The organism is Micromonospora sp. WMMA1996 (assembly GCF_002573675.1).
Taxonomy (GTDB): Bacteria; Actinomycetota; Actinomycetes; order Mycobacteriales; family Micromonosporaceae; genus Micromonospora; species Micromonospora sediminicola.
The window spans coordinates 2,312,236-3,105,000 of sequence record NZ_PDHU01000001.1 but is presented as its reverse complement, the minus strand read 5'-3'; the positions used below and the strand labels follow the sequence as shown (position 1 = coordinate 3,105,000).

Sequence of the window (792,765 nt, the reverse complement as noted above, 5' to 3'; positions counted from 1 at the left end):
GGTGGCATGGAGCCCGCGACCTGCGAATGTCGGGTCGGGGTGCTCAGATGGCGGAGACACTGGCAAGTCGGGTGCCGGCAACGGCCATGGTTCCTCTAGTACAGCTGCTTCTTCGGGGGTGGTGGGAACGAGTCCGTGGTGCGGCTGGTGACTGATGTAAGCACCCTGTTGGGTCCTGAAGGAACAACCACGGTTGTTTTTTCAGAACCATGCTCCTGCCCGTGGTGGTGGGAGACGGTTATCCAGGCATGGCCTGGTCCTGCATACCGCCGGCGGTGGTCGGGTTTGGTGTGGGGCTGTGGGTTGTGGGTTGGTTGTTTGTTGAGAATTGCACAGTGGACGCGAGCATCTTTGTGGTCAAGTTGTCAAGGGCGAACGGTGGATGCCTTGGCACCAGGAGCCGATGAAGGACGTGGGAGGCCGCGATAGGCCTGGGGGAGCTGTCAACCAAGCTGTGATCCCAGGGTGTCCGAATGGGGAAACCCGGCATCAGTCATGTGATGTCACCCGCACCTGAACACATAGGGTGTGTGGGGGGAACGCGGGGAAGTGAAACATCTCAGTACCCGTAGGAAGAGAAAACAAATAGTGATTCCGTGAGTAGTGGCGAGCGAAAGCGGATTGAGGCTAAACCGGCTGCGTGTGATACCTGTCAGGGGTTGCGTGGTTGGGGTTGTGGGACCCTGCTGAGTGTGCTGACACGCACTCGAGGAGTTACAAAGCTGGTGGCTAGTCGAACAGTCTGGAATGGCTGACCGTAGACGGTGATAGTCCGGTAGGTGAAAGTTGCCAGTCTTCTGTGGGTGTTCCCGAGTAGCGGCGGACTCCTGAAATCTGCCGTGAATCTGCCAGGACCACCTGGTAAGCCTAAATACTTCCTGGTGACCGATAGCGGACGAGTACCGTGAGGGAATGGTGAAAAGTACCCCGGGAGGGGAGTGAAATAGTACCTGAAACCGTTCGCCTACAATCCGTCGGAGCCTTGCGGGGTGACGGCGTGCCTTTTGAAGAATGAGCCTGCGAGTTAGTGGCATGTGGCGAGGTTAACCCGTGTGGGGGAGCCGTAGCGAAAGCGAGTCTGAATAGGGCGAACATAGTCGCATGCTCTAGACCCGAAGCGGAGTGATCTAGCCATGGGCAGGCTGAAGCGCGGGTAAGACCGCGTGGAGGGCCGAACCCACCAACGTTGAAAAGTTGGGGGATGACCTGTGGTTAGGGGTGAAAGGCCAATCAAACTCCGTGATAGCTGGTTCTCCCCGAAATGCATTTAGGTGCAGCGTCGCGTGTTTCTTGCCGGAGGTAGAGCACTGGATGGTCTAGGGGGCCCACAAGCTTACCGAAATCAGCCAAACTCCGAATGCCGGTAAGTGAGAGCGCGGCAGTGAGACTGCGGGGGATAAGCTTCGTAGTCGAGAGGGAAACAGCCCAGATCACCAGCTAAGGCCCCTAAGCGTGTGCTAAGTGGAAAAGGATGTGGGATCGCATAGACAACCAGGAGGTTGGCTTAGAAGCAGCCACCCTTTAAAGAGTGCGTAATAGCTCACTGGTCAAGTGGTTCCGCGCCGACAATGTAGCGGGGCTCAAGCACACCGCCGAAGCTGTGGCATTCACATTTCAACCTCGCTTGGACTTGATTCCTTGTGCAGGTGTGTGGATGGGTAGGGGAGCGTCGTGCCGGGGGTGAAGCAGCGGGGTGACCCAGCTGTGGACGCGGCACGAGTGAGAATGCAGGCATGAGTAGCGAAAGAAGGGTGAGAAACCCTTCCGCCGGATGACCAAGGGTTCCAGGGCCAGGCTAATCCGCCCTGGGTGAGTCGGGACCTAAGGCGAGGCCGAGAGGCGTAGTCGATGGACAACGGGTTGATATTCCCGTACCCGCGAAAGAGCGACCCTGATGAACCTCGTTGTGCTAACCATCCGAGCTGCCGGACGTCTTCGGACTGATGGTGGTGAGCGTGGGAACCTGACGGGTAGTAGTCAAGCGATGGGGTGACGCAGGAAGGTAGCTGATCCCGGCCGGTGGTTGTGCCGGGGTAAGCGTGTAGGCCGTACCGTAGGCAAATCCGCGGTGCACATAGGCTGAGACGTGATGCCGAGCCGATTCAGGTGAAGTCAGTGATCCTATGCTGCCGAGAAAAGCCTCTAGCGAGTTCTTAGCGGCCCGTACCCCAAACCGACACAGGTGGTCAGGTAGAGAATACCGAGGCGATCGGGCGAACTGTGGTTAAGGAACTCGGCAAATTGCCCCCGTAACTTAGGGAGAAGGGGGGCCGGAGACGTGAAGCCCCGCGCGGGTGGAGCGTTGTATGGCCGCAGAGAGCAGGGGGAAGCGACTGTTTACTAAAAACACAGGTCCATGCGAAGAAGTAATTCGATGTATATGGACTGACGCCTGCCCGGTGCTGGAACGTTAAGGGGACCTGTTAGCTCTTCGGGGCGAAGCGGAGAACTTAAGCGCCAGTAAACGGCGGTGGTAACTATAACCATCCTAAGGTAGCGAAATTCCTTGTCGGGTAAGTTCCGACCTGCACGAATGGCGTAACGACTTCCCCACTGTCTCAACCACAGGCCCGGCGAAATTGCATTACGAGTAAAGATGCTCGTTACGCGCGGCAGGACGGAAAGACCCCGGGACCTTTACTATAGCTTGACATTGGTATCTGAATTAGCTTGTGTAGGATAGGTGGGAGCCGGTGAAGTCCATACGCCAGTATGGGTGGAGGCAATCTTGAAATACCACTCTGGTTGATTTGGGTATCTAACTTCGGACCGTTATCCGGTTCAGGGACAGTGTCTGGTGGGTAGTTTAACTGGGGCGGTTGCCTCCTAAAGGGTAACGGAGGCGCCCAAAGGTTCCCTCAGCCTGGTTGGCAATCAGGTGTTGAGTGCAAGTGCACAAGGGAGCTTGACTGTGAGACTGACAGGTCGAGCAGGGACGAAAGTCGGGACTAGTGATCCGGCACTGGCATGTGGAAGCGGTGTCGCTCAACGGATAAAAGGTACCCCGGGGATAACAGGCTGATCTTCCCCAAGAGTCCATATCGACGGGATGGTTTGGCACCTCGATGTCGGCTCGTCGCATCCTGGGGCTGTAGCAGGTCCCAAGGGTTGGGCTGTTCGCCCATTAAAGCGGTACGCGAGCTGGGTTTAGAACGTCGTGAGACAGTTCGGTCCCTATCCGCCGTGCGCGTAGGATACTTGAGAAGGGCTGTCCCTAGTACGAGAGGACCGGGACGGACGAACCTCTGGTGTGCCAGTTGTCCCGCCAGGGGCACGGCTGGTTAGCTACGTTCGGAAGGGATAACCGCTGAAAGCATCTAAGCGGGAAGCTCGCTTCAAGATGAGGTATCCCACCCACATTTGTGGGGTAAGGCCCCCAGCTAGACGACTGGGTTGATAGGCCGGAAATGTAAGCCCGGTAACGGGTTCAGTTGACCGGTACTAATAGGCCGAGGACTTGACTACCAAGCTGCTACGCGTCCACTGTGCAACTCTGAACAAACACCACCCATCGGGTTGGTTGACATGTTCATAGAGTTACGGCGGTCATGGCGGAGGGGAAACGCCCGGCAACATTCCGAACCCGGAAGCTAAGCCCTCCAGCGCCGATGGTACTGCACTCGGGAGGGTGTGGGAGAGTAGGACACCGCCGGACAATCTTTCAGTCGAGGGCCGCCCCAGCAGGGTCGGCCCTCGACTGCGTTAGCGTTACGGCGGAAACGCCATCAGGAAGGATGCACCTGTGAGTTCAGGACCGCAGGGCGGGGACCGGCCCCGCCGTCACGAGGACAGCGCCGACCGCGGCCGGGAGCGTAACGACGCCCGCCGCGACGACCGTCCTTCGTACCGGGGTGGCCGCGACGACCGCGCCGGCGGCTTCCGTGGTGGCGAGAACCGCGACGGCGGTTTCCGTCGCGACAGCCGGGCCGGCGGTGGCGAGCGTCGCGAGGGTGGCTTCCGCGGTGGGGACCGTGAGGGCGGTTTCCGCGGTGGTGAGCGTCGCGAGGGTGGCTTCCGCGGCGGTGACCGCGACAACCGCCCCGGCGGCGGCGACCGTCGTGAGGGCGGCTTCCGTGGCGGGGACCGTCGTGAAGGCGGTTTCCGTGGGGGTGACCGCGACAACCGCCCCGGCGGCGGCGACCGTCGTGAGGGTGGCTTCCGTGGCGGGGACCGCGATGGCGGCTTCCGGGGTGGCGACCGTCGTGAGGGCGGCTTCCGCGGTGGCGACCGCGAGGGTGGTTTCCGCGGTGGTGAGCGTCGCGAGGGCGGCTTCCGTGGCGGCGACCGTCGCGAAGGTGGCTTCCGCGGTGGCGACCGCGAGGGTGGTTTCCGCGGTGGTGAGCGTCGCGAGGGCGGCTTCCGTGGCGGCGACCGTCGCGAGGGCGGCTTCCGCGGTGGCGACCGTCGCGAGGGCGGTTTCCGTGGGGGCGACCGCGACAACCGCCCTGGCGGCGGCGACCGCCGTGAGGGCGGCTTCCGTGGCGGTGACCGTGAGGGTGGTTTCCGGGGCGGCGACCGTCGCGAGGGCGGTTTCCGTGGCGGTGACCGCGACAACCGGCCCGGCGGCGGCGACCGCCGTGAAGGCGGCTTCCGGAGCGGTGACCGTGAAGGTGGTTTCCGCGGCGGTGACCGTCGCGAAGGTGGTTTCCGTGGCGGTGACCGCGACAACCGGCCCGGCGGCGGCGACCGTCGCGAAGGCGGCTTCCGGAGCGGTGACCGTCGTGAAGGTGGTTTCCGTGGCGGTGACCGCGACAACCGGCCCGGCGGCGGCGACCGTCGCGAAGGCGGCTTCCGGAGCGGTGACCGCGAGGGTGGTTTCCGCGGCGGTGACCGTCGTGAGGGTGGTTTCCGTGGCGGTGACCGTGAGGGTGGTTTCCGCGGTGGTGACCGTCGCGAGGGTGGCTTCCGTGGGGGCGACCGCGACAACCGGCCCGGCGGCGACCGTCGTGAGGGCGGCTTCCGCGGCGGCGAGCGTCGCGAGGGCGGCTACCGGGGCGGCGACCGCGACGGCGGCTTCCGTCGCGAGGACCGGGCCCCGGGTGGTTACCGGGGTGGGCGTGACGACCGGGGCGGGGAGCGTCGCGGCTACGAGGACCGGCCGGGCAACTACGGGCCGCAGCGTGAGCGTCAGGATGAGCGCGGCGAGGGGCGTACCGGCGAGGCGCCGGAGCTGCCGGACGAGGTGGTCGCGAGTGACCTCGACTCGACCGTCCGCGCGGAGCTGCTCTCGCTCGCCAAGCCGGTCGCGGAGACGGTCGCCCGGCACCTGGTCGCGACCGGCCTGCTGATCGACGACGACCCGACGCTGGCGCTGGCGCACGCCATGGCGGCCCGCCGGCTCGCCTCGCGTATCTCCGCGGTGCGGGAGGCGGTCGGGCTGGCCGCGTACCACGCGGGGGAGTGGCAGACCGCCATCGCCGAGCTGCGGACGTACCACCGGATGAGTGGCCTGCAGAGTCACCTGGCGGTGCTGGCCGACTGCGAGCGGGCGCTGGGCCGGCCGGAACGGGCGATCGACCTGTTCCGTGGCGCGGACCGGGAGAAGCTCGACCAGGCCGTCGCCATCGAGCTGCTGATCGTCGCCGCCGGTGCCCGGGGCGACCTGGGGCAGAAGGACGCGGCCGTGGCGATGCTGCAGGTCCGCGAGCTGACCACCGACTCGCCCGAGCCGTGGACGGCGCGGCTGCGCTACGCGTACGCGGACGCGCTGCTCGCCGTGGGCCGACGTGAGGAGGCCCGGGAGTGGTTCTCCCGGGCGGCCGACGTCGACTCCGAGGGCGAGACCGACGCCGCCGAGCGGCTGCTGGAGCTCGACGGCGTGGTCATCGAGGGTGACGACGAGGACGACGAGCCGGCGGACGACGCGGACGGCACCGGCCCGGCGGCCGCGCGCCCCGACGACGAGACCGACGCCGCCGACGACCACCTCGACGAAGACGAGGACGACGACCTCGACGACGAAGACGAGGACGACGACCTCGACGACGAAGACCTCGACGACGAGGACGACCTCGAGGACGACGAGGACGACCTCGAGGACGAAGACGAGGACGACGACGACCTGGACGGCGACACCCGTCCGCGGGCCGACGGCGCCGACACGGCGGACGCCGGTGACGCGGCTCGGGCCGGTTACCGCGACCGCGACGCCGGCGACCTGGGCGACGACGAGCTGACCGACGCCGAGGCGGAGTCGCTCGCCGGTGACACCCCGCCCGCGTCCGGTGGCACGCCTGCCGGCGGTGACGAGGCGGCGGAGCGCCGGTGACAGCGCCCGCCGGGGACACCGCTTCCGGCGCGGACCGGGGTGCACCCGACCGTGCCGGGGCGGGCGGCTGGCTGGTCGACGGGTACGTCCTGGTCGTCTTCGACCTGGACGGGGTCATCTACCTGATCGACCGGCCCATCCCCGGCGCGGTCGAGGCGGTCGCCCGGCTGCACGACGAGGGGCGGGCGGTCGCGTACGCGACGAACAACGCCTCCCGCCGCTCCAGCGAGGTGGCCGACCTGCTCACCGGCATGGGCGTGCCGGCCCGGCCGACCGAGGTGCTCACCTCGGCGGCCGCCACCGCCGAACTGCTCCGGGACCGACTGCCGGCCGGCGCGCCGGTGCTGGTGGTCGGCGCGGAGGCGTTGCGGGCGGAGTTGCGCGCGGTGGGTCTGCGGCCGGTGTCCACGGCCGACGAGGAGCCCGCTGCCGTGGCCCAGGGGTACGGGCCGCAGGTGGGCTGGTCCGACCTGGCCGAGGCGTCCCTGGCCGTCCGCGCGGGCGCGCCCTGGTACGCCACCAACACCGACCGGACGCTGCCCAGCCCGCGCGGACCGCTGCCCGGCAACGGCTCGCTGGTGGCGGTGCTGCGCACCGCGCTCAACCGGGATCCCGACGTGGTGGTGGGCAAGCCGGAGCCGGCGCTGTTCACCACCGCCGCCCGGCGTGCCGGCAGCGGGCGGACCCTGGTGGTGGGGGACCGGCTCGACACCGACATCGAGGGTGCCCGTCGGGCCGGGCTGGACAGCCTGCTGGTGCTCACCGGGGTCAGCGACGCCGCCGAGCTGCTGGCCGCGCCGGAGTCGCGCCGGCCGGCGTACGTCTCTTTCGACCTGGCGGGGCTCTTCGACCCGGCGGCCGTGGTGGCGGTGCCCGGCCGGCCGGACGCCGGCGGCTGGTCGGTGACCGTGACCGGCGGGGAGCTGGTCCTCGACGGTGCGGGACGGCCGCTGGACGCGCTCGCGGCGCTGTGCGCGGTGGCCTGGTCGACGTCGGTCGACCCGCGCGTGCGGGCCGGCTCGGCGCAGGCGGCGGAGGCGCTCGCCGCGTTCGGTCTCGACGGCTGAGCCGCCGGCCGCTCAGAGCAGCTTGCGGAGCTTCATCAGGTCGAACGGGTTGGCCTTGATGGAGACCCGCCGGGACGCCATCGCCGACATGATGTCGAGCCTGCCGTGCACCAGGGCGACCAGGTCGTCACTGCCGGTGCTCAGCGCGATCTTGGCCTTCGGGTCGTCGCCGTCGGCGAGGTCGACCAGCCGGCCGCCCTCCAGCCGACCGTGGAAGGCGGTGCCCAGGTCGGTGATCCGGCAGGCCAGGGTGCGGTCGAGGTCGATCTTCCCCTGCGCCTCGGCGTGCTGGTCCAGCCGGGTCGCCAGGTCCTGCAACGCCTGCCGGCACTCATCCACGCTGGCCACATCGTCTCCTCACCACGAGCCACGCCGTTTCCCGGCACCGTACCGCAATGGGACGTCCCAGGCGCCCGGTAGCGTGGCACCTGCACACCTCGCCCCGCGGAAGGACTCAGGCATGCAGGACGCGTGGCGCGCCTACCTCGAGCTGGCCATGGGCCTGACGGAGGCGCCCCGGAAGAAGGCGCAGGACGCGGTGATGCGCGTCGTCGGCCAGGGTGGCGCGACGGCCGCGCAGCTCCAGTCCCTCGCCGAGGAACTGGTCGCGACCGGCCTGTCGAACCGGGAGGCGCTGACCAAGCTGGTGCGTTTCGAGGTGGACCGGGCACTCGGCGCGGTCGGCCTGGCCACCGCCGACGAGGTCGCCGAGCTGACCCGGCGGGTGCACGACCTGGAACGGCAGCTGCGCGAGGCCCGCACCGTCCCGGCCGGCGCGGGCCCCGAGCGGCCCACGCCGTCGAGCGGCGCGTCGACCGAGCCCGCGCCGTCGGGGGCCGAGCCGCCGGAGGTCGCGCCGACCGGAGCGGCGCCGACCCCGGCGCCGTCCAAGGCGGTCGTGAAGAAGGCAGTGGCCAAGAAGGCGATCGCGCGCAAGCCGGCCGCCACCGTGGCGCGCACACCGGCCGAGGACTCGCCCGCCGCCCCGGTGCGGCCGGCGAAGAAGACCACCGGGCGCCGGGCGGCCGACTCGTGAGCGCGCCCTTCCGCCCGGGTCCGCCTCCCGGGCCGCGCCCCGGCCCGCCCGCGCGCCCCGGCCCGCCGCCCGGTGTCCGCCCGGCGCCGGTCGAGGAGGTCGGCGAGGCCCGGCACCCGGCGGTCGACGCCGCGGTGCGGGGCATGGCCAACGCCGAGGCGCTCGCCCCGGCCGACCAGATCGCGCAGTACGAGGCGGCGTACGAGACGCTGCGCGAGACGCTCGCCAGCATCGACCAGGCCTGAGCAGAGGCGGAGAACCACACCGATGGCTCGTCGTACCCGGCTGGACGCCGAACTCGTCCGGCGTGGCCTGGCCCGCTCCCGCGAGCAGGCCGCCGCGCTGGTGGAGGCCGGTCGCGTGCAGCTGCGCGGAGTGCCGGCCCGCAAGGCCGCCGCCATGGTCGACCCGGCTGACCCGCTGCTGGTCACCGGCGAGGACCCGACCGAGGACTACGTCTCCCGGGGCGGTCACAAGCTGGCCGGCGCGCTCGCCGCGTTCGCCCCGGGCGGGCTGACCGTGACCGGCCGGCGCTGCCTGGACGCGGGCGCCTCCACCGGCGGCTTCACCGACGTGCTGCTGCGCGCCGGCGCCGCCGAGGTGGTCGCCGTCGACGTCGGCTACGGGCAGCTCGCCTGGCCGCTGCGCACCGACGAGCGGGTCCGGGTGTTCGAGCGCACGAACGTGCGTACCCTCACGCCGGAGGCGATCGGCGGGCCGGTCGACCTGACGGTGGCCGATCTGTCGTTCATCTCACTGCGTCTGGTGCTGCCGGCGCTGGCCGGCTGCACCGGCCCCGACGGCGACCTGGCGCTGATGGTCAAGCCGCAGTTCGAGGTCGGCAAGGAGCGGGTCGGCGCCGGCGGCGTGGTGCGCGACCCGGCGCTGCGGGCCGAGGCGGTGCTCGACGTCGCCGCGGCCGCCGCGCGGCTCGGCCTCGGGCTGGCCGACGTGGCGGCCAGCCCGCTGCCCGGGCCGAGCGGCAACGTCGAGTTCTTCGTATGGTTGCGCCGGGGCGCGCCCGCCGCCGATCCCGACCGGGTCCGCGCGGTGGTGGCCGCCGGCCCGCAGGGAGCCGCCGCGACGGCGGCCACGACCGAGGAGGTGTCCGGATGAGCCGTACCGCGCTGCTGGTGACCCACACCGGCCGTCGACGCAGCACCGAGCACGCCCGGTCCGTGGCCGCCGACCTGATCGCGGCCGGGTTCGAGGTGCGGGTCGTGGCCGAGGAGGCCGACGACCTGGACCTGCCCGGCGTGGTGCCGGTGACCGGCCCGGAGGCGGCCGAGGGCGCGGAGATCGTCTTCGCGCTCGGCGGGGACGGCACGTTCCTGCGCGCCGCCGAGCTGGCCCGCCCGGCGAAGGCGCCGCTGCTCGGCATCAACCTGGGCAAGGTCGGCTTCCTCGCCGAGGCGGAGATCGACGACCTGGACACCGCGGTGCGCGACGTGGTCGGGCGCAACTACACAGTGGACGAGCGGCTCACCCTCGACGTGACCGCCGAGTTCGACGGCGGGCCGACCATCGAGTCGTGGGCGCTCAACGAGATCAGCGTGGAGAAGGGCGAACGCGCCCAGATGCTGGAGCTGCTCGTCGATGTGGACGGCCGGCCGCTGTCGCGCTACGGCTGCGACGGCGTGGTCTGCGCGACCCCGACCGGCTCCACGGCGTACGCGTTCTCCGGCGGCGGCCCGGTGGTCTGGCCGGAGGTGGAGGCGCTGCTGCTGGTGCCGATCAGCGCGCACGCGTTGTTCAGCCGCCCGCTGGTCACCGCGCCGACGTCCACGTTCGCCATCACGGTCGACCCGTTCACCACGCTCGCGGTGCTCTGCTGCGACGGCCGGCGGGTCTACGACCTGCCGCCGGGCGCCCGGGTCACCGTGCGGCGGGGCGCGTTGCCGGTGCGCATCGTCCGGCTGCGGGCGCGTCCGTTCACCGACCGGCTGGTGGCCAAGTTCGACCTGCCCGTGCAGGGCTGGCGCGGCAACCGGCGCTGATCGGCCGCTCAGATCCGGCCGGCTCCGCCCCGGCGCGCGTTACCGTGGGCGCACGGGTCACGTCGAGGTGAGTCCGGGCACGGCGGTGAGGCCCGCCGGTTCCCGGACGCGTGACCCGGTGGTCGCGGGCCCGACCAGGGGGTGGTCGGTCCGCGACGGTCGGGGCGCCGGAGCGTTCGCGGCCGGGCCACGGCGGGTGGACCGGCGCGCCGCGCCCGGTCGGGTGTCGACCCCGGTCGGGCCGACAGCTCGTCGAGCCGCCGCCGGAGGAAGCGGCGGCGCACGAGCTGGGCGACGACGCGACGTCCGGCGCCCCGACCACCCATCCGGGCCGTGCCGTGTCCACCTGGCGACATGTCGCCGGTGCGGCGGCCCGTACCCGGTGACCGGGCGGTGCGCGCCGTCGCAGACTCCGATCGCCGGCCTCACGGGGCCGGCCTCGGAGTAGAGGAGCACATCGCATGCACCGGTTCCCCCGCTGGCTCACCGCCGGCGCGGTCGGCGCGTTGGTGGTCGGGCTCGCCGTACCGGCGTCCGCCGACCCGCCCGCCCGGCCCGTGGGCCCGTCCCCGGGCACACCCGCCCCGGGCGCGGCGCCCGCCCGCGTCACCCTGATCACCGGCGACCGGGTCGAGCTGGTCCGGGCCGCGCCCGGCCGGATCGCCGCCACGGTCCACCCCGGTCCGGGACGCGACCGGATCGTCTTCCAGACCACGCAGGTCGACGGCGGGCTGCGGGTGCTGCCCGCCGACGTGGTGCCGTACCTGTCCGCCGGGGTGCTCGACCCGGACCTGTTCGACGTGCAGGAGCTGGTCGAGCAGGGGTACGGCGACACCGGCTCGGCCGCGCTGCCGCTGATCGTGCGCTACCGGGACCCGGCCGCCGGCCGGGTGCGGGCGCTCGCCGGCGCCACCGAGGCCCGTCCGCTGGCGAGCATCAACGGCGCCGCGCTGCGGGTCGGCAAGGGCGACCTCGGCGCGCTGTGGACGTCGCTGCGGGGCACGGCGTCGGCCCGGGTCACCGGCGACGGACCGGCCCGGCTCGGGGCCGGGGTGGAACGGGTCTGGCTGGACGGGCGGGCCCGGGTGGCGCTGGAGCACAGCGTGCCGCAGATCGGCGCGCCGGCCGCGTGGGCGGCCGGTCGGGACGGCGCCGGGGTGCGGGTGGCGGTGCTCGACACCGGCGTCGACGCCGGGCACCCCGACCTGGCCGGTCGGATCGCCGAGGCGCGGGACTTCACCGGCGGCGGCAGCGCCCGCGACGGACACGGGCACGGCACGCATGTGGCGGCCACCGTCGCCGGCAGCGGCGCCGCCTCCGGCGGCCTGCGCAAGGGCGTGGCGCCGGGAGCGCGGCTGCTGGTCGGCAAGGTGCTCGACGACTCCGGCTCCGGCTACGACTCCGGCATCATCGCCGGCATGGAGTGGGCCGCGCACTCCGGGGCCAAGGTGATCAGCATGAGTCTCGGCGGCGCGCCGACCGACGGCACCGACCCGATGAGCCAGGCGGTCAACGACCTCACCGCCGCCACCGGGGCGCTGTTCGTGGTCGCGGCCGGCAACGAGGGCACGGCCCGCAGCGTCGGCTCGCCGGGCGCGGCGAGCGCCGCGCTGACCGTCGGCGCGGTGGACCGCGACGACGCGCTGGCCGACTTCTCCAGCCGCGGCCCGCGGCTGGGCGACAACGGACTGAAGCCGGAGATCACCGCGCCGGGCGTCGGGATCGTCGCCGCGCGGGCCGAGGGCACCGCCATGGGCACGCCGGTGGACGCCGCCTACACCCGGGCGTCGGGTACCTCGATGGCCACGCCGCACGTGGCCGGCGCGGCGGCCGTGCTCGCCCAGGAGCACCCCGACTGGACCGCCGCGCAGCTCAAGGACGCGCTGGTGAGCACCGCGAAGCTGACCGCCGGGCCGACCGTGTTCGAGCAGGGCGGCGGGCGGGTCGACGTGGCCCGGGCGCTGGGCCAGCGGGTGTACGGCACGGCCACCGCCGACTTCGGCCGGCTGGCCACCGGCGCGCCGGCGGCGACGCGGACCGTGCGCTACGTCAACGGCACGGCGACCGCGCAGACGCTGCGGCTGGCGCTGGACCTGCGCAACCTGGACAGTGGCACGGCCGAGGCGGACGGGGTGACGTTCGACGGCGGCGCGGTGACGGTGCCGGCCGGTGGCGGCGTGGACGTGCCGCTGCGGGCCGACCCGGCGCGGCTCGACCGGGGCCCGTACGGCGGGTGGCTGACCGCGACCGGGACCGACGGGGTGAGCGTGCGGACGGCGGTCGGGCTCACCCTCAGCGGCCCGCAGCACACCGTGACGCTGCGCGCGCTGGACATGGCCGGCCGGCCGGGGCCGGCGCCGGTGGTGACGCTGTTCGGCGAGCACCCGGAGTCCGACGCGCTGGGCTGGCTCGGCGGCGGGGACTGGCAGGTCCAGGTGGAGGAGGGCCCGTACCTGCTCCAGGCGCTGATCGAGCACGGCGCGCCGCTGGACGAGCAGCTCACCCTGGTCACCGACCCGGAGCTGACGGTGGACCGGGACCTCACCGTGGTGCTGGACCCGAGGCGCGGCACGCCGGTGCGGATCGAAACCCCGCGCCCGGCCGAGCAGCGGGCCACGCTGAGCTTCTACGAGCACCGGGTCTTCGGCAACGGCCGGCAGGTCGACCACGGGGTGATGGCGTTCAGCACGGTGCAGCAGCTGAACGTCACGCCGACCCGGCCGGTGCGTCGGGGCGAGTTCGAGTTCTCCTCCCGCTGGCAGTTGGTGGCGCCGATGGTGGACGCCCGCGTACCCGGGGTGTCCGGGCCGCTGGACGTCAACCTGATGGGTCAGTCGCCGGCCCCGGCCGGCCGGCAGCGGCTGCGCCTGCTGGCGGCCGGCACCGGCACCCCGGCCGAGCTGGCCGGCGCGCGGGGAGCGGCGGCGCTGCTCACCACCGCCGAGGACCGGTCCGAGGAGGAGCAGGTGGCCGCCGCCGCGGCGGCCGGGGTGGCGGCCGTGCTGATCGTGCGGCCCGCGGACCGCAGCGCGTGGACGGTCTGGCGGCCCACCGGCGACCGGTTGCCGGTGGCGGCGCTGGCGGTGGCGTACGACGACGGGCAGCGGCTGCTCGCCGCCGCCCGGACCGGGCGGGCCCGGCTGGACCTCACGCTGACCGTGGACAGCCCGTACCTCTACGACGTGTTCCAGGTGTCGCGGGGCCGGGTGCCGGAGCGGATCACGCACCGGGTCACCGCCGGCAACACCGCCGAGGTGACCGCCCGTTACGGCGACACCGGCGGGCTGGACTGGTCGACCGAGCAGCGGTTCGGGTGGCGGCCCTGGCAGGAGTTCTCCTGGAACGACGACCAGCGGATGGTGCGCACCGGGACCACCCGGCAGGAGTTCGTCAGCGCCGGTGACTCGTGGTGGCAGCACCGGGTCCTGCACCGGCTGATGTTCGCCAACTGGGGGCAGCTCAACGGCGGTCTGGACGCCGCGCCCCGGCGGTACGCCGGGACCGACCGGGCGGTCGAGACGTGGTACGCGCCGCTGGTGCGTCCGGCCGTGCCGGCCGGCGTCGGGGTGACCGCGCCGAGCCGGACCGGGGACACGCTCGACCTGCGGCTGGCCGAGTTCGTCGACGCGGACGGGCACGCCGGGGCCGCCGGGTACGCCGAGGAGCAGGACACCGTCACCCGCCGGGTCAGCCGGGACGGGCAGCCGATCGCCGACCTCTCCGCCGGCTGGGCGCCGGTGCCGGCCACACCGGGTCGGGCCCGCTACCGGCTGGACGTGACCACCGCCCGGTCGTCGCCGGAGTGGCGGTGGGCCACCCGCACCGAGACGGCGTGGGAGTTCACCTCGGCCCGCCCGGCCGGGGACGCGGCCCGGCCGCTGCCGCTGCTCCAGGTCGACTACCGGGTCCCGGCCGACCTGCGCGGCGAGGTGTCCGGCCGGCGTCCGCACGCGGTCGGCCTGACGCTGCGGCAGCCGGCCGGCCTGCCCGCGCCGACGGGCCTGCGGGTACGGGTCGAGGTCTCCCTCGACGGCGGGCGCACCTGGCGGACGGCGGCGGTGCGGGGAGCCGGCGCCCGGTTCACCGTCGAGGTGCCGGCCGGGCGGGGCGCGGTGTCGCTGCGCGTCCGCGCGTCCGACCGGGCCGGCAGCTCGGTGACGCAGACCGTGTACGACGCGTACGGGCTGCGCTGAACCGGTCGGGGCGGGACGGCTCTGGGGACCGTCCCGCCCCGACCCCGGTCAGATCCAGCCCCGGCGGGCGGCCTGAAAGGCCAGCCCGGGGCGGGTGTCCACGCCGGCGGCGGTCATCAGGTCGGCCAGCCGTCGCTGCACGGTGCGCCGGCTCACCCCGAGCTGGGAGGCGATCGACTTGTCCGGGACGCCGGCCACGAACAGCGACAGCAGCCGCACCTCGTCGTCGTCGGGCTGGTAGCCGGCGGCGTCGCGGTCGGCGGAGGCGCCCAGCGGGGTGGCCATCAACCAGTGGCTCTCGAAGAGCGCGACCAGCGCGTCCAGCAGTTGGCTGCGGCCGATCACCGCGGCGGTGGGCTCGCCGCCGTCGCGGTCCGGGACCAGCGGGCAGATCGCGGTCCGGCCGTCCACCACGGCCAGCCGGACCGGCAGCCGGTCGAGCACCCGGGCCTGTTCGCCGGCCCGTACGCCGCGTTCGACGTCGGCCAGCGCGCCGGGTTCGAGGAGCATCGCGCGTTCGTAGATGGCCCGGTAGCGCACGCCCCGGGCCAGCGCGTCGAACTCCTCGACGTTCTCCGGGCCGGGCATCGCCAACGGGTTGGCGCGGCAGAACCAGAGCACCTCGTCGCGCGCGCCGTCCTGCAGGTCGCGCAGGCGTTCCCGCAGCGCCCGCGCGCCGGTGACCACCTCGACCAGGTGGGCCGCGTCGTGGCGGCGCATCCCGGCCCGGTAGTCCTCGGCGAGCTGCGTCACCGCGGCGCGGGCCGCCTCCAGCGCGGACTGGCGGCGCAGCAGCGCCTCACCGAGCGGGACGTCCGGGGCCAGCGGCCGCAGCGGCGCGTCCGGTCCCGGGCCGGTGGGCAGCACCAGGCCCTTGTCCCGCAACGTGTCCAGCCGGGCGGCGACCTCGGCGCGGGGGCGCCCCAGCCGCTCGGCCAGCTCCTCGACCCGGGCCGTGCTCGCCTGGACCAGGCTGCGGTAGAGCTGCTCCTCGCCCGGGGTCAGACCGATCTCCTCCAGCACGGGCCAGAACTGTACGGCGTCCACAGGCCACCGTGCCGGCTGGTCAACTGTCACACGGCGGGGCTACTGTCGGGTGCTGTGCTGGAAGAGCTGCGCATCACCGGACTGGGCGTCATCGAGGACACCACGCTGCCGTTGGCCGGGGGGATGAACGTCATCACCGGCGAGACCGGCGCCGGCAAGACGATGGTGGTGACCGGCCTCGGCCTGCTCTTCGGTGGCCGGGCCGACGCCGGCCGGGTGCGCGCCCAGCCGGGCCGCGCGGTGGTCGAGGGGCGGCTGCGCCTGCGCGGGCGGGTGGCCGAGGCGGTGCACGCCCGGATCATCGACGCCGGCGGCGAGCCCGACGAGGACGGCTCGTTGCTGCTGAGCCGCACGGTCACCGTCGAGGGCCGCTCCCGCGCCCACCTGGGCGGGCGCAGCATGCCCGTGTCGACGTTGGGTGAGGTCGGCGAGCAGGTGCTGGCGGTGCACGGGCAGTCCGACCAGCTGCGGCTGCTGCGCCCGGCCGAGCAGCGGGCCGCGCTGGACCGGTTCGCCGGCCCGGAGCACGAGAAGCTGCTCGACGCGTTGCGCGAGACGTACGGCCGGTGGCGGACGGTGGTCGACGACCTGGCCGACCGGCGGCGCAACGCCCGCGAGCGCAACCAGGAGGCCGACCTGCTGCGGCTGGGCCTCGACGAGATCACCCGGGTCGACCCGCAGCCGGGGGAGGACGACGAGCTGAAGGCGGAGGCGCAGCGGCTGGAGCACGCCGAGGGGTTGCGCACCGCGGCGCAGGTGGCGCAGCAGTGCGTGGCCGGCGGCGTGGAGGCCACCGACGAGGCGCCGGACGCGACCGCGCTGCTGGGCACCGCCCGGCGCACGCTGGAGGCGCAGGCCGGCACCGACCCGGCGCTGGGTGAGCTGGCGGCCCGGCTGGAGGAGGCCGCGACGCTGGTCACCGACGTGGCCGCCGAGCTGTCCACCTACCTGGCCGCGCTGGACGCCGATCCGGCCCGCCTGCAGACCATCTACGAGCGGCGGGCCGCGCTGCGCGCGCTCACCCGCAAGTACGCCGACGACGTCGACGGGGTGGTGGCCTGGGCCGAGCGGGCCCGAACCCGGCTGTCCGACCTGGACACCTCCGACGAGCTGCTGGACGAGCTGGACCGCGAGGCGTCCCGGCTGGCCGGTGAGGTGGCCGACCTCGCCGGGCGGGTCTCCGCGTCCCGGCACGAGGCCGCGGTCCGCTTCGCCGAACAGGTCACCGTCGAGCTGGCGGGGCTGGCCATGCCGCACGCGCGGATCGAGGTGGCGGTGCTGTCCCGGCCGGCCGGGCGGTCCGAGCCGAGCCTGCCGGTCAACGGCGTCGAGGCGGGCGTCGGCGCGGACGGCGCCGACGAGGTCGAGCTGCGGCTGCTCGCCCACCCGGGCGCGCCGGCGCTGCCGTTGCAGCGGGGCGCGTCCGGCGGTGAGCTGTCCCGGGTGATGCTGGCCATCGAGGTGGTGTTCGCCGGTTCCGGCGGCCCGCCCACGCTGGTCTTCGACGAGGTCGACGCCGGGGTCGGCGGCCAGGCCGCGGTGGAGATCGGCCGCCGGCTGGCCCGGCTGGCCCGCAGCCACCAGGTGCTCGTGGTCACCCACCTGCCGCAGGTCGCCGCGTTCGCCGACCGGCACCTGGTGGTGGCGAAGGACACCGGCGGCGCGGTGACCACGAGCGGCGTGCGGGTGGTGGAGGACACCGAGCGGGCCCGCGAGCTGGCCCGGATGCTCGCCGGTTTGCCGGATTCCGATCTGGGTATCGCTCATGCCGAGGAACTCCTGGCCGTGGCGGCCAAGGAAAGGCGTCCGTGATGCCCCGATTGTGAGCGCAAGCACACCGGGGCGCGTCCCGGTGTGCTTCCCTGGGTAGGCGGCCCTGCTCAGGCATGTCGCGACAGCATTACCTGCCCCACATGCCAGGATGGTCACGATGCGTCTACCCACACTGCGCCGGACCCGGAACGCGGAACCGGGCTCGATCCTCGGCACCGCGCGCCTCGACCGCCGGACGAAACGGCTGGTCGGTCGCCTGCGCCCCGGTGACATCGCGGTCATCGACCACGTCGACCTGGACCGGGTGGCGGCCGACTCGCTCGTCGCGGTGGGGGTCGCCGCGGTGCTCAACGCCAAGCCGTCGGTCTCCGGCCGCTATCCCAACCTCGGCCCCGAGGTGCTGGTGGCGGCCGGCATCCCGCTGCTCGACGACCTCGGGGAGAGCGTCTTCGAGCAGGTCCGCGAGGGCGACCTGGTGCGGATCGAGGGCAACACCGTCTTCGTCGGCGACGAACCGGTCGCGCACGGCGCGCTGCAGGACGCCGAGACCGTGGCCAAGTCGATGGCCGACGCCCGGGAGGGCCTGTCGGTGCAGTTGGAGGCGTTCGCCGCCAACACGATGGACTACCTCAGGCAGGAACGCGACCTGCTGCTCGACGGCGTCGGCGTGCCGGAGATCCAGACCCAGATCCAGGGCCGGCACTGCCTGATCGTGGTCCGCGGCTACGACTACAAGGCCGACCTGGACGTGCTGCGGCCCTACATCCGCGAGTTCAAGCCGGTGCTGATCGGCGTCGACGGCGGGGCTGACGCGCTGGTCGAGGCGGGCTACACCCCCGACATGATCATCGGCGACATGGACTCGGTCACCGACGACGTGCTGCGCTGCGGCGCCGAGGTGATCGTGCACGCCTACCCGGACGGGCGGGCCCCGGGGCTGCCCCGGGTCAACGGCCTGGGCGTCCCCGCGATCACGTTCCCGGCGGCGGCCACCAGCGAGGACCTGGCCATGCTGCTGGCCGACGAGAAGGGCGCCTCGCTGCTGGTGGCCGTCGGCACCCACGCCACCCTGGTGGAGTTCCTCGACAAGGGCCGTGGCGGCATGGCGTCGACGTTCCTGACCCGGTTGAAGGTGGGCGGCAAGCTGGTCGACGCCAAGGGGGTCAGCCGGCTCTACCGGCAGAGCATCTCCGGTTCGTCGCTGCTGCTGCTGGTCCTCTCGGCGGTGGCCGCGATGGCCTCCGCGGTGGCGGTATCCACCGTCGGGAAGGCGTATTTGGGCGTGGTCTCCGAATGGTGGGACAATTTCGTGTTCCAGCTCGGCCAGCTCTTCTAGCTCCCCCGACGATCAAGAGGCTGCAAGCGTGATCAACTTCCGCTACCACGTGGTGTCCCTGACCGCGGTCTTCCTCGCGCTGGCGATCGGCCTGGTGGTCGGCACGGCCGCCCTCAACGGGCCGGTCGCCGACTCGCTCCGGGAGAACGTCAACGGCCTGCGCAAGGACAACTCGCTGATGCGCCAGTCGGTCAACAGCATGCAGAAGCAGCTGGAGACCGAGGAGGACTTCGCCGCCGAGATGGCGCAGCTCGTCCTGCCCGGCAAGCTCAGCGGCCGCCGGGTGCTGGTGCTCACCCTGCCCAGCGGGCGGGACCAGACCGAGGGCGTGCTGAAGATGCTGGCGACCGCCGGCGCCGACGTCACCGGCCGCGTCGACCTCCAGGACAAGTTCATCAACCCGGACAGCAACAACAACCTGCTGGAGCTGGCGGTCACCGCCGCCCGCCCGAACAGCGCGCCCACCGCCAACCTGCCCGGCAACGGGCACGGCGTGGAGACCTCCAGCGCGCTGCTGGCCAACGTCCTGGTGGACCGGCCGGCGGGCAGCGCGCCGGTCAGCGAGGCCGACCGGCGCGGCGTGCTCGAGAAGTACGCCACCGCCGGCTACCTCACCCCGGAGGACAAGATCTCCGGCGCCGCCGAGGCCGTCGTGCTGGTCACCGGCCAGCCGTACGTTGACAAGGACTCGGCGAAGAAGGACGAGTCGGTGGTCAAGATCGCCGAGCAGTTCGACCGGGCGGGGGTGCTCGTGGTCGCCGGCATGGGCTCCACCGGCGGCAACCTGGTCGCGGTGGTCCGCGGCGACCCGGTGCTGTCGCAGACCATCTCCACCGTCGACAACGCCAACACCGTGCAGGGCCAGCTGGTCACCAGCCTCGCCCTGGCGCAGCAGCTGGCCGAGAAGAAGACCGGCCAGTACGGCGTGGGCGACAACGCCACCGGCCTGCTGCCTAAACTGCCCCAGTGAACGCGCCCGGGCCGTCCGGTCCGTGCCGCGCCGCGTTCGGAGTCCGGATCGGAGGGGTCGCGTGAGACTGGGTCGGCTGCTGGCCGTGGGCGCGGGGGTGCTGACCGCCCGCTACGTGCTGCGCGAGGTGCGGATGTCGCCGAGCGCGCCCGCGCTGGAGCGCACCAACTACCGGGGCCGCACCGTGACCCTGGCCGCCGGTCCGGCACTGGCCGTCGGCGCCGCCACCGCGGGCGCGCTCGGCGCCGGCAGCGCGCCGGCCGGCGCGGCCGCCCTGCTCGCCGGGGTCGGCGCGGGCGCGGTCGGGCTCTACGACGACGTGGTCGGCGCCCGCCCGGAACAGAAGGCCGCCAAGGGGTTCGCCGGGCACCTCGCCGCGCTGCGCGAGGGGCAGGTCACCGCCGGGCTGGTCAAGGTCGCCGGGGTGGGCGCGGCCGGGCTCGGCGCCGCGGCGCTGCTCGCCGCCGACCGGCGGGTCGCCGCCCACCCGCGCCGGCAGCGGGCCGGCACGCTCGGGCGCGGGCTCGACGTGCTGCTCGGCGCCGGCGTGGTGGCCGGCACCGCCAACCTGGTCAACCTGCTCGACCTGCGCCCCGGCCGGGCGCTGAAGTCCGGCATGCTGCTCGGCGCGCCGCTGTCCACCGGCCCCTACGGCGGCATCGCGGCGGGCGCCGTCGGCGCCGCCGCCGGCCTGGTCCGGGAGGACCTGGACGAGCGGGTGATGCTCGGCGACAGCGGCGCCAACGCGCTCGGCGCGGTGCTCGGGGTCAGCCTCGCCGCGCGTACCGGGCCGCTCGGGCGCGCCGCCGTGCTGGCCGTGCTCGCCGCGCTGACCGCGGCCAGCGAGAAGGTCAGCTTCACCCAGGTGATCCAGCGGACCCCGGGGCTGCGACACCTCGACGAGCTGGGCCGGCTCGCCGACTGACGTGACGAAACCGGCACCCCTCGCCGCCGCCGGCCGCGTCGCCGGCGCGGCCGCCCTCATCGCCGTCCTCACCGTGGTCAGCCGGCTCGCCGGGTTCGGCCGCACCGCCGTGTTCACCTGGTCGCTGGCCCCCACCGACCTCGGTGGCGCCTACCTGGTGGCGAACTACGTCCCGAACTTCATCTTCGAGATCGTCGCCGGCGGGGCGCTGGCCAGCCTCGTCGTACCGCTGCTGGCCGGCGCGGTCGAGGCGGGTGACCGGCGGGCGGTGGCCGCCACCACCGGCGCGCTGCTGACCTGGACGCTGAGCCTGCTGGTGCCGCTGGCGGTGCTGGTGGCGCTGTTCGCCGACCCGCTGATGGGCCTGCTCGGGCACGGCCTGGGCGAGGTCCGGCAGGCCTCCGGCGCGCGGATGCTGCGGGTCTTCGCCCCGCAGCTGCCGCTCTACGGCGTGGGGATCGTGCTCACCGGCGTGCTCCAGGCGCACCGGCGGTTCGCCTGGCCGGTCATCGCGCCGCTGCTGTCCAGCCTCACGGTCATCGCGGTCTACCTCGGTTTCACCGCCGTCGAGGGCCGGCTGGCCACCATCGGCGTGGCCGGGCGCGGCGGCGAGCTGCTGCTCTCCGGCGGCACCACGCTCGGCGTGGTCGTGCTGTCGCTGTCGCTGTTGATCCCGCTGCGCCGGCTGCGGCTGTCGATCCGGCCGGGCTACCGGTTCCCGGCCGACGCCCGGGCCCGGGTCGGCGGGCTGGTGGCCGCCGGCGTGGTCACCGTCGCCGCCCAGCAGATCGCGCTGGCCGTCACGCTCAACCAGGTCACCTACGGCCGGGTCGCCGACGTCGGCGTCTACAACCTGGCCCAGACGGTCTACTTCCTGCCCTGGGCGGTGCTGGCGGTGCCGCTCGCGGTCGCCGCGTACCCGACGCTGGTGGCGGCCCGGGCGAGCGGTGACGAACGGGCCTACCGGGAGACCCTCGCGCCGGCGGTGCGCGGGATCGTGCTGTTCAGCCTGCTCGGCGCCGCCGCGCTGGTCGGCACCGCCATCCCGGTCGGGCACTTCTTCTTCAGCGACCCGCTCGACGCGCGGACCGCGGCGGTCGGGATCGCCGGTTTCGCTCCCGGCCTGCTCGGCTACGGCCTGTTCGCAGTGCTCACCCGGGCCCTCTACGCGCGGGGCGAGACCCGCGCGGCAAGCGTCGCCACCGCGGTGGGCTGGCTGAGCGTGCCCGCGCTCGCGGTCCTGCTCGGCCAGGCGCTGCCGCTGGCCGACCGGGTGCTCGCGGTGACGCTGGCCACCTCCGCCGGGATGGTGCTGCTCGGCGGCCTGCTGCTCGCCGCCGTGGGCCGGGCCGCCGGCCGGGAGGCGCTGGCCGGCGTCGGGCGGGCCGGGGCCGCCGGGCTGCTGGCCGCCGCCGTCGCCGCCGCCGGCGGAGTGGCCACCGCCCGGGGACTCGCCGGGCTCGGCGACGGGACCCCGACGACACTCGCGGCCCTCGCGCAGGGCATGCTGTCCGGGGTCGTGGTCGGTGTCCTGTTCCTCGCCGTCGCCTGGCTGACCGACGCCCGCGACCTGCGGCCGCTGCTCGCGGCCCTGGCCCGCCGGGTACGCCGGCGGCGCCCGGCCGACGGGGCCGACGGCCCGCGGACCGACCAGCACCCCGGCGAGCGGGGCGACGGAAAGGAGACCGTTTCCTCATGACGGACGCCTCGCCGGCACCGCGCTGGCCCGGGTCGGTCGCCCTGGTGCTCGCCTCCAGCACCGGCGGGGTGGGGCAGCACGTCCGCTCGGTCGCCCGAGGCCTGACCGAGGCCGGCGCCGCCGTGCTGGTCTGCGGCCCGGCCGCCACCCAGGACCAGTTCGACTTCACCGGGGCGGGCGCCCGGTTCACGCCGGTCGAGATCCCGGCCAGCCCCACCCCGGGCGACGCGCGCGCGGTCACCGCGCTGCGCCGGGCGCTCACGCAGACGCCGGTCGACGTGGTGCACGCGCACGGCCTGCGCGCCGGGCTGGTCGCCGCGCTCGCCCGCCCCGCCGCCCCGCTGGTGGTGACCTGGCACAACGCGGTGCTCGCCGGTGGGCTGCGCGGCACCGTGTCCCGGCTGGTGGAGCGGGTCGTCGCCCGCTCCGTCCGGGTCGCGCTGGGCGCCTCCGCCGACCTGGTCGAGCGGGCCGCCGCGCTGGGCGCCACCGACGCCCGCCTCGCGCCGGTCGCCGCGCCCGCGCTGCCCGCGCCGCGCCGCCGTCGCGCCGCCGTGCGGGCCGAGTTCGGGGTCACCGGGGACCGTCCGCTGATCCTCTCGGTGGGCCGGCTGCACCCGCAGAAGCGGTACGACGTGCTGATCGACGCGGCCGCCCGGTGGCGGACCCGGACCCCCGCCCCGGCGGTGGTGATCGCCGGCAGCGGGCCCGCCTACCTGCCGCTGGCCGCGCGGATCTCGGCCGCCCGGGCGCCGGTGACCCTGCTCGGGCACCGCACCGACGTGGCGGACCTGCTGGCCGGCGCCGACCTCGCCGTGGTCACCAGCGACTGGGAGGCTCGGCAGCTGTTCGCGCAGGAGGCGCTGCGGGCCGGCGTACCGCTGGTCGCGACCGCTGTCGGCGGCCTGCCGGAGCTGGTCGGCGACGCCGCGGTCCTGGTGCCGCCCGGTGACGTGGACGCCGTCGACGCGGCGGTGCGTGAGCTGCTCGACGACGCCCCGCGCCGGGCCGAGCTGAGCCGGCGCGGCGCGGCGCGGGCCGCGACCTGGCCCACCGAGGCCGACACCGTGGCCGCCCTCGCCGCCCTCTACGCGGAGCTGACGCCCCAGCACTCGACGGGGAACCGCTGATGCTGCGCCGACTCGTCCCGGTGCTGTTGACGCTGGTGGTGGTGGCGCTGGGCGTCACCGCGCTGGCGGCCCGCCCGGACGACGGCACGCCCCGGCGCAGCGCCGACTTCGTGGTGCTGGTCGGCGCCGCCGGTCTGCGCTGGGACGACGTCGACCCGCAGAACACCCCGACGCTGTGGCGGATGGCCGAGCAGGGCGCGATCGGCTCCCTCTCGGTGCGCTCCGCGCACCGCCCCACCTGCCCGGTCGACGGGTGGCTGACCCTGGGCGCCGGGAACTTCGCCGCCTGGAACGGCCCCCGGACCGGCGGCGGCTGCCCGGCCACCGGGGTGAGCGTCGAGCAGCCCGACCGGATCGGCGCCAACCTGCCCGACCAGGAGTCCGTCGTCGCGTACAACCAGGACAAGCTCGCCTGGGGCGCGACACCCGGGGCGCTGGCCGAGTCGGTGCGCTGCTCGGTGGCGGTCGGCCCGGGCGCCGCCGTGGCCGCAGCCCGGCCGTTCGGCCGGGTCGACCGGTACGCGCCGGCGCTGCCCGAGGACCCGGCGGAACTGCTCGGCTCCTGCGTGCTGAGCATCGTCGACGTGGGCACCGTCGACGACGACGACCCGGCCGTCCGCGCCGGTCAGGCGCGCCAGGCCGACGCCCGGCTGGCCCGGGTGCTCGCCGCCCGGCCGCCGAACTCGCTGGTGCTGGTCGCCGGCGTCTCCGACACCGACTCGCCGGCGCGGCTGCACGTCGCGGTCGCCGACGGTCCCGGCTGGGACGGCGGGTGGCTGACCTCCGCGAGCACCGCCCGGGCCGGCTACCTGCAACTGGTCGACCTGGCGCCGACCGCGCTCGCCGCGCTCGGCCGGCCGATGCCGGAACGGGCGTTCCTGGGTCGGCCCGCCGTGACGGTCGACGACCGGCCCGACGACCTGCGGACCGCGATCGAGGCGCCCGCCGACGCCGACCGGGAGGCCGCCGCCCAGCGGCGGGTCGCCGGCTGGTTCTTCACCCTGCTGGCCGCCGCCCAGCTGGCTCTCGCGGTGGCGGTGCTGCCGCTGCTGCGCCGGGCCCGCCGACTGGCCGGCCCGCACGGGCCCGCACCGGTGTCCCGGCGCGTGGTCGCCGTGGTGGAGCTGCTGCTGATCGCCGCCGCGCTGGCCGTGCCGGCGGCGTTGCTGGCCGACGCCGCGCCCTGGTGGCGTGGGCATCACGCCGGTTGGTGGTTCGCCTCGGTGACCGCCCTGCTCATCGTCGGCGGCACTGCGGCGGTCCGGTTCACCCCCGGGCACGACCGCACGCTCGGGCCGCTGGGCGCGGTCGCCGGGCTGGCCACGCTGGTGGTCGGCGTGGACGTGCTCACCGGCTCCCGGTTGCAGCTCAACGGCGTGGTCGGCTACTCCGCCCTGGAGGGCGGCCGGTACGCCGGGCTGGGCACGGTCGGGCTGGGTGTGTTCATCGCCGGGTCGCTGCTGTGCGGCGGCTGGCTGGCCCAACGCGTCCGGCGGGGCTGGCGGCCGTTCGTCATGGTCGCGGTCGGCGGCGTCGCGGTGGTGATCGTGGGCAGCCCCTATCTGGGCGCCGACTCGATCGGCGCGATCGCGCTCACCGCCGGCGTGAGCGTCGCCGCCGCGATCTGCACCGGCGGGTGGCTGACCGTGAGCCGCCTGGCCTGGGCCACCATGGCCGGGCTGGCCGTCACCATCGGGTTCGCGCTGGTCGACCTGGGCCGGCCGGCGGTGGAGCGGGGCAGCCTGGGCCGGTTCCTGGCCGCGCTCGGCGACGGCACCGGCGGGCTCACCGTGCACCGGTCCAGCACCTCCAACTTCCAGACGTTGGTGAACAGCCCGTTGACCGTGCTGGCCCTGGCCGGGGCGGCGTTGGTCTGGCTGGCCCTGCTCCAGCCCTGGGGTGGGCTGATGCGGCTGTTCGGCATCTACCCCGCGATCCGGGCGGCGATGGCCGGCACCGGCGTGGCGGCCGGCCTCGGCGGCGTGCTGGGCGGCTCGGCGCTGGACGTGGCCGGTGCGGCGGGGGCGCTGGTGGTGCCGATGGCGGCGCTGGCCGCGCTCCGGGTGCTCGACCACTCCACCGACCGCACCCGGCCCGACAGCGGCCGTCCCGGGGGTGAGGTCGGCGCGACCCCGTCCGGCGGTGGCCCGGCCGGCGGTGGCGCGGCCGGCGGTGGCGCGGCGTCGGGCGGCGTGTCGGGAGCTGGCGGCGCGTCGGCCGGTGGTGCCCCGTCCGACGGTGGCGAGGCGCCGTCAGGAGCCTCCGGCCCCGCCACTGACGTGGACCGGCCCGCCGGGTCCTCCGCGAGCGCGACGCGGGCCGCGGGCGGCTCACCGGCGGCGGGGGAGGAGCCCTCGGCCGGCCCCCGGGTGCCCACGCAGCCGACCGCGACCCCCACCGAGATCCCCGCCGGCTGACGCCCGTGGGGCGCGCCCCGGGCGGCGGATGCGGCCCCACGTGCACCGACAGCGGGTGCGACGCCGGCTCACCGTCCGGAAGGTGTTACCGTGGAATCCCGTGGATCGCGTGATCACTTGGCTGATCGGCACGGCGGTTCGCACGACCGCTACGGACGACACGGGAGCAGGCCTTGGCCCCTTCAGCACGGACGACCAGGCACATTTTCGTCACCGGGGGCGTCGCCTCCTCGCTGGGTAAGGGCCTCACCGCCTCCAGCCTCGGCAACCTGCTGACCGCGCGCGGGCTGCGCGTGGTGATGCAGAAGCTCGACCCGTACCTGAACGTCGATCCCGGCACGATGAACCCGTTCCAGCACGGCGAGGTCTTCGTCACCGAGGACGGCGCCGAGACCGACCTCGACGTCGGGCACTACGAGCGGTTCCTCGACCGGGACCTCTCCGGCAAGGCGAACGTCACCACCGGGCAGATCTACTCGGCGGTGATCGCCAAGGAGCGACGCGGCGAATACCTGGGCGACACCGTCCAGGTCATCCCGCACATCACCAACGAGATCAAGGCCCGGATCCTCGGCATGGCCGACCCGGACGCCGACGGCCAGGTCCCCGACGTGGTGATCACCGAGGTCGGTGGCACGGTCGGCGACATCGAGTCGCTGCCGTTCCTGGAGTCGATCCGGCAGATCCGCCACGACCTGGGCCGGGACAACTGCTTCTACCTGCACGTGTCGCTGGTGCCCTACCTGGCGCCCTCGGGCGAGCTGAAGACCAAGCCGACCCAGCACTCGGTGGCGCAGCTGCGCAGCATCGGCATCCAGCCCGACGCGCTGGTGCTGCGCTGCGACCGGGAGATCCCGGACAAGGTCAAGGAGAAGCTGTCGCTGTACTGCGACGTCGACCGGGAGGCGGTCACCGCCGCCCCGGACGCGCCGAGCATCTACGACATCCCGAAGGTGCTGCACCGCGAGGGCCTCGACGCGTACGTGGTGCGCCGGCTCGGCCTGTCGTTCCGCGACGTGGACTGGACCAGCTGGGACGACCTGCTGGAGCGGGTGCACCAGCCCCGCCACACGATCACCGTCGCGCTGGTCGGCAAGTACGTCGACCTGCCCGACGCGTACCTGTCGGTCAGCGAGGCGATCCGGGCCGCCGGGTTCGGCCACCGCGCCCGGGTGCAGCTCAAGTGGGTGCCCAGCGACGACTGCGTCACCCCGGCCGGGGCGGCCGCCGCGCTGGCCGGCGTCGACGGCATCGTCATCCCCGGCGGGTTCGGCGTGCGCGGCATCGAGGGCAAGGTCGGCACCGCCCGGTACGCCCGGGAGAACGGCGTTCCGCTGCTCGGCCTCTGCCTCGGCCTGCAGTGCATGACCATCGAGGTGGCCCGCCACCTGGCCGGCCTGGACGGCGCGAACTCCCTGGAGTTCGACGAGGAGGCCGTGCACCCGGTCATCGCCACCATGGCCGACCAGGAGGACATCGTCGCGGGCCGGGGCGATCTGGGCGGCACCATGCGGCTCGGGGCGTACCCGGCGAAGCTGGCCGAGGGTTCGATCGTCGCCGAGGCGTACGGCAGCACCGAGGTCAGCGAGCGGCACCGGCACCGCTACGAGGTGAACAACGCCTACCGCGACCAGCTCACCAAGGCCGGCCTGACCATCTCCGGCACCTCGCCCGACGGGCGGCTGGTCGAGTTCGTCGAGCTGGACCGCGAGCTGCACCCGTTCTTCGTGGCCACCCAGGCGCACCCGGAGCTGAAGAGCCGCCCGACCCGGCCGCACCCGCTGTTCGCCGCGTTCGTCGGCGCCGCGGTCGCGTACTCCGAGGCCGACCAGCTCCCGGTGGACCTGGACGGCACGGCGAAGAAGACCGGCCGCGGCGGCGCCGCGAAGGCGTCGGCCAAGTGAGCGGTGTGGAGCACCGCTACGAGGTGACCGCGCGCCGGGACGTCTGGTCCGGCCGGATCTTCTCGGTGGTCAGCGACGACGTGACCATGCCCGGCGGCGGCACCGCCGCGCGCGACTACGTCCGGCACGTGGGCGCGGTGGCCGTGGTGGCGCTCGACGACGCCGGCCAGGTGGTGCTGATCCGCCAGTACCGGCACCCGGTCGGCCGGCACCTGTGGGAGCTGCCGGCGGGTCTGATGGACGTCAGCGGGGAGGACCTGGCCGCCGCGGCGGCGCGGGAGCTGGCCGAGGAGGCCGACCTCACCGCGGGACGCGTCGACGTGCTGGTCGACCTGCACAGCTCGCCCGGTTTCTCCGACGAGGTGGTCCGGGTCTTCCTGGCCCGCGACCTCGGCGACGTGCCGGCCGAGCAGCGGCACGACCGGCACGACGAGGAGGCCGACCTGCAGGTGGTCCGCGTCGACCTCGACGAGGCGGTCCGGATGGTGCTCGCCGGCGAGATCACCAACGCGTCCTGCGTGGCCGGGCTGCTCGCCGCCGCCCGGGCGCGGGAGACCGGCTTCACCGAGCTGCGCCGCCCCGAGGCGCCGCTGCCGCGCTGATCCGGGACGGACGACGAAGGGGCCGCGCGGTGCGACGCACCGCGCGGCCCCTTCCGTGTCGGCGCTCAGTCGCGCAGCGGGCGACCCTGCCCGTCGACGCCACCGTTGACCAGGATCAGGATGCCGTCGATGGTGCCCCAGAGGGCGCCGAAGCCACAGGTCACGACGCTCACCACGAGCTGGAGGACGCCGGTCTTGGTGTCGCCCATGTAGAACCGCCCGGCGCCGAAGAAGCCGAGCAGGATGCCGAGGACGCCCGCGACGACCTTGCTCTTGTCCGAGACGCCCTGCGGGTACTGCTGGTAAGGAGTGGTCATGAGCGGACACCATAGTGATCCACTCGCGTCCTGTCCGCACCGGCACCCGCCGGTGGGAATATATTTACCGAAGTCTGTCCTGTCGGCTGAGGTCGTCTCCACCGGGCAGCCCGGTCCACGCCTGACAGATCGTCAGCACCACCGGGCACCGGATGTCACTGTGTTGGCGTCCCCGGGCCTCCCACGCGCCTAGACTGCCGCCGGCGGGACCGGTGGACCGCGTCGGCAACGGAGCCGTCGCGGCGCCGTTCAGTCGGGGGTGAGCCGCCCCGGAGGAAGGTGTCTGCATCGTGAAGGTCGGAATCCCCCGCGAGGTCAAGAACCACGAGTACCGGGTGGCGATCACGCCCGCCGGCGTCAACGAGTTCACCCGCCACGGCCACGAGGTCTTCGTCGAGGCCGGCGCCGGGGTCGGCTCCAGCATCACCGACGACGAGTTCGCCGCCGCCGGCGCGAAGATCCTGGCCACCGCCGACGAGGTCTGGGAGACCGCCGAGCTGGTGCTCAAGGTCAAGGAGCCGATCGCCGAGGAGTACCACCGGATGCGCGAGGGGCAGGTGCTCTTCACCTACCTGCACCTGGCCGCCTCCCGCGAGTGCACCGACGCGCTCGTCGACCGCAAGGTCACCGGCATCGCGTACGAGACGGTCGAGCTGCCCGACCGTTCGCTGCCGCTGCTCGCCCCGATGTCCGAGGTGGCCGGCCGGCTCGCCCCGCAGGTGGGCGCCTTCTACATGATGCGCACCGGCGGCGGGCGGGGCGTGCTGCCCGGCGGCGTCTCCGGCGTGTACGCGGCCAAGACCGTGGTCATCGGCGCCGGCGTGTCCGGCCTGAACGCCGCCGCCATCGCCCTCGGCCTCCAGTCCGAGGTGCTGCTGCTGGACAAGAACGTGGCCCGGCTCCGCTCGGCCGACGCCATCTACCGCGGCCACCTGCAGACCGTCGCCTCCAACGCGTACGAGATCGAGCGGGCCGTGCTCGACGCGGACCTGGTCATCGGCGCGGTGCTGGTGCCCGGCGCGAAGGCCCCGAAGCTGATCTCCAACGAGCTGGTCTCCCGGATGAAGCCGGGCAGCGTGCTCGTCGACATCGCCATCGACCAGGGCGGCTGCTTCGAGGACTCGCGGCCGACCACGCACGCCGACCCGGTCTACAAGGTGCACGACTCGATCTTCTACTGCGTGGCGAACATGCCCGGCGCGGTGCCGAACACCAGCACCTACGCCCTGACCAACGTCACCCTGCCGTACGCCCTCGAACTGGCCAACCAGGGCTGGCAGCAGGCGCTGCGCAGCGACCCGGCGCTGGCGCTGGGCCTGAACACCCACGCCGGCAAGGTCGTCTACGGCCCGGTGGCGGAGGCGCACGGCATGGACGTGCTGCCGCTGGCCGAGGTGCTCAGCTGACCGACCCCACGGTGGACCGGGCCGGCGCGGAACCCGCGCCGGCCCTGCGCCGCGCGGTCCGGGGCTACCTGGACCACCTCACCGTCGAGCGTGGACTGTCCGCGAACACGCTCGCCTCGTACCGTCGGGACCTGGACCGCTACCTCGCCACCCTGGCCGACGTCGGGGTGACCGACCTGGCCGCCGCCGGCGCCACCCAGGTCGAGGCGCACCTGGCCCGGCTGCGCGCCGGCGACGACACGCACCCGCCGCTGGCCGTCTCGTCCACCGCCCGCGCCGCCAGCGCGGTGCGCGGCCTGCACCGCTTCGCGCTGCGCGAGGGTCTGGCCGGCGCCGACCCCGGCCGCGACGTCCGCCCGCCGACGCCGCCGCGGCGGCTGCCCCGGGCGCTGCCCGTCGACGCCGTCCTGCGGCTGCTGGAGGCCGCCGGTCCGGCCGGGGCCACCGGTGACGCCGCGCCCCGCGCGCTGCGCGACCGGGCGCTGCTGGAATTCCTGTACGGCACCGGCGCGCGCATCTCCGAGACGGTCGGCGCCGCCGTCGACGACCTCGACCTCGACGCCGGCACGGTGCTGCTGCGCGGCAAGGGCGGCAAGGCCCGGCTGGTGCCGATCGGCGGGTACGCCGCCGACGCGACCCGCGCCTGGCTGGTCCGCGGCCGCCCGGCGCTGCTCGCCGCCGGCCGGGGCACCCCGGCGCTGTTCGTCAACGCCCGTGGCGGCCCGCTCACCCGGCAGGGCGCCTGGGGCGTGCTGCGCGCCGCCGCCGGCCGGGCCGGCCTGCCGGTCGACGGCCCGGACGCGGTCTCCCCGCACACCCTGCGCCACTCCTACGCCACCCACCTGCTCGACGGCGGCGCGGACGTGCGGGTGGTGCAGGAGCTGCTCGGCCACGCCTCGGTGACCACCACCCAGGTGTACACGTTGGTCACCGTGGAACGACTGCGCGAGGTGTACGCCACCGCGCACCCGCGCGCCCTCGCATGAGCGGCCGACACGCCGACCCGCTACCGAACGCGCTGCTGGCCGGTGGCGTACAGTCGGCATCGGCGCGGACCTCCAGGTACGACGGACCGGGGGTGCGCAGCGGCGCCGCGAGGGACGTCGGACGGCTCCGACGCCGGGTGGTCGTCGGGAGGGGGCAACGAGGACATGGCAGGAAACGGTGACCGTGCCGAGACCTGGACGTCGGAGCTCCGTGAGCAGCAGGCGACGCTCGGCGCCGACCTCGGCCCCGCCGACCCGGCCGCCTACACCATGCGCAAGCCGATCCCCGAGCCGATGCCGACCGACCGGCACGGCCCGGCGCGGATCATCGCGATGGCCAACCAGAAGGGTGGCGTCGGCAAGACCACGACCACCATCAACCTGGGCGCCGCGCTCGCGGAGTACGGCCGCAAGGTGCTGCTCGTCGACTTCGACCCGCAGGGCGCCCTCTCCGTCGGCCTGGGCGTCAACCCGCACAACCTCGACCTCTCGGTCTACAACCTGCTCATGCAGGACGACGTCACCGCCGAGGACGTCCTGATCAAGACCGACGTGGCCGGGCTGCACCTGCTGCCGGCCAACATCGACCTCTCCGCCGCCGAGATCCAGCTGGTCAACGAGGTCGCCCGCGAGATGGCCCTGGCCCGGGTGCTGCGGACCATCCGCAAGGAGTACGACTTCATCCTGATCGACTGCCAGCCCTCGCTGGGGCTGCTGGCGATCAACGCGCTGACCGTCGCGCACGGCGTGCTCATCCCGCTGGAGTGCGAGTTCTTCAGCCTGCGAGGTGTCGCGCTGCTGCTGGACACCATCGACAAGGTGCGCGAGCGGCTCAACTTCGACCTGGAGCTCGAGGGCATCCTCGCCACCATGTACGACAGTCGCACCACCCACTGCCGGCAGGTGCTCCAGCGTGTGGTCGAGGCGTTCGGCGACAAGGTCTACCAGACCGTGATCACCAAGACGGTGAAGTTCCCCGAGTCGACGGTGGCCGGCGCGCCCATCACCACCCTCGACCCGGCCTCCTCCGGCGCGCGCAACTACCGCCAGCTCGCCCGAGAGGTGATCGCCGCCCAGGCGGACCGGTAGGCCGCAGGCCGCCCGCCCACCGCGTCGACTACGGTTTCCCGGTGACCGCACCGCCCCTCGACCCGCCGCACGGCACCGGCGACCCCGCCGCCGCCGCGGAGCTGGCCGCCGAGGTCGACGGCGTGGTGCCCGCCAACCCGGAGACCAGTGGCTTCACGGTCCGGCTGGACAACTTCACCGGGCCGTTCGACCTGCTGCTCCAGCTGATCAGCAAGCACAAGCTGGACGTCACCGAGGTCGCCCTGCACAAGGTCACCGACGAGTTCATCGCCTACCTGCGAGCCATGGGCGACCAGTGGGACCTGGACGAGACCAGCGAGTTCCTGCTGGTCGCCGCCACTCTGCTCGACCTCAAGGCGGCCCGGCTGCTGCCCTCGGCCGAGGTGGAGGACGAGGAGGACCTGGCGCTGCTGGAGGCGCGGGACCTGCTCTTCGCCCGGCTGTTGCAGTACAAGGCGTACAAGGAGGCCGCCGCGCACATCGCCGAGCTGGAGGCGGTCGGCGGCCGGCGCTACCCGCGGGCGGTCACCCTGGAGCCCCGGTACGCCGAGGCGCTGCCCGACCTGGTGCTCGGTATCGGCCCGCAGCGCCTGCTCAAGCTCGCGCTGAAGGCGATGAGCCCGAAGCCGGTGCCCGAGGTGTCCATCGCGCACGTGCACATGGTCCGGGTCAGCGTCCGGGAGCACGCCGGCATCATCGCCGACCGGTTGCGCCGGGCCGGCGTCGCCACGTTCTCGCTGCTCTGCGCCGACTGCGAGATGACGCTGGAGGTGGTGGCGCGGTTCCTGGCGCTGCTGGAGCTGTACCGGCAGGGGCTGGTCGCGTTCGTGCAGGAGCAGGCGCTGGAGGAGTTGACGGTGCGCTGGACCGGCCCGGCCGAGGGGGAGGCCGAGCTGACCGTCGACGAGTACGCCGGCACCCCCGAATCCACGACCACGTCCACCCCCGCCGCGCTGGCCGACGGCGATGTCGCCGGATCCGCCGGCTCCGCCGCGCCGGGCGCCCCGGTCGTCGCCGCATCCGACGCCGTCTTGCCGACCGACGCCGCGGACGAACCCGCACCGACGCAGGAGTTAGAGGGATGAGCGACGAGGAACGCCACGACTCGCTGGCCGATCAGGCTGCTGCCTGGATCCCTCCCTGGCAGCGGCCGTCCGCGCCCCAGGCCGCGCCCGAGCCGGACGACTCCAGTTCGGCCGCCGAGCAGGCGGAACCCGAGATCTCGGACACTTCTGACTCGCCACGAACCGGGACCGCCCACGATCTCGACTCCGCCGCAGGGCCGCCCAGAGATCTTGGAAGCGAACGGCCCTCAGAGGGGCCGATTCCTTCCAAGATCGCCGCAACCGGGTCGGATCTTGGTACGGGGGCGCCCCCGGAGGGGCGGGACCGTACCAAGATCTCTGGCGGAAGCGGGGCGGACGTCGGCACGTCCGAGCGGGACGCGGCGGACCAGGGGAGCGGGGAAGCGGGAACGAACGGCGTACCCCCGAAGCGGGGGCGGCGGCGGGCGGCGCCCGAGCCGGCGCCCGCGCCGGTGCTCGACGACGCGGAGCTGCGCGGCGCCCTGGAGGCCATCCTGCTGGTGGTCGACCAGCCGGTCAGCGAGCTGACCCTGGCCGAGGTCCTCGAACAGGCCCCGGAGCGCGTCGGCGCGATGCTCGACGAGATCGCCGCCGGCTACACCGCCGCCGGGCACGGGTTCGAGCTGCGCCGGGCCGCGGGTGGCTGGCGTCTCTACACCCGGCCGGAATACGCCACCTACGTGGAACGGTTCGTACTGGACGGGCAGTCGGTCCGGCTGACCCAGGCCGCGCTGGAAACTCTCGCCGTGGTCGCCTACCGGCAGCCGGTGACCCGTTCCCGCATCTCCGCCATCCGGGGTGTGAACTGCGACGGGGTGCTCCGTACCCTGGTGGGTCGCGGCCTGGTCGAGGAGTGCGGCACCGAAGCGGACAGCGGTGCGTTCCTCTACCGGACCACCACCATGTTCCTGGAGAAGCTGGGGCTCAACTCGGTGGACGACCTGCCGCCCCTGGCCCCGTTCCTTCCCGACGACGTAGAAGAGCTTGCCGATGCGACGCGATGACCGTGCCCCGAAGCCCGACGCCCCCGTCTACGAGAGCGCCGAGCGCCTGCAGAAGGTGCTCGCCGCCGCGGGGGTGGGTTCCCGGCGCGCCTGCGAGGACCTGATCTTCCGGCGGCGGGTGACCGTGAACGGGCGGGTGGCGCAGCTCGGCGACAAGGCCGACCCGACCCGCGACGTGATCGTCGTCGACGGGGAGCGGCTCCAGGCCGACGTCCGGCTGGTCTACGTGGCGATGAACAAGCCGCGCGGAGTGGTCACCACCATGGCCGACGAGAAGGGCCGCACCGAGCTCGCCGACTTCATCGGCGCGCGGCTGGAGCAGCGGGTCTACCACGTCGGCCGACTGGACGCCGACAGCGAGGGCCTGCTCCTGCTCACCAACGACGGCACCCTCGCCCACAAGCTCATGCACCCGTCGTACGAGGTGCTCAAGACCTACCTCGCCGAGGTGGCCGGGCCGATCCCGCGCAACCTGGGCAAGCGGCTGACCGCCGGCATCGAGCTGGAGGACGGGCCGGTGAAGGTCCACGGGTTCAGGGTGGTCGACACGCTGGGCAAAACCGCCCAGGTGGAGCTGACCCTGCACGAGGGGCGCAAGCACATCGTCCGGCGCCTGATGGCCGAGGCGGGACACCCGGTGTCCCGGCTGATCCGTACCTCGATCGGTCCGATCAAGCTCGGCGACCTGCGCACCGGGCGGCTGCGGCGGCTGACCAACGCGGAGGTCGCCGCCCTGTTCAAGGCCGTGGGTGACTGACCGGAGACGACCGGGGTACGGCTCCCGGTAGGCTTCGACGCGGTCCGCGGGCCGGCGCACGCGCCGCCCGGCGGGGCGCCCGCGCGGCGCGGGCATGATTGACGACGAAAGACATCCGCTCAACGGCGCCGGAGACACCGGCGACCCGCGAGGTACGGGCTGAGGAGGACAACGGTGGAGGAAAACGTACCGGCCGGGCGATGTGTGGTCGCTGTGGACGGGCCGTCCGGTTCGGGGAAGTCCACCGTGTCGCGGCGACTGGCGGTGAGCCTGGGCGCCCGCTACCTCGACACCGGTGCCATGTACCGGGCGCTGACCTGGGCGGTCCTGCGCTCCGGGGTGGAGCTGACCGACGCCGAGTCGGTGGCCAAGGTCGCCGGCGAGGCCGACCTGCGCCTCGGCACCGACCCCCAGGGGTACGCGGTGACCGTCGACGGCACCGACGTGTCCACCGACATCCGCGGCCCGGAGGTGACCGGCGCGGTCTCCGCGGTGGCCGCCGTGGGCGCGGTCCGCGAGCTGCTCGTGGAGCGGCAGCGGCGCATGATCGCCGAGGCGGGCCGGATCGTCGTGGAGGGCCGCGACATCGGCTCGGTGGTGGCGCCCGACGCCGACCTGAAGGTCTACCTGACCGCCTCCGAGACGGCCCGCGCCCAGCGGCGCAGCGCCGAGGACGCGGCCGACGTCGCGGCGACCGCCGCCGACCTGGCCCGCCGGGACCGGCTGGACTCGACCCGCAAGGTCAACCCGCTCCAGCAGGCCGCCGACGCGGTGGTGCTGGACACCACCGAGCTGGGCATCGACGAGGTCGTCGCCCGCCTGCGCCAGCTCCTCACCGAGCGGGGCGTGGCGTGAGCGCGAGGAGTGAGCGGGTTGTGCGAGCCCCGCAGTCGCGAACGAAGGGTGGCTCGGCGTGAGCGACGACGATTTCGGTGGCTGGGTGGAGCTGCGCGAGCCGGAGGTCGACTCCGGTGAGCCGACCGGCCCGCAGCCCGTGGTGGCCGTGGTCGGCCGCCCCAACGTGGGCAAGTCCACACTGGTCAACCGCATCATCGGCCGCCGGCAGGCGGTCGTGGAGGACATCCCCGGCGTGACCCGGGACCGGGTGCCCTACGACGCGCAGTGGAACGGCCGGGCGTTCACCGTGGTGGACACCGGCGGCTGGGAGCCCGACGCCAAGGACCGGGCCGCCGCCATCGCGGCGCAGGCCGAGATCGCCGTGGCCACCGCCGACGTGGTGCTGTTCGTGGTGGACGCCATGGTCGGCTCGACCGACGTGGACGAGGCCGCGGTGAAGATGCTGCGCCGCAGCGCCAAGCCGGTCATCCTGGTGGCCAACAAGGCCGACAACACCACCATCGAGATGGAGGCCACCTCGTTGTGGTCGCTCGGTCTCGGTGAGCCGTTCCCGGTCTCGGCGCTGCACGGCCGGGGCTCCGGCGACCTGCTCGACGCGATCCTGGACGCGCTGCCCGAGGCGCCGAAGATCGTGGAGAACCGCCCGCGTGGCCCGCGCCGGGTCGCCCTGGTGGGCCGACCCAACGTCGGCAAGTCCAGCCTGCTCAACCGGTTCTCCGGCGAGGAGCGCGCGGTGGTCGACTCGGTCGCCGGCACCACCGTCGACCCGGTGGACAGCCTGGCCGAGATCGGCGGCGAGACCTGGCAGCTGGTCGACACCGCCGGCCTGCGCAAGCGGGTCGGCAAGGCCAGCGGCACGGAATACTACGCCAGCCTGCGGACCGCCTCGGCGATCGAGGCCGCCGAGGTGGCCGTGGTGCTGCTGGACTCCAGCGAGGTGATCAGCGAGCAGGACCAGCGCATCCTCACCATGGTCGTGGAGTCCGGCCGGGCACTCGTCATCGCGTTCAACAAGTGGGACCTGGTCGACGGGGACCGGCGCTACTACCTGGACAAGGAGATCGACCGGGAGCTGCGCCGCATCCCCTGGGCGATCCGGCTGAACCTGTCCGCGCGCACCGGCCGCGCCGTCGACAAGCTCGCCCCCGCGCTGCGCAAGGCCCTCGCCAGCTGGGAGACCCGCATCCCGACCGCGCAGCTCAACCAGTGGCTCACCGCGCTGGTCCAGGCGACCCCGCACCCGGTACGCGGCGGGCGCGCGCCGCGCATCCTGTTCGCCACCCAGGCCGGGGTGGCGCCGCCGCGGTTCGTGCTGTTCACCACCGGTCCGCTGGACGCCGGCTACCAGCGGTTCGTGGAGCGCAAGCTGCGCGAGGAGTTCGGCTTCGAGGGCAGCCCGATCGACATCTCGGTACGCCCCCGCAAGAAGCTCGGCCCGGGCGGCCGGGGTAAGGCACACGGCTGATCCTCCCACCGTAGGTGGCCTGCCGGCCCTTCCCGGCAGGCCACCCTCCTAGGACGCTCTAGGGGGTGTGGCGTGGGAGGGGCCTGTGCGCACGGTGCGAAGATCCTGCGCTAAGCTGTACCGGCTGCTGCGGGGGAGACCGCGCGGGGGCATCGGGACGTGGCGCAGCTTGGTAGCGCACTTGACTGGGGGTCAAGGGGTCGTCGGTTCGAATCCGGCCGTCCCGACATTAAAACAGCAGGTCAGGGCCTTGATTCACTTCGGTGGGTCGAGGCCTTCTTGCTGTTCCGTCTCACAATTCATCACTCCGGCGAACCGGGGAACCTCCACGACTTCCGGAGTCAGTCTTCACCGAGCGGCGGCACAGGTCGGATCCTTGATCTGGCAGGGATCGGGTTCACGACTGCCCCGGGTGACCGAGGGCTCCTACGCTGAGATTTGTGGAAGATGTCGATGACGCTCGGGAGCTCGTTGAGCAGCGGATGCGCGCCACGGGGTTCGAGGAGGACATCCTCGACAAGGTCTTGGATCTGCTGGAACGCTTCGACACCGATCGGGAGAAGCTGTTCGAGGAGATGCTCTCCAAGCTGGAGCAACCGGGCTATGACGGCCTGACCGACCGGTGGGAGACCAACTGCGAGCAGGCCGAGGCGCTGATGGAGCGCCTCGAATCGGACATCCGGTCGGTGCTGGAGGACAGCCAGGCCAACGCGATGTCCGTCGACGAACGGTGGACCGCGGTCGGCCCGCGTGACTTCCTCGCCGGGGAGCGCAAGATCTGGGCGCAGGTCGCCCGGCTCGACGTCCCCGAGGTCGCCACGCTGATGAGCAAGGTCCTGGAGGCCGACCTCGCGCTCATCAAGAAGTGCGAGGAGGACCTCAAGAACGCGCGCAGCAACGACACGATCGTCGAGCAGCTGCTCCTCAAGAACTTCGGCTCCATCCAGGACACCGTCAAGAGCCTGCTCGTCAAATACCTCCCGACCTCGGGCGCCCGCCTGATCGTCCTCTTCATGAAGGACCCGTCGTCCAAGGAAGCCGCCAACGAGGCGATCAAGAACTTCGAGAAGCTCACCGCGGAGAACCTCATGGCGGCCAAGCAGAAGCGTGCCGCGAAGCAGACGGTGGTCGACAACATCAAGCTGCTGACCGCGGCCCGCGAACAGCTCGACGAGGACTGGATCGACAAGCTCTTCGCCCGCGGCGCCGAGGCGGCGGGGAACTGGCGCGGCATCGGCGCGTCCGGCGACTACCGGGCCACCGACTGGGACTGGATGAAGGAGAACGTCCTCGACCGAGGGCTCGACACGCGGGCCGAGGCGGCCAAGGAGCAGTCCAGCAAGCTCTACGACGAGCTCTTCCCCACGCTCGTGGAGGAGAGCACCAACGCCTTCGCCCAGCTGACCGATGATCCGGGCACGCTGGCGAAGTTCAACGAGGAGCTGAAGAAGGCCTCGGAATCCCTGGAGTCGCTGCTGGCGACCGAGGAGGAATACGTCAAGGACCTGGCCGAGGGACCCTACAAGCAGACGGGCCTCGCCGCGTTCGCACAGGTCAGAGACGCGGTCAAGGTGGGCTTCAAGCTGCTCGCGGACAAGACGGAGGAAGCCGACGACGAGGTGAAGAAGTCATGACCGACCTCTTCGTCGCGGCGGGCGGCCCGGTCGGCGACGGCACCCGGGCCCGGCCGTTCCACGACCCGTGGCTCGCGCTGCGGCAGGCTGCGCCCGGCGACCGCATCCACATCGCGGCGGGCACCTATACCGGGCGTGGCGAGCGCTCCTCGTGGGTCGTCGACACCCCCGAGCTGGCCCTGCTCGGCGGATACAGCCCCGACTTCGCCCGCCGTACCCCCTGGCAGACACCGACGGTCTTCGCGGCAAAGACCGGCCTGCGCGTCCCGAACGAGCCGAACATGCTCCAGGGCATCGGCGGCCACGACGGCCTCGTCCTGGACGGGCTGTTCTTCGACGGGGCCGGGCGCGACGACTACGACGAGCAGGGCGGCCTGCAGCGCGCCTCCTACGGGGACGGCCCGCTGGTGAGCCTGCGCGGCAAGCGCATCACCGTCCGCGACTGCTGCTTCGCCAACGGCAGCTCCGGCGCCGTCGAGCTCGGCGGCGACTCCGTGGTCTTCGAGAACAACATCGTCGTCAACTGCGTCGGCCTCAGCCTGCTCACCGTCCGCGACGGCGCCCCCGAGACCCCGGCCGCGGTCAGCCGCAACACCTTCGCCTTCGCCCACGACGACTCCGACCCGCCGCGCGGCTCCGGCGCCGACCGGGCAGTCGGCGTACGGGTCAACGGCGCTGCCGCGATCGCCGACAACGTGTTCGTCGGCTGCGGCAACGCGGCCGTCGCCTGCCTGCGCGACGTCGGACAGATCGCCATCGACCGCAACCTGTTCTTCGCCACACCGCGCGACATCGTGCGCAGCCGGGTGTCGGGCGCGGAGGCCGAGCTCACCGAGGAGTACGCCGCGGAGCTCGAAGACGTCGGCCTGCGCTCGGCGGCCGGCAACACCGTCGGCGACCCACAGCTGACCGGGCTCCCGGCGGCGTGGCTCGACACGTACACGGTGGACGTCGCCGTCACGTACGAGCGCCCGCCGATCGCCGCCCTCAACGCGCTGCGGAAATCGGCCGGCCTCGGCGCGCTGTCGTCCACATCAGACCGTGATGTTCAGCGGCCCGTCATGCGTCGGCTCGCCCCGGCCGAGGTGCTCGCCCTCGCGGTCGGCGCGGCGCCGGGCGCGCACCCCGCCGACCTGGCGGCGCCGGAGCCGTTCACCGAGCTCGCGGCCGGTCCGGCGTACCAGGCCGTCGACTGGGCGCGGCTCTACGAGGCCGACCCGGCGCTCGCCGGAGCCCCGGTGCAGGTGCGGGCCGGGGTCGGCTTCGACCAGAACACGCAGATCCTCCCTGAGCTCGCGGAGACGCACATCGGCGTCGCCGTCTACGAGCCCGGCACCGACAACAGCCCGTGGTGGGCGCTCGCCCCGCGCTACGGCCTCGTCCATCACCAGACTGAGGAGGCCGTACGGTATTCGCGCGGCCTCGACGTCGAGTCCACGTACCTGCTCCGCGGCACGTATCGCCTCACGCCGCCCGGCGGGCGTCAGAGCGCCACCATCGTCCTCGACTCCCTCGCGCCCGTGCTCGACGTCACGGCCCCCGAGCCGCCCCGGCCGGCCGGCCGCGACTGGTTCGTGCGGGCCGGATCCTCCGGCGGGGACGGCAGCCGCGAGGCGCCGTTCCGCGACCCGTTCCAGGCCCTCGAAAAGGCCGCCGAGGGCGACCGCATCCTCGTCGCCGCAGGTGAGTACACGGGCCGCCTGCGGTCGGGCACGTGGCGCATCCCCGTACGCAACCTGACGCTGCTGGGCGGGTGGGACGCCGAGTTCGCCGCGCGCGACCCCTGGCGACACCCCGTGCGCTTCGTGCTCACTCCGGAGACCAAGGCGAAGGGCATCTTCGGCGATCCGGTGCTCACCGGCGAGGACTCGGGGGAGGGCCTCGTCCTTGACGGGTTCATGTTCGACGGGGCGACCTACAACGCGTACGCCGACAGCGGCGCTCTCGACGCGGGCCATTCCCAGTCGGCGGCGCTGCTCGACCTGCGCGGCGGCAGCGGTGGCATCACCGTGCGCAACTGCGTCTTCGCCAACGCGGCGTACTGCGCCGTGCAGCTCAGTGCGGCGTACGGGACGTTCGAGAACAACGTGGTCGTCAACACGAGCGGCACCGCCGTCCGTATCCAGGCACCCGGCGCGGGCCCCTGGACCATCCGCGGCAACACGGTCCTGTTCGCCGCCGACCCCACCGGCCGGGCCTCGACCGGGCAGTCCACGACCGGCTGCCTGCTGGACATCTCCGGCCGAGGTGTCATGCGGGTCGAGGCCAACGTGCTCGCCTTCGCCGACAGCATCGCCGTCCGCGCGACCGTGCCCGACCAGAACCTGCTGCTCGACGGGAACGTGCTCGCCGCCAACCTGTACGCCGACCTCCACGACGGCCGCCACGTGCTCGTCGACGCCGAGAACCGCGACCGGGTGTTCCGCGACGCCCCGTTCGGCGCTCAGACCGGAACCCGGTTCGAGCTGCCGGCGGTGCCGGTCGACGCCGCGTACGCCGACCAGGCCGTCGGCCGCCTCTCGGCGCTGGCCGCCGCGATGCCGAAGGACGGGCTCAACGCCGCTGCGGCGGCGCTCGGCGTCTCGATCACGGCGCCGAAGACGGAGGCACCCGTCGAGGCGGCGCCCTCGGAGCCGAAGAAGGAACCGTCAGTGGCCGACCTGCTCGCGGACCTCGGCCGGGCCCGCAAGGCGTTCGAGGCGAAGGACGCGGCCCCGCCGGCCACAGACACTCCGCTGTACTGCCCGGTCTATCCGGTCGAGGCGGCGCTGAGGCTGGCCCTCGACGCCCCGCCAGGCGAGCCCGGCGCCCACGCCCCGCCTTCATGATCGAAGAGCTTGTTACGCCTGATTCCGCAACTCATCTGGCTTGCTCCACCCACTCGCTCGACCGCAGGATGGGTGAGCGGTGCCGCAGCCGCCGGCGCCGGCGGCACTTCGGGTTCCGAGGTGCCGCACCCGGCGGTCAGGGGCAGCGCGGCGCACAGCATCGTGACGGCAAATGCCTGCTGCTCGCCGCGGCTTGCGGGGAATGTTCGTCATGGCGTCACGTCCGAGAGGCTGATCAAGTCGGTTTCTGCGGCGCAGAGCGGACGGTTTGCCTCCTGCACCCGGTTGCCGAGGCGGGCGGCCGATGATCCCGTGAAGCGCGAGTGGATCAAGGCGGCCCGCAAAGCGCCGGCCCGGCCGGTCACGCTGACGGACGACCAGAACCATGAAGACCTCGGGGCTTTGCCCGAACCCCGGCCCTCCTCAGAGATCCGCCGACAGCTTCGGGCGACGGCGGGCGGCAGGACAGGGCATGATGCTCGGATGACGTTGGCCGAGGTCTGGCCCGTGCGCCGTCTGCGGGTGACGACGTCCGTGCTTGAGCTGGCTGTGCCGGGCGAGGACGAGCTTGCCGAGCTGGCGATGCATGCGGCAGCGGGCATCTACGATCCGCAGAGCCGATTTCTGGCGCGTTCGCCCGTGGCGGGATGGGAGTCGGGACCGTCTCCCCAGGCCGAGTGGTCGTTCCTGCGGTACTACTGGGCGTCCCTGGCGGACTGGCGGCCGAGCAGATGGAACCTGGTGATGGCCGTGAAGGTCGATGGCGCGTGCGTCGGGGTGCAGGAGATCGGCGCGCAGGACTTCGGGATCACCAGGACCGTCTCGACGGGGTCGTGGATCGCGCGGCGGTTCCAGCGGCGTGGCTACGGCAAGCAGATGCGGGCCGCCATCCTGCACCTGGCGTTCGCCGGGCTGGGAGCGGATCGCGCCGAGTCCGCCGCCTGGTCCACCAATGCACCGTCGCTGGGAGTCTCGTGGTCGCTCGGCTATCAGTCGAACGGCACCACGATCCGGGCTTTCGACGGTGCCCGCCAGGAGCAGATCAACCTGGTGCTCGACCGCCAACGGTGGGAGAGCGGGCGTGACGACATCGCGATCCATGGACTCGGTGACGAGGTGCTTGAGCTGATGGACGTCAGCGCCGCATCCCGGTGATGGCCGCTGCCCGTGGCCGCACGTCCGTTGGGCCGTAGGCCATTGGTGCAGCCGAGCTGGCCGGCAGGCGTGGGTGACGAGCGACGGCAACCGAATGAGAGCACGTGTCTCGTCGGGGGGCGAAGATCGCGTTGTTGGGGCCTTCAGCCCGTACCCTGGCGGTTGACCCGCCCTTCCCCGGCCGCCTTCGCCCGGCCGTGGTCGCGCTCGGTGCCGGCTGGTCCGGTCGCGGTGCGCTCGTGCCGCTGATTCGGCGAGTGCTCCACCGTGGCTCCCTGCCGGCCTCGTGCTCCGCTGCCCGGGTGTCGGCGGCCCCGCGCCGACTCGCCGCCGCTGTCATGCTTGTTGCGCTGTTGGCTACCCATGCCCGGGGATACCCGGTAGCTGGGCGCCCATGCTCTCGAGCGGGACGGCTTCGGTGAAGGATGCCGACCTGTTCGAGTTCGACGAGGTTCTCGAGCCGGATCGCCCGGGTGCTCACGGAGGCGCATCGGGATCGGTTGCCCGGTGGAGAAGCCGGGCAGGCGAGCGTCGTTCCCTGGCCGGCCGGCCGGCCGGCGGCCGGTCCGGACGACGACCGCCATCTGTCCTGGCACGACACCGCCCATCCGGATGGTATGTCGATCAGCCCTGCTGCTGTTGCCCCTGAGGTCCTACCAGGCGCGCCGTGATGTGCCTCAGTGGCTGGCTGCTGTTGACCATCCTCTTCATCCGTTGCCAGGCGGCTCGGGCCGGAGATCCACCCGGGCCACCACCAATGGTCTGGTGCAGCGTCTGCGACAGCGGTCCCTCAGGCCCCAGCGCCTCCTGCGCCGTCTGCCCGACGTGGTCGAGCGTCCGCGCCAGTGGCCCCTGCGGCCCGAGCGCCTGCTGAGCCGTCTGTCCAACCTGGTTCACGGCGGTGTCCACGGTCTTGACCAGCGACTCGATGATCTGAGGATTGCGTTCGATGGTGTGCAGGGCGCTGTCGAGAATGCCGCGGAGTTCCTCGAGTCGAACCTCGAGCATCGCCTCGGCCTCGACGCCCTTGATGTCGATCTTCACGGTGCCGAGCTGCGCCTGAACGCCCACGTCGAGCTGGAGCAGGCTACCCAGGCGGGCTCGGAGTGAGACGGAGGCGTCCAGGTTGTCGACCTCGACGTAGATCTGTTCGACCTTGGCCTGCGGGATCTGGAGGACGACATCCGGTTCTGACATCGTCTTGCTGCTGCGTCCGCCGGTCGGCCGGGGCAGGTCGCGCTCGCCACGCTGTGGGGCGGGGTGTCCCCCCGGCCTCGCACCCGTCGGCCCGCCGGTGGCGCCGAGGTTCCGGCCCCGATCGGAGACGTCAGCGCCCTCCTCGGCGTCGCGCTGCGGATCGATGTGGTCGCGCGGTTGCGCGGGCGACTCCCGTGCGTCCCTGTCCCGGCTCTCCGGTTCGGCCATCCCGCACTCCTCGGTCCTCGCCCGTCATGCGGACCGGACGGAGCCCACCATCTGTGGCTCCGATCCTCGGTCCACCTCCTCGGACCGGGTCGCGGTCTACCCGTGTGCCGAGGCGTCAAACGGCTCAGCGGTGTTGGTGAGATCTGCTGCCTTCGCGGGTGCCGCTGGTCGCGTGGACCGTCGGCCGGCGCCTGCTGTGCGATCGGGGCAACGGCCGATCCGGCAGGGTTCAGGCGCTCGGCGGGGGGTATGCCGGCCCCGCCAATCCGCCACCCCGTTCCCAAGGGGATCGAAATGCTCGGCCAGGCGCGACCGGACAGGGAGGCCACCCGTGACACGACTTGCGGTCAGAGAGGTAGGGAAGGCCAGGCAGGAGGAGGTGCGGCGGCGGGGGCGCGGGCTCGGCTGGATGAGTGCCGGTCTGGGCGTGGCGCAGTTGGCGGCACCGGACACGGTGCGCCGAATCAGCGGCGTGGACGACTCTGCGACATCTCGAGTCATGGTGCCGCTGGTCGGAGCGCGGGAGCTGGTACACGCCGCCGGGCTCCTGACGAGCCGGCGGAAGGGCTTCTGGGCGTGGACCCGGGTCGTGGGCGACGCGATGGACCTGGCCTCGCTCGGACTGGCCCTCGCTCATCGGGGCGGTCGCCGCCGGCGGCGACTCGTCGGTGTCACCGGCGCTGTCCTCGGGATCACGGTGCTGGATCTCCTGACCGCCGTGCACGCCACCCGGGCGAAGGAGGCCGGCTCCGCGTCGGCGACACGAGGCGCACGCAGAGGAGGACCCATGGAGCTGACAGCCACGACAACCGTTCGCAAGCCCCCGTCGGAGGTCTACGCGTTCTGGCGCGACCTGGACAAGCTGCCGAGTTTCATGGCTCATCTCGAAGAGGTCCGGCCCACCGGTGAGCGGACGAGCCACTGGTCCGCCAGCGCTCCGTTCGGCAAGAACGTCGAGTGGGACGCCGAGATCATCGGCGACGTGGCCGGCGAGAAGATCGCTTGGCGGTCGATCGGGAAGGCAGACGTGCCGAACGCCGGTACGGTGCGGTTCGTGCCCGCCCCGGACGGTGTGAGCACGGAGGTGCACGTGCTCCTGACCTACGACATCCCCGGCGGCGCGGTCGGCAAGGCGGTCGCCAAGTACTTCGGCGAGGAGCCGCACCAGCAACTCGACGACGATCTGCGCCGGCTCAAGCAGGTGCTGGAGACCGGCGAGGTGGTCCGCTCCGACGGCGCACCGTGGGGCAAGCGGGCTCGCAGGGAGTTCCCGCAGCGTCCGGCGCAACCGCTGTCGGACGCCGAGCTGGCGAAGGGGGCGGGGGCGTGAGGGCGAACACCTGGGCGGGCCGCAACAACGTCAAGGTCCGTGACGTACCGGACCCGAAGATCCTGAACAACCGCGACGCGATCGTCAAGATCACCTCCACCGCGATCTGCGGCTCCGACCTGCACCTGGTGGACGGATACGTGCCCACCATGCAGGACGGCGACGTCATGGGCCACGAGTTCATGGGCGAGGTGGTCGAGGTCGGCTCGGGCGTACCCCTGAACAAGCTCCGGGTCGGCGACCGGGTCGTCGTGCCGTTCCCGATCGCCTGCGGCAACTGTGGCGCCTGCGCCGCCGAGCTGTACTCCTGTTGCGAGAACTCCAACCCCAACGCCGGGATCGCCGAGAAGATGTTCGGCCATCCGGTAGCCGGGATCTTCGGCTATTCGCACCTGACGGGCGGGTTCGCGGGCGGTCAGGCGCAGTACGCGCGGGTGCCGTTCGCCGACGTCGGTCCGTTGAAGATCGAGTCTGACCTGACCGACGAGCAGGTGCTGTTCCTCTCCGACATCCTGCCCACCGGCTTCATGGGCGCCGACCTATGTGACATTCAGAAGACCGACGTGGTGGCGGTGTGGGGTGCCGGACCGGTCGGCCAGCTCGCCATGGACAGCGCCCGGGTGCTCGGCGCCGCGAAGGTCATCGCCATCGACAAGGAGCCGTACCGGCTGCAGATGGCGGAACGGGCGGGCCACACGACGATCAACTTCGACGAGGTCGACGTGCGGTCCCGGCTGCTGGAACTGACCGGCGGGCGGGGACCGGACAAGTGCATCGACGCGGTCGGCATGGAGGCCACCCACGGTGCCGCGCACATCCACGCGTACGACCGGGTCAAACAGGCGGTCCGCTCCGAGACCGAGCGCCCCCACGCGCTACGCCAGGCGATCATGTCGTGCCGCAGCGGCGGCATCGTATCGGTGATCGGCGTGTACGGCGGCTTCCTCGACAAGTTCCCCGCCGGCGCGTGGATGAACCGGGCGCTGACCCTGCGGACGGGGCAGTGCCACGTGCAGCGCTACATGAAGCCGCTGCTGCGGCGCATCGAGCGCGGCGAGATCGATCCGACCCGGGTGATCACTCACACCCTGCCGCTCGAAGAGGCGGAACGTGGCTTCGAGATCTTCAAGAACAAACAGGACCAGTGCGAAAAGGTGGTGCTCAAAGCCTGACGAGCGGGACGCGGCGGCTACGGAGGACAGGTTCAGGGGCGGTCGCGACGACCACTCGGCCCGCGCCGCCGTCGCGATCCCAGGAACTCACGCCCGATCCGGTGATAGCTCCAGGTTTCCCGTGCCCCACCCGGCCTGGCCGGAACGCTGAACGGATGGAGCAGCGATCGGCAGGACGGGACCTGGGGCGCCTGCTGTCAGTCAGGCGTGCCGTGTGGTCGTTGGTCGTCGGTGTGGTCGCCGGCACGGTCACCGCCCTGGTCGGGGCGCCGGAACTGACGCCACTGGTGATCTGGACGATCGCGGCGGGCACGATCCTCGTGTGGGTGTGGCGGTCCTGCTGGTCGGCGAGCCCGCAGCGTACCGAGCAGCTTGCCGAGGCGGAGCAGCGCTCCCGTTCCACCGACTCGGCGATCCTGATCGCGTCCGTTGTCAGTCTCGTCGCCGTGGCCGAGGCGCTCGTCCGCGCCTCGGACCAGCAGGACATGGTTGCTGTCACGTTGGTGATCCTCAGCGTCGTCGCGGTGGTGCTGGCGTGGATGCTGGTGAACACGGTCTTCGCGATCAAGTACGCCCGGATGTACTACTGCGGCGACGGCCGTGGCATGGACTTCAGGCGGGACGATCCTCCCGCGTACGCCGACTTCGCATACGTCGCCTTCACGGTCGGCATGTCCTACGCCCCGGGAGAGAACGAACCGACCAGCAACCGCATGCGCCGGGTGGCGCTCGGACACGCGCTGCTCTCGTACACCTTCGGGACCGGCATCCTGGCCGTCGCCGTCAACCTGGTCACCAACCTGGGCCAGTCGTGACCCACGGGGCATGTGCTGCACGTGCCGGACGGGAGTGCCGATGACGGTCGCCGGTGGCAGGAAAGTCGGTTGGTGACCACGAGGACGGTCCTGGTGGTCGCGGTGGCTGTGGTGGTCGCAGCGGGCCTGCTGGCCGGCGTGCTGGTCCAGCGTCGCGCCGGTGGTCGTAGCTACCGTTGGCTGCTCGCGCCGCTGTACCGCGCCTGCCGACGCCCCGCCGTCGCCGTGCTGCTTCTCGCGGCGCTGTATGTCGGAATCCGCGCGTACCCCGGCCCGGGACCCCACATGGTCCGGCGCGTCGTCGTGGTGCTGTTGATCGCCGGCGTGACGTGGCTGGTGCTTCGCGCCCTGCACATCGCCGAGAGGGCCGCTTTCAGCCGGCTGCCGGGCGAGACGCGGGCCGACCGCCGGATCCGCCGGGCCCGCACCCAGATCCGACCGGTACGGCGCCTCACCTCCGTCGTGGTGACGGTCGTGGCGATCGGCCTGGTCCTCACCACGTTCCCTCCGCTGCGCACGATCGGGCTGTCCGTGCTCACCTCGGCGGGTGTCGTCGGCGCGCTGCTCGGACTGTCCGCACGCACCGCGCTCGGCAACGCCTTCGCCGGCATTCAGGTGGCGTTCGCCGACGGACTCCACGTGGGGGACGTGGTCGTGGTCGACGGGCAGTGGGGGCGCGTCGAGGAGGTGAAGCTGACCAACGTGGTCATCCGGCTGTGGGACGACCGGATGCTCATCCTGCCCACCACCTGGTTCACCGAGCACCCCTTCCAGAACTGGACCCGGCACGAGACGCGCGTGGTCGGCGAGACCCGGGTCCACGTGGATCACACCGCGGACCTGGACGACCTCCGCGCCGAGACCAGGCGGATCGTCGAGTCGTCACCACTGTGGGATCGGCACCAGTGGGTGCTGCAGATGGTGGACGCGACGCCCCAGACCGTCGTCGTCCAGGTCCAGGCATCGGCGGCCGACGGACCGAGCGCGTGGGACCTTCGCTGCGACGTGCGTGAGGGGCTCATCCGGTATCTGCGTGACCGCCGCCCCGAGTGGCTGCCCCGCACCCGCGGGGAGTTCCACCCCTGAGCCCAGCGCCGTCGGGGCCGCAAGCGCGCTGAGACTCGGTTCGCCAGCCACTGCGCCGCGATGTCCCGGAGGCGGGTGCGGGCTGGCCGAACCGGACGCCACCGACAACTCGCGCTCAACCGCCGGATCTCCCCGCCGTTACAGCATCTCGAGCGGTTGCGGGCCGGCCGGCGCGGGGAACGCCGTGTCGAGTGCCGCGACATCCTCCTCAGCGAGATACAGGTCGCGCGCTTCCGCGTTCTCCCGGGTGTGTTCGGGGTTGGACGACCGGGGGATGGCCGCTATGCGCCCCTGCCGCAGCAGCCAGGCCAGCGCGACCTGAGCAGCCGTGGCCTCGTGCCGGGCGGCGACCTCGGCGACCTGGGGGTGGCCGAGCAGCCTGCCCTGCTCGATCGGCGAGTAGGCCATCACCGGGATCTGGTGCTCGCGCAGCCACGGCAGCAGATCGAATTCCGGACCGCGGCGGGTGAGGTTGTACAGAATCTGGTTGGTCGCGCAGGCGCTTCCGCCCGCCTCGAGGAGGTCCTGCATATCGGAAAGATCGAAGTTGCTCACGCCCCACTGGCCGATGTCGCCGGCCTCGACAAGTTCGCCGAACGCCTCGATCGTCTCGGCGAGCGGATGGCTGCCGCGCCAGTGCAGCAGGTAGAGGTCGATGTGGTCGACGCCGAGTCGTCGCAGGCTGCGGCGGCAGGCCTGCACCGTACCCCGTCGGCTGGCATTGGACGGCAGGACCTTGTCGACCAGGAACACGTCGGCGCGTCGTCCGACGATCGCCTCGCCGACGAGTTCCTCGGAAGCGCCGTCGCCATACATCTCGGCAGTGTCGATCATGGTCATGCCCAGGTCGAGCCCGGTGCGCAGGGCGGCCAGCTCGTCCCGTCGCCTCTCGGGGCGCTCACCCAGGTACCACGTGCCCTGGCCGAGCACGGGCATCGTCTGGCCGGACGGCAGTTCGATCGCGTCGGCGGCGAGGGTCATGTCGTGCCTTTCCGGAGCCTGGATCCCAGTGGGTTGAATGCTTTCCCGCTGCGACAGGAAGCACTCTCCAGGCCGGACCTTTCTCCGCGCAGCGGCGATCGTATGTGGGGATTGTCCGCCCTTGGGCGCCGTGCGGTGGCCCGTTTTGCGGTCCCGACACCGGGAAGGCGGCCGCGAGCGAACGATGTGCCGCCGACCGGGCGGCACCACGAAGGGGGCCGCAGAAAATGGCACAGAGCCAGCAGCGACTGACCGGCAAGCGGGTTGCTTGCCTCGCCGCAGACGGGGTGGAGGACGTGGAGTACACCCAGTCGAGGGCCGCCGCGGAGCAGGCGGGGGCCGAGGTCCACCTGGTCTCACTGAATTCCGGCGAGATCCAGTCGATGAACCAGGACATCAACCCGGCCAACCGCTACCGGGTGGACCGGACCGTGAACGAGGCCGATGCGGCCGACTACGACGGGCTGCTGCTGCCGGGTGGGACGGTCAATCCCGACCGGCTCCGGATGAACCAGCAGGCGATGGACTTCGTCCGGGCGTTCTTCGAGCAACAGAAGCCGGTGGCCGCGATCTGCCACGGCCCCTGGTCGTTGGTCGAGACCGGGATGGTCAACGGCAGGACGGTGACCTCGTTCCCCAGCCTGCGCACCGACATCCGAAACGCGGGCGGCAACTGGGTGGATCAACAGGTTCAGGTCGACAACGGCCTGATCACCAGCCGCAACCCCAGCGACCTTCCGGCCTTCTGCGCCAAGATGGTCGAGGAGTTCGCGAAGGGCGAACGCGTTCGTCACATGACGACGGCGTGACCCGGTGGGGCTCCGGAGCGCGAGGATCAGCGCGGCCCGGAGCCCCGGACCGGCAGACGTCACGCCGACCGGATCCGGCAGGCTGGCTGTCCCGGTCGGCGACGGGAGGCGAAAGTACGACGCACATCGCCGCAGCGAGATGGCATCAGCTTCGGCCGGAGCCGGCCGTCCCCGCGGTGCCGCATCCCATTAAGGCTGCCGCTAGCGCCGGCCGCCCGAGGCGCGTCCATCATCGGACGGGTTCCACGACAGCGACGAACTTGTCCTTCGACCGTCTCAGCTGGTCAGGTCGCGCCGGTTGAATGTGCTCACCGCGATGCTCAGTAGCACCGCCACGACGGCGGTCAGGACCCCGAGGTCGGTCCATTGGAATCCGTTCCGGAGCGGCTCTCCGCCGATGTAGTAGTGGAAGGGGGAGGCGTAACGGAGGGCGTCGGCGTCGAGCTGGGTGGCTGCGGTGCCGGCGGCGTAGGTGAGGACGGCGACGCCTGCGGTGCCCGCGAGTGCGGCGGGCCGGCTGCCGGTGGCCGCGCCGATGGTCATCGCGATCGTTCCGAAGACGACGATCAGCAGTGCCAGCGCGAGGCACTGGGCGGTGAACTGGCCGGCGCTGATGCTGTCGAGCCGGGCGCCGGGCCGGACGGCGAGCATGGCCAGCAGGACCACTCCGGCGATGAGGGCGGCGCCGACGGTGAGCGCGGCGAAGCGGTGCAGCAGCAGTCGGGTTCGGCCGACCGGGTGGGCGAGGAGCAGGTCGAGGTAGCCGGCCTCCTCGTCGCCGGCGATGGCGCGGGTGCCGGTGGTGATGCCGAAGATGACGGCGACCAGGGGCACGATGATGCCGAAGACGCTGGAGCCGAGGTACCCGGCGGCGGAGGCGAGGTCGTCCATCCGTAGTGCCTCGCGTAGCGCGGGGGAGAAGCCCTGGACGGTCTGTCCCATCGCGCCGTCGGCGACCTGGGGGTAGAAACCGGCGTACGCGGCGCCGATCAGGGCGGTGCCGGCGGCGAAACCGGCAAGGCCGCGCCGGCCGTCCCACAGGGTCTTGGTCAGGACGTCAGGCATGGGTGGTCTCCTTGCTCGCGGCGTCGGCCTGGTAGTAGGTGAGGAACAGTTGTTCCAGGTCGGGTTCGGTGGCGCGCAGCGCGGCGACCCGGTGCCGCGCGAGGACACGGATGAGTCCGTCGGGGCTGCCGGCGAGCTGGAATCTCGCGGTCGGTCCGTCGACGGTCAGGCCGGACACCTGCGGCAGAGCGGCGAGCGCGGATCTGTCGATCGGGCCGCTGAAGGTGACCTGGAACTCGTGCGCGCTGCGGTCGCGGAGTCGCGCCACCGTGTCGAGCGCGACGAGGCGGCCCTCGCGGATGATGCCGACCCGGTCGGCGATCGCCTCGACCTCGCTCATGATGTGCGAGGACATGAACACCGTCTGCCCGGCGGCTCTGGCCTCGCGGACCAGGTCGAGGAAGGTCTGTTGCGCCAGGGGGTCCAGCCCCGACGTCGGCTCGTCCAGGATCAGCAGGGCCGGGCGGTGCATGAACGCCTGTACCAGGCCCACCTTCTGCCGGTTTCCCTTCGACAGGGCGCCGATGCGCGCCGTCAGGTCCAGCTCCAGCCGCCCGGCCAGCTCGTCGATGCGGGCCCTCGGTGTGTCACCGCGTAGGCCGGCCAGGAAGGTCAGGCACTCGGCTACCCGTTGCCGCGGGTTGACGACGACGTCGCCGGCCAGGTAGCCGACGCGCCGGTGCAGCGCCACGGCGTGCCGGCGCGGGTCGTGTCCGAACAGCAGTGCGCGTCCGCTGGTCGGTCGGATCAGGTCCAGCAGCACGCGGATGGTGGTCGACTTGCCGGCGCCGTTCGGGCCCAGATAGCCGAACACCTCACCCTCGGCCACCGAGAGGTCCAGGTCCACCAGGCCCCTGCGGCGTCCGTACGTCTTGGTCAACTTCTCCAGCTGGATCACATCGCCCATGTCTTGCAGAGTATCGAAGTTTCAAAGAATTCTGAAGAGTGGGAGATGTTAAGATCCGCCAGATCGAGTAGGGAGGACGCGGATGGCACTCAGCGATCCGGCGGAGCGGCTGGCGCTGGCCCTCACCGAGGGTGGCCTGCAACGGATGACCGCCCGCGTGCTCGCGGCGTTGTTGTTCACCGAGCGGGAGACGATGACCGCCGGCGAGATCGCCGACACCCTCACCATCAGCTCCGGCAGCGTGTCCACCGCGCTCAAGTCGCTGTCGACCGTCGGGCTGATCGAGCGGGTGCCCGCCCCCGGCAGCCGCCGGGAGCACTTCCGGCTCCGCGAGGGCGCGTGGGCGACGCTCATGTCCGGTCAGAACGCGATGATCGGAACCATGCGGGAAGCCGCCGACGAAGGCATCACCGTGACCGGTGCCGACAGCGTCGCCGGCGCCCGCCTCGCCGAGATGCGCGACTTCTACGACTACCTCTGGCGGGAGCTGCCGGCCCTGATCGACCGGTGGCGGGACGGCCGGCGTCGCTGACGTCGTGCCGGCCGTCAGAGCCGTAGGTCCCGCCGGGCATAGGCCCAGCTTCCCGCTGACACGACGGCGACCGCGCCGGTGACCATGACGCCGGCTGCCGCCCAGTTCGGTGCCGTGGCCGGCACGGCGGCGAGGTGTGCGTACGGGGACAGCGAGCCGACCCAGGCCGGGGCGTGGACGCTGTCGGCCGTCGCCGTGAGCAGGAACCCGCCAGCGGTGGGCAGCATGCCGATCGTCGCCACCGCCCGCGGCGCCAGTCCGACCGCGAGGGTGGCGGCTCCGACGCCGAGCAACACCACCGGCAGGACGTTGACGGTGCCGGCCAGGGCGGCGGTGAGCGGTAGTCCGGCGTCGACTGTCGTGGTGCCGGCCCAGGTGGCGACGGCGGCCACGGCCACGAGGACGGTGGTGCCGGCGACGGTGGAGACAACCTCGGCGGTCAGCAGGCGGGCGCGGCTGACCGGTCCGGCGTGCAGCAGGGTCAGCCGTCCCGTGTTCTCGGCGGCGGCGAACGCGGCCAGGCGGGCGGTGGCGAAGGCCCCGACCGGAACGGCGAGCAGGGCGAAGAGGGTGGCGGTGTATCCCTCGACGGTCCCGAGACCGGCGAAGCCGGCCCGGGCGGCGAGGTCGGCGAACCGAGGATTGTCGGTGAGGAAGCCGGTCAGCGACTCGGCGAGCAGGCCGATCAGCAGGAAGTAGGCGCCGATGCCCGTCGACCAACCCGCGAGGGGGCGTACCGCGCGCCGGACCGCGAAGGCGCCGACGGAGCCGAGCAGCCACCGTCGGGGCGCGCGGCCCGCCGGCGGGCGCAGCAGCCCGGACCGGACGTCGCGTCTGCCGGCCAGGACCAGCGCGATGCAGGCCAGCGCCACCGCGCTGACGGCCTGCGTCAGCAGGGGAGTCCAGCGGTCGTCATGGTAGGGGCGGCTCAGGGCGAGCGGCCCGTACGGGGGCAGCCACCGCAGCCAGGCCAGTGCGGACACGCCGTCGCCGACCATGCGAGCCAGCAGCCCGACGCCGAGGAAGGCCAGCGTGGCGCCGGTGGCGCCGGCGCGGGCGGGAAAGATCTGCGCGGCGCAGGCCGCCGCCGCGACCGCGGTCAGCCCGGCCAGGGCGAGTCCGGTGGCGTGCAGCAGCGCCCCGTCCGTCGGCGTCCCGAGGGCCGTGAGCGCGCCGGCGAGCAGGAGCCCGGTCGACGCCATCGCCAGGGTGAGCACGGCGAGGTGCCGGCCCAACAGGGCCGCCGGGGTCAGCCGGCCGGCCAGCAGCAGGTCCCAGCGGCCGGCCTCCTCCTCGCCCCGGGTCAGCCGGGTCGTCGCCAGCGCACCCCAGGTGGTGAGCAGGACGGCGAGGACGGTGCCGGTGCGCCAGACGGCGAACCCGCCGGCGGTGTCCGGGGCGACGGGTTCACCGAACAGGGTGCGGACGGCCGGGTTTCCGGCGAGCGCGGCCAGCGCCTGCGCCGCCGCGGCATCGCCCACTGTGCGGGCGTAGGTGGCGACGACGAGGGCGGACATGCCGACGGTCACCGTGGCGACGACCAACGCCGGGCGGCGTACCTGACGGGCCGCGAGGCGGGTGACCGCGCGGCCCGGCGCGGTGGGTGCGGCGGCGCTCACCGGGCGGCCTGCCCGTAGTAGTCCAGGAAGATCTCCTCCAGGCTGGGTTCGCGTACGGCGAGGGCGGTGACCTCGGCGGCGGCGAGCACGCGCAGCGCCGCGCCGGGCGGGCCGGCCAGGGTGAAGCGCAGCGTCCCGTCCGACTGGTCGAGCAGGTCGACGCCGGGCACGCCCGCCAGGTCGGGCGCAGGGCCGGTGAACCGGGCGGTGACCTCGCTGCGGTGCAGCCGCCGCAGCTCGGGCACGGTCGCGACGTCGACGAGCCGGCCGGCCCGCAGGATCCCCACCCGGTCGCAGACCGCCTCCACCTCGGCGAGCTGGTGGGAGCAGAGGAACACGGTCTGTCCGTTGTCGCGCGCCTCGGCGACGGCGCGGCGGAACTGCAGTTCCATCAGAGGGTCCAGGCCGCTGGTGGGTTCGTCGAGCACCAGCAGGGGAGCGCGGGTCGCGAACGCGGCCACCAGCGCCACCTTCTGCCGGTTGCCGGTGGAGTAGGTCCGGGCCGGCCGGGACAGGTCGACGTCGAAGCGGGCGACGAGATCGGCGCGGTACGCGACGTCGACGCCCGGGCCGGTGGCGGCGAGCAGGTCCAGCAGTTCCGCGCCGGTGAGCTGCGGCCACAGCGCGACGTCGGCGGGCACGTACGCCAGCAGTCGGTGCGCGGCGGCCACGTCGCCGGCGTCGACGTCGAAGATCCGGGCCCGGCCGGCGGTGGGTCGGGCCAGGCCGAGCAGCAGCCGGATGGTGGTGGACTTGCCGGCGCCGTTGGGGCCGAGGAACCCGAACACCTCACCGGCGTCGACGGTCAGGTCCAGCCCGTCCAGGGCGAGGAGCCGGCCGTAGCGTTTGGTGAGCTGGTCGGTGCGGATGGCAGGTGCGGTCATCAGGGGCCTTCCGGTCGACGACGATCACGAACGCCGACCAGGCTTCCCGGCACACCAGCGGCCACCGTACCCACGATCCGGTGACCGGGGAAGGGCTGCCCGTCATCGATCCGACGCAGACGGCCTACTCGCTGGCGGCGAACCGTTCCACGCTGTCGATCGGTCCGACGATGAGGATCAGGTCGCCGTAGGCGAGCACCGTGTCCGGGGTGGCGTGGCTGAACTCCGCGCTCACTCCGGGCGGCGGAGCCTGCGGCTTGACCGCGACCACGGTGACGCCCCAGCGACTGCGGAGCCGGCATTCGCGTAGCGGCACGCCCACGACGTCGCGCGGCGGGGTGGTCTTGACCACGGCGAAGTCGGCGTCGACCTCGACATAGTCGAGGATCCGGCCGGAGAGCAGATGGGCCACCCGCTCGCCCATGTCGTGCTCGGGCGCGACGACCCGGTGGGCGCCGACTCGGGTGAGGATGTGCCGGTGCTGGTCGCTGACCGCCTTGGCCCAGATGTCGGGGACACCGATCTCGGACAGCAGGCTGGTGGTGAGGATGCTCGCCTGGATGTCGGTGCCGATGGCCACGACGGCGCGCCGGAACTCCCCGACGCCGAGTTGTCGCAGCGCCTCGATGTCGGTGGAGTCGGCCGTGACCACGTGCGGGAGGTGGCCGGACAGAGCCTGGACCACCTTCGGCCGGTGGTCGATGCCGAGGACCTCGGTGCCGCGGCTGATCAGCTCCAGGGCCAGCGCGGAGCCGAACCGGCCCAGGCCGATGACCACCACGGGTTCGTTGAGGTCAGCCAACGATCGTCCTCTCCTCGGGCAGTTCGAAACGTCGGGTCCGCTCCCGCAGTGCGAGCGCGGAGGCAAGGGTCAACGGCCCGATCCGGCCGGCGAACATCAGGACGATCAGCAGCAGGTCCGCCTGCGGTGGCAGGCTGCCGGTGATCCCGGTGGACAGCCCGACGGTGGCGAATGCCGACACCGCTTCGAACAGTGCCCGGTCCAGTCCGTGCGGAGTGATCACCACCAGGGTGAACGTGGCGGCGGCCACCGCGCCGACACTCAGCAACGCCACCGCGAGCGCCTGCCGTTGGTTGCTCGCCGGGATGCGCCGGTTCCCGACGTGGACGTGGGTCTCGCCGCGCATCTCCGACCAGAGCACGAACGCGAGCAGCCCGAACGTGGTGACCTTGATCCCGCCGGCGGTGCCGGCGCTGCCGCCGCCGACGAACATCAGCACGTCACTGGCGAGCAGGCTCTCCGGACGCATCGCGCCGATGTCCAGGCTGTTGAAACCGGCCGTGCGGGTCATCGTCGAGGCGAAGAACCCGGCCAGCAGTTTCTCCGGACCGCCGAGCGGGCCCAACGTGGCGGGGTTCGTGAACTCCGCCGCGGTCAGCACGACGGTGCCCAGCACCAGCAGGGCAGCCGTGAGGGTGACGGTCAGGCGGGTCATCACCGACCACGCCGCGGGCCGGCGCCAGCACCGGGCGAGCTCGAACACCACCGGGAAACCCAGGCCGCCGAGGATCACCGCCCCGGAGATCGTCAGCGTGATCCAGGGGTCGGTGACATAGCCGACGAGGCTGTCGGCGTTGGTGGAGAAGCCGGCGTTGTTGAACGCCGACACCGCGTGGAACACGCCGTGATACGCGGCCGCCCCGACCGCTTCGCCGTGCCCGAGGGCGAACCGTAGCGTCAACACCACTGCCACGACTGTCTCGGCGGCGAGGCTGAACAGCACGATGCGCCGCACCACCCCCCGTACGTCGGTGAGGTCCAGGCTCTTCGTCTCCGCCTGCGCGAGGAACCGGGCCCGTAACCCCAGCCGGCGCGACACGAGCACGGTGAACAGTGTGGCCAGCGTCATGATGCCCAGGCCACCGGCCTGGATCAGCAGCAGGATGACCACCTGCCCGAACAGCGACCAGTAGCTGCCGGTGTCCACGGTCGCCAGGCCGGTGACGCACACCGCCGAGGTCGCGGTGAACAGCGCGTCGACCAGCGGCGCTCGCCGGCCCGACGCGGTGGCCACCGGCAGCGACAGCAGACCGGTGCCCAGCGCGATGGCCGCGCCGAACCCGACGGAGATCACCTGGGCCGGATGTCGAAAACGGGCGCTCCGGCGCTGCCAGACGGGCCGTCGAGCGGTCAGCGCCACGGTGGGCCCGCCCGCCCCGGTCCTGTCGCCGGGTTCGTCCGCTCCACCTGTCCTGCCCGCGTCACGCCTGGATCCTGTCATGCCGGCGGCGGTGGCGATCATCAGCGTCGGCCCCGGGGTGACGTGCGAAGGCGGCCCGGGCGCGGGCCCGTTATGATCGGCCGGATCCGTGGAGCGCCGGGAAGTCTGGTCGGCACCCTGCTTCGCCGTGCCCGCCGGAGGTCCCCGTGCTGCTGCTCTGCTTCGCCGCCGTCCTGCTCGCCGCCGTGCTGGTGTCGGCGCTGGCCAAGCGGACGATCCTGTCGACCGCGGCGTTGTTCCTGGTCGCCGGCTTCGCCCTCGGCGAGGGCACCACCGGAGTGCTGCACCTGCAGGCGGACTCGCCGATCGTGGCGCAGCTGGCGGAGCTGGCGCTGTTCGCGGTGCTGTTCACCGACGGGATGCGCGTGGGCTGGGCGGACCTGCGCAGCGCGTGGCGGCTGCCCGGCCGGGCGTTGGGCTGGGGCCTGCCGCTGACCCTGCTGGTCACCGCCGTGCTGGCGCACTACGTGGCCGGCCTGGACTGGCCCGAGGCGCTGCTGATCGGCGCGATCCTGGCGCCGACCGATCCGGTGTTCGCCGCCGCGCTGGTCGGCAACGACAAGGTGCCGGCCCGGCTGCGGCACCTGCTCAACGTGGAATCGGGCGTGAACGACGGGCTGGCGCTGCCGTTCGTGGTGGTGCTGCTGGCCGTCGCCGCCGGCTCGGACGACCTGCACCTGGGGGAGCTGTCGACCGAACTGGCCGTCGGCCTGGCGATCGGCGTGCTGGTGCCGCTGCTCGCGATCGCGCTGGAGCGGACCCGGTTCTTCGCCGCGTCGGCGGCGTACGCGCCGCTGAACGGGGTGGCGATCGGGTTGCTGGTGCTGGCGCTGGGCAAGGCCACCCACGGCAACCTGTTCCTGGCCGCGTTCGCCGCGGGCATCACGGTGGCGACGTTCGGGCCGCGGGAGCGCGCCGCGTTCGAGCACTTCGGGGAAAATGTCGCGGAGCTGCTGAAACTGGCCGCGCTGCTGGTGTTCGGGGCCCTGATCTCCCCCGGGTTCCTCGGCGAGATCCCCTGGACGGGCTGGGTGTTCGCGCTGCTGGCGATCGTGGTGGCCCGGCCGCTCGCGCTGTGGGTGTCGTTCCTGCGCTCCGGGTTGAGCCTGCGCGAGCAGGCCGCGGCGATGTGGTTCGGCCCGAAGGGCTTCGCCTCGGTGGTCTACGGGCTGCTCGTGCTGGAGGCCGGCATCGGCGCCGCGGACGAGGTGTTCCACCTCGTCGCGTTGACCATCGTCATCTCCATCCTGGCCCACTCCTCGACCGACGTGGTGATCGCCCGGGCGTTCGACGACAGCGCCGAGACGCCGAACTGGCACGGTGTGCTGCGCCGGATCCGCCGCGCCCGCCGTGTCCGCCGCGCCGACGCCGCTCCGAGGCACCGGGTCGTGGTCGGCGCGGACGCGGCGGACACCGACCGGACCGGGCGGGACGACAGCGCGACACCGGACCCTCAGGCGAGGGCGAAGTAGCGCAACCACAGGTACGGCATCGCGAGCCCGACGGTGACCAGGGTGACGACCAGGCCGTAGCGGGTGAACTGCCAGAAGGTGATCCGCTGCCCGGCCCGTTCGGCGAGCCCGAGGACCACCACGTTGGCGGAGGCGCCGACGGCGGTGGCGTTGCCGCCCAGGTCGGCGCCCAGGGCGAGGGCCCACCACAGGACTCGGGACTGCCCCGCGTCGCCCTGGGCGTTGACCAGGTCGGCGACCACCGGACTCATGGTGGCGACGTACGGGATGTTGTCGACGAGCGCCGACAGCGCCGCGGAGCCCCACAGCAGGACCATCGAGGCGGGTAGCAGCCGGCCGTCGGTGACGTCGATCGCGGCGCGGGAGATCTGTTCGACCACGCCGGTGTTGACCAGCGCTCCCACCATGACGAACAGGCCGGCGAAGAAGACCAGCGTGGGCCACTCGACGTCGCGGCTGATCTCACCGGCGTCCAGGCGGGAGAGTGCGAGCAGCAGCAGGCCGCCGAGCAGCGCCACCACCGCCGGCTCCAGGTGCAGCGTGGTGTGCAGCACGAACGCGGCGGTGACCGCGCCGAGCACGGCCAGGCCGAGGACCAGCAGCCGCCGGTCCCGGATGGCGTCGCCCTCGTGCAGGGCGGCGATCTGGGCGGCCCGCTCCGGGTCGTAGCGGAACGCGTCGCGGAACAGCACCCGGCACAGGCCCAGGAACACCACCAGCAGCAGGGCGACGAACGGGGCCAGGTGGATGAGGAAGTCGTTGTAGCTCAGGCCGCCCCGGCTGCCGATGATGATGTTCGGCGGGTCGCCCACCAGCGTCGAGGTGCCGCCGATGTTCGAGGCCATCGCCTCGGCGATGAGGAACGGCACGGCCGGCACGCCGAGGCGCTCGCAGACCAGGAAGGTCACCGGCGCGATCAGCAGGACGGTGGTGACGTTGTCCAGCGCCGCCGATGCCACCGCGGTGATCACCACCAGGATCACCAGCACGCGGTACGGGCGGCCTCGGGCCCGCTTCGACGCCCAGACCGCCACGTACTCGAACCCGCCGGTGCGTTTGAGGACGGCGACGATGAGCATCATGCCGATCAGGAGGAAGATCACGTTCCAGTCGACGCCGGCGTCCTCGGAGAAGAACGCGTGCGCGGTGTCGGTCGCGCCGATCAGGAACATCACCGCCGCCCCGCCCAGCGCCGCGGCCACCCGGTGGACCTTCTCGGTGGCGATCAGCACGTAGGCGGCGGTGAAGACGGCCACGGCCGCCCAGGCAGTCGCGGTCATGCGGCGAGCATCCGGTCCAGCAGTGCGTCGAGCGTGATGCCGCCGATCATCGGCTCGCGGGGCGGCGCCACCGCGACCAGAGGGCTGCGCTTCTGGGCCATCACGGCGGCCACCTCCAGGACCGTGGCCTCGGGGCCGACCACAGGAGGCGCCAGCCGTTCCGGTGGTAGCAGGTCCGCGACCGACCGGCCCTCGGCTCCCCGCAGGAACATGTCGGCGGCCGGCTCGTCGATCATGCGGGCCAGGGTGGGGTCCTCCCGGCAGTAGCCCGGGATCACCAGTCGCAGCACCTGCGTGCCGGGCAGGACGGTCACCGGACGCCCGGCGGCGTCGACCACGATCAGGCCGGGCAGGTTGTGTCCGGCCAGGAGGCGGGCGGCCTCCAGGACCGAGGTGGCGACGGTGATGGTCGGGAAGGGAACGGCCAGGTCTCGGGCTCGCACGACAACTCCTGGGATTCGGTGGACGTGACGGTGGGTGGGCCGACCGGACTCGTCGGTGCTCCGATGATCATCCAGCCCGGGGGTGCGGGAGCCTGGAGACGCTCCGTGACCGGGTGGACGGCTCAGACACCGGGCTCGCGACCGACACTGCCGGCCCACTCCCGCCACCACTGGTCCTCGGTGGGCTCGCCGGCAGCCGCCACCAGGGCGGTGACGAGGCCCGCCGCGTCCGCGGAGGGGGCCACGCCCGCGGCGCGGACGAGGTCGCGGATCCGCTCGGTCCGTCCACGGACCACCTCCCCGACCAGGTCGCGTCCGGCCTCGGTGAGGGTCAGCCAGGCCACCCGCCGGTCGGTGGTGCCCTGCCGCCGGGCCACCAGGTCGCGCCGGACCAGCCGGTCGCAGGCGCGCGTCGCGGTCGACGGGTGGACCCCGAGCACGGTGGCGAGGTCCACCGTCCGCAGCGGTCCGCGTGCGGCCAGCAGCACCATCGTGCGGTACTGGGAGAGGGTCAACTCCGTGTCGAGGCCGGCGAGCGTCCGCGCGGTGAAGCCCACCATCACCCGGCTCAGCGCGGCGAGTCGGGCGACGAGGGCCGACTCGGGGTCGGCCACCGGCGCCTCCGGCGGCATGTGGAGTTCCACCGCACAATGGTTGCATGGATACAGGAAAGGTGGCGGGGGTGGTCCTCGACCAGCGGGACGGATTCCGACGGCGCGCGATCGGGCGCCGGGAGCAGCTCAGCGCCGCCCCGCCGACCCTGCTGTCCGTGGTGTTCCTGGCCGCGTACGCGTGGCCCATCCTCGTGCCGCAGCTCTCCCGCCGGTGGGTGGCCGCCTGCGAGCCCATGACCGTCCTGGTGCTGCCGTTCCTGCGTCCGCTGCGCGCCCTCCGACCGGTCACCGTCGTCCTGAACCTGACCCGACGCACGACCGACCGGGCCCGTGGTCGCCTCGCCCTCTACGTCACCGCCACGACCGTGCTGCTGGTGGTCGTGTCGGCGCTGGCGGTGCTCGACGCGGAACGGGCGGCGCCGGACGCCTCGATCACTTCGTTCACCGACGCGCTCTGGTGGGCCGCGGTGACGATCACGACGGTCGGGTACGGCGATCTCTTCCCGGTGACCACGGCGGGACGGCTGGTCGCGCTCGGCCTCATGGTCGGCGGGATCGGCCTGATCGGTTTCGTGACCGGGTCGCTCGCGACCTGGATCGTCGAGCGGGTCGCCGACCGGAACCGACCGGAGCCGGCCACGGCCGCCGACGTCGCCGCGCTGCGGGACGAGATCGCCGCGCTGCGGGCGAGGTTGGAATCGGGGTCCTCCGCCGCCGGGGTGCCTGATCGGCTCGCCGTCGATGACTGAGCCGGGGCGTTCCGCCGACTCCGGTCACCGGTCGTGGCTCGGACTGCCCGCGGCGTTGGCGCTCATCGCCGTCGTGCTGCTGGTCGACGTGGCGGCCGCCGCACACGCCGTACTCATCGGTTTCCTGGCCCTGGCCCCGCTGCTGGCCGCCGCCGTGGACACGCCGAGACGGACCGCCGTCGCGTCCGCCGCGGCGACGGCCGCCGCCGTCCTGGCCGGCCTGCCGAGCCAGACCCTCGGCAGCCTCGACCACGTCCTGCGGGTCGCGGTGGTCATCGCGGTCAGCGTCGCGGCACTCTACGTGGCCCGGGCCCGCACATCGCGCGAGGAGCGGATCCGGCGGATGAGCGAGATCGTGCGAGTCACCCAGAAGGCCATCCTGCGGGAGGTCCCACCCAGGATCGGCGACGTCGCGCTGGGCGCACGGTACGTCTCCGCGCAGCGGGGTGCGGGGGTGGGCGGGGACCTCTACGAGGTCGTACCGGGACCGGACCGGGTGCGCGTCATCATCGGTGACGTGTGCGGCAAGGGACTACCGGCGGTGCAGCTCGCCTCGGCGGTCATCGGCGCCTTCCGGCAGTCCGCGATCGTGCGTGACCGGCTGGAGGAGGTCGCCACGGATCTCGACGCCCTGGTCGCCCGGGAACCGAGGCCCGCCTACGGGGTCACCTTCGTCACGGCCGTGCTGCTGGAGGTCCGTGGGCCGGACCTGTGGGTGATGAGCTGCGGGCATCCCGTGCCGCTGCGACACCGTCCCGGGCGCACGTCCGTCCCGCTCGGCGAGCAGGAGCCGGACCGGCCGCTCGGGCTGGGCGGCCGGCGTACCCCGCCGGCACGCCACACCTGGTCGACCGGTGACCGGTTGCTGCTCTACACCGACGGGCTGATCGAGGCGCGCGACCACGCCGGCAGGTTCTTTCCGCTTCGGCTGCTGGACCGCCCGCTGTCCGCCCCCTCCCTGCCGAAGGCGCTCGACGCGATCTGGCGCGCGGTGCGCACGCACGTCGGTGGCGAACCTCGCGACGATCTCGCGCTGCTGCTGATCGAGCGGCTGCCGGACGCGGGCGGCGACGCCGGTCGGTAGCGGGCCGTCCCGTGTGACGTCAGGCCGGCACGTCGGCGTCGACCGACGTGGTGGCCCCGCTCGACGTGGCAACGGGGCCCGGTGTCGGTGGGGCGGTGACGGCGGGCGTGGACCGCGCGTCAGGGGTCGGCGGGACCGGCGGGGAGACGGACGGGGGCGGGTGCGGATCGTCATGAACCTGTCGTATTGCCTGCCGAACACTGGGGGTAGGTCGTGAGGAACGCCGATCGAGTGAGGAGACCAGTCATGACCTACCCGTGGTTCTTTCCGGAGGGAACACCCGCGCTGTTCCACGACGGCCCGGCCGCGAACGACACCCGGTTGGCCTGCCGGGTGGTCGAGCAGCTGAGTGGTGACCCGCTGCTGCGCCACGAGCGCATCTGTGTGGAGGCGCAGAACGGGGTGGTCATCCTGGAGGGACGGGTGGGCTCGGCCGACGTGGCGGCCCGTGCCCGGGCTCTCGCCTGGGCCGTGCCCGGGGTGCACGATGTCAACGTCAGGGTGCACGTGGTGTGACGCCGCCAGGCGGGGACGACAGGAGAAACAGATCATGGCAGTTGATCCCGTCGGTCGGGACCTGAAGGCGTTTCTCGCCGCCGACTCCGACGCTCCGGTGGTGATGCTCAACCTGCTGCGCTTCGCCGAGGGCGGGCGGGAGTCCTACGAGCGGTACGGCGCCGCCCTGCGGGAGACGTTCCTGCCCCGCTACGGCGGCGAGGTGCTCTACGCCGGCGACGGTGCGCCGGCGCTGGTGGCGGAGGAGGGCCAGGCGTGGGACGCGGTGCTGCTGGTGCGTTATCCGAGCCGGGCGGCGTTCAGCCGGATGGTCGCCGACCCGGAGTACCAGGAGGTGACCCGGTGGCGTACAGCGGCGCTGGAGGAGGCCGTGCTGCAGCCCACGGTGCCCTGGACCAAGGAGTGAGCCCGGCCCGGCCGCGACGGCGGACGCACCTGGCAGCCCTGTCGACGGCGGTCCTGCTCGCCACCGGCTGCGCCGGCGAACCGGAGCCCCCGCGGCCGTCACCGGAGCCGACCTCCACCGTCCGGCTGGGCACGGTCGCCCGGGCCGAGGTGGGCGCCCGTCTCACCGTGACGGCCACCGTCGATCGCGTCATCACCGGCACCGCCTTCGTGGTGCGCGACGTCGACTTCACCGACGGGACCCTGCTCGTGCTGTCCGTCGATCCGGCCAGCGCGGAACCGCCGCAACTGGTGACCGTGAGCGGCACCGTCGTCGACTTCTCGTACCGCGACCTGTCCGACCGCTACCGGCTCGGGCCCGCCGGCGCGTACCGGGAGTTCGAGGGTGGTCGGGCGCTCGCCGCCGAGCAGGTGAACGGCTGGAACTGACGGTCAGTTGTCGAGTCGGTCACGCAGGTCGTCGACCTGCTGCTGGAGCCGGTCCACCGCGCCCTCGTTGTTGAGGAACGTGCTGATGCCCGCGCCGAGCGCCAGCCCGAGCAGCAGGGCGATCACACTGAGCACGAGGCCGCCGATCGCCACGCCGCGGCCGGTGACTCCCGGCCGGGCGGCCATCTTGAGGCCGACGATGCCCAGGACGACGCCGACGATGGCGAGGACCACGCCGATCCAGGCGAGGATGGCGGTGAGCACGCTGAACAGCGCGGCCACGCCGAACACGAGGGCGAGCGCGGCGGCCGTGCTGGTCTTGGCCGCCGTACCGGATCGGGTCCGGCCGGCGCGGGTCGAGGCGTCGGCCCCGCGGGCCGGTTCGCTGGACGCGGTCATGGTGCTCCCTCCACCACGCCGTGTGGCGCGGGCCTGTGCCGGCCGCTTCCCCCGTCACCGCCGAGTCATTCCTGCCGACTCTCGGTCCGACGGGCGATGTCGGGCAGGTGTTCCGGCAGCGCCACGGAACGCAGGTCGGCCAGCACGTCGTCCAGGAGGCGGGTGATCCGCGGCTGGTCGCGTCCCGCCCGCCGGACGTCGTCGACCGCGACCGCGAGGAAACCGTCGAAGTCCTGCGCCCGCGCCCGTACCCGTGGCGTGCCGTCAGGGTCGTCGACGAGCAGGCGGTGACCGGGCCGGCCGGCCAGACGACGCAGCAGGTCGTGCATCTCCTGGACGCTGCGGACCGCGGTGGTGGTGTCGTTGATCCCGGGTGACAGGGCCCGCTCGGCGATGTCGGTCAACTGCCGGAACCCGAACCCGACGTCCTGACCCAGGGTCCGTTCCACGCCGAGGCTCACCGCGACGCACGCCCGCGTCTCCGGCACGCTCGCCGGGAGCTGGCCGCCGGGCAGCGGATGGACCGCGATCAGCGGTTGCCCGGCCACCACGAAGTCGCCCGGCGCGGGCAGGACCGACAGGGCGCAGTCGTGTTCGCGGGCCAGCGCGGCGAGCCGGCCGAGGTCGACGTGCTGGATCATGCCGGGCTGCGCCGCGGTGATCACCTGCGCCGGCGGGGTCAGCGGTGCGACGGGCCTGGCGGCCGGGCCGACCGGATACTGCTCCTCGATCACCCGGCGGGTCTGGGCGCCGACCGCCGCGATGATGTGTGAGACCCGCATGACCGTGGTGACGTGGTGCAGGTAGTAGACGAACAGCCCGCTGCTGGCTAGCACGAAGGTCATCGTCACGGCGAGCGAGAGTTCCGGCAGCCGGGCGTCGGGGCCGGCCGGCAGTGCCGCCAGCACCACCATGGCGAACAGCGCGGTCGCCAGGAAGGTGCCCAGAGCCGCCTGCGTGATCCGGTCCCGCAGGAAGGTCCGCAGCACCCGGGGGGAGTACTGGCTGCTGGCGAGCTGGACGGCCACCACGGTGATGGAGAAGACCAGCGCGGTGAACGAGATCATCGCGGTGATGATCGAGGACAGCAGCGACCGGGCGCCGGCCACGCTGCTGGGCAGGAACCCGGCGGTGGGCAGGCCCAGCCGCAGTTCGGCCACCGACAGGCCGAGGGCCAGCAGCACGGCTCCGGCGGCGAACGCCGCCGGCACCAGCCAGAATCCCGACCACGCGGCCGCCAGGCGGGACCGGACGGTACGCGGAGTGCCGCTCATTCCCCCGTAGTCCCCGGTACGCGCCCTTTGCATACCTGCCGACGGGTCTGTTTACCTGGAGGGGCATCCCGACCGGACGCACGAGGGGAGTGGGCCGGAACCCGGCACGCTGATCATGAGGAAACGACACGTCACGGCAGCCGTCACCGCCGCCGCCCTGCTGGTGCTTGCCGCCGGCTGCGGCGCCGAGCAGGATCCGGAGCCGGCCTCGTCCGGTCCGAGCCGGCCGGCGACGTCGACACCGCCACCGGCCCCGCCGACCGCCCCGACGACCGGTGCGACGCCCACGCCCGCCTCGACCACGGCGTCGCCTTCGCCGTCGAGTCCGTCGCCGTCGGGCACGCCCGACGGCGGGGCGCGGGAGGCCCTACGTCGTGGCGACACCGGCGACGCGGTCCGGGCACTGCAGGAGCGGCTGGACCGGCTCGGATACTGGGTCGGCGAGTCCGACGGCACCTACGGCCTGCTCACCGAGCAGGCGGTCTACGCGCTGCAGAAGGCCGCCGGCCTGCGCCCGGACGGGATCGTCGGCGCGAAGACCCGGGCCGCGCTCGACGACGGGAAGCGCCCGGACGCCCGCAGCACCGACGGCCATCTCGCCGAGGTGGACCTGGACCGGCAGCTGCTGATGATCGTCGACGACGGCGAGGTGAGCCGGATCTTCAACACCTCGACCGGCACGTTCGAGCACTACACGTACCAGGGCGAGACCTACCTGGCCGACACCCCGCGCGGCCGGTGGACCATCGACTGGCAGGTCGACGGCTGGCGCGACGGCCCGCTCGGCCGGCTGTACCGGCCGAAGTACTTCCAGGAGCAGGGGATCGCCATCCACGGCTACACCAGCGTCCCGCCGTATCCGGCGTCGCACGGCTGCGTGCGGGTGACGCTGCCGGCGATGGACTGGCTGTGGGCCCAGGACGTGCTCCCGAAGAAGACCCAGGTCTGGGTGTACTGAACGCTCGGGCGGGCAACTGTCGGACATCTTCCGTCGACAAGGAACGTCCCCTCGTCATGCTCGGCCTGCGACCCCACGACGACCACCTCGACTGACGGGTCGGCCCTCACTCCTCCGGTTGGCGGCGTTGCTCCTCGGCCCGCTCGCGGCTGAGGAAGAACGCGCCGAGCGCGCCGGCCAGGGTGCCGAACACCGCCACCGAGTACGCGGCCAGCACCAGTTCCAGGATCTGCGCGAACGTGTCGTTCACGCGCAGCGGCTCACCGGTGATGGTGGCGTAGGCCGCGTCGTGCAGGGCACGGGGAAGATTGCGGTAGGAGCCGGTGACCACGAGCAGTTGCCCGGCCGCGAGGATCACGGCCATGGTCACCACGGCGAGCCAGGCCAGCCGGTCGGTGAGCAGCCGGCCGGCGGACCGGGACCCGCGGATCGCGGCGGCGACCACGCCGCCGCCCCGGGCCGCCCGCAGCGCGCTCGCCGCCCGCAGGAACCGCAGGAAGGGCACGGCCAGGAAGATCAGCTGCCACCAGTTGTGCTTCCAGAACTCGCCGGCGCGGTGGCGGGCGGTCCAGGCGCGGAGCGTGAACTCGGCGACGAAAACGGCCCACAGGATCCAACTGGTGACGGTGAGCACCGTGCTGAGCGGCTCGTCGTGGACGAACGCCTGGGCCAGGACGAGCAACAGGAAGAGCAGCCCCAGGACGCCCATCGGCTTGTCCAGCCGGTGGGCGAGGCCGTTGAGGCGGGCGTCGTCCTCATGTCGTCGCCGGCCGGGATCGTCGCTCACCCTGCCGTAGCCTACCCGCGCCCGGACCCGGGAACGGCCGCTCGCGACACGCGCGACGTCCGGCGAACAGGCACGCGGACGCTCCCGGCACGAGTGGACACGAGGCAGGTGCCACGAGCGAGGTGCGATCGGCCTACCGGAGAACGGTTCCGCAGTGCGAGCGCCTCACAGATACTCCTTCCGCCAGGCGCTGACCGCCTCCTCGACGGCGTGCTCCTCGCGACGCAGCGATGCCTTGATCCGTCTGCGCTCGCCGGTCATCCGTTGGAACACCGCGAGCACACCACAGGCCACGACGAGCGTCGTCAAGGCGGCCAGCGGCGCGACGTGCGCGCCGGGCACCGTCAGCGCGGCGATCAGCACGGCGGCGACGAGGGTGGAGCGGCTCGTCCGACGAAAGGCGCGCCGGGCGATCGCCGCCTGACTCACCAGGTAGATCACGACTCCACCGTGCAGGACCGCGCTGACCGGACCGGACAGCGGGGAGTGCCGCATGGCGACGGCTTCCAGCAGCAGCTTGAGGCCCAGGGCGGTGGTCACCACGCCGAGGATCGTGAGCAGGTGGAGGTAGGTGTAGACGTCGCGGGCCAGCGGCACCCGGACGCGATCCCGCACGCCGTGCAGGATCTGCTCCACACCGGCGGCCAGGCTGTCGAAGTGCAGCCACCACAGCGCGGCGACCAGCGCGATGCCCAGCACGGACGCGGTGATGACCCGGGTGGTCAGCGCCAACCGGTCGAACCGGCCCGGTCCGATGCCCAGCGAGATCACCACCTCGCCGAGGGCGACGAGCACGATCAGGCCGTGCCGCTCGGCCCAGTGCCCGGCCGACGGCAGCGACCAGTGCGCGTAGGGCAGGAAGAGCCCCACCGAGTACTCGACGAGCAGGGCTGCGGTCCACAGGACCAGGCGGGTCTCCAGGACCGCGTCGGCGGCCACCCACCGGGGCGCGGCGACCGACAGCCCGATCAGGACGGCGGCCAGCACCGGCGGGACGGTGACGGCGGCGAGTTGCACGCGGGTGTGCCCGGCGCGGGTGAGCACGAACAGGAACCCGGCCGAGGTCAGGGCTCGCACGATCAGGTAGGCGGTGGCGAACACCAGCGGGCCGGGCAGGTCGTCGGGCTGGTCGACGAAGGCCTGGGGGATCGCGATCGCGAGCACGAACACCGCGGCCATGATCCCGAAGCCGAGGACCGGCAGGACGCCGTGGTCGGCGCGGACCACGTTGCCGAGCGCGACGAAGCCGGTCCAGCACCACCACAGCAGCGCCACCACCACCATGCCGGCCGCCACCTGGGAGGCCGCCAGATCGCGGGCGACGAGTCCGGTGACGTTGAGGAACGCGAAGACGAAGATCAGGTCGTAGAACAGCTCCAGGCGGGTGACCCGGCTGCCCGGCGCCACCGGGATCAGCCACCGGGACCGGCGGAGGCGCGGCGGGCTGCTCATCCGGCCAGTCTCGGGCATCCGGCGCGGCGGCATCCCAGCTTTGCCGTCGCACCCACCGACTGGAAGCTGCGGCATCGCGGTGTGCGGCGCGTCTCCGCGGGTACGCGGCCGGGCACGCGGCGGCGCAGTGGGAGGTGCGATGAGCGAGGGGACCGTCGGAGGGGACGGACGGCGGAGCCCGACCGAGCGACTCGCCGAGGACGTGGCCGACGTCGTCCGCGAGGAGGTGCGAGCCGTACGCGCGCAGGTGGGCGAGGCGGCCCGACCGGCGGGTGTGGGCGTCGTCCTGCTGGCTGCCGCCGGTGGCTGTCTGGTGCTCGGCGCCGGCGCGGCGTCGACCACGGTGCTGCGCGTGCTGGAGACGATGCTCCCGCGCCGGCTTGCCGCCGCCGGTCTCACCGCCGGCTACCTCGTCGCCGCCGTGGTGCTGGGGCGGGCGGGGCTGACGCAGCTCCGGGCGGCCGGAGGTCCCTCGGCGCGGCTCGCGGACGACGTGCGCGACATGGTCACCGAGACCGCCGGTCGGGTGCTGCCCGCCGGCGTCGACGCCGCCCGCGACGAACTGGACAGGTGACACCGGAGCAGGAGGCAGCGACATGCCGGACAAGCACGAACAGGCCGAGGAGATGCGCGACGACGTCCCGTCGACCATCGCGCGCTCGGACGACAAGGCGGTTCGCACGTACAAGAAGACGCTGGAGTCGGCCGAGGAGAGCTACGGCGACGGCGAGCGGGCGCACCGTGCCGCCTACGCGTCGTTGAAGCACACCCACGAGAAGGTCGGCGACCACTGGGAACCCAAGGAACACAAGGGTCCCTCCGACCCGCAGGCGGCGCAGGGCACCCCGGCGTCGCGGGACCGCGACCGGCCCACCGCGCAGGGGGTCGACGCCAACGCCGGCAAGGGCCACCTGGACGACGTGGCGCGCAAGGTCGGCATCGACGACCCGGAGAACATGAACAAGGGTGAGCTGGTCGAGGCGATCGAGAAGGCCAACGCCCGGGCCACCGCCCGCGCCCGGCGCACGTGAGGCGGCGAGACGGCCGAGTGGGCGATGCCGCGACGGGTAGCGGGCGGGCATGAATCCGCTGCTGCTCGCGTACGCCCTCGTCGGGGGTCTCGGTGTCCTGCTCGCCTTCTGGTCGAGCGCCATCCGCCGAACCGTGCTGTCCGAGCCGCTGCTGGCGCTCGCCCTGGGGGCACTGGCGGGCCCGGTGCTCGGCCTGGTCGACGTCGGAGACCGGCTCGGCGCCGAGCTGAACCGTGAGGTGAGCCGGGCCCTGCTGGCGGTGTCGCTGATGGCGGTCGCGCTGCGTTTCCCGCTCGCCGGTTACCGGGCGGTGCTGCGCCCGGTGCTCGTGCTGCTCTCCGCCGGCATGCTCGGAATGGCGCTGCTCAGCACCGGCCTGTCCTGGCTGGTGCTCGGCACGCCGTTGGGCCTGGCCGCGCTGCTCGGCAGCTGCCTGACCCCCACCGACCCGGTCCTGGCCTCCAGCATCGTCTCCGGCGGCCCGGCCGAACGGCAACTGCCCGACCGGCTCCGGCAGGTGATCAGCGGCGAGTCCGGCGGCAACGACGGGCTCGCGTTCCCCCTCGTCGTGCTCGCCCTGGCCGGCATCGGCGCGCAGCCGTGGGCCGACCAGGTGACCGCGGCGTTGTGGGGCGTGCTCGGCGCGGTGGTCGTCGGCGTCCTGCTCGGTTGGCTGGCCGGTCACGCCGTCCGCGCGGCGAGCCGCCGGGAGACCCTCGACCAGGGCTCGCTGCTCGTCTTCGCGGTGCTGCTCGGCATCGCCGCGCTCGGGGTCGCGCGGGTGCTCGACACCGACGGCATCCTGGCTGCCTTCGTCACCGGGCTGGCCTACAACCGGGTCGTCGGCGACCAGCCCCGCATCGCCGAGCAGAAGCTGGACGACTCGCTCACCCGCTACCTGGTGCTGCCACTGTTCTTCCTGCTCGGCGTCGAACTGCCGTGGCGCGACTGGCTCGACGCCGGCTGGCGGCTGCCGCTGTTCGCCGTCGCGGTCCTGCTGCTGCGGCGGCTGCCGGTGGTGCTGACGCTCCGGAAGCCGCTCGGGCTGCCCTGGCGGGAGCTGGTCTTCCTCGGCTGGTTCGGCCCGATCGGCGTGTCCGCGCTGTTCTACCTGGCTTTCAGTGCCGACGAGGGCGCGCGGGATCCGCTGCTCTGGACCGCCGGCAGCCTCGTCGTCACGCTCAGCGTCGTGGTGCACGGCGCCACCGCGATGCCGGGCCGCCGCTGGTACGCCGCCGGACACCACGAGATCTCGAAGCGGTAACGGTCGACCCGCCGGCGTTTGCCGGCGACCTCCCCGGAAAGCGATCGAGGTAGCTCGCGCTTCGCAGCCGCGGTGTCGACGAACGGCACCAGGACGACCACGTCCACCCTGACGGCTCAGCGCGCACCTCCGGGGCTCGTCCCTGCCCGCACGCGTGTCACGACGCTGCAGTGGCCGGCCCCCGTGACCGCTGATCCGCCGCCTTCCGTGGAGGACTCCCATGACCATGTCCGTGCTGCGCCCCGACGCCGGCGTCGACGAACTGTTCGCCCTGCTGCACGACGCCGTCGGCCCGACCGCCCGGCGCGCCCGCGAGCGCCTGGTCGAGGTGCACCGCCCGCTCGCCGTGGCGCTGGCCCGGCGGTTCGCCCACCGGGGCGAGCCGCTCGACGACCTCGTCCAGGTTGCCTGCTACGGCCTGGTCAAGGCGGTCGACGCGTACGACCCGCGGCGCGGGGTGCCGTTCGCGGGCTATGCCACCCCGACCATCCTGGGCGAGTTGAAGCGCCACTTCCGGGACCACGGCTGGGGGGTCCGGGTCCCCCGCGGCCTGCAGGAGCGGTACCTGCTGGTGCACGCGGCCGAGGCCGAACTGACCCGCCGGTCGCAGCGCGTGCCGCGGGCCGAGGAGGTCGCCGGACACCTGGGCGTACCGGTCGACGTGGTGGTGGAGGCGTTGGCCGCCGGGCGGGCGTATCGCAACGTGTCGCTGCACCGGCCGGCCGGTGGCGACGACGAGGCGGGGGAGCGGGAGGACCTGCTGGCCGAGCGGGACTCCCGGGTGGAGGGGCTCTGCGACCGGCTCGACCTGCTGGCGGCGCTGCGTCGGCTGCCGGAACGGGAGCAGGGCGTGGTGATCCGCTACTTCCACGGCAACCAGACCCAGGAGCAGATCGGGGACCTGCTCGGCATCTCGCAGATGCACGTGTCCCGCCTGCTCCGCCGGGGGATCGGGCTGCTGCGGCAGGAGATGACCGCCGAGGAGCCCGGAACGACGGGACCGGCCCGGATCCGGGTGGCGCTACGCAGGGCCGGCGCCACCACCGTGGCGACGGTGGCCGGAGTCCTCGACGACGAGGGCGTGGACCTGCTCCGCGACCGGCTCACCCGCACGGCCGTCACCGCACGCCCCCGCGGCCTCGTGGTGGACCTACGGCGCGCGTCGGTCGAGTCGCCCCGGGTCGCCCGGGCGGTGCTGGACCTCCAGCGGGCCTGCGCCCACGTCCGGGCGCGGCTGACCCTGGTCAACCTGCCACCGGCGGGAATGAGGCTGCTCCGCCGGGCGGGCCTGACCCGACTGGTCGCCTGCGTGCCGCTGCGGGCCGAGGCGCGAGTCGTCCCGGCTCCGCCGGCGGACGAGCGCGGTGCCGCAGGACCGGGCCGGCCGTCGCCGCCGTGCCGGAGGGAACCGGCGGCGATAGGGTCGAACCGCGACGAGCGACCGAGCGTGGGGAGGGCACGTGCCGCGACGGCGAACGACGACCGCCCCGCCCCCGCCCCTGGTGGCGACCGTGCAGCGGCTGCAACGGGAGTTGGACACGCTGCGCCGGGAGCGGCGCGCGCACGCGGTGGTGGAGCAGGCGACAGGCCTGCTGATCGCCCGGCTGGAGTGCTCGCCCGAGGAGGCGTTCGCGCACCTGCGCGGGATCTCCCAGCACAGCAACATCAGGCTGGTGGACGTGGCCGCCGGACTGCTCGGCGCCGCGGCCCCGCCGGCTCCGCCGCCGCCGTCCCCGCCCGAGCCGTTCCGGCCGGAGCGCTACCTGCGTCCGCTTCCGCCGTCGTCGGCGCCGGAGGTCGCCGATCCGCTGCCCCTGACCGGCGAGGCGGCCGCCCGTTACCACCTCGCCCGGGCCGCCATGAAGGCCGTCACCGAGACGAACGGCCTGGCCGAGGCGCTGGCGGAGGGCGTGCGTCACCTGGGCGCCGGCTCGACCCTGCTCGGTCTGCTGGAACCGGACGGCGCGGTCCGGCTGGTCGGCTCGTACGGCCTGCCCCGATCCGTGGCGAGCCTGTGGCAGCGCGCTCCCGGCACGGTCAACATGGCGCTGCTGCGCGCGGCCGTGGACGGGAACCCGCTGTGGCTGACCCGGGACGAGGCCCGCCGCCGGGGCTACGACTTCATCGGCGGTGGCGCCATGCGGGTCTGTCTCCCGCTGCGCCGGGCCGACCGGGCCATCGGCGTGGCCGCGATCAGTTGGGACACCCACCGGGATCTCGACGAGACGGAACGGGCGTACGTGGTCGCCCTCGCCGAGGCCGCCGGTCGCCGGCTGTCGACGCTGTCCTCGCGGCCGGCCGACGCGCCGGCCGCCCACTGGTTGGAGGCGGTGCTCGACGCGCTGCCCGGCTCGGTGGCGCTGTGGTGCCCGGTACGCGACGACGACGGCGCCGTCGTGGACTTCCGCCTCGACAGGTGCAGCCCGGACGCGACCGACGGGGCGGACCGCGGACGGGACGCGCTCACCGGTCGCCGGCTGCTCGAACTCCACCCGTCGGCGGCCGACGACGGCATCGTCGCCGGCTGCGCCCGCGCCCTGCGCGACGGGCGTCCCTTCCGGTGGGGGCCGGGTCAGGTGTGGCGGGCCGGCGGCGCCCGGCCGACCCGGGTGCTGCTCAGCCTCCGGGCCGTCCCGTTCGGCGACGGGTTGCTCGCCAGCTGGCACTACCACGACGAGCAGCGGCGGGCCGCGGACCGGTCCGCCCGGCTGGAGCGCGCCGGTGACGTCGGCTGGGTCGAGTGGGACCTCGGCGGCGACGCCGTCGCCTGGTCGTCGGGTGCCTACCGGGTGCTCGGCCGGGACCCGGCCGACGGCCCGTTGCCGCTGGGCTCCCTGCACCGCTGGGCGACGCCGTCGGACGCGCCCCGGGTGCGGGAGGCGCTGCGTGCCCTGGTGGAGCGGGCCGAGCCGGCCGAACTGGAGTTCACCGTGCGTCGGCGCGGTGCGGCGTGGCCGGTGCGACTCGTCGCCGAGCCCGTCGTGGACCCCGACGGCCGGGTGGCCGAGGTGCGCGGTGCGGTGGCCCGCCGCTGACGTCGTCCCGCCTGGTCGGTGCCGTCAGTCGCTCGTCCTGGCCCGCGGAGTCCGCTCGGGTCGACCGCCCCTCGGCGGCGGATGGTGAGCCACGTCTACCCGGAGCGGCGCATGGTCCGGCCGGCGCCGGGCACCGGAGCCCGCCATGGACCGTGTGCTCGGTGAGGAGTGGCTGTCCCACTCCGTCGACCTGCTGGTGCGCCTGGTGGAGACCGCCGGCGCTCTGATCATCTTCGTCGGTGCGATGGCCGCGCTGGTGCGCTTCGTGGTCGTCGGCCTCCGCGAGCGGCGTACCCGGGCGTTCGTGCCGGTCCGGCTCGGACTGGGTCGGTTCCTCGCCCTGGGACTGGAGTTCCAGCTCGCCTCGGACATCCTGCGTACCGCGATCGCACCGACCCTGCGGGAGATCGCGGAGCTGGCCGCGGTGGCCGCCATCCGGACCGCGTTGAACTTCTTCCTGGCCCGGGAGATCCGGCAGGAGCGGGCGGAGTTGGCCCGGGACGGCCGGCGTGTCGCGCCGGACCCGGTGGACGAGCCGGCTGGACGAGCGTCGTGAGCGCGCTCATCGGTTACGCGGCTCTGGCCTGTGTGGCCAGCGGGCTGCTCGCCGGGTCGGTCGTGCTCGCCGTCGCCCGGGACGGCCGGCTCGCGCTGCGGGTCGCGCTCGACCTGTGGCTCGCCGCCGGTCTGCTCCGGCTGGCGCTGCCGCCGTCCTGGGACCAACTGCTCAGCGCGGCCGCGATCGTCGCCGTCCGGCAACTGGTCGGCCTCGGCCTGGGGCCGGCGCGGGCGGCGACGGCCGGCGAGAAATGATCCGGCCGGGGTTTGCGTCGCGGCCCGGCCGGACACCGCCCCACACCTGGGGAAGGGGAGCGGATGGACCTGTGGACGGCTCCGGGACCGGTCGCCGTGGTGGGGCCGGTCCGCCGGCCGGTACGCGGCTCGGCGCTGGCGCGCCTGCTGCGCACCACCGACGCCAAGCAGATCGGCGTCCTGTACCTGACCACGGCGTTCGGCTTCTTCCTGGTGGGTGGGCTGCTGGCACTGCTCATGCGGGCCGAGCTGGCCCGTCCGGGCATGCAGCTCCTCTCGCCCGAGCAGTACAACCAGCTGTTCACCATGCACGGCACGATCATGCTGCTGCTGTTCGCCACCCCGATCGTGTTCGCCTTCGCGAACTACCTGGTGCCGTTGCAGATCGGCGCGCCGGACGTGGCGTTCCCGCGGCTGAACGCGTTCGCCTACTGGCTGTACCTGTTCGGCGGGCTGCTCGTGCTGGGCGGGTTCGCCACGCCGGGCGGCGCGGCCGACTTCGGGTGGACGGCCTACCAACCGCTCGCCGGGCCCGCGCACTCGCCGGGAACGGGCGCCAACCTGTGGCTGATCGGCCTGGTGATCTCCGGGCTCGGGACGATCCTCGGCGCGGTCAACCTGATCACCACGGTGCTGACGTTGCGGGCTCCGGGTATGACCATGTTCCGGATGCCGATCCTCACCTGGAACATCCTGGTCACCGCGGTCCTGGTGATCCTGGTGTTTCCGCTGCTGGCCGCCGCGTTGCTGGCGGCGCTGGCGGACCGGCAGCTCGGCGCGCACGTCTACGACGCCGACACCGGCGGGCAGATGCTGTGGCAGCACCTGTTCTGGTTCTTCGGGCATCCCGAGGTCTACATCGTGGCGTTGCCGTTCTTCGGCATCATCACCGAGATCATCCCGGTGTTCTCCCGCAAGCCGGTCTTCGGCTACCGGGGGCTGATCGGCGCGACGCTGGGCATCGCGGCGTTGTCGATGAGCGTGTGGGCGCACCACATGTTCGCCACCGGCCAGGTGCTGCTGCCGTTCTTCAGCTTCCTGAGCTACCTGATCGCCGTGCCCACCGGGATCAAGTTCTTCAACTGGATCGGCACCATGTGGCGCGGGCAGATCACGTTCGAGACGCCGATGCTGTTCGCGCTCGGCTTCCTGGTCACGTTCCTGCTCGGGGGGCTCACCGGGGTGCTGCTGGCCAGCCCGCCGCTGGACTTCCATGTGCACGACTCGTACTTCGTGGTGGCGCACTTCCACTACGTGCTCTTCGGCACCATCGTGTTCGCCGTCTTCGGCGGCGTCTACTTCTGGTTCCCGAAGATGTTCGGCCGGATGCTCGACGAGCGGCTCGGCAGGATCCACTTCTGGCTGACCATGATCGGCTTCCACACCACGTTCCTGGTGCAGCACTGGCTCGGCGCCGAGGGCATGCCGCGCCGGTACGCCGACTACCTGGCCCTGGACGGCTTCACCGCGCTGAACACGGTGTCCACCGTCGGGTCGTTCGTGCTCGGCATCTCGATGCTGCCGTTCCTGTGGAACGTCTGGCACTCCTACCGGTTCGGTCCCGTGGTGCGCGAGCCGGACCCGTGGGGCCACGGTCTCGCACTGGAGTGGGTGACGTCCTCGCCGCCGCCGCTGCGCAACTTCGACCGGATGCCGCGGATCCGATCCGAGCGGCCCGCGTACGACCTGCGGCAGGAACGGGCCGCGGCGGCGCTGCCCAACCCCCGCGCCGCGGCGGACTGACCGATACCGGGCGGGAACGCCGGCGGGCTGGCAGGGTGGAAGCACCGATCGGGAAGGAACAGGACGGATGGGAAGGTACGCGCCGGTGCTGGCCATGCTCGGTCTGGCCGCCGCCGGAGTGGGCACGTTGTACCTGGCCCACCTGCGGACGGCGGTGGGCGCGCCGTCCACCGTCGCCGCGTTCCGGTCCGGGCTACCGCCCCACGAGCACGCCGTCTCCCGGTTCCACGTCCGCTGGTACGCGATCAGCCTGCTCTTCCTCGCCTTCGACGTGGAGATGCTGTTCATGTACCCGTGGGCGGTGGTGGTCGCCGACATCGGCACACCCGCCGTGGCGGAGATGTTCGTCTTCCTCGGCCTGCTGATGGCCGGTGTCGTCTACGCCTGGCGGGAGGGCGCGCTGCGGTGGGCCTGATCGACGACGTGCTGGCCCGCTGGGCGGCCCGCCGGCCGCACCTGCTGGTCGCGGCCGTGCCCGGCGCCACCGGCGCCCGCCTGGCCGTGGAGGCGCACGCCGACCGGGCCGGGTGGCCGCTCGCGGCCTCCCCCGCCGAAGCCGACCTGCTGGTGGTCACCGGCGACCCGGGTCCGGCGCTGGCGGCGGCGATCGAGCGGGTGTGGAAGCAGCTTCCGGGCCCTCGGGCGCGGGCGCGGATCACCGACCCGGCCGGGGTGGCATCCGGGCTCGGCGCGGCCGTCGCCCGCTGGACCGGGACGGGCGAGGAGCCCACGGACGTGGGGCCGGACGGCGCGCGGGACCACGGGCCGGCGGGTCACGAGCCGGGCGCGGGCAACCGGGCGCACCCGGGCCACCGGCCGGCGGCGGACGACGCGCGCGGTCACGGGCAGCACGGTGGCGGGTCGGAGCGGCCCGGCCACGGTGACCACGACGGGATGTCCATGCCGGGTGGGCTGATGATGGCCGAGCGGGCCGAGGACCGCGACGGGTTGAAGCTGGACGTGCTGCACCTGGCGCTCGGTCCGGTGCTGGCGGACTGGCCGGCCGGCCTGGTCGTCGAGGTGGCCGTGCAGGGCGACGTGGTGCAGTCGGCCGACGCCCGCGTGCTGCCCCCGGCCGACCCGTCGGCCGTGCGACCGTACCCGGACGTGGACCATCCCGGGCTGTGCCGGCGCCGGCAGGCCGTGGCGCACCTCGACTCGCTGGGCCGGCTCTGGGCGGTCGCGGGCTGGCCGGCCGGCGCGGCCGACGCGCGGCGGCTGCGTGACGCGCTCGTCGACCACGTGCCGCTCGCCGCCGCGTACGCCGGCTTCGCCGCGCTGGACCGGCGGGCCCGGCGCTCCCGCGGGTTGCGCCTGGTCACCGACGGCCTGGGGGTGCTGTCGCCGGTCGCGGCGGCCCGCGCCGGGGTGGCGGCCCCGGCGGCGGTATGCGGTGACGCGACCGCCCGGTGGCGGCACCGGCTGGTCGAGACGGACCGGCTGCTGGCCGGCGGCGAACCCGGTTCCGCGCCGGACGCGGCGGCGGTCCTGGAGTTGGCGGCGCGGCTCATGGTCGGGCTCGACCTGGCCGCGGCCCGGGTGGTGCTGGCCTCGTTCGACCCCGACCCGGACGGGGTGCTGGCCGCGGGGACCCGATCGTGACCGCCGGTCCGTGGTGGGGCGTCGTGCCGGCCGCCGGGATGGTGCTCGGCCTCGCGCTGGCCGCCGCGGTGCTGGCGGGCCTGCTCGACCCGGCCGGCGGCCCGACGCTCGCGCACCGCGCCGGGCGGCCGCTGTGGGAGACCGCCCGGCTGCTGCGGCAGCGACGGCGACGCGTGGTGGCGGCGGATCTGCTGCTGTGGCGGCTCGGGCTGGCCGGTCCGCTGGTGGTGGCGCTGCTCATGGTCGTGGTGGTGCCGTTGGGCGACCGGGTGGTGGCCGACCTGCCGGTCGGGGTGGTCTGGTTCAACGCGATGGACGTGCTGCTCTGGGCGGCGGTGTGGCTCGCCGGGTGGGGGAGCAACAGCGTCCACGGCCTGGTCGGGGGTTACCGGTTCCTGGCGCAGGCGCTCGGCTACGAGCTGCCGCTGATGTTCGCGCTGACCGCCCCGGCGGTGGCGGCCGGCAGCCTGCGGATCGCCGACGTGGTGGCGGCGCAGCGGGAGCTGTGGTTCGTGGTGTGGATGCCGGTGGCGTTCCTGGTTCTCCTCGGCGCGGTGCTCGCGTTCAGCATGTCCGGGCCGTTCGCCTATCCGGACGGGCGGGACGTGGCCGGCGGCGTGCTGGCTGAGCCGTCCGGCGTGGACCGGTTGGTCCTGCTCGCCGGCCGGTACGCGTTGCTGGCGGCGGGCGCGGCGACGGCGGTGGCGCTGTTCCTCGGCGGCGGGTCGGGGCCGCTGCTGCCGACGTGGCTGTGGAGCCTGCTGAAGACGCTGGCCGTGCTGGTGGCACTGGTGGCGGTGCGCGGCCGGGTGCCGGTGCTGCGGGCGGACCGGCTGATGCGCGTGGCCTGGCTGGTGGCGTTGCCCGCCACGCTGCTGCAGGTGCTCGTCGTGGCGGTGATCGTGGTGGGAAGGGGTTGAGGTGGCGGTCGTCGCCTTCGTCGTGCTGGCGGTGGTCGCCGTGGCGTCCGGCGTCGCCGTGTTCACGGTGGACTCGATGGCCCGGGCGACGTTCGCGCTGGCGCTGTCGTTCGTCGCGGTCGGTGGTGAGCTGCTCCTGCTCGACCTGGGCTACCTGGGCGTGGTGACCGTCCTGATGATGGTCATGGAGATGGCGATCATGGCGGTCTTCATGGTCATGTTCATGATGAACCCGGCCGGCCTGATGCCCATGTCGATGCTGCACAACCGCCGGGGCGCGGTGGCGGTCTCGGTCGGGGTCTTCGTCGTGCTGGCCGCCGGCTCCGTGCTCGTGCCGTGGCCCACCCGCCGCGGCGAGCCGCCCGCCGACCCGACCCGGGCCCTGGGCGAGGCGGTCATGGGCTCGAAGATGCTGGTCATGATGGCGGTCTCGGCGGTGCTGTTCGCCACCATGGTCGCCGCACTGGTGCTCGCCACCGCCCGCGGCCGGTACGACCGTCCCGACTCTCCGGAGCGGCCGTGACACTGCCGATGTTCCTGCTGCTCGCCTCCGCGCTGTTCAGCGTCGGCCTGTACGGCGCGCTGAGCCAGCAGGCCGCCGTGATGGTGATGATGGGCCTCGAACTCATGATCAACGGGGTGATCGTGGCCGCCGCCGCCCTCTGGTGGTTCCTCGCCCCGCAGCAGCCCGACGGGCAGGTCCTGGTGCTGGTGGTGATCGCCGCGATGACCGTGGAGATGGCGATGGGCTTCGCCGTGGTGACCCTGCTGTTCCGGTCCAGCGACGCCGACATGACCGACATGGCGGGGGAGCTGCGAGGATGAGCGCGGCGCTGTGGGCCCTGGTCGTGCTCCCGGCCCTCGCCGGCGGGGCGCTGCTGCTGGCCGGGCGGCGGGCGGAGCGGGTCGCTCCGGCGCTGGCGCTCACCGTCGCCGCGCTGGTGGCCGGGCTGGCCGTCGCGGTGGCGCCGGCCCGGCCGTCCGTCGACGCGCCGTTCCTGGCCGGCGCCCGCTGGGGCCTGGCCGTCGACGGGCTCGCCGCGCTCGTCGTCCCGGCGGTGGCCGCCGTGGCGCTGCTGGTGCTGGCGTACGCCGCCGCCGAGATCCGCTCCGACCGGTCCCGGTTCCACGGGCTGATGCTGGTCTTCCTCGCCGCCGTGCTGCTCACCGCCACCGCGACGACACTGCCCGTGCTGCTGTTGGGCTGGGAGATCATGGGCGCGATGTCGTACGCGCTGATCGCGTTCCACTGGCGACGCGACGACGCGGTCGCGGCGGGCGGCACCGCGTTCCTCACCACCCGCGTCGGCGACCTCGGGCTCTACCTGGCCGCCGGGGCCGCACTGGCCGGCGGCACCCTCGACCTGACCGGGCTCGCCGCGCTGCCGACCGGCTGGCGGGACCTGGCCGCCACCGGCGTGCTGGCCGCCGGCTTCGGCAAGGCGGCCCAACTGCCGTTCTCGTTCTGGCTGTCCCGGGCCATGCTCGGCCCGAGCCCGGTCAGCGCGCTGCTGCACTCGGCCGCCATGGTGGCGATGGGCGGCTACCTGCTCGTCCGCCTGCACCCGCTGCTCGTGGCGACCGGCTGGGCGGTGGACGTGGCCGCCTGGGGCGGCGCGCTGACCGCCCTGGCGCTCGGTGCGGTCGCGCTGGCCCAGAGCGACCTGAAACAACTGCTGGCCGCCTCCACCAGCGCCCAACTGGGGTACGTGGTGCTGGGCGCCGCCGTCGCCCCGGCCGGCGCCGTCGCGCACCTGATCGGGCACGCGGCCACCAAGGCGCTGCTGTTCCTCGCCGCCGGGGCGTGGCTGACCGCGCTCGGCACCCGGCGGCTGTCCGCGCTGCGCGGCGCGGGCCGCCGCCACCCGCTGGTGGGGGCCGGGTTCGCGGTGGGCGCCCTGGCGCTGGCCGGGGTGCCGCCGCTGGCGTTGTGGGCCACCAAGGACGAGGTGCTCGCCGGCGCCCGCGAGCGGTCCCCGGTGCTCTACCTGGTCGGCCTGGCCGGCGCGCTGCTCGCGGCCCTCTACGCCGGCCGGGCGCTCGCCCTGGTGCTGCGCCCGGTCCCGCCCGGTGCCGAGGCCGGGTACGACACCGAACGCGCCGGCACCCGCGAGGTGGCCGCCGGTCAGCGGGTGCCGCTGGTGCCGCTGGCGGTGGGCGCGGCCGTGCTCGGCGCGCTGGCGCTCCCGCCGCTGTCGGGGGCGGTGGCCGGTGCCGTCGGAGCCGGTGCGGCGCCCCCGGTCCGGGGCGCCGACCTGGCCCTGTCCGGCCTGCTCGCGGTCGCCGGCGTGACGCTGGCGGTCGCCGCGCCGACCCGGCTGCCGGCCCCGGCCTGGGCCCGGGCCTGGCTGGGGCTCGACCCGGCGGCCCGGCTGCTGGTGGTCCGGCCGACGCTCGCGCTGGCCCGCGGGCTGGCCCGGTTCGACGACCGGGTGCTCGACCGGGCCGTGCACGCCGTGCCGGGCGCGGCCCTCGGTGCGGCGCGGGGGCTGGCCCGGTTCGACGACGCCGTCCTCGGTCGGGGGGTCGCCGCGGTGCCGGTCCTGACCCGGCGGGCGGCGGAGGCCCTGGCCCGGGCGGACGACCACGGGGTGGACGCCCTGGTGCGTCGGCTCGCCCGGGCGGCCCGCCGGCTCGGCGCGCTGGCCCGCCGGCCGCAGACCGGCCTGATCCACCAGTACTACGTCCAGGTGGTCCTCGTGCTGGGCGCCGCCGTGCTGATCCTGCTGCTGGCGAGGTGACCCGTGCTGTCCCTGATCGTCTTCGCGCCGCTGGCGGCGGCCGTGCTCCTGCTGTCCTGGCGTGGCCTGCCGGCGCGGGCGGTGTCGTGGCTCTGGATCGCGGTCACCGGCGTCGAGGTCGCGGCGGTGCTCGGCCTGTGGTGGGCGTACCCGGGGGAGGGGTTCGCGTTCGAGGTGGACCGGCCGTGGATCCCGGGCGCCGGGGCCGGCTACCACGTCGGGGTGGACGGGCTGTCGCTGCCGCTGCTCGCGCTCACCACCGTCGTCTTCGCCGCCTGCGCGGTGTACTCGCTGCGCCGCCAGCACCGGCCACGCCAGTTCGCCGCGCTCTTCCTCGCCCTGCAGACCACCTGCCTCGGGCTGTTCGTCGCGCTCGACCTGATCCTGTTCTTCGTCTTCTTCGACCTGTCCATCGTGGGCATGTACGCGGTGATCGCCGGCTGGGGGCACGGCTCGCAGGCCCGCCGCTCGGCGCTGACGTTCTTCCTCTACACGTTCCTCGGCTCGCTGGCGCTGCTGCTGGGCTTCATCGGCCTCTTCGTCGCCGCCCGGCCGCACACCTTCGACATGGTGGCGCTGACCCGGGACCCGCCGACTGAGGGCGTGGCCGGCGCGCTGGTGCTGCTCGCGGTCCTGCTCGGGCTGGCGATCAAGACGCCGACGTTCCCGTTCCACACCTGGTTGCCGCCGGCGCACACCGACGCCCCGGCCGCCGGGTCGGCCGTGCTGGCCGGGATCCTGCTCAAGATGGGCACCTACGGGTTCGTCCGGATCGCCATGCCGATGCTGCCGGACGCCTGGCGGCGCTACGCCTGGATGGTCGTCGTGGTCGGCGTGGTGAGCGTGCTCTACGGCGCGCTGGTGGCGCTCGCCCAGACCAACTTCAAGCGGATGATCGCGTACACCTCGGTCAACCACATGGGGTACGTGGTGCTGGCCGTCGGCGCGGCCGGCCTGGTCGCCGGCTCGGACGCGCAGGCCCGCGCGGTCGCGGTGACCGGTGCGGTCACCCAGATGGTCAGCCACGGGCTCATCACGTCGGCGTTGTTCCTGCTCGCCGGTGTCCTCTACGACCGGGGCGGCACCTACCGGATGGACGCCTACGGCGGGCTGGCCGGCGACACCCCCCGGTTCGCCGCGCTGACCGCGGTGGCGGCGTTCGCCAGCCTCGGCCTGCCCGGCTTCTCCGGGTTCGTCGCCGAGTTCCAGATCTTCGCCGGCGGCCTGGGCTCCGCGCCGGTGGCGGTGGCGATCGCGCTGCCCGGCATCCTCGTCACCGCCGGGCTGTTCCTGTGGGCGCTGCACCGGGTCTTCCTCGGCCCGGCCCGGCACCGCCTGTCGGCGACCGCCGACGTGACCGCCGCCGAGACCGCGGCGGTGCTGCCGCTGCTGGCGCTCGCGCTGCTGATCGGCGTGTTTCCCCGACTGCTGCTGGACGTGGTGGAACCCGCCGCCCGCGTGATCACCGACCTGGTGGCCGGGTGAACGAGCGTCCGCTCGCGCTGCTGCCGGAACTGCTCCTGCTGGCCGGTGCGGTCACCACGCTGCTGACCGGGGCGTTCCTGCCCCGCGACCGGCAGTGGGTGGCCCGGCTGGTCGCCGCCGGCGCGCTGCTCGCGGCCGTGGTCGCCACGCTGCCCGCCGTCGGCGAGCGGACCACCGTCTACGCGCACAGCTACGCCCTCGACCCGGCCACCACCACCGCGCGGCTGCTCATTCCGCTGGCCGGGCTGCTCGTGGTGGGGATCGCCGCCGGCCGGGTCGCCGGCAACCGGCGGGAGACCGAGTTCTACGTGCTGACGTTGCTCGCCGTGCTCGGCGCGGTGCTGCTCGCCGGCGCGTCGGACCTGCTGCTGCTCGCCGTGGCGTACCTGCTGTCGTCGGTGCCGCTGGCCGGGCTGGCCGGCTGGGGCCGGGACCGGCGGGGCGCCGAGGCGGCGCTGAAGGTCTACCTGATGGGTGCGCTGGCCGGGGTCGGCCTGCTGGCCGGCGCGGCGCTGCTGACCGCGCTCGGCGGCGGGACGAGCGACTACGACCGGCTCGGCGCCGGACTGGCGGGGGCCCCGCCCGCCGGCGTCGCGGTCGGGGTGGTCGGGGTGCTCGCCGGTCTGCTGTTCAAGATCGGCGCGGTGCCGGGGCACTTCTGGGTGCCCGACGCGGTGCAGGGCGCGTCGGTCCCGGCCGGCGCGTTGCTGACCACCGTGCCGAAGCTCGGCGGTCTGCTGGCGGCGTACCGACTGTTCGCCGTGGCGGTGCCCGCCGACGTGGTGGACTGGCCGCTGCTGGTGGTGGTGCTCGCGGCGGTGACCATGACGCTGGGCAACTTCGCCGCGTTCGGCCAGGCGGACCCGCGCCGGCTGCTCGCGTACTCCACCGTGGCGCAGGTGGGCTACCTGCTGATGGCCGTCGCGGTCGCCGGCCGCGCCGAGCGCGCGCTGCCCGCCCTGCTGGTCTACCTCGTCGGGTACGCGGTGACGAACCTGGGCGCGTTCGCGGTGCTGGCCGCCGAGCCGCACGACACCCTCGACGGCTACCGGGGGCTGGCCCGACGTCGGCCCTGGCTGGCCGGGGCGCTGACGATCTGCCTGCTGGGACTCGTCGGCACGCCCCCGACGGCGGTCTTCGCCGGCAAGCTGACCGTGTTCACCGCCGCCTGGGACGGCGGGCTGGCCTGGTTGGTCGTCGTCGCCGCGGTCAACACCGTGGCCAGTCTCTTCTACTACCTGCGCTGGCTGGTGCCCACGTACACCCCGGCGGGGCGGTGCCCGGCCACCGACGGCCGGAGCGGCACGGTGGCGGCTGCGTCGGCGGCCGGGGTGGCGTTGGTCGGCGCGGTGTTGACCGTGCCGCTCTACCAGCTGGTGCCCCAGGTGCTCGCCCACTGATCGGGTACCGGCCCGGTTAACTCGGGCCTGGGCGGGTAGCGGCAGCGCACGGGATCCGCGGGGGACCCGGCGGGTCGGACCGGGATGGGGTGGCGGTGACGGGCTTCGCGCTCTACGTCGCCGCGCTGGGCGCGGTGGCGGTCCTGGCCGTGCTGTCCAACCGGCTCGCCGACCGGTTGCGGCTGCCCGCGCCGGCGCTGTTCCTGTTCGCCGCCGCGATCGTCTCCGACCTGTTTCCGAAGCTGAACGAGCTGTCCCTGTACGCGGTCCGGCACCTGGTCGAGATCGCGCTCGTGCTGGTGCTGTTCAGCGGTGGGATGAGCATGGGCTGGCGGCGGCTGCGGCCGTCACTCGGGCCGGTCGCGCTGGTGGGTGTGCTCGGGACGCTGCTGACCGCCGGCGCGCTGGCGCTGGTGCTGCGCTGGGTGTTCGGGTTCGACTGGCTCGCCGCGCTGCTGGTCGGCACCGCCCTGTCCCCGACCGATCCGGCCGCAGTGTTCTCCGTGCTGGGGCGACGCACCGTCGTGGGGCGCAGCGGCACGATCCTGGAGGGCGAGTCGGGCGCCAACGACCCGGTGGGGATCGCGTTGATGGCGAGCCTGCTCGCCGCCGGGACCGCCGGCGGCTGGTCGGCGGTCGCCTCCGGGGCGGGGGAGTTCGCGCTGCAACTGGTGGTCGGTTCGGTGGTCGGGTTGGCCGGCGGGTGGCTCATCCTGCAGCTGATGCGCCGGGTGTCCCTGCCGGACGAGAGCCTCTACCCGCTCCAGGTGGTGTTCGCCGCCGTGTCGATCTACGGCGCGGCGACGCTGGCCCGCGGTTCCGGGTTCCTCGCGGTGTTCCTCGCCGGCATCGTCGTCGGCGACGCCCGAGCGCCGTTCAAGCGGGAGATCCAGCGGTTCCACGGCGCGCTGGCCAGCCTCGGCGAGATCCTGGCGTTCGGCCTGCTCGGCCTGATCGTGTCGCTGCGCAGCATGGTGACCGAGCGCGCCTGGCTCACCGGCCTGGCGCTGGCCGTGCTGCTCACGTTCGTGATCCGGCCGATCGTGGTCGGTGGGCTGCTCAGCACGGTCCGACTGCGCTGGGGTGAGCGGATCTTCGTGGTCTGGTCCGGCCTCAAGGGCGCGGTGCCGATCCTGCTGGGCACGTTCATCCTCACCGCCGACCTGGAACAGGACCTGCGGCTGTTCGACATCGTCTTCGCCGTGGTCGCGTTCTCGATCGTGGTGCAGGGCGGGCTGGTCCCCCTCGTGGCCCGGTGGTGCCGGGTGCCGATGCGGACCACGCCGCTGCAACCGTGGGCGGTCGGCATCCGGGTACAGGGCGAGCCGGTCGGGCTGCGCCACTACACGATCGCCTCCGGCGCCCCGGCCGACGGCCGGCCCCTGTTCGAGCTGAGCCGGGACGAGGGCGTGTGGGTGAGCCTGGTCAGCCGCGACGGCGAGCAGCTCCGGCTCGGTCGGGCGACGGTGCTGCGCGCCGGCGACGAGGTGCTGGTGGCCGGCGGTGAGCAGCCCGCGGCGGAGCGGGTCTTCACCGGTCGGGACGAGTGAACGTTTGGTGGGCGTCCCACCGGGTAGCCGGCGGCTCTCGGCAAGGGGGTGGGCCATGGACCGCGGCAAGCTCGGTGACGTGGTGGTGGGGGCCGCGGGCGACGTGGCCGGCAGCGTGGTGGACCCGAAGGCGGGCCTGGGCCGGTTGCGCTCCGCGCTCACCGCGCACGGGTTGGTGACGCTGACCGTCGGTGCGTTCCTCGGCTTTCTCGCGGCACGGTCGATGCGGCGGTCCTGAGCCCGGCGGTCGGGGATGGACGCCGTCACCGCTCTCGTCGGCCACCCGGGCTGGCTGGTCTGGGTAGGGGTGAAGGCGTTCCTGCTCTACCTGACCGCCGTGTTCGCGATGCGCCTCGGCGGTCGGCGGACGCTGGCCGAGCTGTCCGCGTACGACTTCGTGGCGGCCGTCGCGGTGGGCGCGATCGTCGGGCGGCTGCCCAGCGCCCCGGACGCCAGCTACCTGTCCGGCGCGATGACGCTGGTGGCCATCCTCGCCGCCCACGCGCTGATCACCTGGGTGCGTCTGCGGCCCGCAGGCCGGCGGCTGATCGAGAAGGGTCCGGTGGTGGTGGTCGCCCGGGGTCGGGTGCTCACCGGCAACCTGCATCGCGCCGGTCTGACCCGGGCCGACCTGGACGGACTGCTGCGCGAGCACGGGGTGGGCGAGGTCGACGCCGTGCACCTCGCCGTGTTGGAGGGGCGGGGACGGCTGTCCGTGCTGCCCGGGGACACCGGGCGCGGGTGACGGCGGCCCGGAACCGGTCACCCTGGTGGGTTTGCGGTCCGGGAGGCCGGGTAGCCGCCGCCCCGTCCGCCCTGGTCCGCACTGTCCGGTGGGGCAGGTGAAACCCCGCTGACGCGGACGAGGACGGGTGAACCCCGGAAGAGGAGGACGACGTGCAGGAGATCGTGGGCGAGAGCCTGGCCCGCCGCCTGGTGGAGTGGGGGGTCGACACCGTGTTCGGCCTGCCCGGTGACGGTATCAACGGCCTGATGGAGGGATTCCGCCGGCAGCGGGAGAAGCTGCGGTTCGTGCTGGTGCACCACGAGGAGGCCGCCGCGTTCATGGCTACCGGCTACGCCAAGGCCACCGGCCGGCTGGGGGTCTGCTGCGCCACCTCCGGGCCGGGGGCGATCCATCTGCTCAACGGGCTCTACGACGCCAAACTCGACCACGTGCCGGTGCTGGCGCTCACCGGCATGCAGGAGACGTCGGTGCTGGGCTCGCACTACCAGCAGGAGGTGCACACCACCCAGCTCTACCAGGACGTCGCCTCGTACAACCTGATGGTGACCAACCCGCAGCAGATGCCCGCGGTGGTGGACCTGGCGATCCGCGACGCGATGAGCAAGCGGACCGTGGCGCACCTGACCTTCCCCAACGACGTGCAGGTGGCGCCGGCCTCCGATGACCCGTACCGGCACGTGAGCCCGGGCAAGCCGCCGATGAGCGCGGCCACGGTGTCGTACCCACAGTTGCCCGCGGATCCGCGGGAGCTGGCCCGGGCGGCCGAGGTGCTCCGGGCCGGCCGGAAGGTCGCCATGCTGGTCGGCGTCGGCGCACGGGGCGCCCGCGAGGAGGTGCTGGCGGTGGCCGAGGCCCTGGCCAGCCCGATCGTCAAGACGCTGCCCGGCAAGCTGGTGGTGCCCGACGACCACCCGCTGACCACGGGCGGGCTCGGCCTGCTCGGCACCGCGCCGAGCGAGGAACTGATGGAGGAGTGCGACACGCTGCTGATGGTGGGCACCTCCTTCCCGTACGGGAAGTACCTGCCCGGCCCGGGGCAGGCGAAGGTGGTGCAGATCGACGCCGACCCGAGCCTGATCGGGATGCGGCTGCCGGTCGAGGCCCCGGTCTGCGCGGATGCCCGCCTGGCGCTGCGGGACCTGCTGCCGATGCTGGACCACGCCCCGGACCGGTCGTTCCTGGAGAAGTACCAGGGCAAGATGAACGACTGGCGGTCGGAGATGGGCAGCCTGGTGGATCCGGAGCGGTCGCCGATCGCGCCGCAGTACCTGATGGGCTGCGTCGACTCCGCAGCCGCCGACGACGCGATCCTCACCTGCGACTCGGGAACCATCGCCACCTGGTCGGCGCGGCACTGGACGATCCGCGGCGACCGGGAGTTCTACCTGTCGGGCAACCTGGCCACGATGGCGCCCGGCCTGCCGTACGCCATCGCCATGCAGCACGCCTACCCGGGGCGGCAGGTGATCGCGTTCGTCGGTGACGGCGGGTTCGCGATGCTGATGGCCGAGTTCCTCACCGCGGTCCGGCACGGCCTGCCGATCAAGGTGGTGGTCAACAACAACAACTCGTACGGGCAGATCCTGTGGGAGCAGATCATCCTCGGCTACCCCGAGTACGCGGTGCGGCACCGGCAGCCGGAGGCGGACTTCTCCACCTGGGCGCGCGGTTGCGGCGCGTTCGGCGTGAAGGTGACCGACGCGAAGGCGCTGCCGGGCGCGATCCGGGAGGCTCTCGCGCACCCCGGGCCGGCGCTCGTCGACTGCGACGTCAACCCGAACGAGCCGCCGATGCCCGGCAAGATCAAATATGACCAGGCGAAGCACTTCACCGAGGCGTTCCTCCGCGGTCAACCGCACAAGGTGGCCACCGTGGCGTCGGTCGCCCGCGACAAGATCAACGAGCTGCGCTCATGACCGAGGTGCTGCCCGACCCGGTCCTGCGTCCACCCGAGCCGACCCGCGACATCGACCTGACCGCGCTCGCCGCCGACCTGCGGGCGGAGGTCGACGGCGAGGTCCGCTTCGACGCCGGCTCCCGCGCCGCGTACTCCACCGACGCCTCCAACTATCGCCAGGTGCCGCTCGGGGTGGTGGTGCCCCGCACCGTGGCGGCGGCGGTGGCCGCGGTGGCCGTCTGCCGCCGCCACGGCGCGCCGCTGACCTCGCGCGGCGGCGGCACCAGCCTGGCCGGCGAGTGCACCAACACCGCCGTGATCCTCGACTGGTCCAAGTACTGCCACCGACTGCTGGAGGTCGACCAGCGGGCCGGCACCTGCCTGGTCGAACCCGGCATCGTGCTGGACGAACTGAACGCCCGACTCGAACCGACCGGCCTGGAGTACGGGCCGCGCCCGGCGACGCACAACCACTGCACGCTCGGCGGCATGATCGGCAACAACTCCTGCGGCGCCACCGCGCAGCGCACCGGCAAGGTGGTCGACAACATCGTCGAACTGGAGGTGCTGCTGTACGACGGCACCCGGATGTGGGTGGGGGAGACCAGCGACGAGGAGTACGCCCGCATCCAGCGCGACGGCGGCCGCAGGGCCGAGATCTACCGGCGGCTACGGGCCCTGCGCGACGAGTACCTGGCCGACATCCGCACCCGCTACCCGCACATCCCCCGCCGGGTCTCCGGCTACAACCTGGACAGCCTGCTGCCGGAGAAGAACTTCCACGTCGCCCAGGCCCTCGTCGGCTCCGAGGGCACGCTGGTCACCGTGCTGCGCGCCCGGCTGAAACTGGTCCCCCGGGTCAAGGCCGACGCGATGGTGTTCCTCAGCTACCCGGACATCGCCGCAGCCGGTGACGACGTGCCGCGGATCCTGGAACACCAGCCGATCGCGCTGGAGGGCATCGACGACAAACTGGTCAGCTTCGAGCGGCGCAAGAACCTGCACCCGCACGCGCTGCACGAGCTGCCCGAGGGCGGCGCGTGGCTGATGGTGCAGCTCGGCGGCGACACACCCGACCAGGCTCGGGCTGCCGCCGACCGGCTGATCGCCGCCGTCCGTCGCGACGGTGGGCCGCGCGTGCACGAGTTCGCCGACCCGGCCGACGAGAAACGGATGTGGGAGGTCCGCGACTCCGCACTGGGCGCCACCGCCCACGTGCCCGACTCCGAGAACACCTGGCCCGGCTGGGAGGACTCGGCGGTCGCCCCGGACCGGCTCGGCGACTACCTGCGCGACCTGCAGGCGCTGTACCGTGAGTACGGCTACCAGCAGGCCTCGCTCTACGGACACTTCGGGCAGGGCTGCGTGCACACCCGGATCCCGTTCCAACTGCGCACCGCCGACGGGGTGCGGGACTTCCGCTCCTTCGTCGAACGCGCCGCCGACCTCGTGGTCTCCTACGGCGGGTCGTTCTCCGGCGAGCACGGCGACGGGCAGGCCCGCGGCGAGCTGCTGCCGAAGATGTACGGCGAACGGCTGATCCGGGCGTTCGGCCAGGTCAAGGCGATCTTCGACCCGGACGACCGGATGAACCCCGGCAAGGTCATGCCGCCCTACCCGCTCGACAGCCACCTGCGCCTCGGCGTCGACTACGACCACGGCGCCGTGTCGACCACCTTCGCCTACCCGGACGACGGGGGCAGCTTCGGCGACGCGGTGCTGCGGTGCGTGGGCGTCGGCAAGTGCCGGCGGCACTCCGGCGGGGTGATGTGCCCGTCCTACATGGTGACCCGGGAGGAGGAGCACTCGACCCGGGGCCGATCCCGGCTGCTGTTCGAGATGCTCGACGGCGCGGCCCGCGGCGGCGCCATCGGCGACGGCTGGCGCTCCGACGCGGTGCGCGACGCGCTCGACCTCTGCCTGGCCTGCAAGGGCTGCAAGGCCGACTGCCCGGTCAACGTGGACATGGCCACCTACAAGGCCGAGTTCCTGTCCCATCACTACGCCGGCCGGCTGCGCCCCCGCGCGCACTACTCGATGGGCTGGCTGCCGCTGGTGGCGACCGTCGCCGCCCGGCTGCCCCGCACGGTCAACGCCCTCGCGCACGCCCCCGGGCTCGGCCGCCTGGCCAAGGTCGTCGGCGGGATCGACCGGCGCCGGGACATCCCGCTGTTCGCGGCGGAGTCGTTCCAGCACTGGTTCGCCCGGCGTACCCCGACCGGCGACGGTGCCCGGGGCGACGTCGTGCTCTGGCCCGATACCTTCACCAACCACTTCCACCCGGCCGTCGCCCGCGCCGCCGTCGAGGTGCTGGAGGCCGCCGGCTGGCGGGTACGCGTGCCGGACGGCCCGGTGTGCTGCGGGCTGACCTGGATCTCCACGGGTCAGCTCGACGTCGCCAAGCGGGTGCTGCGGCGCAGCGTCGACGCGCTCCGTCCGCACCTGCGCGCCGGCACCCGGGTGGTGGGGCTGGAACCGAGCTGCACAGCGGTGTTCCGCAGCGACGCCCACGAGCTGTTCCCGGCCGACGACGACGTCACCCGCCTACGGGAGCAGACCGTCACGCTCGCCGAGCTGCTGCACGACCACAGCCCCGGCTGGCAGCCACCCCGCCTGGACGCGCACGCCCTGATCCAGACCCACTGCCACCACCACGCGATCCTCGGCACCGCCGCCGACCAGGCCGTGCTGTCCGCGGCCGGCGTCGACGCCGAGTTCCTCGACTCCGGCTGCTGCGGCCTGGCCGGCAACTTCGGCTTCGAGCAGGGCCACCACGAGGTGTCCGAGGCGTGCGCGGAACGGGTGCTGCTCCCCGCCGTCCGGGAGGCCGCCGACACGGACGTGATCCTCGCGGACGGGTTCAGCTGCCGTACCCAGGTCGAGCAGAGCGCCTCCGCCGGCCGTTCCGCGCTCCACCTGGCCGAGCTGCTGCGGGCGGCCATGCACAACGACACCGTTCCCCGGCGCCCGGAACAGGGCTGGGGTGACCGGCCCCGACCGCCCGGCCCGATCACCCGTTGGGCGACGGCCGGTCTGGTGGCGACCGCCGGGCTGGCCGCGGCGGCCGCGTTGGCGCGTCGGTGGTCGCGGTGACCGGCGTCGGTCTCACCGCCGAGGCGTACCGGATCCCCACCGACGCCCCGGAGGGCGACGGCACCCTCGCCTGGACCGCCACCACGCTGGTGCTGGTCCGGGCGCGGGCCGACGGGCACACCGGGATCGGCTGGACCTACGGCCCGACCGCCGTGGTCGCGGTGGTGGCGGACCTGCTCGCGCCGGTGCTCACCGACCTCGACCCGGACGACGTGCCGGCGGCCTGGGACCGGATGCGTCGCCGGCTGCGCAACGCCGGCCGCCCCGGCGTCGCCGGGCTCGCCCTGTCGGCCGCCGACTGCGCGGTGTGGGACCTGAAGGCGCGCCGCCACGGGCTGTCGCTGGCCCGGCTGCTCGGCGCCGCCCGCCGGGAGGTGCCGGTCTACGGCAGTGGTGGCTTCACCACCTACGACGCCCAGCGGCAGCACCGGCAGCTCGCCGGCTGGGTGCACGAACAGGGCATCCCCCGCGTGAAGATCAAGATAGGGGAGTCCTGCGGCACCGCGGTGGAGCGCGACCTGGACCGGATGCGGCAGGCGCGCCGCACCATCGGCGACGACGCGGAGCTGTTCGTCGACGCCAACGGCGCCTACCAGCGCAAACAGGCGGTCCGCGTCGCGCACGCCGCCGCGGACCTGGACGTGCGCTGGTACGAGGAGCCGGTCAGCTCCGACGACCTGCCCGGCCTCGCCCTGGTCCGCGACCGGGTCGCGGCCGACGTGACGGCGGGGGAGTACGGCTACGACCTGGTCTACTTCCACCGGATGGCCCCGTACGTCGACTGCCTTCAGATCGACGTCACCCGGTGCGGCGGCATCAGCGAGTTCCTCCGCGCGGCGGCGGTGGCGGACGCCGCCGGGATCCAGGTGTCCGGGCACTGCGCGCCGCACCAGCATCTGCCGGTCGCCGCCGCCACACCGAACCTGCGGCATCTGGAGTGGTTCCACGACCACGTCCGCATCGAGGCGATGCTCTTCGACGGGGCGCAGTCGCCGACCGGCGGCGCGGTGCCGGTGCAGCTCGACCGGCCGGGCAACGGGTTGGCGTTCCGCGCCGAGCAGGCCCAGCGGTTCCGGGTGGCCTGACATGACCGGTCGACCGCCGGGACGAGCGCTGCGACGCGCGGCACTGATCGGCCGCGTGGCCTGGGGCGCTCTGCTGCTGGTCGCTCCCGGCGCCCTGCTGCGGCCGGTCGGACCGGCCACCCCCGCCGCCCTGGCGACGCTTCGGGTACTCGGCGCCCGGCACCTGGTCCAGGCCGCTGTCACCGTGCGTCGGCCCGCACCCGGAACGTTCCTCGCCGGCGCGGCGGTCGACGCCGTCCACGCCCTCAGCACGCTCGCCCTCGCCGCCGTCGATCGGCGGCAACGGCACGCCGCGCTGGCCGACACCGCCGTCGCCGCCGTCTGGGCGGTGCTGGGCGCGACCACGGCACGACACGAGGAGGAGTCATGAGGGCCGAGGAACTGCACCAGCCGACCGGACGGGTGCTGGTCGTCGTCTGCGACAAGGGCGACGAACCGGTGACCGCGCTCGGCGACGCGCTGCGCCGGCACGACCTGCGCGCCGGACGGGTCACCGCCGTGGGCGGCTTCCGGGAGGCCGAGGTCGGCTGGTTCGACCGGGAGCAGGGCGACTACCGGCACATCCCGGTCCGCGAGCAGGTGGAGGTGCTGTCGCTGGTCGGGGACGTGGCCGCCCGGGACGGCGAGCCGGCCCTGCACGTGCACGCGGTGCTCGGCCGCTCCGACGGCAGCACGGTGGGCGGGCACCTGCTCTGGGCCCGGGTGTGGCCGACGCTGGAGGTGATCGTCACCGAGGTCGCCCCGGAACTGGCCAAGCGGGTCGACCCGGAGACCGGGCTGGCGCTCATCGCCGGTGCCGGCCGGTAGACCCGGTCAGCGGCAGGGGTCGACCTGGCCGAGCGTCACCGCGGTCTCCAACATCAGCGCGTGCACGAACCCCTGGGGCAGGTTGCCGCGGAGCTGGCGTTGCCGCACGTCGTACTCCTCGGTGTAGAGGCCCGGCGGGCCGCAGGCGGCCCGGTTGCGTTCGAACCAGCGGTTGGCGCCCACCGCGTCGCCCGCCTGCCACGCGGCCAACGCGGCGGCGAACCCGCACAGCAGGAACGCGCCCTCGGCGTCGCCGAGCGGCCGCCGGTCCGGACGGAACCGGTAGAGATAGCCGTCCTGGGCCAGGTCCGCGACGACCGCCTGGTGGGTCCGGGCGGTGCGCGGGTCCTGCGGCGGAAGCGCCCCGCGGATGCCCGGCAGCAGCAGCGCGGCGTCGACCCGGTCGTCGTCGTACGCGCGGCGCCAGTGCCCGTCCGCCGCCAACCCGTGCGCGGCGGCGTCGGCCAGGATCCGGTCGGCCAGCGCCGACCAGCGCGCGGCCGGGCGAGCCGTCGCGGCCCGCGCCGCCGCCCGCAGCCCGGCCACGCAGGTCAGCTTCGAGTGCGTCCACTGCCGGGGCGGCAGCTCCCAGATCCCGGCGTCCGGCTCCGCCCAGCGCCGCTCGATCACCTCGGCGGCCACCCGCATCGCGCGCCGGCCGTCGCTGTCGAGCCGGTCGTGGCGCTGCGCGGCCGCCAGCACCATCAGGACCTCGCCGAACGCGTCGAGCTGGAACTGGCCGCGTACCCAGTTGCCGGTGCGGGCACTCGCGCCCGGATAGCCGGGCAGGCCGTCCAACGGCTGCTCCCGCGGCACCGGATCCCCGCCGACCGTGTACGCCGGCGCGAGCCCGTCGCCGTCGGCGAGCACCCGACCGGTCAGGAACGCGACGGCGTCGTCGAGCAGGTCGTACCGCCCGACCAGCGCGGCGGCCTGGCCGGCGAAGGACTGGTCGCGGATCCAGGCGTACCGGTAGTCGTAGTTGCGCCCCGCCATCGCCCGCTCCGGCAGGGCGGTGGTGGCGGCGGCGACCATCCCGCCACCCGGTCGGGTCATCCCGCGCAGCACCGCGTAGGCCAGCGTGGCGTCGCGGGCGGCGGGCCCGGACAGCGTCGGGACCACCGACGCCCAGTGGTGCTCGGTGGTGCGCCACAGCTCCCCGGCGGGCTCGCACGGCTGGTCGAGCGGGCCGGCCGCCAGCTCCAGCACCAGGTCGTGCCGGCCACCCGCCGGGACCGTCAGCTCACCGGCCAGGAAGCCCTGCCGGTCGCGGCGCAGCCGGCCACCGCCCTGCAACCGCAGGTGCAGCCCACCGGTACGGGCCAACCACCGCTCGCCGTCCCGGGTCACGTCCCGCACCGGCTCCCGGCCGAAACCGGCCCGCGGGTCCAGCACCACCCGCACCCGCGCCGGTTGCTGCAAGGCGCGAACCTGGCGCAGCAGCACCACCCGGCCCGCCTCGCCGGGAAAGACCAGCGCCTCCCGGGACTCCACGATTCCGTCCCCGGTGACCCACCGGCTGCGCCAGATCAGCGAGCCCGGCTCGTAGTGACCGCCCCAGACGAACCGGTCGGCCGCCGGCGCGACCAGGTACCGGCCCGCCCCGCCGAGTAGCGCGCTGAACACCGCCGGGTCGGACCAGCCGGGCGCGCACAGCCACGCGACGTCCCCGCCGGGGCCGATGAGCGCGCCCCGGTGCCCGTCGGCGAGCAGCGCGTAGTCCCGCAGCACCGCCGGCGTGGTGCCGGTGGCCGGCTGGTCCATGGCTGTCGTCCCTCCCCTCGGCGTCCGTGGCGTGCGGTACCCGATCGTCCCGCGCCGACACGTCGGGGCCGCGCGAATCAGACGCGCCGAGGCGACTGGGTCGCCCGGCCGCGGGTAGTGCGGGCAGCAGGACCCGACGACAGGAGGCGAGATGGGCATGCGGCGGCAGGACATCCAGGTGGCGGTCGTGACCGGAGCCAGCGCGGGAGTCGGCCGGGCCACGGTACGGCTGCTGGCCCGGCGCGGTATCGCCGTCGCGCTGCTGGCCCGCGGGCGCGTGGGGCTCGACGCCGCCGCCGCGGAGGTACGCGCCGCCGGCAGCCGGGCCCTGCCGATCGAGGTCGACATGGCCGACCACGACCAGGTCGTCGACGCCGGCCGGCGGATCGAGGCGGAGCTGGGCCCCATCGACCTGTGGATCAACGACGCGTTCAGCTCCGTCTTCGCCCCGTTCCAGCAGACCCGGCCGGAGGAGTTCCGCCGCGCCATGGAGGTCACCTACCTCGGCTACGTGCACGGCACCCGCGTCGCGCTGTCCCACATGACGCCCCGCGACCGGGGCACCATCGTCCAGGTCGGCTCCGCGCTGGCCTACCGGGGCATCCCGCTGCAGGCGGCCTACTGCGGGGCGAAGCACGCGATTGTCGGATTCACCGAGTCGCTGCGCTGCGAGCTGCTGCACGAGCGCAGCAGCGTCAGGGTGACCATGGTGCACCTGCCGGCGGTGAACACCCCGCAGTTCGACTGGCTGCTGTCGCGACTGCCCCGGCACGCCGAGCCGGTGCCGCCGATCTACGAGCCGGAGGTGGCCGCCCGCGCGATCGTCGGCGCCGCGGACCGACCCCGGCGGCGCGAGTACTGGGTCGGGACCTCCACCGTGCTGACCATCCTCGGCAACCGCGTCGCACCCGGGCTGCTGGACCGCTACCTGGCCCGCACCGGCTACCGGTCCCAGCAGACCGGCCGCCCCGCCGATCACGACCGGCCGAACAACCTCTGGCACCCCCTCGACGGGCCCGGCGGTCGCGACTACGGCGCGCGGGGCGAGTTCTCCTCCCGGGCGTACGGCCACAGCCCGCAGGCCTGGCTCTCCCGACACCGGGTGAGCGTGGCCGCCGGCGTGCTCGGGACGGCCGCCGGCGTCCTCGCCTGGCGCCGCGCCTGATCAGTCGTCGCCGGTCGTCCCGGGGCCACCGACCGCGCCACCCCGATCGGAGGCGTCGGGCAGGTCGGCCACCGGCGGGGGCAGCAGGCCACGGTCCGGCGCGGTGCTGATCCGGCGGACCGCCGCGCGTACCGCCGCGGCCCGCAACCGGCCGCCGCCGGCGTGCAGCAGCGCCGCCTTCGCCGCGTTCGCCCCCGGCCCGCCGTGCACCCCGCCGCCGGGGTGCGCGCCGGCACTGCCCGGATACAGCCCCCGGACCGGGGTTTCCGCTCGCCTCAACCCCGGCAGCGGCCGGAACACCAACTCCTCATCGCGCGCGCCCTGTCCGTCTGCGCATGGTCTCGGCGTTCCCCCGCGGCATCCACCGAAATGAACGGTCAACCGCCGGGCCGCGGTGACGCGCCGGGCACGTCGGCGAGGCTGCTGCCGTCGCCGAACCGGCCGCGGGTGATGACGCTGAGGCTCCCGTCGGTCTCCAGCACCACGGCCGCGAGGTCACCGAGGTCGCCGGTGCCCTGGCTACGCGCGGCCTGCCGGATCTCGCTCTCCGCCACCCGGACGCTGCGCATGGTCTCGTACCGGAGTTGTCCGTCCCGCAGCAGCAGGGTCGGTCGGGCCTTGAGCAGCCGCTGCGACGGTGGCCAGCGGACCGCCAGCAGCACGGCGGCGTACTGCAGGGCGACCAGCAGGGCCAGCGCGAGGATCCCCTCGACCAGGGAGACGTCCCGGGACAGCAGGATCGTGGCCACCGTCGAGCCCAGAGCCACCGTGACCACGAAGTCGAACGCGTTGACCGGGGGCGTGGCGACAGCTGGGAGCGATACCAACGGGGCGACGATCCACATCGTCCGGTCGCTAGACTCCGGGACGAAGCCCGGAGCCACCCTCAGCACCCCGTGCGCTGACCAGAATCGGATGGAGAGGCCATTGACCGCAGACAAGGCCGCACCCCCCGGAATCGACCGCACCGTTCCCAGCGTGGCCCGGGTGTACGACTACTTCCTGGGCGGCAAGGACAACTTCGAGGTCGACCGGCAGGTCGCCGAGCACGCCCTGCGGATCACGCCGGACGGGCCCGCCGCCGGTCAGGCGAACCGGGCCTTCCTGCGCCGCGTGGTGCGCTTCCTCGTCAGCGAGGCCGGCATCGACCAGTTCCTGGACGTCGGGTCCGGGCTGCCCACCCAGGGCAACGTGCACGAGGTCGCCACCGCGCACGACCCGGGCGCCCGGGTGGTCTACGTGGACAACGACCCGATCGTCCTGGCGCACGGGCGGGCCCTGCTCGCCGCGGAGGGCACGACGACGGTGATTCAGGCCGACATCCGACGCCCGCAGGAGATCCTCGGCGATCCGGACGTCCGCCGATTTCTCGACTTCGACCGGCCGATCGGGTTGTTGCTCTTCGCGATCCTGCACCATCTCGGCGACGACGAGGAGCCGCGAGCCGTGTCGGCGGAGCTGATCGACGCGCTGCCGTCGGGCAGTTACGTGGCGATCTCGCACTTCCGTGACCCGGGTGAGCGGGACCCGGAGGGCTCCCGGAAGGCCCGCGAGGTCGAGCGGGTCTTCAACGAGTCGCTGGGCACCGGCCGGTGGCGGACCGACGAGGAGATCCTCTCCTTCGCCGACGGGTTGACGCTGCTGGAGCCGGGGCTGGTGCCGTTGGCCGAGTGGCGTCCGGATCCGGGCACGCCCGCGCCGAAGCAGACCGACACCTACCACACCTTCGTCGGACTGCTCGCCCGCAAGCCGTAGGCGCTCGCGACGTCGCCGGTGCCCTCGCCTCTGGCGGAACGGACCGCGACGAGACTCGCCGAATGCCGGCCCGGACCCGCCATCGGGAGAATTGCTACTCTGCGCGTCGCCGCCGGAGCGTCCGACGTGATGCCGCGGCCGATGGAGGAAGTGGCGTGCGCGCGATCTCCCAGTCCCGACGACGGACGGCGGTCGGCGTCGTCCTGGTGCTGCTGGCGTCCGGGTGCGGCGCGGACCCGCCGGCGCGCACCGGCGCGGCTGCGCCCACGACGGTCAGCACGGACCGCGTCGCCCCACCCTCGACCCCGTCCGCCGGCCGGGCCGGGCTGGGACCCGCGCCGGTCGACTGCCCGCGGCCCGGGTCGGCGCCCCGGTCGTCGAACCGGCTCAGCCCCACCGCCGGGTCCTACCTGGGGCGCGCCGGCGGCACGGCGAGCGCGGTGGACGTGACCCCGGCATGCCAGATCGTGGTCGGTGGGCGGTTCACCGGCCTGCCGGGCGGGCCGACGACGACGATCGGTCGGGGTGGCGCCGGCGCGCTGCTGCTGCTCGACGGCACCGGTCGCCGGCTGCTGCGTACCGTCCGGCTGGCCGGCGCGGTCGAGGACCTGGAGGTACGCCGCGGCGGCGGGGAGATCGCCGTGGCGACCGACCGCGGCGCCGTGCTGCTGGACGCGGCCGCCGGGCGGGCGCGCTGGCAGCGCGGCGGGCCGACCAGCCGGGTCGCGGTCGGCTCCGCCGGCACGGTCGCGGCCCTGAGCGGTTCCACGGTCACGGTGTACGACCTGGGCGGCGCGACGCTGGCCCGGGTGGCGCTGGGCGGCCGCACGGTCAGCGACGTCGCCGTGGACGACCGCAGCGGCCTGGTCTTCGTCAGCGGTTTCCGGCAGACCGGCGGCGCGCGGTGCGTGCCGGTGCAGATCGCGTACGTGCACGCCTACGACCGGCGGGGCACGCTGCGCTGGCGTGCGTACGACCATCCCGTGGACCGGCTGGGTGACCTGTGCGCGGACAGCCGTGCCGACCGCGTGGCGATGGGCCGGGACGGGCGGTTGTACGTGGCCGGGGAGACCGCCGGCGGGAACACGGTCTTCGCGCGCTCGGCCGCCGACCCGGGGCGGCCCGCGCCGAACGTGGTCACCGACGACTTCAGCCGGGCCAGCAACACCGGAAACGCGCACTACACCTACCTCGCGCGCTTCGATCCCGCCTCGGGACGCCAGCTCGCCGGTCAGGCGGTGATCAGCCGCATCGACAGCAAGGGCGACCGGGGCAACACCATCACGCCGCTCGCGGTCACCGCCGACGAGTCCGGTCGGATCTACGCCGGCGGGGTTTCCGCGTACCAGATCGCCGGCCGCGCCCAGGTGACGCTCGGCGGCCGGCGGCTGGCCCCGTACGCCGGTGGTGACGCCTGGGTGCTGGTGCTCTCCGCCGACCTGCGGCGGCGGCTGACCTGGGTGGTGTTCACCGACGGCGGTGCCGGCGTCGTGCGCGGGGTGGCCGTGGCCGGCGGCGTCGCGGCGGCGGCGGCGCAGGTGGACCGGGCCGGCTTCTGGCGCGGGCCCGGTCCGTCCCTCGGCGCCGGCGGCGGCTACCTCGCCGCCTGGCCCGGCCTCGGCTGACCCGCGTCGCGACGCCAGCGTCCCCTGGTCAGTCCCGGCACGCCGGACGCCTGACATCAGGAACGCATACGAGCCGTGCCGAACCACCTGCCGCCGGGCCAGCTCGCGGGCGGCCCCGTCTACGACAGCGGAGGGCGGGAGCGTGCCGGGCGACGGACACCTGCTCGGATCGGTGCCGGTGACCTCCTCGTCGGCCATGATGGAGAGCGTGAGTTCTCCCCTGGACACGCTGCCGAAGATCGGTGCGCCGGCGACGCGCGCGTTGCACGACGCCGGCTACACGGCCCTGCGTGAGCTCGCCGGGGTGCCGCGCACGGAGTTGGCCACGCTGCACGGCATGGGCCCGAAGGCGCTACGGACCATCCAGCACGCGCTCGAGCAGCACAACCTGAGTCTGGGCTAGAACGCGACGCGACGTCTGAAGGTTCCGGGCCGGCGCTGCCCGGTCACGACTCGGCACGATCCGGCCGGTGGCGCGCGAACGCGTCGAGCCGGCCCCAGCGGCCGGGAATGTCGAGCAGGGTGATCCGTTCGAAGGCGGGCGGGAGCGCCGGAGTGGTGGCGAGGTGATCCTCGTGCGGCTCCAGACCGAGCATCGTCCGGATGAGGAGCAGCGACGCGCCGCTGGACCAGGCCTGCGGACTGCCGGCGGTCGGGTAGCGGACCGGGTACCGGGTGGTCCGGCGGTCGAAACCGCCGAACGCCTCGGGCAGCCGGCCCTCGAAGTAGCCCGCCGCCTGGATGATGCCCTCGGCGATGCGCCCCGCCTCGTCGGTCAGGCCGTAGCGGCGCAGGCCCCAGGCGATGAAGGAGTTGTCGAAGGGCCAGACGGTGCCGGTGTGGTAGCCGAGCGGGTTGTAGCGGCGCTGCCCCTCGGCCAGCGTACGGACGCCCCAGCCGGAGAACAGCGCCGGACTCATCAGGTGTTCGGCGACGCGTCCGGCGCGCTCCGGTGGGACGATGCCGCTCCACAGGAGGTGCCCGATGTTGGAGGACAGGCTGTCCACCGGAGTGCCGTCGCCGTCGAGCGCGAGCGCGTAGTAGCCGCGATCGGCCAACCAGAAGTCCCGGTTGAACCGGTCGTACAACGCCGCCGCCTCGCCCTCCAGGCGCTCGGCCAGGGCCGGGTCGCCCCAGAAGGTGCGCGCCAGCCGGGCTGTGCGGATCTTGGCGTCGTAGGCGTAGCCCTGGGTCTCACAGGTCGCTCTGGGGAAGCCCGGCAGCCGGCCGTCGGCGTAGGAGATGCTGTCCCAGGAGTCCTTCCAGCACTGGTTGTCCAGGCCGGTGGACCGGTTGCGGCGTTCGTACGAGACGTAGCCGGTGCCGGTCAGGTCGGCGTGGTGGTCGAGCCAGTCGAGGGCGGCGCGCGCCTCCTGTTCCAGCTCGCACACCAGGGCCGCGTCACCGCTCCACCGCTCGTACTCGTCGAGCAGGACCAGGAAGAGCGGGGTGGCGTCCACGGTCCCGTAGTACGGCGAGTGCGGTTGTTCCTCGAAGGCCGCGGACTCGCCGTACCGCAGTTCGTGCAGGATCCGACCGGGATCCTCCTCCAGCACGTCGTCGGTGCGCGCCCCTTGCAGCGAGGCGAGGATCCGCAGGGTCGTCGGTGCCAGGGACGGCGTGAACGGTAGCGTCTGGAGGCAGGTCAGCAGACTGTCCCGGCCGAAGAGGGTCATGAACCAGGGCAGCCCGGCGGCGGGCACGGTGGCGCCGCCGAGCGAGAGCGGCGCGAACCGCAACGCGGCCAGGTCCACCAGGCTGCGCTCGTAGACCTGTCGCAGCACCGGGCTGTCGGTGTCCAGCGTCGGCGCCGCCGACACCCAGGCCCGTGCGCTGTCCGGCAGGGTGGACGCGTCGGGCCGGAGGGCCCGGGGCCCGGACCGCAGGTCGACGCCGTCGGGCCGCAGCGCCCTCATCTCGGCCCGTATCTCGACGGTCCAACTGGATCCGGCGGCCAGCCGGATCGGGAAGTGGAGGTGTTCCGGTGTGAAGGTCGCCGGTTCACTGGCCGTGAGGACGATCTCCCGCTGGAAGGTGCCCCGACGGTAGCCCAGCCGCAGCTCGTCCGGCGCGGCGTGGGCGTAGCGCTCGCCCACCTTCGTGCCGACGTCGAACTTGATCTCGAAGATGTCGGCGAAGTCGGCGTCCACCTCGAGACGTACGGACAGGTCCAGATCAGACTCGCCGTAGTTGAAGACGGTGACGACCTCCACGAGGTCGGCGCCGATGCGGCGTCGTCGGATCGCGGACACGTCGGCCTCGACGTAGTCCATCCGGCCGCCGGGTACGAGGAAGAACGCCACCTCGAAGTACTGGCTGTCGTCCACGGAGAGGGCGGTCATCCGCTCGCCGTCGACGGTGAGCACCCAGCGCGACAGGTACCGCGTGTCGGCGGCGAACAATCCCACCGGCGCGGCCGACGACGCCTCGATGTCCCCACTGCTGTCGGACACGACGAAGGTGTTGCCGTCGATGCACGACACCGTGCCGGGCACGTCCCTCACGCGCCGCCTCCACCGTGCCGGCCGTTCGCCGCCGGCGCGGGTAGCAGTCGCCCGAGCCGCAGCGCCAGCGCGAGATCCCCGTCGACCATGATCTCCCCCCGGTTGATCGCCGCCAGTCCGTTCATCTCGCCTGCCACCAGCGCCTCGGCCGTCTGCTCGGACATCCTGATCACTGCCGAGGCGGGGCCGTCGTCCTCGGTGACCCGCAGCCGCCCGCGGTCGATGTCGAGCCGCCAGTGGCGCAGGCCCCGCTCTCCCCTGATGTCGAACCGCACGCTGCCGCTGACCCGGACGAGACGGTCGTCCGCGCCGTCGCGGCGCAGACGGTCGAAGAAGGCGTCGATCGACGTCACCCGTGCCTCCTCGCTGCCACTCTGCGGGGTCGTCGCCTACCCGCCTGGTGGCGGCGCTAACGCCGGCCTGCTGCTCCGGAAAGCTCGCCGAGCGGCGGAAGTCGAACCACGGGTGGATTGCGGTGCAACAAACCTGCACATCTCAACTGTTGCCTTGACGGTAAGCGCTTTCTTAGCCTGTGTTTCATCGATGTTTCGGTTCTCGACCAGGGCCGAGGGTGCGCGCGCGAAGCCATGCGCGGCGCCGGACTGTGCGCAGGTCCGGGCCGTTTCGACTCCCGAGGAGACGTAGTGAGAAGCGTAGTGCGACACAGATTTCTTGCCGGCTTCACCGCCGCCGCGGCCACCGCCGCGGTCGCCGCGGTGCTGCCGATGACGTACGCGTCGGGCGCGCTCGACGCGGCGAATTCAACATCGATCATCGCCAATGCTGCGAATCTCAGTATCGGAGCCGGCGCCGACGGCTCCAGCAAGGCTGCCGGCACCAGTTACGGCAATGTGGTGGACGGCGACCTGGGCACCTACTGGTCGCCGGTCGGCACGACCGGGCGCATCTCGGTCAAGTGGGGCTCCGCCACCACGGTGGCCTCGGTCGCCGTCCGGGAGGCGGCCGGCGCGGTCGGGGTGATCGGCTCGTGGCGGATCGTCAACAACGACACCGGGGCCGTCCTGGCCAGTGGCGCCGGAGCGGGGGTCGTCACGTTCGCCGCCACCTCGCTCCGAAAGATCAACTTCGAGATCACCAGCGCGACGGGGACGCCGAGGGTCGCCGAGTTCGAGACGTACGCCCCCGGGGCGACCACCCCGCCGCCGACCACCCCGCCGCCCACCGGCGGGCCGACCACCCCGCCGCCGAGCACGCCACCACCGTCGAGCGGCGCGCTGTACGTGGCGCCGACCGGCACCGACGGCGCGGCCGGGACGCAGGCGAACCCGACGACGCTCACCTCCGCGATCGGCCGGATCGCCGCCGGCGGCACGATCTGGCTGCGCGGGGGCACCTACCGCTACGCGCAGACCGTCACCATCGGCCAGGGCAACAACGGCACGTCGAGCGCGCGCAAGAACATCTTCGCCTACCCGGGTGAGACCCCGGTCCTGAACTTCTCGGCCCAGAGCGAGGACCCGGCGAACCGTGGCCTGCAGATCGGCGGGTCGTACTGGCACCTCCGCGGCCTCGTCGTCGAACGGGCCGGGGACAACGGCATCCTGCTCGCCGGCAACAACAACATCATCGAGCGGGTGGTGACCCGCCACAACCGGGACTCGGGGCTGCAACTGTCCCGACTGGTGGCCAACGCCCCCCGCGACCAGTGGCCCTCGAACAACCTCGTCGTCAGCACGGAGTCGCACGACAACGTCGACTCCGACGGTGAGGACGCCGACGGGTTCGCCCCGAAGCTCACCGTCGGCCCGGGGAACGTCTTCCGCTACACCGTGTCCCACCACAACATCGACGACGGCTACGACCTCTACACCAAGAGCGACACCGGGGCGATCGGCCCGGTGACCATCGAGTCCTCCCTCGCCTACGACAACGGCACCCTGAGCAACGGCGGCCAGGCCGGCAACGGCGACCGCAACGGCTTCAAGCTCGGCGGCGAGGACATCGGGGTGAACCACACCGTCCGGGGCAACATCGCCTACCGCAACGGCCAGCACGGGTTCACCTACAACCGCAACCTCGGCGCGATGACGGTGTCGAACAACGCCAGCATCGACAACACCGAGCGCAACTTCACCTTCGACGGCGGCTCCTCGGTGTTCCGGAACAACACCTCCTGCGACGGCGGCTCGAACGACCGGATCGTCGGCAACTCCGACAGCTCGAACCAGTTCTGGTCCGGCACCAACGGATCCCGGTGCTCCTCGTACACCGGAGCCCTGGGCTGGTCCTTCGCGGCCGACGGCCGCCTGGTCGTGACGTTCGGCGGCCGGGTGGTCACCCCCTAGCCGGGCGGACGACGCCGGCGTCACCGCCGCGGTGACGCCGGCGTCGGACGGCGGTCCGGCCCGAGACCGGTCGGCCGGCCGCAACGGCGGGTGGGGGAGCGGCGACGACCGGGCCCGCGCGTGACATGCTCGCCGTGATGACCGCCGAGCGACCGTACGACTCCCGCCCGCGCCGCCGCGCGGTCCGCGTCGCGTCGGTCGTCGGCGTGCTCGCGGCGCTGGTCGCCGCCGCTGTGGTCGTGGTGCCACTGCTGCGGCCGGGTCCACGGCCGGCCTTCCACCTGCCGGTGGCCTGCGGCGAGACGTGGCGGTTGTCCACCTATCCCGGGCACGACGACTACGACGTCGACCTGTTCCCGACCACGGGTGAGGCGTGGGGCCGCCCGGTGCTGGCGTCCGCCGCCGGCACGGTCACCGTGGCGGGGATCAACGGCTCCCTGGGCGGTCGTACCCCGCAGGACCCGGACGGGCCGAGGGGGCGGGGCGGCGGTTACTGGGTCAAGATCGATCATGGCGGACGGTGGGAGACGCAGTATCTGCACCTGCTCGAACCACCGTCGGTGCGGGCCGGCCAGCGGGTGGCCCGGGGCGACCAGCTCGGGCGGGTCGGCAGCACCGGGAACTCCGGCGCGCCGCACCTGCACTACGAGCAGCGCCGGGGCTGGGAGAAGGTGGAAACCCACTTCGACGGCGTGCCGTCCGGGATCACCTCCGACGACCGCGTGTACACGGTCCGGCTCACCAGCGCGAACTGCCCCCCGACCCGGCGCTGATCCGACCGGGTCGGCGCGTAGCTCCGGGGTTTCCCCGTCGGGCCGAGGCGCGTGTGCAGGGACGCCGGGCACGGAAAGTTCGACCCTTGGTCCGTCGTGTCTCGTCCCTCGTGCCGGGTAGTCCTGCTCCGGCGGCCGGGCGCCGGGTGACGCCGGTACCGGTGCGGGGTATCCGTGACCGCCGAACGCCCCCGGTCGGAACCAATGTGTTGCCGTGATACCCCCTAGGGGTATAAGTTCGGTGCGGAGGTGGATCCGATGACACGTCACGACGCCGACCACGGGCGGCACCAGCACGGCGGCCACGCCGCCCACGGCGGCGGGCACGACAAGCACGCCGGTCACGACCCGGAGCAGTTCCGGCGCAGGTTCTGGCTGAGCCTCGCGCTGACCGTGCCGATCGTGGCCACCAGCCACATGGTCATGGACTGGTTCGGCTACCGGCTGGACCTCCCCGGCGTGACCTGGGTCGGGCCGGTGCTCGGCACGGTGGTGTTCGGCTACGGCGGCTGGCCGTTCCTGGTCGGTGGTGTGCGCGAGGTCCGCGACCGGGCGCCCGGCATGATGCTGCTGATCTCGATGGCGATCACCGTCGCGTACGTCGCGTCCCTGGCCACCAGCCTCGGTGGGTTCAGCCTCGACTTCTGGTGGGAGCTGGCGGCGCTGGTGACCATCATGTTGCTGGGCCACTGGCAGGAGATGAAGGCCATCGGTCAGGCCCAGGGCGCCCTGGCCGCGCTCGCCGCGTTGCTGCCCGACGACGCCGAACGCCTCGACGACTCCGGTCGCGCCCACCCGGTCCCGGTCGGCGACCTGCGGGTCGGCGACGTGGTGCTGGTGCGCTCCGGTGGCCGGGTGCCGGCCGACGGGCGGATCGTCGACGGCGCCGCCGAGCTGGACGAGTCGATGATCACGGGGGAGTCCCGGCCGGTGCCCCGCGCCGCCGGGGACCGGGTGGTCGCCGGCACCGTGGCCACCGACTCCGCCCTGCGGGTACGCGTCGACGCCGTCGGCGAGGACACCGCCCTCGCGGGCATCGGCCGGCTCGTCGCCGAGGCCCAGAGCTCCGCCGGCCGGGCGCAGGTGCTCGCCGACCGCTTCGCCGCCTGGCTGTTCTACCTCGCCACCGCCGCGGCGCTGATCACCTTCGGCACCTGGTGGGCGCTCGGCGACCTCGACCAGGCCGTGGTCCGGACCGTCACCGTCCTGGTCATCGCCTGCCCGCACGCCCTCGGGCTGGCCATCCCGCTGGTGATCGCGCTGTCGACGGCCGTCTCCGCCAGAGCCGGCATCCTGGTCAAGGACCGGACCGCCCTCGAACGCATGCGGGGCGTGGACGCGGTGCTGTTCGACAAGACCGGCACCCTCACCCGGGGCGCACACACCCTCACCGCCGTCGCCGCCACCGCCGGACACGCCGAGGACGACGTCCTGCGTATCGCCGGCGCCGTCGAGGCCGACAGCGAGCATCCCCTCGCGCGCGCCCTGACCGCCGCCGCGCACGACCGCGGACCGACGCCCCCGGCCCGCGACTTCCGGTCCCTGACCGGTCGGGGCGTGCGGGCCGTCGTCGACGGCACCCCCTACGCCGTCGGCGGCCCCGCCCTGCTGCGGGAACTCGACGCCACCGTGCCCGCCGAGCTCGACGCCGCCAGCGCCCGCTGGTCGGCGCGGGGCGCCGCGGTCCTGCACCTCGTACGGCTGCCCGCCGACGGCCGCCCCGAGCCGGTCGGCGCGTTCGCGCTCGAGGACGAGGTGCGCCCGGAGGCCCGCCAGGCCATCACGGAGCTGCGCGAGCAGGGCGTCCGGAAGATCGCCATGATCACCGGAGACGCCCGTCCGGTCGCCGAGGCGGTCGCCGCCGACCTGGGCTTCCGGCCCGGCGTGGACGAGGTGTTCGCGGAGGTTCTCCCCGCCGACAAGGACCGTGCGGTGGCCGAGCTACGGGCACAGGGGTTGCGGGTGGCCATGGTCGGCGACGGGGTCAACGACGCCCCCGCCCTGGCCCGCGCCGACGTCGGCATCGCCATCGGCGCCGGCACCGACGTGGCCATCGAGTCCGCCGGGGTGGTCCTGGCCTCGTCCGACCCGCGCGGGGTCACCGGCGTGATCCGGCTCTCCCGCGCCTCCTACCGCAAGATGGTGCAGAACCTCGCCTGGGCCGCCGGCTACAACGTCGTGGCCATCCCGCTGGCCGCCGGTGTGCTGGCCTGGGCGGGCCTCACCCTGAGCCCCGCCGTCGGCGCGGTGCTGATGTCCGCCTCCACCATCGTCGTGGCGCTCAACGCGCAACTGCTGCGCCGCGTACGCCTCACCCCCTCGTCCGACTGACGGAGCGCACCGCGGCCAGATGCGGGCGTTCGTCGTACCCACGTCTGTCAGCCGTGATATCTCATCTACTATAGACCTGTAGTAGAAGTGAGAGTCGGTGCGGACGACCTCTGCCGCCAGACGCCACACGGTCGGCCGAACGTGCGGGGGGTGACATGCGACAGCCGCGGGTGGACCGCCCAGGCGCGCCGCGACCCCTCGCTTCGTCGACGCGTCGACTGACGCGTCGGCCGGCGCGTGGGTCCCATCCGCTGCTGCGGCTGGCGCTGCTCGTCGCCGTGACGCTCGGCGTGTTCGGCATGCACACCCTCGGCCACCCGGCCGAGGCCGGGGCCGGGGCCCTCCACGCCGGGCACGCGAGCACCGTTCACGCGAGCGTCACCGCACCCGCCGCCGACGGCTCGCCCGGGCACCACGACGGGATGCACGCGTTCACCGTGTGCCTCGCGGTGCTGGGTGGCGCCATGGTGCTCGGCGCCCTGTCCCTGCTGCGGCACCGCCGTCGGATCTCCGGCGCGCCGCTTGGCCTCCGATCCCGGGACATTCGCCCGGACCGGGGTCCACCCCGCCGGCCCATCGGGCTGCGACTGCGAGCCGGAACGGTCCTGCGCACGTGAGCAGACCCCGGTCCGGGACCTCACCCGGACCCGACGGCCCTGTTCCGGCACACCTCACGACAAGGACCACGTACCTGATGAAGCCCACCATCCTGCGCCGCGCCGCCCTCGCGGGCGTCGCTCTGACCGCCCTGCTCGCCACCGCCGCATGCGGCGGCGCGGACGACACCGGCGGCATGGCCCACGGCACCGGCGGCTCGACGCCGAGCGCGTCGTCCTCGGCCGACGCCAGCGCGAACGACGCGGACGTGATGTTCGCCCAGATGATGATTCCGCACCACCAGCAGGCGGTCGCCATGGCCGATCTGGCTCCGACCCGCGCGAGCGACCCCGAACTGAAGGACCTGGCTGCCAAGATCAAGGCGGCGCAGGACCCGGAGATCACGACCATGAAGGGGTGGCTCACGGCCTGGGGCAGGCCCACGGACCTGCCGAGCGACCACAGCATGCCCGGCATGAGCGCCACGCCCGGCCATGACATGCCCGGCATGTCCGCCAGCCCCGGGCACGACATGCCGGGTATGGACGCGGGCATGCCCGGCATGATGTCCGAGCAGCAGATGACGGACCTCGCCGCCGCCAAGGGCGCCGCGTTCGACAGGATGTTCGCCCAGATGATGATCGCCCACCACAACGGCGCCATCGACATGGCCAGGACCGAGCAGGCCGAGGGCAGCAATCCCGAGGCCAAGGCGCTCGCCGCGAAGATCGCCGCGGATCAGGCCAGCGAGGTGCAGATCCTGCAGAGGATCCTCGACCGGCTGTAGACGGCGGGCCCGGCCGGTCCCGGCGTCCGATTTCGGGACCGGCCGTCTGCGGGTGGGAAGCCGCCGTGTCGCTCACGTACCCTGACGCACACGGAAGGGGATCACGTGGCGGAACTGGGCAAACTCGAATCGGCCGTGATGGACGTCCTCTGGCGTGCCGCCAACCCCCTGCTCGTGCGCGACGTCCTCGACGCGGTGACCGCCGACCGGGCCCTGGCCTACACCACCGTGCTCACCGTGCTGGACAACCTGCACCGCAAGGGCTGGGTCGTACGGGACAAGGACGGCAAGGCCTACCGCTACCGTGCCGCCGGCACCCGCGAGGAGATCACCGCGCGCACCGTGCGTCGGGTCATCGAGACGAGCGCCCACCCCGACCTGGTGCTCCTGCACTTCGCCCGGTCCGCCTCCGACCACGAGCTGCACATCCTGCGTCGGGTCATCGACGAGCGGGAGTCCGACGCGTGAGCCTCGCGCTCGCCCTCGCCACCGGGGCGACGGTCGTCGCCTGGTGGGGCCCGGCCGCGTTGCGGCTGTGCTTCCGCCACGTCGCCGACCCGTTCGCGATGCTGCTCGGCTGGTTCGGTCTGCTCGCCGCCGTGATCGCCACCTTCGTTTTGACCATCGCGATGCTCCTCGCACCGGACAGTGCCCGGCAGTGGGCGCTGCACGACCTCGCCCGCCTGTGCTGGCACTGGGCGCAACCCGACCGGCGACCCGCCGCCGACGAGATCGCCGGAGCGGTCGGAGCCCTGATCCTGCTGGCCGTGCTCACCCGGTTCACGGCGACGTGCGCCCGCCGGGCCCGCCGCGCCCACCACGCGCGGCGGGCCCACGCGGACCTGCTCACGCTCGCCGGCGGGCCGGCGGAGTCCGGTGCGGCGGCGGTACTGTGGATTCCGCACCCGACCCCGATGGCCTACAGCATCGGCGGAACCCGCGGGCTGACTGTCCTGGCCAGTGCCGCCGGTGACCTCCCGGCGGACCAGCTCGCCGCGGTGCTCAGTCACGAACGCGCCCACCTGCGCGAGCGCCATCATCTCCTCGTCGCCGCCGTGGAAGGGCTCGCGGCAGCCGTACCGTGGCTGCCGCTGACCCGGCAGGCGCCCTCGGCCGTGCGTCTGCTCGTCGAACTGCGCGCCGACGCCGCAGCGGTCCGAGAATGCGGCGAAACCGCGGTACGCGACGCGCTGCTGACCTTCGCCGGCGCGCCGCACCCGTTGTCCACGCTGTCGATGGCCGGGGCCGACGTGGCCGTCCGCCTGCAACGCCTCCAGGGACGCCACCCGCACCGTCGCAACCTGCTCGCCCGCGTCGTGCTCGCCTCCGCCGCCCTGATCGCACCGCTGGGCGTCGGCGTGGCCACCGGAATCCTGTTCTGCCGGTAGCGCCGGGGTCTACGTCAGCGGTGTGACCTACCACGTGCCCGCCGGAACGGGCCGACGGCGACGGTACGGCCGGCCGCGACCCGCCGCTCCACCGTCCACGAACGTCCTGTGGCGGATCGGCGAACCGGCTGCGGTTGCCGTCTCGGCCCGATCGGGGTAGCCGACAGTGGGCCTCCTGCTCCTATGCTCTCCAGCGTGCGTCTCCCCAAGATCCCCTCCCTGCTCGGGGTGCCGAGCTACGACCTCGTCGACCACTACGCCGATCTGGCGCCGCTGCGGCGGGCGCTGCGCGCCAGGGACTGGCCGGCCGTCGTCGCCTTCTTCGACCGGTTGCCGGAGCACGACGACCCGACGGTCGCCACCGCGATGGTCGCCGAGACGAGGGGCGTGGAGACGTTCCTGCGCGTGGCGGGAGGCGGACCGGCCGAGTCCACCCTGGCCGGAACGCTGCTCGGCGCCCGGCTGGTGTGGATGGCGTGGCAGGCCCGGGGGTCGGCGCGCGCCCGCTACACCAGCCGCGGCCAGTTCGCGTCCTTCCACCAGATCCTGCACGAGGCCGAGCGGGTGCTCGGCGAGGTGACCGCGGAAGAGCCGGGCAACATCGCCGCGTGGACGGCGCGGCTGCGCACCGCCCGGGGTCTCGAGATGGGGCAGGCGGAGGCGAACCGTCGGTACGAGCGCGCCGCGAAGGCCCGGCCGGATCCGTTCTTCGCCCAGCTCACCCACGTCCAGCAGCTGTGTCCGAAGTGGGGCGGCTCGCTGGACCGGTTGCTCGGCTTCGCCCGGCACTGCGCCGAGACGGCGCCGCCCGGATCGCTCAACGCGGCGGCCGTCGCCGACGCCCACCTGGAGTTCGCGTACGAGTCGGGCATCGCGCACCTGCGGTCGCCGGCCGTGCTCCACGAGATCCGCGGCGCCGTGGCCCGTTCGGTCGGGCACCCGGACTACCGGCCGGTGCACGGTTGGGTCCAGGCGGAGTGCAGCTTCTCGTACGTCCTGCGGCTCGCCGGTGACCGGCCCGGCGCCGCCGCCCGACTGGCGGCGCTCGGCAACCGCGTCACCATCTACCCCTGGCCCAGCGCGGGGGAGCTCAGGACGGCGCGGCGCACGCTCCGGGTGGCCGCCGCGCGATGATCCGGGGTCGGGCCGGCTGGGGTGGACCCGGGGACCGATTCCGGTGGCGGCGGCGGGCCGGTCGTGCCAACCTGGAGACTGCTCGCCGCCGTACCGGGCGGGCCGCGAGTTCGGCCACGACGACCACGACGAGGAGTGACAGTGCGAGCAGCTTCCACGCTCCGGACCCCTGACCGTCTGACCGTGGAGTCCTGCCTTGGCCCTGGTGAACCTCGGAATCGTCGCCCATGTTGACGCCGGCAAGACCAGCCTGACCGAACGCCTGCTCTACGAGGCCGGCGCCGTGTCCCGGCCGGGCAGCGTCGACGCCGGCACGACGCGGACCGACTCGATGGAGTTGGAGCGCCGGCGCGGCATCACCATCCGGGCGGCCGTCACGTCCATCACGATCGGTGATCTGCGTATCAACCTGCTGGACACCCCCGGTCACCCCGACTTCATCGCGGAGGTCGAGCGTTCGCTGGCCGTGCTGGACGCCGCCGTGCTCGTGGTGTCGAGTGTGGAGGGTGTCCAGCCGCAGACCGTCGCCATCTGGCGGGCGCTGCGCCGCATCGGTGTGCCGACGGTGGTGTTCCTCAACAAGGTGGACCGCCGCGGCGCCGACGTCGACCGGGTGGTGGGCCAGGTGCGCCAGCGGCTCGGGGCACGTCCGGTCCTGCTCACCGCGGTCGCCGGCCAGGGTGGTGCCGAGGCCCGGGTGCGGGCCGTGGGCCTCGACGCCGAGCCGGTGGTCGAGGCGGTGGCGGAGGTCGACGACCCGGTGGCGGCGCGGTGGCTGGCGAACGAGCCGGTGCGCGTCCGCGACGTCCGGCGGGCGATCCGGAGCGGGGTGCGCCGCGCCGAGCTCACCCCGGTGGCGTGCGGTTCGGCGATCACCGGAGCCGGCGTACGGCAGCTGTGTCACCTCCTCGCCGACCTGCTGCCGCGCGGTGCCGAGCGGGACGGCCCGCTGGCGGGCACCGTCTTCGCCGTGGATCGGGACGGGCACGGCCGGCGGGCCTGGCTGCGATTGTGGTCCGGGCGGCTGCAGGTGCGGGATCGGGTGCAGCTGGCCGGAAGCCGCCCGCAGACGGTGACCCAGATCGCCGTCATCGAGCCCGACGGCGTCCTGGTGCGTCCCTCGGTCTCCGCCGGACAGATCGCCGCGGTGCGCGGCGTGTCGGCCCGGATCGGCCAGCACATCGGGGACCCGCCGCGGCGACACGTCTACCGGTTCCCACCCCCGACCAGACAGGCCGTCGTCGAGCCGGTCGACCCGGAGCAGCGCCTGGCGATGTTCGCCGGTCTGGCCGAGCTGGCCGACGAGGACCCGCTGGTCGACCTGCGGCTGGACGAGCGGGAGGCGGAGGCGGTGATCCGCCTGCACGGCGAGGTGCAGAAGGAGGTGCTGGCCCCCTCATGGCGGACCGCTACGGCGTCCGGGTGCGGTTCTCCGGCACGTCGACGGCCTGCATCGAACGGGTCGCCGGCACCGGGACCGCCGAGGAACGGGCGAACGAGCGCGGCAATCCCTACCTGGCCGGGTTGGGTCTGCGGATCGAGGCGGCCCCGGCCGGGCACGGCATCGAGTTCCGGCCGGGTGTCGAGCCCGGCCGACTGCCACCGGCGTTCGTCGCCGCCACCGAGGAGGGCGTGCGGGCCGCCCTCCGGCAGGGCCGGTACGGCTGGCCGGTCACCGACTGCACGGTCACCATGACCGCCTCCCGGTACTGGCCGCGACAGAGCAGTTCGCACCAGAAGTTCGCCAAGTCCATGTCGAGCGTGGCGGCGGACTTCCGCAACCTCGCCCCGGTCGTGGTCGCCGCGGCGTTGCGACGGGCGGGCACCCGGGTGTGCCAGCCGGTCGAGCGGTTCGACGTCAACCTTCCGCAGCGTGCCGTGGAGACGGTGATGGCGCTGCTGGGCCGGTTGGGCGCGGTCGTCCACGACACCACACTGGCCGGCGGGTACCTGGAGGTGAGCGGCACCCTGCCGTCCGCGCGGGTGCCACAGGTCGTCGCCGCGCTGCCCGACCTCACCGGTGGCGAGGCCGTCCTGAGCACCACCTTCGACCACTACGCGCCGGTCACGGCCGAGGAGTCACCGACGGCGCCCCGGCGCGGACCCGATCCGGGCGACCGGGAGGCGTGGTTCCGCGCCGTACCGCGGTAGGTCGCCGCGGTACGGCGCGTGCCCGGACCGGCGTCCGCCGGTCAGGGCGTGGGCCCGCCGCCGGCCGGGACGGTGGTGCGGGCGGGGTCGGTGACGTCGATGTGGAAGGCGGCGTCGACGGCGGCGATGCTGCGGTCGATGTCCCCGGCGGTGGCGGCACGCATGACGACGACGCCGGCGTAGGTGGAGGAGTCGACCGGGCCGCGGACGGTGTCGCCGACGTGGGTGGTGATGCTGGCGTCGACGACGCAGTCGAGGCGAAGGAGTTCGTCGCGGCTGGTGATGGCGGTGACCGTCCCGGCGGGCCGGGGCAGCATGTACTGGATCATGTGATCGTCGCGGGGCGCCCGGGCCACGTCGACACCGATGCCGGTGGCGAGGTCGAGGAAGGTGTCCCACAGGTCCACGCCGTACTGGTGGCGGATCTGGGCGGTGATGCCGCCGCCGCCGGGACGGCAGGCGATCTCGCCGATGAGGTAGCCGCTCGGGCTCTTGAGGACCTCGAGGTGGGTGACGCCGTCGTGCAGCCCGAGGGCGTCGACGACCTGGGTGTGCAGGTCGGCGATGAGGCGTGCCTCGGGGTCGTGGTCGGGCAGCGTGTACGAGCCGATGACGCCGCCGACGCTGTCGAGGACCGGGGCGAAGTAGCGGGACACCGCCGCGAACCTGACCTGTCCGTCGACGACGACACCGTCGCAGTGGTATTCGGCTTCGATGTCGACCATGCGCTCGGCCATGAGCGGGAACGGCGCGGTGCGCATGGCGGCGCGGCTGTCCTCGGCGAAGACCTCCCGCAGGTGGTCGGCGTCGCGGACGACGACGACGTATCCGGCGCCGCCGCCGCAGACCCGTTTGACGACGACGGGCCAGCCGAGGTGGCGGGCGGCCTCGACCGTGTCGCCGAGGGCCTCCAGGCGTCGGAAGGCGGTGACGGGCAGGCCGGCCGCCGCCAGTTTCTGCTTCATCACGAACTTGTTCGAGAACGCGTTGGCGACTTCGTATCCGGGGCCGGGCAGGCCCAGGTACGAGCGGAGGTAGCCGCCGGCCTGGACGCTCCACTCGGAGGGCGCGACCACCCAGTCGAACGGGTGCCGCTCGCGGATCCGCAGCGCGGCGAGCCGCACGCCGGTGAGGTCGGCGACCGAGTCGACGAGTTCGACGTCGGTGCCGGGGTCGTAGAAGTGCCGGTACTTCTCGATGGTGATGACGGAGAGCCGGACGTCGGGGCGGTCCTGCAGGAGCCGGGCCCCGGTGCGGCAGTTGGAGTTGACGAGCAGCACGCCGGCCATGGTCACCGCGCCGCTTCCTGCGGCACGGCGTGCGCCATGGCCGGGGTCTCGGTGGGGACGGGCCCGGGTGTGGGCGCCGGATCCGGCGCGCTGCTGGCGCGGGTGGGCGACGTGGTCCAGATGACGACGGCGAGCACGGCGGTGACGGCAGCGGGGAGGAAGACGAGGAAGGAGCCGGTGAAGCCGACGGTGAGACCGAGCAGGAGCGACGACAGCGGCACGGTGCCGGTGATGAACGTGCGGATGACGGCGTTGACCCGGCCGGAGAGTTCGGCGGGGATCTCGGCCTGACGGTAGGCCATGGTCGTCGCGTTGACGCCGCCCTCACCGAAGCAGAGCAGGCAGAACGCGATGATGACGAGGATGGGCGCGACGAACAGTAGGCCGAGTGAGCCGAGGGCCGCGACGCCGAGCCACACGCCCACGCGCAGGTGGCGGCGGTGCGGGCCGTGGGGTGCGAGGGGGCTGACCCAGGAGCCGACGGCGGCGGCGACGGCGCCGAAGGAGACGGCGATGCCGAGGGCGCCGGGGGACCAGTTCCAGTGGTCGGTGCCGATGGTGAGGATGGTGGGCTCGACGGCGCCGGCGCCGAGGTTGTAGAGCGCCACCGCGGCGGTGAGCCGGCGCAGGTCGGGGCGGGCCCGGAAGTAGGCGATCCCGGCGCGGATCTGTTCGCGCATGGTGGGGCCGTGTTGTTCGATGGCGGTGCGCACCCTGGGCAGGAACAGGGCGGCGACGGCGGTGACGAGGAAGCTGCCGGCGTCGATGATGAGGGCCCAGGTGACACCGGCGGCGGCGATCGTCAGGCCGGCCAGTGCCGGGCCGGCGAACCGGGCGACGAGCTGCGCGGAGTTGAACCAGCTGGCGGCCTGGTCGAGCCGCTCGCGAGGAACGAGGGCGGGGATCAGGCCGTAGTCGCCGGCGACGTCGGAGACGACCTTGGCCAGGCCCATGACGGCGAGCATGACGAAGACCAGGGCGACCTGGTGGAGCATGAGCAGCAGCGGGATCATCGCGACGGCGGCGCACTGGACGATCTCGCCGGCGATGAACAGGGTGCGCCGGTCGTGCCGGTCGATGAACGCGCCGAGGAGCGGGGCGAGCAGGAACGGTGCGGTCTGAGCGGCCATGCTCGTGACCGCGAGCAGGCCGGATCCGGTGTGTTCGAGCAGTGCCCACGGCACGGCCAGGTACAGGAACGTGTTTCCGGCCATGGAGATGGCCGTCGCTCCGGTGTACAACCAGAATTTTCTCATGATCTTCCCATCGCCGTCGCGGCCGGGGTGCGGCTCTCGCTGTGTCGGGCAGGGCCGGGTCGGGGGTGACGAGCTTCGTCGGTTCGGGGCGGCGCGCTGTCCGATCGCTGCCATGTTGCCACGCCTTGCCAAATCTTGGCAATGAGGTCACGATGATGACGCGATGGAATGTTTCCCGCGCTGCCGGCCCTGGCAACGCCGGCGCGTCGGGAGGTCGTCCACGCGCACGATCATCCGAGAGAGAGGCAGTACCGTGGCGCAGACCCTCGTGGCCCCACCGGCCGTCACCGTCACCCGGCTCGCGGGCAACATCGGCGCCGAGATCGGTGGCGTCGACACCAGCGGACCGCTCAGCGACGAGGCCGTCGCCGCGGTCCGCGCCGCCCTGCTCGCGCACAAGGTGGTCTTCCTGCGGGACCAGAAGCTCGACTACGACACCCAGCGGGCGTTCGCCGAGCGGCTCGGCGAGCTGACCCTGAGCCACCCCATCTACGCGGCGCCGGAGCGTCGTCCCGCGCTGCGGGAGATGGACTCGGCCCACGGGACCAAGGCCAACCACTGGCACACCGACCTGACGTTCATCGAGCGACCGCCCGCCTTCTGCCTCCTGCACGCCAAGATCATTCCGCCGGTCGGTGGGGACACGATGTGGGCGAACTGCGTCACCGCGTACCAGTCCCTGCCGGAGCCGCTGCGCGTCCTCGCCGACCAGCTGCGCGTCGTGCACAGCAACGACTCCGACTTCACCGACGACACCGTCGACCACCGGGACGACTACGTGGCCACCCCCTACGTCGCGGAGCACCCGGCCGTCCGGGTGCACCCGGAGACCGGTGAGCGCGCGCTGCTGCTCGGCGGCTTCGCCCGCAGCGTCGTGGGGATGGCCCCGGCCGCCGGCCGCGACCTGATCCGGGTGCTGCAGGAGTACGTGACCCGGCCCGAGCAGACCGTCCGCTGGCAGTGGCGCGTCGGTGACCTGGTGATCTGGGACAACCAGGCGACCATGCACTACGCGATCTACGACTACGGCCGGGAGCGCCGACGCGGTGAGCGACTGACGACCATCGGCCGGACGGCGGTCGGGGTCGACGGGCGGCCCAGCGTCACCCTCGCCGGCGACACCTCCGCGTACAGCGCCGGACTGCGCTGACGCCGGGGCCCACGTCCGCTGCGAAGGAAGAGGCTGCGACATGAAGAACGTGCTACTGATCAACTCGGGTCGCAAAGCCGTCGCCCGCGCCCTGCAGGAGCGGGACGACATCCGGCTGTCGGTCATCTCCATGCCCGGCTACCTCGACTGGTACGACGCGGGCACCGACCTGGAGGTCGTCGACACCATCGAGAACCTGAACCTGGTCCGTCAGGCCGCCCTGCGGATCCGGGAGCGCAACCCCTTCGACCACGTGGTCGCCCCGTCCGAGTGGAGCGTCCCGGCCGGCGGGTTCGTCCGCTCCTACTTCGGCATTCCCGGGCCGAGCTTCGACGTGGCGAACGCGTTCTCCAACAAGTTCGTGATGAAGCAGAAGGTCGCCGCGGCCGGGCTGCCGGTGGCGACGTTCCGCCGGGTGAACGCGGTCGGCCAGCTCGTCGCTGTCGGCGACGAGCTGGGCTGGCCGTACGTGCTCAAGTCCGCCTTCGGCGGCGGCTCGGAGAACGTGTTCGTGGTCCGGGACGCCGCGCACGCCCGGTCGATCATGGACGGCGAGGTCCTGGCCCGGCTCGGCGAGCTGGACAGCCCGATGCTGGCCGAGGAGTTCGTCGACATCGAGACTGAGTTCCACTGCGACGGCGTCGTGGTCGACGGAACGGCCGTGTTCGCCGCGGCCTCCCGGTACTTCGCCCCGGTCCTCGACAGCCTCGGCGGCGTGATCGGCTCGTACACCCTGCCGGACGACGACCCCGAGGGCCGCCTCATCCGCGACCTGCACGACCGGGTGGTCGCCGCGCTGGGGCTGCCCGACGGCGTCACCCATCTGGAGATCCTCAAGTCGGCGCGGGGCTACCTGGTCGGCGAGGTCGCCTGCCGGACCGCCGGCGGCGGGATCCCCCTGCAACTGGAGCACCAGTACGGCGTGGACACCACCGACGCCCTCATCGCCACGTCCATCGGCGACCCGGTCGACCTGGACGTGCCGGCCCGGTCCGACCACATGATCCAGTACATGCTGCCCCGACCGGTCGGCACCGTCACCGCGATCAGCACCGCCGCCGAGCTGCGGGCCGCGCCCGGGGTGGAGTACGCGGAGATCACCACGAAGGTCGGCGACCACCTGGCCGGCCCGTTGGACTCCTCGATCTACGCCGGGATCGTGCTGATCCGGGCCACGACCGAGGCGCAGGTGTCCGAGCGGTGCGCCGAGGTGGCGCGCCGGTACCGCATCGAGGTGGCCGCCACGTCGGCCGGGCAGGCCGACCTGGCCGTCCCGGCCGAGGCGAGGGGGTGAGACGGTGCGCATCAGTGACCACCACGGGCTGGCCGTCGCCGAGATGGAGCCGGACGAGCTGGCGCGGCGGCCGTGGCGCGGCGACGACCGGCACATCGACGTGGTGCGCCTGCCGGAACCGCCCGCCGACCTCCTGCCCGAACTCACCGGGCTCGGCTTCGTCCACAAACCGGAGCTGCTGTCGTGGCGCGCCGAGCTCGGCCCGGGCGAGGAGGAGTTCCTCGCCGGGCTGGCCACCAAACCGCGTCAGGACATCCGGCGCGCGCGGCACCGGGCCGAGGCGGCGCTCACCCTGACCGTCCACGACACGTTGCCGGCGTCGCTGCTCGACCGGTTCCTGGACCTCTACCGCTCCCGGGTGGAGCAGATGACGTACGGGATCACCATCGCGTGCCGGTACCGGGACGCGATGCTGCACGGCCCGGACAAGTACTACGGCGTGTTCGCGATGGACGGCGAGGAGATCGCCGGCGGATGCCTGGTCCGCGAGTGCCCGGACGAGGACATGGCCCGTATCCGGTTCTCCGCCGTGACCGAGGAGTGGCGTCGGGCCAGCCTGGCCCGCACCCTCTACTTCGCGGCCATGCGGGTCGCCCGCGACAAGGGGTTCAAGTGGGTGACGTTGGGCGACGAGCCCAACCTGTACGGCCACCTGACCAAGGCGGGCCTGTTCCCGTTCAAGGTCGCGATGGGCTTCCACCCGGTGCCGTCGCAGGACAACCACGACCCGGAGGGCCGTGACCTCGCCGACCTGATCCTGACCGACGCGCACCTGAGCGGGCCCGGGCTGATGCTCGGGTACGCCCACGGCCGGCGGCACGAGCGGCAGCTGACCGGATACGTGATCAGCGCCGAGCCGGTGGACGTGAAGCCGATGGCGGCGCCGTTCCTGGACGGGGTGACTGTGGTGCCGCCCGGTGAGCGGGTCGCCTCGGTCCCGCCGGCCTGAGCGGCGCCGCTCCCGCACGGCCGCGGCCCCACCCCACGACGCGACGGCTCCCGGTTTCCGCCGGGAGCCGTCGCCGTTGTGCGTCGACCGTCCATCGTGGCCGCCCCACCGCGGGCCCGCGGCGGAACCGGGGCGCAACGCGGGCGTTCCCCGGTCGCGCACCGGTGGACCGGTGTGCGACCGGGGAACGGGATCGCCCGCGCCGACGGGGGCTACATGCCCGTGCCCGCCACGAACTCGGAGGTGTTGCCCTGCAGGGTGACGGCGGGAGCGCCGTCGACACCCACCGTGGTGGGGCCGGCGACGGTGACCCGCTCACCGCGGCGGTGCTCGGTGTAGTCCCTGATCGCGTAGTGCAGGGTGGCCTGGTTGTCCCAGATCACCAGGTCGCCCTTCTGCCACTTCCACCGCACCGTGTACTCGGGCTTGGTGGCGTACTCGGTGAGGATCCGGAGCAGGTCGCGACCGGCCTGCGGGGTGTAGCCGTTGACCGCCCGGGCGAATCCGCCCAGCAGCAGGCAGCGCTCGCCGGTCTCCGGGTGCACCCGGACGGCCGGGTGTTCGGCCGCGAACCGGTTCTTGAGGTACTTGGTCCGCACGTCGCCGTCGTAGGTGGCGTCGGTGAAGTCCGAGTCGTTGGAGTGGATGACCCGCAGCCCGTCGGCCAGCGTGCGCAGTCCCTCCGGCAGGTCCCGGTACGCCGCCCCGGTGTTGGCCCAGATCGTGTCGCCGCCCACCTCGGGGCAGACCACGTTGTGCAGGAAGGCGAAGGCCGGCGGGTTGTCCATGTAGGTGAAGTCGGCGTGCCAGTAGTTCGCGCGGGTGCCCTCGCCGCGGGAGTCCATCTCCCGCAGCAGCGGCTTGCCCTCGGGGCCCCCGTAGATCGGGTGGCCCAGGGTGAGGGTGCCGAACCGCTTGCCGAACGCCACCAGCTGGTCGTAGCCCAGGTCCTGCCCGCGAAGGAAGATGACCTTGTGGGTCAGGAGGGCCTGCCGCAGCTCGCCGATCACCTCGTCGCTGAGCTGCGCCCCGGCGTCGACGTCGAGGATCTCGGCGCCGATGTTGCCCGCCACCTGCCGGATCCGGACCCGGGTCGCGGTGGGGTTCTCGATGGTCTGAGTCACTGTTCCTGCCCTTCCTCGTCGGGGCCGGCGCCTGCCCGTGCGGGGCTGGGGACGGTACGTGGCGCGCCGCGGGTGGGGAGACGCACGCCCGATGCCGCCGGCCGTGGGACCCATATTGCCAACTATTGCCATCGCTGGCAATGCCGGAATCCGCAGCAGGCGCACGATGTCTCGGGCCGGCGTATCCTGAGCCGGCCACGGTGTTGGCGAGCACTTGCCACATCTGGCAAGCTCTGGCAAAGGCAACCGTGTCGTGGGAGGGCTGGAGATGATCGATACCGAGGCCGTGGCGGCGATCCGGCAGGAGCCGATCACCTGGAGATACAAGGGACTGCCGGTGGCGCTGGACGGGTGCACGGTCGCGCAGGCGGCGGAGCGCGGGCTCAACCTGTTCGAGGACGGATTCCTCGGGCCGGTGCTGGTGCTCGACGAGGCCGCCCTGAGCCACAACCTGACCACGATGGCGAAGTGGTGCGCCGACCGGGGCGTGCAGCTGGCCCCGCACGCGAAGACGACGATGGCGCCGCAGCTCTGGGCGCGCCAGATCGAGGCGGGTGCCTACGGCCTGACCGCGGCCAACACGGCCCAGCTGCGGGTGTACCGCGCGTTCGGGGTGTCCCGGGTCATCTTCGCCAACGAGTTGGTGGACCCGGCCGGGCTGCGCTGGGTCGACGAGGAACGGTCCGCCGACCCCGGGTTCGAGTTCACCTGCTTCGTCGACTCCGTCGAGGGGGTGGCCCGGATGGAGGACTCGCTGCGGCAGGTGGGCGCCGCGCCGGTGGACGTCGTGGTGGAGGTCGGCCGCACGGCGGGCCGAGCCGGGGCGCGCTCGACGGCCGAGGCGACGGCGGTGGCCCGCGCGGCGGCGGCCAGCCCGCTGCTCCGCCTGGTCGGGGTGGGCGGCTACGAGGGCGTGCTGGTCAACGATCCGTCCCCGCACAGCGTCTCGGTCGTCGACGAGTTCCTGCGCCGCATGCGGGAGCTGACCGTCGCGCTGCACCGGGAGGGGCTGTTCGAGACCGACGAGATCCTGCTCACGGCCGGGGGGAGCTGCTTCTTCGACCAGGTCGCCGACGTGTTCGCCGGCCCGTGGCCGGGCATGTCGGTGACCACCGTCCTGCGCAGCGGGTGCTACGTCACGCACGACGACGGCTTCTACCGGTGGATGTCCCCGTTCTCCCGGGGAGAGGCCGGCAACGGTTCGCTGCGACCCGCGCTGAAGCTGTGGGCGCGGGTGACCTCGCTGCCGGAGCCCGGGCTGGCGCTGCTGACCGCCGGCAAGCGGGACCTGTCGTTCGACGCCTGGCCGCCGGAGCCGCAGCTGGTCCGCGGTGCCGACGGCGAGATCCGGGAGCTGACCGACTGCACCGTCAGCGCGGTCAACGACCAGCACGCCTTCATCACGTTGGCCGCCGGGCACGGGCTCGCGGTGGGGGACTGGGTCCGGCTCGGTCTGTCCTACCCGTGCACGGCCTTCGACAAGTGGCAGCTGATCCCGGTGGTACGGGGGGAGACCGTGGTCGACTTCGTCCGGACCTACTTCTGACCACCCGGCCGGTGCGGGGCGGTGTCGACGCGTCGCCGCCCCGCCGGGCCTCCTACAGGAAGTGGCCGCTGGCCAGGTACGGCGCGGGCTCCGGCAGGCCGCGCAGCGCCAGGTAGCCCTCCTGCCCGAGGTCGAGCCGGGCGGCGAGCCCGACGTCGACCGCCCAGTGGTTGGCGGTCGTGATGCAGTTGACGAGCGTGGGCCCGCGCGACGCGGCCAGCGCCTCCCACAGCAGCGCGGACGCCGTCCGCGGGTCCTGCGCCGCCAGCAGCTTCGGCTGCCCGGTCTCCTCGTCGAGGTAGACGTACCCGAGTCGGCCCGACCGCCGCGACACCACCAGCCGCAACCGTCGGAGCATGTACTCGTGGTCGGGGCCGTGCCCGGCGCCGCGGCGGCTCTCGTCCAGCCGATCCATCCATCCGATGTCGTTGCCGTCCCCCTCGCTCAGTCCGGGGACCGCCGGGAGCGTGGACCGGTCCACCGTGCCCACCATCCGCATCTGCGGATACAGCAGGAAGCCCGCCAACCGGTAGCGGCGGGTGGCCCCGGGGTGCACGGTGGAGGAGAACAGACCCGGTCGGCCGTCGGCGTGGGCGAGGACGGCGTCCATCAGCCGCCGGCCCAGCCCGCGTCCCTGCTGTCCGGGCAGCACGCCGTAGGTGGCCAGGTACCAGAACCGACCCCGGTTCTGGGAGATCGCGAAGCCGACGAGGTCCTCGCCGTCCACGGCCACCCAACAGCCACCCGGATCGGGTTCCACCAGGTACGACATCCGGTCGATCCACTGCCCGCCCACCGCGGCGGACCGGGGCCGGACCTCCGGTTCGCTCACCCGGCGGCTGAGCCGGTCGCCCTCCAGGAAGGTCACCGCCGAGGCGCGCTCGGCGGCCGGCACGTCCTCGACCCGCATCGGCCTGACCCACGGCTGCGGCACGGTTGCGTCCCTCCTAGCCGGCGCTCGCCGGCGGTCGCGTCGTCATCTCCCGCAGCCGGGCCGGAGCGGACAGCGTCTCGGCCAGGCTGCGCCAGGTCTCCGCGGCCAGCTCCAGGTTGTGCGCGGCGGTCGCGCTCTGCGCCAGCCGTTGCAGGTGCTCGATGCCGGCCTCGGTGTCGCCCTCGACGATCCGCAGGCGGCCACGCAGCACCTCGATCCGCAACTGGTCCCGGAACGACAGGCGCCCGCCCGAGTCGTCGATCCGGCCGGCCAGTTCCCGGGCCTCGGCGAAGCGCCCCTCCTCGAACGCCAGGTGGGCCCGCAGGGAGAGCAGCTCCTGGTGGTGCAGCTCGGACCCGATCATCTCCACCACGGGGGCGACCTCGTCCAGGCGCGCCCGCGCCGCGGCGGCCTGGGCCGGCGTGCTCTGCAGGTAGAGGGAGGCGGCGGCGAACCGCAGGCGCATCCAGAGCTTGAGATCCTCGTGGCTGTCCAGCAGCCGCAACGCCCGTTCCAGCACCTCCTGCGAGGCGCGGTGGTCACCCTGGCGCATGCTGACCGTCGCCGACGCCCACAACGCCTCCACGTACGCCGTCCCCGGCGTGCCCTCGGTGAGGGCGCACAGCAGGTCGGCGTGCCGGCGTGCCTCGCCCAGTCGGCCCGCCTCGGCCTCGGTGGAGATCAGCACGTGCAGCGCGGCCGTCCGGTCCGGCAGCGCGAGCTCGGTGGAGAGCGTGACGGCCCGCTGGGCGTACTCGTGGGCCTGCACGTTGTCGCCCAGCACGCGCAGGCAGCGCGACATCCGGGTGCAGGTGCGCACCAGCAGCTCGGGCACGTCCAGTTCCTCGGCGAGCCCGAGCAGTTCGGTGAGCAGCGCGTACGCCGTCTCGTGCGCGCCCTCGTCGCTGCGCAGCCCGGCCAGCAGCCACAGGGCCTGCCAGCGCAGCTCCGGCGCGCGTCCGTCGTCGAGCCGGAGCGCCTCGGCCACCCGGTCGGCGCTGTCACGCGGGGTGCCCGACGTGACCGAGGCGAGCACGATCGCCAGGGACGTGGGCCTCGCCTGGGCGAGGAACGCCGACTCCTCGACGCCGAGCCGCTCCGCCAGGTATGCCACCACGCGTGGTGTGGGTTGCCGGGCGCCCGACTCCAGTCGGGACAGATAGCCGGTGGAGATGTAGTTCCCGGCGAGCGCAGCCTGCGACAGCCCACGCCCCAGTCGGAGGGCCCTCAAGCGTTGACCGAACTGCGGCTGTTCCAATGTCTCATCCCTGAGGTGTGGGAGACGGTGCCCTCGGCATCGTCTCCCCTCTGCCGAGACGCGGAATCACGGCAGAATGCGGACGGGTTGCGGTGTCGACAAATGCGCCCCCCGCGCCTCTTTGGCCGCTTGATCGTAGTAATGGCACAGCAGTGTTGTCAATGTCAGGCAACAGCATTGTCAAAGACGTTGCCATCCTCTACCGTCGTCGCTGGGCACCATCCCGCCCCCCAGTTCGCCACCCTTTCCGCCCGCCGACTGCGGGTCCCTCGGCCAAGCCGCCGGCGCGAGCTGGGCTGACCACCGCTGGCGGCTTTTTGCCACGTGCGCACTCGGCGCGTGCCCTCTGCGAGGAGTCTCGAATGGCCTCGGCGAACCACCTCAGCCCGCCCACCGATCTCGACTTCAGCAAGTTGTCCCCGGAGATCCGACGCGAACTGCGCCGGCTGTGCCGGCTGGACAACCACCACGGGATACTCGGCGTCCTCTTCGACTACGCGGTCATCGCGTTCGCCGTCTACCTGAGCCTGGGCGTGTCGTACTGGTTCTACCCGGTCTCCCTGGTGCTCATCGGCTCCACCCAACGCGCTCTGGTCAACCTGCTGCACGAGGCGTCGCACAAGGTGCTGGCACGCAACCCGACCCTCAACCTCGTGCTCAGCACCGTCTTCACCGGGCACCTGGTGTTCCACATGCACAACCCCTACCGCAGCTCGCACATCGGGCTGCACCACCGCTACCTCGGGGACCGGGAGAAGGACCCGGACTACAGCTTCCACGTGGAGTGCGGCATCTACGATCCGCGCGGTTCCAACCGGGCCTTCTTCCTGCGCAACATCCTGTTCGCGGTGCTCGGCCTGCGCACGCTCGAGTACGTCCGGTACGTGGTGGAGGACCGGCTGCTGTTCCGCGAGGACCAGGTGGCCGTCTCGATGCCGATGAGCCTGCGGGCCGAACGCTGGCTGCTGCTCGGCGTCTGGACGGCGCTGCTCACCCCGATCGTGTCCGGCGGCTATCTGCTCGAGTTCTTCCTGTTCTGGATCGTGCCGCTGTTCACGACCGCGGTCGCCATCGGCTGGCTGTCCGAACTGGCCGAGCACTTCCCGTTGCCGGAGAGCGAGAGCCGGCAGATCCTGATGACCCGCAACCGGCACGGCTGGGCCGTCGAACGGTTCCTGCTGGGGCGGCACAACGACAACTACCACCTGGTCCACCACCTCAACACCGGGGTGCCCTTCTGGAACATGAAGAAGGCGCACCGCATCCTGCTCGGCGACCCGGCCTACGCGCAGTGGGACGGGCTGTGGGCCGGCATCCTGACCCGCCCGCCCGGCCGCCGGGACAAGGAGACCCTGATCAGTTACGCGGCCAAGTACCGGCAGTGGCGTCGGGACGGCGGCGTGCCCGGCGATCCGGGACAGCGCAGCTTCGCCGAGATCGTCGCCCTCGGCCGGACGGCGCCGGAGGCGCGGACCGCGCCGTACCGGACCGATCCGCCGCAGGCGGAGCTGGCCTCCGTCCTCGCGTCGTCCACCGCGACGCGACCCACCCCACCGCGACAGCCGGCGGACACGCCGACACCGGCCCGGGCGCGGCGATGACGGCGGGCGCGATCCACCTCAACACCGCCGGAGCGGGCCTGCCGGCCCCCGGCGTCACCGCCGCGATGACCGGCTACCTCGACGCGGAGGCCGCCGTCGGGCCGTACGAGGCCGAACAGGCACGCTCCGCCGACCTCACCGACCGGGTGTACGCCGCGCTCGCCGCCCTCGTCGGCGCCCGCCCGGAGCACATCGCCCTGTTCGCCAGCGCCACCGACGCCTGGTGCCGGATCGCGTGCCACCTCGACGTCGCCGAGGGCAGCCGGATCTGGACCACCCCGTACGAGTACGCCGGCAACCTCATCGCCCTGCAGCGGCTCGCCGCCCGGCGCGGATGCACGCTCGAGGTGATCCCGGTGGGCGACGCCGGGGACGTCGACCTGGAGTGGATGCGCGCGCGTCTCGACGACCGGGTGGCGCTGGTCTCGGTGGTTCACATGCCGTCGGCGGTCGGCCTGATCCAACCGGTGGAGCGGATCGGCACGCTGCTCGCCGGCTCGTCGGCGGTGTACCTGGTGGACGCGTGCCAGACGATCGGTCAGATCCCCGTCGACGTCGGCGCGATCGGCTGCCACGCCCTGACGGCGGCCGGACGCAAGTTCCTCCGCGGCCCGCGCGGCACCGGGTTCGCCTACCTGCGCCCGGACCTGTGGGACCGGATCGATCCGGTCTTCTACGACCTGCACGTCGCGCAGGCGGTCTCGCTGCACGAGCACCGGCTGGACGTGGAGACGGCGGCCCGGTTCGAGACCGCCGAGCGTGGCAACGCCGCGGTGCTCGGTCTGCTCGCCGCTGCCGAGTACGCCCGCACCGCACCGGCGCCGACGGCCGAGGTCTACCCGGCGCTCACCGCCACGATCGGACAGACGCCGGGAACCCGGCTGCTGATGCCCGGCAGCCGGCACGGCGGCATCGCGTCGTTCACCCACGACCGGCTGCCGCCGGAGCGGATCCGTGACGCCTTGGCCGAGGACGGGCTCAACGCGTGGGTCGGCGTCGGCGCGCACACCCCGCTCTACCTGGCCGCGGCCGGGATCGAGCGGTTCGTGCGCACGTCGGTGCACCACTACAACGGCGTCGCCGACATCGAGGCGCTCGGTCGCTCGCTCCGGCGCGTCTGCGCCGCCTGACGCGGTGCGGCACCGGTCGTGCGAGCCGCCGCCGGGGCGGGGCTCAGCCGGTGGGGGCCCGGCCGGCGAGGGCCGGATCCCCACCGTACGGCCGGGCGAGGGTCTCCGCGAGACTGCGCCACAGCTCCGCGGCGAGTTCGACGTTGTGGGCCTGCTCGGCCTGGCGGGCGACGTCCTGCAGCGCCCGGATGCCGCCGTCGGCGTCACCGCCCAGGATGGCCAGCCGGGCCTGCAGGGCGGCGAGCTTGAGCCGGTCGCGGAACGACAGCAGGGAGCGCCGGTCGGCTGCCGCGTCGCAGATCGCGCGTGCGTCGTCGAGCCGTCCCTCGGCGAACGCCAGGTGCGCCCGCAGGCTCTGGTGCTCCTGGTGATGGCGCTCGGTGCCGATCAGCCGCAGCACCGGCTCCACCGTGTCCAGCGCGGCCCGAGCCTGCTCCGGCTGCGCCGGGGTGGTCTGCAGGTAGAGCGAGGCGGCGGCCAGGTGCAGGCGGATCCACAGGTGCAGGTCCTGCCGGCTGTTCGCGCCGGAGAGCGCCTCCTCCAGCCGGGCGATGGCGCCGGCGTGGTCACCCTGGCGGGTGCGGACCGTCGCCGCCGCCCACAGCGCCTCCACGTGCAGCGTCCCGCCGGCCGGCTCGGTGAGGCGGCACAACTCGTCGGCGTGGGTCCGGGCCTCGTCGAGCCGGCCCGCCTCGGCCAGCGCCGAGACCAGGGCCTGCAGCGTCGCCGCGCGGTCGGTGAGGGACAACTCGCCGGCGACGTCGTACGCCCGTTGCGCGTACTCCCGGGCACCGGCGGTGTCACCGAGGGTCCGCAGGCAGCGGGACAGCTGGGTCTGCGCGCGGGCCAGGAGCGGCGCGACGCCGAGCTGCCCGCTCAGCTCGACCAGTTCCTCGAGCAGGTGGCGCTGTTCGTCGCGCTCGCCCTCGTCGCCGCGGATCTCGGCGAGCAGCCAGAGCGCCTGCCACCGCTGGGCCGGGTCGTGTTGGCCGTCGGCCCGCAGCGCCTCGGCCAGCGGTTCGGCGGCGCGGTCGTGGCTGCTGGCGGAGATCACCGCGGCCAGGACCTGGGTGAACGGGGACGCCTCGACGGCGTCCACCGGGTCGGCGTTCGGATCTTCCAGGACCGAGACCGGCACGCCGAGGCGTTGCGCGAGATAGGCCACCACCCGGGGGGTCGGCCGTCGGGCGCCGGACTCGAGCCGGGACAGATAGCCGGTGGAGATGGCGCCCTCGGCCAGCGCCGCCTGGGACAGGCCACGCTTCTCGCGCAGCGCGCGAAGCCGGGATCCGAACTCGGACTGCTGCAGCATTCCCACTCCCAAGGCCAAGATCACCGACAACCGCCACGGAACTCCGCGAGGTGTGGCCGCCGGTGATGGTCGGCTCGGCATTGCCATCGCCGGTTTATGGCTGTAAAGGAGTATAGCCACCCTGACCGGGCACCGGATAAGGGTGTCGGCACAGTCGTTGCCAGCGGGTTGCCGGCTCCCACGGTCCCGCCGGACGGTGGGACCGTGGAAGAGGGTTGCCGACGCCCTTGCCGCGTCGGCAACCCTCCCGGGATCAGAAGCGGGTGTGGTAGACGGCGTAGGCCTCCGACTCGGGCAGCGCGGCCAGGTCCCGGACGTCGGCCCGCTTGATCGCGGTGTAGAGCTCCCGGCGGGGCGAGCCCAGCACGGACATCAGCAGGTCGTCACGTTCCAGCGCGTCGACCGCCTCGGCCAGGCTGCCGGGCAGGGTGGTGACCCCCCGGCGGCGCAACTCCGCGTCGGACAGGGTGTTCGGGTCGACGGTCAGCGGTGGGCCCGGATCGAGCCGCCGTCGCACGCCGTCCAGGCCGGCGTGGATGACGGCGCCCAGCGCCAGGTACGGGTTGGCGGTGCCGTCGCACGGCTTGATCTCGACGTTGGTGGTGCCGGACTCGTCACCGCCCAGCACCGACGGGACCCGCACCGCGGCCTCGCGGTTGTCGAAGCCGTAGCACCCGTAGGCGCCGGCCCACTTGCCCCGCATCAGCCGGGTGTAGCTGTTCACGCCGGCGCACAGCAGGGCGCTGAGTCCGGGTAGGTGCGCCAGCACCCCGGCGATGAAGTGGTGCGCGACGTCCGACAGCCCGCCACCGGGCGCGGCGAACGCGTTGCCGTCACGCCAGAGCGACACGTGCAGGTGGTTGCCGTTGCCGCGCAGGCCGGCCAGCGGCACCGGGGCGAAGGTGGCGTGCAGACCCCGCCGCCGGGCCAGCCCGCGGGTGATCATCCGCTGCCACACGTGGTTGTCGGCGGCCCGCAGCGCCGGCGCGGGCCGGACCGTGACCTCGTGCTGGCCCGGTGAGGTCTCCGGGTGGTACTGCTCCACCGCCACCCCGGCCGAGCGCAGCGCCCGGACCAGCGCGATCACGTAGTCGTTGGTGACGTCGAACGCCTCGTTGTCCAGGGTGAGCCCGTCGTCCAGCGGCGCCCCGTCGCGCAGGAGCGTGAACTCCGGTTCGAACGCGGCCACGACGGCGTACCCCTCCCGGGCGGCATCCGCCACGGCGTCGCGGAGGAACGCCCGCGGACACGCGCCCCATGGCGTTCCGTCCCTGGTGAGCAGGTCACCGAGAAGCGCCGCCGAGCCCGGCGCGTGCGGCAGCAGCGCCAGGGTGCCCGGGTCGCCGGCGATGCGCACCTCGTCCATGACCGCGAAGCCGGGCACCGGTTGGGCCTGGTCCAGCAGGCTGGCCGCCTGCCGGCCGACGGACAGCGGCACCCCGGACCGCAGCCGCCCGGGCAGCGACTCCCGGGACACGCCCTTGCCGCGGACGATTCCGTTGTGGTCCACCCACAGGAAGCGGACGATCTCCACGTCGTGCCGTTCGACCAGTTCCAGGACGTCCACCGCGCGGGCCGGAGCCGACCGTCGCGGCAGTTCGCCGGAGCCGGGGAGGGCTGCGCCGGAGCCGCCGCCTCCGCCGACAGCCAGCGGCGTCGGCGCGGCGGTCACGGACGTCACGGCCCGCTCCGCACCGGCACCGGCAGGCAGTCGCCGAGCAGCGCCAGCGGCGGCTCGTCCACCAGGTAGAAGTGGTCGCCGCGGACGCCGTGCTCCCGCACCGGCCCGCTGGTCAGCGTCGACCACGGGCGGCGGTCGGCGTCGTCGTCGACGTCGCCCACGATCGTCGTCACCGGGCACCGCAGCATCGGTCCCGGGCCCGGCGTGTACGCGTGGAACATCCGGCCGTCGGCGCGGACGTACGGCAGGACCAGTTCCTGGAATTCGGGGTCGGCGGCCAGCTCCGGGTCGGTGCCACCGAGCGTCAGCAGGCGCTCCACCACCGCCGCGTCGTTCAGCTCGTCCGGGTCCGACAGCTCCTCCGGCTCCGGGTAGGGCGCGTCGCGCGACCCCGACGCGAACAGGTGCAGCGGCTCGACCCCGCGCTCCCGCAGCGCGACCGCGGTCTCCAGGGCGACGGCCGCGCCCATGCTGTGGCCGAACAGGATCAGCGGGCGGTCCGCCAGCGGCATCAGGGCGTCGGTGATCTGCGCCGCGAGGCGGCGCAGATCGGCGGGGGGCGGTTCGGCGATCCGGTGCGCGCGCCCGGGATAGCAGACCGCGTGCACCTCGACGCCGGGCAGACGCCCGCCCCAGGGATGGAACATGGCGGCGGAGCCGCCGGCGTGCGGGAAACACACCAGGCGCGCCTCGGGATCGTCGAGCGTCAGCGGGCACCGCAGCCAGCGGGCGGTGTCGGGGGTCGTCGTCACAGCGCCTCCTGGGGGGTGAGCCCGGCACGACGGGCACGCAGGGCCCGTGCCCGCTGGGCGCGGGCGGCGCGGCCGTCCCCGTCGTCCGCGTCGGCGGCGTCCGGGTCACCGCCGTCGCGCAGCAGCGCCACCTGCGCCGCCACGGTGGTGTGCTGGAACAGGGCGACCACCGACAGCCGACGCCCGGTGCGCCGCTCCAGCGTCTCCCGGAGCCGGAACATCGCCAGCGAATGACCGCCCAGGTCGAAGAAGTTCACGTCGTCGGGGACGTCGTCACGCTGCAGAACCTCCGTCCACGCCGCGCTGACCTGGGCGGCCAGACCGGCCGGGTCCGTCGTGCCCGGCCCGGCCGACGCCACCGCGTCGTCGGCCGGCGGACCGGCGTCGGCCAGGCCGCGCAGGGCGTCCCGATCGGTCTTGCCGTTGGGGGTACGCGGGAAGCGGTCCAGGACCACGATGCGGCTCGGCACCATGACCGCGGGCACCCGGTCGGCCAACTGCCGTCGCAGCGCGTCCGGAGCGGGCCCGCAGGGGGCGAGGACGAAGCCGACCAGCTCGGTGTCACCGGCGGTGGGCACCGCCACGGCCTCCCGCACGCCGGGCAGCGCGCACAGCTTCGCCTCGACGGCCGCAAGCTCGATCCGGTGACCGCGCACCTTGACCTGGTGGTCCCGGCGACCGAGGAACTCCAGGGTGCCCGCACGGGTCCACCGGCACAGGTCACCGGTGCGGTACATGCGCTCGCCCGGGGTGGTCACGAACGGATCGTCGCGGAACGCCCGGGCGGTCGCGTCGGGCCGCCCGTGGTAGCCGCGGGCCACGCCGGCGCCGGCCACGTACAGCTCGCCGGGCTCGCCGACCGGCACCGGGCGCAGCCGCTCGTCCAGCACGTACGCCCGCGCGCCCGGGATCGGTCGGCCGATCGTCACCGGGGCCGGCGCGGTGAACCGGTGGTAGGTGGACCACACGGTCGCCTCCGTCGGGCCGTACTCGTTCACCAGCTCGCAGCGGCCCGCGGTCGCGGCGAAGTGCCGCTCGACCAGTTCCTGCGGCAGGGCCTCACCGGCCACGATCGCGGTCCGCAGCGAGCCGAGGCGGTCCGCGCCGGCACGCGCGGCGGCGTCGAGCAGATAGCTGTACAGCGACGGGATGCACAACAGGTGGGTGGCCCGGTGGTCGTCGATCAGCGTCACCAGCTGCTCCGGGTCGCGCACCTGCGCGCCCGTGGCCACGATCAGGCAACCGCCCGCGGTGAGCGTGCCCCACAGCCCGGCCACCGAGGAGTCGAAGCTGAGCGGCGACACCAGGAGGAACGTCGGCTCGCCCGGGTAGACCAGCCGCCGGGCCCGGGTGGACGCGGCCAGCTGCCCGTGCTCGACCACCACGCCCTTCGGCTCGCCGGTGCTGCCCGAGGTGTAGATCAGGTACGCCGGGTCGGTGAGCAGCACCGGGACGTCGACCGGCGTCTCGGCGCCGTCGGTGGCGCCCTCGGGCAGCGCGGTCGACACCAGCGGCAGGCCCGTGCCGGTCAGGCGCGCCCGGGTGTCCTCGTCGACCAGGGCCGCGGTGACCTGGGCGTCGGCGAGGATCTCGGCCAGCCGCTGGTCGGGCTGCCCCGGGTCGAGCGGCACGTAGGCGGCACCGCAGCGCAGCACGGCGAGGACAGCGGCGACCGTGGCCGTGGAGGCGTCGGCGAGGACCGCCACCCGGTCCCCGCGGCGTACCCCGGCGCGCGTCAGCGTGGCGGCGATCCGCGAGCTTGCGGCGACGAGTTCGGCGTAGGTCATCTCGTCGGCGCCGCAGCGTACCGCCGGGCGGGACGGTGCGCGTGCGGCGACCGCGGTCACCAGGTCCGGCACCGGCGTCAGCGGACGGTCCGGCAGGGGGTGGCCGAGGTGCGCCGGACCCGGCAGGTCGGCCGGGGTGCCCGACCGGGGGGCCATCGACAGCGTCGTCATGGACTAGCTCCTTCTTTCGCTGGTGACAGGGGTGTGGCGGCGGCCGGCGGTCAGCCGACCGTGACCCGGGCGCGGGTGTCGTCGTCGAGCAGGGCCCGGCACAGCGACGTGTGGTCGCCGAGCGTCGGGCGGGTCATGAGGTCGCGGATCGGTACCCGGACGCCGAGGTCCGTGCGGAGCCGGCGCGCCAGGTGGGTGACGCTCAGCGAGTCGCCGCCCAGGTCGAAGAAGTCGGCGTCGTCGGACAGCTGGTCCCGGCCGAGCAGATCGCGCCAGAGCCGGCCGACCAACGCCGGCACGTCGTGTCCGGTGGGACCGGCCGGGTGGTCCGGAACGGGGGTCGTCGTGGCGGCCACGAGCGGCGGGACACCGGCCGGCGGGGTGGGCCCGTCGGCCACCGGAGCGGCCTCGGCGGCGAGGTGGCGCGGCCCGTGGAAGGCGTAGCCGGGCAGGTGGACGCGACGCCCGGTGGGGCACGTCGCCTCGATCGCCACCGGTTGGCCCATGGTCCACAACCGGCCCAGGGCGCCCAGCACCGCCTCGTCGTCGTCGGTCCGACCGCCGCACAGCGGCACGGCGGTGAGACCGCCGCTCTCCGCCAGGGTGGACAGGGCGTGACCCGGTCCCACCTCGACCACGGCCGCGCCGGGGAACCGGCCGGCCAGCTTCTCCAGCGCCGGTCCGAATTGAACGGTGTGGCGTGCCTGCGCGGTGAACCGGGTCGCCTCGACCGGTGTGCCCGGGACGAGCACGTCGCCGTTGTTCGCGGCCCACGGCAGCGTCGGGGGTCGGAGCCGCGTCGCGCCCAGTGCCTCCCGCAGCGGCGCGTCCGCGGCGTCGACGAGCGCGGTGTGGAACGCGCGGCGGCTCCGCAGCCGCCGGGCGCGGACCCGGCCGGGAGGAAGCCCGGCCTCGAAGGCGTCCACGACGTGCGGCGGCCCGGCCACGACGGTGTGGTCGGGGGAGTTGACGGCGGCGACCTCCAGCGCCAGGCCGGAGGCGCGAATCAGGTCGTCGGCCTCGGCGCGGCCGCACGTCAGCGCCAGCATGGCGCCGGGCGGGCACTGCTGCATGGCCTGCCCCCGGACGGTCACCAGCCGGGCCGCGTCGGCCAGGTCGAGCACACCGGCCACGCACGCGGCGGTGATCTCGCCGAGGCTGTGTCCGATCACGGCCGCCGGGCGCAGGCCGAGCGCGCGCAGGGCCGCGGCGGCGGCGTGCTCCACCGCGAACAGGGCGGGCTGGGCCAGGGCGGTCTCGGCCAGTTCGTCGGCGGGGAACCGGGGGTCGTGCAGGGCGCGGCCGACCAGCTCGGCGGTGGCCGGGTCGTACGCGTCGAGCACGGTCGCCAGCGCCGGGGCGAAGCCGGGCAGGCCGGTGGCCAGTGGCCGGGCCATCCCGGGGTGCTGGGCGCCCTGGCCGGGGAAGGCGAGCACGATCGGGGCCGGGCCGGACGCGGGCACGCCCGCGCGCAGGGCGTCGCCGGACGTCAGCCGCCGGGCGAGCTGGTCGGTGTCGGCGGCGACGACGGCGAGGCGCTCGGTCAGGTGGGCCCGGCCGGTGGCCAGGGTGCGCGCCACGTCCCCGGGCTCGGTGCGGTGGGCGCCCAGGTGGGCGGCGAGGCGGGTGGCGGCCCGGTCGAGCGCGGCCCCGTCGGCGGCGGACAGCACCACCAGGCGGTGGCCCGGGTCGGCCTGGGACTGCGGGCTCGCGACCGGCGGTTGTTCCACCACCACGTGGGCGTTGGTGCCGCCCACGCCGAACGAGCTGACCCCGGCACGCCGGGGCCCGTCGCCGGGCCACGGACGGGCCTGGTCCGGCACGTACAGCGGCGACTCCTCGTGGTCCAGCAGCGGGTTGAGCGCGCCGTGGCCGGCGACCGGCGGGATCACCCCGTCCCGGACCACGAGGATCGCCTTGATCAGCCCGGCCACGCCCGCGGCGTTGTCGAGGTGCCCGGTGTTCGCCTTCAGCGCGCCCACCGCCACCTGCGCCGGGCGCGCGCCGCTGGCACGCAGCGCCGCGGACGCCGCGGCCCACTCGATCGGGTCGCCGATGCGGGTGCCGGTGCCGTGGCTCTCCAGGTATCCGATGGTCTCGCCGCCGACGTCGGCGGTCCGCAGGGCGGCGCGGATCACCGCCTGCTGGCCCTCGACCGAGGGGGCGTAGTAGCCGACCTTCGCCGACCCGTCGTTGTTGACGGCGGTGCCCAGGATGACGCCGTGCGGCGCCGGGCCGTCGTCGAGCGCGTCGGCGAGGCGCCGCAGCACCACGCAGGCGACGCCGGACCCGGCGACGATGCCGTCGGCGCGGGCGTCGAACGGGCGGCAGTGCCCGGTGGGGGAGTGGATGCCACCGGGCACGTGCAGGTGACCGGCCTGCGGGAAGGCCATCCCGGCCGCGACCACGAGCGCCTGGTCGCAGTCGCCGTTGAGCAGCGCCTGCACGGCGAGGTGCACTGCCACCAGCGACGACGAGCAGGCGGTCTGCACCGCCAGCGCCGGGCCGTTCAGGTTCAACCGGTACGACAGGAGGCTGGCCAGGAAGTCGGGCTGGGTGCCGTGCAGCGCGTCCTCCAGCGTCAGCGGCGTGAGCCGACCGCCGGCCACCATCCGCCGGAGGTAGTCGCTGCTGCTGGCGCTGGCGTACACGCCGGTGGTCAGCCCGGTGTCGAGCGGGTTGACTCCGGCGTCCTCCAGGGCCGACCAGGCGCACTCCAGCATCAGCCGGTGCTGCGGGTCGAGCATCTCGGCCTCGCGGGGACTCATCCGGAACAGCGCGTTGTCGAACCGGTCGGCGTCGGCGAGGTGTCCGTGCACCGGCACGTAGTCCGGGTCGTCGAGCAGGTGCCGGGGCACGCCCTCGGCAGCCAGCTCGTGCCGCTGGTAGCGGCGGGTCAGAACCTGTCCGTCGGTGAGAGCGGACCACCACCGGGTCAGCTCGGGTGAGCCGGGGAACCTCCCGGCCATGCCGGATACGGCGATGTCGAGGGAACGGTCGCGCGCCATGCACCCACCTTTGATCAGTCACCAGGCGCACCGTCCGGCGTGGAAGATGCGGCCTCGATGCCCGGACTTGCCAGTAGGTTGCCAGACGAGGCAAGGTCATGGCAACGTTCTTGTCGAACATGGTGACGCGCATCGTCCGGTCACCACGAGAGGGCACCGACGAGGGGAGAGGCAGCGTGCAACCAGACCCACGATGGACGGTCGGCGCGCCCAACACCGCGCCGGCCGAAGGGCTGCACCAGACCGTGGCCCGGCAGGCACGGTCGCGGCCCGCCGGCGTCGCCGTCGTCGAGGGCGCCCGCGCCCTCACGTACGCACGGCTCGACGCCACCGCGGACGCCTGGGCCGCCGGGCTGGTCGCCGCCGGGGTACGCCCCGGCGACCGGGTGCCGATCCTGCTGCCCCGCAGCCTCGACCTGGTCGTCGCGCTGCTGGCGGTGCTGAAGGCCGGCGCCGCCTACTGCCTGCTGCCGCCGGAGTGGCCCGCGCCCCGGCGCGACGCCGTGCTCGCGGACCTGCGACCGCCGCTCGTGGTCACCGGCGACGAGCCGGCCGGAGACCTCCCGGCGCCGGCGTGGCCGGTCGCGGCCGCGCCGGTCGCCGCGCCCCCCGGCTTCCGACCGGTGGCCGTCGACCCCACCGCGGCCTGCTGCGTCTTCTTCACCTCGGGCACCACGGGCCGGCCCAAGGGGGTGGTCAGCCCGCACGGCGCCACCGCCCGCCTGCTGCAACCCGGCGGCTTCGCCCGCTTCGACCACACGACGGTGACCCCCCTCGCCGCCGCCACCGCCTGGGACGCCTTCTCCCTCGAACTGTGGTCCGCCCTGCTCAACGGCGGCACCTCCCTGATCGTCGCCGATCCCTACCTCTCCGCCTCGGCCCTGCGCCAGGGATCGGCCCGGCACGGCGCGAACACCGTGTGGTGCACCGCGAGCCTGTTCAACCTGCTGGTGGACGAGGACCCGGACGCGTTCCGGGGGCTGCGCCAGGTGATGATCGGCGGGGAGCGGCTGTCCGTGCCGCACGTCCGCCGCTTCCTGGCGCGCCACCCCGACGTCGTCCTGCTCAACGGCTACGGCCCGGTCGAGTGCACCATCTTCGCCACCACCCACCGGATCCGCCCGGACGACTGCGACCGACCCGGCGGCATCCCGCTCGGGCGGCCGGTGCCCGGCACGCAGGTGTACGTGCTGGACGGGCAGCGCCCGTGCGCGGTCGGCGAGACCGGGGAGATCTGCCTGGCCGGCGACGGGCTGGCGATCGGGTACCTCGGTGACCCCGCCCTCACCGCCGCCAAGTTCACCCGGGTCCGCCTCGACGGTCGTGACGTCCGGGTCTACCGCACCGGGGACCTCGGCAACTGGGCCGACGACGGCCTGCTGCACCTGACCGGCCGGACCGACCGGCAGCTGAAGATCCGTGGCAACCGGGTGGAGCCGGCCGAGGTCGAGCGCCAGATCGAGGAGTTGCTTCCGCAGGTGCGGCAGTGCCGGGTGGTCGCCCGCACCGACGGGCGCGGCGACCGGGAGCTGATCGCGTTCTGCGTCCCCGACCGCGCCGACGCTCCGCTGACCGACGCCCTGCCCCGGCTCCGCGACGCGCTCGTCGCCCACCACCGCCCGGCCGCGGTGGTCGGTGTCGCCGCGTTCCCGCTCACCGCCCAGGGCAAGCTCGACGAGCGGGCGCTGCTGGCGCTGGCGCCGCCGGTCGCCCACCCGGATCCGGTCGTCGGCGCCGACCCGGCCACCCTCGACGACCCGGTGCTGCGCGACGTCGCGGAGTGCGTCGCCGCCGTCCTCGGCGCCGGCACGGTCCGGCTTGGCACCCCCTTCCCCGAACTGGGCCTGACCTCGCTCGACGCCGGCCGGGTGTGTGCCCGTCTCACCGCCCGCACCGGCACCCCCGTACCGGTGTCCTGGCTCTACGAGTACCCGACCGTCGCGGGTCTCGCGCGCCGGCTGTCCGACGCGATCGCCGTCCCGGACCCGGCACCGGAGCCCGCCGCGCCGGCCTCCGACGACGACGCCGCCCCGCTGACCACCGTCCAGGTCATGCAGCTCACCCGGGAGCTGCTGAACCCCGCCGACCGCACCGGGCACTGCCTGCTCAGCTGGGTCGTCGAGGGCGACCTCGACCGTGCGGCCCTGGCCCGGGCGATCGAGGCGGTGCACCTGCGGCACGAGTCGCTGCGCGCGGCGTACCTGCTCGACCCGGAGCCGGCGGCGTACCCCGACGACGTGCCCGCGCCCGCGTTGACCGTGCTGCCGTCGCACGACCGCGTCGACGCGGCCCGGGCCGCCGCCCGCGCGGCGCTCGCCGCGCCGTTGGCGCCGCAGGACGCCCGGATCTGGCACACCGTCCTGGTTCCCGTCGACCGGCCGGCGCCCGCGCCGGCCACGGCCGTGTTCGGATGCGCGGTGCACCACGTCGCCTTCGACGGCTGGTCCGAGGCCGTGCTCGCCGAGGACCTCGGCACGGCGTACCGGGCCGCCCTGGCCGGCGCCGGCCCCGACCGGGTCGCGGCCGCGCTCGGCGCCGGCCCGGCCCTGGCCGACCTGGCCCGCGCCGCGCGTGCCCGCGACCGCCTGGCCGAGCCCGAACGCCGCCTCGCCGAGACCCGGGTCGACCTGGCCGGCGTGCCGCCGCTGCGGTGGCCGTCCCTCGACGGCGACGACCCGGGCGTCGGCCCCGACGCCGGGGCGGCGCCGACCGGCGCGATCGTGCCGGCCGGGGGCCGCCGGCCGCCCGAGCGGGTGGAGGCCAGGCTGGACGCGGACGCGCTCGCGGCCGTCGACGCCACCGCCACCACGGCCGGCGTCACCCGCTTCGTCGTGCTGCTCTCCCTGTGGGCGGCGAGCGTCGCCGACGTCACCGGTCAGCGGGACCTCGCCTTCGGGGTGCCGGTGGCCCGCCGCGACGACCCCGCGCTGCGACGCGCGATCGGTTGCCACATCAGCATGCTCTGCCTGCGGCTGCGTGACGCCGCGTGCGCGGGCGACGGCGCGGCCGTGCGGTCGGTGGCCGCCGCCGTCCGGCAGGGGCTCGCGGCCCAGAGCCTGTCCGGAACCCACCTGCTCGGCCCGGCCGGACGGCCACCGGCCTACCAGACCCTGTTCGCCTGCCAGGACAACGCCGTGCCCGAGCTACGGCTGCCCGGCGCCCGCGTCACCTTCGCCCGGCAGCCGTATCTCGATCTGCCCCTGGACCTGCACGCCGAGCTGTGGCCCGACGGCGACGGACTGCGGCTGGAGATCGCCTACCACCCCACCGCGGTCACCGCGAAGACCGCGCACGACCTCGCCAAGTACTTCACCGAGCACGTGTACAGCCAGGCGACGGGAGCCCGGGCATGACCATCAGCGCCGTACCGGCCACCACCTTCGATCCGGCCGGGCCGCACGCGCCGTCGCTGTCCCGGCTCACCGACCCGGAGCTGTACGCCGAGGGCGACCCGCACCCGCTGTGGGCGTGGATGCGCGCCCACGCCCCGGTGCACCGGCAGCACGCGGGCGAGCTGCCGGCGTTCTGGTCCCTGACCAGGTACGCCGACATCCGCGCGGTCTACCAGGACAGCACCACGTTCAGCTCGGCGCAGGGGGTGCTCCTGCGGCCGGCCGTGGTCGGCCCCGACCCCGGCGGCGGTCTGACGCTCGCGCTCACCGACGCTCCCCGCCACAAGCAGTTGCGGTCGCTGATGGCCGGCTGGTTCAACACCCGCGCGGTACGCGCGCTGGAGGGCTACGTGGAGGCCGCTGTCCGCCGGGTCCTCGACGACGCGGCGGCACGCGAGACCTGCGACTTCGCCACCGACATCGCGGGCCGGCTGTCCCTGGCGGTGATCGCGCACATCCTCGGGGTGCCCGAGGCCGACCACGACCGGCTGTACCGGTGGACCGACGAGGCGTTCGCGGCCCACAGCTCGCTCGTCTCCCACCCCGACATCGTCGAGTACTTCCTGGACCTGCTGTACCGGCGGATGGAGGAACCGACCGGGGACCTGGTCAGCGCCCTGCTGCACGGCACCGTGGGCGGTGAGCTGCTCACCGAGATCGAGGTCGTGCTCAACTGCGAGAACCTCATCGGGGCCACCGAGAACGGCCGGCTCGCCCTCATCGGCGGCGTGCAGGCGCTCCTCGAACACCCGGGGGAGTGGCGTCGCCTGGCGCGGGACCGGAGCCTGCTGCCCGGCGCGATCGAGGAGATCATGCGGTGGACGTCGAGCGCCACCCACAGCGTGCGGACCGCCACCCGCCCCTCCGAGCTGCACGGTCGGTCCATCGCCGCCGGTGACAAGGTCGTGCTCTGGCTCCCCTCGGCCAACCGGGACGAGGACGTGTTCACCGACCCGTACCGGTTCGACATCTCGCGGACCCCGAACCGGCACATCGCCCTCGCCGTCGGTGAGCACTTCTGCATCGGCGCCACGCTGGCCCGGGCCCAGATGCGGGTGCTCTTCTCCGAACTGCTGGACGGGGCGTACGCGATCGAGCTGGACGGTCCGGGCCGCCGGGTCGCCTCGATCGCGGTGAACGGCCCGCAGAGCCTGCCGGTCCGGCTGCGCGCGCGCTGACCGGCCGCCGTCACACCCACCCATCACCGCATCCTCGGGAGGACACCTGTGCCAGCACCACGGATCACACACCTGAGCGAGCCGGCCGGCGTGCAGCCGAGTTCCGGCTACACCCACGTCGTCGTCGGGCGGGGCCGGCTCGCCGCGATCGCCGGGCAGATGGCGTTCGACGCCGAGGGGGAGCTGGTCGGGGCCGGCGACCCCGAGGCGCAGGCGCGGCAGGTCTTCACCAACATGGGCCGGTGCCTGGCCGCGGCCGGCGGCGGCTTCGACGACGTCGTCAAGCTCACCTGGTTCGTCACCGACGTCGCGTTCCTGCCGACCGTGCTGGCGGTCCGGGACGAGTTCATCGACACCGCCCGGCCGCCGGCCAGCACCGTGGTCCAGGTGGTCGCGCTCTACCGCCCCGACCTGTTGCTCGAGGTGGACGCCCTGGCCGTGCTGGAGGAGGCCTGATGACCGGGACCGTGACCCGCCCGGTGGCCGCCGCCCCACCGCCGTTCGACCCCGAACTGGCCGGTCCGCTGGCGGAGATCCTGTCGGAGCTGCCGATGCCGCTGACCGCGGACCTCGTCGCCGACCGGCGGCGCCGGTCCCGCGCCGGCCGGCTGACCGACGCGCAGATCCGCCGCGACGGGGCGTTCGAGATCGAGGAGCGGACCGTTCCCGGCCCGGCCGGCGCTCCCGACGTCCCCCTGCTGATCTGTCGTCCGGCGAACGTCCCGGCGCCGGTTCCCGTGGTCTACCACACGCACGGCGGCGGGATGGTGGCCGGCAGCCACCGCAGCACGGAGCTGGCCGGGGAGCTCGACCGGGCGCAGGCGCTGGGCCTGGCCGTGGTCTCGGTCGACTACCGGCTGGCTCCCGAGCACCCGGATCCGGCCCCGGTGGAGGACTGTTACGCGGGGCTGCGGTGGCTCGCCGACCACGCCGGCCCGCTCGGTCTCGACCCGGACCGCATCGTGCTGAGCGGCAACAGCGCCGGTGGCGCGCTGGCGGCCGGGCTGGCGCTGCTCTCCCGGGACCGCGGTGGCCCGCGACCGCGGGGGCAGCTGTTGCAGTTCCCGATGCTGGACGACCGGTGCCTCTCGGACTCCTGCCGGCAGCTGGGCCGGGTCGGCCTGTGGGACGGGCTGTCCAACCGGGCGGGATGGACCGCGCTGCTCGGTGCGCGCCGGGGGACGGCCTCGGTGTCCTGCTACGCCGCCCCGGCCCGGGCCGCCGACCTGTCCGGCCTGCCGCCGGCATACCTCGAGGTGGGTTCGGTCGAGGCGCTGCGGGACGAGGGCATCGCGTACGCGAGCCGGATCTGGCAGTCCGGTGGGCAGGCGGAGTTGCACGTCTGGTCCGGCGCGTTCCACAGCTTCGACGAGTGGGTGCCCGCCGCCACCGTGTCCCGAAGTGCCCACCAGGCGCGCGTCGGCTGGCTGACGCGCGTGCTGGGCTGACCGAGTCGGATCAACAATCGTCCGGAGCCGGGTCGTCGCCGTGAGGCGGGGGCCCGGCTCCGCGCTCGGAGGGGATCCGCAGAAATTCGAGGCAAATTGTTGGCATGAAGTAGGCAAAAGCGCGCTTCCTGGTACGCATGACCGGTGCCGAATACGCGGAGCGCCGCCCTGCGGCTGCCACCGCCTGGCAACGGGTCGACGACCCGGATCAAGGCGGGACTCCCGGGTTCTGTCGTCCTTGTCGGATCTGCGTGGTGCTTCACATTCGTCCTGGGATCTGCGGCGGAGGAGAAGCCGAATTCTGCGGGTACCTGGCTAATTGCCCTGCTTAATCGGCACGGCGGAGCGGGTCGTCCCGAGTCGTCGGCCCCTGGTGCGGTGCCGGCGGAGGTGCGTGGCGGTGGCCCGAGCGGGCTCCCGGGGGCGACGGGTCAACGTCACGTCCGAGCGAGGATTTCTCGCGTCCGTGCGCGAGTTGCCAACGGTGAATTGATTCGTGCCAAAGCCAGGCAACACCTTGCCAAGAGCCGGCCGGTGTCGATAGGTTATCGCGTAGCGGGGCGGACAACCCGAGCGACACAACCGCCGGTTCTGTCCACATCCCCATCCCTCTGATCTGGAGTTGACAATGCGCAGGTGCCTGGTTATCGCCGTTGCCGTCCTCGTCTCCGTGCTGGGCACCACCAGCAGCGCGTCGGCCTCGGACATCGACTGGCCGGTGGCCCCGGTCTCCACCGCGCGGTGACCCCCGGGCTCGCCGGCGCCGTGGCGTCCCCGGGTGTCGGGTCGGCCTCACCGGTCGGGTCACGCCGGCGCCCGGAGCGAACCGGATCCGTCCTCCCGGACGAGACGGCCGTGGCTCTGGTCGCCGCCGCGGCGCTGGCGAACACGACCACGGCGGACGACGCCCGACCCGACGACGCCGCGCTCGACCGGATGGCCCCTCTCCTGGACACCGGGGAGGGGCCGGTCTGCGGCGCGGACGACCTGCGGACACTGCGTGGCCTCCGCCCACGGGTGCGGGCACTCTGGCAGACGACCGAGGACGGCGCGGCGTGCGCGGTCAACGACCTGCTCGACGAATTCGACGCCCGGCCCCGGCTGGTGAACCGGGGCCCGTGGGGCTACCGCCTGGAGGTCGTCCCGGTGGACGCGCCGCTCGCGACCCGCTTCGCGATCAGCACCTCGATCGCCGTCGCCGACCTGCTCCGCCGGGGCGAGTTCCGGCGGCTCCGTTCGTGTGCCCGTCCCACGTGCCACAACGTCATGGTGGACCTGTCCAAGAACCGGTCCAGGAGATACTGCGAGGGCCGATGCGGCAACCGCGCCGCGGTCAGCGCCTACCGTTCCCGCCTGGCGTCGGGCGTGGCCGACGACCGGGACCCTTCTCGGGACCTGCCGCGCCGCTAGGCGGTTTCGCAACCGCCGGAGACCGCGACCGGCAGATCCCTCCGCGGGCGCCGCACTCCTCGCAGGTCGGGGAGCCGCGGGCCGGCGGGCTCGACCTCAGGACGATCGCCGGTCGCGCGCCGACCGGCGGGTCAGCCACCACCCGACGTACGCGAGCGTGAGGACGACCGCGGTGGCGAGCAGATACCACTGGAACCGGTGCAGCTCCACGACGAGGGCGCGCAGGTGGTCGCCGGCCGTGTACCCGACGGTCGTCCACAGCCCGACCCAGGCGGCGGCGCCGATCGCGTTCCAGAGCACGAAGCGGGGCCAGGGCATGCCGGTGGCGCCGGCGACGAGGCCGTTGAACTGCCGCAGGCCGTCGACGAAGCGAGCCGCCGCGACGAGTTTCGGGCCGTGGCGGTTCATCACCGCCTCCATCCGCGCGTACCGCTCGGGGGTGAGCCGCACGCGGCGGCCGTGGCGCAGGATCAACCGACGCCCGCCGTAGCGACCGATCAGGTAGCCCACGCTGTCGCCGGCCACCGCGGCCAGGAACGCGGTGACCGCCACCCCGACGACGGTCAGCCGGCCGTGCGTCGCGTATCCGGCGCCGAGGACGATCGCGGTCTGACCTGGCGTGGGTACGCCGAAGCCCTCCGCGCCGACGAGGAGGGCGAGTCCCGGATAGCCGTAATGGCCGACCAGTCCGGTGAGGGCGTGGAACGGGCTCACCGGCCGGCGGCGGCTGCCCCGCCCGAGACGTCCTCGTCCACCAACCCGATCCCCTCCGGGGTCACCGCCCCGGTCGGGGCGCCCACGCGGACGAGCCTAGCTGTCGCCGCGCCCGGGCCCGTCTTCTCCGGCGAACCGCGCGCCGGTCAGAGCCGCGGGCCCATGTCGCCGGCGTCGGACACGGACCGGGCGTCCCGGGCCGCCATGACCTCCTGCCGACCGGCCTCCTCGCGCAGCACGGCGCAGTGCAACCACAGCTCCGGGATCCCGAACCCGTCCACGAGCGTGCGCATGTGCGGCCGCAGTTCCTTGAGCAGCCCGTTCACCACCGCGGTGATCGCCTTCGAGCGCGCGGGGGTGAGGCGGCCGTGCTCCAGGAACCATCCCCTGTCGGCCTCGATGACGCTGAGCGCGTACAGGTCGCAGACGCGGGAGAGCAACGCCTGCGCGGCCGGGTCCGCGGTGCGTTCGATGCCGGCGACGAACGCCTCCAGGGCGATCCGGTCGACGTGCGCCGCGGCGACCGCGAGGACGTGGTCCTGGACGTCGTTGAAGATGTCGAAGGGCCGGTCCTTCTTCGTCGTCGCGCCGTTGCGCAGGCGCCGCACCGCGCCGTCGAGCAGGTGCCTCTCACGGTCCTCGAAGAGCTTGAGCTGCCAGCCGCGGTCGGTGACGGCGACTTCCTCGTCCCGGCCGGGCACGGAACCGACCAGTCGCTCGATGAGCGAACGGGCGGCGGTGCGTTCGAGCACCATCTCGCGGACCTGGTCGGCGACGAAGGAGGCCCGCCCCCACCCGTCCAGGGAGCCGAACTCGTCCCGGTAGCCGGTGAGCAACCCCTTGGCCACCAGTTGCAGCAGCACCGTGTTGTCGCCCTCGAACGTGGTGAACACGTCGGTGTCGGCCTTGAGTCCGGGCAGCCGGTTCTCGGCCAGGTAGCCCGCGCCGCCGCACGCCTCGCGGCACATCTGGATGGTCCGGGTGGCGTGCCAGGTCTGTCGGGCCTTCAGGCCGGCGGCCCGGGACTCCAGCTCCCGCTGCCGGTGCTCGTCGACCGGCTCGCCGCCGCCCTGCACCTCGGTGAGCGTCGTGACCAGCTCGTTCTGGGCGAAGTGCAGGGCGTACGTGGTGGCCAGCGCGGGCAGCAGCTTGCGCTGGTGGGCCAGGTAGTCGTTGAGCAGCACCTCACGGTCGGCGTCGGGGGTGCCGAACTGACGGCGCACGTCGCCGTAGCGGATCGCGATGGTCAACGCCGCGCGGGTGGCCGCGGACGCGGCGCCGCCCACGCTGACCCGGCCCCGGACCAGGGTGCCGAGCATGGTGAAGAAGCGCCGGGAGTCGTTCTCGATCGGGCTGGAGTAGGTGCCGTCCTCGGCCACCTGGGCGTACCGGTCCAGCAGCATGTCCCGCGGCACCCGGACGTGGTCGAAGCTGAGCCGCCCGTTGTCCACGCCGAGCAGACCGGCCTTGGGCCCGGCGTCCTCGATGGTCACGCCGGGCAGCGGCCGTCCCCGCTCGTCGCGGATCGGCACCAGCCACGCGTGTACGCCGTGCCGCCGCCCCTCGATGACCAGTTGGGCGAAGACCACCGCCATCCGGCCGTCCCGGGCCGCGTTGCCGATGTAGTCCTTGCGGGCCGCCTCGTGCGGGGTGTGCAGGTCGAAGGTCTGCGTCCGCGGGTCGTACACGCAGGTGGTGCGCAGTTGCTGGACGTCGGAGCCGTGACCGGTCTCGGTCATCGCGAAGCAGCCCAGCAGCCGGGCGGCGACGATGTCGCGCAGATAGGCGTCGTGGTGCCGCTCGGTGCCCAGGGCCATCACCGCGCCGCCGAACAGCCCCCACTGCACGCCCGCCTTGACCATCAGCGACAGGTCGACCTGTGCCAGCATCTCGCTGGCCACGATCGAGCCGCCGATGTCGGACCGGCCGCCGTACTCGGCGGGGAAGGCCGACGGCATGCCCATCCCGGTCGGCAGCTCGGCGAGCAACCGGGTGATCCGCGCGCGTGCCTCGTCGCCGGTCTCCCCGTACACCGGCAGGAAGCGCTCGTCGAGCTGCGTCCGGTGCGCGTCGCGGACCGCCGCCCACGGCCCGTCCAGCACCTCCCGGAGGCGGGCCGGGTCGACGGGGCCGGGCACGTGGGTCATGACCACCTCGGTAGACGACGTCATGGTTACTGTCGTACCCGTTCAACGGTTGCGGCCACGTCGGCGACGCGGTGAGTGTGATCACGAACGCGTCGCCCGGTTCCGGCCTTCGTGTCCGGGGACGGGCGGCAATCCCCTGGACCGATCCGGGCGCGTCGGCGAGCATGGGCGGGTGGGACCGGGGACGAGGCTGCCGCTGCAGGGTGGGCTGCCGCCGGCCGACGCCCCCGCCGGTCCCGTGGTGGAGATCGCCTGCGACGAGTCCGGGTTCTCCGGCACCAACCTGCTCGACCCCGCCACCCCGGTGATCGCCCACGCGAGCGTCGACCTGACCGCCGTCGAGGCGACCGCACTGCTCACGTCCCTGCGTGCCGGGTTCCGGTTCTCCCCGCACGAGGTCAAGTCCCGGCAGTTCCTCCGCCGTCCGGAGTCCGTCGAGGCGCGGGACTGGTTCCTGGCGGCGCTGCGCGGGCGGGCGCACGTGCACCTGGTCGACAAGCAGGTCTTCCTGGCGACCCGGGTCGTCGACCTGCTGCTGGCCGAGCCGTCCTACGCGGCCGGCACCCGCCTCGCCCCGGCGGGCCGGGAAGCCGCCCTCGCCCTGCACCGCGCCGGACACGCGGCCGGCGCCGACTGGACCGCCTTCCTCGCCGCGTTCGTCGACATGCTCCGGACCAAGCGGCGGGACCGGGCCGGCGACGGCAGCGTGGACCGGTTCCTGCGGGCGCGGGACGCGCTGGCCCGGCACGCGCCCGCCGACGCCGTCCTCACCGGGCTCGACCGGGCCCGGGTGGCCGCCGTCCAGGCCCGCCTCTACGACGCCGACCGGTCGATCCCGCCACCGCTGGAACCGCTGCTGCCGGCGCTGGCCGAGACCGTGCTGTCCTGGAGCGGCGGCGGCCGGCGGGTGCTGGTGGTCCACGACGAGCAGAGCGCGCTCACCGCCGACCGCCTGCGCCGCCTCCAGCGGGCCCTCGCCGACGGCACCGGACGACCGGTCGAGGAGTCGCCGCTGGCGGGCCTGGTGACGACCGACTCCCGGGACGACCCGCGGGTGCAGGTGGCCGACCTCCTGGCCGGGGTGGCGCGCCGGATGCCGGCGACGCCCGACACCGCCTTCGGCGCGGATCTGCTCGCGCTCGTCGAGGCCGACCTGTACGAGCTGCTCGGCGCGCCGGTGCGGCGCGACGGCGCGCCGACGACCTGACCGGCGGCTGGGTACGGGTACTCAGCACGATCACCGTCGCACGGCTCAGGCGCCGGCGACGCGGCGTCGACAGGATGCTGGGCATGGCCGAGACGCTGCACCGACCCGCCGTCCTGCGTACCGTCGAGACGCCGATGCCCGCCGTGGCCGCGCTGTCGCTCGTGGCCCGGGTGGTCGCGGCGCTGGTCCGGCTCGTCGGCCGCCGTCCGGCGGGCTGGCGGTGGCTCGCCCGGCACCACCACCCGCTGCTCGACGGGCTCGCCGAGGCGAACGCGCGGGCGACCTGTGTGCGGGCGGCCCGGCGGGTGCCGGCCTACCGGGCGTTCCTGCGGGCCCGCCCGGCCGGCGTCCGCCGCCGGCTGCGGGACTTCCCGGAGACCGACAAGCTCGGGTACGTGGTGGCGCACGCCGCCGCCGCGCGGTGCTGGCGGGGGCGACTGCCGCGACAGGGGGTGGTGGTCGACGAGTCGGCCGGGTCGTCGGGGCGGCCGTTCAACTGGCCGCGCGGCGAGCGGGAGCTGCGGGCGGTGCACCGGGACATCGCCGGCTACACCGGGCTGGCGTTCCCGATGCGCCGACCGTTCGTGATCAACGCGTACTCGATGGGAGCCTGGGCGACCGGGACCACGACCGGCGCGGCGATGGCCCGGATCGCGGTGGTGAAGAACACCGGCCCGGACCTCGGGAAGATCGTCGACACGCTGCGGGAGTTCGGCCCGGACTTCGACTACCTGGTCACCGCGTACCCGCCGTTCCTCAAGCACCTGCGGGACCGGCTGGACGCCGAGGACTTCCCCTGGTCGCGGTACCGGATCTTCGGCAGCTGCGGCGGGGAGGGGATGACCGAGGCGCTGCGCGACTACCTGGAGCAGCGGTTCGTGCGGGTGCGCTCGGCGTACGGCGCGTCGGACCTGACCATCGGCATCGGCGCGGAGACCCGGTTCACGGTCTGGCTGCGACGGCGCCTGCGCACCGACGCCGCGCTGCGCGCGGAGTTGCTCGGCCCCGGGGAGCAGCGGCTGCCGATGGTGTTCCAGTACAACCCGTTCGCCACCTGGCTGGAGACCAACGAGCGGCGGGAGCTGGTCTGCACCGTGACCGGCCCGCACGTGCTCCAGCCCCGGCTGCGCTACAACGTGGGCGACGAGGCGCTGCTGGTGCCGTACCGGCGGATCGTCGAGCTGGCGGCGGCCGACCCGGTGCGCCGGGCCGAGTTCCGCACCGCGGTGGCCGAGGAACGGATGACGCTGCCGGTGCTGCTGCTGTTCGGCCGCGCCGACTCCACGGTGTCCTACCTGGGCGCGAACCTCTACCCGCAGGACGTCGAGTACGGCCTGTACACCGGCAACCCGCACGCCGCCCAGATCAGCCGGTTCTGCCTGGCGTTGCACGAGGACGCGGCGCTGGAGACCCGGCCGGTGATCCACGTCGAGCTGCGCCGCCCGCTGGCCGCCGCGCAGCGCGCCGCGCTCGCCGACGCGTGCCGCGACGGGGTACGCCGACACCTGGCCTCGGTGTCGCGGGACTTCGCCCAGTCCCTGGTGGAGGATCCGGCCGCCGGGGACCTGCGGGTGGAGTTGCACGAGGCGGACCACGGCCCGTTCGCCGGCCGGCAGAAGCTCAAGAACGCCTACCTGGTGAGGTGACCCGTGCGTACCCGTGACTTCTCCCGCGCCCCGGCGCAGGCCCGCGCCGGCGCGATGTTCATCGGCGGCACCCGCTACGCGAACCCGCTGGTGCTGCTGCGGCTGGCCCCCGACTGGTTCCGGATGGTTAGGGACATGCGCCGGATGTCCGGCTACTGCTGGCACACCGTCTACTGGCAGTTCCCGCTCACGCTCGGCACGATCGCGTTCTTCACCGACCGGGACGCGATGCTGCGCTTCGCCCGGACCCGCCACCACCGGCGGCTGATGACGTGGCTGACCGACGGCACCCGCAACGCGACCGCCGGGTTCATCCGGCTCTACACCGCCTCCCCGGACGGCTACTCCAACGGGGCGTGGCGGGCCGAGGACGGCGCGATGGGCCACATCGACACCTTCACGCCGCTGGGCGCGGAGACGACCGGGCCGGCGGTACGCCGGTGAGCGGCCACCGGTTCGCGCGGGTCACCGACCGGCGTGGCCTGCGGGACTTCGTCGCCCTGACCGACCGGCTGTACGCGGGCGAGCCCCGCTACGTGCCGACCCCGCGCCAGCAGATCCGCCGCTGGTGGCGCGACGGCGTGCCGATGTACGTGTTGCGCGACGCCACCGGCACGGTGGTCGCCCGCACCACCCTGCACACCGACGCGGACCTGGACGCGAAGCTCGGCCGGCGGTGCCAGCTGTTCGGGCTGACCGAGTTCGCCGCGCCGGCCGCCGAGCCGCTGTTCGACGCGATCGCCGGGCACGCCGCCGCCGACCGGGACCTGCTGTTCGGGCCGGTGGCGCTGCTGCCCAACCAGGCCGGCGGGGTGATCACCTCCGGGTTCGACGACCGGGGGTTCGTGGACAGCGCCTGGAACCCGCCGGGCTACCCGGCCGCCTACGAGGCGTCCGGGTTCACCCGCCGGTTCGTCTCCGACACCTGGATCTGCCCGGTCCCGGCGCCGGACGGGCCGCCGCCCGAGCCGGGCGTGCAGCCCGACGGCGCGCGGCTGGACCTGCACCGGGGGGACGTGCGGCGGTTGGACGCGCAGCTCGACCTGCTGCGCGGGATGCTGAACGACTCGTTCGCCCAGCTCGGCTACTACACGCCGATCTCGGCGGCGCAGTTGCGCCGGCAGACCGACGGACTGGCCCACCTGCTGGACGAGTCGCTGCTGCTCTACCTGACCCGGGACGGGCGGCCGGTGGCGTTCGTGCTCTGCCTGCCCGACATCAGCGAGTTCCTGGTCGCGGTGCGCGGCGACCTGCACCCGGTCAACCAGCTGCGGCTGCTGGCCACCCGTCGCCGGTACCGCCGGGAGGCGGTGCTGATCGTCAAGGGTGTGCTGCCGGAGTTCCAGGGGCGCGGTTACCAGCGGCTGCTCTCCGCGCATCTGCACCACCACCTGCGTGCCGGCGGCTACACGGCGCTGCGCAGCACCTACGTCGGGCGGGACAACCCGGCGTCGGCGGCCCAGTTCCGGCGGCTCGGCGGCCGGCCGCTGCACAGTTACACCTTCTACGCCCGGGAGCGCTGACATGGACCTCGCCGCGTTCCGTGCGCTGGAGCCGCTGTGCTGGCGGGCCCCCAGCGCGCACAACACCCAACCCTGGCGGCTGCGCTACGGGCGGTGGGCGGTCACCGTCGGCTGGGACCCGGCCGACGCGCTGCCGGCCGGCGACCCGACCGGGCGGGACCTGCGGCTGTCGCTGGGCGCGTTCGTGGAGACCTGCCTGATCGTCGCCGCCGACGCGGGGCTGCGGCTGGACTGGGTCGCCGACCTCGACGCCGCCGACCGGCGGGTGGGCCGGCTGCGCCCGGCGCGGCACCCGTACCGGACGCCGTTCCGCACCCCGGAGGTGTGGGACCGACGAACCGACCGGGGACGGTTCACCGACGGGCCGGACGCCGACGTGGTCGCGGCCCTGGACGCCGTCGCCCGTCGGTCCGGCGGCGCGGTCCACGTGGTCCCGGACGGTGGGCGGGTCGGCGCGTTGCTGCGCGCCGCCGACCGTCACGTGTACGGGGACCCGGCGGTCGTGGCGGAGCTGCGGCGGTGGCTGCGCCTCGATCCGGCCCGTCGGGACTACCGGGCGGACGGGCTGACCGACAGGTGTCTCGGGTTGTCCCGGCCGGCGGCCGTCGGGCTGCGGGCGGCACTGGCCGCGTACCCGGTGCTGCGGCCGCTGGGACTGCCGCGGGCGCTCGCCGCCGCCGGCGGTGACCCGCTGGCGCGTGGAGGAGCGTTGCTGGCGCTGGTCGCGCCGGCCGACCTGGACGCGGCCGGGCAGGTCGAGTTCGGACGGGTGCTGCTGCGGGTGTGGCTGACGGTGCAGGCGGCCGGGCTGGCGGCGCATCCGCTGAGCCAGCTCGTCGACGTCGCCGGCAGCCGCGACGCGCTCGGCGCGCTGCTGGACGTCGAGCCCGGGCGCATCCTGCACGTGACCCGGGTGGGCCGGCCGGTCGGTCCGGCGCCCCGGTCGGCCCGCCGGGTCGACCCGGGGGCAGGGGCGGCAACGTTCGCAAAGCCCGTTCCCGCTCCTTGACGAGCGATGTTTCCATCAACGACAGTCAATGTCAGCAGATGTGGCGCGCGTACGGGAGCTCGGGCGCAGACATCGGGCAGGTGAGCGTGAGGGGCGCGTGGGCAACGCCTGTTAGCGCTAACAGCGACCCCACCCGTCTCTGATCCGCGTGACCTGGAGAGACCATGTCCGAAGTGACCCGAAGGAACGTCATCAAGGCCGCGGCGGCCGGGAGCGGCGCCGCGCTGCTGCCGGCGGCCTGGACCGCCGCCGCCCGCGCCGGCTCGGCCGCGCCACCGGAGGCGCTGGCCGCCGACGACCTGGCGCTCTGGTACGACGAGCCGGCCGGCACCGACTGGCTCCGCGCGCTGCCGATCGGCAACGGGCGTCTCGGCGCGATGGTGTTCGGCAACATCGACACCGAACGGCTGCAGCTCAACGAGGACACCGTCTGGGCCGGCGGCCCCTACGACTCGGCCAACACCCGGGGCGCGGCCAACCTGGCCGAGATCCGGCGGCGGGTCTTCGCCGACCAGTGGACCTCGGCGCAGGACCTGATCAACCAGACCATGATGGGCAGCCCGGGTGGCCAGCTCGCCTACCAGACCGTGGGCAACCTCCGGCTCGCCTTCGGCTCGGCCGACGGGGCGACCCAGTACCGGCGGACCCTCGACCTCGCCACCGCCACGGTGACCACCACCTATGTGCGGGGCGGCGTACGGCACCAGCGGGAGGTCTTCGCCAGCGCGGCCGACCAGGTGATCGTGGTCCGGCTGACCGCCGACCGGGCCGACGCGATCACGTTCTCCGCCACGTTCGACAGTCCGCAGCGGACCACCGTGTCGAGCCCGGACGGCACGACCATCGGACTCGACGGCGTCTCCGGCTCCATGGAGGGCGTCACCGGCTCGGTGCGTTTCCTCGCCCTGGCCCACGCCACCGCGACCGGTGGCACGGTCAGCAGCTCCGGCGGCACGCTGCGGGTCTCCGGCGCCACCAGCGTGACCATGCTGATCTCGATCGGCTCCAGCTACGTCAACTACCGCACCGTCAACGGGGACTACCAGGGCATCGCCCGCAACCGGCTCGCCGCCGCCCGGACCGTCGCCGTCGACCAGCTGCGCAGCCGCCACCTCGCCGACTACCAGGCGCTGTTCCGCCGCGTCAGCATCGACCTGGGACGCACCGCCGCGGCCGACCAACCGACCGACGTACGGATCGCCCAGCACGCGACCAGCGACGATCCGCAGTTCGCCGCGCTGCTGTTCCAGTACGGACGCTATCTGCTGATCTCCTGCTCCCGCCCGGGCACCCAGCCGGCCAACCTCCAGGGCATCTGGAACGACTCGCTGGCCCCGGCCTGGGACTCGAAATACACGATCAACGCCAACCTGCCGATGAACTACTGGCCGGCCGACACCACGAACCTGTCCGAGTGCTTCCTGCCCGTCTTCGACATGGTCAGGGACCTGGCGGTCACCGGGGCCCGGGTCGCGCAGGCGCAGTACGGGGCCGGCGGTTGGGTCACCCACCACAACACCGACGCCTGGCGGGGCGCCTCCGTCGTCGACGGCGCGCTGTGGGGCATGTGGCAGACCGGCGGCGCCTGGCTGAGCACCCTCATCTGGGATCACTACCTGTTCACCGGCGACCTCGGCTTCCTTTCGGCCCACTATCCGGCCCTGAAGGGCGCCGCCCAGTTCTTCCTCGACACCCTGGTCGCCCATCCGACGCTCGGTTACCTGGTGACGAACCCGTCGAACTCCCCGGAGCTGCCGCACCACGCGAACGCCAGCGTCTGCGCGGGACCCACGATGGACAACCAGATCCTGCGCGACCTGTTCGACGCCGCGGCCCGGGCCGGTGAGGTCCTCGGCGTCGACACCACCTTCCGGTCCCAGGTGCGGACCGCCCGGGACCGGCTGCCGCCGAGCCGCGTCGGCTCCCGCGGCAACATCCAGGAATGGCTGGCCGACTGGGTGGAGACCGAGCGGACCCACCGGCACGTGTCCCACCTGTACGGCCTGCACCCCGGCAACCAGATCACCCGGCGGGGCACCCCGGCGTTGTACGAGGCCGCCCGGAAGACCCTGGAACTGAGGGGTGACGACGGCACGGGCTGGTCCCTCGCCTGGAAGATCAACTTTTGGGCGCGGCTGGAGGACGGCGCCCGCGCCCACAAGCTCCTGCGCGACCTGGTCCGCACCGACCGGCTGGCGCCGAACATGTTCGACCTGCACCCGCCGTTCCAGATCGACGGCAACTTCGGCGCCACCTCCGGCATCGCCGAGATGCTGCTGCACAGCCACACCGGCGAGCTGCACCTGCTGCCCGCGCTGCCGAGCGCCTGGCCCATCGGACGGGTGACCGGCCTGCGCGGCCGGGGCGGCTACACCGTCGGGCTCGCCTGGAGCAACGGCCAGGCCGACGAGATCGGCGTCCGCGCCGACCGGGACGGGACGCTGCGACTGCGGTCCCGGCTGTTCACCGGCAGCTTCGTGCTCGTCGACGCCGCCGACGGCAGCTCGCCGGCCACCACCCGGCCGGAGGCGGACGTCGTCCAGCTCACCGTCCGCGCCGGCCACACCTACCGCGCGACCCGTCCCGGCGTGACGCCGTCGCCCACCCTCACCCCCACGCCGAGTACGCCGCCGACGCCGACGCCGACCACCAGTTCTCCGGCGCCCTCGGGCGCCCGGGCGACGTACGCGGTGACCGGCTCGTGGTCGGGTGGCTTCCAGGGCGAGGTCACCGTCACCGCCGGCGCGACCGCGATCCGCGGCTGGACGGTCTCCTGGACGTTCCGGAACGGCCAGGTCGTCAACCAGATCTGGGGCGGCACGCACAGCCAGAGCGGCGCGAACGTGACGGTGCGCAACGTCGACTACAACGGCGCGCTGGCGGCCGGCGCGTCCACCACCTTCGGCTTCATCGGGTCGGCGAACGGGGCCAACGACCCGCCGGCGTCCCTGACCGTCACCACCACCTGACCGGGGCGGGACGCGCCGACCGCAGTGGCCGGCGCGTCCCGTCCCTCCGGCGGACGGCGGTCAGGCCAGCAGCGTCTCGCGCAGTCGCGCGCCCGGGTTGATCCGGCCCACGACGTGCGGCCCGGCCGGGTCGTGGACGTCGACGGTGTGGTTGCGGCGCATCATCTCCCGCACCGCCGGCGGCAGTCGGGGCGGGTCGTCCATCGCGGCGAGGACCCGCGCGGCGGTGCCCGTCAGCCGTTCCACCAGGGCGACGCTGTCGGTGTCCACCCGCACCCGGCCGAACTCCCACCCGGCCGTGGTGAGGTCGAGCACCTCGAACAGGCGTACCACGAACGGCTGCGGGTCGGTCACCCGGTCGAGGCGGTCCGCCCGGGCGCCGACCACCGTGACGGCGGCGGACACCTGCGCGTACGGGTGCAGCCCGCTCGGCAGGGCGCCCAGCGGCCAGCGCAGCGCCGGACCGGCCTCCTTCCACAGGGGCCGGTAGTTGCGTCGGTGCACCACCAGCCGCCGACCGGTGCGCCGGAACACCTCCTGCGCCTGGAACTGGAGGTCGGCGTGGGCCTCCTCGGCGGCCTCGCACACGATCCCGGCGGCCACCACCAGACCGTCGTCGTCGGACAGCAACCGGGTGATCGCGTCGACCTGGTCGGGGAACCGGACCCGCGCGTGCGCGCCGTAGGAGTGCCGGACGTCCCGCAGCAAGGCCTGCTGACGCCCGGGGTCCAGGTCGACCCGATCGCCACCGAGCAACCGCCGGAGCCAACCCATCGCGCCTCGCTTCCGTCGCCGTCTGCGGACCGGGCAATGCTAGTTCGTCGGTTCCTGCTCGTATGGTGACGGGGTGGCTGAGCGATCTTTGACCCTGATGGCGGTGCACGCGCACCCCGACGACGAGGCGACCAGCACCGGCGGCGTCCTCGCCCGCTACGCGGCGGAGGGCGTCACGACGGTGCTCGTGACGTGCACCGACGGGCGGTGCGGCGACGGACCCGACGGCGTCAAGCCGGGCGAGGACGGACACGACCCGCAGTCCGTGGTGGCGATGCGCCGCGCCGAGCTGGCGGCCAGTTGCGAGGCGTTGAAGGTGACCCACCTGGAGACGCTCGACTACGCCGACTCGGGGATGATGGGCTGGGCGACGAACGAGGCGCCCGGCGCGTTCTGGAACACGCCGGTGGACGAGGCGGCCGACCGGCTGGCCGAGCTGATCCGGCGCTACCGCCCCGACGTCGTGGTCACCTACGACGAGAACGGCTTCTACGGCCACCCCGACCACATCCAGGCCCACCGGATCACGATGGCCGCGGTCGAGCGCACCGACATCCCGGCCAAGGTCTACTGGACCACCGTGCCGCGCAGCGCGTTCCGGGAGTTCGGCAAGGTGATGCAGGAGATCGGGGTCGAGTTCCCCGAGCCGGACGCCACCGACGAGATGCCGGCGCTGGGCCTGCCGGACGAGGAGATCACCACCTGGGTGGACACCCGCGCCCACGGCGGGCAGAAGTTCGCCTCGCTGGCCGCGCACGCCAGCCAGGCGGAGAACATCTTCTTCCTGCGCCTGGGGCAGGAGCGGTTCACCGAGCTGATGGGGATGGAGACGTTCGTCCGGGTCCGTGACCGCACCGGCGCGTCCACCCCGGAGGACGACCTCTTCGCCGGCCTGCGCTGACGACGCGGTGCGGGCCACCGCCGTCAGTCCGCGGTGGTCTGCGCGGCCAGGTGGTCGAGCACCACACGGACGTCCCCGCCGGTGTCGGCCATGATCCGTCGTTGCCGGGTGGCCCCGGTGCCGTCGCGGCGGACCCGGTCCACCTCGCGCAGGATCAGGTCCCGGTCCCCGTGCCGGGTGAGCGCGGGCGCGACGACGACGAGCAGGTCGTCGACGAGGTCCCAGGCCGGCCGGGGGCGGCCGGTGCGCAGGTCGACCAGCTCACCGTCGACGCCGTCGTGGGCGGCCCGCCAGTGCGCGGCGGCGACCAGGCAGTCGCGGATGCGGGGGGCCGGCACGCCGGCGCCCACCTCGTCGATCATCGTGGCGACCAGGGCCCGGACCAGTCCGGCGACCAGGACGGTGTCGTCGACCGTCGGGCAGACGTCGCCGACGCGGACCTCCACCGTCGGGTAGGAGGCGGACGGCCGGGCGTACCAGTAAACCATCGCGGCGTCGAGCATGATCCCGGCGGTGATCAGGTCCCGCACGGTGGCGTCGTAGTCGGCGGCGGAGTCGAAGTGCGGCGTGGGCCCGATGCTCGGCCAGCGTTCCAGCTGCATCGACCGCCAGCTCGCGTGTCCGGTGTCGCGCCCGTCGTGCAGCGGGGAGTTCGTGGTGAGCGCCTGCACCACCGGCAGCCACGGCCGCAGGTGGTTGCAGACCTGCACGGCGAGTTCCCGGTCGGGCACGCCGACGTGGACGTGGCAGCCGCAGACCGCCGGGTCGTGGGCGACCGGACCGAACCGGCGGGACATGTCGTGGTAGCGCTGCTCGTCCGGCACGGTGCGGTGGGCCTCGCAGACCGGGGTGGCGCCGACGGCGACCAGTCGCGCGCCGACGGCCTCGGCCGCGCGGGCGGCGGCGCGGCGCAGCGCGACCAGGTGGTCCCGCAGCCGTGCCAGGTCGGGGCTGACCGGGGTCACCATCTCCACCATGCTGTGCCGGAACTCCTGCCGGCTCTGCTGCCTGGCGGTCCCGGACAGCGCGTCGCGGACCCGGTCGGCGACCGGCATGCTCTCCCCGGTCTCCGGGTCCAGCAGCAGGAACTCCTCCTCGACCCCGACGGTGAGGGTGGCGGGGATCGCCGGGGCGGAGGTGGCGGTGGCGGGCCGCCGCCTCATCGACGGCTCCACCGGAGTGCGGGTCCGGTCGGTGCGTCGTCGCGCGGCGGGGCCATGCCTCGACGGTACGAGTCCGGGTGCCCGCCGGATGCGGTTTCCCCGCAGCGCCGCCCCCACGTGCGACACGCGGGGGCGGCGGGCCGGGATCAGCAGTCGAAGTAGAGCGCGAACTCGTGCGGGGTGGGCCGCAGGCGCACCGGGTCGACCTCGTTGGCGTTCTTCCAGTCGATCCAGGTGGAGATCAGGTCGTCGGTGAACACGCCACCGTCGAGCAGGTAGTCGTGGTCCTGGGCGAGCGCCTCCAGCGCGTGCGGCAGGGAGCCGGGGACCTGCTTGACGTCGCCCCACTCCTCCGGCGGGAGGTCGTAGAGGTCCTTGTCGATCGGGGCCGGCGGCTCGATCTTGCTCTTGATGCCGTCCAGGCCGGCCATCATCATCGCGGAGAAGGCGAGGTAGACGTTGGCCGACGGGTCCGGCACGCGGAACTCGACGCGCTTGGCCTTGGGGTTGCTGCCGGTGACCGGGATGCGGGTGCAGGCGGAGCGGTTGCGCTGGGAGTAGACCAGGTTGACCGGGGCCTCGAAGCCGGGCACCAGTCGCCGGTACGAATTGATCGTCGGGTTGGTGAACGCCAGCAGCGAGGGCGCGTGGTGCAGCAGGCCGCCGATGTACCAGCGGGCGGTGTCGGACAGGCCGGCGTAGCCGGTCTCGTCGTAGAACAGCGGTTCGCCGTTGCGCCAGAGGCTCTGGTGGGTGTGCATGCCGGAGCCGTTGTCACCGAACAAGGGCTTGGGCATGAACGTCGCCGTCTTGCCGTGCGCCCACGCCTCGTTCTTGATCAGGTACTTGAAGAGTTGGAGCTGGTCGGCCGAGTGCAGCAGCGTGGAGAACTTGTAGTTGATCTCGGACTGGCCACCCGTGCCGACCTCGTGGTGCGAGCGCTCCACCGTGAAACCGGCGTCGACCATCCGGCGGACCATGCTGTCGCGCAGGTCGGCGTAGTGGTCCACGGGCGGGACCGGGAAGTAGCCGCCCTTGTAGGCGGTCTTGTAGCCGCGGTTGCCGCCCTCCTCGACCCGGCCGGTGTTCCAGGCACCCTCGATCGAGTCGATGTAGTAGAACGACTGGTGCGCCGAGGTCTCGTGGCGGATCGAGTCGAAGATGTAGAACTCGGCCTCGGCGCCGAAGTAGGCCGTGTCCGCGATGCCGCTGGCCGCCAGGTAGGCCTCGGCCTTCTTCGCCACGTTGCGCGGGTCCCGCGAGTAGGCCTCCCGGGTGAACGGGTCGTGCACGAAGAAGTTCAACGCGACCGTCTTCTGCGCCCGGAACGGGTCGACGAAGGCGGTCGACACGTCCGGCAGCAGCAGCATGTCCGACTCGTGGATCGACTGGAAGCCGCGGATCGACGAACCGTCGAACGCGAGGCCGTCGGTGAAGACGCTGTCGTCGAAGGACTCGACCGGCAGGTTGAAGTGCTGCATCACGCCGGGCAGGTCACAGAAACGTACGTCGACGAACTTCACGTCCTCATCGCTGAGGTAACGCAGGAGTTCCTCGGAATTGGCGAACACACGTCCTCCTGGCAGGCGTTGTTGATCATGGCCACGTCCCGTGGCCGGACCGCCCGGGGACATGGCCCGTACCGCCACCGTACGACGGTCCGCCCGTTCCGGCTCGCCAACCGCCCATCCCGGGTTTCCTCCGTCACAGGCCGGGTAGACGGCGGACCCGGCGAACCGCCCGGGGGACGGCGCGGCGGGAGGTGTGCCTGGTGGGTGCTCCGCGACTGACCGGCGGCCGCTGAGATGTGCGGGATCAGCGGCGAGGCCCGCTTCGACGGCGCCACCCCCGACGCGGCCGCGGTGACCCGGATGACCGAGGCCATGCGCTCGCGCGGCCCGGACGGTGAAGGACTCTGGAGCGACGGCTGGGTGACCCTCGGGCACCGCCGGCTGACCGTCATCGACCTGTCCGAGGCCGGCGGCCAACCCATGGTCCGGGAGGACCTCGGCCTGGCCCTGGTCTTCAACGGCTGCGTCTACAACTACCCGGAACTGCGCGAGGAGCTGCGGGCGGCCGGGCACACGTTCCACAGCACCAGCGACACCGAGGTGATCCTGGTGGCGTACGCGCAGTGGGGTGAGCGGTTCGTCGACCACCTGGTCGGGATGTTCGCGGTCGCGCTCGTCGACCGGCGGCGGCGCCGGCTGGTGCTGGCCCGGGACCGGCTGGGCATCAAGCCGCTCTACCTCGCCGAGTCACCCGGCCGGCTGCGTTTCGCCTCCACGCTGCCGGCGCTGCTCGCCGCCGGCGACGTGGACACCGGCATCGACCGGGTCGCGCTGCACCACTACCTGTCCTGGCACTCGATCGTGCCGGCGCCGCGCACGATCCTGCGCGGGGTGCGCAAACTGCCCCCGGCCACCGTCCGGGTGGTGGAGTCCGACGGGCGCAGCCGCGAGCACGTCTACTGGCGGCCCGAGTACCGGCGCGACCCGGCCCACGCCGGCATGGACGCCCGCGACTGGCGGGCCGCGGTCGGGGACGCGCTGCGCACCGCCGTACGCCGGCGGCTGGTCGCCGACGTGCCGGTCGGGGTGCTCCTCTCCGGCGGGCTCGACTCCAGCATGATCGTCGCGTTGCTCGACGGGGCCGGGCAGCACCACCTCCAGACGTTCAGCATCGGCTTCGACAGCCGGGGCGACGAGTCCGGCGACGAGTTCCACTACTCCGACCTGGTCGCCCGCACGTTCGACACCGACCACCACCGCATCCGGCTCGCCGACGGCGACCTCGGCCCGGCCGTACGGGCCACCGTGACGGCGATGACCGAACCGATGGGCAGCCACGACGTGGTGGCGTTCCACCTGCTCTCCGAGCAGGTCGCCCGGCACGTGAAGGTGGCACAGTCCGGGCAGGGCGCCGACGAGGTCTTCGCCGGCTACGGCTACCACCACCGGCTCGCCGACGCGGCCCGGGCGGACGCGGCCGCCGAGTTCACCGCCGCGTTCTTCGACCGGGACCACGCCGAGCTGAACCGGGTGGTCGACCCGGCGTATGCCTGCGACCGGGACGCCAGCGGCGAGCTGGTCGCCGCGGAGCTGGCCGCGCCCGGCGCGCAGACCGCGGTGGACGCGGTGCTGCGCCTGGACACCCACCTGATGCTTCCGGACGACCCGGTGAAGCGGGTGGACAGCATGAGCATGGCCTGGGGGCTGGAGGTGCGTACCCCGTTCCTCGACCAGGACCTGGTGACGTTGGCCGCGGCCTGTCCACCCGAGCACAAGCTGGCCCAGGGCGGCAAGGGGGTGCTCAAGGACGTGGCCCGCGAGGTGCTGCCGCCCGAGGTGATCGACCGGCCCAAGGGCTACTTCCCGGTGCCGGCGCTGCGCAACGTCGACGGTCCCGTGCGAGAGTTGGTGGTCGAGGCCCTGCACGCGCCCGAGGCGCGCCGGCGTGGCCTGTTCCGCCGCGCGTACGTCGACGAGCTGCTCACCGAGCCGGACCGGGCCCAGGCCGCCGCCGGCAGCAACAAGCTGTGGCAACTTGGCCTGCTGGAACTGTGGTTGCAGTCCCAGGGCGTGAGCTGACCCGAGACGGGAGGCGCGGTGAAGTTCGTCATCGAGAGCGAGCCCGACGGCACGGTCGGGTTCACCGTCCTGGGCGACGACGGGCAGGTGCTCGCCACCGGCCGGCCCTGCCCGGACAAGGGGTCGGCGCTGGCCGCCGTCGGGGAGCTGATGCACGGCGGGGGCGACGCCTGCGTCGAGGACCGGACCGAGGCCACCGGCCCGCCGCGCCCGCCCGGCGACACCACCGAGATCGGTGGCGGCGACATGTCCGCGATCGGCCGCTCCGGCATCCCGCCGGTCTGAGCGCGACTCCCGCCGTCAGGCCATCGGCCCGGGCGGGCGCGGCCGAGCCGGAGAGAGGCTCGACCGCGAAGACCTCGTTCGCGCGATCGGGATGGCGAACGTCCCGGGCCCGCCGGCGGTATCGCTCCCGACCGTCACTGTTCGTCGTCGACGACCTCGGTCCGGTCGTCGACCGTGGCGGTGACGTCGAGGTGCTCGTCCGGCTGGGGCGCCTCCGCCAACGTGTGGTGCGGATCGCCGTCGGGTGAGAACAGCACCTGGTCGGTCTTGCGGGTCTTCTCCTGCTCCTCTTCCGGCTCCGTCACGGCGTCCCCCTCCGGCTCAGGCCGCCTCCTGCCCAGGCCGCCTCCCTGCCCACACGCTATGCGCCGGCCGACCGGTCGGGCGGGTGTTTGCGCCGCCCGGGCGGTCACAGGTGGCGGTTCCGCCACGCGCTCACCGCCTCCTCGGTGGCCCGTTCCTCCGCACGCAGCCGGGCCCTGACCCCGCGCCGGCCGGCGCGGTGCGGCGACGGATGTCGGACCGGCGTCGTAGGGTCACCGCCATGACGACAGGGACCCACACGCTCGCCGTGCCCGGCGCCGACCTGGTCTACGACGTCCGTGGGCCGCTGCAGCCGGCCGACGGCCGCCCGGTGCTGCTCATGATCGGCCAGCCGATGACGGCGGAGGGCTTCGACGCGCTCGCCGGGCACTTCACCGACCGCACCGTGGTCACCTACGACCCGCGTGGCCTGGGTCGCAGCGTGCGCACCGACGGCCGGTCCGACCACACCCCGCAGCAGCAGGCCGCCGACCTGCACCTGTTGGTCGAGGCGCTCGGCGCCGGGCCGGTCGAGATCTTCGCCAGCAGCGGCGGCGCGGTCACCGCCCTCGAGCTGGTCGCCACCCACCCCGACGACGTGGTCACGCTGGTGGCGCACGAGCCGCCGATCAACGCGGTGCTCCCCGACGCGGCAGGGGCCGAGCGGGCGCGCGCCCGCTTCCACGAGGCGTACCGGGCCGGGGGCAACGGCGCCGGCATGGCCGACTTCATCGCGATGACGTCCTGGCAGGGCGAGTTCACCGACGCCTACTTCGCGCAGCCGTCGCCCGACCCGGCCGCGTTCGGCCTGTCGACGGAGGACGACGGCACCCGCGACGATCCGCTGCTGTCGCAGAACTCCTGGGCGGTCACCGACTACCGGCCCGACGCGGGCCGGCTCACCGCGGCGTCCACCCGCATCGTGGTCGCCGTCGGGGAGGAGTCGGCCGGCACCTACACGGCGCGCACCGCGGCGGGCACCGCCGCGCTGCTCGCGCAGCAGGCGACGGTCTTCCCGAGCCACCACGGCGGCTTCCTCGACGGCCGGTTCGGTTACGGCGGCAAGCCGGAGGAGTTCGCCGCCCGTCTCCGCGAGGTCCTGGCCGGCGGCTAGGGGCGGATCAGGGGCCGCCGACCATCTGTCGGCGGAGGACGTCCGATCAGACGTCGGGACGACGGCGGTGACCCGGAGGGTCCAGGTCGAGGAGCGTCCGCAGCGACCGCAACAGGCGGAGCCGGAACGGTGGCGGTGGCGCGGCGGCGATCGCCGTGAGCACCGCGGACGCCTCGGAGTGCAGCTCGGCCCCGAAGGCACGCAGTGTCGCCCGGTTCTCCCGGTAGCGCAGCCAGAGCTGTCCCGGTCCCAGGGTCGGCAACAGCACGATCAGCAGCAACCCGGGCCCAATCGTCCCGCCACCGGTCACGACCCGCACGACCAGCACGTACAGCAGCACCGCCGTGGTGACGGCGGTGGCCGTGGCGAACCACGCCAGCTCGAGCCGGGGCCGGCGGCGCAGCCACTGCCCGAAGGACCGGGTTCGGGCGTAGGAGACGAGCCGGAGCCCGGTGGCCGCGAGGCGGGCCGCCCGCCGCGACGCGGCCACCCGGTCCTCCCGTGACGCGCTCGTCCAGTCGCGGTGCAGCATCTCGGCGAGGAGTTCGCGACGGTAGGCGACCGCGGTGCCGGCGACCCGCCGGATCGGCTTGACGGCGAGTCGGCCACCGATCATCACCACCACGAGCGCCGTGACGAGCATGAAGGCGAAGGCGTAGAGGTAGCGATCCGGCTCGGTGGTCAACAGGTTCGTTCCCACGCCGGCGATCGCGCCGGCGTAGACCGAGATCAACGGAAGCATGATGGCGTTGCGGAACTGCTCGGCGGGCAGCCGTTGCAAGGGTCGGCTCAGGTTGTCCAGGGGCCGGCGCAGGACCGCCGCCGCCAACGCCCCGACGAAGCCGGGCGCCAGACCGAGGAGCGCGAGCACCTCGATCACGGCGACGACCTGCGACATCTCTCCATTATGGACCCGGCTGCCGAACGCGCCGAGCTTGCGGCCATCGAGGTCCACCTCGACGCCGGTACGCCGTCCTCGATCAGCGGCACGCCCATTCCGGCGGCGACGGCCGGCCGGTGTGCCGAGGGCGGCCCGCGAGCCAGGGTCGGGCGGTCAGCGGTCAGGCGTTCCGCCAGGCCTCGACCAGGTCGGGCACGGACGCGTAGCGCGCATCCGGATCGGCGCGGGTGGCCCGCTCGACGACCGCCGCGGCGCGGTCGCCGCCCCGCCAGCCCGACGGCGTGTCGAGCAGGTGGTGCAGCGTACGGCCCAACGCGTGGACGGTCGTGCGCTCGTCGATCAGCGAGCCCCGGGTCAACTCCTCCGGCGAGAGGTAGCGGCGGGACCCGGGCAACCGCTCGGAGTCCAGGACGAACGGGCCCGGTCGGTACTCGTCCAGGTCGATCAGCCGCATCCGGTGTGCGTCGAAGTCGTAGAGGAAACAACCGTCGTACAGGTCGACCGCGACGTAGCCGGCGGCGCTGACGGCCAGGTGGGCGTCGAGGATCACCGCCAGGGCCGCACGCGCCTCGGTGACCGGGAGGCGCTGGAAGCGGGCCAGGCCGGCGCGGTCCGAGCCGTGCACGGTGGCGTGGTTGAGCACGGTGCCGGCGCACCACGGGTAGATCAGAGTGGGCCCGTCGGTGCCGTCGCGCACCAGCTCCGGCCGGACGATGTCCGGGTGCCGGACGGCGGCGTGCAGCCCGAGGGCCCGGGTGAGCGAGACCCGCGCCTGCGGCGTCCGGGCCTGCTTGACGAACCAGCGCCGGCCCGCCGCCCGCACGCCGAAGGACAGACAGCCGGAGTCCTGGTCGCCGAAGACCACGAACGCGTCGGCCGGGTCCGGTGCGAACACCCGTCGAGACTAGCGCCCGCTCCGGCCGTCCGAGCCCCGGTCGACGTGGGCATGCGGCGGTGCCGGACCGGGTAGACGTCCACGCATGTCCGGAAACGCACGGCAGCGGGACCTCTTCATCGCGACGCTCGGCGCGGTCCTGGCCGGCTACGGTGTGCTGCGCCTCGTCACGGAACCGTTCTCGTGGTTCCCCGTCCTCTGGCTGGCGGCGGCGGTCACGATGGTCGGGACCACCCTGCGCCGGGCCCTCGCCGCGCGCACCGCCGAGCGGCGTCCGCCCGGCCCGCGGCCCGCCCGGCGGGCAGGACGGGTGATGGCCGTCGCCTCGGCGCTGTTCGGCGTGGTGCTGCTGGCCGTGGCCCTGCCCCGGTTCGTCCGGGACGGTCATTCACCGGCGTTGCTCGCGCTCTGGGCGACGTTCGCGGTCGCGATCATCGGCTTCAACCTCTGGACCGCCTTCCGTCGCCCGGCGGAGGAGGACGGCGAGAAGGTCACTGCGGCGGCGCGACCACCTCGATGACGTCGGCCGGCGTGCGGCGCGGCGCCGGCGGCAGCTCGGCGTCGGGCCCCCAACCGACCCGGACCACCAGGTAGGGCGCGCCGATCCCGGCGAGCAGGTCACGCATCATCCGGCGGGGCCAGGCCAGCTCGATCGCGTCGCTGAGCGGCGCGCTGGCCAGCCCCTCGGCGGTCGCGGTGAGCAGCAGCGCCGACAACGCCTCGCCGCCGCGCAGCCAGGCCGCCGGTTCGTCCCGCTCACCGAACAGGATCAGGTACGCCGCGCCGCGGTCGAAGTCCGCGCCCGCGCTCAGCCCGGCCGCCCCGCCGGGCGCGTAGTCGCGCACCGGCACCCGCCTCGGCGCGGGTCGCACGGCGGTGGCGGCGGGCACGCCGTCGCCGCTGTCCGCCGGCCGGTTGGTCCAGCGGCGCAGCTCCTCCCGGTACGCCGGGTCGGCCAGCTCGGCGTCGGCGGCCCGGCCGGTGGAGACGGCCAGCATCGGCATCTGGTCCGGCCGGACCACGTGCAGGTGCGCGCCCTCGGCCTCGACCGCGTCGGTGAGGCGGGCCAGGACCGGTTCGGGCACCGGGCGGTCGCCGTACGCGCGGCGGTCGCTGCGCCGGCGCGGGATCGCGTCGACCAGCCGTCCCGCCGGGACGTCCAGGTTCGCCGGGCCGGTGGCGCGCAGCCGGGCCAGCAGCGTCGGGTCGCCCGGGTCGGGCATCCGTTCCACGGTGACCGCCCACCCGGCGGCGGTCAGCGAGACGCGGGCGTGGTGCAGCGCCGCCCCGCAGCTCAGCGTGAGCAGCCGGGCGTCCGGGTCGGTGTGGGCGAGCTGCCGGTCCGGGTCGGCGCGCAGCTCCAGCGCGTCCGGGGTGACCCGCCAGCGCCAGGGCTGGGTGTTGAAGACCGAGGGGGCGTGCAGGGACTGCCGGGCCGCCGCCTCCAGCACCCGTACCGTCGGGGTCTGCCGGACACCTGTCGATGAGCGGTTCATGGTGGCGCCTCCTTGTTGCTCGTCCCCTTCCGACCCTGCCCGCCGCCGCGGGCGGGGGACAGGGCCGGAGGACCCGGCCGCTCGGGCCCGGTGACCCGGGGCCGGCGGACCGTCAGGCGGGGGCCCCGCCCTGCTCCGCCGGCACGGCGAGCGCGATGGTGAGGTCGAGGACGGTGGCCGGGTCGTGCAGCCGGTCGCCGAACAGCTCCCGGAGCTTGCCCATCCGGTAGCGGACCGTCTGCGGGTGGACGAAGAGGTCCGCCGCCACGTCGTCGCGTCGCCCCTGGTGCAGCAGCCAGGACCGCAGCGTCTCGGCGAGCCGGTGCGCGGTGGCCGGCGGCAGCACGGCCAGCGGGGCGAGGGCCTGCGCGCGCAGGTCGGCCAGGGCCTCCGGGTCCATGCTGAGCAGCAGGGTGGCCAGGTGCCGTTCGGTATCGACCGGCCCGGCGTCCGGCTCGCCGAGGCCGAGCGCGAGCGCCCGGGTGGCCCGCTGGTACGACGCGGCGACCCGGTGCCACGGCCGGGCCGGGCCGAGCACCGCCCGGTGCCCGTGCAGCAGTCGGGTGAGCTGACGCCGCCGGCCGCCGTGCGCGTCCGGCACCAGCAGCACCGCCAGCTCCTCGGCCGGACTCATCCCGGGCAGGTCCTCGCCGCTCTCCAGCGTGTGCGGATTGAGCAGGGCGAGCACCGCGCGCAGGTGCCGGCGGGGCAGCAGCACCACGGTCAGGGTCTGCGGCAGCGGCCAGTCGGCCCGTTCGGCGCTGGCCCGTAGCGACTCCTCCGGCTCCCCGGCGAGCAGCTGCTGGGTGAGCCGTTCCAGGCTGCGGCGGCGCACCCGGCCGGCGCTGGCCAGCTCGTCGGCGTGCCCGGCCACGCTGGCCGCCGACAGCTCGTCGATGTACGCGAACATCAGCTCGGCGAACTCGGCCACCGTCTCGGCGGCCGACCCGCTGCGGACCGTGGTGGTGGAGACCTCCCGCCAGGCCACGCGAGCCCCCACCCGGTACGCGGCCAGCAACGCGTCCATGCTCCGTCCCGAGCGGGCCTCGCCGCTGCCCAGCGCGTAGGCGGCCTCCAGCGCGGGGGCCAGGGGCGTGCTCGGGTCGGCCGTCTGGGTACCCTCGATGAGCTGGAGGAACGTGCCGAGCGCGATGCGTACCGCGTTCTCGATCTTCTCCCGCATGGCCCCGGTCAGCGCGCCCGAGTAGTCCGGAACCTCGGCGGTGATCGCGGTGACCGTCCGCTCGGCGACCATGGGCAGCCGTTCGCGCAGCGTCGCCGCCACGCCGGCGTCGAGATCGAGATGGGCTGCCCGCTGGCCCGTCCCGGCCTCCTGCGTCATGTTGTTCTCCTCGAACAAAAACCTGGGACCGTTTCACCTTTGCCGGTCAAGATGTTATGCGATTGTGCGGCCACGCTGGTCATATGACCACAACTGCCCACCGCCGCCCCCAGAAGGTCTCCTTCCGGGACAGGCTGCTGCGGCTGGCCGGCACGGTCACCACGCCGCTGCTCCCGGACGACTACCTCGACATGGTCGCGCCGCTGCGCGCGGGCGCGCCGTTGCGGGGGCGCGTCGTCGCCGTCCGCCCGGAGACGCGGGACGCGGCCACGCTGGTGATCCAACCCGGTCGGGGCTGGCGGGGCCACCAGCCCGGGCAGTACGTGCGACTCGGCGTCGACGTCGACGGGGTCCGGCAGTGGCGGGCGTACTCGGTCACCTCGGCGCCGGGCGCGGCCGACGGCCGGATCAGCGTCACGGTGAAGGTCATCCCCGACGGCAAGGTCAGCAACCACCTGGTCCGCCGGATCCGGCCGGGCACGATCGTCCAGCTCGACCAGGCCCAGGGCGACTTCGTGCTGCCCGCGGCCGTGCCCGAGCGGGTCCTGTTCCTCACCGCCGGCAGCGGCGTCACGCCGGTCATGGGCATGCTCCGGTCCGGGCTCCTGGAACGGGCCGACGTGGTGCTGGTGCACTCGGCACCCACCCGCGACGACGTCATCTTCGGCGCCGAACTGCGGGCGCTGGCCGAGCGCGGTACGGTACGGCTGGTCGAGCGGCACACCGACACCTCCGGCCTGCTCGACGTGGCCGAGCTGGACGACCTCGTACCCGATCACGCGCAGCGACACACCTGGGCCTGCGGCCCGGTCGGCCTGCTCGACGCGGCCGAGACGCACTGGGCGGCGCGCGCCGCCGCAGAACTGTTGCACACCGAGCGGTTCCGTCCCACGGTGATCACACCGGGCGAGGGCGGCACGGTGACCTTCACCGGGGCGGGGGTGACCGTCGAGGCGGACGGCGCCACCACCCTGCTCGACGCGGGGGAGAACGCGGGGGTGCTCATGCCCTCGGGCTGCCGGATGGGGATCTGCTTCGGCTGCGTCGTGCCGTTGCGCCAGGGCGCCGTACGCGACCTGCGCAACGGCGACGTCACCACGGCTGTGCCGGGTGACGGCGTCGCCATCCAGACCTGCGTGTCGGCGGCCGCCGGTACCTGCGACATCGATCTCTGAAGGAGCCACCGACGTGACCGTGATCCAGAAGAAGGCCGACAACCCGATCGCCCACCTGAGCGCCGAGGACATCGAGATCATCGGCAAGGAACTGGACGCGATCCGGGACCGGGTCCTCGCCGACCGGGGGGAGCGGGACGCCCGCTACATCCGCAAGGTGATCAAGACCCAGCGGACGCTGGAGATCAGCAGTCGGGCGGTGCTGCTCTTCTCGCTGTTCCCGCCGGCCTGGATCGTCGGCACGGCCGGCCTCACGGTCGCCAAGATCCTCGACAACATGGAGATCGGGCACAACGTCCTGCACGGCCAGTGGGACTGGATGCGTGACCCGAAGATCCACTCCACCACCTGGGAGTGGGACCACGTCTCCCCGGCCGACCAGTGGAAGCAGTCGCACAACGAGCTGCACCACCGCTTCACCAACGTGGTCGGCAAGGACAACGACCTCGGGTACGGCATCATGCGCGTCGACGAGGACCAGCCCTGGCACCCGATGCACCTGGGCCAGCCGGTGTGGAACCTGCTCAACGCGTGCTTCTTCGAGTACGGCATCGCCGCGTACGACATGGAGCTGGGCGACCACCTCAAGCAGAAGCGACTCAAGGACCCGGCGTTCCGGGCCAAGGCCAGGGCGGTCGGCCGCAAGATCCGCCGCCAGGTGCTGAAGGACTACGTGGTGCACCCGCTGCTCTCCGGCCCCTCGTTCCTGTCCACGCTCGCCGCCACGTTCACCGCGAACCTGCTGCGCAACGTGTGGAGCCACTCGGTGATCATGTGCGGGCACTTCCCGAACGGCGTGGAGACGTTCGAGAAGACCTCGATCGAGGGCGAGACGCGCGGCGAGTGGTACCTGCGGCAGATGCTCGGCTCGGCCAACATCAGCGGCCCTCGCCTGCTGCACCTCATGACCGGCAACCTGTCGTTCCAGATCGAGCACCACCTCTTCCCCGACCTGCCCAGCAACCGCTACCAGGAGATCGCCCCGCAGGTGCGGGCGCTGTTCGACCGGTACGGCCTGCGCTACACCACCGGCCCGCTGCCCAAGCAGGTCGCCTCCGCCTGGTGGAAGGTCATCCGGCTGTCGCTGCCCAACCGGCGCGACCGTCGGCAGCCGGCCGCCCCGGGCCCGCTGGTCGCCTCCGGCGCCGTCTGACCGACCCGTGCACGGCGGGTGAACGTTCGCCCGCCGGCACCTGCACACTCGGTGTCTTCGCAGCTCAGGGCGCTTCCACTGCGGTCCTGGCGGCGTCGCGCTCCCCGTACACTCGCGCCCAGTCCGGCCGACGAGCTGAAGGGGTGTGGTCGCCGATGGACCGCGACGCCGCGACGCCGCGCGCCGGCCGCCGGGTGGTGATGCTGGTCGACAACGCCGTCGAGGGTGACTCGCGGGTGCAGAAGGCCGCCCGGTCCGCTGCCGACGCCGGGTGGGACGTGACCCTGCTCGGTTGCGCCCACGTCGACGCCGAGCGCCGCTGGCGGCTCGGCGACGCCGAGGTGCGTGTCCTGCCGCTCGACGCCCCCCGTCCCGCCCCGCCCGGCGCGTCCGGGTCCCCAGGCGGCGTGGCCGGGCTGCGGCGGCGTCTGGTGGCCCGGGGCGGGCTGCCGCTGCGGGCCGCCCGGCTGGCCCGCCGGCCCGTCGAGCACGCCCAGGTCCGCTACTGGCGGGCGCGGCTCGGCGACCGGGCCTGGCGCCGGCTGGAGCCCGGGCTCTGGGGGTACGAGCGGCTCGCCGGCCCGGTCGTCGACGCGGTGCGCCCCGACCTGATCCACGCGCACGACTTCCGGATGCTCGGCGTGGCCGCCCGCGCCGTGGAGCGCGCCCGCGCGCAGGGACGCGACGTCAAGCTGGTCTGGGACGCGCACGAGTGGCTGCCCGGCGCCCGGCCCCGCCGCGACAACGCCCGCTGGCTGCCCGCCCACCTCGGCTACGTCCGCGAGTACGTCGGCCACGCCGACGCCGTCGTCACCGTCTCCGACACCCTCGCCGACCTGCTGGTCCGCGACCACGACCTGCCGCAGCGCCCGACCGTCGTGCTCAACGCCCCGGTCGCGACGGCCGAACCGGCGGCCGTACCGACGCCGGTCGGCGGATCCGTGGTGCTCGCTGCGCCGGTCGGTGGATCCGTGGTCGGCGCTGGGCCGGTCGCCGCCGCGGTGGACGCCGGGGGCGCACCCGACCTGAGGGCGCGCTGCGGCCTGGCCGCCGACACCCCGCTGCTGGTCTACAGCGGCGCGATGGCCCCGCAGCGGGGCGTCGACACCGTCGTCGAGGCGCTGCCCCGGCTGCCCGGCGTGCACCTGGCGCTGGTCGTCGGCGACCCCGCCGCCGGGTACGTCCGCCAGGTCGTGGCCCGCGCCGCCCGGCACGGCGTCGACGACCGGGTGCACGTGCTGCCGTACGTGCCGCACCGGCAGCTCGTCGCGTTCCTCGCCGCCGCCGACGTCGGGCTCATCCCGCTGCACCACTGGCCCAACCACGAGATCGCGCTGATCACCAAGTTCTTCGAGTACGCGCACGCTCGGCTGCCGATCGTGGTCAGCGACGTACGCACCATGGCCGACACGGTCCGGGCCACCGGCCAGGGCGAGGTGTTCCGGGCCCGGGACGCCGCCGACCTGGCCCGCGCGGTCCGGGCGGTGCTCGCCGACCCGGGGCGCTACCGCGCCGTCTACGACCGACCGGACTCACCGCTGCCCGGATGGACCTGGGAGGCGCAGGCCGAACGCCTCGACGCGCTCTACCGCCGCCTACTCACCCCGCGACCGCCCCCACCCCCTGACGTCCCGTCCGGTCCCGTCCCCCTGGCGTCGCCGCGCCGACCCCCCCAAGATCGGCGCAACCTCGCCGAGGTGGCGGTCTCCGGTCGCCCGCGACCCCGCCACCCCGCCGAAGTGGCGCCAGGCCGTCGGCTGACGGGCCTGCTGGTGGCTGTCCAGGGCCTGGCCGGTTGTCCGGCTGCCTGGTCCGTTGGCCGGTTGTGCGGTTGCGGTGCTCGGTGCTCAATGCCCGTTGGCCCGGTGCTCGATGCCCGTTGCTCGGTGCCCGTTGGCCCGGTGCCCGTTGGCCCGTTGCTCGGTGCCCGTTGCTCGGTGCCCGTTGGCCCGGTGCTCGGTGCCCGGCGCTGGACCGGCCACACCCGGTGGTGGACCCATCCCGCGCGCCGGCACCTCTCACCACCGAACGCCGCCCACCCGGGTGGAACACCATGGGTGTCTCCGGCCCGATTTCACACCCATGGCGTTCCACCCACGGCCGGTCCGGATCTCGGCGTGTGCGCAGCGCACCGCAACTTCCCGCATTTCCGGCACTGGCCACGTCGATCATGAGGTTGACCGGAACAAAACGCCCAAGGAGTGCCGCCAACCTCATGATCAACGGGCAGGGGCAGGGGGAGGGGGACGGGGACGGGGAGAAGGGGACGGGGAGAAGGGGCGGGGAAAAGGGGTGGGCGGGGACGGGTGGGCGGGATAGCGTGGACGGATGCAGAGCAGGCGCATTGTCACCGCCGCCGCCGCGCGAGCTTCCCGCTCGCCGGTTGCCGCCGCCTGACCTGCCCATTCATCGCCGGCGACCGGAAACGGTCCGCCGGCGTCGTCGTGTCACGCCACCGTTGCGCGGACCGTCCGGACGCCCGTACCCGGAAGGCACCCGCCATGACACCCGACGAGATCACCCGGATCTTCCACGACCACTATCACCGGCGCGGCCATCGGGACGCGCCGGAGAGTTCGCTGGTCCCGCCGCCCGGCGACCCGGTGCTGTTCACCACGTCCGGCATGCACCCGCTCACGCCGTACCTGCTGGGGCGCCCGCACCCGGGCGGACGCCGCCTGGTCGACGTGCAGCGGTGCCTGCGCACCACGGACCTGGACGAGGTCGGCGACCGCACCCACCTGACCGTGTTCCAGATGCTCGGCTCGTGGTCGCTCGGCGACTACGACATCGCGACCAGCCTGCGCTGGGGCTACGAGCTGCTCACCGGTGGGTACGGCATCCCGGCGGGCCGGCTGCACGCGACCGTCCACGCGGGGAGCCCCACGGACGGCGTCGGCCCGGACGAGACCGCGCGGGACACCTGGAGCGGGCTCGGCGTGCCGGTCGAGGCGCTCGGCGAGGACAACTGGTGGTCCAACGGCCCGACCGGCCCCTGTGGACCGGACTCGGAGATCTTCGTGTGGACCGGCGACGGGCCGCCCACCGGCACCCCGAGCGGCGACGAGCGCTGGGTGGAGGTGTGGAACCACGTCCAGATGCGCTACCACCGCCACCCCGACGGCCGGCTCACCCCGCTGCCGCTGGTCAGCATCGACACCGGCATGGGGTTGGAGCGGCTGGAGATGGTGCTGCGCGGCGACCGGTCGGTGTTCACCGGCGACGGGCTGCGCCCGTGGGTGGAGACGGTCCGCGACCGGTGGGACCTGCGCGGCACGGACCTGCGGGTGGTCGCGGACCACCTGCGCTGCGCGGTGGTCGTGCTCGGCGACGGGGTCCGGCCGAGCAACACCGGCCGGGGGTACGTGCTGCGTCGGCTGCTGCGCCGCGCGCTGACCGTGCTGTGGCGCGACGACCCGGAGCGGAGCCTGGACGAGCTGCCCGCGACGCTGCACGCGGACACGTCGCGCCGGTTCCGTCAGCACGTCGACCCCGGCCCGCTGCGGCAGGCGCTGGCGGACGAGGAACACCGCTTCCGGGGGCTGCTGCGACGGGGCCGGCCGCTGGTCGACCGGGTGCGCGCGCGGGGCCCGCTGACCGAACGCGACTACCACTGGTTGCACGACACCCACGGGTTGCCCCGCGACCTCGTCGACGGCCTGCTCGGTGGGGCGGCCGGCTGACGTGTGGCCGCCCGCGCCGGTGGGTGCCAGACTCGCAGGGAGACGTCGCCGCGAGGGAAGAGGACCCATGACCGGGTACGAGGTGCGGCCGGACGAGGACGTGGTGCCGCTGCTCGGCGCCGAGGTGCGCGTCGTCGACGCGACGGGGCTGCTCGCCGCCGCCCAGGACGGGCCGGTTGACCTGCTGGCCGGCGGCGACTTCCCCGCCCCGGTCCGGGAGGTCCGCTGCACCGTGCGCGCCGACACCGTCGCCGGGCGGCCGGTGCACCGCTTCGAGGCGTACCTGCGGGTGGAGGCCGCGCCGGCCGGCCTGCTCGCCCTCGGGCTGGCCGGGCCGGTCGGCCTGCTGCTCGCCGAGCGGCTCGCCGCGCGCGGCGGCGACGGCCCGGCCGCCGTGGTGGGCCGGGCGGCGGCCGAGGCGGGCCGCCGGCTCGGGCTGCGCCCCGCCGGTACCGCCCTGGTCACGCCGCCCCGTGACCCGGCCGGCCGGGCGGTGCTGCACACCGCCGAGGCCGCCGGGGTGCGGCCCCAGGTGGACCAGGACAACGGCACGGTACGCATCCGCGCCGACGTGCCCAGCGCCGAGGTGGGTCCGGCGCAGCTGATCGCCGTGCTCGGCCTGCTGTTCCAGGCCGTCCGCGAGCTGGCCGGCGACAGTGTGGAGCCGTCCGTGCTGCGCGGACGGACGTACCGGGTGGGGCGGCGACCGGTCGCGGTGGCCGAGCCGCGCAGCACCACGGTGACCCTCGACCAGGTCGGCGGCCTGCCCGACGTGGTCGCCCGGTTCCGCGAGGTGGCCGTGTCGTTCCGGCACCCGCAGGCGATGGCCCGCTGGGGCGCGCGCCGGCCGCAGGGCATCCTGATGTACGGGCCGCCGGGCACCGGCAAGACCATGCTGGCCCGGGCCCTCGCGAACGAGATCGGCGCGGACTTCGAGGAGATCCGCACCCCGGAGATCCTGGACAAGTACCTCGGCGGCTCGGAACGCAACATCAAGCGCATCTTCCGCGACGCCCGCCGCTACCGCCGGCCCACGGTCATGCTCTTCGACGAGTTCGACTCGATCATCAGCTACGCGGGCGCCGGCGGGGACGCGGCCAGCCAGGCGGTCAACGCCGTCGCCGGCATCTTCAAGCAGGAGATGAACACGCTGTTCGAGGAGAACCCCGACGTCATCGTGGTGGCCACCACCAACTTCCCGCAACGCGTCGACGCCTCGCTGATCCGCTCCGGCCGCTTCGACCTGAAGATCGCCATCCCGGCGCCGGACGAGACCGGCCGCGCGGAGATCCTCACCAAGATGGTCCGCGAGCTGATCGACCGGCACGAGCGGCCCGGCTTCCGGATGTTCGCCGACGACCTCGACCCGACCGCCCTGGCCGCCGACACGGCCGGGCTGACCGGGGCGGACCTGCGCGAGGCGCTGCGCCGGGTGCAACTCGCCAAGGCGCTGCGGGAGGCGGCGGAGGGTGCGCCGCCGGCCCCGATCGGTCAGGATGACCTGCGGGAGGCCGTCGCCGGTCTGCGCCGCGGCTGACCGGAAGGAGCCCACGTGTCCTCGTCCGATCTGCTGCTGTCCCGCCGCGACCTCGCGTTCCTGCTGCACGACTGGCTGGACGTGACCCGGCTGACCGAGCGACCCCGCTACGCCGAGCACTCCCGGGAGACGTTCGACGCGGTGCTCGACCTCGCCGCCCAGGTCGCCGCCGAGCGGTTCGCCCCGCACAACCGGGCCGCCGACACCGGCGAACCCACCTTCGACGGCCAGCGCGTCCGCACCATCCCGCAGGTCAAGGCGGCGCTGGACGCGTTCGCCGGCACCGGGCTGCTCGCCGCCACGCTGGACGAGTCGATCGGCGGGATGCAGCTCCCGCACGCCGTGGCCGCCGCCGCGTTCGCCTGGTTCCAGGCCGCCAACGTGGGCACGTCGGCGTACCCGTTCCTCACCCTCGGCAACGCCAACCTGCTGCTCGCCCACGGCAGCCCGGAACAGGTCGACACCTGGGTCCGCCCGATGGTGGAGGGCCGGTTCTTCGGCACCATGTGCCTGTCCGAGCCGCAGGCGGGCAGCTCCCTGGCCGACCTGACCACCCGCGCGGAGCCGCAGGACGACGGCACGTACCGGATCGTCGGCACCAAGATGTGGATCTCCGCCGGGGACCACGAGCTGGCCGAGAACATCGTCCACCTGGTCCTCGCCCGCATTCCCGGCGGGCCGCCCGGGGTGAAGGGCCTGTCGCTGTTCATCGTGCCCAAGGTGCTGCGCGACGGCGACGGGCCGGGCCCGCGCAACGACGTGGTGCTGGTCGGGCTCAACCACAAGCTCGGCTACCGGGGCACCACCAACACGCTGCTCAACTTCGGCGAGGGCGTGCACCGGCCGTACGGGCGGGCCGGGGCGGTCGGCTACCTGGTGGGCCAGCCGCACCAGGGGCTCGCGCTGATGTTCCACATGATGAACGAGGCGCGCATCGGCATCGGGGCCGGCGCCACCGCGCTCGGCTACACCGCCCACCTGAAGTCCGTCGCGTACGCCCGGCAACGACCGCAGGGCCGCCCGGTCGCCGACAAGGACCCCACCGCGCCGCAGGTGCCGATCGTCGCCCACCCCGACGTACGCCGGATGCTGCTGGCCCAGAAGAGCTACGTCGAGGGCGCGCTCGCGTTGATCCTCTACTGCGGACGGCTGCTCGACGAGGAGAAGACCGCGCCCGCCGAGGCCGACCGGGACCGGGCGCACCTGCTGCTGGAACTGCTCACCCCGATCGCGAAGAGCTGGCCGGCGCAGTGGTGCCTGGCCGCCAACGACCTGGCCATCCAGGTGCACGGCGGGTACGGCTACACCCGCGACTACGACGTCGAGCAGCACTGGCGGGACAACCGGCTCAACGCCATCCACGAGGGCACCCACGGCATCCAGGCCCTCGACCTGCTCGGCCGCAAGGTCACCATGCGCGACGGTGCGGCCCTTGAGGCGCTGCTGGAGACGATCCGCGGCACGGTCACCCGGGCCTGGAAGGCGGAGGGGTTCGCCTCCGAGCTGGCCGGCCAGCTCGGCGCCGCGGTGGACCGCATCGCGGTGGTGACCCGGCGACTGTGGGCCACCGGCGACCCGGAGCTGGCGTTGGCCAACGCCTCGGTCTACCTGGAGGCGGTCGGGCACGTGGTGATCGCCTGGATGTGGTTGGAGCAGGCGCTGGCGGTGGAGGCGCTGGGCTCCCCGGACGGCGCCGAGGGGGAGTTCCTGGCGGGCAAGCGGCAGGCGGCGCGCTACTTCTACCGGTGGGAGCTGCCGACGGTGGCGGCGCGGTTCGACCTGCTGGAGAGCCTGGACCGCACCACGCTGGACATGCGGGAGAGCTGGTTCTGATCCCGCGTCCGCCGGCGGTTGTCCGGCGGCTGGTAGGAGTCGCGGGTGTGCCACCGGTGTCGGCTCGGGGCATTCAGTGCCGTGTTTCCGGATCACATGACGGATCCATAATCAAGACAGTGGTGAATAGCTGTCCGATGGACGACGCCCGTTGACATGGCCGCGCCGGCGCCACAATGATGGCGCGGTGGGCGAAGCGTTCAGGGAATCTGCTCCGGTCGCCGACGGCGCTTCGATCCGCCAGGGTGACATCTTTGTATTCCGCGACGGTCCGGCCGGCGACGACATGTGGCAGAAGGCCGGGATAATTGTCACCGCCGACTGCGACATCGCCAACGACAAGCATGGTGGCATCCTGTCTTACGTGCCGATCCTGTCCCTGCGGGACTACCTCGCTTGGCGGGTCCTGCCGAGGATTGCGGACGACCGTCGAAGGCGCATCCTGCGCGACATGTCGGACACGGTCGGGCGGCTCGAAGCCGACCGCGGCATCAAGCCGGGGCTTTCGGCGCGGGCTGTCGAGGTCTGCGCCAACGTGGAGAACGGCCTGACCGATCTGTGCGCACACCTTGGGGAGGTGGCCTCCAAGGACACCGACGTCCTCGCCGCCATGATCGACGACATCGCGCAGTGCGGCCGTGCCCTCCGCTCCCCGACATACGGCGAGCAATTCGCCGCGCTGACGTCGGTCTTCAGACCCACCAAGAAAAAGTCGGCGGAGGAGCTGCTGTTGGGTGAGATCCGCAGCCGTTTGAAGAACCTCCCGGGCGACGTGTTCTTCATCAGCTCGCTGGACCACGAGCACACCGAGGGGTTCATCGCCTATCTCCGCCTGATCCGCGAAACTAGCCTCCGTAGCCTCTCCACCTCGTACTACGACAAGGACGGCAGGAATGTCGTCGCCCATCGAACGTCGCGTCTGCTCGCGCCCTACGTCTACCGCCTCACGCAACAGATGGCGGACGTCTTCGCATCGATCGGGCTGCCGGAGGAGTACGAGGCGGCCCGCGACTCCATCTTCGACTCACATCTGACCCCCGGACCAACATGGGAGATGCCTTGACGAGCGACTACGTCTTCAGCATCGCGTCCCTGCAAGCCTGCCTGGTGGCCGCCGAGGCGTCGTGGTTCGGGGGCATGCCCGGCGACCAGTGCACGGAGTGGCAGGTGGAGCGCGTCGAACTTGGCGACACCGTCTACTTCATCCACGAGTCGGACGAGCCCGCGGCCCGCCGGATCGTCATCCTGGACCAGGAAGCGTTCGGCGTGGCCAACAGTCGCTGGATGAAGAAGTCGGTCCTGGAGCGGGTACACCGCGCCGCGATCGTCGCGGCGGCACCGCCGGTGTCGCTGCCCCGGGACTGGCACGCGTTTCACCACAAGAACTTGTTCTCGTTCTTTGGTAGTCCGCGCACGAAGTCGGATCGCATGAGCCGGTGGACGGCCGAGAACCGACCGGTCGGCTCGGTCGACGTCCTGTTCTGGCGTCTCTCCCCGCCGAACCACATCATCGCGTTGCAGGACTTCCGGCCGGACTACTCCCGCTACGAGGAGGCGGTCCTGTTCTGGGACGACGCTCTGCGGGAGGCGCGCTCCAGGTTCACCGGCCCGGCCCGTCCCGCCCATCAGGTGTCGCCGATGGTTGCGCTCAACGCGACGTTCGACGCCACGTCGCGCGGACGGACCTACACCGAGTGGCTGCCCCACCTCAGCGACGACCAGCGGCGGTTTCTCGAACGCACGCCGCCGGTCAAGCTGCGTGGTCCCGCAGGCACTGGGAAGACGCTGTGTCTCCTTCTCAAGGCTATCCGGGAGGTCACGCAGGCACGCGCCGAGGGGAAGAATCTGCGGGTGTTGTTCCTGACCCACAGTTGGGCGATGGAAGCCCAGATCGACCAGCTCCTGCGCACGATGGACGAGGGCGACGCGATCCGCGACATCGACGTGTTTCCACTGTTCAGTGCCGGTAGCATGTTGTTCAACACGATGCTGCCGCAAGGGCTGGAACCACTGGGCGAGGACAGCCACGAGGGCAAGCAGCAGCAGTTCGCCCGGGTGAAGTCGTTGCTGAGCCGGGCGATCCGCACGGACTGGCCGGCTTATCGCAGCCGCGTCCGCCCGGAGTTCGCGGAGACCGTCGAGAGCGAGCCGGACGGCGACGACTTCCGTCTGTTCGCGTGGGAGATGTTGAACGAGTTCGCGTGCGTGCTGGGTCCAGAGGGCATCGTGCCTGGCGCCCACGACGCCACCGAGGAATACCGGGAGCTCAGGCGGGCATCGTGGATGATGTCGCTGGAGACCGAGGCGGAGAAGGACTTCGTCCTGACGGTCTACGGCTACTACGTGGAGAGCCTACGTCGGGACAATCTGATCAGCTCGGACCAGATCATCAACGACTTCGTCAAGGATCTCGAGAAAAGCAGCTGGCAGTACCAGCGAACGGCCGACGGATACGATCTCATCTTCGTTGACGAGCTGCACCTGTTCAACGAGCAGGAACGGCGGGCCCTGCACCATCTGACGAAGAATCCCCGGACGTACCCGAAAATGTTCATGGCCCTCGACCCCCGGCAATCGGCGGAGATCGTCTACACCGGGGTCGCCGGTCGCTCTATCACCCGTGACGATGCGGCGCGTGGTGGAACGATCATGGGCGACGTCGAGCAGCATTCCCTGACGCGCGTGCACCGGTTCGGTCGGGAGGTTCTCGCCCTCCTGCGCCACATCAACAAGAGCTGGCCGCAGCTCGATCTCGGCGACGACTGGGAACTCGACCTGGAACAGGTCGACGCCGAAGGTTCGGCGTCGACGGCACCTGTGTTGTACCGACACGTTGACGCGCACGAGGAGGCGCGGAGTGCGCTCCGCGCCGCCCGGATCTGGACCAACCGGGCCGACGGCGGCCGGATCGCCGTCGTGCTGGTCGACAAGGACTTCCTGGATTTGTACGAGGAGGCGTCGCTCGACTCGGAGGCGGGGCGGGTGAATGTGCTAGGCAGCCGGGACGACCTGGTCAGCCTCCAGTACGAGAAGCGCACAGTCGTCCTCGCGCCGGCCGAGTATGTCGCCGGACTGCAGTTCGACACCGTGATCGTGGCTGGTCTGCCGCGCATCCGGCGCCACGCGAGGTGGCCGCAGACACGGCACCTGCTGTCACAGCTCTATCTGGCGATTTCGCGAGCCACCGACCACGTCGAGATCCATGTCAACAAGGCCAATGGGTCTCTGCCCGACGTGCTGGAGACCGCCATCCGGACCGGAGCGCTGCGGGAGGGGCCTTGACGTCCGCCGCTCACCTCTGCCAACTGCCGTGACGCGTCGGAACTGATCGGCGAACCGCGCTCACCACTGCGCCCGCAGCACGTCGACCTCGCAGCCCGGCGCGTACGGGTCGAAGCCGTGCTGGACCAGCCAGCGGATTCCCAGCAGGCTGCGCATGGACCACCACGCGCGGATCAGGTCGAGGTCGACGTCGGCGCCGTAACCGGCGACGACGTCCGCCAGGTGTTCCCGGTGCCCGAGCGTCAGGGTCGCCAGGTCGTACAGCGCGTCGCCCGGGCTCGCCTCGGACCAGTCGACCACGCCGGTGATCTCGTCGGCGTCGACGAACACGTGGTCGACCTGGAAGTCGCCGTGGATGAACGCCGGCCTCCACGGCCGCAGCGCCGTCTCGGCGAGCCGGCGGTTGCGGGTGACCAGGTCGGTGGGCAGGACCTCGTGGCGCAGCAGCCACGCGCACTCGCCGTCGAGCTGCGCGGCCAACTCGTCGTGGCCGCGCCCCGGCCACGGGGGCAGCGGCGCGTCGTGCAGCAGCCGCGCGGCCGCGCCGGCCGCCGCCCAGGCCGCCGGCGACTCCGTCGACGGTTCGCCGAGGCGGCCGAGCGCCGTCCCGGGCAGGGCGGCGAGCGCGAGTACGGGCGGCCGGCGCCACAGGATCTCGGGGGTGGGCAGCGGCACCAGCGCCATCGCCTCGACCTCGACATCGGTACGCGCCCGGTCGGTGTCGATCTTCAGGAACACCTCGCCGACGCGCAGGGTCGCGCGCTCCGTATGGGCGACGACGACCTCGATCTGCTCCACTGCGACATTGTCGCGGCGGTGGCCCTCGCCGGTCACCGGATTTTCGCGAGCACGGCCGGTGCTGATTCTGCGATCATGTGCGCCGTGGCCGGGTTCTGCTTCAAGACGACATGGCTGGCGGTCCGCGCCCGTACCGTGCGGGAGGTCGCGGACGCCCTCGACCTGCGCGAACGGGAGACGCTCGACTGGGCCACCGGCACCGACCGCGCCTACCGGCAGGGCGTGTACGTGGCGGAGCCCGTACCCGGTTGGGTCCTCGCCCACGGCCGGCTGGACCTGCCGCCCGGCCTCGACACGACGGAGCCGGGGTTCCGCGACTGGCTGCGGGAGCTGAGCCGGACGCTCGGCGAGGTGCAGTTCTTCGTCACCGAGCGGGTCCCCGAGTACCACCTGTGGGCGCGGGCGGTGAACGGTGATCTGCTGCGCGCCTACTGCTACATCGGTGAGCGAGGAGAGGTGCCGCTCGTCGTGGGCGAGCCCACCGTCGTCGAGATCGAGCGGAACGTCGGCGTCCGGCGCCGGGAACCCGGGATGGAGCACTGGTCGGACGACGAGTGGGACCGGTGGCACGAGGCCATGCCCAACGAGTTCGACGTGATGGCGATCGCCGGCGGATGGAGTGTCGACCCGAGCCGGATCGACGACGCCACGGTGACCGGCGACGGCATCTTCGGCCGGCCGCCGACCGGCCCGAAGGGGACGTGGAGACCGTGACCGCATCCGCGCTGCCCCCACTGCTTCGACCGCGAGCCCTGCTCCCCGGCGACCTCGTCGTGATCGCGTCCCTGTCCGGGCCGCTGCACGCCACCTACGAGCCCGACCTCGACCGGGCGGTGGCCGTCCTGGAACGGATGGGATTCCGGGTGCGTCGGGCGCCCCTGCTCGAGGCGGGGCGGCGCCACTGGTGGAGCGCGGGAACCCCGGCGGAGATCGCCGCGGAGTTCAACGCGCTGCTGCGCGACCCCGAGGTGCGCGCCGTCGTCGCGCACGACGGCGGTCAGACGGCGCTCGGCTACCTCGACCTGATCGACGTCGAGGCGATCGCCGCCGACCCCAAGCCGATCCTCGGCTACAGCGACATCTCGCTGCTGCACCTCGTGCTCTACGCGCGTACGGGCCTGGTCGGGTTCCACGCCGACCTGGCCACGCCAGGGCTCGGCGGGGCGTGGCAGCGGGTGACCGAGGCACGCCGGGCGGAACTGGAGCGCCTCTACTCGACGTTGCTCACCGGCACGGAGGCGATCGGCGAGCTGCCCACCACCCCGTCGTGGGAGTGCTGGCGCGCCGGTCGGGTGGAGGGCCGGCTCATCGGCGGCGTGCTCAACCGCGTCATGCGCACCCAGGCGACCCGGTACGCGCTGCCACTCGACTGGTTCGACGGCGCGGTGCTGTTCTGGGAGGAGATGGGCGGCTTCGCGTCGTGGGTGTGGAGCGACCTGCAGGTGCTGCGGCACTGCGGCGTCCTCGACCGGATCGCCGGCATGGTCGTGGGCGTCCCGCACGCCATCGAGGGGTTGGGGGTGCCCGACCCGACCCTGGCCGAGATCGTCCTCGACGTGCTCGGCGACCGGGACATCCCCGTGCTGGGCAACGTCGAGTTCGGACACGCCGGCCCGAACCTGCCGATGCCGGTCGGCATCCGCGTCGGCCTCGACGCGGGGCAGCGGAGGCTGTCGCTGCTCGAACCGGCGGCGTGCGCGGATCCCGGGCGCACGTCCGGTCAGGCGGTCTCCCGGGGTGACCGCCGTGGTTGACGCGGACGACGTCCGGCGGGTGGCGTCGGCGCTGCCCCACGTGGTCGAGATGGACAGCGACGGCTTCGACTTCCGGGTCGCCGACAAGGGCTTCGTCTGGTCCTATCCGGAGCGCACGCCCGGACGGCCGCGGCGTATCCGCACCGACATCGCGGTGCTCTACGTGGGCGACGAGGCGGAGAAGCAGGCGTTGCTGCTCGGCGAGCCGGACCTCTTCTTCACCACACCCGCGTACGACGGTTTTCCGCTGGTCATGCTGCGGTTGGCGCACGTCGACGTCGAGCGCCTGACGGAACTGGTCACCGACGCGTGGCGGATGCGCGCCCCCGACTCGCTCGTCGGCGACCTCGACGCGGCGGGGAGCTGACGGGCGACGTCACATCTGTGTTCTCGCCTGCTCGATGTGCCGCACCGTGGCGTGGGCGCCGTGCGGACGGGCGATGGCGTACGCCTCGTCGAGCGTGGCGAGCGCTTCCGCCCGGCGGCCCTGTGCCGCGGCGATGTAGGCCAGCCCGACCATGTTGGACGCCACGCCCGGGAGGTTCCCGATCTCCCGGCGCAGCCGGGACGACTCCTCGAGCTGCTCACGCGCCTCGTCCCACCTGCCGGCGGCGTGCGCCGCGATGCCCAGGTGCCGCAGCGCCTCGGCCTGGGTCCGGCGGTCACCGGTCTCGGCCGCCAGCCGACACGACCGTTCCAGGTGCGGTGTCGCGGCCTCGTCGTCGCGCCGGACGAACTGGTGGAGACAGCCGATCCAGAACAGCGCCTCGGCCTCGCCGCGGGTGTCGCCCAGTGCGCGGTACAACTGGAGTGCGCGCTCGAACAGCGGAAGTTCGGCGGGGTCCTCGGCGGCCGACGAGCCGGCGGCGGCCTGATACCGGGCGTGCAGGATCTTTCCGCGCGCCAACGCCACGTCGGCCTCGACCGCGTCCAGGGCTCGCTCGGCCTCGGTCAACGCGCCGGTGTCACCGCTGTACACCGCCCGCTCAGAGGCTTCCCTGGCTCGTTCGATCCGGTCTTCAGCGCTCATGGCCGCCCCCGCTGGCACCGCTCCGACATGCGTGTGCGGCAGTTTACCCATCCGGACCGAGCGCGGATCGCCGTCACGACCGGCAGTGTCCGCGTCGATCGGTGCGTGAGTCGCGACCGGGGATGACGCTGTAGACGTACATGTCCCTGCGCTCGGCCCCGACCTGCTGCCAGCTGCGCAGGAGCCCTTCGCGCTGGTAGCCGCAGGCTTCCGCGGCACGCCACGAGCCCTCGTTCCACGGTTCGACGAACAGCTCCAGCCGCTTGATGTCGTCCAGCGAGCGGGCCCACGTGGTGAGGGCGCCCAAGGCGGCCCGGACGTATCCCCGGCGTCGGTGATGCGGCGCTACCCAGTAGCCGGTCGATGCGCGCCCCGCGGAGATGTGGTTGGTCCAGAGACCGATGCTCCCCACGGCTTCGTCGGTATCGGCGTCCGCGATCGCGAAGGAGTAGCCGGACCCGTCGGTGAGCCGTTGGTGCTGCCGATCGATGTAGGCGGCGATGTCCTCGTGGGCGCCGGAGGGCGGCACGGACGTGACGAGGGGAATGAGCGGGTCCGACGCGACCGAGGCGATGAGTGGGGCGTCGTCCCGTCGGAACGGCCGTAGGCGCACCGGCGGCTCGTCGAGACACGGCATCTCCGTCGGCAGCATGCAGGCGATTGTGAGGCTCGGAGAGCGTGCTCGAAAAGCCCATGCTCAGGAATGCCTCCGAGGAGGAGATCGAAGGCGTTCTCGGTGCCGAGTTCGGGCTCTCGGCCGACGACGCGGCGTTCGCCTTGGTGCGGGACCCATCACTGATCGGCTGCATCTACCCGCAGTTCGCGTTCTGGCGACGGACGAAGGCGGCCGCGTCGCACACCGGTTGTCGGTCCCGCCCGCTAGCATCGCCGCGATCGCCGACGGGAGGAGAGAGGCCGTGGTTGAGGGCGACGTCAGGACATTCGTGGACAAGGACCTGCAAGGCGCGCGGTTCACCAGGTCGACGCTGGCCGGCGCGGTGATGCGCGGCGTCGACGTGCGCGGGCTCGATATCGATGCGCCCTGGCTGGCGGACGGCGCACTGCTGGTCAACGGAGTCGACGTGGTGCCGCTCGTCGAGGCCGAGCTGAACCGGCGCTTTCCCGGGCGCGAGCTGAAGAACGCCACGGATCTCGACGGCCTGCGCGCGGCGTGGGCGGCGCTCGAGAGGGCCTGGGCAGCCGCGGTGGACCGGGTCGAGTCCATGCCCGAGGGCGCCGCCGACGTCTCGATCGACGGCGAGTGGTCGTTCGCGCAGACGCTGCGCCACCTCGCGTTCGCCACCGACGCATGGCTCGGCAAGGCGATTCTGCGACTGCCGCAGCCCTTCCACCCGCTCGGGCAGCCGCACGCCGAGTACGAGACGGACGGCTACGACATGTCCATCTTCGCGGCAACGCCGCCGAGTCTCGCCGAGACCCTGGACCTGCGGGCCGAGCGGCAGGCCATGGTGCGGGACTTCCTCGCGAACGCCACGCCGGCCCTGCTCGCCGAGTCGCGGCCGACAGCGTGGTCACCCGATCACGAGGAGCCGGTCGTGCACTGCCTCCACGTGATCCTCGACGAGGAGTGGGAACATCTCCGCTACGCCCTGCGCGACCTCGACGCGCAGGAATAGGGCTGGTCTCGATCGAGGTCAGGCGTCGCAGGTCCAGGGCCGTCCCGGGGCCGCGCGTACCGCGCTGCGCCCGGGCGGCAGGTCAAGGACGTCGATCAGGCTGGGATCCTCGTCGACGGCATGGTGCAGGTGCCCGAGCCTGCCGTTGCTGCCGTCCGCGTCGCTGGCCCCGATGAGCTGCCAGATCCCGTCGTCCGCGTCGTGACTGATCCGCAGCACGGGCTCGTGGCGTTCGAAGACCTGAGCGGTCTGGATGCAGGTGGTGCCCAGGAGCCAGTGCCGCATCCACCGGGCGCGCCGATCGTGTTCCATGACGTGGTCGGTGACCCACCACACGAACGGCAGGTCCTCGTGGGCACGTGACTGGTCCGCGGTCAGGTCCGGGCCGCCCTGCGGGACCCGCTCGAAGGGCTCGTCGACGAGCGAGAACGCATGGCCTTCCTCGTTGGCGAAGATGACGGCGTGGAAGGTGCCGCCGCCGGGATTGCCGGCGCCGATCCCCACCGACAGCCGGGCGACGTGCGGGTCCGAGCCGGTGACCCAGCCGAACGCGTACGACGCCAACTCGCCACCCGGGCCGACGAACTCGCCGAACGCACGCCGGTCCATGCCCGTCATGCCCGGTGTCGGCACCTCGACGAGCGTGCCCTCCAGCACCTGGATCTCCACGCCGGCAAGATATCCGATCGAGAGCCTCGCCCCGCAGGCGCACGCCCGGCGGCTGACCGTCCGACTCTCAGGGGGCGTCGAACCACGGCTTGCCGGCCGCCCAGTGCCGTATCCATCCCAGAAAACCAGCACGATGCCGTGTCCCGCTTGCGTGTTGACAGCACGCGTCCTCGGAACGCACCTGCCGCGGGGCCCTGGCACGCGGAGTCGGCTCGCTAGGGTCTGCGCCATGGAGTGGGAGGACTTCTGGCGGATCGTGGAAGGCGCCCGAGCGGAGGGGGGCGCCGACACGGAACGCGTCGCCCAGGTGCTCCGCCGCCGCCTGCGCGCGTTGACCCCGGACGAGATCGAATGGTTCGACGACCTGTGGCTGCAGGCGCAGGACAGCCTGTACCGCTGGTCGATCCGGGACGCCGCGACACTGCTTCTGGGCAGCGTGGACGACGACGACTTCTCCGCCGTGCAGGACTGGATCCTGTCGCATGGACGGCCTGTCGTCCGGCTCGTGCAGAACGACCCTGACAGCCTCGTCGAGTTGGCGTCCGACCGGCACAACGCGCGAATCGACTGGTTCTGCGGTCTTCCCCTCGATGCGTACATCGTCGCGACCGGGGCTCCGTTCGCCATCGACGGCCCGTCCGGACCCGAGACACCGGTGGGAGCGCCGGGCGACCTGACCGACGAGACCCGCACCCGGCAGCGGTTTCCCAGGCTCACGGCCTACCTCGACAGCAATCCGTGGATCGAGCGTCCGTGGGAACGCGGGACCGACTGACGGACGCGAGCCCGGCGTATCCCTGTGCTCCGATCCCGTCACGCATGGATCGGCTGGCCTGATCCGACACCACTGGCTCCCGAGGACTTCGGTATCCCTCGCGCCTGTCAGGCGACGGTCTCCACAACTTTCTCTCGGGATGCCGTCGCACTCGGGCCCCGTCGATCGTGGAACAGGCGGAGGGTGGAGACGCCCGGCCGGATCCTGATGACAGACGTGACGGTCGGTCAGCGGGCAGATCAAGGTGACACCGCGGGTGCACCGGAAGGTAGAGGCATGGCAAAGCTGATCTACGTGAACAACGTGTCGCTCGACGGGTACATGGAGGACGAGGCGGGAGTCTTCGCCTGGTTCCCGCCCGACGACGAGGTGTTCGCATTCACCACCGATCTCCTGCGGTCGGCGGGCACGTTCCTCTACGGGCGGCGCCTGTACGAGATGATGGCCGTCTGGGAGACCGACGCCTCGCTGGCCGCGCAGTCCGATCTCATGGCCGAGTTCGCGCGCGTCTGGAAGGCGGCGGACAAGGTCGTCTACTCGACGACTCTCACCGAGGTGCCGACGGCTGCCACCCGGGTGGAGCGCCACTTCGACCTCGCCGCCGTACGCCAGCTGAAGGCCACGGCGGACAGGGACATCACCATCGGCGGCGCCGACCTGGCCGCGCAGGCCATCCGGGCCGGCCTGGTCGACGAGTGCCAGTTGCTCGTCTGGCCCACGTCCGTGGGAGGCGGCAAATCGGGACTACCCACGGGTGGACGCACCGACTACACGCTCCTCGGCGAGCGCCGGTTCGGCAACGGCGTCGTCCACCTGCGCTACCGCCCGCTCGTCCGCTGACCGGGGCGCGGCCCTGTTGCCGAGGCGCCGCGGCCGGTGCGCGTTCGACGCGGGTCAGTCGTGGCGGTGACGGACGATGTGGTCGATGGAGCGGATCGTGTCCGCGCGGTCGTCCTCGCTGATCAGGTCCCACAGGTCGGCCAACCAGTAGAGCGAGCCCGACAGCATCCAGGCCCACCCGCGTATCCAGGTCGCCTCGTCGAAACCGAGCGCCTCCCGGTAGGCGGCCCGGGCGCGGGCATCGAACAGGCTCCAGCCCGGCCGGACCTCGACCGCCGGATCGCCGCGGCCGAGAGCACCGAAGTCGATGACGCCGGTGAGCCTGCCCCGGTCGACCAGCAGGTTGCCTTCCAGCAGGTCGCCGTGCAGCCACACGGGTGGTCCGGGCCACTCGTCGGCCGCCATCGCCTCGTCCCACGCGGCGGTCACCGCCCGCCGGTCGATCCGGTCGCCCAGCGCCGCGATCGACCGGCGGGTCAGCTCGTCCCGCTGCGCCAGGGGTACGCCGCGTTGAATCCCCTCCTTGACCGGCCCGTCCATCGGGTCGATCGTGATCATCGCGCGCACGAAGCCGGCGAGGTCGACGGCGAGGTCGACGAGGTCCTGCCCGGCTTCCGGGTTGTGCCCGTCCAGCCACGGGACGACCGTCCACGGCCACGGATAGTCCCCACCCGGCTGGCCGAGGCCGATCGGCACCGGCACCGGCACCGGCAGGTGCGGCGCGAGCCGCGGCAGCCAGGTCGCGTCGGTCGCCACCTGGTCGACCGCCCACGGCGCCCGCGGCAGTCGTGCCGTCAGCGAGTCGCCGAGCCGGAACAGCGCGTTGTCGGTGCCGGTCAACGGCTGCGCGACGATCGGCAGTTCCGACCATTCGGGGAACTGCGCGTCGATCAGGGCGCGAACCTGCTCGGCAGTGACGACGATCTCTCCGGGGCGCACCACGCGACCGTAGGGCCACTCGATCGTCCTGTCGATCGAATTCGGACCGCCGGCATCGCGGCCCCGGCGGCGAATCCGCCGGGGCCACCGTCGGTCGGCGTCCCGCCGGAGGTACGTCTCCGTAGGCTGCTCGGGTGACCGACAGGATGGCCGCCGGGACCGTGCGTCTGTTCAAGATCAAGCGCCCGGGTGGTGTCTTCTGGTTCGACCTGCGGTGCGTCGGGCAGGACCGCGACGGCACGTGGCTGCGCGGGCCGGTCGGTTCGGCCTGGGGCGCCCCGCACGACCGCGGCACCCTGTCCGTACCGGTGGTGGTGTTGCTGGCGACCGGTCGGCCGTGGGCGGCGTGGTGGGTGGGCGATCCCGCCGACCGACGACTGGAGATCGACGTGTGCCGCCCACCGGAGGTCACCGAGGGCGGCTGGCGGTACGTCGACCTCGAACTCGATCCGGTCCGGCACGAGGTCGACGGGCGGGTCGAGATCGAGGACTGGGACGAGTACGACGACGCCTGCCGCGACGGCTGGATGAACCCGGACGACGCCGAACTGGCCCGGGCCACGGCACAGCACTGCGCGGATCTGCTCCGCCAGGGTACGGAACCGTGGCTGCGCCGCGGCTGGCAGCTGCTCGACCAGCCGATGTGAGTCTGGATCCCCGGTCAGGGGATCGACCGGAGCCGCGGGGCCTTCGTCGTGATCCCGGGCGGTTGGAGCAGGGGCGGCGGCTCGGGGCCGGGGTCGTCGGTGACGACGACGCCGGCGCCGAGGTGGTCGAAGTCGGCAGGCCACCGGGTGAGGTCGCTGGCGAGAGCGCCGTCCAACCGCGCCCCGGTGAGGGTGGCGGCGCCGAGATCGGCGCCGCGCAGGTCGGCCAGACGCAGATCGGCGCGGCGGAAGACGGCGCCGGTGGCGTCGGTCTTGCGCAGGTTCGCCTCGCGGAGGTCCGCCTCGCCGAAGTCGGCGTCGCGCAGGTCTGTCTCCACCAGCCGGGCCCCGCGCAGGTCGGCCCCGACGCACCGGGCGCGGCGCAGGACGGCCGTCTTGAGGTCGGCGTGTCGCAGGTTCGTCGACACCAGGGACGACTGGGTGAGGTTGGCGTGGAAGAGGCCCGCCGACTCCATGCAGGCCCGGTCGAGATTAACCTCCGGCAGCCACAACCCGTCGCAGTCCGCCCGACGGAGATCCGTGTCGCTGAGGTTGACCCAGCGCTGTTCCCGGTGGTGCTGGCACAGCACACCCAGCCCGGTCAGCGCGACCTGGGCGTCGGCGACACGCGTCTCCAGCGGCGTGACGTCGTTGATGTCGACGTCCGCCGCGGGCGCTCCCGCGGCGTGCGGCGGCCAGGGCAGGTGCGTACGCAGGAAGGCGGCCTGGATCGAGATGACCGCCTCCCGGTCGCGGGGGGAGTGTTCCGCGATCCGCCACAGCGCGTGCAGGCCGCCGATGCGCACGTCCAGCTTGTCGCTGCCGAGCTGGTCGACCGCTCGACTGAAGCGGTCGGTCAGGTTGCTCTCCTGGGTGGCACGCAGGCTGTCCTGACTGACCCGGAGCTGCCGCCACGTGGCGTAGGCGCCGAAGAACAGCACGACGCCGGCGAGCGCCTGGAGCATCGTCTTGCGGACCTCGCCCACCGCGGTCAGCCGATCCGGCGCGGAGACGCTCGCTCCGGCCAGGTCGTGCCCGACCACCAGGCCCGGCAGCACCACGAACGCCGTGGCGAGAACGGCCAGTCCGATCGCCGCACCCACGACGGCCGCCACCGCGCGCCGACCTACCGGCAGATCGCGCCCGCGTCGCCGTCCGCCACCCGGCTCGTTCGCTCCCACAGGCTCGCGGTCAGTCGTCGATCGACTGGTAGACGGCCGTCCAGAGGTCGTGCCACATCGGCAGCCTCTGGTCGCCGGCGTGCGCCCGTTGCATCATGACGATCGTCGTCATGTTCTCGGCGGGGTCGTTGTACCAGGCGGTGCCGTAGAGGCCGGGCCACCCGTAGCTGCCGACCGAGGGTCCGAGGTGCGTGCGGCGGGTGCGGACCGACATCCCGAATCCCCAGCCGATGGCGTCGAAGTAGCCGGGCCAGAAGCCGGACACCGGCTTCTGCTCCGGGGTCAGGTGGTCGCTGGTCATCAGTGTGACCGCCGGCCGGGAGAGCACCCGCTCGCCGTGGTGGACGCCGCCGGCGAGCAGGGCCGAGGCGAAAGCGAGAAAGTCGTCGGCGGTGGAGACGAGCCCGCCGCCGCCGGACTCGAACGCCCGGGGCCGGCTGAACCGCCCGTCGGGGCCGTCCTCGACGACTGGATCGCCGGTGGGGGCGTCGTCCTGCGCGTACGCCGTCGCCAGCCGGTCGGTGTTCCCGGCGGCCACGCTGAACGCGGTGTCCCGCATGCCGAGCGGGTCGCAGACCCGCTCGCGGATGGCGTCGTTGAAGGACATGCCGGTGGCCCGGGCGACGAGCACGCCGGTGACGTTGGCGGCGACGTCGTACATCCAGCGCTCGCCGGGCTGGTGGACGAGCGGGAGCGCGCCGAGCTGGCGGATCCACCCGTCGGGTGACGCGTAGTCGAGCGCGTCCAGGGCGTCGGCGATCGGGACGGTGCCCGGCTCGGCGGGGACCATGCCGGTGCCGAGGGTGCCGACCAGCAGGTCCCGCAGCGTGATCGGGCGTCGCGCCGCGACGGTGGCGTCCAGGGGCCCGTGCGGGTCGGCGAGCACGGTCATGTCCGCCAGCTCGGGCAGGAGGTCGTCGACCGGGTCGTCGAGGCGGAGCGTGCCGTCCTCGACCAGCGTCATCACGCACGCGGAGACGACCGGCTTCGTCATCGAACCCAGGCGGCAGATCGTGTCGGCCGCCATCGGCGTGCCCGACCCCGCGCCCTCGAAGGCGAGCCGGCCCACCGCTTCGACGTGCACGTGGCCGTGGCGGGCGAGGACGGTCACCACTCCCGGGACGAAGCCCGTGTCGACGTGCCGGTTGAGCAGGTCGCGCAGCCGCACCAGCCGCTTCGACGAGAGGCCGCCACCGGTCATCGCTCTCCTCCTCGTCCCGCCCGTTCGCACGGTACCCGGCGCGCGACGATCGCACGTGCCCCCGCGCGTCAGGCCGCGAGGACCTGTTCCCGGAGGATGTCCGCGTGCCCGCAGTGCTGGGCCAGCTCACGCAGCACGTGGAGGTAGACCCACCGCAGCGGGAGCGGCCCGCGCCGGTGCCCGGTGAGGACGTCGTCCAGGCCCAGCGACGAGGTCGCCCGGCGGGACGCCTCGCAGGCCGCGCGGTGTGCCTGCCGGATGCCGGCGATCGTGTCCCCGTCGTCGAGCAGGAACGAGTCCTCCGACCGCTCCGGGATGCCGATCTCGGCGCGCGACCGGCCCGTGACCGCCTCGTCGAACCAGACCTTCTCCACGAAGGTCGCGTGCTTCACCAGACCCAGCAGGGTGGTCCGGGAGGTCACCAACGACCGGCGCGCCTGTTCCTCGGTCAGCCCGTCGAGGCAGTGGTCGAGCGCGTCGCGGTGTTCGTCGAGGAACGCCTCGAACTGGGCCCGGGCGGGCTGCGCGACGACCTCGGCGGCGAAGGTGGGCGGGAAGGACGGCATGGACGAAGCATTCCAGACCGGCGGCCGGCGTTAACTCGTTCGTGGCGCCGTACCCCGGCTGTTAGCGTCGCGGCATGTTCGCCACCGACCGGGTCCGGCTGCGCCCGCCCACGCCCGACGACGCGCCGAACCTGTTCCGTCTCCACGGCGACCCCGAACTGCACCTGCTCACCAACGACGGCCCGTTCGTGCCGCACCACGTCGGTCAGGTCCGGGCCCGGCTGGAGAAGCGGATCAGTGACCCGGCCGAGGTCGACGACGGGGTGTCGCTGCTCGCCGAGGCCGTGGCGGACGGCACGTTTCTCGGCGGCAGCTCGCTGTGGGGGATCAACACCTTCAACCGGTACGCCCACCTCGGCATCACGTTGCTGCCCGAGGCGCGCGGCCAGGGGTACGGGACCGACGTGGTCCGGCTGCTCTGCCGGTACGGGTTCCGCAACCGCAACCTGCGCCGCCTGGAGCTGGAGACGCTGGCCGGCAACACCGCCATGCGGCGGACCGCGGAGAGGTGCGGCTTCACGCACGAGGGCACCCAGCGGGAGCGCGAGTACGACGGCGACGGCTTCGCCGACATGGTGATCTACGGCCTGCTGCGGCGCGACTGGACGCCTTAGCGCGACCGGCAGGCCCTTCCGCCGGCCGGTGGGCAGGTCAGCGGCTGAGCGTGATCCAGTAGCGGCGGACCCGGACCTGTCCGGTGTCGAGGATTCCCTGGAACACGCCGCCCTGGCTTTCGATGGTGCGCGCCGAGGCGAGGTTGTCCTCCAGGCAGGGAATGAGTACCCGGCGCAGACCCAGCACGGTGCGGGCCTCGCGGAGCATCTCGCCCAGGGCCCAGCTCGCCAGGCCGCGGCGGCGCGCCGAGGGACGTACGCCGTAGCCGATCTGGCCCAGGTCGTCGTCCTGCCAGTGCCGCATCGCGATCCCCCCGAGCACCTGCCCGTCCTCGACGATCCACCGGCAGGAGGCGTGCCGCTCGTCGGGGCATGGCGCCCCGGCCCCGTGGTCGAGCCGGACACATCGCCGCACCCAGTCGGCGAAGCCGTCGGGCGAGTCCAGGTCGTCTTCGGGGCCGATGCCGAAGCCGTCCTCGTGCAGACCGGGTCCCCAGTCGTCGCGGCAGTCCTGGAAGGCGGCATACAGGCTGGTGGTGGGCGATATCAGAGTTGGCATGCGAGCCACCGTAGCCACGTTCCGAGCCTCCGGCGATCCCCTCGAATCCACTGTGGATCATGCCCGCAGGCAGTCTCTGCCTTCGGCGAGGGCGTTTGCTTTGGGGGAGTACGTGTGTGCTCGCCCAAGCGGTCTCCGGGGGTCTCAGGGTGGGTGAGTGGCTACTTCCGCGGCAGCGGACCCTGGCGCGCGAGGGCTGAGCATGAGCGAGGTGAGTGATCTGCGTCACAGCGTGGTCGCGGCGCCGTCGGCGGGTGCCGCAACCACTGCCTTCACGCCTACTGCCGGTCGCTCCTGGCCGGACCGGCGGCGCGGGACGTCACGGCCGGGCGTACCGCGGCACGTACTCCTGGCCGGACAGCTCGGCCACGGCGGCCATGACGGCGTCGGTCGCGATCCGCCGGGACCGCGCGTCGCCGGGATCGCCGCCGAGCACACCGAGGTCGACCGGCTTGCCGAACGTCACCCGGACCCGCGCCGGGCGGGGGAGTGTCCGTCCGGGCGGCAGCACCCGGTCGGTGCCGGACATGGCCACCGGGACGACCGGTGCGCCGGAGCTGAGCGCCAGCCAGGCCACCCCGGTGCGGCCCCGATGGAGGCGGCCGTCCGGGGAGCGGGTGCCCTCCGGATAGATGCAGAGGATCCCGCCTTCCGTCAGCACCCGCAGGCAGGTCTCCAGGGACGCCACGGCGGCGCGCCGGTCGTCCCGGTCGACCGGGACCTGACCGCCGGCGGCCAGGAACCGGGACGTGAGTCGCCCCAGGACGGTGCGTCCGGTGAAGTACTCGGCTTTGGCCATGAACGTCACCGGCCGGGGTACGACGAGTGGCAGGAAGGTCGAGTCCGTGACGGACAGGTGGTTGGAGGCGAGCAGGACCGGCCCGCTCAGCGGAACGTTCTCCACCCCTTCGACCCGCAACCGGACGGCGGCCCGCAGCACCGGGCCGAGCGTCGTCCGGAGGACGGCGTAGCCGCGCCCGTGGCCGCTCATGCCCGCCCCACGATGGCCGAGCGCCGGGCGAGGACCGCCGCGACGACCGCGTCCGGCGCGGTCGCCGGATCGCCGGCCCGGTAGGGCGGCTGCGGCTGGTACTCGTGGGCGAGTTGGATGCCCTGCGCGACCGTGTCACCGGCGATCCGGCCGGCCAGGGCGAAGGCGAGGTCCAAGCCGGCGGAGACGCCGGCGGCGGTGCCGTACTTGCCGTCGAAGACGACCCGCTCGGGCGACGCGACGACGCCGAGCGCGGCCAGGTCGTCGCGGAGCAGCCAGTGCGTGGTGGCGCGACGGCCGGCGAGCAGGCCGGCGGCGGCGAGCAGGAGCGAGCCGCTGCAGACCGAGGCGGTCCACGTGCTGTGCGGGTCGACGGCACGCAGCCAGCGCAGGACCGGGCCGTCGTGCATGTGCGCGTTCTGGCCGAGGCCGCCCGGAACGACGATCACCTCCGGGCGGGTCACGTCGACGAGCGCCGCGTCGGCGTACAGGTGGAGGCTGCCGACGTCGTTGCGGACCGGGCCGGGACGGTCGGCGACGAGGGTGACCCGCGCGCCGGGCAGGTGACTGAGCACGTCGTAGGGGCCGACGACGTCCAGTGCGGTGAAACGGTCGAAGAGCAGGAACGCGATCTGCAAGGAACCCTCCCCGGGGTCAGAAGCGGCGTCGGTACTCGGAGGGCGGAACGCCCAGTGCGCGGACGAAGGCGCGGCGCATGGCCTCGCTCGTCCCGTACCCGGACCGTCCGGCGATCCGGTCGACGCTGTCGTCACCCTCCTCCAGCAGGCGGCGCGCGGTCTCCAGGCGTACCCGGTCGACGTAGCGGCCCGGTGGCTCACCGACCTCGGTGGTGAACGCCCGGGCGAACTGCCGCGGTGACAGGTTGGCCCGTCGCGCCAGCGTCGGGACCCGCAGGTCGGCGTGCGGGTTGTCGGCGATCCACCGCTGCACCTCGCGTAGGCCGGAGCGGCTGGCGACCTGGGCGGACAGCTGGGCGCTGAACTGGGTCTGGTTGCCGGGGCGGCGCAGGAACATCACCAGGTGCCGGGCGATGGCCAGCGCCACGTCGCGGCCGAGGTCCTCCTCGACCAGGGCGAGCGCGAGATCGATGCCGGCGGTCACGCCGGCCGAGGTGGCGATCGGCCCGTCCCGGACGAAGATCGGCTCCGGATCGACCAGGACGTCGGGATACCGCCGGGCCAGGGTGCCGCAGACCCGCCAGTGGGTGGTGGCCCGGCGGCCGGCCAGCAGACCGGCCTCGGCCAGGACCAACGCACCGCTGCACACCGAGACGACGCGTCGCGCCCCCGAGGCGTGCGCCCGGAGCCACCGGACGATCGCCGGATCGGTGTCGCGGGTGCCCTCGCCGCCGGGCACGATCACCGTGTCCGGCGCCGGCACGACCGACAGGTCTGCTTCGGGCACCAGGGTCAGGCCGCTCGACGTGCGGACCGCCGCGCCGCCGGAACTGGCGGTCACCACCCGGTAGGCCGGGCCGGCGCCCGCGAAGACCTCCAACGGGCCGGTCACGTCGAGGCTCTGCACACCCGCGAACAGCAGGATCAGAACGGTACGGCCGGACATGCGACCAGCCTGCGGCCTGGTGTCAACGGCAGCAACGTCGTGGATCCCACCTTCTCTGCCACGGCGTCGCGGTCACGGTCTCACCGCGCGGGCGGGTTCAACCACGCCATCGGACTGCCGGTCAGGGCGGCGTCGGCGAGGCGGTGTGCGGATGCCGTCCTCAGCGCCGCCCGTGAGCTGTCGATCCATCGCTGGACGTCGGCGACGCCCTGGTGCCGGTACTCGACGGCCTGGACGAGGCATTCGAGCTTGTCGGCGTCGCGGGCCACCACCGCCTCGCGGGTCTCGCCGGCCTCGTACTCGGCGACGGCGGCCCGCATCGCCTCGGCGACAGCCGGTGGGCAGTCGGCGACCTGGTCGGCCGTCACGGCGGTGTTGGGCACAGAGGTGAGATAGCGCTTGGCGATGTGCGGCACGTCGGTGATTCGGGTTTCCTGGGTGTCGTGCAGGACGCACATCATCGACACCCGGCCCGGGTCCGCGCCCTCCATGGCCGCGAGCACCATGCCGATGAGCGCCGTGCGGAACGAGTGTTCGGCGATCGACTCCGGGTGCTTCACACCGGCGAACCACCAGCCGGTCCGGGCCGCGCGCTTGAGCACTCCCGCCTCGAAGATGAAGCTCATCGCTCCGGTCACATCATGATCGCTGCTCATCCTGACCGCCCTCCCTGGATAGGTCCGCACGAGCGGCCGAGGCTAGCGAGTGGGCGGACGGTACACCGCATGCCGCACCGCGCGCAGGCGGTGTACCGTCCGAAAGGCGGCACGCCGGCGCTGCTGATCGGTGCCGGATCCCAGTCATCGTCCCGGGAGGCAGGCGGACATGACCAGGAAGACCGACACCATCGGCGCCCGGATCCGATACTGGCGGATGCGCCGGGGTGGGATGAGCCAGGCCGTCCTCGCCGGACTCGCCGGGCTCAGCCAGTCCTACGTGTCGCAGGTCGAGTCCGGACGCAAGACGATCGACCGCCGCTCGACCCTGGTCGCGGTCGCCGCCGCGTTGCAGGTCACGGTCGCTGACCTGCTCGGTCAGGGCACGGAGACCGGCGATCCGGCCCGCGAGCATGCCGCCGAGTGTGTGCCGGCGATCTGGTCGGCGCTCATCGAGATCGAGGACGGGGAGCGCCGTCGGTCGACCCGTGGAGCGGCGCAACTGACCGCCGACATCGCGCGCAGCGAGCAGCTTCGGCACCGCTCGAACTTCCCCGCCATGGCCCAGATGCTGCCGGGCCTGCTGTTGGAGGCGGCCGCGGTGGGCGGGACGGCCCTCGCGCAGGTCGCCTACCAGGCCTCGGCGTGCCTGCGGCACCTCGGATACCGGCACCTGGCGTTGAACGCAGCGCGGGTGGCGGTGGCAGCCGCCGAGGCGGTGGAGGAGCCGGCGTGGCTGGGCGCCTCCCGGTTCGCGTACGCACAGAGCCTGCCCATCGAGGCGGCGCCGCTGGCGGCGCGGGCGGCCGACCGGTCCCTGGCCGAGCTGCAGTCCGCCGCGGCGGACGAGCGGGTACGGCAGATGCTCGGTCAGTTGCACCTGTCCGCCGCGCTCGCCTCGACGGTCGGCGGTCGCGCGGACATCGCGCGCGATCACCTGGACGAGGCAGCCAGGGAGGCGGCGACCCTCGGCGATCCGGCGGACGGCATGGGCTTCAACGGCTGCGGTTTCGGGCCGACCAATGTGGCGCTGTGGGAGATGTCCATCGCGGGGGAGTCCGGTGAGCCGGGCCGGGTCATCGAGCTGTCCCGCACGGTACGACCACAGGTTCTCGCGGCATCGATCCGGCAGATGTCCTACTGGCTCGACCTCGGGCGCGCGCTGGCCGACTCGGGCCGTCGGGACACCGAGGCGCTCGCCGCGTTCGTGCACGCCGAGCGAGCCGCTCCGGTGCCGTTCTCGCTCAACCCGCTCGCCCAGGACGCCGTCGTCGCGATGGCCCAGCGGGCCAGGCGGCGCGCCGTGCCCCACGAGCTTCGCCTGCTGGCCGGGCGTCTGGGGATCAGCCTGGTGCCATAACCAGCGGTAATTCTGCCACTACCGCCTGCCCCTAGTGTCCGTTTCGGACGAGGGAAGACGCCTCGTCCGTTGGTCGAGTGCAGTGTCGGCTCCCGTCCGGGCGGTCCGTCGCACTCGGAGGACGGAGGTGACAGTGGGTGGAGGACGCCGCGGTTCGGCCGGACGCCGCACGGGGGATGAGATCCAGGCCGCCGAATGGGACGCGGCCAAGCGACGAATTCTCGCGATGGCCGAATCTGGCCACTCGGGCGCCGGGGACCCCGGTCCGACCGCACAGTCGTCGGTTGCCGACGGGACGCGAACCGCTCCGGAGGACCGGTGAACGACCGTGGCGAGCGGGCGATCCTGGCGGTGCACGTACGGGGTCTCGACGGGATGTGCGCGGGGTGTCGGCTGTGGTGGGCGCGGCTCACTCCGTACCCCTGCTGGCAGGTGACGTGGGCGACCAGCCGGCAGGCCCGCGCGAGCGTCGCCCGCTTCCTGGGAGCGGGCGGGTGAGCGCCCACGGGCCGGTGCTGCCGGTCTGGACGTGCGGTGGGTGCGGCGGGCCGTGGCCGTGCGCGACCCGGCGGCGGGAGTTGAAGGCGGAGTACGAGGACGCGCCGATGTCGCTGGCCCTGTACATGGGGGCGCAGTTGGTGCGGGCGACGGCCGACCTGAGCTGGGCGCCCGCCGGGGCGTTGCACCGGCGGTTCCTGGGCTGGCTGCGGTGAGCGTGCTGCGGGCCGGGGACGAGAAGTTCCACTACAGCGACGGTTCGCACCGGTGGATCGCGCCGGGGCCGGACTACGACCAGGCGGTGTGGGACGAGCAGGTCCGCCAGCACAAGCTGGGTCACCTGCGCAACGAGCGACCGAGGGTACGCATCCGCAAGGTCGTGTGAGGTTCAGGCGCCGGCGGAGGTGTCCGAGCCGTACGCGGCGTCGTACATCGTCCCCGCGTTCCCGCCGCCGCCCTGGCCCCGGATCGTGCCCTTGCGGGAGCGCCCGCGCCGGCGGTCCATCTCGGCCATGGCCCGCCGGGCGTCCCGCAGCACGGCATCGCCCGCCGCCGCGCGGGCCGCTCGGCGTCGTCGGACGACGAACGCCACCACAAGAAGCAGCGGTACGCCGCACAGGACGATCCAGAGCCAGGTCGCTGTCACGGTCCACCCCCACCGGCCGTTGCCCGAGTCACCCCAGCATGACCCACCGGCGCCACGCACCGGCGACCCGCCGGCGGGGGATTCCGATCGCGGCGGCGGCGCGGTCGTGCGATCGTTGCCGCATGCCTCAGCCGATCTTGCGTACCGACCGCCTGCTGCTGGTTCCCCTGGCCGACCGGCACCTGGAGCTGGAGGTCCAGCTCGACTCCGACGCCGAGGTGCTCCGCTACCTCTACTCCCGCCCGCGCACCCGGGACGAGGTGGTCGCCTCCCACGCGCGGCGGCGGGGCCTGGCCACCAAGGTGGACGGCCTGGGCTTCTGGATGGCGTTCGGCTCCGACGGCGGCGCGCGCGGCTCGACGGCCCCGGCGGGGGAGGACGACGGTGAGTTCGTCGGGCTCATGATGCTGCCCCCGGCGAACGGCCCCGACCAGCCTGACGACCCCACCGTCGCCGAACTGGGCTACCGGCTGGTGCGCCGGTACTGGCGTCGGGGCCTGGCCAGCGAGGCGTCCCGCGTCCTGCTGCGGCACGCCTTAGACACGGTCGGGCAGCGCCTGGTGATCGCCCAGACGATGACCGTGAACGCCGGCTCCCGAGGGGTCATGGAGGCGGTCGGCATGCGCTACGTGCGCACCTACTTCCCGACCTTCGACGAGCCGGTGCCGGGAGCGGACCAGGGCGAGGTCGAATACGAGATGACCCGCGAGATGTGGGAGCACATGCAGGGATCGCGACGGTGACCACGGATCAGGTCCGCCGGGCGTACGCGTCCGTCGCGGACCTCTACATCGAACTGTTCGGCACCAGCGGGCAGGTGCACGCCGACGACCTCGCCTTCATCCGTGCGCATGTGGCCGGGCGGCCCGGTCCGGTGCTCGACGTGGGCTGCGGGCCCGGTCACCTCACCGACCACCTCCGCTCGGCCGGGGCCGACGCCACCGGCCTCGACGTCGTCGGCGAGTTCATCGCCCACGCCCGGGCCACCTACCCGGACGGCAGCTACCTGCTCGGCTCCATGACGGATCTGCCGATCGCCGACCGCCGCCTCGCCGGCGTCCTGTCCTGGGGCTCGGTCATCCACCTGCCACCGGACGACCTCGACGACGTGCTCGCCGAGTTCCGGCGGGTCACGCGCCCGGGCGCGACGATGGTGTTCGGCATCTTCGTCGGCGACGAGGTGGCCGCGTTCGACCACAAGGTCATCACCGCCTTCCGCTGGCCCGTGGACGCGTTCGTCGACCGGCTGGCCCGGGCCGGCTTCGCCGAGGTGGCCCGGCTGCACCGGCCCGCCGACGGCGTCAACCGCCCACACGCGGCCGTCGCGGCGGTCAGGGCGTGACCGGAGGCCTGGCCTTCTGCGGATGGGGCGTCTCGTGGCGGGCCAGCATGGCCACGAACTCGCCGATCTTGCGTTCGCGGGTCTCCGCCCGCTTGACCGCGTTGAGGCGGTGGATGAGCGCGAACCGGTTGGCCTTGGTGAGCACGTCGAACATGGCCTGGGCGGCGGGCACCGCGGCGATCGCGGCCAGCAGGTCGGCCGGCACCTCCGCCTCCGACGGCGGGGCATAGGCGGCGTCCCAGCGGCCGTCGGCCTTCGCGGCCTCCACCGCGGCGCGGCCCGCGGGCGTCATCCGACCCTCCGCCTCCAGCCGGGCCACGTGGGCGACGTTGCGTTGTGACCAGATGCTGCGGGGCCGGCGCGGGGTGAACCGGATCCACGAGGTCTCCTCGTCCCGCTTGCGGGCCTGCCCGTCGATCCAGCCGAAACACAGCGCCTCGTCGACCGCCTGCTGCCAGGTCAACGTCGTGACGGTGCCACCCTTGCGGGTCAGCGCGAGCCAGACACCCGGGGACGTGGCGTGGTGGGCCGACAACCACGCCCGCAGCGCGTCCGCGTCCGCCACGACCAACTCGTCCAGCTCCGCTCCCGCCATGACGGCAGGGTAGCCGCCACCTCCGACGGGATCAGGTGAGGAAGCGGTGCAGCGCCTCGGTCAGGTCGTCCGGGTTCTCCTCGGCGACGTGGTGTCCGGACTCGATCGGGTGACCGCGCAGGTCGGCGGCCCAGGGACGCCAGACGGCCAGCGGATCCCCGTAGAGACGTTCCATGTCGTCGCGGGTCGACCACAGGAACAGGGTCGGACAGCGTACGGAGCGACCGGCCCGCCGGTCGGCCTCCTCGTGCTCCCGGTCCACACCCAGCCCGGCACGGTAGTCCTCCAGCATCGCCCGGACCGTCGCCGGGTCGCGGACGGCCTGGAGGAACTCCCGGTGGTTCTCCGCGCCCATGCTCTCGGGGCGCGCCTTGGCCGCGTACCAGGCGTCCGGATCGGCGGTGATGACCCGCTCCGGGATGTCCGGCTGGGCGAAGAAGAACCAGTGGAACCACTCGCGGGCGAAGGTCGCGTCGCACCTCGCCAGCGCCTCGCTGATCGGCACGCCGTCGAGGACCACCAGGCGGTCGACCGCGTCCGGGTGGTCCAGTGCCAGGCGCAGCGCCACGTAGGCCCCGCGGTCGTGCCCGACCGTGGCGAACCTCGGGTGGCCGAGGAGGTCCATCAGCCGCCGCAGGTCCGCCGCCACCGCCCGCTTGGACTGCTGGGAGTGGTCCGGGCGCAGGTCCGCCTTTCCGGACCGCCCGTAGCCGCGCATGTCCGGGCAGACGACGGCGAACCCCCGCTCCACCAGCCGCGGGGCGACCCGGTGCCAGGTCGCTCCGGTGCGGGGATGGCCGTGGATCAGGAGGACGGGCGGGCCCTGCCCCGCGTGGCGGACCCGCAGCTCCACCTCCCCGACGTCGATCCGCTCGTCGGTGAAGTCGTCGAACATGCACCACAGGTGACCGGCCGGACCACTCGGCAAACGTCCGCGCGCTGGCGGGCCATCTATCCTTGTCGTGCCAGTTGCCATCCGACGGAGTGGTCGATGCTGAACGGTCTGGCCGCGGAGCGACCCGCGACGGGGGACAGCCACCGGCGTAACCTCGCCGCGCTGCTCCGCCGTGTCCACCTGGGCGGCCCGGTCTCACGCGTCCGGCTGGCCGAGGAGCTGGGCGTCAACCGCAGCACGGTGCTGGCGCTGACCGGCGAACTCGCGGCGGCGGGACTGGTCCGCGAGGAGTCCGCCCCGGCCACCGGGCGGACCGGCCGACCGTCCCTGCTGGTCCGGCCGGCGTCCGACGCCGTGCACGTCCTCGCCTTCGACATCGCGGTGGACCGGCTCGTCGCCGCCCGTGTCGGTCTGGGCGGGGTGGTGTCCGGCCGCCTGGAGGCGACCAGGCCGAGAGCCGGGGCCGACCTCGACTTCGTGGTGTCCGTGCTCGCCGACCTCGGACGGGCGTTGCAGCACGGCGCGCCACCCGGGTCGGTGTGCGTCGGGGTCGGGGCGTCCTACTGCGGGATGATCCGGCCGGGCGACGGGCTGGTGCGGTACGGGCCGGACCTCGGGTGGGTGGACCAGGCGTTCGGCGCCGAACTGGCCCGGCGGTTGGACCTGGGCCTGCCGGTGCTCGTCGGCAACGAGGCCCACCTCGGCGCGGTCGCCGAACACCAGCGTGGTGCCGGGGTCGGGGTGCGCAACCTGGTCTACCTGCACGGCGACGTCGGTGTCGGCGGCGGGATCATCGTCGGTGGCGACCTGCTCGGCGGGGACGGCGGCTACGGCTCCGAGGTCGGTCACATGCTGGTGAACCCCCACCACGGTCGGCCCTGCCTCTGCGGTTCCCACGGCTGCCTGGAGGCCGAGGTCGGGGAGCGGGCGCTGCTCGACGCGGCCGGCCGTCCCGCCGACAGCATCGGCCGGGAGGCGGTGCGGGCCGTGGTCGCCGACGCGGCCCGAGGCGACCTCGCCGCCCAGGAAGCGCTGCGCCGCGTCGGCGACTGGCTGGGCATCGGGGTGGCGAACGTGATCAACCTGTTCAACCCCGGGGTGGTGATCTTCGGCGGCACGCTCCGCGAGGTGTTCCAGGGCTCGGCCCCGCACGTGCGCCGCCGGATCCGGGCCAACGTGCTGCCCGTGTCGCGGGACAAGGCCGAGCTGCGGGTGTCGGCTTTCGGTGACGACACCACGCTGATCGGCGCCGCCGAGCTGGGCTTCGCGCCGCTGCTCGCCGATCCGCTCGGAAACCGCACCGCCGTGGCGAGCTGACCCGGGGCGGCGTGTGTTCACAGCCGGCGGGCCCGCCACCGGTTCAGCTCGGTCTCCATCCGCGTCTGCTCGTCGAGTGCCACCCGGCGGACCTCCCGACGTAGCGTCCGGGTCACCCGGAGCTGGACGGTCACGACCCCGAGAGTGACGCCGGCGAGCAGCGCCAGCGCGGCCAGCTCCGGCACCTGGTACGCCACCGGCACCAGCGCGGCGAGGACCAGGGCCGCTCCCAGCAGCACCCGGTCGAGTCGGCGCAACGCGCGCAGCTCGATCGCCACCAGGGCGAGCGCGAAGAGGATCACCCCGCCGTAGAGCAGGAGCGGATGCAACTGACCGGGTCGTTCCGCACCGGTCGGATGCTCGGCGTGCAGCAGGATGCTCAGCAGCCGTTCGAGGCTGAGGGCGAAGAGGATGATCCCGACGACCAGCGGCAGGTGCAGGTAGCTGTAGACGTCCCGCGCGAGGGGGATCCGGCCCGGCCCGCGTACGCCGTGCAGGCGTTGTTCCACGGCCGCGGCGATCCAGTCGAAGTACAGCCACCAGAGCGCGGCGATCACGACGATGCCCAGCGCCGACGCGACGACCGTCGGCAGACCCACCGGGCGGCCGTACTGCGCCGACGCGCCGATCCCCAGCGCGATCACCGACTCGCCGAGGGCGACGAGCACGATCAGCGCGTGCCGTTCGGCCGCGTGCCCCACCGAGCGCAGTCGCCAGCCCGTTCGGGCGAGCAGCAGTCCGCCCAGGTACTCCAGCACCAGGGCGACGACCCAGAACCCGATCCGCACGTTCTGCACCGCGCCGGCCGCCACGATCCGCTGCGGCACCACCGCCGCCAACAGGACGACCACCGTACTGACCAGCGCCGGCGCGACCAGCAACAGCGCGGACCGGCGCGGTGTGCCCTCCGCCCGCGCGATGGTCCAGAGTGCGGTCGCCTTCAGCCCCCAGGTCATCAGGTACGCCACGGCGAACAGCCACGGGCCGTAGAGACCACCCGGCTCATCGCGGAACGCCACCCCCACGCTGACCGCCAGGAGGAACACCGGCACCATCATGGCGAGCCCGATCAGCGGCATGACGCCCTCGTCGGACCGGACCGCGTTGCCGATCGTGACGAAGCCGGTCCAGCACCACCACAGCAGGACCAGCACGAGCAGCGCCTCCAGCAGCGACTGCGCCGTGAGGTTCTTGCTGGTGAGGGTGGAGACGTTGAAGAACGCGAAGACGAACACCAGGTCGTAGAAGAGCTCCAGGCGGGTTGCTCGGGTGCCGGGCCCACCCCAGCTGATCAGCTGGGACCTGATTATCCTCCCCATACAGGCATTATCTGCACCGAAACAGGGCGGATGGCGCGATCAACGAATCCGCTCGCCCGCCGCGTTGTGCTCGGCCACCAGGTCCGGAAGCTCGGCCAGCGAGCCGATGCGGAACAGGCACCGCTGGGCCACGTCCGGCATGTCGAGGATGTGTCCCCACGGGCCGCGCCGGATCAGGCACGCCGGCATGCCGGCCGCCATGGCCGGGCGGGCGTCGTTGTCGGGCCGGTCGCCGACGTACAGGATGGACGACGCGTCACCGCCGCCCGCCTCGACGACCCGGGTGAAGAACGCCGGTGCCGGCTTGTCCACACCCCACCCGTGCGACGTGCCGATGACGTCCACCGGAAGGCCGAGGGCGCGCAGGCTGGCCTCGGCGTGGGCCGGCTGGTTGCCGGCCAGCCCCAGGTGCAGGCCCTGCTCCGCCAGGGCGGTCAGGCACGCGCGCGCGTCGGGATAGAGGTCCTCCTCGCCGAACGTCTCCGGCACGCCGGCGGCCACCCGGCGGTCGAGTTCGGCGGTGAGGTCGAAGTCGGGCCGGAACACGCGGAACACCTCCTGGTAGCCCAGGCCCCTGGCGATCACCGCGCCGAACACCGCCGAGAAGGTGTGCCGGGGCACGCCCAGCCAGTCCGCCCAGTCGGCGAACTCGCGGGACTCGTCCAGGATCGTCCCGCCGACATCGAAGAAGATCGACTTGATCATTCCGTTCCCCCGTCCCGGTCGCGCCGTGGGTGGATCATAGGCGCGGATCGACGCGACCATCCGGGGCCGGCTCCGCGAACTGTCGTCCATCGGTCTCCGGGTGGCCCAGAAATTCCGGCACACTGCCTCCATGAGTCGCCCGACCTTCCTTCCCGACCCGCCGCCGGGTCCGGCGGTCACCGCCGCCTACGACGAGGACGTCGCCTCCGACGGCTACGTCAACAACCTCACCCGCGTCTGGTGCTGGCGTCCGGACGTGTCGGCGTCGTTCCAGGCCGTCCGCGCCGAACTGCTGGGCGACTCGGGGCTGTCGGCGCGGGAGGTGGCCGTGCTGGTCGCCGCCACCGCCGCCGCCCGGGGTGACGCCTACTGCGCCCTGGCCTGGGGTGCCCGGCTGGCCGACCTCAGCGACGAGGCGACCGCCGCGGACGTGCTGGGCGGCGCCGACGGCGAGCTGTCCGGCCGGGAGGCCGCACTGGCCGGATGGGCCCGTCAGGTCGTGCGGGACCCCAACGCCACCACCGAGGACGACGTGCGGGGCCTGCGCGAGGCCGGCCTCAGCGACCGGGAGATCTTCGAGGCGACCACCCTGGTCGCCTTCCGGTTGGCGTTCTCCACGGTCAACGACGCCCTCGGCGCCCGGCCGGACCAGCAGCTCGCGGAGCGGGTGCCCCCGCTCGTGCGGGACGCCGTCACCTTCGGCCGTCCGGTCTAGGGCCGTTCCTCCACGAGGGACCTCCCGGGTCAGGCGCGGAGCGAGGCGAGCGCGACATCGACCGCGCCGAGCAACTCCTCCTGGCGGTCGAAGTCGTCGGCGTGGTCCGGGTCGACACCGCACTCCCGTTGCCGGGCCCGCAGCAGGTCATGGTGGGAGTACGCCGAGACGTGCACCGGGAAGGCGAACGGGTCGAGACCGCCCTCGACGAGCACGTCGACGGGGTCACGGTCGTCGGGCCCGACGTGCAGCCAGGTGTCGTACGGCGAGCGCGCGTAGACCCCCGCCGCGAACCCGTCGGTCCACGCGGAGACCAGCGCCGCCAGGCTCGTGGCGGCGCGGACCGGGTTCCGGTCGTCCACCTCGATCTGGTAGCGCCAGATCTCCCCCTCGTGGTCGCCGGCGAGCACGAAGGTGAAGACGATGCGGTCGCAGATGAGCAGCGGCAGCTGACGCCGCCAGGGGAAGGGGACCCCGACCGCCATGGACAGGTACCCGAGGAGGTTGTCGGCGTTGTCCCAGGGCAGCGGATGACCACCCTCGGGCAGGACCTGCGCGTACGGCAGGCCCTCGTGGTGGAACCAGATCGCCTGCTCCGCGACGCGGTCGACGTCGAAGACGCGGCAGAGCGTCTCGACGCCGAGCGCGTCGGCCGGCTCGTCGGTGTCCCAGGGGACACCGGCGGCGGTCGCCGCCCTCCGGTAGCGCTCCACCGCGCCACGCAGCACCCGCATGTCGTCGAGCACGACCGACCTCCCCGCACAGTCGCGGCCGACGTTAGCGCGGCGCGCCGACAGCTCGCTGCCCCTCGGGTGCGGCGTCGGCCTCGGGCCCGCGCCCCGGTTCCGGTCGGGGCAGCAGGAGCGGGGTGGCGAGCAGCAGGACACCGGAGACGGTGATCGCGGCGAGCGGGCCGACGCGCGTCGCCAGGACGCCCCCGGCCAGCATCAGGACGGCCTGCGTGAGCCGGCTGCTGACACTCCACGCGGTGAGCACCTGGGCGGCGTGGTCCGGGGGAGTTCGGCGCAGCCGTTCGGTGGCGTGGATCGGGTTGAACACGCCCATGCACGTGATCAGCAGAGCCTCGACGACGATCACGGTCAGCAGCCCGGAGACGCCGGGACCGACGAACGCGAGGCCGAGCGGGAAGACCGCTCGCAGCCAGCCGGACACGATCATCACCCGGTGCCGGCCGTGCCGCCGGACCAGGGGCGCGGAGAGACGGGCGCCCACCAGACCGCCGAGCGCCGGGACGCCGAAGGCCAGCCCGTACTGCCAGGCCGGGAGGTGGTAGTCGCCCAGCAGCAGGACGGCCAGCAGCGGCGCGGTGGCCATGATCAGACCGCCGACCAGCACCGAGTTGAGGAACAGGCGCCGCAGGACGCGGTCGTGGCGGATGAACCGCCAGCCCCGGACCAGGTCGGCTCCGGTCAGCCGGGCGCCCGCGGCGCGGGGCGCGGCCACGTCGTCCCCCCGGATCCGGCGGACCGCGAACGCGGACAGCAGATAGCTCAGCGCGTCGGCCGCGACGGTGACGACCGGGCCGAGCAGCCCGACGAGCGCGCCGCCCACCGGCGGGCCGACCGCGGTCGCCACCCAGCTCGTACCCTCGAACCGCGCGTTCGCCACGAGCAGGCGCCCGCCCGGGACGAGGTGCTTCAGGTACGTCCCGGACGCCGCGCCGAACGCGATGCCCGCCGCGCCGCAGGTGACCGCGACGACCAGCAGCTGGCCGTAGGTCAACACCCCGAGCAGGTACGCGACCGGCACGCTCGCCGTCGCGACGAATCGGGACAGGTCGGTGGCGACCATCACCGGCCGCTTGGGCCGGTGCGCCACCCACGGCCCGAGCGGGATCGCCACGACCGCTGCGACGGCGAGCCCGGCCGCCTCCAGCAGCGACACCGCGAACGCCGACGAGTGCAGCACCCGCACCGCGAGCAGCGGAAACGCCCCGAACGCGGTCCACGTGCCGTACGTGCTGACCGCGTACGCCGCCCACAGCCAGCCGAAGCCCGATCCGAGTTTCACCGGCGCATCACACCGGCCGCGCGGGCGGCGGATCAAACAACCGGCGATCGGCGAGCCACAACCATCGGTGGGGCGGCCCTAGGGTGGGCCGGTGGACACCGAGGCAGTGCGATCGTTCGTCCGGGCGGCCGAACTCGGGCAGCTGCGCCACGCCGCCGACGAGCTGGGCGTGACCCCGCAGGCGGTCTCCAAGCGCGTCGCCGCCCTGGAACGCGACCTGAGGGTCCGCCTGTTCACCCGTACCGCCCGGGGGGTCGAGCTGACGCCCGACGGCCGGGCGTTCCTCCCGTACGCCCGGGGTCTGGTGGTGAGCGCGGACCGCGCGGTCGCCGCGGTCCGGCCGGCGTCGCGGGCCCCGCGCGTGGACGTCCTCGGGCTGCGCAGCGCGCAGGCCGTGGTCCTGCACGACTACTGGCGGTCACACCCCGGCACCGACGTCGACGTGGTGACCCTCCGCGTCGACGACCCGCGCCAGGTCGCCGCCGCCGTGCAGGCCGGCGACATCGACGCCGCGTTCCGCACCGTCACCGACCCGGCCGCCCTGCCGCTCGACGTCCGCATGGTCCACGCGTTCGACTCCCCGCTGCAACTCCTCGTCGGCCCCCGGCACCCGCTCGCGTCCGCCCGGTCGGTGACCCCGTCGCGACTGCGTGGACACCTCATCCGGGTGCCCGGCATCGTGCCGCGCAGCGAGTGGTCGGAGTTCTACGACCAGCTCGTCACCGCGTTCGACCTGCGCGTCGACGCGACCGGCCCGAACTTCGGCGACGAGGTCCTCCTCGACGCCATCGCCGGCTCCGCCGACGTGGCCACGCTGGTCGGCGCACGCGACCGCTACGTCTGGCCGGCGCGCCACGACCTGCGTCGCATCCCGATCGTGGACCCGACGCCGGCGTACCCGATCTCGCTCCTGCTGCCCCGGACCAACCCGCACCCGGGGCTGCGGGCGATCCTCGACCACGTCGCGGCGCTGCCGCCGGTGCCCGAGCCGGCGTGGCGACCCGACTGGCCCCGGCTCAGCCCGGCGGCGGGTCGGCGGTGATCCGCTCCAGCGTGCGCCGGCCCGTCCGGCTCATCACCGGGTTGGACTCCCGGTAGTACCAGACCAGCCCCATGGCCTGCTGGAACGCCCACGCCCGGCCCCGTTCCCACGCCAGGTCGTCGCAGCCGAGTCGCCGCCGCAGCGCCCGGCGCGGCCCGGCCGCCAGCAGGTGCCAGGCGCCGACCAGATCGAGCGCCGGATCGGCCGGCCCCAGCCCGCCCACGTCCAGCACCCCGGCCAGCCGCCCGTCGGCGACCAAAACGTTGCCGGGGATCAGGTCGCCGTGGGTCATCCGGTCCGGCGTGCCGCCCCGGGGCAGCTCCCGCATCGCCGCCCAGAACCGCCGCAACAGCGGCACGTCCAGCAACGATGCGCTCTGCCGGAAGCAGGTCTCCATCCACTCGTCGTGCGCGGGCAGGTTACCGCCCCGGCCCGGGCCGTCGAACGTGCGCCCCCGGGTGTCGATGGCCCGGACGCCGTCGACGAACTCGGCCAGGTCGTCCGCGAAGGCGTACGAGTCACCCGGGTCCCGGTCGGTCGCCACGACGCCGGGCAACCAGGTCTGGACCGACCAGGGCAGCGGATAACCGGCGCCGGGCGCGCCGAGCGCGACCGGCTCCGGGGTGGGGAAGCGGGTACGCCCCAGCAGCTCCCGGGCCGCGTCCGCCTCGCGTTCCAGCCAGCGCCGCGCGACCTCCGGCTCCTGCGGTTGCAGCGGGAGCCGGACGGCGAGGCCCTCACCCAGGCGGAAGACGGCGTTGACCGTGCCCTCCGAGGCCACCGGGCGGACGGGCAGGTCCCGCCACGCGGGGAACTGTGCGTCGACCAGCCCACGCACGGTGGCAGGGGTGACGGTGAGCTGTCCCTCGTGCATCGGCATGCCGGGCAGCCTGTCCGTCGCGGCGGACGCCCGCAACAGGATTGTCCGTCGTACCCGCTCTCTATGATCGTCGACCGTGACCCGCACCACGCCGCCGCGCCCTGTCGACGTCGCGGCCCTCTTCCCCGAGCTGACCGCCCACTCGACCACGGCCACCCGGCTGCACCCCCGCCCGGGCCGCCCGACGGTCGCCGACAGTTCGGTCGGCGGGCCGCTGCTCTGGCCGGCGCACGAGGCGTGGCCGGTCTGCGACGACGGCGACGCGCACTACGTCTTCCAGCTCCGGACCCCGGCGTCGGTGCACCGCGACCGGGCGATCCTCGCCGCCGACGAGGTGACCGACGAGCAGCGGGCGCAGCTGTCGCCCCTGGGCTTCTCCGAGCCCCACCACCTGGTGGACCAGCCGATACCGATGGTCCCGGTGGCCCAACTGCACCGTCGGGACGTCCCCGACTTCGTCGGGCCCGACGACACGGACGTGATGCAGGTCCTGTGGTGCCCGCTGGACCACCCCGAGCTGGGATACAGCCCCAAGGTACGGCTGTTCTGGCGGCGCGCCGACGACGTGACCGAGCCGGTGGCGACCGCCCCCGAACCACCAGTGGTCAACGACTCCTACCTGCCCGCGTCCTGCGTGCTGCATCCGGAGCGGATCCGCGAATACCAGTACGGCGGGCTGCTGCCCGATGACCTGGACGCCCGGATCAGGGACTGGGAGGACGAGGACGAGGACACCTACCAGGTGGACCTGTCACTGGCCCCGGGTTGGAAGGTCGGCGGCTTCGCGAACTGGTCGCTGACCGACCCCCACCCGGTGGACTGCGCCGAGTGCGGCACCCCGATGACGCTGCTGTTCACCGCCGACTCCTCCGAGTGGCACGGGACGGACGGCAGTTGGCGGCCGGTGGAGGACCCGCCCGGAGCGTCCGCAGCGCCGACGGAGGTGACGATCGGGCGGGGCTACTCTCTCTACGTGTTCCGCTGCCCCACGTCCTTCGACCACCCGGCCGCCACCACCATCCAGTGACCGGCAGCCGGGGGCAGGTCAGGACGAGGCGTCCGGCCGCCGGCGGGCGAGGTGGACGGTGACGTCGGTGGTGACCTCGACCGTGTCGGGCAGCACCTCCCGGATCCGCCGGAAGACCTGCTCCCGCCGATCCGCCGACAGTTCCAGGTAGGCCGAGACGGTCGACAACAGAGCGACGTAGTCGTCCGCGCCCATCGTGACGCGGCGCTCGATCTCGGACTGCCGGACGTCGGTGAACCGGGCATCCCGGCGCAGCTCGGTGCCCGGCCACCGCATGGCGTGCGTCTCCGGCGTCCCGTCCGGGGAGGGGATCTCGTCGCTGTCGAGGAACGGCGCCCGGGCCCGCCGCACCGACGCCTCCACCGCCGGGTCGCGCAACCGCAGCGGCCCACCGAACGAGGCGAACACGCCGCCGGGAGTCAGGAGCGCGGCCACCCGGTCCCACCGGCCCTGGGGGCGCGTCCAGTGCAGCGCCGCCGCCACGTAGACCAGGTCGTAGGTCACGTCCGTCGGCAGCTCCTCGAACGCGGCTCGCACGGTCCGCACCTGCACCGGCACGTGCGCGCGCAGCTCGGCGAGCATGGCGGCGTCCGGCTCGGTGGCGGTGATCCTGAGCCCCGACCGGGCGAACAGGCGCGTCGCCTTGCCGGTCCCGGCGCCGATCTCCAGTGCGGTCCGCAGCGGACGGTCCGCGTACGCCAGCACCAGGTCGGCGAGCGCCTGCGGATATCTGGGGCGGAACCGCTCGTACGCCCGCGCGGCCGTCCCGAAGCTCAGAGCGCGGTCGGACATGCCGAGCATCCTCACACGAGCCCGGTCTATCGTGTGCCGTCATGGGCGCTGCCAGCTGGATCGACGACACCCGCACCTCCTACGACACGGTGGCGGCCAGCTACGCCGACCTGCTGCGCGACGCCCTCGCCGGCGAACCGTTCCAGCGCGGAATTCTCGGGTTGTTCGCCGAACTGGTGCGGGCGCAGGGGAGCGGGCCGGTCGTCGACATGGGCTGCGGGCCGGGCCGGATCACCGCCCACCTGCGCGGTCTCGGCCTGGACGCGTTCGGCGTCGACCTGTCCCCGGCGATGATCGAGGTGGCCCGGCGGGACCACCCGGGCCTGCGCTTCGAGGTGGGCTCGATGACGCGACTCGACCTCGCCGACGCGTCGCTGACCGGTCTGCTCGCCTGGTTCTCGCTGATCCACGTGCCGGACGAGGACGTGCCCGGGGTGCTCGCCGGGTTCCACCGGGCGCTGCGGCCCGGCGGGGTGGTCCTGCTCGGCTTCTTCGCCGGCGAGGGCAGCCGGCTCAAGACCCAGGGGTACGGCGGACACCCGATGCGCGTCCACGTGCACCGCCGCCCGCCGCAGCGGGTCGCGGGCTGGCTGGACGCCGCCGGCTTCACCGTCGACGCCGAGATGACCCACCGTCCCGCCCCGGATGTCGAGGGCGGGTTCGTGTTCGCCCACCGCTGAGGGCGGTAGCGTGCCGTGGTGCTCGACTACTACCAGCTTCTGGCTCCGGCTGACGGCGTACCGCTCGGGCTGCTGGTCGAGGAGTTCGAGCTGGCCGACGACCTGTCCGCGACGCGGCTGCGCAGCGCCGGCTGGACGCCGTCCGACGGCGGCTGGTGGAGTTCCCGCGCCTTCGCCCGCGCGCTGCGCGCCCGGCCGGACGTCCGCGCCCGGGTCCGCGCGGTGACCCGCACGGCCGCCGAGGATACGTATGCCCGGCTCGGCGGCGGGGCGCTGCCGGACGAGGACACGCTGCGCGACAGGTTCCGCGACGACCTCACGCTGGCGGTCGCGGAGCCGCTGCGGCTGGGTGCCGGCCCGGCCGTGCACCGGGTGCTGTTCGCCGGCGACCTCGACGCCGGACGGCTGGCCGCTCTGGTGGCGTCGCTGCCCGCCGACGGCGTCGCCGACGCGGGACCGGCCGGACCCGGTGTGGTCGCCACCGGGCGGACGCCCGACGCCGCCCGCTGGGAGGTGCGGCGCGTCGGCGGCGGGGTGGCGTGGTGCGTCGACGTGACGGCCGAGCGGGGGAGCGGCGCGCACCTGCGGACGCTGCTGGGGGCGGTCACCACCGTGGGACGCCGGCACGGCCTGATCCCGACGACGATCGAGCGCCTCGGCTGAGCGTCCCGTCGCGCGGTGCAGTGCGGGTATCGCCCGAACCACACGTCGCCGCGGCGTTCCTGACCGCTGGTCAGCCGCCGAAGTCCACGCCCGCGAGCGACACCGAGCGGTGTGCCGCCAGGCGTTCGGCCTGCTCGACGACGGCGCGGCGCCGGCTCTCGGACAGCTTCTGCCAGGGCTCGACGGACACCCGGAACGTGCGGCCCGACTTGCGGGGGCGCCAGGTGCCGACCAGCTCGCCGTCGACCAGGACGGCGCCGGGGCGGCCCAGCACCGGCCACAACTCCTTGGCCCGCGCCGCGTCCGGCGCCACTGTCGCCCGGTCCTTGGCCTGGAGGAACAGGTCGAACGGCCCGAGCAGCCGGGTCGCGGCCACGTCGGTCGAGGTCAGCGCCGCCTCGTCGGCGGCGAGGAGCCACCGCTTCTCACCGTCGACAGTCACCTCGACCGCGTCCTGCGGCCAGCGTGCCTTCACGTCCTTGACCGGGGCGTCGAGGTAGTCGGCCACGTGCTTGGGCGTGGCCGGCCCCAGCAGCCGCAGATAGGCGCGGACGAGGTCGAACCGCTCGCCCGGGTCGCGGGGCGTGAGGTCGGGGATGCGTTGCAGGACCGGCGGGGACGTGTCCAGCCGCAGCTCCAGCCCGGCCCGCACGGCGGCCAGCCGAAACGGCATCTCGTAGAGGTGGGTCGCGTCGCACGGGCGGCAGAAGCGCAGGTAGGGCTCGGGCAGCAGCTCGGCCAGCCGGCCGGAGACCTCGCCCTTCACGGTCGGCGCGGTCACGACCTCCCGCATCCGCGCGGCCACCTCGTCGAGCGCGGCCAGGTTGCCGACGCCGGCCGCCTTCAGCGGCTTGGACGCGTCGTAGATGCGCTTGCCCGCGTCGGCGTCCGAGAACGGCTCGACGGCCGACGCCACCGCGCCGACGTCGGCGCGGCGGTAGAGGTGGGGAGCGCCGCGAACCGCCCACAGCAGCACCAGGTCGTCGGCCGACAGGGCGCTCACATCGACCCCGCGCAGGGCCAGCGCCCACCGGCCGCCGTCGGGACCGGTGTCCTGCACGCCGAGGTCGAGCACGGCGGTGTCGGCGAGCGCGCCCCGCTCCCGGTCGAGCTGCTGGGCACGGACGCGGAAACTCATCACCTGACGCCGGTCGACCACCGGACCAGCCTAGGCGGCGACACCGACACTTTCCGCGCGTCGCGGCCGGCGCGCTGCCGCCGTCAGCGCGCGTCGCGCGGCACGGATGCCGGGCGGGCCGCCCGGCCGCCGTCACCCGACCGCTTGAGCAGGAACACCCCGCCGGCGAGGAACACGGCGCTGAGCACGATGCCGACGAGATTGCCGTCGGCCAGGCTGGAGAAGGCGCCGAGGATGCCCAGGATGACGGCCACCCCACCGACGAGCCGCATGACGTAGCGGCCGACGGAACGAGCTCGAGAATCCACCATGGACGATCGGCTACCCGCCGCGTCGCTGCCGCAAACGCTGTCACCGGGCCCGTCGTAGCACCGTCAGCACGGTCGGGCCGACCGGCTCGACCAGCGTGAACCGGAAGTCGCCGGGGATGCCGGTGGCGAACAGCCGCTCGCCCGCCCCGGCGACGGTCGGGAAGGTGATGAGCCGGTACTCGTCCACCAGATCGGCCCGGGCCAGCGCGTGCACCAGGCTCAGGCTGCCGATCACCACGACGTCCCGCCGCGTGCGCTCCTCGCCGGCCCAGGCCACCGCGTCGCCGGGGATCGCCGCCGAGTTCGACCACGCGGTCACGTCGACGCCGGTCCGGGTCGCCACCCGCTTGGGCGTCGCGTTCATCAGCCGGGCCCGGTCGCCGTCGCGGCCCGGCCAGAGGCGCGCGAAGTGGTCCAGGTCCGCCGCCGGCGGCGCTCGGGCAGGATGGCGGCGTGGACTCCTGGGAGACGATCGACGAGCACATCGTGCAGCAGCGGATCATCCTCGCCGTGCGGGCGATCCGGGAGGCCGAGCGCTGCGGCATCCCGCAGGCACTCGACCTCTACCACGAGCGGTACGCCCACCTACGCCGGACCAGAGCGAACGACTTCACGGTGCCGGAGGAACGGTACTGGGACGGCGTGTACACCTGACCGCCGTTCGCGGGGAGCGCGCCGGGTCAGCCGTCGCTGCGGAGCTGGTCGCGGACCTCGCGGCGCAGGATCTTGCCGATCTGCGAGCGGGGCAGGTCCTCCACCACCACGACCCGGCGGGGCACCTTGTACCCGGCCAGGTGGGTGCGGCAGGCGGTCCGGATCGCCTCCGGGGTGCCGCCGACGGCGGCGTCGAGCACCACCGCCGCGACGACCTCCTCGCCGTCGTCGGTGGGCAGGCCCACGGCGGCGGCCTCGCGGACGCCGGGGATGCGGCGCAACGCCTCCTCCACCTCGGACGGGTAGACGTTGAAGCCGCCGGTGATGATCAGTTCCTTGATCCGGTCGACCACGGTGACGAAGCCGTCGGCGTCCATGGTGACGATGTCGCCGGTGCGCAGCCACCCGCCGGGCAGCAGCACCTTCGCCGTCTCCTCGGGCCGGTTCCAGTAGCCGGCGAACACCTGCGGACCCCGGACCAGCAGCTCCCCGGCCTCACCGGGGGCGCGGTCGCGGTCCGGGTCCTCGGGGTCGACGATGCGGACGTCGGTGGAGGGGAACGGCACCCCGACCGTGCCCGGCCGGCGGGTCGGCGCGACCGGGTTGCCGAGCGTGATCGGGGAGGTCTCGGTCATCCCGTATCCCTCGACCAGCAGGCCGCCGGTCACCTGCTCCCACAGGTCCACAGTGGCCGGTGGCAGCGCCATCGCGCCGGAGATGGCGTACCGGATCGAGGTGAGGTCGACGCCGCGCTCGCGGGCGGCGGTGGCCAGCCGCGCGTAGACCGGCGGTACGGCGGGCAGGAACGTCGGCGGGCGTCGGCGGGTCGCGTCGAGCACCTGGTCGGCGTCGAAGCGGGGGAACAGCACCAGTGTCGCCCCGATGCCGACGGCGAAGGTGAGGCAGAGCGTCAGGCCGTAGGCGTGGAACAGGGGCAGGACCGCGTAGACGGTCTCCGCGCCGTCGCGCAGGCCGGGCACCCAGGCCCGGCCCTGCGCGGCGTTGGCGCGCAGGTTGCGGTGGGTCAGCACGGCGCCCTTGGGCACGCCGGTGGTTCCACCGGTGTACTGGAGCAGCGCCACGTCGCCGGCCTCCGGACCGGGGTGCGCGGACGGCAGCGGCCCGGCGGCGGCGACCAGCTCCGACCAGGCCGCCGCGCCGGGCGCGGGGGCGGTCATCGCCGCGCGGGCGGCGCGGACCTTGGGCAGCGGCAGCCGCAGCGCCCACCGCTTGAGCCGGGGCAGCGCCGAGGTCAGGTCGACCGCGACGACGGTACGCACGGAGCCCCGTCCCGCCACCAGTGGCGCGACCTTGTCCCAGACGACCGCCACCCGGGCGCCGTGGTCGGTGAGTTGCCGGTCCAGCTCGTCGGCGGTGTAGAGCGGGTTGTGCTCGACGACCACCGCGCCCAGGCGCAGCACCGCGTAGAACGCGACCACGTGCTGCGGGCAGTTCGGCAGGACCAGGGCGACCCGGTCACCGGGCCCGACGCCGAGCCGGCGCAGCGCCTCGGCGGCACGGGCGACCTGGTCGGCCAGTTCGGTGAAGGTGGTGGTGGCGCCGTAGAAGTCCAGCGCCACCCGGGGCCCGAAGCGCCGGGCCGCGTCGGTGAGCAGGTCGACCAGCGAGCCGTCCGGCTCCGGGACCTCGGCCGGCACCCCCGGCGCGTAGCTGCGGGTCCAGGGTCGCCGGTCGGTCGCGTCCATCGCCGTCTCTCCTCGCTGCGCGGATGACCGGCCCAGCCTAACTTAACCAGCCGGTAACCTACGCTGACGTAGGTTGCCGGGTTGGTCACACCGGCCTCAACGGCGGCCCGTCGAGTGGTGACTCACCACCCGCCGGGTCTTCACGATCGCGAAGATGATGACCGCGGCGAGCGCGATCACGCCGATGATGACGAGCCACCGGACCGCCTCCAGCAGCAGCCCGAGCAAAATGAGCACACCGGCGACCACGCCGACCACCCAGAGCAACGCGCGCATGTTCCAGCCTCCCGTCGTACGGTGGGCCGTGCGCTTTCCCGCTGCGCGGGCGGCCATGCCGCCGCGCCGGGGATCACCGCCGGGCGACGTAGACGGTGTTCGCCGCCTCCCGGCCCTGCAACGGGTTGGGGAACCGGACGACGTGCGCCACCGAGGTCGGGAACACCTCGGTCAGGGTGCGCTGGAACGCCGGGTCGGGCGGGTCGTTCGACCAGAGCGCGAAGACGCCCTCCGGGTGCAGCAGCGCGGCCAGCCGGCGCAGCCCTTCGGTCGTGTAGAACGGCGCGTGGCTGGGGTGCAGCACCTGGCGGGGGGAGTGGTCCACGTCCAGCAGCACGGCGTGGAAACGCCGACCGGGCTCGTCCGGGTCGAGGCCGGCGTCGGCGACCGCGGCGAAGAAGTCCGCCCGGACGAACCGGGTACGCGGGTCCGCGGCCAGACCGGCGGCGAATGGCAGCAGGTCCAGGCGGTGCCAGTCGATCACGTCCTCGATCGCCTCGACCACCAGCATCGAGCGCACCCGCGGGTCCTCCAGCGCGGTACGCGCGGTGTAGCCGAGGCCGAGCCCGCCGACCACCACGTCGAGCGCCTCGCCGGTGAGCGGGGCCAGCCCCAGCCGGGCCAGCTCGATCTCGGCGACCGGGAACGCGCTGGACATCAGGTACTCGTCGTCGAGCTTGACCTCGTACACCTCGGCGTCCAGCGCCGGGTCACGGCGCCGGCGCAGACTGATCGCCCCGATCGGCGTCTCCCGCCAGGCCAGTTCCTCGAAGCGCGCGCCCACCCGGTGTCCTCTCCGCCGTTCCGTCACCGGATGTTACCGGTCGACCCGGGCCCGGCCCGCGGGAACGACCGCTGCGGCGCCTCAATCGGCGGGACGGGTCGCCACCACCACGGTGTCCAACGCGTCCACGCTGCCGCCGTCGCTGGTCGGCACCGGCCGGCGGGCCGTCTCGGCGCGCTGGATGCGCAGCCCGGCCAGCCCGTCGACCACCGCCTCGGGGGTGAGCAGCACGCTCGCGTCCTGCGGGCCGCCGGTGCCGCCGGAGAGGTTGGCCAGGTCGTGGCCGACCACCACGAGCGTGCCGCCGGGGCGCAGCGCCGACCGCGCGGCGCCGAGCACGCGCGCGAAGTCGGCGGCGGGCAGGTGCAGGTAGCTGATCAGCACCAGGTCGTAGCTGTTCGGCACCGGCCGGTACGCGGTCACGTCGGCGACCCGCCAGTCGACCGAGACGCCCCGCGCGGCCGCCAGCTCGCGCCCGCGGTCGATGGCCACGGTCGAGAAGTCCACCGCGTTGACCCGCCAGCCCTGACCGGCCAGCCAGACCGCGTTGCGCCCCTCGCCGGCGGCGACGTCCAGCGCCGCGCCGGGTGTCAGACCGGCGACCGCCTCGACCACGAACCGGTTGGGCTCAGCGCTCCACACCAGTCCGGGCGTGTTGGCGTACCGGCTGTCCCAGGCGCTGCTGTCCACTGTGTCCCCTCCTTCGGCGGCCCCACACCACCACGCTGACCGTACCGGCAGCGGCAAGCGCTCCCACCGCGAGTCCCCACGCCGGGGGAAGCTGCTGCGCCAGGACGAAGACGCCCATCACCACGACGAACCAGCCGAACGACGTGCGCAGCACGTCGGCCGGGATCCGGCCGGCGAGCCGGCCACCGAGAAGGCTGCCGACGATCGCGGCGGCGGTGACGGCGGCGGCCAGACCCCAGTTGATCTGCACGCTGGAGAGGTAGCCGCCCAGGCCGGCGAACGACTTCATCGCGATGACCACCAGCGACGTGCCGACCGCGACCGGCATCGGCAGGCCGCCGAGCAGGGCCAGGGCGGGCACCACCAGGAAGCCGCCGCCCGCGCCGACCAGGCCGGTGACCAGACCGACCACCACGCCGTCGAGGACCACACGCAGCACCGGCAGCTCGTGCGGCGTCGGCCGCCCCTCGGCGGAGCGCCGACCGCGGATCATCGCGGCCGCGGTGGCGAGCATCATCAGCGCGAACGCGGTGAGCAGGACGCTCGCCGGGATGAACTCGGCCAGCCGACCGCCGGCGTACGCGCCGGTCATGCCGGCCAGACCGAAGATCAGCCCGGTGCGCCAGCGCACCCGGTGGGCGCGGGCGTGCGGCAGCACACCGACCGCGCTGGTGGCCCCCACGACGAGCAGCGAGGTGGCGATGGCCTCCTTGGGCGGCAGGTCGGCGACGTAGACCAGCAGCGGCACGGCGAGGATCGACCCGCCGCCGCCGAGCAGACCGAGGCTCACCCCGATCAGCACCGCGCCCGCCACGGTCAGCACCAGCGCGGCGCTCACGACCGCCGCCCGGTGTCGCTCAGCTGACCGACGACGCTGTCCAGGTCGCAGCTGGCGCCCCGGTTGTACGGCAGCTTGCTCAGCAGCATGCCCATCGCGCAGGTGTTCGAGACGGCCGCGAAGGTGAGGCCAGCGCCGATGAAGCCGGCGACCCACTTCAGGCCCGGCACGAAGACCGAGGCGACGACGCTGGCCAGCACGATCGAACCGGCGACGAGGCGGACCTGGCGCTCCAGGTCCCAGCGCGGCCGGCCCTGGTTGACCGGGGCGTTCGCGGCCTGCCAGGCCAGCATGCCCCCGTCGAGGACCTTGAGGTTGGGCAGGCCGACGGTGGCGAGCGCCTGTTCCGCCTGGGTGGCGCGGGCGCCGGACCGGCAGATCAGCACCACGTCCTCGTCCAGGTGGTTGCGCAGTTCCTCGCGGTGCTCCTTGAGCAGGTCCAGCGGCACGTTGTAGGCGCCGGGGACGTGCGCGGCCTCGAATTCGCCGGGGGTGCGGACGTCCAGCAGCCGGGGTGCGCGCCCGGCGGCGATCAGCTCGCGCAGGGTGACCGCGTCGACGGTCGAGGGGGTCGTGGTGGTCATGTTCTTCTCCTTCGTGGGCAGGGGTCATCGCCGGCCGGCGCGAGCGCGCCGGCCGGGTGCGGGTGCGGAGGGTCAGGTGGTGGGCGCCATCCGGACGCCGGCCGCCTCGGCCTGGCCGAACATGTCGTCGATCAACACGACGTCTCGGCCGGCGTTGGCCAGCAGGGACGCGGCGGCGGTGGCCCGGTAGCCGGAGCCGCAGTGCACCCAGACCGTGCCGGCGGGCACGTCGGCGAGCCGCGTCGGCAGGTCGGGCAGCGGGACGTGCACCGCCCCGTCGACGTGCCCGGCCTTCCACTCGTTGGTCATCCGCACGTCGAGGACGACCTGCGGGGCGGGCAGGCCGGCCGGGGTGTTCCCGGCCTGCGCGGCGGCCAGCGCGCCGAAGTCGGCCACGGTCAGCTCGCGCAGCTCCGACCGGTCGGTGGCCCACCGCTCGGGCTCGCCGGTGGCCTGCGCGGCCGGCCGGTCGATGCCGATGCGGACCAACTCCCGCTGGGCGTCGGCGACCTGGTCCGGCGTCTCGGCCAGGAAGGTGATCGGCGCGCCCCAGTCGATCAGCCAGCCGAGCCAGGTCGACATCGGCCCGTCCAGACCGAGGCTGACGGTGCCGGCCAGGTGCGAGGCCGCGTACGCCTTGCGGTGTCGCAGGTCGACCACCCACTCGCCGGCGGCGATCCGGCGGCGCAGCTCGTCGGCGTCGGCGCGGGCGACCGGGGTGAGGTCGACCGGCGCCGGCCCGGCGGCGTTGGCCACGCCCATGTGGGCGTAGTACGCCGGGTAGGCGTCCAGGCCGGCGAGCGTCTCGGTGACGAACCGGTCGGCGGCCAGCCGCAGCACCGGGTTGGCCTCCTTCTCCCGGCCGATGGTCGACTCCGGGGCGTCGGCCTGGCTGGCCGAGCAGAAGCTGCCGAAGCCGTGCGTCGGCCACACCTGCGCGCCGTCGGGCAGCAGGTCGGCCAGCTTGCGGGCGGAGGCGTGCTGGTGGTGGGCCAGCTCGTGCGCGTGCTGCTGGCCGAGCAGGTCGGTGCGCCCGGTGGTGCCGAACAGCAGCGACCCGCCGGTGAAGACGCCGACCGGGGTCCAGCCACCGTCGCCGGCCTCGTCGAGCGCGTACGAGAGGTGGTGGAAGGTGTGGCCGGGCGTGCCGACCACCCGCAGCCGCAGGGCGTCCGACACCGGCACCTCGTCGCCGTCGGCCACCGGCATCCGGGCGAAGCCGACCTCGTCGGCGGCGGCCACCAGGTAGTGGGCGCCGGTGATCCGGGCCAGCTCCAGCCCGCCGGACACGTAGTCGTTGTGGATGTGGGTCTCCACCACGTGGGTGATCCGCACCCCCTTGGCTCCGGCCAGGTGCAGGACGCGGTCGATGTCCCGCTGCGGGTCGACCACGATCGCCACCCGGCCGTCCGAGGCCAGGTAGCTGCGGTCGCCGAGCGAGGACGTGGCGATGACGGACACCTCGACAGTCACGAGCCGTTCCCTTCTGGTTGTCACACATACCCCTGGGGGTATGCATGGGGCAGACTCCGGCCCGGGTCTCCGGGCACGGGGTTACCCGCCCGGGACGCGATCACGCGGCCCGGTGCGGGCGTCTTTCGGCGCTAGGCCAGGGAGAGGAAGAGCTTCTCCAGCTCCTCCTCGGTCATCTCCGGCTCCTCGCCCGCCTGGCGGGCGGTGCCGCAGTGGCGCATGCCGGAAGCGATGATCTTGAACCCGGCCCGGTCGATCGCCTTGGACACCGCGGCGAGCTGGGTCAGCGCCGCGCGGCAGTCCTCCCCGTTCTCCATCATCTCGATCACGGCGTTGAGCTGCCCCCGGGCCCGCTTGAGTCGGGTCAGCGCGTCGCCGGTCATCTCGGGTCGAAGCTTCACGTCACCACCTCCTGCCCTCGACCATACCCCAGGGGGTACCCGGGCTGCCACCTCTCCGGACCACGCGACCCCGTCTGCTGCCGGTGGTTCGCGTCGCGCCGCTGTTGATCGTGTGGCCACCACCCGTCACTCGGCCACCGGGGCACCGTGGGCGCCTCACGCCGCAGGAGACACCCGCCACGTTCCACCCGCCGCCCGCCCGCCTCCCGCCCGCCTCCCGCGTGACCCGTTCCCGCGACGCGTCGATCTTGGAGTTGTGGTTCCTGGTTTGCAATTAATTACACGGTTTGCCGGGTGCCACAACTCCAAGATTGACGGAACGGGTGCGGCAAGGTCGCGGCGTCGGGGCTGCGCCTGGACGACGCGGAGGGGGAAGGGGGTTTCGCCTGGCGGGACCCACCCCGTGAGGGGAACACCATGGGTGTCTCATGGCCCGGGAAACACCCACCACGTTCCACCCGTCGGCCTTCAACCCCGTCGGTGGAACATCATGGGTGTATCCGGTTCTCCGCGACCACGGCGGCAGACAACTCCGTCAATGGCACCGGGGGCCCGCCGTTCGGGCCCACCTTCAGCGCTGTCCCGGGCCGCCTCACTCCAGTTGCTGGGTCCGGACGGGCGCGATCCCGCAACTTCGGCGAGGTTGCGCCGGGCCAACCGGGCCAGCCGGACCAGCCGGACCGAGCCGGGCCGGCCGGACCAGCCGGACCGAGCCGGGCCGGCCGGGCGGCGCACGGCGGCTCGGGGGACACGCAGGGTCGCCGGGGGATCGACGCAGCGCTTATCCTGTGCGCCGACGATCCCGGCGGAGGGGCATCGATGGCGTCGCGGCAGGACCAGCTGCACTTGTACCAGTTCGCCGTCCAGCGGGCGGTCGCCGCGCTGGTCATGCGGGAGACCGACCCGGCGCGGTCGCCGTTTCGCCGGTTGGCCGGCGCCGGGCTGGCCAGTGTGCTGGTGGCGGCGATCGCGCTCGGCGGGGTGGCGCTCTACGGGCTGTTCACCGGCGGGGGCAGCGCCTGGCGCGATACCGCGGCGGTGATCGTGGAGAAGGAGTCCGGCGCCCGCTTCGTCTACCGGGAGGAGAAGCTGCACCCGGTCCTCAACTACGCCTCGGCCCTGCTCATCATCGGGGCGGAGCGGCCGAAGACCGTGCTGGTCACCCGCCGGGCCATCGAGGGGGTGCCGCGCGGCCTGCCGCTCGGCATCGCCGACGCCCCGGACTCGCTGCCCGCCGCCGGCCGGCTGGTCCGTGACGGGTGGACGCTGTGCTCGTCGGTGACCGTCGAGGCGGGGCGGGCCGAGGCCCGCTCGACGCTGCTGATCGGCCGGGACGCTCCCGGCGGGCGCCCGCTCGGTGACCAGGGCCTGCTCGTCCGCCACCCGGACGGCGGGCTGCACCTGATCTGGCACGATCGGCGCTACCTGCTGCGGGACACCGACCGGGTGCTGGCCGCGCTGGCCGCCACCCGGGAACGGGCCGTCCCGGTCGCGGCGCCGCTGCTCAACACCGTGCCGGCCGGCGCCGACCTGGTCCCGCCCCCGGTGGGCGACCTGGGCGCCCCGTCCGAGGGGGTCGACGGCGCCGAGGTGGGCGACGTCTACCTGGTCCGCAACTCCGGCGGCGGCCGGCAGTACGCGGTGGCCGGGCGCGGCGGACTGGCCGGCATCACCGAGTTGCAGGCCGCGCTGCTGCTGGCCCGCACCGGCCAGGGCGAGCCGGAGCCGATCACGTTGGGCCGGTTCGCCGCGCTGCCCAAGCTGCCCGACCTGGTGCCCACCGGTCCGGCCGCTCCGCCCGCCGTGCCGCCCCGGCTGGCCATGTCCGAGGGCGGCGCGCTCTGCGCCCGGGCCGGCGACGACACGGGCGTACGCGAGATGCGCCTCGGCGCCACCGCGCCGGACCCGGCCGCCGCCGCGCGGACCGCCGGTGGCCGGGACGGGCTCGCCGACCAGGTCGTGGTGGAACCGGGACGCGGCGCGCTGGTGGAGGCGGCGGCCGCGCCGGGCGCGACCGGCGGCGCGGTCTGCGTGGTCACCGACCTGGGCCGGCGGTACGCGCTGACCGGCGCCGACGTGCCGGGCATGCTCGGCTACGCCGGGGTGCGCCCGGTGCGGCTGCCGGCGAGCCTGGTCGACCTGCTGCCGGCGGGCAGCCCGCTGGACCCGGAGGCGGCCCGCGCGGTGGCCACGCCGGCGTGACCGGTCCCGCGACTCAGACGGGGCGGCGCAACACGGTCACCGCGAACTCGGCGTCGTCGCGCCAGGGTCGCAGGTCCCAGGTGGCGAAGCGGTGTTCCAGGCGCAGCCCGGCGGCCACCGCGTCGGCGTCCAGCTCGGCGACCGGGTAACCCCGGTCGGTGCCGAACCCGACCACCACCAGGCCGTCCGGGCGCACGTGGGCGGCGATCCGGGCCAGCACGGCGGGCTCGGTGCCGGGGGCGACGAACGTCATCACGTTGCCGGCGACCACGGCCGCGTCGAACGGCTCGGGTTCGCCCTGCCCGGGCAGGTCCAGCTCGGCCAGGTCGGCGACCAGGAAGCGGGGGCCGGGGTAATCGGCGCGGGCCGCCTCGACCAGCGTCGGGTCGGCGTCCACCCCGACGAGGTTGTGTCCCCGGGCGGCCAGCGCGGCGGCGACCCGGCCGGTGCCGCAGCCGGCGTCGAGGATCCGCGACCCCGGCGGCACGAGCGCGTCCACCATCCGGGCCTCACCGGCCAGGTCCGCCCCCTCGGCGGCGAGGCGGCGGAACCGGTCGACGTACCACTGCGAGTGGCCGGGCTTGGTGTCGGTCACCCAGCGGGTCGGCTTGGCCATGACCTCACGGTAACTGATCTTGTTCAGGTCAGCGCGAGGAACACCCCGGCGGCCAGCGGCGCGCCGAGCGCCGTGCCGGCCAGGACCTGCGGCCAGGTGTGGTCGCGCAGCCGCACCCGGGACCAGCCGACGGCCGCCACCAGCGGCCAGCCGAGCTGCGCCACCGGCCCGAACAGCAGCGCCAGCACGGCCACCGTGGCGCCGGCCACCGCGGCGTGGATGCTCAGCTTCCACCAGTGGTTGACCAGCGTGCACGCCGCGCCGACCACGAAGATGACCACGATCACCGCGAAGAGTTCGGCCGGCGCGCGTAGCGCCGCCAGCAGGAGCAGCCCGACCGCCACCGAGGCCAGGCCGATGGACAGCGGGCGGGCCCGCTGCCGGTGGTCGCCGACGTGCCGGTCGGTGAGCCGGCCCCGGCGTACGCCGTGCAGGATCACGCCGACCGGGACGACCGCGCAGAACAGCAGCGCGGTGCCGCCCCAGAGCAGCAGGTGCGCGGGGGAGCGGCTGACCCGGGCGGCGGCGACCAGCGGCAGCGCGGTGACCAGGACGCCCGGTGCGAGCACCTCGGTGAGCAGCCGGGCCAGCCGCGCGCCGGCCGGACGCTCCCGTGGTGCTCGCACCGGGTCATCCTGGCATGCCGGGGTCAGCCCTTCTCCGCCCCGCTGGTGAGTCCCTCGGTGAGCAGCCGCTCGCCGGCGAAGAACAGCACCACGATCGGCAGGGTGAGGATGACCGAGCCGGCCATCAGCACGGTCTTGGGCACCTCCACGCCGTCGGCGAGCAGGGACAGCCCGAGCGAGACGGTCCACCGGTCCGGCCGGTCGACCAGGAACAGCAGCGCGAACAGGAACTCGTTCCAGGCGATCATGAAGTCGTACAGGGCGACCGCCATCACCGACGGGGCGGCCAGGGGCAGGCTGACCCGGCGGATGATGCCGAGCCGACCGGCCCCGTCGATCGCCGCCGACTCCTCCAGACTGACCGGGATGGTCTCGAAGTAGTTCTTGAGCATGTAGACCGACACCGGCAGCGTCTGCGAGATGTAGACCAGCACCAGCCCGAACAGCGACCCGCGCAGCCCGGCCCGGGTGAAGACCACGAACAGCGGGATCGCGATGACGATCGACGGGAACAGGTAGACCGCCAGGAACAGCGCGCTGACCTGCCGCCGGCCGAAGAACCGCAACCGGGACACCGCGTACGCGCCGGGGATGGCGACCAGCAGAGTGAGCACGGTGGCGGCCAGCGCCACCAGGCCGCTGTTGCGGATGAAGGTGAGGAAACCCTGGCCACCGTTCTCGACGGACCGCAGCACCTCGGCGTACGTGGCGACGGTCAGCTCGCCGAACGGCACCCAGAGCGAGCCGGGGTCGAGCAGCAGGCGTTCGATCGGGCGCACCGAGAGCACCAGCATGTACCAGAACGGCAGCAGGGTGACCACCAGGAAGCCGGCGATCACCAGCCGGCGCAGCCAGCGCAGGCTGACCGTCTCGATCCGGTCGCGGTCCATCACGCCTCCCGTCGCGCGCCGAAGAAGCGCAGGTAGATGGCCACGAACACGAGCAGCACCACGGCCAGCACGACCGCCTGGGCGGCGGCCGCGCCGATGTCGGTGCGGGCGGTGAGGAACTGGTAGACCCGGACGCTGACCACCTCGGTGCCGGCGGAGCCGCCGGTGAGCAGGTAGACGTCGTCGAACTTGTTGAACGTCATGATGAAGCGCAGCACGCCGATCAGCGCGATCACCGGCATCAGTTGCGGCAGCAGGATGTGCCGGAACCGCTGGGTCGGTGTCGCCCCGTCCACCCGGGCGGCCTCCTCCAGTTCGCCCGGCACGGCCTGGAGCCGGGCCAGCAGGAACAGGAACGCGAACGGGAAGTAGCGCCACGCCTCGAACGCGATCACCGTCCACAGCGCGGTGGACTCCTGGGACAGGAACGGCACCGGGGAGTCCCAGCCGAGGAACCGCCGGCCCCAGTCGTTGACGATGCCGAGCTGCGGGTCGAGCATCACCTGCCAGACGAATGTCATGGCGACCACCGGCGCCACGTACGGCAGCAGCATCGACGCGCGCACCAGCGTGCGGCCGCGGAACGGCCCGCGGACGGCGAGCGCCGCCGCCAGGCCGACCACGATCGACCCGACGGTGCCGCCGACGCTGTAGAGCACGGTGGTCCAGAGCGTGTCGGCGAAGCCGGGGGTGTGCAGCACCCGGTCGATGTTGTCCAGGGTCAGCTCGCCGAAGAGGCCGGTCTTGCGCAGCGTCGCCAGGCGTACCCGCTGGAAGGCCAGCACCACGGTCCAGACGATGGGTATGCCGATCACCGCGAGCACGACGAGCAGCGTGGGCGCGACCAGCGCGAGCCCGGCGCGGGACTCGCGGCGGCGCAGGGTCAGTGGCCGGCGGCCGGGTCGGCGGGGCCGCTCCGGGGTGGGGGAGCGGCCGGCCTCCGGCACGGTGGTGGTCAATTGACACCCTTGGCGATGGCGTCCACGTCCTTCTTGGCCCGCTCCGCCGCGCCCCGGGCGTCGGACTTGCCGCCGACCACGTCGGCGAGCGCCTTGGGCACCGGCAGCTCACCGAGGATGGCGCCGACCAGCTTGCCCTGGCCCTGGGTCAGGCCCCAGCGCTGGAAGGTGTCCGGGCTCTCCCGCAGGGTGGTGAGCACGTCGTCGCCGTAGACCTCGGAGAGCGGCTTCTTGGTGTCCACACCGGCCGGGCTGGTGTTCCAGGCGGTGCGGAACTTCTGCTTGTTCTCCTTGGTGCCGGTCCGCACCGGGAAGCGCCCCTCGGGGGACATGCCGAACCAGCGCGGGTAGCCGTCGGAGAGCATGTACTCCACGAAGGACTTGGCCGGGTCGGCTGCGCCGTCGAGCACCGCCCAGGAGCTGACCTCGCCGTACTGGGCCGGTTCGGTGCCGTTCGGGCCCTTGATGGCGGTGACGAAACCGCTGTTCTTCGCCAGCCAGGCCGGGTCGGACTGGCACTGCGGGCAGGTGGGCCGGGCGTCGTTGCGCAGCCCGGCCAGCTCGTCGAGGATGAACGGCGACCAGATCAGCATGGCCGCCTTGCCGGCGAAGTAGGTGGCCCGGGTGGTGTCGACGTCCTGGGCGCCCTTGACCGAGTTGTTCCGCATCAGGTCGCCGTAGAAGCGGAACGCCTCCACACACTCCGGCGAGTCCAGCGTGACCTTCCCGGCGTCGTCGGTGAGCTGGCAGTTGTTGGGTAGCGCGAGGTGCTCGAAGGTCTGCTGGGTGAACACGTCGCCGGGGGCGGTGGCCGCGGTGATGCCGGCGACCCCGCCGGTGTTCAGCTTCGCCGCCGCGGCGGCGATCTTCTCGTACGTGTCGGGGGCCGGCAGGCCGGCGGCGTCGAACAGGTCCTTGCGGTAGACCAGCAGCTGACCCCATCCGTCGCTGGGCACGGCGAGCTGTCGGCCGTCGTCGCTGGTCAGTTCCAGCGCGCGGGGGGAGAAGGTGTCCCGGCCGAGGGCGTCGACGACGGCGCCGTTGGCGTCGGGCTCCAGCAGCTCGTTGCCGGCGAGGGTCCGTACGCCGGCGAGCGAGACCGAGCCGACCACGTCGGGCAGGTCGCCGGCGGCGGCGCTGGACGCGATCAGGGACGGGAACTGGTCCTCGTTGACGGTGACCAGGTTGACCTTGACGCCGGTCTTGGCGGTGTAGTCGGCGATGATCGCCTTGGTGGCGTTGACCCGGTCCGCCACGTCCTCCAGGCTCCACACGGTGATCTGGGAACTGTCGGATTTCTGCCCGTCGTCGCTGCAGGCGGTCGCGCCGGTCCCGGCCAGTGCCAGGATCAGGCTCGAAGCGAGCAGCCGTGTTGAGGGTGATGACATCGGTGGCACTCCTCTCGAAAGAGCACGGCGCGGCATCAATACCCACCGATTCATCGATCTAATCACATATGCCCATTTTTTCGGTTAGAATCGAGGCCGGCACTTCCCTCGGAGCGACGCCATGGGCAACTGGGTTGTCTCTCTGGCCGGGCCCCGGCGCGTACGCCTGGAGCCCTGCCCCCCGGACCGGCTCGGCCCGGGCCAGGTCCGCGTCCGCACCTGCTACTCCGGCATCTCGGCCGGCACCGAGCTGACCCTCTACCGGGGCAGCAATCCCCGCCTCCGCAAGGACTGGGACGCCGCCGCCCGGATGTTCGTGCCCCGACAGGCCACGCCCGCGTACCCGGTCGTGGGCTTCGGGTACGAGGAGGTCGGCGAGATCGTCGAGGTCGCCCCCGACGTCGCCGACCGCCGGGTCGGCCAACTCGTCTGGGGCATCTGGGGACACCGCGCCGAAGCGGTGCTCCCCGCCGCCGTGGCGCACCCGCTCGCCCCCGGCCTCGACCCGCTCACCGCCGTCTTCGCCCGCCCCGGCGCCATCGCGCTGACCGCCGTGCTCGCCGGCGACCTGCACCTCGGCGACTGGGTCGGCGTTTTCGGGCAGGGCGTGATCGGGCTGCTCGGCACCCGGCTCGCCGTGCTGTCCGGCGCGCGGGTGGTCGCCGTCGACCGGGTGCCCGGACGGCTCGCCCACGCCACCCGGCTCGGCGCCCGCCGGGTCGTCGACGCCGGCGCCGACTCGGCCGCCGCCGCGCTGCGCGCGGAGACCGACGGCCGGGGCGCCGACGTCTGCCTGGAACTGTCCGGCTCCTACCCGGCGCTGCACGAGGCGATCCGGGCCACCGCGCACGCCGGCCGCGTCGTCGCCGCCGGCTTCTACCAGGGGTACGCCCACGGGCTGGAACTCGGCGAGGAGTTCCACCACAACCGGATCCAGCTGGTGGCCGCCCAGGTCTCCGGGCCGGACCCGGCACCCGGCACGGCCGGCCGGTGGTCCGGAACCCGGATCGCGCACACGTTCATGGACCTGGTGGCGGAGGGCAGCGTCGACCCGCTGCCGCTGGTGAGCCACGTCGTCGACGCGGGCGCGGTGGCCGACGCCCTGGCGTTGCTCGACCGCGGTGACGGTGACGTCCTCCAAGTGGTGCTGAGGTTCTGAATGGACATTCCCCTGGCCTGCCAGGAGCAGCTGCTCCCCGGCGCCGACCTGACCGAGAAGTACGCCCTCGCCGTGTCCCTCGGCTACCAGGGCATCGAACTGCGCGGGCGGGGCGACCTCGCCCTGGCCCGACGGCTGCCGGAACTGCGCCGGGCCCACGCCGCCGGCGTCGTCACCCCGACCGTCTGCGTCGAGATGGACCACTTCATCGGCGACTTCGACCCGGAGCGCTCCCGGGACGCGGTGCGCAACCTGCGCTCCCAGCTCTCCGTCATCGCCGAGCTGGGCGGCGTCGGCGCGATGACCCCGGCCGCCTGGGGCATGTTCTCCCGCCGGCTGCCCCCGTTCGAGCCGCCCCGGTCGCCCGAGCGCGACCGGCAGGTCCTCGTCGACGCCCTGGGCGAGCTGGCCGAGCACGCCCGGGCCGAGGGGGTCACCCTGTTCCTCGAACCGCTCAACCGGTACGAGGACCACATGGTCAACCGCCTCGACCAGGCGGTGGAGCTGTGCCGCGCGGTCGGGTCGCCCGGCGTGCGGGTGGTGGCCGACACCTACCACATGAACATCGAGGAGGACGATCCCCTCGCGGCGCTGCGCGCCGCCGCGCCCTACCTGGGGCACGTGCAGGTCAGCGACTCCAACCGGCACCAGCCCGGCGCCGGGCACCTGGACTGGGACGCGCTGCTGGCCACGCTCGACGACCTCGGCTATCCCGGCTGGCTGGCGCTGGAGTGTCGGCTGCGCGGGGAGCCGGTCGCCGCGCTGCGCCAGGCCGCGACCGTGCTGCGTCCGGCCCGTCCCCGGCGGGCCGCCGCGTGACCGGCAGCCTCGCGGCCGGGGTACGCGCCGGCGCGGAACGCGACGCCCGGCTGCGCCGCCTCGCGCTGGCCACCCTCGACGCCAACTGGGAACACGACCACACGGTGCCCTCGCGCACGCTCTACCCGCACCAGTGGAGCTGGGACTCGGCGTTCATCGCGATCGGGCTGGCCCACGTACGCCCGGACCGGGCCTGGCGAGAGCTGCGGACGCTGTTCGCCGCCCAGTGGGTCGACGGGCGGGTGCCGCACATCGTGTTCAACCCCGCGCTGCGCGTCGGCGCGTACTTCCCCGGGCCGGAGTTCTGGGACTCGGCCCGCGCCGACGGCGCCCCGCCGGCGGCCACCTCCGGCATCGTCCAGCCACCCGTGCACGCCCCGGCCGCCTGGCTGGTGCACCGCCGCGCCCCGTCCGAGGCGTCGGCGGCCGCGCTGCGCCGGCTCTATCCCCGGCTGGTCGCCCAGCAGCGCTACCTGACCGGCCGGCGCGACGTCGGCGGCGGCGGGTTGGCCGCCATCGTGCACCCGTGGGAGTCCGGCCTGGACAACAGTCCCGCCTGGGACGCCCCGCTGGCCGCGGTGCCCGCCGACGAGGCGGTGATGCGCGCGTACCGCCGGCACGACACCGCCCACGCCGCCGCGACGCAACGCCCCACGGACCTGGACTACGCGCGCTACGTCGCGCTCGTCGACTCCTACCGGGCCGGCCGCTACCGCGACGAGGGACTGCTCGGCCGACACCCGTTCCTGGTGGAGTGCCCGCTGGTCAACGCCGCGCTCGGCGTCTCCGAGTACGCGCTGGCCCGGATCGCCGCGGTGGTCGGCGCCGACCCCGGGCCGCACCGGGACCGGGCCGCCCGCATCACCGAGGCCCTGGTCACCCGGCTCTGGGACCCGCTCACCGGCACGTTCCGCCCGCGCGACGTGCGCACCGACCGGCTCGTGGCGGCCCGTACCGTGCTCGGGCTGATGCCGCTGGCCCTGCCCGACCTGCCGGAACCGCAGGTACGCGCGGTGCTCGCCGAGGCGTGCTCGCCCCGGTTCGGGCTGGCCGCCCGGATGGACCGGCCGCTGCCCACCTACGACCGCACCGCGCCCGACTTCGAGCCGCTGCGCTACTGGCGCGGTCCGAGCTGGGTGAACACCGGCTGGCTGCTCTGGCAGGCGCTGCGGACGCACCGCCGCGCCGACCTGGCCGCCGGGCTGCGGGAGTCCCTGCTCGACCTGGTCGACACCGCCGGCTGTCACGAGTACTTCCACCCGGACACCGGCGCCGGTCTCGGCTCGCCGGCGTTCAGCTGGACCGCCGCGCTGGTGCTGGACGCCCTGGCCGACGGTTGAGCGGCCGTTTCGCGGCGGCACCCCGGCCGCGTGCCACCGCCGGTCGGGCCGGGCCGGGGCGATGCCGGCCGGGGTGTCGACGGGCAGGCCGGGCCGGGCTCAGGCGATGCCGGCCGGGGTGCCGCCACCGAGCCGCAGCGCCGACATCGGCGCGTCGTCGATCGCGAAGCCGAGCGCGTCGACCACCTCGACCACGCCGCTGACCTGCCGGGCCAGTCGCAGCGCCAGGTGCACCGTGGACCAGCGCTCCAGCTGGCCGGTGAGCGTCACCACGCCGCCGTGCACGCTCACGTCCACCACGCCGTCGCGGACGCCGAGCGTGCGCCGCAGCACCTCCTCGACCACGTCGCGCCGGATGTCCGCGTCCGGGCGCAGGTGCACCTTGAGCAGGTCGCCGCGGGTCACGATGCCGACCAGCCGGCCCAGGTCGTCGACCACCGGCAGCCGCTTCACGTCGCGGGCGTCCATCACCCGGGCCGCCTCGACCAGCGTGGCGTCCGGCGCCACGGTGACCGGGGGAGCGGTCATCAGGTCCGCCGCGAGCGTGGCGTCCGCCTTCGCCCGCGCCTCGCGGCGGTGCCGGTCGGGCAGGATGCGCCGCTCGCGCGGCTGCCCCAGCAGCTCCACCTTGTACATCAGGTCCGCCTCGGAGACCACCCCGAGCACCCGGCGGGCGCCGTCCACCACCGGGACCGCCGTCACGTGCCGGCCGGTCAGCACGTCGACGATCTCCCGGTACGCCGTGCCCTCCCGTACCGACGCCACGTCGGTGGTCATCACGTCCTGCACCTGCCACGTACGCATGGCGACCTCCCTGTGTCCACCGCCGACGCTACGGGCGCGCGGGACGGGGGAGCAGGGGCGCACGGACCCCGACGACCGGGCCGGAAGTCCCGGCTCAGCCGGCCGACGCCGGCTCGGCGGCCCGATCGACGGCTGCGTCGGCGGGCGGCTCGGTGGCCTGGTCGGCGGGCGGCTCGGTGGTCAGCAGCTCGGCCGGCACCGGCTCCACCTCGACCCGGCAGTCGTGGAACGTCGGGGCCCCGCCCAGGTCGGTGTCGCGGACCGCGGTGACCGCGTTGACCGTGGCCCGGCCCGGGCTCAGCCGCGCCCAGTACGCCTTGTAGGTGAACGCCACCCCCGGCCGGGTCGCCTCGTCCACGGCGACCGCGGCGAGGAACGCGCCCCGGTCGTTGCGCACCCGCACCGCGTCGCCGTCGGCCAGCCCGCGCGCCGCCGCGTCGCTCGGGTGCAGGTGCACCTTCGGCGGCCCGGTGCGGCGCGCGTGCCAGGGCAGTGAGGCGAACGTCGAGTTCATCAGGTACCGGCCCGCCGGGGCGAGCAGCACCAGCGGGAACCGGCGGGCCAGGCCGGCGTCGGCGGCCTCGGCCGGCGGCGTGTAGCCCGGCAGCGGGTCCACGCCGAGCCGGGCCAGCGCGGGATCGTGCAGCCGGGCCCGCCCGTCCGGGGTGGGGAAACCGCCGTCGGCGAACGGCGCGGAACCGACCGGCACACCGGTGAGCCGGGCGTACGTGCGCTCGCGCAACTCCTCGAACCCGATCGGGGTGTCGGCCAGCAGCTGCCGGGCCAGGTCCTCGTCGCTGTCCCGGAACGCCGGGTGGTCGATGCCCAGCGCCGCGGCGATCCGCCGGAAGATCTCGGTGTTCGGCAGCGCCTCCCCGGGCGGTCGGGTGGCCGGCAGGTTCAGCGTCGTGTAGTGGTGCCCGTAGGAGGTGTGCAGGTCCAGGTGCTCCGGCTGCATGGTGGCCGGCAGCACCACGTCGGCGTGGTCGCAGGTGTCGGTCCACCGCTGCTCCAGCACCACGGTGAACAGGTCGGCGCGGCGCAGGCCGGCGAGCAGCCGGGTCTGGTCCGGCGCGGTGGCGGCCGGGTTGGCGTCGAACACCACCAGCGAGGTCACCGGCGGGTCGGCCTCCCCGGTCAGCAGGGCCGCCAGCCGGCTCATGTTCAGCGACCGGGCCGGTGGCGCCGGCATGCCGGCGGGCCGGATCACCCGCTCGTCGTCGATCGGGTGGTGCCCGCTGGTGGTCACCAGGGACCCGCCGCCGGGGTGGCGGAAGTCGCCGGTGACCAGCGGCAGCGCGCAGATCGCCCGGATCGCCTGCCCGGCGCCGTGGTGCCGTTGCAGGCCGAGCCCGACGCGGACGGCGGTGGGGCGGGTGGTGGCGACGCGGTCGCCCAGGCGGCGTACCACCTCGACCGGTAGGCCGCACTCGGCGGCGGCGCGGTCCACCGGCCACTCGTCGAGCCGGGCGGACAGCTCGGGCCAGCCGACGGTGTGCGCGGCCAGCCACGCCTCGTCGGCCGCACCGACGTCCCGGACGTGCCGCATCAGCCCGAGCGCGAGCGCCGCGTCGGTGCCCGGCAGCGGCGCCACGTGCTCGTCGCTGCGCGCCGCCGTGTCGGTCCGCAGCGGGTCGATCGTCACCACGTACGCGCCGCGCTCGCGCGCCTGCTGCACGAACGGCCACTGGTGCAGGTTGGTGGCGAGCGGGTTCGCGCCCCAGAGCAGGATCAGCTTCGCCTCGACGATCGTCTCCGGCTCGAAACCCACCGAACCGCCGTGCAGCGAGCGCAGCGCCGCCCGCGCCGCGGCCGTGCAGATGGTGGTGTCCAACCGGGACGCGCCCAGGTACGCGAACAGCCGCGGCCCCATGCTCCAGCCCTGCACCAGACCCATCGTGCCGGCGAAGTAGTAGGGCAGCACCGACTCCGGGCCGTGACGTTCGATGCTCGCCCGCAGGCCGGCGGCCACCCGCTGGAGCGCCTCGTCCCAGCTCGCCGGCCGGTACGCCACCCGCCCGACCCCCTTCGGTCCGGTGCGGACCCACGGGGTGGTGAGCCGGTCCGGGCCGTTGACCGCGTCGAGGTAGCGGTTGACCTTGCCGCAGAGCGCGCCCCGGGTGAACGGGTGCTCGCGGTCGCCGCGCAGCGCGACCGCCCGGCCGTCGGACACCGTGAGCTGCCAGACGCAGGTGTCGGGACAGTCCAGGGGGCAGGCGCCGGGGTGGGTGACGGGAGCCATGGCGCGGATGCTACCCACCGGCGCGGGGCGGCACGACCGGGTTCCGGCGGGGCGGCGGTGTGGGCACGGCTCGGGCAGGATGGGGCGGTGAACGGACCCGGGGAGGGCGCGATGACGGTCACGGCCGACGACCTCGACCGTGCGGCGGGTGCCGTGGCGGCGACGCTCGGGTCGGTGACCGGCGCCGACTGGTCCCGCTCGGCCGGCGGGCTGGAGTGGACCTGCCGGCAGACCGTCGAGCACCTGGCCGACACGTTGCTGTCGTACGCGGCCCAGGTGGTCTCCCGCCCGGTCGACCGCTTCGTGCGCCTCGCCGCCGTGGTGGAGGCCGACGCCGGGCCGGACGAGCTGGTCGAGTGCGTCACCTGCGCGGCCGGGCTGCTCGCGTTCGCCGTGCGCGGGACACCGGCCGGCGTGCGCGCGTTCCACCCCAGCGGGCAGGCCGATCCGGCCGGTTTCGCCGCGATGGGCGTGGCCGAGGTGCTCCTGCACGGCGAGGACGTGGCGGCCGGACTCGGCGTCGCGGTCGACCCGCCGCGCCCGGTCTGCGCGCGGGTGGTCGCGCGGCTCTTCCCCGACGTGGCGCCCGGCCTGGCCGACACCGACCCGTGGGCCGCGCTGCGCTGGTGCGCGGGCCGCCTGGACCTGCCCGCCCGCCCCCGCCGCCACGCCTGGCAGTGGCGCGGCGCCCCCATCGGCGGCTGACCCCGCCCCCGCCCCCGCCTCGGCGTCGGCGTCGGCCTCGGCCTCGGCCTCGGCCTCGGCGATCGTGCACTTGGTGCCCGCGAGACGCGGTATCGGTCCCTTTTGTCGGGGCACACAGTGCACGATCGCGGGGCGGGGCGGGGTCGTTTGGTGGGGTGGGTGCCGGGTAGTCGGCGGGGCCGGCGGGGCGGCACCGGGTCGTGGCGGCGGCGCGAGGGGGGAGGGTGGCGTGCGGTTTCCCCTGTTCGTCGAAGCGGTGGCGCGTCGGGCCGAGTTGTCCACGGACCAGGCCGCGACGATCTCCCGGGCGGTGCTGCAGACCCTCGGCGAGCGGATCACCGCCGACGAGGCCGGTGACCTGGCCGCGCAGCTGCCGGACGACGTGGGCGGCTATCTCGCGGCGCCCGAGGGGGCCGGCGCGACCGGCGCGGCGGTGGAGTTCCTGTACCGGGTCGCCGAGCGGTCGGCGGTGGACCCGGCGGTCGCCGAGGTGGGCACGCGCGCGGTGCTCGCGACGCTGCGGGAGACGGTCACGGTGGGCGAGTTCCAGGACCTCGTCGCGCAGCTGCCCCGGGGCTTCGACGCGATGGTGGACCCCATTCCGCGCCCGCCGTACGATGTCTGAGCAGGCTCCCCGCGACCCGGGTCGAGCCACTGCACTAAGGCCGTAAAGCGAAGATTCCACGGCCACAGAGTATTTTCACCGGAAAATTACTCGCGAGTAGGCGCTTACGCCGTAAATGGTCCGGTCGCTAGACGGACGATCGGACGAACTCCTCCGTCCCCGGTCCACCGGTCCTCGCCCCTTCGGCTCGACCCGGATCGATGGTCTTTCCATCGGGAAATCGAGTCCTATTCTGCTTCCCAGGTGACGTCCCGGGGGCCGGCCACCTCCGCGAGGTGTGGTCCGGCCCGGGTTCTCCGTCGCGGCCGGCTCGCCGACCACCCGCGCCGCCCGCGGGTCCGGACCCGGTGCGCGCCGCCGGTCGCGGGACCGTCGGCGGCGCGCACCGGCTCGACCCGACCGGCCCTCCTTGGCCCCGCCCCGGGATCGACCGGCCCCCGCCCCGGGATCGACCGACCCCGCTGCCTGCCCGACCTCCGGTGATCAAGGAGTTCGCGTCGGTCCCGGACCGTCCTGGTGACGCGACCTCCTTGGTCACCGGAGGTCGGGCCGGGCGGGGTCGGGGATGGTGAAGGCGGCGGCCAGTGCGGTCGCGATCAGGTCGGGGAGGTCGGCGCGGCCGTCGTCCTCCGCCCACCGCACCAGCGCGGTGTGCATGACGGCCAGGCAGGCGCTCGCCGCGGCCGCGGCGCGGAACGCCGAGTCCGGGTCGGCGGCCTCGTCGCCGAGCCCGTCCACGATGGCCTGTTGCAGCACGTAGTGGTTGTCCAGGTGCCGGGCGCGCAGAGCCGGCGTCGCGATCATCAGGCGCAGGCGGGCGAGGAGGAAGCCGTCGTCGCCCTCGGTCAGCGACCGGGCCGACTCCACCAGCGCGCTGCCGATGCGGCGGACGAGGGGCTGCCCGGCCGGCGTCGCGGCGATCCGCTCGGCGACCAGCGGGCCGTTGCGGTCGGCCAGGACGAGGTCCTCCTTGGTGGGGAAGTGCCGGTACACCGTCATCGCGGAAACGCCGGCGGCTTCGGCGACGTCGTTCACGGTCGTGTCGTCGTACCCGCGCGCGGCGAACAGTCGCACCGCGTGTGCCTGGATCAGGCGCTGCGTCTCGGCCCGTCGCTGCTCCCGGAGGGTGGTCCGCCGCCCAGTCATGTGATAGACACTAACAGCCTGTTAGTCACTAACGTTTAGGGAGCGACTCACATCATGAGCGATCTGACCGGCAGGACAGCGCTGGTGACCGGCGCGTCTCGCGGCATCGGGCAGGCGATCGCCGTCCGACTGGCCGCGCGGGGAGCGGTGGTCGTCGCGCACTTCGGCACCGACGAGGCCGGCGCGACCGCGACGGTCGAGCGGATCGTGCGGGCCGGTGGCACCGCGTACGCCGTCGGCGCGGAACTGGGCGTGGACGGAGACGTCGAGACGCTGTTCGCCGGCGTCGGCGCCCGCCTGGCCGGTCGACCGCTCGACATCCTCGTCAACAACGCGGCGGCGCCACCCGCCGGCCCGCTCGGCGCCACCACCCGGGCGGCCTTCGACCACCTCTTCGCGGTCAACGTCCGAGCGCCCTACTTCATCGTCGAACGGGCGGTGCCCCTCCTGAGCGACGGCGGCCGGATCATCACGATCTCGTCCGCGGCGACCCGCATGGCGAACGCCACCCAGACGTCGTTCGCCATGACCAAGGGCGCGATCGAGACGATGACCCTGACCCTGGCCAACCAGCTCGGCGTTCGGGGCATCACGGTGAACGCGGTCGCGCCCGGCGCCACCCGGACCGCGACCAACGGCCCGGTCTTCGAGGCGCCGGGCCTCACCGAGCTGATCAGCGGAATGACCGCGCTCGACCGGCTGGGCGAGCCCGACGACGTCGCCGACGTGGTCGCGTTCCTCGCCTCCGACGCCGCGCGGTGGGTGACCGGTCAGGTCATCGACGCCACCGGCGGCCTGTTCCTGGGCCCGCGCACCTGAGCACCCCGCGCCCGCTAGTCCGCCGCGTCGGCGGGCAGGTCGTCCGGGTCGCTGACCCAGGCGGAGTAGACCGGGAGGGCGTGCCACGGCCCGCCGGCCGCGTCGGTGGCGACCGCGACCACCGCGTACGGATGGGCGAAGCGCAGGTCGGCCACCCGGGCGACGCCCTCCGGCGGCAGGCCGGTCGCCATCCCGAACGCGGTCACCGCGGCCGCCTCGAAGCCGTAGCGGCCGAACCGGGCCACCGTCGACTGTGCCGCCTCGAACGGCGGCTCGGCCAACCCGAGCAGCTCACCCAGTGCCCGTGCCGCCGCGTCGAACCCGACGCCGGCCGACGTGAGGTCGTGCCGGCTGCGCGCCGACCAGCAGGGCAGCACGGCGGTGGCGTGCTCCTCCCGGCCGTCCGCGGCGAACGTCCGGGTCGGCTCCTCGCGCAGGCGCCACAGCGGGGTCTCGCCCAGCGGCAGGTCGAACAGCGACCGGCGCCCCGGCACCGGACCGTCCGGCACGGTGGCGGCGGCCACGGCCAGCTCCCGGGCGGCGGCGAGCACGTCGGCGGCCGGCACCTGCGGCGCGGCGGCCACGGACACCACCAGCATCCCGGCGCCGTCGTCGCCGGCGCGTGCCGGGGCCACGTGCACCGCCACGTCGCCGGCCCGTTCCGTGGTCGAGACCCAGCAGCGGTGCCCGAACGGTGGCGTGCGCAGCACCTGCCGCAGCCGGCCCGCCCAGGCGCTGCCCGCGCCCAGCTCCGCCGCCGGTGCCACCTCGAACGGGTCGGCCCAGGACACCCGGGTGGCCAGCGCGTTGGCCAGGATCAGCACGGTCTCCGGGGTGACGTCGACCGGGAAGCGCTCGACCAGCCCGCCGGTGCGCTCCCGGGCCCAGGCGTCCAACGCGGCCTGGTCGGGCAGCGCGCCGCGCTCGGTGTGCTCGGGCAGGCCGGCGCGCCACTCGGCCAACTCGTCGACGGGCGTGCGTTCCCAGAGCGCGGTGGCCGCGGCGACCAGCGGGTGTGGCGCGGCGAGCAGCGCCCGGGCCGAGGCGGCGGCGTCGTCCGGGTCGACGCCGAGCGCGTCGGCCAGCGCCGCCCGGGCCTCGCCGGTGGCGGCCGGGCCGGTCAGCGCCAGCAGCAGCCAGGCGCCCAGCGGGGAGGCGACGTGGTGGGTGTCACCGGCGGCGCCGTGCAGCCGCTCGGCGTAGCGGGCCAGGGGTGCGTCGAGAGGATTCACCCGCCCCACTCTGCCCGCTGACCGGCCCACCGGCACGTCCGCTCAGGACCAGAGTTCGAACGGCTCGTCGATCTCCTCGCCGGCGAGGAACGCCGCCAGCAGCTCGGGCAGCCGGCCCGGATAGCAGCGCGGCCGGTCGGCGAGCACCTCGGCCACCGGCCACCACCGGAACCCGAAGTAGTCCTCCACCTCGTAGTCCATCCGCTGCGCCCCGTCCACGTCCGGCCCGGGTCCGGGCAGCCGCACCGGCACCACCACCTCGTCCTGCAGGTGCCGCCGCTGCCGGTGCCGGAAACTGGCCCGCCGCCGCCAGGTGGGCGCGCCGATCTCGCCCGGCGCGACCACGATGCCGGTCTCCTCGCGCAGCTCGCGCACCGCCGCCTCCCGGTACGTCTCGCCCGGATCCAGCCCGCCGCCGGGCAGCTCCCACCAGACCCCCAGGTCGGGGTGCTCCGGGTCGCGGGTGTGGAACAGCAACAGCCGGTCGGCGGCGTCGAGCACCACCAGCCGCACCGCCGTCCGCTCGAACAGTGGCAGATCGCGAGGCAACTCCACGCCCCCACCCTAGGAGGATCCCGCCGCTCGCCTCAGCCGACGGTCGGCGCCAGCCGCTCCGTGCCGCAGCGGGGGCAGCGCACCCGGACGCCGGCCGCGGTGCCCGGCGCGCGTAGCCGCTGGCCGCACCGACAGGCGAACACCACCGACCGCACCATCCGCAGATACTCCGCCCGGTCCCGGCGGGGCCACCGCCCGTGACAGCGCCGGCACAGCCGGGGCGGGAAGCTGTGGTACCAGGCCATCCCGGCGGCGCCGGCGACCGTCACCGCGCCCGACCCCGCCAGGCCCAGCGGCGCGAGCAGGCCGGGCAGCGCCGCCACCAGGTCCCCGTGCCACGCGGTACGCACCCCGACCGCCGCGACGAGGACGACCACCGGCAGGCTCAGCACCGTCGCGGTGAACCCCCACGCGAAGGTGAGCACGGAGAGCACGAACACCGTCGTCGCCCACCGGGGCGCCCAGCGGGCCACGCCGTACCCGCCGCAGCGCGGGCAGTCGGGCGGGGCCAGGTGCGGCACCGATCGCAGCACCTTCGGGGCCAGCCACTCGACGAGCAACTTCAGCAACTCCTCGGCCAGCTTCGTGAGCAGCGTCTGCGCGAACATCACCGCCCTCCTTCCGCCGTCCCCATCGTCGCGGTCGGAGGAGGGCCGGAGCACGTACGCCGCGTGACGGTCATCCGACACGCCGGCCGACCGGTCAGCCGGCGTCGATCACCCGGGCGACCTCGGGCGGCAGCGGGTACGGCAGTTCCACCGGCAACAGCGCCGCCGCCCCGGGCTCGTCACCCTCGGTGAGCCGCTCGTGGACGGACCGGGCCAGCGCGGTGACGTCGGTCAGCCCGACGAGCCACTCGTCGACGTACCGGTGCACCGCCTCGCCGGAGAGGCCCACCTGCACCGACCGGTACGGCAGCGGGGCCAGCCGCAGCGACCGTTCCGGGTCCCACTGCACCCGAACCGGGCTGGTGCGCAGCTGCCGCCGCCAGGCGTCGGAGTCCGGATGCCGCCGCGGGTCGTGGGCGCTCAGGCAGGCGTGCCCGAGCGCCCACTCGAAGCCGGCCCGGCTGATCTCCACCGCGAGCACCCGCTCCTGCCCGGGCTTGAGCGCCCAGCCGCAGCGGTACATCATCCAGCGGAACGACGGCTTGATCCAGGTCATCCGCTCCCGCTTGAACGGCGGCACGAACCGGCCGGCGGCCAGCGCCGCACCGGCGATCTCCGGCGGGTACGCCTGGTAGACGGTCACGGTGTCGGCGGTGAAGGCCGCCCGGATCTGGTGGCGGGGAACGGTCACCGGGGCATGGTGGCGAACCCGGTGGCCCGACCGCCACCGGATTCCCTCCCGGCGGCGACGGGATAGGCTGCCCGCCGTGGCAGGTCTGTTGAGGAACGTGGCGTCCCGGCTCGGCCGGATCACCGGGGGCGCCGCCGTGCCCGCCCGCCCGGGCGGGCACATCCCGGCCCAGGTCGCGCGTCGCCGCCAGGTCAGCGCGTTGCAGCGCCGCGAGCTGTCGTACGCGCCGGAGCCGGACGGGCAGGCGGACCCGGGGGAGATCGTCTGGACCTGGGTGCCCTACGAGGACGACCCGCGCCAGGGCAAGGACCGCCCGGTGCTGGTGGTGGGCCGGCACAGCCGCACGCTCTTCGGGCTGATGCTGTCCAGCCAGGGCGACCGGGACGGGCAGCGGCACTGGCTGTCGCTCGGCCCGGGGGAGTGGGACCGGGACCGGCGACCCAGCTGGGTCCGGCTGGACCGGGTGCTCACCATGCGCGAGGACAGCATCCGCCGGGAGGGCGCGGTGCTGGACCGGCCCCGGTTCGACCGGATCGGCCAGGCGCTGCGCGCCGGCTACGGCTGGCGCTGAGCGAACCCGGGCCGGGCCCGGCGCGCGGTCAGCACTCGGCGACGAGCTGACGGGTGGGGCGGCCGGCGCCGAGCGTCTTCGCCTCGTACATCGCCGCGTCGGCGCGGCAGAGCGCGTCGGTGAGCTGGGCGGGGCCGTGCACCGGGGCGAGCCCGACGGAGGCGGTGACCCGGATGCTGCGCCCGCCCAGCGGGATCGGCGCGGCGAGCGCCTCGCAGAGCCGGCGGGTCGCGTGCTCGATCCAGCGCCGGTCGTGCGCCGGGCTGACCAGCAGGCCGGCGAACTCGTCGCCGCCGAGCCGGGCCACCAGGTTGTTGCCGGCGAACGCGGCCAGCCGCTGCGCCGTGCTGACCAGGACCTGGTCGCCGGCGGCGTGCCCGTAGCGGTCGTTGACCTGCTTGAAGTCGTCGAGGTCGAGCACCACCGCGACCAGGGGCTGGCCGCTGGGGTCGGTGAGCAGGGCGGCGGCCAGCCGGAAGAACGCGCGGCGGTTGGGCAGGCCGGTCAGCGGGTCGTGGCTGGCGGCGTGCCGCTCGGCGGCCAGCTCGGCCTGGAGCAGCTGGATCTCGGCCTCGGCGCGGACCGCCCGGCGACGCAGTTGCCACGCGGACACCAGGGCGCCGGCGGCGGAGATGCCGGAGGCGACGGTCATCGGATCCGGCACGCACCCTCCTCACCGCAGTCCCCGGCCGCGCGGGCGGCATCCGGGGGCCGGGTTCGGGTCACCGAACGTGAGCGACCCGGCACACCGTACGTTCGGTTATCATGCTCGCTGTCCATTGCAGATGCAATAGCAGATGCACGTGCATCTCACTCCTCAGTCGACAGACGCTCCTCCCCGCGGCCTCGGCTGGCGCTTCCCGAAGGACGCCCATGCAACAACCGCCGAACGGCGTGCCCGTGACCGAACTGCCCCCCGTGAGCTGGTTGAAGAGCCGCCGCAGCAACCCCAGCGGCAACTGCGTCGAGTTGGCCGAGCTGCCCGGCGGCACCGGCATCGCGGTGCGCAACTCCCGCCACCCGGAGGGGCCGGCGCTCATCTACACAGTGGACGAAATCGCGGCGTTCGTGCTGGGCGCCCGGGACGGCGACTTCGACCACCTGATCCGCCCGTCCCGTCCACGGGACTAACTCGTCCGTCCGGAGGAGTTCACCTCACTGTCGGTTCATGGCATGCTTACTCGTCGGCCGGGAGGGCGCCCGGTCGGGGCAGTCGGGATGCGAGGGCGGTCAGGTGGCGACGGTGCCCGTCGAGGGTGGTCCGACCAGCGGTCCGACCGTGCTGCGCATGCTGCTCGGGGCGCAGTTGCGCCGGCTGCGGGAAGGCGCCGGGGTCAGCCGGGAGAGCGCCGGCTGGGAGATCCGCTCCTCCGAGTCGAAGATCAGCCGGATGGAGCTGGGCCGGGTCGGCTTCAAGGAGCGCGACGTCGCCGACCTGCTCACGCTCTACGGGGTCACCGCTCCCGACGAGCGCGCCGCGCTGCTCAAGCTGGCCCGCGACGCGAACAGCCCGGGCTGGTGGCACCGCTACGGCGACGTGCTGCCGGCCTGGTTCCAGTCCTATCTCGGGCTGGAGGCGGCGGCGGCGATGATCCGCACGTACGAGGTGCAGTTCGTGCCCGGCCTGTTGCAGACCGCCGCGTACGCCCGGGAGGTGATCCTGCTCGGGCACCGCGGCGCGTCGCCGGCGGAGCTGGACCGCCGCGTCGACCTGCGGATGGAGCGTCAGGAGCTGCTGCGGCGCAGTGACCCGCCGCAGCTGTGGGCGGTGCTCGACGAGGCCGCGCTGCGACGCCCGATCGGCGGTGCCACGGTGATGCGCGAACAGTTGGACGCGTTGATCGCGGCCACCGCCTCGCCGCACGTGCGGCTGCAGATCGTCCCGTTCTCGGCCGGCGGTCACGCCGCGGCCAGCGGAGCGTTCAGCATCCTGCGCTTCGGCGACCAGGACCTGCCCGACATCGTCTACATCGAGCAGTTGACCAGCGCGATCTACCTGGACAAGCGCGACGACCTCGACTTCTACGCCGAGGCGATGGAGCGGCTGTGCGTCGAGGCCGCGCCGCCGGAGCGCACCGCCGAGCTGCTCACCCGCCTGCGCGACGAGCTGTACCGGGCCTGACCGTCGCGGCGCCGGGCGCTAGCATGACCCGGGTACCGACGATTGTGGACGGACGTCATCCGGCGGCGGTGGCGCGCGAGTCGTGGAGGCGGCCTTGACCAGCGAAGCATCCGGGACGGCGACCGAACCGGGCCACCCGGGCGACCGGATCGACACCTCCGTGGCGCACCCGGCCCGGCGCTACAACTACTGGCTGGGCGGCAAGGACAACTTCCAGGCCGACCGCGAGTCCGGTGACGCGATGGCCGCCCGCTTCCCGACCATCCGGCTCAGCGCGGTGGAGAACCGCCGGTTCCTGCGGCGCGCCGTGCGCCACCTGGCCGGCGAGGCGGGGATCCGCCAGTTCCTCGACATCGGCACCGGCATCCCCACCGCCGACAACACCCACGAGGTGGCGCAGTCGATCGACCCGCGCGCCCGGGTGGTCTACGTCGACAACGACCCGATCGTGCTGGCCCACGCCCGCGCGCTGCTCACCAGCTCGACCGAGGGCGCGACCGCCTACCTCGACGCCGACCTGCGCGACCCGGAGCGGATCCTCGCCCACCCCGACCTGCGCCGCACCCTCGACCTGTCCCAGCCGGTGGCGTTGATGCTGGTGGCGGTGCTGCACTTCGTGCCCGACGGTGACGACCCCTACACCACCGTCACCCGGCTGCTGGACGCGCTGCCCGCCGGCAGCTATCTGGCCGCCTCCCACGCCACCCACGACTACCTGCCGCCGGCGGTGGCCGAGGAGGCGAAGGCGGCGGCCCGTGGCGGCGGCCCGCACGGTGTGATCAACCTGCGCGCCCGGGACGAGGTCGTCCGGTTCTTCGACGGACTGGAGCTGATCGAGCCGGGCGTCTGCTCGGTGGCCGAGTGGCGTGCCGACGACGAGCCCGAGCCGCGCCCCTCGGTGGCCGACGTGAGCATGTACGGCGGGGTGGCCCGCAAACCCTGACCCCCGGCCGGTTGGCGCACACGTGGGCCGGGCAGGCAGACTGGGGCATCATGTCGCCGTTCACGCCCAGCCTGCGGCTGCACGACCGGTACGTCCTGCGCGAGCGCATCGGCCTCGGCGGGATGTCCGAGGTGTGGCGCGCCGACGACGAGGTCCTGCACCGCCCCGTCGCGGTCAAGGCCCTCGCCGGCCGGCTCGCCGCCGACCCGCAGTGGCGCGCCACCATCCAACGCGAGGCCCGCGCGGCGGCGCGGCTCACCCACCCGCACGTGACCCAGGTGTACGACTACGGCGAGGCGGCCCTGCCCGACGGCGCGGTGGTGCCGTACCTGGTCATGGAACTGGTGGACGGGCGGACCCTGGCCGACCGGCTGGCCGGCGGGCCGCTCGCCTGGCCGGACGCGGTCCGGATGGCCGGGCAGGTCGCCGCCGCGCTGGCCGCCGCCCACCGGATCGGCGTGGTGCACCGCGACATCAAGCCGGCCAACGTGATGCTCACCGAGACCGGCGCCAAGGTGCTCGACTTCGGCATCGCCGCGCCGGCCGGCCCGCAGGCGGTCGGGCAGACCGGTGAGCTGTTGATGGGCACCCCGGCCTACTTCGCCCCCGAACGGCTCGACCCGGATCCGGCGAACCCGGCCGGCGACGTCTACGCGCTCGGCGCGTTGCTCTACCGCGCGCTCACCGGCCGGGCCCCGCTGCCGGTGCAGACCTGGGACGACGTCGTCGACCTGCGCGCCAACCGGCCACCGGTGCCGCCGCTGCGCGTTCCCGGCCTGCCCGCCGACGTCGCCGACCTGGTCCTGGCCTGCCTGGCGGTGGACCCGGCCCGACGGCCCGGCGCGGCGCTGCTCGCCGATCGGCTCGGCGCGGGCCGCCCGGTCGACCCGCCGACCGCGATCCTGCCCACGCTGTCCCCGGTGGAGCACCCGCCCACACTGGTCGAGCGGCGCCCGGCTCCGGCCCGCGCGGTCCCGCCGGTGCCCGCCGCCGCGCCGGGCCGCCCCGGGGTCTCGTCGAACCGGCTCTTCGCGGTGCTGGTCGCGGGCGCCGTGGTGCTGCTGCTCGCGCTGGTCGGCACGCTGCTGGCCGACGGCGGTTCCGGCACCCCGCCCGCCGCCGCCCCGGCCGCACCCACCACCGGCGCGGGCAGTTCCCCGCCGAGACCGACACCGTCGCGCGCCGCCCCGTCCACAGTGGCGCCCGAGCCGGTCACGCTGCGTCAGGTCGCCGACCGGTTCGTCCAGTTGGTCGACCGCGCCGAGGCGGCCCGGCTGATCGACCGCAAGACCGCCGACGACCTGCGCAAGAAGGTCGCGGAGCTGGACCGGGGGAAGCCCAGGGACCGGGCCAGGCGGGTCGAGGACCTGCGCGACAAGATCGAGGACGCGGCCGACGACGACAAGGTCGACCGGGTCACCGCCGCCGCGCTGCGCGAGCTGCTCGACGGCTACGAGCGGCTGCGCGGCGGCGGCTCCCAGGAGGGCTGAGGCGGCCGGCGGTCCGCCGACGTCGGCAGGGCGGCCCCGGTCGCCGCCACCAGCGCCGCCGCCTCGGGCAGCCGCCCCGGGTCGGGCGCCCGGCCGGCCGCGCGGTGCCGGACCGCCGCCGCCAGCGGACCCGGTGGCCCGGACGCGGCGACGTACGCGGACAGCAACTCACCGGCCGCAGCCGCCAGCGGATGGGCCGGATCGACGGCGACCTCCGCGAGGATCAGCGCGGTCACCGCCCGGTCCAGCGCCGGCGGACCCTCGGCGCTGTCGGTCCAGTCGATGACCACCGGACCGCCGCCGCTCAACAGCACGTTGTGCGGGTGCAGGTCGAGGTGCAGCAGACGCACCCCGGGATCGGTCGACCGCAGCGCCGGCAGCGCGTGCAGGCGGGCGTGCAGGTCGGCCAGCATGCGGGCGGCGCCGTGCGCGGTGACCGTGCCCGCCTGGAGCGCCTCCACCAGGGTCGGACCGGGGATCCGCTCGAGCACCAGTTCGGGGCCGTCGGCGTGGTGCACCCGGGGGACCGGGAACCCCGCCCGACGCAGGTGTCGCATCACCTCGGCCTCGGCGCGCACGTCGCCGCCGTCGCGGTAGCGGCGCAGCACCCGCCCGTCCGGCAGCGCCCAGACGTCGGCGGTGTGGCCGGTGCCCAGCAGGACCGGCGCCCCGACGTCCCCCGACTCGTCCATCCCCGGAGCGTAGGTGATCCGTCCTCAGCGCAACGCCCCGCCGACGACCTCGCCGACGTCGGCACCGGCTCGGGCCACCGCGACGCCGGCCGGCGACCAGATGCCCGAACCGCCCGCCGCCCGCGGGTAGCCACCGCCGGTCGAGCCGGCGAAGCTGGCCGCCGCCACCCACACCCCGTGCGCGGCGGCGACGCGCACGGCGCGCTCCTCGGGGACCGCCGCGTCCTCGGCCGACTCCAGCACCCCGGCCAGGTAGGCGTCCGCGCCGGCGGCCACGGTCGCCGCCGCGTGCTCGGGCACCCCGGTGTCCTTGCAGACCGCCAGGCCCAGCCGCCAGCCGTCGACGTCGAGCACCGCCGGCCGGCGGCCCGGCCGGAACCGCTGCGGCTCCGCGCCACCCAGCCACATCTTCCGGTACGCCACCCGCACGCCGTCGCCGTCGACCGCGAGCACCCCGATGTGCGGCCCGGCCACCGGCGCGCCGGCCAGCGCCAGCGTCCCGGTCGCCGCGCAGGCCGCGCGCAGCGGAGCGAGGCGGGGGTCGGCGGGGTCCACCGGCGCGGCCGCCAGTTCGTAGCCGGTCAGGGACAGCTCGGGGAAGACCACCACCCGGGCCCCGGCCGACCGGACCACGGCGGCGTGCCGTTCGGCGTTGCCCGCGACGTCGTGCGACCGGGTGAGCGGTTGGGCGACGGCGACCCGCAGCGGCCCACGCATGGGCACACCGTAACCGACGCCGCTTTCCGTGGTCGACGGCCGCGTCGCCCCGTAACGTGGTCTGATGATCGGAAACGCACAGCTCCTCGCCGGCCCCCGGGTGAGTGCCGCGCGGGCCGCGGAGCCGGCCGGCGAAGGACCCGTCGGCTGGGTCACCGGCCTGGTGGAACGGCTCGGTGGCCCCGGGGCCGGGCTCGCGGTGGCCCTGGAGAACCTGTTCCCGCCCATCCCCAGCGAGGTCATCCTGCCGCTGGCCGGGTTCACCGCCAGCCAGGGCCGGATGAGCCTGTTCGGCGCGATCGCGTGGACCACGCTCGGGTCGGTGCTGGGCGCGCTGGCGCTCTACTACGTCGGCGCGGCCCTGGGACGGGACCGGATGCGCGCGCTGGCCGCACGGCTGCCGCTGATCAAACTCGACGACGTGGACCGCACCGAGGCGTGGTTCCTGCGCCACGGCGTCAAGGCCGTGTTCTTCGGCCGGATGATTCCGATCTTCCGCAGTCTGATCTCCGTTCCGGCCGGTGTGGAACGGATGCCGGTGCCGGTGTTCCTGCTCTTCACCGCGCTGGGCAGCCTGATCTGGAACACCGCGTTCGTGCTCGCCGGCTATCTGCTCGGCGAGAACTGGCACGTGGTCGAGGCGTACGTCGGCACGTTGCAGAACGTGGTCATCCTGGCCGTGGTGGCCGGCGTCGGCTGGTTCGTGGTCAGCCGGGTGCGCCGTTCCCGTCGGGCGGCCGCCGAGTCCGACGCGCCGCCCCGGCCGGGCACCGTCTACCGGGGCGGCTGGTACGCGCCGGAGGAGGACTAGGGGCAGGCCGGGTAGAGGCGGCGGGTGCCGGCGCCGGCGGCCCAGGCGGCCGGGTCGCTGAAGCGGCAGCCGAAGTCCGGCGCCGCCACCGCCCGGGGGTCGGTGACCGCGTCGCCGGCCGGGCGCTTGCCGGTGCGTACCCAGCGGGTCAGGTCGTCCCAGGCGGCGCCGGCCTCGGCCGGGCTGAACTCGCAGTGCTGCGCGGCCCGGACCGCCCGCTGCACCAGCAGCCGGGACCGGCCGTGCCACGCCACGTCCCGGGCGTACGCCTGCTCCATGCTGAACGGCACGAACAGGTCACCCAGGTCGTGCAGGCTCAGCACCGGCACGGTGGGCCGGCCGGCGATCCGGGGCACCTCGGTCAGGCCGGGGGAGAGCCGCTGGCGCAGGTTCTCCGGGGCGACCCGCTGCACGGTGGCGTTCAGGTTCACCGGCTGGTTCGGCGTGTAGCGGGTGAACAGGTTCGTGGCGAGCTGTCCGGGCCGCTGCGCGGGGGAGTCGCCGCCGTCGGTGGTGGCGATGCCGAAGAGGAAGTCCTTCCACACCGCGAACGCGGCGTCGGCACCCGGCCTCGGCCCGCCGGAGCGGGCCACGGTGACCGCGCGCAGCTGCTTGCCGAGCGCGTTGGTGGTGTCCGGGCCGGTGGGGGTCAGGCCGGCCAGCCCGAGCGCGACCTGGATCCGGGGCACCGCGTTGGTCAGGTAGTCGGCCGGTGTCGGGTAGGCCCGCACCCCGGCCAGCGCCTGCGCGACCAGGTTGTAGTCGAGGAAGTAGTCGAACAGCTCCTGGTCGCCGAGCACGCCGCACATCGGCAGCGCGCCGGCGTAGTAGCCGGGGTACTGCTCCAGGGACCGGCCGATGACGTGCCCGCCCATGCTGACCCCGGCGATGAGCACCCGGTGCGGCCGGCGCACGGTGCGGGCGAACAGGTCCGCGAGGGCCCGGGTGCCGCGCACCCCGGAGCGGATGTCGTAGCCGTTGCGGTCGTAGGACGACGACGCCCACGCGAATCCCTGGGACAGCAGGCGCTGCCGCAGGTCGAACGCGGGCGGCTCGGGGGAGAGCTCGGTGCCCTGGCCGCGGTAGCCGTGCGCCCACATCACCAGGTCGCCGTTCCACCGGGCCGGGACCTCGACGATGTAGCCGGCGTGGGCGTGCACGCCCTGCCGGACGGTGGTGGCGGTCCCGTCGACGACCAGGGGCGGCAGCGGCGGGTTGACGATGGTGTAGCCGGGCAGCGGGCCGGTGCCGTCGTCGCGGCCGGTGGCGGCGGCGGGAGCCGCTCCGGCCAGGCCGAGCGCGAGGACGACGGCGGCGCCGACGGCGAGCAGCCGGCGGCGCAGGCGGGTGGGTGAGGTCTGCATCGCTGCTCCCCGGGGGACGGGTGCCGCCCCGGTACGCGGGACGGCGGGCGGGACGGATGCCTACCGGCCGGTAGCGACCTGAACCTAGGCCGGGGGGTCGAGGACTGTCAATCGCTGACTGACCGGGCGGTCAGCACGGCACCGCCCGGTCGGTCCACGGTGGCCGGTCAGACCACGCCGTGCGCCAGCATCGCCTCGGCCACCCGCCGGAACCCGTTGATGTTCGCGCCGGCCACGTAGTCGCCCGGCAGCCCGTACTCCTCCGCGGTCGCCCAGCACCGCTCGTGCACGTCCCGCATGATCTCTCGCAACCGCTGCTCCGACCGGTCGAACGTCCACGCGTCCCGACTGGCGTTCTGCTGCATCTCCAGCGCGCTCACCGCCACCCCGCCCGCGTTCGCCGCCTTCCCCGGGGCGAACCGCACCCCGGCCCGGCCGAGGATCCGCACCGCCTCCGGGGTGGTCGGCATGTTCGCGCCCTCCACCACGGCGACGCAACCGCCGGCCACCAGCGCCGCCGCCTCCGCGCCGCCGATCTCGTTCTGGGTGGCGCACGGCAGGGCCAGGTCGCACGGCACCTCCCAGACGCTGCGGCCGGCGACCGCCACCGCGTGCGGCACCTGCCGCACGTAGTCGTCCAGCCGGGTCCGGCGCTCCTCCTTCACCTCGCGCAGCAGCGCCAGGTCGATGCCCTTCTCGTCCAACACGTAGCCGTCGGAGTCCGAACAGGCCACCACCGTGCCGCCCAGCTGGTGCACCTTCTCGATCGCGTAGATGGCCACGTTGCCGGACCCGGACACCACCACCCGCTTGCCGTCCAGGCTGTCCCCGGTCTGCCGGAGCATCTCCTCGGCGAAGAAGACCGCCCCGTAGCCGGTGGCCTCGCGCCGCACCTGCGCGCCCCCGTACGTCAGGCCCTTGCCGGTGAGCACGCCGGCCTCGTACCGGTTGGTGATTCGCTTGTACTGCCCGAACAGGTAGCCGATCTCCCGTCCGCCCACCCCGATGTCCCCGGCCGGCACGTCGGTCTGCGGGCCGATGTGCCGGTACAGCTCGGTCATGAAGCTCTGGCAGAACCGCATCACCTCCCGGTCGGAGCGGCCCTTCGGGTCGAAGTCGGCGCCACCCTTGCCGCCACCGATCGGCAGGCCGGTCAGCGCGTTCTTGAAGATCTGCTCGAAGCCGAGGAACTTCACGATCCCCAGGTAGACCGACGGGTGGAAGCGCAGCCCGCCCTTGAACGGGCCCAGCGCGCTGTTGAACTCCACCCGGAAGCCACGGTTGACCCGGACCCGGCCGTGGTCGTCCTCCCACGGCACCCGGAAGATGACCTGCCGCTCCGGCTCGCAGATGCGCTCGACCAGTTCGGCGTACGCGGGGTGCCGGGCCAGGGCCGGTCCGATGCTCTCCAGCACCTCCCGCACCGCCTGGTGGAACTCGGGCTCGCCCGGGTTCCGCGCGACCACCTTGGCGAACACCGTCTCGACGGTCTCCGGCATCACGGGCACGTCCTTCCGCCTCCCGGTGCCGGCACCGTTGCCCGCACCGCCCCCGGATACGGATCGTGACCGTCGTCCGGTTCACTGGGCCGGGTGGACGACATGATCTGGACCTCGGCGCGGGACGCCCGCGCCTGGCTGGACGCCGCCAACGGCACCGGCGACACGGAACTGACCTGCCGCATCCTGAAGATCGGCGAGGAGGCCGGCGAGGTGGCCGCGGCCTGGATCGGGGTGCTCGGGCAGAACCCGCGCAAGGGCGTGACGCACACCCGCGAGGAGGTCGCCGCGGAACTGGCCGACGTGGCGTTCACCGCCCTGGTGGCCATCGAGAGCCTGGGGTTGGACGCGCACGCGGCGCTGGCCGCGTGTGTCGCCAAGGTGCACGCCCGCCTCGGCGAGGCGGCTCCGGCGGCACCGGCGGGAATGAACCGGAGCGGAAACGGAGACGTATGAGCCAGTGGGGACCGGCGAGAGGGGACGACCATGACGGCATCCGGGGACGACCCTGACCTGAGCGGGCCCCGCTGGTCGCGCACCGCCCGGGCCCTGGTGGCCGCCGCCGTGCTGGTCGTGGTGCTCGGCGTGGCGGCGATCGCGGTCACCCTCGCCAACCCGGCCCGGCTCGGCACGGTCTTCTCCGGCGGGCCCACGTCGCCGGTCACGGACGCCGGTGGCTCCGGCGGGGTGGGCGGCGCCGAGGTCGCCGCCGCCGAGACGCTCACCGCGCCGCGCGGGGACCGCCGGCAGGCGAACTTCGAGCTGGTCGACGGCCTGACCAGCTTCACTCTGCGGGCCGCCGACCTCGGCGACGACCTCTACCGGATCGGTGCGCCGGACGACGCCGGGGTGACCCCGCGCCCGCAGCTGACCGGTGACCGGGTCCGGCTGCGGATCGAGGAGAACGGCCGGTCCGGTCCCTCCGCCGTCGAGGTGGTGCTCAACTCCCGGGTGACCTGGCGGCTGCGGCTCGTCGGTGGCGTCAGCGAGCAGCGGCTCGACCTGGGCGCGGCCCGGCTGGCCGGGATCGAGCTGGTCGGCGGCGCCGCGCGTACCCGGCTGTCGTTGCCGCCGCTCGACGGCGCGCTCACCGTGCGGATGACCGGCGGCGTCAGCGAGCTGACCGTCGCCGTGCCCGGCGGGCCGCCGGCCCGGGTGCGGGTCGCCGCCGGCGCCGGTTCGCTGGCGCTGTACGACGAGCGTCGCGCCGGCATCGCCGCCGGTGAGCTGATCAGCTCGCCCGGCTGGGACCGGGCGGTCGACCGGCTCTACCTCGACCTGGTCGCCGGCGCGAACGCGGTGAGCGTGACCGCGGACCGGGCGTAGAGTCGGGCGGTGGACCGTACCGAATCCCTGCCGGCGCAGACGCTCCCCCCGGGCGTCGGCGCCACCGACCCGGGCAGCGTGCTGCTCCCCGGGCACGACGTTCCGCTCGGCCGCTACACCACCGTGCGCCGGCTGCTGCCGCAGCGGCAGCGGCGGATGGTCGGCGCGTGGTGCTTCGTCGACCACTTCGGCCCGGACGACGTGGCCGAGCGGCCCGGCATGGAGGTGCCGCCGCACCCGCACACCGGCCTGCAGACCGTCACCTGGCTGCTCGACGGGGAGATCCTGCACCGGGACAGCCTCGGCAACGTGCAGCCGATCCGCCCGGGGCAGCTCAACGTCATGACCTCCGGGCGGGGCATCGCCCACTCGGAACGCTCCCCGCTGGTCCACCCGCCGCTCATGCACGGCGTGCAGCTGTGGGTCGCGCTGCCCGACCCGGCCCGGGCCGGCGACCCGGACTTCGACCACCACGCCGAGCTGCCCCGGTGGCGCGACGGCGACCTCGACCTCACCCTGCTGGTCGGGGAGTTCGGCGGGGAACGGTCGCCGGCGGTGGCGTACACCCCGCTGGTCGGCGCGCAGATCGAGGTCCGGGGCGCGGCGCCGGCCACGCTGCCGCTGCGCCCCGACTTCGAGTACGGGCTGCTGGCCATGTCCGGCTCCGCCGAGTCCGACGGCGTGACCGTCGCCCCCGGTGCGCTGCTCTACCTCGGCGCCGGCCGGACGTCGCTGTCGCTGACCGGGGTCCCGGGCAGCCGGCTGCTGCTGCTCGGCGGCGCCCCGTTCGACGAACCGCTGGTGATGTGGTGGAACTTCGTCGGCCGGTCGCACGAGGAGGTGGCCGCCGCCCGCGAGGACTGGATGGCCGGTCGCCGGTTCGGCACGGTCGCCGACGACCCCGCGCCGCCGCTGCCCGCGCCCGCCCTGCCCACCACCCGGCTCAAGGCCCGCGACCGCAGCGGCGGTCTGCACGGCTGAATGGCGCGCCCGCGCCGGGGTAGTCCGCGGCATGCCGACAACCACTGCCACCCGCAGCGTCGAGGAGAAGAAGCGGCTGGTCCGCCGGCTCGCCGGGGACGGGCGCGGATTCGCCGAACGGTACGGGTTCCGGGTGACGAACAACCCGTCCCAGCTGTTCCAGGTGCTCTACCTGGCCGTGCTGCTCGCCCGCCGGGGCGACTTCCACCGGGCGGTCGACGCGGCGACGGCGGTGCGCGACGCCGGCTGGGACAGCGCCGCGCGGATGGCCCGCTCCCGGCACGCCGACCGGGTCCGCGTGCTGCGCGACGCCGGGCTGCGCGGCGACCTGTCCGCGCTCGCCGACACCCTCGGCGACCTGGCCCGCACCCTGGTCGAGACGTACCGGGGCGACCTGCGCCGGCTGCGCACCACCGCCCACCAGGACCCGGCCGGGGAGCGGCGACTGCTGACCGAGCTGCCCGGCGTGGACGACGAGGTCGCCGACCTGTTCCTGCGCGAGGCGCAGGCGCTGTGGCGGGAGGCGGCCCCGGTCGCCGACCGTCGCGCCCTCGCCGCGGCCCGGCGGCTGGGGCTGGGCCGCTCCGCCGCCGACCTCGCCGGGCTGGCCGGCGGCGGCGAGTCGGAACGGCTGTCCTGGCTGGTCGGGGCTCTGGCCCGGGTGGATCTGGAACGGCGCTACGCGGAGGTCACCGGCTGAGCGCGCACGTGCGCCCGGACACACTTCCGCGATTCTCACCCGTTCGGCTGATGTCGCATCGTATGATGATCGTGGCAGCGATGCCCGCCCGGTTCGGGCGAACATCCACCGCCTGGTGGTCGCGACCCGGTTCGGGCGTGAACCGCCAGGGACAGGTGTTGCGAGGCGCCCCAGGTCGCGGTTCGTGGCCCGGGGCGCCCGCCTGTCGACGGGCGCCCTATCGGGCCAGGGTTGCCAGCAGGTTCACCGTCGCGGCGACGATGACCGCGCCGAACAGGTACGACAACAGCGTCTGGCGCAGCACGGTCCGGCGAACGGCGCGGTCGCTCACGTCCGTGTCGGACACCTGGAACGTCGTCCCCACCGTGAACGCCACGTAGGCGAAGTCGGTGAAGTCGGGCGGTTCGTCCTGGTGGAAGTCGATCCCGCCCGGCTCGCCGCCGTAGTAGAGCCGCGCGTACCGGGTGGTGAAGACGGTGTGCACGACGAACCAGGAGAGCACCACGCTGAGCACGCCGAGGCCGGCGTACACGGCCCGGGCCAGCCCGGGCGGCACCTGACCGGCCGTGGTGAACACCATGCCCACCGCGAGCAGGCTGCCCAGGCACGCGGCCAGCAGCAGCGCGTCGCGCATCGCCCGCCCGGGGTCCTCCAGCTTGGCCAGCCGCGCGGTCCGGGCGGCGTCCAACCGGGACAGCCGGGCCCACTCCAGCGTCAGCCAGGCCAGGGCGGCGGCGTCCCAGCCCACGAGCGGCGCCAGCACCGGCCGGACGAGCACCCCGGCGGCGGCGCCGCAGGCGACGCCGACCAGCCCCATCACGGCGAGCTGGAGCGCGGCCGGCACGTGCCCCGGGACCCGGACCGCCGGGTGGCGCGGCACCGCAGCGGTCAGATGCCGCGCAGGTGCTGCGAGACCCGCGGGTGGCGGTCCCGGGCCTGCGCCGCGCGCTGCGACGGGCTCACCTCGGGAGCGGCGTCGATGCCGGCCGAGCGGGCCACCTCGGTGCCGTTGGCGTAGTCCACCGGAGGCAGCGCGCGCAGCGCCCGCAACACGTCCGGCGGCGCGCCCTCCCGTTCCGCCTCGCGGATGACGTCGTCCTTCCCGGCCGGGTAGTCCAGCGCGGACAGGTACTCCAGGACATCCGTGTAACTCGCCATCAGTCGGGCTCCTCGCGCCAGTAGTTGGGGTCACGACCGGGCGGCGGATACCCGCCGCGCGCCGGGTCACGCCCCCGACGACGCCTGTTTCCGCCGGGCCGGGACGGGTAGCCGCGGGGGCGCACCGAAGGGGGTACCACCGATGCACTACCTGACCTTCGTGGGCCGGGTCGCCCGGCTCACCGGCACCGCCGAGGACCGGGCGGCGACGTTGACCCGGGCCACCCTGGAGACGTTGGCCGAGCGGTTGACCGGCGGCGAGGTGCTGGACCTGGCCGCGCAGCTGCCCAAGCCGCTGTGGGGGCTGCTCAGCCCGCACCCGCGTACCGAGGCGGCCGAGCGGTTCGGCGCGGCCGAGTTCGTCGCCCGGGTGGCCCGCCGGGCCGACTGCGACGAGAACACCGCGCGCACCGCGGTGGGGGCTGTGTTCGCCACGCTGCGCGAGGCGATCAGCAGCGGCGAGTTCCAGGACGTGGTGGTGCAGCTGCCCCGGGACTACCGGGACATGGTGGAGCCGGCCCTCGCGCCGGCCGCCACCCGCCGGCGCTGAGCCGCCCGCTCAGCCGACCGTGCCGGCGGCGCGCAGCGCCGCGATCCGGTCGACGTCCAGGCCCGCCTCGGTGAGCACCTCGTCGGTGTGCTCGCCCGGTGCGGGCGGGGGCCGGCGGACCGACGTGGGCGTGCCCGAGAAACGCGGCGCGGGGGCCGGCTGGGTGACCCCGTCCGGCGCGACGAACACCTCGCGGGCCGCCAGGTGCGGGTGCCGCGGGGCCTCCGCCCAGTCGAGCACCGGCGCCACGCAGGCGTCCGTGCCGTCCAGCAGGGCCGCCCACTCGTCCCGGGTACGCGTGCGGAACAGCCGCGCCCACGCCGCGCGCAGCGCCGGCCAGTTCGCCGGGTCGTCGCGGTCCGGAGCGTCGTCGCCGTCGAGCGGGAACCCGGTGAGCCGCACCAGTTCGGCGTAGAACTGCGGCTCCAGCGCGCCCACCGCGACGTACCGGCCGTCGGCGCACTCGTAGGTGTCGTAGAAGGGTGCGCCGCCGTCGAGCAGGTTGACCCCGCGCGGGTCCTGCCAGAGGCCGAGCCCGCGCAGCGCGTGGATCTGGGTGGCGAGCACCGACACGCCGTCCACGATGGCCGCGTCGACCACCTGGCCGGGCGCGCCGCCGCGCACCGCGTACAGCGCCGCGACCATGCCGAGGGCCAGCATCATGCCGCCGCCGCCGAAGTCGCCGAGCAGGTTCATCGGCGGTACCGGCGGCTCGCCGGCCCGGCCCACGCCGTGCAGCGCGCCGGTCAGCGCCAGGTAGTCGATGTCGTGCCCGGCGGTGGAGGCGAGCGGACCGTCCTGGCCCCAGCCGGTCATCCGCCCGTAGACCAGGCGCGGGTTGGCGGCGAGGCAGTCCGTCGGGCCGAGGCCGAGCCGTTCGGTCACCCCGGGCCGGAAACCCTCGACCAGCGCGTCCGCCCCGGCGACCAGGGCACGCACCAGTTCCCGTCCGGCCGGCTGCTTCAGGTCCACGGCCAGGGAGCGGCGGTTGCGGTTGAGCAGGTCACCGGGGAAGGCCCCGAAGCCGCCCCCGCCGACCCGGTCCACCCGCACCACGTCGGCGCCGAGGTCGGCGAGCATCATCGCGGCGAACGGGCCCGGGCCGATGCCGGCCAGCTCGATCACCCGTACGCCGGTCAGCGGTCCCTGGTTGGTCACCCGCGTCACCCTAGGGGGCCGGGACCCGCGACGCCACGGCCGGCCGCCCGCACAGCGGTTGACCAGGGCAATCATCCGTGGCGTGACTTGGCGTCCGGCCCCGGGTTGGCCTAGCCTTGTCCCCACGAGGGGAGTACTTCCCACGAACCATTCCGGTCAGTACGGCGAACCCCCCGAGGGTGAGCCTCGGGTGGTTGCCCACGAAACCGTGGGTGAAGGAGACCTCGAACATGCCACGGTGTTCGAGGAGGCCCCATGTCCGAACTGTCATACCTGTCCGCCGCCGAGCTGTCGTCGGTCGGCACGCCCACGCTGTGGGCGGTGACGATCGCCGGCGTGCTCGCCCTGCTGGTGCTGGACTTCCTCGTCACCCGCAAGCCGCACGAGGTCTCCATCCGCGAGGCGCTCGGCTGGTCGGCCTTCTACATCGCCCTGCCGCTGGCCTTCGGCGCCTGGATCTGGTCGCGCTACGGCGGCCAGCAGGGCATCGAGTACCTCACCGGTTACCTGGTCGAGAAGTCGCTCTCGGTCGACAACCTCTTCGTCTTCATGCTGCTGCTGGCCGCGTTCGCGGTGCCGGCCGTGCTCGCCCAGCGGGTGCTGCTCTACGGCATCGCCGGCGCGCTCGTGCTGCGCGCCGTCTTCATCGCGCTGGGCGCCGCCGCCCTGCAGACGCTCGACTTCGCCTTCCTGCTCTTCGCCCTCATCCTGATCGCCACCGCGGTCAAGCTGCTGCGCGACGCCCTCTCCGGGCACGAGCAGGAGGTCGACATCAACAAGATGCGGTCGGTGAAGCTGCTGCGCAAGGTGATGCCCGTCGTCGACGACTACCACGGCACCCGGATGACGATCCGGCAGGGCGGCCGGCGGGCGCTCACCCCGTTCGCGCTGGTCGTGGTCGCGGTGCTCGCCACCGACGTGGTCTTCGCGGTCGACTCGGTGCCCGCCGTCTACGGCATCACCGAGGACCCGTACCTGGTCTTCGCCACCAACGCCTTCGCGCTGCTGGGCCTGCGGGCGCTCTACTTCGTGCTGCACGCCGCGCTGAGCCGGCTGGTGCACCTCAGCTACGGCCTGGCGGTCATCCTCGCCTTCATCGGGCTCAAGCTCGGCCTGCACTGGGCGCACGGCATCTGGAAGGGCGTCCCGGAGATCCCGACGCTCGCCTCGCTCGGCGTCATCATCGGTGTCCTTGTGGTCGTCACCATCACCAGCCTGCGGGCCACCCGGGACAGCGGCGACGGCGACCGCACCGTCGTGCACGAGGTGCAGGGCGGCGGCCCCGGCGGGCACTCCCGCTGAAGCACTGCCCCGGCACGGTCGGGAGTGGTACGACTGACGGGTGGGAATCGTCTCGCCGGGCTTCCAGGGCCGGCCCCGTTCGTCCGCACCCGACCTGCCGCCGGGGCAGTACCTCACCGAGGACTTCCCGGTGCTCTCCGCCGGCCCGACACCCCGGGTGAAGCTGGACACCTGGGAGTTCGTCCTGACCAGCGAAACCGGCGCGGAGTACCGCTGGTCGTGGGACGAGCTGATGGGCCTGCCGCAGGACACCCCGACCGTGGACCTGCACTGCGTCACCCGCTGGTCCAAGCTCGGCACCACCTGGCAGGGCGTCTCACTCGACACGCTGCTCGACGGCGTCGACACCGGCGCCCGCTACGCCCTGGCCCACTCCTACGGCGGCTACACCACCAACCTGCCGCTGGACGACCTGCGTGGCGGGCGGGCCTGGGTGGTGCACACCTACGACGGCGGCCCGCTGCCGGCCGAGCACGGCGGCCCGGCCCGGCTGCTCGTCCCGCACCTCTACCTGTGGAAGTCCGCCAAGTGGGTGCACGGGATCCGGCTGCTCGTCGACGACCGGCCGGGTTTCTGGGAGACCGCCGGCTACCACGACTACGGCGACCCGTGGCGCGAGCAGCGCTACCAGGGCGACTGAGGTGGCGGCCCCGGCCACCGGCCGTCGGGTCGCGCCGCTGACCTGGCGGGTGGCCCGACTGGTCGAGCGGCGGATCGAGACGCCGACCGCGCAGACGCTGGTGCTGGACGTGCCCGGCTGGCCGGGGCACCTGCCCGGCCAGCACGTCGACCTGCGCCTGACCGCTCCCGACGGCTACCAGGCTGCCCGCTCCTACTCGCTGGCCGGTCCGGCCGAGGGGGAGCGGATCGAGGTGACCGTGCAGCGGGTGCCCGACGGCGAGGTGTCGCCCTACCTGGTGGACACCTACGCCGAGGGCGACCCGGTGGAGGTGCGCGGACCGGTCGGCGGCTGGTTCGTCTGGCGCACCGACGAGACCGCGCCGGTGCTGCTGGTGGGCGGTGGTTCCGGGGTGGTGCCGCTGATGGCCATGGTCCGGGCGCGCCGGGCCGCGGGCAGCCGGGTCCCGTTCCGGTTGATCTACTCGGTGCGCACCCCCGACGACGTGATCTACGCCGACGAGCTGCGCCGCCGGGCCCGCGACGACCAGGGCCTGGACGTCGCGTACGTCTACACCAGGCAGGCGCCCGACGGCTGGCGGGGCGAACCGCACCGGATCGGCCTGGCCGACGTGAACAGCCACGGCTGGCCGCCCGACCTGGAGCCGCTCTGCTACGTCTGCGGCCCCACCGGCTTCGTCGAGACCGTGGCCGACCTGCTGGTGGGGCTGGGCCACCCGACCCGGCGGGTCCGGACCGAGCGCTTCGGCCCGACCGGCTGACGATCCGAGGAGAGCGCATGACCGACATGTCCTACCTGGACGGCAACATGCTCGACGGGCCGCTGCGCGAACTCTTCGCGGTCGACCTGAGCAGCACCACCGGGCGGTGCGACACCTGCGGGACGACCGGCCCGATGGCCGGCCTGCACGTCTACTCGCACGCGCCGGGCCTGATCGGCCGGTGCCCCACCTGCACCGGCGTGATGGTGCGGCTGGTCCGCGCGCCGGAGCGGGCCTGGCTGGACCTGCGCGGCAGCACCTACCTCCAGGTCCCGATGCCGCTCGACCAGGGTTTCCGACCCGCCCGCTGAGCCCGCCCGGCTCAGGAGGTGACGGTCACCCGGCCGACCTGCGCCGGCCCCGGCTCGGCGTGGTTGCCGCTGCGCTCGACCGCCGTGCCGGCGCGGGGCGCGGCCCGCACCGTCGTGCGGGCCGGCATCGCCGGGCCGGTCGGGCGCCGTTGCCACCGCCGACGCAGCCGACCGACCACCTGCCCCACGGTCACCGGTACCACCGACAGGACGAGCTGGCCGGTGCGCGGGTCGACGGTCGCGGCCACCCCGTACAGCCGGGCGCCGTGGCGCAGCACCCGGGGACGGCCGGCGGCGAGTCGGGGCGCGCGTACCGGCGCGGACCCACGGCCGTGACCGCCGTCCACCTCGGTCCGCACCGGGTGGCGCTGGCCGCTGGCCGCGCCGACCGCGAGGAGCCGGTCGACCGGGAAGTCGGTGCGCACGGTCCGACCGCTCGGGTCGGTCGCGTCCAGCCGGGTGGCGCCGGCGACCGGCCCGGCGGCCAGCCGGACCGGCCCGGCCGCCGTCGCGAAACCGGGGTACGGGCTGCGCGCGGTCACCGCCAGGGTGTGCCCGTCGACCCAGCTCACCTCGACCGTGTCCAGCCGGGCCAGCCAGTCCGCGCGCACGTCGGTGACGTCGGTCCAGGCCGCCGGCGCGCCCGGGTAGCCGGCGTGCCAGCGGCCCCCGGCCACCACCGTCTCCGGTACGCCCCGGGCGGCGTCCTGCTCGATGACGGCCAGCAGGTCGTCCACCCCGCCGGCGGTGACCGCCCCCAGGCGCAGTCGCGCCTCGATGTTCAGCCGGGCCCGCACTCCGTCGGTGACGTGCCGCTCGACCAGCCGGCGGACGCTCGCGTGCACCCGCTCCTGGTCGGCCCGGTCCAGCCGGCGGAAGTCGTCGCCGACCAGGTTGGCCAGCTCCAGCCCGGCGTGGCGGCGCAGCACCGCGTCCCGGCGCGGGCCGGCGGGGATCAGGTCGGCGACGAACGCGAACAACCGCTCGACGCTGACCAGACGCTGCTCCACCCGGCTGTGGTAGGTGATGTTGCGGGCGTCCAGCCGGCGCACCGCGTGGTAGTAGTCGTAGTCGGCCAGCACCGAGATCCGTCGGGCGTGGTAGCAGGCGGCCAACGTGAACGGCTGGTCGCTGAGGACCGGCATGTCCTCCGGAAAGCGGAGCCCGAGCCGGTCGACGAGGTCGCGGCGGAACAGCTTGGTGTTCGCCAGCGACCACGGCAGCTCCGAGTCGAACAGGCTCACGTCGACCGCGTTGCCGTCGGCGAACACGTCGGAGAAGACGTGCCGCCCGTTGACCCCGACCACCTTGCCGAGCACCACGTCGGAGCCGTACCGGTCGGCGGCGGCGACCAGCCGTTCCAGCGCCTCCGGTCCGAGCCGGTCGTCGGAGCCGAGAAAGAAGACGTACCGGCCGGTGGCCAGGTCCAGGCCGCGGTTGCAGGGGGCGGCCGGACCACCGGAGTTGGCCTGGTGGACCACCCGTACGACGCCGGGGTGCCGTGCGGCGAACCGGTCCAGCAGCCGCCCGCTGCCGTCGGTGGACCCGTCGTCCACCGCCACGATCTCCATCCGCTCCGGCCCGATGGTCTGCCGCAGCAGCGAGTCGAGGCAGGTACGCAGGTAGCGCAGGGTGTTGTAGACCGGCACGACGACGCTCACGTCGGGGCGGGTCGTCGGTGGGCGGTCGGTCGCCGACTCGGCTGCCACTGCTGCTCCTTCGCGGGGTCGGCCGGGTGGTGCGGCGCGACCCAGCGTGGTGGAGCGACCCGTCCGGGTGACGACACCGACATGACGGCGAGGTGACCGACAGGCAGCCGTTGGATACGCGAAAGGGCCCGACCCCGTGGTGGGGTCGGGCCCTTTGCCGTGTTGGTGGGTCAGCTGGTGCTGTAGCCGCGGGTGGCGATCCAGTCGGCGAGGTTGTCGATGCTCATCCGGTAGGAGGCCATGTTGGGGTCGGCGCTGTCGGCGATGGTGACGGTGTTGCCGTTGTCGCGGTAGCCGATGACGCTGATGTAGTGGCCGCCTTCGAAGGAGTGGGTGGTGTTGTCGGTGTCGGTGGCGGTGCCGGCGATGTTGGCCACGACGGCGCGGCCGTCGTCGACGGTGCGGATGATGTCGGCGCGCAGGGTGTCGGTCTGCTTGTTGTCGGCCTTACCGCTCTTGATTTCGACGGAGCGGTAGGGCTTGCCGGTTTCCTTGTTCAGGACGGGGGTGATGTCGTTGATGCTGTTGGTGCCGGCTTCGGTGGTGCCCATTTCGCGGGCCATGGCGTGGACGTCGATGTTCTTGCCCAGGACGCTGATGGCGTTGCGGGTGGCGGCGGGGCCGCAGTAGTAGAAGTTGGGCTGGGCTTCGTAGCGCACGTCGAGTTCCCGCTCACCGTGGCCCTTGCGGTCGGCGACCACGGTGGTGGTGTCGGTGGGGGCGGCGTGGGCGGCGATCGCGGGGCCGGCGATGCCACCGGCGGTCGCGGCGATACCAGCAGCGGTCAGCACGGTCTTACGCAGCAGAGTGGTAGCCATGATGATGCCTCCCAAAGGGGGGGTGGGGGCACGGCACGGGGGTGCCGTGTGAAAGGGGGGAAGTCTGAAAGTCCGGCAGCCCGACAGGGCGTGCACGGGGCCTGCGCGGCGGCCAGCGGGGGGGGCCTGCACGGGCGGCTCAGGGGGATGTAACCACCGGCGGGGGGCCGGTCATTCCGACCGGGGCCTGGCCTGCCGACGCGATGGTCGGGGCGGCGCGCGGTCTACCCGGTACAACGCCGCACCCCCGGCACCGATTCCACGCTCACGGTGGCGCCGACCACCGCCAAACCCGGCACACGGGTTCATGGCACGCAGCCACTGTGCGTGGCGGCCCGCCGAACCGGACATCAGGGCGGTTATCTCCGACCACCTCCGCGTCGACGTCGGCTCTGGTCGACGGTCCCGAGATCTTGGAAGGTAGCGGCCTCCATCGGGGCCGTTTCCTTCCAAGATCTCGAGGCGTCCCGGGCGGTGATCCTGAGGCGAGCAGCCAACACCCCACACGGCGCAGTTGGCATCCGGCCGGCGGGCACCACCGACGGGGGACGTCTGGTGACCCCGCACGGGCCGGGCCGTGCCCTGTCACGGTGCCTATCGAGCTGATGCCGTCAGTGACTCACGCTCTCGTCGGGGGCGGGCACCGACGCCCGGAAGCGACCTCACGCTCTCGGTCGGGGGCGGGCACCGACGCCCGGAAGCGACCTCACGCTCTCGGTCGGGGGCGGGCACCGACGCCCCGAAGCGACTCACGCTCTGGTTGCGGGCGGGTCCCGGCCCTCCGAGTCGTTTCTGATATCAGCTCGAAAGGCGTTGCGGAGGCGAGTGCTGCGGGAACGCGGGCTGTGTCCGGTCCGTCCTGGGGTGCGGTGCGGTGGCAGGCGGCGTGCTGGTCGGCCATGCGGGGTGCTGATCGGCCCTGCGGCGTGCAGCCATGGGCGTCCTGCGCGGGATGCGACGCGTACCTACCGACGGGGCTGCGGGCGGCGACACCGCGCAGGAGGACCGCGCCGCGCCGAGGCGGCGGCATCGGGGAGGCCCGGACGCCACCACCTCGGCGCACCGGAGTGGGTCAGGACGGCGGACCGCCCGGACCGGGCGGAGCGGCGGCTGCCGCGTCCGCGAGTCGGGGCCACGCCCACGCGGTGAGCCCGGCCAGCAGGGCCGCCGCCAGCCAGAGCGGCGTCAGGACGCTCCCGGTGGCCGTGGCGAGCAGACCGCCGGCGACGGTGCCGAGCGCCGCGCCACCCAGGTCCGCGAGGGCGTAGGCGCCGTTGACCCGGCCCCGCAGCCGATCCGGCACCAGCCGCTGGCGGAGCGACACCACCAGGACGCCCCACACCATGGCGTGTGCGCCCCAGACGGCCAGGGCCGCCCCGGCGACCAGTGGCTCCCGGGTGGTGCCCAGCACGACCTGGAGTCCGACCTCGACCAGCAGCCCCGCCCGCAGCAGGGCGGGCGTGCCGAACCGGGAGCGCAGCCGGGTCGTCAGCGCGCTGCCGGCCAGTCCACCGACCGCCGAGGCGGTCAGCAGCAGCCCGTACCCGATCTCGTCGAGGCCGAGCCGGTCGCGGGCGTAGAGCACGAACGCGGCGAACGCCGCGCAGAAGGCCACGTTCATCACCGCGATGCACGCGGCCAGCGTGCGCAGCACCGGTGTCGCCCACAGCGACCGCAGTCCCTCCCCGATCTCCGCCCGCAGCGACCGGCGGGTCGCCGCCGGGAGCGCCGGTTGCGCCGGGCCGAGCGGGCGCCGGGGGAGCATGGCCAGCAGGAGCGCCGCCAACCCGAAGGTGGCCGCGTCGACGCCGAACGGCAGGGCCGCGGCGCCCACGAACAGGTACGCCCCGAGCGGCTTGGCCAGGAACTGGTTGCCGACGACGAAGGTGGCGGAGAGCCGGCTGTTCGCCTGTTCCAGCCGCTCGGGCGGCACGACCGACGGCAGCAACGCGCCGGCGGCGGTGTCCACGAGCGTCTCCCCGACGCCGGTGAGGAAGAAGGCCAGGCAGATCAGCGGCACCGTGGCAGTGCCGGTGAGCACCGCCGCGGCCAGCGCGCCCAGGATCGCGGCCCGACCGGCGTTCACCACGGCGATCAGCCGGCGCCGTTCGAGGCGGTCCACGACGGCGCCGCTGACCAGCGCGAACAGCAACCAGGGCAGTTGTGGGGCGAGCGCCGCGGCGGCGACGGCGGCGGGGTCGGGGGCGATCGAGGCGACCAGCAGCGGCGCGGCCACCAGGGTGATCCCGTCGCCCAGGTTGGAGACCGCCGAGGCGGCCCAGAGCAGGTGGAAGTCGCGGCCGAGTCGGCCGGCCGGCACGGTGCCGGTCATGCCGGCCGTCGGGCAGGGTTACGTGGCCCGGGCGCGGTGAGGCGCCCGGACGGGTGGTCCGGAAACACGGGGAACTCCCTCGGAAGCGATGTGGTGGCGTGCGGGCACGCCGGGGCGGGAGACCCGCGCGTGGCGGGTCACCTGTCGCTTCGCGCTGAGGGTGGCGGGGTCAGGACACCGCGCGACCCGGGGGCGAAGCGGGAACCAGCACCGTGCCGAGTGGAGCAGTCCTCATGATCGACCTCCCGTCGTCGCGGACCACGGTAGGGGAATCCGAGGCGCCCGGCGACCCCGCCCGAGGCGAGGGCGAGCCGGTGGCCGAGAGTGGGCACCGTGAGATACCTGCGCAGCGACGGGCGCGTCGCGATCCGCCGTCCCCGCCCCGGTGACGAGACGGAGTTCGTCGCCGCCGCCCGGCGCAGCCAGGACCTGCACCACCCGTGGCTGTCGGCGCCGGACGACGCCGAGCGGTACGCGGCGTACCTGCGCAAGATCAGGGGGCGGGGCAGCGACGGGTTCCTGTTCTGCGACCGGGCCACCGGGGAGATCGCCGGGTACGCGACCATCAGCGGCATCGTGCTCGGCGCGCTGCGCGGCGGCTACCTCGGCTACGCCGCCTTCCGCCCGTACGCGGGCACCGGCCACGCCACGGCCGGGGTGCGGCTGGTGATCGCCCACGCGTTCGGCCCGCTCGGACTGCACCGGCTGGAGGCCAACATCCAACCCGGCAACGAGCCGTCGAAGCGGCTGGCCCGCCGGCTGGGCTTCCGGCTGGAGGGCTTCTCCCCGGACTACCTGTTCATCGACGGTGCCTGGCGGGACCACGAACGCTGGGCGATCACCGCCCCGGCGCCGGACTGAGCCACCCGGCGCCGGCGGCGGCACGGGGTCAGCTGCCCGGCTTCGGGAACGCCACCGGGCTGCGGTGGCCGGCCCGGTCGACCGCCCGCACACCGAAGAACACGTTGTCCTTGGACAGGTCCACCGTCACCTCGGTGACGTCGCCGACCGGCAGCACCCTCTGCCACTCGGCGGCGGTGGTCTCCCGCCACACCACCTCGTAGCCGGCCAGGTCCGGCTCCGGTCCGCGCTGCCAGCGCAGCGTGGTGTCGTTGGTCAGGTTCGTGGTCACCACGACCACGCCCTTCGGCGTGCCCGGCGCCTGGGCCAGCGACCACAGCGTCGCGGCGTTCACCCGGGCCACCCGGGTGATGTAGTCGAAGTCGCAGAACTCGGGCAGGTCGCCGTACTGCACGCCGTCGACCACCCGGACGTCCTGGTGCTGGTGGGCGAAGTCCTCGGCGGGCTCGGTGAACCGGCCGGCCGGCCAACCCTCGCGCAGGAACGAGATGTGGTCGCTGCCGCGCAGGTAGCGGTCCCGCCGGTAGACCACCCGGATCCCCATCCCGGTGGCGGCGTTGTCCGCCACGTCGCTGACGAACCGGGCCAGCTGCCGCGACGGGGAGTCGTTCTCGCCGCCGACGGACTGCCGCACGCTCGCCTCGGCCGGGGTCTCGGCGGTCGGCACACCCTCGGCGAAGAGCCGCACCGTACGCGGGTCGCGGGTGCCGTCGTCGGCGGTGCTGCTGCCCACGATGTCGTTGCTGAACATGCCCTGCACGTCCACGCCCGCCGCCTTCAGCCGGCCGGCCAGGTACGCCGAGCCGTACAGTCCCTGCTCCTCGCCGGCCACGGCGGCCAGCACGATGGTGGCCTCGCTGCGCCGGCTGGCCAGCACCCGGGCCAGCTCCATGACCACGGCCACGCCGGAGGCGTCGTCGTCGGCGCCCGGCGCGTCGCTGACCGCGTCCATCACATCCGTGGCACGGGAGTCGTAGTGACCGGTGATCACGTACACCCGCTCCGGCGTGACGTCGCCGCGCAGCGTCGCCACCACGTTGGTGATCGTGGTCGCGGTCGGGATCCGGGACGCCGGTTCCTGCACGTAGGACTGGAGTTCGACGGTCATCCGGCCGCCGGAGGCGGCGGCGTACCCGGACAGTTGGGCGTGGATCCAGTCGCGGGCGGCGCCGATGCCGCGTACCGGATCGGTCTGGCTGGAGAGGGTGTGCCGGGTGCCGAACGCGGCGAGCCGGCGGACGGTGGCCTCGATCCGGTGCCTGTCGATCTCGCGCAGCAGCGCGGTCAGCTCGCGGTCCGGGCGCTGCGGCCGGGTCGGACGGCCCGGGCCGGGCGGCGCCCCGGCGGCGGCCGCCGGGGCGGCGGTGAGCGGGGTGGCGACGGCGGCGGCGGTGGCCGCGGCGGAGGCGGTGAGGAAGGTACGCCGGCTCGACCTCGTGGGTCGACCCCCGGCGGTCTGGTGGTTTCCCATCAGGGCATCCTCGCGCCGATCACGACAATTGTCCATATCGTTGTTCGTGGATGGATCATCGCCACGTTTGTCGCAGGTCTGCCCGGGAACGGCAGCAGACATGACGAAACCACGTGTGGTGATCGTGGGGGCCGGGTTCGCCGGGTACCACGCGGCCAAGACGTTGCGCCGACTGGCCCGCGACCGGGCCGAGATCGTCCTGCTGAACACGACCGACTACTTCCTCTACCTGCCGCTGCTGCCCGAGGTCGCGGCCGGCGTGGTCGAGCCGACCCGGATCTCCGTGCCGCTGGCCGGCACGCTCGACGGCGTCCGGGTGGTGGTCGGCGAGGCCGACCGGGTGGACCTGCAGAACCGCTGGGTCGGCTACCGCTCCGCCGAGGGCGACCACGGCCAGCTCGCGTACGACCGGCTGATCCTCTCCGTGGGCAGCGTCAACAAGCTGCTGCCCATCCCCGGGGTCACCGAGTACGCGCACGGCTTCCGCGGCCTGCCCGAGGCGCTCTACCTGCACGACCACGTGGTCCGGCAGGTCGAGCTGGCCGAGCTGACCGACGACCCGGCCGAGCAGCGCGCCCGCACCACGTTCGTCGTGGTCGGCGCCGGCTACACCGGCACCGAGGTCGCCGCGCACGGACAGCTGTTCACCGACCGGCTGCTGGCCCAGCGCCCGCACCTGAAGGTCCGCCCGCGCTGGATGCTGCTGGACGTCGCCCCCCGCGTGCTGCCCGAGCTGGACCGGCGAATGTCCGTCACCGCCGACCGGGTGCTGCGCAAGCGCGGCGTGGACGTGCGGATGGGCACCTCGGTCGCCGAGGCCACCCCCGACGGGGTGATGCTCACCGACGGCGAGTACGTCCCGACCTGCAGCCTCATCTGGTGCGTCGGCGTACGCCCCGACCCGTTCGTGGCCGAGCTGGGCCTGCGTACCGAGAAGGGCCGGCTGGTGGTCGACGAGTACCTCAACGTCCCCGGCTACCCGGAGGTGTTCGCCTGCGGCGACGCCGCCGCCGTGCCCGACCCGACCCGGCCCGGGCAGGTGTGCGCGATGACCGCGCAGCACGCCCAGCGGCAGGGCAAGCTGGCCGCGCACAACATCGCCGCCTCGTACGGGCAGGGCGCCCGCAAGTCCTACAAGCACCACGACCTGGGCTGGGTGGTGGACCTGGGCGGCAAGGACGCGGCCGCGAACCCGCTGCACGTGCCGCTGTCCGGGCTGCCGGCCAAGGCGGTCACCCGCGGCTACCACCTGCTGGCCATGCCGGGCAACCGTCCCCGGGTCGCCGCGGACTGGGCGCTCGACGCGACGCTGCCCCGGCCCGCCGTGCAGCTCGGCCTGGTGCCGGCCAACGCGGTGCCGCTGGAGAGCGAGTCGCCCGAACTGGTCCGGCGGCGCTGACCGCCCCGCCTCACCCACCGGCCGGCGGCCGGTCCCGCGTACCGGGACCCGGTGCGCCGGCCGGGCCGTCCCCGGCGGCCGGCACGGGCAGTGCCTGCCGTCCGGCCGGAACGAACTCCCGCAGCAGCACCTGGACGACACCGGCCGCCGGAATCGCCAGCAGCGCCCCGACCAGACCGGCCAGCTCGGCGGCGAGCAGGAGGCTGACCAGCACGGTCAACGGGTTCAGCCGGACCGCGCGGGCCATGATGACCGGTTGCAGCAGGTGGTTCTCCACCTGCTGGTAGACCACGAAGAACACCAGCACGACCACGCCGGCGGTGGGGGAGTGCAGGAACCCCGCGCCGGCCGCGACGATCGCGCCCAGCGTCGCACCGACCAGCGGGATCAGGTCGACCACGGCGACCACCAGGGCGATCACCGCGGCGAACGGCACGCCGAGGAGGAAGAGCACGACGAAGGTCAGACCCCCGCAGATCACGCTGATCAACAGGTTGCCGCTCAGGTAGCCGGTGACGATCCGGGACGTGTCGCGGCCGATGCGGCGCAACCGCTCCGCCGCTCCGTCGCCGACCAGGCGCAGCGTCGCCGCCACGATCTTCGGGGCCTCCAGCACCATCAGGTACGCCAGCACCACGACCGTGACCACGGCGGCGACGGCCTGGGCGACGCCCCGGACCAGGCCGACGGTCGGCTCGCCGAGCCGGTCGCCGTAGCGGCGCAGCTGCTCCGGTTCGGCGTACCGGAGCAGGTGGAGACGCTCCAGCAGCCGGCCGACCGGCCCCCGCCCGGCCTGGGCCTCGCGCACCAGGTCCGGCGCCCGGTCGGCGAACCGGCCCACCTCGTCCACCAGCGGCACCACGATCAGCGTGCCCAGCGCGGCGAGCAGCACGAACGTGGCCAGGAACACGAGCAGCGTGGCCACGGCCCGGCGGCGCACCCGGCGTTGGAGTCGATCCACCAGCGGCTTGAGCGCGACCGCGAGGAACGCCGCGACCAGCCCCCAGACGAGCACCCGACGGGTCGCCCAGACCAGTCCCAGCCCGACCACGGTGGCGAGCACCAGGCCGATCACGATCAGCGTCCGGCGGGCGGTGGAGCGGTCGTCGGCGGCGCTCATCCGGCGCGGCTACCCGCCGTGCCGGTGCGAAAACCCCGCTCAGCGCGGGTGGGCGTCGGTGACCGGCAGCGCGCCGTCGGCGAACGCGTCCAGCGCCGCCCCGTGCAGCATCGTCCCCGGCACCGGGTCGCCGGCGACCCGGGCGGCGAGGCGGCGCACCGGCAGCCGGTCCGGGCGCAGCGCGCCGGCCAGCACCACGTTGCCGTAGCGGCGGCCCCGCAGCATCCGCCGGTCGGTGAGCAGGCACACGTCGGCGAAGACCGCGCGCAGCGTGGCCACCTGCGCCCGGGTGTGCGCCAGCGGCGGCAGGTCGGTCAGGTTCACCAGGTAGAGGCCGTCCGGGCGGAGCACCCGGGCCACCTCGGCGACGAACTCGACGGCCGCCACGTGCGGCGGCATGACCGCGGCCCGGTAGACGTCGGCCACCACCACGTCGTACGCCCCGGCGGGCGCGTCGCCGACCGCGTCCCGGGCGTCGCCGAGCGCGACGACCACCTCCGGTGGCACCCGGGGCAGCTTCCGGCGGACCAGGTCGACCACGCCGGGATCGCGCTCGACCACCCGCTGCGGCGAGCCCGGGCGGGTGGCGGCCAGCCAGCGCGGCAGCGTGAGCGCGCCGCCGCCCAGGTGCAGGACGCGAAGCGGCTGACCGGACGGTGCGGCCAGGTCGATCACGGCGGCGATCCGCCGCACGTACTCGAAGTGCAGGTGCCGCGCGTCCGCCACATCCACGTAGGACTGCTCGACCCCGTCGGCGAGCAGCGTACGGCCGGTGGGCCGGGCCGGGTCCACGACGATCTCCAGGGTCTCGGCCTCGCGTTCCACGGCGGGACACGGTACCGGGCGGCGGCCCGGCCCGGGCGGACGGGTGCCCAGCGGGGCCCCCGCCGCCACCGGTGGTGGCGGGGGCCCCTCCTCGCACCTCAGCCGGCGGCCATCCCGGCGCCGGCCTCGTCGACCGCGTCGTCGACCCGGTGGGCCAGGTCCACGTCCGCGGCCGTGACGCCGTCGACCTGCTGGGTCCGGACCGTGAGCACGGCGCTGTCCGGGTCGGGCCGGCCGATCTGCGGACCACGCCCGACCTCGACCTTGAGCTGGTCCAGCCGGTCGAGGACCCGGTCCAGGTTGCCACCGGGCAACTCGATCGTGCGGACCAGGGACCGCTGGTCGCTGGACCAGTAGGGCAGCGAGGCGAGCGCGTCCCGCAGCTCCGGCTCGGTCAGCGGGGCGGTGGCGGACGACGCCCCCACCAGGCCGCCGCCGTAGTCGGCCGGCGCGAGCAGGTCACGCAACCCGTCCGGTACGCGCAGCGACTCGACCAGCTCGGCATCGGCGTCGCAGATCGCGGCCAGGGTCGCCTCCGCCTGGTACCGCGCCTGCTCCGGGGTGAGCCGGCTGCGCCGCCCCACCTCGGCCAGAAAGCCCGGCAGGTCCTGGCGCCGCTCGATGCCGTCCACCGGCACCACGTCGTGCAGCTTCACCGGCACCGCCGCGAGCAACCGCTCCCGTTCGGCCTCGCCGAGCGCCCACGCCAGCGCGAGCACGGTGGCCTCGGCGGCGATCTTCGCCTCGGTGAAGTCCACCCCGGCCCGGCGGCTCACGTCGTCGACGAGATCCCGGTACCCGAGCGACGGCGCTCGTGGCGGCTGCGGGTCCGGCAGCGGGCGGGGACGTTCCGCCACCCCGACCGGCGGCGGCGCGGGTCCGCCGCGCGTGCTGTCCGGCTTGTGCCGGCCGGCCGGCGGCGGGCCGGACCGCTCGTGCTGGTCCAGCGAGGTGACCTGCTTGGACGCGCTCAGGCTGGCGCCGGTCTGGCTCGCGCTGCGGCCCTGTTCCCGGGCCTGCCGGGCCAGGGCCCGACGGCGCTGGTTGTCGCCCTCCATCTGCTTGCGCATCGTCGCACCTCGTTCCTGGTCGGTTGCGCTTGCGCCGGTGGCCTTCCCGGCGCTGCCGGGAAGCTAACGGGCGCCGACCGCCGGGCCGCTTCACTCGCTGCGGGTGAGGAGCGCTCACCCGGTGCTGCCGCACGATCGCTGTGGACCGGACAACTTCCGACGCACGCGGAAGGGCAGGTCGTCATGAAGCGGATCGTGGAGATCGTCCCCGCTCGTCCCGGCTGGTACGCCCGCTGGCGGATCGGCCCGGACCTGACCCGGTGCTACCCGGTGACCCTCTGGGCCCTGCTGGAGAGCAACGACGGCAGTGGCCGCGAGGTGGTCGGCGTCGACTGCGTCGGGCAGTGGCCCGGCGCGGACGACGACGAGGCCGGGGACTTCGTCCGTTACCTGTTCCAGACGCCCGATTCCGGTGCGCCGGAGGACGTCGAGCCCCCGGTCATGGGGGAGTCACGCGAGAGCGGGCCGCGCCTGCAGGCCACGCCCGCCGCCTGAGCCATCCTCCCGGCCCCCGGCCCCTGGTCCCAGGGTCGGGGGCCACCCCTCCCCGCCGGACCGGTCGCGCTCAGCCCGCCTCGCGGGCGTCGCGGATCACCGCGCGGGGCGGAGCGGCCAGCAGCTCGGCCAGGCCGGTGCGGTCCAGCAGCTGCCGGACCTGTGGGTTCACGTGGAGCAGGCGGACCGCGCCGGTGCCGGCTCGGTGGATCACCACCAGCGCGCTCAGGCCGGAGGAGTCGCACAGCACCACGCCGGCGAAGTCGAGCTCCAGCTCCTGGTGGCCGTCGCGGCGCAGCTCGGCGGCGGCCTCGACGAGCTCGGGCGCGGTGTCGAAGTCCAGCTCGCCGGCGAGCCGCAGCCGGGCGGTCCCGGCGTCGAGCCGGTCCACCTCGATGGTCAACAGCTGAGCGGGCACGGCTCCATGTTCCCAGTTCGGGGTGGGCGGGAAACCCGCGGGGTCACGCCGAGGCGGTCGAGCCGGACGCCGACTGCCCCGGACGGCCGTCGGCCGGCGGGCGTTGCAGCAGGCCGGTGACCCCGGTCATGTCGAGGATCGTCGCCAGGAAGCGGGGGACCGCGCGCAGTTCGATGGTGGTGCCCGCGTGCTGCCCCTCGCGCCAGGCGTGCACGATCACGGAGAGGCCGGTGCTGTCCAGGAAGAGCAGGTCGCCGAAGTCCAGCACGAGGGCCCGGGGACGCTCGGCGAGCAGCCGGTCGACCTCGGCCCGCAGCGGTGCCGCGCTGGCGTACGCCAGGTCACCGCCGACGCGGACGACCGGGACGGACGGGTCGGAACGGTCCACGGAGATGCTCAGCGGTGTCGCCTCGGGCTTTCTCCGGTGAGGAACCACATCACGCCTTTCCGCAGGCTGCCGGTCGGGCAGAAACATTCGGATCGTAACAACCCCGCAACCGGCCCGCTCGGCGCCGCGTCCGCCCGGCCGGGGCCACGGCGTCAGGTGGCGGTTCCGGCATACCGGCGTAGGGTGGGGCGAGGAGATTTGACCACAGGGACCCGTTTCCGTGTCCCGCGGGTGTCGACGAGGAGAGTGGGGCTCAGCTGGTGACTGCTGCCGACGTCAGGGGTTCCGACCCGGGCGACGGACGGATCTCCACGTCGAGTGCCGCACGGCCCCCGGCGTGGTCCGCCGCCGCTCCGGACACGGCCGCCCTGCCGCCGCTGTCGCCCGACCGTGGCCTCACCGTCCCGGACTGGTCCGAGGTGGTGGAACACTTCCGCGAGGGCCTCGTCGTCTGTGCCGCCGACGGGGTGGTCCGGCACGTCAGCCCGGTCGCGGAGCGCCTCGTCCCGGAGGTCGTGCCCGGCGAGGTGCTGGCCGCCACCGGCGTGGCGGCGCTGGGTGGCGACGTCCCCGCCGAGATCACCCACCATGGGCGTCGGCTGCGACTGCGTCCCGTCGCGCTCTCCCACGCCCGGCGTTGCTGGTACGTCGAGGACGTCACCGAGAGCGTCAGCCGGGCCGACGCGTTGCTCGCCGAGCGGGCCCGTTCGTCGTTCCTCGCCGTGGTCGGCGAGAAGCTCGGCAACCCGCTGCACCCCGACCGCGCCGCGGCCGCCGTGGTGCGACTGGCCGTGCCGACGCTGGCCGACGCGGCGGTGCTGGTGCTGGCGCCCCGGTCCGGTCGGGCCCGCTGGTGGCGAGCGGCGCGCGTCGACGAGGAAGCCACCCCCGCGGTGGACAGCGGCGTGCTGCCGGCGCCGGCCCTGCCCGCGGCGATCGAGGCCGGTCTCGCCGGCACCGAGCCGCACGCGCTGGACTGGCTGGTCGAGCAGGCCGCCGAGGCGGGTTGGCTGCCCGGCCTCGACGTGCCCGGCGCCAGTGCGCGGGTGGTGCCCCTGCCGGGTCGGGAGGCTCCGGCCGGTGTCCTGCTGGTGGCCCGCCGGGCCAGCCGCTGGTACGACGACGCCGACGTCGACCTGGTGCGCGCGTTCGCGGCCCGGGCCGGCGCGGCGCTGACCACGGCCATGCTCTACCGCGACCAGGCCGAGGTCGCCGACACGTTGCAGGCCAGCCTGCTGCCGGTCGAGCCGGCGGCGGCCGCCGGCGTGCAGTGGGGCACCGCCTACCGGCCGGCGCAGGCCGGTCTGCGCATCGGCGGGGACTTCTACGGCTCGCACCGGCTGGCCGACGGCGGCTCGGTCTTCTTCCTCGGCGACGTGTCCGGCAAGGGGGTGGAGGCGGCGGTGTTCACCGGCCAGCTCCGCCAGTGCCTGCAGGCGTTGCACCGGGTCGAGACGCAGCCGGGTCGATTGCTGAAGCTGCTCAACGACGCGTTGTTGGAGACCACCCAGGCCCACGGGCAGGGCCGTTTCGCCACCATGGTGCTCGGTGTGGCCCGCCCGCACCGCGACGGCGGCCTGACCCTGACGTTGGCCGGCGGCGGGCACCTGCCGCCGCTGGTGCTGCGGGAGTCCGGCGAGGTCGAGGTGGTGCCGTTGAGCGGCATGCTGATCGGCGTGGTGCCGGACCCGCGGATCGGCGAGGTCACCGTGCACCTGGCGCCCGGCGAGACCTGCCTGCTCTACAGCGACGGGGTGACCGAGGCGCGGGGCGGGCGACGCGGCGACGACCAGTTCGGCGCCGAGCGGCTGGTCCACGCGGTGACCGGATGCCACCGGATGCCCGCGCCGGCGCTGGCCGAGCGGGTCGAGCAGGTGACCTGCGACTGGCTGGCCCACGGCGATCACGACGACATCGCGGTGCTCGCGCTGCGGGCGACCGGTCCGACCGGCCGCGCGTCCCGCCACCTGCACTCGGTGCCGGGTCCGACCGAAGCCGACCGAGCGAGGGAGCCCTCCGCGTGACCGCAACGACCGCCGCCGACCCGGCGCAGGCCTTTCCCGGCTATCTGGAGTGCCTGGCCGAGGCCGACGAGCAGGCCGCCGTGGCGGTGGCCCGGGGCCTGCTCGAGGCGGGTGTGCCGGCCGAGCGGGTGCTGCTCGATCTGGTGGCCCCGGCCCAGGCCGAGGTGGGGGAGCGCTGGGCGCGCAACGAGTGGAGCGTCGCCCAGGAGCACGCCGCCACCCACATCAGCGAGCGGGTGGTGGCCGCGGTGGCCGCGTACGCCGATCCCCGCCCGACCCGCGGCCGGATCGTGATGGCCTGCATGGACGGTGAGTGGCACGCGCTGCCGGCCCGGTTGGTGGCCGAGGTGCTGCGGTTGCGCGGCTGGCAGGTGGTGTTCCTCGGGGCCAGCGTGCCGGCCGCACATCTGGTCTCCTACCTGCACCGCTACGACGCCGAGGCGGTGGCTCTGGCCTGCGCGCTGCCGATGCGGCTGCCGCACGCCCACCGGATGATCGAGGCGTGCCGTCGCGCCGACGTGCCGGTGGTGGTGGGCGGTCGCGGCTTCGGCGCGGACGGTCGCTGGGCCCGGTCGCTCGGCGTGGCCTGGGCGCCGGACGCCCCGGCCGCCGCCGACCTGGTCGCCGACGACCGGGCGCTGCGGGCGGTGCCGGCCGCACGGCTGGACCACCTCGCCGACGACGAGTACGCCAGCCTGGTCAAGCGGCGCGGTGAGCTGATCGACAGCGCCCTGGCCGACCTGCGGGAGCGGGTACCGGCGGTGGCCGACTACACGCCGGCGCAGCTCGACTCCACCGTCGGGGACCTCGGTTACATCGTCGACTTCCTGGCCGCCGCGCTCTACGTCGACGACGGCACCCTGTTCGGCGAGTTCGTCGAGTGGCTGGTGACGATCCTGGTCAGCCGGGGCGTGCCCGCCGCCGCCGTGGGTCTCACCCTGGACCACTATGGACACGAGCTGCGCGACTTCCCCCGGGCGGCCGGCTTCCTGGAGCGGGGGCGCGCCCTGGTCGGCGGGCTCTCGACCACGGGCGCGGGGCGCTGATCGGCGCGCGGCCGCGTCACCCGTATACTTGCTGCACTGCAAGGGTTCGCCTGCGGTAGGAGCGAGAGGGGCCACGGTGACGTTCACCGTCACGTACGCCCAGCGGGACGAGGGCGGCACTCGCCTCCGGCTCGCCGGTGAGCTCGACCTGAGCACGGCCCCGGAGCTGAACACCGCGATCGACCGGTTGGTCGCCGAGGGCCGTCGTGAACTGCTGGTGGACCTCAGCGAGCTGACGTTCTGCGACTCGACCGGCATCGCCGCCTTCGTCCGGGGGGACAACCTCGTCGCCGCCGACGGCGGCTGGCTGCGCCTCACCGGGGCCTCCGGCCGGGTGGCCCGGGTGCTCCAGGTGACCGGCGTGGCCGAGGTGCTGCGCCACGACCTCGAGCCCGCCGACCCGACGGCGTCGGCCGGCTCCTGATCGGATAGATTTCCCCGCCAGCGGCCGGCCCCGCGGTCGGCCCCCTCCCCGAGACGAAGCAGGTAGCGCCATGGGTCAGCCCCGCCCGAATCCCGTCCGCATCCTGGTGGTCGACGACGACCCGGGCGACGTCCTGATGATCGAGGAGGCGCTGGAGGAGTCCGACGTCGAGAAGGTCATCGACGTGGTCGCGGACGGTCAGGAGGCGATGGAGTTCCTCCGGTGCGAGGGCCGCCACGTCGAGGCGCAGCGGCCGGACGTCATCCTGCTCGACCTGAACATGCCCCGGATGGACGGGCGGCAGGTGCTCGGCGAGGTCAAGCGGGACGAGAACCTGCGGACCATCCCGATCGTGGTGCTGACCACCTCCAACGCCGACACCGACGTGGTCAGCAGCTACACCCTCCAGGCCAACGCGTACGTGACGAAGCCGATCGACCTGGACGACTTCAACGACGTGGTGCGCCGGATCGACGAGTTCTTCGGCCGGGTGGTCGTGCTCCCCAAGCACCAGTAGCGGCCGCGAAGTCCGGGCGTCCGGATGCTGAACATTTTCCGCGAACCGCCTCCGGGCTCGCCCGCGGCGCAGGATCGTGCAGGTGGGACGCACGGCGGCTGCCCGGGGGGCGACAGATGAGGTTCTCGGTGGTGGAGAGCGGCTACGACCAACGCCAGGTGGACGCCTGCCTGGACGAGCTGGCCCTGCGGCTGGGGCGACTGGCGGCCCGCACGGAGGGTGTCGCCGGGGTCGGCCGGGAGTGGGACCAGATCCGGCTGGACGCGCTGCACCTCGGTGAGTTCCTCCGGCGGCGGACCGTGCCCGACGGCGCGGCGACGCCCGGCCCGACCGCCGTCGAGCGGGAGGCCGCCGACCTGCTGGCCCGCGCCCGCGCCGAGCTGGAGGACGCCCGCCAGGAGGCCCGCCGGGTGCGGGAGGAGGCGTACGCCGAGGCCGTGCGGGCGCGCCGCGAGTTCGAGGCCGCGCTGCTGGCCCGCCGCCGCCGTGCGGCGCGGATCGAGGAGATCCTCACCGGTGACCGGGTCCCCGCCGACACCCCCACCGCCGCCGCCGGCGTGCCCGGGCGGTCCCCCGCCTGACGCCGGGTGTCGACGCTCAGACCAGCGCCGCCACCACCGTGGCGGCCCGCTGCTCGTGCTTGGCGTACGCGTCGGGGAAGGCGGAGACCTGCACGGCCTGGGCCGCGGCGGTCACGCTCATCTCCTCCCAGCCGGGGACCTCGGCCAGGGCGGTGAAGAAGGCCCGGGCGGCGTACGCGGGTCGCATGATCTCGGCGACGGTGCCCCAGCCGCTGCTCGGCCGCTGCTGGAACAGCCCGATCGAGTCGTGGTCGGAGCCGCTGCCCTGGTGGGGGTAGTCGAAGGACTCGGGCAGCACGTCGCTGGCCAGGTTGTAGAGGTCGCTCTCCTGCATCGCGGTGGCCACCGCCACCACCAGCGCGCGGCGGGGCAGCCTCATCTCCCGCCCGACGTCCACGATCGCCTTCGCGTTGTCCATCTGTCGCTGGTCCAGCCCGGCGACCGGGCGGGGGTGCTTGGGGCGGACCACCTTCTTCGGGGCCTTCTTCCGCGTCGGCGTCGGGCTGGGCGAGGCGGAGGGCGCCGGCGGCACGGGTGCGGCGACCGGCGGTACGGCGCGGGTGAAGTCACGGGAGGCCCGCTGCTCGGTGGCGGCCCGGTCGGCGAGCGCCTCGCGTACCTCCACGTGGGGCCGGCCGGTCTCGCCGACGCCGGCCACGCCGATCAGCCCGAGGCAGCAGGTCACGCCGGTGGCCACCGCGATCCGGCCGGGCACGGACCGGGTCGGGGCGCGCCGGGCCGGCTCGGGGGCGCGGTGCCGCCCCACCCGCCGTTCGGCTGATGCCGGGTCGATCGTTCGGCGAACCGGGCGCGGCGCGGGCAGCTGTTGATGATCGGGGTGGTCGGGGTGCACCCGCCGAGGCTAGAAAGCTTCGGGTCGCTTGCCATCGGGCCGGTTGGTGGCATGCGCCACAATTTGCCATGATCCGCCCCGGCATTGCCGTCGGACGATCATGAAAGGTCCAGACCTCGTGTCTCCGAAAGATCGCTCATGTCGGTTTCGCAGGTAAGAATCGGGCGCACGGCCCTTCGCCCCACCCCAGACGCGGCCGTCCACCGTTCGGCCCACGGCGGGCCGGTCACCCGGCCCCGGCTGAACGCCGATCCACCGAGGCCGGACCGCGCCGACGAGTACCGCGATCGGCCGCCCCGCCCACGCGGGCGCTCGATACGATCCGGACGGTGACGGAGCAGATGGTCGACGCGCGGGCCGCGGGCGAGCCCGCCGGCAGTCGGGGCCGGCGAGGACTCGTCCTCGTGGCCTGCGCCGTGCTGCTCGCGCTGCTCCTCGTGGGGCACCGCGCCGTACCCAATGTCAACGGCCTGGGCAGCCTGGTCGACAGCGCCACCCCGCTGCTCGGCCTCGGCGTACCCCTGCTCGCGCTCGCGGCGCTGCTGCGCCGCTCCCGCCGGGCGCTGATCGCGGTCCTTCTGCCGGCGGTGGTCTGGGCCGGGCTCTACGGGCGGGCGTGGCTGCCCCCGACGGCCGGGGCCGACGGTGCGGCGGTGCGGGTGGCCAGCCAGAACCTGCGCGCCGGCAACCCCGACCCGGCGGCCACCGCCGGCGCGCTGGCCGGTGCGGCGCCGGACCTGATCGGCCTGCAGGAGGTCGCCGACGGCGAGCGGGTGGCCGCGGCCCTGGCCGACCGGTACCCGCACCGCGCGGCCGTGTCCACGGTGGCGCTGTGGAGCCGCTGGCCGATCCGGGAGGCCCACGGCGTGGACACCGGGCTGGGCTGGGACCGGGCGTTGCGCGCCGTGGTGGCCGCCCCGCAGGGAGACCTCGCGGTGTACGTCGTCCACCTGGGCTCGGCCCGGGCCGGGCACACCGCCACCCGCGACGAGACGGTCGCCGCGCTGGCCGCCACCGTCCGCGCCGACCCGGCCGACCGGCTGGTCGTGCTCGGCGACCTGAACACCGCCACCACCGACCGGGTCTTCGACCCGCTGACCCGGTTGCTCGGCGACGCGCAGGCCGAGGCCGGGCAGGGTTTCGGTTTCACCTGGCCGGCGGAGCTGCCGATGACCCGCCCGGACCACGTCCTCTACCGTGGGCTCACCCCGACCACGGCCGGGGTGGTACGCACCCCGGACAGCGACCACCGCGCCGTGACCGCCGGCTTCCGCTGGTGACCGGTCAGTGCCGGCCGTTCTCCGCCGGCGTGACCGTGAGCCGGTGCCGGCTCGGGTCGCCACTGGAGAACGGCCAGAGCCGATCGGCGTGCGCGACCAGGTCGGCCAGCTGCTCCCGGGTCAGCCCCGCCGAGGAGATCTCGGCGTGCACGTCGGCCCGGTAGCGCCCGTCGTCGTCCCGGCCCAGCTTCGCCTCAGCGGTCACCTGCACGGTGTGCGCCTCGTCGGTGATCTCACCCGCCGCCTCCACCGCGGCGTGGTGCAGGCAGGAGGCGAACGCGGCGGCCAGGAGCTGTTCCGGCGTCAGGCCGGTGCAGTGCGGCGCCAGCGGGGACGCCAGGGCGGAGGAGAGACCGCCGTCGTCGGTGCGTACGTGACCGCCCGCCGCGGTCGCCGTGGCCGTCTCGGCCAGCCAGGAACTCGGATCCGGCATCGCGTTCCTCCCGTCACTCATCGGCCCGGGTTCCCGGCCCCCGACCGGCGAAACCGGGCCCGTGCCGGCAGTACGCTCAGCCCACCCGGCCACTCGTGGCCGCGTCGACGGCCATCGCCTCGGTCGCCTCGGCGGCCGCCCGGCTGTTCCACGGCGACACCTGCGCGGCACGCTGCCTCGGCAGCGTCACGGTCATCGGCACGTAGACCCGGGCGTCCACCGCCTCGGCCAGCAGCAGGGCGGCCATCGCGCTGGTCGGCCGGGCGGCCGGGTCCGCGTCGAGGCAGCTGCGGCACAGCTCCGCCACCTCCGGCGGCAGGCCCGGGATCTCCGGCAGCGGCTGCGGTGGCCGTCGCCGCCGCGAGCCGAGCAGCTGCGTGGTGCTTCCGGCGTCGTAGGGCAGCCGACCGGTCAGGCAGTAGTAGAGCAGCACGCCCAGCGCGTACATGTCGGCGGCCGGGGTGGCCGGCTGCCGGTCGAGCTGCTCCGGAGCCAGGTACGCCGGGGTGCCCACGACGACCCCCTCCGGGGTGTGGTCGGGCGCGCCGGCCGGGGTGGCGATGCCGAAGTCGAGCACCTTCACCCCGAACGGGGTGAGGATCACGTTCGCCGGCTTCACGTCGCGGTGCACGATGCCGTGCCCGTGCGCGGCGGCGAGCGCCGCGCACACCTCGGCGCAGACCCGCACCGCGATCCGCCAGTCCAACGGGCCGTTGCGCAGGTGGGCGGCGAGCGTCTCGCCCTCGGCCAGCTCCATCACGATGTACGGCACCGGCCGCCCGTCCGGCAGCTCGGCGGTGCCGAAGTCGTGCACGCTGGCGACGTTCGGATGCACCAGCCGCGCCGCCGAGCGGGCCTCGGACCGGATCCGCTGCACCGCGCCGACGTCCCCGTCCAGGCCGGGCGAGATCAGCTTCACCGCGACGGTCCGATCGAGCACACGATCGTGTGCCCGCCAGACCTCCGACATGCCACCCAGGCCGGCCCGCTGTTCGAGCTCGTACCGCCCGCCCAGCGTCCTCATCGACCACTCCCTGCCTCGTCCGGTCCCCTCCGGTCCCGCTACCCGGGCCCCGACCTGTGCAAACCGCCGGGGGTTCCGGTCCGACCGGGGTAGCTTCGCGGCGAGGGTGTCGACAGCGGAACGGAGAGTGACGGTGGCTTCGGTGCGCGTACGGTTCGTCGGCGGCCCGGCCGACGACCTGGTCCGGGACCTGCCCGCGGAGCCGGACGGCACGCCGCCGCCCCGGTGGATCCTGCGCCACCCGGACCGACCGGCCGACGGCGTGGCCGACCATCTCTACGAGCGCGGCAACCGGGCCGGCCCGGAGGGCTGGACGATGCGCTACGTGCGCACCGACCCGTTCGGCGCGACCGAGTGACGCTCAGGCCGGGCGGACGCCGGTCGTGTCGAGGATGACCGAGGTGACCAGGTCCGGGTCGTCGTGCATCGGCACGTGCCCGCAGCCGGGCAGGTCCAGGTGCCGGGCGGCGGGCAGCCGGGTGCGGGCCAGCGCCGCCTGGCGGTAGGGCAGGATCCGGTCCCGGGTGCCCCAGGCCACCGTCACCGGCACGGTGGGCGCGCCGGCGAACGCGTACCCCCGGCCCGCGCGGGCCACGGCGCGGAACGCCCGCGCCTGCCGCAGCGCGCGGGCGTCGGCCAGCGCCACGTCCAGCGCCATCCGGTTCGGCCGGGCCAGGATCATGCCCATCGCCAGCGCGCGCAGCGCCGGCGCGGCGAACAGGTGGCGCAGCACCGGTTCGGGCAGCCGCGCCGCGTTGCGGTGCAGGGTGAGCACGGTGAGGGCCCACCGCAGCTCGCGCGGGGTGCAGAAGCCGGCCGGCGACAGCGCGGTGGCCGACGAGACCGCGCCGGCGGCGGCCAGTTCCAGGGCGATCGCCCCGCCGAGGCTGTTGCCGGCCACGTGCGGTCGCTCCAGGCCGAGCGCGGCGAACAGCTCGACCATCCCGGCGACCAGCCCGGGCATGTCGGCGGGCAGGCCGGTGGTCGGCACCGGGGAGCGACCGAAGCCGGGCAGGTCGACGGCGATCACGTCGTGCGTCTCGGCGAGACGGTCCAGCACCGGCAGCCAGGCGCCCCAGTGGTGACCGATGCCGTGCAGCAGCACCAGCGCCGGCCCGGCGCCGCGCCGCTCGAACACCACCTCCACCGGCGCGCTCACCGGCCGGCCTCCGGCGTGCTCGCGCCGAAACCCCGGCCCAGAGCCCGGGTCTGCTCCTCGATCAGCGGGACGGTGACCCGTGCGGTCCGCCCGACCAGTCGGTCGGCCAGCGGGCTGACCAGCAGCGACCGCACCGCCTGCACGGCGCCCACGGCGCGTGGCACGTACACCCGGCGGCGGCGTCGTTCGATCGCCCGGACGAACGCCTCGGCGCACTCGGCGACCGTGGTGGTCCGCCGCATCGGCCAGGGCAGTTTCGCCAGCGCGCTCTCGAACGCCGGCAGGTCCGCCCGTGCCTCCCGGACCAGGTCGGTGTCCACCCAGGACGGGTGGGCCGTGCCGACCGCCACGCCGCGGTGCGCCAGCTCCAGCCGGATCGCGGTGCCGAAGTGCTCGACGCCGGCCTTGGAGGCGCAGTAGGCGGCCATGCCGGGAAGCGCGGCGAACGCCGCGGCCGAGGAGACGATCAGCAGGTAGCCGCCGCGGTCGATCAGCGCCGGCACGGTCGCCGCCGCCGTCCGCATGACGCCGACCAGGTTCACCTCGACGGTACGCACCAGCGCCTCGACGTCGCCGACCGCGATCGTGCCCCGGTTGGCGACGCCCGCGTTGGCCACCACCGCGTCGATCCCGCCGAGCGCGGCCACCGTGCCGTCGACCGCCTCGGTGAGCGCCGCCTGGTCGGTGACGTCGGCGGCGAACCAGACGTGTCCGGGCCCCAGCTCGGCGGCGAGCGCGGCCAGCCGGTCCGGCTCCAGCCCGACCAGGGACAGCCGGGCGCCCCGGGCGGCGGCGAGCCGGGCGGTGTGCTCGCCGATGCCCCGGGCCGCGCCGGTCACCAGCACCACCTTGCCGGCCAGCGGGCCGGCGGGACGACCGTCGATGGACATGCCGGCAAGTTACCACCGGGTAGCCTGCCGGGGAAGGCCCGACCGTTCCGCCCGGTTCCCCCCGCGCGCCCCGCACAGCTGGTACACAGGATCGGGACAGCCCCGGTACAGCGGGTGCGCCCACGATGGGGAGCATGGTCATGAACGGGCAGGCCGCCCAGGGTCGGATCGAGCTGCGCCGACCGGACGGCGAGCCGGTGCGGGTGCTGGTGGTCGACGACGAGCCGACCCTCACCGACCTGCTCTCCATGGCCCTGCGCTACGAGGGCTGGCAGGTCACCACCGCCGGCAGCGGGATGGCGGCGGTCACCGCGGCCCGGCAGTTCCGGCCGGACGCCGTGGTGCTCGACGTGATGCTGCCCGACCTCGACGGCTTCCAGGTGCTGCGCCGGCTGCGCGAGCAGTCGCCCAGCGTGCCGGTGCTCTTCCTGACCGCCCGCGACGCGGTGGAGGAGCGGATCGCCGGGCTCACCGTCGGCGGCGACGACTACGTGACCAAGCCGTTCAGCCTGGAGGAGGTGATCGCCCGGCTGCGCGCCCTGCTGCGCCGCACCGGGTTCGCGGTCGCCGCCCGGGAGGAGGCGGTGCTCACCGTCGGCGACCTCAGCCTCGACGAGGACAGCCACGAGGTGCGCCGGGGCGACGACCTGATCACGCTCACCGCGACCGAGTTCGAGCTGCTGCGCTACCTGATGCGTAACCCGCGCCGGGTGCTCAGCAAGGCGCAGATCCTCGACCGGGTCTGGAACTACGACTTCGGCGGCCAGGCCAACGTGGTCGAGCTGTACATCTCGTACCTGCGCAAGAAGATCGACGCCGGCCGGGCACCCATGATCCACACGTTGCGCGGGGCCGGCTATGTCCTCAGACCCGCGGAGTGACCGGGGCGGACGGCTGCGCCGGCGGCTGGCCGGCTGGTCGCTGCGCCGGCGGCTGGTGCTCTCGGTGGTGGCGCTGCTGGCCCTGGTCAGCGTCGGCATCGGCGGCCTGACCACGGTCGCCCTGCGGCACTTCCTGGTCGGCCAGATCGACAACCAGCTCACCTTCGGCGACCGCCGGCCGGACGACCTGGAACGCTGGGTCGGCCGCCCCGACCCGTACCGGTCGGACCCGTCCGGACGCCGGCTGCCGTTCGGCCCGGAGGGGGCGCCGCCGCCGCCGGGTGGTTTCCCGCCGGGCTCGATCGCGGTGCGGGTGCCGGCGTCCGGCGACCCCGCCGGGCAGGTCCGGCTCGAGAGCGGCGGCGCCGAGGCGGTGTCCGCCGCCGACCTGGCCGCGCTCGCCCCGCTGCGACCCGCCGCCCGTCCCCGCACCGTCGACGTGGGTGACCGGGGGGACTACCGGGCGATCGCGGTGAACTCCCCGCGCGGCGACGGCGACGTGCTGGTCCTGGCCATCCCGCTGGCCCAGGTCCGGGACACCGTCATGTGGATGGTGGTGGCGCAGGCCGGGGTGATCGGCGCCGGGCTGGTCATCGCCGGCGGCCTCGGCGCGCTCATCGTCCGGGGCACGCTGCGCCCGCTGAACCGCGTCGCCGCCACCGCCGCCCGGGTCACCGAACTGCCGCTGGACCGGGGCGAGGTGGCCCTGTCGGTGCGGGTGCCGGCCGCCGACACCGACCCCCGCACCGAGGTCGGGCAGGTGGGCGGCGCCCTCAACCGGATGCTCGGCCACGTCGCCGCCGCGCTCGCCGCCCGGCAGGCCAGCGAGACGCGGGTACGCCAGTTCGTCGCCGACGCCAGCCACGAGCTGCGCACGCCGCTCGCCGCCATCCGGGGCTACGCCGAGGTGGCCCGACGCGGACGGCAGGAGGTGCCGCCCGACGTGGCGCACGCGTTGCGCCGGGTCGAGTCGGAGAGCACCCGGATGACCAGCCTCGTCGACGACCTGCTGCTGCTCGCCCGGCTGGACTCGGGCCGCCCGCTCGGCGCCGAGCCGGTCGACCTCACCGCCATGGCGGTGAACGCGGTCAGCGACGCGCACGTGGCCGGCCCCGAGCACCGGTGGCAGCTCGACCTGCCCGACGAGCCGTTGACCGTCACCGGCGACGCCCACCGGCTGCACCAGGTGCTGGCGAACCTGCTCGCCAACGCCCGGGTGCACACCCCGCCCGGCACCACCGTCACCACCCGCCTCGCCCCGGTCCCGGACGGGGTGGAGCTGCGCGTGGTCGACGACGGACCGGGCATCCCGCAGGAGCTGCAACCGGAGGTCTTCGAGCGGTTCGCCCGCGGCGACGGCTCCCGCTCCCGCGCCCACGGCAGCACCGGGCTGGGCCTGGCCATCGTCGCCGCCGTGGTGGAGGCCCACCACGGGCGGGTCGAGGTCGACAGTCGCCCCGGCCGCACCGCGTTCTCCGTCCGGCTGCCGGGATCCACAGCCGACGCATAGGCCGCTCACGGGGGCGGGTCAGCGCGCTCTCCGAGGCTTGCCGGCATGGACAGATCCGAGAGCCTGCTGACCGCGCAGACCGCCGTCCCGCCCGCGACCGAAGCCGGCGCCGCGCCGCCCGCGTACCCGCCGGGCGCCACGCGCGTACCGGAGCCGACCCCGCCCCCGGCGGACCCGCCCGGTCGTGACCCGCGCTGGGCCCGCCCGGCGCTGCTCGGCCTGCTGGCCGCGACCGGGTTGCTCTACCTGTGGGGCCTCGGCGCCTCCGGCTGGGGCAACGCGTTCTACTCGGCCGCCGTGCAGGCCGGCTCGCAGAGCTGGGAGGCGTTCTTCTACGGCTCCTCGGACGCGGCCAACTCGATCACTGTGGACAAGACCCCGGCGTCACTGTGGCTGATGGCGCTCTCGGTGCGGCTGTTCGGGCTGAGCAGCTGGTCGATCCTGGTGCCGCAGGCGCTGCTCGGCGTCGCCTCGGTCGGCGTGCTGTACGCCGCCGTCCGCCGCTGGTACGGCCCGGCGGCCGGTCTGCTCGCCGGCGCGGTGCTCGCGCTCACCCCGGTGGCCACGCTGATGTTCCGGTTCAACAACCCGGACGCGCTGCTGGTGTTCCTGCTGGTCGCCGCCGCGTACGCGACGGTGCGGGCGGTGGAGACGGCGAGCGCGCGGTGGCTCGCGCTGACCGGGACGCTCGTCGGTCTCGGCTTCCTGACCAAGATGCTCCAGGCGTTCCTGGTGATCCCGGTCTTCGCCGGGGTCTACCTGCTGGCCGCGCCGACCGGGCCCGGGCGGCGGATCCGACACCTGCTGCTGGCCGGGTTGGCCGTGGTGGTCTCCGCCGGCTGGTGGGTGGCGATCGTGGAGCTGGTGCCGGCGAGCGCCCGTCCGTACATCGGTGGCTCGCAGCACAACAGCATCCTGGAGCTGACGCTCGGCTACAACGGACTGGGCCGGATCACCGGTGACGAGGTGGGCAGCGTCGGTGGGGGAGCGCGGCCGGGCGGCGGGGGCGGCGGACCGTTCTCCGGCCAGGCGGGGCTGCTGCGGATGTTCGACACCGAGGTCGGCGGGCAGATCTCCTGGCTGCTCCCGGCCGCGCTGATCCTGCTGGTCGCCGGCCTGTGGCTGGCCGGACGCGCGCCGCGTACCGACCGGACCCGGGCCGGCCTGCTGCTCTGGGGCGGCTGGCTGCTGGTCACCGGGCTGATCTTCAGCTTCATGTCCGGGATCTTCCACGCCTACTACACCGTCGCCCTCGCCCCGGCGATCGGCGGGATCGTCGGCATCGGCGTCACCCTGCTGTGGCGGGCGGCCCGGACCGCACCGGTTCCCGCCCCGGCGGGTGTCGAGCCGACCGGCCCGGTTCCCCCGGCGGGCGTGGCGCCGACCGGCCCGGTTCCCCCGGCGGGCGTGGCGCCGACCGGTCCGGTTCCCCCGGCGGGCGCGGCGCCGACCGGCCCGGTTCCGCCGGCGGGCGTCACACCGGCGGACGGCGGCTCGGCCCCGGCCGGACCCGTGCGGCGGCGTCGACCGGCGGCCGCGTTCGCCGGCCGGTGGCGCGGTTTGGTCGCCACGTTGTCGCTGACCGGCACGCTGGCGGTCACCACCTGGTGGTCGTGGCACCTGCTCGGGCGCAGCCCCGAGTGGTACCCCTGGCTGCGCACCACCGTGCTGGTCACCGGCCTGGCCGTGGCGGCCCTCCTTCTCCTGCTCTCCCTTCTCCCGCGCACCACCCCCGCCCCCGTGACCAGGGAGTTGGCGTCGGGCGGCGGGGCCGGAGCCGACGCGAACTCCTTGATCACCCCGGCCTGGCGCGGGGGGCGCGCGGGACGGTGGCTCGGCGCGGTGGCGGTGGGGGTCGGGCTGGCGGTGGGGTTGGCCGGCCCGGCGGCGTACGCGCTGCAGACGGCGGCCACCCCGCACACCGGTGCGATCCCGAGCGCCGGGCCGTTCGTGGCGGGCGGCTTCGGGCCCGGCGGTCGGGGCGGCTTCCCCGGTGGGCGGATGCCGGGCGGAGGCAGCGGAGAGTTCCCGGGCTTCCCGGGCGGCGGCAACGGCCAGTTCCCGGGCTTCCCGGGCGGCGGCACCGGCGCGTTCCCCGGCCTCCCGGGCGGGCAGGACGGCGGGTCGAACGGGACGGGCGCCGTCCCGGATTTCCCGGGCGGCGGCCAACCGCCGGCCATGCCGGGCGGCCAGAACGGCGGCACCGGCCCGGACGGTGGGAGCCGGGGGCAGCGCGGCGGCGGCATGGGCGGGCTGCTCGACGCCCGCGAGCCCAGCGCCGAGATGACGGCGCTGCTGACGGCCGACGCGGACGACTACACCTGGGTGGCCGCCACGGTCGGCTCGAACAACGCCTCCGGCTACCAGCTCGCCACCGGTGAACCGGTGATGCCGATCGGCGGCTTCAACGGCAGCGACCCGTCGCCGACGCTGGCCCAGTTCCAGCGGTACGTCGCCGACGGACGCGTCCACTACTTCATCGGCGGCGGCGGGTTCCGGGCCGACGGCGGCAGCGACGCCTCGGGCCAGATCGCCGCCTGGGTCGCGCAGACCTTCACCGCCACCACCGTCGACGGCGTGACCGTCTACGACCTGAGCAGCGCAAGGCAGGGCTGAGCGATGACCTTCACGCAGGAGCCCCGGGCCGCCGTACGGGCCCGGCCCACCGCCGAGGGCGCGGTGCTGGACGTGGTGGTCCCGGTCTACAACGAGGAGGCCGACCTCGGCCCCTGTGTCCGGCGGCTGCACGCGCACCTGACCGCGCACTTCCCGTACCCGTTCCGGATCACGGTGGCCGACAACGCCAGTGTGGACGGCACCCGGGCGGTCGCCGAGGCGCTCGCCGCCGAACTGCCCGGGGTGGAGGTGGTGCACCTGGCGGAGAAGGGACGGGGGCGGGCGCTGCGCGCCGCCTGGTCCGCCTCGCCGGCGCCGGTGCTCGCGTACATGGACGTGGACCTCTCCACCGACCTGGCCGCGTTGCTGCCGCTGGTCGCGCCGCTCCTCTCGGGCCACTCCGACCTGGCCATCGGCACCCGGCTGGCGCGGACCAGCCGGGTGGTCCGCGGCGCGAAGCGGGAGGTGATCTCCCGGGGCTACAACCTGCTGCTGCGCGGCACGCTCGCGGTGCGTTTCTCCGACGCGCAGTGCGGGTTCAAGGCGATCCGCGCCGACGTGGCGGCCGAGCTGCTGCCGCTGGTACGGGACACCGGCTGGTTCTTCGACACCGAGCTGCTGGTCCTGGCGCAGCGCGCCGGACTGCGGATCCATGAGGTGCCGGTGGACTGGGTGGACGACCCGGACAGCCGGGTCGACATCGTCGCCACCGCGCTGGCCGACCTGCGCGGGATCGGGCGGCTGGTCCGCGCGCTGCTCACCGGCGCGCTGCCCCTGCCCCGGCTGCGCGCCCAGCTCGGCCGGGCCCCGTTGCCGGCGCCACCGGCCCAGGTGCCGGTGGGGCTGCCCCGCCAGCTCGTCCGGTTCGCCGCGGTGGGGGTGGCCAGCACGCTGGCGTACCTGGTGATCTTCGTGGCGGCGCGTGGGCCGCTCGGGGCGCAACCGGCGAACCTGCTCGCGCTGCTGCTGACCGCGGTGGCCAACACGGCGGCCAACCGGCGGCTCACCTTCGGCGTCACCGGCCGCCGGCACGCCGGCCGGCACCACCTCCAGGGGTTGCTCGCGTTCGCCCTCGGGCTGGCCCTGACCAGTGGCGCGCTGGCGGTCCTGCACGCGCTCACGGCGCCGCCGCGCGCGGTCGAGCTGGTCGTCCTGGTGGCGGCCAACCTCGCCGCGACCGCGCTGCGGTTCCTGCTGCTCCGCCTGGCGATGCACCACCGCCCCTGACCGTCGCGACCCGCCTCCGGGGGTGGCAGGGTGGAGGCATGTACCGGGAGCGGGCCGAGGAGCGGATCCGGGGCGCGGTGCGGTGGGCGAGCGTGTCCGACGGCGCGGGGCAGACACGGGTGCTGCCGGACGGGTGCCTGGACCTGCTCTGGTCCAGCCGGGCCGGCCTGCTGGTCGCCGGCCCCGACCGGACCGCCCACCTGTCCCGGTCGGTGCCGGGGGAGCGGTGGATCGGGCTGCGCCTGCCGCCGGGCACGGGCCCGTCCGTGTTCGGGGTGCCGGCGGAGGAACTCCGCGACCTCCGCGTCCCGCTCGCCGACCTCTGGGGACGGGACGCGGAGGTCCTGGCCGCGCGGGTCGAGGAGGCGGCATCGGCCGCCGCCGGCTGGTCGGACGCCGGCGCGGTGGTTTTGGCCGAGGTCGCCCGGGCCCGCCTGGCGGCCGCCGGGGGCCCCGACCCGCTCGGCGCCCGGGTGGCCGCCCGGCTGGCCGCGGGGGCGACGGTCGCCGCGGCGGCCGCCGAGGTCGGCCTCGGCGCGCGGGCCCTGCACCGGCGCAGCCTGGCCCTGTTCGGGTACGGCCCGAAGACGCTCGCCCGGATCCTGCGGATGCGTCGCGCGCTCGACCTGGCCCACACCGGCGCGCCGCTCGCCGAGGTCGCCGCCCGGACCGGGTACGCCGACCAGGCCCACCTCACCCGCGATGTCCGGGAGTTCGCCGGCGTGCCCCCGACGCGCCTGCTCGGCGGCTGACCCGGCGCGAGTGGCCGGACCCGACCCCGGCGCCCGGGCGGGTGGTCAGTCGGCGGGCAGCGGCGCGAACAGGTCCACGCCGTTGCCGTCCGGGTCGTGCAGGACCGCGTACCGCTGGCCCCAGAAGGCGTCCCACGGCGGCAGCTCCCCGTGGTGGCCGGCGGCGGTCAGCTCGGCGTACCAGCGGTCCACCTCCGCCGGGTCGGCGCAGCGGAAGGCGAGGCTCATCCGGGAGTTGCCGCCGGACGGGTCGAAGGCGGGGTGGAAGCTGCGGATCGTCTCCACGGTGTCCCAGGCCAGTCGTACGCCGGAGGGCAGCGTGACCTCCACGTGGGGCTCGGTGTCGGCGCCGGGTGGGATCGGCAGCCCCAGCCGGCGGTAGAAGTCGAGCGTGCGGGCCATGTCGGTGACGACCGTCCCGACGAGATCGAACTGCGGTGTCATGGCCGCCACGCTAGGCCGCCCGGGCCCCTTCGGTCTTGAACGGATCGGACGGGGGACGAGTCACCGGTGTGCCCGCGCGTCCGGATCGCAGGGCGTACGGTGAGTGACAAGTCCGGCTTAGAGCAATAAAGCTCGCATACCGGGCTGCGCTCCGATGACCGGCGAGGGAAGGAAAGCAGTCGTGACGCACCTGGCCTACCTGGACGCGGGATCCGGCAGTCTCATCGTGCAGGCGGTGGTCGGCGGGGTGGCCGGAGTGGCCGTGGCCGCCAAGCTCTACTGGCGCCGCCTGGTGTCCCGCTTCCGCCGTCAGCCCACCGACCAGGGCTGACCGGCGTGACGATCCCCGACACCGGCGTACGCGTCGAGCCCGGCTCGTTCCGCGACCCCGGCAACCGCGTCTTCCACCGCGGCGACGAGGTGCTGCGCGGCCTCGACGAGCGCTCCGCCCGCGACTGGCGCGCCCTGTCCGCCGCCGACTTCTTCCGGAACCTCACCGCCACCGGTCAGGTCGTCGGCACCGAGGAGCTGACCCCGACACCGGTCGACGCGCCCTGGGCCGCGGTGCTGCGACACGAGCGGATCCCGTTCGTGTCGCACCCCTACGAGTGGTCGTACGCGATGCTGCGCGACGCGGCGCTGCTGCACCTGGACGTGCTGGGCGCCGCGCTGGACGCCGGCTTCACCACCAAGGACGGCTCGGCCTACAACGTGCAGTGGCGCGGCGCCCGGCCGGTCTTCATCGACGTCGGCTCCTTCGAGGCGCTGCGCGACGGCGAGCCCTGGGCCGGCTACCGGCAGTTCTGCCAGACGCTGCTCTACCCCCTGCTCGTCCAGGCCCACCTCGGCCTGGACTTCCAGCCGTTCCTGCGGGCCAGCGTCGACGGGATCGAGCCGGACCAGATGCGCCGGTTGTTCGCCGGGACCCGACGCTTCCGGGCCGGCGTGCCCACCCACGTGCACCTGCACGGCGCGATGCAGGCCCGCAACTCCGCCGCCAGCACCAGCGACGTCCGCGCCCAGCTGCGCGACGCCGGCTTCTCCCGGGAGCTGGCCCGGGCCACCGTACGCGGGCTGACGAAGCTGGTCCGCCGGCTCGACCACCGGTCCGGCGACAGCCACTGGACGGACTACCAGCGCACCTGCGCGTACTCGGTGCCGGACCGGCAGGCCAAGGAGACCTTCGTCGACCGGGCCGTCGCCGCCACCGGCCCCGGCACGGTGCTGGACCTGGGCGCCAACGACGGCCGGTACGCCCGCGTCGCCGCCCGGCACGCCGCGCACGTGGTCGCGGTCGAGCAGGACCCGGTCGTGGTCGACGCGCTCTACCGCGCCCTGCGCGACGAGGGGGAGCAGCGCATCCTGCCGCTGGTGCTGGACCTGGCCGACCCGTCGCCCGGCGGTGGCTGGCGCGGCGTCGAACGGGCCGCGTTCGCCGACCGGGCCCGCGCCGACGTGGTGCTCGCCCTGGCCGTGGTGCACCACCTGGCGATCGGCCGCAACGTTCCGCTGCCGGAGGTGCTGGACCAGCTCACCGCGTTCACCGCGACCGGCGGCGCCCTGGTGGTGGAGTTCGTCCACCCGGAGGACCCGATGGCCCGCCGGCTGCTGGCCAACAAGCCGGACGGGCTCTTCCCCGACTACCGGCGGGACACCTTCGAGGCGCTGCTGGCGCGCCGGGGGCGGGTGGTCGCCCGCACCGAGCTGCCGTCCGGCACCCGCACGCTCTACCAGGTGGTGGTGGGTGGCTGAGGACGTCCTCGCGCCACCGCGGGAGCGCCCGCCGGACACCGACCGGCCCCGGCGGCGGGCCGGCTGGCGGGCCGAGGCGGCGCGGCTGGCCGAGGTGGTGGCGCTGGTCGGGCTGGTGGTCACCCAGCCGCTGCTGGACGTGCTCGGTCGCAGCCCCGACTTCTTCCTGTTCCACCGCGCCGCGCGCGGCGACGTGCTGCTGCTGGTCGCCCTGATCGCGCTGGTGCCGACGCTGCCGTTCGCGGCGCTCGGCGCGCTGTCCCTGCTCGCCGGACGGGTCACCCGCGCCGTGGTGCACACGGTGATCGTGGGACTGCTGCTCGCCGCGTTGGCGGTCCAGGTCGGCCGGCACGTCACGCCGCTGCGCGGCGTACCCCTGCTGGTCGTGGCCGGTCTGGTCGGGGCCGCCGCGGCGGCCGCCCACCGGCGGTGGCGGGCGCTGCGCCGGATGCTGCGGGTGGCCGCGCTCGGGCCGGTGGTCTTCGTCGGGCTGTTCCTGTTCGCCTCCCCGGCCTCGGCCGTGGTGCTGCCGCGGGGCGAGGGTGGCGCGGCCGGGACCGCCGGCGCCGGCGCCCACCCGCCGGTGGTCATGATCGTGCTGGACGAGCTTCCGCTGGTGTCGCTGCTCGGCCCCGACGGGCGGATCGACGCCGCCCGCTATCCCAACTTCGCCGCGCTGGCCGCCGGGTCGACCTGGTACCGCAACGCCACCGGGGTCAGCGGCTGGACGCCGTACGCCCTGCCGGCGATGCTCACCGGGCGCTACCCCGAGCGGGGGGCGGCGCCGCACTACTCGCAGTACCCGGACAACCTGTTCACCGCGCTCGGCGGCCTCTACCAGATCAAGGCCGAGGAGAGCATCACCCGGCTCTGCCCGCCCAGCCGGTGCGAGCAGGCGATCACCCCGGAACAGGGGCTCGGCGTGCTGACCCGGGAGAGCGGGAAACTGCTGCGCCAGCTCGCCGCGCCGGTGGACAGCCGGGTCGACCCGGAGGACTCCTACCGCGAGCAGACCGCGGCCGAGGTCGGCCTGGACGCCGCCGAGCCGGTGCCCGACGACCCGAAGTTCCGCTGGGACACCCTCGACGACAACCAGCCCGCCCGGTTCACCGCGTTCCTGGCCGGCCTGCGCCCCGCCGACCGGCCCACGCTGCACTTCCTGCACCTGCTCATGCCGCACACGCCGTGGACGTACCTGCCTTCCGGGGCGCGCTACGACGCGCCGGAGGACCTGCCCAACGACGGCGCCGGCTGGGTGGACCTGGCCCGGGCCCGGCACCTGGCCCAGCTCGGCTACACCGACCGGCTGATCGGCGAGACGCTGCGGACGCTGCGCGCCACCGGCCTCTACGACAAGGCGCTGGTCATGGTCACCGCCGACCACGGGGTCAGCTTCCGCCAGGACTGGCAGGGACGCGGCATGGACGCCATCGACCACGCCGCGAACCAGGTGGCCTGGGTGCCGATGTTCGTCAAGGAGCCGGGCCAGCGGACCGGCCGGGTCGACGACCGCAACTGGGAACACGTCGACCTGCTGCCCACCATCGCCGACGAGACCCACATGCGGGTGCCCTGGTCGATGGACGGCCGCTCGGCGAACGCCACCGCGCGCGAGCGCGCCGACAAACGCTTCTACGACCGGCCCGGTCAACCCGTCACGATCACCGGCGGGGTGCCCGCGCCGGTGCCGCTGCCCGCCACCGACCCGCTGGTCGGCACCCGGGTCGGCGCCGTGTCGGCCGACGGCTCCGCCACGGTGGCCAACCTCGCCGCGTTCGACGCGGTCGACCCGGCGCGGGGTGCGCTGCCGGCGCTGGTCTGGGGGACCCTGCCCCCGTCGGTGCCGGACGGCACCCGGCTCGCGGTCGCGGTCAACGGCACGGTCGGCGCGGTGGTGCCGGTGGTGCCGCCGGACGCCGGTGGCCGGCGGTTCGCCGCGTTCCTCCCCGACGACCGGCTGTTCGCCGCCGGCGCCAACCGGCTCGAGCTCTACCGGGTGCAGGCCGACGGGAAGCTGCGGCGGCTCACCCTGTCCTGACCGGCAGCGCTCCCACCCGGTTTCCGACCCGGCAAGTCGGGAATCAGGTGACGCATACCTCACCCCGAAACCATGCCGAGCGTTGTCCGCCGCACCGTGATTACGGTAGAAGCGAAGGCAATTCAACGAAGATCTTGCCGGCGAAGCGAGGAACAGATGACGGAAGTCAAGCTCGACCACCCCGGTGGGCAGCTGTCGATGCCGGTGCAGTCCGCGGTCGAGGGCCCCGCCGGCATCGGGGTGAGCAAGCTGCTCAAGGAAACCGGGATGACCACGTACGACCCCGGTTTCGTCAACACCGCGTCCTGCTCGTCCGCGATCACCTACATCGACGGTGACGCGGGCATCCTGCGGTACCGCGGCTACCCCATCGACCAGCTGGCCGAGAAGTCCTCCTTCCTGGAGGTCTCCTACCTGCTGATCTACGGTGAGCTGCCGAGCCAGACCCAGCTGACCGAGTTCAGCGACCGGATCCGCCGGCACTCGCTGCTGCACGAGGAGATGCGTCGCTTCTTCGACGGCTTCCCCCGTGAGGCGCACCCGATGGCAGTGCTCTCCTCGGCCGTCAGCGCCATCTCGACCTTCTACCAGGACAGCCTGGACCCGTTCGACTCCGAGCACGTGGAGATGTCCACGATCCGGCTGATGGCGAAGGTCCCCACCATCGCCTCGTACGCGTACAAGAAGTCGATCGGCCAGCCGCTGCTCTACCCGGACAACTCGCTGGGCTACGTCGAGAACTTCCTGCGGATGACCTTCGGCGTGCCGGCCGAGCCGTACGAGGTCGACCCGGTGGTCGCCCGGGTGCTGGACATGCTGTTCATCCTGCACGCCGACCACGAGCAGAACTGCTCCACCAGCACGGTGCGGCTGGTCGGCTCCAGCAACGCCAACCTGTTCGCCTCGGTCTCGGCCGGCGTGAACGCGCTGTTCGGCCCGCTGCACGGCGGTGCCAACCAGGCCGTGCTGGAGATGCTCCAGAAGATCCAGGCCGACGGCGGCGACGTCCGCACCTTCGTGCAGAAGGTGAAGGACAAGCAGGACGGCGTCAAGCTGATGGGCTTCGGCCACCGGGTCTACAAGAACTACGACCCGCGCGCCGCGATCGTGAAGAAGGCCGCCCAGGACGTGCTCGGCCGGATGGCCAAGCCCGACCCGCTGCTGGACCTCGCGATGCAGCTGGAGGAGATCGCGCTCGCCGACGACTTCTTCGTCTCCCGCCGGCTCTACCCGAACGTGGACTTCTACACCGGGCTGATCTACAAGGCCATGGGCTTCCCGACCAAGATGTTCACGGTGCTGTTCGCGCTGGGCCGGCTGCCGGGCTGGATCGCCCAGTGGCGCGAGATGATCAACGACCCGGAGACCAAGATCGGCCGTCCGCGGCAGATCTACACCGGTGCCGCCGAGCGGGAGTACCTCCCCGCCGCCGACCGCTGAGGTGCAAGGAAGGGCCCCCTCTTAACGCCTGAGGTAGAGGAGGGGCCCCTTCTTAACAGACAGGCTGACGACAGAGGCCGCCGACCCGGCTCGGGTGGGCGGCCTCTGTCGTGCGCGTGTGCAGGGGTGCGGGAGGTGTTAAAAGGGGGCCCTTCCTCTACCGGAGGCGTTAAGAGGGGGCCCTTCCTTCACCGCAGGCCGGCGGCGGTGAGGAGGTTGCCCTCGGGGAGGGCGGGCAGGGCACGGCCGGCGGCCATGCGCTGCTCGGCCCGGGCCGCGGTGAACGCCGGGTCGCCGGCGATCGCGGCGGCGTACGCGGCGGCCGTGCGGGACGCGATAGCGGCCCAGCCGTACCGCTCGTGCACCATCGTCCGGGCGCGCCGGGCCAGCGCGCGGGCCCGCTCCCGGTCCGACAGCAGCGCGTGCACCGCCTCGGCGAGGCCGTCCGGATCGTGCGGGGCGAAGGTCATCCCGGTCACGCCCGGCTCGACGATCTCGGCCAGCCCACCGGTGCGGGACACCGCCAGCGGCGCGCCGGCCGCCGCGCCCTCCAGCGCGACCATGCCGAACGGCTCGTAGATGCTCGGCACCGCGAAGCAGTCCGAGGCGGCCATCACCGCGGGCAGGTCGGTGCCGCCGAGGAAGCCCGGCATGCTGACCGTGGCGCCGAGCCCGAGCCGGTGCACCTCGGCCTCCAGGTCAGCCTTGTAGGGACCGTCGCCGACGATCACCGCACGCAGTCCGGGGTGCCGGTCGCGCAGTCGGGGCAGCCCGGCGAGCAGGTGCTGCACGCCCTTCTCGTAGACCAGTCGGCCGGCGAACGTGACCAGCGGGCCGTCGCCGGCGAAGCGGGTCCGGGCGGCGGCGACCGCCGAGGCGGGCACCCGCCAGCGGTGCGGCTCGACCCCGTTGGGCACCACGTCGACCCGGGCCGGCTCCACGCCGAACAGCGCGCCCACCTCGTCGCGCATGTAGCCGGAGCAGACGATCACCCGGCCGGACTCACCGGCCAGCCACTGCTCGACGCCGTGGATGGTGCGGTTCATCTCCTCCGGCAGCCAGCCCTGGTGCCGACCGGCCTCGGTCGCGTGGATGGTGGTCACCAGCGGCACGTCGAGGTGCTCGCGCAGCGTCATCGCGGTGTGCGCGACCAGCCAGTCGTGGGCGTGGATCACGTCGTAGGCGCCCGACTCGGCGGCGCGCAGGGCGGCCCGGGTGAGCGTGTGGTTGAACGCCATGGTCCAGGCCAGCAGCGAGCCGGTGGCCAGTGGGAAGGTCACCGGGTCCTCGGCGGCGCGGACGATCCGCACGCCGTCGGCGTACTCCTCCAGCGGCGCGCCCTCGGCGTGCCGGGTGACCACGGTGACCTCGTGCCCGGCGGCGACCAGCGCGACGGAGAGCGCGTGCACGTGCCGACCGAGCCCACCCACCAGCACCGGCGGGTACTCCCACGACAGCATGAGGATGCGCCGCCTGCGGGGCGCGGCGCCGGGCTGCGGCGGCGGTGTCGGGCGGGAGGTCAGGGTGGGCCGGTGGAGCCGGTCCGTCGCGGTGGCGGGCTGCGCGCCGACCCGCAGAGAGGTCACGTCGATCTCCGTCCATGGCAGGGGAGGACACGCCGGCATCGGTGGCGGCGGAAGGCAGTGGTGAGGGATGGCCGAACGGCCGGGCGGAAACGCGCGGGCGCGTGTCCGCGATCCAGGAAAGTCCATCCGGCGCGAACCCGCATCTCGAAAAGGGCGATCGTGACGGACAACACCCGATCGTTTCGGTTACGGTCCGAACGGGTGGATTGGCGGCGCGTGAGGCGGGGCATCAACGGCGTGCGCATCGGCCGTCCCCCGTCCGGTGCGCTCACGATCATGGGCCCGAAGGAGCGACATGCAGGTCTGGCCGGGCGAGAGCTATCCCCTCGGAGCGACGTACGACGGGATGGGGACCAACTTCGCGATCTTCTCCGAGGTGGCGGAGAAGATCGAGCTCTGCCTGTTCGACGAGTGGGACATCGGCACCGAGCGGCGCGTCGAGCTGCGCGAGGTCGACGCGTACGTCTGGCACGCCTACATCCCGGGCGTGGAGCCCGGCCAGCGCTACGGGTTCCGGGTGCACGGGCCGTGGGACCCGGCCAACGGGCTGCGGTGCAACCCGCACAAGCTGCTGCTCGACCCGTACGCGAAGGCGGTCGACGGTGAGGTCTCCTGGGACCCGTCGGTCTACGACTACGAGGTCGGCGGCGACCCGGACCGGATGAACACCGTCGACTCGGCGCCGTTCATGCCGAAGTCGGTGGTGGTGAACCCGTACTTCGACTGGGGCAACGACAAGCCGCCGCGCACGCCCTACCACCACTCGGTGATCTACGAGGCGCACGTGCGCGGGCTGACCATGCGTCACCCCGGCATCCCGGAGGAGCTGCGCGGCACGTACGCGGCGATCGCCTCCCCGGTGATGATCGAGCACTTCAAGCAGCTCGGGGTGACCGCGGTCGAGCTGATGCCGGTGCACGAGTTCGTGCACGACCACCGCCTGGTCGACCTGGGGCTGCGCAACTACTGGGGCTACAACACCATCGGCTTCTTCGCCCCGCACCACGGCTACTCCGCGCTGGGCCGCCTGGGCCAGCAGGTGCAGGAGTTCCGGGGCATGGTCAAGGCGCTGCACGCCGCCGGGATCGAGGTCATCCTCGACGTGGTCTACAACCACACCGCCGAGGGCAACCACCTCGGGCCGTCGCTGAGCTTCAAGGGCATCGACACCCCGAGCTACTACCGGTTGTCTGAGGAGGATCGGCGCTACTTCGTCGACTACACCGGCACCGGCAACAGCCTCAACGTGCGCAGCCCGCACTCACTGCAACTGATCATGGATTCGCTGCGCTACTGGGTCACCGAGATGCACGTCGACGGCTTCCGCTTCGACCTCGCCGCCACCCTGGCGCGCGAGTTCTACGAGGTGGACCGCCTCTCCACGTTCTTCGAGGTGGTGCAGCAGGACCCGGTGGTGGGCCGGGTCAAGCTGATCGCCGAGCCGTGGGACATCGGCCCCGGTGGCTACCAGGTGGGCAACTTCCCGCCGCAGTGGACCGAGTGGAACGGCAAGTACCGGGACACGGTCCGGGACTTCTGGCGCGGCGAGCCGGCCACGCTGGCCGAGTTCGCGTCCCGCATCTCCGGCTCCGCCGACCTCTACCAGGACGACGGCCGCCGCCCGTTCCACAGCATCAACTTCGTCACCTGCCACGACGGCTTCACCCTCGCCGACCTGGTCTCCTACAACGACAAGCACAACGAGGCCAACGGCGAGGAGAACCGGGACGGGGAGAGTCACAACCGCTCCTGGAACTGCGGAGTCGAGGGGGAGACCGACGACCCGGGCGTGCTGGCGCTGCGGGCGCGGCAGCGGCGCAACTTCCTCGCCACGCTGATCCTGTCCCAGGGCGTGCCGATGCTCGGCCACGGCGACGAGCTGGGCCGCACCCAGCGCGGCAACAACAACGCCTACTGCCAGGACAGCGAGCTGGCCTGGGTGGACTGGGAGCGGGCCGACACCGAGCTGCTCGCGTTCGTGCGGCGGCTCACCGACTTCCGCAACCGGCACCAGGTGTTCCGCCGCCGGCGGTTCTTCACCGGGCTGCCGGTCGGCGGCCGGGCCACCGGCTCCGGCCTGCCGGACCTCGCCTGGTACACCCCGGACGGCCGGGAGATGACCGGCGAGGACTGGGGCAACGACTTCGGCCGCTCGGTGGCCCTGTTCGTCAACGGCGACGGCATCCCGGAGCGCGGCCAGTACGGCCAACGCCACCGGGACAGCTCGTTCCTGCTGCTGTTCAACGCGCACGACGCGCCGCTGGACTTCACGCTGCCCGGTGAGGAGTTCGGTCCCCGGTGGGAACTGGTGATCAGCACGGCGGAACCGGATCCGGAGAAGACCACACTGGTCGAGGCGGGGGGCACGGTCTGCGTACCGGACCGCTCGCTGCTGGTCCTGGAGAGGACGGCCTGACCCATGCCCGACACCCCTCGTTCCACCTACCGGGTGCAGGTGCGCCCCGGCTTCGACCTGGACGCCACGGCCGAGCTGGCCGACTACCTGTCCGCGCTCGGCGTCACCCACCTCTACACCGCGCCCCTGCTCACCGCCACCCCCGGTTCCCCACACGGCTACGACGTGGTCGACCCCCGGGCGGTCAACCCGGAGCTGGGCGGCGAGGCCGGCCGGCGGCGCCTGGTCCGGGCGCTGCGCGCGGCCGGGCTGGGCCTGGTCGTCGACATCGTGCCGAACCACGCCGGGGTGGCCCGTCCGGAGGCCAACCCGGCCTGGTGGGACGTGCTGCGCCGGGGCCGCGACTCGGCGTACGCGCACTGGTTCGACATCGACTGGGACCGCGGCCGACTGCTGCTGCCGGTGCTCGCCGACGCTCCCGACGCGCTCGACGACCTCAAGCTGGTCGACGGCGAGCTGCGCTACCACGAGCACCGGTTCCCGGTCGCCGACGGCACCGGCGACGGGACGCCCCGGCAGGTGCACGACCGGCAGCACTACGAGCTGGTGAACTGGCGGCGCGGGGACGCCGAGCTGACGTACCGCCGGTTCTTCGCCGTGTCGGACCTGGCCGGCCTGCGGGTGGAGGACGCGGCGGTCTTCGACGCCACGCACGCGGAGATCCTGCGCTGGGTCGACGCCGGCGACGTCGACGGCATCCGGGTCGACCACCCGGACGGTCTGCGCGACCCGGCCAGCTACCTGGCCCGGCTGCGCGCGGCCGCGCCGGAGAGCTGGCTGGTGGTGGAGAAGATCCTGGAGTACGGCGAGGACCTGCCGGACTGGCCGGTCGACGGTACCACCGGCTACGACGCCCTGGCGGCGGTCAGCGGGCTGTTCGTCGACCCGGACGCCGAACCGGACTTCACCGCGCTGGACGGCCGGCTCACCGGCCGGCACACCTCCTGGCAGGACCTGACCCACGGCACCAAGCTGGAGGCCGCCACCCGGCTGCTCGCCGCCGAGCTGACCCGCCTCGCCGCGCTCGTCCCCGAGCTGCCGCGCGAGCAGGTCCGCGCCGCCCTGGCCGAGCTGGCCGCGTGCTTCCCGGTCTACCGCGGCTACCCGCCCGAGGGGGCCCGGCACCTCGCCGCCGCCCGCAGCGAGGCCGGCCGGCGCCGGCCCGACCTGACCGGCGTGCTGGACGCCGTCACCGCCCGGCTCCGCGACCCCGACCACGAGCTGGCCGCCCGGTTCCCGCAGCTGACCGGCGCGGTGATGGCCAAGGGCGTGGAGGACACCGCCTACTACCGGTGGAGCCGGTTCGTGGCGCTCAACGAGGTGGGCGGCAGCCCGGCCCACTTCGGGGTGCCCCCGGCGGAGCTGCACCGGTTCGCCGCCGCCCGCCAGGTGCGGTGGCCGGCGAGCATGACCACGCTGTCGACCCACGACACCAAGCGCGGCGAGGACGTGCGGGCCCGGCTCGCCGTGCTCAGCGAGATGCCCGGGCGCTGGGCCGAGCGGGTGACCGACTGGATGTCCCGGGCCCCGCTGGCCGACCCGGCGCTGGCCCACCTGCTCTGGCAGACCGCCGTCGGCGCCTGGCCGATCGAGCGGGACCGGCTGCACGGGTACGCGGAGAAGGCGGCCCGGGAGGCGTCGGTCAGCACCAGCTGGGCCGACCCCGACCCGGCGTTCGAGCACGAGATGCACGCCCTGGTCGACCGGATGTACGACGACCCGGAGCTGCACGCGCAGATCACCGCGTTCGCCGACGAGATCACCCCGGCCGGCTGGTCGAACTCGCTCGGGCAGAAGCTGGTCCAGCTCACCATGCCCGGCGTTCCGGACACCTACCAGGGCACCGAGCTGTGGGAGAACTCCCTGGTCGACCCGGACAACCGGCGGCCGGTCGACTTCGCCGTACGCCGCAAGACGCTGGCCCGGCTCGACGCCGGCTGGCGGCCGGCGGTGGCCGCCGACGGCGCGGCCAAGCTGCTCGTGGTCTCCCGGACGCTGCGCCTGCGCCGCGACCGCCCGGAGCTGTTCGCCGGCTACCGGCCGGTGCCGGCGCACGGACCGGCCGGCGCGCACGCGGTGGCCTTCGACCGGGGTGGCGCGGTCGCGGTGGCGACCCGGCTGCCGCTGCGGCTGGCCCGCTCGGGCGGCTGGCGGGACACCACCCTGTCACTTCCCGTTCACGAGTGCACCGACTTGTTCACCGGTCGGGTCTACAGTGGTTCTGAGCTGCTCCTGGATGATCTGCTGAGCACCTATCCCGTCGCCCTCCTCGCACCCACCGACTCTGTGGAGGCCGCCGCATGACCGAGTTCACGGTGTGGGCGCCCGAGGCCGCCCGGGTGCGGCTGCGCCTGCCCGGCGTCGCCGACCACGAGATGCGCCCCGGGCGGTCGGGCTGGTGGCGGGTCGAGGTGCCCGACGCCGGTCCGGGCACCGACTACGCGTTCCTGCTCGACGACGACGAGCAGGCGCTGCCCGACCCCCGGTCGGCGTGGCAGCCGGCCGGGGTGCACGGCCCCAGCCGCCTCTACTCGCACGCCGCTTTCGACTGGACCGACGCGGCCTGGACCGGTCGGCAACTGCCCGGCAGCGTCCTCTACGAGCTGCACATCGGCACGTTCTCCCCGGAGGGCACGTTCGACGGCGCGATCGCCCGGCTCGACCACCTGGTCGACCTCGGCGTCGACCTGGTCGAGCTGCTGCCGGTCAACGCGTTCAACGGCGAGCACAACTGGGGCTACGACGGCGTCTGCTGGTACGCCCCGCACGAGCCCTACGGCGGGCCGGACGGGTTGAAGCGGTTCGTCGACGCGGCCCACGCCAAGGGCCTGGGGGTGATCCTCGACGTCGTCTACAACCATTTCGGGCCCTCCGGGGCCTACGCGCCGCGCTTCGCGCCGTACCTCACCGAGCAGAGCAACACCTGGGGCCGCACGGTCAACCTGGACGGTCCGCACTCCGACGGGGTGCGCCGCTACATCGTCGACAGCGTGCTGATGTGGCTGCGCGACTACCACGTCGACGGGCTGCGGTTGGACGCCGTGCACGCGATGCCGGACGGTCGGGCCACCCACTGGCTGGAGGAGGTGGCCACCGAGGTGGAGGCGCTGTCGACGCACCTCGGCCGGCCGCTGTCGCTGATCGCCGAGAGCGACCTCAACGACCCGACGCTGATCACGCCGCGCGAGGCCGGCGGCTACGGCCTGCACGCCCAGTGGAACGACGACGCCCACCACGCGCTGCACACGCTGCTCACCGGCGAGCGGCAGGGCTACTACGGCGACTTCGGCTCCCTGGAGTGCCTCACCGACGTGCTGACCGGCGCGTTCTTCCACGCCGGCACCTGGTCCAGCTTCCGCAACCGAAGCCACGGCCGACCGGTCGACCGACAGCGCACCCCGGGTCACCGCTTCGTGGCCTACCTGCAGAACCACGACCAGATCGGCAACCGGGCCACCGGTGACCGGATCTCCGCCACGCTCTCGCCCGGGCTGCTGCGGGTCGGCGCCACCCTGCTGATGACCGCGCCGTTCACCCCGATGCTGTTCATGGGGGAGGAGTGGGCGGCGACGACGCCGTGGCAGTTCTTCACCAGCCATCCGGAGCCGGAGCTGGCGACGGCGGTGGCCACCGGCCGCAGACGCGAGTTCGCCGCGCACGGCTGGCCGGAGGGGGACGTGCCGGACCCGCAGGACCCGCAGACGTTCCTGCGGTCCCGGCTGGACTGGGCCGAGCTGGACAAGCCCGAACACCGCGAGATGTACGAGTTCCACCGGCGGCTGATCACGCTGCGCCGGTCCCGGGCCGACCTGTCCGACCCCCGGCTGCACCGGGTCGAGGTGCGCCACGGCGACCAGTTCCTGGTGATGCGCCGAGGCTCGACGCTGGTGGTGGCCAACCTGGCCGACCGGCCGCAGCGGGTGAACCTGCCCGGGGTGGTCCGCCGGGTGCTGCTGGCGACCTCCGAGGGGGTCACGGTGATGCGCGACGGCATCGAGCTGCCGGCCGAGAGCGCGGCGATCGTCTCCCTCTGAGCGTCGCGGTCCGCGGTGGGAGCGGTGAGTTCGGCGGCGGGGCGCGGTCCTACCTCCGACGACCCGACCGTGGAGGTTCCATGTCCGACACCCTGACCCGCGACGAGCTGTGGGCGCTCACCCACGCCGAGCGTGCCGCCCTCGCCGACGACCTGGCCGCGCTCGACCCGGCGCGGTGGGCGCAGCCTTCGCTGTGCGGCCGCTGGACGGTCGAGGAGGTGCTCGCGCACCTCACCGCCGCGGCGAGCGTCGGCCGGGCCCGCTGGGTGGCCAGCGTGCTCGGCGCCCGGTTCGACTTCGACCGGCACAACGACCGCCGGCTGGCGGAGCACCGGGGCGCCGATCCGGGGGAGACGCTCGACCGGTTCCGCCGGGTTCTCGGCAGCACCACGTCGACGTTCGGGCCGACCGAGGCCTGGCTGGGTGAGGTGATCGTGCACGCCCAGGACATCCGGCGTCCGCTCAGTCTGGACCGCACGCCGCCGGTCGGCGCGGTCACGCCGGTCGCCGCCTTCTACGCACGGCGGGACTTCACGGTGGCCGGACGCAGCGCCGTCGACGGCCTGCGGGTGGAGGCGACCGACGGTCCCTTCGCCGCCGGGGCCGGCCCGCTGGTCAGCGGCACCACCCTGGCGCTGACCATGGCGATGGCGGGCCGGGCCGTCTACTGCGACGACCTCACCGGGCCCGGCGTGCCCACCCTGCGCCGGCGTTGCGCTCCGGCCTGACCACACGAATGGCGCGCCGCTCGTGCCGGTGCGCCGTCCCGCCGTCCCGCCGCGAGACACGGAGCGCGGGGACCGGACGACGCGCTTGTCGGGAGGCCGCGCCGTGACCCTCGACGCCGTGCGCCGAGCCGACCGGCGCTGCGGTGAGCATACTCAGTATGCTCACCCGCACGCCGCCCTCGCGCCGCCGCCTGGCCCTGCTCGCCCCGTCGCCCGCGTCCTGCTCGGCTTCCTCGACTTCGGACAGCGGGTCAACCTGCCCGGGGTGGTCCGTCGGGCGCTGCTGGCCACCCCCGAGGGGGTCACGGTCACGCGACGGCGTCGAACTGCCGGCCGGGAGCGCGGCGATCGTCTCCCTCTGACCGGGTGGGCGTTCACGGGGTCACCGGCCGGGCGGCCCGCGGATAGGATTCGTCGATGCCAGGGCTGAATCCACCGTTGTATGTGGTCGCGGACGTGCACGGGCACCGATCCGAGCTGAGGGGCGTGCTTCGCGACGAGGGGTTGGTCGACCGCGACGGGCGGTGGTCCGGCGGATCGGCCCGGCTCTGGTTCCTGGGCGACTACGTCGATCGTGGTCAGGACGGCATCGGGGTGATCGAGGACGTGCGGCGGTTGGCCGCGGCCGCTGAGGAGGCCGGCGGCGAGGTGCGGGCGTTGCTCGGCAACCACGAGGCTCAACTGCTCGCCGCACACCGGTTCGGCACCACACCGATCCCCGGGTGGGACGAACCCGGGGGCTTCCGGGGTGGTTGGGCACGGTTCGGCGGCCGGGAGGACGACCTTGCCCGGCTGACGCCCTGGCACATCGACTGGATCATGAGTCTGCCCGCCGTCGCGGTCGTCGACGGTTACCTGCTCGTGCACTCCGACACCGCGCGATATCTGGAGTTCGGCTCCGACGTCGCAGCCGTCAACGCGGCCGTGGCGGCGGCCATGGCCTCGTCGGACGGTGTCGAGTGGCTGGAGTTCTGCGGGCGGATGAGCGACCGGGGGGCGTTTCGGAAGGCCGAGCCGGCGCGCCCGGACGACGCGGTGTCGACGATGTTGCTCGCGCTCGGCGGGGACGTCCTGGTGCACGGGCACAGCACGCTCACCAAGCACTTCGGCGTGGCGCCGGATGACGTGCGGGAGGCGCTGCGTTACGCCGACGGCCGGGTCGTCGCCATCGACGGTGGGGTCTACGAGGGTGGCCGGGTCCTGCTCACCCGCCTGGCCTGACGTGGCGGACGCTCGCCCACGGGGCCGACGGGCGGTCGCCGAGGCGGCGGTGCGCTCCGGGAGGCCTCGAGGGTGACGCCCGGCCCATGAGCGCCGAGGAGCATACTCAGTATGCTCCCGCGCATGCCGCCCTCGCGTCACCGCCCGACCCTGCTCGCCCCCGTCGCCGGCATCCTGCTCGGCTTCGTCGACTTCATCTGGATCACGCGGGTGCCGTATCCACTCGCCGAACTCGGCAATTCCACTGCCGTCTGGGCGGTCGCTGCATTCGCGCTCGGCTGGTGGGTCCGGTCGGGTGCGGTGCGGGCCGCCGTGGCCGCCACCGTCCTGCTGGTGGTCGCGGTGCCCAGCTACTACCTGGCGGCCGCGCTGATCCAGGGCGACGACCTCGCCGTGGTCGTGGCGCCCAGTTCGCTGCTCTGGATGGCGTTCGGGGTGCTCGCCGGGGTGGTGTTCGGGGTGGCCGGGACCTGGGCTCGCGCCGACGGGTGGCGCGGGGTCGTCGGCGCCGCGCTGCCGGCCGCCGTGTTCGTCGAGGAGGCGCTGCGCTTCGCCGGCCGCGCGCGGTCCGGCTACCCGGGCGGATGGTGGAACGTCGCGATCGACCTCGCGCTCGCCGCGCTGCTGGTCGTGCTCGTCGGGCGTACCGCCCGGCCGCGGCTGCTCGCGGCGGCCGTGGCGCTGCCACTCGCCGCTGCCGGCGCGTTGGTGCTCGCCGTCGTTTCCGGGTGACGCCGCCGCGAACCGATTGACTTTCGATAGCTAGACACTGAAACTCGATACATGAACGATCTCGACGTGCTGGTCGTCGGCGCCGGACTGGCCGGGCTGCACACCGCCACGCTGCTCGCCCGGCGCGGCCACGACGTGCTGCTGGTCGACCGGCGCCCCACCCTGGCCGGCGCGATCCGGACCACCGGCATCTTCGTCCGCCGCACGCTCGACGACTTCCCGCTGCCCGAGGACTGCCTCGGCCCGCCCATCCGGCGCGTCGTGCTCTACCCGCCCGGGCTGCGCCGCCCGGTCACGCTGGACAGCGGGCGCGACGAGTACCGCGTCGGCGACATGGCGGGGCTCTACACGGCCGCCGCGCGCGCCGCCGCCGACGCCGGCGTGCGGATCGCGCTCGGCACCCGCTACACCGGCCGGCGGGCCGGCGCCCTCGCGCTGCACGGTCCCGACGGGCCGGTCGAGGTCCGCGCCCGGTTCGTCGTCGGCGCCGACGGCGCCCGTTCCCGGGTGGCCCGCGACCTGCGCCTGGACCGCAACCGCCACCTGCTGGTCGGCGCCGAGGAGGTCTTCGGGGTCCCCGCCGGCGAGGGTCCACCCACGTTCCACTGCGTGCTCGACCCCACGCTCGCGCCCGGCTACCTGGCCTGGGTCGTCAACGACGGGCGGCACGCCCACGTCGGCGTCGCCGGCTACCCCGACCGCTTCCCCGGCGGGCTCCGGCAGGCGCTGCGCCGGTTCGCCGCGACGGCCCCCGGGCTGCCAGGCGCGGGCCGACCCGAGCGGGTCGAGCGGCGCGGCGGGCCGATCCCGGTCGGCGGGCTGCTGCGCCGCATCGGCTGCCCGGACGGGCTGCTGGTGGGCGACGCGGCAGGCGCGGTCAGCCCGCTCACCGCCGGTGGCCTCGACCCGTGCCTGCGGCTGTCCGCGCACGCCGCGGACATCCTCGACGAGGCGCTGCGCACGGGCCGCCGCGAAGCCGTGCGCCGCTACGACGGCGCCGCGCTGCGGGCCCGCTTCCGGGGCCGGCTGACGCTGCGCCGAGGACTGGCCCAGGTGCGCACGCCGGCCGTCGCGACGGCGGCGTTCACCCTCCTGCGGACGCCGATCGGGCGTGCCGCGGCCCGGGGCGTGCTGTTCGGGGACCGGTCGTTCCCCACCCCGTGACGGTCAGGGGATCGGCCACTCGTGCACCGGGCGGTTGCTGTGCATCAGGTCCACGTAGTGGCGGACCACCTCGCGCAGCGCGGCCGGCCGGTCCAGGTGGTCGGCGGACTCCAACCGGTGCAACGTCTCCACCTGCCAGGTCGCGCCGTTGCGGCCGGTCAGGCAGCGCTGCTCGACGATGCCGAGCAGTCGGTCCCGCTCCACCGGGTCCAGGCCCCAGCGGTCGAGCCCGTGGTGGGCCAGCGGCAGCAACCGGCGCAGCACCAGCTCGGTCACCGGCAGGTAGCCCAGGCCCGGCCAGAACACCTGGGCGTCGATGCCGTGCCGGGCGCAGGCGTTGAAGTTCTCCTCGGCGGCGCTGAACGACATCTGGGACCAGAGCGGGCGGTCCGACTCGGCCAACGCCCGGACCACGCCGAAGTAGAACGCGCCGTTGGCGACCGTGTCCAGCACGGTCGGCCCGGCCGGCAGCACCCGGTTCTCCACCCGCAGGTGCGGGCGGCCCCGCAGTACGTCGTAGACCGGCCGGTTCCAGCGGTAGATGGTGCCGTTGTGCAGGCGCAGCTCCGCCAGCTTCGGCACCCCGCCGCTGTGCAGCGTGGTCGCCGGGTCCTCCGGGTCGCAGACCGGCAGCAGCGCCGGGAAGTAGCGCACGTTCTCCTCGAACAGGTCGAACACCGAGGTGATCCAGCGTTCCCCGAACCACACCCGCGGGCGTACCCCCTGGGCCTTGATCTCCTCCGCCCGGGTGTCGGTGGCCTGCTGGAACAGCGGGACCCGGGTCTCGCGCCACAGCTCCCGGCCGAAGAACAGCGGGGAGTTCGCGCCGAGGGCCACCTGGATGCCGGCGACCGCCTGGGCGGCGTTCCAGTAGTCGGCGAACTGCGCCGGGCTGACCTGGAGATGGAACTGGGTGCTGGTGCAGGCGGCCTCGGGCGTGATGGTGTCGGCGGTGGTGGCCAGCCGCTCCACCCCGCTGATCGCGATCGGCAGGTCCTCGCCCCGGGCGGCGAAGATCTGCTCGTTGAGCAGCGCGTAGCGCGGGTTGGCCGAGAGCGAGGACGCGGTCAGGTGCTCCGGGCGCAGCGTCGGCAGGATCCCGATCATGACCATGTGCGCGCCGACCGTGCGCGCCTTCTCCTCGGCGGCGTTGAGGCTGGCCCGGACGTGCTCCTCGAACTGGGCGGTGCCGGTGCCGGCGAGCCGGCGCGGCGCGACGTTGATCTCCACGTTGAACTGGCCCAGCTCGGTCTGGAACGCCGGGTCGGCGATCGCCTCCAGCGCGTCGGCGTTGCGCATCGCCGGGTCGAACCCGTCGTCGACCAGGTTCAGCTCGATCTCCAGCCCGGTCATCGGCCGTTCCACGTCGAACCGGGACTCGCGCAGCATCTCGGCGAAGACGTCGAGGCACCGCCGTACCTTGTCGCGGTAGCGGGCCCGGTCCTCCCGGCTGAAGGTGCGCGCGCCGACGTCCTCGCCCATGGTCACCACCCTGTCACCGTTGGTCCTCCCAACCTCGCACGGAGCGGCGGGTCAGGAAAGGCCTGAAGGACCTTTTCTGTACCCCGTGCCGCCCCCGCTGATCCCCGGCGGTAAGGAGGGGACCCCTCTTAACGCCTCGTGCATAGGCGGGGCCCCCTTTTAACACCTGGCAACCGCGCGGCCGGCTACCATGGGCCGCCGGTCGAAGGGGGAGTGTTGATGCGCGACGGGTGGATCCGGGCGTTCGTGTGGGCGGCGATCGCCGAGGCGTGCTCCTGGGCGGCGCTGCTGGCCGGCATGGCGGTCAAGTACGGGCCGCCGCGCGACGAGATCGGCGTGCAGATCTTCGGCCCGATCCACGGCGGTCTCTTCGTGGCGTACGGGCTGCTGGCGCTCGTGGTGGCCCGGCGCCGCCGCTGGTCGCTGGTGCAGACCGGGCTGGCGCTGGCCAGCGCCGTGCCCCCGTTCGCCACGGTGCTGTTCGAGCGCTGGGCCCGTCGCCGTGGCCTCCTCGCCGCTCCCGCCGTGCCCGCCGAGCCCTCGCTCACCCGCGTCGGTGGTTAACAAGGGGCCCCGCCTCTACCGCAGGCGTTAAGAGGGGGCCCTTCCTTTCAGATGAGGGCGGAGCAGGCGGCGACGCCGAGCACCAGCGCCGCGCCGAGCGCCGCCTGCAGCAGCAGCGCCGGCCCGAGATGCGACCAGAGCGTCGCGGTACGCGGGGTGAGCAGCTGCCCGGTGGTGAGGTTGACGATCCGCTCGATCCGGGGCGGCAGGTCGCCGTCGCGCTGCGGGCGCAGCGTGAGCTGGATGTGGTCGCCCGGGTGCAGCGCGCTCTGCGGCAGGTGGCCGTGCAGCTCGACCTCGACCAGCCGGTCGGCGGCGTCGCGCACCCGGACCGGGGTGACCAGGAACTCCGGCCCCTTCTTCAGCTCCTTGAAGCTGCGCCGGGCGCCTCCGCCGCCGTTGCTGAGCAACGCGCGCACCACCCGCAGCAGCAGCCCCACCACCCCGGCCGCGGTCAGCACCGCCACCAGCGCCGGCTGCCCGACCCGGACCTCCCGGGCGTAGCCCTCCATCAGCCGCACCAGGCGTCCGGTGACGATGCGTTCCGTCGGTCGGACGACGCGTCGGGTGTGCAGCTCCGTGTCCATGTTCACCACCGAGAGTTCCGTTCCGTGCACAGATGGTATCGGTCCTTCGGGTTGAACGACGTGAATGAACGGCGGTCACGCCCCACCGGTGGAAGGTGACATCGGCCGGGGCGCGGGTATGCGTGCGGCCGAGCTGGAAAGGGGTCGAGCATGCAGCTGTCCTTCCTGCGCCCGCTCTACGACCGTCCCGGGCCCTGGTGCTCGGTGTATCTGGACGCCTCCCGGGACACCCACGACGCCCGTCCGCAGGTCGACCTGCGATGGCGCGCCCTCAAGGGGAACCTGTTGGCCCAGGGCGCCGATCCGGTCACCGTCGAGGCGGTGGAGGAGGTGGTCCGCCGGCACGACCCGATGCCGGGCGACTACGGCATCGCGGTCTTCGCCACCCGGGGCCGGGTGGTGCTCACCGAGTACCTCTCCGCGCCGCCGCTGCGGGACCTGGCCACCTGGTCCGCCCTGCCGCACACCATGCCGCTCGTCGCCCAACGGGGCGAACAGGTGGCCTGGGTGCGGGTGCTGGCCGACCGCACCGGCGCGGACGCGATGGCGGTCAGCGCCGGCGGGGTGCCCCGACGGGCCCAGGTGGCCGGTGGACAGAGCCGGCAGCTGCGGCGCGTGCAGCCCGGCGGTTGGTCGCAGTCCCGCTACCAGCGGGCCGCCATGGAGGCCTGGCACCAGAACGCCGGCGACGCCGCGGCGGCCACGGCCGACCTGGCCGAGCGGGTGGGCGCCGACGTGGTCGTCGTCGCCGGGGACGTCCGGGCCACCGGGATGATCGCCGCCCAGCTGCCCGAGCGGTGGCAGGACGTGCTGGTCCGCACCGACGCCGGATCCCGCGACCCGGGCGCCGACGACACGCTGATGGACGACATCACGGTGCAGACGGTCGCCGAGGTCGCCGACCGCCGGATCGCCGCCGCGCTCGACCGGTTCGGCGTGCAGGAGGACGTCGGCGCCGGCCTCGACGCGGTGGTCGCCGCGCTGCAACGCAACCAGGTCGACACCATGCTGATCGTCGACGACGCCTCCGCCGACGGCGAGCTGTGGGTCGGGCCCGAGCCGACCGAGATCGCCACCGACCCGGCGCAGCTGGCCGGCATGTCGGTGGCCGACCCGCAGAAGGTACGCGCCGACGCCGCGCTGCTGCGCGCGCTGATCGGCACCGACGCCGACGTGACGGTGCTCGCGCCGGAGGAGGCGCCGGAGCTGACCGACGGGGTCGGCGCGGTGCTGCGCTACGTCGACGCCGGCACCCCGGGGCGGGGCGATGGCTGAGCGTACCGTCGCCGACCTGGTGGTCGAACGCCTGCGGGCCTGGCGGGTGCCGCGGGCCTTCGGCTATCCCGGCGCGGCGATCGCGCCGATGCTGGCCGCGCTGGACGAGGCGGGCGGGGACCCGGAGTTCGTCCCCGCCCGGCACGAGGAGACCGCCGCGTTCATGGCCACCGGGCACGCGAAGTTCACCGGCGGCATCGGGGTGTGCCTGGCCACCCAGGGTCCCAGCGCGGTGCACCTGCTCAACGGCCTCTACGACGCCAAGCTGGACAGCAAGCCGGTGGTGGCGATCATCGGCGAGGACGTCAGCGGTCCGCTCGGCGGCGCGCACGAGGAAATCGGCCTGAGCCGGCTCTTCGGCGACGTGTGCAACCAGTTCGTCCGCTACGGCCGCAGTCCGGAGCAGGTGCCGGCGCTGCTGGACCAGGCGTTCCGCACCGCGGCGGCCACCCGCAGCCCGACCTGCGTGGTGCTGCCGCGGGCCCTGCAGGTGACGGTCGTGCCGGACCTGCTGCCGCAGACCGCCGGTGTGGTCACCGCGACGCCCGGCGAACCGCTGGCCCGGGTGCTGCCCCACGAGGCCGACCTGGACGCCGCCGCCGCGCTGCTGGGCACCGGAGCGCGGGTGGCCCTCCTGGTCGGTCAGGGCGCGCACGGCGCGGAGGAGGAGATCGTCGCGCTCGCCGACCGGCTCGGCGCCGGCGTGGCCACGTCGTTGCTCGGCAAGCCGGTGCTGGACGAGCGGCTGCCCTTCCACACCGGGGTGCTCGGTGAGGTCGGCACCACGGCCGCCGCGCAGCTGATGGGCGGCTGCGACACGCTGCTGATGGTCGGCACCAACGACCCGTGGACCGACTGGTTCCCGCTGGTCGGTCAGGTCCGCACCATCCAGATCGACATCGACGGCCGGCGGATCGGCACCCGCTACCCGGTCGACGTGCCGCTGGTCGGCGACGCCGCCGAGACGCTGCGCGCGTTGCTGACCCGGGTGCCGGAGCGGCGCAACGGGCAGTGGCGGAGCGTGGTGGAGAGGTCGGTGGACCGGTGGCGGGAGGCCGCCGCGGAGCGCGCCGCCGCCCTGGCCGAGCCGGTCAACCCGCAGCTCGTGCTCCGCGAGCTGTCGGCCAGGCTGCCCCAGCGGGCCTCGGTCGCCGTCGACGTCGGCTCGGTCGTCTACTGGTACGCCCGGCACCTGGAGCTGCCCCCGGGCGTGCAGGCCCGGCTCTGCGGCACGCTCGGCTCGATGGGCTGCGCCCTGCCCTACGCGGTGGCCGCCAAGCTGGCCCGACCGGACGAGCCGGTGCTCGCGCTGCTCGGCGACGGTGCGATGCAGCTCAACGGCCTGGCCGAGCTGATCACGGTGGCGCACCACTGGACCGAGTGGCGGGACCCGCGGCTGGTGGTGCTGGTGCTGAACAACCGGGACCAGTCCGGTGTGGGCGGGGGACGGCCGCCGGGCGTTCTCACCGACCGGCGTCCGGCCGTGCCGTACGCCGGGTGGGCCCGACTGCTCGGGCTGCACGGCGTCCGGGTGGACCGGCCGGAACTGGTCGGCGCGGCCTGGGACGAGGTGTTGGCGGCGGACCGGCCGAGCGTGCTGGAGGCGGTGGTCGACCCGGCCGTGGCGCTGGACGTGCCGGAGCCGGCGTTGGCGGACCTGCGCGGCCTGGTGGCCGACGGGGACGCCGCGCGCCGGGTGCGGGAGCGGGTGAACCAGACCGAGGCCATCGCGGCGGAGGACCTCGTTTAGCCAGCTCACGTCAGGGCACTGCCTCGAGGCAGTCACCTCAGGAGGTCAGATGCCCGCCGCCCCCACCGACCGTCGCTACGGCCCTGCCCCGCTGCCCGGGCCACGCGGGCCGGTCTCCGCCGCCCTGCTCGACGCGCTGCGCGCGGCGCCCGGCGACCTGCCGGCCGGGCTGGGCGTCGAGTTCGGGGCGGTGGCCGAGCCGCTGGTCGACGAGGACCTCCAGCTCACCCTCTTCCTCTGCTACGAGCTGCACTACCGGGGCTGGCGGGGAGTCGCCGACGACTGGGAGTGGGAGCCCTCGCTGCTGGCCCTGCGGGCGCGGGCCGAGCGGCCGTTCGAGGCGGCGCTGCGCCGGCTGGCCGGGCCGCTGCCGGCGGTGCTGCCGGCGGCGCTGCCGGGCGCGCTGACCGACCTGGTGGCGGCCGACGACGGACCGCCGCTCGCCGCCACGCTGCAACGCCGGGCCGATCTCGACCAGTTCCGCGAGTTCGTCACCCACCGCTCGATCTACCACCTGCGGGAGGCCGACCCGCACAGCTGGGCCCTGCCCCGGCTCGGCGGCGCGGCCAAGGCCGCGCTCGTGGAGATCCAGATGGACGAGTACGGCAACGGCCGGCTGGACCGGATGCACGCCGAGTTGTTCCGCGCCACCATGGACCGGCTCGACCTGGACACCGGCTACGGCGTCCACCTGGACCGGGTCCCGGCGGTCACGCTGGCGACCAACAACCTGATGTCGCTGTTCGGCCTGCACCGGCGGCTGCGTGGGGCGCTGCTCGGACACCTGGCCGCGTACGAGATGACCTCGTCGCTGCCGAACCGTCGCTACGGCAACGGGCTGCGGCGGCTCGGCGCCGACGCGGTGGCCACCCGCTTCTACGACGAGCACGTCGAGGCCGACGCGGTGCACGAGCAGATCGCCGCGTACGACCTGTGCGGCGGGCTGGTCCGCGCGGAGCCGGCCCTCGCCGCCGACGTGCTGTTCGGGGCGGCCGCGGCGCTGGCGGTGGACCGTCTCTTCGCCGACCACGTGCTCTCCGCCTGGTCCGCCGGCGGCTCGTCGCTGCGCTCGCCGCACCGGGCTCTCGCCGCCGCGTGACCAAGTGTTAAAAGGGGCCCCTTCCTCTACCGGAGGCGTTAAGAAGGGGCCCTTCCTTAACTGCGGAAGCCGGCAACCTTGTGCGTGCCGTCGCAGAACGGTTTGATCGCGCTCTTGCCGCACCGGCAGAGCGCGACCGTGCCCCGGCGCGTCTCGATCGGTTCCCCGTCGGGGGTCACCAGCGCGAAGTCGCCGCGCACCAGCAGCGGTCCGTCCCGGTACGGGGTGATGGTCGCCGCCGGGGTGCTCTCGTCGTCGGGCATGCGCGGTGCAGTGCCCGTCCCGGTCCGGCCCAAACCCGCTCCCACGTGCCGTTGCGTCCGTGGCGGCGGGGGAGCGGCGCGACGGCGTACCTGGGTGTCCCGGGCGGTGCGGTCGCCCGAGCGGGCGTTGGTCCGCGCCGTGGGGAGATGCCCCGTTTAGACCACAGAGGGACGGGAAGCCGGCCCGCGTGGTGAGCGAACGAGCACAGTCGGGACCGGCGACCGGCGCCGGGCTGCCCGGAGACCGGGTGGTGGCGGCGGGCAGCGCCGCCCGGCTCCTGGTGGCCGCCACCGCCCGGGCGCTGCGCGGCGACGACTGCGGCGACCTCGGCCATCCCGCGGCGCTGTCCCGGCTCCCCGGCACGCCCGAGCCGGTGCGCCGCGCCGCCGCCGGCCGCGCGGCCGGGCGGGCCGCGTTGAGCGCCGCCCAGGTGGCCCGGGTCGACGCCGAACGGGTGGCCGGCTGGTTCGTCGACCAGTACCCGGACCGGCGCTGGCCCGGAGCGGTGCTCGGCTCACCGCACGGCGCGGCCGCGCACCTCGCGGTGGCCCTCGGCGTGCCCTGGCTGCCGGCCGGGTTCGAACTCGCGGCGACCTGGAGCCGGGGCGCGGTGGACCGCCCGGACCGGGCGTACGACCACGGCGCCGCGCTGGCCGGGCGACTGCTCGCCGGCAACCCGCGGCTGCACGTGCGGCAGGTGCACTGCCCGGCCAGCCGGGGCGCGGCGGCCGGCGCCACCGTGACCCTCACCGCCCGCTGGCGCACGCTGCCCACGGCGTACGCGGGGTTCCTGGCCGACCGGCTGGAACCGGCGGCGCCGGTGCTGCTGCTGCACGACGCGCGCACGTGGCCGGTGCGGGACACGGGCGACGGGCACAGCTTCCAGGCCGGCTGCCCGAGCAGTGGCCTGGACCCGGTCGACTTCCACCCGGACGCGCACGGGCTGCGCCAGGTGCTGCGCGCGGCCGGCGGCGAGGAGACGCGCTGGGCGGCGCCGGAGGTCACGCTGCCGGCCGCGTTCGCCGCACACGGCGTGGAGTCCGGTTTCGAGCACGCCGCCCGGGAGTGGGGCGATCGGCACGGGCACCCGCTGCACCGGGTGGTGGTGCCGCAGCCGGACGTGCTCAGCGCGGCGACCGCCGACCTGTACCGCCGGTGGCTGCGCCGGGCCGGCAAGACCGGCGACCGGCTGGTCGTGGAGTGCGGCCGGCTGCTCGACCCGGGGCAGGTGCTGCGGGCCGGCCTGGTGCCCTACTGGTGCGAGAACGCCACCCGCCGGCGGGTCGAGGGCGCGGAGTGGTGGCTGGCCGGCAGCGAGCCGTTCACGTCGGTGGACGTGCTGCCGGAACCGCCCGGGCTCCGCTCGCCCGCGCTCGCCGGGCTGCCCCAGTGGCTCGCGGTGGCCGGCTTCGGGCGGCGCCGGCGGGCCCTCGACCGGGGCGCGGCCCGCGGCTACCCGGTCACCTCGGTTCCCACCCGACGTGCCACGGAGGTGTTGCGCAACCAGCCCTGCGACCTGCCCGCGCCGCCGCCGCTGCGGATGGCCGAGGCCCTCGCCGCGCTCCGGGACTCCGGCGCGCACCAGGGTCTGCTGGTCTGCTGAGCGCGGCGCCCGCGCCGGCGGCCCCGGCCGGCCGGCCAACCTGGCGAAACATCCTCGCGATCCTGCGGTCCGTGATTGAGTACCTACGGAGCGGGAAGACCGCTCGCCGCGGAACGGCCCACGACGCCGTGCGGCGGGCAGCCACCGCTTTCGACGTGTCCGTCACGTAACCAACTTCCTCACCCGGTGCGTGGTCCGACCACGCGCACGACCGGTTCCGACCGGGCGGGGGGATCTTCGGCGAGGGAGGCGCGGATGTTCGGTCAGACCACCACGACACCCACCCCACCGACCAACGAGCGGGGTCTGGAGGACCTCGACGCGGCGGCGCTCGCGTACGCGGCCCGGATCGAGGGGCTGCCACCCGAGCGGCGGCAGGAGGCGCGGGACGACCTGGTCCGCTTCGCGTTGCCGTTCGCCGGCCGGCTGGCCCGCCGCTACCGGGGACGCGGGGAACCGCTGGAGGACCTGGAGCAGGTGGCCCGGCTCGGTCTGGTCAACGCCGTCGACCGGTACGACCCGGAGCGGGGTTCGTTCACCGCGTACGCGGCCATCACCATCGTCGGCGAGATCAAACGGCACTTCCGGGACCGCACCTGGGGCGTGCACGTGCCGCGCCGGCTGCGCGACCTGATCCTGGAGGTGGGGCAGGCGACGGCGACGTTGACCAGCGAGCTGTCCCGGGCCCCGTCCGTGGCCGAGCTGGCGGAACGGCTGGAGACGCCGGAGGAGGAGATCCTCGCCGCGCTGGAGTCGGCCGCCGGCTACAGCCCGGCCTCGCTCAACGCGCCGGTCGGGGGGGAGAGCTCGGCCGAGTTCGGCGACCTGGTCGGCGAGTCCGACAACGCGCTGGAGTCGGTCGACGACCGGGTCACGGTCAGCGGCCTGCTGCACCGGTTGCCCTGGCGGGAGCGGCGGATCCTGGCCATGCGGTTCTACGGCAACCAGACCCAGGCGGAGATCGCCGCCCGCTTCGGCATCTCGCAGATGCACGTCTCCCGGCTGCTGTCCCGGGCGCTGACCTGGCTGCGCCAGGCGATGCTCGCCGACGCCCCGCCGCCGTGGCAGAACGGGGCGGCCGAGACCGAACCGGCCAAGGCCCGGATCTCGGTGCGGCAGAACGGCGACCGGGTGGTCGTCGAGGTCGGTGGCGAGGTGGACCGGGCCGGCGCGGACCAGCTGCGTCGGGCGATGCTGGAGGCGGTCACCGGGCAGCCCCGCGAGGTCATCGTCGACCTGGTCGGCGCGGGCGGCTTCGACGCCGGCGGGATCGCCGCCCTGATGGCGGGTCGGGACGCCGCCGTGCGGACCGGGGTGCCGCTGCGGCTGACCCGGGTGCAGCCCGCGGTACGCCGCTCGCTGGCCGCCGCCGGCCTGCCCGCCGCCGACTGACGCGCATACGCGACGCCGGCTCCCGAACGGGGGAGCCGGCGTCTGCGCGTACCCGGGAACGGGGGCCGGAGCCCGACGGTGCCGGCCCCCGTTCCCGGTCAGTTCTCCGGGGTGTCGCCGTGTCCGCGCGGGTGCCGCCAGCGGTCGTTCGGCTGCTCCTCGCGCTGGGCGCCGAGGATCGTCTCCTCCGGCTCGTCGGTCTCCTCGAAGCTGGGCCGGCGGACCTCTTCCGGCTCCGGCACGTCGACCGGCCGGGCGCCGGACTGCGGCGCGGGTTGGTACTCCACCGCCTCGCGGGCGCCGTGCGCGCCCTCGGCGGCCGGCGACTCGGGCACCTTCGCGACGTGGTGCAGCTCCTCGGTGAAGTGCTGCGGCGGCTTGGTGGTCCGCTGGGGCAGGTCGCGGCCGAGGTCGGAGACGAGCGGGCCGTACTTGGCGTCGAAGGCCGGCCGCTCGGAGCGGATCCGGGGCATCCGGTCGAAGTTGCGCAGCGGCGGCGGGCAGGTGGTGGCCCACTCCAGCGAGTTGCCGAAGCCCCACGGGTCGTCCACCGTGACCATGGCGCCGTAGCGCCACGACTTCCACACGTTGTAGATGAAGAACAGCGTCGACGCGCCGAGGACGAACGAGCCCACCGTGGAGATCTCGTTCAGCACGGTGAAGCCGTCGCCGGGCAGGTAGTCGGCGTAGCGGCGTGGCATGCCCTCGTTGCCCAGCCAGTGCTGCACCAGGAAGGTGGCGTGGAAGCCGACGAACATCGTCCAGAAGTGGATCTTGCCGAGTCGTTCGTCGAGCAGTCGGCCGGTCATCTTCGGGAACCAGAAGTAGACCCCGCCGAACGCGGCGAACACGATGGTGCCGAAGAGCACGTAGTGGAAGTGCGCCACCACGAAGTACGAGTCGGTGACGTGGAAGTCCACCGGCGGGCTGGCCAACAGCACGCCGGTGAGGCCGCCGAGCAGGAACGTGACCAGGAAGCCGACCGCGAACAGCATCGGCGTCTCGAACGTGATCTGCCCCTTCCACATGGTGCCGATCCAGTTGAAGAACTTCACGCCGGTGGGCACCGCGATCAGGTAGCTGAGGATGCTGAAGAACGGCAGCAGCACCTGGCCGGTGGCGAACATGTGGTGCGCCCACACGCTCATCGACAGCACCGTGATGGCGACGGTGGCCAGGACCAGGCCGGTGTAGCCGAAGATCGGCTTGCGGGAGAAGACCGGAATGATCTCGGTGATGATGCCGAAGAACGGCAGCGCCACGATGTAGACCTCGGGATGCCCGAAGAACCAGAACAGGTGCTGCCACAGCATCGGGCCGCCGGTGGTCGGATCGTAGACGTGCGAGTGCAGGATCCGGTCCGAGGCGAGCGCGAACAGCGCGGCCGCCAGGAGGGGGAACACGAAGATCACCAGCACGCTGGTGAGCAGCATGTTCCAGGTGAAGATCGGCATCCGGAACATGGTCATGCCAGGGGCGCGCAGGGTGAGGATCGTGGTGATCAGGTTGACCGCGCCGAGGATCGTGCCCAGACCGGAGATGGCCAGGCCGACCACCCACATGTTCGCCCCGACGCCCGGGCTGTGCTGCGCGGTGCTCAGCGGCGTGTACGCGGTCCAACCGAAGTCCGCCGCACCCTGCGGGGTGACGAACCCCGCCATCACCATCGTGCCGCCGAACAGGTACAGCCAGTACGCGAACGCGTTCAGGCGGGGAAACGCCACGTCGGGGGCGCCGATCTGCAGCGGCACGATGTAGTTGCCGAACGCGAAGACCAGCGGGGTGGCGAACAGCAGCAGCATGATCGTGCCGTGCATGGTGAACATCTGGTTGTACTGCTCCGGGGAGAGGAACTGCATCCCCGGCCGGGCCAGTTCGGCCCGGATCACCAGGGCCAGCACGCCCCCGATCAGGAAGAAGATGAACGACGTGCTCAGGTAGAGCAGCCCGATCACCTTCGCGTCGGTGGTCCGCAGCAACCGCCACAGCGCGTTGCCCTTCACCGCCTCCCGGACGGGGCCGGGATATCCCCCGAACCGGGCCGGCGCGAGAATCGCGGGCCCCCGGTCTCGTGCCGGCTCCGTGACTACCCGCTTGGGCATGGCATCTCACCCCGTGTGACGACAGACAGGACGGGCGCGCGTACCCGGCCCTCTGACCATGTAACCAGGCGAGAGCGGAGAATTCGGTCAGTTCGCCGGGAGCATGGCCCAGACGACCTTGCCGGCGCCGACCGGCGTGCTGCCCCAGCGCTGGGTCAGCTCGCGGACCAGCATCAGCCCCCGGCCACCCTCCGCCCGCGGGTCACGGGAGGTCGCGGCCCGCGCGTCGGCCGGGCTGCCGTCGAGCACCGCCACCCGCAGGTACGGCCGCCGCAGCGTCAACGTGACCTGCATCGGGGTGCCGGCGTGCCGGACCACGTTGCCGACCAGCTCGCTGAGCACCAGCGACGCCGGACCGGCCAGCTCCGGCACGTTCCACCGGCCGCACGCCTCGGTCACCAGCTCCCGGGCCCGCCGGCAGGCCCCGGCGACCGGTTCCAGCCGGGCCCGCAGCCGGGGCGACGCCGCCGTGCCGGCCAGCGCCGTGGCCTCGGCGCAGTCGCGGCGCACCGGCACCACCCGGCAGGCGGTGGTCTCGGCCAGCCACGCCGCCGTCGTCGGCGGGGGAGCGGAGAGGACCATCGGCACCGCCGGCCAGTCGGCGGCCCGCCGGGCCGCCGCGGCGAACACGGACAGCGCCAGCGGCTCGGTGACGTCGATCTCCTCCAGGTCGACCACGAGCGCGTCCGGCTGCTCGGCGAGGCACCGGTCCAGCACCTCGTGCACCGCGCGCATCGTGCCCAGGTCGAGCGCCCCGGCCAGCCGCACCACGGTGACCGGGGACTCGTCGCGGACCTCGCACCTGATCCGGGTCGACATCGGGCCCTCGTTTCTGTCCGTCGGGGAGGACTACGGACGTACCCGGGGCATGGGCCGGTGAAACCGGGCACCGGGGCCGGGAGGAGCAGGTCAGCGACGGTGCGCGCGCCGGCCGGCCAGCAGGCCCAGGGCCGGCATGGCCACCCCCAGCAGCAGGTGCAACCAGGTGCCGGCCCGGTCGACCGCCAGGAGGTTCGCCGCGCTGCGCCGGTCGACCGCCAGGTCGTAGAGCCAGAGCACCAGGAAGATCGCGCCGCCGCCGAGCAGGAACGCCCGCGCGCCGGCGACCGTGCGGGCCAACGCCAGACCGGCCACCCCGAGGACCAGGTTGACGAGGTTGTGCAGCGCCGAGACCTGAAGCAGCCCGAGCAGCCGCGCGCCCGATCCCGGCCCCGCGAACCGCAGGTCGGCGTAGGCGCTGGTCACCCCCGGCACGAAACCCAACGCGCCGAGCAGCAGCAGGAACACGGCGAACGCCGAGGCGACCCGGCGCACCGGCGCCCGCCCGTCGGCCGGGTTGCGCCGGGCCCGGGAGTGCGCCATCGAGTTCGTCACGCCGGCCCTCCTCGCCACCGCGGGACCGACGGTTTCCCCGGCCCACCAGTGGCAAACGCGGCGCCGGTGGGCCGGGGTCCCGCTCAGACGGGCTGCAACGGCACCGTGGCGCCGTGGCGGACCCGGTCGTACAGCTCCACGTACCGCTCGGCCATCCGGGCCGGGGTGAACCGGGTCGCGGCCTCCCGCCGGCACTCGTCCGGCTCCAACAGCCCGGCCGCCAGCACCAGGTCGCCCAACTCCCGCTCGTCCGCGGTGAGCAGGCCGGTGCGGCCGTGCTCGATCAACTCCGGCAGGCAGCCCCGGGCGGTGGCCACCACCGGCGTGCCCAGCGACAGCGACTCGACCACGGCCGTCCCGCCCGGCTCCTCCCACCGCAGCGGGAACAACGACGCCCGCGCCGAGGCGACCAGGTCGTCGCGCTCCCGCCCGGCCACCGTGCCCACCCAACGCACCCGGTCACCGTCGACGTAGGGGGCGACGTGCTCGTGGAAGAACCGCACGTCCGGGTTCTGCCGGGCTTCGTCCCCGGCCGCGGCCAGGTCCTCCGGCCGGTGGTAGGGGCCGACCGGGCCGGCCAGCACCAGCGGGAAACCCACCTCGTGGGCCAGCCGGGCGCCCAGGTCCTGGCCCTTGCCCGGATTGATCCGGCCGAGGATCACCAGGTGGTCGCCCTTCGGCGTGGTCGGCCGGCGGTCCGCGTCCACGGCGAGCGGCGTGGACAGGTGCACGTGGCCGACCGAGTGCTCCCGCAACGCCCGCGGCGCCCGGGCCAGCTGCGACGCGGACACCCCGTTCACCCGGACCCGGTCGCCGCCGTCGAGGGTGCCGTACAGCTCCGGGTGCTTGGCCAGGTCCCAGTGCAGCGTGTGCAGCGCGGGCGGGGCGTCCGGGCCCATCGCGGCCATCGTGGCCAGCCCGACCGCCTCCACGTGGTCGTGCACCAGGTCGATGTCGTCCCGGCGGTGCAACGCCCGCACCACGCCGGCCAGGTGCGCCTGCGACACGCCGCAGACCTGGTTGTACGGCCGCTGCAACGCGGAGAACTGCCCGTCCGGGAAGACCGCGATCTTCTCGTCCACCGGCAACGTGCTGCTCTCCACCGAGGCCAGCACCACCCGTACGCCGAGCCGGCGCAGCTCCGGCACCAGCGTGGCGACGACGTTCTCGATCCCGCCGTAGCCGGGCGGCGGCACGGACAGCCACGGCCCGGCGTTCATCAGCACGGTGAGCGTCATGCGCTGTCCTCTCTCAGTGTTTCCGGTGTCACGCGGCACCTGCTGTTGTTCGTGACTGCGGGGCTCGCAAGCTCACTCCTCGCACTCACGCGGCGACCCGGCGGTGCGGGATGCGGTGCCGCAGCTGCGCCAGCGGCGGCCGTTCCTCGACCGAGACGTCGTTGACGACGATCTCCCGGTCCAGGTTGGGCAGTGCCTCCGAGCCGCCCCGCCGGAACTGGGTCAGCAGCGCGGTCGGTGCCACCCCGGGCGCCGCCCAGCCGCGCCGTTGCAGCCGCGACCAGGCGGTCAACATGATCTGCGCCGACATCCGGCCCAGCGCGGCGGTGTCCTGGTGCCGGTGCTTGCGCTCACCCAGGTCGACCTGGGCCAGCGCGTCCAACCCGACCAGCTCCAGCAGGTCGATCAGCATGGCCGTCTCGACGCCGTACCCGGTGACGAACGGCACCCGCTCCAGGACGTCGCGGCGGCCGGCGTACTCACCGGCGAGGGGCTGCACGAAGCCGGCCAGCTCCGGCCAGAACAGGTTGAGCAGCGGCCGGGCCATCAGCTCCGTCACCCGGCCGCCGCCGTCGGGCTCGACGCTCGTCGCACCGACCAGGGGCCGGTGGTAGAAGCCCTTCACGAAGTCCACGCTCGGATCGGTGAGCAGCGGACCGAGCAGCCCGGTGACGAAGTGCGGCCGGAACTCGCGCAGGTCGGCGTCGACGAACGCGACGATGTCCCCCTCGGCCGCGGCCAGGCCGGCCCAGAGCGCGTCGCCCTTGCCGGTCAGGCGCGGCAGGCCACGCGTCATCGCGTCCTGGCTCACCACCTCGGCGCCGGCCGCGCGGGCCACCTGGGCGGTGCGGTCGGTGGACCGGGAGTCCACCACGATCAGCTCGTCGACCAGTGGCACCCGGTCGATCAAGTGTTCCCGGATCGTCGACACGATCGCGCCGACCGTGGCCTCCTCGTTACGTGCCGGCAGCACCACGCTGACCCGGCTGTTCCCCTTGGCCCGGACCAGCCGACGGGCCGGCCAGTCGCCGGCCGTACTGGTCCGGTACGTGGCCCACGCCTCCACCACCGGTGAGACGGTCACATCTGAATCCCGCACGGGCACCCCCATCAGTGGCGGAATCGCGAACTCCTGTTTTTCCCAGTACCGCATCCGCGCTAACCGGATCTTGCCTAACAACTCGATCACCAGGTGCGTACCGGGTGGTTCCCGGCGGATGAACGTTGCGTTGCGCACCACCTCGCGTTTGGCGGGACGCCGGCCAGGGGAGTGCTGTCGACGGTTTGTTCAGTCGTGGTGGGAGGGGCGGTCGGATGCGGGTGGGACTGGTCGGAGCCGGCGGGGTGGCGCAACGCCACGCCCGCGTGCTCACGGGGTTCGAGGACGTGGAACTGCTCGGTGTGACCGACGTCGCGCCGGACGCGGCGCGGGCGCTCGCCGACGCGCACGGCGGGCGGACCTTCCGGGACGTGGAGGAGCTGCTCGCCGCCGGCCCGGACGCGGTGTACGTCTGCGTGCCGCCGTTCGCCCACGGCCCGGCGGAGGAGGCGGTCGTCGCCGCCGGCGTACCGATGTTCGTGGAGAAGCCGGTCGCGGTCGACCTGGAGACGGCCGAGCGGATCGCCGACCTGGTGCAGCGGCGCGGCCTGCTGACCGGCGTCGGGCACCACTGGCGCTACCTGCACGTGGTCGAGGAGGCGCGGCGGCTGCTCGCGGACCGTCCGGTGCGCATGGTCAACGGCGCCTGGCTGGACAAGGTGCCGCCGGTCGCCTGGTGGGCCCGGCGGGACCGCTCCGGTGGCCCGGTGGTCGAGCAGGCCGCCCACGTGCTGGACCTGGTCCGGCTGCTGGTCGGTGAGGCCACCGAGGTCACCGCGTACGGCGACGGGACGCCGCCGCCGGTCGACGGCGCCGACATCGACTCGGTCACCGCGGCCACGCTGCGCTTCGCCTCCGGGGCGGTCGGCACGCTCGCCGCGGCCTGCGTGCTCACCTGGAAGCACCGGGCCGGGCTGGAGATCCTCGCCGACGGCCTGGCCCTGTCGCTGGCCGAGGACGGCCTGACGGTCCGCGACGCGGACGGCGAGCGGCACCTGCCCGCCGACCCGGACGGCGCCCGGGTCGCCGTCGACCGGGCCTTCGTCGACGCCGTCCGGGGCGTCGGCGACGACGTCCGGGTCCCGTACGCCGAGGCCCTGCGCACCCAGCGGCTCGCGCTGGCGGTCGCCGAGTCGGCGCGGACCGGCCGTCCGGTGGCGCTGCCCACCGGCCCGGCGGCCCGGCTCACGGCCGCGGTCGCGGACGCGGGGGTGGGTGTCGATGCGTGACCGGGTGGTGGTGGTCAGCGGCCCGGGCCGGGTCGAGCTGGTCGAGCAGGAGGCGGCCGAGCTTCGCGAGGGCGCCTTCCGGGTGGAGACGCTCTTCAGCGGCGTCTCCGCCGGCACCGAGCTGAGCTACGTCAAGGGCACCAACCCCTATCTGCACGTCACCTGGGACGCCGCGCTCGGGCTGTTCCGGCCGGGGGAGGCGAGCACCCCGTACCCGGTGACCCGGCTCGGTTACATGCAGGTCGGCCGGGTGGTGGAGAGCCGCACGCCGGCGGTCGCGCTGGGCACGGTCGGGGCCATGACGTACGGCCACCGCAGCGGCTGGGTCGCCGACCCGGTGGCCGAGCGGTTCGTGCCGTTGCCCGACGACCTCGACCCGCTGCTCGGCGTCTACGTCGCGCACATGGGCCCGATCTGCGCCAACGGGCTGCTGCACGCCGCCGCCGACCTGTGCGGCACGGACGTGCGCACGCTCGGCGACGGGGTACGCGGCCGCCGGGTCGCGGTGGTCGGTAGCGGCGTGGTCGCCCTGCTCACCGCGCTGTTCGCCCGCCGCCACGGCGCCGCCTCGGTGGTCGTGGTGGACCCGACGCCGGCCCGCCGTCAGGTGGCCGAGGCGCTCGGCCTGGAGACGCTCGACCCGGAGGCCGACGACCCGGCGGTGGTGCTCAAGACCCGGTGGAACCACGCCGCCGGCGACCGGGGCGCGGACGTGGTGTTCCAGTGCCGGGGCCAGGACTGGGCGTTGCAGCTGGCGCTGCGGCTGCTGCGGCCCCAGGGCACCGTGATCGACCTGGCCTTCTACCAGGGCGGCGCGACCGCGGTCCGGCTCGGCGAGGAGTTCCACCACAACGGGCTGTCGCTGCGCTGCGCGCAGATCGGCCGGGTGCCCCGTGGCCTCGCCCCGACCTGGGACCGGGAACGGCTCTCCGCCGAGACGGTGGAGCTGCTGCGCCAGTACGGCGAGGAGATCCGCAAGCACGTGGTCTCCGCGGTGGCGCCGCTGGACGAGGCGCCGACCCTGCTGACCGACCTGGCCGAGCGCCGCCGCTCGGAACTGCAGGTGGTCCTGACCGGCTGACCCCGGGTGCGCCCGCGGCCGTCCCGGTGCGGCGTCCGGCTACCGTTCGGGTCATGACCGTCGAAGCCGGCCCGACGCCGGGGCTCGCCGCGTTGCTGCCCTACCTGCGCGCCCACCGCGGCACCCTCGTCGCGGTGGGCGCGTTGTCGCTCTCCGGCGCCGCCGCCGCGCTCGCCCAGCCGCTGCTCACCCGCGCCGTGCTGGACCGGATCACCGCCGACCGGCCGGCCGGCGCGCTGGTGGTCGCGCTGGTCGTCCTGGTGGTGGCCGGCGCGCTGCTCGGTGGGCTCCGCGACTACCTGCTGCAACGCACCGGCGAGGGACTCGTGCTGGGGGTCCGCCGACGGCTGGCCGGGCACCTGCTGCGCCTGCCGATCGTCGAGTACGACCGGCGCCGCACCGGTGACCTGCTGTCCCGGGTCGGCGCCGACACCACGCTGCTGCGGGCGGTGGTCACGTCCGGCCTGTTCGAGACCGTCACCGGCGCGGTGATGGTGGTCGGCGCCGGCACCGCGATGCTGCTGCTGGACCCGCTGCTGTTCGGGGTGACGCTGGCCGCGGTCGCGGTCGGCGTGGGCTTCGCGGTCACCGTCGCCCGCCGGGTGCGGGGCCTGGCCCGCCGCGCCCAGGAACGCGTCGGGGAGATGACCTCGGCCGTCGAGCGGGCGATCTCCGCGGCGCGGACCATCCGGGCCAGCCGGGCCGAGGGCCGGGAGACCGCCACCGTGGTGACCAGCGCGACCGCGGCGTACGACGCCGGTCTGCGGGTGGCCCGGGCCCAGGCGGTGGTCGGGCCGGCCAGCACGGTCACCGTGCAGGGCGCCTTCCTGCTGGTGCTGGCCGTGGGCGGGGCCCGGGTGGCGGCCGGGGCGATCAGTGTGGGCGACCTGGTCGCCTTCGTGATGTTCCTGTTCTTCCTGGTGCTGCCGCTGGGCCAGGCGGTGCACGCCTACACGCAGCTGCAGAGCGGGCTGGGCGCGCTGGCCCGGATCGAGGAGATCCTCACCGTCGCGGACGAGCGGGTCGACGACCGGCCGTCGGCCGCCGTGACCGTGCCGACCGCCGGCGTTCCCGCCCGGGTCGAGTTCGACCGGGTCGGTTTCGGCTATCCCGGCGGCCCGCCGGTGCTGCGCGAGGTGAGCTTCACCGTGCCCGCCGGCAGCCGCACCGCGCTCGTCGGCCCGTCCGGCGCCGGCAAGTCCACCCTGCTGGCGCTCGTCGAACGCTTCTACGAGGTGGGCGAGGGCGCGGTGCGCCTGGACGGCGTGGACGTGCGGGAGCTTCCCCGCGACGCGCTGCGCGCCCGGCTCGGCTACGTCGAGCAGGAGGCGCCGGTGCTCGCCGGCACGCTGCGCGACAACCTCCTGATCACCGCGCCCGACGCCACCGACGACCGGCTGCGCGGCGTGCTGGACGAGGTCAACCTGGGTCACCTGGCCGACCGGACCGCCGACGGGCTGGACGTCCAGGTCGGGGAGGGCGGTGTGCTGCTCTCCGGTGGGGAACGGCAGCGGCTGGCCATCGCCCGGGCGCTGCTGGCCGGGCCGCCGGTGCTGCTGCTCGACGAGCCGACGAGCAATCTCGACGCGCGCAACGAGGCGGCGCTGCGCCGGGCGATCGACGCGGTGGCGGTGCGGCGGACCCTGCTGATCGTGGCGCACCGCCTGTCGACCGTGGTCGACGCCGACCAGATCGTGGTGCTCGACGGCGGCCGGGTGGTGGCCGTCGGCACGCACGACGAGCTGACCACCGCCAGCCCGCTCTACCGGGAGCTGGCCACCCACCAGCTTCTCGTGGCCTGATCCACCCATCGCGCGCCTGACCTGGGGCGACCGGCCGAAATCCGGACACGGCGTGGCGGCGGCGCCGGGCGGGGGTCACAATCGGCTGCGGTTCGCGTACCGTTGCGGCTCATGGGTGTGTCGCAACGGTTGAAGACCAGGTTCCGCCGGTTCCTCCAGCGCCCCGGGACGACTGTCGACCTGGCGCCGCTGGAGAAGCTGCTGCCGGCGATCGAGGCCCGCGAGGCCGAGCTGGAGCAGCTCTCCGACGCCGAGCTGACCGAGGCGGCCGGGCAGGCCGAGAAGTACGAGGAGATCTGCGCGATCGGCCGTGAGGCGGCCCGGCGCGGGCTCGACCAGCGCCCGTACGACGTGCAGCTGCTCGGCGCCATGGCGCTGCTGTCCGGCAAGGTCGCCGAGATGGCCACCGGTGAGGGCAAGACGCTGACCGCCACCGTCGCCGCGTACGGGCACGTCCGGCTGGGCAACGGCCCGGTGCACGTGCTCACCGTCAACGACTACCTGGCCCGCCGCGACGCCGAGTGGATGGAGCCGGTCTACACCCTGCTCGGCCTCACCGTCGGGTGGGTCAACGAGGCGTCCACCCCGCAGGAGCGGCGCGCCGCGTACGCCTGCGACGTCACCTACGTCTCGGTCAGCGAGGCCGGCTTCGACTACCTGCGCGACCAGCTCGCCACCGACCTGGCCGACCGGGTGCAGCCGCCGCTGAAGACCGCGATCGTCGACGAGGCCGACTCGATCCTGATCGACGAGGCCCGGGTGCCGATGGTGCTCGCCGGCGCGGTCCCCGGCGAGCAGGACCCGGTGCACGCCGCCGCCGCGCTGGTGCGGGGCCTGCGCAAGGGCAAGCACTACACGGTCGCCGAGGACGGCCGCAGCGTCGCCTTCACCTCGGTCGGCCTGGCCACCGTCGAGGCCAAGCTCGGCGGCATTGACCTGTACGACGAGGAGCACGTCGGGCAGCTCTCCGCGGTGAACGTGGCGCTGCACGCGCACGCCCTGCTGCACCGCGACGTCGACTACATCGTCCGGGACGACTCGGTCGAGCTGATCGACGAGATGCGCGGGCGGGTCGCCCAGCGCCGCCGCTGGCCGGACGGGCTGCAGGCGGCGGTCGAGGCGAAGGAGGGGTTGGACGCCACGGCCGAGGGCGAGGTGCTGGGCACGGTCACCGTGCAGGCGTACATCGCGCTCTACCCGACGGTCTGCGGGATGACCGCGACCGCGGTGCTCGTCGGCGACCAGCTCCGCGAGTTCTTCGGCCTCGAGGTGGCGGTGATCCCGCCGAACACCCCCTGCGTGCGCGAGGACGAGTCGGACCGGATCTACGCCACCCGCGCCGAGAAGGAGGAGGCACTGGTCGACGAGATCACCCGCTGCCACCAGGCGGGGCGGCCGGTGCTGGTCGGCACGCTCGACGTCAAGGAGTCCGAGGGGCTGGCCGCCGCGCTGAACGCCGCCGGGGTCCCGTGCGTGGTGCTCAACGCCAAGAACGACGACGAGGAGGCCGGCATCATCGCCGAGGCCGGCGCCCACGGCGCGGTGACGGTCTCGACCCAGATGGCCGGGCGGGGCGTGGACATCCGGCTCGGCGGCAGCGACCAGACCGACCGCGACCTGGTGGCCGAGCTGGGCGGCCTCTACGTGATCGGCAGTGGCCGGCACGACAGCCGCCGGGTCGACGACCAGCTGCGCGGCCGGGCCGGCCGGCAGGGCGACCCGGGCGGGTCGGTCTTCTTCGTCAGCCTGGAGGACGACCTGGTCGTGCGGCACGCCGGCGACACCGTCCCGGCGTCGCCCCGGATGAACGCCGACGGCCTGGTCACGGACCCGCAGGTCGACTACGCGGTCGAGCACGCCCAGCGGGTGGCCGAGGGCGTCAACCACGAGATCCACCGCAACACCTGGCGCTACAGCCAGGTGATCGAGCAGCAGCGCAAGGCCCTGGCCGAGCGCCGGGAGCGCCTGCTGACCAGTGACATCGCCGCGTTGATGTTGCTGGAGCGGGTGCCGGAGAAGGCCGGCGAGATGGACGAGGACCTGCTCGCCGACGTGGCCCGCAAGATCGCCCTCTACCACCTCGACCGGCTCTGGGCCGAGCACCTGGCCGAGCTGTCCGAGGTGCGGGAGGGGGTGCACCTGCGGGCGCTGGGTCGCCTGGACCCGCTGGACGAGTTCCACCGCAGCGCGGTGCCGGCGTTCAACGCCCTGGTCCCCGAGATCGAGACGCGGACCGTCGCCACGTTCGAGGAGACGGAGTTCGACGAGGGCTGGGAGCCGGACGCGTCGAAGCTGGTGCGGCCGAGCGCGACCTGGACCTACCTGGTGCACGACAACCCGTTCGGCTCGGAGTTGGACCGGCTGATCGCGTCGGTGGGCCGGCGCCTCATCTCCGGGTCCCGCTGACCCACGCTCGGGGCCCCCTCCGGCCGGTACGCGCCGGAAGGGGCCCTTTTGCGCGGTTTCGATCCCGGTCTGCGAGGGTAGTAGGCCGAGGCTCGGCCAGAGAGAGGACGGACATGGACCAGGCAACGGCGCCGGACGGGGACACCGCGTGGACGGACGCGGGGGCGGTGGGGGCCGTGGCCCGGTGAACCTCGAGATGCGCCACGCCATGACCGACAACCTGGGTGTGCTGGAGACCGCCGCGCTGCTGCGTGAGCTGACCGCCGGCCTGATCGCCGTCGCCGACTTCGACGAGGCGCTGGACCGCCTGGTGCGGATCGCCCGCGACGCCGTGCCCGGCGTCGACAGCTGCGGTTTCACCGCGCTGCGTGCCGGGGAGCCGGCCGGGGTGGCCGCCTCCGACCCGCGCCGGGGCGAGCTGGACGACCTGCGGCACGGCCCGGACACGCCGGCCCTGACCGCGGTGCGCCGACGCGAGATGATCATCGCGGCCGAGCTGACCGGGGAGGAGCGCTGGCCGGCCTGGTGCGCGCGGGCCGACGCGCTCGGCGTGCACGGCGTGATCTCCGCCCCGGTCGACGTCGACGAGCAGGTGATCGGCGCGATCAACCTGTACGCCGACTCGCCCGGGACGCTCACCCCCCGGCACCAGCTCACCGCGATGCTGCTCGCCGAGCACGCCGGTCTGCTGCTGGCCGCCGTGCGGGACCGGGAACGGGCCACCGCCCGGGCCGGTCAGCTCGACGGCGCGCTGCTGGCCGAGGGAGTGATCGGGCAGGCCGTCGGCGTGATCATGACGCAGCGCGGCTGCCCCGCCCCGGAGGCGCTGGACGTGCTCCGCAGCGCCGCCTCCTCGTTGGACATTCCGCTGCGTGAGGTGGCCGAGCGGCTCGTACTCACCGTCTCCCGGCCCCGCGACAACTGAACGACAGTCGTTTCGCTCCCGAGGGCGTCGGGTAGCACCCTGGACTGGTGAACTGCGCCGACCTGGGGAGGACGCGATGGAGAGCCGACTGAGGGTGCAGGGGCACCCCATCCAGCCGATGCTGGTGACGTTCCCGTTCGGGCTCTTCGTCAGCGCCGCCGTGTTCGACCTGGCGGACGTCGCCGGCGGCCCGGCCTTCCTCGGCGAGGTGGGCTACTGGACGGCGGTGGCCGCGCTGGTCACGGCCGGGCTCGCCACGGTCGCCGGGCTCGTCGACCTGTGGGACGTGCGGATCGGTCGCGCGAACCGGACCGCCGTCACGTTCAACCTGGTCAACGCCGTGATGGCGGCGCTGTTCCTGCTCACCTGCCTGATCCGGGCGCACGCGCCGCAGCGGGGCGCGACCGGCGGGCAGCTCGCGACCGAGCTGGTCGCGCTGGCCGTGGGCGCGGTCGGCGTGGGCCTGGGCGCGCGGCTGATCCAGCAGTCCGACCGGGGCCGCGCCGCCGAGCCGGCCGGGTGGGAGACCTTCGACGGTGTTCCCGGAGCGACCGTCGAGATCGCCCGGCCCCGACCGTTCTGACCGTCCGCCGCGTCCCGGTGGGGCGCCGGGCGCGTCGCCGCGGGCGGGGCAGGCAAGGGCAGACCGATATGCCTCCTGGTCATAGTTATGACCAGGAGGCATGTCGCGCTCCGGGCAGGTCACTCCGCCGAGCCGTCCGCCCCCCCCAACCGGCCGGTGACGCGCGCCCGCTCCCACCGGCCGCTGACGCTCGCCCGCCCCCGCCGGCCGGCGGCGCGCGGCCGAGCCCGGGCACGGAAATCGCGTTGCCGTCGGCCGCCGTCCGGCGGCACGCTCGGCCCATGGTCACCGATCGCGGGTTCGACGAGCTGGTTGCCGAGGCCGACGCCACGCCCGTCGAGGGGTGGGGCTTCTCCTGGCTGGCCGGCCGGGCGACCGAGGAGCGCCCACCGTGGGGCTACGCCCGCCTCGTCGGGCAACGGCTGGCGACCGTCGGGGCCGCCCTGGACATCGACACCGGGGGCGGTGAGGTGCTGGCCGAGGCGCCGAAGCCGCCACCGCTGCTGGTCGCCACCGAGGCCTGGCCGCCGAACGTTCCGGTCGCGCGGCGCAACCTGCGCCCGCTCGGCGCGTCCGTGGTGCGGGTGGCCGACCGGCCGCCGCTGCCGTTCCGCGACGCCGCGTTCGACCTGGTGGTCAGTCGGCACCCGGTGCACACCTGGTGGGACGAGGTGGCCCGGGTGCTGCGCCCGGGCGGCGCCTACCTGTCCCAGCAGATCGGCCCCGGCACGGTCCGGGAACTCAGCGAGGCGATCCTCGGGCCGCTGCCGCCGCCGGAGCACCGCCACCCGCAGGCGGCGGTGGCCGACGCGCGGGCCGCCGGGCTGACCGTGGTGGACCTGCGCGAGGCGACGCTGCGTACCGTCTTCCACGACATCGGCGCGGTGGTCTGGTTCCTGCGCAAGGTGGTCTGGACGGTGCCCGGCTTCACGGTCGACCGCTACCGGGCCCAGCTGCGCCGGCTGGACGAGCGGATCCGCGCCGAGGGCCCGTTCGTCGCCCACGCCCGGCGGTTCCTCATCGAGGCACGTCGCCCCTGACCGGCCCGGCCCGGTGCGCGGCCGCGTGGTGCGCGGCCAGCACGTCCGCACCGAAGTCGCCGGCCGGTCGGCGCAGCACCGTGTGCGCGTGATTGCCGTCGTCGGTGGTGTTGTCGTACTCGATCAGCAGGTCGTCGCCCTGCACCCGGTAGTAGTGCCGCCGGCCCGGCTCGACCGCGCCGGCCCAGGCGAAGTGCAGTTCGCCGCCGTGCAGCCGGTCCGCCTCGCGCGCGGCCAGCTCCGGGGGGAGCCGGTCCAGGTAGAGCGCGACCAACCGGTCGAGCAGCGCCCGTCCGGTCGGGCCGAGCCGTCCCCGGGGCACGCCGAGCGGGTCGAGTCGACCGGGCGCGGTGGCCCGGGTGGCGCTGATGATGTCGGCCGGCGCCTCCTCGGCGATCACCGCGGCGGCCCGCCCGCCGGGGCCGAGCACGTCGAGCAGTTCGCGGGCCAGGTCCTCCTCCGGGCCCAGGGGCCGGGAGACCGGGCGGCCGGCATGCCGGACGGTGGCCGGATTGGCGCCGAGGAAGACCGGAGCGGGGGAGACCTGGTCGTCGGCGTCGGTCATGCTCACCGACAGATGGTGCCCCTCGAACCGCCACGCCCAGCGGTCGTCGCGCGCCGGGTCGCCGAAGACCGCCACCCAGTAGTCGCCGCTGTGCCGCCCGCGCCGCCACCCCTCCGCCCGGTCCAGCACCTCTTCGAGGGCCATCACCGCCATGGCCTGGGCGTACGCGGCGGGGCTGAGCGCGGTGGCGAGCAGCCGGTGGGCGGCCTTGCGGGCCGGGACGTCGAGGTCGGCGACGGGGACGCCGGGGCGGGGCCGGGGCCGGTACTCCAGCCACCGTCGGGCCTGGTCGTCGTCGAAGTCGTGCCGGGCGCGCCGGCGGGCCGGCTCGTCGAGCGCGGCCAGCAGCGCCACGGCCGCCGCGCGCATCTGCTCGGGTACGGGATCCTCCACCGCCCCTGTATACCGTCCCGCGTGGCCGGGTGCGGGTCGGTGGCGTCAGCGGCCGAGCAGCGCCAGCATCTCCGGCAGCTCGAAGAATTGGGCGGTCTCGACCGCCGACGGGCCACCGTGGTCCGGGTCGGCGCCGGCGTCGAGCAGTGCCCGGACCGCCGCCGCGTTCTGCCGGAACACCGCCGCGGCCAGCGCGGTCTGCCCGCGGTCGTTGGCCCGGGCCGGGTCGGCGCCGCGGGCGAGCAGCGCGGCCACGGTCTCCGGGTGGGCATGGTAGGCGGCGAGGATCAGCAGGGTGTCGCCCTTGGCGTTGGTGAGGTTGACCGGCAGCCCCGCGTCCACGTTGGCCGCCAGTTCCTCGGTCGCCCCGGCCCGGGCCAGGTCGAACATCCGGTGGGCGAAGGCGACGGTCTCGGCGTCCAGTTCGTCGGGCACCCGCCCAGGTTATGGCGTCGCGGCCGGTCCCGCCTGGTAGCTTGCCCAGCCGGGCGAGCGTCGGGGCGGGGCCCGGCCGGAAGCTTGCCCGGCCGGGCACGGGAGGCGGGCATGGACGATCGGGTGTACGTGGGCAACGCGGCGCGCGACGGCGCGACCGACGCGGGCTGGTTGCTGGGCCACTTCAAGCCGGTGGGCGACGTCCGGCACAGCACCGAGGTCGAGGTGAAGTGGGGCGTGCACCCGGCGGGGGAGACCCGGTCCCGGTGGGCCACCGGCGAGCGGCGTACGGCACTGCTGGTGCTGGTCAGCGGCGCGTTCCGGATCGAGCTGCCGGACCGCACGGTGGTGCTGCGCACGCCGGGCGACTACGTGGTGTGGGGGCGGGGCGTGGACCACTCGTGGTACGCCGAGCGCGAGTCGACAGTGCTCACCGTGCGTTGGCCCTCGGTGCCGGGCTACCGGGTGGATCCGCCCGTGCTGCGCTGAGGCGGCCGGGCCCGGGCGGGCATCCGGTGTCCCAGCATGTGGTATAACCTACTAAACCTATAGGGTTTGCCGTCTAAGGTGTGGAGGCACGCGCCGCCCCGCACCGTGAGGACGTCCCGCCGATGACCAGCACCGACCCGACCGACCTGCTGACCGTCGCCGCCCGCTGGGCCGACCCGACCGCCTGGCCGGTCGCCCTGCGCTTCGACCGGTCGCAACGCTGGTACGCCCGGCTGCACGCCGGGGAGGCGTACGAGGTCTGGGCGCTGAGCTGGCTGCCCGGGCAGGGCACCGACCTGCACGACCACGGCGGATCGGCCGGCGCCTTCCAGGTCGTCGCCGGCGTGCTCACCGAGGAGACGGTCAGCGGTGGGCGGCTGCGCCCGCACCGGCTCGCCGCGGGCACCGGACGGCGGTTCGGCGTGCGGCACGTGCACCAGGTCACCAACCGGGGCGACCAGCCCGCGGTCAGCGTGCACGTCTACCGGCCCGCGCTGAGCCGGATGACCCGCTACCACCTCGTCGCCGGGCGGCTCCGGGTCGCCGAGGTGGCCGAGGCCGGCGTCGCCTGGTGAACCCCCCGCCCTCGCCCGTGAACCCCGCCGAACGGAAGGACGCCACGATGGCGCAGACCCCCATCCGCACCGAGAGCTGTCCGGTCCCGCCGCCGGGCTCCCGGGGCATCGACGAGATCCTCGCCGCCGCCCGGTCCCGCCTGCGCCGTCTCGATCCCGAGCAGGCCCACCTGGCCTACCGGGCCGGCGCGCTGCTGGTCGACATCCGGCCGACCGGCCAGCGGGCCGCGCACGGCACCGTGCCCGGCGCGCTCGCCGTCGAACGCAACGTCCTGGAGTGGCGCTTCGACCCACGCTGCGCCGCCCGGCTGCCCGAGGCCGTCGGCTACGACGTGCCGGTGGTCGTCCTCTGCCAGGAGGGCTACACCTCGTCGCTGGCCGCCGCCGCGCTCCAGGAGATCGGCCTGCGCCACGCCACCGACGTGGTCGGCGGCTTCGCCGCCTGGCGCATCGCCGGCCTGCCCACCCTCGGCCCCACCCCGCCGCCCCGACCCTCGTCCACCGCGCCCCCGGTCACCGCCGGCCGGGCGCTCCGCTGACCGTCCCGCCGCACCCGGCGGGGCGGGGCGACCGCCCGCACAGGAGGCCCCCATGTCCGTCGTCGCCCTCAACACCCGTCCGGCCCGACCGGGCCGTACCGACCGGGCGCTGCCGCCCCGGCCGCGCACCGCACCGACCCTGACCGTCACCCTCGACCTGGGCGCCGGCCCGTTGACCCCCGGCCTGGCCCGGCTGGTCGACCTGCTGGACGAACTCGCCGCCTCCGGCGAGGGCCTGGTCCGCCCGGACGAGCACCGGGCCGCACGGGCCGTGCTCGACCTGCGCCGTGTCGCCGCGTCGCCGGCCGAGCCGCCGCCGGCCGCGCCGCCCGCCGGCCCGGGCGGGGTGCGCATGCTCACCGGCACCCGCCGGGTCCGGCACGGCGACGTCGAGGTCGCGCTCACCCGGATCGAGTACGACCTGCTTCTGTTCCTCGCCGAGCATCCGCGTCGGGTGTTCACCCGGCTGCAACTGCTCGCCAACGTCTGGGGTTACGAGCACGCGGTGGCGCGCACCGTCGACGTTCACGTACGCCGGCTGCGCGCGAAATTCGGGCCGGACACGCCGCTGGTGACCACCGTGTACGGCGTCGGCTACCGGCTCGCCGACGACGCTCCGATCGAGGTGGACCGGGACGCCTGACCCGTCGCCGGCCGGCACGCGGCGCACCCGGAACCCGGGTGCGCCGCGTTCACGTTTCGATCGCATCCGCCATTGTGAACCGGTCGGGGACCCCCCGTACCGCCCGTTTTCGGCGCTCTGCTGTAATCAACGGGCCTCGTACGCAGAGCGAGCACCCGGCTCCGATGTGTTCGTCAATTGTCACATTCATGCAACGCAGCCGCCCCTTGACCCTCGCACAGGCGCCGGGAAGCATCGATGAAGCGGCGTCCCGGGCCGTGGGGAGATACCCGGACCAGCCAAGGAGGACCATGTCGGTCAGCCCCGCCTCGTCGCGCGCCGGATGGCATACGTCCCAACCCGCGGTCCCCGGCCGTCCACCCGGCGGCCAGCGTCGTCCCGCCAACACCGCCGCGCCCATGCTCACCGTCACCCTGAACATCCCGCTGGCCTGCGAGGAGTCGCTCACCCCGGCCGCCCGCCGGCTCCTCGACGCCGCCCGCGAGATGCTCGAACGCGGCGACGCGGTGATCAGCGCGGGCGCGGTCCCGGCGGAGCGCCGCCCCGACCCGGTGCCGGCCGGCCGCGGCCCGACGCGCCCACTCGCCCCGACCATCCCGACCCTGCACATCCTGGCCTCGTCCCGGTCGGTGCTGCGCGACGGCGAACCGCTGCCGCTGACCCGCCTGGAGTTCGACCTGCTGCTGCACCTGGTCGCCCACCCGCGCCGGGTGTTCACCCGGCTGCAACTGCTCAACGCGGTCTGGGGCTACGAGCACGCCGGCGTCCGCACCGTCGACGTGCACGTGCGCCGGCTGCGCGGCAAGGTCGGCGTGGACGTCCCGCTGGTCACCACCGTCTACGGCGTCGGCTACCGGCTCGCCGACGACGCCCGGGTCACCATCGACCGCACCGGCTGAGGCGTCACCGGCCGAGCGCCCACCGGACGGAGCCCCGACCGCCCGGACGCGACCGGCGTGGTGACCCGCCCGCCCAGGTGGGCATAGTGGTCGGATGCGCGTCCGCCCGATCAGCCCCGACCGGCTCGTCGCCGAGCTGGCCGGGCGTCTCGCCCGCACCGAGACGCCCGGCCGGCTGCGGGTGGCCGTCGACGGCCCACCGGCCGCCGGGCCGGACGCCCTCGCCGCCGCCCTCGTCGACCCGCTGCGCGCCGCCGGGCGGCCGGCGCTGCACGTACGGGCCGCCGACTTCCTCCGCCCCGCCTCGACCCGCCTGGAGCACGGGCGCACCAACCCGGACGCCTACTACGAGGGCTGGCTCGACGAGCCCGGGCTGCGCCGGGAGGTGCTCGACCCGGCCGGGCCGGGTGGCTCCGGGCGGCTGCTGCCCTCGCTCTGGGACGCCGACGCCGACCGGGCCAGCCGGGCCACCTACCAGGACCTGCCGCCCGGCGGCGTCGTGCTGGTCAGCGGCGCGCTGCTGCTCGGTGGCGCGTTGCCGTTCGACCTGGCCGTGCACCTGGTGCTCTCGCCGGCGGCGCTGGCGCGACGTACCGAGCCCGCGCTGCGCTGGACGCTGCCGGCGTTCGCCCGCTATGCCGACGAGGTCGACCCGGCCTCCTTCGCCGACGTGGTCGTGCGCGTCGACGACCCCCGCCGTCCGGCCCTCGTGGAGGCCGCCTGACCGGCCGCCCGCAACTCACCGGAAAGAGACAGGAAATCTCCGGTTTGGCCGCTCGGGCGCCCGGGTAATCGCCCGGCTCACAGAGCACGGGTGATCTCGCCCGCGCATCCACATTCGGACCTGGTCCTCCGGCGCTCGCCGCCGGAGGACCGGTATGAGACCGCAGGAAAGGCAGGCAGCGATGCTCGTCCACGACACGACAGCCACGGGCCGCTCCCAGGCGGAGGTCGACCAGATCCGGCAGTCCCTGCGGTCGCGGTACGACGAGCTGACCGCGGAGTACGACCAGGCCGTGATGCAGAGCCAGGTGCTGCGGCTGGTCGAGGTCGGCGACACCGCCGGCGACGACCAGGCCGACAGCGGCACCAAGACCGCCGAGCGGGACACCGCGCAGTCGCTGCTGCGCACCATCCTGGAGCGGCGTGCGCAGTTCGAGCACGCGCTGACCCGGCTCGACGAGGGCACCTACGGCTTCTGCGAGGGCTGCACCGCGCCGATCCCGGTGGAGCGGCTGGAGATCTTCCCGTCCGCCACCTCCTGCGTGGCCTGCAAGCAGACCCGGGAGCGGCGGGCGGCCTGAGCCGCCCCGCCCGGGTCGCCGGTCGGTCCCATGGGTGAGATCAAGGTGGGCACCGCCTCCTGGACCGACCGGACCCTGCTCGACTCCGGCTGGTACCCGGCGAGCGCCGACACGCCGGAGAAGCGGCTGTCCCACTACGCCCGCCGGTTCCCGCTGGTCGAGGTGGACGCCACCTACTACTCGCCGCCGGCCGAGCGGACCGCGCGGCTCTGGGCGGAGCGCACCCCGCCCGGCTTCACCTTCAACGTCAAGGCGTTCAGCCTGCTGACCGGCCACCCGACCCGGATGTCGGCGCTCTACAAGGACCTGCGGCCGGACACCGACAAACGCAACGTCTACCCGGACGACCTGCCGGCACAGGCGTACGAGGAGGTCTGGACGCGCTTCCTGTCGGCGCTCGACCCGCTGGTCGACGCCGGCAAGCTGGGCGCGCTGCTGTTCCAGTTCCCGCCCTGGTTCACCATCAAGCGGGACAACAAGCAGTACCTGCTGGAGGTGGCGCGGCGCTGCGCCCCGCTGCGCCCGGTCGTCGAGTTCCGGCACGCCTCCTGGTTCGACGGCGACAACGCCGAGGAGACGCTCGGCTTCCTGCGCGAGCACGAGCTGCCGTTCGTCTGCGTGGACATGCCGCAGGGACACAGGTCGTCCGTTCCGCCGGTGCTGGCCGCCACCGCCGACCTCGCCGTGGTCCGGTTCCACGGGCACAGCGACAAGTGGACCAGCAAGGACATCCACGAGAAGTTCGGCTACGACTACTCCGACCGCGAGCTGCGCGACTGGGCGCCCAAGCTGCGCGAGCTGGCCGACCAGGCCGAGCAGACGCACGTGCTGATGAACAACTGCTACCGGGACTACGCACAGCGCAACGCCGCCACACTCGCCGGCCTGCTGGACGCCTGAGCGTTTCACCCGGTACGGGTGAGGCCCGCTCACCCGCCCTCGCCGCACCATGGACCGTGTGCGCTCCTCCACCGCCGGTGGAGGCGTCGCGACGAGGAGGTGGGTCATGACGGTACGGGTGGTGGCGGACCGACGCCGCGGTGGCGTACTGCACGTGGTCGGCAACTCCGACGCGCCGCGGCGGGGCGAACGGCCCGGCCGGTTCAGTCCGACCCGGCTGTGGCGGGGTCCCAGCGGGCCACCCCGGCGCGCCGACGACCGCCGCTGGGAGACCGACGTACGGGGGTGAGACAGATGGCGGAACAGTTGGTGTCCGCGTTCGAGTCCTCGCTGGACAAGACGAACGTGATCCTCAAGGAGATCGAGTCGGCGTACGGCTGGCCGCCGGAGCGGCGCAACCAGTCCTACGCGGCGCTGCGCACGGTGCTGCACCTGCTGCGTGACCGGTTGCCGGTGCAGGAGAGCGCCGAGTTCGCCCAGCAGCTGCCGGTGCTGGTGCGCGGCATCTACTTCGACGGCTGGCAGCCGCAGGACGTGCCGATCAAGCTCAACCGCGACGACTTCCTCTACGAGGTCCGCCAGGGCTTCCCGTACGACGTCGAGGGCGGCGCCCAGCGGGTGGTCCAGGTCGTGCTGGACACGCTGCGCCGGCACGTCACGCAGGGGGAGTGGCAGGACGTGAAGTCGACCATGCCGCGGGGCCTGGATCAGCTCATTCCCTGACCCGACCCGTCGCCGGCCCGTCCCGCCCCCTCGGCGGGGCGGGCCGTCGGCGTGCGGGAGACCGGCAGCCCGGCCCGCCGGGCCAGCCCGGCGAACGCGACCGCGTCGACGATCGCCGCGCCGCCCGGGTCGTTGTTAAAGTAGACGTACGCCGGCACGCCGTCGCCGAACGTGGCGGCCAGCCGGCGCACCCAGCCGGCCAGGGCGTCCCGGCCGTAGCGGGGCCAGGGCCGCGCCCGCCCCTCGTGCAGCCGCAGGTAGCCGAAGTCGGTGGTGCGCCACCGTGGCGTGATCGGTCGGCTCAGCCGGTCCGCCCAGACCAGCGCTGCCCGGTGGCGCTCCAGCACCCGCCGGGTCTCGTCGGTCCACCACGAGGGATGCCGGGGCTCCACCGCCACCCGCACGTCGGTCGGGAACCGCCGCAGCACCTCCGCCAGCGCCGCCGGGTCGGCGCGCAGCGTCGGGGGGAGCTGCACCAGCACCGGCCCCAGCCGGTCGCCCAGTCCGGACGCCCGGTCGAGGAACCGGGCCACCGGCTCGGCCGGGTCACGCAGCCGCCTCACGTGGGTCAGGTAGCGGCTCATCTTCACCGCCACGCAGAAGTCGCCGGGCGTGCGCTCGCGCCACGCGACGAACGTGTCCCGCTCCGGCAGCCGGTAGAAGGCGTTGTTCACCTCCACCGTGGCGAACCGCGCGGCGAAGTGCTCCAGCCAGCGCCGCTGCGGCACGCCGGCGGGATAGAACCGCTCCCGCCAGTCCCGGTACTGCCAGCCAGACGTGCCGACCAGGAACATCGCCGTGCCCTAATGAAGGTTGATCTGGAAGACCTCGAACGCGGCGCCGTGGCGCACGCCGAGCCGGGTTCCCGCCGGGCGGGCCATCCCCTCCAGGAACTCCTCGGCGTCGAAGCCGCCGTCACCGAGCCCGCTCAGGTACGCCCCGTGCGCCCGCAGCGAGTCCACCCCGCGCGCGAAGGTGTCCGTCACGTCCACCCCGTGTCGCGCCACCGGCGAGCCGGCCGCCCACACCTCGCGTACCCGCGACCACGGCTGCGTGCCGTCGGTGAGCTGCTCCGGGAAGATCCACCGGTTGCCGGCGTCGCGGACCGCGTCCAGCGTGGCCCGGCCGCAGGCGATGTGGTCGGCCTGGTTCAGCGCGTACGCCCCGTCCCAGGTCTCCCGGAAGTTGTTGGTGAGCACCACGTCCGGCCGGTGCCGGCGGACCGCCCCGGCGATCGCCCGGCGCAGCGGGACGCCGTATTCCAGCAGCCCGTCGGGCAGGCCGAGGAACTCGACGGCGGACACCCCCACCACGGCGGCCGAGGCCCGCTGCTCCTCCTCGCGCAGCACGCGGCTGCGCTCCGGCGCCATCCCGTCGATGCCTGCCTCACCGCTGGTGAGCAGGCAGTAGACGACCTCCTTGCCCTGCCCGGTCCACCGGGCGACCGCCGCGGCGGCGCCGAACTCCAGGTCGTCCGGGTGCGCCACCACGGCCAGCGCCCGCTGCCAGTCCTCGGTCAGCGGCGTGAGCGGTTCCGGCTGCGCCACCTCGTACCTCCTCGCGCGTCTCCTCCCGCCATCCTGGCACCCGCCGGCGTCGGCCGCCTACCGGCGCGAACCGTCCGTGCGGCCGGGTCCGGGCGTCTACCGTGTGGTTAGAGAAGATCGGGCGTGGGGTACCACCCGCTGCACACGGACCCCGGAACGCGCGGGGCGGCACACCGAGGGAGCACCCATGGCATTGAACGACGACGACATCCAGACCAGCGGCGGCGGCGGCCTGGAAGGCCCGGCCGACGGCGGTGCCACCCCGGGTCAGCACGACGGTGGCGCGGACGGCGGTGCGGAGGGCCCGGCCGACGGCGGCGCGACCCCCGGTCAGCACGACGGTGGCGCGGACGGCGGTGCGGAGGGCCCGGCCGACGGCGGCGCGACCCCCGGTCAGCACGACGGTGGCGCGGACGGCGGTGCGGAGGGCCCGGCCGACGGCGGCGCGACCCCCGGCCAGCACGACGGCGGCGCCGACGGCAGCGCCTGACGCATGACCATGACGTACGTCGACCCGCCGGGTGGCCACGGCCGCCCGGCGGTTCCGCTCTCCGCCGCCGAGGCGCTGGCGCGCTGCGTCTCCGTCGAGCCGGCCAAGTTCGCCGCCGACCACTGGGGGCGCAGCCCGCTGCTGTCCCGGGCCGCCGAGCTGCCCAACCCGCACGGCTTCACCGACCTGCTGAGCCCGGCCGACGCCGACGAGCTGCTCAGCCGGCGCGGTCTGCGTACCCCGTTCCTGCGGGTGGCCAAGGACGGCCAGCTCGTGCCGGCGGCGCGGTACACCGGCGGTGGTGGCGCCGGCGCCGAGATCGGCGACCAGGTGCTCGACGAGAAGGTCCTGGCGCTCTACGCCGACGGCGCCACCCTGGTGCTCCAGGGCCTGCACCGCACCTGGCCGGCGCTCGTCGACTTCACCCGCGACCTGGGCGCCGCGCTGGCGCAGCCGTTGCAGGTCAACGCCTACCTGACCCCCGCCGGCAGCCAGGGCTTCGCCACCCACTACGACACCCACGACGTCTTCGTGCTCCAGGTCGACGGGCGCAAGCACTGGCGGATCCACCCGCCCGTGCTGGTCGACCCGCTGGAGCGCCAGCCGTGGGGCGGCCGGGCCGACGAGGTCGCCGCCACCGCCGACGGCCGGCCCGCGCTGGACGTGGTGCTGGAGCCGGGCGACGCGCTCTACCTGCCGCGCGGCTGGCTGCACAGCGCGCAGGCGCAGGAGTCCAGCTCGCTGCACCTGACCGTGGGCATCCGGGCACTGACCCGGTACGCCGTGGTGGAGGAACTGCTCGGCCTGGCCGCCGAGGACGCCCGGCTGCGCGCCGGCCTGCCGTTCGGGCTCGACCTGGCCGACCCGGACGCGATCGAACCGGAACTGACCGAGACCGTCGAGGCGCTGCGCGACTGGCTGCTGCGCGCCGACCCGGCGGCGGTGGCCGCGCGCCTGCGGGCCCGGGTCTGGCCGGCCGCCCGGCCGGCGCCGATCCGCCCCCTCGCGCAGGCCGAGGCGCTGACGCGGCTGGCCCCGGACAGCCGGGTGGCGGTCCGGGCCGGGCTGCGCTGGCAGCTCACCCCGACCGGCGACGGGACGGTCGTCCTGCGCCTGTTCGACCGGACGCTCACGCTGCCCGGCACGTGCGAGGCGGCGCTGCGCGCGCTGCTGGCCGGCGAGGTGACCCGGGTCGGCGACCTGCCCGGTCTCGACGACGACGCCGACCGGCTGACCCTGACCCGCCGGCTGCTCAAGGAGGCGGTGCTGGTCCCCGCCTGACCACGGTGGGTCAGCGGGTGTAGGTGACGGCCAGCAGGAGCAGGGTGGTGGCCAGGCCGCTGGCCGCCACCAGGATCATCGGGCGGGGGGTCAGCACCGCGTGCCGCCGGTCGGCCAGCAGGCGCGCCGGTGCCAGCCCCACCAGCGGGCCGAGCAGCGTCACCACCAGCGCCAGCACCGGCAGCCCGACCGCCAGGTCGCCGCCCGAACCCGCCCCCAGCGCCCGCGCCCCCAGCCCCAGCAGGAACGCCACCAACGCGCCGCCGACGCCGCACGCGATCAACAGCGGGTTCACCGCGCCCGGCAGCTCACCCGGCTGGCCGGTCCGCTCCAGCAGCTCCCGCACGCCGCGCAGCAGCGGCACCGGGTCACCGGCGGCGTCCCGGGCCGGCCCGGGCGGATCGCCCAGGCGCCGGACGCCGAGCCGGGCGCGCAACTGTCCCCACAGGTGGGTGACCTCGCCGTCCACCCGGTCCACCATCCGCCGTGCCTCGGCCACCTCCGCCTCGGCCCGCCGGACCTGCTCGGCCGCGTCGGCCACCGCCCGGTCGGCGGCGGCCACCTGCTCGCCGTACCAGGTGTGCGCCTCGGCCCGCTGGGCGGACATCCGGGTGGTCAGCTCGGCGAGCCGGCGGATCTGCGCGCTGTACGTCTCACTGGAGACCGGTTCGTTCATCGGGTGGGACCATAAGGGATGATCACCTGTCCGGTGCGGTGCACCGCGCGGTCGAAGTAGAGACCGCGCCACGGCCGGGGGTACCAGTCCGGCCCGCCGCTGCCCGGGTAGAGCGACGCGCTCAGCTCACCGCCCTGCACGTCGAGCGCCACCCAGGCGCCGATCTGGTCGGTCCGGGCGCCGGCGCCGCCCAGGTCGACGCGCATCCGCGCCACGCCCCGCCACCAGGCCAGCACGTGGGTGCGCCGCTCCGGCCCGTCGTGCAGGATCCGGCGCAGCTGCTCCAGGCCGGTCCGGGTGCCGGCCTTGCCGGCCAGCGCGCCGGCCGCCGCGTCCACCGCGAACAGCAGCAGGAAGTGCGGCGTCCGCGCGGCGCCCGGCGCGCCCAGCCCGTCGCCGACCTCGGCCATCAGCTCGGCGACGGTCTCCTCGTCGTACCAGGACGCGTCGCCGGCCAGGTCCTCGTACAGCGCGCGGGCGGCCGGGTCGGCGTCCGGGTCGAGGCAGGCGATGGAGAACCGGGCGGTGCCGGGGCGGTACTGGCGGGCCAGCGAGCGGGCGGCGGCGTCGAGCACCGCGCACGCCTCGTCCACCCGGGTGCCCAGCACGGCCAGGTTCCGCCCGGGGGCCCGGGGCAGCCGCAGCGCCGCCGACCGGGACTGCACGTCGATGATCTCGCCGAGCAGCGCCACCGGGTTGCGGGGCACCCCCTGCTCGGGCGCGGTCAGGGCGCGGAAGTCCGGCGCCTCGGTCAGCCGCGGGATGGCGTCGCCGTCGAAGAGCCGGGCCGGCGAGGCGTCCTGCGGGCGCATCCGCCACAGCCGGTGCTGCAACTCGCTCCACGTCTCCCAGTCGCTGGCCGACGGGATCCGGGCCACCTCGTTCCCCTCGGCCAGCCCCGACTCGGCGTTGACCACCGCGTGGTGGCGGGGCAGCGACTGCGCCGCGTCGTTGCGCTCGGCCAGGATGCGCAACGCCTTCGGCAGCGCGATCCGCAGCGTGAACTGGGCGACCAGGGCGGGGCGGCCCCACAGCGCCTCGATGCCGCGTACGTCCTGCGAGGCGAGCACCAGATGGATGCCCTGCGAGCGGCCCCGGCGGGCCAGGTCCTCCAGCAGGTCGGCGGCCTCCCGGGCGACCACGTCCCGGCCGGCGAGCAGCGCCTGGAACTCGTCGACCACGGCGACGATCCGCGGCCAGTGGCCGGTCGGGTCGACCGCGCGCAGCTCGGCCAGCTTGGTGACCTCGTGCTTCTTCGCCGCGTCGGCCCGCCGGCGCAGCTCCTCGGCGAGGAAGCGCAACAGGGCCAGGCCGAACTCCCGGTCGGTGTTGACGTTGATCCCGACCAGCCGCATGTGCGGCAGCCAGCTCGGGTCCCGTCGCCCCTGGGCGAACCGGGCGAAGGACACGCCCTCCTTGAAGTCGAGCAGATAGAACTCCAGCTCGGCGGGGGAGTAGCGGGCGGCGAGCGCGCCGATCCAGGCGAAGATCAGGTTGGTCTTGCCGGTGCCGGACGGGCCGCCGATCAACGCGTGCGGCGGGTAGTCGCCGAGGGTGAGCAGGACCGGCCGCCCGTGCGGGCCCTCACCGATCGGCGCGCTGAGCCCGTGCGCCGAGTCCTCCCGCCAGTAGTCGTCCGGCGGGGGGAGCAGGTCGGTGAAGGGCGTCGGCGGCGGCCCGGCGGCGACCCGGGAGGCGACCGCGCGGCAGGTCTCGGTGACCAGCGCCGCCGGGGGCGGGGCGTCGAGCACCACCGGCAGCCCGGCGATCCGGGCGTCGTCCGGGTCGACCACGATCCGGGTGACGGTCCGGTCGTCGGGCAGGTCGATGCCCCGGACCACCAGGTGCACGCCGCACGCCGCGCCGGTGCGGACCACCCGGTCGAGCTGGCCGCGTTCGTGGCGGGACAGTTCGTCGCCGCCGAGCAGCACCGCCACCCGCCACGGCTCCGGGCGCCGACCGGTGGCGGCGGCCAGCTCCCGCAGCGAGGCGTACTCCCCGGCGAGCACCGTCGCGTTGATCCGGCGGATCTGCTCCACCAGGTCGTCGAGCAGCCGACTCAGGCCGCCTGGGCCGACGAAGGTGAGCAGGCCGGCGGTGCCGAGCGGGGCGAACCCGGCCAGCCCGCCGCCCAGGTGCTCCGGGTCGTAACCGTGCAGCCGCACTCCGCCCGGGTCGGCCCGGCCGACCGCGCGCAGCAGCAGCGCGGGCACCACCGCGGCGAGCCCGGCCGGATCACCGCCGGCCAGGTGCACGTGCCCGGCGTCGAGCAGCGGGACCAGCGCCGGCACCGGCTCCGCGCCGGTGAGGCGTACCGTGCCGATCCGGACCGCGCCGGGCGGCTCGGCGCGCCCGGCGGGCGTCGGCTGCCACCGGTCCCACGGCGCGGACGCCGCTCCGGGGGCCTCCCGCCCGGCCGCGGCGGCGGCGTGGCGGGCCAGCTCGGCCAGGCGGGCGGTGTGCCGGGCGTCGATCTCGGCGAGCCGCCGGTCGCGCGCCGCGCCGACCCGGTCGGGCACGCTCGCGGCGGCGCGGCGGGTCCGGGCCAGCCGGTCCCGCCCGGCGGCCAGCTCGGCCTCGGCGGCGGTGAGCCGGGTCCGGGTGGCGCCCAGGGCGTCGGAGAGCATCCCCCGGACCCGCGTCACCAGTTGCGCGCGGACGTCAGCCACGGGACGGCTCCGGTTCGTCGGTGTCCTTGGGCAGGTCCCGACCGAGCCGGTCGAGCAGCACGCCGGTGAGCACGCCGGCGGTGACCGCCGGGTCGGCCGCGTGCGGCTGCTCCTGCCCGTCGTCGCGGCGCGGCGGGGGCATCCGGCAGACCCGGGTGAGCAGCGTGTCCAGCACCGGCGGCGGCAGCCCCGGCAGCAGGTCGCGGACCCGCCCGTCCAGCTCGCGTCGCAGCCGGGTCAGGTCGTCGGACCGGGGCGGATGGCCGAGCAGCTCGCCGGCCAGGTCACGCAGCATCGGCGGGGCGATCGCGGCCAGTCCCAGCCCGACGTCGGCGTGCGCCCGGCGCAGCTCCCGGTGCAGCCGGTCCCGGTCGCCGGAGCGGATCCCGACGACCACCCGGCGCAGCAGCTCGCGGGAGTCGTCGACCCGCTCGTCCGGCTCGTCCGGGGCGCCCTCGCGACCGCCGGTCAGCTCCGCCACGCGGACCGCCCACCAGCGCCGCACGGCCGGCGGCTCGGCCGGCTCCGCGGCCGCGCCGGGCACCGGCGGCGCCGCGCCGCGCGGCGCGTCGTGCCGGGGCCTCCGCTCACCCGGCGGCGCCGGCGGCGCGCCGTCGGCGGCCAGCCCGATCGCGGCCAGGTACGCGGTGAGCTGCTCCTGCGCCACGCGCAGCGCGTAGCCGGCGGTCTCCGCGTGCTCGGTCGCGGAGGTCAGCTCCGGTACCCCCATCGGGTCGGCGGACTCCTGGCGTACCCAGCGCAGCCGTTCCTCGGCCTGGCCCAGCTTCTCCAGGGCGACGGCGAGCTGGCCCAGCGGCAGCTCCTCGGCGGCGGCGCGGACCTGCGCGCCGATGTCCTCGACGATGGACACGTCCGGCCCTCAGAGCGTCGCGACGTAGAGCTGTGCCTGCTCCACCGCCACCAGCGTCGCGGCGAGACACTCCTCCAGCTCCTGGCTGGCCTGGGTCAGCGACGACTGGGCCGCCTCGACCGTCTCGTGGCCGCTGCCCTCCAGCGCGCCGGCCAGGGTCTGCTGCGCCTCGGCCAGCTTCTCGCCGGCCGCCTGCACCGCTGTCTGCCCGTCACCGATCTGCTGGAGAGCGACATCGATGGCGGCCTTCAGCTCGGCGACGCTCGCCACGGGGACCTCCTGGGGGCAAGGGAGATCTCCATTACAACTCATCCCGACGGGTGGACGAACATCCACCCTCGCGTCGTTCCTGCCCGAGTGTCCGATTGGGGCCCTGACTTGCGCGAAGACCGCCTCGGGGCGGGGCGTCCGGTCCCGTCGGCGGACGCGCGGGTCCCGACGCCGGGACCGGCGGTGGCGGTCAGCGGCCGAGCCAGCGCGGCCCGCGCACCTCCGCGCCGAGCGCGCTCACCCGCGCGCGCAGCTCCCGGTCGGCGGTGACCACCACCCGCCGGCGCTCCGGCGCGGCGGCCACCAGCTCGACCACCGTGTCGTCGCCGGAACCGGGCGCGGACACCACGTCGACCCCGTCCGTCGGGCCCACGTGCCGGGCCGCGCCCTCCACCACCAGCACCACCTGCACCGGGGGCGGCAGCTCCGGCGGCACCCCGGCGCCGGCCAGCGGCGCCAGCGCGTCGCGCAGCCGCGCCGCCGCGCCGGCCCGGTCCCGCCACCAGCCGTCCGGGCGCGAGCCCACCACGTTCGCGCCGTCGACGACCAGCAGCGGTCTGCTCTCCATGACCCCAGCCTGCCATCCGGTCGCGTTTGTCGCGCCGACCGCCGGGTAGCCACCGCCGACCGTGCCGCGCCCTGTCGCGTCCCGGCCGTGCCGACCGACTGCGGAGGACGAAGATGATGGGACCCGGTGACTTCGGCAACGACCCGTGGGACGAGTTCCTGGCCCGCTACTTCGGCCGGGGCGAGGGGGGACGCCGACCGGCCCACCGGGTGGACATCACCCGCCTGATGACCGCCGACGCGCGGGAGATGCTGGCCGACGCGGCCCGGCGGGCCGCCCAGAAGCACAGCAACGACCTGGACACCGACCACCTGCTCTGGGCGGCGTTGCAGCGCGAGCCGCTGCGGGACCTGGTCCGCCGCGCCGGCGCCGACCCGGACGCGCTGGTGAACGCGCTCGGCGGGCGCGGCGACGGCGCGCCCGGCGGCGACGTGCCGCCGAACCTGTCGCTCACCCCGGCGGCCAAGCGGGCGCTGCTGGACGCCCACCAGCTCTCCCGGGCCATGGGCGCGAACTACATCGGGCCCGAGCACATCCTGATGGCCCTGCCGCTGAACCCCGAGTCGCCGGCCGGCCGGATGCTCGCCGCCGGCCGGATCCAGCCCGAGTCGTTGCAGGCGGCCAGCGCCGAACGCGGCGCGGCCAACGGCCCCCGCCCGGACCGCGGCACGCCCACGCTCGACCAGTACGGGCAGGACCTCACCGAGCTGGCCCGGATGGACCAGATCGACCCGGTGATCGGCCGCGCCGACGAGATCGAGCAGGCGGTGGAGATCCTGTCCCGGCGGACCAAGAACAACCCGGTGCTCATCGGCGAGGCCGGGGTCGGCAAGACCGCGATCGTCGAAGGGCTGGCCGAGCGGATCTGCGACGGCGACGTGCCGCAGACGCTGATCGGCAAGCGCGTCATCCAGCTCGACCTGGCCGGCCTGGTGGCCGGCACCCGCTACCGGGGCGACTTCGAGGAACGCCTGAAGAAGGTCATCGACGAGATCCGCGCCCACCGCGACGAGCTGATCATCTTCCTGGACGAGATCCACACCCTGGTCGGCGCCGGGGGCGCCGGCAGCGAGGGCGGGATGGACGCGTCCAACATGCTCAAGCCGGCGCTCGCCCGCGGGGAGCTGCGGGTGATCGGCGCGACCACGCTGGACGAGTACCGGCGCAGCATCGAGAAGGACGCCGCGCTGGCCCGGCGGTTCCAGCCGGTGCTGGTGCCCGAGCCGACCGTCGAGGACACCGTGGCCATCCTGCGCGGCCTGCGCGACCGCTACGAGGCCCACCACCAGGTCCGGTTCACCGACGAGGCGCTGGTCGCCGCCGGGGAGCTGTCCGACCGGTACGTCACCGACCGGTTCCTGCCGGACAAGGCGATCGACCTGATCGACCAGGCCGGCGCCCGGGTCCGGCTGCGCACCCGCACGCCCGCCTCCGACGTGCGCGAGCTGGAGCAGCAGCTCGACGAGGTACGCCGGGACAAGGAGCAGGCCGTCTCCGACGAGCAGTACGAGCGGGCCTCCTCGCTGCGCGACCGGCTCGCCGAGCTGGAGGACCAGATCCGCCGCGCCCGGGGCGACGAGGGACCCAACCACGTGCCCGAGGTCGGGCCGAAGGAGATCGCCGAAGTGGTCTCCCGGGCCACCGGCATCCCGGTCAACCAGCTGACCGAGGAGGAACGCGACCGGTTGCTGCGCCTGGAGGGGCACCTGCACGAGAAGGTGATCGGGCAGGACGACGCGGTCAGCGCGGTGGCCGAGGCGGTGCGCCGCTCCCGTACCGGCCTGGCCGACCCGAACCGGCCGATGGGCAGCTTCCTGTTCCTCGGCCCCACCGGCGTCGGCAAGACCGAGCTGGCCCGCGCGCTCGCCGAGGCGCTGTTCGGCGAGGCGGACCGGATGGTCCGGGTGGACATGAGCGAGTTCCAGGAGCGGCACACGGTCAGCCGGCTGGTCGGCGCCCCGCCCGGGTACGTCGGCTACGAGGAGGCCGGTCAGCTCACCGAGGCGGTCCGCCGCCGCCCGTACGCGGTGGTGCTGCTGGACGAGATCGAGAAGGCGCACCCGGATGTGTTCAACATCCTGCTCCAGGTGCTCGACGACGGCCGGCTCACCGACAGCCAGGGCCGGACGGTGAACTTCAAGAACACCGTGCTGATCATGACGAGCAACCTCGGTTCGGAGCTGATCACCGGCACCCAGCGCACCGTCGGCTTCGCCACCGGCGAGCCCGGCGAGCAGGAGTCCACCGAGCTGCGGGAACGGCTGATGCGCCGGTTGCAGGAGAACTTCCGACCGGAGTTCCTCAACCGGATCGACGAGATCATCATCTTCCAGCGCCTGGAGGCCGAGCAGCTGCGGCAGATCACCGGCCTGCTGCTGGAGGAGACCCGCCGCCGGATGCACGCCCAGGACATCCAGGTCGAGTTCTCCACCGCCGGCGTCGACTGGCTCGCCGAGCACGGCTACCAGCCGGAGTTCGGCGCCCGCCCGCTGCGCCGGGTGATCCAGCGCGAGGTCGACAACCGGCTGTCCCGGATGCTGCTGGAGAACGAGATCTCGCCGGGGCAGAAGGTCACCGTGGACGCCCGGGACGACCAGCTCGTCTTCGAGGTGTCCGCCGGCGAGCGCGGCTACACGGCCGCCACCACGTCCCACCCCCGGTGAGGGGGGACGGCCCATCCCCGACGGGCCGGCGCGGCCCGTCGCCGACGGATCGGAGGGCGGACATGACCGAGCCCGAGGAGACCCGGGAGGACACCGCGGCCGGCGAGCCGATCACGGTGGCCCCGACGGCCAACCCGTCCCGGGTCCGGGTGCCGCCGGAGGGACTGACCCAGCAGAGACCGGAGGGCGAGGGCGAGCCGGAGGTGTCCGGGCCGTCGCCGGGAGAGGAGGCGTGATGGTACGCGAGGCGCGACTCGACCCCGAGGTCGAGGTGATCTGGGACGACTTCCACGCCGAGGTGAACGTCCCCTCCGAGCAGCTGCGGCAGTGGCTGTTGACCCGCGGGTCGGGGGAGGAGGCGTTCGGCCCGGACCCGGACCTGGACCTGCCCGAACCGGGCCGGCAGATCCTCGCCGTGCTGCGCAAACGCAAGGTGGACCTGACGCCGGAGGACATCGAGGTGATGCGCGACGCGATCACCCGGATCCGGGAACTCAGCGAGCAGAAGCCACGCCGGGGCAACGCCGACGACGAGTGGCGGCACGCGCTTCTCGACCTGGGTCACGACGTGCTGGTCGAACGCTGAGCGGACGTGGCGGTGCCCGGGCGGACGACCGCCCGGGCACCGGCGTCTACTCCGACTCCAGGCTGGGCAGCAGGAGGCCGGCCGCGTCGGCCGCGGCCTGCCGGTCCGCGCGGGCCCGCTCCTCGCGGCTGAGCAGGTTGGCGTACTCGGTGACGTCCGCCGGGTCCGGCACCTCCGGCAGCCGGCGCAGGAACGCCTCCACGTCGGCGGCGGCGGCGGTGTGCGCGGTGGCCGCCTGGCGCAGCAGCTCCCGCTCGTCGGCGGCCGGATACAGATCAGTCATGCCGGCGGTGATACCCGCGTTCAGGCGGTTCGCACCCCGCCCGCCCCGGTCGGCTGCACCCCGAAGTCCGGATGGGCCAGCAGCCAGGTCAGATAGTCCGGATGGTGGGCCAGCGCGTCGGTGTACGCCGCCACCGCGCTCTCCAGCACCGGCTCGGCCACCGCCGCGGCGGGCGCGTCCGGGTGCCACCCGAGCAGCAGCCGCCAGCGCAGCGGCGTACCGGCCAGCCGGCGGGTGACCAGGCCGGCGACCGGCCGGAAGGTGGCCTGGCACAGCGCCACCGCCTCGCCCGCGTCCACCAGGTCCAGGGCGGCCCGCACGTCCGCCTCGTAGACCTTGCGCGGGGTGAAACCGGCGCGGGAGCAGGCGGCGGCGAAGCAGTCGCCGAAGCAGCCGTCGCCCGGCGCCGCCACCCACTGCTCCCGGCGCAGGTCGACCAGGTCGATCTCGCACCGGTCGGCCAGCGGGTGGGTCTGCGGCAGCAGCACGAAGACCGGGTCGACGGCCACCTCCCGCCAGCTCAACCCGAACATCGCCGACGGCGCGGCGTCACCGCACACGCCGGTCAACGCGAAGTCGAGCCGCCCACCGGCGACCATCTGGGCGAGTTCGTCCACCGACCAGGAGGCGTACGTGGTGATCTGCACGTCGCGACGCTCGGCGGCGAGCCGGTGCACCAGGCGGCCCAGGATCGGGCTGTTCACCCCGCCGAACCGGTACCGGCGCAGCGGATCACCCGCGCCGGCCAGCCGCGCCGCCTCGTCCTGCAGGCCCTTCATCGCCGGCAGCAGCACCCGGGCCCGGTCCAGCACCAGCTCGCCCAGCGCGGTGGGTCGGGCGCCGCGCCGGTCCCGCTCGAACAGCGGCCCGCCGAGCGCCCGCTCGATCCGCTGGAGCTGGGCGGTCAGCGCCGGCTGGGCCAGGCCGAGCGTGGAGGCGGCCTTGGTGACGCTTCCCGTCTCCGCGATCGCGCAGACCACACGCAGGTGTCGCAGCTCCAGATTCATAGGGTGACGGTAGGACCACGAACCGGTGTGCGGAAGGGGCGATCGGCTCAGGCGTCGCGGCGGTGCTCCAGGTCGGCCAGCCGGGTACGCCGACCGCTCACCGCGTCGCGCACCTTGTCCAGCACGCCCACCGCCGGCTCGACGATCTTGTTCCAGGGCGGGGTGGCCGGCGTACCCGGGTGCGGCCGGGTCGGCGCGGCCTCCTCGGCGATCTCCCACCGGTTGCCCAGCCGGATCAGCTCGGCGTCGCTGGCCACCTCCCGCAGCGGCGTGACCAGGGCGGCGACCCGGCTGACGTGCCGGCGCACCCGCTCGGCCACCTCGGCGACCGTCGGGTCGTCCGGACCGGACAGTGCCTTCAACGCGGTGAGCAGGGCGGCGTCGGCCTCGATCTCCCGCGCGACCAGCTCCTCGCTCTCCGGCACCGCGGCGCGGGCCGCCGGGAACAGGTACTGCTCCTCGGCGGACAGGTGCCGGGACACCGCGGCGGTGAGCACGTCGAGCACGGCGCGGCGGCCGGCCGGGTCCAGCGTCGGATCGGTGACCTGGTCGGCCAGCCCGAGCAGCGCGCGGTGCTCGGCGTCCACGAGGTCGGCCAGGCTCCGCCCACCCGGCCGGTACGCGTCGTCGGCGGCCGGCGGCAACGGCGGCAGGGGGACGGTCATGGTGCCCTCCTCGGGACGGGGAATCGATGTTCGGCGTTACCCGGTCGCGCGTGGCGCGAAACCGGCGCGCACCGCGCCGGCCGTCGGGTCCCGCCCGGCTGGTATAAGGAAGCGATGACGACCTCCGCCCGACCCGAGCCCACCGACGAGGTCGTGGACCTCTGCCGCGACCTGCTGCGCATCGACACCACCAACACCGGGGACAACGACACCAGCGCGGGGGAGCGGCGCGCCGCGGAGTACGTCGCGGAGAAGCTCGCCGAGGTCGGTGTGGACGCCGAGATCCACGAGTCCGCGCCCGGGCGGGCCAACCTGGTCGCCCGGATCCCCGGCACCGAGCCCGGGCGGGACGCCCTGCTGGTGCACGGCCACCTCGACGTGGTGCCCGCCGACCCCGACGAGTGGTCGGTGCACCCGTTCTCCGGCGAGATCCGCGACGGCTACCTGTGGGGCCGGGGCGCGATCGACATGAAGGACTTCGACGCCATGGTGCTGGCCGTGGTGCGCGACTGGCAGCGCACCGGCGTACGGCCCCGGCGCGACGTGGTGCTCGCCTTCACCGCCGACGAGGAGGCCGGCAGCGACTACGGCGCGCACTTCCTGACCCAGCGGCACCGCGGGCTCTTCGACGGCTGCACCGAGGCGATCGGCGAGGTCGGCGGTTTCTCCTACTCCGTCGACGAGCAGCGCCGGCTCTACCTGATCGAGACCGCCGAGAAGGGCATCGACTGGCTGCGCCTGCACGCCAGGGGGCGGCCCGGCCACGGCTCGATGGTGCACGACGACAACGCGGTGACCGCGCTCGCCGAGGCGGTCGCCCGGATCGGCCGGCACCGCTTCCCGGTGGTGATGACCGACACCGTGCGGGCGTTCCTGGCCGAGGTCTCCGACGTCCTCGGCATCGAGATCGACCCGGACGACCCGGAGACGGCGATCGCTAAGCTCGGCCCGATCGCCAACATCATCGGCGCCACGATCCGCAACACCGCCAACCCGACCCGGCTCGCCGCCGGCTACAAGGACAACGTCATCCCCGGCCGGGCCACCGCCACCATCGACTGCCGCAGCCTGCCCGGGCAGAGCGAGGAGCTGGAGCGGCAGCTGCGCGAGCTGGTCGGGCCGGACATCGCCATCGAGTACGTCCAGCGCCAGCCGGCGCTGGAGACCACGTTCGACGGCGACCTGGTGGCGCAGATGTCGGCCGCGCTGCGCGCCGAGGACCCGGGCGCCCACCCGGTGCCGTACATGCTCTCCGGCGGCACCGACGCCAAGGCGTTCTCCCAGCTCGGCATCCGCTGTTTCGGCTTCGCGCCGCTGCGGCTGCCCGCCGATCTCAATTTCTCCGGCCTGTTCCACGGCATCGACGAGCGGGTTCCGCTGGACGGACTACAGTTCGGCGTGCGGGTTCTCGACCGCTTCCTCCGCAACTGCTGACCGCGCCCACCGCGGCGCCGCCGGCGCGGAACCTCCCCCCATCGCGAAGGGACTGCCTCACATGACCGACCAGCACGGTGAGCTGGACGCCGCCCTCGAGCGCGTGATCGACGCCGCCCGCGCCCACCTGGCCGCCGTCCGGGCCGCCCAGGGCCGGATCGACGACGACGCCGTCTGGCAGGCGTACGTGGCGTTGAACAACGCCTCGTTCGCCTACGACGAGCAGCTGCTCGACGCGTTCGGCGAGGTGACGCCCTGGGACGTGGAGTCGATCGACCCGGACGAGGCGGACGAGCGCTTCGGCGCCGTCGAGGGCGGCGAGCCCACCGACCCGCACCCGCGGGTGATCTCGGTGCGGCAGCGCCGCGACTACCGGGTGCCCAGCGTCGCCGCGCTGCTGCGGGCGGCCGAGGCGGCCCGCCGGGAGGGCACCCCGGAGGAGGACGAGCCGGCGCCGGTCGAGGGCGTCGGCGAGGCGGTGCTGGAGCTGCTGCAGAGCGGCGACGGCTCGCTGTCCGCGCTCGACGTGCCGGAGCTGGAGCCGCTCGACGGCGTGGTCATGGTCAGCGAGGTCGGCACCCCGGTCGACCTGGAGTCGTTCGACGACGACGATCCGGTCGGCCCGTTCCAGCCGGCCGCCGACGACCGGCTGGTCGGCCGGCTCGACGAGCACCCGTTCCTGGAACTCGACGAGGAGCACGACCACGCCCACTAGGCCGTGGCCGTCCCGGGGCCGCACCGCGCGGCGCGGCCCCGGGACGACGCCGACGTCAGTACGACAGGCCCGGCTGCGGCTGGTTCACCCGGCGGCGCCGCAGCAGCACCTGCCGCGTGCCGTCCCGGTAGAGCTGCACCCGGGCCAACTCCCAGCCGGAGAACTCCGCCTGGATCGCCAGCTGCGCCGCGGCGGTCAGCCGATCGACGTTCGACGGCAACCGCAGCGGCGCGTATTCGTAGTCCATGCCCCCTATGCTGCCCAGCTCGCGGGCCCTCCGCCACCCCCTGACGGTGACCCGGGCCGCACCGGCGCGCGCCCCCGCCGCACGCCGCATCGGCGGGTCGCCGGTCAGCCGTCGCGCTCGGGGTAGCCCACCGGCACGGCGGAGACGTCGTCCAGCGCGGTGACGATCTCGTCCGGCAGCGTCACCCGCTCCACCTGCAGCGCGCCGAGCAGCTGCCCGACCGTGCGGGCGCCGAGGATCGGCGCGGTCACACCCGGCCGGTCCCGGACCCAGGCCAGCGCCACCTCCAGCGGCGACACGCCGAGACCGCCGGCCGCGATCGCCACCGCCTCCACGATGCTGGAGCAGCGCGGCTCCAGGTAGGTGGCCACGAAGCGCTCGAAGTGCGGCGACACCGCGCGGGAGTCCGCCGGGCGGCCGTTGCGGTACTTGCCGGTGAGCACCCCACGGCCCAGCGGCGACCAGGGCAGCACGCCCAGCCCCATCCCGGCGCAGGCCGGCAGCACCTCCCGCTCGACGCCGCGCTCCAGCAGCGAGTACTCCACCTGCGCGGCGACCACCGGGGCGCGCCCCGGCCAGGCGGCCTGCCAGGCGGCGGCCCGGGCGGTCTGCCAACCGGAGAAGTTCGACACGCCGACGTACCGGGCCTTCCCGCTGGACACGGCGTGGTCCAACGCGGTGAGCGTCTCCTCCAGCGGCGTGTCCGGGTCGTACCCGTGGACCTGCCACAGGTCGACGTGGTCGGTGCCGAGGCGGCGCAGCGAGGCGTCCAGCGTCCGCAGCAGGTGCCCGCGCGACCCGTCGCGGCGGCGGCCGCTGCCCGGGCGCAACCCGGCCTTGGTGGCGATGAGCAGCTCGTCGCGGTCCACCAGGCTGCCCAGCAGGGAGCCGATCACCGACTCGGCGTCGCCGTCGGCGTACACGTCGGCGGTGTCGACGAGGTTGCCGCCCGCGTCGAGGTAGCTCTTCAGCTGGGCGGCCGCGTCGTCGGCGTCGGTGTCCCGTCCCCAGGTCATGGTGCCGAGCGCGAGCCGCGAAACCGCCAGCCCGCTTCGGCCGAGCGGTCGCTGTTGCATGCGTGAACCTTATTTCGAACCCGGCGTCACGGATATCCTCGCCGCAGTCAACTTCCCGCGCGACCGCAGACCGGTGTGACGTGTTCGGGGCGAGCCGGTGGTCGGGGGTGCCACCCTCATTGCGTAACCTGATGCGACCTGTGGTGCGGACGGTGGGAGGACCAGTGCGACTCGGGCTCAGCCTCGGATACCAGACGGCGTGGAGCACGCCGGCCGACCACCTGGCGCTCGCCCAGGAGGCGGACCGTCTCGGCTACTCGGTGGTGTGGGCCGCGGAGGCCTACGGCTCCGACTCGCCGAGCATGCTGGCCTGGATGGCGGGGCAGACCGAACGGATCGACGTCGGTGCCGCGGTCATGCAGATCCCGGCCCGTACGCCGGCGATGACCGCGATGACCGCCGCGACCATCGACGCCCTCTCCGGCGGCCGGTTCCGCCTCGGCCTGGGCGTCTCCGGCCCGCAGGTCTCCGAGGGCTGGCACGGCGTCCGGTTCGCCAAGCCGCTGGCCCGCACCCGGGAGTACGTCGACATCGTCAAGCTCGCGGTGGCCCGCAAGGAGGTCGCGTACGACGGCGAGCACTACACGCTGCCGCTGCCCGACGGGCCGGGCAAGGCGCTGCGGCTGGGCTTCCACCCGCCGCGCGAGCACATCCCGATCTACCTGGCCGCGGTCGGCCCGAAGAACCTGGAACTGGCCGGCGAGATCGCCGACGGCTGGCTGGCCGTCTTCTACGCCCCCGAGTTCGCCGAGGAGCAGCTCGCCTCCGTCCGGGCCGGTCGGGCCAAGGCCGGCAAGGAGCTGGCCGGCTTCGACGTGGTCCCGTCCGTGCCGGTGGTGGTCGGTGACGACATCGCCACCTGCGCCGAGCTGGTCCGCTGGTACGCCGCGCTCTACGTGGGCGGCATGGGCAGCCGGCAGCAGAACTTCTACAACCAGCTCGCCACCCGGATGGGCTACGGCGACGCGGCCCGCGAGGTGCAGGACCTCTACCTGGCCAAGCGGCAGCGCGACGCCGCCGCCGCCGTGCCGATGGAGTTCATCGACCGCACCTCGCTGCTCGGTCCGAAGGAGCGCATCGCCGAGCGGATGCGGGAGTACGCCGCCGCCGGCGTCACCACCCTGTCGGTGACGCTGTTCGTGGCCGACCGGGACAGCGGCGTGCAGACGCTGCGCACCGTCGCCGAGGCCCTCGACCTGTCCGGGGTCGGCGAGTGACCTGGGTCGAGGCCATCGTCCTGGGCATCGTCCAGGGGCTCACCGAGTTCCTGCCGGTGTCGTCCTCGGGGCACCTGCGGATCACCTCGGCGATCTTCTTCGGCCGGGACGCGGGCGCGTCGTTCACCGCGGTGACCCAGCTCGGCACCGAGGCCGCCGTGCTCATCTACTTCTTCAAGGACATCTGGCGGATCGTCCGCACCTGGTGCCTCGGCCTGGTCGACCGCTCGGTGCGCTCCAGCCTCGACTACCGGATGGGCTGGTACGTCATCGTCGGCACCATCCCGATCGGCATCCTGGGGCTGCTCTTCAAGGACCAGATCCGCACCGCCGGTCGGAACCTCTACCTGATCTCCTTCACGTTGATCTTCTTCGCTCTGGTGCTCGCCTTCGCCGAGTACTGGGGACGGCAGACCCGCACGCTGGAGAACTTCCGGATGCGTGACGGTGTGGCGATGGGGTTGGGCCAGGCGATGGCCCTCATCCCGGGTGTGTCCCGTTCCGGCGGCACCCTGACCGTCGGCCTGTTCCTCAACCTCACCCGGGAGACCGCGGCCCGGTACTCGTTCCTGCTGGCCATCCCCGCCGTGGTCATCTCCGGCGTGTTCAGCCTGCCGGACGTGTTCGAACCCTCCGCGCCGGGCACCGCCGCGCCGAGCGTGGCGCAGATGGTGGTCGCGACGCTGATCGCGTTCGCGATCGGGTACGCGGCCATCGCCTGGCTGCTGCGCTACGTCGCCCACCACACGCTGTACGTCTTCGTGCTCTACCGGGTGGCGCTCGGCACTCTCGTACTCTGCCTGCTGCTCACCGGCACGATCAGCGCCACCTGACCGCGCCCGGACCCGACGAAGGCCGGCACCCCCTCTCGGGGGAGCCGGCCTTCGTGTCGGTCTCTCAGCTGTTCCAGTGGGCGGCGACGATGTCGGCGGCCTGCTGCTCCCACTGGGCGTAGTGGTCGGGGTAGGCCGAGACCTGGACGGTCTGCGCGGCGACGGTCAGCGGCATGTCCTGCCAGCCGTCGACCTGCTTCAGGGCCTTGAGGAACGCGGTGGTCGAGTACTCGGGGTCGGTGATCTGCTCGACCGTGCCCCAGCCGGAGGACGGGCGCTGCTGGAACAGGCCCTGGGAGTCGTGGTCGTTGCGGTCGCCGAGGTGCCCGAGGTTCTCCAGCTTCGACTCCTGCAGGGCGGTGGCGATGGACACGACCGCGGCGCGCTCGTTCATGCCGGCCTTCTTCGTGGCGGCGATGATCGCCTTGGCGTTGGCGGTCTGCTCGTCGGTGAGGTCGATGCGCGACTGGGCGCCCTGCACGCCGTGCGGGATCAGCGTCGCGGTGTCGAGGCGGCTCTGCACGGCCACGGCGCTCTCCCGCGGCGCGGGGGTGCCGTCGGAGTGGTTCAGCGGGCCGGCGGCGAGGCCACCGGCGACGGTCAGACCGGCGATACCGAGGATGCTCTTGCGCAGCATGGTGTTCATGGGGGCTCCGTTCGGGGGTCGACGCGCCCGGGGGTGGGCGCGCGAGCAGCCGTCAGGCGCTCGGAGAAGTCTTCGGGGGAAGGGTCCGACCGGCTCACCGGGCCGGGGCCTCGTGGTGGCGGCGGAACCCTGTGCAACGACCGGCGACCCGCCGTCATTCCGCGGGCGTTTCCGCTGCTCAGCCGTACACCCCGTACAACGCCTCGGCCCGTGGACCCATTCCGCCCGGCGGGTGTCCCCGACCACGCCCGAACCAGACACGCCGCCCAGGCCTCCGGTGCCGCCTTCGAGATCTTGGTAGGAAACGGCCCCTCCGGGGGCCTTCCGCTTCCAAGATCTTCCCGGTTCCTGCGATCCGGGACGGATGTCCCATTTACGGTGTGCTGGGTGGTCTGCGGAGTACGGGAGTGCGGTGGGGTGCGTTCCCGCCAGCCCTGCGCGACATGCCGGTCGCCCGGCGCTCGGTGCCCGTCGCCGCGGTGGTGGGGACGGGTGGCCGGGGTGGCACCGCCTAGGGTGGTCAGCGTGGCGACCCTTCTGCTTCTGCGACACGGCCGGACCACCGCGAACGCCGACGGCGGCCTGGCCGGCCGGCAACCGGTCGAGCTGGACGACACCGGGCGGGCCCAGGCCACGGCGGTCGGCGGACGGCTCGCCGGGCTGCCGCTCGCGGCGGTGGTGAGCAGTCCGCTGATCCGGTGCCGACAGACCCTCGACCTGGCGCTGCCCGGCGTCGAGCCGGTGGTCGAGGACGGGTTGATCGAGTGCGGCTACGGCGCCTGGGAGGGGCAGTCGCTGAAGAAGCTGGCGAAGGAGCCGCTCTGGCCGGTGGTCCAGCAGCACCCGAGCGCCGCGGCATTCCCCGAGGGCGAGTCGATGGCGGCGATGTCCGCGCGCGCCGTCGCCGCGGTGCGGGCGTGGGACGCGCGGGTCACCGCCGAGCACGGGCCCGAGGCGGTCTGGCTGGCGTGCAGCCACGGCGATGTGATCAAGGCGATCGTGGCGGACGCGCTCGGCGTACACCTGGATCTCTTTCAGCGGATCGTGGCCGACCCGGCGTCGGTGACGGCGATCCGTTACACGCCGCTGCGGCCGTTCCTGGTCCGGCTCAACGACACCGGCGGCGACCTGTCGTCGCTGGTCCCGCCGCGCCGGCGGCGTCGGCGGACGGCCCGGCCCACCACCTCGGACGCGGCGGTCGGCGGTGGCGCCGGGGCGGCCGGGTGAGGCGGAGGCGGCGGGACCGGGCGCGACCGGGGCGTTGCGCTCTGGGCGGATTCGGCGTCGGTGGGCTGCGCGGTGCTTCCGCGCGCCGGATAGGGTCGTGGGTATGACGCACCAGGTGCACGCCTTCGAGCCGCCGGAGCGGTTCGTCGCCGGAACGGTCGGCCCGCCGGGGGAGCGTACGTTCTTCCTCCAGGCGCGGGGCGGCGGCCGGCTGGTCAGCGTCGCGCTGGAGAAGGTCCAGGTGTCGCTGCTCGCCGAGAAGCTCGAGGAACTGCTCTCCGAGGCGCAACGCCGGTTCGGCGTGCAGCTGCCGGAGGCGGCCCCGCCGGTGGGCGGCGACAACGAGCCGCTGGACACCCCGGTCGACGAGGAGTTCCGGGTCGGCACGCTGGGGTTGGCCTTCGACGTGGACACCGCCACCGTGGTGATCGAGGCGATCGCCGTCGGTGAGGCCGAGGTCGAGGTCGAGTTGGGCGACGCGGACGACGACGTCGAGGACGAGCCGGAGGAGCCGGACGACGACCTCGACCGGCTCCGGGTACGGCTGACGCCCGAGGCGACCCGCGAGTTCATCGAACGGGCCAAGCGGGTGGTCAACGCCGGCCGGCCCCCCTGCCCGCTCTGCGGGCAACCGCTCGACCCGGCCGGTCACCTCTGCCCCCGGCACAACGGCTATCACCGGTGACCTCGTCGGAACTGCAGCCCCGCCAGGACGGCGCCGAGGCGCTGCGGTTGCTCGCCGACGGTGAGCTGACCCTGGAGGGGCGGCTGGTCGACGCCTCCAACGCCACGCTGCGCGGTGTCATCGCCCTCGGCGGGCTCACCGCCCACTGCGTCTACAAGCCGGTACGCGGTGAGCGCCCGCTCTGGGACTTCCCGGACGGGACGCTCGCCGGCCGGGAGGTCGCCGCCTACCTGGTCTCCCACGCCACCGGATGGGACCTGGTGCCGCCGACCGTGCTGCGCGACGGCCCCTTCGGGCCCGGCTCGTGCCAGCTCTGGATCGACGAGCCGTCCGACGCCGAGCCGCTGGTCGGGTTCGTCCCGGCCGAGTCGGTGCCGCCGCGCTGGTTCCCGATCGCCGCGGCCCGCGACGACGACGGGACGCCGTACGCGCTGGCGCACGCCGACGATCCCCGGCTGGCCCGGCTGGCCGTCCTCGACGCGGTGATCAACAACGCCGACCGCAAGGGCGGCCACGTGCTCGTCGGGCCGGACGACCGGATCTACGGCGTCGACCACGGGGTGACCTTCCACGCCGAGGAGAAGCTGCGCACGGTGCTCTGGGGCTGGGCCGGCCGCCAACTGCCGCCGGACGCGGTCGAGATGCTCGACGGCCTCACCGGTCAGCTCGGCGGCGCGTTGGGCGAGGAGTTGTCCGAGCACCTCACCATCGGCGAGGTGACGGCGCTGGCCGCCCGGGTGCGGCGGTTGCGCGACACCGGCCGCTTCCCGCAGCCGCCGGAGGAGTGGCCGGCGATGCCCTGGCCGCCGATGTGAGCCGCTGTCGCGTTGATCACCCGTGGGCCGGCTCCTGAGCGTCCGCGCGGTCGTTAGGCTGGCGTTATGGAGTCTTGGGTAGGGCACGAGGTGCCACGGCTGCCAGGTGAGGGCGCACCGCTGAGGTTGTACGACTCGGCGCGACAGGGGCCCCACGTCAGCCGGCCCGACAGCGCCGCCTCGATGTACGTCTGCGGCATCACCCCGTACGACGCCACCCATCTCGGGCACGCCGCGACGATGATCACGTTCGACCTGGTGCAGCGGATGTGGCGCGACGCCGGCCTGACCGTGAGCTACGTGCAGAACGTCACCGACATCGACGATCCGCTGCTGGAGCGGGCCGAGCGCGACGGCGAGGACTGGAAGGTCCTGGCCATGCGGGAGACCGCGTTGTTCCGCGAGGACATGGAGGCGTTGCGGATCATCCCGCCGGCGCACTACGTGGGCGCGGTCGAGTCCATCCCGGACATCGCCGAGAAGGTGCTCGTGCTGCTCAAGGACGGCGCGGCGTACCGGCTCGACGACGGCACCGGCGACGTCTACTTCGACATCTCCGCCGCCCCGGAGTTCGGCTACGAGTCGAACCTGTCCCGCGAGCAGATGCTGGAGATCTTCCCGGAGCGCGGCGGCGACCCCGACCGCCCCGGCAAGCGGGACCCGCTCGACCCGCTGCTGTGGCGCGGCGCCCGCGAGGGCGAGCCGTCCTGGCCCGGCGGCGACCTGGGCCCCGGCCGCCCCGGCTGGCACATCGAGTGCGCGGTGATCGCACTCAACCTGCTCGGCGACCGGATCGACGTGCAGGGCGGCGGCAACGACCTGCTCTTCCCGCACCACGAGTGCTCCGCGGCGCACGCCGAGCGGCTGACCGGCGAGGCGCCGTTCGCCGACCACTACGTGCACGCCGGCATGATCGGCCTGGACGGCGAGAAGATGTCGAAGTCCAAGGGCAACCTGGTCTTCGTGTCGCGGCTGCGGGCCGACCGGGTCGACCCGATGGCGGTGCGCCTGGCGCTGATCAGCGGCCACTACCGCAGCGACCGCTCCTGGACCGACGAGTTGCTCGTCGAGGCGCAGGAGCGGCTGGGCCGGTGGCGACGGGCCGCCGCCGCGCCCGCCGGACCGTCGGGCGCGGCGCTGCTGGCCGGGGTGCGCGAGCGCCTCGCCGACGACCTGGACACGCCGGGCGCCCTGGCGGTGGCCGACGCCTGGGCCGCCCAGACCCTCGCCGGCGTGGCCGACGACAAGGACGCCCCGAAGCTGTTCGCCGACACCGTCGACGCCCTGCTCGGCATCCGGCTGTAAGGAAGGGCCCCTTCTTAACGCCTGCGGTAGAGGAGGGGCCCCCGCTTAACACCTGCCGATCGCGCGCCGGTCCGGCTGTCGTCGGGGTGCCGCGGTCGCGGATCAGCCCAGCACGAGGCCGGGGTCCGGGTCCTGCTCGGGCGCCGGGGCGGGAATCCTGTACTCCTCGGTGAGCGTGGTCATCGGGCCGGGCCAGGTGGCCTGGGCGACCTCGATCGGCTTGTGCCGCTCGTCGAAGGCGACGTGCAGCAGGTGCAGCACCGGCGTGTCCGGGCGGATCTGCAGGATCTCCGCCTCCTCCCGGCTGGGCTGCCGGGCGCTGATCGTGTCCGTCGCGGTGACGTACCGGCGGCCGGTCGCCTCCTCGGCCTCCTGGTAGAGCGGCCGGCCGAACGCCTCGGCGCGCTCCAGCGAGGTGCCGGCGGTGTCGGCGGGCAGGAACCAGGACGCGCCGACCTCGACCGGGGAGTCGTCCGTGCGGACCAGGTGCCGCCGGCAGAGCAGGTCGGTGCCGTCGGCGACGCCGAACGCGTCGGCCACCTCCGCCGGGGCGGGGGAACGGCCGACCGAGACCAGCTGCTGGCGGTACCGCGCGGCCAGGTCGGTGTGGTAGCCGCGGAAGCCGCCGTACCGGCCCCGGGCCAGGCGGTTGAGGCGGCGCCGGGTGCCCCGGACGTACGTACCCGAGCCGGGTTTGGTGATCAGGACGCCCTCGACCCGCAGCTGGTCGACGGCGCGCTGCACGGTCTGCTTGGCGACGCCGAACATCTCGGCGATGGCCGGGATGGACGGCAGCCGCTCGCCCGGCGCCCAGTCGCCGCGGCGCACCTGCGCCTTGAGCTGCGCGGCGATCTGCCGGTGCGGGAACTCGGCCGCGCCCGGGTTGATCTGCATGCCCGCCTCCTCAGAACAGCTAGGTTCCTAGGATGCCCTAGAGGGTGTGACCGCGCCACCCCGGACACGAAGAAGCCGGGCCCCGACAAGAGAGCCCGGCTTCGACGAAAAGAGCTACCAGGAGCCCGCGGTCGGACCGGCGGAACCGCCGCGGCGGCGCAGGTACTTCTCGAACTCCTGGGCGATCTCGTCCCCGGTCAACGGGGTGATGCCGGCGTCGCCGACCCGTTCCTCCAGCTCCCGCACGTACTCACCGAGCTCGGCGTCCTGCTCGGCGGCGCTGCGCACCCGCTGCTCCCACTCGGCGGCCTCCTCGGCCAGGTCGGCCATCGGCACCGGCAGGTCGAGCACCTCCTCGACCCGGTGCAGAAGCGCGAGCGTCGCCTTCGGGCAGGGCGGGTTGTTGGCGTAGTGCGGCACGTGCACCCAGAACGACACGGCGTCGACCTCGGCCCGGGTGCAGGCGTCGTGCAGCACGCCGACGATGCCCGTCGGGCCGTCGTACCGGGTGGGGGTGAGCTGGTAGCGCTTGGCCGCGTCGGCGTCCGACGCGCTGCCGCTGATCGGCAGCGGCCGGGTGTAGGGGACGTCGGCCAGCAACGCGCCGAGCAGCACCACCCGCTCGACCTCCAGGCTGTGGCAGATCTCCAGCACCTGCTCGCAGAAGGTGCGCCAACGCATGCTCGGCTCGATGCCCCGGATCAGCACCACGTCGCGCTCGGTGCCGTCCGGGCTGGCCACCATGAAGCGGGTGGTCGGCCACTCGACCCGACGGGTCTCCCCGTCGGCCATGGTGATGGTCGGCCGGCTGACCTGGAAGTCGTAGAAGTCCTCCGGGTCCAGCTCGGTGACCTGCCGGGCCTGCCAGACCTGCTCCAGATGCTCCACGGCGGCGGTCGAGGCGTCCGCGGCGTCGTTCCAGCCCTCGAAGGCCGCGATGGCGACCGGGGAGCGCAGAACCGGCAGCCCGTCGAACTCGGTCACGCCGTCACCTCACCCTGCTCGTCGGGAGCGGCGCCGCGTGATCGACCCGTCGCGTCCCTGATGTCCTTCACGTCCGTCAGCCTACGTGCCGCCGCGGGAGCCGGCCCGTCGGCCGCGCCGGTCGCCCGGCCGGACCACCCGGGCGAACCGGACGAAGGGTACGCGGTGATCCGCCTGACACTATGTGGGATGCCCCCGTTGGTGTGACCGGGCCGTCCCCGCGCGCACTAACCTGGCCCTGTGCCTACTTCGTTGCGTGACCTGCTGGCGGACCGGATCCTGATCGCCGACGGCGCGATGGGGACGATGCTCCAGGCAGCCGACCTCACCCTGGACGACTTCGACGGCCTCGAGGGCTGCAACGAGATCCTCAACGTCACCCGGCCGGACGTGGTCCGCGGCGTGCACGAGGCCTACCTGGCCGCCGGCGCGGACTGCGTGGAGACCAACACGTTCGGGGCCAACCTGCCCAACCTCGCCGAGTACGGCATCGCCGAGCGGATCCGCGAGCTCTCCGAGGCGGGGGCGCGGATCGCCCGGGAGGCCGCCGACGCCTTCGCCACGCCGGAGCAGCCGCGGTTCGTGCTCGGCTCGATGGGGCCGGGCACCAAGCTGCCCACCCTGGGGCACGCGAGCTACGCCTCGCTGCGCGACGCGTACCAGGAGAACGCCGCCGGCCTGATCGCCGGCGGGGCGGACGCGCTGATCATCGAGACCTGCCAGGACCTGCTCCAGGTCAAGGCCGCGGTGGTCGGGTCGAAGCGGGCCCGGGACGCGGCGGGCCGGGACGTGCCGATCATCTGCCAGGTGGCGGTCGAGACCACCGGCACCATGCTGCTGGGCAGCGAGATCGGGGCGGCGCTGACCGCGATCGAGCCGCTCGGGGTCGACCTGATCGGGCTCAACTGCTCCACCGGCCCGGCCGAGATGGGCGAGCACCTGCGCTACCTGGCGCAGCACTCGCGTATCCCGGTGTCGGTGATGCCGAACGCCGGCCTGCCGGTGCTGACGGCCGACGGCGCCTACTTCCCGCTCGGCCCGGAGGAGATGGCCGACGCGCTGGAGCGGTTCGTCGACGACTACGGCGTCGGGCTGATCGGCGGCTGCTGCGGCACCACGCCGGAGCACATCCGGATGCTGGTGGAGCGCCTGGGCGGGCGCCGGCCGGCGGCCCGGGAGCCCCAGCCGGAGGCCGGCGTCTCCTCGATCTACCACCACGTGCCGTTCGCCCAGGACGCCAGCATCCTGATGGTGGGGGAGCGGACCAACGCCAACGGTTCGAAGGCGTTCCGCGAGGCGATGCTCGCCGGCGACTGGCAGGCCTGCGTGGAGATCGCCCGCAGCCAGGCCCGGGACGGCTCGCACCTGCTCGACCTCTGCGTCGACTACGTCGGGCGCGACGGCACGCAGGACATGCGGGAGCTGGCCGGTCGGTTCGCCACCGCGTCCACCCTGCCGATCATGCTGGACTCCACCGAGCCGGCGGTCGTCGAGGCCGGGCTGGAGATGCTCGGCGGCCGGTGCGTGGTCAACTCGGTCAACTTCGAGGACGGCGACGGCCCCGACTCCCGCTACGCGCGGGTCATGCCGGTGATCCGGGAGCACGGCGCCGCCGTCGTGGCGCTGCTCATCGACGAGGAGGGCCAGGCCCGCACGCGGGAGTGGAAGGTACGGGTGGCCGCCCGCCTGATCGACGACCTGACCGGCCGGTGGGGGCTGCGCCGGGAGGACATCCTCATCGACGCGCTGACCTTCCCGATCGCCACCGGGCAGGAGGAGACCCGCCGCGACGGCATCGAGACGATCGAGGCGATCCGGGAGATCGCCGCCCGCTACCCGGGCGTCAACTTCACCGCCGGCATCTCCAACGTGTCGTTCGGTCTGAACCCGGCGGCCCGCCAGGTGCTCAACTCGGTGTTCCTGCACGAGTGCGCCCAGGCCGGCCTCAGCTCCGCCATCGTGCACGCCAGCAAGATCCTGCCGATGTCGAAGATCCCCGACGAGCAGCGCGAGGTGGCGCTGGACCTGGTCTACGACCGCCGCCGTGAGGGCTACGACCCGGTGCAGCGGTTCATCGAGGTCTTCGAGGGCGTGGACGCCTCGTCGGCGCGGGCCACCCGGGCCGAGGAGCTGGCCGCGCTGCCGCTGGACGAGCGACTCAGGCGGCGGATCGTCGACGGCGAGCGCAACGGCCTGGAGGCCGACCTGGACACCGCTATGGCCGAGGGCCGCACGCCGCTGTCCATCATCAACGACCTGCTGCTGGACGGCATGAAGGTGGTCGGCGAGCTGTTCGGCTCCGGGCAGATGCAGCTGCCGTTCGTGCTCCAGTCCGCCGAGGTGATGAAGACCGCGGTGGCCTACCTGGAGCCGCACATGGAGAAGACCGACGACGACGGCAAGGGTCGGATCGTGCTCGCCACCGTGAAGGGCGACGTGCACGACATCGGCAAGAACCTGGTCGACATCATCCTGTCCAACAACGGCTACGACGTGGTCAACATCGGCATCAAGCAGCCGATCGCCGCGATCCTCGACGCGGCCGAGGAACACCGCGCCGACGCCATCGGCATGTCCGGGCTGCTGGTCAAGAGCACGGTCATCATGAAGGAGAACCTGGCCGAGATGGCCGAGCGGGGTGTCGCCGAGCGCTGGCCGGTGCTGCTCGGCGGGGCGGCGCTGACCCGGGCGTACGTCGAGGACGACCTGCGTTCGGTCTACCCGGGCCAGGTGCACTACGCGCGGGACGCGTTCGAGGGGCTGTCCCTGATGGACCGGGTGATGGCGGCCAAGCGGGGCGGCGCGCCGATGGTCGACCCGGAGCGGGAGGCCGCGCTGGCGGCCCGCCGGGAACGGCGCGAGCGGCAGCGGGCCATGGTCCGCGAGGCGCTGCCCGAGCTGGACGACGCCTCCGTGCGGTCCGACGTGGCCGTGGAGGTGGGCGTGCCCACGCCGCCGTTCTTCGGCACCCGGGTGGTCAAGGGTGTGCCGCTGGCCGACTACGCGGCGCTGCTCGACGAGCGGGCCACGTTCCTGGGCCAGTGGGGGCTGCGCGGCGCCCGGGGCGGCAAGGGCCCGTCGTACGAGGAGCTGGTGGAGACCGAGGGGCGGCCCCGGCTGCGCTACTGGCTGGACCGGCTCATCTCCGACCAGGTGCTGGAGGCGGCCGTGGTGTACGGCTACTTCCCGGCGTACTCCGAGGGCAACGACCTGGTGGTGCTGGACGAGAACGGGCACAGCGAGCGGGCCCGGTTCTCGTTCCCCCGGCAGCGGCAGGAACGCCGGCTGTGCCTGGCCGACTTCTTCCGGCCGCGAGGCGAGCAGCTCGACGTGGTGGCGTTGCAGCTGGTCACGGTCGGGCAGCCGATCAGCGAGTACACGGCGAAGATGTTCGCCGCCAACGAGTACCGCGACTACCTGGAGGTGCACGGCCTGTCGGTGCAGCTCACCGAGGCGCTCGCCGAGTACTGGCACCGGCGGATCCGGGCCGAGCTGGTGCTGCCCGGCGGCGGCACGGTCGCCGACGACGACCCGGCCGACCTGGCGGGTCTGCTGCGCACCGACTACCGGGGCTGCCGGTACGCGTTCGGCTATCCGGCCTGCCCGGACCTGGAGGACCGGGCGAAGATCGTGGAGCTGTTGGGCGCGGAGCGGATCGGGGTGCAGCTGTCGGAGGAGTTCCAGCTGGTGCCGGAGCAGGCCACCGACGCGATCGTCGTGCACCACCCGGAGGCGAGCTACTTCAACGCCAAGTGACGCCGTCACCGCGCCTGATCTGCGGGAACATTGCCTCGATGCTCTGGTGCTGTGACCGCACAGGGTCGCCCGGTTGGATGCCTCACAGGTTGTTGACGTAGAAGTTGGTGAGCCTTTCGACGGCGGCGTCGACGTGTGCGGGCTCGTCGTACATCTCGTAGTGGCCGGCGCCGTCGATCACCATGAGGTCGACCGGGTTGGGGGCCAGTTTCCACAGCTGCATGCCGGTGTCGTAGGAGCCGGTGTTGCCGAGGCGTCCGGCGAGGATGACCTGCAGTGGCTGGGTCATGAGCTGATCGGCCAGGTGGAAGGCGTCATAGCCCAGCAGGAGGGAGTCGCTGCGCAGGAGGCGCCGGTTCGTGGAGTGTTCGTTACCGCCGCGCGCGGTGCGGTAGTAGGTGACGGCCTGAGTGGTGTCGATGTCGGTCAGGCCCGCTGCCGTGGCGTCCGCAAGGGTGTCGGGCAGCCAGTTCACGCGGGTCGTCTCGCCGGAGCGGGCCTCTTCGGTCCGTGCGTCCGCGAGGGCGTCGAGTGCTGCGGCCGGACCGTCCGGGGAGAAGCTGCGGAACGCGGCGCCGATGTCGACGGGGACGACCGTGCCGACCGCCTTGATGCGGTGATCAGTGCGGGCGGTGTGCACGGCGTAGCCCCCACCGGCGCAGATGCCGAGGACGCCGATGCGCCGCGGGTCGATGCCGGGGGCCGCGGTGAGCATGTCGATGGCGTAGGAGATGTCCTCACCTCGGCGGTAGGGGTCTTCGAGGTCGCGGGGCTCGCCCTCGCTCCGGCCCTGATGGGCGGGGTCGAGGACGAGCGCGGCGATGCCCCGGGCGGCGAGACGGGAGGCGTAGTTGGCGCCGATCTGCTCCTTCACGCTGCTGCCCGGGGTGGAGAGCACCACGGCGCGCAGCGGTGCGCTGCCGTCGGCGCTGTCGGGCAGGTGGAGGTCCGCGGCGAGGTTGATGGGACCGCGCGGGATCGTGAGGTGCTGAATCATGCTCGGCTTCCTTCGTGAGATTGTTGTTCCATAGAAGTCCAGTACAATACTGCTTATTGTACGATCTGAAACTAATACGAAACTGTACCACAGGGGGATGGAGGGACCGCATGTCGGTCGACGGCGCGCAGCTGTGGACGCTGAACCAGCGGCTGCTGGCAGTCGTGATGGACGCCTGCACGGAGGAGTTGGCCGAGCTCGGGCTGGAGACGAAGGAGTTCTTCGTCCTGGCCGAGGTGGAGGCATCGCCGTACCCGGCCGAGATCGCCACGGCACTGCTGCTGCCCAAGGCGAGCGTGACGGTCTACGTGCGCAACCTCGTCGCCAAGGGCTTCATCCGCCGCGAGATCGACGAGGCGGACCTGCGGCGTCACCGGCTCGTACTGACCGACGAGGGCACGAAAGCACGCGATCGAGCACTTGCCGCCCTCGCAGCGGAGTACGACCGCAGGTTGGCGAGGATCACCCCCCAGGACCGCACGGAGTTGCAGCGCATCCTCAAGGAGATGCTCTCGCCCGCATGAGTCCATGGTCACGAGCGGTTCGTCTGCCCGGTGAGCCCCTGCTCGCCGGTGCGGTGACCGAGTAGATTCGTCAGCCCGGACGACCGCCCCGGTGAACCTTCCCGGTCAGAGCACCAGCCCACGTCGCTGGGCGTCGTCGACTCCGGACAATAGGATCCGGATGTGGCGACGGCGGTGGCGAGGCTGGCCCTGATCGGGCCACCCGGCGCGGAGACGGCCGAGGTGGCGTACCGCCTCGCCGGCCGGCTCGGCGTCCCCTCGATCTCCATGGTGGACGCGGTGCAGTCAGCGGTGCGTACGGGATCGGCGCTGGGCGACGAGCTGCGTCGATTCATGAACGCCGAGCAGGCGCCACCGATCGACCTGGTCGTCGCGATCGTACGGCGCCGGCTCGGCGAGCCTGACGCGGTCGACGGCTTCGTCTTCTGGACGGAGTCTCCGGTGCTGGCGGTGTTGCGGGCGCTGGAGACGTCGGGGTTCCACGTGGTCGAGCTGGTCCTGGCCGATGCCGAGGCGGCCCGGCGGTTGACGGGGCGCCGCCTGTGCCGGGGCTGCGGCAGGGTCTGGCACGTCGAGTCGGCGCCGACGCAGGTCGACGGTGTGTGCGACCGCTGCGGTAGCGGGTTGGTCCATCGCGAGGACGATCGCCCTCCGGCCGTCGCCCGCCAACTGGGCGTTCACCACCTGCACAGCGCTCCCGTGCTGGCCCGCTACCGCTTCGCGGGTTCCCTGATCAGCGTCGACGCCGCCCGGCCGGCGGAGGAGATCACCACCGAACTGGCCGGTCGACTCGCGCGGAGTTGACCGAACGCGTGGGTCGAGCCGAGACGGCGCCAGCCCTCTGCTGACGATCGGTGTCGACGCCGCGTCCGGCTAGAAGATCTCGAGCTGGCCGGGGTACGGAGTGGGCGGATCCGGTTCCGGCAGGAGCTCCACGGCCTTGGCGGCGAGACGGTCGATCGTCTCGACGGGCATGGAGAAGGCGATGTGCCAGGTCTCGTCGTCGTGGCCGATCAGGGCGGTGACGGTGTCGTCGTTGATGGCCCAGTGCACCGGTATGCCGGCGGCGTCGCCGATCTGCAGTGCGCGTCGAGCGGACCAGTCGGCCTGGCGGATGGACCGCAGGCGCGCGAGTTCGCTGAGGTGGGCCCAGAAGTGGAACTCCCACGTGGGCGTCTGCAGCATCACCACCACGACGGCGGGATCGTCCCCGCTGCGATCTATCGACACGCTGGCCATCGGAGAAGGATGCCAGACGGCCCCGGGCCGGCCCACGGGCTGATGCCGTGCGGCGCTCGGGGCGGGGTCCACGTCCGGATGGCACCATACGTGTGGTGAGTTGGACGTTGCTGGTCATGCCGCTGCACGTCGCGGCGGCGGACGGCGCACTCGGGTGGGCCGCCGACGCCGGGTCGTCCTTCGGCCTGCCCGAGGAGCTTCCGCCCGACCGCGAGTTACCGACGGTGGCGCAGGTCCTGTCCGCGTTCCGGGAGGCCGGGTGTCACGGCGTGCCGTGGATCCGGGTCGTCGGGCCCGATCCGGCCCGGGATCTTCCGGGCTGCCCGGACCCTGCCACCTGTGCCTCGACGGGCGGCAGGGACCTGGGCGAGGTCAGTCTGGGCGTCGACGGCGCGGACGATGACGAACTGGTGGAGCCGGACCGGGCCGTGCGTGACGTCGGGTTCCGCAAGCCGTCCGGCGCCGCGGCGCTGGCCGCGGTGGTGGCGCTGGCGTCGCGGGCGGGCCCGCTGCTGGTGTTCGACGACGGTGGGGCGCACGCGGTCGCGGTGTCGCCGGGCGACGATCCGGCCGACCTGGCCCGCCACTGGCCGTGGTAGCCGCGCGACGACGCCCTCGGCCGGCCGTTCTCTCAGAGGCTGCGGTCGGTGTTTCGGGAAGCGGCGTCCCGCTCACAGCGCCGTGCCCCGGGCCCGGGCGGCGTCCGTCAGCGGCTGCCGGACCTGCCTCGGCAGGCCGTCCAGGATGTGCCGGCGGCGCTCGACGGGCATCCCCGCCGCGAGCACGGCCCCCCACTGTGCGGGCATCTCGGTCAGCAGGCGCCGTACCTGCTCGTCTCCGAGGCGGGCGACCACGGCGGCGGCCCGCGCCGGTGGCAGCCAGGCCAGCACCGTCGCCTGGCGGGCCGTCGGCATCGCCTCGACGAAGACCTGCACGTCGGCGGGTACGTGGTCGAAGAGCATCCTGTCACTGAGGATCGCGGCCACCCGGGCCGGTTCCATGGCGGACAGCGTGGCGTAGAGCCAGGCGCTGCCGAGGTGGGCCTCCAGCTGGACGACGTCGTCGACAGTGGCCGTGGCCAGCTCGGCGGCGGCGTCCCTCGGGGACAGGCGGCCGATCCGCAGGGGCCCGTGCAGGAGGTCCGCCCGTCGCGGCGACATCGCCGCCAGCACCGCCTCGGCCCGCTCCGGCGGCATCCGCACCAGGAACTTCGCCCCCTGCGAGAGGCCGTGGTCGAGCAGCCCGGCCACCCACGGCCGAGGGGCTCGGGAGAGCAGGTCGGTGGCCCGGGTCTCGTCGAGCCGGTTGACCACGAGGACGGCCGATCCGGCCGGAAGCGCGGACAACTCGGCGAGTGCCCGGTCGTCCGGCACGGCGGCCAGGTCAGCGGCCATCCGGCGCGCGGCGTGACTGTGCGCGGCTCCGACGCGCCTGGCCCACAACTCGCGGTTGCGCCGCGGCAGGTGGTCCGTGTCGGCCGGAGGCGGCCACGACAGGGCGAGCACCCGCGCGGCGGGAAGACGCCGCAGCAGGGTGTCCGCCGTCGTCCAGGATTCGAGGTGCAGGAGCGCGGAGAGCCGGTCGTCGGACGTCTTGCCCAGCAGCGCGGCCGACCGGTCCGGCGGGATCCCGTCGAGCAGCCCCGGGACCCGGTCCGGCGGGATCTCCACCAGCAGGTCGGCGGCCCGTACGGCCGGCATCGCGCCGAGGACGTGGACCGCCAGCTCCTGGGGGAGTAGCACCAGCCGCTTGGCGGCCAGCCCCTCGTCCATGCCGGCCAGCAGTGCCGCGCACCGGTCGCGGGGCAGCGCGGCGAGACGCCGTGCGGCGGACGCCTCGTCCATCTCCGTGAGGACCCAGCAGGCGTCATTCTGGCTCATCGTCATGAGCTGGTCGACCGACTGGTGGACCGGCATGCTCGCCAGCCGCTGCGCGGCCGAGCGCGCCTGCCCGGCGTCGACGTAGATGGTGCCCTGCGCCACCTGGTAGATCCGTGCGCCGTCCTGGGCGGCGGCGTTCATCTCGACCCGGTCGGCGCCGGTCGGGCCCGTCTCGTCAGCCATCGCCCCGCACGTGGAGGTCGCCCTGCCCCACCTGGTAGATCCGGCTGTGGTCGCTGGCCGTGGCCCGCTGGGTCACGTCACCCCGCCACGTCCGGCCGGTCGCGCGCAGGGCGGGAACGAGGTCGTCGTCCAGGAGGTGCCGCAGTGCGACGGCGGCCTCCGGGTCGTGCGTCAGAAGACGGCGGAGTCGATGCTGCCACTGCTGGGCCAGCTCTGCCTCCAGGGCGGAGCGGTCCTCTTCGGAGGCGGCGACGAGATCCGCGCGGGTGTCCACCAGTTCGGCCTCGACGACCTCGGCGCGTTCCGGATGGAAGCGCCGCCAGACGGTGTCGACAGCCGACTTCGCCGTCGACCACGCATCGGTGGCCAGCAGCGCGACGACGGTCGTGCCCGCGGTGTTGGCCAGGGCCCACATCTGCGGATCCACGCGGAGGCTCCCCACTGTCGACGACGGTCGTCGATCCAGCGTAGAGGACCCACGCCGCACCGGTGGGGCAGCGGACCCGCGACGGACTCCGGCCCGGCACCCGACGGCACATCGCCCGCAACGGTGGGAAGCCGACGTAGGGGGTGCGCGAAGTGCCGGTTCCGGACCTCGGACCCTGACGAAAGTGAGGGTGCGGGCCTGCCGTCCGGACGGTGCGCCGGACCGTTGACCGTCCCTACCGTCTCCCGATGACCTCTTCTCGCAGGCTGATGCTGGCCGTGCTGATCCTCACCGTCGGCGCCGGGGCCGTGGCGGCGCTCGCTCCGGGTGGCCTCGGCGACCCCCGGCCGGAGGTGGTGACCGAAGGCGTCTCTGCCGACCTGTACCGCGCCGTCGTCGGGGTGCCGGCGGGGGTCGTCCGCCTCGGTGAGCACGCGGCGCTCGGCGCGCCGCTGCTCCTCCTCGCCGCGCTCGCGTGGGTCGGCTGGGTCGGACGGCGGCGGCGCACCGGAGCGACCGCCGTCGTCGCGCTCACGGGCGCGGGTGCCGTCCTGGCGTACGTCACGAGCGAGGCGCTCAAGCTCGTCGTGGATCAGGAGCGGCCCTGTCGGGCCATCGCCGACGTACCGGGCTGGGTGCCGTGTCCGCCGGCCGGGGACTGGTCGTTCCCCAGCAACCACTCGACCGTCGCCGGCGCCCTCGCGACCGGGTTGGTGCTGGCCGCGCCCCGGCTGGCCGGGTTCGCGGTGCCGGCCGGCCTGCTCGCCGCGGCGGCGCGCGTGGTCGCCGGAGTGCACTACCCGCACGACGTCGTCGCCGGGCTGCTCCTGGGCACGGCGGTCACCGCGGCGGTCGTGGTGCTGCTGACGCCCGCCGTGCGTCGACCGGTCGGGTCCACCCGTGACCGATGCGCTCCGGAGCGGCCGGCGCGGTGACGGCGGACGCCGGGCTAGCGCAGCCGACGGTGCAGCCAGGTCACCACCAGTTCGTCGAAGCCGGGCGCCCGCGTGCCCCGTACCCGGATGCCGTGGTCGGCGTCGGGGAAGACCATGACCGTGTGGTCGGCGTGACCGGTCCCGCCGAGGATGCGCTCCAGGGCCCGTACGCTCGCCTCGACCGGCACCTGCACGTCGTCCGCGCCGTAGATCGCCAGCAACGGGCAGCGCAGGGCGGCCAGCGCCGGCTCCGGGTCGTGGTCGGCGATGCCCGCGAGGAAGCCGATCGTCGCGGGCGAGGTGCCGGCGAGCAGCGGGTACCAGGGTGCGTCGTGCCAGCTCGCCTGCGCGGTGTGGACGTCGGCCGGGTCGTCGCCGGCGCGGACCCGGTGCACCTGCTCGCGCAGCAGCACCGTCGCCTGTCGCACGTCGTCGTCGGAGAAGCCCGCCGCGGGCAGTTGGCGCCGGAGTCGGTATTCCTCCTGCGGCACCAGCCCCACCGCCGGGCCGGACACGATCACCACGGCGGCGACGGCGGCGGGGGAGAGGGACGCGGCGAGCGGCGCGACCCAGCCGCCCTGGCTGCCGCCGACCAGCGCGACGGCGTGCGGAAGCACCTCCGCCCGCGTCCGCAGCGCGCCCACCGCGGCCAGCGTCTCGCCGGCCCGGTCGGTCAGGGTCTGCCGGGTCCAGTCCCCGGTGGAGGCCCCGGAGCCGGGCTTGTCGTAGGCGAGGCTCGCGAAGCCGGCGGCGGCCAGCCCGGTCTGCCAGTCGCGCTGGTCGCGCCCGCCGGGCCCGGAGCCCTCGACGAACACGACCGCCGGGTACGGCCCGGGCCAGGGCGGCCGGACCAGGTCGCCGACCAGGGTGTCGTCGCCGTGGCGGAACGTCAGTTCCGCCACCTCGGGCAGGAACAGCATCGCGGTCAGCTCGCTCGCGGCGCGTACATGATGACGGCGACGCCGACCAGGCAGATGGCCGCGCCGACCAGGTCGTAACGGTCGGGGCGGAACCTGTCGACCACCATGCCCCAGGCCAGCGAGCCGGCGACGAAGATGCCGCCGTAGGCGGCGAGGATCCGGCCGAAGTTCGGGTCGGGTTGGAAGGTGGCCACGAATCCGTAGAGGCCGAGCGCGATCACCCCGGCGGCGATCCAGAGCAGCCCCCGGTTCTCCCGCCAGCCCTGCCAGACCAGCCAGGCGCCGCCGATCTCGGCCAGCGCGGCGATCAGGAACAGCAGGATGGAACGCGCGACCGTCATGCGTCCGACCGTAGCGTGACGGTCGCGCGGCGCAGGTCAGCGGGCTCGGCGAGCTGGTCGAAGGGCAGGGGGCAGCGGGGACTGGCGGCGCAGGCGACCAGGTCGTCGCAGCCGGCCGCGACGGCGGCGCGGAGCGTGTCGCGCGCGACCGTGAGGTCGGCGAGCCGCTGCTCCACCTCGGCGAGCTTGTCCCGGGCGCGGGCCCGGAGGCCGCTGTCGGCGTGGGGCGTGCGCCGGGCCGCCGGGATCAGGTCGGTGACCTCGGCGAGGGTGAAGCCGAGGCGTTGCGCGGCCTTGACCACCCGCAGCAGGGTGACGGCCTCGGCGGGGTAGAGGCGGTGTCCGCCCGGCGAACGGCGGGGTGCGGCGAGCAGCCCGCGCCGCTCGTAGTAGCGCAACGTCTGCACGTTGACCCCCACCGCGGCGGCGAGCTGGCCGCTGCGCAGCTCGGGCTCGGTGGTCATCGGTCGTGGCGGGACGCGGCCCGGGCGGCGAGGGCGTCGAGGACGTCGGTGTGGGCCGCCGGCACCCGGATGTCGAGGGTCAGCGACCCGCCGTCCGGCCGGGTGAGGTCGAAGGTGAAGAACGAGCAGCACGCCGATTCGCGCGCGGCGAGGTCGCGAGCCGTGCGTTCGACCTGGTCGGCCCCGTCGAGGAGCAGCCGCAGGTGCCGGGCCGACGGCCGGTCGACGGCGCGGACGGCGTCGCGGAACAGCGTGTCGAACTCGGCCAGCCGCAGCGGCCGTTCGGTGGTCGGCAGGGTGCAGGCGTCGGGCACCCAGGAGGATCCGTCTTCGTCGCTCACTCCTCGACGGTAAGCCCGTACCCGGGTACCGGATGCAAGTCGCGGGGCGAGGTCACGGCGGTGGGGCGGCGCAGCGACAGCCGCGCGGTGGTCGGTTCCTCGTGCTCCGCGGGGCTGTCGCCGCGTCATGCCGGGTGCCCGCCCCCGGACCGGACGGCCCGGGGGCGGGCCCGGCGGGTCAGTACGCGTAGGTGACGGAGATCGTCGCCGCCGGGCAGTTGTTCGCCCAACTGGTCAGCGCGCTCTTCTCCGCGCTGTCCACGGTGAGCCGCCACCGGATCTTCACCGCCACCCACTCGCCGACGTAACGGCACCGGGCCGAGGCGTACGGCGGCAGCCACGTCGCCGGGTCCTGGTCGCCCTTGGCCTGGTTGACGTTGTCGGTGACCGCCGCCAGCGCGCGGGCGTCACCCAGGTCGTTCGCGTACGCCTGGCGGCGGCTGGTGGTCCAGTTCCGCGCGCCGGAGTCCCACGCCTCGGCCAACGGCACCATGTGGTCGATGTCCAGGTCGCCGGTGGCCGTCCAGGTCGCGGCGTCGTAGTAGGAGTACCAACGTCCGCCGGAGAGCGTGCAGGTGCCGCTGACCGTCGGTTTGGTGGTGGCCTCGGCGTAGAGCACCTCGTTGCGGGTGTGGCAGCCGTCGCCGTCGGCGTCGATCCAGTGCGGGAACAGGTCGCGGCTGTATCCGGTGCGGACCTCGGTGGCGACGGTGAGGCCGGCGACGGCGGTGGTGAGCGGGGCCGAGTAGCCGGCGGCCGGGGCGGGGGCGGTGAGGCCGAGGGTGGCGGCCACGATGGCGGCCAGGCTGATGGCCGAGGCGCGCAGGGTGCGGGACATGGGAACTCCGTCCGACGGGGGTGGCGAATACCTGCACCCATATAGACAGACGTTGAAGTAATGAGCCAGATCAACTTCCGTGAACTTCGGATGACGATCGGCCGCCACCTGCTCGGACGTCGGGAATACGGCTGTGCCGGCCGGCCCGGCGGGCTACCGTCACCGGAGTACGGGCCGGCGCCCGGTCAGGAGCGCCGCGTCCACGCCCGCGCCGTCCGGTTGATGCGGCGGAGACGCCCGAGGGCGAGCATGGGTACGACGAAAGGGGCGGAGATGACCGACGAGGTGACGTCGAAGGTTCCGCCGGACCCGGCCCCCGTGCTGAGCGCGCCGGCCGGGCCACCGCCGGTCGGGCCGCCCAGCAGCCTCGACCTGTGGGCCCGCGCCCAGGTGCTGCACCGCTGCTTCGGCGACGACGACGGCGAGCCGCACATCATGCGCGGCCTGGACTGACCGCGCCGGCGATCAGGCGACCGAGGCCGAACCGAGCAGCGCGGCCGTCGGCAGCGCCAACCGCCCGTCCGCGTCCCGGAACCCGGCGGTGAGCCGGTCGTACTCCCGGCGGATGCGCTCCCGCGCCGCCGGCTCCTGCCGTTGCACGACGAGGCCGACCGCGCTGATGCCGGCCGCCGGCCCGGCCCACCAGTCCTCCGGATCCGTGCGATGGGTCCAGGTCAGGGTCGTGCACGCGACGTCGGTCAGCCCGGCGGCGCTCAGCAGGCCGGTCACGCCGGCCTCGGTGCGCGGGAAGTCCCGCCCGGGCGCCAGTCGAGGCAGGTCCGCCGGCGGAATCACCCCGGCGGCGCTGATCGCCTCGCCCCACAGGCGTTGCAGCGGCGGATGCGGCGACGGCCAGAGCGTCACCGCCACCCGCCCGCCGGGGCGTACCACCCGGCGCAGCTCCACCAGCGCGGCGGCCGGGTCGCCGACGTGGTTGAGCACGAAGTTGGCCACCGCCGCGTCGAACCGGTCGTCGGGGAGGGGCAACCGCGGCAGCGCGGCGCCGACCAGGCCGGCGCCAGCCGCGGTCGCCCGGGCCTCCGCCAGCATGCTGGCCTCCGCGTCGACCGCCACCACGGCGGCCCCACGGCCGAGCGCGGCCGCCGCGACGGTGCCGGGCCCGGTGCCGACGTCGAGCACGCGCCGCCCGGCCCGCACCCGCGCCGCGTCCAGCAGCGCCGCCGTCGGGTACGCGCAGAGCCCGCCGAAGCTGCGCCGGTAGGCCCGCGCCCGCCCGGCCCAGCGGGTGCGCTCGTGGGCGTCGTAGTCGAACTCGATCATGTGCCGGAGCCTACGACCCGCGGCCGTGGCGCGGTGCCCTGCCGGACCCGGCCAGCGCAGCCGCACGCCGGCGTGGGCCACCCGCGGATGCACGGCGGCGACTGTACCGGGGGCGGTCCACGGTGGCCGGCGGTGGCTACCCTGCCCGGGTGACCCGACGTTCCTGGCTGTTGGCCGCGTCCACCGTGCTCGGCGTCGTCCTGCTGACCGGCGGCGCGGGAGCGCTCTGGCTGACCCGGACCGACCACGCCGAGGAGCGGGACTGCGTGGCCCGGGTCGCCGCCGAGGAGTCGACGGTCCGCACCGACCGGCGCTGGACCGACCGGGAGGTGCCCGGCGTCGGGGCGTACCCGGAGATCCACTGGCAGGTCGACTACCCGAGCTTCGCCTGCTCCCGGGCCCCCGGCCCCACCGACCTGCGCTACCAGGGCGTGGTGCGGCTCGCGCCGGCCGACGCGCGCGCCCTGGCCGCGACGTACGCCTGGACGCCGGTGACCGGCGCGGCGCCCGAGGTCTGGCCCGGCCTGACCGGACACGTGCCGGACGGCGTGCGCTGGCGGCGCAGCGCCGACCACGACGCCGCCGGCGCCGCCGAGGCGTGGTTCGCCCCCGAGCGGTCGCTGCTGCTGTTCACCGCCGTCGACACGTGAACGTTTCCCGGCTCCGGTACGTGAGAGCCGGTGGGCATCACCGGCGCCGGCCGGGGGTACTGCTGCGGGACACGGGTTCGACAGCCGGGAGGTAGCCGTGGGGGACAGGGCACGACGGCGGCGGCTCGGGCCGCTCGCCGGGCTGGTGGTGGCCGTGGTGGTGGCCGCCGGCTGCATGGGCGGCGGGCTCGAGCAGGGTGAGCCGCAGCAGCCCGCCCCGCGCGAGAGCGGCCGGTCGGAGCCGGAAGCGCGGACCACCCGGGCCGACGGCACCACCAGCGTCGCCGAGTTCAAGCAGGACTTCGAGGACGCCGTCGCGCTGGCCGAGAAGTACTGGACGGCGCAGTTCCGCGCCTCCGGGGAACGGTTCCGGCCGATCCGGCGGGTGGTGCCGTACAGCCGGGCCGGCGAGGTGTCCTGCGGCGGGCAGGGACTGCCCCGCAACAACGCGGTCTACTGCTCGGCCGGCGACTTCATCGCCTACGACGTGAACTGGTCCGTCTCGGCGTTCCGGGAGATCGGCGACGCGTTCCTGTTCTACCTGCTCGGCCACGAGTACGCCCACGGGGTGCAGGTCCGCCTCGGCATCCGCTACGACTTCACCATCCAGCAGGAGCTGCAGGCCGACTGCATGGCCGGGGCGTACCTCGGCGACAGCGTGCGCTCCGGGGCGCTGACCCTGGCCGACGGTGACCTGGACGAGTTCCGGGAAGGGCTGCTCGCCGTCGGCGACGACCCCGACCAGCCCTGGTTCGCCGAGGGCGCGCACGGCACCGCCGAGCAGCGCAGCGAGAAGTTCTTCAGCGGCTACGAGAATTCGCTGAAGGCGTGCGACCTCGGTTGATGCCGCAGGTCACCCCGATCGGGGACGGTGCCGGCCGGGGCCGGGCGGGCTGGCAGGATCGGCGGGTACGCGTACCGAAGGAGGCCCCGCTGAACAGCCCACGCCCCGCCGCCGTGCTCTTCGACATGGACGGCACCCTGGTCGACAGCGAGAAGCTGTGGGACGTCGCGTTGCAGGAACTGGCCGCCGTCTACGGCGGCACGTTGTCCGACGCGGCCCGCCGCGCGATCGTCGGCACCGGGATGGCCGACGCCATGCGGATCGTGCACGACGACCTGGGCCAACCGGAGCGGGACCCGCAGGCCAGCGCCGACTGGATCAGCGCGCGCATCCTCGACCTGTTCCGCACCGGGTTGCGGTGGCGGCCCGGCGCGCTCGCGCTGCTGCGGGCCGTCCGGACCGCCGGGATCCCCACCGCGCTGGTCACCTCCAGCGGGCGGCCCCTGGTCGAGGTCGCCCTGGACACGCTGGGCCGGGACAGCTTCGACGCGGTGGTCTGCGGCGACGAGGTGGGCGACCCGAAGCCGCACCCGGAGCCCTACCTGACCGCCGCGCGGCTGCTCGACGTGCCGATCGAGCGGTGCGTGGCGATCGAGGACTCGCCGACCGGCGTGGCGAGCGCGCTCGCCGCCGGGGCCGCCGTACTCGCCGTGCCGGCCGAGGTGCCGCTGCCGGCGACCGACGGCGTGCACCAGGTGGAGAGCCTGACGTCGGCGGACCTGGAGCTGCTCACGGCCCTGCTCAACCGTTAGGAAGGGGCCCTTCCTATCGCTCAGGCGATAAGAAGGGCCCCTTCCTTGCACCTCAGTCGTGGGCGATGGCGCCGAGCACGTTGATCCGCGCGGCGCGGATCGCCGGCAGCACCGCCGCCACCACGCCGATGATCGCGGCCAGCACCAGGAACGTCACCATCTGACCCCAGGGCAGGACCAGGTCGGTGATGCCCTCGTCCTTGAGCGCCCGGACCACCGCCGCGCCGAGGCCGGTGCCGACCACGACGCCGAGCAGCGCGCCGAAGATCGAGATCACCACCGCCTCGACGGTGATCATCCGCATGGTCTGCGCCCGGCGCAGGCCGATCGCCCGCAGCAGACCCAACTCGCGGGTCCGCTCCAGCACCGACAGGGCGAGCGTGTTGATGATGCCCAGCACCGCGATCACGATGGCCAGCGCCAACAGGATCTGGATCATCCGCAGCGGCGTGTCCAGCTGACTGGTCTGCTGCTTGATGAACGCGGCCCGGTCCGCCACCGACACCTCGGGACTGTCCGCCAGCAGCCGCTCGACCTGCGGCTGCACCGCGCCGACCGACGTGCCCGGGGCGAGCTGCACGAAACCCTGGATGGGCTGCGGGATGGCGAAGTCGGCGGCCGCCTGCGGCGGCAGCACCACCGGGTTGGTCAACTGCGAGCTCTCGTAGATGCCGCTGACCGTGTAGGTGCGGGCGTCGCCGCGGGACAGCTGCACCGGCACGGTCGAGCCGACCGACAGGTTGCGGTCCTTCGCGGTGTCGGAGCTGAGCAGCATCTGGTCGGGGGCCAGCCGGCTGATGTCACCGGCGGTGGCCTTCGCCCCGAAGATCCGCTCCAGCGCCGCCACGTTGCTCGACGCCGCCACCCAGGTCCGCTTGCCGCCGACCGTGGCCATGTCGCCGTACTCGCCGTCGACCAGCTGCACCCCGGGGATCGCGGCGGTCTTGTCCAGCACCGCCGGGTCGAAGCTCGGCGGGCGGGGCCCGGACGCGGATCCGGAGATCACCAGCTCGGCCTTGATCGTGTCCTCGGCCAGCGCGCTGATGCTGCCCTTGGCCGAGTCGAGGATCACGGTCACCCCGGTCACCAGCGCGATGCCCACCATCAGCGCTGCGGCGGTGATCGCCGTCCGGCGGGGGTTACGACCCGAGTTGAGCCGGCCCAGCTTGCCCGGGACCGACCAGGAGAAGATCGCGCCGAGCAGCGAGACCACCGGCCGGCTGATCACCGGCGTCAGCAGCGCCACCCCGATGAACGCGAAGAGCACCCCACCGAGGATGGTCGCGAGGGTGTTGTCGCCGGCGTTGCCGCTGAGACCGAGGAAGAGCAGCACCGCGCCGATGGTGGTGACCACCGCGCCGCCGACGGTCACCTTGGTCAGCGGACGGTCCGGCGTGGCCACGTCCTGCATCGCCGCGATCGGCGGGATGCGCGCGGCGCGCAGCGCCGGCAACAGCGCCGCGACCACCGTGATCACCAGACCGACCGCGAACGCGCCGATCACCGCCGCCGGCGGCACGCCCAGCCCGGCCAGGCTCAGACCGCCGGCGAGCTTGCCGAACAGGTACGCCAGCAGCGCGCCCACCCCGATGCCGGCGGCCAGCCCGAGCACCGAGGCGATCAGACCGACCGCGACCGCCTCCAGCACCACCGAACCGATGACCTGCCGGCCGCTGGCGCCGATGGCCCGCATCAGGGCAAGCTCACGGGTGCGCTGGGCCACGATGATCGAGAAGGTGTTGAGGATCAGGAACGTGCCGACCAGCAGCGCCACCGCGGCGAAGCCGAGCAGGATCTTGTTGAAGAAGGACAGTCCCTCCTTCAGCCCGGCCGACGCGTCGTCGGCGAGCTGCTCACCGGTCTTCACGTCGTAGCCGGCCCCCACCGCGCGGGACACCTCGTCGCGCAGCGCCTCCGGGGTGGTGCCGTCGGCGGCCCGCGCGCTGATGTTGCTGAACACGTCCGGCTTGCCGAGCATCAGCTGCTGCGCCACCGGGGTGGTGAAGGCGACCTCGTTCGCGCCGCCCACGGAGTCCCGGCCGCCGCTGTAGCCGAACACGCCGACCAGCGTGAACTCCTTCTTCGGCGCCAGGGTCAGCACGCCGACCCGGTCGCCGACCTTCACGTTCGCGGCCTTGGCCAGCGCGGCGTTGACCACGATCTCGTCGTCCGCGCGCGGCTCCCGGCCCTCGCGCAGCTTCACCAGGTCGCTCTCGCCGAGCCAGTTCTCGCCCAGCTGCGGCGGGCCGAACGAGGTGACCACCTTGCCGTTGGCGCCGATCAGACGGGCGCCGTCGGCGGCGACCACGCCCTGCACGTCCGCCGCGCCGGGCACCGCCTTCACCCGCTCGACCAGCGACGCCGGCACCGGGGCGGCCACCTGCTCGCCCTCGGTCTCGGACAGCTCCACCTTCGGCTTCGCCGCGACGTTCACGTCGACCTCGGCGTACGCGTCGGCGAAGACCGCGTCGAAGGACCGGCCGAGGGTGTCGGTGAGCACGAACGCGCCCGAGACGAACATGACGCCGAGCACCACCGCCAGGCCGGACAGCAGCAGGCGCAGCTTGCGCGCCAGCAGGCTCTTCAGCGTTGCCCGCAACATCAGTTGCCCACCTCGACCGGAGCGTCCAGCTTCTTCATGGTGTCCAGCACCGTGTCGGCGGTCGGCTCGATCAGCTCCGAGACGATCTGGCCGTCGGCGAGGAAGACCACCCGGTCGGCGTACGCGGCGGCGGTCGGGTCGTGGGTGACCATGACGATGGTCTGGCCGTGCTCACGCACCGAGTTGCGCAGGAAGTTGAGCACCTCCGCGCCGGAGCGGGAGTCCAGGTTGCCGGTCGGCTCATCCGCGAAGATCACGTCGGGGCGGGCGACCAGGGCCCGGGCGCACGCCACCCGCTGCTGCTGACCGCCGGAGAGCTGCGCCGGGCGGTGCCCGAGCCGCTCCCGCAGCCCGACCGTGTCGATCACCGTGTCGTACCAGGCCGGGTCGGCCTTGCGCCCGGCGATCGACAGCGGCAGCAGGATGTTCTCCTGCGCGGTGAGCGTGGGCAGCAGGTTGAACTGCTGGAAGATGAAGCCGACCTTGTCCCGGCGCAGCTTCGTCAGGCCCGAGTCGTTGAGCCCGGTCACGGTGGTGTCACCGATCATCACGGTGCCCCGCGTCACCGAGTCCAGACCCGCGAGGCAGTGCATCAGCGTCGACTTGCCCGAGCCGGACGGCCCCATGATCGCGGTGAAACGGCCGCGTTCGAACTCGGCGCTCACCCCCCGCAGCGCGATGACCTGCGCCTCACCGCTGCCGTACACCTTCCACACGTCGTTCGCCCGGGCCGCGGCCTGCGCTTGCCGGCCTACCGTCGCGGTCACGTCATCTACCTCTTCCGTCTGGCTGCTGATCCGCACCGCCCCCGCTGGTCGGTGCGGCGGTTCCATCCTCGGTGCCACCGGCGGCGGAACCGTCCGACCCTGGGCGGAATCCGTGCCGAATTTCCGGTGGGGGTCGCCCCCCAGGCCGGTTCAGGGTGATCCCTGACCGGCCGGCGGCGCCGACGGTAGGACCTCACGTCGCGTCATGGTCAACCCCGCGCCGCCGCCGTTGGTCACGGTACGTGAGGGCCGCCACCTATTTCCCCGGCCGCACCAGCCCCGTCTCGTAGGCCAGCACCACCGCCTGCACCCGGTCCCGCAGCCGCAGCTTGGTCAGCACGTGCCCGACGTGCGTCTTCACCGTGGTCTCGCTGACCGACAGCTCCCGGGCGATCTCGGCGTTCGACAGCCCGCGCGCCACCTGGGTCAGCACCTCCCGCTCCCGCTCGGTCAGCGGGTCCAGCACCCGCGGCGGGGCGGTCACCGGGTCCGGCAGCACGTCGGCGAACCGGTCCAGCAGCCGGCGCAGGATCCGCGGCGCCACCACCGCCTCCCCGGCCGCCACCGTGCGGATCGCGGTCACCAGGTCCTCGGCCGGCACGTCCTTGGCCAGGAAACCGCTCGCCCCGGCGCGCAGCGCCCCGACCACGTACTCGTCCAGCTCGAACGTGGTGAGGACGAGCACCCGCACCGGCAGCCGGGCGTCCACGATCGCCCGGGTGGCGGCGACCCCGTCCATCCGCGGCATCCGGATGTCCATCAGCACCACGTCGGGCAGCAGCCGCCGGGCCAGCTCCACCGCCTCCACGCCGTCGCCGGCCTCACCCACGATGTCCAGGTCGTCCTCGACGCCCAGCACCATCCGGAACCCGGTGCGCAGCAACGGCTGGTCGTCGGCGAGCAGGACCCGCACCGGTCGGGGCGCGGCGCCGTCTGTCATCAGATCCCCCTCGTCGTGCCCGGCGGCGGTCAGGCGGGGACCGCGCCGGCCGGGTCCAGCGGGATCCGCGCCTACACCCGGAAGCCGCCGCCCGGCACCGGTCCGGTCCGGTCCGGTCCGCAGGATCCCACCGTAGAGGGCCACCCGCTCCCGCATGCCGACCAGTCCGTGCCCGATCCGGTCGGGTGGGCGTCCCGGTCGGCGCCCGGTGTCGACCACCTCGACGGTCAGCACGCCGCCGCCGACGGTGATCCGGACCAGCGCGGTGGCCGGCCCGGCGTGGGCGAGGACGTTGCGCAGCGCCTCGGCGACGATGCGGTGGGCGGTGAGCGCCACCTCCTCGGCCACCGCGGTGGACGTGCCCTCCATCCGCAGGGTGACCGGCAGCCCGGCCCGGCGGGCCCGCTCGACGAGCGCGCGAACGTCAGGTCGGCACGGGGCGCGTCTCGTCGTCGCCGGCGCCGAACCCGGTCTCCTCCCCGAGGAGGAGGATCACTCGTCGGCCCCCGGGGTGGCCGGGCGGGAACGGGCGTCCACGAGCGGGTCGGGCGCGGCGCCGGCGACCGGGAACGGCGGCGGCGTGCCGCCGAAGCTCGGGCAGAGCGCCTGGTGGCTGCACCAGTCGCAGAGCCGGCTCGGCCGGGGCCGGAAGTCCTGCCGGGCGGTGGCCTGCTCGATCGCCCGCCACAACGCCACCACGGTGCGCTCGAAGCGCACCAGTTCCTCGGCGTCGGGGGCGTAGTCGCACACCTCCGCGTCCTTGAGGTAGAGCAGGCGCAGCACCCGCGGCACCACGCCCCGGGTGCGCCACAGCACCAGGGCGTAGAACTTCAGCTGGAACAGCGCCCGCGCCTCGAACGCCTCGCGCGGCGCGCCGCCGGTCTTGTAGTCGACCACCCGCAGCGCGCCGTCCGGGGCCACGTCGAGCCGGTCGAGATAGCCCCGGATCAGCAGCTCGTCGTCGACCACGGCGGAGATCAGCGCCTCCCGCTCGGCGGGCTCCAGCCGCTGCGGGTCCTCCACCGCGAAGTAGCCCTCCAGCAGCGCCGCCGCCGAACGCAGGAACTCCTGCGCGGCCGCCGCGTCGCCGTCGGCGAACAGCGTCGCCAGCTCCGGCTCCTCGGTGACCAGGCGATCCCACTGCGGGGCGACCAGGTCGCCCGCCGACTCCGGGGTGCGCGCCGGGGCCGGCAGGTCGAACAGCCGCTCCAGCACGGCGTGCACGAGCGTGCCCCGGGCCTGCTCGACCGTCGGCCGCTCGGGCAGCCGGTCGATGCTGCGGAACCGGTAGAGCAGCGGGCAGGTCTTGAAGTCGGCCGCCCGGGACGGCGACAGCGACGCCCGCACCGTGACCGGCACCCGTGCCGCCGTCTGGTCGCCCTGCGCGTCGATCACCGGTTCCGCCGTCATGCCCGGAAGGTTAGGCCACCCGTGTGACAGGTCGGTCGTCGCCGCACCGGGCCATGATCGGCGCCGCGTAGCATCGCCGGGGTGGAGCAGCGCACCCGACGACCGCGCCGGCCCGGGCTGAGCCTCGGCCGGGTCCTCGGGGTGCCGCTGCGCGTCGACGCCTCGATGCTGCTGCTCACCGTGGTGGTGACGGTGCTCTACGCGGCGCTGGCCCGGCGCCAGCTCGACCTCGGTCACCTCGCGGGCTACCTGGTCGGCCTCGGGTTCGTCGTCTCGCTGCTCGGCTCGGTGCTGCTGCACGAGCTGGGCCACGCGCTGACCGCCCGCCGACACGGCATCGGTGTGCGCGGGATCACCCTCGAACTGCTCGGCGGCTACACCGAGATGGACCGCGACGCCCCCAGCCCCCGGGTGGAGCTGCTCATCTCGCTGGCCGGGCCGGCCGTCTCGGCCGTGCTCGGCGCCGGGGCGGTCGCCGCCACCCTGGCGCTGCCCGCCGGCACCCTCGGCCACCAGCTCGCGTTCCAGCTCGCGGTCAGCAACGTCGTGGTGGCGATCTTCAACAGCCTGCCCGGGCTGCCGCTGGACGGCGGACGGGCGCTGCGCGCCGCGGTCTGGGCGCTCACCCGGGACCGGCACCGCGGCACCGAGGTGGCCGGCTGGGTCGGCCGGGCCGTGGCGGTGGCCACGCTCGCCCTGGTGGTGCTGCTCACCCTGCGCCGGGCGCTCGCCCCACTGGCCCTGCCGCTGCTGCTGCTGGTCGCGGTGACGCTGTGGCGGGGCGCCGGGCAGTCCATCCGGCTGGCCCGCATCGGCCGCCGGCTGCACCTGGTCGACCTGGCCCGGCTGGCCCGGCCACTGCTGCCGGTGCCCACCGGCACCCCGCTGGCCGAGGCGCACCGCCGCCGCGACGAGGCGGGCACACCGGACGCGGCGCTCAGCGTGGTCGACTCCGCCGGCCGTACCGTGTCGCTGGTCGACCCGGCCCGCGTCGCCGCCGTATCCCCGGCACGGCGGCCGTGGCTCGCGGTGGACGAGGTGGCCCGCGCCCTGACCGCCCTGCCCACCCTGCCGGTCGACGCGGACGGCGAGCGGGTGCTGGAGACCGTCCGCACCCACCCGGGCGCGCAGTACCTCGTGACGGCAGGCGAAGATGTGGTCGGCGTGCTGCACATCGCGGACCTCGCCCAGCTCCTCGAACCCAAACGGAAGACGAACACGTGACCGCAGAGACCTCCACCGTCCCGGCCCTGCCGCCCGTCCACCGGGGGCCGTTCCGGCCCGGCGACCGGGTCCAGCTGACCGACCCCAAGGGCCGGATGCACACCGTGACGCTGGAGCCCGGCAAGGAGTTCCACACCCACCGGGGGATCCTCAAGCACGACACGCTGATCGGCCTGCCCGACGGCAGCGTGGTCACCACCGCCGGCGGCGGCACCGCCTTCCTCGCGCTGCGGCCCCTGCTGTCGGACTACGTGCTCTCCATGCCGCGCGGCGCCCAGGTGATCTACCCGAAGGACTCGGCGCAGATCGTCGCGATGGGCGACATCTTCCCCGGCGCCAAGGTGCTGGAGGCCGGCGCCGGCTCGGGCGCGCTGTCCTGCTCGCTGCTGCGGGCCGTCGGCACCGAGGGCGAGCTGCACTCGTTCGAGCTGCGCGACGACTTCGCCCAGATCGCCCGGCGCAACGTCGAGGCGTTCTTCAACGGCCCGCACCCGGCCTGGCGGCTGCACGTCGGCGACGTCGCCGACAGCACCGAGACCGGGTTCGACCGGATCATCCTCGACATGCTCACCCCGTGGGAGATGCTCGACATGGTCGAGCGGTCGCTGGTCCCCGGCGGCGTGCTGATCGGCTACGTGGCCACCACCCCGCAGCTGTCGGAGCTGGTCGAGGCGCTGCGCGAGCGCGGCGGCTGGACCGAGCCGCGGGCCTGGGAGTCGCTGGTGCGCGACTGGCACGCCGAGGGTCTGGCCGTGCGGCCGGACCACCGGATGATCGCGCACACCGCGTTCCTGGTGTCCGCGCGCAAGCTCGCCCCCGGGGTGACCGCGCCGCCGCGCCGGCGCAAGCCCAGCAAGGGCGCCGAGGCGTACGCGCAGCGCCGGGACGCCCTGCGCGCGGCGGCGGCGGCCCGCGCGGCGGAGGAACCGGAGCAGTCCTGACCCCCGCCGCGCGCACGGCGGCGGGCGGGCGGATCATGTGTGCCCGTGGGGACGACGACACCGAGGTGGGTGGAGACGGTGGGCATGAGCGAGCGGATCGGAGCGCGCGGCGGGCGGCGCGCCCGTCCCGGTCACCGGAGCCGACGGCGGCGCACGGGCGGTGACGGCGGTTCGGGCCGACGGGAGGTGGCGTGAGCAACCCCGGCTACGGCAACGGTGACCTGCCCGCCGTCTTCCCCGACTGGTCGCCCTACACCGACCTGGAGTCGGCGGCCCGCGCCTACCTGCGGGACCCCGACATCGCCCTGGAGGCGCTCGGCGGGGTGCTGCGCGGCGCCTCCGTCCTCGGCTTCACCCTGGAACGCTTCGTCAACGAGGTGAACGGGGTGTGGCAGGAGGTCGTCGTCTGCGACGGCAGCCGGCTGGTGCTCTGGCACGGCGAGGACGTCCCGCCGGGGGAGGGGCCACCCGGCGCGATGACCTCCTCGCTGCGCGTGGTGCCGGTCTCCACCGTCACCGAGGTCGGCTGCCGGCGTCGGCTCACCCGGACCGACGACGGCACCGTCCGGATCGACAGCATCGACGTCTACCTGCTGCTCAGCTCGCTGGACGAGGCGCCGCCCAGCGACGAGGTGGCGGGCACGCCCCGGCACGACGCGCTGCGCTTCGGCAAGACCCTCGACGACGGCGGCGCCGGGCAGATCGCCCGGCTGGAGGAGTTCGCCCGGCTGGTCGCCTCGGTGGTCGGCCGGCCCCTGCTCTGACGGACGCACGACGGGCCGGGGACGACGTCCCCGGCCCGCCGTGTCCGGCACTGCTCAGTCCTCGGCCTCCGGGCCGGCCACCTCGACGCCGTCGCTGCCGCGCACCACGTGGATGCACTCGCCCGGGCACTCCTTCGCCGAGTCGATCACCTCGAGGCGCAGGTGCTCCGGCACGTCCACCCGGGCGCCCGGGGCCTGCCGCAGCTCGCCGTCCGGGCCCTTGACGTACGCCAGGCCGTCGACGTCGAACTCGAAGACCTCCGGCGCGTACTGCACGCAGAGCCCGTCGCCGGTGCAGAGGTCCTGATCCACCCAGACCTGCAACTGGTCGGTCGCGACGTCGGTCACGAAGCACCCCCCATGTTCTCCCGTCCCACACTCCGACGGTACCCGAACGCCCGTACCCACCCCGCGACCAGCCCTTGGCGATCAAGCTTCGGTGACGAGCGCGTTGCGGAGGACCGAATCGGGCTCATAGCGGCTAGTGTTAGGTCAGAACGTTCAAGCCCCCCGGGGAGGTGGGACGTGGCACGCAGCGACGACGCGGACTCGCGCGCCGCACGGTGGGAAAAGGAAGCCCACGATCTCTCCACGCAGGTCGCGTTCCTGCAAGAGGAACTCGCTCTGGTGCGGCGCAAGTTGACCGAAAGCCCCCGACACGTCCGGCAGCTCGAAGAGCGGCTGGCGGCCACCCAGGCGCAGTTGGCGCGGCTGACCGAGAACAACGAACGGCTCGTGGGCACCCTCAAGGAGGCCCGCGCGCAGATCGTGACGCTCAAGGAGGAGATCGACCGGCTCGCCCAGCCGCCCAGTGGCTACGGCGTCTTCCTGGCCAGGCACGACGACGGCACGGTGGACGTGTTCACCGGCGGGCGCAAGCTCCGGGTGGCCGTCTCGCCCTCGCTGGAGGTCGACGAGCTGCGCCGGGGCCAGGAGGTCCTGCTCAACGACGCCCTCAACATCGTCGACGCGTTCGGCTACGAGCGGGTCGGCGAGGTGGTGATGCTCAAGGAGATCCTGGCGGGTCCCGACGGCGCGCCGGGTGACCGGGCGCTGGTGGTCTCCCACTCGGACGAGGAGCGCATCGTCCACCTCGCGGAGACCCTGATCGGCAGCGCGATCCGGGCCGGCGACTCGCTCATGATCGAACCCCGCTCGGCGTACGCGTACGAGCGGATTCCCAAGAGCGAGGTCGAGGAACTGGTCCTGGAGGAGGTGCCCGACGTCAACTACGAGGACATCGGTGGCCTCCAGGCGCAGATCGAGCAGATCCGCGACGCGGTGGAGCTGCCCTTCCTGCACGCCGACCTGTTCCGCGAGCACCAGCTCCGGCCGCCGAAGGGCATCCTGCTCTACGGCCCGCCCGGCTGCGGCAAGACGCTGATCGCCAAGGCGGTGGCCAACTCGCTGGCCAAGAAGATCGCCGAGCGGGAGGGCAAGGAGCGGCACACCAGCTTCTTCCTCAACATCAAGGGCCCCGAGCTGCTCAACAAGTACGTCGGCGAGACCGAGCGGCACATCCGGCTGATCTTCCAGCGGGCGCGGGAGAAGGCCGGTGAGGGCACGCCGGTGATCGTGTTCTTCGACGAGATGGACTCCGTCTTCCGCACCCGCGGTTCCGGCGTCTCCTCCGACGTGGAGAACACCATCGTCCCGCAGCTGCTCAGCGAGATCGACGGCGTGGAGGGCCTGGAGAACGTCATCGTCATCGGCGCCTCCAACCGGGAAGACATGATCGACCCGGCGATCCTGCGTCCCGGCCGACTCGACGTGAAGATCAAGATCGAGCGTCCGGACGCCGAGGCGGCCAAGGACATCTTCTCCAAGTACATCCTCGCCGGCCTGCCGCTGCACGCCGACGACCTGGCCGAACACGGCAGCGACCCGCAGGCCACGGTGGCTGCCATGATCGACGCGGTGGTCCTGCGGATGTACTCCGAGACCGAGGAGAACCGCTTCCTCGAGGTCACCTACGCCAACGGCGACAAGGAAGTCCTCTACTTCAAGGACTTCAACTCCGGCGCGATGATCCAGAACATCGTCGACCGGGGCAAGAAGATGGCCATCAAGGAGTTCCTCACCTCCGGGCGCAAGGGGCTGCGACTGCAGCACCTGCTCGACGCGTGCGTCGACGAGTTCCGGGAGAACGAGGACCTGCCCAACACCACCAACCCGGACGACTGGGCGCGCATCTCCGGCAAGAAGGGCGAGCGGATCGTCTACATCCGCACGCTCGTCTCCGGCGGCAAGGGCGCCGAGGCCGGCCGGTCCATCGAAACGGCCAGCAACACCGGTCAATACCTCTGAGATCGCCCGCCGGGGCGGCGCCGCGCAGGCGCCGCCCCGGTCGGTCCTCGACGGGGCCACGAAACCGGGCCGCGCCCGCTAGGGTCTGCCCGTGCGTAGATCACTCGCCCCGGCCCTGCTCGGCTGCCTGACCGCCCTGCTCACCGCCTGCGGCACCACCACCGACACCGCCTCCGCGCCGACCACCTCGGCGTCCGCCTCCGCGCCCACCACCGCCGACGCGCCCGCCGCGATCCGCCAGGGCTTCCAGCGGAGCCTGGAGAAGACCCTCAAGATGGACGTCACCATCAAGGCGGGCAACCAGACCGTCACCATGCGGTCGGCCGTCGAACCCGCCACGGGCGCGATGACGCTCGACATGCGCACGCCCGAGCCGGTCAGCATGGTCGTCACCACCGACGCCGTCTACGTCAAGCAGGACGCGTCCGACGGCAAGCCCTGGATGAGGCTCGACCGCAGCCGGCTGCGCCCCGACGGGCAGCTGGCCCAGGGCCTCGACGTCCGGGCGCAGGCCGGCATCCTCGGCGGAGTCGTCTCCGCCGAACCGGCCGGCGACGGCCGCTACACCGGCGTCGCCGACCCGGAGAAGGCCATCGCAGCGGCCTCCAGCGACGCCGAGAAGGCCACCCTGCGCAACGCGTTCAAGGTGCTCAAGACGAAGACGGTGCCGTTCGAGGCCACCCTGGACGCCGAGGGTCGACTCACGCTGCTCACCTACACGTTCGACACCGCGGCCGGGAAAATCGACAACGAGATGAAGATGCACAGCTTCGGCGAGCCGGTCAGCATCACCGCGCCGCCCGCGGCACAGACCGAGGACGCCGCCGCGGAGGCGTACCGCTTCTTCTGACCGTCGAGTTCAGCACGGCGACGGCCGGACGGACCGCACCGCTCCGGCCGCCGCCGAGGACGGCCAACGGCGCCCGCCGGGGCCCGGCGCGCCACCTACCGTCGAAGTGCCGACTACGCTCGACGTGACGGGGACCGGGACGGCGAGCGGAGCGGGCAGGTCGATGAGCGTCAGACGGATCATGGGCACCGAGGTCGAGTACGGCATCTCCGTGCCCGGCCAGGCCGGAGCCAACCCGATGGTCACCTCCTCGCAGGTGGTCAACGCGTACGGGGCCCGACCGGAACTCAACCGGGGCGGGCGGGCGCGCTGGGACTACGAGGAGGAGTCGCCGCTGCGCGACGCCCGCGGCTTCACCTACTCCGGGGCGGCCTACGACCCGGCCGAGGCGCTCGCCGACGAGGACCTCGGACTGGCCAACGTCATACTCACCAACGGAGCGCGGCTCTACGTCGACCACGCCCACCCGGAATACTCCACCCCCGAGGTGACCACCCCCCTCGACGTGGTGCGGTGGGACAAGGCGGGGGAGCGGGTGATGGCCGAGGCGGCCCGCCGGGCGGCCACCATCCCGGGCACCCACCCCATCCACCTGTACAAGAACAACACCGACAACAAGGGCGCCAGCTACGGCGCGCACGAGAACTACCTGATGCGCCGGCAGACGCCGTTCGCCGACATCGTGGCGTACCTGACGCCGTTCTTCGTCACCCGGCAGATCGTCTGCGGCGCGGGCCGCGTCGGCATCGGCCAGGACGGCGGCCAGAGCGGCTTCCAGATCTCCCAGCGCGCCGACTTCTTCGAGGTCGAGGTCGGGCTGGAGACCACCCTCAAGCGGCCGATCATCAACACCCGCGACGAGCCGCACGCCGACGCCGACAAGTACCGCCGGCTGCACGTCATCATCGGCGACGCCAACCTCTCCGAGATCTCCACGTTCCTGAAGGTCGGCACCACGTCGCTGATCCTCGCCATGATCGAGGAGAAGGCGCTCGGCGCGGACCTGGGCATCGCCGACCCGGTCGGGGAGCTGCGCGCGGTCAGCCACGACCCGTCGCTGAAGCACCTGATGCGGCTGCGGGACGGGCGCCGGCTCACCGCGCTGGACGTGCAGTGGGCCTACCTGGAGCGGGTCCGTTCCTTCGTGGACGACCGGTACGGCCAGGACGTCGACGCGCAGACGGCCGACGTGCTCGACCGCTGGGAGAGCGTGCTGGACCGGCTCGGCCGCGACGCGTTCGAGTGCGCCGACGAGCTGGACTGGGTGGCCAAGCTGCGCGTCCTGGAGGGCTACCGGGAGCGGGAGAAGCTCGCCTGGGGCTCGCACAAACTGCAACTGGTCGACCTGCAGTATTCCGACGTGCGCCCGGAGAAGGGGCTCTACCACCGCCTGGTCCAGCGCGGCTCGATGAAGACGCTGCTGACCGACGAGCAGACCCGCACCGCGATGACCGAGCCGCCGGAGGACACCCGGGCCTACTTCCGGGGCCGCTGCCTGGCCCAGTACGCCTCCGAGGTGGTCGCCGCGAGCTGGGACTCGGTCATCTTCGACGTGGGCCGCGAGTCGCTGGTCCGGGTGCCGATGATGGAGCCCGAGCGGGGCACCCGCGCGCACGTCGGGCAGCTCTTCGACCGCTGCGAGAGCGCCAAGGACCTGCTGGAGATGCTCACCGGCGGGTGACCCGGATGCCGGAAGGCCCGTCGTGTGCCGGAACCCGGCGCGCGACGGGCTTTTCGTCGCTCCCGCGAGGTAAGTTGATCGCAGGCGATCGTGGAGGAGGCACCACCATGGCGACGCAAGAGGGTGGTCAGACCCAGTCCGGCAAGTCCCACGAGGAGGTCGAGGAGGTCACCGCGCAGGCCAACCCCGAGGTGGCCGAGCGGCACGCCGAGATCACCGAGGACGTCGACGACCTGCTCGACGAGATCGACTCCGTCCTGGAGGAGAACGCCGAGGAGTTCGTGAGAGGATATGTGCAGAAGGGCGGTCAATGAGGCATATGTCCGATTTGCCGGAGGCTTCGGACAAGCTCTGCCCCCAGTGTGGCCGCTCGTTGCCGGTGTCGGCGTTTCACCGTAACCGGCGGCGCCCGGACGGGCTGGCCTTCTACTGCAAGACGTGTGCTTCGGTTCGCTCCGAGGCGAGCCGACGAAAGCGGGGGATCGCGCCGCAGCGCAAAGCGCCTGTGCCGGTCGCCGACGGCCTGAAGTGGTGTCCCGACTGCGAGCAGATCAAACCGGTCGAGGACTTCCCCGAACGACGAACGCGAGCGGTCGGCACAGCTACTGCAAGCCGTGCCACATCGCCCGAGGTAACGACAGCAAGCAGCGGCTCCATGGCGGCAGCCGCGAGTACCACCTGCGTCGCCGCCACGGGGTCGGCGAGAAGGAGTTCCAGGAGCTCCTGGCCGAGCAGGGCGGTGTGTGCGCGATCTGCCGGCGCCCCGATCCGGAACATCTGGACCACGATCATCGCACCGGATGGGTGCGCGGGATACTCTGCTTCAACTGCAACGGCGGTCTCGGCCAGTTCAAGGACGACCTCGACAACCTGGCCGGGGCGATCACATACCTGAGAGGAACCACGTGGCAGCGGGTTTTGATCCATCCGGGCGTCTTCCAGATGTGTTCACCAACGCGGGGACGTCCTCCTTCACAACGTTCCTGAGCAAGGTCGCCCCGGAGATGCTGCCCGGGCGTCGGCCGTTGCCGCCCGGCATGGCCGCCGACATGGCGCCGCACGCGACCACCATCGTGGCCATCGCGGCCGCCGGTGGTGTGGTCATGGCCGGCGACCGGCGCGCCACCATGGGCAACCTGATCGCCCAGCGCGACATCGAGAAGGTGCACCCCGCCGACGCGTACTCGCTGGTCGGCATCGCCGGCACCGCCGGCATCGGCATCGAGCTGATGCGACTGTTCCAGGTGGAGCTGGAGCACTACGAGAAGATCGAGGGCGCGATGCTCTCGCTCGACGGCAAGGCCAACCGGCTGGCCTCGATGATCCGCGGCAACCTGGGCGCGGCGATGCAGGGTCTGGCCGTGGTGCCGCTCTTCGCCGGCTTCGACCTGGCCGCGAGCGACCCGGCGCGCGCCGGGCGGATCTTCAGCTTCGACGTGACCGGCGGCCCCTACGAGGAGACCGGCTACGACGCGATTGGCTCCGGCTCGCTGTTCGCCAAGTCCGCGCTGAAGAAGCGTTTCCGGGCGGGCCTGTCGATCGACGACGCGACCCGGTTGGCCGTCGAGGCGCTCTACGACGCGGCGGACGACGACACCGCCACCGGCGGCCCCGACCTGACCCGGCGGATCTACCCGGTCGTGATGACCGCGACGGCCGACGGCACCCACCGGCTCACCGACGCCGAGACGGCGACGATCGCGGAGGGCGTGGTGTCCGGCCGGATGGAGAACCCCGGCGGCTGACGCCGCTCCCACGTCCATCGAGTCAGCAGTCCCGCAAGAAGGAGAACCGCCGCCGTGGCCATGCAGTTCTACGCCTCGCCCGAGCAGATCATGCGCGACCGTTCCGAGCTGGCCCGCAAGGGCATCGCCCGGGGCCGCAGCGCGGTGGTCCTGAGCTACGCCGGTGGGGTGCTCTTCGTCGCCGAGAACCTGTCCAGCACGCTGCACAAGGTCAGTGAGATCTACGACCGGATCGGCTTCGCCGCCGTGGGCCGGTACAACGAGTTCGAGAACCTGCGGCGCGCGGGTGTGCGGATGGCCGACCTCAACGGACTGAGCTACGACCGGCGGGACGTGACCGGTCTGGCGTTGGCCAACGCGTACGCGCAGACGCTGGGTGCGATCTTCACCGAGCAGTCGAAGCCGTTCGAGGTGGAGATCTGCGTGGCCGAGGTGGGCGCCACGCCGGACGACGACTCCCTCTACCGGGTGACCTACGACGGTTCGGTGAACGACGAGCCGGGCCGGATGGCGATGGGTGGCCAGTCCGAGGCGATCGCCGGGGTGCTGAAGAACGAGCACCGGCCGGAGATGTCGCTGTCCGAGGCGGTGCGCGCCGCGATGAAGGCGCTCAGCAGCGTCGGTGGCGAGGGCGGGGCGGCCCGGACGATCGCCGCGAACCAGCTGGAGGTGGCGGTCCTGGACCGGGGCCGGGTCGGGCGGACGTTCCGCCGGGTCACCGGGGCGGCGCTGACCGGGTTGCTGGAGGGTGACGCGGCTGCGGACACCGCGCCGGCGCCGGGCCGGGCGAAGACCCCGACGGTGCCGACGGAGGAGGCGAAGAAGCCGACCACGTCGGCGGGTTCGGCCGATCTGGAGGGCAACGCGGAGGACCGGCCCGCCGAGTGACGTCTGCTTGCGGACCCCGCCACCTCGCCGAGGTGGCGGGGTCTTGCGCGTACGGATGCCGCCACCTCACCGATCTGCGTGGGGGAGATCGCAAGCGGTGAGCGTCGGCGCTGCCCATCGGGGGCTCCGGGCGGCTAATGTCTCATCATGGAGCGGCGAATCTTCGGCCTCGAAACCGAGTACGGCGTCACCTGCACCTATCGCGGGCAACGCCGGCTTTCCCCCGACGAGGTCGCGCGGTACCTGTTCCGGCGGGTGGTGTCGTGGGGCCGGTCGAGCAACGTGTTCCTGCGCAACGGCGCCCGCCTCTATCTGGACGTGGGCTCGCACCCGGAATATGCGACGCCGGAGTGCGACTCGGTGACCGACCTGGTGGCCCACGACCGGGCCGGTGAGCGGATCCTGGAGGGCCTGCTCGTCGACGCGGAGAAGCGGCTGCACGACGAGGGCATCGCGGGCGAGATCTACCTGTTCAAGAACAACACCGACTCGGCCGGCAACTCGTACGGCTGCCACGAGAACTACCTGGTGTCCCGGCACGGCGAGTTCGGCCGGCTGGCCGACGTGCTGATCCCGTTCCTGGTCACCCGGCAGTTGATCTGCGGCGCGGGCAAGGTGTTGCAGACGCCGCGCGGCGCGGTCTACTGCCTGTCCCAGCGGGCGGAGCACATCTGGGAGGGTGTCTCCTCGGCGACCACCCGGAGCCGGCCGATCATCAACACCCGGGACGAGCCGCACGCGGACGCGGAGCGCTACCGCCGGCTGCACGTGATCGTCGGTGACTCGAACATGAACGAGGTCACCACGCTGCTGAAGGTCGGCACGGCCGACATCGTGCTGCGGATGATCGAGGCCGGCGTGGTGATGCGGGACCTGACGTTGGAGAACCCGATCCGGGCCATCCGCGAGGTGTCGCACGACATCACCGGGCGGCGCAAGGTGCGCCTGTCCTCCGGCAAGGAGGTGTCGGCGCTGGAGATCCAGCAGGAATACCTGGCCAAGGCGACCGAGTTCGTGGAGCGTCGGGGCGGCGACCAGACCGCCAAGCGGGTGGTGGACCTGTGGGCGCGGGTGCTGCGCGCGGTGGAGACCGGCGACCTGGACCCGGTGGCCCGGGAGATCGACTGGATCACGAAGCTGAAGCTGATCGAGCGTTACCAGCGCAAGCACGACCTGCCGCTGTCGCACCCGCGGGTGGCGCAGATGGACCTGGCCTACCACGACCTGCGGCGCGGGCGGGGCCTCTACGGGTTGCTGGAGCGTCGGGGCGAGGTGGACCGGGTGGCCACCGACCCGGAGATCTTCGAGGCGAAGGAGACGCCGCCGCAGACCACCCGGGCGCGGCTGCGCGGCGAGTTCATCCGGCACGCGCAGGAGAAGCGGCGTGACTTCACGGTGGACTGGGTGCACCTGAAGCTGAACGACCAGGCGCAACGCACGGTGTTGTGCAAGGACCCGTTCCGGGCGTACGACGAGCGGGTGGAGCGGCTGATCGCGAGCATGTGAGGCCGGCGGCGGCCGGTGCCTGCGGGCGCCGGCCGCCGGGGCACCGGTACGCTGGCGTCGCCATGGACACTTCCGAACCGCAACCTCACGGCCGCGAGCCCGGCCGGACCTCCGGCCGCGAGCGGGACGGCGGCACCGAGAAGCTCAACTGGATCGACCGGCGGCGGGAGAAGATCCGCGCCGAGGTCGAACGCAACCGCCGCGGTGAGTACACCGTGCCGACGTGGGTGCTGGCGGTGGCGCTGGCGCTGATCGTGGGCGTCTGGCTGGGCCTGATCTTCTTCCTGGGCTGAGGACGCTCCCGCTCAGCGCAGCAGGGCGGCGGCGTACCGGCCGGCGGCGGCCGCGGCCAGGAAGTAGGCGTGGTCGGCGTCGAGCCCGCGACCCATCGTCGACAGTCCGACCGGGCTGGCCCGCAGTGCGGCGTCGAGCCCGTCGACGGGCACGGTGACGATCCGGTGCCGGTCGGTCAGGGGCGCGAGCGCCGCGGTCACGTCGGCGGCCAGGTCGGGGTCGAGGCCGTCGGGCACGACCAGCTCCGCGGGGGCCAGCGCCACCCGGCCGTACGCGGTGAGGCTGTGATGCGAGACGCCCCGGTGTCGGGGCCGGGGGTCGGCCGCGGAGATCCGCAGTGAGCCGACCGCGCGTCCGCCCAGCGTGGCGACGGCGTTGACGGCCTCGCCGACGGCCACGCCGGAGAAGCCCCAGCGGGTGCCGGTGCCGAGGTTGCCCGGCCCCTGCGCGACGATCGCCACGTCGGCGTCGAGCACGTGCCGGGCGGCGAGCAGGCCGCTGTGCAGCGTGCTGGCCTCCAGGTCACCGCCGAACGCCTGCCCCACGCTGACCGTGCCGACGAGACGGTCGGCCAGGCCGGCCAGCGTGCGGGAGAACCAGGCCGGCAGCGCGCCACCGTCGGTGAGCAGGTAGGCGACCCGGGCGCGGGGGGCGTCGGCGTGCACGCCGGCCAGGATCGCCGGCAGCGCGGAGTGCAGGTCGGCGGTGACCACCGGCATCCCGTCGACGGACTCGGCGGCGGCCAGCCGGTCGTGGTGCGGGGAGGCTTCCTCGTCGACGCCGAGCAGGATCGGTTGCAGCGGCGTGTAGCGGGCCTTGACCAGGTGCCCGGCGTCGCGGCTGTCGCCGGCCTGCGGCGGGTCGGCGGGAAGCCGGTCGGGCAGCGCGACGACCAGGGCGTACCCGCCGGTGCCGAGGCCCATCAGCAGCGCGCCGGCGTTGAGCAGCACCCGGTCGCCGGGCTGCGGGTCGCCGACCAGGGCCGGGTAGGCCAGCGCGCGCATCCGGGCGCCGTCGGGCAGGTCGACGTCGAGTTCGACGGCGCCGGCCCACCGCCGCCGTACCGTCGTGACCGTGCCGGACCGCCATCGCACCATGCCGGCACGCTATCGGCCGGCGTCGGGGCGTCCCGAGGCCGGGTCAGCCGTCCCGGCCGGGCGGGGGCTCCTCCTGCGTGGTCCGGGCGCGCCCGCCGGGCCCGCGGGAGCGGGTGGGGTCGAGGAAGACGTACGCGATCTCCGGGAACCGGTCGGTGAGCCGGCGTTCGGCCTCGTCGGAGGCGGCCTCGATGTCGGCGCCGGTGGCGTCGTCGCGGAAGTCGATCTTGGCGGCGACGAGGATGTCCTCCGGGCCGAGGAACATGGTCATCAGGGTGTCGACGCGGTCCACCGTCGGCACCTCCTCCAGCTCCCGTTCGATCTGCCGGTGCACCCGTTCGGAGACGGCGCGGCCGACCAGCAGCGAGATGTTGCTGCGGGCCAGGATGCCGGCGACGACCAGCAGCAGCGCGCCGATGAGGATGGAGGCGATGCCGTCGTAGAGCTCGTCGCCGGTGAGGTGGGACAGGGTGAGCCCGGCGGCGGCGATGAGCAGGCCGATCAGGGCGGCGGTGTCCTCCAGGAAGACCGCCTTGACCGTGGTGTCGGCGGTCAGCCGCAGGTATCGGCGGGGGGTGGCGCGCCAGCGGCGGGACTCCCGGCGCACCTGCCGTACCGCCCGGGCCAGCGACACCGACTCGATGGCGAACGACACCGCCAACACCACGTACGAGATCAGGTAGTCGCCGGTGTGCTCGTGCACGAGGATCGTGGTGACGCCGTGGGTGATGGCGAAGCCGGCGCCGGCGACGAAGGTGAACAGCGCGGCGAGGAACGCCCAGACGTAGCTCTCCTTGCCGTACCCGAAGGGGTGCCGGGTGTCGGCGGGCCGCGCGCCCCGCCGCAGCGCCAGGTAGAGCAGCACCTCGGTGGTGGTGTCGGCCACCGAGTGGGCGGCTTCGGAGAGCATCGCGGCGGAACCGGAGATCAGGCCCGCGACCAGCTTGGCGACCGCGATGGCGAGGTTCGCCGCGCCGGCCACCACGACGGTGCCGACGCTCTCGGACTTGACTTCCGCATCCGCCATGCGATCACCCTAGGGCCGGCCCCGTCCGGCCGCCGGGCGGAGACGAACGGGTCGATGCCCGCGCCGCGCCCGCGCGGGTGCCCGCGTCGGACGCGCGGGCTGCTAGCGTTTGCACGTGTCCCGGACCCGTACCGAACGCCTGGTCAACCTGGTGATCTGCCTGCTGTCCACGCGGCGTTTCCTGACCGCCGCCCAGATCGCCGCGACCGTGCCCGGCTACGAGCACGACCCGGAGGACGCCAAGGACCACGAGGCGTTCCAGCGCAAGTTCGAGCGGGACAAGGCCGAGCTGCGGGAGCTGGGGGTGCCGCTGGAGACGGGCACGGCGAGCGTCTTCGACGCCGAGCCGGGCTACCGGATCGCCCACCGGGAATACGCGTTGCCCGACATCCCGCTCGAACCGGACGAGGCCGCCGCCGTGGGGATCGCCGCCCGGCTGTGGCAGCACGCCGGCCTGGCCGCCGCCGCGTCGTCCGGCCTGGCGAAGCTGCGGGCCGCCGGCATCGACGTGGACCCGCAGGCCACGCTGGGCCTGGAGCCGATGGTGACGGTCGACCCGGCGTTCGCGCCGCTGACCGCCGCCGCGCGGGACCGGCGCGAGGTCAGCTTCGACTACCGGGTGCCGGACCGGGACGCGCCCACCCGCCGCCGGGTGCAGCCGTGGGGCGTGGTCTGCTGGCGCGGCCGGTGGTATGTGGTCGGCCACGACCTCGACCGTGCGGCGACCCGCTGCTTCCGGCTGTCCCGGGTGGTCGGCACGGTCCGCGCGACCGGTGACGCCGGCGCCTACGAGCCGCCCGCCGGGGTGGACCTGATCAGCCACGTGGCCCGCTGGTCCGGGCCGGTGGAACGCACCGGTCGGGCGACCGTGCTGGCCGCGCCGGGCCGCGCCGCCGGGTTGCGCCGCTGGGCGGTGGAGAGCCACGCCGGCCCGGACGGCGACCGGCTGGTCCTGCCGTACGCCGACGCCGACTTCCTGGCCGGCCAGATCGTCGGCTACGGCCCGGACGTGCGGGTGCTCGAACCGCCGGAGGTGCGCGAGGCGGTCATCCAGCGGTTGAAGGAGGTTGCCGCCCGGCACGACGAGCTGGCGGTGGCCGGGGGAGGTGCCCGGTGACCCGCCCCGCGGCCCGCGCCGGCCGCGCGTCCGCCGACCGGCTGGCCCGGCTGCTCAACCTGGTGCCCTACCTGTTGGCCCGCCCCGGCATCGAGATCGCCGAGGCGGCGCACGACCTCGGCGTGACCGAGCGGCAGCTCCGCGAGGACCTGGAGCTGCTCTGGGTGTGTGGGCTGCCCGGTTACGGCCCCGGTGACCTGATCGACATGGCGTTCGACGGTGACCGGGTGACGATCACCTACGACGCCGGCATCGACCGCCCGCTGCGGCTGACCCCGGACGAGGCGTTGGCCCTGGTGGTGGCGTTGCGGATGCTCGCCGAGACGCCGGGGGTGGCCAACCGCGAGGCGGTGGAGCGGGCCCTGGCCAAGATCGAGAGCGCCGCGGGCGACCTGGCCGGAGCGCCGGTCGAGGTCCGCCTGCCCGGCGACAATGCCCGGGTACGCGAGCTGCGCGCCGCCGTCGAGCGGGGCCGGGCGTTGCGGATCACCTACTACACGCCGGCCCGGGACGAGACCACCGAGCGCACGATCGACCCGCTGCGGATGCTGATGGTCGGCGGCCGCGCGTACGTGGAGGCGTGGTGCCGTCGGGCCGAGGCGGTCCGGTTGTTCCGGGCCGACCGCATCGACGCGGTCACCGAGCTGCCGGAGCAGGCCGTGGTGCCGCCGCAGGCCCGCCCGCACGACCTCAGCGACGGTGTGTTCCGGCCCTCGGCGGACCTGCCGCTGATCACGCTGCGCATCGGCCGGGGCGAGCGGTGGATCACCGAATACTATCCGTGCGAGCGGGTCGAGGCCGACGGCGAGCAGTGGCTGGTGTCGCTGCGCGTCACCGACCTGGGCTGGGCCCGCCGGTTCGTGCTCGGGCTGGGCCCCGAGGTGACCGTGGTGGCCCCGGCCGAGCTGGCCGAGCAGGTCCGCGCCCAGGCCGTCGCCGCGCTCGACGCGTACGCCAGCCCGGCCGGCAGCGCCACCCCGGCCGGCAGCGCCGACCCGGCGGCCACCGGCGTCACCCGCTAGGCTGACCGCCGTGGTGATGTGGATCGTGCTCGGGGTCGTGGTGTTCGCGCTGGTCGTGCTGGCCCTGGCGATCCGCCCGGTGGTGGCGCGGCTGCCCCGGTTGCGCCGTTCGGCGCTGGCGTTGCAGAGCCGGCAGGCCGAGGCGGAGTCGCTGCGGTCCGCCGCCGAGGAGTTGCAGGCCCGCGCCGAGTCGTTGCAGGAGCGGGCGGCCGTGGCGCAGGACCGGATCGCGTTGATCAAGGCCAGGCGCGGCGAGTGATCGACGCCGGTCGGTCCGGTGAGCGATAGCTGCGCGATCCGGGGCGGTTGCGAGCACGAATGCGCCCCCGTGGGTGGTTGACGGGACAACTCGGGTTGGTCGAGACTTCACCGGCCGGCCCGCACCAGCAGGCCCGCCGGGGGTGGCAAGCCGCTGCGACGCACGTACGATGGGCGGCGACCTCACCCTCACCGACACAGAGCGACTGGAGCTTCCCATGGGTGCCCTCAAGCCGTGGCACATCGCCGTACTCGTGGTCGTGCTGATCCTGCTGTTCGGCGCGAAGCGGCTCCCCGACGCGGCCCGCTCGCTGGGCCGTTCGCTGCGGATCATCAAGGCCGAGACGAAGAGCCTGCACGACGACGACCGCGACCTGGCCGAGAAGGCCGACGCGCAGAACGGCTACCAGCCGCTCCCGCCGCAGCAGCCGATCCAGGGCCAGCAGCAGTACGCGCCGCAGCCGGGCTACGCGCCGCAGCCGCAGCCGGGGTACGCCCCGCAGCCGCAGCAGCCGGTCGCCCCGCCGGTCGACCCGGTGCAGCGCGTCCGCGAGAACTGATCCGGAAGGGCCCCCACCACCGTGGCCTTCGCGTTGAGGAAGCGCGGCCCGAGCACGTTCGAACGCGCCGCCGACGGCTCCATGACCCTGATGGAGCACATCCGGGAGTTGCGTAACCGGCTGTTCCGGGCGTCGCTGGCGATCCTGGTCGGCTTCGGTTTCGGCATCTGGCTGGCCACGCCGGTCCGGTTGTTGCTGTCGAAGCCTTACTGCGACCTGCCGCAGGCAATCGATCCGAAAACCGGCAAGTGCCTGTTCGTGCAGCTCGGCGTCGCCGACGTCTTCCTGCTGAACCTCAAGATCGGCCTCTGGGTCGGCCTGATCATCGCGGCTCCGATCTGGCTCTACCAGCTCTGGGCGTTCATCGCGCCCGGCCTGCACCGGCACGAGCGGCGCTACGCGTACGTCTTCACCGCGCTGGCGGCGCCGCTGTTCGCCGCCGGTGCGGTGCTGGCGTTCTTCGTCACCACCAAGGGCCTGGAGTTCCTGCTCAACGTCTCCGGCGACGACATCTCGACGACCCTCGAGGTCACCCGCTACATCTCGTTCGTCACGAACCTGGTCCTGCTGTTCGGCGTCGCGTTCGAGTTCCCGCTGATCGTGCTGATGCTCAACTTCGTCGGCCTGGCCAGCGCCAAGCGGCTGCTGAGCTGGTGGCGGGTGGCGATCTTCGTGTTCTTCGCGTTCTCCGCGGTGGTCACGCCGACGCCCGACCCGTTCGGCATGACCGCGCTGGCGCTCTGCCTCTCCGCGCTCTACTTCGCCGCGGTCGGGGTGGCGTTCCTCAACGACCGGCGGCGCGGGCGTGGGCAGGAGGTCTACGCGGGCATCGCCGACGACGAGGTTTCGCCGCTGGACCTGTCGAGCGAGCCGGTACCGACCGGTGCCCGGATCGAGGCGTCCGCCCCGGTCGAGGCTCCCGAGCCGGTCGCCGCGCCGGCGCCGATCGAACGCCGCTACGACGACATGACCTGACCGGTCCCGTCGCGCCGCATCACGAACGCCGTCCCCGGCAACGGGGACGGCGTTCGCGCATCCCGGTCCGCAAGCAGGCGCATCCCGGTGCCCCCTCCCGGCATCAATCAGCCCTCGTGCAGCCGATCGTGGACTTGTGGCGCCTCGAAGGATCTCGGAGGTGCACGTTGCTCCCTGCCGCAAGGTCAACGCGTCGGCGGGCCGATGTGTGGTTGCCGGGTCGGTGACGGCGGGCGGGAGGGATGCGAGTTCGTGACAGGGGACTGGCTGGGCCGGGGGCGGAGCCAGATCGGCGAAGTGGCGGTATCAGGGGCGCGGTGATGCCACCACTTCGGGGACCTGGCGTTGATCATCACTCCGAACCGAACCGAACCGAACCGAACCGAACCGAACCGAACCGAACCGAACCGAGCCGAACCGGGCTGGGCAGGCTGGGGCGGGACTCGGGCGACGGAGCGAGGCGGGGTGGGCGGTCAGGCGACGCGGCGGGCCGCGTCGGGTCGGGCGGCGGGGACGGCGTCGGGGTGCAGGATCGCCGCGATCGTCTCCGCGCCGTCGACCAGCCGGGGGCCGGCCCGCACGATCAGCCCGTCCGCGTCCAACGCCCACACCTCCGCGTCCGGGAAGTGCCCGGCCACCGAGGCCGCCTGGTCGGCTGCCCCGTCGAGGTGGAAACCGCACGGCGCGACGAGCACCACCTCGGGGCGGGCCGCCCGCAGGTCGGCCCACGTGGTCGGCGCGGACCGGACCCCGGGGTGGGTGGCCACCGGCTCGCCACCGGCGACGTCGACCAGGTCCGGGATCCAGTGCCCGGCGCCGAACGGCGGGTCCACCCACTCGACGACGGCGACCCGCCGCCGGGGTCGACCGGCCACCGCCGCGCGGATCGCCGCCAGCCGGGCGCGCAGCCCGTCCACCAGGGCCTCCGCGCGGTCGGGCACTCGGGCGGCCGTACCCACCGCGCGGATCGAGTCCAGCACGTCGTCCAGGGTGTACGGATCGAGCGACAGCACGTCGGCCCGGCAGCCGAGATGCGCGACGGCGTCGGCGACCGTGCCGGACGGAAGCGCGCAGACGCGGCACAGGTCCTGGGTGAGGATCAGCTCCGGGTCCAGTTCGGCCAGCGCGCCGGCGTGCAGCGTGTAGAGGTCGGCGCCGGCCGCGAGCTGCTCCCTGACGTACGCGTCGATCGCACCGGGGCTCATGCCCCGGGTGTCCCGGCCACCCACGACCACGGCGACGCCGGCGCGGTACGCCGGGGGCACCTCGCACTCGAACGTGACCCCGACCAGGTCGTCGCCGAGGCCCAGGGCGTACACGATCTCGGTGGCGGAGGGAAGCAGGGAGACCAGCCGCATGCCGCCCATCATGCCCGGTCGTCGTGGAGGCGGACATTCGGCTGCCCTCGGGCCTTGCCGGGACGCCGCGCCCGCTTAGACTCTGCTGACTCCGCCGAGTCCCCCGGGGCGGTGTCCCGGGGTGGCGTCGGCGCCCCACCCCCGGTCAGCACGCTGACCTCCGCTCCGGAGAGCCCGATGAAGAGCCGTACCGCCGCCGTCCTTGTCACCCTCTGCGCCGCCACCGCGCTCACCGCCTGCGGTGACGACGAGCCCGCGCCGAAGGGCGAGCAGGTCCCGGTGACCGCCACCGACACCAGCTGCGAGGTCACCACCACGCTGTTCACGCCGGGCACTGTCACCTTCACGGTGACCAACCGGGGGCAGCAGGCCACCGGGGTCTACCTCTACGGCCGGGAGGGCGCGGGCTTCACCAAGGTGGTCGCCGAGGTGGCCGACGTGCCGGCGGGTCGCACGGGTGACCTGCGGGCCCAGCTGGAGACCGGCTCGTACGAGGTGGCCTGCAAGCCGGGCCGGCAGGGCGACGGGGTGCGGACCCGGATCACCGTCTCCGACGACGGCACGGTGGCCAGCGCCGCGGCCGAGACCGCGTACGACCGGGCGCTCACCATCGAGCTGTCCGGTGACACGCTCACCGGCGTCGACGACGGGCTGATCGCCGAGCCGGGCGAGAAGCTCGCGCTGAAGGTGGCCAACAAGACCGCCGGCGCGCGGACGCTCTACCTGCTCAACCCGGACGGCAAGCGGGTCGCCGAGCTGAAGGCGGAGCCGAACGGCACCGCCGAGACGGTGGTGACGCTGGGCGCGGCCGGGAACTGGACGCTCAAGGTCAAGGGCGACGGGGTCGCCTCGCTGAGCAAGCGGCTGCTCGTCCGCTGATCGGGTGAGCGCCACCACCGGTTCCGGGCGGTGGGGCGGGGGCGGGCGACGCGCGGTCTAGTGTTCGCGCGAAGCCACCCGCCCGCACCGCCCGGAGGAACCACCGATGCGCGCCACCGTCATCCACGGCCCGAACGACGTCCGCGTCGAGGAGGTGCCGGACGCCGCCGTCCGCGAACCCGGCGACGCCGTGGTGCGTACCGTGCTCGCGTGCATCTGCGGCAGTGACCTGTGGGCCTACCGGGGGGTGGTGCGGCGAACGCCGGGGCAGCGGATCGGGCACGAGTTCCTCGGCGTGGTCGAGGAGGTCGGCGCGGACGTCACCTCGGTGCGGGTCGGTGACCTGGTGGTCGCGCCGTTCGTCTGGTCCGACGGCACGTGCGAGTTCTGCCGGGAGGGGCTGCACACGTCCTGCCCGCGGGGCGGGTTCTGGGGGACGCCGGGCTCCGACGGTGGGCAGGGCGAGGCGGTACGCGTCCCGTACGCCGACGGCACGCTGGTGCGGCTGCCCGCCGAGGCGGCCGGCGACGACCGGTTGCTGACCGCGCTGCTGGCCCTGTCGGACGTGATGGCCACCGGTCACCACGCCGCGCTGGCGGCCCGGGTGCGTCCGGGCGCGACGGTGGCCGTGGTCGGGGACGGCGCGGTCGGCCTGTGCGGGGTGCTGGCCGCGCGGCGGCTCGGCGCGGAGCGGATCGTCGCGTTGGGCCGGCACCCGGCCCGCACCGACATCGCCCGGCGGTTCGGCGCGACCGACGTGGTGGCGCAGCGCGGTGAGGCGGCGGTCGAGGCGGTCCGCGAGCTGACCGGCGGTCACGGCGCGCACGCGGTGCTGGAGGCGGTGGGCACGGAGGAGTCGATGCGTACCGCGATCTCGATCGCCCGTGACGGCGGCGCGGTCGGCTACGTCGGGGTGCCGCACGGCGGCAGCGCCGGGGTGGACGTCCGGCAGATGTTCAACCGCAACGTGACGCTCGCCGGCGGGGTGGCGCCGGCCCGGGCGTACCTGCCGGAACTGCTGGCCGACGTGCTGGCCGGCGTGATCGACCCGGCGCCGGTGTTCGACCGCTCGGTGCCGCTTTCCGGCGTGCCGGAGGGCTACCGGGCGATGGACGAGCGGACCGCGCTGAAGGTCCGCGTCACGTTCTGAGGTTCGGGTGCATCCACCGGGGACGGTCGGGGCGAAGCAAGGGTCGTGACGACAGTCACGGACCTGGTCGCCTCGACGAAAGGCTCCCCGATGAACATCGCTCGTCTCGCCGCCCGCCTGGCCGTTGGCGCCACGGCCGCGGCGGTGGCCACCACCGCCGTCGCCGCTCCCGCCCAGGCCGGCGCGAAGCAGCCGGGCACGCGGTCGCTGGCCGCCGTGCTCACCGCCGACAAGAGCGGCTTCGACCACAACTCGCGGGACTTCGACGTGCTCACCAAGGCGGTCCTGACGGTGCTGCAGGCCAAGCCGGACTCGCCGGTGAAGGTGCTCACCGACGGCACGGTCGCGCTGACCGCGTTCGTGCCGAACGACTACGCGTTCCGCGAGCTGGTCCGCGACATCACCGCCGCGAAGAAGCTGCCGGGTGAGAAGGCGGCCTTCGACGCGGTCGCCGGCCTGGGTGTGGACACCGTGGAGGACGTGCTGCTCTACCACGTGGTGCCGGGCGCGACGATCGACCGGAAGGCGGCGCTGAAGGCCGACGGCGCGGAGCTGGCGACCGCGCTCGGCGCCTCCGTCGAGGTCGACGTGAAGCACTGCTGGTACGGCCGGCAGGTCCGCCTGGTCGACGCCGACACCAGCGACCGCGACGCGCGGGTGGTGCGCTACGACATCAACAAGGGCAACAAGCAGATCGCGCACGCGGTCGACCGGGTGCTGCGCCCGATCGACCTGCCCTGACGCACCGGCCGTCGACGGCGCCCGGCACCTCCCGTGCCGGGCGCCGTCAGCGTTCGCGCCGGCCGAACTGACTGCTCAGGGCCAGCCCGGCGGAGCAGCTCAGCTCGCCCGGGGCGAGCTGGGTGTGCGACGGCCGCCAGGTCTGCGCGCCCGTCGCACCGACCCGTGCCAGCAGGCAGTCGTACTGGCTGGCCCGCAACGCCACGCCGATTGTGCCGCCCTCGACGGCGATCTCCTGCCGGACGGCCGGGTCGAGCTTCAGCCCGGCCACGGCGGCGCGCACCGCCGCCTCGTCGGGGCCGGCCGTGCCGAGCGCCCGGCGCAGCCGGTCGTCGACGCCGTCCAGCGACGGGTCCCGCGGGACGGGCACCGGATCGCCGGCCGGGCAGTCGATGTCGTCGTCGCGGTCGTCCCGCTCGGGTCCGAGGCGCAGCCGGAAGCAGACCGACTCGGTGCCCTCGACCGTCTCGCCCCGGCCGTTGACCCCCGCGCCGTGCCCGGTCACCCGCAGCACCAGCGTCACGCCGGTCTGCCAGTGCGTCTCGCCGCGCACCTGGAGCACGGTGACCGCCGGCTCCTGCCCGGCGGCGTGCACGAACTCCTCGGCCGTGTAGAGGTGGTCGCGGGCGAACCTCGCCTCGACCCGGTCGACGGTGTCGGTCGCGTCGGCGACCGCGTTGTCGTGCCAGGCCGGCTCGACCGGTCGTTGCGCCCACCAGAGCCCACCGGCCAGCAGGAGCGGGGCGAACGCCACCGGGGCGAGGACGGCGATCAACCTGCGCGGTCGCATGGCGGGCAGTATTGCGCACCGCCGCCGGCGCCAGGGCCCCGTCGCCGGGCGGTGGCGACGTCGCCCCTGGTGAGGGGCGCGGCTCGTGCCGTACGGTGCTCGCCGTGACCGCGCACGATCATGTCCCGCCCGGCCCCGTCGCCGTGCTCGCCAACCCGACCGCCGGCCGGGGACGGCACCGGGGCCTGCTGCCCCGGATCCTGGAGCGCCTCGGTGGCGCCGGCCGCCCGGTGGAGCTGCTGACCGCCCGTACCCCGGTGGAGGCGGAGGCGGCGTGCCACGCCGCGGTGGCCGGCGGCGCCGGGGCGTTGGTGGCGGTGGGCGGCGACGGCACGGTGCACCGCGCGGTGCAGGCGGTCGCCGGCACGGCCGTGCCGTTCGGGCCGGTCCCGGCTGGCACCGGCAACGACTTCGCGGTGGAGACCGGCTTCCCGGCCGACCCGCTCGCGGCGGTCGAGACGATCGCCGCCGCGCTGGCCGCCGGCCGGTCCCGCCCGGTCGACCTGGCCCGGCTGTCCCGCCCCGGCGGCGACGACCGCTGGTACGGCGCGGTGCTCGCGGCCGGCTTCGACGCGATCGTCAACGAGCGGGCCAACCGGATGCGCTGGCCGCGCGGGCCCCGCCGGTACGACCTGGCGATCCTGGTGGAGCTGGCCCGGCTGCGCCCGCGCCGCTACCGGCTCACCCTCGACGGGGTGCCGCAGGAGGTGGACGCGGTGCTGGTCGCGGTCGGCAACGCGGCCAGCTACGGCGGCGGGATGCGGATCTGTCCGGACGCCGACCCGACCGACGGGCTGCTGGACGTGGTGGTGGGCGGGCGCTTCGACCGGCGCACCCTGATGCGGGTGAAGCCGCGGATCTACCAGGGCACCCACGTGACGCACCCGCTGGTGCGCGCGTACCGGGCGCGGACCGTGGAGCTGGCCGCCGAGGGCATCACCACCTACGTCGACGGGGAACGGTCGTTCGACCTGCCGGTGACGGTCAGCGCCGTGCCGTCGGCGCTGCGGCTGCTGCGCTGACCGCCGGCGCCGGGGTGACCGGTGGCGGGGGCGTGGCGGCCCGGACGGCGCCGGCGCTCGCCGCGACCACCAGCCCGATGGCGACCACCTCGACCGGGTGCAGCGCCTGACCGAGCACCAGCCACCCGGCCAGCGCGGCGATCGCCGGCCCGAGGCTCATCAGGACCGCGAACGTCGCGGTGGGCAGCCGCCGCAACGCCGCCAGCTCCAGGCTGTACGGCAGCACCGAGGCGAGCAGCGCCAGCCCGGCGCCGAGCCCCAGCACCGCCGGGTGGAACAGCCGGCCGCCCGCGTCGGCCAGCCCGATCGGCAGGGTGACCAGCGCGGCCACCGCGAGGGCCAGGGCCAGCCCGTCGGCCCGGGGGAACCGCGCGCCGACCCGGGCCGAGCAGACGATGTACGCGGCCCACATCGTGCCCGCCAGCAGCGCCAGCGCGGCGCCGAGCGGGTCCAGCCGGTCGAAGCCGCCCTGCCCGAGCAGGGCCACCCCGGCCAGCGCCAGCCCGGCCCAGCACCAGGCGGCGAGTCGGCGCGTGCCGACCACCGACAGCGCCAGGGGGCCGAGCACCTCCAGCGTGACGGCCGGACCGAGCGGGATCCGCCCGATCGCCTGGTAGAAGATCGAGTTCATGCCGGCCAACGCCAGGCCGAACGCGATCACCGCCGCCCAGTCGCCGCGCCCGTGCCCGCGGAGCCGGGGCCGGCACACCACCAGCATCAGCAGCGCGCCGAGGGTCAGCCGCAGGGTGACCGCACCGGCCACCCCGGTACGGGGGAACAGCAGCGCGGCCACCGCGGAGCCGAACTGCACGGACAGCGCCCCGCCGAGCACCAGCGCGACCCCGCCGAGCCGGCCCGGCGCGCGCGACGGTACGGGGCGGTCGGCGGTCACGCCCCTGACCCTAACCGGGGCGCCCGGTCAGCCGACCCCGGCCAGGTCGAGCACCGCGCCCAACCCGTTCGACCGGCCGGCGTCGGCGCACGGCAGCACCAGCACACCGCACCCGGCCGCCACCGCGCCCGCGTCGGCCGGCGTGTCACCCACCATCAGCGTGTGCTCCGGGTCGACGCCGAGCATCCCGCAGGCGCGCAGGAAGATGCCCGGGTCGGGCTTGCAGCGCCCCACCTCGTAGGACAGCGCGTACGCGTCGACCAGGGCGTCGAGGTCCCAGGCGGCGAAGAGCGGGCGCAGGTCGAAGCCGATGTTGCTGACCACCGCCACCTTCACCCCGGCGGCCCGCAGCGCGCCGAGCACCGGCCCGGTGTCCGGGTAGGGCACCCACCCCTCGGGCACGAGCACCCGCTCGTAGAGCGCGTCGGCGAACCCGTCGATGCCGGTGTCGACGGTCTCGGCCAGCCCGGTGTAGGCGCCCCGGTGGGCGTGCGGGTAGAGGTCGCGGTCGGCCCACAGCTCGGCCAGCCGGGGCGGCACCCGGGCCGGCAACGGCCCGCCCGCGCGGCCGGCGGTGAGCAGGCGGTCGGCCAGCGAGGTGGCCCGGATCCGGTCCAGCTCGACCCCGCAGGCGGCCGCGGCGGCCCGTACCCAGGCCAGCGGCTCCTCCACCTGGGCGAGGGTGCCGTGGAAGTCGAAGAGCACCGCCTCCACGGGCCGGCGGGACGGGCTCGGGCGGACGGCGTCGTCGGCGCCGCTCGAGGCGTGGGGCAGTTCGGTACGGTCCGGCACGTCGTGCACCCTACCGACCCGCTCCGACCGTCCTGCCGGACGGCCTTGACCGGTGGTCGTCGGCGGTACCGATTAATCTTGGGTTCATGTCGAGCCCCGCCGAGCGGTACGCCGCGGCGCGCCGCCGGGCCGCGCAGGCCTCCGCCTTCCCGGCCCTGGACGAATTCGCCCGTGACCTCGGGTTCGATCTCGACGACTTCCAGCGTGAGGCGTGCGAGGCCCTGGAACGGGGCAGCGGGGTGCTGGTCTGCGCGCCGACCGGCGCCGGCAAGACCGTGGTGGGGGAGTTCGCGGTGCACCTGGCGCTGCGCGGCGCGCCCGGCGCGCCGGCGGGCGGCGACGCGCCGGCCCGGCGCAAGTGCTTCTACACCACCCCGATCAAGGCCCTGTCCAACCAGAAGTACCACGACCTGGTCGACCGCTACGGCGCCGAGCACGTCGGCCTGCTCACCGGCGACAACGCGATCAACGGCGACGCGCCAGTGGTGGTGATGACCACCGAGGTGCTGCGCAACATGCTCTACGCCGGCTCGGCCACGCTCGACGGCCTGGCCTACGTGGTGATGGACGAGGTCCACTACCTGGCCGACCGGTTCCGCGGCGGGGTCTGGGAAGAGGTGATCATCCACCTGCCGGAGTCGGTCACGCTGGTCTCGCTGTCGGCGACCGTCTCCAACGCCGAGGAGTTCGCCGACTGGCTGGTCACCGTGCGCGGCGAGACCGCCGTGGTCGTCTCCGAGCACCGCCCGGTGCCGCTGTGGCAGCACATGCTCGTCGGCAAGCGGATGTTCGACCTGTTCCACGACGCGGACGCGGCCCGCAAGCACGACGTCCACCCCGAGCTGCTGCGCTACACCCGCGACACGATGCGCCGGCTGGAACTGGGCGAGGGCCGCAGCGCCGGCCCGGGCGGCGGCCGGCGTGGCCCGCGCTGGCGGGGCCCGATGCGCCCGGACATCGTCGACCGGCTCGACCGGGAGGGGCTGCTCCCGGCGATCCTGTTCATCTTCAGCCGGGCCGGCTGCGACGCCGCCGTGCAGCAGTGCCTCGCCGCCGGGCTGCGGCTGACCTCGCCCGAGGAACGCGCGGAGATCCGCCGGGTGGTGGAGTCGCGGGTCACCGCCATCCCCGGCGAGGACCTGTCCGTGCTGGGCTACTGGGAGTGGCTCGACGGTCTGGAGCGCGGCCTGGCCGCCCACCACGCCGGCATGCTCCCGGCGTTCAAGGAGGTCGTCGAGGAGCTGTTCGTCCGCGGCCTGGTCAAGGCAGTCTTCGCCACCGAGACCCTCGCGCTGGGCATCAACATGCCGGCCCGGTGCGTGGTGCTGGAACGCCTCGTGAAGTTCAACGGCGAGGCCCACGTCGACCTCACCCCGGGTGAATACACCCAGCTCACCGGCCGGGCCGGTCGGCGGGGCATCGATGTCGAGGGGCACGCGGTGGTGGTCTGGTCGCCGGAGACCGACCCCCGGCACGTGGCCGGGCTCGCGTCCACCCGCACCTACCCGCTGCGCTCCAGCTTCCGGCCGTCCTACAACATGGCGGTCAACCTGGTCGGCAGCGTCGGCGCGGCACCGGCCCGCGAGCTGCTCGAGTCCTCGTTCGCGCAGTTCCAGGCGGACCGGTCGGTGGTCGGCCTGGCGCGGCAGGTGCAGCGCAACACCGAGACGATCGAGGCGTACGGCGCGGACGCCGCCTGCCACCAGGGTGACTTCGACGAATACTTCGCGCTGCGGGTGGCGATCGCCGACCGGGAGCGGGCCATCGCCCGGCAGGGGCAGACCCAGCGCAAGGCGGCGGCCGTGGCCTCGCTGGAGCGGCTGCGGGTCGGTGACGTGATCCGGGTGCCGTCCGGGCGCCGGGCCGGGCTGGCCGTGGTGCTCGACCCGGCCACCGGCGGCTTCGGTGAGCCCCGCCCGCTGGTGCTCACCCAGGACCGCTGGGCCGGGCGGGTCAGCCCCGGCGACTTCACCACCCCGGCCGAGGTGCTGACCCGCATCCGGGTGCCGAAGCACTTCAACCACCGCTCCCCGGCCGCCCGGCGCGACCTGGCCGCGGCGGTCAGCGGCACCGGGCTGGACCGGCACGCCGGCCGGCGTGGCGGGCGATCCCGCCAGGCGGTGGGGGAGGACCACCAGCTCGGCCAGCTCCGGGTCGAGCTGCGCACCCACCCCTGCCACGCCTGCCCGGACCGGGAGGAGCACGCCCGCTGGGCGGAGCGCCGCCGCCGGCTGGAGCGCGACACCGACGAGCTGCGCCAGCGGGTGTCCGGGCGGACCGGCTCGCTGGCCCGCACGTTCGACCGGATCGTCGCCCTGCTCACCGCGCGCGGCTACCTCGCCGCCGACGGCGAGGTGACCGACGCCGGCCGGATGCTGGCGCGGATCTGGACCGAGGCCGACCTGCTGGTCGCCGAGTGCCTGCGACGCCGGGTGTGGGACGGGCTCTCCCCGGCCGAGCTGGCCGCCGCCGTGTCGGTGGTGGTCTTCGAGGCCCGGCGGGACGTCGACGAGCGGGCCTCGCTGCCGCGCAACGCGGTCGCCGACGCGGTCGACGAGACGCTCAAGCTGTGGAGCGACATCGAGGCGGACGAGGCGGCGCGTGGGCTGACCGTCACCCGGGAGCCGGATCTGGGCTTCGCCTGGCCGATCTACCGCTGGGCGCGCGGGGAGCCGCTGGCCAAGGTGCTCGCCAGCGGGCACCAGGTCGACGGCGAGATGCCGGCCGGCGACTTCGTCCGGTGGGCGCGGCAGGTGGTCGACCTGCTCGGCCAGCTGGCCGACTCCGGTGGCGCCTCGACGGAGCTGCGGGCCACCGCGCGGCAGGCCATCGCGGCCGTCAACCGGGGTGTGCTGGCCTACCACGCCTCGGCCTGACAATCACTTTCGGTCACCATCGGCGGGAAATCGACGCATCGTTCCGTCACTGTGACACCACCCCCCGAACATTCGGGGGGTCGGTGTCATGCCTGGTCAACGCCTGTCCGATCATGTCCGGGGCGCGCCGGTTACGCGTCGGTAGCAGATCGGGGGGAAGGTCGCCGTGGGCGAGATCAATCACTTTGAGTACGGGTGGATCACGCCCGCGCTCAGCTACGCGCTGTCCGTGCTCGGCTCGGCGCTCGGCCTGGTCTGCGCCGGCCGGATCCGGACCGCCACCGGCGCCGGCCAGCGGGCGTGGTGGGGCCTGCTGGCGGCCTGGGCCCTGGGCGGCACGGCCATCTGGGCGATGCACTTCATGGCGATGCTCGGCTTCGCCGTCGGCGGCACCCGGATCCGCTACGACGTGCCGCTGACCGCCGCCAGCACGGCCATCGCGGTGGCCGCCGTCGGCATCGGCCTGGCCATCGTGGGCACCGGCCGGCTCACCGGTCTGCGGCTGCTCGCCGGCGGGTTCTTCACCGGCGCCGGCGTGGCCGCCATGCACTACACCGGGATGGCGGCCATGCGGCTGGACGGCTCGCTCGCCTACGACCCGCTGCGGGTGGCGCTGTCCGTCGTCATCGCGCTGGTGGCCGCCACGGTGGCGCTGTGGCTGGCGATGACCGTCCGGCGGGCGCTCGCCATCATCGCCTCCGCGCTGGTCATGGGCATCGCGGTCAACGGCATGCACTTCACCGGGATGAGCGCGCTGTCGGTGCACCTGCACGAGGGGCGCGGCGCGGCCACCGGCACCGAGGTGAGCGGCCTGCTGGTGCCGATCGTGCTCGCCGTGGTCTTCGGGGTGGTCGGGCTGGTCTACGCGCTGCTCGCGGCGCCCTCCGACGACGACCGGGCGGGCGCGGCGTACGTGGCCGCGCGGCTCGACGGCGCGCCGTCGGCGGCCCCGGCCGAACCGGCGCCGGACCCGGTGGGCCTGCGCAGCCGCTCCACCCTGGCCCAGCCCGGCGCCCCGTTCCCGTCGCGCCGGAGCACCGACCGCCGCTCGTGATCAACTGATCACGACCGGTCACACTTCCCGGGCCGCATCCTGGGCCATGATCGACACCAGGTCGGGGAGGTGGCGGGGTCTGGTGGCCGCGGATGCCGCCACTCCGCCGAGGTGGAGGCGATCAGCCTGCGGCGCGGCTCGGCCGGTCAGGTGCGAGGGGTGGCGAGGGCGTCGACCAGGCGGCGGCAGGAGCCGGCCAGGTTCCACCGCTGCGCCAGGTCGAGCAGCCGTTCCGGATCCGCCGGGGACGTCGGCAGCGCCGGGTCCAGCTCGGGCAGCGGCACGTCGGTGGCGACCCGGACCACCGTGGGCGCCACCGCCAGGTAGTCGCGGGCGGCGTCGAGCTTGCCGCGCAGCCCGGGCGCGAAGCCGGAACCGGGGTCGTCCAGCGCGGCCAGGATGCCGTCGAGGCCGCCGTAGCGGTCGATCAGTCGGGCGGCGGTCTTCTCGCCCACGCCGGGCACCCCGGGCAGGCCGTCGCTCGGGTCGCCGCGCAGGGCGGCGAAGTCGGCGTAGCGGTCGGCGGGCACGCCGTAGCGACCCCGGACCGCCGCGTCGTCGCAGTCGTCGAGCTTGGCCACACCCCGGCCGACGTAGAGCAGGCGCACCTGCCGGTCGTCGTCGACGAGCTGGAACAGGTCGCGGTCGCCGGAGACCACCTCGGCCGGGCCGGGCTGGGTCACCGACAGCGTGCCGAGCACGTCGTCGGCCTCGTAGCCGTCGGCGCCCACGGCGCGGATGCCGAGCGCGTCCAGGACCTCCAGGATCATCGGCACCTGCGGGGAGAGCGTGTCCGGCACGACCTCGCCGCCCTCGGGCGCGACCCGGTGCGCCTTGTACGACGGCAGCAGCTCCACCCGCCACGCCGGCCGCCAGTCGTAGTCGAGCGCGCAGACCATCCGGTCGGGCCGCCGGGTGCGCACCAGCTGGGCGAGCATGTCGAGGAACCCGCGCACGGCGTTGACCGGCTGGCCGTCGTCCGTCTTCGCCGCCGACTCGGGGATGCCGAAGTAGGCGCGGAAGTAGAGGCTGGGGGAGTCGATCAGGAGGATCGGGGGTCGGTGTGCCACGCCGACCAGCGTGGCACAGCCCTCCGACGAGATGGGGGAGGCCGGCACGGCACCGGGAAACCCGGGGGCGCGGGCGGTCCGGGGTGCGCAGACTGACACGGTGAGCTTCGTACCCGGTCTGACCCTGGCCCGCCGGTTCCACGACGAGGTGGTGGCCCCGCTGCTGGCCCGGCGGCTGCCCGGCCTGCGCTACTCCGCCGGGCTGCTCGACGGCGGTTCCGAGCTGCTCGGCCTCGACACGGCGCGCTCCACCGACCACGACTGGGGTCCGCGTACCCAGGTCTTCGTCGCCGCCGCGCCGGACGCGGCGTCGGTGCGGGCGGTGCTCGACGCGGAGCTGCCGGCGCGGTTCCTCGGCTGGCCGACCCGGTTCGCCGGCGGGCCGACGGTCCGGCTCGGCACGGTCCGGGCCGACGGCGACCGGCACGGCGTGAGCGTCGACGAGTTGGGCGCGTGGCTGCGCGACCGGCTGGGCGTCGACCCGCGTATCGGCCTGACGGCGGCGGACTGGCTGGCGACGCCGACCCAGCGGCTGGCGGAGCTGACCGGCGGGGCGGTGTTCCACGACGGGCTGGACGGCGCGCTCACCGCCGTCCGGGCGCGGCTGGCCTGGTATCCGGACGACGTCTGGCGGCACGTCCTGGCGGCGTGCTGGCAGCGGGTGGCGCAGGCCGAGCACCTGGCCGGCCGCTGCGCCGAGGTCGGTGACGACCTGGGCAGCCGGGTGGTGGCCGCCGGGCTGGCCCGGGACCTGATGCGCCTGGGGCTGTTGACGCACCGCCGATGGCCTCCGTACGCGAAGTGGCTCGGCACCGTCTTCGCCGCGCTGCCGGCGGCGACGCCGGTGGTGGACGCGCTGACCACCGCGCTCGGGCCGGGCGACTGGCCGGCCCGGCAGTCCGGCCTGGTCCGCGCGCTGGAGACGGTGGCCGGCTGGACCAACGGCACCGGCCTCACCGCGCCCGTGGAGCCGACCGCACGGCCGTTCCACGACCGGCCCTTCCTGGTGCTCGACGCCGGGCGGTTCACCGAGGCGCTGCGCGCCGCGATCACCGACCCGCACCTGCGCGACCGGCCGCCGCTCGGCGCGGTGGACCAGTACCTCGACAACGTGGACGTGCTCACCCGCCCGGGCCGGGCCCGCCGGGTGGCCGCGGCGGTGCTGCCGGACCGGCCACCGGTTGTCGACTCCGGGCCGGGGGCCTAGACTCCGACTCGGTCGCATCTATCTGTGACCGTCTATCTCGTCTCCGAGGGTCCGGGCCGCCCTTCGCAGGCGCCTCGTCGGCGACCACGCCGCGACGCGCCACCGCGCGGTGTCCCCACCACCGAGGAGAACCCATGCTGTCCAGAAGGAGCAGACTCCGACTGCTCGGCGCGGCCCTGGCCGCGGCCGGGCTCGCCGCTGTGGCGGCGCTGGCCGCCCCGAGCCCGGCCGCGGCGGCGTCGCTGACCGAGGTGACGAACTTCGGCGCCAACCCGAGCAACCTGCGGATGTACCTGTACGTCCCGAACGCCGTCGCGGCCCGGCCGGGCCTGCTCGTGGTCAACCACTACTGCACCGGCAGCGGACCGGCCATGTACTCCGGCACCCAGTTCGCGGCGCTCGCCGACCGGTACGGCTACGTCGTCGTCTACCCGTCGGTCACCCGCAGCAGCAAGTGCTTCGACGTCTCGTCGCCGCAGGCGCTGCGGCGCGACGGCGGGAGCGACCCGGTGGGCATCAAGTCCATGGTGGACTACGTACGGCAGCGGTACCCGGTCGATCCGGAGCGGATCTTCACCACCGGCACCTCGTCCGGGGCGATGATGACCAACGTGCTGCTCGGCGTCTATCCGGACGTGTTCCGCGCCGGCGCGGCCTTCGCCGGGGTGCCGTTCGGGTGCTTCGCCACCACCAACGGCTCCGAGTGGAACAGCGAGTGCGCCAACGGGCAGGTCCTGAAGACCCCGCAGCAGTGGGGCGACCTGGTGCGCAACGCGTATCCCGGCTACTCCGGCCCACGGCCCCGGATGCAGCTCTGGCACGGCACCAACGACGAGACGCTCCGCTACCCGAACTTCGGCGAGGAGATCGACCAGTGGACCAACGTCAACGGGCTGAGCCAGACGCCCGCGTACACGGACAGTCCGCAGCCGGGCTGGACGCGCACCCGCTACGGCGGCACCGGCGGCACCGCGACCGTCGAGGCGATCAGCATGCAGGGCGTCTCGCACAACCTGCCGGTCGACGCGGCCCAGGCGGTCCGCTTCTTCGGCCTGGACAGCAGCACCCCGCCGACCAGTGCCCCGCCCACGACGCCGCCGCCGACCACGGCCCCGCCCACGACGCCGCCGCCGACCACGCCGCCGCCGACCACGGCCCCGCCGACGACGCCGCCGCCGTCGGGCGCGTGCCGGGTCGGGTACGTGGTGAACGCCTGGAACACCGGGCTGACCGCGTCCGTGACGATCACGAACACGGCCACCTCGCCGGTCAACGGCTGGAGTCTCGCCTTCACCCTGCCGGGCGGGCAGACGATCACCGGCGGCTGGAACGCCACGTACGCGCCGACCAGCGGGGCGGTGACCGCCCGCAACGTCTCCTACAACGGCGCCGTCGCGCCGGGCGGCTCGGTGACCATCGGCTTCCAGGCCACCCACACCGGCAACACCGGTAGTCCGGCCGCGTTCACGCTCAACGGCAGCCCCTGCGCCGTGGCCTGAACCCGCTGACCCGGGCCACCGGCCGGGGTGGCGGCGTCGCGCCGCAGCGATGCCGCCACCCCGGCACGCCGGATCCGATCATGGCGAGAGGCTTTGTTCCGGACTTTTCACAAGGCGCGAAAAAAGGAGCGGGCGAGGCGTCCGGGAATTGACATGCGCCACTGCGCGCGGGGATGGTCCACCGCACGGACGGGCACCGGTCATCCGGCCGGAACCCGTCCGCCGCACCGGAACCGCCACCCCCGCCCCGCACTCCACCCGTCCCGGAGATGCCCATGTCACCCGTACGACTCCTGCTGTCCCCACCCCGCCGGTCGGCCCGGCGCACGGTCGCCGCGCTGACCGCCCTGCTCGCCGCCGTGGCGCTGGTCGGCCCGCCCGGCCCGGCCCGCGCCGCCGACCCGCTGCTGTCGCAGGGGCGGCCCACCACCGCCTCCTCGACCGAGAACGCCGGCACCCCGGCGTCCAACGCCACCGACGGCAACTCCGGCACCCGCTGGTCCAGCGCCTTCGCCGATCCCCAGTGGATCCAGGTCGACCTCGGCGCGACCGCCACCGTCTCCCGGGTCAGCCTGGCCTGGGAGGGTGCCTACGCGCGGGCGTACCAGGTGCAGACCTCGACCGACGGCGCCACCTGGACCACCGTGTTCAGCACGACCAACGGTGACGGTGGCACCGACGACCTCACCGTCAGCGGCACCGGCCGCTACGTGCGGGTGAACGGCACCGCCCGAGCCACCGGCTACGGCTACTCGCTCTGGGAGTTCCAGGTCTACGGCAGCACCGGCGGCGGCAGCGGCTGCGACACCGCGACGAACGCGGCCCAGGGCCGGCCCGCCACCGCCTCCTCGACCGAGAACGCCGGCACCCCCGCCGGTGCGGCGGTCGACGGCAACCCGGGCACCCGCTGGGCCAGCGCCGCCGCCGACCCGCAGTGGCTCCAGGTCGACCTGGGCAGCGTCCGTACCGTCTGCCGGGTGGTGCTGAGCTGGGAGGCGGCCTACGGGCGCGCGTACCAGATCCAGACCTCGACCGACGGCGCCACCTGGACCTCCGTCTACAGCACCACCAGCGGCGACGGCGGCACCGACACCCTGACGGTCAACGGCTCCGGTCGCTACGTCCGCGTCCACGGGACCGCCCGGGCCACCGGCTGGGGCTACTCACTGTGGGAGTTCACCGTGCACACCACCGGCGGCGGCACCGTGCCGGGCGGCGGGTCGCTCGGACCCAACGTCATCACGTTCGACCCGTCGATGTCGGCCGCCAGCATCCAGGCCCAACTCGACTCCGTCTTCCGCACCCAGGAGTCCAACCAGTTCGGCACCCAGCGGTACGCGCTGATGTTCAAGCCGGGCGACTACTCCGGGATCAACGCGCAGATCGGCTTCTACACCTCGATCATGGGGCTCGGCCGGAACCCCGGCGACGTGCGGATCCACGGTGACATCACGGTGGACGCCGGTTGGTTCGCCGGCAACGCCACCCAGAACTTCTGGCGCTCGGCGTCGAACATGCAGGTCTTCCCGTCGGCCGGGTTCACCCGCTGGGCGGTGTCGCAGGCCGCGCCGTTCCGTCGGATGGACATCCAGGGCGACCTGAACCTGGCCCCGAACGGCTACGGCTGGGCCAGCGGCGGCTACATCGCGGACAGCCGGGTGACCGGCGTGGTGCAGCCGTACTCGCAGCAGCAGTGGTACACCCGGGACAGCAACGTGGGCGGCTACCTCAACGCGGTGTGGAACGTGACCAACTCCGGGGTGGTCGGCGCGCCCGCGACCAGCTTCCCGAACCCCCCGTACACCACGCTGGCCCAGACCCCGGTCAGCCGCGACGTGCCCTACCTCTACCTCGACGGGAGCGGCGCCTACCAGGTCTTCGTCCCCTCCACCCGGACCAACGCCAGCGGGGCGTCCTGGCTCGGCGGCGCCACCCCGGGCACGTCGATCCCGCTGAGCCAGTTCTACGTGGCCAAGCCCGGCGACTCGGCGGCCACCATCAACGCCGCCCTGGCCCAGGGCCTGAACCTGCTCTTCACCCCCGGCGTCTACGCCGTCGACCAGACCATCGCGGTCAACCGGGCCGGCACGGTGGTGCTCGGCATCGGCTACCCGACGCTGGTGCCGCAGAACGGCGTGGTGCCGATGACGGTCGCCGACGTCGACGGCGTCCGCCTCGCCGGGCTGCTCTTCGACGCCGGCGCGGTGAACTCGCCGGTGCTGCTCCAGGTCGGCCCCGCCGGGTCGACCGCCAGCCACGCCACCAACCCCACCTCGATCCAGGACGTCTTCTTCCGCATCGGCGGCGCGCACGCCGGCAAGGCCACCACCAGCCTGGTGGTCAACCAGGACGACGCGCTGATCGACCACATCTGGGCCTGGCGGGGCGACCACGGCACCGGCATCGGCTGGACCGTCAACACCGCCGACACCGGCCTGATCGTCAACGGCGACAACGTCACCGCGCTCGGGCTCTTCGTCGAGCACTACCAGAAGTACGAGGTGATCTGGAACGGCGACAACGGGCGGACGATCTTCTTCCAGAACGAGTTGCCGTACGACCCGCCGAACGCGGCCTCCTGGATGAACGGCTCCCGGGTGGGCTACGCCGCGTTCAAGGTCGCCGACGCGGTCACCACGTTCGAGGGATGGGGCATGGGCAGCTACTGCTACTTCAACGTCGACCCCACCATCGCGGCCTACCACTCCTTCGAGGCCCCCACCAGGTCGGGCGTCCGGTTCCACGACCTGCTCACCGTCTCGCTGGGCGGGAACGGGTCGATCACCCACGTCATCAACGACACCGGTGGCACCGCACAGGGCACGAACACCGTGCCGGTGAACGTGGTCAGCTACCCCTGACCCGAGCCCGGGGGCGGCCGGCCGCACGTGCCGGCCGCCCCCGGGGCATGACCGCCACCCCTGCGGGTACCCGCGCCGCAGGAGACACCGCGGGAACGGGAGGGGCGCAGATGAAGGTCCGGAGCTCGCTGCGCGCGTTGAAGCGCAAGGCCAACTCGATAGTGGTCCGCCGCCGCGGCAAGCTGTTCGTGATCAACAAGGCCGACCGGCGGCAGAAGGCCCGGCAGGGCTGAGCCCCGGTGGTCAGGGGGTTCGAGTCACCGGTGTGGGCCGCGCGGGCGTGACGCCCTCCACCGGCGGGTGCGGCTGCGGCGGCGTGGGGGAGAGCAGGCGGGCGGCGGCGAAGCCGACCAGCGGCCGGTAGATCCGCACCGAGTCGGCGAGCGCGGAGAAGTGCGAGCCCGAGTTGCCGGCGTGGTACCGGGTGGCGATGTCGACCTGCTCGATCGGCAGCCCGTCCCGCACGGCGTGCAGCAGCACGTTCATCTCGTACTCGAAGCGGTCGCCGGGGACGGCGCCGAGCCAGCCGAGCATTCCCGCCGGATAGGCGCGCAGCCCGGTCTGGGTGTCCCGCACGTCCCGGCCGGTGGCCAGCCGGAACGCCGCCCGGGTGGTCGCGTTGCCGAACCGGCTGCGGGCCGGGACCTCGCCGTCGAACCGGCGTACGCCGAGGGTCGCCGCCCCGGTGGCGCGCATCCGGTCGGCCACCCGGACCACGTCGTCCACCCGGTGCTGACCGTCGGCGTCCACACACACCACGTCGTGCCCGGGACGGTCGGTCACGGCGTACCGGAAGCCGGTGCGCAGCACCACGCTCTTGCCCCGGTTGACCCGGCGGCGCAGCACCGTCGCGCCCCGGGCGCGGGCCTCGGCGAGCACCGCGGCGGCGGTCGGGCCGCTGCCGTCGTCGACGACCAGCACGGAGGCCCCGGGCAGCGCCGCGACCAGGTCGGTGACGAGCGGCGGCAGACGGTCACCCGGTCGGTACACCGGCACGAGCGCGATCACGGAACCTCCTGGGGACTCGCCCGTCGGCACGTCCGCCGGGTCGATCGACGAGCGTTCTACCCCGGCCGTCGGCCGGTGAATCCCCGCCCGCCGCCGAGCAGCCGGACCGCCCGGGTCAGTCCGCGCTCGCGGCGCAGCAGCGCCTCCGGGGTACGCAGGCCGAGATAGCCGAGCCGGCACGCGACCCGGGCGGCCCGCTCCCGCCGCGCCGGCACCGGATCCGGCCCGGTCACCGGCACGTCGCGCAGCGCCGGGCCGGACAGTCCGAGCGCACGCCCGGCGAGCAGCCGGACGCGGGGCAGATGCCAGGGATGGGTGACCAGCCCGAGTGGACGGTCCACGCCGAACTCGGCCGGATCGAGCAGCCCGTCCTGCACGGCGTGCGCCAGGTTCTGCAACGTGGTCCGGGACCGGGTCTCCACGGCCGACCGGACGTGGGCGTCGAGACCGGCGTCGCGGGCGAGCGCGCACATCAGCTCACCCTCCCGGAAGCCGTCCGGCGGGCCCGGCGCGCCGGCCGGCCCGTGCGGCCAGCCGCCGGTGAACACCACCCGCGCGGCGGGGTCGCGGCGGAACGCGGCGGCGTGCGCGCGGACGTACGCCACGGCGGCGTCGGTGCGCGCGGCGCTCTCGGCGGTGAGCCGGTAGCCGTCGTCGTCGGCCACCACCCCGCGACCGAAGACCAGCAGCACGGTGGCGGTCGGCGTCATTCCCCCACGGTACGTGCGGCTCAGTCCTCCTCGGCCGGCCAGGGGGCAGCGCCGACCCCGGTGACCCGGACGCCGCCCCACGGGTCCACCTCGGTCAGCCGGGCCCGGGTGACCCGGTCGCCGACGCGGACCTCCACGTCCCGCCGGCCGGAGCGCAGCAGCCGCACCAGGCGCGGCTCCGGGTCGGTGCGCCCGGCCCAGTGGTAGCGGCCGTCGACGGGTTCCCACCGGCCGCCGGCGTGCAGCCGGACCGGGGTGCCGGCGATCTCGGCGGGGCCCTGCCAGCTCACCTGTCGATCCGCTCGTGCGCGCGGGTCAGCTCCGGCGGCAGGTCCGCCCCGCGTCGGACCCCCTCGATGCCGCTCCACAGCAGGGTGGTCAGGTAGTCGGTCAGGGCGGCCCGGCGGATCGGCTGGCCGTGCGTGGTCCACCAGTCGCCGACCGCCTGGACGAACCCGACCAGCCCGTACGCCCACGGCTCGGCCGGGCCGGCGTCGAGGCCGAGCGCGCGCAGCCGGTCGCCGATCACCCGGGCCAGCCCGGTGGCGACCTGCCGGCTGGTGCCGCTGACCACCTGCTGGAGGCCGGGCAGGCCGGACTCGTGCACCAGGAACCGGTAGAGCGTCGGCTCGGACTCGATGACGCTCAGGTACGCGTCGATGGTCGCCTCGACCAGCGCGCGCTCCTCGCGTACCTGCTCCACCGCGGGCGCGATGGCGTCGACCACCCGCGCCGCGACCACCTCGCCGACCGCCAGCCAGAGCTGCGCCTTGTCGGCGAAGTAGCGGTAGAGCACCGGTTTGCTGACTCCGGCGGTGGCCGCCACCTGGTCCATGTCGACGCCGGGGCCGTGCCGCAGCAACGCCTGCACGGCGGCGGCGACCAGCTCCTGGCGTCGCTGCTCGCGGTGGTCGGCCCAGCGGTCGCGCCGGCCGCCGGACCGGGGCGGGGGCGGCGCCGGCGGAGCGCCGGAGCCATTGACATCGGTGGAGGTGCGTCGCATGCTACCACTCGTAACAGTTACTGGAAGTTACGTCAACCTGGAGGGGTCATGGAGCGGACGTCGGCCGGATTCCCGCGGGAGGCGGTCGCCGACCGCCTGCTCACCGCCTCGGTGCGGACCAGCTACGACCCCCTCGTCGACCTCGACTGGTCGGCGCCGCCGGTGCCCGGGGCCTACTGGCTGCCGCCGCGGCGCAGCAGCCTCTACGGCACCCCGCTGTGGGACGACATGACCGAGGAGCAGCGCGTCGAGCTGACCAAGCACGAGGTGGCCAGCGCCGCCAGCGCCGGACTGTGGTTCGAGACGATCCTCATGCAGATGCTGATCCGGCACTACTACGACGCCGATCCGACCAGCCGGCACGCCCAGTACGCGCTCACCGAGGTCGCCGACGAGTGCCGGCACTCCATCATGTTCGGTCGGCTGATCGAGGCGATCGGCACCCCGGTCTACCGGGCCGCCCCGGTCGACCACCTGCTCGGCCGCTGGCTCAAGGCCACCGCGACCGGCCCGCAGATGTACGCCGCCATCCTCATCGCCGAGGAGATCCTCGACTCGTTCCAGCGGGAGATCATGGCCGACGAGTCCTTGCAGCCGCTGGTCCGGATGGTCTCCCGGATCCACGTGGTGGAGGAGGCCCGGCACGTACGCTTCGCCCGCGACGAGCTGGGCCGCCAGGTGGAGGCGGCCGGCCCGGTGGCGCTCGGCTACGCGCGCCTGGTGATCGGCCGGGCGGCCTACTCGATCACCCGACGTCTGGTGAACCCCCGGGCGTACGCGGCGGTCGGCATCGCGCCGGCGGTCGGCCTGGCCGCGGCCCACGCGAACCCGCACTGGCAGGCCACCCTGCGGTGGTCCGCCCAGCGGATCGCCGAGCACCTCACCGAGCTGGGGCTGATCGCCGGCCCGGGACGGCTGCTGTGGCGCCGGTCCGGGCTGATCGAGGGCTGACCGGCGGCGGCCCGAAGGGGATGGACCGCCGCCGGCCGCCCGGTCAGGAGGTGGGGAAGCTGTCGGGGGTGCGGATCCGGTTGCGCATGAACGCGCCGGACTCGGTGAGCACCGAGGTGCCGGTGAAGGTGCCCGCCGCGCAGGTGCCCGGCCGCAGCGCCGCGCTGCCCTCGGGCGCGTCCGAGTACGTCCAGTTGGCGTAGCTGATCTTCAGCCGATCCAGCAGGTCCAGCCAGGCGTTGCTGCTGGCCGTGTCCACCGCGCCGTCACCGGTGTAGGTGACCGTGCCGAACTCGGTGACGAACAGCGGCAGCCGGGCGGCGGCCCGCTCGACCTCGGTGCGGTAGTTGTCCCGGTGCGAGGCGGCGTAGAAGTGGAACGTGTACATGATGTTCTGCGCCCGCACCGGGTTGTTGACGATCTCGTCGGAGTTGCCGCCCTCGGAGACGCCCAGCGAGGACCAGCCCCGGGTGCCGACGATGACCACGGCGTCCGGGTCGTTGGCCCGGATCACCGGGATGACCTGCTCGGCGTAGGTGCGGATGGTCGACCAGCTCACGCCGTTCGGCTCGTTGGTGATCTCGTAGATCACGTTCTTCTTGGCCGCGTTGCGCGCCGACACGGCGGCGAAGAAGGTCTTCGCCCGCTCCAGGTTGTACATCGGGTCGCCGGGGGTCAGCGTGTGGAAGTCGATCAACGCGTACATGCCCCGCGCCTCGGCCTTGTCCACCAGCGAGTTGACCTGGTTGGTGAACCCGGTCGGGTTGGTCTCGTAGCCCTGCTCCTGCACGTACATCGAGATGCGCAGCAGGTCGGCCTGCCAGTCGTTGGCAAGCGCGTCGAGCGAGGCGTCGGGGTAGCAGTTGGCGAACCACTGCAACCCGTGCGTGCTCATGCCGCGCAACTGGATCGGCCGGCCGTGCTGGTTGCAGAGGTTGACCCCGCAGACCCGCAGCTGACCGTTGATCGCGGCCGGCGTGGTGCCGGTGGGCGGCGGGGTCGTCGGCGGCGCGGTGGTGGGCGGGGGAGTGGTCGGGGGCGGCGTGCTCGGCGGCGGCGTGCCGGTGCCGCCGGTGCAGGCCGTGCCGTTGAGTGTGAACGAGGTCGGGCTCGGGTTCGACCCGGTCCAGGACCCGTTGAAGCCGACGGTCGTGCTGGCCCCGGTGCCGAGCGCGCCGTTGTAGTCCAGGCTGCGCCCGGTGACCGCGGATCCGCTCTGTTGCCAGGTGGCCGACCAGCCCTGCACCACGCGCTGGCCGCCGTCCGGGAAGGTGAAGCCCAGGGTCCAGCCGTTCACCGGGTCGCCGAGGTTCTTGACCGTCACGGTGGCGGTGAAGCCGCCCTGCCAGGAGTTGGTGGTGTAGGTGACGGCGCAGCCGGTCGCCGCCATCGCGTTCGTCGACGGCAGGACGGCGGTCGCCGCCAGGGCGAGCGCGCCGACGGCGGCGCCGACGAACAGGTGCCGCCGGGACGGCCGGGGGATCGAGAACATGCGGGAAGGTCCCATCTGGTGGGTGGTGATCGGAGGGTGCCCGACGTGAACCTGCCCGGAAGGTCGACTCGGTGCCCGGGGGAGCGCTCCCACGCAGAGGGTAGAGGCGGATGCCGATGCGTGCAACCGCCGGGGCGGCGCGGCGGGGTCAGCGCCGGGCGCGCCGGCCGCCGTAGAGCCGCAGCGCGTTGCAGACGTCGAACACGCCCGGTACGTCCCAGGCCAGCTCGGCGGCGACGCGACGGGTCTCCGGGTCGGCGACCATTCCGGCGAGGATGACCACCCGGTTCTGCACGGTGACCGTGATCTGCTGGCGCCGGGTGGTCCAGTCGGTGCTCAGGCGCTGCGCGACCAGCGACGCGAGCGCCACGTCCGCGCCGTCGGGCTCGGGCCCGCCGCCGGTGAACGGGAAGTCCGGGTACGGCCAGGGCATCATCACGGGGAGGGACTCCTTCTGCTCGGTCAGGACCGGGGGGCGGGTGCGACGCCCGACGCCGGGGCGCGGTCGTCGACGACGGCGAAGACGCCGTCGAGCCGCATGGTGTGCAACACGGTGAGCACGAACCGGGACGGCGCCACCAGGCACAACCGCCGGCCGTCCCGTCGGGCCTCCTGGTGCGCCCGGACCAGCAGACCCAGCCCGGCGGAGTCGATCACCTCCAGCCCGGCGAGGTCGACCAACTCCCGGTCGGCCCGGATCGACCGGTCGGCCAGCGCCCGGCGTACCGCCTCGGCGGGGTCGGCGTCGGGGGTGGGCCGCGGCCCGCCCACCGCCTCCACGTCGTCGAGGCCCAGGCCGTCGTCGGCGACCGCCGCCCGGGCGCTGCACCGGGGGCAGTGGTGCGGCCCGGAGGCGAAGGGCGAGCCGACCCAGTCGTGCTCGAAGACCAGCGTCCACACGACCTCGGCGTCGGGCAGCGTGGCACCCGTGCCGGTGACGCTGTCGCCGCAGCCGTCGCAGATGAGCATCATCAGATGTTCCGCCGGTACGACCGTCACACCTCCTCCTTCCGCCGGGCGGCCGGGTCGGGCGACGTCTGCCGGCCGGCGGCGACCACCGCCAGCACGACCGCGACGGCGGCGAACCCGGTCTGCACCACCAGGGGCAGCAGCGGGGAGCCTCCCGGACGCCGGTCGACCAGCCCGACCACGATCGCGCCGAGCAGCGCCGCGGCCACGCCGAGCGCGAGGGTCAACCAGACCGGGACGGCCTTGCGCCCCGGTAGGACGAGTCGTCCCACCGCACCGACGGCGAGGCCCACGACGAGCGCTCCGACGAGCGTGCTGCCGGTCACCACTCCTCCTCAGCGCCGCGCGGACGGGACCCGGGCGCGACCGCGGGCGGCCGGGCGGGGCGTGTCGACGACGGGTACCGACGCGCCCAGGCCGGCGGTGGCCAGGACCCGCCGGATCCGGGGGTGCGGATTGCCCAGGGTCAGGACCGCGTCCCGTCGGGCCAGGCGGCGGTGCACGTCCAGCAGCAGCGCGATCGCGGCGGCGTCCACGTGCCGGCACTGCGCGAGGTCGATGGTCACCTGCCGGGGCCGTAGCGCCAGGACGCGGTCCAGCACGTGCGCGACCTCGGACAGCCCGGCGAGGTCCAGCTCGTCGGTGATCTCCACCCGGACGTGCGGCACGGTGGACTCCGGCGGGGCGGACGGCAGGGTGCTGGTCATCAGGTCGCTTCCGTGACGGGGTTCCGGTTCGGCTCCCACTCTGGTCAGCGACCTTGGAGGTCACCGGACGGTTGTATGACGGTTCGGTGACAAAAACCGTGAACGGCCGACGCGATTGGGCGACCCGTGGCCAGCCGGTCATGATGCCCATATGACGGCCGTACTGGTGATCGAGGACGACGACCGCATCCGGCTCGCGCTGCAGCTCGCCCTGGAGGAGGAGGGCTACGAGGCCTACGGCGCGGCGACCGCCGAGGACGGGTTGCGCCGGCAGCGGGAGAACCCGGCCGACTACGTGCTGATGGACCTGATGCTGCCCGGCATGGACGGTTTCACCGGTATCCGGCAGCTACGTCGCGACGACGACGTTCCGGTCGTGGTGATCAGCGCCCGCGACGACACCCACGACATCGTCGCCGCGCTGGAGGCCGGGGCGGACGACTACGTGGTCAAGCCGGTCGCGATCAAGGAACTCTCCGCCCGGTTGCGGGCCCTGCGCCGCCGGGTCCGGACCGTGGCCGGCCCCGCGCCCGCGCAGTTCTTCGGCGACCTGGAGATCAGCGCCGAGGCCGGCGAGGTGCGACGGTCCGGCCGGCCGGTGCCGGTGACCCGGACCGAGTTCCGGCTGCTCTGCGAGCTTGCCGAGCACGCCGGCAAGGTGCTGTCCCGCCAGCAGCTGCTCAGCCGCGTCTGGGGCTACGAGACCGGTGACGAGCGGTTGGTCGACGTGCACGTCGGCCGGCTCCGGCAGAAGATCGAGCCGGATCCGGCCAACCCCCGTCACCTGGTCACCCTGCGGGGTCTCGGCTACAAGCTCCAGCGATGAGCCGTCCCGGACTGCGCGCCCGGGTGACCGCCGCGTTCGCCGTGGGCGCCCTGCTGCTGGCCGCGCTGATGGCCCTGTTCTCCTACGACCTGACCCGCCGTTCGCTGCTCGACGAGCGGGAGCGCACCGCCGTCCGCGCCGCCTACTACGACGCCGCGGTGGTCCGGTCCGGCCTCGACACCGGCACCCCGGACGTGGTGGCCGTGCTGCGCTCGCTGGACACCGGCAGCGCCCGACGCCCGCTGCTGCACCTGCGCGACGGCTGGTACGCCCGTACCGCGGACGTGGGCGCCAGCTCGGTACCGGCCGAACTGCAACGGGTGGTCGCCGACGGTCGGCCCGCCGTGCAGCGGATCCGCCTGGACGGGCAGCCGACGCTGCTCGTCGGGGTGCCGCTCCCCGGTGAGCTGGGTTACTACGAGTTGACCTCGCTGCGCGAGGTGGAGGACACGTTCCAGGTGGTCGGGCTGGCGCTGACCGCGGTCGCGATCATGATCGCGGGAGCCGGCGCGGCGCTGGGCTGGTACGCCACCCGGCACAGCCTCCGGCCGCTCACCGCGGTGGCCGACGCGGCCGAGCGGATCGCCGCCGGCGACTTCGCCACCCGGCTCGACCCGACCACCGACCCGGACCTGACCCGCCTGTCCAGCTCGTTCAACGAGATGGTCGACAAGCTGGTCCGGCGGATCGACCGGGATCGACGCTTCGCCGCGGACGTCAGCCACGAGCTGCGCTCGCCGCTGCAGACGCTGGCCGCCGCCGCGAGCGTCCTGACCCGCCGCCGGGAACACCAGGACGAGCGCACCGCCACCGCGGCGGGCCTGGTGGCGGACGAGGTGGCCCGGTTCCAGCGCCTGGTGGACGACCTGATCCAGCTGGCCCGCACCGAGCAGCCGGCGCACCGGGAGACCGTCGACGTGGTCGACCTGGCGCGGTCCGCCTGCCGCGAGCGGTCGTTGCCGGAGAGCCTGGTCGAGGTGTCGGCCGGCGCGCCGCACCGGTGGTGGGTCGACCGTCGCCGCTTCGCCCAGGTGCTGCTGAACCTGTTGGAGAACGCCGAACGGTACGGCGGCGGCCCGGTCGCGGTCCGGCTCGGCGCGGAGGACGGCGTCGGCGTCCTGGAGGTCGACGACGACGGTCCGGGCGTGCCGGCGGCGGACCGGGAGGCGATCTTCGACCGTTTCGTCCGGGGCCGGGCGGCGCACGCCCGGGCCGGAACCGACGGAACCGGGCTCGGCCTCGCGCTGGTGGCGCAGCACGCGGCGGCGCACGGCGGGACGGCGGCCGTGCTGGACCGGGACCGGGGCGCCCGGTTCCGGGTCGAGCTGCCCGGAGCGGTCCGATGAGGCGCCGGCTGGTTCCGACGCTGCTCGCGGCAGCGCTGCTCGCCGGGTGCGGTGTGCCGGTCGACGACGAGCCCCGGCTGGTGCAGCCGCCGCCCGGCCGGTTCCCGACACCGGCCGGCACCACGACGGCCGACCCGGAGGGTCGGGTGGACGAGCCGTTCTGCTTCGTCCGGGAGGACGGCCTGGCGGTGGTCACCCGTCCGGCGGACCGCCTGCCCGGCGTGGACGCCCACCTCCAGCACCTGCTGGCCGGGCCGGACCGCTGGGAGCGCGGCCGCGGGCTGGCCACCGCGTTGCCGGGCACGGTGGCGGTCGCGGGGGCCACGCTCGCCGGCACCGTCGCCACGGTCGACGTGCGCCAGGCCGGCGAGGAGACCGGGCGCAGCGACGAGGTGCTCGCCTTCGGGCAGATCGTGTGCAGCCTCACCCAACGGCCGGACGTGGACAGCGTGGCGTTCCGCCGGGACGGGCAGCCGCTGGAGGTGCCCCGCGCCGACGGGAGCGTCTCCGCGCTCCCGCTCACCGCCGCCGACTACCGGCCGCTGCTACCCCGTTGACCGGATTCCACGCCAGGTTGTCCGGTATACCCCTAAATCTCCATCGTCCGTTCGGTTGATTTGGCGGTGACCTTTGGTCTAGTGTGGCTGGCACGACCGGTGTGGGAGGCCACCCGTTCTCCAAGGACAGGAAGGGCAGCATGACCACGATGACCATGGCACCGTCCGCCACCGAGGTGCACCGCGCGCCGCAGACCGGTGAGGAGTCCCGCGCCAGCGAGCTGATCGGGGCGCTCGCCGCCCTGCCCGCGGACCACCCGCAGCGGGCGAGCCTGCGCAACCAGGTCATCGAGGCGTGGCTGCCGCTGGCCAACCACCTGGCCGCCCGCTACAGCGGTCGCGGCGAGCCGGCCGGCGACCTGGCCCAGACCGCGGCGCTCGGCCTGATCAAGGCGGTCGACCGGTTCGACGCCTCCCGCGGGGTCGACTTCGCCGGCTTCGCCATCCCGACCATCCTCGGCGAGATCAAGCGGCACTTCCGTGACCGCACCTGGAACATCCGGGTCCCGCGTCGCCTCCAGGAGCTGCGGCTGCGCATCTCCGAGGCGAACAGCACGCTGACCCAGACCCTCAACCGGGCCCCGACCGTGGCCGACATCGCCACCCACCTCGACGTCACCGAGGAAGAGGTGCTGGAGGGCCTGGAGGGTGCCCGCGCCTACAACGCGGTGTCGCTCTCCACCCCGATCGGCGACGGCGACAGCGCCACCGAGCTGGGCGACACGCTCGGCAGCGAGGACAACGAGTACGAGCTGGCCGAGCTGCGCGCCTCGCTGGGCCCGGCGCTGGCCACGCTCGACGAGCGCGAGCAGAAGATCCTCACGCTGCGCTTCTACGGCAACCTGACCCAGAGCGAGATCGCCGCCCGGGTCGGCGTGTCCCAGATGCACGTGTCGCGGCTGCTCGCCCGCGCCCTGACCAAGCTGCGGGGTCAGCTCACCGAGGCCTGATCCGCCACCGCGCACCGCGTCGCGACCGCCACCGGCCCCCGGCCGGTGGCGGTCGCGTCGTTCACCAGGTGGTGGGTGGGGGCGGCGGCACGACCGGCGGCCGGTCGTCGCAGGTGATGGTGTTCGGCAGCAGCCACGGCGCGAGCCACCCGCCGTCGTTGCCGCCGAGGTCGGTGAGGCCGAACTCGGATCCGGCCGGGGTGAAGTGGAACGAGCCGCAGTTGTTCACCCCGACCGCGCCCACGTTGCGCGCGTCGACGTCGGCGAAGCTGGCCCCGCCGGCGGTGCGGGCGCTCACCACCGAGGTGCCCGTGCCGTCGACCCGGATGTCGTGGAACCGCACGTTGTCGATCCGGACGCTGTCCTTCACCGGCCAGTCGCTGACCAGCATGATCGCGTTGTAGGTGCTGTCCAGGTAGGCGTCGCCGGTGACCTGGATGTCGGCGTCGATGCTGCGGTCCAGCGCGTAGAACCAGATCGCGCCGAGGCCGATGTTCCAGTTGAGGTCGTAGGTGCCGGCCCGGACCGTGGTGTTGCCGGTGATCCGGATCCGGCCGGCGAACGGCTCGGCCCCGAAGCGGGAGCCGATCTGGATGGCGCTGCCCTCGCGGACCGGGTCGGCGACCAGGTTGTGCGCGACGGTCAGGTCGGCGCCCCCGTAGAGCGCGATGCCGTTGGCCAGCACCGGCGACTGCACGGTGTTGTACGCGAACGTGTTGGACGCGTTCGCGGTCCCCTCCGACCACATGGCCAGGGCGTCGTCGCCGCTGTTGCGGACCACCGAGTTGGTGACCGAGGAGTGCGTGACGCCGGTGTGGAAGTTGAGCCCGTCGGCGATCTGGTCGGCGATCACGGTGTCGGTGACCCGCAGCCCCGTCATCGGACCGTCGAACCACATGCCGACCTTGGTGTGGTGCAGATAGAGGCCGTCGACGGTGCTGTGGTTGAGCGCTCCGCCGATGGCGTTGACCTGGTCGGTGTCGACGCGCTCGCGGACGTCGCCCTCGATCGCGAAGCCGGAGAGGTGGACGTGGCGACTGCCGCCGTCCGCCGCGTCGCGGCCGTAGAAGCCGACGCCGGTGTGCCGGGACCCGTCCGGCGCCGGGGTGTCGAGCGCGACCTCGCGTCCCTTCACGACGGTGTACCAGCTGCCGGCGCCCACGATGGTCACGTCGTCGACGATCACGTGCCGGTTGACCTGGAAGACACCCGGCGGCAGGTACAGCGGCCGGTCCACCCGGCGGGCGTGCGCCACGGCCCGGTCGAACGCGCCGGCGGACTCGCGCCGCCCGGTCGGGTCGGCGCCGAAGGCGAGCACGTTCACCGCGCGGGGAACCACCCGGGGCGGGGCGACCAGGTGCGCGTCCAGCAGGTCGATCACGGTCCAGGCGGCGGCCGTGCCGGTCGGCGCGGTCAGCCGGACCACCTCGCCGGCCCGGTGGGTCCGCCCGAGCAGCATCCGCTGCTCGTCGTAGAAGTGGTGCGGCCGGAACGGCTTGGCGACGACCGGGGTCGGTGTGGTGGCCGCCGGCACGCACGAGCACTCGGTGATCCACCAGTCCGGGTGCAGCAGGTCCGCGTCGGGGTCGTTGGTGAACGGGTACTGGTTGTAGAGCCAGGCGTACTGCGAGGTGAGCGTCATGGTGCGCGCGGGCGCCCGGCCGACGGCGACCCGCAGCGGCGCGGTGATGCCGCCGCCGCGCGGCGCGTCGGGGATGCTGTAGCGCACGGTCAGCGCGTTGGTGGCCCGGGGGAGCGTGAACTCGACGTACTGGCCGGGCAGCAGGCGGACGGCCCGGCGGCCGGACGCCTCGCCGGCCAGGGTGTAGGCGGACCGGTCGGGGCCGATGACGGTGCCGGTGGTGCGGGCGTTCTCGGCCTCCTGCTCGACGTAGTCGACGGCGGCGCCGCGCCCGGCCACCAGTGCCGGGTCGAGGGCGGCCCGGGTGACCGCCGGCGCCGGGCCGGGGGGCGCGGTCGCCGCGGCGGCGGAGCCGGGCGGCACGACCAGGGCGGCGGCGGTGACCGCCGCCGCGAGGATCCGCGGCACGCACGGGCGGCGGCCCGTGGTGCCTTCCACGCTCCGTTGCATCGGAGCACCCACTTTCGCGAGGAGGGGACGGTGGTGGCCTCGGCGCGGGTGAGGGGCGCCCGTCGACAAGGTGCCTCATGTTATTCCTGCGCCCTGCCCTCTTTCAAGCATCATCATGTTCGAATCTTTCACTCCACCTGGGCGTCGGAACGTCAAGAATTGGGCGGGTTGGCTGTTCTTTTCTTGCAAGAAACCGACGTAGGATTGCCGCCGTGACGAAACGCTTGACGGAGGTGGCCCGCAAGGCGGGTGTCAGCGAGGCGACCGTGAGCCGCGTGCTCAACGGCCGCGGCGGCGTGTCCGAGGTGACCCGGACGGCCGTGCTGACCGCCCTCGACGTGCTCGGCTACGAGCGCCCGACCAAGTTGCGCGGGGAGCGCGCCCGGCTGGTCGGTCTGGTGCTGCCCGAGCTGCAGAACCCGATCTTCCCGGCCCTGGCCGAGGTGGTCACCGGCTCCCTGGCCCAACGCGGGTTCACCCCGGCGCTCTGCGCCCGCACCATCGGCGGCGTGCCCGAGTCCGGCTACGTGGAGATGCTGCTGGACCACCAGGTCAGCGGCGTCATCTTCGCCGGCGGCTCGTACGCGCTCGCGGACGCCTCGCACGAGCACTACCGGCGCCTGACCGATCGCGGCCTGCCCGTGGTGCTGGTCAACGCCGGCGTCGAGGAACTGGGCTTCCCCCGGGTGTCCACCGACGACGCGGTCGCCGTCGAGCAGGCGTACGGGCACCTGCGCTCCCTCGGCCACGAGCGGATCGGCATCGTGCTCGGCCCGGCCGACCACGTGCCCTCGCGCCGCAAGCTCGACGCCATGGTCCGCGCCGCCGGCTGGGGCGAGGACCGGTCCCTCGTGGAGCGGTCCAGCTTCTCCATGGAGGGCGCGCGGGTCGCCGCCACGAAGCTGATCGAACGCGGCGCCACCGGCATCGTCTGTGCCAGCGACGTGCTGGCGCTGGGCACCATCCGGGCCGCCCGGCGGCTCGGCTGCGCGGTGCCGGCCGACGTCTCGGTGGTCGGCTTCGACGACTCCGCGTTCATGACCTGCACCGACCCGCCGCTGACCACGGTGCGCCAGCCGATCGAGACGATGGGCCAGGCCGCCGTCGACCTGCTGGTCACCCAGATCGAGGGGGCCGGCGTGCTGCACGACGAGCTGCTCTTCGAGCCCGAGCTGGTGGTACGCGGCTCCACCGCCCCCGCTCCCCGTACCTGACCCGGCGGGCCACCCGGCCGCCGACCGCTACCCGCGGTCGGCGGCCTTTTTGTGCCCCCAAACGTCTCCGTCGTGATCAGCCGTTGCAAAGTCGTGTTCTTTCGTCTTCGAGTCGACACCTTGCTGTAAAGAGTCGGCGTCGCTACATTGACTCCACTTCCACCGGACCCGGGGCGCGGCAGCCGCGCGGTCACCGCAGATCAGTGCAAACCATCGATACACCCGTTCCCGAAGGGATGGACACATGTCCGTACCGCAGTATCGGAAGGTCGCGGCGGTCGCCCTCGCGGCCGGCCTCGGGCTCAGCCTCGCGGCGTGCTCCACCAAGAGCGACGACTCCGGCGAGGCCGGCGGCAAGGTCACCATCACCGTCGACTGCCAGCCGGTCGGCGCGCAGAAGGAACTGCTGAAGAACTGGAACGACGACGTCGCCGAGTTCCAGCGGCAGAACCCGACCATCGTGGTCAAGAGCGTCAGCGTCGGCGAGCAGTGCAACAACCCGCCGGACTTCACCGCCCGCCTGGCCGGCGGAACCGTCACCGACGTGTTCTACGGCTACATGACCGACCTGCAGCAGGTGCTGGACTCCGGTCAGGCGATGGACATCACCGAGTACGCCACCAAGGACACCATCCCCACCTGGGACAGCGTGGACCCGGCGCTCAAGGAGGTCTTCACCGACAGCGGCAAGCTCTACGGCGTACCGGTGAAGAACTACTCGATGGGCCTGATCTACAACAAGGCGCTGTTCCAGCGGGCCGGCCTCGACGCGGCCAACCCGCCGAAGACGTGGTCCGAGGTGCGGGCCGCGGCCAAGAAGATCTCGGCGCTCGGCGGCGGCGTCGCCGGCTACTCCGAGTACAGCGCCGGCAACACCGGCGGCTGGCACTTCACCTCGCTGCTCTACTCGCAGGGCGGCCAGGTGCTCAGTGCCGACGGCAAGAAGGCCGACTTCAACAACCCGATGGGCAAGCAGGTCCTGCAGAACCTCAAGGACATGCGCTACGGCGACAACAGCATGGGCAGCCGCCAGCTCCTGCAGTGGGGCGACCTGCTGACCAACGCCGGCGCCGGCAAGGTCGGCATGTTCATCGGCGCCCCCGACGCCACCCAGGCGATCGTCAGCCAGTTCCAGGGCAAGTACCAGGACTGGGCGATGGGCCCGCTGCCCGGCCAGGACGGCCCGGCCAAGGCGACCCTCGGTGGCGGCGAGGGCTACTTCTTCAAGAAGGGCCTCACCCCGGAGCAGGTCAAGGCCGGTCTGAAGTGGATCGCCTACCAGAAGCTCACCCCGGGCAAGGGGCAGTTCGACTACGTCCGCGCCAAGCCGCAGAACTACCCGGTCGGCCTGCCCCAGCCGCTGCTGTTCACCAACGGCAGCGACGCGCAGAAGCAGGAACTCGACCTGCGCAAGGCCAACGCCAACGTCGACACCACCAACTTCGCGGTCTTCGAGGCCAACCCGGTGCCGATCAAGGGTGAGCCGCGCAACGCGCAGGCCATCTACGCGGTGCTCGACGCGGCGATGTCCGGGGTGCTGACCAACCCGAACGCGAACATCGACGCCCTGCTCAAGACCGCCGAGGACAAGGTCAACCAGCTCCTGGCCGCCGGCAGCTGACCCGACCGGGTGGGGGTCGGCCCCGACCGGCCCCCACCCCCTACCGCAGGAGTCGCCTTGGCGCTCACCACCGCCCCGGGTGCCACCCGCCGTCCCGGCCGTCCCGCACCGACACCGCCGCGCGTCGCCGCGCGCCGGGCCGGGCTCGGCCGCAGGGTGCGGGACAACCTCACCGGGCACACGTTCCTCATCGGCGCGGTCGCCTGCTTCGCCGTCTTCTCCTGGTACCCGATGGTCCGCGGCGTCGTGATGAGCTTCCAGCGCACCCGCCGGGGCGAGACCACCTGGGTCGGCTGGGACAACTACACCCGGATCATGGCCGATCCGAGCTTCTGGACGGCCTGGAAGAACACGTTCGTCTTCACCGGCCTGGCGCTCGTGCTCGGCTACGCCGTGCCGTTCCTCGTGGCGATCCTGCTCAACGAGTTGCGGCACGCGAAGGGCTACCTGCGGGTGCTGGTCTACCTGCCGGTGATGCTGCCGCCGGCGTCCGCGCTGTTCCTGTTCAAGTTCTACGCGTACGACCCGAGCGAGGCGGGGCTGTTCAACGCGATCCTCGCCGCGGTGGGCCTGCCCACGTCGGAGTGGATGCAGTCGCCCACGATGACGATGCCCGCCATGGTGCTGGCGTCGACCTGGATGAACATGGGCGGCGCGGTGCTGATCTACCTGGCGGCGTTGCAGAACATCCCCGGCGAGCTGTACGAGGCCGCCGAGATCGACGGCGCCGGGGTGTGGCGCCGGATCCTCCACGTGACGATCCCGCAGACCCGGCTGATCCTCGCGCTGCTGGCGATGCTCCAGATCGTCGCCACCATGCAGCTGTTCATCGAGCCGTTGATCCTCGCCAACGGCGCCGGCACGCAGGACTCCGCGACCTCGGTGGCCTACCTGATCTACCAGCACGGGTTCTTCCAGAACGACCTCAACGGCGCCGCCGCACTCGGCGTCATCATGCTGGTGGTGCTGGCCGGGTTCTCCGCCGTCTACGTGCGACTGACCGCGAGACAGGACTAGGACATGGCAGCCGACAGCACCACCCGTACCCTCATCTCCCCGGCCCAACTGCGGCGCGGTCGCGGCCGGGTCCTCTACTGGACCGTGCTCACCGTGGTCGTGGTGGCGTTCACCCTGGTCTTCCTCGGACCGCTCTACTGGATGGTCACCGGCGCGCTGAAGTCCGGCCAGGAGATCGCGCAGACCCCGCCGTCGCTGTTCCCGCGCGACCCCCAGCCGCAGAACTACGTCGACGCCTGGACCAACCTCGACCTGGCGAAACTGCTGTTCAACACGTTCTACTACGCCACCGGCGCGGTGCTGTTCCAGTTGGTGTTCGACACCGCCGCCGCGTACGCGCTGTCGAAGCTGCGCCCGGTGCTGGGCGGGCTGATCCTCGGCCTGATGCTGGCGACGCTGATGATCCCGGCGATGGTGCTCATCGTCCCGCAGTACGTGACCGTGATCGACCTGCCGATCGTGCACCTCAACCTGCTGGACTCGCCGTTCGCGATCTGGCTGCCGCTGGTCGCCAACGCGTTCAACATCTTTCTGCTCAAGCGGTTCTTCGACTCGATCCCCGAGGACCTGATGGCCGCCGCCGTGATGGACGGCGCCTCGCCGCTGCGCACGCTCTGGTCGATCGTCCTGCCGATGTCCCGCCCGATCCTCGGCGTGGTGGCGATCTTCGCGGTGACCGCGGTGTGGAAGGACTTCCTCTGGCCGAAGCTGGTCATGCCGTCGCCGGAGACGCGGACCGTCAGCGTCGGCATCTACGCCTTCTCCGGCGGCACCCCGATGAACGTGGTGATCGCCGCCTCCGTCATCGCCGCGATCCCCACCGTCGTGCTGTTCCTGATCTTCCAACGGAACATCATGTCCGGCCTGACCACCGGCGGCCTCAAGGGCTGACGGGCGCACCGCCCGCCGCATCAGAACCGACCCGCAGAAAGCAGGTGCCCGTGTCCATGGTCGACAGCAGCCCGTGGTGGCGATCAGCGGTGATCTACCAGGTCTACCCACGCAGCTTCGCCGACGGCAACGGCGACGGGATCGGTGACGTCGCCGGCATCCGCTCCCGCCTGGACCACCTCGCCGCGCTCGGTGTCGACGCGATCTGGTTCAGCCCCTGGTACCCGTCCCCGATGGCCGACGCCGGCTACGACGTGTCCGACTACCGCGACATCGACCCGGTCTTCGGCACCCTCGGCGAGGTCGAGGCGCTGATCGACGAGGCACACGCGCTCGGCATCCGGACCATCGTCGACGTGGTGCCCAACCACTGCTCGGACGCGCACCCGTGGTTCCGGGCGGCGCTGGCCGGCGGACCGGACGCCCCCGAGCGGGAGCTGTTCTGGTTCCGCGCCGGACGCGGTCCCGGCGGCGACCTCCCGCCCACCGACTGGACCGGCGAGTTCGGCGGCCCGACCTGGACCCGCACCACCGACCCGGACGGCACCCCCGGCGACTGGTACCTGCACCTGTTCGCCCCGCAGCAGCCCGACTTCAACTGGGACCACCCCCGGGTACGCGCCGAGTTCGAGGACATCCTGCGGTTCTGGTTCGACCGGGGCGTGGACGGCATCCGGATCGACTCGGCCGGCCTGCTGGTCAAGGACGGCACGCTGCCCGAGGTCCACCCGGACCGGCCGCACCCGTTCCGCGACCAGGACGGCGTGCACGACGTCTACCGGGCCTGGCGGCGCATCGCCGACGACTACCCGGGCCAGCGGGCGCTGGTCGGCGAGGTGTGGCTGCCGGACCGGCAGCGCTTCGCCAACTACCTGCGCCCGGACGAGCTGCACACCGCGTTCAACTTCGACTTCCTCGGCTGCGCCTGGGACGCCACCGCGCTGCGCGAGAGCATCGACGGCACGCTGGGCGCGCACGCCCCGGTCGGCGCCCCGGCCACCTGGGTGCTGTCCAACCACGACGTCACCCGGCACGTCACCCGCTACGGCCGGGCAGACACCCGGTTCAGCTTCGCCGCCAAGCGCGAGGGCATCCCCACCGACCTGGAGCTGGGCACCCGCCGGGCCCGGGCCGCCGCGCTGCTGTCCCTGGCGCTGCCCGGCGCCGCCTACGTCTACCAGGGCGAGGAGCTGGGGCTCTGGGAGGTCGAGGACATCCCGTACGAGCTGCGGCAGGACCCGATGTGGGAGCGCTCGGGGCGGGTCGACCCCGGCCGCGACGGCTGCCGGGTGCCGCTGCCCTGGCAGGGCGACGACCCGCCGTTCGGGTTCAGCCCCGACGGCGCGGCCGCCGTGCCGTGGCTGCCGCAGCCGGCGGACTGGAAGGACCGCACGGTCCGCGCCCAGACCGGCGACCCGCACTCGATGCTGGAGCTGTACCGCGCCGCGCTGGCGCTGCGCCGGGCCGACCCCGCGCTGGGTGACGGCCCGCTGAGCTGGCTGCCCGCCCCCGACCGGGTGCTGGCCTTCGCCCGCGAGCCCGGGTTCGCCTGCCTGGTCAACCTCGGTGACCGGGCCCTGCCGCTACCCGCGCACGAGGAGCTGCTGCTGGCCAGCGGTCCGCTCGACGACGACCGGCTGCCACCGGACACCGCCGTCTGGCTGCGCACCCGATCGGCCTGAACCGCGGTGGCGCCGACGGCCCCCGTCCCGTCGCCGGCGCCACCGCGAACCGCCCGGCGACGAGCCCGTCGTCGGCGCCGCCGCCTCGGACGGCCCGTCCCGGCCGTCACCGGACACCTGGGGAGGAAGGAGCAGGACGCCGCACCGCCGCACGGGGGACCTGGCCACCGACGAAAGGGAGCACACCCCGCATGGCCGAGCACCGCACCCCGCACCGCCACCGCACCACCGGGCTCGCGGCCCTGGCCGCCGCCACGCTCGCCGCCTCGACACTGACCGTCGTGGCGCTCACCTCCACCGCCACCCCGGCGCACGCCGCCGGCCTGTCCCCGTTCGACATCTCCGGCCGCGGCGCCACCGTGCCGTTCCGCGAGCAGGAGGCGGAGCAGGTCGCCCACAACGGCACGAAGATCGGCCCCGACCGGCGCTACGGCACGCTGCCGTCGGAGGCGTCCGGCCGGGAGGCGGTCACCCTCGACGCCGTCGGCGAGTACGTCGAGTTCACGCTCGCCGCCCCGGCGAACGCGGTCACCTTCCGCTACAGCCTGCCGGACAGCGCCGCCGGCACCGGCCGGGACGCCAGCATCGACCTGCGCGCGAACGGCACCCTGGTCAAGGCCGTGCCGGTCACCTCCCGGTACGGCTGGTACTACGGCGGCTACCCGTTCAACAACAACCCGGGCGACACCAACCCGCACCACTTCTACGACGAGACCCGGGCCATGTTCGGCACCACCTACCCGGCCGGCACGAAGATCCGCCTCCAGGTCTCCTCGACCGCGCAGTCGCCCACGTTCACCATCGACCTGGCCGACTTCGAGCTGGTCGGCGCGCCGATCAGCAAGCCGTCCGGCGTGCTGGACGTGGTCACCGACTTCGGCGCGGACCCGACCGGGGCCACCGACTCGACCGCGAGGTTCCAGGCCGCGGTGGACGCCGGCAAGGCGCAGGGGAAGGCGGTGTGGATCCCCTCCGGCACGTTCACGCTCTGGGACCACGTGGTGGTCGACGGCGTGACGCTGCGCGGCGCCGGGCCGTGGTACTCGGTGCTCGGCGGCCGGCACCCCACCGACCGCAAGCGCGCCGCCGGCATCTACGGCAAGTACGTGCCGGGCGGCGGCTACTCCGGTGAGATCCGCTCGCACGAGGCCGGCGGCCCCAGCCGCAACGTCACGCTGCGGGACTTCGCCATCATCGGCGACATCCGCGAGCGCGTCGACGAGGACCAGGTCAACGCGCTCGGCGGCGCGATGACGAACTCGGTGGTGGACAACCTCTGGTTGCAGCACACCAAGGTCGGCGCCTGGATGGACGGCCCGATGGACAACTTCACCATCCGCAACAGCCGCATCCTCGACCAGACCGCCGACGGGGTGAACTTCCACTGGGGCGTCACCAACTCCACGGTGACCAACACGTTCGTCCGCAACACCGGCGACGACGCGCTGGCCATGTGGGCGCAGAGCGTGCCAAATGTCGGCAACTCCTTCACCCACAACACCATCGGCGTGACGGTCCTGGCGAACCACCTGGTCACGTACGGCGGGCGCGACATCACCATCGCCGACAACGTGACCGCCGACTCGGTGACCAACGGCGGCGGCATCCACGTGGCGAACCGCTATCCCGGCGTCACCGGGTCGACGGCCGTCGCGGGCACCATCACGGTCGCCCGCAACACGCTGATCCGCAACGGCAACTCCGACTACAACTGGCAGTTCGGGGTGGGCGCGATCTGGTTCTCCGCGCTCAACGAGCCGATCCAGGGCGCGGCGATCAACGTCACCGACACCGACATCCTGGACAGCTCCTACGCGGCGCTGCACTGGATCGAGGGGCAGACCAGCGGGATCTCGTTCAGCAACGTCCGGATCGACGGGGCGGGCACGTACGCGCTCCAGGTCCAGGCGCCCAGCCAGGTCAGCTTCACGAACGTGCGGGCCACCAACATCGCCCAGGCCAACCCGATGCACAACTGCGTCGGCAGCGGCTTCCAGATCACCCAGGGCGCCGGCAACTCCGGCTGGTACACGTCCACCCCGTACTGCGGGCCGTGGCCGCAGCCGCAGTGGGGCAACGGGCCGTCCAGCCCGCCGCCCACCAGCGTGCCCCCGACCACCGCGCCCCCGACCACGACGCCGCCGACCAGCACGCCCCCGACCACCCCGCCGCCCACCGGCGGGAACCTGGCCCTGGGCCGGCCGGCGACCGCCACCAGCGTCAACCAGACGTACGCGGCCGGCAACGCGGTCGACGGCAACGCGGCCAGCTACTGGGAGAGCGCCAACAACGCGTTCCCGCAGTCGCTGACGGTCGACCTGGGCGCGTCGCGCACCGTCGACCGGGTGGTGCTCAAGCTCCCGGCGGGCTGGGAGCGCCGCACCGAGACGCTGTCCGTGCTCGGCTCCACCGACGGCTCCTCGTACAGCACGCTCGCCGCGTCGGCGGGCCGCGTGTTCGACCCGGCGGCCGGCAACAGCGTGTCGATCGCGCTGCCGTCCGGCGCCCGCCGGTACGTCCGGGTCACCGCGACCGGCAACACCGGCTGGCCGGCGGCCCAGCTCTCCGAGCTGGAGGTGTACGGCGACGGCACGACGACCACCCCGCCGCCCACCACCACCCCGCCGACCACCACCGCGCCCCCCACCGGCAACCTCGCCGCCGGGCGGCCGGTCGCCGAGACCAGCCACGCCGACGTCTACGGCGCCGGCAACACGGTCGACGGCAACGCCGCCACCTACTGGGAAAGCGCCAACAACGCGTTCCCCCAGTCGGTCACCGTCGACCTGGGCAGCGCCCGCACGGTGTCCCGGGTGGTGCTCAAGCTGCCGCCGTCGACGGCCTGGCAGACCCGCACCCAGACGGTGGCCGTGCTCGGCTCCACCGACGGCTCGTCGTTCGCCACCCTCAAGGCGGCGGCCGGGTACACGTTCGACCCGGCGGGCGGCAACAGCGTGTCGATCGCGCTGCCCTCCGGCGACCGCCGCTACGTGCGGCTGACCTTCACCGGCAACACCGGCTGGCCGGCCGGCCAGCTGTCCGAGTTCGAGGTCTACGCCTCCTGACCGGCGCGGCGGGGACCCGCCCCGGGTCCCCGCCGCACCACACCCCCCAACACCCCCGTCAACGCCTCTCCACCTCCCCCGGAAGAAGGTGTCCGTCCACCATGTCCAGACTCCGTACCAGAGTCGTCGCGGTGCTCGCCGCGGTCGGCCTGGCCGTCACCGCGGCGCCGGCCCCACCGGCCCTGGCCGCCGGCGGCCCGAACCTCGCCGCCGGCCGCACCGCCACCGCCAGCAGCGTCAACGGCCCCTACGTCGCGGCCAACCTCACCGACGGCAACCAGGGCAGCTACTGGGAGAGCAGCGGCACGCTGCCCCAGTGGGCCCAGGTCGACCTCGGCACCAGCCGCGCCGTCGACCAGGTGGTGCTCAAGCTGCCGGCCGCCTGGGAGGCGCGCAGCCAGACGCTGTCCGTGCAGGCCAGCGCCGACGGCAGCGGCTTCGCCACGGTCGTCGCGTCCGCCGCCCGGTCGTTCAGCCCGGCCGCCGGCAACACCGTGACGCTCGGCTTCTCCGCCACCGACGCCCGCTACCTGCGGGTCGTGATCACCGCGAACACCGGCTGGGCCGCCGCCCAACTCGCCGAGCTGGAGGTCTACGGCACCGCCTCCTCGTCGACCAACCTGGCGTTCGGTAAGACCATGACCGAGAGCGGCCACTCCGACGTGTACGCCGCCGGCAACGCCAACGACGGCAACGCGGCCACCTACTGGGAGAGCCCGAACAACGCGTTCCCGCAGTGGATCCAGGCCGACCTGGGCGCCGCGACCAGCGTCAACCGGCTGGTGCTGCGGCTGCCCACCGGCTGGGGCGCGCGCAACCAGGCGCTGACCGTGCAGGGCAGCACCACCGGCTCCTCGTTCGGCACCCTGGTCGGGTCCGCGTCGTACGCCTTCGACCCGGCCGGCGGCAACACCGTCACCGTCACCGTGCCCACCGCGTCCACCCGCTACCTGCGGCTGCTGTTCACCGCGAACAGCGCCTGGCCCGCCGGGCAGCTCTCCGAGCTGGAGATCTACGGCCCGGCGACCGGTGACACCCAGGCGCCGACCGCGCCGGGGAGCCTGGCGTTCACCGAGCCGGCCACCGACCAGGTCCGGCTCACCTGGACCGCGTCCAGCGACAACGTCGGCGTCACCGGCTACGACGTCTACGCCAACGGCGTGCTGCGCACCAGCGTCGGCGGTACCACGCTCACCTGGACCGACACCCAGCCGGCCGGGACCACCGTGTCCTACCACGTTCGGGCCCGGGACGCCGCCGGCAACGTGTCGGCGAACAGCAACACGGTCACCCGCGCCGGAAACACCGGCGACACGACCGCGCCCACCGCGCCCGCCAACCTCGCCTACACCCAGCCGGCGAGCGGGCAGATCCGGCTGACCTGGACCGCGTCGACCGACAACGTCGGCGTCAGCGGCTACGAGGTCTACGCCAACGGGTCGCTGCGCACCACCGTGAGCGGCTCCACGCTCACCTGGACCGACAGCCAGCCGGACAGCGCCACCGTCTCCTACCACGTGCGGGCCCGCGACGCGGCCGGGAACGTGTCGGCGAACAGCAACACGGTCACCCGTACCGGCAGCACCACCGGCGGCACCAACCTGGCGGTCGGCAAGCCGGCCACCGCCTCGTCCGTGGTGCACGTGTTCAACGCCGCCAACGCCGTCGACAACGACGTCACCACCTACTGGGAGGGTGCGCCGGGCGCGTACCCGAGCACGCTCACCGTCGCGCTGGGCGCCAACGCGAGCATCAGCGCGGTCGTGGTGAAGCTCAACCCGGACCCGGCCTGGGGCGCGCGCACCCAGACGTTCCAGGTGCTCGGCCGGGAGCAGTCCGCCTCCGGGTTCACCAGCCTGATCGCCTCCGCCACCTACTCCTTCAACCCCAACAGCAGCAACACCGTGACCGTCCCGGTCTCGGCCACCGCCGCGGACGTCCGGCTCCAGTTCACCGCGAACTCCGGCTCGTCCAACGGCCAGGTCGCGGAGTTCCAGGTGATCGGCGTCCCGGCACCCAACCCGGATCTCACCGTCACCGCCCTGACCGCCTCTCCGTCCGCCCCGGTGGAGACCGACGCGATCACCCTGTCGGCCACCGTGCGCAACGCCGGCAGCGCGGCGTCCGTCGCCACCAACGTCAACCTCTACCTGGGTACGACGAAGGTCGGCACCGCCGCCGTCGGCGCGCTCGCGGCCGGCGCGTCGAGCACCGTCTCGGCGAGCATCGGCGCGCGCAACGCCGGCAGCTACCAGCTCACCGCGAAGGTCGACGAGTCGAACGCGGTGATCGAGCAGAACGAGGCGAACAACTCCTGGACCAACCCGACCGCGTTGACGGTCAGCCCGGTGGCCAGCTCCGACCTGGTCGCGTCCGCGGTGACCTGGTCGCCGGGGACGCCGGCCGCCGGCGCCACGGTCAGCTTCGCGGTGACGCTGCGCAACCAGGGCACGATCGCCTCGGCGAGCGGGTCGCACGGCATCACGCTCACCGTGCTCAACGACTCGGGCTCCGTGGTCCGCACGCTGACCGGCGCGTACTCCGGCACGATCGCCGCCGGGGCCACCGCCGGTCCGGTGTCGCTCGGCACCTGGACCGCCGCCAACGGCCGGTACACCGTCCGGGTGGTGCTCGCCGACGACGCCAACGAGCTGCCGGTGAAGCGGCAGAACAACACCAGCGACCGCGCGCTGTTCGTCGGTCGCGGGGCCGACCTGGGCTACGACATGTACGAGGCCGAGGACGGCTCGGTCGGCGGCGGCGCGCAGGTGATCGGCCCCAACCGCACGATCGGGGACCTGGCCGGCGAGGCGTCCGGCCGGCGGGCGGTCACCCTCAACACCACCGGCGCGTACGTCGAGTGGACCACCAGGTCGGCCGCGAACGCCCTGGTCACCCGCTTCTCCATCCCGGACGCCGCGGGCGGCGGCGGGATCGACTCGACGTTGAACGTCTACGTCAACGGGGTGCTGCACAAGCCGATCAGCCTCACCTCGAAGCACATCTGGCTCTACGGCGCCGAGGCCGGCCCGAGCGACTCACCGAGCGCGGGCGCACCCCGCCACCTGTACGACGAGGCGAACGTGCTGCTCAACTCCACCGTCCCGGCGGGCAGCCGGATCCGGCTCCAGAAGGACCCGGCGAACAGCACCACGTACGCGATCGACTTCGTCAACACCGAGCTGGTGTCGCCCCGGGCCAACCCGGACCCGACGCGTTACCGGGTGCCCACCGGGTTCAGCCACGCCGACGTGCAGAACGCGCTCGACGCGGTCCGGATGGACACCACCGGCACGCTGGTCGGCGTCTACCTGCCCGCCGGCACCTACGAGACCGCGCAGAAGCTCCAGGTGTACGGCAAGGCGGTGAAGGTCGTCGGCGCGGGCATGTGGTACACCCGCTTCCAGACCCCGACGAACCAGCAGAACACCGACGCGGGCTTCCGGGTGGAGTCCTCGGCCAGCGGGTCGACCTTCTCCCACCTCGCCTTCTTCGGCAACTACACCAACCGGATCGACGGTCCGGGCAAGGTGTGGGGCGAGCTGAAGGACGTGGACAACCTCACGTTGGACAGCGTCTGGGTCGAGCACACCGTCTGCGCCTACTGGGGGGTGAGCGTGGACGGGCTGACCATCCGGGACAGCCGGTTCCGCAACACCTTCGCCGACGCGGTGAACATGACCAACGGCAGCACCAACGCCCTGGTCACCAACTCGGAGGGCCGCTCCAACGGCGATGACGCGTTCGCGTTGTTCTCCGCCACCGACCAGGGCGGTTCCGGCGGCAACCACGGCAACGTGTTCGAGAACCTGACCGCGACGCTGACCTGGCGGGCGGCCGGCATCGCCGTGTACGGCGGCTACGACAATGTGTTCCGCAACCTCTACATCGCCGACCAGCTGACGTACTCGGGCATCACCATCAGCTCGCTGGACTTCGGCTACCCGTTCGTCGGGTTCGGCGCCAGCCCGCCCACCCGGTTCGAGAACATCTCGCTGATCCGTTCGGGCGGGCACTTCTGGGGCGCGCAGACGTTCCCGGCGATGTGGCTGTTCTCCGCGTCCAAGGAGTTCCGCGGCATCCGGGTGAGCGACGTGGACATCGTCGATCCGACGTACTCGGGGATCATGTTCCAGACCAAGTACACCGGCAGCCAGCCGGAGAACCCGATCACCGACACCGTGCTGACCAACGTCTCGATCTCCGGGGCGCGGCGCAGCGGTGACGCGTTCGACGCCAAGTCCGGCTTCGGCATCTGGGTCAACGAGATGCCCGAGGCCGGTCAGGGCCCCGCGGTCGGCGCGGCCACCTTCACCAACCTGCGCCTGACCGACAACGCCCAGGACATCAAGAACACCACCAGCACATTCACCATCACCCGCAACTGACCACGCCGACCAAGGGCCGCCGGGGAGACACCTCCCCGGCGGCCCCGCCACGCCCGCCCCCCTTCCCGCGATCTTGCACTTTCGGCTCGTGGAATGCCGGACCGCGCCCGGTATCGGGGGTGTGCAACTGCAAGATCGGGGGGTGTGAGGTCTGCTCAGTGGGGGAGGGCGGTGGCGAGGCGGCGGACCGCCTCGTCCATCAGGGCCGGTGGGGCGGCGGCGTAGGTGAGGCGCAGGTGCGGGGCCGGGGGTTCGGCGGCGTGCCAGGGGCGGCCGGGGAAGACGGTGACGCCCGCCGCGGCGGCGGCCGTGGTCACCGCGACGTCGTCGGTGCCGTCGGGCAGCCGGACCCACAGGTGCAGGCCACCCCGGGGCACGTCGCGTGGGGCCAGCGACGGCAGGTGCCGGTCCAGGGCCGCGAGCAGCGCCTCGCGGCGGGCCCGCAGCTCGGTGCGCAGCGCACGACGGTGCCGGTCCCAGGCCGGCGCGGTGAGGAACTCCAGCGCGGCCTGTTGCAGCGGCCCGGCGACGAAGAGGTCGTCGAGCAGGCGGGCGGCACGCAGCCGGGCGCCGGCCGGACCGCGCGCGCCCAGCGCGGCGATGCGCAGGCCGGGCGCGACCGGCTTGGTCAGCGACCGCAGGTAGACGACGTGCCCGTCCGGGTCGTCGGCGGCCAGCGGGGGCGGCGCCTCGCCGTCGATGGTCAGGTCGCGGGCGTAGTCGTCCTCGACGAGGAACGCGCCGGCGTCGCGGACCGCCTCGGCGACCGCGGCGCGCCGCGCGGGTGCCAGGGTCGCGCCGTGCGGGTTGGCGTGCAGCGGCTGGCAGTAGAACAACCGGGCGCCGGTGCGGGCGAACGCGGCGGCGAGCTGGTCGGGGCGTACCCCGTCCGAGTCGGCGGGCACCGGCACCACCCGCAGCCCGGCGGCGCGCGCGGCGGCGAGCGCGCCCAGGTAGGTGGGGGACTCGACCAGCAGGGTGTCGCCGGGCGTGCTGAGCGCCCGGAGGGTGGAGGAGAGCGCGGCCTGCCCGCCGGGGCAGATCACCATGTCCTCGGCGCGCAGGCCGCCGCCGGCCGCACGGGCGAACCAGGCCCGCAGGTCGGCGCGCCCCTCCACCGGGCCGCGTTGCCACGCCGCGGGTTGCCGGGCGGCGCGGGCGAGCGCGGCACCGAGCGCGGCGGCGGGTTGGAGGTCCGGGTCGAGGTAGCCACCGGTCAGCGCGAGGGTCCCGGCGGGCGGCAACGCCAGGAGCGCCTGCATCTCCTCCTCGCCGGCCGGCCGCGACCCCAAGGCCACGGTCTGCCAGGACAGGTCCGCGCGGGGCGGATCGGCGCGCCGGGCGGCGACGAACGAGCCGCGACCGGAGCGGGTCTCCACCAGCCCGTCCGCGACCAGTCGCCGGGTCGCCTCGGCGACGGTCACCGGGGACACGCGGTGGTGGGCGGTCAGTTCCCGCACCGAGGGCAGTTGCGCGCCGGGAGCGCTCGCCGTCACCAGCCCCCGCAGGTGCTGGACGACCCGGTCGATAGCGCTACCATCATTCATGACAAAACAGAGTAGCGCTACCGTGCCCGCGACGGTAACGGTCAGACCGGGCGCCGGGGTCGCCCTCGGCGCGCTGGGCGTGCTCGCGTTCAGCATGTCGCTGCCGACCACCCGCGTCGCCGTGCACGAACTGGACCCGTGGTTCGTCGCGTTCGGACGGGCCGTCGGCGCGGCGCTGCTCGCCGGGGCGTACCTGTGGTTGACCGGCGCCCCGTGGCCCGGTCGCCGCCAGTGGCGTCGGCTGTCGGTCGTCGCGCTCGGCGTCGTGGTCGGCTTCCCGCTGCTCACCTCGCTCGCCCTGACCACGCAGACCTCCGCGCACGGCGCGGTCGTGGTCACCGTGCTGCCCGCGATGACGGCGACGTTCGCGGTGCTCCGGGCCGGTGAACGTCCGCCGGCCCTGTTCTGGCTGGCCAGCGCCGCCGGGCTGGCGCTGGTGCTCGCGTTCCTCGCCACCGGCGGCGCGATGCGCGGCGCGTTGTCCCCGGCCGACCTGTTCCTGCTCGCCGCCGTGGTGCTCTGCGGCCTCGGGTACGCCGAGGGCGGCGTGCTGGCCCGGGAACTCGGCGGCGCCCGCACGATCTGCTGGGCGTTGCTGCTCTCGCTGCCGGTCACCGCGCCGGTCACGGCGGTGGCCGCGATCGCCGACCGGCCGCAGGCCGGCGTCGCGGCCTGGTCCGCGTTCGGCTACCTCACCGTGGTTTCGATGTTCCTCGGGTTCTTCGCCTGGTACGCCGGACTGGCCCGGGGCGGCATCGCCTCGGTCGGTCAGATCCAGCTCGCCCAGCCGGTGCTCACGCTGCTCTGGTCGGCACTGCTGCTCGGCGAGGCGGTGACGGCCGGCGCGGTCGTCGCGGCCGGGGCGGTGCTGGCCTGCGTCGTGCTCATCCAGCGCACCCGAGGCGCCGCGACGCCACACCCGTCCCCCGCACGGGTCGTCCGGGACTGACACCCCCCTCGCCGGCCGGCCCGATCGTCATCGGACCGGCCGGCGAGGCTATCCGACCTCGGTGCACAGGCCGGCGTAGCGGTCCAGGTAGAGCGGCCAGCCCCGGTCGTCGGCGACGCCGTCGCGAACCGACTCCCAGCCCGGACCGTGCCGGTCCAGGTTGCGGTGCTCCAACTCGACCCGGGTCCGCTGCGGCGTCTCGGCGACGAACCGGATCTCGACCTCGCTGGCGTGGTCCGGATCCTGGTCGACCTGCCACGTCGGACCGATGTCCCAGCTGAACACGACCCGGTCCGGCGGCTCGAAGACGAGGACCCGGGCCCAGGCGCACGCGCTGCCGTCCTCGCCGCGGTCGTAGATGTGTCCACCGACCTTCGGTTCGAACACGGTCTCCACGATCGGCGACCCCAGCAGGTTGTGCTCCTTCGGCTTGATGTCACCGAACCGTTCCGTGAAGATCGCGAACGCCCGCTCGACCGGCGCGTGGACCACGATCTGCCGCCGCACCACCGCATCCGTGCCACTCATGATTCCTCCTCGTCGGGACGCTCGACGGCGTCCCGGAAGCCCTCCAACGCCCGACTCCAGTAGGTGTCGAGCTGATCCCGTAACGCGGCCACGCCCGCGGGATTGAGCCGGTAGACGCGCCGCGTGCCCGCCGTCTGGTCGGTCACCAGACCGGCGTCCTTCAGTACCCGCAGGTGCTGCGACACGGCCGGCCGGCTGACCGGCAGCAGCGCGGCCAGTTCGCCGACCGCCTTCGGTCGCTCCGCGAGGCACGCGACGATCGCCCGCCGGGTCGGGTCGCCCAGGGCGTCCCACCCGTCCTCCACCCGGTAAGTCACCACGAACGGTAAGCTACGACTTACCATCGGGCTCGTCAAGTGGTTCGCCGCGGGTCCACCCCCGGAGCACGCGGTGCAAAAAACCTGCAAACGATATCTCTTGCCCTCGGCGAAAGCGCTTTCATACGATCGCGTTACATCGATGTTTCATAGGCGAGCCGGGCATCGCAGATGAACGACATCCGCCGGCGACGCGCCTGATCGCGTCGCGGCTCCCATTGTTTCCTTTCCCTGAATGCCGCCGTTGCGCGGCAATTCCCGCATGCTCGAAACGAGAAGAGGCGACATGAGAAGACCAGTCGCGCTGCGACTCCACGCGACACTGGCGACGGCGATCGTCGGGATCGCCGTCGCCGTGGCCCTGCCGAGCCCGCAGGCGTCGGCGGCGGTCGGCGCCGCCACCGGCTACGCCACCCAGAACGGTGGCACGACCGGCGGCGCGGGCGGCCAGACCGTCCGCGCCACCACGGGCACCGCGATCCACGCGGCGCTGTGCGGCCGGGCCAGCAGCAGCACCCCGATCGTCATCGAGGTCACCGGAACGATCAACCACGGCAACACCAGCAAGGTGTCCGGGTCGAGCTGCAACACCGCCGACGGCGTGATCGAGCTGAAGCAGATCAGCAACGTCACCATCGTCGGGGTGGGCAGCGGCGCCGTCTTCGACCAGCTCGGCATCCACATCCGCGACTCCCGCAACATCATCATCCAGAACGTGACGGTGCGGAACGTCAAGAAGTCGGGATCGCCCACCTCCAACGGTGGTGACGCCATCGGCATGGAGAGCACGGTCCGCAACGTCTGGGTCGACCACGTCACGCTGGAGGCGTCGGGCGGGGAGTCGGAGGGCTACGACGGCCTGTTCGACATGAAGGACGACACCCAGTACGTGACGTTGTCCTACAGCATCCTGCGCAACTCCGGCCGCGGCGGTCTCATCGGGTCGAGCGAGAGCGACCGCTCGAACGGCTTCGTCACGTTCGAGCACAACCTCTACGAGAACATCGACTCCCGTACGCCGTTGCTGCGCGGCGGCGTCGCCCACATGTTCAACAACCACTACACCGGCCTGCACGAGTCCGGCATCAACTCCCGCGCCGGGGCCCGGGCGAAGGTGGAGAACAACTACTTCCGCAACTCCAAGGACGTCCTGGGCACGTTCTACACCAACGAGCGCGGCAGCTGGCAGGTCGCCGGCAACGTCTTCGACAACGTGACCTGGTCGGCCACCGGCAACGAGAACTACCCGGCGGGGCCGAACCCGACGTCCACCACCACGGTCGGCATCCCCTACTCGTACCGTCTCGACGGGGCGAGCTGCGTGCCGGACATCGTCCGGCAGACGGCCGGCGCCAACACCGGCCTGAAGGTGTCGAACGGCAGTTGCTCGCCGCAGACGCCGACGCCGACCACCCCGGCCCCGACCACGCCCGCGCCGACGACCCCGCCGCCGACGACCACCCCGCCCCCGAGCGGCGGAACGAACCTGAGCCTCGCCTCCGGCGCCGGCGCCGACGGGTCCAGCAAGGCCGACGGCACCAGCTACGGCAACGTCCGCGACGGCAACCTCGGCACGTACTGGTCGCCGGCCGGGTCGACCGGCACCGTCTCGATCAAGTGGGGCTCGGCCACCACGGTGTCCCGCGTGGTCATCCGTGAGCCGTCCGGCACCTCGGGTTCGATCGGGTCGTGGCAGCTGGTCAACAACGACACCGGCGCGGTGCTCGCCTCCGGCAGCGGGGCCGGCCAGATCACCTTCGGCGCGACCTCACTGAAGAAGATCAACTTCAGGATCAACAGCTCCGGCGGTACGCCGAGAGTCGGCGAGTTCGAGACGTACGCCAGTTAGTCCGGCGCGACGAGCGGGGGCGGCCGATCCGGCCGCCCCCGCCCTTTGTCCTGTCCCCTGTCAGAGGGTGAGCACGACGGTGGAGATGCTCCGCGCGCCGACGTTCACCGTGACCTGGTTGCCGTTCACGCCGACCGGCTGGCTCGCCGCGCTGGCGTTCTGCGACGTGGCCACGTACTCGGCGCGGCTGACGTTCTGCGGCGCCTGGACGATCGCGTTGGTCACCGCGCTGGTGGACCGGTTGAGGATCACCAGGGTGATCTTCCCGTCGCCGGAGTAGGCGGTCACCTCCAGCGGCGACGCCTTGGAACTCTTGGTCAGGCCCACCCGCTGGTAGCCGGGGCGCACGTACTTGGCGTACTGGGCGAACGCGTACCCACGCTTGAGCGGCGCGCCGGCCACCGTGCCGTACGCGGACTCGCCGTCACCGATGAACGAGTAGTAGCGCTTGCCGTACCACCAGACGTAGGCGCTCCAGTTGGACTCCATCGACCTGTGCACGGTGCGCATGATGTCGTCCAGCGTCTCGTTCCAGACCGTGGCGTTGGCCGGGTTGCCCCAGATGTTCGAGCCGCCGCCGTCGGCCTCGTGCAGGTTCCACTCGGTCATCCAGACCGGCTTCTGGTACTGCTGCGCCAGCGGGTAGGGCTTCAGCCGGCCGGCGGCCTCGGTGCCGTAGAGGTGGCCGCCGATGTAGCCGATGTTGTTGCGGGCCGCCGCGTCGTTGAGCGTCGGGTCGGTGTAGCCGTAGTTGAGGTTCACCGCCTCGGCGACCATCAGCTTGGTGTTCTGCACCTTGGCGCCCTGCTCCCGGACGAACGTCTGGAGTTCGGTGCCACTCCAGTCCATCGAGTCGTAGTCCGGGTGCCAGTCCGGCTCGTTCTGCACCGAGGTGACGTCGATCGTCACGCCCTGGTTGCGCATGTACTGCACGTAGCTGTTGAGGTGGTTGGCGTAGTCGTCGTAGTACTCGGGCCTCAGCTTGCCGCCGTTGATCCGGCTGTTGTTCGTCTTCCAGGCCGCCGGCGCCGTCCACGGCGACGCCATGATCTTCACGTTCGACCCGTACGACCTGGCCGTCCTCAGCGCGCTCACCTGCGTCGCCCACTCGCTGGACACCGGCGAGAGCCCGGTGCGCACGATGGACAGACCGAGCTGGTTGGGGCCGAGCCCGACCAGCGTCTGCGTCTCGGCCGTGGACCAGGCGCCGCCCCAGATCGACACCGCCGCCCCGAACCCGTCGACCGTCTGGTAGGTCGTGCCGGTGTTCACCGTGATGTCCGCCGGCCCGCCCGGCGGCGGCGTGGACGGCGACGACGTCGGCGTCGGCGACGGCGGGGGTGAGGTGGTGGGTGATGTGGTCGGGGTGGTGGTGCCGCCGGTGCAGGTGACGCCGTTGAGGGCGAAGGTGGTGGGGGTGGGGTTGCTGCTGGTCCAGGCGCCGTTGAAGCCGAACGAGGTGGTGCCGTTGGTGGGGATGGAGCCGTTGTAGGCGACGTTGCGGGCGGTGACGGCGGCGCCGTTCTGGGTGACGGTGGCGTTCCAGGCCTGGGTGACGGTCTGGCCGGCGCCGTAGGACCAGGTGAGCGTCCAGCTCGACACGGGGTCGCCGAGGTTGGTGATGGTGACGTTGGCGCCGAAGCCGCCCTGCCACTGCGAGGACACGGCGTAGGTCACGGAACAGCCGGCGGCTGCCGCCCCGGCCGGCACCGCCACCGCCGCGGCGGCCGACGCCAGTAGGACGGTCCCGGCCGTGACCAGTGCGGTACGAGGTGCGCTGAGTCTTCTCATCGGATCTCTCCCGAACCGTCAGCGTTGGAGGGTGAGCAGGCCGGGGCGGTAGGGCAGCAGGCCGTAGTCGCCGCCGGAGTTGGTGGCGCGGCCCTGGTAGAGCAGTTGCAGGTTGCAGGGGTCGACGGTGAAGGTCTGGTCGGCGCTGGTGCGGATCAGCTCGCCGTGGCTGATGTCGTTGGTCCAGGTGGCGCCGCTGTTGGCCTTACCGGCGAACGGGTTGCTCTCGGTCGCCGCCTGCGGGGTCCAGGAGCCGTTGAGGCTGGTCGCGGTGAAGGAGCGGAAGTAGCGGCCCTGCGCCCCGATCGCCTCGACGATCATCAGGTAGCGGGTCTGGCCCTGCAGTTTGTAGACCTGGACGGCTTCGAAGAGGTTGTTCGTCGAGTCGCTCATGATCGTGGTGTAGGTCGAGCCGAAGCTGCCGGGGAAGTTCCCGATCGGCATGCTGGCCCGGTAGATCTTGCCGTTGTCACCGGCGAAGAACAGGTACATGTTCTGCTCGTCGGCGATCAGCGTCTGGTCGATCGGGCCGGTGCCGGAGCCGGAGATGCTGCCGGTGAACAGCGGCTGCGCCGACGACCAGCCGTTGGGGTTGGTCGGGTCGCTCGAGGTCTTGTAGGAGAACGCGGTCGGACCCCACTGGTAGGCCAGGACCCAGATGCTGCGCGGAGCGAAGTAGAACAACGTCGGCGCGACGGTGCCCTGCGACATGGCGTTCTGACTCGCCGAGGCCATCTCCGACCAGTTGCTGAACAACCCGAAGTTCATCGACCCCCACGACGACCCGTAGTCGTGCGTCGTCGCGTAGACCAGATGCCGACCGTTGTACGGAGCGACCGTGAAGTCCTTCAACGACACCCAACCCGACCGCGGGTTCGCCAACGGACCGGTCGAACTCCAGCGGTAACTCGACGGCAGGTTGCACGTGCCGGGTGGCGTCGTCGTCGGCGTCGGCGAGGCGGTCGGCGAGGTGGTGGGTGATGTGGTCGGGGTGGTGGTGCCGCCGGTGCAGGTGACGCCGTTGAGGGCGAAGCTGGTGGGGGTGGGGTTGCTGCTGGTCCAGGCGCCGTTGAAGCCGAACGAGGTGGTGCCGTTGGTGGGGATGGAGCCGTTGTAGGCGACGTTGCGGGCGGTGACGGCGGCGCCGTTCTGGGTGACGGTGGCGTTCCAGGCCTGGGTGACGGTCTGGCCGGCGGCGTAGGACCAGGTGAGCGTCCAGCTCGACACGGGGTCGCCGAGGTTGGTGATGGTGACGTTGGCGCCGAAGCCGCCCTGCCACTGGGACGGGACGGTGTAGGCCACGGAGCAGCCGGCGGCGGCCGCGCCGGCCGGCAGTGCCACGGCGATTCCCGTGGACGCGAGCAGCACGGCGCCGGCTGACGCCACTGCGGCATTGACCGTTCTCGATCGGGGCATGATGGACCCTCCTGTGGTGGTGGCGGCTCCACGCATTCGTCGGGGTAATTGTGTTGTGAGCGTTAACAGCCGCGTTCGCCCATGCTACGGGAGCGCTCCCATCGGCTCAATGGGTGAACGTCGATGACATGACGTCGATCGATGCGTGCGGTCAGGAGGTGGCGCAGGGGGTGGTGTCAACCGCGCAGCTCTCCGGGCCGTCGTGCAGAGGGTCGGGATCGCGGACGTCGAAGCGGATGGTGGTCGAACCGCCGGCCGGCAGCGCGTCGCCGGTGAACGTGACCACGGCGCCGTCCTGCGCCGCCTCGGCACCGCTGACCGAGCCCAGCGTGGCGCCGTCGCCGAGCGCCACGGTCACCGTCCACTGCGGCCGGGCCGTCGGGCCGGGGTTGGCCAGCACCACCTCGCCCCGGTAGCCGAAGACCCGGTCGTTGACCGTCTCGTACGTCGCGGTCAGCGGGATCACGGCCGGTGGCGCAGGGCTCGGCGTACGGCTGGGGGAGCGGGACGCGGACGGCGACGGTGAGGGACTCCGGCGGCTGGCGCTCGGCGTGGGTCGGGCGCTCGTGGGGCGCGCGGAGGCGGCGGTGGGGGAGGGCATGACCAGCGGCGGCGCGGACACCGCGGGCGCGGCCGGCGCGGGAGGCGTGGGCCGCACCGCCCACAGCACCGCCCCGGCGACGCCGGCGAGCACCGTCACCACGCCGGCGGCCACCAGCGTGCGACGTCGCCGGGACCGGCCCGACGCCTCGCCCAGCAGCCGGACCACCGGCAGCTCGGCGGTCAGCCCGCCCTCGGCCCGGCGCAGGTCGACAGCCTGAAAGGCGAGCCAGTCGAGGATCGCCGGCAGACGCCCGGTCAGCGCCTGCTCGTGCTGCTCGGCGCGGGCGTCGGCGTCCCAGTCGCCCTCCTCCAGCACCTCGCGCACGGAGAGGCGGGTGCCGTGCGCGGTGGCGGTCAGATCGCAGGCCAGGCGGGTGGCCCGGTCGGCCTCCCGGCAGCGGACCACCAGCCGTTCCGGGGTCCGCAGCTCGACCACCTCCACCTCGGTGTCGGCGTCGTAACCGGGCAGCGCCGCGGACGCCAGCACCCAGCGGTCGGCCTGCGGGGTGCTCTCGACGAACCACTTGGCCAGCAGCGCCTGTTCCGTCAGCGCCCGCCAGATCCGGGCGGGCGGGTGGAACAGGTCGACCTCGGTGGCGATCTCGATCACGCGGAGACTCTAGGGCCTGAGTCAAGAACGTGTCAGGTCACTCCGACCTGCCGTCGTGCCAGCGCGCCCGCCAGGCGGCCTCGCTCTCCTCCGCGCTGATCTTCTCCTGGTGGACCGTGCGCCGCAGCGCGGCCCGGGCGTCGGCGAACACCACCAGTTCGACCGCGACCAGGGCCACGCAGATCACGGTGAGCAGACCCAGCGCCCCCAGTGCCGGCAGGTGCCGACCGAAGGGCAGCGCGACCGCGAGCGCGGCCAGCGCGCCGACCCGGGTCCAGGACAGGGTCCGCAGCGTGCGCCACTGGAACGCCATGTTCGCGGCGAAGTAGATCATCACCCCGCCGAAGAGCAGCGGCACCGCCGGCCCGTGACCCCGCTCCATGCTGCCGCCCACCGGGTCGGTGACGGTCCGCACCAGCTCCTCGGCGCCGATCGCGAACAGGATCACCCCGGCGATCATGGGCAGGTAGAGGTAGGCGTACGCGTCGCGGGCCATCGCCACCCGGGGGTGGCCCTGCGCCGCGTGCAACGCGATCCGGGCGGCCGGCCCGATCATGTCGAAGTGCGCCCACCAGAGCGCCGCGACGAACAGGATCCCGAAGATCGCCGCCGGGATGGCCGGCCAGGTCACCGCCTTGCCGAGCAGGTTGCCGCCGACACCGACCGAGATGACCGACTCACCCAGCGCGATGATCAGGATCAGGTCGTACCGCTCGGTCCAGTGCTCGGCGGAGGTGATCTTCCAGCCGTCGGTGCCGGCCAGCAGGCCGCTGCTGTACTGGATGACCACGACCGCGATCCAGAGTCCGTCGCGCAGCCAGGGTCCGACCTCCGGGTCGACCCGCGGCGGCAGCAGCGCTGCCACCAGCAGCAGGGAGGTCGAGAGCAGCACCTCCGGCGCGAACACCCACACCTTGCGCCGCGCCGGTGGGTCGCCCCGGGTGGCGTACCAGTAGAGCGCCGTGTGCACGATCCGGATCACCACGTAGCTGACCGTCACCAGCATCGGGCCGGCGCTGCCCTGACGCAGGTCGCCGAAGGTCTGGGGCAGCGCCAGCGCGAACGTGAACAACGCGACCATGCCGATCACCATGAGGATCGGCACGAAGCCCTCGCCCAGACGCAGCCGGGCGGCGACCGCGCTGTGCACCACCCAGCACCACCAGAGCACGGCGAGTACCAGCAGCGCGTGCAGCAGTTCCCGCACGGTCACGTTCGCCGCGGTGGCGCGCGTGATGATGAAGAAGGACACGACGAAGACGAGGTCGAAGAAGATCTCGAACTTGTCCACCCGGGTGGCCGGGGCGACGCGGGCCGCGGGCCCGAGCCCCTTGCGCCACCGGTCGCCGCCACCCACCGGCCGAGTGTGTCAGCGCAGGTCAGACGGCGTGCCGGAATCGCCACGCATTCCCTCGTCCGCCACCGGGGCGGCTGGGGCGTGGCTCAGCCGGTCGCCGGGGTGGCGTGGGCGAGGACGGTGGACAGCACGGCGCGCAGCGGTTCGTCCGGGTGCTCGATCCACTGCTGGGCGGCGACGCGCAGGGTGGCCAGGAACGTGGCGCCCAGGACCCGGGCCCGCAGCGGCGCGTCCGGACCGGTGAGCCGGCGGGCGATCTCCGCGGACAGCTCCCGCTCGATCGCCGCGTACGCGCCGACCTGGTGGGCGACCAGGCTCGGATGCCCGTGCAGCAGCCGTCGGCGGCTCAGCCACGGCTCGGCCGGATCGTCGTAGCCCTCGTCCGCCTGGGCCAGAGCGGCCTCGGTCAGCGCCCGCCAGGGCGGCAGGTCGGTCGGCTGCCGCGCGACCAGTTCGAGCAGCCGGCGCAGTCGCAGCGTGTCGCCGTGGAAGAGCGCCTCCTCCTTGCCGGAGAAGTAGTTGGAGAACGTGCGCCGGGAGACGTTGGCCGCGTCGGCGATGGCCTCGACCGTGACCCGGTCCGGGCCGTGCTCGACGGCCAGGCGCAGGGCCGCCTCGTGCAGCGCCAGGCGGGTCGCCGCCTTCTTGCGCTCGCGCAGCCCGGTGCACTCGTCCATGGCGGCCAGCGTACGTGATCCTTTTCTCAATGGGCAAAGTTGCCTGTTGGGCAAGATCTGTTGATGATTGCTTGAGGCAACGAAGCGGCCCCCCGAATCGACACACCTGGAGGACGCGCGATGAGCGCACCCACCGCGACGGCCGAGGCCGCGCCCATGAGCCGGCGGCAGACGCTGGAGGCACTCAGCGGGCTGCTGCTGGTGCTCTTCGTGGCCATGCTGAGCAGCACCGTGGTCTCCACCGCCCTGCCGAAGATCATCGGAGCGCTCAACGGCTCGCAGACCCAGTACACCTGGGTGGTCACCGCCACCCTGCTCACCGCCACCGCGACCACCCCGATCTGGGGCAAGCTCGCCGACCTGTTCAACAAGAAGCTGCTGATCCAGGTCGCCATCGTGGTCTTCCTGGCCGGCTCGGTCGCCGCCGGCTTCGCGCAGAGCGCCGGGCAGCTCATCGCCGCCCGCGCCTTCCAGGGCATCGGCGTCGGCGGACTTCAGGCGCTGGTCCAGGTCGCCATCGCGGCGATGATCCCGCCGCGCGAGCGGGGCCGCTACAACGGCTACCTCGGTGGCGTGATGGCGCTCGCCACGGTCGGCGGGCCGCTGCTCGGCGGCCTCATCGTCGACACCTCCTGGCTCGGCTGGCGCTGGTGCTTCTTCGTCGGCGTGCCGGTCGCGATCATCGCGCTGTTCCTGCTCCAGGTCACCCTGAACCTGCCCACCGTGCGCCGGCGGAACGTGAAGATCGACTACCTGGGCGCCACCCTCATCGCGGCCGGGGTCAGCGTGCTGCTGATCTGGATCTCCTTCGTCGACGACTCGTTCGCCTGGCTCTCCTGGCAGACCGGCGCCATGGTCGGCGGAGCGGCGCTGCTGCTCGCGCTGGCCGTGTGGGTGGAGTCGCGGGCCGCCGAGCCGGTGGTGCCGCTGCACATCGTCCGCGAGCGCACCACCGCCCTGGCCATCCTCGGCAGCCTCGCGGTCGGCATGGCGATGTTCGGCGGCGCGGTCTTCCTCGGTCAGTACTTCCAGATCGGCCGCGGCTACAGCCCGACCGAGGCCGGCCTGCTCACCATCCCGATGATGGCCGGCGTGCTGATCTCCTCGATCGTGGCCGGACGGATGATCACCACGTCCGGTCGGATCAAGCCGTACATCGTCTTCGGCTCGATCGTGCTGGTCGCCGGCTTCGCGCTGCTCGGCACCGTCGACCACGAGACCTCGCTGGTCCTGGTCGGGGTCGCCATGTTCGTCGTCGGCGTCGGGGTCGGCATGACCATGCAGAACCTGGTGCTCGCGGTGCAGAACACCGTCGCGCTCTCCGACATCGGCGCGGCCAGCGCCAGCGTCGCCTTCTTCCGCTCGCTCGGCGGCACCATCGGCGTGTCGGTGCTCGGCGCGGTGCTGGCCCGGCGGGTCAGCGACCGGATCACCCACGACCTCGCCGCCGCCGGCATCCCCACCACCGGCGGGGGCGGCGGCAGCACGCTCAACCTCGACGCGCTGCCCGAGCCGGTACGGCAGATCGTCCGGGCCGCCTACGGGGACGCGACCGGGCACATCTTCCTCATCTCGGCCGCCATCGCGGTCGTCGGCGTCGTGGCGGCGCTGTTGCTGCGCCCGGTTACCCTTCGCTCCAGCCTCGACCTGCCGGACACCGGCCGCACCGTGGCGGTGGGCGCGGACGCGGTCGACGGTGCGCCCGCCTTCGACGAGGTGAGCATCGAGCCGGGCGGCCGGGAGGAACGCGCCCGTCGCTGAGCCCGCAACCCAGGGCCGTCGCCGACCCCGGCGGCGGCCCTGGCCCGTGCCGCAGGGCACCGAAGGAGGAGCCGTGGACGTCCCGTCGACCGCGCCCGCGCGGGCCGCCGCCCTGCGTCGGGCGGCCCGCGAGCTGACGCTGGTCGCCGTGCTCTTCCTCGCCTACAAGGCGGGCCGGCAGCTGGTGGCCGGGCACGCCGCCGCCGCGCGGGCCAACGGCGAGCGGATCTGGTGGCTGGAGCGACTGCTGCACCTGCCCGACGAGGCCGTCGTGCAGGCGCCGCTGCTGCTGCACGAGCTGCCGGTCCGCCTGGCCAACTCCTACTACGCCTACGTGCACTTCCCGGCCACGGTGCTCTGCCTGCTCTGGCTCTACCTACGTCGGCCGGCCCACTACCTGCGGCTGCGGCGGGCCCTCGCCGCGCTGACCGCCGCGGCGCTGGTGCTGCACGTCTGCGTGCCGCTCGCGCCGCCGCGGCTGACCACGCTCACCGGCCTGGTGGACACCGGCCGCCGGTTCGGCCCGACCGTCTACGGGCCACCCGACACCGACCAGCTCAGCAACCAGTACGCGGCCATGCCGTCGCTGCACGTGGGCTGGTCGCTGGCGGTCGCGCTGGCCCTGGTGGCGGTCACCGCCGGGCGGTGGCGCCGGCTCTGGCTGGCCCACCCGCTGATCACCGCGTTCGTGGTCGTCGGCACCGGCAACCACTACTGGCTGGACGGGGTGGTCGCGGTGGCCCTGCTCGCGCTGATCCTGGCCGTGCTGCCCCGGCCCGCCGCGACGCCCCCGCCACCGGCCCCGCCCGCCGGCCCGTCGCGCCCGCACGTGGTCCCACCGCCGCGCCGCTCCGGCCGTCGCCGGAACACGAAGGTCCCGGCGACGGCCGACGTGCGGCTGCGGCCACCCGGTCGGATCTGACCGCGTCTCAGCGGACGGCGCAGACCGTCCCGTTGAGGCGGAACGCGCCCGGCGGCACGTTCGGCCCGCCGTACGCGCCGACGAATCCGGCGCTGGTGCTCCCGCCGTCGGCGGCGAGCCGGCGGTTGTCGGCGGTGGAGGTCACCCGGACGTCCCGCCCGGTCTGCGTCCAGGTGCCGTTCCAGCCGCTGCTGACCTGCTGCCAGCCGGTGGGCCAGGTCCAGGTGAGCGTCCAGCCGTCGACGACGTCCGGACCGGTGTTGACCACCTCGACGGTCGCCACGTAGCCGTTGCCCCAGTCGGTGTCGGAATGGAAGCGGACCGCGCAGGCGCTCGCCGCCGGGCTGCCGGTGGCGAAGGTGAGCGGCGGCGAGGACCACGACACCCGGCCCGCGGTGTCCCGGGCCAGGACGTTGACCGTGTAGCGGGCGCCCGGTTCGAGGTTGTCCACGCTCAGCGAGGTGCCGGCGGTCTCGCCGAGCTGCTCGCTGACCGCGCCGCGCTGCCGGTACACCTCGTACTTGGCGATCGGCGTCGCGCCGGGCGTCGCCGCCGGCCACGAGATCGTCGCCGCGCGGTCGGTCACCGCGCCCGCCGTCGGCCGCCCCGGGGCTCCGGGCCGCCCGGCGGACCCTGAGGCCGGTCGCAGCACGAGCGTGGTCAGCGAGTACGGCGGCAGCGTACGGGCACTCGCGCTGCCCGAGCGGCCGGTGCTCACCCCGGTCGCGCCGTTGGTCAGCGTGTGCACGGTGGGCGCCTCGTCCGCCGGGGTGAAACCGGCGTAGTCCACCGCCACCGGGTACGCGGTGTCCGGGTCCTTGTTGACCAGCAGGACCGCGAGGCTGCCGTCCGGCCGGCGCACCGCGTGCGCGGTGACCAGCGGCTGGTCGGTGCCGGCGCGGACGAACTGGTCGCCCGCCCGGGCGAACAGATTCATCATCGACAGCGCGTGGTACGGCGCGAACGGGGTGTTGAACGGCGGCTCGCACACCTCGCCGTCGGCGGTGCAGCCGCCGCTGGAGAGCAGCCCGAAGTCGCCGTAGTCGGTCTGCCCGGCCACCTCGGAGACGCTGCCGATGCCGTTGTGCACGTTCCACCACTGCACCGTGAACACGCCCTGCTCCAGCAGGCCGCTGTAGGCGTCGGCCAGGAACAGCGCGCCCGGCGCGGTGGTGCGGCCGGTGTCGACGTTCAGTTCGGTGAGGCTGATCCCGATCCGGTCCGCGCCGGGGCCGGCGTACCGGGCGATCTGCTGGCGCAGCAGCCAGGCGGCATCGGGCAGCTGGTCGGTCCGGGCCAGCGACTCGGCGGCGGTACCGCCGGGGTACCAGTGCACGTCGACGAAATCGATCTTCGGGCCGGCGATCGAGAGCACGGTCTGGTTCCACGGCCCCGGGTCGGCGCCGGCGGTGATCCCGTCCGGCCAGTTGCCGGGCATGGTCAGCACCGCGCCGACCTTGATGCTCGGGTCGACCGCCTTCATCGCGTCGGCGTACTCGACCACCAGTCGGGCGTACTGGGTGGCGCTCTTGTCCGGGTGGTCGTCGGCCTCCCAGGCCGATCCGTAGTGGCCGTTGCCGTAGTTCTCGTTGCCGACGGTCCACCACCTCGCGCCGTAGCCCTTGGTGACGTTGGCGTACCGCACCCACGCGGCCGCCTCCGCCGGCGTGCCGGTGCCGTAGTTCGCGATGATCATCGGCTGGGCGCCGACGCGCCGGGCCGCCGCCATGAACGTGTCGAAGTCGGTGTCCGGCGCGACGTAGCCGCCGGGCGCGGTGTGGTTCTCCCAGTGGTAGATGTCGGCGTACGAGCCGCCGGGGTAGCGCAGCATCTTCACGCCGGCGGCCTTCAGCAGGTCGGACGTCTCGGCGCTGCCCAGCTGGGAGTCCCAGATGGCGTGGTTGACGCCGAGCGCGGTGTCCGGCACGGTGGCCAGCCCGGCGCGGGCGTTGACGGTCACCGCGACCGGGTCGGCGGCGGCGCCGGCGACCGGCGGGTCGACGGTGGCCAGCGCGGTGGTGACGAGCAGCAGACCGGCCGCGTACGCGGTCCAGTGGCGCACGCGCGGCAGGATTCTCCTCATGCGGGTGTCCTTCGTGGGATCGGACGGCGGGTGGGTGCCCGGGTCGGTGGTGCCGTCCTTCCGGGGCCTGACGGCGCCCGGATGCCCAGGAACGGTGATCGGCTCCGCGCGGTGAGCCATCGACGTATCAGGATTCCACGGGCCGCGCGGCGCGCTCAAGCCGTCAGGGCTTAATTTATAGACAGGAGTCTTTACTGTTAACAAGGTTTAATTTATGTTCGTGGCACCTTCCCTTCCCCCCGAAGGAGTTGCCACCATGCGTCGAAGACTCACTCTTCCGCTGCTCACCACCGGTGCGGTGACCGCGACCCTGGCGATCGCCGCGCCGGCTCAGGCCCACGGCTACGTCTCCTCGCCGCCCAGCCGGCAGGCGCTGTGCGCGCAGAACCGGGTGCCCGACTGCGGCCAGATCAGGTACGAGCCGCAGAGCGTCGAGGGCCCCAAGGGGCTGAAGACCTGCCACGCCGGCATCGCCCAGTTCGCGGTGCTCAACGACGACAGCCGCAACTGGCCGGCCACCTCGGTCGGCAGCACGGTGACGTTCACCTGGGTCAACACCGCTCGGCACTCCACCGCCAACTGGGAGTACTGGATCGGCAACACCCGGGTCGCGGTGGTCGACGGCGGCGGTCGCCAGCCTGACGCCACCGTGTCGCACACGGTGAACCTGGGCGGCTTCACCGGCCGGCAGAAGCTGCTCGCGGTCTGGAACATCGCCGACACCGCCAACGCGTTCTACTCCTGCGTCGACCTGCAGATCGGCGGCGGTGGCGGCAACCCGACGCCCACCCCGTCGCCGACGCCGTCACCGACCCGGACCGCCACGCCGTCGCCCACGCCCACCCCGACCGGCTCGCCGGTGCCGGGCGGCACCTGGACCGCCGGCCGGGCCTACCAGGTCGGCGACACGGTGACCTACGACGGCCGCGGCTACCGCTGCCGCCAGGCGCACACCGCCATCGCCGGATGGGAGCCGCCGAACGTGCCGGCGCTCTGGCAGCAGGTCTGACCACCGCCGCCGCGCCGGACCGCACGGCCGCGCCGGACCGCGCCTCCGCGTCGCGCCGGACCGCTCCGGCTCGCCGGGCCGGACCGCTCCGGCTCGCCGGGCCGGACGGTTCTGGCGTGCCGGGGAGGCGCGGTCCGGCGCGCGGCCGGACGTCGCGTGCCAGACCGGCGTCGCCCGGTCGTCCGGTCCCGCCCGGTCGGCCGGCGCGCCCGGATCAGGGGTCCGCGCATCACCACCCGACCTGACCGGAGGACCGACATGCGCCGCCCGTTCGCCGCCGCCCTGCTGGCCGCCCTGCTCGCCGCGGGCGTCGCCGGCTGCGGAGGCTCGTCACCGGCACCCGCCACGCCCCGGCCCACGCCGGCCGTGGACGACACGACCAGCGGCATCGACGCGCTCTTCCTCGCCATGATGGTGGCGCACACCGCGCAGACGCTGGAGATCGTCGACGTCGGGCTCGGCCGGGTCACCGACACCGAGGTCCGCACTCTGATCTCCGCCGTCCGGGCCACCGAGGCCGACGAGCTGGCCACCATGCGCGGCTGGCTGCGCGAGGCCGGCCCGTCCGCGGCGGCCGCCGCCGCGCGCCACGACCACACCGGGCACAGCGACGCCGCCGCCGGCCTGGCCCGGCTGCGGGCCGCCTCGGCCGCCGACGTGGACCGGGTGCTGCTCGACGTGCTCGCCGCGCACCAGCGCACCGCCGCCGCCCTGGCCCGCGCCCAGGTCGCCGCCGGCACCAGTGCTCGGGTACGCGACCTCGCCGCCCGCATCGACCGCTCCCGCACCGCCGAGGTGGCCCTCATGGCGACCCTGCGCCCGGCGTCCCGGCGCTGATCTCGTCGATCTTGGACTTGGGGCACCCCGGATGTCGGTGATGCGCCCTTTGTCAACGACCACAAGTCCAAGATCGACGGGCCGGGCCGGGCCGGGCCGGGCCGAGCCTGGCCGGGCTGGGCCGGGCCGAGCCGAGCCGGGCCGGGGCCGGGTGGGGCATGACGTTCGTCACGGGGGTGGCGGGCGGGGGTGCGGGCGGGAGCGGTTGGGGGAGTGGCGAAACGGGGCGGATCGGGGTCTTTCTCTCGGAGGAAGCGGCTCGGCGGGGGCCGGTGCCGGGTGCGGCGGGAGGGTGCGGGGGGTGGGGGAGTTCGCCTCTGGGCAAAACCGGACGCGCGATGTCGCAGGCCGTGACTAGGCTTTCGCCGGACCCTGGCCCGCCGCACGCCCCGTGCGCGGCGCCGCCACCCCTCGGACCGGACCGGAACCAGGAGACTGTCTGTGACCCAGCAACCCGTCGCGACATCGAACAAACTCGACGCCGCGGTGCTCAAGGTGGCCGGCGTCGTCGTGCTCGGCGCGATCATGTCGATCCTCGACGTGACCGTCGTCAGCGTGGCCATCCCGACGTTCCAGAGCGAGTTCGACGCCTCGTACGCGCGGGTGGCGTGGACCATGACCGGCTACACGCTGGCGCTCGCCACGGTGATCCCGCTCAGCGGCTGGGCCGCCGACCGCTTCGGCACCAAACGCCTCTACATGGTGGCGCTGGCGCTGTTCACCATCGGCTCCGGGCTCTGCGCCACGGCCGACTCGATCGGCGAGCTGATCGCCTGGCGCGTGGTCCAGGGGCTCGGCGGCGGCATGCTCATGCCGCTGGGCATGACGATCATGACCCGGGCCGCCGGCCCGCACCGCATCGGCCGGCTGATGGCCGTGCTGGGCATCCCGATGCTGCTCGGCCCGATCGGCGGCCCGATCCTCGGCGGCTGGCTGATCGACACCGCGAGCTGGCACTGGATCTTCCTGATCAACCTGCCGATCGGCGTCGTCGCGCTGATCTACGCCCAGCTGGCCCTGCCGAAGGACGCCCCCGAGCCGTCGGAGTCCTTCGACTTCCTCGGCATGCTGATGCTCTCGCCGGGTCTGGCGCTGTTCCTCTACGGAGTCTCCTCGCTGCCCGAGGCCGGCACGGTCACCGACACCGAGGTCTGGCTGCCCATGCTGGTCGGCGCCGCGCTCGTGGTCTCCTTCGTGCTCTACTCGTTCCGCCCGCGGCACCCGCTGCTCGACCTGCGGCTGTTCCGCAACCGCAACCTCACCCTCGCGGCGGTGACGCTGTTCGTCTTCATCATCGCGTTCATGGGCGCGGGCCTGCTGTTCCCGAGCTACTTCCTGCAGATCCGTGGCGAGTCGACCCTGACCGCCGGCCTGCTGATGGCGCCGCAGGGCCTCGGCGCGATGCTGACCATGCCGATCGCCGGCATGCTCGCCGACCGGGTGCCGGTCGGCCGGACGGTGCCGTTCGCGCTGGTGCTCATCGCGGCCGGGTTCTTCACCTTCACCCAGCTCGGCACCGACACGTCCTACCTGCTGCTCTGCGGCTCGCTGTTCGTGATGGGCCTGGGCATGGGCGGCACCATGATGCCGATCATGACGTCGGCGCTGAAGACCCTGAGCGCCGCCGAGGTGGCCCGCGGCTCGACACTGGTGAACATCCTCCAGCAGATCGGCGGGTCGGTGGGCGCGGCGGTGATGTCGGTGATCCTCACCAGCGAGCTGAACGGCTCGCGGGTCATCCCCGGCGTGACCGACCCGGGCACCGGCGCCCCGGTCACCGAGGCGCAGCTCGCCATCGGCGTGCAGCAGCAGCCCGAGCTGGCCCAGCAGCTCCCGGTGCCACCGTCGCTGATCGAGCGCGGCCTCGACTTCGCGGCCAACTCGTTCGCGACCACGTTCTGGGTCGCCTTCGCCCTGGTGCTGCTCACCTTCGTGCCGGCCGCGTTCCTGCCCCGCCGCCGCGAGCCGTCGCACCTGCTCGACGGCGAGGCGGGCGAGGAGCAGCCGCGCACCCCGGTGCCGATCCACTGATCCGCACGCACCCCCGTCCGTCCGGGGCCGGACGCCTCGGCGTCCGGCCCCGGAGGCGTCTCCGGAGGTCGACCCCCGGATCCGCCACCGGCGGACCCGGCAGCGCCTAGGCTCGACGGGGGAGCGGCGGAGTCGGGGGGAGAGGCGGGCACGGTGGACGCGGACGGCGGCGATCGGTCGGCGCGGCGGCGCAACCGGCTGCTGCTCGCCGGCCTGCTGGCCGTGGTCGGGCTGATCCTGCTGCTGCTCGGCCTCACCGTCGCCAACGGCACGGTCGCCGGCGTCGAGGTGGTGCTCGCGCTCCTGCTCCTGCTCACCAGCTACGCGATCCAGCGGGTGGCCCGCCGGGAGACCGTCTACCACGACGATCGGCGGCGGTGACCGGCCCGGTGACCCGGCCGGGCTAGGCTGACCGGCGTGGATCAGGAAGACCGGATCGCGCTGTTCCTCGACTACGAGAACCTGGCGCTGGGCGTACGCGACCATCACGGCGGCAGGCCGTTCGACTTCCGTCCCATCGCCGACGCGCTGGCCGAACGCGGCCGGGTGGTGGTGCGGCGGGCGTACGCGGACTGGTCGTACTTCGACGAGGACCGGCGGATGCTCACCCGCTCGCACGTCGAGCTGATCGAGATCCCGCAGCGGATGGGCGCCTCCCGCAAGAACGCGGCCGACATCAAGATGGCCGTGGACGCGGTCGAGCTGGCCTTCGAGCGCGGCTACATCTCCACGTTCGTGATCTGCACCGGGGACAGCGACTTCACTCCGCTCGTGCACAAGCTGCGCGAACTCAACAAGCGGGTGATCGGGGTCGGGGTCGAGAAGTCGACCTCCGCGCTGCTGCCACCGGCCTGCGACGAGTTCCTCTACTACGACCGGCTGGAGGGGGTCGACGTACCGCCCTCCGCCGGCCGACGGACCCGGCCGACCCGTCCCGAGCCGGCGGCGTCGACCGCCCCCGCCGGGCCGGTGGCCGAGCCGCCGCTGGACGCCGCGCCCGCCGCCGAGGAGACCCCGCGGGACGTCGACACGCTCGCCGTCCTGCTCGTGCAGACCGTGGCCGGCATGCAGGGCAGCGGCGGCGGCGAGGTGACCGCGTCCGGGCTCAAGCGGGCCCTGTTGCGCAAGGACCCGACGTTCAGCGAATCCGACTACGGGTTCCGCACCTTCGGCGAACTGTTGCGGCACCTGGCCGGGCACAACGTGGTGGAGCTGGCCCCCGGGCCGGCCAAGGGCGACCCGGAGGTGTCGCTGCCCGAGCGGGGCGACCGGGAGGTGGAGTTCGCGCTGCTCCGGTCGGTGGTGGTCGACCTCGCCGGTGAGGGCGGCGCGGTGGCCCTGTCCGGCCTGAAGGACCAGCTGCGGCGGGCCCGACCGGACTTCAGCGAGAAGAAGCTCGGTTACCGCAGCTTCCTGCAGTTCTGCAAGGCCGCCGCGACCGCCGGCGCGGTGGAGCTGCGGTGGAGCCCCGACGACGGCGACTACCTGCTCACCCCGCACGCGCCCTGACCACCGCCCCGGGCCCGCCGGCACCGACGCGAGCCGGACGCCACCACCTCGGCGGCGTGGGGCCGGTCATGCGGGGGGCGCCGCCATCGACGGACTCGGGACCGAGGTCGCGCTCGGGCTCGGCTCCCCGGGCGGGCTCGGGCTGCCGGTGGGGGACGGCTCGCTGGTCGGGCTCGTGCCCGGGCTCGGTTCCGCGGGGGCCGTCGGCGGGTTCGGCGATGCGCTGACCGGTGGGTCGTCGGTGCCGGCCAGCGGCACGGCGGGGACCCGGGCGGCGGGTGAGGTGGGCGGAGCCGAGGCGCGATCCGGGCGCGGGACGACAGGGGACGGCCGGGGACGGCGGGACACCGACACCGCTGGCTCTGGCGGAGGCGCGTCCGGCCGGGCCGTGACGTCGGGCCGGGGCGCGACGGTGGCCTCGGGAGCGGACGCGGCGCCCGCCGTCGGACGCGTCGACTCGGCGGTGGCGGGCCAGGTGCCGGCCGAGGTGGCGCCGAGCAGGACGGCGGCCGCCGCGACCCCGGCCGCGACCAGCCGTTGCGGGCGCGTCCGCTCGACCGGCGCGTCCGCCGGACCGAGCGGACGGGGTGGCCGTGGTCGCGCGGCCCGGTGGGCGGCCACCAGAGCCTCGACGTCGGCGACGACGACCTCCCGCGCCCCGGCCGCGTCGGCGTGGGCGAGGGTGAGGTAGAACCGGGCGTTCGGCGCGCCGGCCGCCGGCATCCGCAGCCCGGACGGCGTACCGCCGTCGGCGTGGTGCAGCAGGGTGACCGGACGGTCCGGGTGGTGCCCGGGTCCACGCAGGTCCCGTAGGGACCAGTCGCGCCGGGCCTCCCGCCCGACGAAGGCCACCCGGCGGTCGGTCACCACGGCGGCGCCGCTGTCGACCACCCGCAGCCCGGCCGGCAGGGGCCCCTCGGTCGAATCCAGCCGCCCGGCCAGCCCCGGATCGGGCACGGGCAGCCCGGGCAGGTGCCGGGCGGTGGCCTCGACCAGTTCGACGGCGGGCAGGATGCGGTAGACGACCTCGCCGTCGTGCAGCGGCACCGGCAGTGCCGTGCCGGGCAGGGCGCACCCGTGGAACGCGTCCGCCTCGATCCGCAGCCGGTCGAGGTGCTCCGCGCGGCGCCGCCAGGCGCGCGCCGCCGTCTCGTACGCCCGGCGTCGGCGCTCGTTCTCGCGCCGCGCCCAGGCCAACCGGCGCCCCAGGTGGGGCCCGACCGCTCCGGGTTGTCTCGCCGTCACGCCCGGTACAACGCGTGCCGCTGAGCTGCGGATACGTGAGCGTGGCTATCGTCCGCTTTGGTAGGGGTATGCCCTTGCTTAGAATCGGGTCATGCCGCGGATCCTGCAACTGCTGGCCTCGCCGGTGCACCGGTACCTGGGCCGGCCCGCGGACGGGCCCGCCCCGGCGCCGCCCGGGGAACTGGTCGAGCAGGTGCGGATCCGGTCCGGCCTGGGCATCGTCGGTGACCGTTACTTCGGCCGGCCCGCGCACCGCACCGCGAGCGTCACGCTGATCGCGCAGGAGTCGCTGCCGGCCGGCGCCGACCTCGCCCAGCTCCGGCGCAACGTGCTGACCAGCGGCATCGCGGTGGACGAGCTGGTCGGCCGGGTGCTGACCCTGGATTCCGGCGACGGCCCGGTCAGCCTGCGGGTGCACCGGGCCGCCCCGCCGTGCGCCTGGCTCGACGTGGTGGTCGCACCCGGCACCTGGACGGCGATGCGCCGACGCGGAGGCGTCCGGTGCGAGCCGCTCACCGACGGCGTGCTGCGGGTCGGGCCGGTGACGGTCTCCGTCGACGACTGACGGCCGGTCGGGAACTTTCTCCGCCCGCCGGCCGACCAACAGCGGGGTCACCGATCGTCCGGTCGGCGGCGAGGTGGCAGGAAGGGCGCCAGGGATGAACCGAGCCGGGCCGGCATCCGTACCGTCGGGCATGACCACCTCGGGCCGGCGGGCCGGCCGCGGATGAGCCCGGACACCGACGACGAACAGGTCACCCGCTGGGCGCACCGCGCGGGCCGGGGGGACCAGCAGGCCGCCGCCGCGTTCGTCCGGGCGTTGCAGGGCCCGGTGTGGCGGTTCCTCGCCCACCTCGCCGGTCCGGCCGAGGCCGACGACCTCGCCCAGGAGACGTTCCTGCGCGCGCTGCGCAGCCTGCCCGGCTTCGCCGGCCGGTCCTCCGCCCGCACCTGGGTCTTCACCATCGCGCGTCGGGTCGCCGTGGACCACGTGCGGGCCGCGACCGTACGCCCCCGGGTGGCGGCGCTGCCGGACTGGCAGGCCGCCGCCGAGGCGGCCGGGGCGGTCACCGCGGGCGGGGACGACGGTGTGGCGCTGCGCGGGCTCATCGCCGGGCTCGCCCCGGAACGGCGCGAGGCGTTCGTCGCCACCCAGGTGCTCGGCCTGTCCTACGCCGAGGCCGCCGAGGTGTGCGGTTGCCCGGTCGGCACCATCCGGTCCCGGGTCGCCCGCGCCCGCGAGGACCTGGTCGCCGCCTGGGCCGGCGACGCCCGTGACCGCCGCGCCCGCTGACCGGGCCGGCTCACCAGGAGGCGGGCGGCCGCCGTCCGGACCCTGTGGCAGGTGACCGCCGCGCGGGCGCGGTCAGGCGGCGCGGCGGTCGCGGGCCTGTGCCGTGTACGGGCCGGGCGGCACCAGCCGCAGCGGGGCCGGCGCGGCCGGCTCCTCGGTCCGCAGCGCCCACCGCGAGCCGGTCGACCGGCCCCGCCCGGGCGGGGTGTCGCCGGGACGCCAGCCCGGCCGGGACAGCACCAGCATCACCGCCCAGCCGACCAGCAGGAAGCCGTGGCTGACCAGCCGGGTCAGCGCCACCTGGCCGGTGATCAGGTCGTTGACCGACAGCAGCACCAGCGTGGCGACGAACGCGCTGAGCATGGGCAGCAGTCCGGACGGGGTGGTGCGGCGCAGCGCGACGTAGAGGAAGCCGGCGCCGACGGCCACGTTCCACGCCGCCGACTCGTGCCACAGGTGCTGGCCGGAGGTGTGCGCGTGCGCGACCACCGCCTCCCGGCCGATCTGCGCCAAGCCGAGCACCAGTTGCACCGCGCCGAGCAGGCCGAGCGCGCCGCGCAGTCCGAGGGCCACCCGCTGGCGCCGGCTCGGCCGGGGCGGGGGCGCGGCGGCCAGCACCGCCTCGACCAGGTCGGGCACCCGAGGGGCCAGCTGCGTACGGGCCCGTCGGGTGACCGCGGCGGCCGACTCGAACCAGCCCCGGCAGCCGGCACAGCCGCTCAGGTGCGCCTCGGCCGCCTCGGTCTCCGACCGGGACGCCTCACCGTCCAGCTGTGCCGACAGGATCTCCCGCCACCGCTCACACGCCATGTAGGGATAGTCGTCCGGGCCGGCCGTCTGGTTCCCGGCGGGGTACCGGATCAGGCCGACACGCTGCCCGTACGCTCGGCCCACGCGTGCAGCGCGTCCCGGTCGCCGGCCGCGTCCAGGTTCAGCGCCGCCTCGACCAGCGCCAGGTGGGTGAACGCCTGGGGGTGGTTGCCCAGCGCCGTGCCGTCCGGCGCGCGTTCCTCCGGGTGCAGGCCGAGCGGTCCGGCCCGGCCGGCCAACCGGTCGAAGATCTCCCGCGCCTCGCCCGGACGGCCCGCCAGCACCAGGGCGGACACCAGCTCGAACGAGCAGAGCAGGAACGCGCCCTCGGTGCCCGGCAACCCGTCGTCGACCCGGTACCGCCGGATCAGGTCGGGCGCCACGGCCAGGTCGGCGCGGATCCGGTCGACCGTGGCGACGACCCGGGGATCGTCGCCGGGGAGGAAGCCGACGAGCGGCATGCGCAGGAGCGAGGCGTCCAGCTCGGTCGAGCCGTACGCGAGGACGAAGCTGCCGATCCGCTCGTCGTAGCCCCGTCGCACCACCTCGGCGTGCAGCGCGTCGCGTTCCCGGCGCCACCGGTCCACCGGCGCGTCCCGGTCTCCGAGCAGCCCGGCCAGGCGGATCCCCCGGTCCAGGCAGACCCAGGTCATGACCTTGGAGTTGACGTAGTGCCGGCACGGACCGCGGATCTCCCACACCCCGTGGTCGGGCTCCCGCCACCGCCGCGCCATCGTCTCCACGTGCCGGCGCAGCAGTCCCCACTGCGGTTCGGTCAGCTCGCCGGTGAGCTGCTGGTACGCCAGCGCCGCGTCGAGGACGTGCCCGTACGTGTCGAACTGGGTCTGCTCCGCCGCCCCGTTGCCCACCCGGACCGGCGCCGAGCCGGCGTAGCCGGACAGGTGGGGCAGTTCACGCTCCGCGGTGGGGTGGCCGTGGATGCCGACCAGCGGGGCGAGCGGCTCCTGCCGGGCGCAGATCCCGAGCAGGAAGCGCAGGTAGCGGCGGCCCTCCTCGGCGTGCCCGAGCCGGAACAGCGCGAGCAGCAGCAGCGCCGCGTCCCGGTGCCAGGTGAAGCGGTAGTCCCAGTTGCGCACGCCGCCGATCTCCTCCGGCAGCGAGGTGGTCGGGGCGGCCAGCAACGCGCCGGTCTCGTCGTACGACAGGCCGCGCAGCACCAGGGCGCTGTGGCGCACCGCGTCGGCGGCGAAGCCACGGTAGTCGCCGCGCGCCGACCAGTCCCGCCAGGTGGTGCACGTCCGGTCCCGCAACGCCTCCGCGTCGGCGGGGTCGGGTGCCCGGTCGGCGTACCCGAGCAGCAGCGTGGCGCTCTGCCCGGCGCGCAGCTCCGCCTCGGCGACCAGGGCGCCGCCCTCGACGGTCACCGGCAGGTCGGTCCGCAGCCGCAGCGCGGTGCCCTCGGCGTGCCAGCCGGGTCCGTCGCGTCGCCAGCGCACCGGGCGTGAGCCGTACCCGGGGCGGGGGGTCAGCTCCGCGCGGACCCGCAGCGTGCCGGCGGTGACCCGCAGGCGGCGCACCAGCACCCGCTCGGCGTGGATCGGGCGGTCGACGGCGCCCGGCCGGACGGCCAGCAGGTCCTCGCCGACGGCCGCGCCGGCCGGGCCGGACCACCGGTTCTCCAGCACCAGCGTGTCCGGCAGGTAGCGACGCCGGGGCATCGGAGCGCCGGCCACGGTGAGCGTGCACCGGCCACCGACGTCCCGGTCCAGCAGCCGGGCCAGCAGCGCGTCGCCCGCCGCGTCCGGGACGCAGAGCCACTCGACCGCGCCGTCCGGCGCGACCAGCGCGGTGGTGTGCGTGTCGGACAGGAACGCGTACGCGTCGATCGGTGGGAAGGGCACACCGGTGACTACCCGGGGTGGGCGTGGGTAAGCGGGCGCCGACCGCCGCCGGGGGAGGGGGCCGAGTGACACGCGCGTTCGTGAACTGGTCCGGCAGCCTGTCCTTCACTCCCCAGCGGTGGGTCGAACCGGCCGACGAGGACGAGGTGCGCGCGCTGGTGCGCCAGGCCCGGGAGACCGGGACCACCGTGCGGCCGGTCGGTTCGGGGCACTCGTCCAGCCCGCTGGTGCGTACCGACGGGATCCTGCTCGGCCTGGACCGGCTGGCCGGGGTGATCTCCGACGACGGCCGGCTCGCCACCGTCTGGGCCGGCACCAAGCTCAAGGCGCTCGGTGAGGGGCTCTACGACGCCGGGCTGGCGATGGACAACCTGGGCGACGTCGACTACCAGTCGATCGCCGGGGCGACCGCCACCGGCACCCACGGCACCGGCCTCGGTTTCGGCAACCTGAGCACCCAGGTCACCGGCGTACGCCTGGTCACCGGCACCGGCGACACGCTGGACGTCGACGCGGAGCGCAACCCGCACCTGCTGCCGGCCGCCCGGCTCTCGCTCGGCGCTCTCGGCGTGGTCACCCGGATCACGCTCGACGTGCAGCCCCGCTACGAGCTGCACCGCCGCTCCTGGTGCGCGCACCTGGACTGGACCCTGGACCACCTCGCCGAACTTCAGCACACCAACCGCAACATGGACTTCTACTGGTATCCGCGCAGCGACCGGACCCAGATCCGCGTGATCAACCGGACCGACGAGGCCAACCAGCGGCCGTTGTGGCCCGGGACGGGCCGGCCGGACGGCGAGCCCCGGCAGAGCCAGGTCGGGCCCACTCACCGCACCATTCCCCGCAACCGGGAGCTGCGCTTCGAGGAGATCGAGTACATGCTGCCGTCGGAGGCGTTCCCGGCCTGTTTCGCCGAGGTGCGCCGCCGCATCCGCGAGCGGCACCGCCGGGTGGCCGGCTGGCGGGTGCTGGTGCGCACCATCGCGCCGGACGACATCTGGCTCAGCAACGCCTACGGCCGTCCCACCACCACCATCGCCTGCCTGCAGAACACCTCCCTGCCGTACGAGGAGTACTTCCGGGACATGGAGGCGGTCTTCCGGCACTACGGCGGCCGGCCGCACTGGGGCAAGAAGCACTGGCTCCGCGCGCGGGAGTTGCGCCCCCTCTATCCCCGCTGGGACGACTTCCGGGCGGTGCGCCGCCGGCTCGACCCGGACGGGGTGTTCCTCACCCCGGACCTGGCCCGGCTGCTGGAGGAGTCGTGACCGCCCCGGTCGGCGCCCGGATCTGGGTGGTGCCCGGCGGGCACGTGCCGTTCCCGGCGCACGGGCCGGAGCCGGAGTTCACCGGATTCGACCAGCTCTGCGTGCTCAACACCACCGACCACGACGCCGACCTGACGCTGGACTTCTACTACGAGGACGCCGAGCCGGTCGGCCCGTACCGGGTGCTGGTCGGCGCGCGCCGGATCCGGCACCTGCGGGTCAACGACCTGATCGACCCGGAGGCGGTGCGGCTGGACCGGGCGTACGGCTGCGTGCTGCGGTCCCCGGTGCCGGTGGTGGTGCAGTTCCTGCGCCAGGACACCCGGCTGCCCGGCGTGGTGGCGTTGACCGGCACGATGGCGTACCCGGGGTGAGGTTCGACCGGGCGGCGGCGGGTACCCCGGCGCATGCGGGAAGCCACCGACCGGCTGGGCGACCGGGTCCGCGAGGCCGGTCGGGCCAGCCGCCAGCGGGTACGCACGTACTTCATCGTGGCGGTCCAGGCGGGCCTGGCCGCCGCGTTGGCCTGGCTGATCGCCCGCGAGGTGCTGGGCAACCCGGACCCGACGTTCGCGCCCGCCGCGGCGGTCGGTGTCATCGCCGCCGCGCTCGGTGGCCGGACCCGGCGCACCGTCGAACTCGTCGTCGGGGTGGTGCTCGGCATCGTCGTCGGCGACATGCTGATCCGCCTGCTCGGCACCGGCCCCTGGCAGACGGGTGCGGTCGTCTTCCTGGCGGTCAGCGCCGCGGTGGTGGTGCGCGGCACCGGCGCGCTGGTCACCCAGGCCGGCGGTACGGCCGTGCTGGTCGCCACGCTCACCCCGGTCTCGCCCGACCTGGAACTGCCCCGCACGATCAACGCGCTGGTGGGCGGCGCTGTCGGCCTGCTCGTGGTGCTGGTGCTGGCGCCACTGAACCCGCTGCGCACGGTGCGCCGGGTCGCCGACCCGGCGCTGGACACGTTCGCCCGGGAGATGACCGCGTCGGCGGAGGCGCTGGCCCACGGCGACGCCCGCGCGGCGGATGCCGTGCTGGCCCGGATGCGCGCCGCCGAACCCGAGCTGAACCGGATCGACGAGGTGGTCGGCGCCGCCGACGAGGTGGTCCGGTTCTCCCCGGTGCGCTGGCGGCGACGGCGCGCGCTGGCCGCGTACCGCAACGGCGCCGAGCACCTGGACCGGGCGTTCCGCAACAGCCGGGCCCTGGTCCGCCGGGTCGGCACCGCCCTGCGTGACCGGGAGCCGGTCCCGGCCGACCTGCCGGCCGCGCTGGAGCACTTCGGCACGGCGATCCGGCTGCTGCACCGGGAGTTCCTCGGCGCCCAGGAACCGCACGCCGCCCGGGAGCGGGTGCTGCGCGCGGTGCGTGACGCCGGTGCGGCGTGCCGGCAGGACATCGGCTTCTCCGGCACCATCGTGGTCTCCCAGTTGCGCACCGCCGCCAACGACGTGCTCCGCGCCACCGGCGTGCCGGCCGACGAGGCCCGCCGGCAGGTCCGCCGGGCCGCCGCGGCCCGCGCGCCGTAGCTCGGCCGCGCGCCGATGAGTTCGCCGGTCCGCCCGGGTCTACCGTCCGACCGACACACCACGGCACGGGAGTAGGCATGGGCCTCATCCACATCGAAATGTTCGCCACGCTCGACCTGGTCGGGCAGGCGCCGGGCGGTCCCGACGAGGACCCGGTCGGGTTCCCGTTCGGGGGCTGGCAGGCGCCGCTGATCGACGAGGTCACCGGGGCGCAGGTCCAGGCCGCGTACGAGGGCACCGACGCGTTGCTGCTCGGCCGCCGGACGTACGACATCTTCGCCGCCTACTGGCCGCACCAGGAGGGCGGGCCGGACGACGGGATCGCCGCGCTGTTCAACCGCATCCCGAAGTACGTGGCCTCGCGCGGCCGGCCGGACCTGTCCTGGGCCGGGTCGACGCAGCTCGGCCCGGACCTGGTCGGCGCGGTGCGCGAGGTCCGGGACCGGCACGAGAACGTGAAGGTGGTCGGCAGCCTGAACCTGGTGCAGACGCTCCTGCGGGAGAAGCTGTTCGACCGGATCGACCTCTGGGTGCACCCGATCGTGCTCGGCGTCGGGAAGAAGGTGTTCGACGGGGGAGCGGTGCCCACGAACGTGACCCTGGTCGAGCCGCCGGTGGCCAACCCGAAGGGCACCGTCTACCTTCGCTACGGCCTCGCCGACGGCACCCCGGCGACCGGGGACATGGCCGGCCGCGATCAGGACGCCGGACGCGTCGACTGACGCACCGGGGCGCCGGGTGCGGCGTCCAGGTGCGCGCGCAGCGCCGCGGCGATCTCGCCGGCGGCCCGGAGCTGGTCCGCGGTGAGCGCGTCGACGAAGAGTTCGCGGATGGCGCGCAGGTGCGGGGCGGTGGCTGCACCGAACGCCGCCGCCCCGGCGGGCGTCAGGTGGACCTCCGCCCCGCGCGGCTCGGCGGCGCACTCCTGGCGGCGGACGAGTCCGCGCCGTTCCATCCGCCCCAGGTGGTGGGAGAGCCGGCTGCGCTCCCAGCCGATCCGGGCGGCCAGTTCCGAGGAGCGCAGGTGCCGGTCCTCGGCCTCGCTGAGCGCCAGCAGCACGGCGTAGTCGCCCGGTGTCAGTGACGACGCGACCTGGAGCCGGGATGCGACCCGGGACCGGAGCGCCTCCGTGGTCTCGACGAATTCGCGCCAGATCCGCAGTTCCTCCCGGCTCGGAAGCCGGCGCCCACGGCCCGGACGGGGTGTGGTGTTCGTCATCCTCTTCCTCCAATTGACATGTCAATCCGCAGGCTACCGTGTTTGACATGTCAATCGCCCGCCATCGGAGGAGGGGACATGACAGCGCAGACGTTCGCCCTGGGGCTCAACTCGTTCGGCGAGGTCGCAACCGACGGCGACCGGATCCTGTCCGACGCGGAGACCGTCCGGCTGCTCGTCGAGGAGGCCCGGCTGGCCGAGTCGGTCGGGCTCGACGTGTTCAGCGTGGGCGAGCACTACCGGGAGGGCCACACCGACTCGGCCACGCCGGTGCTGCTGGCCGCGATCGCGACGGCCACCGACCGGATCCGGCTCGGCACGTCGGTCACGGTGCTCAGCACCAACGACCCGGTCCGGCTCTACCACGAGTTCTCGACCCTCGACGCGGTGTCGAACGGTCGGGCCCAGATCGTCCTCGGCCGGGCGTCGGCCACCGAGTCGTTCCCCCTGTTCGGTTACGACCTCGCCGACTACGAGCGGTTGTTCGAGGAGAAGCTCGACCTGTTCGTCCGGCTCCAGCGCGACGATCAGGTCACCTGGAGCGGCACGGTACGGACGCCGCTGGTCGGGCAGCGCCTGCACCCGCGCATGCCGGCGGGCGGCATCCCGACCTGGATCGGCGTCGGCGGGAGCCCGGACTCGGTGCTCCGCGCCGCCCGCTACGGCCTACCCCTGATGCTCGCGGTCATCGGCGGACGCCCGCAGCGGTTCGCCGGCCACGTCGAGCTCTACCGGCGGGCGCTCGCCCGGGCCGGCCACCCGGTGCGGCCGATCGGCCAGCACTCGCTGGGTCTCGTCGCCGATACTGACGAGGAGGCGGTGGAGACCTGGTGGCGGTACTGGCAGCCGGTGGTGACCCGGCTCGCCGAGGAACGCGGCTTCTACCGGCCGGACCGCCGGCGCTACGAGGCCGAGATCGACCACGGGGCGCTCTACGTCGGGTCGCCCGAGACGGTCGCCCGAAAGATCGCCGCGACCGCCCGGGACCTGCGCCTGAGCCGCTTCGACCTGAAGTACGACATCACCCACCTGCCCCGCAAGGCGCGCGCACGGACGATCGAGCTGCTCGGCGGCGAGGTCGCCCCGCGGGTACGGGAACTGCTGGCGAAGGAGCCCACCCATGTCTGACCTCGTGTTCGGTCTCGACACCTTCGGCGACGTGCCGGAGGACGACGCCGGTCGGCCGCTGTCGCACGCCGCCGCGATCCGGCAGGTCGTGGACGAGGCGGTGCTCGCCGACGACCTGGGCGTCGACGTCATCGCCCTCGGCGAGCACCACCGGCCGGAGTACTCGGTGTCGACCCCGGAGACCGTGCTGGCCGGGATCGCCACCCGTACCTCCCGGATCCGGCTCGCCTCCGGGGTGACGGTGCTCAGCTCGGACGACCCGGTGCGGGTGTTCCAACGCTTCGCGACCGTGGACGCGCTGTCGAACGGCCGGGCCGAGGTCATCCTCGGCCGGGGCTCGTTCACCGAGTCCTTCCCGCTGTTCGGTTACGACCTGAGCGACTACGACGTGCTGTTCGAGGAGAAGATCGAACTCTTCGCGAAGCTGCTGGAGGAGAAGCCGGTCACCTGGAGCGGCACGACGCGCGCCGCGCTGGAGCACGCCGACGTCTTCCCGAAGACCGAGTCGGGGCGCCTCAGCACCTGGGTGGGGGTCGGCGGCTCGCCGCAGTCCGTGGTGCGCACCGCCCACTACGGCTTCCCGCTCATGCTCGCCATCATCGGCGGCTCACCCGAGCGGTTCGCGCCCTACCTCGACCTCTACCGGCGGGCCGCCGAGCAGTTCCGCACCACCGCCCACCCGGTCGGCATGCACTCACCGGGGTTCGTCGCCGACACCGACGAGGAGGCCAGGGAGCTGTTCTGGCCGCACTACCGCATCATGCGGGACCGGATCGGCAAGCTGCGGGGCTGGCCGCCGATCCGGCGTACCGAGTTCGACGCCGAGGTGGCGCACGGCTCCCTCTACATCGGCTCGCCGGAGACCGTGGCCCGCCGGATGGCCGACGCGATCCGCGCTCTCGGCGTCGGCCGCTTCGACCTCATCTACACCGCCGGCGCCCAGCCGGTGAGCGCCCGCCTGCGCGCCGTCGAGCTGTACGGCAGCCGGGTGATCCCGCTGGTCCGCGACATGCTCGCCGGCTGACGCCGGCCCGGAAGGAGACACAGTGGATGGTCTGCCGACCCTCGGCATCCTCGGCGCCGGCAAGGTGGGCACGGTGCTCGCCCGACTCGCGGTGGCCGCCGGCCACCGGGTGTTCGTCGCCGGCTCCGGCGACCCGGCGAAGATCGCCCTCACCGTCGAGGTGCTGACGCCCGGCGCGGTCGCCACCACGGCGGCCGACGCGGCGGCCCGCGCCGACGTCGTCGTCCTGGCCCTGCCGCTGGGGAAGTACCGGAGCATCCCGGTCGAGGCGTTGCGCGGCAAGCTCGTCGTCGACGCCATGAACTACTGGTGGGAGATCGACGGCATCCGCGACGACCTCACCGACCCGCGCACCTCGTCCAGCGAGACCGTGCAGGCGTACCTGCCCGGGTCACACGTGGTGAAGGCGTTCAACCACATGGGCTACCACGACCTCGAGGACGAGGCCCGGCCGGCGGGCGCGGACGGCCGCAAGGCCATCGCGATCGCCGGTGACCGCCAGGACGACCTCGCCGTGGTCGCGTCCCTGGTGGACCGGCTCGGCTTCGACCCGGTCGTCGCGGGCCCGCTGGCCGAGGGCGTACGGCTGGAACCGGGCAGCGAGTCGTTCGGGGCCGACGTGAGCGCCGACGAGCTGCGGGCCATGCTCGACCGGTTCCCGGAATCCGAACGCGGGCGGGTCGTCACCGAGGCGCGGGCCGGACGCCCGGGCCCGGCCTGACCCGCCGCGACCGCCGCCGGCGGAATCCGGTGGCGTCCGGGACGCCGGTCCGGAAGGCTCCCGGTCATGGTTTCGGTGGTGCAGAACGTGGCGCGTCCGGAGACCTCGCGCGAGCCGGAGGTGGAGCGGCTGCTCGGCCTCGGCGCCACCCTGGTCGACGACCGGCGCCACCCGGACGGCTCCAGCTGGGCGGTGCTCGCCGACCCCGAGGGCAACGAGTTCTGCGTACTGCGCAGCGCCGCCGACCGGGCCGCGACCGGGTCCTGACGCCTCTACAGGCCGAAGAAGTCCAGGTAGCCGTCGATCTGGTGGGCCAGCATCGGCTCGCCGGGGTGGGCGGCCAGGCCCCGGTCCCGGGCCGCGCGCAGCAGCGGCGTCTCCGCCGGCGACATGATGATGTCCGCCACCACCGCCCGGGCCGGCAGCTCGGCCACCGGGAACGGCGGCGGGTCCGTCGGGCGCAGCCCCAGCGGCGTCGCGTTGACCGCGAGGTCCGCGTCGGCCAGCCGCGGCCGGGACGCGCCGTGCACCCGGTCCGGGTACGCCTCGGACAGCCGCCCGCCCAGCGCGGCCAGGCGCGCCGGGTCGGTGTCGGTCAGGTGCAGCGCGGCCACCCCGGCGTCGAGCAGGGCCACCGCGATGGCGCTGCCCGCACCGCCGGCCCCCACCAGGCAGACCCGCCGGCCGCGCGGATCGTGCCCGGCCGCCACCAGGGCGCGGACGAACCCGTCACCGTCGAACGTGTCCGCCGACCAGGTGCCGTCCGGTTCCCGGCGGAGCGCGTTGACGCTGCCGGCCAGCCTGGCCCGGTCGGTGACCCGGTCGGCCAGACCGAGCAGGGCCGCCTTGTGCGGCACGGTCACCAGCATCCCGTCCAGGTTGGCCACCCGGCGCAGCCCGGCCACCACGTCGGGCAGGGCGGCGGCCGGCACGTGCACCGGCACCAGCACGGCGTCCGTGCCGCGCCGGGTCAGCACCGGGTTGAGCAGGCCCGGCGCCCGCACCTGGGCGATCGGGTCGCCGAGCAGCGCGTACAGACGGGTGGCGCCGCCGATCACGGTCATCGCACCGGCTGTGGTCGGCGCAGCGTCCGCAGCGCCCCGGCCCACGCCGCCACCTCGTCGAGCACGGTGCCCATCGCCTCCCGCTGGTGCGGCCCGGGCCGCAGATCGCGGAACGCCACGAAGTCGGTGTGCAGCGAGAGCGCCACCTGGGAACGGACCACCGGCACCGACACCTGACCGAGCACCAGCCGCAGGTGCTCGGCGGCCCGGGTCCCGCCGTGCACCCCGTAGCTGACCAGCCCGGCCGGCTTGTGGTGCCACTCCTGGTAGAGCGCGTCGATCGCGTCCTTGAGCACGCCGGGAACCGAGTGGTTGTACTCCGGGGTGACGAAGACGAACGCGTCCAGCGCCGCGACGGTCGACCCCCAGCGGCGGATCGCCGGCCGGCCCGAGGGTGCCATCGACGGGGGCAGCGCCTCGGCGAAGTGCGGCAGCGGATGGTCCGCCAGGTCGACGAGTTCGGCGGTGACGTCCGTACGCCCGGCGGCGACGTCGCACACCCAGCGCGCCACCGCGTCGGCCTTGCGGCCCGGGCGGGTGCTGCCCGCGACGACCCCGATCCTGATCATTGGCTGGCCTCCCTGGTGAGGTACCCGGGCCCGGTCGGGACCGGTGCGTCCGCGAGGTCGCGGGCGAGGTGGAGCGCGCCGTGCAGGGACGAGAGCCCGCCGAGCGCGGCTGCGGCCACCCGGGGCGCGGGTCGGCCCGCCCGGCCGCCGGCGGCGGCGAGGCGCCCGACCAACGGCACGAAACCGGGCAGCCCGGCGGCGAAGCCGCCACCGACGACCGCCAGGTCGACGGCGAGCAGCTCGCTGAGGCTCACCACGGCGGCGGCCAGCGCGGCGCAGGCCGGCCGGATCGCCTCCACCGCCCACGGCCGCCCGTCGCGCAGCCCGTCGCGCAGCCGCCGGTGGTCCACCGGCCCGCCGCGCAGGCGCGCGGCCCGGCGCAGCGTCGCCGGCCCGGACGCGGTCGCCTGGAGGCAACCGGCCCGTCCGCAGTCGCACCGCTCTCCGTCGACGTCGACCACCATGTGTCCGACCTCGGCGGACGCGCCGGCCGGGACGTTGCGGCCACCGAGCACGATCCCGCCGCCGACCCCGGTGCCCACCCCCAGGTAGAGCACGTCGTCCCGGCCCGCGTGCCGGGCCTCGGCCAGCGCCGCCAGGTCGCCGTCGTCGGCGTACCCGGTCCGGGTGTCCGGGAACAGCCGGCGCAGCGCGCCGGCCAGGTCCAACCCGACCCAGCTCGGGCGGCCGGGCCAGGCGACGACCGCGCCGCCCCGGTCGACGGTGGCCGGCATGGCCACGCCCACCGTGGCGACCGGGCCGAAGCCGGCCCGCAGCGCCGCCGCCTCGGTGGCCAGCAGCGACAGGTCGGCGGCCGGGTCCGCGCCGGTCGGCCAGGTGACGATTCGCTCGTACGCGGGCCGGCCGGCCGCCTCGGCGCGCAGCGCGACCTTCGTGCCTCCGACGTCGACGCCCAGCAGCGCGGCGCCCGGCCCGCCCGTCACGCCGGCCTCAGTGCGCCAGCAGGTGCAGGAACGCCAGCGCGGCCGCGGCGAACGCGAAGAACAGCGGCACCATGATCACCTTGCCGTCGTCCTTGGCCCGCAGGTGGTAGGCCACGGCGGCGATCAGCAGCACGGTGACGCCCACCGCGGCGACCAGGCCGAGCTGCCAGAACTTCAGGCCCAGCAGCAGCCCCGCGACGCCGGCCAGCTCCAGCAGGCCGATCACGCGGGTCAGCCCGGCGGAGACGCCGAGGTGCGACATCCGGTCGCGCATCTGCGCGTTGCCGGTGAGCTTCTGCACGGCCAGCGGCACCAGGATGATGGCGAGCAGCACGGTGAGAACGATGATCGCGACGGTCACGGGGATCCTCGGGGGTCGGGTCGCCACGACGGGCGACCGGGATGGGTGCGGTGGGGCGGTCGGTCAGGACACTGTGGAGACGAGCGCGCGGGCCGCCAGCCGGTAGCCGAGCGCGCCCAGACCCACGATCACCCCCGCGGCCAGCGGGGCGAGCACCGAGTCGTGTCGGAAGCTCTCCCGGGCCCACACGTTGGACAGGTGGACCTCCAGCCACGGGCGGGGATAGTTGGTCAACGCGTCGCGCAGGCTCCAACCGGCGATCATCAAAGCGCCCGGGTTCACGATCGCGCCCACCGTCTCATAACTGTCCTGGATGGTACGGATCATCTCGCCCTCGCAGTCGTGCTGTCTCGCCACGACCCGCCAGCCCCGTCCGGCCACCTCCTCGCCGACCGCCCGCTCGATGTCCGCCAGCGTGTCGGTGCCGTAGATCTCCGGCTCCCGCCGGCCGAGGATGCCCAGGTTCGGGCCGTTGAGCAGGAGCACCTCGGACACGTGGCACCTCACCGGGAGCGGACGACGACAGGTCCTCGGAGTATCGGCCCGACGCGCCGACCGGCCACCGCCGGCAGGGGGCGGTTAGGGGCGGCTAGGGGCCGTTAGGGGAGGTCAGCGGCCTGCCGGCTCGGTTAGCGTCCCAGCCGGGCCGTTCCTATCGGGAGCAGGGAGTGGGACATCATGAGTGATCTGCCGGCGCCGGAGTTCCCCGCCTGGCCGCAGTTCGGCGACGAGGAGCGGACCGGCCTCGTCCGGGCCCTGGAACAGGGCCAGTGGTGGCGCGTCGGGGGCGACGAGGTCGACACGTTCGAGGCCGAGTTCGCCGCGTACCACGGCGCGCCGTACGCGCTGGCCGTCACCAACGGCACCCACGCGCTGGAGGTGGCGCTGGAGGTGCTCGGCGTCGGCCCCGGCACCGAGGTGATCGTCCCCGCCTTCACGTTCATCTCCTCGTCGCTGGCCGCGCAGCGCCTCGGCGCGGTGGCCGTGCCCGTCGACGTCGACCCGGACACCTACTGCGTCGACCCGGACGCGGTCGCCGCCGCCATCACCCCGCGCACGCGGGTGGTGATGCCGGTGCACATGGCCGGGCAGTTCGCCGACATGGACGCGCTCGACAAGATCGCCGCCGACGCCGGAGTGGCGCTGCTCCAGGACGCCGCGCACGCCCACGGCGCGCGGTGGCAGGGCAAGCGGGTCGGCGAACTCGGCTCCGTCGCCGCGTTCAGCTTTCAGAACGGCAAGCTGATGACCGCCGGCGAGGGCGGCGCGGTGCTCTTCCCCGACGAGGAGAGCTACGAGAAGGCGTTCCTCGTGCACAGCTGCGGCCGGCCCCGCACCGACCGCGACTACCTGCACCGCACGACCGGCTCGAACTACCGGATGAACGAGTTCAGCGCCGCCGTGCTGCGCGCCCAACTGTCCCGGCTGGACGGTCAGATCGCGCTGCGCGAGCAGCGCTGGCCGCTGCTGGCGAGCCTGCTCGCCGAGATCCCCGGCGTGGTGCCGCAGGGCCGCGACGAACGCGGTGACCGCAACCCGCACTACATGGCCATGTTCCGCGTCCCCGGGATCACCATCGAACGCCGCCGGGCCGTGGTCGACGCGCTGATCGCCCGGGGCATCCCGGCGTTCGTGGCGTTCCGCGCGATCTACCGGTGCGACGGGTTCTGGCTGGCCGGCGCGCCGGACGAAACCGTCGAGCAGATCGCGGCACGGTGCCCGAACACCGAGCAGATCCACGCCGACTGCATCTGGCTGCACCACCGCACACTGCTCGGCACCGAGGAGCAGATGCACCTCATCGCCGCCGTGCTCGCCGACGTGCTGGCCGGATGACCGGCTCGCAGCCGGCCGCCGCGCCGGGGCGTACCGTCCGGGTCGCGGTGGCCGGCCTCGGCTGGGCCGGACGGCAGATCTGGCTGCCCCGGCTGGTTGCGCACCCCCGGTTCACGGTCACCGCCGTGGTCGACCCGGACGCCGCCGCCCGGGACCGGGCGCGCGCCGACCACGGCGTCCCCGACGCGTACGCGGACGTGGCCGACCTGCCCGCGGGCGCGGCCGACCTCGTGGTGGTCGCGGTGCCCAACCACCTGCACGCCGCCGTCGCGGCCCGGCTGCTGCGCCGGGGCGTACCGGTGTTCCTGGAGAAGCCGGTCTGCCTCACCTCGGCCGAGGCGGACGACCTGGCCGACGCGGAGCGCTCCGGCGGGGCGGTGCTGCTGGCCGGCAGCGCCGCGCGCTACCGGGCCGACGTGCGCGCCCTGGTCGACGCCGCGGCCGGTCTCGGGCCGGTCCGGCACGTCGACGTCGCCTGGGTACGCGCCCGCGGCGTGCCCGACGCCGGCGGCTGGTTCACCCGGCGCGACCTCTCCGGCGGCGGCGCGCTGGTCGACCTCGGCTGGCACCTGCTCGACACCGTGCTGCCGTTGCTCGGGCCGGCCCCGGTCGCGCACGTCGTGGGCAGCGTCTCCGACGACTTCGTCAACGACGACGCCGCGCGGGCCGCCTGGCGTGGCACCGCCGGCACCGGCGGGCGGGGCGACGTCGAGGACACCGCCCGGGCCTTCCTGCTCACCGCCGACGGCGCGTCCGCCGCCCTGCACGCCTGCTGGGCGTCGCACGAGGCGCGCGACCGGACCACCGTCTCCGTGCACGGCACCGCCGGGTCGGTGACGTTGCGCTGCACGTTCGGGTTCAGCCCCAACCGGGACGCCACGCCGGAGCTGACCCGTACCCGCGACGGGGAGACGGTCCGCCTGCCGCTGCCCGCCGAGCCCATCGGCGCCGAGTACGACCGGCAGCTCGACGCCCTGCCCGACCTGCTCGCCGACCCGGCGAGCCGGGGCGTGGCCGCGGCCGACGCCCGCCGCACCATCGACGCCATCGAACGCGTCTACCGCTGCGCCCGGCCCACCCCGCCGGTGCACGCGCTGGCGGGAGCGCGCGGCCGGTGAGAACCACCGGCGACCTCACCCACCGGGAGCAGCCATGAGCCAGCCGCCGTCCACCGCCGGCGCCGCCGTCCTCGCCCCCCGACCGGGCCCGATCCGGGCCGTCGTGTTCGACCTCGACGGGGTCGTGGTCGACAGCTCGGCGGTGATGCGCGAGGCGTTCAGCATCGCGTACGCCGAGGTGGTCGGCGGCGGGCCGGCGCCGTTCGAGGAGTACAACCGGCACATGGGGCGGTACTTCCCGGACATCATGCGGCTGATGGGGCTGCCGCTGGAGATGGAGGGACCGTTCGTCCGGGAGAGCTACCGGCTGGCCCACCGGGTGCCGATGTTCCCCGGTGTCCGCGAGACGCTGGAGGCGCTGCACGAGCGGGGGATCCGGATGGCCGTGGCCACCGGCAAGAGCGGCCCGCGCGCCCGGTCGCTGCTCGACCTGCTCGGCGTGCTCGCCCTGTTCGACCACGTGATCGGCTCGGACGAGGTGCCCCGGCCCAAGCCCGCCCCGGACATCGTGCTGCGCGCGCTGGACCTGCTGGGCATGCCGCCGACCGCGGCCATGATGGTCGGTGACGCGATCACGGACCTGACCAGCGGCCGGGAGGCCGGGGTGACCACGGTCGCCACCACCTGGCACGGCGGCGACGTGACGGCCCTGCTCGCGGCCGGCCCCGACCTGGTCGCCCACAAGCCCGACGAGCTGCTCACCCACTGCCCGGCGGTGCTCTGACGCTCGCGCCCCGACCGGCGAGCGTGATCGACGCCAGTTCGGGGAGGTGGCGGCGTCTGCGGCTGGTCGATGCCGCCACTTCGGCGAGCTGGCTGCGCAGGCCGGGCCCCGTCGCTACATCGTGGCCAGAGCGGCCCGGACCTCGGCCTCCGGCACGTCGGGGACCAGTTCCGGGCCCGCCGGGCCGTCGAGCACGAAGGACAGGCCGGCGGTGGACTTCTTGTCCCGCCGCATGAACGCGATCAGCTCGTCGGCGTCCACCCCCGACGGCAGGCCGGTGTCGAGGCCGTAGCCGGCGACCACCTCGTGGTGCTCGGTGACCCGCGCGGCGGGGATCCGGCCCAGCCGGCCGGCCAGCCGGCCCGCGAAGACCGTCCCGACGCCGACCGCCTCGCCGTGGCGCAGCCGGAAGTCGGTGGCCCGCTCCAGCGCGTGCCCCAGCGTGTGGCCGTAGTTGAGGATGTGCCGCAGTCCCGCGTCGCGTTCGTCGGCGGCCACCACCCGGGCCTTGAGCGCCACGCACGCGGTGATCTGCTCGGTCACGGTCCGCCCGCGCAGATCGCCGGTGCCGATGAAGTGGGCGCGGGCGATCTCCCCGTAGCCGTTGCGCCGCTCCACCTCCGGCAACGTGCCCAGGTAGTCGGTGTCGCAGAGCACCGCGCGCGGCTGCCAGTAGACGCCGACCAGGTTCTTGCCCTCGGGCAGGTTCACCGCCGTCTTCCCGCCCACGCTGGCGTCCACCTGGGCCAGCAGCGACGTCGGCAGGTGGAGCACCGCGACGCCCCGGTGGTAGAGGCCGGCGGCCAGACCCACCACGTCGGTGGTGGTGCCGCCGCCGCAGGAGACCACCGCGTCGGCGCGGGTCAGCCCGAACCCGGCGAACGCCCGGCACAGCGACTCCACGGTGGCCAGCGTCTTGTCGTGCTCGCCGTCGCGGGCCGGCACGACCCGGTGCGGCACGCCCGGGTCGGGCGTCCACTCCGGCGGCCGGGCCGAGACCACCACGACCCGGCGGGCGCCGACGCGCGCCACCTCCGCCGCCAGCCGGTGCCGTACCCCGGGCCCGACGACCACCGGGTACGACCGGTCGCCCAGCTCCACGTCGACGGTACGGGCGCCCACGCTGCCCTGGACGGTCATGCGACTCTCCCGTCGGTCGAGGAAACCACTGTCAGCCGGCCCGTCCGCCGGGTGCGGACACGCCCGGCCCGGCCATCCGCAGCGCCAGCGCGGCCAGCGAGTCGACGGCCGGGTCGATGCCCCACCGGCGGTGGCTCAGCTGGGCGTGCGTCGCGATCAGGAAGCCGCGCGGCGCGGCCGGGTGGTCCTGCGCGGCCACCTCGCCGACCCGGTCCAGGTAGCGACCCCAGGCCGCCGCCACCGGGTCCTCGGCCAGCGGCAGGTCGCCGGCGGCCAGCACGATCTTGTCCGCGCCGGCCTGCGCCTGCGCGGCCAGGTCCCGGCGCTGCGCCCCGGTCAGCGGGCGGCTGCGGTCCTGCCAGTGCAGGAACAGGAAGGCCGCCCGGTCGCCGGCCGGCACCAACCCGCACAGGTGCCGCAGGTGCGCCACCGCCAGCGGCAGCTCCAGCCCGGCCAGCCACGGCGGCTCGCCGCCGAGCAGCGTCAACGCCAGCTCACTGCCGGCGTGCGCGAGCGGACCGCCGCGCGCCGGGTCCCGCACCGTGTACGCCGGGGGCGCCGGCCGGGCGGCCGGGCCGAGACGGTCGCGCGCCAGGTCGAGCGCGGCGGGCCCGGCGTGCAGGCCCAGCCGCAGCCGCGTCGGGGCGGGGGAGTCGAGGCGGTCGAAGAACCAGCACACCCCCGGGTCGGCGGTGCGCACCTCGGCGACCAGCCGCGCCACCACGGTGCCGACCAGCTCGGCCGCCCGCACGTCCACGCACCCCGTGCCGGGCACGGCGAGGTCGGCGAACAACCAGGAGCGGTCCATGGCACCTCGACTGTCGGCGGTGGGTACGCGGCGTCCTCGGGGCGAGCCCATCATCACCGCGCCGCCCCGCCGGACCACCCGCGCGCGGCCGGGAACCGGGGTCCGGTTAGGGGGCGACAGGGGTAGGTCGCCGCCGGGCCGCTGGCCAGACTTGGGCCGTTACGGCGAGGGACGGATGTGGTGACATGCTGCGCAGTGACCTGGTCCAGCCGGTGCCGGAGCTGCTCCGGGCCCACGCCGACCGGCTGCCGGACCGGGTGGCGTTCCGCGACGCGGACCGGGCGGTGGACTGGGCCGGGCTGGAGGCGGTCACCCGGCGGCTGGCCGGGCACCTGGTCGACGCCGGTGTGGCCCGGGGCGACCGGGTCGCGTTCTGCCTGGGCAACCGGGTGGAGACGGTGGAGACCTGGCTGGCCGTGACCAGGGCCGCCGCGGTCGGCGTACCGCTGAACCCGCGCAGCACCGACGCGGAGCTGGCCCACCTGCTGGACGACTCCGGCGCGGTGCTGGTGGTCACCGACCCGGGGCACCTCGACCAGCTCCGGCGGCTGCGCGCGGACCGGCCCGACCTGCGGATCTGGGTGACCGGCGACGGGCCGTACCCGGACGGGGCGACCCCATGGCCGGCGCTCGTCGACGCGCCGCCGGTCGCCGACGCCCGCGACGACCTCGGCCTGGACGAGGTCGCCTGGATGCTCTACACCTCCGGCACCACCGGCCGGCCCAAGGGCGTGCTCTCCACCCAGCGCACCTGCCTGTGGTCGGTGGCCGCCTGCTATGTGCCGGTGCCGGACCTGACCTCCGCCGACCGGGTGGTCTGGCCGCTGCCGCTGTTCCACAGCCTCTCCCACATCGGCTGCGTGCTGAGCGTGACCGCGGTCGGCGCGAGCGCCCGCCTGGTCGACGGGTTCGCCGCCGCCGACGTGCTGCGCGCGGTCGCCGAGGACGAGGCGACCGTGCTGGCCGGTGTCCCGGCCATGTACCACCACCTGGTCGCCGCCGCCCGCGCCGACGGGTTCCGCGCACCCGCGCTGCGGATCTGCCTGGTCGGCGGCGCGATCACCACCGGGGAACTGCGCCGCGCGTTCGAGGAGGTCTTCGACGCGCCGCTGCTCGACGCGTACGGCAGCACCGAGACGTGCGGCTCGATCGCGGTGACCCGACCCGACCGGCCCCGGGTCGAGGGCTCCTGCGGGCAGCCGGTGAACGGCGTCGACGTCCGCCTGGTCAGCCCGGAGACCGGCCGGGACGTGGCGACCGGCGACGAGGGTGAGGTGTGGGTCCGCGGGCCGGGGTCATGGTCGGCTACCACGGGTTGCCCGAGGCGACCGCGGCGGCGCTGCGCGACGGCTGGTACCGCACCGGCGACCTGGCCCGCCGCGACGGCGACGGGAACCTCTTCGTCACCGGCCGGCACCGCGAACTGATCATCCGGGTGGGGAGAAGGTGCACCCGGTCGAGGTGGAGGACGTGCTGCGGGCCGTGCCCGGCGTCGCCGACGTGGCGGTGACCGGCCGCCCGCACGAGGTGCTCGGCGAGGTGCCGGTGGCCTACGTGGTGCCCGCGCCGGAGGGCTTCGCGCCGGCCGCCGCGTACGCCGCCTGCCGGGAACGACTCGCCTACCACAAGGTGCCGCAGGAGCTGTACGAGATCGACGCGGTGCCGCGTACCGCCTCGGGGAAGGTCACCCGGCGGCTGCTGCGGGAGCGACCGGCCCGCCTGCGGGCGGTCAACGGCACCCACCACGAGGCGCTGACCCGACTCACCTGGCGGCCCCTCGAACCGGCGGGCGCACCCGACGTCGCCCGGCGCTGGGCGGTGGTCGGCGCCGACGCCGAGCCCGTCGCCGCCGCGCTCGCCGCCGAGGGGGAGGACGTCCACACCGGACCGTCCGACGCCGGCGCCGACGTGCTGGTGGTGGTCGACGCCGACCCGACCGCGCTCGACGGGTGGCTCGACGACGGCCGGTACGCCGACGCCCGGGTGCTGGTGCTGACCAGCGGCGCGGTGGACGCGTCCACGGCCGACGCGCCGGACGACCCCGACCTCGTCCCGGCCGCCGACGTCGCGTGGGCCCGGGCGCGCTGCCGGCAGACGGCGGACCCGGGCCGGATCGTGCTGGTCGACACCGACGGCGACCCCCGCTCGACCGCGCTGCTGCCGTCAGTGGTGGACGCCGCAGCGGCGCAGGTCGCGCTGCGCGCCGGCACCGCCCGGTACGCCGCCCCCGCGCCGGCCGGCGCGCCGGCCCGGGAGCGTGCCGCCACGGTGCTCGACCCGTCCGTGCCGGTGGCGCTCGTCGGCGCGGACACCGAGGAGGGCGCGACGCTGGCCCGGCACCTGACCGGTGCGCACGGCGCCCGCACCGTGTGGCTGGCCCCCGTCGATCGGACCGCTCGGGCGCCGGCGCTCGCCGGGACCGGCGCCGAGATCACCGCGCACCGGTTCCCCGACGCGGACGCGGGACCGGCCGGTCACCACGACCCGTCCACCCCACCGCTCGGCGCGGCGGTGCTGCGGCTGTCCGACGCCGACCTGGACGACCCGGACCGCGCCGCCCGGCTGCTCGACCTCGCCGGCCGGCTGGACCTGCGCACCCGGCACGCCGGCGCCACCGCGTACACCGTGCTCGTCCCCGCCGACCTGCTGCTCGGCGCGGCCGGACGGGAGAGCGCGGCCGGCGCGGTCGCCGCGCTGCACGCGTTGGTCGCCCGGCGGCACGCGGCCGGGTTGCCGGCCCGGCTGGTCGGCGTGGCCGGACCGGCGTGGGCCGAGACGGCCGCGTTCGACGCCGCGCACGACGGCGACGACCTGGTGCTGGTGGCCGAACCGGCCGACCGGGTGGCCACCCACCCGGCGTGGCGCGGCCCGGCCCGCGCGGACGGCGACGCGGACGCGTTGCGCCGCCGGCTCGCCGCGCTCACCACCGCCGCCGGCGACCGGGTCCTGGCCGACCTGGTCCGCGCGAGCACCGCCGAGGTCGCCGGGCTGCCCGGGCCGGGCGCGGTCCGGCCGGACCGGGCGTTCACCGACCTGGGATTCACCTCCGTCCGCGCGGTCGCGCTGCGGGACCGGCTGAACCGGGCCACCGGGGCGCGGCTGTCCGCCACCGCCGCGTTCGACCACCCCACCCCCGCCGCGCTCGCCCGGCACCTGGCCACGCTGCTGCGCGGCGCCGCCGCCCCGGACGCCGGGCACCGGTCGGGCCCGGTCGTCACCGACGACCCGGTGGCCATCGTCGCCATGGCCTGCCGGCTGCCCGGCGGCGTCACCGGCCCCGAGGAGCTGTGGGACCTGCTGGACTCCGGGCGGGAGGGTCTGACCGGGTTCCCCACCGACCGGGGCTGGGACCTGACCCACCTCTTCTCCGACGACCCCGACCGGCCCGGCACCTCGTACGCGCGGGTCGGCGGGTTCCTGGCCGGCGCCGGGGACTTCGACGCCACCCTGTTCGCCATCAGCCCGCGCGAGGCCCTCGCGACGGACCCGCAGCAACGGCTGCTGCTGGAGACGTCCTGGGAGCTGTTCGAGCGGGCCGGGATCGACCCGACCGCGCTGCGCGGCAGCGCCACCGGTGTGTTCACCGGCGTGATGCACCACGACTACGCGGCCCAGGTGGGGCAGGCGCCGCCCGGCACCGAGGGCTACCTCGGCGTGGGCACCGCCGGCAGCGTGGTGTCCGGGCGGGTCGCGTACGCGCTGGGCCTGGAGGGGCCCGCGGTGACCGTGGACACCGCCTGCTCGTCCTCGCTGGTGGCGCTGCACCTGGCCGCGCAGGCGCTGCGCGCCGGGGACTGCTCCCTCGCGGTGGCCGGCGGCGTCGCCGTGATGGGCACCCCGCAGGCGTTCGTCGAGTTCAGCCGCCAGCGCGGCCTCGCCCCGGACGGCCGGTGCAAGGCGTTCGCCGACGCCGCCGACGGCACCGGCTGGTCCGAGGGCGTCGCCGTGCTGCTGCTGGAACGGCTCAGCGACGCGCGCCGTCACGGCCACCCGGTGCTGGCGCTGCTGCGCGCCTCCGCGGTCAACTCCGACGGCGCGTCCAACGGGCTGACCGCGCCCAACGGCCCGGCCCAGGAACGGGTCATCCGCCGGGCGCTGGCCGCCGCCGGGCTCGGACCGGGCGACGTGGACGCGGTCGAGGCGCACGGCACCGGCACCCGGCTCGGCGACCCGATCGAGGCGCAGGCGCTGCTGGCCACGTACGGCCGGGGCCGGGACGCGGCCACGCCGCTGCTGCTCGGCTCGCTCAAGTCGAACCTCGGGCACACCCAGGCGGCGGCCGGCGCGGCCGGGGTGATGAAGATGGTGCTGGCGCTGCGCCACGGGACGCTGCCGCGCACACTGCACGTGGACGCGCCGACCCGCGAGGTGGACTGGTCGGCCGGCGCGGTGGAGCTGCTGACCGAGGCCCGGCCGTGGCCCGAGGTCGACCGCCCGCACCGGGCCGGCGTCTCCTCGTTCGGCATCAGCGGCACCAACGCCCACGTCATCGTCGAGGCCCCACCCGCCGCGCCGGCCGCGCCGACCGCCGACCGGGCCACGCCCGCCACCGTGCCGTGGCTGCTCTCCGCCGCCAGCCGGGAAGGCCTGCGCGACCAGGCGGCCCGACTGTCCACCTGGCTCGACCGGCACGAGGCCGACCCGGCCGACGTGGCGTACGCGCTGGCCACCACCCGGGCGGCGCTGGAGCACCGGGCGGCGCTGCTGGTCCGCGACCCGGCCGACGCCCGCGCCGGGCTGACCGCGTTGAGTCGGGGCGACGCGGAACCGGCCGGGGTGCTCACCGGCCGGGTCGGCGACGGGCGGCTCGCCGTGCTGTTCGGCGGGCAGGGCGGGCAACGCCCCGGCATGGGCCGGGAGCTGCGCGAGACGTACCCGGTCTACGCCGAGGCGTTCGACGCCGCCTGCGCGGAACTGGACCGGCACCTCGCCGGGCACGTCCCGCACCCGGTCGCCGACGTGGTCCTCGCCCCCGCCGGCGACGCCCGTGCCGACCTGCTCGACCAGACCGGCTACACCCAGCCCGCGCTGTTCGCCGTCGAGGTGGCGCTGCACCGGCTGCTCGAATCCTGGGGCGTCCGCCCCGACCTGCTGCTCGGCCACTCGATCGGCGAGCTGGCCGCCGCGCACGTGGCCGGCGTGTTCCCGCTCGCCGACGCGGCGGCGCTGGTCGCCGCGCGGGCCCGGCTCATGCAGGCGCTGCCGGTCGGCGGCGCGATGGTCGCGGTCGAGGCGGACGAGACGGAGGTGCGACCCCACCTCACCGACCGGGTCGGGTTGGCCGCGGTGAACGGGCCGACCGCCGTGGTCCTCTCCGGTGACGCCGACGCGGTCGACGCGGTCGCCGCGACGCTGCGCGCCGCCGGCCGCCGGACCAGCCGGCTGCGCGTGTCGCACGCGTTCCACTCGCCCCGGATGGCGCCGATGCTCGACGCGTTCCGCGCGGTCGCCGCCGGACTGACCTACCGCGCGCCGCAGGTGCCGGTGGTGTCCACGCTCACCGGCGCACCGGTCGACCCGGCCCGGCTCGCCTCGCCCGAGCACTGGGTCGCGCACGTCCGCGACACCGTGCGCTTCCGCGACGGCGTCCGCGCGCTGCGCGCCGAGGGCGCCACCACGTTCCTCGAGGTCGGTCCCGGCGGCGTGCTCACCGCGATGGCCGCCGACTGCCTCGCCGACGGCGGCGACGACCTCGCCTGCGTGCCGACCCTGCGCGGCGGCGTGCCCGAACCGGTGGCGCTGCTCACCGCCGTGTCCGGGCTGCACGTGCGTGGCGTGCCGGTCGACCGGGCCGCACTGGCCGGGCCGGGCCCGCACGCGCCCGTCCCGCTGCCCACCTACGCGTTCCGGCACCGGCACTACTGGCTGCCCGCCGCACCCGGCGCGCCGACCGGCGACACCGGGCACCCTCTGCTCGCCACCGTGCTGCCGGTGGCCGGCACCGGCCAGGTGGTCGCCACCGGCCGGTTCACCACCTCCCGACCGGCCACGCCGGACGGCGCCGCGCCGCTGCTGCCCGGGTCCGCGCTGCTCGACGCGCTCACCCACCTCGGGGAGCGGCTCGACGCGCCGGTGCTGCAGCGCCTGCGCACGCCCGAACCGGTTCCGCTACCCGCCGGGCTGGCCGTCGACCTCCAGATCGACGTCGCCGGACCGGACGGGACCGGCCGCCGGGTCGCCCGCTGCCACGTCCGCGCCGGCGAGCACGAGCCCTGGCGGGCCGTCGCCGACGCCACGCTCGCCCCGGCCGACCCGCTGGCCGCGCCGGGCGTACCGGCCCTGACCTGGCCGCCGGCCGGCGCCCGGCCGGTCGACGCGGCGCACCCGCTGCTGCGGGCCGCCTGGACCGCCGGGGACCGGCTGCACCTCGACGTGCGGCTGCCCGACGACGCCGCCGACCCGGACGCCGAGCGCTACGGCGTGCACCCCGACGTGCTCGACGCCGCGGTGCGCCTGCTCCCGCTGGCCGGGTTCGCCCCGCCGGCCGGGCCGGACCAGCGGATCGAGCCGACCGGGTGGACCGGCGTGCGCCGGCACGCCACCGGCGCGTACGCGCTGCGGGTCACCCTGGCCCCGGCCGGCGCCGACGGGGTGACGCTCAGCGCCGTCGACGACGCCGGCCGCCCGGTGCTCGACGTCGACCGGATCGCGCTGCGGGCCGTGGCGGCGCCGGCGGCCGGCGCGCGGACCCCGGAGACCGCCCCGGCCGGCCTGTACACGGTGGACTGGACGCCCGCGCCGACCGGGCCGGTGCCCACGTGGACGCTCACCGACGCCGTACCCCCGGCCGGGCCGCTGCCCCCGGTGCTGGTGCTGCGCCTGCCCGACGGCGACCCGGACGCCACCGTCGCGCAGCGGGCCGACACGATCGGCCGGGACCTGCTGGCGGTGCTGCGCCGCTGGCTCGACGACCCGCGCGCCTCCGACACCACACTGGCGGTCGCGGTCCGCGACGGCGACCCGGCGCACGCCCCGGCCGCCGGCCTGCTGCGCGTCGCCCGCGCCGAACACCCCGACCGGTTCCTGCTGCTGCACCTCGACGCCACCGACGACGCCACGGTCCGCGCCGCGCTCGCCGCCGCCGACGACGAGCCGGAAATCGCGGTCCGCGACGGCCGGGCCCTGCTGCCCCGGCTGCGCCCGGCCGGTGAACCGGAGACCGACGCGCCGCCCGCGCTGGCCGGCGGCGCGGCCCTGGTCACCGGCGGCACCGGCGGCGTCGGCCGGCACGTCGCCACCCACCTGGTCGAGGCGTACGGGGTGCGCGAGCTGGTGCTGCTCGGCCGCACCGCCCGGCCCGCACCCTGGATCGACGAGCTGACCGGGGCCGGTGTCACCGTCCGGCTGGTCGCCGCCGACGTGGCCGACCGGGACGCCCTCGCCGCGGTGCTCGCCCCGCTCGCCGACCGGCTGGTCGCGGTGGTGCACGCCGCCGGCGCCACCGCCGACGCCCTGCTCACCGACCTCGACCCGGACCGCTGGGCGGTGGCGCTGCGGGCCAAGGTGCACGGCGCCTGGCACCTGCACGAGCTGACCGCCGACCTCGACCTGGCCGCGTTCGTGCTGTTCTCCTCCGCCTCGGCCACCTTCGGCAGCCCCGGCCAGGGCAACTACGCCGCCGGCAACGCGTTCCTCGACGCGCTCGCCGCGTACCGCCGCGACCGAGGGCTGCCGGGCACCGCGCTCGCCTGGGGCCTGTGGGCCGAGACCGAGGGGATGGCCGGCCGGCTCGGTGCCGCCGACCTCGCCCGGCTCGCCCGCGCCGGCACCCGGCCGCTGGACACCCCCGCCGCACTGGCGCTGTTCGACGCCGCGCTGCGCGCCGGACCGGCGGCGCTGGTGCCGATCGGGCTGGACCTGGCCGCGGTCCGGGCCACCGGGGAGGTGCCGGCGCTGCTGCGGGCGCTGCTGCCGCCGCCCCCGCGCCGGGCCGTCGTCGCCGAACCGGGCGCCGGGACGGGAACCGGTCTCGCCGACCGGCTGGCCGGACTCGGCGAGCCGGAGCGGGCCGCGCTGCTGCTGGACCTGGTCCGCGCCCGCTGCGCCACGGTCCTCGGCCACGCCGGTCCGGAGCTGGTCGAGCCGCGCCGGCCGTTCAAGGACCTCGGCTTCGACTCGCTGATGGCGGTGGAACTGAGCAACCGGCTCGCCGCCGCCACCGGCGTCCGGCTCGCCCCGCACGCGGTGTTCAACCACCCCACCCCGGAACTGCTCGCCGCGCACCTGCACGCCCGGCTGCTCGGCACCACCGCCACCGAGGTCGCCGACGCCACCACCGTGGCACTGGACGAACCGGTCGCGGTGGTCGCCATGGCCTGCCGGTTCCCCGGCGGCATCGGCTCCCCGGAGGAGCTGTGGCGGCTGCTCGACACCGGCGGCGAGGTGATCGGCGAGCTGCCCACCGACCGGGGCTGGCCGCTGGCCGAGCTGTACGACCCGGAGCCCGGCACCCCCGGCCGCACCTACACCCGCGCGGGCGGCTTCCTCACCGGCCTGGCCGACTTCGACGCCGCGTTCTTCGGCATCAGCCCGCGCGAGGCCCTGGCCATGGACCCGCAGCACCGGCTGCTGCTGGAGACGTCCTGGGAGGCGCTGGAACGGGCCGGCATCGACCCGGACACGCTGCGCGGCAGCCGTACCGGCGTGTTCGCCGGCACCCACGGCCAGGACTACACCGACCGGATCGCCCCCGGCGCCACCTCCGACGACGGGGAGACCACCGCCGACGAGGGGCACCTGCTCACCGGCACCGCCGCGAGCGTCCTGTCCGGACGGGTCGCGTACGCGCTCGGCCTGGAAGGGCCGGCGGTCACCGTGGACACCGCCTGCTCCGCGTCCCTGGTGGCGTTGCACCTGGCCGCGCAGGCGCTGCGGCAGGGCGACTGCGACCTGGCCCTCGCCGGCGGCGTGTCGGTGCTGTCCGGCCCGGCCGGGCTGACCGGGTTCAGCCGCCAGCGCGGCCTCGCCCCGGACGGCCGGTGCAAGGCGTTCGCCGAGGAGGCCGACGGGTTCGGCATGTCCGAGGGCGTCGGCGTGCTGGTGGTGGAACGGCTCTCCGACGCCCGCCGGCGCGGCCACCCGGTGCTGGCCCTGGTCCGTGGCTCCGCGGTGAACTCCGACGGCGCGTCCAACGGGCTCACCGCCCCGAACGGGCCGTCCCAGGAACGGGTGATCCGGGCCGCGCTCGCCGCCGCCGGCCTCGACCCCGCCGACGTGGACGCGGTCGAGGCGCACGGCACCGGCACCCCGCTCGGCGACCCGATCGAGGCCGAGGCGCTCCTGGCCACCTACGGCCGGCGGCCGGACGGCGTCGCGCCGCTGCTGCTCGGCTCGGTCAAGTCCAATCTCGGCCACACCCAGGCCGCGGCCGGCGTGGCCGGCGTACTCAAGGTCGTCCTCGCCATGCGGCACGGCCGGCTGCCCCGCACGCTGCACGCCGAGCGCCCCACCAGCCGGGTCGACTGGGCGGCCGGCGCGGTCGACCTGCTCACCGAGGCCCGGCCCTGGCCGCGCGCCGACCGGCCGGCCCGCGCCGGCGTCTCCTCATTCGGCATCAGCGGCACCAACGCCCACGTGGTGGTCGAGGCCGCGCCGCCCGAGCCGGCCGCCGACCCGCAACCGCCGGCCGGGCCGGCGGCGCTGCCGTGGCTGCTCTCCGCGCGTACGCCGGAGGCGCTGGCCGGGCAGGCCCGCCGGCTGCGCGCCCACCTCGCCGACCGCCCCGACCAGCGGCCGCTGGACGTGGCCTGGTCGCTGGCCACCACCCGGTCCGGCTTCGACCACCGGGCGGTGGTCGTCGCCGACCCGCCGGGCGTCGCCGCCGCCCTGGACGCGCTCGCCGCCGGTCAGCCCGCCACCGACCTGGTACGCGGTGAGCCCACCGTCACCGGCCGGGTGGTGTTCGTCTTCCCCGGCCAGGGCTCCCAGTGGGCCGGCATGGCGCTGGACCTGCTCGACGAGTCACCGGTGTTCGCCGAACGGATGGCCGCCTGCGACGCCGCGCTGCGGCCGTGGCTGGAGCACCCGCTGCGCGACCTGCTGCGCCAGGCGCCCGGCGTGCCCGCGCTGGACCGGGCCGACGTGGTGCAGCCGCTGCTGTTCGCGGTGATGGTGTCGCTGGCCGAGCTGTGGCGCTCGTACGGCGTACAGCCCGCCGCCGTGGTCGGCCACTCGCAGGGCGAGATCGCCGCCGCCTGCGTTGCCGGGGTGCTGTCCCTGCCGGACGCGGCCCGGCTGGTGGCGTTGCGCGCCCGCGCGCTGCGCCGGCTGGCCGGCGCGGGGGAGATGGCGGCCGTGCCGTTGGCCGTCGACGCGGTCCGCGCGCGGGTGGCCCGCTACGGCGACCGGCTGGCCGTGGCCGCGGTGAACGGACCGGCCAGCGTGGTGGTCTCCGGCGAGCCGGCGGCGGTGGACGAGTTCGCCGCCGAGCTGGCCGCCGACCGGGTGCGGCTGCGCCGCGTCCCGATCGACTACGCCTCGCACTCCCCGCAGGTGGAACGGATCCGCGCCGAGCTGGCCGAGGCCGTCGCCGGTGTCACGCCCGGCCCGGCCGCCGTGCCGATCTACTCCACCACCGACCTGCGCTGGCTCGACGGCCCGGAGATGGACGCCGACTACTGGTACCGCAACCTGCGCCAACCGGTCGAGCTGGCCGACGCGATCCGGGCGGTCGCCACCGAGGGCCACGACACCTACGTGGAGTGCAGTCCGCATCCGGTGCTGACGCCCGGCATCGACCAGACGCTCCAGGAGCACGACCGCCCGGCCGTGGTGGTCGGCTCGTTGCAGCGCGACCGGGGCGACCGGGCCCGGTTCCTGCTCGCCGTCGCGCAGCTGCACGTGCGCGGGGTGCCCGTCGACTGGCAGCCGGCCCTGGCCGGTGGCCGCCGGGTCGACCTGCCCACGTACGCGTTCGCCCGCCGCCGCTACTGGCCCCGGCCGGTCGGCGGCGCCGCCGACGTCGGCGCGGCCGGCCTGGCCGACGTCGGTCACCCGCTGCTCGGCGCGTCGGTGCCGCTGGCCGACGGCTCGGGGCACCTGTTCACCGGCCGGCTGGCGGTCGGCGAGCAGCAGTGGCTGGCCGACCACCGGGTCGCCGGCCGGGTGCTGGTGCCCGGCACCGGCCTGGTCGAGCTGTGCCTGCGCGCCGGCGACGAGGTCGGCTGCCCGGTCCTCGACGAACTGGTCATCGAGGCGCCGCTCACCCTGCCGGAGGACGCGGCCACCCAGGTCCAGGTGGCCGTCGGACCGGCCGCCGACGACGGCCGCCGCCCGGTCGCCGTGCACTCCCGACCCGCCGACGGGCCGGCCGGCGCGGCGTGGACCCGGCACGGCAGCGGCACGCTCTCCGCCGCCGGCACCACCCCGACGACGACCACCCCGACGACGACCGCCCCGCCGCCGGACGCCCCCACCGTCGACCTGACCGGCTTCTACGAGCGCCTGGTGGACGAGGGGTACGGCTACGGACCCGCGTTCCGAGGGCTGCGGGCCGTGCGGGCCGGCGCCGACGAGGTGTACGCCGAGGTGGAGCTGCCACCCGGCCCGCGCGGCGACGCCGACCGGTACGCGCTGCACCCGGCGCTGCTCGACGCCGCCCTGCACGCGGCGCACTTCGGTGGCCTGGCCGACGCCGGCGGCGACCGGATCCTGCTGCCGTTCGCCTGGAACGGTCTCACCCTGCACGCGTCCGGCGCGACGTCGTTGCGGGTCCGGCTGCGCCGGGTCGGCCCGCACGCGTTCGCGCTGACCGCCACCGACCCGACCGGTGCCCCGGTGGTCGAGGCGGCGTCGCTGGCCATGCGGCCGATCTCCCGCACCGAGCTGGGCGCCCGGGACGACGCGGTCACCGACGCGCTGTTCCACCTGACCTGGCAGCCGCTGCCGACGCCAGCCGCGCCGGCGCCGGCCCGGATCGCGGTGCTCGCCGCCCCGACCGACCGGCCGGTCCTGACCGACCGGCCCGCCGCGGCCGACCCGACGGCCCCGGCCGACGTTGCCGCCGTCGCCGACGCGGCCGATCCGCCGGCCCCGGCCGACCCTGCGGCTTCGGCCGATCTGCCGCGCTACGCGGATCTGGTCGCGCTGGCCGCCGCGATCGACGCCGGGATCCCGACGCCGGACGCGGTGCTCGCGCCGCTCACGGCCGGGATCGTGACGAGCGACGGTACGTCCGCAACGACGACCCGCGCCACCGGCAGGCCCACCGCGACCGACGACGACGCGGCGGCGGGGGACCGGGCGCGGCGGCTCGCCGGGGACACGCTCGCGCTGGTGCAGCGGTGGCTGGCCGAGCCGCGCTGGGCCGACACCCGCCTGGTGCTGCTCACCTTCGGCGCGGTCGGCGTGCACGGCCCCGGCGAGGTCGACGACCCGGACGCCGCCGCGGCGTGGGGCCTGGTCCGCTCCGCCCAGTCGGAGCACCCGGATCGGTTCGTGCTGCTCGACGCCGACACCGCGCCCGACGCGGCCACCCTGTCCACGCTGCTCGCCGCCGACGAGCCGCAGGTGGCGCTGCGCGACGGCGGCGCGTACGTGCCCCGGCTGGCCCGCCGCGCCGACGCGCCCACGCTCACCCCGCCGGCCGACGCGACCGCGTGGCGGCTGGACGTGCCCCGGCGGGGCAGCCTCGACCACCTCGCGCTGGTGCCCACCGACGCGGCCGACGCGCCGCTGCGCCCGCGCGAGGTGCGGGTACGGGTCCGCGCCGCCGGCCTGAACTTCCGCGACGTGCTCAACGCGCTCGGCCTCTACCCGGGCGACCCGGGTCCGCCCGGCGGCGAGGCGGCCGGCGTGGTCACCGAGGTCGGCGCCGAGGTCACCGACCTGCGCCCCGGCGACCGGGTGCTCGGCGTGTTCACCGGCTGCTTCGGCCCGGTCGCGGTCACCGACCGGCGGCTGCTGGTGCCGGTGCCGGACGGCTGGACCGACGCGCAGGCCGCGACCGTGCCGGTGGTGTTCCTGACCGCCTGGCGGGGACTGGTCGGGCTGGGCGGCCTGCGGGCCGGCGAGTCGGTGCTGGTGCACGCGGCGGCCGGCGGCGTCGGCATGGCGGCGGTGCAGATCGCCCGCCACCTCGGCGCCGAGGTGTTCGCCACCGCCAGCCCGGGCAAGTGGCCCGCGCTGCGCGAGCTGGGTGTCCCCGAGGACCACCTGGCGTCGTCCCGCACGCTCGACTTCGAGGCCCGGTTCCGCGCGGTCACCGGCGGACGCGGCGTGGACGTGGTGCTCGACTCGCTGGCCCGCGAGTTCGTCGACGCGTCGCTGCGGCTGCTGCCGCGCGGCGGACGGTTCCTGGAGATGGGCAAGACCGACCTGCGTGACCCGGCCCGGGTCGCCGCCGACCACCCGGGCGTCGACTACCGGGCGTACGACCTGACGCAGGTCGACCCGGACGAGATCCAGCGGATGCTCACCGAGCTGCTGGCGTTGTTCGCCGCCGGCGCGCTGCGCCCGCTGCCGGTGCGCGCCTGGGACGTCCGGCAGGCCCCGGACGCGTTCCGCCACGTCAGCCAGGCCCGGCACGTCGGCAAGGTGGTGCTCACCATGCCGGAACGGTGGGACCCGGACGGCACGGTGCTGCTCACCGGCGGCACCGGGCTGCTCGGCGGCCTGGTGGCCCGCCGGCTGGTCACCGGGCACGGGGTACGGCACCTGCTGCTGGCCAGCCGGGGTGGCCCGGACGCGCCCGGCGCGGCCGACCTCGCCGCCGAGCTGACCGCGCTCGGCGCCACCGTCACGGTCGCCGCCGCCGACGTGGCCGACCGGGACGCCGTCGCCGGGTTGCTCGCCGGCGTGCCGGCCGCGCACCCGCTGACCGCCGTGGTGCACCTGGCCGGCGTGCTCGACGACGGGGTGGTCACCGCGCTCACCCCGGAGCGGATCGACACGGTCTTCCGGCCCAAGGTGGACGCCGCCCGGCACCTCGACGAGCTGACCCGCGACCTCGACCTCGCCGGCTTCGTGCTGTTCTCCTCCGGCGCCGGCGTGTTCGGCGTACCCGGGCAGGGCAACTACGCCGCCGCCAACGCCTGGCTGGACGCGCTGGCCCGCCGCCGGCGCGGGGCCGGCCTGCCGGCCCGCGCGTACGCCTGGGGTCTGTGGGCGCAGGCCAGCACGCTGACCGCCGGCGTGGACCGCGCGAGCACGGCCCGCGACGGGCAGCTCGCCATCCCGTCCGACCTGGGCATGGCCCTGTTCGACGCCGGCCTCACCGCGCCCGAGGAACACCTCGTGCCCACCCGGGTCGACCGGGCCGCGCTGGCCGCACGGCCCGGCGTGCCGGCGTTGATGCGCGGGCTGGTCCGCCCGGACCGGCCCCGCGCCCGGGCCGGCGCGGCCACCGGCGGGACGGACCTGGGCGCACGGCTGCGCGCGCTCACCGGCGCGGAACAGGTCGCGCTGCTGCTCGACCTGGTCCGGGCCACCGCCGCGGCGGTGCTCGGTCACGGCAGCCCGGACGCGATCCGGGAGGGCCAGGCCTTCCACGAGATGGGTTTCGACTCGCTCACCGCGGTCGAGCTGCGCAACCGGCTCACCGAGGCGACCGGGGAGCGGCTGCCCGCCACCGCGGTCTTCGACTACCCGGACTCGGCCGCGCTCGCCGCGTACCTGCGGTCCCGGCTCGTGCCCGACGGCGGGCAGGCCGCCCCGGCGGTCCTGGCCGAGCTGGAACGCCTGGAGCGGGCGCTGGCCGAGACGACCGTCGAGGCCGACCTGCACAGCCAGGTGGCGGCGCGGCTGGAGGTGCTGGTGGCCAAGTGGCGGACCATGCGCGGCGCCTCCGCCGGCGACCACGACCTGGATCTCGACCGGGCCAGCGACGACGAGATCTTCAGCCTGATCGACACGGAACTCGGGCTGTAGCGGCCCAGCGGACGAACGAGGGACGGCGATGACCGACGTACTGATCGTGGGCTACGGCCCGGTGGGCCAGGTGGCCGCGATCCTGCTGGCACAGCGCGGCTTCACGGTGCGGGTGCTGGAGAAGTGGACCACCCCGTACAGCATGCCGCGCGCGGTCTCCTACGACGGCGAGGCCAGCCGGATCCTCGCCGCCTGCGGCGTGGCCGACCGGCTCGCCGACGTGACCGAGCTGTCCGGCGAGTACACCTGGAAGAACGGCTTCGGCCGCACCCTGCTGCACGTGCGCGCCGCCCCTGACGGACCGGCCGGCTGGCCCGACTCGACGTCGTTCTACCAACCCGGCCTGGAGGAGCGGCTGGCCGAGCGGGCCGCCGCGCTGCCCGGGGTGGAGGTGCGCCGGGGCGTGGAGGTGACCGGGCTGGCCGACCACGGCGACCGGGTCGAGGTGACCGCCGTGGACGGCGACGGCGGGAACCACACGTTCACCGCCTCCTGGGTGCTCGGCTGCGACGGCGCGAACAGCTTCGTCCGGGGTTGGCTCGGCTCAGCCGTCACCGACCTGGACTTCACCCACGACTGGCTGGTCTGCGACGTGGTGCTGCACACCCCGCGCGAGTTCCGGCCGAACAACCTGCAGATCTGCGACCCGGCCCGCCCGCGTACCGCCGTCTCGGCCGGGCCGGACCACCGGCGGTGGGAGTTCATGCGGGTGCCGGGGGAGACGCTGGAGGAGTTCCGCACCGAGGCCAGCGCCTGGCGGCTGCTCGGCCTGTTCGACATCACGCCGGACAACGCCCGGCTGGACCGCTACGGCGTCTACACCACCCAGGCCTGCTCCGCCGACCTGTGGCGGCGCGGGCGGGTGTTCCTGGCCGGCGACGCCGCGCACGTCATGCCGCCGTTCCTCGGGCAGGGCATGAGTTCCGGCTTCCGCGACGTGGTCAACCTGGCCTGGAAGCTGGACCTGGTGCGCCGGGGCCTCGCCGGTGAGGCGCTGCTGGACACCTACCAGGTGGAGCGGCGGGCGCACGTGCAGCACGCGATCCGGATGTCCATGGACTCCGGGGCGGTGATCTGCGAGACCGACCCGAAGAAGGCCGCCGGCCGTGACTCGGTGATGCTGGCCGCGCTGCGCCGGCGTACCCAGCAGCGGCACGTCCGGTCGCTGCGCGAGGCGATCGTCGACGGCGTGCTGCACCGTGACGCCGACGGCACGCCGACGCCGCGCGCCGGGGAACCCGCGCCGCAGGGCCGGGTGTCCGTCGGCGGGCGCACCGGCGGCTTCGACGACGTGGTGGGCGTCGGCTTCGTCCTGCTCACCCGGGAACCGGCCGCGCTCGACCCGGACGCCGCCGCGTTCCTCGACGACCTCGGCGCGTACCGGCTGACCGTGCGGCCCGCCGACGGCGACGCGGCGGCCGACGACCTGGTCGACCTCGACGGCGCGTACCTGTCCTGGCTGGGCGGCGCGGACGCCGCCCTGATCCGCCCGGACTTCTACCTCTTCGGCGCGGCGACCGGGCCCGACGCCGCGGCGACAGTGGTGGCCGACCTGCGCCGGCAGGTCTCCGCCCCCGCCCTGCAGCCCTGACCATCCCCTTCCAGCCCTGAGGAGCTGACATGCTGGAGAACCTCCGCACCCTCGGCCGGGTCGTCCGGACCCTGGCCACCAAGGACCCGGTGACCCGGGTCCGCCGGTTCTACGAGATCCAGTCGCCGGACGTCGAGTTCGCCGCCCGCACCTCCCGCTACATGAACGTCGGCTACTGGGAGGAGGGCGTCACCAGCATCGACGTCGCCGGCGAGGCGCTGGCGAACAAGCTCGCCGACGCCGCCGGGTTCAAGCCCGACGACACCGTCCTGGACGTCGGCTTCGGCTACGGCGACCAGGACTTCGCCTGGCTGCGGGACCGCCGGGTGGCCCGGGTGCACGGCATCAACGTCACCCCCCGGCACGTCGAGCACGCCCAGGAGCGGGCCCGCCGCGAGGGTCTGGCCGACCGGGCCGACTTCCGGCTCGGCACCGCCACCGCCCTGCCGTTCCCGGACGCCAGCGTGGACCGGGTGGTGGCGCTGGAGTCGGCGTTCCACTTCCACCCGCGCAGCGCGTTCTTCGCCGAGGCGCTGCGGGTGCTGCGGCCGGGCGGCACCCTGGCCACCGCCGACATCATCCCGCTGAGCAACGACACCCCGCGCATGTCGATCAACTCGGGTCCGCTCAGCTTCGTCAAGTTCAGCCTGCCGGACGAGAACTGGCACGACCGCCGCACCTACGGCGAGCAGCTCACCGCCGCCGGCTTCGGCAACGTCGAGGTCCACTCCATCGCCGACCGCACCTGGGAGGGCTGGCGGCGGTTCCAGGCCGCCCGCCCCGCCGATCCGGCGTTCCGCGCCGCCGTCGACGGCAGCGCGGTCAAGGGCATGGCCAACCACTGGCGCGACGCCGACCTGATCAAGAAGGAGCTGGGGCTGCTCGACTACGTCATCGCGGTGGCGCAGAAGCCCTGACCGACAGCGGCCCCCGCCGCCCGGGCCGGGCGGCGGGGGCCGGCGCCGATCGCGGCCCGCCTTGTCAGCCGACCGTCGTGCGGGTCAACGCCGCCGAGAGGGTACGCAGGATCGCCGGCTGGTGAGACGCCAGGAAGAAGTGGCCGCCCGGGAAGACGTGCAGGTCGAACGGGCCGGTGGTGTGCTCCGCCCACGCCTTCGCCTCGTCCACCGTGGTCTTCGGGTCGGCGTCGCCGGTGAACACCGTGACCGGGCAGGTCAGCTTCGGGCCGTCGGCGTACGTGTAGGTCTCGGCCGCCCGGTAGTCGCTGCGGATCGCCGGCAGCGCCGCGCGCAGCATGTCCGGGTCGCCGAGGATCGCCGAGTTCGTGCCGCTGAGCTTCTTGACGTCGGCCAGCAGGCCCTCGTCGTCGAGCAGGTGCACGGTCTCGTGCCGGCGGCACGACGGCGCCCGCCGGCCGGACGGGAACAGGTGCGCCACCGGCGCGCCGGTTTCGGCCTCCAGCAGCCGCGCCACCTCGAAGCCCAGCGTCGCGCCCATGCTGTGCCCGAAGATCGCCAACGGCCGGTCCGTCCACGGGCGCAGCACGTCGGTCACCTGCCGGGCCAGCTCGCCGATGGTCGGCACGCAGGGCTCCTGCCGGCGGTCCTGCCGGCCCGGGTACTGCACGCTGAGCACCTCCACGGCGGGCGACAGCGCCCGGGACACCGGGAAGAAGAAGCTCGCGGAACCGCCGGCGTGCGGCAGGCACACCAGGCGCGGGGCGCCCGCCGGGGCCGGATGGAACCGGCGTACCCACAGGCCGTTGTCGTGGTCGGTCATCGTCACGCGGTCCTTCCGGCGGTGGCGCCCGCGACGGGCGCCAGGGCGGTCCACCGGACGCTAACCGCGCCGCCGCCGGCCCGGCCACCCCTAGCCGACCGGCCGTACCAGTTAGGGGTTGTCGCAGCTCAGCGCGACGCCATAGCTTCCCCGCAGAGGGGACCCGTGGCTCCCGGATGACGTGTGCGCGCCGGACAACGGCCGGTCCCCGCCGACCAAGGGCCAGGTTGATGGACACCGAAGAGAAGCTCCGGGAGTATCTGAAGAGGGTCACCACCGACCTGCGGCGGACCCGGCAACGGCTCCGCGACGTCGAGGACTCCGCCCACGAGCCGATCGCCGTGGTCGGCATGGCGTGCCGCTTTCCCGGCGGGATCGGCTCGCCGGACGCGCTCTGGGACCTGGTCGCCGCCGGCGGCGACGCGATCGGCCCGTTCCCCGACGACCGGGGCTGGGACCTGGCCACCCTCTACGACCCGGACCGGGAACGCCCCGGCACCTCGTGCGTGCGGGAGGGCGGCTTCCTGGCCGACGCCGCCGACTTCGACCCGGCGTTCTTCGGCATCTCCCCCCGGGAGGCCCTCGCCATGGACCCGCAGCAGCGGCTGCTGCTGGAGGTGTCCTGGGAGGCGTTCGAGGCCGCCGGCGTGGATCCCACCGCTCTGCGCGGCGGGCGGGTCGGTGTCTTCGCCGGCCTCACCCACGCCGACTACGCCGCCGGTGCCGCCGACGTGCCCGACGGCGCCGCCGACTACCTCGGGCTGGGCAGCGCCGGCAGCGTCAGCTCCGGCCGGGTGTCCTACGCGCTCGGTTTCGAGGGGCCGGCCGTCACGCTGGACACCGCCTGCTCGTCGTCGCTGGTCGCGCTGCACCTGGCCGTGCGGTCGCTGCGGTCGGGCGAGTCCGACCTGGCCCTGGCCGGCGGCGTGACCGTGCTGCCCACGCCATCGATCTTCGTGGACTTCACCCGGCAGAACAACCTCTCCCGCGGCGCCCGGTGCCGGGCGTTCGCCGACGCCGCCGACGGCACCGCCCTCGGCGAGGGCGTCGGCGTACTCCTGGTCGAGCGCCTCGCCGACGCCCACCGGCACGGCCACCGCGTCCTGGCGGTGGTACGCGGCTCGGCGGTCAACTCCGACGGGGCGTCGAACGGGCTCACCGCGCCGAACGGGCCGTCGCAGCAGCGGGTGATCCGGGCCGCGCTCGCCGACGCCCGGCTCTCCGCCGCGGAGGTGGACGTGGTGGAGGCGCACGGCACCGGCACCACGCTCGGTGACCCGATCGAGGCGCAGGCGCTGCTGGCCACGTACGGGCAGGACCGGTCCACGCCGCTGCTGCTCGGCTCGGTGAAGTCGAACATCGGCCACGTCCAGACCGCCGCCGGCGTGGCCGGTGTGATCAAGATGGTCCAGGCCATGCGGCACGGCACGGTCCCGGCGACGCTGCACGTCGACGCGCCGTCGTCCAAGGTGGACTGGTCGGCGGGAGCGGTGGAGCTGGCCACGTCGGCGCGGCCCTGGCCGGCGGCGGTCGACCGGCCCCGGCGGGCCGCCGTGTCCTCGTTCAGCATCTCCGGCACCAACGCCCACGTGATCCTGGAGGCGCCCGAGCCGGTCGCGGACGACGCGGCCGTGGGCACGGCACCGCCGGTCCTGTCGTGGGTGGTGTCGGCGCGCTCGGCTCCGGCACTCGCCGCCCAGGCGGCCCGGCTGGCCGGCCACCTCCGGGAGCGTGCGGACGTGTCGCCGGTCGAGGTGGGCTGGTCCCTGGCGACCGGCCGTGCGGCGCTGGAGCATCGGGCCGCGGTGGTCGGCGTGGACCGGGAGGTGTTGCTGGCCGGGCTGTCCGCCCTGGCCGAGGGCGGGACGGCGCCGGGTGTGGTGACCGGGGAGGTGGCCTCCGGTCGGCGGGCGGTGGTGTTCACCGGTCAGGGGTCGCAGCGCGCTGGGATGGGTCGGGAGTTGTACGCCGCGTTCCCGGTGTTCGCGGACGCGTTCGACCGGGTGTGTGCGCTGTTCGACGGTCGGCTGGACCGGTCGTTGCGGGAGGTGGTGTTCGAGGGCGGGGAGCTGCTGGACCGGACCGTCTACGCGCAGGCCGGGTTGTTCGCGGTCGAGGTGGCGTTGTGGGAGCTTCTGTCGTCGTGGGGGGTCGGCGCGGACTTCGTGGCGGGGCATTCGATCGGTGAGGTGACCGCCGCGCATGTGGCGGGGGTGTTGTCGCTGGACGACGCGGTCACGCTGGTGGCCGCGCGGGGGTCGTTGATGCAGGCGCTGCCGTCCGGCGGTGGGATGCTGGCGGTCGGCGCGTCCGAGACGCAGGTCCGCGAGCTGCTCGGGCTCGGCGGGGACGCGGCGTCCGCCGGGGCCACGCCGTCGGCTTCCGCGTCCTCGGTGACGGTGGACATCGCGGCGGTGAACGGCCCGTCGTCGGTGGTGCTGTCCGGCGCGGTGCCGGACCTGGACCGGATCGCGGGGGAGTGCGTCACCCAGGGGTGGCGGGTGAAGCGGCTCGCGGTGAGCCACGGCTTCCACTCACGCCTGATGGAGCCGATGCTGGACGGGTTCCGCGCCGCGATCGCCGACCTGGACTGGCGGCCACCGACCCTGCCGGTCGTGTCCAACGTGACCGGCCGGGTGGCCGACCCGACGGAGATCGCCGGCCCGGACTACTGGGTGCGGCACGTCCGCGAGGCGGTCCGCTTCGCCGACGGCGTCACCACCCTGCACGACCTCGGCGTGACCACCCTCCTGGAGGTCGGACCGGACGCCACGCTCACCGCGATGGCCGCCGACGTGCCCGCCGACCGGACTGTCACCCTGGTTCCGGCGCTGCGCAGGGACCAGAGCGAACCGCTGGCGCTGCTCACCGCACTGGCTCGGCTGCACGTCACCGGCACCGCCGTCGACTGGGCCGCCTGGTACAGCGTCGACGGCCGCCGGCCCGCCACCGTCGACCTGCCCACCTACGCCTTCCAGCACCAGCGGTACTGGATCGACGCCCGCGCCTCCGGACACGACACCGCCGGCCTGGGCGCCCACGCCACCGGACACCCGCTGCTCGACACCGCGCTCGTCACCGCCACCGGCGACGTCCGCGTCCACGGCGGCCGGCTGTCCGTGCGTACCCAGCCCTGGCTCGCCGACCACGTGGTCCGCGGCCGGATCGTCGTCCCCGGCACCGCGCTCGTCGAACTGGCCCTGCACGCCGGCGCGCAGGCCGCCTGCGACACCGTCGAGGAACTGACCCTCGCCGCGCCGCTCGTGCTGCCCGACGACGGCGCCCGGGCCCTCCAACTGCACCTGGCCGCCGCCGACGAGCAGGGACGGCGTCGCATCACCGTCCACTCCCGGCCCGCCGACGACCCGCACGCCGACTGGACCGCCCACGCCGACGGGATCCTCGCCCCCGGCGCCGGCGAGACCGCCGAACCGCTGACCGGATGGCCGCCACCCGACGCCATCCCCGTGCCGGTCGAACCGGTCTACGCCCGCCTGCGCGACCTCGGCGTCGAACACGGGCCCACGTTCCGGGGGCTGCGCGCCGCCTGGCGTACCCCCGACGGGGCCGCCGCGGAGGTGGAACTGCCCGACGACGCCGACACCGCCGGGTACGCGCTGCACCCGGCGCTGCTCGACGCCGCGCTGCACGTCGTCGGCCTCACCGACCACGACGCCAGCACCGACGACGCCGGGGCCCGCCTGCCGTGGGCGTGGAGCGGCGTCCGCCTCGCCGCCGTGGGCGCCACCCACCTGCGGGTACGCCTCACCCGCAGCGGCCCCGCCACCGCGCTGACCCTCGCCGACGCCACCGGCGCGCCGGTGGCCCGCGTCGACTCCCTGGTGTCCCGACCGCTGGCCGCCGAACAGCTCGACGCCGGCGCCGCCGACCTGCCCCTCTACGACCTGCGCTGGAACCCGGTGCCGCTGCCGGCCCGACCGGCCACCGGGATCGTGCCGCTGGACCCGGCGGCCGGCCTGGCCGCGCTGGACGACGACGCCCGGTTGGTGCTCGCACCCGTCGACGACGCCCCGGCGGGCGACCCGCTCGCCGCCACCCGCGCCCGGCTGGCCACCACGCTCGCCCTGCTCCAGGAATGGCTCGCCGACGACCGGTTCGCCGGCCGCCGGCTCGTGGTGTGCACCCGGGGCGCGGTACCCGCCGACGGAACGGTCGCCGACCTGGCCGGCGCCGCCGTGTGGGGGCTGGTGCGCGCCGCGCAGCTCGAACACCCCGGCCGGCTCGTCCTCGCCGACCTCGACGGCGACGACCCCGAGCTGCTGGGCCGCGCGCTCGCCGTCGACGAGCCGCAGGTCGCGCTTCGCGACGGCCGGCTGCTCGTGCCGCGCCTCGCCCCGGCCGAACCCGACCCGACCGGCGCCGTCGACCTCGTCCCCGACGGGACGGTGCTGGTCACCGGCGCCACCGGGGCGCTCGGTGGCCTCGTCGCCCGGCACCTCGTCACTCACCACAAGGTCCGCCACCTGCTGCTGGTCGGCCGCCGCGGCGCGGACGCGCCCGGCGCCGCGGACCTGCTCGCCGACCTCACCCGCCTCGGCGCCCGGGCCCGCCTGGCCGCCGCCGACGTGGCCGACCGCGCGCAGCTGGCCGACCTGCTCGCCGGCGTCCCCGCCGAACACCCGCTCGCCGGTGTGGTGCACGCCGCCGGCACGCTCGACGACGCGGTGGTCACCGCGCTCACCCCGGAGCGGGTCGACGCCGTGCTGCGGCCCAAGGCCGACGCCGCCTGGCACCTGCACGACCTCACCCGCCACCTCGACCTGCCCATGTTCGTGCTCTTCTCCTCGATCGCCGGCCCGCTCGGCGCGCCCGGGCAGGGCAACTACGCGGCCGCCAACGCCTTCCTCGACGGTCTCGCCCACCAGCGGCGCGCCGCCGGACTCGCCGCCACCTCGCTGGCCTGGGGACCGTGGGCCGAAGCCGGCGGGATGACCCGGGACCTGGGCGCCGCCGGCCGGGACCGCCTCACCCGCCAGGGCATCGTCGCGCTCACCACCGACCGGGCGCTCGCCCTCCTCGACGCCAGCCGGCGCGGCCGGCGTCCGCTGCTGCTCCCCGTCCACCTCGACCTGGCGACGCTGCGTACCCGCATCGGCCGCGACCAGCTGCCGGCGCCGCTGCACGGCCTCGCCGGCGGGCCCGCGCGCCGCGTCGCCGCCGCCGGCGGCGGCCTGCGCGACCGGCTCGCCGGGGCGTCCGCCGAGGACCGGGCCCGCCTGGTCGCCGAGCTGGTCGCCGGCCAGGTCGCCGACGTGCTCGGGTACGCCTCGGCGGCGGCGGTCGGCCCCGAGCGCTCCTTCACCGAACTCGGCTTCGACTCCCTCACCGCGGTCGACCTGCGTAACCGGCTCACCACCCGGACCGGTCTCGCGCTGCCGGCCACGCTGGTCTTCGACCACCCCACCCCGGCCGCCCTCACCGGGCACCTGCTGACGCGGCTCGGCCCGGCCCCGGCCGCGCCCACCCTCCTCGACGAGCTGGACCGCCTCGAGGCGGCGTTCGCCGCCACCCCGGCCGACACCCTCGCCGAGCTGACCGCCGACGAGGAGACCCGCACCGCCGTGGCGGCGCGCCTGCGGGCCCTGCTCACCCGCTGGGACGGCGACGGCGGCGAGGTCGCCGCCACCCTCGACGACGCCAGCGACGACGAACTGTTCGACTTCATCGACAGCCGCTTCGGCCGGTCCTGACCCGCGACAGGTGAATCCCGATGGCGAACGAAGCCAAGCTCCGTGAGTACCTCAAGCGCGTCACCGCCGACCTGCACGAGACCAGCGAACGGCTGAGGGCCGCCGACGCCAAGGACCACGAGCCGATCGCGATCGTCGGGATGAGCTGCCGCTACCCCGGCGGTGTCCGGTCGCCGCAGGAGTTGTGGGACCTGGTGGCCGGCGGCGGCGACGGCATCACCGGGTTCCCCACCGACCGGGGCTGGGACACCGAGCGGGCGTACGACCCGACCGGGGAGCGGCGGGGCAGCACGTACGCCCGGGAGGGCGGCTTCCTGCACGACGCCGGGAACTTCGACCCGGAGCTGTTCACCATCTCCCCGTACGAGGCGCTGGCGATGGACCCGCAGCAGCGGCTCATGCTCGAGGCGTCCTGGGCGGCGATCGAGGATGCCCGGATCGACCCGCTGTCGTTGCGCGGCAGCCGGGTCGGTGTCTTCGCCGGCATGATGTACCACAACTACGCGGCGAACCTCGACGACGTCCCGGACACCCTGGACGGTTTCATCGGCGGCGGCACCGCCAGCAGCGTCCTGTCCGGCCGGGTCGCCTACACCCTCGGCCTGGAGGGCCCGGCGCTCACCGTCGACACCGCCTGCTCGTCCTCGTTGGTCGCGCTGCACCTGGCCGTGCGGTCGCTGCGCGCCGGCGAGTCCGTTCTCGCGCTCGCCGGTGGCGTCACCGTGATGACCACGCTGGAGACGTTCGTCGACTTCAGCCGGCAACGTGGCCTGGCCCCCGACGGCCGGTGCAAGTCGTTCGCCGAGGGCGCCGACGGCACCGGCTGGTCCGAGGGCGTCGGCGTGCTGCTCCTGGAACGCCTCTCCGACGCCCGCCGGCACGGCCACCGCGTCCTCGCCGTGGTACGCGGCTCGGCGGTCAACCAGGACGGGGCGTCGAACGGGCTCACCGCGCCGAACGGGCCGGCGCAGCAGCGGGTGATCCGGGCGGCCCTCGCCTCGGCGCGGCTGTCGCCGGTCGAGGTGGACGTGGTGGAGGCGCACGGGACCGGCACCACGTTGGGTGATCCGATCGAGGCGCAGGCGCTGCTGGCCACGTACGGGCAGGACCGGTCCACGCCGCTGCTGCTCGGCTCGGTGAAGTCGAATCTCGGCCACACGCAGGCCGCCGCCGGTGTGGCCGGGATCGTCAAGATGGTCCTGGCGATGCGGCACGGGGTGGTGCCGCCGACGCTGCACGTGGACGCGCCGTCGTCGAAGGTGGACTGGTCGGCCGGGGCGGTGGAGCTGGTGACGTCGGCGCGGCCGTGGCCGGCGACCGATCGGCCTCGTCGGGCGGCGGTGTCGTCGTTCGGCATCTCCGGCACCAACGCCCACGTGATCCTGGAGGCGCCCGAGCCGGTCGCGGACGACGCGGCCGTGGGCATGGCACCGCCGGTCCTGCCGTGGGTGGTGTCGGCGCGTTCGGCGGCGGCGCTCGTGAACCAGGCGGCCCGGCTGGTCGACCACCTGCGGGACCGGAACGACGTGTCACCGGTCGAGGTGGGCTGGTCCCTGGCGACGACCCGCGCCGCGTTGGAGCATCGCGCGGCGGTGGTGGGTGCGGACCGGGACGCGTTGCTGGCCGGGTTGTCGGCCCTCGCGGAGGGCAGGTCCGCCGCCGGTCTGGTGACCGGCGAGGTGGTGTCGGGTCGGCGGGCGGTGCTGTTCACCGGTCAGGGTTCGCAGCGCGCCGGGATGGGCCGGGGGTTGTACGAGGCGTTTCCGGTGTTCGCGGCGGCGTTCGACCGGGTGTGCGCGGGGTTTGAGGGTCGCCTGGACCGGCCGTTGCGGGAGGTGGTGTTCGACGGCGGGGAGTTGCTGGACCGGACCGTCTACGCGCAGGCCGGGCTGTTCGCGGTCGAGGTCGCCCTGTGGGAGGTGCTGTCGTCGTGGGGCGTGCGGGTCGACTATCTCGCCGGGCATTCGATCGGTGAGGTGACCGCCGCGCATGTGGCGGGGGCGTTGTCGCTGGACGACGCGGTCGCGTTGGTGGCGGCGCGGGGGTCGTTGATGCAGGCGCTGCCGGCCGGCGGCGGGATGCTCGCGGTCGGCGCGTCGGAGGACCAGGTTCGGCAGCTCGCGGGCGGCGTCGATGTGGCGGCGGTGAACGGTCCGTCGTCGGTGGTGCTGTCGGGCGCCCTGGTGGACCTGGACCGGCTCGCGGGGGAGTGCGTCGCGCGGGGTTGGCGGGTGAAGCGGTTGGCGGTGAGTCACGCGTTCCACTCGCGTCTGATGGAGCCGATGCTGGACGGGTTCCGGGCCGCGATCGCCGGCCTGGACTGGCGGTCGCCGACGCTGCCGGTCGTGTCGAACGTGACCGGGCGGCTCGCCGACCCTGACGAGATCGCGGGCCCGGAGTACTGGGTGCGGCACGTGCGGGAGGCGGTGCGCTTCGCCGACGGCGTGGCCACGCTGCACGACCTCGGGGTGAGCACGTTCCTGGAGGTCGGGCCGGACGCCACGCTGACCGCGATGGCCGCCGACGTGCCCGCCGACCGGACTGTCACCCTGGTTCCGGCGCTGCGCCGGGACCAGGACGAGGTGACCGCGCTGACCACGGCGTTGGCGCGGCTGCACGTCACCGGCACTCCCGTCGACTGGACAGCCTGGTACGCCGTGGACGGCGACCGGCCCGCCACCGTGGATCTGCCCACCTATGCCTTCCACCACCGGCGCTACTGGCTCGACGCCCGCACCCGCCACCCCGACGCGGACCCGGACGACGCCGCGTTCTGGCGGGTCGTCGACGACGAGGACGTGAACGGCCTGGCCACCGCGCTCGCCGTCGACCCCGACGCGCCCCTCGCCACCGTGCTCCCCGCCCTCTCCGCCTGGCGCCGCCGCCAGGAGGACGACGCCACCCTCGACTCCTGGCACTACCGGGTCACCTGGCAACCGCTCGCCGAGACCGGTCGCGCCGACGACGGCGACCTGCTGCTCGTCGTACCGGAAGGGGCGGACGGACCGGCCCGGCAGTGGGCCGACGCGCTGGCCGGGCCCGGCGTCCGGACACTGACCGTGCCCGCCGGCCACGGCCGCGGCGACCTCGCCCGCGACCTCGGCGCGCTCGCCGCCCCCGGCACCGTGCTGTCCCTGCTCGGCCTGAGCTCCGGCACGCACCCGGACAGCGCCTCCGTGCCGGTGGGGCTCGCCGACACCGTCACGCTCGCCCAGGCGCTCGGCGACACCGGCGCCGCCGCGCGGCTCTGGGTCGCCACCCGCGCCGCCGTCGCCGCCGACCCCGACGACACGGCGGTCGACCCCGACCAGGCGCTGCTCTGGGGCCTCGGCGGCGCACTGCGCGCCGAACACCCGCACCGCTGGGGTGGGCTCGTCGACCTGCCCCCGACGGCCGACCCGCGCGCCGCGACCCGGGTGCGCCGACTGCTCGACGGCGACCCGGCCGAGGACCAACTCGCGGTACGTGGCACCGGGGCGTACGCCCGGCGGTTGGTCCGGGCCGGACGGCCGGCCGGCGCGGGACGGAGCTGGACGCCGCGTGGCACCGCGCTGGTCACCGGCGGCACCGGCGCGCTCGGCGCCCACGTCGCCCGGGCCCTGGCCGCCGCCGGCGTCGACCACCTCCTGCTGGTCAGCCGGCGCGGACCCGACGCCCCCGGCGCCGCCGACCTGGTCGACGAGCTGACCGCGCACGGCACCCGGGTCACGGTCGCGGCCTGCGACGCCGCCGACCGCGACGCGGTACGCGACCTGCTCGCGACCGTCCCCGCCGACGCCCCGCTGCGCACCGTCGTGCACACCGCCGCCGCCCTGGACGACACCGTCACCGACGCGCTCACCGTCGACCGGTTGGCCACCGCGCTGCGGGCCAAGGTCGACGCCGCCCGCCACCTCGACGAGCTGACCCGCGAGAACGACCTGACCGCGTTCGTGCTCTTCTCCTCCCTCGCCGGCACCATGGCCGGACCCGGGCAGGGCAACTACGCGCCCGGCAACGCCTGGCTCGACGGGCTCGCCCGGCGCCGCCGCGCCGACGGGCTGCCCGCCACCTCCCTCGGCTGGGGACTCTGGGCCGACGGCGGGGTCAGCGCCGGCGAGTTCGAGCGTCGGATGGCGCGCGGCGGTGTCCGGGCCATGGACCCCGCCCGCGCCGTCCGTGCCCTGCACCGGGCGTTGGACCGGGACGAGACGCACGTCGTCGTCGCCGACGCCGACTGGGACCGGATCGCCGCCACCGCCGGCCCCCGGCCCGACCCGCTGATCCGCGACCTGCTGACCGCGCCGGCCGTCGCCGGCACCGACCGGGCCACCACGCTGCGCGGACGGCTGGCCGCACTCACCCCGGCCGAGCGGCGGGACACGCTCGGCGACCTGGTCCGCGCCGAGATCGCCGCCGTGCTCGGCCACGACGACGCCGACGCGGTGCCGCCCCGGCGCGCGTTCCGCGACCTCGGCTTCACCTCGCTCAGCGCCGTCGAACTGCGCAACCGGCTCGCCGCCGCCACCGGCCTCACCCTGCCGGCCACGCTCGCCTTCGACCATCCCAACCCCGAGGCCCTGGCCGCCCACCTCGTGACCGAACTGTCCGGCGGGTCGGTCGCCACCACCGACGCACCGGTACGTCCCGTCGACGACGACCCGATCGCCGTCGTCGGCGTGGCGTGCCGCTTCCCCGGCGGGGCGGACTCCCCGGACGCGTTCTGGCGGCTGCTCGCCGACGGCGTCGACACCATGTCCGACCTGCCGACCGACCGGCACTGGGACCTGGGGGCGCTGCCACCCGACGTGACCCGCGGCGCGTTCCTGGCCGACGCCGCCGCGTTCGACGCCCACTTCTTCGGCATCTCGCCCCGCGAGGCGGTCGCCATGGACCCGCAGCAGCGGCTGCTGCTGGAGACCGCCTGGGCGGCGATCGAGGACGCCCGGATCGACCCGGCCGGCCTGGCCGGCCAGCGCGTCGGTGTCTTCGCCGGCACCAACGGGCAGGACTTCGACCACCTCATCCGCTACGGCGGCGAACACCTCGCCGGCTACGGCGCCACCGGCGCCTCCGCCAGCGTGCTCTCCGGCCGGGTGTCGTACGCGTTCGGCTTCGAAGGGCCGGCGGTGACCGTGGACACCGCCTGCTCCTCCTCGCTGGTGGCGCTGCACCTGGCCGCCCAGTCGCTGCGCGCCGGGGAGTGCGACCTGGCCCTGGCCGGTGGCGTGACCGTGATGGCGACCCCCGGCGCGTTCGTCGAGTTCTCCCGGCAGGGCGGCCTCGCCGCCGACGGGCGGTGCCGGTCGTTCGCCGAGGGCGCGGACGGCACCGGCTGGGGTGAGGGCGTCGGGGTGTTGCTGGTGCAGCGTCTCTCCGACGCCCGCCGTGACGGCCGGCGGATCCTCGCCGTGGTGGCCGGCTCGGCGGTGAACTCCGACGGCGCGTCGAACGGACTGACCGCGCCGAACGGGCCGGCCCAGCAGCGCGTCATCCGGGCGGCGCTGGCGAACGCCGGGTTGTCCCCGTCCGACGTGGACGTGGTGGAGGCGCACGGCACCGGCACCACGTTGGGTGATCCGATCGAGGCGCAGGCGCTGCTGGCCACGTACGGGCAGGAGCGGGCCACGCCGCTGCTGCTCGGGTCGGTGAAGTCGAACGTCGGCCACACCCAGGCGGCCGCCGGCGTGGCCGGTCTGGTCAAGATGGTCCTCGCGATGCGGCACGGGGTGGTGCCGCCGACGCTGCACGTGGACGCGCCCTCGTCGAAGGTGGACTGGTCGGCCGGGGCGGTGGAGCTGGTGACGTCGGCGCGGCCGTGGCCGGCGGTGGACCGGCCTCGTCGGGCGGCGGTGTCGTCGTTCGGCATTTCCGGCACGAATGCCCACGTGATCCTCGAAGCACCCGAGCCGACCGTGCCCCGGCCGACGCCGACATCGGGTTCGTTCCCGCTCACGCCGTGGCTGCTCTCGGCCCGGACGGCCCCCGCCCTCGCGGACCAGGCCGCGCGGCTGGCCGACCACCTGCGGTCCAACGACGACCTCCCGCCGGCCGAGGTCGGCTGGTCCCTGCTCGCCACCCGGACCGCGATGGAGCACCGCGCGACCGTGCTGGGCGCGGACCGGGACGCGTTGCTGGCGGGCCTGTCCGCGCTGGCCGAGGGCGGGTCGGCGCCGGGTGTGGTGTCGGGTGAGGTGGTGTCGGGTCGGCGGGCGGTGGTGTTCACCGGTCAGGGCTCGCAGCGCGCCGGGATGGGTCGGGGGTTGTACGAGGCGTTCCCGGTGTTCGCGGCGGCGTTCGACCGGGTGTGTGCGCTGTTCGAGGGTCGGCTGGACCGGTCGTTGCGGGAGGTGGTGTTCGACGGCGGGGACCTGCTGGATCGGACGGTGTTCGCGCAGGCCGGGTTGTTCGCGGTCGAGGTCGCCCTGTGGGAGTTGCTGTGGTCGTGGGGCGTGCGAGTCGACTATCTCGCGGGGCATTCGATCGGTGAGGTGACCGCCGCGCATGTGGTGGGGGTGCTGTCGCTGGATGACGCGTGTGCGTTGGTGGCGGCGCGCGGTGCGTTGATGCAGGCGCTGCCCACGGGCGGCGGGATGCTCGCGGTCGGCGCGTCCGAGGACCAGGTGCGGGCGCTGCTGCGGTCAGGTGACGCCACGGCGGGCTCCGCCGGCTCGGCGGGCGGCCCGCTGCGGGGAGCCGAGGGTGCCGGCGCGCAGCCGACCGTCGGCGGCACGGGTGGTGGCGTCGACGTGGCGGCGGTGAACGGTCCCGCGTCGGTGGTGCTGTCCGGTGCGGTGACGGACCTGGACCGGCTCGCGGGGGAGTGCGTCGAGCGGGGTTGGCGGGTGAAGCGGCTGGCGGTGAGTCACGCGTTCCACTCGCGTCTGATGGAGCCGATGCTGGACGGGTTCCGGGCCGCGATCGCGGGCCTGGACTGGCGGTCGCCGACGCTGCCGATCGTGTCGAACCTGACCGGGCGGCTCGCCGAGCCCGACGAGATCGCGACACCGGAGTACTGGGTGCGGCACGTGCGGGAGGCGGTGCGCTTCGCCGACGGCGTGGCCACGCTGCACGACCTCGGCGTGACCACCCTCCTGGAGGTGGGTCCGGAGGCCACGCTGACCGCGATGGCCGCCGACGTGCCCGCCGACCGGACCGTCACCCTGGTTCCGGCTCTACGACGCGACCAGGACGAGGTGACCGCGCTGACCACCGCCCTCGCGCGGCTGCATGTCACCGGCACCCCCGTCGACTGGACAGCCTGGTACACCGTCGACGGCCACCGGCCCGCCACCGTGGGCCTGCCCACCTATGCCTTCCAGCGCACCCGGTACTGGCCGGAGCCCACACCCACGGCACGAACCGGCACCGACCTCGACGACCGGTTCTGGGCGGCCGTCGAGCAGGAGGACCTCAGCGGCCTCGGCGCCGAGCTGCGGCTCACCCCGGACCAGCCGCTGCGGGACCTGCTGCCGGCGCTGGCGCGCTGGCGGCGGACGGGACGGGAGCACGCCGCCGCCGACTCGTGGCGCTACCGGGTGCGGTGGCGGCCGCTCACCTCCGTACCCCGGCCGGCCCTGACCGGGACGTGGCTGGTGCTGGCCGGGCCCGGCCGGAGCGACCTCCCGCTGGTCGACCGGATGACCGGGTACGGCGCCCACGTCGTGCCGGTGACCCTCGACGGTGCCACCGACCGGCAGGACCTCGCCGACCGGCTCCGCGCCGCCGCCGTCGGCGGTGCCGTCGCCGGGGTGCTGTCGCTGCTCGACGCGGCCCCGGAGACGGCGCTGACGGTCGCGCAGGCCCACACCGACAGCGGTATCGGTGGACGGCTGTGGTGGCTGACCCGCAACGCCGTGGCCGTCAGCGCCACGGACACCCCCGCCGAGCCCGCCGCGGCGGCGACCTGGGGCCTCGGCCGGGTGGCCGCGCTGGAGGACCCGGGCCGCTGGGGTGGTCTGGTCGACCTGCCGGCCGAGGTCGATGAGACGGCGGTCCGGCGGGTGTGTGGTGTGTTGGGCGGGGTCGAGGATCAGGTGGCGGTGCGGTCGTCGGGGGTGTTCGGGCGGCGGTTGGTGCGGGCGTTCGGGGATCCGGTGCGGCGGGAGTTCCGGTTCGCGGGCACGGTGCTGGTGACCGGTGGTACGGGAGCGCTCGGCGGTCGGGTTGCCGAGTGGGCGGCGGGCGCGGGTGCGGAGCATCTGGTGTTGACCAGCCGGCGCGGTGAAGACGCCCCCGGGGCGACCGAGTTGGTGGAGCGGCTGCGGGAGCGCGGTGTGCGGGTGAGCGTGGCCGCGTGTGACGTGGCGGACCGGGACGCGTTGGCCGCGCTGCTGGACGGGCTGGCCGACCAGGGCGACCGGGTCCGGGCGGTCGTGCACGCCGCCGGCGCGCCGCAGTTCACCCCGCTCGCCGACGTCACCACCGCCGAACTGCGGGACGTGCTGCGCGCCAAGGTCGACGGCGCCGCCCACCTCGACGCGTTGCTGCCCGACGGGCTGGACGCGTTCGTGGTGTTCACCTCCATCGCCGGAGTGTGGGGCTCCGCCGGCCAGGCCGGCTACGCCGCCGCCAACGCGTACGCCGACGCGCTGGTGGCCCGCCGCCGCGCGCGCGGCGCCGCCGGCACCGCCGTGGCCTGGGGACCCTGGGCCGGCGGCGGCATGGCCGCGCGGGGCGAGGCGCGGGAGGCGCTGGCCCGGCGCGGCCTGCCCGCGATGGACCCGGACCTCGCGGTCACCGCGCTGCACCGCGTGCTCGACCGTGACGACACGACGGTGGTCGTCGCCGACGTCGCCTGGGACCGGTTCGCCGCCACGTTCACCGCCCTGCGGTCCAGCCCGCTGCTGGACGACCTGCCCGAGGCCCGACCCGCACCGGTCGCGCCCGACGAGCGGAGCACCCCGCTCGCCCGCAGGCTCGCCGCCCTCACCCCGAGCCGGCGCGACGGTCACCTGCTCGACCTGGTCCGCGCCCAGGCCGCGGCCGTGCTCGGCCACCCGAGCGCCGACGCGGTGGCCGCCGACCGTGCGTTCCAACGGCAGGGCTTCGACTCGCTGACCGCAGTCGAGCTGCGCAACCGGCTCACCACCGAGACCGGCCTGGCGCTGCCCAGCACGCTCGTGTTCGACCAGCCGACCCCGGCGGCCCTCGCCGCCCACCTCGCCGCCACGCTGACCGGCGAGCCGGCGGCGGCGGACGGACCGGCGGCCCGCGTCGCGGTCGACGACGACCCGATCGTGGTCGTCGGCATGGCCTGCCGCCTGCCCGGCGGCGTCACCAACCCCGACGAGCTGTGGGACCTGCTCGCGGCCGGACGCGACGGCATCTCCGACTTCCCCCTCGACCGGGGCTGGGACCGGTTCCTCGCCGGCCGGCTCACCGACACCTCGTTCCCCCGGCAGGGCGGATTCGTCTACGACGCGGGCGCCTTCGACGCCGACTTCTTCGGCATCTCCCCACGCGAGGCCCTCGCCATGGACCCGCAGCAACGGCTGCTGCTCGAAGCCGCCTGGGAGGCGGTCGAACACGCCGGCATCGACCCCGCCCGGCTCCGCGGGGAACGCGTCGGCGTCTTCGCCGGCGCCGGCTTCCAGGGGTACGCCTCGACGGCGATGGGCCGCGACCAGGAGGTCGGCGGGCACCTGCTCACCGGCACCGCCACCAGCGTGCTCTCCGGTCGGGTCGCCTACACGCTCGGCTTCGAAGGGCCCGCGCTGACCGTGGACTCGGCGTGCTCGTCGTCGCTGGTCGCGCTGCACCTGGCCGCCCAGTCGCTGCGCAGCGGCGAGTGCACGCTCGCGCTCGCCGGCGGCGTGACCGTGATGGCCTCACCGGCCACCTTCGTCGAGTTCTCCCGCCAGGGCGGCCTCGCCGCCGACGGGCGGTGCCGGTCGTTCGCCGAGGGCGCCGACGGCACCGGCTGGGGTGAGGGCGTCGGGGTGCTGCTGGTGCAGCGTCTCTCCGACGCCCGCCGCGACGGCCGGCGGATCCTCGCCGTGGTGGCCGGCTCGGCGGTGAACTCCGACGGCGCGTCGAACGGGCTCACCGCCCCCAACGGACCGGCGCAGCAGCGCGTCATCCGCGCGGCGCTGGCGAACGCCGGGCTGTCCCCGTCCGACGTGGACGTGGTGGAGGCGCACGGCACCGGCACCACGCTCGGTGATCCGATCGAGGCGCAGGCGCTGCTGGCCACGTACGGGCAGGAGCGCGCCGGCACGCCGCTGCTGCTCTCCTCGATCAAGTCCAACATCGGCCACGTCCAGGCCGCCGCCGGAGCGGCCGGTGTCATCAAGGCGGTCCTCGCGCTGCGGCACGGCCTCGTCCCGGCCACCCTGCACGTCGACCGGCCGTCGTCGAAGGTGGACTGGTCGGCCGGCGCGGTCGAACTGGTCACCTCCGCGCGGCCGTGGCCGGCGGTGGACCGGCCCCGCCGGGCGGCGGTGTCCTCGTTCGGCATCTCCGGCACCAACGCCCACGTGATCCTCGAAGCACCCGAGCCGGCCGGCGACGGCGGCCGGGCCGGCGCGCCGGACACGGCCGTCCCGTGGCTGGTGTCGGCGCGATCGACGGAGGCCCTGGCCGCCCAGGCGGCCCGGCTGGTCGACCACCTCCGGGACCGGGACGAAGTGTCGCCGGTCGAGGTCGGCTGGTCCCTGGCGACCGGCCGCGCGGCGCTGGAGCATCGGGCCGCGGTGGTCGGCGTGGACCGGGACGCGTTGCTGGCCGGGCTGTCCGCGCTGGCCGAGGGCGGGACGGCGCCGGGTGTGGTGTCGGGTGAGGTGGTCTCCGGTCGGCGGGCGGTGGTGTTCACCGGTCAGGGGTCGCAGCGCGCTGGGATGGGTCGGGAGTTGTACGAGGCGTTCCCGGTGTTCGCGGGCGCGTTCGACCGGGTGTGTGCGCTGTTCGAGGGTCGGCTGGACCGGTCGTTGCGGGAGGTGGTGTTCGAGGGCGGGGAGCTGCTGGACCGGACGGTCTACGCGCAGGCCGGGTTGTTCGCGGTCGAGGTGGCGTTGTGGGAGCTTCTGTCGTCGTGGGGGGTCGGCGCGGACTTCGTGGCGGGGCATTCGATCGGTGAGGTGACCGCCGCGCACGTAGCCGGGGTCCTGACCCTGGACGATGCGTGCGCGTTGGTCGCGGCGCGCGGGTCGCTGATGCAGGCGCTGCCGTCCGGCGGTGGGATGTTGGCGGTCGGGGCGTCGGAGGATCAGGTCCACGAGCTGCTCCGGTTGGGCGGGGCCGCTCGACGGGCGTCCGCTCCCGTCGACGCGGTGGACATCGCGGCGGTGAACGGCCCGTCGTCGGTGGTGCTGTCGGGCGCTCTGGTGGATCTGGACCGGGTGGCGGGGGAGTGCGTCGAGCGGGGTTGGCGGGTGAAGCGGTTGGCGGTGAGTCACGCGTTCCACTCGCGTCTGATGGAGCCGATGCTGGACGGGTTCCGGGCCGCGATCGCGGGCCTGGACTGGCGGTCGCCGACGCTGCCGATCGTGTCGAACGTGACCGGGCGGCTCGCCGACCCTGACGAGATCGCGGGCCCGGAGTACTGGGTGCGGCACGTGCGCGAGGCGGTGCGGTTCGCCGACGGCGTGGCCACGCTGCACGACCTCGGGGTGAGCACGTTCCTGGAAGTCGGGCCGGACGCGACGCTGACCGCGATGGCCGCCGACGTTCCCGCCGACCGGACCGTGCACCACATCCCGGCGTTGCGTCGGGACCAGGACGAGGTGACCGCGCTGACCACCGCGTTGGCGCGGCTGCACGTCACCGGCACCCCGGTCGACTGGACGGCCTGGTACAGCGTGGACGGCCGTCGGCCCGCCACCGTGGACCTGCCCACCTACGCGTTCCAGCACCGGCGCTACTGGCTGATCGACCAGGACGGCCCGGTGGGCGGCACCGCGGAGGCGGCCGACGACGGCTTCTGGGCCGCCGTCGAACGGGCCGACCTCACCCCGCTCGATCCCCGGTTCCGCACCGACCAGCCCGTCGCCGACCTGCTGCCGGCGCTCGCCCGGTGGCGGCGGGCCGGCCGGCGACGCGCCACCGCCGACGCCTGGCGGTACCGCGTCGACTGGCAGCCCGTACCGGAGACGACCACGCCGGCGCTGGCCGGCACGTGGTTGCTGCTCGTGCCGTACACCGGGATCGACGACGCGGTGGTCGCGGCCGTGACCGACGGGATGACGACGGCCGGCGCGACCGTGCGGCCGGTGCCGGTCCACGGGCCGGCGGACGACCGGGACCTGCTCGCCAAGGCGCTGCGCGACGGCGACGCGGCCGCCGGGGTGGTGTCCCTGCTCGCGCTCGCCGGCGCGGGCCCCGGCGCCGCCCTGGCCACCGTGCAGGCCGTCGCGGACGCCGGCCTGTCCGGGCCGGTGTGGTGGCTGACCCGGGGCGCGGTCGCGGTCGGCGCGTCCGACCGGCCGGTCGACCCGGTCGCCGCCGGCACCTGGGGCCTCGGCCGGGTGGCCGCGTTGGAGGAGCCGGGCCGGTGGGGTGGTCTGATCGACCTGCCGGCTGAGGTGGACGAGGCGGCGGTCCGGCGGGTGTGCGCCGTGTTGGCCGGGGTCGAGGATCAGGTGGCGGTGCGGTCGTCGGGGGTGTTCGGGCGGCGGTTGGTCCGGGCGTCGGGGGATCCGGTGCGGCGGGAGTTCCGGTTCGCTGGGACGGTGCTGGTGACCGGTGGTACGGGCGCGCTCGGCGCGCGGGTCGCGCAGTGGGCGGCGGGCGTCGGTGCGGAGCATCTGGTGCTGACCAGTCGGCGCGGTGAAGACGCCCCCGGCGCGACCGAGTTGGTGGAGCGGCTGCGGAAGCGGGGTGTGCGGGTGACGGTGGCCGCGTGTGACGTGGCGGATCGGGACGCGTTGGCCGGGCTGCTGGACGGGCTGGCCGCGGCCGGCGATCCGGTCCGGGCCGTCGTGCACGCCGCCGGCGCCGCCCAAGCCACCCCGCTGGCCACCATGACCGGCACCGAGCTGGCCGACGTGCTCCGGGCCAAGGTCGACGGCGCCGCCCACCTCGACGCGTTGCTGCCCGACGGGCTGGACGCGTTCGTGGTGTTCTCCTCCATCGCCGGGGTGTGGGGCTCCGCCGGGCAGGGCGGCTACGCCGCCGCCAACGCGTACCTCGACGGGCTGGTGGCCCGCCGCCGCGCGCGCGGCGCCGCCGGCACCGCCGTGGCCTGGGGGCCGTGGGCCGGCGGCGGCATGGCCGCGGGCGAGCAGCGCGACCAGCTCGCCCGGCGCGGGCTGGCCGCCCTCGACCCGGACCTCGCGGTCACCGCGCTGGGGAGCGCACTCGACCGCGACGACACGACAATGGTCGTCGCCGACGTCGCCTGGGACCGGTTCGCCCCGTCGTTCACCGCCCGCCGGCCCAGCCCGCTGCTCGCCGGCGTTCCCGAGGCCGCCACCGACCCGGCCGGGCCGCCGGCGGGCGACGCGGGCGCGCCGAAGGCGCTGCGCGACCGGCTCGCCGCCGCCGGCACGGTGGAGCGGGAGCGGACACTGCTCGACCTGGTCCGCGCGGCGGCGGCCACCGTGCTCGGGCACCGCACCCCGGCCGCGATCCGGGCCGGGCGCGGCTTCCTCGACCTCGGCTTCGACTCGCTCACCGCCGTGGAGCTGCGCAACCGGCTCACCGCCGAGACCGGCCTGACGCTGCCCACCACGCTGGTCTTCGACCATTCCACCCCGGCGGCGCTCGCCGCGCACCTGGGCCGGGAACTGCTGCCCGCCGGCCCCGCCGACCCGGTCACCGACGGGATCGACCGGCTGGCACGGCTGCTCGACGCGGTGCCCGACGACCGGCGCGCCGCGGACGTCACGCGCCGGCTGGAGGACCTGCTGTCGCGCTGGCGGGGCGGCCCGACCACCCCGCCGCCCGCCGACGACCTGGCCGCCGCCGACGAGGACGACATCTTCGCCATCATCCGACAGGAGTTCGGCAAATCGTGACCGGCAGCAGCGGGCGGTTGCTCGCCATCAGCGACCTGCACGTCGGGTACGCGGAGAACCGCCCGCTGGTCGAAGGGCTGCGCCCCGACCACGACGACGACTGGCTGATCGTCGCCGGCGACGTCGGCGAGTACCTGCACGACGTCGAGTGGGTGCTCGGCCTGCTCGCCGACCGGTTCGCCCGGGTCGTCTGGTCACCCGGCAACCACGAGCTGTGGACGCCCCGCGACGACCCGGTGCAACTGCGCGGCGAAGCCCGCTACCGGCACCTGGTGGACCTGTGCCGGCGTCTCGGCGTGCGCACACCCGAGGACCCGTACCCGGTGTGGGACCCCGACGGCGACCCGGTGCTGGTGGTGCCGCTGTTCGTCGGGTACGACCACTCGTGGCGGCCACCGGGCACCTGGAACCGGGCCCAGGCGCTGGCGCGGGCGTACGAGACCGGGGTGGTGTGCACCGACGAGTTCCTGCTGCACCCCGACCCGTACCCGAGCCGCGACGCGTGGTGCCGGGCCCGGGTCATCCGCACCGAGCGGCGCCTCGACGCCGAGCGCGGCGGCCTGCCCACCGTGCTGGTCAACCACTACCCGCTGGTCCGCGAACCCACCCGGATCCTGCGGCACCCCGAGTTCGCCCAGTGGTGCGGCACCGACCTCACCGCCGACTGGCACCTGCACTACGAGGCCCGCGTCGCCGTCTACGGGCACCTGCACATCCCGCGCAGCACCCGCTACGACGGGGTGCGGTTCGAGGAGGTGTCCGTCGGCTACCCGCGCGAGTGGCGCCGCCGCGCCACCCCGCCCGGACGGCCCCGGGCGATCCTGCCCACCCTCGCCGGGCAGCTCCGCTGACCGTCCCGCCGGGACCGTCGCGACCGACGCCGGGCACCCCGCCGGCGAGGTGAATGAGGGGTCCGTAGGGGTTGGGGTCGCAGCTCAGCGCTCAGTAGCGTCCATGCACGGTGACGGGCCGGGTGCCGGTGTACCCCCGTCGCCGTCGGCCGTCCCCGGTCACCGGTGTGCCGTACCGGCGGCCATCTCGGTGTTCGACGGAATCGATCGGCAGCAAGTTCGGGCGGGTGGATCATGGCGGACGAAGAGAAGCTCCTCGAACATCTCAAGTGGGTGACCACCGAGCTCCGCCAGGCGCACCGGCGCCTGCGCGAGCTGGAGGAACCGGAGCCGATCGCGGTGGTCGGCATGGCCTGCAGGTTCCCCGGCGGAGTCGCGTCCCCTGAGCAGCTCTGGGACCTGGTCGTCGCCGGCACCGACGCGACCGGCCCGTTCCCTACCGATCGCGGCTGGGACCTGGCCGGGCTGTACGACCCGGACCCGGACCACCCCGGCACCTCGTACAGCGACCGGGGCGGGTTCCTCGCCGACGCCGGTGACTTCGACCCCACACTGTTCGGCATCAGCCCGCGCGAGGCGCTGGCCATGGACCCGCAGCAGCGGCTGCTGCTGGAGACCACCTGGGAGGTGTTCGAGCGGGCCGGCGTCGACGTCGGCACGCTGCGCGGCAGCCGCACCGGCGTGTTCGTGGGCACCGCCGGCCAGGACTACGCGTCGGTGCTGCGCCGCCTGCCCGAGGGCGCCGAGGGGTACGTGCTGACCGGCACCGCCGCCAGCGTCATCTCCGGCCGCCTGGCCTACACGTTCGGCCTGGAAGGGCCGGCCGTCACGATCGACACCGCCTGCTCGTCGTCGCTGGTCGCCCTGCACCTGGCCACGCAGGCGCTGCGCGACGGCGAGTGCACCCTGGCCGTCGCCGGCGGCGCCAGCGTGATGGCCACCCCGGGCGGCTTCGTCGAGTTCTCCCGGCAACGCGGGCTGGCCGCCGACGGACGCTGCAAGGCGTTCTCCGCCGCCGCCGACGGCACCGGCTGGGCCGAGGGCGTCGGCCTGGTCCTGGTCGAACGGCTCAGCGACGCCCGGCGGCTCGGCCACCCCGTCCTGGCCGTGATCCGGGGCAGCGCGGTCAACTCCGACGGCGCCAGCAGCGGCCTCACCGCGCCCAACGGCCCGGCCCAGCAGCGGGTCATCCGCCAGGCGCTGGCCAACGCCGGCCTCACCCCGGCCGACGTGGACGTGGTCGAGGCGCACGGCACCGGCACCACGCTCGGCGACCCGATCGAGGCGCAGGCGCTGCTCGCCACGTACGGGCGGGACCGGCCCGCCGGGCGGCCGCTGCGGCTCGGCTCCCTCAAGTCCAACCTCGGCCACACCCAGGCCGCCGCCGGCGTCGCCGGTGTGATCAAGATGGTGCTCGCGCTGCGGCACGGCCTGCTCCCGGCCACGCTGCACGCCGACGAGCCGACCCCGCACGTCGACTGGTCGACCGGCGAGGTCGCCCTGCTCACCGACGCGCAGCCGTGGCCGGCCGAGCCCGACCGGGTCCGCCGGGCCGCCGTCTCCTCCTTCGGCATGAGCGGCACCAACGCCCACCTGCTCGTCGAGGAGGCCCCGCCGGCCGAGCCCGCCCCCGAGTCGGCGACCACCGCGGACCGGCCGGTCGTGCCGGTCCTGCTCTCCGCCGCCCACCCGGCCGCGCTCGCCGCCCAGGCCGAGCGCTGGGCCGCCTGGCTGGACGCCGGGCCCGCGCCCCGTCCCCGGGACGTCGGGTACGCGTCGGTCACCACCCGGGCCACCCTGGACCGGCGGGCCGTGCTCGCCGTCACCGGCACCGACGGGCTGCGCGCCGCGCTGCGCGCGCTGGCCGCGGGCGAGCCGTCCGGCGCGCTGGTCACCGGCGAGGCGACCGACCGGGGCCCGCTCGCGGTGCTCTTCTCCGGGCAGGGCGCGCAGCGCGCCGGGATGGGCCGGGAGCTGTACGCGACGTTCCCGGTGTTCGCCGCCGCGCTGGACGAGGTGTGCGGGCACCTGGACCGGGCGCTGCCCCGGCCGCTGAAGGAGGTGCTGTTCGCCGCCGCGGGCGCCGACGACGCCGCGCTGCTGGACCGCACCGCGTTCACCCAGGCCGGGTTGTTCGCGGTCGAGGTGGCGCTGTTCCGGCTGGTCGAGGCGTTCGGCGTCACCCCGGACCTGCTGGCCGGCCACTCGATCGGCGAGGTCACCGCCGCGCACCTGGCCGGCGTGCTGTCGCTGGAACACGCCTGCCTGCTGGTGGCCGCGCGCGGCGCGCTCATGCAGGCGCTGCCCGACGGCGGCGGCATGCTCGCGGTCGCGGCCACCGAGGCGGACGTACGCGCCGACCTGGACGACCACACCGACCGGGTGGGCGTCGCGGCGGTCAACGGCCCGTCGTCGGTGGTGGTCTCCGGCGCCACCGAGGCGCTGGACGACCTGGCCCGGCGGTGGACCGACCGGGGCGTACGGGTGCGGCGGCTGACCGTGTCGCACGCGTTCCACAGCCCGCTGATGGAACCGATGCTGGACCGCTTCCGCGCGGTGCTGGCGAAGCTGACCTTCCACGCCCCGACGCTGCCGGTGGTGTCCAACCTGACCGGCGCCCTGGCCGAGGGCGACGACCTGCGCACGCCCGACTACTGGGTACGGCACGTCCGCGAGGCCGTCCGCTACGCCGACGGCGTGACCGCGCTGCGCGCGGCCGGCGCGGACACGTTCCTGGAGATCGGCCCGCGCAGCGTGCTGACCGGGCTGACCGCCGAGGCGCTGGCCGACGACGACGCCGTGCTCACCGTGGCCACACAGCGGCACGACCGGCCCGAGGTCGAGGCGCTGCTGGCCGCGCTCGCCGAACTGCACACGCACGGCGTCGACGTCGACTGGACGCCCTGGTTCGACGGCACCGGCGCCCGCCCCGTCGACCTGCCCACCTACGCGTTCCAGCGGCAGCGGTTCTGGCCGGACGCGCCGGCCTGGCAGGCCGGCGACGTGTCCGGCGCGGGACTCGGCGTCGCCGGGCACCCGCTGCTCGGCGCGGCCGTCCGGCTCGCCGGCGACGACGAGGTGGTGCTCACCGGCCGGCTGTCCGTCGCCACCCACCCGTGGCTGGCCGACCACGTGGTCGGCGACGCCGTGGTGGTGCCCGGCACCGCGCTGCTGGAGCTGGTCGTGCGGGCCGGCGACGAGATCGAGGCCGCCCGGATCCGGGACCTCACCGTCGCCACCCCGCTCACCCTCACCGCCACCGGCGCGGTACGGGTGCAGGTGCGCGTCGGCGCCGCCGACGACACCGGCGCCCGACCGGTGACCGTGCACGCCCAGCCCGAGGACGACCCGGACACCGAGTGGCTCCGGCACGCCGACGGTGTGCTGGAACCCGCCGCCGCCGACGGGCCGACCCTCGGCGAGTGGCCGCCGGCCGGGACGTCCGAGGTGGACGTGACCGGCTGGTACGACGCGTTCGCCGCGCACGGCCTGGCGTACGGGCCGGCGTTCCGGGGCGTCCGTCGGGTCTGGTCCGGCCCGGACGCCGCGTACGCCGAGGTGGCGCTCCCCGACGGCGTCGACGCGACCGGCTTCGGGGTGCACCCGGCGCTGCTCGACGCGGCCCTGCACCCGATCGGCCTGCTCGACGCCGGCGCCGGAGACGGCCCCCGGGTGCCGTTCGCGTTCGAGGGCGTGCAGTTGCACGCGGCCGGCGCGACGGTGCTGCGGGTACGGCTGACCCGCGCCGGCTCGTCGGTGCGGTTGGTCGCGGTCGACGCGGCCGGCGCGCCGGTGGTGTCGGTGGACGCGCTGGCCCTGCGGGAGCTGACCGGGACCGCCGCGGCGGGCGCGGCCGACCGGTCCCTGTACGCGCTGGCCTGGCCGGTCGAGGAGGTCACCGCGCCGGTCACCCCGCCGACCTGGGCGGTGCTGACCCCGCCCGGCTCCGACCCGCTCGGCGCCGCGCCCGGGCCCGCCCATCCGGACATGGCCGCGCTGGTGGCCGCCGTGCACGCCGGCGCCCCGACCCCCGACGCCGTGCTGCTGCCGTTCGCTCCTGCCCCGGCTCCGACCGGCGCGGCTCCGACCGGACCGGCTCCGACCGGCGCGGCTCCCACCGGGCCGGGGGACGCCGCCGGCGACCCGAGCGGTCCGGCCGGTGTCGACGATCCGGCCGGACCGGACGGCTCCGGGCTGCCGGAGCGGGTCCGGGCGGTGACGGCGGCGGTGCTGGTCACCGTGCAGGAGTGGCTGGCCGCCGACGCGCTCGCCGATACGCGGCTGGTGGTGCTCACCCGGGGCGCGGTCGCCGCCGGGGGCGAGGACCGGGTCACCGACCTCGCCGGCGCGGCGGTGTGGGGGCTGCTGCGCTCGGCGCAGTCGGAGCACCCGGGCCGGATCGTGCTGGCCGACCTCGACGGCGAGGTCGACGCCGAGGCGTTGTCCGCGCTGGCCGGGGTGGTCGTCGACCCCGCGCCGACCGGCGGTCAGGTGGCGTTGCGCGGCGGCGCGGTGCGCGTACCCCGGTTGGGTCGGCCGGCCGACGACGAGCTGCGGCCGCCGGACGGGCTCTGGCACCTCGCGCCGGTCGCTCCCGGCACCATCGACGGCGTCGCGCCGGTGCCCGCCGCCCCCGCCGCGCCGGGGCCCGGACAGGTCCGCGTCGCCGTGCGGGCCACCGGCGTGAACTTCCGCGACGTGCTGGTCGCGCTCGGCATGTATCCGGACCCGGACGCCCGGATGGGCAGCGAGGGCGCGGGTGTCGTCCTCGACGTCGGGCCGGACGTGACCGACCTGGCGCCGGGCGACCGGGTGCTGGGCATGTTCGAACCGGGCTTCGGCCCGCAGGTGCTCGCCGCGCGCGAGCGGGTGGCCCGGATCCCGGCCGGCTGGTCGTTCACCGAGGCCGCCTCCGTCCCGCTGGTGTTCCTGACGGCGTGGTACGCGTTGCGGGACCTGGCCGGTCTGCGGGCCGGTGAGTCGGTGCTCATCCATTCGGGTGCCGGTGGGGTCGGCATGGCGGCGATCCAGATCGCCCACCATCTGGGTGCGACGGTGTATGCGACGGCGAGTCCGGGGAAGTGGGACACGCTGCGCCGGCTGGGGGTCGAGCAGGGGCGGATCGGGTCGTCGCGGACCACGGAGTTCGAGGCCGTGTTCCTGGCCGCGTCCGACGGCGCTGGCGTGGACGTGGTGTTGGACGCCCTGGCGGGGGAGTTCGTGGACGCGTCGTTGCGGTTGTTGCCGCGTGGCGGCCGGTTCGTCGAGATGGGCAAGACCGACGTCCGCGAGCCCGACCTCGTCGCGGCCCAGCACCCCGGCGTGGCCTACCGGTCGTTCGACCTGAACGAGGCCGGTGGTGGGCGGATCGGGCAGATGCTGGCGGAGCTGCTCGACCTGTTCGAGCGGGACGTGTTGTCGCCGTTGCCGGTGCGGGCGTGGGACGTGCGGAAGGCGCGGACCGCGTTGCGGTATGTCAGTCAGGCCCGGCATGTGGGCAAGGTGGTGCTGACTGTTCCGGCCGCCGTCGACCCGGAGCGGGTCACGCTGGTCACCGGCGCCTCCGGCGCGCTGGCCGGCGTCGTCGCCCGGCACCTGGTGGCCACCGGACAGTCCCGCAACCTGCTCCTGGCCGCCCGCCGTGGTCCGGCCGACGACCCGGCCTACGCGAGCCTGGTCGACGAGCTGACGGCCGCGGGTGCGTCGGTGCGGTCCGTCGCTGTGGACGTGGGGGACCGGGCGGCGGTGGCCGACCTGCTGGACGGCGTCGACCTGACCGCCGTCTACCACTGCGCCGGGCTCGTCGCCGACGCCACCGTCGCGGGACTCGACGACGACGCGCTCGAGCGGGTGATGCGGCCCAAGGTGGACGCCGCCTGGGCGCTGCACCGGGCCACCGCCGACCGGGACCTGACCGCGTTCGTGTTGTTCTCCTCGATCGCGGCCACGCTCGGCTCACCCGGGCAGGGCAACTACGCCGCCGCCAACGCGTTCCTCGACGCCCTCGCCACCCACCGCCGCGCCCACGGACTGCCCGCCACCAGCATCGCCTGGGGCATGTGGGCCACCACCAGCGCGATGACCGCCCACCTCGACCGGGACGACGCGCGGCGACTGCGCCGCCTCGGCATGACCCCGCTCACCGCCACCGAGGGCGCCGCCCTGCTCGACGCCGCCACCCGCCGCGCGCTGCCCGCCGTCGCGGCGGCCCGGCTGCGGCTCACCGGCGACGCCGGCCGTTACCCGGCGATCCTGCGCGGACTGGCCCGCGCCGGCGCCCGCCGGACGGCACAGGACACGGCGACCGGCGAGGCGGGCTGGGCCGAACGGCTGGCCGCGCTCGCCCCGGACGAGGCCCGCGAGCGCCTGGTCGACCTGGTCCGCGCGCAGGCCGCCGCGGCGCTGGGCCACCCGAGCGCCCACGCCGTGCCGGAAACCCGCGCCTTCAAGGAACTGGGCTTCGACTCGCTGACCTCGGTCGAGCTGCGCAACCGGCTCGCCGCCGCCACCGGGCTGCGGCTGCCCGCCACACTCGTCTTCGACCACCCCACCCCGGCCCGCGTCGCCGAGCACCTCCACGCCCGGCTCGCCGCCGCCGCACCCGCCGCGTCGACCGCCCGCGCGGCGGGTCCGGCCGGCACCGACGAACCCCTCGCCGTCATCGGCATGGCCTGCCGCTACCCGGGCGGCATCGCCACCCCGGACCAGCTGTGGGACCTCGTCGCCGCCGGCGCGGACGCCATCGGCGGGTTCCCGACCGACCGGGGCTGGGACCTCGACGCGCTCTACGACCCGGACGCCGAGCGGGCCGGCACCTCCACCACCCGCCACGGCGGCTTCCTCGCCGACGCCGGCGACTTCGACCCGGCCTTCTTCGGCATCAGCCCCCGCGAGGCCCTGGCCATGGACCCGCAGCAGCGGCTGCTGCTGGAAACGTCCTGGGAGGCGTTCGAGTCCGCCGGCCTCGACCCGACCACCCGCGCCGGCACCGCCACCGGCGTCTTCGTCGGCGCTGCCTCCTCCGGATACGCCGCCACCGGCGCCGACGGCCTCGAAGGCCACCTGCTCACCGGCACCGCCGGCAGCGTCGCCTCCGGCCGGGTCGCCTACGCGTTCGGCCTGGAAGGTCCGGCCGTCACCGTCGACACCGCCTGCTCCTCGTCGCTGGTCGCGTTGCACCTGGCCGCGCAGACGCTGCGCTCCGGGGAGTGCGACATGGCGCTCGCCGGCGGCGTCGCGCTGATGGCCACCCCCGGCATGTTCTCCGAGTTCTCCCGCCAGGGCGGGCTGGCCCCGGACGGGCGATGCAAGGCGTTCGGCGCCGCCGCCGACGGCACCGGCTGGGGTGAGGGCGCCGGTCTGCTGCTGGTCCAGCGGCTCTCCGACGCGCGGCGGGAGGGCCGCCGGATCCTCGCCGTGGTGCGCGGCACCGCCGTCAACTCCGACGGCGCGTCCAACGGGCTCACCGCGCCGAACGGTCCGTCGCAGCAGCGGGTGATCCGGCAGGCCCTGGCCAACGCGCGGCTGTCGCCGTCCGAGGTGGACGTGGTCGAGGCGCACGGCACCGGCACCACCCTCGGTGACCCGATCGAGGCGCAGGCGCTGCTCGCCACGTACGGCCAGGACCGGGACACCCCGCTGCTGCTCGGCTCGATCAAGTCGAACATCGGCCACACCCAGGCCGCCGCCGGCGTCGCCGGCCTGATCAAGATGGTCCTCGCCATGCGGCACGGGATCGTCCCCGCGACGCTGCACGCCGACGAGCCGTCCCCGCACGTCGACTGGACCGCCGGCGCCGTCACCCTCGTCACCGCGCCCACCCCCTGGCCCGCGCTCGACCGGCCCCGCCGCGCCGCCGTCTCCTCGTTCGGCATCTCCGGCACCAACGCCCACGCCGTCATCGAGGCCGCCCCCACCGCGGCACCGGCCGACCCCGCGCCCGCCACCGGCCCCGGCCTGGTCGGCGCTGACGCGGTGCCGCTGCTCGTCTCCGCCCGCACCGCCCGCGCCCTGCCGGCCCAGGCCGCGCGCCTGCACGAGCACCTCGCCGCGCACCCCGACCTCGACCTGGCCGACCTCGGCTGGTCGCTCGCCACCGGCCGCGCGCACCACCCCTACCGGCAGGTCACCGTCGTCGCCGACCGCGCCGCCGCGCTCGCCGCGCTCACCGCCGCCACGCCGCCGGCCCAGCCCGCCGACGGTACGCCGAAGGTCGTCCTCGTCTTCCCCGGCCAGGGCTCCCAGTGGCCCGGCATGGCGCTCGACCTGCTCGACCGCTCCCCGGTCTTCCGGGACCGGATGCGCGAGTGCGCCGCCGAACTGGCCGACCTCGTCGACTGGACGCCCGAGGACGTGCTGCGCGGCGCCCCCGGCGCCCCACCGCTGGACCGGGTCGACGTGGTCCAACCGCTGCTGTTCACCGTGATGGTCTCCCTCGCCGAGGTGTGGCGCTCCTGCGGCGTACGCCCCGACGCCGTGATCGGCCACTCCCAGGGCGAGATCGCCGCCGCCTGCGTGGCCGGCGCGCTCACCCTGCCCGACGCGCTGCGGCTCGTGGTGGCCCGCAGCCGGGGCCTGCTCGCCCTCACCGGCCGGGGCGGGATGGTCTCCGTGCCGCTCTCCGCCGCCGACACCGCCGACCTCATCGCCCCCTGGGGCGACCGCCTCGGCGTCGCCGCGCTCAACGGCGCCGCCGTCACCGTCGTCTCCGGCGACGCGGACGCCGTCGACGACCTGCTCGCCGCCTGCGCCGACCGGGAACTGCGGGCCCGGCGCATCGCTGTCGACTACGCCTCCCACTGCGCCCACGTCGACGCGGTCCGCGACGACATCACCGCCGCGATCGGCACGCTCCACCCCCGTCCGAGCCGGATCGCGTTCCACTCCACCGTCACCGGCGAACCGATCGACACCGCCGACCTCGACGCCGACTACTGGTTCCGCAACCTGCGTGAACCGGTCCGCCTCGCGCCGGTCGTGGACGCGCTGATCGACACCGGTCACCGGGTGTTCGTCGAGGTCAGCCCGCACCCGGTGCTCAAGGTCGTGGTGCAGGACGCGCTCGACCGGGCGCCCGCCGGCCCGCCCGGCGTGGTCGTCGGATCGTTGCGCCGCGACGAACACGGCCCCCGCCAGCTGCTCACCGCCCTCGGCGCCCTGCACACCGCCGGCGTACCCGTCGACTGGGCGGCCGTGTTCGCCGGCTCCGACGCCACCCGGGTCGACCTGCCCCCGTACGCCTTCCAGCGGGAACGCTTCTGGCCCGAGCCGGGCACGGCGGCCGGCGGCGACGTCACCGGCGCCGGCCTCGGCGCCGCCGGGCACCCGCTGCTCGGCGCGGCGGTGCGACTGGCCGACGCCGACGAGGTGGTCCTGACCGGCCGGCTCGCGCTGTCCGCCCAGCCGTGGCTGGCCGACCACGCCGTCGCCGGCGCCGTGCTGCTGCCCGGCACCGCGCTGGTCGAGCTGGTGGTCCGGGCCGGCGACGAGGTCGGCGCCCCCCGGGTGCGCGAACTGACGCTGGTCACCCCCTCACGCTGCCGGACACCGGCGGACTGCGGGTGCAGGTGCGCGTCGGCGCCCCCGACGACGCCGGCGCCCGCCCGGTGACCGTCCACGCCCAACCCGCCGACGCCACCGACGACGGGTGGACCCGGCACGCCGAAGGGCTGCTGGAGCCGGCCACCGCCGACGAGCCCACGCCGGGCTCCTGGCCGCCCGCCGACGCGACCGAGGTGGACCTCACCGGCTGGTACGACACGCTCGCCGGGCACGGCCTGGCCTACGGGCCGGCGTTCCGGGGCCTGCGCCGGGCCTGGACCGACGACGACACCGTCTACGCCGAGGTGGCCCTGCCGGACGGGCCGGCCGAGCGGGCCGGCCGGTTCGAGGTGCACCCGGCGCTGCTCGACGCCGCGCTGCACCCGATCGGCCTGCTCCCCAGCGGTGACGCCACCTCCGGGCCGCGCGTGCCGTTCACGTTCGAGGGCGTGCAGGTGCACGCCGCCGGCGCGGCCGTCCTGCGGGTGCGGCTGCGCCGTACCGGCTCGGCGGTGCGGCTCGTCGCGGCCGACGAGACCGGCGCGCCGGTGGTCTCGGTGGACTCCCTGGTGCTCACGGAACTGGCTGACGGCACGGGCCGTCCGACCGCCGCCGACCGGTCCGTCCTGGAGGTCGCCTGGTCGGTCCGGGACCTCCCGCCCACCGGCGGACCCCGGTCCTGGGCGACGCTCGCCGCATTCGGCGCCCCCGTGACGGGCACCGACGCCGGCACGGCGGTCGCCGCCGGCACGGCGCGGCCGGAGGCCGGAACGGCGGTGACCGTTGGTGCGGCACGCACGGACGTCGGCAGCTCGGGCTCCGCGTCGGGCGTCCCGGCCCTCGGGGATCACACTGCCGCGTACCCCGACGTGGCCGCGCTGGCGGCGGCCGTCCAGACCGGCGCGCCGGCCCCCGACGCGGTGCTGCTCCCGGTTCCGGCCGGTAACGACGCCGACCTGCCGACGCGGGTCCGGTCGGTCACGTCGACGGTGCTGGCCACCGTGCGGGACTGGCTGGCCGCCGACACCCTCGCGGACTCACGCCTGGTGGTGGCGACCCGGGGCGCGGTGGCGGCCCGCGACGAGGAGGACGTCACCGACCTGGCCGGCGCCGCCGTGTGGGGGCTGCTGCGTTCGGCGCAGTCCGAGCACCCGGACCGGATCGTGCTGGTCGACCTCGACCGGGACGCCGACCCCGACACGCTCGCGCCGCTCGCCGCGGCCGGCGGGCAACTCGCGCTGCGCGACGGCGACGTCCTGGCACCTCGCGTCGTCCGCCCGTCCGGGGACCGGCTCGTCCCGCCGGCCGGCGCCTGGCATGTGGCCGCCGTCGACCCCGGCACCATCGACGGCGTCGATGTGCGCGCCACCGCTACGCCCGCGTTGGCCGTGGGTGAGGTGCGGGTGGCGGTGCGGGCGGCGGGGGTGAACTTCCGGGACGTGTTGATCGCGTTGGGGATGTATCCGGATCCGGCTGCGGTGATGGGTAGTGAGGGCGCGGGTGTGGTCCTGGAGGTCGGGCCGGGTGTGTCGGGTCTGGTGCCGGGTGATCGGGTGTTCGGGTTGTTCGAGCCGGGTTTCGGTCCGCAGGTGGTGGCGCGGCGGGATCGGGTGGCGCGGATGCCGGTGGGCTGGTCGTTCGTTGAGGCGGCGTCGGTGCCGGTGGTGTTTCTGACGGCGTGGTATGCGTTGCGGGATCTGGCCGGGCTGCGGGCCGGTGAGTCGGTGCTGATCCATTCGGGTGCCGGTGGGGTCGGGATGGCGGCGATCCAGATCGCCCGTCATCTGGGTGCGACGGTGTATGCGACGGCGAGCCCTGGCAAGTGGGACACGCTGCGCCGGCTGGGGGTCGCGGAGGACCGGATCGCGTCGTCGCGGACCACCGAGTTCGAGGCCGCGTTCCTGGCCGCGTCCGACGGCGCCGGCGTGGACGTGGTGTTGGACGCGCTGGCCGGGGAGTTCGTGGACGCGTCGTTGCGGTTGCTGCCGCGCGGTGGCCGGTTCGTGGAGATGGGCAAGACCGACGTCCGCGACCCCGACCTCGTCGCGGTCCAGCACCCCGGCGTCACCTACCGGTCGTTCGAACTCAACTCCGCCGGCGGCGAGCGCCTCGGGCAGATGCTCACCGAACTCCTGGAACTGTTCGAGCGGGGAGCGCTGCGACCGCTGCCCACCCGCACCTGGGACGTCCGGCGGGCGCGCACCGCGCTGCGGCACATCAGCCAGGCCCGCCACGTCGGCAAGGTCGTGCTCACCGTCCCCGCCACCGCCGACCCGGACCGCGTCACACTGGTCACCGGCGCCAGCGGCACCCTCGCCGGCCTGGTCGCCCGGCACCTGGTCACCACCGGGCAGTCCCGCAACCTGCTCCTGGCAGCCCGCCGCGCCCCCGCCGACGACCCGGCCTACACCGCGCTGGTCGACGAGCTGACCACGGCCGGGGCGACCGTACGGGCCGTCGCGGTGGACCTCGGCGACTCGGTACGCGTCGCCGACCTGGTCGCCGGGGCGGACCTCACCGCCGTCTACCACTGCGCCGGCGCCATCGCCGACGCCACCATCACCGGACTCGACGACGCCGCGCTCGAGCGGGTGATGCGGCCCAAGGTGGACGCCGCCTGGGCGCTGCACCAGGCCACCGCCGACCGGGACCTGACCGCGTTCGTGCTGTTCTCCTCGATCGCGGCCACGCTCGGCTCACCCGGACAGGGCAACTACGCCGCCGCCAACGCGTTCCTCGACGCCCTCGCCACCCACCGCCGCGCCCACGGACTGCCGGCGGCCAGCCTCGCCTGGGGACTCTGGGCCACCACCAGCGCGATGACCGCGCACCTCGACGACGGCGAGCACCGCCGCGCCATCCGCGCCGGCAGCGCCCCGCTCACCGACACCGAAGGGCTGGCCCTGCTCGACGCGGCCGGCCGCCACGGCGGCGCACACGTCGTCCTGATGAAGGTGCCGACCAGCCCCGACCCGGCCCGCGTACCGGCGCTGCTGCGCGACCTGATCCGCCCCGCGCGGCGGCGGGCCGCCGCGCGTACCGGAGAGGACCTGTCCCTGGCCGACCGGCTCGCGGCGCTCAGCCCGGCCGCCCGGCGCGGCCACCTCCTCGACCTGGTCACCGCCGCCGCGGCCGCGGTGCTCGGACACCGCGGCGCCGACGGCGTCGACCCGCAGCGCCCGTTCCGGGAACTCGGCTTCGACTCGCTCACCTCGGTCGAACTGCGCAACCGGCTCGCCGCCGCCACCGGGCTGCGGCTGCCCGCCACCGTCGCGTTCGACCACCCCACCCCCGTCGTGCTCGCCGACCACCTCGACCGGGAGATCGGCGGGTCGGCCGCGCCGGCCGCCACCCCCGTGTCCGGCGTGACCACCACCGTCGACGAGCCGATCGCCGTCGTCGGCATGGCCTGCCGCTTCCCCGGCGACGTCCGCACCCCCGAGGACCTGTGGGACCTGGTCACCGCAGGCGCCGACGTCATCGCGCCGTTCCCCACCGACCGCGGCTGGGACCTCAGCGTCCTCGGCGACGACGCCGACCGGCCGGCGCCCCGGCACGGCGGTTTCCTCTACGACGCCGCCGACTTCGACGCCGCCTTCTTCGGCATCAACCCGCGCGAGGCGCTCGCCATGGACCCGCAGCAGCGGCTGCTGCTGGAAACCTCGTGGGAGGCGCTGGAACGCGCCGGCGTCGACCCGCTCACCGTCCGGGGCAGCGCCACCGGCGTCTACGTCGGACTGATCTACCACGACTACGCCGGCACCGCTGTCGGCGCCGGCGACGACCTGGACGGGTACGTCGGCAACGGCAGCGCCGGCAGCGTCGCCTCCGGCCGCATCTCCTACCTGCTCGGCCTGGAGGGCCCGGCCGTCACCGTCGACACCGCCTGCTCCTCGTCGCTGGTCGCGCTGCACCTCGCCGCCCAGGCGCTGCGCCAGCAGGAGTGCGGGCTCGCGCTGGCCGGCGGAGTCACCGTCATGTCCACCCCCGGCATGCTCGCCGAGTTCTCCCGCCAACGCGGCCTGTCCCCGGACGGGCGGTGCAAGGCGTTCGGCGCCGGCGCCGACGGCACCGGCTTCGCCGAGGGCGTCGGCATGCTGCTGCTGCAACGCCTCTCCGACGCGCAACGCGACGGCCGCCGGATCCTCGCCGTGCTGCGCGGCAGCGCCGTCAACCAGGACGGCGCGAGCAGCGGCCTCACCGCCCCCAACGGGCCGTCCCAGCAGCGGGTCATCCGCCAGGCCCTGGCGAACGCCCGCCTCGACCCCTGCGACGTGGACGTGGTGGAGGCGCACGGCACCGGCACCGCCCTCGGCGACCCGATCGAGGCGCAGGCGCTGCTGGCCACGTACGGGCAGGACCGCGACACGCCGCTGCTCCTGGGCTCGGTCAAGTCGAACATCGGGCACACCCAGGCCGCCGCCGGCGTCGCCGGCGTGATCAAAATGGTCCTGGCCATGCGGCACGGCCTGGTCCCGCCGACGCTGCACGCCGACGAGCCGTCCCCGCACGTCGACTGGACCGCCGGCGCGATCACCCTGGCGCACCGGGCGCAGCCCTGGCCCGCCGTGGACCGGCCCCGCCGCGCCGCCGTGTCGTCGTTCGGCATCTCCGGCACCAACGTGCACGCCGTCCTGGAACAGGCGCCCGAACCCGCCCCCGCCCCGGCCGCGCCCGCCCCCGGTGACCTCGGCGTTCCGTGCGTGCTCTCCGCCCGCACCCCGGACGCGCTGCGCGCCCAGGCCGGCCGGCTCGCCGCCTGGGTCGAGGCGAACCCGGCGGTCCCGCTGGCCGACCTCGGCCACGCCCTCGCCACCGCACGGTCCGCGTTCGAACACCGGGCCGTGCTGCTGCCCCGCGACCGGGCGGGCCTGCTCGCCGGCCTGACCGCCGTCGCCGCCGACGAGCCGTCCTCCGCCGTGGTGCGCGGCGCCACCCGTACCGGCCGGCTCGCCGTCCTCTTCTCCGGCCAGGGCGCACAGCGCCCCGGCATGGGCCGCGAGGCGTACGGGGCGTTCCCCGTCTTCGCCGCCGCGCTGGACGAGGTCTGCGACCACCTCGACCCGCTGCTGCCCCGGCCGCTGCGGCCGGTGCTCTTCGCGCCCGAGGGCGCGCCGGAAGCCGCGCTGCTGGACCGTACCGAGTTCACCCAGCCCGCGCTCTTCGCCGTCGAGGTGGCGCTGTACCGCCTGGTCGAGTCGTTCGGCGTCACCCCCGACCTGGTGGGCGGCCATTCGATCGGCGAGATCACCGCCGCGCACGTCGCCGGGGTGCTCTCCCTGCCCGACGCCGCCGCCCTGGTCGCCGCACGGGGCCGGCTCATGCAGGCGCTGCCCGACGGCGGCGGGATGCTCGCCGTCGCCGCGCCCGAGTCCGAGGTCGCCGCTGCCGTCGCGGGCCGCGCGGACGTCGGGATCGCCGCGGTCAACGGCCCGGCGTCGGTGGTGGTCTCCGGGGCCGGTGACGCCCTGGCGGAGGTGGAGCGGGCCTGGCGGGAACGCGGTGTCCGGGTCCGCCGGCTGACCGTCAGCCACGCGTTCCACAGCCCGCTGATGGCGCCGATGCTGGACGACTTCCGGGCCGTCGTCGACGGCCTCACCCTCGACGCGCCGCGCCTGCCGGTGCTGTCGAACCTGACCGGCCGGATCGCCGAACCGGACGAGCTGCGCGACCCCGACCACTGGGTGCGGCACGTCCGCGAGGCGGTCCGTTTCGCCGACGGCGTCAGCCACCTGCGGGAACGCCACGTCGGCACCTACCTGGAGGTCGGGCCGGACCCGGTGCTCTCCGGGATGGTCCGGGACTGCCTCGGCGACGACCCGGCTCCGGTGGTCGTGCCGACCCTGCGCGCCGGACGCACCGAGGCGTCCGCGCTGCTCACCGCCCTCGCCGAGGCGTACGCCGCGGGCACGCCGGTGGACTGGACCGCGCTGACCGGCGGCGGCGTGCCGCTCGACCTGCCCACCTACCCGTTCCAGCGCCGGCGTTACTGGCCCGACGCCGCCACCTGGCGCACCGGCGACCTGTCCGGCGCGGGGCTGGCCGCGCCCGGGCACCCGCTGCTCGGCGCGGCGGTGCGGCTGGCCGGCGCGGACGAACTGGTGCTGACCGGCCGCCTCGCGCTGGCCGCGCAGCCCTGGCTGGCCGACCACGTCGTCGGCGGCTCCGTCCTGGTGCCGGGCACCGCGCTGGTCGAGCTGGTGGTGCGCGCCGGCGACGAGGCCGGCGCCCCCCGGGTACGCGACCTGACCGTCACCGCGCCGCTCGCCCTGCCCGCCACCGGCGGCGTCCGGGTGCAGGTGCGCGTCGGCGCGGCCGACGAGGCCGGCAACCGGGACGCCGCCGTGTATGCCCAACCGGACGACGACACCGACGCGCAGTGGGTGCGCCACGCCGAGGCGGTGCTGGAACCGGCCGCCGCCGAGGAGCCGGGCCTGACCGCCTGGCCGCCGGCCGGCGTCACCGAGACCGACCTGACCGGGTTCTACGACGTGCTGGTCGGCCACGGCCTGACGTACGGGCCGACGTTCCGGGGCCTGCGCCGGGTGTGGACCGGCCCGGACCAGGTGTACGCCGAGGTGGCGCTCACCGACGCGGCGGTGGACGGGTTCGCGGTGCACCCGGCGCTGCTGGACGCCGCGCTGCACCCGATCGGGTTGCTGCTGCCCGCCGACGGCGGCCCGCGCGTGCCGTTCGCGTTCGAGGGCGTCCAGGTGCACGCCGCCGGCGCCCGGCTGCTGCGGGTCCGGTTGACCCGTACCGGCTCCGGCGTCCGGCTGGTCGCGGCGGACGAGACGGGCGCGCCGGTGGTGTCGGTCGACGCGCTGGTCCTGCGTGAACTGGCCGGCGCCCCCGCACCGGACGCGGCCGCGCGCTCCCGGTTCGTGGTGACCTGGCCGGCCGAGGAGATCGACCCGGCCGACCGCGAGGTGACGTGGACGGTGCTGACCGCCGCGCTGCCGCGCGACGCCGCGCCCGCGCCGGACGGCCGGACCCGCCGCGCGGCGGGTCGGGGCGCGGGACGCGGGAAGGCCCGCCCGGGCGCGCCGGCGTCGCTGCCGGGTGGATGGTTCGACACGGCCGTGCCCGCGCGGTTCCCGGACGTGGCCGGGCTGGTGGCGGCCGTCGCCGACGGCGCGCCGGCCCCCGACGCGGTGCTGCTGCCCGTCGGACCCCTCGGCTGGGCCGACGACGACGCGACCCACGCGGCCGACCTGTCGGGCCCGGCCGCAGCCGGCTTGTCGGGCCCGGCCGGCGACGATCGGCGCGGCTCGGGCCGTGGCGACCTGCCCGGGCGGGTGCGGGCGGTGACGACGGCGGTGCTGGCGACCGTGCAGGCGTGGCTGGCCGCCGACGAACTGCGCGACTCCCGGCTCGTGGTGGTGACCCGGGACGCGGTCACGACCGGCGACGACGACCGCGCCGCCGACCCGGCCGGCGCGGCCGTCTGGGGACTGCTGCGCTCCGCCCAGTCCGAGCACCCCGACCGGATCGTGCTCGCCGACGTCGACTCCGCCCTCGACCGACGCGCGCTCGATCTGCTGGCGACCGTCGCTTACATGCCGTCCACCGTGGGCGGTCAGCTCGCGCTGCGCGGCGACCGGGTGTGCGTACCCCGGTTGGCGCGTCCGGCCGGCAGCGAGCTGGCGCCGCCGGCGGCCGGCGCCTGGCACGTGGCCGCCGTCGACCCCGGCACCATCGACGGCGTCGACGTGCGCGCCACCGCTACGCCCGCGTTGGCCGTGGGTGAGGTGCGGGTGGCGGTGCGGGCGGCGGGGGTGAACTTCCGGGACGTGTTGATCGCGTTGGGGATGTATCCGGATGCGTCGGCGGTGATGGGTAGTGAGGGTGCGGGTGTGGTCCTGGAGGTCGGGCCGGGTGTGTCGGGTCTGGTGCCGGGTGATCGGGTGTTCGGGTTGTTCGAGCCGGGTTTCGGTCCGCAGGTGGTGGCGCGGCGGGATCGGGTGGCGCGGATGCCGGAGGGCTGGTCGTTCGTTGAGGCCGCGTCGGTGCCGGTGGTGTTTCTGACGGCGTGGTATGCGTTGCGGGATCTGGCCGGTCTGCGGGCCGGTGAGTCGGTGCTCATCCATTCGGGTGCCGGTGGGGTCGGCATGGCGGCGATCCAGATCGCCCACCATCTGGGTGCGACGGTGTATGCGACGGCGAGTCCGGGGAAGTGGGACACGCTGCGCCGGCTGGGGGTCGCGGAGGACCGGATCGGGTCGTCGCGGACCACCGAGTTCGAGGCCGCGTTCCTGGCCGCGTCCGGTGGTGCGGGTGTGGACGTGGTGTTGGACGCCCTGGCCGGGGAGTTCGTGGACGCGTCGTTGCGGTTGCTGCCGCGCGGCGGCCGGTTCGTGGAGATGGGCAAGACCGACCTGCGGGACCCCGAGGTGGTGGCGGCCGAGCATTCAGGTGTCGCGTACCGGTCGTTCGACCTGAACGAGGCCGGCGGGGAGCGGATCGGGCAGATGCTGGCGGAACTGCTCGACCTGTTCGAGCGGGACGCGCTGTCGCCGTTGCCGGTGCGGGCGTGGGACGTGCGGCAGGCGCGGACCGCGTTGCGGTATGTCAGTCAGGCCCGGCATGTGGGCAAGGTGGTGTTGACCGTTCCGGCTGCCGTCGCCCCGGAACGGGTCACGCTGGTCACCGGCGCCTCCGGCGCGCTGGCCGGCGTAGTCGCCCGGCACCTCGTCGCCACCGGGCAGTCCCGCAACCTGCTCCTCGCCGCCCGCCGCGCCCCCGCCGACGACCCGGCGTACACCGCGCTGGTCGACGACCTGACGGCGGCCGGCGCGACCGTGCGGACCGCCGCCGTCGACGTGTCGGACACCGCGCAGGTCGCCCGGCTGCTGGACGGCGTCGACCTGACCGCCGTCCACCACTGCGCCGGAGTGCTCGACGACGCCACGGTCGCATCGCTGGACGCCGAGTCCGTGGCGCGGGTGATGCGGCCCAAGGTGGACGCCGCCTGGGCGCTGCACCAGGCCACCGCCGACCGGGACCTGACCGCGTTCGTGCTGTTCTCCTCGATCGCGGCCACGCTCGGCTCACCCGGGCAGGGCAACTACGCCGCCGCCAACGCGTTCCTCGACGCCCTCGCCACCCACCGCCGCGCCCACGGACTGCCCGCCACCAGCATCGCCTGGGGCATGTGGGCCACCGACGGCGGCATGGCCGGGCGGCTCGACGCCGACGACCGCACGCGACTCGGCCGGATCGGCATGACCGGGCTGACCGCCACCGAAGGCACCGCGCTGCTCGACGCCGTCGCCGCCGCCGCACCGCCGACCGGGATCGCCGCGCGGCTCCGGATCACCGGCGACCCCGCGCAGCTCCCCCCGATGCTGCGGCTGCTGGCCCCCACCGGCGGACGCCGACAGGTCCGCACCGGCGACGGGACCGCCACCAGCTGGGCCGAACGGCTCGCCGGGCTCACCCCGGACGAGGCCCGGGAGCGCCTGGTCGACCTGGTGCGCGCGCAGGCCGCCGCGGTGCTGGGCCACCCGTCGGCGCAGGCGGTGCCCGCCGTCCGCGCCTTCAAGGAACTGGGCTTCGACTCGCTGACCTCGGTCGAGCTGCGCAACCGGCTCGCCGCCGCCACCGGGCTGCGGCTGCCCGCCACGCTCGTCTTCGACTACCCGACCCCGGAACGCCTCGCCGACCACCTGCACGAGCACCTCGGCCACAACCCGGCCGGCGACACCACCACCGCCACCCGCGCCGCCGTCACCGACGACGACGACCCCATCGCCATCATCGGCATGGCCTGCCGGCTGCCCGGCGGGGTCACCAACCCCGACCAGCTGTGGCAGCTCGTGTCCAGCGGCGGCGACGGGATCGCCGAGTTCCCCGCCGACCGGGGCTGGGACCTCGACGCGCTCTACGACCCGGACGCCGACCGCGCCGGCACCTCCAGCACCCGCCACGGCGGATTCCTGCCCGGCGCCGCCGACTTCGACCCGGCCTTCTTCGGCATCAGCCCCCGCGAGGCGCTCGCCATGGACCCGCAGCAACGGCTGCTGCTGGAAACCTCGTGGGAGGCGTTCGAGTCCGCCGGCCTCGACCCGCACGACCGCACCACGACCACCGGCGTCTTCGCCGGCCTCATCCACCACGACTACGCCGGCCGGCTCGACGCCTCCGCCGAACTGGAGGGCTACCTGGTCAACGGCACCGCCGGCAGCGTCGCCTCCGGCCGCGTCGCGTACGTGTTCGGGCTGGAAGGCCCGGCCGTCACCGTCGACACCGCCTGCTCCTCGTCGCTGGTCGCGCTGCACCTGGCCGGCCAGGCGCTGCGGGCGGGGGAGTGCGACCTCGCCCTCGCCGGCGGCGTCACCGTGATGGCCACGCCCAGCGCGTTCGTGGGGTTCTCCCGGCAACGCGGACTCGCCCCCGACGGGCGGTGCAAGTCCTTCGCCGCCGGCGCCGACGGCACCAGCTGGGGCGAGGGCGTCGGCATGCTGCTGGTCGAGCGCCTCAGCGACGCCCGCCGCCGCGGTCACCGCGTCCTCGCCGTGGTACGCGGCACCGCCGTGAACCAGGACGGCGCGTCGAACGGCCTCACCGCCCCCAACGGGCCGTCCCAGCAGCGGGTGATCCGCCAGGCCCTGGCCAACGCGCGGCTGTCGCCGTCCGAGGTGGACGTGGTCGAGGCGCACGGCACCGGCACCACCCTCGGTGACCCGATCGAGGCGCAGGCGGTCCTCGCGACCTACGGGCAGGACCGGGACACCCCCCTGCTCCTGGGCTCGATCAAGTCCAACATCGGGCACACCCAGGCCGCCGCCGGCGTGGCCGGCGTCATCAAGATGGTTCTCGCCATGCGGCACGGCATCGTGCCACCGACGCTGCACGTGGACGAACCGTCCCCGCACATCGACTGGACCGTCGGCGCGGTCACCCTGGCCACGGCCCCGACGCCCTGGCCCGACCAGGACCGGCCGCGCCGGGCCGCGGTGTCCTCGTTCGGCATCTCCGGCACCAACGCCCACGTCGTCCTGGAGCAGCCCGCCGGAGCCGACCACCCGGTCGCGACCGGCGACGCCGCCGACGGCCGTCCCGGGGGGCCCGCGGTGCTGCCGGTGCTGCTGTCGGCGCGTACCGACGCCGGGCTCGCCGCGCAGGCCCACCGGTGGGCGACCTGGCTCGCCGCCGACGGGACACCCCGCCCCGCCGACGTCGGCTGGTCCGCGCTCACCACCCGCCCGCCGCTGGACCACCGGGCCGTCCTGGCCGCCGGCGACCGGGACGAGCTGCTCACCGCGCTGCGCGCGCTGGCCGCCGGCACCACCACCGGCGCGGCGATCACCGGTACCGCGCAACCGCGCGGCCACCTGGCGCTGCTGTTCTCCGGTCAGGGCGCGCAGCGCGCCGGGATGGGCCGGGAGTTGTACGCGGCGTTCCCGGTGTTCGCCGCCGCACTGGACGAGGTCGCCGATCACCTGGACGGGAAGCTGTCCCGGCCGCTGCGCGACGTGCTGTTCGCGGAGCCGGGCTCGGCCGAGGCGACCCTGCTGGACCGGACCGAGTTCACCCAGGCGGGGTTGTTCGCGGTCGAGGTGGCCCTGTTCCGGCTGGTCGAGTCGTTCGGGGTGACGCCGGACTTCGTGGGTGGTCACTCGATCGGTGAGGTCACGGCCGCGTTCGTGGCGGGGGTGTTGTCGCTGTCGGACGCGTGTGCGTTGGTGGCGGCTCGGGGCCGGCTGATGCAGGCGCTGCCGGCCGGCGGCGGGATGCTGGCGGTCGCCGCGTCGGAGGCCGAGGTGGCCGCGTCGATCGCCGGCCGTCCCGAAACGGGGATCGCGGCGGTCAACGGGCCGACGTCGGTGGTGGTCTCGGGTCCGGTCGAGGCGCTCGATGAGGTGGAACGCGCGTGGCAGGACAGGGGCGTACGCACCCGCCGCCTGACGGTGTCGCACGCGTTCCACAGCCCGCTGGTGGAGCCGATGCTGGCCGACTTCCGGGCGGTCCTCGAAGGGTTGACGTTCTCCGCGCCGTTGCTGCCGGTGGTGTCCAACGTGACCGGTGCCATCGCGGAGCCGGGGGAGCTGACCGATCCCGACTACTGGATGCGGCACGTCCGCGAGGCGGTCCGGTACGCCGACGGGATCACCGCGCTGCGCGACGCCGGGGTGGACACGTTCCTGGAGATCGGGCCGCAGAGCGTGCTCACGGCGCTGACCGCCGAGGTCCTTGCCGAGGGAGACGGGCTCGCGGTCGCGGTGCAACGCCGGGACCGGGACGAGACCGGCGCGCTGCTGGCCGGGCTGGCCGACCTGCACGTGCACGGCGTCACCGTGGACTGGACGCCGTGGTTCGCCGGCACCGGCGCCACCCGCGTCGACCTGCCCACCTACGCCTTCCAGCACGAACGGTTCTGGCCCGACAACCCCACCCGCACCGACGCCTCCGACACCGAGTTCTGGGCCGCCGTCGAGAGCGGCGACCTGACCGCGCTCGCCGGCCACCTCGGCGACGACGACCTGGACACGCTCACCCCCGCCCTGCCCGCACTCACCACCTGGCGCCGGTCCCGCACCCGCCGCACCGGGGCCGACCGCTGGGCGTACCAGGTCGAGTGGCGCCGGATCGACCTCGACGGACCGTCGGCGGCCGACGGCGCCTGGCTGCTGGTCACCCCGGACGGTGAGCCCGCCGCCGAGCACGTCGGCGCCGCGCTGGCCGGCGCCGAGCTGCGGCGCGTCACCGTCGACCCGGCCACCACCACCCGCGCCGACCTCGCCGCCGCACTCGGCAAGGCCCTCGCCGACGGGCCGGTCGCCGGCGTGGTCTCCCTGCTCGGCCTGCGCGACGAGCCCCACCCGGAGCACCCGGCGCTGCCCGCCGGCACCGCCGCGACGCTGCTGCTGGTCCAGGCGCTGCACGACACCGGCGAGACGCCCCCGCTCTGGTGCCTCACCCGGGGCGCCGTCGCGACCGGCGGCGACGACCCGGTCCGCAGCGCCGGCCAGGGCGCCCTGTGGGGTCTGGCCCGCGTCGCCGGGCTGGAACTGCCCCGGCTGCGGGTCACCCTGCTCGACCTGCCCGACGGCGACACCGACCCGACCCGCCTCGCCGCCGCCCTCACCGCCGTCGGTGACGAGGACCAGCTCGCCCTGCGCCCCGCCGGCCTGCACGCGCGCCGGCTCGTACGGACCGCCCCCGCCGCGCGCGACGCCGCCGAGCGGTGGCAGCCCTCCGGCACGGTGCTCGTCACCGGCGGCACCGGCGCGCTCGGCGCCCACGTCGCCCGCTGGGCCGCCGGCCACGGCGCCGCGCACCTGGTGCTCACCGGCCGCCGGGGCGAGGCGGCGCCCGGCGCGGCCGCGCTGCGCGACGAGCTGACCGCCCTCGGCGTCCGCGTCACCGTCGCCGCCTGCGACGTGGCCGACCGGGACGCCGTCGCCACGCTGCTCGCCCGCCTCGACGCCGACCCGGCGCCGCTGACCGCCGTGGTGCACGCCGCCGGCCTCAACGACGTGGCCCCGCTGCTCGACACCGACCTGGACCGGCTCGCCGCCGTGTCGGCCGGCAAGACCGCCGGCGCGGCCCACCTGGACGAGCTGCTCGGCGACCGTCCGCTCGACGCGTTCGTGCTGTTCGCCTCCATCGCCGGCGTCTGGGGCAGCGGCGGACAGGCCGGCTACGCCGCCGGCAACGCCTACCTCGACGCGCTGGCCGAGCGGCGGCACGCGCGCGGCCTCGCCGCCACCTCGGTGGCCTGGGGACCGTGGGCCGACGGCGGCATGGCCACCGACGACGCCCAGCGGGAACTGGCCCGGCGCGGCCTGCGGGTCATGGCCCCCGCCGACGCCATGCACGCCATGCGCGTCGCCGTCGGCCGGGGCGGACCCACGCTGACCGTTGCCGACGTGGACTGGGCGACGTTCGCCCCGGCGTACGCGTCGACCCGGCCCCGGCCGTTCCTGGCCGACCTGCCCGAGGCCCGGCAGGCGGTGCGGGACGCCGCCGAGGCGCCCGCCGACGGTGGCGCGGCGCTGCGCGAGCGGCTGCGCGACCTGACCGGCGAGGACCAGGACCGCCGGCTCACCGACCTGGTCCGCGCCGAGGCCGCCGCCGTCCTCGGCCACGGCGGCCCGGAACGGGTCAAGCCCCACCGGGCCTTCAAGGACCTCGGCTTCGACTCGCTGACCGCGGTCGAGCTGCGCAACCGGCTCAACCGGGCCACCGGCCTGTCCCTGCCCACCACGCTCGTCTTCGACCACCCCGACCCGTCCGCGCTCGCCGGCCACCTGCGCGCCACCCTGCTGCCCGACACGCCCGCCGGGCCGGCGGCCGACCCGGCCGAGACCGCGGTACGGCAGGCGCTGGCCACCATCCCGCTCGCCCGCATCCGCGAGGCCGGACTGCTGGACCTGCTGCTCGGTCTCACCGCCGACGACGGTCCCGCCGCCGAACCGGACCGGGCGGAGGTCGACCTCGACGAGATGGACACCGACACCCTGATCCGGCTGGCCCTCGACGGCACCGAGTCCTGACGCCCACGTACGGAGTAGATGATGTCCACGTCCGCAGACAAGGTCGTCGAGGCGCTTCGGGCCTCCCTCAAGGAGACCAGCCGGCTCAAGCAGCTCAACCAGCAGTTGACCGCGGCGGCCCGGGAGCCGATCGCGATCGTCGCGATGTCCTGCCGCTACCCCGGCGGGGTGTCCACCCCGGAGCAGCTGTGGGACCTGGTCGACGGCGGCGGTGACGCGATCGGCGGCTTCCCCACCGACCGGGGCTGGGACCTGGCCAACCTCTACGACCCGTCCGCCGACCGGTCCGGTCGCTCCACCACCCAGCAGGGCGGCTTCCTCTACGACGCGGCCGGGTTCGACGCCGAGTTCTTCGGCATCTCGCCCCGCGAGGCCCTCGCCATGGACCCGCAGCAACGGCTGCTGCTGGAAACCTCCTGGGAGGCGTTCGAGAGCGCCGGCATCGCCCCGTCTTCGGTACGCGGGCAGAAGGTCGGCGTGTTCGTCGGCACCGCCGCCAACGGCTACGGCGTCGGCGCGGACGGCGGCGCGTTGGACGCCGACGAGGGCTACCTGCTCACCGGCACCGTCACCAGCGTCGTCTCCGGCCGGATCGCCTACGCGCTGGGCCTGGAGGGGCCGGCCGTCAGCGTGGACACCGCCTGCTCCTCGTCGCTGGTCGCGCTGCATCTGGCCGCGCAGGCGCTGCGGGCCGGCGAATTCGACCTGGCGCTCGCGGGCGGCGTGACCGTGATGGCCAGCCCCAGCGCGTTCGTCGGCTTCTCCCGCCAGCGCGGGCTCGCCTCCGACGGGCGGTGCAAGTCGTTCGCCGCCGCCGCCGACGGCACCGGCTGGGCCGAGGGCGTCGGCCTGCTGCTCGTCGAACGGCTCAGCGACGCCCGCCGCCACGGCCACCCGGTGCTCGCCGTGCTGCGCGGCAGCGCGATCAACCAGGACGGCGCGTCCAACGGACTCACCGCCCCGAACGGGCCGTCGCAGCAGCGGGTCATCCGCCAGGCGTTGAGCAACGCCCGGCTCGACACCGGCGACGTCGACGCGGTCGAGGCGCACGGCACCGGCACCACGCTCGGCGACCCGATCGAGGCCCAGGCGCTGCTCGCCACGTACGGGCAGGACCGGGACGGGCACGACCCGCTCTGGCTCGGCTCGGTCAAGTCGAACCTCGGGCACAGCCAGTCCGCCGCCGGCGTCGCCGGTGTGATCAAGATGGTGCAGGCGATGCGGCACGGGCGGCTGCCCGCGACGCTGCACGTCGACACGCCGTCCCCGCACATCGACTGGTCCGCCGGCGCGGTGTCCCTGCTCACCGAGGCCCGCCCGTGGCCGCGGGTGGAGCGGCCGCGCCGGGCCGCGGTGTCCTCGTTCGGCATCAGCGGCACCAACGCCCACGTCATCCTGGAACAGGCCGACCCCGCGCCCGCCCCGACGCCCGACGACGAGCGGCCCGCCCTGGTCGCCGGCCCGGCCACCGTCTGGTCGCTGTCCGCCCGCTCCGCCGAGGCGCTGCGCGAGCAGGCCGCCCGCCTGGCCCGCCACGTCCGCGACCACGCCGACCTCGACCCGGCCCGACTGGCCTGGTCACTGGCCACCACCCGGTCGGTCTTCGAGCACCGCGCGGGCGTGGTGGCCGCCGACCCGGCGCAGCTGCTCGCCGGTCTCGACGCCGTCGCCGCCGGCACGCCCACCGCCGGCGTCGTCAGCGGCCAGGCCGGCGAGGCGGGCGAGGGACCGGTCTGGGTGTTCCCCGGCCAGGGCGCCCAGCACGCCGCCATGGCCGCCGAGCTGATCGGCGCCTGCCCGGTCTTCGACGACGCCCTCGCCGAGTGCCAGGCCGAACTGGACCGCTGGCTCGACGTCGATGTGGCCGCCGTGCTCACCGGCGCCGACGACACCTGGCTGACCCGCTCCGAGGTGGCCCAGCCGGCGCTGTTCGCCGTCGGCGTGGCCCTGGCCCGGCTGTGGCGGCACGCCGGCGTGAGCCCGCGCGCCGTGATCGGCCACTCCCAGGGCGAGATCGTCGCGGCGCACGTGGCCGGCGCGCTGACCCTGGCCGACGCGGTGACGGTGCTGGCGCTGCGGCTGCGGGCGCTGGCCGACGTCGCCGGCACCGGGACCATGGCCGCGGTCGACCTGCCGGCCGCCGAGCTGACCGCCCGCCTGCCCGAGGGCGTCACCGTGTCCGTGGTCAACGGCCCCGCCACCACCGCCGTGGCCGGGCCGTCGCAGGCGGTCGCCGACCTGGTCGCCGAGCTGGTCGCCGACGGGGTACGGGCCCGGCTGGTGGCCGTGGACTACGCCTCGCACTCCCCGGCCGTGGCGCCGGTCGCCGACCGTCTCCGCACCGAACTGGCCGGTCTGACCCCCCGCGACGGCGACGTGCCGATCATCTCCACGGTCACCGGTGACTGGCTCGCCGGCGCCCGGCTCGACGCCGACCACTGGGCCGACAACCTGCGCCTGCCGGTGCTGTTCGACGCCGCCGTGCGGACCGCGATCGCCGCCGGGCACACCGACTTCGTCGAGGTGTCCCCGCACCCGGTGCTCACCATGTCGGTGGCCGCCGTCCTGGACGACACCGGCACCACCGGCCGCGCGCTGTCCACGCTGCGCCGGGGCGAGGACGCCCGGCTGCGGCTGCTGACCAGCCTCGCCCACGCCCACGCCGAGGGACTGCCGGTCGACCTGCGCCGGGTCCTCGCCCCCGCACCGGTCCTCACCGGCCTGCCCACGTACGCGTTCCAGCGCCGGCGCTACTGGCCGGAGCGGATGGCCGCCGGCAACGCCGGGCCGGTCGGACCGGACGTGGTCGACGTGGAGTTCTGGTCGGCGGTGGAACGCGCCGACGTCGCCGCCCTCACCGCCGGGGACGCCGACCCGCAGGTGCTCGCCCCGGCGCTGCCGCTGCTGTCGTCGTGGCGACGCGCCCGCCTCCAACGGGCCGTGCTGGACGGCTGGTCGTACCGGGTGGTGTGGCAGCCGGCCGCCCCGGCGACCGGCGCCACCGTCACCGGTGACCTGCTGGTGCTGCGCCCGGCCGACGACGCCCGCGTGGACGCCTGGCTGGAGTCGCTCGCCGCCGCGCTGCCCGAGGGGGCGGCACTGCGGACGTTGGCCGTCGACCCGGTCCGCACCACCCGGGCGGAGCTGGCCGCCCGGCTGACCGACGAGCCGGGCGCCCCGGCGGCCGTCGTGTCCCTGCTCGGGCTGGCCGAGACCGACCATCCCGGGCACCCCGGCGTCCCCACCGCCGTGGTCGCCACCACCCGGCTGGTGCAGGCCCTGCAGGACGCCGGCCTGACCGCGCCGCTGTGGTGCCTCACCCGGGGCGGGGTGGGCACCGGCCCGGCCGAGCCGGTGGCCAGCGCCGCCCAGCACGCCCTGTGGGGCCTGGCCCGGGTGATCGGTTTGGAACACCCCCGGCAGTGGGGCGGCGTGCTCGACCTGCCCACCGACCCCGACGCCGCGACGTGGACCGAGGTCGTCCGCGTCCTCGGCGGTGGCGCGGGCGACGAGGACCAGGTCGCCGTGCGCCCCTACGGCACGTTCACGCGCCGGCTGGCCCGCACCACGGCCCGCACCTCCGGGCAGCTCACCGGCTGGCAGCCGCGCGGCACCGTCCTGATCACCGGCGGCACCGGGGCGATCGGCGCGCAGGCCGCCCGCTGGCTCGCCGCCACCGGCGCCGAGCACCTGGTGCTCACCAGCCGCCGCGGCCCCGCCGCCGCCGGCGCCCGCGAGCTGGTCGACGAGCTGACCGCCGACGGGGTACGGGTCAGCGTGGTCGCCTGCGACCTCGCCGACCGGGACCAGGTCGCCGCGCTCGTCGACGGGCTGGACGACGTCGCGCCGCTGACCGCCGTGCTGCACGCCGCCGGCGTCACCCGGCTCACCGCCCTGGTCGACACCGACCTGGACGTGTTCGACCACGTGATGGCCGGCAAGGTCGCCGGCGCGACCCACCTCGACGAGCTGCTCGGCGACCGGGACCTCGACGCGTTCGTGCTGTTCGCCTCCATCTCCGGCGTGTGGGGCAGCGGCGACCAGGGCGCGTACGCGGCGGCGAACGCCTTCCTGGACGCGCTCGCCGAGCGGCGCCGCGCCGCCGGCCGCACCGCCACCTCGATCTCCTGGGGCGCCTGGGCCGAGGGCGGCATGGCCACCACCGAGGAGGCGCAGCGGCTGCTCAGCCGGCGCGGCCTGAACCCGATGCAGCCCGCCGCCGCGCTGCTCGCCCTGCGCCGGGCGGTCGAGCACGGCGAGACCACGCTCGTCGTCGCCGACGTCGACTGGGCGCAGTTCGCCCCCGCGTACGCCTCCGCCCGGCCCCGACCGTTGCTCGCCGACATCCCGGAGGCCCGGGCGGCGCTGGCCGAGCGGCCCGCCGACGACGTCGACGACCGGGCCGCCGCGCTGCGCCGGCAACTGCTCGACCTGGCCCCCGCCGACCGGGAACGCCGGCTCACCGACCTGGTCCGCGACCACGCCGCCGCCGTGCTCGGCCACACCGGCACCGACGCGGTACGCCCCCGGCGCGCGTTCCGCGATCTCGGCTTCGACTCGCTGACCGCCGTGGAGCTGCGCAACCAGCTCACCGCCGCGACCGGGCTGGCGCTGCCCACCACCGTCATCTTCGACTACCCGAGCCCGGCCGTGCTGGCCGGCCACCTGGCCGCGCTGCTGCGGCTGCCCGACGGCGACGGCGACGGCGACGGCGCCGACGCCCCGGCCGGCGCGCCGACCGTCGACGAGCCGATCGCCATCGTCGGGATGAGCTGCCGCTACCCGGGCGGCGTCAGCGACCCCGACGGGCTGTGGGAGCTGGTCGCCGAGGGCCGCGACGGCATCACCGAGTTCCGCACCGACCGGGACTGGGACCTGGACCGGCTCTACGCCACCGACCCGGACGCGCCGGGCCGCTCGTTCACCCGCCACGGCGGGTTCATCGACCGGGCCACCGAGTTCGACAGCGAGTTCTTCGGCATCTCACCGCGCGAGGCCCTCGCGATGGACCCGCAGCAGCGGCTGCTGCTGGAGGCCACCTGGGCGGCGTTCGAGCAGGCGGCGGTCGCCCCGGACACGCTGCACGGCACCTCGACCGGCGTGTTCGTCGGCGCGTCCCCGTCCGGCTACGGCGCCGGCGACGAGACCCGCGACCTGGACGGCTACCGGCTCACCGGCGGCGCGCACAGCGTCATCTCCGGCCGGGTCGCCTACACGTTCGGCCTGGAGGGCCCGGCGGTCACCGTGGACACCGCCTGCTCGTCGTCGCTGGTGGCGCTGCACCTCGCGGTGCAGTCGCTGCGCCAGGGCGAGTGCGACCTGGCCGTCGCCGCCGGCGTGAACGTGCTGGTCACCCCGGGCGCGTTCGTCGAGTTCACCAGGCAGGGCGGGCTGGCCGCCGACGGCCGCTGCCGCTCCTTCGCCGCCTCCGCCGACGGCACCGGCTGGTCCGAGGGCGTCGGCGTGCTGGTCGTGGAGCGGCTCGGCGACGCCCGCCGCAACGGCCACCGCGTGCTCGCCGTCGTCCGCGGCTCCGCGGTCAACCAGGACGGCGCGTCCAACGGCCTGACCGCCCCCAACGGGCCCTCCCAGCAGCGGGTCATCCGGGCCGCGCTCACCGCCGCCGGCCTGACCACCGCCGACGTGGACGCGGTCGAGGCGCACGGCACCGCGACTACGCTCGGCGACCCGATCGAGGCGCAGGCGCTGCTGGCCACGTACGGGCGGGACCGGGCCGGCGAGCCGCTGTGGCTGGGCTCGATCAAGTCCAACATCGGGCACAGCCAGGCCGCCGCCGGGGTGGCTGGCGTGATCAAGATGGTGCAGGCGCTGCGCCACGGTGTCCTGCCCCGCACGCTGCACGTGGACGAGCCCACCCCGCACGTCGACTGGTCGGCCGGCGCGGTCGAACTGCTGACCGAGGCCCGGCCGTGGCCGGAGACCGGCCGACCGCGCCGGGCCGCCGTCTCGTCCTTCGGCGTCAGCGGCACCAACGCCCACGTCATCGTCGAGCAGCCGCCGGCGGTCGCGGACGAGCCGGTCGACCGGCCCACGCCGCCGCTGGTGCCGGTGCTGCTGTCGGCGCGCGGCGACGGCGGGCTGGCCCGGCAGGCCGCCCACTGGGCGGACGCGCTGGCCGCGCCCGACCGGCCCGACCTCGCCGACGTCGCCCGTGCGTCGTTGACCGCGCGGACCGCGCTGGAGCACCGGGCGGTGCTGCTCGCCGCCGACCACGACGACCTGGCCGCCGGGCTGCGCGCGCTCGCCGCCGGCGAGCCGGCCGACAACCTGGTCACCGGCCGCGCCACCGACCGGGGTCCGCTGGCGGTGCTGTTCTCCGGGCAGGGCGCGCAGCGCGCCGGGATGGGTCGGGAGTTGTCCGCGGCGTTCCCGGTGTTCGCGTCCGCCCTCGATGAGGTGTGCGGTCACCTGGATCCGTTGCTGCCGCAGCCGCTCAAGCCGGTGTTGTTCGGTGACGGTGACCTGTTGGATCAGACGTGGTTCACGCAGGCGGGGTTGTTCGCGGTCGAGGTGGCGTTGTTCCGGCTGGTCGAGTCGTTCGGGGTGACGCCGGACTTCGTGGGTGGGCACTCGATCGGTGAGGTCACGGCCGCGTTCGTGGCGGGGGTGTTGTCGCTGTCGGACGCGTGTGCGTTGGTGGCGGCGCGGGGCCGGCTGATGCAGGCGTTGCCGGCCGGCGGCGGGATGCTGGCGGTCGCCGCGTCGGAGGCCGAGGTGGCGGCGTCGATCGCGGGTCGGGCGGAGCTGGGTGTCGCGGCGGTCAACGGTCCGACGTCGACCGTGGTCTCCGGGTCGCTCGACGCATTGGACGAGATCGAGCGCTCTTGGCGCGACCGGGGCGTCCGGGTCCGTCGGCTCACCGTCAGCCACGCGTTCCACAGTCCGCTGATGGAGCCGATGCTGGCCGAGTTCCGCGGCGTGCTGGACGGGTTGACGTTCGCCGCGCCGCTGCTGCCGGTGGTGTCCAACGTGACCGGTGCGATCGCGGACCCGGGGGAGCTGACGGACCCGGACTACTGGGTGCGGCACGTGCGTCAGGCGGTCCGCTTCGCCGCCGGGGTGGCCGCGCTGCGCAGCGCCGGGGTGGACACGTTCCTGGAGATCGGGCCGCGCGGCGTGCTCACCGCGCTCGTCCGGGACACGGCCGACACCGCGTCGGCCGTCGCCATCCAACGCGCGGACCGCCCGGAGCCGCGCGCGCTGCTCACCGGGCTGGCGGAACTCGTCGCCACCGGCGGCCACGTCGACTGGACCCCGATCCTCGGCGGCGCCGCGACCGGCCCGGTCGACCTGCCCACCTACGCGTTCGGCGGCGACCGGTACTGGCTGCGCCCGGCCGGCGCCGGCGCCGACGTCACCCGCGCCGGTCTCGGCGCCGCCGGCCACCCGCTGCTGGCCGCCGCCGTCCGGCTGGCCGGCGAGGACGCCGCCGTGCTCACCGGCCGCCTCTCCCTGGCCGCCCACCCGTGGCTCGCCGACCACGTGGTCGCCGGCGCGGTCCTGGTCCCCGGCACCGCGCTCGTCGAACTCGCGCTGCGCGCCGGCGAGGAGTTCGGCCCCTGCCGGATCGGCGAGCTGACCGTCGTCACGCCGCTGGTGCTCCCCGAGCGGGGCGCCGTACCGGTGCAGGTCCGGGTCGGCCCGCGCGACGACACCGGGCGGCGCGCCGTCACCGTCCACTCCCAGCCCGACGACGACCCCGACGGCGACTGGACCCGCCACGCCGAGGGACTGCTCACCGCCGCCGTTCCCACCGACGACGCCGGCCTCGGCGCGTGGCCCCCGCCGCACGCCGCCGAGACCGACCTCACCGGCTGGTACGACGCCCTCGCCGGCCACGGCATGACCTACGGGCCGGCGTTCCAGGGCCTGCGCCGCGCCTGGACGGCCGACGACGGCACCGTCTACGCCGAGGTGACACTGCCCGCGACCGGCCCCGACCGGACCGCCGGGTTCGGCGTGCACCCCGCCCTGCTCGACGCCGCGCTGCACCCCGCCGCGCTGCTGCCCGGCGACGGCACCACCGGACCCAAGGCCCCGTTCGCGTTCACCGGCGTCCAGGTGCACGCCGTCGACGCGGACACGCTGCGGGTCCGGCTCACCCGCGCCGGCACGGCCGTGCGGCTGCTCGCCGTCGACCCCACCGACCGGCCCGTCGTCACCGTCGACGCACTGGTACTGCGGGAGCTGACCGGCGCCGAGCCGCCGGCCGCCGCCCGGGCCGCCCGCGCGCTGTACCGGGTCGCCTGGCACGCCGAACCGCTCACCCCGGCCACGCCGCCCCCCGTCGCGGTGCTCGGCGCACCGCTGCCCGCCCTGCCCGACGCCCCCGCCCACCCGGACGTCACCGGACTGCTCGCCGCCGGCGACGTACCCCCGCTGGTGCTGCTGCCGGTGCCGACCGGCCCGACGTCGCCGGCCACGGTCCGGGCCGCCACCACCGGCGTGCTCGCCGCGCTGCGCGACTGGCTGACCACCGACGCGACCGCCGACGCCCGCCTCGTCGTGCTCACCCGCGACGCGATGCCGGCCCGGCCGGACGACCCGGCCACCGACCTGGCCGGCGCCGCCGTCTGGGGCCTGGTCCGCTCCGCCCAGTCCGAGCATCCCGGCCGGATCGTCCTGGCCGACCTCGACCGGGACCCCGACGCCGCCGCCCTGGCGCTGCTCGCGGCCGCCGCCGACGACCCGACCGCGGCGCAGGTCGCGGTGCGCGGCGACACCACCCTCACCCCCCGACTGTTACGCGCCGACGCCCCGCCCGCCCCCGGCCCGCGCACCCGCGGCGGCACCGTCCTGGTCACCGGCGGCACCGGCGCGCTCGGCGGCCTGCTCGCCCGGCACCTGGTCACCGCGTGGGGCGTCGACTCGCTGGCCCTGGTCAGCCGGCGCGGACCCGACGCCGACGGCGCGGCCGAACTGGCCGGCGACCTGACCGCGCTCGGCGCCCGGGTCCGGGTGCTCGCCGTCGACCTCACCGACCCCGACGCCGTGCGTGACCTGGTCGCCGGGCTCACCGACGGCGACCGGCTCGCGGGGGTGGTGCACACCGCCGGCGTGCTCGACGACGCGGTCGTCACCGGCACCGACGCCGACCGCCTGGCCCGGGTCCTCGCCCCCAAGGTCGACGCCGCCTGGCACCTGCACGAGGCCACCGCCGGGCTCGACCTCGACCTGTTCGTCACCTACTCGTCGATCGCCGGCGTGCTCGGTTCCCCCGGCCAGGGCGCGTACGCGGCCGCGAACGCCTTCCTCGACGCCCTCGCCATCCGCCGCCGCGCCCTCGGCCTGCCCGGGCATGCGCTCGCGTGGGGCATGTGGGACACCGACGGCATGGCGGCCGGTCTCGGCGCGGCCGACCGGTCCCGGGTGACCCGCGCCGGACTCGGCCTGATCACCGCCCCGGTCGGCGTCGCGCTCTTCGACGCCGCCGTCACCGCCGACGCCGCCACGCTCGTACCGGCCGTGCTCGACCTGCCGGCGCTGCGGGCCGCCGGCGGCGTACCCCCGATGCTGCGCGCCCTCGCCGGCGCCGCACCCGCCCGGCGACAGGCCGGCGCGGCGGCCGACGGTTGGGCCGGGCGGCTCGCCGCGCTGCCCGCCGACGAGGCCCGCGCCGAGGTCGACCTGCTGGTCCGCGGCCTCGTCGCCCAGGTCCTCGGTCACGGCGGCGCGGACGCGGTGCCGGCCGACCGGGCGTTCCAGGAACTGGGCTTCGACTCGCTGACCGCGGTGGACCTGCGCAACCGGGTCAACGCCGCGACCGGGCTGCGGTTGCCGTCCACCCTGGTCTTCGACCACCCGAACCCGGCCGCGCTGGCCGCCCACGTGTACGCGCAGCTCGGCGGCGCCACCGCCACCGCCACCCGGGCCGGCGCGGCGGCGGTCACCGGCGTCGACGAGCCGATCGCGATCGTCGGGATGGCCTGCCGCTACCCGGGCGGGATCGACAGCCCCGACGACCTGTGGGAGCTGCTGGCCGCCGGGCGCGACGGCATCGGCGAGTTTCCCACCGACCGGGGCTGGGACCTCGACACCCTGTTCCACAGCGACCCGGACCATCCCGGCACCTCGCACGCCCGGCACGGAGGCTTCCTCGCCGGCGCCGCCGACTTCGACAGCGGCTTCTTCGGCATCTCCCCGCGCGAGGCGCTCGCCATGGACCCGCAGCAGCGGCTGCTGCTGGAGGCGTCCTGGGAGAGCTTCGAGTCCGCCGGCGTGGACCCGGCGAACCTGCGCGGCTCCCGCACCGGCGTGTTCGCCGGCCTGATGTACCACGACTACGCGGCCGGGGTGCGCGACCTGCCCGACGGCGTGGAGGGCTACCTGGGCACCGGCACCTCCGGCAGCGTGGTGTCCGGCCGGGTGGCGTACGCGTTCGGGCTGGAGGGCCCGGCGGTCACCGTGGACACGGCGTGTTCGTCGTCGCTGGTGGCGCTGCACCTGGCCGCGCAGGCGCTGCGGTCGGGGGAGTGCGACCTGGCCCTGGCCGGCGGCGTGACCGTGATGGCGAACCCGGGCACGTTCATCGAGTTCTCCCGCCAGCGCGGGCTGGCCGCCGACGGGCGGTGCAAGTCCTTCGCCGCCGCCGCCGACGGCACCGGCTGGGCCGAGGGCGTCGGCGTGCTGCTCGTGCAGCGGTTGTCCGACGCCCGCCGCGACGGTCGGCGCATCCTCGCCGTGGTGGCGGGCACCGCCGTCAACTCCGACGGCGCGTCGAACGGGCTCACCGCCCCCAACGGTCCGTCGCAGCAGCGGGTCATCCGGCAGGCCCTGGCCAACGCGCGGCTGAACCCGTCCGACGTGGACGTGGTGGAGGCGCACGGCACCGGCACCACGCTCGGGGATCCGATCGAGGCGCAGGCGCTGCTGGCCACGTACGGGCAGGACCGGCCGGCGGACCGGCCGCTGCTGCTCGGGTCGGTGAAGTCGAACCTGGGGCACACGCAGGCCGCCGCCGGCGTCGCCGGCATCATCAAGATGGTCCTCGCCATGCGGCACGGCGTCGCCCCGGCGACCCTGCACGTGGACGCGCCGTCCCCGCACATCGACTGGGACGCCGGCGCGGTCGAGCTGCTCACCGAGGCGCGGCCGTGGCCGGAGTCGGGCCGGCCCCGCCGCGCCGCCGTCTCCTCGTTCGGGGTCAGCGGCACCAACGCCCACGTGGTCATCGAGGCGCCGCCCGCCGAGCCCGCCCGCGCCGCCGGCCCGACGCCGCCCGCCGAGCCCGCCCGCGCCGCCGGCCCGACGCCGCGCGCGCTCACGCCGGTGCTGCTCTCCGCCCGCTCCGACGCCGCGCTCGCCGCGCAGGCCGACCGCTGGGCCCGCCGGCTCGCCGGCGACGACGCGGCCCGCCCGGTCGACGTCGGCTGGTCCTCGGTGACCGGCCGGACCGTCCTGGACCACCGTGCCGTCGTCGCCGCCGGCGACCGCGACGAGCTGCTGGCCGGGCTGCGGGCGCTGGCCGCCGGCGCACCGGCCGCCGGCACCCGCACCGGTACGCGCACCCCGCGCGGCCGACTGGCCGTCCTCTTCTCCGGTCAGGGCGCGCAGCGCGCCGGCATGGGCCGCGACCTGTACGCGGCGTTCCCGGTGTTCGCCGCCGCGCTCGACGAGGTGTGCGCACACCTGGATCCGCTGCTGCCGCAGCCGCTGAAGCCGGTGCTGTTCGGCGAGGACGGTCTGCTGGACCAGACGCGGTTCACGCAGGCGGGACTGTTCGCGGTCGAGGTGGCGCTGTTCCGCCTGGTCGAGTCGTTCGGGGTGACCCCGGACGCCGTCGGCGGGCACTCGATCGGGGAGGTCACCGCCGCGTACCTGGCCGGCGTGCTGTCGCTGCCCGACGCGTGCACGCTGGTCGCCGCGCGGGGCCGGCTCATGCAGGCGTTGCCGACCGGCGGCGGGATGCTGGCGGTCGCCGCCGGTGAGGCGGACGTGCTGGCGTCGCTCGACGGCGTGCCCGGCCTGGGTGTCGCCGCCGTCAACGGCCCGTCCTCCGTCGTGGTCTCCGGACCGGTCGACGCGCTCGACGGCATCGCGCGGCGGTGGCACGAACGCGGCGTCCGGACCCGCGCGCTGACCGTGTCGCACGCGTTCCACAGCCCGCTGATGGAGCCCATGCTGGCCGAGTTCCGCGCCGTCCTGGACGGGCTGGGCTTCTCCGCGCCGCTGCTGCCGGTGGTGTCCAACGTGACCGGTGCGATCGCGGACCCGGCGGAGCTGACCGATCCCGACTACTGGGTGCGGCACGTCCGGCAGGCGGTCCGTTTCGCCGACGGCGTCGCGGCGCTGCGCGACTCCGGGGTGGACACGTTCCTGGAGATCGGCCCGCGGAGCGTGCTCACGGCGCTGACCGCCGAGATCCTGCCCGACGCGCTCGCGGTCGCCGCCCAGCGTCGCGACCGGGACGAGTCAGCCGCGTTGCTGGGCGCGCTGGCCGACCTGCACGTGCACGGCGTGCCGGTCGACTGGCGGCCCTGGTTCACCGGCGCCGAGCCGACCCGGGTCGACCTGCCCACCTACGCGTTCCAGCACCAGCGGTACTGGCTGCCCACCGGCCGGATCCGTCCCGGCGACGTCAGCGGCGCCGGGCTCGGCGACGTCGGCCACCCGCTGCTCGGCGCGGCCGTCGCCGTCGCCGGCGCCGAGATGGTCCTGCTCACCGGCCGGCTGTCGCTGGCCACCCACCCGTGGCTCGCCGACCACGTGGTGGCCGGCGCCGTGCTCCTGCCCGGCACCGCGCTCGCCGAACTGGCCGTCCGTGCCGGAGACGAGGTCGGCGCCTCCCGCATCCGCGACCTCACGTTCGCCGCGCCGCTGGTGCTGCCCGATACCGGCGCGGTGCGGGTGCAGGTACGTGTCGGCGCACCCGACGGCACCGGCGGCCGTCCGGTCGCCATCCACTCCCAGCCCGACGGCGACACCGACTGGACCGCGCACGCCGAGGGCGTCCTCGACCCGCCCCGGCCGGACGAGCCCACCCTCGCCTGGCCACCCGCCGGGCTCACCGAGGTGGACCTGACCGACTGGTACCCGACCCTGTCCGGGCACGGCCTCACCTACGGGCCGGCCTTCCAGGGCCTGCGCCGGCTCTGGACCGGCGACGGCGAGGCGTACGCCGAGGTGGCGCTGCCGGACGACACCGCCGGGGAGGCGGCCCGGTTCGGGGTCCACCCGGCGCTGCTGGACGCCGCCCTGCACCCGGCCGGGCTGGTGCTCCCCGGCGACGGCCCGCGCGTGCCGTTCACCCTCGACGGACTCCAGGTGCACGCCGCCGGCGCCCGCGTCCTGCGGGTCCGGCTCACCCGCGCCGGCGACGCCGTCCGGCTGGTCGCCGTGGACTCCTCCGGCGCGCCGGTGGTCTCCGTCGACTCGCTGGTGCTGCGGGAGCTGACCGGCGCGGTCGTCCCCGGCGTCGCCGCCCGGTCCCTGTACGCGCTCACCTGGCAGCCGGAGGACGTCACGCCGGCCGAGGCGCCGTCCGACTGGGCGGCGCTGACCGGCGACGGCCCGGCCGGGCTGTCCGCGTACGCCGGCGTGGCGGCGCTGGTCGAGGCCGTCGACGCGGGCCGAACGCCCCCGCGCGTCCTCGTCCTGCCGCTGCCCGCCTCCGACCTGCCCACCCCGGACGCGGTCCGCGCGGTCACCACCGACGTGCTCGCCACCGTGCGGTCCTGGCTGGCCGCGGACCCGCTCGCGGAGACCGCGCTGGTCGTCCTGAGCCGGGGCGCCGTGTCCACCGGTGACGGTGACCCGGTGACCGACCTGGCCGGCGCGGCGGCGTGGGGTCTGCTGCGCGCGGCGCAGTCCGAGCACCCGGGCCGGATCGTGCTGGCCGACCTCGACCGGGAGCCGGACGCGCACACCCTGGCGCTGCTCGCCCGCGTCACCGCCGACCCGGCCGGCGGCCAGGTGGCGATCCGGGAAGGCCGGGTGTCGGTGCCCCGCCTGGTCCGCGCCGCCTCCGTCGCCTCCGCCTCCGGCGTCGGTGTCGGTGACGGCACGGTGCTGGTGACCGGCGGCACCGGCGCGTTGGGCGCCCTGGTGGCGGAGCATCTGGTGACCGGGTACGGGGTCCGGTCGCTGGTGCTGGTGTCACGGCAGGGCCCGTCCGCGTCGGGCGCGGACGTCCTGGTCGAGCGGTTGGCCGGGTTGGGCGCGGCGGTGTCGGTGGTGGCGTGCGACGTGACCGATCCGGATCAGGTGTCTCGGCTGGTCGCGGAGGTGCCGGGTCGGTTGGCCGGGGTGGTGCACACCGCCGGTGTGCTGGACGACGGTGTGGTGTCGGCGATCTCCCCGGAGCGGTTGGCGGGCGTGCTCGCGCCGAAGGTGACGGCCGCATGGGCTCTGCACGAGGCGACCCGCGACCTCGACCTGGACCTGTTCGTGCTCTTCTCGTCCCTCGCCGGGGTGCTGGGTTCGCCGGGTCAGGCGGCGTACGCGGCGGGAAACGCGTTCCTGGACGCGTTGGCGCTGGTGCGGCGGCAGGAGGGTCTGCCGGCGGTGTCGCTGGCGTGGGGGATGTGGGACACCGCGGGGATGGCGGCGTCGCTGAGCGAGGGGGAGCGGCAACGCGCGGCGCGAGCCGGGCTGCCCCCGATGAACACCGACGTCGGGCTGGCCCTGTTCGACGCCGCCCTCGCCGAGGGACGGCCGGCGCTCGTGCCGGCCGTCGTCGACGTACCGGCGCTGCGGGCCGCCCTCGACGGCGGGCCGGTCCCGGCGGTGCTCCGCGCCCTCACCGGCCCGGCCGCCACCCGCCGGCAGGTCCGCGCCGGCGGCGACTGGGCCGACCGGCTGGCCGGCCGCACCGAGGACGAGGCCCGCGCCGAGGTCGACATGCTGGTCCGAGGGCTGGTGGCGCAGGTGCTCGGGCACGGCGGCGCGGACGCGGTGCCGGCCGACCGGGCGTTCCGGGAACTCGGGTTCGACTCGCTGACCGCCGTCGACCTGCGTAACCGGGTCAACGCCGCGACCGGGCTGCGACTGCCGTCCACGCTCGTCTTCGACCACCCCAGCCCGGCCGCCCTCGCCGCGCACCTCTTCGAACTGGTCTCCGGCCGGATCACCGCCCGGCGCGCGGCCGTGCGGGCGGCCGACACCGACGAGCCCATCGCCATCGTCGGCATGGCCTGCCGCTACCCCGGTGGCGTCGACAACCCCGAACAGCTCTGGCAACTCCTGGCCGGCGGCCGGGACGGGATCTCCGCGTTCCCCGCCGACCGGGGCTGGGACCTCGACGCGCTCTACGACCCGGACCCGGACCACCCCGGCACCTCGTACGCCCGGCACGGCGGCTTCCTGACCGGCGCCGCCGACTTCGACAGCGGCTTCTTCGGCATCTCGCCCCGCGAGGCGGTCGCCATGGATCCGCAGCAGCGGCTGCTGCTGGAGGCGTCCTGGGAGAGCTTCGAGTCCGCCGGCCTCGACCCAGCCGTCCTGCGCGGCTCCCGCACCGGCGTGTTCGCCGGCGTGATGTACCACGACTACGCCTCCCGCCTGGCCGACCTCCCGCCGGACGCCGAGGGCTACGTCGGCACCGGCACCTCCGCCAGCGTGCTGTCCGGTCGGGTGGCCTACTCGTTCGGGTTGGAGGGTCCGGCGGTCACCGTGGACACCGCCTGCTCGTCGTCGCTGGTGGCGCTGCACCTGGCCGGGCAGGCGCTGCGGTCGGGGGAGTGTGACCTGGCCCTGGCCGGCGGCGTCACGGTGATGGCGACGCCCGGCACGTTCGTCGAGTTCTCCCGCCAGCGCGGCCTGTCCCCGGACGGCCGGTGCCGGTCCTTCGCCGCCTCGGCCGACGGGACGGGCTGGTCCGAGGGCGTCGGCGTCCTGCTGGTGCAGCGGCTCTCCGACGCCCAGCGGGAGGGCCGCCGGATCCTGGCCGTGGTGCGGGGCACGGCGGTGAACTCCGACGGCGCGTCCAACGGGTTGACCGCGCCGAACGGTCCGTCGCAGCAGCGGGTCATCCGGCAGGCCCTGGCGAACGCCCGGCTGGGCACGGCCGACGTGGACGCGGTGGAGGCGCACGGCACCGGCACCACGCTCGGTGACCCCATCGAGGCGCAGGCGCTGCTCGCCACGTACGGGCAGGACCGGCCGGCGGACCGGCCGCTGCTGCTCGGGTCGGTGAAGTCGAACCTCGGGCACACGCAGGCCGCCGCCGGCGTCGCCGGGGTGATCAAGATGGTCCTGGCCATGCGGCACGGCATCGTCCCCGCCACGCTGCACGTGGACGAGCCGTCCCCGCACATCGACTGGACCGCTGGCGCGGTCGCCCTCGCCACCGCCGCCACACCGTGGCCCGACCAGGGCCGGCCCCGCCGGGCCGCCGTGTCCTCCTTCGGCATCTCCGGCACCAACGCCCACGTCATCCTGGAGCAGCCCCCCGTCTCCGACGCCGGCGACGCGGCAACCGACCGGCCGGCCGGCCCGGGAGTGGTGCCGGTGCTGCTGTCGGCGCGTACCGACGCGGCCCTGGCCGCCCAGGCCGACCGGTGGGCCGACCGGCTCGCCGGCGACGAGGCGTGGCGACCGGTCGACGTCGCCTGGTCGTCCGTGACCACCCGACCCGCGCTGGAGCGACGGGCCGTGGTGCCCGCCGCCGACCGGGACGACCTGCTGGCCGGTCTGCGGGCGTTGGCCGCCGGCGAACCGTCCGGCGAAGCGATCAGCGGCGTCCCGACGCCGCGCGGCCGGCTGGCGATCCTCTTCTCCGGGCAGGGCGCGCAGCGCGTCGGGATGGGTCGGGAGTTGTCCGCGGCGTTCCCGGTGTTCGCGTCCGCCCTGGATGAGGTGTGCGGTCACCTGGATCCGTTGCTGCCGCAGCCGTTGAAGCCGGTGTTGTTCGGTGACGGTGACCTGTTGGACCAGACGCAGTTCACCCAGGCCGGTCTGTTCGCGGTCGAGGTGGCCCTGTTCCGGTTGGTCGAGTCGTTCGGGGTGATGCCGGATCTGGTCGGTGGGCACTCGGTCGGGGAGATCACGGCCGCGTTCGTGGCGGGGGTGTTGTCGCTGCCTGATGCGTGCGTGTTGGTGGCGGCGCGGGGTCGGTTGATGCAGGCGTTGCCGGCCGGTGGCGGGATGCTCGCCGTGGCCGCCCCCGAGGCGGAGGTGGCCGAGATGATCGCCGGCCGGGCGGACGTGGGGATCGCCGCGGTCAACGGGCCGTCGTCGGTGGTCGTCTCCGGTGACCTCGACGCGCTGACCGCGCTCGACGGCACGTGGCGGGACGCGGGCGTGCGGGTCCGCCGTCTGACCGTGTCGCACGCGTTCCACAGTCCGCTGATGGAGCCGATGCTGGCCGAGTTCCGCAGTGTGCTGGCGGGGTTGACGTTCGCCGCGCCGCTGCTGCCGGTGGTGTCGAACGTGACGGGCGCGCTGGCCGACGGCGACGACCTGCGCAACCCCGACTACTGGGTGCGCCACGTCCGCGAGGCGGTCCGCTACGCCGACGGGATCACCGCACTGCGCGCGGCCGGCGCGGACACGTTCCTCGAACTCGGCCCGCAGAGCGTGCTGACCGCGCTGACCGCCGAGATCCTGCCCGACGACGACGCCGCGCTCGCCGTGGCCGCGCAACGTCGCGACCGCGCCGAGACGCCCGCGCTGCTCACCGCGCTGGCCCAGCTGCACGTGCACGGCGTCCCGGTCTCCTGGGAGGCGTGGTTCACCGGCCCCGCGCCCACCCGGATCGACCTGCCCACGTACGCGTTCCAGCACCGGCGCTACTGGCCGGAGACCGCCCGCCACCGCCCCGGCGACGTCTCCGGCGCCGGGCTGAGCGACGCCGCGCACCCCCTGCTCGGCGCCACCGTCGAGCTGGCCGGCGACGGCACGGTCGTCCTGACCGGCCAACTCTCCCTCGCCACCCACCCCTGGCTGGCCGACCACGCCGTCGCCGGGACCACACTGCTCCCCGGCGCCGCGCTCGTCGAGATCGCCGTCCGCGCCGGAGACGAGGCCGGCGTGCCCCGGCTGCGCGACCTCACCGTCGCCACGCCAGTGGTCCTGCCCGACACCGGTCGGCTGCGCCTCCAGGTACGCGTCGACGGCGCCGGCACCCGACGCGCCCTCACCGTCCACTCCCGACCCGAGGACGACCCCGACGCCGGCTGGACCCGGCACGCCGACGGCATCCTCGAACCGTCGGTGCCGGACGAGCCCACCGTCGGCGCCTGGCCGCCCGCCGGGCTGACCGAGGTCGACCTCACCGACTGGTACCCGACGCTCGCCGCGCACGGCCTGGCGTACGGGCCGGCGTTCCGGGGCGTACGGCGGGCCTGGACCGGCGACGACGCGGCGTACGCGGAGATCGCCCTCCCGGACGACGTGGCCGGCGACGCGGCGCGCTTCGGCATCCACCCGGCGCTCCTCGACGCCGCCCTGCACCCGATCGGCCTGCTGCCCACGCCCGGCGCCGGGGGACCACGCGTCCCGTTCACGTTCGAGGGCGTCCAGGTGCATGCCACCGGTGCCACCGTGCTGCGGGTACGGCTCACCCGCGACGGCGACGCCGTCCGGCTGGCCGCCGCCGACGAGACCGGCGCGCCCGTCGTGTCGGTGGACGCGCTGCACCTGCGGGAGATGACCGGCCTGCCCGCGACCGGCGCCCGCTCCCTGTACGAGGTGCGCTGGGAGCCCACGCCGGCGCGCCCGGGGCGGATCGGCGACTGGGCGGCGCTCGGCGCGCCGGTCGACGGGCTGCCGACGTACCCGGTCGTGCCCGCGGCGCTCGCTGCCGGGGCGCCCGAGGTGTTCGTCCTGCCGGTGGCCGCGCCGTCCGGGGTGGCGATGCCGGAAGCGGTTCGGACGGTCGCGTCGGACGTGCTGGCGGCGGTGCAGGCGTGGCTGGCCGCGGAGCCGTTGGCGGGTTCGCGGTTGGTGGTGGTGACCCGGGGTGCGGTGGCGGTGTCGGACGGCGACCGGGTGGTGGATCTGGCCGGTGCGGCGGTGTGGGGGTTGCTGCGGTCGGCGCAGTCGGAGCATCCGGGCCGGATCGTCGTGGCGGATGTGGATCGGGACGTGGACGCGTCGGTGGTGTCGGTGCTGGCCGGTGTGGTGGGGGATTTGCCGGTGACGGGCGGGCAGGTGGCGGTGCGCGGTGATGCCGTGTTGACGCCGCGTCTGGTCCGCGCGACGCTTCCGCCGGCTGTTCCCGCGAGGTCGTCCGGGGACATGACGGCCGGTCACGCCGCGGACGCGCCCGTGACCGGTGGTGACGTGGCCGGTCTGGTCCCGGCTGCGGACATACCGGTGACCGGCGGCACGGTGCTGGTGACCGGTGGCACCGGGTCCCTGGGTGCGCTGGTGGCTGAGCATCTGGTGACCGGGCACGGGGTGCGGTCGCTGGTGCTGGTGTCGCGGCAGGGTCCGGCCGCGCCGGGTGCGGAGGTCCTGGTCGAGCGGTTGGCCGGGTTGGGTGCGTCGGTGTCGGTGGTGGCGTGCGACGTCACCGACCGGGACCAGGTGCACCGGCTGGTCGCCGAGGTTCCCGGCCGGCTCGCCGGAGTGGTGCACACCGCCGGGATCCTGGACGACGGCGTGGTGTCCGCGATGACCGCGGACCGGTTGGCGGGCGTGCTGGCGCCGAAGGTGACGGCGGGGTGGTGGCTGCACGAGGCCACCCAGGGCCTCGACCTGGACCTGTTCGTCCTCTTCTCGTCCCTCGCCGGGGTGCTGGGTTCGCCGGGGCAGGCGGCGTACGCGGCGGGGAACGCGTTCCTGGACGCGTTGGCGGTGGCCCGGCGGCAGGAGGGTCTGCCGGCGGTCAGCCTGGCATGGGGGATGTGGGACACCGCCGGCATGGCGGCGACGCTCAGCGAGGGAGAGCGGCGGCGGTCGGCGCGGGCCGGGCTGCCCCCGATGAGCACCGGGACCGGGCTGGAGCTGTTCGACGCCGCGCTCACCGCCGGCCGTCCGGCCCTCGTACCGACCGTGATCGACCTGACCGCGCTGCGCGCGGCCGGTGCTCCCGTACCGTCGATGCTGGCCCCGCTCGTCGGGCCCGCCGCCACCCGGCGGCTCGCGGGCACCGGGGGTTGGGCCGACCGGCTGGCCCGGCTCACCGACGACCAGGCCCGCGCCGAGGTCGACGTGCTGGTCCGGGGCCTGGTGGCGCAGGTGCTCGGGCACGGTGGCGCGGACGCGGTGCCGGCCGACCGGGCGTTCCGGGAACTGGGCTTCGACTCGCTGACCGCGGTGGACCTGCGTAACCGGGTCAACGCCGCGACCGGGCTGCGGCTGCCGTCCACGCTCGTCTTCGACCACCCCACCCCGGCCGCGCTCGCCGCGCAGGTGTGGACCGAACTGGCCGGCGGCCGGCCGGGCGCGGCCACCCCGACGGCGGCCACCACCACCGGGCTGGACGAGCCGATCGCGATCGTCGGGATGGCCTGCCGCTACCCGGGTGGGGTGGACAACCCGGAGCAGTTGTGGGAGCTGCTGGCCGCCGGTGGGGACGGGATCTCCGAGTTTCCCGCCGACCGGGGCTGGGACCTGGAGTCGCTGTTCGACCCGGACCCGGACCACAGCGGCACCTCGTACGCGACGCAGGGCGGTTTCCTCTACGACGCCGCCGACTTCGACAGCGGCTTCTTCGGCATCAGCCCGCGTGAGGCCCTCGCCATGGACCCGCAGCAGCGGCTGCTGTTGGAGACGTCGTGGGAGGCGTTCGAGTCCGCCGGCCTGGACCCGGCGACGCTGCGCGGCTCGCGCACCGGCGTGTTCGCCGGCATCATGTACCACGACTACGCGACCCGGCTGGTCGAGTCGTCGGCCGAGGTCGAGGGGTACGTCGGCGTGGGCACCTCGGGCAGCGTGCTGTCCGGCCGGCTGGCGTACACGTTCGGGTTGGAGGGTCCGGCGGTCACCGTGGACACCGCCTGCTCGTCGTCGCTCGTCGCGCTGCACCTCGCCGCGCAGGCGCTGCGCTCCGGCGAGTGCGACCTCGCCCTGGCCGGTGGGGTGACGGTGATGTCGACACCGGGGACGTTCATCGAGTTCTCCCGGCAGCGTGGACTCGCCGCCGACGGGCGGTGCAAGTCGTTCGCCGCGTCCGCCGACGGCACCGGCTGGGGCGAGGGCACCGGCGTCCTGCTGGTGCAGCGGCTCTCCGACGCCCAGCGGGACGGCCGCCGGATCCTGGCCGTGGTGCGGGGCACGGCGGTCAACCAGGACGGCGCGTCGAACGGGCTGACCGCCCCCAACGGGCCGTCGCAGCAGCGGGTGATCCGCCAGGCCCTCGCGAACGCCCGGCTGGGCACGGCCGACGTGGACGTGGTCGAGGCGCACGGCACCGGCACCACGCTCGGTGACCCGATCGAGGCGCAGGCGCTGCTGGCCACCTACGGCCAGGACCGCGAGACGCCGCTGCTCCTGGGGTCGATCAAGTCGAACCTCGGGCACACCCAGGCCGCCGCCGGCGTCGCCGGGGTGATCAAAATGGTCCTGGCCATGCGGCACGGCCTGGTGCCGCCGACGCTGCACGTGGACGAGCCGTCCCCGCACATCGACTGGACCGCCGGGGCGGTCGAGCTGGCGACCGCGCCGACCCCGTGGCCCGACCAGGACCGGCCCCGCCGGGCGGCGGTGTCGTCGTTCGGCATCTCCGGCACCAACGCCCACGTCGTCCTCGAACAGCCACCCGCCACCGCCGGCCCGGCCGGAACGGTGATCGACGGTGCCGTGCTCCCCACCCGCGCCGACGGCCAGGACCGGCCCGCCACCACCGCCGGCGCGGCCCGCGCCCACCTGCCGGTGCTGCTGTCGGCGCGGACCGACGCGGCCCTGGCCAGCCAGGCCGAGCGGTGGGCACGTCGCCTGGCCGGTGACGCCACGCTCCGACCGGTGGACCTGGCCTGGTCCTCGGTGACCACCCGGGCCGCCCTGGAACGGCGGGCCGTGCTCGCCGCCACCGACCGGGACGACCTGCTCACCGCGCTGCGCGCGCTGGCGGCCGGTACGCCGTCGGGCGCGGTGCTCTCCGGTGACGCGGTGCGGCGCGGCCCGCTCGCGGTGCTCTTCTCCGGGCAGGGCGCGCAGCGCGCCGGGATGGGTCGGGAGTTGTCCGCGGCGTTCCCGGTGTTCGCGTCCGCCCTCGACGAGGTGTGCGGTCACCTGGATCCGTTGCTGCCGCAGCCGTTGAAGCCGGTGTTGTTCGGCGACGGTGACCTGATCGACCAGACGCGGTTCACCCAGGCCGGTCTGTTCGCGGTCGAGGTGGCGTTGTTCCGGCTGGTCGAGTCGTTCGGGGTGACGCCGGACTTCGTGGGTGGGCACTCGATCGGTGAGGTCACGGCCGCGTTCGTGGCGGGGGTGTTGTCGCTGTCGGACGCGTGTGCGTTGGTGGCGGCTCGGGGCCGGCTGATGCAGGCGTTGCCGGCCGGCGGCGGCATGCTGGCGGTCGCCGCACCCGAGTCCGACGTGGCCGGAATGATCGCCGGCCGGACGGACGTCGGGATCGCGGCGGTGAACGGGCCGTCCTCGGTGGTCGTCTCCGGTGACCTCGACGCGCTGACCGCGCTGGAGCACACCTGGCGCGACCGGGGCGTCCGCGTCCGTCGGCTCACCGTGTCGCACGCGTTCCACAGTCCGCTGATGGAGCCGATGCTGGCCGAGTTCCGCGGCGTGCTGGACGGGTTGACGTTCGCCGCGCCGCTGCTGCCGGTGGTGTCCAACGTGACAGGTGCCATCGCCGAGCCGGCGGAGCTGACCGACCCGGAGTACTGGGTGCGGCACGTCCGCCAGTCGGTCCGGTACGCCGACGGGATCACCGTGCTGCGCGACGCCGGGGTGGACACCTTCCTGGAGATCGGGCCGCAGAGTGTGCTCACGGCGCTGACCGCCGAGGTCCTTGCCGAGGGAGACGGGCGAGCGGTCGCGGTGCAACGCCGGGACCGGGACGAGAGCGGCGCGCTGCTGGCCGGGCTGGCCGACCTGCACGTCCACGGCGTGCCGGTGGACTGGACGCCCTGGTTCGCCGGCACCGACGCCACCCGCGTCGACCTGCCCACCTACGCCTTCCAGCACCAGCGCTACTGGCCCGCGCCAAGCACCCGCACGCCGGCCGCGCCGGACGCCGAGTTCTGGGCCGCCGTGGAGAGCGGCGACCCCGCCGCGCTCGCCGCGCACCTCGGCCACGACGCCGCCGCCGACGCGCTCAGCACCGCGCTGCCGGTCCTCGCCGACTGGCACCGCGCCCGCACCCGGGGACCGGACACCGGGGCGTACCGGATCGGTTGGGAGCCGGTGCGTCCCGCCGCCGCAGCCGGGCTGACCGGCCGGTGGCTGGTCGCCACCGTCGGCGGCGGCGCCGACGGCGGCGTCCCGAGGACGCTCACCGAGGCCGGCGCCACCGTCGACACGCTCACCATCGCGGCCGGCGCCGACCGCAACGACCTGGCGGAGCGCCTCCGACGCCTCGGCGACGACCAGGGCTGGACCGGCGTGCTCTGCGTCCTGCCCCGGCAGGACCGGCCGCTGCCCGGCGCGCCGGCGGTCCCGGCCGGCACCGCCGCGCTGCTCACGCTCGTGCAGGCGCTCACCGACACCGGCCGGCCCGGCCGCGTGTGGGCGCTCAGCCGCGCCGCGCTGGCCGTCGCCCCCGGCGACCGGGGCGGCGACGTCCGGGCCGCGTCCGCCTGGGGCCTCGGCCGCGCCGTCGCCCTGGAACACCCGGACCGGTGGGGCGGCCTGGTCGACCTGCCCGCCCGCGCCGACCGGACCACCCGCGCCGCGCTCGTCGCGCTGCTCGCCGACGGCACCCACGACCAGGTGGCCGTACGCCGCAGCGGCGTCTACGCCCGGCGGCTCCTCCCGGCCACGGCGCCGGCCGGCGCCGGCTGGCGACCCCGGGGCACCGTGCTGGTCACCGGCGGCACCGGTGCGCTCGGCCGGCACGTCGCCCGCTGGCTGCTGGCGAACGGGGCCGACGAGGTGGTGCTGGCGTCGCGGCGCGGCCCGGACGCCCCCGGCGCGGCCGACCTCGCCGCCACGCTCGGCGCGGTCCGGGTGGTCGCCTGCGACGTCAGCGACCCGGTCGCCGTCACCGACCTGGTGGACGACCTGCCCGCGCTGACCGCCGTCGTGCACGCCGCCGGCGTCGCCGGCGACCCGGCCGCCGCCCACGACCTGACCACCGCCGAGCTGGCCCGCACCCTCTCCGGCAAGGTGCTCGGCGCGATGCACCTGGACGCCGCCTGCCAGGACCGCGACCTCGACGCGTTCGTGGTGTTCTCCTCCGTCGCCGGCGTCTGGGGCGGCGGCGGGCAGGCCGGCTACGCCGCCGGCAACGCCCTGCTCGACGCGCTGGTCGCCGCCCGCCGCGCGGCCGGTCTGCCGGCCACCGCGCTCGCCTACGGCCCGTGGGCGCAGGACGGAATGGCCGCCGGGGAGACGGCGGACGGGCTGCGCCGCCGCGGGCTCGACCCGGTCCCGCCGGCCACCGCCGTCGCCGCGCTGGGCCGCTGGGTCAACGCTCCCGAGCCGGCCCCGGTGATCGCCGACGTGGACTGGTCCCGGTTCGTCGCGGCGTACACGGCGGCGCGCCCCAGCCACCTGTTCGACCGGGTCGCCCCGGCCGTCGCGGTCGACGGCGGGCAGCCGGAGCCGACCGACGACGGCTTCCGCGCCCGACTCGCCGGGCTGCCGCCGGCCGGGCAGGAGACGCTGCTGCTCGACCTGGTCCGCGCCGAGGCCGCCGCCGTGCTCGGACACACCTCCACCGACCAGGTGCCGGCCGACCGCGCGTTCCGCGACCTCGGCTTCGACTCGCTGGCCGCGGTGCAGCTGCGGGACCGGGTCGGCCGGGCGACCGGCACGACACTGCCCTCCACAGTGGTCTTCGACCACCCGTCGGCGGCCGAGCTGGCGCGCTTCCTGCGTACCGCGATGGTGGCCGGCGCGGACGCGCCGGTCGAGGCCACCCACCCGGCGGCCCGGCCGGCCGCCGACGAACCCATCGCGATCGTGTCGATGGCCTGCCGGTTCCCCGGCGGCGTGTCCTCCCCGCAGGAGCTGTGGCGGCTGCTCGCCGACGGTGTGGACGCCGTCGGCCCGATGCCCACCGACCGGGGGTGGGACCTCGACGGGCTCTTCGACAGCGACCCGGAGCGCGTCGGCACCAGCTACACCCGCAGCGGCGGCTTCCTCGCCGACGTGGCCGGCTTCGACGCCGCGTTCTTCGGGATCAACCCGCGCGAGGCGCTCGCCATGGACCCGCAGCAACGGCTGCTGCTGCACACCACCTGGGAGGCGATCGAGTCCGCCGGCCTCGACCCGCAGCGGCTGCGCGGCTCGGCCACCGGCGTGTTCGTCGGCACCAACGGGCAGGACTACGCGACCCTGCTGCTCGGCGCCCGCGCCGAGGTCGAGGGCTACCAGGCCACCGGCAACGGCGCGTCCGTCGTCTCCGGCCGGCTGGCGTACGCGTTCGGCCTGCACGGCCCCGCCGTCACCGTCGACACCGCCTGCTCCTCGTCGCTGGTCGCGCTGCACCTGGCCGCGCAGGCGCTGCGCTCCGGCGAGTGCGACCTGGCCCTCGCCGGCGGCGTCACGGTGATGTCGACACCCGGCGCGTTCCTGGAGTTCTCCCGGCAGCGCGGACTCGCCGCGGACGGGCGGGTCAAGGCGTTCGCCGCCGCCGCGGACGGCACCGGCTGGGGCGAGGGCGTCGGTGTCCTGCTGCTGCAACGCCTCTCCGACGCCCAGCGGGAGGGCCGGAAGATCCTCGCCGTGGTGCGCGGCAGCGCGGTCAACTCCGACGGCGCGTCCAACGGCCTGACCGCGCCGAACGGACCGGCCCAGCAGCGCGTCATCCGGGCCGCCCTGGCCAACGCCGGCCTCACCCCGGCCGACGTCGACGCGATCGAGGCGCACGGCACCGGCACCACGCTCGGCGACCCGATCGAGGCCCAGGCGCTCGCCGCCGCGTACGGGCCGGACCGCCCGACGGACCGGCCGCTCTGGCTCGGCTCGGTCAAGTCGAACCTCGGTCACACCCAGGCGGCGGCGGGCGCGGCCAGCCTGATCAAGATGGTGCTGGCGCTGCGTCACGGCACGCTCCCGGCGACGCTGCACGTCGACGCGCCCACGCCGCACGTGGACTGGTCGGCCGGCCCGCTGGCGCTGCTCACCGAGGCGCGCCCCTGGGCGGCCGACGGGCGTACCCGCCGGGCCGGCGTCTCGTCGTTCGGCATCAGCGGCACCAACGCCCACGTGATCCTGGAGGAGGCCCCGGCCGACCCGACCGGCCCGGACCTCGCCGGCCCGGCCCGCGACGTCGCGCTGCCGTGGCCGGTCAGCGCGGCCACCGCCGCCGGCCTGCGGGACCAGGCCGCCCGCCTGGCCGCCCGGCTCACCGACCCGACCGACCCGCTGTCCGCCGCCGACCCCGGCGCGACCGCCTGGGCGCTGGTCGAGGGCCGGGCGCACCTGACCCACCGGGCCGTGGTGGTCGCCGCCGACCCGGCGACCCGGCGGGAGGCGCTCGCCGCGCTCGCCGCCGGCGACCCCCACCCCGCCCTCGTGTCGGCCGCGCCGGCCGGCACCGGTGGCGCCGCCGTCCTCTTCTCCGGGCAGGGCGCGCAGCGCGCCGGGATGGGCCGGGAGCTGTACGCGGCGTTCCCGGTGTTCGCGTCCGCCCTCGACGAGGTGTGCGGGCACCTCGACCCGCTGTTGCCGCAGCCGCTGAAGCCGGTGCTGTTCGGCGACGACGACCTGCTCGACCAGACGTGGTTCACGCAGGCCGGTCTGTTCGCGGTGGAGGTGGCCCTGTTCCGGCTCGTCGAGTCGTTCGGGGTGGTGGCCGACCTCATCGGCGGGCACTCGGTCGGCGAGATCACCGCCGCGTACGTGGCCGGTGTGCTGTCGCTGCCGGACGCGTGCGCGCTGGTGGCGGCGCGGGGCCGCCTGATGCAGGCGCTACCGGCCGGCGGCGGGATGCTGGCGGTGGCCGCGCCGGAGGCCGAGGTCGCCGCGTCGATCGCCGGCCGTCCGGACGTGGGCGTCGCGGCGGTCAACGGCCCGACGTCGGTGGTGGTCTCCGGCCCGGTCGACGCGCTGACGGAGATCGAGCGGACCTGGCGGGACCGGGGTGTCCGCGTCCGCCGGCTCACGGTGTCGCACGCGTTCCACAGCCCGCTGATGGAACCGATGCTGGCCGACTTCCGCGACGTGTTGGACGGGCTGACGTTCGCCGCGCCGCTGCTGCCGGTGGTGTCCAACCTGACCGGCGCGCTCGCCGACGGTGACGACCTGCGCACCCCCGACTACTGGGTGCGCCACGTCCGCGAGGCGGTCCGCTACGCCGACGGGATCACCGCGCTGCGCGCGGCCGGCGCGGACACGTTCCTGGAGATCGGGCCGGCCGCCGTGCTGACCCCGATGAACGCCGACCTGCTCCCCGACGACGCCACCGCCGTGGCCACGCTGCGCGCCGGCGTACCGGAGGTCACCGCCCTGCTCACCGCGGTCGCCGCCTGGTACGCGACCGGCCGGGACCCGCACTGGCCGGCGCTGCTCGCCGGCCCCCGACCCGCCGCCCGCGACCTGCCCGAACTGCCCACCTACCCGTTCCGGCCGCAGCGCTACTGGCCCACCCTGACCACGCCGATCGGCGGCGCGGCCGGGCCGGACGACGGCGAGTTCTGGCGGGCGGTCACCGACGGCGACCTCGACCGTCTCGGCATCGACACCGGACAGCCGCTGCGCGACCTGCTGCCGCAGCTCGACACGTGGCGTCGCCGGCGGCGTCAGGACGGCGTGCTGGCCGGCTGGCGCTACCGGGTCGCCTGGCAGCCCCGCCCGCTCACCGGCGGGGAGCCGGGCCGCTGGCTGCTGGTCGCCCCGCCCCGCGAGACCGCCGCCACGGTCGCCGGGGCGCTGCGGGCCGGCGGCGCCGACGTGCGGCTGCTCACCGTCGACCCGGCCACCGTGGACCGCGACGGCCTCGCCGCCGACCTGGCCCGGGCCGCGGCCGAGCACCGGCCCACCGCACTGCTGTCGCTGCTCGCGCTCGACGAGGCGCCCCACCCCGAGCGGGACGCCCTGCCGGCCGGGCTCGCGGCGAACCTGCTGCTCCTGCAGGCGCACACCGCCCGCGACGACGGCGCGCCGCTGTGGCTCGCCACCACCGGCGCGGTCGCCACCGACGACGAACCGGCCACCCGGCCGTGGCAGGCCACCACCTGGGGTCTCGGGCTGGCCGCCGCGCTGGAACACCCCCGGCACGTCGGCGGTCTGGTCGACCTGCCCGGCACGGTGACCGCCGAGTCCGCCGCCGCGCTGCTCGCCACGCTGACCAACCGGGAGGCAGAGGACCAGGTCGCCGTGCGCGCGGCCGGGCCGCTCGTGCGCCGCCTGGTCCGCGCCACCGACCCGACCGGGGGTACGGACGGCGGCTGGACGCCGCGCGGCAGCGTCCTGCTCAGCGGCGGTACCGGACCGGTCGCCCGGCACACCACCGCCTGGCTCGACCGGGCCGGCGCCACCGTGGTGCCGCTGGACGAGCCGGCCGGCGGGAAGCTGGCCGACCGGATGGCGCAGCTCGCCGCCGACGGACGCCCGGTCACCGGGCTGGTACACGTGCCCGCCGACACCGGCACCGTGCCGCTGGCCGACCTCACCCCCGCCGACCTGGCCGCCGACCTGCTCGCCACCGTCGGCGACCTGCCCCGGTACGCCGACGAGGTGGAACAGCGGACGCTCGGCGCGCTCGTGGTCTGCTCCTCCACCTCCGGGGTGTGGGGCTCCGGCGGGCGCTGCGGGCAGGCGGCCGGCGACGCCCTGCTCCAGGTGCTCGCCGCCGGGTGGCGGCGGGCCGGGCTGCCGGTCACCTCGGTCGCGTTCGGCCCCTGGGCCGACGGCCTCACCGACACCGACCTGGCGCAGCTGAGCCGGGGCGGGCTACCCGGCATGGATCCCGAACTGGCCGTCGCCGCGCTGCGGCGGGCCGTCGCGGACGGCGCCCGGCTGGTCGTCGCCGACGTCCGCTGGGACCGGTTCGTGCCGGCCGTCGCCGCGGTCCGCGACCGGCCGCTCTTCGGCGACCTGCCGGAGGCGCGGGAGGCGCTGCGCGGCCTGCACGCCGACCAGCCCACCGACGACGCCGCTGCGACCGCGCTGCGGGAACGACTGCGCCCGCTCGGCGACGCGGAGCGGGACGCGATCCTGGTCGACCTCGTCGCCGGGCAGGCCGCCTCGGTGCTCGGCCTCCCGGACACCACCGACCTCGGCCCCGCCCGGGCGTTCCGCGAGGTCGGCTTCGACTCGATGACCGCCGTGGCGCTGCGCAACCGGCTCCGGGCCGCCACCGGGGCCACGCTGCCGGCGAGCGTGGTGTTCGACTACCCGACCCCGCTGGCGCTCGCCCGGCACCTGCGTACGCTGCTGGCCCCCGACGGCGCCGCCGCCACCACCGGCCTGCTCGCCGAGCTGGAGAAGGTGGACGGACTGTTCGCCGCCGGCGCGCCGGACGAGCTGACCCGGCGGAAACTGCTGGTGCAGATGCAGGCGTTCCTCGCCCGCTGGGGCGACGACCGGTCCGCGCCGCAGGAGGCGCCGGTGACCCGCACGCTCGACGGGGCCAGCGACGCCGAACTGTTCGACTTCATCCACCGCGAGTTGGGTGGCCCCGGCGGCGAATCCTGACTCTGTGGGCGCCCCTGCCGACTCAGCGCCGGAGATGTCCCCGACAGGTGCCGCCGCCGGCGTCGCTCGATGTGCCGTCCGGACAGGTCGTGCCCGACCAGGTCACCCCGACCACCGAGGCCCCGGTCAGGTCGGCCCCGGTCAGGTCCGCCCCGGTCAGGTCGGCGCCGTCGAGTCTCGCCCCGGTCAGGTCGGCGTCGCGGAGCTGAGCCCCGACCAGCTTGGCGTCGCGCAGATCGGCGCCGGTGGGCGGAGTCGGCGGGTTCGCCGCCCAGGCGAACGCGACGATTCCCGCACCGGCCACGACCGTCGCCAGGATCAGCCGGCGCAGTGCGTGCGCGAAGGTGGCCTTCAACGCCTCGTGGTTGGCCATCTCCTCGATCGCGGCGATGCGCAGGTCGTACGACGCGATGCCGGCACGGACCTCGGCCCGCGCCTCCGGGCTCCGCTCGGGGTCCGCCAGCTGGGTCGTCAGTCGCTCGCGCCGGTCGATGAGCTCCGCCGGATCCTTGGCGCCCTGCAGGTACTTCGTGCGCCGTCGGAAGAACGCCACCACCGGGCGCAGGTCGGCGGTGGGCACCTCCCAGTTCTCGGCGAGGTCGGAGATGAAGACCTGTACCGGCAGCAGCACGCGCACCGCGGAGGCGATCGCGACGACGACCCCGGCCAGGCCCAGCAGGACGCCGGCGGCGGCCACCCACAACCGGGCGGTCGCGGCCGAGGTGGGCCATCCGGCGGCCAGCCGGCCGATGTCGGACAGTTGGCTGCCGGCGACGAGCGCGGCGCCCACCGCCGCCGCGCTGCCGATGAACCACTTCGCGGTGTCCCGGATCCGTTGGTTGGCGACCGCCAGCGGTGACGGCGTCGGCTCGGGGGAGGTCATTGCGGGGTCCCGGTCACACCCGGGCTGGCGATCACGATGGGGGGCAGGTCATCGTCGCCGATCCCCGGAACCACCGGGATCCGGTGGACGAAACCCGCGCCGACGTCACCGCCCTCCGGTGCCCGTCGCGTCAACGGCAGGCCGCGCACGAGCTCGGCGACGGCCGGCCGGTAGTGCGCCAGGACGGCGGCGACCTCGCCCAACGACAGCGGCGCGTCGGCGTCGACGGTGGGGCCCTTGACGATCGTCTCGGCCGGGTAGTCGAGCACGAGGCCGTCCGCGTCGAGTCGTGCGCCGAACAACGGCACCACCCAGGGCGCCGCCCTCTCCAATGGCAGGGCGACCAGCAGCGGCTGTCTCTGTCCCTCGGGGACGTAGACGGCACCGGTCCTGCCGAGCTGTTGTCCGTCCGACGATCTGGCCGGCAGGGCCAGCAAGCGGCGGGTGTGGGGAACGTGCATGGCCCTCCTTGCGGCGTGGGATGTCCTGACAGCCTATGTACACCAGAAGTGGCGTCCCGTGGCCGGCCAGTTCGGACAGTGACGTGGGGACCTTGGACCTTGACACCTCGACCGATCGGTGCGTTTACGGGCGTACGGCGCGGCGGTGCGGCCGGGGCCACAATAGAGTGACGTCATTCCTTCCGTGACTCGGCTCGGATGGGCGGTGACACGCAGTGACGACAAAGCTGGCAACCCATGTCAGAGCGGCCACTGTCCCGCTGACCGACGCGGCGGGGCTCCTCCTCGGCACCGCCTTCTTCGTGGCGCCCGGCGTCGCGGTCACCGCCGCTCACGTGGTGCACGACGCACCGGACGACCTGGTGTTCGCGCCCGACCGGCAGGGCGTGCAGCGCGCGCTCAAGGTCTGGAACAAGCATCCGCAGACCATCGCGCCGGGCCTGGACCCGCTCATGTACCCCCTGCCCGACCTGGCGATAGTCGCGGCCCAACCGGGGATGTTCGACGACATGCCGTGCGTGCTGCTCGGCCCGCCGGGAACGGCCAGGGAGCTGACGGCGATCGGGCACAGCAGGCGTTCCATCGACCTACCGGGATCCTTCGGGCCGGACGTGGCGACCTTCACCTTCGAGGCGATCCTCGAGGAACAGGGAATCGACCTGCTGAAGGTCAAGCTGGGGGCGGTCGATCCCGGGATGAGCGGCGCGCCGGTCCTCGACCACGACGCCGGCCGCGTGGTCGGTGTGGTCAAGGCGACCAGGGGCGCCGGAAGGCCCCACGGCGCCTACGTGGTCGCCGCGGCGACGCTCCAGCGCCTCGAGCACGAGGTGTGGGCGCTCAACGAACTCCACCACCGGAAGAACCCGGCGTGGCGTTCGGCGGTCGCGGGTGACTTCGACGGCCCGGATCCGGTCGCGGCCACCCGTGAGATCCTCCACGCGGTCATCCACGAGGTGGAATCCGAGCGGGACACGATGCCGGAGGGCATCGACGCCGAGGCGCTGCACCAGACCATCTGGTTGCGTCGTCGCAGCCCCGGCCCGAACCGGGTGTCCGGCGAGAGCGTTCCGATCCGTCAGCGCTGGCGAACCGACCGCGCGATGCCCAGTCTGACCGTCGTCAGCGGCGACCCGGGTTTCGGCAAGTCCTGGTTGATCAAGCGCCAGGTGAGGTACGCCGCGCACCAGGCGGTGGCGCAGCTCGACGCCGGTGGGTCGCTCGACGACTGCATCATTCCCGTACGCCTGACCTGCACGACGCTCGCGGCCGAGAACGATCACGGCACCGGGCTGCGCGGGCTCGCGCGTACGTTGGTCGCCGCCACGCTGTCACCCGCGCAGGCCGAGGACGGCGACGTCCGGGGGTACGTGGCCGTGGCCGAGCGCGCCCTCACCGACGGGCGGGTGTTCCTGTGCGTCGACGGGCTCGACGAGATGCCGACCGGCCTGGCCGGCCGGCTCAAGCAGGTCCTGGTGACGCTGCTCGCGGTGAACAACACCCTGCTGGTGACGTCCCGCCCCGCCGCCCTGGCGATCATCGACGAGATCGCCGTCGGGAACCGGGAGGACTTCCAACTGGTCGGCTTCTCCTCCCGGGAAGTGGTCAACTTCGTCAACACCTGGCTGCACGACCGGTCCGACACCGCCGAGTCCCTGCTGGCTGCCATCGGCAACCGTCCGGAACTGGCCCAACTGGCTGAGGTTCCCCTGCTGCTGTCGTTCCTGTGCCGGCTGGCCGAACCGGCACAGCACCAGGACTACCGCCGTTCGACGCTGCCGCAGCTCTATCACGACGTGGCGTTGCACCTGCTCTCCGGCCAGTGGCACCGCATCCCGGCCGATCGGGAGGCGATGCCGGACGCGATCCTCCGCATGCGGGTGCTCGCCGAGGTGCTCGGTGAACTCCAGGACTCCTGGCGGTGCGGCGTCGAGGACATCCCGAAGGCGGAGCTGCGCGCGGCGATCAGCCGGCACCCCGACTACGACGTGGTCGCCGCCACGGCCAAGATCCGCATGACGACCCGGGTGCAGACGGCCCGCAACCCGATCGCCGACGTCGCCGAGCCGGTCGTCTGGGAGCTGCTCTACGACGGCATCCTGATGGAGGCCGGTGACGTCTCGATGCGGCCGACCGTTCGCTTCATCCACCCGATCCTGCGCGAGACCCTGCTGGCCGCCTACTTCGCCGGGCTGACCCTCGACGAGCAACGCCAGTGCATCGACAGGCACCGGTGGATGGACACCAGCTGGACGCGGGTCTTCGTGACGGCTGCCAGTCGGGTGTCGGACCCGGCAGCCCTGGTGGCCCACATCCTCTCCGAGGAGGGCGATCCCTGGGTGACCCAGCGCACCCTTGCGGCGCAGATCATCGCCGAGGTGCCGGACTATCGGGACGAGGCGTCGGCGGAGGCGGTACGGGACGCCATCCTGGCCGCCGCCCAGTCGCCGCTGGTCTTCGAACGCCGCCGGGCTCTCGACGCGCTGAGCGTCCTGCTGCGATCGCCGCTGCGCCCACTGCGCGACTGGGCCGCCGAGAGGGCGGCGGCGCTGGAGGGGGCGTCCGACGACGAGGCCGGCGCGGATGTCGAGACCGAGATCGCCTACGTCGCCATGTCCAGCCTTCTCGACGCGCGGGACGAGGCGGCGGCTCGGCGGGCACGGGCGCTCGTCACCGCCGAGGACTGCCCGCACAAACTACGGCTGCGGCTCATCGCCGGCCTGGTCTCCCTGGACACCCGCGACGACGCCGACCTGGTCCGCCAGCGGCTCGACCACCAGTCGGCCGCGCGGGAGGAACTGACCGCCTTCCTCGCCGCTCTCCGCCCGCACTCCCGCCCAGCGGTCACCGCGGCCATCAGACTGCTGCGCAACCGACGCATGCACGTGGGCGTGCGACTGGAGATCGGGCGAGTGCTGCTCGAGTGCGGCGCGACCGGGGTCGAAGCGGTCCGCGACACCGCCGGCGACCGCAGCATGGAGTGGGGGCTGCGCTGCCGGCTCTACGCCGATCTGATCCGCGCGGCTGTTCCCGACGTCGTCGGGCCCAGCCTGCGACTCCTCGCCGCTTCGCAGCCGCGGTACGACGACCGTGCCGAGCTGACCCTGGCGCTCATCGAGGACGGTGTCACCGACGCGGTCTCCCACGCGGCGTACGCGTTGGCGAACCGGCACGTCAGCTGGACCGTGCGGCAGTCGCTGGCCCGCGCGCTGGCGCGTCAGGGTGACGCGGGGCGCGACCTGCTCGCGGCGCAGCTGGACCACGGGGGCGTGGCGCTGGAGCTGAAGCTTCGCCACGTCTGCGCCCTGACGGAGGTCCAGGACCAGCGTGGACTCACCGCCGCCCTGACCTGGCACAGCGACGTCGGGGTGCCGGCCTGGATCCGGCTCCGGGTGGCCGAGAGTCTGATGCGCAGCAACCCGTCGCTCGCCGACGAAGAGGCGCTGATCCACCTGGCCACCTTCGACGAGCTGAGTCAGCCGCCGCGGCTGGAGTTGATCACGGAGATGGCTCGGCACGGCCTGCAGTCGGCCGAGACGGCGCTCAGGAGCGTGCTCCGGGAACGCAGTGACGGGGCGGAGTCCTGGCCGGACGCGTCGAAGCGGCTCGCCGAGGCCGGCCGCCTGGGCCTGCGCTGCCTGGAAGCCGTTGCCCGGGACCCCGACCTCCAGTGGAGTGTGCGGTGCGACGCGGTGCTGGCCGTCAAGAAGACATCCGGGGCGCCTCTCACCCGGGGCGTGCTCGCCGACACCGTCACCGCGATGCCGCCGACCTGGTACAGCAGGTTGGTGCTCGGGCTCGCCCGCAACGGGCTGGCGCCCGATCTCTCCGAGTTCGTGTCGATAGCGAGAGCCCAACGATCCGGCTACCGCATCATCTTCGAGTTCCTCCGACGCGCCGCCGTGGACCTCCGCGCGGTGCGGGATCTGGTGGCCACCGCGACGGAGCTCCAGCACGGCCAGACGTTGGAGGAGCCGACCGGCGAACGGATCTCCCTCGGGCCCGACCTGCTGACCGAGGTGGGGATCGAGTACCGGTCCGAGGCGGAGGCGCGCCAGATCCTGGACTGGATCAGCAGCCGCCTCGAGGAACGGGTCGGAATGAAGACGGCGAAGCTCATGCTCGCCGAGCAGATCGACGAGTTCGGCGTGTTCATCGGCAGGAACGACCAGGCGGGGGCGCTCAGTTTCCTCGAGCACGAGTTCCCCGAATATCGGCAGATCGTCGACGAGACGTACGCGGAGATCAAGGAGCAGTTGCGCAGCGGCGCGATCCGGCCGCCGCGGCCGGATACCGACCCGGGCCCGGGCTCTGCCATCCTGACCAACATCTCCCTCGTGGCGGCCGTGCTCTCCGAGTGGGTCACCTCCGCCGACGCTCGCAGGTGGGACCGCTGGGACGATCTCACGGTCCGCAACGCCGAGCTGATCGGATCCGCGCTGGCCCGGCAGATTCTGCGCCTCAGCGCGTCCTTCGACGCGGGGTGGGGGCGATACGAGGCTGCGGAGTTCGTGGCCACACTCCTCGCCAGGGGTGACGCCTCGATGGTGTTCGAACACTCCAACCTCATCGACTGGCTGAAGGGTCGGCTGGAGGAGGGCGGCTACGCGGACGTGCTCTACGGCGGCGCGTTCGCGGTCCTCCGGTTCGAGGAGTACGCCGACAGCTGGCTCTACGCGGCGGTGGGCGCCGAGCAGTGCGGCGAGCACGACCTGGCGCTCAGCCTGGTGCGATGGGCCGGCCAGTACGGCCCGCCGGCGGAGAAGCAGAACGGCACCGCGACCCTCGAACAGCTCCAGCTCAGCCTGGGTTGGAGCGACACGGTGGCCGCGGAACTGGTCAAGGCGTACCACCAGGGCGTGGAGACGACCCCGCTGAGCGCCTACGAACGGGCGGTGGCGCGGGAACCGACGTCGTCCGTCAACCACTTCAACCTCGGTATCGCCCTGCAGCGCGCCGGGCGGCACGCCGAGGCCGTCGACGCCTACCGGCGGGCGGTCGAGCTCCTGCCGGACGCCCGGCGGCACCGGGCGCTGGCCCACGCCCTGTCGGAGACCGGCGCCCACGACCAGGCGCTGGTCGAGGTGGACATGGCACTCGAACTCGACCGGTCCGACCATCTGGCGCACGGGATCCGGGGCGGCATCCTCATGGGCCTCGACCGCCTCACCGAGGCGGTCGAGGCGTACGGCGAGGCGAGCCGCCTGGCCCCGGCGAACCCGTACCACCTGGCGAACCTCGGCTACGCGTTGCGAGCCGTCGACCGCAACGACGAGGCGATGGAGTTGCTGCGCCGGGCCGTCGCGCTGCAGCCGAAGGCGGCGCAGGTGCGCCGATTCCTGGCCTACGCCCAACTGGACGCGGGTCACCCCGAGGACGCGCTCGTCACGATCACCGAGGCGCTCGCCATCGACCCGGCCGACGCGATCACGCACGACGCGCACGGCGTCGTGCTCAACAGCCTGGGCCGCTACGCCGAGGCCGCGGAGACGCTGGCCGAGGCGGTCCGGCTGAACCCGGCGATGAGCGGCAGCCGGGCCAACCACGCCGAGGCGCTGATCCTCCTCGGTCGGCTGGCCGAGGCGGAACAGGAGCTGCGGGAGGCTGTCCGGCTCGGCCCGAACAACGACATCGAGGCGGCGGTGATGCTCGCGATCGCGGTGCACCCGCGCGACCCGGGCGAGGCCCGTGATCTCGTGCGGCGGGGGCTCACGTACCGGGAGCAGCCCAACATCTCACCGTTCCGGCACGGCGAACTGCGATCCGTCGCGCGTCTGTTGATCGGGGACACCGACGGCGCGGTGGCCGAGATTCGCCGGGTCGCGAACCGACGACGCCCGGGCGACAGCCGGCAGGAGCCGCTGTACGACCTCCTGCGATCGCTGCTGGGCACGGAGCCGGTGGATGCCGTGATCGACGAATGGCCGTCGTCGGATCAGGCCTGAGCGCCGGGAAGAACCGGCCCGGTCAGGTGCGTGACGTCCGCCGGGACGACGGCGGACCATTCGCATTCATCCACCGCGAGCCCGGCCTTCACCGGCGCGATTCCTGAACGATTCCGTCGCCATTGTGGAGTTGCGTCGACGGACCGGTCGCGGCGGCTTTCTGGACGCTGCCGCCACCGGTCCCACCGGGCCGCCGACCCGGGCGCACCCGCCCAGCCTGGGCACCTCGCGACGACGTCCCTGCTAGGGGCGGCCCTAGGGGCGTCGTAGGGGTTGTGACCCGCCTCCGCGGACACTTACCTTCCTCACCGTAAGTGAGACCTGGTGGGGCGCGGGACAGTGCAATTCATGGTCACGCCGAACGGTATTGGGTCGCCTGTTTCTCCGGCCCGAAAAGGTGGCGCTGATGGCGACTGAGGACACCCTCCGGGAATACCTGAAATGGATGACCGCCGACCTCCACCAGACCCGGCGCAAGCTCGGCGAGTTGGAGGCCGCGCAACGGGAGCCGATCGCCGTCGTCGGCATCGGCTGCCGGTTCCCCGGCGGGGTGCGGTCACCGGAGGACCTGTGGCGGCTGGTCGACTCCGGCGCCGACGCCGTCTCGGCCTTTCCCGCCGACCGGGGCTGGGACCTGGACCGGCTGATCCACCCCGACCCCGACCATCCCGGCACCTCGTACGTCGGCGAGGGCGGCTTCCTCGACTCGGCCACCGAGTTCGACAGCGGTTTCTTCGGCATCTCGCCCCGTGAGGCGCTCGGCATGGACCCGCAGCAGCGGTTGCTGCTGGAGACGTCCTGGGAGGCGTTCGAGCACGCCGGCATCGACCCGACGGCGCTGCGCGGGCACCAGGTCGGCGTGTTCGCCAGCACCACCGGCCAGGACTACGCGGCGCTGCTCCAGACGCCCCCGCCCGGCGTCGAGGGGTACGTGCTGACCGGCACCGCCGCCAGCGTCGTCTCCGGGCGGATCTCCTACGTGCTGGGCATCGAGGGACCCGCCGTCTCGGTCGACACCGCCTGCTCGTCGTCGCTGGTCGCGCTGCACCTCGCCGGCCAGGCGCTGCGGCAGGGGGAGTGCACGCTCGCGCTGGCCGGCGGCGCCACCATCATGTCCACCCCGGCCGCGTTCGTCGGGTTCAGCCGCCAGCGCGGGCTCGCCGCCGACGGGCGGGTCAAGGCGTTCGCCGCCGCCGCCGACGGCACCGCCTGGGGCGAGGGCGTGGGCGTGCTGCTGCTGGCCCGGCTCTCCGACGCCCAGCGCCACGGCTACCCGGTGCTCGCGGTGATCCGGGGCAGCGCGGTCAACCAGGACGGCGCGTCCAACGGGCTCACCGCCCCCAACGGCCCCTCCCAGCAGCGGGTGGTGCTCCAGGCGCTGGCCAGCGCCCGGCTCGCCCCGGAGCAGGTCGACGCGGTGGAGGCGCACGGCACCGGCACCAGTCTCGGCGACCCGATCGAGGCGACCGCGCTGCTCGCCACGTACGGGCAGGGGCGGCCCGCGGACCGGCCGCTGCGGCTCGGGTCGGTGAAGTCGAACATCGGCCACACCCAGGCCGCCGCCGGTGTCGCCGGCGTGATCAAGATGGTGATGGCGCTGCGTCACGGCCGGCTCCCGGCCACACTGCACGTCGACGCGCCCACCCCGCACGTCGACTGGACCGCGGGCGCGGTGTCCGTGCTGACCGAGGCGCTGCCCTGGCCGCCGGGCGAGCAGCCCCGCCGCGCCGGGGTGTCCTCGTTCGGCATGAGCGGCACCAACGCCCACGTCATCGTCGAGGAGGCCCCGCCCCCGTCGTCCGCCCCGGACGCGGCGGTCGCCGGGGACGGGCCGTCCTCGACCGCCGTCGCGCCGACCGGTCCGGCGCCGGTGACGGCCGCCGGCCTGGTGCCGGTGCTGGTCTCCGCGCGCGACGCCGCCGGCCTGGCCGCCCAGGGCGCCCGCTGGGCCGACTGGCTCGACGCCGACGCCGACGCCGACGCCGACGCCGGACCGGACGTGCCGCTGACCGACATCGGCTGGTCGTCGGTCACCACCCGGGGCGCGCTGGACCACCGGGCCGTGATCCTCGCCCCGGACCGCGCCGCGCTCCGCGACCACCTGCGTACCCTCGCCGCCGGCGGGACCGCCCCCGGCCTGGTCGCCGGCGGCGGCCCGCGCGGCGGGCAGCTGGCGTTCCTGTTCAGCGGCCAGGGCGCGCAGCGGCCCGGGATGGGCCGCGAACTGGCCGCCGCGTTCCCGGCCTACGCCGACGCGCTCGCCGAGGTGTGCGCCGAACTCGACCGGCACCTGCCCCGCCCGCTCGGGCCGATCCTCGCCGCCGAACCCGGCACCGAGGACGCGGCGCTGCTCGACCTGACCCGGTGGACCCAACCCGCGCTGTTCGCCGTCGAGGTGGCCCTGGTCCGGCTGCTCGCGTCCTGGGGCGTCCGCCCGCAGCTGCTGGCCGGGCACTCGATCGGCGAGGTGGTCGCCGCGCACGTGGCCGGCGTGTTGTCGCTCGCCGACGCCGCCACGCTGGTCGTCGCGCGCGGACGGCTCATGCACGAGCTGCCGGCCGGCGGCGCCATGCTCGCCGTCACCGCGCCGCCCGCCGACGTCGACGCGCTGCTCACCGACGTCGCCGCGCCGATCGGCGTCGCCGCCGTCAACGGGCCCGCCGCCGTCGTGGTCTCCGGCGCCGAGGCGGCCGTCGCGGAGGTCGAGCGCCGCTGCGCGGAGCAGGGGGTACGCACGAAGCGACTCGCCGTGAGCCACGCGTTCCACAGCCCGCTGATGGAGCCGATGCTCGCCGAGTTCGCCGCCGTGGTGCAGCGGCTGGAGCTGCGCACGCCGACCCTGCCGATCGTGTCGAATCTGACCGGCGAGCCGGTCGACCCGGACCAGATCCGTACCGCCGAGCACTGGGTGCGGCACGTCCGGGAGGCGGTCCGCTTCGCCGACGGCGTGACCCGGCTGCGCGCGCTCGGCGCCGGCACGTTCCTGGAGGTCGGGCCGAGCGGCGTGCTCACCGCGCTGACCCGGGACGTGGCCGGCCCGGACGTCAGCGCGGTGGCGCTGCTGCGCCGGGACCGGCCGGAACCCGCCGCGCTGCTCACCGCGCTGGCCGAGCTGCACGTCGACGGCGTCGCCGTCGACTGGCGGGAGCTGTTCGCCGGCGCCGACCCGCGCCGGGTCCGGCTGCCCGGGTACGCGTTCCACCGGCAGCGGTTCTGGCCGGAGCCGCCGCCTTCCGCCCCCGTCGGTGAGCAGACCGGCGCGGACGCCGAGTTCTGGGCCGCGGTGGAGCGGACCGACGTCGACGCCCTGCGTGACCAGCTCGGCGCGGTGGACACGCTGCTGCCGGCGCTGCCGGTGCTCTCCGCCTGGCGACGCGGCCGGCACGACCGGTCCGTGGTGGACGGCTGGACGTACCAGGTGCGGTGGCAACCGGTCGCCGTCCCGGAGGGTGACCGGCCGGCGGGCCGCTGGCTGGTGCTGCTGCCCACCGACCCCGATGAGCGCGGCTGGGCGGACGACCTGCCCGGACTCGTCGACGACGCGGCGGTGCTGCGCCTCGGCGCCGACGACCTGGACCGGGCGGCGCTCGCCGACCGGCTGCGGGAGGCGATCGGCGACGCGCCGGTCGCCGGCGTGCTGCACCTGGTCGCCGGGCAGGACCGGCTGCTGCCGGCCCACCCCGGCGTCAGCGTCGCCGCCGCCACCACGCTGGTGCTGCTCCAGGCCCTCACCGACCTCGACCTCGACGCGCCCGTGTGGTGCCTGACCAGCGGCGCGGTCAAGGCCGGTCCGGCCGACCGGCTCACCCACCCGGTGCAGAACCTGGTCTGGGGCCTCGGCCGCGCCGCCGCCGTGGAACAGCCGCACCGGTGGGGCGGCCTGGTCGACCTGCCGGAGACACCCGACGACGCCGGCCGGCGCCGCCTCGCCGCGATCCTCACCGGCGGCAGCGGCGAGGACCAGGTGGCCGTCCGCGCCGGCGGTGTCTTCGGCCGCCGGCTCGGCCCGGCCGCCGCACCCGAGCAGCCCGCCGACGACCGGTGGGCCGACGCCACCGTGCTGGTCACCGGCGGCACCGGCGCGCTCGGCGGCCACGTCACCCGCTGGCTGCTCGACCGGGGCGCCCGCCGGGTCGTGCTCGCCGGCCGGCGCGGCGCCGACACCCCCGGCCTGGCCCCGCTGCTCGACGAGCACGGCGCCGACGGGCGGGTCACCGCCGCCGCCTGCGACATGACCGACCGTACGGCCGTCGCCGCGCTGCTGGACTCGCTGCCCGACCTGACCGCCGTGGTGCACGCGGCCGGCACCGACCAGCTCACCCCGCTGACCGGCACCACCCTCGACGAGTTCGCCCACGTGGTCGCCGGCAAGGTGCTCGGCGCGCTGCACCTCGACGAGTGCCTCGCCGACCGGCCGTTGACCGCGTTCCTGCTCTTCTCCTCCGTCTCCGGCACCTGGGGCAGCGCCGGACAGTGCGCGTACGGCGCCGGTAACTCGCTGCTCGACGCGCTCGCGGTGCACCGCCGCGACCGGGGGCTGGCCGCCACCGCCGTCGCCTGGACCGCCTGGGGTGGCGCCGACGGCATGGCCGCGAAGAACGCCGCCACCGAACAGCTGCACCGGATGGGACTGCCCACCATCGACCCCCGGCGGGCCCTGCTCGCGCTGGACCGGGCGATGGACCGACCCACCCCCGGCGTCACCGTCGCCGACGTCGACTGGAGTCGCTTCCACCCGGCGTTCACGCTCACCCGGCCCAGCCCGCTGCTGTCCGACCTGCCGCAGGTGCGGGCGCTCGCCGAGGACGAGGCGGCCCGGGACGCCGCCGCGCCGGCCGGCGTCGCCGAGCCGCTACGCCACCTGGCCGACCGGCCCGAGGCGGAGCAGGAACGGGAACTGCTGCGCATCGTCGACGAGCAGACCGCCCGCGTCCTCGGCCACGCCACCGCCGACGACCTGCGCGGCCGACCGTTCAAGGACCTCGGCTTCGACTCGCTCACCGCGGTGGACCTGCGCACCCGACTGAACGAGGCCACCGGGCTGCGGCTGCCGTCCACCCTCGTCTTCGACCACCCCACCCCGGCCGAACTGGCCCGACACCTGCGGGAGACCGCCTTCGGCGCCGCGCCCGCCGCGTCCGCCGGTCCGACCCGCGCCGCCGACACCGACGAGCCGATCGCGGTGGTCGGGATGGCCTGCCGCTACCCGGGCGGGGTCAGCGGCCCGGCGGAGCTGTGGCGTCTGGTCGCCGACGGCGTCGACGCGATCGGCGGTTTCCCCACCGACCGGGGCTGGGCCGTGCCCGCGCCGGACAGCGGCTACACCCCGGCCGGCGGCTTCCTGCCCGAGGCCACCGGCTTCGACCCCGCGTTCTTCGGTATCTCGCCCCGCGAGGCCCTCGCGATGGACCCGCAGCAGCGGCTGACCCTCGAAGCCGCCTGGGAGGTGCTGGAACGGGCCGGCGTCGACCCGACCGGCATGGCCGGCAGCCGCACCGGCGTGTTCGTCGGCGCCTCCACCTCCGGGTACGGGACCGGGCTGACCGAGGTGCCGGAGGGCACCGAGGGCTACCTGATGACCGGCGGGGCGCACAGCGTCATCTCCGGCCGGGTCGCGTACACGCTCGGGCTGGAAGGCCCGGCGGTCACCGTCGACACGGCCTGCTCGTCGTCGCTGGTCGCGCTGCACCTGGCCGGCGAGTCGCTGCGCCGCGGCGAGTGCGACCTGGCCCTCGCCGGCGGCGTCGCCGTGATGGCCACCCCGGACACGTTCGCCGAGTTCTCCCGGCAGGGCGGCCTCGCCGCCGACGGTCGGTGCAAGTCGTTCGCCGCCGCCGCCGACGGCACCGGCTGGTCCGAGGGCGTCGGCATGCTGCTGGTGGAGCGGCTCTCGGACGCGCGGCGGCACGGCCACCGGGTACTGGCGCTGGTGCGCGGCTCGGCGGTCAACTCCGACGGCGCGTCCAACGGCCTGACCGCGCCGAACGGGCCGTCGCAGCAGCGGGTGATCCGGGCGGCGTTGGCGGACGCGGGGCTGTCCACCTCGGACGTGGACGTGGTGGAGGCGCACGGCACCGGCACCACCTTGGGTGACCCGATCGAGGCGCAGGCGGTCCTCGCCACGTACGGGCAGGACCGGGACAGGCCGCTGCTGCTCGGCTCGATCAAGTCGAACATGGGCCACGCGCAGGCCGCCGCCGGCGTCGCCGGCGTGATCAAGATGATCGAGGCGATGCGCCACGCGACCGTGCCGGCCACCCTGCACGTGGACGCGCCGTCGCCGCACATCGACTGGTCGGCGGGGTCGGTGGAGTTGGTGACCGAGGCCCGGCCGTGGCCGGTGGTGCAGCGGCCGCGTCGGGCGGCGGTGTCGTCGTTCGGCATCTCCGGCACCAACGCCCACGTCATCGTCGAGCAGCCGGCCGAGCCGGAGGACGCCGCGCCCGCGCCGACGGAAGGGCTGGTGCGGACCGACGCGGCGCTCTGGCCGCTGTCCGCCCGCTCCGCCACCGCGCTCGCGCAGCAGGCGCAGCGGCTCGCCCGGCACGTCCGCGAACACCCCGACCACGACCCGGTCGCCGTGGCCTGGTCACTCGCCACCACCCGCGCCGCGCTCGACCAGCGCGCCGCCGTCGTCGGCACGGACCGCGACGACCTGCTGGCCGGCGTGGACGCCCTCGCGTCCGGCCTGCCGTCCTCCGCCCTGGTCACCGGTACGGCGGGCGTCCACGGGTCGGGTCCGGTGTTCGTGTTTCCGGGTCAGGGTGGTCAGTCGGTGCGGATGGCGGCGGGTCTGGTGGGCCGGTGCGGGCCGTTCGACGCGCGTCTTGCCGAGTGTCAGCGGGCGTTCGCGCCGTATCTGGACGTGGACCTGGTGTCGGTGTTGACCGGCGACGACGATGCCTGGCTGGGCCGGGTGGAGATCCTGCAGCCGGTGTTGTTCGCGGTGGGTGTGTGTCTGGCGCAGGTGTGGCGGGCCGCCGGTGTGGAACCGGCGGTGGTGGTCGGGCATTCGCAGGGGGAGATGGCCGCCGCCTGCGTGGCCGGGGTGCTGTCGCTCGATGACGCGGCGCGGGCGGTGATCCTGCGGGCGCGCGCGTTGTCCACCCTGGCCGGTTCGGGCGGGATGCTCGCGGTGGACCTGCCCGGGGCGGAGGTGGCCGCGCGGATCGAGGGGCTGGCGGGCACGGTGGTGGCGGTGGTGAACGGGCCTGCGCATGTGGTGGTGTCCGGTCCGCCGGACACCCTGGCTGATCTGCGGGAGTCGTGGGTGGCCGAGGGGGTGCGGGCGCGGCCGGTGCCGTTCGACTACGCCTCGCACAACCCGGCCGTGGAGCAGATCCGCGACCGGATGCTCACCGACCTGGCGGGCTTGTCGCCGCAGCCAGGGCACATTCGGATGGTGTCGACGGTGACCGGCGACTGGGCCGAACCGCAGGGCATGGACGGCGGCTACTGGTACACCAACCTGCGTCAACCCGTCCGCTTCGAGCAGGCGGTGCGCACCGCGATAGCGGCGGGGCACACCACGTTCGTGGAGGTGTCCGCGCATCCGGTGCTCACGCTGCCGGTGACGGCGATCCTCGACGACACCGACACCACCGGCCACACCCTGTCCACGCTGCGGCGCGGTGACGACGATCCGACGCGGCTGCTGACCAGCCTCGCCACCGCCCACACCATCGGCCTGCCCGTCGACCTGACCGCCGTGCTCGCCCCGGCCGCCGTGATCGACCTGCCCACCTACCCGTTCGGGCGGGACCGGTACTGGCTGTCGCGCGGCGGCACCGGACCGGCCGGCCTACCCGCCGCCGGACTCGACGCCGTCGACCACCCGCTGCTGCACGCCGCCGCCGACCTGCCCGGCGACGACGGCCTGCTGGTCACCGGGCGGATCTCCCTGACCACCCACCCCTGGCTCGCCGACCACGCCGTGCTCGGCACCGTCCTGCTCCCCGGCACCGCCCTGGTCGAGATGGCGTCCTGGAGCGGACGCGCCCTGGACACCGCCCACGTCACCGAACTGGTCCTGGAAGCACCGGTGGTCGTCCCGCCGACCGGCGGCGTCGACCTGCGGATCCGCGTCGGCGCCGCCGACGACGACGGATGCCGGCCGGTCTCCGTCCACTCCCACCTCGACGACGGCGGCGACGCCCCGGGCACCGCCCGGACCTGGCAGCGCCACGCCACCGGCCTGCTCGCCCCCACCCGGCCGGTCACCGGCACCGCCGGCGGCGCCTGGCCAACCGCCGACGCCGAACCGATCCCGCTGGACACCCTCTACCCGCACCTCACCGAGCAGGGCTACCGGTACGGGCCGACGTTCCAGGCGCTGCGCGCCGCCTGGCGCAGCGGCGACGACCTCCTCGCCGAGGTCGCGCTCGACGCCGACGCGCCGGTCGACCCGTTCACCCTGCACCCCGCGCTGCTCGACGCCGCACTGCACACCATCGGCGCCGACGCCCTGCACCGCGCCACCACTGCCGCCGCCGCACCCGCGAACGCGGCCGGGCCCGGACTGCCGTTCTCCTGGACCGGACTGGCGATCCAGCCCACCCGGGCCCGCGAGCTGCGGGTCCGGCTCACCCCCACCGACGGCGCGGTCGCCGTCACCGTCACCGACACCGGTGGCACGCCCGTCGCCTCCCTCGACGCGCTCGTGCTGCGCCCGATCAGCGCCGACCAGCTCGACACCGCCCGCCGGGCCGCCGCCCGGTCGCTGCACCGCCTCGACTGGACCACCCCGGAGCCGGGCACCGCCCGCCCCACCCGGATCGCCGTGCTCGGCGACGCCGACGGATGGCCCGGCGTCGAGGCGTACCGGGATCTGGACGACCTGGTCGCGGCCGTGACCGGCGGCGCGGCCCGGCCCGACGCGGTGGTCGCGATCCGCCCCGGACAGCGCGCCGACGAGCCGGACCCGGCCCGGGCCGCGCACCTGGTCACCCACGAGACGTTGGCGCTGGCGCAGGACTGGCTCACCCGGGAACCGTTCGCCGGCACCCCGCTGGTCGTGGTCACCCGGGGCGCGGTCGCCGTCGACCCGACCGACCGCCCCGCCGACCTGCCGGCCGCCGCCGCGTGGGGCCTGATCCGCTCCGCCCAGTCGGAGAACCCGGGCCGGTTCGTGCTGCTCGACCTCGACGACGACCCCCGCTCCACGGTGGCGCTGCCCGCCGCGCTGGGCACCGGCGAGCCGCAGCTCGCGCTGCGGGCCGGCCAGCTCCGGGCGCCCCGCCTGGTCCGCCTCGGCCCGCCGCCGCAGCGGCCCGAGCCGGACCTGTCCACCGGCACCGTGCTGGTCACCGGCGCCACCGGCGCGCTCGGCCGGCTCGTCGCCCGGCACCTGGTCACCCGGCACGCCGTGCCGCGCCTGCTGCTGGTCAGCCGCAGCGGCCCGGACGCGCCCGGCGCGGCGGACCTCGTCGCCGACCTGACCGCGCTCGGCGCCACCGCGCGGGTCGTCGCCGCCGACGTCACCGACCGGGACGCCCTCGCGGTCCTGCTCGACGAGATCCCCGCCGACCGGCCGCTGGTCGGCGTGGTGCACGCCGCCGGCGTCCTCGACGACGGCGTGCTGCCGGCGCTGACCCCGGCCCGGTTCGACACCGTCCTCGCGCCCAAGGTCGACGCCGCCTGGCACCTGCACGAACTGACCGAGAAGCTCGACCTCGCCGCGTTCGTGCTCTTCTCCTCCTCCGCCGGGCTGTTCGGCGGCCCCGGCCAGGCCAACCACGCCGCCGCGAACGCGTTCCTCGACGCGCTCGCCCACCACCGCCGGGCCCGCGGGCTCCCCGTCACGTCGATGGCGTGGGGGCCGTGGGCCAACCCGGACGAGCCCGGCGGTCCGCAGGGCCACGTCGACGAGCGGCGGATGACCCGCGCCGGCTTCCGCCCGCTCGGCCCGGACGAGGGCATGGCGTTGTTCAGCGCGGGCCTGCGGCACGACGAGCCGGCGATCGCGCCGGTCAACCTGGACCACGCGGTGCTCGGCCGGCTCGGACCGGCGCTACCCCGACTGCTGCACGGCCTGGTCCGCGTCACCGGCGCGGCGCCGGCCGCGACGCCGGGCGCGGACGCGGCGAGCGCGCTGCGCGACACGCTCGCCGCCACCGCCGAGTCCGACCGCGACCGGGTGCTCTCCGACCTGGTCCGCACGCACGCGGCGGCGGTGCTCGGCTATGCCTCGATCCGCGACGTGGACACCGACAAGGGCTTCGTCGAGCTGGGCTTCGACTCGCTGACCGCGGTGGAGTTCCGCAACCGGCTCGCCGCCGCCACCGGGCTGCGCCTGCCGTCCACGCTCATCTACGACCGACCCACCACCGCGGCCATGGTCGCGCACCTGCGCGGCGCGCTGCTCGCCGAGCGGAGCACCTCCGCGCTGTCCGTGCTCGGCGAGCTGAACAAGCTGGAGACCGCGATGCGCGCCATCGCCGCCGACGACACCGACCGCGCCGCCGTCGCCGTCCGGCTGCGCGAACTGCTGTCGCTCTGGACGTACGCCGAGAGCGCCGCCGACGGCACCGGCGCGGACGACGGCAACCTCGGCTCCGCCAGCGCCGAGGAACTGTTCCACCTGCTCGACGACGAACTCGGAACCGCCTGAGATGCCCCGGACCTCTGATCCCGATACGGAGCGGCCCGATGCCCACTGAGGAAGAGTTCCTCGACTACCTCCGGCGCGCCACGGCCGACCTGCGTGAGGCGCGGCGGCGCGTGCGCGAGGTGGAGGCCAAGGACCGCGAGCCGATGGCCATCGTGGGCATGGCCTGCCGCTACCCGGGCGGGGTGCACGGTCCGGACGCGCTGTGGCAGCTCGTCGCCGACGGCCGCGACGGGGTGGGGAACTTCCCGACCGACCGGGGCTGGGACCTGGAACGGCTCTTCTCCGTCGACCCGGACGACCCCGGCACGTCCTCCACCGACAAGGGCGGCTTCCTCTACGAGGCCACCGCGTTCGACCCCGCGTTCTTCGGCATCTCGCCGCGCGAGGCGCTCGCCATGGACCCGCAGCAGCGGCTGCTGCTGGAGAGCACCTGGGAGACGTTCGAGTCCGCCGGCCTGGACCCGCAGCGGCTGCGCGGCAGCCGCACCGGCGTGTTCGCCGGCGTCATGTACCACGACTACGCCTCCCGGGTGGTCGACCTCCCGGAGGGCGTCGAGGGCTACCTCGGCACGGGCAACTCCGGCAGCGTGGTGTCCGGCCGGGTGGCGTACACGTTCGGGCTGGAAGGACCCGCCGTCACCATCGACACCGCCTGCTCCTCGTCGCTGGTGGCCGTGCACCTCGCCGTGCAGGCGCTGCGGCAGCGCGACTGCGACCTGGCCCTGGCCGGCGGCGTCACCGTGCTCTCCACCCCCGGCGTCTTCGCCGAGTTCTCCCGCCAGCGCGGCCTGGCGGCCGACGGGCGGTGCAAGTCGTTCGCCGCCGCCGCCGACGGCACCGGCTGGGCCGAGGGCGTCGGCATGCTGCTGCTGCAACGCCTCTCCGACGCGCAACGCGACGGCCGGCACATCCACGGCGTCATCCGCGGCAGCGCCGTCAACCAGGACGGCGCCAGCAGCGGCCTCACCACCCCCAACGGGCCCAGCCAGGAACGGGTGATCCGGCAGGCCCTCGCCAACGCCCGGCTGTCCCCGGCCGACGTGGACGTGGTGGAGGCGCACGGCACCGGCACCACGCTCGGCGACCCGATCGAGGCGCAGGCGCTGCTGGCCACGTACGGGCAGGACCGCGACGGGCGCGACCCGCTCTGGTTGGGGTCGGTGAAGTCGAACCTGGGGCACACCCAGGCGGCGGCCGGCGCCGCCGGGATCATCAAGATGGTCCTGGCGATGCGGCACGGGGTGCTGCCCCGCACGCTGCACGTGGACGAGCCGTCCCCGCACATCGACTGGTCCGCCGGCGCGGTCGAGCTGCTCACCGAGGAACGGCCGTGGCCGGCGTCGGACCGGCCCCGCCGTGCCGCCGTCTCCTCGTTCGGCATCAGCGGCACCAACGCCCACGTCATCGTCGAGCAGCCACCGGCCGTCGAGGAGCCCGAGGCCGGCACCCCGCCGCCGGTCGCGCCGGTGCTGCTCTCCGCCCGCAACCCCGACGCGCTCGCGGCGCAGGCCCGCCGCTGGGCCGACCACGTGGCCGCCGACGACACCGCCCGCCCGGTCGACCTGGCCGCCGCCTCGCGGCGCCGCGCCGGGCTGGACGCCCGGGCCGTGGTGCTCGCCGCCGACCGCGACGAGCTGCTCGCCGGGCTGCGCGCGCTCGCCGCCGACGAACCCGCGCCGTCCGTGGTCACCGGCACCGCCGCGCCGCGCGGCCGGGTCGCGTTCCTCTTCTCCGGGCAGGGCGCGCAGCGCGCCGGCATGGGCCGCGACCTGTACGCGGCGTTCCCGGTCTTCGCCGCCGCGCTCGACGAGGTCTGCGCCCACCTCGACCCGCTGCTGCCGCAGCCGCTGCGGCCGGTGCTGTTCGGCGACGACGACCTGCTGCACCAGACGCAGTTCACCCAGGCCGGCCTGTTCGCCGTCGAGGTGGCGCTGCACCGGCTCGCCCGCTCGTTCGGGCTGGTCCCCGACCTCCTGGTCGGCCACTCGATCGGCGAGCTGGCCGCCGCGCACGTCGCCGGCGTGCTGTCGCTGCCCGACGCGGCCGCGCTGGTCGCCGCCCGGGGCCGGCTCATGCAGGCGTTGCCGGCCGGTGGCGCGATGCTCGCCGTGGCCGCCGGTGAGACGGACGTGACCGCGTCGCTGGCCGGCATCGACGGGCGGGTCGGCGTGGCCGCCGTCAACGGCCCCGCCGCCGTGGTCGTCTCCGGCGACGCCGAAGCGATCGACGCGCTCGCCGCCCACTGGACCGACCGGGGTACGCCCACCCACCGGCTCCGGGTCAGCCACGCGTTCCACAGCGCCCTCATGGAGCCGATGCTGGCCGAGTTCGCCGCGGTCGCCGCCGGTCTGCGCTACGCCCCGCCGACCGTGCCGATCGTGTCCAACCTGACCGGCCGGATCGCCGAGCCGGAGCTGATCTGCGCCCCCGACTACTGGGTCCGGCACGTCCGGGAGGCGGTGCGGTTCGCCGACGCGGTGGACCGGCTCGCCGAGGCGGGCGTCGGGACGTACGTCGAGCTGGGCCCCAGCGGCGTGCTCACCGCCATGGCCGAGAGCTGCCTCACCGACCCGACGGCCGTGCTGGTGCCGCTGGTGCGCAAGGACCGCGCCGAACCCCGCGCCGTGCTGGAAGCACTGGCCCGGCTGCACACCGAGGGTCTGACCGTCGACTGGGACGCGCTGCTCGCCGGCGCCGGCGCCCGCCCTGTCGACCTGCCCACGTACGCCTTCCAGCACGAACGGTACTGGCTGGAGCCGGTCGGGCGGCTCGCCGACGTGTCCGGCGCCGGCCTCGGCGCGGCCGGGCACCCGCTGCTCGGCGCCGCCGTCTCCGTCGCCGGCGAGGACATGGTGCTGCTCACCGGCCGGCTCGCCGCCGCCACCCACCCGTGGCTCGCCGACCACGCGGTCGGCGACGTGGTGGTGCTGCCCGGCGCCGCGCTGGTCGAGCTGGTCGTCCGGGCCGGCGACGAGGTCGGCGTCTCCCGGCTGCGCGAGCTGGCCATCGCCGCGCCGCTGGTGCTGCCCACCGCCGGGGGCGTGCGGGTGCAGGTGCGGGTCGGTCCGGCCGACGGGGCGGGCGCCCGCGCGGTCACCGTGCACGCCCAGGCCGAGGACGACCCGGACGCCGGCTGGGTACGGCACGCCGAGGGCGTCCTCGAACCCGCCGCCGCCGACGAGCCCGCCCTGCCGGCGTGGCCCCCGACCACCGCCACCGAGATCGACCTGGACGGCTGGTATCCGACGCTCGCCGAGCACGGCCTGGCGTACGGGCCGGCGTTCCGCGGCCTGCGCCGGGCCTGGACCGGCGACGGCGAGGTCTACGCCGAGGTCGCCCTCCCCGAGGAGGTCGCCGACGGCGCGGCCGGCTTCGCGGTGCACCCGGCGCTGCTGGACGCCGCGCTGCATCCGATCGGGCTGCTGCTCGCCACCGACGGCGGTGGTCCGCGCGTGCCGTTCGCGTTCGAGGGCGTGCAGGTGCACGCCGCCGGGGCCACCGTGCTGCGGGTGCGGCTGTCCCGCGACGGGGGCACGGTGCGGCTGGTCGCCGCCGACGACGCCGGCGCCCCGGTCGTGTCGGTGGACGCGCTGGTCCTGCGGGAGATGACCGGTTTGACCGCCCCGGGCGCGGCGGCCCGGTCGATGTTCGAGGTGCGCTGGCAGCACGAGCCGGTCCCGCCCGTCGACGACCTGTCCGGCTGGGTGGCGCTCGGCGCGCCGGTCGGCGGGCTGCCGGCGTACCCGGACGTGCCGGCTGCCGCCGAGGCGGGGGAGGAGCCGCCGGGCACGCTCGTGCTGCCGGTGGCCGCGCCGTCCGGGCTGGACGTTCCGGAGGCCGTCCGGATGGTCACGTCGGACGTGCTGGCGGCGGTGCAGGCGTGGCTGGCCGCGGAGCCGTTGGCGGGTTCGCGGTTGGTGGTGGTGACCCGGGGTGCGGTGGCGGTGTCGGACGGCGACCGGGTGGTGGATCTGGCCGGCGCGGCGGTGTGGGGGTTGCTGCGGTCGGCGCAGTCGGAGCATCCGGAGCGGATCGTCCTGGCGGATGTGGATCGGGACGTGGACGCGTCGGTGTTGTCGGTGCTGGCCGGTGTGACGGCCGATCTGCCGGTCACGGGTGGGCAGGTGGCGCTGCGCGGTGGCGAGGTGTCGACCCCGCGCCTGGTCCGTGCGACGTTCCCGCCGGTTACTGCCGCGACGCCGTCCGGAGACAGGACGGCCGGTCACGTCGCCGACACGTCCGTGACCGGTAATGACGCGGCCGGTCCGCTCTCGGCGGCGGACGCGTCGGTGACCGGTGGGGACGTGGCTGTGCCCGGTGGCACGGTGCTGGTGACCGGTGGCACCGGGTCCCTGGGTGCGCTGGTGGCTGAGCATCTGGTGACCGGGCACGGGGTGCGGTCGCTGGTGCTGGTGTCGCGGCAGGGTCCGGCCGCGCCGGGTGCGGAGGTCCTGGTCGAGCGGTTGGCCGGGTTGGGTGCGTCGGTGTCGGTGGTGGCGTGCGACGTCACCGACCGGGACCAGGTGCACCGGCTGGTCGCCGAGGTTCCGGGTCGGCTCGCCGGGGTGGTGCACACCGCCGGCGTCCTCGACGACGGCGTGGTCTCGGCGGTCAGCCCGGACCGGCTGGCGAACGTGCTCGCCCCGAAGGCCACCGCCGCCTGGTGGTTGCACGAGGCCACCCGCGACCTCGACCTGGACCTGTTCGTGCTCTTCTCCTCCGTCGCCGGGGTGCTCGGCTCGCCCGGCCAGGCCGCGTACGCCGCCGCGAACGGGGTGCTCGACGCGCTGGCGGCGCACCGCCGGCAGGACGGCCTGCCGGCGGTCAGCCTCGCCTGGGGCATGTGGGACACCGGTGGCATGGCCGCGTCCCAGTCCGACGTCGACCGGGCCCGCTCCACCCGGGCCGGCCTCGCCGCGATGAGCCCCGAGGTCGGGCTGGAACTGTTCGACGCCGCGCTGACCGCCGGGCGGGCCACGCTCGTCCCGGCCGTCGTCGACGTACCGGCGATGCGGTCGCAGATCGTCGGCGGCCGGGTGCCGTCCCTGCTGCGGACGCTGCTCGGCCCGGTCACCACCCGCCGCCAGGCCGGCCGGGGCAACTGGGCCGACCGGCTGACCGGCCTGGACCCGCAGGAGGGCCGCGACCAGGTCGACGCGCTGGTGCGGGGCCTGGTGGCGCAGGTGCTCGGGCACGGCGGCGCGGACGCGGTGCCGGCCGACCGGGCGTTCCGGGAACTCGGCTTCGACTCGCTGACCGCGGTGGACCTGCGTAACCGGGTCAACGCCGCGACCGGGCTGCGGCTGCCGTCCACGCTGGTCTTCGACTACCCGACGCCGCAGATCCTCGCCGGTCAGGTGTACGCCGAGCTGGCCGGCGCCCGCGCCGACACCACCGCCGCGCCCGACACCGCCACGACCACCGGCCCGGACGAGCCGATCGCGATCGTCGGGATGGCCTGCCGCTACCCGGGTGGGGTGGACAACCCGGAGCAGTTGTGGGAGCTGCTGGCCGCCGGTGGGGACGGGATCTCCGAGTTTCCCGCCGACCGGGGCTGGGACCTGGAGTCGCTGTTCGACCCCGACCCCGACCACAGCGGCACCTCCTACACCCGCCACGGCGGCTTCCTCTACGGCGCGCCGGAGTTCGACAGCGGTTTCTTCGGCATCAGCCCGCGTGAGGCCCTGGCGATGGACCCGCAGCAGCGGCTGCTGTTGGAGACGTCGTGGGAGGCGTTCGAGTCCGCCGGCCTGGACCCGGCGACGCTGCGCGGCTCGCGTACCGGCGTGTTCGCCGGGGTGATGTACCACGACTACGCCTCCCGCCTCATGGAGCTGCCCGCCGAGGTCGAGGGCTACATCGGCACCGGCACCTCCGCCAGCGTGCTGTCCGGCCGGGTGGCCTACTCGTTCGGCTTGGAAGGTCCGGCGGTCACCGTCGACACCGCCTGCTCGTCGTCGCTCGTCGCGCTGCACCTCGCCGCGCAGGCCCTGCGCTCCGGCGAGTGCGACCTCGCGCTCGCCGGCGGCGTGACCGTGATGGCCACCCCCGGCACGTTCATCGAGTTCTCCCGCCAGCGCGGCCTGTCCCCGGACGGCCGGTGCAAGTCGTTCGCCGCGTCCGCCGACGGCACCGGCTGGGGCGAGGGCACCGGCGTCCTGCTGGTGCAGCGGCTCGCCGACGCCCAGCGGGAGGGCCGCCGCGTCCTCGCCGTGGTGCGCGGCACCGCCGTCAACTCCGACGGCGCGTCCAACGGGTTGACCGCGCCGAACGGTCCGTCGCAGCAGCGGGTGATCCGGCAGGCCCTCGCGAACGCGCGGCTGAACCCGTCCGACGTGGACGCGGTGGAGGCGCACGGCACCGGCACCACCCTGGGTGACCCGATCGAGGCGCAGGCAGTGCTCGCCACCTACGGCCAGGAGCGGGACACCCCCGTGCTGCTCGGGTCGGTCAAGTCGAACCTCGGGCACACCCAGGCCGCCGCCGGTGTCGCCGGGGTGATCAAAATGGTCCTCGCCATGCGGCACGGCATCGTCCCCGCCACCCTGCACGTCGACGAGCCGTCCCCGCACATCGACTGGACCGCCGGCGCCGTCACCCTGGCCACGGCCCCGACGCCGTGGCCCGACCGGGACCGGCCCCGCCGGGCCGCCGTGTCCTCCTTCGGCATCTCCGGCACCAACGCCCACGTCGTCCTCGAACACACCCCCGACCCCGCCGCCCCGGCCGAGTTCCGGCCCGGCGTCGCCACCGACGCCGGCGTCGTCGCGCTCGCGCTCTCCGCCGCCGACCGGGCCGCGCTCCCCGAACAGGCCGCCCGGCTGCGCGCCCACCTCGCCGCCTACCCCGAGTACGGGCCGGCCGAGGTGGCGTACGCGCTGACCGCCACCCGGGCGGCGTTCCCGCACCGGGCCGTCGTCCTCGGCCAGGACCCCGACGACCTGGTCCGCGGCCTCGCCGCCCTGGTCGACGGCGACACCGTGCCGACAGTGGTCACCGGCACCGTGCTGCGCAACCCGGCGCCCGTCTTCGTCTTCTCCGGCCACGGCGGCCACTGGCCCGGCATGGCCGTCGACCTGCTGGACAGCTCACCCGTCTTCGCCGCCTCCATCGCCGAATGCGAAGCGGTCCTCGCGCCCTGGGTCGACTGGTCGCTCACCGACGTGCTGCGCGGCGCCGACGGCGCGCCACCCCTGGTCGCCTCCGGCGTGGTGCAGCCCGCACTTTGGGCCGTGATGGTCTCCCTGGCCCGGCTGTGGCGGTCCCTCGGCGTACGCCCGGGCGCCGTGGTCGGGCACTCCCAGGGCGAGATCGCCGCCGCCTGCGTGGCCGGCGCGCTCTCCCTCGAGGACGCCGCCCGCATCGTCGCGCTGCGCAGCCAGGTGCTCGCCGACATCGCCGGCCGGGGCGGCATGGCCTCCGTCGGCCTGCCCGCCGACCGGGTCGAGCGGATGCTGCGACGCTGGGACGGACGGCTCTGCGTGGCCGTGGTCAACGGTCCCGGATCGGTGGTGGTCGCCGGCGACCCGGACGCGCTGGCCGAGCTGGTCGCCGCCTGCACCGCCGACGACGTGCGGATCCGCCCGCTCGACGTCGACTACGCCTCCCACTCGCCGCACGTCGAGGCCGTCGCCGACCGGCTCCTGGACAGCCTGGCCGACATCACCGCCCGCCCGGCCGAGGTGCCGTTCTACTCCGCGCTCACCGGCCTGGCCACCGACACCACCACGCTCGACGCCGACTACTGGTACCGCAACCTGCGCCAGACCGTGAACTTCGAGCAGGCCGTCCGGACGCTGCTCGCCGACGGACATCAGGTGTTCCTGGAGATCGGCCCGCACCCGGTGCTCAGCTTCGGCATGCAGGAGACGATCGACGACGCCGAGCACGAGGCCGCCGTGGTGAACACGCTGCGCCGCGACGCCGGCGGCTGGCCCCGGCTCCTCACCGCGCTGGCCGAGCTGCACACCCGCGGCGTCGGCGTGGACTGGACCGCGGTCTGCGGCGTCCCCGCCGGACCGGCCGTGCCGCTGCCCACGTACGCCTTCCACCGCCAGCGCTACTGGCCCGACTCGCCGGTGCGTACCGGGCCGGTGGCGGCCGTCGAGGACCAGGCCGACCGGCAGTTCTGGGACGCCGTCGAGCGGGCCGACGCCGACGCGCTCGCCGCCGCCCTGGACGTCGACGGCACCGAGGCGCGGGCGCTGGGCGAGGCGCTGCCGGTGCTCGCCGACTGGCGGCAACGCCGCCGGGACGAATCCACAGTGGACGCGTGGCGGTACCGGGTCCGGTGGGCGCCGCTCACCACCGCACCGACGGCCCGGCTCGCCGGCACCTGGCTGCTCGTCGCGCCGGCCGCGTACGCCGGTGACGCCCTGGTCGGGCAGGTCGTGGCGGCCCTCGGCGAGGCCGGCGCCGGCGTCGTCCCGGTCACCGTCGACGAGCCCGACCGGGCGGCGCTGGCCGCACAGCTGGCCGGGCTCGACGACATCACCGGCGTGCTCTCGCTGCTGGCGCTCGACGAGACCGGCCACCCGGAGCACCCGGTCGTGCCCGCCGGGCTCGCCGGCACGCTCGCCCTCGTCCAGGCCCTCGGCGACGCCGGCGTCACCGCCCCGCTGTGGTGCGCCACCCGGGGCGCCGTCAGCACCGGCCGCGCCGACCCGCTCGACCACCCGTGGCAGGCCCCGGTCTGGGGCCTCGGCCGGGTCGTCGCGCTGGAACACCCGGACCGCTGGGGCGGCCTGGTCGACCTGCCGGCCGTCCTGGACCGGCGCGCCCGGGGCCGGCTGGCCGTCGTCCTGGCCGGCGTCGGCGACGAGGACCAGCTCGCCGTACGCCCCTCCGGGCTGTTCGGCCGCCGGCTCGCCCGCGCCGGCGGCGACAGCCCGCCGGACGGCGGCGGCTGGCGGCCCGCCGGCACGGTCCTGGTCACCGGCGGCCTCGGCTCGCTCGGCGCGCATGTGGCCCGCTGGCTGGCCCGCGACGGCGCCGCGCACCTCGTGCTCACCGGCCGGCAGGGCCCGGCCACCCCCGGCGCGGCCGAGCTGGAGGCGGAGCTGACCGCGCTCGGCGCGACCGTCACGGTGGCGGCCTGCGACGTCGCCGACCCCGACTCCCTGCGCGACCTGGTCGACCGGCTCGACGTCCGGATCGACGCGGTCTTCCACGCCGCCGGCGTCGCACACGCCGGACCGCTCGACGCCACCGGCCCGGCCGAGCTCGCCGACGGCCTGCGCGCCAAGGTGGCCGGTGCGGTCAACCTCGACCGGACCTTCGGCGACGACGTGGCCGCGTTCGTGCTGTTCTCCTCCGGCGCCGGCGTCTGGGGTGGCGGCCTGCAGGGCGGGTACGCCGCCGGCAACGCGTTCCTCGACGCGCTCGCCGAGGACCGGCGCCGGCGCGGCCGGCCCGCCACGGCCGTGGCCTGGGGGGCCTGGGACGGCGGCGGCATGATGGACACCGAGGGCGCCGCCGACCAGATGTTCCGCTCCGGCGTCCGGCCGATGCGCCCCGAGCTGGCGGTCGCCGTGCTGGCCCGGGCGCTGGCCCAGGACGAGGTCACGCTCGCTGTGGCCGACATCGCCTGGGACCGGTTCCACCAGACGTACGCGCTGGCCCGCCCCCGCCCGCTGATCGAGGAGCTGCCCGAGGTCGCCCGACTCCTCGCCGCCGCCCGCACCGACGACGAGCCGGCCGAGGCGTCCCCGCTGCGCGGCCGGCTCGCCGGCCTGGCCGCGCCGGAGCGCCGCCGGGCGTTGCTGGAACTGGTCCGGATGCACGCCGCCGCCGTGCTCGGCCACGCCTCCGCCGAGGCGGTCGGCGCGGACCGGCCGTTCCGTGACATCGGCTTCGACTCGCTCAGCGCGGTGGAGATGCGTAACCGGATCGCCGAGGCGGTCGGGCTGCGGCTGCCCGCCACCCTGGTCTTCGACCGGCCCACCCCGGACCTGCTCGCCGGCTGGCTGGCCGACCGGATCCTCGGCGTCACCGAGGCCGCCGCCGCGCCCACCCGGGCCGTCGCCGCGCTGGACGAACCGATCGCCGTGGTGGCCATGAGCTGCCGCTACCCGGGCGGGGTCGACAGCCCGGAGGAGCTGTGGCGGCTGGTCGTCGAGGGCCGCGACGCCATCGGCCCGTTCCCCGCCGACCGGGGCTGGGACCTCGACGCCATCTACGACCCCGACCCGGACGCCCCCGGCACCTCGTACGCCCGCGAGGGCGGCTTCGTCACCGACGTCGGCGGCTTCGACGCCGGCCTGTTCGGCATCTCGCCCCGCGAGGCGCTGGTGATGGACCCGCAGCAGCGCCTGCTGCTGGAGACCGGGTGGGAGCTGTTCGAACGGGCCGGCCTGCCGCCGGACGGGCTGCGGGAGAGCGGCACCGGCGTGTTCGTCGGCACCAACGGGCAGGACTACGCCACGCTGCTGATGGCCGCCCGGGCCGAGACGGAGGGCTACCAGGCCACCGGCAACGCGGCGGCCGTGGTCTCCGGCCGGCTCTCCTACACCTTCGGGTTGCAGGGCCCCTCGGTCACCGTGGACACCGCCTGCTCGTCGTCGCTGGTCGCGCTGCACCTCGCGGTGCAGTCGCTGCGCGCCGGCGAGTGCGACCTCGCGGTGGCCGGCGGCGTGACCGTGATGGCCACACCCGGGCCGTTCCTGGAGTTCGCCCGGCAGCGCGGCCTCGCCGCCGACGGCCGGTGCAAGTCCTTCGCCGGGGCCGCCGACGGCACCGGCTGGGGCGAGGGCGCCGGCCTGGTGCTGCTGCAACGGCTCTCCGACGCCCGCCGCGACGGCCGGCGGGTGCTGGCCGTGGTGCGCGGCTCGGCGACCAACTCCGACGGCGCCTCGAACGGCCTCACCGCGCCGAACGGGCCCGCCCAGCAGCGGGTCATCCGGCAGGCGCTGGCCAACGCCGGGCTCACCCCGGCGGACGTGGACGCGGTCGACGGGCACGGCACCGGCACCCGCCTCGGCGACCCGATCGAGGCGCAGGCACTGCTGGCCACGTACGGCCAGGACCGGCCCGCCGACCGGCCGCTGCTGCTCGGCTCGGTCAAGTCCAACATCGGCCACACCCAGGCCGCGGCCGGCGTCTCCGGTGTGATCAAGATGGTGCTGGCGTTGCAGCACGGCGTGCTCCCGCCGACGCTGCACGTGGACGAACCCACCCCGCACGTCGACTGGTCCGACGGCGCGGTGGCGCTGCTCACCGAGGCCCGGCCCTGGCCGGAGACGGACCGCCCCCGGCGGGCGGCGGTGTCCGCGTTCGGGGTGAGCGGCACCAACGCCCATGTCGTCCTCGAGGCGGCCCCACCGGTCGGGGACACGCCGGAGCGGGAGGACGTCCTCCGCCCGGCGCTGCCGCTGCTGCCGTGGCCGCTCTCCGCCGCCGACGAGGACGGGCTGCGCGCCCAGGCCGCCCGCCTCGCCGCCCGGCTCGCCGGCCCGGCCGCCACCGAGCGGGCCTCGACTGGGCCGGCCGCCACCGGCGACGGGACCGCAGCGGCCGGCGACGGCGCCGCCCCGGTCGGATGGACGCTCGCCACCGCCCGCTCCCACCTGCGCCACCGCGCGGTGCTGGTGGCCGCCGACCCGGACACCCGACTGGCCGCGCTGCGCGCCCTGGCCGCCGGGGAGAGCCACCCCGCCGTGCACCGCGACGTCGCCGCGTCCGGCGGCACGCTCGCCGTGCTCTTCTCCGGGCAGGGCGCCCAGCACGCCGGGATGGGCCGGGAGCTCTACCAGGCGCTGCCCGCCTTCGCCGAGGCGCTCGACGAGGTCTGCCAGCACCTCGACGCGCACCTGCCCCGCCCGCTCAAGAGCGTGCTGTTCGCGCCCGAGGGCAGCGCCGAGGCCGCGCTGCTGGACCAGACCGCCTTCACCCAGGCCGGGCTCTTCGCCGTCGAGGTGGCGCTGCACCGGCAGCTCACCGACTGGGGGGTACGTCCCGACCTGGTCGCCGGGCACTCGGTCGGTGAGATCACCGCCGCCCACGTCGCCGGGGTGCTCACCCTGGCCGACGCGTGCACGCTCGTCGGCCAGCGCGGCCGGCTCATGCAGGCGCTGCCGGCCGGCGGCGGCATGCTCGCCGTCGCCGCCGGCGAGACCGAGGTGACCGACGCGCTCACCGGCCACGCCGACCGGGCCGCGATCGCCGCCGTGAACGGCCCGGCCGCCGTCGTGGTCGCCGGCGCCGACGACGCGCTGGCCGCGCTCGCCGACCACTTCACCACCCTCGGCGTACGGGTGAAGCGGCTCGCCGTCAGCCACGCGTTCCACAGCCCGCTGATGGAGCCGATGCTGGCCGAGTTCGCCACCGTCGCCGCCGGCCTCGCCTACGCCCCGCCGACGGTGCCGCTGGTGTCGAACCTGACCGGTCGGGTCGCCGACGCCGACCTGGTCTGCACCCCCGACTACTGGGTCCGGCACGTCCGCGAGGCGGTGCGCTTCGGCGACACCGTCACCCACCTGCGCGACCTCGGCGTGGGCACGCTGCTGGAGATCGGCCCGGACACGGTGCTCACCGCGCTGGCCGCGGACGCGCTGCCCGACGGCGGCCCGCTGGTCACCGGCGTGCAGCGCCGCGGCCGCGACGAGGTCGACGCCCTGCTCGGCGCGCTGGCCCGGCTGCACTGCCACGGCGTGCCGGTGGACTGGGCCGCGCTGCTGCCCGCCGCCGAGCCGGTCGACCTGCCCACCTACCCGTTCCGGCGCCGGCGGTACTGGCCGGTCGGCGACGGCGAACTGGTCGGCGTCGCCGCGCCGGCCCCCGCCGACCCGGTCGACGACGCGTTCTGGCAGGTCGTCACCGCCGGCGACAGCGACGCCCTGGCGACCCGGTTCGGGGTCGACCCCGACCGGCCGCTGCGCGACCAGCTCCCCACCCTCGCCGACTGGCACCAGCGGCGACGCGCCGACGCGGCCGCCGACGGCTGGCGCTACCGGATCACCTGGCCCCGGCGGCAGCTCACCGCCGGCCCCGCCGCCGGTGACTGGCTGCTCGTGACGTCCGACGACGCGGCCGACGCGGCGGGCCGGATCGCCGCGCTGATCGGCGACCACGGCGGCGACGCCCGCGTGCTCACCGTCGACCCGGCCACCGTCACCCGTGCCGAGCTGGCCGACCACCTGCCGGACGGGCCGACCCGCGTCGTCTCGCTGCTCGCCCTGGACGAGCGCCCGCACCCGGACCATCCGGCCGTGCCGGCCGGACTCACCGGCAACCTGACCCTCGTCCAGGCCGTCACCGACGCCGCGCCCACCGGACCGCTGTGGCTGCTCACCCGGCAGGCGGTCAGCACCGGCGCGGGCGACCCGCTCACCCGCCCCGCCCAGGCCACCACCTGGGGCCTGGGCCTGGTCACCGCGCTGGAACACCCGGCGCACGCCGGTGGGCTGATCGACCTGCCGGCCGATCTCGACGGCGGCGCCGGGGACCACCTGATCCGGGCGCTGACCAACGCCGACGGCGAGGACCAGCTCGCGGTCCGCCCGTCCGGCGTGCACCTGCGCCGACTGACCCGCGCGCCCCGCCCCGACCGGCCGGACACGCCGGCCTGGCAGCCCCCCGACACCGTGCTCGTCACCGGCGGCACCGGCGCCATCGGCCGGTACGCCGCCGGCTGGCTCGCCCGGCACGGCGCCCGCCGGCTGATCCTGGTCAGCCGGCGCGGACCGGACGCCCCCGGCGTCGCCGACACCGTCGCCGAGCTGGCCGACCTCGGCGCGCACGCCCGCGTGCTCGCCTGCGACCTGGCCGACCGGGCCGCTGTCGCCCGGCTGGTCGACGCGCTGCGCGCCGACGGCGAGACCGTACGGGCGGTGGTGCACGCCGCCGGCGTCGGCCGGCTCAACCCGCTGCGCGCGGTCACCACCGACGAACTGGCCGACGTGGTCTCCGGCAAGACCGCCGGCGCCCGCCACCTCGACGAGCTGCTCGACCCGGAGCCGCTGGACCTGGTCGTCTACTTCTCCTCCATCGCCGCCACCTGGGGCGTCGGCGACCACGGCGCGTACGCGGCGGGCAACGCCTTCCTCGACGCCTGGGCGCAGTCCCGCCCGGCGGGTCGGGCCCGGGTGGTGTCGGTCGACTGGGGACCGTGGGCCGGCGGCGGCATGGTCAGCGACGACCACGCCACCGCGATGAGCCGGCGCGGCGTCACCCTGCTGGACCGGGAACCGGCGATGGCCGCGCTGCTCGCCGCGATCGAGGGTGACGGCCCGGTGCTCACCGTCGCCGACGTCGACTGGGCGCGCTTCGCCCCGGTCTTCGCCGCCGCCCGACCCCGCCCGCTGATCGCCGACCTGCCCGAGGTGGCGACGCCGGCCGCCGGGACCGACCCGGCCGACACCGGCGGCACGGAGACGCTCGCCGCGCTGCGCAAGCGCCTGGCCGACCTCACCACCACCGAGCAGAACCGGCTGCTGGTGGACCTGATCCGGGCCGCCGCGGCCGAGGTGATCGGCCACGACAGCCCGTACGCCCTCGACGCCGACCGGCCGTTCCGGGACCTCGGGTTCGACTCGCTGACCGCGGTGGAGCTGCGCGGCCGGCTGGTCCGGCTCACCGGCCTCGCCCCGGCCAGCTCGGTGGTGTTCGACTACCCGACCCCGCAGGCCCTCGCCGAACACCTGCGCGCCCAGCTCGTCGACGAGGCGTCGGTGGGCGAGCTGCCCACCGGCGAGGAGCTGGACCGGCTGGAGGAGGCGCTCACGCTGCGCGAGCGCGACGACCTCGGCCGGGTGCGGATCACCATGCGGCTGCAACGGCTGCTGGAACGCCTCGGCGCCGACGAACCGGACGAGCCGGCCGGCGACGTGGCCGACCGGTTGCGGACGGCCAGCAACCAGGAGCTCTTCGACCTTCTCGACCGCGATCTCGGGCTGTCCTGAGGCACGCGTGGCACACCAGGGAGCGAGATCGACCATGGCGGACACGGCAGTGGGCAGCACCGGACCGGCGGGGGACGAGCAGCGACTCCGGGAGTACCTGACCCGGGTCGTCACCGAGCTGCACCAGACCCGCCAGCGGTTGCGCGAGGTCACCGCCCAGGAGTCCGAGCCGGTCGCCGTGGTGGCGATGAGCTGCCGCTACCCCGGCGGGATCACCACCCCGGAACAGCTGTGGCGGTTCGTCGCCGACGGTGGCGACGCGATCGGCGACTTCCCCGCCGACCGGGGCTGGGACCTCGACCTGCTGCACCACCCCGACCCGGAGAACGCCGGCACCTCGTACACCGCCTCCGGCGGGTTCCTGGCCGACGCCGGGCAGTTCGACGCCGCGCTGTTCGGCGTGTCCCCCCGCGAGGCGGTCGCCATGGACCCGCAGCAGCGGCTGCTGCTGGAGGTCACCTGGGAGCTGTTCGAACGGGCCGGCGTGGCGCCGCTGTCGCTGCGCGGCAGCCGCACCGGTGTCTTCGTCGGCACGTCCGGGCAGGACTACGCCGCCGTGCTGCACCGCGCGCCGAACGCCGAGGGGTACGTGCTCACCGGCACCGCCGCGAGCGTGGTCTCCGGCCGGCTCGCCTACACGTTCGGCCTGGAGGGACCGTCGATCACGGTGGACACCGCCTGCTCGTCGTCGTCGGTCGCGGTGCACCTGGCCTGCCAGGCGCTGCGGGAACGTGAGTGCGGGCTGGCGCTGGCCGGCGGCGCGACGGTGATGGCCACCCCCGGCCCGTTCGTCGAGTTCTCCCGCCAGCGCGGCCTGGCCGCCGACGGGCGGTGCAAGTCGTTCGCCGCCGCCGCCGACGGCACCGGCTGGTCCGAGGGCGTCGGCATGCTGCTGCTGGAACGGCTCAGCGACGCCCGCCGCAACGGCCACCCGGTGCTCGCGGTGATCCGCAGCTCGGCGGTGAACTCCGACGGCGCGTCCAACGGACTGACCGCCCCGAACGGCCCCTCCCAGCAGCGGGTCATCCGGGCGGCGCTGGCCGGCGCGAAGCTCACCCCCGACCTGGTGGACGTGGTGGAGGCCCACGGCACCGGCACCGTGCTCGGCGACCCGATCGAGGCGCAGGCGCTGCTGGCCACGTACGGGCAGGACCGGTCCACGCCGCTGCTGCTCGGGTCGGTCAAGTCGAACCTCGGCCACTCCCAGGCCGCCGCCGGCATCGCCGGGATCATCAAGATGGTCCACGCCATGCGGCACGGGATCGTGCCGGCCACGCTGCACGTCGACGAACCCACGCCGCACGTCGACTGGACCGCCGGCGCGGTCCGCCTGGTCACCGAGCCCACGCCGTGGCCGGCTGTCGACCGCCCCCGCCGTGCCGCCGTCTCCTCGTTCGGGATGAGCGGCACCAACACCCACCTGATCCTGGAACAGCCCACCGAGGAGGCCACCGCGCCGGCCACCCCGGCCGACCGGACCGCGCCGGTGCTGGTCACCGGCCGGACCCGCACCGCGCTGCGCCAGCAGGCCGCGCGCTGGTCCGCGCGCCTGGCCGCCGACCCGGCGCTCGCGCCGGCCGACGTCGCCTGGACGTCGGTGGTGTCCCGCTCGCCGCTGGAGCACCGCGCCGTGGTGCTCGCCGCCGACCGGGACGAGCTGGCCGCCGCGCTGGACGCGCTCGCCGACGACCGGCCCGCCCCGCAGCTCGTCACCGGGGCCGCCCGGGAGGCGTGCGAGGTGGCGTTCGTCTTCCCCGGCCAGGGTTCGCAGTGGGTGGGCATGGCCGCCGACCTGCTCGCCACCGCTCCGGTGTTCGCCGAGACGCTGACCGCGTGCGCGCAGGCGCTGCGCCCGTACGTGGACTGGTCGCTGCTCGACGTGATCCGGGGCGCGCCGGATGCGCCGTCGCTGGCGCGGGTGGACGTGGTGCAGCCGACGCTGTTCGCGGTCGGGGTGTCCCTCGCCGCGTTGTGGCGGTCCTACGGTGTGCACCCGTCGGCGGTGGTCGGTCATTCGCAGGGTGAGATCGCCGCCGCGTACGTGGCCGGCGGCCTGAGTCTGGACGACGCCGCCGCGGTGGTGGCGTTGCGCAGCCGGGTCATCGCGGAGCTGGCCGGTGACGGCGGCATGGTGTCGGTGGCCACCACCGCTGACGAGGCCACCGAGACGATCGGTCGGTGGGACGGGCGGGTCGCGCTCGCCGCGGTCAACGGGCCGACCTCGGTGGTGGTCTCCGGCGACGCCGCCGCCCTGGACGAGCTGGTGGCGCACTACGAGTCCCGTGGGGTGCGGGTACGGCGGGTGCCGGTGGACTACGCCTCCCACTCCGCGCACGTCGAACCGCTGCGCGAGCACCTCCTGGCCCGGCTCGCCGCCATCGAACCCCGCACCGGCACCGTGCGGTTCCGCTCCACCGTGACCGGTGACTGGACGGACACCGCCGGCCTCGACGCCGACTACTGGTACCGCAACCTGCGCGAGACGGTCCGCTTCGACGACGCGGTCCGTGACCTCGCCGCCGCCGGGTACCGCACGTTCGTCGAGGTCAGCGCGCACCCGGTGCTGACCATGGCGGTGCAGGACAGCGCCGAGGCCGTCACCGGGCCGGGCGCGGTCACGGTCACCGGCAGCCTGCGCCGCGACGAGGGCGGCCTCGACCGGTTCCACCGGTCCCTCGCCGCCCTGCACACCGCCGGGACGGCGGTGGACTGGCGGCCCGCCTTCGCCGGCCACCCCGGCCGCCTCGTCGACCTGCCCACCTACCCGTTCCAACGGCAGCACTACTGGGTACCCGCCGGCGAACCGGCCGCCCCGGCCGTCGCCGCCGGCCTGCTCGACCACCGCTTCTGGGACGCCGTCGACCGCGCCGACCTGGACGCGTTGCGCGACACCCTGGCGGTCGACGACGACGCCGACGCGGACGAGTCGCTGCGGACGCTGCTGCCCGTCCTCGCCGGTTGGCGGCGGCGGCAGCAGGAGCACGGCCGGCTCGACGGCTGGCGCTACCGCGTCGAGTGGCAGGCCGCCGGTGAGCCCGCCGCCGCCCCGCTGGACGGGACGTGGCTGCTGGCGCTGCCCGCCGGCCACCAGGACGACCCGGCCGTCACCGCCGTGCGCGACGCGCTCGCCGCCGCCGGCGCTGACGTGCGCCCGCTGACCGTGGCGCCCGACGTCGACCGGACCGCGCTCGCCGCCGCGCTCACCGAACGTCCCACGCCCGCCGCATCCGCCGCGTCCGACCGGGCTCGCGTCGCCGACACCGAGGCGGCCGACGCCGATCCCGCCGGGTCCGCCGGCGGCGCCGTCGCCGGCGTGGTCTCGCTGCTCGCGTGGGAGCCGGCGGACGGTGCGCTCCTGCCCGGCCTGGCCGCCACGCTCATCCTGACCCAGGCGCTCGGCGACGCCGGCCTGGACGCGCCCCTGTGGCTGGTCACCCGCAACGGCGTCGCCGCCGCCACGTACGACCGGGGCACCGACCCCGGGCAGGGTGCCCTCTGGGGACTCGGCCGGGTGGTCGGCGTGGAGGCCCCGCACCGCTGGGGCGGCCTGGTCGACCTGCCCGCCGTGCCCGACGCCCGGGCCGCCGGCCGGCTCGCCGCGCTGCTGGCCGCGCCACCCGGCGAGGACCAGATCGCGGTACGCGGCCCCGGCGTCCTGGTCCGCCGCCTGGTCCGCGCGCCGATCGGCGACCGAGCCCCGGTACGCCGGTTCACGCCCACCGGAACCGTCCTGGTCACCGGCGGCACCGGCGGCCTCGGCGCGCGCGCCGCCCGCTGGCTCGCCGAGGCCGGTGCCGAACACGTGGTGCTGGTCAGCCGGCGCGGCCCGGACGCGCCCGGCGCGGCCGACCTCGCCGCCGAGCTGCGCGACCGCGGCGCCCGGGTGACCGTCGCCGCGTGCGACCTCGCCGACCGGGACGCGGTCGCCGCGTTGCTCGACCGGCTCCGCGCCGCCGGCCCGCCGATCCGCGCCGTGCTGCACACCGCCGGGCTTCCCCAGACCACCCCGCTCGCCGACGTCACGCCCGCCGAACTGGCCGAGGTGACCGCCGGCAAGGTCGCCGGCGCGGCGCACCTGCACGAACTGCTCGCCGGCGACGACCTGGACGCGTTCGTCCTCTACTCGTCCATCGCCGCCACCTGGGGCAGCGCCGGACAGGCGGCGTACGCGGCCGGCAACGCCTACCTGGACACGCTGGCGCAGCGGCGGCACGGCGACGGGCTCGCCGGCACCGCGATCGCCTGGGGCTCCTGGGGCGAGGGCGGCATGCACGTCGCCGACTCCGACCGCGCGCTGCGCCGCCGCGGCGTGCCGCCGATGGACGCCGACGTGGCGATGAGCGCCCTGCGACAGGCCCTCGACCACGACGACGTGACGCTCACCGTCGCCGACGTGGACTGGTCCCGGTTCGCCCCGGCGTACGCCTCCGCCCGGCGCCGGCCGCTGCTGGAGGGCGTACCGGAGGCCAGGGCCGCGCTCGACGGCGGCGCTCCGGCCGACGACGCCGACGACGGTCCGGCCGCCGCCCTGCGGGCCCGGCTCGCCGGGCTGGGCGCGGCCCGGCGCGAGGAGACGCTCACCGACCTGGTCCGGGACCTCGCCGCCGACGTGCTCGGACACGCCGATGCCGCCGCGATCCCGCCCGGCACCGCGTTCCGGGACCTCGGCTTCGACTCACTGACCGCGGTGGAGCTGCGCAACCGGCTGGTCGCCGCGACCGGCCAGCCGCTGCCCACCACGCTGGTCTTCGACCATCCCAGCCCGGTGGCGCTGGCCCGGATGCTGCTGACCACGCTGCTCGGCGGCGAGCCGGCGCCCGCGTCGACCGACCCGGTGACCACCGTCGCGGGCGAGGAGGCGGTGGCCGTGGTGGCCATGGCCTGCCGCTTCCCCGGCGGGGTCAGCGACCCGGAAGGGCTGTGGCGGATCGTCGCCGACGGCGTGGACACGGTCGGGGACTTTCCCACCGACCGGGGCTGGGACCCGGACACGCTCGTCGACGTCGACCCGGCGGCGGCCGGCACCACGTACACCGACCAGGGCGCGTTCGTGCACGACGCGGGCGACTTCGACCCGGCCTTCTTCGGCATCTCGCCGCGGGAGGCCGCCGCCATGGACCCGCAGCAGCGGCTGCTGCTGGAGGCGTCCTGGGAGGCGATCGAGCGGGCCGGCGTGGTGCCGGAGTCGCTGCGCGGCTCCCGCACCGGCGTGTTCGCCGGCACCAACGGCCAGGACTACCGGGCGCTGCTGCTCGTCGCCGCCGACGAGGCGGCCGGCTTCGGCGGCACCGACAACGCGGCCAGCGTGGTCTCCGGCCGGGTGTCGTACGCGCTGGGCCTGGAGGGGCCGTCCGTGTCGGTGGACACCGGCTGCTCGTCGTCGCTGGTCGCGTTCCACCTGGCCGTGCAGGCGCTGCGCCGGGGCGAGTGCGACCTGGCCCTGGCCGGCGGCGTGACCGTGATGGCCACGCCGGGGCTGTTCGTCGAGTTCTCCCGCCAGCGCGGCCTGGCGGCCGACGGGCGGGTCAAGGCGTTCGCCGCCGCCGCCGACGGCACCGGCTGGGGCGAGGGCGTCGGCGTGCTGCTCCTGGAGCGGCTCTCCGAGGCCCGCCGCCACGGCCACCCGGTGCTCGCGGTGGTGCGCGGCTCGGCGGTCAACTCCGACGGCGCGTCCAACGGCCTGACCGCGCCGAACGGGCCGTCGCAGCAGCGGGTGATCCGGGCGGCGTTGGCCGACGCGGGGTTGTCCACCTCGGACGTGGACGTGGTGGAGGCGCACGGCACCGGCACCACGTTGGGTGACCCGATCGAGGCGCAGGCGGTCCTCGCCACGTACGGGCAGGACCGGGACACGCCGCTGCTGCTCGGCTCGGTCAAGTCGAACATCGGCCACACCCAGGCCGCCGCCGGCGTGGCCGGCATCATCAAGATGGTCCTCGCCATGCGCCACGGCGTCGTCCCGGCCACGCTGCACGTGGACGCGCCGTCGCCGCACATCGACTGGTCGGCGGGGTCGGTGGAGTTGGTGACCGAGGCCCGGCCGTGGCCGGTGGTGCAGCGGCCGCGTCGGGCGGCGGTGTCGTCGTTCGGCATCTCCGGCACCAACGCCCACGTGGTCGTCGAGCAGGCCGACGAGCCGGACACCCGACCCGTCCCCACCGCGCCGGGCCTGGTGGACACCGAGGTCACGGCCTGGCCGCTGTCGGCGCGGACCCGTACCGGCGTGGCCGCGCAGGCTGCCCGGCTGGCCGCGTACCTGCGCGCCGGGGACGACGTCGACCCGGAGGCGGTGGCCTGGTCCCTGGCGACGACGCGTTCGGCGTTCGACCACCGCGCCGCCGTGCTCGGCACGACCGGCCCGGAGCTGCTGGCCGGCCTGGACGCCCTGGCCTCGGGCACGCCGGCCGGGACCGTCGTGACGGGCTCGGTGGCCGAGCACGGGCCAGGCCCGGTGTTCGTGTTTCCGGGTCAGGGTGGTCAGTCGGTGCGGATGGCGGCGGGTCTGGTGGGCCGGTGCGGGCCGTTCGACGCGCGTCTTGCCGAGTGTCAGCGGGCGTTCGCGCCGTATCTCGATGTGGATCTGGTGTCGGTGCTCACCGGTGCGGACGATGCCTGGTTGGAGCGGGTGGAGATCCTGCAGCCGGTGTTGTTCGCCGTGGGTGTGTCGCTGGCGCAGGTGTGGCGGGCGGCCGGTGTGCAGCCGGGTGTGGTGGTCGGGCATTCGCAGGGGGAGATGGCCGCCGCCTGCGTGGCCGGGGTGCTGTCGCTCGACGACGCGGCGCGGGCGGTGATCCTGCGGGCGCGCGCGTTGTCCACCCTGGCCGGTTCGGGCGGGATGCTCGCGGTCGATCTGCCCGGGGCGGAGGTGGCCGCGCGGATCGAGGGGCTGGCGGGCACGGTGGTGGCGGTGGTGAACGGGCCTGCTCACGTGGTGGTGTCCGGCCCGCCGGACACTCTGGCCGATCTGCGGGAGTCGTGGGTGGCCGAGGGGGTGCGGGCGAAGCCGGTGCCGTTCGACTACGCCTCGCACAACCCGGCCGTCGAGCGGATCCGCGAGCGGATGCTCACCGACCTGGCGGGCCTGTCGCCGCAGCCGGGCGGTGTGCGGATGGTGTCGTCGGTGACGGGGGAGTGGGCCGACCCGCAGGGCATGGACGGCGGCTACTGGTACACCAACCTGCGTCAACCCGTCCGCTTCGATGCCGCGGTGCGCACGGCGATCGGGGCGGGGCACGCCACGTTCGTGGAGGTGTCCGCGCATCCGGTGCTCACGCTGCCGGTGACGGCGATCCTCGACGACACCGACACCACCGGCCACACCCTGTCCACGCTGCGGCGCGGTGACGACGATCCGACGCGGCTGCTGACCAGCCTCGCCACCGCCCACACCATCGGCCTGCCCGTCGACCTCGGCCGGGTCCTGGCCCCCGCGCCCACCGTCGACCTGCCCACCTACGCGTTCGACCGGAAGCGCTACTGGCTCACCACCACCGTCCAGCCCGCGCACGACGTCGCCTCCGCCGGCCTCCAGGACGCCGCGCACCCGCTGCTGAGCGCCGCGCTGCCGGTCGCCGACGACCAGACCGTGGTCCTCACCGGCCGGCTGTCCACGCGTACCCACCCGTGGCTGGCCGACCACGTCGTCGGCCGCACCGTGGTCGTCCCCGGCACCGCCGTCGCCGACATGGTGATCCGCGCCGGCGACGAGGTCGACGCCGGCCAGGTCGCCGACCTCACCCTGATCAGCCCGCTCGTGCTCCCGCCCACCGGCGCCGTCCAGGTGCAGATCCGCGTCGGCGCGCCCGGCGACACCGGCGAACGCGCCGTCACGCTGCACTCCCGCCCCGCCGACGACCCCGCCGCCGAATGGACCCGGCACGCCGAGGGCCTGCTGACCCCGCAGACCACCGAGCCGACGCCCGCACCCGGGGAGTGGCCGCCGGCCGGCGCCGTCGAGGTCGACGCCGACCTGGACGACTGGTACGCCCACACCGCCGGCGCCGGCCTCACCTACGGCCCCGCGTTCCGCTGCCTGCACCGCGTCTGGCGACACGGCGACGAGGTGTACGCCGAGGTGACGCTGCCCGAGACGCAGGCCGCCGAGGCGTCCCGGTTCGGCCTGCACCCGGCGCTGTTCGACGCCGCCCTGCACGCCACCGGCCCCACCGCGCTGCTCGGCGCCCCCGCCGACGCCGGCAGCGGGTGGCTGCCGTTCACGTTCCGCGCGGTCACGCTGCACGCCCACGGCGCCACCCGGCTGCGGGTCACCATCCGCTCGCTCGGCCCGGACACCGTCGCCGTCACCCTCGCCGACCCGGCCGGTCGCCCGGTCGCCACCGTCGGGTCGCTGACGTTCCGGCCGGTCGGCGCCGGCCACGACGACGCGGCCGCGCTGCGCCGCACCTCCGTGTTCCACCTGGACTGGACCCCGCTGCCGTCCACCGACGCCCCGGCCCCGGCCCACTGGGCGCTGCTCGGCAGCAGTCCCGATGCCGCCGAGCTGGCCGACGCCGGCCACCGGGTGAGCACCCACCCCGACCTGGCCGCGCTCCTCGCTGCGGTGGACCGGGGCGACGACGTACCCCAGGTCGTGGTCGACCTGCGTGGCGGTCCGGCGACGCCGGACCCGGAGCGGGCCGACGCGGACGCCCACGACGCCACCCGCGACACCCTCGCCCGGATCCACCAGTGGCTGGCCGAGCCGCGCCTGGAGGCGGCCCGCCTGGTCGTGGCCACCCGGGGCGCGGTCGCCGCCGCGCCCGGCGAGGCGCCGCGCGACCTGGCCCACGCCGCGGTGTGGGGACTGGTCCGCTCCGCCCAGTCCGAGCACCCCGGACGGTTCACGCTGCTCGACCTCGACGACACCGCCGCCTCGCGGGCCGCGGTGCCCGCCGCGGTGGCGTCCGGCGAGCCGCAGCTCGCGCTGCGCGACGGCGCCGCCCTCGCGCCCCGGCTGGTCCGGGCCCGCGACACCGGCGTGCTGGCACCCCCCGCCGGCGGACAGCCGTGGCGGCTCGACGTGACCGAGACGGGCACGCTGGAGAACCTGGCGCTGCTGCCCGTCCCGGTCTGGGAGGGCGCGGTGCCGGCCGGACACGTCGCGGTCGAGATGCGTGCCTCCGGGCTGAACTTCCGCGACGTCGTGCTCGCCCTCGGCATGGTCCCCGACCAGCAGGTGCTGGGCAGCGAGGGCGCCGGCGTGGTGCGCGAGGTCGGCCCCGGTGTCACCGGGCTGGCCCCCGGCGACCGGGTGATGGGCATCTTCGCCGGCTCGTTCGCCACCGTCGCCGTCACCGACCACCGCATGGTCACCCGGATCCCCGACGACTGGTCGTACGCCGAGGCGGCCGGCGTCCCGGTGGTCTTCCTGACCGCCTGGTACGGCCTGGTCGAGCTGGCCCGGCTGACCGCCGGGGAGTCGGTGCTGGTGCACGCCGCCACCGGCGGTGTCGGCATGGCCGCCGTGCAGATCGCCCGCCATCTCGGCGCCGAGGTCTACGGCACGGCCAGCCCCGCCAAGTGGCCGGTGCTGCGGGCCACCGGCCTCGACGACGAGCACATCGCCTCCTCCCGGTCCCTCGACTTCGCCGACGAGTTCCGTGCCCGCCGCGCCGGCCGCGGCGTCGACGTCGTGCTCAACTCGCTCGCCGGCGCGTACGTCGACACGTCGCTGCGGCTGCTCGACCGGGGCGGCCGGTTCGTCGAGATGGGCAAGACCGACCCGCGCGACCCGGCCCGCGTCGCCGCCGACCACCCCGGCGTCAGCTACCAGGGCTTCGACCTGATGGCGGCCGGCCCGGCCGTCGTCGGCCGGATGCTGGAGCGGTTGATGGCGCTGTTCGCCGACGGCGCGCTGCGACCGCTGCCGCGGCGCACCTGGGACGTCCGGCGCGCCCCCGAGGCGTTCCGCTTCCTCAGCCAGGCCCGGCACGTGGGCAAGCTGACGCTGAGCATCCCGCCCACGCCCCGGCTCGACGGCACCGTCCTGGTCACCGGCGCCACCGGCACGCTCGGCGCGCTGCTCTGCCGCCACCTGGTCGCCGCACACGGCGCCCGGCACCTGCTGCTGGTCAGCCGGCGCGGCCCGGACGCCGAGGGCGCCGACGAGCTGCTCGCCGACCTCAAGGCCGGCGGCGCGGAGGTGCAACTGGTCGCCGCCGACCTGGCCGACCCGGACGCCGTCGCCGACGTGCTGTCCCTGGTGGACGCCCGGCACCCGCTGCGCGCCGTGGTGCACACCGCCGGTGTCGTCGACGACGCCACCGTCGAGTCGCTCACCCCGGACCGGCTCGCCGCGGTGCTGCGCCCCAAGGTCGACGCGGCCTGGAACCTGCACCGCGCCACCCGGGACCACGAGCTGACCGCGTTCGTGCTCTACTCCGCCGCCGCCGGCCTGATGGGCGGCCCGGGCCAGGGCAACTACGCCGCCGGCAACGCGTTCCTCGACGCGCTCGCCGACCACCGGCGCGCCCTCGGCCTGCCCGGGGTCTCGCTGGTCTGGGGCCTGTGGGCCACGGCCAGCGGCATCACCGGCCACCTCGGCGCGGTCGACCGGCGCCGGCTGGAACGCAGCGGCCTGGTGGCGCTCACCGACGACGAGGCGCTGGCCCTGTTCGACGCCACCTGGCGCTCGGAACGACCCACCCTGATGCCCGCGCGGATCAGCACCCGCCCCACCGGCGGCCCGGTCCACCCGCTGCTCACCGCCCTGGTCCGGGCCGGCGCCCGACGCGGCGCCGTCACCGAGGCGGCCGGCGGCCCGGCGTTCGCCGACACGCTGCGCGGCCTCTCCGCCGACAAGCGCGAACGCGCGCTGCGCGAGCTGGTGCTGACCCACGTCGCGGTGGTGCTCGGCGCCGGCGACCCGGACGCGGTGGAACCCGACCGCGCGTTCCGGGAACTCGGCTTCGACTCGCTCACCGCGGTCGAACTGCGCAACCGGCTCGGCGCCGCCACCGGACTGCGACTGCCGGCCACGCTGGTCTTCGACAACCCGACGCCGGCCGCGCTCGCCGCGCACCTGGCCACCCGGATCGCCGTACCCGACGGCCCGGCCGACCGGACCGCGGGTCTCGGGCCGGACCTGGACCGGCTGGAGGCGGCGCTGGCCGGGCTGGACCCGGACGACGAGGCCTACCGCGGGATCACCGAGCGGCTGCACGGCCTGCTGGACCGGCTGACCGCCCGGCAGGCCGACGCGGACGACGACGACCTGGAGTCGGCCACCACCGAGAACATCTTCGACCTGATCGACCGCGAGCTGGAGACGTCTTGAGCGACGGCCGCGACGACATCGGCACGCCGAGTGAGGTAGGTCCACGGTGAACAGCGAGGACGAGAAGTACGTCGAGTACCTGAAGCGTACGACCTCGGAGCTGCGCCGCACCCGGCGGCGGCTGCGGGCGCTGGAGGCGCGCGACACCGAGCCGGTGGCCATCGTGGCGATGACCTGCCGCTACCCCGGCGGTGTCGGGTCGCCGGAGCAGCTGTGGGACCTCGTCCGCGACGGCGGCGACGGGATCGGCCCGTTCCCCGCCGACCGGGGCTGGGACCTCGACCGGCTCTTCCACCCCGACCCCGACCACCCGGGCACCAGCTACGTGCGCGAGGGCGGCTTCGTCTACGACGCCGGCGACTTCGACGCCGACCTGTTCGGCATCAGCCCGCGCGAGGCCGTCGCCATGGACCCGCAGCAGCGGCTGCTGCTGGAGGCCACCTGGGAGGCGTTCGAACGGGCCGGGCTGCCGCTGCCGGCCGTGCGGGGCAGCCGCACCGGCGTCTTCGTCGGCGCCGCCGCGCACGGCTACGACGCGATCCTCGCCCAGGCCGGGCAGGACGGCGAGGGGCACTCGCTCACCGGCAACTCGACCAGCATCGTCTCCGGCCGGATCGCCTACACGCTGGGACTGGAGGGGCCGGCGGTCACCATCGACACCGCCTGCTCCTCCTCCTCGGTGGCGATCCACCTGGCCGTGCAGGCGCTACGCAACGCCGACTGCGAACTGGCCCTGGCCGGCGGCGTCACCGTGATGCCCACCCCGGCCGTGTTCGTCGGGTTCAGCCGCCAGCGCGGGCTCGCCGCCGACGGCCGGTGCAAGCCGTTCGCCGCCGCCGCCGACGGCACCGGCTGGTCCGAGGGCGTCGGCATGCTGCTGCTGGCCCGCCTCTCCGACGCCCAGCGGCACGGCTATCCGGTGCTCGCGGTGATCCGGGGCAGCGCGGTCAACCAGGACGGGGCGTCCAACGGGCTGAGCGCGCCGCACGGCCCCTCCCAGGTACGGGTGATCCGGCAGGCGCTCGCCAACGCCCGGCTCACCCCCGAACAGGTCGACGTGGTGGAGGCGCACGGCACCGGCACCACGCTCGGCGACCCGATCGAGGCGCAGGCACTGCTGGCCACGTACGGGCAGGACCGGGGCGACGCGCCGCCGGTGCTGCTCGGCTCGGTCAAGTCGAACCTCGGGCACACCCAGGCCGCCGCCGGCGTCGCCGGCGTGATCAAGATGGTGCTGGCGCTGCGGCACGGCGTCGTCCCGCCGACGCTGCACGTGGACCGGCCGTCGCCGCACATCGACTGGGACGCCGGGGCGGTCGCGCTCGCCACCGAGGCCACGCCGTGGCCGGCCGTCGACCGGCCGCGCCGCGCGGCGGTGTCCTCGTTCGGGGTGTCCGGCACCAACGCGCACACCATCCTGGAGCAGGCCCCGGAGCCGGAACCCGCCGAGGACGAGCCGGCGCCGGTCGACCGGCCGGTCGTCCCGGTGCTGCTCTCCGCCCGCTCCCCGGAGGCCCTCGCCGCCCAGGCCGGGCGCTGGGCCGCCTGGCTCGACGCCGACCCCGACGTCCGGCCGCTCGACGTCGCGTACTCCTCGGTGGTGTCCCGGTCGGTGCTCGACCACCGGGCCGTGCTCGCCGCCGCCGGCCGCGACGACCTGGTGGCCGGGCTGCGCGCGCTCGCCGCCGGCGAGCCGGCCGGCACCGTCGTCACCGGCACCGGTACGCCGCGCGGCCAACTCGCCGTGCTCTTCTCCGGGCAGGGCGCGCAGCGCGCCGGCATGGGCCGGGAGCTGTACGCGGCGTTCCCGGTGTTCGCCGCCGCGCTGGACGAGGTGTGCGGGCACCTGGACCGGGCGCTGCCGCGCCCGCTGAGGGAGGTGCTGTTCGCCGCCGACGGCACCGACGACGCCGCGCTGCTGGACGAGACCGTCTTCACCCAGGCCGGGTTGTTCGCGGTCGAGGTGGCGCTGTTCCGGCTGGTCGAGTCGTTCGGCGTCACCCCCGACCTGGTCGGCGGCCACTCCATCGGCGAGGTCACCGCCGCCCACGTCGCCGGGGTGCTGTCGCTGGAACACGCCGCCGCGCTGGTCGCCGCGCGCGGCCGGCTCATGCAGGCGCTGCCGGCCGGCGGCGCGATGCTCGCGGTCGCCGCCACCGAGGCCGACGTCCGCGCCACCCTGACCGACCCGGACGCGCCGATCGACGTCGCCGCCGTCAACGGCCCCGCCGCCGTCGTCCTCTCCGGCGCCGCCGACGAGATCGACCTTGCGGAACGGCGCTGGCGGGAGCGTGGCGTGCGCACCCGGCGGCTCACCCTCAGCCACGCCTTCCACAGCCCGCTCATGGCGCCGGTGCTCGACCGCTTCCGCGCCGTCCTGGACCGGCTGACGTTCGCCGCCCCGACGCTGCCGGTCGTGTCGAACCTGACCGGCGACCTGGCCGACCCGGACGAGATCCGCACCCCCGAGCACTGGGTGCGGCACGTCCGCGAGGCGGTCCGCCACGCCGACGGGGTCCGCGCGCTGCGCGCCGCCGGCGTCGACACGTTCCTGGAGATCGGGCCGCGCGCGGTGCTCACCCCGCTGACCGCCGACATCCTGCCCGACGAGCCGGTCCGTGCCGTCGCCGTCCAACGCGGCGACCGCGCCGAACCCGAGGCGCTGCTGGCCGCCCTGGCCGACCTGCACGTCCACGGCCACCCGGTCGCCTGGCCCACCTGGTTCACCGGGGCCGGCGCCCGCCGCACCGACCTGCCCACGTACGCCTTCCACCGCCACCGCTACTGGGCCGGCGACGGCAGCGTCCCGCCCGCGACGGCCACCGAGGGCGTCGACGGTGACTTCTGGGCCGCCGTGGAGCGCGGCGACCTGCCCGCCGTGGCGTCCCACCTGGCCGTGCAGGACGACCCGGAGGCGGTGGCCGCGCTCGCCCCGGCCGTACCGGTGCTCTCCTCCTGGCGGCGGGCCCGGCACCGCGACTCCACGCTGGACGGCTGGTCCTACCGGGTCGTCTGGGAGCCGGTCCACCCCTCCCCGGCGCCGGCGCTGACCGGCCGGTGGCTGGTCGTCGCGCTCGACGACCCCGCACCGTGGGCCGCCCCGCTCGCCCGGGCCGGCGCCGACGTCGACCTGCTCACCGTGCCCGCCGACGCCGACCGGGCCGCCCTGGCCGACCTGCTGCGCGACCACCCCGAGCCGGGCTGGCGCGGGGTGCTCTGCGTCCTGCCCGCCCCGGACGCGCCGCGACCCGACGCGCCCGCCGTACCGGCCGGGACGGCGCTGCTGCTCACCCTCACCCAGGCGCTCGCCGACACCGGCCGGTCGGGCCGGCTGTGGTGCCTGACCCGGGGCGCGGTCACGGTCGGCGGCGGGGAACCGCTCACCGACCCGTACGCGGCCACCGCCTGGGGACTCGGCCGGGTCGTCGCGCTGGAACAGCCCGACCGCTGGGGCGGACTGGTCGACCTGCCGGCCGGCGACACCCCGGACCGGGCCAGTGCCGACGCGCTGCTCGCGGTGCTCGCCGACGGCGGCCACGACGAGGTCGCCGTCCGGGCGCACGGCACCTTCGGCCGGCGGCTCGTGCCCGCCGCCCCGCCCGCCGGACCCGGCTGGCGGCCCACCGGCACGGTGCTGGTCACCGGCGGCACCGGCGCGCTCGGGCGGCAGGTCTGTCGCTGGCTGCTCGACGCCGGCGCGACCGACGTCGTGCTCGCCTCCCGGCGCGGCCCGGACGCGCCCGGCGTCGCCGACCTGGTCGCCGAGCTGCCCGGCGCGCGGGCGGTCCGCTGCGACGTCACCGACTCCGCCGCGGTCGCCGCGCTGGTCGCCGACCTGCCCGCGCTGACCGCCGTGGTGCACGCCGCCGGCGCCGTCGACGACGGCATCCTCGACGGCCTCGACCTGCCCCGCACACAGGCGGTGCTGGACGCCAAGGTCCGCGCCGCCCGGGCGCTGCACGACGCCACCGCCGGCCGCGACCTCGACGCGTTCGTGCTCTTCTCCTCGCTCGCCGGCGTGATCGGCAGCGCCGGGCAGGGCAACTACGCGGCGGCCAACGCGTTCGTGGACGCGTTCGCCACCTGGCGCCACGACCTCGGGCTGCCCGCCACCGCGGTCGCCTGGGGCGCCTGGGCCGCCGAGGGCATGGCCGCCGCCAGCGCCGACCTCACCGCCCGGCTGGTCCGGGGCGGCGTGCACCCGCTCCCGGCCGAGCAGGCCGCCGCCGCGCTCGGCCGCGTCGTCGGCGCCGGACCGGCGCTCACCGTCGCCGACGTCGACTGGGGACGCCTCGCCGCCACCCGCGGCCGGCCCGCGCCGCTGCTCACCGGGCTGCCCGGCGTGCCGGCCGGACCCGCCGTGGTGACCCCGGCCGTGGTGGTCGGCCGGTCCCTGCCGCAGCTCACCGAACTGGTCCGCGCCCAGGTCGCGCTGGTGCTCGGCCACCCGGCCGGCCGGCCGCTGCCCGACCGCACGTTCCGCGACCTCGGCTTCGACTCGCTCACCGCGGTCGAGCTGCGCAACCGGCTCGCCGCCGAGACCGGCGCGACGCTGCCCGCCACGCTCGTCTTCGACCATCCCACGGTCGCCGAACTCGCCGCCCACCTGCACGGCCTCACCGCCGACCCGACCGGCGGCGCGGTCGTCGCCGCCGACGTCGACCGGCACCGCGAGCCGGTGGCCATCGTGGCGATGAGCTGCCGCTTCCCCGGCGGCGTCGCCACCCCCGAACAGCTGTGGGAGCTGGTGGCGGGCGGCACCGACGCGCTGTCGCCGATGCCGCAGGAACGCGGCTGGAACGTCGCCGAGCTGTACCACCCGGACCCGGAGCACCTCGGCACCAGCTACGTGCGCGAGGGCGGCTTCCTGACCGGGGCCGGGGAGTTCGACCCGGCGTTCTTCGGCATCAGCCCGCGCGAGGCGGTGGCCATGGACCCGCAGCAGCGGCTGCTGCTGGAGACCGCCTGGGAGGCGTTCGAACGCGCCCGCCTCGACCCGGCCGGGCTGCGTGGCAGCCGCACCGGCGTCTACGTCGGCACCAACGGGCAGGACTACGGCTCGCTGCTGCTGGCCGCCGGCGACGGCGACGAGAACTACCTCGCCACCGGCGTCTCCGCCAGCGTCATCTCCGGGCGGCTCGCGTACACCTTCGGGTTGCACGGCCCGGCCGTCACCGTCGACACGGCCTGCTCCGCGTCGCTCGTCGCGTTGCACCTGGCCGCCCAGGCGTTGCAGGCGGGGGAGTGCGACCTGGCCCTCGCGGGCGGCGCCACCGTGATGGCCACTCCCGGCATCTTCGTCGGCTTCTCCCGGCAGCGCGGCCTGGCCGCCGACGGCCGGTGCAAGCCGTTCGCCGGCGCCGCCGACGGCACCGGCTGGGGCGAGGGCGTCGGCCTGCTGGTGCTGCAACGGCTCTCCGACGCCCGCCGCGACGGCAACCCGGTCCTCGCCGTGGTGCGGGGCAGCGCGGTCAACTCCGACGGCGCGTCCAACGGGCTGACCGCGCCCAACGGGCCGGCCCAGCAGCGGGTCATCCGGCAGGCCCTGGCCAACGCCGGACTCGCCCCCGACCAGGTCGACGCGGTCGAGGCGCACGGCACCGGCACCACGCTCGGCGACCCGATCGAGGCGCAGGCGCTGATCGCCACCTACGGCCGGGACCGCGACACCGACCGGCCACTGTGGCTCGGCTCGGTCAAGTCGAACCTCGGCCACACCCAGGCCGCCGCCGGCGTCGCCGGCGTGATCAAGATGGTCCTCGCCATGCGGGCCGGCGTGCTGCCGCCCACCCTGCACGTGGACGAGCCCACCCCGCACGTCGACTGGTCCGCCGGCACGGTCGCGCTGCTCACCGAGGCCCGGCCCTGGCCGGCCGGCGACCGGCCCCGGCGCGCCGCCGTCTCCTCGTTCGGCATCAGCGGCACCAACGTGCACACCGTCCTGGAACAGGCGCCGCCGGAGGAGCCCGCGCCGCGCGACGCCGTACCCGCTGGGGAACTGCCCTGGACGCTGTCCGGACGCGGGACCGCCGCGCTCGCCGCCCGGGCCCGCGACCTGCGTGCCCACCTGGATGCCGTGCCCGACGCCGCGCTGCCCGACCTGGCCTGGTCGCTCGCGACCACCCGGACCGCCCACGAACACCGCGCGGTCGTGCTCGCCGCCGGCCGCGACGACCTGGCCGCCGCGCTGGACGCGCTCGCCGCCGGCCGTCCCGCGCCGCACACCGTCACCCGCCCCCCGGGTACGGGCGGCGACGTGGTCTTCGTCTTCCCCGGCCAGGGTTCGCAGTGGACCGGCATGGCCGCCGACCTGCTCGCCACCGCCCCGGTGTTCGCCGAGACGTTCACCGCCTGCGCGCAGGCGCTGCGCCCCCACCTCGACTGGTCCCCGGTCGACGTGATCCGGGGCGCGCCGGACGCGCCGTCGCTGGAGCGGGTCGACGTGGTGCAGCCGACGCTGTTCGCGGTCGGCGTGTCCCTCGCCGCGCTGTGGCGGTCCTACGGCGTGCACCCGTCGGCGGTGGTCGGTCACTCGCAGGGCGAGATCGCCGCCGCGTACGTGGCCGGCGGGCTCAGCCTGGACGACGCCGCCGCCGTGGTGGCGCTGCGCAGCCGGGTCATCGCCGAGATCGCCGGTGACGGCGGCATGGTGTCGGTCGCGACCACCGCCGACGAGGCCACCGAGACGATCGGCCGGTGGGACGGGCGGGTCGCGCTCGCCGCGGTGAACGGGCCGACCTCGGTGGTGGTCTCCGGCGACGCCGCCGCCCTCGACGAGCTGATCGCCCACTACCAGGGCCGCGACGTGCGGGTACGCCGCGTGCCGGTGGACTACGCCTCCCACTCCGCGCACGTCGAACCGCTGCGCGAGCGGCTACGCGACCTCCTCGCCGGCCTGCGCCCGCGCACCGGCGACATCCGGTTCCGGTCCACCGTGACCGGTGACTGGACGGACACCGCCGGCCTCGACGCCGACTACTGGTACCGCAACCTGCGACAGACTGTCGGCTTCGACGCGGCGATCCGCGACCTGGCCGCCACCGGCCACCAGACCTTCGTCGAGGTCAGCGCCCACCCGGTGCTCACCATGGCGATGCAGGAGAGCGTCGAGGCGGCCGCCGCCGACCCGACCGCGGTCACCGTCACCGGCACGCTGCGCCGCGACGAGGGTGACCTCGCCCGGTTCCACCGGGCGCTCGCCGAGGCGTACGCCGGTGGGGTCGCGGTCGACTGGCGGCCCGCCTTCGCCGGCCTCGCCGCCCGCCGCCTCGACCTGCCCACCTACCCGTTCCAGCGGCAGCCCTACTGGCCGCGCCCGGCCGCCGTCCCCGTGGCCGCCGCCCCGGTCGAGCCGGACGAGGTCGACGCCCGGTTCTGGGCCGCCGTCGAGGCCGAGGACCCGGCCGCGGTCGGCGCCGAGCTGGCCGACACCGCCGACGTGCCCGCCGACGCGCTCGCCGCGCTGCTGCCGGCGCTGGCCGCGTGGCGACGCCGCCACCGCGACCAGGCCACCGTCGACTCCTGGCGCTACCGCGACGGCTGGCTGCCGGTCGCCCCCGACGCCGCCGACCGGCCGACACTCGACGGCGACTGGTGGCTGGTCACCGGCCCCGGCGACCTCGGCGTCGACGCGGCGGACGTCGTCGCGGACGCGTTGCGCCGGCACGGCGCCACCGTCGTCCCGCTCGCCCTGACCGGCGAGCGCACCGACCGGGACGCGCTCACCGCCCGGCTGCGCGACCGGCACGCCGACGCCCCACCCGCCGCCGTGGTCTCCCTGCTCGCGCTGGACGAGACACCGCTGCCCGCCCACCGGCACGTGCCGGCCGGCTACGCCGGCACCGTCACCCTCACCCAGGCCCTCGGCGACGCCGGGATCCGCGCGCCGCTGTGGACGCTCACCCGGGGCGCGGTCTCCACCGGACCCACCGACCCGCTGCCGCACCCCACCCAGCAGCTCGCCTGGGGGTTCGGCCGGATCGCCGCGCTGGAACACCCCGACCGCTGGGGCGGCCTGGTCGACCTGCCCGACACCGTCGACGACCGCACCGCCACCCGGCTGGCCCGGGTCCTCGCCGGCGCCGACGGGGAGGACCAGGTCGCGCTGCGCCCCACCGGCGCGTACGGCCGACGGCTGCTGCGCGCGCCGCTCGGCGACACCCCCGCCCCGCGCGACTGGCGGCCCACCGGCACCGCGCTGGTCACCGGCGGCACCGGCGCGCTGGGCGGGCACGTGGCCCGCTGGCTCGCCGCCCACGGCGCCGACCACCTGGTTCTGCTCAGCCGGCGCGGCCGCGACGGCGACGGCGTCGACGAGCTGGAGGCCGAGCTGACCGCACTGGGCGCCCGGGTCACCGTGGCCGCCTGCGACGCCGCCGACCGGGACGCGCTCGCCGCCGTACTCGCCGGACTGCCCGCCGAACACCCGCTCACCACCGTCGTGCACACCGCCGCCGTGCTCGACGACGCGGTCATCGGCGCGCTCACCCTCGACCGGATCGACCACGCGCTCGGCGCCAAGGTCACCGCCGCGGTCAACCTGCACGAGCTGACCCGCGACCACGACCTCGACGCGTTCGTGCTGTTCTCCGCGATGGCCGGCACCGTCGGCAGCTCCGGCGTCGGCAACTACGCCCCCGGCAACGCCTACCTCAACGCGCTCGCCGAGCACCGGCGCGGCCTCGGCCTGCCGGCCACCTCGATCGCCTGGGGCGCCTGGGGCGGCGGCGGAATGGCCGACGGGGAGTTCGGCCGGATGCTGCACCGCCACGGCGCGCCCGAGATGCACCCCCGCCTCGCGATCGCCGCGCTGCACCAGGCGCTCGCGCACGACGAGACGTACCTGACCGTGTCCAACATCGCCTGGGACCGGTTCCGGGTCGCGCTCACCGCCACCCGCCCGGCCCCGCTGATCGCCGAGATCCCCGAGGCGCGGCAGCTCGCCGCCGACCGGGAGCCGGACGAGACGGCCGAGGCCGCGCCGGCCGGCGCGTTCGCCCGGATGGCGTCCGACGAGCGCCGGGAGGCGCTGCTCGACCTGGTCCGCGACCAGGCGGCCACCGTCCTCAAGTACGCCGGCGGCGAGGCCGTCGACCCGCACCACGCGTTCCGCGACCTCGGCTTCGACTCGGTCACCGCGGTCGAGCTGCGCAACCGGCTCGCCACCGCCACCGGCCTGCGGCTGCCCGTCACGCTGGTCTTCGACTACCCGACCGCCACCGTGCTGGCCCGGCACCTGCACACCGAACTCGGCGGCGTCGCCGAGACCGGCCCGGCCGCCGGACCGACCCCGCTCGCCGACGACGAGCCGGTCGCGATCGTCGCCATGTCCTGCCGGTTTCCCGGCGGCGTCACCGACCCGGAGCGGTTCTGGCAGCTGCTGCACGCCGGCCGCGACGCGGTCTCGGACCTGCCCGGCGACCGCGGCTGGGACCTCGACGGACTCTACGACCCCGACCCCTACTCCGCCGGCACCTCCTACGTCCGCACCGGCGCGTTCCTCTACGACGTGGCCGACTTCGACGCCGGTTTCTTCGGCATCTCACCCCGCGAGGCCGTCGCCATGGACCCGCAGCAGCGCCTGTTGCTGGAGACCTCGTGGGAGGCGATCGAGCGGGCAGGGGTTGATCCGGGTGGCTTGCGGGGTTCACGAACAGGGGTGTTCGTCGGCACCAACGGCCAGGACTATGGGGCCCTGTTGATGGTGTCCGCGGACGAGGTCGAAGGGTTCGCGAGCACCGGGAACGCGGCGAGCGTGGTCTCGGGGCGGGTGGCGTACGTGTTGGGGTTGGAAGGACCGGCGGTCTCGGTGGACACGGCGTGTTCGTCGTCCCTGGTCGCGCTGCACCTCGCGGCGGCGGCGCTGCAACGCGGCGAGTGCGACCTGGCCCTGGCCGGTGGCGTGACCGTGATGGCCACCCCCGGGCTGTTCGTCGAGTTCTCCCGCCAGCGCGGCCTCGCCCCCGACGGCCGGTGCAAGGCGTTCGCCGCCGCCGCCGACGGCACCGGTTGGGGGGAGGGAGCCGGGATGCTGCTGGTCGAGCGCCTCTCCGACGCCCGGCGCAACGGCCACCCGATCCTCGCCGTGCTGCGCGGCAGCGCGGTCAACCAGGACGGCGCGTCCAACGGGCTCACCGCACCGAACGGGCCGTCGCAGCAACGCGTGATCCGGGCGGCCCTCGCCGCCGCGCGACTGTCCCCGGCCGACGTGGACGTGGTGGAGGCGCACGGCACCGGCACCACCCTCGGCGACCCGATCGAGGCGCAGGCGCTCATCGCCACGTACGGGCAGGGCCGCGCCGACGTCGAACCCCTGCTGCTCGGTTCGGTGAAGTCGAACATCGGCCACACCCAGGCCGCCGCCGGCGTCGCTGGGGTGATCAAGATGGTCCTCGCCATGCGGGCCGGCGTGGTCCCGCCGACCCTGCACGTGGACGCGCCGTCGCCGCACATCGACTGGTCGGCCGGCGCGGTCGAGCTGGTCACCGAGAACCGGGCCTGGCCCGCCGCCGGACCACGCCGGGCCGCCGTCTCGTCGTTCGGCATCTCCGGCACCAACGCGCACGTCATTCTCGAACTCCCCGACGAGACGCCCGCCGATGCCGCCCGGCCGGGGCCGCCCGCCGGCGCGGACACCGCCCGGTCCGGGCTGCTCGACGGCGCGCTCGCCTGGCCGGTGTCGGCGCGGACCCGCGACGGGGTGGCCCGGCAGGCCGGGCGGCTGGCCCGGCACCTGCGTGGCACCTCGGCAGACCCGGCGGTGATCGCCTGGTCCCTCGCGACCACCCGGTCGGCGTTCGACCACCGCGCCGCGGTGGTCGGGTCCTCGGCCAAGGACCTGTTGTCCGGGTTGGACGCGCTGGCCGCCGGCACGCCGTCGCCGGCCGTGGTGACGGGCACGGTGGCGGGGCGCGGCGCCGGCCCGGTGTTCGTGTTCCCGGGTCAGGGTGCGCAGTCGGCGCGGATGGCGGCCGGTCTGGTCGGCCGCACGCCCGTGTTCGACGCGACGCTGGCGGACTGCCAGGCGGCGTTGTCGCCGTTCCTGGACGTCGACCTGCCGTCGGTGCTGACCGGGGACGACGAGTCGTGGTTGGACCGGGTCGAGGTGGTGCAGCCCGTGCTCTGGGCCGTCGGTGTCGCCCTCGCCGCGGTCTGGCGGCACGTCGGTGTGAGCCCGCAGGCGGTGATCGGCCACTCGCAGGGCGAGATCGGCGCGGCGTGCGTAGCCGGGATTCTGTCTCTGGAGGACGCGGCGCGGACGGTGGCGCTGCGGTCCCGGGCGCTGGCCGCGCTACGGGGCACGGGCACGATGGCGTCGGTCGACCTGCCCGCCGACGAGGTGACGGCGCGGCTGGAAGCCGACCGCGCGACAGACGGTGCTGTCGGACCCGACGCGGTGGCACCGGGTGACACCGACGGCGCTGGACGGTTCTCCGGCGTGGGAATCGCGGCGGTGAACGGTCCGTCGACGGTGGTGGTGTCCGGTCCGCCGCAGGCGGTCGCCGATTTCGTGGCGGCCTGTCAGGCCGATGAGGTGCGGGCGCGGTTGATTCCGGTGGACTACGCCTCGCACTCGGCGGCCGTGGAGGAGGTCGCCCAGCGGTTGCGCACCGATCTGGCCGACGTCGCCCCGCAGCCCGGTCACATCCGTCTGGTGTCGACGTTGACCGGGGACTGGGTGGACCCGGCGAGCATGACGGCGGACTACTGGTACGACAACCTGCGCCGCACCGTCCGTTTCGACACGGCGGTGCGGACCGCGGTCGGCGCGGGGCACAGCACGTTCGTGGAGATCAGTCCGCATCCGGTGCTGGCGATGCCGGTCACCGCGATCCTCGACGACACCGGCACCACCGGGCACGTGCTGTCCACGCTGCGGCGCGGCGACGACGACCCGACCCGGCTGCTGACCAACCTGGCCACCGCCCACGCCGTCGGCCTGCCCGTCGACCTCACCCGCGTGCTGCCCGAGACGACCACCGTCGACCTGCCCACCTACGCGTTCGACCGGGAGCGCTACTGGCCCCGCACCCGCACCGTCGACACCGCCGACGCCCCGACCGGGGCCGACGCCGCGTTCTGGGCCGCCGTCGACAACGAGGACCTCGCCGCCCTGGCCGACCTCACCGCGCAGGACGCCACCGAGTCCCTCGACCGCCTCGGGGCCGCGCTGCCGCTGCTCGCCGACTGGCGACGCCGCCAACGCGACCGGTCCACCCTCGACGACCTGCGCTACCGGGCCGTCTGGCAGCCGTACGCCGGGGTTCCGGTCGCGTTCCTCACCGGCGCCTGGTGGGTCGTGGCGGACCCGGACGGCATCGCCGAGGCGGAGACGGCCGTGGCCGAACTGACCAGGCGCGGCGCGGACGCCCGGCTGGTCCTGCTGCCCGAGGACGCCACCGACCGCGCCGCCGTCGCCGCCCGGCTCACCGCCGCCGGCGCCGGCCCGGTCGACGGGGTGCTGTCCCTGCTCGCCCTCGCCGACACGCCGGCCGACGCCCCGGTGCCGCCGTTCCTGGCCCGGTCGCTGGCCCTGCTCCAGGCGCTCGGCGACCTGGACGTGCCCGCGCCGCTGTGGTGCGTCACCCGGGGCGCCGCCGGCACCACCCGCGACGGCGGCGTCGGCCGGCCCGAGCAGGCGCTGCTCTGGGGCCTCGGCCGGGTCGCCGCCCTGGAACACCCGCAGCGGTGGGGCGGCCTGGTCGATGTGCCGGCCACCCTCGACGACCACGGCTGGGACCTGCTCTGCGCCGCGCTGTCCGGCCCGGACGGTGAGGACCAACTCGCCGTCGACGGCGTCACCCTGCTGGTCCGCCGCCTCGTCCGGGCGCCCGGCGGTGGCGCCGACCCGGCGGACGGGCATCCCGGCACCACGCTCGTCACCGGCGGCACCGGCGCGCTCGGCGGGCAGGTCGCGCGCTGGTTCGCCGACCGGGGCGCGGCGCACCTGCTGCTGGTCAGCCGGCGCGGCGCCGACGCGCCGGGCGCGGCCGACCTGGTCCGCGACCTCACCGACCGGGGCGCCCGGGTCACCGTCGCCGCCTGCGACGTGGCCGACCGGGCCGCGCTGGCCAAGCTCCTCGACGACGTGCCGGCCGACGCGCCGCTGACCACTGTGGTGCACGCCGCCGGCGTCCTCGACGACGGGGTGCTCGACGGCCTCACCGCCGACCGGATCGCCGACGTGCTGCGGCCCAAGGCGCTCGGCGCGCTGCACCTGCACGAGCTGACCGCCGAGAAGGACCTGCGGGCGTTCGTGCTCTTCTCCGCGCTGCCCGGGCAGCTCGGCGCCGCCGGCCAGGGCAGCTACGCCGCCGCCAACGCCTACCTGGACGCGCTGGCCGAGCAGCGGCACCGGCAGGGCCTGCCGGCCACCTCCGTCGCCTGGGGGCCCTGGGCCACCGGCGGCATGGCCGACGCCGACCCCGCCGTGGCCGAGCGTCGCCGGCGCAGCGGCGTCACCCGGCTCGACGCCGACCTCGCCCTCACCGCGCTCGCCGGCTGCCTCACCGGCCGCGAGCCGGTCACCCTGATCGCCGGCGTCGACTGGGCCCGCTACGTGCCCGGCTTCACCGCGGTCCGGCCCAGCCCGCTGCTCACCGGGATCCCCGAGGCGCGCCGCGCCGCCGCCGAGCGCGCCGAGGAGGGCGGCCCGACCGCCGACTCGCTCGCCGCGCTGCTCGCCGGGCAGACCGACGCCGAGCGGCGCCGGACGGTGCTGGACCTGGTCCGCGGGCAGGCCGCGGCGGTGCTCGGACACGCCTCCGACGCCGCCGTCGAACCGGACCGGGCGTTCCGGGACCTCGGCTTCGACTCGCTGACCGCGGTGGAGCTGCGCAACCGGCTCACCGCCGCCACCGGAGTACGGTTGCCCGCCACCGTCGTGTTCGACTACCCGACCGCCGCGCTGCTCGCCGAGTACGTCCGCGCCGCCGTCGTCGACGGGGGAGTGGCCGCCGCGACGCCGGTCTTCGGCGAGCTGGAACGGCTGGAGGCCGCGCTGGCCGGCGCCGCGCCCGACCGGGGCGCCCGGCTGCGGATCACCGAACGACTGCGCACGCTGCTGGCCTCGCTCAACGAGGTGGACGCCCCGGCCGACGGCGACGGTGTCGCCGGCAAGCTCCAGGACGCCACCCCGGACGAGGTCTTCGACTTCATCGACCGCGAGCTGGGGGTGTCCTGACGTGACCGGTGCCGGTTCGGGTCGACACAGGGGATGGGCGGACCATGGCTGACGAGGCGAAGCTTCTCGACTACCTGAAGCGGGTCACCGCCGACCTGCACCAGGTGCGGCAGCGGCTGCGCGAGGTGGAGGCCGGTGAGCAGGAACCGGTCGCCATCGTCGGCATGAGCTGCCGCTTCCCCGGTGGGATCGACACCCCGGAGCGGCTGTGGGAGGTGGTCGCCGCCGGCCGGGACGTGCTCACCGAGTTCCCCACCGACCGGGGCTGGGACCTCGGCGCGCTGCACGACGGCGACCCGGAGCGCAACGGCACCTCGTACGCGCGCCGGGGCGGCTTCGTCACCGACCTCGCCGACTTCGACCCGGGGTTCTTCGCCATCTCGCCCCGCGAGGCGCTGGCGATGGACCCGCAGCAGCGGTGGCTGCTGGAGACCACCTGGGAGGTCTTCGAGCGGGCCGGCATCGACCCGCACACGCTGCGCGGCAGCCGCACCGGCGTCTTCGCCGGCAGCACCGGGCAGGACTACGGCACGGTGCTGATGAGCGCCGCCGCGCAGGGTCTCGAGGGGCACCTGATGACCGGCAACGCCGGCAGCGTGGTGTCCGGCCGGCTCGCCTACACGTTCGGCCTGGAAGGGCCGGCGGTCACCGTCGACACCGCCTGCTCCTCGTCGCTGGTCGCGATGCACCTGGCCGGGCAGGCGCTGCGGCAGCGGGAGTGCACGCTCGCCGTCGTCGCCGGCGTCACCGCCATGTGCACCCCCGGCGCGTTCGTCGAGTTCTCCCGCCAGGGCGGCCTGGCCGCCGACGGGCGGTGCAAGGCGTTCGCCGAGGCCGCCGACGGCACCGGCTGGTCCGAGGGCGTCGGCGTGCTGCTGCTGGAACGCCTGAGCGACGCCCGCCGCAACGGCCGCCGGATCCTCGCCGTGCTGCGCGGCAGCGCGGTCAATCAGGACGGCGCGTCGAACGGGCTCAGCGCCCCGAACGGGCCGGCCCAGCAGCGGGTGATCCAGCAGGCACTGTCGAACGCCGGCCTCGCCGCCGGCGGCGTGGACGTGGTGGAGGCGCACGGCACCGGCACCCGGCTCGGCGACCCGATCGAGGCGCAGGCGCTGCTGGCCACGTACGGGCAGGACCGGGGCGACGCGGCGCCGCTGCTGCTCGGCTCGGTCAAGTCGAACCTCGGGCACACCCAGGCCGCCGCCGGCGTCGCCGGCGTGATCAAGATGGTGCAGGCGATGGCGCACGGCGTGGTGCCGCCGACGCTGCACGTGGACGCGCCGACCTCGCAGGTCGACTGGGACGCCGGCGCGGTCACGCTGGTCACCGAGGCCACCGCGTGGCCGGCGGTGGACCGGCCGCGCCGCTCGGCGATCTCCTCGTTCGGCGTCTCCGGCACCAACGCCCACACCATCCTCGAACAGGCCCCGCCGGACGAACCCGCCCCGGCCGACGCCGCGCCGGCGGCCACCCGACCGGTCGTACCGGTGGTGGTCTCCGCCCGCGACGACGCCGCGCTGGCCGCCCAGGCCGGCCGGTGGGCCGACCGGATCGCCGCCGACCCCGACCTCACCGCGCCCGACGTGGCCTTCTCGTCGGTCACCGCCCGGGCCGCGCTCGACCGGCGGGCCGTGCTCCCCGCGACGGGCCGGGACGACCTGCTGGCCGCGCTGCGCGCACTCGCCGCCGGCACGCCGCAGGCCGGCACCGTGACCGGGCAGGCCACCGACCGGCAGGGCGTCGCCGTGCTCTTCTCCGGTCAGGGCGCGCAACGCCCCGGCATGGGCCGGGACCTGTACGCGGCGTTCCCGGTGTTCGCCGCCGCGCTCGACGAGGTGTGCGGTCACCTCGACCCGATGCTGCCGCGAGCGCTGAAGCCGGTGCTGTTCGGCGACGACGACCTGCTGGACCGCACCGAGTTCACCCAGGCCGGCCTGTTCGCGGTCGAGGTGGCCCTGTTCCGCCTGGTCGAGTCGTTCGGGGTGACCCCGGACCTCGTGGCCGGGCACTCGATCGGTGAGATCACCGCCGCGCACGTCGCCGGGGTGCTGTCGCTGCCGGACGCCGCCGCGCTGGTCGCGGCCCGAGGCCGGCTGATGCAGGCGCTTCCCGACGGCGGCGGGATGCTCGCGGTCGCCGCGCCGGAGCCCGAGGTGGCCGCGTCGATCGCGGACCGGACGGACGTGGGGATCGCGGCGGTCAACGGCCCGGCGTCGGTCGTGGTCTCCGGCCCGGTCGACGCGCTGGCCGCGCTGGAGCACACCTGGCGCGACCGGGGCGTCCGGGTCCGCCGGCTCACCGTGTCGCACGCGTTCCACAGCCCGCTGATGGAACCGATGCTCACCGACTTCCGCACCGTCCTGGACGGGTTGACGTTCGCCGCGCCGACCCTCCCGGTCGTGTCCAACGTGACCGGCGCGGTCGCGGACCCGGCGGAGCTGACCACCGTCGACTACTGGGTGCGGCACGTCCGCGAGGCGGTCCGGTACGCCGACGGGATCACCGCCCTGCACGACGCCGGGGTGGACACGTTCCTGGAGATCGGCCCGCAGAGCGTGCTCACCGCGCTCACCGCCGAGATCCTGCCCGCTGACGACGCCGTGCTCGCCGTGGCCGTCCAACGCCGCGACCGGGACGAGACCGCCGCGCTGCTGGCCGGCCTGGCCGAGCTGCACGCGCACGGCGTCCCCGTCGACTGGTCGCCGTGGTTCACCGGCACCGGCGCCACCCGGGTCGACCTGCCCACCTACGCGTTCCAGCACCAGCGCTACTGGCCGGAGGCCGGCGGCGGCTGGACCGGCGACGTCACCGCCGTCGGTCTGCGGCCCGCCCGCCACCCCCTGCTCGGCGCCGCCGTCGGCGTCGCCCACGCCGAGGGTTTCCTGTTCACCGGCCGGCTGTCGAGGCGCACCCACCCGTGGATCGCCGACCACGTCGTCTTCGACACCGTGCTGCTGCCCGGCACCGGCTTCGTCGAACTCGCCCTCCAGGCCGGCGCGCACGTCGGCGCCGACCACGTCCGCGAGCTGACCCTCGAGGCGCCGCTGATCCTGCCCGAGACCGGCGGCGTGGACATCCAGCTCTGGATCGGCCCGGCCGACGAGACCGGCTGCCGGTCCGTCTCGCTGCACTCCGCGCCCGACGACGAGCACACCGACCGGGACCCCGACGGTGACCGGGCCTGGACCCGCAACGCCAGCGGCGTCCTCGCCGACCGCCCGGCGAAACCCGGCGTACCCGGCTGGTCCGACCTGGCCACCTGGCCGCCGCCGGACGCCACCGAGGTGCCCACCGACCAGCTCTACCCGCACCTCGCCGCCCAGGGCTACGACTACGGCCCGTCCTTCATCGCCCTGCGTACCGCCTGGCGGCGCGGCGACGACCTCTTCGCCGACCTGGCGCTGCCCGAGACGCCGGCCGGCGAGGCCGGCGGATACGGCGTGCACCCGGCACTGCTCGACGCCGCCCTGCACACACTCGGCCTCACCAGCGCGACCGGCGACCCCACCGGTCCCGGCCTGCCCCCCGGCCACGGCCGGCTGCCGTTCTCCTGGAACGACATCGCGCTGCACGCCGCCGGGGCCGCCGCCGCCCGGGTGCGGGTGCGGCACACCGGCGCCGACAGCGTCTCCCTGCTCCTCGCCGACGTCACCGGCGCCCCGATCGCCTCGGTCGGCTCGCTCGTGCTGCGCCCGGTCACCGCCGACCAGCTCCGCACCGCCGGGGGCGGCGGACCCGAGTCGCTGTACCGGGTGGACTGGACACCGCTCGCCCTGCCCGCCGCGCCGTCGACCGCCGCCTGGGCGGTCCTCGACACCGACACCGCGCTCGCCGACGCGGTCGCCGCCACCGGAACGGCCGTCACCGCGTACCCCGGTCTCGCGGCCCTGACCACCGCGCTGGACGAGGGCGCGGACGCGCCCGGCGTGCTGGTCGCGCCGTTCCTCGACCCGCCCGGCGGGCGCGACGTGCCCCGGTGGGTCGCCGAGGTGACCCACCGGGCGCTCGACCTGCTGCAACGGTTCCTCGCCGACGACCGCTACGACGCCACCCGCCTGGTCGTGCTCACCCGCGCCGCCGTCGCCACCGGCCCGGACGACGACCTCACCGACCTGGCCGGCGCCGCCGTCATCGGCCTGCTGCGCTCCGCCCAGTCGGAGAACCCCGGCCGCTTCGTGCTCGTCGACGTAGACGACCCGGCCGGCGCGGCCGGCGCGCTCGTGCCGGCGCTGGACACCGACGAACCGCAGGTCGTCGTCCGGGCCGGCGTCGCCTCCGGCGCCCGGCTGGCCCGGGTGCCCGCGCCCGCCGACCCGACCGGCACGCCGTTCGACGCCGACGGGACGGTGCTGGTCACCGGCGCCACCGGCACGCTCGGTCAGCTGATGAGCCGGCACCTGGTGACCCGCCACGGCGTGCGGCACCTGCTGCTCACCAGCCGGCGCGGCCGCGACGCCGCCGGCATCGGTGAGCTGTGCGCCGAGCTGACCGCGCTCGGCGCCACCGTCACGGTCGCCGCCTGCGACGTCGCCGACCGGGACGCGGTCGCCGCGCTGCTCGCCGACCTCCCCGCCGACCACCCGCTCACCGCCGTGGTCCACGCCGCCGGGGTACGCGACGACGGCGTCATCTCCTCGCTCACCCCGGACCGCGTCGACGGGGTGCTGCGCCCGAAGGTCGACGCGGCCTGGCACCTGCACGAGCTGACCGCCGACCTCGACCTCACCGCGTTCGTGTCGTACTCCTCGCTCGCCGCCACCGCCGGCGGCCCGGGCCAGGGCAACTACGCCGCCGCGAACGCGTTCCTCGACGGGCTCGCCCACCACCGCCGCGCCCGGGGACTGGCCGCGCTCACCCTGGCCTGGGGCCTCTGGGCCGACCGCAGCGGCATGACCACCGAGCTGGACGACGTCCACCTCAACCGGATCTCCCGCTCCGGCGTGTCCGCGATGGAGGCGGAGGAGGGCCTCGCGCTCTTCGACGCCGCCTGCCGCGTTCCGGCCGCCGCGCTGGTGCCGGCCCGCCTCGACCTGGCCGCCATGCGGGCCCAGTTCGCCGGCGCCGTCCCGCCGCTGTACCGGGCGCTGATCCGGGTCGCCCGGGGCGCCGCCGCGCCGGCCACCGGCGCGTCCCTGGTGCACCAGCTCGCCGCGCTCGGCGACACCGACCGCCGCACCGCGCTCGTGGAGATCGTCCGGGGGCAGGCCGCCGCCGTGCTCGGCTACCCCGACCCGGCCGCCGTCGACCCGCGCCGGGCGTTCAGCGACCTCGGCTTCGACTCGCTCACCGCCGTCGAGATGCGCAACCGGCTCGGCAACGCGTTCGGACTGCGGCTGCCCGCCACGCTCGTCTTCGACCACCCGAGCCCGCACGACCTCGCCGCGCACCTGGACACCGAGATCGCCGGCACCCCCGTCCCGGCCCGGCCGGCCGCCGCGCCGATCGCCGTCGCCGACGACGAACCGCTGGCCATCATCGGGATGGCCTGCCGGCTGCCCGGCGGTGTGGCCAACCCCGACGACCTGTGGCGGCTGGTCGCCGACGGGGTCGACGCCGTCACCGACCTGCCCGGCGACCGGGGCTGGGACCTGGACACGCTCTACAGCCCCGACCCGGACGCCACCGGCACGTTCTACGCCCGCGGCGGCGGCTTCCTCGCCGACGTCGACCGCTTCGACCCCGGCTTCTTCGGCATCAGCCCGCGCGAGGCCCTGGCGATGGACCCGCAGCAGCGGCTGCTGCTGGAAACCACCTGGGAGACGTTCGAGTCCGCCGGCATCGACCTGACCTCGGTACGCGGCAGCAGCACCGGCGTGTTCGTCGGCACCAGCGGTCAGGACTACGGCTCGCTGCTCGCCTTCGCCCCGGAGGAAACCTCCGGATACGCGCTCACCGGCATGACCAGCAGCGTCATCTCCGGCCGGGTCGCCTACACGTACGGCCTGGAAGGCCCGGCGGTGTCGCTCGACACGGCCTGCTCCTCCTCCCTCGTCGCGCTGCACTGGGCCGGTCAGGCGCTCCGCCGGGGCGAGTGCGACCTGGCCCTCGCGGGCGGCGTCATCGTGATGGCCACCCCCACCGCGTTCGTCGAGTTCTCCCGGCAGCGCGGCCTGGCCGCCGACGGCCGGTGCAAGTCGTTCGCCGCCGCCGCCGACGGCACCGGCTGGTCCGAGGGCGTCGGCCTGCTGCTCGTGCAGCGCCTCTCCGACGCCCGCCGGCAGGGCCGCCACGTGCTCGCCGTGGTCCGCGGCAGCGCGGTCAACTCCGACGGCGCGTCCAACGGGCTCACCGCCCCCAACGGACCGTCGCAGCAGCGGGTCATCCGGGCGGCCCTGGCCGCCGCGCGGCTCGGCCCGGCCGACGTGGACGTGGTGGAGGCGCACGGCACCGGCACCACGCTCGGCGACCCGATCGAGGCGCAGGCGCTGCTCGCCACCTACGGGCAGGACCGGCCGGCGGACCGGCCGCTGCTGCTCGGCTCGATCAAGTCGAACATCGGGCACGCCCAGGCCGCCGCCGGCGTCGCCGGCGTGATCAAGATGGTGCAGGCCATGCGGCACGGCACCGTCCCGCGCACACTGCACGTGGACGCACCGTCCCCGCACATCGACTGGGACGCCGGCGCGGTCGAGCTGGTCACCGAGGCGCGCCCGTGGCCGTCGGCGTCGCGCCCGCGCCGGGCCGCCGTGTCGTCGTTCGGCATCTCCGGCACCAACGCCCACGTCATCGTCGAACAGGGCGACGAGCCCGCCGCCGCGGCCCCGACCGCCGCCGGCCTGCTGGACGCCGCCGCGACGCTGTGGCCGGTGTCCGCGCGCTCGCGTGCCGCGCTGGCCGGGCAGGCCGCCCGCCTGGCCGGATACGTCCGGTCGCGCGGCGAGATGGACCCGGCCGCCGTGGCGTGGTCCCTGGTGGCCACCCGGTCGGCGTTCGACCACCGGGGCGCGGTGGTCGGGTCCTCGGTCGAGGAGTTGCTGTCCGGCCTGGACGCGCTGGCCGACGGGTCGCCGTCACCGCACCTGGTCACCGGCACCGCGTCCGCAGCCGGCCCGGTGTTCGTGTTCCCGGGTCAGGGTGCGCAGTCGGCGCGGATGGCGGCCGGTCTGGTGGGACGGACGCCGGTGTTCGACGCCGCGCTGTCCGAGTGTCAGGTGGCGTTGGGTCCGTATCTGGATGTGGATCTGGTGTCGGTGTTGACCGGTGAGGACGAGTCGTGGCTTGAGCGGGTCGAGGTGGTGCAGCCGGTGCTGTGGGCCGTCGGGATCGCCCTCGCGGCGGTGTGGCGGCACGTCGGGGTCACCCCGCAGGTGGTGATCGGGCACTCGCAGGGGGAGATCGGCGCGGCCTGCGTGGCGGGGATCCTGTCGCTGGAGGACGCGGCGAAGACGGTGGCGTTGCGGTCGCGGGCGCTCGTCGCGCTGCGGGGGACCGGGACGATGGCGTCGGTCGACCTGCCCGCCGACGAGGTGACCGCCCGCCTCGGTGTCGCAGCCGGGACGGCCGGCGGCGTCGACGGGTCCACGGCCGACTCCGCCGGCTCCGGTGCCGCCGACAACCGGTTCGCGGGTGTCGGGATCGCGGCGGTGAACGGCCCGTCCACGGTGGTGGTGTCCGGTCCGCCGCAGGCCGTGACCGACTTCGTCGAAGCGTGTCAGGCCGACGGCGTCCGGGCCCGGTTGATCCCGGTGGACTACGCCTCGCACTCCGCCGCCGTGGAGGAGGTCGCCCAGCGGTTGCGCACCGACCTGGCCGACGTGACGCCGCAGCAAGGCCACACCCGTCTGGTGTCGACGTTGACCGGGGACTGGGTGGACCCGGCCACCATGACCGCCGACTACTGGTACGACAACCTGCGCCGCACCGTCCGCTTCGACACCGCGGTGCGGACCGCGATCGGCGCGGGGCACAGCACGTTCGTGGAGATCAGTCCGCATCCGGTGCTGGCGATGCCGGTCACCGCGATCCTCGACGACACCGGCACCACCGGGCACGTGCTGTCCACGCTGCGGCGCGGCGACGACGACCCGACCCGGCTGCTGACCAACCTGGCCACCGCCCACACCGTCGGCCTGCCCGTCGACCTCACCCGCGTGCTACCCGAGACCCACACCGTCGACCTGCCCACCTACGCCTTCGAGCAGCACCGGTTCTGGCTCGACCCGCCCGCGCACCGGGCGCACGACGTCGCCTCCGCCGGCCTCCAGGACGCCGGGCACCCGCTGCTCAGCGCCGCCGTCACGTTCCCCGACAGCGAACGGATGGTCTTCACCGGCCGGCTGTCCGTGCGTACCCACCCGTGGCTCGGCGAGCACCGGGTGATGGACGCGATCCTGCTGCCCGGCACCGCCTTCGTCGAACTGGCCGCCCACGCCGGCGAGCAGGCCGGCGCGCCGGTGGTCGAGGAACTCACCCTGCTCGCCCCGCTCGTGCTGCCCGAACTGGGCTCGCTGCAGATCCAGCTCACCGTCGGCGACCGCGACAACGCCGGCCGCCGACCGGTGCACCTGCACTCCCGCCCCTACCGGGACGGGTCCGACGAGATCCTCGCCGACGTGGCCTGGACCTGCCACGCCACCGGCCAGCTCGCCCCGCGCGCCGCCGTCGCGCCCGCGTTCGACCTCGGCGTGTGGCCGCCGCCCGGCGCCACCGAGGTCGACTCCGACGCGTTCTACGCCGGCATCGAGTCGACAGTGTTCGGCTACGGGCCGGCCTTCCGGGGCCTGCGCGCCGCCTGGACCCGCGGCGACGAGGTGTTCGCCGAGGTGGCGCTCCCCGCCGACCACCACGCCGAGGCCGGCCGGTTCGGCATCCACCCGGCGCTGCTCGACGGCGCGCTCCAGGCCATGTCCATCGGCGGCTTCCTCGGCCGGATGGGCGACGGCGCCGACGCCACCGTCCCCCGCCTGCCGTTCGCCTGGACCGGCGTCACGCTGCTCGCCGCCGGCGCCACCGCGCTCCGGGTCCGCGTCGCCGCCGCCGGCGACGTCGGCGTCACCTTCCAGGTCGCCGACGCCACCGGCGCGCCGGTCCTGCACGCCGAATCGCTGATCATGCGCCGGGTCACCGGGGACGCGCTCGGCGCCGCCCGCTCCGGCCGGCACGAGTCGCTGTTCCGGCTGGACTGGCCGGCGCTGGCCGTGCCCGCCGCGCCGACGCCCGCCGCCGGCCACTGGGTGGTCCTCGGCGACGACCTCGCGCTCAGCGCCGCCGGGGAGGCGGCCGGCGCCCGGACCCGCACCGACCTCGCCCCCGAGTCCTTCGCCGACCTGCTCACCGGCGGCGAGGCCGCCCCCGAGGTGGTCGTCGTGCCAGTCGCCGCGCTCGGCGACGGCACCGGCGCCGAGCTGGCCGCACAGGCCCGCGCCACCACCCACCGCGTGCTGGACCTGGTGCGGGCGTGGCTCGCCGACGACCGGTTCGCCGACACCCGACTCGTCCTGGTCACCCGCGACGCGGTGGCCACCGGAGAACAGGCCGAGGTCAACCTGCGGCAGGCCCCCGCCTGGGGGCTGATCCGCACCGCACAGGTCGAACACCCCGGCCGCCTGCACCTGCTCGACCTGGACGCCGACCCGGCCAGCGCCGTGCTGCTCGCCGCCGCGATCGGCACCGGCGAGCCGCAGCTCGCCGTGCACACCGGTCAGGTACGCGCGCCGCGCCTGGCCCGCGTACCGGCCGGACTGGAACCGCTGCCCGGCGGCGTCGACCCGGACGGCACGGTGCTCGTCACCGGCGGCACCGGCGTGCTGGGCCGGCTGCTGGCCCGCCACCTGGCGACCACCCACGGGATGCGGCACCTGCTGCTCGCCGGCCGGCGCGGCGCGACCGCCGACGGTGTCGCCGAGCTGGTCGCCGAGCTGGCCGAGGCCGGCACCGAGGTCACCGTCGCCGCCTGCGACGCCGCCGACCCCGACGCGCTCGCCGCGCTGCTCGACGGCATCCCCGCCGCGCATCCGCTCACCGCCGTGGTGCACGCCGCCGGCGTGCTCGACGACGGCGTGCTGGAGTCGCTCACCCCGGACCGGGTCGACGCGGTCGCCGTACCCAAGGTCGACGCGGCGTGGCACCTGCACCGGCTCGCCGCGGGCCGGGACCTCGGCGCGTTCGTGCTCTTCTCCTCCGCCGCCGGCACGCTGGGCAGCGCCGGTCAGGCCAACTACGGCGCCGCGAACGCGTTCCTCGACGCGCTCGCCGCGCACCGGCGGGCCCAGGGCCTGCCCGGCATCTCGCTCGCCTGGGGACTGTGGGAGCAGGCCAGCGGCATGACCGGTCACCTCGCCGACGCCGACGTGCGCCGGATGGCCGAGCAGGGCGCCGGCGGGCTCCCCACCGACCAGGCGCTGCACCTGTTCGACGCGGCCTGGCGGCTGGACGCGGCGGCCGTCGTACCCATGCGCCTGGATGTGGCGGCGCTGCGGGCGCAGGCCGAGTCCGGCGCGCTCGCCCCGCTGCTGCGCGGCCTGGTCCGGGTGCCGCTGCGCCGCTCGGTCGACGCCGGCGCCGCCGCGACCGGCGGCGTGCCGCTCGCCCAGCGGCTCGCCGGCCTGTCCGACGACGAGCGGCGCCGGGTGCTCCTCGACGTGGTCCGGGCTAACGTCGCCGCCGTGCTCGGTCACACCGGGCCGGAGGCCGTCGACCCGGGCCGGCTCTTCACCGACCTGGGCTTCGACTCGCTCACCGCGGTCGACCTGCGCAACCGGCTCAACACCCTGTCCGGGCTGCGGCTGCCCGCCACGCTGGTCTTCGACTACCCGACGCCGCAGGCGCTGGCCGGGAAACTGGCCGGCGAGATCGCCGCCGACGCCGCCCCCTCCACCCAGCCGCTGTTCCAGGGCATCGACGCGGTGGAGTCGCTGCTCACCACGCTCGCCCTCGACCCGGAGACCCGGGACCGGTTCACCACCCGGATGCGGGACCTGCTCGCCAAGGCCACCGACCTCGCCGGCCCGGCCGCCGAACCGGACCGGCCCGACCTCGACGCGGCCAGCGACGACGAGATCTTCGACTTCATCAGCAAAGAGTTTGGAATCTCCTGACATGACCGAACCGCGGATCGAGGCAGGGACGCGATGAGCGACGACGACAAGCTGCGGTACTTCCTCAAGCGGGTGACCGCCGACCTGCACGACACGAAGCGCAAGCTGCAGACCGTCGAGGCGCGGGACACCGAACCGCTCGCCATCGTGTCGATGAGCTGCCGGTTCCCCGGCGGCGTCCGGTCCCCGGAGGACCTGTGGGAGCTGGTCGCCGACGGCCGGGACGCGCTCACCGAGTTCCCCGACGACCGGGGTTGGGACCTCGACGCGCTCTACGACCCCGACCCGGACAAGCCGGGCAAGAGCTACACCCGGGTCGGCGGGTTCCTCGACGCCGCCGGTGACTTCGACCCGGCCCTGTTCGGCATCTCGCCCCGCGAGGCCCTCGCCATGGACCCGCAGCAGCGGCTGCTGCTGGAGACCTCGTGGGAGGCGATCGAGCGCGCCGGCATCGACCCGCTGTCGCTGCGCGGCAGCCAGACCGGCGTCTTCGTCGGCCTCAGCACGTCCAACTACGGCATGGGCCTGCCGCACGTGCCCGACGGCGTCGACATGTACCTCGGCACCGGCAACACCACGAGCGTCGCCTCCGGCCGGATCTCGTTCACCCTCGGCCTCAACGGGCCCGCCGTCACCGTCGACACCGCCTGCTCGTCCTCCCTGGTCGCGCTGCACCTGGCCGGGCAGGCGCTGCGCCGCGGCGAGTGCGACCTGGCCGTCGCCGGCGGCGTCACCGTGATGGCCACCCCCGGCGTCTTCGTGGTCTTCTCCCGCCAGCGCGGCATGTCCGTCGACGGGCGGTGCCGGGCGTTCGCGGCCGGCGCCGACGGCACCGGCTGGGGCGAGGGCGGCGGCGTGGTCGTGGTGGAACGACTCGCCGACGCCGAACGCCTCGGCCACCCGATCCTCGCCGTGATCCGGGGCAGCGCCCTGAACCAGGACGGCGCCTCCAACGGTCTCACCGCCCCCAACGGGCCCTCCCAGCAGCGGGTGATCCGGGCCGCGCTGGCCAACGCGCGGCTCGGCGCGGCCGACGTCGACCTGGTCGAGGCGCACGGCACCGGCACCACGCTCGGCGACCCGATCGAGGCGCAGGCGCTCATCGCCACGTACGGGCAGGACCGTCCCGCCGACCGGCCGCTGCTGCTGGGCTCGGTGAAGTCGAACATCGGCCACACCCAGAGCGCCGCCGGCGTCGCCGGGCTGGTCAAGATGGTGATGGCGCTGCGGCACGGCACGCTGCCGGCGACGCTGCACGTGGACGAGCCGTCGCCGCACGTGGACTGGTCCGCCGGCGCGGTGGAGCTGATCACCGAAAACCGCCAGTGGCCGGAGCTGGGCCGCCCCCGCCGGGGCGGCGTCTCCTCGTTCGGCGTCAGCGGCACCAATGCCCACGTCATCGTCGAGGAGTACCGCCCGGCCCCCGCCGAGCCGGCCGCCGACGACAGCGCCGAGCCCGCGCCGCGCCGGCCCGGGTTGCTCGCCGCCGCGCCCACCGTCTGGCCGGTCTCCGGTCGCACCCGCGCCGCGCTCGCCGGCCAGGCCGCGCGGCTCGCCGTGCACCTGCGCGGCCGGGCGGACGTCGACCCGGCGGCGGTGGCCTGGTCCCTCGCGACCACCCGCGCCACGCTCGACCAGCGCGCCGCCGTCGTCGGCGCGGCGCCGGCCGAGCTGCTGGCCGGCCTGGACGCCCTCGCCGCCGGCCTGCCGGCGGGCAACCTCGTCACCGGCACGGCGACCGCCGCCGGCGCCGGCCCGGTGTTCGTCTTCCCCGGCCAGGGCGCCCAGTCCGCCCGGATGGCCGCCGGCCTGGTCGGCCGGTGCCCGGTCCTCGACGCGACGCTGGCCGAGTGCCAGGCGGCGCTGGCCCCCCACCTGGACGTCGACCTCGTGTCGGTGCTGACCGGCGACGACGAGTCCTGGCTGGACCGGGTCGAGGTGGTGCAGCCGGTGCTCTGGGCCGTCGGGGTCGCCCTCGCCGCCGTGTGGCGCGCAGCCGGTGTGCTGCCCGACGCCGTCATCGGTCACTCCCAGGGCGAGATCGCCGCTGCCTGCGTCGCCGGCATCCTCTCCCTCGACGACGCGGCCCGCGCGGTGGCCCTGCGGTCCCGGGCGCTCGCCGCGCTGCGGGGGACCGGCACGATGGCGTCGGTGGATCTGCCGGCCGACGAGGTGACCGTCCGTCTGCCCGGGTTCGACGGTGTCGGGGTCGCGGCGGTGAACGGCCCGTCGACGGTGGTGGTGTCCGGTCCGCCGCAGGCCGTGGCCGACTTCGTCGAAGCGTGTCAGGCCGATGAGATCCGGGCCCGGTTGATCCCGGTGGACTACGCCTCGCACTCCGCCGCCGTGGAGGACGTCGCCCAGCGGTTGCGCGCCGACCTGGCCGACGTCGCCCCGCAGCAAGGCCACACCCGTCTGGTGTCGACGTTGACCGGGGACTGGGTGGACCCGGCCACCATGACGGCCGACTACTGGTACGACAACCTGCGCCGCACGGTCCGCTTCGACACGGCGGTGCGGACCGCGATCGGCGCGGGGCACACGGCGTTCGTGGAGATCAGTCCGCATCCGGTGCTGGCGATGCCGGTCACCGCGATCCTGGACGACACCGCCACCACCGGCCACGTGCTGTCCACGCTGCGTCGAGGCGACGACGACCCGACCCGGCTGCTGACCAACCTGGCCGGCGCCCACACCGTCGGCCTGCCCGTCGACCTCACCCGCGTGCTGCCCGAGACGACCACCGTCGACCTGCCCAGCTACGCCTTCGACCACCAGCGGTACTGGCTCGACGGCAGCGGCGGACCCGAGCCGGCGGCCCTGTCGTCCGACCAGAGCGCCGGGCCGGACGACAGCGGCTTCTGGGCGGCCGTGGAACGCGACGACCTGCCCGCCCTCGCCGAGGTGGTCGCCGGCGAGGACACCCCCGCCGGGACGGCGCTCGACGCGCTCGCCCCGGTGCTGCCCCTGCTGCACCGCTGGCGCCGGCAGCGACGCCGCCAGTCCGACATCGACAGCTGGCGCTACCAGGACACGTGGAAGCCGCTCACCGGCATCACCAACCGCGGCATGGCCGGCACCTGGCTGGTCGTGCTGCCCACCGGCGACATCGTCGAACCGTGGCAGGACGCGAGCGTGGCGGCGATCGCCGCCGCCGGCGCCACCGTCGTCCCGGTGCCGGTCAGCACCACCGACGTCGACCGCGACCTGCTCGCCAAACTGCTGCGCGAGGCGATCACCACCGGCGCCGACGACACACCGGCCGAGGTGACCGGCGTGGTGTCGCTGCTCGCGTTCGACGAGCTGGTCCACCCGATGCACCCGTCCGTGCCCGGTGGCTTCGCCGCCACCGTCGCGCTGGTCCAGGCGCTCGGCGACATCGGCCTCGCCGCACCCCTGTGGGCGGTCACCTCCGGCGCCGTCTCGGTCGGCCGGGCCGACCTGCTCCGCTCGCCCGGTCAGGCCATGGTCTGGGGCTTCGGCCGGGTCGCCGCGCTGGAACACCCGCAGCGCTGGGGCGGCCTGGTCGACCTGCCCGAGGCGATCGACGAGCGCAGCGCCGGCCTGCTGGTCGCGGCGCTCACCGCCGCCGGCGAGGAGGACCAGATCGCGGTACGCCCCGCCGGCCTGCTCGGCCGCCGGCTCACCCGGGTCCCGCTCGGCGACAGCCGACCCGCCCACCCGTGGCAGCCCTCCGGCACCGCCCTGGTCACCGGCGGCACCGGCGCCCTCGGCGGGCACGCCGCCCGCTGGCTGGCCCGCAGCGGCGTGGAGAACATCGTCGTGGCCAGCCGGCGCGGCCCGGCCGCACCCGGCGCCGCGCAGCTCGTCGAGGAGCTGACCGCGCTCGGCGCCACCGCCAGCGTGGTCGCCTGCGACGCCGCCGACCGGGACGCACTGGCCGCGCTGATCGACGACATCCCCGCCGACCGCCCGCTGCGGGTGGTGGTGCACGCCAGCGCGGTGCTGGACGACGCGCTCATCACCGACCTGCGCGTCGACCAGATCGAACGGGTCCTCGCCGCCAAGGTCGACGTCGCCTACCACCTGCACGAACTGACCCTCGACCTCGACCTCGCCGCGTTCGTCATGTTCTCCTCCTTCGCCGGCTCGGTGGGCAGCTCCGGCGTCGGCAACTACGCCCCCAGCAACGCGTTCCTCGACGCGCTAGCCCAGCACCGGCGCGGCCTCGGCCTCCCCGGCACCTCCATCGCCTGGGGCGCCTGGGCCGGCGGCGGCATGGCCGAAGGGCCGTTCGGCGAGCTGCTGCACCGGCACGGCGTACCCGAGATGCCGCCGGAGGCCGCGATCGCCGCGCTGCACCAGGCCGTCGACCACGGCGAGGCGTTCCTCACCGTCGCCGACATCGCCTGGGAGCGGTTCTCCGTCGCGTTCACCGCCACCCGGCCCGGACCGCTGATCAACGACCTGCCCGACGTCCGCCGGTTGCGCGCCGCCGAGCGCGCCACCGGCGGCGAGACCCCCGACGGCCCGGAGTCGCTGCACGACCGACTCGCCGGGCTGCCCGCCGCCGACCGGATGGCCGTGCTGCTGGCCCTCGTCCGGGGACAGGTCGCGGCCGTGCTCAACTACCCGTCCGGGGAGTCGGTGGACGAGCACCGGGCGTTCCGCGAGCTGGGCTTCGACTCGGTCACCGCGGTCGAGCTGCGCAACCGGCTCGGCCTGGCCACCGGGGTGGCGCTGCCGGTCACCCTGGTCTTCGACTACCCGACGCCGACCACGCTCGCCGAGTACCTCTACGCCGAGGTCGCCCAGGACGACGTGGCCACCCCCACCGCGCTGCTCGACGACCTCGACCGGATCGCCGACGGGCTCGACGTGGTGGCCCGCGACGAGGCCGCCCGGGTCCGCGCCACCGTCCGCCTCCAGGCCATGCTCACCCGACTCGGGCAGGGCGGTGGCGGCGACGACCTCGGCCGGCACCTCGGCGACGCCACCGACGACGAGCTGTTCGCCATGGTGGACCGCGACCTCGGTCTGTCCTGACCGCACCGGCTCACTCCCCGTCCCCTGCGAGGAAGCGGCACCCGATGGCCAATGAAGACAAGCTCCGCGACTACCTCAAGCGGGTCATGGCGGACCTGCACGACACCCGCCGCCGGCTCAGCGAGGCCCAGTCCCAGGAACTGGAGCCGGTGGCGATCGTCGCGATGAGCTGCCGGCTGCCCGGCGGCGTACGCGACCCGCGGGACCTGTGGGAGCTGCTGCGCGACGGGCGGGACGCGGTCGCGCCGTTCCCCGACGACCGGGGATGGGACCTCGACCGGCTCTACCACCCCGACCCCGACCACCCCGGCACCTCGTACGCCCGGGAGGGCGGCTTCCTCGACGGCGCCGGGGACTTCGACGCGGCGTTCTTCGGCATCAGCCCCCGCGAGGCGCTCACCATGGACCCGCAGCAACGGCTGCTGCTGGAGACCGCGTGGGAGGCCGTCGAGTCCGCCGGCGTCGACCCGGCCACGCTGCGCGGCAGCCGCACCGGGGTGTTCGTCGGCACCAACGGGCAGGACTACGGCACGCTGCTGATGATGTCCCCGGACGCCGACGAGGGGCACTCGATGACCGGCGGGGCGGCGGCCGTCGCCTCCGGCCGGGTGTCGTACACGCTCGGCCTGGAGGGGCCGGCCGTCTCCATCGACACCGCCTGCTCCTCCTCGCTGGTCGCGCTGCACCTCGCCGCGCAGGCGCTGCGGGCGGGGGAGTGCGAGCTGGCGCTCGCGGGTGGCGTCACCGTGATGGCCACGCCCGGCCTCTACATCGGATCGAGCCGGCAACGGGCCTTGTCCCCGGACGGGCGGTGCCGCTCCTTCGCCGCCTCCGCCGACGGGGCCGGCTTCTCCGAGGGCGTCGGCTGGCTGCTGGTGGAGCGCCTCTCCGACGCCCGCCGCAACGGCCACCCGGTGCTCGCGGTGCTGCGCGGCAGCGCGGTCAACCAGGACGGGGCGTCCAACGGGCTGACCGCCCCCAACGGCCCGTCCCAGCAGCGCGTCATCAGTCAGGCGCTCACCGCCGCCCGGCTCGCCACCGCCGACGTCGACGTCATCGAGGCGCACGGCACCGGCACCAACCTGGGCGACCCGATCGAGGCGCAGGCGCTGCTGGCCACGTACGGGCAGGACCGCGGCGACGCCGGGCCGGCACTGCTCGGCTCGGTGAAGTCCAACATCGGGCACGCCCAGGCCGCCGCGGGGGTGGCCGGGGTGATCAAGATGGTGCTCGCCATCCGGCACGGCCTGGTGCCGGCGACACTGCACGTGGACGAGCCGTCCCCGCACATCGACTGGTCCGCCGGCGCGCTGGAACTGGTCACCGAGGCCCGCCCCTGGCCGGACCGGGACCGCCCGCGCCGCGCCGCCGTCTCCTCGTTCGGCATCTCCGGCACCAACGCCCACGTCATCGTCGAGCAGGCCCCGGACGAGCCCGCCCCCGCCGCCGACCCGCCGACCCCGGGGCTGGTGGCCGCCGACGTCACCGCCTGGCCGCTCGCCGCCCGCACCCGCGCCGCGCTCGCCGGGCAGGCCGCCCGGCTGGCCGCGCACCTGCGTGCCGCCCCGGCCGACCCGGCGGCGGTCGCCTGGTCCCTGGCGACCACCCGGTCGGCGTTCGAGCAGCGGGCGACGGTGGTCGGCGCGTCCGCCGACGACCTGCTGTCGGGGCTGGACGTCCTCGCCGCCGGCACGCCGTCGCCGACGGTGGTGACGGGTACGGCGTCCCGGACGGCCGGTCCGGTGTTCGTGTTCCCGGGTCAGGGCGCCCAGTCGGCGCGGATGGCGGCCGGTCTGGTGGGTCGGACGCCGGTGTTCGACGCCACGCTCGCCGAGTGCCAGGCGGCGTTGTCGCCGTTCCTGGACGTCGACCTGCCGTCGGTGCTGACCGGGGACGACGAGTCCTGGCTGGACCGGGTCGAGGTGGTGCAGCCGGTGCTGTGGGCCGTCGGTGTCGCGCTCGCGGCGGTGTGGCGGCACGTCGGGGTCACCCCGCAGGCGGTGATCGGTCACTCGCAGGGGGAGATCGGCGCGGCGTGTGTGGCGGGGATCCTGTCGCTGGATGACGCGGCGAAGACGGTGGCGTTGCGGTCGCGGGCCCTGTCGGTGCTGCGCGGGACCGGCACGATGGCGTCGGTCGACCTGCCCGTCGACGAGGTGACAACCCGTCTCGACGGGTTCGCCGGCGTCGGGATCGCGGCGGTCAACGGCCCGTCCACGGTGGTGGTCTCCGGCCCGCCGCAGGCCGTGGCCGACTTCGTGGACGCCTGTCAGGCCGACGAGATCCGGGCCCGGCTGATCCCGGTCGACTACGCGTCGCACTCGGCGGCCGTCGAGGACGTCGCCCAGCAGCTTCGCGCGGACCTGGCCGACATCACGCCGCAGCCCGGCCACACCCGTCTGGTGTCCACCCTGACCGGTGACTGGGTGGACCCGGCCACCATGACGGCCGACTACTGGTACGACAACCTGCGGCAGACCGTCCGCTTCGACACCGCCGTGCGGACCGCGATCGGCGCCGGGCACAGCACGTTCGTGGAGATCAGTCCGCATCCGGTGCTGGCGATGCCGGTCACCGCGATCCTCGACGACACCGGCACCACCGGGCACGTGCTGTCCACCCTGCGGCGCGGCGACGACGACCCGACCCGGCTGCTGACCAACCTGGCCACCGCCCACACCGTCGGCCTGCCCGTCGACCTCACCCGCGTGCTACCCGAGACCCACACCGTCGACCTGCCCACCTACGCCTTCGACCACCAGCGGTACTGGCCCGCACCGCCGCGCTTCGTCACCGACCGCGACGGCGAACCCGACCCCGACCGCTGGCACTACCGGATCACCTGGACACCCCGGCCCGACCTGCCGCTCACCCGCCTCGGCGGGACCTGGCTGCTGCCCGTACCCGCCGACCTGACCGACGCCCCGCTCGTCACCGAGGTGCTCGCCGCGCTCGGCAACGTCGGCGCCGACGCCGTACCCGTGCCCGTCGACCCGGCGGACGACCCGGCCGCGCTCGCCGAGCGGCTGCGCGCCGCGCTGCCCGACGGCGGACCCGCCGCCGTGCTCTCCCTGCTCGGCCTCGACGGACGTCCCCACCCCGACCATCCGGCCACCACGCTCGGCGTCACCGGCACCGCCCACCTGGTCCAGGCGCTCGGCGCGCTCGGCGTCGAGGCGCCGCTGTGGTGCGCCACCCGCCGCGCCGTCACCACCGGCGACACCGACCCCGCCCCGGAGCCGGCCGCCGCCGCCGTGTGGGGCCTCGGTCGGGCCGTCGCCCTGGAACACCCCGCCCGCTGGCGCGGCCTGGTCGACCTGCCCGACCGGCTCGACGCGCGCGCCGCCGCCCTCCTAGGCGCGGTGCTCGGCGCCGACGACGGCGAGGACCAGATCGCCGTCCGCGACACCGGCGTGCACGTCCGCCGGCTCACCCGGCTCACCCACCCGGCCGACCACGACGTCCGCCTGCGCGACACCGTGCTGATCACCGGCGGCACCGGCGGCCTCGGCGGGCACCTGGCCCGCTGGGCCGCCCGCGCCGGCGCCGCGCACGTGCTGCTGGCCAGCCGGCGCGGCCCCGACGCCCCCGGCGCCGGCGACCTCACCGCCGAGCTGACCGACCTCGGGGTACGCGTCACCGTCGCCCGCTGCGACGTCACCGACCGCGACCAGCTCGCCGCGCTGCTCGCCGACCTGCCCGACGACGCCCCGCTGCGCGCCGTGCTGCACACCGCCGCCGTCCTCGACGACGGCATCGTGGACACCGTCACCCCGGCCCGCCTGCACACCGTCGCCGCGCCCAAGAGCGCCGCCGCCGACCACCTCGACGCGCTCACCCGCGACCACGAGCTGGACGCGTTCGTGCTCTTCTCCTCCGTCGCCGGCACCACCGGCAACGCCGGCCAGGGCGCGTACGGCGCGGCCAACGCCCACCTCGACGCGCTCGCCCACCGGCGGCGGGCCGACGGCCTCCCGGCGCTCGCCGTCGCCTGGGGCGCCTGGGACGGCGCCGGCCTGCCCGCCGACAACGAGCGCGCCCAGCAGCGGCTGCGGCGCGGCGGCATGGTGGCCATGGACCCCGACCTCGCCGTCGCGGCACTGACCCGGGCGCTCGGCGGCGACGACGCCGCCACGATGGTCGCCGACGTCGACTGGACCCGCTTCGCCCCGGCGTTCACGCTCGTCCGCCCCAGCCCGCTGCTCGGCGACCTGCCCGAGGTCCGGGAGGCGCTGCTACCCCCGCAGACGCCGGCCACCACCGAGCCGGCCGGCGAACCCGGCTCGGCGCTGGCCCGGCAGCTCGCCGGCCGCTCCGCCGCCGAACGGACCGAGACGCTGCGCGACCTGGTCCGCCAGTGCGCGGCCGGCGCGCTCGGCTACGGCTCCGCCGACGACGTCGGAGTCAACCGGCCCTTCCGCGACCTCGGCCTGGACTCGCTGACCGCCGTCGACCTGCGCAACCTCCTCGCCACCGCCACCGACCTGCGGCTGCCCGCCACGCTCGCGTTCGACTACCCGAACCCGGCCGTGCTCGCCGGGCACCTCGACGAACTGCTCACCGGCGCCGGCGCGGCCGTCGACGGCCCGGTAGCCGTGGCCACCCCCGACGAGCCGCTGGCCGTCGTCGCGATGAGCTGCCGCTTCCCCGGCGGCGCGGACGACCCGGAGCGGCTGTGGCAACTGCTCGCCGCCGGCGGCGACGCCATCGGCGACTTCCCCACCGACCGGGGCTGGGACCTCGACCGGCTCTTCGACGCCGACCCCGCCGTCGAGGGCACCAGCTACGCCCGGCAGGGCGGCTTCCTGCCCGACGTGGCCGACTTCGACCCCGGCTTCTTCGGCATCAGCCCCCGCGAGGCGCTCGCCATGGACCCGCAGCAGCGGCTGCTGCTGGAGACCTCGTGGGAGGCGATCGAGCGGGCCGGCATCGACCCGCAGGCGCTGCGCGGCAGCCCCACCGGCGTCTTCGTCGGCACCAACTACCAGGACTACCGCAACCTCATGCTCACCGCCGAGGGCGCCGAGGGACACCTGATGACCGGCAACGCCGGCAGCGTCCTGTCCGGCCGGGTGTCGTACACGCTCGGGCTGGAGGGGCCGGCCGTGTCGGTGGACACCGCCTGCTCGTCGTCGCTGGTCGCGCTGCACTGGGCCGGGCAGGCGCTGCGCGCCGCCGAGTGCTCCCTGGCGCTCGTCGCCGGCGTCACCGTGATGGCCACCCCCGGAGTGTTCGTCGGGTTCAGCCGCCAGCGCGGCCTCGCCCCGGACAGCCGGGTCAAGGCGTTCGCCGCCGGCGCCGACGGCACCAGCTGGGGCGAGGGCGTCGGCGTGCTGCTGGTCGAGCGGCTCAGCGACGCCCGCCGCAACGGCCACCCGGTGCTCGCGGTGATCCGGGGCAGCGCGGTCAACCAGGACGGCGCCTCCAACGGCCTCACCGCCCCCAACGGGCCGGCCCAGCAGCGGGTCATCCGGGCCGCGCTGGCCAACGCCCGCCTCGACGCCGGTGACGTCGACGCGGTGGAGGCGCACGGCACCGGCACCCGGCTCGGCGACCCGATCGAGGCGCAGGCGCTGCTTGCCACGTACGGGCAGGGCCGACCCGAGGACCGGCCGCTGCTGCTCGGCTCGATCAAGTCGAACATCGGCCACACCCAGGCCGCCGCCGGTGTCGCCGGCGTGATCAAGATGATCCTCGCGCTGCGCCACGGCTACCTGCCGCCGACGCTGCACGTGGACGCGCCCAGCGACCAGGTGGACTGGAGCACCGGCGCGGTCGACCTGCTCACCGAGGGCCGGCCGTGGCCGCTCACCGGCCGCCCGCGCCGCGCCGCCGTCTCCTCGTTCGGCATCAGCGGCACGAACGCCCACACCATCCTCGAACAGGCCCCCGAGCCGCCCGTCCCGGCCGGTGAACCGGCGCACCCGCCGGTGGTGCCGGTGCTGCTCTCCGCCCGCACCGCCGGGTCGCTGGCCGCCCAGGCGCAGCCGTGGGCCGACCGGCTCACCGGTCCGCAGGCCCCACCGCTGGTCGACGTCGGCTGGACCGCCGCCGTGTCCCGGGCCGCGCTGGAGCACCGCGCGGTGGTGCTCGCCACCGACCGGCGCACGCTGCGCGCCGGGCTGCGCGCCCTGCGCCGGGGCGACGACTCACCGGCGCTGGTGACCGGCGCGGTGACCGCCCGGCCCCGGGTCGCGTACCTGTTCTCCGGGCAGGGCGCCCAGCGGCCCGGCATGGGTCGCGAGCTGGCCGCCGCGTACCCGACCTACGCGGACGCGCTGACCGAGGTGTGCGCCGCGCTCGACCCGCACCTGTCCCGGCCGCTGCGCCCGCTGCTCGACGCCGAACCCGGCACCCCCGAGGCGGCGCTGCTGGACCGCACCGAGTTCACCCAGCCGGCCCTGTTCGCCGTGGAGGTGGCGCTGTTCCGGCTGCTCACCGCCTGGGGGCTGCGCCCCGACGCGGTCGCCGGGCACTCCATCGGCGAGTTCGCCGCCGCGTACGCCGCCGGGGTGCTCACCCTCGCCGACGCCGCCGAGCTGGTCGCCACCCGGGGCCGGCTGATGCAGGCGCTGCCCGACGGCGGGGCCATGCTCGCCGTCGCCGCCGGCGAGGACGCCGTCCGGCCCACCCTCGGCGCCGGGGTCGCGCTCGCCGCCGTCAACGGCCCCGCCGCCGTGGTCGTCGCCGGCGAGACCGACGCCGTCGACCGGGTCGCCGCCGAGTGGACCGCCCGAGGGGTACGCACCCGCCGGCTTGCCGTCAGCCACGCCTTCCACAGCCCGCTGATGGAGCCGGTGCTCGACGAGCTGGCCGCGCTCGCCGCCCGGCTGCCGCACCACGCGCCGACGGTGCCGCTGGTCTCCACGGTCACCGGCGCGCCGGTCGACGTGGCGGCGGTCGGCGCGCCCGGCTACTGGGCCCGGCACGCCCGCGACACGGTCCGCTTCGCCGACGCGGTCACCGCGCTGCGCGCGCACGGCTGCACCGCCTACCTGGAGGTGGGCCCGGACGGGGTGCTCACCCCGGCGGCCCAGGGCGTGCTGGCCGACGCCGGGCCGGTCCCACCGGTCCTGCCCACGCTGCGCCGGGACCGGCCGGAACCGTCGACCCTGCTGCGCGCCGTGGCCGCGCTGCACGTGCACGGCGTCACCCCGGACTGGCCGGCGCTCTACGCGGGCGCCGACCCGCAACCGGCCGACCTGCCCACCCACGTGTTCGACAGGCAGCGCTTCTGGCCGCAGCCGCCGGCCTGGCTGACCGCGCCGGCCGACGCCGACACCGCCGTGGAACGCCGGTTCTGGGCGGCGGTCGACGCCGAGGACCTGGACGGCCTGCTCACCGAGCTGGACGTCGCCCCGGAACAGCCGTTCGACGCCGTGCTGCCGGCGCTGTCGGCGTGGCGGCGCCGCGGCCGGGAACGGTCCCTGGTGGACGGCTGCCGCTACCGGGTCCGGTGGGAACCGGTCGACATCGGCGCCGGCACCCCGCCCGCCGGCCGCTGGCTGGTGCTGCTGCCCGCCGACCGGGCCACCGACCCGGACCTGACCGCCCTGGCCGGTGCGCTCGGCCCGGCGGCCACCACCGCGACGGTCGACACCGCCGCCGAGCCCGACGAGCTGGCCACCCGGCTGGCCGACCTGGTCGCCGCCGCGACCGGCGACGGCCCGTCGCACGTGCTGTCCCTGCTCGGCCTGGACGAGACGTCGCACACCGACCACCCGGCGCTACCGCGCGGGCTGGCCGCCACCGTCCACCTGCTCCAGGCGCTGACCGACGTCGACGCGCCGGCCCGGCTCTGGTGCGCCACCCGGGGCGCGGTCGGCGTCGGGGACGGCGACACCCCGGACCGGCCCCGGCAGGCGGCGCTGTGGGGCCTCGGTCGGGTCGCCGCGCTGGAACAGCCCGCCCGCTGGGCCGGCCTGGTCGACCTGCCCGCCACCGTCGACGACGACACCGCCCGACGGACCGCCGCCCTGCTCGCCACCACCACCGAGGACCAGGTGGCGGTGCGCGCCGACGGTGCGTACGCCCGGCGGCTCGACACCGCCGTGACCGATGGCGAGCCCACGCCGTGGCAGCCGCGCGGCACCGTCCTGATCACCGGCGGCACCGGCGCGCTCGGCGGGCACGTGGCCCGCTGGGCCGCCGGCGCGGGCGCCGAGCGGATCGTGCTGACCAGCCGGCGCGGCGCGGACACCCCCGGCGCCGACGCGCTCCTGGCCGAGCTGGCCGAGGCCGGCGTCGAGTGCCGGGTCGCCCGGTGCGACGCCGCCGACCGCAGCGCCATGACCGACCTCGTGGCCGAGCTGCGCCGGGACGGGCCGCCGCTGCGCGCGGTGGTGCACGCCGCCGGGGTCAGCGAGGTGGTCCCGCTGGCCGAGACCACGCTGGAGGACCTGGCGTACGTGATCGGCCCGAAGCTGGCCGGCGCGGAACTGCTCGACGAGCTGCTCGACGGCGTCGAGCTGGACGCGTTCGTGCTCTTCTCCTCCATCGCCGCCACCTGGGGCAGCGGCGGCCAGGGCGCGTACGCGGCCGGCAACGCCCACCTGGACGCCCTCGCGCAGCACCGCCGGGCGCGCGGCCTGCCCGCCACCTCGGTGGCCTGGGGGCCGTGGACCGAGTCCGGGATGTTCGACGACGACGCGCCGGAACAGCTGCGCCGACGCGGCCTGCGGGTGCTGCCGCCCGGGCCGGCGATGGCCGGGCTGCGGCACGCGCTCGCCGCCGGCGACACCTGCGTCACGGTCGCCGACGTCGACTGGGCCACGTTCCACCCGCTGTTCACCGCGCTACGACCCAGTCCGCTGCTGGCCGACCTGCCGGCCGTGCGGGCGCTCGCCGCCGCACCGGAACCGGCCGCGAACGCCGGCCCGGAGGGCGCGGACCGGCTCGCCGAGCTGCGCGTACTGCCCGCCGCCGACCGGCGCGACGCGCTGCTGGACCTGGTCCGCACCGACGCGGCGAAGGTCCTCGGCCACCCCTCGGTCGACGCGGTCGACCCGGAGCGGGGCTTCCTCGACCTCGGCTTCGACTCGCTCACCGCGGTGGAGCTGCGCAACCTGCTCACCGCCGCGACCGGCCGGGAGCTGCCCACCACAGTGGTCTTCGACTACCCGACCCCGGCCGGCCTCGCCGACCACCTGGACGCCGAGCTGTTCCCCGACGGCGGCGACCCGGCCGCCGGCGACCCGGCCGACGAGGAGACCGTGCGCCGGGTGCTCGCGGCGATCCCGCTGGACCGGCTGCGGCAGGCGGGGCTGCTCGACCCGCTGCTGCGCCTCGGCCAGGACACCGCCGCGCCGGCCCCGGACGCCACGCCGGACGCCCCCGCCGCCGAGATCCGCGACCTCGACGTCGCCGGACTGGTGCGGATGGCCCTCGAAGGATCCGACTCGTGACCCGGCCGGCGGCAGGGAGGCCCCGATGAGCGTCTCGCTGGACGAGGTGGTGGGCGCGCTGCGCGCGTCCCTGCTGGACAACCAGAAACTCCGGCAGCAGAACCAGCACCTCACCGACCGCCTCACCGAACCGGTGGCGATCATCGGGATGAGCTGCCGGTTCCCCGGCGGCGTGCGCTCGCCCGACCAGCTCTGGGAGCTGGTCGACGCCGGCCGCGACGCGATGGCCCCGTTCCCCGCCGACCGGGGCTGGGACCTCGACGCGCTCTACGACACCGACCCGACCAGCCGCGGCACGTCCTACGTCCGCGACGGCGGCTTCCTGCCCGATGCCGGCCACTTCGACCCGGCGTTCTTCGGCATCAGCCCGCGCGAGGCCCTCGCCATGGACCCGCAGCAGCGGCTGCTGCTGGAGACCGCGTGGGAGGCGTTCGAGTCCGCCGGCGTCGACCCGACCGGGCTGCGTGGCGCGCCCACCGGCGTCTACGCGGCCACCAGCAGCCAGGGCGACTACGCCGCGCTGCTCACCGGCGTCGGCGGCGGCGTCGAGGGCTACCTCGGCACCGGCAGCGCCGCCGCCGTGGCCAGCGGCCGGATCGCGTACGCGCTGGGCCTGGAAGGGCCGGCGGTCACCGTGGACACCGCCTGCTCGTCGTCCCTGGTCGCGCTGCACCTGGCCTGCCAGGCGCTGCGGCTGGGGGAGTGCACCCTCGCGCTGGCCGGCGGGGTGTCCGTGATGGCCACCCCGACCGTGTTCGTCGAGTTCTCCCGCCAGCGCGGCCTGTCCACCGACGGGCGGTGCAAGTCGTTCGCCGCCGCCGCCGACGGCACCGGCTGGTCCGAGGGCGTCGGCATGCTGCTGGTCGAACGGCTCTCCGACGCCCGCCGCCACGGCCACCCCGTGCTCGCCGTGGTGCGCGGCACCGCGGTCAACCAGGACGGCGCCAGCAGCGGACTCACCGCGCCCAACGGGCCCGCCCAACGCCGGGTCATCCGGGCCGCGCTGGCCAACGCCGGGCTCACCGCAGCCGAGGTGGACGTGGTGGAGGCGCACGGCACCGGCACCACGCTCGGCGACCCGATCGAGGCGCAGGCGCTGCTCGCCACGTACGGGCAGGACCGGGCCGCCCCGCTGCTGCTCGGCTCGGTCAAGTCGAACATCGGCCACACCCAGGCCGCCGCCGGCGTCGCCGGCATCATCAAGATGGTCCTCGCCATGCGGCACGGCCGGCTCCCGGCCACCCTGCACGTCGACCGGCCCACCCCGCACGTCGACTGGTCCGCCGGCGCGGTGGAGCTGCTGACCGACGCCCGCCCGTGGCCGGCGACCGACCGGCCCCGCCGGGCCGGCGTCTCCGCGTTCGGCGTCAGCGGCACCAACGCCCACGCGGTCCTGGAACAGGCGCCCCCGGACGCGCCGGCGGCACCGGCCGACGCCGGACCGGGAGGCCCCGCCACCCACGCCGGCCAGGTCCGCCCCGACGCCGCCCACACCGCGCCCGCGCCCTGGCTGGTCTCCGCCCGCTCCGCGCCGGCCCTCGCCGGACAGGCCCGGCGACTGCTGGACCACCTCGCCGCCCACCCCGACCTGCGCCCGGCCGACGTGGCGTACTCGCTGCTCACCACCCGGGCGGCGCTGCCACACCGGGCCGCGGTCACCGGCGACGACGCGGCGGCGCTGCGCGCCGGCCTGCGCGCGGTCGCCGAGGACCGGCCCGCCCCCGGCGTGGTGCGCGGCGTGGCCCGGCCCGCCGGCAAGCTCGCCGTCCTCTTCCCCGGCCAGGGCGCCCAGCGACCCGGGATGGGCGCCGACCTGCACCGCCGGTTCCCGGCCTTCGCCGCCGCGTTCGACGAGGTGGCCGCCGAACTCGACCGGCACCTGAGCCGCCCGCTGCGCGAGGTGGTCTTCGCCGGCCCGGAAACCGCCGATTCGACGCTGCTCGACCGCACCGAGTTCACCCAACCCGCGCTCTTCGCCTACCAGGTCGCCGCGTACCGGCTGGTCACCGCGTGGGGCGTACGCCCGGCCCACCTGCTCGGCCACTCGGTCGGTGAGCTGGCCGCCGCGCACGTCGCCGGCGTGCTGTCGCTGCCGGACGCGGCCACCCTGGTCGCCGCCCGGGCCCGGCTCATGCAGGCGCTGCCGGCCGGCGGGGCGATGCTCGCGGTCCGCGCGTCCGCCGCCGAGGTGGCGCCGCTGCTCGACCACCGGGTGGCCCTGGCCGCGGTGAACGGTCCCGAGTCGGTGGTGCTCTCCGGCGACGAGGACGCCGTACTCGCCGCCGGCGAGCGGCTCGCCGCGCGCGGCCGGCGGACCCGCCGGTTGCGGGTCGGCCACGCCTTCCACTCCGCCCGGATGGACGACGTGCTGGCCGAGTTCCGGGTGGTCGCGGAGAAGCTCACCTGGCACCCGCCGACCGTGCCGATCGTCTCCGACCGCACCGGCGAACCGCTCACCGCCGCGCAGGCCACCGACCCCGGCTACTGGGTGCAGCACGTCCGGGACACCGTACGGTTCCAACCCGCCGTGGCCACCCTGGCCGCCGCCGGGACCGGCACCTACCTGGACCTCGGCCCGGACGCGGCGCTCACCGCCCTGGCCCGCGAGTGCCTGCCCGACGTCGAGCCGGCCGCGTTCGTGCCGGCGGCCCGCCGCGAGATGTCCGAGCCGGCCGCCCTGCTCGCCGCGGTCGCCGCCGTGGACCTGCGCGGCGCCGGCGTACGCTGGCCGGCGCTGTTCGCCGACACCGACGCCACCCGGGTCGACCTGCCCACGTACGCGTTCCAGCACGAGCGGTTCTGGCCCGACCCGATCCGGTTCGACCTGGCGCCGCGCCCCGCCGACCCGGCCGACGGCGAGTTCTGGGCCGCCGCCGACCGGGGTGACCCGGCCGCGCTGGCCGCCCTGCTCGGGCTCGACGACACCGCCGCCGGCGCGCTCGACGAGCTGCTGCCCGCGCTGACCGGCTACCGCGACCGCCGCCGTCGCGCGGCCACCCTCGACGGGATGCGTTACCGGATCGGCTGGACGCCGGTGGACCCGCCGGCCGGCGTCCCCCCGGGCGGGCCGTGCCTGGTCGTCGGCCCACCCGGCGACCTGCTGACCGCGGTGACCGAGGCGGTACGCGCCGAGGGCCTCGACCCGGTGCCGGTGCCGGCCGGCGCCGACCCGGGTGCCGCGCTGCGCGACCGGCTCGTCGAGGTCACACCGACCCGGGTGGTCCTCCTGGCCACTCCGACCGGCGCTGCCGGTGACGGCGCCGCCTCGGCCGGCGTTGCTGGCGACGGCGTCACCTCGGCCGGCGCTGCCGGTGACGGCGTCACCTCGGCCGGCGCCGCCGGCGACGGCGCCATGTCCACGGCGCCCGGCACGGACGCCCTCGCCGGCACGATCGCCGTGGTGCGGGCGCTGACCGAGGCCGGCGTCACCGCTCCGCTGTGGTGCGTCACCCGGGGCGCGGTCGCCACCGGCGCCGGTGACCCGGCGCCCGACCCCGCCGCCGCGACCGTCTGGGGCCTCGGCCGGGTGCTGGCGCTGGAACACCCCCGCCTCTGGGGCGGCCTGCTCGACCTGCCCGCCGGCGCCGAGGCGACCGCCGCCGACCCGGCCCCGGCCACCCCAGGCTCCGATCTCGCCCTGCTGGCCCGGGTGGTCGCCGGTGACGGCGCCGAGGACCAGCTCGCCGTGCGAGCCGGCGGGCTGCGCGCCCGTCGCCTGGAACGCGCCCCGGCCGCTCCCGAGCGGCCCTGGCGGCCGGACGGCGCGGTGCTCGTGCACGGCGACGCCCCGGTGCGTCGCGCGCACCTGCTGCCCCGGCTCGCCGACGCGGGCGCGACCCACCTGCTGCTGGTCGGCCCGGCGGTGCCCGACACCGACGCGCCGACCGGGGTCGACGTGACCGTCGTGGACGGCGTCGAGGCGCTGCCCGCCGCGCTGGAGCGGCTGGCCGCGGCCGGCACGCCGGTGCGTACCGTGCTGCACGTGGCCGACGCCGGCGGGGCCGGCGAGCCGGTCGCGGCGGCCGACCCGCACCGGGTGGCCGACCGGGTCGGCGCGCAGCTGGCCGCGGTGGCCCGGCTCGACGCCGCGTGCGCCGGCCACGCGGTCGACGAGTTCCTGGTCTTCGTCTCCACGGCCGCCACCTGGGGCGGCGGTGGCGCGGCGGTGGCCGCGGCCACCGGCGCCGGGCTCGCCGCGCTGGCCGCCCGCCGCCGCGCCGGGGGGCGGCCGGCCACGACGGTGGCCTGGGCGCCGTGGAGCGGCGAGACCGCCGACCCGGAGCAGCTGCGCCGGCGGGGTGTCCGCCCGCTGGACCCGGAGACCGCGCTCGACGCGCTGGCCCGCGTCGCCGCCGGCCGGAACGGCGACCCCGACACCGACGGCGGCGGCGACCTGCTCACCGTCGGCGGGAACGCCCACCTCGGCACCGACGGCGGGCGGGACGAGATCGCCGTCGCCGACATCGACTGGCCCGCGTTCGTGCCCGCGTTCACCGCGGTGCGGCCGGCCCCGCTGCTGCGTGGCGTGTCTGACGCCGTCGCCGGGACGGACGCGGCCGCGCCCGCCGCCGGACCGTCCGACCCGGCGCGGGCGTTGCGGGACCGGTTGGCCGCCGTGCCCGCCGGCGACCGGCTGCCGATCCTGCTGGACCTGGTCCGGGCGCAGGCGGCCACCGTGCTCGGGCACGCCGGGCCGGGCGCGGTCGAGCCGGACCGCGACTTCCTGGAACTGGGCTTCGACTCGCTGACCGCGCTCGAGCTGCGCGACGCGCTGCGCCAGGAGACCGGCGTGGAGCTGTCCGCCACGCTGCTCTTCGACCACCCCACCCCGGACGCGCTGGCCGGGCACTTGCTCGGCCTGATCCTCGGCGACGGGGCCGGCGCCGCGCCCGCCGACGCCGCCACCCCGGAGGGGGCCGGTGGCCTGCTCGGCGGGCTGTTCCGCCAGCCCAAGGCGCGCGCCGACGCCGCCGGCTACGCCGAACTGCTGGTCAAGCTGGCCCAGTTCCGGCCCAGCTTCACCTCCCCGGCCGAGCTGACCCGCCCGGCCGGGATCCTGCGTCTCGCCGAGGGTCCCGCCACCCCCGTCGTCTGCTGCTGCACGATGTCGCTGCTGTCCGGGGCGCACGAGTACGCCCGCCTGGCCGCCGGCATGCGCGGCCGGCGCAACGTGTGGGCGTTGCCCAACCCCGGCTTCGGGGTCGGCGAGGAACTGCCCGCCGACCTCGACGCGCTGCTGCGGGTGCACGCGGACACCGTGCTGCGCGCCGTCGGCCCCGGCGCGTTCGTCCTCGCCGGGCACTCCGGCGGCGCGATGGTGGCCAACCTGCTCGCCGCCGAGCTGGACCGGCAGGGCCGCGCCCCGGCCGCGGTGGTGCTGATGGACACCTACCCGCCCGGCAGCGAGGTGCTCGGCGGCTGGACGTCGCAGCTGCTCGACGGGATGGTCGAGCGGGACAGCGCGTACACCCCGATGGACGACCACCGGGCCACCGCCTGGGCCGGCTACCTGCCGCTGTTCCTCGACTGGCGGCCCGCGCCGATGTCCGCCGCCACATTGCTGGTGCGGGCCAGCGAGCCGCTGGGGGAGTGGACCGGGGAACCGGACGGATGGCGGTCGGTGTGGCCGTACCCGCACGAGACGCGGGACGCGGCCGGCGACCACTTCACCATGGTCGGCGAACGCGGCCCGGAACTCGCCGTGACCGTGGACGGCTGGCTCGCGGAACGGGGTCTGTGACACCGCCCCTTGGGCTGCCCCTAACGCCCCCTATCGCGGGGGCCGACAACTGTCTTACCAGGAACCAGGACGGGAGCATGACGACGTGGACGAGGCAGTGGTGGTCGACGGGCTGGTCAAGAGATACCGGCCCGACATGCCGCCGGCGGTGGACGGACTGAGTTTCTCCGTCGCCGCCGGCGAGGTCTTCGGTCTGCTCGGGCCGAACGGCGCCGGCAAGACCACGACGATCGGGGTGCTGACGACCCGGGTGCGCGCCACCTCGGGCCGCGCCCTGGTCTGCGGCGCGGACGTGTCCCGCGCGCCCGCCGTGGCCCGGCAGTTGCTCGCGGTGGTGCCGCAGCGGGTCAACCTGGACCGGTCACTGACCGTCCGGCAGAACCTGCTGTTCCACTCCGCGTACCACCGGGTGTCCCGGTCCCGCCGGTCGGCGCGGGCCGACGAGCTGCTGGAGCAGATGGGCCTGACGGCGTTCGCCACCGCCCGCACCGACTTCCTCTCCGGCGGCCTGGCCCAACGCACCATGATCGCCCGGGCGTTGATGCACGCCCCCCGGGTGCTCTTCCTCGACGAGCCCTCCGCCGGCCTCGACCCGCAGTCGCGGCTGTTCGTGCACGAGCGGATCGCCGAGCTGAAGCGCTCCGGTGTCACCGTCGTGGTGACCACGCACGACATGGAGGAGGCGGAGAAGCTCTGCGACCGGGTCGGCATCGTCGACCACGGCAAGCTGCTCACCCTGGACACCCCGGCCGCGCTGACCCGGACCCTGCCCGGCAGCAGCACCCTGACCCTGGTGGTCGCGCCGGGCGCGCCGGTCGAGGCGGTGCAGGCCGCGCTGGCCGACGTACCGGACGTGGAGCGGGTGGAACGGCTGCGCGCCGGCGGCGCCGCGGAACTGCCGATGTTCCCCGGCATGCCGCCGATGCCGCTGCCCGACGCGCCCGCCGACCCGGACGCGCCGCTGTCGTTCCGCGTCTACACCGCCGGGGCCCCGGCCAACGCCGTGCCGATGGCGTTGAAGGTCCTCACCGACCTCGGCTGCGAGGTCCGCGACCTCAGCGTCGGCCAGCCCAGCCTGGAGGACGTCTTCATCCACCTGACCGGAAGGGAACTTCGGTGACCGTCACCGCCCCCGCCGTCCCGGCCCCGTCGGCCGCCGTCGCACCCTCGCCGGTACGCCTGCGCGACCAGCTCACCACCTTCCGGGCGGTGCTCTGGCGGGACATGTTCGTCACCAGCCGCGAGGTGGGCGCGTTCCTGGCCCAGGTCTTCCTCCAGCCGCTGTTCATGCTGCTCATCTTCGGCAAGGTGCTCAAGGACCTCGGGTACGCCAGCGACGACTTCGCCAACGTGCTGCTGCCCGGCGTGATCGCGCTCAACGCGTTCCTGATCGGCCTGGAGAACACCGCGCTGCCGATGGTGATGGACTTCTCCTTCACCCGCGAGATCGAGGACCGCCTGCTGTCGCCGATGGCGATCCCGCTGGTCGCGTTCGAGAAGATCGTCTTCGGGGCGATCCGGGGCCTCGTCGCCGGGCTGGTGCTGATCCCGGTCGGCATGCTGATCCTCGGCGTCACGTGGCCGCTGTCCACGCTGCTGCCGATCGTGGGCGTGCTGGCGGCCGGCGCGCTGGTCGGTGCCGCCATGGGCCTGACCTTCGGCACGCTCGTCCCGCCGCAACGGATCCAGATCATGTTCACGGTCACGCTGACGCCGCTGATGTTCACCGGCGCCACCCAGTTCCCGCTGCGCGCGTTGGACTCGCTGCCCTGGTTCCAGGTGGTCTGCGCGATCAACCCGCTGACCTACGTCAGTGAGGCGACCCGCTCACTGGTCGCGCCGCCGGGCGTGCAGTCCGTCCCGCTCTGGCTGGACCTGCTCGTGCTCGCCGTGGTGTTCGTGGTCTTCACCGCCGTCGGCATCCGCGGCTTCATGCGCCGGGCGATGGACTAGGGGTCGGCCGCGATGACCCTCGACGACGGACCGCTGCTGCTGGTCAGCTCCGGCAGCGCGGGGTTGTTCAACCCGCTGCTCACCCTGGCCGGCGAGCTGAAGCGCCGGGCCGTGCGGCCGGTCCGGTTCGCCTGCACCGACGAGCGGCGGGCCGAGATCGAGGCCCTGCCCGGCGACGGCGACCTGCGTTTCGTCTCCCTCGGGCCGCCCCGGGTGGAGGTCCGCCCGGAGCACTGGGACGACGAGACGCACCGACGGATGTCCACCGGCTCGCGGGTGGTGAACTTCGCCAGCTACGTCGACGCCTCGACCGACTTCGACCACCTGCACGAGCTGTACGAGCGGTGCCTGGCCGTCGTCGACGATGTGCGCCCGGCGCTGGCGGTGGTGGACTCGTTCGCCTCGTTCGGCATGGACGCGGCCACCACCCGGGGCGTGCCCTACGTCATCAGCGTCACGGTTCCGCCGTCGAACTTTCTCCAGGACAGCCTGCCGCCGTCGTACCCGATGTCGCTGTCCGGGCTGCCGCTGGCGATGAACCCGAGCCAACGGGCGGCGAACGACAGCTACCGGGCCGCGTTGCTGGCCACGCTCACCGAACCGGAGCGGCTCGCCCGCAGCACCGCCGCCGCCCGGCGGCGGGCGGAGGCCGGGATCCGCAACGCCGAGCTGCGTCCCTCGCAGTACGCCGAGGCGGCCCGGGCGCTGCTCGCCTACACCGTGTTCGGCCTGGAGTACCCGTTCGACACCGCGCCGGCGAACCTGCGCACGGTGGGCTCGATGGTCCCCCGGGACATCGTGCCCAGCGCGGACGGCGCCGAGCTGCGCGCCTGGCTCGACGCGCACGAGTCCGTCGTCTACGTCGGCTTCGGCACGATCATGCGTCCGACCGCCGCCCAGGTGGCCGCGCTGGTCGAGGTGGCCGCCCGCCTCGGCCCCGAGCACCAGGTGCTGTGGAAACTGCCCGCCGCCCGGCACCCGCTGCTGCCCCCGGCCGGCGAGCTGCCCGCCAACCTGCGGGTCGAGTCGTGGCTGCCGTCGCAGGTGGAGGTGCTGGCCCACCCGCACGTGCGGGTGTTCTTCAACCACGCCGCCGCCAACGCGATCCACGAGGCGGCCTGGTTCGGCGTGCCGCAGCTGGTGATGCCGTTCTGGTTCGACTGCTACGACGGCGCGGTGCGGGTGGTCGACGCCGGGATCGCGCTGGCGGTCGAGCACGAGGACCCGCTCGACGTCGACGACGTCGTGGACAAGCTGGGCCGGCTGCTGTCCGACCCGTCCTTCCGCGATCGGGCGGCGCGGTGGCGCGACTGCCTGCGCCGGGCGGGCGGCGTGACCGCCGCCGCCGACCTCGTGCTGAGCTTGCAAGGAAGGGCCCCCTATTAACGCCTCCGGTAGAGGAAGGGCCCCTTCTTAACACCCGGGTGTTAAGAAGGGGCCCTTCCTTGTGACAGGTGTTCAGGAGGCCGCGGGCTGGATCTCCTCGCCCAGCGGCTCCGCGAACGCCACCAGCCGGGCCGGTAGGTCGGAACGGCGCTTGACGTCGAGCTTGCGGTAGACCCGGGTCAGGTGCTGCTCCACGGTGCTCACCGTGATGAACAGCTTGCTGGAGATCTGCCGGTTGGTGTGGCCCTGCGCGGCCAGCGCCGCCACCCGGCGTTCGGCCTCGCTCAGCCCGTCCTCCGGCTCCGGCGTCTCGGCCGGCGGCCCGGCCGGCACGCCGCCGGGCTCGCGCCGGACCAGCCGCTGGGCCAGCACCGACGCGCCGCAGTCCTGGGCCAGCTGGTACGCCCGGCGGACCAGCAGCCGGGCCTGCGCCGAGTCGCCCGCCCGCTGCAGCGTCTGCCCGGTGTCGCCGAGCGCGCGGACCAGCTCCAGCCGGTCGCCGCAGCTTTGCAACAGGTTCACCGCCTCGGAGAGCAGCTTGCGCCGGTGGTCCGGCGCGGTGGTGCCGGCGAGCAGCCGCAGCGTACGACCCCGGGTGCGGTCGTCCACCCCGTGCGGCACCCGCAGCTGCTCCTGCAGCAGTTGGGTGGCGTGCGCCTTGTTGCCCACGGCCAGCTGCACCCGGGCCAGCTCCAGCCGCCAGGGCACCAGACCGGCCACGTCGACGCCCCAGGCCCGCATCAGCTCGCCGCAGCGGCGCAGGTCGGCGGTGGCCGCGTGGGCCCGGCCGAGCGCCAGGTGGTGGCGTGCCCGCGCGGCCAGGTAGTGCAGGCCGAGCGGCGTGCGGAAGGCGCCGGCGGGCAGGCTCTGCGCCAGCCACCGTTCGGCCTCGGCGTGCCGTCCGGACTCGGTGGCGCAGGCGACGAGCGTGGCGAGCGGACCGGTGACGGCGACGCCCCACGCCGCCGGCGGCAGGTCGTCCAGGGCGGCGCGGGCCTGCTGCTCGGCGACGGTCAGGTCACCCATGCGCAGTGCCGCCTCGGCGCGCAGGGCGCGCAGCACCGCCCGCCAGAGTGGCGCGTGCCGCACGGCCGGCCGGTCCAGCAGCGCGGCCGACCAGGCGGCGACCCGGTCCGCGCGGCCGGCCCAGAGGAGCGCCAGCAACGGCGCGGTCAGCAACGGGAGCATGCCGTCCTCGCCGTGGTGGCGGTGCAGCACCTGCTCGGCGCCGGCGACCGGGTCGTGGTCGCCGGTCGGGGTCAGCGCCGCACCGAGCAGGGACAGCGCCTGCACCGGCGACGAGCCGCCGGCCAGCAGGGACGCTCGGGGTGCGCCGGCCGCCTCCCGCACGGCGGTCAGGTGGTCCGGGTGGGAGAGCCCCAGCAGCAGGTGCATCGCCCGCCGGCGGCTCGCGGTGGCCGCGTGGGCCTGCTCGTCGTCCCCACCGCACCCGGCGATCGCCTCGTCGGCTTCCTCGACCCGCCCCTGCCACAGCAGGTAGGGCACGGTGGACAGAGCGGCGCCCGCGGGCCAACCGCCGGCCCGGGCGGCGCCGACGAGCTGGTCGAGCTGGCCGCTCACGGTCAACGGGTTGATCTGCCACCGGGCGCGGACCACCATCGCGGTGGTGGCGACCCGCTGCTCGTCGTCCACGTCGGCCCGCCCGACCAGGCGCAGGCAGCCGGCGGCCACGTCGGGCCGACCGACCGCGAGGGCCTGGGCGGCGGCGTCGTGCAGCACCGGCACCGTCCAGCCGGCCTCCGCCCAGCCCGCGGCGACGAGGTGCTCGGCCACGGCGTACGGCTCGACGCCGTGCTCGTGCAGCACCTCGGCCGCCCGCTGGTGCAGCTCTCGCCGCTCGTCGACGGACATGTCGGCCAGGATGGAGCGCCGGATCCGGGGGTGGCGCAACCGGTCCTCGTCCAGCAGGCCGGTGGTGCGCAGCACCCGGACCATCGGGCTGACCGACTCGGGCACCACGTCGAGCAGGTGGCCGAGCAGATCCGCCGGGCCCGGCCGGTCCAGCACGGCCATGGCCTGCGCGACCCGGCGTACCCCCGGTTCGTGCCGGTACAGGCAGCCGAGCACGGCCTGGTCGAACACGTCGCCGAGGGTCGGATCCGACGGCGGTTCCTCGCCCGCCTCGGCCCGGGGCCGCTCCTCGATCAGCGCCCGGGTGAGCAGCGGGTTCCCGCCGGTCATCCGCAGGCACCGCTCGGCGGTCTCCCGCGCGGCCGGCTCCACCCCGTCGTCGACCAGCCGCGTGATCGCCTCGACGGTCAACGGTGGAAGGGAGATCCGGGTGAAGTGCGGCTGGCTGAACAGCTCGGCCCGGAAGTGCGGGTGCGGTGGTCGCAGCGTCCGGGCCTCGGCCAGCACCACCATGATCGGGGTGTGTCGCAGCCGGCGGGCGACGTAGAGCAGGCAGTGCAGCGACGCCGGGTCGGCGTGGTGGACGTCGTCGACGGTGAGCACGAGCGGTCCCGCCTCGGCGAGGTCGAGCAGCGTGCTGAACAGGCCGTGCAGCACCGGCGCGGAGATCCGGTCGGCGCCGACGGGCCCGTCCGGACCGTCGTGCCCGGGCGCCGGCGGGGCGTCGCGGAGCAGGCGTTCCACCCGCACACCTGTCTCGGGGGCGAGCCGCGCCCCCTGCAGGAGTTGGCCGAGCACCCCCAGGTGCAGCTCCTGTTCGGCCCGGGACGCGGCCGCGCTCAGCACCCGGCCCCCGGCGGTGGCCGCCCAGTCGCCGAACGACTCCAGCACGCTCGTCTTGCCGCTGCCCACCGCGCCGGTGACGAGTGAGACGTGCCCCCTCCGCTGCCGATCGCAGTTCCGGAAGGTGTCGCGCAGCAGGTCGAGCTGTTCTTCTCGCTGTACCAGCACGTGTCCTGTCAGCCCTTCTCGTCCGCGGACGCCGCGACGGGGTCACCGTCGCCGACGCGCCGTTCCACCCGGTGCCGTCGGCGGCCCCCTCACCACACCTGTCGATGGAGCGGGACAGGGGTGAGGCGCACCGGGCCGCCGGCCGGGTGGACCTGGAAATCCTCCCCACCGGAGCGCGTCGTCGGACGCGTGATCCGGTTGCTGGCGAGTCTGGCACCGCCCCTGGCGTGCGACAACGGGTCCGGGACCCCACCGTTTCGGCGGTAAACCTGCGGTGCCGACGGGCGGGTAGGGGTTGCGCCCCTGACCGGAAGGGGGACGTCAGCCGGCCGGGTGACGAGCACGTTTCGCCACGATGGACAGCCGGTGACGCCGATCGAGGACATCCGATCACACCATGGCCCGGCCACGCATGCCGAACGGCCGTCCGGGTCGGACGGTCGGGCGGGCCGGACCGGAACGGAACGGAACGGGCGGCCGACCGGGTCAGCGGTCGAAGCGGAGGCGGGCGGCCAGCTCGCTGCGGGAGTGGACGTCGAGCTTGCGGTAGATCCGGGTCAGCCGCTGCTCGATGGCGCTGACGGTGAGGAACATCCGTTCCGCGATCTCCCGGTTGGTGTGCCCCTGCGCGGCCAGCGCGGCCACCCGTGACTCGGCGTCACTGAGGCCGGTGAGCAGCAGCCCGGTGTCGGCGTCCGGGTCGGCCGCGGCGGTCCGGCCGGCCGCGACCGCCGGGCGCAGCGCGGGGATCCCGCAGTCCTCGGCGAGGTCCCGCGCGGCCCGCGAGGTGCTGCGCGCCTGGCGCAGGTCGCCGGCCTGCTGCTGGGCCTGGCCGAGGTCGCCGAGGGCGTGCGCCAACTCCACCCGGGCGCCGCACTGGCGCAGCAGCCGCACGGCGCCACGCAGGTACCGGATCCGGTCCGGCCCTTCCGACGCGGTGCCGAGCACCCGCAGCGCGATGCCCCGCCACCGCAGGTCGGTCGGGCGCAGCCGGTCCAGTTCCTCCCGCACCAGCTTCTCGGCCTGCTGCCGGCGGCCCAGTTGCAGCAGTGCCCGGGCCGACTCGGTGCGCCAGGGGACCAGCGGCGCGAGGTCGAGCCGCCACGACGTCATCAACTGCCCGCACAGCTGGAAGTCGGCCAGGGCCGCCTCGGGACTGCCGGCGGCGATCGCGTGCAGCCCGCGGGCGTGCAGGTAGTGCAGCCCGAACGGCGTCTCGAACAGCGCCGGCGGCACCGGCGTACGCAGGCAGGCCGCCGCCTCCTCCCACTCCTCGAGGCGGGTCAGCGTCCAGAGTCGAACGGCCAGGGGGGCGCCGATCGCGACTCCCCAGCCCTTCGGCGACAACCGGTTGAGCGCCGAGTCGGCCAACTCGCGCGCACGGTGCAGGTCGCCGCGCCGACCGGCCACCGTGGCGGCGACCGCCGTGAGCAGGGCCCGCGGCGTGCGGTGCCGGCGGGCGGAGGCGATCCGGTCCAGCCGGTCGCACCACTCGTCGGCCAGGTCCAGCCGGTCGGCGTAGATCATGGCGATCACCGCGCAGACGGCGCTCCACATGCTCGGTTCGTCGTCCAGGCTGAGCGTGGCGAGGGTGCGTTCGGCGTCCTCCAGGGCGTCGAGGTCGCCGCGCTCCAGCACCGTGCGGAGCAGCAGGACGCCGCGTAGCCGGTGCCGGACCCGGGCCAGCGCGAGCGGGTCCCGGGTCGGGACCGGCCAGGCGGGGGCGTCGACCGGCGCGCCCGGGTAGAGGGTCGCCATCCACCCACGAATGATCATGAGGTCCACGGCCGTGTGGGTGTCGAGGCTGTCGGCGCGTTCGCCGAGGTGGTGGATGAGCTCCACGGCCCGGTCGGGCTGACCGTGCCAGAGCAGGTACTGGATCGGGCCGGCGGCCTGCCGGCTGCCCAGGTGCCCGGCGCGGACCGCGGTGGCGACGCCGTGCAGGTGCGGGACGGCGGCCTGGGGGTCCAGACGCCACTCGGCCCGGGCCAGGGCGGAGCGGATCCGCGCGCGCAGGCACTCGTCGGGGCAGTCCCGGTTGGCCCGGCGCAGGTACCGCCGGGCGGTGTCCACGTCGCCGTCGGTCAGTGCCTGTTCGCCGGCGTCGAGCAGGGTCTGGGCCATCCACGGCTCGGTCAGCTCGTCGGTGGTGAGCAGGTGCGGCGCCACCCGTGTCGGCGGGGCGCCGTCGTCGTGCAGCAGCTGCGCGGCGGCCCGGTGCAGGCGGGCCCGTTCCTCCACGGTCATGCCGTCGAGCACCGCCCGGCGCACCGCCGGGTGCCGGAGGCCGTCGGCGGTAACGAGGCCGGCGCTGGTGGACGGATCGACCGCGGACAGGTTCGGCTCGGTGGGCAGGTCGAGCAGGTGGGGCAGGAGCGGTCCGTGCAGCGGCTCCTCGGTCACCGCGAGCACCCGGGCGGTCTTCAGCACCAGGAGCTCGCAGCGGTAGAGGCAGCTCAGCACCGCCTCCCGGAACGCCTCGCCGGGAACCGGGGCGTCGGCGCCGGCCGGGTGGTCGTCGGCCAGGGCGTGCACCAGCAGCGGGTTGCCGCCGCTGATCCGGTACGCCTCGTCGGCGACGCGCCGCGCCACCGGCACCCCGAGCCGGTCGGCCAGGATCCGGAACGTCCCGTCCGCGGAGAGCAGGGGCAGCCGGATCCGGTGCAGCCGGGCCGGCTGGAGCAGTTCGGCGTACGCGGTGGGGTGCCACGCACGGGTGCGCGGTGCCTCGGTCAGCACGATCAGCACGGGCAGGCCGGTGACCCGTCGGGCCAGGTGGTCCAGGCAGCGCAGGGACGGCACGTCGGCGTGCTGGACGTCGTCGACGGCGATCAGCGTGGGGGTTCGGGTGGCGAGGTCCAGCAGTTCGCCGCCGATGGCGGCGGTGAGCGGGGCGAGCGCCTCCTCGTCGGTCGTCTCGCCCCACCGCAGCACCGCGCGGTCGAGCAAGCGGCCCACCCGCTCCCGGTCGGTCTCGTCCCACGTGGCCCGCCGCACGAGCTGGCGGATCACCTCCAGCGGCACCGTCCGCTCGCTGCGCGAGGCGCTGGCGCCGAGGTAGGCGACCCCGGTCTCGGCGCACCGGCGGGCGAGGGACTGCAGGAGGGCGGTCTTGCCGACGCCCACCGGCCCGGTGACCACGGTGATCAGATCCGAGGTGTCGGCGGGGCCGTCGGCGCGGTGCAGATCGGCGAGCCGATCGGTCAGGACGTCGAACTGCCGATCCCGTTCGGCCATCGTCATCGGGTGGGCCTCCGCCCGGCCCCGGCCTGCGGGCGGGCCGCCCGCCGTGGTCTCCGGTGACACCCGTTACAGTCAGAGACCCACAAATCCTTGACCCATTCCAATCGGCGAATACCGACAACGGTGGCACGGCGCGGGGATTTCATCGAACGTCGTGCCTGGTCTCGTGCGCCGAGAATCCGCCGCCACCTGCGGTGTCGCAATTCGGGGCGGAACGACGCGGGCCGCCTCTATCGATCCCGATTCATGGAGTGGAGTATGTCAGCCCGGCAATTGGGCGGCAAGTCGGCGGATGTAAAGGATGAGCAAACATGGGTCGGTCCGGCGGAGCGCGGCACGGGTGCCGTGACAACGGATAGTCATCCGACTAATCCGGAACGTGACCCCGACGGCGCGACCGGCCGGTTGGTGACGTTTTCCGCGCATGCCGGCAATGGGGAGAGTGGGTCTGTGGCGCGGGTCGCCGGCGAGGCGATCCGGGGTGGACCCGGACGCGTTCACCTGTCCGGGAGAGCGTTTTCCCTGCTCGTTCGGCGCTGGTCGGAGCCGCTGGAGGGGCGGCACGGTCGAGTCGGGCGGACCGGGTCGGCCGGGCGCGCCTGCCGACGGAGTGTCGTCGTCCGGCGGGGCGCCGCGCGGGGGTTGGCGTGGCGACCGCATTGGCCGATTGTCGCCGACGCTTCCCGCGGGCGATTCCCGGCGGGCGCCGGGCCAGTTTCCGACCCTCGTCCCACTTGCCCGTTTCAGTCCGTCTGGAAGCCCTTTGGCGCAACTTGTTGTTAAAGAAGAAATTCGCCGTACGGCCCGTCGGACGAAACGCAGTCCGGCGGATCGCTAACTGCGCAAGAATGAAACCGGGAATCGCAATTGCCGGTGCGTGACCGCGGCGCCGGCAGCGCCGACGCACGATTCGGCATCTCCGATTTCGGGGGCCGGCGTCGCCGTTGTCAATCAATGCGAATCGATTTCATCCGATGTGGTCGTCCGCCTTCCCACCTGCCGGTCCGCTCCCGGTCGCCGCCCGCCGGGACGGGTGCCCGAGGCGGTGGTAGGGGTTGTCTGCGGCCAGCCGTACGCCTAATTTCGGACTGTCCGCCGTGGTCGGCGGACGCAATCCGCCGCACCGACGGGGAGAGCGGCCACGGGCCGTGCGCGTCCGGGACGTGAAGGGTTCGTGCGTGATCTGCCAACCACCACCGAGACACCGGGGTCAGGTCGGATGACGCTCCTGCCCGGGCTGCGGGGGTCCGGGGCGGACCGCTCCGACGCGCTCCGGGTCGCCGGCCGGACCCTCTCCGCCGAGGACCTGCTCGGCTGCGCGAACGCGGTCGCCGACCGGATCCGGGGCGCCCGCGCGGTGGCCGTCGAGGCCCGGCCCAGCCTGGAGTCCATGGTGTCGATGGTGGGCGCGGTGCAGGCCGGCGTGCCGCTGGTACCGCTGCCGCCCGGCGCCGACGCCGACGAACGCCGCCGGATCCTGCGGGAGTCCCGCGCCGACGTGCTGCTCGGCGGCGCCGTCGGCGGTGAACTGCCGGTCGTCCCGGTGGACCTGCGGAAGCGGTCCTGGGCCACGCACCCCGAGCCGGGCCCGGCCAGCGACGCGGTGATCCTCTACACCGGAGGCGTGCGCGGGCCCTCCCGCGGCGTCCGCATCTCCCACCGGGCCATCGCGGCCGACCTCGACCTGCTCGCCGCCGCCTGGCGGTGGAGCGCCGAGGACGTCCTGGTCCAGGGCGCGCCGCTGTTCCGCGCGTACGGGCTGGTCGTCGGCCTGCTGGGCGCGCTGCGGGTGGGCAGCCGCTTCGTCCACCTGGACCGGCACGCCGCGGCCGGCCCGACCGGCACCATCTACCTCGCGGTGCCCCGGCAGTGGGCGCACATCGCCCGGGACGCGTCCCGGGCCCGGACGCTGTCCGCGGCGCGCATGCTCGTCTCCGGCGACGCGCCGCTCGCCCCGGCCGTGGGGGAGCGGCTGCGGCTGCTCACCTCGCACCGTCCCGTGGAGGGATACGGCACCACGGAGACCCTGGTCGTGCTCACCGGTCCGGCCGGCGCCGCCGGCCGCCCGCTGCCCGGGGTGCAGACCCGGGTGCTCAGCCGCGACGGCCGGCCGGTGCCCGCGGACGGCGACTCGGTGGGCGAGCTGAGCGTCCGGAGCCCCACGCTCTTCAGCGGCTACCTCGACCGGCCCGGCTCCCCGCCGCCCGCCGGCGGCTGGTACCCCACCGGGGACCTGGCCACCGTGGACCCGGCCGGCGGGCACCGCGTCCTCGGCCGCGGTGGCGCCGACGTGGTCCGCTGCGGTGACCGGCGGGTGGCCGCCCGCGAGGTCGAGGAGGTGCTGCTCACCCACCCCGGGGTGTACGACGTGGCGGTGGTCGGCGCCCCGCACCGCACCCGGGGGGAGCAGGTCGTCGCGTACGTCGTGGCGGCGGCCGGGTTGACCGCGCAGGCGCTCATCGACCACGTCGGCCGGCTGCTGTCGGCGGCGGCCCGTCCGCGTCGGGTCCACTTCGTCGACGAACTCCCGCGCAGCGCGGTGGGGCGGGTGCGCAAGTCGTTGCTCATCCGCCGCAACGGGCCCGCCCCCGTACCCGACCCCTAACGACGGGCCACGGGTGGGCCGCGCCGACCCCGGCCGCCTAGCCTTCTGGCGTGATCGAACGGATCCTGCCGCCGGCCGTGGTGGTGGAGGAGTGCTTCAGCGACCCCGCCGGGCTGCGCCCGCACCCGGACGAGGAGCCGGCCGTCGCCGACGCGGTGCCGAAGCGCCGCCAGGAGTTCACCACGGTCCGGCACTGCGCCCGCCGGGCGCTGGCCCGACTCGGCGTGCCGCCGGCGGCGATCCTGCCCGGCGTCCGAGGCGCGCCCGGTTGGCCGGCCGGCGTCGTCGGCAGCATGACCCACTGCGACGGCTACCGGGGCGCCGCCCTGGCCCGGGCCGGGGCGGTCGGCAGCCTGGGAGTGGACGCCGAGCCGCACGCGCCGCTGCCGGAGGGCGTGCTGGACGCGGTGGCCCTGCCCGCCGAACGCGCCCGGACCGCCGCGCTGCGCGCCGCGCGCCCCGAGGTCTGCTGGGACCGCCTGCTGTTCAGCGCGAAGGAGTCCGTCTACAAGGCCTGGTTCCCGCTGACCGGGCGCTTCCTGGACTTCGCCGAGGCGGACATCGCCGTCGACGCGGACGGGACGTTCACCGCCCGGCTGCTCGTGCCCGGTCCACGGGTCGGCGGCACGGAGCTGACCGCGTTCGACGGCCGGTTCCTGGTCGACCGGGGGCTGGTGCTCACCGCCGTCACGGTGCCGGCCCCGGGCGCCTGACCCGGCCCCTCACTCCCGCGCGAGCCGGCTCTTCTGCACCTTGCCCATGGCGTTGCGGGGCAGCGAGTCGACCAGCCGCACCTGCCGGGGGCGCTTGTGCGCGGACAGCTGCCGTGCCACGAAGTCGATCAGCTCCGCCTCGCCCAGCCCGTCACCGACCACGTACGCGGTGACCTGCTGACCCAGGTCCGGGTGGGGCGTGCCGACCACCGCCGCCTCGCGTACCCCCGGGTGGGCGAGCAGCGCGTCCTCCACCTCGCCCGCACCGATCCGGTACCCGCCGCTCTTGATCAGGTCGGTGGCGGCCCGGCCGACGATCCGGTGCCACCCGTCGGGGGCGACGGTGGCCACGTCGCCGGTGCGGAACCAGCCGTCCGGGGTGCGGCTGGCCGCGTCGGCGTCCGGCCGGCGCAGGTAGCCGTCGAAGAGGGTGTCGCCGCGTACCTGGAGTTCGCCCATCGCCGCGCCGTCGGCCGGCAGCGGGTCGCCGTGCTCGTCGACCACCCGGGTGCGCACGCCCGGCAGCGGCACGCCCACCGTGCCCGGCCGCCGGGGCCCGTCCGCCAGGCCGCTCACGGTGATCAGCGTCTCGGTCATCCCGTACCGCTCCACCGGCCGGTGCCCGGTCAACCCGGCGAGGGCGGTGAAGACCGGCTCGGGCAGCGCGGCGCTGCCCGACACCAGCAGCCGGGCGCCGCGCAGGGCCCGGGCCGCCGTGGGCTGCGCCGCGATCCGCGACCAGATCGTGGGTACGCCGAAGCAGAGCGATCCGGCCGCCGCCGCGTACCGGTCGGGGCGGGGCCGACCGACGTGGTGCAGGCGGCTGCCGATGCGCAGCGGCCCCAGCACGCCGAGCACCAGCCCGTGCACGTGGAACAGCGGCAGGCCGTGCGCCAGCAGGTCGTCCGGCGTCCACGCCCAGGCGTCGGCGAGCCCGTCCAGGCAGGCGGCCACCGCGCGGCGGGACAGCACGGCGCCCTTCGGCGCGCCGGTGGTGCCGCTGGTGTAGAGGATCAGCGCGGTGGCCGCCGGGTTCGGCTCGGGATGTCGGGTGTCGGAGAGCCGGCGCACGTCGACGGGCACGACCGGCGGCGTCGCCGCGCCGTCGACGGGGGGCGCGTCCGGCGACGTGAGCAGCACCTCGGCGCCGGAGTCGCGCAGGATGTGGTCCCGCTCCACCGGCCCGGCGTCCGGCGGCACCGGCACCACCGCCGCGTCGGCCAGCAGCCCGCCGACCACGCCGACCACGGTCTCCAGGCTCGTCGTGGCCGGCACCGCGACCCGGCCGGCGCCGCGCAGGTCGTCGGCGACCGCGGCGGCCGCCCGACGCAGCTCCACCCAGGACAGCGAACGGTCGTCGACGCGGACCGCGTCCGGACGCTCGTCGGTGGTCCCGGCGAGCCAGCTCAGCAGCGGCACGGACGCCCCTCTCGCGCGCGGTCGGCGCGCCGGTCCCGGTACGGCCGGCGCCGTCCTCCGGACGCCCGACCGTAACCGGCCCGCCCGGGAGCGGACCACCCCTAGCGTCACGTCGCCGCCGGCCGCCCGCCGCCCGACACGCCGGGTGACCGGACGACACCCCTGGTGGGCGCCCGGCACCCCCGATTCATCGACCGATGGGTTGAACCACGCCTCGGTTGCCCGGATGATGGGCGGCGTCGACCCGCCGTGCGGGCCGGCCCGTTCCCGCACCCGACGCCGCGACACCTCAAGGGCCCGGCGGCACCCGCACGCGACGGAGGACCCCGCCAGATGCCGGTCATCGAGGTCGAGCACCTGCACAAGAGATACGGCGACACGGTGGCCGTCGACGACGTCTCGTTCACCGTGGAGCAGGGCGAGATCTTCGGGGTGCTCGGCCGCAACGGCGCCGGCAAGACCACCACCGTGGAGTGCGTGCAGGGCCTGCGCCGCGCCGACCGTGGCACGGTGCGGGTGCTCGGCCTCGACCCGGTCCGGGACCGCACCGAGGTGCGCCAGCGGGTCGGTGCCCAGTTGCAGGAGAGCCAGCTCCCCGACAAGCTGCGGGTACGCGAGGCATTGGACCTCTACCGGTCCTTCTACCGCAACCGGGCCGACATCGACGAGCTGCTGGCCGACCTGGGGCTGGCCGAGCAGCGCGACACGGCGTTCCACAAGCTCTCCGGCGGCCAGAAGCAACGCCTCTCGGTGGCGCTGGCGCTGGTCGGCCGACCCGAGATCGCCATCCTCGACGAGCTGACCACCGGGCTGGACCCGAAGGGCCGGCGGGACACCTGGGACCTGGTCGAGCGGATCCGCGACCGGGGTGTGACGGTCGTGCTGGTCACCCACTTCATGGCCGAGGCCGAGCGGCTGTGCGACCGGCTCGCGGTCATCGACGCCGGCCGGGTGGTCGCCATCGACACGCCGTCCGGTCTGATGTCGCGGGTGGACGGCGAGACCCGGGTGCACTTCCGCCCGGTCGACCGGCTCGACGACGCGGTGCTCACCGCCCTGCCCGAGGTCACCTCGGTGCGCCGGGACGGCGACGAGGTCACCGTCACCGGCCCCGAGGAGGTCCTCCAGGCCGTGCTGTCGGCGCTGGCCGAGCGGAAGATCCGCTACGCCGGCCTGCGGGTCGACCAGCCCACCCTGGACGACGCCTTCGTCTCCCTCACCGGTCACGCCGGCGCCCCGCCGGCGCTCGACGGAAGGTCATCGTGAACGCCCTGTCCAAGCTCGTCGCCGTCGAGGCCAAGCTGTTCCTGCGCGAGCCGGTCTCGCTGTTCTTCGTCTTCGCGCTGCCGCTGGGCCTGATGCTGGTCTTCGGGCTGCCGCAGCGCGGGGCGCAGCCGGCGGCGGCCACCGGGCAGCACGGCGAGCTGACGTTCCTGCCGTCCATCGCGCTGTCCCTGACCATCGGAATGCTCGCGCTGTTCACGCTGCCGATGGCGTTGGGCATCTACCGCGAGCGCAAGGTGCTGCGTCGGCTGGCCACCACGCCGGTCAGCCCGGCGCTGCTGCTCGTCGCGCAGGTGGTGGTCAACCTGGTCATGGGCGTGGCCGGCGCGGTGGTCACCGCGCTCGGCGTCCGCCTGCTGCTGGACCAGCCGGCGCCGGCCAACGTGCCCGGCTTCGTGCTGGCGTTCCTGCTCGGGGTCGCCTGCCTGTTCGCGATCGGCCTGCTCATCGCGGCGCTCGCCCCGTCGGCGCGGGCCGCGCAGTCGATCGGGCCGACGCTGTTCTTCCCGCTGCTCTTCCTGGCCGGGGCCTGGCTGCCCCGCGACCAGATGCCCACGGTGCTGGCCCGCATCGGCGAGTACTCACCGCTGGGCGCCACCGTGGACACCATCTCCGCCGCGTGGGCGGGGCAGACCCCCGCCGTGTCGCAGCTGCTCGTGCTGGCCGGCACCGCCGTCGTGGGCTGTCTGCTCGCCACCCGGCTGTTCCGCTGGGAATAGGGCCGCCGCCGCTCCGCTAGGGGGTGGCTAAGGGTTCTTCGGAAGTGTGAGCTGGATTACGTTCTGACTCGAGGGATCGTCTCCGGAACTGTCGGATCGCCAATTCCCGGCGTACGTCGAAAACGGCGACGGTCCGCTCGGAGAATGCGCGCGGCAATTGTGGCGCGCGCATGGCGAGGCGGAACGACGAGCGACGGAGGTCGTGTCATGACAGCTTCTTCCGATCCCGCCGGAGGGTCGGTGACGGCCCGTCGGATAGGCGCCGAGGCAAGCGGCATCGTCGAGGCGGTGCTGGAGGGCGGGCCGGCGACGCTGCCGGCCGAGCTGCGCAGCCACCGGGTGTCCCCGGTGGAATCCAAGATCAAGGTACGGCACTACGGGGGCTACGAGCACTTCGAGCGGGATCCCGGCGGCGCCGTGGACGGCACGCCCGCGGTGTTCCGCTGGACCGGCCGTACCCGTATCGCGGAGTGAGCGAGAGGCGGTAGCGCGATGGGCGTCGGGGATCCGCGCAACGGTGCGCACCTGACGGTGACCGACGTGGCCACGGTGACCGCGTTCTACGCGGAGGTCTTCGAGGCCGTGCCGGTGCAGCGGGAGTGTCTGCTGGACGGCCGCGTCCTGCACGCCGAACTGGTGGTCGACGGGCACCGACTGACGGTCAGCGAGTGGGGTGACCCGCCGGTCGACCCGGGCGGGGCGGGCGGCCCGCTGCCGCTCACCCCGGCCGACCCGCACCTGCTCGTGCAGCGGGCGCTGGCCGCTGGCGCGACGCTGGAGTCGGCCAACGGCGGCCCGCCGGCGGGCGTGGTGTTCCGGGACCCGGCCGGCCTGCGCTGGGCGGTGCCCGGGGCGAACCCCGGATAGGCGCCCGACGACGACCGGACGGCCCCGCCACCGACGAGGTGGCGGGGCCGTCGCGTGCGGCCGACCCGCTCAGCGGCGCAGCGTCGAGCCCAGGCCGCCACCGCTGCGCCGACGGTGCTGCCAGTAGAGGTCCCGCCGTGCGCCCTTCGGGAAGCCGGGCTGCCAGGGTTTGACCGGACCGGCCGTGTGGATGATCGCCGAGTCGGAAAGCTTGCCGCCGAACTCCGGCTCCCGCCGCCACGCCATCAGGTCGTTCCACCGGTGCGGCAGGCGCAGCCAGTTGTCGAACACGGCGAAGTTGAGCGCGTCCTGGTCCGGGTAGCGCGACTCGTGCGCGTGCCGGCGCAGGTAGTCCAGCGACACCTCGGTCACCTCGCACTCCTTCCACCGCCGCACGTCGATCAGCAGCACCCCGGAGTTGAAGTAGTGCCCGTGCGGGTCGAGATGGTCGTACCCGGCCAGGCCGGGGATCCCGCCCATGTCCAGCAGCCGGCGGTTGAACGGGTCGCGTACGCCGCCGAGCGGCACGCCGCCCATGTCCACCTCGAACAGCGGCTTCAGGCTGTTCACGCACAGCGTGTCGCAGTCCAGGTAGAGCACCCGGCCCACGTCGGCCGGCAGCTCCGCGGGGACCAGCAGCCGCAGGTACATCGCCGGGGACAGGTACGCCATCAGCGGGTCGCTGCCCTTGGACAGGTTCACCCGGGACGCGTCCACCCGCAGGAACTCCACCGTCGCGTGTGGGCCGGCGATCCGGGTGAGGGTGGCCCGGGCTCCGGCCGGCACGTCGTCGGCGGCGACCAGCCAGTACCGGAGCTCCTCGCCCGGGTTCGACTCGGCGACGGTCGACATCACGACCGCGGCGTGCGCCGCGTACGCGTTGTCAAAGGTCAGGGTGAGGTCCACGCGTGCTCTCCTTCGCGTCGATGCGTGAGCGCGACTGTCGAAACGTATCCGCGGAATTGACGGCCCGGCAAGGAACGTCAATGTCCTCAGGGGGTGCGAAAGGCAACCCCTGAATTCGCCCCTCACTTTCCGGTGTGCCATCGTTGGCCGGGCGAGAAGGGGGACGGCATGCCGGGTCCGTTGCACGGGGTGCTCGTCGCCGACTTCTCCCGGGTCCTGGCCGGCCCGTACGCGACCATGCTCCTGGCCGACCTCGGCGCGGACGTGGTCAAGGTGGAGTCGCCGCACGGCGACGACACCCGGCACTGGCGTCCGCCGCTGCGCGGCGACGTCTCCACCTACTACCTCGCGGTCAACCGCAACAAGCGCTCGGTGGTCCTCGACCTGACCGACCCCGACGACCTGGTGCTGGCGCACGGCCTGGCCGACCGGGCCGACGTGCTGATCCAGAACTTCCGCCCCGGCGCGCTGCGCCGCTTCGGCCTCGACCACGACACGGCCACCGCGCGCAACGCCCGCCTGGTCTACGCCTCGATCAGCGGCTTCGGCGCCGCCGGGGGCGCCGACCTGCCCGGGTACGACCTCATGGCGCAGGCCGCCGCCGGGCTGATGAGCCTCACCGGCGCCGCCGACGGCCCGCCGGTCAAGGCCGGCGTCGCGGTCCTCGACGTGATCGCCGGGCTGCACGCGGCCCTCGGGATCCTGGCCGCGCTGCGCCACCGGGAGTCCACCGGACGCGGGCAGCACGTCACCGTGGACCTGCTCTCCTCGGCACTGTCCGGGCTGGTCAACCACGCGAGCGCGCACGTCGCCGGGGGAGTGGTGCCGCACCGGATGGGCAACGCGCACCCGAGCATCGTGCCGTACGAGCCGCTGCCCACCGCCGACGGCGAGCTGGTGGTGATCGCCGCCAACGACGGCCAGTTCCGTACCCTCTGCCGGGTCCTCGGCGTGCCGGAGCTGGCGACGGACCCGCGGTTCCGGGGCAACGCCGACCGCACCGCGCACCGCGACGAGCTGCGCCCGCTGCTGGTGGCGGCGCTGTCCCGGCGGGGCAGCGCGCGGTGGTTCGGCGAGCTGCGCGCGGCGGGCGTGCCGTGCAGCCCGATCAACTCGGTCGCCGAGGGGGTGGCGCTGGCCGAAGGGCTCGGGCTGGACCCGGTGGTGACGGTCGGCGGGGTGCCGGGGATCCGCCACCCGATCGGCCTGTCGGACAGCCCGCCAAGCTACGACCTGCCACCACCCGGGTTGGACGCGCACGGCGCGGAGCTGCGCGCCTGGCTGGCCGGCGACTGACCGGTGATGCCCAGGTCTCCGGCCGGCCGTCGGGGCGGCACGCCGGGTGCCGGACCGACTACGCTCGCGTCATGTCCGTCGAGGCCGGCCCGGCCGCCCCGCATGCCGTCCGGTTCGCGCACCCGGGCCCGGTGGTCCGGCCGGGCGCGGGGCGGACACGGCCGTGACGGTGATCGACCAGACGGTCTGGGACCGCTGGTACGACGACGACCGGGAGGGGTCGGGGATCGCGATCCTGCTCGCCGACGCGGGACCGGTGACGGCGTTGCTGCCGGTGGTCCGCGAGGTGGTGGACCGCTCCCTCCTCGCCCCGCCGGACGGGGTGGAGGATCCGGCGGACATCGACGAGGTCGTGCCGACGCCGGACGGCGTCTGCCTCGGCGCCGTCGACGGCGCGGAGCTGCGCCCCCGGCTCGAACCGATCGCCGCCGAACTCGGCCGCCGGGGCGTCGGAGGCGCCCTCGTGCCCTATCCCGTCCCGGACGCGCCACCGCCGGCCTCCTGGTGGCACGCCGACATCGTGCAGTGCCGGCTCGCCGTCGATCCCGCCCCGGAACGCGGGCTGCGCGAGGGCCTCACAGCCGCCCTGTCCTGGCTCGCCGTGACCGACTGGTCCACGGTGGAGGTCAGCATCGGCGCGGTCCCCTGGTCCCGGGCCGCCGCCGACCTCGTCCTCGACCTGGTGCCGGCCGGCCTGGCCGTGTCGCCGCGGCATCCCGCCCAGATCCTGGTGGCCGACGGCCGGCGGTTCCGCCTGGTCAGGTTCGTGCCGGAGACCGGCCATCTGGTGTTCGCGACCGGCGCCGTCGACCACCTCGGGCCGGACGTGACCGACGCGACCGCGCGGATCGTCCAGGCCCTGGAGGTCGGTGCTCCCCGGTCCCGGTACGGCTTCGCGCGCCGCGCCCGGGGCCTGCTCGACCTGGGTGGGCCGTGGCACCGGCCGGAGGACCGGCCCGGCGTGCTGCCGACCGCCGTCGACGAGCGGGAGTTCGAGGAGCGGGGCGTCCTCGACGTGTTCGGCGCGCAACTGGTGCCCCGGTCGTGGGGGTTGTCGTGGCCGGCGGACCGGTGGTCGGTGCGGCCCGTCGGCGACAAGGACCTGGTCGTCGCCCGTGACCCGGGGCCGTGGTGGACCTCGCCGCGCCCCGACCCGCGGGCGCGCGCCCAGGGTCGCGTCGACGTCGCCACCCACCTGCCGCCGGACTGAACCCGTACGCTCACCGGCGTTCCGGCGTCACCAGACCCGTCTCGTAGGCGGTGATGACCAGTTGGGCCCGGTCCCGTGCGGTGAGCTTGGCCAGCAGGCGTCCGATGTGGGTCTTGACGGTGCCGACGGTCAGGTGCAGCCGTGGTTGACCGTGCGACGACGGTCCGACGCCGTCCCGCCGCGCGAACACCAAGACGCAGTCGAAGCTCAACGCGTTGGGTTCCGACCGGGTGGAGATGGCGCCGCTGGGTTACCTGCCGCACCTCGGTTCCCCGAAGGTCGCGCACCTGAACATCGAGGCGCAGGGCTGGGGGGAGACGACGGTCAGCCTGGACGTGCGGCTGACGGTGCACGATCCCAGCGGGGCCGCCGGGGTGAACATCGACCTGGTTCGCATGGCGGCGGCCGCCCGGCGCTCGGGGCGCGGCGGTCATCTCGCGGAGGCCGCGTCACTGCTCAAGTCCCCGCCCGGCACGCCGGTCTGAGTCGCGTCACCGCGGCTCGACAAACCGGAACCGCTCCAGCACGGCCGGCGTGTCGTCGTCCACGGTGAACCCCGGGTCGCCCAGCCAGGCCCGGTAGTCCGCGCCGTGCCAGTACGCCTCGTGCCCGGCCCGCCACTGCGCGACCGACAGGTACCCCTCGCCCTCGGCGCGGGCGTGGTCGAGGTCCACGTCGCCGAGTCGGGCGACGCGGACCTCGACCAGTTCGATCACGGCCACCGGCCGGCCGGCGGAGTCGACCACCGCGTGCCGGGTGCCGGCCGACGGCAGCGGCTCGCCCTCGATCTCGTAGTCCTGGAGCAGCCCGGTGGTGCTGGTCTTGCTCCCGTCGAGCACCGCGGCGACCAGCCGGTCGCGCAGCGGGCCCGGGAAGGCGAACTCGTACGGGGGCAGCGCGTCGTCCACGGCGGCAGCGTAGCCGGGCGCGACGTCAGCGGCGGCGCAGCGCCGGGTCGAGCAGGGCCGGCGGGGTGTCGTTCTTCTCGTGCGGCGCCAGGTCGACGCCGGGGGCGACGATCGCGTCGATCGCGTCGAGCACGTCGGGACTGAGCACGGTGTCCGCGGCGGCCAGTTGCGCGCGCAGGTGCTCGGTCGTCCGGGGACCGATGAGCGCGCCGGTCACCGCCGGGTGCGCGGTGACGAAGCCGAGGGCGAGCTGGATCAGCGTGAGGCCCGCCTCGTCGGCGACCGTGGCCAGCCGTTCCACGGCGTCCATCCGGGCCCGGTTGGCCGGGACTGCGGGGTCGAAGCGCTGCGGCATGAACGTGGACCGGTGGGTGGCGATCTCCCGGTCGGCCCGGATCGCGCCGGAGAGCCAGCCGGAGGCCAGCGGGCTCCAGACCAGCACGCCGAGCCCGTACCGCTGGGTGACCGGCAGGACGTGCGCCTCGATCCCGCGTTGCAGGATCGAGTAGCTGGGCTGCTCGGTGACGTACCGGCCGAGGTGGTGCTCGCGGGCCGTCCACTGCGCCTCGACCAGGCGGTGCGCCGGATAGGTGGAGGTGCCGAAATAGCGGATCTTGCCGGCCTGACGCAGGTCGGTCAACGCCGCCAGGGTCTCCTCGTCGTCGGTGGTCGGGTCCCAACGGTGGATCTGGTAGAGGTCCACGTGGTCGACGCCGAGCCGGCGCAGGCTGTCCTCCAGCGCGGTGACCAGCCAGCGCCGGGAGCCGCCCCGGCGGTTGCGGTCCTCGCCCATCGGCAGGGCCGCCTTGGTCGCCAGCACCACGTCGTCGCGCCGTCCGGCGAGGGCCCGCCCGACCATCTCCTCGGAGAGTCCGTTGCCGTAGACGTCGGCGGTGTCGACGAGGTTGACGCCGGCGTCGAGCGCGGCGCCGACCAGGTCGTCGGCCTCCGCCTGAGTGGTGCCCCCGATCGGGCCGATGTTCATGGCGCCGAGCGCGAGCGTGCTGACCTGCATGCCGGTGCGGCCGAGGGTGCGGTACTGCATGGTGTTCCCTTCCGGCGGCCACGGTGGTTCGCGGCCCCTGCCTGGGTGGATCGCCCTTCCGCCTGGCATCATGGCTAGGCGGAACGTTGCTCCGGTAACGATACGGAACGCTGTTCCGCTTTGCCAACCCCGAGGAGAGGACGGACGGTGTGACCGACACCACCGGCCAGGCCCGACGACGGTCCGACGCCCGCCGCAACGAGCAGGCCCTGCTGGACGCCGCCGCCGCGGTCTTCGTCGCGTCCGGCGTCGAGGCCCCGGTCCGTGACATCGCCGCCGCGGCCGGCGTCGGCGTCGGCACCGTCTACCGGCACTTCCCGACCCGGGCCGACCTCGTCGTGGCGGTCTACCGGCACCAGGTCGAGGCGTGCGCCGAGGCCGGGCCGACCTGCCTCGCCGAGGCGCAGAGCCCGCACGCCGCGCTGACCGGGTGGATCGACCGGTTCGTCGACCTCCTGGTCACCAAGCACGGCCTGGCCGCCGCGCTGCGCGCCTACAGCGCCCAGTTCGAGGCGTTGCACACCTACTTCGTCGACCGGCTGGTGCCCGTCTGCGCCGGCCTGCTCGACGCCGCCACGACGGCCGGCGAGATCCGCGCGGACGTGAACGCCTACCAGCTGCTCCGCGCGGTCGGGAACCTGTGCGTCGGCGCGGACAGCGACCCCCGCTACGACGCGCGCCGGGTGGTCGGCCTGCTCCTGGACGGGCTGCGGGTCCGCGACTGAGCCGTCGGGCTCAGCCGGCCGGCGACAGCCGCCGGTCGAGCCAGTCGAGCAGGACCGCCTCGTACTGCGGGCTCACGCTGCCCGGGTCGTCGCCCCCGCCCAGGGTGGGCGCGTGGTCACAGCCGGCCAGCCGGGCCACCGTCAGCTCCGCGTCCCGGGCCTCCCGTCGCCACACCGCGAGGCTCGCCTCGATCGGGGTCCACGCGTCGGTCTGGCCATAGCAGAGCAGCACCGGGCAGGTCAGCCGGGCGAGGACCGGGGCCGGGTCGAAGTCCATGTCGGCCCACGTGCCGGGCGTCCCGGGCAACTCGTCGGGCAGGAATGCCAGCGGGAACCAGGGCCGTCGCACGGCGGCGTCCAGCTCCGCCTGCGCCACCGACCGGGGCACGTCGCCGCGCAGGAAGCCCTCGGCCACCTCGCGCAGCCGCGCCAGCTCGGCCACGTCGGCCGGGCCGTAGCCGTGCCGGCGCAACTGCTCGGCGGTGCCGTAGCGCATCTGCGCGGCCGGGCTGACCCCGCTGCACCCGACCAGGACCAGGAAGTCCACCGGGTCGCGGGTGGCGGTCACCGCCGCCGCCCACGCGCCCTGGCTGAACCCCCAGATGCCGACCGGGACCGCCCCGACGTGCCGGCGCATCTCCGCCAGGGCGGCCGCCGCGTCCTCGGCCTGGTCGGCCAACGGCACGTCGTGCCCGTCGACGCGGGGGCGGCGGTCGTAGCGCAGCACCGCGACGCCGGCCGGGGGCAGCAGCCGGGCCAGGTGCGCGTAGAGGAAATAGGACCGCTGGTCGGCGTGCGAGCCGTGCAGCACCACCAGGCCGCCCCGGACCGGCCCGGCCGGCAGGTCGAGCACGGCCGGCAGGCCGAGGGATCCGACGGTCGCCTCCATGCCGGGCAGTCAACCATGCCGCGCCGGTCCCGGCCGCCCCGTGCCGCCGGGTGCGTCGCACCGCGGCCTGCGTACGCTGGCCCGGTACGCCGCCGCGACCGTGGAGACCAGCGATGACCAGCCCCGCACCCCGTGCCGTCCGGGTCGCCGGACCCGCCGACGTCACCGCGCTCGTCGACCTGATCGAGTCGGCCTATCGGGGCGAGCGCGCCCGGGCGGGCTGGACCCACGAGGCGGACCTGCTCGACGGGCAGCGCACCGACCCGGAGATGGTGTCCGCCGCGGTGACCGCCCGGGACGGCGTGGTCCTGGTCCTGGCGGAGCAGGACGCCCCGGTCGCCTGCTGTCAGCTGGAACGCCGCGACGACCACGTCTACTTCGGCATGTTCGCGGTGTCGCCGGGACGGCAGGGCGGCGGGCTGGGTCGGGAGCTGCTGGCCGAGGCGGAGCGGTACGCCCGGGAGCAGTGGCACGCCGGCGAGATGCGGATGACCGTCATCGTCCAGCGCGACGACCTGATCGCCTGGTACGAGCGGCGCGGCTACACCCGCACCGGCGAGCGGAGCGCGTTCCCCTACGGCGACGAGCGCTTCGGCCTGCCGCGCCGGCCGGACCTGGCGTTCGAGACGCTGCGCAGGAAGCTCGGCTGACTCACCCCGGCCGGTCGACGAGCGCGACCAGCTTTCTCGGCGCCAGCACGCAGTAGCTCTCGGTGAGCAGTTCGGCGACCTCGGTCCAGTCGGTCGCGTCGTCGAGCGCCATCCCGACCACGTCGGCGCCCCAGCCGGGTGAGTAGAAGGGTGGCCCGACCGCGAGCAGCCCGGCGATCTCGTCGCCGGGGGAGCGGAACGTCAGCACGCAGAGCGGACCGTCGCCCGTCGCGGCCCGGGCGTCGGCCGTCTGGTGGTCGGGGCCGACGGTGCGCACGTGGGCGAACGTGCGCGACCGGATCCGCCAGCGGGTGCCCACCCAGGCCGGCTCCTCGTAGGTTTCCGGCAGGCCGAGGCAGACCGGCCGCAGGCGGTCGAGGTATGCGGACGGTACGTCTCCGGGGCCGCTCATGCGCGCAGGTTAACGGCCCCCACCGACAAACCGGACGGCCGGCGCGGCAGCCTTGCCGCCGCCCGTCCGCACGCCGATTGTCGTACCCGGGGAGTACGACAGCGATGAGTTTCGGCACGGCGCACGGTCAGACCCTGGAGAACGGTCGAACGGAGGCGAAGACGTGACCACCACACGGGTACTTGTCGGCACGCGCAAGGGCGCGTTCATCCTGACGTCGGACGGTCGGCGCGACGACTGGACGGTGGACGGCCCCCACTTCGGTGGCTGGGAGATCTACCACCTGACCGGCTCGCCGGTCGAGCCGGACCGGCTCTACGCGTCCCAGTCCGGCGGCTGGTTCGGGCAGCTGATCCAGCGCTCGGACGACGGCGGCCGGACCTGGAACACGGTCGGCAACGACTTCGCCTACAGCGGCGAGGTCGGGCAGCACCTCTGGTTCGACGGCACTCCCCGGCCGTGGGAGTTCAAGCGGATCTGGCACCTCGAACCCTCCCGCCACGACCCCGAGACGGTCTACGCCGGCGGCGAGGACGCCGCCCTCTACGTCTCCACCGACGGCGGGCAGAAGTGGTCGGAGCTGACCGCCCTGCGCCAGCACCCGACCGGCCCCTCCTGGCAGCCCGGCGCGGGCGGGATGTGCCTGCACACGATCCTGCTCGACCCGGCCGACCGCGACCGGATCTACGTCGCGATCTCCGCCGCGGGCGCGTTCCGCAGCGACGACGGCGGCGCGAGCTGGCTGCCGATCAACAAGGGCCTGCGCTCGGGGGAGATCCCCGACGGCGACGCCGAGGTCGGCCACTGCGTGCACCGCCTCGCCCAGCACCCGTCCCGGCCGGACACGCTGTTCATGCAGAAGCACTGGGACGTCATGCGCACCGACGACGCCGGCGCGAGCTGGCGCGAGGTCAGCGGCGACCTGCCGACGGACTTCGGCTTCCCGATCGCGGTGCACGCCCACGAGCCGGAGACGATCTACGTGGTGCCGATCACCAGCGACTCGCTGCACTACCCGCCGGAGGGCAAGCTGCGCGTCTACCGCAGCCGCACCGGCGGCGAGCACTGGGAGCCGCTGACCGAGGGCCTGCCGCAGTCGCACTGCTACGTCAACGTGCTGCGCGACGCCATGGCGGTCGACACCCTCGACCCGTGCGGGATCTACTTCGGCACCACCGGTGGCCAGGTCTACCACTCGGCCGACGCCGGTGACACCTGGGCGCCGATCGTGCGGGACCTGCCGGCGGTGCTCTCCGTCGAGGTCCAGGTGCTGCCTTGATCCGGGTGGTGCTGCCCGCCCACCTGAAGAACCTGGCGCACGTCACCGGCGAGGTACGCGTCGAGGTTGCCGGCCCGCCCACCCAGCGGGAGGTGCTGGACGCGCTGGAGACCGCGTACCCGATGTTGCTGGGCACGATCCGCGACCGGCACAGCGGCGAGCGTCGTCCGTTCGTCCGCTTCTACGCCTGCGAGCTGGACCTGTCCCACGAGTCGCCGGACGCGCCGCTGCCCGAGGAGGTGGTCGCCGGCAAGGAGCCGTTCATCGTGCTCGGCGCGATGGCCGGCGGCTGAACCGCGCCGCGCGGGAACCGCGCCCGGTGTGACGTCGTCTGACGAGTCATGACCTGTGGGAGAACCCGAGCCATCGGATGGGCGGTGGTCGCCGCGCTGACCCTCGCCGGCTGCACCGGGCCCGCGCCCGCTCCGCCCCCGCCGCGGGAGCGGGTGCTGCCGGCCGGCGGGCTGCGGCTGGTCGCCTTCGACTCCTGTGCCGAGGCGCTGCGGCAGCTCCGCACCGCGGCGAAGGCCGCGGCCGGCCCGTGGGGCCTCGACCCGTTCGGTAGTGCCGTGCCGATGGCCGCGGCGGAGCGGGCCGACGGGGCCGTGGCGAAGCAGGCCCCGGCGGCGGGCGCGGGCGGCTACTCGGGCACCACCGTGCACGAGGCCGGCGTGGACGAGCCGGACCTGGTCAAGACCGACGGACGACGCATCGTCACGCTCGGGCGCGGTGTGCTGTCCGTGATCGACCCGGTGAGCCGCCGGCTGACCGGCCGGCTCGCGCTCGACCGCACCACCGAACGGTTCGCCCGTGCCGACGGCGATCTGCTGCTGCACGGCGACCGCGCGCTCGTGCTGCTGCGCGCCCCGTGGGTCACCAAGCCGGCCGCGGACCGGGCGCGTCCGGGCCCGGCCGAGGTGGGTCGGCCCCGCCTGGTGCTGGTCGACCTGGCCGGCGCGCCGCGGATCGTCGCCGAGTACCGGATCGACGGCAGCCTGGTCGACGCGCGGCAGGTCGGCGCGACCGCCCGCGTCGTGATCCGGTCGACGCCGCGACTGACGTTCCCGCAGCCGCGCAAGGGCACCGACGCGCAGCGCACCGCCGCCAACCGCGCCGTCGTCGACCGGGCCACGATCGACGACTGGCTGCCCCGGTACGAGGTCCGCGAGGGCGGCCGTACCACCACCGGGCAGGTCGGCTGCGACCGGGTCAGCCGGCCGCCCCGGTTCTCCGGGGCCTCCCTGGTGACCGTGCTCAGCTTCGACCTCGGCGCGGGCGCCCTCGGCACGGGCGACCCGGTGACAGTGGTCGCCGACGGCGACACCGTCTACGGCACCGGCCCGCGCCTCTACGTGGTCAACGACCAGCGCTGGCGGGCGCGCGACGGCGGGTCCGGGTCGACCGGCACGGAGATCTTCCAGTTCGACACCTCCGCTGGCACCCCGCGCTACGTCGCCGCCGGCTCCGTGCCGGGCTTCTTGATCAACCAGTACGCCCTGTCGGAGTGGAACGGTCACCTGCGGGTGGCGACCACCACCGGCGACGTCTGGGGCGGCGGCCGCTCCGAGTCGGGCGTGTACGTGCTGCGCGCCGACGGCCCGGCGCTGACCCGGGTCGGTCAGGTCACCGGGCTGGGCCGGGGCGAGCGGATCCACTCCGTCCGGTTCCTCGGTGACACCGGTTACGTGGTGACGTTCCGGCAGGTCGATCCGCTGTACACGGTGGACCTGCGCGACCCGGCGGCGCCCCGGGTGACCGGCGAGTTGAAGATCACCGGCTACTCGTCGTACCTGCATCCGGCCGGGGACGGTCGGCTGCTGGGGGTCGGGCAGGAGGCGTCCGCCCGGGGTCAGGTCCAGGGCACGCAGGTGTCCCTCTTCGACGTGGCCGACCCGACCCACCCGTCCCGGATCGCCCAGCACCACGTCGCGGAGGGCTGGTCCGAGGTGGAGTCCGACCCGCACGCGTTCCTCTACTGGGCGCCGGAGCGGCTGGTGGCCGTCCCGGTGGGCCGGCCCGGCGTGGCGACCGACCGGGCCGGCGCCGAGGGCGGCAAGGGCCGGCCGAGCCACGGCGTGCTGGTGCTGCGGGTCACCGACACCGGGTTCACCGTGGCCGGCACGGTCGAGCATCCGACGTCCCTGCGCGACGGCGGGGAGTGGACGCCGATCCGCCGGTCGCTGGTGGTCGACGGGGTGCTGTGGACGGTGTCCGACGCGGGGTTGAGGGCGACCGCCCTGTCCGGCATGACGCCGCTGGCCTGGGTGCCGACGGACTGACCCGGGTCGGCCGCCCGGGTAATCAGGTGGTCCGGCCCGGACGCGCCGGGCAGCATGGCCTCCATGCGTACGCGACTGCGGCGGTTGTGGATCGACGGGCGGATGGTCACCTGGCGTGCGGAGATCCGGCACGTGCCGGGCAGCGGTGACTGCCACCGGTGCATCCGGCTGCGGGTGTGGGGCGCCGGCAAGACCGGCGAGGCGCTCCAGGCCGATCTGTTGTCCACCGCCTGGGGCACACCGTGGTCCGCGTGCGCGACCGACGGCGCTTACCCGACGCCGGCCGACGTGCGCGCCGTCGTCGGGTACGCCCTGCGCAACGGCTGGCGGCCCGACCGTCGTGGTGGCACGTTCGTGCTCGCCGAGCGGGAACACGCCTCCCGGTTCCGGTGGCCCGACTTCCTGCTCACCGACCGGCTTCGCGGCCTCGGCGGAGGCGATCCCACGCGGCGCGTCGCCGAGGCGCAGCCCGCCCCGGCTGCCGGTTGACCGACGGCTGTGGCTGACCGGCGCTGGCCGGCTGGCCGACGGCTGTGGCTGACCGGCGCCGGCCGGCTGACCGACGGCTGTGGCTGACCGGCGCCGGCCGGCTGGCCGACGGCTGCCGGCTCCGGTCAGGCGACCGGGCCGGGCGCGTCCAGCCAACGGCGCACCACCGCCAGGTCCGTCTCCGTCAGCCCGGTGGACGGGTCGACCCGGTGGGCCAGTGCCCGTGCCCGGTGGTGGCGTCCGATCCACCGTCGGTCCGCGTCGGTGATCTCGTCGTCGAGCCACACGAACGGCCGTCCGGCCGCCCACCGCACGAGCTGGGTGGTCTTCCAGTGCGGCCCACCGACCGGCTGCTCGTCGTCGTCCGGCCACGTCACGACGGGCAGCGCCGGGAGGCCGAGCCGGGGCGCGAGGACCTCGTTCGCGTCGTCCAGCCAGGTGGTCGCCCAGACCAGGCGGCAGCCCAGCGCCGTCAACCGGTCCCCGTCGTCGGGGTCGAGCCGGTGCAGGAGCGGGTTGCCGTGGTCCGGTCCCGTCGGCGTCAGGGGCCGGTCGCCCGGCCGGTCGGCGAACGGGATGAGGGTGCCGTCGACGTCCAGGAAGAGAAGGCAGCGTCCCGGATCCACTCCAAAACCGTACCGTCGCGGTGAGAACGAGTGGTCACCTGAGACCGATATACCGCTCAGTCATGATTATGACCCAGCGGTATATCGGTGCGAAGTGACGGTGCCCCGACGCGTCGTTACGGACAGTGACACACCAGGCCCGGCGAGACCGCGCCGACGGGGCCGTCGCGCGGAGCGATCTAGCGCACGTGGCGCAGCGCGGCGTCCACGGTGTCCTCGGGCGTGCTGTTGAAGGCGATCGCTGCGCCCGGGGCGTGTCGCCGGATCAGGTTGACGACCCGCTCGAAGAAGCCGAGCAGCGGCTCGTGCTTGCGGATGCCGCCGCCGACGACCACGCAGGCGTACTCCGTGCGGGTCAGCGCCGCCACGATCGTCTGCTCGCCGTCCGCGTCGGCCGCCGTCAGGCACAGGTCCGCCTCGATGCCGTGCTCCGCGAACCGGGCGTGGCCGCGTGCGATCGCGGCCAGGACCGGCTCCGGATCCCAGTTCGGGAAGCGGGTGGGGTCGAGACCGATGACGAGCACCGGGCCGTGTGCCATGCGTCCTCCTCCGGCCGAGGGGTCCGGCGTCACCCGGATCCTGCCCTCATCACACACCGTCGAGCGGCGCCCGACCAGCCCGACCGACCCGACCAGCCCGTCCGGCGGCGGTGGCGGGCAGGCCGGCCATCCAGCGGTCCAGGGCCGCCGGGTCGCGGAACAGCAGCACCGGCGGCCCGGCCGGGTCGGCGTGCCAGGCACGCATCCGTCGCCGGGCACGGCCGAACGCGGCGACGTGCCACACCAGGACCGAGTCGCGGGAGACCACGCTGCGCAGCGACTCCCGGTTGCCGTTGCAGATCTCCTCCCCGCTGACCAGGCGGCGGGCGGTGCGTCGCAGCAGCCGCCAGAAGGAGAGCCAGCGAGGGTAGTCCAGGCCGACGACCAGGTCGGCGCGGGCCAGCACGACGTCCCGCCAGCCGTGGTACGCCCCGTCGAGGATCCAGCGGTCGCGCCGGCAGACCGCCTCGATCCGCCGGCGCTGCTCGTCGACCGGCACCTCGACCCAGCCGGGCTGCCACAGCAGGTCGTCCACCGGGCACCACGGCAGGTCGAGGCGCTCGGCCAGCCGCTGCGCCAGTGTCGACTTGCCGGCGCCGTAGACCCCGTAGACGAGGATGCGGGCCGGTGTCGTCACCGTCGCAGCCTACGTCGTCGTCACCGTCGCGCGTCGGCGGCGAACGGACCGCCGGGGCCGAACGCCAGCGCGGCGAAGCGCTCGCCGATGCGGCGGTCCGCGACCGGGTCGGGGTGCAGCTCGTCGGGCAGCGGCAGCTCGGCGAAGTCCGCCTCGCCGTAGAGGTCCAGCCCGTTCAGGTAGTGCAGGTTCGGGTCCTCGGCGGCTCGGGTCGCGACGATCCGGGCCAGTTCGGCGCGGATGACCCGCAGGGTGAGCTTGCCGGCGGCCTGTTCGGCCGGGTCACCGGTGGCGCGGAACCGCAACGTGCCGGTGCTGAGATCGGCGGCGCCCGGGCCGGGGGTGTCCTCCTGGATCGGGCAGAGGATGGACGACACGACGAGCAGCGGGGTGTCCGGGTGCCCGTCGCGCAGCGTGTCGAGGAAGCCGTGCACCGCCGGGGTGAACGCGCGCAACCGCATCACGTCGCTGTTCACCAGGTTGATGCCGATCTTCACGCTGATCAGGTCCGCCGGGGTGTCCCGCATGGCCCGGGCGGTGAACGGGTCGAGCAGCGCGCTGCCGCTGAACCCGAGGTTGATCAGCTCCACCCCGGCCAGGCCGGCGGCGATGGCCGGCCAGGTGCCGGTCGGGCTCTCCGCGTCCGAGCCGTGGCTGATCGAGCTGCCGTGGTGCAGCCACACCCGCCGGCCCCGGTCGCCGACGGTCTCCACCGGCGCGTCGGTGCGCAGCGCCACCAACTCGGTGATCTCGCGTTGCGGCAGCCAGATCTCGACGTCCTTGTCGGTGGCGGGCAGGTCGGTGAAGCGGACGGTGCCGACCGGACCGGGCTCGGTGGTCGCCGTACCGGTGGTCAGGTCGATGGTGAGCACCTTGCCGCCGTCGGCGGTGGCCTGCCCGGTCAGACGCCCGTCGACCAGCAGGTCGTAGCGGCCGTCGGGCCGTGGCGGGGTGCCCCGGTAGACCATCTTGGTGGGAAGCACGTCCAGCTCCACGGCGGTGGCGCGGCTGCGGAACACCAGCCGTACGCCGGAGGGCATCGCCTCGGCCATCGCCACCTGAGGGTCGGTGTTGCGGGCCCGGGCCGGCGCGGGCAGCCGGTGCGGCAGCACGCCGTGCGCGGTGCGTTCCAGGTCGAGCGCCCCGCGCAGCAGGTCGGTGGTGATGGGCGTGGTGATCCAGGGGTGGGCGGACGTCATGATCAGATCCTGCCCCGTTCCGGGCCCCGCGGCCACCTGATTCGTCCGACAGGCCCGACTCGTGCCACCGGCGGCGACCGCCTCAGTCGGCCAGCACCAGCTCGACGTAGCGCTCCGCCATGGTGGCGAGGACCCGGTCCGGGTCGGTCGCCCACACCTCGGCGTTGAATATCTCCACCTCGGTGTCGCCGGTGTACCCGGCGGCCTCCACGGCCCGCCGCAGCGGTGGGAAGTCGATGTGCCCGTCGCCCATCATGCCCCGTCCGAGCAGCACGTCGGCCGGCAGCGGGGTGAGGAAGTCGCACACCTGGAAGCTCGCGATGCGGTGCCCGGCGCGGGCGATCTGCCGCCACACGTCCGGGTCCCACCAGACGTGGAACGTGTCCACCACGACGCCGACCTGCTCGACGGGGAACGCCTCGGCCAGGTCGAGCGCCTGCCCGAGCGTGGACAGCACCGCCCGGTCGGCGCAGTACATCGGGTGCAGCGGCACCAACGCGAGGCGTACCCCGCGCTCGCCCGCGTAGGGGGCCAGCTCGACCAGGGCGTCAGCGACCCGCTGCCGGGCGCCGGACAGGTCGCGGGAGCCCGGCGGCAGGCCGCCGACGACCAGGACCAGGCAGTCGGTGCCGAGCCCGGCCGCCTCGTCGATGGCCCGTCGGTTGTCGGCCAGCGCCTCGCCCCGGGCGGCATCGCCGTCGGCGGTGAGGAAACCACCCCGGCACAGCGACGACACCCGCAACCCGGCGTCGGCGACGAGCGTCGCGGCGGCCGGTACGCCGATCTCGGCGACCGGCTCGCGCCACAGCCCGATGGCCGGGATGCCGGCGCGGGCGCAGCCGTCGACCGCCTCCCGCACCGACCAGCGTCGCGTGGTGCGCTGGTTGAGCGACAGCTTCGCCAGCCGCGGGTCGGCGGTCATCCGGCCACGCCCGCGACGTCGAGGTACGCGCGCATCCGCCGCGCGGCCAGCTCCGGGTCGAGCAGCAGTCCGGCGCTGTCGGCCAGCCGGAACGCCTCGACCAGGTGCGGGACGCCGCGCCCGCCGTGCAGACCGCCGACCATGGTGAAGCCGGGTTGCAGGCCGTTCAGCCAGGACAGGAACGCGATGCCGGTCTTGTAGTAGCGGGTGGGCGGGGCGAACACGTGCCGGGACAGCGGCACGGTCGGGTCGAGGATCGCCCGGAAACCGGCCGGGTCCCCGGCGTCGAGCCGGCGCAGCGCGGCCGACGCGGCCGGGGCGATCGCCGCGAACGCGCCGAGCAGCGCGTGGCTGGACCGGCGGCCGTCGCCCTCGATCAGCTCCGGGTAGTGGTAGTCGTCGCCGGTGTAGACCCGCACCGTGGGCGGCAGCAGCTCGCGCAGCCGCACCTCCCGGTCGGCGTCCAGCAGCGACACCTTCACCCCGTCGACGACGTCGGCGTGGGCGCGCACCAGCGCGACGAATGTCTTGGTGGCCTCGTCCAGGTCGGTCGAGCCCCAGTAGCCGGCCAGGGCCGGGTCGAACATGTCGCCGAGCCAGTGCAGCACCACCGGCGCGCCGGCCTCGCGCAGCACCCGCTCGTAGACGCGCACGTAGTCGTCCGGACCGGTGGCGAGCGCGGCGAGCTGGCGGCTGGCCATCACCACCGCGACCGCGCCGCGCTCCTGCACGTACCCGACCTGTTCGGCGTACGCGGCGACGACCTCGTCGAGCGTGTCGGGCACGCCGGGCAGCTGGTCGGTGGCGGCCCCGGCGACGATCCGTCCGCCGCACGTGGCGGCCTCGGCGGCGCTGCGCCGGATCAGCTCGCGGGTGGCCGCCCAGTCCAGCCCCATCCCGCGCTGCGCGGTGTCCATCGCCTCGGCCACGCCGAGCCCCCACGACCACAGGTCGCGCCGTACGGCGAGGGTGGCGTCCCAGTCCAGCCGTGCGGGAGCGTCCGGGGCGTTGTCGGCGTGCGGGTCGGCGACCACGTGCGCCGCCGCGTACGCGATCCGGCTGGCCGGCGGTCCGTCCGGCCGCTGCCAGCCGGCCGGTTCCCGCAGCGTGCGCGACTCGGTGCCGCCGCCGGGCAGGGGCAGGGTGATCCGCGCGGTCACCGGGCGATCTCCTCGACGGTGATCCGCCGGCCCTCCCGGGCGGAGCGCAGGCCGGCCTCGGCGAGCTGCACCCCGCGGGCGCCGGCCATGAAGTCCCACGGGAACGGCCCGTCGTCGACGACGTGCCGCAGGAACGACTCCCACTGCACCTTGAACCCGTTGTTGTAGTCGGCGTTGTCCGGCACGGTCTGCCACTGGGCGCGGAACGGTTCGGTGACCGGCAGGTCCGGGTTCCACACCGGCATCGGGGTGGCGCCGCGGTGCTGGATGCGGCACTCGCGCAGCCCGGCCACCGCACTGCCGTGCGTGCCGTCGACCTGGAACTCGACCAGCTCGTCCCGGTACACCCGGACCGCCCACGAGGAGTTGATCTGCGCGACGATGCCGCCGGCCAGTTCGAAGATCCCGTACGCGGCGTCGTCGGCGGTGGCCCGGTAGGTGACCCCGTTCTCGTCCACCCGCTCGGGCACGTGCGTGGCGGTGACGGCGGTGACGGCGGTGACCGGGCCGAAGATCTGCTCCAGCACGTAGTGCCAGTGCGGGAACATGTCGACGGTGATGCCGCCGCCGTCCTCGGCGCGGTAGTTCCAGCTGGGTCGCTGCGCGTCCTGCCAGTCGCCCTCGAACACCCAGTAGCCGAACTCCCCGCGCACGGACAGGATCCGGCCGAAGAACCCGCCGTCGACCAGCCGCTTGAGCTTGCGCAGCCCGGGCAGGAACAGCTTGTCCTGCACCACGCCGTTCTTCACGCCCCTCGCCGCGGCGAGCCGGGCCAGCTCCAGCGAAGCGGTCAGCCCCTCCGCGAGCGGCTTCTCGGTGTAGACGTGCCTGCCGGCCTCGATCGCCGCCCGGATCGCCTTCTCCCGCTGGGCGGTCACCTGCGCGTCGAAGTAGATCCGGTGGGCGTCGTCGGCGAGCGCCGCGTCCAGGTCGGTGGTGTACGAGTCCAGCCCGTGCCGGGCGGCGATCTCGGCGAGCCGGGCCTCGTTGCGGCCCACCAGGGTCAGCTCCGGCCAGATGCGGCTGCCGTCGCGGGCGGGCAGGCCGCCCTGCTCGCGGATGGCGAGCAGGGATCGGACGAGGTGCTGTCGGTAGCCCATCCGTCCGGTCACGCCGTTGAGGATGATCCCGATAGACGTGCGCTCCACGTGGGTGTCCTTCCGGGGTGGTCGGTCACGCTCCTGAATGCGCTTTCAGTAAGCGCTTTCAGGATGTTACGGTAGCCACGCCCCGACAGCCGGGTCAAGACGTTCCGTAGGGGGATATCGATGCAGCCACGGACGCACGTGACCCTGGAAGACGTGGCCAGAGCCGCCGACGTCTCGCTGGCCACGGCCTCCCGGGCGCTCAACGGCATGCGCGTCACCCCGCAGTTGCGCGACCGCGTCCTGGCCGCCGCCGCGCAGCTCGCCTACACCCCGAACGCGCACGCCCGGGCGCTGGCCGGCGCCTCCCACCGCACCGTCGGCGTCATCTGCCACGACGTCACCGACCCCTACTTCGCCGCCGTCGCCGGCGGCGTCATGCGCGTCGCCGGCGCCAACGACCTGCTGGTCATGCTGGCCAGCACGTTCCGCGACCCGGAGCGGGAGATCGCCTACGTGTCGATGCTGCGCGCCGAGCGCGCCCCGGCCATCCTGCTCATCGGCTCCGGCTTCGAGGACACCCGCTGGGAGCGGGCCATGGAGGCCGAGCTGAAGCCCTACCTCGACGGCGGGGGCCGGGTCGCGGTGGTCAGCCGGCACCGCAGCCTCAAGGTCGACAGCGTGCTCCCGGAGAACCGGGCCGGCGCCGCCGCCATGGCCCGCACACTGCTGGGGCTTGGCCACCGCCGCTTCGCCGTGCTCTCCGGCCCGCGCGCGCTCACCACCGTCATCGACCGCCTCGGCGGCTTCCGCGACGAGCTGACCGCCGCCGGGGTGAGGCTCGACCCGGCCGCCGTGGTCGAGGGGCCGTTCACCCGCGACGGCGGCTACCAGGCGATGACCGAGCTGCTCACCCGCGGACTGGACGCCACCTGCGTGTTCGCGTTGACCGACGTGATGGCCATCGGCGCGTACGCGGCACTGCGCGACCACGGCCTGTCCGTGCCCGGCGACGTGTCCGTCGCCGGCTTCGACGACATCCCGGTCGTCCGCGACCTGACCCCGCCGCTGACCACCGTGGCGCTGCCGCTGCAACAACTGGGCGAGAAGGCGATGGAGATGGCGCTCACCGAGAACACCGGCCGCCGCCGGCGGATCGTGCGCATGAACGGCGAGGTGGTCGTGCGATCCAGTACCGCCAAGCTCGGCGCGTGACCCCCGGCGCCGGCCCACCCGTGGATGAGCGGCCCGGTAGGGTGCCGCCATGATCGAGGACACGTCGTGCCGGTGACGAACCCGTGGCTGGCCGGGCCGACACCCACCGGGAAGCTGGACCGGAACCGGCTCGAGGAGCGCATCCTCAACCTGCTGTCGTCGCAGAACATGTGCGTGCTCGCCACCACCGGTCCGGACGGGCCGCTGGCCACCCCGGTGCGCTACTACCCGCTCGACTTCGCGCTGATGTTCACCGCCGCGCCGCGCTCACCGAAGATGCGCAACATCGCCGCCGACCCGCGTGTGTCCGTCGCCGTCTTCGCGCCCCTGGTCGGGCTGGCCAGCAGCCGCGGCGCGCAGGTCTTCGGCACCGCCCGGGTGCTCACCCCCGACCACCCCGACCACGCGCACCACTGGTCGGCGTTCCGCTGGCAGAACGAGCACGTCGAGCGCGGCCGCCCCCTGTCCGAGCCGCCCGAGGAGACGCTCGTCGTCGTCGAGGCGGACCGGATCGTCTACACCGAGCACTGGCTGCGCCGCGACGGCTACGCCCCGCGCCAGCACTGGCGCCGCTGACCCGCCTGCGCGCCCCGCCGTCCCGCACTCACGGCCTGGTCAGCAGTCGCTGGGTGGCCCGGGCCGGGTGGCCGTTCATCGTCTCCACCGCGACCTCCCGGCCGGCGACCAGGGTGAAATCAGCCAGCAGATCGTCCCACCAGTCCACGGTGTGGTGTCGACACACCGCCCCGTCACCGGTCTCGAAGATTCCGTAGGTGCCGTACTTTCCGGCGAACCGCTCATACCGGGCAAGGTTGCGGAGGTCGTCCTGGAGACACAGGTCGCTGAGGTACAGCCGTCCACCGGGCCGCAGCACCCGGTGCAGCTCCCGCACCAGGGCCCGCTGCGCGGCGTCGTCGGGCAGGCAGGTCAACACGGCGAACAGCAGCACCACGTCGACACCGCCGTCAGGAACATCCAGATGGGGCGGACGGTCCAGGACCGTGAACCGCGTGCCCGGATGCCGCTCCCGGGCGCGCGCGACGAGGCGGGGAGCGACGTCCACCCCCTCCACGTTCTCGAAGCCCCACTCCGCGAGCAGCCCCGCCAGCCGGCCGTACCCACACCCGTAGTCGAGGACGCGGGCCCGCCGGTCGACGCCGTCCAGCCACGCGGGATCGACCGGGTGTCCGAAGGTCTTCGACGTCCCGGTCGAGTTCCAGTACCGCGACTGGTTGCCGAGATCCGTCACGACGCCTCGGAGCGCACGGTGCGCAGGAGGTTGCCGACCAGGTGCAACTCACCGGACTCGACCCGGGCCAGCACGTCGATCGGCGCGACCGTGGTCCCCGTCCAGGTCGGCTCGGGGAACGCCGCGCGCAGGGTGCCGGCGTCCAGGCCGAAGTCCTGGCCCGCCTCCGGCGACACCGCCAGCACGAACACGGCGCCGTTCGGCGCGGTCAGGCGCGGCAGCAGCGCCAGGTAGTCGCCGACCGCGGCCCCGCGCCGGTCCAGCGTGTGCAGCAGCCCGGAGTCGAACACCGAGTCGTACGGCGTGTCCGGCACCGGGATCCGGGTGGCGTCGCACACCTCGAAGCGCACCGGCAGACCCGCCTCGGCGGCCTTGGCCCTGGCCAGGTCGATCGCCACCGGGGAGAGGTCGACGGCGGTCACGTCGTGGCCCTGGCGGGCAAGTGCCAGGGCCAGTTCGCCGGTGCCGCAGCCGACGTCGAGCACGCGGGGGCCGCGTACCCCGGTGTCAAGGACCGCGGCGAGCGCCGGCTGCGGGCCGCCGATCTCCCAGGGCGGGCGCTGGGTGTCGCGGTAGAGACGGTCGTAGTGGACGACGTCCGGCTCGTCGGTCATCGCGTACCTCCTCGGTCGGTGCGTGACCCACCCGAGCGTGCCACGTCCGGCCGCGGCCGGGGGCCCCACCGCGCGCGACGCCGGGGCCGGCGGTGGGCCGGCCCCGGCGTCGCCGGGCGTGCGTCAGTAGGTCAGCCGGCGCAGGTAGCGGTAGCCGACGGCGGCGGTCTGCTGCGGGGTCACGTCCGGGGTGTCGTTCTCCACGATGTACTCCAGCACCTGGTGCCGGCGGAAGATGCGGGCGAAGTCGATCATCCCGGTGCCCAGGTCGGCCATGTCGCCGGTGGCCGGGTCGCGGTCCTTCACGTGGTACTGCAGGACCCGCTGCGGCGCGCAGCGGATCACGTCGAGCGCGAAGCCCTCCGGGTCCTCGAGGCCCTCACCGGAGTTGATGCCGCCGGTCACCGCCCAGTAGAGGTCGATCTCCAGGTGGACCAGGCGCGGGTCGAGTTCCTCGGTCAGCACGTCCCACGGGCGTCGGCCGTTGCCGAAGTCGATGGTGAACTCGTGGGCGTGGTTGTGGTAGCCGTAGCGCAGGCCGGCCTTGCGCGCCGCGGCGGCCTCGACGTTCATCTGCTCCGCCCACCGCTTCCAGTCGTCCTCCTTGTCGGAGTTCAGGTACGGCACCACCATGAAGCGCTGGCCCAGCGTGCGGGCGTTGGCGATCTTCTGTTCCAGCCCGGCCGCGTCGGCGGCGATGCCGTCGTGGCTGGAGCTGGCCTTGATGCCGATGCCGTCGAGGAACCGGCGCAGCTGCGCGGCGGTGCGCCCGAAGTAGCCCAGCGCCAGCTCCACCCGGGGGTAGCCGATCCGGGCCAGGTGGGCCAGCGTCGCGTCGTAGCCGGGTGAGCCGTTGAGCGCGTCGCGGACCGTCCAGAGCTGGATGCTGATCAGCTCCTTCGGCACGTGCCGCCGCCCGTGGTGGTGCCCGCCGGCCTGGGCGGCCGTCGCGCCGAGCCCGGAGGCCAGCCCGACGCCGGCCAGCGCCGCCAGCGAGCCGCGCAGCAGGTTGCGTCGGTCCAGGGACTGCCGCAGCGCGGCCTCCCCGTCGAATCCGTAGCACATGGTCGTTCTCCTTTTCGCGGGTCCTACGCGGAGGGGACCAGGACGACCTGGTCGGTGCCGGTCAGCGGGGGCAGGCCGTCGCTGCCGGCGTCGGTGTAGCTGGCGACGAAGACGCCGGTGAGGTTGTCGGTCTCCGGGTCGTGTCCCTCCGGGACGGTGGTGGTGATCGAGCCGGTGCACCCGCTGGCCGTGGTCTGCGGGTGGCCGTGGCTGTCGTGGCCGAGGATGTAGGTGACGGTGACCCGGGCGCAGTCCACCGGCTGGTCGTCGGTCACCCGCACCTGGAAGGTGACGGTGTCGCCGAAGGCGAACGGCTGGCCCTCGACCGGATCGACCAGCTCGACCACCGGCGGGGCGTTGCCGACCACGACCTGCACCTCGGTCGACGCGGAGCGGCCCACCTGGTCGGTGACCGTCAGCGTCGCCCGGTAGAGGCCGTTCTCCCGGTAGGTGAACGTCGGGTTCGGCGCGCGCGAGTCGACCCGGTCGTCGTCGTCGAGGTACCACTCGTAGCGCAGCCGGTCGCCGTCGGCGTCGGTGGTGCCCGCGCTGGAGAAGGTGACGGTCAGCGGGGCGACCCCGGCGGTGGGGGTGGCGGACGCCGCCGGCACCGGCGTGTGGTTGCCGGTGAAGCCGATGTGGTCGATCCGGGCGAGCTGCGCGTCCGGGTTCTCGCTGAAGTAACCGTCGCCGTACTCCAGCACGTAGAGCGCGCCGTCCGGGCCGAACTCCAGGTCCATCGGGTTGTCGAAGACGACCGAGGGCAGCACCGGCTCGATCCCGGTCACCGCGCCCCGCTTGTCCTGCCGGAAGGCCTTGACGTAGTCGCGGGTCCACTCGTGGAACAGCGGCAGCCCGTCGTAGTACGACGGCCAGGCCACCGCGGTGCGGCCCCGGGTGGCGCGGCGGTCGAAGTCGTACGCCGGGCCGGCCATCGGGCCGATGCCCCCGTCGCCGAGTTCGGGGAACTGTGGTGAGTCGCCGTACGTGTACGCCACCTGCGGCTGCTGCACCGGGGGCAGCTTGCGCAGCCCGGTGTTGTGCGGCGAGTCGTTGACCGGCGCGGCGCAGTCGAACGGCGCCCCGGACGTTCCGGTGGCGAAGTCGTGGTCGACGTAGGGCAGTTCCGCGGTGGCGCAGTAGGGCCAGCCGAAGTTGCCGGCCCGACGGGTGGCGAGCCACTTGCCGTGCCCGGCCGGCCCGCGCGTCGGGTCGGCCTCGCGGGCGTCGGGGGAGTAGTCGGCCACGTACAGCTCACCGGTGTTCCGGTTCACCTCGATCCGGAACGGGTTGCGCACGCCCATCAGGTAGATCTCCGGGCGGGTGCCGGCGGTGCCCCGGCGGAACAGGTTGCCGTCCGGGATCGAGTACGACCCGTCGGCGCCGACCCGGATCCGCAGGATCTTGCCGCGCAGGTCGTTGGTGTTGGCCGCGGTGCGCTGCGCGTCGTACGCCGGGTTGCGGCCCGGTCGTTCGTCGATCGGCGCGTAGCCGCCGGACTCGAACGGGTTGGTGTCGTCGCCGGTGGACAGGTAGAGGTTGCCCCTGGCGTCGAAGACGATGTCGCCGCCGACATGGCAGCAGATGCCCCGGTCGACCGGCACATCCAGGATCCTCTGCTCGGTGCGCAGGTCGAGGGTGTCCTTCACCAGCCGGAACCGGGACAGGCGCAGCACGCCCCGGAACGGCGCGAAGTCCGCCTCGGTGCCCCAGGCCGGGGCGTCGCCCTCGTTGACGTCGGGAGTGGCCGGGTCGTCGACCGGGGTGTCCATCGGCGGCGAGTAGTAGAGGTAGACCCAGTTGTTGCCGCCCCGGCCGAAGTTCGGGTCGACGGCGACGTTCTGCAGGCCCTCCTCGTCGTGCCGGTAGACGTCGAGCGTGGCGGCGACCGTGTTGCGGCCGGTGGCGGGGTTGTGCAGCCAGACCTCGCCGGCACGGGTCACGTGCAGCACCCGGCGGTCGGGCAGCACCGCCAGGTCCATCGGTTCGCCGGGATGGTCGTTGAGGGTCACCTTCTGGAAGGCGCTGTCCGGTGGTGGCGCGGCGGTGCCGGGGGCGGCGGTGGCGACGGTGGGGGTGGCGACGAGGGCCGTGACGGTGAGCGTGGCCACGGCGAGTGCGAGTCGTCCAGTCAACTGCCTCTCCTTGCTCGGGACGGGTCGGGCAGGTCGTGGGATGTGGCCGACGCTACAAAAGGCATGTCTATATGTCTATAGCTTTCAGTGCTTCTATCGGAACTTTCGTCCGCATCGGAGGAAAGTGGGGGAGTGTGGCATCCTCGGGGCCGTGGCCTTCTACGACGTCGCCCTCGTCCTGCTCGTCGACCGGGCCGGCGCGGTGCTGATGCAGCACCGCGACGGGAACACCACCGTGTCGCCGCACCAGTGGAGCCTGCCCGGCGGGAGCATCGAGCCGGGGGAGACGCCGGAACAGGCCGCCCGTCGGGAGCTACGCGAGGAGACCGGCCTGACCGCCGGCGAGTTGCACCTGCTGTGGAGCGGCCCCCGCCCCTACGAGGAGGGCTTCGGGCACGACGTCACCGTGTACGTCTTCCGCGGTGTCACCGACGCGCGGCAGGAGAACGTGGTGCTCGGCGAGGGGCAGGCCATGGTCTTCGTGCCCCGCGACCAGGTGCTCGACCGACCGCTCGCGATCAGCACCGCGAAGGTCCTGCCGCTGCACCTCGCGGACGCCTAACCCCCGGTCAGCGCCCCGGTCAACGCGCGGACGAACCGGGGGAGCACCTCGTCGTCGGGCAGGTGATCGGGGTTGATCTCGGTGACCGACAACCCGACGAACCGTGGGCTCGCCACCAGCTCCGCCAGCGTCGCCGCCGCCTCGGCCAGGCTGAGCCCGAACGGCTCCGGCACGTCGGCCAGCGGCGCGTCGACGAACCGCAGCACGTCCACGTCGAAGTGCACCACGAACCCGTCCGCCGCGCCCTCCGCCACGACCCGGGCCCGGCGTGCCGCCGCCCCCGGGTCGGCGTGCACCTCCTCGGCCGGCACGTAGGCCAGCCCCAGCTCCGCCACCAACTCCCGCTCGTGGTCTCCCCGGGGCAGCGAGTCCCCGTAGACCACCACCCGCTCCGGCGACAGCAGTGGCACACTCGGCCCGACCGCCGCCACCTCCGGCAGCGTCCCCGGCAGCCCGAGCAGGTGCGCCAGGCCGGTGGCGTCCAGGTTGCCGTTCGCCCGGGTCAGCGGCGTGTAGAGATCCGGCCCGCCGTCCACGTAGACCAGCGCCGGCGCCACCCCGGCCAGCGCGCACCCCGCCACCAGGCCGATCGTCACGGTGCAGTCGCCGCCGAGCACCAGCGGCGTCCGCCCCCGGCCCACCGCCGCCGCGACGCCCGCGGCCACCTCCGCGGCGACGCCGGCCACCGCGCCCGCGTTCTGACCCCGGGGGTACGCCGGATCCGGCCGCCACCGGAAGCCGCCCGTGTCGCCGGCGTCCTCCACGTCGACGGCCGTGCCCAGCAGGTCGAGCAGGCCGGCGGCGCGCAGGGCGGCCGGGGCGCGCTCGACACCGGGGGTGTGCGCGCCGGCGCTCGACGGCGCGCCGACGACCGTCCATCGGCGGGTTCCCATCCGCTCACCCTAACCGCGTCCACAGTCGACGTCCGCCCGTCCGGCGCCTGCCCCGGCCGGGCAGCTCCGCGACCGTGCGCCCGGTGCCGAACCGGCGCCGCCGCCGGGCAGCCCCGCGAGGGCTCGCCCCGCGCCGGGCGGGGTACGGCCCACCGCCCCCTGTCGAGCTGATATCGGTAACGACTCACCTACCGTCGCGGCGCAGAACCAGCAGGTCCAGCGCGTCGATCACCGGTCCGACCTCGACCCGGGCGGCCTCGCGGAGACGCGCCGTCCCGGCGGCGTACTCGTCGTCGGTGATCAGCTGAAGCGGGGTGTGCGCCTCCCGCCGCAGGCCGGCGGCCGCCTCCCGCAGCGACGGCGCGGTGACCTGCGGAACCGGCTCGACCGCGACGGTGGCGAACCCGGCGGCGGCGAAGGCGGCTTCCACGTCGGCGATGCCGGGGTAGGAGTCGAGCACGCGGATCGCCTCCGGGAAGAAGCGGAACAGGGTGATCGCCTCGTGCCGCCCGGCGAATGCGGACCGGATCAGCACGGGTTCGCCGGGCCGCAGCACCCGGCGCAGCTCGCGCGCCGCGGCGGCCAGGTCGGGCACGTGGTGGATGACGGTGGACAGCCACACGCCGTCGAGGCTCCGGTCGGCCAGCGGGATGTTCCGGGCGTCGCCCGCGACGAGTGGGGCGAACGCGCAGCGGGCGCGCATCGCCGCCGACGGCTCGACGGCGACGACCTCGACGCCGGGGAACCAGGTGGTGAAGGCGCGGGCCCAGCTGCCGGTGCCGGCGCCCAGGTCGAGCACCCGCATGCCGGGACGCGGGTCGAGGTGGCGGGTGACGGCCGCGCGCCAGGCGGTGAGGCCGTCGTCGGGGAGGTGACGGGTCGCGGCGAACGCCTCGGCGTCCGCGTCGTGGTACGCGATGCGGGCCATGCCGTCGAGCCAACTACGCGATCGTCCGGCGGGGCAAGCACTGTGGCGCACCACGCACGGTGTGGTGGTCAGGTGCTCGCGGCCCCTCACCGACCGTGCCGGGGTTGTATTCTGCCGCGTCGTAGGGTCTGCTCACCGAGGCCCCGGGGGTAGCGGGTGAGGTATCAGATCCACTTCGAGGGCGAGCTGCCGGCGGATGCCCTCCGCCGGTTCCTGCACCAGGAGTACGGCGTCGCGTCGGAGGCCGTCTACGTCGGGCGGATCGAGGACCGGGCCGTGGACGATCCGCGCCCGGTGGCAATGCTGACGCCACCCGACGAGGACGAGGGCTTCGGCTGGATCCTGACCGGTGACACCGCACTCGCCGACGCCACCGGCCAGGGCGAGCGGGACCTCGCCGTCACCCTGGCCCGGACCTTCGGCGTACGGGCGCTCGTCGACGACGGCAGCATCCATCCCGACCGGTGGCTGCTGGTCAGCACCGACGGCAGCAGCGGCCGGGTGCTGACCGACGAGGATGCCGCCGCCGACGGGGACCTGCGGATCGTGCACGCGCTGGAGCCGATCAGCGGGGAGCCGCAGCTCGCGGTCGTACCGCCGCCGGAATGGACCCGGGACTGGTGATCCGGCCGGCCGCCGTTCCGGCGGCGGGGACGGTGGTCGGTGACCGGTGCACCGGTCACCGTGCGAGCGTTCCGCCGTCGCCGACCGGGAAGAACCGTCGCCGGGCCGGGCTCAGGCGGGAAACGGCCCCGCCCGCAGCAGCGCGCCCGGGAGCTGCTTACCGAGTCTGCGTTCCAGCCAGGAGGCGGTCGAGGTGATTGTCCCCAGGTCAAGACCGGTGGACCGCCCCATCCGGTCGAACAGGTAGACGAGATCCTCGGTGGCGACGTTTCCGGTCGCCGCCGGCGCGAACGGGCAACCGCCTGCTCCGCCGATGCTGGCGTCGAGGGTGGTGACGCCCGCCCGGACCGCCGCGACCGCGTTGGCCACGCCGGTGTGCCGGGTGTCGTGCAGGTGCAACCGCAGTGGCGTCCGCGATTCCGTGACCTCCCGGGCGAGCGCCAACCGGTCGGTGACGTCGGACGGTACGGCCACCCCGATGGTGTCGGCGAGAGCCAGCTCGTCGGGGCCGGTGTCCCGCACCCGCGCGAGCACCTCCCGCAACCGGGACAGCGGAACCTCGCCCTCGAACGGGCATCCGAACGCCGCGCCGACGGTCACCGTCGTGAACACCCCCGCCGCGCCGGCCGTCCGCACCAGCTCGGCCGCCGTGTCGCACGCCTGCGCCGTGGTCATGCCCTGGTTGCGGCCGCAGAAGGTGTCCGTGGCCACGACGACGACGTTGATCTCGTCGACGCCCGCGACCAGGGCCCGGTCCAGGCCGCGGCGATTCATGACCAGGCCCGCGTACCGGACGGCGTCGTGGCGGGGGAGCGCGGCCATCAGCTCGTCCGCGTCCGCCATCTGAGGGACCCGGGCGGGGTTGACGAAGCTGGTCACCTCGACCCGTCGGGCGCCCGCCCGTACCGCCCGGTCGACGAGCTCGATCTTGTCGTCGGTGGTGAGGACCGTCGCCTCGTTCTGCAGGCCGTCGCGGGGCGACACCTCCACGATGTCGATGCCGGCTGTCATCGGTCCTCCGACAGGTAGGCGACGGCGTCGGCCTCGCTGATCACCTCGGCGTACTTGGCCTGCAGGTCGGTCAGGCTCGCCTCGTGCGGGCCGGCGGCGCGGTCCGCGACCGCCTCCCGGACCACCAGCGGGACGAAGCCGTGCTGTATCGCGTCCACCGCGGTGGCGCGTACGCAGCCGCTCGTGCTGACGCCGATGAGCACGACGGTGTCGACGTGCGCCGCGCGCAGGGTGGACGCCAGGGACGTGCCGAAGAAGGCGCTGGCGTACTGCTTGACCAGGACCAGTTCGTCGTCGGCGGGGCAGACCTGCGGCATCGGTTGCCCCATCGCGCCACCGCCGTCGAAGAGCTGCCGGAGGGCGGGGACCTTCCGGACGAACAGACCTCCGTCGACACCGCCGGGCCCGTAGGCGACGCGGGTGTGCAGCACGGGGATCCGGTGGCCGCGGGCCGCGGCGACGACCCGGCCGGCCGACCGCAGGCAGTCGGTGGACGGCAGGCACAGCGGGCTGGCCGGGTCGAAGTAGGCCCGCATCAGGTCGATGACGAGCACGGCGGGACGGGCGCCGGGCGGGAGCGCACCCCCGAATCCGTCCTCGCCGGCGGCCGGCGCGGGGCTCATCGGGCGACGGGCGGCCGGGGAGCGGGAAGGCCCGTCTCCTCCAGGCACCGGTCCAGGACCGTCCCGATCGGCGGCCCCATGTCGAACGTGGGCAGGGGGTCGGGGCGTCCGCGGCGCAGCTCGGCCCGTACCTCCTCGGTGGCCGCGACGTCGACGGCGCCGGCCTCGTCGCAGACCACGCCGTAGCGACGGGCGCCCGCGGGGGTGACCAGGCCCCGGCGGACCTCGAGGCCGACCAGTTCCGGGTCGCGGGCGAGCGGGTCGCCCCAGCCGCCGCCGCCCCAGGTGACGAAGTGCAGCACGTCGCCCGGGGCCACGGGCACGTCGTGCACCTTGCTGCCCAGGATCTCGGTGCGGCCGTCGGCGCGTTCGAGCCACTTGCGGCCACGGGCGCCCGGCTCGCCGCCGTTGACGCCCCACGGGTACGTCAGCCAGCGGTCGTCGTGGATCGCGATCGTGCCGGCCTCCAGGAACCGGTAGGCCACGTCGACGCCGTTGCCGCCCCGGTGCAGTCCGGCGCCGCCGGTGTCCGCGACGGTCTCCCAGCGTTCGACGCGCAGCGGGTAGTAGGACTCCAGGTACTCGCACGGGATGTTGACGAACGACGGCCACAGCGAGTGGCCGTCCGGGCCGTCGCCCACGGGCCGGCCCGGGATGCCGCCGAACCCGATGGAGTAGAGCTGGAACCATTCGCCCTTGCGCTCTCCGGGCCCGTAGGTGCCCGAGTACATGAAGTGCGGTGACGACGAGAATCCGGCGGCGTTGAGCAGCCCTGGGTTGGTCTGGCCGAGCAGGCCGCCGAACAGGTCGAAGACGCGCCCGATGCCGTGGTTGCGCGCGTTGAGGGCGGCGGGGTACGCGGGCTTCCAGAACGAGTCGTCGGGGATCGTGACGTCGACCAGCGGGTAGAAGCCGTCGTTCCAGAGGATCTGCGGGTCGGCGACGGTGATCATGTAGATGCCGAAGAACATCCGGACGAGGTTCTCGTTGATGTAGTAGTTGATCGGTCCCTGCGCCTGCGGGCTGCTGCCGGTGAAGTCCAGCAGCACCTTGTCGCCGGTGCGGGTCAGGCTGAGCTTGAGTTCGTAGGGCCCGTAGCCGAGCCCGTCGTCGCAGATGTAGTCGGTGAACGAGAGCGTCTCGCCCTCGGCGAACACCGTCTCGAGCAGCACCTTCATGGCCCGGTAGTTGCGGTCGAGGAGCTGGTCGAGCGCGGAGTCGTAGGTGTCGACCCCGAACCGGGCGCACATCTCCTGGACCCGACGGGAGGCGGTCCGGCAGGCCGCGACGATCCCGTTGAGGTCCGCGCGGTTCCAGTCGGGCTTGCGCACCTGGTTGAGGATGATCCGCAGGGCGTCCTCGGCGAGCACACCCTTGCGGTACAGCTTGAAGGGCGGGATGACCACGCCCTCCTCGAAGATGGTGCGGGCGTCGGTCGGCATCGACGCCGGGGTCTTGCCGCCGACGTCGGACATGTGCCCGAACATCGCCGCCCAGCCCACGATCCGTCCCTCGAAGAAGATGGGCAGCACCACGAGCCAGTCGTTGGCGTGGCTGATCGCGGCCCCGCAGGAGTACGGGTCCGACGTCAGCAGGACGTCGCCCTCCTCGATGTCACCGTCGAAGTTCTCCAGGAAGTCGGGGATGGACAGCCCGAACTGTCCCACCATCATCTTTCCGTCCCGGTTGGCGATCAGCGGGAACTCGTCGTGCTGCTCCCGGATTCCCGGCGACAGCGCGGTCCGGAAGAGCACCTCGTCCATCTCGTAGCGGGCGTTGCGCAGCCCGTTCTCGATCAGGTCGAGGGTGACCAGGTCGACGTCCACGGAGCGAAGTGGTCCGGTAGCGGTCTCGATGAGGCGTGCCATGGTCAGCTCTCCGTGGGGGTGTCGACGGGACGGATGAGGAGGCTGCCACTGGGGTGCACGGTGGCCGTGTGACCGGGCAGCACGAGGGTCGTAGAGTCCATCTCGGTGATGATCGCCGGGCCCGGTACGACGTCGCCCGCGCGCAGCAGGGCCCGGTCGTAGCCGCCGGCCTCGACCTCGGCGCCGTCGACCCAGATCCGGTGTTGGGCCCGCAGCGCGGTGCTCGGGTCACCGTCTCCGGGTTCGAGTTCGGGCGCGGCGACCTGCGGCCGCGGACCGTGCGCGGTGGCCCGGACGGTCACCAGTTCGTGCTCGGCGTCGAGGACGAAGGAGAACAGTCGCTGGTGATCGGCGTCGAACGCCGACCGCAGGGCGGCGAGCCCACCGCCGGTGCCGTCGAAGGCGTCGATGTCGACGGCCACGGGGATCTCGAAACCCTGGCCGTGGTAGCGCAGGTCGGCGGAGTAGACGACCCGCTGCTCGCCGGTGGGTACGCCCTGCTCGGCGAGGGTGGCGCACGCCTTGCCGGCGAGTTCGTCGAGGACGGCGCGCAGGCTGGCATCGGTGAGTTCGCCGAAGCGGCGCACCAGCGTGCGTACCGACTCGTCGCGCAGGTTGGTCGTCGCGTCGCCGTAGGCGCACAGCACCCCGGGCGACGGCGGGATGATCACCGGCCAGGCACCGGTCAGCCGGCCCAGGGCGTTGGCGTGCAGCGGACCGGCTCCACCGAAGGCCACCAGCGCGTAGTCGCGCGGGTCGAAGCCCTGCTGCACCGACACCAGCCGCAGCGCGCCGAACATGTTCTCGTTGACGATGTCGACGATGCCCGCGGCGGCGGCCTCCACCGACTCCAGCCCGGTGGCGTCGGCGATCGACTTCACGGCCGCCCGCGCCGCCGCCCGGTCCAGCGTGATCTCGCCCCCGGCCAGGTCGGTGGGCAGGTAGCCGAGCACGACGTTCGCGTCGGTCACCGTCGGCTGGTCGCCGCCGGCCGCGTACGCGGCCGGACCGGGGGCGGCGCCGGCCGACTGCGGGCCCACCCGCAGCGCCTGGGTCAGCGGGGGCACGTGGGCGATGGACCCGCCTCCGGCGCCCACCGTCCGAACGTCGACGGAGGTGGCCCGGACCTTCAGGTCCCCGACGGTGGTCTCCCGACCCACCCGCGGCGACAACCCCTGGACCAGGGCGACGTCGGTGGAGGTGCCGCCCATGTCGAAGGTCAGGAAGTCCCGGTAGCCGGCCTGCTCCGCCACCCAGGTCGCGCCGGTCACTCCGCCGGCGGGGCCGGACAGCAGCAGGTTCACCGGGTTGTCCGCGGCGACGGCCGCGGAGACCAGACCGCCGTCGCTGCGCAGGATGCACAGCCGTCCGGCCACCCCCGACTCGCGCAGCTGCGCCTCGAGGTTCGCCACGTAGCGCGCCACCTGCGGCTGCACGGCGGCGTTCGCGACGGTGGTGATGGTCCGCTCGTACTCGCGCAGCTCCGGCAGCACCGACGACGACAACGACACCGGTACGCCCGGAAGCTCCTCGCCGGCCAGCTCGGCCACACGACGCTCGTGCTCCGGGTTGGCGTAGGAATTGATGAGGCTGACGCTCAACGCCTCGATGCCCTGCGTACGCAGCCGGCGCAGCTTCGCGCGGACGTCCGCCTCGTCCAGGTCGGTCACCACCGCGCCGTCGGCGCCGATCCGGCCGCGCACCTCCACGGTGTCCTCCAGGGCCGCCAGCGGCTCCGGCTTCGGCCAGATGATCCAGCCGGCGAGGCCCCCCGGCACGAACGACCGGGCGATCTGGAGCACCTGCCGGAAGCCCTCGGTGGTGACCAGCCCGACCCGCGCGCCCTTGCCCTCGAGGATCGCGTTCGTGGCGACCGTGGTGCCGTGGAACACCTCGGCGATCTCCGACATGGGCACGCCGGCCGCCGCGCAGGCCCGCTCGATGCCCCGCAGCACCCCGACGGACTGGTCCTCGGGGGTGGAGGAGGTCTTGGCCCGGTAGGTGTCTCCCGTCGCCTCGTCGATCAGCAGGATGTCGGTGAACGTTCCCCCCACGTCCACACCGAGCCGGTAGGTCATGGTTCCTCCTCAGATGACGCCGGCGGAACGCAGCGACGCGATCGCGCCGTCGTCGAGTCCCAGCAGGTCGCGGTAGATGTCTTCGGTGTGCTCGCCGAGTTCGGGGCCGACGTGCCGGACCCGGCCCGGGCTGTCGGAGAGCTTGGGTACGACGTTGTGCATGGCGAACTCGCCCAGGTCCGGATGGGTCAGCCGGACGATCGCCTCCCGGGCGGCGAAGTGCGGGTCCGCGAACATGTCCCGGGCCCGGAAGATGCGGCCCGCCGGCACGCCGTGCCCGTGCAGCCGTTCGAGCAGCTCGTCGGAGGTGAGCGTGGAGCTCCACTCGGCGATCAGGTTGTCCAGCTGCGCCATCCACCGCCCGCGGGCGCCGTGCGTGGCGTACCTCTCGTCGGTGGCCAGCTCGGCCCGGCCCATCGCCTCGGCGAGGCGGCGGAACACCGTGTCCTGGTTCGCCGCGATCAGCACCATCTCGCCGTCGGCGGTCGGGTAGACGTTGCTCGGGGACACGTTCGGCAGGGTGGTCCCGGTCCGCTCCCGCTGGTAGCCGGCGATCTGGTACTCCGGGATCAGCGACTCCATCATCGCCAGCACGGCCTCGTAGATGGCCGAGTCGACCACCTGGCCCCGGCCGGTGCGTCCGCGCTGGTGCAACGCCACCAGGGTGCCCAGGCAGGCGAACGTCGCCGCCAGGGAGTCGCCCAGGGAGACGCCGGCTCGGGCCGGGGGACGGTCGGGGTCGCCCGTCACGTACCGGATCCCGCCCATCGCCTCACCGATCGAGCCGTATCCGGCGCGGGAGGAGTAGGGGCCGGTCTGGCCGAAGCCGGTCACCCGGGTGATGACCAGGCCGGGGTTGATCTCCCACAGGCGCTCCGGGGCCAGGCCCCACCGCTCCAGCGTGCCCGGCCGGAAGTTCTCGATCAACACGTCCGCCCGGGCGACGAGCCGGCGGACCAGGTCCTGTCCCTCGTCGGTCCGCAGGTCCGCGGTCACGGACTTCTTGTTCCGCGCCACCACCGGCCACCAGAGCGACTTCCCGTACGGCTTCTCGCGCCCCCACTGCCGCATGGGGTCGCCCCGGCCCGGGTCCTCCACCTTGATCACCTCGGCGCCGAAGTCGCCCAGGAGCTGGCCGCAGAACGGCCCCGCCAGCAGCTGGCCGAGCTCGATCACCCGGATGTCGTCAAGCGGCAGTGGAGTGCTCATGGACCCCTCAATCAGCGTCTTTTGCATGCAATCAGCCTGCCCTGTGACCGGCGCTACATCGGGCTGTGCGGGAAAAATAGGCTCGTGACGCTTGCGGTGTCAATGGTCCGTGGGCTCATTGCATACAACCTGGCGCGTTGTTACCGTGCGGAGCATCATGAGTGACCGCACCGGGCTGCGGGAGGCCGACAACGGCCACGCCGCCGACCACGCCTACCGGCTGATCCGGGACCAGATCCTGTCCGGGCAGCGGTCAGCCGGCGAGTGGCTTCGTGAAGGCGAGCTGGCCGAGTCGGTCGGGGTGAGCCGGACGCCGGTCCGCGAGGCGCTCCGGCGGCTCACCGCCGAAGGGCTGGTCCGGCACGAACGCAACCGCGGCGTGCAGGTCCAGGCCTGGAGCATCCACGACCTCGACGAGATCTTCGGCCTGCGGTCCGTGCTCGAGCCCTGGGGCTGCCGACTGGCGGCCGTCACCGGCACCGTCGACCTGGCCGCGCTCGACGCGCTGGCCCACCGGATGGACGAGGTCGCGCCGGGCGGACGACCGACCGACGTGGACGAACTCACCGAGCTGAACAACCAGTTCCACCGGACGATCCTCGAGGCGTCCGACAACAGCCGCCTGGCCGGCGTGGTCTCCTCGGTGATCCAGATGCCGCTCGTCTGGCGGACGTTCTCCCACTACAGCCCCGAGGCCCTGCGCCGCAGCCTGGCTCACCACCACGAACTGGTGGCGGCGCTCACCGCCGCCGACCCCGACTGGGCGGAATCGGTCATGCGCAGCCACGTACGGGCGGCATGGCACTCCATCCGCCCCGGTCACGACATGTGAGGCGGTACAGCTCGTGCCGGGTGGCCGTCGTCGGGGTGTCGGCGGTCAGGACACCGCCGAAGAACGCCCCCGCTCGGGTTCCGAATACCGCCTCATTGCTGCGGTGTCGGCTGCGGCATCCCACTCCGCCTGCCACCTCTGGTCCAGCCGTTCAGGGACGAACCACCGGGCCAGGGGCGCCTCAGCCGTGCATCGTGGCTTCGTCGACGACGGGTTCGTACGTCGTCTCTACCAGCCGCTTCACCTGGACCAGGGAAGCCAGATAGGCGCGCGTCTCGGGGTCTGTGGAGTAGAGGACGGTGCCGCGCATGCCTCGGGTCATCAACACCTTGTAGGTGTTCCGGATCAGTCGGTCCGCCTCGAAGTCGCTGAGCTGCTTCCGACTGCGGAAAGCCGGGTCCTTCGACTCGGTCCGCCTGGTCACCAGCCGGCCGTCGCGGGCAATCAGGTCCGGCCCGACGATCACGCCCGACCATTCGTACTCGAAGCCCTGGGCCGTGTAGACGCACCCCACCTGACCGAAGCCGTTCGGGTCGGTGGCCCAGAATGCGCTACCCGGCGCGTCACCGACGCTACGGTCGCTCTTGACGTTCCAGGGCCCGCGAGCACCACGTCGACCCGCTTGCTCGTCAGCGGTAGCTGGTACTCGGCCAGTACCTCCACCTGACCCAGGCCGGCGTCGGCCAGATCCTGCCCGAGCACCGTGAGACTGCGCTCCCATGACCGGCGTTCGGCCGCACTCACGTTGTGCCCGATGTGGTCCGCGATGCGGTCGGCCAGGCCACCGTCGGTCGTGAGGCGCAGCAGGCCGTCGGCGGAGGTGCGGAACGCAGACAAGACTTGCCCCCGGGCAGCACGAAGTGATCGTGCGCATGGGGGGCATGTCCGGTTGCGGCCGGAAGCCCGTCGCTACGCGCCTGTACGGGTGGACTGTATCGAAGAGATCATTTCCTCGCACGCTCCGCTACCGCTTCGTCGCGGAGCCTCTCACCTCGTCGACGGGATAGCGGATGGCGACCTCGGCCAGTTTGGTGACGGCTGCCTCCCGAAGGTCGATGCCGAGAACGTCCGCCAGCCGCGTCAGGTAGATCATGACGTCACCGACCTCCGCGCGGACCCGGGCCTCTGCCTCCGGATCGCCCATCACGGCGTTCGCCTGTTCCGGGGTCAGCCACTGGAACTCGGCCACCAGTTCGCCGACCTCGCCGGCCAGGGCCATGACGAGGTTCTTGGGGGTGTGGAACTGTTGCCAGTCCCGTTCCTCGGCGAACTCTCGCACCTGAGCTGTCAGGTCGTCCACCGCGGCAGTCTGTCACGGATGTGCGGGACGACCTGACGTGGCGGCGGGTCACGGACTGACGACCGTCGAGCAAGCCGTGCATGCGGGTGGGCGTGACCACGACGGCGATCTCGTCGATCGTGGGGTCAGCAACGTGTGCGTGCGCCACGTAGGGTGGGCTTCGGACGTCTCCCCGTAACCGGAGTGCATCTTGAGCCTGAAGTACTACCTCTATCTGTCGCATCTCAAGGTCGGGCTCCTGGCCGCACAGGTCGCCTCCTCCGCGCAGCACGAGACCGAGCTCGCCGTGGACCTCAAGGTCGTCCGCTACAGCCGCAAGGCGGTGCTGCCCGAGCGCCACGACCTCGACAAGCTGGAGAAGGTGATCCGGCACCTGCAGGACGCCGACCAGATCGGTGCCGCGTACGAGGACCGCCCCTACGTGCAGGCCTGTGTGGAGATGCGCTGGCAGGTCTTCCCGACCGCCGGCATCGTGGTCTTCGCGGGGACGCTCGACGACCAGGTCGTCGTCCTCGGCGGGTCGGCGTCGCACGTGGTCGGTGGCGGTGACGCCGAACCGGTGGGGTCGGTCCCGCCGTACCTGTTCCGCAAGCTCCGGGACCTGCGGGGCGACCCGGGCGAGTTCGACGACGAGCGTTTCCACGAGTCGTTGGCGCAGATCGGGGCCGCTCTGCCGGGGCCGGCGCAGCGGGTGGAGTTCGTCGCGAAGCGGCTGGCCGAGAAGCCGGGCCCGAACGGCACGCTGCTGGGCAGCCCGATCTACGTGGCGCTCGTCGACTAGGGCTTCGGCGTGGACGCGGGGCAGGTCATCCGGTGGCGGCCGGGGGAGACCGTTCTCGACACGTTCCGCATCGAGGAGGTGGTCGAGACCGGCGGTACGGGTTTCGTCTACCGCGCGCATCACCTCGGCTGGGGCGTCGACCTGGCGGTGAAGACGCCGCGGCCCGACCTGGCCTCGGCGCCCGGGATCCTCGACCTGCTCGCGCAGGAGGCGCAGGCCTGGACCGATCTCGACCCGCACCCGAACGTGGTCGGCTGCAACTACGTGCAGCGCGTCGGCGCGTACCCGGTGATCTTCGCGGAGTGGGTCGCGGGCGGCGACCTGACCGCGGCGGTCCGGGACGGGCGGTGCCGGGACCTGCCGCGGGCCCTCGACGTGGGGATCCAGATGCTGCGCGGCATCGGGCACGCCCACGCGGCGGGTCTGGTGCACCAGGACGTCAAGCCCTCGAACGTCATGTACGACGGGCAGACGGCGCGGGTGACGGACTTCGGGACGGCCAAGGCGAAGGCGTCGGTCTCCTCGCCCGCGCAGGGCGGCGACGAGACCGGGTACGCGACGCTCGGCGGCTTCACCCCGCAGTACTGCTCCCCGGAACAGGTCGACCCCCAGGGCCGGATCGGCCGGGCCAGCGACATGTGGTCCTGGGCGCTGACGGTGATCGAGGTGCTGCACGGGCGCCGGCTCTGGCGGTGGGGCCACGAGGGTGCGGACGCGCTGGCGGCGCTGCGCGACGATCTCCCGCCGGCGCTGCGCGACCTCCTGGCGGGCTGCCTCGACCCCGATCCCCGGTCCCGGGTCGGCGACACCGCGCAGGCGGAGGCCGTCCTGCTGGACGTGTACGCCCACGCCACCGCGAGCCCCTACCCGCACCCCGACGCGGTCCCGCCGTCGCTGCGGGCCGACGGTCTGTCCAACAAGGCGCTGTCGCTGTGGGACCTCGGCGAGCAGGACCGGGCGGTCGAGCTGTTCGAGCGGGCGAAGGCGATCGACCCGAACAACGTCCGCGCGGTCTACAACCACGGGCTGATCCGGTGGGGCAACGGCGTGGTCACCGACGAGACCCTGCTGTCGGAGCTGCGCGCCACCGGCGACTCCTGGGAGGCGGACCACCTGGCCGCGATGGTGCACATGGAACGCGGTGACGGTGTCTCCGCCGCGCGCCACCTGGCCGAGGCGGACCGGAAACACCCGGGCTCGCCCGAGATCGCGGCCGCGCGCGAACGCTGCGGCGGGCTGGAGCCGAGGGGCACCCTGGAGGTGTTCGGGCGCACGTCCGGCACGGTCGTGGCGATGGCCTGCGACAACGACGCGACGCACGTGGTGGTGGCCGAGGATTCCGGGCGGGTGCGGATCTGGGACGCGTTCGCGGGCCGGGTCGTCGCCGAACTCGGCGACCCCGGCCGGACCCCGGTCGACGTCGCCGTCGACGAGGCCGGCACCCGGGTCCTCGTCTGCTATCAGGACTCCCTGGTGCAGAGGTGGCGTCTCACCGACGGCACCGCCGATCTCGACGGCCGGTGGCAGGGCGCAACCGCCGTCGCGCTCAGCCCCGAGGGTGCCTTCGCGGCCGTGGGAACCGCCGACGGTCGCGTGCTCGTCCTCCGCGCCGACACGTGGGAGCCGGTCGCCGACGTCCGGCCGCACGAGGGCAGGGTCACCCGCGTCATTCTCGGCCGGGACGCCGAGGTGTTCGTCTCGGCCTCCCTGGGGCGCGCCCACTCCGACGTCGATCACCGGGTGGAGCAGTGGTGGCCGTTGCGGCGGACCCGGATGCGCGGCCTGGAGATGCCTCCGGACGAGCTGGGGCCCGACGACCAGAAGGTCGCCCTGGCCGCGGACGGTTCCACGGTCCTCAGGGCCGCGTTCCGTTCCCTGATGGCGGTCGACATGCGGGTCTGGGACGGGCCGCGACGGTGGGAGCTCCCCTGGGTGATGGGATACGACCTGCTCGGCGTGTCGGGCCGGGCGGGCTGGGCCCTGCTCGACCCCGGGACCGGCGACCTCCAGGTGCTCGAACTGGCCAACCGTCGGTGCGTCCGCACCTTCGGCAAGGACTGGGAGCGGGGTACGCGTCGCGACGCGGCGGCGTTCAGCGGCGACTGCGGGTACGCCGTCGTCGCCGAGTCGGGCGGCTACCCTCGCCGCCGGACCTCGCTGTCCCGCCTGCCCATGCCGCTCAGCGGGCACCTCGCCCCGTGGTCGTACGCGCCGCCCCGCCCGGTCGGTGTCCTCGCCCGCGAGGAACGGGCGTTCGAGCAGGTCATGGCGGACATCGACGCGCTGATCCGGTCCGGGGAGCGGCGGCGCGCCGCCGACGCGATCCGCGAGGCCAGGGCCATTCCCGGCTATCGCCGTCATCCCCGACTGCGCCGTGCGTCCCGGGCCGCCGGCCGGGACCTGCGCCGCACCGCGTTGGCCGGCGTCTGGGTGGAGCAGGAACTGTCCGACGTCATGCTCACCCGGGGCACCTACGACGTCAGCGAGGACGGGAGACTGTTCGCCTTTCCCGCCAACATCGACGAGGTCGAGATCTTCGACCTGGAGACGCTCGAGAAGGCCGGTTCGGTGACCCGGCAACGGAACCCCGCCACCACGCTGCGCTTCGCCAGGGGTGGGCGTGACCTGGTCGTCGGCTACTCGGACGGGTCGGTCGCCTGCCACGACACCGCGACGTTCGAGCCGCGGTTCCGGGTCGCCGGCGCGTTGCCTCGCGACGAGGGTGAGACGACGCTCGACCTCTGCGGTGACCTGCTGACCGTCGGATTCGGGTACGGCCTGGCGACGGTGTGGTCGCTGGAGGCCGCCGCCTGCGTCGCCACGGTCCGCACCGGGCGCGGCACGATCGACGGTGTCACGGCCGACGAGACGTCTCGCCTGGTCGCCGTGCAACTGCGGACGGGCGACATGACCACCGTGGAGGTCCGGTCGATGGACACCGGAAAGTCCGTGCGGACCTTCCCCCGCGTCGACGCGCACACGGAGATCCGGTTCGCCTCCGGTGTGCTGCTGATGGCCGAGATGACCCGCCTGACCGCGTGGCGCCCCGACGGCCGGCGCCCGCTGTACGACCTTCAGCGGGTCAAGCACAGTTCCTCGGCCCGTCTGGCCTTCACCGGTGGCCGTCGCCTCGCCGCCATCGCCGCCCAGAAGGGATTCGTCGTCTGGCACGCCGCGACCGGAGACCTGGTGTTCGACGGGAGAAACCTCGACGATCCCGAGGGCACGGTCCATCGGATCGACAACCTGGCGGTGTCCGCCGACGGTGCGTTCGCGGTCGCGGGTGACCCGGGTGAGCAGACCGTCGATGTCTGGGATCTGCGGGCGGGACGGCGGATCCGCACGCTGCACGGTCACCTCGTCTGGGTGAAGACGGTACGCGCCGACGGCTCCTTCAGCACCGTCGTCACCGGCGACTATCAGGGCAACGTCCGTATCTGGGGCCTCGACTGGGACTACGGGGAGTGATCGACAGTGTTCGGACGGCGCCGCCGGCACGACGAGTTGCGAGCGATGTTCCTGGCCAACCGGGACCGGGTCCGGTCCTGGCAGGAGGCGTGGGAGATCCCCGAGGTCGTGTGGGCCGACGAGTTCAACGAGGTCCCCTCACCCTGGATCGTGCTGGAGAAGGACCGCGCAAGCTGGCTCGAGATCCATGCGCCCTTCATGGACTCGTACGACTGGGTGTTCTTCGGACGGCCACTGACGCCGGGAGTCCGCGAGGTGCGGGTCCGGTGGCAGTTCGGTGCGGCGCACCGGTTCGAGGAACTCGACCTGACGATCGTGAGCGTGTGTGACCCGGCCTACCTGGCCGAGAAACTGACCCTGGCGGTTCACCAGGCCCGGTTGAAGGGCTGGCGGGACGAGGACGCGCAGCCGGTCTACCAGTGGCTGGTCGAGGGCGTCGGCACCACACCCCTCGACAACGGCGTACGGGGCAACAAGCGGTCGGGATTCGTCCTGCTGACGTTCAGCCGCTTCCCGACCTCCGACGGGGACGTGGCCGTTCGACTGACCGCGGTCGAGACCGACCGCGCCCTGGACGGCTCACCGCTGGACGCCGACGGCGTCTCCATCCCCGAGCGGTAGACGAACCACGAGTAGGGGTTGTCGTGATGGCGCTTCGTCCTGGCCCACCTCATGCCCGAGCGGCACGACAGCCAAGATCGGCCGGGCGAGTCGCCGCCGAGCGGCCGACCGCTAGGCTGGGCGCTTCCTGGCCTCGCCACCTGGAGTAACGCCCATGTCCGACAGCGTCTTCGCGCAGTTCACCGCCGACGACGACCAGCTCGCCGTCGCGTTGCTCGTCCAGCCGGCGATCAATGCCGCCCTGGTGCACAACCGGGTGCCGCTGGTCCGGCACCTCACGCTGACCAACCGTGGCGCCGAGCCGCTGACGGACGTGACGGTGACGCTGGACCTGCTCGGCCCCGACGGCGCTCTGACCGAGCCGTGGACGCGTACCCTCGGCACGCCGCTGCGCCCGGGGGCGAGCACCGGCTGGGACGACTTCCGGGACGTCACCCCCGACCGCGCGCTGCTCCACCGCACGGACGAGGCGTTCCCGGTCGACTACCGCCTGACCGTCGAGGCGAACGGCACACCGCTGAGCCTCAACGCCCCGTCGCGCGTGCTCGCGCACAACGAGTGGTTCAACAGCCCGGCCCTCTACGACAGCCTGGCCGCCTTCGTGCAGCCGAACACCCGGGCGGTGGAGGCGGTGCTGCGGTCCGCGGCGCGGCTCCTGCTGGCGCGTACCGGCTCCGGGTCGTTGCAGGGCTACCAGGACGGCGCGGAACGGGCGGCGCTCATCGCCGGCGCGGTCTACGAAGCGCTGCGCGGGCTCGACATCCACTACCAGACGCTGCCGGCGTCGTTCGAGAACAGCGGTCAGAAGGTCCGGACGACGGCGGCGGTGCTGGACGGGCGGCTCGGCAACTGCCTCGACCTGTCGGTGACCTACGCCGCCTGCCTGGAGGCGGCCGGCCTGCACCCGCTCGTCTTCATCGCGACGGGACACGCGTTCGGCGGCTTCCTGCTGGAGGAGGAGCGGCTCAGCGCCGCCTCGGTCACCGAGACGAACCTGCTGATCTCGATGGTGGACTCCGGCCGTGCCGTGCCGGTCGAGCTGACCCGCGTCGGACCCGGCGCGCAGAGCGCGACGTTCACCGAGGCGGTGCGGGTCGGGCTCGGCCACTTCCGCGGTGAGGGTCACCGGTTGCAGGGCGTGGTCGACGTCCACCTGGCCCACCGCTCCGGCATCCGGCCGCTGCCGTCGACCGACGAGCTGGTCGCGCCGGTCGACACCGCCCCGGCGACCGCCCCGACCGCCGAGGCGTCCCTGGACCTGCCGGCCGGGGTGGCCGCCGCCAAGCTGCGCCAGCTCGCCGACGACGGCGAGGAGGTGCCGCAGCCCTCCGACGGCTCGCCGGCGCGGATCCAGCAGTGGCGCAAATCCCTGCTCGACCTGAGCCTGCGCAACCCGCTGCTCAACCTGCCCAAGCGGGGCCGAGGTCTGGACCTGCACGTGCCGGCCGGCGCCCTGGCCCTGCTCGACGACCTCATCCACGACGGCCGCCAGGTGCAGGTCATCCCGCAGGACGACATCAGCCACATCCACGAGCTGGCCGGCGCGCGCCGGGCGCAGGACCTGGACGCCGACATCCTCACCCGGGAACTTCGCACCGATCGGCGGGTCTACGGCGCGGTCACCGAGGCGCGCTACAAGACCGCCATGCGGGCCATCCAGCGCGAGGCGCGCACCATGGAGCAGGAGACCGGCAGCAACTACCTCTACCTGACCATCGGCACGCTCGTGCACCCCCGGGCGGCCGGGGGAGAGGCGTACGCCCCGCTGTTCCTGCTGCCGGTGCGCATCGAGGGCGGCACCGGCCGCCGCCCGTACGCGATGGTCATCGACGGCGCGGAGGTGGCCAGCCCGAACCACTGCCTGGTCGAGTGGCTGCGGGTCAAGCACGGCGTGCGGATCCCGGAGCTGGAACAGCCGGTCCGCGACGAGCACGGCATCGACGTGGCGAAGACTCTCGCGGCGATCAACGCCGGGCTGGTCGACAACCGGCTGAACTACCGCATCGACGAGACCGCCAGTCTGCGGCTGTTGCAGTTCTCCACCTTCCAGATGTGGCGGGACCTCGGCGACCACTGGCCCCGGTTCCTGGAGAACCCGGTCGTCCGGCACCTGGTCGAGTCCTCCGGGGCGACGTTCGACGACCCGGCGCGGCCGGAGGACCACGGTGCGGATGCCGTCGACGAGGCGGAACTGCACCTGCCCATCCCCGCCGACGGCTCGCAGATGCAGGCCATCGTGATGGCCGAGCGCGGCCAGTCCTTCGTGCTCGAAGGGCCGCCCGGCACCGGCAAGTCGCAGACCATCACCAACATGATCGCCCGAGCGGTCGCCGCCGGCCGGTCCGTGCTGTTCGTCGCCGAGAAGCAGGCCGCGTTGGAAGTGGTCAAGCGGCGGCTCCGGCAGGTCGGCCTCGGGCCGTTCACGCTCGACCTGCACGGGCGCAAGCAGTCCCTCAACGCGATCCGCCAGCAGCTGCGCGACGCCCTGGACCAGTACGACGCGGGTGACGGCGGCACCTGGACCGCCGTCGAGACCGCCTACCGGACGCGGCTCGCGCCGCTGGCCGAGTACCCGGCGCAGGTCCACGCCGCCAACCCCGTCGGAATGTCGCTCTGGTCGGCGTACGAGCAGGTGCTCGCGTACGGGGACGGGCCGGTCGCGCCGATCCCGGTGAGCTATCTGCACGCGCCCGACGAGACGCGGGCGCACGTGGAGCGGACGCTGCGGGAGTTCCCGGCCGCCGCCCGCTCCGCGCGGATCCGACCCGAACACCCCTGGTCGCTCAGCGGTTGCCGCACCCTCGACGGGCTGCACGGCGCGGCCCTCACCGAGATCGCCGCCGACCTGGAACGCGTCCGCGCGGACCTCGCCGCCCACGCCGAGCTGTCCGCGCTGCTGCGGACACTGCCCTCCCCGGAGGCGGTCGGCGAGCTGCTGGCCGGCGCCTGGCTCGCCGTACGCGGGATGCTGCCGGACCGGGAAACCACAGCGCGGGCCGGCGACCGGCGTTGGGACGAGGCGGTGACCCGGTTCCAGGCCGAGGTGGCCGGTTTCCACCAGGGCTTCGCCGGCGAGCTGGCCACCTTCCGACCGGACGTGTACGCCCGCCCCGAGCTGGTCGCCTGGCACGCCGAGGCGCAGGAGGCGGCGAAGAAGGTCTTCGGCAAGCGCAAGCGGCGACAGGCCGTCGTCGACCGGCTGGCGGTGCACCTGGTCGCCGGCGCGACGCTCGACGCCGAGCAGATCGAGGTGACCACCGGCCGGCTGGTCGCCGCGCAGGCGCAGGCCGCGGCCCTGCACCGGCAGGCGGGCGCGCTGGGTGGCCTGCACCTGCCCGGGTGGCTGCCCACCGACCCGGACGCACCGCGTCGGCTCGCCGAGTCGATCGAGGCGACCCGCGTCGGGCGGGCGCTGCTGGCCCGCCACCCGCAGGCGTGGGAGCTGTTCCGGCGCGGTGTCACCGACGCCGACGCCGCCCTGCTCGACCGGGTCGCCGCCCGCTGGCGGGCCTGGCGCGGGGTGCTGCGGTCCGGGGAGCCGGAACTGGCCCTCTGGGCCGCCGGCGCGCACTGGGTCGACGCCTGGCAGCGCGACGGCGCGACCTGGCTGCACGAGCTACGGACCGAGGAGCTCTTCCCGCTACGTCGGTGGGCCACCGCGCTCGGCCACGCCGACGTGCTCGCCTCCGCCGGCCTCACCGACTACCGCGACCGACTGCTGCGGGCCGAGGTGGCCGGACAGTTCGCCGAGGAGGCGTACCGGCGGGGCGTCGCCGCCGCCTCCCTCGCCGAGCGGGCGCGGGCCGGCGGCCTGCAGTACTTCGACCCGGAGCTGCACGACGACGAGATCGCCCAGTTCGAGACCGCCGCCGGCGAGCTGCGGTCGGCACTGCCCGAGCGCCTGCCGTCGGTGCTGGTCGCCCGCCGCCCCTTCAGCCCGACCGACCGGCGCGGACGCTTCGCCGACTTCGCCGCCGAGCTGCGCCGCAAGCGCGGCGGCCGCTCCTTCCGGGAGTTGTTCGAGCTGTACCCGGACGTCGTTCTGGCGCTGACGCCGTGCGTGCTGGTCAGTCCCGCCTCGGCGGCGAACTTCCTGGCCCCGGGGAGTCGGCGGTTCGACCTGGTCGTCTTCGACGAGGCGTCGCAGATCCGGGTCGCCGAGGCGGTCGGCGCGATGGGACGCGGCCGCGCCGCGGTGATCGTCGGCGACTCCCGGCAGATGCCGCCGAGCAGCATCATGCAGGCCAGCCACACCGTCGACGAGGTCCCCGACGGCGATGCGCCGGTGCTGGAGGACCTGGAGAGCATCCTCAGCGAAGCCGTCGAGTGCGGGCTGCCGCAGCGGTGGCTGTCCTGGCACTACCGCAGCCACGACGAGTCGCTGATCGCGTTCTCCAACCGTTACTACTACGACAACAAGCTCTCCAGCCTCCCGTCACCCGGTGCCAGCAGCTCCGCCGGCATCACCTGGCGGCGGGTCGACGGCCGGTACGACCGCGGCGGGACCCGAACCAACGAGGTCGAGGCGCGGGCCGTCCTGGCCGACATCACCCGACGCCTGCACGACCCGGCCACCGCCGGGCAGTCGGTCGGCGTGGTCACCTTCAACATCCAGCAGCGGGATCTCATCCTCAACCTGTTGGAGGACAGCGGCGACCCGATCGTCCGGGAACACCTCTCCGGCGCCGTCACCGAACCGATCTTCGTGAAGAACCTGGAGAACGTGCAGGGTGACGAGCGGGACGTCGTCCTGTTCTCGCTGGCCTTCTCCACCAACCCGGAGACCGGGCAGCTCCCGCTGAACTTCGGCCCGCTCAGCCAGGTCGGCGGCGAGCGGCGGCTCAACGTCGCGATCACCCGGGCCCGCCGGCAGGTCGTGCTCTACTCCTCGTTCGACCCGTCCGACATCGACCTGTCCCGCACCTCCGCCGTCGGCACCCAGCACCTGCGGGCATACTGCGAGATGGCGGCGGCTGGTCCTGACCGGCTGGGTGACCTGGCCACCGACCGGGCCGAGCGACGTAACCGCATCCGCGACGAGGTCGCCGCCGCGCTGCGCGACCGTGGTCACGAGGTGCGTACCGCGCACGGCCTGTCCGACTTCACGGTGGACATCGCCGTACGCCGGCCCGGATCGCCGCGGTGGCAGGTGGCGGTCATGCTGGACGGCCCGGATTGGAGCGCCCGGCCCACGGTGGCCGACCGGGATTCGGCGCCGGCGCTGCTGCGGCAGATCATGGGCTGGTCGGACGTGGTCCGGTTCTGGCTGCCCGCCTGGCTCCGCGACCGGGCGACGCTGCTCGACCGGGTCGACGAGGCGGTCTCCCGCGCCGACGAGCCCGAGCCCATGCCCATGCCCGTCCCGGCTCTCGGCGAGGTCCAGGTGCCGTCGCCTCGCCTGCCCGCCGCGTCGGAGTCGGGCGTGGAGGAGAACAGCGAGCCGTTCGCGCCGGCACCGGTGACGAGCCTCGTCACCGCACCGGGCCCCGCCGTCACGACCGGGTCGCCGGCGGCCGCCGGCACCGTCGAGGTCCGGCCCTTCGTCCCGTACGCCCCGACGCCGCTCGGCGACCAGGGCGACCTCGACCTGCTCACCAGCGACCAACGGGTACGCGGGCAGATCCGCGAGGCGCTGCGGGAGATCATCGCGGTCGAGGGGCCGGTCGAACAGCACCGCCTCGCCCGTTTGACGCTGGCCCGGTTCGGCTTCCTGCGTACGCGGGAGGACCGGCGGCTCGCCGTCCTCGCGCTCGTCGACGCCCGCCGGTGGTACGACCACCCGACGGTCGGACGCTACGCGTGGCCCGAGGGGACGGACCCGCGGAGCTGGCAGGCGTACCGGGTCACCCAGCTCAGCAACGACCGCGCGTTCGAGGAGGTGCCGCCCGAGGAGGTGGCGAACGCGTTCGTCCACGTCCTGCAGGGCGTGCCGAGCCTCGACGAGGAACGGCTGCTGCGCGCCGGCCTGGAGCGCCTCGGCTATCGGCGGCGCACCGAGAAGATCGACCGCCTGCTGCGGTACGGCCTGCACGTGGCGGTGACCAGCGGCCGGGTCCGGTTCGACGAGGAGCGGCGCCTCACCCTGAGCTGACGCATCCTTGCCGTCGAACGGACGATGATCGCTTCGTCCAGCAGGTCGACGGCGGTGACTGTTCAGCGTCCACTTTCCGCAGATCAACGATCTAGCGCAAGGTCCACTTCGCTGATCGAATGGAGGCTCGGTCGGAACTGACAGTCGAAGGAGTTCACATAATGGCGACAGATGCCCTCGACGGACCGGTTACCGAGGAAGCCGTACCTGGGCAGCGAGTCCTTGCCCTGTTGGACAAGGCCATCGCCATCCAGAGCCCACTGGTGGCCAAGAACATCGCCCGGGCCCGCCAGCGGAACCCCGAGGCCACGCCTGAACAGGTGATCCGAAACCTGGAACGGATGTACATCAGCGCACTGACCGGGACGGGTGCGGCGGTGGGCGGAGCGGCGGCCGCGCCCGGCGTCGGCACCGGCGTCGCCCTGGCGCTCTCGGCCGGCGAGGCTCTTTCCTCCCTCGAACTGAGCGCCCTCTTCGCGCTCTCGATCGCCGAAGTCCACGGAGTCCGCATCGACGAGATCGAACGTCGCCGCACGATCGTCATGGGAATCATGCTCGGCGGATCCGGCTCCGCCACCATCAGCAAGGTCGCCGAGCGCACCGGGCAGCACTGGGGACGCCAGATCGTCGCAAAGGTGCCCGGCGAGACGTTGAAGCAGATCAACAAGGTCCTGGGAAAGCACTTCGTCACCAAGTACGGGACCAAGCAGGGAATCATCGTTCTCGGCCGAGTGGCGCCGTTCGGTATCGGTGCGTTGATCGGTGGTGGCGCGAACGCCGCTCTCGCCACCCTGGCGGTGCGTGCCGGTCGCCGCGCGTTCGGCCCGCCCCCGCCCACCTGGCCGTGACCGACGGGTAGCTCCCGCGTCGTCAGCCGCCATCCACTCGGTCCCGCTGGTGCATGGCTAACTGGCGAAGAGCATCCGTTGCGGAATTCACCGTGGTCCCGCCAGAAGTTGACGACCTTGGCGGTGATGGCGCTGGCGGCGGCATCGAAGGCACCGTCCTCGACACGCGCCTCCGATGTTCGTGGATCGATGAACAGAGTGCGGTCGAACCTGTCCCCGAACCCGAACTCGTAGCGCACCTCGTCCGCCGGAGCGTCGACCCGCCGGGCGATCACCATCATGCCCATGTCGTCACTGTCTCAGGGCTCAGGTGAGCCCGGTATCCGGGGAAAGGCATGTCTTCCTTCGGAAGCCCAGGTCAGTGCTGCTGTCCGAGGTCGGCAGCCTCGGCCTGTCGGATCTTGTCCGGGGTGAGAGCAGGCTGCTGATCATCCGGCCGTCCTCGTCGGTGAACTCCACCTCGTACGCGAACTCGGGCCGGTGGAACACGTGCACGATGGTACCGACCGCCCCGGCGGGCAGGTTCTCCCCCGGAAGGGCGGCCCTGAGTTCGACCAGGTCCTGCAGCTCCACGGGTGTCCTCACTTCGGCGGGAACAAGATGGTGATGATCAGCGAAGGGCGGTCGCGCCGGCCTCCACTACGTCACCAGGCGATAGTTCGGGACGTCTCGACCGCGCTCCTCGTCGGGTGTGTTGATCGGCCGTGCCGCCACACCGGCGGGAACTGGCGCACGGGACACGTGGATGCCCTCGAGACAGGTGTCGCACCAGAACGAGACGTAGCCATATCCGGCAGCCGGGGGACCCGTGAACACCATACGTAGAGTGCGGTGGTCGCAGGTGGGGCAGGGTAGATCGGACGTTGCGGGTAGAACGCGGTACACGACGTCATAGGCGGCGAGCCACTCGCCAAAGGCGGCCATCAAACCCATCTCCGGCCTGACCGGACCCTTTCGTGCTTCAGTGCGTGCGCTAGTCCTTCTCGCTTCAGCACCGATCTGGCCGGTGGTTCCGGGCCAACCCCCGCCGGGCATCCAGTGGAGCGAGCGGACTTCAGGCCTTCAGATGGGCCAGATAGCCTTGCCAGGAAGGGCGATCGACCGCATCGGGCGAGGTGCCCGGCGGAAACCAGGTGAGCCCCAGGTTGGGATCCCAGGCAGCAACCAGAGAGTCGAGTCCTCCGACCAACGCCGCTGGCCACAGTCGTGCGGCGGAGAGTTGCTCGAAGACCTTGCGGGCCTCGGTTAGTTGGATGTCGCGGTTCCTGCCGGTGTATCCGAAGTCCCACATGATCTCGTAGGCATCCAGGAGGGACTGTTCCTCAGGAACATCGGATGGATAGGCGAGGTAGTTCACGGCGATCTCACCGCCGACTTCCCGACTCGGATCGCAATGGGCGGGACGGCTGAGGTAGATCGCTTTTTCGGGCCCGACTGAGGTCTTCATGCCGACGGTTGAGGCGATCCGGTCAGCGACCCTGTCAAGTGGGTCCTGCGTATGGATGAATATGTGTTCCAACGTAGACATGTGAGCACCGTGATCATTCAGGAAGTGTGAGTATTCGATTGTTGCCCAGAACGATGCGAACCTGACCAGGCAGGGCGCTGCCGTGCTGGTGATGCTGCCCAAGCGCTCGGGCAAAGCCTCGCCGCGCATCCTCCTCACTCAGACCCACCGCGCGGCCGTCGATGACCAGGTCGCCGCCTCCGGTCTGAGCCACCTGCTTGCCTGCTGTCAAGATGTTACGGCGAACCGATTCGCTACTGGAGACTTCGAGAGTCTTGAACTCGGTGACGACCCCCGGATCACCCGGCCCGGACCGCACCATTGCGTCTGGATTCTTGAGCTTGTATACGCTGTCGTTTCGCTCTCTGGGGTGAACCATGTCGCCCTCGTCGCCGAGGCGGTCGGCGAGGGCGCGCTCCTTCTCTTCGAACAGGCCGCGAGGGTCGTCCACTCCCGGACGGAAGTCAACCCCGAGCGGACCGTGCTGCTTGCCTGGGTCGAAATCGATAGATCGAGGCCTAGAACCGCCATCACGGGGGTCGGACGGGCCATTCCCAGAACCTTCCGGCGGGCGGCGGGGGATGAGCCGTCCGAGCGCCTCTTTCAGTTTCTCGATCAGGTCGCCGAGCCGTCGCACCTCCGGCATCAACCGCCGTAAGCTCGCCAACAACCCCCGCACCAGCCGCGCGATCCGCGCTCCCCAGGACGCCACCGTCGTGGTCACCTGCTCGACGACCAGCGGCGTCGCGAGCCCGGCCGAGGCGACCAGTTCCGTCGCGTACACGATCAGGCGGGACACGCAGGCGGCGACGGCGTCGCGGACCAGCAGTCGCACGGCAGCGACCAGGCCGGCGGCGCCCTCGGTGATCGCGGCCATCGCCTCGGCCCCCTGCGCCAGCCCGGTGATCGCCTGTTGCTGCTCGCCGGCCCAGCGGCGGTAGCCGGTGGCGGCGGTCCCGGTCCAGCCGGCGACCTCGGTGCGGACGGCGTGCGCCAGCTCGGCGGCGTCCTCCCGCAACGACGCGGCGACGTTGCGCCAAGTCTGGGCGTGCGCGGTGATGGCGGCCGGGTCGCCGGCGAGCCAGTCCAGGGCCTCGCTGAGCGGCCGGACGTGCTCGATGAGCCAGGCGATGCCGTACTGCAGGAGCGCGCCGGCCGGGTCGGACACCAGAGCGAGCGCGTCCAGGCCGGCGCTGACCACGCCGAGGCCGCCGTCGATCCAGCTGCCGGTGCGGACGCCCTGGGCGATGAGTTCGATGTCCTCGCAGATCCACACGCCGGCCCAGGCGCTGGGGCCGGCGTCCGTCGCGGTGGCGACCAGCGGGTTGGTGGTCACCGCCGCTGCCGCACCCGGTGTAGGAGGTGGGCGGCGTGAGCGTCGGAGGCGCGGTAGCGTTCGGCGCCGGCGCGCACCTTGTCGGCGGTGTCGCGGACCGAGGCGGCGGCGGTGCCGATGCCGTCGGTCAGGGTGCGCTGGAGGCCGTCGAGCAGGAGCGGCATGATCGCGCAGAGCTGCCCGTACGCGTCGGCGCTCAACCGGACCTGCTGGCCGGCGCCGCGCGCGGTGTCGATGCGGTCGGCGCAGCGATGCAGGTGGCTGGCGTGGGCGGTCAGGTCGTCCGGGTCGACCTGGAGGCCCTCACCGCCCGGCATCCGGCGCGCCAGGGTCGGGGTCGAGCCGTCGCCGGTGGCTCTCGACGATCGCGCGTGCGGCCGGGTCGTCCTCGCCGAGGGCCTGCGTGGTCGCCTCGGTGAGGTGTCGCAGCAGGTCGGCGCGGGCCGCTCGGGCGGTCGCCAGGATCTGCCGGGCGGTGTGGGCGGCGGAGTGCTGTCGGATGCGTTCGTCCAGCCGGAGGTCGGCCAGCGACCCGGACGGGTCGACGGTGACCTCGACCAGGCCGTCGGCGCTGCGGGCGGTGCCGGTCAGCGCCTGCGTGCGCGCGGACAGGTCACGGGCGCGGGTCGCCCGGTCGGCGAGGGACGACTCCCACTCGTCGAGCCGGCGCGTCGCCGCGTCCAACGCGGCCTCGTCCGCCCACATGGCCACCCTCCCCAAGGGACACCGGTGACCGTCACGCTACCAACCGGTCGCGCTCTGTGTATGCCCCGTGTGGCGCCATCCCCGGCGGACGAGCAGCGTCACGTGGGAGCGTGAGGACGGATGGGGGGCATCTGTTGCGCCTCGCCGGCTGGGGGCGGCGTGTTCAGCCCTGGAGCCGCTGGGCCCAGTAGACCTGCCCGTCGGGTCCCATGTAGACCAGCGCCAACAGCAGGTCCGGCAACGTCACCGGCGCGCTGGCCATCGGAAGGTCCCGCAGGGGCCGGTCCAGGTGCGGGAAGAGCGCCACGAACGTCACCGGCGAGGCGCCGACGTCGCCGATCGCCAGTCGGGTGCCCGCGCTGAGCCACCCATCGCCCACCCGGATGTGACCCGCCCCGCGCAACCACGGGTAGCGGTCCGGGATCCTGTTCTCCACCCCGGCGCTGCCCATGCCGACGCTCCGCTGCGGCGCGGACACCCCGAACACCGGCGGCTTGTAGTCGGTGCGCTTGTCGATGAGGAACAGCGCGAAGTATCCGCCGTCCAGCGGCGCCGGCGGTGTCTGCCAGGACACCCGGCCCATCACCAGCTGGTCACCGTCGGACGCCACCGGCGCCTGGTACGCCGGACCGAGGGCCGCCTGCGCCTCGTCGTAGCTGACGAACTTCAGCGACGAGCTCAGGTGCAGCGCCTCCGGACCGTAGGGCGGACGCTGGTGCCACCAGCGCCATCCGCCGACGGTCGCCACGGCCACGACCAGCACCACCGCCGCGCAGGCGGCCCGTCGCCACGTCACGGCCGTCAGTGAACCACGCCCTCGCCCGCGCCGTGGGCCAGCCGGACCAGCGCCGCCACCGTCCGGTCCACGTCTGCCTCCGTCGTGGTGGCGTTCGACACCGAGATCCGCATCAGCCGCCGCCCCCGCCACGTCGTCCCGCCCACCCAGCACGTCCCGTCGACCTGCGCGGCGGCCACCACCCGGTCGGTGCGCGCGTCGTCGCCGAACCCCACCAGCACCTGGTTGAGCACCACTTCGTTGACCACCTCGAACCCGGCCGAGGTCAGCCTGTCGGCGAACCGCCGGGCCAGCGCGCAACACCGCTCGACAAGGGCGGCGACGCCGTCGCGGCCCAGCTCCCGCAGGCCCGCCCAGACCGCGAAACCCCGGGCCCGCCGCGAGGACTCCGCGGTGAGGTCCGCGCCCGCCGGCACGCCGCCGGAACCCACGAGGTACGCGGCCGCGTACGACAGGGCCGCCGCGTGCACATCGGGCCGGGCGCAGAACGCGAACGCGGTGTCGTACGGCAGGTTCAGCCACTTGTGGCCGTCGCAGGCCCACGAGTCGGCCGCCTCCAGCCCGTCGACCAGGTGCCGGGTGGTCGGTGCGGCCGCCGCCCACAGCCCGAACGCGCCGTCGACGTGGACCCAGCCGCCGTGCCGGTGCACCAGGTCGCACGCCCGGCGCAGCTCGTCGCAGGCGCCGGTGTTCACGTTGCCGGCCTGCAGGCACACGACGGTCGGGCCGGGACCGGCCTCGCGCAGCGCCGCCGCCAGCGCGTCCGGGTCGATCGCGCCCTGCGGGCCGGCGGGCACCTCCCGTACCGCGTCGGTGCCGAGGCCGAGCAGCCGCAGCGACCGGTCGACGGTGGCGTGCCGTTCGGCGCCGGCGAGCACCCGGACCGGCGGCGCGCCGGTCAGCCCGCGCCGTTCCACGTCCCAGCCGCCGTCGGCGAGCACCTGGTGCCGGGCGGCGGCGAGGCCGGCGGTGTTGGCCGCCTGCCCGCCGGTGACGAAGCCGACCGACGCGGTCGCCGGGATGCCGAGCAGGTCCTTGAGCCAGCCGCCGGCGGCCGTCTCGGCGGCGACGGCGGCCGGCGAGGTGACCGGGTTGAACGCGATCTGGTCCCAGCCGGCGGCGAGCATGTCGGCGGCGGTCGCGGCGGGCGAGGCGCCGCCGACCACGAAGCCGAAGTAGCGCGGCCCGGCGGTGGCGACGAGACCGGGCTCGGCGGCGGCGACCAGGTCGGCGAGCACCCGCTCGGGCGGGGTCGGCGCGGTCGGCAGCGGAACGGCGAACGCCCGGGTCAGCGCGGCCTGGTCGACCGGTGGTCCGACCGGCCGGTCCGGCAGCGACCGGCGGTAGTCGGCCGCGTGGTCGGCGGCCCGGCGGAACAGGTCCCTCAGCTCGTCCATCGCCGCACCCTAGCGCCGTTGCCGGAAGGCCGGGTGCCGCCGGCGCCGACGGGCGGTGGTGGCACTCGGAGTGAGTGCTGAGTGACGTCCGTGACCGCTGGCTCACCCGTCGACTCCTGCGATTGTGTGGACTGGACGGACCGTCGGTGGCTTTCCCGCCGACGAGGTGGCGCCCGGGAGGACCGATGAGTCTGCGGAGACTGCTGGACAGCACCCCCGCCCGCCTCGCCCGCCAGAGTTCCGACCTGCTCCAGCTCGTCGTCCTCGCCGGCACGGCGCTCGTGACGGTGTACGGCGTCGGGACGACGTGGCTCGTCGCGCTGCGCCTCCCACCGGCGACCCTCGCCGTCCTCGCGGCGCTTCTGTTCGCCGCCTCGGTGGCGACCTACTACGTGCGCTGCGTCTACCGCCCGCCGGACTTTCTGATCGAGGAACTGGACGGGTCGTTGGTCGTCACCCGGGTCAGGGGCGACGACGGTCGGGATCACCACCGCTACGCCTACACGCGGCGGCAACGGGTTCGGGCCACCCGGCAGATCCGTCTGGTGGGCGTCCGGTCCCACTGGAGTGGACAGAACCGGGTGGTCGAGGAGGCGACGTCGCTGTTCCCGGAGCACCGCCTGCTCGACGGCGCCGTGGCTGAGGAGGACGGGCGGGTCTACCGATGGTTGTACCTGCTCGGCCCGCTCGCCCGGGGTCGTCGGGTGAGCGTCGGGATCAGGCAGGTGTTCGAGGACGTGTACGCGCCCATGAAGCCCTACTACCGGGAGAGCTGCGAGGAGCGGCGGGTCCGGAGGCTGTCCGTGCGGGTGCAGTTCGACCGGCTGGACGCGCCCGCCGAGGCGTGGCAGGTGGTGTGGCGGAGAACCCGATCGGGTTCCAGTCGCCAGGAGGTGGCCCGCACGCCCTGCGAGCCCCGCGGCGACCTCACCACGGGAAAGGTCGTCTACGAGGTGACCCTGCGGCGACCGGATCCCGACTGCGCCTACGGCATCTGGTGGCGGTGGCCGGACGACCCGCCCCGGCGGCGCCCGGCCTCGGGCCCGGCGGGCGCGGCGACCCGGCGGACAGGGGTCGACGGAGTCACCCTGGCGCCTCCGACAGGGCGGCGGTGAGCCGGTCCAGGTGCGCGGCGACCGGTCCGACGGTGAGCATCCCGCTGCCGGCGCCGGCCAGCTCGCCCGCGGCCGGGGCGAGCGCGGCCCGGGCCCGCCGCATCACGTCCCGGTCGCCGAGCGTCACGGCGGCCCGGCCGGAGAGGCACCACATCGCCTCCAGCAGCAGGTCGCGGGGCGGTTCCGGGGTCCGGCGCAGCGCGCCGGCGGCCTCGTCGCGCCGCCCGGCGGCGAGCAGCACCAGCGGGCGGGCCCACGGCGCGTACGGGCCCCAGTCGGTGTCGTCGGGGACGTCGGCGGGCAGGTCGTGCCACACCCGTAGACAGAGCAGCGCCAGCGGCAGCAGTCCCCGTTCCACGCCGGGCATTCCGCAGCCGGCCAGCGCGGTCGCCCACGACCGGTACACCGCCTCCGCCTCCGGGTACGCGGCGCCGGTGGCGGCGGTCCGCATGGCCCGGTAGCCGCCCGTGAACACGCCGACGAGCGGGCTCTCGTGCCGGGCGGCGAGCCGGTCCGCCGCGTCGGCGTGCGCGTCGGCGGTGGTGAAGTCGGCGAGCGCGCCGCGCGCCTGCACCCGGATCAGGTGCCCGAGAATCTCCACGGTGGCCAGGCCGTGCCGGGCGGCGAGCGTGACCAGTTCCGCGCCGATCGTGTCCCGCTCGGCGGCCAGCCCGGCGCGGTGGAACGTCTGCATGAACACGCCGTTGAGCGCCTGCGCCAGCAGGGCCGGGTCGGCCAGGCGCCGGGCGATCGCCTCCGCCTCCCGGGCGGCCGCGGGCGCGCGCGCCGACCCGCCACCCCGCGACTCGACCGCCACGGTGGCGAGCAGCCGGGCCCGGGTGGCCTCCGGCGCGTCCGGGCCCAGGCCGGCCAGCGCCCGCTCGGCCGCCGCGACCACCCGCGCCGCCTGCTCCGGGTCGTCCGACCGGGTCCAGATCGCGGGCACGTCGTACCCGCCGATCACCCGCGCGGTGAACTCCGGGTCGCCCAGGTGCTCGGCGGCGGTGATGGCCGCCTCTCGCTGGTCCCGGGCCGCCTCCAGGCCGCCCGCCCCGGTCACCGCGAGGCTGCGCAGCAGGCCGACGGTGGACTCGATCCGGGCCCGCGCGCCGGGCACCACGCTGCGCTCGTACGCGGCGGCGGTCTCCGCCCAGACCCGCGCGGGCCCGGCCGGCTCCGGGTCGACCTGGCGCAGCAGGTCGGTCTCCAACCGGCGCAGGCGCGGCCCCGGATCGAGGCCGAGCTGCTCGCGCAGCAGCTCGCGGGCGCGGCGCAGCACGGCCAGCGCGTCGGCCTGCCGCCCGGCCCGGTAGAGGGCCAGCGCCAGCAGCCGCCAGCCGTCCTCCCGCCACGGGTGCTCGGCCACGTGCGCGTCGAGGTCCGGTACGGCGTCGGCGGCCCGGTCGAGCGTCAGCAGCGCCTCGGCGCGCCGCTCCACCGCGGTCAGCCGCACCTGGTCCAGCCGGAAACGTTCGGCGCGCGCCCACGGCCGGTCCACGTCGGCGTACCCGGGCCCGCGCCACCAGCCCAGCGCCTCGTCGAGGCGGTCGAGCGCGGTCCGGGGGAGCGCGACGGCGGCGGCGGTCACCGTGTCCTCGAACCGCCAGGCGTCCACCGCGTCGGGGGCGGCGCGCAGCGCGTACCCGGGTCCCTCGGTGACCAGCAGCCGGGCCGGCTCGCGGGGCGCCCGCCGCGGCTCCAGGCCCCGGCGCAGCGCGGCCACGAACGTGCGGACCGCGCCCACCGCGCCCGGTGGCGGGTCGTCCCACAGGTCGTCGACGAGGTGGTCGACCGGCACCACCCGGCCCCGGGCGACGACCAGCCGGGCCAGCACGGCGCGGTGGCGGGGACCCTTCAGGTCGACCGGTCCACCGGTGTCGTCCCAGGCCGTCACCGGCCCCAGCACACCGAAGCCGACCTGCACCGACGCCCCCTTCCGGACCCGGGTCACCGTACCGCGCTCATCGGTTGCTCATCCGGCGCCGCCACGCTGGGCCGGTACGACGAAGCAGAGAGGCACCGAGATGACCACCGCAATCGCAGGATTCGACTACCAGCGCGTCACCGTCGCCGAGGGCGTGGCGTTGAACGTCGCCGTGGGCGGCTCCGGCAGCCCGGTCGTGCTGCTGCACGGCTTCCCGCAGACCCACCTGATGTGGCGGCACGTCGCCGCCGACCTGGCCGCCGAGCACACCGTGATCTGCCCGGACCTGCGCGGCTACGGCGCCAGCGACAAGCCGGCCGCGCGCGGCGAGGACACGTACGCCAAGCGGACCATGGCCGCCGACGTGGTGGCCCTGGCCCGCGCGCTCGGCCACGACCGGTTCGCGCTGGCGGGGCACGACCGGGGCGCCCTGGTCGCGGTGCGGGCCGGCCTGGACCACCCGGACGCGGTCACCCACCTGGTGTCGCTGGACGTGCTGCCCACCCTCGACATGTGGGACGTGCTGCACGGCTCGTCCGCGTCGGTCGCGTTCCACCTCTACCTGATGGCCCAGCCGCCGGGCCTGCCCGAGCGGATGATCGCGGCCAGCGCGGACGCCTTCTTCGGCCACTTCCTCGACGCCTGGGGCGGCGACCCGGCGGCGATGCCGGCCGACGTGCGGGCCGAGTACCTGCGGGCCTCCCGCGAGGCGGTCGACTCGATCGTGGCCGACTACCGGGCCTCGGCCGGGATCGACGTGGCGCACGACCGGGCGGACCGGGACGCCGGTCGGCGGCTGACCATGCCGGTCACCGTGATCCAGCAGGACTGGGGCGCGGCGCTCGGCTACGACGCCGAGGCGGTGTGGCGGGCCTGGGCGCCGGACCTGGAGCACCGCACCACCACGGCCGGGCACTTCCTGGCCGAGTCGGCCCCGGACGAGGTCGTCGCGGCGTTGCGCGCGCTGCTGAAGCGGTAGGCGCGGCGGTGCGGGCGCCGCGCGGCGCCCGCACCGTCCGCTCAGCCGGCGCGTCGCCGCACCTGCCACCGGCCGAGCGCCGCCAGCAGGCCGGCCGCGCCGAGGTGCAGCGCCAGCTCGATCCACTGGAACGGCCAGAACCGCCGGTTGGGCTGGTAGGCCAGGTCCACGTGCAGGTCGAGCGCGCCGAGGCACACGGCGGTGTCGCCGAACGTGCCGGTGGCGCCGGTGCGGGGCGGGTCGCGGAAGCAGGCCCCGAACGCGGCGTCGGAGAGCTGCCGCCCGTCGGCGGTGCGCAGCGGGCTGATGTCGGTGACCCAGGCCCCCGGCACGTCGAGCCCGCCGACGACCGGGCCGCCGGTGATGCTGCCCAGGTTCCGGGCCCGGTTGACCGCGTCGGCGGTCATCGGCACAGTGACCCGCTCCGGCGGCAGGTAGTGCGGGCGCAGCAGGTTCGGCACCGCGAGCTGCACGGCGACGACCACCAGGAACACCACCGCCATCGCCGGGAGGGTGCGGCGCAGCAGCAGCCCGGTGACCGCGCCGAGGACCAGGGCGAACACCGCGTACCCGACCGGCGCGAGGCCGCGCGCGCCGAACAGCACGGTGCTGAACCGGTCGCCGGCCACCCGGTCCACCGGCGCGGCCGCCCAGGTGAGGGCCGCACTGAGCACACCGGCGACGAGCGCGGCGGCCAGCCCGGTGACCACCAGCTTGACGGTGAGCCAGCGGGTGCGCGGCACGCTCTGGTTCCACACCAGCCGGTGGGTGCCGGCCTCCAGCTCACGGGCGACCAGCGGCGCGCCCCAGAACGCGCCGAGCAGCGCCGGCACCAGCGCGAACCCGCCGGCGAGGAAGAGCATCGTCTGGGCGTACCGGTCGGGTAGCCGGGCCGGGTCGGGGACGGCACGGACGTCCGCGCCGAGGCGCAGCAGCCCGGCGCCGGCGAGGGCCAGCAGGAGCAGGCCGGCGAGGGCCGGCAGGCGGAACTGGCGCAGCGTGAACCGGATCATCGGGTCACCGCCGCGCCCGCCGGGTGGGCGGCCCGGGACAGGTACGCCAGAGCCAGCTCCTCCAACGGCACCGGCGCGCCGCCGCGTACCGCCGGGCCCCGGACCACGACGCGGCCGGGTTCGGCCCAGACCACCTCGGCCCCGGCGGGCGCGGCGGCGGGGTCGTCGACCCGGTGGTGCGTGGCGAGCAGGTCGGTGACCGGGCCGGCCACCTGCACCCGCCCGTCGCAGAGCACGACCAGGTGGTCGCAGACCTGCGCCACGTCACCCAGCAGATGCGAGGAGAGCACGGCGGTGGCGCCGAGTTCCCGCACGAAGTCGACCAGACCGCGCAGGAAGTCGCGGCGCGCCAGCGGGTCCAGCGCGGCGGCCGGCTCGTCGAGGACGACCAGCTCGGGGCGTTTCGCGGCGGCGATCGTCAGCGCGAGCTGCGCGCGCTGGCCGCCGGAGAGCCGGCCCGCCCTCTGCCCCGGGTCCAGGCCGGCCTCGGTGATCCGCCGGCGGGCCAGCGCGACGTCCCAGGACGGGTTAAGCCAGGCACCCATCCGCAGGTGCTCGGCGACGGTCAGGGAGGCGTACACGGGGGTGTCCTGGGCGACGAAGCCGACCCGGGCCAGGTGGGCGGCGTCCGCCGCCGGCGGCGAGCCGAGCACCGACAGCGTGCCCGAGGTCGGCGTGATCAGGCCGCAGACCAGTTGCAGCAGGGTGGACTTGCCGGCGCCGTTCGGGCCGACCAGGCCGACCACGTGTCCGCGCGGGACGCTCAGGTCGCAGTCGGCCAGCGCGGTGCGGCGGCCGTACCGTTTGGTCAGCCGCTCGGCGTGCAGGACGGGTGGTGGGTTCATGCGGCTCATCCTGGGCACGGCGGGGGCGGCCGGCATCGGTCCGGAGCAGGGTCCCGGCCCGCCGGTGACCCTCCTTTCGGCCGGTTCGTCGCGGCCGGCGATCTCCTACCGTGCTGGGCATGGGTGTGAGACGGGTGGCGGCCACGACGGGGCTCGCGGTGGCGCTGGTCGCGGCGATCGGTGTCCAGGCGGTGGCGATCGCCGCGAGTTGGGGCCTGCGGTACTGGCTCGTCGGCGGCGCCGCCGCCGTCGTGGTCGGCGCGCTGGCTCTGGTCCGCCGCCGGCAGCCGGCGTGGACGGCGGCGGCCGGACTGGCGGTGACCGGGCTGGCCGTCGCCGTCGCCCGCCTGTTCGAGCTGCCGACCGAGCCCGGCCCGGCGTTGGCGCTGGCGTCGGCGGTCCTGGTCGGCACGGCGGTACGCGTGCTGGCGCCGGCGCCAGCCGCCGCGGTCGCCGGGGCCGGGCTGGCCGTGGTCGTCGGCGCGTGGCTCGCGATGCGGCCCGGCGCGGGCGGGTCCGGCGTCGTGGCGGTGTACTCGCTGGCTTGGCTCGTCGGCGTCGCCGCCGGGCTCGCGGCGCGGCTGCGGGACGAGCGGGCCCGGGCCGCGGCCGAGCGGGTGCGCCGGGACGAACGGCGGGAGCTGGCCCGGGAGCTGCACGACGTGGTGGCCCACCACGTGACCGGCATGGTGGTGCAGGCGCAGGCAGCCAACCTGGTCGCCCGGCGGGACGCGGCGCGGGCGACCGAGTCGCTGGCCGGCATCGAGTCCGCCGGCGGCGAGGCGCTGCGGGCCATGCGCCGCCTGGTCGGGCTCCTGCGCGACACCGAGGACGGACCGCCCGCCTCGGCCGGGCCGGAGCGGGTCGAGGCGCTGGTCGACCGCTTCCGCCGGCAGGGGCCGCCGGTGCGGCTGCGCCTGCCCGACCCGGAGCCGTCCTGGCCGCCGGAGATCACCAGCAGCGTCTACCGGGTGGTCCGGGAGGCCCTGACGAACGTGGCCCGGCACGCCCCGCACGCGCGGACGGTGACCGTCACCGTGGACGAGGAGCCCGCCGGCGTCGTGGTCGAGGTGATCGACGACGGGCCGCCGGCGCCGGCGGCCCACCGGGGCGGCTACGGGCTGGTCGGCATGCGGGAGCGGGTCGAGGCGCTGGGCGGCACGCTGCGCGCCGGCCCCGGCCCGGCCGGCGGATGGTCGGTGCGGGCCGTCCTGCCGCCACGCGACGGGGGGTCCGCGTGACCATCCGGGTGCTGCTCGCCGACGACCAGGCGATGATCCGGGGTGGGCTGCGGCTGATCCTGGAGGACCAGCCGGACATCGCCGTGGTCGCCGAGGCCGCCGACGGCGTGGACGCGGTCGCGCAGGCCCGCCGGCTACGTCCCGACGTGTGCCTGGTGGACATCCGGATGCCCAGGCTGGACGGTCTCCAGGTGACCCGGGCCCTGGCCGGGCCGGGCGTGGTCGACCCGCTGCGGGTGGTCGTGGTGACCACCTTCGACCTCGACGAGTACGTCTACGGCGCGCTGCGCGGGGGCGCGGCCGGGTTCCTGCTCAAGGACGCCGGTCCGGCGCTGCTGGTCGAGGCGGTCCGCGCCGCCCACCAGGGCGACGCGCTGGTGTCGCCGTCGGTGACGGTGCGGCTGCTGCGGCACCTGGCCCCGCTGGCGCCGAAGCCCGACGCGCGGCTGCCGGCGCTGTCCGCCCGGGAGGTGGAGGTGGTGCGGGAGATCGCCCGGGGGCGGACCAACCTGGAGATCGGCGCCGAGCTGTTCATCTCGCTGAGCACGGTCAAGAGCCACGTGTCGACGGTGCAGACCAAGCTCGGTCTGCGCAACCGCACCGAGATCGCGGTGTGGGCCTGGGAGCACCGCGTCGTCGAGTGACCGGCACCACTGGCGGACGCGCTACCGTACGTTGTACGTTAGTGCGGCTGTCGACGGAGGGGGCACACGGTGGAGCACGCCATCATCACGGAGGGCCTGCGCAAGCGGTACGGCGACACGGCCGCGTTGGACGGCTTCGACCTGCGGGTGCCACCCGGCACGGTCTGCGGGCTGCTCGGCCCCAACGGCGCCGGCAAGACCACGGCGGTGCGGACCCTGGCCACCCTGCTGCGCGTCGAGGCCGGGCGGGCCGAGGTCGCCGGCTTCGACGTGGCCCGCCGGCCCGACCAGGTGCGCTACCGCATCGGCCTGGTCGGGCAGCACCCGGCCGTGGACGAGGCGCTCACCGGCCGGCAGAACCTGGTGATCTTCGGCCGGCTGTTCCACCTTGGCCGCGCCCGGGCCCGCGCCCGCGCCGCCGAGCTGCTGGACCGGTTCGGACTCACCGACGCCGGCGACCGACCGGTCCGCACCTACTCCGGCGGCATGCGCCGCCGCCTCGACCTGGCCGCCGGCATGATCCTCGCGCCGTCGGTGCTCTTCCTCGACGAACCGACCACCGCGCTGGACCCGCGCGGGCGCAACGAGGTGTGGGAGGCGGTCCGGGACCTGGTCCGGGCCGGTACCACCGTGCTGCTCACCACGCAGTACCTCGACGAGGCCGACCAGCTCGCCGACCGCATCTGCGTCCTCGACGCCGGGCGGGTCGTCGCCGAGGGCACCCCGGACGCGCTCAAGTCCCGCCTCGGCGGCGACCGGATCGACCTGGTCGTCCGCGACGCCGGCGACCTCGCCACCGCCGCCGAGCGGTTGCGCCGGGTGGCCACCGCCGAGCCGGACGTCGACCCCGACCGGCGCGCCGTCAGCGCCCAGGTCGACGACCGGGCCGGCGCGCTGACCGAGGTGCTGCAGGCGCTCGACGCCGACGGGGTGACCGTGGCCGACGTGACGCTGCGCCGCCCCACCCTCGACGAGGTCTTCCTCCGGCTCACCGGCCGGCCCGCGTCGGCCGCCGGCCGCAGCGACGACACCCTGGAGGTGCCCGCGTGAGTAGCGCGACCCTGCCCGCCGGCGGCGACCTGCGCCCGGGACGGCCGTCCCTGGCCGGCGACAGCCTGACGCTGACCCTGCGCGCCCTCGCGCAGTGGCGCCGCGACCCCGGCCCGCTGCTCGGCGCGCTGGCCTTCAACGTGCTCATCCTGCTGATGTTCGCCTACCTGTTCGGCGGCGCGCTCCAGGTGCCCGGCGGCGGCGACTACCGGGAGTTCCTGTTGCCCGGCATGTTCGCCATGACCATGCTGTTCGGCATCAGCCAGACCACCGTGGCGGTCTCCGCCGACGCCGAACGCGGGGTCACCGACCGGCTCCGCTCGATGCCGGTGTCCCGGCTGGCCCCGCTGGTCGGGCGGGCCGCCGCCGACATGCTGTTCGCGGTGGTGACCCTCGCGGTCATGCTGCTCGCCGGCCTGGCCGTCGGCTGGCGGGCACACGGCGGTCCCGGGGACACGCTCGCCGCGCTCGGGCTCATCCTGCTGCTGCGCTTCGCGCTGGCCTGGGTGGGCATCTACCTCGGGCTGGTGACGAAGGGGCCGGGCGCGGTCACCGCCGTGCAGACCCTGGAGTTCCCGCTCGGCTTCCTGTCCAGCGCGTTCGTGGCGCCGTCCACCATGCCCGGCTGGCTCGGCGCGGTCGCCGAGTGGAACCCGTTGTCGGCGACCGTGGGCGCCACCCGCGAGCTGTTCGGCAACCCCGGTTGGGGCGGCGACTCGTGGGTGACCGCGCACCACCCACTGCTGGCGGTGCTCTGGCCGTTGGCCCTGATCGCCGTGTTCCTGCCGCTGTCGCTGCGGCGCTACCGCGCGCTGGGCGGCTGAGCGTGACGGTGGCCCCGCAGGCGGACCTCGGGCGGTGCGGGATCGTCCTCCGGCCGGCCGATCCGCCCCGCGCCGGCACGCTCGCCTGCTACGACCCGGGCGGCGACGCGCTGCCGGAGGCGTACGACGCGCTGGGGGAGCGATGCGAGTTGACGCTCGCGCTGCCGCTGGACGGCCCGGTGGAGGCCTGGCACGTGCCGGTCGTCGCGGTGCCGGTGGGCGCGGCGCTGTCCCGGCTGGTCGCGCCGCGCCCCGACGGGGACGCCACGCCCGCCGCCGCGTTCTGGTCCGCGGCGGCGCGCACCGGCCTGCACCTGGTCGCCCGGGGCCGGCTGCTGCCCGGCGTGTCCCCGGACGGCCACGACGCCTGGCGGGTGGGCCCGTTCGACGCCGCCGACGTCGAACGGATCCGCGCGCTCGCCGCCGCGATGCCGGCCGGGGCCCGCGCCGCGCCGGTCGACCCGGACGCGGAGAAGCTCCTGCTGCCCGACGCGGAGGCCCTGGTCCGGGCGTTCCTCGACGCGGTCGCCGACACGCTCGCGCGGACCCCGGACGGCGTCGGCCGGTTCGCCTGTCCGGAACCGGTCGGGTCGGCCGAGCTGCGCGACTGGGCGCGGGACGTCTCCGCCGGGGTGGACACCGGCCTGCGCACCGCGCTGCGCCTGGCCGGGCCGGCCGACCCGGACGGCGCGCTCACCGCCGTCGTGCGCATGCGCAGCCTCGCCGATCCCACCGTGGTGACCGACGCGGCGGCGCTCTGGGCCGGCGACGACCACCCGCTGGGGGACAACGCCACGGTCGAGGCGATGCGTGCGGTACGCCGGGCGGCGACGGTGTGGACGCCGCTGGAGCGGCTGCTCGACCGGGCCGACCCGGTCACGCTGCCGCTGCTCGACGAGGACGTCGCCGACCTGCTCGACGGCGCCGGGGCGCGCCTCGACGCGGCCGGCGTCACCGTCGCGTGGCCGGACGCGCTGCACCGCGACCTGCGAACCCGGACGCTGATCACGACGCCACCGCGACCGCCCGCGGACGTGGCCGGGCACCTCCGGTCGGCCGCGCCGATGCCGCTGAGCTGGCAGCTCACGCTGGCCGGCGAACCGTTGACCGAGGCTGAGACGGCGCAGGTGGCCACCGGCCGGCCGGTGCGCCGGCTGCGCGGCCGGTGGGTGGCGGTCCCGCCGGAGCTGGCCCGCCGGGCCCGGGACCGCTCGCTGCCGCCGCTGCGTGGCTACGACGCGCTGGCCGCCGCGCTGATCGGCAGCACGGAGGTGGCGGGGGAGCGGGTCGAGGTGGTTGCCGACGGCTGGCTGGACGCGCTGCGGGATCGGATCGCCGAGCCCGACGGCGGCGCCGAGCCGCTGGCCGCGCCGCCCGGACTGGCCGGCACGCTGCGCGCCTACCAGCTGCGCGGGCTGCGCTGGCTGGACCGGATGACCGCGCTCGGCCTCGGCGGCTGCCTCGCCGACGACATGGGCCTCGGCAAGACCGTCACGGTGGTTGCCCTGCACCTGCGCCGGCGCTCCGGGCCGACCCTGGTCGTCTGCCCCGCCTCCGTGCTCGGCAACTGGCAGCGGGAGATCCGACGGTTCGCCCCGGGCGTGCCGGTACGCCGGTTCCACGGCGCCGCGCGCACCCTCGACGGGGTCGCCGACGGGTTCGTGCTGACCAGCTACGGCACCCTGCGACGGGACGCCGCGACGCTGGCCGGCCTGCGGTGGGGCCTAGTCGTCGCGGACGAGGCCCAGTACGTCAAGAACCGCCTCAGCGACACCGCGGGCGCGCTGCGGGAGATCCCGGCCGAGGCCCGGGTCGCGCTCACCGGCACACCCGTGGAGAACGACCTACCGGACCTGTGGGCGCTGCTCGACTGGACCACCCCCGGCCTGCTCGGCGCCGCCGGGGCGTTCCGCGCCCGCTGGGCACGCCCGATCGGGACCGACCGCGACCCGGCCGCGCTGGACCGGCTGTCCCGCCTGGTCCGCCCGTTCCTGCTACGGCGGCGCAAGTCCGATCCCGGCATCGCGCCGGAGCTGCCGCCGAGGACCGTGACCGACCATCCGGTGCCGCTCACCGACGAGCAGGCGGCGCTCTACCGGCGGGTGGTCCAGGAGGTGATGGCGGAGATCCGGGAGGCCACCGGCGTGACCCGCCGGGGTCGGGTGCTCAAGCTGCTCGTCGCGCTCAAGCAGGTGTGCAACCACCCCGCGCACTACCTGGGCGAGGTCGACGGCCCGCTCACCGGCCGCTCGGAGAAGCTGCAACTCCTCGACGACCTGCTGGGCACCGTCCTGGCCGGGGACGGCGCGGTGCTGGTCTTCACCCAGTACGTGCGGATGGCCCGGCTGCTGGAACGGCACCTCGCCGCGCGGGGCGTACCCGCGCAGCTGCTGCACGGCGGCACCCCGGTCGCCGGGCGGGAAGAGATGGTGCGCCGCTTCCAGGCCGGCGACGTGCCGGTGTTCCTGCTCTCGCTGCGGGCGGCCGGCACCGGCCTGAACCTGACCCGGGCCGACCACGTCGTGCACTACGACAGGTGGTGGAACCCCGCGGTGGAGGAACAGGCCACCGACCGCGCCCACCGCATCGGGCAGACCCGCCCGGTGCAGGTGCACCGGCTGATCGCCCAGGGCACGCTGGAGGAGCGGATCGCCGCCCTGCTGGAGTCCAAGCGGGAACTCGCCGACGCGGTGCTCACCGGCGGCGAGACCGCCCTGACCGAGCTGTCCGACGCCGACCTGTTCCGGCTGGTGCGGCTGGAGGAGACGGCATGAGCGGCGAGGACGAGCCGGCCCGCAGCTTCCCCGCGTTCGGGCCCGGGCGGCGGGTCGGCCGCCGGTTCGCCGACACCTGGTGGGGCAACGCGTGGATCGAGTCGATGGAGCACGCCGCGCTCGACCCGGCGCAGCTCGCCCGGGGCCGGCGGTACGCCTTCGCCGGCCAGGTCGGACCGATCACGGTCAGCCCGGGCCGGATCGGCGCGGCGGTCCACGACGGCGACCCGGAGCACCCGTACGACACGGTGGTGCGGCTGCGTACCCTCACCGGTGCCCAGTGGGACCGCCTGCTGGACGCGGTGGCCGCCCGCGCCGGGCACATCGCCGCGCTGCTCGACCGGGACATGCCGCACGACCTGGTGGACACCGCCGACACCGTCGGGGTGCGGCTGCTGCCCGGGCCCGGCGACCTGGACCCGGAGTGCGACTGCCCGTCCTGGGACCACCCCTGCCGGCACGCCGCCGCCCTGTCCTACCAGGCGGCCTGGCTGCTGGACCGGGACCCGTTCGTGCTGCTGCTGGCCCGGGGCCGGGCCGAGCCGGACCTGATCGCGGAGCTGCGCGCCCGCAACGCCCGCCGGACCGTCACCGCCGCCGGCCCGGACGAGGCCACCGGCGTGCCGGCCGCGCAGGCGTACGCGGCCGGGCCCGCCGCTTTGCCCGGCCCACCGGCGGCGGTGACCGGCCCGCCGCTCGACCTCGCGCCGCTGCTGGCCGGGCACGACGCGCCCGGGGTCGACGCCACCGCGCTGGCGACCCTGGCCGCCGACGCCGCGCGACGGGCCCGCCGGCTGCTCGCCGGTGACCCGGCGGACCCGTGACCGGTCGTCCTCAGCCGGTGAGCACGACCAACTCGCGGGTGGCCCGGGTCATCGCCACGTAGCGGTCCACCGCCCCCTCGACACCGTCGCCGAACGCCGCCGGGTCGACCAGCACCACCAGGTCGAACTCCAGCCCCTTGGCCAGCTCCGGGCTCAGCGACCGGACCCGGTCCCCGGCCGGGAAGGTCGGGTCGCCGATGACGCAGGCGGTCCCCTCGGCGTGCCCGGCGAGCCAGCCGTCGACCACCGCCCGCAGCTGCGACCGGGCGCCGTGGCGCACCGGCACGTCGCCGGTGCGGATGGACGTCGGCACGTTCGCGTCCGGGAGCACGGCCCGGATGACCGGCTCGGCCTCCGCCATCACCTGCGCCGGGGTGCGGTAGTTGACGGTCAGCGTGGCCAGCTCGATCCGGTCGAACCCGACCCGTTCCAGCCGGTCCCGCCACGACTCGGCGAACCCGTGCCGGGCCTGGGCGCGGTCCCCGACGACGGTGAAGCTGCGCGACGGGCAGCGGGACAGCAGCATCTGCCACTCGGCGTCGGTCAGCTCCTGCGCCTCGTCCACGACGACGTGCGCGAACGGGCCGGCCAGCAGGTCCGGGTCGACGACGGTCAACGCGCTCTCGTCGACCAGGCTGGTGCGCATGTCCTCGCCGCGCAGCATGGTCATCAGGCCCTCGCCGTCGTCGTAGGCGTGCGTGGCGATCAGCGCGTCGACAACCGTGTCCATCTGCTCCCGCTGCGCGGCGAGGACGGCCTCGTCGCGTCGCCGCCGCCGGGACGCCTCCGGATCGCCGACCCGCCGCCGGGCCGCGTCCAGCAGCGGCAGGTCGGCCACCGTCCAGGCCCGGGCGTCGGCGCGCCGCAGCGCCCGGATCTCCTCGATGTCCAGCCACTGCGCGCACCGGCGCAGGTAGGCGGGCACCGACCAGAGGTCCGCGACGACGTCGGTCGGGTCGAGCAGCGGCCACGCCCGGCCGAACGCGGTGACCAGCTCCCGGTTGGTCGCCAGCGACCGGCGCAGCACGGCCTCCGGCTCGTCGCCGTCGTACTTCTCCAGCAGGATCGTGACCAGTTCCGCCCACACCTCGTCGCGGGCCTCGTTGTGCGGGGCGCCGGGCCCGGCCGCCTCGAACGCCCGCGCCCAGTCGTCGGCGGTCAGCCGGAGGTCGCCGTCCTCGGTGGCGACGGTCGTCCCGGTCGTCGGCGGCTCCTCGTAGAACCGCACCGCCGCGTCGACCGCCCGCACCAGGTCCGCCGACGACTTCAGCCGGGCCACCTCCGGGTCGGTCTCGGCGGCCGCCGCCGCGCCCTCCGGCACCAGGTCGCGCAGCGTGCAGATCTGCACCTCCTCCTCGCCGAGGCTGGGCAGCACGTCGGAGACGTAGGCCAGGTACGGCTGGTGCGGGCCCACCACCAGCACCCCGCCCCGGCGCTCGCCGAGACGGGGGTCGGCGTGCAACAGGTACGCGGTGCGGTGCAGCGCGACCACCGTCTTGCCGGTGCCCGGCCCGCCGTCGACGACCAGCGCGCCCCGGGAGCCGGCCCGGATGATGGCGTCCTGGTCGGCCTGGATGGTGCCGAGCACGTCGCGCATCCGGGGCGAGCGGGTGGCCCCCAGGCTGGCGATGAACGCGGACTGGTCGTCGAGGGCGGCGTGGCCGGCGAGCCCGTCGGCGGTGAACACCTCGTCCCAGTAGTCGGTGATCCGGCCGCGCGTCCAGCGGTAGCGGCGGCGGCTGGCCAGGCCCATCGGGTCGGCGTGGGTGGCGCCGAAGAACGGCTCGGCGGCCGGCGAGCGCCAGTCGAGCAGCAGCCGGCCGCCGGCGCCGTCGGTGAGGCCGAGCCGCCCCACGTACACCGGCTCCGTGCCGTCCGCGCCGACCATCCGGCCCAGGCAGAGGTCCAGGCCGTAGCGGCGCAGGGTCCGCAGGCGCGCGGTCGTCCGGCGGATCTCCTGGTCCCGGTCGACGGCTTGGCGGCCCTTGCCGCCGGCGGCCCGGCGGGTGGCGTCGAGCCGGTCGGACAGCTCGGCGATCGACCGGCTCAGGTGCTCCGCGAGGGCCGCGAAGTGCCGCTCGTCCGCGGCGACCAACGCCGGGTCGGCCTTCGCGCGGAGGCGGTCGGGAAGATCGAAAACGCTGGTGGTGGGCGGGTTCAACTCGTCGGCTCCGATCTGTGGCGCATCCGCCCCCGCCGGTACGCGGGCACGGCCGTACCTCCGCTCTTCGCGGCTTTTCCAATTCGTCGGGAACGTGGCTTCGGCCGGCAATTCTGCGCCACCACCCGGGGCTTGCCGCAAGACCCCGGGTGCGCTATATGTTGGTAGTGGCGGGAGATCCCGCCATTCTTTTTGCGCGAACAATTCTTGTTTCCCGTTCCCGGCCGCCGCGGCCCACGTCGCGGCACGTCCGGGCCGGTACGATGGCGACACCATGTCGAAGGAGCGCAGGCGCAAGGCCGACCCCGCCCGTAGCCTTGCCCTCCTCTGGCGCACCAGGGAGCCGGCGAGCCGGGGCGCCGGGCCCGGTCTGAGCGTCGACCGGATCGTGCGCACGGCCGTCGAGATCGCCGACGCCGAGGGCATCGACGCGCTCACCATGCGCCGGGTCAGCGAGGCGCTCGGCGTCGGCACCATGTCGGTCTACACCTACGTGCCCGGCAAGGCCGAACTGCTCGACGTCATGGTCGACGCCGTCCTCGGCGACCTGCCCCGCCCGGCCGACGTGCCGGGCGGCTGGCGCGGGCGGCTGGAACGCATCGCCCGGGACAATCTGGCGCTCTACCGCGCCCACCCGTGGCTGCTGCGCGCCGAGACCACCCGGCCGGTGCTCGGCCCGAACGTGCTCGCCAAGTACGACTACGAGCTGCACGCGGTGGCCGACATCGGGCTCGACGACGTGGAGATGGACGCGGTGCTCACGCTCGTGCTCGGGCACGCGAAGAGCGCGGCCCGGGCCGCGCTCGACGTGGTCGAGCTGGAGCGGGAGACCGGGATGACCGACGACCAGTGGTGGCAGACGCACGGGCCGTGGCTGGAGAAGTTCATGACCTCCGGCAGCTATCCGCTCGCCGCCCGGGTGGGCACGGCCGCGGGCATGGCGCACGGCGCCGCGTACGGGCCGGACCACGCCTTCGAGTTCGGTCTCCAACGGGTGCTCGACGGCATCTCGGTGGTGGTCGCCGAGCGCACCGGGCGCGGCTGACCCGCCACTAGGGTGGTCGCATGATCACCTGTGTCGTGCACTACACCATCGATCCCGCCCGGATCGAGGCGTTCGAACGGTTCGCCCGCGCCTGGATGCGGCTGGTGGCGCGGCACGGCGGCGTGCACCACGGCTACTTCCTGCCCGCCGAGGGGGCGAGCGACCGGGCCGAGGCGTTGTTCAGCTTCGAGAGCCTGGCCGCGTACGAGCGCTACCGCGCCCGGTTCGGGGAGGACCCGGAGTTCGTCGCGGCGGACCGGATCCGCGACGAGTCGGGTTGCGTGCTGCGCTACGAACGCACGTTCATGCGTCCGCTCCTGCCGACGGACTGACGCGGGCCCGCCGTCGCTAACCGGCCCCGGGCGTGGCCGGACCGTCGGCGGCGGCCCGGTACCGCCGGGCCAGGTGCGCGAAAGCGTCCCGCAGCTCCGGTGGCCCGACCACCTCGATGTCGGCGTCGTAGCGGCCGAACAGCGCGGCCAGGCCGGGCCAGGACCAGCCGCCGAGGACCAGCCGGCAGCGGTCCGGCCCCAACTCCTCGACCAGGCCGTCACGGGTCCACGCGGACACCACCTTGGCGGGCAGGTCGAGGATCACCTCGCCCCGGCACGGCCAGTCGCCGGTTCCGGTGGCTCCCCGGAACCGGCCGGCGACGAACGCGGCGACGTCGCCGCCGGGCAGCTCCCGGGGCGTGAACCGGGGGCCGGTGGGCGTACGCGGGCTGATCCGGTCCACCCGGAACGTGCGCCAGTCGTCGCGGTCCAGGTCCCAGGCGACGAGGTACCAGCGCCCGCTCCAGGTGACCAGGTGGTGCGGTTGCACCCGGCGCGGCGGCGGGTCGTCGGCCGGCTCCGCGGCGGCGCTCCGGTAGTCGAAGCGCAGCACCTCACGGGCGTGGACGGCGGCGCTGAGCGTCATCAGCAGGCCCGGCTCGACCCGGGGCTTCGCCGCGGCGCCGGTGCGCTCCACCGCGACCACCCGCAGGGCGTCCACGCGGTGGCGCAGCCGGGGCGGCATCACCTGCCGCACCGTGGTCAGCGCCCGCGCCGCGGCCTCCTCGATGCCGGTGACCGTGGTCGCCGCGGTCTGCAACGCCACCGTGAGCGCCACCGCCTGCTCGTCGTCGAAGAGCAGCGGCGGCAGCGCCGAGCCGGCGCCCAGCCGGTAACCGCCGTCCGGGCCCTTGGCGCTGCCGATCGGATAGCCCAGCTCGCGCAGCCGGTCCACGTCACGGCGCACGGTCCGCGTGCTGACCCCGAGCCGGTCGGCCAGCACCCCGCCCGGCCAGTCCCGGCGCGCCTGGAGCAGGGACAGCAGGGCGAGCAGTCGGGCGGACGTCGTCGGCATGTTCCGCATTCTGCCCGCAGAAGCGGACACATCCTGACCGCTACGGCTGCGACGGTGGACCCGTACCCGATCCCGACCGGAAGGACCCCGATGACGACGACCACCGCGACCACGACCTCCACCACCCTCGACGCCGAGCGGGCCGACCTGCTCAAGGCGCTCGCCACCGCCCGGACCATGCTGACCAACACCGTGCGCGGCCTCACCGACGCCCAGGCCGGCGAGCGGCCGACGGTCAGCGCGCTCTGCCTGGGCGGCATCGTCAAGCACGTGACGTCCACCGAGGAGGCGTGGCTGCGGTTCGTGGTCGAGGGCCCCGAGGTGATGAGCTTCGCCCTGCCCGACGGGGTGACCTGGGAGGACTTCCTGTCCGGCACCGCCCGGGAGCTGCCGCGATGGGCGATCGAGCGGGAGCGCGACTTCCGGATGCTGCCCGAGGACACGCTGCCGGCCGTCCTCGACCGGTACGCGCGGGTCGCGGCCCGCACCGAGGAGATCGTGGCCGCCCTCGACGACCTGTCGGCGAGCCGGCCGGTGCCGGACGCGCCCTGGAACGAGCCCGGCACGGTGATGAGCGCGCGGGCGGTGCTGATCCACGTGATCGCCGAGACCACGCAGCACGCCGGGCACGCGGACATCCTGCGCGAGACCCTCGACGGGCAGACCACCACCTGAGCCGGCCCCGCCGCGACGGAGAGGACGGACCGAACCCCCATGACCGTGCTGGACGACCGGGCGCTGAACCGGGCGACGCTGTCCCGGCAACTGCTGCTCGACCGCGCCGACCTGCCGGTCGCCGACGCGGTGGCGCACCTGTGCGGCCTGCAGGCCCAGGAGCCGCAGGAGCCGTACGTCGGGCTGTGGTCGCGGCTGCGCGACGTCGACCCGGCGGACCTGTCCGACCTGCTGGTGCGGCGCCGACTGGTGCGGACCCACCTGATGCGCCGCACCGTGCACCTGCTCACCGCCGACGACGTGCTGGCGTGGCGGTCCCGCCACGCCGGCATGCTGCGGCAGCGGGTGCTCGGGGTCTACCGCGGCGCGCTCGACGGGGTGGACCTCGACGACCTCGCCGCGGCCGGCCGGGCGGCGCTGGCCGACGGCACGCCCCGCACGACCGCCGAGGTCGTCCGGGTGCTGGCCGACCGGTGGCCGGCGGCGGACCGGCGGGCCCTGGGCGAGATGCTGATCGTCCTGGTCCCCACCGCGCAGGCGCCGCCGCGCGGGCTGTGGCGGACCACGGCCGGCGTGCGGACCGTCGCGCTCGCCGGCTGGCTGGGCCGGGAGGTCGACCCGCCCGCCCCGGAGGGCACGGACCCGGTCGGGCGGGACCTGGTCCGCCGCTACCTCGCCGCGTACGGCCCGGCCGCCTCGGCGGACCTGCGCGCCTGGTGCGGCCTCGCCGGGTTGCCCGCGGCGGTGGCCGCGGTCCGCGACGAGCTGGTGTCCTTCCGCGACGAACGCGGCCGGGTGCTGCTCGACCTCCCCGACGCGCCCCGCCCGGACCCCGACACCCCCGCGCCGGCGCGGTTCCTGCCCGCCTTCGACAACGCCGTGCTCGGCTACCACGACCGCACCCGGATCATCGACGACGCCCACCGCCTGCTGTCCGTCGGCGGGGCGCGGTTCGTGCTGCTCGACGGCCGGGTGGCGGGCACCTGGACCGTCGACGCGGGCACGGTGGTCGTCACGCCGCTGCGCGCGTTCACCCGGGCCGAACGCGCCGCCGCCGCCGAGGAGGGCCGGGCGGTCGCGTCGTTCCTCTCCGACGGGGAGAACCAGCGGGTACGCGTCGCCGCGTCGCCGCGCTGACGCCGGCTCAGCCGGCCACGGCCCGACCCATCCGGGTCACCGCCTCGGTCAGGACGGCGGGCGAGGTGGCGAAGTTGAGCCGGACGAAGCCCGTCCCGCCGGCGCCGAAGACGTGCCCGGAGCTGAGCGCCACCCGGGCCCGGTCGAGGAACATCCGCGCCGGCCCGGCCAGGTCGCTGGCCACCCCGCCGGCCGGCGCGTCGGTGGGCACGCCGAGCCGGGTGCAGTCCAGCCAGGCCAGGTAGGTGCCCTCCGGCGGACGCCAGGAGACGCTCGGCAGGTGGTCGGCCAGCAGCGACCCGAGCAGCGCGCGGTTGGCGTCGAGCCCGCCGAGCAACGCGTCCAGCCACGGCCCGCCGTCGCGGAACGCGGCGGTGTGCGCGAGCACCCCGAGGTGGCTCGGCCCGTGGCTGACCTCCTCGGGGATCCGGGCCAGGTCGTCCGCTGCCTTCTCCCCGGCGACGGCCAGCGCCGCCTTGAGGCCGGCGAGGTTCCACGCCTTGGACGCCGAGACCAGGGCGAACGCGTCCTCGGCGCCGGTCACCGTCAGGTACGGGGTGAACCGTGCGCCGGTGAGCGCCAGCGGGGCGTGGATCTCGTCGGCGACCACCCGGACGCCGTGCCGGGCGGCCAGCTCGGCGACCGCCTCCAGCTCGTCGCGGCGGTGCACCACTCCGGTCGGGTTGTGCGGGTTGCACAGCAGGAACGCGGGCCGGCGGCCGAGGGCGCGGGCCCGGCGGAACGCCTCCTCCAGCGCGGCGTGGTCGATCCGCAGGTCGGCGCCGAGCGGCGCCTCGACCACCTGCCGCCCGGCGTGCGTGACGAACGCGTAGAACGGCGGGTAGACGGGCGGACAGACCACCACCGCGTCACCCGGATCGGTGACCAGTCGCAGCACCTCGACCGCGCCCATCATCACGTCCGGCACCAGCGTGGTCCGCCCGACCGGGAAGTCGGCCCAGTCCCAGCGCCGGGCCGCGAAACCGCCGAGCGCCTCCGCGTACGCGGTCCCGTGGGCGTAGCCGGTGTCGCCCAGCTCGACCGCCCGGCGCAACGCGTCGGCCACCGGCGGCGCCAGCGGCACGTCCTGCTCGGCGACCCACAGCGGCAGCACGTCCGGCGGGTGCAGGCGCCACTTGACGCTGGTGCGCTGCCGGAGCTGGTCGAGCGTGAGTTGGGTGAGCGGGTTGTCGACGTCGGCGGAAACCGTCATGCGGCCCACCCTAGGCGTCCCTACGATCGGCCGATGGCCCACCCGACGTACCCGCTGCGCACGCCGCGACTGCTGCTGCGCCCGGTCACCCTCGACGACCTCGACGACGTGCACGCCTGGCAGGCCCGCCCCGACGTGGTCCGCTGGATGCTCGGGGCCGCGCCGCGTACCCGTCAGGAGTCCCGGGTGTCGGTGGTCGCGATGGCGGGGGAGGACGCGCTGCGCGCGGAGGGTGACTGCCTGACGCTCGCCGTGGTGGCCGGGGACGTGGTCATCGGCGCGGTGGAGCTGGTCTGGCGCAGCCGGGCGGACCGCACCGGCGAGCTGGGGTACGTGTTCCACCCGGACCACGGCGGCCGTGGGCTGGCCACCGAGGCGGCCGGGGCGCTGCTCGACTGGGGGTTCGGCGCGTTCGGGCTGCACCGGGTGGTGGTCCGGTGCCACGCCGACAACGCGGCGTCGGCCCGCCTGGCCGCCCGGCTGGGCATGCGGCGGGAGGCGCGGCACGTGCGCAGCTACCGGTTCCGGGGCGGGTGGGCCGACCAGCTCGTGTTCGCGATCCTGGCCGAGGAGTGGCGCTCCCGCCCGGGCTGAGCCGTCGGGGTCAGCCGGCGGTCACCGGGTCGCCGACCCGGATCTCGCCGCCGCCCAGCGGGATCAACCGGACGCCGAACCAGGTCCTGCCGTCCTGCCGCCGGTGCCGGGCGAGCGTGCGGATCGGCTCCTTGCCGCTGGTCAGCGTCACCGGGTCGATCAGCGTGAGCTGGCAGCGGTCGCACCGTTCGGCGAACCGGAAGTCGACGGCACCGATCCGCAGCCCGGTCCAGCCGTCCTCGACGAACGGCGCGACCGGCCCGTCCAGCACCACGGAGGGCCGGAACCGGGCCATCGGCAGCGGGTCGGGCGCCGGCTCGCCCCGCTCCAGCGCGCCCTCGACGATCCAGTCCCGCAGCCGGCGCAGCGACGGCGCCGTGGTGACCAGCAGCGGGCCGGCGTCGGAGAGGTTCAGCGGGTCCCCGGCGCGTCCACCGTGGTCGGTCGACACCGGGCGCCGGCGTGGGTCGTCCAGCCAGCCCAGCCGGACCGGCCGGCCGAGGCGGGCGGAGAGCCAGTCGTGGGCGTCGTCGCCGGCCAGCCGGACCGTGTCCAGCCGGGACACGGAGGTGGCCACCGGTGGCCCGTGCACCGGCTCGGCGACGGTCAGCGACGTGCCGTCCCGGTCGGTCAGCGTGATCGATCCGGCGCCGGGCACGGCGGTCAGGCCGAGCATCGCGGGCGCGGTACGCGCGGTCAGCGTGCCGCCGTCGGGTTGCAGGAGCACCCACCGGCGGTCGTGGCGCAACCCCCACGGCTCGACCACGGCCCGGTCGACGTCGACGCCGCCGAGGGACTTGACCGGATAGAGGTGCACCGACGCGAGCCGCATGCCGCGACCCTAGCCGATCTTGGCGGTGGCCCGGTCGATGATCGCGGCGAGGTCGAGGCCGCCCGGCAGCGTCCCGTACGCCTGGCCGTGGTCGCCGGCGAGGCGGGAGGCGCAGAACGCGTCGGCGACCGCGGGGTGACCGTGGCGGACCAGCAGCGCGCCCTGCAGCACCAGCGCCAGCCGCTCGACCACCCGCCGGGCACGCAGCTCCAGGTCGGTCCCGTCGGCCAGCTCGTCGCGCACCCGGCGCACGGCGGCGTCGAGGCGGGCGTCCGCGCCGGCCGCGGCGGCCACCTCGGCCTCGTACGCGGCCAGCACCTGCGGCTCCCGGGTCAGCGCGCGCAGCACGTCGAGCGCGGCGACGTTGCCGGAACCCTCCCAGATGGAGTTCAGCGGCGACTCGCGGAACAGCCGCGGCATGCCGGACTCCTCGACGTAGCCGTTGCCGCCCAGGCACTCCAGCGCCTCGGCGGCGTGCCCCGGCCAGCGCTTGCACACCCAGTACTTGCCGACGGCGAGCGCGAGGCGCTTGAACGCGGTCTCGCCGTCGTCGCCGCGCGCCGACCGGTCGGTCGCGCCGGCCAGCCGGGTCATCAGCACGGTGGCGGCCTCGGACTCCACCGCCAGGTCGGCCAGGACGTTGCGCATCAGCGGCTGGTCGACCAGATAGCGGCCGAAGGCCCGCCGGTGGGTGGCGTGGTGCACCGCCGTGGTCACGCCCTGACGCATCCCGGCCGCCGCCCCGATCACGCAGTCCAGGCGGGTCAGGTTGACCATGTCGATGATGGTGCGTACGCCGCGGCCCTCGTCGCCGACCCGCCACGCCACCGCGTGCTCGTACTCGACCTCGGCGGAGGCGTTGGAGCGGTTGCCGAGCTTGTCCTTCAGGCGCATCAGCCGCATCGGGTTGCGGGCGCCGTCGGGCAGCACGCGGGGGACCAGGAAGCAGGTGAGGCCGCCGGGCGCCTGGGCGAGGGTGAGGAACAGGTCGCACATCGGCGCGGAGGTGAACCACTTGTGCCCGACGAGCCGGTAGCTGCCGTCCGGCTCGGGCCGGGCGGTCGTGGTGTTGGCGCGCACGTCCGAGCCGCCCTGCTTCTCGGTCATCGACATGCCGGCGAGCAGCCCGCGCTTGGTCTGCGGTGCGCGCAGCCCGAAGTCGTACTCGGTGGTGGTGAGCAGCGGCTCGTAGCGCGCGGCCAGCTCGGGGCTGTGCCGCAGCGCCGGCACCGCCGCGTAGGTCATCGAGATCGGGCAGCCGTGCCCGGCGTCGGGCCGCCACACGTGGAAGCGGGCGGCCCGGGCCACGTGCGCGCCCGGCCGTCCGTCGGCCCACGGGGCGGCGTGCAGGCCGTGGCCGACGGCGGTGCGCATCAGCTCGTGCCAGGACGGGTGGAACTCCACCTCGTCGACGCGGTGGCCGTACCGGTCGTGGGTGCGCAGCACCGGCGGGTGCTCGTTGGCCAGCCGGCCGTGCTCGGCGGCCTGCTCGCCGCCGGCCAGCCGGCCGAGGTCGTGCAGCTCGGCGACGGCCCAGCCGGCGCCCTCGCGGGCCACGCCCTCCAGCAGCGCCGGGTCGTCGGCGGTGTCGTGGCCGACCAGCGGGGGGACCTGGTTGACGACCTCGTGTGTGGTCACGGTGCGACTCCCAGCGCGCGGTGGAGGAAGGTGGTCAGGCCGGGGATGGTCCCGGGGCCGGCCACCCCGGCGGACAACGGGCCGACCATCGCCTCGGCCAGCGCGCCGACCAGGGCGGTGGCGGCCAGCTCGGGATCCTGCGGCGGCAGCTCCCCGCGGGCGATCCCCTCGGCGACGTGGCCGGCGAGCACCCGGGCGTACGCCCGGCGGAAGACCAGCCGCTCGGCGTCGACGGCCGGGTCGACCGGCTCGGCGAGCAGCGCGTACGCCAGGCGGGGGGACTGCAACGCCCGGCCGCAGAACGTCTCCACCACCGCGGTGACCCGGTCGGCGACGGTCGTCTCGAGCGCGGCGGCGCGGGTGACCGCGTCGACCTCGCGCTGCGAGGCGGTGCGGAACACCTCGGCGAACAGGTCGGCCTTGGTGGGGAAGTGGCGGTAGACGGTGCCGGTGGCCAGCGCGGCGCGGCTCGCCACGGCCGCCACGGTGCAGCCGGCGTAGCCGTGCTCGGCCATCACCTCCAGCGCGGCGGCGACGATCCGGCGGCGCGAGGCGTCCAGCCGGGCCCTGACCCGCTCGGTGCTCCGGTAGACCACGCCAAGGATTGAACCACCATTCACTCCTTGCCGGCAAGGCCCGCGACGACCAGTCATTTTGGCGGGATTCGTTGACATCATCCTGCTCGGGGAGAAGACTCGCCGAAACTTTCTTTTGTCCGGGAAGTGGCTAGGGGGGCCTGTGTCCAGGAACAAGCTCGGCGTGCTCGGCGCCGCACTCACCCTCACCGTCGGCGTCCTGTCCGGATGCACCGGTGGCGAGGCCGTCGACGTCGGTGGCGGCGGGAACGCGGGAGGCGCCGGCGGCGTCCTCAGCGCCGCGATCGGCGGCGAACCCGACCAGCTCGACCCGCACAAGACCTCGGCCTACTACAGCTTCCAGGTCCTGGAGAACGTCTACGACACGCTCGTCGAGCCGGACGCCGACCTGAAGATGGTGCCCTCGCTGGCCACCAAGTGGACCACCAGCGCCGACCAGCTCACCTGGACGTTCACCCTGCGCGAGGGGGCGAAGTTCTCCGACGGCTCGCCGCTGACCTCGGAGGACGTCGTCTACTCGTACCAGCGGATCATCAAGGAGAAGCTGAACACCGCGTACAAGTTCGCCACCGTCAAGTCGGTGACCGGGCCCGACCCGGCGACCGTGGTGGTGACGCTCAGCGCGCCCACACCGAACCTGCTGGCCAACCTCGGCGGGTTCAAGGGCGTCGCGATCGTGGAGAAGTCCAACGTGGAGTCCGGCAAGGTCAAGACCGAGCCGGTCGGCAGCGGCCCGTTCAAGGTGGCCGGCTACACCTCCGGCGACAGCATCAAGCTGGTCCGCAACGACGCCTACTGGGGTGAGAAGCCGAAGCTGGACGGCGTCACGTTCACCTTCGTCAAGGACCCCACGGTGGCGTTGCAGAACCTGCGCAGCGGCCAGGTGCAGTGGACCGACAACCTCCCGCCGCAGCAGGTGAAGTCCTTGCAGGACGGCGACGACCCGGTGGTGAGGTCCGCGGCCTCCACCGACTACTGGTACGTGGCGCTCAACGAGGCCCGCAAGCCGTTCGACAACCCCGAGGTGCGGCGGGCGGTCGCGTACGCGCTGGACCGGGAGGCGATCACCAAGGCGGCCAAGTTCGGCCTGGCCACGGTCAACCAGGCGGCCATCCCGAAGGACAGCGCCTACTACTACGAGTACGCGCCGTACACCCACGACCCGGCCAAGGCGAAGCAGATGCTCACCCAGGCCGCCGTCGGCAACCTCACCATGGACCTGATGGTCACCAGCGAGTACCCGGAGACCGTCACCGCCGCCCAGGTCATCGCCGCCCAGCTCAAGGACGTCGGCATCACCGTCAAGATCCGTACGCTGGACTTCGCCCAGTGGCTCGACGAGCAGGCCAAGGGCAACTTCGACGGGTTCATGCTCGGCTGGCTGGGCAACGTCGACCCGGACGAGTTCTACTACGCCCAGCACCACAGCGGCGGCACGTTCAACTTCCACAAGTACCGCAACCCGGCCGTGGACAAGCTGCTCGACCAGGCCCGCACCGAGACCGACCAGGCCGCCCGCAAGCAGGCGTACGACCAGGCGGCGAAGCAGATCGTCGACGACGCCAGCTACATCTACCTCTACAACCCGGACGTCGTGCAGGGCTGGTCGAAGAAGGTCTCCGGCTACGAGGTGCGCACCGATCGGGCCATCCGGTTCCGCTCGGTCGCCCTCGCCAAGTGATGGCCCGCTTCGTCCTGCGGCGGGTGCTCCAGTCCGCGGTCGTACTGCTCGGGGTGACCCTGGTGGTCTTCCTGCTGCTGCAACTGGTGCCGGGCGACCCGGTGCGGGTGGCGCTGGGCACCCGCTTCGACCCACAGACGTACGAGGCGCTGCGCGCCCGCGCGGGCCTCGACCAGCCGCTGCCCGTGCAGTACGCGAGCTACCTCGGGCACGCGCTCACCGGCGACCTCGGGGTCAGCTTCCGCACCGGCCAGCCGGTCAGCCGGATCGTGCTGGAACGCCTGCCGGCGACGCTGTCGCTCGCGGTCACCGCGGTGGTGTTCGCGCTGCTGGTCGCGTTCCCGCTGGGCATCGTCGCGGCGGTGCGCAGCGGCTCCGCGGTCGACCACGCCGCCCGCGTGTTCAGTCAGTTCGGCGTCTCGGTGCCCGACTTCTGGATGGGCATCATGGGCATCCTGCTCTTCGCCGGCGTGCTCGGCTGGCTGCCGCCCTCGGGCTACGTGGCGCTCACCGACGACCCGGGCCGGTGGGCGACCCACGTGGCCCTGCCGGCGGTCACGGTCGGCCTGGTCACCGCGTCGATCCTCACCCGCTTCATCCGCTCGTCGGTGCTGGAGGTCCTCTCCGCCGACTACGTGCGCACCGCCGAGGCGAAGGGGCTGCGCAACCGGGTGGTGATCCTGCGGCACGTGCTGCGCAACGCGCTGATCCCGGTGGTCACCGTGGTCGCGGTGCAACTGGCCAGCCTGCTCGGCGGCGTCATCGTGATCGAGGTGCTGTTCGCCTGGCCGGGCATCGGCCGGCTCACCTTCGACGCGGTGCAGGCCCGCGACTACCCGGTCCTGCAGGGTGCGGTGCTGCTCGTCGCCGCGCTGTTCCTGCTGGTCAACCTGCTGGTGGACATCCTCTACGCCCGCCTCGACCCGAGGATCACGGTCAAGTGAGCGCCGTGTCGGAGAGCACCGGACGCCGGGTGCTGGAGGCGCTGCGGCGCGACCCGCTGGCCGTCGGTGGCACGGTCGTGCTGCTGGTGCTGGTCGTGGTGGGCGTGGCCGGGCCGTGGCTGGCGCCCTCGGGCGTCAACGACGTCGACGTGGACCAGATGCTGCGCCCGCCCAGCGGGGCGCACCCGTTCGGCACCGACGAGCTGGGCCGCGACGTGCTCAGCCGGGTGCTCGTCGCGGCCCGCGTCTCGCTGGAGGTCGGCGTGGTCAGCGTCGGCATCGCGCTGGTCGCCGGCGTGACGCTCGGGCTGTTCGCCGGCTACTACCGGGGCTGGCTGGACAGCGTGCTGATGCGCGCCATGGACGTGCTGTTCGCGTTCCCGGTGCTGCTGCTGGCGGTGGCCATCGTGGCGGTGCTCGGCCCCGGCCTGCTCACCGCCATGGTCGCCATCGGCGTGGTCTACACGCCCATCTTCGCCCGGATCACCCGCGCCGGCGTGCTCTCCGTCCGCGAGCAGGTCTTCGTCCGCGCCGCCGTCTCCATCGGCGCGTCCGACCTGCGCATCATGCGCCGGCACGTGCTGCCGAACATCGCCGCGCCGCTGATCGTGCAGACGTCGCTGTCGCTGGCGTTCGCGATCCTCTCCGAGGCCGCGCTCTCCTTCCTCGGCCTCGGCATCCAACCGCCGGCGCCGGCGTGGGGCCGGATGCTCTTCGACGGTCGCGGCTTCGTCACCGACGCCTGGTGGCTGGGCGTCTTCCCGGGCGCGGCGATCTTCCTGACCGTGCTCGCCTTCAACCTGGTCGGCGACGCGCTGCGGGACGTGCTCGACCCGCGCCAGCTCACCCTCGCCGAGGCCCGCAGGAGCACCCCATGAGCGACCGCACCGAGCGGCGCGAGGGCCGCGAGATCGTGCCGAGCCAGCGCCGCGCGGGCGACCGGCCCGTGCTGTCCGTGGAGGACCTCACCGTCACCGTCGGCACCCGCCGCGGTCCGGCGCACGCCGTGGCCGGGGTGTCCTGGCAGGTCCGCGCCGGGGAGACGTTCGCGCTGGTCGGCGAGTCCGGCAGCGGCAAGAGCATGACGCTGCTCGCCGCCACCGGTCTCGCGCCGCGCGCCGCCACGGTCACCGGCCGGGTACGGCTGCTCGACAACGAGCTGACCGCGCTGCCCGAGGACCGCCGCCGCCAGCTGCGCGGCCGGCACATCGGGTTCGTCTTCCAGGATCCGATGACCTCGCTCAACCCGGTGCTGCCGGTGGGGCGGCAGGTCACCGAGGCGGCCGAGGCGCACCTCGGGCTGACCCGCCGGGCCGCCCGGGACCGGGCGGTGGAGCTGCTCGACCTGGTCGGCATCCCGTCGGCCGCGCAGCGCGTCGACGCCTACCCGCACCAGTTCTCCGGCGGCATGCGCCAGCGCGTCGTCATCGCCATGGCGCTGGCCTGCGAGCCGGACCTGCTCATCGCCGACGAGCCGACCACCGCGCTCGACGTCACCACCCAGGCGCAGATCGTCGAGCTGGTCGCCGACCTGCAACGGCGGCTGGGCACGGCGGTCGTCTGGGTCACCCACGACCTGGGCGTGGTCGCCGGCATCGCCGACACCGTCGCGGTCATGTACGGCGGGCGGATCGTCGAGCAGGGCCCGGTCGACGCGGTCTTCGACACGCCCACCCACCCGTACACCCGGGCGCTGCTCGCGGCCCGGCCGGACCCGTCCCGCCGGGGCGAGGACCTGGTGGCCATCCCCGGCGCGCCGCCGAGCCCGCTCGACCTGCCAGCGGGCTGCGCGTTCTGGCCGCGCTGCCCGGTGCGCGCCGACCCCCGGTGCGAGGACGAGCTGCCCCCGTTGACGCCGGTCGGCGACGGGCACACCGTCCGCACCTTCTATCCGGGAGAGACCCCATGACAGCCGCGGACGTGGTGGCCGAGCTGGACGACCTGGCGGTGCACTTCCCGACCCGGGCCGGTGTGGTGCGGGCGGTGGACGGCGTCACCCTGGCCGTCCGCCGGGGGGAGACGCTCGGCCTGGTCGGCGAGTCGGGCAGCGGCAAGTCCACCGCCGGCCTGGCGCTGCTGCGCCTGGTCGAGCCGACCTCCGGCCGGGTCCGGGTGGCCGGCGCGGACGTGACCCGCTGGTCCCGGCGCCGCCTGCGCGGCATGCGCCGCCACGTGGCCATGGTGTTCCAGGACCCGCAGGCGTCCCTCGACCCACGCCGCACCGTCGGCGACAGCATCGCCGAACCGTTGACCGTGCATCGGCTGGCCGCGTCCGCCGCCGCCCGCCGGGCCCGGGTGGCCGAGCTGCTGGACCTGGTCGGCCTGCGCGCCGACACGGCCGACCGGCATCCGCACGAGCTGTCCGGCGGCCAGCGGCAGCGGGTCGGGATGGCCCGGGCGCTGGCCGGCGAGCCGGACCTGATCGTCCTGGACGAGCCGATCGCCTCGCTGGACCTGAGCGTGCAGGCGCAGATCATGAACCTGCTGCGGCACCTGCAACGCGACCTCGGGCTGACCTACCTGTTCATCGCCCACGACCTGGCCGCCGTCGAGCACATGAGCGACCGGATCGCCGTGATGTACCTGGGTCGCATCGTCGAGACCGGCCCGCCGGAGCGGATCTACCGGCAGCCGGCGCACCCCTACACGGCGGCGTTGCTGTCGGCGGTGCCGGTGGCCGATCCCCGGGTGGAGCGGGAGCGCCGGCGCATCGTGCTCACCGGCGACATCCCCAGCCCGGTGGACCCGCCGACCGGGTGCCGCTTCCGTACCCGCTGCCCCCGGGCCCGCGACGAGTGCGCCCGCACCGACCCGGCGCTGGCCGAGGTCGGTCCCGACCACCGGGCCGCCTGCCTGTTCCCGCTCGACGGCGAGCCGGACCGCGACGGCGGCCCGGCGCGCGAAGACGTGCCGGCGGCGTAGGCTCGGCGGCGATGACCTTCACCACCCGGCCGACGCTGCGCGGCACCTTCGGCATGGTCTCCTCGACGCACTGGCTGGCCAGTCAGTCCGCGATGGGCGTGCTGGAGCGGGGCGGGAACGCCTTCGACGCGGCGGTCGCCGCCGGCTTCGTGCTGCACGTGGTCGAGCCGCACCTCAACGGCCCGGCCGGCGAGGTGCCGGCGATCCTGGCGACCGCGGACGACCCAACCCCGCGGGTGCTCTGCGGTCAGGGCCCGGCCCCGGCCGGCGCGACCGTCGCGCACTTCCGCTCGCTCGGGCTGGACCTCGTCCCCGGTTCCGGCCCGCTCGCCGCCGTGGTGCCCGGCGCGGTGGACGCGTGGCTGCTGTTGCTGCGTGACCACGGCACCCGGTCCCTGGCCGAGGTGCTGGAACCGGCGATCGGCTACGCCGCCGCCGGCCACCCGCTCGTGGGCGCGGCCGGGCAGACCGTCGAGCGGGTCCGGTCGCTGTTCACCGAGCACTGGCCGACCTCCGCCGAGCTGTGGCTGCGGCACGGCCGGGCGCCGGCGGCGGGGGAGATGGTCACCAACCCGGCGTACGCGCGGACGCTGCGCCGCCTCGTCGACGCCGCCGGCGCGGCCGGCGCGGACCGGGAGGCGCAGATCGAGGCGGCCCGGCGGGCCTGGCGCGAGGGGTTCGTCGCCGACGCGATCGACCGGTTCGGCCGGCTGCCGTTCCGCGACTCCAGCGGCCGGTCGCACGCCGGCCTGGTCACGGGCGCCGACCTGGCCGGCTGGTCGGCGACCTGGGAGGAGCCGGTCACGCTCGGCTGGCGCGGTCACACGGTGGCCAAGACCGGGTTCTGGGGCCAGGGACCGGTGCTGCTGCAGACGCTGTCGACGCTGGACGCGCTCGACGATACCCGGGCGCTCGATCCGTCCACCGTGGACGGCATCCACGCCCAGGCCGAGGCGCTGAAGCTCGCCTTCGCCGACCGCGAGGCCTGGTACGGCGACACCGGCGGGGCGCCGGCGGCGACGCTGCTGTCTCCGGCGTACGCCCGTGAGCGGGCCGCGCTGATCGGTGCCCGGGCCTCGACCGCGCTGCGTCCCGGCAGCCCGGCCGGCGCGTCGCCGCGACTGCCGGCACACCTGAACGCCGACAGCGCCCGGCGGGCCGGCCCGCAGGACCCGAGCACCGGCGAACCCACCGTCCGCGCCGACGGCGTGACCCGTGGCGACACCTGCCACGTCGACGTGGTCGACCGGTGGGGCAACATCATCTCGGCCACCCCGAGCGGCGGCTGGCTGCAGAGTTCGCCCACCATTCCCGAGCTGGGCTTCCCGCTGGGCAGCCGGTTGCAGATGTGCTGGCTGGAGGAGGGGCTCGCCTCGACGCTGACGCCGGGGCGGCGCCCGCGTACCACGTTGAGCCCGACCCTGGTGCTGCGCGACGGCGAGCCCGTCCTGGCCTGTGGCACGCCCGGCGGCGACCAGCAGGACCAGTGGCAGCTGCTGTTCCTGCTGCGCCACCTGGTCGGCGGGCAGGAGCTGCAGGAGGCTATCGACGCGCCGGCGTGGCACACCACGAGCCTGCCCGCGTCGTTCTACCCGCGTGAGGTGGAGCCGGGCGTGCTGGTGGTCGAGGACCGTCTCGACCCGGACGTGCTCGCGGCGCTGGGCGCCCGGGGCCACACGGTGCGCCGGTCCGACCCGTGGAGCCTGGGTCGCCTGTGCGCCGTCGCCCGCGACCCCCGTAGCGGCGTCCTCTCGGCCGCCGCCAACCCCCGGGGCGCCCAGGGCTACGCCACCGGCCGCTGACCCGGCCTGGCCGGACGTGCACGTGCTCCCTCGATCGTGGCGTGGTGGCACGTGAACAAGGCCACGTGACAGACATCCGAGGCGCCACACGTCCAAGATCGGCGAGGCCGTGATCGTGGGGCGGGGTGTCGAGGCGTGGTCCCCCGCGGGATCTCAGTCGTCGCTGGGGCGTCGCAGGGTCAACGACTGGAAGCGGTCGCGACCGGTGTCGACCGGATGGAAGTCCACCACGTCGAAGCGCGCGGCGGCGGCAGAGTCGAGCAGCTGTTCGTCAGTTCGCCACGAGAAGAAGCGCGGCGGCACGTGCTGGTCTGCCTCGATGGGACCCTCGGTGCTCTCGCCACCGCCGTACACCCCGACGAAGAAGAGGCCACCGGGACGCAGGACGGCCCGGATGGCGGCCAGAACCGCGGGTAGGTCGTGGTTGGGCACGTGCAGCAGGCAGTTCATCGCGAATACCGCGTCGAAGGAGCCGGGCGGGAAGTCCAGGTGCAGAAAGTCCATCACGTGGGCCTCGATGCCCTTGGCCCGGCAGTGCTCGACCATCACCGGCGACAGGTCGGCCGCGACCACGTGAAGGCCCTCCTTGCGGAAGAAGACGCTGTCCTGCCCGGTGCCCGCGCCGACCTCCAGCAGCCGCGCACCTGATGCCAGACGATCCCGGAACGCCTGACGCTCCGCCACCTTCCACGGTTCCTTGGTCAGCCCGTCGCGCCAGGCCGCGCGAGCGTCGTACGCCTGGCGCAGCGGGTCGAGAACCTCGTCGTATCGGACGCTCATGTCGATGATTATCCGCGCGCGGTGGGCGCCGGCGCCGACCGTCGCGACCGTGGCCAACACCTGAGCCAGAGGTCAGCCGTCGATCCGGGTGATGTTGCGGATCTTGTTGGCCGCGTCCAGCGCCGCCACCTTGTACGCCTCGGCCAGCGTCGGGTAGTTGAACACCGCGTCGAGCAGGTAGTCGACAGTGCCACCGCAACCCATCACGGCCTGCCCGATGTGGACGATCTCGGTGGCGCCGGTCCCGAAGACGTGCACCCCGAGCAGCCGCCCGTCCTCCGGCGAGACGAGCAGCTTCAACATGCCGTAGGAGTCGCCGACGATCTGTCCGCGGGCCAGTTCCCGGTAGCGGGCGATGCCCACCTCGAACGGGGTGGACGCCTCGGTCAGCTCGTCCTCGGTCTTCCCGACGAAGCTGATCTCCGGGATGGTGTAGATGCCGATCGGTTGCAGCTCCGACATGGTGCGCGCCGGCTCGCCGCAGGCGTGCTGCGCGGCCAGCCGGCCCTGCTCCATCGAGGTCGACGCCAGCGCCGGGAAGCCGATCACGTCACCGACGGCGTAGATGGTGTCGACCGCGGTGCGGTAGTTGGCGTCGACCTGGATGCGGCCCCGGTGGTCGGCGGTGAGCCCGGCCGCCTCCAGCGCCAGGTCGTCGGTCTGCCCCTGGCGTCCGGCGGAGTACATCACCGTGTCGGCCACGATCTTCTTGCCGCTGCGCAGGACGCAGAGCGCGGCGGTGCGGTGCTTCTCCACCGCGGCCACCTCCTCGCCGAAGCGGAAGGTCACCGAGAGGTCGCGCAGGTGGTACTTGAGCGACTCGACGATCTCCTCGTCGCAGAAGTCGAGCATCCGCTCGCGGCGTTCCACCACCGTCACCTTGGTGCCCAGCGCGGCGAACAGCGAGGCGTACTCCATCCCGATCACGCCGGCGCCGACCACGACCATGCTGCGGGGCACGGCCTGGAGGTTGATGACGCCGTCGGAGTCGACGATCGTCCGGTCGTCGAAGTCGACGCTGTCCGGGCGGGCCGGCCGGGTGCCGGCGGCGATGACCGCCTTGTCGAAGCTGACCCGGGTCTCCCGGCCGGAGCCGGCGTCGACCCAGACCGCGTGCGGGTCGGCGAACCGGCCCGTGCCGGTGATCATCGCGACCCGGTTGCGGGCCAGTTGGTTGCGGATGACGTCGGTCTGCCGGGTGATCACGTGCTGGGTGCGGGCGGCCAGGTCGGCGACGGTGATGTCCTCCTTGACCCGGTAGCTGCTGCCGTAGAGGTCACGCTGGCTGAGCCCGGTCAGGTAGAGGACGGCCTCGCGCAGCGTCTTGGACGGCACGGTGCCGGTGTTGATGCAGACGCCGCCGAGCATGTCGCGGCGGTCGACGATGGCGACCCGCCGGCCCAGCTTGGCCGCGGCGATCGCCGCCTTCTGTCCACTCGGTCCTGAGCCCAGCACCAGCAGGTCGTAGTCGTACACGACTGCCAGCGTCGCAGGATGTCCGGCCGGGCGCCAGCCGGTGACGCCCCCACGGAAGTGGATCACTGCCGTATGGTGCGCTGATGCGCCGCCCCGTACCCCTGATCCTGCTCCTCGGACCGCTGCTCGTCGCCGGGTGCACCACCGATCCCGCCGCCCCGGCCGCGACCCCGTCCGCCCCCGCCGCCACGCCGAGCCCGACCGTCGCCGCCGTCGACTACACCGCCTGGGAGGCCGGGCGTTCCACCCCGGTGGCCGACCCGGTCTATCCCGCCCGGGGCACCGACGCGGTGGACATCCTGCACTACGACCTGGCCCTGGAGTGGGCCCCGTCGACCACCACCCTCACCGGCACGGCCACCCTGCGGATCCGGCCCGTGAAGGACGCGTCGAACCTGGTCCTCGACTTCATGCCCTACCAGCTCGACGGCGTGACGCTGGACGGCGCGACGGTTCCCGGGGCGGTGGCGAAGGAGAAGCTGACCGTGTCCGCCCCGGTGGTCGCGGACAAGCCGGTGACGCTGGTGGTGACCTACCACGGCCGGCCGCGGACGACGCCGATGCCGTCGCACCGCAAGGACACCGAGGCCCTGGGTCTCACCCTCACCAAGGAGGGCGGCCTCTGGACCATGCAGGAGCCGTTCGGCGCGTTCACCTGGTACCCGGCGAACGACCAGCCGTCCGACGAGGCGCTCTACGACATCCGGGTGACCGTGCCGGCGGGCTGGTCCGCGATCGCCAGCGGCACCCCCGCGGGGCAGTCCGGCACCACCTTCACCTACCGCAGCACCGACCCGGTGGCGACCTACCTGACCACGCTCGCGGTCGGGAAGTACCAGAAGCTGACCGCCACGGGCCCGCGCGGCGTGCCGCTGACCTTCTGGTACCGCAAGGGCGCCGACGACAAGCTGCTGCCGTACCTGAAGAAGTCCCCGCAGTACCTGGCGTGGCTGGAGAAGAAGTTCGGCCCGTACCCGTTCCCCTCCGGCGGTGTGGTGGTGGTGGACTCGGCGTCGGGTATGGAGACCCAGCAGATGATCACGATGGGCCGCGAGATCGAGAACACGAAGGCCCGCCGTGACCGCTGGGGCAGCGACCTGCTGCACGAGTACACCCACCAGTGGTTCGGCAACTCGGTCACGCCGACCACCTGGACCGACCTGTGGTTGAACGAGGGCTGGGCGAAGTACGCCCAGGACCTCTACACCCAGGAGACGCTGAAGCTCAGCGAGGCCAGCCTGGACCGGTACCTGCGCGAGGGCGACGCCGTCCTGCGCAAGAAGCTCGGCCCGCCCGGCCGGCCCGACCCGAAGCGGTTCGCCGAGGGCAACGTCTACCTCTGCCCGGCGGCCATGCTCCGCGAGATCCACCGCGAGCTGGGCGACAAGGCGTTCTTCGCCCTGGCCCGCGCCTGGGTGCAGGACCAGCGCAACACCCAGCAGGACCGGGCGTCGTTCATCGCCTTCGTCAACAAGCAGACCGGCCGCGACTTCACCAAGCTGATCAACGCCTGGCTGGACTCGAAGACCACGCCGAAGAAGATCGCCGTCGGCTGACCTCCCGCGCGCGGGGCCCGTCGGGGTCGACGGGGCCCCGCGTCGCGTCTCAGCGGCCCTGCAGCGCGCGGACGTTGTCGCCGAACGTCCAGCCCTTCGAGCCGTCCCAGTTGATCGACCAGGTCATCAGCCCCTTGAGCCGGCCCTGGTAGGTGTTCCACGCCTGGCCCACCAGGGCCGGGCTCAGGTAGCCGCCGCCGGCGCCGGTCTGCGCGGGCAGCCCGGGGACCTGCCGGTCCAGCGGCACCCGGATGGTGGTGCCCTGCACGACCAGGCCGGCGTCGAGGCAGTTGGTCTGGGCCACGAAACCGGCCACGGTGCCGGCCGGGTACGAGTCGCCGGCGCAGCCGTACATCGAGCCGTTGTAGTACTGCATGTTCAGCCACCAGAGCCGGCCGTTGTCCGCGTACTTCTTCACGATCGGCAGGTACGCGCCCCAGATCGAGCCGTAGGTGACGCTGCCGCCGGTGACGTACGCGGTCTCCGGCGCCATGGTGAGCCCGAAACCGGCCGGCATCTGGGCCAGCACCCCGTCGATGATCCGGATCAGGTTGGACTGCGAGGGTGAGAGCTGGGTGATGGTCCCGCTGCCGGTCAGCCCGGTCTCGATGTCGATGTCGATGCCGTCGAAGTTGTGGCGCTTGAGGATCGGCACGACGGTGGCGACGAATCGGTCGGCGACCGCGGCGGAGCTGAGGTCGATGCCGGCGGCGGCCCCGCCGATGGACAGCAGCACGGTCAGCCCGGCGGCCTTGGCCTGGCACACCTGCGCCGGGGTGGGCACCTTCACCCCGGCGTCCATGCCGTCCTCCCACAGCACGGTGCCGTCGGCGCGGATCACCGGGAACGCCGTGGTCACCACGTTGTAGCCGTGCCCGGGGATACGGGAGTCGGTGATCGGGATCCAGCCGAGCCCGGGGTGCACGCCGTTGGCCGCGCCGTCCCAGTTCTCCCAGTAGCCCTGCAGCACCTTGCCGGTCGGCCGGGACTTCAGCGCGCAGGTGTCCCCGCCCGGCGTGGTCGGGCTGGGCGTGGCGGTCGGGGTGGGCGTGGGGGTCGGTGTCCGGGTGGGGGAGGGGGAGGCCGTGGGCGTGGGCGATGGCGGTCGCGTGGTGGGGCTGGGCGACGGGGTGCTGCCGGTGCAGGCGCCGAGATCGGTCCAGAGCGCCGGCACCGCGGCCGGGGTCCAGCCGGCGCCGACCGGCGGGGTGTGCGTCACCAGCGCCTGGTAGAGCCGTCCGCCGTAGCTGGCCCGGCTGCCGGCGGTCCAGGTGACGCCCTCGGCCCAGGCCGGCGCGTCGCACGCCACCAGCGCGCTGCGGGTGCCGGTGGGCGTGGCGCCGGCGGTGGCCGGCAGGGCGGCGGTGGCGGCGAGCAGCGCGACGCCACCGAGTAGCGCGGTCATCCCGCGTCCGAGTCGCATGACATACCTCCTCATCGATGCGCCGGAGGCTATCAGTTAACTTTGTTAAATGTAAATGCGCAGTAGTCTGTCACCACTTGGTTCACGGCGTGAATGCAGGTCGCCCGGCGGGCGGCCGGGGGAAGGACGGCGGCGGACGTGGACGCCAGACGCACCACGGTGCGCGACATGCGCCGGGCCAACCGGTCGGTCCTGCTCACCCGGATCTGGCTGGACGGCCCGCTCAGCCGGCACGAGCTGGGCCAGTCGACCGCGCTGAGCTTGGCCAGCGTGAGCAACCTGGTCGGCGAGATGATCGCCGAAGGGCTGGTCGAGGAGGCCGGCTCGGTCGAGTCCGACGGCGGCCGTCCCCGGGTGCTGCTGCGCGTGGCCCCCGGCTACGGCTACCTGGTCGGCGCCGACGTGGGCGAGACCCGGGTGCAGGTCGAGCTGTTCGACCTGGCCATGACCGCGCTGGCCAAGGCCGAGTACCCGATCGCCGCCGCCGAGCCCGACCCGCGCCAGGTCGCCACGCACCTGCTGCACGGCCTCGCCGCGGTGACCGAGCAGGCCGGCGTCGACCCGGCCGCCGTGCTCGGCTTCGGTGTCGCCGTGGCCGGCACGGTCGAGCGGACCGCCGACGCCGTGGTGCACGCGCAGACCCTCGGCTGGGACGGCGTCCCGCTCGGCGCGATGCTGCGCGCCGGCACCGACGTCCCGGTGCACGTGGACAACGGCGCGAAGACGCTCGGGCAGGCCGAGATGTGGTTCGGCGCCGGCCGGGGCGTGCGCCACGCGGTGATCGCCCTGGTCGGCTCCGGCGTGGGTGCCTGCGTGGTCGCCGACGGCGTCGGCTACCGCGGCGCGCACAGCAGCGCCGGCGAGTGGGGCCACACCACCATCGTGTACGGGGGACGCCGCTGTCGGTGCGGCAACCTCGGCTGCCTCGAGGCGTACGTCGGGGCGGAGGGGGTGCTCGACCGGTTCCGGCAGGCCAACCGGGGTCGACCGGCGGCCGGCGGCGACGAGGAGACCGCCTTCGGCGAGCTGCTGCGCGCCACCGGCCGCACCGCCGCGACGGTGATCGACGAGACGGTCGGCTACCTCGGCGCCGGGGTGGCGAACCTGGTGAACCTGTTCAACCCGGAGCGGGTGGTGCTCGGCGGCTGGGCCGGGCTGGCACTGGGCGAGCGGCACCTGCCGGCGATCCGCGAGGCCACCGCGCGGCACGCGCTGCGCCAGCCGTACGCCCAGACCTCGATCGAGCTGTGCCGGCTCGGGCCGGACGCGGTCGCGATGGGCGCGGCCACCCTGCCGATGGCCCGGCTGCTGCGCGAGGGCGGTGTGCCCCGCGAGCCGGCGGTCCGCCCGGCCCGGGTCACGCGGGGCCGCTGAGCGGTCAGGCCGGCATCGCCGCTGAGCGGCCGGGCCGGCATCGCCGCGGTGCGGCCGGGCCGGCATCGCCGCGGTGCGGCCGGGTCGGCATCGCCGCTGAGCGGCCGGGTCGGCGCTGCCGCCGGCCCGGCCGCTCGGGTCAGGACGGCAGCGTCCACTTCTGGTTGGCCCCGCCGGTGCAGCTCCAGATCTGCGTCTTCGCCCCGTCGGCGGAGGTGTTGCCGGTGACGTCGAGGCACTTGTTCGCCTGCGGGTTGACCAGGTCCCGGCCGGCGGTCCAGGTCCACTGCTGGGCGGCGCTGCCGTTGCAGGTCCACAGCTGCACCCGGGTGCCGTCGGCGGTGCCCCCGCCGGCCACGTCCAGGCACTTGCCGAGCGCGCGCAGCGTGCCGTCGGCGGCGCGGGTCCACTGCTGGTTGGCCCCGCCGAAGCAGCCCCAGATCTGCACCGGGGTGCCGTCGGCGCTGGCGTTGTCGGTCACGTCCAGGCACTTGCCGCCGATGCCGGTGACCAGGCCGGTCGCCGACCCGCCGCCACCGGACTGCGTGCCGGACCAGGTGAACGTGGCGGTGGTGCGGGCCGGCAGCGTGTAGGTGAACGACTGCCCGCCCCACACCACGCGCACCGACTGCGCCGACGTGCCGCCGTTGTGCGCGAGCAGCGCCTTGGAGCCGTCCGGGTTGCGGTAGGCGACGTTCGGCACGGTGCCGTTGGCGGTGGAGTCGATCCGGGTCGCGCCGGGCCGGACGAACTTGGTCAGGTGCCCGGTGGTGTAGTACTCGATGGTGTAGTCGACCTGGCCGGCCCGCGCGCCGCCCTCCTGCACCGTGATCAGGCCGGTGCAGGTGCCGCAGCCGCCGTTGTGCGGGCCCATGTTCTGGTTGACCGCCAGGCTCCACTTCACCACGCTGCGGCTCCAGTTCCGCGCGTAGGTGACGATGTCGGTCATGTCCTCGTTGTGCTGGTTGGTGATCCAGGTGCCGCCGGAGTGCTCGGTGCTGAACTGCGGCACCGCCGGATACTGGCCGCGTACCTGGCTGCCGACCGCCGGGTCACCGAAGTAGCCGTGCCAGGCGATGCCGCCGAAGAGCGGGTCGGTCCGTACCGCGCTGTCGGCCAGCAGCCCGGAGCCGATGGTGCCGTAGTCGCCGTAGTTCCAGTCGTGCACCAGCACCCTGGTGGTGATCCCGGCGGCCCGGAACGCCGGGTAGACGAAGTTCTTGGTCAGCTCGGCCAGGCCGGAGGCGTTCCAGCTCATGCCGGGGTAGTCCATCGCGGTGGGGTTGCCGGCCTGGCAGCAGTTCGGCTCGTTCTGCACCGACAGGTAGTCGACGGTGACGCCGCGCGCCGCGTACGCCTGGATCGTGCGGACCAGGTACTGCGCGTAGGTGGCGTAGTGCTCCCACTTCAGCCAGCCCATCTGGTCCATCCGGCCGTTGTCCTTCATCCAGCCGGGCGCGCTCCACGGCACCACCATCACCCGCAGCGCCGGGTTGAGCTGCCGGGCCTGCGCGGTCAGCAGCTCGACGTTGGTGTCGTACCCGTTCGCGCCGAAGTCGCCGAGGTCGCAGCAGGTGTCGTCGAGCGAGACGTGGCCGGGGCGGGACAGGTCGGACGCGCCGATCGGGTTGCGCACGAAGGACAGCCCGATGCCGTCGGTGGGGCTGAACAGCTTGCGCATCACCGCGTCCCGGGTGGCCGCGCTGACCGGCCCGCCGCGCAGCAGGTACGCGGTGGTGTCGGTGATGGACGCCCCGGCGCCCTCGAACGGCTGGTACCGGGTGTTCTCGTCGACGGTGACGGTGTGCGTGGCGCCGGGGCTGGTGGCGGCGAAGGCCAGCGGGCTCTGCTGTTGCAGACCCCGGGTGACCGTCCGACCACCGGAGTCGGAGGTGGTGGTGAGCCAGACGTCGACCCGTTCGCCGGCGGCGTGCGCGGGGGCGGCGGGGACGGCGGTGGCGAGGCCGGCGGTGAGGCAGAGCGTCAGGGCGACGCGGCCGGCGAGACGTGTGACGGTGGTGGGGGACACGGATGCTCCTTCCGGATCAATCGACATCCGCGAATGAGAAAACCGTTCGCGCCGGCTTATGTCAAGGCATGAAAAAAGCGGCTCGACCTGCCTCCGGACACGCCGGGGCGGCCGCCCGGGACGCCTCCCGCGCGACCGCCCGCAGTGGTCGGCTCAGCGCTGCCCGCGCACCCGCCGGACCGTGTCGCGGTACCACAGCGCGCTGCGCTTGGGGGTGCGGCGCTGCGTCTCGTAGTCCACCCGGACGATGCCGAACCGCTTGTCGTAGCCGTACGCCCACTCGAAGTTGTCCAGCAGCGACCAGGCGAAGTAGCCGCGCAGGTCCGCGCCCGCCTGCCGGGCCCGGGCCACGGCCCGCAGGTGCTCGGTCAGGTAGTCGACCCGGTCGTCGTCGGCCACGAAACCCTCCGCGTCCGGCTTGTCGTCGAACGCCGCGCCGTTCTCGGTGATCACCATGGGCACGCCCGGATAGTCGCGGTGCAGCCGCACCAGCAGGTCGGTGAACGACTCCGGCACGATCTCCCAGTCCATCGCCGTGCGCGGCAGGTCCCGGCGGACCACCCGGCGCACCGGCCGGCCGTCGTCGTCGCGCTCCCGGCCCTGCTCGTCCACCCCGGAGTGCAGCTGCCCGAAGTAGTAGTTCACCCCGAGCACGTCGATCGGGGTGGCGATGACCTCCAGGTCGCCGTCCCGCACCGGGATCCGCACCCCCTCGGCGGCCAGGTCGGCCACCACGTCCTGCGGGTACTCCCCGCGCAGCACCGGGTCCAGGTAGAGCCGGTTGCCCAACCCGTCGGCCGCCCGCGCGGCGTCCCGGTCGGCCGCGCTGTCGCTCGCCGGGTCGGCCGTCGACAGGTTCACGGTCAGGCCCAGCTCGATCGGCGACTGCGCCGCCGCCCGCAGCCGCCGCGTCGCCAGCCCGTGCCCGAGCAGCAGGTGGTGCGCGGCGGCGATGCCGTCGCCCAGGTTCCGTCGGCCGGGGGCGTGGTCGCCGTAGGCGTAGCCGAGCATGGCCGAGCACCACGGCTCGTTCAGCGTGGTCCACGTGCGGACCCGGTCGCCGAGTGCGGCGAAGACCAGCTCCGCGTAGTCGGCGAACCGGTGGGCGGTGTCCCGGTTCGGCCAGCCGCCGGCGTCCTCCAGCTCCTGCGGCAGGTCCCAGTGGTAGAGCGTCACCCACGGGTCGACGCCGCGGCCGAGCAGCTCGTCCACCAACCGGTCGTAGAAGGCCAGCCCGGCCGGGTTGGCCGGACCGCGTCCGCCCGGCTGCACCCGCGGCCAGGCCACCGAGAACCGGTAGGTGTCCAGCCCCAGGTCGGCGATGAGCGCGACGTCCTCGGGCATCCGGTGGTAGTGGTCGCAGGCCACGTCGCCGTGGTCGCCGTTGGCCACCGCCCCGGGGACCCGGCAGAAGGTGTCCCAGATCGACGGTGTGCGGCCGTCCTCGGCCACCGCGCCCTCGATCTGGTACGACGACGTCGCCACCCCCCACCGGAAGCTCGGCGGCAGCGTGTCGATCGGGTCGACCTGTTCGACACGGGGACGGGTGAGGTCGGTGTCCATGGTTCTCCTCGCGGGTAGCGGGTGGGCTCGGGCGGGTCAGCGGGACAGGGGCGCGACGGCCGGGTGCAGCCAGCACGCGACAGCCCGGGTCGGGTCGTCGACGCCGGGAGGGCCCAGCACCGGCAGGCGTTCGTCGCACGGGTCGAAGGCCTTCGGGCAGCGGGGGTGGAACGCGCACCCCGACGGCATGGCGCGCAGGTCCGGCGGGGAGCCGGGGATGCCGGTCAGCTCCCGGCGCGGCCCGCGCAGCGCCGGGAACGAGTGCAGCAACCCCTCGGTGTACGGGTGCAGCGGCTCGGCGTACAGCCGGGCGGCGGGCGCCTCCTCGACGATCCGGCCGCCGTACATGATGGCGATCCGGTCGGAGAACTCCACCAGCAGCGACAGGTCGTGGGTGATGAACAGCACCGCGAAGCCGAGCCGGTCGCGCAGCTCGGCGAGCTGGCCGAGGATCTGCCGCTGCATCACCACGTCCAGCGCGGTGGTCGGCTCGTCCATGATGACCACCTGCGGCTCCAGCGCCAGCGCCATCGCGATCATGACGCGCTGCCGCATCCCGCCGGAGAGCTGGTGCGGGTAGCTGTCCAGCCGGTCCGCGGAGATGCCGACCAGGCGCAGCAGCTCCTTCGCGCGGGCCAGCCGGCCCGCCGCGGTGCTCTTCGGCTCGTGCGCCCGGATCACGTCGAGCAGCTGGGTGGAGACCTTGTGCACCGGGTTCAGCGAGTTCATCGCGCCCTGGAACACGATCGACGTCTCCGCCCACCGGAACTCGCGCAGCCGGGCCGGGCTGAGCGTCAGCACGTCCACCGGCGGTCCGTCGGCCGGGTGGTAGACGACCTGGCCGCCGCTGACCACGCCGGGCGGGGGGAGCAGCCGGGTCAGCCCGTACGCCAGGGTGGACTTGCCGCTGCCGCTCTCCCCGGCCAGGCCGAGCACCTCACCGCGGTGCAGCGTCAGGTCGACGTCGCGGACCGCCCGCACCGCCTCCGCGCCGACGCCGTAGTCGACGCACAACCCACGGATCTCCAGCACCTTGTCGTTCATGCGGTCTGGTCCTCTCGGGTGGTGTCCCGCACGTCCGCGGATCTCTGCATCGGCACGGGGGCCGCCTTCGGGGCCAGCACCGGCGTGAACCCGACGCGCATCCGGACCGTGCGGCCGTCGGCGGTGCGGATCCGGGTCCGGCCGCCGGTGCGCAGGCGGGGGCTGACGAACTCGTCGATGCCGAAGTTGATCAGCGCGAGCGCGGTGCCGAGCAGCGCGATGGCCAGCCCGGCCGGCACGAACCACCACCACGCGCCCTGGGCGAGCGCCTGCTGGCCCTGCGCCCAGAACAGGATGGTGCCCCAGTTCCAGGAGCTGACCGACGAGATGCCGATGAACGCCAGGGTGATCTCCGACATCACCGCGAAGATCACGGTGCCGACGAAGCCGGAGGCGATGATCGCGGTCAGGTTGGGCAGGATCTCGAACCCGATGATCCGCCAGGTCCGCTCGCCGGTGGCCCGGGCCGCCTCGACGTAGTCGCGGCGGCGCAACGACAGCGTCTGGGCGCGCAGCACCCGGGCGCCCCACGCCCACGAGGTGAGCCCGATGATCAGCGCGACCAGCAGCTCACCGGCCTGGTCGACGAGCGACGCCACGATGATGATCAGTGGCAGCGCGGGGATCACCAGGAACACGTTGGACAGCGCGGACAGGCTCTCGTCGGCCGCGCCGCCCAGGTAGCCGGCGGTCACGCCGATGAGGACGGACAGGATCGTGGCCAGCACGCCGGCGATCAGCCCGACCACGACCACGCTGCGTGCGCCGACCAGGATCTGGCTGAAGATGTCCTGCCCGAGGTGGGTGGTGCCGAACCAGTGCCGGGCCGACGGTGCCTGGAGCACGTCGACGCTGCGCGCGTCCGGGTCGTACGGCGCGATCCACGGCCCGATGACGGCCAGCAGCGCGTACACCGCCAGGATGGCCAGGCCGGTGGCGGCCTTGGCGTTGGCGACGAAGCGGAACCGGCGGCGCCGGGCCCGGACCGACGGCTGCGCCATCGCCCCCTGGCCGGGGATGACCTGCTCGATGCTCGACGGGGATAGTGTCATCGCTCAGCTCTTTCGGGTCCGCGGGTCGAGGAGCAGGTACGCGACGTCGGCGAGCAGGTTCGCCACCAGCACCGAGATGGTGATGATGAGGAAGATGCCCTGCATGAGCGGGTAGTCCTTGCTGCCGACGGCCTGGAAGAGCTGGAACCCCAGGCCCGGGTAGGAGAAGACGATCTCCACGAGCAGCGTGCCGCCGACGATGAAGCCCAGCGACAGCGCGAAGCCGGAGACGTTGGGCAGCAGCGCGTTGCGGGCGGCGTAGCTGAGCGCCACCCGGCGCTCGGAGAGCCCCTTGGCGTGCGCGACGGTGATGTAGTCCTCGCTGGAGACGGTGACCATCATGTTGCGCATGCTGAGGATCCAGCCGCTCATCGACGAGACCAGGATGGTCGCCGCGGGCAGGATGCTGTGCTGCAGCGCGCTGGGGATGAAGTACGCGTCGAACGCCGGCACCAGGCCCGGCTCGTAGCCGCCGGAGGAGGGGAAGAAGCTGCCCGGGCCGGCGAACACCGCGATCGCCACCAGGCCCAGCCAGAAGTAGGGGATCGAGGAGAGGAACGTGGTGGCCGGCAGCAGCCCGTCGATCCACGAGCCGCGCCGCCAGCCGGCGCCCACGCCGAGCGCGGTGCCGAGCAGGAAGCTGACGATGGTGGTGACGCCGACCAGGCCGACGGTCCACGGCAGGCTGTTCCCGATCACCTCGGACACCGGCGCCGGGAAGAAGGTGAACGACAGCCCCAG

Annotated in this window: 591 protein-coding genes, 1 tRNA gene, 2 rRNA genes and 7 pseudogenes (1 of these 601 only partly in view); 355 read left to right on the top strand and 246 right to left on the bottom strand. The window is 74.5% G+C overall.

Annotation, left to right across the window (positions count from 1 at the left end; all coding sequences use genetic code 11):
* Positions 1-355: 355 nt before the first annotated feature.
* Both COO58_RS14145 and rrf read left to right on the top strand, forming a co-directional pair.
* Positions 356-3,465, top strand: a 23S ribosomal RNA gene (locus COO58_RS14145).
* 73 nt (positions 3,466-3,538) lie between these two features.
* Positions 3,539-3,655 (top strand): 5S ribosomal RNA (rrf, locus tag COO58_RS14140).
* 93 nt (positions 3,656-3,748) lie between these two features.
* On the opposite strand, the gene COO58_RS30205 is transcribed toward rrf, so the two are convergent.
* Positions 3,749-5,266: a hypothetical protein gene (locus tag COO58_RS30205; protein ID WP_176558706.1), complete on the bottom strand. Its 1,518-nt coding sequence runs from the start codon at positions 5,264-5,266 to the stop codon at positions 3,749-3,751.
* A gap of 57 nt (positions 5,267-5,323) precedes the next feature.
* Here COO58_RS30205 and COO58_RS14135 point away from each other — a divergent pair, with 57 nt between their 5' ends.
* Both COO58_RS14135 and COO58_RS14130 read left to right on the top strand, forming a co-directional pair.
* Positions 5,324-6,268, top strand: a complete 945-nt coding sequence (locus COO58_RS14135; protein WP_255292702.1) for a tetratricopeptide repeat protein — start codon at positions 5,324-5,326, stop codon at positions 6,266-6,268.
* Between the two features lie 71 nt (positions 6,269-6,339).
* Positions 6,340-7,335, top strand: coding sequence for an HAD-IIA family hydrolase (locus tag COO58_RS14130; RefSeq protein WP_176558875.1), 996 nt, complete (start codon positions 6,340-6,342; stop codon positions 7,333-7,335).
* A 12-nt stretch (positions 7,336-7,347) separates the two neighbouring features.
* Here the strand turns inward: COO58_RS14130 and COO58_RS14125 are convergent, their stop codons facing one another.
* Positions 7,348-7,683 (bottom strand): SCP2 sterol-binding domain-containing protein, encoded by a 336-nt coding sequence (locus COO58_RS14125; RefSeq protein WP_091577881.1) that lies wholly within the window; start codon positions 7,681-7,683, stop codon positions 7,348-7,350.
* A 112-nt stretch (positions 7,684-7,795) separates the two neighbouring features.
* Here COO58_RS14125 and COO58_RS14120 point away from each other — a divergent pair, with 112 nt between their 5' ends.
* The 5 genes from COO58_RS14120 to COO58_RS14100 all read left to right on the top strand — a co-directional run bounded on the left by COO58_RS14120 (position 7,796) and on the right by COO58_RS14100 (position 14,561).
* Positions 7,796-8,371 (top strand): hypothetical protein, encoded by a 576-nt coding sequence (locus COO58_RS14120; protein ID WP_098745301.1) that lies wholly within the window; start codon positions 7,796-7,798, stop codon positions 8,369-8,371.
* Positions 8,368-8,616 (top strand): hypothetical protein, encoded by a 249-nt coding sequence (locus COO58_RS14115; protein ID WP_091577877.1) that lies wholly within the window; start codon positions 8,368-8,370, stop codon positions 8,614-8,616. The genes COO58_RS14120 and COO58_RS14115 overlap by 4 nt, the downstream gene beginning before the upstream one ends.
* Positions 8,617-8,638: 22 nt before the next feature.
* A complete protein-coding gene (locus COO58_RS14110; RefSeq protein ID WP_091577874.1) occupies positions 8,639-9,487 on the top strand; it encodes a TlyA family RNA methyltransferase in 849 nt (282 codons plus the stop codon).
* Positions 9,484-10,368, top strand: a complete 885-nt coding sequence (locus COO58_RS14105) for an NAD kinase (RefSeq protein ID WP_091577872.1) — start codon at positions 9,484-9,486, stop codon at positions 10,366-10,368. The genes COO58_RS14110 and COO58_RS14105 overlap by 4 nt, the downstream gene beginning before the upstream one ends.
* Before the next feature lie 461 nt (positions 10,369-10,829).
* A complete protein-coding gene (locus tag COO58_RS14100; RefSeq protein WP_098745299.1) occupies positions 10,830-14,561 on the top strand; it encodes a S8 family peptidase in 3,732 nt (1,243 codons plus the stop codon).
* Positions 14,562-14,609: 48 nt separating this feature from the next.
* On the opposite strand, the gene COO58_RS14095 is transcribed toward COO58_RS14100, so the two are convergent.
* Positions 14,610-15,608 carry a helix-turn-helix domain-containing protein gene (locus COO58_RS14095; protein WP_255292619.1) on the bottom strand — a complete coding sequence of 333 codons (999 nt, stop codon included), beginning with the start codon at positions 15,606-15,608 and terminating at the stop codon, positions 14,610-14,612.
* Positions 15,609-15,662: 54 nt separating this feature from the next.
* On the opposite strand from COO58_RS14095, the gene recN reads away from it, so the two are divergent.
* The 9 genes from recN to COO58_RS14050 all read left to right on the top strand — a co-directional run bounded on the left by recN (position 15,663) and on the right by COO58_RS14050 (position 28,364).
* Positions 15,663-17,420 (top strand): DNA repair protein RecN, encoded by a 1,758-nt coding sequence (recN, locus tag COO58_RS14090; RefSeq protein WP_098745298.1) that lies wholly within the window; start codon positions 15,663-15,665, stop codon positions 17,418-17,420.
* A gap of 118 nt (positions 17,421-17,538) precedes the next feature.
* Positions 17,539-18,717 (top strand): putative cytokinetic ring protein SteA, encoded by a 1,179-nt coding sequence (gene steA / locus COO58_RS14085; protein WP_091583714.1) that lies wholly within the window; start codon positions 17,539-17,541, stop codon positions 18,715-18,717.
* 28 nt (positions 18,718-18,745) lie between these two features.
* Entirely contained in the window at positions 18,746-19,687 is a 942-nt protein-coding gene (locus tag COO58_RS14080) for a copper transporter (protein ID WP_091577865.1), read from the top strand.
* A gap of 61 nt (positions 19,688-19,748) precedes the next feature.
* Positions 19,749-20,612, top strand: coding sequence for a hypothetical protein (locus COO58_RS14075; RefSeq protein ID WP_091577863.1), 864 nt, complete (start codon positions 19,749-19,751; stop codon positions 20,610-20,612).
* A 1-nt stretch (position 20,613) separates the two neighbouring features.
* Positions 20,614-22,311 (top strand): murein biosynthesis integral membrane protein MurJ, encoded by a 1,698-nt coding sequence (gene murJ, locus COO58_RS14070; RefSeq protein WP_098745296.1) that lies wholly within the window; start codon positions 20,614-20,616, stop codon positions 22,309-22,311.
* Positions 22,308-23,441, top strand: a complete 1,134-nt coding sequence (locus tag COO58_RS14065; protein ID WP_091577857.1) for a glycosyltransferase family 4 protein — start codon at positions 22,308-22,310, stop codon at positions 23,439-23,441. Before murJ ends, COO58_RS14065 begins: the two co-directional genes overlap by 4 nt.
* Positions 23,441-25,858 (top strand): hypothetical protein, encoded by a 2,418-nt coding sequence (locus COO58_RS14060; protein ID WP_091577855.1) that lies wholly within the window; start codon positions 23,441-23,443, stop codon positions 25,856-25,858. The genes COO58_RS14065 and COO58_RS14060 overlap by 1 nt, the downstream gene beginning before the upstream one ends.
* Positions 25,859-26,031: 173 nt before the next feature.
* Positions 26,032-27,762, top strand: coding sequence for a CTP synthase (locus COO58_RS14055; protein ID WP_098745294.1), 1,731 nt, complete (start codon positions 26,032-26,034; stop codon positions 27,760-27,762).
* Positions 27,759-28,364 (top strand): NUDIX domain-containing protein, encoded by a 606-nt coding sequence (locus COO58_RS14050; RefSeq protein WP_098745293.1) that lies wholly within the window; start codon positions 27,759-27,761, stop codon positions 28,362-28,364. The genes COO58_RS14055 and COO58_RS14050 overlap by 4 nt, the downstream gene beginning before the upstream one ends.
* A gap of 65 nt (positions 28,365-28,429) precedes the next feature.
* On the opposite strand, the gene COO58_RS14045 is transcribed toward COO58_RS14050, so the two are convergent.
* The gene (locus tag COO58_RS14045) at positions 28,430-28,741 is read right to left on the bottom strand and encodes a TM2 domain-containing protein (RefSeq protein ID WP_255292701.1); all 312 of its coding nucleotides are present in this window, start codon (positions 28,739-28,741) and stop codon (positions 28,430-28,432) included.
* Positions 28,742-28,971: 230 nt separating this feature from the next.
* On the opposite strand from COO58_RS14045, the gene ald reads away from it, so the two are divergent.
* The 12 genes from ald to COO58_RS13985 all read left to right on the top strand — a co-directional run bounded on the left by ald (position 28,972) and on the right by COO58_RS13985 (position 42,948).
* Positions 28,972-30,087: an alanine dehydrogenase gene (ald, locus tag COO58_RS14040; protein WP_091577845.1), complete on the top strand. Its 1,116-nt coding sequence runs from the start codon at positions 28,972-28,974 to the stop codon at positions 30,085-30,087.
* A gap of 11 nt (positions 30,088-30,098) precedes the next feature.
* Positions 30,099-31,073, top strand: coding sequence for a site-specific tyrosine recombinase XerD (locus tag COO58_RS14035; RefSeq protein WP_098745290.1), 975 nt, complete (start codon positions 30,099-30,101; stop codon positions 31,071-31,073).
* A 165-nt stretch (positions 31,074-31,238) separates the two neighbouring features.
* A complete protein-coding gene (locus tag COO58_RS14030) occupies positions 31,239-32,162 on the top strand; it encodes a ParA family protein (RefSeq protein ID WP_013285595.1) in 924 nt (307 codons plus the stop codon).
* Between the two features lie 41 nt (positions 32,163-32,203).
* On the top strand, positions 32,204-33,247 hold the full coding sequence (locus COO58_RS14025; protein ID WP_098745288.1) for a ScpA family protein: 1,044 nt from the start codon (positions 32,204-32,206) through the stop codon (positions 33,245-33,247).
* A complete protein-coding gene (scpB, locus tag COO58_RS14020; protein WP_098745286.1) occupies positions 33,244-34,251 on the top strand; it encodes an SMC-Scp complex subunit ScpB in 1,008 nt (335 codons plus the stop codon). The genes COO58_RS14025 and scpB overlap by 4 nt, the downstream gene beginning before the upstream one ends.
* Positions 34,238-35,008, top strand: a complete 771-nt coding sequence (locus COO58_RS14015; protein ID WP_091577834.1) for a pseudouridine synthase — start codon at positions 34,238-34,240, stop codon at positions 35,006-35,008. The genes scpB and COO58_RS14015 overlap by 14 nt, the downstream gene beginning before the upstream one ends.
* Before the next feature lie 174 nt (positions 35,009-35,182).
* Positions 35,183-35,863, top strand: a complete 681-nt coding sequence (cmk, locus tag COO58_RS14010) for a (d)CMP kinase (RefSeq protein ID WP_091577832.1) — start codon at positions 35,183-35,185, stop codon at positions 35,861-35,863.
* An 85-nt stretch (positions 35,864-35,948) separates the two neighbouring features.
* Entirely contained in the window at positions 35,949-37,331 is a 1,383-nt protein-coding gene (gene der / locus COO58_RS14005; protein ID WP_091583711.1) for a ribosome biogenesis GTPase Der, read from the top strand.
* 153 nt (positions 37,332-37,484) lie between these two features.
* Positions 37,485-37,558 (top strand) — tRNA-Pro (locus COO58_RS14000).
* A 255-nt stretch (positions 37,559-37,813) separates the two neighbouring features.
* Positions 37,814-38,965 carry a hypothetical protein gene (locus COO58_RS13995; RefSeq protein WP_098745285.1) on the top strand — a complete coding sequence of 384 codons (1,152 nt, stop codon included), beginning with the start codon at positions 37,814-37,816 and terminating at the stop codon, positions 38,963-38,965.
* A complete protein-coding gene (locus COO58_RS13990) occupies positions 38,962-41,793 on the top strand; it encodes a right-handed parallel beta-helix repeat-containing protein (RefSeq protein ID WP_098745283.1) in 2,832 nt (943 codons plus the stop codon). The genes COO58_RS13995 and COO58_RS13990 overlap by 4 nt, the downstream gene beginning before the upstream one ends.
* A 72-nt stretch (positions 41,794-41,865) precedes the next feature.
* A complete protein-coding gene (locus COO58_RS13985; protein ID WP_141561896.1) occupies positions 41,866-42,948 on the top strand; it encodes a GNAT family N-acetyltransferase in 1,083 nt (360 codons plus the stop codon).
* A gap of 624 nt (positions 42,949-43,572) precedes the next feature.
* On the opposite strand, the gene COO58_RS13980 is transcribed toward COO58_RS13985, so the two are convergent.
* Complete coding sequence (locus COO58_RS13980; protein ID WP_098745280.1) at positions 43,573-44,373, bottom strand: hypothetical protein; 801 nt, start codon at positions 44,371-44,373, stop codon at positions 43,573-43,575.
* 787 nt (positions 44,374-45,160) lie between these two features.
* On the opposite strand from COO58_RS13980, the gene COO58_RS30500 reads away from it, so the two are divergent.
* The 4 genes from COO58_RS30500 to COO58_RS13960 all read left to right on the top strand — a co-directional run bounded on the left by COO58_RS30500 (position 45,161) and on the right by COO58_RS13960 (position 48,776).
* Positions 45,161-45,703 (top strand): SRPBCC family protein, encoded by a 543-nt coding sequence (locus tag COO58_RS30500; RefSeq protein ID WP_218012359.1) that lies wholly within the window; start codon positions 45,161-45,163, stop codon positions 45,701-45,703.
* Complete coding sequence (locus COO58_RS13970; protein ID WP_091576644.1) at positions 45,700-46,875, top strand: zinc-dependent alcohol dehydrogenase; 1,176 nt, start codon at positions 45,700-45,702, stop codon at positions 46,873-46,875. The genes COO58_RS30500 and COO58_RS13970 overlap by 4 nt, the downstream gene beginning before the upstream one ends.
* A 221-nt stretch (positions 46,876-47,096) precedes the next feature.
* Positions 47,097-47,690, top strand: coding sequence for a DUF1345 domain-containing protein (locus COO58_RS13965; protein WP_255292618.1), 594 nt, complete (start codon positions 47,097-47,099; stop codon positions 47,688-47,690).
* Positions 47,691-47,762: 72 nt separating this feature from the next.
* Entirely contained in the window at positions 47,763-48,776 is a 1,014-nt protein-coding gene (locus COO58_RS13960) for a mechanosensitive ion channel family protein (RefSeq protein ID WP_255292617.1), read from the top strand.
* 138 nt (positions 48,777-48,914) lie between these two features.
* On the opposite strand, the gene COO58_RS13955 is transcribed toward COO58_RS13960, so the two are convergent.
* Complete coding sequence (locus COO58_RS13955) at positions 48,915-49,757, bottom strand: aldo/keto reductase (protein ID WP_091576642.1); 843 nt, start codon at positions 49,755-49,757, stop codon at positions 48,915-48,917.
* A gap of 227 nt (positions 49,758-49,984) precedes the next feature.
* Here COO58_RS13955 and COO58_RS13950 point away from each other — a divergent pair, with 227 nt between their 5' ends.
* The gene (locus COO58_RS13950; protein WP_091576640.1) at positions 49,985-50,566 is read left to right on the top strand and encodes a type 1 glutamine amidotransferase domain-containing protein; all 582 of its coding nucleotides are present in this window, start codon (positions 49,985-49,987) and stop codon (positions 50,564-50,566) included.
* Between the two features lie 276 nt (positions 50,567-50,842).
* Here the strand turns inward: COO58_RS13950 and COO58_RS13945 are convergent, their stop codons facing one another.
* Both COO58_RS13945 and COO58_RS13940 read right to left on the bottom strand, forming a co-directional pair.
* Positions 50,843-51,631 (bottom strand): ABC transporter permease subunit, encoded by a 789-nt coding sequence (locus tag COO58_RS13945; protein WP_098745277.1) that lies wholly within the window; start codon positions 51,629-51,631, stop codon positions 50,843-50,845.
* Positions 51,624-52,538 (bottom strand): ABC transporter ATP-binding protein, encoded by a 915-nt coding sequence (locus COO58_RS13940; protein ID WP_098745276.1) that lies wholly within the window; start codon positions 52,536-52,538, stop codon positions 51,624-51,626. The genes COO58_RS13945 and COO58_RS13940 overlap by 8 nt, the downstream gene beginning before the upstream one ends.
* Before the next feature lie 82 nt (positions 52,539-52,620).
* Here COO58_RS13940 and COO58_RS13935 point away from each other — a divergent pair, with 82 nt between their 5' ends.
* Entirely contained in the window at positions 52,621-53,070 is a 450-nt protein-coding gene (locus COO58_RS13935) for a GbsR/MarR family transcriptional regulator (RefSeq protein WP_098745274.1), read from the top strand.
* A gap of 14 nt (positions 53,071-53,084) precedes the next feature.
* Here the strand turns inward: COO58_RS13935 and COO58_RS13930 are convergent, their stop codons facing one another.
* The 4 genes from COO58_RS13930 to COO58_RS13915 all read right to left on the bottom strand — a co-directional run bounded on the left by COO58_RS13930 (position 53,085) and on the right by COO58_RS13915 (position 57,729).
* Complete coding sequence (locus COO58_RS13930; RefSeq protein WP_098745273.1) at positions 53,085-54,689, bottom strand: polyketide antibiotic transporter; 1,605 nt, start codon at positions 54,687-54,689, stop codon at positions 53,085-53,087.
* The gene (locus COO58_RS13925; protein WP_098745271.1) at positions 54,686-55,573 is read right to left on the bottom strand and encodes an ABC transporter ATP-binding protein; all 888 of its coding nucleotides are present in this window, start codon (positions 55,571-55,573) and stop codon (positions 54,686-54,688) included. Before COO58_RS13925 ends, COO58_RS13930 begins: the two co-directional genes overlap by 4 nt.
* A 124-nt stretch (positions 55,574-55,697) precedes the next feature.
* A complete protein-coding gene (locus COO58_RS13920; protein ID WP_172967805.1) occupies positions 55,698-56,375 on the bottom strand; it encodes a TrkA family potassium uptake protein in 678 nt (225 codons plus the stop codon).
* On the bottom strand, positions 56,368-57,729 hold the full coding sequence (locus COO58_RS13915; protein ID WP_369700203.1) for a TrkH family potassium uptake protein: 1,362 nt from the start codon (positions 57,727-57,729) through the stop codon (positions 56,368-56,370). Before COO58_RS13915 ends, COO58_RS13920 begins: the two co-directional genes overlap by 8 nt.
* Positions 57,730-57,962: 233 nt before the next feature.
* Here COO58_RS13915 and COO58_RS13910 point away from each other — a divergent pair, with 233 nt between their 5' ends.
* Positions 57,963-59,288, top strand: a complete 1,326-nt coding sequence (locus tag COO58_RS13910) for a sodium:proton antiporter (protein WP_255292616.1) — start codon at positions 57,963-57,965, stop codon at positions 59,286-59,288.
* Here COO58_RS13910 and COO58_RS13905 read toward each other — a convergent pair.
* From COO58_RS13905 to COO58_RS13895, 3 genes are all read right to left on the bottom strand, one after another.
* Positions 59,270-60,568, bottom strand: a complete 1,299-nt coding sequence (locus tag COO58_RS13905; protein ID WP_098745268.1) for an ArsB/NhaD family transporter — start codon at positions 60,566-60,568, stop codon at positions 59,270-59,272. The genes COO58_RS13910 and COO58_RS13905 overlap by 19 nt on opposite strands.
* Complete coding sequence (locus COO58_RS13900) at positions 60,565-61,011, bottom strand: CBS domain-containing protein (RefSeq protein ID WP_091573785.1); 447 nt, start codon at positions 61,009-61,011, stop codon at positions 60,565-60,567. Before COO58_RS13900 ends, COO58_RS13905 begins: the two co-directional genes overlap by 4 nt.
* A gap of 122 nt (positions 61,012-61,133) precedes the next feature.
* On the bottom strand, positions 61,134-61,643 hold the full coding sequence (locus tag COO58_RS13895) for a MarR family winged helix-turn-helix transcriptional regulator (protein ID WP_098745266.1): 510 nt from the start codon (positions 61,641-61,643) through the stop codon (positions 61,134-61,136).
* Between the two features lie 26 nt (positions 61,644-61,669).
* Here COO58_RS13895 and COO58_RS13890 point away from each other — a divergent pair, with 26 nt between their 5' ends.
* The 5 genes from COO58_RS13890 to COO58_RS13870 all read left to right on the top strand — a co-directional run bounded on the left by COO58_RS13890 (position 61,670) and on the right by COO58_RS13870 (position 64,808).
* Entirely contained in the window at positions 61,670-62,374 is a 705-nt protein-coding gene (locus COO58_RS13890; RefSeq protein WP_098745265.1) for a potassium channel family protein, read from the top strand.
* Complete coding sequence (locus COO58_RS13885; RefSeq protein WP_098745263.1) at positions 62,367-63,458, top strand: PP2C family protein-serine/threonine phosphatase; 1,092 nt, start codon at positions 62,367-62,369, stop codon at positions 63,456-63,458. The genes COO58_RS13890 and COO58_RS13885 overlap by 8 nt, the downstream gene beginning before the upstream one ends.
* 246 nt (positions 63,459-63,704) lie before the next feature.
* On the top strand, positions 63,705-63,974 hold the full coding sequence (locus COO58_RS13880; RefSeq protein ID WP_098745261.1) for a BON domain-containing protein: 270 nt from the start codon (positions 63,705-63,707) through the stop codon (positions 63,972-63,974).
* A 34-nt stretch (positions 63,975-64,008) separates the two neighbouring features.
* Positions 64,009-64,380, top strand: coding sequence for a DUF1330 domain-containing protein (locus COO58_RS13875; protein WP_091573790.1), 372 nt, complete (start codon positions 64,009-64,011; stop codon positions 64,378-64,380).
* Positions 64,377-64,808: a hypothetical protein gene (locus tag COO58_RS13870; protein ID WP_091573791.1), complete on the top strand. Its 432-nt coding sequence runs from the start codon at positions 64,377-64,379 to the stop codon at positions 64,806-64,808. The genes COO58_RS13875 and COO58_RS13870 overlap by 4 nt, the downstream gene beginning before the upstream one ends.
* Before the next feature lie 3 nt (positions 64,809-64,811).
* On the opposite strand, the gene COO58_RS13865 is transcribed toward COO58_RS13870, so the two are convergent.
* Positions 64,812-65,207 carry a DUF4190 domain-containing protein gene (locus tag COO58_RS13865; RefSeq protein WP_098745260.1) on the bottom strand — a complete coding sequence of 132 codons (396 nt, stop codon included), beginning with the start codon at positions 65,205-65,207 and terminating at the stop codon, positions 64,812-64,814.
* Positions 65,208-65,272: 65 nt separating this feature from the next.
* Positions 65,273-66,481, bottom strand: a complete 1,209-nt coding sequence (locus tag COO58_RS13860; protein WP_176558810.1) for a DUF2254 domain-containing protein — start codon at positions 66,479-66,481, stop codon at positions 65,273-65,275.
* 115 nt (positions 66,482-66,596) lie between these two features.
* On the opposite strand from COO58_RS13860, the gene COO58_RS13855 reads away from it, so the two are divergent.
* Positions 66,597-67,439 (top strand): L,D-transpeptidase family protein, encoded by an 843-nt coding sequence (locus COO58_RS13855; protein WP_098745256.1) that lies wholly within the window; start codon positions 66,597-66,599, stop codon positions 67,437-67,439.
* Positions 67,440-67,545: 106 nt separating this feature from the next.
* On the opposite strand, the gene COO58_RS13850 is transcribed toward COO58_RS13855, so the two are convergent.
* Positions 67,546-68,226, bottom strand: coding sequence for a hypothetical protein (locus COO58_RS13850; protein ID WP_141561895.1), 681 nt, complete (start codon positions 68,224-68,226; stop codon positions 67,546-67,548).
* Positions 68,227-68,391: 165 nt separating this feature from the next.
* On the bottom strand, positions 68,392-69,678 hold the full coding sequence (locus tag COO58_RS13845; RefSeq protein WP_176558809.1) for a low temperature requirement protein A: 1,287 nt from the start codon (positions 69,676-69,678) through the stop codon (positions 68,392-68,394).
* A 139-nt stretch (positions 69,679-69,817) separates the two neighbouring features.
* On the opposite strand from COO58_RS13845, the gene COO58_RS13840 reads away from it, so the two are divergent.
* From COO58_RS13840 to COO58_RS13725, 24 genes and pseudogenes are all read left to right on the top strand, one after another.
* Complete coding sequence (locus COO58_RS13840) at positions 69,818-70,252, top strand: phage holin family protein (protein ID WP_098745253.1); 435 nt, start codon at positions 69,818-69,820, stop codon at positions 70,250-70,252.
* A 22-nt stretch (positions 70,253-70,274) separates the two neighbouring features.
* A complete protein-coding gene (locus COO58_RS13835) occupies positions 70,275-70,709 on the top strand; it encodes a ChaB family protein (protein ID WP_255292615.1) in 435 nt (144 codons plus the stop codon).
* Between the two features lie 49 nt (positions 70,710-70,758).
* Entirely contained in the window at positions 70,759-71,973 is a 1,215-nt protein-coding gene (locus tag COO58_RS13830; protein WP_098745251.1) for a cation:proton antiporter, read from the top strand.
* A gap of 220 nt (positions 71,974-72,193) precedes the next feature.
* Positions 72,194-73,270, top strand: a pseudogene (locus COO58_RS31220) (SigB/SigF/SigG family RNA polymerase sigma factor); the annotation flags it as partial.
* Positions 73,271-73,433: 163 nt separating this feature from the next.
* Entirely contained in the window at positions 73,434-75,008 is a 1,575-nt protein-coding gene (locus COO58_RS13820; protein ID WP_098745250.1) for an ANTAR domain-containing protein, read from the top strand.
* 145 nt (positions 75,009-75,153) lie between these two features.
* A complete protein-coding gene (locus COO58_RS13815) occupies positions 75,154-75,564 on the top strand; it encodes a DUF1622 domain-containing protein (RefSeq protein WP_098745248.1) in 411 nt (136 codons plus the stop codon).
* Positions 75,561-75,821 carry a DUF1622 domain-containing protein gene (locus COO58_RS13810; RefSeq protein WP_098745247.1) on the top strand — a complete coding sequence of 87 codons (261 nt, stop codon included), beginning with the start codon at positions 75,561-75,563 and terminating at the stop codon, positions 75,819-75,821. The genes COO58_RS13815 and COO58_RS13810 overlap by 4 nt, the downstream gene beginning before the upstream one ends.
* Before the next feature lie 63 nt (positions 75,822-75,884).
* Positions 75,885-77,564: a cytochrome c oxidase subunit I gene (ctaD, locus tag COO58_RS13805; RefSeq protein WP_098745245.1), complete on the top strand. Its 1,680-nt coding sequence runs from the start codon at positions 75,885-75,887 to the stop codon at positions 77,562-77,564.
* Between the two features lie 67 nt (positions 77,565-77,631).
* Positions 77,632-77,979, top strand: coding sequence for an NADH-quinone oxidoreductase subunit A (locus COO58_RS13800; RefSeq protein ID WP_098745244.1), 348 nt, complete (start codon positions 77,632-77,634; stop codon positions 77,977-77,979).
* Positions 77,970-79,166 (top strand): hypothetical protein, encoded by a 1,197-nt coding sequence (locus COO58_RS13795; RefSeq protein WP_218012358.1) that lies wholly within the window; start codon positions 77,970-77,972, stop codon positions 79,164-79,166. Before COO58_RS13800 ends, COO58_RS13795 begins: the two co-directional genes overlap by 10 nt.
* A gap of 38 nt (positions 79,167-79,204) precedes the next feature.
* Positions 79,205-80,086 (top strand): NADH-quinone oxidoreductase subunit H, encoded by an 882-nt coding sequence (locus COO58_RS13790; protein WP_098746334.1) that lies wholly within the window; start codon positions 79,205-79,207, stop codon positions 80,084-80,086.
* Between the two features lies 1 nt (position 80,087).
* Positions 80,088-80,609, top strand: a complete 522-nt coding sequence (locus tag COO58_RS13785; protein WP_098745242.1) for an NADH-quinone oxidoreductase subunit J — start codon at positions 80,088-80,090, stop codon at positions 80,607-80,609.
* A gap of 8 nt (positions 80,610-80,617) precedes the next feature.
* Positions 80,618-80,911: an NADH-quinone oxidoreductase subunit NuoK gene (gene nuoK / locus COO58_RS13780; RefSeq protein WP_369700202.1), complete on the top strand. Its 294-nt coding sequence runs from the start codon at positions 80,618-80,620 to the stop codon at positions 80,909-80,911.
* Complete coding sequence (locus COO58_RS13775; protein ID WP_098745239.1) at positions 80,908-82,827, top strand: proton-conducting transporter membrane subunit; 1,920 nt, start codon at positions 80,908-80,910, stop codon at positions 82,825-82,827. The genes nuoK and COO58_RS13775 overlap by 4 nt, the downstream gene beginning before the upstream one ends.
* Positions 82,828-82,857: 30 nt before the next feature.
* Positions 82,858-84,312, top strand: coding sequence for a NuoM family protein (locus COO58_RS13770; RefSeq protein WP_369700201.1), 1,455 nt, complete (start codon positions 82,858-82,860; stop codon positions 84,310-84,312).
* Positions 84,309-85,712: an NADH-quinone oxidoreductase subunit N gene (locus COO58_RS13765; protein ID WP_098745236.1), complete on the top strand. Its 1,404-nt coding sequence runs from the start codon at positions 84,309-84,311 to the stop codon at positions 85,710-85,712. The genes COO58_RS13770 and COO58_RS13765 overlap by 4 nt, the downstream gene beginning before the upstream one ends.
* A gap of 95 nt (positions 85,713-85,807) precedes the next feature.
* Positions 85,808-87,262: a potassium/proton antiporter gene (locus COO58_RS13760; RefSeq protein WP_218012357.1), complete on the top strand. Its 1,455-nt coding sequence runs from the start codon at positions 85,808-85,810 to the stop codon at positions 87,260-87,262.
* 55 nt (positions 87,263-87,317) lie between these two features.
* Complete coding sequence (locus COO58_RS13755) at positions 87,318-87,500, top strand: hypothetical protein (protein ID WP_098745233.1); 183 nt, start codon at positions 87,318-87,320, stop codon at positions 87,498-87,500.
* A gap of 15 nt (positions 87,501-87,515) precedes the next feature.
* Entirely contained in the window at positions 87,516-88,007 is a 492-nt protein-coding gene (locus COO58_RS13750; RefSeq protein WP_098745232.1) for a DUF421 domain-containing protein, read from the top strand.
* A gap of 152 nt (positions 88,008-88,159) precedes the next feature.
* Positions 88,160-89,926, top strand: a complete 1,767-nt coding sequence (locus COO58_RS13745; RefSeq protein WP_098745230.1) for a thiamine pyrophosphate-dependent enzyme — start codon at positions 88,160-88,162, stop codon at positions 89,924-89,926.
* Entirely contained in the window at positions 89,923-93,000 is a 3,078-nt protein-coding gene (locus tag COO58_RS13740) for an FAD-binding and (Fe-S)-binding domain-containing protein (protein WP_098745229.1), read from the top strand. The genes COO58_RS13745 and COO58_RS13740 overlap by 4 nt, the downstream gene beginning before the upstream one ends.
* Positions 92,997-94,085, top strand: coding sequence for an enolase C-terminal domain-like protein (locus COO58_RS13735; RefSeq protein ID WP_098746332.1), 1,089 nt, complete (start codon positions 92,997-92,999; stop codon positions 94,083-94,085). The genes COO58_RS13740 and COO58_RS13735 overlap by 4 nt, the downstream gene beginning before the upstream one ends.
* Before the next feature lies 1 nt (position 94,086).
* Positions 94,087-94,455 (top strand): hypothetical protein, encoded by a 369-nt coding sequence (locus tag COO58_RS13730; RefSeq protein WP_098745227.1) that lies wholly within the window; start codon positions 94,087-94,089, stop codon positions 94,453-94,455.
* The gene (locus tag COO58_RS13725) at positions 94,452-94,892 is read left to right on the top strand and encodes a PPC domain-containing DNA-binding protein (protein WP_098745225.1); all 441 of its coding nucleotides are present in this window, start codon (positions 94,452-94,454) and stop codon (positions 94,890-94,892) included. The genes COO58_RS13730 and COO58_RS13725 overlap by 4 nt, the downstream gene beginning before the upstream one ends.
* A 6-nt stretch (positions 94,893-94,898) precedes the next feature.
* Here COO58_RS13725 and COO58_RS13720 read toward each other — a convergent pair whose 3' ends face one another.
* Complete coding sequence (locus COO58_RS13720; RefSeq protein ID WP_098745224.1) at positions 94,899-96,656, bottom strand: glycoside hydrolase family 15 protein; 1,758 nt, start codon at positions 96,654-96,656, stop codon at positions 94,899-94,901.
* 151 nt (positions 96,657-96,807) lie between these two features.
* On the opposite strand from COO58_RS13720, the gene COO58_RS13715 reads away from it, so the two are divergent.
* Positions 96,808-97,821 (top strand): SDR family oxidoreductase, encoded by a 1,014-nt coding sequence (locus COO58_RS13715; RefSeq protein WP_098745222.1) that lies wholly within the window; start codon positions 96,808-96,810, stop codon positions 97,819-97,821.
* On the opposite strand, the gene COO58_RS31120 is transcribed toward COO58_RS13715, so the two are convergent.
* Complete coding sequence (locus COO58_RS31120; RefSeq protein WP_304363129.1) at positions 97,822-98,100, bottom strand: hypothetical protein; 279 nt, start codon at positions 98,098-98,100, stop codon at positions 97,822-97,824. It abuts the gene before it with no gap.
* 98 nt (positions 98,101-98,198) lie between these two features.
* Positions 98,199-98,648: a DUF421 domain-containing protein gene (locus COO58_RS13705; RefSeq protein WP_255292613.1), complete on the bottom strand. Its 450-nt coding sequence runs from the start codon at positions 98,646-98,648 to the stop codon at positions 98,199-98,201.
* A 100-nt stretch (positions 98,649-98,748) separates the two neighbouring features.
* Here COO58_RS13705 and COO58_RS13700 point away from each other — a divergent pair, with 100 nt between their 5' ends.
* The 3 genes from COO58_RS13700 (at position 98,749) to COO58_RS13690 (ending at position 101,604) form a co-directional block, all read left to right on the top strand.
* Entirely contained in the window at positions 98,749-99,576 is an 828-nt protein-coding gene (locus COO58_RS13700) for an SAM-dependent methyltransferase (RefSeq protein WP_098745218.1), read from the top strand.
* Between the two features lie 155 nt (positions 99,577-99,731).
* Entirely contained in the window at positions 99,732-101,201 is a 1,470-nt protein-coding gene (locus COO58_RS13695; protein ID WP_098745216.1) for a hypothetical protein, read from the top strand.
* Positions 101,202-101,400: 199 nt separating this feature from the next.
* Positions 101,401-101,604, top strand: coding sequence for a helix-hairpin-helix domain-containing protein (locus COO58_RS13690; RefSeq protein WP_255292699.1), 204 nt, complete (start codon positions 101,401-101,403; stop codon positions 101,602-101,604).
* Between the two features lie 43 nt (positions 101,605-101,647).
* Here the strand turns inward: COO58_RS13690 and COO58_RS13685 are convergent, their stop codons facing one another.
* Together COO58_RS13685 and COO58_RS13680 are read right to left on the bottom strand one after the other, a co-directional pair.
* Positions 101,648-103,696 (bottom strand): glycogen debranching N-terminal domain-containing protein, encoded by a 2,049-nt coding sequence (locus COO58_RS13685; protein ID WP_098745214.1) that lies wholly within the window; start codon positions 103,694-103,696, stop codon positions 101,648-101,650.
* A gap of 5 nt (positions 103,697-103,701) precedes the next feature.
* A complete protein-coding gene (locus COO58_RS13680) occupies positions 103,702-104,058 on the bottom strand; it encodes an SCP2 sterol-binding domain-containing protein (RefSeq protein WP_091576605.1) in 357 nt (118 codons plus the stop codon).
* 291 nt (positions 104,059-104,349) lie between these two features.
* On the opposite strand from COO58_RS13680, the gene COO58_RS13675 reads away from it, so the two are divergent.
* The 10 genes and pseudogenes from COO58_RS13675 (at position 104,350) to COO58_RS30775 (ending at position 115,172) form a co-directional block, all read left to right on the top strand.
* Positions 104,350-106,011, top strand: a complete 1,662-nt coding sequence (locus tag COO58_RS13675) for a cellulose-binding protein (protein ID WP_255292612.1) — start codon at positions 104,350-104,352, stop codon at positions 106,009-106,011.
* A gap of 137 nt (positions 106,012-106,148) precedes the next feature.
* Positions 106,149-106,784, top strand: coding sequence for a M23 family metallopeptidase (locus COO58_RS13670; RefSeq protein WP_098746326.1), 636 nt, complete (start codon positions 106,149-106,151; stop codon positions 106,782-106,784).
* A 258-nt stretch (positions 106,785-107,042) separates the two neighbouring features.
* A complete protein-coding gene (locus tag COO58_RS13665) occupies positions 107,043-109,115 on the top strand; it encodes a heavy metal translocating P-type ATPase (RefSeq protein ID WP_098745212.1) in 2,073 nt (690 codons plus the stop codon).
* Between the two features lie 155 nt (positions 109,116-109,270).
* A complete protein-coding gene (locus COO58_RS13660; RefSeq protein ID WP_098745211.1) occupies positions 109,271-109,732 on the top strand; it encodes a DUF6153 family protein in 462 nt (153 codons plus the stop codon).
* A 77-nt stretch (positions 109,733-109,809) separates the two neighbouring features.
* The gene (locus COO58_RS13655; protein ID WP_098745209.1) at positions 109,810-110,499 is read left to right on the top strand and encodes a DUF305 domain-containing protein; all 690 of its coding nucleotides are present in this window, start codon (positions 109,810-109,812) and stop codon (positions 110,497-110,499) included.
* Positions 110,500-110,604: 105 nt separating this feature from the next.
* On the top strand, positions 110,605-110,967 hold the full coding sequence (locus COO58_RS13650) for a BlaI/MecI/CopY family transcriptional regulator (RefSeq protein WP_091576597.1): 363 nt from the start codon (positions 110,605-110,607) through the stop codon (positions 110,965-110,967).
* A complete protein-coding gene (locus tag COO58_RS13645; protein WP_098745208.1) occupies positions 110,964-111,887 on the top strand; it encodes a M56 family metallopeptidase in 924 nt (307 codons plus the stop codon). The genes COO58_RS13650 and COO58_RS13645 overlap by 4 nt, the downstream gene beginning before the upstream one ends.
* A gap of 195 nt (positions 111,888-112,082) precedes the next feature.
* Positions 112,083-113,021, top strand: coding sequence for a hypothetical protein (locus tag COO58_RS13640; protein WP_141561894.1), 939 nt, complete (start codon positions 112,083-112,085; stop codon positions 113,019-113,021).
* A 205-nt stretch (positions 113,022-113,226) separates the two neighbouring features.
* Positions 113,227-113,886 (top strand): annotated as a pseudogene (locus COO58_RS30780) (GTP-binding protein); the annotation flags it as partial.
* 533 nt (positions 113,887-114,419) lie between these two features.
* Positions 114,420-115,172 carry a hypothetical protein gene (locus COO58_RS30775; protein WP_255292611.1) on the top strand — a complete coding sequence of 251 codons (753 nt, stop codon included), beginning with the start codon at positions 114,420-114,422 and terminating at the stop codon, positions 115,170-115,172.
* A gap of 41 nt (positions 115,173-115,213) precedes the next feature.
* Here COO58_RS30775 and COO58_RS13630 read toward each other — a convergent pair whose 3' ends face one another.
* Positions 115,214-116,461 (bottom strand): ATP-grasp domain-containing protein, encoded by a 1,248-nt coding sequence (locus COO58_RS13630; RefSeq protein WP_098745204.1) that lies wholly within the window; start codon positions 116,459-116,461, stop codon positions 115,214-115,216.
* A 2-nt stretch (positions 116,462-116,463) separates the two neighbouring features.
* A complete protein-coding gene (locus COO58_RS13625) occupies positions 116,464-117,717 on the bottom strand; it encodes an MFS transporter (RefSeq protein WP_176558808.1) in 1,254 nt (417 codons plus the stop codon).
* 253 nt (positions 117,718-117,970) lie between these two features.
* Between COO58_RS13625 and COO58_RS13620 the strand changes: the two genes are divergently transcribed.
* Genes COO58_RS13620 through COO58_RS13610 form a run of 3 tightly spaced genes read left to right on the top strand, consistent with a single transcriptional unit; the run spans position 117,971 to position 121,110 of the window.
* Positions 117,971-118,867 (top strand): TauD/TfdA family dioxygenase, encoded by an 897-nt coding sequence (locus COO58_RS13620; RefSeq protein WP_218012355.1) that lies wholly within the window; start codon positions 117,971-117,973, stop codon positions 118,865-118,867.
* Positions 118,868-118,907: 40 nt separating this feature from the next.
* Positions 118,908-120,161 carry an ATP-grasp domain-containing protein gene (locus COO58_RS13615; RefSeq protein WP_098745201.1) on the top strand — a complete coding sequence of 418 codons (1,254 nt, stop codon included), beginning with the start codon at positions 118,908-118,910 and terminating at the stop codon, positions 120,159-120,161.
* Between the two features lie 4 nt (positions 120,162-120,165).
* Positions 120,166-121,110, top strand: coding sequence for a GNAT family N-acetyltransferase (locus tag COO58_RS13610; protein ID WP_091576579.1), 945 nt, complete (start codon positions 120,166-120,168; stop codon positions 121,108-121,110).
* Between the two features lie 212 nt (positions 121,111-121,322).
* Here COO58_RS13610 and COO58_RS13605 read toward each other — a convergent pair whose 3' ends face one another.
* Positions 121,323-122,234 carry a TauD/TfdA family dioxygenase gene (locus COO58_RS13605; protein ID WP_091576577.1) on the bottom strand — a complete coding sequence of 304 codons (912 nt, stop codon included), beginning with the start codon at positions 122,232-122,234 and terminating at the stop codon, positions 121,323-121,325.
* A 268-nt stretch (positions 122,235-122,502) separates the two neighbouring features.
* Here COO58_RS13605 and COO58_RS13600 point away from each other — a divergent pair, with 268 nt between their 5' ends.
* A complete protein-coding gene (locus tag COO58_RS13600) occupies positions 122,503-123,780 on the top strand; it encodes an amino acid deaminase (protein WP_091576575.1) in 1,278 nt (425 codons plus the stop codon).
* Between the two features lie 52 nt (positions 123,781-123,832).
* On the opposite strand, the gene COO58_RS13595 is transcribed toward COO58_RS13600, so the two are convergent.
* Together COO58_RS13595 and COO58_RS13590 are read right to left on the bottom strand one after the other, a co-directional pair.
* A complete protein-coding gene (locus tag COO58_RS13595) occupies positions 123,833-124,714 on the bottom strand; it encodes a GNAT family N-acetyltransferase (protein WP_218012354.1) in 882 nt (293 codons plus the stop codon).
* Positions 124,715-124,727: 13 nt separating this feature from the next.
* A complete protein-coding gene (locus COO58_RS13590) occupies positions 124,728-125,972 on the bottom strand; it encodes a helix-turn-helix domain-containing protein (protein WP_091576571.1) in 1,245 nt (414 codons plus the stop codon).
* Between the two features lie 362 nt (positions 125,973-126,334).
* On the opposite strand from COO58_RS13590, the gene COO58_RS13585 reads away from it, so the two are divergent.
* Positions 126,335-127,573 carry a fatty acid desaturase family protein gene (locus COO58_RS13585; protein WP_091576569.1) on the top strand — a complete coding sequence of 413 codons (1,239 nt, stop codon included), beginning with the start codon at positions 126,335-126,337 and terminating at the stop codon, positions 127,571-127,573.
* Entirely contained in the window at positions 127,570-128,703 is a 1,134-nt protein-coding gene (locus tag COO58_RS13580; RefSeq protein WP_098745199.1) for an aminotransferase class V-fold PLP-dependent enzyme, read from the top strand. The genes COO58_RS13585 and COO58_RS13580 overlap by 4 nt, the downstream gene beginning before the upstream one ends.
* A 43-nt stretch (positions 128,704-128,746) precedes the next feature.
* Here COO58_RS13580 and COO58_RS13575 read toward each other — a convergent pair whose 3' ends face one another.
* The 5 genes from COO58_RS13575 to COO58_RS13555 form a co-directional block, all read right to left on the bottom strand.
* Complete coding sequence (locus tag COO58_RS13575; RefSeq protein WP_091576563.1) at positions 128,747-130,015, bottom strand: helix-turn-helix domain-containing protein; 1,269 nt, start codon at positions 130,013-130,015, stop codon at positions 128,747-128,749.
* Between the two features lie 253 nt (positions 130,016-130,268).
* Positions 130,269-131,696 carry a glutamine synthetase family protein gene (locus COO58_RS13570; protein ID WP_176558807.1) on the bottom strand — a complete coding sequence of 476 codons (1,428 nt, stop codon included), beginning with the start codon at positions 131,694-131,696 and terminating at the stop codon, positions 130,269-130,271.
* Positions 131,693-132,448 (bottom strand): thioesterase II family protein, encoded by a 756-nt coding sequence (locus COO58_RS13565; protein WP_255292610.1) that lies wholly within the window; start codon positions 132,446-132,448, stop codon positions 131,693-131,695. Before COO58_RS13565 ends, COO58_RS13570 begins: the two co-directional genes overlap by 4 nt.
* Positions 132,445-134,406: a non-ribosomal peptide synthetase gene (locus tag COO58_RS13560; RefSeq protein WP_098745197.1), complete on the bottom strand. Its 1,962-nt coding sequence runs from the start codon at positions 134,404-134,406 to the stop codon at positions 132,445-132,447. The genes COO58_RS13565 and COO58_RS13560 overlap by 4 nt, the downstream gene beginning before the upstream one ends.
* A gap of 50 nt (positions 134,407-134,456) precedes the next feature.
* Positions 134,457-137,414 carry a type I polyketide synthase gene (locus COO58_RS13555; RefSeq protein ID WP_098745196.1) on the bottom strand — a complete coding sequence of 986 codons (2,958 nt, stop codon included), beginning with the start codon at positions 137,412-137,414 and terminating at the stop codon, positions 134,457-134,459.
* Between the two features lie 176 nt (positions 137,415-137,590).
* On the opposite strand from COO58_RS13555, the gene COO58_RS13550 reads away from it, so the two are divergent.
* From COO58_RS13550 to COO58_RS13530, 6 genes are all read left to right on the top strand, one after another.
* The gene (locus COO58_RS13550; RefSeq protein ID WP_218012352.1) at positions 137,591-140,767 is read left to right on the top strand and encodes a non-ribosomal peptide synthetase; all 3,177 of its coding nucleotides are present in this window, start codon (positions 137,591-137,593) and stop codon (positions 140,765-140,767) included.
* Complete coding sequence (locus tag COO58_RS13545; protein WP_098745194.1) at positions 140,764-141,984, top strand: cytochrome P450; 1,221 nt, start codon at positions 140,764-140,766, stop codon at positions 141,982-141,984. The genes COO58_RS13550 and COO58_RS13545 overlap by 4 nt, the downstream gene beginning before the upstream one ends.
* Positions 141,985-142,032: 48 nt before the next feature.
* The gene (locus tag COO58_RS13540) at positions 142,033-142,440 is read left to right on the top strand and encodes a RidA family protein (protein ID WP_091576548.1); all 408 of its coding nucleotides are present in this window, start codon (positions 142,033-142,035) and stop codon (positions 142,438-142,440) included.
* A complete protein-coding gene (locus COO58_RS13535; RefSeq protein ID WP_091576546.1) occupies positions 142,440-143,432 on the top strand; it encodes an alpha/beta hydrolase in 993 nt (330 codons plus the stop codon). The genes COO58_RS13540 and COO58_RS13535 overlap by 1 nt, the downstream gene beginning before the upstream one ends.
* 622 nt (positions 143,433-144,054) lie before the next feature.
* Positions 144,055-144,177: a hypothetical protein gene (locus tag COO58_RS30770; protein WP_255292609.1), complete on the top strand. Its 123-nt coding sequence runs from the start codon at positions 144,055-144,057 to the stop codon at positions 144,175-144,177.
* Positions 144,178-144,287: 110 nt separating this feature from the next.
* Positions 144,288-144,842, top strand: coding sequence for a CGNR zinc finger domain-containing protein (locus COO58_RS13530; RefSeq protein WP_245666472.1), 555 nt, complete (start codon positions 144,288-144,290; stop codon positions 144,840-144,842).
* Positions 144,843-144,938: 96 nt separating this feature from the next.
* On the opposite strand, the gene COO58_RS13525 is transcribed toward COO58_RS13530, so the two are convergent.
* Positions 144,939-145,556, bottom strand: a complete 618-nt coding sequence (locus COO58_RS13525; RefSeq protein ID WP_176558806.1) for a DedA family protein — start codon at positions 145,554-145,556, stop codon at positions 144,939-144,941.
* A 146-nt stretch (positions 145,557-145,702) separates the two neighbouring features.
* Positions 145,703-147,727 carry an acyl-CoA dehydrogenase gene (locus COO58_RS13520; protein WP_255292608.1) on the bottom strand — a complete coding sequence of 675 codons (2,025 nt, stop codon included), beginning with the start codon at positions 147,725-147,727 and terminating at the stop codon, positions 145,703-145,705.
* A 148-nt stretch (positions 147,728-147,875) separates the two neighbouring features.
* Between COO58_RS13520 and COO58_RS13515 the strand changes: the two genes are divergently transcribed.
* The 6 genes from COO58_RS13515 to COO58_RS13490 all read left to right on the top strand — a co-directional run bounded on the left by COO58_RS13515 (position 147,876) and on the right by COO58_RS13490 (position 156,057).
* Positions 147,876-148,910, top strand: a complete 1,035-nt coding sequence (locus tag COO58_RS13515) for a hypothetical protein (protein WP_255292607.1) — start codon at positions 147,876-147,878, stop codon at positions 148,908-148,910.
* 83 nt (positions 148,911-148,993) lie between these two features.
* The gene (locus tag COO58_RS13510) at positions 148,994-150,556 is read left to right on the top strand and encodes a phenylacetate--CoA ligase family protein (RefSeq protein ID WP_098746320.1); all 1,563 of its coding nucleotides are present in this window, start codon (positions 148,994-148,996) and stop codon (positions 150,554-150,556) included.
* Positions 150,557-150,559: 3 nt separating this feature from the next.
* The gene (locus tag COO58_RS13505; RefSeq protein ID WP_091576540.1) at positions 150,560-151,000 is read left to right on the top strand and encodes a DUF4188 domain-containing protein; all 441 of its coding nucleotides are present in this window, start codon (positions 150,560-150,562) and stop codon (positions 150,998-151,000) included.
* Complete coding sequence (locus tag COO58_RS13500) at positions 150,997-152,079, top strand: GNAT family N-acetyltransferase (protein ID WP_098745192.1); 1,083 nt, start codon at positions 150,997-150,999, stop codon at positions 152,077-152,079. Before COO58_RS13505 ends, COO58_RS13500 begins: the two co-directional genes overlap by 4 nt.
* A 1-nt stretch (position 152,080) precedes the next feature.
* The gene (locus COO58_RS13495) at positions 152,081-153,088 is read left to right on the top strand and encodes a nitroreductase (RefSeq protein WP_098745190.1); all 1,008 of its coding nucleotides are present in this window, start codon (positions 152,081-152,083) and stop codon (positions 153,086-153,088) included.
* A gap of 164 nt (positions 153,089-153,252) precedes the next feature.
* A complete protein-coding gene (locus COO58_RS13490) occupies positions 153,253-156,057 on the top strand; it encodes a glycoside hydrolase N-terminal domain-containing protein (protein ID WP_098745189.1) in 2,805 nt (934 codons plus the stop codon).
* 60 nt (positions 156,058-156,117) lie between these two features.
* Here the strand turns inward: COO58_RS13490 and COO58_RS13485 are convergent, their stop codons facing one another.
* Positions 156,118-156,831 (bottom strand): hypothetical protein, encoded by a 714-nt coding sequence (locus COO58_RS13485; RefSeq protein WP_098745187.1) that lies wholly within the window; start codon positions 156,829-156,831, stop codon positions 156,118-156,120.
* A gap of 73 nt (positions 156,832-156,904) precedes the next feature.
* On the opposite strand from COO58_RS13485, the gene COO58_RS13480 reads away from it, so the two are divergent.
* Positions 156,905-157,732 (top strand): PIG-L family deacetylase, encoded by an 828-nt coding sequence (locus COO58_RS13480; protein ID WP_098745185.1) that lies wholly within the window; start codon positions 156,905-156,907, stop codon positions 157,730-157,732.
* A 23-nt stretch (positions 157,733-157,755) separates the two neighbouring features.
* On the opposite strand, the gene COO58_RS13475 is transcribed toward COO58_RS13480, so the two are convergent.
* Together COO58_RS13475 and glnA are read right to left on the bottom strand one after the other, a co-directional pair.
* Positions 157,756-158,895 (bottom strand): glutamate--cysteine ligase, encoded by a 1,140-nt coding sequence (locus COO58_RS13475; protein WP_091577753.1) that lies wholly within the window; start codon positions 158,893-158,895, stop codon positions 157,756-157,758.
* A gap of 146 nt (positions 158,896-159,041) precedes the next feature.
* On the bottom strand, positions 159,042-160,466 hold the full coding sequence (gene glnA / locus COO58_RS13470; protein WP_091576523.1) for a type I glutamate--ammonia ligase: 1,425 nt from the start codon (positions 160,464-160,466) through the stop codon (positions 159,042-159,044).
* Positions 160,467-160,700: 234 nt separating this feature from the next.
* Here glnA and COO58_RS13465 point away from each other — a divergent pair, with 234 nt between their 5' ends.
* The gene (locus COO58_RS13465) at positions 160,701-162,485 is read left to right on the top strand and encodes an N-acetylglutaminylglutamine amidotransferase (RefSeq protein ID WP_091576521.1); all 1,785 of its coding nucleotides are present in this window, start codon (positions 160,701-160,703) and stop codon (positions 162,483-162,485) included.
* Between the two features lie 18 nt (positions 162,486-162,503).
* Positions 162,504-162,770 carry a hypothetical protein gene (locus COO58_RS13460; protein WP_091576519.1) on the top strand — a complete coding sequence of 89 codons (267 nt, stop codon included), beginning with the start codon at positions 162,504-162,506 and terminating at the stop codon, positions 162,768-162,770.
* Between the two features lie 134 nt (positions 162,771-162,904).
* On the opposite strand, the gene COO58_RS30200 is transcribed toward COO58_RS13460, so the two are convergent.
* A complete protein-coding gene (locus tag COO58_RS30200) occupies positions 162,905-163,075 on the bottom strand; it encodes a hypothetical protein (RefSeq protein WP_174529122.1) in 171 nt (56 codons plus the stop codon).
* Between the two features lie 239 nt (positions 163,076-163,314).
* Between COO58_RS30200 and COO58_RS13455 the strand changes: the two genes are divergently transcribed.
* Positions 163,315-164,187: an alpha/beta fold hydrolase gene (locus COO58_RS13455; protein WP_098745184.1), complete on the top strand. Its 873-nt coding sequence runs from the start codon at positions 163,315-163,317 to the stop codon at positions 164,185-164,187.
* 46 nt (positions 164,188-164,233) lie between these two features.
* On the opposite strand, the gene COO58_RS13450 is transcribed toward COO58_RS13455, so the two are convergent.
* Together COO58_RS13450 and COO58_RS13445 are read right to left on the bottom strand one after the other, a co-directional pair.
* Complete coding sequence (locus COO58_RS13450) at positions 164,234-165,142, bottom strand: hypothetical protein (RefSeq protein ID WP_141561892.1); 909 nt, start codon at positions 165,140-165,142, stop codon at positions 164,234-164,236.
* A gap of 106 nt (positions 165,143-165,248) precedes the next feature.
* A complete protein-coding gene (locus COO58_RS13445; RefSeq protein WP_098745181.1) occupies positions 165,249-165,983 on the bottom strand; it encodes a serine/threonine protein kinase in 735 nt (244 codons plus the stop codon).
* An 85-nt stretch (positions 165,984-166,068) separates the two neighbouring features.
* Between COO58_RS13445 and COO58_RS13440 the strand changes: the two genes are divergently transcribed.
* Positions 166,069-166,503, top strand: coding sequence for a hypothetical protein (locus tag COO58_RS13440; protein WP_098745179.1), 435 nt, complete (start codon positions 166,069-166,071; stop codon positions 166,501-166,503).
* Here the strand turns inward: COO58_RS13440 and COO58_RS13435 are convergent.
* Positions 166,475-167,479: a nitroreductase family protein gene (locus COO58_RS13435; protein ID WP_098745178.1), complete on the bottom strand. Its 1,005-nt coding sequence runs from the start codon at positions 167,477-167,479 to the stop codon at positions 166,475-166,477. The genes COO58_RS13440 and COO58_RS13435 overlap by 29 nt on opposite strands.
* 112 nt (positions 167,480-167,591) lie before the next feature.
* Positions 167,592-168,821: a CdaR family transcriptional regulator gene (locus COO58_RS13430; RefSeq protein ID WP_098746318.1), complete on the bottom strand. Its 1,230-nt coding sequence runs from the start codon at positions 168,819-168,821 to the stop codon at positions 167,592-167,594.
* An 83-nt stretch (positions 168,822-168,904) separates the two neighbouring features.
* Here COO58_RS13430 and COO58_RS13425 point away from each other — a divergent pair, with 83 nt between their 5' ends.
* From COO58_RS13425 to COO58_RS13390, 8 genes and pseudogenes are all read left to right on the top strand, one after another.
* Positions 168,905-169,996 carry a ferredoxin reductase gene (locus tag COO58_RS13425; protein ID WP_098745176.1) on the top strand — a complete coding sequence of 364 codons (1,092 nt, stop codon included), beginning with the start codon at positions 168,905-168,907 and terminating at the stop codon, positions 169,994-169,996.
* Between the two features lie 13 nt (positions 169,997-170,009).
* Positions 170,010-171,149: an acyl-CoA desaturase gene (locus tag COO58_RS13420; protein ID WP_091576498.1), complete on the top strand. Its 1,140-nt coding sequence runs from the start codon at positions 170,010-170,012 to the stop codon at positions 171,147-171,149.
* A 155-nt stretch (positions 171,150-171,304) separates the two neighbouring features.
* Positions 171,305-172,756, top strand: a pseudogene (locus COO58_RS13415) (glycosyltransferase family 4 protein); the annotation flags it as partial.
* 894 nt (positions 172,757-173,650) lie between these two features.
* Positions 173,651-174,832, top strand: a complete 1,182-nt coding sequence (locus COO58_RS13410; RefSeq protein ID WP_098745175.1) for an alanine--tRNA ligase-related protein — start codon at positions 173,651-173,653, stop codon at positions 174,830-174,832.
* Positions 174,833-174,899: 67 nt separating this feature from the next.
* Entirely contained in the window at positions 174,900-176,369 is a 1,470-nt protein-coding gene (locus COO58_RS13405) for a 26S protease regulatory subunit (protein WP_098745173.1), read from the top strand.
* A gap of 15 nt (positions 176,370-176,384) precedes the next feature.
* Positions 176,385-178,202, top strand: a complete 1,818-nt coding sequence (locus tag COO58_RS13400; RefSeq protein ID WP_098745172.1) for an acyl-CoA dehydrogenase — start codon at positions 176,385-176,387, stop codon at positions 178,200-178,202.
* A gap of 187 nt (positions 178,203-178,389) precedes the next feature.
* Complete coding sequence (locus tag COO58_RS13395) at positions 178,390-179,265, top strand: hypothetical protein (protein ID WP_098745170.1); 876 nt, start codon at positions 178,390-178,392, stop codon at positions 179,263-179,265.
* Positions 179,262-181,484, top strand: coding sequence for a UvrD-helicase domain-containing protein (locus COO58_RS13390; protein ID WP_141561891.1), 2,223 nt, complete (start codon positions 179,262-179,264; stop codon positions 181,482-181,484). The genes COO58_RS13395 and COO58_RS13390 overlap by 4 nt, the downstream gene beginning before the upstream one ends.
* A 60-nt stretch (positions 181,485-181,544) precedes the next feature.
* Here COO58_RS13390 and COO58_RS30765 read toward each other — a convergent pair whose 3' ends face one another.
* Positions 181,545-182,282, bottom strand: a complete 738-nt coding sequence (locus COO58_RS30765) for a phosphotransferase family protein (protein ID WP_098745167.1) — start codon at positions 182,280-182,282, stop codon at positions 181,545-181,547.
* 75 nt (positions 182,283-182,357) lie between these two features.
* On the opposite strand from COO58_RS30765, the gene COO58_RS30760 reads away from it, so the two are divergent.
* The 3 genes from COO58_RS30760 to COO58_RS13370 are packed head-to-tail and all read left to right on the top strand — an operon-like array spanning position 182,358 to position 184,403.
* Positions 182,358-182,996: a hypothetical protein gene (locus COO58_RS30760; RefSeq protein WP_098746316.1), complete on the top strand. Its 639-nt coding sequence runs from the start codon at positions 182,358-182,360 to the stop codon at positions 182,994-182,996.
* Positions 182,993-184,036: an LD-carboxypeptidase gene (locus tag COO58_RS13375; RefSeq protein WP_098746314.1), complete on the top strand. Its 1,044-nt coding sequence runs from the start codon at positions 182,993-182,995 to the stop codon at positions 184,034-184,036. The genes COO58_RS30760 and COO58_RS13375 overlap by 4 nt, the downstream gene beginning before the upstream one ends.
* Complete coding sequence (locus COO58_RS13370; RefSeq protein ID WP_176558805.1) at positions 184,029-184,403, top strand: MmcQ/YjbR family DNA-binding protein; 375 nt, start codon at positions 184,029-184,031, stop codon at positions 184,401-184,403. The genes COO58_RS13375 and COO58_RS13370 overlap by 8 nt, the downstream gene beginning before the upstream one ends.
* Positions 184,404-184,412: 9 nt before the next feature.
* Here the strand turns inward: COO58_RS13370 and COO58_RS13365 are convergent, their stop codons facing one another.
* Both COO58_RS13365 and COO58_RS13360 read right to left on the bottom strand, forming a co-directional pair.
* The gene (locus tag COO58_RS13365) at positions 184,413-185,066 is read right to left on the bottom strand and encodes a tetratricopeptide repeat protein (RefSeq protein WP_098745166.1); all 654 of its coding nucleotides are present in this window, start codon (positions 185,064-185,066) and stop codon (positions 184,413-184,415) included.
* A 73-nt stretch (positions 185,067-185,139) separates the two neighbouring features.
* The gene (locus tag COO58_RS13360) at positions 185,140-185,718 is read right to left on the bottom strand and encodes a GNAT family N-acetyltransferase (protein WP_098745164.1); all 579 of its coding nucleotides are present in this window, start codon (positions 185,716-185,718) and stop codon (positions 185,140-185,142) included.
* A gap of 265 nt (positions 185,719-185,983) precedes the next feature.
* Here COO58_RS13360 and COO58_RS13355 point away from each other — a divergent pair, with 265 nt between their 5' ends.
* The gene (locus tag COO58_RS13355) at positions 185,984-186,703 is read left to right on the top strand and encodes a DinB family protein (protein ID WP_218012350.1); all 720 of its coding nucleotides are present in this window, start codon (positions 185,984-185,986) and stop codon (positions 186,701-186,703) included.
* Positions 186,704-186,721: 18 nt separating this feature from the next.
* Here the strand turns inward: COO58_RS13355 and COO58_RS13350 are convergent, their stop codons facing one another.
* Positions 186,722-187,372, bottom strand: coding sequence for a hypothetical protein (locus COO58_RS13350; protein WP_091576472.1), 651 nt, complete (start codon positions 187,370-187,372; stop codon positions 186,722-186,724).
* Positions 187,373-187,601: 229 nt separating this feature from the next.
* Between COO58_RS13350 and COO58_RS13345 the strand changes: the two genes are divergently transcribed.
* Together COO58_RS13345 and COO58_RS13340 are read left to right on the top strand one after the other, a co-directional pair.
* Entirely contained in the window at positions 187,602-188,147 is a 546-nt protein-coding gene (locus COO58_RS13345; RefSeq protein WP_098746310.1) for a DUF4240 domain-containing protein, read from the top strand.
* A 276-nt stretch (positions 188,148-188,423) separates the two neighbouring features.
* The gene (locus tag COO58_RS13340; RefSeq protein WP_098745163.1) at positions 188,424-188,987 is read left to right on the top strand and encodes a dihydrofolate reductase family protein; all 564 of its coding nucleotides are present in this window, start codon (positions 188,424-188,426) and stop codon (positions 188,985-188,987) included.
* 54 nt (positions 188,988-189,041) lie between these two features.
* Here COO58_RS13340 and COO58_RS13335 read toward each other — a convergent pair whose 3' ends face one another.
* On the bottom strand, positions 189,042-189,926 hold the full coding sequence (locus tag COO58_RS13335; RefSeq protein WP_176558804.1) for an aminoglycoside phosphotransferase family protein: 885 nt from the start codon (positions 189,924-189,926) through the stop codon (positions 189,042-189,044).
* Between the two features lie 134 nt (positions 189,927-190,060).
* Between COO58_RS13335 and COO58_RS13330 the strand changes: the two genes are divergently transcribed.
* A complete protein-coding gene (locus COO58_RS13330; RefSeq protein WP_141561890.1) occupies positions 190,061-190,573 on the top strand; it encodes a DUF402 domain-containing protein in 513 nt (170 codons plus the stop codon).
* 14 nt (positions 190,574-190,587) lie between these two features.
* Here the strand turns inward: COO58_RS13330 and COO58_RS13325 are convergent, their stop codons facing one another.
* From COO58_RS13325 to COO58_RS13315, 3 genes are all read right to left on the bottom strand, one after another.
* On the bottom strand, positions 190,588-191,688 hold the full coding sequence (locus tag COO58_RS13325; RefSeq protein WP_218012349.1) for a pentapeptide repeat-containing protein: 1,101 nt from the start codon (positions 191,686-191,688) through the stop codon (positions 190,588-190,590).
* Between the two features lie 76 nt (positions 191,689-191,764).
* Positions 191,765-192,955, bottom strand: a complete 1,191-nt coding sequence (locus COO58_RS13320; RefSeq protein ID WP_098745160.1) for a serine hydrolase — start codon at positions 192,953-192,955, stop codon at positions 191,765-191,767.
* Positions 192,956-193,023: 68 nt separating this feature from the next.
* Entirely contained in the window at positions 193,024-193,521 is a 498-nt protein-coding gene (locus COO58_RS13315) for a DinB family protein (RefSeq protein ID WP_091576460.1), read from the bottom strand.
* Positions 193,522-193,595: 74 nt separating this feature from the next.
* Between COO58_RS13315 and COO58_RS13310 the strand changes: the two genes are divergently transcribed.
* Positions 193,596-194,135 carry a GNAT family N-acetyltransferase gene (locus COO58_RS13310; RefSeq protein ID WP_091576458.1) on the top strand — a complete coding sequence of 180 codons (540 nt, stop codon included), beginning with the start codon at positions 193,596-193,598 and terminating at the stop codon, positions 194,133-194,135.
* A gap of 37 nt (positions 194,136-194,172) precedes the next feature.
* Here COO58_RS13310 and COO58_RS13305 read toward each other — a convergent pair whose 3' ends face one another.
* The 5 genes from COO58_RS13305 to COO58_RS13285 all read right to left on the bottom strand — a co-directional run bounded on the left by COO58_RS13305 (position 194,173) and on the right by COO58_RS13285 (position 197,925).
* The gene (locus COO58_RS13305; protein WP_091576456.1) at positions 194,173-194,694 is read right to left on the bottom strand and encodes a GNAT family N-acetyltransferase; all 522 of its coding nucleotides are present in this window, start codon (positions 194,692-194,694) and stop codon (positions 194,173-194,175) included.
* Positions 194,695-195,013: 319 nt separating this feature from the next.
* Entirely contained in the window at positions 195,014-195,685 is a 672-nt protein-coding gene (locus COO58_RS13300; protein WP_091576454.1) for a 1-acyl-sn-glycerol-3-phosphate acyltransferase, read from the bottom strand.
* Positions 195,682-196,323 (bottom strand): DJ-1/PfpI family protein, encoded by a 642-nt coding sequence (locus tag COO58_RS13295; RefSeq protein ID WP_098745159.1) that lies wholly within the window; start codon positions 196,321-196,323, stop codon positions 195,682-195,684. The genes COO58_RS13300 and COO58_RS13295 overlap by 4 nt, the downstream gene beginning before the upstream one ends.
* Positions 196,324-196,339: 16 nt before the next feature.
* Positions 196,340-197,269 carry a GlxA family transcriptional regulator gene (locus COO58_RS13290; RefSeq protein WP_098745157.1) on the bottom strand — a complete coding sequence of 310 codons (930 nt, stop codon included), beginning with the start codon at positions 197,267-197,269 and terminating at the stop codon, positions 196,340-196,342.
* An 80-nt stretch (positions 197,270-197,349) separates the two neighbouring features.
* Positions 197,350-197,925 (bottom strand): HD family hydrolase, encoded by a 576-nt coding sequence (locus COO58_RS13285; RefSeq protein WP_098745156.1) that lies wholly within the window; start codon positions 197,923-197,925, stop codon positions 197,350-197,352.
* A gap of 169 nt (positions 197,926-198,094) precedes the next feature.
* Here COO58_RS13285 and COO58_RS13280 point away from each other — a divergent pair, with 169 nt between their 5' ends.
* The 4 genes from COO58_RS13280 (at position 198,095) to COO58_RS30195 (ending at position 200,168) form a co-directional block, all read left to right on the top strand.
* A complete protein-coding gene (locus COO58_RS13280) occupies positions 198,095-199,285 on the top strand; it encodes a helix-turn-helix domain-containing protein (protein ID WP_098745154.1) in 1,191 nt (396 codons plus the stop codon).
* 318 nt (positions 199,286-199,603) lie between these two features.
* Positions 199,604-199,783, top strand: coding sequence for a hypothetical protein (locus COO58_RS13275; protein ID WP_098745153.1), 180 nt, complete (start codon positions 199,604-199,606; stop codon positions 199,781-199,783).
* Entirely contained in the window at positions 199,780-199,998 is a 219-nt protein-coding gene (locus COO58_RS13270; RefSeq protein ID WP_091576437.1) for a hypothetical protein, read from the top strand. Before COO58_RS13275 ends, COO58_RS13270 begins: the two co-directional genes overlap by 4 nt.
* Positions 199,995-200,168, top strand: a complete 174-nt coding sequence (locus tag COO58_RS30195; protein ID WP_172967801.1) for a hypothetical protein — start codon at positions 199,995-199,997, stop codon at positions 200,166-200,168. The genes COO58_RS13270 and COO58_RS30195 overlap by 4 nt, the downstream gene beginning before the upstream one ends.
* A 3-nt stretch (positions 200,169-200,171) precedes the next feature.
* On the opposite strand, the gene COO58_RS29915 is transcribed toward COO58_RS30195, so the two are convergent.
* Positions 200,172-200,429, bottom strand: coding sequence for a hypothetical protein (locus tag COO58_RS29915; protein WP_141561889.1), 258 nt, complete (start codon positions 200,427-200,429; stop codon positions 200,172-200,174).
* Positions 200,430-200,551: 122 nt separating this feature from the next.
* Between COO58_RS29915 and COO58_RS13265 the strand changes: the two genes are divergently transcribed.
* Both COO58_RS13265 and COO58_RS13260 read left to right on the top strand, forming a co-directional pair.
* The gene (locus COO58_RS13265) at positions 200,552-201,172 is read left to right on the top strand and encodes a GNAT family N-acetyltransferase (protein ID WP_098745152.1); all 621 of its coding nucleotides are present in this window, start codon (positions 200,552-200,554) and stop codon (positions 201,170-201,172) included.
* Positions 201,169-201,771, top strand: coding sequence for a bifunctional 2-polyprenyl-6-hydroxyphenol methylase/3-demethylubiquinol 3-O-methyltransferase UbiG (locus COO58_RS13260; RefSeq protein WP_098745150.1), 603 nt, complete (start codon positions 201,169-201,171; stop codon positions 201,769-201,771). The genes COO58_RS13265 and COO58_RS13260 overlap by 4 nt, the downstream gene beginning before the upstream one ends.
* On the opposite strand, the gene COO58_RS13255 is transcribed toward COO58_RS13260, so the two are convergent.
* Together COO58_RS13255 and COO58_RS13250 are read right to left on the bottom strand one after the other, a co-directional pair.
* On the bottom strand, positions 201,761-202,366 hold the full coding sequence (locus tag COO58_RS13255) for a YdeI family protein (RefSeq protein ID WP_098745149.1): 606 nt from the start codon (positions 202,364-202,366) through the stop codon (positions 201,761-201,763). The genes COO58_RS13260 and COO58_RS13255 overlap by 11 nt on opposite strands.
* Before the next feature lie 31 nt (positions 202,367-202,397).
* On the bottom strand, positions 202,398-203,261 hold the full coding sequence (locus tag COO58_RS13250; RefSeq protein ID WP_098745147.1) for an alpha/beta fold hydrolase: 864 nt from the start codon (positions 203,259-203,261) through the stop codon (positions 202,398-202,400).
* A 96-nt stretch (positions 203,262-203,357) separates the two neighbouring features.
* On the opposite strand from COO58_RS13250, the gene COO58_RS13245 reads away from it, so the two are divergent.
* Positions 203,358-204,578 (top strand): ROK family transcriptional regulator, encoded by a 1,221-nt coding sequence (locus COO58_RS13245; RefSeq protein ID WP_098745146.1) that lies wholly within the window; start codon positions 203,358-203,360, stop codon positions 204,576-204,578.
* A 17-nt stretch (positions 204,579-204,595) separates the two neighbouring features.
* On the opposite strand, the gene COO58_RS13240 is transcribed toward COO58_RS13245, so the two are convergent.
* Positions 204,596-205,897, bottom strand: a complete 1,302-nt coding sequence (locus COO58_RS13240) for a low temperature requirement protein A (RefSeq protein ID WP_098745144.1) — start codon at positions 205,895-205,897, stop codon at positions 204,596-204,598.
* Positions 205,898-205,936: 39 nt separating this feature from the next.
* Complete coding sequence (locus tag COO58_RS13235; protein ID WP_091576419.1) at positions 205,937-206,602, bottom strand: HAD family hydrolase; 666 nt, start codon at positions 206,600-206,602, stop codon at positions 205,937-205,939.
* Positions 206,603-206,732: 130 nt separating this feature from the next.
* Between COO58_RS13235 and COO58_RS13230 the strand changes: the two genes are divergently transcribed.
* Entirely contained in the window at positions 206,733-207,317 is a 585-nt protein-coding gene (locus COO58_RS13230) for a carboxymuconolactone decarboxylase family protein (RefSeq protein ID WP_091576416.1), read from the top strand.
* A gap of 29 nt (positions 207,318-207,346) precedes the next feature.
* On the opposite strand, the gene COO58_RS13225 is transcribed toward COO58_RS13230, so the two are convergent.
* Positions 207,347-208,063 (bottom strand): hypothetical protein, encoded by a 717-nt coding sequence (locus COO58_RS13225; protein WP_098745142.1) that lies wholly within the window; start codon positions 208,061-208,063, stop codon positions 207,347-207,349.
* 31 nt (positions 208,064-208,094) lie between these two features.
* Positions 208,095-209,348 (bottom strand): MFS transporter, encoded by a 1,254-nt coding sequence (locus COO58_RS13220; protein WP_255292605.1) that lies wholly within the window; start codon positions 209,346-209,348, stop codon positions 208,095-208,097.
* A 91-nt stretch (positions 209,349-209,439) separates the two neighbouring features.
* Between COO58_RS13220 and COO58_RS13215 the strand changes: the two genes are divergently transcribed.
* Positions 209,440-210,390 carry a LysR family transcriptional regulator gene (locus COO58_RS13215; RefSeq protein WP_176558803.1) on the top strand — a complete coding sequence of 317 codons (951 nt, stop codon included), beginning with the start codon at positions 209,440-209,442 and terminating at the stop codon, positions 210,388-210,390.
* Here the strand turns inward: COO58_RS13215 and COO58_RS13210 are convergent.
* Positions 210,365-211,270, bottom strand: coding sequence for an aminoglycoside phosphotransferase family protein (locus tag COO58_RS13210; protein WP_255292604.1), 906 nt, complete (start codon positions 211,268-211,270; stop codon positions 210,365-210,367). The genes COO58_RS13215 and COO58_RS13210 overlap by 26 nt on opposite strands.
* A gap of 76 nt (positions 211,271-211,346) precedes the next feature.
* Between COO58_RS13210 and COO58_RS13205 the strand changes: the two genes are divergently transcribed.
* Positions 211,347-212,297 (top strand): hypothetical protein, encoded by a 951-nt coding sequence (locus COO58_RS13205; RefSeq protein WP_091576409.1) that lies wholly within the window; start codon positions 211,347-211,349, stop codon positions 212,295-212,297.
* 18 nt (positions 212,298-212,315) lie between these two features.
* On the opposite strand, the gene COO58_RS13200 is transcribed toward COO58_RS13205, so the two are convergent.
* A complete protein-coding gene (locus COO58_RS13200; RefSeq protein ID WP_098746304.1) occupies positions 212,316-213,089 on the bottom strand; it encodes a trans-aconitate 2-methyltransferase in 774 nt (257 codons plus the stop codon).
* A gap of 41 nt (positions 213,090-213,130) precedes the next feature.
* On the opposite strand from COO58_RS13200, the gene COO58_RS13195 reads away from it, so the two are divergent.
* Together COO58_RS13195 and COO58_RS13190 are read left to right on the top strand one after the other, a co-directional pair.
* Entirely contained in the window at positions 213,131-213,769 is a 639-nt protein-coding gene (locus tag COO58_RS13195) for a class I SAM-dependent methyltransferase (RefSeq protein WP_098745139.1), read from the top strand.
* Between the two features lie 18 nt (positions 213,770-213,787).
* Positions 213,788-214,432 (top strand): hypothetical protein, encoded by a 645-nt coding sequence (locus COO58_RS13190; RefSeq protein ID WP_141561888.1) that lies wholly within the window; start codon positions 213,788-213,790, stop codon positions 214,430-214,432.
* A 70-nt stretch (positions 214,433-214,502) separates the two neighbouring features.
* Here COO58_RS13190 and COO58_RS13185 read toward each other — a convergent pair whose 3' ends face one another.
* The 3 genes from COO58_RS13185 to COO58_RS13175 form a co-directional block, all read right to left on the bottom strand.
* Positions 214,503-215,591 carry a winged helix DNA-binding domain-containing protein gene (locus COO58_RS13185; protein WP_218012348.1) on the bottom strand — a complete coding sequence of 363 codons (1,089 nt, stop codon included), beginning with the start codon at positions 215,589-215,591 and terminating at the stop codon, positions 214,503-214,505.
* Positions 215,592-215,653: 62 nt separating this feature from the next.
* Positions 215,654-215,881, bottom strand: a complete 228-nt coding sequence (locus tag COO58_RS13180) for a hypothetical protein (protein WP_141561887.1) — start codon at positions 215,879-215,881, stop codon at positions 215,654-215,656.
* A 40-nt stretch (positions 215,882-215,921) separates the two neighbouring features.
* A complete protein-coding gene (locus COO58_RS13175; RefSeq protein ID WP_141561886.1) occupies positions 215,922-216,245 on the bottom strand; it encodes a dihydrofolate reductase family protein in 324 nt (107 codons plus the stop codon).
* A gap of 89 nt (positions 216,246-216,334) precedes the next feature.
* Here COO58_RS13175 and COO58_RS13170 point away from each other — a divergent pair, with 89 nt between their 5' ends.
* Positions 216,335-216,535, top strand: coding sequence for a hypothetical protein (locus COO58_RS13170; protein WP_091576396.1), 201 nt, complete (start codon positions 216,335-216,337; stop codon positions 216,533-216,535).
* Positions 216,536-216,561: 26 nt separating this feature from the next.
* Here the strand turns inward: COO58_RS13170 and COO58_RS13165 are convergent, their stop codons facing one another.
* The 8 genes from COO58_RS13165 to COO58_RS13130 form a co-directional block, all read right to left on the bottom strand.
* The gene (locus COO58_RS13165) at positions 216,562-218,241 is read right to left on the bottom strand and encodes a long-chain-fatty-acid--CoA ligase (RefSeq protein WP_098745136.1); all 1,680 of its coding nucleotides are present in this window, start codon (positions 218,239-218,241) and stop codon (positions 216,562-216,564) included.
* A gap of 96 nt (positions 218,242-218,337) precedes the next feature.
* A complete protein-coding gene (locus COO58_RS13160; RefSeq protein ID WP_091576392.1) occupies positions 218,338-218,517 on the bottom strand; it encodes a hypothetical protein in 180 nt (59 codons plus the stop codon).
* Positions 218,518-218,590: 73 nt separating this feature from the next.
* Positions 218,591-219,301 carry a spermidine synthase gene (locus COO58_RS13155; RefSeq protein ID WP_098745135.1) on the bottom strand — a complete coding sequence of 237 codons (711 nt, stop codon included), beginning with the start codon at positions 219,299-219,301 and terminating at the stop codon, positions 218,591-218,593.
* 81 nt (positions 219,302-219,382) lie between these two features.
* Positions 219,383-219,991, bottom strand: coding sequence for a class I SAM-dependent methyltransferase (locus COO58_RS13150; protein WP_091576387.1), 609 nt, complete (start codon positions 219,989-219,991; stop codon positions 219,383-219,385).
* Positions 219,930-220,829, bottom strand: a complete 900-nt coding sequence (locus COO58_RS13145; protein ID WP_098745133.1) for a sulfite exporter TauE/SafE family protein — start codon at positions 220,827-220,829, stop codon at positions 219,930-219,932. The genes COO58_RS13150 and COO58_RS13145 overlap by 62 nt, the downstream gene beginning before the upstream one ends.
* The gene (locus COO58_RS13140) at positions 220,826-221,413 is read right to left on the bottom strand and encodes a rhodanese-like domain-containing protein (protein WP_098745131.1); all 588 of its coding nucleotides are present in this window, start codon (positions 221,411-221,413) and stop codon (positions 220,826-220,828) included. The genes COO58_RS13145 and COO58_RS13140 overlap by 4 nt, the downstream gene beginning before the upstream one ends.
* 72 nt (positions 221,414-221,485) lie before the next feature.
* On the bottom strand, positions 221,486-222,886 hold the full coding sequence (locus tag COO58_RS13135; protein ID WP_098745130.1) for an MBL fold metallo-hydrolase: 1,401 nt from the start codon (positions 222,884-222,886) through the stop codon (positions 221,486-221,488).
* 131 nt (positions 222,887-223,017) lie between these two features.
* On the bottom strand, positions 223,018-223,287 hold the full coding sequence (locus COO58_RS13130) for a metal-sensitive transcriptional regulator (RefSeq protein WP_091064957.1): 270 nt from the start codon (positions 223,285-223,287) through the stop codon (positions 223,018-223,020).
* Between the two features lie 819 nt (positions 223,288-224,106).
* On the opposite strand from COO58_RS13130, the gene eccB reads away from it, so the two are divergent.
* Positions 224,107-225,489 carry a type VII secretion protein EccB gene (gene eccB / locus COO58_RS13125; RefSeq protein ID WP_098745128.1) on the top strand — a complete coding sequence of 461 codons (1,383 nt, stop codon included), beginning with the start codon at positions 224,107-224,109 and terminating at the stop codon, positions 225,487-225,489.
* Positions 225,490-225,502: 13 nt separating this feature from the next.
* Here the strand turns inward: eccB and COO58_RS13120 are convergent, their stop codons facing one another.
* From COO58_RS13120 to COO58_RS13100, 5 genes are read right to left on the bottom strand one after another with little or no spacing between them, the layout of a single operon-like run.
* Complete coding sequence (locus COO58_RS13120) at positions 225,503-226,105, bottom strand: bifunctional 2-polyprenyl-6-hydroxyphenol methylase/3-demethylubiquinol 3-O-methyltransferase UbiG (protein ID WP_091576375.1); 603 nt, start codon at positions 226,103-226,105, stop codon at positions 225,503-225,505.
* 23 nt (positions 226,106-226,128) lie between these two features.
* The gene (locus COO58_RS13115) at positions 226,129-226,731 is read right to left on the bottom strand and encodes a phosphatase PAP2 family protein (protein ID WP_091576373.1); all 603 of its coding nucleotides are present in this window, start codon (positions 226,729-226,731) and stop codon (positions 226,129-226,131) included.
* 23 nt (positions 226,732-226,754) lie between these two features.
* A complete protein-coding gene (locus COO58_RS13110) occupies positions 226,755-227,621 on the bottom strand; it encodes a carbohydrate ABC transporter permease (protein ID WP_091576370.1) in 867 nt (288 codons plus the stop codon).
* On the bottom strand, positions 227,621-228,580 hold the full coding sequence (locus tag COO58_RS13105) for a carbohydrate ABC transporter permease (RefSeq protein WP_091576367.1): 960 nt from the start codon (positions 228,578-228,580) through the stop codon (positions 227,621-227,623). Before COO58_RS13105 ends, COO58_RS13110 begins: the two co-directional genes overlap by 1 nt.
* Positions 228,577-229,968: an ABC transporter substrate-binding protein gene (locus tag COO58_RS13100; RefSeq protein ID WP_098745127.1), complete on the bottom strand. Its 1,392-nt coding sequence runs from the start codon at positions 229,966-229,968 to the stop codon at positions 228,577-228,579. The genes COO58_RS13105 and COO58_RS13100 overlap by 4 nt, the downstream gene beginning before the upstream one ends.
* Positions 229,969-230,089: 121 nt before the next feature.
* On the opposite strand from COO58_RS13100, the gene COO58_RS13095 reads away from it, so the two are divergent.
* From COO58_RS13095 to COO58_RS13085, 3 genes are read left to right on the top strand one after another with little or no spacing between them, the layout of a single operon-like run.
* Positions 230,090-231,127: a zinc-binding dehydrogenase gene (locus tag COO58_RS13095; RefSeq protein WP_098745125.1), complete on the top strand. Its 1,038-nt coding sequence runs from the start codon at positions 230,090-230,092 to the stop codon at positions 231,125-231,127.
* Entirely contained in the window at positions 231,128-231,946 is an 819-nt protein-coding gene (locus COO58_RS13090; RefSeq protein ID WP_098745124.1) for a sugar phosphate isomerase/epimerase family protein, read from the top strand.
* The gene (locus COO58_RS13085; protein WP_098745122.1) at positions 231,943-233,286 is read left to right on the top strand and encodes a hypothetical protein; all 1,344 of its coding nucleotides are present in this window, start codon (positions 231,943-231,945) and stop codon (positions 233,284-233,286) included. Before COO58_RS13090 ends, COO58_RS13085 begins: the two co-directional genes overlap by 4 nt.
* Before the next feature lie 99 nt (positions 233,287-233,385).
* On the opposite strand, the gene COO58_RS13080 is transcribed toward COO58_RS13085, so the two are convergent.
* Positions 233,386-234,090 (bottom strand): CBS domain-containing protein, encoded by a 705-nt coding sequence (locus COO58_RS13080; protein WP_091576354.1) that lies wholly within the window; start codon positions 234,088-234,090, stop codon positions 233,386-233,388.
* A gap of 94 nt (positions 234,091-234,184) precedes the next feature.
* Positions 234,185-236,332, bottom strand: coding sequence for a molybdopterin-dependent oxidoreductase (locus COO58_RS13075; RefSeq protein ID WP_245666458.1), 2,148 nt, complete (start codon positions 236,330-236,332; stop codon positions 234,185-234,187).
* Between the two features lie 87 nt (positions 236,333-236,419).
* On the opposite strand from COO58_RS13075, the gene COO58_RS13070 reads away from it, so the two are divergent.
* The gene (locus COO58_RS13070) at positions 236,420-237,037 is read left to right on the top strand and encodes a maleylpyruvate isomerase N-terminal domain-containing protein (RefSeq protein ID WP_218012347.1); all 618 of its coding nucleotides are present in this window, start codon (positions 236,420-236,422) and stop codon (positions 237,035-237,037) included.
* Positions 237,038-237,266: 229 nt separating this feature from the next.
* Positions 237,267-237,662, top strand: coding sequence for a DUF2267 domain-containing protein (locus COO58_RS13065; protein WP_091576352.1), 396 nt, complete (start codon positions 237,267-237,269; stop codon positions 237,660-237,662).
* 534 nt (positions 237,663-238,196) lie between these two features.
* Here the strand turns inward: COO58_RS13065 and COO58_RS13060 are convergent.
* Positions 238,197-238,808: a TetR/AcrR family transcriptional regulator gene (locus tag COO58_RS13060; RefSeq protein WP_098745119.1), complete on the bottom strand. Its 612-nt coding sequence runs from the start codon at positions 238,806-238,808 to the stop codon at positions 238,197-238,199.
* 54 nt (positions 238,809-238,862) lie between these two features.
* Between COO58_RS13060 and COO58_RS13055 the strand changes: the two genes are divergently transcribed.
* Positions 238,863-239,627, top strand: coding sequence for an SDR family NAD(P)-dependent oxidoreductase (locus tag COO58_RS13055; RefSeq protein WP_098745118.1), 765 nt, complete (start codon positions 238,863-238,865; stop codon positions 239,625-239,627).
* A 14-nt stretch (positions 239,628-239,641) separates the two neighbouring features.
* On the opposite strand, the gene COO58_RS13050 is transcribed toward COO58_RS13055, so the two are convergent.
* From COO58_RS13050 to COO58_RS13035, 4 genes are all read right to left on the bottom strand, one after another.
* Entirely contained in the window at positions 239,642-240,859 is a 1,218-nt protein-coding gene (locus tag COO58_RS13050) for a serpin family protein (protein ID WP_098746302.1), read from the bottom strand.
* A 42-nt stretch (positions 240,860-240,901) separates the two neighbouring features.
* Positions 240,902-241,414, bottom strand: coding sequence for an NUDIX hydrolase (locus tag COO58_RS13045; protein ID WP_091576342.1), 513 nt, complete (start codon positions 241,412-241,414; stop codon positions 240,902-240,904).
* A 32-nt stretch (positions 241,415-241,446) separates the two neighbouring features.
* On the bottom strand, positions 241,447-242,022 hold the full coding sequence (locus COO58_RS13040; protein WP_091576340.1) for a hypothetical protein: 576 nt from the start codon (positions 242,020-242,022) through the stop codon (positions 241,447-241,449).
* Positions 242,023-242,116: 94 nt separating this feature from the next.
* Positions 242,117-242,713 carry a DUF4291 domain-containing protein gene (locus COO58_RS13035; RefSeq protein WP_091576337.1) on the bottom strand — a complete coding sequence of 199 codons (597 nt, stop codon included), beginning with the start codon at positions 242,711-242,713 and terminating at the stop codon, positions 242,117-242,119.
* A gap of 76 nt (positions 242,714-242,789) precedes the next feature.
* Here COO58_RS13035 and COO58_RS13030 point away from each other — a divergent pair, with 76 nt between their 5' ends.
* Entirely contained in the window at positions 242,790-243,284 is a 495-nt protein-coding gene (locus COO58_RS13030; RefSeq protein WP_098745116.1) for a type II toxin-antitoxin system PemK/MazF family toxin, read from the top strand.
* A gap of 28 nt (positions 243,285-243,312) precedes the next feature.
* Here COO58_RS13030 and COO58_RS13025 read toward each other — a convergent pair whose 3' ends face one another.
* A complete protein-coding gene (locus tag COO58_RS13025; RefSeq protein ID WP_091576331.1) occupies positions 243,313-243,948 on the bottom strand; it encodes a GGDEF domain-containing protein in 636 nt (211 codons plus the stop codon).
* Between the two features lie 209 nt (positions 243,949-244,157).
* Here COO58_RS13025 and COO58_RS13020 point away from each other — a divergent pair, with 209 nt between their 5' ends.
* From COO58_RS13020 to COO58_RS13005, 4 genes are all read left to right on the top strand, one after another.
* Positions 244,158-244,415 carry a DUF397 domain-containing protein gene (locus tag COO58_RS13020; RefSeq protein ID WP_091576329.1) on the top strand — a complete coding sequence of 86 codons (258 nt, stop codon included), beginning with the start codon at positions 244,158-244,160 and terminating at the stop codon, positions 244,413-244,415.
* 103 nt (positions 244,416-244,518) lie between these two features.
* Positions 244,519-245,406, top strand: a complete 888-nt coding sequence (locus tag COO58_RS13015; RefSeq protein WP_091576327.1) for a helix-turn-helix transcriptional regulator — start codon at positions 244,519-244,521, stop codon at positions 245,404-245,406.
* 94 nt (positions 245,407-245,500) lie between these two features.
* The gene (locus COO58_RS13010) at positions 245,501-246,349 is read left to right on the top strand and encodes an SAM-dependent methyltransferase (protein ID WP_098746300.1); all 849 of its coding nucleotides are present in this window, start codon (positions 245,501-245,503) and stop codon (positions 246,347-246,349) included.
* Between the two features lie 50 nt (positions 246,350-246,399).
* Complete coding sequence (locus tag COO58_RS13005; protein ID WP_098745115.1) at positions 246,400-247,839, top strand: serine/threonine-protein kinase; 1,440 nt, start codon at positions 246,400-246,402, stop codon at positions 247,837-247,839.
* Here COO58_RS13005 and COO58_RS13000 read toward each other — a convergent pair.
* Positions 247,800-248,531 carry a phosphotransferase gene (locus tag COO58_RS13000; RefSeq protein WP_091576323.1) on the bottom strand — a complete coding sequence of 244 codons (732 nt, stop codon included), beginning with the start codon at positions 248,529-248,531 and terminating at the stop codon, positions 247,800-247,802. The two genes, COO58_RS13005 and COO58_RS13000, sit on opposite strands and share 40 nt — an antisense overlap.
* 24 nt (positions 248,532-248,555) lie before the next feature.
* Positions 248,556-249,248, bottom strand: coding sequence for a carbon-nitrogen hydrolase family protein (locus COO58_RS12995; protein WP_091576321.1), 693 nt, complete (start codon positions 249,246-249,248; stop codon positions 248,556-248,558).
* A gap of 64 nt (positions 249,249-249,312) precedes the next feature.
* Between COO58_RS12995 and COO58_RS12990 the strand changes: the two genes are divergently transcribed.
* Positions 249,313-250,059, top strand: coding sequence for a DedA family protein (locus COO58_RS12990; RefSeq protein ID WP_091576319.1), 747 nt, complete (start codon positions 249,313-249,315; stop codon positions 250,057-250,059).
* Here COO58_RS12990 and COO58_RS12985 read toward each other — a convergent pair.
* Both COO58_RS12985 and gdhA read right to left on the bottom strand, forming a co-directional pair.
* The gene (locus tag COO58_RS12985; protein WP_098745113.1) at positions 250,056-251,423 is read right to left on the bottom strand and encodes a S9 family peptidase; all 1,368 of its coding nucleotides are present in this window, start codon (positions 251,421-251,423) and stop codon (positions 250,056-250,058) included. The genes COO58_RS12990 and COO58_RS12985 overlap by 4 nt on opposite strands.
* A gap of 167 nt (positions 251,424-251,590) precedes the next feature.
* The gene (gene gdhA, locus COO58_RS12980) at positions 251,591-252,922 is read right to left on the bottom strand and encodes an NADP-specific glutamate dehydrogenase (protein ID WP_098745112.1); all 1,332 of its coding nucleotides are present in this window, start codon (positions 252,920-252,922) and stop codon (positions 251,591-251,593) included.
* A gap of 102 nt (positions 252,923-253,024) precedes the next feature.
* Here gdhA and COO58_RS12975 point away from each other — a divergent pair, with 102 nt between their 5' ends.
* The 4 genes from COO58_RS12975 to COO58_RS12960 are packed head-to-tail and all read left to right on the top strand — an operon-like array spanning position 253,025 to position 255,929.
* On the top strand, positions 253,025-253,378 hold the full coding sequence (locus COO58_RS12975; RefSeq protein ID WP_245666650.1) for a MazG-like family protein: 354 nt from the start codon (positions 253,025-253,027) through the stop codon (positions 253,376-253,378).
* Between the two features lie 30 nt (positions 253,379-253,408).
* Entirely contained in the window at positions 253,409-254,248 is an 840-nt protein-coding gene (locus COO58_RS12970) for a hypothetical protein (protein WP_098745110.1), read from the top strand.
* Between the two features lie 9 nt (positions 254,249-254,257).
* Positions 254,258-255,229: a pirin family protein gene (locus tag COO58_RS12965; RefSeq protein ID WP_098745108.1), complete on the top strand. Its 972-nt coding sequence runs from the start codon at positions 254,258-254,260 to the stop codon at positions 255,227-255,229.
* Between the two features lie 31 nt (positions 255,230-255,260).
* Positions 255,261-255,929 carry a hypothetical protein gene (locus COO58_RS12960; protein WP_098745106.1) on the top strand — a complete coding sequence of 223 codons (669 nt, stop codon included), beginning with the start codon at positions 255,261-255,263 and terminating at the stop codon, positions 255,927-255,929.
* 217 nt (positions 255,930-256,146) lie between these two features.
* On the opposite strand, the gene COO58_RS12955 is transcribed toward COO58_RS12960, so the two are convergent.
* On the bottom strand, positions 256,147-256,809 hold the full coding sequence (locus tag COO58_RS12955) for a DUF1345 domain-containing protein (protein WP_091575489.1): 663 nt from the start codon (positions 256,807-256,809) through the stop codon (positions 256,147-256,149).
* Positions 256,810-256,817: 8 nt separating this feature from the next.
* The gene (locus tag COO58_RS12950) at positions 256,818-257,087 is read right to left on the bottom strand and encodes a DUF2795 domain-containing protein (RefSeq protein ID WP_091575486.1); all 270 of its coding nucleotides are present in this window, start codon (positions 257,085-257,087) and stop codon (positions 256,818-256,820) included.
* Between the two features lie 142 nt (positions 257,088-257,229).
* On the opposite strand from COO58_RS12950, the gene COO58_RS12945 reads away from it, so the two are divergent.
* Positions 257,230-257,637 (top strand): DUF2267 domain-containing protein, encoded by a 408-nt coding sequence (locus tag COO58_RS12945; protein ID WP_091575483.1) that lies wholly within the window; start codon positions 257,230-257,232, stop codon positions 257,635-257,637.
* 9 nt (positions 257,638-257,646) lie between these two features.
* On the opposite strand, the gene COO58_RS12940 is transcribed toward COO58_RS12945, so the two are convergent.
* Complete coding sequence (locus COO58_RS12940; RefSeq protein ID WP_176558802.1) at positions 257,647-258,795, bottom strand: CaiB/BaiF CoA-transferase family protein; 1,149 nt, start codon at positions 258,793-258,795, stop codon at positions 257,647-257,649.
* A 255-nt stretch (positions 258,796-259,050) separates the two neighbouring features.
* Here COO58_RS12940 and COO58_RS12935 point away from each other — a divergent pair, with 255 nt between their 5' ends.
* Genes COO58_RS12935 through COO58_RS12920 form a run of 4 tightly spaced genes read left to right on the top strand, consistent with a single transcriptional unit; the run spans position 259,051 to position 261,808 of the window.
* The gene (locus tag COO58_RS12935; protein ID WP_091575478.1) at positions 259,051-260,097 is read left to right on the top strand and encodes a TerC/Alx family metal homeostasis membrane protein; all 1,047 of its coding nucleotides are present in this window, start codon (positions 259,051-259,053) and stop codon (positions 260,095-260,097) included.
* A gap of 40 nt (positions 260,098-260,137) precedes the next feature.
* Positions 260,138-260,737: a sulfite oxidase-like oxidoreductase gene (locus COO58_RS12930; RefSeq protein ID WP_091575475.1), complete on the top strand. Its 600-nt coding sequence runs from the start codon at positions 260,138-260,140 to the stop codon at positions 260,735-260,737.
* Position 260,738: 1 nt separating this feature from the next.
* Positions 260,739-261,497 (top strand): ferredoxin reductase, encoded by a 759-nt coding sequence (locus COO58_RS12925; protein ID WP_091575472.1) that lies wholly within the window; start codon positions 260,739-260,741, stop codon positions 261,495-261,497.
* 17 nt (positions 261,498-261,514) lie between these two features.
* Positions 261,515-261,808 carry a DUF6510 family protein gene (locus tag COO58_RS12920; protein WP_091575470.1) on the top strand — a complete coding sequence of 98 codons (294 nt, stop codon included), beginning with the start codon at positions 261,515-261,517 and terminating at the stop codon, positions 261,806-261,808.
* 11 nt (positions 261,809-261,819) lie between these two features.
* On the opposite strand, the gene COO58_RS12915 is transcribed toward COO58_RS12920, so the two are convergent.
* From COO58_RS12915 to COO58_RS12905, 3 genes are all read right to left on the bottom strand, one after another.
* Positions 261,820-263,517 (bottom strand): glycosyltransferase family 2 protein, encoded by a 1,698-nt coding sequence (locus tag COO58_RS12915; RefSeq protein WP_098745103.1) that lies wholly within the window; start codon positions 263,515-263,517, stop codon positions 261,820-261,822.
* Between the two features lie 170 nt (positions 263,518-263,687).
* Positions 263,688-264,335 carry a C39 family peptidase gene (locus tag COO58_RS12910; RefSeq protein ID WP_098745102.1) on the bottom strand — a complete coding sequence of 216 codons (648 nt, stop codon included), beginning with the start codon at positions 264,333-264,335 and terminating at the stop codon, positions 263,688-263,690.
* Between the two features lie 1,072 nt (positions 264,336-265,407).
* On the bottom strand, positions 265,408-266,667 hold the full coding sequence (locus tag COO58_RS12905) for an MFS transporter (protein WP_098745100.1): 1,260 nt from the start codon (positions 266,665-266,667) through the stop codon (positions 265,408-265,410).
* 324 nt (positions 266,668-266,991) lie between these two features.
* Here COO58_RS12905 and COO58_RS12900 point away from each other — a divergent pair, with 324 nt between their 5' ends.
* On the top strand, positions 266,992-267,528 hold the full coding sequence (locus COO58_RS12900; protein WP_091575461.1) for a GNAT family N-acetyltransferase: 537 nt from the start codon (positions 266,992-266,994) through the stop codon (positions 267,526-267,528).
* Between the two features lie 28 nt (positions 267,529-267,556).
* Here COO58_RS12900 and COO58_RS12895 read toward each other — a convergent pair whose 3' ends face one another.
* On the bottom strand, positions 267,557-268,999 hold the full coding sequence (locus COO58_RS12895; protein ID WP_098745099.1) for a M20/M25/M40 family metallo-hydrolase: 1,443 nt from the start codon (positions 268,997-268,999) through the stop codon (positions 267,557-267,559).
* Between the two features lie 100 nt (positions 269,000-269,099).
* Here COO58_RS12895 and COO58_RS12890 point away from each other — a divergent pair, with 100 nt between their 5' ends.
* Entirely contained in the window at positions 269,100-270,398 is a 1,299-nt protein-coding gene (locus tag COO58_RS12890) for an NAD(P)/FAD-dependent oxidoreductase (RefSeq protein WP_091575457.1), read from the top strand.
* Positions 270,399-270,408: 10 nt separating this feature from the next.
* On the opposite strand, the gene COO58_RS12885 is transcribed toward COO58_RS12890, so the two are convergent.
* From COO58_RS12885 to COO58_RS12875, 3 genes are all read right to left on the bottom strand, one after another.
* On the bottom strand, positions 270,409-271,518 hold the full coding sequence (locus COO58_RS12885) for an AI-2E family transporter (RefSeq protein ID WP_098745097.1): 1,110 nt from the start codon (positions 271,516-271,518) through the stop codon (positions 270,409-270,411).
* A gap of 39 nt (positions 271,519-271,557) precedes the next feature.
* A complete protein-coding gene (locus tag COO58_RS12880; protein WP_176558801.1) occupies positions 271,558-272,343 on the bottom strand; it encodes a spermidine synthase in 786 nt (261 codons plus the stop codon).
* Positions 272,344-272,441: 98 nt separating this feature from the next.
* Complete coding sequence (locus COO58_RS12875) at positions 272,442-273,413, bottom strand: DUF2267 domain-containing protein (protein ID WP_091575451.1); 972 nt, start codon at positions 273,411-273,413, stop codon at positions 272,442-272,444.
* Positions 273,414-273,596: 183 nt separating this feature from the next.
* Between COO58_RS12875 and COO58_RS12870 the strand changes: the two genes are divergently transcribed.
* Positions 273,597-273,908 (top strand): hypothetical protein, encoded by a 312-nt coding sequence (locus tag COO58_RS12870; protein WP_091575449.1) that lies wholly within the window; start codon positions 273,597-273,599, stop codon positions 273,906-273,908.
* A 70-nt stretch (positions 273,909-273,978) separates the two neighbouring features.
* Here COO58_RS12870 and COO58_RS12865 read toward each other — a convergent pair whose 3' ends face one another.
* Positions 273,979-274,326, bottom strand: coding sequence for an STAS domain-containing protein (locus COO58_RS12865; protein WP_091575446.1), 348 nt, complete (start codon positions 274,324-274,326; stop codon positions 273,979-273,981).
* 43 nt (positions 274,327-274,369) lie between these two features.
* Positions 274,370-274,714 (bottom strand): STAS domain-containing protein, encoded by a 345-nt coding sequence (locus COO58_RS12860; protein ID WP_098745096.1) that lies wholly within the window; start codon positions 274,712-274,714, stop codon positions 274,370-274,372.
* A gap of 260 nt (positions 274,715-274,974) precedes the next feature.
* Between COO58_RS12860 and COO58_RS12855 the strand changes: the two genes are divergently transcribed.
* From COO58_RS12855 to COO58_RS12835, 5 genes are all read left to right on the top strand, one after another.
* Positions 274,975-276,738: a PP2C family protein-serine/threonine phosphatase gene (locus COO58_RS12855; protein ID WP_091575441.1), complete on the top strand. Its 1,764-nt coding sequence runs from the start codon at positions 274,975-274,977 to the stop codon at positions 276,736-276,738.
* Positions 276,735-277,784: a B12-binding domain-containing protein gene (locus COO58_RS12850; protein ID WP_091575438.1), complete on the top strand. Its 1,050-nt coding sequence runs from the start codon at positions 276,735-276,737 to the stop codon at positions 277,782-277,784. The genes COO58_RS12855 and COO58_RS12850 overlap by 4 nt, the downstream gene beginning before the upstream one ends.
* A 76-nt stretch (positions 277,785-277,860) precedes the next feature.
* Positions 277,861-278,208: an STAS domain-containing protein gene (locus tag COO58_RS12845; RefSeq protein ID WP_091575436.1), complete on the top strand. Its 348-nt coding sequence runs from the start codon at positions 277,861-277,863 to the stop codon at positions 278,206-278,208.
* Positions 278,209-278,278: 70 nt separating this feature from the next.
* Entirely contained in the window at positions 278,279-278,725 is a 447-nt protein-coding gene (locus COO58_RS12840; RefSeq protein ID WP_091575435.1) for a response regulator, read from the top strand.
* A 116-nt stretch (positions 278,726-278,841) separates the two neighbouring features.
* Positions 278,842-279,306: an ATPase gene (locus COO58_RS12835; RefSeq protein ID WP_098745094.1), complete on the top strand. Its 465-nt coding sequence runs from the start codon at positions 278,842-278,844 to the stop codon at positions 279,304-279,306.
* Between the two features lie 16 nt (positions 279,307-279,322).
* Here COO58_RS12835 and COO58_RS12830 read toward each other — a convergent pair whose 3' ends face one another.
* Positions 279,323-280,159, bottom strand: a complete 837-nt coding sequence (locus tag COO58_RS12830) for a hypothetical protein (protein ID WP_176558799.1) — start codon at positions 280,157-280,159, stop codon at positions 279,323-279,325.
* A 329-nt stretch (positions 280,160-280,488) separates the two neighbouring features.
* Here COO58_RS12830 and COO58_RS12825 point away from each other — a divergent pair, with 329 nt between their 5' ends.
* Positions 280,489-281,439, top strand: coding sequence for an endonuclease/exonuclease/phosphatase family protein (locus COO58_RS12825; protein ID WP_255292602.1), 951 nt, complete (start codon positions 280,489-280,491; stop codon positions 281,437-281,439).
* 4 nt (positions 281,440-281,443) lie between these two features.
* Here the strand turns inward: COO58_RS12825 and COO58_RS12820 are convergent, their stop codons facing one another.
* Positions 281,444-281,872 carry an OsmC family protein gene (locus COO58_RS12820; RefSeq protein WP_098745093.1) on the bottom strand — a complete coding sequence of 143 codons (429 nt, stop codon included), beginning with the start codon at positions 281,870-281,872 and terminating at the stop codon, positions 281,444-281,446.
* Between the two features lie 76 nt (positions 281,873-281,948).
* Positions 281,949-282,896, bottom strand: a complete 948-nt coding sequence (locus tag COO58_RS12815) for a serine/threonine-protein kinase (RefSeq protein ID WP_098745091.1) — start codon at positions 282,894-282,896, stop codon at positions 281,949-281,951.
* Positions 282,897-283,038: 142 nt separating this feature from the next.
* On the opposite strand from COO58_RS12815, the gene COO58_RS12810 reads away from it, so the two are divergent.
* Positions 283,039-283,254, top strand: a complete 216-nt coding sequence (locus COO58_RS12810; protein WP_245666451.1) for a hypothetical protein — start codon at positions 283,039-283,041, stop codon at positions 283,252-283,254.
* A gap of 3 nt (positions 283,255-283,257) precedes the next feature.
* Here the strand turns inward: COO58_RS12810 and COO58_RS12805 are convergent, their stop codons facing one another.
* Positions 283,258-284,055, bottom strand: coding sequence for an alpha/beta fold hydrolase (locus COO58_RS12805; RefSeq protein WP_091575427.1), 798 nt, complete (start codon positions 284,053-284,055; stop codon positions 283,258-283,260).
* A complete protein-coding gene (locus COO58_RS12800) occupies positions 284,052-284,945 on the bottom strand; it encodes an SDR family oxidoreductase (protein WP_091575424.1) in 894 nt (297 codons plus the stop codon). Before COO58_RS12800 ends, COO58_RS12805 begins: the two co-directional genes overlap by 4 nt.
* A 140-nt stretch (positions 284,946-285,085) precedes the next feature.
* On the opposite strand from COO58_RS12800, the gene COO58_RS12795 reads away from it, so the two are divergent.
* Genes COO58_RS12795 through COO58_RS12775 form a run of 5 tightly spaced genes read left to right on the top strand, consistent with a single transcriptional unit; the run spans position 285,086 to position 291,931 of the window.
* Positions 285,086-285,826, top strand: a complete 741-nt coding sequence (locus tag COO58_RS12795; protein ID WP_091577714.1) for a response regulator transcription factor — start codon at positions 285,086-285,088, stop codon at positions 285,824-285,826.
* Positions 285,804-287,336, top strand: a complete 1,533-nt coding sequence (locus COO58_RS12790) for a HAMP domain-containing sensor histidine kinase (RefSeq protein WP_091575422.1) — start codon at positions 285,804-285,806, stop codon at positions 287,334-287,336. The genes COO58_RS12795 and COO58_RS12790 overlap by 23 nt, the downstream gene beginning before the upstream one ends.
* A gap of 45 nt (positions 287,337-287,381) precedes the next feature.
* Complete coding sequence (locus tag COO58_RS30755) at positions 287,382-289,952, top strand: glycosyltransferase family 39 protein (protein WP_098745090.1); 2,571 nt, start codon at positions 287,382-287,384, stop codon at positions 289,950-289,952.
* Positions 289,953-289,955: 3 nt separating this feature from the next.
* Entirely contained in the window at positions 289,956-291,179 is a 1,224-nt protein-coding gene (locus COO58_RS12780; protein ID WP_091575417.1) for a dolichyl-phosphate beta-glucosyltransferase, read from the top strand.
* Between the two features lie 38 nt (positions 291,180-291,217).
* Positions 291,218-291,931: a helix-turn-helix domain-containing protein gene (locus COO58_RS12775; RefSeq protein WP_091575415.1), complete on the top strand. Its 714-nt coding sequence runs from the start codon at positions 291,218-291,220 to the stop codon at positions 291,929-291,931.
* 45 nt (positions 291,932-291,976) lie between these two features.
* Here the strand turns inward: COO58_RS12775 and COO58_RS12770 are convergent, their stop codons facing one another.
* Positions 291,977-292,375 carry a VOC family protein gene (locus tag COO58_RS12770; protein ID WP_091575412.1) on the bottom strand — a complete coding sequence of 133 codons (399 nt, stop codon included), beginning with the start codon at positions 292,373-292,375 and terminating at the stop codon, positions 291,977-291,979.
* A gap of 181 nt (positions 292,376-292,556) precedes the next feature.
* Between COO58_RS12770 and COO58_RS30190 the strand changes: the two genes are divergently transcribed.
* From COO58_RS30190 to COO58_RS12755, 4 genes are all read left to right on the top strand, one after another.
* Positions 292,557-292,706, top strand: a complete 150-nt coding sequence (locus tag COO58_RS30190; protein WP_172967795.1) for a hypothetical protein — start codon at positions 292,557-292,559, stop codon at positions 292,704-292,706.
* A gap of 5 nt (positions 292,707-292,711) precedes the next feature.
* Entirely contained in the window at positions 292,712-294,127 is a 1,416-nt protein-coding gene (locus COO58_RS12765) for a methyltransferase domain-containing protein (RefSeq protein WP_098745088.1), read from the top strand.
* Positions 294,120-296,165 (top strand): sulfatase-like hydrolase/transferase, encoded by a 2,046-nt coding sequence (locus COO58_RS12760; protein ID WP_098745087.1) that lies wholly within the window; start codon positions 294,120-294,122, stop codon positions 296,163-296,165. Before COO58_RS12765 ends, COO58_RS12760 begins: the two co-directional genes overlap by 8 nt.
* A 156-nt stretch (positions 296,166-296,321) precedes the next feature.
* Complete coding sequence (locus tag COO58_RS12755) at positions 296,322-297,605, top strand: citrate synthase (protein ID WP_091575403.1); 1,284 nt, start codon at positions 296,322-296,324, stop codon at positions 297,603-297,605.
* A 188-nt stretch (positions 297,606-297,793) separates the two neighbouring features.
* On the opposite strand, the gene COO58_RS12750 is transcribed toward COO58_RS12755, so the two are convergent.
* The gene (locus COO58_RS12750) at positions 297,794-299,191 is read right to left on the bottom strand and encodes a glycosyltransferase family 4 protein (RefSeq protein ID WP_098745086.1); all 1,398 of its coding nucleotides are present in this window, start codon (positions 299,189-299,191) and stop codon (positions 297,794-297,796) included.
* Positions 299,192-299,486: 295 nt separating this feature from the next.
* On the opposite strand from COO58_RS12750, the gene glgX reads away from it, so the two are divergent.
* The 7 genes from glgX (at position 299,487) to COO58_RS12715 (ending at position 309,486) form a co-directional block, all read left to right on the top strand.
* Complete coding sequence (gene glgX / locus COO58_RS12745) at positions 299,487-301,607, top strand: glycogen debranching protein GlgX (RefSeq protein ID WP_091575397.1); 2,121 nt, start codon at positions 299,487-299,489, stop codon at positions 301,605-301,607.
* Between the two features lie 3 nt (positions 301,608-301,610).
* Positions 301,611-303,911 (top strand): malto-oligosyltrehalose synthase, encoded by a 2,301-nt coding sequence (treY, locus tag COO58_RS12740; protein WP_098745084.1) that lies wholly within the window; start codon positions 301,611-301,613, stop codon positions 303,909-303,911.
* A complete protein-coding gene (treZ, locus tag COO58_RS12735) occupies positions 303,908-305,641 on the top strand; it encodes a malto-oligosyltrehalose trehalohydrolase (RefSeq protein WP_091575391.1) in 1,734 nt (577 codons plus the stop codon). Before treY ends, treZ begins: the two co-directional genes overlap by 4 nt.
* A gap of 80 nt (positions 305,642-305,721) precedes the next feature.
* Positions 305,722-306,369 carry a maleylpyruvate isomerase family mycothiol-dependent enzyme gene (locus COO58_RS12730; protein WP_098745083.1) on the top strand — a complete coding sequence of 216 codons (648 nt, stop codon included), beginning with the start codon at positions 305,722-305,724 and terminating at the stop codon, positions 306,367-306,369.
* A 417-nt stretch (positions 306,370-306,786) separates the two neighbouring features.
* Entirely contained in the window at positions 306,787-307,590 is an 804-nt protein-coding gene (locus COO58_RS12725; protein ID WP_098745081.1) for a metallophosphoesterase, read from the top strand.
* Between the two features lie 123 nt (positions 307,591-307,713).
* A complete protein-coding gene (locus COO58_RS12720) occupies positions 307,714-308,322 on the top strand; it encodes a DUF6518 family protein (protein ID WP_255292601.1) in 609 nt (202 codons plus the stop codon).
* A gap of 51 nt (positions 308,323-308,373) precedes the next feature.
* On the top strand, positions 308,374-309,486 hold the full coding sequence (locus tag COO58_RS12715; RefSeq protein ID WP_098745078.1) for an NAD(P)/FAD-dependent oxidoreductase: 1,113 nt from the start codon (positions 308,374-308,376) through the stop codon (positions 309,484-309,486).
* 3 nt (positions 309,487-309,489) lie between these two features.
* Here the strand turns inward: COO58_RS12715 and COO58_RS12710 are convergent, their stop codons facing one another.
* On the bottom strand, positions 309,490-310,968 hold the full coding sequence (locus tag COO58_RS12710) for a glutamate--cysteine ligase (RefSeq protein WP_091577712.1): 1,479 nt from the start codon (positions 310,966-310,968) through the stop codon (positions 309,490-309,492).
* 219 nt (positions 310,969-311,187) lie between these two features.
* Between COO58_RS12710 and COO58_RS12705 the strand changes: the two genes are divergently transcribed.
* On the top strand, positions 311,188-311,532 hold the full coding sequence (locus COO58_RS12705; RefSeq protein WP_098745076.1) for a DUF3817 domain-containing protein: 345 nt from the start codon (positions 311,188-311,190) through the stop codon (positions 311,530-311,532).
* Positions 311,533-311,579: 47 nt separating this feature from the next.
* On the opposite strand, the gene COO58_RS12700 is transcribed toward COO58_RS12705, so the two are convergent.
* Positions 311,580-312,128, bottom strand: coding sequence for a hypothetical protein (locus COO58_RS12700; protein ID WP_176558874.1), 549 nt, complete (start codon positions 312,126-312,128; stop codon positions 311,580-311,582).
* A 141-nt stretch (positions 312,129-312,269) separates the two neighbouring features.
* Between COO58_RS12700 and COO58_RS12695 the strand changes: the two genes are divergently transcribed.
* Genes COO58_RS12695 through COO58_RS12685 form a run of 3 tightly spaced genes read left to right on the top strand, consistent with a single transcriptional unit; the run spans position 312,270 to position 316,243 of the window.
* Positions 312,270-313,394, top strand: coding sequence for a Vms1/Ankzf1 family peptidyl-tRNA hydrolase (locus COO58_RS12695; protein WP_091575375.1), 1,125 nt, complete (start codon positions 312,270-312,272; stop codon positions 313,392-313,394).
* Positions 313,387-315,144: a thiamine pyrophosphate-binding protein gene (locus tag COO58_RS12690; protein WP_098745075.1), complete on the top strand. Its 1,758-nt coding sequence runs from the start codon at positions 313,387-313,389 to the stop codon at positions 315,142-315,144. Before COO58_RS12695 ends, COO58_RS12690 begins: the two co-directional genes overlap by 8 nt.
* A gap of 49 nt (positions 315,145-315,193) precedes the next feature.
* Positions 315,194-316,243, top strand: coding sequence for an iron-containing redox enzyme family protein (locus COO58_RS12685; protein ID WP_091575370.1), 1,050 nt, complete (start codon positions 315,194-315,196; stop codon positions 316,241-316,243).
* A gap of 56 nt (positions 316,244-316,299) precedes the next feature.
* Here COO58_RS12685 and COO58_RS12680 read toward each other — a convergent pair whose 3' ends face one another.
* The gene (locus tag COO58_RS12680; RefSeq protein ID WP_091575368.1) at positions 316,300-316,506 is read right to left on the bottom strand and encodes a CDGSH iron-sulfur domain-containing protein; all 207 of its coding nucleotides are present in this window, start codon (positions 316,504-316,506) and stop codon (positions 316,300-316,302) included.
* Positions 316,507-316,694: 188 nt separating this feature from the next.
* On the opposite strand from COO58_RS12680, the gene COO58_RS12675 reads away from it, so the two are divergent.
* Entirely contained in the window at positions 316,695-318,110 is a 1,416-nt protein-coding gene (locus tag COO58_RS12675) for a hypothetical protein (RefSeq protein ID WP_098745073.1), read from the top strand.
* A 255-nt stretch (positions 318,111-318,365) separates the two neighbouring features.
* Complete coding sequence (locus COO58_RS12670) at positions 318,366-319,502, top strand: SigB/SigF/SigG family RNA polymerase sigma factor (protein ID WP_091575363.1); 1,137 nt, start codon at positions 318,366-318,368, stop codon at positions 319,500-319,502.
* A 98-nt stretch (positions 319,503-319,600) separates the two neighbouring features.
* Here the strand turns inward: COO58_RS12670 and ctaD (COO58_RS12665) are convergent, their stop codons facing one another.
* The 5 genes from ctaD (COO58_RS12665) to COO58_RS12645 form a co-directional block, all read right to left on the bottom strand.
* Positions 319,601-321,604 (bottom strand): cytochrome c oxidase subunit I, encoded by a 2,004-nt coding sequence (gene ctaD / locus COO58_RS12665; protein WP_091575360.1) that lies wholly within the window; start codon positions 321,602-321,604, stop codon positions 319,601-319,603.
* A gap of 87 nt (positions 321,605-321,691) precedes the next feature.
* On the bottom strand, positions 321,692-322,423 hold the full coding sequence (locus COO58_RS12660; RefSeq protein ID WP_098745072.1) for an ATP-binding protein: 732 nt from the start codon (positions 322,421-322,423) through the stop codon (positions 321,692-321,694).
* 90 nt (positions 322,424-322,513) lie between these two features.
* Positions 322,514-322,966: a DUF4383 domain-containing protein gene (locus tag COO58_RS12655; protein ID WP_091577706.1), complete on the bottom strand. Its 453-nt coding sequence runs from the start codon at positions 322,964-322,966 to the stop codon at positions 322,514-322,516.
* A 95-nt stretch (positions 322,967-323,061) separates the two neighbouring features.
* Positions 323,062-324,216: a glycosyltransferase gene (locus tag COO58_RS12650; protein ID WP_091575357.1), complete on the bottom strand. Its 1,155-nt coding sequence runs from the start codon at positions 324,214-324,216 to the stop codon at positions 323,062-323,064.
* An 85-nt stretch (positions 324,217-324,301) separates the two neighbouring features.
* Complete coding sequence (locus COO58_RS12645; protein ID WP_176558873.1) at positions 324,302-325,327, bottom strand: glucosyl-3-phosphoglycerate synthase; 1,026 nt, start codon at positions 325,325-325,327, stop codon at positions 324,302-324,304.
* A 203-nt stretch (positions 325,328-325,530) separates the two neighbouring features.
* Here COO58_RS12645 and COO58_RS12640 point away from each other — a divergent pair, with 203 nt between their 5' ends.
* From COO58_RS12640 to COO58_RS12610, 7 genes are all read left to right on the top strand, one after another.
* The gene (locus COO58_RS12640) at positions 325,531-326,544 is read left to right on the top strand and encodes a Gfo/Idh/MocA family protein (RefSeq protein ID WP_098745070.1); all 1,014 of its coding nucleotides are present in this window, start codon (positions 325,531-325,533) and stop codon (positions 326,542-326,544) included.
* Complete coding sequence (locus COO58_RS12635) at positions 326,537-327,625, top strand: zinc-binding dehydrogenase (protein WP_091575351.1); 1,089 nt, start codon at positions 326,537-326,539, stop codon at positions 327,623-327,625. Before COO58_RS12640 ends, COO58_RS12635 begins: the two co-directional genes overlap by 8 nt.
* A 53-nt stretch (positions 327,626-327,678) precedes the next feature.
* The gene (locus COO58_RS12630) at positions 327,679-329,427 is read left to right on the top strand and encodes an ABC transporter ATP-binding protein (RefSeq protein WP_091575348.1); all 1,749 of its coding nucleotides are present in this window, start codon (positions 327,679-327,681) and stop codon (positions 329,425-329,427) included.
* Between the two features lie 111 nt (positions 329,428-329,538).
* Positions 329,539-331,833, top strand: coding sequence for an accessory Sec system translocase SecA2 (secA2, locus tag COO58_RS12625; RefSeq protein ID WP_091575346.1), 2,295 nt, complete (start codon positions 329,539-329,541; stop codon positions 331,831-331,833).
* A gap of 208 nt (positions 331,834-332,041) precedes the next feature.
* On the top strand, positions 332,042-332,758 hold the full coding sequence (locus COO58_RS12620) for a GAF and ANTAR domain-containing protein (protein ID WP_176558798.1): 717 nt from the start codon (positions 332,042-332,044) through the stop codon (positions 332,756-332,758).
* Positions 332,759-332,834: 76 nt separating this feature from the next.
* Positions 332,835-333,341 (top strand): DUF2231 domain-containing protein, encoded by a 507-nt coding sequence (locus COO58_RS12615; protein ID WP_091575342.1) that lies wholly within the window; start codon positions 332,835-332,837, stop codon positions 333,339-333,341.
* Between the two features lie 281 nt (positions 333,342-333,622).
* The gene (locus COO58_RS12610; RefSeq protein WP_098745069.1) at positions 333,623-334,381 is read left to right on the top strand and encodes a class I SAM-dependent methyltransferase; all 759 of its coding nucleotides are present in this window, start codon (positions 333,623-333,625) and stop codon (positions 334,379-334,381) included.
* Here the strand turns inward: COO58_RS12610 and COO58_RS12605 are convergent.
* Both COO58_RS12605 and COO58_RS12600 read right to left on the bottom strand, forming a co-directional pair.
* Positions 334,359-335,315, bottom strand: coding sequence for a DUF3500 domain-containing protein (locus COO58_RS12605; protein ID WP_098746291.1), 957 nt, complete (start codon positions 335,313-335,315; stop codon positions 334,359-334,361). The genes COO58_RS12610 and COO58_RS12605 overlap by 23 nt on opposite strands.
* A 69-nt stretch (positions 335,316-335,384) precedes the next feature.
* Complete coding sequence (locus COO58_RS12600) at positions 335,385-335,774, bottom strand: ankyrin repeat domain-containing protein (RefSeq protein WP_091575334.1); 390 nt, start codon at positions 335,772-335,774, stop codon at positions 335,385-335,387.
* A gap of 111 nt (positions 335,775-335,885) precedes the next feature.
* Between COO58_RS12600 and COO58_RS12595 the strand changes: the two genes are divergently transcribed.
* The 10 genes from COO58_RS12595 to COO58_RS12550 all read left to right on the top strand — a co-directional run bounded on the left by COO58_RS12595 (position 335,886) and on the right by COO58_RS12550 (position 341,846).
* Positions 335,886-336,263 carry a signal peptidase I gene (locus COO58_RS12595; RefSeq protein ID WP_091575331.1) on the top strand — a complete coding sequence of 126 codons (378 nt, stop codon included), beginning with the start codon at positions 335,886-335,888 and terminating at the stop codon, positions 336,261-336,263.
* Positions 336,264-336,385: 122 nt separating this feature from the next.
* The gene (locus COO58_RS12590) at positions 336,386-336,838 is read left to right on the top strand and encodes a cysteine dioxygenase family protein (protein WP_098745067.1); all 453 of its coding nucleotides are present in this window, start codon (positions 336,386-336,388) and stop codon (positions 336,836-336,838) included.
* A gap of 47 nt (positions 336,839-336,885) precedes the next feature.
* Positions 336,886-337,377, top strand: coding sequence for a rhodanese-like domain-containing protein (locus COO58_RS12585; protein ID WP_098746289.1), 492 nt, complete (start codon positions 336,886-336,888; stop codon positions 337,375-337,377).
* A gap of 52 nt (positions 337,378-337,429) precedes the next feature.
* Complete coding sequence (locus COO58_RS12580; protein WP_098745066.1) at positions 337,430-338,020, top strand: winged helix-turn-helix domain-containing protein; 591 nt, start codon at positions 337,430-337,432, stop codon at positions 338,018-338,020.
* A 290-nt stretch (positions 338,021-338,310) separates the two neighbouring features.
* Positions 338,311-338,919, top strand: coding sequence for a winged helix-turn-helix domain-containing protein (locus tag COO58_RS12575; protein WP_091575325.1), 609 nt, complete (start codon positions 338,311-338,313; stop codon positions 338,917-338,919).
* A 94-nt stretch (positions 338,920-339,013) separates the two neighbouring features.
* Positions 339,014-339,643, top strand: a complete 630-nt coding sequence (locus COO58_RS12570; RefSeq protein WP_091575322.1) for a uridine kinase — start codon at positions 339,014-339,016, stop codon at positions 339,641-339,643.
* A gap of 181 nt (positions 339,644-339,824) precedes the next feature.
* A complete protein-coding gene (locus COO58_RS12565; protein WP_091575319.1) occupies positions 339,825-340,223 on the top strand; it encodes a TraR/DksA C4-type zinc finger protein in 399 nt (132 codons plus the stop codon).
* A 30-nt stretch (positions 340,224-340,253) separates the two neighbouring features.
* Positions 340,254-341,123 (top strand): DUF72 domain-containing protein, encoded by an 870-nt coding sequence (locus COO58_RS12560; RefSeq protein ID WP_098745065.1) that lies wholly within the window; start codon positions 340,254-340,256, stop codon positions 341,121-341,123.
* Positions 341,124-341,229: 106 nt separating this feature from the next.
* Positions 341,230-341,412, top strand: a complete 183-nt coding sequence (locus tag COO58_RS12555; RefSeq protein ID WP_091575315.1) for a hypothetical protein — start codon at positions 341,230-341,232, stop codon at positions 341,410-341,412.
* 5 nt (positions 341,413-341,417) lie between these two features.
* Positions 341,418-341,846: a DUF2267 domain-containing protein gene (locus tag COO58_RS12550; RefSeq protein ID WP_091575313.1), complete on the top strand. Its 429-nt coding sequence runs from the start codon at positions 341,418-341,420 to the stop codon at positions 341,844-341,846.
* Here the strand turns inward: COO58_RS12550 and COO58_RS12545 are convergent.
* A complete protein-coding gene (locus COO58_RS12545; RefSeq protein ID WP_098745063.1) occupies positions 341,831-342,640 on the bottom strand; it encodes a DUF72 domain-containing protein in 810 nt (269 codons plus the stop codon). The two genes, COO58_RS12550 and COO58_RS12545, sit on opposite strands and share 16 nt — an antisense overlap.
* A gap of 9 nt (positions 342,641-342,649) precedes the next feature.
* Entirely contained in the window at positions 342,650-343,393 is a 744-nt protein-coding gene (locus tag COO58_RS12540; RefSeq protein ID WP_098745062.1) for a PIG-L deacetylase family protein, read from the bottom strand.
* Positions 343,394-343,580: 187 nt separating this feature from the next.
* On the opposite strand from COO58_RS12540, the gene COO58_RS12535 reads away from it, so the two are divergent.
* Both COO58_RS12535 and COO58_RS12530 read left to right on the top strand, forming a co-directional pair.
* Positions 343,581-343,883: a hypothetical protein gene (locus COO58_RS12535; protein WP_091575306.1), complete on the top strand. Its 303-nt coding sequence runs from the start codon at positions 343,581-343,583 to the stop codon at positions 343,881-343,883.
* A 9-nt stretch (positions 343,884-343,892) separates the two neighbouring features.
* The gene (locus tag COO58_RS12530; RefSeq protein WP_098746287.1) at positions 343,893-345,164 is read left to right on the top strand and encodes a cupin domain-containing protein; all 1,272 of its coding nucleotides are present in this window, start codon (positions 343,893-343,895) and stop codon (positions 345,162-345,164) included.
* 10 nt (positions 345,165-345,174) lie between these two features.
* Here the strand turns inward: COO58_RS12530 and COO58_RS12525 are convergent, their stop codons facing one another.
* From COO58_RS12525 to COO58_RS12505, 5 genes are all read right to left on the bottom strand, one after another.
* Positions 345,175-345,840, bottom strand: a complete 666-nt coding sequence (locus tag COO58_RS12525; RefSeq protein ID WP_091575303.1) for a hypothetical protein — start codon at positions 345,838-345,840, stop codon at positions 345,175-345,177.
* Positions 345,837-348,509 (bottom strand): FtsK/SpoIIIE domain-containing protein, encoded by a 2,673-nt coding sequence (locus tag COO58_RS12520; protein ID WP_098745060.1) that lies wholly within the window; start codon positions 348,507-348,509, stop codon positions 345,837-345,839. The genes COO58_RS12525 and COO58_RS12520 overlap by 4 nt, the downstream gene beginning before the upstream one ends.
* Positions 348,502-349,380, bottom strand: a complete 879-nt coding sequence (locus tag COO58_RS12515; protein WP_098745059.1) for a hypothetical protein — start codon at positions 349,378-349,380, stop codon at positions 348,502-348,504. Before COO58_RS12515 ends, COO58_RS12520 begins: the two co-directional genes overlap by 8 nt.
* 9 nt (positions 349,381-349,389) lie before the next feature.
* Complete coding sequence (locus tag COO58_RS12510) at positions 349,390-349,650, bottom strand: hypothetical protein (RefSeq protein ID WP_091575295.1); 261 nt, start codon at positions 349,648-349,650, stop codon at positions 349,390-349,392.
* Positions 349,651-349,840: 190 nt separating this feature from the next.
* Complete coding sequence (locus tag COO58_RS12505) at positions 349,841-350,218, bottom strand: hypothetical protein (RefSeq protein ID WP_098745057.1); 378 nt, start codon at positions 350,216-350,218, stop codon at positions 349,841-349,843.
* Positions 350,219-350,331: 113 nt separating this feature from the next.
* Between COO58_RS12505 and COO58_RS12500 the strand changes: the two genes are divergently transcribed.
* The 3 genes from COO58_RS12500 (at position 350,332) to COO58_RS12495 (ending at position 353,467) form a co-directional block, all read left to right on the top strand.
* Positions 350,332-352,881, top strand: coding sequence for an ATP-dependent Clp protease ATP-binding subunit (locus COO58_RS12500; protein ID WP_091575290.1), 2,550 nt, complete (start codon positions 350,332-350,334; stop codon positions 352,879-352,881).
* Between the two features lie 62 nt (positions 352,882-352,943).
* Entirely contained in the window at positions 352,944-353,117 is a 174-nt protein-coding gene (locus COO58_RS30185; protein ID WP_157779062.1) for a hypothetical protein, read from the top strand.
* Positions 353,117-353,467, top strand: a complete 351-nt coding sequence (locus COO58_RS12495) for a DUF3140 domain-containing protein (protein ID WP_091575288.1) — start codon at positions 353,117-353,119, stop codon at positions 353,465-353,467. Before COO58_RS30185 ends, COO58_RS12495 begins: the two co-directional genes overlap by 1 nt.
* A gap of 46 nt (positions 353,468-353,513) precedes the next feature.
* On the opposite strand, the gene COO58_RS12490 is transcribed toward COO58_RS12495, so the two are convergent.
* From COO58_RS12490 to COO58_RS12480, 3 genes are read right to left on the bottom strand one after another with little or no spacing between them, the layout of a single operon-like run.
* The gene (locus COO58_RS12490; RefSeq protein ID WP_091575286.1) at positions 353,514-353,750 is read right to left on the bottom strand and encodes a hypothetical protein; all 237 of its coding nucleotides are present in this window, start codon (positions 353,748-353,750) and stop codon (positions 353,514-353,516) included.
* Positions 353,751-353,770: 20 nt separating this feature from the next.
* Positions 353,771-354,757, bottom strand: coding sequence for a LysR family transcriptional regulator (locus COO58_RS12485; RefSeq protein WP_091575283.1), 987 nt, complete (start codon positions 354,755-354,757; stop codon positions 353,771-353,773).
* Between the two features lie 47 nt (positions 354,758-354,804).
* Positions 354,805-355,422 carry a hemerythrin domain-containing protein gene (locus COO58_RS12480; protein ID WP_091575280.1) on the bottom strand — a complete coding sequence of 206 codons (618 nt, stop codon included), beginning with the start codon at positions 355,420-355,422 and terminating at the stop codon, positions 354,805-354,807.
* A gap of 114 nt (positions 355,423-355,536) precedes the next feature.
* On the opposite strand from COO58_RS12480, the gene COO58_RS12475 reads away from it, so the two are divergent.
* The gene (locus COO58_RS12475) at positions 355,537-356,856 is read left to right on the top strand and encodes a M20/M25/M40 family metallo-hydrolase (protein WP_091575278.1); all 1,320 of its coding nucleotides are present in this window, start codon (positions 355,537-355,539) and stop codon (positions 356,854-356,856) included.
* 61 nt (positions 356,857-356,917) lie between these two features.
* Complete coding sequence (locus COO58_RS12470; protein ID WP_091575275.1) at positions 356,918-357,571, top strand: hypothetical protein; 654 nt, start codon at positions 356,918-356,920, stop codon at positions 357,569-357,571.
* A 55-nt stretch (positions 357,572-357,626) separates the two neighbouring features.
* On the opposite strand, the gene COO58_RS12465 is transcribed toward COO58_RS12470, so the two are convergent.
* A complete protein-coding gene (locus COO58_RS12465; RefSeq protein ID WP_091575272.1) occupies positions 357,627-357,818 on the bottom strand; it encodes a DUF5703 family protein in 192 nt (63 codons plus the stop codon).
* A 104-nt stretch (positions 357,819-357,922) separates the two neighbouring features.
* On the bottom strand, positions 357,923-358,894 hold the full coding sequence (locus COO58_RS12460; RefSeq protein ID WP_091575269.1) for an aldo/keto reductase: 972 nt from the start codon (positions 358,892-358,894) through the stop codon (positions 357,923-357,925).
* A gap of 164 nt (positions 358,895-359,058) precedes the next feature.
* Here COO58_RS12460 and COO58_RS12455 point away from each other — a divergent pair, with 164 nt between their 5' ends.
* Complete coding sequence (locus COO58_RS12455; protein ID WP_091265972.1) at positions 359,059-360,111, top strand: LLM class F420-dependent oxidoreductase; 1,053 nt, start codon at positions 359,059-359,061, stop codon at positions 360,109-360,111.
* The gene (locus COO58_RS12450; protein WP_091575266.1) at positions 360,108-360,944 is read left to right on the top strand and encodes an undecaprenyl-diphosphate phosphatase; all 837 of its coding nucleotides are present in this window, start codon (positions 360,108-360,110) and stop codon (positions 360,942-360,944) included. The genes COO58_RS12455 and COO58_RS12450 overlap by 4 nt, the downstream gene beginning before the upstream one ends.
* Before the next feature lie 64 nt (positions 360,945-361,008).
* On the opposite strand, the gene COO58_RS12445 is transcribed toward COO58_RS12450, so the two are convergent.
* Positions 361,009-361,590 (bottom strand): hypothetical protein, encoded by a 582-nt coding sequence (locus COO58_RS12445; protein WP_098745055.1) that lies wholly within the window; start codon positions 361,588-361,590, stop codon positions 361,009-361,011.
* Between the two features lie 516 nt (positions 361,591-362,106).
* Between COO58_RS12445 and COO58_RS12440 the strand changes: the two genes are divergently transcribed.
* The 4 genes from COO58_RS12440 (at position 362,107) to mshC (ending at position 365,622) form a co-directional block, all read left to right on the top strand.
* On the top strand, positions 362,107-362,817 hold the full coding sequence (locus tag COO58_RS12440; protein WP_091575264.1) for a histidine phosphatase family protein: 711 nt from the start codon (positions 362,107-362,109) through the stop codon (positions 362,815-362,817).
* Between the two features lie 103 nt (positions 362,818-362,920).
* A complete protein-coding gene (locus tag COO58_RS12435) occupies positions 362,921-363,502 on the top strand; it encodes a DUF3090 domain-containing protein (RefSeq protein ID WP_091575261.1) in 582 nt (193 codons plus the stop codon).
* Positions 363,499-364,317 (top strand): SCO1664 family protein, encoded by an 819-nt coding sequence (locus COO58_RS12430; RefSeq protein ID WP_098745054.1) that lies wholly within the window; start codon positions 363,499-363,501, stop codon positions 364,315-364,317. Before COO58_RS12435 ends, COO58_RS12430 begins: the two co-directional genes overlap by 4 nt.
* 66 nt (positions 364,318-364,383) lie before the next feature.
* Positions 364,384-365,622 (top strand): cysteine--1-D-myo-inosityl 2-amino-2-deoxy-alpha-D-glucopyranoside ligase, encoded by a 1,239-nt coding sequence (gene mshC, locus COO58_RS12425; RefSeq protein WP_098745053.1) that lies wholly within the window; start codon positions 364,384-364,386, stop codon positions 365,620-365,622.
* Positions 365,623-365,724: 102 nt separating this feature from the next.
* On the opposite strand, the gene COO58_RS12420 is transcribed toward mshC, so the two are convergent.
* Complete coding sequence (locus COO58_RS12420; RefSeq protein WP_098745051.1) at positions 365,725-366,516, bottom strand: GntR family transcriptional regulator; 792 nt, start codon at positions 366,514-366,516, stop codon at positions 365,725-365,727.
* A gap of 114 nt (positions 366,517-366,630) precedes the next feature.
* Positions 366,631-367,500, bottom strand: coding sequence for a PAC2 family protein (locus COO58_RS12415; protein WP_091575251.1), 870 nt, complete (start codon positions 367,498-367,500; stop codon positions 366,631-366,633).
* Positions 367,501-367,752: 252 nt separating this feature from the next.
* Between COO58_RS12415 and metH the strand changes: the two genes are divergently transcribed.
* Positions 367,753-371,256 carry a methionine synthase gene (gene metH / locus COO58_RS12410; RefSeq protein ID WP_098745050.1) on the top strand — a complete coding sequence of 1,168 codons (3,504 nt, stop codon included), beginning with the start codon at positions 367,753-367,755 and terminating at the stop codon, positions 371,254-371,256.
* An 82-nt stretch (positions 371,257-371,338) separates the two neighbouring features.
* On the opposite strand, the gene COO58_RS12405 is transcribed toward metH, so the two are convergent.
* Positions 371,339-372,253, bottom strand: a complete 915-nt coding sequence (locus COO58_RS12405) for an alpha/beta hydrolase (RefSeq protein WP_098745048.1) — start codon at positions 372,251-372,253, stop codon at positions 371,339-371,341.
* Positions 372,254-372,363: 110 nt separating this feature from the next.
* Here COO58_RS12405 and COO58_RS12400 point away from each other — a divergent pair, with 110 nt between their 5' ends.
* Both COO58_RS12400 and COO58_RS12395 read left to right on the top strand, forming a co-directional pair.
* Complete coding sequence (locus tag COO58_RS12400; RefSeq protein WP_098745047.1) at positions 372,364-372,777, top strand: MarR family winged helix-turn-helix transcriptional regulator; 414 nt, start codon at positions 372,364-372,366, stop codon at positions 372,775-372,777.
* Positions 372,778-372,939: 162 nt separating this feature from the next.
* Positions 372,940-373,581 (top strand): nucleoside monophosphate kinase, encoded by a 642-nt coding sequence (locus COO58_RS12395; RefSeq protein WP_091575236.1) that lies wholly within the window; start codon positions 372,940-372,942, stop codon positions 373,579-373,581.
* A 69-nt stretch (positions 373,582-373,650) separates the two neighbouring features.
* Here the strand turns inward: COO58_RS12395 and COO58_RS12390 are convergent, their stop codons facing one another.
* Positions 373,651-374,016 (bottom strand): hypothetical protein, encoded by a 366-nt coding sequence (locus COO58_RS12390; protein ID WP_141561884.1) that lies wholly within the window; start codon positions 374,014-374,016, stop codon positions 373,651-373,653.
* A gap of 95 nt (positions 374,017-374,111) precedes the next feature.
* On the opposite strand from COO58_RS12390, the gene COO58_RS12385 reads away from it, so the two are divergent.
* A complete protein-coding gene (locus COO58_RS12385) occupies positions 374,112-374,615 on the top strand; it encodes a hypothetical protein (RefSeq protein ID WP_141561883.1) in 504 nt (167 codons plus the stop codon).
* A gap of 72 nt (positions 374,616-374,687) precedes the next feature.
* Here the strand turns inward: COO58_RS12385 and COO58_RS12380 are convergent, their stop codons facing one another.
* Positions 374,688-376,079 (bottom strand): magnesium transporter MgtE N-terminal domain-containing protein, encoded by a 1,392-nt coding sequence (locus COO58_RS12380; RefSeq protein ID WP_098745042.1) that lies wholly within the window; start codon positions 376,077-376,079, stop codon positions 374,688-374,690.
* The gene (locus COO58_RS12375; protein ID WP_091577689.1) at positions 376,072-376,506 is read right to left on the bottom strand and encodes a hypothetical protein; all 435 of its coding nucleotides are present in this window, start codon (positions 376,504-376,506) and stop codon (positions 376,072-376,074) included. Before COO58_RS12375 ends, COO58_RS12380 begins: the two co-directional genes overlap by 8 nt.
* A gap of 248 nt (positions 376,507-376,754) precedes the next feature.
* Here COO58_RS12375 and COO58_RS12370 point away from each other — a divergent pair, with 248 nt between their 5' ends.
* A complete protein-coding gene (locus COO58_RS12370) occupies positions 376,755-377,441 on the top strand; it encodes a phosphatase PAP2 family protein (protein WP_245666443.1) in 687 nt (228 codons plus the stop codon).
* Positions 377,442-377,455: 14 nt separating this feature from the next.
* Here COO58_RS12370 and COO58_RS12365 read toward each other — a convergent pair whose 3' ends face one another.
* From COO58_RS12365 to COO58_RS12345, 5 genes are all read right to left on the bottom strand, one after another.
* A complete protein-coding gene (locus COO58_RS12365; RefSeq protein WP_091575221.1) occupies positions 377,456-378,361 on the bottom strand; it encodes a S9 family peptidase in 906 nt (301 codons plus the stop codon).
* Between the two features lie 5 nt (positions 378,362-378,366).
* Positions 378,367-378,702, bottom strand: coding sequence for a YnfA family protein (locus COO58_RS12360; protein WP_098745041.1), 336 nt, complete (start codon positions 378,700-378,702; stop codon positions 378,367-378,369).
* On the bottom strand, positions 378,699-379,166 hold the full coding sequence (locus tag COO58_RS12355) for a MerR family transcriptional regulator (RefSeq protein WP_098745039.1): 468 nt from the start codon (positions 379,164-379,166) through the stop codon (positions 378,699-378,701). The genes COO58_RS12360 and COO58_RS12355 overlap by 4 nt, the downstream gene beginning before the upstream one ends.
* A complete protein-coding gene (locus COO58_RS12350) occupies positions 379,163-379,507 on the bottom strand; it encodes a hypothetical protein (RefSeq protein WP_091575213.1) in 345 nt (114 codons plus the stop codon). The genes COO58_RS12355 and COO58_RS12350 overlap by 4 nt, the downstream gene beginning before the upstream one ends.
* 178 nt (positions 379,508-379,685) lie before the next feature.
* Entirely contained in the window at positions 379,686-380,345 is a 660-nt protein-coding gene (locus COO58_RS12345; protein WP_091575211.1) for an HNH endonuclease family protein, read from the bottom strand.
* A 273-nt stretch (positions 380,346-380,618) separates the two neighbouring features.
* On the opposite strand from COO58_RS12345, the gene COO58_RS12340 reads away from it, so the two are divergent.
* Complete coding sequence (locus COO58_RS12340) at positions 380,619-380,798, top strand: hypothetical protein (RefSeq protein ID WP_091575208.1); 180 nt, start codon at positions 380,619-380,621, stop codon at positions 380,796-380,798.
* 12 nt (positions 380,799-380,810) lie between these two features.
* Here the strand turns inward: COO58_RS12340 and COO58_RS12335 are convergent, their stop codons facing one another.
* The gene (locus tag COO58_RS12335) at positions 380,811-381,626 is read right to left on the bottom strand and encodes a class I SAM-dependent methyltransferase (RefSeq protein ID WP_098745037.1); all 816 of its coding nucleotides are present in this window, start codon (positions 381,624-381,626) and stop codon (positions 380,811-380,813) included.
* 149 nt (positions 381,627-381,775) lie between these two features.
* On the opposite strand from COO58_RS12335, the gene COO58_RS12330 reads away from it, so the two are divergent.
* The 3 genes from COO58_RS12330 to COO58_RS12320 all read left to right on the top strand — a co-directional run bounded on the left by COO58_RS12330 (position 381,776) and on the right by COO58_RS12320 (position 383,872).
* A complete protein-coding gene (locus COO58_RS12330) occupies positions 381,776-382,276 on the top strand; it encodes a hypothetical protein (protein ID WP_141561882.1) in 501 nt (166 codons plus the stop codon).
* A 97-nt stretch (positions 382,277-382,373) separates the two neighbouring features.
* Entirely contained in the window at positions 382,374-383,120 is a 747-nt protein-coding gene (locus COO58_RS12325) for a neutral zinc metallopeptidase (RefSeq protein WP_098745034.1), read from the top strand.
* A gap of 113 nt (positions 383,121-383,233) precedes the next feature.
* On the top strand, positions 383,234-383,872 hold the full coding sequence (locus tag COO58_RS12320) for an HAD family phosphatase (RefSeq protein ID WP_098746285.1): 639 nt from the start codon (positions 383,234-383,236) through the stop codon (positions 383,870-383,872).
* Between the two features lie 52 nt (positions 383,873-383,924).
* Here the strand turns inward: COO58_RS12320 and COO58_RS12315 are convergent, their stop codons facing one another.
* The 4 genes from COO58_RS12315 to COO58_RS12300 all read right to left on the bottom strand — a co-directional run bounded on the left by COO58_RS12315 (position 383,925) and on the right by COO58_RS12300 (position 389,591).
* Positions 383,925-386,474, bottom strand: coding sequence for an ABC transporter permease (locus COO58_RS12315; protein WP_098745033.1), 2,550 nt, complete (start codon positions 386,472-386,474; stop codon positions 383,925-383,927).
* Complete coding sequence (locus COO58_RS12310; protein ID WP_091575196.1) at positions 386,474-387,241, bottom strand: ABC transporter ATP-binding protein; 768 nt, start codon at positions 387,239-387,241, stop codon at positions 386,474-386,476. Before COO58_RS12310 ends, COO58_RS12315 begins: the two co-directional genes overlap by 1 nt.
* Before the next feature lie 256 nt (positions 387,242-387,497).
* Complete coding sequence (locus COO58_RS12305; RefSeq protein ID WP_091575193.1) at positions 387,498-388,181, bottom strand: response regulator transcription factor; 684 nt, start codon at positions 388,179-388,181, stop codon at positions 387,498-387,500.
* Positions 388,182-388,673: 492 nt separating this feature from the next.
* The gene (locus COO58_RS12300; RefSeq protein WP_091575189.1) at positions 388,674-389,591 is read right to left on the bottom strand and encodes a PD-(D/E)XK nuclease family protein; all 918 of its coding nucleotides are present in this window, start codon (positions 389,589-389,591) and stop codon (positions 388,674-388,676) included.
* An 81-nt stretch (positions 389,592-389,672) separates the two neighbouring features.
* On the opposite strand from COO58_RS12300, the gene COO58_RS12295 reads away from it, so the two are divergent.
* From COO58_RS12295 to COO58_RS12285, 3 genes are all read left to right on the top strand, one after another.
* The gene (locus COO58_RS12295) at positions 389,673-390,815 is read left to right on the top strand and encodes a M50 family metallopeptidase (protein ID WP_369700181.1); all 1,143 of its coding nucleotides are present in this window, start codon (positions 389,673-389,675) and stop codon (positions 390,813-390,815) included.
* Entirely contained in the window at positions 390,812-391,756 is a 945-nt protein-coding gene (locus COO58_RS12290; protein WP_091575186.1) for a tRNA (adenine-N1)-methyltransferase, read from the top strand. The genes COO58_RS12295 and COO58_RS12290 overlap by 4 nt, the downstream gene beginning before the upstream one ends.
* Before the next feature lie 191 nt (positions 391,757-391,947).
* Positions 391,948-392,520: a hypothetical protein gene (locus COO58_RS12285; protein WP_091575184.1), complete on the top strand. Its 573-nt coding sequence runs from the start codon at positions 391,948-391,950 to the stop codon at positions 392,518-392,520.
* 54 nt (positions 392,521-392,574) lie between these two features.
* Here the strand turns inward: COO58_RS12285 and COO58_RS12280 are convergent, their stop codons facing one another.
* Entirely contained in the window at positions 392,575-392,868 is a 294-nt protein-coding gene (locus tag COO58_RS12280) for a ferredoxin (protein ID WP_013286103.1), read from the bottom strand.
* Between the two features lie 177 nt (positions 392,869-393,045).
* Here COO58_RS12280 and arc point away from each other — a divergent pair, with 177 nt between their 5' ends.
* From arc to COO58_RS12235, 9 genes are all read left to right on the top strand, one after another.
* Positions 393,046-394,827 carry a proteasome ATPase gene (arc, locus tag COO58_RS12275; RefSeq protein WP_091575179.1) on the top strand — a complete coding sequence of 594 codons (1,782 nt, stop codon included), beginning with the start codon at positions 393,046-393,048 and terminating at the stop codon, positions 394,825-394,827.
* Positions 394,828-394,918: 91 nt separating this feature from the next.
* Complete coding sequence (locus tag COO58_RS30180) at positions 394,919-395,677, top strand: hypothetical protein (protein WP_176558795.1); 759 nt, start codon at positions 394,919-394,921, stop codon at positions 395,675-395,677.
* A 163-nt stretch (positions 395,678-395,840) separates the two neighbouring features.
* Entirely contained in the window at positions 395,841-397,358 is a 1,518-nt protein-coding gene (gene dop / locus COO58_RS12265; protein ID WP_091575175.1) for a depupylase/deamidase Dop, read from the top strand.
* A 107-nt stretch (positions 397,359-397,465) separates the two neighbouring features.
* Positions 397,466-397,672: a ubiquitin-like protein Pup gene (locus COO58_RS12260; RefSeq protein ID WP_073836803.1), complete on the top strand. Its 207-nt coding sequence runs from the start codon at positions 397,466-397,468 to the stop codon at positions 397,670-397,672.
* A 124-nt stretch (positions 397,673-397,796) separates the two neighbouring features.
* Entirely contained in the window at positions 397,797-398,345 is a 549-nt protein-coding gene (locus COO58_RS12255; protein ID WP_369700180.1) for an endonuclease VII domain-containing protein, read from the top strand.
* Positions 398,264-399,103: a proteasome subunit beta gene (gene prcB / locus COO58_RS12250; protein WP_172967792.1), complete on the top strand. Its 840-nt coding sequence runs from the start codon at positions 398,264-398,266 to the stop codon at positions 399,101-399,103. The genes COO58_RS12255 and prcB overlap by 82 nt, the downstream gene beginning before the upstream one ends.
* 54 nt (positions 399,104-399,157) lie before the next feature.
* Entirely contained in the window at positions 399,158-399,991 is an 834-nt protein-coding gene (gene prcA / locus COO58_RS12245) for a proteasome subunit alpha (protein WP_091575169.1), read from the top strand.
* Between the two features lie 147 nt (positions 399,992-400,138).
* Complete coding sequence (gene pafA, locus COO58_RS12240) at positions 400,139-401,497, top strand: Pup--protein ligase (protein WP_091575167.1); 1,359 nt, start codon at positions 400,139-400,141, stop codon at positions 401,495-401,497.
* A gap of 62 nt (positions 401,498-401,559) precedes the next feature.
* Complete coding sequence (locus COO58_RS12235; RefSeq protein ID WP_091575165.1) at positions 401,560-401,790, top strand: hypothetical protein; 231 nt, start codon at positions 401,560-401,562, stop codon at positions 401,788-401,790.
* Between the two features lie 12 nt (positions 401,791-401,802).
* Here the strand turns inward: COO58_RS12235 and COO58_RS12230 are convergent, their stop codons facing one another.
* Both COO58_RS12230 and COO58_RS12225 read right to left on the bottom strand, forming a co-directional pair.
* On the bottom strand, positions 401,803-402,888 hold the full coding sequence (locus COO58_RS12230; protein WP_091575162.1) for a DUF3866 family protein: 1,086 nt from the start codon (positions 402,886-402,888) through the stop codon (positions 401,803-401,805).
* A gap of 43 nt (positions 402,889-402,931) precedes the next feature.
* On the bottom strand, positions 402,932-403,915 hold the full coding sequence (locus COO58_RS12225) for a cation diffusion facilitator family transporter (protein ID WP_098745031.1): 984 nt from the start codon (positions 403,913-403,915) through the stop codon (positions 402,932-402,934).
* Between the two features lie 115 nt (positions 403,916-404,030).
* On the opposite strand from COO58_RS12225, the gene COO58_RS12220 reads away from it, so the two are divergent.
* The 5 genes from COO58_RS12220 to tatC all read left to right on the top strand — a co-directional run bounded on the left by COO58_RS12220 (position 404,031) and on the right by tatC (position 407,847).
* On the top strand, positions 404,031-405,032 hold the full coding sequence (locus COO58_RS12220; protein ID WP_091575158.1) for a YafY family protein: 1,002 nt from the start codon (positions 404,031-404,033) through the stop codon (positions 405,030-405,032).
* The gene (locus COO58_RS12215) at positions 405,029-406,054 is read left to right on the top strand and encodes a YafY family protein (RefSeq protein ID WP_091575155.1); all 1,026 of its coding nucleotides are present in this window, start codon (positions 405,029-405,031) and stop codon (positions 406,052-406,054) included. The genes COO58_RS12220 and COO58_RS12215 overlap by 4 nt, the downstream gene beginning before the upstream one ends.
* A 16-nt stretch (positions 406,055-406,070) precedes the next feature.
* Complete coding sequence (locus COO58_RS12210; protein WP_369700200.1) at positions 406,071-406,313, top strand: hypothetical protein; 243 nt, start codon at positions 406,071-406,073, stop codon at positions 406,311-406,313.
* A gap of 217 nt (positions 406,314-406,530) precedes the next feature.
* Positions 406,531-406,872, top strand: a complete 342-nt coding sequence (gene tatA, locus COO58_RS12205; RefSeq protein WP_091575150.1) for a Sec-independent protein translocase subunit TatA — start codon at positions 406,531-406,533, stop codon at positions 406,870-406,872.
* A 21-nt stretch (positions 406,873-406,893) separates the two neighbouring features.
* Positions 406,894-407,847 (top strand): twin-arginine translocase subunit TatC, encoded by a 954-nt coding sequence (gene tatC / locus COO58_RS12200; protein WP_091575147.1) that lies wholly within the window; start codon positions 406,894-406,896, stop codon positions 407,845-407,847.
* Between the two features lie 473 nt (positions 407,848-408,320).
* Here tatC and COO58_RS12195 read toward each other — a convergent pair whose 3' ends face one another.
* Positions 408,321-409,205 carry an ABC transporter substrate-binding protein gene (locus COO58_RS12195; RefSeq protein ID WP_255292599.1) on the bottom strand — a complete coding sequence of 295 codons (885 nt, stop codon included), beginning with the start codon at positions 409,203-409,205 and terminating at the stop codon, positions 408,321-408,323.
* A 177-nt stretch (positions 409,206-409,382) separates the two neighbouring features.
* On the opposite strand from COO58_RS12195, the gene COO58_RS12190 reads away from it, so the two are divergent.
* The 3 genes from COO58_RS12190 to COO58_RS12180 all read left to right on the top strand — a co-directional run bounded on the left by COO58_RS12190 (position 409,383) and on the right by COO58_RS12180 (position 411,975).
* Positions 409,383-410,084 carry a hypothetical protein gene (locus COO58_RS12190; RefSeq protein WP_091575142.1) on the top strand — a complete coding sequence of 234 codons (702 nt, stop codon included), beginning with the start codon at positions 409,383-409,385 and terminating at the stop codon, positions 410,082-410,084.
* Positions 410,085-410,190: 106 nt separating this feature from the next.
* Entirely contained in the window at positions 410,191-411,234 is a 1,044-nt protein-coding gene (locus COO58_RS12185) for a zinc-dependent alcohol dehydrogenase family protein (RefSeq protein WP_098745029.1), read from the top strand.
* Between the two features lie 90 nt (positions 411,235-411,324).
* The gene (locus tag COO58_RS12180) at positions 411,325-411,975 is read left to right on the top strand and encodes a fasciclin domain-containing protein (RefSeq protein WP_091575137.1); all 651 of its coding nucleotides are present in this window, start codon (positions 411,325-411,327) and stop codon (positions 411,973-411,975) included.
* A 46-nt stretch (positions 411,976-412,021) separates the two neighbouring features.
* On the opposite strand, the gene COO58_RS12175 is transcribed toward COO58_RS12180, so the two are convergent.
* The gene (locus COO58_RS12175; protein WP_091575134.1) at positions 412,022-412,765 is read right to left on the bottom strand and encodes a hypothetical protein; all 744 of its coding nucleotides are present in this window, start codon (positions 412,763-412,765) and stop codon (positions 412,022-412,024) included.
* Positions 412,766-412,860: 95 nt separating this feature from the next.
* Between COO58_RS12175 and COO58_RS12170 the strand changes: the two genes are divergently transcribed.
* The gene (locus COO58_RS12170) at positions 412,861-413,787 is read left to right on the top strand and encodes a diacylglycerol kinase family protein (protein ID WP_091575132.1); all 927 of its coding nucleotides are present in this window, start codon (positions 412,861-412,863) and stop codon (positions 413,785-413,787) included.
* On the opposite strand, the gene COO58_RS12165 is transcribed toward COO58_RS12170, so the two are convergent.
* Both COO58_RS12165 and COO58_RS12160 read right to left on the bottom strand, forming a co-directional pair.
* Complete coding sequence (locus COO58_RS12165; protein ID WP_098745026.1) at positions 413,750-414,679, bottom strand: DMT family transporter; 930 nt, start codon at positions 414,677-414,679, stop codon at positions 413,750-413,752. The two genes, COO58_RS12170 and COO58_RS12165, sit on opposite strands and share 38 nt — an antisense overlap.
* A 27-nt stretch (positions 414,680-414,706) precedes the next feature.
* Positions 414,707-415,471, bottom strand: coding sequence for an HAD family hydrolase (locus tag COO58_RS12160; protein WP_091577683.1), 765 nt, complete (start codon positions 415,469-415,471; stop codon positions 414,707-414,709).
* Positions 415,472-415,557: 86 nt separating this feature from the next.
* Between COO58_RS12160 and COO58_RS12155 the strand changes: the two genes are divergently transcribed.
* Both COO58_RS12155 and COO58_RS12150 read left to right on the top strand, forming a co-directional pair.
* A complete protein-coding gene (locus tag COO58_RS12155) occupies positions 415,558-418,347 on the top strand; it encodes an RNA helicase (protein ID WP_091575127.1) in 2,790 nt (929 codons plus the stop codon).
* A 166-nt stretch (positions 418,348-418,513) separates the two neighbouring features.
* Positions 418,514-419,401, top strand: coding sequence for an MHYT domain-containing protein (locus COO58_RS12150; RefSeq protein WP_091575125.1), 888 nt, complete (start codon positions 418,514-418,516; stop codon positions 419,399-419,401).
* Positions 419,402-419,547: 146 nt separating this feature from the next.
* Here COO58_RS12150 and COO58_RS12145 read toward each other — a convergent pair whose 3' ends face one another.
* Positions 419,548-420,471 carry a 5'-3' exonuclease gene (locus COO58_RS12145; protein WP_091577680.1) on the bottom strand — a complete coding sequence of 308 codons (924 nt, stop codon included), beginning with the start codon at positions 420,469-420,471 and terminating at the stop codon, positions 419,548-419,550.
* Positions 420,472-420,571: 100 nt separating this feature from the next.
* Between COO58_RS12145 and COO58_RS12140 the strand changes: the two genes are divergently transcribed.
* The 4 genes from COO58_RS12140 to COO58_RS12125 all read left to right on the top strand — a co-directional run bounded on the left by COO58_RS12140 (position 420,572) and on the right by COO58_RS12125 (position 426,271).
* On the top strand, positions 420,572-421,678 hold the full coding sequence (locus COO58_RS12140) for a DUF4037 domain-containing protein (RefSeq protein WP_098745024.1): 1,107 nt from the start codon (positions 420,572-420,574) through the stop codon (positions 421,676-421,678).
* Positions 421,679-421,812: 134 nt separating this feature from the next.
* A complete protein-coding gene (locus COO58_RS12135; protein WP_098745023.1) occupies positions 421,813-423,177 on the top strand; it encodes a PHB depolymerase family esterase in 1,365 nt (454 codons plus the stop codon).
* 275 nt (positions 423,178-423,452) lie between these two features.
* Positions 423,453-426,038, top strand: a complete 2,586-nt coding sequence (locus COO58_RS12130; protein ID WP_255292598.1) for a discoidin domain-containing protein — start codon at positions 423,453-423,455, stop codon at positions 426,036-426,038.
* Positions 426,039-426,148: 110 nt separating this feature from the next.
* Positions 426,149-426,271 (top strand): 50S ribosomal protein L36, encoded by a 123-nt coding sequence (locus tag COO58_RS12125; protein ID WP_091575115.1) that lies wholly within the window; start codon positions 426,149-426,151, stop codon positions 426,269-426,271.
* Between the two features lie 10 nt (positions 426,272-426,281).
* On the opposite strand, the gene COO58_RS12120 is transcribed toward COO58_RS12125, so the two are convergent.
* Genes COO58_RS12120 through COO58_RS12105 form a run of 4 tightly spaced genes read right to left on the bottom strand, consistent with a single transcriptional unit; the run spans position 426,282 to position 428,759 of the window.
* Positions 426,282-427,046 carry a glycosyltransferase family 2 protein gene (locus COO58_RS12120; protein WP_098745020.1) on the bottom strand — a complete coding sequence of 255 codons (765 nt, stop codon included), beginning with the start codon at positions 427,044-427,046 and terminating at the stop codon, positions 426,282-426,284.
* Between the two features lie 56 nt (positions 427,047-427,102).
* Positions 427,103-427,756, bottom strand: coding sequence for a YdcF family protein (locus COO58_RS12115; protein WP_091575107.1), 654 nt, complete (start codon positions 427,754-427,756; stop codon positions 427,103-427,105).
* A gap of 20 nt (positions 427,757-427,776) precedes the next feature.
* Entirely contained in the window at positions 427,777-428,046 is a 270-nt protein-coding gene (locus COO58_RS12110) for a DUF4873 domain-containing protein (RefSeq protein ID WP_091575103.1), read from the bottom strand.
* Positions 428,043-428,759, bottom strand: coding sequence for a TetR family transcriptional regulator (locus COO58_RS12105; protein ID WP_091575099.1), 717 nt, complete (start codon positions 428,757-428,759; stop codon positions 428,043-428,045). The genes COO58_RS12110 and COO58_RS12105 overlap by 4 nt, the downstream gene beginning before the upstream one ends.
* Positions 428,760-428,807: 48 nt before the next feature.
* Between COO58_RS12105 and COO58_RS12100 the strand changes: the two genes are divergently transcribed.
* The gene (locus COO58_RS12100) at positions 428,808-429,710 is read left to right on the top strand and encodes a diiron oxygenase (RefSeq protein WP_098745018.1); all 903 of its coding nucleotides are present in this window, start codon (positions 428,808-428,810) and stop codon (positions 429,708-429,710) included.
* Positions 429,711-429,753: 43 nt separating this feature from the next.
* Here COO58_RS12100 and COO58_RS12095 read toward each other — a convergent pair whose 3' ends face one another.
* From COO58_RS12095 to COO58_RS12075, 5 genes are all read right to left on the bottom strand, one after another.
* Positions 429,754-431,202 (bottom strand): cellulase family glycosylhydrolase, encoded by a 1,449-nt coding sequence (locus COO58_RS12095; protein ID WP_091575093.1) that lies wholly within the window; start codon positions 431,200-431,202, stop codon positions 429,754-429,756.
* A gap of 148 nt (positions 431,203-431,350) precedes the next feature.
* Positions 431,351-431,641 (bottom strand): BON domain-containing protein, encoded by a 291-nt coding sequence (locus COO58_RS12090; protein ID WP_091575089.1) that lies wholly within the window; start codon positions 431,639-431,641, stop codon positions 431,351-431,353.
* 23 nt (positions 431,642-431,664) lie between these two features.
* Positions 431,665-432,201, bottom strand: a complete 537-nt coding sequence (locus tag COO58_RS12085) for an STAS domain-containing protein (protein ID WP_091575085.1) — start codon at positions 432,199-432,201, stop codon at positions 431,665-431,667.
* Positions 432,198-432,497 carry a hypothetical protein gene (locus tag COO58_RS12080; protein ID WP_091577677.1) on the bottom strand — a complete coding sequence of 100 codons (300 nt, stop codon included), beginning with the start codon at positions 432,495-432,497 and terminating at the stop codon, positions 432,198-432,200. The genes COO58_RS12085 and COO58_RS12080 overlap by 4 nt, the downstream gene beginning before the upstream one ends.
* Before the next feature lie 9 nt (positions 432,498-432,506).
* Positions 432,507-432,878 (bottom strand): STAS domain-containing protein, encoded by a 372-nt coding sequence (locus COO58_RS12075; protein WP_091575082.1) that lies wholly within the window; start codon positions 432,876-432,878, stop codon positions 432,507-432,509.
* 151 nt (positions 432,879-433,029) lie between these two features.
* On the opposite strand from COO58_RS12075, the gene COO58_RS12070 reads away from it, so the two are divergent.
* The 4 genes from COO58_RS12070 to COO58_RS12055 all read left to right on the top strand — a co-directional run bounded on the left by COO58_RS12070 (position 433,030) and on the right by COO58_RS12055 (position 436,557).
* A complete protein-coding gene (locus COO58_RS12070) occupies positions 433,030-433,704 on the top strand; it encodes a response regulator transcription factor (protein ID WP_091575079.1) in 675 nt (224 codons plus the stop codon).
* A complete protein-coding gene (locus tag COO58_RS12065) occupies positions 433,701-435,050 on the top strand; it encodes a cell wall metabolism sensor histidine kinase WalK (protein ID WP_091575075.1) in 1,350 nt (449 codons plus the stop codon). The genes COO58_RS12070 and COO58_RS12065 overlap by 4 nt, the downstream gene beginning before the upstream one ends.
* Positions 435,047-435,607 carry a GerMN domain-containing protein gene (locus COO58_RS12060; protein WP_091575072.1) on the top strand — a complete coding sequence of 187 codons (561 nt, stop codon included), beginning with the start codon at positions 435,047-435,049 and terminating at the stop codon, positions 435,605-435,607. Before COO58_RS12065 ends, COO58_RS12060 begins: the two co-directional genes overlap by 4 nt.
* Before the next feature lie 140 nt (positions 435,608-435,747).
* A complete protein-coding gene (locus COO58_RS12055; RefSeq protein ID WP_091575069.1) occupies positions 435,748-436,557 on the top strand; it encodes a SigB/SigF/SigG family RNA polymerase sigma factor in 810 nt (269 codons plus the stop codon).
* 61 nt (positions 436,558-436,618) lie between these two features.
* Here COO58_RS12055 and COO58_RS12050 read toward each other — a convergent pair whose 3' ends face one another.
* Positions 436,619-438,649, bottom strand: a complete 2,031-nt coding sequence (locus tag COO58_RS12050; protein WP_098745017.1) for a glycosyl hydrolase family 28-related protein — start codon at positions 438,647-438,649, stop codon at positions 436,619-436,621.
* A 212-nt stretch (positions 438,650-438,861) separates the two neighbouring features.
* Here COO58_RS12050 and COO58_RS12045 point away from each other — a divergent pair, with 212 nt between their 5' ends.
* The 7 genes from COO58_RS12045 to COO58_RS12015 all read left to right on the top strand — a co-directional run bounded on the left by COO58_RS12045 (position 438,862) and on the right by COO58_RS12015 (position 452,527).
* Positions 438,862-439,863 carry a LacI family DNA-binding transcriptional regulator gene (locus tag COO58_RS12045; RefSeq protein WP_091575062.1) on the top strand — a complete coding sequence of 334 codons (1,002 nt, stop codon included), beginning with the start codon at positions 438,862-438,864 and terminating at the stop codon, positions 439,861-439,863.
* A 244-nt stretch (positions 439,864-440,107) separates the two neighbouring features.
* Positions 440,108-441,484, top strand: coding sequence for an ABC transporter substrate-binding protein (locus COO58_RS12040; RefSeq protein WP_091575058.1), 1,377 nt, complete (start codon positions 440,108-440,110; stop codon positions 441,482-441,484).
* A 57-nt stretch (positions 441,485-441,541) separates the two neighbouring features.
* Positions 441,542-442,501 carry a carbohydrate ABC transporter permease gene (locus COO58_RS12035; protein ID WP_091575054.1) on the top strand — a complete coding sequence of 320 codons (960 nt, stop codon included), beginning with the start codon at positions 441,542-441,544 and terminating at the stop codon, positions 442,499-442,501.
* Positions 442,502-442,504: 3 nt separating this feature from the next.
* Positions 442,505-443,392, top strand: a complete 888-nt coding sequence (locus COO58_RS12030; protein WP_091575051.1) for a carbohydrate ABC transporter permease — start codon at positions 442,505-442,507, stop codon at positions 443,390-443,392.
* A gap of 56 nt (positions 443,393-443,448) precedes the next feature.
* Positions 443,449-445,074: a glycoside hydrolase family 13 protein gene (locus COO58_RS12025; RefSeq protein WP_091575047.1), complete on the top strand. Its 1,626-nt coding sequence runs from the start codon at positions 443,449-443,451 to the stop codon at positions 445,072-445,074.
* Between the two features lie 191 nt (positions 445,075-445,265).
* Positions 445,266-448,139, top strand: a complete 2,874-nt coding sequence (locus tag COO58_RS12020) for a discoidin domain-containing protein (RefSeq protein WP_098745015.1) — start codon at positions 445,266-445,268, stop codon at positions 448,137-448,139.
* A 101-nt stretch (positions 448,140-448,240) separates the two neighbouring features.
* Entirely contained in the window at positions 448,241-452,527 is a 4,287-nt protein-coding gene (locus COO58_RS12015) for a discoidin domain-containing protein (protein ID WP_098745014.1), read from the top strand.
* Positions 452,528-452,682: 155 nt separating this feature from the next.
* Here the strand turns inward: COO58_RS12015 and COO58_RS12010 are convergent, their stop codons facing one another.
* Positions 452,683-454,074 (bottom strand): PLP-dependent aminotransferase family protein, encoded by a 1,392-nt coding sequence (locus COO58_RS12010; protein ID WP_091575037.1) that lies wholly within the window; start codon positions 454,072-454,074, stop codon positions 452,683-452,685.
* 22 nt (positions 454,075-454,096) lie between these two features.
* Between COO58_RS12010 and COO58_RS12005 the strand changes: the two genes are divergently transcribed.
* The gene (locus COO58_RS12005) at positions 454,097-455,023 is read left to right on the top strand and encodes a DMT family transporter (protein ID WP_255292597.1); all 927 of its coding nucleotides are present in this window, start codon (positions 454,097-454,099) and stop codon (positions 455,021-455,023) included.
* 48 nt (positions 455,024-455,071) lie between these two features.
* Here the strand turns inward: COO58_RS12005 and COO58_RS12000 are convergent, their stop codons facing one another.
* Together COO58_RS12000 and COO58_RS11995 are read right to left on the bottom strand one after the other, a co-directional pair.
* Positions 455,072-455,551, bottom strand: a complete 480-nt coding sequence (locus COO58_RS12000) for an SRPBCC family protein (RefSeq protein WP_091575031.1) — start codon at positions 455,549-455,551, stop codon at positions 455,072-455,074.
* Complete coding sequence (locus tag COO58_RS11995) at positions 455,548-455,895, bottom strand: helix-turn-helix transcriptional regulator (RefSeq protein ID WP_091575028.1); 348 nt, start codon at positions 455,893-455,895, stop codon at positions 455,548-455,550. Before COO58_RS11995 ends, COO58_RS12000 begins: the two co-directional genes overlap by 4 nt.
* A gap of 259 nt (positions 455,896-456,154) precedes the next feature.
* Here COO58_RS11995 and COO58_RS11990 point away from each other — a divergent pair, with 259 nt between their 5' ends.
* Entirely contained in the window at positions 456,155-457,717 is a 1,563-nt protein-coding gene (locus COO58_RS11990) for a polysaccharide lyase family 1 protein (protein ID WP_098745011.1), read from the top strand.
* Positions 457,718-457,777: 60 nt separating this feature from the next.
* On the opposite strand, the gene COO58_RS11985 is transcribed toward COO58_RS11990, so the two are convergent.
* From COO58_RS11985 to COO58_RS11965, 5 genes are all read right to left on the bottom strand, one after another.
* Positions 457,778-459,508, bottom strand: coding sequence for a cellulose binding domain-containing protein (locus COO58_RS11985; RefSeq protein WP_098745009.1), 1,731 nt, complete (start codon positions 459,506-459,508; stop codon positions 457,778-457,780).
* Between the two features lie 18 nt (positions 459,509-459,526).
* On the bottom strand, positions 459,527-460,924 hold the full coding sequence (locus tag COO58_RS11980; protein WP_091575019.1) for a non-reducing end alpha-L-arabinofuranosidase family hydrolase: 1,398 nt from the start codon (positions 460,922-460,924) through the stop codon (positions 459,527-459,529).
* Positions 460,925-461,075: 151 nt separating this feature from the next.
* Positions 461,076-462,137, bottom strand: coding sequence for an SRPBCC domain-containing protein (locus COO58_RS11975; RefSeq protein WP_098745008.1), 1,062 nt, complete (start codon positions 462,135-462,137; stop codon positions 461,076-461,078).
* Positions 462,138-462,174: 37 nt separating this feature from the next.
* The gene (locus tag COO58_RS11970) at positions 462,175-463,494 is read right to left on the bottom strand and encodes a low temperature requirement protein A (RefSeq protein WP_091575012.1); all 1,320 of its coding nucleotides are present in this window, start codon (positions 463,492-463,494) and stop codon (positions 462,175-462,177) included.
* Between the two features lie 86 nt (positions 463,495-463,580).
* Positions 463,581-464,171 carry a TetR/AcrR family transcriptional regulator gene (locus tag COO58_RS11965; protein WP_091575009.1) on the bottom strand — a complete coding sequence of 197 codons (591 nt, stop codon included), beginning with the start codon at positions 464,169-464,171 and terminating at the stop codon, positions 463,581-463,583.
* A gap of 120 nt (positions 464,172-464,291) precedes the next feature.
* On the opposite strand from COO58_RS11965, the gene COO58_RS11960 reads away from it, so the two are divergent.
* Positions 464,292-465,932: an MDR family MFS transporter gene (locus COO58_RS11960; RefSeq protein ID WP_091575005.1), complete on the top strand. Its 1,641-nt coding sequence runs from the start codon at positions 464,292-464,294 to the stop codon at positions 465,930-465,932.
* Positions 465,933-466,005: 73 nt separating this feature from the next.
* Positions 466,006-466,854, top strand: a complete 849-nt coding sequence (locus tag COO58_RS11955) for a phosphatase PAP2 family protein (RefSeq protein ID WP_098745006.1) — start codon at positions 466,006-466,008, stop codon at positions 466,852-466,854.
* Between the two features lie 7 nt (positions 466,855-466,861).
* On the opposite strand, the gene COO58_RS11950 is transcribed toward COO58_RS11955, so the two are convergent.
* Positions 466,862-468,937, bottom strand: a complete 2,076-nt coding sequence (locus COO58_RS11950; RefSeq protein WP_176558794.1) for a cellulose binding domain-containing protein — start codon at positions 468,935-468,937, stop codon at positions 466,862-466,864.
* Between the two features lie 256 nt (positions 468,938-469,193).
* On the opposite strand from COO58_RS11950, the gene COO58_RS11945 reads away from it, so the two are divergent.
* The 5 genes from COO58_RS11945 to COO58_RS11925 all read left to right on the top strand — a co-directional run bounded on the left by COO58_RS11945 (position 469,194) and on the right by COO58_RS11925 (position 474,323).
* Entirely contained in the window at positions 469,194-469,946 is a 753-nt protein-coding gene (locus COO58_RS11945; protein WP_091574995.1) for a lytic polysaccharide monooxygenase, read from the top strand.
* A 258-nt stretch (positions 469,947-470,204) separates the two neighbouring features.
* Positions 470,205-470,783, top strand: a complete 579-nt coding sequence (locus COO58_RS11940; protein ID WP_098745003.1) for a DUF305 domain-containing protein — start codon at positions 470,205-470,207, stop codon at positions 470,781-470,783.
* A gap of 441 nt (positions 470,784-471,224) precedes the next feature.
* Positions 471,225-472,814 (top strand): DHA2 family efflux MFS transporter permease subunit, encoded by a 1,590-nt coding sequence (locus COO58_RS11935; RefSeq protein ID WP_098745002.1) that lies wholly within the window; start codon positions 471,225-471,227, stop codon positions 472,812-472,814.
* Positions 472,815-472,967: 153 nt separating this feature from the next.
* Positions 472,968-473,195 (top strand): hypothetical protein, encoded by a 228-nt coding sequence (locus tag COO58_RS11930; protein WP_098745000.1) that lies wholly within the window; start codon positions 472,968-472,970, stop codon positions 473,193-473,195.
* A gap of 36 nt (positions 473,196-473,231) precedes the next feature.
* Complete coding sequence (locus COO58_RS11925) at positions 473,232-474,323, top strand: NYN domain-containing protein (protein ID WP_098744999.1); 1,092 nt, start codon at positions 473,232-473,234, stop codon at positions 474,321-474,323.
* A gap of 66 nt (positions 474,324-474,389) precedes the next feature.
* On the opposite strand, the gene COO58_RS11920 is transcribed toward COO58_RS11925, so the two are convergent.
* Positions 474,390-475,568 carry a hypothetical protein gene (locus tag COO58_RS11920; RefSeq protein WP_141561881.1) on the bottom strand — a complete coding sequence of 393 codons (1,179 nt, stop codon included), beginning with the start codon at positions 475,566-475,568 and terminating at the stop codon, positions 474,390-474,392.
* Positions 475,569-475,659: 91 nt separating this feature from the next.
* Between COO58_RS11920 and COO58_RS11915 the strand changes: the two genes are divergently transcribed.
* Positions 475,660-476,133 (top strand): molybdenum cofactor biosysynthesis protein, encoded by a 474-nt coding sequence (locus tag COO58_RS11915; protein ID WP_091574973.1) that lies wholly within the window; start codon positions 475,660-475,662, stop codon positions 476,131-476,133.
* A 162-nt stretch (positions 476,134-476,295) separates the two neighbouring features.
* The gene (locus tag COO58_RS11910) at positions 476,296-476,862 is read left to right on the top strand and encodes a sigma-70 family RNA polymerase sigma factor (protein ID WP_091574970.1); all 567 of its coding nucleotides are present in this window, start codon (positions 476,296-476,298) and stop codon (positions 476,860-476,862) included.
* Between the two features lie 72 nt (positions 476,863-476,934).
* Here the strand turns inward: COO58_RS11910 and COO58_RS11905 are convergent, their stop codons facing one another.
* Positions 476,935-477,672 (bottom strand): zf-HC2 domain-containing protein, encoded by a 738-nt coding sequence (locus COO58_RS11905; protein ID WP_091577676.1) that lies wholly within the window; start codon positions 477,670-477,672, stop codon positions 476,935-476,937.
* 50 nt (positions 477,673-477,722) lie between these two features.
* A complete protein-coding gene (locus COO58_RS11900; RefSeq protein WP_098744996.1) occupies positions 477,723-479,534 on the bottom strand; it encodes a glycoside hydrolase family 15 protein in 1,812 nt (603 codons plus the stop codon).
* A 65-nt stretch (positions 479,535-479,599) separates the two neighbouring features.
* On the opposite strand from COO58_RS11900, the gene COO58_RS11895 reads away from it, so the two are divergent.
* The 4 genes from COO58_RS11895 to COO58_RS11880 all read left to right on the top strand — a co-directional run bounded on the left by COO58_RS11895 (position 479,600) and on the right by COO58_RS11880 (position 483,053).
* Positions 479,600-480,805 (top strand): D-arabinono-1,4-lactone oxidase, encoded by a 1,206-nt coding sequence (locus tag COO58_RS11895; protein WP_098744994.1) that lies wholly within the window; start codon positions 479,600-479,602, stop codon positions 480,803-480,805.
* The gene (locus COO58_RS11890; protein ID WP_091574959.1) at positions 480,802-481,179 is read left to right on the top strand and encodes a sensory rhodopsin transducer; all 378 of its coding nucleotides are present in this window, start codon (positions 480,802-480,804) and stop codon (positions 481,177-481,179) included. The genes COO58_RS11895 and COO58_RS11890 overlap by 4 nt, the downstream gene beginning before the upstream one ends.
* Before the next feature lie 33 nt (positions 481,180-481,212).
* Positions 481,213-482,331 (top strand): FUSC family protein, encoded by a 1,119-nt coding sequence (locus COO58_RS11885; RefSeq protein ID WP_098744993.1) that lies wholly within the window; start codon positions 481,213-481,215, stop codon positions 482,329-482,331.
* Positions 482,332-482,408: 77 nt separating this feature from the next.
* Positions 482,409-483,053, top strand: a complete 645-nt coding sequence (locus COO58_RS11880) for a dihydrofolate reductase family protein (RefSeq protein WP_098744991.1) — start codon at positions 482,409-482,411, stop codon at positions 483,051-483,053.
* Here COO58_RS11880 and COO58_RS11875 read toward each other — a convergent pair.
* Positions 483,029-483,550 (bottom strand): MarR family winged helix-turn-helix transcriptional regulator, encoded by a 522-nt coding sequence (locus COO58_RS11875; protein WP_098744990.1) that lies wholly within the window; start codon positions 483,548-483,550, stop codon positions 483,029-483,031. The genes COO58_RS11880 and COO58_RS11875 overlap by 25 nt on opposite strands.
* Before the next feature lie 78 nt (positions 483,551-483,628).
* Between COO58_RS11875 and COO58_RS11870 the strand changes: the two genes are divergently transcribed.
* From COO58_RS11870 to COO58_RS11855, 4 genes and pseudogenes are all read left to right on the top strand, one after another.
* A complete protein-coding gene (locus COO58_RS11870; protein WP_098744988.1) occupies positions 483,629-484,678 on the top strand; it encodes an LLM class flavin-dependent oxidoreductase in 1,050 nt (349 codons plus the stop codon).
* On the top strand, positions 484,671-485,702 hold the full coding sequence (locus COO58_RS11865) for an LLM class flavin-dependent oxidoreductase (protein ID WP_098744987.1): 1,032 nt from the start codon (positions 484,671-484,673) through the stop codon (positions 485,700-485,702). Before COO58_RS11870 ends, COO58_RS11865 begins: the two co-directional genes overlap by 8 nt.
* Positions 485,703-485,724: 22 nt before the next feature.
* A complete protein-coding gene (locus COO58_RS11860; protein WP_255292596.1) occupies positions 485,725-486,423 on the top strand; it encodes an NADPH-dependent F420 reductase in 699 nt (232 codons plus the stop codon).
* A gap of 96 nt (positions 486,424-486,519) precedes the next feature.
* Positions 486,520-486,690, top strand: a pseudogene (locus COO58_RS11855) (VOC family protein); the annotation flags it as partial.
* 5 nt (positions 486,691-486,695) lie between these two features.
* On the opposite strand, the gene COO58_RS11850 reads toward COO58_RS11855, so the two are convergent.
* The 5 genes from COO58_RS11850 to COO58_RS11830 all read right to left on the bottom strand — a co-directional run bounded on the left by COO58_RS11850 (position 486,696) and on the right by COO58_RS11830 (position 489,856).
* Positions 486,696-487,487, bottom strand: a complete 792-nt coding sequence (locus COO58_RS11850) for a shikimate dehydrogenase (RefSeq protein ID WP_091574933.1) — start codon at positions 487,485-487,487, stop codon at positions 486,696-486,698.
* Positions 487,484-488,056, bottom strand: coding sequence for an NADPH-dependent FMN reductase (locus tag COO58_RS11845; protein ID WP_098744985.1), 573 nt, complete (start codon positions 488,054-488,056; stop codon positions 487,484-487,486). Before COO58_RS11845 ends, COO58_RS11850 begins: the two co-directional genes overlap by 4 nt.
* Positions 488,053-489,000, bottom strand: a complete 948-nt coding sequence (locus COO58_RS11840; protein ID WP_098744984.1) for an ROK family protein — start codon at positions 488,998-489,000, stop codon at positions 488,053-488,055. Before COO58_RS11840 ends, COO58_RS11845 begins: the two co-directional genes overlap by 4 nt.
* 7 nt (positions 489,001-489,007) lie before the next feature.
* Positions 489,008-489,361, bottom strand: coding sequence for a DoxX family protein (locus COO58_RS11835; protein WP_098744982.1), 354 nt, complete (start codon positions 489,359-489,361; stop codon positions 489,008-489,010).
* Positions 489,362-489,424: 63 nt separating this feature from the next.
* Positions 489,425-489,856, bottom strand: coding sequence for a type II 3-dehydroquinate dehydratase (locus COO58_RS11830; protein ID WP_098744981.1), 432 nt, complete (start codon positions 489,854-489,856; stop codon positions 489,425-489,427).
* A gap of 183 nt (positions 489,857-490,039) precedes the next feature.
* On the opposite strand from COO58_RS11830, the gene COO58_RS11825 reads away from it, so the two are divergent.
* The 3 genes from COO58_RS11825 to COO58_RS11815 are packed head-to-tail and all read left to right on the top strand — an operon-like array spanning position 490,040 to position 493,039.
* Entirely contained in the window at positions 490,040-491,197 is a 1,158-nt protein-coding gene (locus COO58_RS11825; RefSeq protein ID WP_091574916.1) for a DegT/DnrJ/EryC1/StrS family aminotransferase, read from the top strand.
* Positions 491,194-492,315, top strand: coding sequence for a Gfo/Idh/MocA family protein (locus tag COO58_RS11820; protein ID WP_098744979.1), 1,122 nt, complete (start codon positions 491,194-491,196; stop codon positions 492,313-492,315). The genes COO58_RS11825 and COO58_RS11820 overlap by 4 nt, the downstream gene beginning before the upstream one ends.
* Positions 492,316-492,349: 34 nt before the next feature.
* The gene (locus tag COO58_RS11815) at positions 492,350-493,039 is read left to right on the top strand and encodes an HAD-IA family hydrolase (protein WP_098744978.1); all 690 of its coding nucleotides are present in this window, start codon (positions 492,350-492,352) and stop codon (positions 493,037-493,039) included.
* A 114-nt stretch (positions 493,040-493,153) separates the two neighbouring features.
* Here the strand turns inward: COO58_RS11815 and COO58_RS11810 are convergent, their stop codons facing one another.
* Positions 493,154-494,179 (bottom strand): 3-dehydroquinate synthase, encoded by a 1,026-nt coding sequence (locus COO58_RS11810; RefSeq protein WP_098744976.1) that lies wholly within the window; start codon positions 494,177-494,179, stop codon positions 493,154-493,156.
* Between the two features lie 31 nt (positions 494,180-494,210).
* Positions 494,211-494,987, bottom strand: a complete 777-nt coding sequence (locus COO58_RS11805) for a hypothetical protein (RefSeq protein ID WP_091574903.1) — start codon at positions 494,985-494,987, stop codon at positions 494,211-494,213.
* A gap of 185 nt (positions 494,988-495,172) precedes the next feature.
* Between COO58_RS11805 and COO58_RS30750 the strand changes: the two genes are divergently transcribed.
* Genes COO58_RS30750 through COO58_RS11770 form a run of 4 tightly spaced genes read left to right on the top strand, consistent with a single transcriptional unit; the run spans position 495,173 to position 512,360 of the window.
* Positions 495,173-496,414 (top strand): long-chain fatty acid--CoA ligase, encoded by a 1,242-nt coding sequence (locus COO58_RS30750; RefSeq protein WP_369700179.1) that lies wholly within the window; start codon positions 495,173-495,175, stop codon positions 496,412-496,414.
* A 19-nt stretch (positions 496,415-496,433) separates the two neighbouring features.
* Positions 496,434-509,852 carry a type I polyketide synthase gene (locus COO58_RS11800; RefSeq protein ID WP_304363128.1) on the top strand — a complete coding sequence of 4,473 codons (13,419 nt, stop codon included), beginning with the start codon at positions 496,434-496,436 and terminating at the stop codon, positions 509,850-509,852.
* A 28-nt stretch (positions 509,853-509,880) separates the two neighbouring features.
* Entirely contained in the window at positions 509,881-511,443 is a 1,563-nt protein-coding gene (locus COO58_RS11775; RefSeq protein ID WP_098744975.1) for a bifunctional 3-(3-hydroxy-phenyl)propionate/3-hydroxycinnamic acid hydroxylase, read from the top strand.
* 29 nt (positions 511,444-511,472) lie between these two features.
* Complete coding sequence (locus COO58_RS11770; RefSeq protein WP_091574891.1) at positions 511,473-512,360, top strand: cyclopropane-fatty-acyl-phospholipid synthase family protein; 888 nt, start codon at positions 511,473-511,475, stop codon at positions 512,358-512,360.
* A 64-nt stretch (positions 512,361-512,424) separates the two neighbouring features.
* On the opposite strand, the gene COO58_RS11765 is transcribed toward COO58_RS11770, so the two are convergent.
* Positions 512,425-513,183, bottom strand: coding sequence for a thioesterase II family protein (locus tag COO58_RS11765; RefSeq protein WP_281187029.1), 759 nt, complete (start codon positions 513,181-513,183; stop codon positions 512,425-512,427).
* Positions 513,184-513,410: 227 nt separating this feature from the next.
* On the opposite strand from COO58_RS11765, the gene COO58_RS11760 reads away from it, so the two are divergent.
* From COO58_RS11760 to COO58_RS11730, 6 genes are all read left to right on the top strand, one after another.
* On the top strand, positions 513,411-518,894 hold the full coding sequence (locus tag COO58_RS11760; RefSeq protein ID WP_098744973.1) for a type I polyketide synthase: 5,484 nt from the start codon (positions 513,411-513,413) through the stop codon (positions 518,892-518,894).
* Between the two features lie 20 nt (positions 518,895-518,914).
* Complete coding sequence (locus tag COO58_RS11755; RefSeq protein WP_098744972.1) at positions 518,915-532,828, top strand: type I polyketide synthase; 13,914 nt, start codon at positions 518,915-518,917, stop codon at positions 532,826-532,828.
* Positions 532,822-533,679 carry a metallophosphoesterase gene (locus COO58_RS11750; protein WP_098746276.1) on the top strand — a complete coding sequence of 286 codons (858 nt, stop codon included), beginning with the start codon at positions 532,822-532,824 and terminating at the stop codon, positions 533,677-533,679. The genes COO58_RS11755 and COO58_RS11750 overlap by 7 nt, the downstream gene beginning before the upstream one ends.
* 234 nt (positions 533,680-533,913) lie before the next feature.
* A complete protein-coding gene (locus COO58_RS30740) occupies positions 533,914-543,288 on the top strand; it encodes a type I polyketide synthase (protein WP_141561880.1) in 9,375 nt (3,124 codons plus the stop codon).
* Positions 543,240-557,720, top strand: a complete 14,481-nt coding sequence (locus COO58_RS30735) for a type I polyketide synthase (protein ID WP_176558792.1) — start codon at positions 543,240-543,242, stop codon at positions 557,718-557,720. The genes COO58_RS30740 and COO58_RS30735 overlap by 49 nt, the downstream gene beginning before the upstream one ends.
* Before the next feature lie 21 nt (positions 557,721-557,741).
* Positions 557,742-587,387: a type I polyketide synthase gene (locus COO58_RS11730; RefSeq protein WP_098746272.1), complete on the top strand. Its 29,646-nt coding sequence runs from the start codon at positions 557,742-557,744 to the stop codon at positions 587,385-587,387.
* A 22-nt stretch (positions 587,388-587,409) separates the two neighbouring features.
* Here COO58_RS11730 and COO58_RS30730 read toward each other — a convergent pair whose 3' ends face one another.
* Complete coding sequence (locus tag COO58_RS30730; RefSeq protein WP_255292594.1) at positions 587,410-588,270, bottom strand: pentapeptide repeat-containing protein; 861 nt, start codon at positions 588,268-588,270, stop codon at positions 587,410-587,412.
* Entirely contained in the window at positions 588,267-588,731 is a 465-nt protein-coding gene (locus COO58_RS11720) for a hypothetical protein (RefSeq protein ID WP_141561878.1), read from the bottom strand. Before COO58_RS11720 ends, COO58_RS30730 begins: the two co-directional genes overlap by 4 nt.
* A 215-nt stretch (positions 588,732-588,946) precedes the next feature.
* On the opposite strand from COO58_RS11720, the gene COO58_RS11715 reads away from it, so the two are divergent.
* The 12 genes and pseudogenes from COO58_RS11715 (at position 588,947) to COO58_RS11660 (ending at position 680,162) form a co-directional block, all read left to right on the top strand.
* A complete protein-coding gene (locus COO58_RS11715) occupies positions 588,947-594,673 on the top strand; it encodes a tetratricopeptide repeat protein (RefSeq protein WP_098744970.1) in 5,727 nt (1,908 codons plus the stop codon).
* A 406-nt stretch (positions 594,674-595,079) separates the two neighbouring features.
* Complete coding sequence (locus tag COO58_RS11710; protein ID WP_098746268.1) at positions 595,080-605,282, top strand: type I polyketide synthase; 10,203 nt, start codon at positions 595,080-595,082, stop codon at positions 605,280-605,282.
* A 38-nt stretch (positions 605,283-605,320) separates the two neighbouring features.
* Positions 605,321-620,179, top strand: coding sequence for a type I polyketide synthase (locus tag COO58_RS11705; protein WP_098744969.1), 14,859 nt, complete (start codon positions 605,321-605,323; stop codon positions 620,177-620,179).
* 109 nt (positions 620,180-620,288) lie between these two features.
* A pseudogene (locus COO58_RS31115) lies at positions 620,289-631,454 on the top strand (type I polyketide synthase); the annotation flags it as partial.
* A gap of 46 nt (positions 631,455-631,500) precedes the next feature.
* Complete coding sequence (locus tag COO58_RS11695) at positions 631,501-645,636, top strand: type I polyketide synthase (RefSeq protein WP_098744966.1); 14,136 nt, start codon at positions 631,501-631,503, stop codon at positions 645,634-645,636.
* Positions 645,637-645,692: 56 nt separating this feature from the next.
* A pseudogene (locus tag COO58_RS11690) lies at positions 645,693-656,672 on the top strand (SDR family NAD(P)-dependent oxidoreductase); the annotation flags it as partial.
* Positions 656,673-656,705: 33 nt separating this feature from the next.
* On the top strand, positions 656,706-661,679 hold the full coding sequence (locus COO58_RS11685; protein WP_098744963.1) for a type I polyketide synthase: 4,974 nt from the start codon (positions 656,706-656,708) through the stop codon (positions 661,677-661,679).
* Complete coding sequence (locus COO58_RS11680) at positions 661,676-671,083, top strand: type I polyketide synthase (protein ID WP_369700199.1); 9,408 nt, start codon at positions 661,676-661,678, stop codon at positions 671,081-671,083. The genes COO58_RS11685 and COO58_RS11680 overlap by 4 nt, the downstream gene beginning before the upstream one ends.
* Before the next feature lie 46 nt (positions 671,084-671,129).
* Positions 671,130-676,823, top strand: a complete 5,694-nt coding sequence (locus COO58_RS31110) for a type I polyketide synthase (protein ID WP_369700198.1) — start codon at positions 671,130-671,132, stop codon at positions 676,821-676,823.
* Between the two features lie 85 nt (positions 676,824-676,908).
* The gene (locus COO58_RS11670) at positions 676,909-677,943 is read left to right on the top strand and encodes an ABC transporter ATP-binding protein (RefSeq protein ID WP_091574836.1); all 1,035 of its coding nucleotides are present in this window, start codon (positions 676,909-676,911) and stop codon (positions 677,941-677,943) included.
* Complete coding sequence (locus COO58_RS11665) at positions 677,940-678,776, top strand: ABC transporter permease (RefSeq protein WP_098744958.1); 837 nt, start codon at positions 677,940-677,942, stop codon at positions 678,774-678,776. The genes COO58_RS11670 and COO58_RS11665 overlap by 4 nt, the downstream gene beginning before the upstream one ends.
* A 12-nt stretch (positions 678,777-678,788) precedes the next feature.
* A complete protein-coding gene (locus COO58_RS11660; protein WP_098744956.1) occupies positions 678,789-680,162 on the top strand; it encodes a glycosyltransferase in 1,374 nt (457 codons plus the stop codon).
* A gap of 72 nt (positions 680,163-680,234) precedes the next feature.
* On the opposite strand, the gene COO58_RS11655 is transcribed toward COO58_RS11660, so the two are convergent.
* Together COO58_RS11655 and COO58_RS11650 are read right to left on the bottom strand one after the other, a co-directional pair.
* Positions 680,235-683,045 carry a LuxR family transcriptional regulator gene (locus tag COO58_RS11655; RefSeq protein WP_098744955.1) on the bottom strand — a complete coding sequence of 937 codons (2,811 nt, stop codon included), beginning with the start codon at positions 683,043-683,045 and terminating at the stop codon, positions 680,235-680,237.
* Positions 683,046-683,531: 486 nt separating this feature from the next.
* A complete protein-coding gene (locus tag COO58_RS11650; protein ID WP_255292593.1) occupies positions 683,532-686,282 on the bottom strand; it encodes a LuxR family transcriptional regulator in 2,751 nt (916 codons plus the stop codon).
* A 1,225-nt stretch (positions 686,283-687,507) separates the two neighbouring features.
* Between COO58_RS11650 and COO58_RS11645 the strand changes: the two genes are divergently transcribed.
* Positions 687,508-688,893: an AMP-binding protein gene (locus COO58_RS11645; protein WP_098744952.1), complete on the top strand. Its 1,386-nt coding sequence runs from the start codon at positions 687,508-687,510 to the stop codon at positions 688,891-688,893.
* 50 nt (positions 688,894-688,943) lie between these two features.
* Positions 688,944-689,606 (top strand): 4'-phosphopantetheinyl transferase, encoded by a 663-nt coding sequence (locus COO58_RS11640; RefSeq protein WP_098744950.1) that lies wholly within the window; start codon positions 688,944-688,946, stop codon positions 689,604-689,606.
* Between the two features lie 9 nt (positions 689,607-689,615).
* Here the strand turns inward: COO58_RS11640 and COO58_RS11635 are convergent, their stop codons facing one another.
* Positions 689,616-691,025, bottom strand: coding sequence for an acyl-CoA synthetase (locus tag COO58_RS11635; RefSeq protein ID WP_098744949.1), 1,410 nt, complete (start codon positions 691,023-691,025; stop codon positions 689,616-689,618).
* A 333-nt stretch (positions 691,026-691,358) separates the two neighbouring features.
* On the opposite strand from COO58_RS11635, the gene COO58_RS11630 reads away from it, so the two are divergent.
* The 4 genes from COO58_RS11630 to COO58_RS11615 all read left to right on the top strand — a co-directional run bounded on the left by COO58_RS11630 (position 691,359) and on the right by COO58_RS11615 (position 693,895).
* Positions 691,359-692,291: an ABC transporter ATP-binding protein gene (locus COO58_RS11630; protein WP_098744947.1), complete on the top strand. Its 933-nt coding sequence runs from the start codon at positions 691,359-691,361 to the stop codon at positions 692,289-692,291.
* On the top strand, positions 692,288-693,028 hold the full coding sequence (locus tag COO58_RS11625; protein ID WP_091574810.1) for an ABC transporter permease: 741 nt from the start codon (positions 692,288-692,290) through the stop codon (positions 693,026-693,028). The genes COO58_RS11630 and COO58_RS11625 overlap by 4 nt, the downstream gene beginning before the upstream one ends.
* Before the next feature lie 207 nt (positions 693,029-693,235).
* The gene (locus tag COO58_RS11620) at positions 693,236-693,502 is read left to right on the top strand and encodes a DUF5988 family protein (RefSeq protein ID WP_091574808.1); all 267 of its coding nucleotides are present in this window, start codon (positions 693,236-693,238) and stop codon (positions 693,500-693,502) included.
* Positions 693,503-693,520: 18 nt separating this feature from the next.
* Positions 693,521-693,895 (top strand): VOC family protein, encoded by a 375-nt coding sequence (locus COO58_RS11615; RefSeq protein ID WP_091574805.1) that lies wholly within the window; start codon positions 693,521-693,523, stop codon positions 693,893-693,895.
* A 69-nt stretch (positions 693,896-693,964) separates the two neighbouring features.
* On the opposite strand, the gene COO58_RS11610 is transcribed toward COO58_RS11615, so the two are convergent.
* Positions 693,965-694,801: a glycosyltransferase family 8 protein gene (locus tag COO58_RS11610; RefSeq protein ID WP_176558791.1), complete on the bottom strand. Its 837-nt coding sequence runs from the start codon at positions 694,799-694,801 to the stop codon at positions 693,965-693,967.
* A 168-nt stretch (positions 694,802-694,969) separates the two neighbouring features.
* Here COO58_RS11610 and COO58_RS11605 point away from each other — a divergent pair, with 168 nt between their 5' ends.
* Together COO58_RS11605 and COO58_RS11600 are read left to right on the top strand one after the other, a co-directional pair.
* Entirely contained in the window at positions 694,970-696,097 is a 1,128-nt protein-coding gene (locus COO58_RS11605) for a CaiB/BaiF CoA-transferase family protein (protein ID WP_098744944.1), read from the top strand.
* Between the two features lie 163 nt (positions 696,098-696,260).
* Positions 696,261-697,307 (top strand): hypothetical protein, encoded by a 1,047-nt coding sequence (locus tag COO58_RS11600; RefSeq protein WP_098744943.1) that lies wholly within the window; start codon positions 696,261-696,263, stop codon positions 697,305-697,307.
* Between the two features lie 10 nt (positions 697,308-697,317).
* Here the strand turns inward: COO58_RS11600 and COO58_RS11595 are convergent.
* A pseudogene (locus COO58_RS11595) lies at positions 697,318-697,446 on the bottom strand (LuxR C-terminal-related transcriptional regulator); the annotation flags it as partial.
* A 76-nt stretch (positions 697,447-697,522) separates the two neighbouring features.
* Between COO58_RS11595 and COO58_RS11590 the strand changes: the two are divergent.
* Positions 697,523-697,792, top strand: a complete 270-nt coding sequence (locus tag COO58_RS11590; RefSeq protein ID WP_255292592.1) for a hypothetical protein — start codon at positions 697,523-697,525, stop codon at positions 697,790-697,792.
* 6 nt (positions 697,793-697,798) lie between these two features.
* Here COO58_RS11590 and COO58_RS11585 read toward each other — a convergent pair whose 3' ends face one another.
* Together COO58_RS11585 and COO58_RS11580 are read right to left on the bottom strand one after the other, a co-directional pair.
* Entirely contained in the window at positions 697,799-698,215 is a 417-nt protein-coding gene (locus COO58_RS11585) for an ASCH domain-containing protein (RefSeq protein WP_091574790.1), read from the bottom strand.
* Positions 698,216-698,240: 25 nt separating this feature from the next.
* The gene (locus COO58_RS11580) at positions 698,241-699,260 is read right to left on the bottom strand and encodes an aldo/keto reductase (RefSeq protein WP_098744941.1); all 1,020 of its coding nucleotides are present in this window, start codon (positions 699,258-699,260) and stop codon (positions 698,241-698,243) included.
* A 149-nt stretch (positions 699,261-699,409) separates the two neighbouring features.
* Here COO58_RS11580 and COO58_RS11575 point away from each other — a divergent pair, with 149 nt between their 5' ends.
* Entirely contained in the window at positions 699,410-699,985 is a 576-nt protein-coding gene (locus COO58_RS11575) for a TetR/AcrR family transcriptional regulator (protein ID WP_098744940.1), read from the top strand.
* A gap of 10 nt (positions 699,986-699,995) precedes the next feature.
* On the opposite strand, the gene COO58_RS11570 is transcribed toward COO58_RS11575, so the two are convergent.
* The gene (locus COO58_RS11570) at positions 699,996-700,874 is read right to left on the bottom strand and encodes a S9 family peptidase (protein ID WP_098744938.1); all 879 of its coding nucleotides are present in this window, start codon (positions 700,872-700,874) and stop codon (positions 699,996-699,998) included.
* Between the two features lie 113 nt (positions 700,875-700,987).
* Here COO58_RS11570 and COO58_RS11565 point away from each other — a divergent pair, with 113 nt between their 5' ends.
* Positions 700,988-701,524 (top strand): GNAT family N-acetyltransferase, encoded by a 537-nt coding sequence (locus COO58_RS11565; protein WP_091574776.1) that lies wholly within the window; start codon positions 700,988-700,990, stop codon positions 701,522-701,524.
* Between the two features lies 1 nt (position 701,525).
* On the opposite strand, the gene COO58_RS11560 is transcribed toward COO58_RS11565, so the two are convergent.
* A complete protein-coding gene (locus tag COO58_RS11560) occupies positions 701,526-701,936 on the bottom strand; it encodes an MmcQ/YjbR family DNA-binding protein (RefSeq protein ID WP_091574773.1) in 411 nt (136 codons plus the stop codon).
* A 163-nt stretch (positions 701,937-702,099) separates the two neighbouring features.
* Here COO58_RS11560 and COO58_RS11555 point away from each other — a divergent pair, with 163 nt between their 5' ends.
* The 4 genes from COO58_RS11555 (at position 702,100) to COO58_RS11540 (ending at position 705,983) form a co-directional block, all read left to right on the top strand.
* Positions 702,100-703,215 carry a sialidase family protein gene (locus tag COO58_RS11555; RefSeq protein ID WP_098744937.1) on the top strand — a complete coding sequence of 372 codons (1,116 nt, stop codon included), beginning with the start codon at positions 702,100-702,102 and terminating at the stop codon, positions 703,213-703,215.
* A gap of 5 nt (positions 703,216-703,220) precedes the next feature.
* On the top strand, positions 703,221-703,508 hold the full coding sequence (locus tag COO58_RS11550; protein WP_255292693.1) for a MoaD/ThiS family protein: 288 nt from the start codon (positions 703,221-703,223) through the stop codon (positions 703,506-703,508).
* A gap of 48 nt (positions 703,509-703,556) precedes the next feature.
* A complete protein-coding gene (locus tag COO58_RS11545; protein ID WP_255292591.1) occupies positions 703,557-705,494 on the top strand; it encodes a beta-propeller domain-containing protein in 1,938 nt (645 codons plus the stop codon).
* A 63-nt stretch (positions 705,495-705,557) separates the two neighbouring features.
* Positions 705,558-705,983, top strand: a complete 426-nt coding sequence (locus COO58_RS11540; protein ID WP_091577665.1) for an integrase — start codon at positions 705,558-705,560, stop codon at positions 705,981-705,983.
* A gap of 125 nt (positions 705,984-706,108) precedes the next feature.
* Here the strand turns inward: COO58_RS11540 and COO58_RS11535 are convergent, their stop codons facing one another.
* The 7 genes from COO58_RS11535 to COO58_RS11505 form a co-directional block, all read right to left on the bottom strand.
* Positions 706,109-706,609, bottom strand: coding sequence for an HAD domain-containing protein (locus COO58_RS11535; RefSeq protein ID WP_098744934.1), 501 nt, complete (start codon positions 706,607-706,609; stop codon positions 706,109-706,111).
* Positions 706,610-706,788: 179 nt separating this feature from the next.
* Complete coding sequence (locus COO58_RS11530; RefSeq protein ID WP_098744932.1) at positions 706,789-707,148, bottom strand: hypothetical protein; 360 nt, start codon at positions 707,146-707,148, stop codon at positions 706,789-706,791.
* 49 nt (positions 707,149-707,197) lie between these two features.
* Complete coding sequence (locus COO58_RS11525) at positions 707,198-707,785, bottom strand: adenylate kinase (RefSeq protein WP_245666417.1); 588 nt, start codon at positions 707,783-707,785, stop codon at positions 707,198-707,200.
* Between the two features lie 20 nt (positions 707,786-707,805).
* Entirely contained in the window at positions 707,806-708,984 is a 1,179-nt protein-coding gene (locus COO58_RS11520; RefSeq protein ID WP_098744931.1) for an SGNH/GDSL hydrolase family protein, read from the bottom strand.
* Between the two features lie 82 nt (positions 708,985-709,066).
* Positions 709,067-709,906 carry a sugar phosphate isomerase/epimerase gene (locus COO58_RS11515; RefSeq protein WP_098744929.1) on the bottom strand — a complete coding sequence of 280 codons (840 nt, stop codon included), beginning with the start codon at positions 709,904-709,906 and terminating at the stop codon, positions 709,067-709,069.
* Complete coding sequence (locus COO58_RS11510) at positions 709,903-711,066, bottom strand: dihydrodipicolinate synthase family protein (RefSeq protein WP_098744928.1); 1,164 nt, start codon at positions 711,064-711,066, stop codon at positions 709,903-709,905. The genes COO58_RS11515 and COO58_RS11510 overlap by 4 nt, the downstream gene beginning before the upstream one ends.
* On the bottom strand, positions 711,063-712,214 hold the full coding sequence (locus COO58_RS11505) for a Gfo/Idh/MocA family protein (protein WP_098744926.1): 1,152 nt from the start codon (positions 712,212-712,214) through the stop codon (positions 711,063-711,065). The genes COO58_RS11510 and COO58_RS11505 overlap by 4 nt, the downstream gene beginning before the upstream one ends.
* Positions 712,215-712,367: 153 nt before the next feature.
* On the opposite strand from COO58_RS11505, the gene COO58_RS11500 reads away from it, so the two are divergent.
* Positions 712,368-713,366 (top strand): LacI family DNA-binding transcriptional regulator, encoded by a 999-nt coding sequence (locus tag COO58_RS11500; RefSeq protein ID WP_255292590.1) that lies wholly within the window; start codon positions 712,368-712,370, stop codon positions 713,364-713,366.
* Between the two features lie 66 nt (positions 713,367-713,432).
* Positions 713,433-713,942: a pyridoxamine 5'-phosphate oxidase family protein gene (locus COO58_RS11495; RefSeq protein WP_098744923.1), complete on the top strand. Its 510-nt coding sequence runs from the start codon at positions 713,433-713,435 to the stop codon at positions 713,940-713,942.
* A 28-nt stretch (positions 713,943-713,970) separates the two neighbouring features.
* Here COO58_RS11495 and COO58_RS11490 read toward each other — a convergent pair whose 3' ends face one another.
* The 4 genes from COO58_RS11490 to COO58_RS11475 form a co-directional block, all read right to left on the bottom strand.
* Entirely contained in the window at positions 713,971-714,615 is a 645-nt protein-coding gene (locus COO58_RS11490; RefSeq protein ID WP_091574734.1) for a bifunctional 2-polyprenyl-6-hydroxyphenol methylase/3-demethylubiquinol 3-O-methyltransferase UbiG, read from the bottom strand.
* Positions 714,612-715,229 carry a class I SAM-dependent methyltransferase gene (locus COO58_RS11485; RefSeq protein WP_098744922.1) on the bottom strand — a complete coding sequence of 206 codons (618 nt, stop codon included), beginning with the start codon at positions 715,227-715,229 and terminating at the stop codon, positions 714,612-714,614. The genes COO58_RS11490 and COO58_RS11485 overlap by 4 nt, the downstream gene beginning before the upstream one ends.
* Before the next feature lie 123 nt (positions 715,230-715,352).
* Positions 715,353-716,294, bottom strand: a complete 942-nt coding sequence (locus COO58_RS11480) for a sugar phosphate isomerase/epimerase (protein WP_098744920.1) — start codon at positions 716,292-716,294, stop codon at positions 715,353-715,355.
* 23 nt (positions 716,295-716,317) lie between these two features.
* Complete coding sequence (locus tag COO58_RS11475) at positions 716,318-718,429, bottom strand: PQQ-dependent sugar dehydrogenase (RefSeq protein WP_255292589.1); 2,112 nt, start codon at positions 718,427-718,429, stop codon at positions 716,318-716,320.
* Between the two features lie 151 nt (positions 718,430-718,580).
* On the opposite strand from COO58_RS11475, the gene COO58_RS11470 reads away from it, so the two are divergent.
* A complete protein-coding gene (locus COO58_RS11470) occupies positions 718,581-718,991 on the top strand; it encodes an NUDIX domain-containing protein (protein WP_098744919.1) in 411 nt (136 codons plus the stop codon).
* Here COO58_RS11470 and COO58_RS11465 read toward each other — a convergent pair.
* Together COO58_RS11465 and COO58_RS11460 are read right to left on the bottom strand one after the other, a co-directional pair.
* A complete protein-coding gene (locus COO58_RS11465; RefSeq protein WP_098744917.1) occupies positions 718,988-719,884 on the bottom strand; it encodes an arginase family protein in 897 nt (298 codons plus the stop codon). The genes COO58_RS11470 and COO58_RS11465 overlap by 4 nt on opposite strands.
* Before the next feature lie 184 nt (positions 719,885-720,068).
* Positions 720,069-720,812 (bottom strand): class I SAM-dependent methyltransferase, encoded by a 744-nt coding sequence (locus tag COO58_RS11460; RefSeq protein ID WP_091574719.1) that lies wholly within the window; start codon positions 720,810-720,812, stop codon positions 720,069-720,071.
* Between the two features lie 156 nt (positions 720,813-720,968).
* Here COO58_RS11460 and COO58_RS11455 point away from each other — a divergent pair, with 156 nt between their 5' ends.
* Positions 720,969-721,436, top strand: coding sequence for a hypothetical protein (locus tag COO58_RS11455; protein ID WP_091574715.1), 468 nt, complete (start codon positions 720,969-720,971; stop codon positions 721,434-721,436).
* Positions 721,437-721,547: 111 nt separating this feature from the next.
* Here the strand turns inward: COO58_RS11455 and COO58_RS11450 are convergent, their stop codons facing one another.
* The 5 genes from COO58_RS11450 to COO58_RS11430 are packed head-to-tail and all read right to left on the bottom strand — an operon-like array spanning position 721,548 to position 728,225.
* Entirely contained in the window at positions 721,548-722,447 is a 900-nt protein-coding gene (locus COO58_RS11450) for a hydroxymethylglutaryl-CoA lyase (protein ID WP_091574712.1), read from the bottom strand.
* Positions 722,444-723,070: an isochorismatase family protein gene (locus tag COO58_RS11445; RefSeq protein WP_098744916.1), complete on the bottom strand. Its 627-nt coding sequence runs from the start codon at positions 723,068-723,070 to the stop codon at positions 722,444-722,446. Before COO58_RS11445 ends, COO58_RS11450 begins: the two co-directional genes overlap by 4 nt.
* Positions 723,067-724,938 (bottom strand): hydantoinase B/oxoprolinase family protein, encoded by a 1,872-nt coding sequence (locus COO58_RS11440; protein WP_098744914.1) that lies wholly within the window; start codon positions 724,936-724,938, stop codon positions 723,067-723,069. Before COO58_RS11440 ends, COO58_RS11445 begins: the two co-directional genes overlap by 4 nt.
* A gap of 2 nt (positions 724,939-724,940) precedes the next feature.
* Positions 724,941-727,016: a hydantoinase/oxoprolinase family protein gene (locus tag COO58_RS11435; protein WP_098744913.1), complete on the bottom strand. Its 2,076-nt coding sequence runs from the start codon at positions 727,014-727,016 to the stop codon at positions 724,941-724,943.
* Between the two features lie 9 nt (positions 727,017-727,025).
* Positions 727,026-728,225 (bottom strand): CaiB/BaiF CoA-transferase family protein, encoded by a 1,200-nt coding sequence (locus tag COO58_RS11430; RefSeq protein ID WP_176558790.1) that lies wholly within the window; start codon positions 728,223-728,225, stop codon positions 727,026-727,028.
* Between the two features lie 157 nt (positions 728,226-728,382).
* Between COO58_RS11430 and COO58_RS11425 the strand changes: the two genes are divergently transcribed.
* Complete coding sequence (locus COO58_RS11425; protein WP_091574694.1) at positions 728,383-729,057, top strand: GntR family transcriptional regulator; 675 nt, start codon at positions 728,383-728,385, stop codon at positions 729,055-729,057.
* 181 nt (positions 729,058-729,238) lie between these two features.
* On the opposite strand, the gene COO58_RS11420 is transcribed toward COO58_RS11425, so the two are convergent.
* Complete coding sequence (locus COO58_RS11420) at positions 729,239-729,778, bottom strand: DNA/RNA helicase domain-containing protein (RefSeq protein WP_245666411.1); 540 nt, start codon at positions 729,776-729,778, stop codon at positions 729,239-729,241.
* Between the two features lie 243 nt (positions 729,779-730,021).
* The gene (locus COO58_RS11415; RefSeq protein WP_098744910.1) at positions 730,022-730,357 is read right to left on the bottom strand and encodes a nucleotide pyrophosphohydrolase; all 336 of its coding nucleotides are present in this window, start codon (positions 730,355-730,357) and stop codon (positions 730,022-730,024) included.
* A gap of 190 nt (positions 730,358-730,547) precedes the next feature.
* On the opposite strand from COO58_RS11415, the gene COO58_RS11410 reads away from it, so the two are divergent.
* The 5 genes from COO58_RS11410 to COO58_RS11390 all read left to right on the top strand — a co-directional run bounded on the left by COO58_RS11410 (position 730,548) and on the right by COO58_RS11390 (position 742,166).
* Positions 730,548-731,138 (top strand): SAVMC3_10250 family protein, encoded by a 591-nt coding sequence (locus tag COO58_RS11410; protein ID WP_091574687.1) that lies wholly within the window; start codon positions 730,548-730,550, stop codon positions 731,136-731,138.
* Between the two features lie 9 nt (positions 731,139-731,147).
* Positions 731,148-734,606 carry a protein kinase gene (locus tag COO58_RS11405; RefSeq protein ID WP_098744908.1) on the top strand — a complete coding sequence of 1,153 codons (3,459 nt, stop codon included), beginning with the start codon at positions 731,148-731,150 and terminating at the stop codon, positions 734,604-734,606.
* Between the two features lie 6 nt (positions 734,607-734,612).
* Positions 734,613-735,227, top strand: a complete 615-nt coding sequence (locus COO58_RS11400; protein WP_141561877.1) for a hypothetical protein — start codon at positions 734,613-734,615, stop codon at positions 735,225-735,227.
* 154 nt (positions 735,228-735,381) lie between these two features.
* On the top strand, positions 735,382-741,318 hold the full coding sequence (locus tag COO58_RS11395) for a DUF4011 domain-containing protein (RefSeq protein ID WP_098744905.1): 5,937 nt from the start codon (positions 735,382-735,384) through the stop codon (positions 741,316-741,318).
* Between the two features lie 161 nt (positions 741,319-741,479).
* Positions 741,480-742,166: a hypothetical protein gene (locus COO58_RS11390; RefSeq protein WP_098744904.1), complete on the top strand. Its 687-nt coding sequence runs from the start codon at positions 741,480-741,482 to the stop codon at positions 742,164-742,166.
* A 306-nt stretch (positions 742,167-742,472) separates the two neighbouring features.
* Here COO58_RS11390 and COO58_RS11380 read toward each other — a convergent pair whose 3' ends face one another.
* The 7 genes from COO58_RS11380 to COO58_RS11345 form a co-directional block, all read right to left on the bottom strand.
* On the bottom strand, positions 742,473-742,739 hold the full coding sequence (locus COO58_RS11380) for a DUF4926 domain-containing protein (protein WP_098744902.1): 267 nt from the start codon (positions 742,737-742,739) through the stop codon (positions 742,473-742,475).
* A gap of 481 nt (positions 742,740-743,220) precedes the next feature.
* Positions 743,221-743,694 (bottom strand): hypothetical protein, encoded by a 474-nt coding sequence (locus COO58_RS11370; RefSeq protein WP_098744901.1) that lies wholly within the window; start codon positions 743,692-743,694, stop codon positions 743,221-743,223.
* A 13-nt stretch (positions 743,695-743,707) separates the two neighbouring features.
* Positions 743,708-745,009: a hypothetical protein gene (locus COO58_RS30690; RefSeq protein ID WP_255292588.1), complete on the bottom strand. Its 1,302-nt coding sequence runs from the start codon at positions 745,007-745,009 to the stop codon at positions 743,708-743,710.
* Entirely contained in the window at positions 745,006-745,326 is a 321-nt protein-coding gene (locus tag COO58_RS11360) for a type VII secretion target (protein WP_091574651.1), read from the bottom strand. Before COO58_RS11360 ends, COO58_RS30690 begins: the two co-directional genes overlap by 4 nt.
* Positions 745,313-745,714 carry a YbaB/EbfC family nucleoid-associated protein gene (locus tag COO58_RS11355; RefSeq protein WP_091574645.1) on the bottom strand — a complete coding sequence of 134 codons (402 nt, stop codon included), beginning with the start codon at positions 745,712-745,714 and terminating at the stop codon, positions 745,313-745,315. The genes COO58_RS11360 and COO58_RS11355 overlap by 14 nt, the downstream gene beginning before the upstream one ends.
* A 163-nt stretch (positions 745,715-745,877) precedes the next feature.
* Positions 745,878-746,510, bottom strand: coding sequence for a hypothetical protein (locus tag COO58_RS11350; RefSeq protein WP_245666407.1), 633 nt, complete (start codon positions 746,508-746,510; stop codon positions 745,878-745,880).
* A 5-nt stretch (positions 746,511-746,515) separates the two neighbouring features.
* Positions 746,516-747,907, bottom strand: coding sequence for a pyridoxal-dependent decarboxylase (locus COO58_RS11345; protein ID WP_091574642.1), 1,392 nt, complete (start codon positions 747,905-747,907; stop codon positions 746,516-746,518).
* Positions 747,908-748,092: 185 nt separating this feature from the next.
* Here COO58_RS11345 and COO58_RS11340 point away from each other — a divergent pair, with 185 nt between their 5' ends.
* Positions 748,093-749,022 (top strand): hypothetical protein, encoded by a 930-nt coding sequence (locus COO58_RS11340; protein ID WP_091574638.1) that lies wholly within the window; start codon positions 748,093-748,095, stop codon positions 749,020-749,022.
* Here COO58_RS11340 and COO58_RS11335 read toward each other — a convergent pair.
* Positions 748,991-750,973, bottom strand: a complete 1,983-nt coding sequence (locus COO58_RS11335; RefSeq protein ID WP_255292587.1) for a BTAD domain-containing putative transcriptional regulator — start codon at positions 750,971-750,973, stop codon at positions 748,991-748,993. The genes COO58_RS11340 and COO58_RS11335 overlap by 32 nt on opposite strands.
* A gap of 73 nt (positions 750,974-751,046) precedes the next feature.
* Between COO58_RS11335 and COO58_RS11330 the strand changes: the two genes are divergently transcribed.
* The gene (locus tag COO58_RS11330) at positions 751,047-751,925 is read left to right on the top strand and encodes an alpha/beta fold hydrolase (protein ID WP_091574635.1); all 879 of its coding nucleotides are present in this window, start codon (positions 751,047-751,049) and stop codon (positions 751,923-751,925) included.
* 41 nt (positions 751,926-751,966) lie between these two features.
* Here the strand turns inward: COO58_RS11330 and COO58_RS11325 are convergent, their stop codons facing one another.
* Positions 751,967-752,938, bottom strand: a complete 972-nt coding sequence (locus COO58_RS11325; protein WP_091574632.1) for an ABC transporter permease subunit — start codon at positions 752,936-752,938, stop codon at positions 751,967-751,969.
* On the bottom strand, positions 752,935-753,783 hold the full coding sequence (locus tag COO58_RS11320) for an ABC transporter ATP-binding protein (protein WP_091574628.1): 849 nt from the start codon (positions 753,781-753,783) through the stop codon (positions 752,935-752,937). Before COO58_RS11320 ends, COO58_RS11325 begins: the two co-directional genes overlap by 4 nt.
* A gap of 119 nt (positions 753,784-753,902) precedes the next feature.
* Between COO58_RS11320 and COO58_RS11315 the strand changes: the two genes are divergently transcribed.
* The 6 genes from COO58_RS11315 (at position 753,903) to COO58_RS11290 (ending at position 761,140) form a co-directional block, all read left to right on the top strand.
* A complete protein-coding gene (locus COO58_RS11315) occupies positions 753,903-755,024 on the top strand; it encodes a sensor histidine kinase (protein ID WP_091574626.1) in 1,122 nt (373 codons plus the stop codon).
* Positions 755,021-755,668: a response regulator transcription factor gene (locus COO58_RS11310; protein ID WP_091574621.1), complete on the top strand. Its 648-nt coding sequence runs from the start codon at positions 755,021-755,023 to the stop codon at positions 755,666-755,668. Before COO58_RS11315 ends, COO58_RS11310 begins: the two co-directional genes overlap by 4 nt.
* A 69-nt stretch (positions 755,669-755,737) precedes the next feature.
* The gene (locus COO58_RS11305) at positions 755,738-756,718 is read left to right on the top strand and encodes an ATP-binding cassette domain-containing protein (RefSeq protein ID WP_091574617.1); all 981 of its coding nucleotides are present in this window, start codon (positions 755,738-755,740) and stop codon (positions 756,716-756,718) included.
* Positions 756,715-757,542, top strand: coding sequence for an ABC transporter permease (locus COO58_RS11300; protein ID WP_245666403.1), 828 nt, complete (start codon positions 756,715-756,717; stop codon positions 757,540-757,542). Before COO58_RS11305 ends, COO58_RS11300 begins: the two co-directional genes overlap by 4 nt.
* A gap of 2 nt (positions 757,543-757,544) precedes the next feature.
* Entirely contained in the window at positions 757,545-760,316 is a 2,772-nt protein-coding gene (locus tag COO58_RS11295) for a DEAD/DEAH box helicase (RefSeq protein ID WP_255292586.1), read from the top strand.
* Positions 760,313-761,140: an SWIM zinc finger family protein gene (locus COO58_RS11290; RefSeq protein WP_176558789.1), complete on the top strand. Its 828-nt coding sequence runs from the start codon at positions 760,313-760,315 to the stop codon at positions 761,138-761,140. Before COO58_RS11295 ends, COO58_RS11290 begins: the two co-directional genes overlap by 4 nt.
* A 10-nt stretch (positions 761,141-761,150) precedes the next feature.
* Here COO58_RS11290 and helR read toward each other — a convergent pair whose 3' ends face one another.
* Positions 761,151-763,301, bottom strand: coding sequence for an RNA polymerase recycling motor ATPase HelR (helR, locus tag COO58_RS11285; protein ID WP_098744899.1), 2,151 nt, complete (start codon positions 763,299-763,301; stop codon positions 761,151-761,153).
* 274 nt (positions 763,302-763,575) lie between these two features.
* On the opposite strand from helR, the gene COO58_RS11280 reads away from it, so the two are divergent.
* Together COO58_RS11280 and COO58_RS11275 are read left to right on the top strand one after the other, a co-directional pair.
* Positions 763,576-764,346 carry a TetR/AcrR family transcriptional regulator gene (locus COO58_RS11280; protein WP_098744898.1) on the top strand — a complete coding sequence of 257 codons (771 nt, stop codon included), beginning with the start codon at positions 763,576-763,578 and terminating at the stop codon, positions 764,344-764,346.
* Between the two features lie 20 nt (positions 764,347-764,366).
* Positions 764,367-764,678: an NIPSNAP family protein gene (locus COO58_RS11275; RefSeq protein WP_091574604.1), complete on the top strand. Its 312-nt coding sequence runs from the start codon at positions 764,367-764,369 to the stop codon at positions 764,676-764,678.
* Between the two features lie 16 nt (positions 764,679-764,694).
* Here the strand turns inward: COO58_RS11275 and COO58_RS11270 are convergent, their stop codons facing one another.
* The gene (locus tag COO58_RS11270; protein ID WP_176558788.1) at positions 764,695-765,693 is read right to left on the bottom strand and encodes a transcriptional regulator; all 999 of its coding nucleotides are present in this window, start codon (positions 765,691-765,693) and stop codon (positions 764,695-764,697) included.
* 90 nt (positions 765,694-765,783) lie between these two features.
* Between COO58_RS11270 and COO58_RS11265 the strand changes: the two genes are divergently transcribed.
* On the top strand, positions 765,784-766,368 hold the full coding sequence (locus COO58_RS11265; RefSeq protein ID WP_098744895.1) for a DinB family protein: 585 nt from the start codon (positions 765,784-765,786) through the stop codon (positions 766,366-766,368).
* A gap of 39 nt (positions 766,369-766,407) precedes the next feature.
* Complete coding sequence (locus COO58_RS11260) at positions 766,408-767,505, top strand: winged helix DNA-binding domain-containing protein (protein WP_098744893.1); 1,098 nt, start codon at positions 766,408-766,410, stop codon at positions 767,503-767,505.
* Positions 767,506-767,512: 7 nt separating this feature from the next.
* Here the strand turns inward: COO58_RS11260 and COO58_RS11255 are convergent, their stop codons facing one another.
* The gene (locus COO58_RS11255; protein WP_091574588.1) at positions 767,513-768,718 is read right to left on the bottom strand and encodes a MalY/PatB family protein; all 1,206 of its coding nucleotides are present in this window, start codon (positions 768,716-768,718) and stop codon (positions 767,513-767,515) included.
* A 33-nt stretch (positions 768,719-768,751) separates the two neighbouring features.
* Between COO58_RS11255 and COO58_RS11250 the strand changes: the two genes are divergently transcribed.
* The gene (locus COO58_RS11250; protein WP_098744891.1) at positions 768,752-769,312 is read left to right on the top strand and encodes a GNAT family N-acetyltransferase; all 561 of its coding nucleotides are present in this window, start codon (positions 768,752-768,754) and stop codon (positions 769,310-769,312) included.
* 10 nt (positions 769,313-769,322) lie between these two features.
* Here COO58_RS11250 and COO58_RS11245 read toward each other — a convergent pair whose 3' ends face one another.
* From COO58_RS11245 to COO58_RS11235, 3 genes are read right to left on the bottom strand one after another with little or no spacing between them, the layout of a single operon-like run.
* Positions 769,323-770,144: an MOSC domain-containing protein gene (locus tag COO58_RS11245; RefSeq protein ID WP_098744890.1), complete on the bottom strand. Its 822-nt coding sequence runs from the start codon at positions 770,142-770,144 to the stop codon at positions 769,323-769,325.
* A gap of 9 nt (positions 770,145-770,153) precedes the next feature.
* Positions 770,154-771,782: an acyl-CoA dehydrogenase family protein gene (locus tag COO58_RS11240; RefSeq protein ID WP_098744888.1), complete on the bottom strand. Its 1,629-nt coding sequence runs from the start codon at positions 771,780-771,782 to the stop codon at positions 770,154-770,156.
* Positions 771,779-772,378 carry a TetR/AcrR family transcriptional regulator gene (locus COO58_RS11235; protein ID WP_098744886.1) on the bottom strand — a complete coding sequence of 200 codons (600 nt, stop codon included), beginning with the start codon at positions 772,376-772,378 and terminating at the stop codon, positions 771,779-771,781. Before COO58_RS11235 ends, COO58_RS11240 begins: the two co-directional genes overlap by 4 nt.
* A 142-nt stretch (positions 772,379-772,520) precedes the next feature.
* Between COO58_RS11235 and COO58_RS11230 the strand changes: the two genes are divergently transcribed.
* The 6 genes from COO58_RS11230 to COO58_RS11205 are packed head-to-tail and all read left to right on the top strand — an operon-like array spanning position 772,521 to position 779,727.
* Complete coding sequence (locus COO58_RS11230; RefSeq protein ID WP_091574565.1) at positions 772,521-774,059, top strand: ABC transporter substrate-binding protein; 1,539 nt, start codon at positions 772,521-772,523, stop codon at positions 774,057-774,059.
* Entirely contained in the window at positions 774,059-775,003 is a 945-nt protein-coding gene (locus tag COO58_RS11225; RefSeq protein WP_091574562.1) for an ABC transporter permease, read from the top strand. The genes COO58_RS11230 and COO58_RS11225 overlap by 1 nt, the downstream gene beginning before the upstream one ends.
* Positions 775,000-775,881: an ABC transporter permease gene (locus COO58_RS11220; protein WP_091574559.1), complete on the top strand. Its 882-nt coding sequence runs from the start codon at positions 775,000-775,002 to the stop codon at positions 775,879-775,881. Before COO58_RS11225 ends, COO58_RS11220 begins: the two co-directional genes overlap by 4 nt.
* On the top strand, positions 775,878-776,912 hold the full coding sequence (locus COO58_RS11215) for an ABC transporter ATP-binding protein (protein ID WP_255292585.1): 1,035 nt from the start codon (positions 775,878-775,880) through the stop codon (positions 776,910-776,912). The genes COO58_RS11220 and COO58_RS11215 overlap by 4 nt, the downstream gene beginning before the upstream one ends.
* Positions 776,909-777,925: an ABC transporter ATP-binding protein gene (locus tag COO58_RS11210; protein WP_091574551.1), complete on the top strand. Its 1,017-nt coding sequence runs from the start codon at positions 776,909-776,911 to the stop codon at positions 777,923-777,925. Before COO58_RS11215 ends, COO58_RS11210 begins: the two co-directional genes overlap by 4 nt.
* A gap of 11 nt (positions 777,926-777,936) precedes the next feature.
* Entirely contained in the window at positions 777,937-779,727 is a 1,791-nt protein-coding gene (locus COO58_RS11205; RefSeq protein ID WP_098744885.1) for a gamma-glutamyltransferase family protein, read from the top strand.
* A gap of 153 nt (positions 779,728-779,880) precedes the next feature.
* On the opposite strand, the gene COO58_RS11200 is transcribed toward COO58_RS11205, so the two are convergent.
* Both COO58_RS11200 and sthA read right to left on the bottom strand, forming a co-directional pair.
* Entirely contained in the window at positions 779,881-780,516 is a 636-nt protein-coding gene (locus COO58_RS11200) for a bifunctional 2-polyprenyl-6-hydroxyphenol methylase/3-demethylubiquinol 3-O-methyltransferase UbiG (RefSeq protein WP_176558869.1), read from the bottom strand.
* Between the two features lie 63 nt (positions 780,517-780,579).
* Positions 780,580-781,983 (bottom strand): Si-specific NAD(P)(+) transhydrogenase, encoded by a 1,404-nt coding sequence (gene sthA, locus COO58_RS11195; RefSeq protein WP_091574542.1) that lies wholly within the window; start codon positions 781,981-781,983, stop codon positions 780,580-780,582.
* Positions 781,984-782,066: 83 nt separating this feature from the next.
* On the opposite strand from sthA, the gene COO58_RS11190 reads away from it, so the two are divergent.
* On the top strand, positions 782,067-783,539 hold the full coding sequence (locus COO58_RS11190) for a M1 family metallopeptidase (RefSeq protein WP_098744883.1): 1,473 nt from the start codon (positions 782,067-782,069) through the stop codon (positions 783,537-783,539).
* Between the two features lie 49 nt (positions 783,540-783,588).
* Here the strand turns inward: COO58_RS11190 and COO58_RS11185 are convergent, their stop codons facing one another.
* Positions 783,589-784,962, bottom strand: coding sequence for a glycosyl hydrolase family 18 protein (locus COO58_RS11185; protein ID WP_098744882.1), 1,374 nt, complete (start codon positions 784,960-784,962; stop codon positions 783,589-783,591).
* 138 nt (positions 784,963-785,100) lie between these two features.
* Here COO58_RS11185 and COO58_RS11180 point away from each other — a divergent pair, with 138 nt between their 5' ends.
* Positions 785,101-786,336: an ROK family transcriptional regulator gene (locus COO58_RS11180; protein ID WP_091574535.1), complete on the top strand. Its 1,236-nt coding sequence runs from the start codon at positions 785,101-785,103 to the stop codon at positions 786,334-786,336.
* Between the two features lie 139 nt (positions 786,337-786,475).
* Here the strand turns inward: COO58_RS11180 and COO58_RS11175 are convergent, their stop codons facing one another.
* From COO58_RS11175 to COO58_RS11155, 5 genes are all read right to left on the bottom strand, one after another.
* Positions 786,476-788,365: a ricin-type beta-trefoil lectin domain protein gene (locus COO58_RS11175; protein ID WP_255292584.1), complete on the bottom strand. Its 1,890-nt coding sequence runs from the start codon at positions 788,363-788,365 to the stop codon at positions 786,476-786,478.
* Between the two features lie 153 nt (positions 788,366-788,518).
* Positions 788,519-789,928: a GH1 family beta-glucosidase gene (locus COO58_RS11170; RefSeq protein WP_091574529.1), complete on the bottom strand. Its 1,410-nt coding sequence runs from the start codon at positions 789,926-789,928 to the stop codon at positions 788,519-788,521.
* Between the two features lie 36 nt (positions 789,929-789,964).
* On the bottom strand, positions 789,965-790,972 hold the full coding sequence (locus tag COO58_RS11165) for an ABC transporter ATP-binding protein (protein WP_091574526.1): 1,008 nt from the start codon (positions 790,970-790,972) through the stop codon (positions 789,965-789,967).
* Complete coding sequence (locus COO58_RS11160) at positions 790,969-792,024, bottom strand: ABC transporter permease (RefSeq protein WP_098744879.1); 1,056 nt, start codon at positions 792,022-792,024, stop codon at positions 790,969-790,971. The genes COO58_RS11165 and COO58_RS11160 overlap by 4 nt, the downstream gene beginning before the upstream one ends.
* A gap of 3 nt (positions 792,025-792,027) precedes the next feature.
* Positions 792,028-792,765 carry the 3' portion of an ABC transporter permease gene (locus tag COO58_RS11155; protein ID WP_098744877.1) on the bottom strand. It continues 240 nt past the right edge of the window, so the window shows 738 of its 978 coding nt (coding positions 241-978); its start codon lies off the right edge, out of view — the gene reads right to left on this strand; it ends in the stop codon at positions 792,028-792,030.

Coding starts and splice junctions, on each gene's coding strand:
- COO58_RS14135 (WP_255292702.1), top strand. CDS start 5,324: ATGGCGGCCCGCCGGCTCGCCTCGCGTATCTCCGCGGTGCGGGAGGCG.
- COO58_RS14120 (WP_098745301.1), top strand. CDS start 7,796: ATGCAGGACGCGTGGCGCGCCTACCTCGAGCTGGCCATGGGCCTGACG.
- COO58_RS14110 (WP_091577874.1), top strand. CDS start 8,639: ATGGCTCGTCGTACCCGGCTGGACGCCGAACTCGTCCGGCGTGGCCTG.
- COO58_RS14105 (WP_091577872.1), top strand. CDS start 9,484: ATGAGCCGTACCGCGCTGCTGGTGACCCACACCGGCCGTCGACGCAGC.
- COO58_RS14100 (WP_098745299.1), top strand. CDS start 10,830: ATGCACCGGTTCCCCCGCTGGCTCACCGCCGGCGCGGTCGGCGCGTTG.
- steA (WP_091583714.1), top strand. CDS start 17,539: ATGCGTCTACCCACACTGCGCCGGACCCGGAACGCGGAACCGGGCTCG.
- COO58_RS14065 (WP_091577857.1), top strand. CDS start 22,308: ATGACGGACGCCTCGCCGGCACCGCGCTGGCCCGGGTCGGTCGCCCTG.
- COO58_RS14060 (WP_091577855.1), top strand. CDS start 23,441: ATGCTGCGCCGACTCGTCCCGGTGCTGTTGACGCTGGTGGTGGTGGCG.
- COO58_RS14030 (WP_013285595.1), top strand. CDS start 31,239: ATGGCAGGAAACGGTGACCGTGCCGAGACCTGGACGTCGGAGCTCCGT.
- scpB (WP_098745286.1), top strand. CDS start 33,244: ATGAGCGACGAGGAACGCCACGACTCGCTGGCCGATCAGGCTGCTGCC.
- COO58_RS14015 (WP_091577834.1), top strand. CDS start 34,238: ATGCGACGCGATGACCGTGCCCCGAAGCCCGACGCCCCCGTCTACGAG.
- COO58_RS13995 (WP_098745285.1), top strand. CDS start 37,814: ATGCGCGCCACGGGGTTCGAGGAGGACATCCTCGACAAGGTCTTGGAT.
- COO58_RS13990 (WP_098745283.1), top strand. CDS start 38,962: ATGACCGACCTCTTCGTCGCGGCGGGCGGCCCGGTCGGCGACGGCACC.
- COO58_RS13980 (WP_098745280.1), bottom strand. CDS start 44,373: ATGGCCGAACCGGAGAGCCGGGACAGGGACGCACGGGAGTCGCCCGCG.
- COO58_RS30500 (WP_218012359.1), top strand. CDS start 45,161: ATGGAGCTGACAGCCACGACAACCGTTCGCAAGCCCCCGTCGGAGGTC.
- COO58_RS13955 (WP_091576642.1), bottom strand. CDS start 49,757: ATGACCCTCGCCGCCGACGCGATCGAACTGCCGTCCGGCCAGACGATG.
- COO58_RS13950 (WP_091576640.1), top strand. CDS start 49,985: ATGGCACAGAGCCAGCAGCGACTGACCGGCAAGCGGGTTGCTTGCCTC.
- COO58_RS13945 (WP_098745277.1), bottom strand. CDS start 51,631: ATGCCTGACGTCCTGACCAAGACCCTGTGGGACGGCCGGCGCGGCCTT.
- COO58_RS13940 (WP_098745276.1), bottom strand. CDS start 52,538: ATGGGCGATGTGATCCAGCTGGAGAAGTTGACCAAGACGTACGGACGC.
- COO58_RS13935 (WP_098745274.1), top strand. CDS start 52,621: ATGGCACTCAGCGATCCGGCGGAGCGGCTGGCGCTGGCCCTCACCGAG.
- COO58_RS13925 (WP_098745271.1), bottom strand. CDS start 55,573: ATGACCGCACCTGCCATCCGCACCGACCAGCTCACCAAACGCTACGGC.
- COO58_RS13905 (WP_098745268.1), bottom strand. CDS start 60,568: ATGACCGCGACTGCCTGGGCGGCCGTGGCCGTCTTCACCGCCGCCTAC.
- COO58_RS13895 (WP_098745266.1), bottom strand. CDS start 61,643: ATGCCGCCGGAGGCGCCGGTGGCCGACCCCGAGTCGGCCCTCGTCGCC.
- COO58_RS13890 (WP_098745265.1), top strand. CDS start 61,670: ATGGATACAGGAAAGGTGGCGGGGGTGGTCCTCGACCAGCGGGACGGA.
- COO58_RS13885 (WP_098745263.1), top strand. CDS start 62,367: ATGACTGAGCCGGGGCGTTCCGCCGACTCCGGTCACCGGTCGTGGCTC.
- COO58_RS13880 (WP_098745261.1), top strand. CDS start 63,705: ATGACCTACCCGTGGTTCTTTCCGGAGGGAACACCCGCGCTGTTCCAC.
- COO58_RS13875 (WP_091573790.1), top strand. CDS start 64,009: ATGGCAGTTGATCCCGTCGGTCGGGACCTGAAGGCGTTTCTCGCCGCC.
- COO58_RS13865 (WP_098745260.1), bottom strand. CDS start 65,207: ATGACCGCGTCCAGCGAACCGGCCCGCGGGGCCGACGCCTCGACCCGC.
- COO58_RS13860 (WP_176558810.1), bottom strand. CDS start 66,481: ATGAGCGGCACTCCGCGTACCGTCCGGTCCCGCCTGGCGGCCGCGTGG.
- COO58_RS13855 (WP_098745256.1), top strand. CDS start 66,597: ATGAGGAAACGACACGTCACGGCAGCCGTCACCGCCGCCGCCCTGCTG.
- COO58_RS13845 (WP_176558809.1), bottom strand. CDS start 69,678: ATGAGCAGCCCGCCGCGCCTCCGCCGGTCCCGGTGGCTGATCCCGGTG.
- COO58_RS13840 (WP_098745253.1), top strand. CDS start 69,818: ATGAGCGAGGGGACCGTCGGAGGGGACGGACGGCGGAGCCCGACCGAG.
- COO58_RS13835 (WP_255292615.1), top strand. CDS start 70,275: ATGCCGGACAAGCACGAACAGGCCGAGGAGATGCGCGACGACGTCCCG.
- COO58_RS13830 (WP_098745251.1), top strand. CDS start 70,759: ATGAATCCGCTGCTGCTCGCGTACGCCCTCGTCGGGGGTCTCGGTGTC.
- COO58_RS13815 (WP_098745248.1), top strand. CDS start 75,154: ATGGACCGTGTGCTCGGTGAGGAGTGGCTGTCCCACTCCGTCGACCTG.
- ctaD (WP_098745245.1), top strand. CDS start 75,885: ATGGACCTGTGGACGGCTCCGGGACCGGTCGCCGTGGTGGGGCCGGTC.
- COO58_RS13800 (WP_098745244.1), top strand. CDS start 77,632: ATGGGAAGGTACGCGCCGGTGCTGGCCATGCTCGGTCTGGCCGCCGCC.
- COO58_RS13790 (WP_098746334.1), top strand. CDS start 79,205: ATGGTGCTCGGCCTCGCGCTGGCCGCCGCGGTGCTGGCGGGCCTGCTC.
- nuoK (WP_369700202.1), top strand. CDS start 80,618: ATGTTCCTGCTGCTCGCCTCCGCGCTGTTCAGCGTCGGCCTGTACGGC.
- COO58_RS13775 (WP_098745239.1), top strand. CDS start 80,908: ATGAGCGCGGCGCTGTGGGCCCTGGTCGTGCTCCCGGCCCTCGCCGGC.
- COO58_RS13755 (WP_098745233.1), top strand. CDS start 87,318: ATGGACCGCGGCAAGCTCGGTGACGTGGTGGTGGGGGCCGCGGGCGAC.
- COO58_RS13750 (WP_098745232.1), top strand. CDS start 87,516: ATGGACGCCGTCACCGCTCTCGTCGGCCACCCGGGCTGGCTGGTCTGG.
- COO58_RS13740 (WP_098745229.1), top strand. CDS start 89,923: ATGACCGAGGTGCTGCCCGACCCGGTCCTGCGTCCACCCGAGCCGACC.
- COO58_RS13730 (WP_098745227.1), top strand. CDS start 94,087: ATGACCGGTCGACCGCCGGGACGAGCGCTGCGACGCGCGGCACTGATC.
- COO58_RS13725 (WP_098745225.1), top strand. CDS start 94,452: ATGAGGGCCGAGGAACTGCACCAGCCGACCGGACGGGTGCTGGTCGTC.
- COO58_RS13720 (WP_098745224.1), bottom strand. CDS start 96,656: ATGGACCAGCCGGCCACCGGCACCACGCCGGCGGTGCTGCGGGACTAC.
- COO58_RS13715 (WP_098745222.1), top strand. CDS start 96,808: ATGGGCATGCGGCGGCAGGACATCCAGGTGGCGGTCGTGACCGGAGCC.
- COO58_RS13690 (WP_255292699.1), top strand. CDS start 101,401: ATGGAGAGCGTGAGTTCTCCCCTGGACACGCTGCCGAAGATCGGTGCG.
- COO58_RS13670 (WP_098746326.1), top strand. CDS start 106,149: ATGACCGCCGAGCGACCGTACGACTCCCGCCCGCGCCGCCGCGCGGTC.
- COO58_RS13665 (WP_098745212.1), top strand. CDS start 107,043: ATGACACGTCACGACGCCGACCACGGGCGGCACCAGCACGGCGGCCAC.
- COO58_RS13660 (WP_098745211.1), top strand. CDS start 109,271: ATGCGACAGCCGCGGGTGGACCGCCCAGGCGCGCCGCGACCCCTCGCT.
- COO58_RS13655 (WP_098745209.1), top strand. CDS start 109,810: ATGAAGCCCACCATCCTGCGCCGCGCCGCCCTCGCGGGCGTCGCTCTG.
- COO58_RS30775 (WP_255292611.1), top strand. CDS start 114,420: ATGGCGGACCGCTACGGCGTCCGGGTGCGGTTCTCCGGCACGTCGACG.
- COO58_RS13630 (WP_098745204.1), bottom strand. CDS start 116,461: ATGGCCGGCGTGCTGCTCGTCAACTCCAACTGCCGCACCGGGGCCCGG.
- COO58_RS13625 (WP_176558808.1), bottom strand. CDS start 117,717: ATGAGAAAATTCTGGTTGTACACCGGAGCGACGGCCATCTCCATGGCC.
- COO58_RS13615 (WP_098745201.1), top strand. CDS start 118,908: ATGAAGAACGTGCTACTGATCAACTCGGGTCGCAAAGCCGTCGCCCGC.
- COO58_RS13600 (WP_091576575.1), top strand. CDS start 122,503: ATGATCGATACCGAGGCCGTGGCGGCGATCCGGCAGGAGCCGATCACC.
- COO58_RS13585 (WP_091576569.1), top strand. CDS start 126,335: ATGGCCTCGGCGAACCACCTCAGCCCGCCCACCGATCTCGACTTCAGC.
- COO58_RS13580 (WP_098745199.1), top strand. CDS start 127,570: ATGACGGCGGGCGCGATCCACCTCAACACCGCCGGAGCGGGCCTGCCG.
- COO58_RS13575 (WP_091576563.1), bottom strand. CDS start 130,015: ATGCTGCAGCAGTCCGAGTTCGGATCCCGGCTTCGCGCGCTGCGCGAG.
- COO58_RS13560 (WP_098745197.1), bottom strand. CDS start 134,406: ATGACGACGCTGTCGATGGCCCCCCGGTCGGGCACCCCGGCCGACCTG.
- COO58_RS13555 (WP_098745196.1), bottom strand. CDS start 137,414: ATGGCGCGCGACCGTTCCCTCGACATCGCCGTATCCGGCATGGCCGGG.
- COO58_RS13545 (WP_098745194.1), top strand. CDS start 140,764: ATGACCATCAGCGCCGTACCGGCCACCACCTTCGATCCGGCCGGGCCG.
- COO58_RS13535 (WP_091576546.1), top strand. CDS start 142,440: ATGACCGGGACCGTGACCCGCCCGGTGGCCGCCGCCCCACCGCCGTTC.
- COO58_RS13520 (WP_255292608.1), bottom strand. CDS start 147,727: ATGACGTCGTCTACCGAGGTGGTCATGACCCACGTGCCCGGCCCCGTC.
- COO58_RS13510 (WP_098746320.1), top strand. CDS start 148,994: ATGGCCGAGACGCTGCACCGACCCGCCGTCCTGCGTACCGTCGAGACG.
- COO58_RS13495 (WP_098745190.1), top strand. CDS start 152,081: ATGGACCTCGCCGCGTTCCGTGCGCTGGAGCCGCTGTGCTGGCGGGCC.
- COO58_RS13490 (WP_098745189.1), top strand. CDS start 153,253: ATGTCCGAAGTGACCCGAAGGAACGTCATCAAGGCCGCGGCGGCCGGG.
- COO58_RS13485 (WP_098745187.1), bottom strand. CDS start 156,831: ATGGGTTGGCTCCGGCGGTTGCTCGGTGGCGATCGGGTCGACCTGGAC.
- COO58_RS13475 (WP_091577753.1), bottom strand. CDS start 158,895: ATGAGGCGGCGGCCCGCCACCGCCACCTCCGCCCCGGCGATCCCCGCC.
- COO58_RS13465 (WP_091576521.1), top strand. CDS start 160,701: ATGTGCGGGATCAGCGGCGAGGCCCGCTTCGACGGCGCCACCCCCGAC.
- COO58_RS13455 (WP_098745184.1), top strand. CDS start 163,315: ATGACGACAGGGACCCACACGCTCGCCGTGCCCGGCGCCGACCTGGTC.
- COO58_RS13440 (WP_098745179.1), top strand. CDS start 166,069: ATGTCCGGAAACGCACGGCAGCGGGACCTCTTCATCGCGACGCTCGGC.
- COO58_RS13435 (WP_098745178.1), bottom strand. CDS start 167,479: ATGAACCGCTCATCGACAGGTGTCCGGCAGACCCCGACGGTACGGGTG.
- COO58_RS13430 (WP_098746318.1), bottom strand. CDS start 168,821: ATGACGCAGGAGGCCGGGACGGGCCAGCGGGCAGCCCATCTCGATCTC.
- COO58_RS13425 (WP_098745176.1), top strand. CDS start 168,905: ATGACCACAACTGCCCACCGCCGCCCCCAGAAGGTCTCCTTCCGGGAC.
- COO58_RS13410 (WP_098745175.1), top strand. CDS start 173,651: ATGACACCCGACGAGATCACCCGGATCTTCCACGACCACTATCACCGG.
- COO58_RS13405 (WP_098745173.1), top strand. CDS start 174,900: ATGACCGGGTACGAGGTGCGGCCGGACGAGGACGTGGTGCCGCTGCTC.
- COO58_RS30760 (WP_098746316.1), top strand. CDS start 182,358: ATGTGCGCCGTGGCCGGGTTCTGCTTCAAGACGACATGGCTGGCGGTC.
- COO58_RS13365 (WP_098745166.1), bottom strand. CDS start 185,066: ATGAGCGCTGAAGACCGGATCGAACGAGCCAGGGAAGCCTCTGAGCGG.
- COO58_RS13360 (WP_098745164.1), bottom strand. CDS start 185,718: ATGCTGCCGACGGAGATGCCGTGTCTCGACGAGCCGCCGGTGCGCCTA.
- COO58_RS13345 (WP_098746310.1), top strand. CDS start 187,602: ATGGAGTGGGAGGACTTCTGGCGGATCGTGGAAGGCGCCCGAGCGGAG.
- COO58_RS13340 (WP_098745163.1), top strand. CDS start 188,424: ATGGCAAAGCTGATCTACGTGAACAACGTGTCGCTCGACGGGTACATG.
- COO58_RS13320 (WP_098745160.1), bottom strand. CDS start 192,955: ATGACCGGTGGCGGCCTCTCGTCGAAGCGGCTGGTGCGGCTGCGCGAC.
- COO58_RS13315 (WP_091576460.1), bottom strand. CDS start 193,521: ATGCCGTCCTTCCCGCCCACCTTCGCCGCCGAGGTCGTCGCGCAGCCC.
- COO58_RS13310 (WP_091576458.1), top strand. CDS start 193,596: ATGTTCGCCACCGACCGGGTCCGGCTGCGCCCGCCCACGCCCGACGAC.
- COO58_RS13305 (WP_091576456.1), bottom strand. CDS start 194,694: ATGCCAACTCTGATATCGCCCACCACCAGCCTGTATGCCGCCTTCCAG.
- COO58_RS13300 (WP_091576454.1), bottom strand. CDS start 195,685: ATGAGCGGCCACGGGCGCGGCTACGCCGTCCTCCGGACGACGCTCGGC.
- COO58_RS13290 (WP_098745157.1), bottom strand. CDS start 197,269: ATGTCCGGCCGTACCGTTCTGATCCTGCTGTTCGCGGGTGTGCAGAGC.
- COO58_RS13285 (WP_098745156.1), bottom strand. CDS start 197,925: ATGAGCAGCGATCATGATGTGACCGGAGCGATGAGCTTCATCTTCGAG.
- COO58_RS13280 (WP_098745154.1), top strand. CDS start 198,095: ATGACCAGGAAGACCGACACCATCGGCGCCCGGATCCGATACTGGCGG.
- COO58_RS13265 (WP_098745152.1), top strand. CDS start 200,552: ATGCCTCAGCCGATCTTGCGTACCGACCGCCTGCTGCTGGTTCCCCTG.
- COO58_RS13255 (WP_098745149.1), bottom strand. CDS start 202,366: ATGGCGGGAGCGGAGCTGGACGAGTTGGTCGTGGCGGACGCGGACGCG.
- COO58_RS13250 (WP_098745147.1), bottom strand. CDS start 203,261: ATGTTCGACGACTTCACCGACGAGCGGATCGACGTCGGGGAGGTGGAG.
- COO58_RS13245 (WP_098745146.1), top strand. CDS start 203,358: ATGCTGAACGGTCTGGCCGCGGAGCGACCCGCGACGGGGGACAGCCAC.
- COO58_RS13240 (WP_098745144.1), bottom strand. CDS start 205,897: ATGGGGAGGATAATCAGGTCCCAGCTGATCAGCTGGGGTGGGCCCGGC.
- COO58_RS13235 (WP_091576419.1), bottom strand. CDS start 206,602: ATGATCAAGTCGATCTTCTTCGATGTCGGCGGGACGATCCTGGACGAG.
- COO58_RS13230 (WP_091576416.1), top strand. CDS start 206,733: ATGAGTCGCCCGACCTTCCTTCCCGACCCGCCGCCGGGTCCGGCGGTC.
- COO58_RS13210 (WP_255292604.1), bottom strand. CDS start 211,270: ATGCCGATGCACGAGGGACAGCTCACCGTCACCCCTGCCACCGTGCGT.
- COO58_RS13200 (WP_098746304.1), bottom strand. CDS start 213,089: ATGTCCGACCGCGCTCTGAGCTTCGGGACGGCCGCGCGGGCGTACGAG.
- COO58_RS13195 (WP_098745139.1), top strand. CDS start 213,131: ATGGGCGCTGCCAGCTGGATCGACGACACCCGCACCTCCTACGACACG.
- COO58_RS13180 (WP_141561887.1), bottom strand. CDS start 215,881: ATGGTGGATTCTCGAGCTCGTTCCGTCGGCCGCTACGTCATGCGGCTC.
- COO58_RS13175 (WP_141561886.1), bottom strand. CDS start 216,245: ATGAACGCGACGCCCAAGCGGGTGGCGACCCGGACCGGCGTCGACGTG.
- COO58_RS13165 (WP_098745136.1), bottom strand. CDS start 218,241: ATGGACGCGACCGACCGGCGACCCTGGACCCGCAGCTACGCGCCGGGG.
- COO58_RS13160 (WP_091576392.1), bottom strand. CDS start 218,517: ATGCGCGCGTTGCTCTGGGTGGTCGGCGTGGTCGCCGGTGTGCTCATT.
- COO58_RS13140 (WP_098745131.1), bottom strand. CDS start 221,413: ATGACCACCACGACCCCCTCGACCGTCGACGCGGTCACCCTGCGCGAG.
- eccB (WP_098745128.1), top strand. CDS start 224,107: ATGGCGTCGCGGCAGGACCAGCTGCACTTGTACCAGTTCGCCGTCCAG.
- COO58_RS13120 (WP_091576375.1), bottom strand. CDS start 226,105: ATGGCCAAGCCGACCCGCTGGGTGACCGACACCAAGCCCGGCCACTCG.
- COO58_RS13110 (WP_091576370.1), bottom strand. CDS start 227,621: ATGGACCGCGACCGGATCGAGACGGTCAGCCTGCGCTGGCTGCGCCGG.
- COO58_RS13100 (WP_098745127.1), bottom strand. CDS start 229,968: ATGTCATCACCCTCAACACGGCTGCTCGCTTCGAGCCTGATCCTGGCA.
- COO58_RS13095 (WP_098745125.1), top strand. CDS start 230,090: ATGGGCAACTGGGTTGTCTCTCTGGCCGGGCCCCGGCGCGTACGCCTG.
- COO58_RS13090 (WP_098745124.1), top strand. CDS start 231,128: ATGGACATTCCCCTGGCCTGCCAGGAGCAGCTGCTCCCCGGCGCCGAC.
- COO58_RS13080 (WP_091576354.1), bottom strand. CDS start 234,090: ATGCGTACGTGGCAGGTGCAGGACGTGATGACCACCGACGTGGCGTCG.
- COO58_RS13075 (WP_245666458.1), bottom strand. CDS start 236,332: ATGGCTCCCGTCACCCACCCCGGCGCCTGCCCCCTGGACTGTCCCGAC.
- COO58_RS13060 (WP_098745119.1), bottom strand. CDS start 238,808: ATGACTGGGCGGCGGACCACCCTCCGGGAGCAGCGACGGGCCGAGACG.
- COO58_RS13055 (WP_098745118.1), top strand. CDS start 238,863: ATGAGCGATCTGACCGGCAGGACAGCGCTGGTGACCGGCGCGTCTCGC.
- COO58_RS13040 (WP_091576340.1), bottom strand. CDS start 242,022: ATGTTCGCGCAGACGCTGCTCACGAAGCTGGCCGAGGAGTTGCTGAAG.
- COO58_RS13020 (WP_091576329.1), top strand. CDS start 244,158: ATGCAACAACCGCCGAACGGCGTGCCCGTGACCGAACTGCCCCCCGTG.
- COO58_RS13005 (WP_098745115.1), top strand. CDS start 246,400: ATGTCGCCGTTCACGCCCAGCCTGCGGCTGCACGACCGGTACGTCCTG.
- COO58_RS13000 (WP_091576323.1), bottom strand. CDS start 248,531: ATGGACGAGTCGGGGGACGTCGGGGCGCCGGTCCTGCTGGGCACCGGC.
- COO58_RS12995 (WP_091576321.1), bottom strand. CDS start 249,248: ATGCGTGGGCCGCTGCGGGTCGCCGTCGCCCAACCGCTCACCCGGTCG.
- COO58_RS12990 (WP_091576319.1), top strand. CDS start 249,313: ATGATCGGAAACGCACAGCTCCTCGCCGGCCCCCGGGTGAGTGCCGCG.
- COO58_RS12985 (WP_098745113.1), bottom strand. CDS start 251,423: ATGCAGACCTCACCCACCCGCCTGCGCCGCCGGCTGCTCGCCGTCGGC.
- gdhA (WP_098745112.1), bottom strand. CDS start 252,922: ATGCCGGAGACCGTCGAGACGGTGTTCGCCAAGGTGGTCGCGCGGAAC.
- COO58_RS12975 (WP_245666650.1), top strand. CDS start 253,025: ATGATCTGGACCTCGGCGCGGGACGCCCGCGCCTGGCTGGACGCCGCC.
- COO58_RS12970 (WP_098745110.1), top strand. CDS start 253,409: ATGACGGCATCCGGGGACGACCCTGACCTGAGCGGGCCCCGCTGGTCG.
- COO58_RS12960 (WP_098745106.1), top strand. CDS start 255,261: ATGCCGACAACCACTGCCACCCGCAGCGTCGAGGAGAAGAAGCGGCTG.
- COO58_RS12950 (WP_091575486.1), bottom strand. CDS start 257,087: ATGGCGAGTTACACGGATGTCCTGGAGTACCTGTCCGCGCTGGACTAC.
- COO58_RS12945 (WP_091575483.1), top strand. CDS start 257,230: ATGCACTACCTGACCTTCGTGGGCCGGGTCGCCCGGCTCACCGGCACC.
- COO58_RS12935 (WP_091575478.1), top strand. CDS start 259,051: ATGTCCGAACTGTCATACCTGTCCGCCGCCGAGCTGTCGTCGGTCGGC.
- COO58_RS12920 (WP_091575470.1), top strand. CDS start 261,515: ATGACCGACATGTCCTACCTGGACGGCAACATGCTCGACGGGCCGCTG.
- COO58_RS12910 (WP_098745102.1), bottom strand. CDS start 264,335: ATGGCTACCACTCTGCTGCGTAAGACCGTGCTGACCGCTGCTGGTATC.
- COO58_RS12905 (WP_098745100.1), bottom strand. CDS start 266,667: ATGACCGGCACCGTGCCGGCCGGCCGACTCGGCCGCGACTTCCACCTG.
- COO58_RS12895 (WP_098745099.1), bottom strand. CDS start 268,999: ATGGGAAACCACCAGACCGCCGGGGGTCGACCCACGAGGTCGAGCCGG.
- COO58_RS12890 (WP_091575457.1), top strand. CDS start 269,100: ATGACGAAACCACGTGTGGTGATCGTGGGGGCCGGGTTCGCCGGGTAC.
- COO58_RS12885 (WP_098745097.1), bottom strand. CDS start 271,518: ATGAGCGCCGCCGACGACCGCTCCACCGCCCGCCGGACGCTGATCGTG.
- COO58_RS12875 (WP_091575451.1), bottom strand. CDS start 273,413: ATGCGCAAGCAGATGGAGGGCGACAACCAGCGCCGTCGGGCCCTGGCC.
- COO58_RS12870 (WP_091575449.1), top strand. CDS start 273,597: ATGAAGCGGATCGTGGAGATCGTCCCCGCTCGTCCCGGCTGGTACGCC.
- COO58_RS12840 (WP_091575435.1), top strand. CDS start 278,279: ATGGGTCAGCCCCGCCCGAATCCCGTCCGCATCCTGGTGGTCGACGAC.
- COO58_RS12835 (WP_098745094.1), top strand. CDS start 278,842: ATGAGGTTCTCGGTGGTGGAGAGCGGCTACGACCAACGCCAGGTGGAC.
- COO58_RS12820 (WP_098745093.1), bottom strand. CDS start 281,872: ATGCCGGATCCGAGTTCCTGGCTGGCCGAGACGGCCACGGCGACCGCG.
- COO58_RS12815 (WP_098745091.1), bottom strand. CDS start 282,896: ATGAGGACGCTGGGCGGGCGGTACGAGCTCGAACAGCGGGCCGGCCTG.
- COO58_RS12800 (WP_091575424.1), bottom strand. CDS start 284,945: ATGTCCATCGACGGTCGTCCCGCCGGCCCGCTGGCCGGCAAGGTGGTG.
- COO58_RS12795 (WP_091577714.1), top strand. CDS start 285,086: ATGAACGGGCAGGCCGCCCAGGGTCGGATCGAGCTGCGCCGACCGGAC.
- COO58_RS12790 (WP_091575422.1), top strand. CDS start 285,804: ATGTCCTCAGACCCGCGGAGTGACCGGGGCGGACGGCTGCGCCGGCGG.
- COO58_RS30755 (WP_098745090.1), top strand. CDS start 287,382: ATGGACAGATCCGAGAGCCTGCTGACCGCGCAGACCGCCGTCCCGCCC.
- COO58_RS12780 (WP_091575417.1), top strand. CDS start 289,956: ATGACCTTCACGCAGGAGCCCCGGGCCGCCGTACGGGCCCGGCCCACC.
- COO58_RS12775 (WP_091575415.1), top strand. CDS start 291,218: ATGTACCGGGAGCGGGCCGAGGAGCGGATCCGGGGCGCGGTGCGGTGG.
- COO58_RS12770 (WP_091575412.1), bottom strand. CDS start 292,375: ATGACACCGCAGTTCGATCTCGTCGGGACGGTCGTCACCGACATGGCC.
- COO58_RS12755 (WP_091575403.1), top strand. CDS start 296,322: ATGACGGAAGTCAAGCTCGACCACCCCGGTGGGCAGCTGTCGATGCCG.
- glgX (WP_091575397.1), top strand. CDS start 299,487: ATGCAGGTCTGGCCGGGCGAGAGCTATCCCCTCGGAGCGACGTACGAC.
- treY (WP_098745084.1), top strand. CDS start 301,611: ATGCCCGACACCCCTCGTTCCACCTACCGGGTGCAGGTGCGCCCCGGC.
- treZ (WP_091575391.1), top strand. CDS start 303,908: ATGACCGAGTTCACGGTGTGGGCGCCCGAGGCCGCCCGGGTGCGGCTG.
- COO58_RS12730 (WP_098745083.1), top strand. CDS start 305,722: ATGTCCGACACCCTGACCCGCGACGAGCTGTGGGCGCTCACCCACGCC.
- COO58_RS12725 (WP_098745081.1), top strand. CDS start 306,787: ATGCCAGGGCTGAATCCACCGTTGTATGTGGTCGCGGACGTGCACGGG.
- COO58_RS12720 (WP_255292601.1), top strand. CDS start 307,714: ATGCCGCCCTCGCGTCACCGCCCGACCCTGCTCGCCCCCGTCGCCGGC.
- COO58_RS12715 (WP_098745078.1), top strand. CDS start 308,374: ATGAACGATCTCGACGTGCTGGTCGTCGGCGCCGGACTGGCCGGGCTG.
- COO58_RS12710 (WP_091577712.1), bottom strand. CDS start 310,968: ATGGGCGAGGACGTCGGCGCGCGCACCTTCAGCCGGGAGGACCGGGCC.
- COO58_RS12705 (WP_098745076.1), top strand. CDS start 311,188: ATGCGCGACGGGTGGATCCGGGCGTTCGTGTGGGCGGCGATCGCCGAG.
- COO58_RS12695 (WP_091575375.1), top strand. CDS start 312,270: ATGCAGCTGTCCTTCCTGCGCCCGCTCTACGACCGTCCCGGGCCCTGG.
- COO58_RS12690 (WP_098745075.1), top strand. CDS start 313,387: ATGGCTGAGCGTACCGTCGCCGACCTGGTGGTCGAACGCCTGCGGGCC.
- COO58_RS12685 (WP_091575370.1), top strand. CDS start 315,194: ATGCCCGCCGCCCCCACCGACCGTCGCTACGGCCCTGCCCCGCTGCCC.
- COO58_RS12680 (WP_091575368.1), bottom strand. CDS start 316,506: ATGCCCGACGACGAGAGCACCCCGGCGGCGACCATCACCCCGTACCGG.
- COO58_RS12670 (WP_091575363.1), top strand. CDS start 318,366: ATGTTCGGTCAGACCACCACGACACCCACCCCACCGACCAACGAGCGG.
- ctaD (WP_091575360.1), bottom strand. CDS start 321,604: ATGCCCAAGCGGGTAGTCACGGAGCCGGCACGAGACCGGGGGCCCGCG.
- COO58_RS12660 (WP_098745072.1), bottom strand. CDS start 322,423: ATGTCGACCCGGATCAGGTGCGAGGTCCGCGACGAGTCCCCGGTCACC.
- COO58_RS12655 (WP_091577706.1), bottom strand. CDS start 322,966: ATGGCGCACTCCCGGGCCCGGCGCAACCCGGCCGACGGGCGGGCGCCG.
- COO58_RS12650 (WP_091575357.1), bottom strand. CDS start 324,216: ATGACGCTCACCGTGCTGATGAACGCCGGGCCGTGGCTGTCCGTGCCG.
- COO58_RS12645 (WP_176558873.1), bottom strand. CDS start 325,327: ATGGGGGTGCCCGTGCGGGATTCAGATGTGACCGTCTCACCGGTGGTG.
- COO58_RS12640 (WP_098745070.1), top strand. CDS start 325,531: ATGCGGGTGGGACTGGTCGGAGCCGGCGGGGTGGCGCAACGCCACGCC.
- COO58_RS12635 (WP_091575351.1), top strand. CDS start 326,537: ATGCGTGACCGGGTGGTGGTGGTCAGCGGCCCGGGCCGGGTCGAGCTG.
- COO58_RS12630 (WP_091575348.1), top strand. CDS start 327,679: ATGACCGTCGAAGCCGGCCCGACGCCGGGGCTCGCCGCGTTGCTGCCC.
- secA2 (WP_091575346.1), top strand. CDS start 329,539: ATGGGTGTGTCGCAACGGTTGAAGACCAGGTTCCGCCGGTTCCTCCAG.
- COO58_RS12620 (WP_176558798.1), top strand. CDS start 332,042: ATGACCGACAACCTGGGTGTGCTGGAGACCGCCGCGCTGCTGCGTGAG.
- COO58_RS12615 (WP_091575342.1), top strand. CDS start 332,835: ATGGAGAGCCGACTGAGGGTGCAGGGGCACCCCATCCAGCCGATGCTG.
- COO58_RS12610 (WP_098745069.1), top strand. CDS start 333,623: ATGGTCACCGATCGCGGGTTCGACGAGCTGGTTGCCGAGGCCGACGCC.
- COO58_RS12605 (WP_098746291.1), bottom strand. CDS start 335,315: ATGCGCGCGGCGGCCGTGGCGCTGCTGGCCGCGCTCGACGAGCCGGCC.
- COO58_RS12595 (WP_091575331.1), top strand. CDS start 335,886: ATGGACGATCGGGTGTACGTGGGCAACGCGGCGCGCGACGGCGCGACC.
- COO58_RS12590 (WP_098745067.1), top strand. CDS start 336,386: ATGACCAGCACCGACCCGACCGACCTGCTGACCGTCGCCGCCCGCTGG.
- COO58_RS12585 (WP_098746289.1), top strand. CDS start 336,886: ATGGCGCAGACCCCCATCCGCACCGAGAGCTGTCCGGTCCCGCCGCCG.
- COO58_RS12580 (WP_098745066.1), top strand. CDS start 337,430: ATGTCCGTCGTCGCCCTCAACACCCGTCCGGCCCGACCGGGCCGTACC.
- COO58_RS12575 (WP_091575325.1), top strand. CDS start 338,311: ATGTCGGTCAGCCCCGCCTCGTCGCGCGCCGGATGGCATACGTCCCAA.
- COO58_RS12570 (WP_091575322.1), top strand. CDS start 339,014: ATGCGCGTCCGCCCGATCAGCCCCGACCGGCTCGTCGCCGAGCTGGCC.
- COO58_RS12565 (WP_091575319.1), top strand. CDS start 339,825: ATGCTCGTCCACGACACGACAGCCACGGGCCGCTCCCAGGCGGAGGTC.
- COO58_RS12560 (WP_098745065.1), top strand. CDS start 340,254: ATGGGTGAGATCAAGGTGGGCACCGCCTCCTGGACCGACCGGACCCTG.
- COO58_RS12555 (WP_091575315.1), top strand. CDS start 341,230: ATGACGGTACGGGTGGTGGCGGACCGACGCCGCGGTGGCGTACTGCAC.
- COO58_RS12550 (WP_091575313.1), top strand. CDS start 341,418: ATGGCGGAACAGTTGGTGTCCGCGTTCGAGTCCTCGCTGGACAAGACG.
- COO58_RS12545 (WP_098745063.1), bottom strand. CDS start 342,640: ATGTTCCTGGTCGGCACGTCTGGCTGGCAGTACCGGGACTGGCGGGAG.
- COO58_RS12535 (WP_091575306.1), top strand. CDS start 343,581: ATGGCATTGAACGACGACGACATCCAGACCAGCGGCGGCGGCGGCCTG.
- COO58_RS12530 (WP_098746287.1), top strand. CDS start 343,893: ATGACGTACGTCGACCCGCCGGGTGGCCACGGCCGCCCGGCGGTTCCG.
- COO58_RS12525 (WP_091575303.1), bottom strand. CDS start 345,840: ATGAACGAACCGGTCTCCAGTGAGACGTACAGCGCGCAGATCCGCCGG.
- COO58_RS12505 (WP_098745057.1), bottom strand. CDS start 350,218: ATGGAGAGCAGACCGCTGCTGGTCGTCGACGGCGCGAACGTGGTGGGC.
- COO58_RS12500 (WP_091575290.1), top strand. CDS start 350,332: ATGATGGGACCCGGTGACTTCGGCAACGACCCGTGGGACGAGTTCCTG.
- COO58_RS30185 (WP_157779062.1), top strand. CDS start 352,944: ATGACCGAGCCCGAGGAGACCCGGGAGGACACCGCGGCCGGCGAGCCG.
- COO58_RS12495 (WP_091575288.1), top strand. CDS start 353,117: ATGGTACGCGAGGCGCGACTCGACCCCGAGGTCGAGGTGATCTGGGAC.
- COO58_RS12490 (WP_091575286.1), bottom strand. CDS start 353,750: ATGACTGATCTGTATCCGGCCGCCGACGAGCGGGAGCTGCTGCGCCAG.
- COO58_RS12485 (WP_091575283.1), bottom strand. CDS start 354,757: ATGAATCTGGAGCTGCGACACCTGCGTGTGGTCTGCGCGATCGCGGAG.
- COO58_RS12480 (WP_091575280.1), bottom strand. CDS start 355,422: ATGACCGTCCCCCTGCCGCCGTTGCCGCCGGCCGCCGACGACGCGTAC.
- COO58_RS12475 (WP_091575278.1), top strand. CDS start 355,537: ATGACGACCTCCGCCCGACCCGAGCCCACCGACGAGGTCGTGGACCTC.
- COO58_RS12470 (WP_091575275.1), top strand. CDS start 356,918: ATGACCGACCAGCACGGTGAGCTGGACGCCGCCCTCGAGCGCGTGATC.
- COO58_RS12465 (WP_091575272.1), bottom strand. CDS start 357,818: ATGGACTACGAATACGCGCCGCTGCGGTTGCCGTCGAACGTCGATCGG.
- COO58_RS12460 (WP_091575269.1), bottom strand. CDS start 358,894: ATGCAACAGCGACCGCTCGGCCGAAGCGGGCTGGCGGTTTCGCGGCTC.
- COO58_RS12445 (WP_098745055.1), bottom strand. CDS start 361,590: ATGAACACCATGCTGCGCAAGAGCATCCTCGGTATCGCCGGTCTGACC.
- COO58_RS12435 (WP_091575261.1), top strand. CDS start 362,921: ATGACGCACCAGGTGCACGCCTTCGAGCCGCCGGAGCGGTTCGTCGCC.
- mshC (WP_098745053.1), top strand. CDS start 364,384: ATGGAGTCTTGGGTAGGGCACGAGGTGCCACGGCTGCCAGGTGAGGGC.
- COO58_RS12420 (WP_098745051.1), bottom strand. CDS start 366,516: ATGCAGATCAACCCGGGCGCGGCCGAGTTCCCGCACCGGCAGATCGCC.
- COO58_RS12405 (WP_098745048.1), bottom strand. CDS start 372,253: ATGATTCAGCACCTCACGATCCCGCGCGGTCCCATCAACCTCGCCGCG.
- COO58_RS12400 (WP_098745047.1), top strand. CDS start 372,364: ATGTCGGTCGACGGCGCGCAGCTGTGGACGCTGAACCAGCGGCTGCTG.
- COO58_RS12390 (WP_141561884.1), bottom strand. CDS start 374,016: ATGGCCAGCGTGTCGATAGATCGCAGCGGGGACGATCCCGCCGTCGTG.
- COO58_RS12380 (WP_098745042.1), bottom strand. CDS start 376,079: ATGGCTGACGAGACGGGCCCGACCGGCGCCGACCGGGTCGAGATGAAC.
- COO58_RS12370 (WP_245666443.1), top strand. CDS start 376,755: ATGACCTCTTCTCGCAGGCTGATGCTGGCCGTGCTGATCCTCACCGTC.
- COO58_RS12365 (WP_091575221.1), bottom strand. CDS start 378,361: ATGCTGTTCCTGCCCGAGGTGGCGGAACTGACGTTCCGCCACGGCGAC.
- COO58_RS12360 (WP_098745041.1), bottom strand. CDS start 378,702: ATGACGGTCGCGCGTTCCATCCTGCTGTTCCTGATCGCCGCGCTGGCC.
- COO58_RS12355 (WP_098745039.1), bottom strand. CDS start 379,166: ATGACCACCGAGCCCGAGCTGCGCAGCGGCCAGCTCGCCGCCGCGGTG.
- COO58_RS12345 (WP_091575211.1), bottom strand. CDS start 380,345: ATGTCCCGCACCCTGCGCGCCTCGGCCATCAGCCTGGCCGCCATCGTG.
- COO58_RS12340 (WP_091575208.1), top strand. CDS start 380,619: ATGACCGACGAGGTGACGTCGAAGGTTCCGCCGGACCCGGCCCCCGTG.
- COO58_RS12335 (WP_098745037.1), bottom strand. CDS start 381,626: ATGATCGAGTTCGACTACGACGCCCACGAGCGCACCCGCTGGGCCGGG.
- COO58_RS12315 (WP_098745033.1), bottom strand. CDS start 386,474: ATGTTGCGGGCAACGCTGAAGAGCCTGCTGGCGCGCAAGCTGCGCCTG.
- COO58_RS12305 (WP_091575193.1), bottom strand. CDS start 388,181: ATGACAGACGGCGCCGCGCCCCGACCGGTGCGGGTCCTGCTCGCCGAC.
- COO58_RS12300 (WP_091575189.1), bottom strand. CDS start 389,591: ATGACGGCGGAACCGGTGATCGACGCGCAGGGCGACCAGACGGCGGCA.
- dop (WP_091575175.1), top strand. CDS start 395,841: ATGAGCGTCAGACGGATCATGGGCACCGAGGTCGAGTACGGCATCTCC.
- COO58_RS12260 (WP_073836803.1), top strand. CDS start 397,466: ATGGCGACGCAAGAGGGTGGTCAGACCCAGTCCGGCAAGTCCCACGAG.
- pafA (WP_091575167.1), top strand. CDS start 400,139: ATGGAGCGGCGAATCTTCGGCCTCGAAACCGAGTACGGCGTCACCTGC.
- COO58_RS12235 (WP_091575165.1), top strand. CDS start 401,560: ATGGACACTTCCGAACCGCAACCTCACGGCCGCGAGCCCGGCCGGACC.
- COO58_RS12230 (WP_091575162.1), bottom strand. CDS start 402,888: ATGGTGCGATGGCGGTCCGGCACGGTCACGACGGTACGGCGGCGGTGG.
- COO58_RS12225 (WP_098745031.1), bottom strand. CDS start 403,915: ATGGCGGATGCGGAAGTCAAGTCCGAGAGCGTCGGCACCGTCGTGGTG.
- COO58_RS12210 (WP_369700200.1), top strand. CDS start 406,071: ATGTGGATCGTGCTCGGGGTCGTGGTGTTCGCGCTGGTCGTGCTGGCC.
- tatA (WP_091575150.1), top strand. CDS start 406,531: ATGGGTGCCCTCAAGCCGTGGCACATCGCCGTACTCGTGGTCGTGCTG.
- COO58_RS12195 (WP_255292599.1), bottom strand. CDS start 409,205: ATGCGGCTGGTCTCCCTGCTTCCCTCCGCCACCGAGATCGTGTACGCC.
- COO58_RS12190 (WP_091575142.1), top strand. CDS start 409,383: ATGAAGAGCCGTACCGCCGCCGTCCTTGTCACCCTCTGCGCCGCCACC.
- COO58_RS12185 (WP_098745029.1), top strand. CDS start 410,191: ATGCGCGCCACCGTCATCCACGGCCCGAACGACGTCCGCGTCGAGGAG.
- COO58_RS12180 (WP_091575137.1), top strand. CDS start 411,325: ATGAACATCGCTCGTCTCGCCGCCCGCCTGGCCGTTGGCGCCACGGCC.
- COO58_RS12175 (WP_091575134.1), bottom strand. CDS start 412,765: ATGCGACCGCGCAGGTTGATCGCCGTCCTCGCCCCGGTGGCGTTCGCC.
- COO58_RS12155 (WP_091575127.1), top strand. CDS start 415,558: ATGTCGAGCCCCGCCGAGCGGTACGCCGCGGCGCGCCGCCGGGCCGCG.
- COO58_RS12135 (WP_098745023.1), top strand. CDS start 421,813: ATGCTGTCCAGAAGGAGCAGACTCCGACTGCTCGGCGCGGCCCTGGCC.
- COO58_RS12130 (WP_255292598.1), top strand. CDS start 423,453: ATGTCACCCGTACGACTCCTGCTGTCCCCACCCCGCCGGTCGGCCCGG.
- COO58_RS12125 (WP_091575115.1), top strand. CDS start 426,149: ATGAAGGTCCGGAGCTCGCTGCGCGCGTTGAAGCGCAAGGCCAACTCG.
- COO58_RS12115 (WP_091575107.1), bottom strand. CDS start 427,756: ATGACGCCGACCGCCACCGTGCTGCTGGTCTTCGGTCGCGGGGTGGTG.
- COO58_RS12105 (WP_091575099.1), bottom strand. CDS start 428,759: ATGCGACGCACCTCCACCGATGTCAATGGCTCCGGCGCTCCGCCGGCG.
- COO58_RS12100 (WP_098745018.1), top strand. CDS start 428,808: ATGGAGCGGACGTCGGCCGGATTCCCGCGGGAGGCGGTCGCCGACCGC.
- COO58_RS12095 (WP_091575093.1), bottom strand. CDS start 431,202: ATGTTCTCGATCCCCCGGCCGTCCCGGCGGCACCTGTTCGTCGGCGCC.
- COO58_RS12075 (WP_091575082.1), bottom strand. CDS start 432,878: ATGACCAGCACCCTGCCGTCCGCCCCGCCGGAGTCCACCGTGCCGCAC.
- COO58_RS12070 (WP_091575079.1), top strand. CDS start 433,030: ATGACGGCCGTACTGGTGATCGAGGACGACGACCGCATCCGGCTCGCG.
- COO58_RS12065 (WP_091575075.1), top strand. CDS start 433,701: ATGAGCCGTCCCGGACTGCGCGCCCGGGTGACCGCCGCGTTCGCCGTG.
- COO58_RS12060 (WP_091575072.1), top strand. CDS start 435,047: ATGAGGCGCCGGCTGGTTCCGACGCTGCTCGCGGCAGCGCTGCTCGCC.
- COO58_RS12055 (WP_091575069.1), top strand. CDS start 435,748: ATGACCACGATGACCATGGCACCGTCCGCCACCGAGGTGCACCGCGCG.
- COO58_RS12050 (WP_098745017.1), bottom strand. CDS start 438,649: ATGCAACGGAGCGTGGAAGGCACCACGGGCCGCCGCCCGTGCGTGCCG.
- COO58_RS12040 (WP_091575058.1), top strand. CDS start 440,108: ATGTCCGTACCGCAGTATCGGAAGGTCGCGGCGGTCGCCCTCGCGGCC.
- COO58_RS12030 (WP_091575051.1), top strand. CDS start 442,505: ATGGCAGCCGACAGCACCACCCGTACCCTCATCTCCCCGGCCCAACTG.
- COO58_RS12025 (WP_091575047.1), top strand. CDS start 443,449: ATGGTCGACAGCAGCCCGTGGTGGCGATCAGCGGTGATCTACCAGGTC.
- COO58_RS12020 (WP_098745015.1), top strand. CDS start 445,266: ATGGCCGAGCACCGCACCCCGCACCGCCACCGCACCACCGGGCTCGCG.
- COO58_RS12015 (WP_098745014.1), top strand. CDS start 448,241: ATGTCCAGACTCCGTACCAGAGTCGTCGCGGTGCTCGCCGCGGTCGGC.
- COO58_RS12010 (WP_091575037.1), bottom strand. CDS start 454,074: ATGAATGATGGTAGCGCTATCGACCGGGTCGTCCAGCACCTGCGGGGG.
- COO58_RS12000 (WP_091575031.1), bottom strand. CDS start 455,551: ATGAGTGGCACGGATGCGGTGGTGCGGCGGCAGATCGTGGTCCACGCG.
- COO58_RS11995 (WP_091575028.1), bottom strand. CDS start 455,895: ATGGTAAGTCGTAGCTTACCGTTCGTGGTGACTTACCGGGTGGAGGAC.
- COO58_RS11990 (WP_098745011.1), top strand. CDS start 456,155: ATGAGAAGACCAGTCGCGCTGCGACTCCACGCGACACTGGCGACGGCG.
- COO58_RS11985 (WP_098745009.1), bottom strand. CDS start 459,508: ATGAGAAGACTCAGCGCACCTCGTACCGCACTGGTCACGGCCGGGACC.
- COO58_RS11980 (WP_091575019.1), bottom strand. CDS start 460,924: ATGCCCCGATCGAGAACGGTCAATGCCGCAGTGGCGTCAGCCGGCGCC.
- COO58_RS11965 (WP_091575009.1), bottom strand. CDS start 464,171: ATGGACGAGTGCACCGGGCTGCGCGAGCGCAAGAAGGCGGCGACCCGC.
- COO58_RS11960 (WP_091575005.1), top strand. CDS start 464,292: ATGAGCGCACCCACCGCGACGGCCGAGGCCGCGCCCATGAGCCGGCGG.
- COO58_RS11950 (WP_176558794.1), bottom strand. CDS start 468,937: ATGAGGAGAATCCTGCCGCGCGTGCGCCACTGGACCGCGTACGCGGCC.
- COO58_RS11945 (WP_091574995.1), top strand. CDS start 469,194: ATGCGTCGAAGACTCACTCTTCCGCTGCTCACCACCGGTGCGGTGACC.
- COO58_RS11940 (WP_098745003.1), top strand. CDS start 470,205: ATGCGCCGCCCGTTCGCCGCCGCCCTGCTGGCCGCCCTGCTCGCCGCG.
- COO58_RS11915 (WP_091574973.1), top strand. CDS start 475,660: ATGCCGCGGATCCTGCAACTGCTGGCCTCGCCGGTGCACCGGTACCTG.
- COO58_RS11910 (WP_091574970.1), top strand. CDS start 476,296: ATGAGCCCGGACACCGACGACGAACAGGTCACCCGCTGGGCGCACCGC.
- COO58_RS11905 (WP_091577676.1), bottom strand. CDS start 477,672: ATGGCGTGTGAGCGGTGGCGGGAGATCCTGTCGGCACAGCTGGACGGT.
- COO58_RS11885 (WP_098744993.1), top strand. CDS start 481,213: ATGCGGGAAGCCACCGACCGGCTGGGCGACCGGGTCCGCGAGGCCGGT.
- COO58_RS11880 (WP_098744991.1), top strand. CDS start 482,409: ATGGGCCTCATCCACATCGAAATGTTCGCCACGCTCGACCTGGTCGGG.
- COO58_RS11875 (WP_098744990.1), bottom strand. CDS start 483,550: ATGACGAACACCACACCCCGTCCGGGCCGTGGGCGCCGGCTTCCGAGC.
- COO58_RS11870 (WP_098744988.1), top strand. CDS start 483,629: ATGACAGCGCAGACGTTCGCCCTGGGGCTCAACTCGTTCGGCGAGGTC.
- COO58_RS11865 (WP_098744987.1), top strand. CDS start 484,671: ATGTCTGACCTCGTGTTCGGTCTCGACACCTTCGGCGACGTGCCGGAG.
- COO58_RS11850 (WP_091574933.1), bottom strand. CDS start 487,487: ATGACCGTGATCGGCGGCGCCACCCGTCTGTACGCGCTGCTCGGCGAC.
- COO58_RS11845 (WP_098744985.1), bottom strand. CDS start 488,056: ATGATCAGGATCGGGGTCGTCGCGGGCAGCACCCGCCCGGGCCGCAAG.
- COO58_RS11825 (WP_091574916.1), top strand. CDS start 490,040: ATGAGTGATCTGCCGGCGCCGGAGTTCCCCGCCTGGCCGCAGTTCGGC.
- COO58_RS11820 (WP_098744979.1), top strand. CDS start 491,194: ATGACCGGCTCGCAGCCGGCCGCCGCGCCGGGGCGTACCGTCCGGGTC.
- COO58_RS11815 (WP_098744978.1), top strand. CDS start 492,350: ATGAGCCAGCCGCCGTCCACCGCCGGCGCCGCCGTCCTCGCCCCCCGA.
- COO58_RS11810 (WP_098744976.1), bottom strand. CDS start 494,179: ATGACCGTCCAGGGCAGCGTGGGCGCCCGTACCGTCGACGTGGAGCTG.
- COO58_RS11805 (WP_091574903.1), bottom strand. CDS start 494,987: ATGGACCGCTCCTGGTTGTTCGCCGACCTCGCCGTGCCCGGCACGGGG.
- COO58_RS30750 (WP_369700179.1), top strand. CDS start 495,173: ATGCTGCGCAGTGACCTGGTCCAGCCGGTGCCGGAGCTGCTCCGGGCC.
- COO58_RS11775 (WP_098744975.1), top strand. CDS start 509,881: ATGACCGACGTACTGATCGTGGGCTACGGCCCGGTGGGCCAGGTGGCC.
- COO58_RS11770 (WP_091574891.1), top strand. CDS start 511,473: ATGCTGGAGAACCTCCGCACCCTCGGCCGGGTCGTCCGGACCCTGGCC.
- COO58_RS11765 (WP_281187029.1), bottom strand. CDS start 513,183: ATGACCGACCACGACAACGGCCTGTGGGTACGCCGGTTCCATCCGGCC.
- COO58_RS11755 (WP_098744972.1), top strand. CDS start 518,915: ATGGCGAACGAAGCCAAGCTCCGTGAGTACCTCAAGCGCGTCACCGCC.
- COO58_RS30740 (WP_141561880.1), top strand. CDS start 533,914: ATGGCGGACGAAGAGAAGCTCCTCGAACATCTCAAGTGGGTGACCACC.
- COO58_RS11730 (WP_098746272.1), top strand. CDS start 557,742: ATGTCCACGTCCGCAGACAAGGTCGTCGAGGCGCTTCGGGCCTCCCTC.
- COO58_RS30730 (WP_255292594.1), bottom strand. CDS start 588,270: ATGACCTCCCCCGAGCCGACGCCGTCACCGCTGGCGGTCGCCAACCAA.
- COO58_RS11720 (WP_141561878.1), bottom strand. CDS start 588,731: ATGCACGTTCCCCACACCCGCCGCTTGCTGGCCCTGCCGGCCAGATCG.
- COO58_RS11710 (WP_098746268.1), top strand. CDS start 595,080: ATGGCGACTGAGGACACCCTCCGGGAATACCTGAAATGGATGACCGCC.
- COO58_RS11705 (WP_098744969.1), top strand. CDS start 605,321: ATGCCCACTGAGGAAGAGTTCCTCGACTACCTCCGGCGCGCCACGGCC.
- COO58_RS11685 (WP_098744963.1), top strand. CDS start 656,706: ATGAGCGACGACGACAAGCTGCGGTACTTCCTCAAGCGGGTGACCGCC.
- COO58_RS11660 (WP_098744956.1), top strand. CDS start 678,789: ATGACCCTCGACGACGGACCGCTGCTGCTGGTCAGCTCCGGCAGCGCG.
- COO58_RS11650 (WP_255292593.1), bottom strand. CDS start 686,282: ATGGCCGAACGGGATCGGCAGTTCGACGTCCTGACCGATCGGCTCGCC.
- COO58_RS11645 (WP_098744952.1), top strand. CDS start 687,508: ATGACGCTCCTGCCCGGGCTGCGGGGGTCCGGGGCGGACCGCTCCGAC.
- COO58_RS11630 (WP_098744947.1), top strand. CDS start 691,359: ATGCCGGTCATCGAGGTCGAGCACCTGCACAAGAGATACGGCGACACG.
- COO58_RS11620 (WP_091574808.1), top strand. CDS start 693,236: ATGACAGCTTCTTCCGATCCCGCCGGAGGGTCGGTGACGGCCCGTCGG.
- COO58_RS11615 (WP_091574805.1), top strand. CDS start 693,521: ATGGGCGTCGGGGATCCGCGCAACGGTGCGCACCTGACGGTGACCGAC.
- COO58_RS11605 (WP_098744944.1), top strand. CDS start 694,970: ATGCCGGGTCCGTTGCACGGGGTGCTCGTCGCCGACTTCTCCCGGGTC.
- COO58_RS11580 (WP_098744941.1), bottom strand. CDS start 699,260: ATGCAGTACCGCACCCTCGGCCGCACCGGCATGCAGGTCAGCACGCTC.
- COO58_RS11570 (WP_098744938.1), bottom strand. CDS start 700,874: ATGGAGGCGACCGTCGGATCCCTCGGCCTGCCGGCCGTGCTCGACCTG.
- COO58_RS11565 (WP_091574776.1), top strand. CDS start 700,988: ATGACCAGCCCCGCACCCCGTGCCGTCCGGGTCGCCGGACCCGCCGAC.
- COO58_RS11560 (WP_091574773.1), bottom strand. CDS start 701,936: ATGAGCGGCCCCGGAGACGTACCGTCCGCATACCTCGACCGCCTGCGG.
- COO58_RS11545 (WP_255292591.1), top strand. CDS start 703,557: ATGACCTGTGGGAGAACCCGAGCCATCGGATGGGCGGTGGTCGCCGCG.
- COO58_RS11540 (WP_091577665.1), top strand. CDS start 705,558: ATGCGTACGCGACTGCGGCGGTTGTGGATCGACGGGCGGATGGTCACC.
- COO58_RS11530 (WP_098744932.1), bottom strand. CDS start 707,148: ATGGCACACGGCCCGGTGCTCGTCATCGGTCTCGACCCCACCCGCTTC.
- COO58_RS11520 (WP_098744931.1), bottom strand. CDS start 708,984: ATGACGTCCGCCCACCCCTGGATCACCACGCCCATCACCACCGACCTG.
- COO58_RS11515 (WP_098744929.1), bottom strand. CDS start 709,906: ATGACCGCCGACCCGCGGCTGGCGAAGCTGTCGCTCAACCAGCGCACC.
- COO58_RS11485 (WP_098744922.1), bottom strand. CDS start 715,229: ATGACCGACGAGCCGGACGTCGTCCACTACGACCGTCTCTACCGCGAC.
- COO58_RS11480 (WP_098744920.1), bottom strand. CDS start 716,294: ATGTGCTACGGATTCGACGGGGAGGCCGCGCTGCGGCAGTCCCTGGAC.
- COO58_RS11465 (WP_098744917.1), bottom strand. CDS start 719,884: ATGGGAACCCGCCGATGGACGGTCGTCGGCGCGCCGTCGAGCGCCGGC.
- COO58_RS11460 (WP_091574719.1), bottom strand. CDS start 720,812: ATGGCCCGCATCGCGTACCACGACGCGGACGCCGAGGCGTTCGCCGCG.
- COO58_RS11450 (WP_091574712.1), bottom strand. CDS start 722,447: ATGACAGCCGGCATCGACATCGTGGAGGTGTCGCCCCGCGACGGCCTG.
- COO58_RS11445 (WP_098744916.1), bottom strand. CDS start 723,070: ATGAGCCCCGCGCCGGCCGCCGGCGAGGACGGATTCGGGGGTGCGCTC.
- COO58_RS11440 (WP_098744914.1), bottom strand. CDS start 724,938: ATGGCACGCCTCATCGAGACCGCTACCGGACCACTTCGCTCCGTGGAC.
- COO58_RS11435 (WP_098744913.1), bottom strand. CDS start 727,016: ATGACCTACCGGCTCGGTGTGGACGTGGGGGGAACGTTCACCGACATC.
- COO58_RS11430 (WP_176558790.1), bottom strand. CDS start 728,225: ATGAGCACTCCACTGCCGCTTGACGACATCCGGGTGATCGAGCTCGGC.
- COO58_RS11425 (WP_091574694.1), top strand. CDS start 728,383: ATGAGTGACCGCACCGGGCTGCGGGAGGCCGACAACGGCCACGCCGCC.
- COO58_RS11420 (WP_245666411.1), bottom strand. CDS start 729,778: ATGGGAGCGCAGTCTCACGGTGCTCGGGCAGGATCTGGCCGACGCCGG.
- COO58_RS11395 (WP_098744905.1), top strand. CDS start 735,382: ATGTCCGACAGCGTCTTCGCGCAGTTCACCGCCGACGACGACCAGCTC.
- COO58_RS11390 (WP_098744904.1), top strand. CDS start 741,480: ATGGCGACAGATGCCCTCGACGGACCGGTTACCGAGGAAGCCGTACCT.
- COO58_RS11370 (WP_098744901.1), bottom strand. CDS start 743,694: ATGTCTACGTTGGAACACATATTCATCCATACGCAGGACCCACTTGAC.
- COO58_RS11360 (WP_091574651.1), bottom strand. CDS start 745,326: ATGCCGGGCGGTGAGGGCCTCCAGGTCGACCCGGACGACCTGACCGCC.
- COO58_RS11355 (WP_091574645.1), bottom strand. CDS start 745,714: ATGTGGGCGGACGAGGCCGCGTTGGACGCGGCGACGCGCCGGCTCGAC.
- COO58_RS11345 (WP_091574642.1), bottom strand. CDS start 747,907: ATGGACGAGCTGAGGGACCTGTTCCGCCGGGCCGCCGACCACGCGGCC.
- COO58_RS11340 (WP_091574638.1), top strand. CDS start 748,093: ATGAGTCTGCGGAGACTGCTGGACAGCACCCCCGCCCGCCTCGCCCGC.
- COO58_RS11330 (WP_091574635.1), top strand. CDS start 751,047: ATGACCACCGCAATCGCAGGATTCGACTACCAGCGCGTCACCGTCGCC.
- COO58_RS11325 (WP_091574632.1), bottom strand. CDS start 752,938: ATGATCCGGTTCACGCTGCGCCAGTTCCGCCTGCCGGCCCTCGCCGGC.
- COO58_RS11320 (WP_091574628.1), bottom strand. CDS start 753,783: ATGAACCCACCACCCGTCCTGCACGCCGAGCGGCTGACCAAACGGTAC.
- COO58_RS11315 (WP_091574626.1), top strand. CDS start 753,903: ATGGGTGTGAGACGGGTGGCGGCCACGACGGGGCTCGCGGTGGCGCTG.
- COO58_RS11290 (WP_176558789.1), top strand. CDS start 760,313: ATGAGCGGCGAGGACGAGCCGGCCCGCAGCTTCCCCGCGTTCGGGCCC.
- COO58_RS11280 (WP_098744898.1), top strand. CDS start 763,576: ATGTCGAAGGAGCGCAGGCGCAAGGCCGACCCCGCCCGTAGCCTTGCC.
- COO58_RS11275 (WP_091574604.1), top strand. CDS start 764,367: ATGATCACCTGTGTCGTGCACTACACCATCGATCCCGCCCGGATCGAG.
- COO58_RS11270 (WP_176558788.1), bottom strand. CDS start 765,693: ATGCCGACGACGTCCGCCCGACTGCTCGCCCTGCTGTCCCTGCTCCAG.
- COO58_RS11265 (WP_098744895.1), top strand. CDS start 765,784: ATGACGACGACCACCGCGACCACGACCTCCACCACCCTCGACGCCGAG.
- COO58_RS11260 (WP_098744893.1), top strand. CDS start 766,408: ATGACCGTGCTGGACGACCGGGCGCTGAACCGGGCGACGCTGTCCCGG.
- COO58_RS11255 (WP_091574588.1), bottom strand. CDS start 768,718: ATGACGGTTTCCGCCGACGTCGACAACCCGCTCACCCAACTCACGCTC.
- COO58_RS11250 (WP_098744891.1), top strand. CDS start 768,752: ATGGCCCACCCGACGTACCCGCTGCGCACGCCGCGACTGCTGCTGCGC.
- COO58_RS11245 (WP_098744890.1), bottom strand. CDS start 770,144: ATGCGGCTCGCGTCGGTGCACCTCTATCCGGTCAAGTCCCTCGGCGGC.
- COO58_RS11225 (WP_091574562.1), top strand. CDS start 774,059: ATGGCCCGCTTCGTCCTGCGGCGGGTGCTCCAGTCCGCGGTCGTACTG.
- COO58_RS11215 (WP_255292585.1), top strand. CDS start 775,878: ATGAGCGACCGCACCGAGCGGCGCGAGGGCCGCGAGATCGTGCCGAGC.
- COO58_RS11210 (WP_091574551.1), top strand. CDS start 776,909: ATGACAGCCGCGGACGTGGTGGCCGAGCTGGACGACCTGGCGGTGCAC.
- COO58_RS11205 (WP_098744885.1), top strand. CDS start 777,937: ATGACCTTCACCACCCGGCCGACGCTGCGCGGCACCTTCGGCATGGTC.
- COO58_RS11190 (WP_098744883.1), top strand. CDS start 782,067: ATGCGCCGCCCCGTACCCCTGATCCTGCTCCTCGGACCGCTGCTCGTC.
- COO58_RS11185 (WP_098744882.1), bottom strand. CDS start 784,962: ATGCGACTCGGACGCGGGATGACCGCGCTACTCGGTGGCGTCGCGCTG.
- COO58_RS11170 (WP_091574529.1), bottom strand. CDS start 789,928: ATGGACACCGACCTCACCCGTCCCCGTGTCGAACAGGTCGACCCGATC.
- COO58_RS11165 (WP_091574526.1), bottom strand. CDS start 790,972: ATGAACGACAAGGTGCTGGAGATCCGTGGGTTGTGCGTCGACTACGGC.
- COO58_RS11160 (WP_098744879.1), bottom strand. CDS start 792,024: ATGACACTATCCCCGTCGAGCATCGAGCAGGTCATCCCCGGCCAGGGG.